We start from the raw sequence: 922746 nt of genomic DNA, 5'->3' as shown, positions 1-922746 counted from the left end.
AACAGAATTGGCACCGCGAAACGGTTAACCTGCTTACTGTATTCAGGATAATAAGTTTGACTGGTATGATCGGCTGTGATCACAAAAATGGTGTTGTTAAACCAGGGCTGTGTTTTAGCGTAATTGAAAAAGATCCGCAAGGAATTATCTGTATACTGAACGCATTTATCAATAGCCAGCGGACCGCCCTTAAACCTTGCTTTATATTTTTCGGGCAGTTGATATGGATCATGCGATGACAGTGTGAACAGCGTAGCCATAAATGGCTGCTTCTGTCTGCTTAGCGTACGCCCCATGAATGGAAAAAAATGTTCGTCCCAAATACCCCAGATGCCATCAAAATCTTTATCGTCGTTATATTCGGTACGGCCATAATAGTTTTTATACCCCAAAATACTGCCAAAGCCCTGAAATCCCATCGACCCATTGGCTGCCCCATGGAAGAACGAGGTTTGATATCCCATACTGTCACAAACTGATACCACCGACTGGATCTTCTGCTTAGCATAAGGCGATGATGTAAAAGCATTCTGAAAAGATGGGATCCCCGCTATTACCGATGATACAGCGTGAATGGATTGCCGTCCGGTAGCGTAAGCATTGGTAAAAATAAGACTGCTGTTTGATAGCGAATCCAAAAACGGTGTATATGATTTAAAGCCCGGTATATTAACGCCGCGGTTCATGCTGCCCCAATATTCGCGGGCCATACTTTCCAGTATAATGATCACCACATTGGGCTTAGCAGCCGGTTTGGTGTTGTATTTTTTTACGGGTTTGATATTACTGCTGATGTATGCTTCGTCTACCCAGTGTTGAAGCTTGTAATTATTGGTTCCCAGCGTACGGAAGACAGCAAAAGGGGTATTCAACACAATATCGCCCTGATTGGGAACAGTGATGTGTTTATATGCATCAACCATGTTGATAGGCCGTGTGCTATGTGCGAAATCGCCCCTGATACCACCAATAACCAGGGTAAGGATCAACAGGAAGGAAACTATCGATGATAGAAAATACACTTTCTTATCCGTTACCGCAGCGGGCTTTAACTTCACCTGTTTGTACAGCCAAACCCAACAAACAGAACATAATATAAATATGATGATCACATACCAGTAAGCTTCCGAAAAATGGGTAAATAACAGTTTCTTGTTATTTTCATCGGCCAATACGTCAAGTGTTGCCTTGGTTGAACGCACCTGGCTAAAGCGATAGTAAATGATATCAACAAAGTTGGTGGCGTAAGCAAGCAAATTGGTAACAAAGTACAGGATAGCCATACCTTTTTGAAAAGCCGGCCGGGTATTTACAGTTAAGGGCAAAACGCTGAGCAGGATAAACAGGCTGTTGATGTACAGTAAAGCCGTTGTATCAAAGGCCATACCGTAATAGCACAATTTAAGCAGCGCCCAAAAGCTATCAACAGCGAACAGGTGCGTATTGAATGCAAAGAACAATACCCTGGCAATAAAATAAAACAAATACCCCAAAAACAGCCTGTATAAAAGTACTTTATATTCGGCCAACCTCAATTTACTTTCCATGAAAAACGCTTTGCTTTAGTTTCCCCAAAGGCTTGACCGGCAGGAGTTGATCAAACCTAATTTACCCCAGGGAGCTAATAAAAAGCGAAAGTAAAAAAAATAGAATAACAATTATTTAATACGAAATCAACGGTGATTTAATGACATTAGGTTGGCAAAACGGAATGTTAAATATTTTCAAGAGAGGAAAAACGAACCCTGGGAAAGCTGAATCCACTCTTTTATAAAAATATATCAAATAGCTTTCAATTGCCTGTACTGCCTTAAGGTAGCCTGATTGTTTCTTTTGATCCGGTAAGGCAGCTTTTTCAATTTTTCCTGTAATTGCATATAGGCCTGAAAATCGGCATTGCCTTGTAGTTTTTTCACCAGTTTATCCAACTGATCTTCAAACTTTACAATTTGCTTATAGGCCTCGTTGTTATCCCTTAAGTTGGGCAAAAATTCCCGGATGGTGCTATACACCCAAACTTCAAACTTAGGGTTAAGCCAGCCTGCAAATTTCAATGCTAAAATTTCGCACATCCATAGCCCATCCAGCTTATTCACAAATATCATGGCTTCCAGGTCAGCAGAATTCTTTGCGCTGTTTCCTTCAAAATTCGATTCATTAAAAGGCAAGGGCATGCTTTTCAATTCGTCAATAAAATCTTTAGTTTGTTTCAGCTTTAAAAACTCTGTTGGGTTTTTCCCAAAGATCTTGCCCATTTCTGTGGCATTGATCATTAAATCCTTATCGCTGATATCAAACTCAACAACCTGATTATTAAATTCAAATTCAAAAACTGCATTTACCATAAGCCTGCTCTAAATATATCTCTTATTAAAATACAAGTATACCAACAGCAATTTTAAAACTACAAAAATTAGCAAAAAAGTTTTAAACAATTAAAAAACCATAAAAATTAGCAATCAATTAGTAACTGAATCTGATACCAACTTTCCATCACTCTAAAATAAATCGCCTGCTTCCCATTGCAAACTCAAATCATTTTACTAACTTTGAAACACAAAGTACTTTTATAAAGTAAAGTAAAAGCAACAAAAAACATATAACATGAACCTTTTTGTAGATGAACATTCGATAGTGCGCAGGATCTGGGGCAAGGCAGATACCATCCTGTTCATTTTCGCCGGGGCCGCAGCCGAGTTTGCTTTAAATAAGGCTGTTGACTGGCTTTATTTCACGGGCAAACTTCCTGCTGATCCTTTAGCACGCCTGTTTAGCACCGTAGCCTATTCGCGGCAAATCATTTTTTCGGAACGCGATGAAGCTTTAAAGGCTATTGATAAAATAAATGCCATTCATAAAGGTGTTGAAACCGCCCGTGGTTCCCAAATACCCGACTGGGCTTATCGCGATGTGCTGTTCCTGTTGATCGATCTGTCCATCCGTTCATATGAATTACTGGAAAAGCCTCTTAGCGCAGCCGAAAAAGCCGAAGTGTTTAATGTATTTAACCGGGTTGGCGAACGAATGCAGCTAACAGGGATACCATCAGATTATCAACACTATCTTCAAATGCGCAAAGAACACCTTGAACACAATTTAATTAACAGCGCTTTCACTGCCGATTTATATCATCAGTATAAAAAACATCTTGGTTTTGCCAGGTATCAGATTCTGAAGCAGGCACAGTTGCTAACCGTACCCACGCAGGTTAGCCAACAACTGCCGCTGGGTAAAATAACCTGGCTTTGGCCTGTATTAAAGGTATATAAGGCAATAAAAAACCTTAAACCCGGAAAGTTTTTAAGGGATGCTCTCTTGCCGGTGCAATACAAAATCCAGATCCAGGGAATGGACCAGGCATATGCTTTAAATTAATCCATGAAAACAGCTATTAAACATTTCGGGATCTTTGTGCAGCAGCAGGCGCTCTCTTGCCTGTTCCCGGTTTTGGTATTTGCCATGCTGGCACTTTCGCATTTGTTTGCAGGCATTTTGCCCCGTTATGACTTTATGCTGATAGCCTGCCTGCTTATCCAGGCTGCTTTATATTACACCGGGATCGAAACTAAGGATGAAGTACTGGTAATTTGCATATTTCACCTGCTGGGCCTGGTAATGGAGATCTTCAAAGTTCACTACGGCTCATGGGCCTATCCTGAATTTGCTTATCTGAAAATAGGCGGCGTTCCGTTATACAGCGGCTTTATGTATGCCAGTGTTGCCAGCTATATGTGCCAGGCCTGGCGAAGGCTTAACCTGCAAATACAAAACTGGCCTAATCGTTACATTACCCGCACTATAGGTATTTTGATATACTTTAATTTTTTTAGCAATCATTTTATGCCCGATATCCGCTATGGCATAGGCGTGCTGATCCTTTATTTTTTCAGGCGGTCGGTAGTAGTTTTTCATTTACAGGGAAAAGTCTTTCGCATGCCAACAATATTATCATTTATGCTGATAGGTTTTTTCATCTGGCTTGCCGAAAATATAGCTACCCGGCTTGGGGCCTGGCGCTATGCCTACCAGCACCATGCCTGGACAGTAGTAAATTATCAGAAAATAAGCTCCTGGGCCTTCCTGGTAATTGTAAGCTTTATCATTGTTACCGAACTGAAATTATTAAAAGACAGCACAAAGCCCTTACCGGTGTTATCAGCTTGAATACTTTCACAATGTCAAGCTCGGTAATTTCAAGTAAAGGGGCTAAGCATAAAAGAAGTTTCTTCAGTTCCTTCACATATGTCTAAAATAGCTTGCTCCCAAAGTCCCCAAATCCGGGAAATCGAAATTCCGAAATCCGAAATTATAATGAAATCACAATTCCCTGATCACCCGGCATGGATTTCCTGCAGCAACTATATTTGCCGGAATACTTTTGGTTACCACACTTCCTGCGCCTATTGTCGTATTATCACCTATGGTAACTCCGGGACAAACAATTACACCACCACCCAGCCACACGTTATTGCCAATAGTAATAGGTGCCGCATATTCGGGGCCTTTGATTCGTTCGGCAGCTATTACAGGATGATAGGCTGTATAGAGCTGAACATTGGGCGCCAGGAACACGTTATCGCCAAAGGTAACACGGGCACAATCCAATATAATGCAGTTAAAATTCAGAAACAGGTTATCCCCGGCTATTATATTAAAGCCATAGTCACAGTAAAAAGGCGATTGAATATCAATATTGCCTTTAAAGCTTCCCAGCAGTTGTTTTAACAGGGCGGTTTTGGTTTCCTTGTCATCATAACTTGCGGCATTGTATTGTGTAAACAATTGCCGGGCTTTTGAACGGGCGGCAACAAGTTCGGCATCCCCGGCATTGTACAGTTCGCCGGATATCATTTTTTCAAGTTCAGTCATAGGATAATGTTTGCATATGCAGGTTACAGGCAAATATAAGTGCTCAATATTTAACCGGCCACTCATCAACAATGCAAACTCTGTTATAATTCGTTGCATTCCCAGGTCATCTATTTCAATAGGTGTGGTTAATACACTGGACTTGGATTCATTTCAAATTTCAAAAACTATTTCCTTCCTGTCAAGTTATATTAATAGTTAACTTTTCATAAATAAAAAGAAAAAAATATGAAAAATTTAAGAATAACAGCCGCAGCTATCGCCCTATCATTAGCCGGCTCTTTGGCATTAGCTAACGGACACCAAGCTCAAAATACCGGTGTATCAGTAACAAAGTACATATTGACCACGGATACTGTGCCAGATAAAAATAAAAAGAAACCAAAAACGCCGGTGCCCACACCAAAACCAACAGATCCTGTGCCAAGTCCAACACCAACGCCTACTGATCCAAATCGGGTACCAACTCCTGCGCCAACGCCAACACCAAACCCTTCACCAACACCTAATACCCCTAATCCGGCACCTCAGCCAAATACGCCTAACCCAAGCCCTATACCAAATACGCCAAGCCCAACAACACCAAGCCCGACACCTAATCCGTCGAGCCCAACCAGGCCAAGTCCTGGCCAATAATTACGGATCGGTTTAAAAAAGAACGCCCCGGGATATTACAACCCGGGGCGTTCATGTTATATTTTCTAATTTATTTAATTACTGACCTGGGTAAAGGTATAAGGCAGATTAGTGAATGTACCACCTAATATCTGCGACGTTTCAATAGAGGCAATGGTACCATCATCATTATAGTTTACTTTTTTTGTGGTCATGCTATAGGTACCGGTTATCACATTTTTTGATGGATCTATGGAGGTAATTATGATAGAACCCGAACCTGGCTCAACCACCCCCACCTGATTATAGGATGTACCGCCTGTTGATGTAAAATAAGCCATATTTACCCTGTTGGTAGCGTCAACCTTATAAGTAGCCACCGGAAAAGTATTGACATTGGTAGCATTAGCATCACTTAAAGTAATCGTCCATTTTACTCTTTTCAGGTCAGCAGTACCAACTACACTAAATGATTTTGTTTTAGCAGTAGCATCATAATTTATAGTAGCGGTAACATCATCAGGGATCCATGATGTACCATTTATAGTTGCGGCAAGTATTTGGTCGGAAGTAGTGGAAGCAGAAGTAACAACGTCCTTTTTACAGCCCTGGAATATTATAGCTGATAAAACGAACAGCATTAATAGTTGGATTTTCCTCATATATAAATTTTATGCAAATAACGATGTTTAAGAAGTAATAATCACAACTGAAATTACTTTTTTCACATATTTTAACATTCGCCGGCACGGCGGCTTTTAATAGTTAAGCCCCAATTATAATACAATTCATTTTATTTAACCATATTAGGCCGAAATTTTTAAACATGATCAACGTAAACGAATATTTTGAAGGCGCCGTGAAATCACTGGCATACACCACTCCGCAAGCGCGCTCAACTATCGGCGTTATTGAACCCGGCGAATACGAATTTGGCACATCAAGCCACGAAACCATGACCGTAATTGAAGGCAGCCTTGAAGCTTTATTACCAGGCCAAAGCCAATGGCAAACTTTTACCAACGGTCAAGTATTTGAGGTTGAAGCCAATACATCATTTAAAGTAAAAACAGAAATACAGAGTTCATATTTGTGTATTTATAAGTAGTTGGCAGTTCATGGCCTATAGATCATGGTTCATGGTTGATAGCTCATGGTTAACTAAAGGTAATCACTCTCCCAAATACAATTTAAAGACTTAGTCAATTGATATTCAGACTTACGAAGTTTCGAAAACTTCGTAAGTCTTTCAATACTCAGCATTCTGTTAATTCTTAATTCTATAAATTCCAGTTCAGACAATTAAACTATTCTTTTGGTACTTCGCAAAAGGCATTGTATTGTGCACGCGTGGTACGCTGAAAATTCTCCTATCTTATCTCCACCAAACTCTTGCACCTCTGGCACTTCCTGCCGTTATGCTCCAATGGCTTTGCTTCCTCAATTAATCCAATTTCAACCATGATCTATGAACCATCAACTATGAACTAACTTTCCAAATCCTACTAATCACATAGAGAAACACCACAAAATTTAATTTGGTTATAGCTAAAAAGTCAGCTTTAATAAATGTATTGCACAAGTTTGGTATAACTTTATATTGATTCTAAATAATTTTTTTCGTACTTTCATTTTGTACATCATAATATTTATCTCTTTTTGTTGAGATAATGTTAAATAACTATGATTTAAATAATTGATTTTTTAGAAATCTTTAAAAATTACCGTAAATTTTATAATTTATTTGAGTTTTGGTAACTTCGTGGTTACACCCCTTATAAAATTGTAAACGGTTTAATTTAAACAATGGATCAAACTGATAGCCACCAGGGTCTTTACAGACCGGAATTTGAACACGATTCGTGCGGAACGGGATTTATAGCCAATATCAACGGTCATAAAACCAACCAAATTATTGATAACGCGTTAACCATGCTCGAAAACATGGAACACCGCGGTGCGTGCGGATGCGACCCCGAGAGCGGGGACGGTGCGGGAATTTTAATACAATTGCCCCATGAGTTTTTAATGGAAGAATGCTCAAACCTCGAGATCAGCCTGCCGGAACCCGGCGAGTATGGTGTAGGTATGATATTTTTACCTAAAGATTCGGCCCAGAAAAAGGCCTGCCGTACCATTATTAACAATGCTATTGAAAAATTAGGTTTACATAAGCTGGGCGAGCGTAAGCTTACCGTTGATTCATCAGTTATTGGTGAAACAGCCCGCCAGGCCGAGCCTGATATTGAGCAAATTTATATCGCAAGGCCACATCATATTACCAACGCCGATGATTTTGAACGCAAATTATTCGTGCTCAGAAGGTATATCAACAAAACCATTACTGAAACGGTAGCCGGCGCTTCTGATAATTTTTATTTTACATCATTAAGCTGTAAAACAATTATTTACAAAGGGCAGCTTACTACCTACCAGCTGCGTAAATACTATACTGATCTTTCTGATCCGCGTATTGCATCGGGCTTTGCCATGATCCACTCGCGTTTCTCAACCAATACTTTCCCTTCATGGAAACTGGCCCAGCCATTCCGCTTAATTGCGCATAACGGCGAGATCAATACCCTTACAGGTAACTTAAACTGGTTTTATGCCGGCCTGAAATCATACGCTTCGTCATACTTTACTGCCGAAGAAATGGATATGTTGTTGCCGGTGATCGATAACAACCAGTCGGATTCTGCCTGTCTGGATAATATCATTGAAATATTGTTGCACTCCGGCCGTTCATTGCCACATGTAATGATGATGCTGGTACCTGAAGCATGGGACGGCAACGAAGCTATGGATCCGCTTAAAAAAGCGTTCTACGAATTTCACGCTACTTTGATGGAGCCATGGGATGGACCTGCCGCAATTACCTTTACCGATGGTAAACTGGTAGGAGCTTTGCTTGACCGTAACGGCTTGCGCCCACTACGTTTCGTGATCACCAATGATGGTCGTGTAATAGCTGCTTCTGAAGCAGGTACTTTAACTATCGACGAAAGCACTGTTTTACGCAAAGGCCGCTTACAGCCTGGTAAAATGTTATTGATCGATACTGAAAAAGGCCGCATCATCACTGATGAAGAGATCAAGCAACAAATTGCATCACAACAGCCATATGGCCGTTGGTTAGAGAATTATAAAATTAACCTGAGCGAGCTTTCAGAACCGCGCCTGGCTTTCGCCAACCTGTCTGAAGCCTCTGTATACCGTTACCAGCAGGTATTCGGCTACAGCCGCGAGGATATCGACACCATCATTAAACCGATGGCCCTTGATGGCAAAGAGCCTGTAGGCTCAATGGGAACCGATGTGCCTTTGGCTATCCTTTCGGACAAACCTCAGCACCTGTCAAGCTATTTCAAACAATTCTTCGCGCAGGTAACCAATCCGCCAATCGACCCGATCCGTGAGCGTTTGGTGATGAGCCTTGCTACCTTTATTGGTAACAATGGCAACCTGCTTGATGAGGATAAAATGCATTGTCATTGCGTGGTATTGAAACACCCGATATTGAAAAACCATCAGTTAGAAAAACTGCGCAGTATCGATACCGGCCTGTTCCACGCTAAAACACTGCAAACATACTTTAAGGCTGATGGCCTGCCGGGTTCACTGGAAAAAGGCATTGCACGCCTTTGCCGCTACGCCGAGGATGCTGTTGATGACGGCTTTGAGGTATTGATCCTTTCGGATCGTGCGGTTGATTCTGAGCATGCCCCTATCCCTACCCTGCTGGCTGTATCAGCAGTGCACCACCATTTGATCCGCAAAGGTCGCCGTGGCGCTGTTGGCCTGGTTGTTGAAACCGGCGATGCCTGGGAAGTACACCACTTTGCTTGCTTACTGGCCTTTGGTGCCACAGCTATCAACCCGTACCTGGCGCTTTCAACTATTGAAACCCTTAAAGATAATGGCAGCCTTGAAACCAGCTACGATATCAAAAAGCTGCGGAATAACTACGTTAAATCTATTAACGATGGCTTGTTGAAGATCTTCTCGAAAATGGGGATCTCAACCTTACAGTCATACCATGGCGCACAGGTATTCGAGATCCTTGGTTTAAACAAAACCGTTGTTGACAAATACTTCCACGGTGCAGTTACCCGCATAGGCGGTTTAGGCCTCGATGAAATTGCCCGTGAAGCACTTTGCAAACACAAAATGGGCTTTGAAGCTAAAGGAGCTGACAACCTGTTACCTGAAGGTGGTATCTACCAGTGGAAACGCCGAGGCGAAGCCCACTTGTTTAATCCTACTACCGTTCACCTGTTACAGCACGCCACACGTACTAATAGCTACGAGGTATATAAAAACTATGCTAAGGCAGTAAACGAGCAAACTGAAAAACACTTCACCATCCGTGGTTTACTTGATTTTGCCCACCACCGCGAATCGATCAGCATTGATGAGGTTGAACCTGCAGAAAGCATCATGAAGCGTTTCGCTACAGGTGCCATGTCATTCGGCTCTATCTCGCACGAGGCGCACAGCACCATGGCTATTGCCATGAACCGTATTGGCGGTAAAAGTAATACTGGTGAAGGTGGCGAAGACGAGATGCGTTACGACAAATTGCCAAACGGCGATTCGTTACGTTCTGCCATTAAACAGGTAGCATCGGGCCGTTTTGGGGTAACTTCAAACTACCTTACCAACGCCGATGAGTTGCAGATTAAAATGGCACAGGGTGCAAAACCAGGTGAAGGCGGTCAGCTGCCGGGCCACAAGGTTGACGACTGGATCGCTAAAACCCGTCACTCTACTCCGGGTGTAGGTTTGATCTCTCCTCCGCCGCACCACGATATTTACTCTATCGAAGATTTGGCACAGCTTATCTTCGATCTTAAAAATGCTAACCGTGCTGCCCGTATCAACGTTAAGCTGGTATCAAAAGCCGGTGTAGGTACAATTGCAGCCGGTGTTGCCAAAGCTCATGCCGATGTGATCCTGATTGCCGGTTATGACGGTGGTACTGGTGCATCGCCAATAAGCTCTATCAAACATGCTGGTTTACCATGGGAGCTTGGTTTAACCGAAGCTCACCAAACACTGGTACGTAATAAACTGCGCAGCCGTGTGGTGCTACAAACAGACGGTCAACTGAAAACTGGTCGCGATTTGGCAATCGCAGCCCTGATGGGCGCCGAAGAATGGGGTGTGGCTACTGCTGCCCTTGTTGCCGGCGGTTGTATCATGATGCGTAAATGCCATCTGAACACCTGCCCTGTAGGTGTGGCTACTCAAGATCCTGAATTACGTAAATTATTCTCGGGCAAACCTGAGCATATCGTTAACCTGTTCCGCTTTATGGCCGAAGAGTTGCGTGAGATCATGGCCGAGCTTGGTTTCCGTACTATTCATGAAATGGTTGGCCGCGTACAGTTCCTGAAAGTGAAAGATAACCTGCAAAGCTGGAAAGCCAAAAAGATTGACTTGAGCGGCATCCTGCACCCGGTTACCAACACCAAAGGTATGACCTTGTACAACAGTGAATCACAGGATCATGGCATGGCCAATATCCTTGACTGGAAACTATGGGAAGCAGCGAAACCTGCTATTGAAGATAAAACCCCGGTATTTGCTTCGTTTGATGTGATCAACGTTGACCGCACCATCGGTACCTTGTTATCTAACGAGATTTCTAAAGTTTATGGATCAGCTGGTTTACCTGACAATACCGTTAACTTCAAATTCAAAGGTTCGGCTGGTCAAAGTTTTGCAGCATTCACCACTAAAGGTGTTTCTTTCGAGCTGGAAGGCGAAGCTAACGACTATGTAGGTAAAGGTCTTTCGGGCGCTCAGATAGCCGTTTATCCGGCAGCTAACGCAACATTCGTACCTGAAGATAACATCATCATCGGTAACGTAGCCCTTTATGGTGCTACATCAGGTGAGTTGTTTGTAGGTGGTATGGCCGGCGAGCGTTTCGCGGTACGTAACTCTGGCGCTACCACTGTTGTTGAAGGTATCGGCGACCATGGTTGCGAGTACATGACCGGTGGTCGTGCGCTTATCCTTGGTAATACAGGCCGCAACTTTGCAGCCGGTATGAGCGGAGGTATAGCATGGGTTTACAATCCTGAAGGTACGTTTGCAGAAAACTGCAATACCGAAATGGTTGACCTTGACCCGCTAAGCGTACAAGACGAAGAGCAGATCCTCACCCTGCTGCGTAAACACATCACCTTAACCGGCAGCAAGCTGGCGCAAAAGATACTAAACAACTGGAATGAAGCATCAACCCAGTTTGTGAAAGTATTCCCGAGAGAGTATAAAAAAGTATTAGAGAAATTACAATATCAAACCATAGGCTAAGAAATGGGAAAACCTACAGGATTTCAGGAGTTTAATCGCGAACTTCCATCAAAAGTTCCGGCTGCTGAACGCGTTAAGAACTATAACGAATTTGTGAATTTATATACTGAAGAGAAGCTTAACCAGCAATCGGCCAGGTGTATGAATTGCGGTATCCCTTTCTGCCATTCGGGATGCCCTTTGGGTAACATCATACCTGAGTTTAATGATGCCGTGTATCGTAAAAACTGGGAAGAAGCTTACCATATATTATCATCAACTAATAACTTCCCTGAGTTTACAGGCCGCATCTGCCCTGCTCCATGCGAATCTGCATGCGTGTTAGGCATCAACAAGCCGCCTGTTGCTATTGAGGAAATTGAGCGCCATATCATCGAGATCGCTTACGAGAAAAATCTTGTAAAACCAACTGCTCCGCTCGTTAAAACGGGCAAAAAGGTAGCCGTTGTAGGTTCGGGCCCTGCGGGTCTTGCCGCAGCAGCCCAACTGGTAAAAGTTGGCCACACCGTTACCGTTTACGAACGTGATGACCGTGCAGGCGGCTTGCTTCGCTATGGCATCCCGGATTTTAAACTGGAGAAATGGGTTGTTGAGCGCCGTGTTGAGGTGATGGAAAAAGATGGCGTTGTATTTAAATACAACAGCGAGGTTGGCGTAAACGTAGCTGCTGATGAACTGGTACGTAACAACGATGCCGTGATTTTAGCAGGAGGTTCAACCATCCCGCGCAACCTTAACATTCCGGGCCGTGAGTTAAAAGGCATCCATTTTGCAATGGATTTCCTGAAACAGCAAAACAAACGTGTTAGCAATATTGAAGTTACTGCCGAAGATATTATAGCTACAGGCAAAGATGTAGTGGTAATTGGCGGTGGTGACACCGGATCAGACTGTGTGGGTACTTCAAACCGCCAGGGTGCTGCATCAATCAAGCAATTTGAGGTGATGTTCCAGCCGCCGGCTCAGCGTACACAGCATATGCCATGGCCTACTTACCCAATGGTACTGAAAACTACCAGCTCACACGAGGAAGGTGCCGACCGTTTCTGGGGTGTTAATACTTTAGAATTTTTAGGCGATGAAGAAGGTAACCTGCGTGCCCTGAGAGTAGTTGATGTCGAATGGGAACAGGATTTTATGGGTCGCCCTGTAAAATTCCATGTAGTTGAAGGTTCGGAGCGTGAAATCCCTTGTCAGCGTGTATTCCTGGCTATGGGTTTCTTACATCCACAGCATGATACTTTCATCAGCCAGCTTGGCGTTGAAATTGACGACCGTAAAAACGTTAAAGCCAAAGAAGGTGTTTACCGTACCAACGTAAGCAAAGTGTTTACAGCAGGCGATATGCGCCGCGGACAATCACTGGTGGTTTGGGCTATATCTGAAGGCCGCGAAGCTGCCCGCAAGGTTGACGAGTTTTTAATGGGCCACTCTCTGCTGGAAAGTAAAGACGCTGTTAACCAGTTCGACCAGGTGTTTTAATGTTAGAGATTGGAGGTTTGAGATTAGAGGTTAGTTATTTTTAACTCACAAAGTAGATATCTCCTTATCATATTGTTTTAATTATAAAGCCGGGCGTTTGCCCGGCTTTATTGTTTTTTACTTTTCAAGATACTCTTTAAGCGAAATACCTGTAATATGTGTCCAGCCGGCAACAAAATTTTCTTTTTTGAAGGAATCCAACGGCGGGAAAGTTTCCAGACCGCTATGGGTGAGGATTAATTTGGTACCATTCCCTTCAGGAAAAAGTTCCCACGTAACTTCCGAGTCACCTTCGTAGCCATCATATCGCCAGGTATAAGCAATGGTTTTACCCTCAACAACTTTAGTTACCCGGCACAGGTGACGGTATTGAAAATTATCCCTATCTCCCGCCGTAAATTCAAATTCAAATCCTACCTCGGGTTTAAATTCGGCAAGGTCAAAATACCATTCTTTCATTTTTTCTTTAACGGTAATGGCTTCCCATACCTTTTGAATGGGCGCCGAATAAACACGTTCAATTACAAATGGTTGTGTGCTCATAGTTTGCTTTTTTTATGGTTATCTGTATTTTGTTCGTTGGTTAAAAAAGCGTCGAGGGCATCGAGTTTCTGCGTCCAAAACCGGCGGTATTGCTCTGCCCAGTCTGTAACTTGCTTTAACTGTTTCAAATCGGCGTAGCAATAGCGTTCCCTCCCCTGTTGCTTAATAATGATCAAACCGCATTCGGTTAATATTTTTATGTGTTTGGATACGGCCGGCCTGCTGATATCAAAATTATCGGCTACGGCATTAAGGTTCATTTGCCGGCTGGCCAGCAGGTTAATGATCTCACGACGGGTTGGGTCGGCAATGGCCTGGAAAACATCTCTTCGCATAGTAACAGAACGGAAACATGAAACCGTTCGGTTACAAATATAAATGAAACCATTTGGTTACGCAATATCTATTTTAATTTTCTTAAAAAGATGCAACACGCACCTACAGGGTGCTACTTTACTTTCAACATACTTATTTACAAGCATATGCAATACACTCCTATCCGCAAATCATTTCATTATTCGCCAAATAAGCGATATGGTCAGCAAGCAGCAGCGCCTATACCATAGGTAATTTTACGTAGTGAAAATTGGGTGATTATACCTATTTCGGGGTATTGCTTTTTACCATATTTTTATCCCACCTGAATGTTTAATGCAATTTAATACAATGGCAGTACGTATAGTATCTATAAAAACCGACAGCGCACCGCACGATAACCCGTATGTGGCCATCGACTCACTTGAATGGATCAACGAGCGGATCAATGTAAAAGGCCTCACCGAAAGGTCGAAACTTTATGACTGGATAAAACATGAGGATGGTGAGGCTTACATTATTGATGACAAAGGCAATAAAACCAGCTTGATCCCTGCTGTTTGTCCCAAGGGCAACAAGTATGTGAAGACTGTTTACGACGAATCGAAACCCGACTATCTGCTCGGCTTACCGGAATGTGCCTGAAAAGTTGCTACCAGTTTTTAAAAGGATGAACGCTTAACCTGGCATTATAATACCGATCATCGCCGGTTACCTCAGTTGTTACCCATGGAGGCAGTTCAAACTCTTCATCCTCGCTGCCAAGTTCAATTTCGGCCATCAGTAAGCCCTGGTTATCGCCTAAAAACTCGTCAACTTCCCAAAGTTTACCGGCATAAGTAATGCGGTAGCGGTGTTTTTCCAACTCGGAAGCGGCAAAATTATCAAGCAACTGAACGCCATCGGCTGCGGGAATAGTATATTCAAACTCGCTCCGGCTAAAACCTGCTGTATTCCCTTTTATAGTGATATATGCTTCTGCATCAGTAACCCGTACCCTGATAGTTTTCTTTTCATCACTAAAAATGTACCCCTGCCTGAAATGCACTGCTTCAGGCTTTGTTACCTGCTGCCATTTCTCCTGATCTACCAAAAATTTACGTTCTATTTCAATTGCCATCAGCTTATATCAGATTTACTTACAATCTGCAATTTTAGCATTATTTAACATTTGGGCGTTGGTAAATATCATATATTTATAATATATCGAACCTATATGCTAATTGCTAAACCTTTTACAAATTTAACCTGCATTGTATTGACTTTGTTTTGCCTTGGCTGTAAACACCGCAACATTGTTAAACATGACGGCGAAAAAGATCTGATCTCATTTAAACCTGTCTTTGGCATCAGCTATACCGAAATTGCGCGCCGTTCACAAAACGGGCTATCATTTAACCATTTTGGTTACCAGTTAGAACCGGAATGGAAAATGCGATTTGTTTCAAATGATTCTACCAGTATCTATAGCCCAACAAAAAAACAGTTCATCAATTTTCCCCTTACCCGTGGTTATGACTCTATTTTTAATACGGCCCGCACCTGGCTCAAAGTTAAAACCATGACAAAAGACAGCATGATCATTGAATTGCTCAAGGCCTATGCAGATTCGGTTGATACGCGCGGCGCCAAAGTTTACATGGTTTTTTATGCGGATAATTATATTAAAAATGTACTCCATGGCGATATAAGCAAATGCAAAAGTCCCAGCCGAAGGGATACTGTATATATACAATCATTAACCAATACAGCGGATAAAGATTTTACCAAAGCATTTGCCGCAAGACAACCTGTGGAGATTGAAAGCAAAAGCCCGCATGTTACTTTTAGTAAACGCCATACAGAGCCAACCATGCTCAACAACTTCGATACTTCTTATGATTATATGAACCCCGAGTTTGATATTACCATCGATAAAGCCTACAGCAATTTTTACTATTCATTCTCCATGTTTATTGATCCGGCCGGGCAAATACATTATGGAAAACCCCTTACGGTATTTACAGAAAAAAGCTACGAGGAAAATTATATTCACCTCTCTACAGCGGTAATGAACAGTTACCTTAAATACTACCTGAACTTTATTCCCGGTAAAACACTTGGTATAGTGCATACCAGCGAGATAGCCGTTCATGTTACGGGAAACCGGGGCGTATAGATTCAAGTCACGAGGTTATGTAATCTCCTCGTTTTAGCGTTCATAATAAGTCATATATTTAACAAATACCTATATGATAACTAACAAATCTATAGCAAAATTAACCTGCATTGTTTTGGCTTTGCTTTGCATGGGCTGCAAACAACGTAACATTGTTAAACACAATGGCGAAAAAGACCTGATTTCCTTTAAACCTGTATTGGGTATCAGCTATACAGAAATAGCGCGCAGATCAGATAATGGGCTGTCATTCAATAACTCCGGTTATCAATTAGAGCCGCAATGGAAAATGCAATTCGTTTCCAATGATTCAGCCAGTATTTATAGTCCGGCTAAAAAACAATTCATCAATTTTCCGCTTACCCGCGGATATGATTCTGTTTTTAATACCGCCCGCGCCTGGTTAAAAGTTAAAACCATGACTAAGGATAGCATGATCATCGAAATGCTTAAAGCCCGCGGCGATTCGGTTGATACCCGCGGCGCAAAGGTTTATATGGTTTTCTATGCCGATAATTATATTAAAAACACGCTTCACGGCGATTTGAGCAAATATAAAAGCCCAAACCGCAAAGACTCGATATATATAAAGCGGTTAGCCGAAGCTGCCAACAAAAACATTGAAAAAGCCTTTGCAGCGCGGCAACCGGTCGAGCTTAGCAGCAGCAGCAACCGGATAAAAATAAAAAAACTCCATACCGAGCCAACCATGCTCAACAATTTTAACCCATCCGACTATATGCGACCCGAGTTTAACATCACTATCGATAAAGCCTATGCAAACTTTTACTATTCGTTCTCAATTTTTGTTGACCCCATGGGGCGGATGTATTATGGTAAACCCCTACGGGTATTTTTCGAAGAAACTCAAAGGGTAAGCAATACCCATCTTTCAAAAGCCGTAATGGAGACTTACCTCAAGTTTTATCTTGATGTAAAGCCGGGCAGTACGCTTGGCATTGTGCATACCAGTGAGATTGCAGTAAACGTTACCGGCAAAAGCGGCTTGTAATGATATCGGTCCATTTTTTAGCCATTTATCAAATTATCTATATCTTTAGCAGCAATGCTACTTATCAATTTTAAAATGTTAAAAACGGCAGCATTTGGGCTGCTCTTCATCATATCTGCCTTTATTTCAGGTTGCGGCAGCGGTCCTTCAGGTAAAAAGAAAAGAGAGTTGATCTCCTTTAAACCTTACAATGGCATCAATTATTCCGAAGTATCCAGGCGTCAAAAAAACGGTCTTTCGTTTAACGAATACGGTTATCAACTGGAGCCGCAGTGGAAGCTAAAATTTGTTTCAGACGATTCGATAAGCATTTTCAGTCCAACAAAAAATGCATTTATTAATTTCCCGCTAACACGCGGCTATGATTCAATCTTCAACGCAGCGCGCTCATGGTTAAAGATAAGGCAAATCAATAAAGACAGCATAACCATGGAAATCCTGATCCAGAAAGGGGATTCACTTGATGTTAAAGGCACCAAGGTGTTCATGCGATTTTTTGCTGATAATTATGTAAAACACGTTTTGCACACCGATACCAGTACATTAAGAAGGCCAAGCCGTGCGGATACTGTATTCATCCGTTCGCTTGCCGCTAAAGCAACTGCAGATTATACCAAGGCTTTTGCAGCCAGACAGCCGGCTGTAATAACCAGCAAAAGCCCGCTGGTAACCGTGTCTCGCCGCACCACCAAACCTGACATTCTTAATAATTTCGATAACTCTGATGACTATCTCGACCCTACTTACGACATTGTGATCAAAAATGCCTATAAGGATTTCTATTTTTCCTTCACCATGTATGTTGATGATAAAGGCAGTTTGTACTACGGTGCCCCGCTTGTTGGATTTAACGGCGACCAGGAAAGAGAAGCCGATTATATTCATACCTCAAAAGCTGTTGTGGACAGCTACTTTAAATTTTACCTTAATGTAAAGCCTGGTACTACCCTGGGCATCATCCACTCGAGCATGGTCTCAGTACATGTTGAGGGCAAGGCCAAAACTGCAGCCAAGTAACAATTGTGCTATTTTGTATAAGCGTATAGCTTTTAGCGTTTAACTTTCGCAAGCGGCTAAAAAAAGCATTTGTAAAAAAGTGTTAAATAAACAGCCGCTAAAAATGCAATACGGCTAAATGTTTATATTAGCCCCTGTTACTTCTTTAACTTATATTGATGATCATACGTCGATTTTTACTCCTATTATGCCTGTTAACCGCATTTGGCGCATCTGTTTTTGCCCAGCAGGATAGCATCCCCCTAACAACCATAATCGAAAAAACAAGCAAGTTTAACAGCAGCTACCCTATCGAGAAGGTTTACCTGCATACAGATAAACCTTATTACGCTGTTGGCGATACCATTTGGTTTAAGGCCTATGTAACCATTGAGAAGCACCAGCCATCGGCATTGAGCCGCATTGTTTATGTCGACCTGATCAACAACCGCGATTCCGTAGTTGAGAGTCAGCGCATTGCAGTTACAAACGGTTTTGCAAGTGGTAACATTGTGCTTAACGGAGATACTTATAAACAAGGAGCTTACCGCCTGCGAAGCTACACCAACTGGATGCGTAATTTTGACCCGGATTATTTTTATGACCATACTTTTAATGTTGGCAATGCCATAGATAACCAGGTACGCACCAACATCACTTATAAAAGCTCAAGCAAAAGAACAGGCGTTAAAGTTGATGCTACCATCCTTTACAAAGGGCCGGACAACAGTCCGTATGCAAACAAAAAAGTAAACTGGCAGCTGATGAAAAATGGTGACCCTGTAAGCAAAGGCCACGGTATTACTGACGATAAAGGCATATTGCAGGTTGACCTGCCCGAAAGCCAGGCCGATGTAATTACTGGCGGTATCCTGGTTACTTCCATTGACGTTGGCGACCGTAAAACTATCAGCAGCAGCTTTTCCATGCGTACAGCCGTTAAAGGCTATGATGTGCAGTTTTTTCCGGAAGGAGGGCAGTTAACCAACGGAATCCGCACAAAAGTTGCTTTTAAGGCTATAGCCTCAAGCGGGCTGGGCGTTGATATCAAAGGAACTATTGTTGATGATAAAGGCGCTGAGATTGCCCAGATCAGCAGTGCCCATTTAGGAATGGGCATCTTCGCTATCACTCCCGATATCGAAAGATCATACAAAGCAAACATTACTTTCCCCGATGGATCACAGGCTACCTATAATTTGCCTCGCGTACAATCAATGGGAATAAATATTGCCATTTACAACAATGATCCAACCAATCTCACTGTAAAAATATCGGCTAACGATTTGTTTTTTCAGCGCAAACAAAACAAAAGTTTTTACCTGGTAGCGCAAAGCGGCGGCGTTATTTACTATGCGGCTCAAACTGTACTACAGAGCACAGTTTATTCGGCCAATATCCCTAAAAGTAAGTTCCCTACGGGTATTGTGCAGGTAACGTTGTTTTCATCTGGCGGATATGCTCTGTGCGAGCGGATTGTGTTTATTCAGCATAACGACCAGATGAACCTGGCCCTTAAGACGGACAAGCCATCATACACTACAAGGGGCAACGTTAAGATCACTGTATCGGCAAAAAACAATACAACCCCGGCCGAAGGCAGCTTTTCGGTAGCTGTTGTTGATGATGGCACAGTACCGTCAAATGAAGATGCAGAATCAACCATATTGAGTAATATGCTGCTCACCTCCGATCTGAAAGGGTACATCGAAAAACCGAACTATTACTTCAACAAACCCGATGATGAAAAACTGGCCAACCTGGATATTTTGATGCTTACCCAGGGTTACCGTCGTTTTGATTATGAGGATATACTGGCCGACAAAAATCCGCCTATATACCTAATGCCGGAGCAAGGCATTGACGTAACAGGAACATTGAGGACCAATGCGGGCCTCCCGGTAGCCAAAGGCAGTTTAAGGTTGCTTATTCCTGATAAAAACTTTTCGGCAGAAACAATTACCGATATGTCGGGCAATTTTAAATTCTCAAACGTGAATGTGCCGGATACATCAAAAATTACACTGAGTGCCCGTAACAATCCTAACGGACGCAACATGGTCATATCGGTTAATGGCGAAGCTTATCAAAAACTGAGCAAAAACAACAACATCCCCGATGAGATCCTGAATATTGACAGTACTTTCCGCCCCTATTTACAAAACAGCTATAAGCAATATCAAAGCTCACGTACCATAAAGGAAGTTGTTGTAAAATCGACCAAGATCGTAAAAAAAGCCAGCCATGCTGATTATGGCACCTTCTCTGGTTTACCTATGCAGGCCGATCATGAAGTATCTGCACAGCAATTACAGGGCTGCCCTTTGTTGTTAAACTGTTTATCAACCATGGCAATGGGCCTTACCTATATCGACAACAATTTTTACGTTACCCGCGATTACAATGCCGGCGGCCGCACCCCGGTGCAGGTATATGTAGGCAGCCTGCCTGTTGATGCCAACTTTTTATCGAGCATCCCATCGAGCGAGGTTGAATCTGTGGAGATCTTTTTAAATGATGGGGTAAGCGGCATCAACCGTAGTACCCAAACCAAGGGCGTACTGGTGATTAACAAAAAGGTTGTTAAAAAACAAAAGATAACCCTCGCACAATTACAGGAACTTATCCCCAAACAAAATGTGATCACTTTTGCAGTGCAGGGCTACACTAAAGCCAAAGAGTTTTACTCGCCTAAATATGATGTAACCAAAGCAGGCACGCTTGGCGGCGACTTACGTAATACTATTTATTGGAAACCTAACGTAATTACCGATAAAGCAACCGGCACTGCAACCATCAGCTTCTTTAACAGCGATCAACGCGGCTCATACCGTGCTATAATTGAAGGAATTGACGCCGAAGGCAATATAGGCCGAAGTGTGATCCACTACAACGTAAAATAAACCAGCACAAATTTTGCTGACAGAAAAAAGCCCTGGTTGCTACAGCGTGGCCGTTGCGCAACTGAGAAAAGACTCGATCGAATAAAGTTTTGATCGGGTCTTTTTCTTTGATTAACTATTTGGTAGTCAGAGATTTATTTTGTATATTAAGGACATGCAAGGCAAAAAAGATTATCAGGAAAAGCTCTTCATCAGGTTTCAGCTTTCAGACTATGTTCCGGCTGATAACTTCTACAGGCGTTTGAAAGACATACTTGATCTCCACTTTGTTTATGATACAACGGCCAAATATTATGGTACAGAGGGTCAAAAGAGCATTGACCCGGTTGTGTTTTTCAAACTAATGCTTGTTGGTTATTTAGAGAACCTGAATAGCGATAGGCGCATTATTGCTACCTCACGTATGCGCATGGATATCCTCTATTTTATAGGATATGATCTGGATGAAGAACTTCCCTGGCATTCGACATTAAGCCGCACACGCCAGCTTTATGGAGAAGATGAGTTTACAGCTGTGTTTAAACAGGTTCTGAAAAAGTGTATTGATGCAGGTTTGGTAGCAGGTAAAAGACAGGCTATCGATAGCGCATTTGTCAAAGCCAATGCAGCTATGTCAAGTTTGGTCGAACGCGAGATCATGAATGATGCATCAACTTATGGCAAGCAATTGGACGATCATAATGATGAAGCCCCGGCTGGGGACATACCGGATGAAAACACCAAGCCTAAGCCGAGAAAGAACGCTAAAGTTGATAAGAAAGCGAACAGCAAGCGTTACAGCCCATCAGACCCTGATGCCCGGTTATCGGTGAAACCCGGAAAAACAACGCGGCTGAACTATTCGGCTCATGTAAGCGTAGATACACAAAACCACGTTATTACACACATCCAGGCCTTTCATGCAGATAGAGGAGATGCACCATGTCTGCCTGATATCCTTACCCATGTCGCCGGAAACCTTAAAGATAATGGCATGGAAATAGAAGATGTGCTTGCCGATACAGGTTATAGCGGTGAAGCGGCGCTTCTGTTTTTAGCTGATAATCATATTAAAGGCTTCATACCTAACAGGTCAGGATGTCAAAGCAGGGAAAGCCGGCAGGGCTTCAGTTATGACGGGGAGCAAGACCGGTATGTTTGTCCTGAAGGCAAATACCTTACTTTTCACAACTTCAAAAAAGCAGAGAACGATAATACCCATAAGATATATCGTACCAGTGTTAAAGATTGCAGGGACTGTCCGCTTAAAAGCACCTGCGCTAATCTGCAAGGCTTTAAAGTGTTTAAGGATTCCGTAGCTAAAGACCTTTATATAGAAATGCATGAACGCATGCAAACCCGACAAGGGAGCAAGGCCAGGAAAGTAAGACAAAGTACGGTAGAACCGGTACTGGGCACCCTGATCAATTTTACAGGCATGAAACAGGTAAACACAAAAGGGCTCGAATTGGCCAATAAATGTATGATCATGGCCGCCGTTGCCTATAACCTTAAAAAACTTGTCAATGGCGTTTCAACAAAGGTCAGAAGAAGAATAAGAAAAATACCCGGGAACCATTCTGATGCTTTTATTAATACTTTTTCGGCCTGTATCTCAATAACAGAGCACTCATTAAACGCTTTAGGGATGGCGATAAAAGCAAATGGCCGAATAACCATTTGCTCTGCAAATTAATTATTCAGCCATTTTAAGCCCTGTTGCGCAACGGCCACGCTACAGCAGCCAGGGCTTTTCATTTATCCCTATTTGTATCAATCTATTAGCTTTTGGCTTTGGGCATTCAGCTTTTAGCTATTAATAGTTATATTAGTACAACCAATTAATTTAAACATTATCATCATGAATTTTCAACTTATCAACTGGCTGGCCGTTGTGGTTGCAGCATTATCCGCGTTTTTAGTTGGCGGTTTCTGGTACTCTCCTGCCCTGTTTGCCAATGCATGGATGGCAGATAATAAACTTAGCAGTGCCGAGCTTCAGGCATCCAGCAAAGGAAGGGCCTTTGGCTTTACAGCGTTCTTTTCTATTATTATGGCTGTAAACCTTGCTATGTTTTTAGCCGTTCCAACTACGACTGCCACTTTAGGGACACTATGGGGTTTCCTTGCCGGCATCTGGACATTCTGCGCTATTGCCATTCACAGTTTGTTTGAGCTCAAAAGCTGGCGGTTGATATTCATAAACGGCGGCTATAGCGTAGTGTCCTTAACCCTGATGGGATTGATATTAGGTGCCTGGAGATAAGATGATTCACTAATAGAAAACGAATTTATGCGAATTACACAAATAGTCATCGAGCTTTAATTCGTGTAATTCGTTCACACCCATTAGTGCAATTAATGTAGGTTCAAAATGACATTGATGTTATATAATCCATGAACAATACCGGTGATTTTTAGTTGAACTTTACAGTAGTCAATCCAAAATACATTACCATGGCAAGCACAACAAGTTCATTTGAAAAGACATTCACCATTGGTGGCGACATTACCATTAATCGTTTAGGTTACGGCGCAATGCGGATTACCGGCAGCGGTATCTGGGGACCGCCAAAAGATAAAGACGAAAGCATCCGTGTATTAAAACGCGCTGTTGAGCTGGGCGTAAACTTCATTGATACGGCCGATAGTTACGGGCCAAATGTATCGGAAGAGTTAATTGCCAAAGCCCTGCACCCATACCCAACCGACCTCCTGATAGGTACCAAAGGCGGCTTATTACGTACCGGCCCCAACGAATGGCCTGTGGACGCCTCGCCGGAGCATTTGAAGGAAGCTCTTGAGGGCAGTTTGAAACGCCTCCAGGTTGATCGTATTGATCTGTACCAGCTACACCGCATCGACCCTAAAGTCCCTGCCGAAAAATCATTTGAGTTTTTGCAAAAAGCACAGCAGGAAGGTAAGATCAGGCATATAGGCTTATCTGAAGTAAGCGTTGACGATATCAAGCTTGCCCAGCAATACTTTGAAGTAGTATCAGTACAAAACATGTACAGTGTTGATAACCGCAAATGGGAGGCCGAACTGGAATACACCCGCGATCATAACATCGCCTTCATTCCATGGTTCCCGCTTGGCGGCGGCAACGTACAGGGCGAAGACATATTAGGCCGTATTGCCGCCAAACACGATGCTACCATTCATCAGGTGGCGTTAAGCTGGTTATTGCATCATTCGCCAAACATTCTGCTCATCCCCGGCACATCAAGTGTTAAACATTTGGAGGAAAATATGAGAACCGCCGATATTCAACTGTCAGATGATGATACAGATGTATTGAACAGCCTGTCTGAAGCATAAATAAACCATTTGAAGAGCTAAAATTAAAAGGATGTCATTAATTTGGCATCCTTTTAATTTTGAATCAAATTGAAAGGAATGAACACCGGCACCTATTATGAAACATCAATCCTAAATGAAAAGTAAAGAAGAAATACTAAACAACTATAACACTACAGGCAAGGATGGCCTGCCGGAAATATCAGCCGAAGACCTGCTCAACGCCATGGAAGCTTACAAACAACAATGGGCCGAGGCAGCTTTTAACGCAGCAAGGAAACAACGTAACGAAGCTTACGAGTTTGAAACTTTTAATGATTTTATGGCGAGCACCCAGGCTACAGAGCAGGTGCAGGATAACTTCGGTGCTATGATAACCGCGGTAGCTGATAATGTAGTCGCCAATTTTTTGCCGGATGACAGTTCGATAAATGAGTTCGATTTTAATTTTACGATGCAGGGCAAGGGTTATACTGCTTTTTATGCTAAAGATGCTCAGGGATACTGGCAAATGAGCAGATGGGCGGAGCAATAGGCAGTAGGCAGTTTTGAGTTAGCAGTTTGCAGTGAAAATCTGTTTGACATTCTGTGAATCGCTGTCCGAAGTCCCTGGCTTCGAACAGCGGAGTTTTTTGTCACTGCAAACTGCACACTAATGACTGCAAACCGCATTAAACGTCGGCCACTTTAAAGGGCTTTACATCAACGCTTTCCCATACCTTTTGAGTAACATACGGATCATTTTGTTTCCAGGCTTCCATCTCTTCGTCGGTTTCAAACTGTACTATCATGGTTGAGCCAATCATCTTGCCTTCTTCGTTCAGCATAGCTCCTCCTAACACAAAATTACCATTGGCTTTTAAAGCCCTGGCACCATCAAGATGGTGAGGGCGGGCGCCTAAACGACGTTCAAATGCCTCGGCATCGGTGTGATCATAGGCAGTAACGAGGTATTGTTTCATAGGTATCTATTTTAATTGGTATTTAAATAACAGGTCTGCAGCTTTTGCGCCTGCATGTTTTATCAGTGCCGAATATCTGCAAAACTATCGCATTAAAATAAATTAAAAATTAAATTAAATTTATAACTGTAAAGTTGACAATTTTTACAATATTTGTTTTCCGAAAAACCAACCTAAGTAATGAAGAATAATTTGCACCAGGAATTTATTAAGATCTTTAACAAAGAAGCAGACAACGCGTACTTTTCGCCCGGTCGTGTAAACCTTATTGGCGAACATATTGATTATAACGGTGGTTTGGTTATGCCATGCGCCATTACTTTTGGTACTTATTTGCTAACCTCCCCTAATGAGGATGGCGTTTTCCGCTTCAGGAGTTTAAATTTTAGTGAGCAAAAAGATATTCCGTTGCAAGTCAGTTATGAAAAAACCGGCGAAAACTGGTTTAACTTTCCTATCGGTGTTATTGACCGCTTTGTAAAGGATGGTCATCCGTTAAAAGGCCTGGATATGCTATTTTATGGCGATATCCCAATTGGCTCGGGTTTGTCATCATCAGCTTCTATCGAGGTGGTTACCTCCTATGCACTTAACGACCTGTTTAACAGCGGCTATAGCAAGCTCGACCTGGTTAAACTGTCAAAAGATGTAGAAAACAACTTTATAGGTGTTAACTGCGGTATCATGGATCAGTTTGCGGTTGCCTTTGGCGAAAAGAACAAAGCCCTGATGCTTAACTGCGATACCCTGGATTACCAGGCGGTTGACAGCAATCTTGGCGATTATGTACTTGCCATTATCAACACAAATAAACCCCGCAAACTGGCCGAATCAAAATACAACGAACGCGTAGAAGAGTGCCAGGCAGCCCTTATGGCCCTGCAACAGCAACTGGACATTAAATATCTTTGCGAGATCAATAGCACTATTTTTGAACAATACAAACACCTGATAACCGATCCGATTGTGCTGAAACGCGCAAAACACGTAATTGAAGAAAACGACCGTGTAAAACTGGCCGCAACGGCCCTTGCAGATAACAACCTGACCGAGTTTGGCAGGCTGATGTACGCCTCACATGATTCCCTACGCGATTTGTACGAAGTAAGCGGTGTTGAACTGGACGCTATTGCCGAATACAGCAAAACTAATCCTGATGTTGCGGGCGCTCGTATGACGGGTGCAGGTTTTGGCGGTTGTGCCATTGCCCTGGTAAAAGGTGACGCGTTTGATAATTTCAGCAAAGAAATAACCGAATACTACACGCAAAAAATTGGCTATGCACCTTCAGTTTATAGCTCGCTTATTGGCGATGGCGTAGGCGAACTGGCTTCAGTAGCTAACTAACCGCTTTTTTGTATTTTTGCACTTGGTTCATAGTTGATAGTTCATGGTTCATAGCCTGTTATTAAACAAATATTGGCTATGAACTACGGTCTATGAACCATGAACTAAAGAGTATGCGCAAATTAAAATTGGATGAGCTGAACCGGGCTACGGTTGATGAATTTAAAGCACAGGATAAATTGCCGGTAGCAGTAGTGCTGGATAATGTGCGGAGTATGCACAATATTGGCTCTATTTTCCGCACCTCCGATGGTTTTGCAGTTGAACAGATCTGCCTTTGCGGTATTACCGCCCAACCACCTCACCGCGAAATTGAAAAAACAGCCCTTGGCGCAACCCAATCAGTAAACTGGACTTATTACGAAACTCCTTTGGAGGCTGTTGAACAATTACGTAACGATGGCTACCAAATCATAGCCATTGAACAAGCCGAAAACAGCACCATGCTTCACGAGTTTAAACCTGCCGAAGATGGCAAATATGCCCTGATTTTTGGCAACGAGGTAAACGGCGTAAGCGACGAAGTAATGCAAGCGATTGACGCCTGTATCGAAATCCCCCAGTTTGGCACCAAGCATTCGTTTAACATAGTTGTATCAGCAGGAATCGTACTTTGGGACTTTTTTGCCAAGATGGCGATATAGAACCTCACCCAAACCCTCTCCAAAAGAGAGGGCTTAAAAATGCTTCTTAAAGTCTCCCCCCCTCGGGGAGATTTAGAGGGGGTTACTTCCTCAGTACATAAAACGACATTTCCTTCCTCGTTACAAAACCGAGCTTTTCATACACTTTAATAGCCCTTTCATTTTCACTTTTCACATGCAGAAATGGAATTTCAGAAGCTGCTTTGATCCGCTTAGCCTGGTTTAACAATAATTTGCCTGCATAACCACGCCCCAGATAATCGGGGTGTGTACAAACTGCGCTGATCTCGGCATAGGGAGTAGGGTTTAAGCGCTGGCCGGCCATAGCAACCAACTTATCTCTATCAAATATGCCGTGATAATGTCCAAACTCAATAGTTCGCTCTATAAAGGGGCCAGGATTGGTTAGTTGAGTAAGTTCAATCATTTGGGGTACATGTTGCTCTGTAAGCGGCAACAGATCGTCATCAGCAAAACCAGCAGGCGCCTCTCCCTCAAAAACCATCTGCAGGCATTTCAGATAGTGTACTATGTTCCACTGCTCCGGGATTACAACATCATGTGGTGCAATAAATATAAAGTGGCTTTCAAAAGGAATGGTATCGTAAAGCAGGTTGAAATTTTCCGCAGATATTTCGGGAATAGCAACAAAAGGCGAAACCTCCTTCGGGAAATATTTAGCTATATCATTACCGCCCGCAAAAGCTTTATTACCGGTGCTAAGGGCGTTCCAGGCCGGGTTGTCAAGTACATGTTCCATCAAGGCAAAGCTATTAAAAATACCATGTAGCAGGGTTTGGGCTTGTCATTCAATTTTAATTTATTGCTTACATTAGCTTTATCCATAATCAATGTGCTTACTATGAATGCCCTTGCTAAAAAACTGCTGATCAAACCAAATTCACGCTGGTTGTTGCAAAATGCGCCCGCAGGTTACCAGGATAGCTTGTCTCCCCTGCCGGATAATGCCAGCCTTGTATTTAACACCGGAGGCGAATTTGATGGCATCCAGCTATTTGTACCCAACAGTACAGAACTGACATCCGAACTTAAGGTGATCACTCCCCTCCTCAAAGCCGACACCGTTTTCTGGATCATCTACCCAAAGAAAAGCTCAGGTATCCAAACAGATCTGGAGATGATGAGCAGTTGGGACGCTCCGGCCCAATATGGCTTGCGGCCTGTAGCATCAGCTGCTGTTAACGAAATATGGACTGCATTACGCTTTCGCTCTATTGAAGCTGTAAAAGTTTCTGAAGGACGAAATGAGGCTGTACGAAATAATGAATACGGCGATTATATTGACGTGGATAATAAAATAGTAACCCTCCCCCATTACGTAAAAGAAACATTGGAGCAACATCCGGCAACGCTTGACTACTTTCAATCGCTGGCTTACAGCCATAAAAAGGAGTATGTACTTTGGATCCTTACAGCCAAACAGGAAAAAACCCGCCAGGACCGCTTAACTAAAATGGTGGAAATGCTGCAGAATAAAAAGAAGAATCCTTCGGATAAATAAAAAATTTCAAATGGTTACTATACAAAAGCGCCCTGCATTTTCAACAAATACAGGGCATTTTTATGTTTAGTTTTATTTACCAGCCAGAGCCTTTTTTAGCATTACCATTTTTGATATGCTCTTCGGCAGTTGCTTTGCCCATGATGGCAGCCATTTTGTTACCTTCACTGTCAGTTCCTGTTGCAATGTATCTGCCCGATTTTACGTCGATAACGGGATTGATCATTGGTACATTTTTAGTTTTTGTTTTCACTGAATAAGCGGTGATGCCACTTCCTTTTTCTGTTGCCATGATAAGTTTCTTTTGTTTTTTAATGTTAACCCCATTTAAACTGAATTGTTTTCAGCACAGGTATAATTGGTTTCTATGCGTAAACATGCATCATTTTTTTTTAATTAAAAATAGCTGGCATAAATAATTTGTTAACAGATTTAAGTTTGTGTTAATAACGAATAAACCATCGTATCCTCAAAACGACCGTTATACAAATGATCTTCCTTAAAATAAGCTTCCTGCACAAAATTATTTTTGAGCAATAATTTAATTGAAGCGAAATTCCCCGGACTTACATAAGCTCCTATAGAGTGTAGTTTCATCACATTAAAACCATAGTCGATAGCGGCCGTTATCGCCTCCTGCATGAGTCCCTGCCCCTGGTATGCGGGGTTTAAAAGGTACCCGATCTCGGCACGGTGACTGTCTTTCTCTATCCGCCAAAAACCTATGCTCCCAATATATTTATTATTGCTTTTCAGGCAGATACACCAGGTAATACCATCATTTTTGCCAAGCAGGTCTTCTATCACGTCTATCAGTGCAACAGCGTCATCAATGGTTTTGCTGATTGGCCGGTGAATGTACTGCATCACGGTTTCGTTCGATCGCATTTCGAACAAATCGGCAGCGTCATCACGGGTAAAACGCCTTAATATAAGGCGCTCAGTTACCAAAACAGGAAACGGATTAAAGTTGGGACTAAGCATAAATAATGTTAATAACCGGCTGCAATAGCGGCAATTTAAATAAAACTGTCCGCTTCGCGATACGCTTTAATTAATGCAAGCTCACCTTCTTTTCCTGTTCCGGCTGTGCCATGCTCCATACCCATTACGCCTTTATAGCCTTTATTATAAATGTGTTTGAATATGTTTTTATAATTAACCTCACCGGTTCCCGGTTCTTTACGGCCGGGGTTATCCCCTATCTGGTAATAGCCTATCTCATCGTAAACCAAATCAAGTGTCGGGATAATATTACCCTGGTTACGTTGAACGTGATACATATCATACAGGATCTTACATGACGGACTTCCCACAGCCTTACAGATGGCATAGGCCTGGTCGGGTGTACGCAGGAACAGATCCGGATTATCGCTTAGCGGCTCCAAAACCATAATAATGCCGTGCGGCTCCAGTATAGCAGTTCCCTTTTTTATGGCTTCAATAACATTGCCTGTTTGCACACCGATAGGAAGTTTCCGCGCAAAATCGCCGGGGACTACGGTAACCAGTTTGCTGCCTACGCGTTTGGCTACCTCAACCGCCTGCTTACAGGAGGCGATGAACTTCTCAACCTGGTCGGCATTGCCGGTTGCCAGCATGTTACTATCGTTGCCCAAGCCTGGCTGCACAAAAACGCCCATTGCCATACCCAGCTTTGCTAATGTATCGCCAATCTTTTTTTGCTGCTCAACCGGCCGGTCACTCATCCCGTTATCCTCAATAGCGCGGAAACCTTTATCGTAAGCAAATTTTATCTGGTCGATAAAATCATCGCCTGCATGGCTTTTAAACATGCCGTCGTGAATGCCATAGTTAAGATTAAAAGGTTTATCGCCGGCTACAGCAGCTACTTCTCCTGTAGGTTGAGCGCAACCGGTAAGCGCGGAGGCTTTTAAAACACCTGTGGTAAAAAGTGAAGCCCCGGCCAGTACCGAGCTTTGAACAAAGTTTCTGCGTTTCATGAGGGTTGTTGATTGGTTTGCGGGCTAAATATAGTCATTGTGACAGTTAATTAAACAGCACAAGGCTTTTACTATCACAATTAATCGGATTATGCAACCCCTTAAACTTGCCGGCCCGTAATAGTATATAGTCGTTACATTGTAACTATTTCGTGGCGGTAGCCCGGAGTGATTGAACCTTTTAGTATTTTAATTGTCATAACAAAAAAATTAACCACGTTATGAAATTTCAATTAGGCTTTGTTTCCCTTATCACAATAACGGTTGCCTCTTGCTCGGGCAATCATTCAACAAATGATGCCGACACGGCAATAAAAAAGGAAGACACTGCCATGGCTAATGCACCCGACGCGCCGGCTGTAAATATGGAGTATTGCTTTTATACTACTGAAGGTACCGCCAGCCAGGATACTACAAAAGTTAACCTGCATATTAACGGCAATAAAGTTACCGGCGATATGGACTGGCTGCCCAAAGAAAAAGATGCCCGCAAAGGCAGCCTGATGGGCAATTTAAACGGCAATGTTATTAAAGCCTTATGGACTTACGGCCAGGAAGGCCGCACGGATACGCTGAGCGTAGAGTTTCAGCTAAGGGGTAACCAGCTTGCCCAAAAGCCTTACAGGTACGATCCCAAAACCGGCAAGCAACAAACCAACAGCACAGCTGACTATACAGTAATTTACAGCATGAAAAATTGCCGTTAATTTAAACGCAATTTATAAATTAGCTAAAAAAAAAAGGTCAAGAAAATGGAAAAGCGCGAAACCAGTATACTATATCTTGTTTTAGGATTATATAGTTTAATGATAAGCTGGTATTACAATCACAGTGTTATTTTACTTATTATCCATTACATATTTTGGCCTGTTTACCTGATATATGAGCTGTTGATAGGCCACCTTGCCCACGGCATGTGGAAAACCATCCCGCTTTCATATTTTAAATAAAGTAAAGCAGTACTCTATAAAACAGAAAAACCACCCTAAAATCATACCAGGGTGGTTTTTCCTTTTTTATTAAACCTTTTCAACCACAACAGCGGTACCGTAAGCAAGCACTTCTGTAACGCCCTGCATTACTTCGTTGGCATCATAACGCATGTTAATAATGGCATTGGCACCAATAGCCTGAGCGTGCTGAATTAAAAGCTGGTAAGCCTCTTCGCGCGCGTTTTCGCACAGTTCAACATAAATTGAAAGCCTGCCGCCAAACAGCGATTGAAAACCGCCGGCAATATTGCCCAAGGCGCTGCGGCTGCGCACCGTAATGCCGCGTACAACGCCTAAATGCCTGGTAACCCTGTAGCCATCTAAGGCTGTACTGGTAGTAATAAGTGATGTATCCATTTTTAGTTTAAGTTTGTTAGCCAGCAATTTATCCGGCCTGATTTTTATTTAGATGTAGTATGGTTAACGATATTACGTAAATATCTGTTTTTATTTTTTGAGATCAATGGTTGTGATCAGAGATTAGTGGCTGGAGGTTAGAGATTAGTTTCTTTGCATATACAATCGCTAATGATATCTGAATTAAGAGCAAATCTTAAAATCCGTTTAATCCAGGTCAGAAACATAGCCGGTATCCGCTATTAACCAATGCAAACTCCGTTTTCAATTTAAGTAATCGAAGCAAACTGCCTATGCTTCTTAAACCACCAACCATGATCTATGAACTATAAACCATGGTCTATAGACCATCGACTATGGACTAAAAAACGTACCTTCGCCAAAAAATTAAAATAGATGCCTGATAAAATTAAAGCTGTTTTTTTAGATCGTGATGGTGTGTTAAACCAGGAAATGGGTGATTACGTTCGCCGTTTTGAGGATTTCCATGTACTTGATAACTTTGATGCCCTTAAAACCCTGCAGGATCGCGGCTATATGCTGCTTGTTGCTACCAACCAGGGTGGTTTGGCCAAAGGCTGGTATACTGAAGAGGAACTGGCAAAAATGCACGCTCACCTGAAACAGGTTTATCATGAACACGGCGTTGAACTTACCGACTTTTTTTACTGCCCGCATCACCCCAACTTTACCGGCGACTGCGATTGCCGCAAACCAAAACCGGGGCTCCTGCTGCAAGGCATAGCTAAATATAACATTGATCCGTCAAAATCTTACTTTATAGGCGACCGTGAACGCGATGTTGAAGCAGGTACAGCTGCAGGTGTAAAAGGCATCCTGATTGACAGCGACCAGCCGATCAGTACGGTGCTGGATCTGATACTGTAAAAGCAAAAACATATGTCATTGCGAGCGTAGCGCGGCAATCTCGTAGCCAATGCATTTCCGATCTGCTTGGCTACGAGATTGCTTCGTCGTTCCTCCTCGCAATGACATAAAAATAAAGCCCTTTCCCTAAAACATTTTCTTCTCTCCTGCTTTTTACCAATATTCATATTATCCTATGCAAAAAAGCCGCTACTTAAAAAACCTTGATACTGTAATAGCCGCCCTTATCGGCTGGTTTATATTAAGCTTGTTTTTCAGGTATAGCGGTGTAGGAGTTTCTCCGGATAGTATCATGTATACCAGCGCGGCCAGGAGCTTTAAAGAGCACGGTACCCTGCTAACGTTTAACCATGTACCTATTGTTGACTTTCCGGTTTTCTATCCTATTTATCTTGGTATAATTTCAGTTATCACCCAGATAGATCCTGTTAAGTTTGGCGCAATGTTGAATGGCATCATGTTCGCCACACTCATTTTCACCAGCGGCTGGATCATGGAACACTTTGTACCTGCCTCAAGAATTTATAAATGGCTGATGCTGGCGGCAATTATCCTCAGTCCACCGTTGTTACAGGTATATTCATACTTATGGTCGGAGACCTTGTTCATTCTTGAGATCCTGTTTTTTTGGGTTGCTTTCCGCGAATACCTTTTAAAACACACGCTTAAAGCACTTATAGTGGCAGCCGTTATAGCAGCAATAAGTTGCATAACCAGGTACGCGGCTGTTACCATTGTAGGTACAGGCGGTTTACTTTTGCTATTGGACAGGGTATTGCCCCTTAAAAAGAAGATTACCCATATCATTGTTTACGGGCTAATTTGTATCTCGCTATTGGTAAGTAACCTCGTATTCAATGCTTTTGTGACAGGTACAACAACCGGTCCGCGGGAGCCATCTATCACTCCGTTTAGCAAAAACCTATATTACTTTGGTACCGTAATGTGCGATTGGATGGGCCTCACTCCCAATCAATACTGGGCTGCTACACCTATAGCTATTATTATTTTCCTGGGCTTTATTGCTGCCCTGGCCTTCAATTATTATCGCCGCAAGCTGGATAGCTTTGAAAATTTGGCCATTACCTTCGCATTGGTTTACGGGGCTTTTATTGTGCTCTCATCTACTTTCTCAAGGTATGAACGGATCAATCACCGCCTGTTATCGCCATTGTACATTTCGGCTTTATGGGGATATACCAGTTGGGCTTTGCTCCTGCTGAAAAAAATAAACAATACCACTACCCGGCGCATTATCGGTGCTGTAATGATTGTGCTGATGCTGGGTTTTATCACCAGCGAATTTTTGATAGATAAAGCCCGGTACAACGACCAGGTAGCCGACGAATACGGTAACCCCGGCTATACCGACGAAAGCTGGATAGATTCGGAATTTGCAGCCTATTTAAGGGGTACAGACCACAGCCTGTTTAAACCCGGCGTCAAAATTTATACCGACGCGCATGAAGCCGTTTACTTTTTCTCGGGCATGTCATCATACCTGGTGCCGCACCGTTTCTTTACTAAGGATATCGATAAGTTTTATAAGGTGAAACATTATTATCTTATTTGGTTTAATGTATTGGAGAACCCTGAACTGATCAACCTGAAGGATATTCAAAAAGTTAAAAACCTTAAAAAGATCAAGGATTTTGGCGAAGAAGGGGCGATTTATGAATATAAGTCTGAACCATGATTTGCGGGATTTTAGGATTACCCATGAATTGAATAAACGCGGCTTGCTTTCTCCCGCCGTTGTTGGTGTTGTCACCAACAACTTGTTCCCGTATCTGTATGAACCTATAAGGCCGCTATGCATAGCGTAAAAGTTGTTGGTGACAACACCAACAACGGACGGGTTTCATTTGTCAATGTTTATCTTTGTTTTATGGCAGGCCAAAAGAACCCCAAAGAAGCATCAAACATCTTTAACTCTATAATAAAAGCATCGGTGAATATTCCTTTGCCTAAAAAGCCTTACCCCGACTGTTTAGAATGTAGTGAAGAAGCAAAAGATATTGTATCGAATAAGCGAGATGGTAAACTGATAATCTATACATACAAATGCCCCAATGGGCATTTGTTTACTGAAGAATTAACGTTGAAGTAATTCTTTTCTCATCCACATGGTCTAACAGGTATATAGTTACCTGACAACACCAATAACGGGCGGGTGACAACAAGTTGACCACAGGCGAAGTATTTTAATAATCTTTGGAGTAACCCTACCTTCAAATTAAATAACTGACAACCAATTACTTAGTTCAACATATTCAAATTTATGTTAACCCTGTTAACCCCCTCTCATTGCAATCTGCGGTTGCTGTTGTCACCAACAACGGCAAAGGTTAACAAAATTAAATTCTAAAAGCTCGTTCAATCGGACATAAAACTTCTTGAAAATTTCACGCACCCGTATACTTTTTTACATTAAATTTTGATTTAAAAAACATCTGTCTATATTTGCACCGCTAATCTATAGTTTTACTATATAAAAAATGAACGGTATCGCACTACATCATCTTCATCTGCATCACCACCATGTGGTGATCAGCTAAATGTATGTTTCTACGCGAAATAACAACCTCCGTTTATATTCTTTTTTATCATAGTCTCTTAAATTCAATCTTTTGAAAACACTTAAAATAGCTATCCAAAAATCGGGTAGGCTCAACGAAAAATCTGTTGAATTATTAAAAAATTGCGGCTTAAACTTTGAAAACTACAAAAGCTCGCTTATCTCTCCGGTATCCAATTTCCCTTTAGAGATCCTTTTCCTCCGTGATGATGATATCCCTGAATATGTACAGGATGGTATTGCCGATTTAGGTATCGTAGGCGAAAATGTGATCCAGGAAACCGAAGTTGAAGTAAGCTATCTGCAACGCCTTGGTTTTGGTAAATGCTCGCTCAAGATAGCAGTGCCCAACAACAGCGATATCAACTCACTGGCCGATTTAAACGGCAAAGCAATTGCTACCACCTACCCTGCCATTTTAGGCAAGTTTTTAAAACAACAAAATATTACTTCAGATATCCGCACCATTTCCGGTTCGGTTGAAATATCACCAGGCTTAGGTCTTAGCGACGCCATTTGCGATTTGGTATCAACAGGCGGTACCCTTAAAAGCAACGGACTGAAACCTTTTGCCGATGTAATGTCATCTGAGGCGGTACTGATAGGCAGCAAGGCCATTGCCGAAAGCGACCTTGTACAGGAACTGATCCAGCGTATTCAATCAGTTTTACGCGCCAAAGAAACTAAATACGTGGTACTTAACGTTGAGAAAAAAAACCTCGATGCCGTTATTGCTTTATTGCCGGGCGTAAAAAGCCCGTCGGTAGTACCATTGGCCGAAGATGGCTGGGTAGCAGTGCACACTGTAATTCCCGAACGTGATTTTTGGAACCGTATAAGCCAGCTTAAACAGGCCGGCGCACAAGGCATTGTGGTAATGCCTATTGAGAAGATCATTTTGTAGGCAAACGCCCCCCGGCCCCCTAAAGGGGGAGTGAAAGGGCGGGCAGCTTATTACTTAACATTAACTCCCCCTTTAGGGGGTTGGGGGGCAAATGAAGACATACAACTATTCAGAACTTACTGCATCCGAGATCCAGAAACTGGTTCAGCGTAATGTTGACCCGGCCAACGAGATCAGGACTATTGTTGAAGATGTGATTGCCAACGTGCAGCAGCATGGCGACAAGGCCCTGCTTGATTATGCTTTAAAGTTTGACAAGGTGGAGCTGAACAAGCTTTACCTCGATAGAGCCGAACTGGAAGAAATTGCCAAAGCCATATCTGCCGATCAGAAAGCAGCGTTGGAAACAGCGTATAACAACATTTACAAGTTTCACCAAACGCAGCTAAAAACCGAGGACAAAGTTGAAACCATGCCCGGCGTAACCTGCTGGCGCGAATTAAGGCCGATTGAAAAAGTAGGCTTGTATATCCCCGGTGGCTCTGCTGTATTGCCAAGTACGTTTTTGATGCTGGGAATCCCGGCATGTATTGCCGGTTGCCATGAAATAGTAGTTTGCTCACCCCCGCAAAAAAACGGTAGGGTAAATGCCTTTATAGCTTATGTAGCGCTGATGCTGGGGATCGATAAGATCTACCTGGCAGGTGGTTCGCAGGCTGTAGCGGCAATGGCTTACGGAACTGCAAGCATCCCTAAGGTAGATAAGATCTTCGGGCCCGGCAACCAGTTTGTAACCAAAGCTAAAACCATTATCCAGTCAACCACCACAACGGCAATTGATATGCCTGCGGGCCCGTCGGAAGTATTGGTTATTGCAGATGAAACGGCTATTCCGGCATACATTGCAGCCGATCTGCTGGCCCAGGCCGAGCATGGCATCGACAGCCAGGCTGTATTGGTTTGTACCTCCGTTGATGTTGCCGAAAAAGCCATTGCCGAAGTTGAAAAACAACTGCCTGTATTGCCCCGTGGGGAGATAGCCAAAATGGCCATCGATAATTCATATGTGGTGATCACTGATAACCTGAACGAAGCAATGAGTTTCAGCAATCAATATGCTCCTGAGCACCTGATCCTGGCAACCGACAGTTGGGAACAGATCACCGGAGACATCATCAATGCGGGTTCAGTATTTTTAGGAAACCTGACCCCGGAAAGTGCAGGCGATTATGCATCAGGCACCAACCACACCCTGCCAACCAGCAGTTATGCAAGAGCCTATTCAGGCGTGTCGGTTGATTCGTTTGTGAAAAAGATCACGTTTCAGCATATCACCCGCGAGGGTATCCAAAACATCGGCCCAACAGTTGAAGTTTTGGCTGAGCTGGAAGGTTTACATGCACACAGGAATGCGGTGAGTGTGAGAATGAGCAATTAATATAGTATTAACACTTCATGTCATTGCGAGGTATGCTTCCGTGCGGTTGCCACGCTATCGCTCGCAATGACATAATTTATATGAATGATCAATGTTCGACATAAATAATATACTCAGAGAAAATATAAAACGCCTTGTACCCTATTCATCGGCACGCGATGAATACCAGGGCGAAGCAAGCGTTTTCCTGGATGCCAACGAAAATGCTTTTGGCTCTCCTTTAGATCAGCAGTTTAACCGCTACCCTGATCCTTTACAGTACGATTTAAAAAAACGCATTACCGAAATTAAAGGCGTACCGCCGCGCAATATTTTTGTAGGCAACGGCAGTGATGAAGCTATCGATATCCTGTTCCGCAGCTTTTGTAACCCAGGTGTTGACAATGTGATATTGGTGCCGCCTACTTATGGCATGTACGAGGTATCGGCCAATATCAACGATATCCAGGCCCGCAAAGTAAACCTTACGGAAGATTATCAGCTAAATTTAGAGGGCATTGCCGAAGCTATTGACAAAAACACCAAGCTCATCTTTATCTGCTCGCCAAATAACCCTACCGGTAACTCCATCAACCGCGATGATATTCAAACCCTGCTGGCCAACTTCAGCGGAATTGTAGTGGTTGATGAGGCTTACATCAACTTCAGCCGTCAAAAGTCATTTATACAGGAATTGACCGAATGTGCCAACCTTGTGGTAATGCAAACCCTTTCCAAAGCCTGGGGCCTGGCCGGTTTACGTGTTGGTATGGCTTTCGCCAGCGAGGAAATCATTGAGGTGATGAACAAAGTAAAGCCGCCTTATAACGTTAACGAGTCCTCACAACAGCTGGCATTGGCTGCCCTGGCAAACGTTGGTCAGGTTAATGAATGGATTAAAGAAACCCTTACACAACGCGACAGGTTGGTTTTACAACTGAAAGATTTTGAGTTTGTGGTAGATATTTACCCTTCAGATGCCAACTTTATCCTCGTAAAAACTACCAATGCTAACGGTATTTACGATTACCTGGTAAAACAGGGCATTATAGTGCGCAACCGTTCAAAAGTTGAGCTTTGCGAGGGCTGTCTGCGCATCACTGTAGGCACACCAGATGAGAACACTATTTTACTCGAAGCGCTTCAAAACTTTAAATAAAAAAATCACTAACTCAATAATTCGCTAATTCACTAATTATAAAGAATGAGTTTACAGAAAATATTATTTGTCGACCGCGACGGCACCCTGATCAAAGAGCCTGCTGATGAGCAAATTGATTCATTTTCCAAGCTGGAGTTTTATCCGGGCGCGTTAACCTATCTGCCCAAAATAGCCAAAGAACTTGATTTTGAACTGGTAATGGTTACCAACCAGGACGGTTTAGGAACTTCTGTTTATCCTGAAGATACATTTTGGCCTGTCCACAATTTCATCCTGCAAACCTTTGAAGGTGAAGGCGTAAAATTTGCTAACCAGATCATTGACCGTACTTTTGCGCGTGATAATGCCCCCACCCGTAAGCCGGGCACTGCACTGTTAACGCAATACTTAGATGCGGATAAATACGACCTGAAAAATTCGTTTACCATCGGCGATCGTAAAAACGATGTATTGCTGGCAAAAAACCTGGGGGCAAAAGCTATCTGGCTTAATAACAACAGCAACCTGGGTGGAAATGAATTTAACGAAGCAGATCATATTGATGATGTTATCGCCCTTGAAACTACCGACTGGCAAAAGATCTATGAGTTTCTGAAACTTGGTCAGCGGGTATTTGAACACCGCCGTGCTACTAAGGAAACCGATATCTATATCAAAATAAACCTTGATGGTAAGGGCGATGCCAAAATATCAACCGGTTTGCATTTTTTTGACCACATGCTGGATCAGATTGCCCGTCATGGTAGTATTGACCTGGAAATTACAGCCAAAGGAGATCTGCATATCGACGAGCATCATACCATTGAAGATACCGGCATTGCCTTAGGCGAAGTATTTGCCGCTGCGTTAGGTAACAAAATGGGGATTGAACGCTATGGCTTTTGCCTGCCGATGGATGATTGCCTGGCCCAGGCTGCTATTGATTTCGGCGGCCGTAACTGGCTTGTTTGGGAAGCCGATTTTAAACGCGAAAAAGTAGGCGATGTGCCTACCGAAATGTTCTACCACTTCTTCAAATCATTCAGCGATGCCTCAAAAAGTAACCTGAATATAAAAGCAGAAGGACAAAACGAACATCACAAAATTGAAGCTATATTTAAAGCCTTTGCCAAGGCAATAAAAGTGGCTGTAAAACGTGATGTAGATAAGATGGTTTTACCAAGCACTAAAGGGCTGCTGTAAAGCCCCCGGCTCCCTAAAGGAGGAGTAAAAAGCACAAAATGGATACACCAGATCAAGATACACAAAAAGTAGACAAAGAAAGCCTCGCAGAGGCACCCCCTTCAGGGGGCGGGGGGGGCATCGGCATTATCCTATACGGAGCCGGAAACATATTTTCCCTAACTGCCGCTTTAGAGCGCTTAGGTATTCCCTATGGCTTTATAAACAGCGAGGAGGATTTTGACAAGTACGACCGCTATATCATCCCCGGTGTCGGACATGCGGGCGCAGCCATGAATAAACTTAAAGCTACCGGGCTTGTACCTTCCATCAAAGCGTTAAAAAAGCCCACCCTCGGTATTTGTGTAGGTATGCAATTGCTTACCTCTTACTCTGAAGAGGGCGACTCTAACCTGTTGGATATCATACCGATTAAAACTTTAAGGTTTAAAGATAGCGCCGATCATAAAGTGCCGCACACGGGCTGGAACAGGGTTTACCCGGAAAAGGACAACCCGCTATTTGAAAATATACCGTCAGGTTCACATTTTTACTTTGTACATTCATACTTTATTGAGTATGATAAAGCATACACTTTATTAGCCTCCGATTACGGAAATCAATTTTCGGCATCAATTTGGCTTGATAATTTTTACGGCGTACAATTTCACCCCGAAAAGTCGGGCGTGTTTGGCGAAACATTGTTAACTAATTTCTCAAAAATATAAAGGATATGTACATTATTCCTGCCATTGACATTTTGAACAAGAAGGTTGTCCGTCTTCGTGAAGGCGACTACAAACAGGTAACCGAATACGATGTTACCCTTGAAGAAATGATTGAACGCTACCAGAGCAACGGCACCAACTTCATCCACATTATCGACCTTAACGGCGCAAAAAATGATTTCAGCAATCAGCAGTACCTGTTTGATGTGATCCGCAAAACCGACATGAAAGTGCAGTACGGCGGAGGTATCCGCAGCATCGATAAGGTAAAAGAGCTGATAGACGCAGGCGTTCACCGCGTTATTGTTGGTACGCAAGCACTTACCAACCCTGATTTTTTACCAGATCTGAGCAAAGAGATCTGCGGCAAAGACAAATGCTCCGACCAGGTGGTAGTAGCCATCGACGTACTTGACGAGGTAATCAAATACTCAGGCTGGATGGAAAGTTCACCTATCAAACTGATGGATTACGTTGATAAATGCCTGGCTTTAGGTTTTTTCCGTTTCCTTTGTACTGACATTAATAAGGACGGTAAATTGGGCGGTGCCGGCATTGAACTGTACGAAAAACTGCTTGACCATTCTCCGTTCATTAAGCTGATCGCCTCAGGTGGCGTTAGCTCCATGAGCGATATCGAAAAACTTAACCGCTTAAAAGTTGAGTCGGTAGTAGTTGGCAAAGCGATATATGAGGGCCATATCACCATTGAGGACGTGAAACATTGGAATTTGGACGCGCTGATATCGATATAATCGCCCCCTAACCCCCTAAAGGGGGAACAATAGTTTTATAATGAAAAGAAAAATGTTTTTGGGAGCAGATCGATTAGTTTTTCAAAACGCAGAAGCACTTCGTTATAGAATGACAGTTGCCGAAGAGTTACTTTGGGAACAATTAAAGGGTAAACGGTTGGATGTAAAATTTCGAAGGCAGCATCCTTTAGGAATTTACATCGCTGATTTCTATTGTCACCAACATAAATTAATCATTGAATTGGATGGAAGTATTCATAATCTTCCTGATGTAATTCAAAATGATATTGTTAGACAAAACAACTTGGTTTCCGATGGACTTAAAGTATTGCGCTTTACCAATGACCAGGTGCTTAATAATTTAGAAAAAGTATTGGAAAATATAAATACGCAAATCAAAAGCTCCCCCTTTAGGGGGCGGGGGGGGCTTGCCAAGCGAATTATTCCTTGTTTAGACGTTAAAGACGGGCGCACCGTTAAAGGTGTGAACTTCGTAGATTTGAGAGACGCCGGCGATCCCGTTGAACTGGCATGGAACTATTCCAACCAAGGGGCCGACGAACTCGTTTTTCTGGATATCACAGCTACCGTTGAGCGCCGTAAAACTATGGTGGAGCTGGTAAAAGCTGTTGCCAGGCAGATCAATATCCCTTTCACTATCGGAGGCGGCATTAATGAAATCGCCGATGCTGATGCACTGCTCAATGCCGGAGCCGATAAGATCTCCATCAATTCGGCCGCGGTACGCAACCCTAAGCTGATAGATGAGCTGGCTGCCGCTTTCGGTGTACAGTTTGTGGTGATTGCTGTTGATACCCGTAGCATTGGTGATAAAAATATAGTACACCTGAATGGCGGCAGGCTGCCAACCGAGCGCCAAACACTGGAGTGGATCCTGGAGGCTGAAAGCCGTGGTGCAGGTGAAATCCTGCTTACTTCTATGGATCATGACGGCACCAAAGGCGGCTTTGATAATGGTTTGCTGAAAACTGTTAATGATGCCGTGCATATCCCGGTGATAGCTTCGGGCGGTGCAGGCAAGGTTGAACACTTTGTTGATGTATTTGAGAAAACCAATGTGGATGCAGCACTGGCGGCTTCAGTGTTTCATTATGGTGAGATTTTGATACCGGATTTAAAGCGGATATTGCAAAGCAATAAAATAGAAGTTAGGATTTGAGATAAAGCGGCGGCTCTGCGCGATTCCCCTCTTGAGAGGGATGTAGGGGTGTGTTTCTCATCAAGCTTAGAACACACCCCTGCCAGCTCAAACACCTACGCTCCCCCTCTCAAGAGGGAATTTAAAAGCAGTTATTATGAATATAGATTTTGAAAAAACCGGTGGACTTGTCCCCGTAATTATACAGGACGAGCAAACTTTAGAGGTACTGATGCTGGGTTACATGAACCAGGAAGCTTATGATAAAACCGTTCAGGAAAATATCGTTACTTTTTATTCCCGTACAAAAAACCGTTTATGGACTAAGGGCGAAACCAGCAGTAACTTCCTGCATGTAAAAAGCATCAGCATTGATTGCGATAATGATACGCTGCTGATCAAAGTGAAAGCCGACGGCCCAACCTGTCATACAGGCTCACGCAGTTGCTTCAATACCGAATTTAATCAAAATTTTATCCTGGAGCTGGAAAATATCATTGCCGACAGGTATACTAACCCGCTTGAAGGATCATATGTAAATAAACTTCGCAACAAAGGCCTTAACAAAATAGCCCAGAAAGTTGGTGAAGAAGGAGTTGAAACTGTTATCGCCGCCCTTGCCGAAACAGAAACCGACCTGATCAATGAATCATCAGACTTGGTTTTCCATCTATTGGTTCTGCTTCGCGAAAAAGGTTTAACACTGGAAACTATTGCAAAAAATTTAGAATCAAGACATAAGTAAATAGTTGGCAGTTTTGAGTTTGCAGCAGGCAGTTGGAGAGTTTTAACTAATATTGCAAAATACAAAACTATAAACTGCCAACCGGAAACTGCAAACTGAAATGATTACCGTCCAAAAAACAGCCGAGCTCACAGGCCATGCCAACCCGATATTCACGCTTGAGTTATCGCAAAAGCCGGGCATATTGTTTACGGGCGGGAATGATAAAGGGTTGGTTGAGTGGAGCTTGAATAATTTCACTTTTATTAAAGTGATGTTCCCGGTTAATGCATCTATTTATGCTATTCATTGTCCGGAGGGATATCCGCTAATGTTTGCGGGTTTACGCAGCGGCGAAGTTCTGGTGTTTGATTTTATTCAGCAAAAATTGCTAAAACCTTTAAGGCATCACCGCAAGGCTATCTTCGATATCAAATCATCAGTTAAAAAAGATGAGTTATTAATAGCATCGGAAGATGGCACCGTATCTGTATGGAACCTTAAAACGCTTGAAATGGTGCACAGCATAACAGTATCCAGGGACACCGTTCGTTGCATTGCCGTTTCGCCGGATCAAAAACAGGTGGCATTCGGTTGCCGGGATAATCACATCGCCATTTACGACCTGGAAGATTATACGATTATTAAAGCTCTTCACGGCCATACCATGGCTGTTTTTGCGCTTGTCTACAGTCCCGATGGGAGTTACATCGCTTCCGGCTCAAGAGATGCCCAGGTAAAGATTTGGGATAGCGGCAGTTATCATGAAATAAAAAATGTTCCTGCCCATTTATTTGCGGTGAACCATATTGCATTCCATCCCACCCTACCCTATTTTGCTACCGCCAGTATGGATAAAAGTATCAAGATTTGGGGATCGGACGATTTTAAACTCTACAAAAATATCAGCAGGGAAAAAGGCTATCCAGGCCATGTACTATCTATCAACAAATTAGCCTGGGGAACGTCCGACCAGCTCCTTTCGGTAAGTGACGATAAAAAGATCATTTCATGGGAGATTAAATTTAGTTGACATCCTTCTTTTTTTCAGGAAACTTATCTTACCAAATTAAACTACCTTCCCTCCGTATGCCTTTACCATTTTTGGATAAATAAGGCATGGAGCTAATTAAAAAAACGCCTTATACTGCACAGGTTATGGGTATGTTTTTTTTGCTCCCGCGAGTATATACCATCCTCGTTAATGGTATCAATTTTAACCTTGCCCGATGCATGAATGATGTGCTCATTATTAAGTATAATACCCACATGAGTTACCCTGCCTTCGGGATTATCAAAAAAAGCCAGATCGCCTAACCGTGCTTCCTTTATCGAATCAACCTTGATACCTTCTTTCACCTGCATGCTTGCATCCCGCTTAATTCTGAGGCCTTTAAGTTTGTAAACCATTTGCGTAAAGCCCGAGCAATCAATACCAAAATGCGTTCGCCCGCCCCACAAGTAAGGAGAGTTCAGAAATGCTTTAGCGGTGGCAGCAATATCTTCAGGCTCACCAATTTTACCAATTATTTCAAAACGTTCATGACCAATGCGGCATGAGGTCCCTTCTAAAAAAGCAAGCGAGCTGCCCGCCGGCAAATAAACAACACTATTGTCGCTCATTTTCCATGCCTGCGTAACCGGCTGGTAAGTGAGCTTTGAGGGATGGTTCCTGATATTTTTATACGCTATATGACCAAGCATAGCAAATTGCAAGCGGCCTATCCACCCGATATACCCATCCGCCTCGGCAATGATCTTAACCCAGTTGTTTTGCCACTCAGTAATTTCAAACACTTCGCCAAATAGCAATTGCGATACCTGCTCGCTCCGCTCACTGGGCTCGGCCCTTAGCGGGATTACAGCAAGATTACATATCCCGTACTCCATAGTTCTGTAATGTCAAATAAACAACAATCTGGCACGTATTTTTTAATCTATACGCGGTTAACATTTTAATATGATATTATTTAATAATTGGTATCAGTAACTTTTGGGGTAAAAGCTATACGATAATACAAAATATTTTTGAAATATTTAACCCAACAGAAATCTTCCGGCAATCCTTAATACTTAATTTATCACTCGCCGAATCATCGCTAACTAAAAAGGGACATGCATTGCATATCCCTTTTTATATCCCTAAAATAATGTCCTATTCGTTCATATGCAGCCACTCTTTTTTGGCAAGCAGCTCTTCTTCGCTTTCGCGGATATCTTCGTCATCAACACAACAATCTACCGGGCAAACAGCAGCACACTGGGGTTCATCATGGAAACCCACACATTCGGTACACTTATCGGGTACTATATAATAAATATCGTCAGATAATGCAGCTTGTGTTTCTTCGGCATTCAGGGTATTACCATCGCCAAAATCAATTATCCCTCTAAGGCCAGTCCCATCGCTGAAACGCCAGGCCGCTCCTGCATCATAAATAGCATTATTAGGGCATTCCGGTTCGCAGGCCCCGCAGTTTATGCATTCGTCGGTGATTTTAATCGCCATATTTCTAAATATCTAATAATCTCAATTAACTTTGCCTGCAAATTACAAGCGTACAAATATAACAAAAAAAGGCTTTAAGGGTTTAATCTCTTAACATATATATGTCAAAAATTAATCCAAAAAACTCAATAAATTCATTTTCGGAGTTAGGCAGGCAACTTCTGGCCCCCGATGCGGCATTAAGCGCAATCATTGAAAACGAACAATATCATAATGCCTGGTTTACGCCGGCAAGTGTTTCAGAAGCGGTTACAGCCATAGGCGCCATGCTTAACGTGGAAGATCTAACTACCTGGCTTTCGAAATATGACCTTGAAACAGGCAAACCCGCAAAAAATGTGGGGCTTATACTGGCTGGCAACATCCCGCTGGTAGGTTTTCATGACGTACTTTGTGTTATTGCCTCGGGTAACAAAGCGCTCATCAAAGCTTCATCGCAGGATGCACGACTCATCAAAGCTGTATTGGAAAAACTGGTAGCTATTGATCCTGCTTTTGCCGGCAGCTTTAACTTTGTTGACAGGCTGGAAAGTTTTGACGCCATCATAGCCACAGGCAGCAACAACAGCTCGCGTTATTTTGATTATTACTTTGGCAAAGTGCCTAACATCATCCGTAAAAACCGCAACAGCATTGCCGTACTAAGTGGCAAGGAAACCGCCGAAGAGTTGTTTAATCTCGGTCATGACATTTTAGATTATTATGGTCTTGGCTGCCGTAATGTATCCAAAATACTGGTACCGGAGGGGTATGACTTTACTTTCTTTTTCGAATCGATAGAAGATCATAAAGCCATTATCAATCATCATAAATACAACAACAATTACGATTATAATAAATCTATTTATTTGGTTAACGGTGATAAACATTTTGATAATGGTTTTTTGATGGTTAAAGAAGATGACAGGCTGACATCTCCGCTGTCAGTATTGTTTTTTAACTATTATCATGACATGGCAGAGGCCGAAAATATCATCGATCAGAATGCCGAAAATATCCAGTGTATAGTGAGCAAACTACCGTTGCAGGTTACAAGCCAGGTGGTAGGTTTTGGACAAAGCCAGCAACCCAAACTATGGGATTATGCCGACGGCGTGGATACGATGGAATTTTTGTCAAGTCTTTAAATAAAATAAATACCTTTGGGAAGTAAGGTGAAAGGCGAAAGGTTACTACCTTTTTCACTTTAAAAGGCACCTTTTGCCTTTTACCTTTCAGCTTTAACCTTAAAAAAATGTATATCATAAAAGTTAAAGGTGTCGCCAAAATACCTGATTATGTACAACTGCGTGATGATAAGTTTACGCTGTTGGCTTATTTCAGGGTTGACAGACCGGATAAATCGCTTGATAAGGTTGGATTAGGCGACAAGGCCGACGAGATCATGAATATTATCAAAGAACTGCCGTTTGGACAGATCTTAAAATTAGAGTTATAAAACAATGATTGGAAATTCTATAATAAAACTAAACAACGTTGATATTTTTCAACAGGCTCACCTGGTACTTTCAAACGTGAATTTACATGTTGATAAAGGTGATTTTGTGTGGCTGATAGGTCAGACAGGATCAGGGAAAAGCAGCCTGCTGAAAGTAATTTATGGCGACTTGGGGATTAAAGCGGGTACCGGTCATGCCTGTGGTTATGAATTAAGCAAGCTGCCCAGCCGCGACATTCCCTATCTGCGTCGTAAACTGGGTATAGTTTTCCAGGATTTTCAGTTGCTTACCGATCGTACCATTGAGCAAAATCTCAACTTTGTAATGCGCGCCACCGGTTGGAACGATAAAAAACTGATTGCAGATAAAGCTCTTGATGTACTTGAAAAAGTTGGCCTGCGGTCAAAATTAAAGAAAATGCCTCACGAGCTTTCAGGTGGTGAGCAGCAGCGTGTGGTTATAGCACGCGCTTTGCTTAATGACCCGGAAATAATCCTGGCCGATGAACCTACAGGCAACCTCGACCCTGAAACATCTGAAGAAATTGTACTCCTGCTCAAACAAATCAGCCAATCGGGCACTGCCGTACTGGTAGCCACTCACGACTATCACATTATCCGTGCTTTTCCATCGCGTATTATCAAATGCGAGAACGGTAAGGTTTTGGAAGATGTGGAGATATGACCGCTGATCATTGATGATTACGTTGATTTCGTTGATCTTTTAATTTAATGATTGAACTGATGTTTTAAATTCGCCGGCAAGTCAAAATCATGCCGACTAATAGTCATAAACACTCTTCAAGAACAATCAACGAAATCAGCGCCATCAAAAACCAACGGTGACAAATCAACGGTTCGCCTGTCACCCTTTCTTAAAATCATTTCATGCTACTGACAGCTTGACTGCTTTACAGTTGTGGCAAGATACTTGATTGGCACTACTCGCTATGAAATTTAACGATATGTTGAAGAAAAAGAAGAAAGAAAATACGGATAATACTGAAAATATAAACGAAGTGAACAACGAGCAATTACATGATGAAGGGCAGGAACAAGCCCCGGTAGCAGAAGCTACAGCCACGGAAACCCAACAGGGAACTGCCGCTGCCCCAACTGCCGAAGAAAAGTTGAAAGACGAGCTGGCACAGGCTAATGACAAGTACTTGCGTTTATATGCCGAATTTGATAACTTTAGAAGGCGTACCATTAAAGAACGCGAGGAAGCCCGCAAAACTGAAGGTAAAGATGTAATTGTGGCTTTACTACCTGTACTTGACGACTTTGAACGCGCGCAGCGTGCCATGGATAAGGCTACCGAAGTTGCCCCGGTTAAAGAGGGCGTTACTTTGATCCAAAACAAGCTAAAAAATATACTTGGCCAAAAAGGCCTGAAAGAAATGACATCAATAGGCAATGCCTTTGATGCCGACCTGCATGAAGCTATCACCAATATTCCGGCACCTACTGATGACCTTAAAGGCAAGGTAATGGACGAAATGGAAAAAGGTTATACCCTGAACGACAAAGTGATCCGCTTTGCTAAAGTGGTTGTAGGAGCGTAACTGATTTCGGATTTGAGACTTTCAATTTCGGATTTATCCGGATGTGATAGTCTATCCTGATCTTACACAATATTAAATAATAATAAATCCGAAATCTGAGTTTCGGAATCCGAAATTTTTAAAATTATGGCTAAAAGAGATTATTACGATGTGCTTGGGGTTGCGAAAGGCGCAAGTGCTGATGACATAAAAAAAGCATATCGTAAAATGGCTATTAAATATCACCCTGATAAAAACCAGGGCGATAAGGAAGCGGAAGAAAAGTTTAAGGAAGCTGCCGAAGCTTACGAAGTACTAAGCACTCCTGAAAAACGTCAGCGTTATGATCAGTTTGGTCACGCAGCCAACGCTTCATCGCCAAATGGTGGTGGTTATGGTGGCGGTGGTATGAATATGGACGACATATTTAGCCAGTTTGGCGATATTTTTGGTGGTGGCAGTCCGTTTGAAGGTTTCTTTGGCGGCGGTCGTCAAAGCGGTGGCGGCGGCAGGCGTGTAGCCCGCGGCAGCAACCTGCGTATCAAAGTACGCTTAACCCTTGAGGAAATTGCCAACGGCGCCGAAAAGAAGATCAAAGTAAATAAACAGATCATCTGTAAAACCTGCGATGGCAGCGGGGCTAAAGACAAATCATCGTTCCAAACCTGCAAAACCTGCGGTGGTTCAGGAGCGGTACGTAGAGTAACCAATACCATTTTGGGTCAGATGCAAACTACCAGCACCTGCCCTACCTGTAACGGCGAAGGATCAACCATACTGTCAAAATGTAACGTTTGTCATGGTGACGGCGTGGTTCGCGGTGAAGAATTGATCACCATCCAGGTGCCTGCAGGTGTTAGCGAAGGTATGCAGTTGAGCATGAGCGGTAAAGGTAATGCAGCCCCACGCGGCGGCGTTCCGGGCGACTTGATCATCCTGATTGAAGAGGTACCTCACGAAACATTAAAACGTGATGGCAATAACGTGATTTATGATCTGCATGTAAACTTTGTTGATGCAACTTTAGGCACATCTATTGAAGTGCCAACCATTGACGGTAAAGCTAAAATAAAAATTGATCCTGGAACACAAGGGGGCAAAATACTACGCCTGAAAGGTAAGGGCTTACCGGAAGTAAATTCATATCACCGTGGCGATCAACTGGTGCATATCAACATTTGGACACCAAAAGCGTTAAGCCGTGAGGAACGTGAGATCCTGGAAAAGCTGCAGGGCTCTCCTAACTTTAAACCCAATCCGGGCAAAAACGAAAAAAGTTTCTTTGAACGGATGAAGGAATATTTTGAATAATATTTTTTCAGGTAAAAGGATAAAGGCGAAAACTGAAAGGTATATGCAAAGCCCGGAGTTATTATGACTTCGGGCTTTTTAGTTTAAAGAAAGTTGAAGCGTAGCTGCCTGACTTGCTTATATAATGCCTGCCTTTTCTAACTCCGCCTGCATCTGTTGCTGCAAACTTAGTGCTTCCGCACGGGCGGCAGCGGCAAAATCTTCGCCATTGCTTGCATATAATATAGAACGCGACGAGTTTACGATAAGTCCACAATCTTTAGTGATACCATATTTGCAAACTTCTTCCAGGCTTCCGCCCTGTGCTCCTACTCCGGGTACTAATAAAAAATTATCGGGCGCGTATGCACGGATGTTGGTAAACTCGGTGCTTTTGGTAGCTCCTACTACATACATGATCCTGTCGGCTCCGGCCCAGGTGTTGGCCTTTTTTATCACATTTTCATATAAATAGCCATCCCCGGTTTGCAGGTATTGAAAATCCTTACTGCCAACAGATGATGTTAGGGCCAAAATAATAACCCATTTCCCTTCGTAAGCGAGATATGGCGTAACACTGTCATTACCCATATAAGGCGTAATGGTAATAGCATCAAAGCTCATCCCGCCCGATTGCTCATCAAAAAATGCTTTGGCATATTTATCGGATGTATTGCCGATATCGCCCCGTTTAGCGTCAATGATACTTAAACAATCTTTGGGCAGGTATTTATAGGTATCAATTAAGCTTTGTAATCCTTTTATACCATAGGCTTCGTAAAAAGCAGCATTAGGCTTATAAGCTATACAGAGATCCTGCGTAACATCTATGATGCGTTTGTTAAATTCAAGTATAGGATCGGGATATGATCTTAAAAATTCGGGGATCTTGTTGATATCGGGATCAAGCCCAACACATAAAAACGATTTCTTTCTTTTGATTTGTTCAATTAACTCCTGGCGGGACATCATCAGCGGCTGAATAATATTTTAATTGTCAAAAAAACTAAAAATTTGGCTTATGTGTTCTGATATAAGTGATATTTATTTAATTAATTTGAAATTAAAGAATAATTGTTTACACTTGCATCGTTTTCCATTGAATTTTTCTTGCACTAAAGAAACAATTTAAATCACCACGCTTTTTATTATCACTTTATATAATACTTGCATGGGTTTGGATGTTTACTAAAACAAGGTTTCAAGATCAATTTCTTTCAATTATAGCCTCATATGTTTTTACATGTGGTCAAGCTTTAACACTTGCATAGAAATTTTTGCCGTTTGAAAACAAATTACAATTAAAAAATCCCATTGAACTATAATTCATATCATGTCTGATAAAATTGAATTGAACGACAAACTCGTTTCTGAGTTGCGCGAAATTGCCAGAAATTTAGGTATTGCTGAGGCCGACGAACTACGTAAAGCTCAGCTTGTTGCCCGTATTATTGAACAACAACAGCTTATTGAAGCCGCCAGGGCTCAACAAAATCTGATTGAATCAAACTATACCCCTACACCCGCGCCAGGCGAAGCGCCTGCTGAAACAATTGAAAAGCCCCGAAAAAGGACCCGTGTTATAAAAACCAAAGATTCATCAAAACCACGTATAGAGGTTCCTTTAGATGATACCAATCTTTTTGATGCGCAGGATGATGAGCCATCACAAGATGATCCGGAAACGGAAATTCCTGCTGTAACTGCAGAAACAGACGCGCCGCAAGCCGGTGAAACAGTTGCCCGTACGGAAGAAGTTGTTCCGGAAGCCCGCCCGCAAAAGTTTGAGCGCAGGGTTAACAGCAACAACCAAAATCAGCAAAAAGCACAAGAACCGCCAATCAATCTCGACTTTGATAATGTAATTGTAAATGAAGGTGTTTTGGAAATTATGCCTGATGGTTATGGCTTCCTTCGTTCATCTGATTACAACTACCTTACTTCTCCCGATGATATTTACGTATCACAATCACAGATAAAACTATTCGGCCTTAAAACAGGTGACACGGTTAGGGGCAGCATCCGCCCACCGAAAGAAGGTGAAAAATACTTCCCGCTGGTACGTGTTGAGGCCATCAACGGCCGCATCCCTGCCGAGGTACGTGACCGTGTTCCTTTTGATCACTTAACACCTTTGTTCCCTTCCGAAAAACTGAGCCTCTTCACCGATCCGAACAACTATTCAACCCGCATCATGGACCTGTTTTCGCCTATTGGTAAAGGTCAGCGTGGTTTGATCGTGGCACAGCCAAAAACAGGTAAAACCATGTTATTAAAGGATGTGGCCAATGCTATTGCCAAAAACCATCCCGAAGTATACCTTATTATATTGCTGATAGACGAACGTCCGGAAGAGGTTACCGACATGGCCCGCAGCGTACGCGCCGAAGTTGTTTCATCCACTTTTGATGAGCCTGCTGAGCGCCACGTAAAAATTGCTAACATTGTGCTTGAAAAATCAAAACGTATGGTAGAGTGTGGTCATGACGTAGTGATCCTTCTTGACTCTATCACCCGTTTGGCACGCGCTTATAATACTGTTGCCCCCGCATCAGGTAAGATATTATCAGGCGGTGTTGATGCTAACGCTTTGCACAAACCTAAACGATTTTTTGGTGCCGCCCGCAACATTGAGGATGGCGGTTCATTAACTATCATTGCTACAGCGCTTACCGAAACCGGCTCAAAAATGGACGAGGTTATTTTTGAAGAATTTAAAGGTACCGGTAACATGGAGTTACAACTGGATCGTAAATTATCGAATAAACGTATTTTCCCGGCTATCGACATTACAGCTTCAAGTACCCGCCGCGACGACTTACTGCTTGACCGTGACACGCTTCAGCGTATCTGGATTCTCCGCAACCACCTTGCTGATATGAATTCGCAGGAATCAATGGAGTTTTTACAAGCTCAAATTAGGGGCACAAAAACTAACGAAGAATTTCTGATTTCGATGAATTCGTAATATTTTAGCGATAATGAAGTTATAAGTAAGTAGAATATTATTTGTAACTTCATTATTACTTAATAAATTCCTGATAATTTCGATGGCGAAATGAAGAGACGCGTCAAAAAACACCTTCCAAATGCTATTACTTGCGCCAACCTTTTTAGCGGTTGTATAGGTATAGTTTTCGCTTTCCAGGGTAACCTCATAGTGGCTGCTTATGCCATTTTTCTTTCCTCAATATTTGATTTTTTTGATGGCCTTGCATCAAGGGTTTTAAACTCTTATTCATTTATAGGCAAAGACCTCGATTCGCTGGCCGATATGGTAAGCTTTGGCGTATTGCCGTCAGTGATCATGTACGAACTATTTTTACAGGCTCCGCAATTAGACGGCATAAGTCACCTGTTAAACTTCGTTGCATTCCTTTTACCGGTATTTTCGGCATTGAGGCTTGCAAAATTCAATAACGACACGCGGCAATCAGATAGCTTTATCGGGTTACCAACACCAGCAAACGCCATCCTTATAGCATCGCTGCCTTTAATAGTACAACAGTACGATGCTTTGGCGCATTACATTTTAAATCCTTACTTTCTAACAGTTCTGGTTTTAATAATGTGTACGCTACTGGTATCCGAAATACCGCTAATGTCGCTTAAATTCAAGAACCGCGACTTCAACAAAAACATTTTCCGTTATTTACTGCTCTTGTTTTCGGCAATACTCATACTATTTTTTAAATTTGTGGCCGTTCCGGTGGTTATATTTATTTATATCACCTTATCTCTAATTCAAACAAAACTCACAAATGACAAAGTTCCAGGCTGAAATCGACGTAATGCCCAAAAAAGAAATACTTGACCCACAAGGAAAAGCAGTAACCGGTAGCATGAAAAACCTTGGCTTAGCCGAAATTCATAACGTGCGCATTGGCAAACACATTACGCTTGAAATAGAAGCCGAAAATGCCGAAGCTGCCAGCGCCAAAGTTGACCAGGCCTGCAAAAACCTACTGGCCAACCTGATTATGGAAAGCTATACTTTTAAAATATCTAAAGTTTAGGTTAAAGGCGAAAGGCTTTTTTAGGATAAAGGCGAAAGGTAAAAGGCCAAAGGTTTCTTATCTGCATAAACAACTAAAACTTTATAAAATACAAAAGGCAAAAGGGAAACCTCTTGCCTTTGCTTTTTATATCTAAGCGGCGAAACTTTCACCTTTCACCTTAAAGACTTACAAATTAGCTTCCTTCTCGGCTTTAATTTCCTTTAAAGTGATGAGGTTTGCAGATACCATACTGTTTACCTGGTTAAATTTTTCAAATATTTCGGTTGGGTTTTGACCGCCGGCTTTACAGGCCAGCTCAACTTCCTGTATGGTAGCCTGGCTTATGGGCATACCAAAAAAACCAAGGTTAGGCTTTAATTTATGAGCTGCCTGGGCTGCTAAAGCCCAATCCTGGTTATTTAACGCGTTGCTGATCGTATTAAGTAAATCGGGCGATTGCTCAAGGAACATCCCAATCGAATCAACAATAAAATCGTCGCTACCATCGGCAATCTCGTATAAAAAAGAAAGATCAAGGTCCTGTTCTGGTGAAATATCTGCCATTATAAAAGCTTTGTGTTTATTCAAAAATATGCTTTTTTACGATTAAGTTATCCTTTAGTTCATCCTTTAGCTGCAAAATATTTTTTTTGAACACAGGATGAACAAGGTTAGGTGCTATCTCGGCCAGGGGGATCAGCGTAAAACTGCGTTTATATAATTCGGGATGTGGCACTACCAGGTTAAAATTATGGATCACTTCATCGCCATAAAACAAAATATCAATATCAATAATGCGCGATCCCCATTTAACCTCCCGTTTACGGCCCATTTGTAATTCGATACTCAATATTTTTTCCAACACATCCTGCGCCGAAAGCTCAGTTTGGAGCATCAGCACCTGGTTTAAATAGTCGGGTTCATCGGTTTTACCCCACGACTGGGTTTCGTAAACCGACGATATCAGTTTAACCGGAGCAATTCGGGCCGAAACAGATTCAATTGCCTGCTGCAGAAACAATTCGCGGGTGCCAAGGTTGCTCCCAAGCAATAAAAAAACATCAATCATGTTGTAACAAATATAATGGAAACCGCTCTTAGCATTATACGGCTGCTTATTACTAAGTTTGCATAGTTAAAAAGATTTATAACATTAATGAAACAATTCTTCAAATTCGTTCTGGCCACTATTGTAGGGGTAATTATTTCGGGTATAATAATAGGTGTTGTAGGAGCGGTTCTTGTTATCGGCCTTATTGCATCCGCCGGCAGTGATAAAACTGTAGATGTTAGCCCAAACTCTATTTTATACATGTCGCTAAAAAATCAGATCACCGAGCGTACACCAAACAATCCTCTTGCCGGTCTGGATTTTTTGGGTTTGAATGAAGATAAATCAATCGGCTTAAATGATATTCTGGCTGATATTAAAAAAGCCAAAACCGACGATAATATTAAAGGCATATACCTTGATGAGAGTTATATGACCGCCGGCCAGGCCACTACCGAAGAGATCCGCAACGCACTTATCGACTTTAAAAAATCAGGCAAATTTATTGTAGCCTACGCCGAAGTATATACACAGGGTTTTTACTATCTGGCATCAGTAGCCGATAAAGTTTATATTAACCCAAAAGGCATTTTTGAGTTTCATGGCTTCAGCTCTCAAACCACTTTTCTGAAAGGTGCACTGGACAAATTAGGTATTGAGGCACAGATCATTAAAGTTGGTACCTTTAAAAGCGCTGTTGAACCATTGTTCCTTACCAAGATGAGCGATGCCAATAAACTACAGGTAACTTCATATCTTGGTTCACTGTACAATCATTTTTTAACCGGTATCAGCAAAAGTCGGGGCCTTAACAGGGATTCATTATTCAGCTATGCCGATAATATGCGCATTCAATTTCCTGAAGATGCCTATAAATTGAAGCTGGTTGACGGCTTAAAATATAAAGATGAGATCCTTAACGATTTAAAAAGGCGCACCGGTACCGATTTAAAAGACGATTTAAAAAGCGTTGATCTTAGGGACTACGCCAAAAGCAAAAGTGATGATTCGGACGATAAGGAGGATGATTCATCATCTAAAAACCGCATTGCTATTGTCTATGCATCAGGTGATATTACAGGTGGTGATGGCGACGACAACAGTATCGGTTCAGAAACTATTTCGAAAGCATTACGCAAAGCTCGTTTAGATGATAAAGTTAAAGCTGTGGTATTGCGTGTAAATTCGCCGGGCGGCAGCTCACTGGCATCTGATGTGATTTGGCGCGAAGTAAAGTTGATCCACGAAAAGAAGCCGATCATTGTTTCTATGGGTGATTATGCTGCATCGGGTGGTTATTACATTTCATGTGCGGCCGATTCGATCATTGCCCAGCCTAATACTATTACCGGTTCTATCGGCATTTTCGCCGTATTGCCAAACATGCAAAAACTGTTTAACGATAAACTGGGCGTAACCTTTGATGGTGTAAAAACCGGGAAGTATGCAGATTTGGGCGATATCAGTCGCCCGCTGAGCCCGGAAGAGCACCTGATATTACAAAACAGCGTAAATCGTGGTTATGATGAATTTACTAAGGCCGTAGCTGATGGTCGCGGTAAAACACAGGCCTACATTAACAGCATTGGCCAGGGCCGTGTTTGGACCGGTGAGCAGGCCCTAAAAATTGGCCTGGTTGACCGTTTGGGGAATATCAACGATGCTATCACTTCAGCTGCCAAAAAAGCTAAGATCAAAACCTATAATATTGTAAGTTATCCCGAGCAAAAAAGCTTTTTCAACAAGGTTGGCAGCGGTTTAAGCGCCGAAGTACAAACCCGCATGGTGAAAAACGAGCTTGGCGAAAATTACCGGGTTTACCAACAGATAAAAGGTATCACACAAATGATGCGTACCCCTCAAGCCCGCCTGCCTTACGACCTGGTGATCAAATAATATTTCATTAATACATTAATTTTGATTGTGAAAAGCTGCCCGGTTGGGTGGCTTTTTTTATTTTTGGAAAAAACTTAAACCATGAAATATCCGTTGGATTTCTACACTTCATATAGTCAATTTTATGTTTATGACAAAGATTCACCGGACCTGAGAGATTCAGTTAACTTTTGGTCCCATGAAGCATATGAAGATAGATTAGCTATCGAAGAAGGTATGTTAGGCATCGGTACTGAATGTTATGGCCCTGTTAAAGCTGAACTTGAAATTTTAGAATCGGTGAATAACATTGTAGATTTTTCCAGTTTCGATCATGTTGTTGAGGGAGGGATCAACATAAAATCGGGAATAATCCAAATACTTAGTTGTCCGGATTCCGCTGTTCAAATTGAACTAAATACTACACCAGGAAATTACTGGGTTAGAATTTATTCATCAAACCTTGCTTCGGTTGATGGAGATGAAGGTGATGATTTTTACCGAATAGAGATTTGGCCCGGCGAAAATATAGAAAGAACGGTTTTAAAAAGATATTTACAGCGTTAGTACACTGGCAAACCTTTGTAAATCTGTTAAATATTATACCCCCTATCCTCTCTTCAAATAAGCATTTGGAACATTCCCTGGCACGTAATCAATCCCATAGGCATGTTTTATAAGCAGGCTAACTACCTCCATAATAGTTTGCTCCCTGCGGTGAAATTGCGGCAATGAGCCCATCATGGCATAGCTTATCGGATTTACTGATGGAATAAACGTTTCCCATTCATATCCCCGGCCCCAGATCAACCCTTTAACTGTATAGAACAGATCGGTACCGTTTTGCAACAGAAAGTGAAGCATATCAACAGAACTATTCCCGTTTTGATTAACCGTATGAAAAATAGGTGTATGTCCGCCGAAACCATGATCATCATAAGCTGCTTTGGCATTTACATCAGCCCCGTGCTGTAAAAGTATTTTGGCGCAGGCAAGGCTATTATATTCGGCGCAAAAATGCATGAGTGTTCCACCCGTTAAAGGAGTATAGGTATTATTATATAAAGAATAGGTTTTGTTAACAGCAGATGGCTCTATCGTCAAGGCCTGTTTTAACATTTCTTCATCATCGGCCAAAACCGCCAGTAGTGCCTTATCTTCATACTCAAGCCCCGCATCAATAAATGCCTGTACACATTCTTTAAACCGGAGACTGCGGGCATACATTTCAACCATCATGATAAAAACAGGCATGCCATCATGAACTTCGTTCGGGCTGCCGCCTTTATTAAAATACGCTTTTATCCCATCAACAGCATGAGTTTCGGCAGCACAAAGGATGTCGTTGTAATCGGGCATGATCTTTTTATTAAAGTTAAAGAATCCAATGATTACTCATTCAATAATTTAAAAGACGCCAGCCACGTATTCTCAAACTGTATTATGGCTTGGCCTTTCGCGAGAAAATACTCCTGCTCAAAAACAAACCCGCCGCATAAGCTGTCATTACAATGGCTTTTTGTATTTTTACTGCCTCATTGTAATTATGGAAAATAAACCCATAGCCCGTACACTTCGTTTACTCTCACAACTCATGGAACTCCATGAGGTTAATCCGTTCAAGATCAAATCGGTAGCCAACGCAGCTTTTAAAGTTGATAAGCTCCCCTTCCCTATCGCCGGTAAAAAACTGGACGAACTGGAGAAGATTGATGGCATAGGTAAAAGCATAGCCGGCAAAGTTGCTGAGTTGCTTGAAACCGGCACCATGACCGAGCTGCAGGATATGTTGGATAAAACCCCTGCCGGTGTGGTTGAAATGATGGGTATTAAAGGCATCGGCCCCAAAAAGGTAGCTGTCATCTGGAAAGAGCTGGGCATTGAAAATACCGGTGAACTTTTTTATGCCTGCAATGAAAACCGCCTGATAGAGGCAAAGGGCTTCGGGCTTAAAACGCAGGAAGAGATCCGTAAGGCTATTGAGTTCAGGATGGCGAGCAACGGCAAGTTCCTTTTTGCCCAGGTTGAAAAGGAAGCCAACGAACTGATGGATGAGGTGAAAGCCATTTTCCCCGACGCACTGAAGCACTTTGCAGGCGAATTCAGGCGTTTAAATGAGATCATTACCGAAATTGTGATTGTAGTTGGCAGTCTTAACCATGATGTTGCCTACGAAGCGCTGGTAAATTCAACCATACTTTGCAATATAAGTAAAAATCAAAACCATATTCAGGGCGAGCTGCAAAATGGCTTGCTCGTTGATATTGTTTGTGTAGATAAGGCTGATTATTACAAAGAACTATTTATCAATACAGGTACTGATGATCATGTACAAGCCGTTTTCGACAGGATTAATGTTCCTGTTGAACAGCCAGAAACGGAAGAAATGATCTACACCAAAGCCGGTTTAAGCTGGGTGCAGCCCGAATTGCGTGAAGGTACCCTGTTTATTGAAAAAGCCGAAAAGAACGGACTGCCAACGCTGATCAACTGGCATGACCTGAAAGGTACCCTCCACAATCACAGCACCTGGAGCGATGGTGTAAACAGTATTGAAGACATGGCCCTATACTGCCGGGATACGCTGAAATTGGAATACCTTGGCATGTGCGATCATAGCAAGAGCGCATTTTATGCCAAGGGACTGAGCATTGAACGTGTGCTACAGCAACACGAAGAAATTGATGCCCTCAATAAAAAGCTCGATGGCTTTCATATTTTTAAAGGTATAGAATCGGATATTTTGTACGATGGATCGCTTGATTATCCTGACGAGATCCTGCAAAAGTTTGATTTCATTGTCGCCTCTGTACATTCCATCCTTAAAATGGATGAAGAAAAAGCTACATCAAGGCTTATTACTGCTATCGAGAATCCGTACACTACCATATTAGGGCACCCAACAGGCAGACTTTTACTAAGTCGTAGCGGATATCCTATCAACTATAAAAAAGTGATAGATGCCTGCGCGGCCAATAACGTAGTTATCGAGATAAACGCTAACCCATTGCGGCTCGATCTCGACTGGCGCTGGCACCAATATGCTTTGGATAAAGGCGTTATGCTTTCCATAAACCCCGATGCCCACCGCATTGAAGGTTTTACAGACATGCATTACGGCATCCTGGCAGCCCGCAAAGGTGGTTTATATAAGGAGATGTGCATGAACGCTATGCCGTTGGCCGAAATTACGAGGGCGTTTGCTGCAAAGAGAGGTTAGTGATTAGAGATCAGAGGTTAGTGTTTTTTACGCGATAAACAATGACCTAATGAAGCAATGAAACAATGACTAAATTAAATGAACCTAAAAGATAAAGTACAATCCATACAGGCCGCAGCTCACAAACCGGCAATACTGGTAATTGGCGACCTGATGGTTGACCATTATATATGGGGCAATGCTACGCGCCTTTCGCCCGAGGCGCCTGTGCCTATTGTAAATGTTAAAAACGAGACCACTACATTAGGTGGTGCCGGTAATGTGGTTCAAAACCTGGTATCATTAGGTGCAAAAGTTATTGTTGCCGGCATAATTGGAAATGACCAGGCTGCCGGAGAATTGATCAAAATCCTGACCGACGAAGGGGTTGAAACTGACACTATTATTAAAGATAGCAACCGCCCTACCACAGTAAAAACCCGCGTTGTTGTTGGCAGCCACCAACTGGTACGTGTTGACCGTGAAGTTACCGACGAAGTATCGGAGCCTATCGCCAACGAGCTTATTAGTAAGCTAAGCGGTTATATTGACAACGCAGATATGGTACTTTTATCTGATTATAACAAAGGCCTGTTTTCGCCGTTCCTAACCCAGGGCATTATAAAAGCAGCAAATGCTAAAGGCAAAAAAGTAATCATCGACCCCAAAGGGCTTAATTACGAAAAATACAAAGGCGCTTTTATCATTAAGCCTAATCGCAAGGAATTGTCTGAAGCTGCTAAAACCGATAAGATCAAGTCGATAGAAAGCCTGCAACAGGCCGGTAAGGTAATTTTTGAACAAACCGGGACTCAATATATAGTAGTTACCTTATCCGAAGAAGGCATGGTAATATTAAGCGAAGAGGGCTATCAAAGTTTACCGGTAAAGGCAACCGAAGTGTTTGATGTAACAGGTGCCGGCGATACTGTACTGGCCACCATGGCATACTTTATGGCGGGAGGCTTAAGCATTGAGGATTCATGCGAACTGGCCAACCACGCGGCTGCTATAGTAATTCGCCACGTGGGCAGCGCAACAACTACGGTAGATGAGATTGTTGAGGATATTTTAAAAAGCGAAAGGTAAGGCAGAGGTTAAAGGCCAATGGTTTGAATGTGCTTGCCCTAACCAACCAATGAACTAATGAACCAGTGAACGAATGAACGAAAAAATATTAAACGAACTTAAAGATCACCAGGATACGCTGCAAAGGGTAATTGATACGCTTGGCGGCGATATCGAGACAGCCTGTGATATGATTACCTCAACCATAAAAAAAGGCAATAAAGTATTACTGGCTGGCAACGGCGGTAGTGCTGCTGATGCTCAGCATATTGCTGCAGAGCTTACCGGGCGTTATGTAAAAGATCGTAAACCCTTGCCGGGCATTGCATTAACAGTTGATACTTCGGCGCTTACATCTATTGCCAATGATTACGGCTACGAACATGTATTTTCACGCCAGTTGGAGGCATTTGCCAAACCGGGCGACTTGTTCATCGGCATTTCGACGAGCGGAAACAGTCCGGGGATCCTGGCGGCATTTGAGTCTGCTAAAAAACTGGAAGTTAAAACCTTAGGCCTTTCGGGCCGAGATGGCGGTAAAATGAATGGTCTTTGCGATCTTAACATCATCGTGCCGTCAAACATTACCGCGCGTATCCAGGAAATGCATATCCTTATCGGGCATATCCTGTGTACCGCCGTTGATGACCTTTTTGATTAAACAGTACCGTAGAGACGCATCACACGCGTCTTTCTGATAATATACAAAGACACATGTGATGTGTGTTTACAGGAAAAACAAATGAGGACCGGCTTCGAAAAAACCCTTCTTGATAAAATAACAGATCAGCCGTCGCTACAGGCACAGATCAAAAACTGGCAAGCTGAAGGCAAAAAGGTAGTGTTCACCAATGGTGTTTTTGACCTGCTGCACATAGGCCATCTCACCTACCTGGCCAAAGCGGCCGAACTTGGCGACAAGCTGGTGATTGGCCTTAATGCCGATAGTTCGGTTAGGCGCATCAAAGGCCCAACCCGCCCGGTAAATGATCAAAACAGCCGTGCAGCACTGTTGGCGGCATTGTTTTTTGTGGATGCCATCGTTGTTTTTGAAGAAGATACCCCTCTTAATTTGATCAGCTTCCTTCTGCCCGACATACTGGTAAAGGGAGCCGATTATGCGGTTGAAAACATCGTAGGCGCCAAAGAAGTGATTGCAAACGGAGGCGAGGTTAAAACCATTAATTTTGTTGAAGGATATTCATCCACTTCTATAATCGAAAAAATCAGGAGCCAGATTTCCTGAACGTGATAACAACATGAAAATATTGGTGATCCGCTTTAGTTCAATGGGTGATATAATTTATACCACCCCTGTTGTACGTTGCCTCAAAAGGCAGGTCGCCAATACCGAAGTCCATTTTTTAACTAAACCGGCCTTTAAATATATTTATGATAATAACCCTTACCTTGATAAGCTGCTGTTATTAAAACCGTCTTTGGCAGATACCATCAACGAAATTAAGGCCGAAAAGTATGATCACATCATCGATCTGCATAACAATCTCCGCACAAGCATTATCAAGCTACGTGCCGGTATCAAAGCATCAACTTATAAAAAACAGCCAATTTTAAAGTGGCTAAGTTTAAAGTTGAAACGCAACCTGGTAAGTAAAGAGCATTTGGTTGACAGGTATTTAAAAGCTGTTAAGTTTTTAGGTGTGGTTAATGATGATAATCCTATTGACTATTATATTAAAGCTGAACATGATATAACTAAACTCCTTCCGCTTAGTTATCAAAATGGTTATGTTGCATTTGTAATAGGAGCAACTCATTTTACCAAGCGGATGCCTAATTACAAGATCATTAGCATTTGCAGGCAGCTTAATTTACCTGTTTTGCTATTGGGCGGCAATGATGTAAAAGCAAATGGCGATGAAATAGCTGCGGCAGTTGGTACTTCAGTTTATAATGCCTGCGGAATAACATCACTTGATGAATCGGTTTTTCTGGTATCGCGCGCAAAAAATGTAATTGGTTTTGATACAGGTCTCACACATATTGCCGAAGCGTTTAATGTCCCTATAGCCTCGGTTTGGGGTGGCACCACGCCCGATCTGCTGGGGGTTTGGCCTTATAAAGTAAAAGAAACACTGATTGCCGGTATTGAGCTATCCTGCCGCCCCTGCTCCAAATTCGGACTTGAAAAATGCCCGCTCGGACACTTTAAATGTATGAACGATATGCCAGAAGCTGATATTGTAGATTTCTCCAATCGCTAATTACGGGTATAAAACCTTACTTAAGTTATACTTACAAATTCACAATTGTTAATATTTCGCCAAAAAACATCAGATACCTTTTAATTTTATTGTATTTGTATAATTTTGTGTATTAACTTAAAATCTTTTCACGATGAAAAAAACATTACTAAGCCTGTGCCTTTTAATGGCATCCTTTGCAGCATTTGCACAATTACCTACTGTTGGTTTTAAAGGAGGTGTAAACTTCGCAACGTTACATGCTACAGTTGACGGGGTTAGCGGCTCCGGCAATTCGGGCAGCTTAACCACATTCAACGTAGGCGCTTTTGTCGATTTTAAATTTGGCAATGTATCATTACAACCAGCCTTAAACTTTACCGGTAAAGGCGGATCATCAAGTGTTTCTTTTGATGGCGAAGCAAACTCTGGCGGCAAAGTAAAACTCTATTACCTGCAAGTTCCGGTAAATGTTGTGTACCACGTGCCTGCGGTAGTCGGTGACTTTTACCTTGGTGCCGGCCCTTACCTTGGTATGGGTGTTTCCGGCAAAGCAAAAGACAACAGCGGCAATTCTGAAGACATTAAATTTGGCAGCGGCCAGGACGAAATCAAAAGAACCGACGCGGGTTTAAATGCCATTGTTGGCTTTAAATTCAAAACCGGTTTCCTGATCAATGCTAATTATGATTGGGGACTTACCAACATCACCAACGTTGATGGTATTAAACTTACAAACCGTGTTTTCGGCATTTCAGTTGGTTACGCGTTTTAATTAACCTGGTAAAAATTGAAGCAGGCTTTGCCTGTCTTTTATTATAAGGAGAAGCAACAGCTTCTCCTTATTTATTTAGTATTATTGGAAACTTATTACAAATGTCTCACGTTATAATCACAAAACCGTAACATTATAAACCGATCGGTCAGCCGTTTAAAATCATGAAAAAGTTATTATTAATACGCCACGCAAAAGCTACCCATGAAAGCGGTTATGTTGATTTTGACCGGCCTTTAAAACAATCAGGTATGCAGGATGCGGTTTTAATGGCCACCCTTTTAAAAGGGCAGTTACAAATACCTCAAATTATAATAACCAGCCCTGCACTGCGTACCAAAACTACTGCCGAAATTTTTGCTAACCAGTTTAAATTACCGGCTCCGGGGGAAGACAAAAGAATTTACGAAGCCAGCGAAAACACCTGGGTTAAAGTAGTTAATAGCCTGCCCGATGAATATGATTATATAGGCATAGTTGGCCATAACCCGGGTATAAGCCAAATACTATATTACCTCACCAGCCAGCTAAAAGAGATGCCGACCTGTGCCGTGGCCATCATTACCTTTGAAAACGATACATGGCAATCCATCAGCGAAGAAGACGGAACACTGACGCATTTTGATTCGCCGAAGGGATAGTCTTAAGTTCTAAGTCTATATCTATAGTCTTCTAAAATCATATTTTTTCAAGACTTTGAACTGGCGACTTAAGACTCCAGACTTATAACACTCAATTCACTCTATAAGTTTTTCCCGGCAGCGAGCTGATATACCCTTGCATTTCCATATTAAGGAGGTTCATGGCCAGTTGGCTCATAGGCATATTAGCCCGCAGGGTTAAATCATCAATAGCAACGGGCGTATTGTTTTGCCGTAATATATCCATGATCAGCCGTTCATCGTCCGATAGATCAAACGGCAGCATAAATTGCTCAACAGGTTTACTTATATCATTCTTTTCCCAACCTAAACTAAAAGCCAGATCAGCAGGGCAGGTTAGCAGGCTCGCTTTATTATTGCGGATCAGGAAGTTACATCCTTCAGAAAATTCATCACCCAATCTGCCCGGAAAAGCAAAAACATCCCGGTTGTAGGAATTGGCAATTTCGGCCGTGATGAGCGCACCTCCTTTTATACTGGCTTCAATTACCACGGTTGCATCGGCAATGCCGGCAACTATCCGGTTTCGCTGCGGAAAGTTTTCCCTGTCGGGATTAGTGCCCGAAGGATATTCGGATAGTAAACCGCCGTTTTCGAGCATTTTATCGGCAGTAGCCCGGTTTTGAGCAGGATAAAGCCTGTCGAGCCCATGGCCAAGTACACCGATGGTTGGCACGTTTAGCTTTACGCATTCTTTATGTGCCGCTACATCAATGCCATGTGCCAAACCACTTACTATTAATACATTATATTGCTGTAGTTCCTCAACTAACTGGCGGCATAATTGCCTGCCGTAATCAGTAGCGTTACGGGTGCCCACTATACTAATGATGTGTGGCGGGTTAAGATCCATCTTCCCTTTCGCGTAAAGCAACACCGGCGAATCGTGGCAATTTTTCAAGCGTTTAGGATAACGGGCATCGGTGTAAAAAATAACGTCGATATTATGATCTTCTACAAACTTCAATTCCTTTTCGGCCTGCTTCAAAGCATCGTCAAAATCCCATTTTACAGCGCGCTTCTCACCTATTCCCGGAATCCTGGTCATTTTTTCGGACGATGCGTTAAACACATCTTCCACGCTGCCGAGATATGCGATCAGGGACTTAGCCGCTACCGGCCCGAGGTTTTTAACAAAAGATAAAGCTACTTTATGGAGTAATGACATTGGGTTTAGACATGCAGATTATAGCCTCGCAAATTATAAATATTCGGGCGATTTTCAAGTAGAACCTATTATTTGCAATGCAATAAATAAAGTTTGGATATCATATTCAGCTTTAAAACATATGCCTTTCGTTATTTAATTTGCGTATCTGCACATCCGTAATCTGCACATTTTTTAAAAACTACAAAAATAGTTTGCAAACTATAAAAATAGTTCTACCTTTATATAACTATAAAAATAGTTTGCTATGCATATCAAAGAACTAACCAAAGCCGAAGAGCAGGTAATGCAGATCCTTTGGCAACTGAAAGAAGCCATTGTTAAAGATATTATTGAAGAAATGCCTGAGCCTAAACCCGCTTATAACACGGTGTCGACTGTGGTAAGGGTATTGGAGGGCAAAGGCTTTATCGACCATAAGGCCTATGGTAACTCGCATGTTTACTTTCCGCTCATCAGCGATGCGGAGTACAAAAAATTCACATTTGATAAGATGATGAAAAACTATTTCAGCAATTCATATCAAAGTTTGGTATCCTTTATTGTGGATGAAAAGAACATCAGCGTAAAAGAACTGGACGAGCTAACATCATTAATTGATAAACTTAAAAGCAAACAACAATGAACTGGCTATATTATTTGCTTGAAGCAAACTTGTACCTATGCGTATTTTATGCAGGGTACTGCCTGTTTTTACATAAGGAAACACACTACACTTTAAACCGTATATACCTGTTATTGAGCTGTGTGGTTTCATTTGTATTACCCGTTGTACAAATTGGCTGGCTAAAACCGGTTGAAACTGCAACAAAAACAATCGTTATCATTCCGCAAACGGCTTACCAAACCACTGTGCAAAAGCTTACCGTGCAGCCAACGTTAACCTTTAACGATATTTTGGTTTACGCCTATATACTTGGTACAATAGTACTTACCACAGTACTCTTTATCAGGCTTTATCAATTGGTCAAACTAACAAAGGCCACCAAAACTCTGGTTAATGATAAGTATAAACTCATCAATATAGAGGGATCAAACACCGCCTTTTCCTTCTTTAACTACCTTTTTATTGGCACAAAAACCCAGGCTAATAATATCATTATCAGGCACGAGCTGGTTCACATTCGTCAAAAACACTCGGTCGATATTGTTTTTCTGGAGCTGATCAAGATTATCAATTGGTTTAATCCGCTGGTTTATTTATTGCAAATCAGCCTGAAAACTATCCATGAATATATAGCCGACGAGCAAACTGCCGCGCAGGAAAGTGATGCCCTCAACTATTCGTCGTTTTTGGTAAGCAATGCTTATGGGTTAAACGGCTCGCCTCTGGCGCATTCATTTTTCAATTATAACTTATTAAAAAAGAGGATAATTATGTTAAACCAAAAACGTTCGGGGAAATTAGCCAGGCTAAAATACCTCGTGGCCGTACCCATATGCGCCGGCCTGCTTTGTGCATCAACCTTAGTATTCAGTAAAAGCTATGGGATCATCGACCTGATGCCCGGCCATCAAATTGCTAATCAAAAGCCGACAAATGCGCAAACAAGCCCTGCAGATACAATCAAAGCAGATCCAATCCGTATAAAAAAACAGGATCTTACTGTCAAAGGCTATAAATACGAAGAAACCGGCTACCTTGTTAATAAAAAAACCGATTTCAGGGTAATCATTACCGAAAAGAACGGGGAGCAAAAAGAATATTTTAAAAGCAAAGCTACTCTGGAAGAACTGGCTACACTGAAAACTAAATACGGCTATACATTTCCTAAAATGTTAATTTACCCAAAACTTCCGCCACCGCCGCCTGCTCCGCCCGCAAACAGCAAAAAGCCTAAGGTTATTGATGTAAAGCTGCCACCTCCGCCACCGCCTGCAAATCCGGAAAAGATAAAGAAAGCACCTAAAGTGATAGAAGGGGCACCTGTTACCCCGAAGGCTCCCACACCAGCTGTTGCAGAACGTGTCCCGCCGCCCCCGCCACCTGCAGATCCATTTCAGAACCTATATTCGTATGTTGCAAAACACGTTCGCTATCCGTCAAAAGCACGTGAAAACCACATTTCGGGAAAAGTGACGTTAAATTTTAATATTATTAATGGTAAAATAAGTGAAGTGGCCCTTGTCGAAGGCGTTGATCAGGATATAGATAATGAAATATTAAGGGTTGTGAACAATTTTGACGGTGACCTCAGTATAAAATCAGGGCATTATAATTTACCTGTGTCTATGGCTTTAGTAAGTGACAACGAAAACTATTACACCCCGGTTCCTTCAAAACAATATGATCAGGCAATGGCTTCTACAAAAGCTTCAACTACCCTTCGCGAAGTTATTGTGGTAGGCTACCCCGCAAAAGAAAACAAATAAAAATAAAGCTTTAAACAAGCTTTTATAATTGCCGACCGGCCTAAAACCGTCCCGGCAATTTTCTGCGTAAATCCCTGCTCTCTCCTTAACCCTGTTTTACAAATCGTTAAATAATTTCTTTAAGTATTCAAAAGTTTGTAACTTAGATATATCCAATCGGGACAATTTCTTTTAAAATATATCTAAAACAAAGCAAACACATTAAAGTACGCTTTGTTTAATAAGTACCAATTATACTTCCTGGACCTTACCGTTAACCTGATTTTGTTCATTTTTAAACCTCATAATATGAAAAAGTTTGGGATCATTTTAGCAATAGTAGGCATTGTGATGCTTATTGCAGGTAATTTTTTTTATAAGCATACCATCAATGCGGTAGATAGCTCTGGCAGTTCAATTATTACTACCGGCTTAAATGGTGGATGGACATTTAAACTACCTGTTTTTGCCGGTGGTGCGTTATTTTTCCTGGGGTTTGTTTTTTGGGCAGCATCACGCACCGACAACCAGCATCATGATCATTTGATATAGAAGTTAAACCGCATTTTATAAATGATTTCCCGCAAAGACGCGAAGGCGTAAAGTGATTTACTTTAACGCAGTAGCGTCTTTATATGCATATTTATAATCAGAAAGGTGGATTACAAATAGATTATCCCTTCACGTATATCACCTGTTTTGTTTCGAAAAACTCCTCTTTAAAGTAATCTTTCAGATGATATTGGATAACTTTTAAGCCCGATTCTTTGATCTCCTGCTCCAAATCGCCGCCCTTTAAATACAGGATACCGTTGGGTAATTTGTTATTCGATTGCTTGTTGAATTTACCTTTTACCCATGGATAAAAATCCTTTAATTGGGTAACAGCGCGTGATACTACAAAGTCAAATTTATCCGCAATTTGTTCGGCCCGCAGGTGTGATGCTTTCACGTTTCTGAGGCCTAAGGCTGCAGCTACTTCCGTAACAATCTTGATTTTTTTGCCTATCGAATCAACCAAATGAAATTGTGTTTCGGGGAATAAAATAGCCAAGGGAATACCAGGAAAGCCCCCACCGGTACCCACATCAAGCACATTTTCGCCCGGTAAAAAAGCCATTACTTTGGCAATCCCAAGCGAGTGGAGCACGTGACGTTCAAATAAAAGATCAATATCTTTGCGGGAAATTACGTTGATCTGGCTGTTCCAGTGTTCATATAAAGCTGGCAATTTTTCAAATTGCTCACGCTGTTCGGCACTTAAATCAGGAAAATATTGTAGAATTATTTCAGATGTCATCCCTGTTAAAACGGTTAATAATATTGCCAAGCAGGTATCTTGCCCTAAATAATTGCGCCTTTACCGTCCCTAACGGGAGATCGAGTTGCTGGGCTATTTCTTCGTACGATAGCTCATCAAAATAGCGTAAGGTAATCAGGTTCCTATAACGCGTGGGGAGGCTTTCAATTAATGATCTTAGCTCCTGAGTTTGTTGCTTTTTGATAGATGTTTCTTCGGGGTTAAGGCTATCCGCCTTAATTTGCAGCGGTTTTTCATCCCCTTCATCGTCCATCATGCCATGAATTGACATGGTACTTAGTTTCTTTTTGCGGATAAAATCAATGCAATTGTTAGTTGCTACCCTGAAAAGCCAGGTGCTAAAAGCAAAATCAGGCTGGTATTTTTCAAGTTTTTCAAATGCTTTGGCAAAGGTTTCAACCGTTAAATCCATTGCATCTTCTTTGTTGTTTACCATCTTAAGCACCATGAAATAAATCGAGTCTTTATAACGGTGCATCAAATCGGCATAGGCTTTTTGATCTCCCTGCCTGGCCTTCACTACCAGGTGAAAATCATTCTTTGCGTTCTCGGTAAAGTTGGCGTTTATTTCCATTGAGTAGTTTTTAAAAAGGTACCGATCAATCCAAAAACATTTAAATATGTATAATATAATAGGTCAAAAAAGGGGAGATACCACCAAAGGTCTTTGCCATTAAGTTTTTTAAATATACGATTATAAATGGCCATTTGTAATATCAACCTAAAAACGCACAAACCTAATGCCAGTAACGGTTCATACCCTAAAATAAGGAATAATATTAATAAAATATAGAATATAAAGCCGCTAACTGCATCAAAACTAAGCATACGCCTGTGCTGGTTTTTATACAGTTTCCCCACCCCCATGTGTCGCTTTTTTTGTTTAAACCACGATTTAAATGTGGTTTTAGCCTCTGTAAACATAAATGATTCGGGGCTCAATTCAACTACTGTGTTATCAGGAGTAGCATGCTGGTTAACAAAGAGGTCATCATCGCCTGATATTACGTGCATGTGCGAAGCAAAACCTTTTGCACTAAAAAATAACGTTTTTGTATAGGCAAGGTTGCGTCCAATACCCATATAGGGGTCGCCGGTTAACGCGCCCGACAGGTAATTGGTTGCTGTTTTTATGGTTTCAAAGCGGGTAAAAGCATTAATAAAACCACCTTTTTTATAATAAGGAGAGTATCCCAAAACTATTTGCACATCGCTTGCAAAATTGGCTGCCATACGGCTTATCCAGTTTTCGGAAGCTGGTTTACAATCAGCATCGGTAAATAAAAGGTGTTCATTTTTTGATGCCTTGATGCCTAAGGTAAGGGCAAACTTTTTACCGGTTTTAAAGCGGTCATGCTCGGTAATGGTAACAACTTTAAGGTGGGCGTATTTTTTTTGCATGGTGTCAAGCACCTCGTCAGAAGTATCAAAAGAGCAATCATTGATAACAATCACCTCAAAATCAGGATAGTTTTGTTCCAGTATCGATGGCAGATTTTCCTCTAAGTTATGGGCTTCGTTGCGGGCGCTGATAATAACAGAAATGGGGATTAAGACTCTGGGCGGCGGCCCTTCGGCGGGTTTATGGCCTGCAAGGCGGGTATGCCTGCTTACCAGGTAATATAGCTGAACTATAAAACAAAGCTGAAAAAGAATAAAAAGCGCGTCGTGTAAGTACGTTTCCAAACAAAAAAAATAATGAGGCAAATTTGTTAAAAATCAATGAAATTAAGGCCCAATATCAGCGTTAATTTGAAGTTTAATGTACTCTTATTTAATCCCCCTTAAAATAAAAGTACTTTAATTAACATGGTTTTAATATTCAGCACGTTTATAAATAGCTTTTATCCTGCCGCCGTTTTGGAAAGGACGGGCATGAGGGTTTTTTTTGCTAATTTTGCAACCCTAAAATGAAATTTAACTTAACAGCACAAGACCCGCTTTCAAAGGCCCGCGCCGGCGAGATCACTACCGACCACGGTACCATACAAACCCCTATTTTTATGCCTGTAGGCACTGCCGGCACTGTAAAGGCGGTGCACCAGCACGAGCTTAAACAGGATATTTCGGCGCAAATTATATTGGGCAACACTTATCACCTATATCTGCGTCCCGGTTTAAATACACTTGAAAGCGCCGGAGGACTACATAAATTTAATGGATGGGACGGCCCCATCTTGACCGATAGCGGCGGCTACCAGGTATATTCATTAACCGAAGTACGTAAAATAAAAGAAGAAGGGGTTACTTTCCGCTCGCATATTGACGGATCAAAACACTTGTTTACTCCCGAAAATGTAATGGACATTCAGCGCATTATCGGCGCAGATATTATCATGGCGTTTGATGAGTGTACCCCCTATCCCTGTGATTACAACTACGCAAAACGATCGATAGAAATGACCCACCGCTGGCTGAAACGTTGCTGCGACAGATTTGACAGCACCGGACCAAAATATGGTTACAGTCAAACGCTTTTCCCAATTGTACAGGGTTCGGTATATAAAGATCTGCGTGTACGATCGGCCGAAGTAATAGCTTCATATGAGCGTGAAGGTAATGCCATCGGCGGCCTTTCGGTAGGTGAACCGGCCGAGGAAATGTATGCTATGACCGAAATTGTATGCAATATATTACCGCAGCAAAAACCGCGTTACTTAATGGGGGTAGGTACGCCTGTAAACATTTTGGAAAACATAGCTCTGGGTATTGACATGTTTGATTGCGTTATGCCAACCCGGAACGCGCGCAATGGCATGCTTTTCACCAAAAACGGCATCATCAACATCAAAAATGAGAAATGGAAAAACGACTTTTCGGCCATTGAAGATGACAGCGATCTGTTTGCCGACAGAGATTACAGTAAAGCTTATTTACGCCACTTGATCCACTCTGGCGAGATGTTAGGTGCTCAAATTGCCACCTTGCATAATCTCCATTTTTATCTATGGCTGGTTAAAGAGGCGCGAAAAAAAATTATTGCGGGTGAGTTTTACGATTGGAAAAACATGATGGTAAAGCGCCTTGGACAGCGTTTATAACAACTCATAAAATCACAAGAAATCTCCAGGAAAAACATGGAAATTAACAATCAAACAACCGACAGATGAAAGCTTTTTTTCATAGATATTTAAAGATCATCGACAGGTTTATTATTGGCAAATACCTTGGCACTTTTATATTTACTATGGGCATTTTCATGGTGATATCTGTAGTGTTTGACGTATCAGAAAAGCTGGATAACTTCCTGAATAAACACGCCAGTTTGCACGATATCGTCTTCAGATATTACGCGGGTTTTATTCCGTTTTATTTGAATATGTTATCGCCGCTGATCAACTTTTTGGCGGTGATTTTCTTTACAGCCAAGATGGCAAACCAAACAGAAATCGTTCCGATATTGAGCGGCCGGGCAAGTTTTAATCGATTTTTAAGACCTTATGTAATCGCTTCATCAATCATATTTGTGGTGTCTTTTTTTGCAAATGTATACCTTATTCCTTTCACAAATCGGCTGAAAATCGACTTTGAAAATGCCAATGGCATGATGGACAATGACCCGACTAAGGTGGAAGTACACATGCAAATTGACAAACATACTTTTGTTTATCTTGCCAATTACGATCCCACAACTCACTTCGGTTACAATTTTATAATGGAGAAATTTAATGGTGATACGTTGCGTGAAAAACTGATTGCCGAACAAATTCAATACGATTCTTTAAAACGGATCTGGTCGCTTAAACAATACAGTGTTAAATATGTAAACGGAATGAAAGAACAATTCATTACAAGCAACACGCCAAAAGACACTGTTTTGGATATGCACCCGAGCGATTTTATTGTATATGATAACGTATACCAGGCCATGTCTTTAAGCGACCTGAACAAGAATATTGACAAGGAAAAACTGCGCCGCCCGGAATATTTAAAGGCCATTTATTTTGAAAAATATCACCGTTTTGTGTACCCTTTATCAGCCTTTGTACTTACTTTAATCGGTGTTTCCATATCGTCGAGAAAGGTACGTGGAGGTGTTGGATTACCCCTGGGGATAGGTATTCTATTATGTTTCGCTTATATTATATTAGAACGGTTTGCGCTTGTATTTTCGGTAAAAGGGGGTATGTCGCCTCTGGCAGCTGTATTCATTCCTAACATCGTTTTTGGAATTTTAGGCTATTACCTACTTTTAAAAGCACCCAAATAATGGCGCAAAACACCCCCTCGGCCCTAAATAAGAACCTTATAATACTCCATTTTACTGTTTTTGTGTGGGGATTTACCGGAATTTTAGGCGCCCTGATCACCATTTCGGCCGTACAATTGGTGTGGTACAGAGTACTTATTGCCTTTGTTTCGTTGTTTTTGTATTTTAAATTCAATAAAACCGATTTTAAAGTCGACAGAAAAACGCTGATAAAACTGGCGTTTACGGGGGCAATTGTGGGTGGGCACTGGATCCTTTTCTTTGCAGCCATTAAACTTTCGACGGCTGCAGTTACCCTGGTTTGCCTCTCATCCATCACACTTTTCACGGCAATATTGGAGCCGATCATCAATAAAAAAAGCATTTCAAAATTGGAAATTTTAGCCGGAATTTTAATTATTTCAGGCATCATTTTAATTTTCAAATTTGAAACAAGATACACTAAGGGTATTGTAGCCGGACTTGTAAGCGCCGTTTGCGCCAGCCTTTTTTCCATTATTAACTCTCGCCATGTACAAAAATTACAGGCGCCGGTTATTGCATTTTATGAGCTATCCGGCGCTTTTATATGGATCTCGATTTACCTTTTTATAACCTCCGGCTATACCCGGGCCATGTTGTTAAAGCCAGCGGACATTGGTTACCTGGTACTACTTGGCACCGTGTGTACATCGCTGGCCTACGTTGCCGGTGTATCCGTAATGCGCGAGCTTTCGGCGTTCAGGGTGGCGCTTATCACCAATCTTGAACCGGTGTACGGCATCATAATGTCGTTTATTTTTTTTGGTGATCTTAATAAAATGACGCTTGGATTTTGGGGCGGGGCCATCCTTATTTTGTCTACAATTTTTTTATACCCCGTAGCCCGAAAGCAAATTTCACGGCATAAAAGCTTGTCCTAATTCTTAGCTTCCTCATTTGCTTGCCTCATACAGATACTTGTAACGGCCGTACTTCTGCCTGTTATTAAACAGCGATTCAACAACTCCAATCAGCCTTAGTTTTCACATCCTCAACTCCAAAATAGGAGCGAAATATCAGCGTCCGCTTTGGCTATTTTTAGCCCCTCAGAGCGATTTAAATTTTTCAAGGCATTCCGGGCTCAACTAACATCTCAGCGCAAAACAGCGGCAAAATCCAATTTTAACTTAGTGTATTAAGTTCCAATATAAAAATTGGATCGGCAAACTATACAATTTCAATTTAAGTCATTTTACATCGATTAATAAATTTGAACTAACTATTTATATTATAAAAATATAAATTTAAAAATCAGATATTTATATAATTCATATAAACAAATAATCAAACAAAAGCAATGCAAATAAAATTACAAAAAACTAAAAAAATTAGCATTTAAAAAACAACAAGAAAAAAATCATCATATAAATTTATAAATCAAATAATTAATGCATCTTATTTAGCGTAAAACTTTCTAATTCGGCACGAACAAAGCCCACGTCAGAAAGTGTAGTGAAGTAATGATTCAGGAATAAAAAAAAATCGCGGCATCTCTCCTGCTTGTATACAAAATCAGTTTTCGAACGGATTTTTTTTCACTCTCGCAGGATTCTTGCAAAGAAATTTTGGGCGAAAGAAATCCTCGCAATATCAAATTCCAGGGGTATTAAAAGTTCTGATTTTAGCCTTTGAAAAATACGGGCAAAATTTCACGGCGGTTATTGTCACCTCATTTTTTTGAAAGGGCAATTATCAACCGGGCAAAATCTGGGCGACTTAAATTGAAGAGCTACCGGAGGTGGACACAGCCAATAAAATATGAACCTAAAAATGCAGACACATCTCCGCACTATTTCGCGATCAAATTCCATGACCTCGATTTACATGAGATCAATTTTTATTAAACATTTAAAAAGCGGATATTGTATTACTCTAAAACCAACATCCATCATGAGCATTAAAACAATAGTCATTGTAGCCATCGCAGTTTTGCTTACCATCGTACTAATGCAAAATACCGACGAGGTTTACTTCAAATTTTTGTTCGCCACTTTCAGGGTATCCAAACTAATGATGATGCTGGTAGTTGCGGTAACAGGTTTTATATTGGGCTTGATCGTGGCATGGCCTAAAAAACAAAAGTTCGATATTGAAGGCTATCATGACGCCATGCACAAAAAAGACGACACCGATACACTAAGTGACGAAGACAGGGAATACATCAGCTAAAATATGAAAACAAAGATTGGATTTATAGGCCTTGGCAACATGGGTATCAGCATGGCCAAAAACCTCATTGACTCAGGGTACCATTTGCAGGTTTACAACCGCACACTTTCAAAGGTAGACGAGCTTGGCACCGACAGTGTAACCAAATGCCAGAGTCCTGCTGAAGCCGCGGCAAATGTGCCATTTTTGATCACTATGGTATCAGATGACGAAGTGCTGCGAGAATCGGCTGTAGGCGACGGCGGAATTTTAAAAACGCTACAGCCAAATGCTGTACACATATCCATGAGCACTATTTCACCTGGAACTTCTGAAGAATTGGCCAGGTTACATGAACAGGCAGGAAATCGCTACCTCGCTTCTCCTGTATTCGGAAGGCCCGAAGCAGCCGCTGCACGTAAGCTATGGATCTGCGTTTCGGGTGATGAACAAACTAAAATTGACGCCCGTCCTATACTTGATTTACTTGGCCAGGAAGTGATTGATTTTGGCCCCTCGGCGGGAGGTGCAAATGTGGTTAAAATAGCAGGCAATTTTATGATCATGGCATCCATGGAAATGATGGCCGAGGCATTCACCCTTGCCGAAAAAAACGGACTAAGCAGAATGCAGGTAGCCGACTTTTTCAGCTCGACGCTTTTCAACGCTCCAATTTTCCAGAGCTACGGCAAGGCCCTTGCCGGCAAGCAATATCAACCAGTAGGCTTCAAATCAAAATTGGGTTATAAAGATGCGCGCCTCGCATTTAAATTATCGCAGACAAGCGAGATGCCCATGCCTATTGCAAACGCCGTACACAGCCGTTTATTAACCGCTATTGCCAAAGGCTGGGGCGAGCACGATTGGGTGGAAGGCATAGGGCGAGGCGTGAGTGAAGACGCGGGCATTTGATTTCGGATTTCGGATGTTTGATTTCGGAATTTGTAAGTAGGATTTTGGAATCGGATATTTCTTTTAAATAAAATGCCGGAAGGTCTATCGACCGATAAAATGATCGATAAATCATCCGGCATTTACATGCAGCAGGATAAGTAAGTTTCGTAGCAGAATTGTTTTATATCATAACGTCATTGCGAGGTACGAAGCAATCCCAAACTATACAGGGACGACCTGCTAATCGGGTATTGCTTCGTACCTCGCAATGATGCTTTTATTTCGCTTCGGGACAGCTGCCCGAATCCCACCAAATCCGAAATCAAACATCCGAAATCCGACATCACAAATAGAACACTTGGTTCTCCCCTTCCAAAAATTTCAAATCGGGAGTTTCAGCAAAAATACCGAACACGGATGCTCCGGTTCCACTCATGCTTGAGTATATGGCCCCTGCCTCATAAAGGACCGCTTTGATGCCTCTGATTTCTGCATGATTTTCAAACACGGTTTGTTCAAAATCATTTTTGATAAGCTTCTTCCAATCAGCTATCGGTTCGTTGATCAAATCGAACAATGAATCTTTTACCGGGGTCGGCTTTATACCGCGAAAAGCTTCCCCTGTTGATACATGAACAGGCGGCATTACCAACACGATTTTATAAGCCGACAGATCAAGCCTGATGTTCTCAAATTCATCGCCGCGTTCAAAAGCAAACACAGGCTTGTTCTCGATGAAAAAAGCGCAGTCGGCACCGAGGCGGCGCGCGTAATTGGTCATTTCATCTACCGAAAGGCCGAGTTTAAATTCATCATTCATCAACCTGATAAAAAACGCGGCATCGGCCGATCCCCCGCCCAACCCCGAGCCTATCGGGATATGCTTATGCAGATGAATGCTCACCGGTGGCAGGTCATGATCCTGCTTGAGCATTTGATAACCTTTAACGCAGAGATTATCCTCCGGTAGGCCAGGAATATCCAGCCCGCTTGAGGTGAAGCTAAATTTGTCGCTTTTCACTACTTCAAGGGCGTCTTTAATGTCGATAGGATAAAAAATGGTTTCGAGATTATGATAACCATCCGGCCGGCGTTCGGTAACATTGAGGCCGATGTTTATTTTTGCATTCGGAAATAAAATCATACAAATTAATTAACACGTGATGTATTTGCCAACATCCGTAGGAAACCAAAGGTAGATTATTTTTCTTTGCCTTTTGAAACTTTGGTCATTGAGTCATTAGGTCATTAAGTCGTTGCCTTCTCAAAGCATTAACCTAATCACCCAATTTAACTCAATCAACCGAATCTAACTTAAAATAAAATGAAACAGTATCTTGACCTGATGAGACATGTGATGGAAACCGGAGCGCAAAAGCATGACAGAACCGGCACCGGTACAGTGAGTGTGTTTGGCTACCAGATGCGTTTCAATCTCAAGGATGGTTTCCCGATGGTAACCACCAAAAAACTGCACCTCAAATCTATAATCCATGAGCTCATCTGGTTTTTGAGCGGCGACAGCAATATCCGTTACCTGAAAGAAAATGGCGTAAAAATATGGGACGAGTGGGCCGACGAAAATGGCGACCTTGGCCCCGTGTACGGCAAACAGTGGCGCTCATGGCCTACACCGGATGGCGGTCATATCGACCAGATCAAACAGGTGGTGAACCAGCTTAAAAACAATCCCGACTCGCGCCGTATCATCGTGTCAGCCTGGAACGTTGCCGAGGTTAACCAGATGGCCCTGCCGCCATGCCATAGTTTGTTCCAGTTTTACGTAGAGCCCCCTAACCCCCTGAAGGGGGAACAAAAGGGAAAACTTTCGTGCCAGTTGTACCAACGCAGTGCAGATATTTTCCTTGGCGTTCCTTTCAACATAGCGTCGTATGCCCTGCTCACCATGATGATGGCACAGGTATGTGACCTCGACCTTGGCGACTTTATACACACCTTTGGAGATGCACATTTGTACAACAACCACATGGAACAGGCGCGCCTGCAGCTGAGCCGCGATCCTCGCCCCCTGCCAACCATGAAAATCAATCCGGGGGTAAAAGATATCTTCTCATTCAAGTTTGAAGATTTCACTTTGGAGAATTATGATCCCTGGCCGCATATTAAGGCCGAAGTGGCGGTATAACTTAGTCATTGGCTTCGCGTCATTTGGTCATTGAGTCATTTTTTTGATTGTCCTATTTTTCGCCTGATCTTATCATGAGTAATAGAATTGAAGAACTTGAAGTGTATAATCTTTCAGAAGCATTTTCCGACAGGGTTTGGTTTATAGTGGCTAAATGGGAATACTTTGCTAAAGACACTTTGGGTAAACAAATTGTTCGCTCATCTGATTCGATTGGCGCAAACATTGCTGAAGGATTTGGACGCTATCATTACAAGGAGAATAAGAACTTCTGCTATTTTAGCCGCGGATCAGTAATTGAAACCAAAGGTTGGCTCAAAAAGGCAAATACGAGAAGCCTGATCAATAAAGACGAATATCAATCGCTGCTCCGGGAATTAGAACAATTCACGTAAAATTAAACATCTATATCAAATTCATTGGGAAAGGCAATGCATAACTACAAGTCAAAAAATGACCCAATGACGCGAAGTAAAATGATGCAAAGCAAAATGACACGAAGCAAATGACCCAATGACTTAATGACCAAATAAAATGATTTTATCCATCATCGTAGCCATAGCCAAAAACCACGCTATCGGTAAAGACAATAAATTACTCTGGTATTTGCCTAATGATCTGAAGCATTTTAAAGATGTTACTACCGGGCATACCGTGATCATGGGCCGTAAAACTTTTGATTCGGTTGGTAAGCCCTTGCCCAAACGCCGCAACATTGTTATTACCCGGCAGGCCATCAGTATTGAAGGTTGCGAGGTAGTACCATCCATTGAAGCGGCCATTGAGCTTTGCAAGGCCGAGGATGAAGTTTTTATTGTTGGGGGGGCCGAGATCTACCGACAGTCAATTCCGTTAACTGATCGCATATATCTCACCATTATTGACCAGGATTTTGAAGGCGATACCTTCTTCCCGGAATTAAATCCTGATGAATGGCTGGAAAAAGATCGTGAAGATTTTGAGCCCGACGAAAAAAACAAGTATAAATATTCTTTTATCACACTTGTGCGGCGCTAACATTTTTTGTCATGATTTTGTTTTAATTTAAAATTTTGTGCTTACGAAATTTTATTAGATTTGCTGCCTTATTGAAAAAAAGCTTATAAACTAATTTATTACATATTACAAATTCGATGCAAGGCAAAGGGGTTATTAAATTTTTCGCCATACTACTGGCAGTGGTGTGCTTATACCAGCTATCATTTACGTGGGTGGCCCATAAGGTTAGGGAGGATGCCAAAGTATATTCAAAGGGAGATCCTGAGAAAGAAAAAGCTTATTTGGATTCTATTTCCAATCAACCGGTTTATCCGCTATTAAAACATGATTACGCTTATGTATTGCAAAGGGAAATTGCATTAGGCCTTGACCTTAAGGGTGGCATGAACGTTACTATGCAGATCCAGCTTGATGAGCTGGTTAGGAAAATTGCCAACAACAATCCTGATGCTACTTTTAACCAGGCTTTGGCTAACGCCGACAAATTGCAGGCCAATGCTCAAACCAACCAAAAAGATTACATCGCTTTATTTGTAAGCGAGTACGAAAAGCTAAACCCCAATGGTAAACTTGCCGCTATCTTTTCAACAAAAGATAACCAGGACCACCTGAAGTTCAACGCTTCAAACAGCGAGGTTAAAACTTATCTTGAGGATTTGGCTTCAACTGCGGTTAAACAATCATTTACTGTTTTAAACACCCGTATCAACCAGTTTGGTGTAACCCAGCCAAACATCCAGTTGCAACAAGGCTCAAACAGGATTTTAGTTGAGCTACCAGGCGTTAAAGAACCGGAGCGTGTTCGTAAGTTGCTTTCGGGTTCTGCGAAACTGGAGTTTTACGAAACTTTTGATAATGCTGAGGCATATCAATACCTGATCAATATTGACAACCTGCTTGCTGCAAAAAGCAAAACTGCCAAAGCGGACACAGGTAAATCAGCGAAAGCTGATACCACTGCTAAACTTGCAGCTGGAAAAGCTGATACAGCTAAAGGAGGTTCATTATTAAGTAAAGTTCAAAAGAATGCTGCTAAAAACGATACTTCAGCTGCTTCATTAAGCAAAACAAAATTAGCTGCACAACACCCGTTGTTTGCAGTAATGTCATTAAACGTTGGCCAGGGTGCAAACGGCCAGCAGCAATTAGGCCAGGGCCCTGTTGTTGGTTATGCTCCGCTTCAGGATACTGCTAAAGTAAATTCATACCTGCACAGTGCAGATGTTTTAGCAGTTATTCCACGTAACATCAAATTTTTGTGGGAAGTAAAACCTGTTAAAAACACCAAAACTTTCGCGTTATACGCTATTAAACTTACAGGTGCTGAAAACGGCCCGGTATTATCTGGCGACGTAATTAACGACGCCCGTGCAGATAATGATCAAAAAGGCAGCCCAGAGGTTGTTATGATCATGAACTCGGAAGGTGCTCAAAAATGGCGTGCCGTTACCGCCGAAGCTTCATCTGGTACTAATAAAAAATCAATCGCCATCGTATTGGACGATAATGTTTATTCGGCCCCTGTCGTTCAAAACGAAATTTCGGGCGGTGTATCATCAATCTCCGGTAACTTTACCATTGATGATACGCGCGACTTAGCCAACGTATTAAAAGCAGGCCGTTTACCGGCTCCTGCCCACATCGTATCTGAGTCAATTGTAGGTCCGTCATTAGGCGAGCAGGCTATCTCTGCAGGCATTACTTCAAGTATCTTAGGCTTAGTTGTGGTATTGATTTTCATGATCGCTTACTACAATCGTGCCGGTACTGTAGCAGTTGTTGCAGTAATCATCAATATCTTCTTCCTGATGGGTGTACTGACCAGTTTAGGCGCGGTATTAACTGTGCCAGGTGTTGCAGGTATCGTATTAACCCTCGGTATCGCGGTAGATGCCAACGTACTGGTTTATGAACGTGTGCGTGAAGAGCTTGGCCTTGGCAAATCATTAAGGGTTGCTGTTGCCGATGGATTCAAACATGCTTTGCCTTCAATCCTCGATTCACAGATCAGTACCTTCCTTACCGGTTTAATCCTGTTTGTATTTGGTTCAGGTCCTATCCAGGGCTTTGCAACAACATTGATGATCGGTATCGCAACTTCATTGTTCTGTTCATTGCTGATCTCAAGGGTTATATTTGAGTGGATGCTTGACAAAGGCATGGATATCAAATTTTCTAACCCTTGGAGCTCACATACCTTTAAAAATGCAAACTTCGCGTTCGTAAAAAACCGCGGCAAGTTCTACATTTTCTCAGGCTTATTCATTGCAGCAGGTTTGTTATCTATCTTCACCCGAGGCTTTACCTACGGTGTGGATTTTGAAGGCGGCCGTAACTACATTGTTAGCTTCCCTAACAAAAACGTTACTACCGAGCAGATCCACGATGCTATCGACGCCACTTTAGGTCGCAGTACCGAGGTTAAAACCATGGGTACCGATAAATTCAGTATCACTACCAACTATCTGTTCAATGATAACTCAACAGCTGCCGATGCCAAGGTAAGGGCAACCCTTGTTAGCACATTAGCTGCTAAAGCTGAAACTAAAATTACCGACAGCAACATTTTAGGTGGTTCAAAAGTAAGTGCTACTATTGCCGATGAGTTAAAAACATCAGCTATTTACACGGTATTGTTCGCAATCTTCGTAATCTCGGCTTATATCCTGATCCGTTTCCGTAAATGGCAATTCAGCTTGGGTGCCATGATCGCGACTGCTCACGATGCGTTGTTAGTATTATCGTTCTTCTCATTGTTCAATGGTTTCCTTCCGTTCTCATTGGATATTGACCAGGCTTTCATCGCGGCTATCCTTACTGTTATCGGTTATTCAATTAACGATACCGTGGTAGTATTTGACAGGATCCGTGAATTCCTTGATCACTCTAACAAAAACGAAAAACCAGAAGAGGTCATCAACAAAGCCATCAACAGTACATTAAGCCGTACAATTATCACTGCATTAACCGTGGTATTCGTATTGTTAGTATTGTTCATCTTTGGTGGCGACGTGATCAAAGGCTTCTCATTCGCGTTATTGATAGGTGTTCTTTTCGGTACATATTCGTCGATCTGTGTGGCAACACCGGTGATCGTCGACTTTGGGAAAAAAGACCTTAAATAAAATAAAGTTTAAATAACTGAAAGGCTCCGAAGTAATTTGGGGCCTTTTTTGTTACAGGAAAATCGCTGCTAAAAACACGCAAAACAGCCGACAGTTGGTGTTGCATATCGCAAACAATCAAGTATAATTGCACTGTACTTTAAACTACATTATAATTGGCGGCACGGTGATTGTGCAACCTCTTTATATAGATCACAAGGTCTGTAAGAGAATAAGTTTTAAATAATAACCTGCTCATGAATACATCCAATAATTCCAAATTTCCTTTAGTAGTGATAGTAGGCGGCGGCTTTGGCGGTCTGCAGGTAGCAAAACAACTAAAGGACAAACCCGTAGATGTTTTGATGCTGGATAAGCACAACTACCATACATTTCAGCCCCTGTTGTACCAGGTGGCCATGGGCAGCCTCGAGTCGGAGTCGATAGCTTTTTCCCTGCGGAAGAATTTTGCCAGTCAAAAGAACTTCAGGTTCAGGATAGCCGAGGTAACCAGGGTTGATGCCAATAACAACATGCTCGAAACCACCATTGGTAATATTGCCTATGATTACCTGGTGATTGCTACCGGCTCAACAACCAACTTTTTTGGCAATAAAGATATCGAGCATTATTCCATGCCGATGAAGTCGATCCCTGAGGCGTTGAACCTCCGGTACTCTATTTTGCAGAACATTGAAGAAGCCCTGCTTAAAGTAGGTAAGGCCGAGCGCGATCCCTACCTTACTTTTGTACTGGTAGGCGCTGGCCCAACGGGTGTTGAGCTTGCAGGCTCACTGGCCGAGCTTCGTAATCACGTTTTGACTAAAGACTACCCTGAACTTAAAAAGGAGGACATGAAGGTGTACCTGGTCGATTTTTTACCGAAAGTACTTGGCCCCTTCTCCGACCAGGCATCCAACGCGGCCCGCACCTTTCTGACCAATATGGGCGTTGAAGTGCTAACCGGAGTAAAGGTTGAAAGCTATGATGGCGAGGAAATAAAATTTGAAGGTGGTAAAAGCATTCGCACCAAAAATGTGATCTGGAGTGCCGGGGTTATGGGTGTTGTGCCCGATGGCTTTGATAAAGAGGTTATTGAACGTGGAAATAGAATAAAAGTGGATAGCGTTGGCCGCGTTGCCGGCTTTAACAACGTATTTGCAATTGGCGACGTTGCAGCTATGATCACCGATGAAACCCCTAAGGGACACCCCGGCGTAGCGCAGGTAGCGATACAAATGGGCCAGCACGTGGCTAAAAACATCATTCATATCATTAACGGCGAACAAACCTCGCCGTTTAAGTATAACGATAAAGGCTCATTGGCAACCATTGGCCGCAATAAGGCGGTGGCCGATTTGGGCAAAGTAAAATTCCAGGGATTTTTTGCATGGCTTGTATGGATGTTTGTGCACCTGATATCGCTTTTAGGCGGCCGTAATAAGGTGATTGTATTCATTAACTGGGTATCGAGCTATGTAACCTATAATGGCGGTACAAGGCTTATTATCCGCAAATTTGAGCGTGAAGGCTTAACTGAGGATCAGCATTTGCCTAATACGGTTGATTAGCTTAAGTCCGGAGTCTAAAATCTCGGGTTCTAAGGCTTAAGTCAAAAGTTTTAAGTTGGAAGTTTAGCGTTTTGTAAACTAAATTGATGACTTTTGACTTAGGACTTAAAACCTAAGATTTCCAAAAATGAGCATCAAAATAACCGAATGTCCCCGCGATGCCATGCAGGGCATTCATGATTTTATTCCTACCGATATAAAGGCGGAATACATTAACCTGCTTTTACAGGTGGGTTTTGATACGATAGATTTTGGCAGCTTTGTATCGCCCAAGGCTATCCCCCAGTTACAGGACACAGCGGAGGTATTAAAGAAACTCGATCTGAGTAATACTCGGTCAAAGCTATTAGCTATTATAGCCAACTATCGCGGGGCAGAAGACGCGGCTAAACATGAAGAGATCAGTTACCTTGGTTATCCATTTTCCATATCCGAAACATTTCAGCTTAGAAATACAAACTCAACCATTGAGCAGGCTTTTGAAACCGTACAGCGGATAAATGAATTGTGTGGTGAAAACGACAAACAATTATTGGTATACCTCTCTATGGGTTTTGGTAATCCCTATGGCGATGAATGGAATACCAGCATCATTGAACAATGGGCGGAAAAAATGATAGCCGAGGGAATAAAGAATATTGCCCTTGCTGATACTATAGGCATTGCAGATGCGGCACAGATCAGTGGCATTTACCCCAACCTTTGCCGTTTATTCACCAATACCGAGTTTGGCATTCACCTGCATTCCACTCCTGACACATGGCAACCTAAAATAGCCGCAGCCTACCAAAGCGGTTGCAAGCGTTTCGATACTGCAATAAAAGGCTACGGAGGCTGCCCAATGGCCAAAGACGATCTCACAGGCAACATTGCCACCGAAAACCTGATAGGTTACCTTAAAATACAAAATGAGCCCACAGGGCTTAATATGGATAAATTTAAAGAAGCGATGGATTACTCGGGAAGGGTGTTTGCCTGAGCATAATTTACAGAACTTAAGAAGTTACAGAATTGAAGCTTGCATACCAGGGTAAAGAAATTAATTCTGTTAATTTAAAAATTCTGTAAATTCTGATTCAGACCATTCTTATGCCGCGGCGTGCTTAGCCGCTTTAGCAGCTTTGCTTTTCACCACCCTGTCAAAGTTTTCCATTACCAACACAGCCGCACCAATTAACTCAGCATCAAATCCAAGTTCAGATACTAATAGTTCGGTACCGCCTGCCAGGCGCGGGATACAGTACTTGTGAAGGGCTTGTTGTATCGGGGCCATCAATATCTTGGCAACTTTAGCTCCGCGACCACTTAATACAATGATGGCGGGGTTCATGATGTGGATAAGGATGGCCAGGGCCTTCCCTATTTTATAACCCGCATCCGATAATAGTTCAATCGCAAACTGGTCACCGTTATTGGCAGCCTCTATCAGGGCATCTCCCATTAGTTTGGAGTGATCTTCCTCATTATATTTTAAGCTGGTTACACGGCCTTTTTTGATACCTGCTATGGCTTTTTGAGCAACTACCAATAATGATGCTTCGGCTTCCAGGCAGCCACGTTTACCACATTCGCAAAGGGAACCATCTTCCGATAGCGGGATATGGCTTAGCTCGCCTGCAAAACCGTTATGACCGCGAAACAGTTTTCCATTTACGATCATCCCAAGGCCAATGCCCCAGCCCAGGTTTATTACCATAACTTCCTGCTGTGATTTGGCAATACCAAATTTTTGTTCGGCAAGGGCTATCAGGCTCGAATCATTATCGATATAAGTGGCGATGCCTGTTTTGGAAGTAAGGTAGGCAGTTAAGCTTTGTCCGCCGGCATCAAGGTAGGTATAATTGATACCTTCGGTGATATTGATGAAGCCGGGCATACCGATGCCTATTCCGGCAATCTTATCTTTAGGGATCCCACTGTTTGCTATGTAGTTGTTAATCTGCTCAACCAGCGTGGGCAACGCCTCGGGGTTATTGAGTAGTTTAAGCTCAAAGGTAAGCATATCGGCAACCGGATTATTCAGCAGATCAAACATCTGGATACGGGCGGTGAGCTGATCGAGCGCGATAGCTAAAATGTGCATAGCGCTTGACTTTACCGAATACATTAACGGGCGACGGCCGCCGCTTGAAGGGGCATACCCCTGTTCAACCACAAAACCCTCGTGCATTAACTCGTTTATAGCTTTGGCTATAGACGGGATACTTTTATCAAATAACTCACTTAATCCGGCACACGACATGGCCTTATTAAAATAAAGCCTTTTAATGATCATATTTTTTAACTGGCTGCCTTTTACCCCTTTATTCGTAAGTTCCATCAACAATTATTATAGTTTGGTTTATAACAGGCAACACCTTAGTGTTCTGAATTTTATAAAATTAAAAATAAAGTTAATAAGTACAACTGTAAATATTACAGTAAACCTGTTGTATGTACATGGACACCATTAATGTGCCTTTTGCCTACAACGCACAAAAATATCTATTATATTGGTGTACGATATAAAATATGCGAAAGTTTTGATTAAAACTTGCCATCCCGGCTATTTGAACCCAATAATTTACTATGGCAGCAGCCAAAACCGCCATCCGTTCCAGTATTCATCATATTGCGATCTGAAATCTTTTAAATGCCGCGATAATGGTAAACCGTATGAAACAGCAAAAGCGTTATACATTGGCTCATCACTGAAATTAACAACACCTTTAGTTCTTAAGTTATAAACTTTATATCCCGAATCAACCGACATGCAAAGGTTGTCGCCTTTTAAAAGATAAGTATCCACATGGATTTGTTCACTTTTCCCTTTAGGCACAAAATAAGCAAACTGGTCGCTCTTCTCCATGCCCCAAAGGAATCCGGGATTCATCGCCGAGGCCATGATTGCCATAATAGGTAAAGGAAAACACGATCAGCGATATACTGACAATTTTATAAACTGCAAATACGCTGAACCATTTAAAGCCGGTATACTTTTTTTGTGCTTTTAAAAACAGCACCCATAAAAACCAGACTACCGGGGTATAAAGCAACCCAAGAATGGATGATTTAATTACAACAAACAATAAATGGAACAGCGTAGTCATAAGTTGGTTTAATCTCTTTCAATTTGCATAAACATCCAGCGCTGCCCCTCCAGGTCGGCAGCACGATAGCGGGTGCCGGGAAAGCCATATTCCAATTCACTTAATATCTTTGCGCCTTTACTTTTAGCAGTTCTGTAATGCTGTTCAACATCATCGACGTACACCAAAACCCCGTTAATAATATATGGAACAGTGCTCCATTTTGCAGCAATATTACAATTTTGAGCGTGATGTAATGGCCCCTGATAGTGAGGCGAGGGTTCAGCCAGCATAACCAGGCTTTCGCCCATTTTGAGCTCCCCATGAGCAAGGCGGCCAACTTCATCCATCATCCGCATATTTTCAGTAAAACCAAAAACATCGCACAACCAGTTCATGGCCGCAATACCATCTTCGTAGGCAAGCATGGGAATTATTTGTTGATTGATACTACTCATGGAATTATCTTTAATGTAAAGCGCATCGTAGATACAACTATAACATCAACCACAAAAGTAATCAGCAATGCATAGCCGAACTCCCGCAAAAACTGTCTGAAGCGTAGATTGAAACGGATAATTAAAAAAGTAATGAACGAGATAATAAAAAATACTAACATATAGTATCCCCGGAGAAAGAGAATTATATAAACCAACTTATTCGCATCGAGTGAATGTGGTCGGTTAGCTATTAGTTTATCATAATATTCCCGTAAATAAGGTTGTATTGCTAACAATAAAATCCTGTCAATAACATAAGTACCCATTAACAGCATTAAAATAAATGCACCTATTACATCAAACCGGATACGTTTTTTTAATACTATTAACATTGTGCAATAAGTTTAGCAGCACTAAAGGTAAACTATTGTGGTCTATTTATCAAAGCTGCTTATTTTTCTTCCAGTTGCTTTTTTAGCTTAGCTATTTCGTACTCCAATTTAAGCACATATTCATTTTGCGGTGCGAAGGCTTCCTTAATTTCCTCAACGGTGTAGCGCGGTGTAATATGCTGCGGACAATTCCAGTCGAATGCTTTTACATCGAAAACGAGCATTCTTTCAGGTGTATGTTTGTACTCAGCGGGATCAATCAGGTCAAATAATTCGGGATTGTCGGCAAGTTCAACAATATGGGCATCTGCATAGATCTTGAGCCTTGTTTTATGCGGATAATCCATCAAAAATAAAGACACCTGCGGATGTTCCAGTACATTACCAACCGAAATGTACTGCTTGTTGCCCCTGAAATCGACCACGCCAAGCGTATGGTTATCTATCACTTTAATAAAACCGGCAGGCCCTCCCCTGTGCTGAATATATGGATAGCCGTTTTCGCCTATACTGGCCATATAAAAACTGTCGCGGCTTTCAATAAACATTTGTTCAGGTTCGGTAATGCCATCTTTATCAGCCATGAGGCTTTCCATGCGGGCATAACTACTACGGCTGCCATATTTTTCCTGCAGCTTTTTAACACCATCGGTAAAAGCAAAACGTGCAAAGTTCATGATGTAAACAATTTAAAGATAAATACTTATGCCCGCCCTGCACTGCAGGGCGGGCATAAGGGTGTAAACTATAATTATAAATCAGGGATATTATTTAACCAGTTCAGGAATAGCAGGCCAGTCAACCGGCACCTGGGTCAAGGCGTATACATAGTTGGTAATTGTTTTATCGCCCACTGCTACGGCTACGTCAATCAGGTTAGCTTGTGTATAACCGGCAGCGTAAAAGTTTTCAACCAGTTGATGATCGGCATGGCCTTTATTTTCGGTAATTGATTTAGCTACCTTAACTAAAGCATCAATTTTTGCATCGAACGAAGCTGAACCGCCACGGATCTCAACGATCTGGTCATCATTAAACCCATTCATTTTAGCAATGGCAGTGTGTGCAGCAGAACAATAAGCACAATCATTTACCTGGCTTACGATAAGGTTTACGGCTTCTTTTTCTTTAGCACGTAATGATGTTTTACCGTTTGAAAGGGTTATATAGTTAGCCAGCGCATGATCTGAAGTTGCAAAAACTGCAAACAGGTTTGGCACGCGGCCTACTACTTTTGTTAATGTATCAAATATAGCCTGATTTTCTGGAGTAACTTGTTCTCTTGTTGGAATTGTGAAAGTTTTCATTTTTGTAATGTTAATTTTTGTTGTTTTGAATTAACAATACAAAGGTGGCAACTTTAGCAGCCCTGCGGAATGGGCAAATTTCCCGGGTACTTGTAATTATTTCCTTTCGGCAACTAAAACCTTATTATTTCTGAAATCGGTTGGTGAAAATGAGGTGTGTTTTTTAAAGAAATTGCTAAAATAAGCTGCGTCATCAAAACCCAATTCATAAGTAATTTCCTTGGCCGATTTATCAGTATAATACAACAGGCGCTTCGCCTCAATAATCAAACGCTCTTGTATCACCTGTAAAGGCGTCTTATGGTTATACAGGGCAAAAAGGTTAGAAAGCGTTTTAGGCGATTTATTTAACTGCTGCGCATAATAAGCCACGGTATGGTGTTCACGGTAATTATTCTCTACCAACAAATTAAACTTACGAATGGTACCAAATTTTTCATCGGCCAAAACTTCACGAGGCCCGCTGTGCGCCTTGGCAAGGCGGGTTACGATAATGATAAGCCGCTTCAGCAGCATCCTTAGCATATCTATCTGGATATTATCTGCCGTTTCAAACTCTTCTATAAAAATATCCAACAGGCGTTGCAGTTTAAACTGCATGGCTTCGTCAAGGGTAACAAAAACCTGGTCGGAGCTACCATAAAACAGGAAACCCACACAGCTTACTTCTTCGTCATGATCAACAATGCAATAAAAATCGCGGTTAAACTGCCAGGCTACTATATCTTCAGGCCGCTCAAAACGGAAAGATTGGTTAACCATTAGGGGCAGAATGGTGTTGGGCAGAAAGTCATAATCCACCTCATCGATGGTTACAGTTTGCTTTTCGCCACGGTTCCAGGCTATGGTAAGGTATTTATGCTGACGATCGCGGGTAAAAAACATCCTGTCGAAATGTTTTTCATTGATAAGCAGCAGCAGATCGCCGCCCGTGGATTGTTCTGTAGCTGATAATTTCATTTGCGTAAGCGCAAAGATATTTAAAAGCGGTAATTAAGTATTTACAGCCATCGGTTTATCACAGCCAGATGACCAAACGTGCTGAACATTGGTCATAAGTAACGCATTGTCAAACGTTACTGAACCCTTCGGAAAAACACTTTCATCTTCAAAAAAGCTTGATTTAACAGCACTCACTTCAAGCGACTGTACTTTCCAGTTATCGGTATATAACACTAACCCTTCATACTTATTGCCATTGGGTGAATATCCGGTTGCCCCGGCCTTAAAGAAATCAGAAGCTACATCAAGCGTCCCGAATATCGAATCCGGATTGAGTTGATCAGCAACTTTTGCATCCACACTAATCACCGTTCCGTCCGAACTTGTGAAAGCCACGTGATATTGGTCGTCGTGCTCATTAACGTCAAATTTCGCCTGGAAATGCCTGCCGGGAAATACCCTGCCACCGGCAACCGTGTTAAATAAAGACGATGTATCTCTGCGCGGAATATAAACTCCTTCACTCAATTCACCGTTTTCTTCCCATTCTACAGCGATACGATGTGCGCCATTTTCTGATCCCACGCCCAAAAATGTCGGCATCCCCTTCGGCCGCACTTGTTTAAGCCTAATTAAGCATATACCGGCAATAGCCTTGCCCCTAATAAGTTTAGGATTGAATGGTGGCGGCACTATTTTTTTAGCCACATCTGCATCTACTATAAAATTCACCAAAATACGCCTATCAATGATGCCAGTAATTTTCGGGATTTTCATAGGATAAATGTATGTTGTTTTTTTGTTTAAATAGCCGGGCGCGAATTATTTAAGCTCAATTGATCACACTGTTTTAACAACCGCTTAACATACTTCATCAAACATTCATTCAAAAAAAAGATATTGCATTCTAATTGCCTTCTAATATCAAAGGCGATTACCCTACTAATTTAAGAATGACTATTACCCAATTCCTCGACCGGCATCAGGATGCTGTGCAAGTTGCTTTATATGGTTTTATTATCTGCTCACTGTGGCTGATGGAAGTCTGCGTTGCTTCTGGTATGATTTCGGTAAAAAAACGCTGGCAGCACAATAAAACCAACCTGCTGTTCATTTTCACAGCCCTCCCTATCCAACTATTACTTACCACGATTGTTTTACTCATAGTTGGCTGGACCAACGCACATCATTGGGGATTGATCAATTACATACCCGGTCATCACAATAAGTGGGTTTATTACATCAGCCTTTTCATGCTGCTTGACCTTTGCGAATACGTTTATCACGTGGTAATGCACAAAATAGATCCCCTTTGGAAATTTCACCTCGTACATCACAGTGATCTTCACGTCGACGTTTCAACCACAGTACGTGAACATCCCGGCGAAACCTGTGTGCGCACCTGTTGCTTAATGCTTTGGGTATTTATTTGCGGCCCGGCAATTGGCGTTTTGGTATTGAGGCAAACTTTTCAATCATTATTTAATATCCTGGCCCATACCGAGTTCAGGTTACCACAACGTGTTAACAAAATTGTTGGCCTGATTTTTATAACTCCTAACCTGCACCATGTACACCATCATTATCAACTACCACATACCGACCGCAATTACGGCGATGTACTAAGTATTTGGGACAGGCTTTTTGGCACTTTTGGAGAACTTGAACAGGAAAATACCCGGTTTGGCATTGATACCCATATGGATAAAGAAACTACCGGCAAGTTTTTGAATATCCTCAAAATACCATTTCAGAAACTGGAACGGCCAAACGGGCATCAGAATTAACGTTTAACCGGGGGCAATCGTTTACTCCCCATTCTCTCCAAAATCTTCCATTACACCAAAATATTCTTCCCAGTCGGGGTCGTCAATAACGGTGATGTTGATAGGGAGTTCATCAAATTCGGATAAGGCATCGTTTAACCTGTCGCCTGCTTCCTCAATATCTGTGGTATACCAGGCCCACCAGCGTTCATTTTCGCCGGTAAATACAAAGGCCAGTATGCTTTGATGATCATCTTCAAGCAGATCGACTAAAGCATCCTCCACCTGTTCCATCAGCAACATTTCATCAGCTGGGGGCAACAATGACGGATCAAATGATTCATAGTTCCAGGTTACATCCATCCGCTGCAGGTAAACACCAGTTTCAAAAAAGTTTGATAAATTGGGTCTGTAGCGGACCAGCAACGGAATATCATCGTCGGATACGGCTTCTACCGATACCCAGGTATCATCTAAGATCATAAGGGATGTTTTTACAAGGTTTAGCAGAGATGTTTATATAAAATTAAAGCAAAACTATACTTAGTATAAAGATAGTCACGCTTGACCAAATCTGGTATACTTATTCAAAAAAATCATTTGTAAAAGCATCCCTTCTGCTTAATAGATACCAGACTTACGAAGCTTTGTAAACTTCGTAAGTCATAAGCATCTCTTTTATTCTATCTCAAACTCTTTTTTCAATTTGATATCAACAGATGAACTGCCTATCATCACCATAAATTTACCCGGCTCAACAGTCCAGTTCATATTTTTATCCAGCAGGGCCAAATCATCAGGGTGCAAGGTAAACTGCACTGTTTTCTTCTCGCCGGGATTTAGTGTAACGCGATCAAAGCCACGCAAATCGTACTCGTAAGTAGTAACGCTGCTTACCTCATCCTTAAGGTAAAGCTGCACCACATCATCGCCTTTGCGCTGCCCGGTGTTGGTTACATCAACACTAACCTGTATAAGTCCCTGAGAATTGCCTTTTTCGGGCGATACCTGCAGGTTGCTGTACTCAAATGTGGTGTAGCTTAACCCGTAACCATAAGGGTACAAAGCACCCTTCACACTGGTTTTGCCCCAGCTGTTCTGTCCGCCCTGCTCTGCCTGTGACGATGGTTTAAAAGGGAAGTTATATTCCAGTTGACCTGTTGTTTTTGGGAAAGTGATCGGCAACCTTCCACCGGGATTATTATCGCCAAATAAGGTTTCGGCGATCACCTGCCCGCTTTGTACGCTCGGAAACCAAGCCTCTAAAATGGCCGGCACGTATTTATTTTCCCAGTTGATGGTAAGCGGCTGCCCGTTGATCATCACCATTACCACAGGTTTTCCGGTAGCCTGCAAAGCCTGGATCAACTTCAATTGCCTGCCCGGCAGGTTTAAACCCGTACGCGATAAACTTTCGCCAACACGGTCAACATCCTCGCCTACCACAGCAATCACAATATCCGATTGTTTAGCCTGTGCAACCGCCGAATCAATGCCTGCCTGCTCCTGGGCGGTTAGCGGTGTTTCAATAATTTCGCTCTCCGGCCAGGTAGCATCAATCATGTCACAGCCTTTAGCATAGCTTACTTTGGCATCGCTGCCTACGTAATTTTTAACACCGTCAAACACGGTAATAACCGGGTTGTGCGATGGACCATACCGGCTCACCGCATAGTTAGTTTCCTTAGCCAGCGGACCAGTTACCAGGATATTAGAATATTTCTTTTTATCCAACGGCAGCAGATTGCCTGCATTTTTCAGCAATACCATCGACTCTCGGTTCATTTTCAGACTCATGGCTTTATCCGCATCTGTGTGCACTATTTTATCGGCAGCTTTAGGGTCTTTAACATAAGGGCTATCAAACAAACCTAACCTGAACTTCACTTTCAATACCTCGCCAACACGGGTATCGATGATCTTCATGGAGATACGGTTTTCTTTGATCAGCTCGCGCAAAGGCATAATAAAGGTTTGCGGCATAGTGAAATTAGTACGCACGTTAAGGCCAGCCTCAACAGCCTGCCTTACAGCCTCCTTGTAATCGGCAGCAACATGATGTTTTGAATAGAGAAACTCAACAGCCTCACTATCGCTTACCACATAGCCATTAAAGCCAAATTGCTGACGTAAAAGCTGCGTAAGGAAGTAATAGCTGCCAGTTATTGGAACGCCGTCCCAATCATTATAACTGCTCATTACCCCCATTGGATGCGCCTCCTGGATCACCCTGCGGAAGGGATACAAATATAGCTGGTGCATTTCGCGCGGAGCGACATGCGGATCGGTACGGGCACTGCCATCACGGCCTCCTTTAGGCACGCTGTACACAGCAAAGTGCTTAAGGGTTGACGCTACGCCGCCTTCCTGGATGCCCAGCACCATCTGCTTGCCCATTTCGGCAATGTGAAAAGGGTCTTCGCCATAACATTCAACCACACGGCCCCAGCGTTGGTCGCGGGCGGGGTCAAGTATGGGGGCGTAAACATTGGTATAGCCCAAAGCTTTAGCCTCGCGGCCAACGGTTCTACCTGCCTGGTATACCAGTTCCTTATCAAAAGTACTACCTATGGATATTGGCGCGGGCAACGGCGTGGCCCTGTCATGGTTAAGGCCGTGAATCCCCTCATTGGTGAAATCAACCGGGATCCCTAAACGGGTTTCCTCAACAAACCATTTTTGAATGTTATTAATGGCCGATGCATGTTTACTAAACGGGTATGAATATTGTGTAGGCGCATCATCAGTATGCGAAGTAAGATTATTCAGTTCTTCATCAATATTGGCTATGCCATCTTTCCACACTTCATTTTTCCAGTTAGGGACGGGCATTTCGTCCTTTAACACACGCTTATAACCATAAAGGGTAGCCATTTGGCAGGTTTTCTCTTCAACGGTCATCTGGCTAATTAAATCGGCCACGCGTTTGTCGATTGGTTGTGAAGGATCTTCGAACACATCCATTTTACCGTTCTTGTTAAAATCTATCCAGCCTTTATGATAGATGTTCTTTTGCTGTGCAGAGGCTGCCAGGCTAAAGCTAATAGATAAAGCAGATGCCACAAATACCCGCGGCAGATAGTAATTAATTCTCATGTGGTTATATTGGAGTTGGAACTTCAAATATATAAACCTGTGTGGGCGCAGCCATGCCCGGGGCCGTATATTTTAACTATATCGTTTGAGTGATGAAGTTTAAACCTGTCACTTGCATAGTCACAACCTTTATTTAATACATTTAGTTCTTAAATGAGCTTAAAGTAACCTGTAGCCCTAATTTCACAGGCACTCATCCAGCCTGGCATTTGCGTATCTTCTAATTTTAACGCTAAATCATTTATGACATCTGCCGGGAAGGTAGCGAGATAGCGGCAGTTATCAAAAACCTCCGTGGCAATGTCCTTAATGGGCATCTGCCCAATCAGCTTCGGTAAAGGCAGGATTTATTTTATAATCGTTATAGGTAATGCTGCTTTTTTGTGCACCCTCGGTTTGTAATTCGGAGGCAGGGAAAACAATACCATCAACCGTTTTAAAACCGGTAAAAGCCGATATCTGCACTACCGAACCTACTTTAGTACCTTCGCCAACCAGCTGATTTTTAACATCTAACACAGCAAAACTGGTTACGCCGTCAAAACTATAGCTCACTATCATCATGTTATTTTTACCCTCCTGTGCCTTAACATTTTGAATATGGTCGAGGTTCTCTTTCCTGAACAATAATGCCCCTGAGCGGAAGCCTTGTTTCAATTGCACTAAACGCGGTGTTGACAACGTTTTTTTATTGCCATCACGCCATTGCCAGCCATTATCACCTTCCATTTGCTCAACCTGTAATAACTTCCCACCTTTGCGAATCTCAGAGCGGACACGATGAGCGGGCAGGTCAATCTTAATAGTAAAATCGAGGCCCGTCATTTTAGCGGAGATCTGCATGGTTTTAATTGCATTGAGCTTTGCACCGCCATGAACTTCGGCAGCTTTGTTTAATAAACCCGCAGCATCATTATCACCGGTTTCAGCTCTCTGGTTTTCGGCAGTTGTTTTGGTATTGCCGGAAGACCCGGATGTTGTTTTAGATGAGGATGACGCGCTTTCGGGTGCTTTATCCTCCATAAAATAAATATTGCCGTCTATCGCAGCCATTACCGGCTTTTCACCAGGGCGGCAAAAGAAACTATGCGTTTCGGTTTTACCCGTATTATAAGTTAATGTAAGTATGCCATCTTTAATAGTATAGGTACCTGCTCCACTGTCTTTGCGACTTCCGCCGCCGCCAATGCCTTCACCCGATACCATAGTGGCCGAAGAACTATTTTGACTGAAATTACCCTTCCCGTCAAAATAAAGGCCTTTTGAGCCCGATGTGCCAACAAATACCTGCCCGGTATTCCCGCCTCCCATGCTACTTGCATGTGTAAATTGATAATAACCGGCAGGTACCCTATCGGCGGTATTGAGCTTTAAAATACTGAAAGAACCTGCATCGATATCGCCGTCAGATTCAATTTTATATTCCTGTTTGGCGCCTTTGAGATACTGCAATTTGAGCGTATTGCCCTGTACCTGGTAACGGCCTGCAACATGTGTTTTCCAATCGGGCTTTTCAAGCAAATCGTTAAAAGTACCATCGGGCCTTAACTGGAAAACAACATCACTGCGGCCCATGCCTCCCCCCATAGTAACAGGTAAGGTTATTTCAATACCGGCGTAAACGCCGCTTACATTTTTTGGTTGCGCGCCGGCATTAACACCGGCAAAAAGTGTGATAAGCAAACCTAACACAAAAGCTTTCATAGTATCGGCAGGAAAAAATTCTACGATTCAGATTTAACTATCAACTCCTGCACGATAAAAATGTTTTTAGCCTAATGATAAGGTTTTGTTAAATTTTACCGGCCGGTTAATACTTTAACGCCGTCTTAAAAAAGCCGACAGCCAAGCTGTCCACCTGTAAGTGAATGGCATGCCTGTTAACTGAAGGATCATCGGTAAAGTATATCGGGGCTTCCTTTTTTATGGCGTCAATGGCCTCACCGAGCATTACGTAATGGCCAACCTTACCGGGCAGCTCTGTATATTTTGATTTACCGATTAGCTGATGATAATGCCTTGCATTGGTTTTAACCGGTGCTATGCTATCACTTTGTGAGCCTACAATATACAAGGCGCCTTTAATATCAGCTACCTGCTCTTTACGGGTAAAGCCAAAGCCTAAGGCAGGCGATATGGAAAAGAATGCTTTGATCCGGTTATCTTTTAGCGGGGGCACATGTTTAGAGTCGGCGATCATGGAGCTATCGTCCAGTAATTTTACCAAGCCCGGAAATTCGGGGATTTCCAGCTCTTTGCGACCTGTGGTTTTGTAATAGTTGCGGGCCTGTTCAAAATCGAGCTTTGCACCGGCAAGAGCGATCATGGTGTAGCCTCCGAATGAAAAACCGGTTGCCCCTATTTTTTGCTGATCGATAAGTGGGCCAACTTCGGCGTTATTCAGTAAGGATGTAAGGGCGAAGCTAATATCCAGCGGACGTTCCCATGGCTTAACAAATTCAAGGGGAATTTTATGATCATAGGTATTGCCGTAATGATCGACAGCAGCAACTATACAACCGCTGTTTGCTATGGCCTGGGCCAGCCACTCCAAAGTTAACCGGCCGCCGCCTGTACCATGAGAGAGCAGGATAAGCGGCAGTTTATTTGCCGAAAGCTTACCATTACGAACTGTTGGCTGTCGTAAAAAGGGCGAAAAGTGCTTATCCGCAGCCTTTAATGTATCACCAGTTGGATACCAGATTTCCGTAACCACCGGGCGGTTATTGCGGCTTTCGTCCTTAAAATTGAAAGTACGCTCGCCTAAGTTTTGGGCAATCGCGAGATGGCCTGATAGCAAAATTATAATAATGGTGAAGGCTTGTTTCCACATAATGTTTGGCGTTTATATCACAAAACAAGACATTTAATGAGTCAAAAAGATTGACAATAGTCAATAAATCACTTTTTTGATTTAAGGCGGCTCAGGGTTTCCTGCGAAATGCCAAGGTAATCGGCAACTATTTTATTGGGCAGTCTTTTGATAATTTCGGGCTGGGTTTGCATCAGGATATTATAACGGGCTTTTGAATCCATAGTAATAAGGCTTTCTATCCGTTGAATTGATGCGATATAATCAAGCTCAAGACCCGTACGGTACATAGTTTCAAAACCGGGGATCTCCTGAAGAAGCAAGTCGCGATCCGCATAGCTCAATACCAATAATTCTGATGGCTCGGGGCTTTGAATAGATGCAACAGAGGGCTCTTTCAATATGAAACTCGGGAACGCGGTACCCATGCGCCCTTCAAATATCAGGAACCGGGTTGATTCGTTGCCCTCATCATCGGTTAAAAACACGCGGAGGCATCCTTTTACCACAAAATATAAATGCTTTGCGATACTCCCCTTTTCAACCAGTATCTCGTTTCGTTTGGTAAAACGGGTTTTAAAACAATTAGCAATCAGCCGCTCATGTTCAGGCGAGAGGATTAATTTATCTTCAAGATGTTGTTTTAAAGCAGGATGCATAGTTGCAATTTATGCACTTAGCATTGGGTTGACAAATTCCAGATTATTTTAACCTGTGAAGACTTACGAAGTTTTAGAAACTTCGTAAGTCTGGGTCTGCAACATATAAGGGATAAGCACAGTCTGCTGCTAAGTAAGCAGCTTATTATACAAGCTGTAATTTTCGTTATCGAAGCAGACAAATATGACTTTCTCAACTACTTCGTTATCTGCCAAAAAATCTTTAACCGTTTTAACAGCGATTGCCGCAGCCCTGTCCTTTGGAAAATGATAAATGCCAGTGCTGATATTAGGAAAAACTATAGTATGCACGTCGTTTTCTGCCGCAAGCTTCAAACTATTTAAATAAGCGGATTGCAACAGTTCGTCCTCACCTCTTTTACCGCCATTGTAAACGGGGCCAACCGTGTGGATCACATATTTAGCCGGCAACTTACCGCCGGTTGTAATCACAGCCTGTCCGGTTTTGCAGCCGCCCTGCCGGGCTACTATCTTACGGCAGTCTTCCAGTATCTCTGGCCCTCCGGCACGATGTATAGCACCGTCGACACCGCCGCCGCCCATGAGCGAGGTGTTTGCCGCGTTTACAATGGCATCAGCTTTAATTTTTGTGATATCGCCCTGTACCAGTTCAATAGTACCCATAGCTTTTTAGATTTACAGCTGATAACAAATAGGAAAGTGTTTTGCTTTTAGAAATACAGTTGTACCATTTTGCGCCAGTAACGGGCGCGGTGTGCTTCCTCATGCCAGATATACAGGCTATTCTGGATACCTTTGCTGGCCAGTACTGTGCTTAGGTATTTATTATCTTCCAAAAATGCGTCCTCCTCACCCACCGCCAGGATAATTTGAAGGCGTTTGATCTGGTCAATAATTTCGGGGCTATGCAGGTTATTTAAAAACTGGTTGGGCATGTTGAAATACACATTCTCATCACGGTAGCCATCTAACAGGTCACGGAAATTGCCCATAGCCTGTGTAATGTCATAACGGCCGCTCATACCTACCACTTTCACAAATACCGAGGGATGTTTAAACGCAATATTAACCGCATGATAAGCCCCCATGCTGCAACCCGCCGAAATAATTGAACCGGCGGCGTTAAGTGTTTTCATCAACGGCACCACCTCCTGCAAAATATACTGTTCATAATGCAGGTGCCTTTCCATGCGATGGTAAGGATGACTGAACTCATTATAAAAGCTTTCACGGTCGATGCTATCCACACAGTAGACCTGTAGGTGACCTGCCTCAATTTTACTGCGTAAGGCTTCAATTACTTTCCAGTCTTCATAGTCATAAAACCGGGCTGTACGGGTGGGAAAAAATAAGACAGAGGCGCCCGCATGGCCAAAAACCAGCAATTCCATATTACGCTGAAGCGACGGACTGAACCACTTGTGGTACTCTCTTTTCATCTTTTAAACCGCTGAAAGATGACAAATGCGTGTAAACCCTATATTAAGCTAATTTGATACTTTGCGGCATTCGCTGTAAAACAGCTTTTTTCCACAAAGCGTAACCGGCGCTGCTCAAGTGCAAACCATCTTTATCATAATATTCTCGTATTGGTTTACCGGAAGCATCTATCATCTGATTAAATATATTGATGAACTGCCAGTTTTTATGGCGGTGTATTATCTCGTTTTCAATTAAGCTATTGGTGTACCTGTACTTTTCAACAATAGGCCAGCGGGCAAGGCTTGGCTTAAGCGATATATAATAGCAGGGAATGTTACCAAAAAGCCGCTCAACCTCGACAGTGAGCTGCTTAAAAAATATAAAAACTTCTTCAGGGTTGCGGCCATCGCCGAGATCATTATCGCCCGCATACACTACGATGGATTCGGGGTTATAAGAATGCATTATACGTTCAAAAAACCATACACAGGCAGCCAGTGTAGAACCGCCAAAACCCAGGTTAACCGGTTGCATGTCATCAAAATCAACATCAAGCGTATTCCACAAACGAATGGATGAGCTTCCATAAAAAATTACCCGCGGCACATAATCAAGCTTGGTTCGCTTAATTTCCAGCTGCTTCACATCCTCTTCGTACCAGATCATATTCTTTTATAGTAGGGCCGTATTAATTTAAGCGCTAAAGATAATACAATAGCCCTAACTTAATATAACGATGATTAAACAATGGTATTAAAAATGTAAAATGACTATTATTCTGCCGCTTCTTCACCTTTGGTGCCCAGCTCAACAATATCACCCTCTTTAAAAAGGATAGCCTGCAGCGTAGTACGCCATACCGGCTTTTTGCGCAGCAAAAACTCCAGGTCCATACCAAAGTGCTTAAACTCCTCCTGCTGTGCGTTTTGCATAATGGCCTTGGCCTGGTTATCTTTCTCGACAGAAATCCGCTGTTCGTACCAGTTTATAGCCTCAGCCTCTTCGGTTAATGAAACTATCATTCTGGCAAAGGTGCGGGTTTCGTCGGATAGCTCATTTGCCGGTTCGTGATATTGATCAAATGACATAATACTTTTTTAAGGAGATAAGTATTATGTAAACGCTTTTGTTTTAAGTGTGTAAGTATTTAGAATGGTTATTAAGCCACATGTTTCCTGATTTTGATATTAACCAGTTTGGATGTGGGCGTATTACTTTGTTCGGCAACGCTGTTGATAGGAACCAGTACATTAGCCTCGGGGTAATAGGTAGCTGTATTCCCTTCGGGGATATTGTAAGGCACAACGACAAACAGCCTCGCTACCCGCTCAACACCATCATCATAATTAAACAGATCAACTTTTTCCTCCGCTCTAAAACCGGCATTTTTCATGTCGTTTTCGTTCATCAAAATTATCCGGCGCTCATTGTGAATACCCCGGTAGCGGTCGTCAAGGCCATATATGGTGGTGTTAAACTGATCATGACTGCGGATAGTGGCCATATGGTATTCATCGGCAGCCAGTTCATGCTTCGGCAACGGGGCGATATTGAAAGGAATAACAACGCCATTCTTTTCAGTGATAAACTTGCCTTCCCGTGCAGCATTGGGTAGGTAAAAACCGCCGGGTAAACGGACTTTCTGATTATAATCCTCACAACCGGGAATTACTTTGGCAATCGCATCGCGCACGGCATCATAACTTTGAGCATATTTATCCCAGTCGATAACCGAGCGGTTGCCAAATGTGGCTTTGGCCAGGTTACAAACAATCTGGTTCTCGTTCATCAGGTGTTCAGATATCGGCTTCAGCATCCCTTTCGACATTTGGACAACCCCCATAGAATTTTCGCAGCTTATAAATTGCTCTTCGCCGTTTACCAGGTCCTTATCACTTCGTGATAGTGTTGGCAGTATCAAAGCTTCTTCACCATGAACCAGATGACTACGGTTTAATTTGGTTGATACATGTACCGACAGCTTAAGTTTACGCATGGCCTGTGCCGTAAACAGGGTATCCGGTGTAGCCGAAAGGAAATTGCCGCCCATGGCAAAAAACACTTTAAGTTTGCCCTCGTCCATAGCTTTGATAGATTCAACAACATCATAGCCATGCCCCCGCGGCGGTTCAAAACCAAAAACTTCCTTGAGTTTATCCAACTGCTTCGGTTTTGGCTTATCCCAGATCATCATGGTACGGTTACCCTGTACGTTGCTATGACCACGCACCGGACATAAACCGGCACCGGGTTTACCAATGGCGCCTTTAAGCATAGCCAGGTTCACAATTTCTTTTACAGTATCCACTCCGTTTTTATGCTGGGTAATACCCATTGCCCAGCAAATAATGATGCGAATTTTATTTTTAATCAGATCAACCGCCTGCGTAATTTCATTCACTGTTAAACCGGCAGCTTTAGCCAGGTCATCAATCTTGTATTGGTTCAGGCTGTCTAAAAAGGCAACGTAACCGGTAGTGTTCTTTTTAATAAATTCATGATCGAAGACTTTGCCGGGATTTTCCTGCTCAGCTTTGTATAGCAGTTTTTCCATGGCTTTTAGCAAGGCCATGTCGCCGTTTATTTTTACTTGCAGGTACAGATCGGCCAGCTGGGTTTTAATACCTAAAATGCCTTTTACTGTTTGCGGATTTTTAAAACCCATCAACCCTGCCTCATGCAAGGGGTTTACCGCGATGATCTTTGAGCCTTTCTGCTTGGCCTTTTCAAGCGCGCTAAGCATCCGGGGATGATTGGTACCGGGGTTTTGCCCCATGATAATGATTACATCGGTATCGTAAAAATCATTAAGGGTGACGGTCCCTTTGCCAATGCCAATAGTATCGGCAAGGCCAACACCGGTACTTTCATGGCACATATTGGAGCAATCGGGCATGTTATTGGTACCAAACTCGCGCACAAATAGTTGGTAAGTAAATGAAGCCTCGTTACTGGTACGGCCGGATGTATAAAATGCAGCCTCATCAGGCGATGCCAAAGCATTAAGCTCATCTGCTATCTTTTTAAACGCAAAATCCCAGTTTACCGGTGTGTAATGTGTAGCTCCTTTGGCCAGATATACTGGTTGGGCTATGCGTCCCTTCTTCCCTATCTCATAATCGTTAAGTTTGGCAAGATCCGCTACCGAATTTTCGGCGAAAAAATCTCCGGTGAGCTTTTTGGTAGTAGCTTCTTCGGCAAGGGCTTTGGCTCCATTTTCACAATATTCAGCGATGGGAGAACGGTCGTCATCCGGGTCGGGCCAGGCACAGCCAGAGCAATCAAAGCCGCTCTTTTTGTTCATATGAAACAAACCCTCCATACCTCTTGCCAAACCAGCTTCCTTTAATATATCAACCATAGCCACTGTTACAGCAGGGATACCCGCCGCCCAGTCTTTTGGATGTGTTATTTTCAGGTCGAGCAATTCCTCAGGATTCTCTGCTGCCGCTCCTTTTTCTGCTTGCTTGCTCATGGCTTTTTAACTGCTAAGGGATTAGGATAATTATCGCTCTGATCTTCGGCGACTTCATCCAAACACGTAAAATCTTTTTCAACCAGTAAATGCAAACTGCCGTGTTTACCTTCGTAACCTACCTTATCGTCGTCGGCAAAGCCGGTGGCCACAGCTTTTGGCACATATAGTGTTATGGCATTCTCCTTATAGGTTGCCGAAAGATGCTCATCATCAACCAGCCTTAAAGCATAAATAAGCTGCTGGCTGCCAAAATCGACCGTTTCCTGAAGATAACCTTCTTCGGCCAGTTTGGCTACATCGGTTTTAGTGAGCCTGTATCTTAATGAATTACCTTTTATCCTTATTTTCATTGGTATCAATCAGTTTACACCGATGGTGCCGTTAGTACGGCCTCATCGGGGACCATTACCCGGTGCGCGCCTGCGTAAATATTAAAGCGCTCATCGCGTAAAAAGCCAATTAGTGTAATATTAAATTCGTTTGCCAGTTCTATAGCCAGGCTTGACGGCGCACCTACTGCCGCAATAATACTAATGCCGGCCATCGCGGCCTTTTGAATAAGCTCAAAACTCGCCCTGCCGCTAAGTAACAATACTGTTTGCTGCAACGGCAGCCAGTTATACATCATAGCAGCTCCTATTAGCTTATCTAAAGCATTATGCCTGCCTACGTCTTCCCTCAATAATAACAGCTCACCTAAAGGAGTAAACAAAGCCGATGCATGCAAACCGCCGGTATCATCAAATACCCGCTGATGCCCGCGCAAAATCTTTGGCAACTGATTAAGTACCAAACTATTGATCACATTGCCATCATCTGCCCCAGCGGCAAAATTGCTTACTGTGCGAATAGCGCTGATAGAACCCTTTCCGCACACACCGCAACTGCTTGTGGTATAAAAATTACGTTCGGTATTTTGAAGGTTCGGCAGTACATCCTGTTCAAGTGTTACCAGCATGGTATTCTCCTTGTTTTCGGCACAGGTTATAAAGCTGTGTTTAGCTGATTTTATCTCATCTGCATTTTTAATAATGCCTTCGGTAAAAACGAAACCGGTTGCCAGTTCGGCATCATGACCGGGGGTGCGCATAGTTACAGAGATATTACGTAGCTCTCTGCCATCTGCAGGGCCATATTCCAGTTTAATTTCAAGTGGTTCTTCAATGGCTATGCTATCTCCCTCCCTTGCGCTTCGGTTAGCGTTAACTTTTACAACCGGGATATGAATAACTGATGGCGTAGACATACTCAAAGATACAATTTATGGCATAGTTTGTTTATGCAAGTTTACATGCAGAAGGCAAGTTTAAGTCCCTTCGTTTGAATTGTTTTTGAGGTAAGCGTCTGCAAAACAGCCGTTAACTTAGGCCGGCAAGGGGTTAACAGGGTTAACATAAATTCGAACAATTTTACACTATTTAATTGACAATCAATTAATTATATAAAAAACAGCATTAACACATGTAAACCCCGGCAAGGTTAATGAACTTACATATGTTGATTTGTTAAATTTAAACCTGTTTCTCATTTTGTAAGCTAATTTGAATATTTTTGAGATATGAAGATCAACATACTGGCTTTTGGAGTGGCTAAGGAGATATTTGGAAGCAGCGAAGTTAGCCTGGAAATGACCAACGATGCTACTATCTCCAATTTAAAATACCTGCTTGAGCAACAATACCCGCGTTTAAAGCAGCTTTCATCATACATGCTGGCTGTCAACAACGAATATGCCCTGCCTGGCGATACCATTCACGAACGCGACGAAATAGCGATCATTCCGCCGGTAAGCGGGGGGTAGATCAGTTTGCAGTTTTTAAGTAGCAGTGGCAGTAAATTAGTTGGCAGTTATCGGTGGGCAGTTGGCAGTACTTCTGTTCAGTTTACAGTTTTTAGTTGGCAGCTCGTGGGAGCTCTAACAAGATATTTTATTACAAATCCGATATTTTATTACAAATCCAGTCAACGTAACATAAAAATGGCTATCAGAAGCGCTACGCTTGCCGATCATTCAGCAATATCAAACCTGCTAACACAATTGGGCTATCCAGGCACTGAAGATTTTTTGCCGGCAAACCTTGAAAAAATGTTGGGACAATCTTCTTCGCAGGTTTTGGTTTATGAAGATGAAGGTGAGGTTGCAGGTTTTATCGCTATTGATTTTTTAACACAGCTGGTGGTTAAGGGTGATTTTATTCGCATCAGTTGTTTTTCTGTTGATGAAAACATCCGGGGCAAAGGTATTGGTAAAGCTCTTGAGGGTTATATTACCGAACTTGGCAAAGAACGTAATGCCGACAGGATAGAGGTGCACTGCCATACACGCAGGACTGACGCCCACCGGTTTTATTACAGGCAGGGTTATTCCGAATCGCCTAAATACCTCATGAAATCATTAGCAGATAAAATATAGATTTGCATTGTTATGAAAACACAGATCCTCCTATCGGCCCAAACACTGGAGATCCAGTCATGTATAGACTGGATCATGTCGCCCGAATCCGGAGGGATCGATGTATTTATTGGCACGGTACGCAATACAACCAAAGGAAAAAGAGTTTTAAGGCTCGATTTTGAAGCCTATGAGCCAATGGCCATCAGCGAGATGAACAAAATTGCCGCACAAGCTTTTGAACGCTGGCCCATTCAAAAAATACTGATCCACCACCGCACCGGATTGCTGCAGGTTGGCGAGGTACCGGTTGTTATTGCCGTATCAGCAGCGCACCGTGACGCCGCTTTTGATGCGTGCCGGTACATCATCGACACACTTAAACAAACCGTTCCTATCTGGAAAAAAGAAAGCTTTGAGGATGGCGATGTTTGGGTAGCAGCACATCCTTAGGATTTCGGATTTGGGATGTTCGATTTCGGAATTAGGAAATTTGGATTTTTCAATTTTCAATAGGAGATTTTAAATTAAAAAATCCGAAATCGAAATTCCGAAATCCGAAATCATTTAATCAACCTTATACTCTTCCAACCCGCCTTCCAATGAAAACACATCAGCCTCTGGGATCATTTTGAGGATAAGTTTTACGGCTTCGTCACTTCGTTTGCCCGATGAACAGTAAAGGACTTTGGTATTCGGACTGGTAAAATAGGCCAGGTACTCTTCTATTTCATCCAGCGGGATATGCGTACCGCCAATATCATAGGCTTCACGCTCCTGGATGGTACGCACGTCAATAAGTTCTACCGTATCATCCAAAAGGATCCGCTTTTTTAGTTCATCAGCATTGATGGTTGGAATGGTGATAGTTGTTTTTAACCTGCGGATATGCGTTTTTGTTACCGGGCCAATCTTAAAGATGCGGCTTTGCATGCTTTGTGCATCAAAGATCAGCACTTTCCCGACCAGTAATTCACCGCTTTTGGTAATGTACTTGATTACTTCATTGGCCTGCATACAGCCGATGATTCCGGCCAGTGTGGGTACTACTCCGCCTTCAGAACAGTTAGGGATCTGGGTAGCATCGACTTCGGGGAACAAATCACGGTAATTAGGCGAATTTGCCCCTTTGGAGTTGCTTACGTTCCAAACTGCAACCTGCCCTTCAAACTGATAAATGGCACCATAAACAAGCGGTTTACGGGACAAAACACAGGCATCGTTAAGCAGGTAACGGGTCTCGAAATTATCAGTACCATCCAGTACAATGTCGTAATTACTGATAACATCCATCACATTATCGGATGTTATTTTGATGGTATGAGGTACGAGCTTAATACCCGGGTTTTGAGCCTGCAAACGTAAACAGGCTACTTCAGCTTTATTTTCACCCTCATCGGCAGGGTTATACAATACCTGGCGGTGCAGGTTACTTACCGATACCTGGTCGAAATCGGCAATGCCCAATGTGCCAATTCCGGTTGATGCCAGGTATTGTGCAGCCGGACAGCCCAACCCTCCTACCCCAACAACCAGTACGCGGGCTTCCTGCAATAATTGCTGGGCTTCCTCGCCAAAACCAGGCAGCGCTATTTGGCAGTTATATCGTTGTAAATCCTGATTCATTAGTAGCAACTATTGTATGGTGGATCATTGATTTTACTTTCTCCAATTCTTCAGGCGTATTCACATTGGTCAGCGCCTCCTGTTGTGGGGCGTTTAACAATGTAATATCACTATTGATCAAAACTTTGCGCGGGCATGAATACCCTTGCGCCAAAAACGATAACAGTACAGGGTAGCTTTTAGGCTCCCATATGGCTATCAAAGGTTCCGGGAAATCGGTTACCGGACTGTGATAAGCCGTAGCCACCGACGAACTGTTCCGCCAGGCAACTAAATTGCGAAGGGTAGCTTCATCCATCAAAGGCAAATCGCAGGCTATAATCAGCCAGGCGGCATCCGGCTGTTCGCGAAAAGCGGAAAGAATAGCCCCATAAGGTCCTAAACCAGTAAATGTATCCTCAATAACGGGATAAGCCGGGTCAATTTCCTGCTGCTGGCCGGGGCGACCGGAAATGTAAACCTCCCGACAAAAGGTTTTAAGCAAATCGGCCATATAATACCGTTGCTGCTTGCCATGCCATTTGGCCGCACCTTTGTCAAAACCCATTCGGGTACTTTTGCCGCCGGCCAATACCAGTCCATTTAAAACGGGTTTGGCTAACTTTAATGCGGCTTCAAAAAAGGCTACGATCTTTTCACGTTCATCTACTTTTAAAATTGGGATCTGATGCCAGTTGGGTATAACTTCCTGTATAAAGTCGGGAATTTCGCTTGCGTTATCGGCCAGCAGAAAAAGCTGAACATTATTGAGCTGACCTATCCTTTTTTGCAGAGATGCCTCTTTATTAACGTCGATAATAACTACCTGTGCCTTAGCCTGCTGGTGATTCCCATTAACTAATACCAGGTCGGCAGACGAAAATTGCTGTTTGAGCTGATAAGGATATACCGGGTTTTGATGATTGAATTGCTGATAGTTTACCTGGTCGGTATATTCGAGCGAGGCGCCGCTCACCAATCTGCCAGGCAGCAAAGTAATATCATCATTATGTGACATATCCACATAGGCACATTTATAAACCGGTGAAAGTGAACGGATCACATCATCGGCCAATAATTTGATCACGGTACAGGGGCCACCTAAAATTGCCCATTCGTTACGGCCGAAGTTACCGGTTGAAGGGCGGGCCAGTTTAGCGTGTTTTTTATGCGTGCCTGATGGCTGGTTATGATCTTTTAAAGTCACGTTTACCTCCTGTTTTTGAAATCAGTTTGGTTTCTTTTATCACTATATCATGGCTCATGGCCTTACACATATCATAAATGGTAAGTGCCGCTATTGAAGCGCCAACCAGCGCTTCCATTTCTACGCCTGTTTTGGCGGTGATGCTTGCAGTACAATCAACAACAACCTCCTGTTGTTCGTTGATATGTATGGCTACATTGCAATTATCCAAACCCAGCGGATGGCAAAGCGGTATCAAATCGCCGGTTTTTTTTGCCGCCATGATACCGGCGATGATAGCCGTTTGAAAAACGGGGCCTTTTTTGCTTTGCAATTCATTTCCTGCTAAAAGCTCAAATACCTCTGCCGGCAAACTAACAATGCTGCGCGCGGTAGCAGTGCGGTGTGTAACCTGCTTCTCAGTTACATCAACCATGTTAGGATCGCCTTGTTTGTTTATGTGGGTTAACATTATTTTTTTTTATGATCACACTGATTTTTATTGTGATTTCACCGATTTGTTAGGGCCATGATTCCTTTGTTTGTTTATAGCGACTTATTATGTTATGGATTCGATCAAATCAAAAAATTCGGTGTAATCAACAAAGAAAATCGGTGAAATCCCAAAAACTAAAACCTCCAAACCTTAAACACCTCTCCTGCTTTAAAATTATTCTTTTCGGCCGGAAGTTCTAAAAAAGCTTCGGTATCCGCTAAGTTAGCAAAATCGCCCGAACCATTTCCTTCAACAGGCGTAGCTATCAATTGGCCTTGCTCGTTACTTTGCAGCTTTACCTGCAAATAGTATTGTAATGCCGGCTGAAATGTAAAATCTTTCCCTAATACCGCATATGTGGCGGCTTTTGCTGGCAAGCCCAGCGCTGTATTAAGCCATGTTAAAAAGTAACGGTGCAGGCACATAAATGTGGCTACCGGGTTACCCGGAAAAGCAAACACCAATGCACCGTTATTATGCCTGCCAAACCAAAAGGGTTTACCGGGCCGCTGGGCTACTTTATGAAACAACTTTTCAACCTTTAATTGCTCAAGCGTCCGGGGGATATAATCAAACTTCCCCATCGAAACACCACCGCTTAGCAGCAGTACATCATAGTTTTGTAAACAGTACTGGATCTTTTCTTCAGTAACCGCGGGCTCATCGGGGATATGCAAAATATCAGCATCGGTACCATGTTGTTTTAAAACGGCTTTTACCATATAGCTGTTTGATTTGCGGATCTGGTACGGCAGCGGCGTTTCATGCACATCAACTAATTCATCTCCTGACGAAACTATTACCACCCTCGGCATTTTTTTAACAAGCAGGTGGGTTTTACCTACTGATGCCGCCACACTAATGATAGCGGGGCTTACCACCTGTCCTGCCGTTGATATAACATCATTTTGTTTTTTATCAAGGCCCTGCAAATGCAGGTTCTGCCCCTTTTTTATGTCGCGGGGGTGTACGCTCGCCGACCCGGCGATGATCTCCACATCCTCATAACGGATTACTGTATTAACCGAAGCGGGCAACACAGCACCGGTCATGATCTCGATGCATTCATCGGCGCTGTCGATTTGAACCGGCTCGTCACCGGCTGCCTGGGTGGCTTTGATCCGGAAAATATTGATTCCACTCTCAATAGCTTCATATCTTATAGCGATACCATCCATGGTTACCCGGTTAAAGGGCGGCAGATCACGATCGGCCTTCAGGTCTTCGGCCAGGGCACAACCCAGAGCCTGTTCAAACGGGAGGCTTTGAGTACCATAATCCCTGATTTGTGCAAGCACCAGTTTTTCAGCTTCTTCAACCGTTGTCATATATATGTAGTTTAAAAACTATCCGCCAATAGTGGCCATTGACTCGTGGATGCCTGTTTTGGCTACCCGTGCCCGCTCGGCTTCCCAGCCATCTGCCGGGCGGTGGCTAAAAGCAGTTAACAAGGCATCCTCCAATACTTCATCAGAAGCTCCCGCACGCATCAAATCTTTTAAATTGAGCACGCCATCATCATACAAACAGGTTTTTAACCCACCCTGAGGCGTTATGCGGATCCGGTTACAGCTGCCGCAAAATGTACGCGAATAAGCGGCTATAATACCAACTGTACCCTTATGCCCCGGGACCTGATAATTGTATGAAGTAGAATAAGCCGGGTCATCCAATTTCTTTATTTGCGGATACTTGCTTTTTATTTCATCTAAAATGCGAAGGTAATCCCAACGTAATCCATCGTACACATGACCATCGCCGTTAAAAGGCATTTCTTCTATAAATCTGACACTTACCGGCAACTCTTTGGCCAATTCAACCAGCGGGATAATATCCTGTATATTTTTGCCATCCATCACCACAACATTGATCTTTACTTCCATATCATGGCTCAGCATGGCATCTAAGGCTGTCATCACACTGGCAAATTCGTCGCGGCGGGTAATGGTAAAAAAGCGGTTGGCATCCAGCGTATCCAGGCTCAGGTTTATTGACCGTACACCTATCTTTCTTAATTCGGGCACATAAGGAGCTGTAAGTACACCGTTAGTTGTAAGGCCCAGCTCTTTTAAGCCGTCCAGCCTGGATATAGCTGTGAGCAAATGCATAATATCTTTGCGTACAAAGGGCTCGCCCCCGGTAATACGGATTTTTTCGATACCCATTTTTACAAGCAAACTGCAGCTGCGCAGCATTTCCTCATAGGTCATGAGCTCGGCACGTGAAAGCCAGTTCAAGCCATCCTCAGGCATACAGTAAAAACAGCGCAGGTTGCACCTGTCTGTCACCGCGAGGCGCATATAGCTGATCTTCCGTCCATGATTATCTGTTAACAAAATATAGCTTTTTTATCCTGTAAATTTAATTAATTAACAGCCATTACACCTTTAAGTTTATGCACGGCAATTGTAAAAATAAGCATTACCCCGCTTGGAGATGTTTACGAAATGTATTTTTATTCCCTTCCTCAGTGATATATCCGGTCTGAAATAAAATTACAAAAGCGTAACAGGGTTATACCCCTTTCCCAATACACGCATAAAGCACAAAAAATCAAATTGTTATAAATGAATAGATCCGACTAAAACTTTAATTAAATTATTACCGTATTAAGGCAAGCATCCGCCCCAAAGAATTTATAAAAAGGAAGCCCCCTGAGCCTAACAAACATAAACCGCAGGACCGGAAGCTACAAAATGGTAATGCATGATCATTAACCAGGCATTACAACAACAGTTATACCAACATCTAATGTAACAGTAATAAAAATGACAGGGATTATTATTCTGGCAGCGGGCGCATCAAATCGTTTTGGCTCGCCCAAGCAAAACCAAATTTACCAGGGTAAAACCCTTTTACAGCGGGCAATTCAAACCGCGCTTACCTGCCTGCATTGCGAAAAAGTTATTGTGGTGTTAGGAGCCAATGAACAATTAATCCGTCCCAATATAGATGAACAACTTGTAGGCGTCATTCACAATCCGCGTTGGGAAGAGGGAATGGGCTCGTCAATAAAAGTTGGTGTAGCCGAAATTTTGAGGCTTGAACCCCGCATAACTTCAATTATCCTGATGCTTTGCGATCAGCCATTTGTTGATTCATTCCTGATATCACAATTAATGGAAAAAAAAGAAGTTAATGACTGCGGTATTATTGCCTGCGGCTATCGTGATGTTTTGGGCGCGCCCGCTTTGTTCGATATAAAATATTTCCCCGAACTACTTGACCTGCAAGGCCCCGAAGGTGCAAAAAAAATCATTGAAGCACATACCGATGACGTTTTTATACTCCCTTTTCCGCTGGGCGCTATTGACATTGACACCGCCGATGATTTAGAAAGGCTTAACCAGGTAGGATAAGATATTTAAGCCGAAGCAACCAGTTTATTTACGCTGCGATATACAAACTCGTTAAAAATATGCCTGCGGGCAAACCGGCCGGGCGAATCAGCGTTGATCAGTTTGATATAAACCGCTTTGGGCACGCCAAAATATTCATACACGTTACCATCAAGAAAAGTAACTTTCAGTACCTGTTGCTTATACTCAAAATCGGCTATGTTTGATAATGTAGTGGTAGCGGTATAATCAGGCAAAGTTTGAGCACGGGTTTCAGGGGCAATGCTTACCAAAAAATGATAAGCTTCAATAATTGTTTTACTCTTCTCTTCTGCCTCTGCCCTGTTGTCGTCCTGAAACCTGTCGGGGTGCCAGGTTTTCATCATGCTTTTATAAACCGAACGTAACTCGCTTAACTCTGCATTTTCGGTCACGTTCAGGAGTTTCCTGTAGTCGCCAATTTTTTTCATTGTTTATTTAATTCTTTTTTATTGTCGATGAAGGGATTACAGGCAAAAAAGCGCTCAGCACCAACATGAAAATAACGGCGCGAAGGTACGCTTTTTTAACGAGGAAAAACAGGATGTTTTATTTATTAAACAATGATGATATGGAGTAAATATTAGCTAAAACTTTTATTAACATTCAACTTAATTCCTTACCCTGTTTGCAGCTTTAATTTAGCAGCATAAATGAATAAAATACGGTGGCAGCTGTTTAAATTATAAACCGTATTTTTGCTGGCTATGAAGTTTCCCAAATTTGCCGATCTGATACTATTTGAGAACGACAACGTTATTGTCGTAAACAAACCGCCTTTTATAAGCTCACTTGATGAACGGGGCGAAGGCAGCAGTGAGATCAGCATGTTAAGGCTGGCTAAGGCTTATTGGGACGATGCGCAGATCTGTCATCGCCTTGATAAAGAAACATCCGGCGCGCTTATTTTTGCAAAAAATCCCGAGGCTTACCGGTCGGTTTCCATTCAGTTTGAAAAGCGTAAGGTTAAAAAAGTATATCACGCGGTTATTGACGGTACGCATACTTTTGATAATCTGCTTGTTGATTTGCCTATATTAAATGTTGGCAAGGGTAGTGTAACCATCAGCAGACAGGAAGGCAAGCGTGCCGAAACCTGGTTTCAGTCGTTAAAATATTATAAACATTATACTTTGGTTGAATGCCGCCCGGTTACAGGCCGTATGCACCAGATCAGGATCCACCTGGCTACACAAAGAGCCTCCATAGCCGGCGATGAGATGTATAAGGGTGAGCCTGTTTTTCTCTCTAAAATAAAGCGCAAATATCATTTGGGTAAAGATCAGGAAGAGCTGCCTATCATGAAGCGCTTTGCCCTGCATGCTTATGAAGTAACATTTCGGATCAATCCCGAAACCGAAGTTACCATCCATGCTCCATATCCTAAAGACTTTGAAACGCTTTTGAAGCTGCTTGATAAATTTGACAGTTAAAATTAAATGGTACAAAGTATTTGAAATTATCATGCGCCAACGTATTTTTATGCTCCATGCCGCGTAGCTTAAAAAAATTCCTCTACTGTTTTTTGCTGGTAATATTTGGTGTGAGCTATTCAAAAGCTGATCCATATATATATCTTCCTGAAGACAGTCTTGTTCATTTTTTAAAGATCCAGAACAGGGATCTTCAGGATAAAAAACTGGTTAATTATATTAAGCTCCGCTTTCAGCAGGGGCCCGTAAATACAATCCCGCAGGGTAAAAATGAAGTTTATAAGGAGCTTGATAAATACGATGTGGGCGATAAGGAAGCTTTAAAATACTTTATTGAAAGCATTATTCAGAAACGCTTTTTAAAACTCCCCGAAGCTGAAAGTGCTATGGTTAAAGCCATTAATCAGGCTTCAAAGAACAAAGCCGATTTTTTGCTTTATTCGTTTATTAGCCATCTTGCTTTTATTCAAACAGATAAAGGCAACCCAATAGGCGCTATATACAGTTACGGCCTGGCTCAAAAACAAGCTTTAAAACTTAACGATCCGTTATTACAGGTATTCTTGAACATCAATATATCCGATCTGTATTACAAACTCAACCTGTATAGCCAGTCATTATATTACCTTAACCAGGCATTCCATATCAAGGAGGAAAATAAGATAAAGGACGACAGATTTTACACGATAATAAGCTATAACAAGGCCGAGAATTTTTTTAGGATGAAAAACCTTGATTCGCTGCAGCGATGTCATGATGATTTAATGGGGCCAAACAACAAAAGTTATAAACTATTCAGCTACCAATATCGTACTGCCTATTATATATCGCTGTTAAAACATGATTATAACAAAGCTATAACACAAATCAAAAACCTTCAAAGGGACAAAAAATATGTACCTAACGATGTTGAGAAACAAAATCTGGCCGATGCTTTTTACCTGAACGGACAGCCGGATTCGGCAAGCGCTATAGCTAACCAGCTGCTCGCGCTTCCATATTCTGATAATCACCCTGAAATAAAGCATCATCTTTATCAATTACTTGGAAAAATAGCCCGGGACAGGGGCGATTACAAACTGGCTGTCGAGAATTTTGACCTTGCATTGAAACAATCAGAAGAGAGCCTGAATAATACTACACAGGTGGGCAATGTATCGGCGCAAATAAAAATTGATAAAATTGAAACCTCGTTTACCGACACTGCCGAAAAATACAGGCGCGAACGCCTTATTTTGATCCTCATCAGTATTACCACAGTTTTCATGTTTGCTGTTATTGCCCTTTTATACCGCAGCGCCAGGCAAAAACGGCACTATGAAAAATTATTATATGATACCAAAAAAAACGAGCTGGCTTTTATCAACTCGCATGAGGTACGTAAACATCTTACCAATATATTAGGCCTTGTTGAGCTGATGAGCGAAAGCAAGGACAAAAAAGAGGAGTTTTTACAGGTTGAAAAACATCTTTACGATTCGGCCACCAGGCTCGACGACGCTATTAAGAACATATCAGAAAAATTAAGCGACTAAGTTCCTGTATCAATAATTGTTATCTCAGCCTTACCGGAAGAGGCAAGTATATCTGCTTGTATTAATACCTGCAAGGCTACCCCGTACACGCGCATTTGCATTATTGATAAAAAACAGCCCTTATTCATTTCCGAAAATATGAAATTGTTAAAAACACAGTTTTACAGACCCTTTTTTACAGGTTTACAGCTATAATTAACGTGTTATTGAAAAAAAATACAAAATTTCTTAACATTTGTAATGAATTTTGTAAAAATAATTTAAATTCGCCTTAATAATTATTGAGATTAATACAAAAACTATAATTAGAACCCCAACTTTACAAATTAATTAAAAAATGGCAACGAAACTCGAGTACATTTGGCTTGACGGCTATAAACCAACACAAAGCCTGCGTAGCAAAACAAAAATCGTTAAAGAATTTAGCGGAAAAGTAGAAGATTTAGATAACTGGAGCTTTGACGGTTCTTCAACTGAGCAGGCACCAGGTGGTTCATCTGATTGTATCTTAAAGCCAGTTTTTGTTGTTCCAGATCCGCAAAGAAAAAGCGCTTACTTAGTAATGTGCGAAGTATTAAGTGCTGATGGCAAACCACATGAATCAAACGGCCGTGCTACCATCGCTGATGATGATAATGATTTCTGGTTCGGTTTTGAGCAGGAATACTTCCTGTGGGATCCCGCAACAAACAAACCACTTGGTTTCCCTGCAGGTGGCTACCCTGGCCCGCAAGGCCCTTACTACTGTTCGGTAGGTGCAAACAACGCTTTCGGCCGCGAAATTGTTGAAGAACACTTAGACGTATGTTTAGAAGCAGGCTTAAACGTTGAAGGTATCAACGCTGAGGTTGCTGCCGGCCAGTGGGAATTCCAAATCTTTGCTAAAGGTGCTAAAGAAGCTGGTGACCAGATCTGGGTTGCACGTTATTTATTGGAAAGAATTGGCGAAAAATACGGAGTTGCTGTTAACTGGCATTGCAAACCGCTTGGTCAATTAGACTGGAACGGTTCTGGTATGCACGCTAACTTCTCAAATACTACTTTACGTACTGCAAACAGCAAAGAAATTTTCACAGCTATCTGCGAGTCTTTCCGCCCTGCAGTTGCTGAGTGTATCGCTGTTTACGGCGCTGATAACGATCAGCGTTTAACCGGTAAACACGAAACAGCTTCTATCCATGACTTTAGCTATGGTGTATCTGACCGTGGCGCTTCTATCCGTATCCCTCTGTACGCTGTTGACCACAACTGGAGCGGTTACCTGGAAGATCGTCGTCCTAACTCAGCTGCCGATCCATACAAAGTTGCTGCTGTGATCATCAAAACTGTAAAATCAGCTAAGATTTAGTCCCCCTAATAAATAGTTATTATTTTATCCCCCGGTTTATAACCGGGGGATTTTTTGTACCGGGATATTATGCTTTGAAATGCCTCAATTGTCGATTATCACCACAAGGCGTTGCCCGTTAGACACTTCCAGGTTCCAGAGTTCGGCAATATCTGCTAAATTCACCTTAACAGTATCTCCTTTTAATTTACCTGCAGCCGCAAGCGCAAACATCTCCGGTAAAATCTCCCTAAAAAGTTCACCTACCTGTGCTTTTGACCATGCGCCAAGTCCCGACCCTGTTAACTGAAGATCAGCACTTCGGAGGGTTGCCGCCGAAAGCTGTACAAGATCTCCGGCCATACTACCTACAGATACATATCTTATTTTATTGGTAAATGAACCGTTACCCTTTAAGCAAGTAAGGATCATTTCGGCAGTATGCCCCCATAAATAGTCTATGACAATATCTATCGGTGTTTGCGAATGTACTGCTGATAACCGTGCTTTAAAGCCGTCATCATCCTGCGTTAAGGAAATAGTCTCATCGGCCCCAAGTACCAACAGTTCGTTAAGGGATGCTTTGTTTCTACCGGTTGCAATTATTTTTTTTGCACCGTAGTGTTTGGCAATCTGTACGGCTACACGCCCGGTAAAGCCGGTGGCGCCATTGATAAGCACAACATCTCCGGGTTTGATATTGGCCTTAAATTTAAGTCCCATAGCGGCGCCAATAACTGCATTTGGCAAAGCGGCCGCAACGGCATCATCCACACCATCAGGTATTTCCACCATCCTGTTTTTATTTATAACAGCCTTTTCTGCCAGCATACCGCTTACACCTATACTATATACGCGTTTCCCATCTTCAAGAACACAAACGCCGTCGCCACCAATTACACGACCGTTTTCATTAAATGCATCGCTCGAATAATGCTTGCCCGATGCCCTGCTTTTGTCAAGATGTTTAATTGCTACTGCTTTTACACTAACCAATACTTCGTCGGGGTTTTGAACCGCCGGTTCAGGAAAATCTGTATATTGAGGTAGCCCTCCCTGTTGATACATTACTGCTGCTTTCATGTTATTTTTCTTTTTTTGATAACACAAAATTAGCCAGGCATACAAACCGGGACGATAACATATGTTATCAAGTTCAGAAATGCGGTTTGCCTTTTGCCAGTTTGCTTTTTATGCGGCTTAAATGTACTTTGCTTACACCCAGATACGAGGCAATATAATGCTGAGGTACTCGCTGTATTATATGCGGCCTCTCGTTTAAAAGAAGCTGATAGCGTTGTTCAGGTGTATCGCGAATAATGGAAACAAACTCATTAATGTAATGCATTTGCCGCCGGGCCGTCATCTGTAATATCATTTGTGCAAAATCGGGCTCGTGGCTTAACTCATCCATTAATTGGGAAACATACTGCCTGGGCAACAGATAAATAACCGATGGTTCAATAGTTTCGATTGTGAACGAGCTTGGCACGTTGTTTACAAAACTATCGAAAGAACTTAACCCTTCATTTTCAAAGAAAAATTGTACCGTTTTATCATCACCATTGTTATTGAAAAATGTTCGTACACAACCTTTTTCAATAAAGATATAATGCTGAGATATTTTGCCTTCCTGAAGTAACACTGTTTTAGCCGGGACCTCCATGCGTTTCTGAAATGGCAGGTATCTGTCCCAATAGGCATTCAACTTCGGAAATCTATCTTTGAAATGAAAAAACATCGTTATTTAAATGGCTGCTTAGCAACATTATTTTTGACAGAAGTATCTTTTAAATATTGGATATAGTCACCCGTGGTAATCTCATTATAAGCGGCTACAGGTAAATTATAAAGATACATCCAACACTCCATGATATCATTAGTGGTATAGATGCTCACCGTTTCCCTTATATATTCATGCGGATGTTGGTATAACCCACCGACACCTTCATAATCGTCAATTACCTTTAATATAATTTCGGGATTATCCATCATAAAAATACTACCGTAAATGTAGCGTTCTTCAGTATTACCGATTACAGCGCCGGGATACTGGCCAATATCATAAAGTTGCCCTCTTGTTCTTCCGTCACCTATAAATTTACAGTGTTTATTTAGATACGCTGCAAACTCATTACCGGGCTGCAGCAATGTGCCATACACAAATAAAAATTGACTTGTTGTTTCCATAAATAACTCAAACAAAGGTAAAAGCTATTGCGTATTACACACGCACAGGCTATTTTTTATAGTTTAAGCCATAATAGCTATCTTGCTGCACCTTAACCGGCCATACTTTTATACCATGAACACAGAAGAGATCAAAGCGTATATAGAACAGAATAACATCCAGAAAATAAAATTCGCCTTTGCCGATATTGATGGCATTTTGCGCGGTAAGGTGATCCACCCTAAAAAACTTATTGATGGATTGCAAAGTGGCTATGGCTTTTGCGATGTGGTATTTGGCTGGGATAGCAGCGATGTTTGTTATGATAACGTACAGTTAACAGGCTGGCAAAGCGGTTACCCGGATAAACTTTGCCGTATTGACCTGTCGACCCTGCGTAATGTGCCCTGGCAGGATGACATCCCCTTTTTTTTAGCCGATTTCAGCAAACCCGACGGCAACGATCTGCCGGCTTGCCCTCGCAGCCTCTTAAAACACATCCAGGCACAATGTAATGAGATGGGCTATCATGCCGAATTTGCACAGGAGTTTGAATGGTTCAATTTTAAAGAGACACCACAAACGCTTGCCGATAAAAAGTTCACTAATATTGAACCGCTCACACCGGGCATGTTCGGCTATTCTATACTGCGTACATCAGAAAACAGCGATTTTTATTATGATCTGTTTAATCTGCTTACCAAATTCAATATCCCGATTGAGGGCCTGCATACCGAAACTGGTCCGGGAGTATATGAAGCTGCCATATTGCATGATGAAGTTTTAGCTGCCGCAGATAAAGCAACGCTGTTTAAAACCGCAGTTAAAGAAATAGCCTATAAACACGGTATCGTGGCATCATTTATGGCCAAATGGACCGAAACCCTACCCGGCTGCAGCGGCCATATCCACCAAAGCCTGTGGACTAAAGATCAATCAAAAAACCTGTTTTACGACGCTAACGATGTAAACAAAATGAGCGACCTGCATAAGCATTACCTTGCAGGCCAGCTATATTGCATGCCTTACCTGTTGCCGATGTACGCGCCAACCATCAACAGTTATAAACGCCTGGTTGAAGGCGCCTGGGCGCCCACCACCATAACATGGGGTGTTGAAAACCGTACTACCGCGTTACGTGTTATCAATACCACCGAAAACTATACCCGCCTGGAAACCCGCATTCCGGGTTCAGATACCAACCCATACCTGGCCATGGCTGCAGCACTGGCTTCGGGCTTGTACGGTATTAAAAACAAGCTTGAGCTAAATATTAAGCCAACAACAGGCAATGGTTACCAGGACAAAAGTAATGGCGTACTATGGCCAAACCTGCATACAGCCGCCACGGCAATGCAAAACTCCGACTTGGCCAAAGAGCTCTTTGGCGAAGGTTTTGTTGATCACTTCACCCAAACCCGGCTGTGGGAATACCGCCAGTTTGCCAAAAGCGTTACCGACTGGGAGTTGAAGAGGTATTTTGAGATTATCTGAACCGGGATTTGGGGGGATTTTTTGGATTTATGGGATTTTGATTTGCATGAGGGCAAAGATTGTTATGCTGATGGCTCTTTTATTTTGTTTCAAAATGGATCAACTTAAACACACCGGCTTAACAGGTAAAATAATTGGCTGTGCTATGCAGGTACATAGCACTTTGGGCAACGGATTTCAGGAGGTTATTTATCAGAAAGCTTTAGAAATTGAGATGGCCTTAAATGGCCTTGTGTTTGAACGGGAGAAGGAGATGCCAATTCATTACAGGGATCTTCATATCGGAACCCGCAGAGTTGATTTCTTTGTATCCGGAATGATCATGGTGGAGCTTAAGGCAATTATTCAACTTGAAGATGTTCATTTGGCACAGGCCATAAACTATCTGGAAGCCTATAATGTAGAGATTGGTTTGCTATTAAATTTTGGCAGCAAATCATTAACTGTAAAAAGACTCCTAAACAAAAAATATAAACCCTAAAGATGAAATCCAATAAATCTCAAAAATCCATTTAATCCTGGCTCAGAGAAAAGCACCAGATAAAATCCTGCCCATCCAAAAAATCCTTCCAAATCCCGGTTCAGAAATTAATAATATATTTACACCGTTAATTATAAACCGAATGCTGCCAATGGCGTAACTTTGCCGGCAGACACATACAAATGGACTATTCTTTTATTATCCGCAAGGCCTGGGAAGGGTATGACGCGTCAAAAACCATCCGCGATATTGAAGATATCAGCGCTATGGTTTCAACCAATCACGTGTACCGCATTACGTTTGATGACGATGATATTATCATAGCCAAACTCTCATACTTTGGCAAGTTCGAACATTTTAAGGAGGACCACCGCATTATTCAAACGCTGGCAATTAACCTGCTTTACCCGTTTGAGAATTTCCTGGCCCGTTCTTTACAAAAAAATAACCGCGTTTACATCTATCATCATAAACACGGCAAAACCGATGCCTGGGTGGTTTTCTACAACCCCACACGTATTTTACAGCGCCTGCCACGCCGGTTAGAAGAAAACCATATTAAAAAACTTGGTCAGCAGGTTGGCAAATTCCATAAAGCATGCTCCAGGGTTAAAAATGTGTTGCCAAAATCGTCAAAGACTTTACGCACCGATATCTGGGCGTTGCAGCAACAAATCGAGACCAACCCAAAACAATTTGGCTCCGGTATGCAGGCCGACTTTTTAAAATACCACTGCGAAACCTTTTTGAAAAACCGCTCCAAATACAATATGAGCTCGTTCGAGATCATTCCTGTATTTATCGACTGGAATATCGGCAACTTTTCGGTAACACCTGATCTTGAGCTTTACTCGCGCTGGGATTATGACTGGTTCAGGATGAGTTACCGTTTGCTCGATTTTTATTTCTTCAGTCGCGTAGTTTCTGATATTGGCGACCGTACTGTTTTCAGCTACGTGATCAACACTATGATGGAAGACCGATTCATCATTTTTTTAAAAGAATACCATAAAGTTAACCCGCTTACTGCCGATGAGATCCGCTTTTTAAAAGAAGCTTATCGTTTTTTTATCCTGAATTACGTAATTAAAGATGGTAAGCACTTTTTTAGCGAACAATATGCCAAAAAACTACAGGCTGAAGCTTTTGACATCTATTTACCATCGGTAGACAGGGATTTTGATGCCGAAAAGATCATTGAGGCCTTAAAATTAAAATAGGTTAACTATCTTTCAGGCTTATTTTATAAAAAGCCCTAAAACAGATAAGCATGACCAGGATAGACAACTTTAAATCCATAATTGATAAATACGAAGTTGTTTTTTTTGATGCTTTTGGGGTTTTGAAAAACTATGGCGGCCTGCTTCCGGGTATTGAACGCACTTTTTCTTACCTGGCAGAACAAGGTAAGGAGTATTATATTGTAACCAACGATGCATCACGAAGCCCGGTGCAATTAGCCGAATCCTATACCACCAAAGGATTGACCGCCATAACGCCCGACAGGATCATATCATCGGGCATGCTTACCAAAGAATATCTTGACCTGAAGGTGAACGACGGTATCGTAGCCTATTTAGGCACGCCCGATTCTGCCCATTACATTGATAGCTCTGGGCTGCATACATTGCCTATCAGCGAAGTAAACGAAAGCAATATTGACAGGGTTAACGCGCTGGTGTTTTTAGATGACGAAGGTTTTGACTGGGGACGTGACCTGAACAAATCAGTTAACCTCATGCGTAAGCGCACCATTCCGGCCATTGTAGCCAATACCGATCATGCCTATCCGCTAACCAAGCATGATGTATCTATAGCCATAGGCGGCTTAGCCAGTATGATAGAAAAAATTGTGGGTAAAGAGTTTATTCGTTTCGGTAAGCCTGATTCGCAAATGTTCATGTTTGCCTACGATCTGCTCCGCGAGCGCAGGCCGATCAGTAAAAGAGATATTGTGATGGTAGGCGATACCCTGCAAACAGATATTTTGGGCGGTAATAAATTTGGTTTGGATACCGTGCTGGTGCTATCCGGTAATACCCAGGCCAAAGACGCCGACAACCGCATCACCGCCACCGGCATTGTGCCAACTTATATCTGCGATTCGGCAGTAGTGGAGGCCGGCGGATTGGGATTCTAAATTTCCAAAGCATGTCATTGAGCGAAGCGCGGCAACCGCAAGGAAGCATAGCCGCCTGTACAGAATGTTGTTGCTTGTCTTTCCTACTCGTATGACATTCAATCCCCCGTTCTTTCTACAAATCCTATCAATCTTTCTACCGTAACTATTTATTTATAAAAATTTGTTTTAAATGTATGATTTACATTTATTTTTACCAACTTTGAAATCGCTAAGGTATAACTGTCTACCTTACATGTATAAGCCAATTATTACCTGATTTTAAACTAATGGACACAAATTTTGATCTTAAAGAGCACCCTCACAGCAGGTTAAACATTTTAACAGGCGACTGGATCCTGGTATCGCCGCATCGTACAAAACGTCCGTGGCAAGGCAAAGTTGAGGCTACACAAGCCGACGACCGCCCGCAGTATGATCCGGCCTGTTACCTGTGCCCTACAAACAAAAGGGCCGATGGCAGCGAAAACCCTGATTATAAAGGAAGCTTTGTTTTCACCAATGACTATTCATCGTTGTTACTGAATACGCCCGATGGCGGCTTAAATGAAGATGAACTACTGGTAGCTAACAGTCAGAAAGGTATTTGCCGGGTAATCAGTTTCTCGCCGAGGCATGACCTCACGCTGCCCCAGATGACCACCAAAGAGATTAGCAAAGTGGTTGACGTATGGCAGTCGGAATTTGAGGACCTGGCTTCTTATCCGTGGATCAAACACATCCAGATCTTTGAAAACAAGGGCGATATCATGGGCTGCAGTAACCCGCATCCGCATGGGCAAATCTGGGCGCAAAACAGCCTGCCGGTTGAAGTAGCTAAAGAAACCCAGCAGCAAAAGCTGCATTTTGAGCAAAAAGGAACAAGCCTTTTAGCCGATTACCTTGCATTGGAACTTAAAAAGCAGGACCGCATAGTTTTTGAAAATGAACATTTTGTTGTGCTTGTACCATTTTGGGCAGTTTGGCCGTACGAAACTATGATTGTAAGCAAAAGGCATGTAACAAGCATTTTATACTTTACCGAGCAGGAAAAACATGCCCTCGCCGACGCTATCAGGAGGCTCACCATCAGGTATGATAACATGTTTGAAACATCGTTTCCTTATTCGGCTGGTATGCACCAGTCTCCGGTTAACTCGGGCGATCATCCCTACTGGCACTGGCATATGCATTTTTATCCGCCGCTGTTACGTTCGGCCACGGTTAAAAAGTTTATGGTAGGTTATGAGATGCTGGCCAATCCGCAACGCGATATCACGGCAGAGTTTGCTGCTGAAAAATTGCGTGGTTTAAGTGAGATCCATTATAAAACGAAGGAATAATGAAAAAAAGCTATTTTTAAACCAAACTATAACCAACCTATTTATGAGAAAATTAATTAAAGGTATTTATTTAACAATTTTACCTGCTTGTAGCCTATATTTGGCTGCCTGTAATCAAAATTCAACCTCACAGAAAAACACTACTATGGCGGATAGCACCCAAACCACTGCATCAGCATTCGAAAAAACAATCGATGGTAAACAAACCCACTTATTTACCATTAAAAACAAAAACGGCGTTATTGCCACCATCACCAATTATGGCGGCCGTGTGGTAAGCCTGTTAGTGCCCGACAAAAACGGCAAGTTAACCGATGTTGTTTTAGGTTTTGATGATGTGGAAGGTTTTGAAAAATCAACCGAACGTTATTATGGCGCTACCATTGGCCGTTACGGCAACCGTATTGCCAAAGGCCATTTTAAAATAGATGGTAAAGATTATCAATCATCAATTAACAATACGCCCAATATGCTGCACGGCGGCAAACATGGCTTCCAGGAGGTGGTGTGGGATGGTAAAATGATCGATTCATCTACCGTAGAGCTTACCTATCTTTCAAAAGATATGGAAGAAGGTTTCCCCGGTAACCTTAATGTTAAAGTAATTTACAGCCTTACCGAGGATAACTCATTTAAATGCCAGTACGAAGCTACTACCGATAAAAAAACGGTTGTTAACCTTACCAATCACGCGTTCTTTAACCTCAATGGCGAAGGCAGCGGTACAATCCTCAATCATTTGGTGCAGATAGATGCTGATAATTATTTACCGGTTGACGCAGGCTTGATCCCTACCGGGAAACTTGAAAAAGTTGCCGGCACTCCGTTCGATTTCACTAAACCCGAAACCATAGGCAAACGTATTAACGACGACAATGTGCAGTTAAAAGATGGCAAAGGTTACGATCACAACTTCGTACTGAACAAACATGACCTGAGCACTCCAATTGCGACTGTTGTAGGTGATAAAAGCGGTATCAAAATGGAAGTATTTACCGAAGAACCTGGCTTACAGTTTTACAGCGGTAACTTTATGCAGGCTAAAAACGCAATGAAACGCGGCATTAAAGATGAGTACCGTACTTCGTTCGCGATGGAAACCCAGCATTTTCCTGATTCACCAAATCAGCCGCAATTCCCTTCTACGGAATTGAAACCCGGCGATACCTATAAAACGCAATCGCTTTATAAGTTTTCGGTAGTAAAATAACTGAACACTTTTTTTATACAAAAGTCCTGCCCAACGGCGGGACTTTTTGCTTTATATTAGCGTAATGACAACCGCTATTCATACTTATAAATTTATAAAAGAAGATAACGGCCGCTGGTACATCGATCTACCCGACTGGCAGGGCGTTAAGGCCGACCTTGAAATGGTTGAAGGAGCCGATACCATGCTTGATTATGTTGGTGAAGGGCGCAACGAAGTTAAACTTCTTTTGGCCGAAGAACCTTTTGAAGGCAGCGCGGTACTCCAACTCATCGAAGATTATAAAGACCATGTTGGCGGCGGCATTTATTTGCTTGGAGACTATGAAGGAAAAGCCCTTGACCAGCAAATGTGGCTTTGCGATGTTACAAAGTTTGTGTTTGGTAAACTCCCGCCTTTTATCTATTTTAAAAAACAATAAGAAATATCAGCAGTTATGAGCGCCTGGCGAAAACGGGCAATTGAATGCCTCCCTTCCTTAAAGAAGGACTTTAAGGATCCACAAACTTCAATTCATGCCGTTTTTATGGAGCTATTACCGGTTACAGTAGCTTCTCGTAAAAGTAATAACGTCGCACAACTCAAAAAGAACTATGATTTTGCAGAATGGTGTTTCAGGCAAAAATCTGAAAACCTGTGGAATGCTGCCGGAGTATCATTTTATGAACATTTAGGTGATAAATCCGAAACACTGCAAGCGATCCATCTATGGGTTAAACTGGATATCTATATCGAGATACGATCACTCTTGAAGCAAAGAGTTGGCGAGGCTACTTTAAAAATAATGGACGGCTTATATAGGTTGAGTAATGCCAGGTTTACGGGCTGATCTCAATGGCTTCGATGTTTAATGTTTGTTAAGCAGATTTAAAACAAACCTAAACTTTTTGAGGTTAACAGGTTAATTAATAACAATCTGTTTACCTATCTATAAAAACATCATGAGTGATCAAACAACCCAACCTGAAGAAAAGGGATTTTTCGAGAAGGTTAAAGAAACAATTGAAAGCCTTTGGGAAGGCACAAAAGATACAGCCGAAGACGTAAAAGAAGCAGCCGAAGAAAAAATAGAGGATATCAAGGAAAAAGTAGCCGCTAAAAAAGCCACGGCTACCAAAAAAGCTGCGCCAACTAAAACCGAAGCAGCTAAAAAAGCAAATGTGGTAACCACCAAAGCAAAAAACGCAGTTTCTCAAGTAAAAGCGAAAGCCGAAACCAAGGCTAAAGCCATTACCGCCAAAGCAAAAGATGAAGCAGCAACCGCTAAAAAAGCTGTGGCTGATGTAAAAGCAAAGGCTGCAACTAAGGCGAAAACTATTACTGCTAAAGCTAAAACCGAAGCCGCGGAAGCTAAGAAGGCCATAGCATCGAAAACTGCTAAAGCAACTACCAGCGTTAAAAAGAAAGCGGCAGCTACAGCTAAGTAAGATTGCTAATTTTCAGACCTGCGAAGTTTCTAAAACTTCGCAGGTCTTCCTCTCCTCCTTCCGAATTTACTTCATCAGCCAACATCCAGCCGAAAATTAAATTGTAAAAACTATTGACAGTAATTTAATTAATCGTAATATTGCAATATAATTATGGGAATCACTAAAACAGAAATATTTACCGACGAGCAGAACAAACTGGCTGTGCAGCTTAAAGCTATCGCTCATCCTGCGCGTATTGCCATCCTGCAGCTTATTATTGAAGCTAAAGCCTGTATTTGCGGCGATCTGTCATCCGAACTGGGGCTTGCCCAACCCACCGTATCCCAGCATCTTAAAGAATTAAAGAATGCAGGCCTCATACAAGGTACTATAGAAGGTGTAAGTGTTTGCTATTGCATTGAGCCCGAAGCCTGGAAAAACCTGAATGATGAGTTAAACAAACTATTCTCATCGTACAAAGACTTCAATAATTGCTGTTAAAATTTTTTGGTCACATTAATCGTAATATTGCAATACACAAATGAAAACAAACGAGGAATTAAAAGAATTGGTAAAGCTGAAATACAGCGAAATTGCCTTACAGGATAAGGATACCAATCAATCATCATGCTGCGGGGCTGGCGGATGTTCAACCGAGGTTTACAATATCATGAGCGAAGATTATACCAAACTGCAGGGTTATAATGCCGATGCCGATCTTGGTTTAGGCTGCGGTTTGCCCACGCAATTCGCCCAAATTAAAAAGGGAGATACGGTAATTGACCTCGGCAGTGGTGCAGGCAATGATTGCTTTATCGCCCGCTCCGAAACCGGCGAGACCGGCAAGGTAATAGGGATTGATTTTACAGAAGCTATGATTAGCAAGGCCCGCGAAAACGCCGACAAACTTGGCTTTAATAATGTGGAGTTCCGTTTGGGCGATATCGAGCATATGCCGGTAACTGCCAACGCGGCCGATGTAATTGTAAGCAACTGTGTATTAAACCTGGTGCCTGATAAAAACGCTGTCATTAACGACATTTACCGCGTATTGAAACCCGGGGGCCATTTTAGCATTTCGGATATTGTATTGACAGGCAGCCTGCCCGAAAAGATCAGGACAGCCGCCGAAATGTATGCAGGCTGCGTATCAGGGGCCATTCAAAAAGAGGAATACCTTGAGCTCATCAACCAAAATGGTTTTGTCAATATCATTGTGCAAAAAGAAAAACCCATTATTATTCCTGACGATATTTTAAGCAATTACCTATCGGCAGATGAAATTAACGAATTTAAAAACGGCAACGGCGCTATTGTAAGCGTCACCGTGTATGCCGAAAAACCCGAAACAAAAGTATGCTGCGAACCAGGCTGCTGCCAATAAAACAATTATGAAAAATATATTAGTACTATGCACAGGCAATAGTTGCCGGAGTCAGATAGCCGAGGGATATTTAAAGCATTTTGCGGGCAGTAAAGCAAACGTATATAGTGCAGGTATTGAAACACATGGCGTAAACCCCAAAGCCATTAAAACAATGGCCGAGGATGATATTGATATTTCCAACCAGACCTCAAACCATGTGGATGAATACGCCAACATTGCTTTTGATTATTTAATAACCGTTTGCGATAATGCTAACGAAGCCTGCCCATACTTTCCGGGGAATGTGAAACGTTTTCATTACAACTTCCCGGATCCGGCCAAAGCCCGCGGCACCGAAGATGAAGTGATGGGCGAATTCAGAAAAGTACGTGAACAGATCAAAGCGTACACCCAACAATTTGTAGAACAGCATTTAACCGAAGCGCAATAATATGTCTGCCAATAATTGCACTCCGGCTGTTGAACGAAAACGGCTCGGTTTTATTGATCGTTATCTCACCATCTGGATTTTCCTGGCTATGGCTATAGGCGTTGTAACAGGATATTTTATACCCTCATCGTCCGATTTTATCAATTCGTTTTCGAGCGGGACTACTAATATTCCGTTGGCGATCGGCCTCATATTAATGATGTACCCGCCGCTTGCCAAAGTAAAATATGAACAGATGGGCAGGGTATTTAAAGATATTAAGATATTAAGTGCCTCGCTTGTTTTAAACTGGATAATAGGCCCTATCCTAATGTTCATTTTTGCTGTCGTTTTCCTGCGCGGTTACCCCGAATATATGACAGGGCTGATACTAATTGGGCTTGCCCGTTGTATTGCCATGGTTGTAGTATGGAATGAACTTGCCGATGGCAGCCGCGAATATGCCGCCGGTTTGATAGCCCTGAACAGTATTTTCCAGGTACTTTTATATAGCGTATATGCTTACATTTTTATAACCGTACTGCCGCCGGTGCTTGGCTTTAAAAGTCTCCAGGTACATATTACCATGCTCCAGATTGCCAAAAGCGTGGGTATCTATCTTGGTATTCCTTTTGCCGCCGGTATTATTAGTCGCTACACATTGATCAAACTAAAGGGCGAGGGTTGGTTTCAGCAAAAATTTGTTCCTTTTATTTCGCCCATAACGCTTATCGCGCTGTTGTTTACCATTATACTCATGTTTAGCCTCAAGGGTAGGCTTATAGTGCAAATCCCTATGGATGTGGTTCACATTGCTATACCCCTGGTATTTTACTTTGCAATTATGTTCATGCTCAGTTTCTTCATCGGCAAATATTTTGGTGCCGATTACTCAAAAAGTACCTCCATTGCCTTCACAGCTACCGGCAATAATTTTGAGCTGGCTATCGCGGTATCTATTGGTGTATTTGGTATTAACTCGGGGCAAGCCTTTGCAGGGGTGATCGGCCCGCTGGTTGAGGTTCCGGCACTGATAGCGCTGGTTAACGTGGCATTTTGGCTTCGCAGAAAATACTATCATAATGAAGTTATAGCCAAAGGGGACTAATTACAATGCCATCCCACAAAAAAAAGCGATTGGGGACAACCCAATCGCTTTTTTAATAACTCCCTTCGGGGCCGGGGGGCTTAAGCTTCAAACTTATAACCCACACCCTTCACAGTAGCAACGCAATCGTCGCCCAGTTTTTCGCGTAGTTTACGGATGTGTACGTCGATGGTGCGGTTGGTAACCACTACCGAATCTTCCCAGATGTTTTTAAGGATGACCTCACGGGTATAAACTTTGCCGGGTTTTGAAGCCAGCAGGTACAACAGCTCAAATTCTTTTTTGGCCAATACTACTTTAACACCGTTTTTATAAACCAGGTAAGCTTCACGGTCGATAACCAGGTCCCCTATTTCCAGTTTATTATCAATTACGTCTTCGGCAGGGGCATTACGACGAAGTATGGCGTTTATGCGGCTAACCAGCGCACGTGGCTTGATAGGTTTTGCAATGTAATCATCGGCACCTACGTTAAAACCGGCAATTTCCGAATACTCCTCGCTGCGGGCTGTTAAAAACACCATAAAGGTATTTTTAAACTCGGGCATGGTGCGCATAATGCGGCATGCTTCTATCCCATCCATTTTAGGCATCATGATGTCAAGTACAATCAGATCAGGCAAGGCTTTCTTCGCCTCGGCAACAGCTTCCTGGCCGTTACGTGCTAAAAACACCTGGTAACCTTCCTTTTTGAGGTTATACTCAATCAATTCTAAAATATCCGGTTCATCATCAACAATAAGTATTTTCTGTTTTGCGGTGCTGCTCATGTTGCGTTAATTTTTTTGTATAAAAGTATACGCTTTACAACAGCTAATGGTTAAGCCAATATTAACAAATTGTTAAACGTTACCTTATATTAACCCTAAGTTGAGGCTATTTAAATGTTTTATTTAAAAAAGCTTCAAGATCGGCGCCTGTAATATTCTTGGCAACAATATTTCCCTGCGGATCGATGATGAAATTTGAAGGAATAGCTTCAATATGGTAAAGCCTTTCTGTAGGGCCTTCAAAGCCGTTTAAATCCGAGCCATGCGCCCAGGCAAGCTTATCATCGCTGATAGCTTTTTGCCATGGTGCTTTGTCTTTATCAAGCGATACTCCTAATATATTAAAGCCTTTATCTTTAAATGCATTGTACTGTTTAACCACATTAGGATTTTCCTGGCGGCAAGGCTGGCACCATGAAGCCCAAAAATCAATCATTACATATTTGCCTTTGTAATCAGACAAATTAATTGGCTTGCCATCAATACCGTTAACAGTAAACTCGGGCGCTTTATGACCGAGGGATATCGGCTTAGCCTTATCCATCTGCGCGATAAACTTTTGTACCGTAGGGTTATCTTTAAAATCGCCCCTGATTTCATCGGCAAATTTAATAAGCTGGGCTTCGTATTTGGTAGGATCGAGCGTGGTAGCTGCATAAAAGCCGGCAAGCGATTTTTTATTATCGTTCACAAATTTTAAAACCGCCTCGCCGCTTTCATTCATATTCTTTAAAAATATAGGCATGTATATTTTCAGCAGCGAATCGTTCCGCTCACCGCGAGATTTTTCCTGGTATTCGGCAAAAAGCTTAGCATTTTTATCGCCGTAAAGATTACTGATGCGGTTAAACTCCTTTATCTTGTCCGAATCATCAGAACCCTTGATAGTATACTCGTGTTTTTTATTGTTATTGTCGGTTTCAAACTCAATATCATCGCCATTTTTAGCAATGAAATCGTACAGGTTTTCGCCCTGCATTTCGCCACCCTGCGCGCCAGTATTGCCTACCCTAAGTTTAAACAAGTTTGGATAAAGCGCCACATGCTTAAACTCAAACTTACCGCCCTCGCCTAACGAAGTAGAATCAACAACCTTTAAGCCCGAGCTATCGGCCTCAATCAAATAAACAGCTTTAAGGTTACCCGGATTTTTGATAGTTCCCGAAACACTAAATTGTGATTCGTTTTTACAAGAGTACATGCCCACGCTAAGCAATAACAGTGCGCCGGCAGCCAGATTTTTAACTTTCATTTACTTAGCTTCTAATTCCTTTATCAATAGCTGGTTAGTTTTCTGTGGGTCGATCTTCCCTTTTGAGCTTTTCATGATCTCGCCCATAAACAGGCCTAAAACGCCCTTTTTCCCCTTTTGGTATTCCTTAACCTTATCAGGATATTTGGCGATGGCATCCTTTATAAAACGGGTTACATCATCACCATCGGCACTGATCAGCAGGTTAAGTTCCTTAGCCAGATCATCCGGTTTTTTGCCGGGTTCTTTGATCATAGCAGGAAATAATTTGTGCGAAGCTACAGAATTATTTATCACCCCGGTGTCAATTAGTTTGATGAGGGCGGCAAGGTTTTGCGGCGTAACAGCAAAGTTACCAATGGTTTGGTTATGATCATTCAGGTATGAGCGTACAGCACCCATCAGCCAGTTAGCAGCAGCTTTATAATGATCGGTATATTTTATCAGCGATTCAAAATAAAAGGCGGTGTCCCTATCAGCAGTGATAACCGACGCGTCATAAGTGGTTAAGCCCAATTGCTCTGTATACTTATGATACAACTGACCGGGTAGTGCCGGTAAGCTTTTACGGACGTTTTCCACATACTCATTGGTGAGCTTCAAAGGCGGCAGGTCCGGTTCGGGGAAATAGCGGTAATCGTTGGCCATTTCTTTTGAACGGAGTACTGAGGTTTCGCCTGTATCGGCGTTAAAGTTCAGCGTATTTTGATCAATGTGGCCACCGGCTTCAATAATTTTTACCTGGCGAGCAAACTCGTGCTCAATAGCACGCTGCACGTTACGGATGGAGTTAAGGTTTTTTACCTCGCAACGGTTACCATAGGCAGTTGCACCTTTAAGCCGCACCGAAATATTAGCGTCGCAGCGCATGCTGCCCTCTTCCATGTTACCATCGCAAATATCAAGATAGCGGAGAATTTTACGCATTTCGGTCAGGAACTGGCCAGCCTCTTCGGCGCTGCGCATATCCGGTTCAGATACGATCTCCACCAGCGGTACACCGGCGCGGTTCAGGTCGATCAGTGAATCGGCGTGGTGCTGATCGTGCATACTTTTCCCCGCATCCTCTTCCATATGAATGTGGTGCAGGGCTATGTTCTTTTCGGTGCCATCGGCCAGTTTCACGGGCACATAACCGTTAAGGCAAACAGGCGCCTGATCCTGGCTAATCTGGTAGCCTTTAGGCAGATCGGCATAAAAATAATTTTTACGGGCGAAGCTGTTATTCAGGTTGATAGTGCAATTACAGGCCAGGCCCATTTTAACGGCATATTCAACCGCTTTTTTATTAATAAAGGGCAAAGTGCCTGGATGCCCCAGCGATACCGCGCTAATATGGCGGTTAGGTTCGGCACCAAAGGCAGCCGAATCTGCCGAGAATATCTTACTTGATGTAGATAACTGTGCGTGTACTTCGAGGCCTATCACCAACTCGTACTTTTCAGCTACCCCGTCTGCGAGAACTGTCATAAAAATAAAAATTCAGCTATGATTTTACTGATGTATAAAAGTCAAATATATAAAGATTAATACAGTAACAACACCATTTTGCTTTTAAAACAACGGTAAAAGTGCAATTATATAGTTGAAAGGTAGGGGTTATAGAGATTATAGCAGATGATTGGAGATCAGTTGATGGGAATATTCAATTCAAAACATGCCTGTCATCAGCATGATTAAACTTTCTGTATCCGCCGCCGTCTATTTATTTGTCAGGCACAGAAATTGAATAAGTGTTCATATTTAGACAGACACCATGAAAAAATTAATTTTAGGAATGCTTGCAGGATGTTTTTTACTTGCAGCTTCGGTTACCAGGACAAATGCACAGGTAAGTGTAAATTTAAATGTTGGCTTATGGAACCCGCCCGCCGAATATGCCGGTATTAATTATTACTACTTACCAGATGTAGAAAGCTACTATTATGTCCCTACTCATCAATATGTTTATTTGGATGGCGGAAACTGGGTTTGGAGGCGATCATTGCCGCCACGCTATGCCAGCTACAACATTGCAACAGGTTACAAAGTGGCCGTAAACCGCCCAAGGGCGTATACCTATTTTACACACGACCGTGATACCTATGCCCGCTACCGCGGTACAAAGAATGTTATAGTGCGAGACAATTACCGCACCAGGGTGGTAAACCGTACCAGGGTAGTAAACCATTACCAAAAGCCACATAAAACCGTAGTAAAACGTACCCGCATAGTTGAACACCGTGGACAAAAAAATGGTCACCGCCATTAATATACAACAAGACTTTTCCAAAAAAAGTATATAAATAAAAACGACCGCTTCAGTAGAGGCGGTCGTTTTTTTATTTTATTAAACTCGTCATTGCGAGGAACGAAGCAATCCCCAACGTTACAGAGGTACTTGCTTAGCTGCTCAACTCATTAGGGATTGCTTCGTTCCTTATAATGACGTAATTGTAAGTTATTGACTATTAAATATATTTTTTCGATCAGTTTTATAACGTGGGCGTTGCCTGCGGCCCGGGCTTTCCGTTACAAGTCCTCGCTTTTCCCGCCCGCAATCCCTCTACACGCTGTGGGCTTTACACTGCAATCCCTCCTATGTTTACATCTAATATTATTGTAATGATTTTATGAGTGAAAAGAGTGAGAGCACAGCAATCCCAAACAGCCTTGAGCATGTTGAGCGTTAGATATAGCCTCACTCCTTTACTTTTTTGAGTTTGAACAGAATGTAAGGAATACGACCAGGCAGTATATCCAGGATAACCAACAGGAGGAAAAACGAAGAAAGGTTTTCACTTATAACAGTTAAAAACTTTGATCAATGGCAAGCAGATTATTAAAACAAGTAGTAGGTATTGATGTGGCTCAAAAAGAGCTGGTGGTTTCTATCGGCAAGATGGATGAGCAGGCAGTTATAACAGTTTATGCGAACAAGATTTTTCCAAACAATGAAAAAGGATTTGCAAACCTGGAAGTATGGATAAACAAGCAAAGCATCCCCCAATATCCATTAAGATATGTAATGGAGGCCACAGGTGTATACCACGAGCGCCTTGCTTATTATCTGGCCGGCAAAGGGTATGCTGTAAGTATTGTCATGCCCAACAAGATCTCGAACTTCTTCAAGACACTGGAGATCAAAACAATTACCGATAAATCAATGTCTTTTGCCATAGCCATGTTCGGACTTGAAAAGAAACTGGATAACTGGGTACAACCCAAAAGGGTGTTCAGGACCCTGCGGCAGATAACCCGTGAAAGAGAACAACTTATTGCAGAAAGAACCATGATCAAGAACCAGCTACATGCTGAACAGTCCGAAGCTTTTCCGGGGGAAGATACTATCCGCAGAATGATGGACAGGATAAAGATGATTGGTGAACAACTTAAAGAAATACTTACTGAGATTAGAACAGCTGTAGCACAGGACAAACATTTAAAACAAACACTGGCTACCATTACCACTATTCCTGGAGTCGGCTTATTAACGGCCACTGTGATCATAGCCGAAACAAACGGCTTTGAGCTGATCAGGAGTAAAAAGCAGCTGACCAGTTACGCCGGGCTGGATGTCAGGGAAAAAGAATCCGGCTCATCCGTTAAGGGCAAACCCAAGATATCTAAAAGGGGGAACAAGCATTTACGAAAAGCCATGCACTTACCTGCATTAGCGGCCATAAGACATTCAGAAAGATATAAAGCTATATTTGTCCGGATCGTATCCCGAAATAGCGTGAAAATGAAAGCTACTGTAGCAGTACAAAGAAAATTATTGGAGATGGTATACACTATATACAAAACCAACAAACCATTCGAAAAACACTACCTTCAACAGAATGCACACATATCCGAAAATAGTTAGAGCAGTCGCTTCAATTGAAGGACTGCCCTAAACAGGCTAACATAAAGCTGCCTAAGACTCAAAAATAAAAAATAACTTTTGCATATCAACACAGAATCTAACGCGGCCCCCCGCGCACCATCGCTAAAATATGTTTCACATGTCATCACGGCTTTTTTCAGGGCTTCCCTGATGGTTACTCGCAAGGACGTGATGGAGGGGTTATTTACCCTACAAAACTCCTCGCCTTCACCAATACATTATCCAATCCGCTCACATCACTGCCACCTGCAGTAGCGAAAAACGGCTGACCGCCACCGCCGCCTTTAACTTCTTTAGCCAGCTCTTTTACGATGTTACCGGCATGCAGGCCTTTTTCCTTCACCAGGTTTTCGGCAATCATTACGGTAATGCTTGGTTTGCCATCGAAATCAGCAACCAGCACCAGGAACAGGTTCGATACGATATCCTTAAGCTGGTAAGCCAGGTTCTTAACCGCGTCGGCATTAGGCAGGGCTACTTTTTGGGCGATGAAATTAATATCGCCGATAGCTTCGGCTTTTTCGGCCAATTCTGTTTTTAGTCCTGATGATTTTTCAAGGATCGATTTTTCGATCTCTTTTTTCAGTTTGGCGTTTTCATCCAGCAGTCCCTCAATGCTTTTTGAAAGGTCTTTTGGATTTTTAAGCAGTTCTTTTAACTGGTTAACCAAAGCATTTTGGGTAACGATATATTTTTCGGCAGCAACACCGGTAATAGCTTCAATACGGCGAACACCGGCAGCTACCGCACTTTCGGCAATAATTTTGAAGAAACCAATTTGCCCGGTAGCTTTCACATGTGTACCGCCGCAAAGCTCCTTGCTGAAGTTATCATCAAAAGTGATCACACGTACATACTCGCCATATTTTTCACCAAACAGGGCGGTTACACCACTGCTGATGGCTTCGGCATACAGCACGCTGCGCTCTTCCTTGAGCGGAATATTTTCGCGCACCTTCTGGTTAACAATAGCCTCGATCTGCGCCAGCTCTTCATCAGTAACTTTAGCAAAATGTGAAAAATCAAACCTTAAGTAATCGGCATTCACCAATGAACCTTTTTGATTTACGTGTGTGCCCAAAAACTGTTTCATAGCGGCATGTAACAAGTGCGTAGCCGAGTGGTTACTGTTGGTTTGGCTGCGTAAGGCGGGATCAACAATAGCTGTTAAAGCATCGTCAATATCCTGCGGAAGTTTATCTGTGAAATGAACTATCAGTCCGTTTTCTTTTTTCGTGTCCGTAACAAGTATGATCTCCCCATCAGGAAAAACCAGTTCGCCCTTATCCCCTACCTGGCCGCCACTTTCGGCGTAGAAAGGCGTTTTATCCAATACCAGTTGGTATTGTTCCTTTCCTTTGGCAGTTACCTTACGGTATTTCACAATATGGGCAATACTCTCTGTTTCGTCATAACCGGTAAACTCAACCGATTCATCATCTTTTAATACGATCCAGTCGCCGGTATCGATGGCGGTTGCTGCACGGGAACGGGTTTTTTGTTCTTGGAGGGCGGCCTCAAAACCCACCATATCTACTGTCCAGCCAATTTCGCGCGCCATCAATTCGGTAAGATCGATAGGAAAACCGTAGGTATCAGATAATTCAAATGCGAGGGCGCCACTTAAAACTTTATCATTATTGCCGCTCACGCTTTTATTAAAATAGCTTATACCCTGCTGCAGTGTTCTTAAGAAAGAAACCTCCTCTTCCAAAATCACCTTCTGCACAAAATCCTTTTGCGAAAATAGCTCATCAAACACCCCCTTAAACTGTTCGGCCAATAACGGCACCAACTGATTAAAGAAAGGCTCCTTAAAACCTAAAGTTTGATAGCTATAACGCACTGCCCTACGTAAGATCCTGCGGATCACATACCCCGCTTTGTTACTTGCAGGCAATTGACCATCAGCAATAGCAAAGCTTATAGCGCGGATATGATCGGCCAGTACGCGCATAGCCACAGCATCATTCCAATCCGCATCACCCGGTTTAGCGGCGCTGTTATATTTCTTCCCAGACTTTTCGGCAATGAATTGGATCATTGGTTGAAAAACATCGGTATCATAGTTTGATGTTTTGCCCTGCAACACGCGTACCAGACGCTCAAAACCCATCCCTGTATCAACGTGCTTATTAGGGAGTGGCTGCAATACACCACCTTTAAGGCGGTTAAATTGCATAAATACATCGTTCCAGATTTCGATAACCTGGTCATGGTCGGCATTAACTAAAGTGGCGCCGTTTACTTCGGCACGCTCATTATCCGGGCGGCTATCAAAGTGGATCTCCGAACAAGGACCACACGGACCAGTCTCCCCCATTTCCCAAAAGTTATCTTTTTTGTTACCACGGAGGATATGATCTTCAGCTACATACTGTTTCCACAATTCGTAGGTTTCGGTATCAGGTTCAAGTCCTTCCTTTTCGTCGCCCTCAAAATAGGTAACGTACAGACGGTCTTTAGGCAGCTTATATACTTCGGTAAGCAGTTCCCAGCTCCAGGCAATGGCTTCTTTTTTAAAGTAGTCGCCAAAGCTCCAGTTGCCCAGCATCTCAAACATGGTGTGGTGATAGGTATCGATACCCACCTCTTCCAAATCGTTGTGCTTACCGGACACTCGTAAACAACGCTGGGTGTCCGCCACGCGGGAGGCCTTGGGTGCCGCCTCGCCTAAAAATATATCTTTAAACTGGTTCATCCCCGCGTTGGTAAACATCAGGGTTGGATCGTTTTTAATTACAATTGGAGCCGAAGGAACGATGGTATGTCCCTTTGAAACAAAAAAATCAAGAAAAGCCTGTCGTATTTCGGTAGCAGTCATAGGAAGCAAAGATAGGATTTTCAATTATTTCGGATATCGGATTTTCGATTTCGGATTTATTTATTAATTACATCATATTTACCCCGGGGAAATCGCGTTTAAAATAAACCGATCTGTTTTACTAATCTCATACTGAAAAATTTCCACACAAATGCTTGGCAAGCTCTCCACAATTAATCGAATTACACGAATCTTAAATTGATTCAATTCGTGTAATTCGATTAATACGTAAAAATTAGTGTGGAAATTTTTCATTTATTGTCTTCCAATCCGCACCTGGTTAAAAGCGATTTCCCTGATATTCCCCTCCCTTTCGTCGATACAATTAATACTATTTATCATATTTGGTGTAAATTTGTTTATGGAAACTTTAAGAGTTGATATTCAAAACGAACAGGAGAAACGGGTGCTCCTGGCTTTTCTTGATAGCCTGGATTATAATTACCGCATAGATAATGAAAGCGATGCCCTACTTGAACAACAGGCGAAGGACATGACCAGCCGCAAAGCCGATTTTTTAGCAGGTAAAGCCTCTTCCCTACCCTGGAGCGAAAGCAAATAAATGTTACCAGGGCAATTTAGTTGCGCAGGCCAGAGGCCGTGAAATAGCTGACACCCAGCCGGAGCCGGGCGACGGTTAAACTCGCAGAAGTGTAGCGGCTAATGCAAAATTCCGAAATCGAAATTCCCAATTCCGAAATCAAATAGATACATTTGTATTATGCCGTATAAAGAACGTGAGATAAGCAAGATGTACTACACCATGGGCGAGGTATCGGCCATGTTTGATGTTAATCAGTCGCTTATACGTTTTTATGAAAAAGAGTTTGATGTTCTGCAACCTAAGAAAAACAAAAAAGGCAACCGGTATTTCACCCCCGAAGACATTGAAAACTTCAAGATCATCTTTCACCTTATCCGTGATAAGGGCTACACTTTAAACGGAGCAAAAGAACATCTCAAAAACAACATGGGCGATACCAGGGATAACCAGCGCGTTATCGATTCGCTCGAAAATCTCAAAAAATTCCTGCTTGAGGTACGCGACCAGTTGTAATCTTCCGCATAAAAACTATCTTTATTTCTAAAATACCGTCGGGTTAACCTATAACCATGCTGTCACCTGCTATAACAATCCGTAAGATATATGATCGCTAACCACAAGGGCGAGATCCCGGTTGTTATTTTACTGATTCCCTTTTTGTTAGGTATAAGCGTTGGGATCAATTTAAGGTCTGTAGCTTATTTAATGCCCTTGGCTGTTGGGTTTGCCAGTCTGCTGATATTATTTCTCCTGCTTAATTTTTATTACAGCCCTTTTAAAGTTTATAAAAGGCGGTGGCTTGGCGGAATCATCATTCACTTGTTATTGTTTCTTGCTGGCTGGATAGCTGTCATCAACAATAACGAAGTCAATAATCCCGGTCATTTTTCAAAGCTGCCCGCGCAACGGCTGCTTGTACGCGTTAATAATGAGCCACAAATAAAAAACGGGCTGATCCATTTTACGGCCAATGTTTTGGCGAACATCAACCCAAAACATTCCCTCCCGGCAACCGGGACGTTGATGATCACCATAAAAGATAGTGCTGCGGTGCACCTGGCTTATGGCGATGAACTGTTGGTCCCCGGTAAATACACTGCTATCGACCCTCCTTTTAACCCTGCCGAGTTTAACTATAAAAAATACCTGGCGCACCAAAACATTTATTACCAGGAGTTTTTATACCCAGACCAATATCGCCTGGTGCAATCACACGCCGGTAATACGTTCATAGCAAACGCGCTGGGGCTAAGGCGGCAAATGGTTGAAAAGCTAAAAAAACAGATGCATGATCCAAACGCTATAGCCGTAGCCTCCACCTTAATATTAGGTTATAAAGCTGATTTGAGCGAAGATGTGTTGCAGGCCTATTCCAAAACCGGCACCATTCACGTGTTATCGGTTTCCGGCGCTCATGTGGCTATCATTTGGGCTTTGCTGGCATTTATGCTGAATTTCCTGAACAGGTTCAGGCATTGCAGGGTGATTAAAGCGATCATCATTATTCCTATCATCTGGTATTATGCTATGTTAACCGGTTTTTCACCCGCGGTTTGTCGGGCAGCGGTGATGATCAGCACGGTTATCATCGGGAAAACCTACAACCGGTACATCAACAATTTAAATATCCTGGCTATATCGGCTTTTATATTATTACTTTATAACCCTTTGCTGATAACGGATGTAGGTTTCCAATTGTCATACCTTGCGGTTGCCGGGCTGGTGGTTTTACAACCCGTGGTTTATAAATGGTTTACCTTTTCTAATAAATGGATCGACAAACTATGGGCTTTGTGCTCGGTATCAATAGCCGCGCAGGTTATTACGTTCCCGCTGAGTGCTTTTTATTTTCACCAGTTCCCGGTTTATTTTTTGTTTAGCAACCTGTTCATTATCATTCCCACGGCTGTTATTATGTATAGCGGGATCTTTTACCTCCTATTGCCGCAAATCCCCTTTATATCTGCCGGCCTTGCCTGGCTGCTCGAAAAAACCATCCTGCTCATGAACGCTGTACTGGCCTGGTTTGAGCACCTGCCCTTTGCAAGCATTAATAAAATATGGCTTACCGCAACCGAGTACCTGTTGCTTTACGCTATTATCATATGCGTTTTTTACTTTTTGTACGATAGAAAAACGTGGCTGCTGAGGGCAGGTATTGCATTGATATTTTTGTTAGCTGTAAGTATCAGCATAAAAACATACCGCTCATATACAACCAACAGCATCACCTTTTTAAACCTGCGCAAAAATATCGGGATCATCTTTAAAAACGGCAACCATGCTCTTGTACTAAGTAACCTCACTGATACCGACAAAAACTACCATTATTCTATCCAACCTTATCTTGATAGTTGTAAAATAAACGACATCGCTTTGTATCAACCTGATCAGGATATCCGATCTGGCTTTTTACGAAAACAGGATAATTTTATTCAATTTCGAAATCGGTCGATAGCTGTTGTGAACAAAGATTATGCGGATACCATATCCGCGATAAAACAAAAAATCGACTACCTATACATAACCGGGAACCCTAAAATTCCGCTTGCTATTATTAATAAAAATCACGAATATCATACTATAATTATTGATGCCACCAATGCCCCTAAAACCGTACAATTTATTGCAGATCAGGCACGTGCCCTGCATGTCAATTATGTAATATTAAAACGTAACAAATCGTTCGTGACAGCATCTAATTGAAAAACATATTAAACTACTTATCTAAAAATTTGTCTTTTAATTATTAAAAATTAATTTGGCATTAAATCAAACTCAAAACATGAACATTAAAATTTTCAATGTTGCCTTAGGCCTTGCCCTTACCGCAACAGCTATCAGCGCAAACGCCCAAAAAGCTTACAAAGAGGGTGTGGTAACTATTTCAACGGCTATGCAGGGGCAACAGGTTGAAGCTAAAAGTTATTTCCGCGCCGATTCGGCCGCAATGCAATTTACTACAGGGCCTGCTACCATAAAAATATTAACCGATGCCGATGGTAAATCATTAGTTGTAATGGTTGATGTACCTGTTGCATCTATCAAGAAAGCTGCGGTTGCTACTCCTGATGAGGTTGACCAGGCTATGGCTTCATTACCAACTCTTACTTTTGCTCCCGGTACCGAAACTAAAGTTATTTCGGGTTTTAATTGCAAAAAAGTGGTAGCTACAGATGCAAAAGCCAACAAAACTTATGATATCTGGGTAACTAATGATGTTACTGTACCTGTAACTGCTATTGCTAAATACTACCGATCTGTTGGTGGTTTCCCGGTACAATACACTTCATTTTCACAAGGTCAAAGCACCGAGGTTACTGTTAAAAGTATTACCGAACAAAAAAACCCTGCCGGTACCTTCGGGATCCCTGCTGATTTTGAAAAGATCACCCTGGATGACCTGAAAGCTATGAGCGGCGGCAGGTAATCGAAATATTTCATTAACAATTCATTAAAGGTTCCTTAACATTGCGGCAAAATACTATTTTTGCTACCCCAATGTTAAGGAACCTTTTTAGCTTTTTCAGATTCTTCATCTTTTGGATCGCTTTTTTCGCAATTACGAGAGCGACATTTGAGATCTATTTTCTGCACAAGCTGGATCACGCCCGCATCGGGGAAATCCTTCAAACGTTTTTCTGGGGCTTAAGGCTTGATGTTTCGGCAACAGCTTATATCTGCATCATACCAATCCTTGTATTTGCGATCAACTGGTTCATTCCTAAAGTTCGGATAAAGCCCGTCTGGTTAAAAGCATATGTTTGGTTTTGCCTGTTCTGCATTTCGTTGAATACGGTACTTAACTTCAATATTTTTCGCGAGTGGGGCACCAAGGTTAGCTTCAGGGTGTTTACATCATTTTATCATGCTCCTTCAGAAGCAATCGCATCCAGCGGTTCGTCGCCGGTTGGTAAATGTATTTTTATCGGGATTACTTTACTGGCCACTGGCATAGTGTTATCTCATTTCATCATCAATTATCAGTTTAAAAAGCCTGATATCCGGCCAAGCCTTAAAGTTTCGCTTACCACATTGCTGCTTTTTGTAAACTTTGTGATGATGCGCGGCGGTTTGCAAGCTAAGCCGGTAAGCCAGAACTCTGCTTATTTCTCCGAAAAGCAAATCCTCAACCAGAGCGCCCTCAACACCGAGTGGAACCTCTTTAACAATGTATTTGAAAACCTGCGCCCGCTTTATAATCCTTATTTGTATAACCAACCGGATGAGGCTGCAAAAACCATTGAAGAATTATATAATGTTAAAGGCAATTCAACGGAACAAATCCTGACTATCAGCCGCCCAAACATTGTAATCATCCAAATGGAAAGCTATACAGCCGATGTGATCGAATCATTAGGCGGTGATAAAGGCGTGGCACCAAACTTTGAAAAGTTCATCAGGAACGGACTGCTTTTTAACAACATCTACGCCTCCGGCGACCGTACCGACAAAGGCATTATCGCCCTTATGAGCGGCTTCCCTTCGCAGGCCATCCGCACTATCATCAGCGATACCGTAAAACACAAAAAGCTTCCTGCTATATCCGCGTCATTTAAAGATGCAGGCTATGAAACCGCTTATTTTTATGGTGGCAAAAGTAATTACATGAATTTTGATAAGTTCATGAACTCACATAACGTTGATCATATTATTGACGAGGCCAGCTTTGATAACAGCCATATAAAAACACAATGGGGCGTTTATGACGATGATCTGCTTATGCGAAACCTGCAATATTTGGCCCGTCAAAAACAGCCGTTCTTTAACTATGTACAAACATCATCCAATCATGAGCCTTTTGTATTGCCTGTTAAGCACCATTTTAATGATGACGCTGATGTAAGTAATAAATTCAGAAGCACAGCCTATTTTACCGACTCATGCCTGAACGCTTATTTTGAGCAGGCCGGAAAACAGCCCTGGTATAAAAACACACTGTTTATCCTGGTGGCCGATCACGGTCACCGCCTGCCGCGTAATACAGCCGAGGCTTACGACCCGGCTAAATACCATATACCTCTTTTGTTTTTCGGCGATGTGATCAAGCCCGAATATCGTGGTAAAAAGAACAGTAAACTGGGCGGGCAAACAGACCTCGCAGCTACCCTGCTGGCTCAATTAGGTATGCCGCATAATCAGTTTAAGTGGTCGAAAGATCTCTTGAATCCCAATAGTAAAGAGTTTGCTTTTTTTGATTGGGATAACGGGTTCGGTTTTATGCAGCCGGGGCAGGCTGTTTCATATGATAACGCCGGCCGAACCATGATCTATAACAGCAAACCAAATGCTGATAAAAAGGCTACTGAAGCTGCGCTTGCTCATGGTAAAGCCTATTTGCAGCAGGTGTTTACGGAGTATATGGGTTATTAAGTTGATAGAAGCCTAACTTAAAATTATATTAATTAAATTTGTAATAATCTCAATTGTAATATTACAAACTATGCTCATTGTACACCCGCAATTTATTACCGACGACAGAGGCGAAAAACTTTCAGTGGTGCTCCCAATTGCTGAATTTAAAAGCATCATGGAAGAACTGGAAGAGTTGGAAGATATTCGCTTGTATGACGAGGCCAAAGCTTCCGATACCGAACCCGGCCTTTCTATGGAAGAAGCATTTAAGCAGATAGAAAGCAAACGCGGGCTGGCAGATTAATGGCTTATAAAGTGTTTGTCAGAAAAAAGGCTATTAAAACTTTAGAAAGCATTAACGAGCCTTATTATTCAAATATAAAATCGGCCATTATTTCTTTATCCGATAATCCCCGACCTACAGGTTATATTAAGTTAAAAGGCAGAGAGGCTTAAAGAATACGAGTTGCCGACTACCGTATTATCTATGAAATTCAGGACGACTTTCTGTTAGTGGAAGTAATTGACTTCCACCGGAAAAACATTTACGACTAACAAAAAAGACGCATAAAATGCGTCTCTACAAAAGTTATTTCCGAAAAATCAACGAAATCAGCGTAATCAAAAAAATCAACGGTTAATTTCCTTACCCAACTGCTCAACCCATTGGTTAAACAATTTGGTTTCAAATTCAACAGCTTTTTGAGCGTGCAGTTCCCAATCGGGTGAGAAATGCTGTAGTTGATTAATCATCTCTTCCAGGTGGCCTTCCTCTTCTAAAATAATCGATTTTACGTTTACTTTGCTGCCTGCTTCGTCAAGGGCATCCTGGTAAATTGGATAAAGTTCATCGGCACGTACCTCAATAGCGTAGGTAACCAACAGGTAAGCTGCAAAACGGAGGTCGGCACCTTTCAGGTTAAGCTCGCTTTTTAAATAACGGCAAACATCAACATCCAACTGGTTCAAATAGTACTTACTTGAGCCGGGGGCCAGCAAATATTCGGCCGCGTAAGTAGGCAGTGTTACACCCGTTTTTTCCAGTTGCTTTTTAAGGTAGAAGGCATGACGGTGCTCTTCAGCAGCGTGCTTTAATATAATGTAAGTAACCGTAAGCGGATCTTCGCTGGCCGAAATTTTGCGCGCGCCGGTGTTTTCCATTAAGGATAAGGTATTTAACCAGCGTGAATGCAGTTCGTTATCGACAATTATGGTAGGTAGTATTTTGTTCAGCATAATTTATAGTTCTTCAAGAGCCTGCTCAATTTTGCTGTAAACATAATTGAGTTGCTCATTAGTAATGCAATATGGCGGTAAAATATAAATAACGTTTCCCAGGGGGCGCAATATGATCCCCGCGGATAAAAAATAATGGTACAGCTTATCCCTGAGCGAACTGAAGTATGAGGTATTATCGCCGGTTTCCCACTCCATGGCCAGTATAGTGCCTGTTTGCCTCGCGGTTTTTATTTTAGGGTGATTGCGGATCTTATCTGCAAAGGCGGTATGAGCGGCTTTGATCCTGACAATGTTCTCTGCCGTTTCGGGTTGTTGAAACAGATCAAGACTTGCCAATGCCGAAGCGCATGCTATCGGGTTGGCCGTAAACGAATGCCCGTGAAAAAGGGTTTTCAACTTATCATCCGATAAAAAAGCATCATAAATTTGCTGCGTACAGGTAGTTAAGCCCAGGGCCATGGTACCGCCTGTAAGCCCCTTTGAGAAACACATGATATCCGGTTCAACATCCACATGATTTGTGGCGAAGGGTTTACCCGTACGACCAAAACCGGTAAACACCTCATCGGCAATCAGCATCACTTCCTCCTCACGGCAGTGGGCCATCAATTCATTCAAATACTCAGCCTCATACATGATCATCCCTGCCGAGCCCTGCACCAATGGTTCAAAAATAAAGCAGGCAATTTCTTTCTTTAGATTTGAGATCTGAGATTTTAGATTTGAGATGTTTTCTTTTGCAGGGATGTCGATGAATTCAACTTCAAACAACAGGCTATCAAAGGCTTTGGTAAATGCGCTGCGGCCGCTTACGGCCATGGCCCCGAAGGTATCGCCGTGGTAAGCATTATTAAAAGCGATGATCTTGGTACGCTGATCACCTTTATTAAGCCAGTATTGCAGGCACATTTTTATAGCTACCTCAACCGCGGTTGAACCGTTATCTGAATAAAAAGCTTTTTTTTGGTTGCCCGGCAAAATTGCTAACAGCCGTTCCGCCAATTCAACTGCGCCTTCGTGGGTAAAACCTGCAAAGATCACATGTTCCAGTTTGTGAAGCTGCTCGGATACCTTTTGGGCAATATAAGGATGCGCATGCCCGTGAATGTTTACCCACCATGACGATACTGCATCAATGTATTGTTTTCCTTTTTCATCAAATAACAGTGCCCCTTCGCCGCGTACAATACCTACAGGCGGCTGCGCGGTTTTCATTTGGGTATAGGGGTGCCATATTACTTTTAAATCCCTTTCGGTAAGGTTCATAGTTCGTTCTGCAAAAGTTCAACCACACGTTTATCTGTCGGAAATTCAAAATCGGCTACGCTAAGCGCGGTAAGCGGCACCCATCTAAAAGCTTGCAACACCTCTCCTTCCCCGTCAAAATCAAATGCAACAGCCTTTATATTCAAATTAACCGGGGTGATGCTTCGCACCAAATAATATACACTGATCACCTGGGAGTTGTTAAATGCCGATTTTACGGCAAAATCAGTGGTGTAAAAATGGCCTACAACTTCAATCTCAATATTACACTCTTCCATAAACTCACGTTTAAGCCCGTCAATCAGGCCCTCACCAAGTTCCAGACCTCCGCCCGGGAACTTTGAAAAACGCATGCCATATTCCTGTTCATCGCTTATGAGCAATTCATCATCATCGTTCAGCAGCAGACCGTAAACCCTTACATTAAAGTATTCCATTATTCAAAGTGTTTTTTATTACGTACAACCTTTTCCATTGTCCAGGCTATTGTTTCGGTTTTTGCTTCCGACCGGATAGGGCAATTGGGCATACTGCAGTAGTGACAGCAATTGGGCACACAAGGGTCAGCATGAATAAAAAGCTCTGTTTTGATGCCCATATCTTTATTAATCATCTTATCAACCAATGATATTTCGGTATGTACTGTGTTCAGATCAAAATAGTTTGGCAGCGTCATGTGACAGTCGATATGCAGCTCATGCCCATATTTCTGTGCGCGCAGGTTATGTACATCAATCCAGGCCTCGCGGCGTTTTTCACTTAAAACGTTCACGATATTGGTTACCACCTGAAAATCCGCCTCATCCATTAATCCCCCTACCGATTTACGCACCAATTTGTAACTACTGTACACTATATATAAGCCAACCAACATAGATAATGCACTGTCGAGCCATAAAATCCTGGTAAATTCAATTAGCAATAAACCTACCACCAGGCCTACGCTGGTAACGGTATCGGCCAGCAAATGACGACCGTCGGCATCAAGGGTGATGGAACGAAGCTCTTTGCCCTTACGAATCATATAATAACCCAACACGCCATTAATGGCTCCGGTAGCCGCTATAATAATAGCACCGGTAAACAGGTCATGGATGATGTTGGGAAAGAAAAAGCTGTAAACCGATTTTACAATGATGATGCACCCGGCAATGCCGATAAGTGATCCTTCTATAAAAACAGAAAAAAACTCCACCTTGCCGTGGCCGTAAGGGTGGTTTTCATCTCGTGGCAAGGCCGAGAGGTAGATACTGTAAAAGGCAAATGAGCTTGCAATTACATTTACAATACTTTCGGCGGCATCGGTAAGTACAAAATTGGAGGCTGTTAAAAAGTATGCGCCAAATTTCGCCAGCATCAGCACAATCCCCGTTATCAGCGAAATTAAAATGATCCTTTTTTGTTGATTCAAAGCAAGGGTGGTATTAGGCCGCAAATTTAAAAAATAACAACCGTAAGTAGCAGTAAAGTTATTTTCTATATTTGCCGCGATAACACAATTTATATGAGCGCATTAAGTACCCGGATACAAAACCTGTCCGAATCTGCAACAATTAAAATGGCCAAACTGGGCCGTGAACTCGCCGCTAAAGGTGTCGACGTGATCAGCCTTAGCTTTGGTGAACCTGATTTTCATACCCCTGAACACATCAAGGAAGCTGCCAAGCAGGCCATGGACAAGAACTTCACCTACTACACACCAGTAGCAGGCTATCCTGACCTTCGTAAAGCCGTTGTTACAAAGCTAAAAAACGAGAACAATCTTGATTATGATGCTGCCGACATAGTTGTTTCAACAGGTGCCAAGCAGGCTATCGCTAACGCGGTATTGTGTTTGGTTAACCCCGGCGAAGAAGTAATTATCCCTACTCCTTACTGGGTTTCATACAGTGAAGTAGTTAAATTGGCCGAAGGTAAAAGCGTTTTCATTAACACTACCGTTGATACTAACTTCAAAATTACCCCTGAGCAGTTAGAGGCTGCTATTACGCCTAAAACCAAACTATTCATGTTTTCATCACCTTGCAACCCTACAGGAAGCGTTTACAGCAAAGATGAACTTGAAGGTTTAGCTAAGGTATTTGAAAAATATCCACAAGTTTACATCCTAAGCGACGAGATCTACGAGCATATCAACTTTGTTGACAAACACGAATCTATCGCACAGTTTGATTATATTAAAGACCGTGTGGTGATCATCAACGGCTGGTCGAAAGCGTTTGCCATGACCGGCTGGCGTATTGGTTACACAGCCAGCACTAAAGAACTTGCTGCTGCTTTTGATAAAATGCAGGGCCAGGTAACTTCCGGTACCTGTTCAATCACTCAGCGTGCCGGCATAGCCGCTTACGAAGGTGGTTTGGAAAGCGTGCTTGAAATGCGCGCCGCATTCAAAAAACGCCGTGATATTGTTTATAAATTGCTGAGCGAAATAGAAGGCATTAAAGTAAACCTGCCAGATGGAGCATTCTACTTTTTCCCTAACGTAACTTCGTTCTTTGGTAAAAGCTACAATGGCCGCGTGATCAATGACTCTGACGATTTAAGCTTGTACCTGCTTGAAGAAGGCCACGTAGCCACCGTGGGCGGCGATTCATTCGGCGATCCTTCTTCAATTCGTTTATCATATGCTGCGGCCGAAGATAAGCTGATTGAAGCGATGAGAAGGTTAAAAGAAGCGTTGGGTAAATTAGTCTGAACCACGATTTTTAGGATTAACGGATTCTCCGGATACTTATCCGGTCGCCTTTCAAATCCCAAAAATCCGGCAAATCTCCAAATCCCGGTTCAGAAATAAAAAAATCCGCTTGCCAAATAACAAGCGGATTTTTTATTGTAATTATTTTCTTTAAATCAGGACAATCCTGAAATCCTAAAAATCATGGTTCAGTCTTACAATCCAAATCCATAAGCTAAACGTAAGCCAACCAGGCCATAGTTATTGCTTTGTCCAGAGAAGTTTTCATAACGCACACCAATATCCCATGATTTGGTGGCATAACCTAAGCCAGGAGAAAGGATAAGTTTGGTATTCTTTTCCCCCCCTGCAATTGGTGGGTGAACTTCAAAACCGGCACCCACTTCGCCTGCGAAATAAAAGCCATCGCCCACAAAAGCTTTAATACCGGCTTTTACAGGAATTATGCCTAAAGACCTGCCCTTAACTGTAACTGTAGTTGTTGACGTAGAGTTGGAAAATGATGATGTATAGGTTTTACCAAAAAAATTGTAATAACCCGAGGTAAGTGTAAGGGCTAAATCATTACTTACACCATATTGCAAACGAGCAGTACCGCCTAACTCAAATTTTGAAATGTCGTGGGCGTTACCTGTTGGGATACCTGCTTCCAGGCCCACCCCAAAGCGCAACGCGTTTGCTGGTGTGGTTTGAGCTTTAACATTTGTTCCGATAAAGATAGCCACCGCAGTAAACGCCGAAGCTATCATTTTAGTCATTGTTTTCATAGTTGTGTTTTTTAGTCAAATTCTACAATGTTCATTTTTTAATTTTCCATTGTATTAACTCCTCCTTAACAAATACTTTGCCATTATTGGCATCATTTACTATCCAGGATATTATTTAAACTATTAAAACAACCACGTTTAATCCAATCACACACGGCTTAATAATTGAAAATCAATATTATTTAAAGCGATAAGGTCAATACAAAATAATTACCGTTTAATATATTTTATGATGAATGGTTTTATTAAAAACTGCCCTGCATAAGCATCAAAAGTGTCTACTAACACCAAATTTCGAGCCTATAAATGGTTAAATAGCGAGGTATAGCAGTATACCAAACCTGCCGGAAAGTAAAAAAGAGAGACTTGCGCCTCTCTTTTTACAAAACTTTAACAATTATTATGCCTCCGGTCCGTGCTTTTTAGGGTCATAATTTTTTTCAAGCTCGGCAAGTTTTTCTTTACCGTAAGCCATTTTAGTGATCAGGTAAAATAAAACCGGTACTATAAATATAGCCAATGAAGTAGCAGTAAGCATTCCCCCAAACACCGTCCAGCCTATGGTTTTACGGGCTTCAGCACCGGCACCCGATGCAACCATCAACGGACCTACACCCAATATAAATGCCATCGACGTCATGATGATTGGCCTTAAACGCAGCCGGACAGCCTCGAGCGTAGCTTTTTCCAGTTCCATGCCTGCGTCCACACGTTCTTTGGCAAACTCTACAATCAGGATGGCGTTTTTGGCCGCCAAACCTATCAACGTTATCAAACCGATCTGGGCGTAAACGTTATTGGTAAGATCGGGCCAGAAAGTAAGGAACAATATGGCACCAAATGCACCCAAGGGCACTGACAATAACACAGAAAAGGGTACCGACCAGCTTTCATACAAAGCAGCCAGGAACAGGAACACGAATCCTATTGACAGTGCAAATATATATACCGTTTTTGACCCGGATAATAACTCCTCACGGCTCAGGCCCGAAAACTCGTAACCGTAACCTTGCGGCAATACCTGCGCGGCTGTCTCTTTCAAAGCGGTAATAGCATCACCACTACTATACCCCGGCTTGGTACTACCGTTAATCTCGGCCGAACGGAACAGGTTATAGTGCGATATCAATGGTGAGTTTTCAATTACCTTATATGATGTAAGTGTGCTCAATGGCACCATGGCTCCTGAAGAATTTCGCACAAAATACTGTCCTATGTTTTGCACATTGGTACGATAACTGGTATCGGCCTGGGCCACTACCCTGAAGTTACGACCGTAAATGGTAAAGTCGTTGATATAGGTACTGCCCAAATAGGTTTGCAACGCATTGTTCACGTCAGATATCGCTACACCAAGCTTTTTAGATTTCTCTCTGTCTATCGTTAACTGGTAAGCAGGCGTACTGGCGGTAAAGAACGAGAATGCCCTTGCTATCTCCTTACGCTGGTTGATTGCGCCAAGGAACGTTCGGAGCGTTTTCTCAAATACCTTGATATCGCCGCCTGCCTGTTTCTCCTCTAATATAAACGAGAAACCTCCTGTACTACCCAACCCCGGAATTGCCGGTGGCTGGATCACCACAACATTGGCTTCCTTATACTTACCGAGCTTTTGGTTTAACCGTGCAACAAGCGCTGTTATCTGCTGCGACTTTTCTTTACGTTCATCCCAAGGTTTCAACTGCACGAATATGGTTGCACTATTTGATTTACTTGCAAAGCTGATGGCATTCAAACCACCCAGCGCCGCGTAATGAGCTATTTCCGGTACGCTATCAAGCGTTCTCATCATGTTGTGTAACACGTCAACAGTACGGCCGGTTGCTGATGCCTCGGGCAAATCAAAAGTAATATACACACGACCATCATCTTCCAGCGGAATAAAACCCGACGGCTTGCTTCTAAATAAAAGTATCGCGCCTATAATGATACATACCAGCAGAATGATAATGTATCTTGAGTTTTTAATGCTTTTATCAACCGTGTTTCGATATTTACCGGTTACGCGGGTAAACCAGGTATTGAATTTAAAGAAAAACTTATTTAAGCCACGGGAGCTTTCATCTATCTTATGCGGCCTTAATATCAACGTACACAATGCAGGTGTTAATGATAGCGCAACAAAAGCCGATATCAATACAGATATGGCAATGGTGATGGCAAACTGTTGATACAATCGCCCTACTATACCCGGCACAAAGCCTACCGGCACAAACACTGCAGCCAGGATCAGCGCAATTGCTATTACGGGGGCCGAGATATCGGCCATAGCGTGCTGGGTGGCTTCTTTAGGTGTCATGCCCTCCTCATCCATATAATGCTGTACAGCCTCAACCACCACAATAGCATCATCCACCACAATACCAATGGCCAGTACGAAACCAAACAGCGTTAACGTATTAATGGTAAAGTTGAGCGGGATAAAAAAGATAAACGTACCGATAATAGACACCGGGATAGCCAGTACCGGTATGAGCGTTGTGCGCCAGCTTTGCAGAAACAGGAACACCACCAATATAACCAGCACCAGTGCTATAACCAGCGTTTCGATAACCTCGCTTACCGACACCTTCACCACGGTTATGGCCTCAAAAGGAACTACGTAATCTATATCTTTAGGAAAGCTCTTTTTAAGCTCATTCATAGTAGCGTATACATTATCGGCAGTTTCAAGCGAGTTACTGTTCGGGGCCTGGTACACCAGCAGATAAGATGCCCTTTTACCATCAACAAATGAGTTACCTGAATAGTTGAATTTACCCAGCTCAATCCTGGCAACATCTTTTAAATGTACTATGCCCCCATTGTTAGGCTGGGTTTTAACAACCACATTACCAAATTCTTCTGGCTTCTCTAAACGGCCTTTTACAATAACCGAATACTCAAATGTTTGCCCCTTTAATTGCGGTGTAGCGCCTACCGTACCGGCGGCAACCTGCGCGTTTTGCTCCTGAAGGGCACTGGTTACATCCGCAGCACTCATACCTAACGCAGCAAGTTTATCCGGGTTAAGCCAGATGCGCATACTAAAATCATCGGCACGTGTAACAACGTCGCCCACTCCTTTGGTACGCAAAATAGCGTCCTTTATAAATACGTTGGTATAGTTATCAGTAAAAGTGACATCATGGGTGCCTTTTGGACTAAACATGGCCACAAGCATCAGAATACTTGGGTTACGTTTACGTACCACCATACCCAAACGCTGTACCTCCTGCGGCAAGGTTGGTAAAGCAATACCTACACGGTTTTGCACGTCGAGCGCTGCGATATTGATATCAGTACCAACATCAAAGTTAACCGTCATGCTCATTTGCCCGTTGCTGCTGCTGTTACTTTGCAGGTAGGTCATGCCGGGTACGCCGTTTACCTGCACCTCAACCGGTGTAGCTACCGTTTGCTCTACGGTTAACGCGTCAGCACCGACATAGTTACCGCTAACTGACACGGTTGGAGGTGTAATATCAGGGTACTGGCCTATAGGCAGGCTGGATATTGACAGGATGCCCACTATTAATATCACCAGGGATATTACAATGGCGGTAACCGGTCGTTTTATAAAAGTATCTGCGATCATTCTTTCTCTATATTAAGTTTTCCAGGGTAGATGCGCCCCTTCTTCGGCTTAAAATTTTTCCTGTTGATATAAATTTATTTTTTGGGTGCTGCTCCGGCCGGCGCGGCTGTTCCGGTAGTGACCCTGCCACCATCGCGCAAACGCTGAAAACCGTCGGTAATCACTTTATCACCCTGTTTTATGCCATCCATTATCACTACGTCGCTGTTAATACGCGGCCCTAATTTCACCTTCACCTGTTTTGCAATTGTATCGCGCCTGTCCTTAACAGTTTTATCGGCAGCTGTATCTTTAACAACAGTATCTCTTGTTGCGAAAACAAAAAACTCACCCATTTGCTCAGTTACTGCTTTGTAAGGGATTTGTACCCGCTGGCCCGACTGGCTGTTCAGCACCTGTAAAACACAACTCATGCCATCCTTAAGCACATCATCCTCGTTCGGGAACTGGATTCTCACCCTAATGCTGCCGGTTTGGTTGCTAACGCCCCTGTCAATCGCCAGTACTTTACCTGTTTTGTTGTATTTGCTTCCGTCGGGCAGCACCAATTTAAAGGTACTGTCGGTACTTGATTTTTGCAGACCGTAAAAGCGGTTGATATCCTGCTCATTGATCACCACATCAACACCTATGGGGTGCTCGGCCGATATGGTGTTCATCAATGTGGTACCTGCTGCTACCTGTGTTCCAAGCCTCACCTGCGAGATCCCTATTCGCCCTGTAAAAGGCGCGGTAATGGTGGCATATGATAAATCGGTACGGGCCGACTCAAGCGCGGCTTTGGCTACCGCAACCTGGCTTTTATTAGTTTCGTAGGTAGCCTGTGCCTGATCCACTGTCTGACGGGCAATCGCATCGCTCTTAAGCAGCATGTTATACCTGTCAATGTCTTTTTGCGCTTTAACCAAATTGGCCTCGGCGCTTAGCACATTAGCTTTAGCCTGGTCAAAAGCAGCCTGGTATTTGCGTTTATCTATTTCATACAATACTTTGCCTTTTTGCACAACATCACCCTCTTTAAAAAATATACCCGTTACAAAACCCGGTACCTGGCTGCGCAGTTCGACAGTGTTCACCGAAACCACAATACCCTGGTATTTATCATAGTATACTGCTTCGGCTGTTTTAGCGTCGGCAAGGTATACTGGGGTTGGGGGCATGGCCGCCGGCCCGCCCTTTTGAGGTTTACCGCATGATGCCCATGTTAAAAGTGCTGCAGGGGCTAACCAATATATATATGTATGTTTCATGTAGAATAGGTTGTTCGTGTGTTGCTGTAGTTTTTATTTTTTTATGACGATATCTTATCTTATGGTTGCTGAACAGGCAGGATTCCAAGGGCCCTCTGCAGGTCAATTTTACTGCTGAGCAAATTGAACAGGGCATTATAATAGCTCAGTTCGGCAGTACGCAGATCTGCCTGCGATACAATTACGTCGAGGTAAGTTTTTACCCCCTCGCGGTATTGCAGGCTTACCACCTTATATACATCTTTTGCAAGTGTAACATTTTCGCGAATGAGCTGGTAACTGGTATAATTGCTTTTATATGCCGCCAGTGCCTGGGTATATTCCGTATAAATACTATTTTTTGTATTGATCAGGTCCAGGTCGGTACGTTCAACCTGCAGCCTGGCTTTAGCGAGGTTTTGCAGGCGCTTCGTCCCCTGGAAAATAGGTACAGCCAGCGTTAAGCCAACATAACCTGTAGGGAAAGACTTATTATACAAATCACCTAAATCATGACTGAAGTATGCATGCTGGTAACTCCCTACCGCCGATAATGAAGGCAAAAACCCAAAGCGGTAGTAATTTACGTTGAGATTATTGAGTGCCTTTGTTGTTTCAAGCAAACGGTATTCGATCCGGTTATTTACATTGAGCGATTGCAAAGTATCAATACTGGCCTCCTGCTCATACCGGCTCGAATCATAAGAAAGGCTTAACGGTGTAGCCGCGCCTACGCCCATGATCTGCTTTAATAAAGCAGTTTTACTTTTGATGGCTTCTTCGGTTTGTTTACGGGTAGCCAATGAATTATTTAAAGCGATGGTTGCCTGCTTATAATCCGTAGGATCGGATACACCGGCGGTATACCTGCTTTTGGCATCCTTCAGGCTTCTTTGCAACCTGATGATGTCCTCATTAGTAATGTCAAGTTGTTTGCCGGATAGTAAAACATCAAAAAAAGCTTTGCTTACATCACTTACCACATCAATCTGGCTGCTCAAGGTGTTCTGCTTATAGTACTCGCGCGAATATCTTTTCGCCCTTGAAGCAAGAAATACGTCGTTGTTATATAGTACCTGTGAGGCTGTGACACCCAGGGTTGAAAGGTTACGGATACTGCCCGCGTTGCTGGGGATGTTAGCACCGGAGGCACCAGCCTGCGGGCTGCCCTTATAGTAATAATTATAAAGGCCCGAGCCGTTCACCTGCGGCAGCCAGGCCGACAGGCCAATTCTAATATCACGCTCATTGATCTGTTCATCAATGGAAGCCTGCCTCACTGTTGGTTGGTTACGCAAGGCAAAGTCAATAGCCTGTTTTAAGGAAACCGGTCCGCTTATACTATCAGCGGCAGTTTGGGCATAACTATTGCTATGTAAATTCAATGTTAAATTAAGTACAAGAAGCGCCAAAAAGTACTTGTGTTTTTTCATAGGGTAGCTATAAATAACAATGTATATCAGGCAGAAATTATAAGAAAAAATTTTATAATTAGTGCACGATTGTTACGGGGAATGCGAATATGTAATTAATATTACTAATTTAAAATCACGAACAAGAATTTTACGTAAAAAATTACAAAAACACGGGATAGTATCAGCTTTTTGGGCTTTTGACAAAAAAATGAAAATAATAGGCTCGATATAAACAAAAAAATTAATTAATTTGCCGTGTAAGAATTTGTGTGCTTCTTAAGTAGTATTGATACGTTAATAGGCATTATTTTAAAAAAATTTACACACACCGTATAAGTTATATGCTTATTCATGGTATTTTTACACAAAATTTAAGCAGAGTTAATATACATGGTTAAAAAACTACATGGGAAAATCGCTCAGTTTCAAGTAGCAAATATGCTGCGTGAACGGGGGTTATATCCTTATTTCAGGCCTATTGAGTCTGCACAAGACACTGAGGTAATTATTGACAACAAGCGGGTATTAATGTTTGGTTCTAACTCATACTTAGGCCTTACCAATCATCCAAAAATCAAAGAAGCTTCAAAAAAAGCAATTGACAAATATGGCACAGGCTGTGCCGGTTCACGTTTTTTGAACGGTACACTTGATATCCACATTGAGCTTGAAAACAGGCTTGCTAACTATGTAGGCAAAGAAGCTACTGTTTTATTCAGCACAGGTTACCAGGTTAACCTTGGTGTACTTTCGTGCGTTACCGGCAGGAATGATTATATCATACTTGATGAGTATGACCATGCCTGTATCATTGACGGCAGCCGCCTGTCGTTTTCAAAAGTGATCAAGTACGCTCATAACGATATGGCCGATTTGGAGCGCAAATTAAGCATACTTCCTGAAGATGCCGTGAAGATTATCGCTGTTGACGGTATTTTCAGCATGGAAGGCGACATTGTTAAATTGCCTAAGATTGTTGAGCTTGCCGATACTTACGGTGCCAATATCATGGTTGACGATGCCCACAGCCTTGGCGTAATTGGTGATAAAGGTGCAGGTACCGCCTCGCACTTTAACCTTACCAATGAAGTTGACCTGATCATGGGTACCTTCAGTAAATCATTAGCCTCGTTAGGTGGTTTCATCGCCAGCGATCAGGACACTATTGATTATATCAAACACCGCGCACGTTCATTGATGTTTAGCGCAAGTATGCCTCCGGGCTCTGTAGCCAGCGTAATTGCAGCATTAGATATCATTGAATCAGAACCGGAGCGTATCGAGAAATTATGGGATAACACCAATTATGCCATGAAACTTTTGCTGGAAGAAGGCTTTGACCTTGGCCCTACCGAAAGCCCTATTTTGCCGATCTACGTTCGTGATAACGAAAAAACTTTCGCGGTTACCAAACACCTGCAAGCTTCAGGTGTATTTGTTAACCCGGTTGTATCCCCTGCCGTTCCTTCCGATTCGTCACTGCTTCGTTTCTCATTGATGGCTACCCATACCTTTGAGCAAATTGACGAAGCCGTTGAAAAACTGTCAAAAGCCTTTAAAGAAGTTGGTGTAACCGCTTCTGTTAAAGAAAAAATATAATGAAGAAACCTGAGGTGCATTTAGCTGCTTTTTAATTAAGGTAAGCTAAATGCACTTTTTATTTTAAAGCATACCAATTTGCTTTATTCAATCATTTACCACACATGATTACAATAGTAACGGTTAAATCAAAAAAAGAACTGGCTTCGTTTATTGATTTCCCGCATGACCTGTACAAGGACGATCCTTACTATGTTCCGGAGTTGTTTATTGCCCAAAGGGACCTCTTAACCAAACATCCCTTCCATAAACACAATACCGTACAGCCCTTTTTAGCTTATGATGGCGATAAAATTGTTGGCCGGATAGCCGCGATCCTTAATAACGGCCATAACGAATACAGCCACGTTAACGATGGCTTTTTTGGCTTTTTTGATTGTATTAACGATACGGCGGTATCTGACCTGCTTTTTGAAACCGTTACCAAATGGCTTAAAGAAAAAGGCGTTACCGGTAAATTATTAGGCCCTACCAACTTTTCAACCAATGAGCCCTGTGGCTTATTAATAAAGGGATTTGATAGTTCGCCATTCCTGATGAACACCTACAATTTTGCATATTATGCCGACCTGGTTGAGCATTTTGGCTTTAAAAAAGATGTTGACCTGATTGGATGGCATTGGGAAGGACAAGCCTATGATGATAAATCGGTAAGGTTATTAAACGCGCTTGAAGACCGGTTAAAACGCAACGATATCATTATCCGCAAGATCAACCTTAAAAATTTCAAGGAAGAGGCTGCAAAACTTCGCGACGTTTATAACTCGGCCTGGGACAAAAACACCGGTTTTGTGCCACTAACCAATGAAGAATATGATTACCTGGCCAAAGATCTTAAACTGATCCTTGATCCTGATTTTGCTATTGTTGCCGAGCAACGTGGCAAGATAGTTGCATTTGGCCTGGCCCTGCCCGATTATAACGATATCTTCAAAAAAATAAAACGAGGTCGCTTGTTGCCCACCGGCATTTTCAAATTATTGTTCGGCAAAAAAAGCATCACCGGCATCCGCATTTATGCCCTCGGCGTTATTGAAGATTACCGCAAAATGGGCATTGAAGCCTGCTTATACGGCACCATTATAAGGGAATATAAGGCCAAGGGTTATAAACATGCCGAAGCCGGCTGGACACTGGAGAACAACGATATGATGAACCGTGCCATTGAAGCTATAAAAGGCGACCCTTATAAAAAATACAGGTTATATCAAAAAGCGATATGAGGGAACGGGTTTTAATAACCGGTGCAAGCGGATTTGTTGGATATCATTTAATTGAAGAAGCCCTTCAAAACAATCTGGAGGTTTTTATAGCTATACGCAAAAGCAGCAAAATTGATCACCTTAAGGAATTAGACATTCAATATATCTACCCCGAGTTTAACAATAAAGAAACACTAAAGAAGCAACTGGCCGAGATAAAGCCCGATTATATTATCCACGCGGCAGGTGTAACCAGTGCCCGCTCCGAAGCCGAATATAACCGGATCAACGCAACATATACATATAACCTTGCTTCGGCGGCTTATGAAGCTTGCCCCGATTTAAAAAAGTTTGTACTTATTGGCAGCCTGGCTTCCGTTGGGCCGCTTAATACGCTAACCGGCACCATAACCGAGGCAACTCCTCCTAATCCTGTTACAGCATACGGCAGGAGCAAATTGCTTGCCGAACAGAAATTAAAAACGGTGAGCGGCCTGAATTATACCATACTAAGACCTACCGCGGTTTACGGACCGAGGGACACCGGCATATTTATATTTTTTAAACAGATAGTGAAGGGCATTGAGCCTTATATAGGCAAGGCGCAGCAAAAGCTCAGCTTTATATATGTTAAAGACCTGGCCAAAGCAAGTATCAAGGCCTTATACGGTGGCAATAACAAGACATATAACCTGAGCGATGGTAATTTTTATAACCGTTACGAGTTAGGCACCATCACCAAAGATGTGTTAATGCTAAAAACGCTAAAGTTTCATCTGCCTGTAAATTTTGTTAAAATGATTGCAGCAGTATCTGAAAAAATAAGTTCTTTGAGCAACAAAGCTGCAGTGCTGAATATTGAAAAGCTTAATGAACTGACCGCCATTAACTGGAATTGCGATATTGAAGCAGCTAAATCCGACCTGGGTTTTTATCCTTTATACAATCTGCAAAACGGCATGGCCGAAACGCTAAAATGGTATAAAGCCAACAAATGGCTTTAACCAATTAATTTGAAATAAATAATAGTAACATAAATGAAAATCAACATTACACCTGCTAAAGGCAAGCTTGGCATCCTGATCCCCGGGTTAGGCGCTGTAGCAACTACCTTAATTGCCGGCGTAGAGGCCGTTAAAAAAGGCATCTCGCAGCCAATTGGCTCCCTTACTCAAATGGGCCACATACGTTTAGGAAAAAGAACCGAAAACCGTAACCCGAAAATTAAAGAATTTGTTCCTTTAGCCGATTTAAACGACATCGTATTTGGCGGTTGGGATGTTTATGAAGATAACGTATTTGAAGCAGCCTCAAACGCACAGGTACTGGAAGCAGGACTTTTACATTCGGTTAAAGCCGAATTGGAAGCTATAAAGCCAATGAAAGCCGCGTTTGATAAAAACTACGCTAAAAACCTTGATGGCACCCACGTTAAAACCGGAACCAGGCTTGAGCTTGCCGAGCAGGTAATGGAAGATATCAAAAACTTTAAAGAGGCTAATGGTCTTGACAGGGTTGTGTTGGTATGGTGCGGTTCGACCGAGATCTACTACGAAGCATCAGCTGTACACCAGTCATTAGCAGCTTTTGAAGAAGGTTTGAAAAATGATGACAAGCTGATCGCTCCAAGTATGATCTATGCTTACGCGGCTTTAAAATTAGGTATTCCTTTTGCTAACGGCGCCCCTAACTTAACAGTTGATATCCCTGCATTAATCGAACTGGCCAAATTAACCAAAACCCCGATTGCTGGTAAAGATTTCAAAACAGGTCAAACTTTAATGAAAACAGTATTGGCCCCAGGGTTGGCAGCACGTTCGTTAGGTGTGCACGGCTGGTTCTCGACCAACATTTTGGGTAACCGCGATGGCTGGGTTCTTGACGATCCGGATAACTTCAAAACTAAAGAAGTATCAAAACTGGGTGTATTGGAAGATATCTTCAAACCGGAAGATAACCAGGAACTTTACGGTAATATCTACCACAAGATCCGTATCAACTACTACCCTCCGCATGGTGATAACAAAGAGAGCTGGGATAACATCGATATTTTTGGCTGGTTAGGCTACAAAATGCAGATTAAGATTAACTTCCTTTGCCGCGACTCAATCCTTGCTGCCCCTATCGCGCTTGATTTGGCTATCTTCTGCGATCTGGCTAAACGTGCCGGCATGAGCGGTATCCAGGAATGGCTGTCATTCTACCTGAAATCGCCTCAAACTGCACCTGGTTTACATGCAGAAAATGACATCTTTAAACAACTGATCAAATTGGAGAATACCCTTCGTTACCTGATGGGCGAGGACCTGATCACCCACCTTGGTTTGGATTATTATGACGACATGTTCGCGACCGAATAATCGTTAAATTACCAAATACCGTCAAAACAGCCGTAAGCAACTAAACCCTGCTTTACGGCTGTTTTGTTTTTGTGAGGTAAAAATGATCATACGCAAGTAACATTATTTTAAAGCTATAGTCATATCGGCAGTAAATTTAAAAGTGTTAAATAATGTTATTTATGCATATCTAAAGGCTGTAAACCGGACACAAAAACACAAAACACAACCTGATTATCAATTATTTACAATACAACTAAGTAAACAATCCTTAACCTATCAGGATACTAACCAATAGCTAAAACCGTTGTTGGGGCTGTACTTATAATTATTGCGATACGACGGTATAAATATGTGTAAACAATATTTGACTTTTTGACCACATTAGTCTGTAGTGATTTTTTTTACCTTTGGCCTGTTAATTGTAAACTCCGTAATAACCATCTGCCGGGAGTGTACAAAGCAAGGTAAGCGGGGAAAGATTGAGCGGCAGAACAATGAAAAACATACGGAGGCAGGCATAATCAATCTGCCAAAAATATTTGAATAACTAATACATACCTCTTTATCTAATAATTAAAGTGTTAAGCCGAAAAAAGAAGTTTGTATTTGCACAATTGCACAAAGTACATGGATTGTAAAAAATTTTATAAAAGCTTATTTTTCTTAATACTGTTCTTTTCTGCTTCGGCATTATATGCACAGCAAACGGTAATAACGGGTACTGTTACCGATGCAGGTAATAAACAAACGCTGCCTTCTGTTAGTATTTCTTTCACGGGCACCACTACCGGTACCACTACTGATGTTAATGGCAAATATCGCCTGGCTACAAACAATCAGCAATACAAACAAATCAAAATTTCATTTTTAGGTTATAAAGACGCCTTTTTAGCCGTTGTTCCGGGTAAAGAGCAGGTTATAAATGTAAAAATGTTCCCGGCTTCGCAACAGCTTAACGAAGTTGTGGTAAAATCGGGCAAAAAACCTAAATACCGTAATAAAGACAACCCAGCTGTTGAACTGATCCGCAAGGTTATCGAAAATAAAGAAAAGAACCGTCCCGAAGCATACAACTATGTTGAATACAAGGAGTATGATAAAATGATGTTTGCACTAAGCAATGTATCCGCCCAGTTTTCGGACAGGAAATTTTTCCGCAAGTATAAGTTCATCTTAGATAACCGCGATAGCTCATTGGTACCAGGAAAATCATTGTTGCCTATTTATCTTGATGAAAAGCTGCAGCAGGTTTATTACCGTAAAAACCCCGAAAAAACAAGGGAAGATATAACCGGCCAAAAAAGTGTTAACTACGGTGCGGGTATCGATAATGAAGGGCTTACCCAATATTTCAAGCACTTATACAACAAGGTTGATATTTATACCAACAACGTATTTTTGATAACCAGCCAGTTTCTTAGCCCAATATCTGACAACTCGCCAAATTATTACAAATACTTTATTGCCGATACCATTGTTGATGCACATAACAACAAACTGGTTAAGCTTGACTTTACCCCCCGCAATACAACCGACGTACTTTTTGAGGGTAGCATATACATCACGCTCGATGGCAACTACGCTGTTCAAAAGTGTGATTTAACTATCAACAAGCATATCAATATCAACTTCATCAGGTCGATGACTGTTAACCTGGAGTTTCAACAAAACCCGGATGGCCGCTATCACCTTAGCAAAAGCACTACCATTGCAGATTTTGGCGCTTCCAAAAAAGATGCAAAGAGTGGTTTATTTGGTATCCGGGCCATAACCTACAGCAATTACGTGGTTAACAAACCCAGGCCGGATACAACTTACCAGGGATCGCCATATGCTGAATTAAGCGATGAAGTGAAACATCGCCCCGAATCATTCTGGCAGGAAAACAGGCCGGATACTTTAACGCTTGCCGAATCAAAAGTTTATAAAAACATCGACAGCTTGCGTAATATGCCTTCGTTTAAACGTACGGTTGATATAGCAACGCTCCTGCTTGCAGGCTATAAAGGCTTTGGTAAATTTGAGTTAGGTCCTGCCAACACATTTTACAGCTTTAACCCGGTTGAAGGTTTCCGTTTACGTGTAGGCGGTCGTACAACGCCCGAATTAAGCAAACGTTACTACTTTGAAACTTATGCAGCTTATGGCTTTAAAGATGAGCGCTGGAAGTACTTTTTAAGTGCAACCTACTCTATTAATAATAAATCTATCTATCGTTTCCCTCAAAACTATATCAGGGCAAGTTTTCAGCGTGATACCAAAATCCCTGGCGCAAGCCTGCAGTTTGTGCAGGAGGATAACTTCCTGTTATCGTTTAAGCGTGGCGTGAACGATAAATTCCTTTATAACGATTTTTACAGGTTTGATTATTTACACGAACTGGAAAGCCATCTTTCGTTTGCCGCAGGCTTCAAAAAATGGACCCAGGAGCCGGCGGGATCATTATATTTTGATAATGTTGTTAATGATCTGCCAAATTCTATCCATCACTTAACCACCACTGAGCTTACCGGAAGTATCCGCTGGGCACCTCATGAGCAGTTTTACCAGGGCAAGATCTATCGCATCCCTATCCCTAACAAATACCCGGCCTTTGAACTTGATTATGCTCAAGGTATTAAAGGCCTATTTGCCGGCGAATACAATTATCAAAAGCTTGATTTCCGTGCCGATAAACGCTTTTACTTTTCGCAGTTAGGTTATGCGGATATTAATGTTTCGGCGGGTAAAATCTTTGGTTCGGTGCCGTACCCCTTGTTAACCATACACAGGGCTAACCAAACTTACGCGTATGACCTCGACTCATACAACTTAATGAACTTTTTGGAGTTTGTGAGTGATAAATATGCCAGCTTCAGGATAGACCAGCACTTCAGCGGTTTCTTCTTTAATAAAATACCTTTGCTAAAGAAATTGAAATGGCGCGAAACCGCATCGTTAAAAGTATTATACGGCGGCCTGTCTGATCAAAACAATCCTTCGATACATCCGTCATTATATCAATTACCCGTTGGCACCGATGGTGTGCCGATTACTTATACATTGGGCAAAACGCCTTATGTTGAGGGTAGTGTTGGTATTGAAAATATATTTAAATTTATACGCATAGATTTTGTGAGGCGCTTTAACTACCTTGACCAGCCAAACGTTGCCCAATGGGGCCTGCGCACAAGGGTTAAATTCGACTTTTAATCATTGCACCTAATAAGCAGAGAGAAAAATGGAACAGCAAACAACAACACTTAGGAGATCATTCAGAACCAACCTACAGTTAGGGATATATAAGGTTATTGATCCGTTTGTGAAGATCCTTATAAAAATAGGCTTAACCCCCAATGCAGTTACTACCATAGGTTTTGTACTTAATGTAGGCGTTGCAGGGATATTTATTTTAGGTGCCGAAGAAGGTAACCGCGGCGACCTGAGCTATGTTGGCTGGGCCGGCGGCCTCATCCTTTTTGCAGGCTTATTTGATATGCTTGACGGTCAGGTAGCCCGCTTAGGCAATATGAAATCAACCTTTGGTGCTTTGTATGATTCCGTACTTGACCGCTACAGCGAATTGATCATGTTTTTGGGTATTTGTTATTACCTGGTAGCACATCACTATTTCCTGAGCTCGATAGCTGCCTTTATTGCATTGATAGGCTCAATGATGGTTAGTTATGTACGTGCACGTGCCGAAGGTTTAGGTGTTGAAATTAAAGGCGGCTTAATGCAAAGGCCAGAACGCGTAGTAACTATCGGCTTATGCGCAGCACTTTCAGGTATAGTAGCCCAGTATATTGGCGGTAACTATAAATTGTTTGTCCCGGGCATCAAATTTCATGTATTTGAAACCATATCGATATTTACTATCCCATTGGTAATACTTGCCGTTTTAACCAATATTACGGCTTTTAACAGGCTAAGAGAAGCTAAAAAAGCTTTAATTAAACTGGAAGAGGAAGAAGGTAAGTAAGGCTGTAGGTCTAATTCAAAAGTCTTAAACGAGGACGTTGAATTACTTCTCTTAAGACTGCGAACTTTAGACTTAGAACTTTAGGCTTAAGACTTACCAACAAATATCATATCTTCGTAACAATAAAATAAAGGCATTTACACTTAGCAATATCTTTGCTAAAATTGCCTTTTGCTGGTTAAAGGCCAGCCATTCTGAACAATTTTAACACCATAAACAGGCAGAGAGATCGTAAAACATTTTAAACCCTGATTATAACAATGAAAAAGAAATATATATCCAACTCGCAGGAATCGGTGCGAATGTTTAAGAGCGACTTTTTAGAAGGCTTATCAAAGGTACACTATACCGTACCTCTATATATTTTTGTACCCGTTATTGGATATTGCAGCTATAAATTCTTTGACCTGGGATTGGATGTATTAACATATCTTGGCCTGTTTATTTTCGGGCTTTTCATCTGGACGATCACCGAATACATCATGCACCGCTTTGTTTTCCATTATCAGCCAAGCGAAAAACTGGAATGGGCGCAACGTCTGCATTTTATCATGCATGGCGTGCATCATGATTATCCGAGCGATGCCAAACGTTTGGTATTGCCCCCTTCATTAAGCATTCCGCTGGCTACAGGCTTTTTCTTTTTGTTTAAATGGTTGTTGCCTGTAAACTATATCTGGGGCTTTTTTCCGGGCTTTATTTTAGGGTACCTGTTTTATGACATATCGCACTATGCCATGCACCATTTTAATTTTAAAAGCGGGCTGTTCAAAAAAATAAAACAACACCATATGCTGCACCACTACCAGGATCCTGAAAAGGGTTATGGTGTGAGTTCACCTTTCTGGGACAAAATTTTCCGTTCAGATTTCTTAAAAAAATAGCAATGACCAATGCCAATACAGGCGTAACAGTAAATATCCGGTCGATAATTATTGTTTCACTGCTTTCCATTGCTTACCTGGCGTTTTCAACTTTCCTTATTGGTTATAAACCAGACGAGCTTACGCTGGTAGTTATTTTCAATGTGCTGTTCTATGCATCGGCAATAACCCGCAAGTTTATATTGGGCTTCACTATTTTCATAGTGTACTGGATTGTTTTTGATTACATGAAAGCCTTCCCCAATTATAACTACAACCCGGTACATATTGCCGAACTTTATAATGCAGAGAAACACCTGTTCGGCATTCATTTTAACGGCAAACTGCTTACACCTAATGAATACTGGCTGGCCAACAGCAACACTTTTATTGATGTATTATCGGGCTTATTCTATTTATGCTGGATCCCCGTACCGCTGGGTTTTGCCGCTTACCTGTTCTTCAAAAACAAAAAACAGTTCCTCAATTTTTCGTTAACGTTTGTTTTGGTGAATATCCTGGGCTTTATAGTTTACTACGCCTACCCTGCCGCACCACCCTGGTTTGTTCAATATCACGGATTTCATTTTATTCCGTTAACCATGGGCAATACCGCCGGGCTGGCCAGGTTTGACGCCTATTTTCATGCCGGGGTTTTTAAAGGGATTTATACAAAAGGTTCAAACGTGTTTGCTGCCATGCCGTCGCTGCATTCGTCATACCCGGTTATAGTGCTTTACTACGGCTTAAAAAACAAGCTGGGACTTGCTAATATCTTTTTTGCGGTGGTAACCGTTGGCATCTGGTTTACGGCGGTATATGCAAGCCACCACTACGTGCTCGACGTGTTAGCCGGTATCACTTGTGCGGCATTGGGTATTGCCTTATACAATGTACTGTTAAAGCAATTTGCAGGTTTAAGATCAGCGCTGAATAAATACGAACGGGTGATCTCTTAAGCGAATCGCATAGCAAAATCTTTTTTTGTATACTATACTATGCATTAAAGTTGATGCTGTGGAAAACGAGCAGGCAATTGTTAATTAATATTTCCAGGGCTATCCTCCTGAAAAACAGCCCATACATTTCAAAAACGAACAAAAAGCCAAGCACCTTCACAAACACCCATGGCGGTGATCTTAAACAGGCACGCTATTTGCCTAATTACAAGTGGATTATTGCATTTTCGAGTAATCTGTTATATGAAGAGACTTATTACCTTACTTTTTATTCTGACAGCTATGCTTAAATTATCCGCACACGCCAGTGAGCTTGATAGCCTTAAGCAAAAATTACAGGTTACCAGCGACTCGTTAAAAGGCCCTATTTATACCCAAATAGCTGCCCATTATTTAGGATATGATACCGTATCAACCCGGCGGATGAAATACTATTTCCAAACCGAGGCGCTTAATTACACTATGCTCGCCCTGCATAGCTATTCTACTTATAACGATACTTTAGGCTTGCGTACAAGCTTTAACGCGCTTGCAAAGATTTACCGTTCGCAGCGTAAATTCAGCCAGGCCAAATGGTTCATTTTACAATCGAACACCATATCAAGGCAAAGGAAGGATACCCTTAATATTATCAACTCGCTCATAGAGCTTGCAGCCATTAAAAGCGACATCAAAGACTATAAACTCAGTATGAAGGACCTGAACGATGCTTTAACTTTATCGCTCAAAACCCACGATCCTAAAAAAGAGTCGATAGTGCAGGTAGGCTTTGCCGAACTTTACCGGAAAATGAACGATTTTGATAAGGCAGCCGCAGCAATTAAACGCCATGAGTTTTTAGACGATAGCCTTAACCAAGTTACTGTTGATAGCATTGCCAAAGTAGCTGCTGCCGATTCGATCAAGATCAAAAAGCAGGATTCGGCGATAGCCAAAAAAAAAGTATTTACCAAAAACTCCAGGCGCAGGCCAATGCTAAGGTACGCCAGGCACATAACATCGTTATCGTCCTCACAGTCACCACTATTATTCTCGTCGTTATAGCTATCATTATCATTTACAGACGGAAGAAAACCGGCCGCTGGCGTTCTGCTATCAGGCGGCCTAAACAATAATTTAAACCACAGGCGTTTAAAATTGTCAAAGCACTAAGATGAAAAAATTGATAGTATTATTTGCTGCATTATTCTGGTTTGCGAATGCCTACAGCCAAAGCAGCAAACAATTCAGGACCGAGTTTTTAAACAGCATTAATGCTACGCGCCAGAAAGGCTGCAACTGTGGAAGCAAATATTTTCCGCCGGCCCCTCCCCTTACCTGGAATAATGATTTGGAAGATGCAGCCATAGGCCACGCTAAAGACATGGCCCGCAAAAGCTATTTTAGTCACGACAGTAAAGATGGCCGCAGCATGGAAGACCGCATAGTATACGCCGGTTATAAATTTAAAGGCTTCAAAAGTTTTGCCATAGGCGAAAACATAGCCCAGGGCCAGCAAAGCATTGCTGAAGTGATGGCAGGCTGGTTTAAAAGCGAAGGCCATTGCCGTAACCTCATGAACCCGGACTTTAAGGAAGTAGGTGTAGCTGAATATAAAACCTATTGGGTACAGGATTTCGGGGGCAGAACCTCATTTTCGGCTCAGCAACAAAAGCTGATTAAATCAGGGAGATACAGATTAATACAGGAAAAGCCTGTGGAAGGGCATTGATTTTTGTCTGAACCGGGATTTCATAGGATTTTTCGGAAGTCAGGATTTTGTCTGTGAAATCTAACCAATCTACTCATTCTGCCCGCAAATCAAATCCTGTAAATCCGGTGAATCCCCCCAAATCCCGGTTCAGATTACTCCGGTTTCGGTTTTGGATCCCTTGGGCCGCGTTTGTAGATGATGAGACCATTCAGGAAATTACGCAGGATCTGATCGCCGCAGGGTTTAAAGTTGGGGTGGTCATCAGCGCGGAATATGGCGCCTATTTCGGCTTTGGTGATCCTGAAATTAACCAATGCCAAAACCTTGATAATATCATCATCAGTAAATTTCATAGCCACCCGCAGCTTTTTCATGATATCGTTATTGCTCATTATATCTTTCTTTTTAACAAAATTACCTCGAAATTTCCATCTTCACCTTTTTACCTTTAATTTTTTCGGCTTTTACCTGCCTTACCACCCCTTCAATCTTATCCCGTTTTATAGCCGCATATGATGAATAATCAAGCACTTCTATCAAACCAAGGTCCTCCTTTGCCAACCCACCTTTTTTAAGCAGCAAGCCTACTATATCCACCTTGTTAACCTTATCCTTTTTTCCAGCGGCTATATACAACGTAAGCCAAGGCGATGCAGGCGGCAATATCAGTTTTTCGGGCAGTTCTTCAATCTCGGGCAATTGCTTTAAATATGGCAACTTTTCATCGGGTGTTAGCATCAGGTATGATGTGCCTTTAGCGTTCATACGTGCTGTGCGGCCGTTACGGTGTAAAAAAGCCTCCTCATTATGCGGCAGCTGATAATGTACCACATATTCTATTTCAGGGATATCCAGCCCACGTGAGGCCAGATCGGTGGTGATCAATAAACGGTGACTTCCGTTCCTGAATTTTAACAGGGCGCGTTCCCGGTCGTCCTGTTCCATACCGCCGTGAAAAACATCGTGCTCCAACCCCTTGTACCAAAGCAACTCGCTGATCCTGTCAACTGCTTCACGGTGATTACAAAACACAAGGGTTGCTTTATTACCAATTTTACAGATCAGGGCAAAAAGTGCATCCAGTTTATCGGCAGCTTCGGATATCACCGCCTTTTGTTTAATATCTGGCGCCGAAGTAACATTACTTAAAAAGTTCACTTCGATAGGTTTAACAATTCCCGTAAAAGCAGGAATCTCATCCATCTTAGTCGCCGAAGTCAATATCCGCTTTTTAACAACGGGCAACTGCCTGATGATATAAGCCATATCCTCCTGGAAACCGAACTCAAGCGCTTTATCAAACTCATCGAGAATAAGCGTACGTACAGTATCGGTACTAAAATTTTCTTCCCGCAAATGAAAGGCAATCCTTCCCGGCGTACCAACCAAAACTGCAGGTGGATGCGAAAGATTATTCCGCTCAATTTTTACGGCATGGCCGCCATAACAGCAATTGATCTTGAAACCTGTACCCATAGATTTCCAAACCTGCTCAATTTGCAAGGCCAACTCGCGCGATGGCACCAGGATCATCACCTGTACTGTGGTAACACCGGCATCAAGCAGGTTAAGCAAAGGCAATAAAAAACCAAGCGTTTTCCCCGAGCCCGTAGGTGATAAAAGGATTACATCACCTTTTTTAGCGGCACTAAGCGCGGCAAGCTGCATGGGGTTAAGGGCAGTTATGCCGAGGTTACTCAATGCCTGATCAATCATGGTTTGCTTTTGTTGAGGCGCAAAGATACGGTAAAATTTTCCCGGGGGACCGATTATCTGCATCGGCTTAGCTATTAACTTAACGGACTAAAAAAGCGGGAGATTGTGCGATTCCCCCGCTTGAAGGAGTTTTTTGCTTTAGCTCCCTAATCCGCCACTTCCGTTTTAAAATTATGCTTAATAAACCTTGCAACCTTTTTAGCTTCCCGATGGGTTAAATTTCCCATACAGGTATATTCCCATTCGTGCATATGATCGTCAAAAACAATATCTCCAAGATCTGTTTCCCCTTCACTTAACCTAAATACGCCCGTTGCATACACATGTGTACCGGGTATCAGCTGTTGCACCGCTTCAATGCCGATCTGGCGTATACCATCTTCGGTATCCAGATCATAGATCACCGACTTTTCCATCTATCAACTACAATATTAAGCCCGTTTTGTTTAAATAATTACCTGAAGGCTGGCTTACCAGCTCATGATCTCCATAACCCGGGTAAATTCGGGTTGAAGTGCAGCTTTGATCGTTATTTCTTCGCCGGTTATGGGGTGCTTAAAATTTAACTGCGATGCATGCAGTAGCATGGTTGTCATTGCCCATTGCTCTAAAAACAACTTATTCTGTTTGTTACAGCCGTGGGTGCGGTCGCCTATAATTGGGTGAAAAATATGGCTCAGGTGCTTGCGTAATTGGTGCATACGCCCGGTTGTGGGCACAGCCTCAACCAATGAATACCTTGAAGTTGGATGTTTGCCAAGAGCTATATCAAGTTCTGCCCTTTTCAGGGTAGTGTAACTGGTAAATGCATCCTGCAAAGTACCGTTCTCTTTGCGCAGCGGGTAATCTATATCTTCCGCATCAGGTGTATGGCCCCTTACTATGGCCAGGTATTTCTTGCTCACCTGGTTTTCCATAAATGCTTTTTGCATGGCAATCTCTACCTCTTTATTAAAAGCAAACAGCAGGACCCCACCGGTTTTACGATCGATGCGGTGAACAGGGTTAACTTTCATGCCAATTTGATCCCGAAGCAATTGCAGGGCAAACTCTGAAGCATCAGCCGCTATGGGCGACCGGTGAACCAGCAAGCCATGGGGCTTGTTAATGGCAATCAGGTGTTCATCGCGGTATATGATCTCTAACATGGGCATAATTACAAGGCTGCGAATTTACGCCAGCATTTTGGATTTATTTCTGAAATCTTTCCATCGTAGAAACGCATCACATTAAAATACTAACAAATCTTTTTAAACAGCTTTTAAAAGTCATTGATGTAAAAAAATAATTTTAAATAGTATTGCTTTTCCTATCTTTAGTTCATACCTAAATACAATTAAACTAATGGCTAACACAGCAGACCAGGCAAGTGCTAAACAAGCCGACGACATTAACGCGGCGCGCACCCGTTTATTTTCACTGGACGCCCTCCGGGGATTTGATATGTTTTGGATTATGGGCGGTGAAGAGATCTTCCACGGCATGGCCAAAGCCACCGGTTCACCTTTCTGGGGCGCTATTGCCAACCAATTTACCCACCCCGACTGGAATGGTTTTCACCTGTATGATCTTATCTTCCCGTTGTTCCTGTTTATGGCAGGCGTATCAACTCCATTTTCTGTGGGGCGCGAACTGGAAAAAGGCAAAACACGTCAGCAATTACTGCTGCGCGTTATAAAAAGGGCATTTATTTTAGTATTGCTCGGCCTTGTGGTAAACAATGGGTTAAAAATTATGCCTGTTTCAGAGATCCGGTTTCCCAGCGTATTGGGTCGTATCGGAATTGCCTATATGTTTGCCAACATCATTTACCTGTACAGTACCGAGCGCTGGCAAATGTTTTGGTTTGGCTTTTTCATCATTGGCTATTGGCTGCTGCTTAAGTTTACCTCTGCACCGGGCTTCCCTATGGGCGACCTGACCATGAAAGGCAACTTTGCCTCATACGTTGACCGCAGCATACTACCGGGCCGGTTGTATTTAGGCATCCACGATCCTGAGGGGCTTTTTTCAACCATCCCGGCCATCAGCACCGGCATATTAGGCATCCTTACCGGCCTGTTGCTTAAAAAAGGTGGTATTACCCAAATGCGCAAGGTAGCTACCATGACTGTTGTGGGGGTGACCTTCCTCATCCTCGCACAAATCTGGAACCTCGATTTCCCGATCAACAAAAACCTGTGGACAAGCTCATTTGTGCTGCATGTAGGCGGTTTAAGCCTATTGCTGATGGCATTATTTTACTTCATCATTGATGTAAAAGGCTATCAGAAATGGGCATTTTATTTCAGGGTGATAGGCATGAACTCCATTTTGATTTATATTTCGGGCCACTTTATTAAATGGAGTTATACAACCGAAGGCTTTTTTGGATGGATAGGCCAGTTAGTAGGCGATCCATACAATATCGTAGTAATGGCTATTTGCTTCGTAATGGTAAAATGGGCGTTTTTGTATTATTTATATACCAAGAAGACATTTTTGAGAGTGTAGGCTGAACCTTGATTGAAAGGATTTTAGGATAACCATGAATTAAAAAGCATCAAGGCTATCCTAAAGTCCGGCAAATCAAGGTTTAAATATCACTGCATCCTTTAATCCTATAAATCAGGGTTCAACCACATTTTCTGCTCCTCCGGCGTTAAGTAAGTCCAGGCCATGATGCGGCTTACCTTTTGGCCTTGCGACATATTGATGGTTTGCACATCTTTTACGCCTTCTTTTTGAAGGGCATTATATAAGATCCTGAGATTTTCTTTTTTTGAAACCAGCGTGGTAAACCATAAAACCTGTTTTTCAAAGGCTTTGCTTTGCGCGGCCATCAGTTTCAGGAATGCAGCTTCGCCCCCGGGATACCACAACTCGGTATTTTGGCCACCGAAATTAAGTATAGGCTGTTTATCCTTTCTTAAACCCAGGTTATCCCACTTACGGGCCGAACCGGCAGCAGCCTCCTTAGCCGAGGCGTGGAAGGGTGGGTTACAAATAGTAAGATCAAATAACTCGCCAGGTTTAATGATCCCTTTAAAGATATCGGCCTTCTTGCTTTGCTGCCTCAATTCAACAGCAACCTTTAACTGGCTGTTTTGCTCAACAATACTTTGTGCCGATGCCATAGCCTCCAGGTCGAGCTCTGAGCCAACAAAGTTCCAGCCATATTCTTTGAAACCTACTATGGGATAAACCAGGTTAGCACCTGTTCCGATGTCAAGCACACGTACTTTCCGGCCTTTGCGCACAACACCGTTATTAACCGAAGCAAGCAGATCGGCCGCATAATGAATATAATCGGCACGGCCAGGTATAGGCGGACATAAAAAACCTTCGGGAATGTCCCAGTAGTTTATGCCGTAATGATGCTGCAGCAATGCCTTATTAAGTGTTTTTACTGCTTCCGGATCGGCAAAATTAATGGTAAAATTATCATATTCATTAGTACGCACAAACGGCCTCAGGGCAGGCGTGGCTTTGATCAATGCTTTAAAATCATACCCCCCGCGGTGTTTATTACGCGGGTGCATATTGGTTTTAGCCTGAGGCTGGTTGGATTCTTGTGCTGACAATGGAATAGTGTTTTTAGTTTATGATTAACCCACAATGCCATTCAGATCGGCAGGCGAATAATTGATAGATTTTAATGTTTTATGGTCAGAGGTGCGGTATACCAGGTACAAGCCGTCTATCTCTTTATAGTATGCATCTGTATTGGCCGTATTTTTATAATGCTCGATGGTTTTTTCGGCCTCCTCAACTGTTTTGCAGGCTTTGCTCATGTTGGAGCGGTGAACCTCATCAAACAGTTCCTTGAATTTTGAGCCCAGGCCAAATTCAAGTACTGCTCCTGATAATACGTATTGCAGATCGCAGAGGGCATCAGCTACTTCAACCATGTTATTATCATTAACAGCCTGCTGCAGTTCTTTTAGTTCTTCGGCAATAAGTTCGATACGCAGATCACAGCGTGCTTTTGAGGGTATTGCAGGTTTTTCAATTATAGGGTGCTTAAAAGTGGCATGAAATTCGGCTACCTGGGTTAATGCACTTAAATCTTTGATCATGTTGTTTTAGGGCGATAAATAAACGGCTAAGTTAAGAATTAACCCTAAGGCTTTCAAAAAATTAGTATAAGCCGTATTAGGCCAAAGGTTATAAAACAAAAAATAAATAAAGCAACAACAATTAATAGCACTGATTATCAATTAATAAAAATTTAACATAAATAGCGATTGTTAACATAAACATAATATTAAAACCACATTATATTAACCTAACTTTGCACCGCGCAGAAAAAAACTGTGCTTCACCCGATCTACAATCCATTCACATGAAAAATATAAAAGATAAAGCCGCTACTAAACAAGCCCGCAAAATTCTTAAGAAGCAATTAAAAGAGAAATTAGTAATCCAGATTGAAACCCTGGTAAGTGAATTTGGCCCCGATGCCGGCAAAGCTAAAAAGGCTATCGACAAAGCTGCAAAAAACCTGGCAAAAATATTAGCGGCTAAATTAAGTCCTGAAGTACACGCCGCTCCCGCTGAACCCAAAGCAAAAAAGGAGAAAAAAGCGACAGAAGCAGCATCGGTTACTCCCGCAAAAGCGCCTGCAAGCAAAACAACAAAAGATACCGAGCCTGAAAAAGCCATTTAATTAAAAAAATAAACGACAAAAAGACGTTCAATTCATTTTTTTAAATCACAAAAGCCAATTGTTAAGGATTAAGACCTTTCAGCAGTTGGCTTTTTTGTTAATTCAACAATCTGGCATAAAAAAATACAACAATGCCAATATTTTTCATCACCAATCACCTAAAACAGTAAATTACAAGTGCAAATTTTCCAATAAAATTGTTTTTATATTGACAATTATTCAATAATTATTAACTTACGTTAAAATTAACATTATTTCAATAGCCATAACCTCCGTTTTATGAAGAAAATTTTACTATTCACCCTCGTTTTGCTAACCATAACTCCCCTATTGGCATTAGCACAAAAGAAAGCTATAACCGGAATCGTTACCGATGCGGCAAGCAATGCACCAATGCCCGGGGTATCGGTACATATAAAAGGGAGTAATTTAGGTACAAGCACCAACGCAAAGGGGATATACACCATTTCGGCAGCGGCAACTGATGAACTGATTATAAGCTATACGGGCTACAAAACCATAACAGTTGCTATTAACGGACGTACTAAAATTGATATTACACTGGTTGGTGATATAGCCCAATTAAATGAAGTAGTATTAATAGGTACACGATCTGCCGGGCGGGTAAAACTTGAAACGGCGGTTCCTGTTGATATTGTTAATGTGGGAAAAGCGGCCTCAGTAACCGGTCGTATGGATATTACCGACATCCTTAATTATTCGGCCCCCTCATTCAACTATAATAAACAATCAGGCTCAGATGGCGCCGACCACGTTGAATTGGGTACATTACGCGGCTTAGGCCCCGATCAAACCCTGGTTTTAGTAAATGGTAAGCGCCGGCATTCCACTGCTTTTGTTTCGGTATTCGGTACGCGCGGTCGCGGTAATTCCGGCGTCGATCTGAGTTCTATCCCAACGGCATCTATCGACAGGATCGAGATCCTTCGCGACGGCGCTTCGGCCCAGTATGGCTCTGACGCTATTGCGGGTGTTATCAACCTTGTTTTAAAGAAAACCACCGGCGTGTTTAATGCCAATGTTGGTTATTCTGGTTACTATGATCCCGCCTTTAACAGTGGTAAAAGTGTTGTTGCGTCTCAATACCCTCACGGCGGTGCTATTGATGGCAATGGTATCACTATTGATGCCAACTACGGTTTAGCGCTCGGCAAAAACGGCGGTTTTATCAATTTTACCGGCGACTACGCAAAAAACGGCAAAACCTTTCGCCAAACTCATGATACCACAACCTCAAACCCTAAAGCATTGCCTATAAACCCGTACAGGCGTGCCAATGGCGATGGATCGGCCGAGAGCGGCACATTCTTTTTCAACCATGAATCACCTCTTGCCGGTACCCGTACAACCTTGTACAGCTTTGGCGGCTATAGCTATAAAGCATCTGATGATTATGCCTTTACCCGTAATTTCTCTGGTCGCCCCGAACGTTTCCCTACTGATAACAGTGGCAAAATGATCCCGGTGAGCGGTATCATTTTTAACACCCCAGACGGCGAATCATATTACAATCCCATTATCCGTACACATAATACAGATCTTGCCATTGCCGTAGGCGCAAAAGGTACCCTGGGCAATGCCTGGGACTGGGATTTGAGCAATAATATTGGTAACAATAAGTTCCACTTTTTTGGCTATAAAACATTTAATGCTTCTTTAGGGGCTGGTAAAACCAATTTTGACGACGGCGGATCAGAGTTTCTACAAAACACCAGTAACCTGAACATCAACAAACATTTTGGCAATGTAATGCAGGGACTTAACCTTGGTTTTGGCGGCGAATACCGTTACGAGCGTTATAAGATCTTTTCGGGCGAAGAGGCATCCTACAAAAATTACGACCCGACCGGTGTAAAAGCGGCAGGCTCACAGGGTTTCCCCGGCTATCAACCCGGCGATGTTGTAAATGCGCACCGTTCGGTAGAAGGTGTATATGTTGATCTTGAAGGTGATATCACCAAACAATGGCTGATTGATTTTGCCAACCGATATGAGCATTACAGCGATTTTGGCTCAAACTTTAATACCAAACTGGCTACACGCTATAAAATTACCGATAACTTTAACATCCGCGGTTCATTGGGTACAGGTTTCCGTGCACCATCGTTACAGCAGATCAATTACAGTTCAACCTTTACCAACGTACAGGGCACGGTGATATCTGAAGTTAAAATAGCGCCAAACTATAGCCCTATCACCAAAGCAGCAGGCATCCCTAACCTTAAACAGGAAAAATCAAAAAATGCTGGTTTAGGCTTTACCTTTAAACCAATGCCTGAGTTAAGCTTTACTGTTGATGGATACTATATTAAAGTTACCGACCGCGTTGTGCTTTCTGGCCAGTTCAGTGCCGATGACGAAACCCTTGACCCTACATTTACCAATGCCCTGAAAAACCTGCATGTAAGCTCTGCCCAGTTTTTTGCCAATGCCGTAAACACTACCAATAAAGGTTTGGACGTAGTTATTGACTACAACAAAACCATTGGCGCCAACAGGTTCAGGGTACTTTTTACAGGCAATTTCCAAACCATGAAGATTGACAAGGTAAACTACCCGCCTATACTTGGTACTACCCCTGCCTTGCGCGAAACATTTTTGAGCGAGCGCGAAAAGAAATTCATCCTGGCATCGGCCCCGCCTCAAAAACTTAGCTTAAACCCCGAGTTTAGCCACAAAAGCTTTACCGTAGGTACACGCTTTACTTACTTTGGTAAAGTTGTGATTGATGGCTATGGCGACGGTACAACCCTCACCCCTACCGTACCAACCGATAATGGTTCGACACAACTACCCGACCAATATATTTACAGCGGTAAAGTTGTAAGCGACCTGTATTTTGCTTATAAAGTGGCGAAATCGGTTCGTGTATCTATCGGAGCGGATAACATTTTTAACGTACATCCCGATCTGGCTTATGTAAAAGGCGCTAAGGGATGGGCTTATAACAACGAACCATCGGGTCCGTTTGATGCCGTACAAATGGGCGAAAACGGCCGCCGCTTTTTTGCCAGGGTAGGCTTTACATTTTAAATAATCAACTGAAAAACTATTAACTGACTGATTCGATACAGGTCGCCCCGATTGTGGGGCGACCTTTTTTATTTAGAGGAAATTCATAAATATTGATAGCTCTGTAACTTTATATGTTGATTAAACTCTAAACTTGTAAACTGTTAAAACATGTTAAATAGGTTCAAAAAAATAAGATTTTGCAATCTATTTAACATAGCATTGCAGATAAAATAATGCCTGTACCAAACCAGCACATAGCCCACACCGACGAACAGTTGTTACAACTGATGGCCCGCGACAACCGCGATGCCTTTACCGAGCTGTATAACCGGTATTGGGATAAAACCTTTGCTGTTGCCTATCACCGTTTAGATGATGAGCATGAAGCCGAAGAAGTGGTTCAGGAAGTATTTTTAAGCATCTGGCAGCGCCGGGCAAGCCTTAAGTTAACACATACAATGGCTACGTATCTTTCGGTAGCCATTAAATACAAGGTGATCAATCATCTTGATCGCCAGTACAGGAAACAACAGCACCTGGATGAACTCGCTTTTACCTCGCACGAAACAGACGACAGCACTATTCAATGGCTGGAGGAAAAAGAACTGCGCCAACGGCTTAATCACAGCATCAGCCTACTGCCCGAAAAATGCCGTATCGTATTCCTGCTTAGTCGTGATGAAAATAAAACCTATGCCGAGATAGCTACTGAACTGGGCATATCACAAAAAACTGTTGAGGCACATATGTCAAAGGCGCTAAGTTCGTTAAGGCAATCGCTGGGTATTTCTCTGCCGGTGCTAATTTTACTCCTCAGTTAACGTACGCTTCAATTTTTAACATAATGAAGCGCAATACAGCCCGATTCAAGGATCTTTGATTCAATTAGCTTTAAGCCTACATTTCCCTTTAAACCTACGGCTTCCAGCAGACTTCTTCCCTCGCCTACAATTACGGGATGTATAACATAATGGAACTCATCAACCAAACCAAGTTCAATGAGTTGTAAGGGCAGGTTCACACCTCCTATTGAAATATTACCGCCGGTCTGTTGCTTCAGTTTGCGGATCTCCTCGCCAGGGCTTGTTTGAGTAATTACAGAGTTTTTATCGTTGGTGCCGGTCAGTGTCCGTGAGAAAACAAGTTTTTCAATACCGTCAAATGCCTGTGCAAATTCTCTCTCCTCTTTGGTTGATAAAGGATCTTTTGCGGCATCCGGCCAATACGGAACCATAAGCTCGAAGGTTTTACGCCCGTATACAATCAGGTCTACATCATCCATAAGTCGGGTAAAATGTTCTAATATATCCTTGCCACCGCTAAATTTGGTGTGGTCGCAGCAACCATCTAAACTCAGGTTAATGCCGTAGATTACTTTTCTCATTTGATTGGTTTTAATTGGCTTTTTTAAAATTAGTAAATTTCAACCGGCATAACTTATACAGATCTTTATCTCACCAAAAAAGAAAAAAAAGATAGCGGTAAATATTTTTCATTTTCCACTAAGGGTATCTGCTTCCATCACTGACTATATGTGCAAAAGGTTGAAAGATCAGGCACAATGGAAAACAACACCTACAACGTAAAGGAGCTCGCTCATAAATTAAAACAAGGCACCATCAGTACTGACGAAAAAGCCTGGCTTGATACCTGGTATGCCGGTTTTAATGATGAGGAAGTATTGTTATCGGCCTCAAAATACCAAAGTCCTGAACAGCTGCGGGAAAGTATTTTGACTAAGATAACCACGCAAATGGAAACACCGGGGCAACCTGCGCGTAAGGTATTTACCTTATGGCGAAATATAGCTGCTGCAGCGGCTGTGGTATTACTGGTTACCTTTGCCGCGCTTTACAAAAACCAGGTATTGAAAGTTATTGATCCTGCCAAACAGGTCGATCTGGTTACAGCTCCGGGCAAACACCGGCAAATCAGTTTGCCCGATGGCACCCGGATCTGGCTTAGTCCCGGCAGCCGCATTAGTTATCCAGATAAATTCAGGACTAAAGAACGTTTGGTAACACTGGAGGGCGAGGCGTTTTTCGATGTAGTGCATGATGAAGACCACCCATTCGTTATCCAATCGGGACAGCTTAAAACCGTTGTATTGGGTACCAGCTTTAATGTTAAGGCCTATCCCGATCAGATTATCTCTGAAGTTACGGTTATCAGCGGAAAAGTGGCGGTGCAGGAGCATAACCTGCCCAAAAGCCAGCAAGCCATTATGGTACTTAACCAACGAGCCTTGTATAATAAGGCTGACAGATCATTAATTAAGGAAAATTATCCCAATGCCTCCAAATTCCTTTCACAACGTACCGGTTTGTTCAGTTATGACGGGGCGTCACTGCAAACCGTGGTTGACGACCTGTCGCATCAGTATGGTATCCGCATAAACCTTACGCCGGATATCACCCAAAACGGTTTTTACGGTCATATCAACACGAATGAGCCTATCGACAAAACGTTTAATAAACTTTGCGCCGTAATGGACCTTCGCTGGAAACGGGTCGGAAACCAATACTTCCTGCAACCTTTATCATCCAACAATTAACCTTTTCATTCTAAAACATCATCCCTAAAAAGGAAACAAACCACACCAACAATTTAAAGCAACTATGAAAACCAACAGACCGGCATGGCCCTCCATGCTGATTTGCGAAATACCGCGAATACCCTTCCGAACGGCACTCTGCATGTTGTTATTTTTAATGATGGCACTAAGCAAAGCACAAGCCCAGGGGCCTTTAGATAAACCCGTTACTATAACCATAAACAACGAACCGCTTAAGCAGGCTTTGGATAAAATCACAGCTGCCTGTGGCGTAAGGTTCACCTATAATGAAACAGTTGCCAAAAGCACTGTTAAGATCATTGTCAATGCCAAAAACCAGCCTTTGGGCGAGGTATTACGCAAGACCCTTGCTCCGCACCCGTTTATTTTTACGGTGCTTGATAATGAAATATTGATCAAATACGATGCCGGCAAGGTAAAAAAGCAGGCAGCCGCCGGCACTGATGGCAAATACACGGTAAGCGGCACCGTTAAATCAAAACAAACCGGCGAAACGATTATTGGCGCAAGCATTAGGGTTACCGATGCAAACTTTGGCACATCAAGTAACGAATACGGCTTTTATTCGCTTACACTGCCTGCCGGTGACCATCAACTTTCGGTAAGCGCTATGGGGCAAAAAGCCGCGGTTGTTCCGGTATCATTAGCCGGTAACCTTCGTTTAAATATCGAATTGGAAGACAATGCCCAGCAACTGCAGGAAGTAACCGTTAAAGCAGTGCCTGCCGGCGCGCGCGACCTGGCCAGCCCGCAAATGGGCATTGAGCACCTCAGCATCCAGGAAACCAAAAACATTCCCGTACTGCTTGGCGAGCGGGATGTAATCAAAACCATCCAATTGCTTCCTGGCATCAAATCGGCCGGGGAAGGCAGCGGCGGGTTCTTTGTACGCGGTGGCGCAACCGACCAAAATTTGATCCTGCTGGATGAGGCTCCCGTATACAATGCATCGCATTTGCTGGGTTTCTTCTCCACCTTTAACTCGGATGCCATCAAGAACATCAATATTTATAAAGGCGACATGCCCGCGCAATATGGTGGCAGGCTTTCATCTGTACTGGATATTAAAATGAACGATGGTAACAACCAGAAGTTTGGCGTAAGCGGCGGCATTGGCCTGATTGCCGCGCGCATCAATGCCGAAGGGCCTATTCAAAAAGGCAAATCATCTTTCCTGATTTCCGCACGGCGTACTTATGCAGATGCTTTCCTGGCCTTATCAAAAGACAGTATTGCCAAAAAAAGCCAGCTTTATTTTTATGACCTTAATGCCAAAGCCAACTATGTTTTAGGCGATAAAGACAGGTTGTTTGTTTCGGGATATTTTGGAAAGGATGTGCTTAAGGCTGCCGATATAGCCGGTATTAACTGGGGCAATACAACGGCTACCCTGCGCTGGAACCATATTTTTAACAGTCAGCTATTTTCAAACACCTCGCTCATCTACAGCAATTATGACTATAAGCTTAACATTAAGCAGGATGTAAACGAATACAATATTTATTCGCAGATCCGCGATTTTAACTTTAAGGAAGACATGCAATGGTATGCCGGCGGCAAAAACACCATCAGCTTTGGTGTAAACAGCATTTACCATACCATTAAGCCGGGCGAAATTTCGGCAACAGGTAACTCTGGCGTTATATCTCAAAGCCTGCAAAACAGGTATGCCCTCGAAAACGCCGCTTATGTTACCGACACATGGAAAGCAACAGACCGCTTTACCCTAACCTATGGGGTACGCCTGTCGGCCTTTACCATTCTTGGCTCAGGCGATTATTATGACATTGATGCTGACGGGAACATCGTAAGCTCTAAACATTACACTTCCGGCCAGGAGGTAAAAACCTACATAAACCCCGAGCCCCGCATTGCAGCGGCTTTCCAGCTAAATGATGTTAGTTCTATCAAGGCATCGTACGCGCGGAATGCGCAAAACCTGCATTTGATCTCCAACTCAAACTCGGGTTCACCAACGGATAAATGGGTGGCAAGCACTAATATCATTAAACCGGAAATTGCTGACCAGTTCTCTGTGGGATACTACAAGGATTTTAACGAACACAACTATGAATTTACCGTTGAAAGCTATTACAAAAAGCTGCAAAACCAGATAGATTACCGCAATGGCGCCAATGTGTTCACCAATCAACCCATAGAAACACAGTTACTTTTTGGAAAAGGCCGCTCCTACGGTGCCGAGTTTTTGCTGAAGAAGAAAACCGGCAGGCTTAGCGGGTGGATCAGCTATACGCTGTCAAAATCTGAACGGATGATTGACGGCATCAATAACAATCAGTGGTACAATGCCCGGCAGGACCGCACCCACGACATTGCCATTGTAGCCATGTACAAAGCCAGCGAAAAATGGACATTCTCGGCCAACTTCGTTTACTATACCGGCGATGCCGTGACCTTTCCGAGTGGTAAATACCAGGTTGACGGCGTAACTTATTACTACTATACCAACCGAAATGCCGACAGGATGCCGGCCTACCACCGCTTAGATTTAGGGGCAACCAGGCAACTCAAAAAAACGGCGAAGTTTCAATCTGATCTGACATTCAGTTTGTACAATGCATACGGTAATCCAAACGCTTACCGCATATTTTTCCGCGATAACAAGACCGATGCAAGCCGTACCGAGGCGGTGCGCACTACCCTGTTCACCTTTGTGCCTTCGGTTACCTATAACTTTAAATTTTAAGCCGATGAAAAACACTATAAAATATATAACTATCCTGCTTTTTGCAGCAAGCCTAAGCAGCTGCGAAAAGGCCATCGACCTGAAACTGAAAGATACCACCCCGCAATATGTAGTTGAAGGTGTATTAACCAACCAGGCCGGCGGCTGCAAAGTATTATTAAGTAAGACCAAAAACTTCACCGATAACAATGACTTCAATGGAATAGGCGGCGCTACCGTTACCATTGCCGATGATAATAACAATGTTTACCCGCTTACAGCTACAAGTACCGGCACTTACCAAAACAGTACCCTAACAGGCACCCCTGGCCATACCTATCAGCTTAGTGTGAGTGTTAATGGCAAAACATTCACCTCAAGCTGCTTGTTGCATCCCGCCGTTCCGTTAGATAGTATTTACCTGGTTAAAGACGAACTTCAGAATAACAAGGACGGCACCCCGCGTAAATATGTCACCGTGCGATATGACGACCCTATAGCTACCAAAAACTATTATCGTTTTGTTCAGTATGTAAACGGCCGCAAAGAAGAAACGATCATGCTGGAAGACGATGAATTTACCAACGGGCAGGAGGTGAACAACAACCTCAGGTTTGACAACAGCAACGATAACCCGGCACGTGATATCCGCCCCGGCAACCAGGTAACCATCGAAATGATGAGCATTGACCAGGCGGTTTACAAATACTTTTACAGTCTTAGTAACAGCGCCAACGGCGATGGCAATAACGCCGCCCCGGCAAATCCACTAACCAATATCAAAGGCGGTGCGTTGGGTTACTTTAGCGCGCACACAGTGGAGAGGAAGGTGTTGACAGCGCCGTAAGCCCGCTTCCTAAAGAAAAACCTGTAATCTGGTTCAAGTTTAGCGAGAGCGTAACTTTTACCCAAACCGGGGAATCATTCTGCTTCCCCGGTTTGGGTAAAATGCCCCCCTTATTCAATCCGCTTCCAAACAAGGATTGTTTAATTCAAGCTGAAAGCTTAAACCATTTTAGGACGAAGTTACGCTATCGCTAAACTTCGACCAGTAACAGTGGCAACTTATACATTTCCGACTGCCGACGCAATATTTTTACGCCTATTGCAGTTAACGCTCTGTATATAAAGACTTTTTTACTGTTTTACAATTAAAAAAAAGGAACACACTTATCATCAACATGATCAAATTTATCTGAAAAGACAATTGAGGATATTTAGTATTGTCGTAGAAAAACAGTTTAATAACTACATTAAAAACATCGTAATAAAAACCGTAATCAAGACCACCCCAATTCTTTTTAAAATAAACTGATATATCAGGGCCTAAATTATTGCTAATGATAACACCTCTCCCGCGAAACTCAAGGCCAGAAATTAAACTATATATTGCGTTCGCAAGTAAAATCAATTTATAGCCATTTTCGGATTCTTTTTTGAACAAAAAGAATAAATTAACCACAACAACAAATAGATTAATCAACAAAACAGATATAAAGAAGATATTGAAATTTCCTATTATTTGGCCGATTTTTGTAATTAAACCAAAAAGGGTCACCAAACCAATAAAAGTTAAATATATTATCAAAGCCTTAATAAATTTGATCTTCTTATTCGTCATCATGTTTTCCTGTAATTGTATATTACGAATATGCGAATTTAAGCCAAGCATTGAATCTTCTTTTAGATCAGCGGCCTTTTTTTCTATGGGATTTTAAATTAATGATCTGATTTAATTCCTTAATGACTTTCGACCAATCAATGATCTTAAAGGCAATTCACACTGTTACCATCATTCAAATAAATTCATAAATTTAGCATGTGCAAGATTACCTTTTATTCATAGATACCGAAACCTCCGGCTTGCCCAAAAAGTGGGACCTGCCCTATTGTGATAACGACAACTGGCCCTATGCCCTGCAGGTGTCGTGGATCGTGTACACCAAAGATATGCAGGAGATAAAGCGCGAAGATCATTATATTAAAGACAATGACTTTACCATCAGTCCAAAAGCATATGCTGTTCATGGCCTTACGCAGGAGTATTTGGTTGAGCACGGCGAATGGCGCAAAGATGTAATGACCATGCTGGCTAATGACCTGCTTGAATATGAACCATTGGTAATAGGTCACTTTATTGAGCTTGACTTGAATGTTGCCGGCGTTGAGTTTTACCGCACAGGGATCACTAATCCGCTTCAAAATTTAAAAACCTTTTGTACCATGCTGGCTACCACCAAATGGGTACAAAACCCGCAGACCAAGTATTTAAGGTTAAACCAACTGTACGAAGTACTGTTTAACAAAACATTCGACAGGCAGCACAACGCCCTTGAAGATGCCGAAGCTACCGCCGAATGCTTTTTTGAGATGCTGAAACGCGGCGATATTAGCGAAGAGAGCGTAGAGCACCAAGAGGTTTACCTGCAAAAAATCCGCTCCGAAAAAAAATACCTTTTACCCGCAGCCATCATTTTAATTTTGATCATCATCATAGCTTTTTGGTTATATGGTTCAACGTCTTGAATTTTTAAGTAAAGTATCCCCTTTTAATCTGCTTCCAACAGAAGTATTGGAACAGGTTGCCGACCAGTTGCAGGAGATCCGTTATAGTAAAGACACGGTTATTTACCAGCAGGAAGTAACCAAAATGCGCGGCGTGGATATCATTGCCGAAGGCGAATACGAATCCTTTTTTTATGACACCCAGCAAAATAAGCGGTTGTTGGAGTATCATCATTCGGGTTACTGCTATGGAGGTATTTCAGTATTGCTTAACCGTAAACAGTCTATCCGGACGGTAATAGCCAAAAAGGGCACAACCGTTTTCTTTTTACATCGCAAAGATTTCCGGTCGCTGTGCAAAGCTTACGAAGACTTTGTACAATATTTTACTGCCGATTTTGGTAAACGGATGCTTAATGATGAGTTTGCCCATTTTTATAAACGCCCGGCAACGTTTGAAGAAAGCTACATAGCTTCCGAACAAATGTACTCGCGTAAAATTGAAAGTATCGAATACCGCGAGATAGTATCCTGCCCTCAAGGGACCCCTGTTTATGAAACGGCCCGCCTAATGGCTAAACATAAGGTAAGCTGCATTTTTATCCGCGATGAGCAAGTCAAAATTGTAGGCTATGTGACCGATATAACCCTGCGCGATAATGTAGTTGCAAAACAGGCAGATACCACCCAACCGGTCGGCAACATTATGGATAATCCCATCGTTTGCATCAGCACCAACGCTTATGTATACGAAGCTATCTTGATGATGTTCCGTACCAAAACGCGGTACCTGCTCATCAAAAACGGAGATGAATTTGTAGGCAGCATCAGTAGGAATAAATTATTGTCCGAGCAGGCGCAATCGCCCCTGGTGTTCATTCAATCGGTAAAACAAGCCATTTCAGTACAGGAGCTTAAGCGCAAATGGGAATCGGTGCCGCAAATGGTTACGCAATTGCTTGGCCGTGGTGTAAACGCCGAAATTGTAAACCAGGTGATCACCACTATTGCCGATACCATCGCCATAAAAGTGATTGAAAGCGTTATTGCAACTATGGGACAGCCGCCTGCCAAATTTGTTTTCATGGTGCTTGGCAGCGAAGGCCGTAAGGAACAAACTTTTAAAACCGACCAGGATAACGCCATTATTTATGAAGATAAAGCCAACGAGCAGCGTGAGTTAGTGCGCGAATATTTCCTGAGCTTTGCGCAGCAGGTATCCGAAAAGCTTGATCATATCGGCTTCAGCTTTTGTACCGGCGGCTACATGGCCCAAAACCCCAAATGGACGCACTCCCTCTCCCATTGGAAACGCAATTACGAAAGCTGGATGACCGAGGCCGTACCCGAAACTGTAATTCAGTTCTCTACATTTTTTGACTGCCGATACCTCTATGGCGAGGCCAGTATTATGGATGAGCTCAAAGAATTTCTGGATGAGGAACTGCAAAAGCCGTTGGGCAAGATCTTCTTCCACATGGCTAAAAATGCTTTGCAATACGAGCCGCCCCTCACCTTTTTCAAAAACATCAAAACGTTCACCAAAGGCAGCCAGGAAGTTTTCGACATTAAAAAATCAATGACCCCTATCGTCGACCTGGTGCGAATGTACGCCCTGCGCCACCGCATTTTTGAGGTTAATACAGGCGAGCGGTTGAAGGCGCTAAAAGAGAAAGGTGTGTTCAATGAAAAAGAGGTTCATGAGCTGATCCAGTCGTACTATTTTTTAATGGGCCTGCGCCTCCGCAACCAGGCCTCCCAAATTATCCGGGACCGCACCGAACCCGACAACTACATCGATCCGGATAAACTCACCAAAATTGAAAAGGTAGCCTTAAAGGAGATTTTTAAGACGATAGATAACTTTCAAACAAGGATAAAGATGGAGTTTACGAATAATTTGTTTGGGTAAGGGATGATAAACGTTGGCCTGAATCAATATCACGTTTATATATTGAAATGTGCTGATGGTTCGTACTACACTGGAATAACTAATAATATTGAGCGAAGATTGATTGAGCATCAATCCGGCGAGAACCCCGCTTGCTATACTTTTAAACGACGACCATTGAAATTGGTTTTTAATGAAGTATTTAATGACGTTAATCAAGCAATTGCATTTGAAAAACAAGTTAAGGGCTGGAGGAGGGAAAAGAAAGAAGCTATCATAAACGGCACTTGGGATCTTTTACCGGAATTAGCTAAAGCAAAAAATAAAGGCCTGTTACCCTGAGCTTGTCGAAGGGTCGCGCGCAGAGGCCTGCCCTCCATACTTCGACGGGCTCAGTATGACACCCATTTTTTAAGTTGTCATGGGTAGGCTCTCGAAGCATGACAACCGTTTTATTTTCGTGGGCGGGCCTGTCACCCTGAGCCTGTCGAAGGGCGCGCGCAGAGGCCCTATCTGCCATGCTTCGACTGGCTTGGCATGACGGGCGGTAATCTTACCTTATACCCCCATCTCCTCCAACCTCGCATAAATCTCTATCATCGCTGCCTGGTCTATCAGGCTTTTGATGCGATGCTGGCCGAGCAGGTTTTTATCGTTCCGTTCCTGTTGCCATATACGGTTAGCGTCGTCAACAAAAAAACGAAATTGTGTTTTGTCTTTATCAACACGATATAATTCCTGGTAGCCACGAAGTAAAACCGCATTGAACCAATAATTGCCGGGCAGCCGGTTGTTACGGTAAAAATATTGTTCGGAAGCTTTGGCTATGCGACGGGCCTCGGTCAGGTATTTTTTATCATGGGTGATGTTATAGAGCAGCACATTGGCTTGCAGCATAGCACCCGCATTGTATGTATAAATGGCCGAATCGATCTTTAACGACGGCACCTTTATGTTGTCATAAAATAAGCCGGATGGCGCCTGCAGGTTTTTGTTTGTCCAGTTATAAGCCAGTAAAGCTATGTCTAAATATTGTTTACGACCTGTTGCTTTGTACAGCTGCAAGGCCACCAATATCCCCGGACCATTTGAGCAAGTGTTTTTACTTTTCCGGTTGCCTTCTTCCCAATAAAAACCACCGCCTGCCTCATTGGTATAACCGGTTAGTAAAAAGCGGTAGATCATTTTAGAGGTTTCCAAATACTGTTTGTTATGGGTACGGTTATAGGCATCCATCAGGGCAATGGCCACCCACTCGTTATCATCATAAAAACGCGAATCCTGTTTTTCCTTTGCTACCATGGCCTGGTAAGCCGGTGCAGGTGAACGAGGCGAATAATATTGCTGGATAGCAACCATAACAGGCTTAAGATATTGTTTGGAAGGTTCCAGCACTTCCATTTCATTAGCAGCCTGCACCAGGGCACAAAGTGGCCACAAAAACGAATGGTTGCCCTTATTCTCTGCCGAGTCGGTAGTTTCAAGGTACAAGCCGTTCTTCGGACCAGCAAAATAGCTGTTGATGTTTCGGTTAATGATCTTTATCCGCTCTTTGTAATTAGGTGTTTGGGCACTCGTACTAAAAGCTACGATAAGACAAAGCAGGGCGATAAGTTTAATTTTCATAGATAATTGTATTTAAGACAGGTATAACTCAGGTACTAAAATAAGCCATAAAAGTGGTTGAATCCTTTTATGGCTTTTATTGTTACAAAGCTGTTGTTTAAAATTTACCGGCCGCTTTCAGCGTTGCGGCAGCTTCAACCATCATTACACCGCTTAACTGGGTGGTAAGATCCGTAGTACCTGATGGCTGTTTTTTCCAATCGGGACTGATCATGAGTGACGGACGTTCGATACCTGCTGTATAAAGTGTTTCGGCATTAAATTTCAGGAAGCTGATAAACTTAGTCTTGTCGGCTTCAGCAATATCGGGGTCGAGGGCCAGCAGTGTAAGATACCTGATCAGGATTCCCTTAAATAAACCACCGTCGCCCTGCCCTTCCGATTTCAGGATGCCGCCGGGTGAAATATCTGTATCATTAATGGTGGCATTGGCTGTGTTTACCGCATCGGTAAGGTAAGCAGCATCTTTGGTAACGTGATAAAGTTCTAATGCAGCCCCGATAAACACGCCCTGGTTATAAGTAAACTTCCACTTGCTGATCTGCCCGTCGCCATTGGCGTTGATACCATCCCAGATAATGCCCGAAGGATCAAGCAGGGTTTTCTTGAGCCAGGTATATAATCTTTTTGCTGTCGCAAGATCAGCCTCATTTTTTTCCAAAGCATATAAACGGGCCGCAAAGATGATGGCCGGAGCATTTGCAGGTGTATTTTTATAATCCAACTGATTTTTACGCCAGGCTATGCCGCCGCCCTGGTTGCTGTTTTCGCCGGTTTGAATATCTGTCCAAAGCGTGTGGGCTGCCGTTAGATAAGCGGCATCCTTTGTAGCATTGTAAGCCCTTAATGTAGCCAGATCCAGCCATTCCATATCATCGTAAAAATTATTGGAAAGACCGCCGTTAGTAGTTTTTATTCCGGCTAAAAGCGAGCTCATTCTTTGCTTGTAGATATCATTATTGGCGCGCAGGTAGGCATCGGTAAAAATATCAAGGGTATGGGCATTAGGCCAGTAATTAAAAGTGGTACTGCCGGCATTGTTCGCCACAAAATAATTTCCGTTTGCCGATATGAAGGTTGTGTATGTTTTTTCCTGTAATGAATCGGCTGTTTCGGCGTACTTATATTGCACCTTTGCCGAAGCTTTATTGCCGTACAAGGGGAAAGGCTTATCCTTTAAACACGATGAAAAAGTCATGGCTATGCCGCCCATAAGGACAGCAGTAGCTATGTTGAGCAATTTATTTTTCATAAAATATCTTTTATCGTCAACCTGCCGCCATATTTTAACAACACGGCGGCAGGTAGGCGGTTAATATTATTTAACAGTAACAGAGTGGGTATAAGCAGCAGCATCAGCGCTAAAGTCAACTACGATATCGGCGTTGTGATTATCGGCTGCACCGGTAAACTTAAAGCAGAAATCATATTGCGAGTTGTTAACCGGCACCATGTACCAGAATGATTTGGCTGTATTGGCATCCGGACGACTGTTATCCGAATTTTTGCTGCCATAAAACTGAGTTGTAGTGTTACCGGCCGCATCTTTAAAGGTAAAGCGGAACTTGTAACGCTCATCCCTACCCCATGATTCCTGGTGAAATACAATAGAAGCGTTATCTATTTCCCATTTACCACCGGCTTTGTAAGGCAGCGGGAACCATACTTTATTATCTGCCGCAAACCATAAACCAACCTCAGTTACTTCGGTTATAGTAGCCGATGCAGATGTAAAGTCAACTACGATACGCTCGACTTTAGTTGCGCCGGTTACGGTAGTGCTACCATCTTTCAGCAGCTTGATACCATCGATAGAATAGGTAGCGGGCGTGCCTGTGTTACGCTCGGCGAAGTGATAAGTACCTGCTTTTAATGAAGTCCAGGCCTCAAATACACCAGCAGCAGTTTGTTTAAAATGTACCGCTTTGCTTAAGTCTTCGCCGCCTTCGGTAGCCGAACCTGTCAGGTACAGATCGGCAGGAATATCTGTAAAACCCGCAGCACGCTGCACTTCAATAATACTTGATACAGTCGCTTTAACCACATTGATACCTTTCGACGACATTACGGTCCACTTCAATTTACCGGTAGCCTGCGGCTGGATCCCAGCCAGATCAGCAACCTTGTTCAGGTCTTTGTACGAGATGGTAAGCTTGTTGTAGAGTCCGTTAGCGTCAGATGGAATAGTATAAATTGGCTTTGAAAAATCGCCGCCTTCTTTATCGAAGGCAACTTCGTACAAAACCAGACCGTTGTCTTCGGCATGGGCTTCGGCCCATTCAAATGTGGCCGAACCGGTTACCGGCTCCAACTGGATGAATTTGTTATTTGCAGGAGCAAAAAGGTTGGTTACTGCCGATACCTGTGTATGTTGTAAGGTTTTATCCTTTTTGCAGCCTGTTACCATTAAAATGGCTATGATGCCTGCCATGAGGCAGTATGTAATATTTTTCATGATCGTAATTGATTATAATGTCTTTTTATAAATAATTAATGATTTACCAGCCCGGGTTTTGAGTTAGGTTAGGGTCAACAGCGCGCTCATCGCGAGGGATTGGCCACAGGTAGTTTTTACCTTTGTCAAATGTGCGCAGGTTGGCCCTGATGTAGCCATTATCAACCGATGCCGGACCAAATTTGGCTCCGTGCGCCCAACCATTCAATACGGTTTCGGCGGTGTGCCAGCGGCGGATATCAAATACCCGCAGGCCTTCCATAGCCAGCTCTACGCGGCGCTCGTTACGAACAATGTTCCGTAAATCTGCCTGTCCGGCTCCGCTGAAATTAAGTGCAGGCGCATCGGTAAAGCCGGCGCGGGCGCGTAAGGCTTTGATTGTTTTATCCCAAACACCGGCATCCAGTTGGCCAAGCTCATTTTTAGCTTCGGCATACATCAGCAACACATCGGCATAACGAATTAATATTAGGTTTAATCCCGACTGAAAATTGGTGGCAGATGTAGGATCATAATACTTACGCGTGTAATAACCAGTTGGTGAACTTACCTTTCCCGGAGCATATTCATCAAGCTTGGTAGGAGCAGGATCATCGCCCGGTTTGGTATATATAACCTGTGTTGTGTTATCAGGCTTTTTCCATTGATAGCCATTGTAAACAATAGTGTTGGTTAGACGTGGGTCGCGGTGAACGTACGGATTGTTTTCGTCGTAGCCCGAACCTGCATCAGATATTTTTTTTCCGTTATCCATCAGGTAACTGTCCACCAGTTCCTGGGTTGGCGCAAGTGCATTCAAACGCGCGCCCACGGCCAGCGGGGCCATATCAAAAAAGTTGCTATAGGTACGCACAATAGGTACATATTCCAGGTCAAGCATTACCTCGCTGTTATATTCGTTTTGCGGCAAAAACACACCTTCATATGAGGGGAACAAGCTGTATGTACCATTACTATTATCGTTCATCAGCTTTTCGCAGGTGGCGGCAACTTCCTGCCAACGGCTTTCATATAATAACACCCTTGCTTTAAGGGCAATGGCAGCGCCTTTAGTGATACGCCCTCTGTCGGATTCTTTATAAGCGGTGTTCACCGGCAAATCGGCAGCCGCAGCATCAAGTTCTTTTAAAACAAAATCCACTACCTGAGTCTTCGGCGTACGTGCAACTGTTTTTGATTCTTCAATTGTAATATCGTGATCAAATAAAGGCACATCCCCCCACCAGGTCTCCAGCATAAAATAATGAAAAGCACGAATAAACCTTGCTTCAGCCTTCATACGGGCTTTCAGCGTTGCATCCATAGCGGTAACCTTATCAACATTCTCTAAAAAGATATTGCAAGTTTTTATGCCACTATAGTGAAAGCCCCATTCCTGTTTGATACGCCCCAATGATGGATCATAGGTGCCTGCGGCAAGCGAGGCCACACCCTGGTTGTCGCCACGGCCATTGTATGCATTATCCGACGCTCCTTCATTATAAAAGAAATAGTCGTTATTATACATTTGAGTATAGGCCGTATTAAGTACACTGCCGGCCTTTTCAGCTGTTGTCCAGAAATTGCTATCGGTAAATTTGTTTACCGGTGCCAGGTCAAGCTTTTTACAAGCCGATACCAACCCAGCAAGTAGTAAAAAGAAGGCAATTTTATGTGTTGATTTTTTTTTCATGATGGATAGTGTTATAAGGTTACATCTAAGCCAAAACCATAATAAATTGGTGTTGGATAAGCGCGCGCGCTGTTTGCTCCATTTGCACTAAGGTTATTGTTGAACTCGGTCGATTCAGGATCTATAAACTTCACACCTGAAAAAGTGAGTACGTTTTGACCGGATACATAGGCCCTCAGTTTTTGTAAGCCCAATTTCTTTGACCACGTAGCAGGTAAGGTATAACCAAACTGCACATTTTTCACCCGCAGGTATTTGCCATCAAACAGGTACATGTCTGACCCTCGCCTGAAGTTATTTTCATTCGATTGACTGCCGCTGGCCGCGAGTCTTGGGTAACGTGCGTCTGGGTTTTCAGGAGTCCAATAATCTAACTGGTGCTGATAAATAACCTGCGAATAATTTACGTGGAAGGGCTCAACCTGTTCGCCTCTTACAAACATGCTCCGCTTGCCCACGCCCTGTAAAAACAGGTTGAAGTCAAAACCTTTAAACGTAACGTTATAGGTAAAACCGAAAGTCAATCGCGGGAATGGGTTGCCTAAAACAAACTTGTCGTTATCATCTATAACACCATCACCGTTAACATCCACATAACGATTGTCGCCAGGCGAAACAGTTAGGCCGGCTGGTTTAGGGCCTGTTTGGATATCATGGAGATTTTGAAAATAGCCATCGCGTTTTAAACCCACATACGAACCAATAGGCAGACCAACGCGGTTAATAACCTGCATCTCATCGTACGTTTTTAACTGGTCGCCGCCCTCAAGGTATAAAACTTTGTTTTTACTATCGCCCACATTAAAGCTAAAGGAATGCTTAAAGTTTTGAGTGGTCAAATAATAATTAACCGTAAGTTCCCAGCCGTGGTTTTGCACCTTCCCCGCGTTATAACTTGGTAGCCCGGCGCCGAAAGTTCCGGGTACAACCGGCGGCAACAGGATATCACGGGTTGTTTTGTTGAAATAATCAACCGATACACTTAAACTGTTTTTAAAGAAATTGGCATCAACGCCGGCATTAAATGTTGCCGCGCGTTCCCAACGCAGGTTTGGATTGGCAAAATCAATAGTTATGCCGCCAACGCCGGAGTTATTGAACCCGTAAGGATTGGGATTGATTGTTCCATCTCCATTGCGGTATGGCCCATAAGTACGCAGATACTGATAATCGCGCACACTCTGGTTTCCCAAAATACCATATGAAGCCCTTAACTTAATATCGCCTAATTTATCGCGATAGTTTTGCATAAAGGCCTCTTCTGTTAACCTGTAACCGCCCGAAACCGATGGAAAAAATGCGTTACGATTTTGTGTATTGAATTTGGATGAAGCATCCAAACGGAAATCGAACTCGCCGTAGAGCTTGTTTTTATACGAATAGTTAGCCCTGCCAAATAACGAGTTAAGACTGGTTTCTACCGTATTATTATTGGTGTTTGATGACGCCGGGTCGATAACGGTACCTGTAACTGGGGTGCCTAACTCGGGGTCGGTATACTTTAAATAAAGCCTGTTTGATTTATTAGTGGTCGATTCATTAGCAACACCAATAAGCACATCAACGTTATGCGATTTATTAAAGGTTTTAGTATACTGCGCCAGGAACTGTGCATTGGTAAACAGGTTTTTGTCGTTTTCGTCGTTGGTGTTTCTATCCGCGCCATAGGTGCCCGACGGATAAAAATTAACCTGCATTACCCTTCCAAACATGTGGTTTGAAAGCAAAGTACCACCAAATACACCTTTTAACTTCAGGTCTTTAGTGATGGAAAGTTCGGCATTAAGATTTCCAAATATGTTATCATTATCGCGTAACCGATAGCCACCTTTTTCGAGTATGCCCAACGGGTTAAACTCGGTAAGCACGTCATTGGTAAGGTAGCGGCCCTGGTCGTCTTTGATCTTATAATAAGTAGGTGTACGGCCGGCATCAACAATAAGGGTACCGGTGTTGTATGAGTGTTCTTTAATTTCAGTACGTGAGTAAGCAAGGATGCCTGTTAGCTTAAGTTTACCATAATTGCTGGTAAGGTTCATCCTGTGATTGTAACGCCTTAAGCCATAATTGGGGCCAACAAGGTTACTTCGCTGGTCAGTAACCCCGGCCGATACCAGGAACGTAGTAGTGGCGTTTCCGCCGGTTAAAGCCAGGTTGTGATTTTGCTGCCATGCATCTTTTAAAATTGCATCCAAAAACCATTGCTGATCGCCTTGCTGCTGAAAGTCACGAATTTGCTGCGGACTGTAAATAGGCTGCAAACCGGCATTCACCACAGCCTCGTTACGCAAAATGGCATTTTCATAACTATGCACCGGCTTGTACCCAACATGCGGTGATTGGATGCCAGCCTGCCCATTATATGAAAGCGTTGTACGCGAATTATTTTTTCCTTTTTTAGTGGTAACCAAAATAACCCCATTGGCCGAGCGTGAACCATAAATAGCAGCCGAACCGGCATCCTTCAATACCGAAACACTTTCAATATCTAAAGGGTTGAGCAAGTTGATATCGCCGCCCGTAATACCATCAATAACTACCAACGGGTTATTATCATTCAAGGTACTCATACCCCGTATATTAATATTAGCGTAAGCGCCTGGCTCTGAACTGGTTTGCTGGATGATAAGGTTTGGGGATGTTCCCTGCAAAGCTTGTGTCAGGTTAACCGATGGTTTCGTCTCGATAGCCTTCGAGCTGACCTGGTCAACCGCGCCAATAACATTGGCACGCCTTTGCGTTCCATAACCAATAACTACCACCTCATTAAGAGAAGTTCTTTCAGGAACCAATTGCACGTTCAGCGTAGTTTGGCCACCGACAGGCTGTTCCTTTGTGGTATAACCAATAAAGTTAAACACCAGTACAGCGTTAACATCCGGAGCATCAATAGTGTAATTGCCGTTAACGTCAGTTACTGTGCCAATAGAAGTACCTTTAACCCGAACGCTCGCGCCGGGTATAACTAAGTTGTTTTCGTCGGTAACTTTACCTTTAATTTTGATGGGTTGCCTGGGGCCTTGTTGTATGCCTCCCGTACTGCTTTCAATCTCGGGCTTTTCATCAATAACTATAACATCGTCAATGATCTTATAGCTGAGATTAAAGGGCGTTAAAACCTGGTCAAGTACTTCCCTGATACTTTTGTCTTTAACCCTAAGGCTTATAACATAAGTTGGTTTAAGTACATTATCGGCATAGGCAAATTTGATATGCTTTTGGTTCGAGATCTTATCCAGCGCATCGGTTAGCTTGGCATTTTTGAGCTTGAGCGTAACCGATATATCCAGAAATTTTTGCCCGAACGAGTTGTTTGCCACGGCCGTAAAGCACATGAGGCAAACCACAAAGCAGGCAAGCGAGGTAATTTTCATTAATATTAATACATGACGAATTACTCCATTTGAAAATAGAGATATATTCATAGATTTGAGAAAATTAAAGTGTTTGAAATTCAAGTGCTTCGTTCTGAATTGGACCTCTAAACGCTGCACTTATTAATAACCCGGCATTTTAGTTTAACCCTGTCAAAATCCCTTTTGAGCAGGGTTTTTTAATGTATTTATGTTATCATAGCTTGTATTTAGGTTAACTGATAATTGGTATGTCTCTTTTATTAATTGGTTTTATGTTAGCAGCCCTTGCCTTTTAGCTGATAAGCCGGACCCTTTTGCACAGCTTTTCCCTTCACCAGTTTCGATATGATCTTCATGATATTTTCCAGTGAAACATTGGTAAAATTGGCTGTGATAGAACAACGCGCCAGATTAACATCGGCCTTTACGGTTACGTTAAAATGGCGATTAATAGTGTTAAGCACTTCGGGCAGCGCCATGTTTTTAAATACCAGTTCGCCGTCTTTCCAACTACTTAGTGCATTCACATCAACCTGTTTATTTTTGGTGACAGAAAGGCCATCTTTGTTAAAAACAACCTCCTCGGCGGGGGTTAAAAATGTGGTTGTATTTTTTGCTGCACCGGCCGGAGTAACTACCCCAACTTTGCCGCTTAAAACGTCAACCTTAATAAAGCTTTCGTTAGCGTAGGCTTTGATATTGAAACGGGTACCCAATACATGGGTGCTCACCTGCCCCGTATGTATAATAAAAGCTTTGGCCGGATCATGGGCTACATCCAAAAAAGCTTCACCTTCCAGCCTGATCTCTCGTTTTTTGCCCCGGAAGGTTTCAGGGTAAGTAAGCTTACTGCCCGCGTTTAACCATATTTTTGTGCCGTCGGCAAGGGTGAAGTTTACAGTTTGCCCGTTAGCAGCAACCAATTGTTTGCTGGCAATAGGATCCAAACGATCAAGCAGGGCATAGCGGTATTGATAAGCTATTGTTACTGAAATACATAAACCCGCAAGAAGCGAGGCAGCAACCATCCATTTTTTTGATTTGCCGGGAGTTTTCTTTTCTGCATTATCTAAAGCAGCATTGATCCTGCTGTATAAACCGTCGGCGTTAAATTCCACATCATCACCTGCTTCGTTTTGTACGCTGCAGAGATCAAGCTCATCGAAATACTTGTTTACAAGCTCTTCCTGCAAATGCCTGTCACTTGCACCGGATTGTTTTTTTCTGAAAGGGAATTTTGCCATGGTTTATAATTGCAGGATGCAATTAACCGGGGTCCCCCCCAAAGCAATTGAAAATATTTTTTTGGGTCTATTTGCCAAACATATGCAGCAATACCAGCGCCACTACCAACGGCAGGTAGTCAGTTAAGCCAGTGCGCAGGTATCTTAAAGCGATGGTGATCTGGTTTTCGACAGTTTTAATGGAGATGTTTAGCCGGGTGGCTATTTCTTTATTGCTGAGATATTCTTTACGGCTGAGGGTGAAGATCTGCCTGCATTTTTCGGGGAGTTGAGCTACGCCATCTTCCAGTAAATGAGCAATATCATCCTGGAACAATTTACTATCGGCCGAATACTTTTCAACAAGCGTTTCAATCACCGCAAGATCTACCGATGCCTTTTTAGTGCGAAGATAAAATAACACACGGTGCCTAATCGCCACTTTGAGGTAAGCCTCAAGCGAAGTGATATTTAGCTGGTTGCGCTTTGTCCACAGATCAATAAATAACTCCTGCACCAGGTCTTCACAAACATCCTTATCTCTGAAAAGATTATAAGCAGCGTAAAACAGCTTCGATGAATATTTATGGTACAGGATTTCAAATGCCTTACGGTCATCAAGCCTTAACTGCTCCAATAACCGGGCATCGGGCCACATTTGATATTCCTTATCGTGAAGCATAGCGGCGGTAAAACGGTTTACTGATCGGTAGGGCATATTTACAAGAAAATTTTTAAATAAAAAAACTTTTAATATTCCTTCCGCTTAACACCGTTACTTCACCAGCTAATAAAACGTAAAGAAATAGTGTTCGGCACACCGGTTTTAATTGATTGAATAGTTGCCTTTCTCTTGCCCCACCGCTTCTCAATATCTAACTTTGTATTATGTCAGTCGCCCAAAATATAAAGGTTGCCGTTGATGCCGTAGTATTTGGATATACCTCCAAGGAGGGATTATCCGTACTGCTCATCAAACGCAATATCGAACCTTTTAAAAACAGCTGGGCACTGCCGGGCGGCCTGGTAGGTGACCATGAATCGTTAGAGGAAGCCATTCAGCGCGAGCTACGGGAAGAAACCGGCGTAAACATCACTTACCTGGAGCAATTGTACAGCTTTGGCCAGCCGGGGCGCGACCCGCGTAACCGCGTGATCTCCATAACGTATTACGGACTTGTACGGCCCGACGCCTTCGTTGTTAAAGCCGCTACCGATGCCAGCGATGTAAACTGGTTCAATATCAAAAAGCTTCCCGCCCTGGCGTTCGATCATACTACCATTATTAGCGTAGCGCGCGAACGCCTTAAAAGCAAAATGCTTTATCAGCCCGTGGGCTTTGAGCTGCTTGAAGAAAAGTTCCCCTTTTCTGAACTCGAAAAACTCTACCTCGCCGTGCTCGACCGCCCTATCGACCGCCGTAACTTTAAAAAGAAGATCACCAAATACGGCTTCCTCGAAGAAACTACCGAAAAACAAGCCCTCGAAGGCGCCGGCAGACCGGGTAACCTTTTCCGCTTTAATGAGGAAAAGTATTTTCAGCTGAAAAAAGAAGGCATTAGTTTCGAGATATAAAGCCGGCCCCCTCTAAATCTCCCCCGGTTGAGGAGACTTTTAACTTTTCCATCGTCCCGAATTTATTTCGGGATCCAACATGCTAAGTCTCCGCTATGCTTGCACCTCGGCTTGTGGGGTGTTGAAATAAGTTCAACATGCCCACATCCGTCGCCCCGAATTTATTTCGGGATCTCACATGCTAAGTCTCCGCTATGCTTGCGCCTCGGCTTGTGGGGTGCTGAAACAAGTTCAGCATGACCTGTTTATTTTACCAGCATTATAAAATGCTCTAAAAAAATTAAAAAATAATTTGCGTATTAAAAACACATATTTATATTTGTGTATAATTAACGCAAATTAGAAATGAAAACAGGAGTAATTATAGCACGCTTTCAAACGCCATACCTGCATGAGGGTCACAGGGAATTGATAGCACAGGTTAAGCAAAACCATGCCAAACTGATCATACTGCTGGGCGTTAGCCCCATAAAAGGCAGTCGCAAAAACCCTTACGACTATTACACGCGTGAAAAAATGATCAAAAAGGATTATCCCGAAATTGTAGTACTGCCCATCAGCGATAACCCGAGCGATAAAATATGGTCGGATAACCTGGACAACCTGCTGAAAAGTGTTTTCAATGCCGAGCAGTTTTGTTTATACGGCAGCCGCGACAGCTTCATTCCCTACTACAGCGGTAAGTTTGAAACCATCGAACTACCCGAACACGGTGATTATAACGCAACCGAGCTACGCAAGCAATACGCCGATAAGGTTTTCGACTCAAATGATTTCCGTGCAGGTATCCTTTACGCTTACTATAACCAATATCCAAAAGTGTACCCTACCGTGGATGTAGCCCTGTTCAGGAATAACCGCAGCGAGATTCTCTTAGGCAAAAAAGCCATCAACAATAAATGGCGCTTTGTGGGCGGTTTCTCCGACCCGGAAGATGCCTGTTACGAAGATGCTGCCAAACGCGAGCTTACCGAAGAATGCGGCGAAATGCAAACCACCGCCATGCAGTACGAAACATCGGCCAAAATAAACGACTGGCGATACCGCAGCGAGGTTGATAAGATCATTACCCTGCTGTTTAGCTGTGATTTTATTGGCGGCGAGCCAAAGGCCCAGGATGATATTGCCGACCTGGCCTGGTTTAAACTAACAGACCTGCCTTTAATGATAAAAGATGGCTCTATTAGCGAAGAACACATTGAATTGTTTAATTTCATCACCGGCAAATACCTTAAAAACTAAAGTTATGAAAAAGGAAAATTTAATCCTCTTAGCCGACGCATATAAATACGCCCACCATAAATTTTACTACCCCGGTACCACCAATATTTACAGTTACCTGGAAAGCCGCGGGGGCATGTTCAACGAAACCGTTTTTTTCGGTCTGCAATATTTTTTGAAAGAATACCTGCAGGGACCAGCCTTTAACCAGGTTGACCTGGATGAGGCCGACGAATTTCTGAAACAGGTTTTCGGCAGGGATGATGTGTTTGATTGCAGCAAGTTTCAGTACATATTAGATAAATACAACGGTTACCTGCCTGTGCGCATCAAAGCTGTAGCCGAAGGTACCAGCGTGCCCACCGGCAACGTGCTCATGACCATTGAAAATACCGACCCTGAATGTTACTGGCTCACCAACTTCCTCGAAACCCTGCTGATGCAGGTTTGGTACCCTTGCACCGTAGCTACGCTTAGCCACGAGGTTAAAAAAGTAGTTACTCAATACTACGAGGAAACTGCCACACCCGAAGCTTTCGGCGGGATTGGTTTTGTGCTGAATGATTTCGGTTTCCGCGGGGTGAGCAGCGTGGAAAGTGCCAAAATAGGCGGGGCTGCGCACCTGCTCAGCTTTGCAGGCAGCGATAACCTTGCCGGCTCTGGTATGGCTATAAAATACTACCATGCCGAAAAGGTATACGGACTAAGCATTCCGGCTACGGAGCACAGCATTTGCACCCTGCTTGGGCAGCAAGGCGAACTGGAAGTTTTTAAACACGTGCTGCGCAGCTTCCCCACCGGTGTTATTGCCTGTGTAAGCGATAGTTTTAACATTTTCCGCGCCTGCAGCGAATACTGGGGCGAGGACCTGAAACAAGAGATCCTGAAACGCGACGGCACACTGGTGATCCGCCCGGACAGCGGCGACCCGGTCATGACCTTATTGGAGATCTTTAACATCCTGTTCGATAAGTTCGGCTTTACCACCAATGCCAAGGGGTGTAAAGTACTGCCTCCGCAGGTTAGGGTAATCCAGGGCGATGGGGTTAATTATACCGAGATAGGCGTGATTTACAAAGCCCTGAAAGAAAACGGCATCAGCGCCGAAAACCTGGTGCTGGGTATGGGCGGCGCATTACTGCAAAAAGTCGACCGTGATACCCAGAAATTCGCCCTGAAATGCAGCAGCGCAGTGATTAACGGCAAAGAGGTAGCCATTGAGAAAAGTCCGGCCGAAATGGACGCCAATGGCAACATCACCACCAGCTTTAAAAAGAGCAAGGGCGGCCGCCTTAAACTGGTAATAACTGCTGAAGGCTATAAAACCATTCAGCAGGACGAACAACCTGAACTTGCCGACCAGCTCCAAACCGTTTTTGAAAACGGCCATATCATGAAAGATTTTACTTTTGAACAGGTGATTGATACCTTGCAACACCAATAAATAACGATAACAAAAAAAGCTTTAAGCCTTAAGCATTCTGCTTTCAGCTCATATATAAATGCTCAAATGAAAAAATTACTATTCGCCATAACCGGATATGAATACCTTGCCGAAAAAGTGCTTGCCCTTGGCCATTGCGAACGCGGCGAAATTGAAGTAAGCCACTTTACCGATGGCGAGCGTTACCAGCGCATCCTATCCAACGTGGAAGGCCGCGAGGTGCTGCTGATTGGGGGCACCGTGAGCGACAGCGCCACGCTTGAACTGTACGACCTTGCCTCGTCGCTGGTAAGTTATGGCGCAGATTCGCTTACGCTGGTGATCCCCTACTTTGGTTACAGCACCATGGAACGCGCCATTAAACCCGGCGAAATTGTGACCGCCAAAACCCGCGCCCGTCTGCTTTCGGCCATACCAAAATCAAACCGGGGCAATAAAGTGATGCTGTTCGATCTGCATAGCGAGGGCATCCAGTACTATTTTGAGCAGGACCTATACCCGGTACACGTATACTGCAAGGATATTGTAATTGAAGCAGCCACCCGTTATGGCGGCGATAACTTTGTAATGGCCAGCACCGATGCCGGTCGTGCCAAATGGGTTGAGTCATTAGCTAACGACATGGGCGTAAATGCCGCTTTCATCCTGAAACGCCGCCTCAAAGGCGATCACACCGAAGTAAGCGCTATCAATGCCGACGTAGCCGGAAAAACGGTCATTATCTATGACGATATGATCCGCTCAGGGGGCAGCATCGTAAACGCCGCGATGACTTATAAAAACGCCGGTGCCGGTGATATTTATGTGATTACCACGCATGGTTTGTTTGTGAACGATGGTATTGGGAAATTAAAGGCCTGCGGCGCTATTAAAAAGTTGATTTGCACCGATACGCATGTGAATTGTAAGGATTTGGAGGGGGATGATTTTGTGGAGGTGCAGACTGTGGCGGGGTTGATTTGTGGGTGAAGCACTAAGAGATTTTTTAAAAGAATTTGTTATTCAAAGAAACTAAGCAATATCAAAGCAAAAAGAGTATTCAAAAAAGAGATCGAATTATGCAAGACATAGAGGACCGTTTTCTTTGGCAAAGCAAGATTAACTATATAAAAGGAATCACCCCTTCCAATCCACTTGATTATGAAAAAGAAGATTATGTCCAAATGGTGGAAATTGGAAAAGAATATTTCCTACGAGGAAAATCACTTGAATTCTGCTATTTTTTTAGGGAAAGCCAATACTTTATTCCTTTATGGGCTGCGCATATTTTACTTGAGTATGGACAGCCCGATAATGAAATGAAGAAAGATTGTATCGAAATTATAAAAGCATATTGTGATTTCCCTTTGAATGAAAGAATTTCTAAAGAAGAAAATGATTGGATAGAAAATAACTTGAAATATTTTTCACAATATTAACCTTTCTTGTCCTAAAATAGGTTAATACAATAGTGGCAAAAATTTTAAACGACCGTTGCTGGTGCACGCGTACCGCGTGTTCCTCTCAACCTTACCTTGAATGCCCAATTAAGTGAAGCTATCTTGATAAATATTATTTAAAAACGAAAAGTGAAAAGTACACGCAACGCAGGTATATCGGCGATAAAAACACTCGACACCGCAATCATATATACCGTATCTTTCAAGAATTAACCATAGCTTTAAAAACAGAAATCATCAACACAACCATGCCCACATAAAAAAGAGCATAACCGATGGCGCTTATCTATCTCATAAAAAATACCGCTAAATGAACCGGGAGTTAATAGAAAAATACGAGATTAATTTTACCAATAAGGTTATGGACATGGGCAAATGGGGTAAAAAGATTAGTAAGATACCACATACCAATAGTATAGCCAGCAGCTTTTTATATGGTTGGGGGGCGGATGACCTGACTAAAGAGGTAATCCCACAGATAGAAAAAGTACTCGGCGGTGAACTTACCGAATATGAAACCGGCTCCGATCTTGTAGAAATTACGGTTTATAAAACCACTACGATATTTTATATAAGTGATGTTGGCAGGAATTATCCGCAAGTTCCTACTATAGAATTAAAAGAACTTGCAGTAGCATGGCGGGACTTTCTGTTACAGCCACCATTTAACGGAGATACTGTATTATAATGCGCTTTGCAGATCTAAAGGCGCCGCAGGCGTCCCCTCGCTGGTGCACGCGTGCCGCGTGTTCCTCTTAAACTTACCTTGCCCCCAGTTAAATGAAGCTATCTTGCTAAATATTATTTTAAAACAAGATGAGTAAAGTACACGCGACACGCGTGCACCAGCAATGAGATATTTGTTACTTTCAAAATGAAATATTTATCATCAGAACAATTAAAAACCAATTTATCATCAGGTAAGCCAATTGAACAATGGCTATCTCACCAAAAGCAGAGTGACTATACCATTTTAAAGTGGTTGAGGATTGATAAAGAAAAAGACTCGACCTTTAGTGTAAGTTATATAGAATGCTTTGATGAAGGTAATGAAGATTTTTAGATATCTACGAATTTGCACCATTAGACCCTGACGAACCTTTCATCGTCAATTCGTTTAACAATATCAATGAGGCTTTAATCTTTGCGATAGATAAGTACGAGGCCTCAGAAAGCAGGTTTGTTTTGGCAGGGCTGATACAGGAAGAGTATAAAGAATATTTAATGCAACGATAATTCTTTGCTACTGAATATAAAAACAGCCCACCCACTGATCGAAGTTTAGCGACAGCATAACTTCGTGCTAAAATAATCTAAGCTTTAAGCTTAACTTTTGACGGTGGTAATTACTTTACTGCCAGTCAGGCTACGCAAGCAAAATGCCTGCATAGTTTTAGGTCTAAGTTACGCTATCGCTAAACTTAGACCAAGTTAAGCTGAATTTACAATGCTTAAGACCTCAGCTTTCGATAAATGCTATCGCAAGGCTTAAATAACCTGCATCAACAACGCTTTCCAGGCATCCATTACCCGGCCGTTATCTAACAATTGTTTGGCTTTTAAATGCAGGTACAGGGTGCGGGTGTCACTGGTGGCAGCATCAGCCAGTTCTTTCATTTCATCGGTTTTGCTAAAAGTGCTTACCTCCTCATCGGATGGCAGCGTTTCAACAAGCCCCAATACCCCCAGATCATTCCCGGTCAATACTTTGGAGTATTTAACCTCTTTTGGAAAAGCATCTACACCGATACCTATGCCGGCGCTGCCTGTTGGTTTGGAAATTTTAAATAAATTATCACCGGTTACCCTGCAATACCAATCGCCGCCTAAACGGGCCACCAGATCTATTTTATGCGGGTCTATTTTATCATTAGCATCCAAAATAGCTTCGCTGATATGAATCCGTTTCACCTCGGCAATAACCAAATTACCCGCGCCCCCGTTTTCTCCTAACGATATCACATCATTCACTGCACATTCCAGTTGAACGGTCGACTCCGCTACCCTCGGTGGCTTTACCGTATCCGAAGCGAGTTCAGTAAAACCTGCTTTCGCAAATTCGTTTACCCCTTTTTTGTAATCCATACTGGTTAAATAGGTTTGTTGCACCATATCGTAGTTCACAATATTGATCACACATTCAGGCACTTCCAAAACGTTGTCGAGCGTGTGTTTAGTGGTATTATCCCGCGCCCTGCTTGTGGGCGAAAAAACGCATATTGGCGGATTGATACTAAAAACATTAAAAAAACTAAACGGACTTAAATTAACCCCGCCGTTTTTGTCGATGGTGGATACAAAGCATATTGGTCGGGGTGCAATGGCATGGTGCAAATAAACCTGCATTTCGGCCGGTGTTAACGATGCTGCATCAATAGTTCTTAACTTCATTCAAGTTTTATTTAAAGCTTAATCAGCTTAACAGCTATTTCCTTTGATCCGGTACCAACCTTTACGAGAAGCCAGGCACCCCCGGTTTACTTAACACCGGCCTGGCCATCCGGTGAACGCCTCCATCTGAAATAAGAATCCAATGCTTTCAGCGACGCAAGGTCCGGAACAGGGCCGGTATGCGCCGTTTGGGAAAAGTACATTACTACCGGGCGGGCAGGGCTGTAGGCCGGCCATTCGGGCTTTCCGGCACCATTGGGGTCGCCATACTTTGCAAAGTTTGTCCAGTAAGTACTCATCGCATCCGAAATATCCAGGTCTGCTTTAGCCTGAGCACCTGAGGCATTAAGCAGGCCGAACACGTAAGCCACTTCCTGTGCATGCGGCGATCCATAACCCGCCTGCGGAGAACCTGCCGGATACTCGGGGTGTTGATCAAAATAATAATAAAAAACCTTGGATTTACCCTTTTTTGCCTGTAATGTAGCCCAACTCCAGGTATGCCAGCCAAACGCTGCATCACGTGTTAAGTCGCGCGCGGTTTTTGCTACCGTACCTGTGCCGGGCGGATAAGCCTTAATAAGTTCATCGGCGAATTTTCCATAACGTTTTTTTACCGCGGCGATATAGTCATCCGTAGTTTTGGGCGGCGAAAAACTGGCTCCTTCATCAGAGTTGTAGCCAACCAGTATCGGTATGTCGTTGTACTTCCCGGCTTCGTAGAGCTTATACTGATCATCGGGGATCACCCAGCCATCAACAATGGGCCATGCAAGCCCGCGTACGGCGGGGAGCTTATCAGCATCAACTTTTCGCAAACTGTCAATTGAGGGATACCCGGCACCTTTAGCATATGCTTCGCCGACAGCCTCGGCATCATGCAGCTTTTTCATATTTTCGCCAGGAAAGGTTGTGGTACGCGTTGGACCAAATGAGCCCCCGCTTTCGGAAATGGCCCCGCGAAACAGTCCTTTAGCCAGTGGGCTTGCACATAACATACTAACTGCGATGCCTCCTGCCGATTCGCCAAAAATAGTTACCTTGCCAGGATCGCCCCCAAAGGCCGCGATATTTTGCTTAATCCATTTAAGTGCTGCTATCATATCAAGAAGGCCGTAATTACCGGAAACGTGGTTGGGGCTTTCGGCGCTTAATTCAGGATGCGCCAAAAATCCAAGCTGGCCCACGCGATAGGCAATGCTTACCAGCACTACATTTTTTTTTGCCAGGTTGGCGCCGTTATAAGCCCATTCGGCAGTGCCGCCGGCATTGAAAGCACCGCCGTAAATCCATACAAGGACCGGAATTTTGCTATCGGGTGATTTAGCAGGTGTCCAAACGTTCAGGTACAAGCAATCTTCACTTTTTCCCGACACAGGGTTGCCCCCCTGCATGGGTTCAGGGGCAAATTTGTCGGCCAGGCGCACACCATCCCATTTTGCGGCGGGCTGAGGCGGGCACCAGCGCAATTTGCCTACCGGAGGAGCGGCAAATGGAATGCCTTTATAAACTGTGAGGCTGTTTTCAAAGGTACCCTGCAGCAGCCCTTCATTTACCTTAACAGGAGCCGGTTGTGCATTGGCAGCTACCACAGTAAGCACTGAAGCAAGCATAAAAATTAAACGTCTCATAAAATTGCGATTGGTTGTTCAAAACTACCATTAAACCGCTAAATCGCAACTGTGAAAACAAGTATTTTACCGTGCTGGTGCGCGTTTCACGGGTATCTCTAAACTAATATCAGAAAAAGCACATGGGCATATGTGCACGGCAATAAAAGTGACCCAAGCCTCGGGGCTGACGAAGCTTCGCTTCGTCACATACACAGAAAGCGCAAAGCTAATCTTCCCGGCATCAAGCAATGGTGGCAGTACTTTGTCACCATCAAGATTCCAACAACCAGCCTTATCAAAAAACATTAAAAAAAAGTGTAAAAATACACTCAAAAATCAGCCCCTATTTTAACTAAGAGTGAAACACCAAACAAATACACCAAAAAGTTTTAAAAACTGATTATCAACAATTTAACTATGTTTCATACAAAAACACAAACCACTGATTATCAATGAATAGCATTTTTAACCCGTTCCATTATTTTACATTTAAAAAATGGAACACATGGATTTTAAAAAAAAGAAGCACCGGCCTTTTTTCATTTTTTTTTCGGGAATCAAAAAATTGGGACAGCCCATTTGTTACAATGCTCCCGGTCATAAATGCTCTTGAACATTATTTAAGAAACAAAAAGGGGCAGCAACCTGCACCAGGCGCTGCCCCTTTTTGTATATGCAAACCATTTAATACCGACGATTAATCTGCCCGGCTCTCCCCACTCCCGAATATCATCCTTAGTGCCTGGTCGCGTGTTAAAAAGGCTACCGCCCAGTTATACAAAGTTTTAATTTTATTATTATAATTCACTAAGGACATCAGGTGGATAAATAGCCATACAAATAAAGCCGCAATACCACTAAGGTGTACCTTGTGCTTAAACAGGTCGACCACGGCATTATGCCGGCCAACAATGGCCATATCTCCCCTGTCGAAATACTTAAATGGTTTTATGGCTTTGCCTTTTGCCATGGCTATAAAGTTCTTGGCGGTATTGCGTCCCATTTGTATAGCAACCTGTGCCAGTTGCGGGTGCCCTTTTGGATAAATTGGATCGGTTATTTGCACACTGATATCGCCTATGGCGTATATATCTTCAAGGTCTTTAACCCGGTTATATTCGTCAGTGATCATGCGGCGGCCTATGCCTAAACTACTCGCAGGGATACCCTCAAAAGTATTGGCAATTATACCGGCAGCCCAAATCAGGGTTTTGGCTTCAAGTGTTTCTCCATCGGCAAAGGTTATCACACCATTATTAAAATCGTTTACATGGGCATTTAATTTAACTTCAACACCCAACTCAATCAGTGCCTGGCGGGTTTCCTTGTGGGTTTTATCACTCATGGGGGCAAGCAAATCAGGGCCGCCATCAACTATGTAAATTTTACCTTTTGCATTCATTAGCTCGGGGTAATCCTTTTTCAGGATATAGTTTTTCATTTCGGCAAGCATACCAGCTACTTCAACACCAGTTGGACCGCCCCCGGCAACTACTATGGTTAAAAGCTTTTGACGCTCTATCGGATCGGTAGTAATGGCTGCCTTTTCCATTGTTTTAATAAGGCTGTTACGCATTCGGAGCGCATCATCAATTTCTTTAAGGGAGATGGCATTTTGTTTGATACTCTCAATCCCGTAAAAATTTGTACTTGCACCGGCCGCGAAAACGAGGTAATCATAAGATAGCTCGCCATTACTCAAATAAAGAATCTTTGCCGCAGGATCAACCTTAACCACGGCTGCCATACGGAAACTCAATCTTTTATCCCTGAAAAGCTTACGGAAGGGATAGCTGATACTTGATGGTTCAAGGAAACTGGTTGCTACCTGGTAAAGCAGCGGTGTAAAATAATTGTAGTTATTTTTATCAACCAGGGTAACATCATAATACTTGTTTTTATATAGCTGCTGTGCAATGTTAAGCCCGGCAAAACCGCCGCCAACAATTACTATCTTTTTTTTGCCGCTTTGGGGTGTTATACTTGTCATGATACTTAATATTTTATAGGCAGGTAAAGCAGGATCAGGTCCCGATCTGAAAAATATTCCGGCTTCATTTGCCTCGTTTTTCTACCATAAATTTACTAAAGTTTATGGCAACCGGCCTCATCTTAGTGTAAATATTACACACTTAAAAACTCAACCCATTCCGCTGCATTACCTCACCTACGCGATACAAAATTGCGCAGTAATACCTGATTAAAAATGGCTAAAGTTCTGATGTTTTGGTCTATTTTACGGTTCGGGACAATTAATGATTGCGGTATGACAAATCGCAACCAAAACTGTTAATTCGAAGAAGATTTGAAAAACTAACTAAAGTAATTATTTAGAGTCTACTAATTTCATATAAAATATTTGAATAAAGTTAATAGGCAATCTTTGGATTTAAGCTTTATGCGTTTTGCCTTCTGCTTTTAGCTTTCAAATCCAGATACCTGACGGCTACTTAACCAGGTATTGAAGATTAGAAATATGAATGGGCGCGGGTTTATATTTCAATGAATATCCCTGGCGTGCTGATAATACCGCCTTAATTTCAGACATAATCGATAAGGCTATCTCTTCCGCCCCCTCTGCGCCTATATCCAAGCCGACCGGGCCATAGATGTTGTTCATTTGTGCTTCGCTAATAGATATGCCTGCATGTTCAACTTCTGCCAGCATACGGTCCAATTTCTTTTTGGGGCCGAGGATACCGATATAAGGTAACGATGTATGTAATAGTTCTTTAAGCAGTGCTACCTCATAGTTATAATTGTGGGTCATCATAACAATAGCCGTACGATCATTGGTCTTTATATGCGATAATACATCGGCTGGTTTGGCAGTTACAATATTTTGAGCAAACGGGAACCGTTGCTTAACGGCATAATTAGGCCGACCATCTATCACGGTAATATTCCAGCCTAAAACCGCAGCTATTCGTGTTAAAGGAATTGCGTCGTTACCTGCCCCTATAATCACGAGTGAAATCACAGGTTTAATATGTTCTACAAAAGCGGTATACTCGGTATCAGCCTGGTAAAACCGTATTTCTGATCGCCGTTCCTCCAGTACCCTTTCAGCATCACTTACCAAAGCAACTTGGTATTGCAGATGCCCGGAATGGTTCACCGTAAGTTTATCTTCGGCAAGGCAAAGGCAGGTACCTGGCTGTGAGGCTTTTCTGTCTTTAATAGAAAACACGGTGGCAAGTACGGCATACTGACCATTGCTGACGATATTTTTCAACAGACTAATTGGGTTATTGATATCACTGGTTATAGGTTCAATAAGAATATGGATAATACCGTTGCAGCCCAATCCTACGCCCAGCTTGGCATCATCATCGTCGGTAGTATCATAGGTTACCAGTAAAGGTTGTTGCTGCAGGATCACGAGTCGGGCTTTGCGGAGGGCATCACCTTCCAAACACCCGCCGCTGATGGCGCCGGTAAGTTGCCCGTCCTCAGTAATCAGCATACGTGCACCGGCCCGACGATAGGCAGAACCTTCCACCAATACAACAGTAGCCAGGGCAGTTTTCTTTCCCAGCGCATGTGCCTCATCATAGGCAGCAACAATATCAATGATCTCTTTCATCAGCAGCTTTACAGCTATATCAGTTTATCGGGTGTTATGGGCAGTTCCCTTACCCTTTTGCCCGTAGCATTATAAATGGCGTTTGCCAAAGCGGGAGCTACCCCTATCAACGAAATTTCGCCAATACCTTTGGTGCCTACCGGATTTAAAACCGGATCGGGCTTATCAATAAATATGGCTTCTATCTGCTGGATATCGGCATTTACAGGCACGTGGTAATCAGCAAAGTTACCATTAACATAGCGCCCGTAACGATCATCAAAAACAGCTTCTTCGGTCATGGCCATGCCAACGCCACCAGCCGCGCCGCCAATCATCTGGCTGCTGGCGGTTTTGTGGTTAACTATTTTTCCGGCATCAACACAGGCTACAATCTTTTTGATCTTTACCTGCCCCGTAAGCGGGTGTACATGCACTTTGGCAAAATGCGCCGAAAACGAGTACATGGAATATTTTTGCGCTTCTGGATTGCCTTTTGATTCTTGTGTAAGCTCAACCGAGGGCATATTATTTTGCTTTAACAACGCAGCATAGTCAATAGGCTCTGTACTGTCGGCGGGTTTGCCGGCCATGGTGTACAGCTTCTGTTTCAAAGCCACACACACATCATGTACCGCCGAACCAACAGATGATACCGTTGCCGACCCACCCTGCGTTGGCGCGTTAGGAAAAGCCGAATTGCCCAGCTCAAACGTGATCTTATCCGCAGGGATTCCCAAAGTATCAGCAGCTATCAACACCATTGATGTGCCGGTGCCCGGGCCGATATCGCTCGTGGCACTCTGAATGTTCACACTGCCATCGGCCGTCAACTTTATTTTAGCCACGGCATTGCCCCGGTATGCGCCAAACGCACCGCAGCCTATCCCGTAGCCTACCAGCCATTCGCCCTCTTTATTGGCGCCGGGTTGGGCTTTACGATCAGCCCAGCCTATGGCCTCGGCCCCTTTCTGGTAACATTCCTTTAGGTATTTGCTCGACCATGGCTTGTTCCGTTCAGGATCGGTATCGGTATAGTTTCTTAGTCTTAACTCTATAGGATCGAGGTTAAGCTTGTAAGATAGCTCATCCAGCGCCGATTCAAGTGCGAAAGAACCTGTAGCCTCTCCCGGACCACGCATAGGCGCAGGCACGCCTACATTTAAAGGCACTATCTTATAAAGCGTATTTACATTAGGGCTGTTATATAAAAACTGCGATACATTTACCGCCCCTTCAGTAAATTCTTCATAAACAGCTGTTTGCGAATGCGATTCATGGGTAATACCAATCAACTTACCATCGGCAGTAGCGCCCAGTCCTATCTTTTGAATGGTTAAAGGGCGATAGCCTACCTGCGTAAACATCTGTTCGCGGGTGAGTGTAAGTTTAACCGGGCGTTTTACCAGTTTAGCTGCCTGTGCGGCTGCAATTTCATGCGGCCAGGTACGTAACGAAGAGCCGAAAGCTCCACCAACAAACCTCGAATTGATCTGCACATTATCGGGGTTAAGTCCGAATGCCGCAGCTATGGATCGCTGGGAACCTTTTACGCCCTGCGATTTGGTATACAGTGTAACTTTATCATCCCCATCCCAAAAAGCGGTGGTAACGTGCAACTCCATAGGGTTATGTACTTCTGTGGGAAGCAGATATTCCTCCTCAACCATTACCGGGGCATTTTTATAGGCGTTTACCTCACCGCGCACATAATCTTTATAATTACCTTTTTGCGGGGTTACCCCTTTATCTATGTTTTTATGAAAATCCGTTTCAAAAGGCTCGGTATTGTAAGTTGCTTTAACCAGGCTTGCCGCGTAGGTAGCCCGTTCAAAGGTATCAGCAACTACCAACGCAATGGGTTGCGCGTTAAAGTAGATCTTATTATCATTAAATAACTTAAGCCCGCGTACCGGCCTTTCGGCGCCGGCCTGGTAGCCAGGTACTTTTGGCGCATTAAATGGCGTAATGACAACAAGCACCCCCGGCGCACGCTCGGCAGCCCTGGTATCAAGTGCAGTTACTGTACCAGAAGCAATGGTTGCCGATACCAGCACCCCATAGGTGAGGTTGGGGACTTTATACTCACCGCTGTATTTAGCTCCGCCGGTTACTTTTAACCGGCCATCAACACGGCTTAAGGAATCGCCAATTGCGTCTTTTTTCATGAAGATCAGTATTAAGTCTATTAGCTAAATAGTTGTTAATTTATGATGCAAGGCCGGTGGCCAATTTTAAGGATTGTACAATAGCATTATGCGCAAGCTTTAACTTAAACTTGTTGTATTCATAAGCTTTAGCTCCCTGCATGGCAATTTGCGCGGCCTGCTTAAAAATATCTTCAGTAACAGCTTTACCTTTTAAAAATGTTTCGGCAGTGGTTAAACGCCATGGCTTATGTGCCACCCCACCCATGGCCAGCCTTGCGCCTGTAATGGTATTATTTTCGATATGCAAAGCAGCAGCCACCGAAACCAGGGCAAAGGCATATGATGTGCGGTCGCGGATCTTTAAATAGTAAACATGCTTGTTATAAGCAGATGATGCTGCAGGCAGATCAACTGAAGTGATCAACTCGCCTTTTTGCAAGGTGTTATCAAGTTCAGGATGGTCGCCTGGCAAGCGGTGAAAATCACCAATCTTAATGGTTCTCGGGCCTTTTACGCCCGTTACGTGGATGGAAGCATCCAACGCGGCCAACGCCACATTCATATCACTGGGGTTAACAGCAATACATTTATCGCTGGCGCCAAAAAGTGCATGCATACGATTAATGCCCTCCAACGCCCCACAACCGCTTCCGGGAGTACGTTTATTGCAAGGCATAGCAGTATCAAAAAAATAAGGACAGCGGGTACGCTGCATAAGATTGCCGCCAACGGTAGCCATATTGCGCAGTTGCGGCGAAGCACCGGCATTGATGGCCAGCGCCAGCAACGAGTATTGCGCCTTTATATAAGCGTGCTCGGCAACCTCGCTATTGGAGGCTAAAGCACCTATGTGTATACCTGTAGGCGTTCTCTCTATCTTTTTAAGCGGGAGGCGGTTAATATCAATCAACTTGTCCGGTACCACCAATCCCATTTTCATCATATCAACCAAATTGGTTCCGCCTGCCAAAAAGTAACCGTTTGGTTCTTTTGCCAATGATTTAATGGCGACAGCCGTTTCGGCTGGTCGTGTGTATTGAAACTGGTTCATACCATACCTCCTTTAACTTCCTGAATAGCTTTAACAATATTGGGATAAGCGCCGCAACGGCAAATGTTACCGCTCATAAATTCCCTGATCTCCGCTTCAGAACCGGCATGTCCCTCTTTCAGCAAAGCCACGGCCGACATGATCTGTCCTGATGTACAATATCCGCATTGAAAACCATCATGCTTAATAAAAGCCTCCTGCATGGGGTGCAGCTCTTCCTCTTTGGCAAGACCTTCAATAGTGGTTATCTTTTTACCATCATTTGTTAATGCAAGACTTAGGCATGAGTTAACGCGTACGCCATTTACATGCACCGTACAAGCGCCGCACTGGCCGCGGTCGCAACCCTTTTTGGTACCCGTAAGGTCGAGGTATTCGCGCAGTGCTTCCAGCAGGGTTACACGCGGTTCAACCATCAATTCATGTTTTACACCGTTCACCTCCAGGTGCAGGGCTTGCTTTTCAAAAACGCCGGCAAGTTTCTCATCCCATTGGTTTTCGGCCGCTTTAACTACAGTACCCGGTGTTAAGGCAATGGCCGTTAACAGCGATGTTTGCTTAAGAAAATCACGGCGCGTTCCGTTTGAATTGTCTTCGCCGTCGGTTGGAGTGCAGGGCTTTGTTGTAGACATAGGTACAGCGATTTATAATTACACCAAGATAGCACTTTTAATATCAATAACTCCGTAACAAATTTGTTTTGAACAATGAATAATCCAATTATTCAATCACTGCGCTTTTAATATTTCTTCTAACAAAAGTTTAGGGCTAACTTTAAGCAAATACTTCACAATGAAAATGATCCCACTTTTTAAATGCCGGGACTTACACCAGGCCGTTGATTTTTACACTAACGTGCTTGATTTCAAGCTCAAATACCCGGAAGCCACCGCTGACGACGGCGTTATTGACTTAACAAGTGAATTTGGAGAACTGCAGTTAACCGTATATGAAAGCGACCGCCTATTTGGTTCGGTGGTAAATGTTTGGGTTGATGATGTGGATAACCGGTTTACCTATTACATATCCCGCGGGTTGGATACCTCCGTTAAAAAAGAGTCGCCCGTTCACCAGGGACCAACCGACCAAACCTGGGGAACGCGCGAGTTTTATGTTACGGATACTGACGGCAATACTTTACGGTTTTGCCAGCGGCAACGGTAGATATTTATTGAATTACTCTAATCTCAGCTGGGGCATTAATCACCGATTTCACTTTACCATCAGCCTGCTTAACATGTTTAATTTTCACAATACCATATGGCGTTGGATAAGTTCCTTCGACAAAGCTCAGATCGCCCAAATGGGGTTCAATCTTAATTACCTTACAACCTGGCGCTATTACCTTTACACCCAGCACATACTCGGTTAACCACGGTGTTGGCCCTGATGCCCAGCCATGCGAAAGGCTATGCCTGAAACCTTTATAACAATAAGCGCCATAATCACCATGGATATCTTTTTTACCATCGGGCACCAACTCATCTATCCGCAAAGCGTTGGGCAACCAGTCGATATTAAAATCTTCCCAAAAAGTAGTAGCGCCAAGGTTCAGCATCGGTCCCCAAAAGTTGCGGATAGCGTCAATGCCACCCTGGTAGTCGCCGGCTTTGGCTTTGGTCAACAGCATATAATAACCAAAAAACGTTGAGTAATTGTGTACTCCATCTTTAGAAAGAATATCGTTTGCTTTTTCGGCAGGGAGTAAACCCGATAAGCCCAATAGGGCTGCAGCCTGTTTTGAACCGCCGGCATCCGGCACATTGGTTTTTAGTTTTGCAACCGCGGCTTCGCATTTTTTGGCCGTGGTCGGATCTTTCAATATTTTGCAGAGTTCGGCACCGGCATTCAGGGTCATCACCAGCATGGCCTGTAAACCGGCATGAATAGCAGGTTTGTTTTCGCTCGATGGCCAGTCTAAAAACCGACCGGCGCCGTCCAGCTTTTCGCTGCCGTTTGCATCAACCTGTACTGCGTACTGATTCAGCAACTTTACCAGGTAAGCTTTCTGCTGCTGCAGATATTTCAAATTACCGGTGTGCATATACCAATCGCGTTGGATCAGGATCCACCACATAGAATAAGATACCATCCCGTTCATATAGCCGGGCAAAGGGGTAATATCGCGGGCCAAATCAAGACTTTTTGACACTACCGGATTATCGCCAAATACAGCGGCAATGGTTGATGTTTCGGGATGCATATCTCCTACCCAAACCAGCCTGTCGCGTTTAATACCGTCCCAAAGATAATCCTGCATATTGAGATGTACGGTGTATGCACCGGTAAGCCATATTTTGTTAAGCAGCGTATCACTGCATTTAAATGAGCCGAGGTAAGGGATATCGCGGTAAACAAAAATAGCCCTTGCTTCTTTCAGCTTAAGTTGACTGTTATCATCCACCAAATCTATCCGTATAAAGCGAAAACCGGTGTTACCGATTTCCAGCTTACCCAACCATGGCAGGGATATGATCATATCGCGCATAGCGTGGTCGTTCGTAGCGCCTTTTATGGTATCGATATTTGACATGGCCTCGCTTGCCGATTCGCCAAAACGGATACGCACCCTCACCGGCTTGCCACCCCTCGACTGATCGGTTACCAATTGCAAACCGCCGTGCAATTCCTTACCAAAATCAAGCAATAAACCGGGCTTTCCTTTTTCATTGCTTTGAAGAATGCACAAGTCATTGCCTGAAAGATTGGCTTGTCCATCACCTTGCTTCAGCAGTTTTTCGGTATTGATAATATTGGTAGCTGCATTCGGCGATCTCCAAAGAATGCGGACCGGTGAAAGATATTTCCTTACCGTTTCTGTAGATTGCGCTTCGGCAGATCGCTTAGCATCAAAAACCGGAGGAAGCTTTTGGGCCTCGCAAATAAAACAGAGGATAGTCAATATGAGTATACCGATGATTTTCTTCATGTGAAAATACCTTTTTGCCTACTTTTATAATTTCCCTCTAAAAAGGGTACACAATGGAAAATGCGACGGCAAAGGCATATTTCCCACTGCTTTTAATTGCGTGGTTAAACATAGTCTTTTTCATCGATTCAAGTTCGTTAACCGCGCTTTCTTTGAAGATATTACCGAAGACTAAATACCAAATGATACAGATTTATCGTCAAAGCCGGTAAGTTTATAATTAAACAATACTAACGCTTTCATCATGATCTGGCATCCTGTACTATCTTTTTTTAATACACTATATTATCGATTGTATTTAACGCTCTCCTCTGAAGATCTTACTTCAGGAACAAGAAAAAAATGTGCCGAAGGTGCAAAAGATTTGCATGGCAATAGGATTATCATCAACAACTAACTTACCATGAGCAAGCTGAACAATAATGCAGAGATAGTCATTTTACTTTCCGCTCATGGTCTTCCGTTTGCATCCGGAAGACCATATGAGCCGAAAAGTGTTATTCAAACGGGGATCTTATCTGAAATGTGACCTGAGCATCCAGGCCATGCCTTCGTGTGTTTCCATCAGGCCGGTAATAAAATCACTGGTACCGGCATCATTGTACTTGCTAACAAAAGGATCGATATTACTGCGGATAAACTCGATGATGCTTTCATGGTCTTCAAGCAATTCTTTCAAAAAACCAAGGCTATCATTTTTATGATCAAGTTTTTCGGTTAAATGGGTAAGTTGTAATAATTGGGTTAAAGTAGCAGGCGCGTAATGGCCTATCTTACGGATGCGTTCGGCCACGCTGTCCATAATTTCATCAAGCTCGTTGTATTGCTGTTCAAAAAACACATGCATTGAATGGAAGTCGGGACCTTCAATATTCCAGTGGGCATTACGGGTTTTGGTGTACAGTACAAATTCATCAGCCAGCAATTTGGCTAACTGATCTGAAACGGCCTGGCGGTCTGCTTCATTAATTCCGATGTTTGTTTTCATGATATTGTGTTTTTTTGTGGTTGATAGATCTTTTGTTTTATAACTTACTCATATTTTGATGGATGAGTATAATTACTAAACAGCCTTTTCACAGGGCAATATAGTGTAAATGCAGTTACCTCAAGGTAAAATATTACCGGGGCTATGATAATCATGGCATGGGTATGATAATTCCAGTCAATAGATGACAGTACAGGCATAGTAAACACCAAAGCCCCGCGGATTACAGCCTCTGTAGTGCTCAGATTTTCCGGGGAATCGTCGGGAAAAAAACGTTTCAGAAAATTATCTGAAACAGGTTTTGAATATTTGGCAATTGGCGGTACGACTGCCCTTTTCAGTTGGGTGTCTGCTTTGCGGATCCTATTTTTAGCAAGGTCTCTCGAGTCGGGTGGTAACTGCAATGTTTTCATGGTACAGCGTTTAATGTTATGACATAAAATTAGCTCCCCTGCGCTTAAGATATGCACCAAATTCGTTGAGCAGGCAAAAGCAATCGGTAAAAGGTATTTTTATGCAGATGATGTTTAAACGTTTTATTAAACCCTGATCATTTCGATGTGGTCGATGCCGTCCTCTTCATAAATTTCCCCTTCCATTTTAAAGCCCAACTGCTCATAAAACTTAACAGCATAATACTGTGCCCCTATCCGGATAGGCACATCTCCATAGATCTTTTTAGTTTGATCGATAGCGGCCCGGGTTAGTAATTTACCTACACCTGTACCGCGTACTTTTTTGCTGCTAACTATACGCCCAATTGATGCTTCGGCATATGATTTACCCGCGGGTACAATACGGGCATAAGCCACCAGTTCCTGATCATCATCAAACAATAACAGATGGTGGCAAGCGTAGTCTTTATCATCGGTGTCTAAAAACACACAATTTTGTTCAACTACAAATACCTCGCTCCTTAGCTTCAGTAATTGGTACAACTCGGTAACGGTTAAATCATTAAAAGCTTTGCAAATTTGAGTGTAGTTCATGGTGTTTGATTTTTCTCTCGCAAAGGCGCAAAGTTTTTTGCCGATTTGCTTGTGTCGCTAAAGTAAATATTTCTGAGAAAAGCAGAAAGCATGGCCAGTTACAAAAAAAAAGTCATACCGAACTTGTTTTAGGAATGCGCAGAACAAGCCATCTGTTAAACATCCATCAACTTAGCATGTGGGCGCCTAAATAAAAGTGGTGCCCTGTTGCTATGTAAATTACCACTTGTGATAAAGAGGCATTATCTTGTCCCGTGGAAATCACATTTTTTTCAACAATCCCTTATTCAAACCTTGTAAAAAATTATTTTCGCAGCCTGATAAATTAATCATTCTATTACCCAACATGTCTGCATCTCATTCCCTGTCGCCGGTACAGGCCGATCTTGTACGAATTGTTTCAAAATATGTATTGCTTGAAGAAAGCCGGAGAAATTTAAAAGGCCGCTGCCCTTTCCATAAAGACCAGGCAACCTCCCTGATGGTATCGCCCGAAAAAAATATTTTTCAATGCTTTGGCTGCGGTAAAGGCGGCGGCCCTGTTGAATTTGTAATGGCCATTGAACACAAAACCCGCGAAGAGGCAATTCAAATGATTACGGGAAGTAATTAGGGAAAACTTAATACAGCTTTTTAACAGTCTTCATCCATTCACGGGCAATGAGCTCATGACCGGCGGGCATGGGATGAACACCGTCCCAGATCCAATGCTCGGCTTTGGCTTTTTGTAAAGCCTTATTAAACACATCCTGCAAAGGCACAAAAATGGCGTTAAATTTTGAAGCAAGTGACTTAACCATAACCTGTCGTTTCTGAACTTCAGTTGTCCATAGCTCCGGGTTCTTGCTTACCATACCAACTGGTAAAATAAAAGGCTCTAACATGATCAGCTTAACATCGGGTAACGCAGCTTTGGTTTGTGTTAACATCCTATCATAAGCATTGGCGAAATCTTCGGCGGTTGCTTTATCGCTCTGCATTATTACCCTGTGCACATCGTTAATGCCTATCAGTATGCTTAATACATCGGGCTTAATATCCAACGTATCCTTTTGCCAGCGTGCTGCAAGGTCATTTACGGTATTGCCACTGCTGCCCCGGTTAAAAAACTGGTAATCACGGCCAGGATAATCAAAATTAATACGGGCAGTTATCAAATAAGCGTAGCCCTGACCGTAAACATGGTTCCAGTCTTTATCATAACTGCGGCCGCCGTCGGTTATCGAATCGCCCTGGAAAAGAAAAGTTTTTCCAATGCCATCATCTGGCAAATAATCATCATTCTTTGCTGATGCTGATACCAATCCCGGTGCTGCCATTGCTGCTGCGCCCGCCAGCGATGCTTTCTTTAAAAAATCTCTCCTGCTGTTGCTCATATGCTGCTTACTAATTGGTATGATTTGCCTTTTTCGGTGTTGATCACCAACTCATACCCCTCTTTTACTTTAACAGGAGTAGCATTTAAACCATTAACTGTCAGTTTAGATTTAGATATAATATGGCAGGTGCCGCCTGTTTTTGATAACACTTGGGCGGTCACAACCTTGCCCGCTGCCCATTTCATGTCAACTACAAATGCGCCCCTCGCTACCAAACCCTTAATTTCACCATTTGCCCAGGCATCGGGTAATGCAGGTAGCAGGTGTACATTACCGTTCTGGCTTTGCAGCAGCATTTCGGCCAAACCCGAGGTGCCGCCAAAGTTACCATCTATCTGAAACGGTGGGTGGGCATCAAACATATTTGGATAAAGTCCCCCGCCCTCGCTGTAGTTGTATCCGCTTTCGCCGGTTAAGCGCAGCAGGTCGCGGTAAAGTTTGTAGGCATGGTTACCATCTCTCAACCGGGCCCACAGGTTTACTTTCCAGGCCAGGCTCCAGCCTGTGCTTTCGTCCCCGCGCAGCTCTAACGAGCGTTTTGCCGCGGCTGCCAGCTCCGGGTTTGCAGCAACCGAGATTTCATTGGCCGGATAAACAGAATATAAATGTGATACATGGCGATGGTGCGGGTCGGGCGATTCCTGGTCTTTATACCATTCCTGCAACTGGCCTTTGCTGCCTATCTGGTATGGGATTAGCTTAGCTTTTTTAGCGATAAGTGAATCCCTGAAAGCGGCATCAACACCCAGCACTTTAGTTGCTGAGATCAGGTTATCAAACAGATCGCGGATGATGCCCATATCCATAGTAGTGGAAACCGAAACATCCGACTTTTTGCCTTCAGCATAAATAAACTCATTCTCGGGGCGACATGGACGGCGCGGTTACCAGGTGCCCGGTACCATCAGGCACAAGCCAATCAAAGGTAAATTCGGCGGCGCCTTTCATTAAAGGGTAAGCTGTATTTTTTAAAAACGCTTTATCGCCGGTGTATAAATAGTGTTCCCACAAATGGCGGGTTAGCCAGTCGCCGCCCATTGGCCAGTTAGCCCATGCGGGGTCGCCGTGGCCGAGATCACCTACCGGATTGGCTAATGCCCAGATATCAGTATTGTGGTGGGTTACCCAACCTTTAGCATGATAAAAGCTTTGGGCAACTTCGGTTCCTGTTTCGGATAACCCTTTGATCAGTTCAAATAAAGGCTGATGCATTTCCGTAAGGTTACAATCCTCAGCCATCCAATAGTTCATCTGCACATTGATGTTGCTGGTATAGTTTGAACTCCATGGCGCACGTAATTCTTTATTCCAGATGCCTTGAAGGTTAGCAGGTACGCCCGGTGTTCTTGAACTGCTTATTAACAGGTAGCGGCCGTATTGAAAATATAAAGCTTCAATGCCAAGATCGGCCCCCTGGTTTTTATTGTACAGTGCAAGCCTTTCATCGGTAGGCAATTCGGCATGGCTACCCTTGTTATCGTTAATTTTAAGGCTTACCCTGTTAAAAAAGCGATGATAATCGGCCAGGTGAGCGGCAAGCAACTGTGCATAAGGTTTGGCAGCAGCTTTATCAAGGTATTGGGCCGCAACCTTTTCGTCTCTGTCAGGGCATTGGTTGTATGCTTTAAAACTGGTGGCTGCGGTAACGTACAGCGTTAAACTTGATGCCCCTTTTACGGTGATCCCGCTTGTATCGGCAGTTATTTTACCATCACTGCTTACGGCCTTTGCCAGCACCTCGTACCGCATGCCCCTGCATTTGTCATCATCAGCATAAACTATCGGATTTTTTGAATCAACATAGCTTGGTTCAACATGTGCCGGAGCTTTGCCGCTTAGCTGCAATACATTTTTATTCAGCACCTCTTTTTGAAAACGAAGCTGGCTGCTTGTATTTATTTTAAGGTTTAACTGTTTAGCCTTATCAGCCGTAAACCGGATAACAATTACCTTATCGGGTGCCGAAGCAAAAATTTCGCGTTTATAACTTACGCCGCCAACGGTATATTTTGTTGTAGCAACAGCGTTGCCGATGTTGAGGTCGCGGTAATAGCTGCCGGTCTTATCACCATTATATGATTGTTTGATATGCATATCGGCCATGGGCAGATAGCTTTCAGAATATAGGCCCTGCATTTTTTTAGTGAGGTCCCTTGCGGTTTGGTAATCACCTTTAAACAGTGCCTCCCTTACCTGCGCCAGGTATTGAAATGCACCGGGATTTACATTTTGCTTCACCGGCCCGCCCGACCATAAGGTAGATTCATTAAGCTGTAGCAATTCATCATCAACACCACCAAAAACCATGGCACCCAATCGGCCGTTACCGATGGGCAAAGCTTCCGTCCACACCTTTGCGGGCTTTTTATACCATAAAGTATTGTTCTGCGCGTTTGCGTTGGGCGCAATCAATTGCATGCATAAAGGTAAAACTACAAACAGGAGTGTTGTTTTCAGGCCTTGGTTCATAAATAGGTTAAAATTGTTTTTACAAGTATACCAATGCAACAACGATAAAAAATAATGCTTATTGGCATTTTATTATACAAAACGGTTTACCTTGTACAAAAAAACCCGCTTTGCGGGCGGGTCTTCCTTAGTAAGTAGTCAGTTATAGTGTATTATCTTCTTTCGTTATAAACCTGGAACTCGGCTATTGACACCTGGTGCTCGGCTTTATCTATCGAGATCCGAACCTTGCCGGCCCATACCCTGTCAAAACGGTGAACTTTAATCTTGTTAGCATTATCACCATCAAACAAGGGCTTCCAGCTTCCGTTAAGGTAATATTCCAGGCGGTAATGTGAAATATTCGGTTTTTCTTCGGCAATAACAATGGTGTTCAGTGCCTGGTCTTTCTTAAAATCGATTTCGTACCACGGATTTTTAACTGTTGGGTTTGACACCCATGAGCTATGAAAATCATCGTCATTGGCAAAATCCATAATAGCCGAATCATCGCTCCAGCTTGAGCTTGCCGGTTGATTTTTTGCAATGTTTGATGAGATGATCGGCGCATCCAACGTAGAAAGTTTAGCTACCGGACCTTCGTTTTTCCAAAGTTTACCAATCTCTTTAAGTGCGGCAAGGGCGTTATCGTCAAATAAACCATCGCGGTTGGGTGCTACGTTCAGGATAAAATTACAGTCGACATTATTCAATGGTTTCAGGATATCGTTAACCAGTTTAGCAGGCTCCTTAACCGGGGTTGTTGGGTGGCTTGTTTCCCAAAACCAGTTAGCCTGCAATGGTAAGCAGGCAATGGCTGGCATACGGTTATCTTTTGTTGATACACGCTGGCCTGCCCCCATTTCGTAAGTTTTGATATCGGTATAATACATGCCTTCGGCGGGGTATTTGGCGCCGTTTAAGTCCATAACCAAACAATTAGGCTGCAATGATTTTACCAATGTGTAGATCTCCTCAAACGGTACATCATCATATGAAATTCTTGACCACGGAGCATCCCATCCGTCAATGATCAAGGCCGAAATCTCGCCGTATTTGGTCATCAGCTCGGTGATTTGCGCTTTAACCATATCGATATGCTTCGGCGTGATCATGTTTGGCCTTAACCTGTGGTGGGTATCCAATATAGAATAATACAGGAACACTTTTAAACCATTAGCCCTGAACGCGTCAGCATATTCTTTAACCACATCCTTTTTCAGGGGACTGTTCATCACGTTATAATCGGTTGTTTTGGTATCCCAGATACAAAAACCGCTGTGGTGCTTGGTGGTAATGCAACCATAGGTCATATTGGCCGATTTAGCGGCCTTTGCCCACTGGTCGCAATTCAGTTTTTTAGGGTTAAAGATAGTTGGCAAAGCATCAGGATCGGCCCAGTCCTGATCCATATAGGTTGGGATGTTAAAGTGGATAAACATACCAAAGCGCAGGTCGACAAATTCCTGCTGAAGCTGGGCAAGCGGTTTTACAGGCTGCCGGGCCGTTTGTGCTTTTAGTGAGAGTGAAGCCGCACAAAGGGCTGCTAAGCATATAGCTCTTAATTTAAACATGATTGGGTTGTTGGTTAAATGTGATAAAACGTTTTAACAACTGCAATATCACATTTAAATTTAATGTTTAGATTATCGGAAATTGACATTACATTCAGCTTATTTGGCGTGTCGAGGATAAAAACATATGCCGCCGCTCGGCTCCAGCCGAGTGGCAACTATTTTGCGGCCTCTGGCCGTCGTGTTTAAACTTACGTTTGTTTGCAACGAGCGCTTAAAATGATTTGGCGATTGTATCGCCCGGTTGCGTTACAAACGCAAGACCATATTAAGCACTCATTATAAATGAGCGCAGGAGTGAGCAAGAAATAAACGCTTGTATTATTTGCGGCGGCCGGAGGCCGCGTGATAGTTGCCACTCGGCTGGAGCCGAGCGGCGGCAAGTTGTTTCACTAAAACAAATCCGGATAATCCGTAATCACACCATCAACACCTAAGCTTTTGAGCTGTTCAATTTCGGCTTTTGTATTTACTGTCCATGGCAATACCTTAATCTTTGCATCGTGGCATTTTTTTACCAGGTCGGCATTAACCAGTTTATAATCCGGGCTGTAGATGAATGGGGTAAAACCCAGATCGGCTATGTTATCTTCAAACGTTTTTTTGTTTTCAATAAGATAAGAAGTACGCACATCAGGGTATTTTTTGTGGATGATCTGTAATGTGCGTTTATCAAAAGACTGGATAACCACATAAGGCAGGATCTTCTTTTCGATCAGGACAGCCATTAACCGCTCCGCAAATTCTTCCGGAGGGGGATTATAAATACCATCCCCTTCTGGCGAGCATTTGGTTTCAATATTATAGAATACCGGCTTTTTATGATTTACCTTAATGTAGTTCTGTACCGAATCAATCAGTTCAGACAACAGCGGCATGTAGGTTTTGATCTTTTTCTGGCGCGGAAATTTGCTGTATAGTTTTGAGCCTACATCATACTTTTTCAGATCCTCATATTTCATTTTATAGAGGATCAGGTTCTTTGCTTCTTCCTTACTGATCTCTTTACCATCGGGCGTAAGTGAAAACAACGGATTGACGTATTCATCATGCGATAAAACCACCTGCCCATCAGCGGTAACGTGTGTATCCATTTCTAACGTAGTAACAGTGCCCTGGTCGATGGCATTTTTCATAGCCGGAATGGTGTTTTCGGGCCTCAGTCCCCTGCCGCCGCGATGCGCTTCGGCAGTGAATGAGGGGAAATCTGCATTTTTTAATTCCATGTTTTTAACAACAGTAAAGCCTGATAACAAGATAAGGCTTATTCCGGCAACAATGTTCAATTTATTTTGCATCTAATTCGCTTGAATATTTACTCCCAAATCGATCTGTAGCTTCAACCCTAACCTTTTTAACCGACGGATCAAAGTACGCTACAAACAAATGCTCTGTTTCATGCGGTTCCACAAAGTGTCGGCCTGCAGGTAATTGATTGCCTTTGTACAAACTTACTGATAAGGGGTCATATCCCTGCTCTTTTGATAAAGCTCCCATTGGTTTGTCATCTAAATAATACACAACTTTCCACTCGGAGTCATAGTTCCAAACATTCGCGATGAGGCGCATCTGATCGGTTAGTTTTTCGGCATAAACACTGATCTGGTTTTCGGCAGGCAATCCTGTTGATTTGTAATACCATTTCAGGTCGGTACCGTTTACTGAATATACACCGTATCCACGTGGGGTGCCGTCAACGCATATGGGGCCTGTCCACCAGCCGCCGCACACGGTGCCATGGTTATGCTCAAAAATGCCATTGGCAATATTATTATCATGATAATGCGTATGGCCCGACATGATATGTACATTGGTAAAACCATCAAGCACTTTATAAAAATCCTGGTTATTTTTCACCTGATTATATACCGGGATATGCAGGTTAATGATTAGCAATTCATCTTTCTTTACATATTGCAGATCTTTTGCCAGCCAGCTTAACTGATCTTCGGAGATATAACCGTCATATTCGCGCTCAGTGCCCAGGTAACGAACATTATCCAATACCACATAATGTGCCTTACCGCGGTTAAATGAGTAATAGGTTGGCCCATAAATCTGCTTGAAAGTAACATCCGATGTTTCATCGCCTCCCTGCCGGTAATCCATATCATGGTTACCTATCGCCTGAAAAAACGGGATGCCCATTTGAACAACAGCTTCATTATAGGCCGGGAAAAGCTCATGGTTATCCCAAACAATATCACCTACGCAAATGCCATGCACCAACGCGTTTTTCCCCAATGATTTTATGGTAGCAATAGTGTCGGGAACCGAGGTATCCATCATTTGTTTCACATCCTTTTTGTTTTTCACCTGTGGATCGGCCCAGATGATGAAGTGATGGTTATTATCATCAACTTTTAAAAGCTCCAGCTTAAAATCAAAATGCGAACTGCCGCCTATGTTTTCGTAATGCTTGGCAACATTATAATCTGTTTTAAACTCATAACCCGATGGTGTGCTCATGAAAATACTTTTGGCTTTTTCATGAGCCGTAAGCTCATAATTGCCTTTATCATCAGTAAGCGCTACCGAAAAACCATCAGATATCACTACGCCTTTAATTCCTTTTTTTCCGGCTGTAACCCGGCCTTTCACTGTATCGCCAGTTAATATTTGTGTAAGCGCGTTGGCTCGAAGCGAGATGAACGCGCCGCCGGTTATAAGGCCCACGCCCTGTAAAAATGACCTTCTGTTCATTTGATAATATTTTAGCCTCACCTAAATCCTCTCCAAAGGAGAGGACTTAAATAAATATTTTGATCCTGTTATATAAAGCCCCTCCTTTGGAGAGGGGTTGGGGTGAGGTTTTAATTTTGAATTGTTGTTACGCCTGTAGCCGTTTCAATTGTGCTAATTGGCGACGTCAACGTAAGTGTAACGCTGGTTACAGTTCTGCCGGCTACCCATCTACCGGTAAGCGCATCGTAAACACCGCCTAACTGGCTAAATAAGCCATCGGTTGGTAAAGGTAGTTTTGATGTATTGGAACCACCGCCATAAAAGCCCTGCTCGGTGCGGGTTACCGGGTTAATGGTACTGTAGTAATCGGTATTGGTGATGCGGTAACCAATCTCCGGCGGGCCAGCCGAGTACACGGTACCACCGCCGCCGTACATAATCACATCAAGCGGAACACTTGAAGCAGTGACAGTTGTACCGGTGAATACGGCGATACCTGCAACGTTACCACTGTTAGCTAACAGATTGGTAGTTACGTTACCGAAATCTGCGCCGGGCACTTCGGCATACATCGTACTGTTGATCCAGTTGGATGAGCTGATATCGGTTGAGCCTTTACCCCAGATATTTTTATTACCGCCCACATAAAAGAACTGTCCTTTTTTTACAGACCCCGAGGTAAGATTAAACTTGTAAGTTTTTGCTAAACCTTGCGCCCAGCCATTGGCAGGTGCCGGGTTAGTGCCCGCATTATTACAGGTTACAACAGCGTAGCTGGTTACCGAAAAATCGATATCCTTAGTTGCCTTTAACTGGATATACTCATAATCCGCGTCACTACCCGAAGGATTGGTAAGATATCCTGTTATAATAATTGGCGATGGCTTCGTAGCCGCAAGCGTAAACACATCATCAATAGTACGCGGCCAAAGCTGTAATTTGGTATCTGCACCAGACGTTACCGCAAACGGTATGCCTGTAAAATTAGCGCTGAACGGTAATTCGGTAGTTGCGAAAGCAGCGTTAGCCTCTGTATGCATTATTATTTTGCCAAAACCGTCATTAATGGTTTTATCACCCGCGTAGGTTTCGCCCTGCTGCGGCTCCGGATCAGTTACTGCCTTAGCTATCGTAACCAGTGTACCTTCGTAAACATCGGGCGATGCCAGCAACGTTGCTGATGGAACCGACTGCACTTTAACGGCTTTATTCGTGGCAGCTTTATTCACTGAGCTTTCAGTAAGGCCTTTAACACGCATACTGCCGTTTACTTTGGTAAGTGTAGCGCCCTCAACTTGCACTATTACCGAATCGCCGGGAACATAATTTGCAGCTGCGTTGCCTATCTCCAGAGAAATACCTCTGACGGCATTCCTGCGATTATTTTGTACTACCAATAAACCGGCCGGGCAGTTACCTGCTGCTGCGTTTGAAATTACTACGCCCACTATTTCCTTTGCTCCGCCCATATTGCTGCTGTTAAGCACAACATCCGAGCCTTTGTAAATCGCTCTAAGGTCAACAACAGCTATGATAGGGCTTAATGTACCTTCGGCATATTTATTCTTTTTACATGAACTTATACTGACAGCCGTAGCAAGCGCCAGTAATAAATATATCTTTTTCATTTTATGGATATCTTAGTTTAAAACCGGTTTATTATTGTTTCTGCCACCAAACCTGTGTGCTGATTTCGTCGGCACCCTGCGCTGCTACAGCTGCTTTGTAACTATCCGGATTAGCCGATTGCACGTAAACCGGGTACTGCAGCCTTGCCGGCATAATGCCGTTGTTCCTTAAACCATTACCTTTTGGCAATACCGGGTGACCGGTACGGCGGTACTCAAACCATTGCTCAAAATCGGTGTAAAACATCGAATAGTATTTTTGAACGTGGATCATCTCCATCTTTTCATCAAGCGGGGCAGCATTATCCCACGTTATATCAGCAGCTGTTAAATAGGTGTCAATAGGAACAGCATAGGTTGGGATCCAGAACGTGATGCCCGATTGAACACCATTTTTGTAGTAAGCTGATGCATCTCCGGCTATCCAACCTTTGGCCGCAGCCTCGGCAAGGATAAACTGTAATTCCGAATAGTTCATGATGTTACCCATCAATGGGTCGTTCATTAACGTAGTTGTTGATGTAGTGGATTGGAAATATGATTTGATACCAACGTTTTCACCCGGTGCATAACCGCTCGGGATACCCTGAATACCTCCCTGATAACTTGAAATCGACCAGCGATTGTTAACCAATCTCGGATCGGCCCATTTAGCAAGATTGTTTACAAAAAACTCGCAAACACCGGGTTGCCGCCAGTCCTGTTCACGCACACCACCAATAAACGGCGATGTTAAAGCTCCGGACCCTGTCCACCGTAACACTGCCGAATCATCATTGCTGCCCATGATAGGGTAAGCATCAGGGTTGGTGTCAACAATCTGTTTGATCTTAGCTATCACATCAGTCGAAACATCGCCTTTGCCCGATACCCTTAACAACAATCTTAAATAAAGTGAGTTACCAAACTTGCGCCATTTTAAAGCATTCCCGTTAAATACAGGATCACTTCCTGCAACAACATTTGCAGAGGCATTAAGCAGGGTATCTGCTGCTTCCAGGTTTTTGAAAATATCCAGGTAGATATCTTTCTGCTTATCAAACTTTGGCGTAAAATTCCCGTCCTTGCCTTTATTTGAATCAAAGTAAGGTACATCGCCATAAGTATCAGTAAGTAATGAATATAACCATGACTGGCATATCAACGAGATCCCCATATAAGTTTTGTTGTAGGTAACCTCCTTGCTCGCAATGGTATAAATATCCTTAAAGTTGGTTAACTGAGTATACCAGGCATTCCAGGTAGCATCGGCCCAGGTGCGTTTAATGTCATACCTGAACACCCTGCCCTCCGAATCGCCGGCATCTACAGTAACCTGCATCAACTCGTTATTAAAATTACGAGCGCGAAGCATATTAGTCCCCAATGTGTTTACCAGTGCGGGTGCCAGCAATTGCTGCGGCAAGGCGTTTGGCGTACCGTTGGGATCGGTATTAAGCTCAATAAAATCTTTTTTGCATGACGACATTATGCTAACGAACAACATCATCATTGATATAAGTATATATCCGTTCCTTTTCATATTGTTAATTATTAAATGCCAATAACTATGTTAAAACCAAATGTGCGGGTTGATGGAAACTGTGCAATCTCAAATCCCTGCACAATGTCGCTGCCGGAGAGTGTTCCAAATTCAGGATCGAAGATTGGCCACTTTGTCCAGATGTACAGGTCGCGGCCGTACACGCCTACTGTAGCCCGCGTTAAACCAAGGCGTTTAACCAAACGCGGGCTCAGTGAATAATCAAACCTTGCCTCGCGAAATTTCAGGAAGTTGGTTGAAAACGTGTTGCCTTCAGCATTGTCAATACCATAGTGTGAGCGGTAGTAACCATCAACATCTGTAGCAATAACATCGTTCGGCCGGTAGCTGCCATCAGGATTTTGGATAACACCTTTACCGATGATACCGTTATACCGGCCCGGTAAAGTAAGTGTTGTTTTACCCTGCTCGGCCAGTTTGTAATTTGAAAGCGAATAGGATACACCGCCAACCTGGGCATCAAACAACAGGTGCAGGTTAAATTGCTTGTACCTGAAATCGTGTCCCATGCTTGCTTTCCATTTAGGGATGGTGTTGCCTAAATAAACCAGATTATCGGATAGTTTGGCAAACCCTGTGGATGCATCGTAAACGATCTGCCCATCGGGCGAGCGTAAATAACCGCGACCATACATATCGCCCATGCTACCGCCTACGCGCGCGACGATTTGGCCGCCGCCTGTTGGGCCGTTACGCAATACAACCGCGCTGTCGGCAAGCTGCTCAATGGTATTTTTATTGGCGCTGAAGGTTGCAGTAACATTCCAGCTAAACACGTTGGCCTTGCGTATGGGCATACCGTTCAATGAAATTTCGATACCCCTATTACCTACCTTACCAACGTTGATAACTGCCTGGCTGTAACCCGATGACTGATCAACAGTACGGCTAAGGATCTGATTTTTAGTATTGCCGCTATACAAAGCAATATCAAAACCTAAACGGTTATTGAACATCCTCGTTTCGGCTCCAACCTCCAGCGTTGTGGTGCGTAAAGGTTTCAGATCGGGGTTTGACAGCGTACGCGGGTTTTGCAAACCACCTGCATAAGTACTACCTGCCGATACATAGTTAAATGAGGTTTGATAAGGATTGGTTGTGCCACTACCCACGCCAGCAAGTGACGCCCTTAGTTTTGCATAGTCAATAAATTTAGGCAGCTTAAATGCTTCAGACGGTAAAAAGCTCATGCTTGCCGATGGATAGAAGAAACCAACCTGATCAGTACGGTTTGCCGTAGCCAGTGTACTGATCCAATCCTGACGGGCTGTTAAATCTACATACAAGTAATCTTTAAAAGATGTCGATAACAAGCCGTAAAAGCTGTTGATAGCATATTTTGATTTATAAGGCAACGTAACCAGCGGACCAGCATTGTTAGCCATCGAATACACGCCCGGATATACTAACGAGTCGGCACGTACCTCATCGCGGTTATAATTGTTGCGGAGCATACTGCCGCCTGCTGTAGCGGTAATGTTAACATCGTGCGTTATTTTCTTGTTGTATTTCAACAGGAAATCGGCACCCTGCTCTTCCGAATAGATGTTTTGTGTACGGTACGAGCCTTTCGGGTATTTACTTCCGGCATCATATGGACGCTGCTGTGCGCGCTGCTCATAGCCCATGTCTAAAGTAGCACGAACCTGTATGTTAAACTCTTTTGTGACATTATAAAGTGCCTCTACGTTTCCTGTAACCGAGTTACGGTTTGACTTGTTGATAAACTCATTTGATACTGCGTAGGGGTTTTCAGGGAACGAACTGAAAGGATAAAATATGGCTTTACCATCCTGCCCGTTTTTCCAGTAGTTTTTTAACCAGCTCAGATCGGCATTGGGCTGCCAGAAAATAAACCAATACATCAATGACTGATTACCATAGCCCGCCCCCGGTAAGTTATCACTGTTTCTGTTGTTGTAGTTTACTTTTGCGTTGATGGTCAACTTATCATTGATCTTTGAATTTACCGATAAAGCGATGCTGTTACGGGTATATCCTGTGTTAGGTGTTATCCAGTGATTGGTAACGTTGGTTGCCGAGAAACGGGCGGTTGTTTTATCGCTGCTGCCGTCAACACTTACCGAGTTGGTGAAAGTTTGGCCAACGTCAAAAAAATCACGGATCTGGTTTTTGTATGGCACCCATGGTGTGCGTGTTGTACTTTGTTTTTGAGTAACCGGGTCAAGCTGATAAAAAAGCTGTCCATCAAACTTTGGGCCATAAGCCGAACTTGTCGAGCTGGTGCTTGCACCATCAGGACCGGCACCGTACGAATAATAACGAGAACCCGCCGTACCTTGTCCGTATTGATATTGCAGATCGGGCCAGCGGTTTACACTTTCAAGGCTTGCATTTGAGTTAAAGGTGATGCCCAGGCCACTATGCTTTTTACCCGATTTTGTTGTGATGATAATAGCACCATTGGCACCGCGCTGGCCATAAAGCGCAGCAGCACCCGGGCCTTTCAATACCGTTACGGTTTCAATATCTTCAGGGTTGATATCATTTAGGTTGCTGCCATAATCGGCAGGCATGTTATCGCTGCTGGTACCATAAGCCGATTCGCCGGAGTTGCTTGTACGTCTGCCGCTACCCTGGTTAATTACAACACCGTCAACCACTATCAAAGCTTCGTTATCACCGGTCAGGTTATTTTCACCACGCAGGATAATTTTGTTTGATCCGGCCGGACCGCTGTTTGAACGGATCAGGTTTAAACCGGCTACCTTGCCCGATAATGCATCAGTCCAGTTACCTGAAAGAGCGCCGGTTAGTTGCTCACCTTTAATAACCGGGGCAGAATAACCCAAACTTTTATCTTCCCTTTTTATACCAAGTGCCGTTACCACAACTTCGTTAAGTTTATTATCGGCCGGGCTAAGCGTGATATTTAAAACAGTATTGGCATTCGAGCTAACACTTACATTCTGGATCCTCTTAGTTTCGTAAGAGATAAAGCTTGCCTCAACCGTGTAAGTACCCGGCACGATATTTAATGTATATGAACCATCAACGCCACTGATAGCAGTGGCCCCGGTTCCCGGAATTTTCACAGTAGCACCGGGAAGTGGTTCTGATTTTTCATCAACCACTTTCCCTTTAATGCTACCCCTATCTTGTGTTTTTGCAATGATGAGGATATTACGTTCACCTGCTGCTCTGTATGTGCAGGTAGTGCCTTTTAAAAGCAGGTCGAGTGTTTCGCCTAAAGAGCGCTCTGCTTTTGTTATGTGTACTTTGCGTTTATCATCAAGCAGGTTATTGTTATAGCTGATAGAGATATCGCTTGCTTTTTCAATTTGCTGAAAGGCATCCTTTAGCATGGTGCCCTCGGCACCAAACGTGATCCTTTTGTTTATTACTGTTTGAGCCTTAGCGTTTATGCCGCCGAAAGGCAATTGTAAAAAGAACAGCATGGTTAATAACCATAACTTTTTCATATATTTACTTTAATTTATACTTGTCTAACCGTGAGTTTAAATTGTCAAAATTCTGAAGCCTGGGGTTGTTACCAGCAACGTCCAGGCTTTTACCAATAGCCGGGTAAATACTATTTCATTATACTTCCTCCTTTTTGATTATTGTTTGAAATAAATAGCTGATTGCCTTTTTGCGTGTAGCCCAATCCGGATAGCGCGCTGAGAGTTTCCATGGCATCTGTCAATGTCATTCCCCTTAATTTGGCTGTAAGCCTTACATTGCCCAGGTCCTGTTCTGTAAACCTGATCTTAACGCCGTAATGATGCTCAAGCGAAGTGGCTATCTCACTGTAAGTTGTATTATAGAAAACAAATTCGTTATTGATCCACGAGCTTACTGATGACGCATCAGTGTTGTTAAAAGTATAGATACCATTTTGGGTATTGATGCTGATCTCTTCATTCTTTACCAGGTATTTAACCATTTGAGGTTTTCCCTGCACATTGGCCATTACCCCTACTTTACCGCTTTGCACGGTTACAGCTACTTTATGATCGGCCAGGTAGGCTTTAATATTGAATGAAGTGCCCAATACAACAGTGGTGATATCGCCGCTTTTAACTACAAAAGGCTTAGTCTGATGAACCACATCAAAAAAGGCTTCACCATCAAGCGTTACGTTGCGTTTTTCACCGCTAAAGTTTTTGACGTATTTGAGTTTACTGCCGCCACCAAGATAAACTATCGAACTATCGGGCAATTGTATTTTAGAATGCTTGCCATCGGCATTGCTGATTTCTTCATAAACCAAAGCTTGTGATTGTTTAAAGTATCGGTATCCAAACCAACCTGTAGTACAAATAAGCAGGCAGGCAGCAGCATAAGTTATCCAGTTGAATTTAAGATTGCGTTTAATTACAGGTGTTTGAGGTTGGGTTATATGCGCATTGATCCTGGCCCAGCTGCTTTCGGCATGTTCGGGCTGTTTAAAATATGTTTTGGATGCTTCCAGAATCTGGATGGTTTCACTAAACTGTGCAAGGTTTTCAGAGCTCTCCTCAATCCACTCCTGCAATTGCGTTAAGCCATCATCGCTGATGGTTTTTTCAAAATATTCAACTATTAAGCGGTAACTATTATCTTCCATTAAATCTGTCTCTGCAATAAAGACTGATTTTACGTACCCGATACGTAGCGAAATGAGTTAAGTTTACATTAAGAAATCATTAACCCTCAGAAGTGAAGTTATGCTGCCCTTTTAACAGCTGACGAAGTTTTTTGATAGATTGATAAAGCGTAGTTTCAACTGTGCGCACTGAAATACCCAACACTTTGGCTATCTCATTTTTATCAAGGTTATCAATACGGCTCATGAGAAATATCTGCCTTTGGCTGGCAGGCAAGGTATCAATAAGGTTTAGTATTTTATTGTACGATTCGCGGCCAGAAAGAATTTTAAATGGATTATCCCTATCTTTTAACATCTGGCCCTGAAGGTCGATATCTTCGATAGAATTTACCGGATCTTTCTTTTTTTGGATATGATTTAAAGAGAGATTTTTGGCAGCAACAAACAGGTAACTTTTTACATTAAGGATGGCCGTATCGCGGTTGTCCCAGAGTTTAATGAAAAGATTGGCGGTGATCTCTTCGGCAATGGTATAGTCTTTAGTGTACACCTTGCACAACTGGCATAAGGTTTTGTAATAACGGTTAAAAAGAGTTTCAAGGGCAACGGGGTTGCTTTGCTGGATAAGCCCCATCAACGCTTCATCAGTAAGTGCAGGATACATGCCAAAGAGTTGTTTTGGCTCAAATGTAAGGCTGCTATGTTAGCATAATGTTAACAGACGACAAAACCTTTATTACCGAAAAACCTGACAATAGCTATTAAGCTATTCTATGATCAGGTTTTTTGATTGAGACGTAAGTTTTCTATAAGGATTTTCAAAAAAAAGTTTCACATAATCAGTCCCATCTACACTAAAACCCGGAGCATGCCCCCTGTTATGGATGATCAATAATTGGCTATTAGGCATATACCGTTTTATCAACCTGTTATAAAACGGCCTGCAATCGGGGTCGACGTCACCTGCCGAAATTAATGCCGGTACTGTAGAATAAACAGGCTGCTTTGCTATAGCAGGTTCTGCCTTCACCTTCCAACAATTGCATATGACATGATCTACATCATTAAACGGATACCCAGCCAACCACGGTAATACCAAATGTTGTTGTGCTTCCAATGTAGGATCATCGTATGAAATTTGTTCTGAACAATAAACAGAATACCTCATACCCAGTGATACGCTTGAATTACCCGCGAAATAGCCATCAAACACCTCCTGTACATATTTATCATGACGGCCTTCAATTAAATCAATCATTACCGCAGGCACCGTGCTAACCTGCCGGGAGTTCATCCGGCCTATTATTGCATCGAGTAATTCGTTTTTTGTATAAGTGAGGTTGGCAGTTTTATCACTCCCTTTTTCCTGATAAGCTATAGTAAACTTTTTCCCGGTGATAGTGCTGAAGTATTGATGGAATTTCATTCTTAAATCTTTATATTTTGTGTCAGAAGAATCCGTTTCGCAATTATGAAATACCTGCTCAAGCGCTTCATTGATATTAAACAAAGCGTGTTCCTCAAAATTAACATAACCCGGCAGTGGTGAATTTAAAAGCAGCGCACGAACGCCTTCAGGGTGATTTCGTACCATGGTAAGCATAAGACCGCCGCTATAGGATATGCCAGCCAGGTTAAGCGAATCAACATTTAAGGCTAATCTTAAATCATTTATATCTTCAGCACTTTCAATGGTGTTAAAGGCCGATAAATCGACGCCTTGTTTTGTAAACCGGTTCCGGCATTCAGTAACGGCTTGTGATACGAGGCTATCCTTATTTTTGCCTTCTCTGTAACTGCGTTTAATGGCCGCTGCCACTTCCATGCAATCCAGGCATGGTTGTGCCCTCTTTGTTCCCCGTTGATCAAACGCAATAAAACCGCCATAGGCTAACCAACCGGAGTTATAGCTTATGCTATCAATATTTAGTGTAGTGCTGTAGCCTGGGCCACCTGTAGTGTAAAGCGTGATGTTTTTGCGTGGGTCCTGATCTGGCCGGCGTACAAATAAAAACGGGATCTTCACTTTGCGTCCTTCGGGCTTGCTTCTATTTTCCGGTACAACAAGGTAACCTGTTTTTAAAACAAGCCTTGGGTCTGCCTTAACCAACCCGGGGTAAGGCTCTAATACCGGTTTGTATTTCTGGCTATAAGCTTTTTGAATAAGAAAAGTAGCGCCCAATAATATGATAAGGAATGTTTTCATGACCGTTGTTTAGCTTACAAAGAAAGCGATCTGCCTTACCCACAAAAAGTAAAAAACGGACAAATTAAAATTGATGCTTGGTTATCCTTTGACCGGTAAGGTTCATAACGTCCTTATAAAAATGGCTCAAATCATAATATCCATAATCTATCGGAACAAAGTTTTCTCTGTTATTTACAAATGCTGTTAATGCATTTCTGCCCCGCACAATTGAGAAATAATTTTTAGGCGGAGTGCCAATCACCCTGTTGAAATACCGATTGATAGTTTTAGAAGTAATGAACAGCCTCTCAGCAACTTTTGATGTATTCAACTGCATGCCAGTAGCCTGATATTCGCCAATGCTGTCGTTAACAATTTTAACATAATGATCCTGGCTTACCTGTTTAATGAGCTTCTCTAACAAAAATGATTCAACAATGATTACACGCTCCTCGAAACTTACAGGCCGTTTTACTTTTTGAAGTAATTCCCAGGGCAAAATTTGATTAAGGTTAATGATCTTGTCAATAACCGGGACTTGATTTAGACCTAAAACGGCTTCTAAACCGCCCGGATTAAATTTAACCGTGAATATATTATCGGCAGGTAGTTTATGCCTGGTAACGTCCTCGTTTCTCAATATTAAAACATCTTGCTGCTCCCTTACATGATACCGGGTATTCTTCAAATCAATATAATAGGGCGAACCAAGGTTGATATAAAAAGTAGGTGTCCAACTTGGGAACATCTTCACCGATGAAAACTCATTTTTTACGTACTGTGCAGATAAATCTAAAACTGATTGTGAATAAAATTCGATATAGTTAGCCAGCTCTTCGCAAGGTGCGCTGAACCTGTATATTTTACGGATATTCTGAAATATCTCAACCATACTTGTCAGGGTTAACTATATCTGTAAAAATAATTCTTTTTATTAAAATCAGCACACATAGTAAAGTAACGGCCCAGCAGGTGCTTTACCTGTATAAAACAAAAATGGCTATAGTAAAGGCACCTAACACAGTATGCCATTTATGACAGCCATTTCGGCGGGGACGTTTTTGTATCTATGGCAAAAAGAACACCTCTTTCAAAGGCACACTCACCGGCGAATGATCGGCATTGGTATCCATGATATCGGCCATGTATAACCACCATTTTTTCATAATAGGGCTATCAGGCAAATGATCAAGGGCTTCCTGATCTTCAACTTCCATCACACCAAAAAGCCAATGCGTATCCTCATCTAAAAAAATAGAATAATTACTGATCCCCACATCTTTAAGCAAACTGCTCAATTCGGGCCAAATGGCATCATGCCGCGCCTTATATTCGGCGGTTTGCCCTTCATGAAGCTTCATTTTAAACGCTACTCTTGCCATTGTAAATAGTATTAATATTATTAAAAGAGCTTAAGGCATAACGCGAAAAGCTCAAAGCTTTTATTAGTTTATTTCTCCAATACACATAAAAAGGCTTTGAGCCCTAAGCTTTTTTATGGTTTTACCACATCCAATATCGGTTTATCGACGCCAGCTAACTGGTCTTGCTCAGGCTTTAACAGTTCCAGAACCTCAACATCATTATATCCCTTCTTTAACCATTCAACCGGCAGGTATAAAGTTTGCTGTGGACCGATGCCCCAGTACCGGCCAAGGTTATGCCCGTTTACCCATACCACACCCTTGCCCCAGTTACTCATGTCAAGGTAGGTATCCCCTAATTGATCCAATTTAAAGCCACCTTTCCTGATCACCGGCGATTGAGCATTTTGCCTTGCGGCAGAGAATTTCACAGTGCTTAGATCATGAAACGGCAGCGAATACATTTTCCAATGCTGCAATTCTGTTCCGTTTAAAATCACCTGTTGAGTAATCCCTTTTTTATTTTGCAAAAGATACTTGCCAAAGTTGATACGGCCAAGGTTTTCTACCAAAATATCAAGCGTTACTTTACCTGCCGGAAGTTTTAAATACAGGCTGTCCTGATTAAGCCTGCGATCAAGCGTGCCCACTTTTTTACCATTGATCATGATCACTGCATAATCTCTCAGTTCTTTAAGTTTAAGCTGCCCGCCTTTGCTTCCGCTTAAAACTGTGCGGTATAACACAAAACCATAGTCCTGGTGCAGGTCTTCAAAAGTGAGCGGGGTAATATTTTCTTTAGCCGCCGGTAAGGTATTTAATAAACTTACCGATTGCGTTAGCTTAACAGCAGGAATAGTAATTACCGGCTTAGCTGCCGGTACGTCGGGCAATTGCATACCGGCAGGCAAATGCTTCCGGATCACTTGCCTGAACTGCATAAATTTCGGGGTAGCATTACCCGCCTCATCTAAGGGTGCATCATAATCATAGCTGCTCGTTTGCGGTTCATAAGGCGAGGTATCTTTAAAATTTGCGCCATTCATAAACGCACGGGTAGTACCACCATCAAACATGTACATGTTGATAGAGATACCCGCTGCCAGTACAGAATCAAGCCTACCAGCATAACGTTCGGCAAGGATAGTGTGATGAGCAGTTCCCCACCAATCAAACCAGGCCGGATACCACTCGGCAATATAATACGGGCCCTTACCATCGTGATTTTCATTAATGATATTTTTAACCTTTGCAGGATTATCAAGGCCGTTAACAGCGGGCAGCAATCCAGGCAAATGACCGTTCACCAGGTCGGGCGCCGGGTCGCAGGTATATAGCAATCCGTCAAAACCGGCTTCTTTAAAAAACTTCTGATTAATGCCCAGGTATTCTTTATCACTGCCGTACGAACCATATTCATTTTCGATTTGTACCATTAAGATATTACCGCCATGATTTATCTGCAGCGGGGCCAATTGCTTGCCAACCTCTTTAATGTAGCTTTGATACTCCTTAAGATATTGAGCCTCTTTACTACGTACCTCAAGGCCTTTTTCGTTTTGCAGCCAGTAAGGATATCCTCCAAATTCCCACTCGGCACATACATATGGGCTTGGGCGAAGGATCACCCACAGGCCTTCCTGCTGAGCAATACGAACAAACTCGGCCACATCGTTATTACCGCTAAAATCAAACTTGCCTTTTTGCGGCTCGTGCAGGTTCCAGAAAACATAGGTACCAATGGTATTTAAGCCCATTGCCTTAGCCATTTTCATACGGGCGCGCCAGGCTTCGCGAGGCACCCGGGGGTAATGCATTTCGCCCGAGATCATCTGGAAAGGTTTCCCATCAAGCAAGAAAGCTTCATCGCCTAACGCAAAGGTATGTTTGGGTGCCTGGCAGAAGCCGGTTATGCCCAGGCTTAAAAATGTTAAAAAGGATATAATAGTTTTTTTCATTATAGTGACTATCGGTTCAGCGCTTCCGCGTTTTTTTGTTTGTAATAATTTTGAAGAATATAAAATGCTTTCTTTTTGTTGCCTTTATCATCATAAAGGCCCTTGCGGTTCCAGCCTTCCTGGTACACCGGGTTATTCCGTTTGGGCGACCGGAAATCGGCCATTACCCATGGCGACAAGCCCACGAAATTTGCAGGCATCCGTTTAAACATGGCCACCTGCTCTTTAAAATACCATTCCTGGTATTCCTCGCTGAAGCGGGTCAATGAATCGGCATGAAAACCGGTTTTAGCTTCGGCCCCGGTTTCGCTGATAAATAAAGGTTTATTGTATGGCGTGCTCCAGTTTGTAGTGCGGCATTTATCAGGCAGGCCGCCATACCAGCCAAGGTATTCGTTAAAAGCAACAAGATCAACAAACTCACCCAGCGGATCATCCACCACATTCAAATCTTTACCCGAGCCATAGTTCACCTCAAGCGCCGCCGAAACCAGGCGCGTATCATCCAGTTGTTTGGCCCTGATAATCAGATCATGCATAAAATTCGTACGTGTTGGGCTCACCGGTGTTTCGTTCCCAACCGACCAGATAATGATACTGGCGCGGTTATGATCGCGTGTAATCATTTCACTAAGCTGCGCTTTTGCCTTTTCAAGTACTGCTGCGTTGCCAAAGTCAATCGTCCAGTAAACCGGGATCTCCGACCAAACCATAATACCCAGCGAATCGGCCAGTCGGGTTATTTTTTCATCGTGGGGATAATGTGCCAGCCTTACCATATTGCAGCCAAGCTCATGCGCCTGGGTTAACAATTGTTCGGCATCCTGCTGGCTGTAAGCTCTCCGTACATCCTGCGGTATTTCACCATGGATACAGATCCCCCGTAAAAATATGGGCTTGCCGTTTAACAACAACTGCGGGCCATGAGCTTCAATCGTACGAAACCCTATCTTATCTTCTGTTTTATCAGCTCCGGTGCTGATAATAACTTTATACAACTTAGGTATTTCCGGCGACCATAGCTGCACCTTTGGCAATTTAAAGCTCACCTGTGTAAGTAAGCCTGTTGCAACAAACTGCTTACTAAACTTAAGTTCGGGTATTTGTACGGTGATATTTTGACCAGTTGGCGGAGTATCGCTCAGTTTAACCCATCCGCTTACCTCCGGTTGTTTTGCGGGAGCCGCACCATTAACAGACTTTTTAAGCTGGATCACAAAATCGCGGATATAAGTTGCCGGTACTTCCACCAGTTTTACATCGCGGGTTATACCACCGTAGTTCCACCAGTCGGTATTGAGGGTAGGTACCTCATCGGCGTAGCGTTTATTATCAACCTTAACCACCAACAGGTTATCCTTTTCTTTAAGCAGCCCGGCAGGTACTTCAAAATTAAAAGGCGTAAAACCACCTTTGTGCATCCCCAGCTTTTTACCGTTCAGGTATACATCGGCCCTATAATTTACCGCACCAAAATAAAGGTACTGCCTGCCGCCATTGGCCGGTTTAACATAATCGAATGATTTTTTATACCAGATAGTTCCTTCGTAATAAGTAAACTCCGGCTTTTGATGGTTCCAGTCGCCGGGTACATCAATGCTATATTTATCGATGTAGCCATGCTCCTTTTTCTCAGTTTTATTAGCCGGGATGCCGCTGTTCCAATAGGCATCCCCATTTTTTTCGTTGAGCTCCTTATAGCGATAATCATAAAACCCGGTTTCGTAGGGATCAACAATGTATTGCCACTTACCATTCAGATCAAGCGATTTACGGTTTTGAATATTAGTGATCAGACTGTCCTGTGCAGCGGCCGTACCGGTAACGAACAGCAGGCAGCATAAGCTTATGAAGTTTCGCATGTTATTTCTTAAATACGTCAAGGTTCCAGTTATCTACCCAGTTTATTTCGATATCATCACCTTTAAAGCTGATGGGCAACCAGAGGTAACGGCCGTCAATGGCGTCTTTTGGAGCCCATTTATCGGCTATAAATATGAAGGCATCTTTTTTACCGGCAACAGGCAATACATGCGTGCTTTGACCGCCGTAAGTTATTTTGCTATCCTGTCCCTGGCAGGGGTTGCCGTGGTAGGTCCATGGCCCCCAGATTGATTTTGCACTGAACCAACGGGCGGCGTTGGGTGCCCAACCTGTACAGCCCGAGCCAATCATGTAATAAATTCCGTTACGTTTAAATAATGCAGGAGCTTCGGTTTGGTGGCCTATATAGATACGGATAAACTTACCTGTATGCCCTGTATAATCGGGAGTTAGTTCGGCCAGGTCAAGGGTGTAGTTTTCTTCGGATGAAAAAACGTGGTAAGCCTTGCCGTCGTCATCAACAAAAACGGTCATGTCGCGGGCCATCTGGCCGCCGGGCAAATCGCGGCAAAAAAACTTATCGGTTTCGTGAGCCGGATTAATACAGTTTATTTTATCACCTTCGGGTGTAAGTGCCGGATAAAACGGCATCTGCCCCGGGTTGGGGCGATAGCTTTTAATGAACTTGTACGGGCCGATCACCTTATCGCTTACAGCAACCCCGGCGCGGGCAGCGCTGTAGCCTTTGCCTAATAGTTCCAGGTGAAACCACATTACATATTTCTTTGTCTTTTTGTTATAAACAACTTTGGGCCTTTCCAGGATGCAGCCTTTTGCTATATCATTTGTGGTATCGGGCGAAACACTCAGCGAGATCCCCTCATCCTTCCAGTTGTATAAATCTTTTGACGAATAGCAATGAACCCCAACCATTGCCCGGTTGCCTGCATCGCCGGCAATTTTGTGTTCGCCAAACCAATAATAAACCCCATTATTATACAGAATGCCTCCCCCGTGGGCATTAATGTGCACCCCTTTATCATCTGGCCAGATTGCGCCCGGACTAAAACTGGTTAGTTTGGTTTGCGCACGACCGAGGATACTTAGCATCAAAAAGGCCGGCAATAAAAAACGATAGTATTTCATATAAAGATGTTGTATTATTTTCTGATATCAAGTGCATGATCGGCAGGTGCATCCTGGCCGCTCCAGATTTTAACTGCGGTCCAGGGTTCGTCCGCATCAGTCCAAAACGGATCGGTTTCGGGCAAGCCTAATGGTACAAAAACAGTAGCGCAGAAATAAAGGCTGCCGGTTGTAATATAAAAATCGGCCAGGCCGGGCTGCTTGCCATATAAACCCATATTAAGCCAGCCATCGGCAGTAAAAGTTTGCGGCGCGCCAAGCGTTTTTTTGATCATAGCTGTTAGCGCACATCTTACCTGTGCCGGTTTCAGGCTTGCAGGCAGTTGTTTTTTGTAAGCGATATTTGCTAAATGATGAAATGAGCCGCCACGGTAAACTATTGAACGGCCTATGGCCGGATAGCTCCCGTCGGCATTAATGAGGCGCTCGAGCACTTCGGCATAACGCTGACCTATGGCCAGTTCGCGCTGCTCCTCACGGGCATAAGTTTTCTTTTTAGCATTAACCTCTTCCAATATGGTGCTCAAATTGGGATGGATCACGATGCTGTTATAATAATCGAGATGAAAGTTCATGCCATCTGAATACATGCCGTCGCCAACATACCAGTGTTCGGTAAATTCACGGATGCCAAATTCAACCCTTACCGGGTCATAGCCTAAATCATATTTGCAAAAAAACGCTTCGATCATCCCCGAAAACAGGATCCAGTTGGAGTAAACCGGAACAGTTGCCCGGGTAGTTTTCATTACTTCAACCACTTGTTTTTTGGTGACATCATCAAGGTGCTCCCATAACCATGGACTCCGCACCAAGGCAAAAGCAACAAACGAGGCATCAACCAATGGCTGGCCACCGCTCCATTGCATATAGTCTTTAGCCTGCGGATTAACTGCGTTTGCAATAGCCTTTAAAGACCAGGCCCTGTATTGTTCGCGAAGTTTTACCTCGGCTGGATCACCCCCTTCTAATTGTAACCACGGTGCTATACCACACAATGTACGACCAAAAGCTTCCAGGTATCCCACCTTAGCACGACTTTCCTTATTATCAACCCTATCAGACAATTCCATGAACATTTTTTCTTTAAGCTGGTCAGCAGCAAGGTTGCTAATCACCGGCCGGGCTACCTTATCCATGTAGCTTAACCACAATTTCCTGTCGGACACCTGGGCGATATTCTTTTTGCTTTGGGCGGATGCACAAAACGGAGCGCTTATCAATAGAAAGTAAAATATGAGTTTCTTCATCCGGGATGTTTATTTGTTTATTATACTTTGATTCAAGTTCCATGTGGTAAGTCTCAAGTCGAAAGCCCTAAGTCTTAAGTCGTTTTTTCTTAAAATATGTCTAAGACTTTCGACAGACTTTCAACTTTAAGGCGTCCATTCCAATACCTGTACGTTAGTGGGCGGTATACTGGCTTTCCCTTCACCATCAACCTGGGTTACCTGTTGTACAAACAGGTTAAGAATCTTTTTATCTTTCCATAGCTCAGTATCATAAGTCGGTTCCCATTCCCCTACAGGCATGGTAGTTAAATCACTAACCTGCCAGTTTGAAGTTTTCAGGTCGGCATTCATCGCCATCGAAACTTTATTACCGCGTTCAGCGTCCCTGAAAATTAGTGCTGCTGATTGCATCCCGCCATTGTTCCACGTAATGATCTGCGGGCGAGATATCGGGATCCGTTTGGTACCTGTGCCTCCAAGGCTGAATGCCGTTTTCCTAAAACCAAGATTGGCCGAATGCCAACCACTGCTGGTTTTAAAAACAATATGATACTGCGGTGCAGTTGAACTGCTATCGCGCCAATAGGTTGCGATAAAAGGGTAGCCCCCGTCATCGGCAAACATGGATGTTTGATTGATGAGCTCGCTGTGCTGCGGAATCCGGCATGCGTACTCAGCATTAGCAGCATTAATCGGGAGCATATATTTTTCGCCAGTCGATTTTCCCCAGGTTAAACCTCCGTCGTTTGATCGGGCGTAGCACATGTCATGATTACTTGCTACGTCTGGCGTTTCTCGCCATACCCATGAAATATGGATTGTCCCTTTTTTATCGATGCACATTTGCCAGTAGGCATTGCGTTTGCCCTCACCGTCAATAAGATTTTGCTGTATGTTAACCCATTTTTGAGTAGTTATATTATACCTGTTCATGACCAGATTTCCGTTACCCGAACCTCCGTCGCGGTAAACAAATAACAGATCGCCATCTTGTAAACGATAAAATTCGGGATAGCTGACCTTGTTTTCGCCAACCCCTGTCATGCTTTGTTGGGCCGACAAAGTTAGGCTTCCGGGCTTAATGCTTTTAGCATAGTTTAAAGTCTGATTATGGTGCCCCCAGGCAACATGCAAATAACCGGCACCATCAACCATGATACTGATATCCTTATGGGCATCAGCAGCATCGGCTTTATATTGCGTCGCAGCAACCTGCCAGTTACCAGATCCGCTTTTTCTCTTAGCCAACACTAAAGCCTGGTCGTTGTTATAATAAGCAGTGTATTGTTCACCCTTAAAAGCAACTAATGAGTTTTTGCGAAAAACAACTGTATTGACAGAGTTATTAGCCCAGCCCAAACCAATAGTGGTAGTAGTTACCTTGTCGGTTTGAGCAGATACAACAATAGTACTCCCAAACAGGACACATATAAAAAACAGCGATCTTAAATGGTATAGCTTCATAAAAAGTAAAAGTAAGGGCAATGGATATTGCCCTTACTTTTTATTTGTGTTTTAATTTAATAACCCGGATTTTGCTCCAGCACCGCATCTTTATTCAATTGAATTTCAGACAGCGGGATAGGTAGCAGCAGATTCTTAGCTGCGAGCCCGGTTGTTGGGTGAACGGCATCGTTACTATTAAGCCGCGTGGCACGGTCAACCAGTGTACCTGTACGCATCAAGGTTTGGCGGCGGTTTTCCTCGCCGATCAATTCCCTGGCACGTTCATCAAGTATAAAATCAAGTGTCATTTGCGCGGCCGTTACCTGTGGTGCATTAGCCCGCGTCCTTAACACGTTAATAGAAGTGGCTGCATCAGCAGTTTTACCTTGTTTAAACTGTGCTTCGGCGAGTAACAGGTAAGTTTCACCTAAACGCATCATGATAAAATCCTTGATCATGGCGTAGCCAAAAGTATCGTTAGGATCAAACGCGCCCCATTTAGTTGTACTCGGGCAAATCCTGAATAAAGTATCCGCACCGGCAAATGGTACAGGTTTTCCTAATAAAGCAGGGAACTTAGGATCATTATAATAGTATTGTCTTTTAATGCTGTATTGTGAATTACGAAGATCGCCTTGAGGGTACAAGCCGTAAAGCACCCAGTTGCTTAACCTAAGCCTTGCAATGCTTCGACCTCCTAATGAGTCACAAGGTAACATACCTGGAACTGCATAATAAGCAGCTCCCCATACCCGGCGTTGCTGGGCATTATCCACATTACCACCAACTACAACAGATGGATTTTCCTGCTCAAGTACCCAAATAGCTTCAGTGTTTCCCTGTGCCCTGCGCTCATTGCCATATACAAACATATCCGAATAATAATCGCCAGCGCCGGTTGCTCTCACACCATAACGGGCTTGGATAAGGCTAAATTTACCACTGCTGATAACCGCTTGTGCCTGTTGTTCGGCAAGGTCGTTTTTACCCATACGTAGGTACGCTTCAGCTAAAAGCTGCATGGCCATATATTTATTAGCCCTTCCCACCGGTTTCCCCTGAGCATTTGTTTTCGAGTTACCTGCATTTAAATCAGATAGGTTAGTGCTTGCATAAGTAAGGTCACTTACGATAAGCGCATTTAGCTCATCAAGTGATGCACGGGTAAAATTTGTTTTAGGAACAGTTAACGCGTGATCCGTAAGCGGAACTTTTCCAAACAGGGTAACCAGGTTATTGTAGGCATAGGCCCTGAAAAACTTTGCCTCTGCTTCTACCTGCTTTTTACCCACAGGGCCTAATTTTGTGTTTGAAGGGTTTTCGGCATTATCAATGATGATGTTGGCATTATTGATAAGCGCGTAATATTTACCCCATATATAACTGGCGGCGCCATCTTGTGATGTTAACAGGCTGTAGTTATAATAAGGCACCTCTATGCCCTGCTGCTGGGCTGTAGCGTTCGCCACATCGGTACCTACCTGCCAAACACTTGGCCAGCCTTGCGCACCTGAATAGGTTAGGATACCGGTTTCAAGGTTGTATAAACCTATTGCCGATGCCTCCATACCCAATGAATCGGTAACAGTAAGGGGAGTATATGACGAGTATGGTTTTTCGTCGAGATATGATTTTTTGCAAGATGCGAATGCTGTTAACACACCTGCAAAGAGTAATATTGCTGAATAGTTTTTCATGTCTTTTTACGGGTTAGTTATTTTAAAGAAATATTAGCACCTAAAATGATTGTACGGGTTTGTGGATAATTATTTACCCAATCGCCCGATCCGCGGGTTGAGTAATTGGCCTCAGGGTCCCATCCTATCCAGTTTGTAAACGTTTTCAGGTTTCTACCGCTTAAATAAAAGGTTAAACCGCTTATGCCTGCTTTATCAAGCAACCTTTGAGGAACTACGTAACTAAAAGTCACATCTTTAATACGTGTATAGCTGGCATTACGCGGATAACCATAACCACGCGTGTTGGTATAAGTTAATGACTGAAACTCGTTGCTATTATTGGTTGGTGTCCAGTAACCAACCGCGGCAGGCGTATTTCTTCTGCCCGATTCATCAGCGTAATTTAAATCGGCGTTATTTTTTAACATACCCTGTGCCGTTTGTACAAAGATGCTCAGGTTAAAATTCTTATAATGAAATGTGTTGGTTAAACCGCCGGTCCATTTAGGGTCCTGCTGTCCCAATATTACCCTGTCCCCATCGGCAGTAATTTTACCATCGCCGTTAATATCGGCAAATTTCAAATCCCCCGGCTTAGCAACGGGATCCTGCTTGGAAGGATCTTCGCCTGTTTGCCAAACACCCGTCATTTTGTAATCATATATCACATTGATAGGCTTGCCTATAAACCATTTGTTACCTATGTCATCTTTCCCATCGCCATAAAGGGCAACAATTTTATTTTTATTTGCTGCAAACACAATAGTACTTTCCCATCTAAAATCTTTGCCATCAATATTGCGGGTATTTAATGTTACCTCAATACCTTTATTTGCTACCTTACCTATGTTATCAACAACCTGGTTGTAACCGGTAATGGTTGGTAGGGCGCGGTTTAATAATAGTCCGGTTGTTCTTGAATCATAATATTCCACGGTACCACTGATTCTGCTATTCAACACAGAAAAGTCGGCCGCGATATTAGCCTGGTTAGTGCTTTCCCAGTGCAGGTTTCCGTTACCAAGATTGTTTGCCTGTATACCTACGGTACTTACCCCATTAAAAGGAAACCTTACCGTACCATCCGATGTAATGGTTCTGTAAACACTTACCGCCTCGTTACCGGTTTTACCGTATGATGCCCTAAGTTTTAAGTTATTGATCAGTTTGGAGTTTTTGAGAAAATCTTCGTTACTTACATTCCAACCAAGAGCTGCAACCGGGAACCAGCCATATTTGGAAGTATTGGCACCAAATACTGATGAACCGTCCCGCCTTACGGTCAGGGTTACCAGGTACCTGCTGTCATATGAATAATTCAACCTGGCCATTTGCGAATTAAGCGCATACCTATCTGAATAACTCCCTGAAAAGCCATTTACACTTGCGCCTGATACTGTTGCGCCAATACCAATCTGGTTAAATGACAGTTCGTCGTTTATATAACCAGTGCCGGCTATTCCCGAAATGAAATATTTACGCTGCTGCGCGCTGTATAAGCCTGTAAAATCGATCCGGTGCTTGCCAAAATCGCGGGTATAAAGCAAAAGGTTATCCAGCGTATAACTATTTGTTTCGGAACTTACCGCGGTTGCCGAACCTAAAGGCGTATTAGCCAAACGGCCGCTATAGCCGTCTACACGGGTAGGCAGGTAAGTATACCCGGCATTTAAGCGATATTTTAAACCTTTAAGCACGCCGCCAAACTTTATTTCGGCATAACCATTACCGCTGATGTTTACGCTGCGGTTTATCTGATTAGTAGTTAAGCCAAGCAATGGGTTAACATATAGCTGTTCGGGGGCCATTGGGTAAATGGCATAAGTGCCATCAGCATTATACATGTTACCATAGGGGCTCATGGCTGTAGCGTTCAGTAAGTTTGCCCTGCCGCCATCATAGTTATTATTAGCGAAATACAAATTTGCGCCCACGCTCAGGTAGCTGGTTACGTTTACATCCAAGTTTGAACGTACGCTTGCACGGTTATACTGATAGCCTTTTATCACACCTTTTTGTTTCAGATAATCGCCTGATAAAAAGTATTTAACATCGGGGGTACCGCCTGTTACACTCAGGTTATGATCCTGCATAAAGCCTTGCTGGGTAGTTTCTTTTACCCAATCAATAGTACGGCCCGCTGCATAGTTAGCCCTTTCTGAGTTATTATACACCGGCTCCGGGAATTGTTGAGTTAAGTGGTTTTGAGATTCATAATCAAGGAACTTCTGGGTAAATGAGGCCGGATCGCGTGGTTCAAGGATATGCCCCAGATTTTCATAACCGGCATATCCGTTGTAACGAATTACAGGTTTACCGGTAGTACCACGTTTTGTAGTGATCAGGATAACGCCTTGCGAGCCGTTAGCACCATAAATAGCAACTGCGGAAGCATCTTTAAGGATCTCCATTGATGCAATATCGTTGGGGTTAATATCATTAAGTGATCCTCCACTTTTTGTAAGCGGGATACCATCAACTACCACAAAAGGCCCCGAAGCTGCCGATATGGAATTTTGACCCCTCACCGTAACTGAAGGCTGGCGACCAGGAATTGATGATGTGGTGGTTACAGTTACCCCGGCAACGGCACCTTCTACGGCCTGCAATACGTTAGTTACCGGCAATTGTGATAAGCGGGACTTGGGTACCGTTGTAACCGAGCCGGTAACATCCGAACGTTTTTGTGTACCGTAACCTACTACCACTACTTCGTTAAGCTGCTTGTTACTATCCTCAAGTACGATATTTAGTGTGGTGGTATTTTTTGTAACCGTAATGAATTTGGCTACCATGCTCACAAAAGAGATCTTTAACGTTGAGCCTTCCGCAACTTCTATTTTAAAAGTGCCATTAACATCGGTTGTGGTTGATTGGGTTGTGCCCTGGATGTTTACAGTTGCACCGGGCAACACATTGCCGGTAGCATCTTTTACAACACCTTTTACATTAATTTTTGTTTGCGCGCTTGCCAGTTGAGCAATGCCTGTGAGCATCATCATTAAAAGCAATACGGAAAAACTTTTTAAGAGAGTAAATCTATATTTCATAATTTAATTTGGTTTATAAGGGTTCATTTAATTTGGAATTTTGTGTGGTAACTGAGCCTATCCGGGCCGATTTAACACTACGGCATTAGCTGCCCGGTTGCGCATTTTTGAAATTTTCATTGCATTAATTTTTAGTTTATGATTGCCGGCAATAAAATATTGGTACTGATTATTGCCTGTCGGTTGAAACGAAATAAGCGGAATTTGGCTTTGCGAGAGAGGGGTAAAACTATAAATTACCGGGGTCAAAATATATAAAAAACCCTCTTTTTGATAGTTTTTTGTAGAATAAGCGATAAAATAAGTGTCAAATTAACTTTTATTTTTTCCGGAAAGCTTTTCTTGTAATGGCACACCAACACTGTTAAAGACAGGCCTATTTAGAAGAGTTTTTTTCAAACTCGTTCATACGATACGAAATTTGAAAATTGGCGCGGTGTTTTTTGATAAAATCAGACGGATTGATCCCGTATTGTTTGAAGAATTGTTCGCGAAAGTATTTCACATCGCTAAAGCCAACCTGGAATGCAGCTTCATTAACATTACAATTGGTTTGAATGAGTAATTCGGCAGCTTTGCGCAGGCGCACAAACCGGATAAAGTTATTGACCGATTGCCCCGTGATGTTTTTAAGACGTTTAAATAAGGTTGCATAGCTGATACCTATCTCTTTGGCCAACACATATACATCAAACTGATCGTCGGTAAAGTAATGCTCAATTACCGAAATACAGTTATTCAAAAAGTCCTTATTTTCCTGTGAGATACTGCGGCCTGTACTTTTCTTAGTAACCTCCTTATAAAAGTAATTTTGGAGTTCGGTTTTGTTGCGCAACACGCTTTTTACCCGTGCTATGAGCAATTCTTTATCAAAGGGCTTGCGTAAAAAATCAATGGCTCCTTCATCTATACTTCTAAGCATAATATCCGGGGTAGTATCGCCGGTTAAAAGGATAACGGGGATATGGCTTATGGCCTGGTCTTCTTTAACAATCCGGCACAGTTCAAGCCCGCTGATACCATCCATCACGATATCGCTTATAATTACATCGGGGATATGCTTCTTGATAAGTTCAAGGCCTGTGGTACCGTCCTGCGCCTCGATTACGTTATAGCCCGGCGTAAAAATCTTTTTGATGTATGAACGGATCTGGTCGTTATCATCAATCACCGTAAGCGTATGCCTGGCCGAGCTGAATAACTCCAATCCGGTCAGGTCATCTTCTTCCGGCATAGCGTCTTTGTTATCTTCGCTAATAAGCTCGTTTACATACGTGTAATCCGGCATAACATCGTCAACAATAACATCTCCCGAAAAATGAGCTTTACCCTTTAGCAGTTTAAGTACAAATGTAGTGCCCCCCTCAGGGTTGTTTGAGTAGCTAATATTACCTTTATGACTTTCTATAAAAACCTTAACCAGGTATAAACCTATGCCAAAACCTTTGCGGAAGTAGTTTTTATCCTTTGCCTGGTAAAATTTATCAAACAACCTGTCGCCCGCCTCGGCATTTATACCTATACCATTATCAATTACTTTAAAATATACATAAATATCGTCCTGTTCAATTACAACGTGGATAATCCCGTTATCCGGAGTAAATTTTATAGCGTTTGAGATGAGGTTAAACAACGCTATTTCTATCTTTTCGAGGTCGCAGTATACCTCAATCGCATCCGATCCGCCCTCGAGTGTATAATTAAGGTTCTTGATCCTGGCTTGCTGAATAAAGCACGAATAAACCTCGTTACATAAAGTCACAAAATTTAACCTGCTTACTTTCAGCGAAGCATTTTCGCTTTCGGTTTTCCTGAAAAGCAGCAAATGATCAACCAAACCAAGCAGTCGGCGCGCATTGCGGTAAATTGTGCTCAGCTCTTCTGCATTTCCTTTACTTTGATTAAGAAGGTCCTTTATCGGGTTAATAATAAGCGTTAACGGGGTCCTGAACTCATGCGATACATTGGTAAAGAAAGTCAGTTTCTTTTCGTTGAGCTCCTTTTCTTTCTCCACCTGCAGGTTGGCCAGCTTTACCTTAAACCTGAGTCTGGCCTGGTTTAATCTGTACCTGTAAAACGCGTAGCCTATAGCAACTATTAATGACAGGTAAACTATATAGGCCCACCAGGTACGGTACCAAGGTGGCAAAACAATAATTTTAATGGTAATGGGTGGCGCTGTCCACTGTCCTTCCGTATTGGTAGCCCTGATTTTCAGTGTATAGGAGCCTTCATTGAGACGCGAAAAGTAGGCCGACTTTAGCTTGCCTACATAGTTCCAGCCATGGTCCCAGCCCTCAAGGTAATAGGCGTAGGAGATCTTTTCGGGAAATGAATATTCAAGCGCGGTATAACTGATGTTCAGCGTTGCCTGGCTAAACGGGATGGTTACGTTTTTTAGTTCATTTAACGGCAGTTTTGGGCCATATGCACTATCAAGCTCAATTGATACGTTGTTTATTTTAAAATCAGAAAGCATGAGCCGGGGCTGGTGTGCATAAGGAGCGATACTATCGGGCGAAAACAAATTAAACCCTTTGATGCCGCCGAACAACATTTTGCCCGATGCCAGCTTTAACGCCGCGTTGTAATTAAACTGGTTGCTTTGCAAACCATCAGATGCATTGTAATTGGTGATCTTTTTTGTTGTTACATTAAAGTTGGAAAGGCCATTATAAGTACTGCACCATAAATTGCCGCTGTTATCAACCAATATATTCAGTACAGTATTGCTCGGTAACCCTGCCGATTCGGTATATCTTTTATACTGATGGGTGTCGGTATTATATTGAAGCAGCCCTCCGCCTTCGGTACCAATCCATAAATTGCGTTTATTATCTTCGGTAATAGCCCTGATGGCCTGGCCGATAAAATAAACCGGGTGTTTTTTATGCTGAACATCAATTTTGATGAGGCGACTATAATTTCCCGCCCACAAATTACCTCTATGATCTTCAAAAAGCGCGTGGAGGTTTACCAGGCTGTTATCAAAAAGTTCAAACTGATCTTTGGCTCTATTATACAGAAACAATGCCCCTCCCCAGGTACTGCCTGCCCACAAACGGTGCTGCGAATCTTCATAAAGCTTCCAAAAATTCCGTTCTTCTTTTTTATCCACCGGGTTATAACAGCTATAATGTTTAAACCGGCCGGTTGCATTATCAAACGCATCAATGCCACCATTAAAGGTTGCCACCCAAATCTTATTGGTATAGTCGTTTAAAATACTTACAACAAAATTACTGCTGATAGATCCCGGAATATTTTGGTGTACATAGGCAGTAAACGTATTTGTTTTAGTGTTCCAGTAATTTAACCCGCCGCCGTCAGTGCCAATCCATACATTATGCTGCTTATCTTCGCAAAACGACAGGATAAAATTATTGATAACACTGTTTTTATTAAAAGCATCATGCGCGAACACATGAAAAGAGGCCGGTTTGCGGTCAATAATGTTCACGCCACCCCGTAAGGTTGCTATCCAGATCCGGGATTCATCATCCTCATAAACAGCATCAACAGCATCGCTCCGTAAGCTATTAGGTGTTTCGCCTGCATTGATATAGATGAGCGTATTGGTCTCCGGGTTCCAAACTTTAATCCCTCCCCCATTGGTTGCAATCCAGATATCGCCGTTTCTTGTTGTGGTGAGGCTAAAAATATTGTTGTTGGTCACTTTGTTAAGCCCGTTCTCCAGCCTCGTAGTTTTCAAGGTGACAGGATCATACATCCATAATTCATTACCTGCGCCTGCAATAATTTTACCTTTTCCATCAATGGTCATACAACCTGCATATGCCAGTTCTGGTGATACAATTTTTATCTTTTCAGCCGGTGCATCGTATCTGCCAAGCCCAACCCCGTTTACCAGAATCCAGATAGTGCCCTGCGTATCCATCTGGGCAGCAATGGTATTAAACTGTTGTTTTTTGACATCATACAGGATCTCTTTGCCAATGGTATCTGTTTTCCCAAATTTTAGGAAGCCGTATGTACCATTGGTAGCGAAAATATTACCCGACCGATCGGAGACTATCTCATTGATATTAAACCCAATTTTAATTGGCTCATGCTTTTCATTATAACAATAAAGCGCATGAAAGCGCGAGTCGGCATAATCAAAATACATGAGTCCTTTTTCGGTTCCTACATATATTCGTCCGCCGCTGGCGTTAATGGATTTAATGTGATTATTGACGAGCGAGTTTTTATCTCCCCAGATGTTCCGGAAGACTTTAAATGTGTAACCGTCATACCTGTTGAGCCCGTCATAAGTTCCCATCCACATAAAGCCATATTTATCCTGTGTAATACAGGTTACCGCATTGTTTGAAAGACCATCTTCAATACCTAAATACCTAACTGGGAAACCAGGGTCTTTTGCTATGGCTGCTAAAGAATAGCATATAAAAAAAATGAGCAAAAAGGCCTTTAATCGCTGAAACATTCGCCGTATAATCAATAACTGGTTGTTTTCAAAGGTATCAAAATGTAGCAGGCTTTCATTCGCAAATTTTATCCTGTTTTGGTACATCATAAATTACAATACATCAAAAGTGTATCAGAAAATATAAAGAAAATAGAGCAACCAGCAACGACAAATAATTAACAATTAATTATATTTGGGAGATTGTAAACCTGTTCTTAATAAACATTATTGTGTATGACCGTCATCCCAAAAAATGGGAGAATGCAGTAATTATTCATTTAAAATTATTGCAGGCTACACTACTTATTGAAAACATTTGATTAAACATTTACCTGCATTGACTAAGTATTTATTTATTTTTTTTATATGCCTGTGGGCTTTTACTTCCCGTGCTCAAAATATACTCCGGGTTGATAAAAGTATTCAGCAACATAAGTTTACCCTTAACGAGGTAAAATACCTACAGGATAGCACCGGGAAACTAACTTTCCGGGATATACAAGAAATGAGCTCCTCTTTTACCGAAAACAGCTCATACTACCCCAGCAATCACCATAAAAACTCTGCTTACTGGTTTCGCGTGCGGATGTACTTTAGCGAACCGGTAAACAACAACAGCATTATTGAGCTGTTTGATCAAACAACCGATGAGGTAACGGCTTATATGCCTGATGCGGCAGGTAACTATATCAAAAGTGAATCGGGCGCTAACCTTAATTTCAATAGCAGGCTTTTCCATCATAAAAACTTTGAGTTTCTGATCGGGGATACCAACCCTGGTTATCATACCTATTATTTCAGGATCAAATCGCACAATGCGGTGAACGTTATCATAGTTTATCGTACTATTAATTACTTTATTCATTATGCGCTTAATGAATACTTAACCTATGGCTTGTTTTATGGCATGATCCTTATTTTTTGTTTCCATAACCTGCTTATGTTCCTTGCGGTTAAAAAGAAACAATACCTGTACTACGTATTTTACATTTTAAGCGTAGGCCTTTACGAAATGAGTGCCGATGGCATCGCGTTCCAATATTTATGGCCGGGAGCGCCAGCTTTAAATAATTACGGGAACGGCACTGCCCTATATTTTACCAGTATTTGCGCCCTGATATTCAGCAAGGAGCTATTGCAGGTTAAAATAAAAGCTCCGCAGTTTAACAGGCTAATCAATTGTGTGATATTGCTGCGCACCACCTATTTTCTGTATTGCCTTATCTTCAACAATTCGCTGTTTGTATATAAGTTTGTTGAAGTGATCCCGCTATCGCTGGCTTTTGCTACCGGTGTGTATATCTATAAAAACGGCTACAAGCCGGCCCGCTTTTTTGTGCTGGCCTACTCGATTTTGTTTGTGGGCTTTATAGTTAAAGCGTTTACTGCCCTTGGTTACGCTTACTTTTTACCCGCACCTATAAGCTACTATAGCCTTAGTTTTTGTTTTATTATTGAGATGATACTGTTATCATTTGCCATTGGCGACCAGGTAAGGATCCTGCGAAAAGAGAAGGATGCAGCCCATGAAGAAACCATACGGCAAATGCAATTGAACAGCCAGTTGAAGGATTCGATAAATGAAGAATTGGAGCGCCAGGTTGAAATCCGCACGTATGAACTGGTTGAAAAATCAAACGAGGTGAGGCAACAAAGTCAGATCATCGAAAACCAAAACAAAGAATTGTTACGGGCCAACGAGCAGTTGGAAAAGCAGGCCGGTGAAATATTAAGAATGAATATTTTACTTGAAAAAGATAATGTTCAGCTCAAAACAAACATTGAAAAGGTTACCGAATCACGAGCGTTATCCACAGAGTTGGGCTATGAAGAATTCAGCGCAAAGTACCCCGACCAGGAAACCTGTTTTAAATTCCTGTCGGCTTTAAAATGGAAAGATGGCTTTATCTGTACCCGCTGCTCAAATACAACATATTGTGCCGGAAGGTTGCCGCACAGCCGCCGGTGTACTAAATGCAGTTATGAAGAATCGGCATTGCATAATACCATATTTCAAAACAGCCGCATTCCTATCAATAAGGCTTTTTATCTAACCTATCTTATTTACAGTACTAACGGCACGATATCATCGCACCAGCTTTCCGAAAAGCTCGATATCCGCCAAAGCACCTGCTGGACTTACGCCATTCGTATAAAGAAAGTATTGCAGGAAAAGAAAAAATCAAGGAAAAAGAATGATCAGCAGGGATGGACGGTGCTGGTGATGTGAGAAGTAGCATTTCTTCTTTGTAGCATTTGGGGAGTGTTATTCGTTGACATTTTTCGCTGTTTGTATATAGTCTAAGTAAGTCGATGCCTCCGAAACCCTCGCGGATCCAAGCTATTCCATAAAATTGATTTGTCGTTTAATCAGCAAGGTGTATTGTTTTGCCCCTCTGGGGCAAGGGGTATTTCAATAATCTCACATGCTACAAACCTTTTGCACCTCTGGTGCACTTGTCCTTGGCAATTAATACCTATTTGTTAAATTATAAAAGTCCCCCAGAGGGGGAAAAGGTTTGTAGAAAAAAACGTCCTATCCCCTACCCGAGCCCCAGAGGGGCTCAACTCACGCACTTTACCCAATTTGACTATTGATTTTGTGGGTTAACTTAAATCTGCGAGAGCCCCTGAGGGAACAGCCCCTTTGTATTATCAATAATTCCTTTGATTAATTCATTGGTAAGGAACGTATTGGCTTTTCAATAGCGATTTTCTCCTCTAACAGGACGCGCCCCTCCTGTTTCCATCCCCCAAACCTTATTTCTGTTGCAATAGGGCAGGTTTTAACCACTCTCCAATCCCCTCAATTGTCATTTTTTAAAATATTTTCACTTTTTTTTCTTGTTCACCAAGCGTATCACGCGAAAAAAACAACGAGGTGTAACCTGCTGTAAATACGCAACTTCAACGTTTGAGTTTTTCGTTATCAAAACGTATCAAAATATATTTAAACATCTTAAAATCAATAACTTACATACAATAAACCTATTGCATTATTGATTTATTCCACGTTAAATTTACCCCACCAATTACCAGTTAGTAATACGCTTAACCAACAAATCGATTATATGAAGTAAGATCGCGCGGCAGTATTTACCTGCACCGCTATTGTGTAAACCAGGTTTGCCTATAGCCCATTCCGGCAGCCACGGGCTGCTTAACCAATTAAACAGCAATTAATTATGAAGAAAAAAATTACGCTAATTTTTGTTTTACTTATTACAATACTAACACGCACGTTCGCACAGGACATTACCGTGAAAGGTATTGTTAAAGACAGCCAGGGTCTGCCAATACCTGGCGCCACTGTAAAAAACAAGTCAACAGGTGCGGTAACCGTTACGGATTTAAAAGGCAGCTATTCTATCACAGCCAACGGCAACGCTACACTTGTTTTCAGCTTTGTGGGTTCGGCCACACAAGAGCAGCCGGTTAATGGACGCACAACAATTGATGTAACACTGGCCAATGCCAACAAACAGCTGGAAGAAGTTGTAGTAATAGGTTACGGCACACGTGCCGTTAAAGATGTTACCGGTGCCATCAGCAGTGTTAAGGCCGAGAAATTAGAAAATGAACACCCGGCCAGTGCTACGGATATTATCAGGGGCAATATCCCGGGTATATCGGTTGCCTTGAATACCTCGGCCAAAGGCGGCGGTACCGGCGATTTGCAGATCAGGGGTAAAGCCTCCCTTTCGGGCAACGTACAACCTGTTATCGTATTGGATGGGGTTATTTATCCGGGTCAGCTGGCTGATATCAACCCTAACGATATCGACCGTGTCGATGTGTTACGAGATCCAAGCGCACTTGCCGTATACGGTGCACAATCTGCCGGTGGTGTTGTAGCCATTACTACCAAAAAAGGTAAAAAGGGTGGTACTCAAATCACTCTGAATGCCAATTTCGGTATTGCTCAACTATTGCAAAATCAAAAATACTATACAGGCGATGGCTTCCTTAACTGGCGTGCCGACGGTGCCCGCAGTTCTAATACTTCAAATCCTTATTACTATTACAGCAACCCTAACAAACTGCCCGATGGTGTAACGCTTGCCCAGTTCCTCAATGGTGCTACAGGCGACCCAACTACCATCTGGCTGCAGCGTTTAGGTTTATTCCCTAACGAGATTGCCAACTACCAGGCCGGTAAAATGACCGACTGGTCAAAACTGATTTTCCGCAATGGCTTCCGCCAGGATTATACAGGCAGTTTTTCGGGAAGTTCAGAAACCGTTAAATATTATGTATCGGGCAACTACACTAAAAACCAGAACCTGATCCAGGGCGGACAGTATACCGACGGTCGTTTCCGCGTAAACCTGGAAGGTAAGGCAGCTAAGTTTTTAACCCTGGGCGTAAATGCACAGTTTGCAAGCCGTGATGAAGGCGCTGCCAGTACCCCGCTAAGCGGTCAGGGCATTGATGGTACCGAAGCCGACTGGACGCAGATCATTAACTCATCTCCTTATGGAGATGTGTACAATGCCGATGGCTCATTACGCCGTATCGATACCGATGACAGCGGTTTAAATCAGCGTAACCCATTTCTCGGGAACCGCTATAATCAAAACGTAGCGGTTCAAAACACGCTGTTCTCGGTACTTTTTGCCCGTTTGGATCTTCCTTTCGGTATTAAGTATACGGTGAATTATGCGCCAACCATCGAATCGTACCGAAACTTCTTTTTCCGCCCGGTAGCTAACCCTAATGAACTTTCGGGTGGTACTGCCATCCGTACACAGGAAAACCGCTACAGGTACAACCTCGATAATATTTTAAGCTGGAACAAAACATTTGGCATACATAGCTTTGATGCAACCTTCCTGCTTAACAAAGAAAAATACCAAACCTGGTATACCAATGCTTCAAATACACAGTTAACACCAACCGACATCCTGGGATACCACAACATCGGCGCCGGTAATTTGCCTGTGGAAAGCAGCGATGACCGTATTTATAACGCCGATGCCATCATGGGCAGGATCAACTACACCTTGTTGGGCAGGTACATCGTTACCGCCACTGTACGCCGCGACGGTTTCTCCGCATTTGGCTTGCAGCATCCGCGCGAGGTATACCCTTCTGGAGCAATTGCCTGGGTATTCAGCGATGAAAGCTTCATGAAAGGTGACGCTTTTAGATGGCTTGATTATGGTAAATTACGCTTCAGCTACGGCGCAAACGGTAACCGTACCTCTACAACCACTGCCGATCCATCTATCTCATTAGCTGTATTGGGTGGTATCAAATATCCAACAGCAAACAATTCAGGTACTGTAACCAACAACAGCGGCATTTATGTAAGCACGCTACAAAATGCCCAGTTAAAATGGGAACGTACTGTAGGTCCTAACATCGGTTTGGATTTCACCATATTACACAACAGGCTTAGCGGTTCGATAGATGTTTATGACCGTAAAACTACCGACCTTCTGGTTAAACGAAGTATTCTTGATGTTCAGGGCTACAACTCATCGGGCGATTTAGTTGGTGGGGCTAACAACTCCAACCCATACACCAACATAGGCCAGGTTAACAACAAGGGGTTTGAAATTTCATTGGATGGCAAGATCATTAAAAGCGAAAACTTTAACTGGAATGCCAGTGGAACGTTTTTCTTAAACCGCAACAAAATTGTTCACCTGTACGGTGCATTCCCGGTTACTGATGCCAACGGCGTTACCACCAATGTTGAAAAAGATGATATCGGCAACGGCTGGTTCATTGGTCACGATATCAACGCTGTTTGGGATTACAGGATCCTGGGTGTTTGGAAAACCGCAGATGCTACTGAAGCAGCTAAATACGGCGCTAAACCCGGTGATTTTAAACTGCAGGATGTAAACGGCGATTTTAAATTCACCAATGATGATAAGCAATTTCTGGGTTCAACCAATCCACGCTTTAGCTGGTCTTTACGCAATGATTTCAATTTCCTTAAACATTTCGATGTATCGTTCCTGCTGGTATCAAGCATTGGTCAGTTAAGGCAATACAACCAGGCTTTAAACAATCCGGGCAGCGTAGGCTTTGCCCGTATGAACTCATATGTATTACCTTATTGGACACCTGATAACGAGATTGACGATTACGCCCGCTTAAACTCAGGTTCATCAGGCACAACCATTAATGTTTGGCGTAAAGCTTCGTTTGTAAGGCTGCAAACCGCTTCTATCGGCTACACTTTCAGTCCGCAGCTCATCAAACGCCTGGGCATATCAAGCGCCAAATTATTTGTGAATGCAAGCAATGCAGCTGTGTTTTCAAGCTGGCCGCTTTGGGATCCGCAAAACGGCGGTCCTACTCCAAGATATTTATCAGCCGGGTTTAACGTAGTTTTTTAAAGGAGGGATTTTAATACATGAACAAGATAAACAAAAACATCATGGCTGCGGCTTTAACAGCGGCAACCATATTTATAACCGGCGGCTGTACCAAGCGGGCTGATCTGTATCCGCAGGCACCTTCAAAATTTACGCCCGACGTAACTTATACCTCGCCTGCCGCATTTAAAGCAGCTTTGGCTACGCTAAATGTAAGCGTAAGGTTTGAATACTTTGGCGACTCGGCCCCGTTGCTTACCGAATCGATATTTACTGATGCCGCAGTTGAAGGTACTACCGATAAAACCACACCGGCACAGGATCTGAACGCGCGGATCACCCCTACCGCAAACTTAAACAGTGACGACTATAACAAGATAGGCCGCTACTGGAGCGCATGGTACCAGGGCATCCATGACTGTAACGTTATTTTATCGAGGCTGGATAACATTAAATGGCCTTCAGACGCCGATAAAAACCTGGTAAAAGCGACAGCTTTATTTCACCGGGCTTACCGTTACTATCGCTTAGTACATGAGTTTGGCGATGTGCCATTGCTGCTAAAAGAAGAAACCGCGGTAAACACAGGCTACTTCAGCACGCAGCGTATCGTTATCCTAAAGCAAATGAAAACAGACCTGGAGTTCGCCGTAGCTAATCTTACCGATGCGAACGCCAAAGGCGATATCTCCAAAGGCGGCGCTGCCCATCTTTTAGCTAAAGTTGATCTGGCACTTGGTTTATTTGATGATGCCATTGCAGCCGCCAACGTTGCCATCAACGGCCCGTATCACCTCATGACCAGCCGTTTCGGTATTGTAGCGGGCGATGCTTCAAAAAACATCATCTGGGACCTTCACCGACCCGAAAACAAGGCTTTGGGAACAAATGCCGAGGCTTTATATGTAGTACTTGACCGCGAAACACTTGACGGCGCTACGCCCAACGGATCGCAGGTGATGAGGAACTGTGTGCCGATGTGGCATAACGGTACTATACTTACCCCCGGAGCGCTGAAACCGGGCATTTCAGATAAAGTAACCGAAGAATTCCCGCTTACTTTATGGTATGGCCGTGGTATTGGTCGTTTACGCGGTACGCCTTATGCTACCAAATACATCTGGACAGATAATACCGACTTAAGGCACGCTCCCGGAAACTGGATGAACATGACTGATCTGGTTTACAATAGCCCGGCCATTAAAACCTCCGATCCGGCATGGTATGGCAAGCATCTTGAGCAATATACCGATGCTAACGTTAAGCAACGCTTCCTGAATGGTGCAAAAGATACCATCCGTGCCTGGTTTGGCTGGCCGCATTACAAAGTGTTTATTGGCTCGGGCCCTATCGCGCTTGATAAATGGTGGAGTCCGCCGCGTGGTACCAACACCGACTGGTATGTTTTCCGCTTAGCCGAAACCTACCTGTTGCGTGCCGAAGCCTACGTATGGAAAGGTCAAACCGCACTTGCTATGGATGATATCAACAAAGTAAGGGCACGTGCAAATGCACAGTTGTTAACAGATCCAGGCAAAGTTAATATCGGCACTATACTTGACGAACGCCAGAGAGAACTGTATTGGGAGGAACCACGTAAAACTGAGCTTACCCGTATCGCTTTCATCTTTGCGCAAACAGGAATTGCCGCTTACAATGGAAAAAGCTACAACGTAGCTAATTTTTCAACAAGCAACTTCTTTTACGACAGGATCATGGAGAAGAACGACTTCTATAAAAACCCTAATGTTGTAACCAATTCGGGTAATCACTATACTATTTCGCCATACCATGTTTTATGGCCTGTCCCGCAAAGCGAGATCGACCTGAATGTAAATGGTCATATTAACCAGAGCAAAGGATACGCAGGTTCAGAAACCAATATCCCGCCTCTTGATAAAGTAGTACCATAATTTAGTTGATTTGTAACATTTGAGCCGGGCATTAGTCAATTGATTAGTGTCCGGTTTTTTGTTTATATAGATTTAAAAGCATAAATAATTAGCCGGGAGCACATTCATTTATTTGTTTTTTTACATATTTAATCATTATTTAAACCTGACATCCAAAAATATGGGCCTGTTCAATATCCTTCGTAACGAATTTATAGATGTAATAGAGTGGGTTGATACCACCCAGAATACGCTTGTATGGAAATTTCCGCGCCATGATAATGCCATAAAGATGGGTGCAAAACTTATTGTTCGCGAATCGCAGGCCGCTGTTTTCATGAACGAGGGGCGCATCGCCGATGTATTTACTCCCGGTACTTATGAGCTTCAAACGCAGAACATGCCTTTGTTAACCACCCTAATGAGCTGGAAATATGGCTTTGAAAGCCCGTTTAAAGTTGATATATTCTTCGTAAGCCTGCGTCAGTTCACCAACCAAAAATGGGGTACCAAAAACCCGGTAATGATCCGCGATGCTGAATTTGGGCCGGTGCGGCTGAGGGCATTTGGTTCGTTTAACTTTAAGGTTCTGGACCCCAAAATATTTATTAAGGAAATCGCTGCCACTAATCCCGATTTCATCATTGAAGATATCAATGAGCAGTTACGAAACACCGTTGTTTCGCGGGGGATGGATGCCGTAGCCGAATCAAAAATAAACGTGCTTGATCTGGCAGCCAACTACAACGAAATGGGCAAATTCATAACAGAATCTATCCAACCCGATTTCGCTGAGTTTGGTTTAAACTTAACCAAACTATTAGTCGAAAATATCTCCCTGCCACCCGAAGTTGAGCAGGTGCTGGATAAACGCAGCGAAATGGGCATATTGGGTAATCTCGGCGCTTATGCCCAGTTCCAGGCTGCTAATGCTATTGAAAAATCTGCCGAAAATACTATTGGTGGTAACTTAGGAGCTGCCGGTATGGGTTTGGGTGTTGGCGCTGCGATGATGGGCCAGGTTGGCAATATCTTTCAGCAAAATCAGGTTACTCCCAACAATACCGGTGGCAATGTACCGCCTCCTCCACCCCAGCCCGCTGTTCAGTACCATATTGCGAAAGACGGCAAATCTGATGGTCCGCATTCATTAAACGACATCAATGCAATGATAGCCAGCGGGCAGCTAAGCAGGGAAAGTATGGTTTGGAAAAAAGGCATGGCTGCCTGGGCCGTAGCATCATCTGTTGAGGAAATAGCCGAATTGTTTAGTAACGTCCCTCCACCAATAGCCTAACCTATAATCATTCCTAATTCTATATTTCTGAAATGAACAACGAGGTTAACCCATCGGCTATAAACAACTCTTTAAACTGTTCGGGCTGTGGGGCGTTATTGCACTTTAATCCCGGCACCCATAATTTGCTGTGCGATTATTGCGGTGTAAGCAATGCCATTGAAAGTGCCCCCGATAGCTGCGATATTTTATCTTATGACTACGATGAGTTTATTGCCGAAATCGATGATAATAAACAAAGCGCCGACCTTAAGGTAGTGAACTGTAAAAACTGTGGTTCGCAAACAATTCTTGATCAGTTTGTAACTTCAGATAAATGCCCTTTTTGTACTGCTCCGCTTGTATTAGATTTAGAAAGCGGACAGCAATATGTACCGCCCCATTATATCTTACCATTTGCTGTTACGCAACAACAAGGGGTCGATTTTTTCAAAAAATGGCTTAAAAGCTTGTGGTGGGCGCCAAATGATCTGGCTAAAAAGGTAAGCGATGCATCATCAGCACTAAAAGGTGTTTACCTGCCCCACTGGACCTATGATACTTATACCATAACCGATTATAGTGGTGAGCGAGGCGATTATTACTATACCACTGAAACCTATACGGAAACTGTTGACGGAAAAACGCAGACCAAGACCAGGCAGGTACGCCATACCGATTGGTCATACGCGTCCGGAAGAGTAGAATGTGATTTCCGCGACCTGATGGTACCCGCCAGCAACTCATTGCCCGAAAAAACGCTTACCAAACTCGGCCCATGGAACTTTAATATGCTGGTTAAGTTTGATGAACGTTATATGAGCGGTTTCCGTTCCGAAACTTACCAGCTAGGCCCGGAACAAGGTTTTACTAAAGCGGCCGAACAAACTGTTGGAGCGATAAATTCGGCAATACGGGACGACATAGGCGGAGACGAGCAAAGAATCGACAGCACCGACACCCAATATTTTGATAAAGCTATAAAATACCTGATGTTACCGGTTTGGGTAAGTGCCTATAACTACAATAACAAGATTTATCAATTTACAGTTAATGCCAGCACAGGCGAGGTTATCGGCCAGCGCCCTGTGAGTGCAATGAAGATAATACTTACTGTGTTGTTTGTAATAGCCTTGATAATAATTGGAGTGATCCTATACCAAAATGCTCATCCTGCATAGAGAAGCTGCCCTAAGACACAAAGGCCCCAATATCTTTACGTAAAGCGCGTAATTACGTCTCCCATAGGATAAACTTCCTTTACACAGCGCTTGCCTATCGTAATCTGCATGCGGGAGACGCATGTGATGCGTCTCTACATTTAAAAAACCAATCTTAACAAGCTTCTTAGCCATCCCAGATAAAAATAAAAATAAATTTGCGTAACTCACAAGTTACATATACATTTGAGTAACTTAAAAGTTACCTATCATGGCAAAAATCATTCAGCACCAATTATTTTACCCGCACCCACCCGCAGTGGTTTGGGAATTTTTAACCGATCAGGAACTGATATCGCAATGGCTCATGCCCGGCGATCTGAAACCTGTACTGGGTCACGAATTTCAGCTTAAGGCCAAACCTATGCCCGAGATGGATTTCGACGGGATTTTTTATTGCAAGATCCTGGAGGTTATCCCCTTCAAAAAACTCTCTTATTCATGGAAATTCGGCTCAGGCAATGGTGAACTAAGCAATTCGACAGTGAACTGGATGCTAACAGAAAAAGATAACGGCACTGAACTCTTGCTGGTACACCGTGATTTTGCAGACTCTGTAAACCCGTTGATGTTTAGCTCGATGGAAAAAGGCTGGTTGGTGCTTATCAACAAAATGCTGCAGATCATAAACGCAGAAAAAGATGGAACAGCACAGGCTTGATGTATTCCAGGTAATTGCCGATCCGAGCAGGAGGCAGATCCTGCACCTGCTTTCAAAAGACAGCCGTACAATAAACTCATTGGCTGAGAACTTTGATATGAGCAGGCCGGCCGTTTCAAAGCATATCAAAGTACTTTACAATGCCGGTTTTATCTCTATACAAGACATCGGCAGAGAAAGGCATTGTGTGTTGAAGCAAGACGGCTTTAAAGAGCTACAGGCCTGGTTAGCCTACTATGATAAATTCTGGGGCGATAAACTGGACAAACTGGGAGTTTTAATGAACGATAAAATGAACAAAAAATGAAAGATCAGGATTTAACATTAACCATTTCGGTAGATAAAACCCCTAAAGAGGCTTATGATGCCATCAATAATGTTCGCGGATGGTGGTCGGAAGAAGTTAAAGGCGGCACAGAGAAGCTCTATGACGAGTTTACCTACAAAGCCAGGGCCCTTCACCGCTGTACCTTGAAATTAACAGAAGTTGTTCCCAACCAAAAAGTGGTTTGGCTTGTACTGGACAACTATTTTAGTTTCACCAAAGATCAAACCGAATGGAAAGGCACCAAAGTGATTTTTGAAATTTCCGAACAGGACGACAAAACACAAGTCCGCTTCACCCACCAGGGCCTGGTTCCACCTCATGAATGTTATGAGGTTTGCTCAAACGCCTGGGCCGGTTATATTACGGGAAGTTTGTACAACCTCATTACCACAGGTAAAGGAGAACCTAATCCTAAAGAAAGTTAGTTAACGAAATTAAAGCTAACCAAATAAAACATAATATTCTATTAGTCAATATATTGAAACTAAAACCTGAAAGTTTCGAACAACTTTTAGGCAAGAAAGCGCCTTTCATTTTTCATGAAAGGCGCTTGAGGGTTTAATCAATTATCAATTAGGGTTTTATCTCAAACTTTATACTGCTAAAAATCAGGGTTGCTTAACCAATTAGCTTAATTAAATATTAACCTGTTACATTTCAAACCAGGACATTAAAGGAAATCTGATTTACAAAAAACAGTATTATTGTTACATTAACAGTTAAAAACGCTATTGCTTTTCAATTCTATTCTTCGATATTTGATTTAGCCGCGCATAGGCGCCGGCTTTAACCAGTTTACCTTTTAATCAGCAAAAAATACAGGTACCTGCCCCCTGACGTACCGTATTTTGAAGAAAAACAACCTGCAACTAAAACTATTTACTACATGGAAAAATCACGCCGTACCTTTATCAGGCAGGCCTCGTTAGCCGGGGCCGGAATTATGCTTGCCCCCAAAAGCTGGAGCGCACAAAGCTATAAACGCATCATTGGCGCCAATGACCGGGTCAGGGTTGGGGTGGTAGGCTTTTCAGACAGGCACAAAAGCTCCCACGTGCCCAGTTTCATGAACCATTATAAAGAACTCAACTTTGATGTGGTAGCCGTATCTGATATCTGGAACAAACGGCGCGAGGAAGGCTCTGCCCTCTGGAAAGAAAAAATGCAGCATGACGTAAAAGCTTACCGCAATAATGAAGAATTATATGACAGTAAAAGTGTGGACGCTGTATTCATCAGCACTGCTGATTTCCAGCATGCACGCCATGCTATTGAAGCGGTGAAGGCCGGCTGCGATGCTTATGTAGAAAAACCATTTGCCGAAACCATGGAAGATAACCGGGCTGCCTTAAAGGCAGTAAAGGAGTCGGGCAAAATTGTGCAAATTGGATCGCAGCGCAGAAGCGGCGCTAATTATCATGCGGCCAATGAATTTATCAGTTCGGGCAAGTTTGGCCCTATCACTATGGTTGAGCTTACCTGGAATGTGAACCAACCAGGCCGCTGGCGCCGGCCGGAGTTATTAGGACAGCTGAAGGAACAGGATACCGACTGGAAACGTTTTATCATGAACCGGCCTTATGAAGATTTCGACCCGCGTAAATATCTGGAATACCGTCTGTTCTGGCCATATTCGTCAGGACTGCCCGGACAGTGGATGAGCCATCAGATTGATACTGTACACTGGTTTACCGGCTTAAAACACCCGCGTAGTGTAGTTGCCAACGGCGGTATCTATATGTGGAAAGATGGGCGCCGCAACTGGGATACCATACTGGCCGCTTTTGATTACGGTCCGCTTAATGATCCTTCAACCGGCTTCCAGGTTACGTTTGGCTCACGCATGCACAATGGCGATGAGCATCCGGCCGAAATTTACTATTCAAACGGCGGCGAGCTTAACCTCATCACCAATACAGTATCGCCAAAAGGAGGTCTTACTCAAAAAATGGCCGATGCCATGCATATGAAGGCAAACCTGCTGCCCGAGATTAGCCTGGCTAATACCGAAAAGGTGGTAGCATCAGCCAATACCGGAGGTGATATACTTACTTCAAACCACGTACGCAACTGGATGGAATGCGTGCGCAGCCGTAAGCAGCCAAACGCCCCGGTTGAAGCCGGCTACAGCCATTCGATAGCCAATATCATGACCAATGCAGCTGTTCATACCGGCTACAAGGCCACTTTTGATGAAGCTACCCAGGAGGTAATGGCAAATGGAAAAGTTTTTAAATATTAATAGCTGGATAGGTCACAAACATTATTGACATCGACTGTGCCTTGCCATCAGCGCACAGCCTTTTTAACCTTACATCAAGCAATGAAGATCATAAAAAAACTGGGACTTGCCGTTGCCGCAAATATGCTATTGTTTCCTGTAGTGCACGCTCAAAAAGCCGAACCGGTAAGGCTGGTAAAAACAACAAATAATAAAATAGATATCCTGATAGGTGGAAAACCCTTTACCAGTTTTCTGTATCCGGACAGTTTAGAAAAACCTGTTCTTTATCCTTTGCGGTCGGCAAACGGCACATTGGTAACCCGCGGCTTTCCGCTGGCCCCACGACCCGACGACCCTACAGATCACCCGCATCACATAGGGTTATGGTTTAACTTTGAAAACCTGAACGGTCTGGATTTCTGGAATAACTCCTATGCCATACCTGCGGCTAAAAAGAGCAGTTATGGCTGGATCCGCACCGACAAAATTTTGGAAACAAAAGATGGGACAAAAGGCATATTAGCCTATCATGCAAACTGGACAGATCAGCAAAAACAAGTAATACTGGAAGAGCAAACCCGCTTTGAATTTAGCGGAAATGCCCGGGAACGGATCATTGACCGTGTAACTACGCTTACTGCGGATAAGGACGCTCTTTTTAAAGATGCCAAAGATGGCATGCTTGGCCTGCGTCTGGCCCATGAGCTGCAAATCCCTGACCTTGCCGACCAGAAATTTACTGACGATAAGGGTAATGTTACCATAGTAAAAGGTGGTACCGATAAAATTGCCAACGGTACTTACCTCACCAGTGAGGGCAAAACAGGTAACGACGCATGGAGCACCCGCGGCGTATGGTGCAAGGTATATGGTAAAATTGGAACCGATTCGGTAGGCGTTACCATTATCGATCATCCTCAAAACCCTAATTATCCTACTTTTTGGCATGCCCGTGGCTACGGCCTGTTTGCAGCCAATCCGCTGGGCGAAAAGGTGTTTACCAACGGCAAATCTGAAAAGAACCTTACTTTAAAGAAAGGCGAATCGGTAACATTCAGGTATCGGATCATCATACACAATGGCCCGCAAACTAATAGCGCAGCGCAATTAAACCAGGCTGCGGAGGCTTTTAAGTCATTTAAATAGCATCACCATATCAAACAAACCAGTCCGGGATATTTATCAGGATTACTTTTTATCATTTCTAAATATCCCGGCAGGTATGTCATTTCCCGCCGAGCCCTGCGCAAGGTTCAGGTAATTATGGGGTGTTGCTTTTCCATTTTAATCTCTACCAGTAGTACCTTTCCTGTTTTTTGAATATTTTTTCAGTCAGATTGTTTGTCGTTACCTGGATTAGTTCGTTAGATATAGCCCATATAGCCATCATTTTACCGTGATAAGGGAATTACTCAAAAATTCATCCTCAATATTGTCTATCAATTTTGCGCCCCTTGCCCATTGCTGTCGCCCTGTTTTAAATCATCATTGTTAACGCCTCGTTTCTTCTTAGGCATCTGCGGACCAAAATTCATTTTACCGAAGTTATAGGCAAAGCTAACGCCAAAAGATCTGAACGGCACTGAGAACCTGCTGCTTTGACTAAGCGGGCCGCTATTGATATTGGAGGTAAAGTCTTTATAATCCTTAAATGGCTGCGTAATGTTCAAACCAATAGTTCCGCGTTTTTTCCAAACATCCTGCTTCAAACCTATCACCCATAAATTGAAAGATGGGTTTGTTCCCTGGAAAGTTCTCCTTGCCGAGTTCTGGATCAAAAAAGTTTCGGCAGACAAAGCCTTGTTTATTTTTACAGTTCCGCTAATGAAGGCATTGTACTGAACATAGGTAGACTGGCTTGCTTGCTGTAGGCTACTGATCACCTGCGGTTTATAGGTAAATGCATTAACGTTGCCCCGTATGGTTAGTACCTTGAACAATTCTGTTGAGCCAAAGAAGGTTACACCAACGGAATTATTGTTACCCACGTTAAGGTAATTGGTGAGGGAAACATCCCTGGTAACCGGGTTCCCGTTATTATCCACCGTGGTGTAAGGCACTGTACGCACGTAGCTTTCAATAATATCATCGGTCTTCCTATAATAGACGGAGGCATTGATCACACTGCTTTTGATGAAGGTAGAATAAGTCATTTCCACGGTCTGCGTAATTTCTGGCGACAATTCCGGGTTACCCTGCGTTTGGTTGAGAGGGTTGCTGGTATTCAGAAACGGGTTTAAATATTGCAGGCTCGGCCGCTGGATACGCTTACTATAGCTTAGTTTCAGCGTTTGGGTAGGCGTTAAAGCCTTTGAAATCACAAAGCTTGGAATAAAATTGGTATAGGTATTATCAAAAGGTGCCAGGCCCGCACTGACATTACCCGAATTTCCATTAATTTTTGTATTCTCTAACCGGGCACCTGCCTGTACAGTAAAACCATCTTTCAAATTTGCAGTAAGCAAGCCGTAGCCTGAGTACACGTCCTGGTCGTAACTATAGGTGTTGGATGTGGCCGTATTAAATACGTACGCGCCTGAACCATCTGGATTGAAAAAATCGTATTCGCTGGAGATCCTCCTTAAAATACTTTTCGCACCTGTTTCCAGCTTAAATACCCTGCTGATTGGTAGTACGTAATCCAGCTGGTAAGTATACTCGTTATTGGTACCGTTATTAACCGCACGCTGGTTTTGGGTAAAAGCAGAATATTCTGACAGATAGTTTACATCTGATGTACCATGTGTCCATTGAAAAGCAAAGCTTAATTCTTCACCTTCCTTTTTAAACTTATGGGTAAAATCGTTATTCCAGTCAAAGTTGGAGACTTTGAATTCGTTGCTTGTTAAAGCTGTATAATCGATATTTCCCTCTGATGCAGAATTATTGCTATTTACCGAGTTACCTTTATTTTTAAATGCCCCTCCCCTTAGGCTGAAAGTAGAGTTAAACGTGTTTTGATCATTAAAATCATATCCCAAAGATGCCGAGCCATTGGTAAAATGACGATTTGATGTACTTTGCCCGTTTGACGAGGATGATGTACCCAGTTCGGTATTTTGACTGTTAAAGGATTGATAGGTGGTTTGCGGCCATCCAACGTTATAACCAAGGTTAGCTGTAATGCTTAATTTATTTTTGTTGAAATTGATATTTCCGCTCTCATTGTTTTGACGGGTGCCTATACCCATATTGATGGAGCCGCTTACACCGGCAACCTCCTTCTTCTTGGTAATAATATTGATGATGCCGGCCGAACCTTCCGCATCATATTTAGCCGAGGGCGCCGTTATCACTTCAATATTCTTGATCTGATCGGAAGGCATGGATTTCAAAACGTCGCCCGCGTTGGTTACCAACGCTCCTGAAGGCTTGCCATTGATCAGTATCCGTACGTTCTGATTTCCGCGCAGGGAAACATTCCCGTCCATGTCAACCGAAACCATGGGCACTTTGCGCAGGATATCAGAAGCATTGCCGCCGGCACTGGTTACATCTTTTTCTGCATTAAAAACTAATTTGTCAATGTGGTTTTCCACCAGGGCTCTTTGCCCGGTAACCTGAACATCAGCCAGCATCTTAGCGCTTGGCGAAACGATAACCTGCCCAAGGTTTCTGTCGGTTTTGGCTCCCGTTAAAACAACGCCGTCAATTGTTTTGGTGGAGTAACCTATAAAAGCGATTTGGATGCGATAAGTTCCCGGCGCCACACCAGTGATTTTGAAACTACCTTTCTGATCTGTCAGGCTACCGTTCACTGGAGCAGTTGTACCTGCTTTAAATAAGCTTACTGTCGAATAGTCCAGCGGCTTTTTAGTCAGGGAGTCTATTACGGTTCCGAAGATAGTTCCATTACCCAAAGAGGCACCTGATGGCGGGCCTGCGGGCTGTTGGGCTTGCACGGCCCCTGCTGCCAATAAAAACCAGGTTATCAGTTTCAATGCCCGCAGGCTCGTTGTATTTTTTAAGTTGAACTTGTAATTTTCAGTTCCCATATTCGAGATTTTGAAGCAAAACAAAGTAAATACATTGATCAAAATCTGCAGAATAGACGGATCGGCCTTAATAATAGACCAAACGAACGTTAGAGTCTATGGCTTTGTGATTGAGGAATTTTCAATATAAGCTATAGATCAAAGTCGTCATTCTGTCTATTAATTCCTGTAAACCATCTATTCCTTAAAAAAAATAAAAAAACATTTTGTCATTTGCAGCATCCCGGTGAGATGGGATTTAGTTGATTACTGTATTTGATACAGTATGGTGCGTTTTGCCTGAGAAACAAAACGCACTTTTTTTCCGCTATTTTTATGGTAAAATTCGTGATATGGCTTTTTCAGGCTTAAAGAAGATCTTTTTTTCAGTTCACTTTTATATAGTGGCCTGTTTATTAGCGTTAATGTTATTCCCATTATCCTGGCCCTTAAAACTCCCCGGTGAATTTTGGATCAAACAGGTATTGATACATTTGGTATGGGCAACGTTATTCTATGCCAACCTGCTGTACTTTACACCCCAATTGATTTACAAAAACAAGGCTGTATTATTTGTTCTTTTGATGATAGCGATTCTCATCTCCGTTGTATACTTAAACAATTGGTTAGATGAAATAACCGGCTGGAAGGCTGTATTTACCAAAGTTTACAAAAACCCGGCTAAAAAATCATCTGACGATAACCATGTTTATAATTATTGGACTATCATAACTGCACTTGTTTTACTCGGAGTGAGCACAATCATCGCGGTCTCCCGGAAGATCAAGGCCGACCAGGAAGCCTTCCGTGCTACCGAACAGGAAAAAATCAGCTCAGAGCTTTCTTTTTTAAAAGCGCAGATCAATCCGCACTTCTTTTTTAATATCCTGCATACCATTTATGCACTCGCCGATAGCAACCCTGTGGCGTCTAAAGATGCGGTTTACACGCTTTCGCATATGATGCGTTATGTTATTTATGAAACCAAGAACGATCTGACCGACCTGGAAAAGGAGATCAAATTTATTGAGGACTATATCAAGCTGATGAAGCTGAGACTGAGCGATGATGTACAGATCATTTTTGAAAAACAGGTCAACCTAAAAAATCATGAAATAGCCCCCATGCTTTTCCTGCCATTTGTTGAAAATGCCTTTAAGCATGGCATCAGCGGTGTACACCCAAGTTACATTTATATGGAGGTCAGCCAATCTGCCGAAGAGTTGAAGCTGGAGATCAGGAATTCCCTTTTTGAAGAACAAACGGCTCAGTTGGAAGATAGTAATGGCATCGGTATTGTCAATACGAAAAGAAGGCTCGACCTGCTATATCCCGGGCGCTACACATTATCGGTTGACCGCGACTCCAATATCAGGGAATTCATTGTAAATTTAACTTTCCGATTCAAATGAAAATTGACTGCATAGCTGTAGACGACGAACCGATAGCTTTAAAGCTAATTACTTCGTACATTGAACAAACCCCGTTTTTAAATTTACAGGGTAGGTTCGGCAACGCTATCGAAGCGCTGAAAGCTATTCATCAACAACCCGGCCTTCAATTGATATTTTTAGACATTCGGATGGCCGACCTAAGTGGTGTTGAGCTGGCAAGGATCATAGAGCAAACCGGAAAGAAAAAAGGTCCGCGCGTTATATTTACAACGGCTTATGATCAATATGCTTTAGAGGGCTTTAAGGTGAACGCGTTAGATTACTTATTGAAACCGTTTAGTTTTGTTGATTTTTCAAAGGCGGCTGCTAAAGCATATGATTATTTTGAGATTTTGGAAAGCGCTCAAAATAATATAACTCCCGGAACGCCTGTTGAAAAGAACTATATTTATCTTAAGGTCGATTATCAGCTGGTAAAAGTTAACATAGCAGACATCCTTTATATCGAAGGACTTAAAGATTATGTAAAGATTTTCCTGGCGAACCAGGATAAACCCTTATTGACCCTCACAAGCCTGAAAAACCTTGAAGAGAAACTCCCGGCCAGTATTTTCCTACGAATCCACCGCTCATTTATCGTATCCAAAGAAGCAGTCAAATCCGTCACTAAAAACTCTGTCCAGATTACAAATACTACGATACCTGTAACAGAACAATATAAAGAAGTTTTTGCCTCATTCCTGAAAGATTGGTCTTGATCATCATTTGTTGTTCATCAGGGGTTAAATATTCATGAGCTGGCATAACCCTCGTTTCTCCAAAACGGCTCTGCATGTTCCAATACAAACTTTACAGATCCTGCCATAAAGGAATGGAGTTTTGCATGGATCGTAGACGCCCATCGTACTTTGTGAAATACTTTAAGAAGCACACGCAGCAATCACCTGCTGATTTCCTCAGGAACGGTTTCCCGAATATGTCTTTTCTTTTGGGACCGTCGGCTTTGGGAATAAATAAAAAAGTTAAGGACGCTAATTTTTATAAAATGAAATTTTATCAATTACTACGCCAGGGTCGATAGCCCTGATAGATAATTTGTGTGTACCGGTGGTTAATGATGGTAAATCTATTAATGCACTAACGTAATTATTTCTAATACCCTGGTTACGGTTAGGTCCATTCTCATCTTCCTTGCCATTTGACCCCGGCACTTCTGTTGTTGAAATAAATTTATTATCAACAAAAATGGCTACCCTTAATTGCATACCCGGATAAATTCTGAAAGTTGGCATAAAATCAATCCTCACCTTTGCTGAATTACCATCAGTTTTAAAATTGTAATTCAATGTTGGAGCTTTTACATCACCAGGTCTCCATGATAAATTAAGGTTAACCGGTGTCAATGCCATAGCCCGGCCGCTATTGCCCAATCCTGGTATAACCGACCATTTTGCGGTTCCAGCTGTGGTTTGTTCATCGGCAGATGAAGCGTTTCTTGTTATATCCGCCTGAATTGCTTTTTTGGTGGTATCCGGTTTCCTGGTTTCGGCCCATGGCCATGCTACCTGGCTATTCCATGATAGAAGATTTTGACCGGTTATTGTTCCCGGCATCATATATTGCCATTTCCCCCCTGCTATTTTATTATTGTAATTATTAACTTCGGATTCCAAAGCCGCTGTAAGGCGATCTATCTCAACCTGATGGGCAGATTGATTTGCACCATAAACAATTGCCCTGTCATGCATAAATATAAGTCCGGTTTCTGCCATGATACGGGCCGGAAAACCAATCATTTCTGTGTAAGGATCCTGCTTATTTAAGGGTACAGACTTTGCTACGGAAGTTTCAAGATTTAATAATTTCTGATAATCAGCTTGCAATTGCATAGCTTCTTTATCTGACAAAGAAATAGCCCAATCACGATTCATTAATTCAGGTTTTCGTACTGTGCCTAAACGATAAAATTCTGTAAGCAAGTCGTTAAGCGTAGTTACATTTTCATTAAAATGTTCTGTGAGAAATGTTTTTAAAAATTGGGGTTGTGCATCCGCCTGTTGACTTTCCGGGTTCCATGATAAGCGTGAAAAATAGTCGATCCCCAATTCCATCGGTTTAACATCACCTACGTTAATCACCCACATCGTCCGGGCCTGATTTTCCCAGGCCTTATGAAACTCTTCCCACATCAATGCCGGGGCGGTAGAATTGATCCAGGTATACGAATGAGGACCACCGTAGTAAGATAAGTGCCAGTATAATCCGCTACCGCCAGACCGCTTCCTTTCGGTTGGATTCGATAAGCGGCGAATGTATCCAAAATTGTCATCTACCCAAATCAGAGTTACATCATCAGGTACTTTCAAGCCGGCATCATACACAGGCAATACCTCTTTATAAGGAACAAAACATTGAGCAACAGCCCCCCATTGTTTATTGACGTATTGATTAATAAGATCTCGCTGGTCTTTAAATACCTTTTCTAAAAGGGTTATCCTTTCAGGTATACCTGACGGAGGTGATTCCATACCACGATCATGTATACCGCGTATACCCATTGTCCAAACTGCTTCTTTGTCTTTTCTGTCCGTAGCAGTTTCTTTCCAGTATTTATAAATACTATCAGGATTAGTGCTATAGTTCCAGACACCTTTAAGTCTCTCGTTCCAATGCACGTTATTATACAGCATCGGTTCGCAATGTGATGAACCTGCAACAATACCATAATGATCGGCCAAAGCTACATTCTCGGGAGTATCGCCAAATTCTTTAGACACTTCATGCATAGCAGGCCAAATATAGTTGAGCCGCAAACGCAACATCAATTCAAATAATTTTTCATATGTTTTGGGGCCAATGCCGTGTGCAAAATCCTTTTCAAAGTTTTTCCTCGCCCATTGATTTATTCCCCAGTCTTCATCATTAATAAAAATACCGCGATATTTAACTGCCGGTTCATCCCAAGTTGGTTTAGGTACGGAGATCGTAACTGTTTTTCTTTTAGCAGTAGGAACATCTGCCCACCAATGCCACGGCGATACACCTATTTTCCTTGAAATTTGTAAGAGTCCATAAACTGTCCCTCGTCTATCGCTTCCAACTATAATGAGCGCTTTTTTTACACCAGGTGCGGGGTTGTTAACTATTTGCCATAATGAGGCCTCCCAACGGCCTTTAATTTTATTAATATCTTTGATCTTGTGTGCAGCTATCAACCTATCAATAGCTGGGCTTTTACCAATAGTGCCGGCAATAATCATTTCACCGGCGGGGTGTTGCAAAGTAGTAATAGCAGGCGAAGTTCCGGTAACCTGTTTTATATCGTCAGCAAAAAAGCCAGCCGCAAGTTTCACCGCCTGGTAATCAGAATTATCAATAGCTAAACTTATACTTTTTTGAGCAGTGGCCACTGTAATATCTGTTGATTTTGAGGCTAAAGCAGTTTTCACACTCAAATTTTGAGCACTAACGCTTATTGTTGTTAAGGTTACCAGTAACAGTAGCGGTGTTGCTTTTAATATACTGCGGTTATAATATTTATAATAACTTATGCGGGTATTCAAGAGTGATTTTAACATTTATAATATTGTATCATGTGACCATATTAAAAATCAACCGAACTCGTGAGTTAAACCACCAGTTTAGTTAGGTTATTAATATCCGTAATTCTGCTCTAATTTAGCGCCTTTATTCTATTTTTCAGCGGCCTTTATAGGCCGTAGTTATCGGCAGCCATAGGTAACTGTAATATCGGTTACATTTTTTCACCCTATCATAAAATAGCCCAGGCTGTTAATGTCAATCGGGGGTGTCCAGGCAGGATTAGCATTTCGCCCGCTCTATATTTGATAAAAAACAGTGAAAATTTACGCAAACGTTTGTCTTTGCAGTAACAAACGTTTGCGTAAGTTTCAAGGCTCCAGGGCATAGAATTATGCATAATCTTTCCATTAAATTTTAGTTAGTTTCGGACATATTAACAGAAAAAACCAACAAATTTTTATGCGAAAACCAACCTGTCTGCTACTTTTATTATTGCCTATACAGCTTTTAGCGCAACAATTTGATCCTGTAAAAGCACTGGTTAAAAGGCGCGCGCCGTGGTTAAGCAACCATATCGTTTTTGAACCCTTAAAAAACACCAGTTCAGAAATAGTTGAACTGCAAACCATCAAGAATAAACTGGTTATCCATGCTTCAGGAGCCAATGCGGCAGCTGTTGGTATAAACTGGTATTTAAAATATTACTGCCATCGCTCTATGTCGCACATGGGTGATAACATGTCGCCCGTGCTTCCTATTCCTAATGTTAACAAAAAAGTAACCATACAAGCTGCGGCCAAGTATCGTTATGCGTTAAATTACTGCACCTATAATTACACCATGAGCTTTTATAGCTGGCCCGACTGGGAGCGGGAGCTTGACTGGATGGCTCTGAATGGCGTAAACACCATGCTTACTGTTGAAGGGATGGAAGCGGTATGGCAAAACACGCTGAGGAAAATAGGATACACTGAAAATGAAATTAACAGTTTCATTGTTGGGCCTGCTTATACCGCATGGTGGCTGATGGGAAATATTGAAGGCTGGGGAGGTCCCATGCCGCAAAGCCAGATAGACAACAGGAAGCTGATTCAACAGAAAATGATGAAGCGGATGCAGGAGTTGGGTATACAACCTGTGTTGCAAGGTTTTTATGGCATGGTGCCAAGCACATTAAAAAACAAAAGTAAAGCACATATTATTGATCAGGGTACCTGGGGTGCTTTTAAAAGACCTGATATACTTGACCCCACTGATCCTGAGTTTAGCCGCATTGGCGGCATCTACTATAGCGAAATTCAAAAATTATACGGTAAGAACATCCATTTTTTTGCCGGCGACCCTTTTCATGAGGGTGGTAAAACGGAAGGTGTTGATTTGAAAAAAGCAGGCACTGCCATACAGGCATCGATGCAAAATTACTACCCCGGTTCAACATGGGTATTGCAGGGCTGGCAGGATAATCCCAAGCAGGCCATGCTTGATGGCCTCGATAAATCAAAAGTATTAGTACAGGAGCTTTTTGGTGAGTTTACCAACAACTGGGAAAAACGTAAGGCTTATGATAATACACCGTTTATATGGTGCAGCGTTAACAATTTTGGCGAACGGCCGGGTGTATACGGTAAACTGCAGCGCTTTGCCGATGAGGTATACCGTGCCCGTAAAAGCACTTACAGCAATTATCTTAGAGGTGTGGGGATTATGCCGGAGGGTATCAATAACAACCCTCCTGATTATGACCTGATGCTTGAACTGGGCTGGCGCCAGGAACATGTGGATACCCGGAACTGGATCGATAAATACGCCCAATATCGTTATGGTAAAAGCGATGGGCATGCAAGTAACGCCTGGCAGGGATTTTTACAAACGATTTACCAAAGCCTTCCAGGTTACCAGGAAGGGGCCGGCGAATCTATTTTCTGTGCGCGCCCTGCACTTAAAGTTAAATCAATTTCCAGTTGGGGTACGCTCACCCGGAATTATGACACAGTCGCGTTTGCGAACGCGGTAAAAGAATTTGCAAAAGCGGCGCCTGCTTTTAAAAATTCGGCTACTTATAAAATAGACCTCATCAATATGGTGCGGCAACTGCTGGCTAATAAAGGCACACTCACATTTAATGAAATGGTAGCTGCTTATAACAGCAAGAATCTGCAAACATTTAACGCAGCCAGCGCAAAGTTCCTGCATATGATAAGGCTGACAGATGATCTCTTAAATACCGATCAATATTTCAGGCTCAACACCTATCTCAAACAAGCTATAGATAACGGCAATACTGCAGAAGAAAAAGCAAACAATTTAAAAAACGAATTAATGCAAATTACCTATTGGGGCGAAAATGTGCGTACCGAAGACAATCTGCATGAGTATGCTTATAAAGAGTGGGCAGGCCTGATGGATAGCTATTACTTGCCCCGCTGGGAGATTTATTTTGATTATCTGCGCAGCAATTTGCAAGGTAAAAACGTTCAGGAACCTGATTACTTTTCCTGGGAACGAAAATGGGTGGACGACAACCAAAAGCTAAACCCTGAAAAGCCTCAAAGGCCTTTACTGGAAGTAGTTGATGAAATTTTATCAATGTAAAAACATCGCCCTTTTTTAACGCTCTTTCTTAAAACTAACGTCAGCTATCCTCCAAATGAAAAAAACGTTAACAGGTATTTTATTGTTTTTTATTGCATTTTCTCATTTATATGCCCAAAAGAAAATAGGAGCAGAAACACCCGAACAAAAAGCCAAACGTATGTCCTGGTGGACTAATGATCGCTTTGGTATGTTTATTCATTGGGGGCTTTATTCGCAGGCGGCAAGGCATGAATGGGTAAAAAGATGGGAGCGCATGACGGATGCGCAATACCAGCCTTATTTTGATGAGTTTAATCCGGATTTGTTTAATCCCAAAGAGTGGGCAAAGAAAGCTAAGGCAGCCGGGATGAAATATGCTGTGCTTACCACTAAACATCATGAGGGGTTTTGCCTGTTTGATTCAAAATATACTGACTACAAGGCTACTAAAACCGCTGCTAAAAGAGACCTTGTAAAGGAATTTGTTGATGCATTTAGAGCCGAGGGTATAAAAATAGGTTTTTATTATTCACTGTTGGATTGGCATCACCCAGACTTTACCGTTGATGTTTTACACCCCCTGCAACCGGCAAGCGAAAAAGATGAGGATTATGATAAGCTGAACAAAGGCCGCGATGTGGCCAGGTACCGCACCTACATGCATAACCAAATTAAAGAACTGCTTACCAATTACGGCAAAATTGATATGCTATGGCTCGATTTTTCGTACCCTGATAATGGCAAACATGGAAAAGGGGCCAAAGACTGGGGATCTGTTGAACTCGTTAAAGAAATAAGAAAACTACAGCCCAATATTATAATTGATAACCGCCTCGATTTAAATGAATACCAGGATGGTTGGGATTACCTGACACCCGAACAGGTAAATTTATCTGAATGGGTCAAAAAAAACGATTACAAAACTTATTGGGAAACCTGCCAAACATTTTCTGGTTCCTGGGGATATTTTCGGGATGAAAACAGCTGGAAAAGCACCACGCAATTAATTACCATGCTGATAGAGGCTGTAAGCAAAAGAGGCAACCTGTTGCTTAACGTGGGCCCTACTGCACGCGGTTTATTTGATAAACGTGCTAACGAAAGGCTGGACGGAATAGCAGCCTGGATGAAATATAACAGCCGCTCCATTTATGGATGTACCGAAGCTCCGGAAACCTTTGTAGCCCCGGAGCACACCCTGCTTACCTATAATGCAAATACCCGGCGCTTATACGTGCATTTGTTAGCATATCCCGGCAAAACACTTACTTTACCAGGCTACAAGGATAAAGTAAAATACGTTCAGTTTTTACATGACGCGTCGGAGATACAACAGGATAGCAAATCAAAAGACACAGGTAACGACCTGATATTAAATCTACCGGAAACCAAGCCCGATAGTGAGATACCGGTAATTGAATTGGTTTTAAATTAATGTTTGCTCATCTACCTATGAAAGCAAAACTATCAATGTATTATACCATCATGATCCGAAAACTTTTACCCTGCCTGTTTATTTTAGGATGCAGCCAGGCGGCATTGGCACAAAACGAACATAAAATGTCAGATACGTACCAGCTTCCTAAAGATTCGCTGGTACGGCAAAAACTTGCCCGCTGGCAAGACAAAAAGTTTGGTTTATTTATGCACTGGGGAACATACAGCCAATGGGGTGTGGCCGAAAGCTGGACTATTTGCCCTGATGACTGGGTTACACGTACCGGCCCCTATAGCAATGATTATTTCGCCTATAAAAAAGCATACGAAAACCTCCAAACCACCTTTAACCCTGCCAATTTTAACCCCGAAAAATGGGTTAAAGCGGCCAAGGCTGCGGGGATGAATTACGTGGTATTTACCACTAAACATCACGATGGTTTTAGCATGTTTGATACTAAACAAACAGATTATAAAATTACCGACCCTAAAACTCCGTTTTCGAAAAATCCGCGAAGCAATGTCACCAAAGAAATATTTAACGCCTTCCGTAAAGACAATTTTATGATCGGGGCATATTTTTCCAAACCCGACTGGCATAATGAAAACTATTGGTGGCCTTACTTTCCTCCTAAAGATCATAATGTAAATTACGATCCGCAACGATATCCTGAACGCTGGCAAAAATTTAAAGATTTTATCTACAACCAAATTGAAGAGTTAATGACCGGTTATGGTAAAATAGATATTTTATGGCTCGATGGCGGCTGGGTACGGCCATCAGTTACAAAGGATAACGACCCGCAACATTATAACCAGGATATTGATATGGCCCGGATAGCAAAAATGGGCCGCAGCTATCAGCCAGGTTTGATTATGGTAGACAGGACAGTGACCGGCGAATTTGAAAACTATACTACACCCGAACAGGAAGTACCAGACAAGCCCCTATCCTACCCATGGGAAACCTGTATGACCATTGGCAAATACTGGAGTTACGTTCCTGATGACGAATTTAAGCCCAGCCGCCAATTGGTACAAACGCTGATAAAAATAGTTTCAAGAGGAGGTAACCTCTTGCTTAATATAGCCCCCGGGCCGGATGGCGACTGGAATCCGATTGCCTATCAAAGGTTACAGGACATTGCGAATTGGATGAAAATTAACGAAAAAGGAATTTACGCTTCCGAACCTGTTATACCTTATTCTGTTGGGAACATATATTTTACAAGGTCAAAAACAAAAAACACATTATATGCCTTCTGGCTATCAGAAAAAGATAATGTAACCCTTCCGGCCGAGGTAAGTTTCCCTGTAAACAATATTAAACGGATTAAAAAAGTAAGCCTGTTGGGCAACGCTGAAAAGTTAAAATGGGCCTATCAAAATGGGCAGTTGAGCATTCAAATTCCCAAATCTTTACAAAAGAGCAGCATATTAAAGTATAGTGACACTTTTGAATTGGAATATTAATACAAACAACAAGCCTATCAACCCCTACCTTATAAATTCAAAAAAAACGAGGCGGCATGATGAGCCTCGCTTTTTTTGAATTTTTCAGATACTAAGCGATATATTATAGTGTTGAGTTGGATTTACTCTGTTAACAAAAGAGGGGTTAACAGGGTTAACACAATTCGGGGTTAACACCCACATATATATTTAATAATCAAAAAATTAAGTGCAATTTCTAAAAAATATGTAAACCCCTTTTTGTATAAATATTACCCGCTAATGCTTTATGCAAATCGAAATTCGGACTTTCATAACCTTATCCTATACATTGGTACGCCCTCTATGAGACACCATACTGGAATCAAATACCGCATGATGGAAAACCGGGGTTAACGACGCTTCACTAATGCGATCATCAATTATTTTAAAAAGTATTTCGGCCGCTTTTATGCCCTGCTTTTGGGGGAATTGTTCAATGGATGCCATTGGGGCACTATCCATAAAACTCCAAATAGGAGAATTTGCAAAACTGACAAAGCTAATATCGTGATTGGAAGCCAGATTATAGTTCTTCAACAACTTAATTGCATCGCGTGCCACATAATCGTTAAAAGTGATAATAGCTGTAGGTTTATCTGCTAAAGATAATAGCCGCCGCATAGCATAAGTATTTTGCGCCGACGAAAGATCCGAAGAGACTATCAGGTCAGTATTTACTGCTATCTGATATTTATCAAGCCCCTGTTTGTAAGCATCCAGGCGCTCTTTACTTGCAGCCAGTTGCGATGGACCATTAATTAACCCAATACTACGATGCCCTTTTTCTATTAAACAATCAATGGCTTGTAACATTCCCGATTGGAGATTACAAGCCGAGTAATGAATATCTTCCATGCCAGGAATACGGTCAAAAAACACAACAGGAATGTTATATTTTTTCAATTGTTCAAACACTTCATAATTCGTGGTATTTTTGCTTATCGAAATGATAATGCCGTCTAACCGATGTGTTTTCATTGTTTCCAGGATACGTTTTTCCTTATCAGGGTTTTCTAACGATTGCCCAATAAAAACGTTATAATTCCTTTTGCTGGCGTAATCTTCTATCCCACTAAGGGCCGAAGAAAAAAACGCGTCAGAAAAATCCGGAACAATTACACCAATAGTTAATGTTTTTCGTTGTTTAAAAAATACAGCTGTTTGATTTCGCTCATAATTTAGTTCGCTTGCTACCTTATTAACCCGCATGGTGGTTACAAGGCCAATGCTGGGATGACCATGAAGAGCACGCGACACTGTTGAAGGGCTTACTTTTAAGCGTTTAGCTATCTCTTTAATTGTGGGAATCTTTTCCATTTTGTAATCAAGATTAAAAACAATGGGTATTGATTATTGATATGCCCCTTTACTTATCTGCTTATTTACGATACGCGTATTACCATCAAAATCAACCGTCCCGTTAACGCCATCAGATATCACCTGCCCGCTATTTTTTGCTACTGAGGATGATTGCAGGTGAAAATCAAGGCCGGATGTATTGACAAATAAAGGATCGGTGCCATATGTTGAACTGGCGTCTCCACCGCAGGCTGCCTTCCATAAGTTATAGTCGGTATAGGCCACGCCGTTCCAGGTCCACTGCGCGGGGCCTGTGGTGTAATACAGGTTATAATCTATGATATTGCCCGATCCGCGGTTGGTATATTTATGAATAAACATATCTGATGCCCCGCCATAAATGATGTTATTTTTTATAACGTTATTCGTGCAATCTTCCCTGATGCTTATCTCCCCTTCTATTTCGCCAAAGGCACCTAATGCCTGGTTATTGTTATACAGGGTGTTGTTAACAATAGCCGAGTTACTTGTGCCGGCACCTGTATAGTTTAAATAGCCACCCATATAGATACCAGAACACCAACAGTTAAATACCAGGTTATTCCTTACGGTAACATGATCGGTAGGGAAGCCATTGGTTTCGCTCACTGCGCCAATCCCCCTATCTGTAACAGACACCCTGTTTTTCTCTACTATCACATTTCTGCCGCCATCTACATAAATACCTATGGCGCCATGTCCGCCAAGCGGCCCTCTTTTGCTTTCAATGTTATAGAGGGTGTTGCCGCTGATAACACCATTACGGGCATAGTTAAGCGTTGGATCGCTATTTGCTGCATAGCCTCCTGCTGCATCTATCCCAATATTTTGAGCATTATAAATGGTATTATTGGTGATGGTAAAACCGTCAACATAGCCATTGATGGTTAAATTTTCGCCGTACCCGGTTTTACAGTCGTGGATTGTATTCCCTGTAACAGTAATATTAGTTACCGGATCAGAAGTGTTTCCGATAACTAAAATGGCGTTACCGCCCCCGTTAAGCGGCAGTTGAGTATAATCAATACCGTATACCGTATTGTTTTTTATAATAATATAGTCGGATCCACCTTCAACCATAATAGCTTTGGGATCGCCGGTTGCGGTTTTAAGATTGCGTATTTCAAAGCCATCTACAACTATATACTTTGCCTTATCAATAGTTATCAGGGCTTCCCTCCCGTTAACACTAAAAGAACTACCGTCAATTATAGGTGTTTCCCCAGGGTAAGCTTTCAACGTGATATACTTATCCATTACGCCAGATTTGGGAAATACAACCTTTTCGCTATATACTCCCCCCCTTACCATTACAGTATCGCCGGGAATGGTATGGGAAAGCGCGGTATTGATAGTTTGAAAAGGCGCGTCAATTGTTCCTTTATTTGACTCTAACCCGTTGGCAGCTACATAATAAACATGAGCGCTCCCGGTAATTGTAACATTACCGCCGGAATCGTTCTTTTTACTGCAACCAAATGCCTGTATAGCAAAACCAAGCATTAAAAAAACATAGACATTACATTTCATAAGCATACTTTTTTTAATTAAACATCTTACTGCTGTGCGCCTTTACTTATCTTATTATTTACAATGCGGGTATTTCCGTCAATATCTGTGGCGCCATTTATATCGGCAGAAATTACATTTCCGGTATTTTTTGCAGGAGAGGCCGCTTGTATATGAAGATCGGGCGACGAGGTGTTCAGCAAAAGAGGGTCTTGCCCATTTGTTGAATTGGCATCGTTACCGCTGGCTGCGCGCCAGGCATTTAAATCGGTATATGGTGCGCCGTTAGTACTGTTCCAGATCCATTGGGGAGTGCCTGTGGTATAGTATAAATTATTGTCGATAATGTTATTGCTGCCTGTTGTGGTATACTTATGAATAAATACATCAACGGGCCTTGCATAAACTATGTTATTTTTGATCACGTTATTGTCGCAATGCTCCGTAAGCCTGATCTCTCCTTCAATTTCGCCAAAAGCGCCCGGTACACGGTTATTCTGATATAAGGTATTGTTTATTATGTAACAGTTTTTAGTTCCGCCGGATGTGTAGTTCAGATAATCGCCCATGTATATACCTGTGCGATAGCAGTTATATACAAAATTATTTCGCACGATGGTGGTTTTGGTTGCATACACGTTGCTTTCACTTACCAGTCCTATCCCCCGGTCGCTGTTGTATACTATGTTTCTTTCGATAATGGTATTAGCACCGCCGCAAACATAAATGGAGATAGCACCGTACCTGTCGGGGCCCCAGGTTTCCGGGGTCCTGGTCATGGTATTATCGTGAAAAATATTATCACTTATCACGCCATTGCGGGCATAGTTGGTAGCTACATCTCCTTTGGGATTTAAACCATCACCACCGGCAACAATTATCCCGATGTTTTCTGTATCATATACTTTATTATGGCTAAAAACAAAGCCGTCAATATTACCGGCCAGCGTTACATTTTCACTTGTACCGGTCTGCGTATCATGTACAGTACAATGCGTAATAACCAGGTTAGTAATGGCAGTAGTTCCGTTACCAATTGCCAGTATAGCGTGTCCGCTTCGCCAGTCGTTCAGGGATGCGTTGTTCTTTATGTTATAAATGTTGCAGTTTTTGATAGTGATATCGTGCGAATTGCCATTGATGGCGATCCCTTCAGGATCGGTATTAAAAGTTGAGCTCGTGAGATTGCAGATATCAAAGCCATCCAATGTTATATATCTTACATTGCTCAGTGTAACCAGCGGCACCCAGCCCGAAACAATTATTTTACTCCCGTCTATCATCGGCCTTTCACCGGGGTAAGCCTTCAATGTGATCAACTTATCCATTGCCCCCGATTTAGGAAACACCACCTTATCATAATAGCTGCCGCCTCTAACCATAACGGTATCACCGGGCAAGGCATGGCCCATGGCTGTATTGATGGTTTGGAACGGCGCATTGATTTTGCCCGAATTAGCATCAGAGCCGTTAACTGATACATAGTAGATATGTGTATTACCGGTTGAGACTATTAGGTCATTACCTACCGTTTTTTTGCTGCAAGCCATAGCCTGAATAGCAAAAACATGTATTAAAAAGATATTTATATAATGTTTCATTAAATTTATTCAAAAAGTGGGGCTATCCTTTGTTTAAGTTTATTCGCACTTAAAACCGCGCAGTACCTGCCCGTAGCAGAAACACGTTTCTGCTACGGAGTACCCTTAAATAAACCCAAACAATTATTAACTACTACTCATATTTATCCCGGGCAACAAGGATATGCCTGGGTTGAAAAATAAACTGTTATAGTATTTTTAAAAAGGATCGTTATTATTCCGAAACTATTTTTCTTATCCGGTTGTTGTTTTTATCCAAAACATATACGGTTCCATTCTTATCGACAGCAACACCGGTTGGCCCGCTGAAAAGCGCAGATCCTCCTATCGCGTCAGCATAACCTGCTGTACCGCTGCCGGCAAAGGTGCTTACATCAAAAGTATTGGCCTGTATAAGGCGGATACTTTGATCGGGGTTATAGCTACCGCCGTCCCATGTTCCGTTGCCTGCTACATAAATATTATTGCTGTTATCAACCGCGATACCCCATGGATAAGCAAATTTTGCAGTCGTAGCGGCTCCGTTTAAATAACCAGAAACACCAAGTTGCCCTGCTATGATGCTACCGTTCCAGTTGCCGGCACTGAATTTTCTGATAACCTGGTCGCCGTTAACTGATACATATAAGTTACCGGCTTTGTCAAATTTGATTCCTGCAGGATAATTAAGGCCGGATATAACCTGTTTGGTAGTCCACTGAGCTGATACCTGGTAGATGTTTCCGGGGCTGGAGCAGCTGGAGTAATAAACAAAACCCGTTGTTTTGTCGACAGCAACACTCCATGGCGATTGGCTGCCCCAGGCCCAGGTGGTTGCAGTACCATCGGGGCTTATTTTACGGATGTCATAATTTCCCGGATCAACGGAATATACATTTCCCTGGGCATCAACGGCAACATCATAAGGTATGGAGAAATTTGCCGCGCTCCCCTTACCATCAGCATAGCCCGAAACCTGGGGATTACCTGCGAGTGTAGATACGTTGCCCGCAGTGTCAATTTTCCTGATGCAATGATTTCCGGGATCGGCAACATAAACATTCAGGTTATCATCAACGGTTACTCCGCAGCTTCGGTACCAGCTTTGCCCGCTAAAATCAAACATAGCATCTGTTCCTTTACCGTTTGCAAAGCCGGCTTTACCTGATCCTGCCAGCGTGGTGACAGTCCTGGTATATTGATATGTAAAATTATCGGTGCTTGTTGCGGTTCCTTTTCCAATAGTTACAACAATAGGCCCGGAACCTGCTTTCTTAGGCACCACTACCATCATTTGTTTGGTGTTGGCACCGATGACCTTCAGTTTAAACCCATTCAGGGTAACCGAAATTTGCGAGGTATCTGTTGAAAAGTTAGTACCGGAGATCAATACTTCGGTACCACCGCCACCCTGTGCCGGGATAAATGTACTGATACTGATAGGTGATGCAGGATCATGTGCAGGAACTTTTTCTTTTTTACAGCTTATAAAAGCTATCATTATAAAAAGCGCCCCGGCAAGCAGGTATTGATTGATGCCTTTTGCCAATATATTTATGAATGTTTTCATTTGAATAATACGGTTTAATTATTTATTTCCAGACCTTTTACACCCTGTTGGGTAAATAAGAGCCGGCATTACCAACCCGGGTTTTGTACCAATGCCCTATCGCGGTCCAATTGGTACTGGGATATTGGGAACAGGTACATTTTATTGTTCCATACCCTTTTTTGAAAAAGCGTTTTGTTGTAAAGCCCGGTAAATGCAAATCCAAGGCCCTGATCGTCAGTATTGACATTAAGGCCATAGATAGTCTGATTTTCATCGGCACCTAACAATAGCCTTCTTACAAGGGTAAAGTATCGGTCGCTTTCAAAACAAAGCTCTACCTGGCGTTCCCTTAAAATATATTTTCGCATTAAATCCTTGTTTCCAACAGCGCCCGGATAAACGGTCTCTATGCCAGGCAAGCCGGCCCTGGTCCTGATCTGGTCAAGATAAAGCACGATATTAGGGTTCGAAGGGTCATATTCATTCAGGGCTTCTACATAATCCAGCAATATCTCGGCGTACCTGATCAATATGAACGGCCTGTAGTTGGTGGCATCCATCCTTATATTATCGGCAGGACTTACATTTTTTAATACATCATATCCGGTAATGTTATTACTTGCGCCGCTGGCTTTTGCGCCGGCTTTACCGTTATAATAAAATTCAACCCGGCCAGTGCCGTCAATATTCGCTGCCGATGAATAATAGTTTTTATCATCAACAGTTGGCGCAGGCAATACCGGCCGGCCATTATACTGGATATAGGCATAAAACCGCGGTTCGCGATTGGCATACATGTTCCATTGCCCTTTGCTGTGTTCCCAATATTTTGCGCCATTACTTTGAGCAAAATTTGTGGCTGTATATCCCGAAAGCGGGTCATCAATGGTTCGGCCGTTATTCATATAAAACGCGTCCACAACATTTTGGGTGGCATTGTACATGCTATATCCTCCCGGCCCCGGCGACACACATTTGGTATATCCCCAATAATTCCAGGAGTTTCTTGAAAATATGATCTCACTGTTCCAGTTTGTTAAGAAAAGGTCCCTGACAGACAGATAAGGATCAAACTGGGTTCCGCCATTATCCAGATTTGTAAATAACTTGTACGCACTCAGATCAATTACAGCCTTGGCTGCATCGGCAGCTATTTTCCATTTGCCGGCATCAAATACTGTGGGTGCCAGCGGGGTGCCATCCTGGTTTTTAAAAGAAGCAAACGATGGATTACCATTCCATAATGGGCTTGCCGACAATAAGGCCAGCTGAGCTTTTACAGCAAGGCAGGCACCTTTTGTTGGCCGACCGTAATTGCTGGTTGAAGGCCATTGCGCCGGTAAACCCGAAGCGGCCTGATCCATCAGTTGGTTAACGTAATCCTTGCATTCGTCAAAAGACGCTCTCGGGTACTTATTGAAGTCATCATTTAAGCTTAACGTTTCCGTTACTTTTACAACAGGGCCATATTGCTTCATTAACTGCCAGTAAAACCACCCGCGCAAAAACCTTGCTTCGGCTTTATATTGATTTTTCAGGCTGACACTTAGCTGGGTAGCAGGAACCTTATCAATATTGGCTTCAAAAATGAAAGACGACCGGATACCAGTGTAATACCTGTCCCAATAATCAAAATAAGCATTTACAGGGCTCCAGTTGCCAACAACCATTTGCCTTACATTGGTGCCGGGAATGGATACCGACGACTCGTCACTAGCGCCCATCGCGCTGTAATCTCCCCCATCGGTTTGTACAATGTAGCCGTAAATGTTATACAGATAAGATTCGGCATTAGCCCTGGTGCTCCAGATCAGATCTGATGTTAACAGGTTATCCGGTTTTTTATTAAGGTAATTACAGGACGATAAACAGGCACCCAGGAAGCAGATCCCAACTACCATTATTAGTATGTTTTTTTTCATTTGGCACACTTTAAATTCTTTTGAAACTGATTTAAAATTCACGATCTCTATAACGCAACCCTTAATCCTAAGGCAAGTATTCGTACCGGTGGATAGCCTGCCCCGTTAGAGCCAAGTTCAGGGTCCCAAAGCTTGAATTTGGAGAATGTTAGCAGGTTTTGCCCCGTTAAATAAAGGTAGACTGAGTTAATACCCGCCTGGGTAAGAAAGGAGGGCTTATAAGTATAACCCAATGTAGCCTGTTTTAAACGAACAAAACTCGCGTCTTTTGACCACCAGGTGCTGGGCTGATAATTATTGCTGTTTTGATTAGCAATGCCTAACCGTGGATAGTATACATTCTGACTTGGGTTATCAACTGTCCACCTGTTCTCAAGGCTTGCTAGCATACCCGATGGATAAGTGCCCATGCCTGTAAACGGTACAATACCCGCGCCTTGTGCACCTGCACCAGTTATAGAAGAACCGTTTGCCATAATAATTACATTACCGGTTCCCTGGAAGAAAAGAGAAAGATCGAACTTTTTATAACCAACCGTAAACCCTGCGCCGTATAATATGGTAGGTATGTCGGATTTACCTGTATAAACCTTGTCATAGCTGTTGATCACGCCATCGCCATTTACATCTTTATACTTGATATCGCCGGGCCTCAACACAGCGCCAAACTGGGTGGGGCTTTTATCAACATCTTCCTGCGAGGTAAATAACCCTTCGGCAACGTACATCAGGTTATCGCCATATTTGCGACCGGTAGCCTGCTGATAGGCGTATAATTGTTTAGGCTCATCTTTCTGTACAATTTTATTATTATTGTAAGTGAAATTGCCATAAAGGCGCAAGCCTACCTTACCTATATTATCGTTATATTCAATATTACCCTCAATACCGTGGTTATTCATTTCGCCCAAGTTGGCAAATACAGCCCCGCTTACACCCAGTATCCCTGATAAAGAACTGCGTTGAACTAAAATATTTGTCCGCCTCTCTTTATAGGCATCAACAGTGATATTCAGTTTATTGAACAACCCTATCTCCAGTCCAATATTATCTTTCCTGGCTTTTTCCCATGTCAGGTTCTCCACTCCTATAACAGTCTCGGTAGTACCACCATATATTGTTCCGTTAAGGCCTAAACCCACTGAGCCGCCACCGCCATATTGATTGATATAAGGAAACCTGGTGATACGGTAATCAGATCCTATTTGATCGTTACCTACGAGACCATGTGAACCCCTTATTTTAAGCAGGTTAAACGTTTTTGAAAAATCTTTGAAAAAAGGCTCCCTTGAAATTACCCAACCCGCAGAGACAGCCGGGAAAAAGCCAAACTTTTTGCCCGGTTCAAAGTTTTCTGAACCGGTATAGCCCGCATCAAATTCAAGCAGGTATTTATCGGCGTAAGTATATGTTGCCCTACCGGCCAAACTCTGATTGTTATAAGGAATAGAGGTAATAACACTACCCGCGGTGCTCTGGACTCTCGATCGCATATTGTATAGAAGCAATCCGCCCACATGGTGCTTGCCGAAGGACTGATCATAATTAATATTGGTTTCCAGGTACATGGTTTTTTCGGCAGATGAATACTGCGTATAACCCAAAAACTGGTTTCCGTACCTTGATTGACCCAATACCAGGTTACCCTGCGGATCTCTTGATGTAGCTAAGTAAAGATCATTGGTACCTGTTCTGCCATTGTCATTTTCGCTGTACGAATCGAACGAGAACCTGGCCATGGCGCTCAAGCCGCTGGTAATTGCATCCAGTTTCTGGTTAATGGAAAAAACAGACTGGATAGTAGGGCGAAACTCGGTGTTATAACCTGAGTTTTGGATATCGTTTACCGGGTTGGATCCGCCATTGTTATACGGACCGGCCCATTTGCCATCGGGGTATCTTATCGGGAACGCGTTAGGTGGGGTTAAATATGATTCATACCAGATGTTTCCTGCCGAGATACCTGGATAACGGCTGCTTACCAGCATCGCATCCAGATTCATGGTCAATAAAGTGGTTTTGCTGATATCGATATCAAGGTTTGACCTGAAGTCATACCGCTTAAAGTTAAGGTTGGGATTATAGCCATTTTGTTTGGTTACTTTATAACTTCCATCCTGGTCATAAAAAGAAGCGGAAACATAATACCTTACCGACGAAGCACCGCCGGTTACATTTAAGTTGGTATTATAGCCGGGGGCCCAATTCTTATATACAGATTTTATCCAGTTTACATTGGGATAAAGGTATGGGTCTAACCCGCTTGCCGTTTTCTGGATAGTTTCTTCAGAATATGCAGGAGGGTTACCATCATTTGTAGTTGCTTCGTTATGCAACCTCATCCATGAAACGGCATCCAGCATTTTTGGGGTCCTGGTAAGGCCCGACATGGATGTTTCTGTTTTAAAGGAAATTTTAGGTTTACCTGCAACACCTTTTTTAGTGGTAATAATTAAAACCCCGTTGGCACCTTTGGCCCCATATACAGCGGTTGACGATGCATCTTTTAACAGGGAAATGCTTTGAATATCTTCTGGATCGATGTTGTTGTAAGCTCCGCCATAAGTACTGTTCACGTCATCCCGCTGCACGCCGTCTATAATAATAAGCGGGTTTGAGTTACCTGTAAAAGTGCCAATACCCCTGATGGTAAATGATGCGTTATCATAACCCGGCTCCCCGCTTCTTTGCATCGATATAACCCCGGCTACCTTACCTGCCAGGGCATTAGATAGAGAGCGGTTTGGAGTTGTTATATCAGCAACATTCACCGTAGTAACGGCCCCGGTTATGGTCAGCTTCTTTTGTTTACCATAGCCTACTACTACCACCTCATTTATACCCTTGGTATCGTCAAGTAACTGAACAGTCAGGAAAGATGTTGCTCCTGTAACCGTAATTTCTTTGGCAATGAAACCGGCAAATGAAATAACAAGGGTGCTGTTATCATTAGCTTCAATGGTAAACCGACCCTCGCTATCAGTTATTACACCTTTATCAGTCCCCTTGATACGTACGCTTGCGCCGGGTAAAGTGACCCCTTTTGAATCAGTAACAACACCTGAAACTTTGATAGTAGGTACAGCCTGAACGGGGGGCTTAACAGGCGCAGGCTTAGGTTTTATAATTATTGTTTTCTCTTCTATGCTATAGATAAACGGCTGACCCGAAAGTGCCAGTTTCAATACCTCTTCCAATTCTGTATTCCGTACATTGATACTAACCGGATTAGCTTCTTTAATCAGCTTTGAGTTATAAAAAAAATCGTACCCGCTTTGCTCTCTTATTTCTTTAAGCACTTTTTCTAACGGGGCATTTTTCTCTGACAATGTGATTTTTTGTGCATAGCTTTTAGCACTTACCTGAAGTATTGTTGCCAATAACAATATGATCGATAATTTCATGATCAACAGTGCTTTATTTTTTATACGGGGGATTGTGTATAAACTTATTTCATAACATTTCATACATTTGAACTTGTTTTGGGTTTAATCTGTAATTGGACTACGAATTTAATTTCATGGCAAAGCCCTAACTTTCCGGCCGGAAGTGTTCCACCACTTCCGGCTTTCCTTTTTAGGCTACCTTATGCTGGGTAATGATCACGGCATAATGATAACCCTCCTTCCTTCGATCCTGATTTTTACGTTCCCTGTCTGTTCAATTATCTTCAATGCCTGCGCAAGGTCTTTTGAACGCGATACCATCCCTCCAAATCTTAAATTATCCACATTTCCCTGGTATTCTACCTCAACATTATACCAGCGGGCAAACTTGCTCATAATGCTTTTCAAATCTTCGTCGGTAAAAAGAAAATAACCATTTTTCCAGGCCACAACCTCGTCGGTATTAACCGGTTGTACCGAAATTGAATTATTTGCGTAATTGATATCAGATTGCTGACCAGGTTTCAGTAATCTGGATTGATTGGCTTTGATGGCTGATACCTTAACGGAGCCTTCTAATAGAGTAGTTTTAACAGAAGTTTCGTCTGTATAGGAGCTGATATTGAAGTGTGTACCCAAAACCTCCACCACCTGGTGGTTACTGATAACCTTAAATGGTTTATGCGCATTTTTAGCAACTTCGAAGTAAGCTTCTCCGGCTAATTCAACTTTGCGTACCACACCATCAAAATTTGTAGGATATTTGAGTGATGAACCGGCATTTAACCAAACCTTAGTGCCATCGGGTAAATCAACCTGGTATTGCCCTCCCTTTGGAGTTTCAATAACATTGTATTCAGGCAAACCCGGAGCAGTGGCATGAGATGCAGAGTTTTCAACTGTGTAAACCAACTGACCATTTGCCGCCTTAGATACTTTTGTACCCGATTGTTTGGCCAGTTCGCCGGATGCGGCATCATCCAGGGTAATTTTTGAACCATCGGCTAAAGTTAGCAATGCTTTATTTCCTCCCGGGGCAATACTGTGCTTGTTTACAGGATGTGTGCTATTCTTTGCGATGAAATATGAGCTGTTATACTTCATATAAAAAACCAAAGAAGCCGACGCAATCAGCAATGTTGTGATAGAGGCCGCCACAAACCACCTCCTCAGAAAAATCATTTTTTTAGGTGCAGATTCACGTTTTTTTATCTCCGATAGTATCTTGCTGTACAACTCGCTCTTTGTTACATTTTCATTGCCCATTTCAAGTTCATCCCATTGCAGCTTGTTTTTTTGGAGTGTATCATAATAGCTTAGCAATCGGGCCTCTTCTTCGGGAGTAGCCTCGTTTGATAAGTATTTGTTTATTAAGTTTATCAGTGTTTCTTTTTCCATTTGGGTAGTTATTGTATGTAAGTAACCCTGAACAGGCCATACCCCCAAAGAATAATAAAATATTTCTACAGCATTAAGGAATCATGAAATTTTGGAGAGTAAAACCCGTAATAATATCTAAGGAAGGGATAAATGCAAGCGGATACAGGTAAAAAAACTTAAAACCAACGCCCGCATAACATAATGGCGGCTATGCAAACAAAATCGCCCAGCGTTTTGCGCAAGCGGTTCAGGGCTACAGTCAGTTGGTTTTCGACTGTTTTTGGCGCGATACCCAGCCGTTCGGCAATTTCTTTGGTTGATAAGTGTTCTTTGCGGCTCATAATAAAAATCTGGCGGCACTTTTCAGGTAACCCAGCAACACCTTGTTCCAGCAAACGGTTAATTTCTTTTTCAGACAGGAGCTCCTCGCCGCCGTTATTGCTAAAAAGCTCCTCCAGCTTGTTAAAAAGGTCCGCTCTTACTTTACCCGAACGGATAACATTAAACACCTGGTAACGAACAGATGTATATAAATAGGCATTTAACGAAGTGAGTTTAAGATTGGATCGTTTAATCCACAGGTTTACCAATACTTCCTGGGTTACATCTTCAGCTACCTGGCGATCTCTGATGATGTTATATGCTGAAAGATAAAGCTTTGACCAATATTTATTATAAATACGCTCAAACGCCCCAAGGTCATTTTCCCTGATCAATGCTATAAGATCCTCATCCGTCATCAGCTGAATTTCCAGGCTATTCATTCTGCATTATAAAATTTATAATTGGCATCGTCCAAAGAATGTACTTATTATCGATTATTGGTTTTAACTTTTAAAAATTAAAAAGGCTATTCCTTAGGGGCTTGGTGTAAGCCATTTATGTTAAGCTTTTCAAAATAATCAGAAGGTATAAATAAAGTCAAAAAAAAACTGAAAATGAAAGCGGGCAAACAATAAATATAAATAATTAAAACGTTTTTTTTGTGATTTATAAGCTATTCAGTCGTTCCTGCGCGGCCTGAAGTGTTTCGGCGGCAGTCTTATTTTTCAACTCGCCTATGTCAAAACCTTCCAATATATTTTTTAGCTGAAGTAATTTATCCTGCTGGTTATTTTTTATAAACCCTTCCTTTAAAATATTAATTTTTTCAAAATCCTGAATGCCCTCGATCAATCGTTCCAGGCGAACAGAGGACCGTGGACCGGGATAAACGAGGTAAGCATCGCCCGATGACCATGCCCCAAATCGTGTATCACGTAAAGGATCTTTGGTCCAGCAATTGTAAGCCCATCTCAAATACCCGTCATATCCTTTGTATGCGGCATGCCATGCCAGCCAAACAGACTCGGTCGGGGCCGAAAAACTGAAGGTATTGGGATACCCTTCTGTGCAGCAGGTATAATAGGTGGTATTTAAACCCGATTCCCTGCGCAAACGAATTGTTGCTTGATCCATTAACTGATTTGACGCCACACTATAATCAAACAAATCTTTCTCAATTTCCGGATGATAATTGCCCGCTAACGAAATCTTAAAATTTTTATCAGCGCTTTTTATTAACGCTATAGCTTTTTGCATATCGGCCATGGATCTTTCGTCCATGGCTATGGTAGCTTTATTAAACCACCCTTTTTCTTTAAGATGGCGGGCAAAATCCATCAGCATTGGGCGCCAATGTGCCTCGTACTCTGCCGAGCCTGGCTTAGCCACAATCATTGTGTCTTTTCTCAGGGCTTCGTCATAGTAGTAAAACTTTAGATTCCAGGGAATCATACTATAGCAGTTGATTAACTTATTAATCCCCAATGACATCATAAAAGACACCCACTGATCAAATACTGAATAATCGTACCTCCATGAGCCATTCTTATTTTTTGTCCATTTTATCATCGATCCGTAAATATCATAGGTTTGGCTATTCCACGGATCATGAATAAGTGTAGTAGTAATTGCTTTCTGCCCGGCATTTGCCAGCATTTTCATGTAAGGGCGCATTACATAAAAATGTTGCTTTGACCATGGCTTTACACCATACACACGGGCCACCGAATAGGGATTCTGCCACAAGTCAAGGTGAAATTTCCAGTGCTCGGGTGCTGGCAAAGTATGGTTAAGCACTTGTATAGCGTAATGTAAAATTAAAGGGGGCTTATCTTTGTCCACAATTACCTTCACATTCCCCTTGTAAAGGCCTTCAACAGCGGTAGCTGGTACACTCACACTTAACCAAACCGGCCGGGTTGTATTTTTACCTGCCGGAAGCATTTTTACAGGGTCAATAACGTCCTCAACAAGGCTTGAATCATGGCCGGGCAATATACCGCAGCCACCGCCTTCATTGTTTAGCCCGTCGGCCATCACATAACGTACAAAACTCACGTTTATATTTTTTTCGGGGATTTCATGCCCTTTACCATCTTTAAGTTTACTCCATATAAAGCTTAGTTGTTTCAGGTTCCGGGTTGTCCATATCAGGAATTGAGTATGCACTTTTTCTCCTTTCCACGCTTTGGTTTTCCATTGAGCCTGCAAAGGAGATATGGCAGGAGCATTATGTTTGTCATAACGTATATCGGCGGTAGCAAAACTTACATAAACCCCGGGTTTCAGCGCACTCCAGCCTGCCTGTTTTACAGGTTTGGGATCCGGAAGCTCCTGGTAAGTTCCATCAACTTTAACCTGTGCCAAAGCCACTGAACTATATAATACCATTATTAATATAAGTTTCATTCTCATAAATCGTCGTTCTTCCGGGATCTACATTATCAATAACAAAAACAAAAAACTCTGTGCTATTACCTTGCAAATAACTTCAAACACATATAAATGCCGCATGGCTATGTTAAGCTTCAAGCTTTATTTCCCCAAAAAACTCCGGGTGGTGAAAGTCGGGGTCGTCGCATTCAATGTTATGCCACGTTAAAAAGTGTGGCTCAGGTAGCTCATCTCCACATTTATAAAAATTAGCATGGCATTGTTGTCCTTTTAATGATGTAAATGAATGATGATAAAACACATCCAAGGGTAACATCAGGGTAAGCTCCCAGCTAATATCGCCATGCCCAATATTTGTTTGCTGTGTTAACCGCACCTGAGACTTTATAAGCCGTATTAGCTTTTCAGGTGATAATTCGCGATTTTCCCTGCCCCTTCCGAAGCCGAGCGAACAAGTGCCGATACAGTTAAATCCAAAATTGTAATACTCCAGCTCGGTACCAAAACCAATGAAAAATTCCACACAGCTATCCTGGTGAACAGGTTCATTAGGTTTGTAACAGGAAGCTTTTATCGCTTTTTCTTTTACGTAATATTTCAACATAAAACAATCGGTACTGTAAGCTATTGCAAAATGAACATCGGGTTTGTAATCATAATCGGGCCATGGTACAATTCCAACAAGGTGCTTCTCCTGCTCATCTAACAAAACAGACATGTGTTCAATAGGGCTGCTTTTGTCCACATCTTCTAAAAATGCTACTGTAAGTTCCATTATTTAATTTCGGTTGTTATCTGTATGTACTTTTTTGCTGTGTTATGAATTATCTGATCAAAAACGTCGTAATTTTTCTCAAGCTTACTAAGCAGCTCGAACTGTGCCCTGGCTCGCTGTAAATTATGTTCGGGAGAGTGAATCTTGTAATAAACATCACCTTCTATATAATCCGTCAGGAAACGCACACCCTGCATATAGGGTATTAATAAAACTCCCATCGAAAGCGATTTAACTTCTGTATCTGACAAAAAGCTACCGGCGTATTCAAAATACCCCTCTGCATAAGCTTTAAATAAGGGGATGTTCAGCTCTATCTTTGTAATATCCTGCTCATCCTCGGGCGCGGTATTGATGATCGTGCGGATGGCATCGCCAAAATCATATGCCACATAGCCTGGCATAACTGTATCCAGGTCAATTACACATTGTTCATGATCATTCATATCAAGCAATATGTTATTGAATTTGGTATCGTTATGAATAATGCGCAGCGGCAATTTCCCTTCCTTTCCCAAATTCATGATAGTAGCCATCTGATCTGCTCTTTCAATTATAAACGACAACTCTGTCAAAACATCCTTAATCCGGTTTTTCGGATCAGCCAATACCGCTTTGTTTAAACGATCAAGCCGCATGGTGATGTTATGAAAGCCTGGTATGGTTTCGTAAAGTAATCCGCTATCAAGATCTGACAACAGTAACTGAAATTTTCCAAATGCTTTGCCGCCTTCATAAGCTTGCTGTTCGGTTAATACCATGTCATAACTCTTGGTATCTTTCAAAAAACAATACATTCTCCAGTAATTACCTGTTTCATCACAAAAAAAACACTGTTTGTCTTTAGCCGAAACTATTGTCAGTACTTCTTTATCGGGACTTGAACCCGGAATGCCGGTCAATTTTTCTTTTAAATGATCTGTTACTAATTGTACATTTTTCATCAAAGCCGGAACGTTTTCAAACACGTGATGATTGATTCGCTGAAGCAAATACCCCGGCAAACCCGGGTTTGCATTTTTCAAATAAAATGTATCGTTTATGTGCCCGGACCCATACGGAATAATAGCTGCGACATTTCCTTCAATGCAAAAATTGGATACTATTTCAGAGATATTATATGACATTTATTTTTCGTTTATACGTTGCGATCAGGAAAATGTTTACGAACACATTAAATTAGCATAAACACCTTGATACAAATATAATTATATTAGTGTGTTCGCACACACTTTGTTATTTTTTTGTTAATATTTTTTTCATGAGGACAATGCGCCGGAAAAACCTTCGGATTATATAAATGAAACAGATTAATCAGCGAGAACTTATCAGCTGATACCACGCTGAGCTGAGCCCCTCTGGTTGTGCACAAAAAATGTTATTAAAAAGTTTTTTGCGTACAAGGACACTAAGCCGCAAATGGGAAACTTAAAAGCATAGCGCCTTTGTGAGAGATCAAGTAATTTATTGTACCGTTTTTCCTTAACCCATAAAAATTGGGCTTTGGCAGAAAAGGATTTGACCAGGGGTTGAACCGGATAACCGAACAATGGCGGATACAGACCTGTGAATGAAGTATAATTAGCTAAGGAGAGATCAGATATCTAAATAAACGACATCCTCATCATCAACATAATAGTTCACATTTTCTTTTGTAACGATATCAAGCGGAAGATACTTAATAATTGGCACTTCTTTTTTGAACACCAGGCTATCGGTTAATTGATAGATCCCCCAATAACCTTGTCCCTTAGGGTTTTGATTGATCAGGAAACTGATTGTCCCTTTGTTTAAAAAATACAGATTAGGAGGCAATAAATCATATCCTATTATTTTAATATGTTTTATATAGCGCTGTTCCAGATACTTCGCAATTTCATGAGCTTTAGATGTTGTCACGAAAATACTCGCTAAATCAGGGGCACTGTCAATAATATCACCGAGTTGTTTCATAAAAACTGCGGCATTTGACCTGTTTAACTCAGCCCTTAGAATTTTGTACTGATGATCCAGGTTATTTTGAGAAAAATAATTGCGAAATCCCTGCTCCTTTTTTAAAAGGTGAGCGGCGTTGCTCGTCTCTTCATCAATGTGCGCAATTAAAACAGAGCAGGAATCGGGTTGTCCATAATGAATAAGCTTACCAGCCAAAAAACCACTCTGGTATGAATCCTGGCCGATATAACTTAAGGGCTCACATTCGGCAATTTGTGTATTAAACAACACAAATGGAATTTCGGCAGCCTTCCATTTCTCGAAAAAAGGCAGGGTTTCCCTGTAAAATATAGGCGATAAAATTATGCCGTCCGGCTTATCATTGGTTAATTTACCGGCCTTGCTTATAAATGAATCTACATCATATGGATCAAACACATATTGTTGTACAATAATACCATATTGCTTTAGGTCTTTTTCTGCCTTTTCAATTCCGGCCTTAGGCGCGTGCCAATAGGAATCAACTTCATGATCGGGTATTAAAGCCGCTATCTGGTATATTCTATTAGATCCCAATGCCCTTGCCATAAGATTGGGCTCATAATCCATCTCTTCAATAATTTTGAGCACCTTCTCTTCTACCTTTTTTGATACCCGCCCGCGTTTATGCAGTACTCTGTCAACCGTACCTGTCGAAACCTTCGCTTTTTCAGCAATGTCTTTAATGCGAACAATTTTATTCTTCATAATAAACTTTAGCGTAGAAAAGATAGCAAAAGTAATTTAATATAGTCCATCTCATCAATATCGACTATCATTTGATAGAAATTACTTTTAAAACGATTCCGCTATACTGAACTTATTTCAGCGTTTCACATGTCAAGCGCATTTCATACCCGCATCTTTATTATTTTTTAAGATATGGCACCAATGTTACCGCCAGCTTTTGATAACCAACCTCATTGGGGTGCAAGCCATCCCCGAAAAGTGATTCATCGATCTTCCCTTTATGGTTAAGCAATAGTTTGCCCGGATCAATAAAACGGACTTGGGTTTGATCTGCCAGTTTAGCAATGGCTTTATTAAGCATCTTTATCCGGCTTTCCATTGCCCTCCTGGGCAGCAAACCCGATAAAAAAATCTCCGCTGTGGGCTGACGTTCCTTCACAGCCAGCACAAGCATTTTCAACCCTTCTGATATTTCCTGGTCACTGCAGGCAGACAAGTTATTAGTGCCTATCATAATCATCACTTTGTCCGCCTTAAACCCATCTATTTCTTCATGGTATACGCGCCATAGCACGTTCTCTACCTGGTCCCAGCCAAAACCAAAATTTTTCACACCCAGAGGTTCCATATATTTATCCCACGAATCAGCTCCTCTTGCTAAAGGCGCCTTAGGCTCACCACCCCAGTAATTCAGGATCGAATTACCCAGAAATACAATCTTTGGCGAACTGGTTTTGATAAGCGTTAATATTTCATTATGCCTGTTTCGCCAGTCATAATACCCATCCCTGCTTTGTACTGCGGGTCGCGTGGTTGAATAGCGGCCAATTGGTTCATTAATTATAACACGGATTGCTTTCTCATATGCTGCGGCATACTGCTCCATTCCGATATCATTAGGATGTAAGCCATCAACTGTTGAGTTGATACCAAACCCGATTTCTTTGCCAGTCAATAAATAAATACCCTTTGTTCCGGCTGCAATCAACTTTGAATAAGCCAGGTCAAGCACTTTATTAACATGACCATAACCGGCATTTCTACCCGTATCCAATAGTCCGCCCGCGTTCCCCCCGCTGTGTTCAACAAGCAATATCGGCACCAATGGGTGCTTCTGCTTTAAAGTTTGTATCGCTGCAGATAAACGTGCTTCGATTTCCTGATCAGAAAAACTTATCATATTGGGCATACAATCAAGCACATATATTTTCGCATCCACCTCTGCCATCAGGTCAATAACTGATTTCTCAAGCAATCCGGAGCCGGAAAAACCAAGATTAATCAACGGGCGATCCAGCGCGCGCTGCAAAATGGAGGTCCATGCTAAACCTGGCCTTGAAGCACAGGCCCCCTGCGCAATGGATGTTCCGTATACAAGCACCGGCTTTTCTTTGGATAAAGGCATAAAACTAAATGCACTACCAGACGGAACACCTATTTCAAGCCATGATAACGAATTATACAAAGGCAGAAAAAGCCGGTATTCATAACTTCGCCCCGCAAAATCGGCACTTACCTTAATATTTGAAAACCGGTAAGTAATGGTATCCTTAAACGAGAAACTACCCGGAGCAAGGCACCATTGGCCATTAGGATCTAATACATACAGGTCCAATCCGCTTACACCAGTGGCCGGCATATGTGACATGGCAAAATCGCCACTAACCTTATACCGGATAACCAGGTTTTGAGCATCTGTTTTAAACTTAATGTACAACCCGGCACTGCTATGCGAGATGTTGCACACATTAGGATTAAGGCCCTTTTGAGCACGCGCCGGAAACCTGTCATAACTGCCTGCCGTTTCTTTTGACCAGGCCTGCCCTTCTATAACCGGAAAATCAGTCTTAACCGGGTCATACCATTTATATGGAGCTAAATTTTGCGAAAAAGATGTTTTATTAAAAAGGCAAAGGATTAGCAATACTACTACGAATACGCGTTTCATTTTTAATCTATTTAAAAGCAATTTTGCCATACACACTATCATGCAGGCCAATGCGTTTGCGCGCACACTTGTAATATCAATTTATAATTCAAATCAGAAGACAAACAAATGGATTAAACCTTCATTTTACAGGTACAGCGTTTAAAACCATCACTTCAAACGGCTCAAGCTTAACAGCATGAACGGTTCCCTTAAACACATACCACTTCGTTTCTTTACTGTTAACTTTCGCATTATAAAAGATATAATCTGGATTACTATTTGATGGCAATTCAAATACTTCCCGGGTATTAACCAGGTACGTTTTAGCTGTATTTGAGGGATTTCTTAAGGTAAGAACAGCCTTTTTCGGCGACCAGGCTGCAAAACCGTAAACATCCCCTTTGGATGGATCGCCGCCTACCCAGTGCACATCCGGCATAATATCTGCATTTTCGCGCGACCATTTTATGGCAGCGGCAAGGCAATTCCAGTTGGCCTCGTTTAACTTATGAGGATTGATATACAACTCCTGCAAACTGGTTCCAGATCCAAAAAACGACCATATCTCGTCAGAAATATCTTTACCATCCATATCAAACTTAGCAGGCGCACCATTATCCGCGATACAAATCCCGTGATACATCAGGGAGCTTAAAGGATAAAGGGGAGCGCGCATTACAATATTCTTATAGGCCTGACCATCCCGGTAATTGAGCCATTGCTGACGGCCGTTGCCCTGCCCTTGCGTGTTTGTATCCCAGCCATTTCGCCAAATTACATCACCATATTTAAGCCAGAAAGGCGACGGCCAGGTACCTATGGTGAGGCTAAAATACAAATCCGGTTTTACCTTACGCAAGCCCGTTACTAAATTTAGCAAAGACTCCATATCTGTTTGATATTCAACAGTAGCACCTGTAGACTGATCTCCCGCCCCTACACCATCAAATTTAAACATAGAGATACCATCACTGGTCACGAACTTAGCGGCAGTACTTTTAAACCTGGACGAATAAACCGGACCGGAAAGAGAAAATCCATGCAAATTAGTTTCAAAAGGAGGGTTTTGGCTTTGGCCATATTGTAGCCGCTGTTCCTTTGCCTGCTCGTAACCACCCCAGGGCGACATCCACACTCCCAATGAAGCCCCGTATTTATCAGCCAGCGTTTTAATGTTATCAAAACCTGCAGGAAAATTCTTTTTGCTGATCTGCCACAATGTTTGGTTGTCATCCCAGCCATCGTCAAACAAAAATGCGTTTAAGCTAATATGACGTTTTGCGGTAAGGCTGTCACCAAATGCCTGAATACGATCAAGACAACCAGCTTCAGTTAACTTACGATCGGCCCAGGAAAGATCATACCATGAATTATAATGAAGCATCTGGCGATATGGCACCGCTCTTTCCCGTTCCAGGTAATAAAGAAAGCCCCTCCGTAACTGGCCTTTAGGGGCAATTCCCCATACGGTAGAAGCTTCGAAATTAAGAGTTGGCTCCTGCCGTTCAATATAGCTGCTGATCCGGCCATACTGATTATTATATTTACTTATCGGGCTTTCACAGGCAAAAAAGAAATCATCCGATACCATTGGCGATCCGTCCACACCCCCCAACGGCTTAATGCCCGTTTCCGCCGGAAAATTGATCAGATTCAATTTCCTGATCTTTAAAGAGTCTTTCAAAGCAAAAACGCCGAAAACTTGTCTGATATAATTGGAATTATCTTTCAAAATAGCCTCCCACTTTACACGAATACCATATTTCACATTCAAAAATTCGGCTAAAATTTTCACACCATCTTCCTTTTCAGAAAATTTAACTGCCTCAGGATCTCCTTTGATCTGAACAATTTGCGGAGTGGCACTTAATTGAAAATCAGCAGAATTGATTACAGTACCATCCTTAAACTCTAATCCAAATAAAGGAGAGCCTTTTAAATTAATTTGTTTCTTATTCTGAACGGCAGATTCGTTTATGGCAATTATCGATTTACCAGCAAGCCACTTTACAGATAAACAATTATTTTTTAAAACCAGTGCCCCCTTAGTCGAAAACACCAATGCCTTGCCCGGTTTTACACCCGAAAGAAAAACATCCTGAGCTTTAGTAACGCATGTTAGGCCGATACAAATTAAAAACAACAGTCTTTTTAGCATAGTTGATAAATTACGAGAAAAAATAGAATAAGTATTTGTGTGTACGCACACACAAATATAAAACATAATTAATACCTCAAAAATTGGACGGAGCCTGTTTGACACTTCAAACAGGCAAAAATGATGAGATAATATGTATCGTGCGAGAATACAGTGCAAAACAATCGGTTGCGCCATTTTTCGACTACAGCGCAGCATCAGGCTAATTTCGAGAGGAGACGGTATATGCCGCAAATAAAAGACATACTTCATTACAGATAGCGCCATAAGTTATGCCTGTCACTTCCAGTTGGTAGTGATATTAGCTGCTAAATCAAATTCCCCATGTAAAAACTACCTATGGGCATAAAAAAAGCCCATTTACTTATGTAAATGAGCCTTATAAAGGCGGGTAAGCAATGGGGCTCGAACCCACGACCCCCAGAACCACAATCTGGTGCTCTAACCAACTGAGCTATGCCTACCGTTTTGTTTTTCGAGTGTGCAAAAATAGAAATCTCCTGGTTAATTGCAAACTCTTTTTTAAAATTACATTAAGCTTACCCGTTTAATTTAGAATGATTATGCTTAATAAGTATTTTTGTAAAATGGCTGAGCAATTGATCGAACTAAATGTGACCGGCATGCATTGTAATAATTGCGCGATGTCTGTCCATAAATTCCTCGAAAAAAAAGGTTTACACAATATCCTGGTTGATTTTGCCGGCGAAGAGGTAAAATTTTCAACCAACGATGAAACCCGGCTGCCTGAAATAAAAAAAGGGATAGAAAGTTTAGGTTTTAAAGTTGTCGAGGATCTCAGCACCCATTCGGTACCGTTTTACGAACGGGTAGAAAACAAATTTATCTTCTGCGCCATCTTTACCGCACCACTTTTGCTGCACATGATATTACCCTGGCATTTTCTGCATCAGCCCATTATTCAATTGTTATTATGCCTGCCGGTTTTTATTATTGGGTGTTTGCATTTTGGTAAAAGCGCCATCAGCTCACTTAAAGGCGGCGTTCCTAATATGGATGTGCTCATTTTTGTTGGTTCAACGTCGGCATTTGTCTATAGCTTTATCGGCACAATACGTAACCTGGGGCCACAATACCAGTTTTATGAAACCTGTGCCACCATTATAACACTGGTACTGCTGGGCAATGTGTTTGAAAAACGCTCGGTAAGCCAAACTACTTCAGCAGTAAAAGATCTGATCAAGTTTCAGCAAGTAAATGCTAACCGCATGGTAAATGGCAGTATCGAAATAATTAATGCCAAAGATGTTCGCCCCGGCGATACGCTGTTGGTTAAGCAGGGCGATAAAATACCTGTTGACGGCGAAATCCTTTCGGGCGAAGGCTCGGTTGATGAAGCTATGCTTACCGGCGAAAGCATCCCTGTTGAAAAACAAAAATATGATAAGGTTATTGGCGGCACTATATTAATTAACGGCAATTTCCACATGTTGGCAACCCGTGTTGGGTCAAATACCATCCTTGCTCAGATCATCGATTTGATGAAAAAAGCTCAGGCGGCCAAGCCTCCCGTACAAAAACTGGGTGATAAGGTTGCAGCTGTATTTGTCCCTGCGGTAATACTGATAGCATTGATCACCTTTATGCTTACTTACTTTGTTGGCGGTTCGGGTTTACAGCATGCTATCATGAATGCTATTGCAGTATTGGTAATATCCTGCCCATGCGCTATGGGCTTAGCCACACCCACCGCTGTTATGGTTGGCTTGGGCCGGGCGGCTAAGAACGGCATCCTGGTAAAAGGCGGAGATACGATTGAAGCCGTTACTAATACCAGTTATGTAGTTTTTGATAAAACAGGCACACTTACAACCGGCAAGTTTACCGTTAATGAGATCAGGATTGAGAATGGTGCGGATATAGAACACATCAGGGGCATGATCACTGCTATTGAGGAACGATCTAATCATCCTATAGCCAAATCGCTTGTAAACGGTTTAAAAGGATTACCTCAGCAAAAGCTCATTTTAAAATCGGTTAAAGAAGAAAAAGGCCTGGGTATGCGTGCAGAAGATATCCACGGCAATAATTACTTTTTGGGTACAGCGAAAACCAACCACCAGGCCAGTTTCAACATTGCGCTATATAAAAACCAGGTACTGATGGCACAAATTGCTGTCGATGATCAGGTAAAACCTGAAGCCGCCACGCTTATAACTCAACTTAAACAAATGGGTATTATCCCGGTACTGTTGAGCGGTGATAAAAAAGACCGTTGCCTTAGCGTAGCTCATCAATTAGGTATCACAGAGGTTCATGGCGAAAAACTTCCCGAAGAAAAACTGAAGGTGATTGACATTTATAAACAAAAAGGTAAAACCATTATGATAGGTGACGGCATTAACGATGCTCCTGCCCTAACCCATGCCGATGTTGGCATATCTATGAATGACGCCAGTCAGGTGGCAATTCAGTCGGCCAGTGTGGTACTATTAAATACCGACCTGCAGTCGGTGATTAAGTTTTTGCAGATCAGCAGGCATACGCTGCTTACCATAAAACAAAACCTTTTCTGGGCTTTTGCCTATAATATCATAGCTATCCCAGTGGCGGCAATGGGTTTCCTTAATCCTATGGTTGGAGCACTGACTATGGCTTTTTCAGATGTTGTAGTTATAGGTAATTCATTGAGGTTGAAGATTAAGAAAGTCGATAGACCATAGTCTATAGCCCATAGTTTCTATTTGCTTTAGATCAATGCAACGTATGATTTAAAGTTTCTTACTTTTGCCATGGACTATCAACTATCGTCCATGGACTTAAATATGATCGAGATTTTTACAGACGGGGCTTCAAGCGGAAATCCGGGACCGGGTGGATATGGTGTGATCTTGCGTTCTGGACAACATTACAAAGAGCTTTCGGAAGGGTTTCGCAAAACCACCAATAACCGAATGGAGCTACTTGCGGTGATCAAAGGCCTGGAAGCGCTGAAAGCGCCCAATCAAAATGTAATGATCTTTTCCGACTCTAAATATGTTATTGACGCTATCGAAAAACGCTGGGTTAATGGCTGGGTAGCCAAGGGCTTTGTGGGCAAAAAAAACAAAGATCTGTGGATGCGCTATTTGGAGATCAGCAAGCTTCATAAAATTAAATTCACCTGGGTGCGCGGGCATAACGGGCACCCCGAAAATGAGCGTTGCGACCAATTAGCCGTCGCAGCAGGTAAACGTCCTCCCCTGCTCATTGATTCAGTTTTTGAAGCGGAGAATGCAAGGGCAGGAATAATGTGATATCATAGCAGCCAAATACTTATTCGACCAAACAACAGGTATTTTACCCAGCCAGTTCAATAACCTGTAAATCCTGGATCTTATCGCCATCGACATTAAACCTTAACAGGGTACGCACCTTATGCCAGCCCTGCTTGCCTGCCGCGCCGGGGTTCATGTGGAGGCAATTGATCTTTTTATCGAACATTACCTTTAAAATATGCGAGTGTCCGGTGATGAACAATTTTGGCGGATTACTATAAATTTCAGCCTTGACATTTTGGCTGTACCTGCCGGGATAACCGCCAATATGGGTCATCCAAACATCTACATCTTCGCATTTAAAGCGTAAATGTTCGGGGTAAACAATTCGTACATCTTTATCGTCGATATTGCCATATACACCTTTTAAGGGCTTGAAAGCGGCAAGCTTGTCGGCAAGTTCAATAGTACCGAAATCACCCGCATGCCAGATCTCGTCGCAGTTTTCAAAATGTTTAAAAACGGCATCGTCAAGGTAGCTGTGGGTGTCGGAAATCAGGCCTATACGGATCATGGGTTAAAGTTAGAATTTAATTAGAATCAAGAGTTAAGATAAGATCGAGGCGGGCTAAAATATCGTTAGGAAATCTTTTAGCACGTCCCTGTACATATCGGTATATACTTTTGGTTCGCTGTAGATTACAAATTCATAGGCTATTGCCTGCGTGTTGTTTTTTCCAAAAGCAAGGATTTTCCTGTGTGCTGCATCATCCTTAAAGGAGTGAATGCTGATTGTTTTTTGCAGATAAAGTCCGCTTTGTAAGGCGAGGTTTTTCACCATTACCGAAGTATCTACGGACAGTATCAGCCAGCAAATTCCTACCTCTGTAAGGTGCGCTGCAATTGCTGACATCAATCTTTCAAAAAAGCCATCACCAGCATGCTTGGCCAGATTGGTCTTTGCTCCCGGCGATTGCAAGGAGTTAATGTAAAATGGAGGATTAGATACAATGAGGTCATATCTTTTTTCAGGATGATCTTCAAAAAACCGTTCGAACCCTTTCCCGTAAAGCGTAAGCCTGTTTTCAAAGGTCGAATTGCTGAAATTGCTTTTCGCGGTAGCAGAGGCCTGCTCATCAATTTCAACTGCGTCTATTTTGGCATCCGTGAAACGTTGCGCAAGCATCAGGGCGATTACGCCTGTACCGGTACCAATATCAAGTAGGCTTAACGGATTTCCTTCGCCGGCTATAGCACCCAGCAATACGCCATCGGTATTGATCTTCATGGCACAGCCGGTTTGGTCAACGCTGAATTGTTTGAAACGGAACATGAGGGCGAAGTTATCCATTGGTTGGGAATAAACTACATTTCTGCTAAATAACTTACATCGTCGCCCTCTTGGCCGGGCGAGGGCCAGTTACTTTACCTTAGATGCAAAGTAACCAAACATCAAGGCAAAAAAAAGCTTCCACCCACAGGCCATACTCCCTGGCCCGCTTTTTTGCCGGGCCTGCACACTTTTGATTTGGGATTGATAAAAGCGTTCCCCCTTATTGAACTCGTAATCTATTATCTTATTTCTTGACTCTCAAATCTTGTTTCTTTCCCCAAGGCGTCAGCAGGTAAGCTTCGGGCGAAAGCGGGCAGAACAATGGTGGCCTGCGTGGCTGCCGGGGCATAGCAAGTTTTTGCAGAAGCATTGGGCAGGTGCAGGCGGGGTAAAATAATTGCAGCCCGTGGTTCTGCCCGGTTTGCAGGGCAAAGGCAAAGCGAAGGCATGTGGGCTGGCCAGTGCGGCAAAGAAGCCTCCCTGCTGACTTGACTTTTTGGTTACTTTTGTGTCAAGACAAAAGTAACAGCCCTCCCGCGGCAATTGAGCGGGCCAATGATTGTTAGTACCAACAAAAGCATTTTAAAAACAAAGTAGACACTTCCCGTGGGGTGCCGAAATAAATTCGGCACGACTTTCTATCTTAGAATATAGTTAGACGTCCTTTATCGCTCATACAACTCCAGCGGCAAACCATCCGGATCAGCAAAAAAAGTAAAGCGTTTACCGGTAGTTTCGTCTACACGGATAGGTTCGATATTCACGCCAAAAGAAGCAATATGTGCTACGGCCTCATCCAAATCATCAACCTCAAAAGCTAAATGACGCAGACCAGCGGCTTCGGGGCGCGACGGACGTGCAGGCGGATTAGGAAAAGAAAAAAGCTCAATCTGGTAGAGGTCGCCCACTTCCAGATCAAGCTTGTATGATTGTCGTTGTTCGCGGTAAATTTCGCGGACTATTTTTAAGCCAAGTACCTCTGTATAAAACCGTTTGGATTTTGCGTAATCCGAACAGATGATAGCTATATGATGTACCCGGTTAAGTTTTAACATTATTCGCCTAAAATACCGTGAAGGATGTTAGCGTGAACCATTTTCAGGTCGGTAACATGACCAAAGGCTTCTTCGTCAACAGTTAAGCCACCATTGGTTACAGTACCCAGCAGGGTAAACTCAACCTCGCTGGTAGCCATTACCTCAACAAAACGTTCCTCCTCCTCGGGTGCAACGCTCACTACTACCCGGCCTTGTGCTTCACCAAACAGGAAGGCATCTTTACGGATACTGTCATCAGTAGCTATATCAAAACCAAGTCCGTTAGGCATGGCCGACTCTAACAGCGCAATATATAAACCACCATCAGCAACGTCATGGGCCGATTCAACCACTTTGTGTTTAATCAGTTCCTTAACCGTTTGCTGCATATCGTATTCTTTATCGATATCGAAATGCGGCGCAGGTGCTTTAGTTATTTTATGCCATGAAGCAAGGTATTGCGACGAAGCAATATCATTAACAGATTCGCCAATCAGATAGATCAAATCGCCAGGCTGCTTGAAGTCGGCGGTCATGATGTTTTCAACGTTGTCCATCACACCCAGCATACCAATAGTTGGCGTTGGGAATACCGAACCACCATCGGCCGACTGATTATAGAAACTAACGTTACCACCGGTAACAGGGGTTTCAAACTTGCGGCAGGCATCGCCCATACCTTTAATGGCGCTCACAAACTGCCAGTAAACTTCAGGAATGTAAGGGTTACCAAAGTTTAAGCAGTTGGTAATAGCCACAGGCTCGCCGCCGGCACAGGTAATGTTACGTGCTGCTTCGGCAACGGCAATGGCAGTACCTTTATATGGGTCGGCGTAAACGTAGCGTGAGTTACAGTCGGTAGTTAACACGATAGCTTTGTCGGTGTCTTTTACGGCAACAACGGCAGCATCGCATGAGCGGTTAGCTGTCATGGTTTGTACGCCTACCATGCTATCGTACTGGTCGGTTACCCAACGTTTTGACGCAATATTAGGGTGACCAACCAAATGTTCGGCAACCTCAACAAGGTTTGCAGGCTCTGCAACATCGTCGATATTGAATTTCTGGTTTTCGGCAAAGTAAGCAGGCTCGCGGTATTCGCGCTGGTAAACCGGGGCACCGCCGCCTAATACAAGGTCATCGGCAGGCACATCGGCAACTTTTTCGCCGTGCATAAAGTACTCTAAACGTTTGGTATCGGTAACCTCACCAATAATGGCGCAGTTAAGGTCCCATTTGTCAAAAATGTCTTCAACTTCTTTTTCGCGACCTTTATGAACTACGATCAGCATGCGCTCCTGTGATTCAGAAAGCAGGATCTCGTATGGTTTCATGTTGTCCTGGCGGGTTGGCACTTTGTCCAGGTCTATCCGCATCCCGTGCTCACCTTTGGCGCTCATTTCTGAGTTTGAGCAGATGATACCGGCAGCGCCCATATCCTGCATACCAACAACGGCACCGGTTTTAATTACCTCCAGGGTAGCTTCCAGCAATAGTTTTTCCTGGAAAGGGTCGCCTACCTGTACGGCAGGAAGGTCGTTCACCGAATCTTCGGTGATATCTTTAGAAGCAAAGGCGGCACCGTGGATCCCGTCTTTACCTGTAGCCGAACCAACTATATAAACCGGGTTGCCCACACCGTATGATGTAGCAGAAACGGTTTCGCCGGCCTTAACAATCCCGGCCGACATAGCGTTAACCAGCGGGTTAACATTATAGCAATCGTCAAAAAATAATTCGCCGCCTACGGTTGGGATGCCGAACGCGTTACCATAGTGGCTGATGCCTTTAACCACACCTTTAACTAACCATTTGGTTTTGTCGAGGGTTAAATCGCCAAACCGTAATGAGTTAAGCTGCGCGATTGGCCTTGCGCCCATGGTGAAAATATCGCGGTTGATACCGCCTACCCCTGTTGCGGCGCCCTGGTAAGGTTCAAGTGCCGAAGGGTGATTGTGCGATTCGATTTTGAAAGCGCAGCCAATGCCGTCGCCAAGGTCAACCAGACCGGCATTTTCTTCACCTGCCTTAGCCAGCATCCGCGGACTATCCTTTGGTAAAGTTTTAAGCCATGTAATTGAATTTTTATATGAGCAATGCTCGCTCCACATAACCGAGAAAATAGAAAGCTCGGTAAAGTTGGGCACACGCCCTAATATTTCATTTATACGTGCAAATTCTTCGGGTAAAAGGCCCAGATCTTTAGCGGTTTCAACGGTGGTTAATTCCTGGTGCTCCAATGTAATATTGTTTTATTTGAAAGGATGCGCAAAAGTATGAAAAAAGGCGGAAAGGGAAAAGGTTAAAGGCGAAAGGTTTGGGAAACGCCAACATGAGTATCAGATCAATTGTAACAAAGCGGCTGTCCCAATTTTTTGATTCCCGAAAAAAAATAAAAAAATCTCCGGCGTCTTTTTTTAAAAATGAGCATGTTCCAAATTTCGAGTGTAAAAACGCGGGACACCTTTTTTATGAAACACTTTGATAATCAAACAATTGGCTTTTTGCTTGAAACATAGCTAAATAACTAATAGTCACCACTTAAAACTTTCAAGAGTATAAAAACAGTATTAAAATGCAGTTTTTTTTATCCAGCATTTATTTCGCTTGTTTTTTATGTTTTTTTGAGTTTTTTTAAAATCAGCGCTTCATGCTTAAAGGGTACTGGCAAAATAGCGACACCATTAGTAAGGCTGATATCATTAAATTATAGTACTTTTTTTTAGGTATTTAGTCATTTCTGGATTATACCTTGCATGTGGGCCACAAGGCACAGCCTTGCGGCAACGACCAATTTTTTTTGCTACCGCAAGCATCCTCGCTTGAAGTTCGTTTGCTGAGTATCGGATTGGCTTGCGGTAATAGGGAACTAAAAACAGAGAAAGCTAAGATCCTTTTTTTTGATCTTAGCTTTCTTAATATGAATATATTATTAAATTATTTAGGTAGAACATAAAACTTAACACCCTCATTTACCCATCCTGAGCTACCGTTAACCGCATTTATATCAGGTGTCAGATAGTGATCGGTTTTAGACGAATTATAGAAGCTATACACCGGGATTGATCCGGAAACGTTGGTGCTATAAGCATAATATTTGATTCCATCATTCACCCAATTTGCCAAACCATTGACCTCATTCGGATTAATGGAATCATAATGATCTCCGGTGGATGTGTTATAAAATTCATATACCGGAACTGTCCCTGAAGCATTTGTTAAATATGCCTTAAATATCACGCCATAATATGCCCAACCGCTTGACGACAAGGTTGCATTTCTGTTTGCAGCAGTGAAATGATCTTCAAGACCCGAATTGTAGAATAAATAAACAGGCTGGGGACCGGGGATATGTGAAGATGTATATAAATAACTAACCGCGATAATATCATTGGAGGTAAAAGTTCGATTTAGCCCACTATTACATGCTAACATAATTGATTGAGGATCGGGACCTGAAGGTGTGCCTGGTATATATATTGCCCCGTCAGGAATACTTGATTCCGGACTGGCGGTACCTCCGCAACTGTATGATCTGTCAGCATAATCGGTATGCCTCATACCAATGGTATGCCCCATCTCATGTTGAATAGTAGATGAAATATAATCCTGATTTGTGGTGCCGGTTAAATTATACGTATTTAAAGTAATATAATTGTATGGCCTGCCATCGCTAAAGGGGAAGCCAGAAACCGCAAGTATATTACTATTTTGGTATGCAGAGGTCACTGTAATATCATAAGGTGGGCTGGACACTCGCTGAAACGTAATTAAAAGACCTAAGCTATTCCACCTCGTAATAGCATCATCCAAAGCCGACAAATAAACGCCCGACAAGGGGGAATACATGGTAATAGTTCTTGGCAACCCTGTCACCAAATTGGTAGTGTTGTATTGCTCTGTTTTGGCGACGATAACAGATGCGTTTTTATAAGATTGACGCAAAGAGTCTTTTGATAAAAAAATATCGTTTTCTACGATATAGCCATCTGATTTTTCAATTATCCCCGAAGTGTTGAATCCCAATTTTGCAATTACTTGAAGATCGCTTTCCTTTGGAGTATCCACCTTCGGTGGAGCTGCATTTTTTTTACATGAATCCGCAATTATGCAGATAAAAAACACAATAAATAACAGTTTAAGTTTTGTTTTCATATAGTGATTTAGTTAACGGCAGAACAAAACAAAAATGCCTAAAACTCATCCGAGGTGGTGGTTGATCACTGGTTTAGGATATTTTTATTACTACGAATATAATGAAGACATATATATAAATGCGATATTTTTACTTAATTTTTAACCTAAGAATATCATTGGGTATATATTGCTTTTTGAAGTGAATATGATCTTGAAAAAGCGTATCCGCAAAATATTGGATATTCTTAAAATAATCATAAAACTCAGGGGTAAGATCACATTGAATGCACTCGTTTTGCCCACTTGAGTACTTTGCTATCAGGTTCCTGCTGCTGGACCTAACCGGGGGGCTATAAAGTTTAAACGCAATGTGTTTCTGAATGCACAATTTATTGATCTTAATTATATAGTCGTTGGAGATAGGCGAAATTAATCGATAGGTGGTATCTTTTCCAGGTTGATAGTCTGGTGCCCAATTAGTATTAAGAATAAAAGGAAGTTGAGACAAAGCATTGAAAGGGATTTTATGAATTTGTTCCAAACACTTTGTAGTTAGCAGCGGCTTGTTTTCCTGTTTGTAAAATGGTTTCAGGAAGTAGTGAAAAGTAAATTTCTGATCAAGGTTGTTTGTAAATGTTTCAGGATGAAGAATTAAAATGACTTGTTCCGGCAAGCTATCACTATTAATATCTGTAAATTTTTTTAAAAGAATATAATAACCCGCCAATGAGATTGCCTGATTTGTGGTTAGTGAATAGATTTCATCATTATATGTATGATTGTCGTATAGCTGTTCGCCCACACTGTCTCCTATTATCAAGACTTTTACCTTTTTTTTAACCTTGCTTTTGTGCAAAGAAGTATAAATTTCACTCCCATTTACTATTTGCTCGTATGATTTATTAAAATAAGTGTAAAGGCTTTGAGCTGTTATAAACGGAGCCGCCAAAATTATAAAAAGCAAAAAACGCCTGATAAAAAACGCAGTACTCATAACTTAAAATTGGAAATAGATAAACCCCTGTTGTGTGCCACCAAAGTAACAAATCAAATAAATCAAACCTATGTATATCCCCCATCGTATGGCAGGCCACTTAACATAATCAATTTGAAGCCCATGTGTTTTGTCTCGGTGTATCCATTCAACGATTAAAAGAATCAAAATAAACTTAAATATCAAATTATCGAATAACTGGGGTTGTGAAATAAAAGATTTGGAAAATATGCCTTTATAATAGCTAAAGGCAAGTCTTATTGTATCCGCCCTGAATAATATCCACCCGGCCGTTATAGAAAGAAAGGTGGTTAACAAACCGAACACTTCACTCCATGACGGAAGATACCGATTTTCGGCCACTATTGCTGTTGCATGTTTCTTATTACGCCTGGTCAATAGAAGTGGCAGAAATAATAATCCATTTAGCGCTCCCCACAATAAAAAAGTCCAATTAGCTCCATGCCAAAAGCCGCTGATAATAAACATCAGGAGCGTGTTTCTTATTTTTTGCCATCGGGATCCTCTACTACCTCCAAGTGGAATATAAATATAGTCTCTAAACCAAGTAGAAAGCGATATATGCCAACGTCGCCAGAACTCAGCCACATTTCTGGAGAAATAAGGATAATTAAAATTCCTGATCAGTTCAATCCCAAAAAGACGTGCGGAGCCTAACGCAATGTCAGAATAACCTGAGAAATCGCAGTAAATCTGAAATGCGAATAATACAGCTCCGTAGAGCAATGTGCTGCCCTTGAAAATCTCGGGGGTTTTAAATATCTCATTTACGATGCGTGCACAATTGTCTGCAATTACAACTTTTTTGAATAATCCCCATAAGATCTGTCGCAAAGCATCTTTAGCGCTCTTGTAATCAAATTCTCGTTTTGCGCTAATTTGAGGCAATAAATGGGTAGCTCGTTCGATCGGGCCCGCTACCAATAATGGAAAAAAACTAACAAACAGCGAGTAGTCTATGAAATTCCTTGAGGGAACAGTTTTCCGGTTATAAATATCAAATACATAAGACAAGCCGTGAAAAGTGTAAAATGAAATGCCGACCGGTAAAATGATCTTTAATGTCCAATTGATTACCTGCCCCCCCGGCGGTTGAACTATGTCATAAAATGATTCAATAAAGAAATTGTAATATTTAAAAACCGCCAAAAAACCAACATTAATAATAACACTGGAGAAAAGCCAAATTCTCTTTTTAAGAGAACTGCGGGCTTGATAAATCATGATTCCCGAACAATAATCTAAAAGCGTGGAGAAGATCAATAAAAATAAAAAGCGAAAGTCCCACCAGCCATAAAAAACATAGCTGGCTACTAACAAGAGTCCATTTTGAGCTGTTTTTGACCTTTTCAATACTATCCAGTACAAAAAAAATATCAGCGGTAAAAAAAATGCGTACGCTATAGAATTGAATAACATTATATGTGTTAATAAATAACAGATCTAATTGACCTTTACTAATTTATATTTAAAGTTTAGTTTGTGTTTTTGAATCATGACCAATATACATACTTCAAGTTGAGCGCAACTGCTGCTACGATGATTTGGTTCAATCTGAATCATCTTACGTTGGCAGCTGTTAGCCCGTCCGCCAAAGATATCAATTCGAAAGTTTTCCTGATCATCACTTCATATGTTTAAGCTCGTATTGAATAGATTTAGACAAATAAGAAATTTATCTTTTGCTGCGCTTATAACACTTGAGTACGCAAACCAAATATCTAAATAACATCCACAAATGAGGACGCTTGCGACAGCAAAGGGGTAAATAACAGCAATTAATCTGCCCTACCGGCGCGAATGTGCAGCACACGCAAAAAGCGCGACGTATTAATGACCTCACAACAACTAACAATTGCCATTCCCCCAACAAATCCCTAATTTTAATCAACCAATTACCAAACTAAACATAACCTACAACAACCTCCACCTTTCTGATGCCGGACAAGCGTATTGCAGGCATTTCAGTCAAGGTAATGAAGGGCTATTTATATAAGACACAAAAAAAGCACGCCCCCTGCAAACACCATTTAAACCGATGTCAATATTCATAAAAATCATATCGAAAGCGTTGCTTATCATAAGCACTGGCAATGCTTTTGCCCAGACCGCCAACCAATCTCCATCAAATATCAGTTCAAAGCAGGTTGTGATTTACCGGTATAATCCGCACAACAAAAAAGACCATAAGGTTAAGGCCATAGCACTTTCGGCAGCTAAGTGTTATTACTTTAAAAAAATACCGCACGCGCAAATAGGCAAACCTTTATCGGCCGAAAACGGCAAATACATAGCTGATGCCACCATGAACAACTTCATGAACAAGCTGACCGCCAAAAACTTCGAAAACATCAACAAGCGGGAATGCAATTGCGGCGGTATGAGTGAGGAAACCTATGTTATAGAGATAAGTCCCGACGGGCAGGCCGCCAGCAGGAAGATTTTTTATGTTCCGGTAGTTAGTAACTGCCCGACCAATTCGCCATGCGCGGTTATTGGCACTATTACCGATTTCTTTGCAAAACTGAAGCAAAAATAAGTCATCCCCCACCGGTCTCCCAACCGGTGAGGGGATGCAGCCAATTAACTATTAACTATTACTATTTAAGAAACAGATCCCCTGTAGCCCAGGTTGGGTTTTTGGCGAACGCCTTCCAGAAGATCTGATCAAGGGCAAAATCGAAATTAGCTTTGAAACTGCGTGTGTTGGTCAGGATCACAAAATTAAACCCGTTACCCAAACGGGCTTGTTCTGTAGCCGTACCCGGCAAGCTTCCCTGGTGAAAATAGCTATCGCCTGCAATGGCCCAACCGCATCCATAACCTGCATTGGCCGTTGAGCCGGTATACATGGTGGTTAGCGAAGCCGGGGTAAGGATATCTGGCCTTACGGGAAATTTATCAATATAAACCAGGAACCTGGCCAGGTCGGCAGCGGTAGCAACCCAGCCCCCGTGCGCATCCATCCGCGTAATATTATAAGCATAAGGATCCTCTCCGGATTGACCGTAATAGGTAACTTCTTTAGCCTGTTTATCGGCCAGTGTGTTGCCGCCAATAGTCATATCAGTAATTCCGATTGGAGTTAAAACCAATGTTTTTACAGCCTCAGCATAGGTTTTTCCGGTAATTTTTTCTATTACACGCCCCAATATGCAATATCCAAAGTTAGAGTAGTCGTAATTGGTGCCCGGTACATGATCGAGCGGGCGGTTATCTAAAGTCCAGGTAATGAGCTGCGCCGTCGTCATTGTCGGGTTACTGAACATCGGGTCATCTGTTTCATTCCCCCAGCCGCCTGAGGTGTGGTGCAGCAACTCATCAACCGTAATATCGGTAATGTGTAAACCATAGGCTTTAGTACCATAGGTTTTACCTAAAATAGCGCCATCGCCAAATACTTTGTCCGATAGCTTTATTTTGCCCTGCTCCAGCAGTTTCATGATGGCAACCGCCGTGAATTGTTTTGAACAGCTGGCCAACCGGTAACGGTCGCTAATAACAGCTTTGGTACTTTTAGATTTATCGCTTACGCCGTAAGCTTTCAGGTAAACCAGTTTCTCGCCTTTGGTAATCGCTACGGATACCGCCGGTACATCATAAGTAGTCATAAAGGTATTTACCTCATCATCTAAAGCGGCAACAGCAACCTTGCTGGGGGTTAGGGTGTCGATAACGGTCCCCCCTCCTCCACCTGTGCCTGTTCCGGTGCCCGTTCCCGTTCCTTTACCGATTGTATCTGCACCATTGTTTGTTTTAGTTACAGATGGCGCGTCCTTTTTGCAGGCGGCAAAAAGCAACAGACCAGAAACAATAATTAATTTACTGATTTTCAAAGCATTAATCGACAGACTATAAAGCCCGGATGGATAAGTGTTTTTCATAGGGTATTTAATGGATATTAGGTTTAGTGTAAATTGCAGGCTTTGTTGCCGGGGCTATAACGCAAATGCAATTAGCTTACAAAGCTACATTACCGGTAAAAAAAACACTTACGCGTATGTTGCAAATACTTTCGAGTTTGTTGCATTTTTGTTGCAGCACAATGCGCGCATAAATAAATCCTTTCACCTTTAAAAGATTGATGAAATGAAACAAACGCTTATCCTGTTATTATTTTTCTGCAACGCTTTAATAGCCCAGGCGCAAAGAGTACTGGAACCATCAGCAGCAAAGCACCCGGAATGGACCCGCTCCTTTCCGCCTTTTCAAATCGCGGGCAATCTTTATTATGTGGGCACTGCCGATCTGGCTTGTTATCTCATCACCACTTCAGCGGGCAATATCCTGATCAATACCGGGCTTGCGTCTTCCGAACAGCAAATCACAGCAAATATCAAAACCCTGGGATTCAGGATTTCAGACACAAAAATCCTTTTAACAACCCAGGCACACTTTGATCACATGGGCGCGATGGCGGCAATAAAGAAGATCACAAAAGCCAAAATGATGGTAGATGAAGGCGACGCGGCGGTAGCAGCCGACGGGGGGCTTTCCGATTATGATCTTAAAGGGGATGTGCGCACATTCAGGCCTGTAAAAGCAGACCGTATTTTACACAACAGCGATAGTATTAAGCTGGGGAACATGAAACTAACTGTACTTCACCATCCGGGCCATACCAAAGGGTCCTGCAGCTATTTATTTGATGTAAAAGATAATAAACGAAACTACAGGGTTTTGATCGCCAACATGCCCACTATCGTTACCGATAAAAAGTTTTCAGATATCTCTTCCTATCCCGGCATCGCCAATGACTATGCGTATACCTTAAAAGCAATGAAGGGGTTAAAATTTGATCTTTGGTTAGCATCCCATGGTTCCCAATTTGATCTCCTCAGCAAACACAAGCCCGGCAGCCCTTATAATCCGATGGTTTTTGCTGATAAGAAGAATTATTACGATGAAATAAATGAACTGCAGGATGAGTATGATAAGAAAATGGCGGTAAAATAATTTGGGGGGATCGTTTACTGGTCGAAGGTTTAGCAACAGCGTAACATCAAATATGAATATCAAGCTGCATATCTGAGGTATACAATCGAGGCTCCCGCAAGCGTCTTTGATTGTGCCCCGCGTTCGGGTCATAAATATGCATAGCATATATATTTTCAGTAACTATTTTGTTATTCTGCTTTGAAGTAAAGTGTTTTATTGTAACTTACGGTAAAACTTAAGCCTTTCGCAATGATCAGAAAAATCGCCTTACTATTTACTTTAACACTTATCGCTTGCCGTGCTTTTTCGCAAACCTGTAACTGTGAAACCGAAGTAAAATATATCGCCGGCTTTATGGAAAAGAATTACGCCGGTTTTAAGGACAAGCAGGCACTGATGACTAAAGCCGGCTACGATAAAATGCTCAGTGAATATATCGGGCTTGCAAAAAAGCCTCATGCCAATGAACATTGTCTCCTGATCATCGCCCAATACCTTGACAAATTTAAAGATCACCATGTATCCGTTGGTGTTAAATTTGATGCAACTAAAATTGATTCGGCGTATATAGCAAACCGGGAGATCGTTCCTATAACAGCAGAAAAAATTGCCGAATTAAGAAAATCCAAAGGCTTTGAGGGTATTTATGATTTTCATGATCCGGCCAAATATAAGATAGCGGTAATAAAAGATAAAACACCCTTGCACGACTATCTGGCTGTGATTATAAGCTCCAACCTGCCGGGATGGAAACCAGGCATGATCAAATGGGAAGCTAAAATGGTTAATGACAGTATTGGGCGTGGTATATTATATATACTTAACGGGATGCCAAAAGTAGAAGGGTTTTATTTTAAAGGCAACCGGATTTATGGCGATTGGCATCGCGAGGGGACTACAGTTACTGAGTCCGCCTCATCCAAATACGAGCCGGTGGCGTTCCGTAAACTATCTGATAAAACCAGCTATTTGAAAATATCAACCTTTTCTCCGTCAAATGCAACAAACATTGATTCTATTGTTAAGGCAAATACAGCGATACTTTCAAACACCCCTAATTTGGTTTTAGATTTAAGGGGCAATGGCGGCGGCGCCGACTATACCTTTACCCCCTTAATGGATTTGGTGTATACCGGCCCGATTAAACATATAGGTAATGATCTGCTGTCTACCGATGCCAATATAGCCGGCTGGAAAAATATATTAAATGACAATGACAGATCCGAAGAAAACAAACAATCGCTCAGAAAAACAGTTGCCTCGCTTGAAGCAAACAGGGGTAAAATGGTAATGAATGCTAACGATTTTGACATCACCGGATACAAAATACAGCCCAACCCAGCTAAGGTTGTTATATTAATTGATAATAATTGCGCCAGTACTACCGAAGAGTTTTTACTACAAAGTCGCCAAAGTAAAAAAGTTACGCTGATGGGGCAGAACACATCAGGAACGCTCGATTATTCCAACGTACTACAAGCTCCGTTTTCTTGCATGCCGTACGTTCTTCATTATTCTTCCTCGCGTAGCCGCCGCGTGGATGTAGGCCAGGGAATTGATGAAACGGGTATAAAGCCCGCCGTTTATTTGCAGGAAAAAGACGATTGGATCAAAAAAGCCCAGGAAACATTGGAACACTAAAAGGCACAATCTCTCATATGTGTTAAGCAGCAAATGAGGCTATCCGGCGCTTTGGAGCACAACTCCTTAAATTGTGCCCAACTTGGTATAATTAGCCATATAAAAATTTCTTTCGCACTTAAATTTATTAAAACAGCCGATACTTTTATAGTAACGGCTGTGCTGTTTTTATTCCCTTTTTTTCAGCACCAAATACAGTTAGCTCCTAAAATGTGTTAAGCTTTCAGCTTAACACAAATCCATAAAAAAAAATATCAACTTAAACCGCAAGCAGGATGATTACATTGTTTTAGGTCCAGGTTACGCTATCGCTAAACTTGAATCAGTATCAGATATTTAAACCTTCTACCTCCCCAATACCTTCTCCGCCAGCTTAGTCCCCTCAACCCTGGCGCGGATCTTGGCAAAAGCAATTTCCCTCGCAGTTGAAGTATCATCACCAAATGGCGAAAAGCCGCAATCGTCGGTAGTGCCGAGCTGCTGGATGGGAATCACCTGCGCAGCTTCCAGGATCAGGTCGCTTACTTCTTCGGCAGTTTCTATTCTGGGATTAATCACATCGGTAACACCAAGAAATACCCGCTGGCCTGCTCCAAGGTTTTCTTTAATAGCATTAAGCACCGTTTTCTTATCCTTTTCGGCAGCATATTCCAGGTAAAAATTACCGGCATGGAGTTTAAACAGCAGCGGGAGCAGTTCCGTATAAGAAATATCGGCGCTATGGGTTGAGTCATGATCACCGCCGAGGCAGGTGTGTACGCCAATTTTCTTCTGTTCTTCGGCAGTGAAGCGGTCGAGCACCTTGTTATTGAGGTCGATAAAAGCCGATAGCAGTTGTTTGCTGGGGTCTAACTTAATGGCCAAGCGGGCTTCGGTAAAATCAATTTGTACATTATAAGCGCCGCTTTCAAGGCATGAGCGGATATCATACACCGCATCGTTCACCAAATCGGCAAGGAACTGATCGCGCGAATAACCGTCGATGCCCTCCTGCGGATAAAGCAGGCTCATGGCCGAGCAGGAAATAACAGCCTGCTTCACCGGCAAATTAGCATACTTTTTGGCTTGGTTTAGGTATGAGTTTGCAAAAGTAGTGTAATGAAATGGGCCGGCAGTTAGTTTGGGTAACTGGCGGGTATGTCCGTCAGCAAAGGGGATCACCACGCCATCAGCAGCAAAGTTTTTAAAACCCTGCATTGGGTAAGTAACAAAGCTTGGTTTTGATTGCTCGCCATCACTAATCACGGGTGAACCTGTTGCTTCCAGTTCCTGAATAGTTTCCCGTGTAGCCCGGTCGAACAGGTTGTTTAATTCGTCGGCTTTAATTTGTCCGCCCGCAAAGGCGGTCACGGCTTGTTGCAAATAAACCGGGCGCGGAATGCTCCCGATGGGTTCGGTAAGTATTTTCATATATAGGTTAAGATTGATTTATAAAGTTAACAAATGAAACCTATGGTAAAGTATTATGGGTAAATAAATTATAATGATTCAATGCACACTATATCAATATACGCCCCACTCGCCCCTCCCAACCCGCATGTCGTCAATTATCCCAATACAATCATCAATTTCCGAAATCCATACCGTTAACATTCGCTATTTTGTTATCAAAAACCAATAGCCGGTATGAAAACATCACGCTGCCTTATTTTCATCGTTTTAATATTTTGCGGTTGCTCGTCAGCACCCCAAAGCGATAACCTTGCCGCCGACAAACTTGCCCTTCAAAAAACCAAGGCCGCTTTTACTACGGCTTTTGCTCACAGTGACGTAAAGGCTATAGTAGCGCTGCACCATCCCGATATTGTTAAATATTTTGGCGGCAGCAATGTGGTTACCGGCCGCACGCAGCTGGCCCGGCAGTTAACGGCCATGTTCCGTACATCCAGGATGGAATTAATCCAGAACCAGGTTGAAAGTACCGCGTTTAATGGCAACACCATTATCGAAACCTGCATATTCGCGTTTAGGGCAACACCGGTAAATGGCGGCAAGTCGTCTGTAGGCCGGGGTCGGTCAATGACCGTTTTTGTCAGGTATAAAAACAGTCCCTACGGCTGGGTTTCCATAAGGGAAATGGCCCAGGCTGCTCCTGAAGGTGCAAAATAATCCTGTTCAGGCTCAGCTGTCAGTAAAATAACGCCGCTTTTTACATTCGCGTAAAAACCGCACACCTAAAACGTGATTTAACGCATTGTTTTTCAATAATTTATATATAATTTCATTCATCTAACAACAATAAAACCATACCAACCAGCAATTAGAATTTACGCAAGCACAATTGGCGAAATAAATGAAACCGCGTGATCATAGTTTTTGGCCGTTTACGCCAAAGGTGAGTATCATTACCGCCGTTGTTGTTTTATTGGTACTCCTGCTGCTCACGGGGGTGCTCCGTGTTTATACAGGCTGGCCTGCCGACTCGGCCAATAACACCGTCTTGATCGGAATTTTTATCCTTAGCCTGCTCCCTATCGTCCTCGCAATCCTCAACGTAGTTATTGAGCGCGGGGGCAGCATAGGCTATGGCGACCTCAAGATCGACTTTTCAAAAATCCAGCAACTGTCAAATTCGGGTTTTACCGTGCCCGCCAATATTGGGGTACGGGGACAGTATGTTGCCGACAGCGGCACCTCCAATATCCTCGAAACACTGCGCGCGGCTACTTCTTCGGGCGTCGCGGTGATCGACCTTGAAGATGGGCACGCCTGGTGGGAAACCCGGTTGTTAGTTTTGCTGGCCGGCGCCGACCGCCTTAAAAAACCCGATAAAATTGTTTTTGTAGCAACTGTCGAAGCAAGAGAGCAAACTTATTTAGGCTGGGCCCGCCCCGGCGACCTCCTGGAACAGCTGCTAAAAGAAGACCCGCGATATTTAAGAACCTTTTATGCCGCCCGTGCGGCTGCCGCGCAATGGGCATTATTAGGCCCCTTAGCCCTCTTGCCGCCCGGCAGTTATTATAATGCTCCGCCGCCACCGCCCTGGATGCAGGGTATCCTTGCCCTAAGCCACGCCTGGATGGCATTTTCAACCACCACCGGTTTACCTAACGAATTATTAGCCGAGCAACTTTTACAAAACGAACTTGGCCAAACTATTGAAAGCACGGGCGGCGCAAAGCATATCAGCACCGTACACCTTGATAATTTATTTAAGCCGGTACTGATAAAAAAACAGATAGACAAAAACTGGGATAATGAGCAGCAAACAAACGCCCTGTTTGCCAATGAAGATCCTTTTATTGTAATAACAGAAAGTGGAAAATACTCGGCGATAGTTTCGGCACAGTCTTTATATAATGAGGTATTAAGAGGCTTTTTGAAAACAGCCTGATTAAGATTTTATTAGATAAGGCCTCATAGTTTCATTACTTATAATACCGCGACTGTAAGTTACTGATTCGTTAAATGTGTTTTCTCGATCAATATTATAAATATGGGCGTTGCCTGCGGCCGTGCTATACGCTCATACGCCTGCAGGCCTTATGCTCATTGGCCGGTATCCGCTCTTATCACTAACGCGCCCCCCCCCCGCTCACCATCGTTAAAACCTATTTTATACATCACCGCAACTTTTTCCGGGTTCCCCAGGGTGGTTATTTGCAATGGCGCATTTTGTTTTTTTTTGGTAGAGACGCATCACATGCGTCTCTACCAAAAAAATGTTTTACCTGTTCATAAACAACTTCCGGGAGGCATGATGGATAACAAAAAGCCCCGCGTAAGCGGGGCCGAAACAGTTAGCTACCATATAACACACATTTAATTAAAAACACACAGCAAATTATTACCTATTCTTCTGTCGCTAACTGAAAGCTTATTGGGATACTGTACCTAACCCGTACATTCTGGCCGTTTTGCACACCAGGCTTCCAGGCTTTGGCTAATTTAAGTACACGTAAAGCTTCCTCATCAAAACCATAGCCGGCAGGACGGTCCACCTTTATATTTGATAAAGTGCCATCTTTTTCAATAATGAAACTCAGAAGAACTTTGCCTGAAACACCCGCATCTTGTGCGGCTCCCGGAAAGCGTAGGTTTTTTTGCAAAAACTTAGCCCAGGCTGCAGCCCCGCCAACGGGTTCGGGCATAACTTCAAGCCCACCGAAATCAGTAACAACCTCCTCTCCTTTTCCGGCGCCACCGCCACCTCCCCCTTGCTGAGGCTGCTCAATAACAGTGTTTCCTCCAGGAGTTCCTTTTACATCAGCCGGCCCAATAGCTGCATCTTTCAAATCGGTAATAGTTGGCGGGTCTGTTGGCGGATCAGTTGGAACTATATGCGGAGTAGTAAAGCCTTTAGTTTCAATAGGAGCATCGGGCTTTTGATGTTCAACCGGTGCTGAAGCATCCGGCTGCTTAGGTTTAGCCTCAACAGGTGGTTTGGGGATGGAAGGATCAAGTGTCACTTCAATTGTCCGTCTATTATCAATTGGCTTCGGCTTTGCCTTAAAAATAATGGCTGCAGCCGATAAAAGGGCTACTGCCGCAAAGGCGATCCCCATGGATTTTGTCATGGTACGCCCATAGCTTTGTCTTAATTCATAAGCGCCGTAATTTTTGTTGCGATGGTCAAATACAAGGTCGAGCCACTCGGCATTGTACAAATCAAATTTGGTGATAAGCATATTTTCAGAATTAAATTTCAGTTATAACGAATATACTTATATTATATTTTGTATAAAATCAAATTTATCAAAAATAATTTCGCCTAAGTTTTCATCAAATTTTCATCTTCCTGCAAAAACCATCAAATCATAATAATCTGTTTAAAAATCAATAACCAAGTCCATTTTTTTTATCAATTAAATAAAAACAGCACAAAAACATTCATTTAAACTTAATTTTTATATATAAACCATCAAAAACTTAAAATATTTTAAAAAAAAGTGCAGTTATTTTATTTTTTTATTACTTTTAGATATGGTTAACAGGCTTTATAAACTTATCGCCTTATTTTTTTTACTCTTTAGTGGCTTAACTGCATCCGCTAAGGGTGGATTATACCATTATTACCACAAAACCACAAAAAAAACGACGATATCTGCGACAATCCCGCATCATCGCCCGTTAAATTTTGAATTCGCACTCAATAATGCACTCACGCCCGCTATTAATATACACCAGCATAGGGGTGCACATTCTTTACAGGCCTTTGTAGCAATGCCCGGCGGCTACGCCATTAAATTTAAATACCTTGATTTCATTTGCGAACTGGATACAAGTAAGCTCTCCAGGTTCCGCAAACTCATCCTTTTTCCGTTTCACGATTTTTGGTAGGCAAAAAACAATAAACCAACCCTCATGCTCTGATTAAGCATGCAGGATTTATTGTTTTTTAAAAAAATTTAGTTTTAATGCTGTCCGGTATTTTTGATTGGATATCGGGCAGTATTATTCAAACCTCCATTTTTTCCTCCCTTAAACCCAAAACATGAAAAAATTCATACCCTTCGGCATACTTTTAATTGTAATTGTATTAGCCCTTCTATACCCTTCAGTTACGCTTACAACCATTAAAGACAGCAAAATTGATACAGGTGATACCGCCTGGCTATTAGTAAGTACCGCCCTTGTACTGATCATGACCCCTGGCCTGGCATTTTTTTATGGCGGTATGGTGAGCAAAAAAAACGTACTGTCAACCATGCTGCAAAGCTTTGTTTGTATGGGTGTAATTACTGTTATATGGGTAATATTCGGCTTTAGTCTCGCCTTTGGCGAAGATGAGTTTGGTGGCTTTATCGGTAATCCCGGCACTTTCTTTATGATGAAAGGCACATTGGGCAACGCCACCTGGGAACTGGCCCCAACTATCCCGCTGATACTATTTGCTATGTTCCAGCTAAAATTTGCGGTTATTACCCCGGCCCTCATCACCGGCGCGTTTGCCGAAAGGATCCGCTTCAACTCTTATGTTATTTTCCTTTGCCTGTTCATGGTGTTTATATATGCCCCCTTGGCTCACGCTACCTGGCATCCAAAAGGCTTCCTTTTCGGAAAAGGTGTACTTGACTTTGCCGGCGGCACCGTGGTGCACATGAGTGCAGGCTGGGCAGCTTTGGCATCAGCCATATATTTAAAAGGCCGTAATGAAACCTCTCATAACCCGGCCCGGATCAGTTATGTATTATTAGGAACAGGCTTATTATGGTTTGGCTGGTTTGGCTTTAACGCGGGTTCGGCCCTTGGCTCGGGCACATTAGCAGCAACCGCTTTGGCAACAACCACTACAGCATCAGCCGCGGCTGCTATGGCCTGGATGTTCTTTGATATCCTTCGCGGTAAAAAACCAGGTGTATTAGGTGCTTGTATCGGCGCGGTTGTAGGTTTGGTGGCTATCACCCCGGCAGCGGGCTATGTAACTATTCCCCATTCATTAATTATCGGTATCGTAGCAGCAGTAGTAAGTAACCTGGTTGTGATCTGGAGAACAAAAACCAGCATTGATGATACCCTCGATGTATTCCCATGCCATGGCGTAGGCGGTATGGTAGGCATGTTATTAACCGGTGTATTTGCACACCAAAACGTAAACGCCGCCAATACAACCGGCAATGGTTTATTTTACGGCGAAACGCACCTTTTCATCATTCACTTAATTACCCTTGTAGGCGTATCAGCCTTCGCTTTCTTCGGCTCATTCATCTTATTAAAGATCACCGACATGATCAGCACACTGCGTGTAACACCAGAAGAAGAGCTTGCGGGCCTGGACATCAGTCAGCACGACGAAGAACTGTAAACCAGATCCTACCCTACCTGATTAAACTCAATTAACAACATAAAAAATAAGCCGCACCCTTTACAGCGTGCGGCTCTTTTATTTCATCTTGCGCATTAGTTACTGCAACTGCAATCTCAAAAAAATTACCATTCTTTAGTAGATACCCTTTTTACTTTTTTAACTTCCGCAGGCTTCTCAAGCGACGAGGTTTTAAGCATATAAGCCTTTAAATTATCACCTACATGCTTACTGTTGCTCAGCACCTGGTTTAAACAGGCGTTAAAATCAACCTTTGATAATTTTTCGGATGCCTTTTCCAGGGCGACGTCCTTGCCATGCATATGCTCCACATTACCATAACGGTTGCGCTGATATGGCTGATAAACAAAATCCGTTAACCAATAACGGTATTTGCCATCTTTTACCTCTACTTTAAGCGTATAGCTTAGCTCACCGCCTTCACTATTACCCATCAGGCCTTTTTTGTTGACCAAAAAAATACCCGTACCGGTAAGCGCATTGCCATCCTTATCGGCCTTTGCCAGTTTAAGCACCTTTTTAGGATAGGCCTTAGTTAAAAAATACAATCCCCTGCTATAAAGCGAATCTGCAATGGAGCCGGCCTGGTCAACCGTTTTATAATAAATGTATTTATTATTCTCATCAAAAGCCAGCGAATCCTTTTGCGCAAAAGCGCCGGATGAAAAAAGGAGACCGACAAAGCCTAATAATATCTTTTTCATGTAACAAATATAAAAGCCGCTCCGGATAATTCCGGAACGGCTCGTGATAAAAATAGATTAAATTATTTTTTTTAGAAAGCGTACACAGCAGCTACAGCAAACTGACCGGCTGATTTCGAAGGATCGCCAGAGTGGTTCAGGAATGAAGTAGATGAGCCGTGATCTAACCTGATTTCAGGAATGAAAGTAAGCGGGCCTGATTTGATATTTGCAGTAAAGGTAAATGCTTTAACATTTTGTCCCGGAGGAGGGCCTAAAGTTACTAAATCACCTTTTTTAGTTTTAAAGTACTCGCCCCTTAAACCTAAAGTTACTGTTTTTGATACTGCTAACTGCGGATATAAAGCAACGCCGCTAAAACCGCCGCCATCATGCGGAGCTGAATAAGTAGCGCCGTTTAAGCCCAGTTTAAAGGCATCAGTAATTTGATAAGCGGTTGTTAAATCAACTTCGGTACCTGAAGTACTTCCGGTAGCAAGGTTAAGATAAGCAGTCCATCCTTTAACAGGAGATACAAACAACTGTGAGCCGAAAGTATTTACCTTATGCGTTGAAGTATAATTGTTCCAGGTATCATTAAAAATACCGGCCATTAAACTTACTTTATCACTAAACGCGTAAGTTAATTTAACACCAGGATTTTGGAACGGACCATTGGTAAATAAATAGGAAGTAGAGTAGTTAAAGTTACCTACCGGGCTAATAACCTCATAACCAATAAAGGTAGCCATATAACCACCGGTAAGGTTTAATTTATCGGTTAAATCATATGATACATACAAATTTTGAATATGGAATGAATCGCCATTAGGACCATTAGGAATTGATTGGGCCTGGCCACGCGGACCAAATGAAAGCTCGCCCACAAAAGCTGCTTTACCAACTTTTTTCTTCAAGCCCAGGTCAATCATACCAATTGATACTGAATTATGGTCACTTGCAAAGCTGGTAGGGATTTGCGAACCCTTATCAGAAAAATCATATTTATAATAGGTATCTACCGAACCGTAGATCACCAGAGGAGAATCTGAGGTTGTTTTAACCGTGTCCTGAGCTTTAACCGTAAAGGCTGCAATTGAAAAAAATGAGAAGAGTAGAAATACTTTTTTCATGATAACGATTTAATTGTGAATTGATAAACTATTTGTTAATTGTTGTTTTTTTCGGGGAGATACACTGTTATTATTTGATTATCAATACCTTGCAGTTAAAAGAATAGTTTATGTGTCGGCATAAAAAATCCCTGCACGATTGGCAACGGCAACGTCCATTTAAACAACTACTGTTGTTTTAATATGAAATGCTGTTTAGTCTTAAGCCACCACCTTAGTTTAAAGTCAGAAATAAACTCCCGACTTTAAACTGAGGCAACAGGCTAATACTACCACTCTCCAACCGCACAAGGCATCAATATCTTTGTTTAAGCTGTTAAGCTCCTATATGATCAGGCTTCAGAAGCAACCTTAGCGCCATTATCAAAAAGGCCGCTTAAGCTGATCTCATCATCCTGAACTGGGTAAACTTCGATACCGTGGTCAAATACGTCGATACCACCGGCACCTGTTTCACCATGCTCTTCGATACGTAATTTCCATGGATGACCTAATTTGTTGATCACAAACATCATTACATATGAAACCGCGAATACTGCAAGGGTAATAGTAAGACTACCGATCAGCTGAGCTTTTAATACATCAAAACCACCGCCGTAAAACAAGCCTGTTACCGGAGCAGAGTTATCAGCACCTGTTGGGCCTGTAGCACCATATTGACCTGAAGCGAATAAACCTAATGAAATTGTACCCCAGATACCGTTAAAGCCGTGTACTGATACTGCACCAACCGGATCATCGATACGGAACCATTCGATCAAATAAACGCCACCAAAGATGATGAAGCCTGAAATAGCACCAAGCATAATAGCACCGAATGGGCTTACCCAGTAACAAGGACAAGTAATAGCAACTAAACCTGCAAGGAAACCATTAATGGTAAAGGCTAAATCAAATTTGCCTTTTGTTGGGCCAAACCATAAAGCAGCAAGCATAGCAGTAAAACCACCGGCACAGGCAGCAAGCGTAGTGTTAGCAGCAACGCGGCCGATACCCTGCATATCCATTGCTGATAATGTTGAACCAGGGTTAAAACCATACCAACCAAACCAAAGTAAGAAACCACCTACAGCAGCAACCAATAAGTTGTGACCTGGGGGCAAGCCGCCTTTTTCTTTATCATCGCGGGCAAATATCCTGCCTAAGCGTGGGCCTAATACCATTGCACCAGCCAAAGAAGCCACACCACCAATAGTGTGCACTACTGTTGAACCTGCAAAGTCACGGAAAGGCTGAGCGCTTATTGATTTAAAGAAGCCTGAAGTTCCCATGGTAGCAAGGAAACCATCCGGACCCCAAGCCCAGTGACCGATAATAGGATAGATAAAGCCAGTAATACCGATACTGTAAAGAATATCGCCGCGGAAGCTGGTACGACCGATCATAGCACCAGATACGATGGTTGAGCAGGTATCAGCAAAAGCGTACTGGAATATCCAGTGTGCCAATACCGGGATACCGGTCGAACCATAAGTTTCAGGTGTGTTTTGAAGGAAGAACCAGGTTTTGCCATCAGCACCACCCCAGCCAATAAAGCCGTTACCGTTGCCAAACATAAAGGCATAACCTATAGCGTAAAATAGCAAACCACAAAGACAAGTATCAAAAATACACTCCATCAGCACGTTCACTGTTTCGCGCTTACGTGCGAAACCAGCCTCGAGCATAACAAAACCCGCCTGCATACCAAATACCAAAAAGGCAGCAACCAGTGTCCAAACAGTATTAACCGTGTTAATTAACGCTGTTTCATGGGCGGTGTACGTTTCGGCAGCGTTAGCTTTTGTGCCAAATACACCTGGCAAAACCATCATTGCGGCAAACACCAGCAATAAGCCAATCATTTTCCCTGTAAAAATGGTTGCTCCCAGCGCCCATTTTTCACGTGTCAGCTGTCGGACTGCACTTAGGAAGTTGTGTTTTGTAGAACCTACTTTCATCGTTTAATTTAGTTTGATTGTTTTTTAAAAATTAATTAGTTTGATTGTTGTATTTAAATTTAGTTTGATTGCTATCCTGAATTACAAAACCCTTTTCACCTCCAAATCTTCAATCCTGCCTTTAATCTTTTTCATTTTTTTTATAAAAAGCATAATAATTGGTGTGTTTTCGTAAATTATTTTCTGAAATTAGGTAGTATTTTTAAGAATAACAAATTATTAATGATAAATTAATGGTAAAAAATCGAAAAATTATGAAAATTGCAAAAACAAGGCTCTTATAATGTCATTTTTTAAACATTTAAAAATGATATTTTCAATCTAAATTCATTTTAATCATAAAAAAAATTGAAAAATTTAATTTTTACAGTTTAAAACACCAATTAATCAGTTTTAAAAGCAAAAACACGCCCAAAAACATTAAAAAAACACGATTTTATTAATTTAAGGCAGAATTTTTAAAAGAATTAAGACTTTCCTTTAAATTATATCAGTTTTTTAATGATTAGGTGGTATGTTATATTTCACTTAATTTTGCCCGATATTTTAAAGGATAGTTATATTTTTGAACACTAACCTTTATTTAAACCTCATAAAATATGTCCAATATCCGTTTTAAAGCCTTACAGGATGTACTTTCAAGAACTATCCCTGAAGTAAAACCGCCTTCACCAAAAATTTCCGATTATTTCGGATCGAATGTTTTTGATAAAAAGAAGATGAAGGAATACCTTTCATCAGAGGCTTACCAGGGAATTGTAAATTCAATTGAAAAAGGTGAGCCGATTCCGCGCGACCTGGCAGAACAGATAGCCTCGGCAATGAAAGCCTGGGCTTTAGGCAAAGGCGCAACCCATTATACACACTGGTTTCAACCGCTTACCGGCACTACGGCCGAAAAACATGACGCTTTTTTTGAGCCCACCGCAGATGGCGGCGCTATAGAACGTTTTTCGGGCGATGCCCTTGCACAACAGGAACCTGATGCCTCAAGCTTCCCGAGTGGCGGCATCCGTAATACATTTGAGGCCCGCGGTTATACCGCATGGGACCCTTCTTCGCCTGCCTTTTTAATGGCGCGTACCCTGTGTATCCCAACAGTGTTCGTATCGTACACCGGCGAAGCACTTGATTATAAAGTACCTTTATTAAAGGCACTGAACGTGCTTGACAAAGCAGCCGTTGATGTTTGCCATTATTTTGATAAAGGCATTGAAAAGGTAAACGCGTCATTAGGTATTGAGCAGGAATACTTTTTGGTTGACCTGGCCTTATTTAATGCCCGTCCCGATCTTTATTTAACCGGCCGTACTTTATTCGGCCACATGTCGGCCAAAAACCAGCAACTGGAAGATCATTACTTTGGCTCGATACCTGAGCGCGTGTATGCTTACATGCAGGATATGGAAGCCGAAGCATTGCAATTAGGCATCCCGCTTAAAACCCGTCATAATGAAGTTGCTCCATCCCAGTTTGAATGTGCACCAATATATGAAGAGATTAACCTCGCTATCGACCATAACCAACTGTTAATGGATTTGATGGACCGTGTTGCCAGGCGCCATAACTTTAAGGTGTTACTTCATGAAAAACCGTATGCGGGCCTTAATGGTTCGGGCAAGCACAATAACTGGTCGCTGATAACCAATACAGGCAAAAACCTGTTATCGCCGGGCAAAACGCCAAAAAACAACCTCATGTTCCTGGCCTTTTTTGTGAATACCATAAAAGCGGTACACGAGCATGCTGATCTGTTAAGGGCATCCATTGCATCAGTTAACAATGACCACCGTTTAGGCGCCAATGAAGCCCCTCCGGCCATTATATCTATATTTTTGGGCAGCCAGCTTAGCGACGTACTTGATGAGATAGAAACATCCCGCATCAGCAAAAAAATCAAAGAAGAAAACCTGTTATGGCAGGGCATCCCTAAGATCCCGCAAATTTTGCCTGACAATACCGACCGTAACCGTACCTCGCCTTTTGCCTTTACGGGTAACAAGTTTGAGCTGCGCGCGGTAGGCTCATCAGCCAACTCGGCCAGCCCGATGACCATTCTTAACCTTATCGTTGCAGATCAGCTTAAAAAATTCAAATACGATGTAGATAAGCTGATGAAAAAAGGCGAGAAAAAAGATCTGGCTTTATTAATGGTGATCAAAAAGTACATCAAAGAATCAAAAAACATCCGCTTTGAGGGAAATGGCTATAGCGAAGAATGGGAAAAAGAAGCCGCGCTAAGAGGTTTACCCAATGTTAAAACCACACCAAAAGCGCTGGATGCTTTAATAAACGACAAGTCGGAACATCTTTTTGCCGAAACCGGCGTATTTACCGTGCGTGAAGCGCATGCACGTCACGAGATCTTGCTTGATGCTTTCTACAAAAAGCTACAGATAGAAGCCCGCGTAATTGGCGAAATGGTGATGAACGTGATTATCCCGGCAGCAATTGCTTATCAAAGCAAACTGATTGAAAATGTAAAAGGACTAAAAGATATTGGCCTGGATAAAGCAACTTATGCTTCACAGCTGGACATTATTAACAGGATCTCCGAGCATGTGAACTTCATTAAAACCAATACCGAGCAAATGGTTAACGAGCGCAAAAAAGCTAACGTTATCGACGACCTTCGTCAGCGCGCTATTGATTACGATGAAAAGGTAAAATCGTTCTTCCAGCCTATCCGCTACCACGTTGATAAACTGGAGCAACTGGTTGATGACCGCCAATGGCCGCTGCCAAAATTCAGGGAGTTGTTGTTTATTAAATAGAACTTTGATTTTAAAATACAAATGCCGCTGATGTTAAACGTTAGCGGCATTTTTGTTTTAGCACTATAACCTCACCACTATTGGCAAAGTACTGAACGTACCTCAAATACTTTTTGCGACCGATATGTTAATACCTTTGAAATTTCACTGTTAAAAAAACGCTGCAAAGTTAACCAACTGCTTGCATTCATGCTGCTATTTACATTTTTATCCAAGTCATTAATAATTTTCAGATTGCCGACAAACTTCATATTATCCTTAAACTGCAAAAAATCCTTTCGCCAAATAAGTAACCCGTAACTACCTAAATAATAAGGCTTAATTTCGGGATGATATTGCCACATACATTGAATTTGAGAGTCCGGATATTTAAAATTACCGTCCTTATAAACGGCCTTCCCCCAAAAGCCACTATTGATGGCATCCTCAATTACAGGGATCTCTTCATTATCATATGTTAAGGCAGCAAAAATGTAATAATGCGGGCTCCGCGCTTTGTAAATACTCGTACAGATGATCACTTTATACCGATTATCTGCCGCCAAAAAAGTAAACACGTCGCCTTGATTCATATTTTATATAGCTTACTATCTACGCAAACAAATCACTCGCCTTATGCTGTTCAATAATCACAGCTCTGTATTTTGATAGCAATGCCGATTTGGATATAAAGCCGATAAAAACCTCATCTTTTACTACCGGTAACTGCCATACGTCAATGGCATCAAAGGTGTCCATAACGCTGCTGGCCGGTTGATCATAATCAATTATAGCCGGTGGCTCAATCATGATATCGGCTATATTTTCATCCGCGATATCTTTATTGAACAGGCGCCGGCGAATGTCGTCTATCAATACAACACCTTCAAGGCTTCCGTCCTCTTTAAGCACCGGGAAAATATTGGCATCGGTTTTAGCCAGTACCTGGTAAAATTCGCCAACCGGCATTTGTTTATCAACCGGGGTATATTTGCGGTTAATGATGCTATCAAGCATTATACTGTTAAGCATGCCATAATCCTGCCCCGGGTGAATATTATTATGATGAATCAGCTGGCTCCAGTACATATTATGGGGCGATGAATAGCGCGATATGATGTATGACATAGCCGATACGATCATGAGCGGAATAAAAAGCACATATCCACCGGTAATTTCGGCTATCAAAAATATAGCAGTTAAGGGAGCATGCAATACGCCAGCCAGGGCCCCCGCCATACCCACCGCAATAAAATTAACCGTGTTTAAATGTATCAGCCCGGTTTGATTAACCCCATAAGCCACAAACAAGCCCAGGAAAGCACCCGTAAACACCGTAGGTGCAAACGTACCGCCATTGCCACCGGCACCAATGGTAATACCCGCAGCAATGATCTTGATAAACACGAGTGCCCCTATAAATAACAGCATGATAAGCGGCTCAGAAAGCCAGTTGGCAAAAAAGCTTTCTTCCTTTAATACATTGATATTACCATTTAATATTTCGGTGAGATAATGATACCCCTCGCCAAACAATTGAGGAAACACAGCAATGATCAACCCTAATATCACACCGCCACCAACTGCCCTCACATATCGGTTTTGCTTTTTAAGTATCCCTCCTTCAAGTTTACCCCCTACTTTGGATATATATATCGCTATCCATCCGCTTAATATGCCAAGCAGCACATAAAAGGGCAGGGCGTTCATTGCCCAGCCTTCGGTAACCAAATGGAACAATTGCCCCGAGTATAATAATTTGGAAACCACAACTCCCGTAGCGGAGGCTATTAATAAAGGTATAAAAGTGGGAATGGTGATCTCCCCTATTAATATCTCCAGCGAAAAAAGCACCCCGGCAATAGGACTGTTAAATACCGCAGCTATACCCGCCGAACACCCTGCAGCTAACAATACCGTTTTTTCATAGGGTGTAAGCTTAAAAAACTTACCTACGTTTGAACCGATGGCTGTACCTGTACAAACAATAGGCGCCTCCAACCCTGCCGAACCGCCGAAGCCTACGGTTAACGAGCTTGTTATTAAATGCGAATAAATATTATTGACTTTGATGTTTGAGCGGTTCTTTTTGATATTGATGAGCACCTTACCTATCCCTTTTTCAATCTTATCGCGGTTGATCAGGTGCTGATACAGCACCGTACCCAAAATGCCTATTGCAGGTAAAAACACATATGCTATATGATAATATAGGTGCGAAGAGATATTCCGGCTTAACTCTTCCATTAAATGCACTAAAAACTTAAGGGCAACGGCGGCCAGTCCGCCCATAAAACCTACAAACACGCTGCAATAAATTAAAAAGTTACGTTGACTATTGCGTTTTAACCGCCAGCGGTTTATTTTGTAGGAAAGCGTTTTTAACATAAGAAGTATATACTACCAATTCTGCTGATGAAGAGTTATGAGCGCGAATTGTTTTCAATTAAGCTGATAAAACAGGCTGATCATATACACCAGTCTATTTTCTTACAAAGAAACACAATTTCGGTCAATTTTATTAATCAGGTCACACTCATAATTTAAACTCCGTATAAGGAGTAGCACTCTTTCTGAAAATTAAGGTTAATAGCATTATATTTGCCCATGATTTCTTCGCAAAGATATGATCAGCGTGGCGTATCAGCCTCCAAAGATGACGTTCATAATGCCATAAAAAATATCGATAAAGGCATTTTCCCAAAAGCTTTCTGCAAAATAGTACCCGATATTTTAACCAACGATCCTGAGTATTGCAATATTATGCATGCCGACGGTGCAGGTACCAAATCGTCACTGGCTTATACTTACTGGAAAGAGACAGGCGATATATCCGTATGGCGCGGTATAGCACAGGATGCTATTATCATGAACCTTGATGATTTGCTTTGCGTTGGCGCGACCGATAACATCCTGCTGTCATCAACCATCGGCCGCAATAAAGGCCTCATTCCCGGTGAAGTTATTGCCGCTATCATTAATGGTACCGAAGAAATTTTAGCAGAGCTGCGTGAGGCCGGCATAGGCATTTACTCAACCGGCGGCGAAACTGCCGACGTAGGTGACCTGGTACGTACCATCATTGTCGATTCGACAGTTACCTGCCGCATGAAACGCGAAGATGTGATCTCGAACCATCGCATTGAGCCCGGCGATGTAATTGTTGGCCTTGCCTCATACGGACAAGCTACTTATGAAAAAGAATACAACGGCGGCATGGGCTCAAACGGCCTTACATCTGCCCGTCATGATGTTTTCAATAAAGCTATTGCCGATAAATTCCCTGAAAGTTATGACTCGGCTATACCATATGAGCTGATCTTTTCCGGAAGTAAAAACCTTACCGATGCTATCGATATTGGCAATGGCCAAGCCGTAACAGCAGGCAAGCTTGTTTTAAGCGCGACGCGTACCTACGCCCCTATCATTAAACAGATATTGGATGGCTACCGCAACCAGGTGCACGGCATGGTACATTGCAGCGGCGGCGCACAAACCAAGGTATTACACTTTGTGGAAGGCCTTCATATCATAAAAAACAATCTGTTCCCCGTGCCTCCCCTGTTTAAACTCATCCACGAAGAATCAAAAACCAGCTGGCAGGAAATGTATAAAGTATTTAATATGGGTCACCGGATGGAACTTTACGTACCCGAGGCCATTGCTGCCGAACTGATCAGTATTTCAAAAAGTTTTGGTGTTGACGCGCAGGTTATTGGCCGTGTGGAAAAGGCTGATGCCAAGAAAGTGACTGTAACATCAGAGTTTGGGGTGTTTGAGTACGAGTAAATAATAACGACATAAATTTATGCTGAGGTTTTTGGCTACTTTGTCACCATTAAAATTATGGGCGATATTTTTAGCCGAAAACCTTTTTGTTACTACCCTGGCCCTGCTATTCGGATGGTTGATCTTAAAACTATCCAACAAACCAATAAAACGGGCAAGCCGAAACGAGATTCTGGCATGCATGTTAACCAATGCCATCAACACAGCGATCACCTATGCCGGTTATTGGCTTTTTAAGCACAACTATATAACACTCACGTTCCAGTTAAAGTGGTACACCCTTCTTGATTTCTTGCTCTTATTTATGCTGATGGACCTGGCCATGTTCATTTTCCATTACTTCATCCACCACTCAGTTATTTATAAAGCGATCCACAAATTTCACCATCATTACGCCGATCCTATCCCTATCGACCTGTTTGTTCTCCATCCAGTTGAAACCATAGGCTTTGGTTCGCTATGGCTGATAATACTGGCTTTATATAGCTTCAATTTCTACGCGGTGTTGATCTATCTTACAGTCAACGTATTTTTCGGTATCATGGGCCATTTAGGTATTGAGCCCGTTCCCGCCTCTGTTCGAAAAATGGCTCCTTTTAAATATTTAGGTACGCCATCTTTTCACCATCGGCATCACCTGGAAATTGATTTTAATTTCGGCTTTTATACCAACATCTGGGATAGGTTATTTAAAACTTATAAGCCTTAAACAATAAGCTTATAGGCTCACCTTTTATAAAAAATAAAAGCCGGAGGCGATGCAAATGCTCCCGGCTATAATTGGTTAGATTGAATTTTATCCTTGCTTATATGTTCAACGACACCTCATATGGTATGCGCTTAGAATTATCGTTTTTAACCAGGCAGATGATCCACATAACTATAAAGGGAATCATCGAGACTGCCAAATCCGGCGCTATTAATAAAAAGATGACCGTATTTGTGCAAACCGTTAACAGGAAACACGCCGGAATAAAGATCAAAAGAGTTTTATAATACTTTGATGATCTTATGAAAGGCAGCGCTAACAATCCAAGATGAAACAACACTAAAAGTGAGATATTTAATTGATTCCAAAAGCTATTTCCGGGGTTTAATATATCTTTCAATAACGTAAATTCAAACGACACAATTGACATAGTAAAGCCTAAGTGTACGGAGAAGCCGATTAAAAAGCTAAAGAGGATTAGCGCGATGATTTTGATATTTGTTTTCATAGGTGGTGATAAAATTTAAGTATTATTCAAATATAAAAGTACAATTCAAAACAAAGTTAATGTATTGATTAATAATTATTAACCAATACATTAACTTTCACTCACTATGAAATAATATAAATATATGATCAAATTATTTCTAACGAAAAAAGCCCCGGCCGCAAATTGTGGCCGTTGCGCAACAGGGCTTAAAATGGCTGAATAATTAATTTGCAGAGCAAATGGTTATTCGGCCATTTGCTTTTATCGCCATCCCTAAAGCGTTTAATGAGTGCTCTGTTATTGAGATACAGGCCGAAAAAGTATTAATAAAAGCATCAGAATGGTTCCCGGGTATTTTTCTTATTCTTCTTCTGACCTTTGTTGAAACGCCATTGACAAGTTTTTTAAGGTTATAGGCAACGGCGGCCATGATCATACATTTATTGGCCAATTCGAGCCCTTTTGTGTTTACCTGTTTCATGCCTGTAAAATTGATCAGGGTGCCCAGTACCGGTTCTACCGTACTTTGTCTTACTTTCCTGGCCTTGCTCCCTTGTCGGGTTTGCATGCGTTCATGCATTTCTATATAAAGGTCTTTAGCTACGGAATCCTTAAACACTTTAAAGCCTTGCAGATTAGCGCAGGTGCTTTTAAGCGGACAGTCCCTGCAATCTTTAACACTGGTACGATATATCTTATGGGTATTATCGTTCTCTGCTTTTTTGAAGTTGTGAAAAGTAAGGTATTTGCCTTCAGGACAAACATACCGGTCTTGCTCCCCGTCATAACTGAAGCCCTGCCGGCTTTCCCTGCTTTGACATCCTGACCTGTTAGGTATGAAGCCTTTAATATGATTATCAGCTAAAAACAGAAGCGCCGCTTCACCGCTATAACCTGTATCGGCAAGCACATCTTCTATTTCCATGCCATTATCTTTAAGGTTTCCGGCGACATGGGTAAGGATATCAGGCAGACATGGTGCATCTCCTCTATCTGCATGAAAGGCCTGGATGTGTGTAATAACGTGGTTTTGTGTATCTACGCTTACATGAGCCGAATAGTTCAGCCGCGTTGTTTTTCCGGGTTTCACCGATAACCGGGCATCAGGGTCTGATGGGCTGTAACGCTTGCTGTTCGCTTTCTTATCAACTTTAGCGTTCTTTCTCGGCTTAGGCTTGGTGTTTTCATCCGGTATGTCCCCAGCCGGGGCTTCATCATTATGATCGTCCAATTGCTTGCCATAAGTTGATGCATCATTCATGATCTCGCGTTCGACCAAACTTGACATAGCTGCATTGGCTTTGACAAATGCGCTATCGATAGCCTGTCTTTTACCTGCTACCAAACCTGCATCAATACACTTTTTCAGAACCTGTTTAAACACAGCTGTAAACTCATCTTCTCCATAAAGCTGGCGTGTGCGGCTTAATGTCGAATGCCAGGGAAGTTCTTCATCCAGATCATATCCTATAAAATAGAGGATATCCATGCGCATACGTGAGGTAGCAATAATGCGCCTATCGCTATTCAGGTTCTCTAAATAACCAACAAGCATTAGTTTGAAAAACACAACCGGGTCAATGCTCTTTTGACCCTCTGTACCATAATATTTGGCCGTTGTATCATAAACAAAGTGGAGATCAAGTATGTCTTTCAAACGCCTGTAGAAGTTATCAGCCGGAACATAGTCTGAAAGCTGAAACCTGATGAAGAGCTTTTCCTGATAATCTTTTTTGCCTTGCATGTCCTTAATATACAAAATAAATCTCTGACTACCAAATAGTTAATCAAAGAAAAAGACCCGATCAAAACTTTATTCGATCGAGTCTTTTCTCAGTTGCGCAACGGCCACGCAAATTGACCGGGGCTTTAAATCATATGGTAAATTCAATTAGTTAAAGAGATACCTTAAACCAATTTGAGCTTGCCAGCGTGATACCTGCGAAATACCGTTACCAAAAGTTGATGTAAGCGGGATTTGGTTTTTATCATCAAAGTAAGGGAACGAGAATGTTGGCTTACCAATGTTAGGATCATTAGGATTAGCGTTGTTGGCGTAAACACCTTTAAATGATAATGGGCTTGTACGGTTAACAAACTTAAAGTTACCCCAGTTCCTGTTCAGGAAGTTACCAAGGTTAATAATGTTAAACTCAAACTGTAACGTGTTTTTAACTTTACCGGTTGAAGCATATAAATCTTGAGTGAAGTTAAAGTTAACCAGGTGGAAGTATGGCAATACCAAAGCATTACGCTTAGCATATTGACCGCGGTGTTTGCTCAGGTATGGGTCCTGGTTAATAAACGCGTTCAACTGCTGGTAAGTTTGGTCAACAGTACGAGGGTCATTTAAGTTATCTTTTACCAACACGATATCACTTGCATCTTTAGGGATGTACATCAAATCGTTGGTAGTTTGACCATCACCGTTCAAGTCGCCATTATAAGTGTATGAAGCAACACCATTGTTAGCGCTTTCGTAAGTTAAACCAACCGAAGTAGTAAGGTGTTTGATATAATCCTTACGGAATGATACCGAAGCGATGATACGGTTTGGCTGGTAGAAGTTAGCATATGAAGTAACATCAGCATTAGGATCGCCGGATACAACACGGTCTCTCCAGGTTGACTGGGCGATAGAACCACCGTCATTAACCGAACGTGAATCAGAGTGAGTATAAGCTACGTTAAAGTAAAACTCTTTAAACGTTCTTTGTAACTGGCCGGTAACGCTGTAAGTATAACCTTTGCTGGTGTTTTTCATCAGGATAGCATCAGTAATATTAGGCACCGCCGCTGTGTTACCACCCTGGGCAGCAGGGATTGAAGGATAAACAGTAGTACTGCTGTAACGGATACGGTTATCATTACCCTTTAAAGCCTGACCTGATGTAGGCAACGCAAGGTTAACAAAGTATACCGAGTTGATATCTTTTGAATAGATACCTTCTAAAGTACCGATAATGCCTAATGGCAATTTTTGGTCTAAAGCCAGGTTTAAACGAAAGTTTGATGGAAATTTGAAATTCCTGTCGGTAACAACCAGGTTATATGAAGTGTTTGCAGCAGCCCCAGTTGGCCTGTTTTTATTAACATCCGGGCTGAAAACCAAACGAGGGTCGGTTGGCAATACACCACCGGCACCAGGTACGATGCTGTATGAACCAAACTGTACACCATTGTTGCTGGCCTGGTTTGATATATATACATAAGGAACCGGACCGGTAAAGATACCTGCACCACCACGCACTTGTGTGCTGGCATCGCCGTTAACATCCCAGTTAAAGCCTACCCTTGGTGAAATTTGAATATTCGTTTTAGGGAACTGTGCAGTATTGATCTTGTAACCATCCCTGAAACCCGTTAAAGCTGCTGCATTGGTATTATACTGGCTGTCAGTATTGTAAACCGGTAAATCAAAACGAATACCGTAAGTTAATTTAAAGTTGTCGTTAACTGTCCATTTGTCCTGAGCATAAGCGCCGATGGTATATGATTTTACAATAGCAAACGGGAACGAGCCGTCAGGCAAAGCTGAATAACGGAAATCGTAGCGGGTTGCAGTTGGCAAGCCTTGTTTAGCCGAAGCGTAAAAATCATCTAAGCTTTTAAAACGGTAACCACCATAGTAGTTAGGAGCGAACCCATTTTTAAATTTATTCGACTCGTATGATAAGCCAAAGTTAAGCTCGTGTTTACCCTTGTAAAGGGTTAAGTTATCAGATGCCTGCCAGGTATCGGTATTCAATACGTTGTTGGCAGTAAATGGCTCATAACCAAATGAGGTTAAAGTAGTGCCGTTAGGGTTTTGGATATCAACCAATGGGAATGAACCACCACCCGGAGACTCGCGGAAATCGCGCAGGGCCTGGTAACCTACAGTTAATTTATTGGCAAGGTTTGAGCTGATACGGGTGTTCAACTCGGCAATACCAATATTGAAGTTGTTGTTGATGGTATAGTAAGATGAAAAGAACGGCAACGAAGTGCTGCTTGGTGCACGACCACCTGTAGGCGCACCTGAACTGCTTGGAGGCACATCACGGAAAGATTTCAAATAGAAATATTTCAATGATAAGGTATTATTTTTGTCGATATTCCAATCCAATTTGGCAGCGATCTTATCTGATTGCGTACGTAACTGGTAGTTTTCAAAAGCGCCCGGATTATAACCATAAGTAGTTTTAAGGAAGGTAGACAGGGCTGTCAAATCAGCATAAGATGCTTGTGAAATGCTACCGCCGGCAGTTTGGCCATCGCGTAAAGCGGTGTAAGAAGTAGCCGGATCTTTGATCCTTTCCTGCTCGCCAGATACGAAGAAGAATAATTTGTTTTTGATGATCGGGCCACCTAAGCTGATACCACGTTGGTTATAATCAACTGTTGGTTTTTGAACATCGGTAGTAAGCGTATGTAAACCTACTAAACCAGCCGAGCGCTTGTAGTAGTAAACGCTACCTTTAAATTCGTTGGTACCCGATTTGGTTACGGTATTGATACCGGTACCGGCAAAACGACCCTGGCTAACGTCGAAAGGAGATACAGAAACCTGGATCTGCTCAATCGCGTCTAATGAAATTGGCTGTGAGTTTGCCTGGCCACCTAAGGTGTTTGATAAACCAAATGAGTTATTGAACAAGGCACCGTCAACAGTTAAGTTGTTACCATTACCGTTACGGCCGCCAAATGAAGTACCATTTGCAGTTGGAGTTAATTTAGTGTAATCATAAATTGACCTGCTGATAGTTGGTAAACGATCGATCTGGGCGCGGTTAATAATCTCCTGAGAACCTGTTCTTGAAGTATTGATAACCTTGTTCTGTACACCCGAAACCACAACTTCCTTAAGTTCGGTATTGGTAGGTGCAAGTTTAGCGTTGATCTTAAAGTCCTGACCTAATGATAGCGTGATGTTATCCTGGCTAAAGGTATTAAAACCAATAAATTTAAAACTGATAGTGTACGGACCGCCAACACGGATGTTTGGTAAGTTGTAACGGCCGTCGGCGCGGCTAACAGTTGAATAATTAGTACCTGTGGGTGTGTGTAACGCGGTAATGGTTACACCAGGGAGTGGTAATCCCTTTTCATCAACCACTGTACCAGACATGCTACTTGTAGTAACGTTTTGCGCGAACGCAAAGTTTAGTGTGAGCAGCGAAAAAATGAATAAAAGAAGGTAATGCTTCCTCATAAATTGCTTTTTTAATTATACGTTTAATTAATTGGCGCAAAGATAATTAATGAACTAATCACCAATGTTAAGTTAACGTTAACAATTATTATATATTTATCAACATTTTACATTATAAGTATAAAAACCATAAAACAATCGTCAAAAACAATGAAAATATTACAAATAATATGGTTTAAATCATACCCGGGCTTAACGGTTGCTTTACGCCCTTTACTTTTATGACACAGCGCAGATATAAATAACGCGTGGCAGGTGATATATACCGACAGTACATTTTTTGATTTCAGCCCTTTTCCTTAGCTTTGGCATTCAAAAAATAGGGGGCTGCGGAAAAACCACAAAAATCCGCGCAGCTTATTTACCTTTGAAACGAAATTAAAGTATATCAATAATAATATGGATTACGATGTAATTGTTATTGGGTCTGGTCCGGGTGGCTATGTTGCTGCTATCCGCGCTTCCCAGCTTGGTTTAAAAACCGCCATTGTCGAAAAAGAATCATTAGGCGGTATCTGTTTGAACTGGGGTTGTATCCCAACCAAGGCTTTATTAAAAAGCGCCCAGGTTTTTGAATACCTTAACCACAGTGCCGATTACGGTATTAAAATTAACGGCGCCGGCGAAGTTGATTTTGCCGCGGTTGTTAAAAGAAGCCGTAACGTTGCCGATGGCATGAGCAAAGGTGTTCAGTTTTTGATGAAGAAAAACAAGATAGATGTTCTTGTTGGCTTTGGTAAATTGAAAAGCAAAGGCGCTGTTGAAGTTAAAGCCGCCGACGGTACAGCTAAAACCTACAGTGCAAAACACATTATATTAGCAACAGGCGGCCGCTCGCGCGAGTTACCTAACCTGAAACAGGATGGTAAAAAAGTTATCGGTTACCGCCAGGCCATGGTATTGCCGCAACAACCCAAATCAATGGTTGTAGTTGGTTCGGGTGCTATCGGTATTGAGTTTGCTTATTTTTATAACTCAATAGGTACAAAAGTTACCGTAGTTGAGTTTTTAGATAATATTGTTCCGTTAGAGGATGAGGATGTATCAAAAGGATTAAACCGCATTCTTAAAAAACAAGGTATCAACATCATGACCAGCTCCAATGTGGAGTCGGTTGATACCAGCGGCGATTTGTGCAAGGTAACTGTAAAAACAGCTACCGGCACCGAAGTGCTTGAAGCCGAGATCGTTCTTTCTGCAGTAGGTATCGCCACCAACCTTGAAGGCATCGGCCTTGAAGAAAACGGAGTTAAAACCGAGCGCGGCAAAGTATTGGTTGATGATTTTTACCGTACCAATGTGGAAGGTGTTTACGCCATTGGCGATATTGTGAAAGGCCAGGCCCTGGCACACGTAGCATCTGCCGAAGGTATTATCTGCGTTGAAAAAATTGCCGGTCAAAACCCTCACCCGCTTGATTATAACAACATTCCGGGCTGTACCTATTGCTCACCAGAAGTTGCTTCTGTTGGTTATACCGAAAAAGCAGCTAAAGAGGCTGGGTATGAAGTTAAAGTTGGTAAATTCCCATTCTCGGCATCGGGTAAGGCAAGTGCTGCCGGCGCTAAAGATGGCTTTGTAAAAGTGATATTTGATGCCAAATACGGCGAGTTTTTAGGCGCTCACATGCTTGGCTACAACGTTACCGAAATGATTGCCGAAGTAGTTACTGCCCGCAAACTGGAAGCTACCGGTCATGAGATCATCAAATCGGTACACCCTCACCCAACCATGAGTGAAGCTGTAATGGAAGCCGCTGCCGAAGCTTACGGCGAGTGTATCCACTTGTAGTTTTTGGTTCATGGGGTATGGTTCATGGATCATAGTTCATGGTTGATAGTTATAGCTACAATAAATATTTAAAGCCTCAAATTAAATGCATTGCATTTGGTTTGAGGCTTTTTAGTTTCATACTTTATAACCACAACTTATCTTTAAAATATTATTCTAATTTAGCCCTATCAGCACATTATAAGTCACACCCATTATCTATGGACCATCGACTATGGACTATGGACTATAAACCATGAACTAAATGAAACTACACACCATCGATACCGGCTTTTTCAAATTAGATGGCGGAGCTATGTTTGGCGTTGTTCCTAAAACCATCTGGAACAAAACCAATCCCGCCGATGAAAAGAACCTTTGCACCTGGGCCATGCGCTGCCTGCTGGTTGAACATGAAAACAGGTTGATATTAGTTGACACCGGCATAGGCAACAAGCAAAGCGAAAAGTTTTTTAGCCATTACTATCTTCACGGTGATGCAAGCCTGGATAGTTCATTAGCTTCGCTCGGTTTTCATCGCGGCGATATTACCGACGTATTTTTAACCCACCTCCACTTTGACCATGTGGGCGGTGCGGTTGTACGCGGGGGCGAAAACCTGCTCCCTACCTTTAAAAACGCCACCTACTGGAGTAACCTAAAACACTGGGATTGGGCAATTAACCCTAACGAACGGGAAAAAGCTTCCTTTTTCAGAGAAAACATCATTCCTATACAGCAAAGCGGCCAGCTAAAATTTGTTGATACTGAAGACGGCATCAACTTTATGAAAGATTTTGAGATCCGCTTTGTATCCGGCCATACCGAATCAATGATGCTGCCGCTCATTAATTATAAAGGCAAACAGATCCTGTACATGGCCGACCTGCTGCCATCTGTCGGGCACCTGCCTATCCCCTACGTAATGGCTTATGATATGTTCCCGCTCCAAACGCTGACTGAGAAAAAGCTTTTTTTAAACGAGGCACTGGAAAAAGAATACGTATTATATTTTGAGCACGACCCGGTTAATGAATGCTGCACTTTACAGCAAACAGAAAAAGGCATCAGGGTTAAGGACACATTTAAACTAAGCGACCTATGACCGTTGATTAGTTTTGATTCGATGATTCTGTTGATTCTTTAACTCATAAAACACAAAAGGCATCCCCTCGCGGGATGCCTTTGTTCATTGATCGGTTTAGGTTAAAAGCCTCGTCAATTATATCAGTGCGGTTGAATCATAAAGCCGGATACTATCACAGCAACTATCTCTAATCTTCAAGCTCTGATCACTACAAAAAAGGTTTAGGTATAAAGAACGTATTATCTTTTGGCCGGAGGCAGCGGCTAACCACTAACCTCCAACCGTTGATCTCTTCAATAAAAAGGTTTAGGATTTTGAGTTATTTTGTACTCTTCCTCAAAAATCTCTCATCACAAACCTTAACCATGATGCATAATTTGAAGGGATTACATAATCAACCTTTAATTTTTATGCATCTATTTTAATTATTCGCCTTTAGTGGTGGCATCGCCCTTGCCCTGGTTTTCGATCTGTAGTTTTTTGAGCATTTCGGTACCTATCAAGGCATCAATCATACCGCCGCTACCGCCCTCTTTACCGCTTACCAATATCTCAGGCACCAACCTGATACCTGCAGCAGCCAAAGCTTCGGCCACACGCACTATAGCGTATTGTTCGGTACCCATGGCTTCGGTTTTTTGTTTGGTAACCTCGGCTTCTGATAAACCTATGGCTTTGATCTTGGCACCTTCGGCCATACCATTTACCTCTGTGGCATTGGCGTCGGCTTTTGCGTTAACTGTTTTGGCTTCGGCATCGGCCTTGGCTATCGTAATCCTTACCTCGGCATCGGCTTTTGCGTTGATGGTTTTAGCTTCTGCCTCACCTTTTGATGCGGCAACCCTTGAAGCGGCCATCTGGGTGTTAATCTCAACCTGGCGGGTTGATTTTACTACTTCAGGCTGCATATCGGCACCTGCACGGGCGCTTTCAAACTCCTTACGCTCAATTTGTGCATGGCGCTGTATCTCGTAAGTAACCTTTTCCTCTTCGGCCAGCTTACGGTCGGTAAGGGTTTTCATCAGCGCTGCCGGAGGTACTATGTCACCTATCAGGGTATCCACACCAATTACGTTGTAGGTTTCCAATACCCGGCCAATGTGCTCACGCGCATCTGTTTGCCTTTGGATACGATTGGCCAGAAAGCCGATCACATCACTTTTTTGGGCCGAGTTACGGAAGTAGTTGGCAATGGTTGGCTCCAATACCTGCGATACCAGGTTTTTCATTTTACCAAATCTTGCAATCACTTTTGGTGCTTCGTTACGTGGCACGTGGATGATCTGTGACACATCCAGGTTAAAAGTAAAACCATCGCTTGACCTTACCGTAATGGTACACAGGTTCTTATCCAGTTCGTGCGACTCGGTGCGGCTATCTGCCCAGTTAAGTACGATGTTGGTTGTGGGTACAATTTCAACAGCGTGGGTATAGATGTTTACCGGGTGTTTACCGGGGTCGAGCGGTTCGTCCCAAACACCTCTTTCGTTACGTTTAACAATGTTACCATGTTTAAAATTATCACCACTGGTATCCTTACCTTCGGGGCCTACGAACGAATTCACAACACCTACATAACCAATAGGGATGTAGATCATATCTACCTGCTCAACGCTCACAAACCATGGGTTAAGATAATAGGTGCCGGCCAGGATCACATCCTCCTGCAACCCTTTACGGCCGCCGGCGTTGATAAAGGCTATCGGATCCTGGTAGTTTTTATGTCCATGTACCGATTCGCCGGCTATCTCACCTTTATTCAATGGTTCACCATCAAGTGTGGTAATAATCCCCACTTTATTTTCGTGGATCTGCGTGATAGGCACCATCTCAATATCAAACAAAAATGCATTGATACGGTAACTACCTGGTGTAAGGAAAGCGGCCTGCGGGCCTTTCTGGCCGTTGTTATTTAAAAAGGCGATAGCATCCTGAAACTTATCACATTCAACCGGTTTACCCAGTACACGACCAGTATCAAACGGAGCACCATCTTTAGCCTTCACAAGGCCAAGCTTGCCCTGTTCAATGATGGTAAAAGGTTGCATGACTATGGTGTACTGCCATGGCCACATTTTCCAGTATAAACCCGGGGCAAGCGCTTTGGCCTGCATACCGGCTTCGCCCTGGGTAGCTATGATACGGCCGTCGGGCAGGCGGCTATTACCTGTAAGGGCAAACTTTTTGATCACCAGTCCGATACGGTCGTCAGGAACGATAACCATGCCGCAAAACACGCGCAAAACAAATTTGTACATCAGCAATAACACTATGACGGGTATAACCCACCACAGACTAACAATTAGATTGTCCATTTTTTTAAAGATTGTTTTTGATTTTTTTATTAACGGAACCCTTAAGGTGCGGGCCCTCACAATACTTATAGCTTAACTGGAAGAGTACCTTGGCTATATAGTGTCATTAAGACAGTTGCAACTATATTTTGTTACGAAAAATCTTAAAAAGATTTCAGGGGCGTCGTCAAATTCATGTAATTAATTGATACACAGAAAGTAAATTTTTAAATAATTTTCAGGAAACATTTTACAACAGGTGTAGTTAAATAAGTATCCTATTGTTTAATGAATACTTAACATTACCGCTATGAGTATCCCCAAAGACATCAAAAAAGAAGGTACCAGGATAAGTCCGGCAAAAGCGGGTGGACACCAAGCCAAAGAGATCAAAACCGAGGGCCCGCTAAGTGAAAAAGACGAAGTGAAGCAAGCCGAAGAGCGTACTAATAAAGGTTTGAAGAAGAGATAGTGTAAAGTCAATAGTCTTAAGCCGGAAGTCAAAAGATCTCTTTTTCCTCACCGCATTTCAGACTTATGACTTTAGACTAAAGACTAAGCCTTCGCTTTCAATTTTAAAAGCAATTGTATAGTTTTATCCAAACATTTTTCTGTTATGATAAAACAAGGCTTTTTATTGTTTGCTGTAGTGGTGTTTTTTATAGCATCATGTAAACCTGAAGTTTCGGTTAGGACGCTTACCGGCAAATGGAAATATATAAAAATCGAGCATCCAAATGCCAGCCCGCCCGATACCGTAAAACAAGCCGAGTTGGATGCCAACGTACCTTATATTCAGTTTACGCCCGAAATGAAATTCCTGATTGTATGGGGCGGCAAATTCCTGTCGCACGGCTCTTTTACGCTGAATGGAAGCAACATGAATGTAACCGAGAAACTCCCTGATGGCAAAACCCGCAATTTCGTTTTTTACGTTTCGGAACTAACCGAAAATAAGATAGTTTTTGAAAGTACCGGCCCGGAGGGTTCAAAGGTTACAGCTTTGCGGGCAAGTAAATTTTAACAGGTAATTCTTTGCATGCAAGCCAGAGACATAGCCTTGTGCCAGCGGGTGCAAGGTAAATTTAAAATCATGCGAATCCTTCAATCCTAAAAATCAAGGTTTAATGTGCTCTCGCCGTTGTTGGTGTTGTCACCAACAACTCTGCGCTATGCAATTGCAATGCTGAATTAGCTCGTAATTAATAAGAGCTACGAATAGGAAGTTGTTGGTGACAACACCAACAACAGCGCAAGTAATCCTAAAATCAAGGTTCAGTGTGCCGCAACAACATCCCCACTGGCTTCAACCTTGTTTTTTATAAACCGCTTGCCAATAAAAACAATCAGAAGTGCCAAAATTGATGACGCCGCCATAACCGCCGCCATGGGCAGCGAACTATGTTGTTTTATTACCGAAATACCGATGGATGACAAGGCCCCCACCGCCATTTGCGATGCGCCCAATATTGCAGAAGCCGAACCCGCATTTTTAGAGAAGGGAGCAAGGGATAATGCCGATGTATTTGGGGCGCAAATGCCAACACAGCACAAAACTCCAAATATCATAGCTATAGTACCACCTATCCCGAACCAATGATTTAATGAACCCGCCAAAAACACGAGGGAGATAATCACCATTAAAATAAGTGATGCGCCTATCATTTGTTCGCTTTTGTATTTTTTTATCAGCACACTGTTTAACTGACTTGAACCGATAAACCCGACCGAAAGCCCGGCAAAGATCCAGCCGAACTGCTTTTCGCTTACTTTAAAGCCCTCAATAAACACAATGGGCGATGACGAAACATAGGCAAACAAACCCGCGAAAGCGAACGCGCCGCCTATAGCATAGGTTACAAACTGTGCATCCTTTAAAACCGTTATAAAATGCCCTATAATCGGCCCGGGCTTTAAGGAATAAGCAGGATCGGGCTGATAGCTTTCGGGGAGCCAGAATATTACGGACAGCAATATGAGCACCGCTATAATAGTTAATACCAGGAAAATGACCTGCCATTCAAAAGCCGCGGTAATATAACTGCCAGCGGTAGGCGCCAGCATGGGCGAAGCACCGAGTACCAGGATCAGCAACGAAAATACTTTGGCATTATCCTCAACCGGGAACAAATCGCGCACCATGGCCATAGCGGCTACGCTTGCAGCACAGCTGCCCACCGCCTGAAAAAAACGCAGTGCAATAAGCATTTCGAGCGATGAAGAGAAAAAACATCCCATTGATGATACGATATAAAGCCCAAGCCCCCAGTATAATGGGTTTTTACGGCCAAACCTGTCGAGCAATGGCCCATAAAGTAATTGCCCGGCGGCGATGCCAATAAAATAGCTCGACAATGACAGCGCTACCTCATCGGTGCTGGTATGCAAGTACTTAGCTATGGCTTTAAAGCCCGGCAGGTACATATCTATAGAAAAAGGGCCAAGTGCTGTAAGCGAACCCAATATGAGGATCAGTACTGTATATTTTTGTTTGGTCATACGTGTGTTAGTTAGTTGATGGTTCATGGTTGATAGTTCATAGCTGTGAATGGGCACAATAGTATAATGGTCATGCTAAAATTCTATGAACCATGATCCATAACCTATGAACCGAAGCATCAAAACGCCTCGCCTAAATTAAGACTTATTGATGAAAAGTTTTTGCTCACGCCATAATCGAGGCTGATATTGGTTCCTGCTTTTTTATTGAACTTAAAACGCAGGCCTGTGCCGGCGGCCGGGTGCCAGTATACAAAGGCATGGTTTTCGGGCTCGGTAACGGAGTTTACATTGGCAAATACCACAAAGCCCAATAAACCATTGCGGGTGATATCGCGGCGGTATTCAGTTTCAAAATATACCAGCCTGTCGCCCCGGTAACGGCTTTGCGGAAATCCCCTGCCCGATCGCTGATAAGGCTCCCAGCCAAGACTTGGCAGGTTAAGATAAGGTGTGCGGGGCGTAAGCGTTGTCCAGTAATAGGCCCAGAAAGCCAGCACGTTTTTAGGCCCCGAGTTGGTTAACTGCACATATTTACGCATATCAATATATAGAGAACTCCAGTTGGTATGGCTTCCAAAAGCCTTGGCATTAACCCGGTAAACTATATTGGCATAAGCTCCGGGCAGCGGATTGATAGAGTTTTTGCGCGAATCGTATAATAAATTGACTGTTACGCCAGATGAAAACGCATCCTGATCGGTCGCAGTACCATATTTATAACCGGTAAACTTACGCAGGTTTTGATCGCCGTTGCTTTCAATATCTATGTAATAGTCAAGATTATAGCCTAACCCGGCATAAAAGTATGGCTTAATCTGCTTTAACACGCTTTGATAAAAGCGGAGGTAATTATAATTTACCAGGAACTTATCTTCGGGACCCTGGTTACCTCCCAGGCCCCATGTATATTGAGGATAAACCATCAGCCTGGTGTCGCCCTGTATATTCCACTCGTTATTATTAAGCCAGATATTTGACCGGATAGGCAAGCCATACCTCCCCTTTAAATTAAAATAAGGGGTAAAAGTAAAGCTTGATAAATTAGTAGTAGCTTCATCCCCCAGGTAAAACCCAGCCGTTGTTGAAGTAAACAATGCTTTTCCGCCGCTCCGCCCGTCGGTTGTTGAGGTGGGAAAAACAGAAAAGTAGATTTTCTTTCTTTCGGCTGTTTGCTGCCGGGGCTTAATTTTAAAAAGCGACCGTACAATGTCAATAACATCCCGTTGCGGTACTGTATCTTTTTTTACGCTGATGGTATCTGCAACCGGCTCCTGTGCCAGTATCATTGCCGGAATCAAACATAAAACTATTACAGATAACCCTTTTACCATCGTACTTTAAACGAAAAATATTACCGTGCTGTTTGGCTGTTAGTAAGTTTAATAACGGATAAAACAGGGCAATCGCTTCAATTTAGCTAAATTTTAATTTAAATAAAAAAGGCCTGTAAGTATTGAAACCTACAGGCCTTTATAACAACCATTTAAATTAATGGTAAGTTGTTTGTTTAGTTACGGTTGTTTTGGTTGTGGTATAATGGTGATGCGGATGTGCCCTGCGCCAGGCAATGCGGGCAGCACGCTGCCTTTTCTCTTCGCGCCTGCGGGCTTCATTACCGATAATATAACCGCCACCGGCACCAAGCGCACCACCAACTAAAGCGCCGCCTGCACTATGCGTAATAAGGCCACCCGCAATTGCACCGCCTGCTCCACCTATGATTGCGCCTTTGCCTTGTTTACTTATTCCCTTTTTCTGTGTGGTTTGTGCGTTGGCAGTGATACTGATGGATAGCATCAGGCCAATTAAAAAGCACATATATATCATTAGCTTTTTCATAATGGTATGTATTTATAAGTGTTAACATATACACTCATGCAAATAACAGACCATTATCGAAAATAGCGGCGCAAAAATTCAACAATTGAACATTAACCGACAATGTTTATTTCAGGAAAGCCATTACAGCTTTTGAAAATTCGGGAGTGCGGCTGGCGCTGTTATGATCGCCCGGAATGTGAACCAGCTTTGAGCCTGGAATAAGTTTATGAAGAGCAACCTCGTCGCCGTTATCATGATCTTCGCTCCCATCTATGAGCAGTACCGGGATTTTCACCTTAGCTAACTCCTGTTTGCTGGTTGATGGCTGCCACTTTTGCTGATAGGCTAAAGCAAGTTCATCAAAAGGGTTACTGTGGATATAATTGATCATCCCATCAACATCATGAAAGCTGGTATCGCCCATTAAAGCCTTATAAGCATGAACCCTTCGCGGCCATTCGGGGTTAGTATAAGCATCGCCCATGCCGCCCATTACCGCCTTTTGAATCCGCTTATCCAGCACAAACACGCGCGAAGTAATGATCGATCCGCGCGAATATCCAACAATATCATATCGTTTCAGCCCAAGGCTTGTAGCCAGGCCCATAATGTCTTTAGCTTCGGCATCGTTAGCATAACCCGCGTCATCGTGGGGCTTGTCAGACAGTCCGTTACCCCGCTGATCAAGTGTGATCACTTTATAACCAGCCGTTAACAGATCATTATAAAGCTTTCCTTTTTTCCAGCCTTCGCCCGTGCCCGAAAAACCATGTACCAGTATTACCGGGAAGCCATCGCCTTTCACTTCATAATGGATTTTTACACCATCAAACGAAGTGTAATAGCTACCCGGAGCAGTAACCGGCTGCGCTAATGCACCACTGCCGGTGATCAGCATAAAAATTAACAGAGCTAAACTTGCTGATAGTTTTTTGATAACAAACATATTTTATTTAATAAACAGGTTAATAATACTTACTCCCGCAAGCCCTATAACAGAAACAAGCGTTTCCATTAACGACCATGATTTTATAGTATCCTTAATACTCAAATTAAAATACTCTTTATAAAGCCAAAAACCCGAGTCGTTGACGTGCGAAAATGCCAGGCTCCCGGCCCCAATGGATAATACCATTAAATTGGGATTAATATGATTTTGCAAAACCAGCGGCGCAACAATGCCTGCAGCTGTTAGTCCGGCAACTGTTGCCGAGCCCAAACTAACGCGGATAATAGCAGCTATCACCCAGCCTAATAACAATGGCGGCAAATTGAACGATTGCAGTTGCGATGCTATCTGGCCGCTTACACCGCTGGCGGTTAAAACTTCCTTAAAGGCGCCCGATCCCGCTATGATCAATAATATCAAGGCCACATCCTTCACCGCATCAGTAAAATTGCCCGCAAGCTGGCCCATGCTTTTACCTTGCTTTACACCTAAAGTATAGGTGGCAACCATAAGCGCTATCAGCATAACAATTGATGGATCGCCAAGAAATGTGATGAACTTTGCTACACCCGGATCCTGTATGTTAAGGTATGGAAAAAACGCGGTAAGCATTAAAAGCAAAACCGGCAATAAAGCTGTAAAAAAGCTATTGAACGCGCCGGGCAGCTTTTCGGCAGGTAATTCTTCAGCCCTAAAAGTAGCCAGCGGCTCCGATGGGATTTTTTTAAGAAACTGTGCAAATACCGGCCCCGCCAGTATAATAGCCGGAATAGCTATCATAAGCCCGTAAATAAAGGTGGTTGCCATATTAGCATGAAACAAGGCCACTAACGCCGATGGCGATGGATGCGGGGGCAAAAAACCATGCGTTACCGACAGCGAAGCCAACATAGGTAAGCCTATATACACAGCCGGCAGTTTATATTTATAAACCACCGAGAATATCAGCGGTACCATCAGCACGAAGCCAATACCATAAAACAGCGGAATGCCTATAATAAACCCCGCTGCAACCAGCGCCCATTGAATATATTTTTCGCCTACGGCGGCAACAAGTACACCTGCTATTTTTTGCGCGGCCCCACTCACGGCAACCAGCTTGCCCAGCATAGCGCCCAGGCAAATAATGATGAGCAGCTGACCTAAAATATCACCCATGCCTTTCTGAACGGAAGCGGTTACTTTATTAATGGGTATGCCCAGCAACAAACCTGCAATTATCGAAACAATGAGGAAGGCAATAAAAGGATTTATTTTTACCAGGCTCACCAGCAAAACCAGTAAAACAATACAAAAAAAGATAGTTAACAGTACCATTAAGTTATAGGTTATGTGTGGCCAGCGGGCGTGCAACCTCAATATAGGGCACCTGCTGATGTCAACTAAAGTAATAACAAAATTTGAGTTTAGGATTTTTATATGGTAAAAGCTTGATAACCCGGCCTCAATCATCTATAAGCCTTTTAATTTTATCGTTTCCACTTAAAAATAAGGGATTTGTGTAACTAACATACAACATGTTGTTATTTATAACATTGTTTTATTAATTTTATAAAAAATAGTTTTAATTTTGCATTAAAGTTTTATCCGATAAGATTAAACCCAAACCACTACTTTACAGGATACTGTAGTTTTAACGCATACTTTAATACCTTTTCGGCATTTATTTCTTTAACTTTTATTATGGTAAAGCGTATTTTAGTATTGGATGACAATCAAGACATACTTGATATTGTTCATGAAACCCTTACTTATGAACAATTTGAAGTCAAAAGCACATCAATAAGCACCGATGTGCTTCCGCTGATTGAGAGCTTTGAACCGGATCTTGTTATACTTGATTACCGGGTGGCTGGTACTAATGGCGGCGAAATTTGCCGAAACATAAAAGTACATCCTAAATTTGGCAATACTCCTGTTATTATATTCTCGGCCTATGTGAACAATGAAAATGAGCTCATCAGCTACGGGTGCGACGCGATAATCAACAAACCATTTGATTTGACCGAACTTGTTGAAAAGGTTAATAACCTGCTTTAAAAACGTAATCGCAACCTCAACGGTCAATTTACCTCCCCCTTGCACTATCCGTTTAACCTTTATTTCATTTCTTCCTTCTGCTAAACCGGGATAATAATTATAAAAAAAGCAAAGAAAGCGCTTTAAAGCATTCTGCATTACAAATACAGCACATTTTCAAGGCATAAATTAATTAATTATCAATACTTAAACAGCATGGTTGAAATATTGGTAATTATTTTAACTTTGTTTTATAGGTTAAAGCAAAATAATTAGTTAAATACAATAAGCCCCTGATTGTATTATGGTACTATCAATAAACGAACACGAGAAAACAGAAGTAAAAAAGGCGCCGGTATGCCCAAGGTGTAAATCAGAGCTTGATAACCGTGTGCCCAGAGGCTTTTTTGTGAAAAAAGTTTTGTTTTTTCTCCCGCTAAAGAGGTACATGTGCTACAAATGCCAGCGCAAGAGATACATATTACGATAATTAATTTCATAAAAAGAAATTAACACTTACTTAAAAGTACTTTTCCTTTTTTTCTTCTTCGCCAATAATATAGATATTGTATTTTGGCTGCCTGTTATTTTAAGTTTGTGGAAGAAAACGAAGCCAAGTCAAAGAAAAGATATTATTGTTCAAAATGCGGAGCCCCTTACCATTTCCAGATGCGAAGGAGTTGGTTTTTAAAAAACATCCTATTTTTTATACCGGTCAGGAAATATTTTTGCGCAAAGTGCAAAAAGCCGGCTCACGTTTTCATCAAATAATTTTCCATTAATCAATTTTCTTTGGTGTTTTGATACCCTGTTACTTCAGAAAATGCAGGTAATCTGCGTTTATAACCTTCTTGTACTGTCATTTTAAAGCCCCGACCTTATTTGTATACAACAATATACCCGTTGTATATCATTATAAGTACAGAATTACAGAGCATTCCCTTATAAAGCCGCATAAAATCCAAATTTGAACTAAGATAGTTACGTCTAATACTTGGTATAAAAATTGCATAGTGTTTCTCGATATTGTATAAAGCCATATCGCCATTGACTTTTTTTGCTGATACATCTTTTTAACAACTTACCTATGCGACGGATTTTAGCGGTGGACGACGACAAAGATATTTTAGAAATCATAAAATATATACTGGAAGATTCAGGCTATGAGGTTGATACCTTAACTGAAGGCAGAAACTTGTTTGACCGGATAAAGCAACACGAGCCTGATTTAATTTTGCTTGACATTATGCTCGGCAATTTAGATGGCCGTGAACTTTGCAAAACCCTTAAAAATCAGCAGGAAACTAAAAACATACCTGTAATATTAATTTCGGCAAGCCATAATCCGGGTATGCTAAGCCAAGCCGGTTCGCCCGATGATTTTATAGCCAAACCTTTTGACATTGATGTTTTGCTGGATAGTATAAACAGGCAGTTAAGAAGTGCCGCCTGATATACAGGATATATTCCCGAAAAAAACGGAGCAGGCAAATAATCGCCTACCCCGTCAAATCAAAACTAAAAACTAAGCATTTATAGTAAATGCATTTTCCCGTTTAGCGCGGTTACGCAGCTTAAAGAAAATGACAAGGTTTAGGAAATGCATACCGCCCAATATTAAAATTATCCAGCCCACTTTATAACTCAGTACTTCAACCACTACCTGCATACTGGCAATACTGCCATACTCCTTTAAGGCCAGGCTCATATAGCCTATATTTACCAGGTAAAAGCCTACTACAAGCAGCTTGTTCACAGAATCGGCCAGTTCACTGTTACCGTGAAAAATATCCACTAAAAATATACGCCCGTTTTTAAACAGCACTTTGGCCACCCATACTGTTAATGCTACACTTGCCAACAGGTAAATAACATAGGTTAAAATAAAGTAGTTCATAATGTTAAAGATTTAGTTATTATTAATTATTTAGAATTTTCAGTAAAAATTGAAATTTATTTATAAAAAAATTTATTTAAACACTTTCAATATCGAACCAAAAAACCAGTTCTCTTCGGCCTTGAGCATGGTATCAAGTGTTTTGTTCACGTTGTTAGCCAGCTTATTTATATCAGTAACCGTGGTTTTAAATGTTTTATAAGCCGGATCTTTTGCATCGCCATTCACCCCGGCAAGTTGATCAAGTATCTTAATGATTGGTGTAAGCTCGCGCTTTTTACGTTCTTCGGCAACACGGCGGGCAATAGTCCACACATCTTTCTCTGCGTAAAAAAACTCCTTACGCTCGCCGGTTTTATGCTGCTTTTCAACCAAACCCCAATCAATGAGGTCGCGCAGGGTCATATTGGCATTACCGCGTGATATACTTAATTCGGTCATCACTTCTTCAGTGGTCAAAGCCTCTGGCGAGATCATCAGCAAAGCATGTACCTGGGCCATGGTGCGGTTAATCCCCCACTCCGACCCCAGCTTACCCCAGGCCTCAATGAACTTTAACTTTGCCTCTGCCAATTCCATGCACAAATATAAACAAGTTTTTAAACTTTCAAAAAAAAATGAAAATTTAGGTTAGAGGTTAGAGGTTAGAGGTTAGAGGTTAGAGGTTAGAGGTTAGAGGTTAGAGGTTAGAGGTTAGAGGTTAGAGGGCAAGGCGCTTTCATTTGCTTTGTTTTAAAAAATGTAAAATAAATATGCACCGCATTCTGTACGTGCTAACACAACTGTAGCAAGGGGGCCAACGGTTTGTAGAACGCCCGTTTACCAAAACAGCCTCGCCAAAATGGTATTAAATTACTTCACAACAGCTATAGCCATGCCATCATGCTCCTTGGTACCTACCGTTTGGATAATGGTGGCTGTTACCTGCTGGTTAGCGGCAAGCGCTTTATTAAAACGCTGCACCCCGCTAACGCGTTCATCATCACAGTTATCATTAAGTACTTTGCCTTCGCGGATCACGTTATCAGCAACAATAAGGGTACCCGGCCTGGAAAGCTTGAGCGCCCATTCAAAATATTCAGTATAAGGCGGCTTATCGGCATCAATAAAGATCATATCAAACGGGCCTTCATCATCGGCATCAAGGGTTGCGAGGCTCTCCATTGCTTTGCCTACTTTAATTTCAACTACAGAATCCAAACCGGCTTTGATGATATTCCGGCGGGCAACATCAGCATAAGCCTGCTCCAGTTCAAGCGTAATGAGCAGTCCATCGGCAGGCAGCGCGCGGGCCAGCCAAATGGTACTGTAACCGCCAAGCGTACCTATTTCCAGGATCTTTTTCGCACCGCATAAACGGGCTAGTATCTGTAAAAACTTACCCTGGTTAGCCGATACATTGATGCCCGGAATACCGGCATCTTCCATTGATTTCAAAGTACCTTTCAGCACCGCGTCTTCATCCTCAAACAAATTACCTATATACTGATCAACCGATTCAAAAATTGAAGTATCCATAACGCTAATTTTTTATTATTATAAAATTAAACACGAGCTAAAAGCAAAACGCACAAAGCCTAAAGCTAATGAACTGGTTTAAATTTAGATTGATATATGTGAAATTAATAGTTTTATAGACCTGTTTGCCGAAAACACCCTGCCTCTTGCCATGCTCAATTGGAACTTTTATACTGTAGATTTTACACGGGTTAACCTGCAGACTCCTGGTCAGCATCGCCAGGCCGGTGTTATCAGTTAATAATTGTCGAATGTTGATTGTATAATTTAGATTGCTGATATTGCCTGAGTGGAAAATGTTAAAATTGTCACCATAAATACGTGGAAATGTGATGGTGAGTACAGGGTACGCATGGGCATACTTGCCAAACAACTTAAACAATTAAAACCTCATGTTATAGCTTGCCAGGAATGTTTTTACAGTAAAGAAGCAAATGCCGATACCCTGAAATTTTTGGCTGCCGAATTAAATATGAACTACTGTTTTTTACCCGGCCGATCGAAAAAACGCCTGTTTGAAGGGAGTATGGTTAACAGCACATCGGGCCTGGGCATATTATCAGTTTACCCGGTTACCGAAACCGGGAGTTTTGATTTACCCGTAGTAGCCGAAGATAACGACCGTAAAGCTTTCCGGGTAAACGTAAATCTGCCATCGGGAAAAATAGTTACAGTTACCACTACCCATCTTACACACCTGGGCCAGCATAAAGGACTAAGAAAAGCCCAGGCCGAAGCCCTTGCGGGTTTTGTTATTGAGGAAAGCCCAAAGCCATACCACATTATTTGCGGCGACTTTAATGCAACACCCGATTCGGAAGCAGTTATGGCTTTCCGGGAATTATCTAAAGCTGCCGATTGTTATACCGAAGGTAATGGTGCAGAACCGAGATACAGCCTTACGGACGCCTATTACAAAGCCAACAAACAGGTATGTGTTGACCAGATCTTTACTTTGCCCTTCCCTGGTACGGATAATTATCCGCGGTTTATTGATTCGGCAGTGGTATTAAATGTGCCTGATGAAGAAACCGGCTTGTACCCGAGCGATCATTTCGGCATCACCACAACACTTGTAATAAATTGACTATAAACAACCTGCCGTCAATCGGTAATTTTATCATTCAAAATATAGCGGTTCAAACAATCCGCCCCTTTCGTCCATAAGAAACCACCATGAGCAAGCTATTTTATGTTATTGGCGCATCCGGAGCAGGCAAAGACACCTTGATGAATTACGCCCGCAAGCAAATTAACGGATCGGAAAATGTGGTATTTGCACACCGGTATATCACCCGGCCCCCATTTTCTGGCAATGAGAACCACGTTAGCTTAACCAATGAGGAATTTGCATTGAGGAGCAAAGCCGGGATGTTTGCTTTAAGCTGGGGCAGCCATGATAAATACTATGGCATAGGCCAGGAAATAAACAACTGGCTTAATAAAGGCTTTAATGTGGTGATTAACGGATCGCGCGAGTACCTGCCTGTTGCGCAGCGGCTCTACCCCGATCTGATAGTGATATTAGTAACTGCGAGTCCCGAAGCTATTGCAAGTCGCCTGGTTGGGCGCGGCCGGGAAAACGCTGAAGAAATAGCCAACCGTATAGTCCGCACTGCCGAACTCAATACCAATCTCGAAAACTGCATCGAAATACAAAATGACGGCGCTATTGAACTTGCCGGGAACGAACTGGTAAACCTGATCTCGGTAACAGAAAAACAACTGGCTTAAACCTGCTTTCAATATGTGATGAAAACTATTGATGGTTCAATACGCCCGAAAGATTACTGCGTTGATAATTGAGTAGATATTTTAGTTTTTTTTTAACGCAACCCATAAAATAACGAAATATACTGAAAAAGGGGTATTTCAAGGTGATAATATTAACGCTATTTTTAAAAAATATTTAGAAAAGTATTTAAATATCGAACCTAAACCCTATCAATATAAATTAGCCATCTGCCCTTAACAGCAAATGGCTTTTTTATTTATATAAAAATCTCAAATATTGTTGCCAGCTATCGCAAGGTAGCATAATTATAAAACTGCAACCTGCCATTCCCTTGTATGGTAATGGTTTTGGTTTCAGTAGAGCCCTGGGCATTTTTAAGGGTAATATGTACCTGGTTATCTCCTTTTTGCAAAGGGATCCGTGCATAAGAAATATAAGCCGGCAGGCTTTGCCAGTTGCGGGTATCCGCTTTTTCAGATAGTAAGCTGTAAAGCTGGATGCCGTAACCAAGTCCTTCCAATAACCCGTTGGTTTTGCCATCACTTTTGGCAGCTGCACGTATCGAATATTCGGCTATCTTCTTCAACGCAAGGCGCGACAGGATCCCGCTCATCTCTTTTAATGCACGCTGCTGCAAAGTTTTAAATGCCAGCTCATTAATATCTTCAGCTTTTACCAATGACGCATCCTGGTTATTAACCGAGATACTTGCGCTTGAATAATATGGCGTTTGCGCAACATATTTAGGAAATGCGACCCGCAGGCTTTCAACCGACTTGGTGTTTACCCTGTTCCTGTCACCGTCGTAATTAAAGGGAATTACCAGGCCTCCGGCAGCATCGGTAAAAAACAAGTCGCCGTTGCTGTTACGGATCAGGCTAAAAAACAGGTCGACCTGCGTTTTTACCGGGGCAAGGCCGTTCTCCCAAAAAAATATCAGCTCACCACCTTCCGATGGTTTTACAGGTTCATATTTAATGCCAAAGGTTGTTTCAAACTGGTCAGCTTCTGTTGTAAAACCGTTCAGCTTGGCCGTGCGGATCACATCCTCCTCCAGTTCAACGGGCATCGGGGTACCGTAATAAGTTTTATCAGGACTTTTAAGATAGATCTCCGCCGCGTTCCTGTATGATATAAATGCATTGTTTACATCGTTGTTGCTTTCATACAACATCCCCTGCAACGTCAGCGAAAATGCGTCGTTTGAGTAACGGCTGTCTTTATTGTTATACTTATCGCCCTGTTCCTGAGCCTGTAGAGTAATGCGACGGGCTTCAACAATAGCATCCTCTGTTTTATTCAGGTACAAATAATTGAGCGCCTTATAATAATGGATCATGAACTTTTCAAAATCCTCCCCTTTATACCTTTGCGATGCTGAATTAAGCAAAACGCCAACAGCGGCGTCAGATGCGCTGGTCAAACCTTCATCAAGCAACTGATCTGCCTGGTTAAAGTAGTTGTTGCTATTTTCGTACTCCCCTTTTAAATGGCAGATCCTCCCCTTCTCCATCAGGTACAGGAGCTTATTTCGGGGCTTTTGAATCAGGCTGTTATTATCAAGCTCCTTCTCGGCCTGTGGATAGTTACCGGCCGATACATTTTTGTAATAAGGAGCAACACTTTGATTATAGGTTGAACACGCCGATAAAAAAAGCATCAGCCCGATAAAAGAAAATACCCGGAGAATATGCGTACGTAAGTTGATCATTATTAAATGCAAACTGCCCCGAACACAGGCGTACCATGTTCAGGGCAATGATGTTTACCAGCTTTAGTTTTTAACGTATTTGGCAATTTTCTTTTCGCCTATCCAAACCACTTCATTTGTCTGAATGTTGGTAAGCTCCAGATTTACCTGGTAGTAAACAACTTTTTGGCGTTTGTGCGAATCAACTATTGAATTGATTGAGCCCTGCAGTATATAATCGGCACCGTTTTCCAGGCCAAATTTTTTCATGCTTGATACCGTAGCGTTTGTTTGCTGATCGGCCTTTTCGGCACGTAACTCATCACGTTTTTTACCGCCCTGCACCAAACGTACTTTTTGCGATTGGATGAATGAGCTCTCAATATCGGTTAAGAATGTTTCGGCATCAATATGTTCGTGGCTTTTGTTTTGGACAAAGCCAACTATAACTACCGGGCGTTTACCCTGGTGCTCGTTAAGGTGAGTATCTATCCAGTTAGCACCTAAAATTTTGCCGGTAAGCTCATCGGCTGCCATTCGTGCATCACTGTTATTCCAGTTGCCGCTAACATCAATAGTTTGGTCGGTGCTAACGCGTGTAACCTGCCTTGAACATGAGGCTATAAAAATCCCTGAAACTGCTATTGCAGCAACTGTTAAAATCCTGTTAAATTTCATTTGTAGTATATTATAAATTATGATGTGTTAGATTGAATGCTGCTTAATTTGTTACCAGCCAAAACCGATACCAATGCTTGTACGGCCGCCCCAGCGGCCACCATAATAGCCGCCCCAGCGATTGCCCCAACCGTAGTTTAAAAATGGCGAATAAGAGTAGCCGCCATATAAGCCCCATGACGGTGAATAATCATAATATCCGTTCATGCGTTCCTCATGCCGCCACGCGCGGTTTTGACGGCGGCGTTCCAGTTTGGCTTCATACCAATCGTAAGCTTTGTAAGTATTTTGTATGGTTACCCCGTGCAGGCTGTTCAGGGTATCGGCAACCCTGATATATTTTGCCTGGCTTTCCATGTAGCGTGGATTTTGATCGGCAACCAGCGATGCAGTTTCCTGGGCCTTTACGGTGCCGCTAAACAAACCGCCTAAAAGCATCAAGCCTATCATAAAGATATTCCTTTTCATTGCGCTTAATTTTATAAGTAAAGTTACGTAAAATGCAGTCTAAATATTACACCGGCGCCGGGCATAAACCGTTAAATTATGTTAATCGGGAGCATTTTTACTTAATTATGAATTGCAGTAGCATTATACAGTTTTTTTCACCATGAAAATGGTCGGTACAACTGTCACTATCGGTCATGGTGACGCGTCATGATGATATATTTAATACATTTATATAAAGCTAAAAACTGAACGCACAAAGCCAAAAACTTAACATTCTGTTTATTAACATTATATAATTATTTTATGTAAATTAATTATTAGACGCTCTATCATATCATGAAAAAATCAACCTATACCCTGTTTATTATTGGCTTTGCCGCAATACTGTCTGCCTCCGTTGCCAAAGCGCAAACCAAGGCCTTTAAACCCAAAGACCAGCAGTTATTTAACACCATCGCACACATGGACAGTGTAATGTTCAACGCCTTTAACAGCCGTAATTTAGAAGTGATGAAAACGCTGTTTGCGCCCGAGGTTGAATTTTATAACGATGGTAAGGGCTTAACCGGTTATGAAGGCACCATGGCCGGCTTTAAAGGAATTTTTGAAAACAAACAAGCCGCCGACCTGCGCCGCGACCTGCTTAAAGAAACGCTTGAGGTTTACCCCATGCCCGGCTTTGGCGCTATTGAAATGGGTACGCATCGTTTCACACATACCGAAAACGGCCAACCGGTAATCGGTCTGATGAAATTTGTACACATTTGGCAGTATAAGGACGGGCAATGGAAAGTGACGAGGGTGGTAAGTGTAGGACATTAATTATGCTAACAGATCTGTTAAATGTTTTCAATCCCTATTTAAGCGCGGGGCTTTCGCAATATAACCCGCCGGTTCAGGCATTCGTGCTTGAGCCGGCAATCGCCCCATTTTTAATTAATATCTAATCACCAAGCCTCAAATTTCTTCAATACGAACTCACATTGCTATAGTCAACATTTGTAATCCCGCTATAATCAGGCACAAACGTATTTTCGCTGCTGATGGCCATATCAAACTCAAACGATGCCGGATAAGGTGTGTTTAACAAACTGCCTTTGGGGATGTAAGGGAACAGCTCACCATAAGTCAGGATCTGGCTGTGGTTAACACGGCGGTAAATATACATGCGGTGCAGGTCGCACGGTTTGCTTAAACCGGCGGCACCTATCATTTGAATGGCGCTGCTCACCGTTTGCCGGTGGAAATTAGCCACACGTACTTTTTTATCATCCACTACCAGGCCTTTCATCAGGCTTTTATCCTGTGTAGCCACACCGGTTGGGCAGGTGTTCGTGTTGCATTCCAGCGCCTGGATGCAGCCAAGGGCGAACATCATGCCACGGGCACTGTTGCACATATCGGCGCCGAGGGCAAAATTTTTGACCAGATCAAAACCCGTGGCTACTTTTCCTGATGCTATAACCTTGATATGTTTTTTAAGATCGAACCCGGTCAGCACATCATAAACAAAAGCTAAAGCCTCGCGCAGCGGCATCCCTACCGAGTTACTGAACTCAAGCGGGGCAGCGCCGGTACCGCCTTCTCCCCCATCAACAGTAATAAAATCGGGAGTAATGCCTGTTTTGACCATAGCCTTACAAATAGCTAAAAACTCGCTTTTATGACCTACACACAATTTAAATCCGATTGGCTTGCCGCCTGAAAGATCCCGAAGCTTTTGAATAAATACCATCAGCTCCAATGGATTGGTGAATGCGGTATGGTATGGCGGCGATACTACATCCTCCCCCATCTCCACCAGCCTGATCCGTGCAATTTCAGGCGTTACCTTGGCAGCGGGCAATATCCCCCCATGACCAGGCTTTGCTCCTTGCGACAGCTTGATCTCGATCATTTTCACTTGTGGCAGCACCGCGCGTTCGGCAAAGGCATCGTAGTTCATAGTACCATCCTTATGGCGGCAACTGAAATAACCGGTGCCTATTTGCCAAATGATATCGCCGCCTGGTTGCAAGTGGTAATCGCTTAAACCACCTTCCCCGGTGTTATGGGCAAAGTTATCCAGTTTTGCACCGCCGTTAAGGGCCAGGATAGCATTCATACTCAACGAACCAAAGCTCATAGCCGAAATATTGAATACGCTGGCCATATAAGGCTGCGTACAGGCCGCCCCGCCAACCTTTACACGCGGATCCATATTTAATTGATGGTGATCAATAGCGGCGATGCTGTGGTTAAGCCATTCGTAGCCGTTATCATATACATCAAGCTCGGTACCAAAGGGACGGGTGTCATCAACCTTTTTGGCTCGCTGGTAAATTACACTCCTGTTTTGACGGTTAAAGGGTGTACCGTTGGTATCGCTTTCAATAAAGTACTGGTATATTTTAGGTCTTAACTCTTCCATCAAATACCTCAGGTGGCCAAATACCGGGTAATTACGCACAATGCTATGCTTAGGCTGCACCATATCATAAAAACCAATAAGATATATAGGTCCAATGAACAGGAACGACCATGCAGCGGGTGGCCAGATGACAGTCCACAAAGCAAGCATACTGAATATGATAAAGAACGAAACAACGAAGAGCTTTCTCATGGATAGTTAATTTTATATGAAGCGGCTATTAAGTTTGATAAAAATAGATTTATAATTTAAACAATAGGGCAAATTTGTGGTTAAGAAACTTACTCAATGTCGGTTTAAAGTCACAAAGTAAAAATACATGTTTAAACATCTATTTTTGTGCTTATCTTTGTATCAACAAAAAAGAAATAAAAATCATGGCAACAGAAACAGCAACAAAATGGGTTATTGACCCTATGCACTCAGAAGTACAATTTAAAGTTAAACACCTGGTTATTTCAACCGTGAGTGGTTTTTTCAAAAGCTTTAACGGTGAGTTATTAACTGATAATGATGATTTTGAAAATGCTGAAATTGATTTCTCTTTAGATATCAACAGCATTGACACCAATCAGACACAACGCGACGAGCACTTGAAATCGGCCGAATTTTTTGACGCCGAAAAATATCCTCAGATCACTTTCAAATCAACTTCATTCACCAAAACTGATGATGAAGAATATGAATTGAAAGGCAACCTGACCATTAAAGATCAAACCAAACCGGTAACCCTCGACGTAGAATTTGGTGGCTCGGCAGCTGATTTTTATGGCAATACCAAAGCAGGTTTCGAGATCAGCGGTAAAATTAACCGTAAAGATTTCGGTTTAACCTGGGACGGCGTAACCGAAGCAGGTTCAATTGTAGTTGGCGAAGACATCAAATTGTTAATCAACATACAGTTTACTAAACAAGCTTAATTGTTTTAATACTGTTGCTGTGTTTTAACTTTTAAAATGCCGCTGTTGTTAAAGGATCCAAACAACACGGCATTATTGAAACAGCAAAACAGGTTAAAATTTAAATAGCAAAGCCATTCTGATTTAATCGGGATGGCTTTGTTTGTTATGAACCAACCAAACTTACGAAGTTTTAAAAACTTCGTAAGTTTTCCGCATTACAGTATAAATCATCGCAAACACATGATTTAAAGCGCGTTTAAGCCTCATTTTTAAACTAAGTAGCCTTATATTTGTTCTTATACTTATGCTAATTAAAATATATCCCGAAAACCCTAATCCAAAGGCTATTGAGCAGGTGGTGGAGGTGTTAAAAAAAGGCGGCCTCATCATATACCCTACCGATACCATTTATGGTTTGGGTTGTGACATTACCAACCACCGCGCTATTGAGGCCATTTGCAAGATCAGAAATATCAAACCCGAAAAGGCTAACTTCTCATTCATTTGCTACGACTTAAGCCATATCTCTGACTATATCAAACCCATTGACAATACTACTTTCCGTGTACTGAAAAAGGCATTACCGGGGCCCTTTACATTCATATTCAATGCCAGTCATATGGTTCCCAAAATGCTCAGCTCCAACAAAAAAACGGTTGGTATCAGGGTGCCAGACAATAATATAGCCCGCGAAATTGTGCGTGTGTTAGGTAATCCGATACTTTCTACATCTATAAGGGACGACGACGATATTATCGAGTACTCAACCGATCCGGAGCTGATCCACGAAAAATATGAAGACCTGGTGGATATCGTGATCGATGGTGGTTATGGCGACAACATCCCATCAACCATAGTTGATTGCACTACCGGCGACTTTGATATTGTTCGTGAAGGTAAAGGTGATTTGGAGTTGTATTTGTAGAAAAGCCTTAAATATTACAGGGCATTGCACTACTATGTGAACACATCTGTAACTAAAAGAAAATGTCATTTCGATTGAGCAGATGGGCATCGGCGCTGGGGCGAAAGAGAAATCTTATACGCCCTGTAGAGTCGGACACACGTTTTAGAACAAGGCGTATAAGATTTCTCCTCCCCCCTTCACACATTTTCCACAACCGGTTCGTCGAAATGACATTCGGTTTTATTCATTAATATTCATCGACCGGTGTATATTTATTTACGGCCTTATTCCCTTCACAAACCCATCAATCTTATCCATATAACCTTCCTCGCCTAAAAGCTTCACAAATTTGCTGCCGATAATTGCCCCATTGGCATAATTGCATGCTTTGGCAAAGCTGCTACTATCAGTAATCCCAAAACCAATAATTGTCGGATTCTTTAGCTTCATCGCGGTAATGCGTTTGTAATATTCTTCTACACTATCACTCAGTTTCAGGTTATAGCCGGTTATTGTTGATGACGACAGCAGGTAAACAAAGCTGTTGCTCAGTTCATCAATTTTGCGGATGCGCTCTTCGGATGTTTGCGGGGTTACCAGGAATATATTGCTCAGGCCGTTATCGATAAAATATGACGAGTACATTTTTTCATATTCATAGATCGGCAGATCGGGTACAATAATACCGTCAACACCTACCTCGGCAGCCTTTTTACAAAACCGCTCAACACCATACTGTGCAATGGGATTAAAATAGCCCATAAGCAAAACAGGAATACTTACCCTGCTGCGTAGTTCGGCAAGCTCTTCAAACAAAACTTTAAGGCTCATGCCATTTTCCAATGCTACCTCTGAGCTATGCTGAATAGTCGGGCCATCAGCTACGGGATCAGAATAAGGAAAACCAATCTCCAGAAAATCAGCACCTGATTTTTCAAGGGCTTCGGCAATATCAACTGTAGTGTTCAGCGCTGGGTAACCGGCGGTAAAGTATATAGATAACAGGTTATCGTTTTTTGATGCAAAAAGCTTGTTTAAACGGTTCATTTTATTTCATTTGTCCATAGACGATAGACCATAGTCCATGGTTTTATTTTTTACTGTTGATTTTTTACGGCTCAGCTATGGTCTATGGACCATCAACTATGAACCAATTAGTACCCGAAATAATTAATATACGTATCCAGGTCCTTATCTCCCCTGCCCGAAATACAGATCACCACATTATCGTTGGCCTCAAACTTCATTTTTTCTAACTGCGCCAAAGCGTGGGCTGTTTCAATAGCTGGGATGATCCCTTCCAGCTGACAGCAAAGTAAACCTGCCTGTAAAGCCTCCTCATCGGTAATACTTACATATTGTCCGCGGCCGGTTTTAAACAAATGTGCGTGCTGCGGCCCTATACCCGGATAATCCAGTCCTGCCGAAATTGAATAAGGCTCAACCACCTGTCCGTCTTCGGTTTGCATCAATATGGTGCGACTGCCATGCAGCACCCCTTCATCGCCCAAAGCTGTTGTAGCGGCCGATTCACCACTATTTACGCCTTTACCTGCAGCCTCAACAGCTACCAGTTTCACAGCCTCATCCTCTATAAAATGATAAAACATCCCCATAGCGTTGCTGCCCCCGCCTACACAAGCCATCACATATTGCGGTAACTCCTTGCCGGTTTGCTCAAGCAACTGTGCCTTTGTTTCCCGCGATATGATAGATTGAAAACGAGCCACAATATCCGGATAAGGATACGGGCCAACTACAGAACCGATGATATAATGTGTATCAACCGGGTTGCCTATCCAATCGCGCAGGGCCTCGTTGGTAGCGTCTTTAAGTGTTTTACTGCCAGATGTGGCCGGCACAACCTTCGCGCCAAGCATTTTCATACGGGCAACGTTCGGCGCCTGCCTTACCATGTCAATTTCGCCCATGTAAACAACACATTCAATATTCATGAGTGCGCATACGGTAGCGGTAGCCACCCCATGCTGACCTGCGCCGGTTTCGGCAATGATACGCTTTTTACCCAGGCGTTTTGCTAACAGGATCTGCCCTATGGCATTGTTAATTTTATGCGAGCCGGTATGGTTCAGGTCCTCGCGTTTAAAGAAGATGTTAGCGCCATATTTTTCCGAATATCTTTTGGCATGATATAACGGAGAAGGGCGGCCAACGTAATTTTTAAGCAGATCATCAAACTCGGCTTTAAAATCATCGTCATTTATGATATTGAGGTATTGCTCCCTTAATTCCTCTACGTTAGGATATAACATTTCGGGGATATATGCTCCCCCAAAATCGCCGTAATAACCTTGTTCGTTAACTCCGTATTTCATCTGTTGTGTTTTATTTTTGATGATTTTAAATGCCTCTTTTAGTTTTTCGATATTCTTCAAGCCCGGCTCATTTTCAAACCTGCTGTTAAGGTCAACCCCATAAAATTGGGGATGTGTGATGTTTTTAACCTCTTTTATATTTTCAAGCCCTATCCCTCCTGATAAAAAGAAGGGAATGTCCAGTTTATATTGATCAAGAATAGCCCAGTCAAAAGTTTTGCCCGAGCCTCCATATTCTTTTGTTTTGGTATCGAACAGGAAAAGATCGACATTGTTGGCATAATCTTTTAACTGTTCAAAATCAAAATCTTCGTTAATACCAAAAGCTTTGATCACGGTTACCCTACCTTTAAAAGCAGCACAAAACTCCGGACTTTCATCGCCATGCAGTTGAACCGCATTGAAGCCATATTCAGTGACCAGGCGATCAATATTTTCAGAGCTTTCATTTACGAAAACGCCCGTTTTTTGGATAGAGGCGGGTATGGTTTGCAACGCACCTGCCGCCAGGTTTGCCATATAGCGTGGCGATTTGCCGTAGAAAATAAAGCCTGCATAGTCGGGCTGTAAAGCGGCAACCGCTTTAATATTTTCAGGATGTTTTAAACCGCAAACCTTTATTTTCATGGTTTAGTTTTGTAATAAAGTATTAAAACTCCTCAGCGCTTTTTTGCTTAACAATGCTTCTTCGGCTTCATAAAAACAATCACCAAAAGTTTTTTCAGGGCCGATGGTTTTAATGGCCAATGCGGCGTTAGCCAGTACCACGTTATTTTGGGCTGGGGTGCCATTGCCTTTAAGCACATTGCCGAATATAACTGCAGAAGCCTCAACGGTGTCGCCGCCGATGATTTCTTTAGGATCAAGCTTTTCAAATCCAAGGTCTTCCACACTGTTGATCTTTTCACCATCTGCCGAAAAGGTCTTAAAATCGCAGGTTAATGAGATTTCGTCATAGCCTTCCAGGGCGTTTATGATGGTATATTTTGTAGTTGATTTTTGGTAAAGGTAAGCGTATACCCGGGCAAGCTCCAGGTTAAACACCCCTACCAATTGATTATCGGGCTTCGCCGGGTTAACCAGAGGCCCCAGCATGTTGAAGAAGGTTTTAACACCCAGTTCCCTGCGGATAGGCGCAACGGTTTTCATAGCCGGGTGAAACAAAGGCGCGTGCAGAAAACAGATATTAGCTTCCTCGGCACTCCGTTTCAGCTTGTCAATGTCGTTGGTAAACTGATAACCCAGGTACTCCATCACATTTGATGAACCGCAGCCCGATGATACCCCATAGTTACCATGCTTGGCCACCTTATACCCCGCACCCGCAACAACAAATGAAGCAAGCGTTGAAATGTTAAAAGTATCCTTACCATCGCCTCCGGTACCGCAAAGGTCAATGAGGCCATCGGTTTCCAGGTTAACGGGCAGGCAAAGTTCCAGCATGGCATCGCGAAAGCCTTCCAGTTCTTCAACGGTAATGCTTCGCATACAATAAGCTGTCATGAAAGCTGCCATTTGCGCGTTATTGTACTTACCCTGCGCAATATTGATCAAAATGCCTTTTGATTGTTCCCTGCTAAAGGTTTTGTGTTCAAAAAGATGATTAAGTATCTGTTTCATTTGCCCCCCAGCCCCCTAAAGGGGGAGTTAATTGTTAAAGTTTTGCCCCCTTTTGCCGTTACTCCCCTTTAGGGGGCCGGGGGGCGAAGCATAAAAAAAGGGTTGCCGTATGGCAACCCTTTTTGAATATATCTTTTAAACAAACATGGAATTGCCTTACGATTACTCGTTAAGCCACCACCAATTGTTGTTCAATTTTGTCATTGTTACTTGTTGGCACAAATATGTAAATAGTTTTTATAAAAACAAACAGATAGTGAAATCAATTTTGAATTAGTGAGGTAGTGATTTAAGATCAGTTAGTGAATTAGTGATTTAATCTGGAAAGCAATCCCAGATTACTTAAATTCGATATTTTAGCTGTTGATTTATTGGATTGGCAGTATTGCCCGTGTTCAATCAAAAATTCACTAAATCATTAACTCACTAATTTAGTAATTAGCTCCATGGCCATACATAAAGAGAAAATTAATCCCGAAGATGATCTTGGTTTTGGTACCCAGCCTGTTATTAAAAGCCAACCTGTTATAAATAAGGATGGCACTATCAATGTAAAACGTACCGGCCTTCCGTTTTTTACTACATCAAACAACTACCACTCGCTCATTACCATGAGCTGGCGCAAGTTTTGGTTCATTGTTTTTAGCTGCTATTTTATAGTAAACATTATTTTCGCGTTTATTTATTTTTCCTTAGGTCCTGATGTGCTTGACGGCAAAAGCGGCAATACCGATTTCGACCGCTTTATGGACGCCTTCTTTTTTTCGGCACAAACCATATCAACCGTAGGCTATGGCCATATCAGTCCCAGGGGCATGATTCCCAATACCATCGCCGCGCTCGAATCAATGATGGGCCTGCTGGCTTTTGCTTTGGCAACCGGTTTACTTTATGGTCGTTTTTCGCGCCCCTCGGCCAAGATCACGTATAGCCGCAATGTGCTTATCGCGCCCTATCGCGATGGCGGTAAAGGTTTGATGTTTCGCCTGGCCAACGAACGCAGAAACATCCTCATCGACCTGGAAATGGAAGTAGTTTTCAGCTATAACGACGAGGAAAACGGCAAAACCGTACGTAAATTCTTCCAGCTCGAACTGGAACGAACCCGCGTTAGTATCTTAACCCTGAACTGGACAGTAGTTCACCCGCTTGATGAAAACAGCCCGATTAAAGATATCACACCCGAGGAGCTTGAACGCAGGCAAGCCGGCCTTTCGGTAATCCTGAAAACTTTCGACGATACTTTTTCGCAAACCGTACATTCCCGTACTTCATACCAATACGACGATTTTGTATGGGACGCTAAATTTAAACCAGCCTTTGAGCGCGACGAAACAGGTCGCGTTGTATTGGATTTGAGCAGGATCAGTGCATATGATACCATTCATTAGTCATTGCGTCGTTAAGTCATTTTTTTGCAGCGTAAGTGCAATGACTCAATGACCTAATGAAAGAATGACTAATGAAGAAGCGGGTCCCGTTCTTTGGTAAAATGCTTATAAACCATTTTATCTAAAAATGCCGGGATAAATTTACTCAGGGCTACGGTAAGTTTGCCCTGACCGGTGAGGGTTAATGTGCGGGCCCGGTTTTCAATGCCATCAACAATATGTTTGGCCACCTCATCACTGCTCATCATTTTTTGTTCTTCAAGGGTGCTCTCGCCTTGCTGTTTGCCTTCGCTGTTCAAAGCGGTATTGCGTATGTTTGATGCCGTAAAGCCGGGGCAGGCTATTAATACATGCACCCCCGTTTTAAGATTTTCGATCCTTAATGAATCTAAAAACCCGTTCATGGCAAATTTCGATGCCGAGTAACCTGAACGGCCGGGCAAACCTTTATACCCCGCTATAGATGATACACCTACTATACTGCCTTTGGTTTTAGTAATTTCGGGCAGGGCATATTTGACGCAGTTAACCATTCCCCAAAAATTAACGTCCATCACCTGTTTCAGCACATCCACTTTTACATCCTTAAACAGGGCGCGCATAGTGATGCCTGCGTTGTTGATCAATACGTCAATTTTACCAAAAGTAATAAGGGCTTGTTTAATAAGCTGAGCGCAATCATCTTCATTGGTTACATCACACTGTATAGCTAATGCTTTGATTTTATATTCCCGCTCAAGCTGTTCGGTAAACTGGCAAAGGGTAACATATTGCCTTGCCGCCAGTACCACATTGGCGCCGCGTTTAGCACATTCATAAGCAAGTGATTTCCCGATGCCCGACGAGGCGCCGGTGATGATTACAATCTTATCATTTAACTTCATACGAAGGAGGAATTAGCTGGGGGATGCCTTCCACCTTAAGTTCGGGCACCTTAAATAAATATTTGGAGGCGAAGATAATCATAGCCCCATAATATTCTTTAATGTGTGCCCAGCTAAATTTAACCTTGTTTTGTATGTTAAAATTGATGATATATGTTTTGGGGAAATAGTAGTTTTTAAACCCGGCAAGCCTGATCCGGTATGAATAATCGATGTCATAGCCATAGGTATGAAAACGCTCATCCATTAATCCTACCTGGTTAAGTGCTTCTTTACGCAGCAGCATAAAGGCACCGTTGATGATATCCGATTCGGAGGTTTGAAACTCTTCAACCCAGTCTTTACTTTGCGGACTGGTAAGCCTTGATTTTGAAAAGTGTTTTGCCAGGCCGGTTAGTTTGAAAAAGGTTTCCCAGGGCTTGTTGAACCCGCGTTTTGATTCTTTTAAAAATTTACCTTCAGGAGTTATCATACGTACCCCCAAACCACCGGCGTCGGTATGCAGATCCATAAACTCAAGGGCCTTTTCTATGGTCTTCTTGCCTGTAATAGTATCCGCATTGACCAGTAAAACATACTCGCCTGTAGCCAGTTTAAGTGCATGGTTATATGCCCGGGCCATACCCTCGTTTTTATCGTTGGCTATTATCTTTACATCCGGAAATTCAGTATTTAACATGGCTATCGACTTATCAGCCGAAGCATTGTCGACCACAAAAACCTCGTGACTAACGTCCTGCGCGGCCCTGACCGCTGCATTCAGGGCAATTCTGAGCAGGTTGCAGGTATTATGGCTTACAACAACTATAGATAGTTTCATGCTATTTAGATAGTGAATTTTCGTACGGAACGCGGGTAGCTATGGAACGGCCCAAAGTTATCTCATCTACGTACTCTAATTCACCACCAAAAGCTATGCCACGAGCTATGGTTGTAATGGTAATATTGAAATTTTTTAATTTTTTGTGAAGATAGAATAAGGTTGTGTCACCTTCCATGGTTGCGCTCAGGGCAAAAACCACTTCTTTAACCTCGTTATCGGTAGTTGGCTTAAGGCGTTCGACCAGCGTATCCACCTGCAAATCTGACGGCCCAACGCCATCCATCGGCGATATTAAGCCGCCCAGCACGTGGTAAACACCATTAAACTGATTGGTATTTTCAATAGCCATTACATCGCGGGTATCCTCAACCACGCAGATAAGGCTGTGGTCGCGGCGGTGCGATGAGCAGATCTCGCAAACCGGCTGATCAGAGATATTATGGCAAACCCGGCAAAACTGTATTTCGTTGCGAAGCTTGGTTACCGCGGTACTGAAACGTTCAACATCCTGCTTATCCTGGTTAAGTAAATGCAGCACCAAACGAAGGGCGGTTTTTTGACCTACCCCTGGTAATTTAGCAAATTCGGCTACAGCATTTTCCAGCAATTTGGACGAAAAATTCATTGTGCGAAGGTAGGGAATTTAAGTCGGAAGTCCGAAAGTCGGATAAGTCCGGAAGTCTGGGAAAATCGGAAAGTCCGAAAGTTGGATGTTTAGATTTAGAAAATTTAAAGCAGAGAAGTTATGATTGGCAAATCTTACAATGTATTTGTATTTTGCAAAAAATCCTCCGGACTTTCGGACTTACCGGACTTACGGACTAAATAAAAAATCTTTCGGACTTCCGGACTTTCCGACTTCCGGACTTAAACAACACCTATGTCGCCAGGAGTATTATTGTCATTCATCATCGGTTATTTTTTGGTATTGCTCATCATCTCGTGGCTTACATCAAAAAAATCTTCGGATAACGATACCTTCTTTGTAGCCAACCGAAATTCCAAATGGTATTTAGTTGCTTTCGGGATGATTGGAACGGCGTTGAGCGGGGTTACTTTTATCTCCGTTCCCGGTAAGGTTGGCACCGATGATTTTGCCTATTTCCAGTTTGTGCTGGGCAACGCTGCCGGCTTTTTCGTCATAGCCACGGTATTGCTTCCCTTATATTACAGGCTTAAACTCACATCCATTTACAGCTACATTGAAGGCGCGTTAGGCGTTTGGAGCTATAAAACAGCTGCTGCTATATTCCTGGTGAGCCGGGTTATCGGCTCTGCATTTAGATTATACCTGGTGGTTATCGTACTGCAGAAGTTTATTTTCGACAGCTACCATATTCCCTTTGCGGTTACGGTGCTTATTTGTTTGCTGCTCATCTGGTCGTACACCTTTAAGGGAGGATTGAAAACCATTATCATTACCGATAGTCTGCAAACATTTTTCCTGGTAACATCTGTTTTCCTGTCGATATATTTTATTTGCCAGAGCCTGCACATGAATATTTTTGAGGCAGCCGAAACCATCAAAAACAGCAGCTACTCCAAAATATTCTTCTTTAATGATTTTATGAGCAGCAAGCTGCATTTAGGTAAACAGTTTTTAGGCGCCATGTTTATCACTATCGGCATGACCGGGCTTGACCAGGACCTGATGCAAAAAAACCTCAGCCTTAAAAACATCAAAGAAGCGCAAAAAAACATGTTCAGCTTTGTTGGCGTTTTCGTGATCATTAACATATTTTTCCTGAGCGTAGGCGCTTTGCTTTATATGTACGCTGCCAAAAACGGTATCAATGTTACCAAAACCGATTACCTGTATCCTACTATCGCCCTGCAATATTTAGGGCTTGTTCCGGCTATGATATTCATGCTGGGCTTAACAGCTGCTACCTTTGCCACTACCGATTCGGCGCTTACAGCGCTCACCACCTCTTTTTGTGTAGACTTTTTAGGTTTTAACAAGCGCAAGGATGTGAATAGCAAAAAAATGGTGGCCGTGCGCCATTGGGTACACATAGCCTTTTCGGGGTTGATGTTTTTAACCATCATCATATTTAACGCCATTAATAATGATGCTGTAGTTAGCGCCATATTCACCGTGGCATCGTATACCTATGGGCCGCTGCTCGGCCTTTATTCATTTGGCCTGTTTGTAGGCAACAGGCAGGTAATGGATAAACTGGTGCCCTTCATTTGCATACTCTCTCCTGCTATATGTTATTTTTTAAATGCCGAATCAAAATCAATTTTAGGCGGATATGTTTTTGGCAACGAACTCATCATTGTAAACGGATTAATTACATTTGTTGGCCTTTGGGTTGCTTCGAGCCCGAAAGTCGGGGAAGTCCGTAAGCCGGAAAACCTGGAGATCGGGTAATTAAAAAGTAAAACAACAAATAAACCGGAATCAATTTTCTTTGTACTTTGCATTAATTAATATAGAATAAAAACTTCCGGACTTCGGACGTTCCGACTTCCGGACTAAAAAAACACTTCCGGACTTTTGGACTTCCCGACTTCCGGACTAAAAAAAGAATATGACCGGAGAAGATAAAATAAGACAAGCTTTCGAGAACAAAAACTGGCAGGAAATTAAAGTTACCGACTCCTGGCAGATCTTTAAAATAATGGCCGAATTTGTTGACGGCTTTGAAAAACTGGCCAAAATTGGCCCATGCGTATCCATTTTCGGGTCGGCACGTACACATAACGATAACAAGTACTACAAACTGGCCGAAGAAACAGCACGTCTGCTTACCGAGCATGGTTATGGTGTAATATCAGGCGGTGGACCAGGTATTATGGAAGCGGCCAACAAAGGGGCTTATGAAAACGGCGGTAAATCGGTTGGCCTCAACATTGAACTGCCTTTTGAACAATTCCACAATAAATATATCGACAGGGATAAGATCATGGAGTTTGATTACTTCTTTATCCGTAAGGTTATGTTTATGAAATATTCGCAGGGTTTTATCATTTTACCCGGCGGCTTTGGCACTATGGATGAATCGTTTGAGGCCATTACCCTTATCCAAACAGGTAAAATTGCCCGTTTCCCAATCATTTTTGTTGGAGTTGAGTACTGGAAAGGCCTGTTTAAATGGGTTGAAGAAAAAATGCTGAACGATCAGCACAATATCAATCCCGACGACCTCAACCTTTATCGCGTGGTTGATACCGCGGAAGAAGCGGTTGAACACATCACCCGTTTCTATAACAAATACGTGCTTAAGCCAAACTTTTAACAGGCAATACAATAAAAAAATGCCGCTCCAACAGGGCGGCATTTTTGTTTGATATAGTTTTAGGTTTGCAATCAGCTATTTCATGTTTTGTTTTGGCGTAGCAGCAACCTCCACGGCAACCGGCGCTTTTGCCATGTCAATCATTGTGCTCACTTCTTCTACCAGCCCATCAGCCGAGCCATCAAACCCCACAACCTTAAAGCGGACATTGCCGTTTTTATCGATGATGAACTTGGTTGGAATACCGGTTACTCCAAATTGTGAAACCACTTTTGATTGCCTGCCATCGCTGCCTTTTTCATCTACCAGCACGTTAAAGGTGTAATTATTATCTGCAATGAATTTCTTTACGCCATCAATATAATTATCGCCGTTTTCCCAGGTATCAATAAACAGGAATTTCACATCCTCATCATCCTTATATTTATTTACAGCCATTTGCATCCCCGGAAAAGATGCTTTACAAGGGCCGCACCAGGTAGCCCAAAAATCAACTATAACAATTTTGCCTTTTAAGTCAGCCAGCGAAACGGTGTTCCCCGCAAAATCTTTAAGGGCAAATTTGGCAGCAGGCTCGTTGATCATTTGTTTAGCCACCTCCTCTTTCTTTTTGTTTTTTGCAATAGCCGATAAACCGGCCAGGTATTGATCGTAACCTGCTTCATTGCCTTTTAAGCCTACATAGGCCTTTTTTAACTCTTCTGCTAAAGCAGGGGAAACTTTAGCTGCCTTAAATGCGCCCTCAATCACATCTTTTGATTCGGCATATTTGCCAAGGGCATTTAAAATAAGTACGTAATGCTCGTTAGTGATAGGGTCGTTATCCTTGTTGTCTGTATAAACCTCTTTTTGATATTTAAGGGCCTCGTTATATTTTTTCTCTTTATATAAAATGAATGCGTAACTATCAGCATACATGTTATATACATCCTTATTTTGCTTTTGCATGCTTTTTACCGACATAAACGGCGAAGCCTCGGGATGCTTCATTTTTTCAGTAACGATGTCCAATGATTGTTTTAACAGCTTTTCAGCCTCGTCAAGGCGCTCATCTTTTTGAGCCCAGCCATAAGCTATGTTATTATAGCTATTTGCAATGCTTGATTTATTTTGGACTTGTGCTGCATAAGCATTAAAAGCAGCTGTATTACCATCAGTCAAAAAGCCGGTAGCCAGTTGTCCTCGTATATAATCTATTCGAGAACCTTTATCAGTAGCCATAGCCGGGAATTTGGCTATATATGCTTTATAAAGCGAATCTTTTTTGTGCACATCCTTCTCGCGCATCATGGCAAATTCCGCCTCGTTTTTTACGGATTCGCCGTTAGGGTACTTAGTTTTGATGATCTCGCCCAATGAATCGGCAGAGGCTTTTTTGTTGCGCCAGTTCAGGATATTAGCGGCCAGGATCAGATCTTTTTCTACCGTGCTTTTTTCAAGCGATTTAACCTTGGCGTTTAACATGGCCGAGGTAGCCGGGTCTTTTTTCTTGGCCAACAAGTAGTAATAATTAAACTGATAAGGCTTTTCGGCCTGTGGGTTAGTATCGTATTCCTTTTTAAACAAGGCCAGGCCTTCTTCAGAGTCGATTTTTATTTTGGCAAAATTACTGCCAACACCACTCGCCAATATGTAAGCTTTTGCTTCATAAGCACCCTGAACAGGTTTTTTTTCTTTATAAACTAAGTATACGTACCCTTTGTCATTATTATTATCAATATCACCGTTACTAAAAATCTTTACAAAAAAAGCTTTCGCTGCGGCAGGAATGGTAAAATCACCGGAAAGTAAAGTGCCATTAGGTTTTAGTTCGATGTCGGCTGCCGGGTTATCTTTCCCATCAATGTAATATACCTCTGCGCTGATATCCTTTTTACCGGCAACAGGCGTACCCTCCGGGTCATAAGTAATTTTAACTTTTTCAGTTGCCGATGGATAACTATCAGATAATGTAAGATGGTTACTTTGTGCAAAAACACTTTGCACTGCCAGCAGCGCCGGCAATAGCAGCATTGATTTGTGTGGTTTCATAGGTTTAACTAATTATATAGTTCAAGTTAAATACAAATTATTATAAATACAATTATTTTAACAATTATTAACGTTAATAATTTATTTTGCGCCATGGATAAGTCCGCCAAGAATAAACCCCAGGGAGCTTTAGGCTTTATATTTGTTACTTTACTGATTGATGTGGTAGGCTTAGGGATCATCATACCGGTACTGCCCAAACTGATTGAAAAATTGATCCACGCCGGGTTGAGCGAAGCTTCTTTGTATGCCGGCTTTTTAACGCTGGCCTATTCGGTAATGCAGTTCCTTTTTTCGCCAATGATAGGCAACCTGAGTGATAAGTATGGCCGCCGCCCGGTTCTGCTTTGTTCCTTACTGGGTTTTGGCATTGATTATTTGTTCCTTGCCTTTGCACCATCCATATGGTGGCTATTTTTAGGCCGCGCCATTGCGGGCATTACCGGCGCCAGCTTTACCACGGCATCGGCCTATATAGCCGATGTGAGTACTCCCGAAAAGCGCGCCCAAAACTTTGGTATGATTGGCGTTGCCTTTGGTCTTGGCTTTATCATTGGTCCGGCAATTGGCGGTGTGTTAGGTAAAATGGATGTTCAATATCCCTTTTTTGCTGCCGCAGGTTTGGCCTTTTTGAACGCCCTTTATGGTTTCTTCATCCTGCCCGAATCGCTGGATGAGGCGCACCGTCGCCCTTTCGATATTAAAAGGGCAAACCCGCTTGGCTCATTGCTGCAGCTTAAAAAATATCCGTCGGTTATTGGTTTGGCCCTATCGCTGTTCCTAGTATATTTTGCAGGGCAAGCCGTACAAAACGTTTGGACATATTTTACTTTCGAAAAATTTAAATGGGGCGAGGATACTGTTGGTTATTCTCTCGCCTTTATAGGCCTGATGATAGCGCTGGTACAGGGCGGCCTGATGCGCCTGATCCTGCCCAAACTGGGCATGGAACGTTGCATTTGGGTTGGCTTGCTGCTATATAGCATCGGCCTTATTCTTTTTGCTATGGCAACCCAGGGTTGGATGATGTTTGCATTTATGGTGCCTTATGCCCTTGGCGGCATTGCAGGCCCAGCGTTGCAGGGCATTATGACCAACCAGGTACCCGCCAATGAACAGGGCGAACTGCAGGGTGGCCTAACCAGCCTCATGAGTCTGAGCGCCATTTTTGGCCCCTGGGTAATGACCACTTTATTTTATTATTTCACCAACGATAAAAGGCCCTTCTTTTTTCCGGGAGCCCCCTTTATTTTAGGTGCAATACTGATGTTGATAAGCGCGTTGCTTGCTATCCGTAATTTCAAAAACGTGAAGAAAACCTCAGCAAAGGATGTGGATGCCTTAGCAACATTGCATTAAAAGCCAAAAGCAGAATGCACAAAGCTTAAAGCTTTGCTGTTGTTATTGTTGTAATACATGTTTGGAAGATGAAAATTATTGGGAGATTAAACAAAAACCACGTCATTGCAAGTAGCCAACAGGGAAATCCTGAAAAAAACCGTGATGCTGGTTAAAATATATTTTAGGGGACGATGAGCGGGAGCCGCGTTAGGGATTGCAGTGAAAAGCCCGGAGCATGGATTGGGCTTGCGCGGGAAAAGCGAGGACTTGTAACGGAAAGCCCGGGCCGCAGGCAACGCCCATATTGTAAAATTGATAGATAAACACCCTCAACCTGCCGTTGTTGGTGTTGTCGCAAACAATCATTTCGATCCTCATGTGTTAATAATATCATGAATGCACTATTGCCGGTCACAAAGTTGGTGATAACCACAGCGAAGAGTAGCAAAAGCGTAAGTATAAATTAAATATCAAACTGTAAAACAGCCCATAATAAAACTTTTAATCAGCTTAAACCTTTATCATTATTAATGAGCGCCAAACCTAAAAAACATACCGCCGCCTTAGGGTTTATTTTCGTAACGCTTTTTATTGATGTGCTTGGCTTAGGCATCATTATACCGGTAATGCCCTCGCTGCTCGAAAAACTGGGCAACATGGATGTGAGCACCGCGGCGCAATATAATGGCTATTTAACGTTCACCTACGCCTCTATGCAGTTCCTGTTTTCGTCGTTGCTGGGCAATTTAAGTGATAGGTACGGGCGCCGGCCTGTATTGTTAGGATCGCTTATTGGCTTTGGGATAGATTATATTTTCATGGCCTTTGCTCCTACTGTGGCCTGGTTATTTATCGGCCGTGCCATAGCGGGCTTTGCGGGCGCCAGTAATACCACGGCAACCGCTTACATTGCCGATATCAGTACAGGTAAAAACCGGGCGGCAAATTTTGGTTTGGTTGGGGCAGCATCCGGGCTTGGATTTATTATTGGCATAGGCACCGGGAGCTTTTTGGGTGCATTAAATGTGCGGTTCCCTTTTATGCTTGCGGCCGGTCTGGCACTCCTGAATGCGGCGTATGGCTATTTTGTATTGCCCGAATCATTAAATATCAAAAACCGCAGGCGTTTTGAATGGAAGAAGGCTAATCCCATTAGCTCATTACGCAGCCTGTCGCGATATAAATCCTTAACCGGATTGATCGGAGCATTCTCGTTGGTTTATATCGCCCAAAAAGCTGTTGAATATGTATTATCGTTTTACGTAACCGAAAAGTTTGACTGGTCGCTGAAAAGCATTGGCTTTTTAGGGTTTTTCATCGGCATTGTACTGGTAGCCATACAGGGAGGGCTCATCAGGTTTACCATTCCTAAATTCGGGCAGGAGAAAAACATTGTAGCCGGCTTACTATTCTATACCATCGGTTTAAGCCTCATAGCATTTGCCAACCAGGGTTGGATGATGTATGTGTTCATGGTACCTTATTGCCTTGGCGGTATTTCGGGTCCTTCACTTCAGGGTATGATTACCAGTACGGTATCAGCTAAAGAGCAGGGCGAATTGCAGGGCTCATTGACCAGTATCAGTAGTTTAGCAGTAATCATCGGCCCCCTTTTAATGAGTTCGGTGTTTCATTTGTTCACCCATCGCAATACTTCAACCTATTTTCCGGGCGCTCCGTATATTTTAGGTGCGATTTTAATGCTAATAGCCGTTTTTTTTGCGGTAAGAAGCTTCAAGAAAGCCAGGGTGACAGATTCAAAACAGGTGGAAGTGTTGCCGTAGGAACACGCAAGCCCCACCCAAACCCTCCCCGAAAGGGAGGACTTTGAAAATTCAAAAAAGTCTCCCCTACCGGGGGAGATTTAGAGGGGACTGGGCTAATCCAACCCGCTCACCCCGCCTGATATCACAAATTTCATCACATCGGCAGCACTCTTATCCATCGGTTTTACCTTATCCGCAGCAATGATGATCACCTGCCCCGCAAACGAGTAGGAATATGGGAAGTATACAGCCACCTCTCCGGGCAAGCCAATCTTTGCCAGGTCTTTCTGAACAAGGAAACCTATCTTTTTTAAACCGAACTCATTAACTTCAACCAGTACCGGTTCGTTGAACTTTTTCTCTTCGCCAACAAAGGCTTCTGTCAAATCTTTTATCGACGAATACAGGAACGCGAAGATGGGCAAACGTGCAAACCACCGCTTAAACCAGGCTTTAATTGGTTCGGTGATTACGTTGGTAACCAGCACCCCCATGATCATGATAACCACTACCACATTCAGGATCCCCAAGCCCGGGATATACATGTGCTTCCCGGTCTTATCAACCCAAAGGTCACTCAGGTTAAGCGCCTTATCAATGCTGGCCACCGCCCAGTACATCAGGAAAATAGCTGCGCCTACCGGTACAACCACCAACATCCCTTTTACAAAATACCTGAATAATGCCCGCGCTAACCTGTTCATTTTAAGCCCCTGATTTCTACTCGTAAAAGTACACTCTTTTTACCCTTTGCGAAATATTGGTTAATATTTCGTAGGGGATGGTACCTATCTGCTTTGCCAGTTCTTCAATGCGCTGGTGCTCATCAAAAATGATCACCTCATCGCCTTCATGCACGTCAAGGCCGCTCACATCCAGCATACACATATCCATTGTGATGTTGCCCACTGTAGGCACAAGCGTGCCTTTCACTAGCATTTTGCCAACGCCTTTGCCAAAGGCACGCAGGTAACCATCGGCATAGCCGATACGAACAGTAGCTATTTTACCGTCTTTAATAAGGCTCCCGCTTCGCCCGTAGCTAATTGTATCTCCTTTTCCAATCTTTTTAACCTGGGCAACGCTGGTTTTTAAACTGGCTATGGGCTGCAAACCCGCATCAGATCCCGGCACAGACGAATCGATCCCATACAACCCAATCCCCAATCGAACCATATCATAGTGCGCCGAAGGCCAGCGGATAATGCCGGCAGTATTGCAGATGTGCTTGATCACCTTATAACCCAGTGTGCGCTCTATCTCCTTAAAAGCCTTTTCAAAGCGCCTGATCTGCTTTTTAGTAAACTCGTCGTGTTCCGGACTTTCGCTTGCTACCAGGTGCGAAAATACCGATTGCACCCGTACGTAACGGTTGACCTCCAGCATATCGCACAGGGTTTCTATCTCGTAATTTTCAAAACCCAGGCGATGCATACCGGTGTCAATTTTAAGGTGTACCGGGTAACCGGCAATGCCTTGTGCCGAAGCATAGCCCACAAAATCATCTAATAAACCAAAACTGTAAATTACCGGCTCAAGCTTATATTCGGTGAGCTTATCAAATGCCGAAGCCTCGGGGTTAAGCACTTTGATGGGCAGGTTAATCCCCGCCTGTCGTAAAGCTACCCCCTCATCAATATAGGCAACCGCCAAATAATCAACCTTATTATATTGCAGCATATTGGCAACCTCAAAAGTGCCGCTGCCATAGCTAAAAGCCTTTACCATAGCCATCACTTTTACACCCGGCTTAAGCTTTGATTTATAAAAGTTGAGGTTGTTTAGTAAGGAGTTCAGGTTGATCTCCATTACGGTTTCATGCGCTTTTTGGGCCAACGCGCGGCTCACCTGCTCAAACTCAAAACTGCGCGAACCTTTGATCAGGATGGTTTCATCTTTAAAATTGAGCACTTTTAACTGTTGCAGCAGAGTGGCTGTATCTGCATAAAAATGTTGTTGGGCTATGTCAAAATATTGCTGATGGCCGAGCAGCGCCTCCCCTACACCAACAAATTTATCAATCTTTTTGGCCCGGATCAATTCGGCCACCTGTTTGTACAGCACATCCTGCTGCAGGCCCGATTGATAAATATCTGACAGGATCAGCGTCTTTTTTTGATGCTGATTTTGCTGCGATAAAAAGTTAAGCGCTATCTCCAGCGATTGCAGATCCGAATTGTATGAATCATCAATAACAGAGCAATTGTTTACGCCGTTTTTTAACTCCAACCGCATACTTACCGGCGCGAGGCGCTCTATGCGCTTATCCGCCTCCACCGCACTGTAGCCCAAAGCCAGCATGGTTGCCCAGCAGGTAATGGCATTTTCTACCGAGGCCTGGTCGGTAAAAGGAACGAGGCATTCTATCTCTTTACCCTGGTACCGGGCACGGAAGTAATAATTTTTAGAGATCACCGTCTCGCTGAAAACATACAGATCAGCTTCACGGAACTTACGGCTCCAGGTAAAAGTTTCTTTAGCCGCGATATCTTTTTCATAACCGATCAGCTGATCGTAATTATGGATCAGCAGCCTGCTGTTTTTGAATAGCCCAAGTTTTTCCAGGAGCTTTTGTTTGGGTGATTCAAAACCCTCGTCGTGTGCAGGGCCTATATGGGTGAGTACCCCTATTTCGGGCTTAATGATAGCTTCCAGTTTATTCATCTCATTTATGGTAGAGATGCCCGCTTCAAAAATCCCCAGTTCGTTCCGGTCGTTGATTTGCCATACGGACAATGGCACACCGATTTGCGAATTATAACTTTTAGGGTTTCGTACAATATTTTTATCGGCCGAAAGCAGCTGGTAAAGCCATTCCTTAACAATAGTTTTGCCGTTACTGCCCGTAATGCCAATTACCTCCAGCTTAAAGCGGCTGCGGTGATAGGCTGCCAGCATTTGCAGGGCAGCCAGCGGATCTGGCACGATCAAAAAGTTTGCGCCGGGCAGGTTAAACTCCGGGCCATGTTCTACCACAAAATTGCGCACACCGCCTGCGTAAGCTTCGGCAACAAACTCATGGCCATTGCGTCTGCCGCTCAGGGCAAAAAACAAGCCTTCGGCGGGGTTGTTAATCCTGCGGCTATCGGTAAAAAGCGAGCTGATCGGGTATTCTTCAACGATGTTGCCATCTGCCTTGATGATCTTTTTTATAGCGCTTATGGTGTACGTGTTATTGGGCATGCTGCTAATTTGGAGATATTAAAACAAATAGAATAATTTTTAACGAATTTTGGTTTTTAAATGGATCAACCCAAATCAATTAAAATTACTGACGAGAAAGTTGCCCTTGCAAAAGCCGAGCACTTTTGCGCCTACCAGGAGCGCGCCCAGCAGGAAGTACGCGACAAACTTTACGAGTGGGGACTATGGCCTGACGCTGTTGAACGCATTATAAGCCAATTGATAGAGGGCAATTTCCTTAACGAGGAACGCTTTGCACGAATCTATGCTAAAAGTAAATTTAACCAAAAAGTGTGGGGACGTATTAAAATTAAACAAGGGCTTAAACTTAAACGGGTGCCCGATGTATTGATCAAAAAAGCTCTCCTCACTATCGATCCTGACGATTATTTGACTGCTTTGACCCACTTATTACAAAAAAAAGAAGCTATTCTAAACGAGAAGAACCAGCTGAAGCGCCGGTACAAGCTGCAGCAGTACGCCATGGGCCGCGGATTTGAAGCTGAGCTGATATCTGATATTTTGAAAAACAGCGAGTTATAAACTATTTTCAAAAAAATTAAATTTTTCCTTGCAGAGTATGCATTTCTGCCTATATTTGCACTCCCGCAAACGAGATAGGCAGCCGGTTAAACGAAAGCTTACTTCAAGCGAGAAAATACCAATGCGAAAGTAGCTCAGTTGGTAGAGCACGACCTTGCCAAGGTCGGGGTCGCGAGTTCGAATCTCGTCTTTCGCTCAAAGCCCTTCCTGATAAAAAGAAGGGTTTTATTTTTAAAAGGTTAGACACCTGCTCAGATGGTGGAACTGGTAGACACGCAGGACTTAAAATCCTGTTCCCGTAAACGGAGTGCGGGTTCGATTCCCGCTCTGAGTACAAAAGCAGAGTAAAATCGCTTCAAAAAGCCCTTAAATCAATGATTTAGGGGCTTTTTTCATTTTAGACCCTCACAAAAATCGCATATAAACACATAACTCTATTGAACGATTCATTGAGTCATTTAAGCTCAGAAAAAAGACTCAATGAAAACACTATAATAGACTGATATACAATGATGTACATCTCGTAAACATCTTGATTATCAGCGACCGAAATCCGACATTTGTTTTACCCTTTTATTGAGTATTTATGTTAGAAAAAAGCTTCGGATTATTGTTCTTTATGAGAAAAACCAAAAATTACAAGGCGGGGCCATTGCCTATCTATTTGAAAATCACCATTGACGGCTCCGCAACAGAGCTTTCGTCAAAACGAAAATGTGAGCCATCACAATGGAGTGGAAAGTCAGGAAGAGCTATTGGAAATAAAGAATCGGTTAAAGAACTGAATCATTATCTCGATTCACTGGAACAAAAGGTGTTCCAGGCAAAAAGAAAATTAATTGATACGGACAAGGAGATCACGGTCGAGGCGATAAAAAGTGTATTGACCGGTACGGATGAGAAGAAAGTAATGATCCTGGAGGTTTTTAGAAACCATAACCAACAAATGAAAGCATTGTGGAGATTCTGATGAACGTGACCACTCCAATCCGGCGCAAGCTGACCACCCATTCCGGGCGAAACTGACCACCTGATTCCGGGGCAAATTGACCACCGCAAACACGTAGCAAATGCTGTAAAAGAGACCATCTTTTGAGGGCAAAGACACCTTCCTAAGCATGGCCAACTTAACAATCAGCATGAGTAAGATCAGAAAGATACTAAGGATGTACAGCCAGCAGCGGCCATTAATGACCATCGCTGCCCAGGCCGATGCATCGAGAAACACGGTAAAAAAGTATGTAGCAGCCTTTAAAGCAACCGGCTTTACCTTTGATGAGGTTAACGCGTTGAATGACCAGGAACTGGAAGATTTGTTCGGAAAGTCCAAAGAACACCCGCCTAACGCGCGTATGCAGTCCATGCTACGCTGCTTTCCTCACGTGGATAAAGAGCTGAAAAAGACCGGCATGAACCGGCAAATACTATGGGAGGCTTATTACAAAGAGTTTCCTGATGGCTATCTGTACAGCCAGTTTTGCTTTTATTATAACCAGTGGAAGGCCAGGGTTAACCCGACTATGCACATGGATCATAAGGCTGGGGATAAGCTATACGTCGATTTTGCGGGTGAAAAGATGAGTATCACCGATAAGGATACCGGGGAGATCACACCTGTAGAGGTTTTTGTAGCTATTTTGGGCGCAAGCCAGTTAACCTATGTTGAGGCTGTAATGAGCCAGCAGAAGGAAGACTTTATTGCGGCCTGCGAGAACACCCTGCACTTTATCGGCGGCGTCCCTGCCGCCATTGTACCAGATAACCTGAAGGCCGCCGTAACCAAAAGCAGCCGCTACGAACCCACCCTGAACGAAACATTTGAGGACTTTGCAGATCATTACGGAACGACTGTATTACCAGCTCGGGCATACCGCCCTCGTGATAAAGCATTGGTAGAAGGTGCGGTAAAGATTATTTATACCAAGATATACGCACCATTAAACAAACAGGTGTATCATTCTTTAACGGAGCTTAATGCAGCAATCTGGCAGACCCTTGAAGTTCATAACACCCAGATGCTCAAAGGCCGTAACTACAGCCGCAGGTTACAGTTTGAGGAGATCGAACGCAGTGCGCTTGCTCCATTACCCGCCCTGCGTTACCAGTTCAAGAAGCAATTCCAGGCCAGGGTGATCAAGAACGGCCATGTTAACCTCGGCCCTGACAAGCATTATTACAGTGTGCCTTACCGCTTTATTGGCAAGCGGGTCAAGTTATTATACTCCCGCACGACGGTAGAAGTGTACTATAACTATGAGCGCATCGCCCTGCATAAGCGCAATAAAAACCCCTATGGCTATACTACGGATAAGGAGCACATGGCCAGTACTCACCGCTTTAAAAGCGACTGGACGCCGGATATGTTCCTGGATTGGGCAGCCTCCATCCACGAGGATGTAAGGCTGTATATCCTTCAAATACTGGAGCGCAAGCAGCACCCGGAACAGGCTTATAAGTCTTGCCTGGGGGTGCTTGGCTTTGCAAAAAAAGCCGGGAACGAAAGGCTGACCATTGCCTGCCAGCGAGCATTGAGCTACGGTGTGTATAACTATAAAACGATACAAACCATACTGGAAAACAAGATGGACAACTACGAGGAAAGCTTATTTGCCGATGAGCTGCCGATGCCAGATCATGGCAATATCCGGGGAGAAGACTATTACAAATAACTATTTAAAACAACAATAACATGAACACAAGCACCTTAGACAAACTGCGGAAGATGAAGTTCTTCGGCATGTTCCATGCCTTTAAAAGCAGCATGGAAACCGGTAAAACAAATGATTACACAGCAGACGAACTGCTGGCACACCTGGTAGAAGCCGAGTGGGACGACCGTCAGAACAGGCGTATTGATCGTACCATCCAGTATGCCAAGTTCCGCTATAAAGCTGCTATAGAGGATGTTCATTACCATGCAGATCGGACAATCGACCGTAATCAGATCATGCGTTTGGCAGACTGTACGTTTATTGATCGCTTTGAGAACCTACTGATAACCGGCAGTACCGGTATCGGTAAAAGCTATGTGGCTTCTGCTATCGGCCACCAGGCCTGCATATTGGGCTACCGGGTACTATATACCAGCACGCCCAAGCTATTCGCTAAACTGAAGATGGCAAAGGCGGACGGTTCCTATATCAAGGAGCTGGCTAAGCTGGAAAGAACACAAGTGCTTATACTGGATGACTTTGGGATACAGCCTTTTGATGCACAGAGCAGAGCCGCATTAATGGAGATCATAGAGGACCGGCATGGCAAGACTTCTCTGATCATTACCTCACAGTTGCCGGTCAGTAAATGGTTCGAGGTGATCGGTGAAAAAACGATTGCTGATGCTATACTTGACCGGATCGTTCATGATGCACACCGCATCGAGTTAAAAGGGGAATCTATGAGAAAAAAACGCAGTATCGAACCGGTAAACAGCCTCTAATGAAATTGCCTTTTAAATAACTATTTTTGTACACGCTTTTACAGCGTTTGCTGCAACTCAAAAGTCAGCTAACCCAGTGGTCAATTTGGCCCGGAACAGGGTGGTCAACATCTCCATAACTTACAGTTCAGTTACCTGATCGGCCGCCCTGGTAGCCCGAACGTTTGAAAAAATCGTCCACTGCTACCGGGTTTGCGTAATCTAATTCGATGATTTCCTTTAGCGCTGCTTTTTTATCTTTTGCCTGGTCATAATAGGCCTGGCATATCCGGTAACCGATAAAGTAGCCCAGGTCGGGCGCGGGCAACGCCGGGTTTTGCCCGGTACTCACCCAGTTATCATTGTTTTGCGTATACATTTCCCGTTGGAAAAAGTTCCACACTTCCTTTTCATGCAGGGGACCGTAGGCCATATAAGGTGTTTTCATTGGGATGCCGGTTACTTGTTTGGCCACAAAATCGCAAGCCCCCTCCCGGATAGCCGAAGTCAGTACATTGATATGCTGAAAATCCGGACGCTTTTGCTGCGTATGGGTATACTCGTGGATCCCCATGCGTACCAACTGATCGCCTGTCATCTCAGGATCGTTCAGTACGACTTCCACCCCGATGAGCGACAAACTGCCGCGTACCGTGCCGCCCTGTTGCCGTAAACCAACAATAAAATAGGACTGTGCGGGCTTCAGTCCGGGATATAGCTTTTGAAAGCGGGCGATCTGTCTTTCCAGTTTTCGTACGGCAGCATTGACCATGAATTGCTTTCTTTGCAGGGTATCCCAAAAGCCGGGATCGCTCTTAAGCAACGCCAGCCATTTACGGTCCAGGCCGTCTTTATTACGCATGAACGCTTTCAGACCTTCACTGGCGTTGCTTATATACAGACGGTTAACCGCGGCAAGTTGCCGGGCTGTATCAGAGCTGGCTGATACGCTATCGCGCATCGTCCAAAAATTCTTCCAGTCTGTTTGAGAAACATGCTGTGCCCGGCAAAGCACCGGGGCCAACAAAATCAGGAACATGATTTTCTTCATCATTAAGCTGCTTTAGTTCAATTCTTCGGGGTATTTAGCAGGCAAGTAAACTGAGAAATGGTAAATAACTTACTCCGTTCGTAGACTTTTGGCTGGGTTGGCGATCGCTGCCCTGACAGATTGAAAACTGATAGTGATCAGGGCGATCAGTATAACCAATACACTACCGGATACAAACAACCAGCAGTTGAGTATAATTCGGTAGGGGTAATGTTGCAGCCACTGGCTGGCCGCGATCCAGGCAAACGGAATAGATATGGCGAGCGCGATAACGACCAGCTTAAAAAAATCCGCTGAGAGGATTACCACTACGTTGCCTGCTGAAGCTCCAAGCACTTTGCGTATGCCGATCTCTTTGACCCGCTTCTCAACGGCCAATACAGATAAGCCGAACAAGCCGATACAGGATATAAAGATAGTAAGTGCGGCACTGAATAAAATGATCGCTTTCCACCTGGCTTCGGCTGCATAACTTTGCTTATTCTGGTCTTGTTTAAAGTTGTAAACGAAAGGACTCAGCGGGAACAATTCTTTAAATACCCGGCCAATGAACCGGAGGCTCGCGGTCTCTGTGCCGGGCTTGATTTTAATGTACATCATACCGAAACTATTTGCCGGATTCATGGTGAAAAGCTGCGGGCCTGTTTTTTCAGTCAAAGGCTGGTAATGGTAGTCCTTAACCACACCTATGACGGTGTAGGTCTCATTACCAAAGGTGTTGATTTGCTGCCCAACGGGGTGCTTCCAACCGGCTTCTTTGACAAACGCCTCATTGATCAAGGCTGATTTTAGCTGATCCGACTGATAGGTAACTGAAAAATTCCTGCCGGCAATAACGGGTACACGAAGGAGCGGTAAATAATCAGCATCTATCGTTTCAACAGCAATATTAATCTGCTGATCACCATTTATTTTTACTGTATTGTTATTATAGCCGCCATTTTTAGGAGCAGCTTCAACAATATTGGGGTTCTCCATCAATTTCTTTTTTATCAAAGCCGCTTCACTTCGGGTCAAAGGGAATTGGTCAACCGTAATCAAATTACGATCATCATATCCCAGACTTTGTGTGGTCAGGTAATTGAACTGTAAAAAAATGGTGATCGCGCCTATGATTAAAAAAGAAGCCAGCGCGAACTGAAAGACGACCAAGGCCTTTTGTAAATAACTTTTCCCGGCCAGGTTAAAACGACTGTACAATGTTTTGACCGGGTGGTAACCGGACAAAATGATAGCGGGATAAAAACCGGCCAGTAAACCGGTGAGCACAAAAAGCGCGATATAACAGCTCACCAGTTTTGCATTAAGCAAATAAGTAAGCGACAGCACTTTATTGGCTAATCCGCCAAATACCGGTAATACCGTTATAACGATCCCCAGCGCGATGGTGAAAGCGATCAAACAAAGCAGAAGAGACTCACTTAAAAATTGCAGCCGTAATTGCTGCCTGGTGCCGCCGATCACTTTACGGATACCGATCTCTTTTGCCCGCTTTACTGAACGGGCTATGGTAAGGTTAACAAAATTGATACAGGCGATCAGCAGCACAAAAAGGGCAATAGCCGAAAGAATATACGCAAATTCAGGGTTACTTTTATCGTGGAGTATTTCGTTTTCGCCCGGCACCATCTTACCCAGATGAATACCAGTAAGCGGCTCCAGCAAATAAGCTATACCGATATTTTTTACGTGATATTTATTTTTTATCTCCCCAATGGCTTTGCCGGCATCTGATACAAATACCTGGTTCATTTTTGCTTCAACAGCTTTAATATCCGCGCCGGGAGATAGCACGACAAAAGTGCTGAGAAATGAGTTAAACCAATTAGCATTATTATTTTCGGCTGCAGCAGAAACATGCAGCGGTCGCAGTACCTGGAATTTGAGGGATGAATTTTGCGGGCAATTCCTGGCAATCCCTGTGATCATGCAGGGTCTAAATACACTGTCGTCCTTGATGGAGATAATCTGGCCAACGGCGTTTGAACGCCCAAAATACTTTTTCGCCATTTCTTCGGTAATTACCGCGGAATTGGGCTGGGTTAATACGGAACGTGCATCACCACTAAGTAAAGGAAAACTGAATACCGAAAAAAAGTTAGCATCGACAAAACATACACCCTGCGAATTGACATCGGTGCCGATTTTAATATCTGCCTGCGCCGGTTGAAATCGGACAAAGCTTTGTATCTCCGGGATCTTTGCAGCAAAACGCGGACCGGGGAAATAACCGGTATAACTGCCGTTGGAGACACTGTTATCATCTTTGGTCGTTTGCTTATCGATCCGGTAGATCTGGCTGGCGTTTTGATGAAAGCGGTCGTAGCTTACTTCATCCTGAACATATAGCATGATCAGCATGGCGCAGGCCAGCCCAATACTTAAACCGGCGATATTGATGATGGAATACAACTTTTGCTGACGGAGGTTTCTGAATGCAGTTTTAAAATAATTGCGGAACATACGATTGCGTTTTAATTTTTCGGAGACCCGGTTTGGCGGACTTTCCGAACGCAATATTACTAGCCGCTTATGCGGCAGAATGGCCAATTTATCAAATGGCCATTCTTTTTTCAGGTTGTTTTTGTATTCCACAGGGGTCTTTCCGGTCATTTCTTTAAAAACCCGGTTGAGGGTTCTTTGGGAATTGAACCCCGACCCGAAAGCGATGCCGAACAGGGTCAGGTGGTTATAGCTGCTATCCTGCATTTTCCGGACGACTTCCCGTACCCGGAACTCATTGATAAAATCATTAAAATTCTTTTTCATACCCAGGTTAATAATCCGGGACAAGTCATGCGGATGCATCGCCAGTTTCACCGCCAGAGTAGCCAGGGTCAGTTCGGCATCTTCATAAAGGCGGCCGGCGGCTACCGCTTCTTTAAGTTTCCGGCTTTTACTTCTGGCATTCGGTATGTCCGTCGTTACCGGTTGTGGTTGCACCGATCCAAGGGGTTTCAGTATTGCACCGGCCGTCATCCCGAACAATATCAAGGCTACGGCAAAACCGAAGATAGTGTAAAATGACCAGAGCAGGCAGAGCACAGCCAGCAAGAAAAGTCGCTGTTCCAGCCGCCGAAAAGCAAGCCGGGGCCGGTCCATCAACACCGGCTGTATCCGGTCATAGAAAATACTGATCAAACGATGTGACAAATACAAGTAGCCAATGGTCGAAATTAATACCAGCCATCCCGGCATCCAAAATCCAGGCAGCAAGAGGCAGAAATGCAGCAGCTCTATTAGTTTGAATCGTTGGCCGGGACAGGTTTGCTGCCGCACATAAAAATACAACAGCGGCCCCAGGGCCGGCAAAAGAACCGGTGTAAGTCCGCCGGTCTTCAATACGACTGTAACCAACGCAGAGCTTAAAAATAAGTTACTGCTACGGTCGGTGCTTTTGGCTGCCAACAGCAAAGCAAGCGTTAGCCCGGTAAACAAGGTTCCAAGGGGAGCCAGATCGTAAAAGGTCATATAATAGGAATATGATTCACGTGCTCAATTAGCTCAATCGTCATTCCAAATCAATAACTAACTAACAAATAAATAGTTATAAAAACTTTCACATATTCATTTGTAATAAAACCGCACAGGCAGCGTACGTTTTTAATAAATAACATAGCCCTTCATAGCCTCAGATAGCCGGGAAAACCTATTAAAGAGCTCAACATTTGCTATCCCATTGTTAAAACGAGGATGTTATGCAGTGACCTCATAGAATAAAAACATTTATAAAGAGCAGAAAAGGTTTCGGATACCTTCACTGCAACGGCGATATTACAATTGAAAGAGCAGAGCAAGTAGATAAGCCATTTTGATTGCCCCCTCTTCGCCGATTTCGTTTACATTCAGAACCGCTTGACTATTATAAAAAAATTGGCCGACTTTCTCCTGAAGATCAACGCTCGCTTTTGATCTGTCAAATATCAAGTTATTCATTTTAGTGATCTTGTTTAGCAACGCTTTCATGACAATAGCTGAATGTGCTGATACCACGGGTCCGGATGAGGTTGTAAAAGTTTCGCGGGATGGTTGTTTTCAAATATTCAAATGCAACATCACAATATAAATACTTGAATATTAACACACTATAAAAAATTAAGCTATCAGTAAGCCACGAAATCCCGCTAATGTGATTTTGAATTATTGATATATGAACAAAATTTATTCGGATTCACAGGTAATCCGTGACCGCGCATGTTTACCAGCCCCAAAACCGAGCGGATCAATCCGTCTGAATTGAAGCCGGCTATGTCCGCGTCCGGCATAACGAAATAAATTTCCTGCATAAAAATAAATTTGCTTTATTGTGCTTTATTTAAGTCGAAATTTAAGTTATAACGCCAGCCAATTCGTTTCAAGATCTTCAGTACATCTTCATAGGAGTTGATCGGCCATTTTACTCAAATTGCGTTTAATGTTAAAACTACATTTAATACATCTGCCAATTACTAACTTAATTATTTACATGCAATGGCTGCTTGCATCAGGCAGGTGTGCTTTTTTAGGTAACTTAAATAATCGCGATGGTCAATTATAACACATTAAGCGATTCAGAGTTAACAGATCTGCTCAAGCTGGATGATCCACTGGCCTTTGCTGAGATATACGACCGGTATTTCGGTTTGTTGTATCTCCACGCATTCAACCGCGTAAGGGATAAAGAAGAAGCAAGAGACGTAGTGCAGGAGTTATTCGCGTTTTTGTGGGCCAATCATGGTTCCATTGAATTTAAAACCAACCTGTCAAACTATTTATATACCGCTACCCGAAACAGGATCCTAAACGTAATAGGGCGTAAACAGATTCATGAAAGATATAGATTGAAACTTCCTGAACAGCTCATCGCCCCTGTCATGACCGATCACCTGATGCGTGAACGCCAACTGACCGAGATTATTAACAAAGAAATACAGGCCTTACCCCCCAAAATGCGCATAGTTTTTGAAATGAGCCGCAAGTATCATATGACCTATAAGGAGATTGCCGGTAAGCTGGATATTACCGAACAATCTGTAAGAAGCCATGTAAAAAATGCGCTTAAAGTATTGAGAGTCAAATTGGGGCTCATAACATTTTTGATTTTTATTTTATTCGATAAATAATTTTTACCCCCATGGCTACCGGGCTATTTGTCTATAATAAATAAGACAATACTTAGCCAATTGAACCCAAAAATCAATCTTCAGGAGTTATTAAGTAAATATCACGCCGGCACGATGACCGACGAAGAGCGCATTTTATTGGAGGAGTGGTACGCCCATTGGAGACCTGAACAACAGGAGCTTTCATCCGAAGAAATTGGCCAGCTGAAAGCGGATGTTTGGCAATCATTAAATGTAACTGTACTGCCGGCCGCAACCAAACGGCTATGGCCACGGATAGCATTGGCGGCTTCTGTGATACTTTGTTTATCAGTAGGCGGCTACTATTATCTTTCAGATTCAAAAGCCAGTCAGCAGCAAATGACGGCAAAGGTTGAAAAGGCAGACATTGCCCCTGGCGGTAATAAAGCGGTCCTGGTACTAAACAATGGCCTCAAGATTAATTTAAACAGCCAGATAAACGGAACAATAGCTAAACAAGGCAATATCAGAATTGTAAAAACGGCTGCCGGTCAGTTGGCGTATGCACCCGACAATACAGATGCTTCTGTTGTAGTTTACAATACTTTGAGTACCCCCCGCGGAGGGAAATATGATCTGGTTTTAGCTGATGGTACCAAGGTATGGTTAAACTCTGCATCATCCATCACTTACCCCACGGCTTTTAAAGGAAATGATCGCACCGTAAATATTACCGGCGAAGTTTATTTTGAGATTGTACATAATGCGAAACAGCCATTCCGGGTAAATTTTAAAGGGCATACTATTGAAGATATCGGCACCGAGTTTAATATAAATGCCTATGATGATGAACAGGTAATAAAAACCACCCTGGTGGCAGGCAGCATAAAATTATCAAGAGATTCAAAGAGTGTGCTTCTCCGCCCGGGGCAGCAAAGTATAACGTCTTTATCAAATACAGCAATTGAAATTAAAGACGCAGATATTAACGAGGCAACGGCCTGGAAAAACGGCCTGTTCAAATTTAAAAAAGCAAAAATTGAGGATGTTATGCGGCAGTTATCGCGTTGGTACAACGTTGATGTTTCATACCCTTATGGTATTCCGAAAACCGTTTTTTCTGGCGAAATGATCAAGGATGCAAACGCGTCGCAGATACTGGATATGCTGGCCTATTTTAAAGTGAACTATGAAATTGTACAGCAAACTAAAGGCTCGGAAAAGAAAATCATCATTAAACCTTAACCTACACAACAAATAACCAATTATTTAACACTAACCTAAAAACGATGAAAAAAATGTTACGTCAAATAACCTGATCAGAGAAAACAGGGTTCTTAAAAGAACGCAGAAGTGGTTCGAAGCACTTCTGCGATAAAGCTTGAGTCAACCCTTCCGAGTAAATCGGTAAAACAAATGGAGTATTATCTTATGTGTTAACCTCAAACCTAACAAATGTAATGAATTTTACAGGTGTCCTAACAGTGACATGCCCTAAAAAAGGCTCGCTGGCCCATAAACTTATTATGGTTATGAAACTAACCACCCTGCTACTAATAATTACGCTATTACATGCAAGCGCTAAAAGCTATAGTCAAAAGATCAGTCTAAACGAAAAAAATGCCCCCCTGGAAAAAATTTTATCCCAGATTAAAAACCAGTCAGGCTATGTTTTTCTGTATACCGATCAAAACCTGGTGAATACGTCCATCAGCGTTAATGTTAAAGACGCCTCGATCGAGGAAACATTGAACGCCTGTTTTAAAAACGCGCAGATCGGCTACAAGATCACCGGTAAAAATATTTTGCTGAGACCGACTTATCTTCAAACAGCTGAGCAGGAAAACACTCCTCCGCCGATCACTGTCAAGGGAAAGGTTGTTGATGATACCGGAAAACCCCTGATGGGCGCATCGGTAAAATTAAAAGGCGGGAGTTTAGGTACACAAACCGATACCGAAGGACGTTTTACCTTAAGCAACGTTCCGGATGACGCTATCCTGGTTATCTCTTTCGTGGGATTTACTACTTTGGAAGTATCGGCAAAAAAAAGCCTCGATAATATCAGGCTTGTTCCTCTGGCTTCAGACCTGAGCCAGGTTGTTGTGGTTGGTTACGGCACGCAGAAAAAGGTAGTCGTGTCGGGCGCGGTATCAGATGTAAAGGGCTCAGAACTGGCTAAATCGGCCTCTGTTAACCTCTCCAACTCTCTTGGTGGCCGCCTGTCGGGTATAGTTGCTATCCAATCAAGCGGCGAACCTGGCGGTGACGGCTCTACTATTCGCATCCGCGGTATCAACTCCTTATCAGGCGGTAACACAGATCCGCTGATTGTAATTGACGGGGTACCGGGACGTGCAGGTGGTATTGACAGGATCAATCCTAACGACGTAGAAAGTATATCAATCCTGAAAGATGCATCAGCCGCAATATATGGATCAAGGGCCGGTAACGGTGTAATTTTGGTTACTACCAAGCAAGGTAAATCGGGTAAGCCACAATTCAGTTATGATTTTTATTATGGTTTGCAGCGTCCTACCCGTGTGCCCAAAATGGCAAACGCACCGGAATATGCCGAGATCATGAACGAATTACAAATATTCAATTCGGGCTTAAATCAAAGCAACTGGAACGATGCCTGGCAAGCTTTAAAAAACACAGGCACGTACACCCGGCCTGATGGCGGCAGCATAAACGCTGCTTTTTCGCCGGAGGCTATGCAGAAATTCAGGGATGGATCCGACCCGCTCCGATATCCCAATACCGACTGGTTTGGCACCGTATTTCAAAAATGGTCGCCGCAACAAAGGCACAACCTGCAGGTTACAGGCGGTAACGACTATACCAAATACCTTGTTTCGCTGGGCTATTTAAACCAGGACGGTTTTTATAAGAACTCGGCCACCAGATACAAGCAGTACGATTTGCGAATCAATGTAGAATCTAAAGTTAGTAAATATATCACCACCAGTTTAAATGTTACCGGCAGGGAAGAAAACCCTAACTACCCAACAGTGAGTGCCGCCAACATTTTCAGGTTTATTATGCGTGGCAGGCCAACGGATGTAGCCATTTGGCCCAACGGTTCGGCCGGTCCGGATATTGAAAACGGTATTAACCCGGTTGTGGCTACAACTAACCAAACCGGATATGATAAAAACACTAAAGATTACCTGCAGACTACCGGTAAAATAGAAATTAAATTGCCGGGCGTAGAAGGCCTAAAATTAACCGGTACAGCGTCGCTGGATAAATACTGGGACAGGCAAAGTACCTGGAGAACACCATATGAATTGTATTCGTGGGATAAAACTACCTTAAATAATGATGGCAGCCCGCAATTGCAGGTTAAAAACTTCTATCCTGACCAGTTTCATACACCAAATCTTACAGAAAAAAACATTAATGAGCTGGATATAAACTTAACCGGCATCATCAATTATGACCGGAACTTTAATGGTCATGCGGTTTCATTAATGGCCGGTGTACAGCGCCAAACTGCTAATAGCAGCGGCTTTACAGCTTTTAAAACCAACTTTATATCCTCGCAAATCCCGCAGTTATCATTTGGCCAGGAATTGGGACAATCAAACGGGGCCAATGATGTATTTAAAAGTGCGCGCTTAAGCTATTTCGGTTCCGCCAATTATAACTATAAAGAAAAATATATCGCGCAATTTCTTTGGCGTGTAGATGGCTCCTATATCTTTCCGCCCAGCCACCGGTTTGGCTTTTTCCCGGGTGTTACGGCAGCATGGCGCATTTCGGAAGAGGGCTTCTTTAAAAACAACATTCACTTTGTCGATAATTTGAAGCTAAGGGGCTCATGGGGCCGGATGGGGGCCGAAGCATATTATGGCGGTGCGCTTAAAGAGTACCAATACCTAACTTTATTGGCAACCAGCAATAACATGTTTAACGGACAGCCCGTTGCGACGGTTTATGAAGGCACCGTACCTAATTATGATTTTACCTGGGAAGTTGCAAACAATACCGATGTTGGCCTTGAAGCAAGCTTTTTAAACAGCCGGTTATCAGTAACGTTCGATTATTTTTATAACCTCCGCTCAAATGTGCTGGCGCCTAAAACCGGATCGATACCGGGAAGCGCAGGTATCCCTGTATACAACTTCCCTCCTGTTAACCTCGGCAGGTTGAAAAACTCGGGGTATGATTTCAGCGTGAACTACAGTGACCGCGCCGGCGATTTTAATTACAGTGTTAGTGTAAACGCCGGATATGCTAAAAATAAAGTATTGTATTTTGACGAAACCCCGGGCGCGCCAGACTGGCAGCGGGCAACCGGTCATCCAACAGATGCCTGGCTGCTATACCAATATGACGGCGTTTTCAAAGACCAGGCAGACATCGACAACAACAAGCTTGATTACAGCGGATTAGGCATTTCAAACTCGAGCTTAAGGCCCGGAGATATGAAATTTAAAGATGTAAACCACGACGGTAAAATTAATGGTGATGACAAAATACGGATGGATAAAAACGGCACTCCTACCTTTACAGGTGGCGTGAACATCAACCTGGGTTACAAAGGATTTGACCTGAGCGTATTGGTTCAGGGAGCTACCGGCGGCTTACAAAAAATAGGGCTGACCGAATCAGGAAGTATCGGTAACTACCTGGAATGGTCATATCAAAAACGCTGGAGTATTGATCATCCTAACAACCTTTATCCGCGGTTATCTGACTCTAATAGCGGCGCTACCTACTTCACTTCCAGCGCGTCAGACAATAGCTATTATGTAATCAACAGCAATTACATCCGGATAAAGAATGTGGAGTTGGGTTATACACTTCCGAAAGAATGGATACAAAAGTTAGGGCTCAATTCATTGAGGATCTACGCTAATGGCATCAACCTGGCCACTTTTGATAAGATCAAAATTTGGGACCCCGAATCTACCAATACCAGCGGACAGTATTATCCGCAGGCTAAGGTAATTAACATGGGTGTTAAAGTTACTTTTTAAGGAGCGTAAGAAAACGCATTATGAAAAGAATTGATATGAAAACGACATTAAAAAATAAAAATCTATATCTGCTGGTGTTCATTATGATAATGGGTGCGGCTTGCAAAAAGGATTTCCTGAATGTTGCTCCACCCAACCAACTATCTGCTGATGTGGTTTGGAGCGACCCGACTTTGGCCGAGGCCTATATGAACGATGCCTATAAAGGCCTGATAAACGGTGGATTATCTGAGCAAATGCTCGCCTCCGTATCCGATGAATCTCTGTTTAACCATACCGGACGGGGTATCGATATCGTCAATACGGGCAATGTTAGCCCCACTACTACCGGCTGGATTGACGATTCGTGGAACTGGGACAGGATGTACCTGTATATCAGGACCTGTAATACGGCCATCGACAGAATTGTAAGCGGCAAAAACAGTATTTCCGACCAGACCAAAAAAGACCAGTTTTTAGGTGAAGCCTATTTTTTGAGGGCCTATTACTACCAGCAATTATTACGCTTTTACGGCGGTGTCCCCCTCATCACCAAAGTATATAACATTACCGACGACCTTAAGGTAAAGCGTAATACCTACGAGGAGTGTGTAAACTTCATTGTAAAAGATTGCGATGAAGCGAACAAATTATTATCCGGTAAAACAATGGGGCAAGGTCGTGCTACGGCGCTTGCAGCCCTGGCCATTAAGTCGAGGGTATTACTTTACGCAGCGAGTGACTTGCATGATAAAGCTAAACTAACGGCAAAAGTTAGTGGTATTCCGGATCAAACCCTTCCCCTGCTATGTTACACAAGCGGCAACCAGGCCGATCGTTATCGCCTGGCACAAACCGCGGCAAAGGCGGTAATGGATGCTGATCCGCGCACGGGTTATAAACTAAATTTATCAGCTCCTGTTTCGGCCAGCCAGGGTGCTATTAACTATGCGAGTATCGCAATGGGCGGAGGCAGTAAAGCGCCCAATATTGACCCCGCCGGGGCTTCGGAAATCATCTTTGCAAAGTATTTCCTGCTGCCAAACTATGCCGTAACACCAAACCTTTACAACGGGCCTAACGGTTATCATAACTGGGGCGGAAACTCTCCGATTGGCTTACTTGTTGATGATTATGATATGCAGGACGGCACTCCATTCAGTTGGTCGAACCCATTAGAAAAAGCTGATCCCTATAAAAACCGCGACCCTCGATTTTATGCAACGGTGTTGTACGATGGCTCGGATTGGAAACCCCGCGATAAAGTATCCGGCAATGTTGACCCCGCCAATCAAATTCAAACCGGCACTTATGATTTGATGGTGAGCGGCAAACTAACATCTTTCAGCGGACTGGACACCCGCAACAGCTCGTTAGAAAACTGGAACGGTACCTACACCGGCTATTACTATCATAAATTTACCGATCCGGATCCTAATATCATTGATCAAAACATGCCGCAAACTATTCCCTGGCCTTTTTTCAGATATACAGAAGCGGTTTTGAATTATATTGAGGCGTCTATAGAACTCGGTGACACAGGCCCGGCGGTAGAATGGTTAAACAAGATCCGCTTCAGGGTTGGTATGCCCACGGTTACGGCCACAGATCAAACAAGCCTGAGAAACATATACCGTCACGAGCGCCGGATTGAGATGGCCTATGAAGAACAGCGATATCATGATGTACGAAGATGGCTGATAGCCAACGAAACCGTAGGCAGGAAGGTAACCATAGTGACTGTTACCGGAAAATTCAAATCTGGAAAAACGCAATCCTCTCCTTACCATTATGACCCATCGGTTTATGATTATTCCTACACGCCGTCCGAATATAATGTATTGGAAAACAGAGCCTGGAACAACGCGCTTTACTTCAGGCCAATCACCCGCGATGAAGTAAACAAGAACAATTTACTAATACAAAATCCCGGATATTAAATATATCCGAAAGAAAACCGCTAAGTTGGTTTAAACAGAGGTTGTTGGTTAACTCACAAACAGTAAAAGGCCGCTTGAGCGGCCTTTTACTGTTTGTGAGTTAAATAAATTTCAGATTACTTTCCCTTTAAAAACCCGGATTATTGGGTAACAACTTCGGATTGACATCCGTTTCCTGTTTAGGCAACGGGAACAGTAGTTGTTTATCGGTAAACGTGGCGCCAAATACAGTTTTATGACCTATAAAATTGTCCCAGTTACCGGTAACATCGTTATGAACTTTGCGGGTTCGGAGCATATCAAACCACATTTTATTTTCAAAGCACAGCTCAAAATACCGCTGTAACCACACCTCCTGCTCAAATGCAGATTGGGTTAATACCCCTATCGGGGCCAGCTTAGCCCTTGCACGGATATTATTAACCATCAAAATAGCCGTGGCATTTGGTGCGCCTTCAGCTTCGTTTGATGCTTCGGCGTACATCAACTCAACATCGGCCAAACGGTAAAGGGTGTAGTTAAGATCAGATTTTAACGTGGTATTAACTGCGGTAGAATCAAACCACTTGTAGATATAGGGGCTGCGGAAAGTAATTTTTTTGCCCGTTTTTGTATTAGTATAGCTTGAGTAAAAGAACTGCTTTTCTTGTACTCGTTTATCGCCGGCGGCAAATGATGCTAAAAACTGAGTTGTTGGATAAACCGAGCCATACTCATCTGAGTATTGCGAAACACCCGAAAAATTTGGAATAGTAAGCGGTGTAAGCGGATTTGACGATGGTACCGACGCCGCATATTGCACCTGGAATATAAATTCGCCTGTATTTTTATTTGCCGGTTTGATCATGTCGGTATATTCCGGGAATAGTGTATAACCACCATTTTGGATCACGTTAAGTGAGCGCTTGGCCGATTCGGCATAGAATGTTTTACCGCCGTTGATCGCAGCCCCTGCGTAGGTTAAATACACATCGGCCAGTAAGGCCTCAACAGCACCCATTGATACTTTGCCGGTGTTATCCTTCCATGGCAGCGTTGATTTTTCGGCAGCTAACAGATCGGGGATGATCACTTTATCATAGATATCTTTAGCCGCGGTGCGCGGGATATTCAGGTTGAGGTCTTTAGGTGTTTCGGTAACCATTGGCACCGCGCCGTACATCCGTACCAACTGAAAGTAATAAAGCGCCCGCAGGGTTTTTACTTCGGCAAGCATGTTATTTTTTACCTCATCGGTAAGGCCGGGGGCGGTGATAGCAGGTATTTTACCAATGGCCAGGTTACAGGCACCTATACCAAGGTACATTTGCTGCCACCAGGTATCAAAATAAAATGAGGTGGTGCTATAAGTTAGGTTCTGGTAATTTACGTATCCGGTTTGCCCAAGGTCGCTGCCCGATTTGCCGGTCATAAATTCCATCAAATTCCAGGTATTACCACCGTACGAGCCACTTTGGCCTGATAAAAAGCCCTGTAGGTTTTGGTAACCCGAATTGGCAAAAGCCCTGGCCACCTTAACACTCGATACATTCGACTCGGGCGTAAGGAAGCTGGTAGGCTCCTCCTTCAAAAACTTTTTGCAGGAGCATGCAAACAGCACCAGCCCTACAAGCAATATATTTTTTATGGTTTTCATTTTTATATAATTTAAATTAAACTATCAATCGATCCTCTACCCCTGTTTAAAAAGTTACCTGTAAACCAAGGTTCCATACACGGGGGCGAGGGTTTGAGAAGAAATCTAAATTCTGCGAGAACGAACCGTTCGACCCGTAGCTTGAATTGAAGGTATCCACCTCCGGGTCATAACCGGTATATTTGGTTATGATGAACGCGTTTTGAACACTTGCATAGATCCTGAAACGATTGGCATGAAGCTTTTTAAGCACCGGCTGTGGCAAGGTATAGCCCAACGTAAAGTTTTGCCCGCGAATAAACGAACCATCCTCAACCCACCAGGTATCGAAATGCGAATCCTGCGCAAATTTGTAATTACGCACCTGCGAAATATAGGTATTCTGATTATTAGGTGTCCAGGCGTTAAGCACGGTGGCCAAACTGTTTGAAAGGGTTTGCCTGTCTTCAACAGAGTGTTTGAAGTTGGCGGCAGTATTTACACCCTGAACAAAGCGGATATCGAACGAAAAATCGAAAGCTTTATATCTGAAGCTGCTGCTGAAAGTGCCCGTCCATTTAGGATAAGCGCGGCCGATGATACTATAATAATTACTGCCATCCGGATTGTAAATATATTTCCTGTCGCCGGGCTTTAAGCTGTGTTTAGCGGCCTCGGCTACATCCTCGGCCGAAGTGCTATAGGTACCAAGCCTTGTCATACCATAAAACGAACCGATAGGTTCGCCAACCCTGATCACAAAGTTTTGACCAAGGAAATTAGGGCCTGGGAAGATGTCCGCACCGTTATCATTTAGTTTTAAAACTTTGTTTTTATTGGTAGTGAATATAAAATTGGTACTCCATTCAAAATCGGGAGTTTTAACGTTTAGGGTGTTCAGACTAACCTCGACACCGGAGTTACGCACCGATCCTACGTTTTTATATACATTGGCATTGGTTTCACCGGCAGACCATGGTATAGGGGCCTGCAACAACAGATCTTTAGTTGTGCGGTTATAATAATCGAGGTTAAGGTTTACACGATCATGAAATAAACCTAACTCCAAACCGGCATCAAACTGAACAGAACGTTCCCACTTTAAGTTAGGGTTACCAATATAGCTTGGCAATAATGTTGACTGAGCAGCCCCACCCAAAACCGTGGTGCTCGGCTGGATCTGTGCCAGCGAGCGATAGTTACCTATCTCCTGGTTACCCGAAGTACCGTAACTGGCCCGCAATTTCATGTTGGTGATGGTATGGTTATCCTTCAGGAAATTCTCCTGCGATACACGCCAGGCGGCACCCACCGAAGGGAAGAATGCATACTTATTATTCACCCCAAACCGTGATGAGCCATCGTACCGGCCGGTTGCGGTAAACAGGTATTTTTCATCCAGATTGTAAGTTAAACGGGCGTAATATGAACTTAATGATGATTTTTCATCCTGCGTTTCATTGGCGCTCCTTACAGACCCTGCCTGCTCGTAGTGGTACTGAAAAATATCATCAATAAAATTCTGCGTTTCTGAGCGTACCCGGGCATACCCTTGTTGCTGGAACGAAATACCTAACAAAGCGGTAAAACGCTGCCTTTCGTTGATCTTTTTGTTCCAGGTAAGGTAGTTCTCTGTTTGCCAGTAATAATTATTATAAGCGTTTACGTTAGCTACACCTCCCTGATCCTGTGATAAGTGCGGCAGATCGCCTGCTGAGTAGAAGTTATTTTTTTGAGCGCTTAAGTTATAGCCGAAATCTGTTTTAAAATCCAGCTCTTTTGTAATGTGGAACAGCGAGTAGATGTTACCTAACATTTGCAGGTTATTGTTAAGCGTGTAACGCTCGTTGGCAACCTGCACCGGGTTTGGCGCGCCCTCAAGACCGGCAATGTCATAATTACCTGCCCATGTGCCATCAGGATATTTAACAGGCACTATTGGCACCTCTTCTGATACGTCCCTTGGCACGTTCAGGCCACCGTTGCCATCGGTAACTAAACGTTGCCTGCTGCTGATGAGGTTGATGCTGCCGCCCACTTTCAACCAGCTTTTCAGGTCGTTATCCATTGTCATTTTGATGGTATATCTTTTAAAGGCCGATGTTGGCGCAAGACCATTCTGGTTAAAATAGCCAAGCGATAAACTGTAAAGCGATTTTTCGCTACCACCCTGAATATTTAACTGGTGACTTTGCGAAAACGCTGGTTTATAGGTTTCCTTTTCCCAATTGGTATCATAAATTGGGTTATCATTAGCGTCAAAAAGCTTAGGGAAATTAGCATGGTTTAATGCAACCGGCGGTGCCCATACGCCTCCGGCCGGGTCAAATTTTTGACCGTTTGCGAATGATTCATTGTAAACTTTAACAAACTCGGCCGAGTTTAAAGTGCGTAAATGGCGATACAATTCGCTTACGTTAAAGTTATCATCATAAGTAATAGTTGCAGCACCTGTACGGCCACGTTTGGTAGTGATCATAATTACACCATTAGCACCACGCGAACCGTAAATAGCCGTGGACGAAGCATCTTTTAACACCTCCGCAGAGGCTATATCCAGCGGGTTGATAGAGTTTGGATCAACTCCTACCACGCCATCCACCACATATAATGGATCGACATTGGAGTTGATGGATCCGATACCCCTAATTCTCACTTTAGCGCCCGCGCCGGGGGCCGTGCTGTTAACACTAACTTCCACACCGGCTATTTTGCCTTGCAGGGCCTGGGTTACGTTAGCCACGGGTTTATCATTTAACTGATCGCCTTTGATACCGGTAACAGCGCCGGTAAGGTCCGATTTTTTAACGGTTCCGTAGCCGATCACGACAACTTCGTTAAGGGCGCTGGACGTGCCAGCTAACTGCACGTTAACGACAGTTTTGCCAACGGTTGATATTTCCTGGCTGGCATAACCTGTATATGAAAATATCAATACAGGTTTGGCACTGGTTACCTGTATCGAGTAATTTCCGTTAAGATCCGTCTGAGTACCACCCTGGGTGCCCTTTATTTTGATACTTACACCAGGTAAAGCTGAATTATCCTTAGCATCGGTTACCTTGCCGCTGATCTTAACCTGCGCCATCGTATGCAGCGACAGCAAGGTGAGCAGAATTGAGTAGATAAGATTTTTCTTCATAACATTGTTTAGTAGGTTGTTTTTAAACTGGTAATTATAGGAACACTTCTCTGCGAAGCATTCATGGCGGTTTATAACCGCCGCAAGGCCGGAAGTTGCCCTTCAGAAAGGGCAAAGAAGTCCGGATTGCCTTTATGGCATCATTTTTTTTCATGAATTTGGATTATAGTTTACTTTAGTTTATGTCAGCTTATTGGCTGGCAGGCTAACGGTTTTTAGCGGCCCATTGCCTTAGTGCCGTAATGGCATCATATAAAACACCTGCCTCGCCCCTGAAATCGCCCGAACCTTTTGGTGCGCCGGATTGCACATCGTACCATTCAAAAAAGCCCTTGTTGGCAAGCATCCTGTCGAGCATCGGTGATAACTCAGCGTAAGCTTCCTGCGGGTGACCATAGATAATGAGCGGTGCTATCATTCGTCCGCCAAACCATGTCCAGTCACCGCCGTTTTGATAATTATAGGGCTTCATGTTTGAATACTGCTTTTCAGGATAAGGAGGGTACACTGTAATGCCGATAGTGGCATGCTTTTCTTTAGCCGCGGCTGCAAGCATTTGTTTGTTTATTTCCAAAACTTCGGCCGGAGTGTTAAACCCCGCTATGATAGCACATATGGATCCACCGGTGTATAAGATCTCTTTTTCATTAAAATCCGAAGAGAAAGGGCTGCCGTTAAGGTAGATATGCGGAATATATTTTTGATTGACAGCATCCCAAAGGTATTTACGAACATTGGCAGTGACCTTTGCGGCAATGGTTTTCCAATCAGTTTGGGCTTTATAGCCTCGAGGTGCCATCGCAAGGAAATCTTGAACTGCCTTCACAAACATGGCGTTATCATAAATATCCAAAGCCCATTTGGTTTTATCATTAATGGCCACGCCCCAGCCGTTTTCGGATTGCACATCGCCCCAATCAATAGTGGTGGCCCCGGTTATCAAACCATATTTTTCCGACCAGCGATCTTTATGCAGATAGGTCAGCGCCTCCTCCATTCGCTGCAAAATCGTTTTACCACCAATGCACTCGTTTAAAATAGATTGGTCTCCGGTAAAATCAATGTATTTTTTCACAGCCTGGATCAATGACGATTCCTGGTCGGTCTCTACCGTGTTTTTATGCGCTGCCCAACCCGGTAATAAGGATGAGTAGCGATATTTATAACCTACACTGGCTTTAGCACTGTCAACTATACCATCCACAATATCCCCACCCTGGCCCTGGATGCGGAAAAACATCAATAGTTTGGTTTTTACTTCTTCTTTGGGATGTACTTTTAATGAGCCGTTGATGAAAGTGTTGAAGTCGCGGATCCACACCTCGCTGTAGGATGTACCTGCAGAAAAACCGGATAACAGTTTTAAAGCTTTCGCCTGGACTGTATCAAGCCGGATATCGGCAAGAATTTTCCCTGCCAAAGCTTTGTTGGAGGACTGTTGCGCTCCGGCAATGCAAAAAACAAAGCAAGACAATGCCGTAGAAATGAGTAAACGTTTTTTCATGCAGGTAAATATGTAATTAGGTTACTGCCTTACCAGATAGAAATGGAGACAGATTGTTATAGTATGTACAAACATAGTATCATAATATTATATTCCAAAGTTTTTCCAAAGTTTTTTTATTAACTATGATAAAAAATGAACAGAGGTCAGAAAATTACCTTAGTAAAGGAAGCTCTACTGAACCCCAAAACCGTATTATAAAAAATTCAACCTTTTTCTGCTCCGTAGATGTTCCTCCTCCAAAAGCGATACCGCTACATGCCGGCCCCTGCCGTTTTCCTGATAAATTATTACCTTGCCACTTAATTCATTATGAAAATTTCCATCGATCATAAAAGCGCAATACCCTTACATATCCAGGCAGAGAACCTGCTAAGAGAGCTCATCCGCGAGCCTGAATATCAGGCCGGTAAATTATTGCCTAACGAGGTTGATCTTGCTAAAAAGTTAGCTATATCGCGCACCACTTTACGCCAGGCTATTAACAAACTGGTTTACGAAGAACTGCTGGTGAGAAAAAAACGGCTCGGAACCAAAGTGGCGCATACAAAAATGAGCTCCAAATCAATGAATTGGTTGAGCTTTACACAGGAGATGGAAGCCCGCAGCATCCCTATAAAAAATTACGAGCTTCATATTAGCTGGGTCTTTCCGGAAGATCATATAGCCAATTTTTTCGATATCAAAACAGATAAGAAAATTTTGAAAATGGAAAGGTTAAGGGGAAACGCCGAAGAGGCTTTTGTATATTTTATTTCGTATTTTCATCCAAGGATCGGGCTTACAGGCGAAGAAGATTTCAAGAAACCACTTTACGAAATGCTTGAGAGTGAGCATTCTGTAGTTGCAGACCTGTCAAAAGAAGAAATAAGCGCCAAGGCAGCCGATAAATTCATAGCAGGTAAACTGGAGATAGACCCGGGCAGTCCTGTTTTGATCAGGAAACGGTTTGTTTACGATCAGGGTGAACGGCCGATGGAGTATAACCTGGGCTATTATAAAGCCGAAAGCTTTGTTTATACGGTAGAAAGCAGGCGCAGTTCCTAAATTTATTTTTTTGACTTATTTGAAATATAAACGAAATAAAATATGTTTGCACATTACAACATATAAGTGCATGAATAAATCTATTTTATTGAACTCGGTTAATATCGAAACAATGAGGAACACCAAACAGTTTCTGCTTCCGGACTTGAAGAAAGCTGCGAAAAGGCAGGAGTATGACATTTACCCCACTTTCGACATTGCCGGGCCAATATATACCGGTTATAAAACTTTAGCCAATTGGATCATTGCATGCAACCATGATATCGTTATAGATGGTTATTCGGGCGTATATTGGGATGTACTTATCTCCTGTCTGAACGATGAATTTGCCGCTTTAGGCATCCAGGCCAATTGGATTAATGTAAATAAAGCATTAAAACCGGAAAGCATTATTCATGAAATAACCGCTAATTACGATGGTGGCGATGACCCGTTATTTGGTAAGCTATACGATGGAGAGCTGAGCGATTTTTTTAATGTCGAGAAGCTCAAAAGTCTTAAACCCGAACCAAACAAATTAAACATATTGTATGGTGCGGGTGCCGCTCTTGCCGGATGGAAATGTACATTGCTATATATCGATGTTCCTAAAAATGAGATCCAGTTCCGGTCAAGGGCCAACACAATCTGCAACCTTGGCGAAAAGCTGCCTTCCGATCCCAAAAATCAATACAAACGTTTTTATTTTATAGATTGGCCGGTACTCAATAGACATAAAAAACAGCTTTTGTCTGCCATAGAGGTAATCATCGATGAGCAAAGGATCAATGAAATATCGTGGGCAACTGGCGATACATTAAGAAACGGACTTAAAACCATGTCCGGCCACATGTTTAGGGCCAGGCCATGGTTTGAGCCCGGGGTTTGGGGAGGCCAATGGATTAAAAACAACATCAATGGGCTGAACAAAGATGTTGTAAACTATGCCTGGTCATTTGAACTTATCGCCCCAGAGAACGGCATCCTGCTGCAAAGTGGCAACAATATGTTAGAGGTATCGTTGGATACCTTGCTGTTACTGGATAACGAAGCCATTTTAGGCAAAGCGGCAGCCAGGTTTGGCGATGCCTTTCCTATCCGGTTTGATTTTTTGGATACTTTTGACGGCGGCAACCTTTCATTGCAATGCCACCCTTCTGTTGAATATATTAAAAATAACTTCGGCGAAGATTTTACGCAGGATGAAACTTATTATATCCTCGATGCAGAACCAGGCGCCGAAGTTTACCTTGGTTTCCAGGAAAATATCAATAAACAACAATTCAGGAGCGTTTTAGAGAACAGCTTTGAGCAAAACGAACCGGTAGAGATCAAAGACTACGTACAAACCTTCCCGGCAACCAGGCACGACTTGTTCCTAATCCCGAATGGTACGGTACATTGCTCGGGCAAAAATAATATGGTACTGGAGATCAGCGCCACGCCGTACATCTTTACCTTTAAAATGTACGACTGGCTCCGTCCCGATTTAAGCGGAAATCCACGAACGCTGAATATCGACCGGGCCTTTGAAAACCTCAATTTCGAAAGGAAAGGTGATGTAGTGACGGAAACCCTCATCTCCAAACAAACCACCTTAAAAAAAGGCCATGACTGGGAGATCATTAACCTATCAACTCATCCTGAACACTTTTACGCCGTTGAGCGCTTTGAGTTTGATACCGAGATAACTGAAGATACCAATAACCAATGCCATGTATTGAGCCTGGTTGAGGGCGAAAGTATTGCAGTGATCACTAACGATCGTGAACAGGTGATTCATTATGCCGAAACCTTTATTATTCCGGCCGCGGCTAAAAGCTATACACTTAAAAATACGGGCAAAACAAGGGCTAAGGTTATCAAAGCTTTTGTTAAAGACGAATGTTGTTAATATTTCTGCTTAAATCAAACTCAAAACGCATCCTCTTAAAACCTTCTAAGTTATGAATAAGATTTTTTCCATCCTGTCGGCATTCATTTTCATATGCACATCAGCAATGGCGCAAACAGGTGGTAAGCATTTTAATGGAATCACCCTGCAACCAACAATTGCCTATATCAATTACCAGAGCAAGCCCCGCAGAATGGCCCGGCTGCTATTTCATGAGGGTAAAAATTTCGCAGCCACAGAGGCCACCGTTTCCTTTAATGGCATAACCGATCATGTTATAATACCGGCCAGTAAAGAGGGCACTGATGTATTTGAGCTTCCGCTTCCCGGCTCGCCAATAACTTCGGCAGCGCAGGTTACTGTTACCTTAAATTCCGGCGGGCAAACCTATATGGCCCGCTGCATTGTTGAACCGGCCCGTAACAACTGGACCATGTATATCCTCCCTCACTCGCATGTAGACATTGGTTATACTAACACACAGGCAAAGGTTTTGAAGCTGCACATGGATAATATTGATGAAGCTATTGATCTGGCGAAAAAAACGGCCAATTACCCAGTGGAAGCCCGCTATAAATGGACAACAGAAGCCATTTGGGTAGTTGATAATTACCTAAAAGCGGCAGATGAAGCTAAAAAAGAACGCTTTTGGGACGCGGTAAAAAAAGGATGGATCAATTTGGATGGCGCTTACGGTAATATCAATACCAGTATGACAGACTCCTACCAGTTGATGCAAATGTTTGCCAAATCGCAAAAACTGGCTAAGACTCATGGGGTTGAGATCCATACCATGTTCCAGGGCGATGTGCCGGGCGCCAGTTGGGGCCTTGCTGCACAAAGCGAGCAAACCGGGATCAAATACTTTTTATCAGGCCCAAACGCATCCGACAGGATAGGCAACCTGGCCAAATGGCAGGATAAACCATTTTATTGGGTTTCGCCATCGGGTAAACAAAAACTACTGTTCTGGCAATGCCAGCCTTACTCGATAGGCTATGCGTTAAAAGGAATCAGGATCCCTAATTTTTTTACTATAGACGATCCTAAACCTTTTTATACTGGTCACCCATCGGATAATTTTCTAAACCCGCACCTTTTTCAATATCTCGGCGGTCTGGAACAAAATAACTTCCCGTATAACATGTCGTTGTTAACCTGGGCTATGAGTGATAATGCTCCTATCGATCCTGAACTTCCCGATGCTGTTAAAAGCTGGAACGAGCATTTTGTCTCGCCAAAACTGGTGATCACCTCGGTAAAACAATTTTTCCAGGATTTTGAGAAACAATATCAAGACAAAATCCCGTCGTTCACCGGCGATTATACTGAGTACTGGACGGACGGCGTGTCGTCAGCCGCGAAAGAAACAGCCATCAGCCGCCAAACATCTGATAGGCTGAAACAGGCATCGGCCCTCTGGGCCATCCGTAATAAACCAGGCTACCCTGTTAATGATTTTGATGACACCTGGAAAAACCTGCTGCTTTACAATGAACATACCTGGGGCGCATATAACAGTGTTGACGACCCCGAAGATGCAAAAGTTAAAAGCGAGTGGACTATTAAAAAAGGCTATGCACTAAGCGCCCAAAAACAAACCGATTCGCTCAGCAATTTGATATTGGCTGTAAAAACTGCAGCAGCAAATAAGGTAGACGTTTACAACACCCTGTCGTGGCTGCGTACCGATGTTGTTTATGTACCGGCCGGTTTAAGCAAAGCAGGCGACCTGGTTAAAGATGCAACAGGCTATGCCATCCCATCGCAACGCTTAAGCTCGGGCGAGCTGGCTTTTGTCGCCACCGGGGTACCGGCGTTTGGTAAAAAAACTTACACCATTAACCGTGGTAAAGCTTTTGCAAAGGGCAAAGCTGTCATTTCGTTAAACGGATTGGCTAACGGCATCTACACTGTCACAATTGACAGTAAAACCGGCGATATAAGCAAACTTGTAAAGATCGAGGGTGGCAAAAAACAGGTATTGGTGGATAGCACCGGTTTTAACAAATACATTTATATGCCCGGCGATTCGCTGCAGCGCCAGCAAACAAGTACCGACGCCATCATTAGCATTAAAGAAGATGGGCCATTGGTGGTGAGCCTTTTGGTTACCTCAAAAGCGCCCGGAGCCTATGGCTTAACCCGCGAAATCAAGCTGGTTAACGGGCTTGATAAAATTGAGCTGATCAATACCATTGATAAGGAAAGTATTCGCTCTAAAGAGAGCGTTCAGTTCGCGTTTCCGTTTAGTGTTCCAGGCGCGCAGGTACGTTATAGTATTCCATGGGGAAGTGCTGCTGCCGAAGCCGACCAACTCCCTAACGCCAATAAAAATTGGTTTACCATGCAACGCTGGGTTGATGTTTCAAACGCGGCGTTCGGTATTACCTGGTCAAGTCCGGATGCGCCTTTGTTTGAGATAGGCAAGATCACAACTGCCGATTTGCTTGGTGGTTTGCATCACACGCCGCAGTGGCTAACATTCACGGCGCAGTCGCCAAAGATTTATTCGTGGGTAATGAACAACTTATGGCATACCAATTTCCGCGCCGAACAGGAAAAAGGGCCGGCCACCTTCCGTTATATCTTCCGTTCACACGCCTTAGGATACGATAGTTTTGATGCCAACCGGTTTGGCCTTAATAATCATCAGCCTTTAGTAGTTTCCGCTTCGGATAATCGGGATGACGAACTGTTTTTTAATATCGGAGGTAAGCAGATCTATGTAGAATCCTTAAAACCTGCCGATGATGGCAATGGCGTTATTGCGCAGATAGTGAGCACCGGCGATAGTGAAGTGAACATCACTCCGAAAGCAAAAGCGACGATAAAGATCTGGAAAAGCAATCTGGCCGAAGAAAAGGTGGCCGCACTTGATAACAATTTTAAGATTCCGGCAAAAGGAATAATCACTGTACGCATCGAAAAATAAAATCGCCATGAAACAAAAACTATCGCCGGAAACCAAAACCTCCGCCCTGTTTTTAACCACTGTAACCCTTATAGCCACATTAGGAGGCCTGCTTTTTGGTTTTGATATGGCCGTTATTTCGGGTGTGCTCCCGTTTGTGAAAAGCCAGTTCGCGCTATCGGCCGCTACCGAAGGCTGGTTCGTATCATCTGCACTCATCGGGTGTATTATCGGTGTAGCTTTTTCGGGGGACTTAAGCGACCGGGTAGGCCGTAAAAAAATGCTGATGTTATCGGCGGTGCTTTTCTTGCTTTCTGCCCTGGGTTCGGCCTTGTCATCGGGCTTTACCTTGCTTATCTTAGCCCGAATGCTGGGCGGTATGGGTGTTGGCGTGGCATCAATTGTGGCACCGCTATACATATCAGAAATTGCCCCGGCACGGATGCGCGGCCGCCTGGTAACTTTTTATCAATTGGCTATCACCGCGGGCATTCTTGTAGCTTACCTTACCAATGCCGGTTTACTTAATTTTTCATTACACCATAAGGGCAATAACTTAGGTACAATTATCGATCTGGTGATGGTTAAAGAAGTTTGGCGCAGCATGCTTGGCCTGGGCGCCATCCCTGCCCTGCTGTTTTTTGTTGGTCTGTGCTTTGTACCCGAAAGCCCACGCTGGCTTATTCAAAACGGAAAAACCGACGATGGCATTGCCGTCCTCTCAAAAGTAACCGACTATGCAACGGCTCTAAAAGACGTAACACTGATAAAGAACACCCAAAGCCGTGACATAGGCACCTACCGCGAGATATTTGCACCAGCTATGCGTAAACCATTGCTAATTGGCTTGCTACTGCCGCTGTTCTCTCAGTTTAGTGGTATTAACGCCGTTATTTATTATGGCCCCAGAATATTGAGCGATGCAGGCATCAATATCAGCAACGCCCTACTTAGCCAAATCATATTTGGCATTGCTAACTTTGCTTTTACGCTAATAGCTATTTGGAAAGTTGATAAGATGGGGCGCAGGCCCTTATATATAGCCGGTGCTTTAGGTGCCACGGTTTGCCTTGTTTTTACCGGCGTTTGCTTTTATACAGGTGCTACAACCGGCATTGTATTAGTTGTTAGCATCATCCTATTTTTAGCTTGTTTCGCGTTCTCGATAGGCCCGTTGAAATTCGTTATCGCATCCGAAATTTATCCAACAAGGATCCGAGGTCGGGCTTTAGGCTTAAGCATCATGATCATGTGGGTGGCAGATACAATCGTAGGGCAGCTAACGCCTATGTTTTTAAATTCAATCGGGCCGGCGGTCACCTTCTGGTTCTTTGCGGCGTGTTGCTTTTTTTCTTTACTGATTGTGTATAAAATGGTTCCCGAAACGAAAGGAAAATCGTTGGAGGAGGTTCAGGAAATCTGGGCTGGGCACTAATCTGGATTTGCATTCAGAAAAGTCACTTCAGAGTGCTGCTTAACCTTCCGCCTAAGGTTCACTCCCAGCAACAGGTTGGCAATTTTATGAGTATCGCGGGCCGCCCCCAATGGTATTATTTAGGGCATTAACATTCTTTATATCGTAAAAGGTATATTTTTAATCACTTCGTTTTTAGCTGAAGCAAATGCACCGCCTGTATGCCCACCGCAGGACTTCCGGTCGGATAAATCGAGCTTTGTGAGGCCCCGGTAATAGCAGTAGTTATCACCCAAAGCCTAATGGCGTTAGCAGCGGTATTTACCGAATAACTTTGTGTAATAGTATGTCCTCCACCGATCTTCCAAGACGGGATACGATGCCTTTTCCGCTGGCAACGCTTTCCATTGTACCCTTTGGAGTGATCTTCCGCCCGTCCACATAGTTGATGCTGACCTGGCTTTAGCTTTATCTGTACTGGCTATTTTCAGTTTGGCACCACCAATCAAAGCCTTTAATCCCTGGTACAGTGTAACTCAACGCGATCATTACTACAGGAAGTGCAGTTCATTTAACCGCTGGCCTTACATTGCCCAGTTGCCAGGTATGCGAATTGAATGGCGAAACCGGTGGCAATTGAAGACTATAAGTGCTACAAAACGCTTTCTCATTAGATGATTGCCTCCCTGGAGCAATATGCTGTGATTTATCCGCTAAGTGCTTTTTTCAACTAAAAATTTCCCTTTTGTCCCCTCTTTTTTGCTGGTTAGCCCCTTTTGTTTTCTGTGTTTTTCAAAGACTTTGCATCTCTCGAATGGTCATTAAGAGATGACTATTCGTGCAACCAATTATACTGTTAATTAAACCCATGATGAAAAAAAACCGAACGCAGCGCATGCTCCCAGGAAAAGGAAGCCGCATGCATCTTAATTGAAAACGATCTCGAGAAATGTCGGGATAAATACTGCCCGGGCAATTGTCCTTTATTGTTAACCCTGAAAGCTTCATTTAAATTATGCCTTTCGGTTGTTGGTGTCTTACATACCAACAGCGTTTACATAACTGTCTTTTGCCAATACCCAAAAATCTAAATTATTAATAACCCAATTATGAAACGAAAATTACTTATTTCAAATTATTTGTATTCCAGGGGTTTTCGCACCACACTTAAAACTTTGGCATTATTTATATTGCCAATCGGTGCTAACGCGTCAATTCCAAATTTAATTGACAAAAGCGGCCCTATAATCGCTCAAATAGCTCCTGATAAAGCTGTGATTACGGTAAAAGGATCTATCATAGACGCCTCCAATGGCCAGCCCCTGGCGGGTGTTTCTATCAGTGTCAAGGGAACTAATAAAGGTACGCTAAGTGATATAAAGGGAAACTTTCAACTTAACAATGTGCCGGAAAATGCCGTGCTCGTTGTAACCTACATCTCTTACGAGAAAGTTGAAATAGCCGTAGGCGGAAAGACTGATATCGCCATAAAGCTTCAGCCATCGATGAAAACGCTCAATGATGTTGTAGTAGTAGGTTACGGAACGCAGAAGAAAGAAAACCTTACTGGCTCTGTAGGTATTGTAAATACGCAGGATCTGGAAAGCAGGCCTTTGACAAATACAGGCCAGGCACTACAAGGTACAGTTTCAGGTGTTTATGCGCTGCAAAGTTCAGGTAAACCCGGAGATGACAATACTGTCATCGACATCCGCGGCGTCGGAACTTTTGGAGATAATTCTCCTTTAGTGTTAGTTGACGGCTTTCCCGGGGCTATAGGCGACGTGAACCCTAATGATGTTCAATCAATTTCGGTGCTTAAAGACGCGGCATCATCGGCTATTTACGGTAACCGGGCTGCAAACGGCGTTATTTTAATTACTACTAAACGAGGATCTGCAGGCAAAGTCCGTGTTAATTACAGCGGATATGCAGGTATTCAGAGCCCGACAAGGCTACCTAAAGTACTAAACTCGGTTCAATATACTACACTGCATAATGAGGCGGATATAAATAGTGGAGCGCCTCCTACATATCCTGACTCGATAATCCAAAAGTATGCGGCTCACAATAACCCCATGTACCCGGATATCAATTATTTTGATGTATACTATGGTAATGCTTACATGCAAAATCACCGGGTAAGCGCAACAGGCGGAAGTGATAATGTTAATTATTCTTTTATGCTTGGCCATTTGGATCAGGATGGGATTCTGGTTGCTACCGATTACAAGAAAACGGACTTCCGTCTTAATCTTGACAGCTATCATTTAAAAGATAAAAAGCTCCGTGTTTCGGGCAACATATCCGGCAACGTAGGGATAAAAAATGAACCAACCGATCTTTGGAATGCCGAATGGTATGCAACACTTGCTCCAATACATCCGCTTAAAGATGCCAACGGCAACTGGGTTTCTGTTAATGGCGAACGTAACTATTACGGTGAAATTAAAGAGGGCAGTACAAACCTTACAAAACGCTATAATTTTAGCGGCCAGGCCGAAGCGGAGTATAAAATTCTGCCCGGTTTAAGTGCGCAGCTTACCTACGGTTATAACGTTATCTCTACTAACGGCAATGCCTTTCATGCCAATGTAACCTTACAAAACCAAAACGGAACAGTTACGCAGTTACCTTCTGATTTGACTACATCAAGCGAGATTGATGGTCACTCCTTACTTACCGGTTTACTAAAATACAACAAGACCATTAACCGTCATTCATTCAATTTATTAGGTGGCTATAGCGAAGAGGAGTTTACTTACGATTGGCAAAGCGGCTATCGTGCACATTTTGTAAATAATTCTCAGCGGATATTGAATCTTGGCGATGCAGCTACGCAAACAAATAATGCCGGCAGCTATGCTCTTGGCCTTCGCTCATACTTTGGCCGTTTCAATTATGCTTTTGATGAAAAATATTTATTTGAAGCCAATATCAGGAGGGACGGCTCTTCCAGATTTGCACAAGGAAAACAGTGGGGTACATTTCCTTCATTCTCAGCTGGATGGGTGATATCTAAGGAAAGTTTTATGAAAAACCTGAGCTGGCTTGATTTTGCGAAAGTTCGTGCTTCCTGGGGCCGTTTAGGCAATCAAAATATCAGCAATTATTATAATGGCAGCGATATTCTGAATTCGGGCCAGAACTATTCGTTTGGCGGAACCCTTTACTCGGGTGTTGCCATTACCGCAATGACTAACAAAGATTTGACATGGGAAACAGCTCAGCAGCTTGATTTCGGCCTCGACATCTCTTTGCACAATAATATTGAAATTACAGCGGATTATTTTGACAAAAGGACTAAAAACCTGCTGTTGATCCAACCGATTCCACTAACAATTGCTCAATCGGCTCCAACGGCCAATGCAGGTGAAGTGCAAAACAAGGGCTTCGAACTCGGGATTTCGTATAAAAAGGCATTTGATAATGGTATTAAATTAAGGACTTCTTTAAATGTATCGCACATTGTCAACAAGATCCTCGCTATGAATGTACCTCAGCAGTTTACATCACCAAAAGCTATTGTTGTTGGCTCTGCTATCAATTCATTCTACGGCTATCAGATGACGGGTATTTACCAGATCGCCGACTTTACATGGCAAAACAATAGTGATGCGTCTATACCTTATGCAAGCCGTACTTATACGCTTAAGCCAGGTGTTGTTAAAGTAAGTGATTATAACGCACAACCTGGCGATATTAAATATGCCGATCTTAATGGAGATGGTATAGTTGACCAAAATCATGACCGTAAAGTTATCGGGAAGCAGTTTCCAGGTGTAACGTATGCATTCAATTTCAATGTGGCCTGGAAAGGCTTTGACCTTGGCGCGTTTTTACAAGGCGTACAAGGTATGCAAGGTTATACCTACTATGAAATTGCTTCGCCTTTCAGCGGCTTTGCAAACCTTGGCACCTGGTGGTTAAACAGGTGGACACCGCAAAATCCTTCTAATACTTATCCGCGCATCACGTTAGATGGCGTAAAAAATAATATCCACTCTTCTTTTTATGTTGAGAATGCATCTTATCTGAGGATCAAAAATATTGAATTAGGGTACACCTTAAGTCCGGCTGCCATTAAGAAGATCGGTTTAAGCTCATTGAGGATCTATGCGAACGTGCAAAACGCCTTCACATTCACCAAATTCAAAGGCTTTGATCCCGAACAAACTACAGATCAAACAAGGGCCGAAGCGTATCCGCAGGTCCGTGTGATGACCGCGGGTGTAAATGTTAATTTCTAAATGATAAAATCATGAAAAATATATATAAAGTCTTAACTGTATTAGCTGTTATTAATCTTGCAAGCTGCAAGAAAGGTCTGTTGGACAAGACTCCAAATGACCGCTTATCACCATCAACATTCTACCAAAATGAAACCCAGGTAAAAATGGCCTTGGTGGGTATTTACAATGCGTTACAGCCCAATGCCACGCCGGCACAATTTTTCCAGTTTGATTTTGAATCGGATAACGCCTATTGCCAGGACGCGTGGCAGGGCTCGAAGGAAGTGGGGGAATGGCAAACAACATCCAACAGTTGGGCCCCATACGCTAAGTGGACGCAGGACTATACTATTATCTCCAGAGCCAATGAGTTCCTAAAGGATGTTGCCGCTGCAAGCATTGATGCTACAGTAAAAAGCCAAATGACAGGAGAGGCTAAGTTTTTACGTGGTTACGCCTATGCTGATTTGATTGCTTATTTCGGCGATGTACCTTTAATTACTCAAGTTCAGTCACTTTCGGACGCATATGTTTCAAGAACGGCCAAAGCCACTGTGCTTACCCAGGTTGTAACTGACCTTACAGATGCCGCAGCAGCATTGCCAGCCTCTTACTCAGGTACCGACGTGGGCCGTGCAACAAAGGGTGCCGCCCTGGCCTACAAAGCAAAAGTGCTTTTGTATAATGGAAAATGGGCCGATGCCGCGCAGGCAGCGCAGGATGTGATTGATCTTAAAGCCTATAGTTTATATCCAAATTATGGTTTATTATTTGATGAAGCGCATGAAAACAACAGCGAGGTAATTTTTGATATCCAATATATTCCAACCACCCAACCACAACCATGGCCGTCATCTGCCCTATCTTTGAGCGTTTGGCCAACACCAAATGTTACCACCGATTTGATCGATTCATATTACATGACCAATGGATTGCCAATTACCAATTCGGCTTCTGGGTACAATTCGCAAAACCCTTATGTTAATCGCGACCCAAGACTGGCTGCTTCAGTGGTGTTGCCCGGCTCTCAGTGGGGTTCAACTACTTACATCCCCGCCACTGATGTAGTTCCGTCAGGGGTCCGTCCCCGTAAATATGCGGCAATTGGTATTCCCGACCCTAATAATTGCTCTTTAAATACTATCCTGATGCGTTATGCAGATGTATTACTGATCCGTGCAGAAGCTTTGATTGAATCCGGAAGTACTGCACCCGAAATTTATACACTCATTGACCAGGTACGGGCAAGAGTAAATATGCCAACGGTAGAAAGTGTGGAAGGAGCCGGTTTAAGCCAGGCACAATTACGTGCCGTTTTGCGCCACGAGCGTAGGGTAGAGTTCTTTATGGAAGGCACCCGGTATGCAGATATGTTACGATGGAAAGATCAATCCCTTGTTCATGACGTGTATGGTTACGACAAATCGTTGCTAAAAAACCCGGCAAGCCCATCTACCTGGAAATTTAGCCAGGTTAAGTTAGAGACCAGGACATTTGACGCTGGCAAAGGGTGGCTTTGGCCGATTCCTCAGGCTGATATTGATATTAATAAAAAATTGTTGCCTAACAATCCGGGATATTAGGGCTCCCGGACATTACATCATTAAATGATGTGATTGCCCCCCCTCTTTAACTATACAACCCTCGATAGGACTGCCGATTGCGGCGACCTATCGAGGGTTTGGTTTTATAAGTGCCTTTGTAATGTATCTGATTGAAATTTTGTTACTTGTTATAGTGTTGTTTAAAAACGATAGTTTTGATTGTAAAGACGCATAATGCGTCTCTCGCTTGCTATTTACGACAACTGAGAAGCTTTTGAAATCGGCTTGTCCTGTGGAAGACGCAATTATGCTCTACATAAAATGCATTAAACCAGATTTTTTTTTGCGAAACATTGTGGGACTAAAGCAAATCAATCTGATTGCAACATGAATAATTATTCGCGCAGCAAATTATCAATTCAAAAGGCCGTCCTTTTTGAGACAGCCTTTTGAATTTTGTTTTTAAACTAAAGCCGGTGCTTACCCTGGCAATTAAATATATTCTTATTGAGCAATAAGTTTCCATTGCTGGTTATAACTTGAACCCTGTGGCCACTGCTGTACAGCTGATCCATTGGCAGTTAAACCTCCGGTATCAAGGCATTTGCCTGTGGTTAGATTAATTACCCTATAATAGCCATCTCCGGTTGAAACAAGCGACCAACGTTGGTTTGTACTCGTGCCTACTACATACTGTAAAACATTTGACCCATCTGCGGTATTTGTACCCACATCAAGACATTCTTTTCCTGTAACACAACTTAAAGTATAATAACCGGCAGTGTAGCTTACATTCCATTTCTGATTGTTGCTTGTTCCTGATGCCCATTGAGCTACAGCTGCACCATCGGTTGTACTGCCCAGGTTATCAAGCATAAGGCCCGATGCCCGGTTTTGAAGTTGATATCGCCCATCAGCAACCGGCCCTATCCATACGGGTGCAGCGGTAAGCTTCCATGACCACCTGAACATATTTGCGGTACCCGGGCTAACCTCGGTAAGGTTATTGTTTGCAGTATACCACCGATAAGTATCAATATCATTAACGCCCGACCATGCTATTGTCCCCATTGAATTATCCTTGGCGTAGGCAAGCGATCCGGTGAGGAAGGCCTGGTCAACATATACGCCGGTATCCCATTGCCACCAAAAGCTCATGTTCCTGAAAGTTTCGATACCAACCTCGGTAACTATGGTACGTGACGCGTATGAACCTGTACGGGCCGACATGATATTATAGTAGCTTGACCAAACATTGTACGAGCCCCAGAACCACCAGTAGCAATGCAGTCCAAGATACTGGTTGGCTAACCTTGAATCGGCACCAACCGCAGTTACGTCGGCGGCATACCCTGTACCATCAAGGATACATTTTCCATCGACCGGGCTATAAGTGGTTAAGAAACCAGCATATAAGTTGTTCAAGTCGGTACTTGAATAATCAACCGGCTCGTTGATAGGTTCATATAATACCGATGTATTGTTTTTATATACATTATTTACTGTTGTCCACATGGTATGCCATTGTGCAGTATCAGGTACATGATGTACCCCAACCGGCCAGTAACAAAGTATTACTTTACAGCCGTTTGCCACAACCGCGTTAATTGCAGCCTGGTAAACCGGCCAATAAGTTGGGCTTGAGGCAGTCCAGGGGTTTATCGGCATCCTGATGGTGGTGCCGCCGCTTGTTTTAACGGCACTGGATATATTAGTGGCCAAAGTAGCAGCCTGTGTAGCGGTAAGCGATGTTGTCATACCACTGGGCAATACAACCCTCCCATCTCCCTCGTTTCCGTTAGGATCGGCCCAGTTTATACCCCTGAAACCGTTTGTATTGGTAGTTGAAAGGGCAAATGATTGTTTTCCAAATTTTTGGCCTGATAGGTCAGCGCCTTTTTGAATAGGGTTTTTAGAACAGCCCATGGTCAGGGCTAACAGGCAGTATAGTGCCCCGGTAGTTAAGTTTTTTCTCATAATTTTATATCAGGTGTTAAATAAGTAGCTCTTTTGATCAATCGGTTTTAATTTTTATGGCGGGGCCCTTCCCAGCGTTAATATGAAGTGAATTATATCGGTTACCAGTAACCTGACCGAATGCATGTTCGGGCACAAATCAAATATTCTCATGGCAGATGTTTTGAACAATAGATTTTCTGCCGATAATTAACTGTCAATCACTGCGGAATGTAACTATCAGTAATTTAATTAGCCATTAAAATGGCTATATGTAATATCGGAGGAAGAAAATCCGTGTTTATATGGTTGTCCTAAATTTCTTTTAAAAAGTAGGAATTGAAAAGGGGGTAAAGCCTCAATATTGCGGGGATAAAGTGGCATTTTATCAGGGTTTACTACAATAGCCCGGCTTTTAATTTGCTTTTTCGCCGATTCAACGAATGCCCTTGCTCTTAATTATTGTTATAAATACAATTAATAATTATTTACATTTGGATGCCTTATAAACTTAGTGTTTCAGCATTATATGACAGGTTCTGCCAAAAGTTAAGCGAACTGACGAATCATTTTTCAATGAGTATTAAATGAGTTTTTGATGGTTACTGGCCCTGAGAGGAAAATTCATCAAATGAATATTTAATACCTGGATATTAGAAAATTATTTGCAGGCACATGCAGAACAGCCAACAAACTCTGTTTCTATATTGCTGAATTGTTGAAGGTTACAAGTGTATTAAGTACAATATTAAATGCATTGACCTGCCTGAGCCAAGGCGGCGATAACTGGTTTATAGTGTAAAAAATGTTAGTGATGATACGGAGTGTTGTATTTGCCTAATTAAAAGTGATAACGGATTTATGCATAAAGTTGTCTTGTTTTTTCTGATTAATCTTCTGTTTGTCAGTGTTGTGAACGCGCAGGCTCCGGTAACTTTTCCAGCTAACGATGCAAGGAATTTTGCATTAAAATCATATACCACTCATGATGGCCTGCCATCTGAAAATGTAACAGTGGCACTTAAAGACAGCCGGGGGTATATGTGGATAGGGACGGATAACGGGCTTTGTAAGTTTGACGGCTACACTTTTGAAAGTTTAGTGAATATTCCCGGAAACACTGCGAGTATAAGTTCAAATTTTATCAGTGCGCTGGCCGAAGACAAGAACGGAAAGATATGGGTTGGCACAATGGACGGCTTAAACATTTTAGATCCCAATACCGAGAAGTTTGAACGATTTTATCATAGCGATAAGATCAAAGAGTCGGTAAGTAATAATAAGATTTTTTCGATCTTCTGCGACAAAGAAGGAACAATATGGATAGGTACGGATGATGGTTTTAATCAATACGTGTCAAATAAGCGATCTTTTGTTAGTTATAAACCCAATCAGAATGATCGATTTTCAATAAAAGGCAAGTCGGTAAATGCAATTGTTGAGGATGATAAAAAAAACCTGTGGCTGGGAAACTGGAATGGTGGATTAAATAAATTCGATAAGGTAAGTAAACATTTCAGCAATTATCCGCAGACTGAATCTCAGCTTAAAAAAAGCCCCAATGATATTTGGAGCCTTTTTTACGATCAAAAAAACGGTTGCATTTGGGTGGGTACCTATTGGAGCGGCCTTTTTTGTTTTAACCCTAAAGACCAGCAATATACCCGTTTTTCAAGTCACGATAATATCAACGTAGGAGCTTTTAGCATTGACAAGGCTAATGACTCCACTTTAGTTGTTGGAAGTAACGGCGGGTTCTATTTTATAAATAAGGGTAATGGTCAATGGCGAAAGATTGGCGATATTAATAGTACTGCGGATGGATATGTTTATAATGATGGGGCCGGTATTATGTGGCTTTGTGGCAAAGACGCCTTAACAAAAGTTGATTTTACACAATATAAATTCCGTTTCATCCCCTTATCAATCGCGCCCCGCGAAGCAAAAAGTATGTTATTGCAAGGCAATACGTTGTGGCTGGCTACCAACGAAGGGCTATATAAGTTTGATTTACCGAAAAAGACAACAAAGTTATTTCAACATACCAATGCCCCCTCAAGTATCAGCAGTAACCAGGTTGGTAAAATATATTTGGATAATGAGGGGGTGCTATGGGCAGCAACCGAAAATGGGTTTGATAAATTTGACAGCGGCAATAATAGGTTTATCCATCATTTTCACCATTCGGCCCTGAGTAATTTTTTTAATGAAGATGTTTTCAGGGATATTCTTGAAGTAAGGCCTCTCGAATATTGGCTCGCCACAGATGCCGGTTTAAAGATTTACCATGAAGAAACACAGCAATTTAAACATTATTATAATGACGACAGGAACCCCAATTCAATTGCCAGTAACCATATTTATAATCTTTTAAAAGATAGCAAAGGCAATGTATGGATCGGAACAAGCGGAAACGGTGTTGATCGTTTTGATCCTAAAACCGGGATTTTTCACCACTATACTTATAATGATAAAATTGCAGGCAGCCTCAGTAATAACATTGTGCATTGCATATTTGAGGATAGCAAAAAGAACATCTGGATCTGCACAGCCGACGGATTAAACAAATATGCTCCGGAAACCGATTCTTTTATTGTTTATTCACGTAAAAACGGATTTGCAAGCAACGTTTTCAACAGTGTAGTTGAAGATGAGGTGGGAAATCTTTGGATCAATTCTGCCACGGGGGTATCAAAGTTTACACCCCAAACATTAGCCATAACTAACTTTGATGAGGGCGACGGCGTATTTTCGCATTCGCTTATTTACAAATCTGCAGATGGGCAAATTTATTTAGCGGGAAATTCAGGTGTCGTGGTATTCGATCCGTCAAAAATTAAATTGAACGATAAAATCCCACCGGTTTACTTTACCGATTTTCAGGTGTTTAATAAATCTGTAAAACCGGGTGCTGATTCACCGTTGAAAAGACCTGTTGGTACAGCAGATACTGCCTTTCTTAATTATGATCAAAATGTATTTTCAATTGAATTTGTTTCGCTGAATTATACTCATCCGGAAAAAAATATTTATCGGTATAAACTGGAAGGCTTTGACGAAAAATGGAATTTTAACGGTAACCAGCGAAGGGCTACTTACACCAATCTTAATCCCGGAACTTATAAATTTAAAGTTATAGCAAGTAATAATGATGGTATCTGGAACAAGACGCCCAAATCCCTGATCATCATTATTTCGCCGCCATGGTACCGTACCTGGTGGGCATATACAATTTATGCCATAATCATTGGCGGGGTAGTTTATCTGTATCTTTTATACCGGGACCGTCAGGCTAAATTAAAATATGAAATCCAGATAGCACATTATGAAAGCGAAAAGGAAAAGGAGCTCAGCGAGCGAAAGCTCGCCTTCTTTACCAATATTTCGCATGAGTTCAGAACACCATTAACTTTGATCATTAATCCTATTAAGGAACTTTTATATAATGAAAAGAAGACGGTAGATACCTCCAATTTAACTATCGTTTACAGGAACGCGCGCCGGTTATTAGGTTTAGTAGATCAGTTGCTGCTTTTCAAAAAGGCCGAATCGGAATCTGATCAATTGAGGATAAGTAATGTTAATATAATCGATTTATGCAGGGAAGTTTATTTGTGCTTTGTACATGAAGCAAAAAGAAAACACATTCAACTTGAATTCATATCACCAACCGATTGTTTGAATGTTTATATCGACCGGGAAAAAACAGAGATCGTGCTGTTTAATTTGCTCTCAAACGCAATGAAGTTCACTCCAAAACTCGGTAGAATTCGGGTTTGTGCAGAGGAATTTGAACAGACAGTTTCAATAATCGTTGAGGATACCGGCTGCGGAATCCCACCTGAAGTTGGCGAAAGACTTTTTAGCCGGTTTTACCAGGTGTCTGATTTGGCCAGTACTTCAAACGGAGGGTTTGGCCTTGGGCTTTATCTTGTTAAAAATTTTGTAGAGCGCCAGGCCGGAACTGTTGAATATCACAGCGATGCAGGAAAAGGGACAGCTTTTACAATCACTTTAAAAAAAGGGAAAGCGCATTTAAAAGATCAGATCATCTCAGAACAGCCAACAGCTACTTCTGAGTTTTTAAAAGAGTTGATAGATTCTGAAACTACAGCCCATGATATAGTGCCCGCAGCAGAGCCGGGAGAGGAAGTAACAGCGTCTGACCTCAAAACACTGTTAATCATCGATGACCACGAGGATATGAGAGAGTATCTCCGTCAGATATTTAAAATTGAATATAATGTTCTTGTAGCGCCAAATGGTGAGGATGGAATCAAAATTATTAATGAGCAGTGGCCGGATATAGTCATATGCGATGTGATGATGCAGGGCATGACCGGGATAGAAGTTTGCGCCGCTATTAAAGAGAATATAACAACATCTCATGTTCCCGTTATCTTATTAACCGCCAGTGCATCAAATGAAATTAAATTAAAAGGTATTGAAGGGGGGGCCGACGATTATATTGGAAAACCTTTTGATAAAGATATCCTGAAAGCACGGGTTAGCGGGCTGCTTAAAACCCGAAATACACTTCAGCAATACTTTTATAATGAAATTACGCTGAATAATAACCCGCACACTATCTCTATCGAGTACAAAAGATTCCTGGATTCCTGTATCCGAATTGTGGAAGATCATATAACTGACCCCGATTTTAATCTGCAATCCTTAGCCTCCGAATTAAATATGTCTTATTCGGGGATCTACAAAAAAATCAAAATGATTTCAGGCCAGCCAGCTAATAGTTTCATAAGAGCTATCAGGTTAAGAAAAGCCGCGCAGCTATTTGTTCACAGCGATTTAAATATATTGGAAACCGCTTATGCTGTTGGAATAAAAGATATAAAATATTTTCGTGAGCAGTTTAAAAAGGTGTTTGATTTAAAACCATCTGAATACATCAAAAAATTCAGGAAGAATTTTAAAAACGCCATGGTTAATCAGGGGGCCGAAAGAAAAATAAACCTGTAATAACTGCCTTGTTTACCCTTTTTAAAAAAGTTAAACTTAATCTTAGCCAGTAGTTTATTGGCTATTTTAAACCTATCCCGGCTCATATGCGTTTGATTATACTTTACTTTTTTTGAAGAAGTATCGCGATAAAAACCGCCCCGGTAAACCGTTTCCCGACGGAAAAGCAAAACAATACTGCTTACTTAGTCCTATACGCTTTACAAGAAACGTGATGCATATTATGTGGTAAGGTTAGTGACAGGATTAGTGATGTTTTTGGCCTGTATCATGGTCTTTATAAAAAGAGAAAGAAAAATTAAAGAAATCTTTCGCCAAGATTATGAAATAAGAGCAAGCTACAAAGCCTGCTCTTATTGGAATTTATGTTACTTAAAAGCTAAACCTATGGAAACGCCACCTATTAGTTCACGATCTGTATAGTTTAGTTGCAAACCAACTCCTTAATAGGCTTCTTAATTCCAGTCGCCTGAAATATCTTTTGCTATTGCAGAGTTGGCATTCTTTTCTGCCAACGGTATCGGGAACAACACATTTTTATCCTGGAAAGGTTGTGTGCCATCTTCAATTTGCCTTTCGGCGTTGATAGTTTGCTTGGCAATACCCCAGCGAATCAGGTCGAAATAACGAACTTGTTCTCCCGTTAGTTCCAATTGTCGTTCACGCATTAATATCCGCATTGCATCGGTTTGGCTGCCTAATGATGTATAAAGCGGCGCATTAACACTTGGCCTGCTGCGTACCTGGTTAATTAAGGCCAAAGGTTTATCACCCGTATTGCCCTGCTGAATATAACTTTCGGCCAACATAAGCAATACATCAGCATAGCGGATCACCTGGCCGTTGATACCGCTTTGCGGGCCACCAAAGGTAGCTACCTTGTTATAATATTCGTACTTAAGCCATTCGTAACCTTTTGTAGCGAAAGGATAAGCTATCGGACCGGTTGCACATTGTTGGCAATACTGTGTCTGTCCGCCGCTTGCGGCATCGCCGTAAAAAGTAAAAGCGGCACGTGGGTCAACGTAATTAACCGATGGATTTTGCGGGTTAGGGTAAGTGAACGCTTTAACAGCTGTTGTAGTTACATAAACGTTGTTCCAATCGTTAAAGCCATATGATTGAGCGCGAACGGTATGTGTTGCCTTACCGCCCCAGGTTTCCTGGCCCCCAAACATATAATACTGGTTACCAATCCCCCAGTCTGTCCACTGCTGGTTCATCACCTGGAAAATAGTTTCAGGGTTCAAGGCAGGATTATCCTGGTTAGGATCGTCAAACAGGTTATTATAAACCGGTGCCAGTGCATAGGTGTAAGGTTGCTGCGTTAGCTTGGTAAGCTCAGCCTGAGCCTGGCCCCATTTTTTTTCATAAAGGTATGATTTACCCAGCAGCGCCACTGCAGCGCCCTGTGTAGCACGGCCATAACTGGTTGCAGGGTAAGATATTGGCAAACCCGCTTCGGCATCTTTCAGATCCTGTTCAATAAAGGCCCATATATCTGCAACGGATGATCTCGGCATATTAATATCGGCAGGTGTTGGCAGGGGTAAATATTTGGTACGTAAAGGTACCCGTCCAAAACAATTAACCAGGTTAAAATAAGCATAAGCACGCAAAAATTTGGCTTCGGCAACATATTGCGCCTGGTCGGTCGTTTCTGCAGCATTAGCTGGCTTCCACACCTGAGCCCTGTCAATAACAACATTGGCCCGTGCAATCAACTGGTAAAATGCCGACCAGGTGTTGTTCATTACGTCAAGGTCGGGGCCAAAATTATACTGGGCCACTTGCAAATAATCACCTAAAAGGGGCTGGTTGTTTTTAGCGTCATACCCAAGCAGGTCGAAAGTAGTATAATAATCACCAGACCAAAAGCCCGTATGCAGCAAAGCGGCGTAAGTGGCTACAACAGCCTGGTTTATTGCAACATCGCTATTAAAATAAGTATCGTAAGTGTAAGCACTTTTGTTTGTCAGATTCAGATCTTTTTTGCACCCTATTGAGAAAGCAAGAAGTGCTGTCATCAAAAGGAATTTTATATATTTTTTCATGTTTTTATTTTTAAAGAATGCCTTTTAAAATGCTGCTTGTATCCCGAATAAAAATGTGCGCGGTTGCGGTACCTGGCCGTTATCAATATTGCGGTTAAAAATAGTATCGTTTGAATTGTTATCGCCATAAACTGTACTTAACTCAGGATCATACCCTTTATAACCGGTGATAGTAAACAGATTTTCAGCGGCAACACATATGCGCAGTTTGCTTAAAACAGAACCTGAAAACGATTGCAGTGTGGCTTTACTAAAGGAATAGCCAAGGGTTATGTTACGCGCACGCAAATAGGAGCCGTTATCGATAAAAAAGTCTGATGGCCTTAAATTTCCGGATCCGGTTGCATTTTGCCCGGCTCTTGGCAGGAGAGCGTTATCGCCGGGTTTCTCCCACCTGTTTAATATAGCTGTTGAGGCATTATGTCCTGTTCCGGCAAACTCCAAACTCGATCTTAAATTGTTTCCAATCTGAACTCCCTGTACGCCTGATAATACCACATTAAGATCAAAATTACGATAAGTGGCCCCAAGGTTAATACCATATATGAACTTTGGAATAGCACTTCCCAAAACTTGCTGGTCTTTGCTGTCAACAACTCCATCCCCATTCAAATCCTTGAATATAAAATCGCCCGGAAGCAACCCTGTTTGATAAACCGCATTGGCATCGCCGGTTTTTTGCTGTGCCGTTTTATTCAGGGCGTCAATTTCGGCTTGGTCTTTAGCTACATGGCCAACCCTGTAACCATAAAATGAACCGATAGGATAACCTGCCTGTGTTAGTGTGTAAATTGCTCCTGTTCCACCAACAATCGGTGTTGGCGATTGTGTACCTAATGATATTGTTTTGTTATTATTGTAAGCACCGTTTACACTTACATTATAACTAAAACCGTTTTGGGGCTTTGAACGGTAACCTAATTGAAATTCGAAACCTTTATTTTGGGCATCCGCCGCATTAACAATCTCGTTACTGTTTGATGTGTTTATACCCACACCCAAACTTGGCGGCAAAGGTATCGCTACTATAAGGCCGCTGCTTTTACGGTTATAGTAATCGGCCGAGAAAGTTAACTGGTTATTCAGGAACGTAAGGTCGATACCCGCGTCGGTTTGGTCGGTTGTTTCCCAATGTAATAAAGGGTTGGCGATAGTTATTACAGTTGTACCGTTAACAAACTGTTCGGTCTGGCCAAACGAATAAACGAGGTTTCCCGGCGGCCCGTTAAAGGTAAATACGCTGGTATTTGTAAGGCCAAATCTGTTATTACCTGTGCGGCCCCATCCTACGCGCAGTTTACCATCATTGATAAATGGCAACGCCGACTTAACAAAATCCTCCTGGGCAAAACGCCACGCAAAACCGCCACCCGGAAAGTTACCATAACGGCTTAACGGGCCAAAGTTTGACGAACCATCGCGCCTGATACTACCCGAAAGAATGTACTTATCGTTAAACGAATAGATTAAACGGGCATAATAGGAAATAACGTTGCCAAATTGAGTGTAATAGCCCGATGAATTACCCTGCACGGTAAGCGTAGGCGCTACACCAATATCCCTTACAGCATCCGATAACATACCTGTGCCCAGCACGCTAAGGTATTTGGTACTCCCTGCATCAATATAACTGGTACCTGCAGTTAATGAAATATTATGTTTTCCGAAGCTGTGATTATATGACAAGTAATTTTCGATGGTATAATTAGAATAGTTATTTGACGCGCGACCTGCCTGCCTGGTGTATCCCAGGTTGTTGGAGGTAACATATGGTATCTGGTACGAATCGTTCACGCTGTTGCCATATACACCTGATACCTGCGAACGAAGAGTTAACCCGTTGATAATTTTCACCTCGCCGAATACCTGCGGAAATAAAACGAGGTCGTGGCTGCTTAAGGTTTGTACACCTAAAATCTGCAATGGGTTTACAGCATTGCTGTTATCATCAACGTTGGTAAGGATAGAGTAACCGGCGGGGATAGACGCATCATAAACGGGCTGATACGGTGCATAACCAAGCGCGTTACCAATACTTGTTACCTGGCCTGCAGTTTTAGTATACCGTAAGTTCAAGGTTTGTCCAAAATGGAAACGACCCAGTTTTTCATCTAATACAAACCGGTTATTAAACCTTCTGAAATTATAATCTTTAACTACGGCTTGCTGCGTAACGTATCCTGCCGACATGTTATAAGTAACCTTGTCGCTCCCTCCGTTTACGCTCAGGTCGTTTTGAGTTGAAACGGATGTTTTAAAAATCTCTTTCTGCCAATTGGTCCTGTCAACTAATACATATGGTGTGTTAAGTTTTGCCGGCACCGGGTTGTTATTGGTCGCGTCTATATCTTTAAGGAGCTTCACATAGTCGGCGGCACCCAGCAGATCAAGGTTTTTAGTGACGTTTGAAACACCCACCTGCGAATTAAATGTAATTTGAGTTGATCCCGCCTTACCTCTCTTGGTAGTGATGATCACAACGCCGTTTGCGGCAGCCACACCATATATTGCTGTAGATGCGGCGTCCTTTAGTATGGTTATATTTTCAATATCCTGGGGGCTGATGGCGTTGAACAAATTGGCATCGCCCTGGATACCATCAATTACGTAAAGCGGACTAACATCGGTAAACGAGCCTGTACCGCGTACAATAATTTGAGCGCCCGAACCAGGCACACCGTTAGCCTGCATTACCTGAACCCCAGGTGCCTTGCCTATTAATAATTGAGCCGGGCTTGTAGATGTATTAGCCCCTGCATCTTTTGCGGTTACCACATTTACCGAGCCTATCAGATCCTTTTTACGGGCGGTACCATAGCCAATTACTACTACTTCATTAAGGGCTTTACTATCACTTTGTAAATTTACATTCAGTACGGTCTTTCCATTTACTTTAATCTCTTGTTTTGTGTAACCAACAAAAGAAAATACAAGGGTAGCATCCCCTGTAACATTAAGCGAATAAGAGCCATCCGTCCGGGTAATAACTCCGTTTTCCTTTCCTTTCTCTGCCACTGTAACCCCGGGTAGCGGACTGTTATCATCAGCCGATTTTACGACGCCTTTAATGGTGACTGTTTGTGCCATCACAGGCAATGTGCTCATAAACACCAGCAGTAGCAGCAAGTGCCGTAAATTAGCTGCGCTTAGCAGCCTTGTAAAATTTGTAATTTTCATTTTCATAATTGGTTTTTGTTGTTAAGTAAAACTTTTATTTAACCACAATTAATTGTTAAATAAACACCAATATCAAAATACAATCGATTGCGAAAATATAGCAAGCATCTCAACTCTGATTGTAAGAAAATATTAAATGAGCTTTATGGTTTATATAATAAGTAATTCCGGCGTTCAAAAATACTTTGCGGAGTAGCGCCATTTGTTAAAAAATAGGTGTACAAATGTTTCAATTTGTATATTTTCATGTTCTTATCATGCTTCGATAAGCGCATATCAATATTTGGCTGTTACCGGCATTTTGAATTATTGGTGTTCAAAAAACAATTGTTTGTATTAAGCGCCACCGTTTCCCAGGCCTATGACGTTCGCATTGGAATAGTTTTGTTATTCAAGTCATCATCATCCGAGTATGTCTAAGCGGTAGAAAGGCAGCATTCTAAGAATCAGCAACGTTGTTAAGGATTTACCTAATGATACCTTATATGGTTGATTTGAGGTTCAACATTAATGACCATCATTTATCATCATCAAAGATGAAGCGCAGTATTTGTTATCCCAAACCGATTCCACGGTTGCCCGGTAAAAGATTAAAAATTTTCTAAAAGTTTTACCCGACAGCCCGGTTTTAGAGGCAGGAATAATTTTGCGGTTAAACAGTGGTTTACTTCTGGAAAGGGCACAAAAAAAGGGCCTTTTTTAAGCCCTGGGTAGTATTTTATATGTATCGAATAACATTTTACCAGACAATAATGACCGATCCTGTAATTGCAACGGCCTGCAACGGATTTAAGCCCTCAATTATTCAAAAGTCTTATTTCATAAACAGGCCCGGCCGTTGCACCCTTATCGGCCTCGAATTTTATCCGGAGACTTTGGTCTGCGTTGTATTTCAAATCTGCCGGCAAATCATATTCCACGGTATAAAAAGCGTCACGTTTACCATCCTTCAAGTCAACTCTGGCCAATTCCTGTTCATTGATAAGGATAGAAAACTTATGGTTCCTTTCAATTCCAAAATATGTGATACTAATTTTCTTTGCAGCTTTATTTTTATCGGTGAGCTTATAGCCGAACGAACCCGTTGCAGCCCTGAAGTGCCTATTGAAATTAACGCCGGCAAAAGAATTCTCTTTTTCCATGAAATGATCTGACTCAGGCTGTTGCTCACCCGGAGTTACCATATCGATAGTATTGGCAGCCAGTTTTGCTTCCTTCGCGTCCTCCTCCGCTAACTTAGCCTGCAATTCGTCAAAGCCTTTGCCCGATTCTTTTCGCCAGTACACTACATAACGGGCATCCTGTATCTTATAAAACGGCACCAGCTTCAGGTTTCGGTATTTAACCGGGTATATTAGTCGCCCGGCAGTAAAGGACATCGGTTTATTTTTATCACCAACTATCATGGGGGCATCATTAGCAGAATCGCTTACAAAAACCGGCATATCTGTAAGCTTATACAGGTTGCCCGCAGCAACATGGCCCATCCTGCTGTCATCGGCCTCACGGCCTTTTTGGGCAATTGTATCAATCACTGAAGCAAGCACGATCGGGCCATGCAATACGGCTTCATAATTGGAGCCGTCGGGAAGTTTCTCCGTCGTCGTCTGCATCGGTAATTGGACGGTGATGATATCCCCTTTCCGCCATTTTCTTTTTAGCTGCACATATGATGACAGCTGCGCTGTAACTTGAACGGGCCGGCCATTGATGTTAATTGAAAGTGCACCGGTTTTTACCCATGATGGATACCTGATGTTTATCCCGTATGCACCATTGCCAGTTTTCAAAATCTTCAGCGTAGTTGTTTCCTTGTCAGGGAACACGGTTTCCTGCTTAAGTTGCAAGCCCTTTTGCTTCCATATAAGCTGAGACGGAATAAACAGATTAACATATAGCTCGTTATCTGAATGGCTGTAGATCATTTCACCATACTTTGAATGATTTTCCATACCGGAGCCAACGCAACACCACATGCTTGTTTGTGGCTGGGAGTACACCCTGTAATGCCCGGGGCGCATCGGTGTAAAGTAAACAAAACCGCCCTTCCCCGGCCGCTGGGTTGTAAGGATATGATTATACAACGCCCGTTCGTAATAATCGATATAGGCAATATCCGGATCTGACATGTACAGATCTTCGGTAAGCTTAAGCATGTTATAGGTATTGCATGTTTCGGGTCCTTCTACACTGGAGATCATGGTAGAGAAATCTGTAGCAGGGTTAAAATGTTCCCTTACACTATTGCCACCTGTTGCTACCGACCGATGGTGTACAACGGTTTGCCAAAAGAACGTCGCCGCATGATTGTAGGCGGTATCACCGCTGTAATCAGCAATCCGCTTAAAACCTATCACTTTGGGGATCTGCGTATTTGCATGTAAATTATCCAGTTTATCCTGACCTTTTTCAAGCGGCTGAAGGAGAGCCTGGTGAGAGAAACTGTAGGCCGCATCAAGGTATTTCTTTTCGCCGGTGATGCCGTATACATCTGCCAGTACCTCATTGACACCTCCGTGCTCATTCCCAAGCAGTTGCTGCATTTGTGACTGGCTAAGTGCAGTACTGATATTGTAAAACCAGTCTGCCAGTTTAATCAGCATGACTTTTGCTGTTTGATTATTTTCATACAGCCATGCATCGCGCAGCCCGGCAAATACTTTATGAATATTATAAAAAGGCACCCATTTCTTATTGAAATCTGTAAAATCACCCTTCATTACCTGGGGCCAAAGTTCGCGGCTTCCAGGCACGCCACCCAAATATCCGTCACCGTTTTTGTCCTGGCACAATTTAAGCTCATTGATCATGTAATCAAGGCGCTGGCGCATACGGTTATCACCAGTAGAAGCATACATCATAGCCAGGGCAGAAAGATAGTGGCCACCGATATGTCCATCCAGGCCCGAATTTTCCCAATTTGTATAACTTTTAGCTTTTTGTGGCAGCCCCGCCTCCCTCCTAAAAGGTGCAAGCAGGCGGTCGGGCTGCAGGGCAAACATATAGTTGAGGTCTGTCTGCTCCTGTTCTTTAAAAATCCCCGGTAATAGCCTGACATCCTGTAGAGGAAAGCTTTTGACAACCTGCTTTTGTTGCGCCCACAGCAAAAAGGGGCTAAGAATTAATAAAAAAGCGATGCGTTTCATAATTGGGTTTTCATCGGCAAGATACATCATTAAGTGTTAAAACAACAATAAAAAGACAAAAGGCCTTCAAATCGCTAATTTGGAGGCCTTTACATTATTGTTCGTTTTTAAATATCAACTACCGCTTATATCGCGGCGCATCTTTCATGCTTTTTGTGAAGAAAGAAAAAGATATAAGTTTTCTTAAGGGTTACATTATATTTTCACAAAGCCCCATTGCTGGTTACGCCCGCCAGAATAGGTCCATTGAACAGCAGCTACACCGTTATTAAGCGAAGCCCCGTTAACATCCAAAGCTTTCCCACTATTGGCATTGATGATTTTATAATATCCATTGTCTGTTAGCTGAATTGACCATTTTTGATTTGCGCCGCCATAGTAATCCCACAGGTCTACCTGTCCTCCGTCAGCTGTGTTCAAACCATAAACTTCGAGGCATTTTCCGGTTGCATGCATTGGAGTAAGCCTGTAATAACCGCCTCCCGCGTCTTCTACTTTAAATTGCTGGTTTGCCCCTGCTAAATAGTCCCACTGATCGGCCTGTGTTTGATTGGCAGTTCCCCAGCCTGCAAATTCCAATGCTTTGAAACTGTTTCTGCTGTAAATCTGGTAAACTTGGCCAACCTGAATTATTGAAGAGGTATTATTTTGCGCTCCCTGCAAAATGGCGGCTAAACCTTGCTGATCGTAAACGCTGTTGTTCTGCCTGTTAAAAATCCGACCCGGATTGGTTGAGTCCGTACCACCTGAATCAAAATAAAATGGTTTTAACCCATATTGTAATGCCTGGTGGACAAAATAATTGAGGTAATAACCTCTGCTTGCAAGTTGCAGGTTTAGTGCATCGCCGGTAAGGCCTAATCTGCGGTTTACTGCATATTCTCCCAGCATAACAGGAATGCCCTTATCAACAAACTTTGTTTTCATCAACGAAAGTTCTGAAGTCATATGTGATTCTTCACCCCAGGTAGCATTTCGTGAAGCATCGGTTGTAGAATGATACCCGCTGCCCCAATAATAGAACATATTGCCCCAGCTTGCATCCGATGTCAAAAAACAAAACTGAGCCGGATCATAATAATGTACTTCAACCATTAAACGGTTGCTTGCCGGATCAGTTGGAAGCGTATTCATCAAAGTGTTGGTGCCATCAATGTTAGTACTTGGCCCTTGCACAAGCAGCACCCTGTAACTGTTATGCCCCCCGGTTGATCTGACCGCGTTAACAAATGTTTGATGATATGAAAGCAGCACACTCATCCCGGTAGCATCTGATACATTGGGTTCATTGGCGCTGGCAAAAATCACATGCTCGTCAAAACCACGCATTTGCGTGGCTATTTGCTCCCAAAAAGCTTTTTGTTTGGCGTTAACTGCGGCCTGTGCGGCGGTGGTACAATTGTTCTCCAGCCACCCGCCGTCCCAATGTATATTTAGTATCACATACAAACCGTCGTTAACGCAATATTGAACAACCTGTTGCACCCTGTTGAGCCATGATTGCTGAATTTGCCCGGTGTTTTGGTCAGAGTACTGATCCCAATCACAGGGAATACGAACCGCGGTAAAACCAGCTTGCTTAACTTTATCAATAAGTGCCTGGGTTACCAAAGGGTTACCCCAGGCTGTTTCGCTGCCTGATGCTTCGAGTGTATTACCAATATTCCACCCCAATTGAAACTTTGCCGCAAGCTGGGCGGCAGTACTGGTTACCCCTGTTTGATCAGGCGCAAGAGGCGACGTATTGTAATTTGGATAACTGGTTATAGCCAATGTTTTAACCGTTTTGGAAACAGGCGGCTTAACCGCCGGGCTGGCAATTTGTTGCTTTTGGCAACGGGTAAGCAATAAAATCGCGGCTACCCCAAATAAATAGTTTAGTGTTCTCATATTTAAATATTAATTGGTTTATAGCAAAAAAAGAACAATTAAACAGAGCGCATAAACAAACGCCTTTTAGCGATTGTGCTTCTGTTTCAAATCTGTGCAGGTTATTTTTTGGTTAAAGCCACTTTTCGGCTATTGGTTTGGGAGCCAAATATATAGGCCGATAAGGCCACAAAAGTGAATAAATAGGGTGCCGAATGTTTAATTTAAAAGAAAATACAGTACTGGTGACTATAATCTTGAATACTATAGGTATAATCCAAGATAAAATGTAACGAAAATTATTATCAACTAAGATTAAGGCCTTACTGAAGTAATTTAAACAAAACTAATTCGTTTTACTCCTTTAAGTTGTAAATAATAGTAATTTAGTAATATCATTAATACCTCAACCTTCTTTAAATGATTAGCAAGATAGAAAAGACAGCCGCGACCATGTCTGTAGGCTCGCCGCTACAAAATTTCGAGTTTTATACTTCCATTACTTTATTAACGGCAGTGGTAATTTTTCAAATCAGGTCATCAACGAAAAAAAAGAAGCCCTGAATATTATTTGAAGTACTCGTAAGATATTTATAAAATATAGAGTAATAAATGTTGCTCACCAGCAGGCAAATAAATATGCGTGCAGCTTAATTGAACTGCCGAAAATGAAAAGAAGACTGTAAGAGGCTTAGCTTTGCAAATTAAATAACAACCCATACCAGGAATACATCAGCAGGTGTACTCATTTAAAAGTATCACCTGCTGATGTATTAAAATGAGCTAACTGAAGGCTTACTAAAGTTTAACGATATTAATGAAAGCAACATCGTTTTCCCTGACAGGAAGATGCTTTAACACCTTACCTGATGCATTTACTGAAATATCCTCATGCCAGATGACTGCACCACTATTTTCCTTTTTTAGCTTGTCAACCTGTGCTTTTGTCAGTTGATCAGGTTTATTGAAAGACAGGTACGTTGTGTATGGATCATTTACCTTATATCCCGTTTTATAGATTTCCATCCGATATTTGCCGCTGGGCATACCGGATATTACCAACTCAATCTCTCCTTTTGATTTAGCAGGTAGGTCGCGGACATAGTAAGCCTGGTTATTGACAGAATCAGGCAAAGTATAAGTGTAATCCCAAAGCAACACCTGAACATCCCCTTTTTTATTTTTACAGGCCCAGGAGGAGCTATCCTGATCTGTTATTTCCGTTTCACCTAATTTGTTTAAAAAAGAATAGGCAAAAAAAGCCGGCTTCTTTATCCCCTGAGTATTGAGTAAACCGAAACCTCCGTGGAATGGTGTAAACCGTGGTCCGGCCTCTTCAAAGATGTCAGTGAACGTCCAGTAAGACATGGAATTGGCTGCAGATCCGGTTTGCTTCAATTTTTCAAGTATATATGCCGCTTCGTGATAACTATCGTGTATGGGATCTGACGGAGTATAAGATGAGCTCCATTCGGTATAATGTAATTCGAGGCCCGGAATTGTGGAGTTTTCTATTTGCTTGCGTGAATTCCGAACATCACTGCTAACGCTTCCTTTGTTTTTGTCAAGTACGGTACCGGTTGAACCGTACTCGTCCAAAAACCCTTGTTTTACACCATAAGCATGGGTACTTATAAAATCAATAGGAACTGAATTTTTGCTGCAAAAATCTATCATGTCAGGTACCCATGCCGCACCCGCAGTAGCCGGCCCTCCTACTTTATAGGCTGGGTTTACACTTTTTATCGCTTTCGCACTGTATTGATACAATTTAAAATAGTCATCTTGCGAACCGGTCCAAAAACCATCTTTGAGGTTCGGCTCATTCCAAACTTCAAAATACCATTTTTTTACTTCGTCAATTCCGTACCGCTCGGTAAAATGCTGGGTAAGGTTACGGATCAAACCTTCCCATTTACTATAGTCTTTCGGGGGTGTTACATTTCCTCTCCACCAAAAAATTGTTTTATTACCACTTGCCAGCGCTCCCGGCATAAACCCCAGTTCAACAAACGGTTTCATGCCTATACTTAAAATATAATCATATAAAGCGTCAACGTATTGGTAATTATATTCCGGCTTACCATTCCTGTCTTCCCGGTAAACAGCCATATCGTCTGTAAGCAGGCCATGCATCCTGATATATTTAAAACCACATTCCTTTTGTACAGTGGCCAATTGTTGCTGCCAGTCGGCCCGCAAGCCTTCATTTGCACGCCCTGCTCCTACACATAAATTAAATGACGTATTAAAACGTCCTTTTTCCTTTTTAAAATCGATGTTAATAACCCTTTTAGCTTGATTTGCTTTTTCCGGGCTGTTACCCTGAGCAAAAACGTTACTAAAAAACAGGCTTCCTAAAATAATGGGTAAGATTTTCATATTGGTTTTTATATCTCCGTTTACAAGACTTATCTGATAATTATTATATGGAATACAATATTGGTACGCAGCGATAAACGAAGCTAAGCAATATTATATCAGAGGCGGCAAATGTATATTGTACCACGCTTCTTATTGTTGGTAAATAGGGATACAAATGTTAATTTTCAAATGATTGAATCTGCAATAACCTGCGCCGGCTTTTTCAACAGGTTTTAAAGTTGGTATTATTTTCGCATTTGTTAGTACTTTCCGGCTATTTTACCTTCAAATTTAAATGCCGATAGCTGTTCTTAAACGCTTCACTTTTACTTTTTTTTTGAATATTGTCGGCTCTGCAATGGCATTTCGCCTCCTATCCTTGACGAAAATAAGTTTAATTAGCTTATAATCAATTAGTTATATTCAATTAACATTTGTACCCCCATTTGTAAACAATCGATTGCGATTTGTCATCTAATTTCATCCTCCATAAAGCGGCATATCTTCTATACCGATGCCGTAGTCTGATGCCTGAACAAAGGGACAGATGAGATAACCAATTTTATAATAACCTAATTTAAACTAAGCATTATGCCAAAACGCGTACTTATTAATGCCTGTGCCATTCACGAGGCAGCCCATTAAAAAAATCAATTCAGGATTTATTGTAAATATCCCGTCCACATTACATCGGTATACTTCTGTGTAAACATACCGATGCTGTCCCCGACTCCAGTTCCACAGCGTCAAATGTGAATATGACAGGATAAATCAATGTCCGAAACCAATCAAATAAACAAACCAAATAACCAAACAATTATGAACCCCAATTAACATGGAAAAAGATTTACGAAAAAGATTAAGACATGTAGTACTGCTGTTTACAACTTTGTTGTTGTTAAACCTTACAGGTTACGCGCAAAGTGTTAAAATTACAGGTAAAATTACCAGTGCAGACAATAATCAGCCGCTGCCCGGTGTAACCATTAAAGTAAAAGATTCGCCAACAGGCACACTATCTGGTGCTGATGGCAGCTACAGTATCAATGCAAAAAATGGGGATGTGCTGATTTTTAGCTTTATAAGCTACAATTCCCAGCAAATATACGTAAGCTCATCTACAGTTATAAATGTAGCCCTCAAACCCGCAACCAGCGACTTGAACGAAGTTGTTGTAATTGGTTATGGTACCAGGAAAAGACATGACCTTACCGGTGCTATATCATCAGTAACAGCGGCAGACCTATTAAAAGCACAACCTACCACATTTGACCAGGCCTTACAGGGAAGGGTAGCGGGTGTAGTTGTACAACAAGTATCAGGCCAGCCCGGTGGTGATGTTAACGTGCAGATCCGCGGTTTGGGTGGTTTTACAGGCGCTCCTCCGCTATATGTAATCGACGGCGTACAGATCCCACCGAATGGGCAATCGGCCATTCCCGGTAATGGCACTAACCCGTTATCCAGTATCAACCCGTCGGATATAGCTTCGATAGATGTGTTAAAAGACGCTTCAGCTACCGCTATTTATGGTTCGCAGGCATCAAACGGTGTAATAATTATCACCACTAAAAGAGGTACCGCAGGCCCGCCGCTTATTAGTTATGATGGCTACCAGGGCTGGCAGAAATTGCCGAAATATTATGATGTAATGGATTTAAGGCAATATGCTACTTTCATGAACGAAAAATCGGCAATTATCGGTTATGACCTGCGGCCGCAATATGCAAATCCGCAATATCTTGGACCGGGTACCAACTGGCAAAAAGCGCTTTTCCGTACAGCTCCAATGCAAAACCACAATTTAGCTATCAGCGGCGGCGATAATAGAACAAAATACTATATATCAGGAACTTATTTTTCACAAACAGGTATAGCACTGGGTTCGGATTTTAAACGTACTTCGGTTAAAGCAAATATTGATAATAAAACTACCGATTGGTTAAAGGTCGGCATCAACTTGAATATGGCACATGTGGCCGAAAATGTTACCACTTCCAATACAGGTGTGATCTTACAGGCGCTTAATCAAACCCCCGACGTAGCTGTAAAAAACCCTGATGGCACATGGGGAGGTAATGATCCTAATATTTATGGTGCCGTGGGCACTAACCCCTTTGCAATAGCAACAATTGTTAAAGATTTTAAAAGCCGCTACCAACTATTCAGCAATGCTTACGCAGAAATTCAATTCACCAGGGATTTAACATTGCGCAATGAGGTAGCCGGAAATTTTGACTTTGCAACTGAGGATTATTTTAACCCAAGCTATGTTATGGGCGCTTATACCAAGAGCAATAATAGCGGTACAGCTTCAAGCGCACAAAATTTCTATAACTCAATTTCAAATTATTTAACCTATCAACATACGTTTGCAAAAAAATACTGGGTAAACGTAGTTGCCGGCCATGAAGCCCAATTGCTTAAAAACAGCGGCATATCGGCTACACGAACCAATTTTGCAAGTAATAACGTACAAACAATCAGCAGCGGCGACGCAACAACTGCAACCAATACCGGTGTTAAAGGACAGGGCGCTTTAGAGGCCTATTTTGGCAGGGCTAACTTTACTTATGACGACCGCTATTTGTTAACCGCAACCGTACGTCATGACGGTTCGTCGAAATTTGCTGAAGCCAACCGGTGGAATACCACATATTCAGGTGCCCTTGCCTGGAAGATTAACCACGAAAGCTTTCTTAAAAGTGTAAAAGCGATTAATGATCTTAAGCTCAGGCTCGGTTATGGATTGGTAAACAATCAAAATATTGCTGAATATGCTTATGGTTCAACTCTAAGTACAATATCCACCGGCTTATCGGGTAATTCGCAAATAACTACTACAACTGGTAACCCGAACATCAAGTGGGAAACTACAAAATCATATAACCTTGGTTTGGATGCAACTGTGTTAAACGGAAGGATCAGTTTAACGGCCGATGTTTATTACCGCAAAACCAACAACCTGCTACTTAGCCTTACCTTACCGTATTATTCAGGCACATTTGCTGCCGGCGGATATTCACCCGGCGCAGTGCAGGCGCCATATGTAAACGTTGGCGCGGTGAGCAATAAGGGCTTCGAATTTTCACTTAATACACAAAATATCCGGTCAAAATATTTTAACTGGAGCACCAACATCAACTTTACCCGAAATATTAACAAAGTACTTGCATTGGTTGACGGCACCCCGGCAATCTACGGATCTGTTTCCAAAACTGTTGTTGGCCGTTCAATCGGCGAATTTTACGGATACCAGGTGTTGGGTATTTACAAAAACGCCGCCGACTTTGCAAAATACACCGCCTTGCCCCAAAATGGCAGCGGCCCTATACCTATAACACCAGGCTCAGGTGGTGTTTGGGTAGGTGATGTTATTTTTAAAGACATTAACGGCGATGGTAAAATTGATGCAAACGATCAAACCTTTTTGGGCTCGCCCATGCCTAAATTTCAATTTGGCATCAATAACAGCTTTAGTTATAAAAATTTCGACCTGAATATTTTTATGGCCGGCAATTATGGCAATAAAGTTTATAACCAGTTAAAGGTTAACGGCGATAATCCAAATCAAAACTTTGGTTATTTCCCGTCTGTGTTCAACTATGCAAAAATCGGGTTGATTAATCCAACCGGTTCCACTTCGGATATCAACAATGTATTCATTACAAACCCTTCAACCAACATTGTCAGGATTAGCCAAAGCAGTGGTAATGATAACCAGCGCTTTTCTGACAAATACATAGAAAATGGTTCCTATTTAAAATGCAAAAGCATCGCTTTAGGATATAGTTTTTCAAATAACCTTTTAAATAAGATCAAATTAAGATCGTTAAGGGTATATGTTAACGTAACCAATGTGTTCACCGTCACTAAATATACCGGCTACGATCCTGAGATTGGCTCATGGAACCCATTAGCAGCCGGTATCGATAATGGATATTACGCCCAGCCGCGTGTTTACACATTTGGCCTCAATTTATCCCTAAACAATTAAAATCAAGATTTATGAAACGTATTAAAATAAATATAGTCTTGCTGGTTATCGGTATAATTATGATAAGCAGCTGCAAAAAAGATTACCTTACCCGCCCCCCTTTAACCGGTATCACTACCGACAATTTTTATAAAAGCGGTTCGGATTTAAGATTGGCTACAGCTACACTTTACGCGCAGCCCTGGGCTACCTGGAATAACTTTCCATTGCTTGGTATGGGAGATATCATGAGCGGCAACATGTTACAGCCGTATAATGGCGATCTTGTTCAGCTTACTACCTTTTCCATCACGCCGCAAAACGGAACGCTAACATCGGCATGGCAAAGCTTTTTTAACGTTATAGCGCATTGCAATATCAATATTAAAGCCATTAATACCAAAATGCCCGATAGCGTAGCCGTAAAAAGTAAAACAGGCGCTCTTGGTGAAATCAGGTTTATCCGTGCTACTTCTTATCTTTATCTTGCCCAGCTATGGGGCGCTGTGCCAATTATAGAAGATAACGACAAGCTGATTGCTAACCCGTTGGTACCTCGCCATAAGCTTGAGGATGTATATAAGTTTATTATAAATGATTTAAGATATGCCGTTGCCAACTTACCGCGAACTGACCAGCCTGGCCGTGTTACTACGTGGTCGGCACAAGGTATGCTGGCAAAAGTTTATTTGACCCGGGCCGGTTTAAACCAAAAAGGCTCACGCAACCAGTCTGATCTGGACAGTGCTGCGTATTATGCCGGTAATGTTTGCAAAACCAGCGGTTTATCTCTTTTACCAAGCTACTACAATCTTTTCAGGACACAGTATAATGACAATTCTGAATCATTATTTGCCTATCAATGGGCACCTGGGGTAGGTTACGGACAGGGTAATGCCATACAAGCCCAATTTGCACCAAGCGGCAGCCTTGTTACCGGCGGCGGCGGCTGGGGCGGAGCGATTGGCCCCACAATAGATCTTGCCAACCAGTATACTACCCAGGACTCAGTACGCCGCAAAGCTACATTCATGCTTACCGGCGATAAGTATCCTGAGCTTAACGCGGCGGGTGGCGGCTACACGGCAACCGGTGTAAATGTTAAAAAACACGTGGTAGGTACCGCAGCAGATAATAACTCACCTACGATGGATCTTTGGTCATCTATTGAGCATAATGCGGTACTACGGCTTGCGGACGTATACTTAATTTATGCTGAAGCGCTATTAGGCAATAATGCATCTACTACGAACGCGGATGCATTGCTGTACTTTAATCAGGTACGCAGCAGGGCCGGTGTTGATGTTGTTACCCAACTTACTCCTGATATCATCATGAAAGAAAGACGGATTGAGCTGGCGTTTGAAGGCCAGTACTGGTTTGACCTGGTGCGCCTTTCTTATTACGACCCTAATAAGGCAATCTCGATAATTAGTAAGCAAATAACACCTACAAAAGATGCGGTGCCATATATACCCCGGTCGCAATTTAGCTATGATCCGGCTACGGGAGTTAAAACAGCGTCAGCCAATAGCCTGATTATAACGCCACCAAGTATCAATACGTTCACGCTGCCTATACCGGCAAATGAGCAAACGGCAGACCCTAAGTTGTTAGAAGCCCCAGTACCCTACTATTAATTGCATTCGGAATCGTTTAGATAATTCTTAAAATCATGAAAAAATTAAATTATTATATCAAAAGCTGTCTGTTGCTTGCCCCGCTTGCTGCAGTGGTTTTTATGCAGTCTGGCTGCAAAAAGGATAATTCGTCGTCATCAAAAGGGACCCCGGTAATTACCTCTATCCGTAATTATGTGGCCCATCCCGGCGATTCACTTTTAAGCAGCGTGGGTACAGGCCAATGGATAGTTATCTCAGGTAAAAATTTAAAAGGTGCACTTGCTATCAATTTTGACGGCGTAAAAGGCTCTTTCAATGATGCCTGGTTCTCTGATACCAGCGCTATAGCCCTTATTCCTGCTGTTATCGCGTTCCCGACAGTACCTTCAGATAAGCTGAATACCATACAATACGTCACTAATCATGGCCAAACCACGTTTTCGTTCCCTATTATTGCCCCCGCCCCTACTATTACTGGCGTTTCTAATGAAGAAGCCAATCCGGGCGATTCGGTTAGGATAAACGGCCTTAGCTTTTTCTTTGTTAAAAGCGTTATTTATGGCGGAATTAATATTACCAGTTTTAAATCGTCGAATGATGGTACAAGCATCAGTCTTGCAGTACCTTCGGGTGTAACGCAAACAGGTGGTATTGTAAGCGTTGAAACAAAATCTGGTAAAGCTGCCACTGTTTATTCGGTACATAATTTTGTAAACGGGATACTAAATAATTATGATAATATAAATAACTTTTCGTGGGGATCGAATACTTCCAATAGTTCTGCCGCCTATTCCGGTAACACAGGCTATTATGGTATAATGAACGCCTCAAATGTTCCCGCCGGTGACTGGTCGTGGTGGGGTGGCGGCCGCTCAATTAATATAAATTCGGCCCAATGGGTACCTCAAGCTAACTTAAAAGATACCTTAAGCCATTATGCCGTTAAGTTTGAGATATCAGCTACCAAGCCATGGACAAACGGCTCAATCCAAATTTTGAAAGATTACGGTAGCTACGCGGCCCTTTATCGCCCCTGGAAAACAGCTTCAGGTGCAACAGCTGCGTTTACAACCAAAGGTTGGCAAACAGTTACTATTCCGTTTTCAAGCTTTGTTGATAATAAAGGCTTTCCTGCTACAAGCCTTACAGATTTTCTTGGTGCAACAGGCGCGGGCGGTATAGAATTCCAATTTATCAATGACGGCTCAAGCACAGTTCAAACTTTTGAGGTGGCTATTGATAATATCAGGGTAGCAAGAATTAAATAAACGAGAGAGTTAGTTGATTATAAATGAATGCGCGGGGTCTTAACAGGCCCCGGCATTTTTTTAGCTGATGCCTGGATATTAAAACTCTGAAAGCTGAGATACAGGAAAAACTCCGGTAAAGAATTTAATATAACTGTTCATAACCTGACAGCAGTTTAAATTAAAAAGTAAAAGTTAGTTGAATAAGTGAATGCCTGGGGTTGTAGCAGGGCCCCGGCATTTTTTAACGACATAAGCTAACAATGTTATGTGCGGCATGAAATTTTAAAAACTGTTCCGCATACATCAAATGACCATATCATAATTGTTCCAATACTTACCTAACCCAATAATCGCATGCAAAAACAAACAAAGAATTTATTACCAACCAGTTAAAAAATGAAAAAAACATTTTTCTTAAAACCAGTATTTTTAATAGCAATCGTATTGATTTCGTTTTTTTCGTGTAAAAAAACAAATAACGCCCCGCCGGAACTTACTGTAAACCAAACAGCAATAACTTTTACGCCCGAAGGCGGTACGCAGGATTTTTCTATTTCGTGTAATGCAACATGGAATATCGTTAATCCAGGCTCTACCTGGCTGCTGTTAAGCACCACCTCGGGCAACAGCGGCAGTATCGTCATTCATATCAAAACGTTATCAGAAAACGGTACAGGATCAACACGTTCCAGTACCTTGACCATAAACTCCTCAAACGGACAGGCACGAACCTTAAAAGTATCTCAAACATCTAACCTTTTTCCTAACTACAATACATCGCCAATAGCTCCTGATGCAACCGGGATGAGCAGTAACGCTGTTCAGCTTGCCGCGAAAATAAAATTGGGTTGGAATATCGGCAATACACTGGAAGCTTCCGGCGGCGAAACAGGCTGGGGCAATCCGCTAATCACGGAAGATTATGTAAAATTTGTAAAACAGCAGGGCTTTAATGCTATACGCCTCCCCTGCGCCTGGAACATGGGCCATTTAAGTAACCCGGCAACTGCGCAAATAGATCCAAACTGGATAAAAAGGGTTAAAGAAGTAGTAGGGTATTGCGTAAACAATGACATGTACGTTTTGCTGAACATCCATTGGGATGGTGGCTGGCTTGAAAATAACATTACCCAGGCAAAACAAGATTCAGTTAATGCTAAACAAAAGGCATTATGGGAACAAATTGCAACGGCCATGCGCGATTTTGACGAACATTTGATGTTTGCCAGCGCCAATGAGCCGGCAGCAGACGATGCCGCGGCAACAGCAATACTTTCTACCTATCATCAAACCTTTATTAACGCAGTTAGATCAACCGGTGGTAAAAACGCTTATCGTGTATTGGTACTTCAGGGCCCCTCTACTAATATGGAGAAAACAAGTGCTTTTATGACCAATCTTCCGCAAGATCAGGTGACAAACAAGCTGATGGTAGAGGTACATTACTATTCTCCTTTTCAGTTCTGCTGCCTGTTGGACAATGACGCGAGCTGGGGTAAAATGTTTTATTACTGGGGCTCAGGGCACCACTCGGCTATTGAACCTGAACGAAATGCCACCTGGGGCGAAGAAAGCGATGTCGACGCCTCATTCAACCTAATGAAAACAAACTTCGTTGATAAAGGGATTCCTGTTCTTTTAGGCGAATATGGTGCCTACAGGCGCGACAATACCGCGCATGTCCCTTTAGATTTGCCGACACATGAGGATGCGGTAGACTATTGGAATTTTTATGTTACAAAACAAGCAAAAACACGTGGCATGCTGCCATTTTACTGGGACACAGGCGGTGCCCTGGATAGAAGAAATTATACTATAAAAGATCAGCGTACGATTACCGCTATCAAACAAGGAGGAAATTAAAAAAACGCCCGGGACTTTAAAAGCTCCCGGGCATTTTTTTGTCGCCATCTAATCAATAATGAACTCAACTGAGCTCATTATTGATTATTCATTTTGTTGCGTCATCAACCGTTTTACTATCTACAAATTGTTCAAAAGATATTATGCTGTCGTTTTCCAATTGCCATAGATGCGCCACGCGCGCTTTAAAAAATTTGTTTGTCTCCTTATAGGTGCCGCTATAGGTACCAAAGGCAACTACTTTATCGCCTTCAGCAACATAACCCTCCGGCGTAAACTTATAATCGATCCACTCGGTAGCCAGGCGATAAAACACATTTTGCATAATCTCTTCAAAACCCACGTAATTGCCGGCAAGTGGAAAACCCGCCGCCTCTGTCCAAACAGCTCCGGAAGCAAGAAATTTTTGAAGGTTTTTGCCGTTCTCTTCCGAAGATTTCCCTTCGTAAGTGCTCTTTACAATTTCAAGATTTGTCATTGCTTTTAATGTTTACCATTTCATTTCGCCTGTATTTACTTTAGCTCCAATCTGAAGTGCTATATCAAACTTAAGATCGGGATAATGGTTTTTTATAGCAGCAATCAACTCTGCTGATGTTTTATTGGTTTTGAGCGCTTCTTCGTAAAACAACAGATAGTTTTTTGTGTGGGCCACTGACGCAGTATCGTAAGCAGAGTACTGATCAGTATGGGCAGGAATTACAATTGATGGTACCAGAGCAGTAATTTTATCCAGGATAGTAATCCATTTACCGCGGGCATCGGGCGTTTGTGCATCAGCTGTCCATGGGTTGAAATTGCTGCCAAAAATATTAATGCCCCCTATTACAGCTTTTATGGAAGGGATCCATACAAAAGATCTCGAAGGGGACTCTTCAAGTCCGTATATTTCAATTTTTTCGTCCTCCAATTCAAATGAACCATCCTTTAGCAATTGCGGCAATACCACATTTTTGGTAAGGGCATTGCCAAGGCGGCCTCCCCAAACGTCAAGCTTTTTTTGCGAGGTTGCTTTAATATGTTCAATAGTTGTATCATTTGCATAAACTGTGACTTCAGGAAAGTACCGTTTGAAGACCTCTAATCCAAAATAAAAGTCGGGATCGGCATAACTGATATAAATTAAAGATAATTTCTTGCCCGAGTTTTTGATATACTCCGCAACAACTTCCGCCTCGGCCAGGGTAAACTGGGCATCGATGAGTATTGCTTCCGTCTTCCCCGAAATAATTGTTGATGTTACGCCAAAACTGGTTTCCGCTGCAATAAATACATCAAGTGTAAGATTGCCTGATTGAAATTGTTTAAATTGCTGTGCCTGCGTTTCCATAGTTAAAAACCTTTTGTTAAACCTTATTGATTAATAGATTAAACAAAGGTACCCATGGTCAAAACGAAAAACATTGAACAAGTTCAACAAACGCAAAATACAGCTACTTCTCCTTTGCCAGTTTATTACGGATTTTGCTCAAAAACTCATGACTAATCCCCAGGTATGCCGCTATTTGCCTGTTGGATAACCGGTTGTATAAATCCGGATACTTTGCTAAAAAGTCCTGGTATCGTTTATCGGCCGTTTTACTCAAATTATCGATCATCCTGCGCTGCAAGGCTACATGCGTTTTCTGCGTCATGATACGGAACAGCTTCTCAATGGCAGGGAAATGCTCATAAGCAAGGTCCTTGTTTTTCCGGGAAATGACCAGGACTTCACTATCTTCCAAAGCCTCAATAAATAGATTTGATGGTTTTTGGTTAGAAAAACTGTCGATATCAGCAATCCACCAATCTTCGGGCGCAAAATAAAGAACTTGCTCAACACCGTTTGCGTCCACATGGTAAACACGGAAAAGTCCTTTCAGCACAAAACCTTCATGGACACAAATTTGTCCTTCTGATAGAAAATAGCTTTTTTTCTTAAACAACCGGGGTTCAAAAAGATCATGAAACTGTTGCAGTTGATCTTCGCTGAGCGAAACGTGCCTGGCGATGTTATTACGCAGTAGTTGGTTCATAGAATATAATTAATAACACAGCACAGGAGAAAGCTAAGTCAAGCATATCATATAACAACCTTTATACACCTGATATTCACTTTTCTATCTTCAAATACGTTTCTTAAATTAACAAATCTTCTATTAATTTACAGATAATCCGGTTTGATTTTTATAAAATAAATATGGTAAAGAGCTGCTTATCGACTGCTTTAATGTAGCGAAAATAGTAGATCGAAGTTTATCATTGCAGGAATTGCACGCAGCTTCCTTTTAGTCTCCAGAAAAAGACGGGCCCTTCTGTTGAAGCAGAAGGGCCTGTCTTTTAATTTATTTATCTTAAGCCGATGTCCCTTAATCAGCAAGCTCAATCCTAAAACCTGATACCTTCCAGGCGGGCAAGTTTACGGGCTTTTTGATAACAAGTGCATCCGCTACCTGCTGCCATTGTATTTTTTCTTTGCTGCCCAAAAGTTTCACAGAGCGTATTTTTTTGATGTTTATTACCGACGATTTACCAAGCGATTTGATTCGAATATCCGCGGTGGGGGTGTCAAGCAGAAATGCATATAACTTATTGCCATTGCTGGTGAAACGGATATCTTCAGCTGTGTATTTCATCCGGTCTTCATTAAAGTTATCGGATTTAACTTTCACTGCGTTTTCCGGGCGTTCTCCAAATTTTTTCCATGGTCGTGATCCGTAGATCCCTTCGCCATTAGCAGCCGTCCATTTGCCTATCTCATCAAGTGTATTCAACATATCAGGCTCTAAATCCCCCTCGGGTGTTTGCACAATGTTTATCAGCAGGTTACCATTTTTACTTACTATGTCTACCAGCATTCTTATAATATCAGTTGCGCTTTTGTAGGTTTGGCCGGTACGATAAAACCAATCACCTATAGAAGTATCCGTTTGCCATGGATACGGGCTGATTGAATCCTGAACGCCCCGTTCAAGATCCTGTACCCACATACCCTGCGAAGGTTGCTTGCAATTATACACAGCGGTGAGCTGCCCATTGTTGTAGGCGACATTTCCGTTGTAAAAATTAGCTAACATGTCACGGCCAATATCCCCAAACGGGAAGCCGCCATCTGAATAAAGCAGGTCGGGGTGATAAGTATCTACCAGTTCTTTAATAGATTTATACCAGGTACGCTGCCATTCAGGATCTGTAGTATACCAGCCGCGATCATCGGCTTTCGCTTTCGGGTGATATAAGTCAGCATAAGCTGGATCATTCGCATCGTATAGAACACCCTTGTAAGCGCCGGAGGTATCGGCATTATGTGAAGGCTGGTACCAGGTATAGCTTGCGCCCAAATGCTCCGACACGCCAAATTTAAGACCGTTCTTCTTAGCCTCCTTCTGCCAAATGCCAACCACATCTTTATGGGGGCCCATTTGTACGGCATTCCACCGGTGCAGTGAAGAGTTCCATAAAAAGAAATTATCATGATGAGTCCCCATGCTAACAAAGTATTTTGCCCCGGCCTTTTTATATAACGCCATCAATTTCGCCGGATCCCATTTTTCAGCCTTCCATAATGGTATGATGTCTTTATAACCAAATTTTGACGGGTGCCCGTAATGTGCAACGTGATATTTATTTTGTTCGCTGCCCTGAATGTACATGTTACGGGCATACCAATCACCCTGGCGGGGCACGGCTTGCGGCCCCCAATGCGCCCAAATACCAAACTTGGCATCTCTGAACCAGGCTGGATATTGATATTTTTTAAAAGAGGTATCCGAAGGCTTGAACGGCCCATTGTTAACGGACAGCTCTTGTCCGTGCAGCATCAACGACATCCCGGACAGGGCGAAGCTAAGCGCGAAAATCTTTTTAAGGTTAGTTATCATTTTTTCAGGTATTTATATGTAAACAGAAAAATCTATCGCAGTTCGATAAATTCGGGCTCATAGGGCGCAAGCGAAAAACTTCCGGCATAGTCTTTATCAAACAATATACTTTTAGATGCGTGTTTGGGGTCGATAGTCTGCGGCTTACCAGTTAAATTTAAATAAAGTATATGCTTACTGTCAATAAATCTCGCCATAACCCCTTCCGGTACTTCAGGGCCTTGCTTCAATGAAAGCGAATCAATAAGGCTATCAATTAAAGGATCTATTAATGCGGATTTAGCTGAAAGTCCAAGATATATAGCAGTGCCCTTGCCATATTTGTTTGTAGTTATAATCGGGTAGCTTTTATCCAAACTGGTTATGTTGCCAATCACTTTTGCACCCTGCGGATGAATGACATCAAAACGGGCTGATTCAGTTTTAATGTTCTTAGAACCGAAACCAACCTCTATATCCTTGTTTTTAAAGTTTTTTGGCGAGATCTCGTTAAAATTTTCGGTTTCTTCATACCCGGAAACACGGATACCGAAAACATCGCTTAACAAACCCGGATGAGTTGCAGAAAAAACCTTTCCTGTTTCATTTGTAACCGCGGAGTTGGCCGTCATGATGACAGTGCCGCCGTTATAAATGAACTCCCTGATCTTTCTTGCGGTTACTGTGTCCATAACCGTAACACCCGGGATTACCAATAATTTATAGTTTAGCGAGCTTTTGGTAATTTCAACCACCCGTGTATCTATGTTCTTTCTAAAAAAAACATTAAAGCATTCGGCTAACTGTGCATCGTGCCTTTCGGGAAAGGCGCTGCTTGCTATTTGGCTTGGGAAAGAAAATGCCAAACCTACATCTGCCTTAACTTTATAAGGAAAAAACTTTTCGATTTTCTTAAATTCGGAAGCTATCTGCTTGTATTCGTCATATTTCCGGTTTACTCCACCGTCCCAGTCCATCATGCCTTCCAGGTACTGTTCCTCTCCGCTATGCATACTTTGCCAGGTCCAGCCGCAAACCATTTGGTTGCCGTACATCAAAGTGGCATAAGCTGATTTTCTGATGGAATTTGGAACCGCGGTCATTGTTGTAAATTCCGTACACCAAAATGGATTACTGCTTTCAAACTGGATCCTGGCGATTCCGAATGTTGCATCCATCAGGCCGTAATTGTTTACCAATGAATTGCCCGGGTAAAAGCCGCAGCCTTCGCGGGTCATTTTTCCTGAATAAGCAATTTGTGAATAATCGAAATAACGCTTGTCGCTATAATACCACGCGTTTGTGTTAACGAAAGCCTTAGGTGCGTTGGTATTCACTTTATCAATCACCTTCAGCAAAAAATTATTGATCTCGTCCGATTCAAACCGGCGAAAATCCAACACCCTTTCCGGCTGCCCGCTGATATTGCCCGACGCTGGCAGACCAACCTCATCAAACTCATTAATTTTTCGTGACCAACGCTGTCCTGCCCATGCAACATTCAACTGCGCTGTGGTTTTATATTTCTGTTTCAGCCATTCAATAAACCGTAACCGTGCCTGCTCCGAATAGGATATCGGCCCGTCTCCCGACTCGTTATCAATGCCAAAAGCAAGCAAAGCCGGATGATGACCATATCTCTTTGAAAGCGCATCGGCATATCCTATAGCATACTTTTGATAATCAGGGTCGCCAATATCCTCCATATACCGGTGGTTAGGATATAACCTGTTGCCCGATGCATCGGTGACATTTATGGAAGGAATTTTATGCTGCAACCAGATGGGGGCCGGACGTATGGCGATATCCAAAATTACCTTGATACCAGCTTTATCCATCAAACCCATTACGGTATCGAACCATTTGAAATCAAAGTTCCCTTCAGAAGGTTCGTAGCTATCCCAAGCCAAATGCCCTATTCTTACAACCCTGAAACCGGCATTCTTCATCAGTTGAATATCACTTTTCCATTTTTCTATATTCTTATCATCATGCGGGTGATAGTTGGTTCCAACAAACAGTTGCTGAGCATTTAACCTTAAGGTAAATAGCAGCAAAAGCAGAATTGGAATGTATTTCATTCTTCTCATATTATATTAATTTTAGCAACAATATGGCCGGGGCATTCATGTTAACTCTTTTTATAACCTCCTATTTGTTGCACATTTCCACCGGTTAATGTGTGAGTGCTTTAACAGTTATAGTTGCTTCAGATAAACTTGCTGAACTAACGGTAAGCTTAATATCGCCGGCATTATGAGTGCTCCTGATTACCACTATGGCCCGGCCATGCCAGGCTTTGCGCGAATTGCCTGTATATGGGTCAGTGTCTTTGACGTCTGCGTTATCCACTCCGGCTATTACACCAGGCCCTTCAAGTTTAAATTGAAGCCGATCTGATGCATTTGGTTGTAGTATGCCATTCTTGTCAGTGATTTCAATTGAAACGTAGGATAGGTCCTGCCCATTCGGCAATAGCTGCTTACGGTCGGCAATGAGCCTGACCTTAGCAGCGGAGCCTGAAGTTTGCAGCGTAGTTGATTCAATTTCCTTATCATTCTCAACGCCCACTGCTTTGAGGGTCCCTGGCGTATAGGGTACTGAGAAAGTAGCTTTAAATTCCTGATTTACTGTTGCAGGCTTCTCCTCAAGAAGTTTGTCATTGAAGTAAAGCCTTACTTTGGGATATTTTGAATATACGTCTACGTCTAATTTTTTGCCCTCAAAGCCTGGCCATGTCCAGCTTTCCCAGGTAGGCCATACCGACCACCAGGTTTCTTTGATTTCCAGTGGTTCGGGCTTTGGCTCGCGGACAGCCATGTACAGCTTTTCCTTATCGTTGTACAACATGCTGCGGTAGTGCGAAATCGGTTTTCTCCATCCGGTTAAATCTATATCTCCGCAATATGCACCATGCCACGGAAAAAAATCATTTTCCCAATGTTCTCCTGGCACATCGCCCGAATAATACCATCGGCCAATTCCCGATTCGCCTAAATAATCTATCGCTGTCCATACAAAATCGCCAATAATATAATTGTTGTTTTGTACCAGCTTCCAATTGGCAAAAGCATCTCGCGGGTATGATTCGGTCTGAAAAATAACACGGGAGGGCACCCTTTTATGATCTGCGGGAGCACCTTGAAGTTGGTAATTATAGCCGCAAACATCATGAGCTGCCATAAGCGGATCTAAAGATTCCCAGTCATTGCCCCACTTTACAATTGCCGATGTTACCGGTCGTGTGCTATCTATACCTTTAACAATACCTGCAAGCATTTTAGCGGTCACAACAGCCTCTGGCTTGTTTCTCTCAACCACTTCATTACCTATACTCCACATAAAAATTGAAGGATGGTTCCTATCGCGCAGCACCATTGTTTCCAGGTCGCGCTTCGACCATTTATCAAAATATACAGAATAGTCGTGTTTGTTTTTACCAACTCTCCAGCCATCGAAAGCCTCATCAATAACTAATAAACCTAACCTGTCGCAAGCTTCTAAAAAAGCTTCGGACGGTGGATTATGAGATGTACGCACAGCGTTGAAACCGGCAGCTTTCATTAACTCAACTTTACGTTCCTCGGCCCGGTCAAAAGCAGCGGCACCAAGGCACCCGTTGTCATGATGGACACATCCGCCGCTAATCTTCACGGTTTTACCATTAAGCTGGAAACCATTTTCCGACGTAAACTTTATTGAGCGGATGCCCAAAGTGGTCTTTGTCTCATCTATTTTTTCATCACCTTTTAATACCTGGATTTGAGCCTGATATAAATAGGGGGTTTCCGGTGTCCATAATAATGGCTTCGATACTTTTATAATTTGAGTAACCTCTTTTTCGCTGTGTGCCGGTAACTCTACCTTTGTTGTATTATTTCCCGCATCTTTAAAGCTTACGGATAGCAGCCGGGCGTTAACAGCGATGCGCTGCGGAAAGCCGGTTTCGTTTTTTATCGTAGCCATAACCTGTACCGAAGCCTGCTTTGAAGAGACTTCGGGTGTTGTAATGGCTACTCCCCAATCGGCTAAGTGTAAGGGATTGGTAACGTCAAGCCACACATGGCGGTAGATCCCGGAACCACTGTACCATCTGCTGTTTACTTGCTGTGAATTATCCACACGTACGGCTATCACATTCTCTTTGTTAAAATCCAGGTAAGGCGAAAGATCATACCTAAATGACGAATAACCATAAGGCCGGATACCAAGGGATTTACCATTAATAAACACCTCCGAATTCATGTAAACGCCCTCAAAATAAACGAAAATGCTTTTTCCTTTCCATTCAGGAGCTACCTTGAACGTTTTTCTGTACCAGCCAATGCCCGTCGGGAAATAACCGCCCGCACCTCCCGTTGGATTTTTGGGGCTTACGCTCCCTTCAATGCTCCAATCATGCGGCAAGTCAAGGTTACGCCAGGCATTATCATTAAAATCCCGTAACCGTGCCAATGAATCGTCACCCAGATTAAATTTCCAATTGTAATCAAACAATTGTTTTCGCCCGGAGCCAACCGAAGATTGGGCAAAACTTAGAACACTATAAGCCAAAAGCAAGGTGGCTATTGTTATTCTTTTCATAAAAGTGGTATACTTAACACAGTTATTTAACTGCAATTTTTGTTTTAAGAATGATATTACGGGATGAATTACCTAACTCAAGAACGTATTCGCCGGCTTCTGTGTTCCAGCCTTTTTTTGCTTCATCATAAAATGCCAGATCTGCAGCTTTCACCTGCATTTCTATCGTCTTTGTTTCGCCGGTGTTTAAAAATATCTTCTTAAAAGCTTTAAGCTCTTTTTCGGGGCGTTTTACAGAACAAACCGGATCGTTTACATACAGCTGCACAACTTCGGCACCATTTCTTCCTCCTGTATTTTTGATCGTAAACTTCGCATGGATCGTTTCGTCTTTTTTATAAATTGATTTATCTGTGGAAAGTTTGCTGACAGAAAAATCGGTATAAGAAAGGCCATAACCAAATGGGAACAGCGGCACTATATTTTTTGTATCATACCAACGATAACCAACCAATATTCCCTCCTTATATTCGGCTGTGAGATTATTGCCCGGATAGGTATTTAAATTAAACGCAGGTGAATCATTTAACGAAGCCGGGAAGGTAAATGGAAGCTTACCCGATGGGTTTATAGTCCCTTTTAACACATCGGCGAGCGCATTGCCTGCTTCTGAACCATTAAACCATGACCAAACAATGGTGTGATTTGATTTTTTGATTTCGTTCAGGTCAAATGGCGCACCAGCCATTACGACAATAACGGTATTTGGATTAACGGCACTTACGGCGTTAACCAAAGCCTGCTCGCCAAAAGGCAGTTCCAGGTTTTTACGATCATGGGCTTCACTTTCGTATTCACGGTTTGAACCGATACACAAAATGGCAACATCACTGCTTTTAGCGAGCGCTACGGCTTCATTAATCAGGTCCTGATCGGGTTTATTATAGTCGCCATTTTGTTCAGCAGTTTTACTCGCCTGGTACTTTGCCCTGTAACCCTGTGCAAACCTGATATCGGCGGTTTTACCGAACCTTGACTTTATCCCTTCTAATGCGGTAACCTCATATCTTGCTTTTACACCCGCGCCATATCCTCCTAAGGCGAAAGTACGTACGGCATTATCTCCTATAACTGCTATGCGTTTAATCCTATTTGTCTTTAATGGCAATAATCGTTTATCGTTTTTCAACAGAACTATGGATTCGGAGGCGATAACATATGCGGCTTTAGTGTGCTCCGGCGTTGCGATAGCCCCTTTTGGATGGTTGGCACTCATGGATGTATGGTACATGAGCCATAAAATCCTGCCCACTTTATCGTCAATAGTTTTTACTGAAACCTGCCCGGCTTTAACAGCGGCAATCAATGGTTTAGCCAGATACCATTGATCATAAGGTCCGCTCGAACCCATTTCAATATCAAGGCCATTGTTTGCTGCCGCCACAGTATGATGCGTGCCGGCCCAATCAGACATAACCACGCCTTTAAAGCCCCAGTCTCCTTTTAAAACTTTGTTTAATAAATACCCATTTTCAGAACACCAATAACCATTTAACTTATTATAAGCCGACATAACGGTATAAGCATTGCCCTGCTGAACGGCAGCTTTAAAAGCAGGGAAATAGATTTCCTGCAAGGCCCTTTCATCAACTATTGTATTTACACTATCGCGGTTAAGCTCCTGATTATTGGCGGCAAAATGTTTAATACAGGCCGCCACATGTTGACTTTGAATCCCTTTTACCGATTGAATGGCCAATTGGCTATTTAAATAGGGGTCTTCTGAGTAATATTCATAAGTACGGCCGCAAAGGGGCATCCTGCAGATGTTGAACGCAGGCGCAAGCATCACGTTTTTTTTACGGGCATTCGCTTCCTTTCCTATCACCACACCGTATTTATTGGCCATTATGGGGTTCCAGGTTGCAGCTATTGCCGATCCGTTGGGTAAAAACGTAGCAGAATCGGTTGTCCAATTGGCCGAAGCCCAGTCAAAGCGTTTTATTTCCTCGCGCACACCTAATGGCCCGTCGTCACAGGTCAATTCAGGGATACCTAAACGTGGCACACCTGCCGAAGAAAATAAAGCGTTGCCGTGCAACATTTCTATTTTCTCTTCAAGTGTCATCTTTTTGATGATACTATTGATCCTTAATTTAAGTGCTGCATCGTTTTTGTTTTGTGCAGATACACTACCAAACAAAAAAAGCGCGATAATACAGGTAATTATATATTTCATAAACATTATTTCTTCAAATTCTTTGTTTAACATTATTTATCAGCAGCTGTAATTTCAATAGCCGACTGCTTTAACCCCGGCGAGATTGCCTTTAAAACTATAGTGCCCGGCTGCCCGGTTGACTGGACAATAACCTGGGCATAACCGCTAAAAAGTTTTCGCTTATATTGCTCTGCAGGGTAAACCAATTGGATAAGGCCAGGATCTGTATTAACGCTGGCCCAGATATTAGCTTTAAGTAAAGGGGTGGCCACAATAGCAATGGTATTATTACCGGGGTGCAGTAATGAAGCTTCCAGTTTAAATTCAGTGTTTCCATCGCCTGCCTTGATTTCGTGCCCTATTTCCTTACCATTGATGTAGATGTTTTGAACTTTGCCTATATTTTTATTAAATAAGGTGGCTGTTACGCTTGCCAGGTCATCAGGCATAGTGATACCAGCCCTGTAAACTACGGCTTTTACTTTCCGGCCAAATTCATCGTCCCTGGTATCTTTAAAAGCGTTTTGCCAGCTACTATCGTCATAATCCGCTGCAACCTCGGCCTTCGCGTTTAAATCGTCGACAAATTTCTCTTTGAAAGCGCCTATATTAATAAGGTCTATCCGTTCTAAATATTGATCCGCCTCCAGCGATGTTGGATCGCCGTTGCCCACCCCTATGATTTTGCCGGGGCCTGTAACTGAAAAGATCAGCTCATTTTGGGCGGTTGGCACCCGCAGGTTGTTTTTGTCATCGGCCTGCACTGTAATTATGGCAATATCTTTTTTATCGGCCTTAATCGCTTTGCGGTCCACTGTTAACTTAACCTGATTTGGCATAAGGGTAGTTTTAACAATATCGTTACCGGCTTTAATGCCTTTTTTGTAACCTACGGCTTCCAGCGTTCCGGGCTCATATTTTACCTGCCATTCCAGGTGTCCGTTTAGCTCCATAGTTTTTTTACCGAGACTTTTTTTGTTTAAAAAAAGCTCCACCTCGTCACAATTGCTGTACGCGCACACCCGTATTTCCTGGCCTTCTTTACCTTGCCAGTTCCAGTGCGGCAGCAGGTGCACCACTGTCTGGTTAGTCCACCATGATTTTAAATAATAGTAATCGTCCTTTGGAAAACCACAGGCATCAACCATTCCAAAATATGATCCTACTGAGGGCCATCCAAACGGTGTTGGCTCACCCCTGTAATCAAAACCGGTCCAGATGAACATGCCGGCCAGGTACGGACGCGAGGCATAATGTTTCCAGCCTTGTTCCAGGCTATAAAAAAAGTCGTTTTGTTTTCTGTCATATGCCGCAAGCTGGTGCTTGTCCATATCATCCTCGTAAATCCCCCTCGAGGCAACTGTCGAGCCCTCCTCAGTACCCCAGCTAAATTGATTCGGATACTTTTTATGCTGCTCATCGGTATTTTTGGTGGCAACGTAGTTATAGCCAAGCACATCTATCACTGTTGATATCCCCGAGCCGATACCGCCGCTTATAGCCGCCGTAATATAACGCGTTGAATCAACCGATTTGGCAAAAGCCTGCATAGTGGCTGCTATCCGCGCCCCGGTAATGTTACCTTCAATGCCCCATTCTTCATTTCCTATCGACCAACTGATGATGCTGGGATGGTTACGGTCGCGCAGGATCATCCTTTTCAGGTCATTTAGTTGAGTGGATGCCACACCCATTAAGCGGTTTTCATCGATAACCAGCATCCCTAACCTATCGCAGGCGTCAAGTAATTCGGGCGTTGGCGGGTTATGTGAACAGCGATAGGCATTACAGCCCATGCCTTTTAAAGTCCTGATCCTGAATTCCTGCAAAGCATCGGGCATTGCGGCCCCTACACCGGCATGGTCCTGGTGATTATTCGTGCCCTGTATTTTTACGTGTTTGCCGTTTAGAAAAAAGCCTTCGTTAGCGTCAAACCTGATGGTGCGGATCCCGAAATTGGTTACATAACTGTCAATAACAGCGCCGTTCTCTTCAACCGTGGTAATCAATTTATGTAAATTGGGCGTCTCTAATGACCAGAGTTTTGGATTGTTAACTGTCAATATATTTTTAATATCCCCCGATGCAAAAGGCTTCAACGTGATTCCGGTGGTTGTTTTTGTCGCGAGGGATTTTCCGTTATCATCAATAATAGTTTGAGTTACATTATAGTTCCTTGATTTTTTATCGTCATTGGTAATGGTGGATGTCACCGCAATATCGGCAACATTGTTTTTCAGCGCGGTTGTAACAAAAGTTCCGTCGGGAACAATATGTAACCGGTTTGTTTTATTAAGCCACACATGGCGATAGATGCCCGCGCCTTCATAAAACCAACCTTCTTCCATAGTTACATCCGCACGTACGGCTATAACGTTGTTGCCGCCATAGTTTAAATATTCTGAAATATTGTATTCAAAGCTGCTGTACCCACTGGGTTCGGTACCTAAATAATGTCCGTTTACCCAAACTATGCTATTTCGGAAAACGCCATCAAATGCGATGGATATGTGTTTACCGAGATCAGAAGCCGGCACAACGAAGCTTTTGCGGTACCAGCCAACGCTTGCTTCGGGGAAGTTACGGCCAATAGCTTTCGATCCGTGACTGAAACTGCCTTTCGGGCTAAATGGCTGTTCAACTGCCCAATCATGCGGAAGGTCGATCTTACGCCAGCCTCTGTCGTCAAATTCTGCCGATGCGGCGCCATCGCCATAACCAGTTTTGGCCAAATAGGAGAACCCGCCGCTCCCGTTATAAAAATCTTTAGAAACATCGTATGCATGACCCAAAGCAAAGCGCCAGTCATTATCAACAGATAAATGTTCGCGTTTTGAAGCTATTTCAGGGGATTGGGCTATAGTTTTCCCTGTAGTAGCGAACATTAAAATCAAAAAATACAAAAAGTAGGTTTGTTTCATTTTAAACAAGGTTTGGTATGAGACGCTTGCATAACAATCAGCGGATTTATTATCATTGCAAAAATTGTTACCTGGCCCCTGCTATAAGGGCATTAATTGTGCGTTGATCAAGTACTTTATTATTTCGTCTGTCCAGGGCAATACCTATATCCCAAAAAAATGGCTTAAGGCCGTTGGCTATAGCTTGTTGGGTTGTAAACTTTATCCAATAATCTACAGCATCATTGTGTACCGCCAAATCTTTAGGGGCAGTTCGTCTGTAAGCGCCATATTCTCCCATCACAACAGGGATTCCTTTATCAACGAATTTTGTTTTCATGAGTTGGAATGTGCTCTTAACCTCAGCCTCTTCTCCATAAGTTGAGTTTCTCGCAGAATCAGATAATGAGTGGTGCCCGTTCCCCCAATAATAAAACATGCAACCCCAGGGTTCATCTTTTTCCATAAGGCAAAAATTAAAGGGAGAATAATAATGTACCTCAACCATTAACCGGCCTTTTATCTGATCGGTTGGCAGGGAGGTCATAAAATGACTTGTTTTTTCCATGTTAGTAGATGGGCCCTGCAGTATCAATACACGGTAGGCGTTTTTACCACCGGTTGACCTAACCGCGTTAATAAAAGTTTGGTGATAGGTAGCAAGTATTGCTGTTGCCGCGGCATCATCTGCAGCCGGCTCATTAGCGCTGGCAAACATCAAATGTTCGTCAAAATCGCGCATTGCTGTTGCAATTTGTTCCCAAAACGCTTTTTGTTTAGCGTTAACAGAATCCTGTTTTGCCGGGGTAATATTATTTTCAAGCCAACCGCCATCCCAGTGAATATTGAGCAACACATACATATCGTTTTTTACACAATATTGTACTACCTGTTTTACGCGGTTTAACCAGGCATCCTGTATTTTGGCAGTTTTTTTGTCTGAATATTGATCCCAGGCGCAAGGGATACGAATAGCATTAAACCCGCTCCGCTTAACCAGTTTGATATAATCTTCTGTAATTAAAGGATTGCCCCAGCCGGTTTCGGCGCCGGGCGCTTCCATTGTGTTACCGATGTTCCAGCCTAATTTGATGTTTGCTGCCTGTTGCACAGCAGTGTTATCCATTCCCGTTTTATCAGGAGCCTTGGGCGAAATATTGTATGAGGGATAAATTGTTCTGACAACGGCTGTATCCTTCATTGCCATTTGAGGACTATTGCAATAAGCGGCCTTGAGCGGAGAAGCCATCGAAAAAATAGCAGCAGTACACCAAAGTATACGTTTTAACATCATAGTAAATTAAGCAGGTTTGAAAATTGGCTTAAGCAATGCCCAACTTTAATTGCGTTTTACAATAAAGAAACATTGAATTACGCTGCTAATCTAAATGCCGGGGTGCAATCGATTGTTCACAAATGGGGACACAAATGTTAAAACCACATACTTCGCTTATTTACAGCACATTAAAGTAGATTCGCACCCAATAATCGGTCATAACTGAAACAGATGTTGTACTAAATTTAACAAAAAGACCCAAAAAGCATCAAGTTAAACCAATAGCAAAATCAGGTAAATCGTTTTAAAAAATAAAAAATGCAATTTCCTTGCGGTAAAACTGGCTGAAGGCTTATAAAAAAATTTATTTGTTCTTATTGCTGACGTACGCAGAAGGGAGACAATTAAATTCGGCCTTGAAGCATCGTACGAAATACTTTTGGCTTTTAAAGCCTACTTTGTAGGAGATCTGTGATATAGTTAACTGTGAATTCTCAAGCAACTGTGCTGCACGTTTGAGGCGGATGGTGCGGATCAGATCTACGGGAGATTTTCCTGTTAAAGTCAGCGATCTTTTATACAGGGTTACGCGGCTCACACATAATTCGCTGCTCAATTCCTCTACCGAGAATTCGGCGTTGTCAATGTTTTTTTCGATTATTTGTACCGTTTTTTTTATAAACGATTCATCAAGTGATTCGGTTTCTACCTCAGTTGGTTTAACATCAAGCTGCTTTTGATAAGTTTTACGCATATCTTGTTGCATGGCCAGTATGTTCTTTAATTTAGAAGTCAGGATTTCGAAATTGAAAGGCTTGGTCAGGTAATCATTGGCACCCGTTTCAAGTCCCTGCAATTGCTGTTCTTCATCTGTAACAGCAGTAAGCAACACAACTGGTATATGTGATGTACGTTTATCGTTTCGTATTTTCCGGCATAAATCAATGCCATTCATCTCAGGCATGCTGATATCGCTAACTACCAGGTTGGGATGAAGGGCCAGGGTTTTTTGCCACCCTTCCTTTCCATTAGCAGCCTCGATAATGTTGAAAGTATCATTTAAATTGTCTTTCAAATAAAAACGGAAATCCTCATTATCTTCAACCAGTAAAACAGAAAGCTTCTTAATTGAATTGCCGCCCCCCGCCTGTACCCAATCGGGGTTTTCGGATACTGTTGTCCGGTGAAAATCAGGTTCATTTATTGATACTTCTTCTTCTGTAGCTAAATCAACCGGCAAAAGTATGGTAAAATAACTGCCCTGGCCAGGTTCGCTTTGAACTGATATTTCACCGTTGTGCAGCTTTACAAATTCTTTGGTTATCGACAGCCCTATCCCACTACCCTGGTTAACCATAGAACCCGGCACCTCGTTTTGAAAGAAGCGTTCAAAAATCCTGTCCTGCTTATCTAACGGAATACCAATACCCGTATCAATAACCTTTATCTCAAGCTGTTGCTTTCCGGAGTCCTTTTCGAGTATCGCCAATAAAACGCTTATATGCCCGCCATCAGGTGTAAACTTAAAAGCATTAGAAAGCAGGTTGAAGATGATGCGTTCGATTTTATCGTGGTCAAAGTTGACAATCAGGTTTTGAATTTCCGAATCGAATACCAGCCTGATATGTTTTTTTTCAGCAACATCCGAGAACGAATAAACCATTTCCTTAATAAAATTGATAATATCTCCACTCCGTGCATGCAACCTAAGTTCCTGCACCTCCATTTTCCTGAAATCAAGCAACTGGTTTACCATATTTAGTAAACGCTTGGCATTGCGGTTAATTAATTGAAGCTGATTTCTCTGCTCTTCGGCCTCGGTTTGCTTTAATATCTTATCAACGGGTGCCATGATCAATGATAAGGGGGTCCTGAACTCATGGCTTACATTGGTGAAGAACTTAATTTTCATCATATCAAGTTCATGCATACGCCTGGCCTCCTGCCGCTCATTTTCAATTAACAATTTAGCCTCGCGTTTCTCCTTTTCGATTTCAAACTGCCTTCTTATTTTTTGAATTCCGCGCCGGCGCATGAAAAATAGAATCCCAAATAAAAGTAATATATAAATAAAATAAGCTATTGTCGATTTCCAGAACGGGGGCAATACCTTAATTTTTAATGTGATATAATCAGGGTCCCACCGCCCTTCCTGGCTAATCGCCCGTACTTTAAAAGTATAATCGCCGCCATCAAGGTTGGTGTAGGTCGCTTTTCGCGTAGCATTATCGGCATCAATCCAATCCTTATCAAAGCCTTCCAACATATACTGATGTTTTACTTTGTTGGGATTAAAGAAATTAAGCGCGGCAAATTCAATGGTAAATACATTTTCGCTGTGTGTCAGTGTCAGCTCGCGGGTTGCCGAGATAGCTTTTGACAATACCACATGTCCGTTAACTTCGTCATTGGCTTTGATACTTTTGTTATACAGCAAAAAATCAGTAAAAGTTAGTTTAGGCTTGTTGGTATTAGCATGTATGGCTAACGGGTCGAAAATATTGAAACCATGCCCGCCGCCAAATATGAGTTCGCCCTTGCGGGTTTTGAGCCCTGCCTGGTCATTAAATTCCCTGCCTTGTAAACCATCCGTTTCATCAAAATTCTCAAACCTAAAAGCGTAAGGAGCCTTTTGGGCGATAAGCGTTACCCTGCTTAAACCATTAGCAGTACTAAACCACATTCTTCCTTTGCTATCTTCCAGTATTTGCAATATGGCATTATCTGGTAATCCGTTTCGCTTTGTTAACGATGTGAACTTGTTGGTTTCGGGGTTAAGTATGCTTAATCCGTAGCGTGTAGCTATCCAGATCAAGCCGCGTCCGTCCTGGTTAATGCAATTGATTGTATTACTGATTAAACTGTTAGGATCATCTTTATTTATACTGTAATGAATAAACCTGCCTGTATTTTTTAAAATCACATCAATACCAAAGTATCCTCCAACCCAAATATTGCCTTTGCGGTCTTCAAACAGAGCAGAAACGTAAAGACACCTGATATCTGTTTGTTTAAAGGGAGGGGAAAATTTCTTTTTTTCTCTGTCAAATATCTGGAGCCCGGCTGCAAATGTCCCTATCCATAACTTATGCGATGAATCTTCGAAAATACTCATCACCCGGTTATCGGCAAGGCTCCCGGCTATCTTATCGTCATGTTTATAGTGGGTAAACGTTTTTCCGTCAAAGCAGTCCAGGCCGCCAAAATATGTCCCTATCCACAATTTTTGATCATGATCGATACATAAACTGACAATAATATCATTGCTGAGACTGTTTGCATTTTCTGGTTCATACTTATATTGCTTAAAACTGCCGGTTTCACGGTTAAAATAAATTAAGCCTCCCCCGTTTGTACCAATCCAAATGTTCCCATTTTCATCTTCAACAAACTTGTTAGCATCTTCGAAACCCAAACTTTTAGGGTCTGAAGCGAAGTGCCTGTACAATGGGAACCGGATAATATTTTTGTGATAATAGCTTACACCTTCTTTAAAGGTGCCTGCCCACATAATACCCGAATCGTCTTTATAAAGGTTGATAACGCTGTTTTGACTTAATGATTTGGCATCATCTTCCCTGTTCAATAAATAGGTAAATGTAAAAGTTTTTTTATCTAACAAATTTATACCGCCGTGGTCGGTTGCTATCCATATCAGGCCGTCGTCGGCCTGGATAATGTTGCTGATGATATTAGATTTTAATTTGAGCCCCGAAGGTTCGTTAGCGATAGGCCTGAACGCCCTACTTGAGGGACTGTAATAATAAGCGTTGGCGTAAAAACCAGGTGTATAAAACCATAAATCATTGTCCTTATCCACAGTAATAGCGTAATAAGCATCTCTGTTATTAACGGCTTTATTAAATACCTCGGAATGATAAGTAATTTTGTTTTGTTTGATATCGAACATCTCAACGATGCCGTTACGGTACACCACCCAAACATTGCCGGTTGCATCCAGTGTTATATCTGAGATAAAATTTGAATACAATGACGCGCCTGAACGGTGATGATAATACCGACGGGTTGTTTTGTTTATTTCATTATGCCTGTACAGACCGGAATCCGGGCACAAAAGCCAAAACTCGCCCTTACCACCGTGAATTATTTTAGATACGTTAGGATATCCAGGAACTTTTAACGAGCGTGTCATTACCGACATATCACTATCAAACTGTTCCGTTTCCGGATCATAAAAACAGTATCCTCCGCGGGTTGACACCCATAATTTTTTGCCAGGTCCTTCAAAAATACCGCTTACAAAATCATCATTCAGCGACTTTTTGTTATTAGCGTCATGCTTGAATATTTTAAAACTGTAGCCATCATAACGGTTAAGCCCTGATGCAGTTCCGAACCACATAAAACCTTCGGAGTCTTTATAAATGCAGTTTACCTGGTTGTGCGATAAGCCATTACTTCGGTTTAACTGCGAAAACTGATATTTGCCATTTTGTGCAAAAGCGACACGCAGCGTCAATAGTAAAACAAGTGCGCTTATGGATAATTTATATCTCATAGCTTAGGGATAGGGTACTCATAAAGTTCGATCAATAGATTAGACTATCTTCACAAAAACAAGTCTTTTTTTAATATGGCTTTAGTAAATATCCTATTTTGAATGTATAAATCCAAAAATACCCGATTATGAGGGTACTTTCAAATTTCCACCAACCGTTAAAAAGGAAAGCCCATTCTTTTACCGCTTATATTGGTTAATTCAAACCTACAGTAAATAAGCAATCAAAATTTGATCGAAATGGACTTTTTTTTGTGGAAAACCGACTTCATAATATATTTAAACCACTTATATACATTCAGGTGTGTCAATTCAATTTGCATATTTGTAGTTCAGATGATTAAACGGAATTTAAAACATACTTTCTCACTCCTTAACGTCGATTACGTAAGGCTCAACTCCAAATGGAATTACAGGAATGTGATCAGCCCTTACTATCGCATTTATTATATAGATGGTGGAGAAGGTGAAATTTCAGATGCAGCCAGTTCGCTAAAACTTGAACCGGGTTATTTGTACATCGTTCCAAGCTTCACCCTATGTAATTTAAGCTGCAACGATTATATGGGCCAGTTTTTTGTACAGTTTTTTGAAGATTCGATAGATGGAAGTTCGCTTTTTGCTAATCACAGGGTTGTATTGAAAACAATGGCCACCGAAATGGATATCAATCTTTTTAACAGGCTGCTTGAAATTAACCCGGGGAGAGGAATTAACCGGTCAGACAATCCTAAGGTGTATGAAAAAGATATCTACTATAAGGAATATCAGGAACTTAATAATCAACAAAACATTTCCGTGTACCTGGAAACCCAAGGTATCCTGATGATGTTAACTGCAAAATTCCTTAACCCACAATTATTTAAACATCCGGAACATAAATCTATACCCGTTAAAATTGCGGAAACCTTAAATTATATCCTTGTTAATTTACACATGGATCTAACTGTGAACCTGCTGGCTTCCCGGGCAAATCAAAATGTCGATTACTTTTCAAGGCAATTTAAGCAGCACACAGGAACCAGGCCGTTGAATTATATAAATGAAAAACGAATTGAACGTGCACAATATCTGATGGCAACAAGCAGAATGGCTTACTCAGAGATCTGCACACAAACCGGGTTTGATAACCTTTCTTATTTTTCCAAAACATTCAAAAAGCTAACCGGTATGTCGCCCAGTGAATATAAAAAACAGATGTACGAGGTTGGCTTCAATCATTAGTATTCATACTTGCTTATCATTATCGCTTTTTTTCACCAATAATGCAACAGCCCGAGAATAGCATGGTCTGAAACAACCAATGATTTCATTTTTACAATCCCGCTCTTAAATCTTCTTTCACTACGCATCCTGATATGGCGTAAACAAACGCTTTATTTCCATTACTTAGTAATTCTCAATAAATAAGCTATTTATAGTCAAACCTGAAAGACAATATGTTTTAAGTAGTATCCGATCCTTTCATCAATCTCAACTTCAATCGTAATATCAACCACTCAAAAAGTCGGGTTTGTATAAAAAAAAGTCCCATTAGGTCAACTATTTGAATATTATTTCAAAGAAATTTGATTGATGATCAATTTAACGTGAATTGCTCATCAACCAATTATAGATAATGACATATAGAAATTTACTTAAAGGCCTGGCTAATTGTTTGCATAGCTAATCCAGATAGATATTTTTTCAAAACTTCCAAACTCAATTATGAAAAGAAGAACATTAATAAAAGGCGTGGCCACGGGACTCTCATCTCTGTATCTGTCAAGGGTATTTGGTAGCAGTTTGCTGCAAACAAACACTGAAACTATTTCTGGGCCGTTTAAACCAAATTGGGATTCATTGACTCAGTACCAGGTGCCGGACTGGTTTCGCGACGCAAAGTTTGGGATGTGGGCGCATTGGGGCCCACAATGCCAGCCGGAACGTGGCGACTGGTATGCACGCGGCATGTACCAGGAAGGCAGCGACCAGTATAAATATCATGTTCAAAAATATGGGCATCCTTCCAAATTTGGTTTTAAAGACGTTATTAACGAATGGAAAGCCGAAAATTGGAACCCTGATGAATTGGTTGGCCTATATAAAAAAGCCGGCGCCAAATATTTTATGGCACTGGCCAATCACCATGATAATTTTGACCTTTATGACAGCAAATACCAAAGCTGGAACTCTACTAAACTTGGCCCTAAAAAAGACCTGATAGGCGGCTGGGCCAAAGCAGCTAAAGAGCATGGTTTGCCTTTTGGCGTAACCGTACACGCTTCCCACCCCTGGACCTGGTATGAGGTTGCCCAACGTGCGGATAAAACCGGCCCGTTGGCAGGCGTACCTTATGACGGCAAACTTACCAAAGCTGATGGCGCAGGTAAATGGTGGAGTGGCTACGACCCACAGGAATTATATGCACAAAACCATCCTTTAAGTAAGGATAGCCTTGATGACAACAGTATGGGCAGTCACTGGGACTGGGGCAACGGAGCAAGCGTGCCCAGCAAAGCTTATTGTGATAAGTTTTTGAACCGCACCATTGAACTGATAGATAAATACGGCCCGGAACTAATTTATTTTGATGATACAGCCTTGCCACTATGGCCGGTAAGCGACGCCGGTTTAAAAATAGCTGCCCATATGTACAATACCAGTATTAAAAAGCATGGAAAACTACAGGCCGCGCTGTTTGCTAAAGTATTGAATGAGCAGCAGCGTAAATGCATGATATGGGATATAGAACGTGGCCAAAGTAACCAGATAGAACCTTTACCATGGCAAACCGATACCTGTATTGGCGGTTGGCATTATGATCGGCGCATATTTGATAATAAGGGCTACAAAAGTGCCAAAACAGTGGTACATACCCTGGTTGATATTGTAAGTAAAAACGGTAACCTGCTTTTAAATGTCCCATTACGGGGAGACGGAAGTATCGACAGCGAAGAACGAACTGTTGTTGAGGGAATAGGAGCCTGGATGCAGGTTAACAGCGAGGCAATTTATGGCACCCGCCCATGGAAAGTGTTTGGAGAGGGGCCCGCAACAGATTCAGCGGCCCCAATTAGCGCGCAGGGCTTTAATGAAGGCAAAGGCAAACCATTCGGAGCCGAAGACATCCGGTTTACCGTAAAAGGCAAAACCCTTTACGCGACCATGCTGGGTTGGCCAATCGGTAATGAAGCCGTGATTAAAAAGTTAGCAAAAAATAATGAAACAGGCAATGTAAGCAGTGTAAGCTTGCTCGGAAACGGCAAGTTGAGTTTTGAGCAGACTGAGACCGGTCTTAAAGTAAAATTGCCTGAGCAGGCACCCGGTAAAGATGCGTTTGTTTTAAAAATAGAAGGAGCTGTTTAATTTATATGATGAACCTGAAAACTTGTTACACCCTGATCACTGCCGTTTCACTGGCAGGTCCTTCTTTGGCGCAAACTTTTAAGCTGGTATCGCCGGATAAAAAAAACATTGTGGAAATAAACAATACCAGCAACCTGCAATATACCGTTTCCAGCAACGGTTTAACAATCGTCCATTCTTCATCACTCGGTTTCGAGTTTAAAGATGAACCGGCTATTGGAACCGGCATGGCCGTAACCAGCCATGTGGAGCATGCTGTTAATCAAACCTGGGCGCCAATAGTAAAAGCTAAACACAGCATTGTAACCGACCATTACAATGAACTGGAATTATCACTGGTAGAAAAATCGGCACCAATGCGCCGCATGAACATATGGTTCAGGGCTTATAACGATGGCGTTGCATTTCGCTATCAGTTGTTCGGAGCTGATAAAATTGGCGACCGACAAATTGTAAAGGAACTCACCACCTTTAACTTACCGGCAAAAGCAAAAACCTGGGTTGCAGACTATGGCAGTTATACATCTTCCCAGGAAACCGAATTTCAACCGAAAAACCTAAACCATATCACAGAAAAAACAATTGCAGGCTTACCCCTGCTTGTTGAATTAGATGAGCATCATTATGCGGCTTTTACTGAAGCCAATATTGATAACTATCCGGGATTTTATATAGGATCCTCAAAAACTGACACTGGTGCTACCGACAAAATCAGCCTGATCACCAAGCTATCGCCCCTGCCCGGTGAAAATGAGAACGGTGTTAAAGCACGCTTCACTAATAATTTGCTTACGCCCTGGCGTGTAGTGATGCTGGCAAGTTCGCCCGGTAAACTGATTGAATCGGAACTGATACAAAACCTAAATCCGCCTAACGTATTAAAAGATCCCAGCTGGATCAAACCAGGCATGAGCGCCTGGGATAACTGGTGGAGCGGAGACGTAAAAGTAGACATGCCGACCATCAAAAAGTATATAGACCTGGCATCGAAAGAGCGTTGGCCATACATGCTTATCGACTGGCAATGGTATGGGCCATTTAACAAACCTGAAGCAGATATTACAAAAGTGGCCCCGCAATTAAATATGCCCGAGATTTTAGCCTATGCTAAAGCCAAAAAGGTTAAATGCTGGCTTTGGTTATATAGCTCGGATGTTAACCGGAATGACAATTTTGAAAAAGCGTTTCCGATTTACGAAAAATGGGGCATTGCAGGCATAAAAATTGACTTCATGGACCGCGATGATCAGCAAATGGTGAACTGGTACCGTCGTATCATCCAAACGGCTGCAAAATATCATTTGATGGTTGATTTTCATGGTGCATTTAAACCCGACGGCATCGAGCGGACCTATCCCAACATGGTAACCCGCGAAGGAGTTTTAGGTGAAGAATATTCCAAATTTTCGACCAGGATAACAGCCGGGCATAATACCACATTGCCATTCACCCGTATGTTGGCCGGGCCAATGGATTATACTCCCGGCGGATTCCTGAATGTAAAGAAAAGCGATTTCAGAAAGGGAAGCCCTACCCAGGTAATGAACAGCCGTTGCGCCGAGCTGGCAAAGTTCGTGATCTACGAAAGTCCGTTTATGGTTTATTGCGATGCGCCTGAAAACATTTTGGGCAAGCCCGGAGCCGATTTTTTAAACAATATGCCAACCGTTTGGGATGATACAAAGGTGCTTGGCGGTTACCCGGGCCAATATGTCATTATTGCCAAAAGAAGCGGGAAAGACTGGTATATCGGCGCGATGACAAACGATTTTGAAAGAACTGTACAATTGAAAATGGATTTTTTACCGGCGGGTAACTACACGTTATCATCATGGGGCGACGTGTTATCATCTCCTCAAGACCTAATCCGGTCTGAAAAAAAGATATCGGCTAATTCGGTGATCAACGTCCATATGGATACAGCAGGCGGATGGGCAGCTAAAATAACTGCCCAGTAATTAATTGAGAACCTTTAATCCGGCATACAAAAGTTTAATACAATGATCAGATCATGACAAAGAATAAAACTCTTTTTCCATTTATATTAATAACCAGCCTATTCTTTCTGTGGGGGTTTGCACATAACCTCGACCCGATATTGATACCTCACTTAAAGAAGTCGTTCACGCTTACCACAGTGCAGGCAACTCTGGTGGATTCCGCGGTATTTATTGCCTATTTTTTGATGGCTTTACCGGCAGGTTTCATCATGAAAAAATACGGTTACAAAACAGGTATTATCACAGGGCTGCTAATTTTCGCGTTTGGTTCCTATTTATTTATACCGGCAGCTAATACACAGCAGTACACATTTTTCCTTGTAGCTTTGTTTATCATTGCCTGCGGGTTAACCATCTTAGAAACTGCTGCCAATCCATATGCTTCTTCATTAGGAGATCCCGCAACTTCTACACAAAGGCTTAACTTTGCGCAATCATTTAACGGGCTGGCTGCCACCCTCGCGCCTATAATTGGCGGGCGTATTATACTGACAAAAGGTTATACCCAGGCACAATTAAGCGCAATGACAGAACAGGGCCGTAAACTGGCGCTGGCCGCCGAAGCTTCATCAGTAAAAACACCCTATTTTATATTAGGCAGTGTGTTGGTGTTTATTGCCATACTTTTTGCGTTTACACGGCTGCCAAGAATCCAGCAGCATGAAGGACATACAGCCAGCAAAAACATTTTCCATGCCCTGAAGCACCGTCATTTGGCCTGGGGTGTGGCTGCCCAGTTCTTCTATGTTGGCGCGCAAGTTTGTGTATTTAGTTTGTTTATTCTTTATGCCACGAAATCTGCCGGACTTACGGAGGTGCAAACGACCTACTATCTTGGTTTGTGCGGCGCTGCATTCCTGATAGGCAGGTTTATTGGTACTTTCCTGATGAGGTATTACAGCTCGGCTGTTTTACTTGCAGTTTATGCGGGTATCAATATTTTGCTATCCGCATTCGCCATTTTTGGTCATGGCATGATCACGGTTTACACCGTAATTGGGATCTGTTTCTTCATGTCCATTATGTTTCCAACCATTTTTGCCCTGGGTATAAAAGATCTGAAGGCTGATACAGAATTTGGCAGCAGCCTGATCATTATGTCTATCGTTGGTGGGGCTGTATTACCAAGGGCCTTTGGTTACATAAGCGATGTAACCGGCAATATTCAATATGGCTATGTAGTGCCGTTAGTATGTTTTGCGGTGGTGGCCCTTTTCGGATTGAAAGGCCATCGTGTAAAAGTACCTGAAAGTGTACCGGTTTCAGCCATCCTTTAAAATAATCCATTTTCAATATGCAAGAAATCAATCTGCCAAAAATAATTTTTGGAACCAGTGGATTAGGAAATTTATATGTAGCACTTCCAGACGATGTTAAATGTGCTATTGTTGCCGAAAGTATCAGGCATTCTCCTAAACCGGCTGTATTTGACTCAGCGGGTAAATACGGCGCGGGGCTCGCGCTCGAATCATTGGGAAGGGCTTTGGAACAATTAAATGTCTCCTCATCGGAGGTACTGATCAGTAATAAATTGGGCTGGCTGCGTACGGAGTTAAAAAGTCCCGAACCTACTTTTGAACCGGGTGTTTGGCGCGACCTGAAATATGACGCCGTTCAGCGAATAAGTTATGAGGGGATCCTGGAATGTTATGAACAGGGAAATGAGTTGCTGGGCAATTATCGTGCACAACTGGTATCTGTACATGATCCCGATGAATACCTTAATGCAGCAAAAGATAAACAGGAACAAGCACAACGCTACCGGGACATATTGGAAGCCTACCGTGCGCTGAACGAATTAAAACGAAATGGCAAAGTAAAAGGTATTGGTGTAGGTTCGAAAGACTGGCGGATCATCAAAATGATAACGCAGGATGTAAAATTGGATTGGGTAATGATCGCCAATAGCATGACGATTCATAGCCATCCGCCAGAATTAATTGAATTTATGCAGGAGCTTGAAAAGCAAGGAACTTTGATCATTAATTCCGCCGTTTTTAACGGCGGCTTTTTAACCGGGTCTGATTATTATAACTATCGGTTAACTGATCCGGTAAAAGACAAGCATTTACATCGTTGGCGAGAGTTGTTTTATCGCTTATGTGCAGATCATAAAATAAAACCGGCCGATGCATGCGTGGCTTTTGGGTTAAATGGGCCAGGCGTTAAAAGTATCGCCCTGAATACCACAAATCCCGACAGGGTTTCACAAAATGTTTCGCTGGCTTCATTAAAGATCCCAACACAATTTTGGAAAGAAATGAAAGAATATGGCTTAGTTGACGAATCATACGCTTCCGCTTATCTGTAAAAATTAAATATCACTATGAAAAGATACTGTTTGGCCCTCGATTTAAAGGATGATCCGCAATTGATAGCGGAATATGAACATTGGCATAAGGCTGAAAATAGCTGGCCGGAAATACGCAAAAGCATACTGGACGCGGAAATTCTTGATATGCAGATCTATCGCACGGGAAACCGGTTGTTTATGATCATGGAAACGAGCGACCATTTTGAGTCGAAGAAAAAAGAAGAAATGGACGCGCTAAATCCTAAAGTACAGGAATGGGAGCAACTCATGTGGCTATTTCAACAACCCCTCCCCTGGGCAAAAGAAGGAGAAAAATGGGTGATCATGAAACAGATTTTTAAACTTTAAGAACGGGTGATACAGATAATATTGCGAAGAAACAGGGCTGAACGATTCATTGCGCAACGCTCAATCATCAATATAAGATACTGATTTTTAATAAATTAAAAACATAACACAACTCCCGATTACTGGCATACAACGGGAAAGACACAAATCATAGCGGCCTTTCCCGTTTTCAGCTATTGGGTTATTTAGTGTTTATGACTTTCGGCTAAGGGCTAAACACCAATTTATCGTCAGCACCACATCAGTTAATTATTTTCACTTCGCCGTTGATTACCTCGAATGGTATCCACAAATAACCGGATTTCTCCAGGTCAAGTTTGTTCCACAAATCTCCCATGAAGATAAAATTTGAAGGTTTTCCGTTTATCGGCAAAACATAATTTCCCTGTGCAAAGAATGTTTGTTCTGCATTAGCACCGCTGCAAGGGTTGCCTATCTCAGTCCACGGCCCCATTATACTATCAGCAGTTGCGTAAGATGCCGCATTGGGGCTCCAACCTGAGCATCCCGAAGTGATCAGGAAATATTTGCCGTTATTTTTGAAAAGTGCCGGGCTTTCGCGGTTTCTGTCGATCAGAATCCGGGTATAATGTTCCGTTGGCTTCAAATAATCATCTGTCAGCTGGCAAACATGCATAGTGTTGTTACCTTCGGACGAATAAGCAACGTAGGCTTTCCCATCGGTATCCTTAAAAAGTGTCATGTCACGCAGCATTTGGTTGTTTGGTTTGATACTGCCCAGGTATGTGTATGGCCCCCCGGGCGCATCGCTTACCGCGATACCGGCCTTTGAATCCTGGTAATCATTTCTATCATTATGAAACCACATCACAAATTTTTTGGTTTTCTCATTGTAAAGCACCTTGGGCCGTTCAATTACCCTGCCGGTATCCAAATCGTTTGACTGGTCACCTGTCACAGATCTTAATGCAGTTCCCAGATTTTTCCAATGTTTCAGATCCGTCGACGAATAACATGACACCCCGCCTGCAGGAACCCGGTAATCTTCCCAGCTTTGCCCGGGGACCAGCCAGGTTTTGCCTTTTTTAATTTCGCCAAACAGGTAATATACTTCATTATAATAAAGTACCCCTGCCCCATGAGCATTAATCTGATTTCCGTCAGTGTCCTTAAAGTCTCCGCCCGAAATCATGTTTTGCGACCGTGCCTCGTTATTGAAAAACATGGATAAGATCAGGATCAGTGCTGTATACTTCATATATTTTGTTTTCTATTTAACAGATCGAATAGCGTTTAAAAATAGGTAAAAAAAGGATGGTTGCTCTACACTCAACCATCCTTTTACTTTGTGCCTCACCATAAAAAGTGATTGTGATCACTTTTTATGGTGAGGCACATCATATTGAAGACTAAATCCATTCGTGATCTTTGTCATTAAACAAGGAAACGCTGATGGAGAATGCCGCGCTGCTAAAAGCAATTATTGAAAATGCCATAGACGGCATTATTACCATAAACAGCCACGGAATTATCGAATCTATCAATCCGGCAGCATGTAATCTGTTTCAATACAGCCCCGGCGAAGTAATTGGTAAAAATGTATCTGTTTTAATGCCGCTGCCCGATAAAGAGCTGCACGATGGTTATATAAACCGTTATCAAAACACAGGCAAGGCGCACATTATAGGTTTTGGCCGCGAAGTTAAGGGTTTAAAAAAAGATGGCTCGGTATTCCCTTTCCGCCTGGGGGTAAGTGAAGTACAGTTTTCAGGCCGAAAAATCTATACCGGTTTTATCCATGACCTAACACGCGAAAAGGAGGCAGAGGAAAGATTAAAGGACTATGCCAACCATTTGGAAGAGCTTGTTGAGGAGCGTACAATTTCTTTAAAGCATTCGGTAAGCGAATTGCTGCAGGCTAAAGAAGAAGTTAGCCTGTCATTAGAGAAAGAAAAAGAACTTGGACAGATGAAAAGCCGTTTTGTATCAATGGCCTCGCATGAATTCAGGACCCCTCTGAGCAGTATCCAGTTATCGGCCATTCTTGTTGAAAAATATGCGCAGGAGTTTAGCAATCCTAACATCAGCAAACACATCGCCAAAATAAAAACGTCGGTAGGTAACCTTACGGGTATCCTGAATGATTTTCTGTCGCTCGAAAAACTCGAAGCCGGCAAGGTCGAGCCCGTATTTACCGAATTTAACCTGGTAAAATTTGGCGAGGAAATAACAGAAGAAATGCAACTGGTAGCCAAACAAAACCAAAATATCATTTATCAGCATACCGGTACTACCAGTGTTTTTAAATTGGATCCCGCACTGTTAAAAAACTGCATCATTAACCTGATCAGCAACGCCATCAAATACTCGGGCGAAAATACCTTTATTGAATTTAACACGGAGGTAGCCAGCGATCAGTTGGTTGTTGTGGTTAAGGATAATGGTATAGGCATCCCTGAAAGTGACCAGAAGCACTTGTTTGAAGCATTTTTCAGGGCACACAATACCGGCAATATATCAGGTACTGGTCTCGGTCTTAATATAGTGGCGCGCTACGTTGGCCTAATCAACGGCACGGTGCAATTTGAAAGCAAAGTTAATTACGGAACATCATTCACGCTCACATTTTCGCAATCATGAAAAAAAGTATCCTCATTATTGAAGACAATACCGATATAAGGGAAAGCACCGCCGAAATACTGGAGCTTTCGGGCTACCTGGTATTGCAGGCCGGCAACGGCAAAATTGGTGTCGACTTAGCTATAAAGCATAAACCGGACCTTATTTTGTGCGATATCATGATGCCCGAACTTGACGGGTACGGCGTGTTATTCATGCTCAGCAAATCGCCCGAAACGGATAATATACCCTTTATATTTTTAACCGCAAAAGCCGAACGGGTAGACTTTAGAAAAGGCATGGAAATGGGTGCCGATGATTACCTTACCAAACCTTTTGACGATATAGAATTGCTTAATGCCATTGATAGCAGGTTGAGCAAAAAAGAAAAACAACAGGCATTTTTTAGCAGGTCGCTGCAAAAAATAGAGCACCTGGCCATCAATTCGCGCAACGGCGCTGCTGAGTTAAACGCACTGATAGCCAGTCGAAAAATAAGGCAGATAAGAAAAAAACAAGTATTGTTTTATGACGGGGATAGCCCGCAGGGAATTTACCTGGTGATGGAAGGCAGCATAAAAACATTTAAACTGGCCGAAGACGGCAGGGAACTGATGACCGGCTTATACAAAGCCGACGACTACCTTGGCGTACATGCCCTGCTGCTTGATGATGCTTACGGCGAAACTGCCGAAGCAACCGAAGACGCGGCCATATGCCTGCTGCCGAAAGATACCGTTTTAACTATGCTTGACCGATATCCCGACGTTGGCCGGCAATTTTTGAAAATACTGTCAAACAATATCAAAGAAAAGGAAGAACAGCTAATCGAGCTGGCCTACCATTCGGTAAGGAAACGGCTGGCGCAGGTATTGGTAAGACTGAACAAACAAAACGGGGAAAAACAGGAATTTAAAATATCAAGGGAAGAAATGGCTTCAATGGCTGGTATGGCTACCGAAACGGTAAGCCGTACGCTTTCTGATTTTAAAGAGGAAGGCCTGATAGAAAAGAAAGGTGCAACCATCAATATAACAGACCTTAACAAGCTGGTAAAAATGAGAAACTGATAAAGGTCATTTTTATCACTGACCGCGCTCATGGTTTTGATGGTGCTATCCCGGTAGTTTTGTTTAATATAAATGTGCATAGATGAAAGTTGTAGCTTACAGTATCAAGGCGTTCGAAAAGGAATTTTTGGCCAGAGCGAACCAAAAAAAACATGATATTACCCTTATCTCTAACCCGTTAAATTCTGAAACCGCGGTTTATGCCGAAGGTAAGGAAGCGGTGGTTGTTTTTACCAATGACGATGTATCTGCCTATGTTATCAACCAACTGGCCGATCTTGGCGTTAAATATATTGCTACCCGGTCGGTTGGTACAGATCATATCGATAAGGAAGCAGCAGCTTTGCGCAACATAAAACTGGCCAACGTACCTGAATACTCGCCGCAGGCTATTGCCGAACATACCGTTGCCATGGCACTTGCCCTGAACAGGCATTTAACCGAATCAAACGCCCATAGCCACCTGTTTGATTTCAGGCTGAATGGCCTCATGGGGTTTAATTTATACGGCAAAACAATTGGCATTATTGGCCTGGGGCGTACCGGGCAAGCGGTTGCCGCTATCTTTAACGGCTTTGGCTGTCGTGTTATTGGCTACGATCCGCTTGCCAAATCAAACTTGCCAGGAGTTGAACAAATGGCTATGAATGACCTGCTTGCTACCGCCGATATCATTTCATTACATGCCCCCCTCTGCCCTGAAAACTACCATATGATCAATAATGACACCCTTGCTTTGATGAAAGATGGAGTCATGCTCCTGAATACTTCGCGGGGAGGGTTAATTGATACTGAAGCGGCATTACAGGCCCTTGAAATCGGTAAAATAGGCTATTTAGGACTCGACGTTTATGAAAAAGAAAAAGGCCTCTTTTTTGAGCAGCATCAACATGATACCGATAAGGACCCATTGCTTGAAAAACTGATGACCTTTAAAAATGTCCTCATCACCCCCCATCAGGCTTTTTTAACCAGTGAGGCATTACAGCAAATTGCTAATCAAACCATAAAAAATCTTGATCAATGGCAGGCTAAAAAGTGCGTTGGAAATGCGTGTGTGTGTGCAAAAAACTGCAAAGCGACCGGTGAGCTATCAACGGTTGATACTACCAAAGCTTAATATTTATGAAAATCCCTCAGCACCTTATTGATAAATACAACGTTGCTGCTCCCCGTTATACCAGTTACCCTACAGTACCTTATTGGAACACTGAAAACTTCGACGAAGAGGAATGGCGAAAGTCAGTATCGCTTTCTTTTAAGGAGAGTAACGATCGTGACGGGATCAGCCTGTATATTCACCTGCCATTTTGCGAAAGTCTGTGTACTTATTGCGGTTGTAACACCCGCATCACCAAAAACCACCGGGTAGAAGAGCCATACATTAAAGCTGTTTTGATGGAATGGGCCATGTACCTCAATACCTTTGAAAGCAAACCCGTCATCAGGGAAATACACCTTGGGGGCGGCACACCTACATTTTTTAAACCCGAACACCTGGCCATACTGATCAATGGTATATTAAATTCATCAACTATCCATCCCCGGGCCGAGTTTAGCTTTGAGGCGCACCCGGCTAATACAACTGTTGATCATTTACAGGTTTTATACAATCTTGGCTTCAGGAGGATAAGCCTCGGCATTCAGGATTTTGATCCGAGGGTTCAGTTTATCATTAACCGGATCCAGAGTTTTGAACTGGTAAAACTGGTTACTCAGCAAGCCCGGCGGATCGGATATACATCCGTTAATTTCGATCTGATATATGGCCTCCCGCTTCAAACCATCAACGGGCTAAAGGATACCATTGCCCAGGTGGCGAAATTAATGCCCGATAGGATCGCTTTTTACAGTTATGCCCATGTACCCTGGATAAAACCAGGTCAGCGCCGTTTCACCGAAAATGACCTGCCCGACGCTAATGAAAAAAGGGCTTTGTATGAATGCGGGCGCGAATTATTCACAGCATTGGGCTATCATGAAATTGGTATGGACCATTTCGCCTTGTCCACTGATAGCCTTTACTTAGCCGAACAAAACGGTACGCTGCACCGTAATTTCATGGGTTACACCCATCAATATACCCAATTAATGATTGGTTTGGGCGTATCCTCCATAAGCGATAGCTGGTACGCCTTTGCCCAAAATGTAAAAAAAGTAGAGGAATACCTGCAATTGGTTAACGCAGGCCAGCTGCCGGTATTTAAAGGCCATATGCTTACAACAGATGATCTGAGCATTCGCAGGCATATTTTAAATATCATGTGTAACGGCAAAACCTGCTGGAACCTGCACACTGAAGCAAGTGAAGCTTTTTTAGAAGGACTGGACCGCATGCGCCAATTTGAACGGGACGGACTGGCTGAGCTAAATTCATGGTGCATTACTGTTACGCCCATGGGTAAACGCTTTTTACGCAACATATGTATGGCGCTTGATGCCCGCCTATGGGTCGACAAGCCTACTACGCAGTTATTCAGCATGACCGGATAAGGCTTTGACAAAACCAACTATCAGTTAAACAAAGAAACCGGGGATCGATTCCCGGTTTCTTTGTTTTAGATATTTAGCAATTGGAGTTTCTCTTCTGATGAAAGCAGATCCTTTAACATCCGCTCCAGGTAATCCTGGGTTTGGTTGCTTATTTGTGGGATCAATTCTTTATAGTATGTGATACCCTGCTGTAATTGGTCTTTAAATTTGAGCAGGTATTTTCCTTTCTTTTCGTTGAGGTTTGCTACATAGCCCGAAATGTCCTTTTTAAGATAATCGATATAAAGGTTTAGCTCATTGATAAACATATTAGGGCGGGTTGTTGCCTCAAGCAAGTTGATATGCCCATAGATATGGCTAACCATATCATCAAGCGTATAAACCCCTGAAAAGAAGGCGATATTTGGTCCGGGGCAAATGGTTACCGCCTTGTTTTCCCGAGCTTTCAGAATATCGTTTTTGATATAAGCAGATGCACAAAGCCCTTCGCATAAGCAAACCTTTTCGGTAACAGCATCTATTTGCTTTTGAATTTCAGCTGCCGGAAGCTCACTGTGTTTTAACTGCTTTATTTTCAAATGTTGGTACTCACGTGATGCTGTGCAAATGGGATGTTCGGTAAACTCGGTATTTGATACCAAATATTTTTTATTGCAGGGACTGCCCGGCCTGCCATTTGCTATCCTGCTAAGTCTTTGCTCTTCGCCCGAGCTTTTGCTGAAGTTATTGAACAGGATACCCAGCGGCGATGACGAGCTTACATAAAAATCATCATGGCCGGCGCCCGCCAATTGTTGCAGCGTATGTTCATCAACATTGGTGGCCTCTGGTACCAGCAGGAACGGACTGCCCCAACCGGTAGCATCCATCTGATAATGCTCCCGCAAAAAAACATCTTCCTGCATAGTGCCTATCCCACCCTGTACGCTGATCTTTTGTGCCGGACTGGCCTCTGTAAACCCCCTTTCGGCAAGTGCAGGTTGATAGAGGTCAAGCAGCTCGTGTATCATATTTTCCCTTTTCAGTTTAAACTCTTCCAGGATGGGCCCGAGCAGCAGGCCATCAGTAGCAAAAGCATGCCCTCCACAATTCAGGCCCGATTCAATCCTGAACTCTGATACCCACAGCCCCTTCTTTGCTAAAAACTTAGCCTGGATCAGCGCCGAACGAAAATCGCTCACCTTTAAAACGATCCGTTTACGAAGCTCGTTATTGCCATCTGGATAAAAACACTTAAAAGTTTCCAGGTAACTGTACAGCCTCGGGTTCATTCCCGCCGAAAGTACCACTGATGAATCCAGATCGCTTTCAGCAAAGCCTTTTAAAGCAGCAAGCGCGTCGGTATGAGTATCGCCGGTATAATTGCCGTCCGCATCAAAGTTCATTTTATCAACTTTGGCCATGATATTTACATCAATTACGCCTTTGTTCATTTTAGCACGCAAAAGATCTTGAAAGATCTGTTTACGTTCCCCCTCAGGATACTCGTTCATCAGTTCGTAACCCTGCTTTAAAGACGACGCCTCAGGTAGCAGGTTGAAGTAACGGTCGATGTCCATTCCCTGGTTAAATGGCATTTGTTTAAGTTCTTCAAACTGCTTATTTACCAACTCGTTTAATAAATTAAGATAGGCCGTAATCCGTTTTGAACGGCTGTCGGGCCCACTTTTTAAAATAGGCGTAAATGGCAAACCATTTTGAGTTGAATGATACTGCCGCATACGCTCAACGAGTTCATCATCAACAATTGAAACAACGGACGAGATACCGTACCGGGCCACTTTTAGCGGTGTATCAACAGAGTATCCCAAACCTAAAACAGGTATATGAAAGCTGTGCATATAATTAATTTAATATTATGTATTTAGAATAAACATGAGGCTCATCAATGTACCTATGGTGTTACTTACAAATAACGGTTCCGCTGGCCGATGGCGGACTCAGATAAGGAATATCAAGCGCGAGCCCGCGCAGTAAAAACCAGGCGCCAAGGCATAGCATAAAATAGGGAACCACCCTGTTCATCTTTCTTCGGATGCCCTGGTTAACAAATCCACTGCCAACAGTGACCGCCAGCATTAAAGGCAGGGTACCCAAACCAAACCAAACCATATATTGCACGGAAGCACCCACTGATGAAGTGTTTACCGCGCCTATGAGCGCCAGGTAAACAAAACCGCAGGGTAAAAAGCCGTTTAACAAGCCTATGGCCAAATGGCCGGCCCGGTGCTGTAACGCATAAGTAAGCAACGCATTAAAAGGCTTCAACAGCCAGTTGTCACTTCTTTTGTTACGAATTTTCAACTTCCACAATCTTGAACCGGCCGCCAACAGGATCAGTATCCCGCTAATGATGCTTACCCCCTGCTGCAAACCTGAAAGCCATAATTGCTTACCGATGAGCCCGGTTATTAACCCGAGGGTTGCGTAACTTATAGTACGCCCAAGGTTATATACCAACTTATCCCACAAGAGCAGCCAAAAGCTACTGTGGTTAATGGGGATAGCGAAGGCGAGCGGGCCGCACATTCCTATACAGTGAACACTACCGAACAAGCCTATAAAAAAAGCGATTTGACTGGGGCTCATGGTATAAATATTTCTTTGGTATACAGGTATTTTTTGCCGTTGTTTTCCCAATTAAAAACCAGTTGCCACCTACCTGGCTTTACATCAGTCAGAGGGATATTCACATTCCCCGCCAGGTTGCTCTGCAGATTGATATGTTTGTCCATTTTGCCGTAGTCCGGGCGCTTTAAATCTACTGCTCCCTTTACCGGGCCTGCAAACTTTACTAAAAGGATATTGTTATTAATGCTGATTGATGGCTGTGCTTTATCGTTAAGCACTTGCTTCTCTTTATCATAATCGGCATTAAACGCAAGCCCTTTTTCGTAATAATGCGGATCGACATCGTCGGGCTGCCTGAACATGGCAACGCCCATGGCTACAATGTAACTCATAAAAGCCAGCATGCCTATTACTATTCCTTTTCCCCAGTTCATATGCTTAATCATTTGTGGGTGCTATAAAATTTGTTTTAACAGATTGAACCACCTTGCCGCCAAGCAACAGGTTCAGTTTAATGGTAGTTTTGGCGGCATGTATTTTTGATGCAGGGAGCATGACAAAAAACACCGTTTTAGCCGATCCGCCCTTTGCAACCGGTCCGGGCGCCTGGATATAACTGATCTTAACAGCCGGATCATCCGCTCCTATCCGGATCACTTTATCCTGATTGGTTTTATTAATGATTTCGGCATTATAAATATTACTGATGTAGCCGCCCTGCTGTTGCTGATAAAGCATTCCCGCACTGCGCATAACGGTGATATCCATATCGCTCCGGCTGAAAATAAAATAACCAAGTACAGCTACCAGCACGGTTATTACCGCGGTATATCCCATCATGCGCCCGGTAAACGAGGGCTTTTCTTTCAGCCTGATCATATTTTCGGAGAAGTAGCCAATCAGGTTGCGGGGCTTTCCTATCTTGTCCATTACCTGGTCGCAGGCATCTATGCAGGCGGTACAGTTAATACATTCAATTTGAGTTCCTTTACGAATATCAATACCTGTAGGACAAACAGCAACGCACAGGCTACAATCAACGCAATCGCCTTTCAGGTTAAAGGGGTCCGCGTTACGGCTTAACTTGCCCCGTGGTTCGCCGCGCACATCGTCATAAGCTACTACTAAAGTATGCTCATCAATCAATACACTTTGTAAACGCCCGTAAGGGCATATCAATGTGCAAACCAGCTCACGTACCTGGCTGTAAATCAAATAAAATACAATAGTGAATACCCATATACTGATAAAACCAACCCAGTGGGCTGTAACAGGCTCAACAATAATTTTAACAAGGCTCTCGCTGCCGATGATATAAGCAAGGAAAGTGTTGGCGATCAGAAAGGAGACCAATACAAACAAAGCATGCTTGGCTGTTTTTTTGATAATTTTTTCCCGTGTCCAGGCACCGGCATCAAGCTTTTTACGCTTATTGGCATCCCCTTCTATCCAAATCTCTATCTTTCTGAAAACCATTTCCATAAATATGGTTTGCGGGCAGATCCATCCGCAGAAAATACGACCGAAAGCAATAGTAAATATTACCACGCAAACTAAAAAAACAAGTGAAGCCAGCATAAACAGAAAAATATCCTGCGGCCAAAACACCTGCCCCAGCAGTACAAATTGCCGGTCTATCACATTGAGCAGCAACAACGGCTGGCCATTGATTCGTAAAAACGGCCCAGCAAAAAAGAAAATGAGATAAAAATAGCTTAACCAGCTTCTCCATTTATAAAACCTGCCTTTACGTACCAGCGGATACATCCACTGTCTTTTCCCGTTTTCTTTTGCCGCCAGTAAGCCGTCCATAATTGTTATATTTTTGCTATCTTTTTGCCTTTTGCCGCAATGTCATCCACATCTTTTTCGCCCTGCGGTTCTTTAGGATTAGCCGGATTGCTGCCATGCAATGATTTTATATAGTTTGCCACATCCGAGATTTGCCTGGGCGATAACTGTTTCTCCCAGTTGGGCATTCCTTTGGCCAGTACGCCATATTTTATGGTTTTAAACACATCATTGATCTTACCACCATGCAGCCAGTAGTCATCGGTAAGGTTGGGGCCAACTACCCCTTGTGCGTGATCGCCGTGGCAGGGAACGCAGCTTTGTTTAAAGATCGCCTGTCCCGAAGCCAGTACAGCCTGATCGGTAACAAGTTTAACTGTGGTTTCGTCAACCCGGTTAGCGGCCTTGCTCAGGTATTCTTTTTTGGCAATATCTGCCTGGGCCATCTCTGTTTTATATTCATCATATTGCAACTGCCCAACACCAAATACATGATAAATGAGGATGTAACCAACTGCAAAAACAATGGTGATATAAAACAGGTAGCTGAACCAGCCAGGAATAGGATTATTAAGCTCCTGGATACCGTCATAATCATGTGCTATGATCAGCTCCTTTTCTTCAGACATCGGTCTTAGCGACAGTAATTTGTTCCAAACCTCTGTTTTAGGCTTTTTAACTTTTTTGGCGGGTTTCATCTCCGCTATGATCTGCTCTTCTGTATACCCCTGCGCCCGGAGCGTTATTTTTGTCAATATCCTAAGCGCCCTGAGCAATACCAGCATGGCTACAATAAACAACGCCAGCATGGCTATAATTGCTCCATACCCTATCTCGTTCATCAAATCGCCCGGTATCAGGCTGTCATCGGCGGCCATTGCCGGTTGTAACGGTATCATTAATACAAGTAAAATTAACAGGCGGCGGTATTTCATAAGTTGTAAGAATTAAGGGATTCACCATGACTATCCTTCAAAGGAAGGTTACGCATATGATCTACATGCTGTTTCCTGAGCCTGAAAAGCAGGATAGCTACTACAATAAAAAATACGAGGAAGATCCCCAGAGAAAATAACAGGTAACCCTGGGCACCCGAAATGTGTTCTGTAAATTGCTTAAACATTGCTTTTGTTATTTAGCGGCGGTTTTGCTTGCTTTGATATCGGTACCCAAACGTTGCAGGTAAGCTATCAAGGCTACTATTTCTTTATTGTTTTTAACCTTTATATGATCGTTATACAGGTTATCGGCAATTTCTTTTTCCTGTTTACGAAGATCGCTATTGGCTATTTTTTCATATCCTTCGGGATACGGGACACCCAGTGTGCGCATGGCCTTTATTTTGGCGGCTGTGGTAGCTGTATCAAGATTTTGGGTTAACAGCCAATCATAATTTGGCATGATACTCCCCGGCGACATGAGGCGTGGGTCCATCAGGTGGTTATAGTGCCAGGCATTGCCGTATTTGCCGCCCTCGCGCGCCAGGTCGGGCCCGGTACGTTTTGATCCCCATAAAAACGGGTGATCATAAACAAATTCGCCCGCCTTGCTGTATTCGCCATAGCGCTCGGTTTCTGAGCGGAAAGGCCTTACAGTTTGTGAGTGGCAGTTTGAGCAGCCCTCTCTGATATAAAGGTCACGTCCCTGCAACTCAAGCGGAGTATAAGGTTTTACCGCCGCTATCGTGGGGATATTTGATGATATAGTTAGCGTTGGCATCAACTCAATAAAAGTACCTACCAGTATAACCAGCAATGCGGCTATCATCATTTGTATTGGTCGGCGTTCCAATACCCGGTGCCATGTTTCTTCATGCCCGGTTGTGCTTAAAGCAGGCAACGGCATAGCCTGGGCAGGCTCATTTGCAACGAGTTTGCCCTGCAGCGCGGTGCGGCAAAGGTTATATGCCATTACAATAACGCCCAGCAGGTATAATCCACCGCCTACAGAACGCATAACATGCATAGGCAATATGCGCATCGTTGTTTCCAGAAAAGCGGGATATTTCAGTATCCCCTCGGGTGTAAACTCTTTAAGCATTAAACCCTGGGTAAAACCAGCCCAATACATTGGTATGGCGTAAAACAGGATCCCGAGCGTGCCTATCCAAAAATGAAACGAGGCCATCTTTTTTGAATATAACTGCGTTTTATAAATACGCGGAATAAGCCAGTAAAGGATGGCAAAGGTTAAAAAGCCGTTCCAGCCCAAAGCGCCAACGTGTACGTGGGCAATTATCCAATCGGTAAAGTGGCCTATGGCGTTCACCTGTTTCAATGAAAGCATAGGACCTTCAAACGTGGCCATACCATAAGCAGTTAAGCCAACTACCATAAATTTCAGGATCACATCATCACGAACTTTATCCCAGGCACCGCGCAGGGTGAGCAAACCATTGATCATACCGCCCCAGCTTGGTGCTAACAGCATAATTGAAAAGGCAACACCTAATGACTGCGCCCAACCGGGAAGCGTGGTGTACAGTAAATGGTGCGGGCCGGCCCAGATATATATAAAAATGAGCGCCCAAAAGTGCAGGATACTTAACTTATAGGAATAGATAGGCCTGTTGGCCATTTTGGGCAAAAAGTAATACATCATGCCCAGGTATGGGGTGGTCAGGAAAAATGCCACTGCATTGTGGCCATACCACCATTGTACCAATGCATCCTGCACGCCGGCATATACCATGTAACTTTTAAAGGCTGATACCGGCAGTTCAAATGAATTTACAATATGCAATACAGCTATGGTGACAAACGTGGCTATGTAAAACCATATGGCAACATATAAATGCCGTTCGCGGCGTTTAAATATGGTTCCAAACATATTAATGCCAAACACAACCCAGATAAGGGTAATTGCAATATCTATTGGCCATTCAAGTTCGGCATATTCATGCGAGGTGGTTAAACCTAAGGGTAACGTAATAACAGCCGAAACAATGATGAGCTGCCAGCCCCAAAAGTGAATTTGACTAAGGGCATCGCTAAACATCCGCGCTTTTAACAGCCGCTGTAATGAATAGTAAACACCCATAAAAATAGCGTTACCCACAAAAGCGAAGATCACCGCATTGGTGTGTAAGGGCCTGATGCGGCCAAATGTAGTGTATTGGTTGCCCATGTTCATCCCCGGGCTATACAATTGTATGGCTACGATGAGGCCTACGGTCATCCCAATTATACCCCAGATCACCGTGGCGATACCAAAATTCCGGACGATCTTGTTGTCATAGTAAAAATTTTCGGGCTGCATATGATATTAAATAATTTGATGGTGTAAAAGTATTGAGGGGCTGCCGCCGACAGAATGATGACGGTTTGCCCGAATAATGACATTGGTCATTTTTTATCTTTATCAGTTGGTTCATCATCCAGCAGGATCCTTACCGATGGGGTATACAGATCATCATGCTGGCCGTTACGCTGGGCCCAAAAAAAAGCGCCTAAAAACACGAGTGCAAGCAGCACGCTGCACCCGATCAGGAAATAAATAATGTTCATGATAATTTTCTTTTTTTAGCGGCGAGGTGTGTTGCTATGCTTGTGAACGAAATGATGGTTGCAGTACTTAAAGGCATCAATATGGCCGCTATAAGCGGTGAAAGCCTGCCGCTTACAGCATAGCTTAATCCTAATAGGTTATAGCAAAGCGATATAAAAAACGAGATGTGGATAATGGTGATACTATCCTTTGATAATTTAAGAAATGCGGGCAGCAACCTGAGCGAACGCCCATCTAAAATAGCATCGCTGCCGGGCGAAAAATTGTTAACGTTATCCGTAATAGCTATCCCCAAATCACTTTGTTTTAAAGCACCCGAATCATTCAAGCCATCACCTATCATCATTACCTTTTTACCGGCCAGCTGTAAAGCCTTTATAAAATCAAGCTTTTGCTGCGGGGATTGGTTAAACAGCATATATCCCTCCCCCTTAAAATAAGGCAGTAAATTTTTCCGCTCCCGGTCCTGATCGCCTGATAACAAGTAAATTTTATAATCCGCGGCCAGCCGCGCAATATCTTCAAGCCCTTCGCGATACTTGTTAACAAAGCTGAAATAACCGGCGTATCGCCCGTTAATCATCAGGTGTACTTCGGTTGATTTTGCGATGTCTACTCCTCCTGTTAAAAACGACTGGCTGCCCACCTGAACATTATACCCATCAACCCAGGCAGTGATACCTTTTCCGGCTATTTCCCGGTAATTACTTACCCGAAGTTTTTCTGCGCCCTTGAGGTAATCGCAAATCTGAACGCTTAAGGGATGCGCCGAATTACTGCAAATGCTGTATATGAGTTGTTCATCGTAACTGCTTAGCTGCGCATTGTTGCTTACACCGTTTTCGCCGCCAATAGTAATGGTGCCGGTTTTATCTAAAACGATGGTATTGATACGGGCCAGCTGTTCAACAACGGCGGTGTTTTTGAGGTAGAAAAAATTACGATCAAAAACGCTGAGCGCCGCCGACATAGTGAACGGAGTACTTAAGGCCAGTGCACAGGGGCAGGCAACAATCAACACAGCTGTAAATGCCGAAAAAGCACGGTAAACATCGACCGGCAGCCAAAAAACTAATGAACCCAATGCAATCACCAGTAAAACAATGCTGAAATACTTACTTACCTTTTGGTTAAAGGTTTGCATCCGGTTGTCCTGGCTACGGCTAAAAGCTTCATTGTTCCACAATTGGGTAAGGTAGCTTTGTGATACTGGTTTAATTACCTCCAATTCAATAGCTTCGCCCATTTGCCGGCCACCGGCATAAACCACTTCACCCCAAACCTTTGTCACGGGAGCTGACTCGCCGGTAACAAAGCTAAAATCAATCCGCGCTTCGCCATTTAGTAATATCGCATCGGCCGGAATAATCTCATTACTACGAATGCGAATCCGCTGACCTACTTTCAGGGCTGATAAGGGCAGCGGCTTTTCTATACCGTTCTCAACAATCTGTACGGCAACAGGGAAAAACGAACGGTAGTCACGCTCAAAAGAGATATGGTAATAGGTTTTTCGCTGAACAAATTTACCCACCAGTAAAAAGAACACCAGCCCGCAAAGCGTATCAGCAAAACCGGCTCCCGCATGGGTTAGTACCTCAATCAGCGTACGCAAAAAAAGCACGGCTATGCCCAGCGCCAGCGGAAAATCGATATTCAATATTTTATTACGGAGGTTTGTATAGGCCGATTGGAAATATTCCCTACCGCTGTAGAAAACAACCGGCAACGAAAACAACACGTTCAACCAGCCAAAAAAATGCCTGAAAGTTTGCTCATATTCCGATAATCCCAAATACTCGGGAAAACTAAGCAGCATCACATTACCGAAACAAAACCCGGCTACCGCTATCTTTTTTACAAGGTTATCGCCAGCACCGGTTTGCTGTTTTTTAATAACATCCTGGAGGTTAATAAGTGGCTCATAGCCGATATCAACCAATAGTTCCACAACCTGTCTTAAACTTATCTCTTTGTTATTAAAGCGCAGGTTTACCTGTTTCTTTAAAAAGTCAATCCGGCTGTAATAAATGGCAGGGTTAAACCTATTCAACTGCTCAAGCAGCCAAATACATGAACTGCAATGGATATAAGGGATATAAAGCGTTAATATGGTAATGTTTTCGTCTGTAAAATCAACCAGGTCTGCTATGATCGAAGGATCATCAAGGTATTCAAACCGCTTTTCCACATGGGTGCGGGTTGCGCCGGGGTGTTCATTATAACTGTAGTAGTTACATAACCCACTATTGGATAACACTTTATAAACACCCTTACAGCCAGTACAGCAAAAATCTTTGCCATCTAACACATAATGATCTTTATCACAATCGTTACCGCAGTGGTAACAGGTAGTTTGGGTAAGTATATTTACAGCCATTGATGATCTATTTATAAGATCAAAAATGGCTGTAATCCGGCACCTGAAAAATGATGGCTGTTGGATGGAAAAGTGATGAGTATCATTTTTCACAGCTAAAAAACAAAGAGTAACGCGCGTTGCTATGTGATCTTATGCACTCCCTCCCATCTCCTGTTTTAGAAATGCAACGGCGGAAGCCCTTCCGGTAACACCAGCAGAGGTATTTCAATATGATGCGAAAGTTTTTTAGTATAACTGATGCCAAACAAACGCTCAAGGGGATTAACTTTACGGTGTACCATCACCAGCATATCGATCACTCCGTGTTCGCTGAGCCAATCGAGCCCGCGCATTATACCCGTACCTTTAATATGCCTGTAATAAATTTTAGGATAGTTGGCTTTACAGGTCACTTCATTTAAAAAAGCTTCTACCTCCTGTTTTTCATCACCTGTTTCATATTTCTCGTCGGTTACATGGGCTATCAATAGCTCTGCATTAAAATAACGTGCCAGGCTTGCCACCGAATGGATCATTTCTATATCGCTGTTGTTCAAATCGGTAGCGAAAGCTATTTTGGTTACAGGGTGATATTTTGCTTGCGATGGGATGAGTAAAACCGGAAAGGCGGCATCGCTGATCATATCCTGCGTGTTGCTACCTAAAAAAAATCTGCTCATAGCCCCCGCTCCCGACATGCCCATAACAACCATTACGCTCTTTTCTTCCTCTATTTTGCCTGTTACTACATCAATTACCTCGCCTACGTCACAACAGGTATTAATAACCCTATGGCCCGCACCCGCTTTGGCGTAAGGAGTTTCCTGTTGTAAGGTTACAGAAAGTTGTTCCAATTCCTTATCTGCATCTGCTTTGAGCGATGTATAATCCTCTAAAGGCCAGGCTACCTGCGCTGCCATGGGCGTTTCTGAAGGTATTTTAATGGCATGACATAATATCAAGCCCGCTTTTATATTTGCGCAAGGTTTATAGCATAACTCGCGGCGTTTTTTGCAGGTTCCGAAAAATCGGTGGGTACTAAAATAGTTTTCATGGCTTAAAGGATTGATTAATTGATATGATTAATGTTTTCTATGATTTCGTTCGATATTGTATAGCCGGCTCTCAACTTGGTTATCAAGGTTATATATGCCGTAATATTTAACCAGCTGCCCGTCAATAATAGCCGCTGTATAACCATCATTTTTTTGCAGGTGTATTCTAAAAACAACAGGTATTTTATCGCTTTCAAGTGTTTTCATAACATCGTTCCTGACGATGTAAAGTTGCAGCGCAGCGGGTGTTAAAATAGTGACGATTGTCATTTATCAATCTGATTGTCAACATCTATAAAACAACATCTAACCCCAAAAACCAATAATAAAAAACTATTTGTCGCGTAAAAAACTTGTACCGCATTGTGAACTTAAGGATACGGGTAAGTACTTCGAAAATCATTGCTGCCGGTATAGTAAATATAACCCGGAGATATTTTAACCAATGCGCGAGTGATTTCAATCAACGAATAAAGAAATACAGATCATTTTATCAGAGTACTTTCCGCGCTTCTTTTGCCCGCAAACTAAAAACCGCAAAAAGCGTATTATATGATCATTTACAAAAGCTTCACTTTCGATTCTGCACATTTTTTACCCAACGTTCCGCCGCACCACAAATGCAGGAACATACATGGTCATACCTACCATTTAACAGTTTATTTTGAAGGCGAGGTAACAACACCTGAAGGATGGGTGCTTGACTTCGCCTTGATCAAAAACGCGGTTAAACCAATAGTTGATCAATTAGACCATACCATTCTGAACGAGGTCCCTGGTTTGGAAAACCCCACGGCCGAAAACCTGGCCGTATGGATCTGGAACAGCGTAACAGGAAAATTGGGTGGGCTTACTAAAATTGAATTGAAAGAAACGCCGACATCCGGGGTCATTTATGAAGGAAAATAGCGCTTATCTATCCCATCTTGTATTTTCATGCAATCTCCCCCCCAGTTGAATGCCCCATATCACCACAGCAGGTGATTTTGATCACTATTTAAGCCACTAAATTCCGCAAGCTTTGTATTAATAAAAAAATCATTAGTCATAAGCCATTGAAAATATGATACCTAAAAAAATGAAAGCCGCCGTAGTGCACGAATTTGGCCGACCTTTGCAAATAGAAGAAATGCCGGTTCGCGAGCCGGGCCAACATGAAATACTGGTTAAAGTAATAGCCAGTGGTGTTTGCCATACCGACCTGCACGCGGCAGACGGCGACTGGCCGGTTAAACCCAAAATGCCACTGATCCCCGGCCATGAGGCTATTGGTTATGTAGTAGCGCTTGGTCCTGATGTTAAAGGCTTGAAGGAAGGTGATATTGTAGGTGTACCCTGGCTGTACAGCGCCTGTGGATGCTGCGAATTTTGTATTACGGGTTGGGAAACCTTATGTAACGACCAGCGAAATGGCGGCTATAGCGTTGATGGCGGTTATGCAGAATATGTGGTGGCCGATTCCCGTTATGTTGGGCATTTCCCGGCAGGCTCGGATTGTACCGCGATGGCACCGATCATTTGCGCGGGTGTTACCGTTTACAAAGGCCTTAAAGAAACGGAAACCAAACCCGGAGAATGGGTAGCTATTTCCGGCATAGGTGGCCTTGGGCACTTAGCTGTACAATATGCCAAAGCCATGGGCATGCATGTTGCGGCTATTGATGTAGATGATACAAAACTGGAATTAGCTAAAAACCTTGGCGCCGAGCTGATCGTTAATGCCAGAAGTACCGACCCCGGCACGTTTTTACAAAAAGAAACAGGGGGTATGCATGGCGTGTTGGTTACCGCTGTATCACCCATCGCGTTTAAACAAGGTATATCCGCGTTAAGAAGAAAAGGGACTATCGCGCTGAATGGATTGCCACCCGGCAGCTTTGATCTTCCCATATTTGAAACCGTGCTAAACCGCTATACCATCAGGGGATCAATTGTAGGCACTCGTAAAGACCTGCAGGAAGCCATCGAGTTCGCCGTGGAAGGAAAAGTTAAAGCCACCATACATACCGCAAAATTAGAGGACATCAATACGGTTTTGGCCGACCTGAAAAATGGTAAGGTAGATGGGCGGATTGTACTTGAAATAGCTACACCCTAATCTGCATAACAAAAACTTTTAGGGCAGGCCGGGCCAAACTGCTCATTGACGCGATATACCGTGCCTAAGCGCCTACTCAAACTAATTTACTTTAAAAAGATCCGCTCCCTGGGCGGGTCTTTTTTATTGCGGGCAGCATCGGTATTATGCTCGTTTCCGGGTCGCCATTCCAGTGATAAACCGGGTAAACGCGAAATGATAAGTATCATGAGAACAACTGTTTCCTGTCAGGCAAAGTCTATCACCTGCGGGATACATTTGACCCATAATTTAATACAAATCATTATGAAAAAGATTTTCTTTACTACTTTGATCTTATTTTTATTAAGCGGGATAACTGCTTTCGCTCAGCAAAAAAATGAATGGAATATCCGCCTCAGGGCAATTGGGGTTATCCCCCAGGAAAGCGCGACGATAGGCGTTATCGGCGGAGACATAAACATTTCCAATACTGTTGTTCCCGAGCTCGATTTTACCTACTTTTTTGCCAAAAACTTTTCTGCAGAATTAATCCTGGCGACTACAAAACACCAGGTAAAAACAAAAGGCTCCAACCTGAGTGCTATTGGTGCCGGCTCTTCGGCCGATGTTGATCTCGGTAAAGTATGGTTGCTTCCGCCTACGCTTACTTTGCAATATCATTTGCCCACAGGTACCCTTTTTAAACCCTATATCGGCGCGGGGCTTAACTACACTATTTTTTACAATGCCGATAAAGGTTCAACCGTAGGCGGCATTGATTACAACAACAGTTTTGCTTTTGCAACTCAGTTGGGTGCTGATTTCGATATCAGTAAAAAAGTATTCTTGAATATTGATCTGAAGAAAATATTTCTCTCTACCGATGTAAAGGTTGATGCATCCAATTTAACGCCTGCGGGCAAACCCGAACTTGCGCCGGTTTTGAAAAACATACCGGCTGATGTAAAGATCAGGCCATGGATCATCGGCGTAGGTATGGGCTACCGTTTTTAATCACTTGCTGCAAAAACGCCCCGTGGAAACCTGGTGTACGAAGACTGCACCCAATCAGGAAAAAAATACCATTTCACGAAGTCAAGAGCAGAACAAGCGTTTCAATATTATATCGCCCAGTCATCGCTGTCTGTTTTGTTTATACGAAAAAGAATGCCCGATATCCAAAGCAAGGCGCCGGTGAGCAATAATTTCTGATTCATTTCGGGCAAGCGGTGACCTGGGCTGGTTAACCATAAAAACAATTCTGTCAATAACACCAGCATCGTGAGCATGCCGATGAGCATTTCACTCCATTGTTGCCTGTCCATATCCGTTAAATTCTGTGAGGTTTTTCTGCCGGAAGATACCCCGGACAATCAATTTGATATTGCAGGTTAGCTCCTCAAGTGTACAGGATATCGACTTGATTTTTACCGGGATTTCATCCGTTGTTTCCATCAGGTCGATATGAAGTAAATCGGAGCCCAAAGGTTCCCTACCCTTAAAGCTGTCAAAAAGCAGGTGGGCGAAATTTCGGTCATTACCAAAAAAATACTGTCCATAACTATCAAATCCTGCCGGTGTTCTAACGCTCAGCAAAATATAAAACCCGAGTTCCATAGCCATAAATTAAGAGGCTCCTGCTTTAACAGGAGCCTCATTTAAAAAACTATCCCACTTATTTAATTTCAATTTGCCTGCGTATAGCCTTAGCTTCTTCGCGTTTAGCAATATCGATCTTCAGGACGCCGTCTGTATAAGACGCCTCAATATTTTCGGCATTGGCGCTGTCGGGCAACGTAAACGAACGCACAAATGAACTGTAGCTATATTCACGTTTACTGTAATTTTTTTGAACGTCGCTGCTTTCGTTTTGACGTTCTACCGAAATGTTCAGCACATTGCGGTCAAGGTTAATTTTGAAATCTTCCTTTTTTAGGCCGGGCGCAGCCAGTTCAACATGATAATGATCCTCGGTTTCGCTGATGTTAGCTGCGGGAACGCGCGCTACCAGGCGGTCATTGAAAAAAGAATCGTTTAAGATTGATTCAAAAACATCATTAAATGACGGTAATAACGAACTGTTATTCTTTTTGTCGGCATTAAATTTAACCAATGTCATAGGTCTTCCTCCTTAAATAAATTAATGATTGAAACTTATATTAATTAAACCAGTTCATTCAATTCAAAGCCAATGCCAGTAGAATAAACACTTGAGATCACTGAAAAAATTTCACAAAAAATGCTTTTTTTTCAGTTCGACCTGACAAATATTCAATATGCCATTGCTTTTTAACATTCGTATTAAAGCAAAGCAATAATGGTTGATATTTTTACGACGTGTGCCGCCTTGTTCAAACTAAAAGAGCATTGGTAGAATCGCGGCCAATTACCCCCCCTCCGTTCTTTGGGCCCTAAAACAATAACTATTTTATATTGGTTTAAATCATAAAGTACAAATCATGGTGCCTATCAGGTTAATAACAGATGATGTGAGCAGAAGAATCACTTATTTTTATTCCAAACCCTTTTATACCAGTTTTGGATTGATGTTTAATCTTTGCTTTGGAGCACCCTTAATAGTCTTTTTTGGCAGCATGGGCGGCTGGATAATATTTGTACCATTGTTGCTGGCCTGGGCTGGTATTTTTTACCTGATCCTTTCCGTTAAATCAAAAAAGATCAAAAAGGCCAAAGAGGTTTATGAATTCGGTTATGAAACAACTATTTATTTTCAGGGGATAGATTATAATTACAGCGTACAGGTAAACGGAGCGCCGCAACCGGTGATCCTCCTCCGCATAAACAGCGAAACTATCAGGGTGAAAACATTTAACCAGCGCGTGATCAGGGCATTTGACGTTCCCGTTCAAAAGGCTTATATGATGGATAAATACCCGGATATCATACTGCCTGAAAATCTTTTTTCGATGAATATGGCTAACCCATCGACTAAATTAAGATCGATTGACATGTAGGAAAATTGCCATGCAAGCTCCTTTCATAGGTCAGGCTATGTTTCAGCTCTTTTTTCATCGATATAAATTTGCCAGTCATCCTTAATAACTGCACCCGAGGCTATCAGTATTTCCATGATTTCCAGGTGGCCCGGCCTCCGGCTGTTGTACAGCGCCCAAAGCGTGGAGCCCAATACAGTGCCCCCGTATCCATTCAATGCTTCCATGTCTGCGCCTTCGTTCAGCAGCATCTTTACCAGTTCCACCTGCCCTCCGTAGGCTGCCGAATGGAGTGGCGTGGTATTGTCCCAAACGGTGCGCACGCCGCAGCCGTGCTTCAGTAAAAATTCAACTACCGGGCGATGACCGCAAACACAAGCCCAGATCAGGCAGCCGTCGCGCTTCGCAGCCATGCTTTTACTAATAAGTTCTCCCTGATCATCAAAGTAAGATTTAACCTTTTCCAGGTCGCCAATACCACCGGCACCTTCCAGTTCAACGCCCGCGCCTTTGGAAGCAAGGTAACGGACAGGTTCATAACGGCCATTATGCAGACAGGCCAGGATCAGATTGCCATCGGTATAATCCGCAGCTACCGCATGATTGGGGTCGGCACCATGCCTGATCAGGATATCCATCAGCTCTTCCTGTACTCCGGTGATAACCGGGTGCACACTGGTGGCAACAAGTCCGAGTGTAGATGTTCCCCGATACATATCGCCCCAGGCGTCAACTTCTGCGCCTGCGTCTAAAAGTATAGCCGCAATTTCCACGGCATTTTGTGGTGTTTTCTGGCGCCATGCTTCAAAGCCATTTGCACCAACATAATTTAACAATGTGCTGTGATGATTGCGCCGCGAACGCTCATTTATCAGGCCTGGCCTTTGTGCCAGCAGCTTTTTGAGCGTATTCGCATCTCCGGCAGCTATAGCGTCGGCGGCCTGCTCAAATTGCTGCAAGGACGGATTTGTTGATAACCCGGTTTTAAATTTTTCATAATCTGCCCAGCTATCAAAATAGTTTGCATGAGATATTATTAACCGGGCATTCTCCTCGGGGCTATTTTCCGATTGATAACCCGTATCCCCATACCACTGCGACAACTGTGACCTATCGCCATAATTCAGTATAAAATCGACCAGGGTAGTAACATTGCCATCGCGGGCTGCCTGGTCTGCAATTTTTTTTTGTGTTATCGGTATTTCAGCCATGGTTATCCGTTAAAGTTTAATTCTTTTTAAAAGCATACAATCTGAAGTCTTAAAACTCGCTTTACTGTTTTATCAAATATACTTCACTCAGATTTTTTCCGGATGGGAGAGCTTATACCTGGCATACCATCGGCAGGCAAAGTACAACAATACTTCAACAAATATAAACACCAGATAAAGCAATGGTAATCCCGAGCGATGATTTTCAGACACACCTGCGTATGGGACGCCATACAAAATACAATTGAGCCCTAATGCAGGTGAATCAACAAGATATGCAGGATATAAATAATAGAAAAACGGCACCCGGCCCGAGATGGTCAATACATTGTTCAGCCATCCCCTGTTTTTTTCTGCGAAGGCCACCTGCAGTGTGTAGGTGCATTAGTTGCAAGTCGTATATAATGGCGACTACCATACTCATTACGCAGCATGCCTGCTTTCGCACTCATCTTTTGTGGAACAGCATCGATTCCCGAAAATATTATCTATCCTGGTTGAAACATTGTTAAAAACCCGTCAATACATAAAACTGGCTTGCACAACAAAATCCGGGTTCAAAAAACGGCTATTTCGGTATAGCGAATGTCTGCATGAACGATGATTTAGTCCGGTTCATTGATATGGCAATTGCTAAAGGATGGGTTGAGGCTGTAGTTTTACTAAAAATTAAAACCAAAAGCTATGAAAACTAACAAAAACAGACTGGCTACAGCTATTATTATTACTGCCCTTGCAGTTTTTACTCTTCCTTCATCTGTAATGGCTCAAAAAGCTGTAGCAAACCGCACCGAATTACAGCGGCATGACCTTAGTATTCCCGGCCGTGAAATGGTACAGGTACGCGTAGATGTTGAAAAAGGAATGTCATTCCCGCAGCATACACATTTCGGCGAAGAAATTATTTATGTACTTGAAGGTGTTTTAGAATACCAAGTAGCAGGCCAACAACCGGTGACGCTTAAAGCCGGCGACGTTTTATTTATCCCTTACGGAACCGTGCATTCGGCGAAAAATGTAGGAACCACCAAAGCGAGTGAGCTTGCTACCTATATTGTTGAAAAAGATAAACCACTTGTTACACTGATCAAGTAAGGTTCATTATAGATTTTGGAAGTATCGGTCCCCAACCTCATCAATAATCATTGCGATCAATACTTCCAAAATTGCTTCGGGCACAGCTTTATAAGCTTGATGTAAACCGGTAAGCTCCCGGCATCAAACGATAAATCGCTTTGTTTCCTTCAAATCTGATAAAGCTGATACCCTTTGCCCCTGCCACAGGCTTACCGCCTTCAGTTATACCTTTAACAGTAACTGCCGGAAGAAACAATGTAGCTGTGGTATTCGCCGGAACAGTTGCATCATAGGTCAATGTTTTACCGCTTACGGACCAGCTACTGTTTATCCGTCCATAAGGTGAATCATAAGATCCTTTAGCCCAGGTCATCTCCCCGGTCGGGTCAGGCTCAGGCTGCAAAATAAATTTCTTAAAACCAGGTTCATCACGCTGGATCCCGATAGAATAAGCAATCATCCATTGACCAACAGCGCCAAATGAATAGTGGTTAAAAGAGTTCATGCTGTTATTACCGCCAAAGCCGTTTTCTACAGTATACCCGTTCAGCCTTTCCCATATAGTTGTAGCGCCCTGATTAATAGCATACAGCCACGATGGATAATGCTCGTTCTGCAACATTTTATAAGCAAGGTCCGAGTGCCCGTTATCTGAAAGGGCTTTACTGATCGCGCCCGTACCTACAAATCCGGTCATAAGAGAATAAGCAGGGCGGACAATCCCCTGGTCATCTTTATTCTCGTGTTCAACGGCAGCCTCAAGGTTCTTTGCCATATAACTGATATTTTCGTTGCTAAATACGCCAAGTGCCAAACCTGTTGCATAGGCCGTTTGCGTATCCGAAACTTTAAACTCTTTTTTGCCGGGCTCGCCAAACATCCCACCACCAACAACACCTACGGCTTTTTTATCAGCGTTAACAAATGTTTTGTTGAAGAAGGTTTTTCGCTCTTCATATTTTTTCCTGAATTTCTCAGCATCATCTTTCTTTCCTAAAATAGCGGCCACCTTTGTCATAATGCCCAAATCATAAACATGATAAGCTGTAACCGGGAAAGCAGTGCCAAGCTGCATATATTGTGGTCCAAGCCAGTCGCCCAGCACACCATCCGTACTAAAGCCGGTTTTAGGATCAATAGTTGAGTCGATGTAATCCATATACCTGCTCATTGCTTCATAATGTTCGGCAAGTAATGATACATCATTATATTGCTGGTAAGTTTCCCAGGCTACAGTAATGCCAGCGCTTCCCCAAATCACGCCGCCAAATCCGCCGCCAACAGGCGCTATATCGGTAAATCGCCCTTGCTCATTTTGCAAATCGCGCATGGCCAGCATATGCCTGCGCAGAAACTGATCGGCATTGGATACATAGGTTGCAGTACGCGAAAAAATACTGATATCGCCCGACCAGCCCATCCGCTCATTCCTTTGCGGGCAATCGGTTGGTATAGTAAGGAAGTTATCGATGTTTGACCACGTTAGGTTGGACCATAGTTTGTTCACCTTTGGATTGGAGGTAGCATAATTGGCAGTGAGTTTTTTTACAGAACTTATAACCAGGCCTTGTACATCCTCTAACGGCAGCGGCCTATCAATGCCAGTAATTTCGATATATTGATAACCATGCGATGTAAAATGCGGTTGGATCACCTGATCGCCATCCTTCATGATATAAAGATCCTGACTCAGTGCTGCGCGGTAATTTTCGGTCATGATCATACCTACATTTTTACCAGACTCCTTCAGGTTGGGATACAGGATTTCGGCATAACGCAAGGTCAGTTTTTTTCCGGCGATACCATTTTTGATGCTGATCTTGGGCACACCTACAAAATTCTGTCCCATGTCATATACATAAACACCTTTTCTAACTTCTTTCACTGCTTTTGCAGTAAGGGTTTTATAAATTCCTGCCGATGTTCCGATCTGCCCGATCATCGAAATATGATCAAAATCCAGCGGGATCTTTTTCCCGAAATAGTCGACGTCATCCCCCGTGTATGTTGTTCCTTTTAGAGATACTTCCTGCGCTTTTTGCCAGTTGTGATCATCATAAGCTACCGTGTTCCAGTCTTTAATTGCAACTTCCTTGGTGGCATCATCAACCTCGCCCATATCCAGGCTGCTGTAAACAACAGGGCCATCGTTATAATATTTCCAGTTTTTGTTATTGGTTTTGATCACCTCCTGCGAACCATCAGTATAAGTAATAACCAGCTTGGCTAATAAGGATTGCCTGTCGCCAAAATGGTTCCAGACCGAGCCGTAGCTCAACAAGCCGCTCCACCAGCCTTCGCCGAGCATAGCACCAATAGCGTTTTTCCCTTTACTTACCATACCGGTTACATCGTAGGTTTGATAAAGATGAGTTTTGTTATATTGTGTAAGGCCGGGGTTGTAATAATCGTTACCTACCCGTTTACCGTTAAGATAGATTTCATAAATCCCCCTTGCCGTTACATAAAGCCTTGCCTGCGAAATACTTTTATCGGCATTAAAAACCGAGCGCAGCATAGGCATAGCGTTATGACTGGGATCGGCAAGGATAAATGCGCCTGCACTTCCGCCATCTATTTCATATTTCCCATCTTTTATAACTAAACCGGATGAAGGAGTAATAACAGCTTCTTTAAAAATCCCTTTGTAATTATGTTCTTCGGGCTTTTCGCTGAATAAATTGTTGCGCGGCGACCTGAAATTGGAAACCGTCAGCTCAGAAAATTCAGCTTTCTGACCTTTATCTACAGAAAAACCTATCTCTCCAAGCATTCCAAAAGAGATTACATCATGGCGGCCAAGCGGATTAAGTGTTATCACGGCGTCGCGGTTTGCAGGCACAGGCTGGGCTATAGCAGTCGCATCTTTCTCATCTGCTAAAAATGTTTTATTATCATCAACAGTGAATGTAAGTGTACCAAGCTCATTATTGATCAATATGGAGTGTTGTTTGTTTTTATTACCGTTGCCAATCAGGTCGGTTTTTATTGGGAAGCTTTTAAATACTTTATCCAATGTATCTTTTTCCGAATACCCTGCTCTGTATACGTTGATCCGTGCATTGCCTCCCTGATCCAGGCCTGAAATATCCACCTCCACTTTAAAATAAGATTGGTTCTTTTTATTGGCAAGCTGAAAAATATTCCTGTTACTGTCCATCAGTCGTGGGTCATTAGCGGCAAAAATCAGGCTTGCCCTGGAGCTCCCCGGAGCGATAGCCACTTTATATTTCAGGTTATACAGCGGCAGGTAATGCGCATAAAGCACCAGGTCATTATCTCCTCCCCCTATCCATTGCGCGCCATCCCATGCCGACATTCCCGTGTCCATGAGCCCCGTTTCAAACCAGGAGCCCGAGGAAGAAACACCACCTGCCTGATCCCATACATTTACCGTCCAGTTATAGCGGGTTGCTGCTTTAAGCGGCGAGCCTGCGTAAACCACAGCTAAGGCTGTTCCGCTTTTTATTCTGGTGCTATTCCATACCACTTTTCCCTGTGCATCTTTTACGATGATCTGATAAGCAACCTGGTTATAGCCTCTCGATCCTTCGGGGGCCAGCATTTGCCAGCTAAACCGGGGCAGTTTAACATCAATCCCAATAGGATGGTCAGTATATTCCACCTGCAGGTTAACTATCCGGGTCCCTTTTACAGCACCGTAAAGGTTAATTTGTATAAATGAAAATAACAGTAATAAAATCAGGATAGCCAGTTTAACTATCGGGGCAGGATTTTTTGTCATAATTGGGTTTACAGTAAAAGTAATTGGTACAGCAATATGCTAATAAAATGATACTTAACTGTCCCTTACTTACCCCTTTGATTGTAAATACTTTTTTATACGACTAAAAGCAGAATACGAAGCCTAAAGCTAATAAATTATCACGGCATCAACGCCTCACCGCCCAGGCCAAACCATCAGCCCCGCGAATATCAATATGCCCGGCCACTTCTAATTTATTGAGGTCGATCACTGCCACATAATTATCGCCGGTGCAGCCTATAAATGCACGCGATCCGTCATCGTCTACCAGAATGCCTGCTGCCCCATGGCCGGTATTTATACGTTTTATTTCCTGATGCGAAGTGGCATCAAAAATGAACAAGTCGCCGGTACGAAGACTGGTAATCAATACACGTTTGCCATCAGGCGTAAATTTAAGCCGGTTGGCACCTGCCACCTTTGCATCAATTGTGGCAGTTACCTTTTTGGCCGCGATATCGATGATCGAAATATTGCCATCCTCAGCACCTGCAGTCCATAATTCGCGCCCATTGGGTGATACATCAAAACCCTCAGAACCTTTAGCTACCGGGATAACAGTTTGCACCCAGTCATGGCGTGCCGGAGGTGCAAAACCGCCCGGAGGCCCCATTGGCTTCAGCAAACTATCCTCCAAAATGCTTACAGTTGCTGAAGATACATTTGTGGTGAACACCTTTTTCTCATCATCGGTTACATAGATCATGTGCGTTCTATCCTGGCCTGTTCCCATAGCCCAGTCAAATTTGCCGGTTGCAGGATCATAGCGGCCAACAGCTTTAGCGCCTTCGGCCGAGAACCAAACTTTTCCTCCCGCAAATGTTAACCCATGTGGCCCCATCAATGGTTTGGTATCAATGGCGGGCAGCGCTTTTTGCGCCACAAGATCAATTACGCTCAGCTCGTGCAGGCTTCCTCCACCGTAGATGGAAACATAAGCCGTCTTTCCATCGGCTGAGGCTATAACTTCATGAGGATCGGATCCCACAGGAATACGCGCGATAACCTTTAAAGTCACCGGATTGATGACCGCCAAATTATGATCGCCTTTTGAAAGTGCAAGTAAAACCCGTGAGGGTGTGGCCTGCGCTGAACATTTGTTTGAAATAAAAACCATCGGAATCCATAATATGCTTACGACGAGTAATTTGACCATGTCAAATCTCATCGCTTTAAAATTGGGGGCGAATGCTGTTTTATTCATGCGGTTTACTAATTGAAGGGCGGTTTATAAGTCGTTTAAAAGTAACGAAGCCGATCATTAAGAGTGATCTTTCCTTAAAACAAATATACTGATCCCGGCTTTGCTATCTCCGCCAGTGGCAAACAAATCGACGAAGACCAGATTGTTACCCATCGCGGTTTGTTTTTAATAGATTAACCATAGTAAAAACAAAATTTCTGGTAACATTATTATCAACCGGCATTGATTCTATCCATCACATAATTAACAATCACATCACAACGTGTAAGGTTAAATCCCAGAAGTTCTCCGGGCTGCCAATAACTATTTAACTCGGTGCGTAACATTTCTTTGGCCCGGTTCAATCTTATTTTAACATTAGACTCCCCTATTTCCAGCGCTTCCATTGTTTCATTAGTGGTCATTCCCTGTATCTCCCTCATTACAAATACCAACCTGTATTTTTCGGGGAGCGTTAATACCGCCTTTTCTAAAATAGCTTTTAATTCTTTGTTCATAAGATTATCTAAAGGTGTTTCAGGTTGGTGATCAATGCGAATATGTTCCGTAAGTGTTTTTTCTAATTGAGCTTTCCTCTTTTTGTGCAACAGGCTCTCGTTAATCAGGATCCGGATTAGCCAGGTGCTAAAACTCGATTGATATTTGAAATTAGACAACTGGCGATAGGCGTTCAGGTAGGCCGTTTGCATAATGTCTTCAGCCTCCTTATCGTCGTTAATGATGGACATGCTGATCCTATACAATCTTTCGTTGAATTTGCGCATTAGTTTTTCGTACAAATGCTTTTCGCCATTAACTACTCGTTTTACAATCTCCTCGTCACTGAAAGTATCTGTCATTTGATCGGCAGGTGGGTTCATAAAATCTGATTTATATAATAGAGTACTGTAAAGCTAAAGGGTTACAGATTACCTCTAATTAAACTTTGTAACCCTTTGTTCAAAGGCAATCTCTAATGGATATTAATTCAAAATAATCATGGAAAATCAAACTAAAAACACTCAAACTCTTTTAAAGTTTACTTATGGTTTAGTGCCTGTTGTAGCGGGAGCCGACAAATTCACTAACCTATTGACTGATTGGTCACATTATCTCAATCCAACAATTAAAGCCATGCTTCCTTTCGGCGAACATGTATTTATGATGATTGTTGGCATAATTGAAATTGTGGCCGGAATATTAGTGCTTTTTAATCCGCAAAAAGGAGCTTATCTTGTTAGTGCCTGGTTAGTATTAATTGCACTTAGTTTATTGGCAAGCGGCAACTACTTAGATGTGGCTGTGCGTGATATTGTAATGGCCATCGGAGCCTTCTCACTAGCAAGACTATCTACTATAGTCAAAAATTAATATCATTAGCACCATACAATTGTAGTCTTGTACAATTATTTATAATGGGCCATAAAGGACATTATGATGCAAAATCTGTCGGGTAAAATTTATATCCGACAGACTTACTTATATGTTCATATTATTCTGGAAAGAGAAACATATTTCACATATTGCCAAACCAGTACCTGCTTCATATATTTATTATATGCAGTCTTGTAAAATCAACTTATGAATCAGCCACATATAGCCGGCATTGCTCCATTCTTCATTGTAGGCAATGTCACAACGGCAATATCCTTTTATCGGGAGAAACTCGGTTTTGATACCGTTTTCCAGGAGCCGGATCACGATCCGTTTTTTGCTATTGTACAGCGGGATGGGGCAATGATCTTCCTGAAATCTGTAAGCGGGGATCCGCTTCCGAACTACAAGCAAGCCCCGGATGCCCGGTGGGACGCGTATGTTAGTGTACCTGACCCGGATACGCTGGCCGCAGAGCTTATATCGCGCGGTGTTAGCTTCACTGTACCGCTACAAAATACTCCTGATGGCTTGCGCGGCTTTGAATTGGCAGACGCTGATGGTTATATTTTATTTTTCGGTCATCCCCGTTGATAGAAATAGTTACTAAACAGGTATACTTTTTGCAAAAGGTATAGCATGGATCAAAATTATTTACTGAACTCCGTAGATGGGGTCGACGTTATCTTAATTCCCGGTTCAGGCAGTAGCGTCTGCGTTTTCGAACCGGAAACGCAAACCAGTGCGGGTTCGTCCCAACCATTGCGGGCCACAATACTGGATAAAGAACTGGTTTTTCAGCCCACAGGCAATAATATTATCTCAGAAGATGAGCTATTAAAAGTTATCCGCTGGTACAGTTACCGCAAAACTTTTTCCTGAAATATTGAGGCAATTTTTTCAGGCAAACAGCTTTTACGCCCGCCCATAAGCTCAATTAGCGTATATAAACTTTCCCGAACCGGGGAAGAATTAACCCTGCCATGACCCTGCCTCGGCCAACCCTCACTATCTATCTTCATTGTATTGATATTGTTACAGATAGGCTTTTACTAAAATGATCTCAACCCAATTGGAAGCAGTAAAAACGCAGCTATTGCTATGGGTTAATTTAAGCATTTCAAATTTCTGCCCGATCTCCAATTATTCCTTCATCGGGTGGTTGAATAGATGATATAGAGGTATAAAAAAAGCCTCTCCCTGAACAGGGAAAGGCTTGAGAGCGAAAGACGAGATTCGAACTCGCGACCCCGACCTTGGCAAGGTCGTGCTCTACCAACTGAGCTACTTTCGCATTGGTGGCCGCAAATATATAACTTCCACCAGGTGCTGACAAAATATTTTTAAAAATTTTGCAAATTAAATTTAACACACTTTTAATCAAATGTTTACACCCGTCACCAGACCTGTTATAGTTTGTAATTGATGTCCGTGTAAGAAACAGGCGCTTAAAAAACGGCAAAGAAGGTAATTAATTTATCCGTTTGGGTGTGTTTTATTTAAAGTCGTTTTCTGATATGTTGACAAACAGTTTCCAGCACTATCGCACCTAATTATTAAATTTGAAGATAATTTCCTGATCCGGGGAGCGATAATATAACAAGTGTATGGTGTTGGAGCCTTTTCATGAACTCGTCCTTAAATTTATTGAAAATACTAACCGGCCGATATTTTTAACAGGTAAGGCAGGCACCGGTAAAACCACTTTTCTCCGCTGGATCAGGGCAAACGTTACCAAAAATCTGGCGGTTGTAGCCCCTACCGCAGTAGCAGCTATTAACGCCGGCGGCGTAACCATTCACTCCTTTTTCCAGGTGCCTTTCGGGCCGCAGGTGCCTGTAACCGATCATAACAATCACAGCACCTTGCTCAGGCAGGTAAGCCTCGAAAAATCAAACATATTAAAATGCCTCGACCTGCTTATTATTGATGAGATCAGTATGGTGCGGGCCGATACGCTTGATTATATTGACACTGTATTGCGCCAGATTAAAGGATCGGCGAGGCCTTTCGGCGGTGTACAGTTATTGATGATCGGCGACTTGTTTCAGCTCCCCCCTGTTTATGAAAAAGACTGGCCGGTACTCAGAAGGTTTTACAAAGGGCCTTATTTTTTTGATAGCCTTGCATTCCAAAAATTTCCGGTGTTAACATTTGAACTTACACAGGTTTACCGCCAAAAAGATCCGGTATTTGTGGAAATCCTGAACAGTATTCGCAATGGCTACGCCAACAACGAAATGCTGGACAAGCTTAACGCACATTATAACCCTAATCTGAATGCCAACTGGCTTAAAGATTATGTAACCCTATCTACCCATAACCAACTTGTTAACGAAATTAACCAGCAGCGTTTAATGGAGCTTGATGGTGAAGCCCACACTTTTAAAGCCACCGTAACCGGCGATTTCCCCAAAGATGCCTACCCCGCCGAAGATGAGCTTGTTTTGAAAGTTGGGGCACAAGTAATGTTCATTAAAAATGACAGCTCGGGTAAAAAGCAATATTATAACGGCCGAACGGGGCGCATCGTTGCAATGGGACCGGGTAATATTCGCCTTAGTTTCCTTGACGACGGCACCGAGTTTGAAGTGATCCCAGAAACCTGGCAAAACGTAAAATATGCATTGGCTGAAAATGAGCAGAAAGTAAATGAACAAAATAACGGTTCATTTAGCCAATATCCGCTTAGGCTGGCCTGGGCCATCACCATACACAAAAGCCAGGGACTTACGTTTGAAAAAGCGGTTATTGATGTTGATGCGGCCTTCGCATTCGGGCAGGCTTACGTCGCACTAAGCCGTTGCCGCTCGCTCGAGGGCATGATCCTGAAATCGCCTGTACGCCCCCAAAATATCCGCACTGATCCGGAGATCATCAGCTTTATGCAAAATGCAGCTATCTCCATACCCGATGAAAATTTGCTGGAAAGTACTATCCGGCAAATAGCCCTGGAAGAAATGAAGGATATTTTTGATTTTTCGATGCTCACCGGTGCATGGAGACAGCTTAAAACCATCATGCTAAACGGTGCGATTAAAAACAGTCCCTTATCCGAAAACATCAGCAAAACCGATCATAGCTGGGAAACTGAAATTAAAGCCATCGGCGACCGTTTTATCAGGAAGGAACTGGGCGCTTTACCCGATGATCAGCTTATCTGGACCAATGCCCCGTTTATAAGCAGGCTAAAAAATGCTGCTAACTATTTTCTGCCTAAATTAAATACTTTTTCGGAGGCTATTAACAGTTTTTATACTGTCATAAATAACACCAACCCTCCTGCCGAGTTTTACGACAGCTTAAATCACTTATTGGTTAACCTGAAAGCAAAAACGGCAGCATTTGTACGTCTGCCCATTGCTACATCGGGCAGGGATGTTTTATCGTCGGTACAGGAAGCAGGGATAAGTTACAAGCCCGTATATAAAAATTGGAACCCTAAAGCACTGCCAAAAGAGAAGGAAATTGTTAACCCCGAACTATACAAGCAATTACTCAACTGGCGTAAAGAAACCAGCCTCGAACGTAAAATCCCCGAACATACGCTGGTGTCTGAAAACATGCTGCGCGATATCACTGCTAAGCTACCACGGTCATTAAACCAGCTTTCGCAATTAAAAAGTTTTGGTGATGCAAAAGCAACAGACCTGGGCGAACCCATTCTAAAAATGATCAGGAGTTATTTAGGCGAAAACGACTTATTTTCCTAAACAGAACATCTAAAACCTCGGAATTTCCGGGCCGTTATATGGATTTTCGAGGGCATTTTTGATCCTCATTAACTGGTATTGGTGACGCCAATTATCAGGATAGTTTTTCATGTTCTTCAATAATTGCTTAACAAAATCGGCAACATGGAGCTGAGTTGTAGCGCGATCTAACCTTAATTCCTGGGGTAATGTAACATTAGTAAAGTATTCACTCAATTCTTCGTAGCTCATAGTGCAAAAGTAAAAAAAGCCCGGCATTTTCATACCAGGCTCTTAAGCTTAAATAAAAAGCTGAAAGCAGAAAGCACAAAGCTCAATGCTAATATCTCTTAGCTGTTTAAAACACATAGAACAAACTGGCCTGAACGTTATTATTTTTAAAATCGTTGTTGATATTGGAGATATTAAAGTTGCCTACCTTTGAAAGGCCGTAAACATATCTTACACCAATACCAAGGCCCAGTTTTGACTGGTATCCAATACCTCCGGCTGCTGCCAGGTCCAGTTTTTTAGCAAAATCACCGGCACTTAAGCCCGAAACATCTTCTTTGGCTTTCATACCTACCTGCGGACCAGCCTCGATATAGAAGCCTGAGTTAGCACGGTATTTCAATAAAAAGGGAACTGAAATATAGGATAGCTTGAGGTTTTGATTGCCAAGGGAGCCACCCTTAATTTTTGCCCCTTGGGATGAAAATAGAAATTCTTCCTGTACCAGGAAATTATCGGTGAACTTAAACGCTACAGTAGCGCCCGCGTGAAAGCCAACCAACGGATCGGTAGGGAAACTGGCATTGGTAAAGTTGCTATAGTTGACGCCTGCTTTAAGCCCAAACTCCAGGCGCGAAAGGATGCCCTGACTGAAACCTTTAGTTGATATCAGGATTAAACAAGTTAAAATGAAGAGTAGCTTTTTCATAAATTTTAATTTCAGTTTTTGAGATAATGTTGCTGCCCGAAAGCGCATTTGTTATTGTATAGCGCAAAAGTGAGCTTATGCTGTGGCCTATAAAAGGAAAAGGTAACCGAAGCGGGCAAAGTGGCACCGGAAGCGGAAAAAAGGATTAAAATATATTACCCGTCAGCATGAAAACGCTGTCATTTGGAGATAATGCATAGCATCATCAACAACTCACATCGGCTAATTCTAATTAAAAATAAAAACATTGGCTTTTAGCTTTATGCATTTTGCTTTCAGCTTTCATTTATCAGGCTTTTGCCAGCCATGCAAGAAACTGGGATGCCTTGCCTTTACTTACCACAATTCTTTCGCTGAATGCGATATTGAGGTTGAGAGAAAGTTTACGCGAGAAAAAGCTGGAAACATCAGCAATAGCCTTCCTGCTCACCAAAAACTGGCGGTTAGCTCTGAAAAAATAACTTCCGCATGTCTTTTCCAACTCATCCAAATTTTTGTTAGGGTAAAATATCTTACCTGAAAAAGTTACCAAATGTGAAACTTCATTTGAAAGATGGATCAACGCTATATCCTCTAATTTTATCGGGATGATCTTATCCTGGTGATAAACCAATACAGAAGAAGGTCTGGTGGTTTCTTTTTTAGTCAGCAATTCCATAAGCGCCTCATATTGCGGTGGCTGATGCGTTTGAAATACTTTTTTCAACTGCCCATAGCGTTCAAGTGCCAGTTGAAGCGTTTTTGTTGTAAAGGGTTTTAATATGTAATCTATTCCGTTTGCTTTAAACGCATCCAGCGCATATTCATCGTATGCGGTACAAAAAATCACAGGGACATCAATCGATATCGTGGCAAAGATTTCGAAACTTAACCCGTCGCCCAGTTGAATATCACTGAATATGAGATCAGCTTTATTACTTCCCGAAAAATAGGTAACGGCTTCCTTTACAGAATGAAGCTGTACTACGGTTACCGGCTCGCTGATCAGTTGTGTTATACTTAGTTCAAGGTCATCGGCAACTAACGGCTCATCCTCTATGATCGCTATATTCATTATTCAATAATCTGATACTTACAGAAAATGTGTCTTTATTTTCACTGATAATAACTTCATCACCTGATAACAGACTGTACCGTTCGGCAAGGTTGGCCAGCCCATGGTTGGTTGAAGTTACATTAAGATTTTTCTTTTTAAGGGTATTGGATACCACTATCCTATCATCCGAACAAAAAATGTTTACCACAAGCGGCGACTGTTGGGTTAGCTCATTATGTTTAAGCGCGTTTTCAAGAAGCGGTTGTAATGAAAAGGACGGCAGGTAGCGGTCGTTTAACATATCGATAGGCAGGTCAATAACACAAATTAATGCCGAACCAAACCTGATCTTTTGCATCTCCAGGTAGTCGAGCAATAACGCCAGTTCATCGGCAAGGCTCGAAGTTTTCGCAGCATGATTATAAACCGAGGCCCGGAGAAAATTAGCCAGGTGAACAATATAATTATCGCCCGCAACAGGATCTTTGCGGTACAGTGCTTTGAGTGTGTTAAGTGCGTTAAACAGGAAGTGAGGGTGGATCTGTTGTTTTAAAAGAAGGTTTGTAGCCTCGGCATGAGCGGCTTTTATCTGGGAAAGCTCAAGATCGGCATGGGATTTATCGGCCTGCAGGATCACAAAGTCCTGCAACAGGATAATCATTGTATTTACAAGGATACCGGAAATAAAGAAAATGAACAGGAAAAACGGAAAAGGGAATGATTTACTTTTATGTTCAAAATAATCAAACGCAGGCGCCAGCATCAGGTATATAGTGGCGCTGGCAGCATATGTAAAAAAATAACGGTACCGCTTAAGTGCTTTTCCCCTGACGCCGTGCTTCCGGGCCAATAAAATCAGGATCCTGACATTTACAAATGCTACCAAACCTATTCCTAACGCAGTCATACCCATATAAAACACTTTATATAGGGGTCTCTCGTCCAGCAAAAAAATAAAGTACAGCGATATGATCGCGGTAAAAGTGAATACAAGCAGCCAGTTAAGCCGGATGAGGCTTTTAATTGGTAATGGAGACGGCATATTACTCAAAGATAGTTAATAGGCATAACCGCTGTATCAATTTACCGCCGAAGCGGACAAAAAGGAACCTAAATGAGCTTTAAATAGGTTTAACAGAAATATAAGTCAAATGCAAAAGGCTTCATATTATCCTCATTTAGGATTTGTATCTTTGTTTAACATTATTTAACTATCATTCGCTTGGAGTTTCGGGTTTGCTTTCTTTTATTTATAAGCGTAATGCTGGCATTGTTATCCCCAACTAAAATCCGCAGAGTTTTATTTATCTGCCTGTTTATCTTTATTTTACCATCGGCCCTGTTTGCACAAAATCTTTTTTTGCAAAAGGTAGAGATGTGTAATATCACCAATTATTGCATGGATTGCGGCGATACAAAGGCCAGCTGCGATCAGCTTGCCATTGATTTTGTTTCTGCGAGGATCAATAACCGTTACCTGCTAAAAGAAGCTACCGGTTCCATAACGTTCCAGGTTTTGGTGGATGAGCGGGGTTTCAGCTGCGTGCTTAGCCATAACGATGCAAGCAAAAGCGCCCTTACTAACGAGTTGATCACCTATCTGAACGGTTGCATCTGGAAGCCGGCCAAGGTAGATGGCAAACCGGTAGCCTCGTCTGTAAATGTGATCTTTCGTTTTATAAGCGGCGGCGTTTATGGCCAGGTACAAAGGCTGGACCTAAGCGAAATGAAGCCGCCGGGTGATCCGATCATTTACAATAAGACTGTAACTTACGCCAATCCATCATTAAAAAACTACGACTTTACAGTTTGGACAAAATATAACTCACCCCTGGTTGATAACATCGCCAAATCAGCTGCTATGGATCAATCAGATCTGTTATGGTATGCTACGGAGAAAGGGATGACCCGCTTTGAGGGAACAACGTTTATCCCGGTTAATGAATATAATTCGCCATTCCCGTCAGATGCTAACATAAAGGAAGTGACCATCGACAGGGATAATAATAAATGGGTTTATTACGATAATAAAATATTTATGTACGGCAGCGGTGGCTGGCAGTTATTTGATTTTAAGCAGTTTTTGGCAGGCGGAGTTAACCAGGTGCTGAACAGTCGCAATGGCGAATTGCTTTTCACCACTCAAAATGGTCTTGTTGTAAAAAGGAAAGATAAAGTAGTAGTGATAAACAAAAAATCGATGCCTGAAATGCCCTCAAGCAATGTACTTTTTGCTTATGTAGATAGTCAAAAACGACTTTGGATAGGTACGTCAAAAGGCACCATCATGATTGATAAAAGCGTTATCACCTCATTTAATAGCCTTAACACTCCACTGAAAAATGCCAGTATTTCGGGCGCGGTGGAGGATGAAAAAGGAAATGTTTACTTCTCACTGGTTGATTGTAATAAACAAACTGGTGAAAATGATAGTGATAAAGAAGGTGTAGCCGTGCTAAAGTTTAATGGTAACTGGCTGCATTATAATGATAAAAACTCGGGCATGCCTGCTAATCATGTTAATACCATGTTGTATGATAAGTTTGAGCATGTTTTGTGGCTGGGTACGGATGAGTCGGGTATTGCCAGGTTCGACTTAAACAATGGCTGGGAAAATTACCACAACAATAACTCGCCGTTGCCTGGCTTCACCATTTACCAGATAGTGCAAGACTCAAAGGGCGTTATTTACGCTACTACTGCCAACGGCTTGTTAAGGATCAGGAAAAAGACCGGGGCTTAGGGTTATATTAACAGCTTAAGTCTTTCTCCTTATTTGCCGTTTATCGAATTACTGTAGAACCGGGTATGTTTATGCCTGCCGGAACAGGGGGCATTCTAATAATGCTACTAACCATTAGTTTTCAGGCTATAAAAGCCGCGTTAATGAACCCGTAAAAAGTCTAAGAACGGAGTAGGCCGAATGGATTGGGTTATAGTTTAGGCTTTGTTCATTCTGCTTTTGGACTGATAAATTGATCTTTTAAACAAAGTATCTTCGATCTTTTAAACAAATCTGCCAACAGCTATTTGCAGCAATTTTGCATTATAAATTCTAATGCAATGACAACAACAAATTCAAATGGCAATATCCAGGTACTGGTAACAGGGGGTTCAGGCTTTATCGCGGTGCATTGTATCCTACAGCTCATAGAAGCGGGTTATAAGGTAAAAACAACACTACGTTCATTAAACCGCGAAGCCGAAGTGCGGGACATGCTCAGAACCGGCGGCGTTGAGGCAGGCGACCGACTATCATTTATAGCTGCTGATCTGGCTGCTGACGCGGGCTGGGAAGAAGCTGTGGCTGGCTGTACCTATGTTTTGCACGTAGCCTCTCCTACCCCTCTAAAAGGCTATAACCATGAAGATGAGATGATTATACCCGCCCGTGAAGGTGTGCTAAGGGTGCTAAAAGCAGCCAGAGATGCCGGCGTTAAGCGGGTTGTACTTACTTCAGCTTTCGGCGCGATTGGTTTTGGTCACAAACCGCGCAGTACACCATTTAATGAAACCGATTGGACACCGATAGATGATCGCGTACCAGCCTATCAAAAATCAAAAACACTGTCGGAGCAGGCGGCATGGAAGTTCATTGAAACTGAAGGCAACGATTTGGAAATGGCTACAGTAAACCCGGTTGCAGTCGCAGGTCCGGTTTTAGGTACTGACTATTCGCACTCCATTCAGTTGGTGCAAAGCATGTTGTTCGGCAAGCTAAAAGGCACTCCGCGGATCAATACCGGCCTGGTAGACGTACGCGATGTAGCTGATCTGCATTTACGCGCCATGACCAACCCGGCAGCAAAAGGTCAACGTTTTTTGGCTATTTCGGGTGAAAGCTTATGGATGATTGACATAGCTAAAATACTGAAGCGCCGTATGGGTAATTATGCGAAAAAAGTTAAAGCCCAAAATGTGCCTAACTGGTTGGTGCGTTTAACTGCGCTTTGGAACCCGACCGCTAAAACTATTGTCCCAATGCTCGACCAAAATATGAACGCCACCAGCGAAAAAGCTCAGCGTATGCTTGGCTGGACGCCACGATCCGCAGAAGAAGCAATTGTTGCAACTGCACAAAGCCTGATTCAATTAGGAATAATTAAATAATTATTTTTACACTGATGGAACACCCGGGAGCGGCCAGCAGGTCAATGATATTTGTATCGTGTAAGCGGGAAAAGCATTACAGTAGGGAAATGATCCTTCCGTGGCACGCATTGGTATGTGTGCTTTCGGGTGAAATGAGGATCGCTTCGGCCAACCAGCAATTTGTTTTTCATACGGGAGATATCGTATTACTGCCGCGAAACCAGTTGGGCAGAATGAACAAGGTACCTTTAAACGGAGAGCCTTTTAAATCAATATCCATTTGTTTTCCGCAAGAAGCATTACAACGGTATTACGCGGCACTTCCCCAGGTTCAGGTTGCTCCGGCCCCTCCGGATGTTAAATACCTCAATCAGCATCCGCTGCTGCAAAGCCTGTTTGGATCTTTAATACCTTATTTTGAAGTAGCAGATGATTTACCTGAAGAGATAGCAAATATCAAAATAACAGAGGCTATTGCAGTACTTCGCGCTATCGATAAATCGGTTGACAACTTACTGGGACATTTTGAAGGTCCCGGCAAAATTGACCTTGCCGACTTTATGGAGAAGAACTATATGTTTAATCTTACAGTGGCAAAATTCGGTTACCTTACCGGTAGAAGCATAACTACTTTTAAACGTGATTTCAAAAAGGCCTTCGGCAACACCCCCGAGAAATGGCTCACCAAAAAGCGCCTCGAAACTGCCCACTACCAAATAGTTGAACAAAACCGCAAACCATCTGAGGTGTACTTTGAATTAGGCTTCGAAAACCTATCGCATTTTTCATATGCTTTTAAAAAGCAGTTTGGGTATAATCCAACTGCTTCAAAAACTAAACGTACCCGGTTTATCGGAGGGCAAATTAAAGGTTGAGTTTAAGCCGGATTTTAGGATATAAAGCAAAGAGTTATCAGGTTGAATTAATTGTAGGAAGTGTATAAATTTAACACCTGTCCTAAACACGCCCTTCATTTGTCATCTTTGCTCCTTCTCATAAACAACATTTACAATTATGTTTGTCAAGCAGCCTGGCATTTTTGGGGCTACCTTTATTAAAACTAACCAATGATGACACTTCAAAATAAAAACGCGGTAATTTACGGTGCGGGCGGCTCATTGGGCGGCGCAGTTGCAAAGGCTTTTGCAGCCGCAGGAGCAACAGTATTTTTAACCGGGCCCAACCAGAAATCGGTTCAAAAGGTAGCCAACGAAATTACTGCGTTAGGCGGCTTAGCCGAAACAGCCATAGTGGATGCATTTGACGAGACAGCAATCAACCAGCATTTACAGCGAATAGTAAATAACGCCGGAACAGTTGATATTTCCTTTAACGCCGTTGGGGTTAATGTGGTGCAGAACGTACCGCTTACCGAAATATCGCCCGAAGATTTTGTAAAGCCGATTACGCTTACGATGCAAACCCGCTTCATGACGGCCATTGCAGCAGGCAAAGTAATGATGAAACAAAAATCCGGAGTAATCTTATCCCTTACAGCTACGCCAGGAGGTATAGGCTATCCTCACACAGGTGGCTTTGGCCCTGCTTGCAGCGGTGTTGAAAGTTTTTCGCGGACACTGGCATCCGAATTGGGTGCTTACGGCATCCGCGTGGTTAATATCCGATCGGGAGGCTCGCCCGATTCGCGCGTGTTTAAAACCGCAATTGACGCCACGCCCGATGTTATGGACCCTATCTTAAAAAAAATGGAAGCTGATACCATGCTCAAAAAACTACCCTTAATGGCCGATATTGCTAATACCGCGGTTTTTCTGGCATCGGATCTAGCTGGCCAGATTACAGGCGTTACCATTGATGTAACCGGAGGTACAACTGCAGCATTAAATTACAAAGTAAACAGGCTTGATTAAACGGGTTTAGGAAAGAAACGCCATTAATTGATCCCCAAAAAAGACAAGCATAAAAATCAGGTCGGGGTATTGCAGTTAATTACTTTCCGCCCATAAATCCTATCGATTTTGCCGGAACCTGTTTCGTTACTACGCCTTCAATGTAAAGCTGACCATCCTTAATTTTATAATCGAGGGTACGGTCATCAACTTTATAGTCATCATCGTGAAAAAGGTCCTTCAGTTTGCTCAGCAATTCTTTGCGATCAAATACGGGGCTGATACTTAACTGATCGTCAACCGGGGTAAGTATAACGCCATCTGCCTTGTATGAAAATATTTTAGATTCCATTTGATAAAGATAGACTATTACGCCGAACATCAGCAAAGCAACTTCTTACGGTTTCCGCCGGTAAATCTTGTGCTTTGTAAAGCCTTTGCCGCTTTGATAAATCCCGTTTGCAGGTTGCGCTTGTTTAAGCTTATCAGCCGACGTATCGTTAAAACTATGGTCTGTTATTCTGCTATAAGCGGCAGGAATCCACTCCAACTTTAGTTTACATGAGTTATCCATATCTATATTCAAATAAACATAAATTTACAAATCACGGATAAACTAATATAATACTTTATGCCAGTGCATCAGCAGCAAACTGCCTGCAAATTTTCACCTCTTTTACCGCATCTGATCCTTCAGGTATCTTGTACTCCAGCTCAATAGTGGCCGGGAATTTATAATGGTTATTTTTAAGCAGTTGCAGCACTTCTTTTATCGGGGTATCTCCCTGCCCCCAGGGCTGATTGGGACCGTCATGAAACTTACGGTCTTTGATGTGCATACTGGTTATACGGTCATGATATTTTTCAATAAAGGGAACGGGGCTGCTGCTGGTACCTGCCACATAATGGCCGATATCCAAATTAATTCCGTTATACTTTGACTGGGCCAGGGCCGCGTCCCAAAGGGTTGGCGTGGCCTGGGTGTGGGCATGGTAGCCAACCATCATTTTATGTTTGGCGGCTATATCACCAAGGCGTTTGGTTTGAACCTCATCAGGCAACTCAACAGTTACATGATTTACACCCAAAGCTTTCCCTGCGTTAAAGGCATAATCAATTTCGGCATCGCTGTTTTTAGTACCGAGGGCATTGGGTTTCCAGGCATAAATATTGACACCGGCATCATGGTACATCTTCCTGATCTCCTTAAATTTATCCATTGGCGCGGAGACGCGCCATTCGGCCATCTTTTTCCCAAATGCAGCCCAGCCTTCGCCAGCTTCATGTTTAGGGGCACCGGCGTACATTTCGGCGGCATCGCCCATAAGTTCAATGGCGTTAATATTACAGTCGATACAGTACCTCAGTAAATCTTCGATTGTGCCCGGCATGCTCCTGAATGAGTAGGTGATCACGCCTATTTGTACGCCATTGATAAGCGAGTTGGGTTTATCAACCCTGCCTGAAACCACGCCGGCGAATGATGATTTTGAAAATGCTAAAAGCCCCGCTGCGGCAAGTGCGCTGCTGCCAATAAACCTGCGCCTTGATAAGTTATGCTGCTTCATAAATTTTATAGGAAATACATTGGTTTACACCAAAGTTATCAATTAATTGATGCCTGCAGATTGTGTATTGAAAGTGTTACTAACAAAGTTAATTTGTAGCGTTTTGCCTGGTATTAACGTAAAGTATTATAAACCTTATGCTATGAAAAAGCTGTTTTTATTTGGCGTGCTCGCCGTTTTATCAGGCTGTAAAAAAGACAATACCCCTAATAATGATCAGTTGATTGGCAGGTGGGAGTACCGCGGCACCAGTTGCTACTGCGAACCTCCTAAAGATCCCAATTCGATAAAGGCAGGCAACGGCAACATTATTGTTTTTACCGCCAGTACCTACAAACGATTTAAAAAAGACACCCTGATAAACAGCGGCACTTATCGTACCCGTAAATATGACAATGCACATGAGCAGATCATGTATGACAATGATACCTCCAGCAACAGCATCACATTTTTTAGGATAGAAGGCAAAATACTCACTTTCTACGGAACAGTTCCCCTTGCAGCAGACGGGCCGGAATCTCACTATGAGCGGTTATAATATTATGGTACAAGCCAGTGGAAGCACAACAGATATCCATCCGGATCAAGCAGATAAATGGCTTTCCAGCCATAACCCGTAATTTGAGGTTGTTTAAGGTGCATGCCCTTACTTAATAAATAGCTGTATAGTATATCAATGTCGGGGTGGCCAAAATAAAGTGAAGTATCGGCATGGGCAGAAACACGCTGTTCATCGGGCTCGAAAGGGCGGCCTGGCTTTTCGTACGCGGTGTTGAGCATTAGTTCTATACCATTAAGTTTCAATAAAACCCAATCAACATCATCTCCTTCGCCCGATGCCTGCACTATTTCAAAACCCAGCACATCGCGGTAAAATCCTAAGGCCACGGGCATATCAAAAACCTGAAGCAAGGGGGCTATGCCCTGTATTTGTTTTGTGGTAGTGCTATCGCTCATAATCTCCTTCTAATAATTCTAATAAAAAAGATTTACAGCTATTACTTTCCGAGTTGAAGCCATATATCATAATAAGATAAATGAATACCAACATACCAAATGGAGTTATTGATAAAGGATCAAACCTATCAGACATTGAAGAATGTATCCAACCGCCAAAACCCGCGACCATTAAAAAAGCAGCCATTCCAATGATAATATATTCTATTTCCTGGTGCATAGCCATGGTTATATAAAGACAACTTCCCGTTTCCGCAAACTCCACGCGCCCCTTTATCAAAGGTATAAACGAATTCCTACCAACAACTACGGGTTCAATTTTAAACTCACTAATATTTACATACCTTTTAAAAGGAGTGGGATACCTGTTGGTTAATTGTTCAAAGAAACTTCCTGTGAAAGCAGGGGCTTACTTGTTCTGTCAATCTTAATCTTACCTCTTCGGGGTTGAGCGGACTTATAATGGAAAATTTTTCATATGGCCACCAATTCATAACTAACAGATATTTACGTTAAAAGTACCAATACGGCTCATCAAAACCTATTTAAATAATAGATACCCCTGCACGAAAACGAACAATAAATGTATCATAACGATGCACATTATTGCATTAAAAACAACAGCAATTAATTGAATATCAATATCATAAATACATGGCACTTAATTTGAGTTCTTAATAAAGATTACTGTATATATCATGAGACACGGCAAGCAACTGGAAAGGCGTACTTTCAACCAGGACCGTTTTGAAATACTTATTAAGCGGCAAAAAAACGGTATAGCCACCTTTAACGAGCTCACCGAATTGGATGAGATCGTAAACCGTGACCCTGAGATCCGTGAAATTGTTTTGGAAGAAATGCAGGATGCAGATACCCCAAATCCTCCGGACGATGATCAAATTCAAAGGGTTGAAAAACCGGTCAGGAAAAGTTTCATCGAAAAGATAAAGGCGTTCATTAATCGCCTGTTCTCAGTTGAAAGCGATGATCTGAATCCCGCCATCGCTGCGTAAGCAATGTAAACCTGTAAACAATTTTTTAATTGGCACACCATTCAAAACAAAACGGAACAATCTTTATAGATATGTTTGCAACACTGTTATGAAGCAAACTGTTTATGAAAATATTTCAGCAAATGCTTCAGCTTAGGGAGCGCAAAAAAGGCTCCCATCTTATGACAGCGAAGTAATGAATGCATTGCCTCAAATACAAGAGTTAAAAACCGGTATTTGCCAGGTATTTATTCAGCATACTTCGGCATCATTAACCATTAATGAAAATGCCGACCCAACCGTTATTTTATGCAGATTAAAATTATATGGCCGTTGTTGAAGCTGGTACCTATGTACAGCTAAGACTTGGCCACAGGTTCAGATAGCTTATTCAGAATAAACGCTGCCAACTCTGTCGCGCAGGTTATAGCCTGATGCCATCACCTCACCATAAGCGCCAGCGGTACGTACAGCTATCAAGTCGCCGCGGAATGACTCAGGCAGGCTCACATCCTTCTGAAAACAATCCGTGCTTTCACATATCGGCCCAACAACGTCATACTTTAAACTTTCGGACTTTCCGGCTTCCGAACTTTCCGACTTCCGGCTTAAATTCTCTATCTGGTGATAAGCCTGATAAAGCATCGGACGAATCAGCTCGGTCATGCCGGCGTCAAGGATCAGGAAGTTCTTTTTCTGCCCGTTTTTAACATACAATACACGCGATATAAGCGAAGCACTTTGGGCTACCAGTGCACGGCCAAGCTCAAAATGTACTTCTTGTCCCGGCTTAACATTCAGGAAGTTTTTAAACACCTGGAAGTAGGCTTCAAAATCAGCTATGTTGTTATCCGGGCTGTAATAATCAACCCCGAGGCCACCGCCGGTATTAAGCACTTTTATCGAGAAGCCACGATCTTCAAACCAATCCTGCATTTCATTAATGCGGGTACACAGGTTTTTGTAAACTTCAAGGTCGGTAATTTGTGAACCAATATGGAAGTGGATCCCTAAAAATTGCAGGTTATCACATTTGCGCAAAGCAGCAGCAACATCAGGTAATTGCCAGGTATTGATGCCGAACTTGTTTTCATCAAGTCCGGTGGTGATGAAATGGTGAGTATGTGCATCAACATTCGGGTTAATGCGGATAGCCACACCGGCTTTTTTGTTTTTTGCTTTAGCAAGGCCATCAATAATGAAAAGCTCCTGAATGGATTCGACATTGAAGCAGAAGATATCCGCATCAAGGGCCAGGTTTATTTCACGGTCTGATTTGCCTACACCTGCAAATACAACTTTGCTTTTATCAAAGCCATGATCAATGGCTGCCCGAACTTCATTACCGCTCACGCAATCGGCGCCAAAGCCATAGGTTTGTATGGTGTCAATGACTTTTGGGTTAAAGTTGGCCTTCATGGCATAATGCACATGGAAACCATGCTTTGCAGATGCATCGCGGCAGGCGCTTAGGGTGTTTTTAAGCACCTCGAGATCGTAGTAATAAAACGGGGTATCTAAGCCGTTGAATTTATCTATAGTTTTACTTGTGAACATGGGTAATATCTAAACTAAACCGGCCCCACCTAAATCCTCCCCGGTAGGGAGGACTTTTAATTAATGGCCCGAAAAATTATTAAAAAAAGAAAAGTCTCCCCTACCGGGGGAGATTTAAAGGGGGTTTAAAACAGCCTGTTATGTAAACTCCTTAAAGCCTCAACCTTATCCTCTGTTTTAACCAGTAACGACAGGTTGTGATCACTGCCACCGTATGATATCATCCTTAAAGGGATATGTTTAACAGCTTCAAGCACACGTGCGGCATACCCATGTTTTTCGGCCCCGAAATCACCTACCACACAAATAATGGTTTGGTTTACATCAATTTCCACCGAACCGTAAGCGTTTAATTCTTTGGTGATGTCGCCCAGGTAAGTGGTATCATCGATGGTAACAGAAACACCAACTTCTGATGTGGTGATCATATCGATAGATGTTTTATAACGTTCAAATACCTCGAATACCTTGCGTAAAAAGCCATGTGCCAAAAGCATCCTGCTCGATTGGATCTTGATAGCCGTGATGGCATCCTTAGCAGCTATAGATTTGATCTTGTCCTTTTCGCTGGTATTGGTGATCAGGGTACCCAGCGCTTTAGGATCCATTGTGTTTAATAAACGAACCGGGATCTTATATTTTTGAGCAGGGAACACGCTTTGCGGGTGCAGAATTTTGGCACCAAAATAGGCAAGCTCAGCAGCTTCATCAAACGATAGCTGAGCAATAGGCTGTGTGCCTTTTACAATCCGCGGGTCGTTATTGTGCATGCCGTCGATATCTGTCCAGATCTGTACCTCTTCGCTGCGGATGCCGGCACCAATCAATGAAGCGGTATAATCGCTGCCGCCGCGGCGCAGGTTATCTATCTCACCATAAGCATTGCGGCAAATATATCCCTGGGTAATAAACAAGTTTACTTCGGGGTGCTTATCAAGCAGCGGGAGCAGGTTTTCGGTAATATGATCAACAATGGGCTCATTATCCTCATCTATCTTCATAAAATCCAGGGCAGGCAGCAATACCGATGGGATACCTATCTCCTTTAAATAAACATGATAGAGGGTAGTTGAAAGCAGTTCGCCCTGTGCAACGATGATCTTATCTTCAATATGGGTGAAAAGATCATTGGCCAGGTTGCTGAGCAACGAAAAATGATAGTCGATAACCTCTTTGCCCTGGGCTAAAAATTCGGGTTTCGCAAACAATTCCTTAATAAAAATTTCGTACTTATCCTTTAGGATAGTAATAAGCTGCACTGCCTTCTTCTTATCGCCGGCGAGATATGCTTGTCCAATTTCTACGAGGCTGTTTGTTGTGCCTGACACTGCCGATAGCACCACTACCTGGCGCTCGGCCGGGTTAATGATATCAAGCAGCGCTTTCATCCGGGCGGGGCTACCTACTGATGTCCCACCAAATTTTAAAACTTTCATTTTTATGTTGCTGTTAACCGTATATGATCGGTGTTCCTGAACATCATTTTACTGATATTCAAGCACCAATATTTGAGGCGCTAAAAATAGTGTTTTAAAACGCTTTAATGTAATGTGATTGGAATTTAAATTTGACGGGCATATCGCTTCTGAGTTTTGAAATTCGTTGGGCTTTGATTGAGAAATGACATCTCCGTTCCGTCATTCGGTATAAGATGTCGGGATCGTAATAAACCCAATTTTATCACTTTCCCCTCAACATATCAAGCGAGTAAAAACTCTCGCGCCAGTAAATGCCGCCCTGTACAACTGTTATTATTGATGCTTTTAAAAAATGCCAGGCCAGAAATAGCCCCGAAAAGGGTATCATGAATGCATACCACCACTTATTTGGTGGCACTATCATCATATAAATAATATGGGATACCAGCATAATAGCAGCCATGATGCGGATACCTGCAGTGCCGAAAATAAACATCAACGGCATGGGCAGAGCTACTGTTAATAACATATTCAGCACGTTAATAATGGCTTGCACAAGATTATAGTTGGCAACAGCAAATGAGTTTTTCTGCACACCGCGCCCAAGCTCACCAAGATTTTTATACCATTCCAGGCAAACGTAACCCTTACCGGCTAAAACATCCTGCCGTAAACCTTCTTTTTTTATCAATTGACCAAGTTGAAGATCATCATCCGGGCGCAGTTTTATGCGTACATGCGTGCCAATTTTTTCATAAGCTGTACGTCTGACCAAATTGAAAGCCCCTATGCCCGACGATGCTTTTGATTTCGGGTTTTTGGCCTCCCATGGTTTCATGGCAATCATGAGCATAATACTTAATGTGGCAAATACACTGTTTAAAATTGACGACCGGGAGATCAACTCAGGTAACATGGTTAAATGATCAACCTCGTGTTTAACTGCATAACCGACAGCCTGGTTAATAGCATCAGGATGAAAAACGATATCAGCATCGGCAAAAAGCATCCATTCTTCAGTACTGCTAAGGTAACCCTGGTAAAGTGCGTTGTTTTTACCAAGCCATCCGTCGGGCAAAGTGTCTATCGTAGTCACCTGAAGTTTTGGATAGCGTAAGCTAAAATCTTTCAGGATGTCGGCGGTACGGTCGGTTGAGCGGTCGTTCACTGCAATAAGGCGATGCTTAGGATAATTGATATGGCAAACGCTTTGCAAGGCTTTTTCAAGGTCTTCCTCCTCGTTTCGCACAGCTATAATGATGGCAAGGGGTGGGGGATTGTCCATCACAGGTTGTCGGCTTACCTGTTTAATTTGTTTAAAGCCGATAAGCAGATAAAAGTTAAGCGCTAAGGTGGATACAAACAGTATCACGCTGTACCAGAATAATATCATGATAAATAGGTTTGGATAAAGGTGGGTAAAATCAGGAAACAATCACAACAAAAAGTGGCATATTGCATCACCAATTTTAACATCTATGGAAAACATCAGTCGCAAAAAATTTATTGCTTCGGCCGCGATAGCTGTTGCCGGCTTGCCTTTGGGTTTAAGTGCTTTGGCTAAGCCTTCATCTTTAGATTCCGGCGCTGCTGTTGGCAATCTCTCTCCGGGTGAAAAAATAAAAGTGAGTATATTTTCTAAACATATGCATTGGCTTAATTATGCCGATATGGCCGCTTTGGCGGCACAGCTTGGTTCTGACGGAATCGATCTTACCGTAAGGCCCGATGGCCATGTACTGCCCGAACGTGTTGCCGATGACCTGCCTAAAGCGGTTGAAGCTATTGAAAAAGCCGGGCTCAAGGTTTATACCATAGTAACCAATATTAAAACTGCTGATGAAAAATACACCGAAGCGATCCTGAAAACGGCATCAGCATTGGGCATTAAATATTATCGTACCGCCTGGTTTGATTATGATAAGGCTACCAGTGTACCTGCCAATATCAGGGCTATCAATAAGCAACTGGCCGGTCTTGCAGGGCTCAACAAAAAGTATGACATACACGGCGGCTATCAAAACCACTCCGGCGACTTGTTTGGAGCATCACAATGGGATTTATGGCTGAGCCTTGAAGGGCTTGATCCTAATAACATCGGTTGTCAGTACGATGTAAGACATGCCACAACCGAAGGTGCCGATACCTGGCCTGTTACACTTGATCTGTTAAAGGCTTATTCCAAAACAATCAATGTAAAAGATTTTTACTGGGAGAAAAGGGGCGACAAATGGCAGGTGAAAAGTGTGCCATTAGGCGAGGGGATGGTTGATTTTAAGAAATACTTTGGCCTGCTGAAACAGTATAATATCAATGGCCCCATGAGCCTGCACTGCGAATATCCCTTAGGCGGGGCAGAGGATGGTAAACGTGAGCTGTCTATTAGTAAAGATGAGTTTTCGACCGCTTTAAAAAAAGATTTGACCAGATTGCGGGGTTGGCTGGCAGAGTATGATCTGTAAGTGCCGGTCAACGCGATTACAGGTTTAAGTATCCGTGCTTGAGTCTGCGAATTTTTTTCCTCTCCTTAAAACTTGTTTTATAACAAACTTGTTACTAAATTTAGTAGAAGCATTTCGGTCGCTTGATCTCCCTGATCGCCCCTGGGTTGCTGATAACCAATTATTAAACTAAAAGGAGGGCTTTATGAATCTGGTTCATAAAATTGAACACTGGGGCGACACTCATCACCCTAAAGTTTTGGATATTGTGCGTATTGTTCTTGGCGTATTTTTGTTAGTGAAAGGCATAACTTTTATGGAAAATACATCATACCTGCGAGGTATTATTACCGATCAGGATGTTATTAATGTATCGCCAGATATGCTGATGATCCTGGTATACTATGTATCATTTGCCCACATGGTTGGTGGTATACTCATAGCCATGGGTATATTAACCCGTTTGGGCTGCATTATTCAGATCCCTATATTGGTGGGCGCAGTATTTTTAACAGGGATTTTCCAGGAACCTATCAATACCATGTTATGGCCATCAATTACAGCTCTGGCTCTGCTTATACTATTTACCATTTTAGGCTCCGGTCCATGGTCATTGGATAAAGCACTGTCGTTTAAGGGATAATGGAGAGATAAGAAATCAAGAGCCAGGAAAGGAATTTCTTTTAACTAACACCAAAACTGTAAAACTCCCAATTTGGGACTTAAAACTTCGAACTCAAGACTTCCGACTTCCAATTAATATCCTTTAACGGCTTCATCTACATAACACCATAGCCAGCGCTCACCTGGTTCGGCAGATATAACTACGGGATGGCCTGTAGCGTGGAAATGCTTAGTCATATGCGTATTGGGTGAACTATCGCAGCAAAGCGTAACGCCGCAGGTTTGGCAGGTACGCAGGTGCAGCCATGAACCGTGATGCTTTATGCATTCCTCACAAACGTAGCCTTTGGGCTCGGTTATGCTTTCAACAGCTTCGATGTGGGCACAGGTTTCTTCCATAGGTGTATGTAGTGATTAATAATTTAAACTTCGGCAAGATATTTATGTACAAAACTTATAGCCATTGAGCCTTCGCCTACGGCAGATGCCACGCGGTTCATAGCCCCGGCACGCACATCGCCGGCCGCAAATATACCCGGGCAACTGGTTTCTAACAGGAACGGATCGCGTTTAAGCTTCCAAACTTTTCCAAAGCTTTCATAGCTGCGCAACTCACGGCCGGTTTCAATAAAGTCTTTACTGTTTTTAATAATATCCAGCTTTATCCAGTCGGTATAAGGTTTAGCGCCAATAAATATATACAATGCGTTAGCCGTTTTAACCTCAGATTCTTTGGTTTTACAGTTTTGTACCGTAAGCTTTTCAAGGCAGTTGGTACCTTCGGCCTCAATTACCTCGGTATTTGGCATAACCTTTATATTGGGCGTATCGGCAATCTGGTTGATCAGGTAGGCAGACATGGTTGCCGTCAAATCATCCCTGCGGATAATAATATGCACGTTTTTTGCAAATTTGGAAAGGTACATAGCTGCCTGTCCGGCCGAGTTACCTCCGCCAATTACAAACACCTCTTTACCTGTACATGCCGAAGCTTCGGTAGTCGCGGCGCCATAATAAATACCTGCCCCGGTAAAGTTATCAACGCCTTTAACTTCCAGCTTGCGGTAATCAACCCCGGTGGTAATTACTACTGTACGGCTGATGATCTCGGGCCCGTCATCCAAAATAATGGTTTTGTAGCCATCTTTTTGTTTGATATCGCTTACAGATTGGGGTGATAAAAATTCGGCGCCTAAACGCATAGCCTGACTTATGGCGCGACGGGTAAGATCGGCGCCGCTTAAACCTGCCGGGAAACCCAGATAATTTTCAATACGGGAGCTGGTACCGGCCTGTCCGCCCGGTGCTTTACGCTCAATCAATAAAGTTTTTAAGCCTTCTGATGAACCATATACGGCAGCAGCCAACCCTGCAGGGCCGGCACCAATGATCACCACGTCATAAACATCAGTGAGCTGGGTTGGATTTTTACCCATTTTATCGGCAATATCCCTTATGGTTGGTTTTGTTAAACAACTGCCATCCTCAAATATAACCATCGGCAAATCATCGGTTGTGCGGTTATTGATGGTAAGCAAACTGGCCGAATCGATATTTTTTTCGATATCAAACCAGCGATAAGGGATCAGGTTACCGGCTAAAAAATCTTTTATAACGTGCGATTGAGGCGAAAACTGGTAACCTACCAGCTTCATACCCACAAATTCGGGGATGTAGTGGCTGTGCCAGTCGCCAAGCAGGTCATTAATTACCGGGTAAAGCTTTTCCTCGGGAGGATTCCATGGCTTCATCAGGTAATAATCAAGCTGCACATCGTTGATGGCTTTAATGGCGGCATCAGTATCGGAGTAGGCGGTCAGTAGTACACGTTTAGCTTCGGGGAATACTTTTTTCGCTTTCTCCAGAAATTTAACGCCTTCCATTTCGGGCATGCGCTGATCGCACAAAAATAAGGCGACCACCTCCGAACTGTTTTTCAGTTCAATAAGGGTATCATATGCCTCATTTGCCGATGTTGTGCTTAGTATTTTATATTCTTTGCCATACTGCGACTTTAAATCGCGGCTTATTGACCGCAGTACCTGCGGATCATCATCTATGGAAAATATTATCGGACGGCTCATAGGGTAAATATGCAGGCAAATTAACTAATATTTTTGGTAAAATCAGTTTTTTGCTAACCATTTATCGGGAAGCAAACTATAAACTCGGTATGCCCGGGTCTTGATTTTACCTTTATTGAACCGCGGTGCTGCTTCACAATACGCTGCACCACTTCAAGGCCCATACCGGTACCTTTGCCCATTTCTTTTGTGGTAAAGAACGGATCGTAGATCTGGCTGATATTATCTTCGGGGATGCCGGGCCCATCATCAATGATTCTTACTTCAACAAAGTCGTTATCTTTTTTTGTGCGGATGGTAAGTGTGCCTCTCTCATTTATTTCCATGGCATCAAGGGCATTATCAACCAGGTTGGTCCAAACCTGGTTAAGTTCGCCGATAAGCGCTTTCACTTCGGGCAGGGTTTCATCAAACTCTTCAATTACGGTAATATTTTCCTTCCTGATCTTGTAACCCAACATGGTAATCGTGTTACGGATCCCTACGTGGATATCGGCATACTGCTTATCCTGCGCGCGGTCCATATGGGTAAACGTTTTAACGGAACTTACCAATTCGGCAATACGCCGTGCAGACTCCTGGATATCTTCAATCATCTTTTCGCCCATAAGCTTGGCACTAAGCCAGCCCATAATGATGGGTACCGCATGTTCAGGAATGTGCGATTTTAGTGCCTCCAGATTTTCGGTCGTAAAGCTAAAGTCAACAAAACTTTCGGCTATATCATAGGCATCCTCAACACCGTTATCTTCCAGCCATTCTGATATTTCGTCTTCAAGCTGGGTACGCTGTTTTAGTGTAAGGCGGGTATAGCATTCCTTTTTATTCAGAATCCTGAACAACTCGTCGGTCAAACCATCAACCTGCTCATCACTCGCCCTTATGGCAAACATATTTTTCAGATGGGCAGGCACCATACGCAGGTGCTTTCTTAATGATAACGAGTCGCGTACAATGGCCGATGCCGGGTTATTAAGCTCATGAGCCAAACCAGCCGATAATTTACCCAAGGCCATCATTTTATCATTTTGCTGTTGCATGGCAGTAAAATCACGTACGCGGGTAGTCATGATATGAACCAGCGCCTGGGTAAGCTCAAAGTGGTTCCGGATCATCTCCATGATCTCGCCCGTAGGATAGCTCAATACCGTTAGTTCACCAACAGCCTGGGCATAACCTTTGGCTATGAGTCCGCGGGAATAGGGCATATAACCGGTGATACTTCCTTTTTCAACCAGGGTATAATCACGGCGCGAGCCCTGCTGCATCATAAAGAAGCGCATATTGCCTTCGATGATAAAATGCGGGCCTGTAAGGTCCTGCCCCGGCTCCATCAGGTATTCACCATCTTCAAATGTTAAGATCTCGCTTTTATCAATCAGCCACTGCAGCTGATCATCGGGTATATTGGCTAAAGCTTCAAAAGCTTTCAAGTCTGATACGCTTACCTGTAGTTCACTTACCTTTTGCATAATTTAAAAGTAGGGAATATTATTTAATGATGTAAAAATGAGGTGAAAAATTGCAATAGGGTGAACCTGTGCAGAATGGATTTTGTTTGTCTGTACCAGGATTTTGTCTGAACCGGGGGTTAGGGGATTATTGGATTCCCTGGATTCGTGTCCTCACGAATCGCTTTATTAACATTGAAAGTTGATGGCTTTGAAGGCGATCGTGGAGGCACGATCGCAGGGGCAGAGTATCGAATGGCTCAGTTAATCTTCAGGCAGCATTCAAAAATCCAGTAATCAGATCCCGGGTCAATTCCACTTGCTCAAAAATACCCCGAAGGCTTCTTTATACTGATCCCCAACGGTAATGTTCACTTTACCTATCTGCAAGGCATTGCGGGTAATGGAATTGATTTTATTGAGCGATACAATGAATGAACGATGTACACGCATAAAACGTTTGGATGGCAGTTTTTCTTCCAAAGCTTTTAAACTGGTGAGGGAAAGCAATGGTTTTTCTTTATCCTGAAGATAGATTTTTACATAATCTTTCAGTCCTTCAATATATAAGATCTCGTTAAGGGCTATACGTACCAGTTGGTATTCGATCTTTAAAAACAAGTACTCCTCTTCTTCAGCGTGTTCGGCGGCGGCAGTTGCAGGATTATTTGAGCGATTCACCAATTCAAAATAAGTTAGGGCTTTATTTGAAGCATGCAGAAACTCTTCGTAGTTAAAAGGCTTGAGCAGGTAATCGAGAGCATCAACCCGGTAGCCTTCAATAGCAAACTGGTTGTAGGCGGTGGTAAAAATAATGCGGGGTTTAGTTGCTCCGCGGCTGTCAAGCACCCGGGCCAGCTCCATGCCATTGAGGTTAGGCATTTGGATGTCCAAAAAAATAAGATCAACCTTTTGATCCTGCAAGCCAACAAGCGCCTCTACGGCACTGCTATAACGGCCAATCAGTTTCAGGAAGGGGGTTTGCTCGATAAAAGCACAAACCAGGCCCAGCGCAAGCGGCTCATCATCAATCGCTATGCAGTTAATTATCATGACAGGTTAAGGGTTAAGTGAACGGTATAGATATTGGCGGTTACATCCTCAGTAATATCCAGTTTATATTTTCCTGTATAGAGCAAATCAAGCCGGCGAATGGTATTGGTTAAACCGATACCTTTATTTTCGCCAATGCTTGGGTTATGATCTTTATAGATACCATTCTCTACCTTTAACTCCAGCAGGCTATCATGTTGATCGATAATGATGCGGATAGCACTCGGCTCTGTAGCGCTGATACCGTGTTTAAAGGCGTTTTCTACAAAAGGTAAAAAAATCATTGGGGCCACGGTTACATCATCGGTATGTGCAGGCGGAGTAAAAATAACGGTTACTTTTTCGGTAAGGCGCAGTTCCATAAGGCTGATGTAGTCTTTGATAAAAGCTATCTCCTGGCTTAATAATGCGGTGCCATGCTGCGTATCATATAACACATACCGCATCATGCGCGAAAGCTGGTGCAATGCCTTGCGCGATGTTTCGGCATTAACATGAGTAAGAGCATAAATGTTATTAAGCGTATTGAAAAAGAAATGAGGGTTGATCTGGGCTTTCAGGAATGATAATTCTGAGCTGATCTTATCCTGTTCCAGCGCCTGGCGCAGGCGGATATCCATCTGCCATTTTTGGATTGCGGTAATGCTGGTGCTAATCCCTAACACCAACGCCACTATAACGGTACCAAAAATATCCCAGCCCCCGCGGTCTTTTGGTTTTGGCGGGCGGTGCTGCCGGTGAAAAACCGCTTCCATGTGCTCATGCATATGCAGCGCTTTATCGGCCCAACTGTTAAGCAATAAAAAAACTATTACTACGCCTACAACGGCCATAAAGTACATGCCGGTGCGGTCATGCAACAAAAATCGCGGAACAAGTAATTTGCTGTTAAAATAATATGCTGCAACGAGTATAAAAAAGGTAACCGCTTGTTTGATCCAAAACTGGTACGGAAATTCAACATTCCAGGTAAGCGGCTGGTAAAAGAACAGTAGCAGTCCAAACACCACCCATATTAAGATATGAATGAGGACGGTAATGGTATTGCTTTTTGATTTAAGGCTCATTGAAGGGATTTACAACACGGTGCACTACAAATAAATTTACAGATATAATTCGGCAATATTACAAATCAATAAGACTATAAGACAATTATAATCGCCCGGGAGGCAAAAATCACCGATGAGCGCTTTGATCTGATCTTTAAAGACTTCTATCAACCTTTCGTAGGGTAACAGTCCGCGTTTATAGGCAAAAAGCTGTATCCCGTCTATACATAAACAACGCCCGTCTATTCCGTTTTTTACACTAAAATTATTGCTATTGTTTTGGGACTGTTAATCAGCATAAAATGAAAATCCTATACTCCTTAGCAGTAATTATTGTCTTAGCGTTTACTACACCGTTTAACGCAAAAGCCGAAACCGGTCGTACGGTTAAAGGTGTCGTAAAAGACTCTACCGGTTACCTGGTTGCAGGTACCACTGTAAAAATGCTTACCGGAACCGATAGTACCACCGTTATTACCGGCACCGACGGTACTTTTACCTTTAACAATGTAACAGTAAGCCAGTTTAGCTTAGTTTTTAGCTCGATAGGCTATCAACCGCTCAGGCGCAGGTTTGTACTGGCTAATGATAACAAGCCGGTTAATTTACCTCCGGTTATTCTGAAAATAGAAACAACCATGCTTAATACTGTTGTTATTGCGGATGTGAACCCGGTAAAATTGAAGGAGGATACCATTGAATTTAACGCCGATGCTTACAAGGTGCGCGATAATGCCCCTGTTGAAGATGTAATTAAAAAGCTGCCGGGCATGGATGTTGATAAAGACGGCAATATCACCGCTCAGGGCAAAAGCGTGACTAAAGTGCGTGTTAACGGCAAGGATTTTTTTGGAGGCGATGTTAAAACAGCCACTAAAAACCTACCTGCCGATATCGTACAAAATATCCAGATCATTGATGACTATGGCGATCAGGCAAATCTCACAGGTGTAAAAACCGGCGAACCGGATAAGGTACTGAACATTACCATTAAGCAAAATAAAAACTATGGTTACTTTGGTCAGGCCAGCTTAGGAGGGGGCCGTGATGCCATTCCCGGTGTCTCAAGCGATAAGGAGAGCAACAGGTATGTGGCTTCGGCCAATGTGTTTAGCTTTAACGGCAACAGGCAGCTTGCCTTTTTAGGTAACCTTAACAATACCAATACCAATCTGTTTAGCTTTGGGGGTGGTGGTCCAAGAGGCGGCGGACCGGGTGGGCCTCCGGGAGGTAATAGTAATTCATCAAACGGGATCACTACCGCACGTTCATTCGGGTTCAATTATCGCGATAGCTGGGGTAAGAAGATTACCGCTTATGGTAGTTACAGCTTTGCCGATAATTCGGTGAACACCATCAGCAGTACCATTCAAAATAATCTTTCATCAACCAACCCGAGCACCAATACACAAACCAATAACCAGCAGGACGAAAAGCTTAACCACCGGGTAAACTTCAACATTGAGTACAAGCCAGATACGGTAAATTATGTAAAAATTACCCCAACGTATGCTTACGCAAGTATCAATACTACATCTGATGCAACCAGCTTGCTGCTCCGGAATTCGGAAACGGTATCAAACTACAGCCTCGCCAACCTTAGTAAATCAACGGAGCCCAACTATGGCGTTAATGTATTATTTAATCATAGGTTTAACAGTCACGGACGCAACTTTAGCGTAAATGTTGGAACAGGCAGCTATACCATTAACAAATATCAAAACCCGGTTTACACCTATATTGACGGAGTCCGGAATGCGCCTTTAAACCAGTTTATTAATACCGATAGCCGTACCGATAGCGTGGGGACTACAGTATCATATATGGAGCCTGTGAGTAAAAAAGGTTACCTGGAACTTAACTATGCATATCATTATGCTTACACCACTGCCGACAGGGCAACCGATACCCTGGCTGATGACGGAAATATAAACCGGTACGGCTTACTGAGCAATAACTACAATTCTACCTTTGTTACCAACCGGTTTGGGCTTAACTACCGTTTTATCGACAAGAAATATAACTATACCCTGGGTGTGGTAGCACAGCCTACGCTATTAAAAGGATCGTCGATAGTTGATGGCATACCATTTACTACTAATAACAATACGTTCAATTGGGCGCCTACTGCAAGGTTCATTTATAACTTTTCGCGCAGTCAGTCACTTAGCTTAAACTATAATGGTAGCAGCAACCAGCCTACTTATACCGAGTTGCAGCCGGTTACCGATTTTAGTAACGCATCATACCCGGTACAAGGTAACCCCGATCTGAAACCGGAGTTCAACAACACGCTGTCGTTAAAATACAATAAATTCAATTTTGAAAGCGGTAATGTGTTTTTCAGCAACCTGTCGTTCATCAAAACGGATAATAAGATAGTAGCCAATACCATTACCTATCCCAGAAATTATACGCCTAACAGTAAGCTTGCGGGAAGCATCTTAACTCAATATTTAAATGCCGATGGCTATTATTCGGCACAGGGATTTTACGTGTTTGCCAAGCCATGGCAAAAAAGAAAATATAATTTGTTCATGATTGGTAACATTTCATACAATAACAACGTCTCATATATAAGTAATGTCGACTCTGCTACCTATAACATGACAACCGAAAAGAATATAGCCAAAAACCTGGTATTATCTCAAGGCGCACGCTTTAGGGTAAGCATCACCGACGTTATTGATGCCGAAGCAAGCACTACCTATAGCGTTAATACCTCAAGCAACTCCATCAAACAGGCAAACGTTAACAGCAATTTCCAAACCCTTAACCTTGGCCTTAACGGCAAAAGCTATTTTAAAGACTGGACGCTGAGCTATGATTATTCAAAAATGATTTATTACGGCTATACCGGTGCTACCAATCCTAATATTTTGAATACTTACGTGGAGCGCCGCTTTTTAAAAGGCAATGCCGGTACCCTGCGTTTTTCGGTAATGGATGTGTTTAATGAAAACACCGGTTATACAACCACTCAAAACGGCAGCTACATCACTCAAACCAACAGTAACCGTTTGGGTCGTTACTACCTGTTAACCTTTACACTTAAGTTGCAAAAATTTGCCGGCAAAAGACCAACGATGGAACGTGGCGGACCAGGTGGTCCACCTCCTGGCGGCGGCCCCGGCGGACCGCCACCGTTTTAATGAACGGCAAGGTTCAAAATATTAAAAACCTTCCCATCCCTGAGAAAGATGGAGAGTTCAGATCAAAAACATGATGATCTGAGATTTAGTTGATGTTATCATCAAATAACTGCAGGGCGTTCCGAGGTGAGATACGGAACGCCCCTTTTTTATTAATTATACGTTAATGCATCGCTCGGGGTTTTATGATATTTAAGATTTCAATTAAATATTGCTTATTTTCTTTACGCTCTTATTAATATTATGAATTATTAACGGCAATTAAATAGTTAATACATCATCTTTTAATTAATTAAAAAATGATAATTTATTCCCGCCTTAAAGCTGCTCTGTTTAATTGAATAATTTCCCGATGTTTTATCGCCGCTATTTATCGTTGCAGGAATTGCATAAGAAGCATTGATCTCAAATGCTTTGTTGATGATTAAACCGGTTCTTATCGGAAATCCCAGCCAATTTTTATCGAACGATAACAAGTTATTATTTGAGGCCGATGTGCTTGTCGAACTGATTACCTGAGTGTATTTGGCAAAACTTACAGTTATGCCTATACCTCCATAAAATTTTACTGCATTATTGTTGTATAAGTAATAAATAAATTGCGGATATGCAGTTATATTACGCTGATCAAAATGATATTTTATTTTGGGCTTATCAGGTTGACCATAATAAAGATCGGCCATTGTTTCGTTAGAGCTTGTCCAATACATCAGTTCAGCTCTGAACACGGCCCGGCCAATTTTGGCATTTGTGTAAAAGTTAACGCCTGCCGAAAATGTTGGGCCATACGTTGTTTTACTGTCGGTAGCATTTCGAAACGGTAATTCGCCCCCGAATTTAAATTTACTGCCAGATACGCCTGCGCCAATAAAGAAATCAAAGGATGATAGTGTTTCGTAGTGCGTATTGTCTACAGGCATGTCGTTTATCATTTGTGATATTTTCCTTAAAACAGGAGTTTTATAGCTGGCCTGTTCAATTTCTTGTTTTAACTCTGCCGATGAAGGGTTATATTTTGTGCCCAGATCATATAACTGGGGTATAAATTCATTTTCGATGTGGGTAACAGGCCCCATGTCGGGAATAAAATATTGTTTAAATAACAACTCAAAGGTTGTGCCGGCCTTATTGTCGGCTATAAAATACCGCATTTTAATTGCATCGTTATAGGAATAAAGAGAAACGTTAGGCCCTTTTTGCTGCAGTTTCAAGAATATAATATCCTGCTTTTTACTTGAATCGCGGCCGCGCGACAATTTTGAAATATTTGTTTCATCAGTACTAACAAAACCACTGTAACGCTGATACGCTACCGTGTTGATGATTTCAAAATAGATGATATCATTGGGCGTAAAGTTTTTTACTTCGGCCTCGTTTAACGTGGTTTTGAAATTGATAACTGTCGGGTTGGCATCCCACTCTTTTTCGTTAATAAACCCCCGGATGGTTTGGCCGTTAATAGTAATAACATAGCCGGGCTTGTAGTGGGTTTGAGCCTTTGAAAAAAATGAAAATAAGATTAATAGTGAAATTAAAATACACTTAGGTTTCATTGCAAATTGGTTCGGGTTTAATTGGTAGTTGAAGATAATGTTAAAAAAAGAACAAATTATACACTTTTCTAAAAAATAAGCTTTTTTTACATTTTTTAATTACATTTAGCCATTTATTTGTAAATAAAACTGAATGAAGCCGCTTTTACTTAAAGTTTCTGCCGATCCTGCGCATTCCTTTAGCGTAAGGCATGATGTATTACCGGATATCAATAACCGCTGGCATTGCCACCCCGAACTGGAGCTGATTTATTTCATCAAAGGTGGCGGAACGCAGTTTATAGGCGATAGCATTAAACAGTTTGAAGACGGCGATATGGTACTGGTTGGATCAAACCTGCCTCATTACTGGCGCTTTGACGACATGTACTTTAATAATGGCAACGAACAGGTGCCGGTTGATACGATCGTGGTACATTTTTGCGAAAACTTTTGGGGAGATCAGTTTCTTCAGCTCCCGGAAAATAAGCTAATAAAAGTACTGCTTGAACGTTCAAAACGTGGCTTGCAAATAACAGGTGAAATAAAAAAGCAGGTGGCCTCTATTTTAGCCACTATGCTCAATACCGATGGAGCCGAAAGGATCATCATGCTGCTTAAAGCATTGAATACCATAGCAGGCAGTTCACCGCTTAACTATCTAACTTCAATTGGCTTCAAATACGATCATAACGAATCGGAAAGCGAAAGGCTCAATAACATTTATGAGTACTCGGTACGTAACTTCCGCAAAAAGATCTACCTGGAAGAAATTGCCGATATCGCCGGCGTGAGCGCGAACTCGTTTTGCAGGTACTTTAAATCAAAAACCCGTAAAACCTACTCGCAGTTTGTAATCGAGATAAAAGTGGGTTACGCCTGCAAACTCCTGATTGAAAACAAGCTCAACATCAAGCAGCTTTGTTACGACAGCGGCTTTAATAACTTTTCTACTTTTCATAAACACTTCAAGCAGGTAACGGGTAAAAGTCCGCTGATGTATCAGAAGGAGTTTACGAAAAAGGCATAATTTTTCGCCATCCCTCAATAGTACTTTATTGTATTGAAATGACCTGGAATGTGTTGGTCTTAAAAGGGCAGCTTATGATAAAGCAACAGCCATCCCTTCAGTTTTTTTTCTATATAACGATGAAAATAATTCCATTACCCTTTTGCCGGGAATAATTTTCTAAATTCACGGTGATATATCTCTCGTTTTGCGCACTTACTATTAAACGCACTGATCATGACACATGAGATAGTTTTTGATAAACCGGCCGCCCGAAGGGAAAAACTCATTACGAAGCTTTACCAAAGCGCTTTCCCAACAGTGGCTAAATATGTAAGCAAAATGGGCGGCTCTTTTGATGATGCGAAAGATATTTTTCAGGATGCCCTTGTTATTTATTATGAAAAGACGTTAAACGGTGATCTGTCACCGCATAACGCTGAAAAGGCTTACCTGCTGGGTATTGCCAAACATCTTTGGTTCAAAAAGTTTAAGGGTGACCGCCATAACCTGCCGCTTGATAATTGCGCCGAAGATTTTGATGTTACAGATGAAACTGAAGATCAGCCATCGGCAGTTAAACTAATAAGATACCTGGAAACGGCCGGCAAAAAATGCATGGAGTTGCTAAGCGCTTTTTATTATCATAGACTGCCCATGAAGGAGCTTGCGGATTTGTTTGGCTACGCGGGCGAACGATCAGCTACTGTGCAGAAGTATAAATGCATTGAAAAAGTAAGGGAAAAGGTTAAAGAACAATCACTGGCTTATGAGGACTTCATTGAATGAGATCAAAGAAATTGATGACCATGTGCTTGGCCAAGCTGCACCTGACGAGGCGCTATTGTTCGAGGCCAAACTGATCATCAACCCTGGCCTTAAGTATAAGGTGATGTGGCATAAACAAACTCTGGCCCTCGTGCAGCAATATGGCCGTAACAGCCTTAAGGCCGAAATTGAAACCGTACATCAAAAGCTATTCAGCTTGCCTGAGCATGCGGGTTTCAGGCAAAAGGTCATGCGTTTGTTCGGTAAACGCTAAACATCAAATTTTATGAATATCAATCAAAACGAGTTCCGCAAATATGCGGTGGGGCATCGCCGTGTCCAAAGTTTACATGTCGACAGGTTTATTTCGCAGGTAAATAACAGCCAATTAAGGATGGGTATGACGCCCTATATTATGGAAGAGCGACAGGTCAATATCTCGCAAATGGATGTTTTTTCGAGGCTGATGATGGATAGGATTATTTTCCTGGGCACTGCGATAGATGAGCAGGTGGCTAATATCATCCAGGCGCAATTGCTGTTCCTGCAATCGGCCGATGCCAAAAAGGATATCCAGATCTATATCAATTCACCGGGCGGTTCTGTGTATGCCGGACTGGGGATTTATGATACTATGCAGTTTATATCGCCCGATGTGGCTACTATCTGTACCGGTATGGCTGCCTCAATGGCTTCGACATTACTTTGCGCCGGTGCCAATGGCAAACGGGCTGCGTTGCCGCATTCACGGGTGATGCTGCACCAGCCATCAGGCGGAGCGCAGGGGCAGGAATCGGATATCGAAATTGCTGCCCGGCAGATCTCTAAAATGAAGCGAGAACTGTATGAGATCACAGCCAAACACAGCGGGCAAAGCTACGACAGGGTTTATGAAGTATCCGACAGAGATTACTGGATGATAGCTAAAGAAGCTAAAGCTTTTGGGATGATAGACGAGGTTTTGGGAGCTAAGGAGGACTGATTAGCATATTGAAGACTTACGAAGTTTAATTACTTCGTAAGTCTGGTTATTTAGATCACTTATTCAACGCATCTACCTTATCAAAAAACTCATTTTGCAATTTGATGGTACTGGTATCGGCCTTAATTGCTTTGAGCGCTTGTACAAAGCTGGCTATTTCATGCTCTGCTATAAATTTGCCAAATTCGGGTGTAGCTTTAGCACCTTCACCGGCATAGTGGTTAGGGTAAGCGGCATACCACCATATAGGTGTATAAATATTGGCCAGGTTTAAACGGTGCTGATTATCGCCCGATTGCGATGCCGCTCTATCCATCTTCATCAGATCTGGGCGATAGTAAAGCATCGACGCGGTTTCACTTTCGCCGGCATGCTGATCACCTTCAATAGCTGATTTATGCATTTTGCGGTATTGATCTGTGTATTCCTTATCTGCACCATGCGGGTTATAAAAATATACTGCATAGTTGTGACGTTTGTTGAGCAGAGATTGCATAAAGAACTGGATAAACTCGGGGTTGCCGCCATGGCCGTTCAGTATTACTATTTTATCAAACCCGTTTCGCGCAATTTCATCACAGGTAGCTTCCAGTAAATCCCAGATCACTTTGCTTGGCAGCGCAAACGTTCCGGGCTGATGACGTGCCTCATTGATCTGCCCATAAAAATAATCGGGAAATACAACAGCATATTCCGACTTAACAGCGTGGGCCGCCCACTCACGTACGTGGATCAGGTCGGTGCCTAAAAGGGGAATGGGGGCCGTGTTTTTCCAGGATCCCAATGGGCAGGATGCAGGTTTTCGACGATTTTTCGAGCGCAGCGGGAAAATCTGAGGCAACAAGCTCGTCCCAGCGGGCAGGTATTTGCTGGGCAAAGGAATAAGCAGAAAGCAGTAGCGCTGCAAACAGTAATAAGTAAGTTTTCATAAATTATAGGTTTAATAACAGGTTATAGCAAACTGTATTTGAACTGAAATTTACGAACTTAAAATGTTGTTTTTCAACAGGTAATTTAAAAATTACAATGAAGAGGTTAATGAATATTGGGCAATGAGTAGCAGAAAATAGCCCCTTTTTCCTTGTTGTTTTCAACCCAGATCCGGCCATTCATTTTTTCGGTAAAATCTTTGCAGATCATGAGCGCTACGCCCGCGCCTTTTTCCTTTTCGTTACTGTACTGCATGTTGGCTTTAAAATTAAAGAGCAACTTCAGCTTATCGGGTGAAATACCTTTTCCTTCGTCCTGTACACAAACAGTTATATCGTTGTTATCGCTTGACGCACCTATAGTAATGGTTGAATTATCTGGCGAAAACTTAATGGCGTTATGTATAAAATTGCGATGGATAAACTGTACCAGCTCCTTGTCGGCATGAATAACAATGGCCGGGTCCACTGTGATTACGAACTTAAGTCCACGGTCTTTCCCCATTAAGTAAAATGGTTGTATAGCCTCATCAATAAGATCCTTTAATGGCAATGGAACAGCTTTGTAATTAAAGCCCGACAATTGCTGTTTGATCCATTGCAAGATATTTTCAAAAATCTCCAACGAAATATTTGAAGAATGCTCCATTGTATCTACCAATTCCATCAACTCTTCCCGTGTAAAAGTATCGGCGTCTTTAAGTACCGTTGCCAGTGTTTTGAGTGCACCTATTGGCTGCCTGAAATCATGCGCAAGAATAGATACCAGCCGGTTGTTGAATTCATGATCTATTTGCAGCTTTTCGTTTCGTAGCTGTACGGTGTGATTAAGTTCTTCCAATGTTTGGCCATGCTTTTTCTTCAGGTTGTACAGTCGGTAAGTAAATATTACGGTAATGGCGGTTATCACAAATAAAACACCAAGTACAATCGCAAGCACCTGCCTGTTTTGGCTCCGGATGGTTATAGCTTCCAGTTCCTGGTCTTTCAGGGCATAATCAATATAATCAAAACCTGTTGTATTAGTGTACTTCTCCTCGTCGTCATATAGTTTCAGCAATTTTGAACTGTAGCGCTGTACTTCGGGCAGATTATTTTGAGCAATATAAATATCATATAATTTTTTCCCGAAGACTTTTTCATAATAGTGATAGCCGCTTTTTTCGGCGATAAAAAGTCCCTGTTTGTAGTATTCAATAGCTTTGGGAACATTATTTTCGAAGTACAAGTCGCCAAGGTTCATGACTATATCAAGGCTCAGGTAATAAAGCTCCATGGCCAAACCATTATCTACTGCTTTTTGTAAAAGCGCCACACCTTGTTCACGCTTGTTGCTTTGAAGGTATAGCAATCCCTGTACCTGGTCTGCTTCAACGAGCATACGTTTATCTTTATACCTTGTGCCAATTTCGCGTGCTTTATCAAGGTAAACTTCAACCGAATCTTTGGGGATTTGCTCGGGGTATAGGAGCAGGTAATTGCACAGCACCAACGCCATGATAGAGTCGCGCTGCAGGGTTTTACCAATGTTTAATGCCCGCTTAAAAAAGTTTATCGCTTTTTTATCTTCCTTGTTCTCGTTAAACACAAGGCCAATGTTCATTAACCCCTGTACAACGTTTGAGGTATCATTTAATTCTTTGTAAAGGTTATAAGCCTCGTTATAATAGCGCAGTGAAAGCTGTAGATTGCCTTTAAGATCATAAACAATGCCTATAACATTTAGTGCATCGGCCTTCCCAGCCTTATAGCCAAGCCGTTCAGCTATAGTTCTTGCCTTTTTAGCATAATTGAAAGCACTGTCGATATTTTGCTCATACATAAGCATCCCCAGCCTGTTAAGCGTATTTACATATTGTATGCTGTCATGCGTTAAGGGCAAGTCTTTTTTTAGTTTATTAACCTCCCTGAATTGGCCGAAACATTCAGATACAGCAAGCAACAGTAATACTAAAAAGCTTACGTTTTTTTTCATTAATTAATATTTGCAAAACGGACTAACGGTTCATGATATAGCCTAAAGCTATTATACGGATAAAAAGTGGTATGGTTGAAGAATGTTAAATAAAATAGGCTCAGGTACAGTTAGTTTTGACTGTTATTCAAAAATATTAAACCTTCTGCAGGTAATACAGGCATAAAGGTGAAATAAAAAAACGATTCAGAAAATGTTATAACGAATCGGGATTAGGAATAAAGTTCATAAATGCCTGGAACTTGGCATAATAGTTTTGCATATTTAACTGGTAATAATAAGCACCGCGTTTTGAGCCTGCTTTATCCTTATCGGCCAGTTTAATGAGTAAACCGGTTGCCAGCACTCTTTTACTAAAATTACGTTTATCAATAGTGGTATTAAACACGCTTTCGTAAAGAGTTTGCAATTGCGGGATAGTAAACTTGGTGGGCAAAAGCTCAAACAGGATAGGGTGCATAGCTGCTTTGTAGCGGATGCGTTTGCGAGCCTGCTCAACCATTTCCTGCTGGTCAAATATCAATTTAGGGGCGCGTTTAAGCTGAAACCATTCGGCATGGTAATCATCACTGATCTGGGCTTCATATTTATGGATGTCAACCAGTGCAAAGTATGCTACAGATACTGTACGCTCAATAGGGTCACGCTGGGGTTGCCCAAAAGTATATAATTGTTCAAGGTACACGCCCTCCAAACCGGTTAATTGCTTTAAAATGCGGTTGGCACTTTGATCAAGACTTTCATCTGGCTGAACAAAGCCGCCCATCAGGCTCCAGTTTCCCTTTTCGGGTTGAAAGCCTCTTTTTATCAATAGGATCTTTAAAACTTCGCCATCAAAGCCAAAAATGATACAATCAACAGCTAATAATAACCTTGTTTGCTTGGAGTACTTGAGCATTTATAAACAGTAATAATTTTATGGTAAAAACAAATATAGAATAACATTCGATATAAGCTTGCAAATTTGCTGTGTTATACCTGTTAAAAACGCATTAATTTACAATTGTTAGTCAAATGTGTAAATTAATTGTGCTTTTTACAATAATAATAGACACTTATTCACTATTTATTCGCCCCATGCCGATGTGGTTACGATGCTCGCACAAATAAATTCCCTCGCCGCTTCAAAATCGATAAAGCGAAAATCGATATGTCCGCTACTCACAAAAAAGTTCCCGACAACCTCCCTCCTGCCGTTCCAAAGAACTTATTTTTAAAGTAGTTGGGATCTTGCGGCTCCAATTCGCTGTTATGATAATTACCTAATGTACCAAAGCACCGCAAGCCGGGTTGAAATGATCAAATGTATGTGCGCGGCTAAAATTAAGCTGTGCACTAACCAACTCGTCTGAGTAATTAGGGCTTTCATCAACTACTAGCGCCCCGAAATATAATTTGTCGATTTGACAGCATCGGCAGATACCGGTTTAGGCAGATAAGCAATATCGCTATAGTGCATGGCCGGCGCATAAATATGATCACTGCATGCACATACTGTGCAGGAGCAAAAGCAGGCTGAATTTAAGTTTCATCGTAAAAGGTCCGGGTCAGGTTTATAAACAGACACTCAACAATTATACGCTAAAACAAGTAATAAAATAACAAACCCTGCTGTTTATTCAGGTTAAACGCATCTAAATGGGGTTAACATGAGTTAACACTTTTCAAATAACACACATACAAACAACTCACAATCAATTACTTGTATTTCAACAGGGTTAACACTAAACTGAATTTTCTGAGCAATTAAGCACATCCGAATGTTTATAGTTGTTATTGGCAAAAGCCGGTGACGATGAGACCTGGGTTATTTAACCGGCACCAAGGGCACTTATATCATAACCTTATTTCGTTAGCTATATTAACAACAAGCCATCATCACTAAATATTAAAATGCGTTTGCCCTGGCTATTTATTATACCAGGCTACCAACAAAATCATCCGTAAAATCATCGGCAAAATGAATTACGTTTTGCAATTCGGAAAACTCATCTATTTGATGGGTGGTAGTAAGTACAACAGCTTTCATACCTGCATTAGCGGCAGCTTCAGCACCTTTAGGTACATCCTCAAACACAATGCAATCTGTGGGCAATGTATTCAGCAATTCGGCAGCTTTTAAAAATGTTTCTGGATGGGGTTTACTTAGTACTACGTCATCGGCGCTTACTATTGCTTTAAAATAATGCCTGATGTTAAGGTTATCCAGTACAAAATCAATGTTAAAAGGAATAGCGGCTGAACCGATAGCCATAGGGATACCGTTTTGATAAGCTTTTTCCAAAAACTCATGCAAGCCGGGCAATAGTGCCAGGTGGGGTAAAAACTCATCCTGGTAGCGCTGTTCTTTAAGGTACGAAAGCCTGTTCATTTCCTCGGTAGTAAAGCGGTTAGGGCCAAACATACGTACCAGTACTTCCTGATTTTTGCCGTACATCTGTGGTTTTACTTCATCCCAGGTAAAGCTGCCGCCAAGGTCGGTATTTAAAAGATATTGCCATGCTTTGGTATGATAAGGCATGTCATTGATCATAGTGCCGTTGAGGTCGAATATAAAGGCCTTCATGTATTAATTTTCAATTTATGAGATAAACCGAGCGCGGTTTTCTGGCAAACTTAAACCTTTAAAAAACTAAAAGTTGAATTATGCCACATATTCTTTAAACACATGAGCGATTAGTTTTTAACAGCCGTACGATTAACCAGTTAAATTGTAATAAAATCATTGCCATTATGTCTTTTTATTCTGTAATTTATACAACTATTAGCTAAACTATTGCGTATGTGTTTAATAAGCTCATTATTATTATAGTGCGCGTAGGCTTCGTATTGGATATATAAAAAACCTACTAATCCTTATACAATATACAATGAATAACGAACCCCTGCGCCTGCGTGCCGTTAAGAGATTTAAGGATCTGGATAGCGACATCGCGGTTGATTTAAATGATATAGTAGGATTAGCAGCTCAGATCTGCGGCACTCCCGTCGCCCTGGTTACTTTGCTCGATACCGACATGCAGTGGTTTAAAGCCGCTACCGGCACCAATATCAGCTGTACCCCACGTGATTTCTCATTTTGTAATTACACCATTATCCAAAAACAGGTGTTGGTTGTGCCCGACCTGCTTAATGACAAACGCTTTAACACCAACCCGCTTGTTGTTGAGGATCCACAAGCAAGGTTTTATGCAGGTGCCCCTTTGATTACTAAAGATGGCCATGCCCTTGGCAGCCTGTGTGTTATTGACTTTAAACCCCATGAACTTAACCAGCAACAGATTAAATCATTAAAAACGCTGGCCAGGCAGGTTATAAACCTCATGGAACTTAATTCAAGTTTACGTTCGCTTGAGCAGCAGCACCAGCAGTCGCAATCACAAAAAGCGTCTATCAGCGAATCGGAAATGAAGTTGAAAGCAATTTTCGACAGTTCAAAAGATACCCATATCCTGGTTGGCCGTAATCTTGAGGTTATGGCATTCAATAAATCTGCATCGGTTTTTATCAGGAGCCTATATAATAAAAAACTGGCCAATGGTGATAATATTATCGCTTATACAGAGCCGGCCCTGGTAAACTCATTTTCGAAATACTTTGCGATAGCATTAACCGGCCGTTCCATTAAACGAGAGTGGGAACTGCTGTCGGGAACGCCAAATGCCTGCTGGAAAGAAACCTCATTTATCCCGGTAAAAAATAGTAGCGGCGAGGTAATCGGGGTAGCTATTAACTCGACAGATATTACTACACGCAAAAGACACGAGGAACAAATCAATATTCAAAAAGAGGCGCTTAACCGTATAGCTATCATACAATCGCACGAATTGCGGAGGCCGGTGGCATCCTTGCTTGGCATATTAGACCTCATGCGGATGGAAAATATTGATTTCGGTTACTTTAATATAATAGAACATACCGTTAACGAACTGGATGAAAAGATACGGGGAATAGTAAAAGATTCGGAAGATACCATACAGGGAGGGCATTTGGCAATAGTAGCCTGACCATCAATTATCTAAAATCCAAATACCATCCCACAGATTTGGTTTACACCTAAATTACGCTTTGGCTATTGCTGATTACGGTAAATTATAACTACCTTGGCGGCATTAATAAATAAAAGAATGCAAAATCAAGGAACAGTAAAATTTTTTAATGAAACAAAAGGTTTCGGATTTATAGTACCAAGCAATGGTGGTCCGGATATTTTTGTTCATTCAACAGGCCTTATTGACGAAGTTCGTGAAAACGACACCGTTGAATACGAAGTTGAAAACGGCCGTAAAGGTCTTAACGCGGTAAATGTAAAAGTTATATAATTATAATATAATCATTAAGCCTACCAGGCACTCAAAGTTTGAGTGCCTTTTTTTTGCTTTATTTTTTTGTTAACCTGCTGCGTACATCAGCTTAATATTTGAATGTTACTTTCAAATAAAAACTGGCATTGTTGTTGTTTATTCCAATAATATCATAAATCGACTACACATAAAACAAAGAAAAGAACATGAAAGATCAAGCAAAAATTATAGCAGCACTATTGGTAGGTGCAGCAGCTGGCGCGGCTTTGGGTTTATTGTTAGCTCCTGAAAAAGGAACAGAATTAAGAGGCGATATAGCAGATTATATAAACGACCTGGTTGATACTGCCAAAACCAAAGCGCAAACAACAGCCGGTGATATTAAAGATTACAGCAATAGTGTGATTGACAAAGCTAAAACCAAGTTTAGCGGAACTGTTAGCGACCTTTGGGACGCTAAAGATAAAGCTGTTGATGCTGCAAAATCAAAAGCCGACGACCTTGCAGGCAAAGCAGGTGACGCCGCGGATGAAGCGAAATCAAAAGTCAAAGCGACTGCCAATGACTGGAACAATTCTGTACAGAACGCATAATATTTAGTACTATTATAAAATAATAAAACCCTGCCAGTTAGCAGGGTTTTATTATTTTATAAGCTTTTTTATTATTTATTCCATGTATTGTTACTTTCATCGGCATCCATAAATATGCCGCCGTCTAAAGTAACTGATTTAATGATCTTAGTGGTTTTAATATCTACTGCCATTTGCTTTTGATTTTTTTCCCAAACCACGGGGGTTTGATGAATGCTCTCGCCCGAACCATCAGCATAAGTAACTTTTACATCAAACGGAATTACAAAACCGCCCACGTTTTTAATCGCTACTGTATAACCACCGGCTGCTTTGGTTACACCTTTTATCGACAGATCAATATAGTAATTAGTAAAGAACCAGTTATTGAAAAACCAATCGAGGTTTTTACCTGTAATATTACTCATAGAGTTAAAATAGTCCCATGGTATTGGGTGTTTGCCATGCCAGCGGTCCATATATCCATGCAGGGCTCTTTTGAATAGTTGATCGCCCAGCATGTCTTTCAGCGCTAAATAACTTAATGATGGCTTACCATATGAATTATTACCGTACCCACCCCTCAATTCGCTCGATGGTGTAATAACCGGCTGATCTTCGGCGGTTGAAGCATCATGGATCCATCTGTCAACACGGAAATTTTTGTACAATGCTTCAGCTTTTTCTTTGCCAACTTCTGATGTTCCTATCAACAGTTCAAATGTGGTTGCCCAGCCCTCGTCCATAAATGCATAACGGCTTTCATTAATACCCATGTAAAAAGGAAAATAGGTATGCGCTATTTCATGATCCTGCACAAATTGCGAAAAGCGCACATCATTGGTATGGCTATCGTTAACCATCATAGGGTATTCCATATCTGCAAAGCCCTGAAACGATGTCATCTTGGGGAACGGATATGGTACGCCCGGCCAGTTGTGGGACAACCAGCTTAATGAATTACGGCCGTTTTGTACCGCATGGTGAAAATCTTCCGAGCTATCTAAAAAAGCTGCCTGCATACTGGCGCGGCGGTTTGTTGCGTCATCAACCACAACGCTGGCCGCATCCCATACATAATGATCACTGATGCCTACAGCCATATCGCTGATATCATTAGCGGTCCAGGTCCAGGTGTTCATCTCCTTTTGAGCCGTTACTTTATGGGCGGCAAGCTCAGCAGCCGATGCAATATTGATAGTTGAATCACTGGTGAATGAAGCCTTCAATCGTTTTGCATATTCAGGCTGAAGCACCTCTTCAGGGTTTTGCAGGGTACCGGTAGCCCAAACTACGTAGTTTTTAGGCGCGGTAACGTGCAGGGTATAGTCGTTAAAGTCGTTGTAAAATTCCTGGGCATCTAAAAAAGGTAGCCTGTCCCAGCCATTGTAATCGTCATAAACCGACACCCGCGGATAAAAATAAGCCAGGTAGCAGGTAGTTGAATCGATCATTCCTTCGCGGCCGCTTTCTTTCGAAATTTCAAAATGCCAGCCAATATCAAGCTTAACAGAATCATGAGGCATCAACGGCTTACTTAAACCAACCATTTGATTTGTTGAACCTGATGCAACTTTTTTTGCTTCGCCATTAATTGAAAAGCTATCAAACTGAATGCCCGGTGTAAGATAGTCAGCCCCTGCATCGCCAAAACGGGCGGCACCCGGTTTATGAATGTTCAGGATGAGCTTCATGTTAAGCCTTTTTAAAGTATCCGGACTATTATTAACATAAGTGATCTGTTCTGTGCCTTTTACAGTACGATTTTGAGGCACAGCCGTAATACTGATATTATAACGGCCATAATTTTGCCAGTACTTTTTGCCGGGGCGGCCATCAGCCGAGCGCGTTTCGTTTTTAAATGCTTTTTGTATATCGCGGGGCATATACAAGGTTTGGGCCTTAGCCTGTATAAATGCAATGCAGGCTAATGCAGATAAAATAATGGGTTTGGTCATACGTCTTAAATTTCGTTGCCAATTTAAATTAATTGGACTAAATAACGATATGCAGGAAACATTAATCGGAAAATTTAAAACAAAAAATCGCTTGATAAATCGCTATATCAGAGCTTATTTTGTAACAAAGCTGTCACAAAGATTATTTATAAATAAATATTTTGCGGTATCGGATATATTTTTTTTTACTTTGTTACCAGTTATTTTAATAGGGGTATTAAATAACTAACATTTAAGCCATCTGCGCTATGCGGATGGCTTTCTTATTTCCCCTCTCAATCAGCAACAATATATTCTTTGGAAATTAGCGTAAAAAGCTCGTCATTATCAATTGATTCATCTTTACACTCGGTAAGTAATTGTTGAGCTTCAGTATAATTAAGCTGTTTGGCCACCATTATTAACATATGGCACGAAGTGATATTAATATGCTCAAGTAACTGCAGATACAACATAATATCCATATCCAGCAATACAGGTATAGTTTGCTCTTCGTCCAGGCAAAACTCATCCTTAACAATGGACTTTATAGGGTTACAGTTCTTATCAGATGGAATTTCATCAATCAGGGTATACACCTTATTCATCCGTTCTATCTGTTTTTTGATATCGTCCCAAAACTCCTGTATCGCTTGCTGCAATGCGGTAAAAGAAGCGAGGCCTTTCAGGTGCCCAAGATGTTTATCAAGATAACACTTACCAAAATAAATTCTGTTCAGGTTGTGGACAAAAACCTGTTTTAACAAATCGTTATCCAGTGTTTTAGGGGTATTGTTGCTCATGGTATGAAGTTAAAAGTATATAGTTAGGGTTTATATATTTCTTAAAAGCTGTTTCACGCAATTGCTTATCAAACTTACCTTAAAAATAACTAAGTTTTATTACCCGGACAGATGTGCCGGGATAAATTAACTTTGCATTGCAATAACATAATGCTATGAAATATAAATTAGGCGATTTTGTTCGGTTTGTTGATGAAAAAATGGAAGGTTTTGTAACGCGCATCATCGACGAACAGATGATAGGCGTTACCGGCGAAGACGATTTTGAGATTCCGGTACTGGCCAGTAAAGTAACTTACGTTCATGGTTACCAACCGGCAGGGGCGACAAAAAGCAACAATACAACGGCTGAAAAGCCCTTAACACCAGGTGAATTTGTAAAAAAAGGCGTTTATATAGGCGTGGTTACTGATGCCAGGGCAAGTTCTGTCGTACATTTTCATTTAATCAATGAAACTTCGTTTCAGTTGCTGGCTACTTTAATCACAGATAAGCAACAGGTATTTAAAGGCGAATTTGCAGGGATCATCGCGCCAAAATCAACCGAAAATATCTACTCCGCCCAACTGGCCGATCTGCAGGTTTGGCCAAAGTTTATTTTCAGCGTTTTATTCAGTACCAAACAAAACGTTGAACCACCGGCACCGTTGGCTGTACATGAAAAGTTTAAGGCCAAGGATTTCTCAACCACTAAAAAGAACATTCCATTCCTTAACCAGGCCGGCTGGCTCATCAGGCTCGACGAGCCTGAACTGATTATTGATGCTCAAAAACTGAAGGAAAGCTTTTTTGAAAGCCCTACAGAAAAAATAGTGATTGAAAAGCCGGTTAGCGAAGTTGACCTGCATATAGAAAAGCTGCGCGACGATTATCAGTTTTTAAGCAGCGCTGAGATTATGGAGATTCAGCTGGCCCATTTTCACAAAGCGCTGGATGCGGCTATTGTTCATCAACTACCTGATATTACTTTCATACACGGCGCGGGCAATGGCACACTGCGTAATGAGCTGCACAAACAATTAGGCAGACATAAAAAAGTACAAACCTTTATGGATGCCCGTAAAGAAAAGTTTGGTTATGGTGCTACTAAAGTGTTGCTGAAGTAACAATTTACAACAGTATCAGCCACCTTACGAGGTTTGAAACCTTGGTAAGGCGGCTTTTATTTTCTTACTTTTTCGTAAACCAAATTTCAAGATTAGGCAACTTTAAAGTTTGATTCGGCGATGCCGGATCATGTAACTTTAAACTCACCGGGTAAAGTTCATTTGCTTCAAACGTTAAAGGTTCAAGATCTTTAATATAGATATTTTGTGGAATACTATGTGTGAGCGCAAAAGGAATGTTCTTTTTAAAGTTGTTGAACACTTTTATCAGTAACTGGTTATTGCCGGGCATCAAATCCAAACCGATGACATGACTTACAGAGGCAGCCTTACCCGGATTATTATTGATGAGCAGTTGCCTCCCATTAAGCAAAACAATTATGCCATCGCCGCTGGTAACCTTAACCTGCGCGTAAATTAAATCCTTGCCTGCGTTAATATTTTGCAAAATGTAGTAAGCATTATCCATGCCTGCAGGCAAATCAATCAGCTGCCCGTTGTTATAGTCATTTACAGACCGCCATGGTTTATCGGTGTCTTTGGTAAAAGGTTTTGAGATATCGATTTTATCCGCGCCGCCATTTACCCCCCCTAAGCCCGCGGAGTATGGGCCGGTTATATATAATGGCCCCCATTTTATTTTAGCCGTATCGGGTTTATACTTCATCTTCCTGTCGCTGTCGAGCTTGAGCGTGGTGGTTACATTATTTACATTTAGGTCAACAATGCTGCCTTTTTCTTCGTCGGTATATTGTATAGCAGGCTGATACCTGCCTTTGTGTTTGGGCTTAATTGTCCAGCCTTGCTTTACCGTACTTTGATAATTGCTGTTATAATCAATACCCGATGAACTATAGTAATTATAAGCATTATGCTCATTCAGTCTTATGTGGTCATAACTGCTGCTCAGGATATGAGCAGGTTGCACTTTGTAACCTTCGGCAACGTCAACCGCTATAACTTCTATTTGTTTTTCACTGTCAAAACCTGCGGGTAAGGTTATCACAGCGGCATTAATTGTCTGCTTAAAGTTAAGCGATTGTTGTTCGCCCAAAACAGAAACATTCCTAATCCTGCCTTCCAGACCGGGTAAAGTGATCAGGCCATCAGCGGGCACCGAGGTTACAAAAAGATAAAGCTTATTGGGTTTACTGGTTATATTCCCCCAGTTAAAAGAGGCAAAAAAGGGATCGGCAGTTGTGCCATAAACAGCTTCGGCATTTTTATGGAGCCAGGTCCCTATCTTCAATAAAACATCCTTTTCAAAACCAACTACTGAGCCATCTCCTTTGGGCCCGATATTAAGCAGGTAATTCCCTCCCCTGCTAATCACGCGGATCAGGCTTTCCAATTTCTCTTTATACTTTTCATCCTCGCTTCCGCGTTTTTGCCACGACCGGTAGCCCCAGGTTTCGTCAAAAAATGAAGCGGGCGACTGCCAGGGCACTCCGATGGAATAATCGGGATACTGATTATCACCCATTACGGCGAAATCGCCCTGATCATTACCCAAACGACTGCTTACCATACAATCAGGCTGCAGGCGGTGCACCAATTGATAAAGCTCTTTACTTTGTTCAGGGCTTTGCGACCCCATATCAAACCAAAGTTCGGATATAGTACCATAGTTTGATAGCAACTCGGTTACCTGCTTCTTGTTATATTCATGATGCTCGGGTGTTATATAATCAGAATTATGACTTGATATGGGCGACGCTTGCGGATAATGCCAGTCTATCAGCGAAAAATACAAACCAAACCTCAGACCATGCCTTTTACAGGCTTCGGCCATTTCCTTTACCACATCACGGTTAAATGGAGTAGCATCAACCACATTAAAATCGGTAGTTGTAGTTTTAAACATGCAAAATCCGTCGTGATGTTTTGAAGTTAGTACAACAGAGCGCATCCCAGCCGCTTTAGCCAGCAGGGCAATACTATCAGCATTCCAGTTTATCGGGTTAAAGTTTTTGGCCAGGTTGGCGTAAGTATCACTGTAAATACCAGCATGGGCCTGAATTTGCTCACTTAAGCCGCGGGTAACCGGCTTCCCATCCCAAACGCCACCCAAAACTGAATAAATACCACCGAAATGGATAAACATGGAAAACTTCTGATCCTGCCATTGCTTTATCGAAGAAGACGGCGGTTGTGCAAATGCAAAATGAATACAAACTAATAACGATAACAGTGTGCTTATGATTTTTTTCATGAGGAGGAATTCAATATCTCAAAGTGTAAAAAAGTTGTTAATAAACAAAAAACTCACAACTTAAACTTGCCTGTTGTAAACTAACAGCTACACAATTATGCACACAAAACACCTCAACTTTACACTTTTGCTAATAAACATGTTATATAATTGTGAAATACGCTTCACAAATTGCATTTTTTTAATAAAAATATTATTTGCATCTTTGTAGCAACACAACCCTAACCCTAATTCATAATGAAAAAACTTCTCTTGCTCAACAGCAGGGATTCATTTAACCTTTAAAAAAACGTAATGTCCGAATCTATTCAAATTCAACCCAATATCCATTGTGAGCCTTGCAAAGAATGTGGTGCACGCCCGGTAATTAATCAAACCCGTAAAGGTTTTGTGGTTACCTGCCCAACAAATAAAAAGCATTATGAAACTGCTCCTGGTATGGTAAATATTGATGAATGGAACAGGTTTAACCAAAAATCGCCCGTGCTTACAGGCACACAATATAAAAGCAAAGCCTCATAAAAACTATTCCATAAAAGTAATAGTTTCAGTTTTGGGTATTTAATCAATAAAAACCTGCTTATGAGGATACAATGGGTTTAATTGTATTCATGTTATGCATATTGTAGATACTGAAAATGAACCTTCAAAAAAAAGGCACAGCTATACATTTTGTCCAAAGTGCCAAACCAATACCGGCCAAAGGATCCACCGGCCGGCATTGTTAAAGCTATTGACATTTTGGCTGCCGGTTAAAAGGTATTTTTGTTATAGCTGCAACAAAAAATACCTGGTAATTGAAAGGTAACGAAACCATTCGGTAACAATATACTTCCTATTGTTCAAACATAGTATCGGTCAACAATACAAGACCATTTCACTTTGCAAAAAACGGAGCTGTTTGCCTACTGCCTGATTTGAGATACTCGGCATAGCTTTTTTTAATATAACTGATCATATCATAATCGCTCATTTTTTTCACTTTTTTAATTTCGGGGTGATATTGGTTCATAAAGTTTTGCAGCGAATCGCCTTTAAGATTAGTTATTGAACTCACCTTTTCCGGCGAAAAAAACCTGTCCACATACTCATCTTCTTCATCCTTCAGCAAAATCTTTTGCAGCTTTGATTGCGGAGCTTTGTTCTTATTCAACATGTCGATCACCGACAGCAAGTTGATGCTCAAGATAGTTGCTGTACTTTTATCCGCATTTATGTGATTGCTGGGCTTACCAAAATCAAGATCAGGTGGACGTGCTATAAACGCATCTTTTATGGTTGAGCTATGATAGGCAAAAACAGAGGCAAACTCCCTCCTGTTACGTAATGAATCGGCCCTGGCATTACGCCTGGCCCTGATCTTTACCTCACTTAAAACAGTTGCCGCAGGCTCAATGTAACATCTTAAGGTATCAAATTTTAAAAAACTGACTATAAGCTTAAAAGGCTTGTAACCTATGCTGGTGATCCTTAAAGTATCACCGGGCTTTACGTTGGCCAACACAAACTTCCCTTCGGCATTACTTATACTTTTTGATGCAGGTGTATTGATAAAAGCATTTGCCACCGGCAAATAGGTAGCTTTATCAATAACAATACCTTTAACACGCTGGGCAAACAGATTTATTGACAAGAGCATCAATATCACTGTTGAGGTAAGTTTCAATGTTTTCATGACGGGTTCAGTTAACAGGTGAGCAGGTTAACTAAATATACGCATAAATTATTAACCTTTAAACTTTTAACAGATATTAACACTTGCCGCATTACGGTCACAAAACTTTTCTTTCCGTTAAAAAAGCCAATAAACTACTTCATCATAGCTTTAAAAATTTCATCAAAACCTTTGCTTTTAAATTTTTGGAAGGTTCCGTCAAACTTTTCGCTAACGGGGTTAAGCAATTGAAAGCAAAGCTGTTTATCTTCCTCGCTCAATGCGCTGGTCATCATTCGCGCAACTTCAAGTACACGTACTTTGGCTTTTCCAAGAGTTTCCTCTCCAAGGGCTGTTAATTTTAAACGCTTAATACGTTTATCATCAATATCTTCATACTCGGTTATCAGTTCGCGTTTTTTTAGCCTGTTAAGCATATTGGTACCGCTTGATAGTTCGATTATGTTATTATAAATAGCTTCAGATTTTATTGGGTTAACCTGGTTAAAAATAGTAACCAATATACCGAACTCCTCTATCTGATCAAGCCCTGTACCTTCAAGCGCTTTGTTTGAATATACCATATGGTACTTTCCTATCCGTCTTATCAAAATCATGAGCTTGCCGTTAATTCCCGGCCTTAATTGCCAGTCGGGCGTTGCTTTCTTCTCATCTGCTGCCTTGGCCATTAGCTGATGCCGGAAGAAATCATCCAAATTACAACCGGGATTTTGCTCCTCATAATCGCCCCAAAGCTTAACCAATTCAACTGTTTTATTCACGTGTTATTTCCTTTTGGTATCAAATCTAAAAAAAACGTCTCCAATATTTGTTATTTACTTTCTTTTGGTATAATATTGTATTAATTTACCACCATATGGTATATTTTATAAATTTAATCAATCCTAACAAATGAATACCTCACTCTTTTTACCAGCACTATTAATACTACACTTAACAGGGCTAACTATAATGGCGGGCACCACCATTGTTGATTTTACAGTATTTAAAACCTTTTGGAAGCATTTTAATGACGATAAAGATAAATCAAAAGGTATACTGACGGGTACATCTAAGTCATCAACACTGATTGGAGTAGGGGCCGCCCTGCTGGTTATAACAGGCATTGGCATGATGGCCTTAACCCATGGCGTATTTGGCGAACAACTATGGTTTAGAATAAAAATAGGAATTGTTTTGGTTCTAATGCTAAACGGGATATTTTTTGGAAGGAAGCAAGGCGAAGAGTTACGAATGATTATGAATAACGACAAAGCTTACTTAGCAGAACGGGTTGACCAAATTAAGGTGAACCTTAATATCTTTTTTACAGTACAGCTGATATTGTTTTTCAGCATAGTTTTTTTAAGCGTTTTCAAATTTAGTTAATCACCAAAAAATGGAAATGCAACAAAACATCCCTGTTTATAAGTTAGTAATTGTAGGCGCAAACGGCGGCATTGGCAGGCAGTGCGTTGAACAGGCCCTTCAGGCGGGACATCTGGTTACCGCAATATTACGAAACCCGGCTAAATTAGCAATCGAGCACCCCAATCTAAAAAAAGTAAGCGGCGATGTTATGCAACCCGGCGCATTTGAAAATAATTTTGAAAACCAGGATGCTGTGATTTCGGCAATAGGCATGCCCGGTGGTTTCGGATCAGATAAGCCTACAACTTTGTATTCGCAAGGTAATGCCAATATTTTAAAAGCGATGGAACGAAAAGGCATAAACCGCATGTTCCTGATCTCAGCCAGTGCAATTGAAATAAGTCCCGTGCTCCCATTTTATATCAGGTTTATTGAAAAATATGTAGTTCAAAAACTGCTGAAACACATGTATACCGATTTGCTCAAAATGGAGGCAGTGATAAAAAGCAGTAACATTAACTGGACTATCATTAGACCACCGCAGCTTACAAACCAGGCTGTTACCGGCACATATCGCATAGCTATTAATGCATTTCTTAAAAACTGCCTCAAAATATCAAGGGCCGATGTTGCGCACTTTATCATTAATAACATTGCTAACAGGGATACATACCAGGCAACAGTTGAAATTGGATATTAACACTAAATTCCGCCAATGAAGCAGGGCACTTTTAACTACATGTTAACTTAGCGTTCCAATCAAAGCTGACTATCTGGTATAACAAAAAAGACCTTTCCATTACTGAAAAGGTCTTTTCTTTTAGTACGCTGCGGATTATTTTCCGTAAACTATCCAGGAAGCTTTCGACCAGTCATTAGCTGGATCGATCGCACCTATATAGTTGGTTTTATCAAAGAACGAATCGGATAAGGAGCCATCAAACTTGCCTGCAACAATTGCCGGTGAACCTGCTTTAGGCAATAAGTTTGGAGCAGCATTGTTAAACGGATCGGTCAACATAATATCCGCTGCAGCAGTAAATGATTTTGTGCCATCGCGGCCTTCAACTAAAGTTTTTAAACCTGCTGCGTCCAGTAAACCAGCCGTAGCCAGTTTGTCAACTTTATAAGGTGAAGTTACCGCCTGTAACAAGCTGTTTTTTAAACCGCTTGTCCCGGCAATATAATACTGCGCGGTTGGGTCATTATCCAGGTCTAAGCCCGCTTTTTGCCCCCCCATTACTATGGCATTAGCCAAAATAAATTTTGCACCTCTTCTCCAGCGCATACCGTAACCGTAATCCGCAGATACTCCTGTGGCGTTATTAGGCCCTACAGCCGTAAAGTTCGACAACAAAGGGAATGTGTTAGGAGTTAATAAATAACCTTTAGCATCTGTTGTGTTATCCACTTCAAAATTGTTGGAGATATCACCGCTGGTACCTTTATTATCAGTAAATGCCGGATCTTTAACAGAGATCGCATATTGGATCTTACCATGGTATCCATCATCAAAATCAAAGTCATCATCGGCATTATTATAGGCAACCAGGTATTTAGCATTAAATGAACCGCCGAAAAACTCGTAAGCATCGTCAAGGCCGCGAAGCACTTCAATGTGATCTACTTTGGTACCGCTGCCAACAGTGTACATACTTAAGCCATTCACTTCATCACCTGGATTAACCGCTTTACCGGCATATTCAATACGTACATATTGTAAAACACCTGAATTATCAGCGTCGTTTGTGCCGCCGAATGGCTGGTGCTCGGTATCTACGCCACCTTCAAGAACTGCGTGGTTGCCATTACCGGTAGCCGACCCAACGATCACAAGGCCACCGAAATTACCTGGTTTCGGGTCAGCCTCCGCCGAGGTGAAAACAATTGGCTTATCAGCAGTTCCGGCGGCATTGATCTTGCTTCCTTTATAAATGATAAGGACACCGGCTGAGTCTTTATTGCTCACAATTTTGGTTCCCGGATCGATGGTTAAAGTTGCGTTATTATCCACGTAAACGTAACCGCGAAGCCTGTAAGTGATATCGGCGGTCCAGTGCGTGTCTTTAGTAATCTTTCCCCTAACATCCATTTTGGTAACAGCAGGAGGATTAACCGGCGGATTTGTACCCGGGTCATTGTTTTTTGAGCAGGAAGCTAATCCTATCATGGCTAATGAGCCAAGTAAATACAACGTTTTTTTCATAATAATTGTTAATAATAATTGATAATAAATTGCAATGCCTTTTACTGTATAGCGTGATTATTTTTTGAAACTGAAATTATATTTAAACGAAAGGGTTGTTCCAAAACCCGAATAACGGCTTTGGATTATTTTATCCTCTTTAGCATTATATGCGGTACTCCCCGAGCTTCCGTAATTATTATACAATGCAAAAGGCTGCGCAAGCAGGTCGGATACGGTCAGTTTAAGCTCGGCACGCTTTTTAAATAAAGCCTTACTTAGCTGCATATCGATCACATTCCGTGGCTTCTCATAGATGTCCACACCACCGGTAACGGCCCTGAAACGTAAACGCTCCCCTATCCTGTTATAAAGCACGTTGAAAGAAAAATCAGTACCTTCGGGTGTATAATACAGGCCCGAGTTAATCAGGTAGGGTGACTGTCCCTGAAGGGGGGTAGACGCGTTACGGCCATCAGCCAGCTTTACCTTGGCATTGATATAGGAAGCATTCACATAAAATGTTACATCATTCAAGAAACTTCCCTCAGCAATAAAATTCAGTTTCTTCCTCATCTCGGCTTCAAAACCGAAATCCTTGGCATTGAGCGCATTCTGATAAGTCAAAATATCGTTACCCTGATTAATCTGCTCGATCGGATTCTTAAATTTCTTGTAAAAAGCCGAAACCGAGATGATCTCCCCTCCTGACGGATAATATTCAAAGCGAAGGTCTGCGTTATCAATTATACTTCGCTGCAGGCCCGGGTTACCGCTGACGATAAAGTTAGTCTGGTAGTCAAAATAGCGAAAACTGGCAAGCTCTCTGAACTCCGGGCGGTTTACCGACCTGAAGTATGCCGCACGTAAATTGACCTTCTCCGATAAACTATAGGTCAGGTTACCCGAAGGCAGAACATCAGTATTATTATATTTCTGTTCGATCTGGCCCAGCGGTTTGAGCGATTGCGCATACCGTTCAACACGTGCCCCCCAAACCAAACGGATTTTTTTGCTCAGCTTATTGTCCAGCATCACATAACCCGCGTCCTGATCGGCCTTTCCTTTGTAATCAGTGGAGCTAAGGTCCAGGCGTGACAGATCGATGCCGTTTTGAGCGATACTTTGAGGACTGAACACATTAAAGATCGTATAACCGCCGGTGAGCGGGATTGCTTTGTTTCCGAAGCCGATGGCGTCAGTGTATCCCAGCGCGTCGATGCTGAAATCACGGTCACGATGAGAAATAAGCCCTCCGAATTTCAATTTCTGCGACTCATCAAGCCACTTGAACGGAACTGCCAGGTTTGCCTTCGCGCCGTAAATATTTTCATTTAATTTTGAATACACACGGCCAAGGTCATTAGGTTTGGGGCTGTTTTCGCTGGATAATGAGATATATTCAGGCTGGTTTAAAGGTGTATAGATGGTTACGATCCTTTGGTCGGGCTGGTTCCGGTATGATAAACCGTAAGAAGCATTCCAGTCAAAAATAATATTCTTTTTGCCCAGCGTGTGCTGTCCTTCCAATGCAGAAGTATAAATGCCGTTTTGAGTTGTCTCCACAGAGTAGCCTTTGTAGCGCAGCGGGTCTGTTTGACCGGCCTCAAAATTCAGGGCATTGTTGGTTTGCTCGAAGTCAACAGAAAAATCGTTGTTGTAAAGGTTTCTCCAGGCAATTTTGTTTTTTCCGAATGTATAAGCGAAATTCAGCAAACCGCCAAGGCTTTTATAGTTGGTATAGGTATTACGGTCAAAGCTGTACAGGGGAAGCTCTTTCGATGCATCATTGAACCCGGTATAACCAATTCTGTCACCAAATGATGCACGGTGCCCATTGCTGTAGTTCAGACTGAAGTTATAACCCAGGCGATTGCCATTTGTATTGATTTTGGAATTGCCCGTGGAAAATTGAAAACCAATATTGGGAAGGCTCATTTGCCCTTCTTTGTAATAAAAAGTATTGGGAAATTGCTGCGCTATAGCGATTTTTTCGGCACTTGTTGTCCCGGATGTATAGTCTTTTTTCACATTAGAATAAGCCGCAGGCAGCCTTCTTGAACCGTCATCGAATCCAAGGAAATCATATTTCCCGTTAGGCCTCGCATCGATAAAGTTATTCTTAAGCGTAGTTTTGGAATTATAGCCAACGCTTAACGCCACTTCCAGGAACCTGCTGTCGGGAATATCTTTGGTAATAGTATTGATCGTACCACCCGCAAAATCACCGGGCAGATCGGGCGTCGCCGTTTTGTACACGATAATATTATCGACAAGACTTGAAGGAATAATGTCAAAAGCAAAAGCTTTTTTATCCGGTTCGGAACTTGGCAGCGTTGTCCCGTTCATCATATTGTTATTATACCTTTCGGATAAACCACGGATAACAACGAATTTACCCTCCTGCACGCTTGTTCCGCTGACGCGTTTCAAAACGTCACCAGTATTTCGGTCAGGGGATTTACGGATCATATCGGCAGATATACCATCACTTAATTGTATACTATTCTTCTGCCTTGCGTAAAGGGCGTTTACTGAAGCCTGGCGGTATGTAGCTTTCACAACAACTTCATTAAGAGCCTGCGTTGACGATTGGGTCAAAGCGACATCCAGCGAGGTTACTGCACCTGCCTGAACTTCCACATCAGAAACCGATTTGCTCTGGTAACCGATGTATTTAACAACGATATTGTATTTGCCCGGCTGAAGTCCGCTCAATATATACCGGCCTTCCACATTGGTGGCAGCGCCCTTGCTGCCGCTCTGTAAGCCAACTGTCGCGCCTATGAGTGTTTCACCAGTCTTTTGGTCGATTACCTTACCGGCAATTTTACCCAATGACTGTGCAAATGAATTGGAGCTTATTAAAAAACTTAAAATAATGAAAGGAAAGAGCCGAGTAAACTTTTGCATAATCTTAAATGACGCTCAAAATTATCGGCGATAAATTAAGCCAATGTTAAGTTCATATTATCAAAAAGAATATATTGAATAATCGATATTATAGACAATATTAAATAGATCAAGAAGCTTCCAACATTCAAAAAACAAACTCTATTTTAGCACGATCAAATAATTGTAAACAGCGATGGCACAAAAGAAAACAGAAGAGTTCAGTTATCCCGACCAGTTCATCTCAGATGTATCCATAGCACTGTCGCACCCCGGTAGGATCTCTATTATCCGTATCATTGCCCGGAAACCTGGGATTACCACAGGCGAGCTCGTGGAATTTCTACCGTTCGCGCAATCTACAGTATCCCATCATTTGAAGGAGTTGATCAAAACCGAATTGATCTCGGTTAGCATCGATGGAAAAAGATCTTTGTATACATTAAATGAAAATATGTGGAGCAGATTCGCCAGACATTATGGTCGCCTCGTAGAAGAACTGGGCATACCGGATTCCCACGAAGCTGAACCGGAACAACATTAATTTATATTCTATAATATCGTATCTATGCCCGGTTCAAATATGGATATCAATAAAGCAGATCTGGAACTTTGCAACTTTGCCAGGTTGCTGGCGCTCCCAATCAGGGTATATATCTTCAAAGCGCTTATCGCTAATAACAACATACTATCTCAGGAGGTATTGCTTTCTCTTCCTTTTAACCCAGGGCAATTAACGAAGCATATAACCGATCTTAAAAAAGCAGGCTTTGTAACCATCAGACGCGAGAATAGAAAGATCAGATATGAGCTTAAAACATCCGATATAAAACGCCCTGCCAGGCAGTTGGCCGATCTTTTCAAAATCATCGGCAGCTACGCACCTATTGAGCCACTAAATCCTAACACCGTCGCTTCCGGGAAAGAGAGCCTCCCACCTGCCGCTTTGAGCTTTGGTAGGTTGATCAAAAAGTACAGGACAACATTAAAGTTTTCACAAGACTATTTATCCGCAGAACTTGGAATGAACCGGAGCGAATTAAGCAGGATAGAATCAGATAAAAAGGACTTTCCTCCGGGGAAGCTACAATTGCTGGCGCTGGCACTATCTGTTGAATATGATGTATTAAAAAAGCAATTCTATAGCTTCAAAATTGTGGAAATGGTTGACAAAAGCGGGTTTGACGAGGCCGTTTTAAAAAATGTCAGTCACGTGCTGCAGGCCGGTATCCCAGTCCCCGAAAATTTCCCAACCAAGCGGGCTACCCGGTAAATGCTGTTTATATTACATTCATATGTTGCAGGGGATTGCCACGACCCCTTGGTGATTATCCTTTTTAATGCAATGGCTGAGCATAATTCAGTATAACATTAAATGTATATTAAAGGCAACAAGCGAAGATTGAATCGATCTTACGATATAAACTCATTTTTCATGCAATTTAATCTTCATATGTAACCTGTTTAATACCAGTTGCCCAACTTGCTTACCCTCTTCTGTTCCAACTATGCAGGAATTTTTAAAATGTATACCGCCATAAACGCGCGATATGCCCGCTTCCATTGCTGCTTCCCTAAAAGATCTAAAGCTACGGGGTGCTATTCCAAACTCAGTCTCTGATGTATCCCGGTATGCAAAATTATCTCCGAATTGGTTGGTCAAAATCTCGGCTGCGGCGGCCGAGATTACAGCATGGCCGCTTACATATTCGGGGAATGAGGGCGTTTGAATATATGTTTTCCAGTCAGGGTCCAAATATTTGGTTATTACAGTCTCGGGGCGAACTAAATTATATTTATACTTAAAATACCAGCAATTGATAAATGCATCGAATAAAGCAATCGATGTTTCAGCATATGCACAAACTGTGCTGCTAAAATCGGCCTTGCACGTTTCTGAGGCTATCCCCGCGATATTCATCCAATGCCCGCCCGGTGAGAACTTCTTAGTTCCAAAGGTGGCATGTCCCACAACGTTTAACTTAAAGGCATTATCATCCCAAAAATCAGCGATGTGTTTTTGCTCTTTGGTAAGATTTGTACCAATAGACTTTATATCCAATACGTCCTTATAAAACTGGCTATTTATGTCCTTCATATCAAATAAAGGAGGTGGCGGTGGCGCCACTTGCGAAGCAGAATCGAGTATCAAAGGCCTGATCTCTCCCCAATGCGGTTCCAATGCTTGTGAATACATAGGTGGTGTAGGTACCCAACGCCCTTCTTTTTTTGTAACCGTGTATTTGTTAGCGGATCGTGTTTGTGCATAATGATCCGTTTTGCTCCATTTCATAATGTGCTTTGCAACTACATCTGAATAGTTCACCGAATGCTCAAATACATCAGAAGGCATTCCGCCATCTTTTGCTTTCTTTTTTAATGCATCGACATATTCATCCATACTCCCCTCTGGAAATGTAACCGCATTCCCTACATAGCAAAAGGCAAGCAAGGATGCAAACGGGTAATCAATTTCAACACCCGGAGCAGGTTTTGGGGTAGCGGTTAAATGCCTGATTTGACCTGCCAACGACCGGAATTTTTTAGGGTCTTGGGCGGATATTACCTCATATGCGGCGATGTTAGCATACGCATAGTTACGGGAAGCAATGACTGGGGGGAAATTATTTTCAAGTATAATGTCATTTAATTTTTTTTCCGTAATACGGTACAATTCCGGGTTATCAGTTATCTTTTGATAATCAGTTTTTTGGCAGGAACTAAGCAAAATGATAATCCCTGAAAGCCAAAGTAAAAAACGATTCATAAAAATTTATTAATTGTGACGCAGCATAGCTACTATATGAAAAGGTGCTTTTATTTGATAATAGTCATTGGCTCCAAAAAAGCCTTGTCGCTATCCAAAAATGATAGCGACATTTAAATCTACGGCCCATGGTAATTAGTCGGAACTATTGTCCCGGTATCTTCGGGCTTTGAAATTTGCTGCGTTTTGCGATAAAACAGATGCTTACCAATATTGCCGTATGTATTAATTGTATTTCGTCTGATTAATTATTAAAATTAAAGCTTAAACATGTCGCTTATAAATTGCCTTTTTTTAACTCATCCACAGCATAGTGAGCCGCGCGTGCGGTAAGCGCCATGTAAGTGAGCGATGGGTTTTGACAGGCGCTTGAAGTCATGCAGGCCCCATCAGTTACAAACACATTTTGCGCGTCCCAAACCTGATTGTGCGCGTTGAGTACCGATGTTTTTGGATCTTTACCCATACGTGCACTCCCCATCTCGTGAATGCCCTGACCAATTGCATAATTTTTATCCCAGGTTGTGATATTCTTTACCCCGGCCGCTTCATACATGGCCACCAATTCTTTAATAATATCCTTACGCATACTTAGCTCATTCTCTTTCAAACCCGCATCCATTGAAAGTACAGGCAACCCCCACTTATCTTTCACATCTTTATTAAGCGTTATTTTATTATCGTGATAGGGCAAAATTTCACCAAAACCGGTTGCTCCGATATGCCATGCACCAGGTTCTGTAAGTGCATCTTTAAAATCAGCACCTATATTCATTTCCGCAACATCCCGGCTCCAGCCGTCCCTGCTGGCGCTTCCCTGGTAACCATAGCCGCGCAGAAAGTCCCTTTTATCACCAAACAAGTTAACAAAACGGGGAATATAAAAACCATTCGCTCTGCGGCCAAAATAGTATTTGTCTTCGAAGCCTTCTATTGTTCCTTGTGCGCCGAGCATATAATGATGATCCATAATATTATGTCCTAATTCGCCGCTGCTACTGCCTAATCCGCCTTGCCATACATCTGTTGCGGTATTCATCAAAACCCATGCACTGTTCAGTGCAGAAGCATTCAGGAATACAATTTTTGAATAAAATTCATAGGTTTTATTCGTTTCGCCATCCAGCACCTCAACACCCGTCGCTTTGCTGGTGTCTTTATCGTACAAAATTTTGGTTACGATTGACCATGGCCTCACGGTAAGGTTACCCGTTGCCATTGCTGCGGGCAGCGTTGAAGATTGGGTACTGAAATAGCCGCCAAATGGGCAACCCTCCCAGCACCGGTTTCTAAACTGACACTGCGTTCTTGCCTGGATAGGCGCGGTAAGATTGGCCACACGGCCTATAAACATGTGGCGCTGTCCCTTGTAAAAAGCTTTTATTCTTGATGCCACATCTTTTTCCACACAATTTAGTTGCATAGGCGGCAAGTAGTGCCCATCGGGTAAATGGGGCAAGCCCTCCATCGATCCACTTATTCCGGCAAATTTTTCTACATAGTCATACCATGGCGCCAGTTCTTTATAACGAATAGGCCAATCAACAGCAATACCATCTTTTGCATTAGCTTCAAAATCAAAATCGCTCCACCGGTAGCTTTGCCGCCCCCATAAAGTAGACCTTCCGCCTAACTGATATGAACGCCACCAGGTAAACGGTTTAACTTCCACATAGGGACAATCTTTTTCATTTACCCATGACTTCATCAGGGGTTCCTGGGCCGCGGTCCCGTACATAGCCCAATCCCGGGATATAACAGGGTTATCTGTTTTCTGCTGTAAGGTAGCATTGCCCCGGTGTTCAAATTCCCATGGATCTTTTGTAGCGGTAACATAATCCTTTATATGCTCATAATTACGACCGCGTTCAAGCATTAATACTTTCAGCCCTTTTTCGGTTAATTCCTTTGCAGCCCATCCGCCGCTAATCCCCGAGCCGATTACAATAGCATCGTAGGTGTTTTGAATTTTAGCTTTGGTATTTACGTTCAATGAATCTATTGGCATTTGACTATATTTAGATTTATGGTATTCGGTTAAATTATAGTTCGGCAATTTCTATTTTTCGGTAATAAATTTCTGCTTCTTCGGATTGTATAATTATCCGCCCATCATTCAACGATGGTAATTCGGTTGTATTTTACTACCACCCTATTTACAATGCAGGCAATTTTATTTTATCACTATTCCCTATACTGTATTCCATTTGCTCCTTTTTTATCCGGAGCCTTTACCAGTACCTCTGTTTTATCATTATTTTTAGCTACAATCAGCAGCTTGTTGTTTCCGGCTTTAATCTCTTTCATATCACGTACGGCCCCTTTTATTACGATGCCGCTTACCTGCGGTTTAACTGCCCTAAAGCCACCTTTCCCGTCTCCTTTAAGCAGCAATCCATAGCTGGCATCGTAGATCCCTGCTTCCGGTTTTGACTGGTAAAAGTTGCCTCCCAGCACAATGTCCTTTTTTCCATCCCCGTCATAGTCTTTCACCACCAGCCCAAAAACCGTCGAAAACTGCGCCTCCACCGGCAATGGCTTCATCACGAACTTGCCATTCCGCTTATTCAGCAGCACACTGCTCCGCATTTCGCAGGCATCCAGCTTAACCATCTTTTGTAACAGTTCCCTGCCAAATATATCTTCCATCGTTTGTTCCTTGTACTGGGCGTACCGCAGGTATTTCTTCTTCAGGTAGGGAAGTTCGCCTACCAGGTCATGCCTCAGTACCATCGGGTATTGTTTGTCGCCGTTATAGGTGCATACTATATCTTCTATGCTGCCCGTGCCGCTAAAGTCCCCCACATACATGCTTACCGGCTTCGCTCGGGTTGCCTTAAACCTGGAGTTTAGCCCATGATTGCCGGCTACTATATCCGGGTAACCATCGCCGTCTATGTCCGCAATCTCCAGGCGGTTCCACCACCCATTACTCCACTCCAGGCCCGCTTCGCGCGTTACTTCCTTTAAACGCCCACCTTCATTATGGAATATCCGGATCGGCATATACTCCCCGCAGGTTACCAGGTCTGGTTTTCCGTCGCGGTCATAATCAAACCATTTGGCATCGGTAACCATACCCAATTCCGTTAAGCCCGGGGCCCTCTCGTCGGTTACATCTGTAAAAAAGCCTTTGCCATTATTCTGCAGGAGATAACCCTTGCACGGGTAGCCATATTCACCCGGCTTTAACCGCACTCCAACAAACAGGTCCTGGTCCCCGTCCCCGTCAACGTCTGCTGCCGTTATGCAGGAGCTGCTCTCAAACTGAAATGACGGCAGCACCTGTTGCGATTTGCTGAAATTACCCTTCCCATTATTGATATATAGCCGGTCGATCAGATCCGTCGAGTTAGCCGAGAACTCGTTGCCTCCACTGCATACATACAGGTCCTGGTCCCCGTCACCATCCGCGTCGAAAAATAAACAGTCCGTATCTTCACTGGCCTTATCCTGCTCAAACAGTTTTTCGTTGCTCCGTTTAAAACGACCCGCCGGCGTTTGGACATATAATGCGCCTGGCTGGTCCTTGGCCCCGCAGATATAGAAGTCTTCCAAACCATCGCCGTTGACATCGCCTTTACCTATCCGCGGGCCATCCGCCGAGTGCATCTGGAAGATCAGCTTTTCCCTGTCAAAATCTATAAAGTCATTTTCCTTGTGCACAAAGTCTATCCCATGGTTATCTCTACTCTGCTCAAACACCGGCTTTGCACCGGCTGCCCCCCTCACTGCTTTCCCGGGCAATCCCGATTCAGCCTCCTTTACCGTGATCGTCTGGTTCGGTTTTACTCCTTTTAATACTTTCTGCTTACCGCAAGGCCATTTTACCACTATCGAATCGATCTCCTTTATTTTACCCAACCCGAAATTCAAACGGGTGTCTACGCTCGATTCAAATCCCCGCGACGGAACCTGCTCCTGGTAGTTTAATGTATGATTATAGTATAACGTTACCTGTGCCCCTATGCCAAAGCGGTTCTTCCCCTCGCCCTGCAATACCACTTTCAAATATTTATTCGCCGGCTCCAGCTTCCTGCTGTTGTTTCGGTAGATAAATGCCGGCATATTTACATTGTTCACCACCAGGTCCAGCGCCCCATCATTATTTAAATCACCATACGCCGAACCATTCGAAAAACCCGGATCACCAAGACCCCATTCGGCTGCCTTATTGGTAAATGTCAGGTCCCCATTGTTTCGGTAGGCATAGTTAGGCACAGCCTCCGAGGGCATGCTATCTATCAGCTTCTTGTAATTTATGCCTTTATTTGTCCAAACACTCCCCATCACGTTCCGATCGGATAAACGTTGAATATAGTCCTGGTTTGTTAAGTCCTTATAAATACCGTTAGCGATAAAAACATCTTTGAATCCATCATTGTCAAGGTCAGTGATCAACGCTCCCCAGCTCCAATCGGTTGCATGAACACCTGCAAGCCGGCCTATCTCGCTAAAGGTTCCGTTGCCATTGTTCAACTGGAGCGTGTTCCTGGTAAACTGGTGATAATAATCATATCTTAAATCAAGCTGGTATTTATCCCAGTTTTCAAAAGTGGTATTTGTTTTAAGCCTTGATTCTGATGCCGGAAGCATATCCGTCACAAAAATATCAGGATGTGCATCGTTGTTGATATCGGCCAGGTCGGCCCCCATTGATGCATTACTAATGCTTTTCATCTGATCCTCAAGCGATTCTTTAAACGTACCGTTGTGATTATTAATATATAGATAATCACGTTCAAAAAAATCGTTGGAAACATAGATGTCGTCCCAGCCATCCCCATTTACATCTCCCACACTTACCCCCAAACCAAAACCAATTACACTACCATAAATACCGGCCTGTTCACTCACATCGGTAAAATGGCCGTTATCATTCCTGAATAATTTTTGCCCACCTAATAAATCTCTTTTATTCCGTTCATTATTCTGAATATTAAAGCTGCCGATTGCCTTAAAAGAATTGCTTAACATAAAGAGATCCAGGTCTCCGTCATGATCATAATCAAAGAAAACAGCATGGGTTGAGTATCCATTTACGCCAATTCCATATTCCTTTGCCCGTTCGGTAAAGGTGAGATCACCGTTGTTAATGTATAGTTCATTCTGTTTATGATCGCCTTTAACATCGCCACTATTGCAAACATAAATATCCAACAGCCCATCACCGTTAACATCGGCCATAGTAACACCGGTAGACCATCTGCCGAGCTTGGTAATTCCGGCTTTTCCGGTTATGTCTTCAAACTGAAAATTGCCTTTGTTTAAATACAGATGACTGGGCACCATGTTGCCCACCAAAAAAATATCCGGTAATCCGTCATTATTGATATCGCCGATGGCAACACCGCCACCGTTATAAAAATTACGGTAAGTAAAAATATTGAAATTAGCATCATACGATAATTGGTTAACAAAATCGATATGCGTTTCATTGGAATTTAAAAGTTCAAAAAGCTTATTGCCGCCCCCGCTTTGCTTTTTTTGGCAGCTGGTTAAAACCAATAAAAAGAACACAAAACAGTATCTGATGCTAAAAACATCATGAATAGATTTTTCTGTCAAAAAAGTAAAATTCACCTTATTTTTTTTCATCTGTCAGTAAATCAGTGTAATCTACTTTTACGTGGGCATCATCATATTTCCCGATGATAATTCTGCGGTTACCATCTACCTGCACAAAAATCGTCCCTTTAGCCGGGTCCGTTATACGGATAAAATCCTTTTCCTTATACCATTTTTTCAGCATATTTAATACATCCAACTGCAAACTATCAGCAAACATTTGTTTATTCCAAGGGGCGAAAGCATCGTAACTAAAACTCACTCTCATTTTGCTAATCTTACCTTGCCGAAAATCAGGGTAGAAATTCATGGAAGCCGGATATTTTAATTCCTTTTTTAGTTTATATAAAACTGTTGTATTGCCGGGGCCTGCAAAAAAGATCCCTTTTTTATTCATTTCCCAACAGTGGGTATAAAACTCTTTTGAGGTCATCCCTAATTTTATTCCCTGAAACAGGCTATCTCTTCTCACCCCCCGCGAAAGTTCACTCGCTACTACGTTTTCATACTTTCTGTCGTCTGAATTACAAGAAAATACAGAAATGAGACATACAACAACCAGGATCCCTTTAAAATATCTCATAGTTAACCACCATCTTATTTAAAACTTAACACCTCTGTTTTATCATTATTTTTAGCTACAATCAGCAGCTTGTTGTTTCCGGCTTTAATCTCTTTCATATCACGTACGGCCCCTTTTATTACGATGCCGCTTACCTGCGGTTTAACTGCCCTAAAGCCACCTTTCCCGTCTCCTTTAAGCAGCAATCCATAGCTGGCATCGTAGATCCCTGCTTCCGGTTTTGACTGGTAAAAGTTGCCCCCCAGCACAATGTCCTTTTTTCCATCCCCATCATAGTCTTTCACCACCAGCCCAAAAACCGTCGAAAACTGCGCCTCCACCGGCAATGGCTTCATCACGAACTTGCCATTCCGCTTATTCAGCAGCACACTGCTCCGCATTTCGCAGGCATCCAGCTTAACCATCTTTTGTAACAGTTCCCTGCCAAATATATCTTCCATCGTTTGTTCCTTGTACTGGACGTACCGCAGGTATTTCTTCTTCAGGTAGGGAAGTTCGCCTACCAGGTCATGCCTCAGTACCATCGGGTATTGTTTGTCGCCGTTATAGGTGCATACTATATCTTCTATGCTGCCCGTGCCGCTAAAGTCCCCCACATACATGCTTACCGGCTTCGCTCGGGTTGCCTTAAACCTGGAGTTTAGCCCATGATTGCCGGCTACTATATCCGGGTAACCATCGCCGTCTATGTCCGCAATCTCCAGGCGGTTCCACCACCCATTACTCCACTCCAGGCCCGCTTCGCGCGTTACTTCCTTTAAACGCCCACCTTCATTATGGAATATCCGGATCGGCATATACTCCCCGCAGGTTACCAGGTCTGGTTTTCCGTCGCGGTCATAATCAAACCATTTGGCATCGGTAACCATACCCAATTCCGTTAAGCCCGGGGCCCTCTCGTCGGTTACATCTGTAAAAAAGCCTTTGCCATTATTCTGCAGGAGATAACCCTTGCACGGGTAGCCATATTCACCCGGCTTTAACCGCACTCCAACAAACAGGTCCTGGTCCCCGTCCCCGTCAACGTCTGCTGCCGTTATGCAGGAGCTGCTCTCAAACTGAAATGACGGCAGCACCTGTTGCGATTTGCTGAAATTACCCTTCCCATTATTGATATATAGCCGGTCGATCAGATCCGTCGAGTTAGCCGAGAACTCGTTGCCTCCACTGCATACATACAGGTCCTGGTCCCCGTCACCATCCGCGTCGAAAAATAAACAGTCCGTATCTTCACTGGCCTTATCCTGCTCAAACAGTTTTTCGTTGCTCCGTTTAAAACGACCCGCCGGCGTTTGGACATATAATGCGCCTGGCTGGTCCTTGGCCCCGCAGATATAGAAGTCTTCCAAACCATCGCCGTTGACATCGCCTTTACCTATCCGCGGGCCATCCGCCGAGTGCATCTGGAAGATCAGCTTTTCCCTGTCAAAATCTATAAAGTCATTTTCCTTGTGCACAAAGTCTATCCCATGGTTATCTCTACTCTGCTCAAACACCGGCTTTGCACCGGCTGCCCCCCTCACTGCTTTCCCGGGCAATCCCGATTCAGCCTCCTTTACCGTGATCGTCTGGTTCGGTTTTACTCCTTTTAATACTTTCTGCTTACCGCAAGGCCATTTTACCACTATCGAATCGATCTCCTTTATTTTACCCAACCCGAAATTCAAACGGGTGTCTACGCTCGATTCAAATCCCCGCGACGGAACCTGCTCCTGGTAGTTTAATGTATGATTATAGTATAACGTTACCTGTGCCCCTACGCCAAAGCGGTTCTTCCCCTCGCCCTGCAATACCACTTTCAAATATTTATTCGCCGGCTCCAGCTTCCTGCTGTTGTTTCGGTAGATAAATGCCGGCATATTTACATTGTTCACCACCAGGTCAAGCGTCCCATCGTTATTTAAATCACCATACGCCGAACCATTCGAAAAACCCGGATCACCAAGACCCCATTCGGCTGCCTTATTGGTAAATGTCAGGTCCCCATTGTTTCGGTAGGCATAGTTAGGCACAGCCTCCGAGGGCATGCTATCTATTAGCTTCTTAATTACTTCCTTCTCACTACCCATCATTTTTCTTACTTGTATCGGGTTAGCCATAAATTGGATATAATCCTGATCGGTTAGGTCTTTATAAATACCGTTGCTAACGAAAATGTCTTTAAACCCATCATTATCCATATCCGAGATCAGCGCGCCCCAACTCCAGTCGGTTGCATGAACTCCCGAAAGCCGGCCTATCTCGCTGAAGTTTATCTTATTTTCGGCTAAGTTTTTATTCATAACCGGGCCCTGGTTCAGCTGCAAAACATTGCGAAGGAATTGCTGATAATATCCATTTTGGAGGTCGGACTGATACTTATCCCAGTTTTCAAAAGCTGTTTTTGTTTTTAACCTTGATTCCGGTTCAGGAAGCATATCAGTCACATAAATATCAGGATAGCCGTCATTATTGATGTCGGCTATGTCAGCTCCCATTGAGTTTTGGCTCAATTCCCTAATTGCATCGGTAAGGCACTCTTTAAAGGTGCCGTCGTGATTATTAATGTAGAGGTAATCACGTTCAAAAAAATCGTTGGAAACATAGATATCGTCCCAGCCATCCCCGTTTACATCAGAAATAGTTACACCTAATCCAAAACCAATTTTGCTACTGTATATTCCTGCTTGTTGGGTCACATCTTTAAAATGACCACTGTCGTTACGATACAGTTTATTCCCACCCAGGGGATCAGGAATATTACGCTGATCTTTGATCAAATCATAGTTCCCTACCGAACGAAACGAATTATTAAGAAGGTAGCAATCCAGGTCTCCGTCGTGATCGTAATCAAAGAAAACAGCATGAGTACACAAGCCTTTATTATTTAACCCATATTCGGCCGCTTTTTCGGTAAACGTCAGGTTACCATTATTAATGAACAACTGATTACTTCTGTTTTTTCCGGAAAAATCGCCCGACTTACATATATAAATATCCAACAGCCCATCGCCGTTAATATCCGCAAAGGTAACGCCCGTTGACCATACACCTGCCGAAGAGAGCCCAGCCTTATCGGTTATGTCTTCGAACTGAAAGTTGCCTTTGTTTAAATAGAGTCTGTTTGATTTTTGATTTCCGCAAAGGAAAACATCCGGCAAGCCGTCATTATTAATATCTCCAATACCAACACCCCCACCGTTATAAAAATTACGGTAGGTATAAACATTCAGTTGTTCGGTATATTTAACATCATTGGCAAAAGTTATTCCCGTGGATGATGAAGGAAGCAGTGAAAAAAGTTTGTTGCCTTCGTCTTTTTTAGGCTCGATGGGATTGCAGCCCATCAAAAATAAAAATGCAAAAAACGGTACCTGCCGAATATAGCTGGCCTCTGTGCATGAAGCATATATCTTTGCCGCCATAACGGAACGCCAAAAGGTTGTGAAAAATAAAATGACCTTTGGGGAGCTACGTTTTATTGGAGAATAAACCAATAATACAATTGGCTCAGGAATAATATTAAGTACCCTTTTAATCATTCACTTTATATAAAATAAGTTCCTTTTAACCTTGTTCAAATATTGTAGCCCGTCGCAATTTCTAAACCTGATGGGTTGACAACAACTCAATCAAAACAGCAAAACACAATCAACTAATAATCAAACATTTAAATCAAAATTCAGGTCAATTAGGTAAACCCGTGGTATTTAATGAGGAAAGCAAGTAATAAATCACTTGCTTTCCTTAAAAGAGCACCTTTGCCAAACTCAAAGCATTTTATCAATACCCGGGGTTTTGTTTCAGGTTTGGATTTGCATTAATTTGAGGTTCGGGTACCGGAAAAATATTAACGTGAGCATCCGGATCAGCCGGGTGGAAACGGTACGCGTCATTATAAACACCAAAACGGATCATATCCTGCCTTCTGTAGCTTTCTGCGAACATTTCCCGGCCGCGCTCTGCTAAAAATATTAAAGGAGTTAAACTGGTGAATGGTGCAACCCCTCCATGTACTGTTCGGATTTGATTAACCAAGGCAAGCGTAACCGGGTCGTTCCAATTGCCACTTTTTCTGGCTAATAATTCGGCCTTCATCAGCAAAATATCGGCGTATCTATAAATTGCCAAATCATTATCCAAACTTGACTGCATACCTTTATAAAATTGCCATTTACCAATACGAGCACCCGCCTGTCTCCAGGCATTGGGCTGCAGTTCGTTAATGTAAGGGGTAAAAGTAATAGGCGGACCATTAGGATCCGTCACATCTGCACCGCCGTCCGTTAAGGGGGTTACCCCATCAGCCTGGTATTGAGGTCCCACAAGGAAATTATTCAGCATCCGTTTGTCGAGTGTGCCGGTAGTAGGTGTACCTTTGGGGTCAAGGCCTACAACAGTTCCCTGCGGGCCGGGGTTTTGCGCCGGGTCAATATAGGATTGGTAAAATTCCTGTACCGAGGCAAATCCATTCCATGGCTGGTTATTCATTTGATAAGTATTCTGGCTTTGCAAGTGCAAAGTCTCCATATTCATATTAAAGCCGCCCGCTTTAACCCCATCAAACGGTATCGCCCAAATAGACTCGGTTGAACCCGTATTATTCCTTGAAAAATTGTCGGCGTAATTATTCATCAGCGTATACTTACCGGAATTAATAATTACATCACATGCAGCTAATGCTTTGTCATATTGTGGGGTTCCGGTATAAGTTTGGGCATTTAAATATAACTTGGCCAAAGTTGCTTCAGCAACATAATAAGTAACACGGCCGTAGTATGGGCCATCGCCCGTGCCTATTTTGGGTAGTTTTTCAATGTTTGCCAGTAATTCTGATTCAATAAAAGCGTAAACTTCGGCCCGGCTTTTGGTTGCAGGGGGTTTGGTATCCGAAAAATCAGTAGTGATAGGCACGTTGCCAAACAAATCAAGCAGCCAGTAGTAGTAAATGGCCCTTAAACATTTTAATTCTGCTACATAAGTAGCAGCAGTTGGTGATTTACTTACTGCCAGGGCGGCCAAAATTTTGTTACAAGTTGTAACCCCGCCGAAACCAAGGCTCCAGCCATTAGCTGGTTGCGAATCGGTGCTGTTGGTTTTATGTGTTTTTAAACGTACCCAGTGCCCACCGTCACCCCAGTCAGCGCCCCGTGTTGGTACAACAACCTCGTCGGTAGTAACCTCATTTAAGTTAAAGAAAGCACCGTTATAACCATAAATAGAAGAATATGCAGCGCCCACGGCGGCCGCCAGTTGCTTGTCTGTTTTATAAAAACTATCCTCAGTTACCTGATCGTAGAGCAATGCTTTTTCATCCAGCTTTGTACATGAAGCCGCAGCAAGAAACACCAGCAACGAATATCTTGTTAATGATTTATGTTTCATAATTTGTATATATTAAACTTTGAAATACCTTAATTAAAATCCCAAATTAACGCCGAGGGTAAATGACCTTGTATAAACCCATGTCTCCCTACGGTCGATACCCGGAGCTAACACATTTCCGGAGTCAGCGTACCTAACCTCCGGGTCAACACCTGTATAACCGGTAATAGTGAAAAGGTTCTGGCCCGAAATATAGGCTCTCAAACTGCTAATCATCCCCGGTTTACTGCTCTTGGCAATCTTGAAAGTATAGCCAAACGTTGCGTTATCCAATTTCAGGAAAGATGCTTTTTCAACGTCATAACTGCTGTATGCGGCACCATCGGTAACTTTGGGATTGAAATATTTGGTATTTACTATATTGTAGCTGGTTGCAACATTTGGATTTTCGTAAAACGCGCGGTAAGTATTTATTAACTGATGACCGATAGATGAGCGAAGAAAAAAGTTAAAATCGAACTGTTTGTATCTAAAGGCGTTGGTAATCCCAAATTCAAATTTAGGTAAGCCATTACCAATAACCTGGCGTGGTGCATTTGCCAACCCAACAGTGCCGCCTTTACCGTCAGAGTACTGGTATACGCCATTTGCGTCAACACCTACATATTTGGGCCCGTAAAGTATACCGATCGGCTGACCTTCTACCGCCCTCGTTAACTGCGTGGCTTCCTGGCCAGGAGTGCCAAGGTTGGTAGCCCCTACGTACGAACCTTTTAAAGCGTCAATCAGCTTTGTTAAAACTACGTGGTAACTTGAAATATTGCCACCGGTAGTCCAACTGAAGTCAGGTGTTTTAATAGCTTCATAACTTAGAGCTAATTCCACACCCGAGTTACTCAGTTCGCCAATGTTTTCCCACGTGTTGTTGAATAACGCCGGCGGCGAAGGCACCGTAACGTCAAAAATCAAGTCGGTAGTTTCCCTGTTAAAATAGTCAAAGGTACCGGTTAACCTTCCGTTTAACAGTGAAAAGTCTAACCCGATATCTGTTTCAGCTTTTTTCTCCCATTTCAGACCAGGGTTTGGATTTCTGGTGCCACTGTAGGTGCTCAGATATACACCATTACCCGCATAATAGGTACCGCCACTATTTGATAAAGTAGACAATGAAAGATACGGAAACGGTGGTAATGCACCGGTAACCCCATAGCTGCCGCGCAATTTGAGGTTGCTTATACTTTGAATCTTTAATATTCTGCTCAAATCAAAACCTGCACTAACAGCAGGAAAAAAGCCCCATTTGTTATTTACACCAAACTCTGTTGAACCGTCTCTTCTTAAACTGGCCGAAAGGAAAGCGATATTATCATAGTTTAAGTTTACCCGCCCGAAAAACGAGATCAGCTTATTCTCATTTTTATAACTTTCAACTACACCTATACCATTTTTAAAATCAAGAGCGGCTGCAAAATTCTGACCCGAAGCATCAGTTACAAAATTACCGCCCTGGGCATCAAATCCCTGGTAGAAGAAATCCTGATACGAATATCCGGCGACAGCGGCAATCTCCAGTTTATGTATTGTTTTGTCGTAAGACAAGGTACTTTCAAGTAAACTGTTTTCAGATTCATCATCAAATTTTGCAGAAATGCCCGAACGGCTAAAACCACTGCCCAGCGGAAAGCCCCTGGAAATAAAGGCTGTAGTTGGGGAGTACTCTGAATGATAGATGCTTGTTGTTTGTTTAAAATATTTAGTAGCAAACTTCAATCCTTTAGTTAGCTCATACGTCGCGGTTCCGCCAATGTTAAATTTCTTATTCCGTGCTTCGTTTGTATTTTGAACCAACATTGCCACCGGGTTTGAATAATCAACGAAGTTGGATTCAAAAAAACCACCGCCGGTTAAATCATATAAAGGATCTGTAGAATGAACTGGTGCTGTGGGGTTAAAAATGGTTGCATATTTGAAAGCATCTGGAAAACCAAATTGTGAGTTTCTGTTAGTAGTATTTATATTTAAATTAAGGACCAATTTGTTATCCAAAGCCTTGTGGGTGATATTCAAACGGCCATTTAATTGCTGAAAACCAGTTCTGATTGCAACACCCTGACTATTGCGATAGTTTAAAGTTGCATCATAAACAGTACGTTCATCACCTCCCGAAATACCTAAATTATGTACATGTGAAAAGGCAGAACGGGTTATTTCTTTATTCCAATCGGTAGAAGAGCCATAGTTTGTCCCTTTGCCAAGCGCAACAAACTCGGCGGCTGTCATATGCTTGGTAAATTTAGCAGGGGTTTCTTCAGTACCTGAAACGTTATAAGTAAGCTTTGACATCCCTCTCTTTCCTGCGATGGTTGTTATAATGATAACGCCAGCCGAACCGCGTGTACCATAAATAGCAGCGGCCGAACCATCCTTCAGTACGTCAATACTTTTTATATCATTTGGATCAACTGTATTAATATCAGCCCCCACCTGGCCATCAAGCACTATTAGCGGCTGTGTGTTAGCTCCTAAAGTAGAAAGCCCCCTTAACCTGATGGCAAAACCACCGTTAGGGTCGCCACCCGGGCGTGCGATAGAAAGACCGGCTACTTTACCTTGTAATAACTGTGCAACATCACTGATATTACCTTTATTAAATTGTGCTGCACTTACAGAGGTAATTGCGCTGGTCACTTCCCGCTTTTTCTGGGTTCCGTAACCAGTTACAACAACTTCGTCCAGACCATTTGTACTTTCCGTTAACGCCACATTAATCACACTTTGCTGATCCTCTCCTAATGCTAATGTTTTTGTTACCGATTTAAAACCAACAAAAGTAAAAGTGAGCGTATAGTTACCTGCCGGTAAATTAGAGAAGCTATAGTTGCCGTTAACGTCTGTTGCTTTATTTAATGAAATCGCGCCATCCAGTTTTACCGTAACACCCGCTAACGGACTCTCCTTTGAATCGGTTACCGTTCCTTTAATTATGCCTTTGGATGCTACTACATCAATAGTGGCATCTGCTTTTTCACCGGTTGCCGCTTTATCCTGATTTGATTTTGTAATTAATATCTGGTCATCAATCTGTCTGAATTTGAGTAAAGTGTTAGACAAAATAGCCTTCAGAACTACTGCTATCGATTTATTACTGGCAGCAATATCCAGGTTGAGAATATCTTTCACATCATCATTGCGATACATAAAATGAAAACTGCTTTGTGATTCGATTTTATGAAAAGCTTTTACAAGTGATTCATTCTTGAGTGTAAGACTCACCGCTACCTGGTCAATTGTCTGACTCTTTACAGGGGCTGCTGAAAATACAGGAATTGAAGTAGCTAATATGAACATTGAAATTATCCCGATTCTCATACACTGTTTAAAATTTAAGTCAATTAGCAGATGAAATCTAAGCGGGTATTTAACAAAATGCCGCGGTTCTGCCAGAATTATGGAAAAATTCATAATTTAGTTTGTTTTAAGTGATTAATGTCTTCGATTGAATGTTAAAATTTAAAACACCCGGCTAATACAATCGATTGCAGTCGAATAGCGTTAGCGACCCTCTGAGGTTATTTCCCCGGAAATGGTTCAGAGGGTTTTTTATGCCGGAGAACTATCCGGACTTCTTTTAAACAGGATCTGTTTGTGATTTTTGAGGTACTTTTTCTTCATATACTTTAAGTTTAATTGGTTTGAGATTTAGTTTAATTGGCTTGAGACTTAGTGGAGATGGTTATGGTAGTCTTTGCTTTATCGTACGAATAAATGGCATCATTGAACTCACAAATGCTTTTTAATGCCTGATCCAGGTTAGCAGACTTATTGAAAGTAGAGGTGAAGTGTTTTGAACTAACCAACTGATCTGTAAATAATATTTTAACCTTAAACCGGTCTTCCAATACCTTGGCTGCTTCCCCAAAAGTTACATCTTCGAAATACAAATCATCCTTCGCCGTCCAGATCGTGTAGTTTTTTGCATTTATGTTAGTTTGCGTTGAAATGGATTTTTGCCGGTCAAAGGTGATCTGCTGATTGGGAACAATAATACCCAGGAGCTTGTTATTATTGCTGACTTTTACCTTGCCTCTGGTAACGGTGACTGTTATGGTTTTATCACCAGGCACTGCTTTTACATCAAATGCAGTACCCAACACAGTTGTTTTTATTTTACCGGTGTGTACAATAAAAGGTTTTAAGTTGTTATGTTTTATGTCGAAAAAGGCTTCACCGGTAAGATATACTTCGCGTTTCGCAAGGCCATCAAATGATGAAGCATAACTAAGTTTGCTACCATAACTGAGTATTACCCGGCTTCCGTCAGGCAGTACCAGAAACAGGTTAGGTTTTGGCCGATGGGCCGAGTATGACTGGGGAGGTTTAACAACCGGTTTATTGTGTAAGAATAAATATCCTATGCCACAAACTCCTATGATTGCCGCTGCCGCTGCTATTTTGTTGACCCAGGTTTTCAGGCGTATTATTTTTTTATCAACCCCGTTATGTTTATCGATGCTTTCCCAAATTGAGGCATTTATTTCTTCCTTGATTTCCTTCTTCTGCTCATCACTCAATAGAGAAATAATATCTGGCTCGGCAGAAAACAACTCGTAATATTTAACTAAAAATTGCTGTTCTTCATCTGTTGCTTCATTATTGAGATATTTATGCAACAGTTCAAGAAAATATTGCTTGTCCATTTAAAATAGGTTGTACTATTGATTATAGATATGACCTATAAACAACCAAAAGTCCCACTCCACTAAAAAATTTATTTTTTACAGACCTAATTATTTTATTGCCCAAAATAAAATGATCAATAAAGAAAGGAAGGGTAATAATGACACTTTCAATTTTTCAATAGCTTTTAGGAGCTGGTTTTGAACTGTTTTTCTTGTGAGACCCAATTGTGCCGCGATTTCTTTGGTTGGTAAATCGTTCTGATAATGAAGGCGGAAAATAATTTGCCTTTTGGGAGGAAGCGTATTTAAAAGCGCCTCATAAGATATTAAAAACTCTTTCCAAAGCAAATTGTCGTCAGCTTGTTGACAAGATGCAGGCAGGTCATCAATAACATCAAAGAATGGATGAATGATTTTCTGCTTTTCAACCAGTTTAAACACCTTATTACGTATAGCTACTGTTAAATAAGCCGGTAGATTATGAATACGGAGACTTTCTTTTTTGAGCCAAATATGAGTAAATACTTCCTGGACTATATCTTTTGCCTGATCCGAATCCTTTAAACGTTTATATGCTTCGGAATAGGCGTTCCCCCAATGCTTTTCATATAATAAATTAAATGCATGTTGACTGCCCTGTTCTATTTGCTGTAACAATAAAACGTCGTCAGTATGATTTAACTCAATTGATTTCATTATAAATTTGATGTTTATAATAGTTACAGTCCGTCTTCATTGAAAACAACTAATTTGTTTACCAGTCAATAAAAATTCACCGTGTAGAGGGAACTATAATTAGGTTTTAATTGTATTACTAATCTAAATCAATTAAATCAATAATCAAATAAAAACTTAAATTAATTGTTAAATAAACATTCATTTTAAGTTCGATAGATATACCGAAAAAACAAATATTAATATTTACTTGCCAGCGATATGAGAATTTTTCATAAGGAATTCAGTGCAATTTTAAGTGTTACTTTAACATCAATAAAAAGTCAGATTGGAATTAAGATGCTTTATCCACTTGGTAGATAACACAGTTATGCGCTACACCTTATAGTCAGCGGCTTAAAGCAAAATCAAATCTCCTGGACTTTTAAACAAAACAAAGTTGAACTTCTAAACAAAACAGGCAAGCCGCATTAGCGCCATCTTTGTCAAAAGAAAATTCAACATGGAAAATAACATCAAACAGCCAACCGTATTAGTAACAGGCGGCACAGGCTTCATTGGCATCTATTGTATCCTTCAACTCTTACAACAAGGCTACACTGTTAAAACAACCCTTCGCTCCTTAAAAAGAAAAGACGAAGTAATTAACCTGCTCAAAGGAGCCGGAATCAAATCCTTTGAAAACCTCGCCTTTGTGGAAGCAGACCTGACTAATGACCTGAACTGGAATTGGGCAGCTGATGGCTGCACCTATGTGCTGCACGTAGCTTCCCCATTTCCTGCCGAAGAACCCGAAGATGCCAACGACCTTATTATACCCGCACGGGATGGCGCGTTACGGGTATTGAAAGCCGCCCGCCATGCCGGTGTGAAACGCGTGGTATTAACCTCATCCTTTGCTGCCATCGGCTACAGCAAAGATCCCAAAGGCTACACCTTTACCGAAGAAGACTGGACAGACCCCGAGCTGACAGACCGCGCCTACATCAAATCTAAAACGATTGCCGAAAAAGCTGCCTGGGACTGGATCAACAGCGAGGGCCACGGCATGGAACTCACCGTAATAAACCCGGTTGGCGTATTTGGCCCTGCCCTGGGAAAAGACTTCTCCACCTCTATCGGCTTTGTGAAAGGCATATTGGATGGCCAGATCAAAGAAACGCTGCCCTTCACTTTTGGCGTGGTGGATGTGCGTGATGTAGCCGATATTCACCTCAAAGCAATGACACATCCGGCCGCAGCGGGCGAGCGCTTCCTGGCAACAGCCATCGGGGTCATGAGCCTTTACGACGTGGCTGAGCTTATCCGGAAAGAAAGACCCGAATACGCCGGAAACATCGCCGACTTGAAACCGCTGGATGAATCCTTTTATATCGCCATTTCCAACGCAAAGGCACAGCGGGTATTGAATTGGCATCCTCGCAGTAAGGAAGAAGTGATATTGGCAAGTGCGGATAGTCTTTTGAATTAAGTATTTTTGAGCATGATCACCAGTAGTCTGCAATCCTGTCATTTAGGGCCCGGAATATCTCCCGAACAGGTAATATCCGATCATTTCTTTCTGTACCTCCTAAAAGGCTCTATGCTGGCATACAGTGGCGACAAGCATTACCACTTTCATCCCGGCGATAGCTGCATCGCCCGTAAAAACCATTTGCTGCGATACACCAAGCAGCAGCAGGACGGTGACTTTAAAAAGATCGTCATCGTGCTGGATGAAGCTTTTCTAAAACGGTTTTTAGCCCGGCACCGGGTAGATACCGGCATCGCCACATCAGACGATTCCATCCGGCCGGTCAAGGACGATCAGCTACTCACCAGCTTCATCCATTCCCTCGAACCCTATTATAGGGGCGAGGCCGAGATCGAGGAAGCTTTTGCGGATCTCAAGCGGGAAGAACTGCTATTGATCCTGCTCAAAAACGACCCAGGCCTTGCTGCCGTATTGTTCAACTTCGGTGCGCCGCAAAAGATAGACATCGAAGCTTTCATGACCCGGAACTTCAGGTTTAATGTCCCTTTGGAGCGCTTCGCGTTTCTGACAGGCAGGAGCCTATCCGCTTTCAAGCGTGACTTCCAGCAAATCTATAACGACACGCCCGGACGCTGGCTGACAAAAAAGCGATTGGAAGAAGCTTACTTTCTCATCCACCAGCAAAGCCAAAAGCCCAAAGACATTTATCTTGAGTTGGGCTTCGAGAATCTGTCTCATTTCTCCTTTGCCTTTAAAAAGCAATTCGGGCTTGCGCCGACTGCTGTGCTTTACTGAAAAAAGAACCAGACTTTCGTATAGTCTATAACTCGCTTACCGGGGAAATAGCACATATGAACTCACTTAGTAATGACTTTTACAGGGGCTACAAAGTTGATACAATACTCGTTGGTGGGTGGAGATTCTGTTGAACTTGACCACTATGTTCCGGGGCAAGCTGACACGACGACTGTCGATTCAAGATATGGCAGGCCCTCAAAAGAGCCCTCATGTACAAAAAAAGCCGTTTCCTGGTAACTGAAACGGCTTTTCTTGTGAGTGATCCCATTTGGATTCGAACCAAAGACCTACAGATTAGAAATCTAATCTTCGGCTCAATTATCTTGAAAAAATAAAGACGTATCTCATTTACTGTGAGCAATTTACGATTTACTTCTGAATAATCAAAATTTTCTTGTACCGTATTTGTACCGGTCCAAGTTATAATTGTGACGGTTGAAATTCGCGTTCTTAATAAAGTTCGCAAAAGGTTTTGCCGCGTTGTATGGCTCCAATTTTCATAACTTTACTAAATAACAATGTTATGTTCATGAATGGGATACCGGAACGCTTAAAGTTTTATCGCGAAGCAAATGAATTAATACTTGCAGATGTAGCTTATATGCTCGGTATCTCCGAGGCAGAGTATGCCGCCTTTGAACAGGCCACCATGGAAATGCCGTTGAAGGTTTTAGTTAAGCTGCTCCGTATTTATAATATTACAATGGATAAATTCATCGGAAAAGCTACTCTTTCAGATTTACCTGGTGAAAACACTGAAATTGCTCCAATAATGGATTCAGATTTCAAAAGGGCAAAAGAAGCTCCAAAAAAATCAAAGCAAGTTGTGAAAGAGTACCCGAAGGTAGATAACGGTAATTTTTCCGAGAGTTTTGGAGTAAATACCCGCAAATCGCATAGATCAGTAACACCAAAACAAGCAGTTACCATGCTTAAAGAGCATGGCACAGATATTACCGAAAATCAGGCCGAAGAAGTGCTTGACTTTTTGTACCGTATTGCGAATTTAGCTGTGGAACAAGTACTAACCACAGCAGAACGCGACAATCGCCTAAAAGAAGAACCGAATGGTTATTTGTTTGAGGACAAAGGATATACTTGCCAAATATGCCGGCGTAGTGCCGAGGGAGGCTGGTATGATCATTCAGGATTGCGCTGCGGGATATGCCAACAAGCGATCTTGGATGGTATTATTCCATCAAACATCTGTGGACATGAAGAACTTTACTACAGTGAAAACGAATTGAGTCGTGAATTTAACCTAAATGGCAAAACTCTTACAAGTTGGATTGGTAGAGGCATAATTAAGGAAAGAACTATTCCGTTAAAAAATAGGAAAGGCAAACATTATCGCCTATTTCTGCTGAAGGACAATGAGGGATTTTTACCACCTAAAGAAGTATTGAGATGCCTGGATTACGCGGTTGAAGAAAGGGATGGTACTGAAGTGCAGGTACCCTTACGCTGGTACGAAGCGCAGGAACATCCTGAAGCTTATCTTTCAAATTATGGAATTAGTAGGCATTTACGCTTTACGGGGGCTACGGATGAATAGGAAGATAAACAAATTTGCAGCGTTTTTTCATGTGCAGAATAGGTTTTAAGTATATCCATAAATTTCATTGTGAAGTATTCTGTAGACTTATACTTACTTCCTTAGTATATTGCTATCCATAATTTAAAGCATTGAACCTACCAGGCGAATCAAACCTTCCGATCCATCTGCTTTCAGCGTGTTTTAACAATACCTCTGCAACCTATAAGTTTTATTGGTTCCTGGCGATATTATCACGAATTGAAACCGGCGAAAGTGTTATCGCCAAAAACGATCTGTTTGCAGAAATGATCGCAAACTCCTGGTTTACTATTAATTACTTTCATATTTCTTTCGGCAAGCAGGATAAATTACAGCATGCTGTTGAGCAAATAAAGGCCCTGGAGCATTTGACGATCGATGCAGATAAAGCAAGTATTTTTAAGAAGCTTACCCTAACTACTAATAAAGCTTCCCTGAAGGAATTGAATTACTTTAATTCGGAGGTACCTCACCGGTTTTTAAGTCCTTGGTTTAGAGCAGATGATATGAACCTGGCGTACCTGCAGTCCCAAACTTATTCAAACAACTGCCCGTATGCCCTTTATAAGGACAAAATTGAAGTCAATCCGGCGTGGATCAATTACTTACAAAAGAATGCAAGGGTGTTGAAGGATTTTTGTTACTGGAATCTTGCGATGTATTTACAAAGTAAGAATCCTAATGTTCCGGACATACCCAATAAACTTATCAAATCACCCATAAGAAAAAATCTAACGGAGCAGCGCAGAAAGTTTTGGGATATTGTGCTGAATGAATTAGGCAGCGTAGATTGTATTTATACTAATAGCCGCTTAACGGTTGGGAATTATGCTGTTGAACATTTTATACCATATGCGTTTGTCTCACACGACCTGATATGGAACCTAATTCCTGCTGATAGGTCTTTCAACAGCTCTAAAAATGACAAGTTGCCTAACTTGCCAGCTTACTTCGAACCATTTTACAAACTGCAATATGCGGCAAAAGAAATAGTGCAGCATCAATTTCCTAAAAATAAATTCCTGGAAGACTATCTTACCATATTTCCTTCATTAGAAAACGAGCACTTTAACAGTAAGAAATATCTTGAATTGCTTCAACCGCTGGTAACTATTGCCAGTAATAACGGTTTCCAGTTTTTATAATAAACAGGATGCGCTAAAGGCAAATTGCTGTGACCTTTTCTCTGGAGGGATGACGAACTATGAAAGACTTCGACAAAATTCGGCGGCTATTTTGTCAAATCATGTATCAGTATTCATTCCTTTTTAAGGAATTGAAGAGCTTTGAGCGGCCCTTCAACAAACGGGTTTTTAGCTATTGCTTGTGTTACCCACTCCATTAAATCTTTCGTGTCATATGGCTTGGGTATAATCAGCATATACGCTCGCTTTTTAAAATATTCGAGAATATCCGGACGCTCCTGCATCATACTTTCTTCCATGATCATGGCAGCAGGCCAGGTTTTTTCCTTATGACATTCGATGATATATAAGCCTAAAAGTTCAGTGGCATTTTCGTAATCGCCCGCCTGCCAGTGTACAAACATTAAAGTACCATAGACAAATTTCATGTCTGATATTCCCCGCAAATCGTGGTCAATGATAAAGGAATAATGTTCCTGCAACACTTCACAGGCACTTTGAAAATCACCGGCTAATATATTATGGTAACCCAAATCGAACAAAGCTTTTTCTGCTTTGGTACCTAAATCGTATTCGCTGCATAACATTACATTATGTTCAAATATCTGTACTGCTTTCTTAATGTCGCCCGATCTCACGCACGTCCAGGCATAACTTTCGTGCAAATGGTATAAACCTTCTAACGATTGCATGCCAAATTTTTCGACGGCATCTTTGTAATAATTCAAACTTTTATCGAAGCAGGCGATTGCCTTTTTAAACCTGGATGAACTGCTGTAAGCGTTACCTAATAATTGCCACGTGTTTGCAAGGCTGTTTGGCCTGGTGTCAGTTGGGCTAATTGAACTCAAAAGGTTTTTAATAATACTAATTGCCTCTTTGTACTTTCGCGAGTGCAATAAGTCGGTTGCAAGACTTAATTTAGCATTAGCTTGAATCGGAATGTCTGATGACTGAGCCAAAACTTTGAAATCGGTAATAGCTTTTTCCCTTAGTTTATTATCATTTAATTCCGTAGCTAAATGAATTAAAATACTGGCGCGCTCTGACAACAAAACATTTGTTGCCGTTTCATCCTTGCTGATGCTGATGCCTTCTTCATATTTACGTAAAGCAGCCTGGTAGTTTTCCTGAAACCTTAACACCCTACCTTGAATATAAAACAAAAGGCTCCAATCCTCGGTCCCTTTTCGAGACAGAAGATCATCTGCGATTTTGTATGCTAGATTAAAGCTGCCGAATCGTATCAGGGAGGATAAAAGAAATTCAGCCTCATTCTTGGCAAAATCTGTCATGTGCGCGGCAAGAGCATGGTGAATTAGATAATGGAATTCAAATACCGCAACATTATCTTTAATTAAATCAAGGTATTTTACACAGGCTTCGTGATATTGGGGCAAATTTTCGTTATACTTTTGAGCTGCGTAAATTCTAATAAATTCCGGCAAGACATAAAACGGCGGATATCTGTTTTCCAGTAAAAACTTTCCTTTTAAGCTCCTAAAAACGCTTGCCGGTTTTTCAAGATTCAGAGAGTCCCCAAATGAGTGCCTAAACGGAATTCCAAGGACTGTGGCTGCCCTAATAAATTCGATCTCGTCATTGTTCAAGTTTTCAAATATTTTAACCCTTATGTATTCACCAATTTCCTCGGAACCACGTTTTTCCAAAAATTCAATAACTAAGTTCGCCGGTTGATATGAAAACAGTGAAGATGTCAGCTTCAAAAGCAATGGATGACCATTGAGTAAAGTATACAATACCTCAGCAATTTCGTTGGACAATCCCGTTATTTGATAGGACTTTAAAAGTGATGAGAAAGTTTTTTTATCGACACCTTGTAAAAGGATTTTTGAGACTGTATTATGCCAGGATGATGTATCTATATCAATGTTTGTATTGACTATAATTTTTGAATTGCTAACCTGCTTATTGAAAAGCCTTATATAACGAATAAGTTCATGGCTTGAAGAGTTTAAAGCATCGAATACTATAAATGCCGGATATTTGTTAAGGGCGGCAACAATAACAGAATCGGATTTGTCCTGATCCGGTTCCGACGATATCCTTCCGATTCCATCGTCTCTGAATTCCTGCTTCATGAATTGCGATAAAAGCAAAAGGAACGATTCAACGGTTATTTCCACTTCACAATCAATCCAAAGTAGTTTATGCGATTTTACAGACTTCGAGAAAGCGCTGATGAAACTTGTTTTACCAACTCCAGAAATACCTCCTACCAGGATGGTATTATAGTTTTTAAATGAGGCTTTTAATTGAGCTAGTTCTTTGGTTCGACCTTTAAATTGCATGGCTGACGGAGCGCCGAAGAAATAGGAGTAATTTTTTTGGTCACTACTTAATTCTTGATTTCCCTCAAACATCTTAAGAATCGTGTCCTGCTTTTGTTCAATCCGCTCTACTGTAGCCAAAGTTGCGGTCACGCCATGTTCAATGTCCTTAAAGGTTGCTAAAACCTGCTCCACATACCCGGCTTTGATTTGAAATGGTTTTTCCCGAAACCTGATTTCGTGATTTTCTTTGATTCTTTTTAAGGCCGGTACAGTATACACCGAAACATCATTCGTTTCGATATGATGTTGATGGCACAGGAAGATCAGGTTTTCGAATGCTCGCCTCTCGGCAAGCGTTTGAGCCGGGTTGAAACGTTCACCACCCGGCATTGCGGCTTCAATATGGCAGCACTCCCCTATTAATTCATCATTGTCATTAAAAATTGAGTTACCGCAATCCGGAAAAGCACATTCGTTACCAGACCGCAACATCAACCTTCGTAATGTTTCAGCACTTGGCGAAAGACGTTTAGCTTGCTTCCCGGTATTCATTTTGCCTAATCCTTATCATTGTCTAATGAGTGACGGAACTGATTGTGCATTATCACCTCAGCCCAGTCTGCGTAATCGAAATAACTACCGAACGACATGATCCTTATCCCAAATCGATCGAGTTCCGATGCCTGCTGAGTGTATTTGTCCCAAACTTCATCCAGTTCATCATCGCTGGTAATATAACCCCTAAGATCATCCAGTTCTTGCTCCAGGTCTTCAAAAAAACGATCCTGAATACTATTGTGAAGTTTATCAGGCCGCACAAACAATTGCTTAGGATCGACCTGAAATTTGTCGACGATAAGATTACAAGTAGTAATGATTTTTTCTATTTCATACTCGTCATCAATTATCGGTGCAAATAATTTCATGCCCAGTTCATTTAAAACATCTATAACCTTTTGGTTTTTCACGGTTTCAAATAGAATTTTGAATTCTTCATGGTTATCTTCCAAGGCTTCATCAAAGTCTTCAATTTCATTTAAAACTGTACAGGCCAGGTTAATTGCTTCAGGGGACTTAACGTATCTTAATAACAAAAGGAACAACAGTAATTTATTTTCATCCAGATCAACCGAAACGAAGTCTTGGCTTAGCAACCTGGCTTTTAATTCAGCCGGCAATGAGGCTGCTTTATGTTTTTGATTCAGCACATAAAATCTGGTGCTTAACTGTCCGAGATACGCAGCCGATAAAGTTATCCTTCTAATTTCATCGTCATTAGAAGCAATAAACTTGATCAGGAAGTCTACTAAGGAAGGATTATTGAATCTATAAAAGCCTCCCGTCTTATACCGATGGTCGTCCACGATAAAGCTACCGTATAGTTTACCAAAGGTTTTTTGATAGACATAGAGGGGTTTAACAAAATTATGATTGCGTACCTCATAATCCAGACGGGCATCAAAAGCAATACTGAGGTATTTTTTTGAAACAACATCACCGAGGCTGAACATTGTATTTAATAAGATGCGTTGCAGGTCATCGATTTGTTCCAGATAGGCAGACCTCCAGATTTCATCAGGGTAATTAAAGTTTTTATAAATAAAATCTTTGTATTGATCTGGTTTTAAATGTTCAATTCTATGTCTGGTCGTAATGTATTCTACAGAGCGCGGTGAAAAACTGCTATGATTAATTATGAATAACTGTATATCCCTTCTTTTTAGAATATCTTTAAACCCGGAATCAATATCAGCAAACTCGGCGTGATTTCTCAGGATCTGAAGTTTTATGTCCTGGGTATATGTTTTCAACTCTACCGTACTTTGAAAACTTTTCAGGTTAAAATCTTTAAGCCTCTGAGATTCCTCAATGGCGCTGAGAAGTATGGAAGACCGCGTTGTAAGAACCAGGAATTTATTTTCTTCGTTTAATATCTTCCGTAAGATCATTAATAAGAATGATTCAGATCCTTTCGCTTTCTGAATTTCAACGGAATTGTGACCCAGGAAATCATCGAAGTAAAATATTTGCTTGCTGTCATCATGACGCAACTGCAAATCGATATCCTTAACATCATCATAGATATAGGTAAGGGAGTAATCATCTTTAATAAATTCATATACCAGTAACTCCGCAAATGTTGTCTTGCCAGTACCCGGATCACCGGTTATAATAATGAATTTATTTTTGCGGAGCAGCGCCCTTGTGTTATCAAAATTGGATGGCTTCACATATAGGTTTAGTTTCCGCTTCAGGTACTCTTCAGAAAACTCCAGTGAACGCCCGGTAAATTGAAAATGAAGGATTTTCTGCAATACTTCGCTGCTGGAATACCAAAGTTTGAAATGCCGATCAATTACAAGCGGGTAAGTATCAAGGAGCGCATTCAGTGCCTTCTTGCCATAGATATCATTTTCAGATTTGATATATGGCTCAAAAATTTGAAGAATATCTTCTGCCTTTTGAACACTTAAATCAAGTGAAGTGGCAAAGACGTATCTCTCCGGATTAAGCTTAATTACTTTATCCCGTTCAGTTTTTTTCAGGTCTTTAATCAACACATCAATACCGCTGTTGAGATAATGCTTTACCTGACCCACGATGTGGTTGTCATTTCCTTTTTTCGAATAACGGAAATCGATTCCTTTATCCTTCCCATCTTTATAAGTATGATATACGATTCCGTTGCCCTGAGATTTATTTTGTTCGTTTAATAAATCACAAACTAAATCTTCCAGGTCAGAGCCATTTAATGTAGAAAAATCGTAATTGCTCATCAGGGCTATAACTTTTTATTTCTTTGCCTTAGTTTTTTTGCTCCTCTTTAATTCTTTTTGAAAATCTTCATAGTCGGCTTCGACCCTGGGAGTTAATAACCTGTATCCTTCCCAAAACGCGTCGGCTGCATTTAAAAATAGTCCTGTCAGGAACTCAGGCTTCTCCCCTTCCTGAGGAATTTCTTTGATGACGATGTAGCCTTCCTCTTTTGTATTGCGGTTAACGGCCTCCCCTACGTGGATTTTATATTCCCGGATTTCCTTACCGAAAAGCACATGAATTACTGACTGAGGTTTTTGGGCAGGCAAAGCGTCTTTAATTTTTACCAGGTAAAAGTTCTTCTCGATCGGATCCTCATTCCATCGCCTGCCAAAGTTATCAGAACTAAAAGGAGACTGAACGCGCCGGACCGCCATTAAGATTTCGTCATTACCCCCGGAGATATCTTCAGTATATTCATAGTCATCAAAATGCGCTGCAAATTCTTTTATCAGTTCATATTGCTCATAATCACTTTCAAACATCAGCTGATAGCTATCCTCATACTCTATGATAAAGACCGGCTTTCCGATATGGTGATTTTTGATCGTACCGGTTAGCAGATCGATATGGGTTTTATCATTAAGTGAGATATTGAAATCAAATTGTAGCATATAAAGTTTAGTCTAAAAATATTAAGCCGGGAATCGGCCATCAGCTATTTAAAATAACTATTATAAATATCCAGGCCCATTTGCCGGTATTGACTGGATTTATATTTTTTAAAATCAAAGCTATCGATTCCGGTCAGTTTAGCCTTATAATAAGTGACATCTCCATTCTTTCCTTTCTCGATCAGAATCCGCAGGCAATTGATCATCCCGTTGATTGTTGTAACGTTCAGGATAGCGTTAGGATCGGAACGGTTCATCAGCCATTTCTCCCTGGAGATATTGTCTTTAAAAGCAATCAAAATATTCCTGATCTCTGCCACGCTGAATTGCTTGTATTCCTGAAGCAAAGCAAAATTGTCCGCATCTTTTTTCTTCAGTTCATCCTTAGCCGGATTCGACCAAATTTTGAAGACGCTGTCTTTTCCATCTAATTTGAGCAGCGGTCTCAGGCCAAAACTGATAATCGATCCTGTCTTTATCTTATCCCTTTCATAAGAATATTGTTCAAACATTGTCCCCAGTGGGCCACTAAGATTCAGCTGGTTAATAACGTACTTTGAAATAGAAGTCGTCGAAAAAGGCACCAGGTAAAATTCTATTTCCTGTTTCAGGCCTGTGGCTGCGCCAGCCTGGTTTGCATTGATCTCCAGAAACAATTTAGCTTCAAATTTCAATCTTTTATCCTCCAGCTCATTTTTGGGATAAAGGATGCCGGTTACCAGCAGGTTTTGAATTCCCCGTAATTTGGCAATGGCAGCTTCATAAATATCATCACCCTCATAATAAGCATACGCACGGTGCTGCCCATCGATAATGCCGATAATGCTGCTGACATTTTCAATCTTTATAATAGTGGGCTGAACTTTGGTTTCCTCTGAGTTTTTTATTACCCCATTATTATCAATTACCAATTCCCGGTTATCATCATCAAACAGTTTTACCTTATCTACGGGTATGGTTACAATGATGTTATTAATAAACACCCGCTTCTCATCATGTAAATACTTTCGCAGGCTCCGCATTTTTGTAGCTACAAACATCCGCTGGTAGAGCCCTACGTTTTCCGTATTTCGCCAGCCCTCCTTTCTCAGGACGAAGGACCTCTTTAGTAATGAAGCTGCATCAATGTAAAACGATACAATTTTGTAACCATCTTTAAATGAGGAATGCTCCTCAGGCAGGATATGTCCGGAGAAATCATCGGCAGAGCCTACAGCCGTACCTTTGATATTATTTCCAATCTTATCGAAAGGAATTTCCAGATAATCGAAAAACTCGTACTTGGCGGTACGTTTGATAACCCTGGCAATACTTTCAAAGTATTTTACGATCGGGTAATCAAAATAGGTAATGTTATCAACCAGTGATTTATGTTCTGTGGGTATCTGATACTTGGAGGCGTATAATACCCGGACCTGAAGCTGTTTGAGGGAATAGTTGGCCAAGACATCTCCCTGAAAAGCTTCAGCAAAGGGCTTAAACTTAGGCTCGGTCATCAGAAACTTCAAAAAACCACCGGCATCGCTTTTTATCTTATCATAGATAATTTTTTTATTGATCAAATGCGAGGACACATTTTTGATTAAGGTGTACTCCATCAGCAGAACAACATTTTCGTAGTAAAAGATGTCATCCAGTTCGGACGTTCGGCCTTCATATACAAAATGGGTTCCATCAATATTAGGCCCACGTTGAAAGCCCATATTGAGCATCAGCCGCCTGATCTCGCGCGACTGGTGTATCTGTTCTTTTTGTTGTTCAGACAGGACTACTTTCGGCTTTCTTTTGCCTTTCTTAGTCTTGCCTTTCGATTTAGGTTTAGTGGTTTTTGCCATTTATTATTTATTACTCATAGTCTTTCTCATTTAAATCTACAGCTATTTCACTTATTATAATATCGTTTCTCCCCAAATTAGCTATATCGGCTATCTTCAATTCGCTTTTGAAGGTGTGGGTCACCTTATTGGTATAGAGACGAAGCGTAGTCGCTTTGATTCCGGCGGAAAATGTATCAAAGTTACTTGCATACGCAAAATCAGGCTCAATCCCGAACTTCGAAAGTGGTGCTTTAGCAACAATTGCCTTCATTGCCGCTTTAACCTCGTCGAGCTTTTGTTCGTCGCGTATCAATATGAGGTACCGTACTACAATCAGCAAATGAGATTTTTTAGGGGTTCGATCTGTCAGCTCTACGAATATCAATACGATTTCATCCAGTTTGGCGTCTTTTTTTAGTTTCTCGTAAAAGATTCGGGCGTACTTTAAGGCCCTGAGTTTTAAAATGAGAGTTTCAAATTGATTTTGTGGCAGAAGCCCGTTTGTTTCCACTTCATACTCATGCCGTTTTTGCTTACCTGTTTTTTTCAGATAATTTTTAAACATCCTGATATATTCCGGATTCAGTTCAGTACCGATATACCTGCGCTTCATGTTATCTGCCTTGGAAAGCACGGCCCCGGATCCGGAGAACGGATCCAGTACGACATCCCCTTCAATGGTCGTCAGCTTCAGTATCTGTGCGATCATTTCTTCGGGTAGCGGGCAAAAATGCTTGATATAACCTTTGCCCCAGGAGCCTTGCACGGGAATATCGAAATTCCAGATGGCCTCTGGCGTTTTCCCGCGAGGGTTGTAGCGTTCGGGATATTTCACCCACCATTTTTTTAGCGCGCCATAATCGCGAACCCGGTCGATATGGAAGGTATAATTTTCAGATTTGGAAAATAGTAAAACGTATTCAAATGAATTTCTCATCTGGCCTTTATGTGCCCAGGGAACGGTCTTATCTTTCCCCCAGATGATTACTTCCTTTAGTCTCCATCCGATGCCTTTAATTTTGTTGGCGAAATCAAATGGTAAAGGGATGGTTTCACCGTCTCGTCTAAATACATCGATAATGACCCATAATGTTCCGGTGTCTTTAGTACAGGCAAATACTTTGGAAAAAACGTCATATAAATCGTCCAGGTATTCGGTATAGCTTTGCCCGAAGCCAATCTGATCGGCATGACCATAGTCCTTCATGTCGAAATATGGCGGCGAGGTCACCGTGACATCCACCAAGGGGGTAGTAATGATCGTATCGATCTTTCTGGCATCAGTCTGGTGAATTTTGTATAATTTTTCAGGCATTGGTTATTATAGGTGTATGTGCATTCATGTTATTCAGGCGGCCGGCTCTGTGGCCGTTGCTCCCAGTTCTTTAATTTCGGCAAGGCTTTTAACCACCGAGTTAGCGTACAATGCGTATTCAGGAGTATCGGCCTCATAATCGAAATTCAGCAATATGGAAAACATATGATCCTGTTCATTTTCACGGTAGATATAGAATTCATTTTTATGAAGATTATATCCGTGATTTGTAGCCTTTTGTATTATAATTTTAGATAAACCAATGATAGACAGCTGATTATAATTAAGCTCCGCGGCATTTTGATAGGTAGCCTCAAAACCTTCCTTAAACGATACGGCTCTCGGGTCATTTAAATTATCGCCGATGGTCTTTTTCAGTAAGTTTTTATAGACATCATCGTCATCTGCCTCGGTCTGAGGCCAAGTCACGAATAATGAAAACTTTTTCTGGTGACGAGCCTGGTATTCAAACACCAGTTTGAATATTTCGTAAATGGGTATATCGCCTTTTGCTATACAACCATCATAGTCAAGATTAACAACATCTACCGGAAATATCTTGGATTTTCCGTCCATGATCGTATTATACTTATCTCTCAAATAGGCACCAATTTCATACTGCTCAACTGTCGCGTTACACAATAGGCTACTGATGGCTGCAAATACTTTTGAGTCCTTTTTAAAGCAGACAACTTTTCCTTTAGTGATATAGTAAGCCCCCGTTTCCGTTTGCTCCCAGCTAATCAATCCGCGTTCAACAAATAAGCGAAGGTCGTGCAATTCTTCTGCAGGGAAAGTAATGACCTTCAAGCCTCCCTCTTCTTCGATGATATCTGAAGCGAACTCGACCCATTTATCGCGTATGTAATCTTTGTGTTTGGAATTGTGCAGGTAAACGTCAGCCATAGATTATTTTATATCCTTCCACTCATTAATTTTTTCATAAAATATTTTTTTAAGCAGGTCCGCGTCACCTTTGCATTCGTTAAAAGCGGTTTCAAAAATCAGGAACACGCTTTCCAGTGTTTCCCAGTCCTTCTTTTTGAACTTCTTAGCCGCGGACTCGTCCACCTCTACCGTCGTCTCTTTTTGAGAAGTCTGGACGATCCTAATCGGTGCTGCGCTTGCCAGTTTAGCGGCTTGAGCTACCCCCTTTTTCCTTTCCAGCGGTTTTTTGGTGTAGGTGACCTCCGCTGTGTTTAATATCTTCCGTTTGGACTCATTATTTACTTTCGTCGACTCCACCTTTCGCTCATCACGAGCCACCTCGTAAATGCCCTCCATGGCCATCTTGAATACGTAGTCCTTTAGATATTTGTGAACGAAATTCTGTAGGGTGAGATAATGAGGGTGCGTAATTCGGAACGATTTACGGTCAATATTCATGGCATCCTCCAGTCCCTGTTCAATATATATTTCTCCCGATACCCAATTCCGAAACAATTGTTCCATGTAAGTGGGATAGCGCATAAAGGTGGGATCAAAGCCGTATTGCTCGGCGATGGGAATGCTTTTGATGCGGATGGATATACCATTGATTTCCCGTGGCGTCATCAGGCCGTGCTGCACGTAGAAGTAGCCTTTAAATTTGATTTTGTCGTCACCGGACATAATCTCTTCGTCGAATGAAAGAACACCCGATAGAGGTTTATGGTAATGGTAGATCGGCTTTTTCAGGTACATCCCATCGAGGTCAACTTTAAAGTCGAGGTCCTTGTGGTATTTAATCAGCTTTTCGATTTGGGGATCGTTTTTTTTCTCGCAGGGCCCCCCCTCAATATACTCCACCGGGATATACGAAGCCAAGTCAATAATGAATTGCAGGTAAGCATTGTCCTCACTGAATGACTTCAATTCCTTTGCCCTATGATGATCCATCAGCTCTTTCATGTTTTTGAAATAGGTCAATGCAAAGTCCTTATGTTTCGAGCGAATCAGCTCTGCATAATATTGCCTGTCGTCAAGGATATTCTTTACCGATTCTTTTAATCCCAGCAACCTGATGATGGTATAATGCACATCGGCATCTTCTTCTTCATTTTTCAGTGTATATGCGCCTTTGATGATACCGTCTGTGGTATGTATATCCTGCTCGTAGTAGCTTTTAAAGTTGATGTTTGCGGTAAACTTAAAAGCCTCCCCTTCTTTAGTGGAAGTTATTTCGAGCTCTTCACATATTTCGTTTACAGCGATAAATCCAATTCCAATTTTACCGATGAGCGGTCTTTGCAGCTTTTTTGACAAGGCCCCGTCATTCCGTTTATTGGATTTACTGATCCAGGCGAAGTTGTTATCAAAATCGACCGCGTTCATGCCGGTGCCATCATCAATAATGGTGATCGTATCTTCAATCGGCTTCATCCTGATCGTCACCAGTTTAGCATCAGCATCATAGGAGTTATTGATCAGTTCTTTAACGCAACTGGACGGAGAGCTATAAATACCTGAGCTTAAATCATTTATGATTTGAGAGTGCACCTTGATATTACCCTGCTGTTCAATGTCCAGATCAAGCGTAATATGATTGCCAGGCTCTCCGGGTATGGTTTCTTCAGGTGTCATAATAATCGTTAAAAGCGGCTTTATTCAGGTCACAGAAAAAGGTCAGGTGACAATATTGTTCGAATATAATTCTTTTCTGTTTAATTCGGCTAACATGCTGAATGATGCGCCTTTAACTAAGCAGTGATTTAAAATGTGCCTCCGTTTCCTTATCGACGAAATAGACATAGCAACCTTTCATGCCACGGGACATCAGTGTCCGGTAGGTATTTTTTATGATCTGATCCAACAAGGCCTTTGTTTCAACCGGATTGTTCTTTAATCTGTCTTTTTTGCCGTAGGTAGCCGTATCATCGCTTGCCCGTTTAAATGCATCGGTAATCGCTTCACCGTTCCTGATCACAAAATCAGGCCCAATGATCACACCGACATAATCCACCTCTAAACCCTGGCTGGTGTGGATACAGCCGACTTCACTTACCGACTCCGGATTCAATATCCAAAGCATACCATCGGTACCTAAGTTCCAACGCATGGCAAAGTCGTGCTCCGGTATGGTGATATCCATAATGGAAGGGTCCTTTTTGCTGATCCACTTCCAGCAAATGCCTGCCAGCAGCCTGGCTTTGTTGCGTTCCTTATTTTTTTCGTAGATGACGTCGCGCAGCTTGTTGGGGTCATCAAAAATCTGAAAATCATATTCACCACGCTCTAAGACCACATTGGCTGTCTCCCTGATTTGAAGCGCATTGTCCAGCCATGCCAGGTAGCCATCGGAACCGCCGCAGCGAAACTGGGATGTCAGTTCCATGGTGGTCAAATTGGCATTATAAAAGGTCGCCCATTTTCTTATTTCTTCATCAGAACCGATATCATGCAATGTTACCTTCTGATCTTCATCCAGGAAAAAAACGGAACACCGGGAAGCATTAATGATCTCCTTAATCTGATTTTCACCCATGTTTTTGAACATACCTGATTTCTCATTCAGGCGGTGCGCTTCATCCACGATGAGCATATCATATGCATTGGCTTTGGTGTCAGTGAAAGCGCCGGAGCCTTTAAAAAAATTCGAAATGGCGCTGCGCTTCATTGAACCGGTGAGTTTGCTTTCGTAAACCACACGCGGCGCCGAATTGCGCGTCACATAAGAAGCGAACAATCCTTTTTTCGTGACCTTGGCTAAAAGGTTAATAGCAACAACAGATTTCCCGGTGCCCGGGCCGCCGTGCACGATGAGCACGTTCTTTTTGGATGCACTGGAGCTTGTGGCGATTGCCATTGCCTCTTCCTGCACAACCTTCTGTGCGTCAATCATCACAAATTCAGCATTGCCTTTCAGCATCGAATTGATGTTATCCGCCAGCGCTTTTGACGGCCTGATCCTACCGTTCTCGATGCGAAGGATCAAATCTTTTTTGTCACCATATTTTATAAACGAGGCAATAAATTCGCGAAGTTGTATTTTATCGTCCTTGCAAAATACAGGTGCTTTGGCCACATATTCACTATAGAATGAATGGGTTATTACGGAGATATCCTTGCAGTTATGCAGGTAGGCGCATGGCTTGAGCTGTATGTTCTCGGTATATACGGTCTCATTAAACCCATAAAGAAGCGCGGCGTAAGACCATGCCTGGTAGCTTGGGTGCAACTCATCGCTGGGCCCGTGTGCGAACCGGGTACGGATCATGGCATCTTTGCCGGTCATCTGTAGGTTATCCCACTGTTTCAGCTCGATCAGTACGGCATGTTCTGTTCCATCCTTATCCTGACCGGATACGATAAAGTCTATCCGGTTACCCGTACGGGGTATATTATATTCAATGGCAATACCTGCGTCCGCTGGAATAGTTTCCGAGCGAAGTATGTTGCCCATATATTGCAAAGAGTTTTGCCAGGAGCGGTATTCGCTCTCCCCTACCTTGCGGTGCAATTTGGCCTGCACTTGTTCTCGAACAATGTCTTCTATAATAAAGTCTTCAATATCAGTCAGGAATTCATTTTTAGACTTTTTATAAACGATCATAGTTGATTATACTTTTTTGCATTCCCCTTTGCCTTATCGGCCGGGTATTTTAGGTTATTCTTTTTTATTTTTTCCTGAATGATGTCGGTTATCGACAACTGGTGTTTTTCGGCTAATAAAAGGCAAAAGGACATTACATCTGCCAACTCCTCTTTTAGCTGATCTTTTGAAACATCTTCATTGCCTTTCCATAGAAAAAGTTCCAGCAGCTCGCCTGCCTCAATGGATATCGCAAGCGCGAGGTCCTTTGAGTTATGAAACTGCTGCCAATCCCGCTGGTCGCGAAATTCAATGAGCTGGCGGGTGATATCGGTAATGTCTGACATGGTTATTTAGCGGTCAACTGCTGTGCAAGTGCGTATTCCTGTTGAAAGGGCAAGCCCAATTGGGCAACCATATCCGGGATGCCAAGTGCCCAGCTAACATAAAAGTAAGCAATCATTTGATATCCGCTGAACAATTTGCCTTTAAGAGAGGCGACTGTGTAGTTTTTACCTTTCGGATCAATGCCGCCCCGCCCCAACATGGCAATTTCAAATGCGGTTTCCTTAACTTTATCAAGCGGCTGACCGGAAAAATATTCGATTGCGCCAACCATGTAAATACAAACAGCCATATTGATATCCGCTGTCGAGTGCGACTCAATGAACTGCCTCATTTTTTGCTCCTCTTCAGGATCAATATTGGTTAAACCCAAAGGATCGCGTTCTATTTGCTCCAGCACCGATTCCGGTGATCTGGGATTCCGGTATTCGGATTCGGATACTAACGCAAAATAACGGTCAAGCTTCAGGTCCTCGCCCCAATGCTGAACGAGCTCATATTCTTCACCAGGTGCCTTGTCATTGCGGTATTCCCCAAACTCCTCGTAGAACGTTTTTGCCTGATCTAATTCTGCTTTTGTCGGTTTATAATCGCCGGTCAGATCGACTTTGTAAAGCGACTTCAGGTGGAGCGCATTGATGATATTAAATATTTTAGAAACAGATAAAATACCCTGTTCCATGTTCTTAACGATCTCTGGTTTCGTCACGGCTTCGATGCTCTCCTGGGCCAGGGCAAGGAGAGACAGGAACTGAAAAGGGCGGAATGAGGGATACCGGCTATAAATCAAATCCTCGATAAAAAGATCGGCAGGAGCGTTAAAGTTTTGACGGTTAATACCATCGAACAGCGCTGTAAAAAATGTACTGATACTTTTTTCAGGCACGCCCTGTTTCTTTAGCCGCTGTGCTTCCCTTTCTAACGAACGAAAGAACGCCGCCTTATGCTGTTCTTTTGCAGTGTAAAGCATATTTACTCCGGCTGCCCTCGCATCCTCTGCTAACTCCAAGTGGACAAGCTCATGGAGCATCAAATGTTCTACGGCAGGATATTCCGGCTTGTATTTTACAAGGTGATAATCTCGCGCATGATTTTCCGCAAACTCTATTTTAGCAGCCGTCGGTATACTGCTATCGGCTTCTATTTTTATGGCCTTGCCATATTTACCATAGAGTTCTGAAGCATACCTGTCAACAATGCCTTTGCCGTCAATAGTCTTTGTCAGCTTTTGTGCTGCTTCTATCGCCAGCCCGAAACTGTTGCCGTACAGGGCATCTTTATTTCTATTTTTTTCAATAGCTATAATGGCGCGGTCAAAGGCGGTTTGATAATCCCCCAGCATATCTGCTGAAAGTGCCAGCGCATATTGGGTATTCGGGTAATCGCTGTTGATCGCTATTGCCCGTTTGAAATAGTTTGCCGCTTCTTTTGCTTTGCCATGCTGCATCAGGTTTGCCCCGATGTTATTCAGTGCAATGTGATCGTCGGGATTGACCTTAAGAACCTCGTCATAGTATTTCAGGGCGGTGTCTATATCATCTTTATACTTTGCAAAGATGTTACCCATCATCAACAGACCATACTCATTTTTGGGGTTCCAGCGAAGCGCGTCGATCAGGGCATTGATGGCAGCTTCCTGGTCGCCTTCTTCCGACAAAATCTGGCCCAGAATCCGATGATATTCGGAAACCTGGGGGGCCTCCGCGATCAGCTGTGTTACATCCTTTTTTGCCTGTTTGAACTGCCCGCGCTCGCATAGCGCAACCACCTTGTCATAGCGATCCTTTTGTTGTTCTATTAAATGGGTATTAATCTCGACGATGAGGTTACCTCCAACGATGGTCACCTTCGGCTCAAAGGCACCCACAGTGTAATAACGTTTTGCAGCTTCAACCAGCTTATCGTCATTGCCCTCAGCTTCCGGAAACAGATCATATAAAAGGCTTTCGAGGGAATGTATTATTGTCATATAGGGTCTTAAAATTTTTAGCTGGTCACGAAATCCTTCTTCACTTTCCGGATCAGGTTTCGAGGTTCAAAGTTACGAATTTTACGGGTTGGAAGGTTGGGTGAATCCTGAAAACTGAAATGCCGGGCGCAGGGTACCAAAAGCGCCCGGCAGAGCTTACCAGCCCAGTTTTTTCGAGAATGATTTAATCTCCTTGATACTTATTTTATGGCATCCTACCTTGATGTGATGTTTGTTGATTTCGGTGACCTGATAGCGTTCCATCAACATCATATTGCAATGATCGCAGCCACCTTTCGCTATGGTTTCTAAAATCAGGTTATAGAAGTTTTTGGCGATCTCTGCCGGAATCTCTACCCGTTGCGAGGTTTCCACCCGGTTTGCTGTTTTATTGAACCTTAAAAAGTCATAACTGCCATAAATTTTAATGGTGTTAATTTTGAAGGCGCGCCATTCCTTCAGTCGTATTTTCAATAACCGTAAACGTTCCTGGTGCTCTTTTTCTTCCTGGAGGCGTCTGCGTTCAGCTTCTTTTTTTAGCACCTCGGTGTACTGTGCATTATCCTTTATTTCGCCGGCTGCCAAAAGGTATTCAGGAATCTCACAGGTGAAAAAAGCTGCGTAGGCTTTCACTTCATGAATGACCTGTTCGATGAGAAAAACGTATTTTTCAGGTTTACGCGCATTTGCGAGTTTATCAGCGATATGCCGGATTTCGGTATACCATTTTTCAAAGAGGTCGGCGCGGCTCTCATCGGGATCTGGTACCAATAGTTGTTTAATGTGCCGGGCTGCCGATTTTACGATATTGATCTGTCCATTGGTGGTGTTGCTGTAGGTGCGTTTGGTCATTAGTATAGCGCGTACTCCTTCAGCGTTTTCAACGTGCCTGGCGATCATGAAGTGCGAGCCATAGGAAAAAATACCACGGGCGTTGAAATAAAGGTTACCGGTTGGGGTGCGGGCGTGATCCTGTTCCTGATTTGCCCAAAGATGCGCAACTGTGTGCTTGTCGACTACTGTTTTCATTTTCTTAATTTTAATTTGAAAATTTGTTTGCTTTTTCTTTTGCCAGTGCCCCCCTGTTTTAATGGAGAAGCGGGAGAAAAGAAAGCACTAAACAGTGAGCGGCATCAGCCAAAAGGAAACGGAATAAGTCCCGGAGGGTGAATACGGGAGGAATGAGCGGATTCATTATGCCGTAGTCTTTTGGCAGGCTGAGAAAAGATAAATCCGGGAACGAACTTAGCTGCGCTTTTGTCCCGTTTCGATTAAATACTGCGCAAAAGGCAAAAGCAAAACATTCATTTCAGTTAAAAATTTTCGTCGATAAGTACGCAAATGCGTAATTTCAGCGAGTAAACTTATCACCTGATGGCTGAACCTATTGAACGGATCCATGAAAAGGTATTTGACCTGCTCATGAAGCATCACCGTAACGATGAACATTTTCTATTTACATTGCGCCAGATCAACCGCAATGGGCGGCTCGACAAAGGCTATTGGTTCCTTGGTGACGATTATTACGTGGCTATATCCTTTTGGCGCGGCCGGGACTGGATCACCAAAATGCCAAATATCGCCTTTGCGATCAATGTTAACGGAACAACCACCCTGGAATTCAATTCGAAGGATGTAGCCAACAGGATCGATTTTTTTAACCCCAGTTTGTTATCGCGCATAGGGGCATTCCAAATAGCTGAAAACTCACATTACCGAAAAGTTTATTCTGAGTTCAAGGACGATTACCTGGCGTCATTGGAGTCATTTCTGAAAAACGACAAGCAAATTATCGATGAAGCGGTGGGCACAGATTCAGTTTTTAACAAGGCGGCATTACAATACACCGATGCAATCGAGTTTTTATATCCCGGTGATTTCAATAATTGGGTGAAGAGCATTCGGTCATACCAGAAAAAAAGAGTTGAAAAAGCTAAAACAACCGGGTATTTAAGGAATTTTTCGATCAAAAAATTCGGCCCGATCAGCGATGTTGAGATCAGCGGTATACCGCCTGGTTGTAAATGGATTTTTTTAACGGGAGAAAATGGCGCGGGGAAAACAACGGTTTTGAAAGCGCTTGCCACTGCGCTATGCAACAATAATGACGGGGGCGATGAAGTTGCCGCGGGTGTGGGTGACTTTGAAGTAAGCATCGGAGTTGACAACCCAAACAGGATTGACACTTATGTCGTAAGGTCAGGAGAAAAATTCAAGGACAAAAAACCAATACCAAAGGGGCTGGCGATCTACGGGCCGGTGAGGTTGCTAACTCAGGGAAGCCTCGGGGAGCATTTTAGCCGGTCGGATGAAGAAAAGATTAGCAGGAAATTAACGTTTGGCCTATTTCATGCAATAGGCATTTTACGAGATATAAGCGGTTCTTATGCTTTTAATGTCAAGCCAAAGCATTACGAAGATACCTTGCACACCTTTATAGAAAATTTGGAACTGAATCTGCCTCTGATCATGCCCAATGTATTCCGGGTAAAAATTGATGTGCTGGAACGCGGTAACAGGATATTATATTACCAGGGGACTGAAAGAAGTGGTGTGGACACACAGGGAACACCATTTGAACATCTGCCTTCGGGCACTAAAAATTTCGCGGCGCTTATCCTCGATCTTTTGATCCGGTTTAACGAGCAACAAAACTATATTTATGATCCTTCAAACTTTAACGGCATCGTACTGATCGATGAAATCGACCTTCATCTTCATCCTAAAATGCAGCGTGAAATCGTAATACAGCTGGCCGAGACTTTTCCTAATATCCAATTCATTGTAACGACACACAGTCCTATTCCGATGCTTGGCGCGCCCAAGGATTCTGTGTTCATCAATTTATACCGCGATGATTTGGATATTATCAGAGCCCAAAAGCTAGATGTCGATATTACCAATATCCTGCCGAATGCTATCCTCACCTCTCCCATTTTTGGATTTGATGAGATTATCAATGAACATCATGATCGTACCGAACGCTTAACTACGGAGGATAATTATGATGATGCTGTGTTTTACCGCATTTTGGAAAGAAAGATAAGGGAACGCTCACTTAACCCGGAGGAAGAGGCGTGATCCATTTACCATTAAAAGACAAGCTTGCACTTCCTGCCCGGCTTGAGGAACCCGGAGCATTGCGGCAAATAAAAAGAGCCGTAGACCAAGCAGACGGAGGAATTTACACTGCCAGCTATTATCCTGCCCCACAGATAACTGCGTTACTACGCGCATACTCCATTCATAAGGCCGTTTTATCTCCCGGCGATACACCAAAATGCAACTACTGCGAGTCCTATGCAGAAAAGGTCACTACGCTGCAGGTTGAACACTTCCGGCCAAAGGCAAAAGTAGATGAAGCGGATAACAACGGTGTTGCGCTGCCTGGCTATTACTGGCTCGGACTGGAATGGACGAACTTGTTATTGACCTGTCCAAAATGTAATGGAAAATCTGCGAAAGGGAACCGATTCCCTATCCGTGGTGTTCGGGCAGTACCCATACAACCGATCACAGTTTTACTCAAAAAGCTTAAGCTTGATCGTACCGGCTGTTATGCGGATGAAAACCCTTTATTGGCGGAGGAGCCTATTTTGTTAAATCCGGAAATCGATCATCCGGAAGATTATCTAACTTTCGACAACCTGGGGAACATCTTTGGGCATGGGGATGACGCGGAGCGCGGAGAAGTCAGTAAAGACATATATCAGCTGAATAGGGATGCATTGCTTGCTGCGCGTGCGGACATCTGGAACGATTTCAAAAACGAAGTACTCCTTGATATTGGGGGACATACAATGGGTGATCTCAACGACGCGGGACTTCGATTTAGTTTTAAGAAAACTTGCCGCAAAATGATTAAAAGGAAATTGCCCTCGGAAGAGTATACGCTGTGGGGAAGATATATCAATGATCATATCGAAGATTTTATCGAAGAGGTAATTGTCGACGACGCTTACCGGGATCGCTTCAGGGAAGCATACCAGGAAGTTTTAGCAGAACAGCAACAGGCACCGGTTGCGGTCAACGCCTAATCACCTTAAAACAGGCTGAGTTGAAACGTGGCAGCTTGCGCTTTGCCGATGTCGTACAACGTAGCGTTTATAACCGGTTGTTTGTAGTTGCTGCGGTCGTTATGATTCAGCTTGTCTGTCATCAGTGACTTCAGATCATTCAACCCCGCTAAAAATGCCCTGTCACGGCTATTAAACTGTTTGCCATATACAGATAAATGATACCCTCCACCTGCCAGGCCGAAACTATAATCCATGGCATAGGTCCATATTTGATTCAAACCCCGGCCAAGATAGAGCGTGCTGTGTTCGGCGTAATGATGCGGATTACCGAATACAATATCTTCCTTGTCGAGAAACTCAGGTCTTTTCAGCCAACCATATTGGTCAAAAGCAATTTCGTCAAAGCCAAATTCCTGTTGCTTTCGATAAGCATGCAGGTTCATCATGATATGTCTTAGCGAATTGCCGAACTGGTTGCACCATTCTAGTTTGTCCATATCGGAACGTTCGATAGCATCCGCTACCTCCTTTAAAATTTCGGCCTCATGTTTAGCCAAGTGATTGTCGCGGATGTAATCAGCTACTATATCCTTTGATCCGACAGTTAATTTGAAAGTTTCCATAAGCTCAGCATTTGTTTTTATTGCTGAATAAATGAAGCCTGATACCTGTCAAGGGCGACGTTTCGGCGTTTTATATACCCTTGACTGGTTTTAAGGCTGATCAAGCTTTGCATATAAAAACAAATGCCGGGCGACTGGAATGAAAGAAAGTGATCAATAGATTCTGCCCCGTTAAGGATAGCAGCGGCATCCTGCGTATGCAGATACAGCGGATAGCCTGGGCCGAAGGCAACAGCCTAAAAACTGAGTGAACCGTTTAGCCATGTATGCATCATAAACTTTTCATTAGCAATCATTTGATTCATAAAAATTTGTTACTTTAGATCACTATAAACCTATCTCCATATATCTAAAATGTCCGAATTAGAAGAATTCCTCAGCTCTCAAAAAGATAAAATTGAAAAATTGTTAAACGGCTGGTATACTCCGAACGATCCACAACGCGTGACGAAAGAACTGGAAATCAGAAAGTGGCTCAGTAATCCGGAGTTTAACACTCATAACGACGGTATTTGCGTTTACGAAGATGCGTTCTTCCTGCTTTCAAAAATTGAATATATCACAGACTCGGAAATTGATGATCATATAAAAGTGGTTTCAAGAGCCTTGAAAGGTCATTTGCGAGATTTCGGCATCGAAAAAAAGGACATTATTTTCCGTTCACTGAATGACTCCATACCAAACGGCGTTAGCTCATACCTGAAACGATTTTCTGAAATCATGCATCTCGATGAACGTCAGATACCACAAAGTGGTCTTGGCGATGTGGTCAACAAAAGGCCCAAAGCAATCGTTTTTGTCGACGATCTTGTTGGGAGCAGCGCTAATATTCAAACATTCGCTGCGGCACATGACAGGGAATTGAAATCATGTGAAAAGAAAAAAATTAAGTTATTCCATCTATCTTTTTTTTGCTTTAACGATAACATACCCTTGTTAAAAAACATTTTTCATAAAGTAGAAACTTCAAGGATGTTAACTAATGCAAATAAGGCATTCGAGGAGGAAAATCCCATTTTTCGGAAGGACGAGGCAGCCCGCCTGAGAATCAAAAAGTGGTGCAGGGCGCTAGGAGAAGATTTATATTCCAAAGGCCCATTGGGTTACGGTGATAACCAATTACTGATTGTTTTCCGGACCAATACCCCCAAAAATACGCTCCCGATCTTTTGGGCGGGTATAGCAAGCGAGAGTGAAGACCAGGCTGCTAAGAGATGGAACCCTGTTTTTCCACGAGATAAAAGCGCCTATACAAATAAGGAAGAAATACCGAAAGAAGGGCATGAATATATTTTTACAACAAGTGGAGAGCCAGTGGAGGACGGGAAGGTAAAAGTCTTTTTAAATCTCGGCCATTATATCAGCGCGATCAACGTTATCCTTAACGGCCGTCGGTTTGAGGGAATTCACCTTGAAGATAAACTGCAAATCATTGAGATTGAGCAGAAGGCCGGATTGTTAGAATCTGCCCGTAATCATATTGATTTAATGCTTGATCACCCTGATCTCCACAAAATAGATGCGACGTATCTTGCCGAAATTCATCTACTGGATTTAAAAATATCCTGTCAGGAAAACAGATTTGAAGATGTTATTGAAAAGCACCAATCCGTGATTAGTCTGATCGATGATAATTTAAAGGCAAAACGTAAGTGTTCTGTTTATCATAGAACGGGTGTTTCTTATGCGATAGACAGAGATGTACAAAACACTCAAGAATGCCTCAAAAATTCCTTAAAGATATCTAAAGAGCAAAACCTTACACATTCGAACATTACCTGCCGGATGTACTCCAGCCTGATAAAAGGCTTTGTAGGGATTGAGACCGATATTCCAGATCCGATTGAGGAAGTCATTAAGTGCGGTGAAGAGTATTTCAATAACGAAGAAAACAAAGACCTTTGGAAATATAATATCCTAAAATCATCGCTACAATGCCTCTTCGCCGAAGCTTGCTTATTGCTTTATCAGGGGAAAGAGGAGGCGGGGTTTTTGCGATTAACAGCGGCAAACTTATTTGCGTATTATATTAAGTCAGATCCGAAATCAGAGGGCTATGCAGAATTGCTTGCCTTACTTCCAGATAACGAAAATGTTGATAAGGAATTGATTACGTTGGCTATGCATTCGGATATCAATAGTCACAATGAGTTTCAGAAAAACGCTAAAAGGGTGGTCTCTAATCTTTTGTCGTTAAGGCCTTTGCTTGACAAGATAGGCACTAATACAACGTATGAGGATTGGCGAAAACTTCGCGAATTCTTCGATGACCCCAGCCTGTATTCGATCCAATATTTCAGGAGACATTAAAGTATGAAATACATAGACCCACAATATAGCCTGGCAGATTTTTTTTACTTGCTCAACCAACATGGGGTCAATTATGTGGTGCTTCGCTGGGCCGAGAGCATGGCTAAGCTGGCCACGGAGAAAGACATCGACCTACTGGTTGCAGACAATGATATTCCCTATGTTATGGGGCTGCTGGTCAAAGAAAATTTACCCGGCAGCAAACAGGTCGACCTGTATAGCACGGGAGGCCTTTACGGATCAAGTTTTAGAAGATTGCCGTATTATCCCCGGCACCTGGCAGAGCAAATCCTAAGCAATAAGCTTAAAATTGAGAATTTATATTTTGTGCCCTCGCTTCGGGATCAGTTCTTCAGCTTTATTTTTCACGTTGTTTTCCATAAAGCAGAGAAATCCGGTTTAGCAGTCGATACAAATGATGTTGCCAATTCAAACAAATCGGGCCGTTATATCTCCGAAATCAACAGGCTGTCCATGTTATCCGGACAGGCCGTGCCGGCAGCGCTTTATTTAACCAATCTTATTCAGTTGCTGAGGGATAATGACTGGTTTCCATCGATTGCCTGGCTAAGAAGAATCGGCCTTGATAACAGTCCCTTTTTACTATCCTTGTATCCGATCCATCATGCGAAGTCGGCTACTACCCTATTTATTTTGCGCGATGCAGCTGCACGCAGCGAAATACACGAGCAATTGTTATCACTGTTCCGCCAAAAAAACATCCGGGTAGTTAATTACCGCCTACTCGATAGGCGGCAAAGGAATATTGCAGTCGGGTTCATTCGCGGTGGAAAGTGGGACCATTTGCCCGGTCAGTTATGGGGCGGAGAACCTTACGCAGCCTATGTACTGACCGACGAGGCACCGGTGGAACCCGATTTGGAACTGCGAAAAACGTATCCTTTCCTGACCAACCAAAATTTTCTCGACTTGAAACTCGATGCAAGGCAGCTGATAGAAAACATACTTGGCGTTGACCGCATCAATTGCCTGCACAGCGCCGATGATAACCTGGAGGCGATAGAATACACGTTAAAACTTTTTCCGCAACTCAAGGACCAAATTTGTCAACCCGATTTTTCCTACCCGGCAACACTGCCTGTTGTTTTAAAGCGCTACCCTTCAAAATCCGGCCGATCTTCGGTCGAGTTGGTGCAATTAAAAGACCGAAATGCCGTTTGCAAAATTTTTACGCCCGGCAGCGAACGGTATTTCAGGCGGGAGCTTTACGCTTACCATATTTTAGCGAAAACCGTAGATTTTGTGCCGCAGCTGCTTTACTATACGAGTGATAGTATTTACACCGAATACGTCGATCATGATCCCGGGAGTCAGGACAGCCTATTGCAGAAGAGGCTATATGATGTGGCGATCATTGCACATCAACTATGGGAACACGGCGTGGCTCACCTGGATCTGCATCCGGGAAACCTTATTGTCGCTAAGAGCGGAAAACTTTTTCTTGTTGATTATGAGTTCCTGTACAATTATGAAGAAAGGCCAGTTTCTGTTTTTGACTCTTATGATGTTACAGGAATTGTTGAGTCAGCTGCCTGGGGTATCAAAGGAAAACATCCTGCAGAATTTATCAGCGACCAGTGGCTTGCGCTTACCGGATTCACCCTTACGGACATCTTAGCTATGTACTTACCCCTACCTGTGGAGGCATGAGAGTTATTTTATCCCCCCATCGCAGCCCCTATTTCGGGCAGGATTTCACAATCAAGCATTTAGTGAAGTCTATGGGGCTGATCCCTGTTTACCTCAAAGGGGACAGCTATGATTTTAGCGGCATTGATCCCGGCAAAGTCAGCCTGATCATATCGAGGTATCCCGACCATGAGGCCGATGTTCGAGTTATGGAAACCTATGGCGACTATATACCGGTAGCTATCCACCTTCATCTCCGGTTTGATTTTTTAAATGCAGATCAAAGAAAGAAACTCAGGAGAGCAGTTTCGCTGGCTTCCGCGCACTTTACGAACTGCAATATGCTGGCAGAGGAGTACTCAAGGATATTCCCGGACTATGACTGGGTTTGTGTAAACAACGGTATCGACCCTTCGATTTTTTATCCTGCGAGTAAGTGCGAAAGGAACCTTTTCAGACTTCAAAATGGTATTGCGCCCGGTAAGATATTAATCTGCTATTGCGGGAGATTAAACCAGGCGAAGGGGCTGCAATTACTAGAGGAACTGTTAAAGTTTGTCGCTGGTTCGGACAACTATTTCCTGATCGTTCAAACGCTTTATCACGAGAAATATGCCGCAACGATCAGCAGGCTGAGAAAAACTTATAAAAATTTCTCAATTTATTTGGGTCAGGACATTAAAGTCGTGCGCTATGCCGACCTGCACGTCAGTACCTCGCTCAGCGAAACTACTTCCCTGGTTACGCTGGAAGCTTTATTTTCGGGGATTCCCGTAGTCTGCACAGATGTAACCGCGTTTTATGACGAACTGGAAATGGGATTCGCGTCATTTCCTTATTTCACAAGAATACCGGTCTGTCCTGTCAACGTGGAAAATTCCGGGAAGGGCGGCCTGTGCATTGATGAGAGCGCACTACCAAACCTGAAAACTGAATTTATCAAGGGAATAACCCATACGCTGGTGTTAACTGGTAACCAAAGACAAGCTTTGTCTCTAAATCTACTTCATTCAAAATTTAACATGAAAAACATGATACCATATTTGTCGCTCGTTTACGGGCAAGCTGAAAGAGCCCCTTCACACTTTGTACTTGCGTAGCTGAATCATTTACCCTCGTTGTGATCTTTTTCAACCGTAATTCTTAATGTTTCGGAAAGACAGGGCTTGCTTTGCAGATACGCGGCGCGCTGCGGGCCGCTATAATTCTGGTTAAGCCAGGTTTTGATATCAGCCCGCTCAAGTATAGCAGGCATCCGATCGTGAATTTCAGCCATGGCGCGGTTTGGCGGCATGGTAATCATAGCGAAGGTGGGCAATAAGACATTAGTTTTTATGTCGATCCAAACATCCCACAGCCCGGCGATGTAGAAAGGTTTACCGTCAACGCGCTCAATGCGATAGGTGCGTTCCTGTTCTTTATTGTACTCAAAAAATGCCTGAATCCGGATCACGCAGTGCTTCTTGCCGAGGAGGTTCCGCCAAATACCCACGTTGTGCAGATTTTCAATACGTGCATGCTTATGTTTACTATGTATCTTATCATCTTCCAAGGTGAGCAATCCCCAGCGGAACTGCTGCACCTTATCCGGGATCGCATCCGTTACTACCGGAAGCATGGAACCCGGGTTACCGGAAATGTTCGGTTTTGGGGTAAATTTATGGCCGTCCCGGCCTGTGATGACGATGTCTTTCTGTTCGCCTACTAATACTCTTCCGCACATAATCAAAGATTAACGCACAAAAATACTAATTATTTTAGTAAATTGAAATTGACCTGGTATATCCAAGTGTAGCTAAAGGCTTCCGGCAGAACGAATAGCTATCTTTGCCGCCAGTTTAAACAACTTTGCAGTATTAATTCAATTATGAATGATCAACTTTTCGATTTATTGACCCCTGAAAATATCCTTTCTTATTCGGAAGCGTGTATCGATATGTGTGATAGCCTGATTGACCTGCAAAAAAATGGGTATCGCAACCTGGTTATCCCGAGCCGCGGCGTTTATCCTTTTTATTACCACAGTAATTCTGTTTATTACGCTTTAAGATCATCATTTATCGACTATCATCAATTTGCGAGGCAGCAAAAGGTCTGGCTTTTGCCATTTACATCGGATTGGGGGGATGCCCAAATCGACACCTCTTCGTTTCAAAGCAGGCGATTCTGGGTTAAGATATTGCATGACGTACTGAACAGGCAGCCGAGTCCTTTTACCTATTATTATCAGGGCGTGGCTAAACTTCTCGGTCGCAGGTACGCTATTAATACTGATAATGCGTTGCCGTCCGCTGATTTTTTAGACAATATTCAGGCAGGATTTATTTTCATGGACACCGTGGTCTCCGGCCGGGCGATCACGGAAATCATCAGTTCCTTCCAGGAATTTAACCTTACCAATTATTTTTTGATCCTGATAATGGATGAAGCAGGCGCCAAACTCGAACCGGAGTACTCGGCTGCGATTTACAGGGAACAAGCAGCGGGCAGAGCTAAACTGATATTCGTCAAAAAGATTTTTACCGAAGATGCGTCGCCCCTGCTGAATTCCGGCATCAGCAGCATCGTTTTCCCGTCTTTGATGGAAGATGCGTTGAACCAGGTGGCGGAGTTTAAGCATAATAATTTAACAGGAGGCGGCCTTTGGTTTATCAACGCTGTAACTCATCTCTACGGAACAGAGCTTAATGGGATCAAGGGCATAGGTCTTCAGCTTGTGGAGCAGGGTATAAGATATCATTTGCGGGATGATACCGATCATTTTGATGAGCGGATAAACGATCACGTGCAGGTCATGCATGATTCAGCTAAAACAATCAATCTGTTCGATGAGCAAAGCACCAGGCAAATTTTTGAAAGCAGGTTACCGGAAAAGCTACTTTCCTACGATTCAATCGATGTATCGTCTTCACATGTCCTGCGCATAAATCTTCCAGGCACGTACCGGCAGAGCTTTTTAAAGATAGTAAACAAGAAAAAATATAACTGACAATCTTTAGCGTACCACTACAACATCTTTCCATCTGGTCGTATATTGTTTACTCAGAAACTCCTGCTTCATGATCCAGCTTTTTTCGTAGCCTTCGGCTGCAACGCGCAGGCAGCCCCGGCCGTAGCGGGCATTCACCTCATCAATCAGGCCGCTGAGTTTTTGCTGGCGTGAATTATCGTAACTACTGAACAAATTATACTGAACCTCGTCTGCAGGAATAATACCGGTTGCGCGAACGCCGGTTTTAAGATAATTATAACCGGGCTGCCAGATAGCCCGCAATGCCTGAACACAAATGCGCGTCAATTCCTGCGTGCTGTTACTGGCAAAGGGCACTTTAACGGTAATACTTGGATAATGCTGGTCGTGTTTGACATTATGCTTATTTGTTCGTAAATAAACCGTTAGCGTAAGCGCCATACTTTTTTGCTGGCGGAGCTTCACGGCCACGGTCGCGGCATGCATGGCTGCGGCTTCTTCGATCTTTTCCAGATCGGTTTGGTAAGTGTTGAAACTCTGGCTGGATTCGATCCCTTTCGACCTGTCGGCGACATCACGCAGGACATTGCATGGCTTTCCCCAAAGCTCCTGGTGTAATCGCCAGCCCTGCACGGTCATATGTTTCCTAACGAGGTCAGCATCCATTCTTCTGAAATCGGCGGCGGTATTTATATTGAGTTCCTGAAGTTTGTCATAATAGGCCTTTCCAACGCCCCAGACATCTTCAATGGGAAAGTCCTCAACAGCGGCAGCGATCTTTTCGGCAGAATCCAACACGAGGTAACTTTTCTTTGATTTTTTAGCGGCCTTATTGGCCAATTTTGCTAAGGATAAGGTCGGACCAACACCTACTGTAATCGAGAGCCCTGTATCATGGATCACATTTTCGCTGATTTTACGGGTATGCTCTTCCAAATCCATATTCCTGATGTTGCCCAATGCGAGGAAAGCTTCATCGATGCTATAGACCATAAGCATATACGTGTAGCGTGCGAGGTTATTCATCATACGGGCGCTCATATCCGCATAAAGCGGATAATTACTGCTGAATATCACGGCGTCGTATTCCTGTAAAGTCTTACGCACCATGAATTCTGCATCACCCATTTTCAAGCCGATTGCCTTAGCTTCGTTGCTGCGGGCAATCACGCAGCCATCATTATTAGACAGGACGACCACGATCCTACCTTTAAGCTGGGGCTGAAACAGTGTTTCACAGCTAACATAACAATTATTGATATCAACATGCGCAAACACGGCTGTACCTCCCAATTTTTTGCTGTGGCTGCAACAGCGGGTTCAGGGTAAGCATTACGACTCCCCAGCAAACAAAAGTTAAATGATCTTCTATAATGATATCGTATGCTGAAACGGTGGCCCGCAAAATCAGCTTATTATTTTCGGGGCAAAATTCGCGGGCATAGAATTCGCCTTCGTGAAAAAACACCACAATGCTGCCGTTTACAGGTTTTAAGGCCCGGTCAATAACCAGGATATGATCAGGCAGGATATGATAACCCGTCATTGCATCACTACCCATACGCATATAGTAGGTGTTATCAGGATCGATAACGGTAATATCCGTAATGTCGAGCGCGGGTTCCTCGTGGGTCAGCATGGGCAGGCGAAACCCCAGCACATCTCTCTTTGCCGCCTGTTTACGGATTCTTAACATACAATTTGCTAATTTATTTAGCAAATATAAAGTGACGAGTCTTAAAGAAGAGAATAATTTTTCTTTAATTAAAAGAGCGGGAGGTTTTGAACCTAACTAATCTCTTCTACTGAGGTTATTTTCAATCATTAAAGGAGATGTCCAGCCGGAATCGCTTAATATTCCTTCCAGGCCCAACTCAGCAGAAGTAGCAAGGGCATCTTCGTAGTCTACGGGAATAGTTTTACCCGCTGCATTTAAGGAGGTAAGCAGTACGACCCCGATGCCCCTGAGTCGTTTTATTTGCTTGAGTAAATTATATAAAAGCTTATTTTCAGGGACTACCACCTGAACCCGTGCCTCACCGGTGACATGCACCGCCGCGGGAGCCAATAATTTTGCGTTGTCTGTTGCTTTCACAGTCCAAGCCATATGTTCCGAGCCGATGCCCTGAAACAATGCCTCAAAATCCTCTTCCAAAACAGCAGGCGCAAACGGCATAAAACCCGGGCGGGATTTGCAGCTATTGAGTTTTTGAACGGAAGACCTGTCAAATGCATCAGCCAGGATGCAACGCCCCCCCAGGGCACGTGGGCCAAATTCCATTCGTCCGGATACCAGGGCGACCAGTGCACCTCCCAGGATCGCCTTTGCGGCAACGGCTAAAGCTTCATCAGCCGGAGCAACAAAAGGGTGGCTGCTGAAGGCGGGCGGTCCTAAAAAAGCGCTTGCTTTGGGAATTGTAATTCCCGGATTATTCTTAACAAAAGCCCACATCGCGGCTCCCACTGACGCCCCTGAATCGTCTGAAAATGGTGAAACAGTCATTCCGCTGACAGCGTGCGCCGGCAATCTCCGCAGGAACATCCCGTTGGCCTGACAATTTAAGGCAGCGCCGCCGGCAAGCCCAACATGATCGACAGGCAATCTTAGTTTATTCCGGACGTAGTCTATGTTTTGGGCTAACACTTTCCAGCTATTTTCCTCAAACCATTTTTGTATAGAGGCAGCGATGTTGAGACCCGCTGCATAGTTGTTTTTACAAAGGGCAAGCTCCCTGGCCAATGGCAACTCAGGATTCTTCAGGATGAAACGGTCTGGTGCATCCTTCAGCCTGTGGGCCGGATAATGAGCCAGGTCAATTTTCAAATTTCCATTCTTGACCCGGCTGAATCTTTCAAGGTCATCCACCCAAACCGGTTCGCCATAGCCCGATAGCGCCATCAGTTTACCCGGTCCGGTACGGCCTGAGAAGCCGAGATGCCAGGCGAACTGGTGAAAGACCGAACCAGGCGAATGCGGGTAAGGGATAACCCTGACGCGGCGCATTGCACCGTCCCAGTAAAAAAAGGAGATCGATTCAGATTCGCCTATGGTATCGCTCACAAATATTAAAGAGTTTTTGGGCAGGCCACAGGGAAGAAGACTGTAGGCATGGGCCAGATGATGGCCACAAAAAAGAAAGCGGCCATACCTCACATATAGCTTCTTGCCCTCGTTAAATCTCCGCCATTCATTCTTGAATCGAAACCGATAGTAATTGTGGTCATCCCAATACTTGAGCGTATGAAGAATACCTTTTTTAATCAGGCGCTTATTCAAATGCCAGCCTTCGGCATATACAATATCGTTTTCGAGCAAATTGCAGCCGCTAATCATCTGTAAGCCTTGCAGAGGAAACTTTGCAGTGTGCTTTTCCTTAATTAGCCGGTCTTCTTCAACAGCGAACTTAAGCATTCCTTCATTACTGACCAGGCAGGATGAAGATGAATGTCCGAAATTGGTGCCGATATAGGATTTCCTATCCGACATCCGTCTTCATTTTGGAAATGATATAGTTTTTTAACCAATCACTTACGGTTTCGCAGTCCAGAAACTGCTGATGGATAGCATCGTAATATTGGGGAGAAGGATCCGCAATTATGCAGTTTGCATAAAATGACAAGGTCACCGGGTCTGTTATTGTGTCCATCAGCCGGGAAAGGGCTTGCAGGTCAATTGTCTTTTCGGTACCAATTTTTATCGCATGTAAATTCGCGGTAGCAGGGCCGGGCAACTCCGCCCGAATATCTGCAAAGCGCTGGTTCCGTTCGGTACGCTTTAAAAGCAGCATCATGATTTTAGCCTTGAGGTAGTTTACCGAGGGATGTTCCGGATCTTGGGCATTCTTAAAATGGATGAGATATTCATAGATGTTTTTGATACGGGAATCCTCCAGTGAGATTTGACTGAGGTGATCCTCCGGGTGGATGGAAATCCGTATCCGCAACAGCGGTGAAATTTGTTGCTGCAAGCCGGCTATGACCAGTTCCTTTTCACTTTTAAGCGGCCCCATTGCGATCAGATCGATATCGCTATGCGTTAGGTCTTGTTGGCTATCCAGGTGAAAGTCATCAAATTTCCATGAGCCGCGAAGTGAAAGTTCGCAGGATGACATGCCGATCGCGGATTCAATTTCATCCCTGAAATAAATCCGTCTCCGCTGATAGTCGGTATTATCAAGCATTGATATGGACTGGTTCAGGGCTACCGGCATTTTAAAAAGCGTTTAGGATAGAAAACTTTGATCATAGGGCTCAGGAACTCAGGTTTAGAGCTAATGTACAAAGAGTTAACGAGATATTAAAGTGCCGGTTGCAGCTTTATTCAATCACCGTCACTGCCTTCAAGACATCTGTCAGGTGTTCATTATAAATTCACCAAAACGGCCTTTGATCTGCGAATAATGCTGTTCAGAAAGCCATAGGCCGGGAGCCAGGTGATGATAGGGCAAATTTTCATACAGGTAATAATAGCGATAGTATTTAGCATTCCGCGGTTGTTCGACCAGCAAACTATGGATCAGGGATTTGGAAATGATCAAGGTCGATTTGCCCTCTGCGAAGCGAAAGTGAGTAATGCTGACACCATCCAGCATCATTTTTTCTGCTCCCGGATTCGCAAGCGGACCGGCGGGCGATACCTCCAGTTCATAGCTTGTATCATCCAGGTGGTCCACGCTGAGCACCTCTTTTGCAAAACCATAATCCAGTCCGTAAATATACTTTTGAACTTTGTCCTCGTTCATGATTTGCCATTCTTTGTACAGATCATCTTCGTCGGTACTCCAATACCATTCCGGATTACGAACTTTAATGCTAACATTTACTTCCATTGTTAAGAATTTATTTGCGGCAAGTTTAGCAGTTTTAGCGGGGCTTGCTGAAAATAAAATATTTATATTCGTTCACCTTAGTCCGTCACATGAAAATCCTCAAGCAATTTGCATTTTTTGTCCTTTTCCTGTCCTGCACCTTATTTACAGCAGCCGGCTATGGACAGGCAGCGAATGACGATATGTATGCCCACTTTATCGATGTGGGACAAGGCCAGGCGATCTTGCTGGAGTTCCCGAAAGGCGCAGTGCTGATCGACGCCGGCGGACAGCCCGACCGTGAATCGTATCTTATCGGTTATCTCAAAAACTTCTTTCTCCGGCGGGCCGACCTGCATAACACGCTAAACGGGGTTTTTATAACGCATCAGCATGTCGACCACAATATCGGGTTACAGGACGTTGCTGCTAATTTCACCGTATTAAATTATGTCGACAATGGAAACAAGCGGGTTACTCCAACTGAACATAACCAGGTCTGGATGCAACATCATGCTACAGCAGCCGGGACGCATTACCTGGCTGTCACTTTCGGGGATGTAACGGCAAACCATCATACTTCAGGTTACACAGATGATGTGGTGGATCCGGTAACCGGTCCTGTCGATCCTAAAATTGTGGTTTATTCGGGTGGCTTTACGGATAAACCCGAAGGTTGGAGCAATAAGGCCTATCAAAATGAAAATAACCATAGCCTGGTGATCAGGGTTGATTATGGCAAATCCAGTTTTTTGTTTTCGGGGGATTTAGAGGAGGAAGGAATTCAGCAGGTTTTAAGCTATTATCATGACACCCATGTATTGGATGCTGATGTCATGCAGGTGGGGCATCATGGTTCCAAAAATGCAACCGATGAAGACTGGCTGAAGGCCGTTACGCCAAAATACGCAGTAATTTCATGCGGTCATTGGAATTACGGAAGGAAAGAGGATGGCAGTGTCAAGCCACTAACGACTTACGCCTATGCCCACCCGAATGGCGGGATCATCAGGAACATAGAAGCATATGCCACAGCAAGCCGATTGCCGACTACGGATTCAGTGGGTGTAAAGGGATCATTCCGGGGGTCTATTCCGGTCTTCGAAGTAATGACTATTGACCATGCGGTCTACGCCACTGCATGGGATGGCACCGTCGTGGTCGAAGCCAGTTCACAAGGCAGTTATGAAATATTGACGAAGCAATAAGTCCCGAGCGGTTACATGTCAACTTTGTTCAGCAATTCTTTTTCAAATTCCAGTCGCGGATAGCTGTCGCTGGTCAGTGTAACCGTATAAGGTTTATTCGGCAATATGGCTACTTCGGCAGGCAGCTGAATATTGAAACGCACGGACTCCTGCTTTACTCCGAGCGCTTTTTCTGCGTTTTCATAAGCCAATATCGCATCTTTCAGCCATTTACGCTTCAGCTGAATTAGATGAGGGGTTACTTTGACCAGCCTGTTAACGTCAATCTCCGCCCCTCTCTTTTTTAATACGGTTAAAGCTGCACGCAGCACACCTGTGTCAGCACCGAAATCATAAATCTTTTGAAAAATGGCATTTTTATACCGAAGGAAGTCGAGTTCTGGTTTACTTATCCCCGGGTCAGATTTGCCGGATGTTTCGTTGGTAGCATCCTCGAATGCTTCAACAATTAATAGCATGACGCTATTTTTTAATAAGGTTTCCTTGTCTTTGATCTGATGTTGTACGTGGCCGATCTGCAGCAGCAGGGAGTCCCGGTTAGATAGTACAGCTTGATATTTCTTTTGCAGGCCTTCGTTTGCAGCGCTCGAACCCTGATAAATCCTCAATTCCTCTTTTAGTGAGTCGATCGTTTTATCATTATCCTGTTTTTTGGAAACATAACCGGCGTAGGATGCAACACAGACCAGTGTTATGGTAATTACGGCGAAGGGTAATAAAATGTATAAAAACCGGGCTTTGGTTGGCGCCTGCTTAAAAAGATAAAACAGCAGCACCGCAAAAATCGCAACGAGGCCAATAACCCCATATTTGAGGATATCCGGCAAAGATTTAAATATTGCTTCCATAAGTTAAAGGGATAAAATATTTAACTACTGTCGTCCGGTTATAAAATTCAGGTTCGTGGATATACCGATCTTAAATGCCCGTTTGAGAAAAGTCTTCGAAGAGCCTGCGGCATTGCTGATATCGTTCAATTCCATGTTAATCGTGAAAATTGAAATGGTGGGATTATTATCCTGCAAATAATTAAAGGCAATGCCTGCGTTATAGCGCGCACTATAAGGGCCGCCGACGTCAACGGATGGGTAAAAGATGATTCCAAAACGATAGTCCAAGACCGCAGGAATGTAAGAAATATTGCCCCGCAGCTCAAAATTGCTATATTCTTTATAGTCACCCACCGCATAGGTATCTCCATTGGGATTCACCTTAGTCACTTTACGCTGCACCCCATTGGCCACGATAAGGGAATCATCGGTTACCGTATAACTGTCCAAATCATCGAAGTTGCTGGTTTTCTTCCAGGTGATAGAACCGCCCCAGAAAATGTCATCATGAGCCAGAGAAGGGGCATTGACATAAGAGATGGCCAGCGAGGGGCTGGTCAGCTTTTTGGTGCTTAACTGATCTGCAAAGGCTGCGGACGGGTTATATAGCTGATTGTTGGCAAAGCTCAGATTGCCGCTGAATATCCAGGCATAATAGCTGCTATGAAATGACGTGGCCGGATTCTTCCAGGTGGTTACATTGGTAATCGCGTAATAAGCGCCAAGGCCAAATCCCGGGTCGAAATTTCCGGACTTAAATAATTTGCCGACACCTCCTTTTGTGCTGGCGTTGGCCGAAAGACCCCAACCGGTACCGGTAGTTGATGTATAGACGATCCCGTCTTTGCCTGGCGCGCCGGGTGACGCGCTATCCCAATACTGGCGGTAAAAGTTCACTTTGATCGCAGTCGCATCGGAAGTGTTGACCCCAGCAGAAAACATATACTTCTTTTTGTCATTCTGCGAAAAGAAGATCGGCGTCCCGGAGTTGTTGCGATCGCTAAAATAATCCTGCGCTTCTGCTACCGATCCTATCAGCACAAAAGCAAATAACATGATGATCCTGTAGCTCATTATAAAGGGATGTTTAGAATTTCGATCTTCCCGTTAAACTCGGTGACTTTGCCGGTAACCGGAGAAGCCTTCGCCGGATCTGATTTGGCGACACCATCGCTCGTGCAGGTATAGGTTATCGTATAGCCCGAGCCGTTTGGGGCGGCAATGTCGTATTCGACGATCAAGGTTCCTGTACTAACATCTTTTTCATATTTCGTCACGACGGTTCCGCCGCGTGATATTTCTTCCCCGTTGATCGTTACCACCAACAGGGTGATCGGAGGGCAATTGACAGTTGAGTCAAACTTAACATGCTTAGGCATAATGGATAAGATAAAGTTAATGAACAAGTATAATGAATTAACCTGCTATAAAAAAAGGGTGTTTTCACGGTATTTTTTCAAAAAAGAAAATCCCCTCGCACTCGCTGCCCGGGGATTTTCAACCTAAACCTTATCACAATGACAGGCAGGATGCCTGTCATCTATTTAACCGTAAATTGTAAAAAATATTTTAAACAGCGAAAATAACCTACCGGTTATTATTGCGCAGCTTGGAGCGCATATAGTTTTCAAACAGTTGTTCACGTGAGCGTTTATCCGCCTCTTTTTTTGACCGCCTGATATAGCCCCAGATGAAGAGCCCCCAAATGCCAAAGGCAATCCCGAATGCAGGAAACGGGTTGTGGGCATGCATCGCACCAAACAGGGCACCGATGGAAATGAAGCAGGTAAAGACGAAATAAATAAATGTTTTCATGATTTTGAGTACTTAAAAATACTAAAATATTTAGTTATTTGAAAGGTTTTTTATAAAAAAGTTTAATTGATTTCGTAAATCCTGTTATGCTTCCTGGTCTCTATGATCCTGTCCCGTAAAGTATCGATAAGATTCGAATATGGTATACCGCGCAACCAGACGACGGGGTTTTCCGGGTCGGTTGTTTTTAGGGTCAGGTCCATTAAGCCGAATAGCTGTAGCAAAAATGATTGTGTCAAAATATAGTCCTTCACCCTAAACAATTCTACCGTATCGGTACGCCTGAAAAATATCCCCCTCGAAAAGCGAAAGACCTCGGAAGTAACGAGATAGACTGTTTTCCGGATAAACAAATAACGATAAACGCCAAAAAGTAGGATTGCGATGCTCAGCCATATAAACCCCGGAACAAATGACCAGGAGAGATATAGAAAGCCCAGGCAACAAAAAACGAGGGGCAGCACTTTTAATAAAGCGAATATCGCCGATGGCCTGATCTCGAGGTCAGGCGGTTCAAATTTTTCTAATTGCATAATTTAATGATTAAAGGCAGCGGACTTCAGTTGCGTGAGATAGTCAGCGCTGTTCTTAGCGCGGGCCGTCTTGGCTGCAAAGCGGCGACCTGAAAGTTTTTCAATGGCGTTCAGGCTAAAAGCTTTAGCGGTTATCAAATATTCCTTAAGCCGGAATCGAACCTGCACTTCTTCATTAATAAATGTCAGCGTTAGCGGCATCTCAGCTAAAGCGGCAGCGGTTACCACCTCCCCTGCTTTATCCAGTAAACTATTACCGAATACCAGCAGATATTGCTTTCCGGGGAGGTTTTCTATAATCCACCTGAATTGCGAAATATTTGGCCTGGTACCGACTGATAAAAACAAAAGGCGTTCCGGCTGCGGATAAAAGGCATACCTGAAATGATAAAAGGCAATGGCTTCCATGGCGGACGAACAGATGAAAACCAGGCTTATCATATTGAAATCCGGATTTCCGGCCAGCCAGCAGTTTTCGGAAACCGGAATGCGATGATAAACTAAACCAAAATATTCTGTAGCATCGCCGTAATCAAACAGGAGATTTCCGCCGGCGTCGCTGTGAAAATACGGCGCGAAGAATTCGCGGACCTCGCGCCGTACGCCGAGACGTAATAAATACGGGTGCATTCAACGCGAACTTCCGGAACGATTATAGCCGCGGCTGTACTCCTCTTTTGGCGGGTTATCGATGCCCAAGCCGCGCTTTTCCTCCTGTTTGTCCATCGCGCGTTTTGCTGCCTGAAATCCCTTGCTGTTGTTGACCTCGGCACTTTTTTCCTGCTTATGCCCGAGCATCGCGTTAAGGGCTTTGAATAGCACAAATGATATCCCACCGTCAACCACCAGCGAGACGATCAGCTGGAGCCTGTTGGAACGTAGCCCCTTTGGTTCGGCAGCAGAAAACTGAAACTTTGTACCGTCTTCCAGTTCCACTTCCTTACCCTTGCGAAATCTATCTTTTTGTTCTTTGGTAAGCGCTTCATTATTGACCTTATCGGGCGCCTGCACTTTTTCGGTGTCGGTGATGATAAACTCATTGGTTTCCTTGTCAAATTCCACCAGCACATCTTTTAATTGCCCTTCATCGTCGAAGATCATTTTCTCGAGGTTTACCGCCTCTCCTTTTTCCAGCTTTTCCGCCTCGGTGTCTGTCAGCCAGGCTGGGTAAATGGCTTTCTTGTACATCGGGTGTAGCATCAACTCTAATTCACCGTTGGCTGCAGGCTTGAGTGATAATTTAGCGTCAAGGACCGGGATGTTAAAACCGTCGAAACTCAGGTTTTCAAAACGCAGCATCGCTGTCCGCCTGCCGGATAGCAGGGTATCTACATCCTCGCGGTCGAGAACCAGTCCGCCGTCCTGGATCAGGCCAATTTTGCCCAGATCGTCCAAGGGAAGATCCTGCACATCAAATATTTGTTGATTCATTTTGTTGATTTATCGTTTCATTTTATAACCGCTCGTTTCTTCTTCAGCCAGGGATTCCTGTAACTCGTCTTCCTGTCCGAGATCTTCTTCCGTCGTAACCGAGCGGTCAAGCTGTTGCGGATTCCTTTTAGCGTCCAAGAGTGAATTGTACAATCCGTCTTTCATGCTCATCTTAAACTTTTCGCCATCCTTGTCCATCTCGAAAGCTTTATTTTTTAATGGCCGGATCACCGTATACTGTGCTTGATTATAGTTGATCACGTCGCCCTGTTCCAATTTATCCGGATTGCTTTTAGATGCAGCTACCTGCTGTTCGAGTCCGATCTTCGGCTCAAGGCCCAGCACAAAATCAGCAATCTTTTGAGCGTCCGATGCAGCTTTGAACAGCTCATTCGGTTCATCCTTCATCAATTGCATAAAAGCATCTAAGCGTTTGGCGTGAACTTCCGGGTCGTACGGCAAATTAAGCTCAGCGCTGATCATGATCGAGGCGATATTGGTACGGAGTTCTTCTTTGACCAGGTTATCCGCATCGGGACCGTCCGCCTGTTTGCTGATCTTACTATCATGGCTGATCCAGTGTGCCCTTTCGTGCAGCGCAGCGGCATAATACAATTCCGGGGAAGGAAACGCATCTTTGTCCTGTAGAAATGTATCGGTGTGCGGACTGAAGGTCATCATTGATTCTTCACCCTCAAACACTGCGCTGCTTGCATCTATAATATTTTGCGCCCGTTCTACGGGTGACAACAACGACTCAAGAGGTTCGTATGCCGGCATTTCGTTCAGCTGGCTGCCATTAAACAGCCAGGCATCCACCAACTGCGGTTTGTCAAGCGTTACCCTTTCTGTCTGAGGAAATCCGTTTTCTTTTTTAACCTGTTCACCATCTTTCATTACCGGCCGGGTAATATTATTGGTGAAAAAATTAATAAGCGTCCCCTTTGAGCCCTTTAACACATGGGTTTTATTAAAGGATGCCTGATTGGAAGTCATCCACCGTGGGTCGGCTTTGTCCTGCATCATCAGAACGAGGGCAGCGGGCCCGGTGTATTGTTTGCCGGTGCTAGCATTGAAAGGTTGAACAAACTGCGAAGTACCGGCCGCGTTCATTGGTTTTTGGAAGATCGATTTGCCATCCCTGATGGCTGTGATCATTTTCTCGGAAATCTGTTCCGGAAGTGGTTTGAATTCTTTACTCATGATTTTGATTGTATGATAACAGATGATATAAAAATTGAATGGGGTCAATCGGCTTGCCGAGGTATAGGACGCTGAAATGCAGATGTTCGCCGGTAACCCGGCCGGTCGCTCCTGAAATTGCAATCGGCTGTCCGGAAATAACCGAATCGCCTGCACTAACCCATACCTGCGAAAGATGCCCGTAAACGCTTTGCAAGCCATTGTGATTCAGGCGGATACAAATTCCCAAGAGGTCCTGGTAACCAATCGCGGCTACAACGCCGTCTGCGATAGCGAAAACGGTATCATGCCGTGCATGGAGATCGACTCCCGGATGGAACGAGAATTTGGCGGTGACCGGGTGAATCCGGTAGCCATATCCCGATGTTAAGACCAGGTGCTTTAAGGGCAAAGCATATTGACCGCGCGCACCAGGGCTACCGAGCAGCAGCAGTGCAATGAGGAAGGATTTAATCAACTAAGGTTATTTTTTGATGACGTTTTTTTGCGCGTTTTTGGGGGGCGAAACCACAGGGGAAGTTTTTCTGAATTGAGCGATAACGCCTTCCACTTCTTTATTGATCTTCATGAAATTATTGCGGAGGATATCTTCCTTACCACGGCCAAAGTCATAATAGACGGGCAAGTCCCGGTAGCCTTTTTCCTCTGCATCCAATTCATTTTTATCCAGGTTGATACGGCAATTAATGGCTGATGTATCAAACTTACCGGTATAGTTTTCCTGTGCATCCGCAGCTATCAGCCCAACCATCTCGCCGGTGTTGAGCGCTGCCATTTTACCAGCCGGAATGAGAGTTTCGAGTTTCTCGTTTAAAGAGCTGGATACTTTATTGCGGTCAATCGATAAGCTTTCACCGATCTGTTTTGATTTGCCAAACAGCTTTTCGAGCCAGTCCAGTGTTTCCTTGTTTCGGACCGAACCCGCCAGCACATTTCCGACCACTGCCGTTATCGTTGCCGCCGTTTCTTTACCGTAGTGTTGATTGAACTGCGGCAATTCCTGCAGCCCCATCAGAATCGCTACCTTATTGGAACGCGCGGTAGCGATGAGATTCTCTATTTTATAAGTATACAGCGTAGGTATCTCATCGATGATGAGTGCGGTCGGCAGGTTGCCTTTGTTATTTACCAGTTTGGTTATCCGGTTCAGCACTACGGAATAACAGGCAGAATTAATATTCTGCGTGTTCGGATCATTTGCCAACACGACGATGCCGGGGTTTTGCGGGCTGGACACTTTAAGGTCGAAATCATCGCCGGAAAAAACCCAAAAGCATTCCTTTGTTGCCAGCCGGCTGATAAATATTTTCAGCGTGCCGACCTGGCCCTCTAACTGGTCGAAAGCTTTGGCTATAAACGCGCTTTTAAACGGTGATAATAATGGCACCAGTTCAGGCTCTGAAAACAGCGTATTAAAAATATCTTCATAGCTATGGTTCAGAAAAGCCAGCACATGCGGAAAGCTGGAATATTTCCCATCGGCATACTTACTGAAAAAGTAAACGCAGGCCGAAAGAAAATTGATGGCAGACTGTGTAAAGAACTGGTCGCTGCCACCCGACTTATCCCCTTTTTTCAAAGCTTCCACCAATGCCTCCGCACTTTCGGAAGCATCCGCTAAGGTTACCAGGTAATCTTTCCGCCAGGGGTTGATTCGCCTGCTTTTCTCAACGTCATTCAGGTTAACCACGTGAAAAGCATGCTTCCTGCACCGGCCTGCCTGCTTCGCTTTCAAATACTGGTAATAGGCTATCTTACCGAGGTCTGGGAATTTAAAGTCGTACACTACGCCAGTAAATTCCTTGGCAATCATTTGCCGTATAAAGGGATTGACGACGCCGAAGCTTTTACCGGAGCCTGGCGTACCGATCAGGATCGTACCCCGAAAAGGATTAACAATATTGATCCAACCATCCCTGACCCTACCTTTAAAATAAAACTGCATGGGTATATTGACGGAATACGGTGTGATAACCGGCTTCACCTGCTGCATGAAACTTTCACCTTCCACATTCCATTTGTCTTTACCCAAACCCGAACGAATCATTTTAGAGACATTATCCATCGCCATGCTGGTCAGGATTGCGCCAAAAAACGAAGCCAGCAGATAAACCAGGTTACAGGCTGTCGTATAGGGTAAAATAATTCCGGATGGCCGGTTATAAAAATAAAGACTGCCGAAAAACAGTAAGAAACCCAAAGCCAAAGGGTAGACTATATGTTTCTTCGGGTCGAGGTCAACTTTCTTTTTTGCCAGGGTGCCAATGCTGACCAGGCAGATGATCAGCAGGGTCGATAATTTACTGTAGACCAGATTCTCATAAATACCGATATGACTGATCTTTAACAAGGCGCTTCCAAATACTCCCCAGATTGGTGCAGGCTGATAGATAAAAATGCAAGCCTCCAGGGCGATGGACAGGTAAATGCAGCACTGCAAAAAACCATGCAGCTTCTGCTGGTCGCGGCTTTCTTCCATAACATGTGTAATTATTGTATATTTAATATCCAAAACCTTCGCAGCATGGACAATACCGACTACCTTATTGATCAAATCCAGGGAGAGATTAACGATAAAAAGAAATTTGAGCGTCTTGATTTTATCAAATCCCAATGGTTAACATGGGGTGCGATTGTTGTGGGTTTTGGGGCCTCAATTGCCGCAGCATTAGGCGCACCGAGCGGTGTCACGGCAGTTTTCGGCTGCTTTTCAGCTTTGTTTGTCACTATTGAGAAAAGCATCAACTTTTCAAAAAGGTCATCCTGGAATGGTTATTACAAAGTCAAACTAGAAGCACTTTTATTTAAGTTAAAAGAGAAACCAAAAAAACGTTTAGTATTCAACAAAGATTTTAACACGTTGAGAACGGAATGGCTGAAAACATTTCCGGGAAGCACATCAATGCATGGTAAGTAAATCAGCACCCAAAATATCCTTATAAGAGACAGCCAGGATGATTACCCTACCGGAAACCTGCTTTTCACTTATTTCTATATGGAGTACTTTATTGCCCGGGTAGGTCAATTTTTTAAATACCAGGATATTGCGGTAATATTTGGTGAAAGACGGCTGATTAAACAAAACATACTCCGGTTTGAGTTCCAGTGACTGCACATTGGATGCCTTTGTTACTTTTTTATCGTCAATTTTAAACCTGAGCGCATCAATGTCATAGGGCAGGTTGGTATGGTTCTCATAACCGATGTCCAGAAACAGGTAATCGCCGAAACTATACACATGATTTACGATGCCGGTTATGCCAAAGGCATTAACCCTTTCCCGGCGCTTAGCGGGTTTTTGGGCTGCTATATTAAGACATAAAGCTTTAAGCTGGTTCACAGACAAGCCTATGCCGGCAATATCCAAAGGGCGGCAATCTTCCGGTTTAATTTCAATTTCGGTGGGGACATTGGTACCGCCGATGATGATATGGTATTGAGCTATGAATTTTTCCCCGGTTATGGTGATCACCGCATCATCATCTGCCGCCAGTGTATCCTTACAGCGGATGCGCAATAAATTTTTAAGCGGCAAATCACCGGTGATATGTTTGGACGAGATGTCAACATATTGGATTGGTTCCGGTGAAATAAAGTGTACCGTTAAATCTTCGGGGAGATAAACAGTTGGCAGGTTGCCCTGAGCATTTACGGACAAGCCGAGCAATAATAAAAAGGCAAACATTAAATTTTTCATATCAATAGTGGTTTTGAGCGTTTTGCAGCGCTTCGGTGTCAATGAGATACATATAGGAATTGTATTTCATCCGGGCTTTGTTCTTACGGATGAGGTCGGCAATGGCCGATGAAGTTGACTGGAACATTTTGCCGACGGAACTCATAATAAACTGGCTGTTGCCGGATGAGCTGCCGTCGATGGTCACCCCCTGGATTGAACTTCCGCCAAGGTCTTTGGTAAAATCGCGAAAGGCAGATGCCGGAACATACAAGCCGGGCAGGCCGTCCAGGTCGTAAACCTCCAGCTTTACCGGCAGTATCTTCCCGCCGGATAAGATGGTTTTAATAGAAAGTGTCACGCGCTGTTCGGAAAACCCGCTGACCAGCGCGTAGATATAGGTGTCCTTCGGAATAAGCATATCCCCAGCCACTATATCATCCAGCAAACGCAGGCGCAGGCGCGAGCCGGCATAACCGGTGACATTTTCGTCGATGACCGCTTTGATAAAGGATTTGTCCTTATCCGGCATAACCGTATTAAATCCTTCCGCTGTTGCATCGGCCTTAGTTACAGAAAGCGCCTTTTGACCGGCTTCGAGCTGTTTTCGTTTGGCTTCTGCCAGCTGCTTCTGTTTTTCTGCTTTATATGCCGGGTCATTCATTTTGCCCAGGCTATCCATGTAAGCCATTTGCTTTTTAAAGGTTTCCATCGGATCATCAGGCTTTTGGATGGTGGCTGCGGGCTGCTTCGGTTTGCGGTTCATCCGGTTGATGGCCTCGACGTAGGTTCGGTCTGTTGCAGGCTCATCCGCTAATCGCTGCTGGTCGCCATATTTCAACTTCATGGCTTTATCGATGGAATCCAGCTTTTTCTTTTCCGCAAATGAATAATTGTCTTTAAAGGACGCGTTCGCAGATTGTTCCTTCGGAATAACATTGACCGCCGTATTGCCGTTTGTCTCCTTATAGGTGTTTCGAAACGCGTCAAGTTTATCCTGCAAGTTTTCCTTGCGAACGGTCGAGGACACATTTCCAACGGTACCGTTTAGGCCCGCATCCTGCCTTGTCGAAGGTGTTTTCTTCGAGGTACTGCCGCGATAAACATAAAAGAAGAGGCACAAAAAAGGCAATACCAGTAATGGCAGCACATATTTGGGCTGTTTAAAATTTAGTTTCATAAAAATTACTTTAAGGATGGATGAATTTTCTGAAGAGTGTCCAGCGCCTTCACAAGGGAACTGCTGTCGCCTGCGTTGAGCTGCTTTTTAGCGGTGATACTGTCCACTATTTTTTTGAGGCGGATCGTTTCTTTCAACTGGGCACCGGCATGAAGTATTTCGTCGAATCCGTCGTGAAGCGGGCGAGGCACCATCCTTGCGACAGGCTTAGTTTTGGGTTCCGGTCGCCGAAAGACGGTAAAAGTTAGTACCATGGATAAAATCATCATGATAACCATCAAACCAAATATTCCTTTTGGGAATTTTTGCAGTATGATATGCACGCTCCGACCTGCCATTTGAAAATAAGGATCAAACTCCTTCCTGATCTCACTATACAGCGTATCCGCCGGATCGCGGTTAGAACGTATTTTTTTCCACATCTTCGAGGTCTTTATTTTCCAGAGTTTTCCAGCCGGTGATCAAAACACCATGCGGGTTATTGTCACTTCGGGGAATATCTTTTAGATAGCCTTCCGTAATTAAGGAGCGCACGACCGTACTGCTGCGACGGTCAATCTTCAGCTTTCCATAATACCGGAAATATTTCTTCGGCACATCCAGCGCGATCGAATCCGTTTGCAGGGTCAGCACCGAGCTGGATGACAGTATAGAGTTAAAAAATCCCTTTTCTTTGAGGTCGTTATATTGCTGCATTCCGGATTCGTCCACCAGGTACATCGCCTTTTTGATCTGGTATTCCATGTAATTGTCGTCCGGCGTCAGCGAAAAAAATAAGGAATGAAAGAGGTCTACATCCGCTTTATATTCGGCGGGCCGATTCATCTGCACGTCCGTTTGCCTGGCCAGTACCGGCACATTGTTTGCCAATATGTAAACACTTTGCCTGGCGCTGACGACCTGCTTATAGGCGTAAGAGCAGGCTATGGCTGCGATGATAATCGCCGTTAAAAAACTTCCGCCCGCCACAAAGGTGGCCAGGCGGATCTTGGCTTCGATATTTTTGATGATCATAATTTTAGGTATTAAATAAAGCTGCCGGAGGCACGACGGACGACACCAACCACGGTGGCGGCGCCACGGCCGAAATTTGAGGATGCGGAACTTACGCCGGAGGTTGAAATGATCCAGGTAGAAATGCTCGGCACCGTGAACATACAAATCGCGCCGATAATAAATACGATGATCACGGTTCCGAATGACAGGATGCCGTTACTGGCGAACCAGGCCATTTTCTCCAGGTTGGCGCTGGTACCGTTCTGGCCTACCAATTCCTGGTATTTGCTGATCTCCGATTCGAGCGCATATTCCTGCATTAATCCGCACAGGTACATAATCAGATAGGCTATACCCGAATACAGGTTTACGGAAATAAACCGGGCAATCCAGGTGCTGAAACTATCGCGAAAAGCGGGAAGTATGCTGACTGCCACGGCAAAAGGACCCAGGATTATCAGGATGCTGGAATAAATAATTTGAATCATGAACACTATATATACAGCAATCCGGAGTATCCATATTCCCAGCAGCTCAAGCAATTGCGTGAACAGCAATTGCATACCTACCGTCAAGCGGTTTTTCAATTCGAGCAATGGCGATACCACGTCGGCGATACCCTGTTTTACGGTGCTGGTAACCGCGTCCCATGCCTGCCCGTACCAGGTATTGCTTTCTTTCTCTGCCACTTCGGTCTGCGCCTGGAAAGTGTAGAGCGAATTGGCAACTGCCAGCATGAGGTTGGCGCGGTTAAAGCGCAGGTCGTTGACGGTATTTTGCTCGCTCTCGAACATCTGTTCTGTCTGGTTGGCGACCAGGTCAGTCGGAAAGGCGACCATCTTTACGAATGCGCCCCACCACAATATCACCATTGCCAGGCCAAATGGCCGCAGCAAGGGCATGATCTCCATACGCTTATCCCCTACCATCATTTCGTAGGACCTGATTGCAAAATAAATGATCATAAATATTGCCGCTAATGCTTTGGCATCGGTAATAAACAGATCGAAATGCGTCCAAATAGAATCTTTCAGGCCGTGCAGAAAGGTCATTACACCTTCCTCATAGACGCCGCTGCCCTGCAAATACTGTAAAGTTTTTTTCGCATCGGTATTATTGCCGGTTTGCGCGAATGCCGCTGACATCGTAAGTAGCAGCGACACTATAATCCCTAATTTTTTCTTCATTTTACCTTCTGCAATATTTTGTTGGCGATGGAAATATCGGTCTGCGGCGTCCAGTCCGGCACCCCGGTAAAGCCGGTGTTTAAATGCTGCTGCTGTTTGGTCATATCCAGGGTGGACTGCGCCGAAGCCGTTCTGATCGACCAAACCCCGGCAAGCCTGCGGTAATCATTCAGCAGCCGGTAATACGCCAAAATCCTCGGCCCCCGGTCTATATCGGCGTCGTGGGCACCCTGAACCCGTTGCTTCAGCATATCCAGCTCATTTTTATACCAGGAATAAGTCCCTTCGGAAACCAACTTCGCGCTGACCTGCGGTGATAACCCGCTTAAAATAGATGCCGGTGAATTGTTGAGTACCGGGTAGAACTGGTTTTTATAATACAACACCCACAGCGGATCCGCTCCGCTCAATAAGCCTGAGGTGGCCGCAACCTGAGATAGCGCCGTGTTTTTAACGGTATCAGATTGCAGCTTATAATGATTATCCGTGTTACTCATTGCTGCGACAAAGGCGATGCGCTGTGTCTGCGGCCCGTTGGCGCTCAATGGCCGAAGGTCAGTTTTGTGGTAATCGGGATGGAATAAACCCCAAACCAGCCAGTAGTATGGATTAAGGCTCAAAAAGCCTTTCGAGGGTTTGAACTTATTCTGGTCCCATTGCTGGAATACCATACGCTGTTCCTGGTAACGGAGCGCCTCGTCGTTCACTTCAGATTGCGCGAAGCAAGAAGCAGAAACGCAAAAGCAAAAAGCAAAAAGAAAAAATAGCTTTTTCATTGTTTCAAGTATTTGGCGTTAGCGATAATTTGTTGTGAAAATAATTTGTCTTTGTAGATGAACCCGGCGAAGGGGTTGAGCGAAGCGATGAGGCCTTTTTCTTTGGCCCAGAACATGGCCCGCCAGGCACCATAGGCCAGGCCATCGAGCAGTTGTAATTGGGTGGTTACCTTTTTTAATAATTCATCCCGCGAATTGTAATCCGCCAAAACATTGTCACCTTCCTTTAAGACGTAATTGGATACGTCGGTAACCAGTGTTATTGACTTGATCCGCATTTCATTGGAGATGCGGGAGGTGAATAATAGTAAAGCGGGATCGGATTTTGCCAGAGTCAGGGCCTGCTGTATATAGCGGGTCATATCGGCTACGATCACAGCCAGGTTTTTGACGGCCAGCCCGTCTTTTAATGCCGAATTAACATTGGCCAGTGCCTCGTAGATCATTGTCTGCGCCAGCACCACCGAGCCTGCATTGGTGTTGATGTTATCCAAGTTGTTATTGATCTTGTTTAAATATTCCTGGTGGGTAACCTCGGCCGAACTTCGCACGGCCTGGTTGGCAATTACCGATGCGCAAACCTGCGGGTCAAATACATATTCCTGTGCAAGAGCAGGTGAAAGCTGAAAGGCGAAAGCTAAAAGGAAAATAGTTGTCGGGATTTTCATTGTTTTAAATACTTAGCGTTTTGGATGATGTCCCTGCTGATCGCTATATCTGAATTGATAAAATTCTGAAAGGGATTCGCGGCCTTGATCAGGTCTTTCAACGTGGCGTATTGAAGATTACTGACCAGCGTGCCGGAAATGTCCTGAATGTTGCTGAGCTCGCTGAGGACAAAATCGAAAAGCAGCTTGCGGTCTGAGGCCTTCATTTGGTTGACGTCGCCGATGCTTAGGGTTAGTCCCGTCACATAGCCAACCAGGTCTTTGGCCTTTTCAGCAAACTCGATTTCGGTCTGATAGCCCAGCGCGACGAGGGCAGGATTCTTTTCGGTCAGCTGTAGTATCTGAGCCTGGTTCTGAACGATACGTTTTACCATCGGGGTCGCATAAATCCCGATGTCGGCGACGTTGATCGCTGTGCCCAAAGCGTTGTACCGCTCCTGTAATTGCCGGTACTTTACTTTCAATTTATCGAGCAGGTTCAGGTTAGCCTGTTCATTCGCTGAAGCGGCTATTTGCTGGTTTTTCGCTTTTACCTGCTGCTTGTTCTCATCAATGGACTGATCGATCAGTAAGTGCATGCTTGGAATATCCAGGGTTTTCTGCTGGGCTGATGAAGGTGAAAGCTTAAAGGCGAAGAGTATAAGGCAGAATAATAGTTTAAAGTAGTAATTCATCGTTTTAAAAATCTAGCATTGGTTAATACATCGTTGGCAATACGGACGTCCTGGTTCTGCCATTCTGCCCAGGGGTTGAGGGTGCGGAAGATGCCGTTCATTTTAGCCCAATACATGGAGCGCTGCATCCCGTAAGCGATGCCGCGCAGGATGCGTAGCTCATCGGCAATGTGATTCAATAGTTTACCGCGCTCACCCGAATCCATGAGGTTTCCGTTGCCGCCCTTTAGCACAAATGCGCCGACGTCGGCGGCCAGCGTTGCGGCGCGGGCTTCAAAGTCCCTGGCACCCTGTTCGGCAAACAGCAATAAAACCGGGTTGGATTTGGCAAGAACGATGGATTGCTCCACATCATTAACGATGTCAGTACCACATTCAGCAATTTCCTTGACGGTGGTGACATTATTAATGACAGCGGCCACTTCGCTAAGCCCTTTGTATATCTTGTTCTGCATGTCATTGACAATGACCAGCTGCCCGGTCACCGCCAGCTGGCCCTTTTGAATCAGGTTTAGCTTATCATTTGTCGTACCTAACTGCCCGTTGATGGCAATGGTGCTGCCTACAATTGCCGCGGAGGTAACCGGGTCTACGACAAGTTCCTGCGCGAAAGCGTTGCCTGCGGCGAGGCAGAACAGCATAACTAATAATTTTCTCATGTTACTGGAATGTTTTTTTGATGGTATTGATGTGATTTACAAATGCCGGCAAGGGCACTTTACTGTTGCGGAGGTCGGCCACAAAGGCATCGAGGCCGGCTGGATAAGAACCATAAGCGGCCGCATAAATTTCGACGGCGGACTTTTCGGGCTTCTCCGTCGAGAAGGTCAAATATTGTTCAACGGAAACTTCTACGCCATACACTTCGCCGACCGCGCCGCGCCGGATATATACCTCTTTAAAGCGCCCGCGGCCTTCGGTATTGTCCAGCTGGTTAATCGTAAAAATCTTGCGGCGTTCAGTTTCATTGATAGAAAGCAGTGCCGCGATTTCATTATAATTATCCTTGAATTTGGTTTGATCGAGCAGGCAAATGGTATCTGAATTACTGATGATACTATCCTTGACAATAGCATTGCCGATAATGTCACCCAATTCCTGCGTGACGACGATGGCTTCACCCCAGAACTTACGAACGGTTTTATACAGGTAAACCAAATAGGAACCCATAATCGGACTGGCAATGGCCTTCCACGCTTCCTCCGCAATCAGGCACTTGCGGCGACCGCTGCGGTAACGCATTTTTTGGATAAATACGTCCATAATGATGAGCGTGACAATCGGGAACAAAATCTTGTGGTTTTGTACATTGTCGATCTCATAGACAATAAACGGCTCTCCGAACAGCGAGTCGTCGACTGCTTCATTCAGTATCGCGTCAAACTCGCCGCCTCGATAGAACTTCTTCAGGACATAGCGGAACTCGTCGAGGTCAAAGGGTATAGATTCCTCTCTCTTGATCTCCGGTATCTTTGCCAGGGCGAATTCGTAAAAAGTATTGAAGTTCAATACCGGTTCATCCTGTTGAAATTTGTCGGCGTAATAGGCACTGACCAGTGCGGAAAGCACATCGCGTTCGATATTGGACAGCGTACCGTCCGCACCTTTCCATAAAAGGGCCAGCAAGGTTACCAGGAAATCCTTTTTCTCGATGTTATATTCATTCGCCTTCATGGCGAAGGGATTCATCGTGATCGGCTTTTGGTCGGTGTAAGTAATATATTTTCCTTTGCAATAGGCACAAAGCCCGGAATAGGAATGGCCAACATCGATGATCACCACATCCATATTGTATTGGACATATTGCTCAACTAAGGCATTCATAAAGAAGGACTTACCGCTGCCGCTTGGGCCCAGGACAAATTTATTACGATTGTTGATCCTGCCAGTTCGCATCGGCAGGTCAGCGGGGTCCATCCCGACCGGAATTCCCTGCCTGTCCGTGAACCGGATAAGGAAATCGGAAGGTTCGTCCTTCGGCAGGGATTCCTTAAAAAAGAAACACGCTGCCGCGTCGCAGGTTGTCAGGAACCAATCATACTCTTTCAGCTCGACAGCGTTTCCGGGGAGAACAGACCGGAACAATTCCAGTTGGTTGTAGGCGCCTTTACTGGGCTGGATTCCTAAACCGAATAACGAGCTTTCGATAAAATTAGAAGCTTTATCCAGTTTATCCGGTTCGGCCACAACCAGCATATTGAAATGGCAGTTAACAACCAATTGGTTTTCCCTGGCCACATCATTCAGCAATAAGTCAATATCCTCGACACAGAGGTCATTGGCCGGATCGGGAATGCCGGAATGCCGTTTCTTTTTCTGTTCCAGCTTCCGGAGCATGGTACTTTGCCCGACCACATCGATGACCTGATTATATACGATAGCGGTACAGCCCGGCACTTTGAACAGGAATGAAAAAAAATCCACCGGGAACCCTTTTATAGCATCCTTATCGTTCAGCTCCACATGGGTAGCTACTTCAGGCGGCAGGTCCACACTATCAATATTGACCAGGCTAATGCTCCGGGCCGAAACCGCTCCCATTTTCACCTCGTTATCATTCGGGCTGAGGTTATTCAGACTGATGTTTTTGCTTTTGAAGTCCATGCTCAGCATTTGCAACAGCAAGAGATTAATCGCGGGCTCTTTTAATACGACGGTGCCGGGCAGAATATCCAGGATCTTTCGGACAGCCTGGTGGAATTCACGCAGCGACTTCGGGTCGTAGACGTAAAACGCGCCCTTTTTGATGCGGCGTGAAATGGTCAGGTAGGTGCTGACCTGCATGGACTCCCGACCTTTGAAATGAGCGTTGTACCGCTGCTGCAAATAGCCGTTCGCATTTCCGGGCTCATAAGTGCCACGGCTGATAATGTCCTGCTTTTGCAGAATATACCCGTCACCTAACACCTTGACGACATTGATAAGCGCGTTATGAAATTCGTTGTAGCCCGCAGAGTAAGCCGAATATCGGATAACCGGGTTAACCATTTTCAGGATGACTGAATAGTCGCCGCCTGCACCGATCAGCATGTCAAATTCACCTTTAGTATCCACACCGATAAAAGGCATTTCAAATACAGTTTTTGCGGCCATAATGATTGATCTGGTTAAGGATATAAATTTTGTTGCTGCGGCTCTTGGAGTGGAGGCCCTGCTTTTGCCTGGAGGCGGTAAATAACAGGCCGCCGGTTATACAGCCGACCAGTAAAACTGCACCCAGCCACATATTGATCAGAGACATGGTTAACGCGCCTACGACCAGTCCGGCCAGCAGGGAGCCGATACCCCAATAGATAAATTTCCCGCGAAAGCCGCGAAAAATAAGGGGTTTTTGAAGCCCCTTATATACCGGAAAATGCTTTATCATCACAGTCCGAAGAAAGCTTTGATAACCAAAGAAGATACAACAAGAAAAACGCAGGAGCCTCCCCAGCCCATCAATTCTTTATTAATGTCCTGGTCGCCGGAATTCCATTTGGAATAAACCCGGATCGCGCCTATGATCCCCACGATGCCCCCGATGACCAGTGTAATCGTTGTCACGGGTGCGATGTAAGTTTTTAAAGTAGTCGTTGCCGTGTTCAGCCCGTTAACGCCGCTTTGAGCGAATGCTGAAATTGTGCCCAGGACGAACAGTACTACTGTAGCCCACATTTTTTTGAATTTGTTCATTTGAAATCGGGGTATTAAATTGTTTGATAAAAATTGGCGGCCCGGTTGACAGCCGGAACCGCCGGGTTATTAAGGGGTATTAAAAAGCCTCACCTAAATCCTCTCCAAAGGAGAGGACTTGAAGAATCAGATGCCAAACAGCGCGCGCAGAAATGCACCTGCCAGCACCATGAAAATAGCGGCATAGAACCATGCTGCTACGTCAGTGGTTATCTCCCGCTTTCCCATCTGCCAGTTGTGGTAAATGCGCAACGCGCCGGTTATGCCGAATATGGCGGCCAGGATAAGTGAGCAGTCAAAGGCGGAAAAAAAGCTTGAGGTTAATTGCTGGCTGGCCTGGTGCATTTCATCTATGCCCGGCTGGCCGAAGGCCGGAACTGCCCAGCCTAAGGACAAAATAGATATGAGGCGTTTCATCCGAAACTAACTGCGCGCGTATAGACCAGCATATCCTTGCGGGCCAGGCCGAAAGCTTCCTTCAGGCTCACTCCCCCTGAACCGATCATGGACTGCTGCGGTTTCGCCGCCGGTGCGTGATCTTCAGCCTTGAGCAGTTCCGGCTTTACATCTTCGGAAAAATATATTTCCTGCGTATCGGGCCTGGTGGGTGACCTTGCACGGGCGAGGTCAGCTAAAATAATGACGAGGTAATACAGCATATAAATGCCGCACACCCAAAGACAGAAATGTAACCAGTTCATAATTCAAGTTTTTGGATATATTGTTTGACAATGGATTTGATTTCCGGGTTTTGTTCGAGCAGCTGCCTGACCGCATAGCAGATCAGGCGGGTGACTTCGATTCCTGTAGCCATCTTGAAATGATGCAGCGTTTGGGCGGTCGCGCCATCAAAGCGGGCATGTACCGCGTTTTTGTGATCGCTTAAATCATACGCCCGTAACTGCTCGACAATGGGCGGAATCGCTTCAGGCTTCGCCGTTCTTTTCTTTACCGGCTTTTCCTCCGGCAGCGGTGTGTCCGGCTTGGCCATTTTGTCGCGTAACTGGTCGGCCAGCGTTTTTATTTGGTTCATCTTATTTTTTGATATGGTCTTTAAATATTTTGTCGAATACCGGCAGGACAACCGGGTAAACTGATAGCGGTATCTGGAAGGTATTGGTCCGCTGAAAATCTATCCGGTCGGGCAATGCCTTTGTGACGCTACCGAATTTTGATAGCTGCAAGTCAACATCTACCTGCGTCTCATATTTCACATTAGCTTTAACCCTGTTTGGTACATAAACAATGCTTACTTCCGGGTTGATCTTCCGTAACACCACAGAGAATAAGATGGTGGATTCAAAACTGAATTCGTCGTAAGCGAAGGGGCAAATCACCAGGTTGGCCGATTGAAACACCGGCAACAGGCCATCATCGTCCAGTTTACCAGGCAAATCGACCAATGCGATGTCGGTGGGATTTGCGGCAAATACCTCTTTCATATCCGGGTACGTTTCCAGTTCAAGCGCCAGTACCTCATAAGGCTCTACATTCTCCAGTATCTTTGCCTTTTGAAATTTCTGCGAGACTGATTGCTGGTAGTCGGTGTCTAAAACCGTTACCTTACATTTTTTGATCAGGGTGAGGTAATTTGCCAGCAAAAGAACGAGCGTGCTTTTACCGCAGCCGCCTTTCTGGTTTCCGATAATAATAATCATAAAGAAAAGTTTATTCCAGGCGATTATCGCCCGGGCGTGACATGAGCGTGAAAGGTGTCAGGAAGGTTTTTACGTTAGCCCGATCATCCGGGGATCAAAATAAATGCCTAGCAGATGTTTGGATTAACCCTAAGGTTCCTGAAGACCTATAGCCCTCTTTTTTATTTCTTTGTTACAACTTTTGACCCGTTCAGCAAACATGCGATTGGTCATCATATAACGGTCAAGTGCTGCTCCAAAATGGTAAGCGCTATCGTTAAAATCATCTTCCAGGTAGATCATATCCTCGATCATATTTTTGTAAGCATCACCCGCTGAGTGCAGCTGCATCGCTTTTTCATACAGTTCCTTTGCTTTTGAAAAATGATAGCCGATGTCGAGTGATGCGTAAGATCCGCTGCCCAAAAGTGATTCCAACTGGCTTTCGATCAGAGCGGTATCATTTCCCAATTTTGACAAGTATAAACCCACCCGGAAATGTGTATAAGCGAAATAGCTATGCCCCAGCCAATAATCAGAACCGTAGATATCTAGAATCCGCAGGATGGAGAGCATACTGTACAAATAAGCTGTCCCGTTAAGCATTGTGCTCTCGGGCACCTCACCTGCTGTTGTGGTTATTAAGCCGCCTTCGATGCCGCCGGGCTTCTTTTCCTCCAAATATTTAGCATACAAATCCAATTCCAACAGGCGGGACTGCTGTGTAGCAAAAGAATTTGCGGGGGATATCAAACCAGATATTCTGATATCAGTTCGGCCCAACTTGATTTTAATATAATTGTAGGCTAGGATCAGTTCCTTTGTTTCCGGATGATTAGAAAGGTTGTTCAGCGCAAAATCACCGAGGCCGGACCTCAAATTTGCGATGGCCTTATTCAGCATATGCCGGTCAGTACTGTGTGCATTTTGACTTGTATATTCCAGACAAGGGCGTAATATTTTGTTATTCAACATCCTGATGAAAGACTTGGTCAGCGTATCAGGATTATGCCGGTCTAACACTAACCTCATCGTATATAATATCTTACGATACTGAAAGGAGCAACTGGAAATTCTACCCTGTTTTAAATAAAACCTGCCGGCCAGGTAATAACAGCGGAGCACATCAGCCATGCTGAAACATCCTTCTTCCGAGGGTTTTAAGAAAGAATCAAACAAATATTCATCATTCAGCAGGTTAGCTTCGGAGAATTTATCCGGAAGAAACAAATCTGCAATCCTTTTTTCCTTGAAAACTTTTTTAAAAGGTTCGCGGATCGAAAAAATACAATCCGTGCCCGGAGGCTGACCTTCGCCCTTTTTATCCTGTAAAAGCAACACGTCGAGCGAAATACTTTTGAATTGATCGCTGCGATTGTTGCAATGGCTTAACAGGCAGTCGCCGATATTTCCCAAGAAAGAAGCGATATAATTGTAATAAATTCCCCTGGAAGCTTTGCCCTCAGCTTTCTCTTCCCTGGTCAGCCGATCCAGCAGTTCAAAAACAACATTTTCCTCCGTAACGATACCCAAAATAATCTCATCCGGTTCGGTGTCAGGCTTTTCAGGAATCAGCGGCTGACCCTTTGATTGTAATTGCTTATGGTTTCCATAATTCAAGGTTTCAACCATACCCAGAATATACAAGTACAAGGCAAGGACAGGTTTTCTAAAGCCCTGGTGATTGCAAAATGACGCGTCGTACCTTTCAGCTAAAGTGGTCAAATTCGCTTTAAGCCTGCGGGGCAGATTTTGATGGAAAGCATCATTAATCTCTTTATCCTCAAAACGGATGCGCCGGTCACTATTTTTGAAATAGATGAGATTACCGGCGTGCAGAAACGCGTTTGCTTTGATAATATGGTTCCGGCTTTCATTAAGTTTAAATCCCTCGGTTATTTTGAAGAAGGAACCCAGCGTGGTAAAAAGTTTGTATTCGCTAATTCCGGCAACGCTCTTCTTTTCCTGAATAAACAACTGGGACAGAAAGCCCTGAAGAATAATCTGCAGTAAATCACTCAGTGCTGCAGACCTATAAACTGCCATATCATAACCGACCAGACGTTTGCCGGTTACCTCATTAGAGTCCTCTGAGTCCTCTAAACTATCCTTAAGTTCGTCTTTCCTGTTAATGACTACTGACTGTCCTTCGTTTAAACGATAATTCATAAGCCTGGAGGCGTCGGAGTTACTGTCGACAAACTGTGCCAGTGCATCATCATATGCATTTATCTTTTCAAAGCAGAGTCCCATTTTCAACTTGGTTCTTATCAGCACAATAAAATCACGGAGGCTCATCACCGTTGTGCGTTCATAAGAAATGGTACGAATGGCATCTGAGTAAGCTACTATGGCATCATCATATTCCTGATCGAAAAAATAAAGGTCACCTAAAATGCCATTCAGATGTGCAATCGAAAATATTTGTTTGGCGTTGTCTAAACCACCGGGTGAAGATGAATAATCACTCCTTAGTTCTTTGATTTTATTGACCACCAGGCGCTTGATGTAATAGCTCTCATCCAATGTATAATTCAACGCGGCAGCTTCCTGTTCAAATACCCTGGACAGGAATGTGATTTCATTAAACGTACGGCTGTAAAACTTATAATCAAAGAGGCCGATCTCAATTTCGCGAATATGATTAGCCCCTAAATATTCAATAATCTTCCGGATGTGGGAGCGCAAAGCAGGCGTCTTGCTACTCGACAATATCTCTGGCAACAGCTCCAAATTTGATATCGAAAATGCAAACGGGTGAAATTTCAAAAGATGATCGAACAAATAAGGTGTAGATACGACGATATTGTCGCTGAATAATTTAAAGCTCCTGCCGTATTTAATTAAAAATGGCCGGTACAAATAGTTGATAAACCCTATCCGATATTGATTATAGTAGTTAAAATAGAGGTAAAGTTTCCGGCCGGGAGCCTTTTCTACAGCCGGACGAATTCTATGCTCATAAATAATGTCCTGGCCGTCCTGATCTTTTTTAATCTGCGCCACCTTATCCTCCAGAATGATAAATTCATGAATCTCCTTGATCAGTTTTTTTGGCGAGCCATTACTTCGGTAAGTCAGGTAAGTAATAAAATTCTGAAAAATAAAGTACAGTTTACCTTGTTCTTCAGCAGCAAGTTCCCCATCGAGCATGGTATCGGCCGTTCTGAACGCACCCAACCTTTCGGTTAAACTAATGCCTGTCGTTTCACCAAAAAGCAAATATTTCAAGTAATCCTCGATAGCGCTGCTTAAAGAGGGATTATTGTTATTGTTTTTTTCTTTCAGCAAACTTTCGATATAAAAAACGAAGGTGAAAATGCTGCTGATCGACGACTGACGATCGGAGATATCAGCCAGGGAGGCATCAAACATTTCGCGTCCCGCAATGAATATGAATCTCGCATCAGCTGTCGTCAAAAAGTTTTTAAGCCCGGCTATTATACTTACGATTGCGAGTCGCCTGTCTTTAAGATCATTTTCGTAGTTTCTACTTTTTCCCCTACTATCATAGCTGTCAAGAAAATCGGAACCCAGTGAATTGAGTGCGGGCTCGACCTTATCGAGCTCATCAAAGACGAATATAAACTCGAGATTATATTCCGACTTAGCCTTTTCAAGGAATGCCTGCAATTCATATTCGATTTCCTTATTGCTTACGACTGCATACTGCTTTGTCTTTTTTTCTTCGTTGAATAATTTGAAGTTGAATGCCGGTAGTCCACCTTCACTATTGGTAACTTCTTCCCCAAGCGCGGCATTGCATCTTTCGACCAACCACGTAATCCGGTTAGAGGCTCCGTCGGCATGCTGTAAGTAATGCCTGCGGTTTTTCAGCCGGAAATAGCTGAAAGAGTAGATCAGACACAATGCCGCTACAAAGGATGCATAAATTATCAAAACGGCGAATACCTGCCTGTCTGTCGATCTATAGAGCGCATACAGATGATTGACCTTCCATAAGAGAAGCGCCAAGGGCAGAGAAAACAAAATGATAAATAAGAGAAGATGCTGCAACCGATATAACCGGGTTCTATTTTTGGACATTTCATCCAGGTCATTCTTTTTCAAATGGACCCGGAACTCATCGAAAACGCCCATCACCATTAAGCGAAGGATATCGATTTCTTTTGGATTTGTTTGCGCAAGTGTCAGCCGGATCGGTTTTATGAGGTCTTGTTTTGAAGGGGAAACGTCACTATATTTTTTTAAAACCTTATTGACGAAACTGGTCTTACCCATTCCGCGATAGCCTGTAACGAGAAATACACCTTTCCGATTGTTGCCCCTCAGGAATTCGACAAATTTTGCGATATGCTGTTCGCGACCAATAAAGGAGCTTTGCTGATCCAGGGGCGCCGATTCAGGGTCAATGACTTTTTTTCGTCTTAAACGCGCCGCTACCCATCGGAACGGTAACAGTGCTTTATGGAGCAAAACGGTGATCCAGTTTCTTTTCTTTATGGGTGCGTCGTTATTTTCATCAACCTCACCGGCTTTAGGTATAAAAGGTGCATTTTCTAAATCATAACGGCTATCAACTTCGATAGCTACGCCTTTTATATAGGATCTAGGTACTTTTAACATATTATCAATAAGGTTCAGGTAATAAAGATAAACTTATCAGTATCAATGTCCTAAAGATTAAAAAAATAATTTCACCGGTTTCAATAAATCCTGCGACCCCCTACTCACCTCCGGCTATTCTTCCCTTTGCGTTTTCGATTATGAACAGCTTCATCATCGACATCTGTTGCCAGAGAGACTGAAGGAATTGCGTGATACTGGCGGTTGATTTCTTCGCTTGTTTCCTGGCTTTGCGCAAATTCCTTTTGTAATTGTTCGTAGTCCGCTTCGTTTAATAATTCTTTTACGGGAACCGAATGATTGAATGTAAAGTCTATCAATTCCAATTCATGCCCGGAGTACCTGATGTCCAGGCCCTGGTGATGCAGTCCTTGCCGGATGTCCGGATAGTTATTAATCACAGCTTTTAATAATGCACTATAATAGCTGTGCGATTGTTCATCCACAGGCATTAAATTTTGAACCGGGTCCTGCAGCTGCTCTTTTATGGTTTCTACTTCAATGGCCAGCAAATCTTTGAGCGGCATGATTTCACTGCCTTTGTAAACGGCCTTGCGGGAATGGTCAATCAGCGAATAACCATATGGCTGCTTATTTTCAGAAGCATGGAAAATCAAAATCAATCCATGTTTCTCCTTTAAATGAGCGGCCAATTCTGAGGTGTAATTTCCGGTTGGTTTGCCATAGCGTCCCGGCAGTGGTATAATCTCCTGCTTTATAGTGCTGTCATAAACCTTCGCATATTTCATTAAGATGGCCTTAAGCTGGGTGGTTCTTTTAGCATCTGGCTTATCATTATTTAGCCGGCGAATTAATTCTTCGATTGAGAGGTCCGCAAGTTTAGTCCCGAATTTGATAACCTGTAATTGGCCCGATTCCTCTTTCAGCGTATAACCCTGGTTCTCCAGGATCATTTTGAACTGTGCGATAGTAGCAAACCGGTAAGCCAGAGCTTTTTCAATATCGACTGTCACACTATGTTTTTCATCAAGCCCCATCACCCTATTCAGTTGCTGAACAGAGCGGATATATTCGAAATCCCTGTTGATCTGCTTTCCCTCCTTGTTGATGCGTGTGCTCACGACATGCACATGATTATTGGCCGTATCCTGGTGAAAAACGATGAGGTAAGGCTGATTGCCATAACCCATCGCCTTCAACCATTCTTCGGCGATGGCTGTTAGCTGGTACCTATCATAAGTCTTGCCCGGCGCTGAAATCGCTGCGTGAAACTGCGGTGATTTTATAGCTTTATTCAGTGCAGATACCGCTTTTAATTCGTTCCGGTAATCTTCCGGGCGCAATTCTGTTAAGCCCTGTAAAGCTCCAAACCCGGAGACCTTCATCAGTTCGCCCAAGCCACGGTCAATTTTATCCGTGTTATAGCTGACGCCGTGAAAGGATGCGGAGGAACTCAATATCCGAACAATCATGTGATAAAAGATTTAGAGATAAGTATGCAGCCCGCCGCATTGCAGCGGGCTATTTCGCGGCCGGCTCATTGCTATAGAATAGCCCGAAGTAAAGTAACCCGCTATTTTATCGCCAGCTATTTTCGGGCGGGCTATTTTGCTGCGCGCTATCGGGCAGCAGGCTTCTTCGAACCCAGCTACTTTACGGCCAGCTATGAACGAGCCCGCTATTTTATACCGGGCTACCAGGCAGCGGGCTACTTTACGGCCAGCTATTTTATACCGGGCGATTTTACAGCCTGCTATTTTACTGCCAACTACTTTGCAGCGCGCTACTAATGCATACTGCGAACAATTTTTCGAAGTGCGGTTTCCAGATCCTTTTGATTAACCAGGTATTGTTCCAATAAGCTATTAAAGCGTTCTACAACGACCGGTGACAGCAGGCCCTTTTTTGCCAGCCTGTTCGCATGCCGTGCCAATTGGTTGATATTGTTTCCTGACCGGCCTAATTCCGCACCTGCGCTATCTAACTGTCCGATCAGTTCCTTTGCGTTGATAATGACTGCGTTCCCATTCTTTAAAAGACCGTTTCTGACCAGGTCTGTTTTCCTAATACCCAGCGTGTTTTCCATTTCCAGCACCAACTTATATTCTTCCTCCGTAAAACGGGCATCTATCTTTTTTATCCGTTTTTCAGTGCTTTTCATAAAGAGGAATTGAGTTGCGAAATTCCGATACTCCCTTAATTATCCGCGGAGGTACGGAGCGGATGGTTAAGGCAAGAATCGTTTTGGCGGTCAAAAATGAGCGGGAGCGATTTTTGTCGGACAAAACGACATCTTGCTGTGGGAAAAACCAAAATGTAGCTATGTAGCCAGCTATAGCTTTTTGAGCATCAACGGCGAAGGGAGGATATCCTGTTACTTTGTAGCGGGCTATTATTGAGCGTGCACAGCAACTTATCGTTGTAATCATTATAGCCTTCATATTCATATGAGCAATCCCGCGCCTGCGGGACCGCTCTTTGGAAGTCCAGGCTGGCTTTGTGGCCGACGGTATCGCGATCTAAGAACAGGTTTACCTGACTGAATTCGCCTGCCTTCTTTGTGGCGGCAAAAACCAGCGTAATGGTATTCAATACCAAAATGCTATCGGTTTCAAAAGGGTGCTCGGTTAACCAGCTGAGGTAGTTGAGGAATCCTTCGAATACGGCAAGCTTGCCGGGATCGCCCGGGAGGAAGGTCATGGCCTTGTGGCCGAGGCAGCCCTTGAAGTACTTATTTCGCACTTCCCAGGCACCTAACTCATTCTGCCAGCCTGCGGCAAAAAAATATTTACGAAGTTTTTTTTCATCCTCGACGTAATAGTACACTTCACTCAGGTGACGGATAGCATGTTCATAGACTCCCCTGCTTTGCAGGTATTCTGTTATAGCAGGGTTACTGCCCAATTCTTTGACCTCTTCGACACGGTAATTCGGCAGCTTTACAGCCCGCCGCCGCTGGGTGCGGTCATTATTTGCCGGGAGGCTCCCGGGCAGTGCACACACTGCCGTTATCTTTTCGAGCACATCGGGAAAAGACAGCCCCGGCCAGTAGGCCAGTCCGAAATCTATGACATTACCGCCCTTGCCCAGGCCATGGTCGAACCAGACATTCAAATTGTCATTAACCGCAAACGACGGCTTTGTATCCGACTCCCGGATCATACTCAGGTATAATTTTTCTTTGCCGGAATTTCGCACCGGGGTAAATCCCAGGCGGGCCAAAAGGTCGACCAGCGACACCTGTTCTTTGATCTCGCTGGCTTTAATTGTATTTATCGATACCATGTTTGTTGTTTTTATAAAATGCGGAGTAAGTATTCAGCCTTCTCGAGACAGGCTATTTCGAGCCGGTCAATCCGCCATTGGGCGGAATGATTGCCATCTTTGCGCGGAGCAATCAAGTCTTTCGCCAGCCAGCGTTCCACCCGGGCACGTCCGTACCGGCGGAATGCCTGGCTCTTGCTTAAATAAGGTTTCAGTTTGCCGGCGGAGATTAATCCGGCTATAGCACCCATTTCCGCGGCACATGTCATTACGTGCGCCAGGATGTGCGGCGGTATTTGTTCTTCCATAACTTTCGGAGCATAAAAAAAGGGGCTCACGCCCCTCTCCAGACAACAGCTTACCCGTCCTTGTCCAAAAATGGATCTGACGGTGTAAGGCTGCGGCCTTATATTTTTCGGGATTACCCACGTCGGTTTCTACAAACCGGGCCGTCGCCTGCCCAGGCGCTTTCGCCATCTTGATATGATCTCAGCTTCGCCTGATTTCCTGCTCCTCACAGGATAATGCTTCATCCCCCGATGTCAAAGAATAGTCGTCACCTTTCTGCCACCGGCAGGTAGGTTCTGCGGTTGCTGGCGGCGGCTACCCGCGCCAGCTGATCGCGGTCAATCATTTTTTTGGAATTTTTGCCAGAGGTGGCGGGAAGGATGAGCCCTTCGCGTATCCAGCGGTCTACATTACTGCGACCGTATTGCCGATAGGCGTCAGACTTTGAACAAGCAGGCTGATTATCGCCGTATTGCATAAGCACCGTTGTGATGCTTTTTGCTACCGCGGTTAAGAGCGTACGTGTCAATTCCCTCAGTTCCATTGGGGTCAAAGGTGAGCACGCGGGAACCGCCTGTTTCCAGAGTCAGGTGTGCGTCAGGAAAGATTTATTAAAAATTTATTGGAGTTTTGAATTCCTGATCAACCAGTCCAAAAAGGCGCAGGGTTTAATTCACAGGTTATCAGGGTATTTGCTATATTTACTTTCAGGTACCTAAATACTATCCCTTATGCCATTTCAATCACAAACCGTTTTAAATAATCTCATCCAGGAAGCATTAAAGGCGCAAGATATTGTGAACGGTCTTGCGGAGAGCGGCTATCCGCAAGATATGCTGGTAAAAAAAGTTAAGGAGGAAGAAACGGAAATCTGGAACCTCGTCCAATCTGAGGTTAAAGTTTATGACGATACCGAGCATCGTATAGCAGAATTCAAAAGCACTTTCCCTAAGATATACCGGTTTTTAATGCATGAAAAGAATTACGGAAAGCCGTGGTGGGCAGTCTGCTTATTTTTGCTTATCACGGCTTTTCTTGTTTTCTCTCCATTTTTCATCGGCGGATTTTACGCCAGTTTTGTAAATCACTATATCTACAACTACGCGGATGGTATCGTTCTTCAGGCCTTACTGGGCCTGGCTATTTTTGGTCTGCTCCAACAAGTTACCTTTGGGCGACCACTTGTGTTGTGGAACCGGGTAAGTTATCAAATTGACGCCCTTTATTTTCGTCTGCAAAAGCGAACTGCTGAGGCTATTAAAAGTGTTACTTTCCAGAACGATGTCGAAGGCCTGCCCCGGCAAAAGGAAATGATCGAAAAGCGGTTACTCGAAGCGGGCATTAAGGAAACAATGCGAGATATTCTTAATGCCCATATCACGGTATCGTACAGCACAACTTACAACAATCCTGAAACCCTTGGCCTGGGTGAAGTACTTGACACCAACCGCACTATCAGCACCGTTTCGCGTGAGCAGCTAAGGTTCCTGTTCAACAAAATGCCGGGAGGAAGTATTGGTATTGCCGGATCGCGCGGCGCGGGTAAAACTACATTGTTAAAAACCTTTTGTGGGCCGAAGAATATATTTCCTGAATTAAATGAAAAAAAAGTACTTTCGACACTAGTCAGCGCCCCGGTCAAATACGAATCCCGGGATTTTATCTTATACCTGTTCAAACAGGCCTGCAATGATTTACTTGAACTTGAAGGGGCAACGCTGGATGGTTGGCAACCTCTCCCAAATAATGGGCAAATTATCCGTCGCTTCTGGCCTGATTTTGTAAAGCGTTTGACGTTCCTTAGCTTTCTGATCTTTTTCTGCCTGGCACTAATATCCAGAACGCTTTATGTGAGGCAAGAATATTTTCACCGTGTGCCTGCAAAACCTCATGATACTGTCTATGTAAAAATAATTAATGCTCAAAAAGTCGATTCCGGAGCAACCGCAGCGAAGGTAACCGTAGCATCTCTTAAAAAAGATTCTGTTGACAGCCTAGCGGCTAATCACCGAGCGCCCATTTCACCTTCTTTCATGATCTATTTTTTTGACGGAATAAATAAAGCCGGCAGCGCTTCATTTTATTTTAATATCAGTGCTATTTCCTGTATCATCTGGTTGACGATCGCGTTTGCGGATCGACGATCGGGCAGGTTTTTCGGCCGGTTTCGCGTGTTCATAAGGGAAATGGATGTTACTTTTCCACAAAGCTCAGGACTTGCCGGACAGGCCAGGGCCTGGTTAGAAAAAATAAATTTCCAACAATCGTATACCACGGGCTGGTCGGGAAGCATCAAATTCCCTTTTGCAGAGGGGGGACGAAACCGAAGCAAAACAACTTCAGAAAAGCCATTATCTAATCCGGAGATCGTGGCCGGACTTGCCGATTTCCTATTTAAAGCATCGGGAAAGTACCAGGTACTTATTGGCATAGATGAAATGGATAAAATGTCGAGCGATGCTTCTGCGCAAGAATTTTTGAACGAGATCAAGTCGATTTTTGGTGTACCGGGCTGCTTTTTCCTGATCTCTGTTTCGGAAAATGCAATGAACAATTTCGAGCGCCGCGGCCTGCCCTTCCGGGATGTTTTCGACAGCAGTTTCGACAGCATTGTCTATGTTGACAATTTCCGAGTTGAAGATACGTTTGCGTTACTTCAACGGCGGGTTATCGGCCGCCCCATAGCTTTCTTTTGCCTGGCGCACTGCCTTGCGGGAGGATTACCGCGCGATATCATTCGCTATTTCCGGGAAATCACCCGAATTGCCATCAAAGATGATCATATGGCGGCAATAGCCGACCGGCTGGTTACCCTGGACATCAGATCTAAATTAAGAGCGATAACGGCTGATCTAAAAAAATTTCACGATCTTGAAGAGAGTGAGAATTTACTGGAAGAGCTTTTGAAAATGGATTCGGAGACGGTGAATACCGGGAACGTTGACCGGTCGCTCGAAGCCCTTCATACTTCAATGGTCAAGTTAAAAGACAATGTCAAAAAGCTCAGCCAGGCAAGCAACGAATCCGGTAAAGATAGTCCTTCGCTAGATGACAAGGAGGCCCTGCTTTTAACCACAGAAGAATCCTTCTCATATCTTTACTTTATCACGACCATTCGAACTATTTTTTCGGGCATTATCAAAGAGGATAAACTGGAACAGGAAATTAAGGCCGGGACATTTGATACAATCGCCAAATCACGGCAATTGCTGGCGGTTGATTATAATGCATCCATTAAGACGACGAATACCTGCCGAAAACATTTCGGCCTCCGATTGCTTACGGAGCATTAAAATAAGCGCCGCTTTTTACTCCTGGAAAATTGTGCCGTCAAGGATGGAATATCCTGTGTAAACCATAAGGGGAGTTCATTCAGTTGTTATCATCTCCGCCGAAATTGCTTCGGCTTAAAGGCGTCACCCTCTTCCAGGTGGCGGACCAGCATTTCCTTCATATGGTCAATGTAGGCTGTGGGGCCGACCAGTTTGCGGCTTTTGATTTCGGAGAAGGTTTGATAATAGCGCCCCAAATCGATGCTGAGCGTGCTTTCTAACCAGGTAATGATATCCGCAATTTCGATGTCGCCATTGTTAAGCTGTTTGGTTCCGTAAATGGCATAAGCCAGTTCGACCAAATTTGTTTTACTACCCGTCCATTGCAGGGAGTTACCTTTCTTATTAAGGTCCAAAAGCTTATTGTCGATGCGCCCGTAAAGCTGGTCCATCAACCAGCTTTGCACCCGCTCCATGGCCATGAAGCGGGCGAAGATAAAGTCGGCGGCGGTAGTAAAAACGGGATCTGCATCCAATAAGCCCGGCAGAACAACGTCGGCCGGCCGTGCACCCCTGACAAAAAGTAGATGATCGAGCTCAGTGGCATCTACGAGGAAATACTGGTACATGAACCGGTGCTGGTCAAAGAAGCGCCGGATGAAACGCAGCTCCTGTTCGTAATAGGCTTTTTCCAGCGAATCGTCACCCACCGGCTTATTGGTCTCGATGGTAAATATTTCCAGCGCATATAACTGCTCGGCATAAAAGCGTGGTTTGTCGCGTTTAAAAAAACGGATTTCATCTGTTGTGCCGGAGAACGGATCGGTGATGACCCAGGCTTTTAATTCATCCATGGCCTGACGGACGGCGGCGAGGACGCCGGTAAGGCGTCTTACCGGTGTTGTCCCCAAATCGTTATAAGCGATGACGTCTTCCTTGAAGGCGGCAAATTTTTCTTCGATATTCATAAGCTAAAAATTATAAGTCAAATTCTTTTTTAATATCCGCCCAGACATTCAGCACCTGATCGAGATGAGCGCGGTTGTGGCGCGCGGTGATACCCATCCGGATGCGGGCATCCTTGAGGGACACCGCCGGGTAATTGATCTGGTTCGCATACACTCCCTTTTCGAGTAAGGCATAGCATATGCGGGCATTCTTTATTTTATCGCCAACCCGAACCGGAAAAATCGCAGAACGCGTGTCGCCGATATCCAGGCCGAGACTCAGCAGCCCGTGCCGGAAATATTTACAATTATCCTTCAGAACCGACATCCATAAGGGCTCTTCATCGATCAGTTCGATGGCCTTGATGATGGCCATTGCTGCCGGTGTAGACGAGGCTGAAAACAGGTGCTGTTTGCTCTGGTATTTGAGGTAGTTAACCATCTCCTCACCGGCTACTACATAGCCGCCCACATGGGCGAAGGTCTTGCTGAAGGTGCCGGTGATCAGATCAACGCCCTCCCAGGCATCGCATGCCTCGATCAGGCCGCGGCCGGTTCTGCCGATTACTCCTGTACCGTGCGCATCATCCACCATCAACTTCGCGCCATATTTCCGGCAAAGCGCGATGATTTCGTTTAAGGGCGCCAGATCACCATCCTGGGAATAAACCCCATCGATAATGACCAGGACCAGCGGGTGTTTTCCTGCAGACATTTTCAGCGTGTGCTCGTAAGCGGATAAGTCATTATGTTTAACAGTTTTTTTGTTATACAGCTGGCAACCCTCCATGACGCTTGTGTGTACGCCTGCATCCAGGATCACTAAATCTTCTTTGGTTAAAATACTTTGTAATGACGCGCTATTCGAGGTATAACCGGTCGTATAAATAATGGCATGCTCTTTTCTAAAAAACGCCGCAATCTTATTTTCCAAAGTTTGGTGGTAATCGCAATGGCCACCGATTGCCGGTGAGGCACCTGCGCCAGAACCATATTTTTGTATACCGGCAATAGCTGCCTGTTTGACGGCGGGGTGCTGAGTAAAACCAAGATAGTCATTGGAAACGAGGCTAATCACTGATCTGCCGTTCATTCCAATTTCAGGGCCGCAGCCGGAAGAAGTGAGCAAGCGATAGTTCAATTGGCCTTTAGCGGACTGGTCGTTGAGGTAAGCCTGAAACAGGCGAGCGCGGCCCCAGGCATCCATCTTCGGGATATATTCGAAATCCCGGAAACTGTTGTTGTCGAAGTTTTGATCCATGATATATAAATTTTTTCAGGAGCAAAACAAGCAGGGTAAAACGGTCAAAAAGAGTAGACGTACCCAAAGTCTACCCCGTATATCAGGGTTGAGTTAGCCAACCAACGAAAAATCCGTACCGTTAAAACACCCTTTTTTTAAGCATCTATTGCAGTTATAAGTGTAAAAACCTAATTTGAATCATTATTTAAACCATGTATCATTCACCACCTGTATTCCTGCCAGAGGGAAAGAATTCGACGGCATTTTATACCTCAAAAGAACCTAGCACACTGATCGTGTTTGTGCACGGTTTTACCGGTGTCTCGGTTGGCACCTGGAATAATTTTAACAGTTTGATACAGGCTGACGAAGACTTTGCGGAGTGCGACCTTTTGTTTTACGGCTACGATAGCTTAAACGGCCAAGCATTCGGCCAAGCCCAGGAACTGCTGCGGGTGCTGAAAAAATACAATAAACCTTCCAATGAGCTATACGCCAGACCGAAATCAAGTGAGTACAAAAAAATCATTTTGGCGGCGCACTCGCTGGGAGCCATCGTGAGCCGCCAGGCTTTACTGGAAGCGATACGAAGCAATCAGAAGTGGCGAAATAAAGTCAAGCTCATGCTCTTCGCGCCAGCGCATAACGGCGCGCGCATCAACAATTTATTTATGGATGGCGCCCCCGGCCTGCTAAAAATATTTGGAAGCATCATTAAATTCAGGAAGCCTATTTTGGAGAACCTTGAACCCCTCTCCGACACTATTGTTAAATTGAAAGCGGATACAGCGCAGTATAAAGACACGCCAGAAGAATATACTTTGACGGCAACAGTACTCGAGGCCTTTGATGACCGTGTAGTTTACATGGGCAGCTTTTGCTATGATGAATTCGCGGACGAAAGCCCGGTAAGAGATAAAAAGCACACCACCGTTTGCAAGCCGGACGAGGAATACCTCTTACCTATTGAACTTATTAAAAAGCAACTCCATGAACGAGCTTGATCAAATGCGGCTCAAGGCGCTGCAAAATAATTTCAGAAACCAGAAAAACGCTGCCCGCGGTTACCGGAATTTTATGAAATACCGCAATGATGATGAAAAACTCAAATGGCTTTTGCGGCATCATGATGAAGAAGAGGTTGTAAAGGGGAAAGAAATCCGATTTCGCGAGGACATGGATTTTCTTTTGGGCTATTATACGATGCTTATGGCGGCTGTAATCACCGGTTATCTGTCTCCCGATATACTGCGTGAAATAACCCGTGAAGCAGAAGAGGTACTTAATAACAAGCGCGTCAAAAGATATTACAGCAAGTACTACCCACTGGCACTACCGGAGCTGCTTTACGATTTCCTAACCGATGAGTCTGTTCAGGTCCGAACCCTGAGACATATCCGTGATGAACAACCCATTAAAGGCGAAACGTTTGAAACGGTTATGCTGCTGATCCGCTCGCGGATCGAAGATGATGACGTCGACCTGTTTTTAAGCCTGCTGGATAATTTTCATTATTATGATAGTGAGGTGAGAAAATATATAGATATCGAAGTCATCTGGGATCGATTGAGACAATACGACAATAAAAAAAATAAAGCTATGTACAATTCCGATATCTTTCAAAGCGCATTGCTTGGCTTTGCCAAGTATATACTTTATCTCGAAGCCTACTCCGATGTGCTTGGCGAGCTTGAAGAAAAACCGTTGAGCCAATCCGCCATATGGCATACAGACGGCTACTGGCTCGAACGGCTTCAAACGGAGCTGGGCGGTGTGTTGTATAAGGGACTTGAAATCGTAGATAGTATCACCAAGAACAGCCAGCCCGTGCAGTATAAGGATGAGCAGCTATTCGATGAATCCAATTTTGCCGCGTGGCAATCCGCTTCATCGTATTCCATCAACAAGGCACGGGAGGATATCGACTTTGTCCTACGAGAACGACTTAACCGCCCCGTGAACAGCCTGTTAGCCCGAAATCACCAATAAAGGATTCTGTTTACTCTGCCTCAGCTAATAGTTCGGCAATGATCAATCGCATAATAAGGTATCCGCTCGCAAAGCCCCAGGTCAAAAAATAAATCAATATCCCAGCGCATAAGATTATTGCCGGATCAGCAGTTGACAGTTTTTGCGGATGCAGCGTTATCCCATAGCCCATTTTGGTGGCCACCTTCAGCACAAAGCCGGGAATTTCTTTTAATTGAACAAGACCGGCACCGATGATCACCTTTGTCAACCAATCAGAAACCTGCGTCAAGTTGGTGTTTTCCTGAATAATCTTTCGTGTAAGGTTGTTGGCAGCCGGAGTGACAGTAGCAGCCAAAGGTTTTGCGTCGCCTTCTGCAACCGGGGAGGCAGGTGCAGGCGGTCCCTGCGGAACAATGGCACCTGCACTGGCATTTGTGTTTGAAGATACAATTTTGGGAACGCCAAAGATAAAACCAGCCAGGGCGCCTGCGATAAAAAACGCACCTGCCCATACCAATGCGGATCCAATGTGGATCGACTCATCACAAAGATGATAGATAAGAATAAATAACAACCCCAGGATAACGCCAACCATTACCCACAGGGTTGTCCAGAAATATTTTTGATAGCTGGGATTTTCCTGTTCCATATTGTCAACGAAGTTGCTAACTCAAATTTAAATTTATCGCATGTTAAAATCATACCGTGAAAACACCCTATTTTCAATAAAATATTTCAGTGCAGATAGACCGCGAGGTCATTCCTGATTTCGAGCATCAGCTTATCTAAGGCTTTTACGACTTCCACATCTTTCATATAAAACCGACTGTGGATCGTGGTGGCCTGGAATTCTTCCCTACCGATCGAAGAGCAATTAGCGGCGATTTGCCCGGCAAATGTTTCCAAGGGAATCTTGCCAAAAACCTTGCGCTCGTGCAAGAGCTTAAAGAAGAAAGCAATGGTTTCCACATTCCATTTGAACTCAAATTTGGAAACCAGTTGCTCGCGTTCGTAGGTTTCGACGAAGTCAATCTCTTCCCTGATCCATTTTATCAAGCGGGTGCTGACGGTGTTGGCCCGCAGGTCGAAGGGAACCATAGCGATCTGCGTGTCTTGCAATACCAGCTTTTCGCATTCGGCGAATTCGAGCAGGCGGTTTCGTTTGCCGGAAACGGCGGCGGTGCGTTTCTGGACGTATTTTTTGCAATAGATATAGAAGCGATCGTCGTTGAAGTCGCGGCCGATCAAAAGCGAGATCAAGGCCTCGGTTTTGCTGGCGCAATCGGCGTTGTCCCAATCCATGATGTCGAGCTTGGCCAGGTAGCCTTTGAACCAGGTGAAGTCACCCCAGCAGAGTTTCTGGGGCGGGCCGGTAAACCTATGGAAGGGAATGGCAGCGATTTCAATCAATTTCTCGTCGACCTTGTATTGTGCCATCAGTGTACGATGATGCGCCCACTTCTCCTCAACTGAAGTCTTTTGTATTTCAACGAATGCTTTGGGCAGTTTGAGGTTTGGCCTAATCTCGGAAGGAACCACCTGGCGAACGGCGGACATCAGATCGAGTAAAACCATGACGTCGGCGCTTACGCCACCGGCGTTATCGTATAAAATGTCGCAGATGTTCACGAGCCTGCTCAGGGTATTGAAATGGAAGGTATCGCGCTGCGTAAAGTTTTCAATGGAATTCAGGTTGTGGGTGATGGCCTTTTCGAGGCGGCCTGCTTCGACCACCAGGTGGTGGTTGGCTTTTTTATTTGCCGAATCGTTATGACCGGGGCTGGCCACGATCTCTTCAGCGATGCTTTTCAGGTATTCGGTATCTGTATTCATTAGTCCGGTTTTATAAGGTTTGATAAAATCTGCGCGCAATGCAAAACCGCCCCTTTATCGGATAATGATATGTATACCGGGAAGTTTCGGATTGGCCAGCGAGGTTATTAAACTAAAACACGGGCAATGCAAGTCCCGACAACTGAAGGTACTGGTATACCCGGGAAGCCAGGAACAAGCACGCCCGCGTTTTAGCGGGCATTGCACTTGTTCTCGACTTCCCATTAAAATTACCAGTTTTTCAGTTGTCAAGAAGATGTGAACGCTATGGGTTCTCTATATGTAAGTTTCGCCTGTCTGTTTCTTAATCGTATTTAAAGTGCAAATATATGTTAAAAAGCTTTTCCTTACTCAAGGGTTATAGCTTACCTGAAAAGCAGCAATGCTCCTTATTGCTGCTTTTATAAAGAACAGAGGGTAATGTTTATTGTTCAATTTCTGCCACATTCCGGACAAGCATTCCCTCCTGCCGAATGGCGCAAAGGATCTCAAGCAATGCCGGCCTCGTGCATCGGACCAAATAAGTCATTTGATAGCCGTATGCAAACTTTTCATAAAAGCAGCTATCAACCGAGCCTGGTTGACCTATATTGCACACTGCACCGAAAGAAGCACTGAAATCAGAGTCCATGATTACCAGCTTATAACGAATTACTTTCAGGGAATCAAGCCTGCCTTGTGTACAGCATTGCATACCGGTACAGAGCACGAGAAAGAAGCCTAATACAAGCTTCTTCGCGCAAGCCGTGATATTTACCTTCTGTTGCATCATTTTGCCATTTTCGTAACCAGTACCTGGCAGGTTTTTGCATACTCCTGGTTGGCCGGCTCCGCCGCAGCCGCAAGTTTTGCCCAACGGAGCGCCTCCCCCAGTTCCTGCTTGCTGTCGCTATAATTCGCGATCATCCCGGCATTCAAATTGAGCAGTTTAAAATCAGTTGCCAACTCGTAAGTGTTGGTGTAATGAACGATGCCCGCGCAGAATAAAGGCCAATCTTTATTGTAATAAAAATATATCCTGCCCTTTGTCACTACCCTATCGGCCGTGACCGGATCATATTTCGCGGCAATTTGTTTTTGCAAGGCAGTCCAATCGGGCGCATCATCTCCCGAACTTTCCCAAGCCGGAACAATGACCTGTTCTTTTACCAGGCTGTCCCGAACCCGAACGGCCGGATCATTCTCGGTCAACGACTTATTTGTCGTTTGCGCCCTTACCGTACAGCAAAGCGCGGCCATGGCCAATGTTATCGTCGCTTTTCTCATATTGTTTGATTTATTTGATTCTTATTATTTAACTATTCAGTCACCGGTATTACAAAGGAAAAGCTATCCTCCGACAGGCAGCGCTGATGTGTACATGCCTGGAAAATAACTGTGCCCTTAACCTCCTTTTGCCCGGGCGGTAAACTTACTTTCTGGACAAAATCCACTTTGCCTGCATATTCATAATTGGTAATACCCACCTCCTTCAAACGATATGTTTCCTTTTTGCCCTGTTCAAGCGGCTGCCCCAGGAGCGTCATACCCGGCCTTTTTTCCAGGGTGAGTTTCGTGGGGATCGCAATCGCATCTTTACTTTGCTTTTGCGCGTAAATGTGCCAGCCGGTATCGATCGTTGCACGAAGAAATACGGCATAGGTACCCGGGCTTAATTTTTTTATCGCGTAACTCCAGTGGACGGGGTGCTCAATTTGCGCCCACGATGGCGTTACATAAACCGCCATGAACAGTATTACCGACGCCGCTATCAATTTTAATTTTTTCATTTTTACCTTTTTATGAATATTATGCCATTAAACATATTCTATCGCTTAATCTCCAACATTACCACTGAAATCGGGGGTAAGCTGATCGTTGCTTTTGAGCCATCAAAATTGAAACCGCTGAAGCACTTTAGCCGAACTTTGTTCGGATTTTCGAACGTGTTGATGTCGGTAAATTTTGCCGAGGTAAGCACCTGCCCCGACATGTTATTTACCTTCCATCCTGTAAGGTCGAAAACGAAGGGAACAGCTTTATGGGGATCCAGGTTGACTAGGCTGATATGAATCGTATTATTTTTATCTACCGACGCGGAAGCACTGAGCGCATCCACCGTGTCTTTACCGAATGCATAGGACGGGCTTTTGAAGTTAAGTTTGATCAGACGAGCATCCTGGTGGACCTTGTATAAGTCGAAAACCCAGTAGGTAGGTGTCAACAACATTTGGTCTCCCTTGGTCAAGATGAGCGAATGGATGACATTGACTGTTTGCGCAAGGTTCGCGCCGCGTACGCGATCCGCATGGTTATTGAATATATTGAGCGTGGCGGCGGCTACTAGCGCATCGCGCATGGAGTTCTGCTGATACATGGCGTATTTCGGTGTGCCAGGTTCGACATCCGTCCAAACACCCCATTCATCAACCAGCAGAGCCACTTTCTTTTGCGGATCGTACTTATCCATGATGGCCGCATGTTTGGTTATAATTTCCTCCATGCGCAGGGCTTCTTTCAGCGTATGGCTATACTCAATTTCGGTAAATTTTGTGGCGGAGCCGCGCGGGTTCCATTTGCCGGTCGGAAAAGTATAATAGTGGAGAGAAAGGCCATACATTTCGCCTGCCGGAATCATTTTCATCATGACCTCCGTCCAGTGATAGTCATCGGCATTCGCGCCGCTAACGACCTTTTTAAGCGGCGCACCCGGATAATCCGGGCAAAAGGCCGCGAAATGGCGATAGAGTTGCGCATAATATTCCGGTGTCATGTTGCCACCGCAACCCCAGCTTTCGTTGCCGACTCCCCAGAGGTTCACCCGATATGGTTCCGGGTGCCCATTGGCTTTGCGCAGATCAGCAAGTGCACTTTTATCGTTAAAGTTGAGATATTCAATCCAGTCCTTCATTTCCTGCGGCGTACCTGTACCAACATTGCCGGCGATATAAGGTTCGCAGCCGATCTGCCTGCATAACTCCAAAAATTCAGCCGTGCCAAAACTATTATCCTCAGCTACCATGCCCCAGGTCGTATTTACCCGCTTTGGCCGGGCGGCTGTGCTGCCAATACCATCCCGCCAATGGTACTGGTCCGCAAAACAGCCGCCCGGCCAGCGCAGGTTGGGTACGTGGATTTTTTTTAATGCTATCATAACATCAGTTCGAATTTTCCCTTTGCGGTAAAAGCCGTCATAAATACTACGGCCCAAGTGCTCGGCGAACTGGCCGTAGATGTTTTTAGCGATGACATTATTTGTGTTGCTGGCAAATAATATCTGCACTTTTTCTTGGCTATAGCCTGAATTGAAAGATTGTGCCAATAAAATAAACAACAATACCTTGCCCATGTTAAATTAATAGAAAGTGAATAATTATTACGGCAGATTTAAGTCAAACCATTTAGAATTTATAAAGGTGGGGCATCTCTAATTACAAGTACTTTCATATCTTTTTGTCCCTCAACTAAGTCCAATTCATTTTTTTGCAAAGCCTTTTTAACATCGTTTAAGTCAGTCATGATGCAATCAAGTTTTATATCAATGTTTCCTTTAATGTTAGTTTCATCTATAAAAACTTTATCCTCATGATGAGCCCAAAGCATTCTGATTAGGTTTTGTATTGGGAAATTTTTTGCAGTAAATCCTGCATGTGGAATCATATTCATAAATGTAGTATCCCCTTTGGTCAGAAGTTTGACCCTTCCCTTTTCGGTTGCTGTAATTTTCCAATATTTCACTTTCCGCGTTTCAATTTCTACCTCATACGGAAAGATGTTTTTTAGGTCATTTTGCATCATAGCCATCACTTTTCTTTTATCAGTGATTCTAGGCGGATAGATCAGGCTGTAACAATATAAGTTTTTGTCGTGAGTAAAGTCAGGTTTAAAAGCGTCGGGGTTTTTGATTTCCAAAATTGGCCAGGATAAAAATTTACCATATAACGAGTCATCGAAATCCCCTCCTCCCCAATTACCATAGCCTAGATAGGCCATTCTATATAACGTGCTTAAGTCGATCCCAAGAAACTGAACTTTTCCCTTTATGACTTTCATACAATAATTCAAGTCGTCTTGGAGGTAATATTCCGGAATACTTTTATTCCATACGGAAAAAACGGACCTATACGTGAAGCTTGTGTCTGCTCCACCATTCCTATTAATTAAAAAAGGTTTGGTACCATCAAAAGAGTAATGATTTCCATCTTTTGCGGTCGTTTTTAATATTGAAGAATCAGGAAGTTTGTTGTTTATTAAATAATTATTTAGATCATTTTCATTTAACGAATTTTCCGTTCCTCTTACAACACCGTTTCCGTCTAAAATAATTTGGAAAGGTACGCTAACAATATTGTATTTTCTAAATAAGCTTGAATCGTACGCTACCGGAAGATTAAGATGCTCTTTCTCTCGAAATTTCTCAAACATGGGTTTAATCGATTTATTGGTAAACCCAATCAAAATAAACTGTACTTTATTTGCTAGTTTTTTATTTAAACGATTAATTTCTGGAAAGCTAGCTACGCAACTTGAACAAGTCGATGCAAAGAAATCTAAGACGGTCCAGTGACCTTTTAAGTCTTCTAAAGAAATATTTTTCTTCTTAAAATATTGCAAATCCTTGAGTATAAAATTAGGAAGTATGTCTCCAATTTTTATTGTATCCATTCGAGCCTTAGCAGTTTCGCCGGCCACGTTTAGCCACATAAGAAAACAGAGCGATAGACTAAATATTTTCTTTATCATACATATTCCTATGAGTTTATAAAATCGGCTAGCTTTTTGACAATCAATAACCTTGATTCTGTTTTAAATTAGGATCCTTCGTTATCTCAGCTTGAGGGAGAGGATATAATTGCGAAGATGAATTCCAATGTCCTCCTTTTAAGGAAGCAGCAGTTATCATCACCGCGTCGATACCCCCACTTCTTTTGAGGTCTATCCACCTGTGCCCCCACTCTGTAAAAAATTCAACTTCCCGCTCGTGATAAATTGCCGCTAATAAAGACGCTCTATCTAGCGATCCAGAATAATTAGATAATCCGGATCTGTTGCGGATGACATTAAGATCATTAACTGCGTTATTCTCTTCTAAGTTTACCCTGGCTTCCGCGCGAATTAGGAACTGCTCGGCTAAACGAAAAACCATAGAGTATTCAGTAACAGTCGATGAACTATAAACCTTGTATTTGTAAGGAAAATAATAAAGAGTTGAACCTGAAGGAAAGGCAGATATCCAATTTGCAAATCGACTATCGCCAGGTTCAAATGAATTAATAAGCTGGTCGCTAATGGTTGTGCAGTTATAAATATTATCCTGTGGAATTGAGTTTAAGATAAAATCTCTCCCTTCTACAGTATTTAAGGTATTATTTGGCAATGGTATCATTAATTGCCAAATAGCTTCCGTACTATTTGCTAGAAAAACATCATTCAAATCCGTATTTAAGCTAAAATCAAGGTTATTAATCAATGAAGTTGCCTGTATTTCTGCGTTCGCATAATCGTGCGTGAATAAATAGACTCTTGCTAAAAGTGCTGTAGCAACCCATCTGTTTGGTCTAACCTTTTCATCTGTAGTAGTGATACCGTCTGCACCAACATAATTAGTGTTTAGAAGCTTTTGAGCGTCAATTAAATCAGCGATTATTTGCGCATAAACCAACTCTTTGGGTGATCTTGTGGCCAACGAATTTATTTTGTAATTGGTACTTGTGACTAACGGTACATCACCAAAAAGATTAACTAAATAAAAGTGCCAAAAAGCTCTAATAAACTTAGACTCACCTATTAACTGTTGCTTTACTTGCGGGCTTACGCCAGTTGATTTTGATAAACCTTCAATAATGGCATTTGCCTGATAGATATAATTATAAATTGGGCTCCACAGGTTCACCAATTCAGAATTGGTAGAAATAAGGCTATTTGAATAGAATTGCCCTAAATCAGAACTGGTGGAATAATTTTTTAATTCATCAGATGATAGGCCGGTATATAGCGCCATTAAATATGGTAGGGATTCTTTTCCCTCCATTTGCGAGTATATCGCCGTCTGAGCAGCATTTGCCGTGCTATTATTATTAAACACACTAGTGGTAACTAACTGTGTAACAGGTGGACCTACTTCAACAAATTTTTTACAGGATGTCGAACAGACCAACGTAATAATTGTAATAACTATTATGCGATTAAAATTGCTTTCTCTATAAAGTTTCATGTCGTTTCTTTTAATGATAATTTAAAAAGTAATTTGTACCCCTGTAGTTATGAAGCGAAGCGGTGGAACCGCTAGGGATCGTACTTCGGGGTCTAATCCTATATACTTTGAAAAAGTGAAGAGATTTTCCGCTTGTAAAAACAACTTACAATTTTGTAAATGCATCTTTTGTTGCCAAGTCTGGGGAATCGAATATGATAGGGCCATATTTTTTAAGCGAATGAATGAAGCATCTACAATTTGATAATCACTTGCCCTTACCTTAGAATATGCGCTAGTTGCTGAAGAATTTGAAGTTGTAAATTTCTGCACCGACGTAACGTCGCCAGGTTTTTGCCAGCGAGATAATACTGTGATTGGTTGATTGCCTGCAGGGTTGTCAACTCCCCCATAAAAACCGGGTCGTGGGAAATTGTTTAAATAGCTCGAACCTGTTTGTTTGACAAACTGAAAAAATATATCGAGTTGGAAACCTTTATAACTGAAGCTGTTTTGAAATCCGCCGTAATACTTTTGAGCAATTTCCTTATTTCCTACAATGTCTGCTGGGTTAGTAATACGTCCATCCTTATTTACATCTTCGAAATTGTATAAGCCCGTTTGAGGGTCAACCGAAGTAAAATGATATAACTTTTTGATATACAGTGATTTACCTTCAACAAAAGTATTTGCGTAGCTTGAAGCAGCGAGATTTGGATAAGAAATTAATATATTTCGAGGTATTGTTAAATTAAAAGAACTCGTCCACCTGAAATTTTTTGTTTTCAGATTGGTTGAGTTTAATTCGATTTCTAATCCTGTATTCTGAATGATAGCCGGTAAATTTGCTTGTATGGAAGAAAATCCAGTAATGTCAGGAAGCGAGAAACCCACTAGTTGGTTACCAGTACGGTTTCTATAAAAGCTGATATTTAAAAATATGGCGTCCTTCAAAAATCCCAATTCCAACCCGGCTTCTATTTTCTTTACAATTTCCCATCCGAAAAATGGGTTAGAAATCTGTGTAGGGAATAAACCTGATTGGCCTAAATAGGTGGATGGATACGGAGAATAACTGCTCAAATATTGATAATCGGTTAATTGATCATTACCTGTTATTCCATAACTAGCCCTTATCTTTCCGAAGCTCAAAAATGGCAGAGCATTTTGAATAATTTTTTCATTTGAAAATATCCATGCGCCCCCGATTGCTCCAAAGTTTCCGAATTGGTTCGCATATCCAAAACGACTGCTTCCATCCCGTCTTCCTGTTAAGTTTAAAATGTATTTTTCATGCCAGTTATAACTGATTCGACCATAGAATGCGTTATATCTATAATGAGTATTCGAAAACGCCCCTATTCTTACAGAGCTTGCTGCAGCAACATTTTCAATTAAAGCATCATTGGGGAAGTCAGAGGCATATAACGACGAGGAACTCTGAACATTTTCTTGAAATGTTGTACCAACCAAAGCTTCGACCTTTCCACCGGCGATAACCATTTGATAATTAACTTGCGGTTCAATAATCCAGGTTTTCAAACTACTATTTGCAAGTCCAATGGATCTCAAAAACGAGAAACTGTCATAAATCGGTGAATATGAACTAATTGGGATGGTAATTGACTGATCCATTTGGCTTTTACTATACCCAAAATTGCTCTTGATAGTCAAGCCAGGGAAGATTTGATAATCCAAATTGAGATTTCCTATTACATTATCGGTATTTGCTCGCGCCTTTTGCCTTAAGATCGCTAACGGGTTAGTCCATGTGTCGTTTTGCCAATTTAAATCTCCATTAGGGCCATAAATTGATGGGGCGTCAGGTGGTAAAACTATTTCCGAAGTGATATCTGCCGTTGGTAAGTTACTGTTGTCATTCAAATAACTTGCAGAAACTCCGATATGAAATCTCTGATTTGAAGATACATGATTTAGATTGGCATGAAATGAACTTTTAGTATCTCCAAAATTACCGGGAAAAACCGTACTTTGATTGGTATATCCTCCTCCAATTAAGAATTGTGTAGTTTGACTCCCTCCGGAGATAGACCCTTGAAGATTGGTTAATTCAGCTGTTCCACCTATTAACAGGTTTTGCCAATCTGTATTGCGAGTGGTATCCCAAGAACCATTTATGTCATAATCATTTGGCCCAGGAATTTTTCCATCGTTTTTGAACGCCTCGCGTCGCATTTGTAAATACTGTTGAGTATTTAGTAAATCTAATCGACGGTCTACGCGCCCAACTCCGGTCGATAAATTCATATCAACTTTTGTCTTACCGGACATACCTCTTTTTGTATTTATGAGTATCACGCCGTTTGCCCCACGTGATCCATAAATTGCTGTAGCATCAGCATCCTTTAGGATTTCAATACTTTCAATATTTGATGAATCAAAATTGTTGAATGGACTCATAATCCCAACCGCTCCTCCTCCAAAATATGAACTCGTTAGACTTATCGAACTAAATGGTATTCCATCAATCACATAAAGTGGGTCGTTCCCGTTTGAGATACTGTTTTTTCCTCGAAGACTAATAGTTGATGATGCCCCAGGAAGACCTCCACCCGAGGTTATACTTAGCCCGGGCACTTTACCCTCCAATGCTAGGATAGGATCAGTCATTGGTCTATTAACAATATCCTTACCTTTTACCGTAGATACGTTTCCTGTGTTTAATTCTTGAGAAGTGTTGTAGTACCCTTTATTTATTACAACTTCTTTTAAATTATTTTCTGCCGTCTTTAGTTTTATCACTACACCAGTTGGAATATCACTTACAACAAACTCCTGCGGCTCAAACCCCACAAATGAAAAAACAATCATCGCTTTATTATCCGCCACCGACAGCGAAAACAGTCCTTTCGCATCCGTCACCACCCCATTTGCCGACCCTTTCTCCTTCACCGTCACCCCCGCCATTGGCTGTCCAGCCTCATCCACCACCTTCCCGGAAACGGTCACCGCCATATCCAGGGCTTTTTTTATCTTCTCGACTAGTGTCGGTTCTCTTTCCCGAATCACTACTGTCTTATTCTCAATCGTATAAGTGAGGTTCGTATTTTCCAGACATTTGTCCAACGCCTCCAGCAGCGGCGTATCCTTAAAATCAACATCCACCTGCACATTCCCCCGCACCTGGCTCACAGACCATACTATGCTATAGCCCGTCTGCTTATTAACCTCGTTAAACACCTGCTTCAAAGTCACGTTTTTCTGCACCAGCGTCAGGCGCTGTGCCAGTCCAGCGGCGCTTACCTGCATGAAAGCTGCAAAAAGTAGGAATGTGGTTAATCGCATAATCAGCAGGACCTGTTTGATGCGACCACGAGGGACGCATTTATTCTTTGTAAAATTTAAATTCATTTTCATCGGTTTGTGACAAACGCTTAGCGGCCGATGAGACCGTTGCCCTTGCGCAACTGCGCAAGAATGCCTAAGTTTGTTTGTCCGGTTAAGTAAAAATGGTTGTCACACAGTCGTTTGGCTTAAAGGATCACTGGTCAGGGATATTGCAAGTATTCCTGACCTTCCTTTTTTAACGGCTTTCTGTCCGGAGGACTGTAAGCTGCTTAAGCCATCCATTTCATTTTACGGTGATCTTTCTGCTGTTTTCATGTTCAAATTGCTTAGGGTTAGTAGTCAGGGTCTAAAAATTATTTCTTCATTACTGTGATTTTGCGGCCTTCGATCTTAAACTGCACCTGGTTCGTCAGTTCGAGCGCGCGCAATAGCTGCGATACGCTGGCATAGCGGGCGGTCACCCCGCCAAATGCCTCGGATTTGAGCGACTCATCCTGGTACACGACATCGACATTATACCAGCGTGCGGCCTGGCGCATGATCTCGTCGAGGCGCTGCTCGTCGAGGCGGAACTGGCCGTTCTTCCAGGCAATGGCGGATTGTGGGTCGACGGTGATGATCTTCGCCTCACCCCGGCTCTCTCCAAGGGAGAGGGAGTTTTTGATGATGGCCTGCTGGCCGGGTTGGAGCATCACCTCTCCTCCCGTCCTCTCCGAGGAAGAGGAACTTTTCGAGGTTAATTTGACCGCACCCTGCAAAACTGTTGTTTTAAAATCCGGTTCGTCGCTGTACGCCTTGACATCGAACGCTGTGCCAATATCTTCAATGGTTTTATTGCCGGCAATCACACGGAAGGGTTTCGCGGCGTTGTGAACTACCTCGAAGTAAGCCTCCCCTGTTACCTTAACGGTACGGTTAATTCCCTTGAAGTCGGCGGGGAATGTGAGCGAGGATTCGGCATTCAACCAGACCTTCGTGCCGTCGGCCAGTACCAGCGGATAAGGTGATTGCTCGCCGCGGGCGGTGGTTAGGGTGTTGGCCCACTCTAAATCTCCTCCGCTGGTAAGCGCAGAGACTTTTGAATTCTTATAAGTTATTGCATCGGCGCCGGCCTGAACAGTAGTTCTACCTTGTTGTGCCAGGACGCCTGAGAGGCCCTTGCGCAAAATGATCTTTTGGCCATTGGCGAGCGTCAGCGTCGCCTGTTCGTGGCCAGGGGCTATATCATTTTTGGAGTTTTGAGCAGTTAGTGGTGAGCGGTCAGTTTTATGCAATAAGAAATAGCCTCCGGCTGATAGCGCCAGGATGATCGAAGCAGCGGCGGCGATGCGGGGCCATAGGCGGCGGACAGGTTTACGAGCCGATTCAATTTCCGTATCGATTGCTGTGATTTCCTTATACATACGGGTCCAATCGATGGTTTCGACCGGCTGCCCGCCGCCTGTTTGCTCCCATAAAGCTTTCATGGGTGCGTCCAGTTCATCTTCGCCTGCCTCGCGAAGCAGGTTAACCAGCTCTTCCACCTCCTGCGGACTGCAATTATTGTCCAGGAATTTTTGAAATAAATGATGCATCCGTTGTAAGGGTGACATGTTTATTAAGCGTTAAGGAGAAGTTAAATCTTCTGCCTTTTAGCTAATGACACGCGGGGATGAGGGAAGGACTAATGGGGAGTGAAAAAAATTTTTGAGTTTATTTTGATTGTGATCAGCCAGGCTTACCTGCGGCGTTCCGTGGAGATCATCGGGACAAATCGTATCCTTTTTTCTGCCGACTATCCTTGCCAGTACCGGCCGGGACGGGATGCACGCAATTTTTTTGAAGCTACGGCGCTTAGTGAGGTCGACAAAAAAAAGGCCAGGGCTAAGCTTTCAACCCTGGCATCCAGGGCGTCATTTAATAAATAACAAACCATCAGACGAATGTCTAAGTTTGTAACGTTAAACCAATTAAAACATTATGAAGACTTGCAGCCGGATCTTTCAGGTTTTAGGGCTTTTGTTGTGCCTTTCATTCGAAACCCAAGCGCAGAATGATCCGTTACCGGTGCGGAATGATACAGCAATAAATATATCGTCCAGGATCATGCCGGAGAACAGAACGGTTTGGATCCATTTACCCGCGGATTACTATACGACCGACAATACCTACCCGGTGTTATACCTGCTGGACGGCGATAGTCATTTTGATTATGGCGCGCGGATGGCGGATTTCCTGGCGGGGCATGACCGCAACCGGATACCGGAAATGATCGTAGTGGGTATCGTCAATGTGGACCGGCAGCGTGATTTTTCACCCGATGCAGGTCGAAGCCGTTTTTCGCGTTACCTTGAAGAAGAGGTCGTCGCCTACGTGGACGCGCATTACCGTGTCCAGCCCTACCGAATCCTGGCGGCTCATTCGCTCGCCGGGCTCGTAGCGTTATCTACAAAGGAAACCAAGCCCGCACTTTTTTCCGCGACTATTTTGACCAGCCCGGTCACCAATCCTGAGCTGCTTCAACATATCGGGGCATGCTTTAGCGGCAGCCACCCGCATAACGGCCAAATGTTTGTTGGCATCGGTAATGAAAATACCGCAGCCGTGGACGCCCTGCTGAAAGAGCTTAAGCAACATGCACCTGCCTGGTTTAAGTATGCGCATGCGAACTACCCCGGCGAAAATCATTTCACGGTCCCGTATAAAACCTTGTTTGACGGCCTTAAATTTATTTACCGGGACTGGTTCATTGACTTTTACGGTAAACAGGTCCTCACCCAGCCCGGTTTGGTCAAGCATTTTGAAAAACTTTCGGCGGATTTTGGCTATACCATCACCCCTACAGAGGACTTTCTGAACAGTTGCGGTTATTACGAATTAGGCTTCAAAAGGTCCGGTAATGCCATCGCGATCTTCGCGGAGAATGCCCGGCGCCATCCAGGTTCCGCTAACGCCTATGACAGCCTGGGTGAAGCCTTTATGGCCGCAGGCAACAAGCCCGATGCAATCCGTAATTATAAAAGGTCCCTGGAACTAAACCCGCATAACGATAACGGCAAACAAATGCTGGAAAAACTGGAACATATCAAGCCTTAACCATGAGAAAAGTACTCTTCGCGATCAATATCAGCCTGGACGGCTGCTTTGATCATACCTTCGCGGCGCCCGATGCGGAACTGATGCGCTATTTTACCGAACTGATGCAGGAAACCGGCGTAATCGTCTACGGTCGCAAAACCTATGAGCTTATGGTACCCTTCTGGCCCGAGATGGCCAAAAGCAAAAACGGCAGCCCCGAAGATGTCGCCTTTGCCGAAGCGATGACGCCCATACCCAAAATTGTGTTGTCGCGCACCCTGGAAACCGCCGGGGCCCGGATCGTCCGGGAAGACCCCGAAGGTTTGCTCAAAGAACTTAAACAGCAAGCCGGCAAAATCATCGCTTTCAGCAGTACGAGCTTGCTGCCGCAAATGCTCAATGCGGGGCTGATCGATGAACTGCGTCTGGTGGTTCATCCGGTATTGGTCGGGGACGGTAAACACTTGTTTGAAGGTGTTAGCCTAAAAACCACTTTCAGCCTGAAAGCAACGAAAATCTTTCAGTCCGGCGTTATTGCTTTGCATTACCGGAAAAACGAATAACTCCGCCGAGCAAGGCGCAAGGGGCAAAGACCAGCAGGGTCGTCAGTTGCGTCCAGTGACTGCCGTCGGAAAATAACAACGACAAAACCGCGCCCAGGAATATAATGGCCGCAAGTACATAATTTAAGAAGAAGGATTTGCCAATGGCTTTGGTTACAAAGCCGGCCAGCAGGCTAAAGCATACGCCGTAAGCCAGCGTTTCCAGCATAAACGCTGCCGGCGCGGGTGCGTGCGGCTTGTAGCCCATCAGCGGGAACCAGATGCCCGCGCTGACGGCAAACACCAAATAACCTGCGATCACTGCTGAAATTTTCCGGATCATATCCAAAGATAATATTTTCCAGTTTCGGATACCCCGTTAGTTGCTGATGTTGTGCTCGATAATATACTTTTTCATACCTCAGATTACGCTTATTATGGTTTTAAAGGTGTTGAAAAAACAAGTCGGCGGGGATTTGGGGCGTTGCCATGTTCATAATACTCTTGACTTATATCCCCCTAAAATAGTCGCATTTGCACCTCACCTGAGGCTACATTCGTTCCGATCTTTGTATATACAATCATATCAAATATCGTCCAATGAAAAATAACAGCAATCCTGCTTTACATGCGTTAAAGCAATTGACCGGCACCTGGGAAATGGAAATATCCAACGCATCTTTCTTACCGGATAAAAATGCAATTATCAAGGCAAGCGCATCCTTTGAATGGTTTGAAGACGGTGAATTTTTAATTTTCCGGCAGGGCGGAAAAAATCAGGGAACGCCCTGGGCGATATGGTTGATTGGTCATGACAGAGACGCGCAACATTATACCGTCTTATATATGGATGATCAGCAATCTTCCCGGGTATATGAAATGAGTTTTGAAAATAGCCTCTGGAAACTATGGCGTAACGGACCGCAATTTATGCAACGCTTTACAGGCGAGCTCAACCAGGATCACACCATCATCTCGGGATGTTGGGAGAAGTCCGTCGATGGTCAAAACTGGGAGCACGACTTTCAACTCACTTATAAAAAAGCCTGATAGCATCAAAATGGCAATGGCAGACACGCGACATCAACGATCACTGAACTTCATCCTTTAACAACATAATTCCAATATCAAATAATAACTAACAAAAAACTGCACTTCAAAAGCGCTGGAGCATTATTTCAAATGTTTGTGCATTGCTGCATGAAACACACTACGATGTCTTTTTAGCTGATCAGACATCTTCGATTCGTTCATAATTTTACTGGCTCGTGCTGAATAGGAGAAGTAATTTGTACGTGACCTCGGATCTGACTTAGATTCAATCTTCTGAAAGCTGAAATAGCCTTTCTCATTTTTTCGTAACACCTTAAATTCCGGCTTCTTTTTCTCCCGCCTGAGGTCCGCATCGGAATATAATTTTTTTAATTGCCTTATATATATTGCAGGGTTGGCACCGCTGTAGTTTTGATTAGCTCTATGCGCATGTTTTCTAACGGCATAGATCATTCTCCGATAAAATTTAGCGACATTTGCGGACTTAATGAGTGTTTTATACCCATAAAATTCAAAACCTAAATAGGTCAAAGGCTTTCCTGGCACCTCTTCCTTATTTTTTTTGACCAACGTTGATGTAAGTCTATTAATCCGCGGACTGATTTGCTGATATTCGAACCGGAACTTTTCCGTCTTGCCGGGGCTAATTTCGATCTTACTTTTCTTTATTTCGGCGAGAATAAACTTTTCAATGACAGCAGCATCTTCCGGTTTACATATTATCATAATATCATCAGAATATCGGCGGTAGAATCCTTTATAAGTATCTACCACCACTTCCAAGACCTTTTTATCGAAGTTTAGCAAATACAGGTTGGCGAGGACTGCGCTGATGGGTAATCCCTGGGGTATGCCAACTGGCTGTCTTTTTTTAGTAAACGGATGTTTGTAGACCTTTAGCTTTTTTTGTTCCAAAGCACTTTTGAAATCCTCTACTGATGAAAAGAAAGCCTCTTTGCCGTAATGTTTTCTTATATCCGATAATTTAGCTTCATCGAAACCATTTCTCTTTCCGTACTTTCTAATACCGGTGCGCAATTCATCCCGTAAAATGTACCTGAAATCGGTGGCTGCCCTGAAAACGTTAAAGTCAGCCGGAAACAGCCTATTTACACCGCGCAAATCACACCAAGCTTCCTTCAATTGCTGATGATCTAATTCACTAAAAAAGCTTTTAATATCAAACATTAAAACCGCGCAGCTACTGCCCTGGCTCCTATGTTTAATCTCCTCAAAAGCTTCATAGGCGAAATGAATCGTGCTTTTACCGACCTCTTCCAAGTTTTCCCCGTCAGGGTCTTCTACCGGTATTTTGCGATATGCAATGACGCAGTCATTTAAGTTCTTATCAGCCGACAGCTGCTCTTCGTAAAGTTCTGAAAGCCGAGCAGCATAGCAACTAAAAATCAACGCGTCAATATGTGTAGCATAATGAAGCGGCCGGATTTTTTCAGAACGGAGGTGTTCGCCGTCCTTGATAAAAGAATGGGCGCGGCCCTCACCATTGGGTATCTTTTTGTATTTTCTTTCTTTGATCACCGCGTGAATTAGCGGAAAGAACGCATGTTTTGCAATGAAAGACGGATCATTCAACAGCGCGTACAACTCGAAGTAATTTTTGCGAATATTTATTTTGGGAGTGATATGTAAATAACCACGGCCCTTAAACCATTCCGGACGTTGATCAAATGGGGGGATCATAAAAAAGCCTTGTAGCGTGCGTAACGGGTTATTGGATAAACATAACTTCTCTTACGATGTAAGGCCAGTACCCAACGAATGAGTCACGTAATTTTTCAATGTGATACACGTATTGATATATAACTTAACAACAACTGGAATGTCATTGCTTATTAACATATTTATCCGTATATTAGTGATATGCTGTATCAGCGTTATCGAGCATCACATAGTTACTTCACTGGTTCAATTGCTCGCGCGAGCAGTTGAATGTATGAAGGCTATTATGGCTCAACTAACCGGTATACATGGCAATCGCTTACCTGTTACCCTATTTCAGATAATCAGTCAATCCCCCGGTGAATAGCATATTAAATATACATCCGGAAAATTTTATAGCCTAACTAAATGTCGTATCCCCCTTCACGCTACAAGGCTAACAAATATAACAATGTTATTGCAATATTTTGTTAGGTTTATGCATGGAATCTAAAGTTTTTAGCATTGGCGATATTGTCGCACTGAATTCACATCCGTACCTCTCAGAAAACACTTCAGTAATCATCAGCGGTGATCATTTGGCATTATCTCCATTGATGGTCGTGATTGAAATTTCAAAATCCAGTTATAAAATTGATAACGTCAAACATGAGACATATAAATATGACTGCCTGTGGTTCTCGACAAAATCTTATAAGTTTGAAATATCCGAAATTTATGAAGATCAACTAAAACTAATTCAAAAAACGTCAGCAGCAGATATTGAGGTGCTCGAAAGGGGAACGAGATTAAATTTGAAAACTGTCCCACTGGAGATGGGCAAAAAAAAATCTATACTGAGTTATGACGACAGTTCAGGAAGCGGCAACGCAAATACAACTATAAATGCGTTATTGTCTTTCCTGCCGCCAGTACTCCAATTTGTTAGTCTTGAGCCATATACGACTAAACACCCATTAAAAAACAAAGAAAGTATCATCAGGGAAATTCCTATCTCGGCAGTGAGAGTAACTTATTTTGACCCGGCGAACCATAGCGTTAGCGAACATGTTTTACCTATGGAAGCACTCACTCTGATAGAAAAAATCCCTGACAAGCGGCTTTCCAGTCTTCAAAAAATTATTGAACGATCAGGTTATATCAAAATAGGCATACCAGGCAACACAACGCTCGTCAAGCCGAAAAGTATAGCTTACAGGGGCGGCTACTATTTTTTGCGGGGGTTTGACTATCTCTCAAACAGGATTGAAGAATTTGAATTAAATTCGTCCACCAAGATCAAAAATATAGCAAAGCCAGTTGCCATTGAAGCACCCAAATTTGACATCCTAAACGACCCAAATTCCGCGACATCTTCATTTATTATGAAAGAGATAACTGATCTGATCAATGGCGCGATTAATGAACGTTGTTATTTACGCATCAACTATTTAAATCGAAATGACCAACTAACGTATAGGACTGTTAAAAAGATGCTGTTGGTTACCGTAAAGGAAAATAAGGAAGAGGTTACCTATATGATCGCCGATTGTCTTTTACGCATGGATAAAAGAACATTCAGGGTAGACCGAATCCAAAGTGCCCAGCTTTTAAATTTAAACTATAAAGCCTGATAATTTTTGTATTAACGCTATGCGCGATATCGGTTAGCGTTCGAGGGAATTTTAGCACCTGCCGTTATAAAAGCATTAAAAACGAAATTAATTATTCAAAGGAAGTTAACTCGCGAGCTTTAGTGAGAGAACTTAGCCCACTTTATGACAACATATATGCGGTTAGTAGTAATGCCGCTCCCCCATTTTTTTGGAGGTAAGCGCGGATATGTTTCAGCGCTTCCACCATGTGATTCTTAACCGTATTTTTTGAGAGATTGAGGCGCGAGGCAATTTCCTCATGGTTGAGCCCCTCCACCCTGCTTAATTCATATACTTTACGGCGCTGAGGAGACAAATTGTTCAGCGCCTGGTTAACCATCACATCATAATCGTTGGCTATGATGCGGTCGTCTATATTGTTCTGTTCGGGCTGCATGGAGCCTTTCAGCTCAATTAACAGGCGCATATCGTGAGCAGCCTTTCGTAAATGATTGAGCGCCCTATTCCTGGCGATAGTGTAGATATAAGCGTCGAGATTATCGACATGGTTCAGCAAGTCGCGGCATAGCCATATTTTGATCAGTATCTCCTGAGTGAGTTCCTCAGCAACTTCACCGGACTTTACGATCACCACCACATAGCGGTATATCCTGTCCTTATAGGTCCGGAAGATATCATCAAAATTATCCCTGACTACATACATTGGCCGAACCGGTTGCTCTGTTAACATAAATTTACTCCTTAAAGCCATGATACAGAAAATTACGCCCCACTATAAAACAGCTAAAACGCCCCCCGGATGCGGGGGCGTTCGCATTAATTAACTAAATCTCATTTTTCGCAAAATGAAAAAACTAAAAAGAACAAAGAGTTGCCGCCCATCCAACCTCCTTACTCTTATCGGAGGGTATTTTTTTCGCGCCTGATTTAACCAGGCGTTATATAGCTTATTTATGTTATTCTAATTTGTCAATGCGCGATTGACCATCAGAGCTGCCAATCCACCGCTTAGCTTCCCCTTTAACCGAGGTTATTCACCATCCTCTACTCTTTTTTCATCCTTGTCTTCGATTTTTTTCACTTTGGGACTGGAGGGAAGAAGGCCCTCCAATTCATCACGTCCCCTGATCCGGTTACGCACCATGATAAAAATGACGGTGACTAACAGGGCGAAAACTATGCCCATCCCGATGAAAAAATAATCGTCCAAATCAATGCATTTATTAAAATCTTAAACCATTGCCGCCAGCATACCGCGGCATTATTCTGTTGAACCTAATTACCCTGCCTAAAGAGTCATTTCAGTGCCTCATAGGACTAATGCCAGGTTAAATTTTTATTAGCCGGGCGCAGCAGCCGGCAGTATTGTTATTCCTGCAAAATACCAGGCACCAGCCGGCCATCCGGCGTCCTGAACTCAACGCCCAGCAGGGCAGCGACCAGGGGAGCGATATCCGTCACCCTTAATTCTTTGATATGTCCCTTTTTTACAATTCCCGCACCCGACGCGATGAAACCGGTATACATTTCAAGTGTGTTGGGATCATAGCCATGATGCCCTCCATGGTAGGAAAAAAAGACACCTTCCAGGGGATTATTTTGTATGGTAGTTCCAGGTCCCTGGCCAGTCATCTTTGACGGCGATACCGATCCGCTAAAAACGATTCCGGGGTTAGCAGCCAATGCCAGTAATGCCGCTGAATCGGCACCCATCCGATCCAGCTCACTGCGGTCTATGATGCGGAACAGCCGCCGACGGTCAGGCGGAAGTTTGTTCAGGGCTTCGGTTACCGATCTGACGATAGCGGCGTTTTGCCTTGTGCCCGCGTCAAGCTTGCGATATAAAAATGCTGATCCCCCGGCGGCAGTAAAACCGGCGGGAACATCGCTAATCAGGATGTTCGGACGGAACACCGTGTGGATGGTACTGAAGCCATGATCGCCCACTATGATGACCGCGGTACTATCTTTCGAGGGGCTGTGCCGAACAGTCTCCAGAATATCCCCAACCGCTCTGTCCACCGCTGCCACAGCCAGGCGGACGCTGTCGGCGTCCCTGCCGAATTCATGTTGGGCGCCGTCCACTTCCGCGAAATGCACGGTTAACAGGGCAGGGTGATACGTTTTAAAGATGTAGGCCGCCATTCTTGCAGAATTGGCATCCATGCTGAACCGGTCCTCATTCATGTTATTGCTGTCGAGCCTGCCGGTCGTATTCTTTTCGATCTCATCTATGAGTCCGGGAGTAGCGTATTTACGCGATTCAGTAATACGATCCGGATATTTATCAGACCATATCTCAGGGATATTCCAGGTGATCCCAGCCCCAACGCTAACCGGCCATTCGATCGCTGCGGTAGTTAGCATATGAGCATTAAGTACCTGCCAGAGCGTCGGCACCCGGACATCTTTCATAAACCAATTCCACTCGCCATGGCCATTCTTTGGCTGGTTAAAATATATACCTGACCTTGCCGGAAGGGCGCCTGTGAGCATAGCCGTGTGTGCCGGGTAGGTGAAACTGGGAAACACGCTGAGCATGTGCTCTGCATAAGTTCCGCTCTTCTTCAGAGCGCGCAGATTCGGAGCCGGCCAAATGCTATCGAGGTACATTTCCGGCCGGAGGCCATCTATCGAGATCAGTACCACATGCTTCGCCTTCTGTGAAAAAGCAAATTCACCTAACAGGGAACAAAACAGAATTAATAAACTTGCCTTTTTCATCGCTTCCCAGTTTTCAATGCCTTCCCGGTGTTCCATAGGCGGTTAATCTGGTTGTCGCAGTAAATCAGGTGATACCTGGTCGCCTGGTCCTTCACCAGCGGAATATTTTTCCGGATCATTTTTTGAATATCCAACAATTGCCCGATCTGCATTTCCGAAACGTCGTTGCTGTAAAGCGGAGTAAAGCCAGAAATAGGCAACTGGATCAGACCTGACCATGCTTTTCGGTCATCGGCCAAAAAGGCAACTGTTTCTTTCAGGTACGTTTCCTGCTGGTTTCTGCGAAACGGCGCGATCGCTTCCTTGCTGTAAAGTTCGGTCCAGACATCCTTTTTGATATCCTCCAACAATTCCAGGGCAGTATAAGTTTTCACGTTAAAGCTTAGTTGATTCCTCGCATAGAGACAACCCAACTTGAATGAACTTGAAAGTAATTCTCCTAAGATATTATGATTCAGCTCGCCCAAAATACCGGAAGCCGTCTGACCTGTGCGGGCAAGAATGGTGGTATCCAGTAACCACGTTGGCTGTTTGAACTGCTGCTCACTCAAAAATTGCATTGCTTTCTTCTGATAGGCATACGAAACAGGCCTATAAACATTCCTGTTTTCGCCGGGGAGGCTTATGGTTTCATAAGTCCCGCCAATAAAATCGGTTACAAACTTGACATAGTCGAAATACTTGTTTCTAACCAGGTCATAGTTTTGGCTCAGCAACTCATAACCGCGACCGCTTTGTCTGGTCCATTGGTCAAGCTGCGGCAACATGCGTTTTAAGCTTGCAATCCCGTATCGGCTTGATTTTATAACGTCATCGCCCAGACTATTTGCCTGTGACCTTGGATCCAAAGACTCTTCGGATCCATACCACAGCCGTTTATCTTTTAACCGCTCTGTTGCATATTTTTGAAGATAAATCGCCTCATCTTCAGGGCTTTGGAATTGAGGCAACCATTTGTAACCCCATTCGATTGCCCACTTGTCATAAGCTCCTATCCTCGCAATCAGGTCATTTTCGGGAATGTCGTCTTCAGGCTGAGCGACGTAGTTAAAGCGGGCATAATCCATCACCGATGGACACAGGCCGTTATTATGCAGCCATTTTTTATTTCGAAGGCTGTCTGTAGGAACTGTCGAGCTTGCACCCATATTGTGCCTTAAGCCCAGCGCGTGACCTATTTCGTGACTGATCGCATAGCGAATGAGTTTACCCATCAGCGTGTCCGGGAAGACAGCATTCCTGGCAAGAGGATCAACGGCGGCGCAGGACACCATGTACTGATCATGGATAAGCTGGATGATGTTATGGTACCAGCTGACATGGCTTTCCAAAATTTCACCTGTGCGGGGATCTGAAATGCTGTATCCGGCCGCATTTTTGGTATCGGACGCTTTATAGATGATCGCTGAATGCCGGGCATCATACAAATTCCATTCGGGATCTTCCTCTTTGGTGGGAGCAACTTTTCCGACGATCGCATTCTTAAACCCGGCCTTTTCAAAAGCCTGATTCCAGTCATTTACCCCTTGTATCAGGTAGGGCACCCATTGTTTAGGCGTGGCAGGATCAATGTAGAAAACGATCTGCTTTTCAGGCTCAACGAGTTGACCGCGGTTATATTTCTCCACATCCTCCTGCCTGGGTCTGAGGTTCCAGCGATGAATATAGGCGCGCTCCTTTATACCATTTCTGTTAGCATCGTAATCCCGCTGCGCTGAAGCGAAATACCCTACCCTCATATCCTCGAAGCGCTGCCTCATTGGCTGATCCGGCAGTTCGATAATTGAGGTATTCAGTTCAAAAGTGGTGCTGCTGTTAATGGTAAAACCATCTGCCTTACGTGCAAAACCGTAAGTTTTGACCGCTAGTATTTCGACGTTTTTGGTAAAACTGGATATTTCGCTGATATAACTCTTATCCTTTTCAAGCGATGTCAGGTTAACTTTATTCTTCTGATATCCGTCCAGAGAGAATAACTGATTATCCGATCCGATAAAATCCGTAACATCGATCAGTACCGACTGCAATTCGATATGATAAGCAACTATGGGAAATGCCTCGATAATCGGCATCAGGTTAGTCCTTACCACCGCCTGATGCATCAGAGCGGTGGTGTCAGCCGCGTAATCAATGAATAATGCTTTGCGAAGAAACAACTTATCGTGCGGGCCTTTTTCAAAACGCACTACCGTCCTGGTAATCTCATCCCCCGGATAATCGGGTATATTGGCAGCTCCTTTGGATATACGGGTAACCCATAACATATCCTTATTCAATGAAGCAGGCACCAGCTCGAAGTAATACCGATCTCCTACCCGGATCACATTGATGAGCCCCTTTTGAATGACAGCATTTTCGGTAACCACTTTGCCATAAGGTTTTACCTGACTTACTTTTTCCAGGGAATCCTTTTCCCCTTTGCTATGTTTCCCGATCTCTTTTTTTTCATTCTGAACGGCAAAGACAGTGGCCGCTGTGAAAATAATCACAGCCATGATGATGATCTTTTTCATTAAGTTTTTTTGTTGAACAGGTAAGCCATACTGCTTAACTATCCGGTTTTTGAAATAGAAGGAAGCACAGGACCTGGATATTCCTGCACTTCCTTTCGAAACCTGTTACTGCCTAATAGCCCGTGTTTTGTGTTAAAAAAGGGTTTTGTTTTATCTGGTTAAGCGGCACAGGATATAACGCCGCATGGCCGTCGGACGGCCAGGTTGGCTTTTCGGCCCCCAGTACGGCATTGGCTTTATCCGTTCTTTTGAGGTCGAACCAACGGTGGCCCCATTCGGCAAAGAACTCTACCTGCCTTTCGTGTAATATGGCATTCAGAAGAGATGCCTGATCTGCGGCAGTGGTGTTCCCCAAGCCGGCACGCTGCCGGATCGCGTTCAGATCGGCCTGTGCGCCGGGTATATCGTTTTCCTGGGCTTTAGCCTCGGCACGGATCAGGAATTGTTCAGCATAGCGCAGCACCATATTGAATTCGTCGGCCGGCGGGTTTGTCGTCGTACCAACCTTATATTTGAAAGGCACTCTATAATCCGTACCATCTACGTTGAGCGTAGTCAGCCAGTCGGCTTCCCGCAAATCTCCTGCTTCGAAGGCATTCGCCAAAAATGGCGTTATGGTATATTCAGGTGTTGAAGTGCCCTGGCCGAGAAATGACGCTCCCTCGGAAGAATTCCAGGTAGGCTGGTTAGGAACAAACTGGAGAATGGCTTCTGTGCTGTTTGCTAAGAAAACGCTATTTAAGTCGGGTTCAAGGGTGTAAGTTCCTGAGCCGATCACGGCGGTGGCGGCCGAATCTGCCTGCGCCCATTTTTTCTGGTATAAATAAGTCCTGGCTAATAGTGCAGTGGCGCACCATTTGTTGGGTCTCACCGGTCCGCTACCCTGATAATCAGGAGACAGCAATACCTGAGCGTCATGCAGATCAGCCAATATCTGATCGTACACTTTTGCGGAAGCCGCCCTCGGAAGTGACTGGTTTAGATGATAATCCGAACTGGTTTCGAGCGGTACGTCGCCGAATGTATTGGTCAGATAAAAATAGCATAATGCCCGCATGAACTTCGTTTCGCCCAGCAATTGTTGTTTTACAGCAATGCTGAGGCCCGACGAACTATTCAACTGCTCAATCGTTAAATTGATCTGGTACAGATAGGTATAAGGCGCCGCCCAAAATTTTGAGTCAATGCTTCCGGTGGCCGCGGTCAGGCCGTTTTGTTCAAATAAATTGTCATCGCCACCGCGCCCGGACAGCAACTCATCAGCAGACAGCCCTCCATTTACGCTGAACAAACCGTTTAAGAAAGATTCATTGCCCTGCATTATCTGGCTATAAAGGCCGAGAACTGCGGCGGTGGCGGACTTGTCATTTTTAAACACGACCGAACTTACTTCCTGATTAATCGGAGGCGGTACTTCCACGAATTTTTTACAGGAAGCCAAAGACACCAATAAGCCGCTTATCAGCACCCAATATCTTATATGATAATTATTTTTAGTTTTCATTTTGTGCGATTTTAAAAAGTGAACTGCATGCCCGCCGTAATCGTTTTCAATGGCGGAAGGGAGTAAAAATTCATTGTCTCCGGATCATTACCCTTGTATTTAGTTATGGTAAACAGATTTTGCCCCATAGCATAAATACGGATGTTAGCTATGCCTGCTTTTTTTAGCCAATTTTTAGGAAAGCTATAGGATAACATCACATTCTTTAACCTCATATAGGAAGCATCGCTGTATATCCCATCGGAGTAAACAAAATAATTTGATGCTGCGGCATAAGCCGGGTTTGCGCCGCTTTGGGTAAACTGTTGAATAGGTGCATTGTCACCGGCTTTCTGCCATCGTTGCAGGAACTCAGTTGGCAGATTATGGGCAGTACCCGGAACATATAGATTGATCAAACTTTTGTAATTCAAACCCTGCTGCTTAGTAAACGTCAGGAAGAAATCCAGCTGCCAGCTTTTGTAAGAGATGTTATTTCCTAAACCTCCTCCATATCTTGGATCGAGATTCCCAACAACTTTCAAGTCAGTGTTCAAATCCGGTGATGATGAAGTTCCGGAAGCTGTCTGAAAGATAAAGGCACCGGTCTGCGGATCTACGCCGAGTGAGTGGTAGCGCTGCAACACGGAAAGTGACTGTCCAACAACATAGGTGGAGGCGTAACTTGAAGTTGCCAGGTTAGGAAATGCCAGTAATTTATTCCGCTGGCTGCTCAGGTTGAAAGAGGTCGTCCAGTTAAAATCCTCACTAACGATATTCCTGGTGGTCAAAGTGAACTCCAAGCCTTTGTTTTGTATCTTCGCCGGGGAATTTTGAATCACGCTGGCGTAACCAGTTTGTGCGGGTAAAGCATAGAATATCAATTGATTGCTGCTCCTGTTGCGGAACCACGCTGCGGAAACCAATACCCGGTCTTTCAGGAAACCTAGCTCTAGAGCCGCTTCCAGTTTCTTGTTTATTTCCCAACCATAGTTTGAATTATAGAGCCCGGTCGGAATCAGCCCAGGTGCGCCATTATAAGGCAGCTGTGAATTCGTCCAGCTCGGGAGGTATTTGTAATCACCGATCTGGTCATTACCCGTAGTTCCATAGCTTCCTCTCAGCTTGCCAAAAGAGATAAAAGGAAACATCTTTTTGAAAAAGTCCTCATTTGACAGTAACCAGGCTGCTCCGACCGAGCCGAAATTACCGAACTGGCGTCCGGGGCCAAAGCGGCTCGAGCCATCCCGCCTTCCGGTGAGGTTCAGGATATATTTGTCTTCCCAGTTGTAATTCAGCCGGCCATAAATAGCCTGATACCGGTAATCGCTGTTGCCATTTGCAGAACTTGTCGTTGCGGCACTTGCGATCGACTGGATAAGCGCGTCATCCGTATAGCCATAACCGCTGATAGCAAAAAAGTTATAGGTCTGATCCTGCCAGGTACCACCTGCAAGCAGCTTTAATGCGCCTTTGCCGATAGAAATATTGTATTCCAATTGCGGCTCAACGATCCAGCTATGAAAATTGCTGTTCGAAAAAGAGGAAGAGCCTGTTGGATCCTGAGTCGGATTTTGGGCGCTTATCGGTGTCAAAGCGGTCTCATTCGCCTGAAAAGTGTTATAGCCCAAACTTGTTCTGAAAATCAGGTTAGGCGTAAACCTGTAGGACATTATCAAATTGCTCAGGAGGTTATCTGATTTAGCCGTATATGGTTCTTCCGTGTAGGCCAACGGGTTGATAAAGTTTAAGCCGTTGATGGAAAAATTCAATCCTCCGGAAGCATTGTGCAGCGGAGGCAATGTAGGTGGCAGATATATGTTGGAGGTCAAATCACTAATAGGCAGCTTATTTACATCCGAAGAGTACATTGCTGACAAGGTAAGATTGAATTTCTTATCCGCTGATGACTGGGTAAAGCTGGCATGCAGGGAGCCACGTGCGTCTGCAAAATCACCAGGGAATACGGTTGTCTGGCGGTTATATCCTCCGCCTACTAAAAATGTGGTATTGGCGCTGCCCCCGGAAAGCGAAACCTGCGCATTTGTATTGTGAGCGGTGCCGCCAATAAAGAGCTTCTCCAGGTTCGTATAGCTCGTTGAATCAAAACGGAGAATATCATAAGCATTGCGCTTTGTTGGCGTTTGGCCATCATTTTTAAATGCTTCGTTTCGCATTTGCAGATACTGCTGCGTATTCATCATCGGCATGAAATGCGTTATCCTGCTCGCGCCGCTATTGACCGTAGCATCGAATTTTAATTTTCCGGCCTTCCCTTTTTTTGTCGTTATGAGTATCACACCGTTTGCGCCCCTGCTTCCATAAATCGAAGTTGCATCTGCGTCCTGCAAAATTTCTATGCTTTCGATATCCGCAGGGTTAATACTATTAAAGGGGCTTAATCCTCCCGGGCTATTACTCCCGAGACCAACACCTGCCGCAGAATTCACCTGGTGGAAATCGTTATTGCCCGGCGCATAAGGGACGCCATCAATGATATATAAAGGGTTGGATCCCTGCGACAATGAGTTTTTGCCGCGGATCTGCACGTTTACTAATGAACCCGAAACACCGTTAATTTGAGTTACTAAGAGTCCCGGAATACGGCCTTCTAAAGTCAGCAATGGGTCCCGAACTGGTTGAGACTCTATTTCTTTGGCTGTGACCACGCCGACGCTTCCGGTGGATAGCGCCCGTTTTTCTGAATAGTATCCTTTATTTATTACTACCTCATTCAAATTTGTGCTGGTCGCTTTTAAGGTTATCAGCAAGCCGCCAAGCAAATCTTTTGCAGTAGCTTCCTGGGTTTCGTAACCTATGTAAGAAAAAGTCAGTATCGCGTTTTCATCCGGGACGCTTATTGAAAAGCTACCTTTGGCATCCGATACGGCTCCGGTGGCTGTGCCCTTCAGTTTTACAGTAACGCCAGCCATTGGCTTATTTGTTTCGTCCACCACATTACCGGTTACTGTCAGGGGAATTGACAACGCGGATTTCAGGCGTTCGGGAAAGGATAGTTCCTTTGCTTTGATCAATATGGTCTTTTCTTCGATCAGGTATGTTAACGGGTAATGATCCAGTACCTTACTCAGTACTTCATCCAGGCTTGCACCTTTGAAGTCGACGCGCTGCGGTGAGATTTTGCTGATGCTTTCACTGGAGATTAAAATATTGTAGCCTGTCTGCTTCCGGATTTCAGTGAATATCTGCTCGGGCGTGGCCTTCGTATTTTTGTAGGTTACTTTTTGGGCATATGTCGCCGCACTGACCTGCAGGAATGCTGCTAAGATGAAAATGACGGTTAGTTTCATGGTCAGCAAGAATTTATTAATGTAGCCCGGTGGGGTACAAAAAAGGCATGTAAATTTTTTATACATTTGAATGTCTGGTTAAACGTGAATGATTTGTCTCAAGCAATTATTCTTCCGCCTGGCGGATAAGTGAACCGGATAATGGAGCGGGGGCGACGCAAACGCTTCCGCTTTCTTTTTCCAGTCCCACCTCTTTACGTTAAGTTTCTTTACTGTCTTTCTTCATATTTTGGGATTTTAGGATTATCAATAGTCTTTTAGATTAGTAGGCTGTCAGTTGTTTTGAACAATGATTTTATTTCCTTCTACTTTAAATTTGACGTGCCCAATTTGCTGTAATTTGGTTAGCACCTCTGAAACATTGACGAAGCGGCTGACGCTGCCCCAATAGCGTTCGGATACCTGCTGGTCATTAGGGTATTCGATATCGACATTGTACCAGCGGGATATCTTGCGCATCACACTATGCAGCTCTTCATGATCAAAAAGGAAGTAACCCTTCCTCCAGGCAACAGCGCCTTCTGTATCCACATCTTTAACTGTGATGAGAGCAGCGTTTGACAAGGCGGCTTGTGAGGGTTTTAGTAATACTGACTGTTTCTGATGATTAACCCGGACCGCACCACTGATGAGCGTAGTCGTGATAACGGGCTCATCCTCATACGCATTCACGTTAAAGGCTGTACCGATGTCTTCGATCAAACCCCCGTTAACTTTCACCCGGAAAGGCTGTGCCGGATTATGGACCACTTCGAAATAAGCCTCACCAGTAAGTTCAACGGTACGGGCGGCGCCGGCAAACGATACCGGGTAATGGATGGATGAAGCAGAATTAAGCCAGACCTTTGAGCCGTCAGGTAAAGTCAGGCTATATTGTTCCGCACGTTTTGTCGAAAGCGTATTATATAGTGTTTCGCTACCCGGTCCATTAGCTGAAGTAATATACTCTACTTTCCCTTCTTCTGTCTTCTTTATAAGCGTATTTCCCTGGCTGGCAATCGTCCCTTTTTGCGCATCCGTTAAAACCATCTTCCGGCCATCGGATAATGTCAGCGTGGCTTTATTAATACCGGGGGTAATTTCTTTAGTGTTATTTTGGGCAATCTGTACAGGGGCTGCATGCTTCCTAAAAACAAAATATCCTCCTGCAGAAAGTATGAGCAGAATGGAGGCCGCCGCCACAATACGGGTATAAAGACGCCTAACCGGTTGTTTTACCTCTAAATCGGAGCGCTCTTTTATGCGGGCGTACAACCGTTCTTTCAACATGTCTTCATTTCCGGCTGAGTCCATCTCGAGCTCCGTATCATCGAAAGCATCGAACCATTCGTCGAACTCTTTTTTTTCTGCTTCAGTTATGCTGCCCTCGCGCCATTTGCGGGCCAGGTGCAGCATCCGACGGGATTTATAGCCGCTCGCCATGATGATCTTTTATTACATAGCCAAGCGAGACGCACTTATCCCTTAGTCCCCGTTAAAAAAAATTTAAAAATTGTGAATTTTCTTTTTTAATGAGACACTTTTTTCACTTTTAATGAGACAGTGTTAGAGTAAGATGTTGAACATTGCTGACCTCTATTATTAACACAATTGTTTACAACTCCTTTTTATTAAGTTTGTGTAGTTGATCGTTCAATAGTATGGAATACAGTGAATTAAACCACCTGGAAAACAGGGAACCTGTGGTGGCAAAGATCTATGAAAAACTGATCGAAGAGCTACACAAGTTCGGCCCGGTGAAAATAGAACCTAAAAAGACCAGCATCCATTTGGGCAACCGTTTTGGGTTTGCCGGTGTTTACACGCAAAAAAAAGCGATCAACCTGGAAGTACACCTGAACCACCGGTTAAATAGCACACGGGTCAGTAAAGTCGAGCAAGCTTCGGCGAACCGTTTCCATCATACGATCAAACTCAATGCACCTGGCGAAGTGGATGATGAGTTACTGGGTTGGTTGCGGGAAGCTTATGACCTGAAAAAGTAGTAACATGAACAATATTACAAAAGGCCTCATCGTCGGTATCATCTTTGGCATAGTATCTATCCTTCCGATGCTTGCCATGAAATTCGGGGACAAAACAGCTGCAATGACGGCATCCTTTATCAGCCGTTTCGCCATCGGCTTTATCATCTTTAACATGCAACTTCCTATGCATGGCTGGCTCAAAGGGGCTTTAATAGGAATTGTTTTGAGTTTACCGGATGCGTTGGTCACTAAAAAATACGCCCCGATAATCGGTCTTGGACTAATCGGTGGAATTGTCTGCGGCATCTTTGCTGGTTAGTGAAATCGTTCCGTCTCATCAAACACGGAAAAAGTGTCTCATTAAAAAAGAAAATTCACAAAAATTGATGATATTAAAGGATCACCTACTGGATTACAGCAGAATTTCCAAGTCCTTGCGGCTAAATGAGCCCTGGCTTATTCTTCTGAGGACAGATTCCATATCCCGCCACTCTTTGACATGGTCAGCTTCCTGTTATCGAAAAGTTCATTCATAATTAGCCAAACCTGATCAGTCAACCGGAAAGACCTGGTTGAACTCTGATCTATTTTTGAAAGAAATCCGGTGATCGCTATCTTTCAATAGCTATATTATTTCCGGGCAGTCGCCAATATAGTTGTCCGCCGGTGGGAATATCAATGGTAGTGGTCTTCAACAGCTCCTCACGGCTTCTGAGTTCATCGGCAAATACAGTAAAAAATCTGGAAAATGGGATTTCCCTGCCAGAGGCATCATACAGCACGGTATAGTGCATACCGATTAAGTGGCGTTCGTCAGTGATCACTTTAGTGCCAAAATCTATTCTTATCATGTTTATACGCGATACGGTCGAATTTACGCGCGTTTCCAACACGCCGACCTCCAGGGTTTTCTGAAAATCTTTATCATTCGGCCTGGCTTCCCTCAACTCTACCAATTTGATACCGTAATGTTCTGCATAAAGGCGCGTGTCTCTCGTAAATCCTGTTTTACAAACGATGATGCCGCTTTCAATTCCTGTATCCTCCATTATTCCCCTAAGCTTCATTACGGTATCATTGGTGACTTTTTTCTTCAGGAATTTGCATTCGATTGCTGTCCGGTGCATGGTTGCGCCATCTGACTGCTCCGTCAAAACATCGATCTGATAGGTTGCCCCGGATTTGCCTTTGACCAAACAATTATGGCCATGCCCGATCACCTTTATCCCATATTTTTCGCCAAGCGCCGCGTAGATGTATTGTGTAATGAATTCGTATGCTTTCCAGTCCAGCTCGTTTTTCTCAGACATAAATTAAGGTTGATTTTCAGCTCATTGCCGTTGCGTAATATTTTCAAAAGCATTAGCGATTGATCTTATCATAAAGCTAAAAATTCGAAAAAATATTGAAAGTCTTATTGCTTTAAATACAGTTACAGGAATAAACCGTAAAGGTTACCAAAGCTCCCACGCAAGGTTTTGCGGGCCTTTGACAAATGCGCTTCGACTGTCTTTTCCGAAATGTTAAGCTCTTCGGCAATTTGTTTCTGCGTGTAACCCTGCTCCTGCTGCAAGACGAATACGAGACGGCATTTTTCGGGAAGTTTAGCCAGGGTCAACTTCAGCCGCTCCTGCAACTGATGGTAATCCAGTAATTGAATAGTACCTTCGTCAAGCTCAGAAAGTCCGGATGCAGCCTCTTTCAGATAATCAGCGGCGCGGGCCATTTTTGCCATGCGATTGATGACTTCATATTTTACGGCAATCGAAAAATAGTTATCGAACCCTTTGACCAGGTTAAGGGAATTTCGCCTTCGCCATAAATTACAGAAGATGTCCTGTACAACTTCTTCAGCCTCCATGGCATCGTTCAAACGTTTACGCGCTATGATGTATAGCCTGTCCCAATAACGGTCATAGATCAGCCGGAACGCAGTTTCTTTGCCCTCCCTCATAAGAGATAGCAGTTCCTGATCTGAATATGTCTCGAATGACGGCATCGGGGTTGTAAATGGCTAACTGATTTGACATAAAGATACAAAGGTGTTTTCACTATAAAAAATACGGTGAAAAAACGGCTCAACCCGATCTGCCTTTCCTGATCGCCTGTACCCTGCTTAATTCGTGGGCCTCGGATACGTACATCGGGCGGCCTTTAACTTTAAATCCGTTTAGGGCGGCAATCAAGAACCTTCCCTGTACGTCGTTCTCTACCTGTACAAACGCCCTGCCGCTGCTCTGTCCCGCCTTACGATCCATCATAATCTTCAAATAAATGATGGTACAATGCTTTTCCAGGAGCGTACGAAGGTCGCTCTCTGAAAAAACATAAGGTAAGTTATTGATAAAGAGTTTCATACATAAAAAAAGGCGCCGGATAACCGGCGCCGATTCAACTAAACTAAACTTAAACTAAAGTAGGTTCATGCAGGTTGTGTTGTTTCAACTTGGCCATTGCCCTTTTTAAGGTCAGGCGTATCATTTCAGGGTACAATCCCATCAATTCACTGATCTCTCTATTGGAATGTTCGCGGCCGCCTTTAAATCCAAAGCGGTACTCAATTACCTCACGCTCAATGCCTGACAGCACGCTGAACAATTCTTCCAATTCGTCCTGAGCACTCAGCTCATCTATAAGATCGTCTGCAGCAGCTTCATTGGATACCAGTACATTGATCAGCGCATAATCATCTCCGGGGCTCACGGGGGCATCATAGCTAACTGTACGACCGGAATAAAAGATGGCGTCTTCTACCTTATAAAGTTCTACTTGCAGCAACTCTGCCAGCTCAGTTGAGGTCGGGGCGCGTTCCAGCCGGGATTCGAGCTGAGTTACATTGTGCCCTATTTTTGTCAGCAGATTTATATGATTGGTAGGCAAACGTACGGTACGCTTATACTCCGCAAGTGCATGCATGATGCTTTGCCTGATCCACCACACGGCAAATGAAATAAATTTGAAACCCAGCGTTTCATCAAAGCGCTGCGCGGCTTTGATAAGCCCCAAATTTCCTTCATTGATCAGATCTTCCAGGGACATACCCATGTGCTGATATTTTTTCGCTACGGACACAACAAAACGCAAATTGGCACGAACCAGCCGGTTAAGCGCCGCACGGTCGCCCTGTTTTATCTTTTGTGCCAGCAAAACTTCATCCTGAGGCGATATCATTTTTTCCTTGCTGATGTCATTGAAATACTTTTCAATCGACTTATTCTGTTTATCCGTAATAGCGGGGGTAATAATCAGGTCACGCATCATTCCGGGTTAAGATTCGTGTGGGAAAAATTCATAAGCGGGAATTTCCGCAACCACCGGTAACGCGATACCTTTCTGCACAACAAGCTGATTCAGCATATCCGCGGTCATGCTTGCCAAATTGAAGTAAGGCTTCCAACCCCAATCCTGGCGGCTTTGCTCATCATCTATGCTTGCCGGCCATCCCGCAGCGATGGTATCACGAAAGTCCGGTTCATACGCAACTTTGAATCCAGGCATGTGCTTTTTTATGGAGGCAGCCAGGTCACACGGCGCAAAGCTTAAACCGGCCAGGTTATAAGAAGTGCGGACACTTAAGCGTTCCGCCGGTGCTTCCATCAGCTCGATCGTAGCGCGCAAAGCATCCTGCATGTACATCATCGGAAGGCACCTGTCTTCGGCCAGGTAACAAGTATACTCGCCGCTTGTCAGGGCGTGGTGATAGATATCTACCGCGTAATCAGTCGTCCCGCCGCCCGGCTGCGCAGTGTAAGAGATCAGCCCGGGATAACGAAGGCTTCGAACGTCTACACCAAATTTTTCGTGGTAATAATTACACCAGTACTCCCCCGCCCGTTTGCTGATGCCATAAACAGTTTTAGGTTCCGTTGGCGCTTGCTGCGGGCAATTATATTGCGGAGAACCGGTACCAAACACGGCGATGCTGCTTGGCCAAAAAACTTTGCTTAAACTTCTTTTGCCGGCGATTTTCAGTACCGATAAGAGGCTATGCACATTGAGGTTCCAGGCGGCCTCCAGGTTTTTCTCCCCTTTCGCCGACAACATTGCGGCAAGATGATATATCTGCGTGATACCACATTCTTTGACAACCAGGTCAAGCATTTCTTCCTGTAAAACATCGAGCTGCACATAATTGCTGATTCCCGGAGGACGAATATGAATATCGGCTGCAACAACATGGTCCTGGCCATATAAAAGCCGCAATTCGCGGGTAAGTTCCGTGCCGATCTGGCCGCATGCTCCCGTGATCAATATTTTTTCCTTTTGCATTGACATTTAAATATTATTGATATGCTAAGAACCAGGGGGTGCGCCATGCTTTTCCCAAAACATTGCAGGCGCACTATCCCCCTGATCTGATACCACCCGCAGCCAACATGGCAGCTGCCTTATCTTAATTAAAAAACTTTCGGTTTTATTGGTTCGACAGGACTGATGTCCTGTTTTTCTGTAAATATTGAATTCAGGCTACTCAATAACCATAGCAGCCTATTATTTTGGTAAAACAGGAATGATAATGATAAAACAACAGCGCAAATGGTAATTATAAGACTGTTTTATCTTACCAATCGTGTAATGGCATCTGATACACCAAGCAACTCTATTAAATGATCACCATTCTAAAATGCCTTTGATAAATCTTGAAAAAGACTTGCATAAAAGCCGAATTTGCATTTACTTGCATTATTAATTAACCAAGTCTCTTCTGCACCAGTTACACTAAGTCGTTACATTCGATAACGGCACAGGTAATGGGTTGAAGCCGCCCCGCGCGGCATTTTGTGCAAATAGCTCCCAGTTATTTCAGTTTAACCCTTTAATCGACATTTCATGGCTTACGTGTTAGATGACATTGACAAACGTATACTCAACCTGCTGCAAGAAGATTCCCGTCTTTCCAACAAACAATTGGCGCACCTGCTCCATCGCTCACCTAATCCGACCTATGTGCGGGTAAAACGCCTGCAAGATGAAGGATATATCAGGAGGTATACGACGATCCTCAACCCCAAAAAGATTGGCCGCGGTGTTACGGTCTTTACTTCCGTAAAGCTGAAAGAGCACTCACAAAAGAGCCTCAAAGCATTCATGAGAGAAGTAGCGAAGCTGGATGAGATCATGGAATGTTATCACATGAGCGGCGACTCCGATTTCATCCTGAAAATCGTCATAGGAAATCTTGACGAGTACAACCACCTGATGATGGAGCAGCTTTCTAACCTTCCGGACGTTGCCACCATGGAAAGCACGTTTGTAATGTCAGAGGTTAAACATGAAACCCGTTACGGACTGGAAAAATCCTAGGCAAGATGGACCTGATGAAAAGAAGACTGCGATACTCGGAAACGAAGTTCTTTAGCTTCTATCACCTCCATTACTATTTTTCGAAAGAGGCAGAGATCGGGGGCGTTCGAAAGATGATCCTTGACTTTAAACGATATGAGGAAGCGGCTGTCCGGCATTTTATTATGGAGGCACTCGAAACGATGCAGCTGCTGGATATGGAGGACTACGTATTGATCGTACGGGCGCTCAGCAGCCAGGAACTGGTGATCGGCGACATGGGCCGGGGCAGCGTAGACCGGCTGGGTCAATCGCTCGCCGCCGTCTTTGGCTGGGATTATGACCCTGAAGTAATTTATAAAAAGCGTCATGCACTGCCAGTCAAGACCATGCGCATCTTGCAACGGCAAGCCGTACTTGACGGGATTTATGCCTTTAACCCGGAGCCATTTGAAAACTTAACGCGGGTACTCATCATCGACGACATCGTCACCACCGGCACTACCGTGCGTGCTATTGCAGCACCTATTTTGAAAGCTTTTCCCAAAGCAGAGATCATGGTCTTTGCGCTGGCCTGGACCCCTACTGCCAGACAGCAGGAACGTATACTGCAAACAACATCTGAAAGCTTCGTGCTGCATGAGCCGGAATCAGAATATAATACTCCCGGGAAATGGCTGGATACTGATTATGAATTTAGCGAAACGCATGTGACTATTTAGGCCTACCGCCGGAGAACCTAACAACATTGGAGTTTCAGTCCACTTGCGATCAGCCTGCTACTGGAATATATATCATTTGCTTCCCATGTTTCAAAGCGTAATGACCTGTAATTCTATTACCCATTGCCGTTATTTATTCAGAAACCTATTACAACTGATTGGTATCAATCGCGAGGTCGATCAAATTTTTGCATTCAGACATTGGAAACCCATAAACCATATTCGTACCTGGGCCTAACGGCACAGGCCAGTCCCACTAATCTACCTTGATAGTTAAAAATCGGAGCACCGCTCAGGCCGGCATATTCCTCGCGGCTTTTAATTGGCTTTCTTGCCTTGAATATATAGAAATTTCCATCAAATCTGTGGTAGGTTAACGGCGCTTTAATTTCTGGAAGTCTTTGTAAAAATATTCCGTTCATGTCCTGGTTTATATACCCAAAAAAACCATATTGGCTTTCGTGATCCGGTTCGTCTAAATCTTCAAGCATCGGGAATATTTTATTCCCTCCGGCAACTTGAAATGATTGAAAATCTATATCATTTTGCAATAAATCAAATGGCTCCTTAATTTCGGCAACTGAAAAATCAATTTCCTCGCCGCCGCTCTCAATTGCAGTTATTAACGCATCCGCATCCAAGTCCTCATCAGCTACAAAATAACTATATGAAAGAATTTCGCCTATGGGAATAATAGGGCTCGTTTTACCATCATGAGGCTGATTGGGTTCAATATATACATCTAGTCCTTTTTTGGTAACATGTGAGACAGATAGAAAAAAGCTTCTTCCTTTGTATAAGACAATACAGCCTGTGCCGAAATCACAAGGCACCAAACTACCCGGTTGTGTTAATATCACATTAAGTGACGCCCGTACAAAAATTTCTTCAGTATACTTCATTTAATTGCCTTGTAACTGGCTGTATTGATCACCACAATGAATAGGTTAGGCTAAACACACCCGCCATTATAACACGATCATTGCCCGTTACATTCAAATTAACAAATTAAGTATTTAAGGACAATGCATAGCCACATGTTCGGTTAAATTATTAGTAACTGGTGGCAAAACATGCCTGACCCTTTCTATTTTGCTAGGATCAGGCATTTAAAATTAAGAAGCTTCTACTCCAGTTTTACCTTTCTTATCAATCTTCCTCAAACGGTCAATAACCTTCGATTGAACATCATCCACTATTTTCCAATCTCTTGAAAGGTAAATATCAGTTGTTGTATGAGTATGGTCAATATGATTTAGTGCTAAAGCAATATCATCTTTACTCATTCTACAATCATTTCGTGCCACGTTGGCGAAAGAATGCCTGGCGCCATAAAATGTGACAGGAGGAATTCCAGGTTGTTCGGAAACTTGCTTCATTCCTTTGGATAAAGCAGAATCCAGATGTTTAAAATTGGCATACCTTAAAGTTAGTTTGCCGAGATATTTTTTAAGCAATGGCTTTGCTTCATCGACAATTTTAATGCTGATGAATGCGTTGTCCTTTCTTCTAACCTTTGTCTTCGACCGGTGATATTCGAGGCGCCCATTCTTGATGTTCTCTTCAGTGCAGTTATAAAGATCAACCGCGTTAATTCCGCACATATAAAATGATAGCATAAATAAATCCCTCGCAAGTTCTGCTCTGCCATCTGGTTTTAACTGGCAACTCCGGATGCTTTTAATGACCTTTAGCGGTACGTTCCTTTTTTGGGTTTGAGGAGGTGATCCGACTTTGTATTTGGCGAAGGGATAGTGCGGTATTTTGATTATACCCAAGTCTTCATTATTGTACTTCTCTCTGGCTGCGTTGAAGAGCGTCCGTAAATCCCGCATGTAGTTGTAAACTCCGCTATCGGTAACCCCCTTACAATCTGTTGTCACTTCCTTACCAAATTGATTGATCCGTTTTATAATGCGTTTACTGCGCAAGAATCGTTCGTAGGATTTCAACATGAACGTAGAAATCTCCATTACGGAAACCTTCTCCCTTCCAAAATAATCCACCAGACTATTTCTTACCGAAGTATGATTTGACGCTGTGCCACTTCGGCCATCTTTCTTTAATTGACGAATATGAGCATCACAGAAATTAACGAAATTGACCTCCTCGTTTTTACTAATCAAATAATCTCTTAGTGCTTCAGCACTAAAGAAATCAAGTCTTTCACCCAACTCACTTATAGCGATCCGATACTCATCGATTTGTTTGTTGAGCTGCCGATTGATGAAAGGATCTTTTATAGCCAAATCCTTTGACAATTGCTTGTCCGAAACATAATGATTGGTATCAATGTACCGCTTTTCGCCTTTGTGAAAAATCCGAATTTTCACGTTGTAAGAACCATCTGTTTTTAGATGGTGCTTTAATACTTTTGGACTTACTGTAGCCATTTGAAAGTTTTTAAAAACGCAAAATTTCTGTACCGTATTTGTACCGGTTGTACCGTTTTTGTACCGCTTTTTGCGTCAGATTTAACAATAAACTATGTAAATTTCAACGATACGACGACTGTCGTTTCAAGATAAGAGGAGGTCCAAAAAAGCCCCTGTATGCATAAAAAAAGCCATTTCTTGTTAAAGAAACAGCTTTATTTTTCATGTGATCCCATCAGGATTCGAACCTGAGACCGACAGATTAGAAATCTGTTGCTCTATCCAGCTGAGCTATAGGACCATCGCGTCTAAACTACAAATATAAACATGGTTTCGAACCCGTGGTATACTGTATATTTTTTTGCGGTGCAAATATGCAAAATTATGCTGAAAATAACAATCAATTTGGTAATTGATTTGCTATAAGCTGCTTAACAGCTTTTTAATGTAATACGGGCTCTTGTTTATTTTTGTTTTTAATTGTTTCACAAAATCCGTCCGTCCGTCCAAAGGTGTAACCCTTGTCCATTGCCCAATCGATAAAATCAGCTATCCTTCGTGCAAAAGCTTCGCCCGAGTTTCTGGAAACATAGCCCGGGAAACCGAACTTTTCTTTATCGTGCAGGTCGGTAAATTCCCAGGGGTGGAAATACAAGTTCAGATAACCGTCTTTTTTATGCGTTGCCGAAGCCATACGTTTTAATAAAGATAGCGGCAAATTATGAAAGCTTAACCAGAAAAGCGGAAAACGTATTACCGGCGAAACCGAAGCCGGAATCTGCAGCACATCATGATCATAAAACCAGGTACGTGGTTTATCAAAATTATTATACCGCCCGGGCAGCCAGGTTGGGTTTATAGACGAGTTATACTCATAGCCGGCTTTTGCTATTTCAGTCTCATCAACAGGCATCATCCGTGCCATGCGGAAGCCTGTTACTTCAGTTCCGGAAATATCCTCCAAGGCCAGCTTCGACTGCCTTAAATGTTCGGCCTTAAAATCTGAATGATAATACCCGTGTGATGCTATCTCATGCCCTTCGGCTACCATCCTTTTGATAACTTCGGTCTTATGATTGGCGTAATTAGCTGTGCAAAAGAAGGTAACCTTTATACCTCTGTCTTTTAATAAATCGAGTACCGTGTTGGTACCCCTTGTCGAAATTTCAAGCTGCTCATCAAATGGTATTGATTTACCGTACTCAAACGGCATATCAAACTCTTCAACATCAAACCCTAATAAAATCATTATTTACAATAACAACGTTTGACGACCGGATGATATAATGTGGGCGATGTTTAGACTGCATAAATATTTTGCCAACATACACTCCAATAACACTCATTACAAGTAACTGAAGGCCGCCAAAAAAGGCTATGGTAGCAATAATTGATGCCCATCCCGAAACTGCGTAACCTAAAAAGTAGCTTACTAATACATAAGGGATATACAAAATAGCCAGTGATGAAACCAGTAACCCAATTAATGATACAATGTAAAGCGGCCTTGCACTGAACGCCACAATGCTGCCTACAGCAAGTTTAACCAGCTTTGCAAACGAGTAGCTTGCCTCGCCGGTATGCCGTTTTGATGGCACATAAGGAATGCCAACCTGTTTATATCCTGCCCATTTAATTATCCCCCTAAAAAAGATCTCGTATTCGTCAATCAGTTTAAGCTGTTTTACGACTTTTTCATCAATCAATCTGAAATCGGCGGTACCATTTTCCATCTTGATATCCGAAAGCATGTTAAGGCCTTTATAAAACAATTTTGACGTAACTTTCTGATAACCCTTGCCATGAGGGTTTTCGCCTTCGCGATAGGTGTAAACAATATCATAGCCATTTTCCCAAAGGTTTAACATCTTCAGGATCAGCTGTGGCGGGTGCTGCAAATCAGCATCCATTGTTATCACGGCATCGCCCTGCGCCATTGCAATACCGGCCTTAAGAGCATAATCTTTACCAAAGTTGCGCGAAAGTTCTACATAAAATACATTGGAATGCAGCTCGGCATTGATCTTTAACTCATTCAGGGTATTATCGCGGCTTCCGTCGTCAACAAAGATCAGCTCATAGGCATATCCCGTGGGCGAAAGTGTTTCACGAAGTTGCTCAATTAAATAACTAATGTTTTTTTCTTCGTTATGAGAGGGTATAACAATAGAGATCTTCTTATCGGCAAGGTAAGTCATAGTTATACTATGGATTTTTAATTGTAATAGGTGGTATAGTAATTAAAGCTTATATTTGGTTGCAGTTTCACACACTCTTTTATATAAAATAACATTACGGCAAATTGTTATAAAACGTAACTGGCGTAATCAGTTTTTTAAAAAAGTATAAAATACACCTAACGTAACTTTTCTGTTACAAACATAATTAATAATTATTTATTAATCTGCAAATTTTCCCGTTTTACAGTAAAAAGACAATCCGTAAAGCTAAACTGTTGTTGGGGTCAGCTCGTTTTTCTTTTCGCCGGCAAAATCCCTGGTAAGCGTTTCATAAATTATTTTAAGCCATATCAAAAAGCAGGGTATCGATTTTAATTTATACGGAACTATATACTGCGTGCGGATAAACGACGGAAAAAGATCTGATGGTGAAAGACTGGTTATCAGCAATGCTAAAATCAACAGGAAAATCTCAAAACCGGTAACCGGTCGGTTTAAATTCATAAACCAAACTGCAACACCCACAAAAGCGATAATATAGGTTGATGATTCGGCCGAACTGCTGAATATCACAGCGAAGATCAATACCGATGAAAGGATCAGGCGCTGGTATTCCAAAACCTTATAAGCACCTATACGAAGGTACGATAGTGCAAACAACACCAGCGCCGGTCCTATTACATACATATTTTTAAGATCATCATAGTGAAAAGCTTTGCGGATAAAACCGGTAAAGCAAATTTCCTGCATTACCGAATGTTGATTGCCTGAGTTTTTGACCAGCAGGTCGGCGTACCAGTCACGATACGTTTGGATAATAAACGAAGGTGACGAAATGGCCATAGGCAAAACAAATAACACCACCGACCAAAATATAAAGCTTAACACAAACTTTGGCTTATTTGCAGAAAAGAAAAAGAAAGCCAACCCAACTATACCATACAGTTTTATAAATGCACCGAGAGCTATCATCAATGCAGCCCAAAAATCCTGCTCGCGCTTTATGAAATTAAAAGCCAATATAATAAGCGCTGCTATCATAGGGTTGCTTTGCACATTGGCCGACGCCGTCATCAACTCATGGGCGCACAGCAAAAGCACAATAACATACTGATCTTTTTTTAGTGGCAATAGTTGAATAGCCTTAAACAGGATAAACGCGTTAAACAGCACCCATAAAATAACCCCGATACTATCTGGCAGGATAGAAAATGGCGCCATGATAATTGAAAATACTGGTCCGTAGTGGTTCAGGTCATAATAATGCTCAGGCTGATAAGCATACAGGTTATGTTGATGGATGGTATTTAAAAAGTTATACTTAAAGATGGTGTAATTGTTAAACCCCTGGTGGGCCAAAACACCTTTAATTACCAGAAACAGACTTAGGCCAAACCATAAAGAATAAACAAAAGGTTTGTTGGTGATAAGCTTCGCAAGTTTTTGCACAGATTAGGGGTCTTTAAATTTATGCGAAGATATAAATATGTCACACAATTATTACAAGTCCTTAAATTAACTTGTCCCGTGTTATCTTTGAACAAACCCAATCATACCATGAATTCAAACCTCTCCCCCATTAATCATAATCCCGATCGCCGTAAATTCATTACCCAGTTAAGTGCTTTAGCAGGCACCGCTGCGTTGCTGTCAGCCCCTTTTGCGGCAGATGCCATAACCCTTACCAAACCTGATGAGCACATCACTGTAGGGCAAATCATCGACCTTTTTATGAAACAGGTACCCGGCGCTCCCTTTCCTAATACGGTTGATACCCTAAAATCGGGCAACCGCGATATTGTGGTTACCGGCATAGTTACCACCATGTTTGCAACCATTGGCATTATTGAAAAAGCAATCAGCTTAGGGGCTAATTTTATCATAGCACACGAACCAACTTTTTATAACCATGCCGATGAAACCACCTGGCTGGCCAACGATGACGTATTTCAGTATAAAAAACAATTGCTCGACAAGTACAACATTGCGGTTTGGCGCAACCATGATACCATACATAGCCTTAAACCCGATGGCGTTGGCATTGGTTTGTTAAAGCAGCTTGATTGGATAAGCTATTACAAACCCGAAACAGGGAACCTGTTAAACATTCCGTCTACCTCCTTAAGTTCGCTTATCGAAACATTTAAAAAGAAGCTAAAAATTGAGAAGGTACGCTACATTGGCAATCCATCACAAAGCTGCCAAAAGGTGCTGCTGTTACCTGGAGCGGCCGGCGGTAAAAGACAGATCACCGAAATGAGCACCAAAAAACCAGATGTACTGATTTGCGGTGAAATTTCTGAATGGGAAACTGCCGAATATGTGCGGGACGCCCAAGCCAAAGGCGATAAACTTTCATTAATTGTATTAGGGCATATTGCCAGCGAAGAACCGGGTTCGGAGTTTATGATAGGATGGCTGAAGCAAAACGTACCCGGCATTAAAGCCACACACATTCACCCGGGTAATTCACTTGCGTTTATGTAACCCGTTTGTAATACAAAATACACGTTTTAGCATTAATTAAAGCCAATATTTTGCTTAATAATGTAACATTGCGTACAATTGTAAATTACTCTGTTTTTAAATTGTAGGGTGCACTGCTTATCTGTAAACTTTACATTTAAAAAAAGGTATAGTTGACCTGATTAATTATTGATAACAATGGTATAAAAGCACCATTTAAAGTTTAATTTATACAAAAAAGTAGCTATAATTTAAGTAAAAATCGCAATTTTCATTTTTTAAAATACTAAGTGTTTTTTTTACAATAAGTAAATCCTACTTTTAACCGATTTTTAAAAAAACAAAAATTTATGATCATAATTGCTGACGGTGGCTCAACCAAAACAAATTGGTGCCTGGTTACCGAAGAGGGAAAAAAAGTTTACTTCAATACCGAGGGTTATAACCCCTACTTTTCAAGTACAGAGTATATTATACAGTCACTGAACGAAAGCCTGCCAACCGATCTTGAAAAAAACCTGATCACAGAGGTAAATTACTATGGTGCCGGCTGTTCAACCCCCGAAATGCGTAAAATTGTTGAGGAAGCTATGAAAGTAGTTTTCACCGGCGCTAAAGTTAATATTGGCCATGACTTACTTGCTGCTGCCCGTGCTTTGCTTGGTAACACCGAAGGCTTTGCCGCCATATTAGGTACCGGAACCAATACCTGCATTTATGATGGTAAAGAAGTTGTACACAATATTGATTCGGGCGCCTATATTCTTGGTGACGAAGGCAGCGGTTGCTACATCGGCAAAAAGTTGTTAACAGATTACCTGCGCGGTTATATGCCCGAGCCTGTACGTGCCCTTTTCTGGGAAACTTACAAACTTACTCCTGATGATATCAATGAGCAGGTTTATACCCAGCCGCGTGCAAACCGTTTTTGCGCAAGCTTCAGCAAATTTGTTTACGATAACAACGTACACATCGAATATTCACGCAACCTGGTACGTACCTCGTTCGAAGATTTCTTCCGTAACCTGGTAACCCACTACCCTGATTACAAAAAATACACTTTCAACTGCATCGGTTCGGTAGGCTATAACTTCCGTAACGTGTTGGAAGAAGTAGTTACTGAAAATGGCATGGTTGTTGGCAACATCATCCGCTCGCCTATAGATAACCTGGTGAAATACCATTTGGAATTAGCACCTTCTTCTTTATAGTTAGAAGCAAGACATCAAGAATCAAGACCTAAGACGTTAAAATTTTAAGCTAAAAAGGACTGGAAGATTTTCCGGTCCTTTTGCTTTTTACGTGTTCTTCAACAAATGAATGGGATGGTTCTGTCGTCCGTATATCTGTGTCACCACACTTTCTACAGATAGTGGGCACCTGCCCCTCTCCACCCCGTCATTGCTTCGTGCCTTATAATGACGGGGTGAAAAGATCACTAAAAACAAAAAGGGCTGGAAAATCTTCCAACCCTTCTATTTTATAATTCTATTTCTTTCTTGGCTCTTGACTCTTGATTTCCTGACTCTATCCTAACTTCCTGACTCTCTAAAAGCTACACCAAATTCATCTCTCCCTGAAAAATCTTCCCGTATTTGCGTTTATCAAATTTGTAGAGCTTAGCGGCGCGGTACGATACTCCCTTCTGCTTTTCATCAAGCTCCTTCAAAAAGCCATAGCTGAGCATCTTTTTGCGAAAATTGCGTTTATCAAGCTTCTTATCCAAAACAGCCTCATAAAGCGACTGCAATTGGGTAAGCGTAAATTTTTCGGGCAATAACTCAAACGCTATCGGCTGATAGTGTAGTCGGCGCTTTATCTTATTGAACCCTGTTTTAAAGATCTCACTATGGTCAAACGCCAGTTTAGGCAATTCGCTTACCGGATGCCAGAATGCTTTTTTGGCATATTGGGTAACCGGTCGTAATTCCTTTTGCCCGTTTATGCGGATCAATGCATAGTAAGCAACCGTAATTACACGGCCCTGGGGGTGGCGGTTCACTTCGCCAAAAGTATGAAACTGCTGCATGTGCAAATCACGTAAACCAGTAAGCTCATACAGGATCCGCTCAGCCGCATCATCAATACTCTCGTCTTGCTCAACAATATAGCCGGGCAGTGCAAGCCAGTCTTTATATGGCTCCTCGTTTCGCTCAATAAGCAAAATTTTAAGCTCGCCGGCTTCAAAGCCGAATATCACGCAGTCAATCGAGAATACGGAATCAAACTTGGGTAACATTAGTTCCAAACTATTAGTGAGATTTAGTTAATAAGTTTAAAGATATAGCCTTAATTCCTAATCCAAAAAAAAATAAATAAAATTTAATGGTGTAATTTACACACAGTATCTTCGTAGCGTAAACTTAAGGAGTGAAAGATGCGTAAAATATCAAAAATAGGGGTTTTAACTTCGGGTGGTGATGCCCCCGGAATGAACCCTTGTATACGTGCTGTTGTGAGGACCGCACTGTATAACGGGCTGGAAGTTGTAGGTATAAGGCAGGGTTATAAAGGCCTTATCGAAAACGACATGTACGAAATGGATAAACGCTCGGTAAGTAACATCCTTAATTTGGGCGGCACCATTTTAAAAACCGCGCGTTGCCTGCCTTTCAAAACTTACGAGGGCATGGAGATAGCATACCAAAACGCCAAAGCCCGTGGTATCGATGCCCTTGTGGTTATTGGCGGTGATGGTACTTTTACCGGTGCTCTGCGTTTTTCACGTAAGTATCCCGACATTGCAGTAATGGGCGTACCGGGTACAATTGATAATGACCTTTGCGGTTCAACCTATACCCTTGGTTTTGATACCGCTACCAATACGGTTATCCAGGCTATCGACAAAATCCGCGATACTGCCGATGCGCATGACCGCCTTTTCTTTATAGAGGTTATGGGCCGCGACTCGGGCGCTATTGCCTTGCGTGCAGGTATCTCATGCGGTGCCGAGGCTATTTTATTACCCGAGCGCGCTACCGCTATTGATGATTTGATCGTAAACCTTAAAGAGGGTCACATGAACAAAAAATCATCAAGCATTGTAATTGTTGCCGAAGGTGATAAAAACGGCGGTGTTTATGACGTGGCAAAGGCTGTACAACAAGAAGTTAAAAATTACGACATAAAAGTTACTATCTTAGGCCACTTGCAACGGGGCGGTGCACCGTCAAGCTTTGACCGTATTTTGGGCAGCAGGCTTGGCTTTGCAGCAGTTAACGCTTTGGTTGCAGGCGAATCACAAAAAATGGTAGGTTTGCAGGCCAATCAGATCATGATGACAGACCTGGAAGCAGCACTTAACCAGCACGAGTTTAAGCTTGAAGAAGACCTTTTACAAATGATGGATATATTATCGATATAGATTATTAATGATTGCAGTTGTTTATAGCGGATCGTACTTTGCACATTGGAGGCTTACTGATAAGGGAAGAACTGTTGCTTCCTTTAAAACCAATGGCATAAACCCCTATTTTAACGACGAGAAGCACATCCTTCAGCTCCTCAACAAAAACATCAATCTTATACACCACGCCGAAGTGATCAGACGCATCTACTTTTTTGGTGCGGGCGCCTCGTCAGATGAACGGAAGAAGATAGTACATAGTGCTTTTTCAACCTTTTTCAAGTTCGGAAAAGTTTCTGTTGAGCATGACATTGCCGGGGCAGCTATAGCCTGCTGTAAAAACGAACCCGGCATTATCAGCATTTGCGGCAGCGGCAGCAATGCCGCCTGGTATGACGGAAAAAGAGTTTGGCCAAACAATTATGGCTTGGGTTATATCCTGGCCGATGAAGGATCGGGCAACTGGCTGGGCAGGCAGCTCATCAAGGAATTCATGAACGATACCCTGCCTCTATCTATCCGCAAAAAGTTTATTCATAAATACGATGCCGACCGCAAAAACCTGCTCGAAAAGGTTTACCGGCAAAAACAACCTGCTTTATTTTTAAGCTCATTTACCGATTTTTATCTCGATAATAAAAACGATCATCATCTGCAAAACGTCATAAAAAAAGGATTTAGCAAGCTAATTTCCACATATTTGTTACCTTTATATCAGCAACACCCGGGTACGTCTGTTCACTTTGCAGGCTCTGTTGCTTTTAATTTTCAGGAACACTTGTATGAAGCTGCCGCCGAAGCTGATCTGCAAATCACTAACATAATTAAAGAACCCATAAATAATTTATTAACCTACTATTCAAGTAAAAATTAAAAAATCATGAAAATAGGAATTAACGGTTTCGGCCGTATTGGCCGCCTGGCATTCAGGGCTGCAATTGAAAGACCAGACATTGAAGTTGTTGGTATTAATGACCTTGTTGAGCCGGATTACATGGCTTACATGTTAAAATACGATTCAACCCATGGTCAGTTCAATGGTACTATTGCTGTTGAAGGCGGTCATTTGGTTGTTAACGGTAAAACCATCCGCGTTACTGCCGAAAAAGACCCTGCTAACCTTAAATGGAATGAAGTAGGTGCTGAGGTTGTAATTGAATCAACCGGTTTGTTCTTAACTCAGGAAACTGCTCAAAAACACATCGACGCCGGTGCTAAAAAAGTAGTAATGAGCGCTCCTGCAAAAGATGATACCCCTACATTTGTAATGGGTGTTAACCACAAAGCGTTGAAAGCCGATCAAAACATCGTTTCAAACGCTTCATGTACTACCAACTGTTTAGCTCCTATCGCTAAAGTATTGGACGATAAATTTGGTATCGAAGAAGGTTTGATGACTACTGTACACGCTGTTACTGCAACTCAAAAAACAGTTGACGGCCCATCTGCAAAAGATTGGAGAGGTGGTCGTGGTGCTTACCAAAACATCATCCCTTCATCAACAGGTGCAGCTAAAGCAGTAGGTTTAGTTTTACCTCAGTTAAAAGGTAAATTAACAGGTATGTCATTCCGCGTACCGGTTGCCGACGTATCTGTAGTTGACTTAACTGTACGTTTGAAAAACGGTGCTTCATACGAAACCATCAAAGCTGCTATGAAAGAAGCTTCTGAAGGCGAATTAAAAGGTATCCTTGGTTACACTGAAGATGAAGTTGTATCTGAAGACTTTAAAGGCGATGTGCGTACTTCAATTTTCGACGCTAAAGCAGGTATTGGCCTGAATGATAACTTCGTAAAAGTTGTTTCATGGTACGATAACGAGTGGGGTTACTCAAACAAACTGATTGACCTTGTTCAGGAAATTGGCAAATTATAATCGCTGATTTTTTTAGATCATATAAAACGCCCTTCGGATAACCGGAGGGCGTTTTTTGTTAGAGAGGGCTTACTACGCCGCATGGATATTCAGAAAATTTATTAATTTGTAGCAGGCACCTACGCTTTAATATCTAACAATACATGAAAACTATTGATTGTGCAGATGTTTGAACTTTACTTTACAACCAATTGCCCCATTAACCCGCAGGTAGCAAAATCGTTTACAACTTGCAAGCCTCTGCAATTATTAACTATTAAAGTAGTCAGTAGTTCGTGCCAGTCCTGCTTTGCTGGTATTCAAAACCCTCTCAAAAGGGAGAGGATTTAGGAGAGGTCTACCTCTTCGTCACCAACTCCCTATAACCAACCAGCTCATCCCAACGGGCCGCGGGAGGACGATAATAGGTAAGTACCTGGTATTCGTTTTCGGTTTCAAAATGGCTGCCCTCAAAAGGGATATCATCAGCTTTGCCTGTTTGGGCATCTACCCAAACGTATTCGTAATCGTACACGCCTTGTTTTAACAGCATATTTACGGTGTACCTACCATTGTCAAGTGGGTGCAGCTTATTGCTATCATCAAGGCGGTAATTGTTAAACTGGCCTACCACATAAGGTGCTCCGTCTTTAGGATTTTTATTGGTTGATAACGTGAAGTATACGTGAGCGTAATCGGCATCGGTGGCCGGCGTGGTACCATCATTATTCAGGATGTAAAACTTGCCGTCATTATCGTACTGAAAAATGTAGTTGGGCTGGTCGCGCACGGGGTCGCCAAGCAGTACCACTACGTTAACGGAGTCTTTGTAAATTTTGGCTACCCTTTGCGAGTTAAGTTTGAGCGTACGCATATCAAACAGCCTGAACTCGTTACGGCCCGGAAAATCATTAATGCTTACATCATTATAAATTAACTGCGAACCACGAATATAAGTTGGCTGCCCATTAAGCACCGCCGTTTCAGTACGGGCGTTTTGCATAATAAAAGTACGCAAAGCATAAGCCGGGTTCTGCACAACAAGGCCCGAATAATCAACCGTAAAATTGATTTTTTGATTAGTTTGCCGGGTAGCATTATTGGCCGAAGCTACCAGATCGGCAGCTATCGAAACACGTTTGCCCAGCACGTACAAGCGGCGGGTAAGCACCATTTTGTTTTGATCGCCATCTTCATAAACCTTCAGCACATAGTTGCCCGATATTTTGGGGGCGATGTTATTGTTGGGCAACGAAATTTCATAATGGGTATATTTTTGCATGGTGCCGGTTGAGTAGCTGTAATTGTACAGCCGGTCGTCGGTAAAGCTTTGCAGGTATTCGGCAGATGAAAGGTTGGATGAGTTCCAGTTGGCATCGCAATGCTCAATGGTATAATAATAGTTACGGCTGCCCCCGCGCAGGTCATCGAAAGTTAGCAGCACCTTTTCATCGGTCCCCAAATTAATAACCGGGAAAGAGCCCTGCTTGGCAGTGTTATAAAACTCAACGCTTTTTATAGTCGGCGAGTAAACGTTGTTGTTGTAGGGGGATTGTTGTGCAAAGCTTTGTTGAGCAAATAAGATAAAGAGCGCAATACTCAAAAAAAATCTCATCAATTTCATTCCTCTTCAATATTTGTTTTATCCTGCAGCCAATTCTGCCTGACATCAAAACTAAACAATGCAATTGATAAAAATAAGAATGGGGCGCCTGTAGCAAATGTAAACTTAGCACCACCATCGTTGGACATATTGTGTGTCTGGTAAAGTAAACCTGTCCACATAAATATAACACCAATAAGCCGTGTAATTACATGCATTCTGTGTGTACCGAAAAACAACAAAAGTTGTCCGATAAAAAAGAACAACGCTGATGCCGCAAGGGTGTCTTTCATTATTATTGGATAGTTGTAATGAAAACTTAAGCCCTTTTGCTATCGGGGCCATGATTTCAATCAACATCATTGGTACCGCGCCGTGACCTGCCCCAACTATAATAAGGCAACTGGATATTATTATAGCAATGACAAGGCTACGGTATTGATTGGTCATTTATTAATTTAGGTTTATAGTCGCTATTACAACGCAATAGCGACTTTCGTGTTCATCAGGGCCCTCTTCGAGAGACCCTGATGGGACGTTAATTGATGGGACGTTAATTCACAATAACAGTTTACTCCACACGCTCATCAAAGCCCTCTCCCTTTCGGGGAGGGTTGGGTGGGGTTTACGATTCCAACTCCAAAATCTGCTCGGCTAGGGCTTCCCACTTGTCCTGCATTTGTTTCAGCTCGGTTTGTTTGGCGCTGTAAGTAGCGTTGGTTTGCTTTAACTTGGCGTTATCGCTGTATATTTTCTCGTCGGTCAGCTGGGTTTCAAACTGCTTTACCTCTTTTTCAAGGTCGGCAATTTGTTGTTCCATTTTAGCCAGGTCCTGATTTAGTTTTTTAAGCTGCTGATGCTTGTTTTCGCCTTGCGGCTGTTTAGCCGGCTCGGGCTTTTTCTCTTCTTTTTTAGGCTGAGGTGCAGGTGCAGCTGCTTTGGGTTCCAGTTTACGTTTGGCATACCATTCGTCAAATTCGGCATAAGTACCCGGATAAATTTTAATCTTTTGATCTTCTATAAACCAGATCTTGTTGGCTACGTTATCAAGGAAATACCTGTCGTGCGATACCACAATGAAAGTACCCTCGTACTGGTCAAGCGCCTGGATCAGGATATTAACCGACTGCATATCCAGGTGGTTGGTAGGCTCATCCAGTACCAGGAAGTTGGCATCGGCGGTAAGTGCCTTAGCTAAAGCCACACGCGATTTTTCACCCCCAGATAATACCTTGATCTTCTTGAACACATCATCGCCGGTAAACAAAAACGAACCTAAAATGGTACGCAACTCGGTATCAGTATGTTTTGGGGCGAATGATTGCAGCTCCTGCAGGATCTGGTTTTCGAGGTGCAGGGACTCCAGCTGGTGCTGTGCAAAAAAAGTAGTAGTTACGTTATGACCGGTAGTTACCGTACCTGTATAATCCTTATCGGCCGATGCGATGATACGCAACAGCGTTGATTTACCTTTACCGTTGGCACCGATGAGGGCAATTTTATCACCTTTTTCAATTACAGCTTCGGCGTGGTCAAGAATATCGATAGCAGGGTATTTTTTGGTGATATCCTCTAAAGTGATCACGTGCCTGCCCGATTGCTTGCTGAAACGGAAAGCGAAGTTAACGGATGGATTATCGTCATCCACATCGTCAATACGCTCCATCCTATCCAGCATTTTGATGCGGGATTGCGCCATTTTAGCTTTAGAAGCCTTAGCACGGAAACGCTCGATCAAACGCTCTTCCTGTTTAATTTTTGATTGCTGGTTTTTAAACTCACCGCGCTGAATTTCTTCGCGCAGGGCCTTTTCTTCGAGATAGAAAGAGTAGTTGCCCGCGTAAACGGTAAGCTTGCCTTTGCGCGATTCAACGGTACGGTTGATCACTTTATCCAGGAACCACCTATCGTGCGACACGATAATGATGGCGCCGGGGAATGATTTCAGGTAGTCTTCCAGCCATTGGATAGATGGTAAGTCAAGGTGGTTGGTAGGCTCATCCAGCAAAAGGATATCGGGTGCCTGCAACAGAATCTTGGCCAGCATAACACGCATCCGCCAACCGCCCGAAAAGGTGCTCAACTTACGCTTGCAATCCTCATCGCTAAAGCCCAAACCGGCTAAAATCTCATGTGCTTTATATTCGATATTGTAACCATCGAGCAATTCAAACTCGTGCTGCTTGTCGCTCAGTTTATTTAAAAGGTCTTCGCTATAATCCGTTTCCAGCTTTTTAAGCAGGTTCTCGATCTCGTCGTGCAGCTGGTTTTGGCGCTCGAAGGCTTCCATGGCCACATGTACGATGTTTTTATCAGATGAATATGAAAGCAGATCCTGGTTAAGGTAACCCATAGTAAGGTCCTTAGCCATTGATACCGTTCCGGAAGTAGGCTTATAGTCGCCTACAATAATTTTTAAAAGGGTAGTTTTACCTGTACCGTTGGCACCAATTAAACCAATTTTTTCACCGGGTTTAATATGCCAGTTGGCTTCATCATAAAGGGCCCGCGCACCAATCTCGAACGTAAGGTTATTTATAGCAATCATTTACGCGCAAAGATACGCTTTTTGTTTTAAGGCGAAAGGTGAAAGGTTAAAGGCGAAAGGTTCTTTAGGAGGAGGTGAAAGCAGAAAGGTAAAAGGCGAAAGGCTTTTAAAATGCGATAAATAGAAAGGCCAAAGATACACCAAGAAGCATGCAAAACTGCAGCTACCTTTTGCCTTTCACCTTTAGCCTTTTACCTTTTATTTGCAAAGCCGCAGCTACCTTTGCCTTTCACCTTTATCCTTTTACCTTCTAAAGAGCCCCAACAGCTTTCAACCATGTTTGGGCCATGAGGGCTTCGCCGGCTACGCTGGGGTGTACGCCATCAAGGTTCCAGTAAGTTGCCGGTGCTGTTTGCTCGGCTTTATCAAATGCCGATTGGTAAGGCACAAATACCGCATCAAACTCTGCAGCAATATCTTTAGCAGCTTTACGGAAGGTATCAAATATAGGGTACCATTTATCATCAACGGCCTTCACTTTTTTTTCGGCGAAGGGCTCGCAGATCACCAGTTTAATATCGGGCAGGGCTTGTTTGGTACGGGTAAGCAACGCCCTGTAATCGGCGATATAAGTATCTATTGTGCCTTTGTAACCACTGGTAAGGGTATGCCAAAAGTCATTCACGCCTATGTGAATACTTAATATGTTTGGTTTAAGGGCAAGACAATCGGTATCCCAGCGCTCGGCAAGCTGATATACTTTATTACCGCTGATACCTTTATTGTAGATTTTTAAACCTTTATCAGCGTGTTTAAGCAGCAATTGTGAAGCAGTTAACAAAGCATAGCCCGAGCCTAAAGCGCTGCTAGTATTGGGTTCGGTTTTGCTATGGTCACGCCCCCAGTCGGTAATGGAGTCGCCCTGAAAAAGCACTACATCGCCCTGGTTAAAGGTTAGCTTTTTTGCAGGTCTTTCGGCAGCTAAAGCCGATGAAACAATTGAAGGTACGCCCATAGCCGCAAGCGTGCCTACAGCGGTGGTTTTTAAAAAATGACGACGGTAGTTTTGTTTGGTATCTTTCATTTGAGGATTATAAGGGTATTTGCCGAAAATACTGATTTGCTATAACTATTAAAATTTTGTCGGGTTTTGTACCAGTATTTGTAAAAGGAATATTACGTACCTCCACAATTGTAGCAACAGTTCTTATTTATCAGCCACAAAATTTATCGGTTTTTCCGGATCAAAGCTAACATACACCCGTTTCCAGGGCTCATCATCCATCAGCCGCCATTTGTGTGCAGTTCCTGTGGTATCCTGGGCTATCAGGATTTCGCCAGGCTTAAGTATAAATTTTTCGCCGGGATAGGTTTCAAATTCCAAGGTACCCATAAGGGTTATTACATACTGATTAGTTGGGGCATTATGATAATCATAAAACGCATGCGGTTCCGATTCCTGAAACCTGATGGCCAATGCTTCATTAAGCGGACCTAATTCAACCATTCCTTTTTCTATATACGAGTGACCGTCATCGCCGGTATACAACCTGTAGGCTTTTATCATATGGGCTAAACTAACATTTAACTGTTAATACCACCTAACCGTTGTGTATTTATTGCAAAACGGTTGCTTTAGCTAATGGTTATGTTCATTTTATTTAGTTTTAAAGATTATTCGTTCGCAATAAAACTTACGCTTCTTTTAACGGTTCAAATAACATTATGCCCGTAGCTGTATCAACCAAACGTTTTCAATTTTTCGCATACCTCGTCAGTTTGCTGATTGTATTATTTATTGGCTTTGTTGCCTCACTGGTAACCCGGCCCGAAATTGCCGGCTGGTATAGCACGCTCAAAAAACCTTCATTTAATCCGCCTCCCTGGCTGTTTGCGCCGGTATGGACTGTAATTTATATTATGATAGCAACCGCCGCTTATCTTGTTTGGAAAAACCGCAGCCGTAAGCCGGTTTACATTATTGCCCGTTCGGTATACTTTATTCAGCTTATTTTAAATTTTTCGTGGTCGATAGTATTCTTTGGCATGCATCAAATAGCCTCAGCTGCGGTTGTAATCATTTTACTGTGGCTTAGTATTATAGTAAATATTAACTGGTTTAATAAATTTAGCCGTACTGCTTCGTGGTTGCTTGTCCCCTATTTATTATGGGTAAGCTTTGCCAGCGTACTTAACATGAGTATTTATTTCCTTAACCGATAGCTCATAAAAAACGCTATTTTTATTGCAGATAATTACAGCACCGAAAAGAGCTTTCTATCAAACCATGAAAAAACTTTTACTTATTTTTTGCCTTATTACAGCAGCACACAGCTTTGCGTTTGCCGATAAAACTGCTATCAACCATTTTGTAATTAAAGAAAACCCCTTTGCGGTTGATGAGGTAGCCGTAGTTGCCACCGATACAGCAGGGGTGATACAGGAAAATGTAAACGGCGTTTTCACCTTTGTAATGAACGGTTTTACCGAAGAACTTAAGTTTGACAAAGGCACGGCTTTTTATCGACACAAGCTTGATCGTTCAACCTTCCTGTACGCCAAACACATGAACGATTCCGGCACACATGCCATACTATACTACATTTACAAGCATGATAGTAAACTAAGTCCGTTCCATATCAGCTGGGTATTACTGATAGCTATCCCGCTGTTACTGGTGTTGCTGGCCTATATGTTTAAGCGGTTCATCATTATTGCGTTAGTGATCTTCTGTGTATTTCTATACTTCAATTATCACAATGGATTAAGCATTCCAACCTTCTTTGAAAGCATTATCGACGGGCTGAAGAATATGTTTTAGAAGGAAGGTAAAAGGTCAAAGGCGAAAGGTTAAAGGTTTTTTAGGGAGAGGTGAAAGCAAAACGAAAAGTAAAAGGTTTAAAACAGATGCAAACGTAAAGCTGCAGCTACCTTTTGCCATTCACCTTTATCCTTTTACCTAAAAATCTTAAAAAGGTAATCCAATACCAAAGTTCAACTGCATAAAGTTGTAATCTTCTCCGTTGGCTGCTTTGTAAGCCTGTTTGAATGAACCTCTGCTAAACAGTTCGCCGGCATGGTTAATCAGCACCCATTGGTTAGCTCCGCTAAATTGAGGGTCTTTAAGCTTAAAGGCGGCATCAAGCCTAAAAACGAAGAAACTTAAATCAAACCTCAACCCTGTACCTATACCTACAGCCGTTGAGCTTAAAAAGTTGTTTAATTTAAACTGACCGTTGGGGTTATCGGGCTCGTTGTGCAAACGCCATACGTTGCCGGCATCGACAAAAAATGCACCTTTAAGTTTTGCACCAAAAAAGTTATTGGCCAACAGGTACCGGTACTCGGCATTGGTGATAAATTTAATCTCGCCAAACTGATCAAGATATTTCAGGCGTGCCCGGTTATTAACATCAGTGCCATAATATGTGCCCCGGTTAAATTGTCCCGGGCCTAATGTGCGCGGCAACCAGGCCCTGATATCATTGGCTCCACCTGCATAAAAATTCTTTTCAAAAATAAGCTGATTGCTATTACCGTAAGGGATGCCTATACCCGGGTTTATGCGGAAAACAAATTGTTTTTCGCCGCCAAAGTTTCGGTAGATGCGCGTATCAAGCTCAACCTTGGTATACTGCGCAAAAGTATATCCAAAAAGCTTGTGTTGTCCAAGAGTATCTTTAGGTGCATTGGTAAGATTACTTACCAGGTTAAGGAAATTTCCGCCAATATCTAAGCTGCTGCGGAAATAGGTGAAATTTTCATATCCATTAAGCTTTATGGCATTAACCTGGTAAGTGTATTGACTACCGGATGTAAAAACCGTACGCCCGATTAAATAAACATAGGAGTACCTGTTTTGAGCAAGCAGCGCCGCCCTTGCAGCCGGATCAATTATACCTCTCGAAAACTCAATGTTAATAGGCGTAATAGTATGTGTTTTATACGGCGTATCAAAAAAGTCGTAAGTAATGGAATTGATAAAACTTTCGCGCTTAACCAAATCTTTTTGGTAAAACAATGAATAGTTTGATGAAAAAGTAGTGTGCGGAACCGCAAATTTACCAAGAAATGGAAATTTGAACGGAAGCAATAGCCGCGGATAGACAAGCTGTGCTCCTACCCTAAACTCCTGGTTTTGGATACTACTGTGATCGTTGCCCACATTGTTGCCGTTATCAAAAAGGATACTCCAGTTAACTTTCAGCTGCAATATAGCGGCCTGTTTAAATAAATTCCTGTCGGTAAAAGTATTGCCCACGTTATAACCAAAACGACCGCCGCTAAAAAGCACCTCACCTTCTACACGGTCACTCATCCGTTTAAGCGGCACGATATCTATCCGGGTATTAAGCCTGTTAGAGCTATCTTTCAGTTTTTCGTAAACGGGGTTGGGCACATTTCTGAAAACATTTAATTCGGATAAGCGCGTGGTGGTGCGTGTTTGCTTATCAATATCGTATATTTCGCCTTTTTTCTGAAAAACATACTCGGTTACTACCCTTGGTTTAAACCTTTTTGAGTAGTCAACAAACCTGAATTGTGAATCAACTTGTATCGTATCAACTTTACCCGGCGTACGCCCCTGGCTGTTTGATATCGTAATTAATGTATTGTTGATAGTATAAACCGGGTGCTGTGTTTTCCCCGCCGGGTTGTCAATGATCATTTTTACATCAACCACACTGTTGTTAAAGGTAGAATCATAGGTAAAATTGATGTACTGCCTGTAAAAGTCGTAGTAGCCATTATGCTTCATCAGCAAATAGAGCTGGTCGCGGTCGTAAGCTAAGCTATCGGTGTCAAACCTGCCACCCGGCTGTATGTGTGATATCCTGTTACGGTTACCACTATACAACGCCTTAATATTATTATCGGCAATACTATCAGTAAATTTGCGGATGCGAAACATAGGGCCTTCATCAGCAGTAAAAATCAATTCAGCCTTTTGCTTTTTTATCACCACACTGTCGGTAACCTTCGCTTTCAGGTAACCACGGCTCCGGATGTATTTTTCCATCTGTACACGAGAGTACTCGATCAGGTTACTATCGACAACAACGGGAGCCTCGCCTATATTTTTCTTCCCCTTATTGCTAAAAGTATAGTACAGCTGCAAATTGAGCCAGTTATTGGGTTGTTGCTCCTTATCCACATAATTTATAGCGGTCTCGGCAAATTGCTCATCAATACCTTTTATAGTAATTTTGCGTACCAGTGCCTGGTCTTTGCGGATGCCACGGGTAATGCTGCAGCCCGAACCGATAATAACCAGTAAAATACTTAATATTGTAAGGCGGTAAACAGCAGGCTTAGTATATGCTTTCAAAATCACAGATCAGTTTATTAAAATCCTTACAACATAAAAAATTCCGTAAAGAGCATGGCTTGTTTTTGGTTGAGGGTTACAAATCAGTTGTTGAATTTGTAAACGCGGCATACCAGGTTGATGCTATATACCATACATCTGAAATTGCTCCAAAAATGATGAATTTATCCCGAAAAATAAATTTTCAGGAAATTTCATTGACCGATCTGGAAAAGATCAGCAGTTTGAAAACCCCGCAAGAGGTAATTGGTTTGATTAAAATACCAAAATGGCCCGAATTAAATTATAACTTACTGAAAAACAAGTTCTCGCTGGTGCTTGACGGGGTGCAGGACCCCGGCAATATGGGCACCATTATCCGCACGGCCGACTGGTTTGGCATTACCGATATTATTTGCTCAGATGATACCGTTGATGTTTATAACCCCAAAGTGGTGCAGGCTACCATGGGCTCATTAGCACGGGTAAATGTGCATTACGGCGATTTAATAACTATCATCCCCGAAATAAAGCTTCCTTTATTTGGCGCTATGCTCGATGGCGAAAATATCTATAGCACTAATTTAGGCCATGAGGGTTTACTGGCTATGGGCAACGAGGGTAATGGCTTACGCCCTGAAATACAGCAGTTAATAGATAAAACAGTAACTATACCCCGGATAGGCTATGCCGAATCATTGAATGTAGCGATAGCTACGGCCATATTATGTTCAGAAATAAAAAGAAATTCGTTCAAATAAATTTGCCCGCTAAAAATAATTACTATCTTTGCAGTCCTTAAAAAAGGGTCGGATGGCCGAGTGGCTAGGCAGAGGTCTGCAAAACCTTTTACAGCGGTTCGAATCCGCTTCCGACCTCAGGGTTAAAAAAATTTAAAATAAAAGACAATGGGCGTTACTCGTTTAAAAAGAAAAGACAGGAGAAATAAAACTTTTTCACGCTTAGAAGTACAGTTCTTGAAACTGGCTACTAACCTTGAATACGGAAGCCGTTCTGCTGAATCAAAACACAGCCAGATAGCTAAAAACAATGCAGCTTTAGATATCGCATTAGGCAAATAATTCTCTCTTTCTTCGGAAGAAAAAAATTTAAAGTCCTGCCGGTTTCCGGCGGGACTTTTTTTGTATTATGATTTTGCAATCTAATTACAACGCGAGTATAGAGACAGGACATTGCATATTTCTAATCATAATGTTCAATTTTTATCATCTGTATAAAACATCCAAAAAGCTTTTTATCTTTAACCCTACTTAACTTATCGCATAATGAAAAAGTACTTATATACTATTATAATTGCCGCTTCTGCACTGACTATCTCATGTCAAAAAGATAAAAACTCCTATAAATCCACACAAACAGGATCAACCAAAATTTCTTATTTTGCCCAGGCTAAAACAATTAATGGAGTAAAATCCTCATTGGAAAGTAAGTTCCTAAAATTGAATGCTACTGTGGACTCATCTGCTATTAGCCCCGCAGTTACGTGGAATTCAGCTACTATTTTTATTGACCAGATTAGCTTTAACGGATCCCTGGGAAATGGCACTGTAGATTCAACAATTACCGTTCAAAAAAAGGTCGATATGCTCTCATCCAATCCTTATGTTGGTGATATTCAACTGCCGGTAGGCTCCTATAAAGACGTTAAATCAAGATTACTGATGAGAAAATCCCAGCATTCGGACCTTACCTTTGAGTTAAACGGAACCTTTACCAATTCCAAAGGCATCCTTACTTCTTTGTATATCGGAAATTCGGATTTATTTAATGTTAACCTTAATGTTAATAATGTAGTTGTCGAAAAAAGCTCAACTTACAACATGGTTTTTAATTTTGAGTTGAACAAGGTATTAGCTGGTATAACCATTCAGCAATTAGAAAATGCTTACAAAGATCCGAACAGGGTAAATGCGGTATACATCAGCAGTTCGGTAAGCATTGATCTATACAATAAGATCAAAAGCAATTGGGAGAACCTGTCCAGCGTTTATATCACAAAAGATGGGAAACAATTATAGATTACAGTTATATAAAAATATTCCAAGCCCGTGTTCTGACGGGCACGCTTCAAATGTAAACTCCGGCAATCCTTAAATTCTAAGAATCATGTTTCAGAATTTTTTTATTGATCCTGCCAATCAACCCCGGCCCTTCATAGATAAAACCGGTATACAATTGTACCAATGAAGCGCCCGCGTTTAGCTTCTCAATGGCTTCCTCCGCAGAGTGAATCCCCCCCACTCCGATGATGGGGAATGATCCGTTAGATTTTTTATGCAGATAAGCAATAACTTCTGTTGAGTGTTGGGTAAGTGGCTTACCACTCAAACCGCCGGTTTCTCCTTTTAATTTCGATGGAGATGAAAGGTTTTCACGGCTGATAGTGGTATTGGTGGCAATTACCCCGGCTATGCCTGTTTGCTGCACAATATCAACAATATCGTCCAGTTGGGAATCAGTTAAATCAGGCGCTATTTTTAGCAGGATAGGTCTGCTGATACCATGTTTACTATTGCGTTGCTGTAATGTGTTCAGGATTTCCATCAGAGGCCCCTTTTCCTGCAGGGCACGCAAGCCCGGGGTATTGGGTGAACTTACGTTTACTACAAAATAATCAACTACATCAAACAGGCGGTCAAAACATTTAATGTAGTCGCTAACAGCATCTTCGTTAGGGGTAACCTTGTTTTTACCGATATTGCCGCCAATGATTAGTTGTTTGTTGATATTTTTCGGATCGCGCCTGAAGGTGGCGATTCGTTCAGCAGCTATATCTACACCAAAATTATTGAAACCCATGCGGTTGATGAGCGCACTATCTGCCGGCAGGCGGAACATGCGTGGCTTTTCGTTACCAGGTTGCGGCAGCGGTGTAACAGTGCCAATCTCAACAAAACCAAAACCGAGGTTAGCCATTTCGCCCATCATTTCGGCGTTTTTATCAAAACCTGCAGCCAGGCCAACCGGGTTCCTGAACTTCAGACCAAAAACCTCGCGTTCAAGCTTCGGATCTTTTACATCCCACATCGCTTTACTTAACGATGCACCACCCGGAAAACGATTAAAGCGCTTCAGGTTGCGGGTAACAAAGTAATGGACTTTTTCCGGATCGAACTTAAACAGGATGGGTTTTATCAACTGATACATGCCGCGAAGTTAGCACATTTTTGTAATGGTGAATAAAAGTATGGTATAACCGGCATCTGTTTCATCTCTGTGATCCTATGCTGTATTGCCTCCCTGCCTAACAAGAGCGAAGTGCATCTAAATCAATTCAGGTTTTCGTCAATCCATTTTTAAACTAACACATTTTAGCGAAGCCATTAAACAGTCTTGAAAAAATAAAACAAAAAATATAGTACTATGTATTGTATAGTACCATGTTTAATATTAACTTTGTTTTAATCGAAAGAAAAACAAGTTGAATATTATTAAAATGGACACTAAACCGCTACTCTATACCGGCATCATTATTCCCATTGTATTTTGGCTTTCAACCATTGTTTGTGGATTTGTGCATGGCAACTACAATCATTTCAGCAATACAATCAGTGAGTTGGGCGCTATCCGCACAAAATCTGAAACGCTGATGGAAACATTTACGCTGCTTAATACAGTGCTCAGTGTGTTTTTTATGGCGGGCCTGTTTATTGCGTGCAGCCAGTTGGGGCTTAATATCCTGCCGGTGTTCGGGGTGATAGGTTTCCCTATCATGTTTGGCTGGGCGGCTATATTTCATGCAGGCAACCCACTGCATTCGGCATCCGGGCCGGTGTTTTTACTGCTTTACGCAGGTGCGCTGCTTTCCGCTATTTTATGGCGGGGAGAGGAGTTCAGACAGATCAGGAAGCTTTCGCTATTAAGCCTGGGTATTATGCTGCTCATCTTTATCCGCTTCATTCCTTCGGCTACCATTCAAAACAATTATACCGGGCTTATTCAAAGATTGGCCCACCTGGGTTGGTCGGTTTGGTTTTTATCGCTCGGCTCCTGCTTTATAAAACTGCTCAATATCAAAGAGCAGCATCAATTAAAATAATCACATTAAAAAAACAACAACATGAAAAAATTATTAGGTTATGTATTGGTTGTCATAGGTTTAATAGCCTTGTTAGATGCCTGCCACATAGGTGGAAGACATACAGTAATCTCTGAAAATGGCAATGGCAGAGAAAGACGGATTGAATACTGGGGGCACGTGTATTTTACCGCTGATAGCACGGGCATCAGCAGGATCTCGCCCAATGGGAAGGTAAAATACAAAAACAATGACTTTGAAATAAGTGCCGAAAGCGATTATAACGGGCGTATTACCTATCAGTTTAATGACGGCGAAAAGAAAAAGGAACTTGATAATAACGAAAAGATTTCATTAGCGAGTGCCGTGCGGGATATGATGAAGATAGGGCATTACGCTAAGTAACTATTATATAGGGTGAGCGTAGTTTATAGTTTACTCACCCCGCCGGTGTTCTTCTCTGCGTTGCAAAGAGGGTAAAAAACACCTCCTCTCTTTATGCTTATTTAGAGAGGAGGTAACGAGCATAGCGGTGCCGGGGGGAGTAACGGCAATTATTTCATCCGCACATATATCTCATTATACCCGTCGGCTATATAAATCTCGTTCAGGTAAAGCGTATCGTGCCTGATGAGGTATGAAACCGCGCGAGTATCAAGCGTAGGCCCGGAGATCAATAATATATCTGCCTTTTCTGTTGGGCTATATTGATAGTTTGGAGTAGTGCGGAAATTGCCGCTGATCTGCAGCACGTCGTTTTGGAACCTTTTGAAACTGCTATCAGCATAAAATTCATTTCGAATATTGTAGCCGCTGCTTTGTGACGTAACGGTAAAGCCGCCAATACCGCCAACTGATTTTACCCAGCGCCATTTTCCAACTATACTGCTGCTGCCCGGGCCGGGAAGGTTGCCTTTATTGCAGGCGGTTATACTACCTAATAAAATTACGGATGCTGCTAACAGGATAATTTTCATAATTGTGGGTTTATAAGATACCTTACGGTACAGCACATGGCTTTGCTACAATAAGTTGTAAAATAATTTAAAGGGAAATGCCTGTTGTATATTCAGCAAAATTCTTTGTATCATTAAACCATGATTATTGTAATACAGTGTAAAGACAAAGTGGGCCTTGTGGCGGCCATATCTGCAACATTAGCCAAACACCTGCTCAATATAGTTTCCATGCGTGAGCATGTTGATCATAACGAAAATGTTTTTTTTACGCGCCTGGAAGTTGAACAAGGCGACGACGCCGGCCTCGAAGATTCATTACGTAAGATACTGCCCGAAGGGGCTTATATTTCAGTAAATCCTGAGCCCGTGAAGAAAGTGGTTGTACTGGCTACCAAAGAGTATCATTGCCTGAGCGATATCCTGGTGCGTAACCACTTTAATACCCTGGGCGCAAGTGTGCAATGCGTTATTGGTAATCACGCCAAGCTGCAAAACATATGCGAGCGATTTGACATTCCTTTTTATCATATCAGCCATGAACAGGTAAGCAAGGCTGAATTTGAACAACAGGTGATCGGTGCCATTAAACAATATACTCCTGATTACGTGGTATTGGCTAAATTTATGCGGATCCTGTCGCCCTTGTTTGTGGCTGAATTTCCGATGAAGATCATTAATATCCATCACTCGTTTTTACCCGCGTTTATAGGTGCCAATCCCTATAAACAGGCGTTTGAACGGGGTGTGAAACTCATAGGGGCAACAGCGCACTACGTATCAAATGAATTGGATGAAGGGCCGATCATTGCCCAGCAAATTGTTCCAGTAAATCACTCATATAGCTGGACAGACATGGTAAAAGCCGGCCAGGAAGTGGAAACCGCCGTATTAGCCAAAGCATTGAAGCTTGTTTTTGAAGACCGGGTATTTGTTTACAAGAACAAAACGGTAGTGTTTGAGTAAACACACCAACCAATATTCGGGATAGTAGCGATACCGCCAATGCGAAGCTAAGCTTGTTCCCGGCCTCCTTGCATGTTTCTCTAAATTCTGAATAGAATTACTCCTGGCTTACAAAATTTTGAACCCTCGTAAGTTTTCGCAGGTTAAATACTCTTCAGTGTATAACTTATGTTATAACGTAATATTTACTTTTAACTTTGTTCAAGTGCTGTTGGCGTCTTATCTAAATACTACTATGAAAAAACTACTTTCTTTGTTATTTATGGCTATACTTTCTGTTTCAGCAAGTTATGGCCAACATCAGCTTACTATTGCTACGTATAATTTGCGCAATGATAATGCCACAAACGATGATTCCGTACGAGGTAATGGCTGGAAACAACGCCTGCCGGTTATAACACAGCTCATCCGCTTTCATGACTGGGATATTTTTGGCACCCAGGAAGGCTTGGTACACCAGCTTAATGGTTTAAAACAGGCCATGCCCCAGTACGCTTATACCGGCATAGGCCGTGATGATGGTAAAACTGCCGGCGAGTTCTCGGCCATTTTTTACAAAAAGGATAAATTTAAACTGTTGAAACATGGCGATTTCTGGATGGCGCCGATCACCAACAAGCCCAACAAAGGCTGGGATGCCGCACTTCCAAGAATCTGCTCATGGGGATATTTCCAGGAGATAAAAACCGGGTACAAGTTTTACTATTTTAACCTGCATATGGACCATATAGGTGTTGTTGCCCGCCGTGAGAGCGCAAAACTGGTATTGAAAAAAGTGAAAGAGTTAGGCGGCAACTCGCCGGCTATTTTATCGGGCGATTTTAATGTTGATCAAACGTCTGACAGCTACGCGGTAATCAATAACTCGGGGACGTTGAAGGATAGCTATGAGCTATCGCCCATAAAATATGCTACCAATGGTACTTTTAATGACTTCGATGCTAATGGTAAAACCAGCGGCCGTATCGATCATATTTTTGTAACCAAAGATTTTACGGTAAAGAGATACGGGATCTTAACGGATACCTACAGGGCAAAGGCTAAAGGATCGGATAAATATGAGGCTAAGGAGCCCAGCGACCACTTCCCGGTAATGATAATGGTGGATCATAAATGACCCACCATACCAGAGATTTAGTTGATTGATTAAACTAAAGATTTTTATAAAGATTACTTCACTATAAGTGTAGCAATTGAGTGCGGCAGGGCAGTAGTGCCTGCCGCTTTTCCTTTTATCCAAAGGCTGTAATCTATTTTTTCGTCGGTTTTGTTCATTACCACCACTGCAATTGAGCCATCGGGGTTTTGGTAAGCGGTTGTTAACAGCTTATCCCTGCTGGCTACCGCGCTAATGCGTTTTGCACCGGGGTGAATATATTTAGAGAAATGGCCTATGTAATAGTATGAACTGGTGTAGATGAGGCTTCCGTTGCGCAGGTCGGCATGTACCGGGGCAAAGCAAAAGTTGCCTACGTGATTTGGCCCGCCGTTTTCGTCAAGCAATACGTTCCAGTCGGTCCAGGCAACGGTACCGGCATTGAAGTCATTGATCATTGAAAGGCCGTAACGTTCGCCAAGCGACCAGTCATTGATCTTGTTGAAATCAAATTTTTCGATACAACCTTCGGTAAATACCAAGTTTTTGCCTGGGAATGCTTCATGGGTACGGCGGGTAGCTTCAAAATTTTGGCCTGCCCCGGTCCAGGTTTCATACCAATGGAAACCGATACCCCAGATGTATTTGGCCGCTGCCGGATCTTCCAGGATAGTGCTGGCGCGTTGGTAAAGCAAATCTCGGTTATGGTCCCAAACTATCAGTTTTTTATTGGCCAGGCCTTGTTTTTGCAAGGTTGGGCCCAAAAAGTTCTTTACAAAATCACGCTCCTCTTCGGCAGTATACATGCATGATTCCCATGTTTGCTTAGCCATCGGTTCGTTTTGTACCGAAAGGCCCCATATAGGGACACCTTCTTTTTCATAAGCTTTAATAAACTTAACGTAAAAGTTGGCCCAGCTTTGATCAAATTCCTTTTTGAGCTTACCTCCACGCAGTACATCGTTATTATCTTTCATAAAAGCAGGAGGGCTCCAGGGTGATACAAACATGGTCAGTTTACCTCCCGCAGCCGCTGCGGCCGCTTTAATAAAAGGAATCCGGTAGGTTTTATCATGACTGATATCGAAGGTTTTTAAGTCCTTATCACCATCTTTTACATAACTGTAGCTATCGCTCGAAAAATCACAGCTTTGAATATTGGTGCGACCAAAGGAGTAACCAATGCCTTTGGCTTTATTATAGTAAGCGGTTAAAAATTCTTTCTGTTTATCTTTTGGCAGTTTAGCATAGGTTTCGGCTGCCGCATCTGTAAGCGCACCACCAATTCCTATCATCGTTTGGAATGTTTTGGCCGGATCAATAAAAACTGCCACCTCTGTTTCTGCAGGTTGAGGCTTATCTGCAAACTTCAGGGTTTCGGTTTCTTTAAATTTATACCCGGCCTTTTGCTCAGAGACAATCACCTTGACCGATTTACCCATTACCGAATAAGGCGCTTTACCCTGGGCCCTGACAAAGCCAATCTTTAATAATCCGCCCGCGATCAAACAGGCAATTAAATACTTTTTTTGCATGAGTTTAATTAATAGGCTTACCGGCTTGGTTACAAGCCTGGACTGTGGCTAACCGGAGTTGTCAAATTTATTAAACTTAATTAAAAAAAAGCAAAAATCACGATATAAATTATCACCTCAAAAGGTCGTGACGGGCAAATTGATACGCCTTAATACCAAATTTTATCTTAGTTTAATTAATTGATAATAAATACATTGAACGATAACTCGTATAGAAATTGCTTACAAATTTGATGCGCTAAAATGCATTTTAAATTATAGTGTATTTTTTACACCGGCTATTGTTTTTGAGCCTTAATTTCTTCCTCAATGCGCAGGCTTTCTTTATGGATAGCGTTCATAAGTTCGGTAACGAATGTGGCGGAGAGCCCTTCCTGTTTTCCGGCTTCGACAGTTTTCTCCAGTACCTGTTTAAAACGATCGGCCTGGAGGGCCGGTATATTGTTTTTTGCTTTGTAAATGCCTATCTCTTTTACTACCCTCTCGCGTTCGCCCAGTAAGGCTATCAATTTTTTATCGATGGAATCAATTTTGATCCGGTTGTTTTGTAGTGGATTGCTGGCAGAGGTTTGGGTCATAGGTGTTGATTGGGCGTTAACTAAACTGTACCGGATCATACACACTAAAAATAATATAAAAGCGCGGTTAAATGATTTCATATCAGACGATTTTTTGAGGCAAATTTATAGAAATAACCTTGCTGTTAATGGATTGTTTCGGGATTGATGCAGAGTTACTCACTTCTGATCACTACACTCGTTACCTTTTTATTTGATGCTCCCTCATTTCTTTTCATTTTTTTAATAAGCTAATTTATCAGTGATAATAAAAAGGACCGAAGAGCACAGGCAGGTCAGCCGTGATGTGTGATGTTAATACTCGTTCAAAGAATTTGCATGTACCTACATATATACAAATTAATTTTCCTAAATTTGAATAAAACATTTTACCGGTAAACCTAATTTTCGATATGGATTTTTTAAAAACGATATACGAGCATATTACAGGATTTTTTGGCCTCGGCGGATTGTATACCATCATCAAATCGGGCGATTATGGCAAACTACTTACCTATGATGGTATTACGGCTTTGTTAGGCCCTATGCTACCTGTATTGCTGGTGTTTGAGATCATCAGGGGGGCTTTCTATAAAAAATTCAAGGTGATCCACTACAAGATTTCTTTTTGGACATATGTGCTAAATGCTTTTATAGGCAGCGTACTTTCCATTGCCATGGTAGGGTTTTGTATCGGCTTCTTTTCGCGGTTTGCTATTTTCAAAACCACGTTTACCTGGTACTGGTTTATTTACGGCTATATCGTATGGGAATTTGCTCATTTTTGGTATCACTACCTTGCGCATAAGGTGAGAATCCTATGGTGCCTCCACTCAACCCATCATGCGCCCGAAAGCATGAACCTTTCGGTTACTTTCGCCCATTTTTTCCTTGAAGCACCCTATGCCGATCTCATCCGCACCAGCATTTGTATTTTATTGGGTGTAAACCCGCCTATGTTGTTTGTGATCATGTTTGTGGATGGCTTTTGGGGATCGATGATCCATATCGGTGAAAACCTTATTGAAGATGGACGACTCGGCTTCCTGAACAGAATCGTGCTCACACCATCGCATCACAGGGTACATCATGCGCGTAATCCATTATATATGGATACCAATTTCTGTAACCTGTTACCGATATGGGATAAAGTTTTCGGCACCTTCCAAAATGAAGACCGCAAGATCCCTATTGAATATGGCATCAGTCGCCCCATGATTAAAAACAGCTTTTTAGATGCTTATTTTGGCGAGATTATAGCGCTGGCCAAAGATGTACGCAAGGCGCCCGGTATTAAAAACAAGTTTCTGTACATTATAATGCCCCCCGGCTGGAGCCATACCGGCGATCATAAAATGACCACGGTTGTTAAAAAGGCCTATTTTGAATCGCTTGAGGAACAAGAAAAAACTGATAAAGTAAAAGAAAGTAAAGCTGAAATAGCGCAAGATATAATATAACAATGTCAATTGCGAGGTACGAAGCAATCCCCAACTGTACAGAGGAACTTGCATAGCTGCTCTGCGAATCTGGGATTGCTTCGTACCTCGCAATGACGCGCCGGAGAAGTTTACTGTTAATATCCCCTCCTAATTCTCCAGCACTGCCCTCCTGCAATATTTACTCCTGTAATCCTGTGGGGTTAATCCTGTTATCCGTTTAAATATCTTCCTGAACGTTTTCAAGTCGTTATAACCAACTTTGTACATCAGCTCACTGATATTGAAATTAGTTTTCTCCAGTCCTTTTTTTACCGATTCGATCTTTACCTTTTGCAGGTATTCCATCGGGGTATTTTGCGTGGCGCTTTTAAAGCGGCGGATGAAATTACGCTTACTCATATTGGTTTGGCCGGCAATCTCTTCTACCGAAATAGGCAAATGGTAATTATTTTCGATAAACAATTGCGAACGCATTATTTCCTGGTCTTCATGCTGGTGCTGCCCTTCAAACACCTTAAAATGTGCCTGGCTGGTACGGTCAATATCCAGCGAAAACATTTTGCTGGCCCAAATGCCGGTGTCCCTGCCGCAATATTTTTCAATCAGGTAAAGCACCAGGTTCATGCTTGAAAAAGCCCCTCCGCTGGTATAGGTCCCCCCTTTGTCGGTGGTTACCATATCCGGTAAAATTTCAACTTTGGGGTAACGCCGTTTCATATCATCAACAGCTACCCAATGGGTTGTACAAGGTTTACCATCAAGCACGCCGGCTTCGGCCAAAAAATAGCTACCAAAACACAGGCTGGCTACTTCTGCGCCTTTATTGTACATGTTCCTTATAAAGTCTATCAAATTTTTGTTTTTACGCATCACCAAATCAGGCGGACCATAAAACGCAGGGGCTATTACCAGGTCAATATCTTTGATCTCATCAATGGTTTTAAAACCGGTAAACTGGGCAGGGAAATAAAGCAGGTTATTGTTTATTTTTTCGCCTACAAGCATTACACTAAAGGCCTCGGTTTTGCCGCTTTCTACCAAAAAACGGTTAGTATGCCTCACCATATCCAATACGCCCGATATGGTTGAAAGATTAATGTCTTCGTGAATAAGCAGCGCTATTTCTTTCATTTGTTATAATTCAGGTTATTACAAATATATAAAAGCCCCCGGTACGAAAACATGCGATAAGCCTTAAAAAAACGCTCATCTTTAGTAAAAAGCTATCACTTAACCAGTTTAAAATTAAGCGTTTAAACATCAACTCAAAATTTCAGCTATCTCTTCAAAGCCCTTTTCTCGGGCGAGGTCGGCGGGGAGTTTGCCACCTTCCATGCGTATAAAAAGCTCGGCACCATTTTCCAGCAACAGGATAATGAGTTCCAGGTTACCATTTTGTGCAGCCGAATGCAGCGGTGTGGCACCGGCCTGCTGTATCACATTTACCTTCGCACCGTTTTCAATCAGCATACGGGCAATCTCAGTATGATTACCTGCCGCCGCCGAATGAATTGGAAACACGTTGAAACCATTATTTGATTGCAGGTTAACATTTGCGCCTTTGAGCACCAGGTAGCGCGCAACATCAAACTGCCCAAAATAACAGGCAAGCCCTAAAGCAGTAAAGCCATCTTCGGCGTAATCATCAAGAGTATTTGGGTTTGTAGTAACCAGGTGGGCAACCGTATCAAATTTGCCGGCCGCAGCCGCTTCAAACAAACTAATATCGTTTACATAATTTAACAGTAAACCGGTAACCTCCGGCTTTTTATAATAGCACGAAAGCATAAGAGGCGATACCCTGAGGCTTGTTTTTTGAGTAGCCAGCGCAGGATCTCGGCCAAGCAGGGTATTGATACTATCTAAATCGGCGGATGCGATATATTCTTCCAGTCTTTCTATGCTCATTACTTAGTTAAGTAAAGCGTTTACTATTAAGGGGGCTGTTATATTTACTTTGTTAAATTTACGTTTATGTTACCGGTAAATGTTGTTTTTCAATTATACTAAAAAATTAAAAATGTTGCCAATAAGTTATATAATCTGTTAACTTTATATTCATTCGGCCTGTAATTTTTTGCAGGTTACTGAATCTTATATATAATATTTACCGGGTGTAACTGCAAAGTTCACATAGGTAAAATTTTACGTAAGTTTGCACATAAACGATTGTTACATCAGGATGCCGGCAAAAGGAAACCAGTTTAGATCAAATAATTTCAAGGGAGAAAATCAGCCTCGCCAAAGCGGCAAGGCCGAAAAGGAACGAGTGGCAGGCAGGAAATTACCTAAATTGCCCAGTTTTGACTTTGACTATGAAAACGGCAAGGCTGTTAAAATAGCGGGCTTGTTTTCACTGCTATTATCCATTTTTTTCCTCATCGCTTTTACATCATACCTGTTTACCTGGCAGGAAGACCAGAGCTACATTTCTAAAACAAACGGCGGCTGGCATAACCTATCAACAGGCACTACCGTTCATGAAATTGCCGACCTGAGCGATCCAACCATCAGGGCGCAAAACTGGCTGGGCAAGTTTGGCGCGTTATTATCCAATCAGTTTATTTATGAGTGGTTTGGCGTAGCTTCATTCCTTTTTATTTTTGTGTTTTTTGTTGTAGGATATCGTCTGCTGTTTAAAGCGCGGCTATTTTCTATACGTAAAACACTTGCATATTCGTTATTCAGCATTGTTTTTATTTCTGTGGCGATAGCTTATTTTCATTCATTTATGATTGATTATCCCCATTACCTTGAAGGCGGTTTCGGTTTTTGGACTAACCGCTTACTTGCGGCTCAGATAGGTGAAGCGGGTACCGGCGGATTGCTGGTGTTTTTGGCACTTACCGTATTGGTAATAGCCTATAACATCGACTTTAAAATACCCCAGCGTAAAAACCGCCCGGTTGCAGCAATGAGTGTTGATGAGATAGCACCTGAACCTGTTGAACTGATTGATGAAGAGCCGTCAATGCCGCTTGAATGGCCCCGGGGCAATAACAACATCCGCGAAACCCATGTAAGCAGCATTATGCCCGAGCCCATGGTACAGGAACCGCTTATACCTCCATCACCGCTTAGGCACCCTCCTATGGAACAAATGCCCGGATATCATGAACCCGTGGTGTTGCGTCCTGAAAATACAATTAAACACGAACCCGAAGAGGAAGAAGAAATCCCACTCACCATTGATACCAACAGGCCTCTGCCCGAATTAAGTGTTGAACAGGCTGATGAAGCCAAACAGGAGGACCTGCTAAGCAAATTTGGTATATATGACCACAAGCTCGATCTGGCTTCATACAAACTTCCGCACCTGGAGTTATTAGAAAACCACGGCTCAAACAAGATTTCGGTTAATGCCGAAGAGCTGGAAGCCAACAAGAACAAAATTGTTGAAACGCTGAACCATTACAACATCGAGATTGATAAGATCAAGGCAACCATTGGCCCAACGGTTACCTTATATGAGATCATCCCCGCTCCGGGTGTAAGGATCAGCAAGATCAAGAACCTGGAAGATGATATCGCATTAAGTTTAGCCGCATTAGGCATCCGTATCATTGCCCCTATGCCTGGCAAGGGGACCATCGGTATTGAAGTGCCTAATCAAAATCCCGAGATGGTTTCGATGCGCTCTATCCTATCGACCGAAAAATACCAGAACACCACTATGGACCTGCCTATCGCTTTAGGTAAAACCATATCTAACGAAGTATTTATTGCCGATTTGGCCAAGATGCCACACTTACTGGTTGCCGGAGCCACCGGCCAGGGTAAATCGGTTGGTATTAACGCCATCCTGGTATCGCTGCTGTATAAAAAACACCCTGCCGAGCTCAAATTTGTACTGGTTGACCCTAAAAAGGTGGAGCTTACGCTTTTCCGTAAGATAGAAAGGCACTTTTTGGCTAAGCTGCCTGATGATGGCGATGCCATCATCACCGATACCAAAAAGGTAGTAAACACGCTTAATTCGCTTTGTATTGAAATGGACCAGCGTTATGACCTGCTGAAAGACGCGCAGGTACGCAACCTGAAAGAGTACAACGCCAAATTTGTGAACCGCAAAATCAGCGACCCCGAAAAACACCGTTACCTGCCATTTATAGTTTTGGTGATTGACGAGTTTGCCGATTTGATGATGACGGCCGGTAAAGAAGTGGAAATGCCGATTGCCCGTATCGCACAGCTGGCCCGTGCGGTGGGCATCCATTTGGTTATTGCCACACAGCGCCCTTCGGTTAATATTATTACCGGTACTATTAAAGCCAACTTCCCGTCAAGGCTGGCATTCAGGGTGCTTTCCAAGATCGATTCGCGCACTATTCTTGACGCAGGCGGCGCTGATCAGTTGATCGGTCGCGGAGATATGCTGTTCTCAACGGGCAGCGACCTGATCCGTTTACAGTGCGCATTTGTGGATACGCCGGAGGTTGAAGCTATATCTGATTTTATCGGCAACCAGAAAGGTTATCCATCGGCCATGTACCTGCCCGAATATGTGGGCGAAGGTGAAGCCAGCAGCGGCGCCAAAGAATATGACCCCGACGACCGCGACCCGATGTTTGAAGAAGCTGCCCGTTTAATTGTATTGCACCAACAAGGCTCAACATCGCTTATCCAACGCAAAATGAAGCTCGGTTATAACCGCGCCGGCCGCATTATCGACCAGTTGGAAGCAGCCGGAATTGTAGGCCCGTTTGAAGGCAGCAAGGCCCGTGATGTACTCTATCCCGACGAATACAGCCTTGAGCGCTACCTCGAAACACTGCAAAAACCTATTAAAGATTAAACCAAGCAAAATTTAATTACTCTAATCCAATAACTATTAATAACAATAGTTGTTGTTGAATAAAACTGAATGAAAAAGATCATAGCATATACCATTTTAGCAATAAGTACATACAGCACTGCCTTTGCACAAAAAGACAGCCAGGCAAAAGCGATTTTAAACCAGGTAAGCCAGAAATACCGGTCGTACGATGTTATTAAAACCGATTTTACCTTTAGCCTGAATAACCAACAGGCCAATATTAAAGAAACACAAACCGGCACCCTGATATCAAGGGCGAAAACCGGTAAATACCGCGTTACCCTTTACAGCGCAGCCGCGAAACCCGAAGTAGACAAAGAAATTTTGAGCGACGGCAAAAACCAGTGGACATACCTTAAAAAAGATAAAGAGGTACAGGTAAGCGATGCCGACAAAAGCGGCGACGGACTAAATAACCCTGCCCAGATTTTTACGATGTATGAAAAAGGCTTTAAATACCTGTACACCGGCGAACAGAAGATAGCAGGCAAAGTTTATCAAAACATAGAACTTACACCCGAAGATGATAAAAAAGCCATCTTTAAAGTGAAGCTTACCATCGACAAAGTAAAAAAACAACTCTACAGTGCTTTATTGTTCGATAAAAACGGCAACAGGTATACTTATACCGTACGCACCTTTACCCCTAACGTACCTGCTCCTGACGCAACTTTTGCCTGGGATGCCAAAGGCCACCCGGGCGTTGAGGTTGTTGATTTAAGGTAACCTGTCTCAGATTTGAGACATAAGAATTGAGATATTTTGAAGCGGGGGATTTACCTTCCGCTTTTTTATTGGTTTTCGTCGCCGCTCGGCTCCAGCCCGGTGGCAACTATTCCACGGCATCCCGCCGGCGAAGCTAATAAATCAGGCTCGACTTATGGCTGTTTGAAACCGGCGGTTAACCGGGGTTGCTGTTAGGATTATTTCGCATCACATTAAACTTACCTTCTCATTCAGAACAACATTTACCAACCCCGGTAGTATGTCCTAACATCCACTACAAACTACATACAAAGGGGGGTTAACAGGGTTAACACAATTTCAAAAGATCCATTTTATACAACTGACAATCAAATGTTTACAAAAACAAGGGGTTACACTAAAGATCCCTTTACCGGACGAAGGTTTAGCGATAGCCTATCTTCGTCCTAAAACAAGTTAAGCTTTCAGCTTAGCACACAAGGTATCAGACTATTCATAAATTATTTACCTTCGGAAGCAGAACGCTTCCATCATTTCTGGTCGAAGGACTATTCGCTGCGGTTATTTATATTACAAACTTAACTCCTTAATCTTCATTAAAACAGCCCCTACCCTTTCCTCCACGGTAGTATCCCCTTCTATAATCAGCAAAGGAGTTGTAAGCTTATTCATCCAATTCTTATGCGAATGCAGGCTTCGGCTGTTGGTGATGAGCTCATCATAACCGCGTGCCCAATCAATAAATTCATTATAAAGCTTATTTCGCTCCTTATCGGTATAGATAATATCTCCATAACGTTCAAGCTCTCTTTGCTGCAAACGCCGAATCCTGATGGCTGGCGGGATATATAAAAATACCGACAGATCAAATCGCCAGTTATTGTTCCAGTTGATGACGGACCCGCCAAGGATCCAGTTTTCATTACCGGCCATTTCACTGTTAATCACAGCATTTCGTTCTTCAGGCGGTCGCCGGTTAGTAAAAGGAGGATCGGAAGGGAACCAGAAATAATGATCGCTGTCGAAATACGGGTAATCAAGTCTCTCGCTTAAAGTTTTGCCCAGCGTAGTCACCCCTGAGCCAGATGCGCCGAAGATGTTGATATGCATAAATAGATTATTAAAATAACTCGACAGGATTAATTGACAGAAATTCCTGCCAGTTTAAACCTTGCTTTCCAATCAGCAATATTTTGTCGGGATTGAACTGTTTTTGAAACTCTTTCATCCCCATTGTTTCTTTATCATTGTTACTCTTCACCTCAAGCGCTATAACCTTCCCCCGACGTTCCAGCACAAAATCAACCTCATCGTTCCCATTTCGCCAATAATATACTTTAAATCCTTCAGTTAAGGCAAAGTTAGTTAAGTGAGCCCCAACTGATGATTCAATAATGCGCCCCCATTCGGCAGGATCGGCAACAATTTCGTTAAACATTGCATTGCTTTGGGCGCTGATCAAAGCAGTATTATGCACCTGAAATTTAGGGCTCGATGAGCGCTTGCGAATAATGTCGGCAGCATATTTTTCAATGCCACCTAACAAGCCTGCTGTATCCAATAGCGTTAAGTAATGAGATAAGGTTGTAGTATTTCCTGCATCGAGCAATTGCCCCTGCAGCTTAGTATAAGAAAGTATCTGTCCGGAATAAAGACAGCCAAGTTCGAACAGCCTTTTCATTAATGCAGGTTTATCAACCCTGGTAAGCATCAGGATATCCTTTGATATGCTGGTTTCAATCAAGGAATTATTTACATAATTCTTCCAGCGTTCTTCATCATCAATTAATGAGGCCGATCCCGGGTAGCCGCCAAACCAGGCAAATTGATCAGCGTTCCATCCAAAGGCGTCCTGCATCTCGGTAAGTGACCAGTGACTGATATAAGTACTTTCAAAACGACCGGCAAGCGATTCGGTAAGCCCTTGTTGTAATAATAACCGTGATGAACCCAAGAGTATAACTTTAAGGTTTCTCTCATCACGCGTATCCTTGTCCCACAAGCGTTTAACAATTTCGCTCCAGTTACTTATTTTTTGAACTTCATCTATAACCAACAAAAACTCCTTTGCGTTTTGCTGATCCATCTTTAACCGAACACTCTCCCATAGTTGGTCAACCCAAACGGAATTAGATGCTAAGACAGCATCTGCTGACTCAAAAACGTACGGTATAGCTGTTTTTTTTAACAATTGACCTACAAGCGTAGTTTTCCCAACCTGCCGGGGCCCCATTATCACCTGGATAAAACGACGAGGCTCTTTAATCCTTTTTGTAAAATACTGGAGATAAGACCTTTCATACATAGTAGTAAATTTACTCAATATACTGAGTAAATTTACTCAATACATTGAGTAAAACAAAAATGTTTAGATTTTACTCTACATTGCCGACCTTAACCCTCCGCTCCATCACCTCTTTCCAGGTGGTTAAAATAAAGCCTTTTTGTTTAAGGTAAGCTTTCAGGCGTGGGTCGGTCATGGCCAGCAGGTCGCCTTTTCGTTTCTGGCCTTCGTTACAGATATTTTTAAATTGCGGTGATGGTTGTGTGCAGTGCATCAGCACCATCGTTAATCCCGGCGAAAAACGGTCGAAGTTTTCGATATAATGATCGGTATACCATTTTTGCAGTTCCTTATCGGTAGCCTTGTCAATGTCTGGCATTACCCAGTCATAACTTGAATTATCGAGATCGTCCAGAACTGGCAACCCCCCTTTCCAGACTACGTCGCCAAGCTCACGCGCTTTTGTCAGTTCGGCAGGTTCGGGTATCGTCATTCCTTCAGTATATTTACCATCTTTTTTAAGCTGTGCTATCGTAGCATTCTTTGCTTCCTCGCGGTAAAATAGATCCTCGCCTCCGGGCAACATTACCGGTATCTTTTTTTCGATGCCGAGGTTAATATATTTTTCGAGAAAAGCCGGCTTGGCAAATAAAGTACCCATATGCGAGTCGAGATGGGTTGGTATAAAGCCCATGGTTAAGGCACGGTCAAGCTGGGCGCGGATCTCCTTATCAATCTCATCGGCAGTAGCATGGAAATAAACGGCGACTACTCCGGGCCAGAAAGCGCCTTCTTTATCAATCAGTCCCTGAACTGTTGCCTTACCCGCAAGCGGCCCCCATCGGTAATTTTTCCATTCGGAAGTTAGGGTTAAGTGCAGCCCTGCATCAATTCCCGGGTGCTGATCCATATAATACTTAAAATCTGGTACCCAGGGGCAGGGCATCATCACACTGGTTGAAGTGGCTACACCCTCACCAATGGCTTTCTCCACCCCTTCGTTCGATTCATGCGACATGCCGGCATCATCAACATGCAGGATAATTACACGTGCGCCTTTAGGCCAGCCTAGCTTTTCGGCATAGGTTTTGGTTTGCTGGGCATAAACAGCAATGCTAAAAACAATGCCTGTAACGGTAAGCAGTAAGTTCTTCATCCGGATGGTTTTAGGGTATAACAGGTTAATAAAATTAGAAATTAAATTAGCAAATGTGACATGCAAATGCCAATTTAAGCCGGGCAAATACACCCATTTTTGCTACTTTTGAAATTAATGCTACCCGCGACTAACCATACCCTCGAGAAACTGGAACTGCTGTTAAAAACGGCCGGTTACAAGGTGCGTTATGAAAAGGGTAACTTCAAAACCGGCGCCTGCCTGCTGCTTAACAGTAAAATGATTGTGGTAAACCGTTTCTCTAATCTGGAAAGTAAGATCCTTGCTCTGGTTGAACTATTGCGCGAACTTGAGGTAGATTACAAGCTGCTTGATGATAAACAGATTGCGTTTTTGCAGGAAATTAAACAAACTAAACTGCAGCTGTGACCATAACATTTTTAGGAACCGGAACATCGCAGGGGGTACCTGTTATAGCATGTAACTGCGAGGTATGCCTCTCAACAGATAAGCACGATAAGCGGCTGCGCAGCTCTGTTTTAATTGAAACCGAGGATAAGGTAATTGCCATTGATTCGGGTCCCGATTTCAGGTACCAGATGCTCCGTGCCAAAGTACAGCACCTTGATGCCATTGTTTTTACGCATGAGCATAAAGACCATATTGCCGGTATGGATGATATCCGCGCGTTTAATTACAAACAAAACGCCCCGATTGATATTTACGCTGATGAAAGGGTGCAAAAAGCCCTGGTGCGTGAATTTCCCTATATTTTTGATGGCACGGGATATCCGGGCATTCCGCAGGTAAACATGCACATTATTGCGCTTGATCCCTTTATGATCGGTAATGTTGAGTTCGTTCCTATCGAGGTGTTTCATTACAGATTGCCTATAAAAGGTTTCAGGATTAAAGATTTTACCTACCTCACCGATGCCAAAACAATTCCGGATGTAGAAAGGGAAAAAATAAAAGGTACAAAAATATTAGTGATCAATGCCCTGCAAAAGGAAACCCATATTTCCCATTTTACACTTGAGGAAGCCATAGCTTTTGCAAACGACATTGGGGCCGAAACCACTTACTTTACGCATATCAGCCACAGGCTGGGCAAACATGCTGATGTTTCTAAAGAGCTGCCTGCTGGTATCGAACTGGCGTATGACGGTTTAAAACTGACTATTTAACCCCAACATTAAATCTGCGTTTCTAAATTTCCCGTATCTTGGGCAAAATTTCTTCTCATCTATGGAATATCTTGTTTATATAAGTACCGCTAAAAAATTAATGGGCGATGATGAATTATTGAACCTGCTGCAAACAGCACGAATAAAAAATTTCGCCCATAACGTCACCGGTATGCTCCTATACAGTGAAGGTACTTTTATACAGGCGCTTGAGGGCGAAAAAGAAGATCTTTACAAAATTTATAACGCCATCCAGCTTGATTCACGTCATCGTAACATTGTCCTGATGATAACCGGAATGGTTGAGGAAAGAATTTTCCCAAAATGGTCAATGGCTTTTGCGTCGGTAAATGCAGATTTGCTGAAAAATGTAGAAGGATTCCTTAATCCGGCAAATAAAAATGTCGCGTCCGATAACAACCATACTGCTGTTATTATGCTCAAAACATTTGCCGAAACCAACAAGCTTTCCTTATCTTTTAATTAATTATTTAAGCCCCTGCCTGTTTTATGCTGCAGCTCGTCTATCCGTTTTGATGCTTCGGCTTTGGTAAGCGATCCGTCAAACTCTTCACCGGCCTCGTCAGATAATGTTTTGAGGTAGGAATGCTGTGCACCGGTCATGGGTTCATTACCTGTTGACCATTCATCAGGGTCTTTTACCATATTTGAGCCTTTTATTTGATTTTGATTAATGATCTCCTCATCATCCGATTCATCAAAAAAGCCATTGTCGGGTGTATCATTGGGGTTGATAGCCATAACTATTGTTTTATAATTACAACTGCTACCGGGGCGCATTGTTTTTATTTTCAAAGGGATTGAAGGTCACAGCTCTATAAAGCTCACCCTGTCGATAGTGCCTCTGTATTGTTTTAAATGCCCTTTATCGCTCGCATCAACCACACCCCGAATAGTCACTTTACGTTTATTCATACCGATAAACTGACCATCGTTATAGGTAAACAAACCTATATGAGTGCCCGGCAGATAAAGGGGGCAATCCTGGCTAAAATCAACCCAAATGGCATTCTGTAATGCGTGGCTCGAGAACAGGCTGTCATTAAAAAGCGCGGATTGCTCGTTCCCTTCCTTGTATTTACCGCTCACTTCAACATATTGCTTATCATATTTTTCAATATGAGTGGCCAGCTCTGTAAATGAAATCTTTTTATAATCTTTTGAACTATTGCAATCGCTTTGGAAAACTTTTTTTTGTTTGGCACATGCACCAAGCAAAACTAACAGCGGCAAAATCCGGAGCAATTTTTTGATATGGATAAATACCGCGGTCATATAAATCAGGAATGATTAAGATAGCGAAAATATCTGTCAATAATGCTGATAACAGATATTTTACAGCGAGGTTACAGATGCTGTAATTAAAACAGAATTTATCTTTGCTAAAACGTTTAGGCATCTTGCAGTTTAGCTTTATGCTGTTATTTTTGCACATCAACATTTAACCTGAATTAACCCTCCCATGAAATTAAAACTGATAGGCACCTTACTCCTATTGTCGGCCTTGGGCGTACAGGCCCAGCAAAAAGTTATCTCTCTTTACCACGGCGCAGCTCCCGGTTCCGAAAACTGGACCTGGAATGAGGGCGAAAGCGACAGCAACGCCTTTAATACCAAAGTAGTTTATAATGTTACGCACCCTTCCCTGAGTGTTTTCCTGCCCGATTCATCCATCGCTACCGGCACCGCGGTGGTTATTTGCCCGGGCGGCGGCTTCCATACCCTGTCAATCAACAGCGAGGGTTATGACGTAGCAAAATGGCTTAATAAACAGGGCGTGGCCTGCTTTGTATTGAAATACAGGCTGGCTCACAGTTTAACTAACGACCCGGTAAAAGAATTGATAGCCAAAATGAGTCAAAAGGATTTCCCTAAACAGGTAGCGCCGGTTATTCCGCTGGCTATCGCTGACGCGCGTGCAGCGCTGACTTATGTGCGTGAACATGCCTCCGAATACCATGTTTCTCCGCAACGAATCGGGATCATGGGCTTTTCGGCAGGCGGCACACTGGCCGGTGCCGCAGCTTTCAATTACACAGCAGCTAACAAACCCGATTTTGACGCGCCTATTTATGCATACGTGCCTCCAGAACTGATCTCAAAAATCCCTGACGACGCGCCGCCGATGTTTATAGCTGCAGCTACTGATGACCAGCTTGGCCTTGCGCCGCACAGTATTGAGCTTTATAGCAAATGGCTGGCATCAAAACATAGCGCCGAGCTGCATATGTACGCTAAAGGAGGCCACGGTTTTGGCATGCGCAAACAAAGCCTGCCTACCGACAACTGGATAGACCGCTTTAACGAGTGGCTCGATCTGAAAGGTTTTTTAAAACCCATAGACCCTCAAGTAAAATCAGTTAAAGAAAGGGCCGATCAATGGGAAGCCTACCATAAGCAATGGGAAGATGCATTTCATAAAGACTGGGCAAACATGACCCGTTACAAGGCTGATAATGAAAAGGTAAAAGCATCGGCCCCAAACCCTAAAAGTGTAGTTTATATGGGCGATTCCATTACAGATTTCTGGATCAGCAGGGATTCAACCTTCTGGAGCGGTAAACCATATTTTGACCGCGGCATCAGCGGACAAACCACCACCCAAATGCTGGTGCGTTTTCGTGAGGATGTGATAGATCTGAAACCTGGCGCCGTGGTGATCCTGGCAGGAATAAATGACATCGCACAAAATAACGGTCCGATAGCTATTGAAGATATCTTTGGCAATATCGAATCCATGGCATTGCTGGCCAAAGCTGCCAATATTAAAGTGGTGTTATGTTCAGTACTGCCTGCCTATGCCTTTCCATGGCGTCCCGGTATGGAACCTGCGCAAAAAGTGGTGCAGCTTAACGCCATGATTAAAGCTTTTGCCGATGCCAATAAAATGGTTTATGTAGATTACCATAGCGCCATGGCCGACGAACGCAAGGGTTTGCCGAAAAATTTAGCCGCTGACGGCGTGCACCCTACTGTTGAAGGATACAGGGTAATGGAGCCATTGGTTGAAAAGGGTATTGCGGAAGCGTTGAAGAGGAAGTAAGCCCGATAAACTTTAGCAGTTCATGTTGAGTTTCGAACCTGGCGAACTTTCGAGGTGCAATGATAAGCCGGGACAGACTTGCGAAGTTTTTAAAACTTCGCAAGTCTGGTTCCTACAACATGGCCTGGGGACACGCCTTTAAAACCGGTAAGCAAATACCTTCTTTTAAAAATGTGATGTTTTTAACTTAGTAAATCGCATATTAGGACTTAAATACAGTGGCAAAGTTGATGGCACAGATCAACTTGCCGACGAAATCCTCATAAAAAAATAGAAGATCCCCATGAAAAATATATTCAGGCTCCTGATCATCATATTATCGCCGCTGGCATTACATGCTCAAAATCCGGTAGTTGTAAAACAACAGGCAACCCTGATGGCCCAAAGCATGGCCAAAGGAGATTATAAGACTATTGTTAGTTATACTTATCCCAAAGCGGTGCAAATGGCCGGGGGCAAAAAAAAAATGGCCGATATGCTCGGTACAGCCATGCAGCAAATGAAAACTGCGGGCATCAGCTTTGAAAACATTACAGTTGGCACCCCTGGTAAATTTTATAAAGCCGGGAAGGAAATCCATTGCCTGCTGCCCGAAACTATCATTATGGCAAGCCCAAAAGGCCGTATGGCCATGCACAGCAACCTATTGGCGGTTAGCGGCGATGGCGGCAAAAACTGGTCGTTCCTAGATATGAACAATTCAACCGCGGATAAGGTGAGGCAACTGATCCCCAACTTTAACCCGGCTATGAAAATTCCGCCGGCTACTACAGAGCCATTACAATAACAGCGAGGTTTGGGCGGTTGGCTTATTATCGTCTCTCTGGATAAATTGAGGGCGCATTAATTGGGTGCCCAAAGCGTCATTAAGTTTTTCAACCACATAATCAGCAAGCTCTGGTGAGTAGCGCTCATCATGCTGGTGCATAAAAAACCATACCGATTTAAGGCCTTGCTCTTTCCAGTTTTTGATCCGCTCAACCCATTCATCAACACGGGCATAATCTGTTGGGTGCAGGCTGTTGCCTACAAAACGGATAAAGGCGTGGGGTGTAGGCAATGCCATATGCACCACATCGCGGCGGCCACTGGCATCAGTTATGATAGAGCCAATATTGAGATCGCGGAAAAGATTAAATACCTTGTCGCGGTTTTCGGCAACGGCAAACCAGTCTTTATGGCGCAGCTCAACAAACACCGGGAGGTCTTTTGGTAGTTGCTCAAGATAGGCCTTAAGCTCCGGGAAACTCTTTGGTGTATAGTTATCGCTCAACTGCAAAAACAGCGGACCAAGCTTATCGCCGAAGGCCAAAATGCCTTCATAATAGGTGGTCGTGATATCCTCCGCGTTTTTTAACCGGCGAATGTGACTGATGCTTTGAGAAAATTTAGGGCAAAATTTAAAACCGGGATTGCTATCGGCCTTGGCCCTCCATTTGGCGATGGTATCGGGCCCGTAAACATTGTAAAAAGTGGCGTTAAGCTCAATACAGTCAAAGTGTTTAACGTATTCATCTAAAAAATTAGCGTCTTTGGTTTTTGGCGGGTAGATCTTACCAACCCATTCCTTACGCCCCCACTTGGCGCAGCCAACATGCACCTGCAGCGGCGCGTCGTTTTTTGCTGCTGCAAGGGTGTTTAAGGTTATCTGCGGATCAGCCGGCAGGGTAAAATCAACCCCTGCTAATTCTTCGTCCGTTACTCTACCAAATTCCATCGCTTTTTTGTGGGAAAGATAGGAAATTGTCTGAATCAGAATTTACAGGATTAACGAATTTTCAGAATAAATGATTTGTTCGCAATACATCCTGTTAATTTAAAAATTCTGTAAATTCTGATTCAGACAATCAACTACAAGAACATCCCGCCCGAAGCTTCGATACGCTGAGCGTTGATCCAGCGGGCATCTTCGGTGCAGAGAAACGCTACTATACCACCGATATCATCCGGTTGGCCTACCCTGCCCAATGCTGTTGACTTCGACATCATTTCCTCCAAACCAGGATGCGAATCAAATGCCGCTTTGGTAAAATCTGTTTGAATAATACCCGGAGCTACAACATTTGCGGCTATACCACGGCTGCCCAATTCTTTTGCCAGGTATTTGGTGAATACCTCAATAGCTCCCTTCATAGAGGCATAAGCGGCATACCCGGGAGTTGAGAAACGGGCCAGCCCGGTCGAAAAATTAATGATCCGGCCGCCTTCGGCAATTACCGGTAAGCTTTTTTGGGTTAAAAAGTAAACACCTTTAAAATGAACATTAAACAGGTTGTCAAAATCTTCTTCGGTGGTTTGTGCAAATGGCGAGGCAGCGTCGATACCTGCATTATTGATCAGGAAATCAAAGGTATCACGGTTCCATTTTTCGCTCAGGGTTGCTTTCAGTTTTGTAATGAAAGCATCAAAGGTGGATACGATACCTGTATCCAGTTGCAAAGCAGCAGCCTTTTGCCCTGCCGATTCAATTTCTGCAACTACTGCTTCAGCTTCCTCTTTTTTACTGCGATAAGTCACTATTACATCAATACCTTTTTTAGCCAGGTGCAATGCCGCATTTTTACCAAGCCCGCGGCTTCCGCCGGTTATCAGTGCAATTTTATTTGTTCCCATTGTGATGTTTTTTTTAATGTTTTAACAATACAAAGGTGCAATAGTTAGGAATGAAAATTATGGTGACTACTTCAGATTAAATGGTGACCATTTCAGTTTTTTTTCCAAATATTTCTATCGGAAATCTTCCAAAAAGTATTGGGCTGAGACAGCATCAATAAATTTATCCACCTCAAAATCAACAAAAAAGAAATAAAAATCAATTAAACTACTAAAACTATAGGAATTATATAATTTATTATTACATTTGCATTGTCAACAACGACAAAGTGTTCTTTAATAACTTATCAAGAAAGACTGAGGGAAAGGCCCAAAGACGTCTTAGCAACCTGTACATCCGCATAATGTAAAAGGTGCTAATTCCTGCTCCTGTGCAAAACGGGAGAGAGATAATTATATCTACACCCCACAACCGATCTGATTAAGTGAATTTTTATGGTTTTCAAGTCGCGTGACCGAGAGGATAGGTGGGGGTCCGCAATACCCTAAACGGCAGTTCGAATCTGCCCGCGACATCAAATTTTTCCAATCTTTTTTGTTTACAGCTTACAGGTTAACTCTGTACCTTGTTGAGATCCGCAGGTACGGGTAAATTTTGTCTACATCCGGGTGATTTTTATAGTTTCCTTCCAACCTGAAATATCCAGGTTCGGCACTTATCGAGAGGTCTTTTAACACACGGTAACTTATCTCATTGGTTATGGTATGTAAAAAATAATGTGACTTATTACCGTTAATAGTCATGAGCCAACTACCGCGATAATTAATACTATAATAAAATCTGTTACCTATATTAAAACCAGCTCTGCCGTTTATGGCGAAACCCGAGCCGTAGTCATAATTACGCCCCCTATACAGGTAGGGATCGGGAGCGGCTCCTAAAATGATAAGCCCCGCACCCACCGCCGTATTCACTTTAAAGCCATTCAATAATTTAAATTCAGATAGTAGATTAGCCTTTACGCTTTGCCCTCCGTAAAAGAACGCGGCATTGCGTATGTAATCATAATTAGCTGATATGATGATCAGGTTCTCCACGCTATCCGATAACGACACGTCCCATCCTGCAAGAGACCCGTAAACACTGATCACATTAACCGCACTGCTATCGTCCTTCCCAAACTCGGCTGTGATGGAAATATTGCTGAAAGGTGTGTGCAGATTTTCGTTAGACGCGCCGTAAAGCAGCTTAGCCCTGCCAAACCAACCAAACCGTCCGTGGGTCAACAATCCCTGGTTGCCGCTGTTAAACTTACGCGCGCCCAGATCAAATTCGGCACTTACTTTTGATGAATCATCCTGCGACCTATTTGCCGGCCCAACAACCTTTCCCCATTTTCCATCAATAATGCGGTTAAGGCCATTCATCGGGTTAACCAAAAAACCCAGCACCTCACTGGCTTGCCGTTTAAAACCGCGGCGATGGTTATTAATGATCTTATTTGATAGCCGATAGGTCATTTCGCCCAATACTATGCCGCCAAAGCTGGTGTTGATAAAATCATTAGGGGCGGGTGCCTGGTTTTCGGCAAATGTTTCCCACAGGTAACTGCCCGCCATAGTAGCCGGTACTGATTGCCAAAAACTATAACCATTACTCCTGAAGGCGCTATAAAACATGCTGCCGTGATATGGATGTCCAAACTGGTTGGTTTGAAACGGATCATTGTCCCAGGTCCAACTGCCTGGGTTCAGGTTATGGCCTGTTGTTTTCCAGGAAATCCGGGCATAATCAACGTTGACTATATAGCGATCATATGTCCAGGGCGCAATCTCGGCGAGGCCAAGCTCTAAAGCAGCCCTTCCAAAACGTTTCTGTTTTGCCGGCGGATCTGAAAATCGTGTTATGGTATCTTTTTCCTTACGCAGGTCAAAAATATTAACCTGGGCCCCTACTTGCCGGCTGCAGAAAAGCATGAACAGTAAAAGCGGCAGTATAATTCTTAACCTTCCGGAGTATTGCCTGGTAAAATGGTAATCCGTTAAAGTCATATACACTAACAATTTAAAAGATACAGCTACGAAAGTTATAAAGGATGAAGTGAATTAGGTTAAAAAATGTTTGAGCAATATTTAATTAATGTTAAGGCGGATATAATTTTGATAATGCATTGGGCGGTAATGGGTACCAATAATTGTTATTTCCTTATTTAAGTACTGAAACATATTTTCATATATTTAGCATTGCTTAACCTGTATATTAAGCACCATAACCAGTATAAATTATTGCAATTACTTTTTACTTATGAAGATCTTCAATATCATATGGGTTGTACTTTTTGTAACATTTGCAGGTTTACAGTATAATGATCCGGATCCGTATCTTTGGATGCCCATTTACCTTTATTGTGCCTGGTTTTGCTACCTGGCAGCAAAAAAAGAGTTTTACCCCATTGGCTATGCAGCCGGCATAATCATTTTTACAGGTTATGCCATTTATAAGATATTTGATAACAATGGCCTTATCGACTGGTTTAAGTTCCATCATGCCGAAAGCCTTGTGCAAACCATGAAAGCCGAAAAGCCCTGGATTGAAGAAGTGCGTGAGTTTTTCGGGTTACTGATCTGTGTAGCAGTACTGGCAATTAACTGGATCTATAGTATAAGAGAAAACAAAAAAGTACCGGTAAAAAAGGGAAAAAAGTAAGTCCCCTTTAAATCTCCCCCGGTAGGGGAGACTTTTAAGGTCCCTCTCTCCTGGAGATGAGGCTTCTTTTTACAAATACGACAACCCATTAAATTCCCCATCACTATAATAAAAGGGCTCAAAACCGTCTTCGGCAAGTTCACAACTTACCTGCATGGTGGTAAAAGTAACATCGCCAAAAATATTGGCTATGGCCGAGTCGGCAGCATCATGGCCGGTAGCTATTTTGATAAGGCCGTTTAAAGGTATCAGCCGTGTTGCATCAAACAGGATCCACTTGCCGCCAAGATAAGCCTCAAAGCAGGCGTGGAAATCGGCAGGTTTAAGATGATAGGCGTACCCTGTAAAATAGCGGGCAGGTATGGTAAGCGCACGGCAAAGGGCAATGCCCAAGTGTGCAAAATCGCGGCAAACGCCGGCCTGTTCGGTAACGGTATCAAAAGCTGATGTTTGTGAATTGGTTGATCCGCTTAAATATTGTACGTTTTTATTGATCCAGTTGGTTAATTCAGCCACCTGCTCAAAAGGGTTGGTAACATGCCCAAACATATTATGTGCAAGCCGGTATAGTTTGTCCGACTGACAATAGCGGCTTGGATTTAAATATGGCAGCACCGGCGAAGGCAGCTCAGAAACGTGGGTTTCCTGTAAATTACCGAAATCGGTTATTTCATAACAATTATCAACCGTAGCTTTGTAGGTAACTTTAATGTTGGGCGTATCGGCACTTACATCAAAACGTACCAAACGATTTTCGCCTTGCAGGGTTTGCAGCTCTTCAAACTTGATATAGGGTTCCAGGCCAAATTCTTCACTTATTACCGTTTGATTTGGGCTGCGTAACGCGTGTATATTTAAAATCAATGTGCCCGGCGACCGTACTACATATTCCATTTGGGTAAACACATCAAATTTCATGTTATCAGCTTTCTGTTTTTATTTCTTCTAATTTGTTAAATGTGGCATCCATCCAATCCTCCGAAATATGCTCAAGTGCCAGTTTCAATTCCTCGGCCCATTGGGTTGAGATATGTTCAAGGTCCTGCTTATTGTAACGCTGCTCAACAATATTGAAGCTATCCTTTCTATAAACAGCCACATCTATCGGAAAATCGACATTGTTCGAGCTTACCCTTGTTGAATCGAATGAAAGAAAACCTGTTTTAAGCGCCAGTTTCAGGCTCGAATCTTCATTAAGGATACGGTTAAGAATAGCTTTACCATGCCCCGAATTGCCGATAACCACGTATGGCGCCCCCTGCCCTAACTCCACCCAGTTTCCTTCGGGATATAGCAAAAAAAGCTTGTGTTCATCATCATCGCGCAGTTGCCCGCCAATGATGGTATTCAGGTCAAATCGTAACCCGGCTGCATCAAGCGACGCTTTATCTTCCTGTGCGGCACGCTTTACCTGTTCGCCAAATGCATTCACGGCCTTATACATCTTATTAAACTCGGCTGTCTCCAATAATTCATTAAAATATATCACGGCCTTATCACGCACCGAGCGCAAACCGCTGGTCATGATAAACAGCGAAAAATGATCCTTTTGTTCTATAGTGATCTTCTTTTTTACAGTGGTGTCCGTCCCCGAAGTTATACGGGTATCGGCAATGGCCAATAAGCCCTCTTTAACTTTAATTCCCAGGCAATAAGTCATTTGATTAGCGTCGTTCGTTATAAATTAATACTTGCCAAAGTAATTAAATAATGCGAGATTTATTTACCGGTTATTCATAAACCATTTATTTGCCGATACATCTTTTTCGGGCCTAACTACCTTTTATTTTATTGCATACAATGAAATTCAAATCAGCATTACTCATCCTGGCATTTATTTCTAACCTCAACTTTGTCAAAGCGCAAAAACACAGCCCTGTCCCTGTTATTTTCGACACGGATATTGCCGGAGATTATGACGATGTTGGTGCGATGGCTATGCTGCATGCCTTTGCAGATAAGGGTGAGGCCAAAATATTAGCAACCATATCCTGCAATGCCTTCGAAACTACCGCACCAACCATCAGTGTGATCAACACCTATTTTGGCAGGCCCAATATCCCCATAGGTATTGTAAAAAAAGACAAACCTAATAAAGACTGTGCACAGCAATGGGCACAGGCTATTATTGCCAAATATCCGCATAACGTAAAATCAAACAGCCAGGCAGTTGAAGCGGTAGCACTTTACCGCAAGGTGCTGGCAAAGCAAGCCGATGGCAGCGTAGCTATTATTTCGGTAGGATTTTTCACCAACCTAGCCGATCTGCTCCGGTCGGGAGCTGATAAATACAGCAAACTGGATGGAGAACAACTGGTGAAAAAGAAAGTAAAAAAACTAGTATCCATGGCTACGGGAATAGGTGCCGACGGTAAAACATTTAGCGAATACAATGTCAATGTGGACGCAGCCTCTGCGCAAAAAGTATTTAAAGACTGGCCTACACCTATTACCCTTAGCGGTTTTGAAATAGGTGAAAAAATCCTGACCGGAATCCGCCTGATCAACAATACATCAATAAAAAATAGCCCGGTAAAAGACGCCTTCCAGATAGCGCTTACAAAAGACAACAACACAACCGGCCGAAACAGTTGGGACGAAACCGCTGTACTAACAGCCATCAGGGGGCCCAAACCTTATTTTACCTATCGCAAACTTAACATGGAAATAAAAGACAACGGAACCGATGTAGTGGTACCGGGAGAGCGGTTTCTATATCTTCAATTTGCCACGCAGCCCGGGGATATTGCAAAGGGCATTGAACAATTGATGATGCACCAGCCTGTTAAAAAATGAACAGCGCCACACTGCTAAAAATACCAACTACTTGGTATTGAATTTTTACGCGATTGATGGCACTTTAGTCTATTATGAGCGAACCCATTAAAATTCAGGTATCTATTTTTTGCGAGCCTTGCATTATCTGCGGCAGCAGGCCTGTCATTGCACAGGCTAAAGGTAAATTTATAGTAAGATGCGGCGCTAACGCAAATCATTATCAAACCCCACCCGGAATGGTGGATATAGCCAATTGGAATAAACACAACCGCCGGGAACCGGGTATTACCCCCAATATGGCGCATCTTAAACAAGGCTGATCACTTAAAATAACGGGTTACCACATAGCCGATGGCCTCCTTTATATAAGTACCCCAGCCTGCTAAAGCACCTGCATTGGGCAAAAAATCATCGGCAGATACCGAAAACCTGCGGCTGGAAAAATTGCAGGGGTATGCAACCACGTCAACACCCTGTTTTTTAAATATCATCAGCGAACGGCGCATATGAAATGCCGAGGTAACCAGTAAATAAGGCCCTTTAAGTTTATGCTGCTGCAAGAGTTCTTTTGAAAAAACGGCATTTTCAATGGTATTGCGGGATTTCGGTTCGCTTAGTACGCAACTGTCCGCAACCTGCATTTCCCTGAGTTGCTCCCTTACCCAATCGGCCTCCCTAAAACCCGATGGCCTCAAAAGCCCGTTTCCTCCTGTGATAAGAAGATGGCTAACTTTACCTGTTTTTTGCAAACGAACACCCTGGATAAACCTATCAGCGGCAGAGTTAAAGAAACCGCCGCCGTTGCCATCATCCGAGCTAAAACCACCCAGCACTATAGCACAGGTATACTTTTTATCGGCTGGTACAGTAATCTCCCTGATATCCCAACAACAGCTAACCAGGTTAAGTAACAATGAATTAGAGAAAATATAAAGCACAATAATACCTGCAAGCAAAAATTTCCGTTTACGTTTTACGTTCTTTGAAAAAAGGGCGATCAATAAAATTGCGAATACCCATAGAAGCAAATTCATTAAAAACGAAAGAACTTTTGAAAAAATAAAAAACATATGGCGGTTATGGTGTTTAAGTACTTCAAATATAGAAGCTTTTATCAGGTGAAGTAACAAACTGGCATCATCATTGTCATATATCAGAAAAGAAAAATAAATTATGGGCTTTATCAAAACTCTTGCTATAGGTGCTGCAGTTGCTTACGGAATAAATTACGTAACCAAAAAAGGACCCGACGGTAAATCAATTATCGATAACCTGGTTGACAACGCCCCTGAATGGGCAGATCGCGCTAAAAAATACGGCGAACTTACTTTGGAACAAATTGCCGTGCGCACTCAAAATTTCAGGGATAATAACAGGCGTTAATACGTCCTGCCTGGTACTTTATATGTTTAACATTTGTTATTAGCCGGCTTTATCTCCTGGCTAAAAAGTTATTGTAGAATAAAGAAGATGTGTCATTGCGAGCGTAGTGCGGCAATCGCATACTTTACAGAGTGGCCATGCTTCCGTGCGGTTGCTACGTTCCTTATAATGACGTGATTATAAGTTACTGATTTATTAAGTATATTTTTTTGATCGTTTTTTTTTTAATATTGGCGTTGCCTGCGGCCCGTGCTATCCGCTCATACTACGCAAGCCTTAGCCACTTGGCCGGTATCCGCTCCTATCACTAACGCGCCCCCCGCGCAGCATTGCAAAAATATATTTTTAATATTATCACGATGGGAATTGTCTGCAAACGGCATAACTCTTTAACTATTTATCCTGTAATCCTATAAATCAAGGTTCCTTACCAGCCACTGTTCACGATACTGTTTTGGTGTAACTCCCTCAAAACGCTTAAAAAACTTGGTAAAGTTCGACGGATCAAAAGTAAGCCGGTTAGCTATTTCGGCTACACTGACCTTGTTTTCCTGCAGCATGGTTTTGGCAATCCCCATGATTTTTTCCTCGAAAAAGAAACAGGGATGTTTGCCTGTGGTGAGTTTAATAGTATTGCTCAAATGGGTAGGATGGATATGCATTTCATCAGCAAAATCACGGATCTCGTACATGTCCAATACGCGGTTGTTCAGCACATCCTCAAGGTGTTTGTCAATGGCCTTCAGATAGTCGGCGGTAATTTCATGCTGACGGGCCAGTATCTTTTTCGGAACAGTAAGCGTTGCTTCCATCATACAAAATTAAGCAAACAGATCGGGCTTAAACAGCGGTGCTACCCGCTTTTTAGATGCCTGCTCATAAGCGTATCCCAATTTTATGATGTCGCCCTCTTTGTAGGCTGTACTAAAAAACGATAACCCAACCGGCAGGCCATGGGCCAACCCCATGGGCACTGTAATATGCGGATACCCCGCCATAGCTGCCGGGCCCGAAAAGCTAAAACCATTATCATAGTCGCCATTGACCAGGTCGATACATACAGCCGGACCATTAGTGGTGCCTATGATGGCATCAAGTTTATATTTGGCCAGCATATCGTCAATAACTTTACGGGTACCTGTATTGGTTTGCTTAACTGCGTCAAGATATTCCTTACTGTTCAGGTCACCTTTGGCTTGAGCTAACTCCATAGTTTCCTGTTTAAAGAAAGGCATTGCTTTAACCTCATTTTGCTTGTTAAAGGCAATTACATCGGCCAGGGTTTTTATTTTGCTGTTGGCGTTGCCTAAGTATTGATTAAGGCCCTCTTTAAATTCATAAAGCAGCACGGTAAATTCATTTTTGCCTATGGTTTTTAGCTCCTTGTTTAATTCTATCTCCACCACTTCGGCACCTTTACTTTTCAGGGTTTTGATGGCATCCTGTAATAATGCCACAACGGTTGGGTTATCATTAAGCGCAGATTTCTCAATCCCCAGGCGCTTACCCTGTAAACCATTAGCGTCTAAAAATTTGGTATAATCCGCCTCGATCCTGCCTTTACTACCAAGTGTTGCCAGGTCGAGCGTATCAATACCGGTAAGCGCTCCGAGTAATATGGCGGCGTCCTTAACTGTACGCGCCATTGGTCCGGCCGTGTCCTGCGTTTTGGAAATGGGGATTATGCCCGACCGGCTCCACAAGCCCACAGTTGGCTTAATGCCCACCAGGCCGTTAACCGATGCCGGCGACACTATCGAGCCGTTGGTTTCTGTACCGATACCGATAACGCAAAGATTGGCTGCTACAGCCGTTCCGGTACCGGCGCTTGAACCGCTGGGGTTTCTATCTAAAATATAAGGGCACTTAGTTTGCCCTCCCCTGCTGCTCCAGGCACTGGTTGAATGTGTGGAGCGAAAGTTTGCCCACTCACTTAAATTGGTTTTGCCCAATATCACAGCACCTGCCTCACGGAGTTTATGCACTATAAAAGCATCCTGTTTGGCAAAATTATCGGCCAGCGCCATCGAACCGGCCGTGGTGTGCATGTTGTCGCCGGTATTGATATTATCCTTAATCAGCACCGGTATGCCATGCAGCGGGCCGCGCACCTTACCCTTTTCACGTTCACGATCCATCGCATCGGCCATGTTCAGGGCGTCTTTATTAAGCTCGATAACCGAGTTAAGCATGATGCCTTTTTTATCTATCTGATCAATGCGTTTCAGGTACAGCTCGGTAATCAGCCTTGAAGTAAACTGTTTGCTCTGCATTTTTTGCTGCAGATCGGTAATGGTTATTTCGCTCAGTTCAAATATATCGTCCTTACTGTTATCGGCAGCGGCAGTTTCATCGGCTTTATTTTCGGCAGATGGCTGATTGCAGGAAGCCGCTACTAAAGTAGATATCGTTAACCCGGCTAATGAACCGGTTTTGAGGAAATTTCTTCTGTGCATAACTGTTTAAATAAAAGGCATTACAAGTAACAAAATATTTAACTACTTTGAAAGGTGTGGAGGGTGCAGATAGTTAAATGTTACAATGAGGTGGTAGATTATCATGTACGGAGAAAGCCCCGTCACTCTGAACTTGTCGAAGGGTCGCTCGCAGAGTCCCCATCCGCCATGTTTCGACAAGCTACCTATGACAAGATAAAAAATGTGCTTTTTCGCAGCAGATCAGCTTCGGGTGAAAACGAGCAGAACGATGCTGGGCGGTGCGGCTGCAGGGGCATAGCAAGTTTTTGCAGAAGCGGAGGCATTGTGTGCAAATCGGGGCAAAATAATTGCAGCCCGTGGTTCTGTTCGTTTTGCAGGGTGAAGGCCGCGCCGAGGGCTATGGGGCCAGGTTGTGCGCAAAGAAGCCTCTCTGCTGCAAGCCTTTTTGGTTACTTTTGTGGCGACAAAAGTAACTGGCCCCGCGCGGCCAAGAGCGCGACGATGTAAGTTTATAGAACAAAGTCTTTTATCTGCCTGCTGGGGATTGCTTCGTAACTCAGCAATGACGTGGTGGATTTGTCATTTCACCTTCAGAGGCCACCGGATTTAAATCACTCAGCATGACACCCTATTTTTATTTATTTACCCTTATTTCGATATCATCCCCGATATCACATTAATACTCAATGCCACAATAGCTGTATTAAACGCAAAAGAAATCAACCCGTGCAGCCAGGCCAGCCTGCGGATAGAGCGTGCGGAGATCTCCACGTCAGATACCTGGAAAGTCATGCCTACTACAAACGAAAAGTATACAAAATCGAGGTAATCCGGCTCTTTTTCATCACCCGGAAATTCAAGGCCGCCGAGATGTTTGAGTTTTTTATCATCATCGGGATCTGTAGTATAATACATATGGGCATAACGCAAGGCGAATATAGTGTGTACCAGCCACCATGAAACAATAACCGATGCCATGGCCAATAAAACCCGCGCCGTCACAACCGCGTCCGATTGGTTTTTTGTGGATAACAACAGAAATACTATTGCCAGCAAGCTCATCAGCGATGATACTATCACAAACAAAAATATCAGTGTGCGGCTTGAGTCTTCAATACTGGCTATTTTACGGATTTCGGCGGGGTTAGCCGTCAGAATAATGATCCAATCCATAATAATGATGCATAAACCAAATGCTATCCAGGTTACCAAAGCAACCGTTGGCGCCGAAAAACGCGCCCAGGATAAAAACAGTGTTATTGCTGCGGCCCCTAATGAGATCAGGAGGCGGTGATGGGCATCAAGACTAAAAAAAACTTTTGTTTTGGCTTTGGCTTTTTGAGGCATACAATTTAAGCTACACCATAAATATGATAATGTTTGATGTAGATTAAATGAAGATACTAAAAATCGTCTTCCTCAACAATCCAGGCTACACGGCCTACCTGCCCGTCATCCAACTGCACTTTTATTCCGCGCGAATGGTAGGCTGCGCTGGTTAACAACCGTTTTACGAAACCCCTGGTCAGCGTACCGGTACGCTGGTCTTTTTTTAATATAATATCAACCTCAAGGCCCGGGTATATATCGCTTCTGTTTTGTCCATTCATGACCGTTGATTTATTTGATTACGTTGATTTCGCTGATTTTATTTTTTGATTGGTTTGATTTCACCGATTTGACGAGATCGATAATATCTCTGAAAAAGCAAAGCAAATATCAATTTTTCGAAAGATAATCGGCTATAAAAGTTTTAACGCGATCTTCATTACCGTCATCAAAGCCATCAATTTTTTTTACAATCACGTTTTTGTTATTCACCAGGTATATTTTTGGTATTAAACTCAAATTGTATTGTGCCTGCGCTTTTACATATTCCTGTTGCGGGATAATCAATTGCTGCCATGACATGTTTTCTTTTTTTAGTGCCTGTAGCCAATTCTCTTTTTTCGCATCTAATGATACACTCACAAACCTCACATCATCTTTGCTAAACTGCTCTGTTATTCTTCTTAATGATGGAATTTCCCGCCTGCATGGCCCGCACCAGCTTGCCCAGAATATCACCATGTTCAACTTTTTCGTATTATCTATCAGGGTAACCGGTTTTGCTTCCTGATCGGCGAAAATACTATTGACGAATTGATTTTGGTTTAAAGGTTGATTATCTATAAATAGTTTAAGTCGTCTGCCATAATATGATGATTTTGCTTCATTGCCAAACATTGCGTAGAAGCTTTTCAACTCTTTGTGATTAAAGTAAAATCTAAGATTATTAAATGCATATAAAGTCCAATATGCGTCAGGCGCCCGCTTAATTATTCTTTCGATCCGTGCTGCCTGTTTATTTCTAACGGCGCCGTCTTCGCTCATCTGAATGAAAGGTAACGTGATATTCCTGAGATAAAAATCGGTCTGCGTACCACCATTCAGTACAGCGCCTGTATTTTTAGAAAAATCGCCGGTTATGGTTGTCAATCCTGGCCCCAAAACGAAATCAGTATACTTGGAGTGATTCTTTGCGTGCTCATAAGGGTTAGCAACAGCTATAGGTTTCCTGATCCCTTTTTCATCCAGGTAACTTATAGAAACAAGATTAGCAAAAAAAGCAGTATCCGACTGAAAGTTAAATTCAAATTTCCCATCTGTAACTTTAGCGGAGTCTGAAGGTCGGACCATCTGTGGAAAAACGGGCTTATAATAAACCCATTTACTTTTAAGGCCCCGTATGTCGCCTTTGATAGTTACACCGTTATTGCGTTTACACGAAAATAAGCTAATAAGTATCAACAGAATGAGGTAATAAGGCTTCTTCATAGGTTTAGCATCAGGAATTTAAGAGTTTCCCGATACTAAGATAACTATTCAACCAGTCCTTTTATTGCCTGCTCTACTTTTCCGAAATCAAAATTACTGATCAGTTTATCAAATGAGGCAGCAATCTGCTCGTTTCCAAGGTTACCAATGCTACCCTCGTGGGTATGGTTCACCGTTTTATCAGGATTAAAATTTCCTGCTTCAATAGCCAAACCAACCTGTTTATAAGCATCGCGGAATGGCGTGCCGCTTAAGGTTAAACGGTTCACTTCCTCAACACTAAACAAGTAAGCGTATTTGGCATCATCCAAAATGTCCGTTTTTATGGTTATATTTTGCAGCATGAAGGTTGCCATTTGCAGGCAGTGTTTCAAATCGGCAAAAGCAGGAAACAGCAATTCTTTCAGTAATTGAAGCTCACGGTGATATCCTGATGGTAAATTAGTAGTCATCATGGCTACATCAGTAGGCAGGGCTTGCAGGCGGTTACATTTGCCGCGCATAATTTCCCAAACATCGGGGTTCTTTTTATGCGGCATAATGCTGCTACCGGTAGTTAATGCGTCCGGGTAACTTACAAACGAAAAATTCTGGCTCAGGTACAAGGTTTGATCCATGGCCATTTTTGCCAGCGTAGCTGCTATGGTTGATATAGCCTGTGCTATGATCCGTTCGGTTTTGCCGCGTCCCATTTGCGCGTAAACAACATTATAGTTAAGGTTATCGAAACCTAAAAGCCGTGTAGTTAAAGTACGGTTAAGCGGGAACGATGAACCATAACCGGCAGCCGAACCCAACGGGTTTTTATTGGTGATGCGATAGGCAGCCAAAACCAGTTCAAGGTCGTCAACCAGGCTTTCGGCATAAGCACCAAACCATAAGCCGAATGATGATGGCATGGCTACCTGAAGGTGGGTATAACCCGGCAATAAAACATCTTTGTGCTTGTCACTTAATTCAATAAGCAGTCGAAACAAGGTTTCGGTGCTTTCAACTACTTCCTGTAACTGGCTGCGGAAAAATAGTTTCAGGTCAACCAAAACCTGGTCGTTACGTGAACGGCCGCTATGGATCTTTTTACCGGCATCGCCAATGCGTTGGGTCAATAATAACTCAACCTGCGAGTGCACGTCCTCAACATGCTCATCAATTTTAAAACCGCCTTTAGCAATATCCGCATAAATGTTTTTCAACTCGCGCTGAACAAGCTCCAGGTCGGTATTGTCCATCAGCCCTACGCTTTGAAGCATACGGGTATGGGCCAATGATCCTAAAACATCAAACGCTGCCATTTGCTCGTCAAATTCGCGGTCGCGGCCAACAGTAAAGTTTTCAACCAGTTCGTTAACGTTGGTAGTTTTTTGCCATAGCTTGCTCATGGTGCAAATGTATAAATTATCTGAACTGTCTTATTTTGTCTGAACAAGGATTTATTGAATTAAATGAATTTATTGAATTTGCTCATCATTCTGTTAATTTCTTAATTCAATAAATTCGAGTTCAGACAAAATCAACGCAATCAAAAAAATCCTTGTTCAGACAATAAGACAGTTCAGGATGCCAATCCCGATCTATCCGGTTAACATTGTTGATTGTGACAACATATCATAGGCTTTGGCCAATATTGTATAAACCGCTATCTTAACCACATGAAACACCCTCTATGTAAGCCATTGCTCTGCATTGTTTTATTATTTTTCTTTTTTTCAAAAATACAAGCCCAGACGCAAGGGGCTACAGGTCTTAAAAGTGAGTATCTTGTAAACCCGATAGGTATCGATAATACACATCCCCGCTTAACCTGGCTCATGAATGATAAAGCACAGGGAGCAGCTCAAAGTGCTTACCAGTTGTTTGTTGGTACAGATTCAGTTGCCGTTGTTACAAGTAAAGGCAACGCGTGGGCCACCACCAAAATTGCTTCGTCAAATAATCTTGTTATTTATAGTGGCCAACAACTAAAACCTTTTACTAAGTATTTCTGGAAGGTTCAGCTTTGGGACCGGGCAGGTAAAAAGCTTGCCCCATCAGCTATAAACAGTTTTGAAACCGGCATGATGGGCATGCAAAACTGGAAGGGCTCATGGATAAGCGATAACAAAGGTATAGCTGTTAACCCGGCTCCCTATTTCCGCAATACATTTAAAGTAGCTAAGCCAATCCGCTCGGCGAGGGCTTATATTGCTGTGGCTGGTTTATATGAATTATATCTCAACGGAAAAAAAATCGGCAATCACCGCCTCGACCCAATGTATACCCGGTTCGACAGGCGCACGCTTTACGTTTCATATGATGTTACCGCGCAGCTGCAAAGCGGTAAAAACGCAGTGGGCGTGTTGCTGGGCAATGGCTGGTATAACCATCAAAGTACGGCTGTTTGGTTTTTTCACCAGGCACCATGGCGCGGTCGCCCGACGTTTTGTATGGATTTGCGCATCACGTATACCGATGGTACGGTTGAAACCATAAAATCCGGCACCGACTGGAAAACCTCACTTAGCCCTGTAATTTTCAACAGCATTTATACTGCCGAGCATTACGATGGCAGGCTGGAACAACCGGGTTGGAACACCGCCAACTTTGACGACAGCAAATGGAAGCCAGTCATTAACCGTTCGGCCCCATCCATGAACATTGTATCGCAAGCTATGCAGCCTATCCGTGCGGTTGATACCATCAGCACCAAAAGCGTTACCAAAATTGACAGCGATGTTTGGGTGTTTGATATGGGCCGAAATATTTCGGGCGTAAGCCAAATTACTGTTAAGGGTGATTCAGGCACAGTGATCCGTCTTAAACATGCAGAAAGGTTGAATAAAAACGGGCATGTTGATCAATCCAACATCGATCTGCATTACCGCCCTACTGATGATAAAGATCCATTCCAGACCGATATTTTCATTTTAGGCGGCAAGGGCGAAGAAACATTTTCACCCCGCTTTAATTACAAGGGATTTCAATATATTGAGGTAAGCAGCAGTAAACCTATCCAGATTGGCAAAGAAAACATCAAGGCATTTTTTATGCACAGCGATGTGGAGCCAATTGGCACAGTTAAAGCATCAAACCAAACTATTAACCAGATCTGGACTGCTACCAACAATAGCTACCTCAGCAACCTGTTCGGCTATCCCACTGATTGCCCTCAACGTGAAAAGAACGGCTGGACCGGCGATGCCCACATTGCCAGCGAAACCGGCCTCTATAATTTTGATGGCATCACCGTTTACGAAAAATGGCTGGCCGACCACCGCGATGAGCAGCAGCCTAACGGCGTACTCCCTTCAATTATCCCAACCGGCGGCTGGGGCTACGAGTGGGGTAACGGGCCCGACTGGACCAGCACCATCGCCATTATTCCTTACAATATTTATTTGTTTTATGGCGATAGCAAACTCCTCGCCGATAACTATACAGCCATTGAAAAATACGTGAACCATATTGATGAGCTTTACCCAACCGGGCTTACCACCTGGGGCCTTGGCGATTGGGTACCGGTAAAGTCTGTTTCGCCTGTTGAACTTACTTCATCTGTTTATTACTATACCGATGCCAGCATCCTGGCTAAAGCAGCCAAAATATTAGGCAAACAGGTCGATTATGTAAAATATTCGGCGTTGGCCAATAAGATCAGGAACGCCATCAATGCTAAATATTTAGATACTGCAACTGGCCTTTACGGCAACGGCTTGCAAACAGAACTAAGCGTGCCGCTTTACTGGGGTGTTGCGCCCGAAAACATGAAAAGCAAAGTTGCAGCTAACCTGGCCAAACGTGTTGAAGCTAATAATTTCCATCTGGATGTGGGCATTTTGGGTGCAAAAGCCATATTGAGCGCCTTAAGCGATAACGGATACCCGGATGTGGCTTACAAAATAGCATCGCAGGAAACCTTCCCATCGTGGGGCTGGTGGATGGTGAACGGCGCTACCACCCTGTATGAAAACTGGCAGATAGATGCCAAATCCGATATCTCCCTTAACCACATCATGTTTGGCGAAATTGGCGCATGGCTGTACAAAGGCATTGCAGGCATCCACCCTGATCCGGAGCATCCGGGCTTTAAAAACGTGCTGCTCCAACCCCATTTCGTACCAAACCTAAATGAGTTTACGGCTACTCATAAAGGGCCTTATGGTAACATTGTTTCATCGTGGCAACGCACCGGTAACAGTGTAACTTATAAAGTAAGTGTGCCTGCAAACTCAAGTGCAACAATTAGCTTCCCGGCTGGTAAAGTTTATCTTGCGGGCAAAGCAATCAACAACCCTGCGTTGTATAAAATAAATGCGGGCAGCTATGTGTTCGAGGTAAAATAATATCACCGCAAATGCCATAGTATTTTCATATTTTAATATCTGCGCATATCAAATGACCATTTACTGACAGGCCGGGGCAACCCCGGCCTGTTTTTGTATATAAATTTGTCACACCTTATTTACAATCACCGATACACCATGTGCAGGATACTTACTATCGTATTTTTATTATTTGTTGCCAAATTTGCCATGGCAGGCCCTGAAGAGCCATGGGCATTAAGCACCGACAAAGACGGCATCAAGGTTTACACCCGTCATATTGCAAATTCAAAAATCAAAGCCATAAAAGTAGAGTGCACATTTAATGCTTCAGCAGCACAATTGGTGGCGGTTCTTATGGATATCAAAACCTGCAGCGAATGGGTTTACCACACCAAGTCGGCAACTGTTATTAAAGAAGTTTCTCCTTCAGATATTTATTACTACTCGGAAGTAAACATACCATGGCCGGTTCATAACCGTGATTTTGTGGCACATTTAAAAGTTACGCAAGACCCTAAAACCAAAGTGGTTACCATCGACGCGCCGGTTATCTCAAATATGGTACCAGCGAAAGATGGCATCGTAAGAGTTGAAAACTCAACCGGCAGATGGGTTATCACCCCTGTTGACAGCAATCATGTAAGTATCGTTTACACCCTGCACCTTGATCCGGGAGGCTCTGTACCTGCCTGGCTTATCAATATGTTTGCCGCACAAGGCCCTACCGAAAGTTTTAAAGGTTTAAAAAAACAATTGCAGAAACCGGCTTATAAGGATGTGAAGCTGGCATATGTGCAGTAGTTGCGTTCTGTCTGAACTCGAATTTTAGGAATTAAAGAATTTATCGAATTGGTTTGTTAGTTCCACAATTCCCGTGCTATTCTAAGTCTGTTAACTATCGGGGAGTATGTAGTTATAACTACACACATAGTACATCCATAGACAGAGTCTGCGAACAGCAAACAGTGAAGAATTTGCTTGGTAGTTCACTGCATAAAGATTCTGTCTATTCTTTAATTCCTAAAATTCGAGTTCAGACAAAATCCTGTCTTCCAAAAATCCCCCCAAATCCCGGTTCAGACAATCTGCAAATAAACGTCAGCATTTTGCAAATAAAATTGAAAACTCGTATCACACTTAGCTGTACTTTCGGTGGTAGTATATAACCGTTTAATTTGCCGGCAGGATACCAGGGGATAGTTGTGCAAATTATAAACGCTAATATTGCTTTAACCAATAAAGTAAACGTGTAAACGATGAGAGTTGCCTTGTTTGTTCCTTGCTATGTTGACCAGTTTTACCCCAAAGCGGCTATTGCCACGCTGGAGTTACTGGAGAAACTTGGCTGTGAAGTCCACTACCCTAAAAATCAAACCTGCTGCGGGCAGCCAATGGCCAATTCGGGCTATGAGCATTTAACCGGCGGTTGTAATAATTTATTTGTCGATAATTTTTCGGGATACGATTATATCGTTTGTCCTTCGGGGAGTTGTACCCTGCACATCAAAGAGCATTTGCATGCTGATGGGAAGGAAGAACAAGCAACCGAGATCCGCAAAAAGGTATATGAGCTTACCGAGTTTTTGGTTGATATTTTAAGAGTAAAACAATTAACAGCCAGTTTTCCTTACCGGGTTGGATTGCACCAAAGCTGCCATGGATTACGCGGATTGCGCATAGCCCAAATGAGTGAATTAGTGGCCGTACCTTTCAGCAAACCGGCACAACTGCTTGATCTGGTGAATGGACTGGAACTGGTACAACTTAGCCGCCAGGATGATTGCTGCGGTTTTGGAGGAACGTTTTGTGTAGTCGAGGAGGCAGTGTCGGCCAAAATGGGGAAAGACCGTGTGGCCGATCACATATCGCACGGGGCGCAATACATCACTTCGGCCGATCTTTCATGCCTGATGCACCTTGAAGGTATCCTGCGCCGTCAAAACAGTGATGTTAAAGTAATCCACGTAGCCGAAATTTTAAACAACAGCCTGTAATGAGTACCGCTACTACCAAAGATCACCCGCATTTAGCTGCCGAATTTAACCGCGATGAGCCCCGTGTAAACTGGCACGACGAAACCCTGTGGTGGGTACGCGCCAAAAGGGATATTGCAGCACATAAACTGCCCGAATGGGAGTTGCTGCGCGAAACGGCATCCCAAATAAAATTTAACGTACTCTCAAACCTGAGCATCTACCTGGAGCAGTTTGAGGCCAATGCCACCAAAAATGGGATCATAGTACACTGGGCGGCCGACGCCACAGAACATAACCAAATTGTACACGGCCTGCTTGAACAAAAGGGCATTACCAAAATGGTAAAAAGTAAATCGATGCTTACCGAGGAATGCCATTTGAACGAATACCTGAAAGAGCAGGGCATTGATGTAATTGACTCCGATCTCGGAGAGCGCATTGTACAGTTGGCCAATGAACCGCCAAGCCATATCGTACTGCCTTGTATCCATAAAAAGAAGGAAGAAATAGGCGATATTTTCCACGAGCATTTAGGTTCAGCCAAAGGCGAATCAGATCCTAAAATATTGACTGAAACTGCCCGTCAACATTTGCGCGAGGTATTTTTAACCCGTCGCGCAGCACTTACCGGTGTTAATTTCGCAGTGGCCGAAACAGGTGAGTTCGTGATCTGTACCAATGAGGGTAACGCCGATATGGGGGCGCATTTAGCCGAGATCCATATCGCATCAATGGGCATCGAAAAGCTTATTCCAGAAAGGAAACACCTTGGTGTGTTTCTGCGCCTGCTTACCCGCAGTGCTACCGGACAGCCTATTACCACTTACTCGAGCCATTTCAGCAAACCGCAGGAAGGCACCGAAATTCATATTGTTATTGTTGATAACGGGCGCAGCATTCAGCTGGGTCGCGAGGACTTTCGCAACTCGTTGAAATGTATCCGTTGCGGGGCTTGTATGAATACCTGCCCGGTTTATCGCAAAAGTGGCGGTCACAGCTATCATACCGCCGTTGCCGGGCCAATAGGATCCATCCTGGCCCCTAACCTCGACATGAAAAAATATGCCGACCTGCCATTTGCCTCTACCCTTTGCGGTTCGTGCAGCAACGTGTGCCCGGTTAAGATAGATATTCATGACCAGCTGTATAAATGGCGGCAGGTGATTGTGAAGGAAGTATATTCGCCCAAAGCCAAAACTATGGCCATGAAGGCCATGGCATTGACGCTGGCATCGCCAACTTTATACCGCATGGGAGGCAAAACCGGGCGACTGGCGTTTAAATATGCCCCATTTGCGGTAAACAATAAATTAAACCCATGGTACAATCAACGCGAAATGCCAAAAGCACCCGATGAATCGTTTGGCGAGTGGTATGCCAAAAGGAAAGGAGCAAAAAACTCATGAGCCGGGAAAAAATATTAGCTGCTGTAAAATTTAATCAGCCCGCTGCTATGCCGCTGCCAGATATGGAAGTGCTGAATACGCTAACCGATGTCAGAACTGATCTGGTATCAAAATACAAAACCATCGCTACAGCAGGCGGCAGCTTTGTTTATGAGGTTAGTGACTTTGATGAGATCAAAACCATCATTAATAACGAATTTAAAGCCGGCGTTAAGATCATATCTGCCCTTAGCGAACTGAGCGATTACATTTATGCCGAAAACGTGAAACACGAAGACGGCCATAACTTTGCTGATGTGGAGCTAACTGTACTTCGTACTAAACTTGGTGTTGCCGAAAACGGGGCACTCTGGCTTACCGAAAAAGATATGAGTAGCCGGGTACTACCTTTTATTGCCCAGCATTTGGCAGTAATAATCGGTAAAGATGATTTTGTACCTACCATGGCGCAGGCTTACCAGGTAATTGCCGATGCTGATTATGGCTATGGTTCGTTTATCTCCGGCCCTTCAAAAACTGCAGATATTGAACAGTCGTTGGTTATAGGGGCTCATGGGCCAAGAAGTTTATCGGTGTTTATACTTTCTTAAAGATCTTTTAAAAGCGACCTAAAAGTAACGTCATTGCGAGTAACCATCAGGGAAGCCCTGAAAAAAAGCGTAATGACATGTAAAATATATTTTAGCGGTGTTGCGCGTGGGCCGCGTTAGATTCTGTGTTGATATGCAAAAGTTATTTTTTATTTTTGAGTCTTAGGCAGCTTTATGTTAGCCTGTTTAGGGCAGTCCTTCAATTGAAGCGACTGCTCTAACTATTTTCGGATATGTGTGCATTCTGTTGAAGGTAGTGTTTTTCGAATGGTTTGTTGGTTTTGTATATAGTGTATACCATCTCCAATAATTTTCTTTGTACTGCTACAGTAGCTTTCATTTTCACGCTATTTCGGGATACGATCCGGACAAATATAGCTTTATATCTTTCTGAATGTCTTATGGCCGCTAATGCAGGTAAGTGCATGGCTTTTCGTAAATGCTTGTTCCCCCTTTTAGATATCTTGGGTTTGCCCTTAACGGATGAGCCGGATTCTTTTTCCCTGACATCCAGCCCGGCGTAACTGGTCAGCTGCTTTTTACTCCTGATCAGCTCAAAGCCGTTTGTTTCGGCTATGATCACAGTGGCCGTTAATAAGCCGACTCCAGGAATAGTGGTAATGGTAGCCAGTGTTTGTTTTAAATGTTTGTCCTGTGCTACAGCTGTTCTAATCTCAGTAAGTATTTCTTTAAGTTGTTCACCAATCATCTTTATCCTGTCCATCATTCTGCGGATAGTATCTTCCCCCGGAAAAGCTTCGGACTGTTCAGCATGTAGCTGGTTCTTGATCATGGTTCTTTCTGCAATAAGTTGTTCTCTTTCACGGGTTATCTGCCGCAGGGTCCTGAACACCCTTTTGGGTTGTACCCAGTTATCCAGTTTCTTTTCAAGTCCGAACATGGCTATGGCAAAAGACATTGATTTATCGGTAATTGTTTTGATCTCCAGTGTCTTGAAGAAGTTCGAGATCTTGTTGGGCATGACAATACTTACAGCATACCCTTTGCCGGCCAGATAATAAGCAAGGCGCTCGTGGTATACACCTGTGGCCTCCATTACATATCTTAATGGATATTGGGGGATGCTTTGCTTGTTTATCCATACTTCCAGGTTTGCAAATCCTTTTTCATTGTTTGGAAAAATCTTGTTCGCATAAACTGTTATAACTGCCTGCTCATCCATCTTGCCGATAGAAACCACCAGCTCTTTTTGAGCCACATCAATACCTACTACTTGTTTTAATAATCTGCTTGCCATTGATCAAAGTTTTTAACTGTTATAAGTGAAAACCTTTCTTCGTTTTTCCTCCTGTTGGTTATCCTGGATATACTGCCTGGTCGTATTCCTTACATTCTGTTCAAACTCAAAAAAGTAAAGGAGTGAGGCTATATCTAACGCTCAACATGCTCAAGGCTGTTTGGGATTGCTGTGCTCTCACTCTTTTCACTCATAAAATCATTACAATAATATTAGATGTAAACATAGGAGGGATTGCAGTGTAAAGCCCACAGCGCGGGTTGGGATTGTGGATAGGAAAGGCGAGGACTTGCAACGGAAAGCCCGGGCCGCAGGCAACGCCCATGTTATAAAATTTATCAGAAAAATATACCTAATAATCAATAACTTACAATAACGCCATTATAAGGTACGAAGCAATCCCAAACTATACAGGGTAGACCTGCTTATAGGGGATTGCCGCGCTACGCTTATAATGACGTGCCTGTAAGACATTCATAATCAAGCTGCATTTTGGAGAGTAAGACCAAGTTTTTGAGCTTCTTTTTGCAGACGGCTGATCTTTCTTGCCTTTTGTAATTCGATATCCTGCTGAACTTTACTGCTATCGTAAGCCTGTTGTTTGAGTATCATATTATAGAATATCACGGCTATTTTCCTGGCCACTGCTTTAATAGCTTTAGCCTTTCCTTTGGTTGCAGCTAATTTTCGGTATTGCTGTCCTAACGGGCCCTTGCTTTGCCATAGGCAGTTTGCCGCAAGCCTGAAAGCCTGGGTAGCCGGGTTGTGTGTGATCCGTTTTTCATAGCCTACCAGCTTGCCTCCTGTTATTTTAGGACGGGGTGACAGGTTTAACCAGCTTGTAAAATGGCCTGCGGTAGGCCATTTGCTCATATCGGGCCCTGTTACTGCCAGTATCGTTAGCAGGCCGATCTCATCCAGGCCTTCCACTGCTGTCAGGTCTACGCCTAATATGGCTATTAGGTAATCTTTTAAGTTGATATGATATTGATTCTTGCGGACCATGCTCTGCTTCTTTGAGCTTTTTATCTCCGGTGCCAATAGTTTAAGCGTTTGTTCGATGTGCTGCTCATAATAAAGCATCTGCTCTTTAAAAAAGTCGTATGCCTTTAGGCTGCCCCTGAGTGTATTGATCCGGCTGTCCCGGTAGTCTCCTTCAAGAGAATGGAGCAATTCCTGCTGACTTGCTTTTAGCCGTTTATGATCGATGCTACAAAGCAGTTTTTCGGGATCTGAGATCCCTGAGCAGATCATCCGCAAAAGCTTCATGCCGCATACACCTTCAATATCGCTGATCAGGTGCTGGAACTTGATATTCATTTTGGTCAGGGTGTTTTGGATACGGTTGAGTGTATCGCTTTTCTGGTCCTGGCAGATCTGATTGCCGCAGGTCCTGGTAAAAGGCCGGCGCAATATGTGATTCGCGTAAAAGGCCATGGGTAAGCAGCTTATGTAACCACTGCGCATCATTAATATCCGTTTTTCGTGCCGATACATTCCGATAATGGCTTGGGTTGATCATCACCACCTTTATGCCCCGGGACTCAAGGATACTATGCAGGGGCATCCAATAGTTGGCGGTTGATTCCATCGTTACGATCTCCACCTTTTCCCCTGTAACAAGTCGGCCAGTTTATTAAGACTGGAGGTAAAACTGTCAAACTGTTTCAGGTGGATCTGATCCCTGGAATCAGTGTAAGATACGACCATGAGCATACTCCCTACATCGATACCGGCTGATCTGGGGTAAAGAATCCCAAATCGTTCCATCTTTTTTGAACCTGCAGGAGTTCCTGCCCCCTTCTTCTTTTTGTTTTGTTTAGCTTTGCCCATATTTTTAAAAAACAGGGCAAACTCTGCCGCTTTAAAAAGTCTAAGCTTAAAAGCGCGGTAAACCACCAGTTGGTCAGAACTGGTGGTTCCCTATAATGTTTTTTGCAAAAAGCGACAGTCCCAAACTCGCAAGCGGGCTCTTAAAGGCCCCAAGGGTTATACGGGGTGTGTAGTTTGCCCGATGTTCAAGACAAATATCTTACTTCTCATTGCAATGCATGTCATTTCATTTTTTTTTCAGGGCTTCCCTGATGGTTACTCGCAATGACGTTGTTTGTTTACGCCTCACCTGCCACTAACCAACCTAAAAATCAACAATTTACAACAATGACAAATGGATGATACAAAAATATACCGATTGGTATATTTTTGTACTGTCAAAACTAAATGACACTCAACAATATGAAAACTTCACAAAATACAGTATTGATAACCGGCGGCAGTGCCGGTATAGGTTTTGAAATTGCAAAACAACTATCAGCTAAAAATAACCATGTAATTATTATTGGCCGCAACCAGGATCGTTTGGACAAAGCCGCCGCCCAGTTACAAAATGTAACTGCTATTAAAGCCGATATCTCAAACGCCGAAGACGTGGAAGCGTTAACCGCGCAAGTGAAAAAAGATTTCCCACAGCTAAACGTAGTGATCAACAATGCTGGTGCAGCTTCAATTAACGATCTGCTTACTACGCCCAACGTTTTTGAAAACGCACAAACTGAAATGTTTACCAACTATATTTCAGTAATCCGCCTTAACGAAAAACTGCTTCCTGTTTTACAACAGCAAAGCGATGCTGCCATTGTTAACGTATCGTCAATAGTTGCTTTTTTGCCTGGTAAACAAACTGCTACCTATTCGGCAACTAAAGCTGCCTTGCACTCTTATACCATATCATTACGTGCCGCTTTGGAAAACACCAATGTTAAAGTATTCGAACTAATGCCTCCATTGGTTGATACCGAGTTTTCGGCAGAGATTGGCGGGCATAATGGTATCCCGGCTTCGCAAGTTGCCGATGAATTTGTAGCCGGTTTTGAAGCCGACAACTACGAGATCCGCGTTGGTGGTACCGAACCATTTTACCGCTTGTTTTTATCAAACCCAACCGAAGCGTTGAAAGCCCTTCACCAGAGATAATTCTCTGGTTTATTTTTTTGCCCTAAAAAAATACCGATTGGTATTTTTTTAGGGCAACTATTATTTTCCAATTCATACTTCAATGAAAAAAAGCATCCTCATCATTACCGTTATAGCAGCCGCTATTATGGAATTGATAGACACCTCTATAGTAAATGTTGCCCTTTCACACATGAGCGGTAACCTTGGTGCCACGCTCGAAGATACTTCCTGGGTGATAACTGCCTACGCTATAGCGAATATCATCGTTATACCTATGACCAGTTTCTTAACTGCCAAGCTTGGTCGTCGTAATTATTATATCGGATCTATTATCGCGTTTACTTTCTTTTCGGCCATGTGCGGGCTTTCGTCAAACATATGGACATTGGTTGCTTTCCGCTTTCTACAGGGTATTGGTGGTGGTGCGCTTTTATCGGTATCTCAGGCTATTGTATTTGAGGTTTACGGTAAGGAACGCGTGGGCATAGCCAGTGCACTATTCGGCGTAGGCGTATTTTTAGGCCCAACCATTGGGCCAACATTGGGTGGTTTTATTACCGAAAACTACAGCTGGCCATGGATCTTTTATATCAACATTCCTATTGGCATAGCCGTAACCGTATCCAGTTTATTACTGGTTACCGAACCCGAGCTCAAGGCAAAAGTAAAGAGCGTAGACTGGTGGGGAATTCTCCTGCTTATTATAGGAATAGGCTCCCTGCAAACCGTATTGGAACGCGGCGAAACTGACGACTGGTTTTCGGCAGGTTATATCATTGTACTTACTATAATTGCTGTCATTAGCCTTAGTACATTCATCTGGTGGGAGCTTACAACCCCTAACCCGGTTATCGATTTGAGGGTGCTGAAAAGTAAATCATTGGCCGTGGCAGCCATATTAACATTCGTAACGGGGTTCGGCCTGTTTACGTCTGTATTCCTCACACCTGTGCTTGCCCAAAGGGTGCTCTTGTTCCCGCCAACTATTACGGGGCTTATTCTGTTGCCCGGCGCGGTTTTGGCCATTGTGGGCTTGTTATTTTCGGCCACATTGTTAAAAAAAGGTGTATCTCCGTTAATCATCATTACCGCGGGGTTCGTTATCTTCATCAGCTTTACCTGGCAAATGTCGCGCATGAACCTGGAGGCAGCGCCTGGTGATTTGGTTGGACCACTAATTTACCGGGCAATGGGTATTGCCTTATTAACCGTTCCGCTTACAGCTTTAGCTGTATCGGGGCTCGAACCTAAAGACATTCCGCAGGGAACTGCTTTAAATAATATGATGCGGCAGTTAGGTGGTTCATTTGGTATCGCCGTAATTAATACATATGTAGCCCAACGTTTCGGATTACACCGCAATGACCTGCTGTCCAATATCAATATTTTCAATGATCAAACAACAGCACGGATAGCTAAGCTTACCAATTATTTCGGCAGCCGGGGCTTTTCATCATTTGAAGCACATAAAAAGGCCGTTGCGGTTATTGATAATACCATTAACAGACAATCATCATTGCTTAGTTACCTGGATGCTTACCTGTTTTCGGGCCTGATATTTTTACTGGCTATGCCACTGCTGTTCCTGGTTATTAACCGTAAAAAACAAAACCGGACTGTTGTTATCATAAATGATCACTAATTAAATACCAATTGGTATATTTACATTATGGAAAACGAATTGTCAAAAGCCGAGCGCACGCGCCAGTTCATTATCGAGCGTACCGCATCTATATTTAATAAAAAAGGCTACGCAGGCACTTCCCTGTCTGACCTTACAGGAGCTACAGGCCTTACCAAGGGCAGTATTTACGGCAACTTTAAAAACAAGGAAGAAGTAGCCGCTGAGGTTTTTGATTATAACTCGGCCAAAGTGCGTAACCAGGTGCAGGAGCGGATTCAAAAAGCCAAAACTTACCATGATAAGTTACTGGTTTATGCCCAGGTTTATCATAGCTTTTCGCGGGGCGATTTTCCTGCGGGCGGCTGCCCAATATTAAATACAGCAGTTGATGCCGATGATACCAACCCGCTTTTAAAAGATAAGGCGGCAAAGGCTGTTGGGCGATGGAAAACACGGATAGAAACCCTGGTAACCGAAGGCATTGAAGCCGGCGAGTTTAAACCGGGCGTTGATATAACCGAAGTAGCTTTATCAATGATAGCACTGATTGAAGGCGGTATTATGATTGCTAAAGTAACCGATACGCCCGCTAATTTAGATACGGTTTTAAAAAGGGTAAATAAACTGGTAGACGAACTAAAACGGTAAAATAATAGCTATTTAAGAGCTATAAGCTGTTACTTGATTGTTACAATAATTGGATATAACTTTGAAAACAAAAGAAACGCTCCCCGTGTTATCTTCTTTACCAATTATTAATTATGTCGAAAAAGATATTGATCCTTGATGATAGCGAGGATATTTTGGAAGTGATGAAAGATGCTCTGGAAATGGAGCACTATGAAGTTGAGGTACTGAATTATACTGATGACATATGCAAGGCGGCGCTATCAGCCAATGCCGACCTTGTGATTTTGGATTACATTTTATTCGGTATAAACGGTGGCGAACTTTGCCACATGCTAAAAACCAACCCGGCGACGGCGCACATCCCGGTGGTAATGGTATCGGCTTATCCGCGTGTGCTGGAATCATTAGGCAGCTATGGTTCCGATGCTTTTATTGCCAAGCCTTTTAATTTGAGCGATGTTATCGACACAGTTAACCATTGCTTTTTGGCAGCCGGTGATGATGTGGCACACATGGTTTAAAGATTTTTCTTATTGCACTCTTAAACTTACGAAGTTTTAAAAACTTCGTAAGTTTTTCACCATATCCGTTCAGGAAATTTATTCGATCTACCTGAACAAATCAAAACTATACTGCGCTATGCTCCAAAACTCATCAAGCGCGATAATTCTTGGTTTAAAGAAAGAGATCAGCGCAGGCCAGTCCTGCTGGTTAAATATGCTTACGCCGGGTAGGGTTTTAATAATGCGGCTCACTGTTTTACCATACTCATCGGTAGTATGCAACTCCCAGTCCCATTCTTCATCAAGCTGGCTGTTCAGGACATTCTTTAGCTCAACAAACTGATCAAACATCAATTGCTGGATATCAGCATCGGGATGGCTCATTTCAATGGCTATAAAAGCAGATTTTTTATCAGCCTCCATTTTAAAATACAGATACTTGATACCTGTTTTATAGTTAACCCAGTTAGTGCGCAGGCCATTGGCCGAAAGCTGGGGTTTGAGGTATTGCCCAAACGCTGTCCAGAACGCCTGTTTTAGTTGAGTTGCCTGTTCTTTTGAGTACAATTTACCGGGATTGATGAGGGGCAAAAGTAAGGTTTTTAAAATAAACCGTCATCCTGAGTTTGAAACAGGGTGAACGTTGAAGGCGATATAACAAAGGAAGGGCTGTCAGTCTGAGCCTGTCGAAGACTCGTGCGCAGAGGCCTTGCCCACCATGCTTCGACAGGCTCAGCATGACACCCAATTTTAATCTTTTCGCATGTGACCTTCGAAAGACGCACGCTGACACCCCAGGCATAACGCTTTTAATGACTTTCTTCTAACCTTCTTATTACTTATTAAACCCTATCTTTACAATTACCACAATGATATTTTATGGCAAGCTACCAGGTAAACTGTATTGATAAACCCAAAGCATCAAGCACACATGAGCAAATAACCCGCATCGGTTATTACGAATCGTTAGACAGACCAAGAGTAGTGATCTCCGTTGCCGAAGCCATAGCCCGTATCGAAGTTAACAGCCAGGCTTTTTACGTAAGCACCGAGCGGGGTAAAACCTATCTTACTATAGTAAAACCCGAAAACGGCAAAAAACACCTTAAGTCGTTAGCAGATAAGTCGGGTATCGATAACCTGCTAACGCTCGAAGAAGTTTAGATCGCAGAAGTCAAAACCTTTCGCCTTTAACCTTTTTCCTTTCACCTCAAAAACAATCTATTCCTTTTTGTCAACTATGTACGAGGTAATTTTTTTTACCTTGTCATTTTCAAATTCATATATATCCGCATAGTACATAGCCATGTCTTTGCCATTTTTGTCTTTGCACCGAACAAGGCCGTCGACAGCCGCAGTGTTGCCGTCCACAATAATATGCTCCTTGGTTGATGAAACCATTTTTACATCTTCCATGCCGCCTAAAAATTGCTCCACTTCATTCTTCCCGTTCATAATAGTTACGGATGAGCCTTTCATAGTCCATTTTACGTCGTCGGCAAAAAAACTTAAGATCTTTTCAACGTCATTATTATCAAAAGCGTCGATAACCTGCTGTACAATTTCTTTAGTTGCCATGATAGTTTGATTTTGTTTTGAGATAAAGTTAAGCCTAATATGGCCTGGCGAAGAGGGGCAAAAATGCCATTATCGGGGTGTTATATGACTTATATGATTCAAAAAGTACAATTCTTCAATTGATATTATTCCATCACAAATAACCTTCAAATCATTTCTATTATTTATATTGCCTCAAGATAACCAACCTTAACATGATCAATAAACAGCCGGTAGTTCAAAGCCCCAGTACCTTCCTGAAAACTATATCAATAATCCACCTCGCTCTGATAGCCGGACAAATTATGTTTGCCGCAGTAACTTTCATGATAACTAACAAAACAACTACTGGGCAGCGCGATAACGTGTTCATTTATGTTGTACCCATAATGGCCTTTACTGGTCTTGCCATAAGCAATATATTATTTAAAACAATGGTGAGCAAAATTGACGGCCAAAGTCCGTTGAAGACTAAACTCGCTGCTTATCAATCTGCATTGATCGTGAGGTTTGCTTTATTAGAGGGGCCTTCCCTTTTTGCTATTGTGAGCTTCATGCTAACCGGCAACCTGATTTTTTTGGGCATATCCGGAGCTATCATAGCCTACTTTATTTATCTGCGCCCGACAAAGCAAAAAATTGAAAATGATTTAAATTTAGGGTATGAGGAAAAGGCAGAACTTGATGGTACAGGTAAAGTTTATTGATAACAATTCATTTAAACAATTCTCAATCAGATAAATATGATCAATACCTATTTTGACCAGGACACCTATGAAAACGAGATAGACCTTGAAACCAATGAGGATGTGTTGCAAAGGATATATAATGACGGCGTAGCACCAACAGACGAATTACCAATAGAATTTTTCTTCCTTACGGATAGTCAAACAAAGGCCTATGATTTCAGGAATCATCTTCAGGAAGCATTCCCGACTTATCAGGATATTGAAATATCTGATTACGAAGGTGACTTTGAAATTTCAGGTACTACCGAACCTATCAAAATGGAGTTGCAGGCTATTAATGACTGGAATTCGACAATGTGGAATACTGGCTATAAATTCGATTGCAGACTGGATGGATGGCAAGTTGGAACATAATAGGCATCAGAAGTTAAAACTTTCTCTTTCTATAATAAAAATCATGTCATTGCGAGAGTAGCGCGGCAATCTCGTAGCCAATGTATATCGAAGACACATAGCTACGAGATTGCTTCGTCGTTTCTCCTCGCAATGACACGGTTTTTAAAACAACCTTTCCAACTGATTTGCATCCTCCGAACACTTATGGCCGATACATAACCCGGTTAATTTGTGAGTACGTCATAAAACTAATAGCGTAATTCAATCCAAATCGTGAGATTTGCGCTAACCAACTCAAGCCTGATATATGTATCCCGAACTCATCAACCACATTAAACGATATGTTCAGCTATCAGAGGCTGATGAGGCAACCATTTGCAGACATTTTGAGCCTAAGAACTTTAAAAAGAAGGAATTCATCTTAGAACCTGGCAAACTTTGTGTTGGTAACTATTTTGTAACCAAAGGCCTGGTGAGGCAATACTTTGTTAATAACAAACTTAATGAGCAAATCATCCAGTTTGGTTTGGAAAGTTGGTGGATTGCCGATCAGGATAGTTTGCTCAACCATCAGCCGGCTACCACCTATATTCAAACTATTGAAGCTTCAGAAATGCTGTTGCTTACCGAAAAGAACCGTATAGCATTATTTGAAGCGGTTCCGCAGATGGAAAGTTATTTCCGGATCATGATGCAAAAAGCCTTTGTTGCGTCGCAACGGCGTATTGGATATATTTTTAACCAAAACGACGAGGAGCGTTACCGTCACTTCACCGGTTTGTTCCCGGCTTTTGTGCAGCGGGTACCCCAATATATGCTTGCTTCCTATTTAGGCTTCACCCCACAATTTTTGAGCAGGTTAAGGGCTAAAAAAATCTGATTTTCTTAAACTCAGTTCATTTTTTGAGGGCATGTTTATCCTCAACTTTGTATTAACAAAAAAGAAAAAAACATGAACCGCTTAAAAATAAACACCGCCGAACCAGCTGGATACAGGGCCATGATCGCCCTTGAAAAATACATTGAAAGCACCGAGTTAACCACTCGTCATAAAGACCTGATCAAAATTCGCGCTTCACAAATTAATGGCTGTGCTTACTGCGTGGATATGCACACTACAGATGCACGCAAAGCCGGCGAAACCGAACGCCGCATCTATAACATCAGCGTTTGGCACGAAGCACCTTTCTTTGATGAGCAGGAACGTGCAATATTAGCCCTTACCGAAGAAGTAACCCTGATCGCCGGCCGCGTATCTGACGAAACCTATAAAAAAGCCGCAGAATTGTTTGACGAAAAATACCTGGCACAAGTGATTATGGCTATCATCACTATCAATGCCTGGAACCGCATTGGTGTAACTACCCAACTTCAGCCGCCACTCGATTAATCCTTTTTAATTTTGTTGTTTTGATTTTAAGCCGCCTGTATTACCGGGCGGCTTTCTTGTTAACTTAAAACTAAGCCGATATCCAGGCCATCATCAACGCCACTTCATAAGTACCTAAAACATTGGCCGGATCATTGGCAATAATTTCGTGCACCTGAGCTTCGTCATCAACAGCCAGGATGCCAAGGCCATACACACCTTTCGGGTCGAAAACCGGGCCAAAGATAAGCACCAGGCCTTCTTTCATTTTCCCTTTCAGATATTCGGAATGAGCTTGCATAATAACGCGTTCGTCATCGGTCATATCGTTAGGAAACGTTGGGCGGTTACCCACCAGCTTTATTACGAAATGCTTTTTCATCCTAATAAATTTAATAATTATTACTGAATGATGTTTAAGGGAATAATTATTGATAGTTATATCTAAATCATTGTAACCTTAAATAATTACTCCTATGACAACAGAAGCAGGTGCAACAGTTGGCAGCGCCAATGACGTGGTGCTTTCCTTCATAAAAGCATTAAACGAAGAAAATTTTGCAGAGGCCCGCAATTGCGTGGCAGACGACTTGAAATTTGTAGGCGTACTTGGCCAGCGCGACGGTGCCGATGCCTATTTTACTGATATGCAGCACATGAAGCTAAAATATGATATTAAACGTGTGTTTAGCGATGGCGATGATGTATGTATCTTTTATGATATTGATATGGACCGCGCCACCATATTCAGCTGCGGGTGGTATCATGTGGTTGATGGTAAGATAAACTCCATCAGGGTAATATTTGATCCGAGACCATTGTTGTAACTGACAGAGCGGTTGAAGACTTACGAAGTTTCTAAAGCTTCGTAAGTCTGGATTTTAGAAGATGGTTACGTTGTATTATATTAATTACTTCCTTTCCCAATTATCCGTACGGAAAGGCGAAGCCGGTAATCCGACGCCATTGTACAACGTACTTACCGGGTTATTGGCCCAGGCGTACCTTACGGCAACGGGGTTTGTAACATCCGGGCTGCTTACTATAACCCTATTGCCTTTTATAACAGCAGTAGCCCAGTAAAACTTTTTATCCTCACCGGCTATGGCGAAACCCTGCATATTGTCGCCTCCCTGTGCTTTTAAACCGCCATCGGTATAATTAAAGCTTAATTCAATTTTATCACCATCAATTTTCTGCGATTTGTACATCGGCCCGGAATAGGACTGTTTTTTATGATAGGTTTTATCAAGCGCGACCAATGCCAGCCTCCGGCCAACTTCCTGTTTATTTTTTGGGTGGATATTATCAGCTTCACCCAGATCGGCAGCTACGGCCATACCTGTATTGGGTAGCTCAAGCGTTTTTGTTTGTGCCTCCCGTAACTCTGCCCATCCTGATGCTACGGGGTCGGCTTCACGTTTTTGCCAGTTAGCTAACTGTACAAAATAAAATGGAAAATTGCCTTCATTCCAAATGGTACGCCAGCCATTTATCATCCCCTCAAATAACTCATTATACTGTCCTGGCCTGCCGGTATTAGCTTCGCCCTGGTACCAGATTACGCCACGGATAGCCATAGGTGTAAGCGGATTGATCATCGCATTATACAACACAGCCAACCGGTTCGGGTTATTGGAAACAGGCATAGGTGGCAGGCTTTTTATATTAAAACCAACTTTATAATCCCAGGTACCGGCTAAGGAGATCTTTTCACCCGATGCTGATACCAATTGCATTTCGTCGGCGCCGTACAGACCGCCACCGCCACCGCTGTCAAAAACCCGCACGGTGATCACCGACTCCCCGGCCTTTACCTTTGCAGCTGGAATAATGTAATTACGCGACTGTGTGTAACCATCCGTAGCGCCTATCTTTTTACTGTTAAAAAATGTTATTTCATTATCATCTATCTTACCCAGGCTAATCTTTACATCCTGCCCGGCCCAGGCTGCAGGAATGATGATCTTTTTACGGAACCAAACAACGCCATCGAAATCTCCTAAACCGCCTTTTTCAAAAAACTGGGGCAGCAACATGCTCCGCCAGCCGGCAGTATCAGGATTAAACGCGTTATTATTGGTATATCCCCAATCAGCAGCGGCGGCAAGTTTGTTCCAAGCATCCATTTTTTGTGCAAAGGTTAATGGCATTTCTGTTTTAGCAGATTCCTGCTGCTGTTTGATCTGTGCGCTGAAAACCGGGTTATTAGTAAGCGTGTTTTCATCGCTCCAGGCTTCGATCATAGTACCACCCCAATTTGAACTGATGAGGCCGATAGGAATTTTAACCTGTTTATTGATCTCCCGGGCAAAAAAATATGCTACCGACGAAAATTCGCCGATAGTTTGAGGCGAGCATACCATCCAGCCGTTATTGGCAACTTTTATATTGGTTTGCGGGGTAAGGCTCGTTGCCTGCGATACCTGTAACAAACGGATCTCCGGATAATTTGCGTTGGCAATTTCTTCTTTATAATTATTTACCTGGCCCCAACCGGCCACGGGCATTTCCATGTTCGACTGGCCCGAGCAAATCCACACCTCGCCTATCAATACATTATTTAATACTACGGGCTCGCTGCCATCAGTTATAGTAACCTGATATGGCCCTCCGTACGACGGCGTCTTGATCTTCGTTTTCCAGTTACCATCAGCATCGGCAATGGTTGTATAGGTTTTATTGTTCCATGAAGAGGTAATGGTTACAGTTTTACCCGCATTCGCCTTGCCCCAAACCCGGGCCATGGTTTTTTGCTGTAAAACCATGTTATCACTAAAAACACCCGGCATGATCACTTTGGCAAATGCACCGGCATTAAGCAATACACTTCCGATTAGTATGGATAAACACTTTTTAAGGTTCATTAATTTAGGTTTAATACGGTAATTATTGACGAATTGACTGGCCCTAAGTTAAGTGTAACTGACAAATTAAAAAACGTCCTGGCAACATTTAATAAACAATTCATTTCTGTAAGGCTAACGAATGCAGCATATCAATGGTCAGTAAGGAATTTGCATTTATAAGTTTCGAAGAATAATGAGAGAAAGTGCCTGGATAAAATAAGCTGGCCCGGAAGGAGAATAAACAATGTGCTATCCCTGGCTAACACATTGTTTTTTTAACTAAAACTGTATTTTACAATGAAAATACTCATTAAAGAACTATCGGGAATATCGTTAGGCAGCATTAAACGCTGCCTGCTATGTTTAAATTATACCGTAAATTTTTCAGCAAAAACACATCGTTAATCCAATCAACCGGACACAGCCGTTAACATCTTCATATTTTAAGAAGACGACTTTGATAGGGTTATTGTTACAGGATGGGATATTTTTTTCAATACTGATAAGTTTAGGGTTGATGCAAAACTAAACATTTCGTTAATAAAAAGATTAAGAAGGATGTAAAAAAGGTGTTTTTTACCTATTAATTAATATAAAGATTATAAGTTACAGTTACCGGCACATGCAATTTGGCGGATATAACCACATCTTTTTACCATTTTTTAAGCCCGGCCATCATTAACTATGTTATAGCTTTTAGCTATCCGCTTATAGAATTAATTGATTGTGATTGTTGCTATTAACATCCTACTTTTATAAAACTTAATACCCAACGGCGGTTTAAGCAGTCTATTCAATTTATAACTATAATTATGGAAAACGGATCAAATGACATCAGTAAATGCCCGTTTCACAACGGTACAATGAAGCACAATGTTGGCGGCGGCGGTACACGGAACCACAATTGGTGGCCTAACCAGCTAAAGCTTAATATCCTTCGGCAGAACTCTTCACTATCAAGCCCCATGGATGAAGGCTTTAATTATGCCGAAGCCTTTAAAAGCCTCGACCTTGAAGCTGTAAAAAAAGATCTGCACGCGCTTATGACCGATTCGCAGGATTGGTGGCCGGCAGATTTTGGCCACTATGGCGGCTTGTTTATCCGCATGGCCTGGCACAGTGCCGGCACCTATCGTGTAGGTGATGGTCGTGGAGGTGCCGGAGCAGGCTTGCAACGTTTTGCGCCGCTTAACAGCTGGCCCGATAACGTAAGCCTTGACAAAGCCCGCAGGCTGCTTTGGCCCATTAAACAAAAATATGGCCGCAAAATTTCGTGGGCCGATCTGATGATCCTTACAGGAAACATAGCACTTGAATCAATGGGTTTTAAAACCTTTGGCTTTGCCGGCGGCCGCGAGGATGCCTGGGAAGCAGATGAATCGGTATACTGGGGTTCAGAAACTACCTGGCTGGGCGGCGATATCCGTTACGCACATGGTTCGCCGGGTGTGCAGGAAGGTCATGGTGTACTGGTATCAGATGATGATGCCGATGGCGATATTCATACACGAAACCTCGAAAAACCGCTTGCAGCCGTGCAAATGGGCCTGATTTACGTAAACCCTGAAGGCCCCGATGGCAATCCTGATCCTATCATGGCAGCTAAAGATATCCGGGATACCTTCGGCCGGATGGCGATGAATGATGAAGAAACCGTTGCATTAATTGCAGGCGGCCACACTTTTGGCAAAACCCACGGTGCTGCATCTGCAGATAATGTGGGGAAAGAGCCCGAAGCTTCTGACATTGGCGCACAGGGCTTTGGCTGGCATAACGGTTATGGCTCAGGCAAAGGTGCCGATACTATTACCAGCGGCCTGGAAGTAATCTGGACCACAACCCCTACCAAATGGAGCAATAACTTTTTCGAAAACCTGTTTGGCTTTGAGTGGGAATTAACCAAAAGCCCGGCCGGCGCGCACCAATGGGTAGCTAAAAACGCCGAAGCTATCATCCCCGATGCTTATGATGCTTCGAAAAAGCATTTACCAACTATGCTCACCACCGATCTTTCTTTAAGGTTTGATCCTGCATATGAAAAGATATCAAGGCGATTCCTGGAGAACCCTGATCAGTTTGCGGATGCTTTTGCACGCGCATGGTATAAATTAACACACCGCGATATGGGGCCAAGAGCACGTTACCTTGGTGCCGATGTGCCTGAAGAGGTATTGCTTTGGCAAGACCCTATCCCGGCTGCTGATTATGCGCCGATAGTTGAAAGCGACGTTGTTGCTTTAAAGGGAAAGATACTGGCATCAGGCTTAAGCGTATCTGAGTTGGTTTCAACAATATGGGCTGCTGCTTCTACCTTCCGCGGTACTGATAAACGCGGTGGTATAAACGGTGGCCGCATTCGCCTGGCCCCGCAAAGGTACTGGCAGGTAAACAACCCAACCCAGTTGCAAAAAGTATTGAGCGTACTTGAAGGCATCCAAAAAGAGTTTAACGGTGCTCAAACCGATGGCAAAAAAGTTTCACTGGCCGATCTGATTGCGCTGGCAGGAAGTGCTGCCGTTGAAAAAGCAGCGAAAGATGGGGGTCATCATATCACCGTTCCGTTCACTCCGGGCCGTACCGATGCTTCGCAGGAGGAAACTGATGTAGAGTCATTCGGTTACCTTGAGCCGGCAGCCGATGGATTCCGCAATTATCGTAAAACAAAACATCCTGTTTCTACCGAAGAATTGCTGATTGATAAAGCGCACCTACTCACCCTGACCGCTCCTGAGTTAACCGTATTGTTAGGTGGTCTGCGTGTATTGAACATTAATTTTGACGGATCGAAACACGGCGTATTCACCGCGCGCGAAGGTGTGCTTAGCAACGATTTTTTTATAAACCTGCTTGATATGGGCACTGCATGGAAAGCCACAGCTGCCGATAGAGAACTTTACGAAGGCAGCGACCGTGCTACCGGTGCAATAAAATGGACAGCAACCCGCGCCGACCTTGTGTTTGGCTCCAATGCCGAACTAAGAGCTATTGCCGAAGTATACGGAAGCGCCGACGGACAAGACAAATTTGTAAAAGATTTCGTTGCCGCCTGGACCAAGGTAATAAACCTTGATAGGTTTGACCTGGCTTAATATTAAAGCCAGCGCTGCAAAACAAGTATAGCGTTGGTAAAAAATGGGTGTCATGCTGAGCTTGTCGAAGCATGGCGGGTAGGGCCTCTGCGCGTCCTTCGACAAGCTCAGGATGACAGTCCCTCTACACCTAATGTCATTTATAAATACAACTGTGAGCTATTACTTTACGTGTTTAACATGTAAAATAATAGCCACAGTTTTTTAATTAAAAATCCGGGTAAATGTAAATAGCGCCCCCGCTTCCCCGGTTTGTCTTTAAATTAATTTATAGCTGTTAGCGTTGTGCTTTCGGCCTTTAGCTTCATTAAATTAATTCCATATAACTATAGTCAATGTTGGTTGTAATTGGCGAAAAGCGCTTCATCATTTCTTCGGCTTTGTTCACCATATTTTTTGAGCCGATGAAGATCCCCGAACGCTGATGAAGTTCTGTAACCTCCAGGTCCAAAATACGTTCGTATCCGTTACTGGCTTTGCCTCCGGCCTGTTCAATGATGAACGCCATGGGGTTACATTCATAAATTAAACGCAGTTTCCCTTTGGGATCGCTGGCATTGGCCGGGTAAATAAAAATCCCGCCTTTTATCATATTCCGGTGCAGGTCGGCCACCATCGATCCGATATATCTTGCTTTAAACGGCCTGTTTGTTGAAACATCTTCAACCTGGCAATATTTGATATATTTTTTCACACCATCAGGAAAATGGGAATAATAACCTTCGTTTATAGAATAGATGACACCATCATCAGGGATCCGCATTTTGGGGTGCGACAGGCAAAACTCACCCAGCGAAGGATCTAACGTAAAACCGTTTACCCCTTTGCCTGTTGTGTAAACCAACATGGTTGATGAACCATAAATCACATATCCCGCGGCTACCTGCTCGGTACCCCTTTGTAAAACATCTTTAATGGTAGCCCTTCCCTCTGTTGTTGTTCTGCGGTAAATAGAAAAAATGGTGCCCACGCTCACATTTACATCAATGTTAGACGAGCCATCCAGGGGATCTATCGCTACAATATATTTAGCATTTTTTGAGACCTCACTGTCGATATCAATATATTCATCACTTTCTTCGGATACTACAATACAACATTCGCCGCCGTGTTGTAAGGCCGATATAAACTGTTCATTGGCAAAAACATCCAGCTTTTTCTGGCTTTCTCCCTGTACGTTTACCGAACCGTTATCGAGGCTCAGATCAGCCAATCCTGCCCGGTTAACCTCCCTGTTAACAACCTTTGCCGCAATGCCTATATCTCTCAGCAACCTGGATAGTTCGCCTTTGGCGTATGGAAATTCTGCTTGGTTTTCGATGATAAATTGGCCTAAAGTTTTTACCGCTTTCATATAAATAAAATTTTAATATTAGTACCGCTACCCGGATTGAGTAGCGGCTTTAGCATTAGTTAATAAATCGTTCGTATCAGGCAGATAGGCAGAGCCGTTTTGCCGCTTCAATCTCATCCTCTATTTTCCTGATAGCCATTACGGTTTTAAAAAATGAGTCGGGAGTAACGGAGATGCTGTCAATCCCTTCTTCTACCAGGAACTGGGCAAAATCAGGATAATCGGATGGCCCCTGCCCGCAGATTCCCACTTTCACGCCTTTTTTCTTTGCAGTTTTTATTAACGATGAGATCATGAACTTCACCGCATCATTACGCTCGTTGTATAAGCCCGCCACTAAAGACGAATCACGGTCGAGCCCCAGTACAAGCTGGGTTAGGTCGTTAGAGCCAATTGAAAAACCATCTACATGATCGGCAAATTGTTCGGCCAGGATCACGTTCGACGGAACTTCGGCCATCAGATAAACTTCAAGCCCGTTTTCCCCGCGTTTCAGGCCATACTCGTTCATGGTTTCGTATACCAATGAAAGTTCATTCACTGTGCGGCAAAAAGGGATCATCACCACCACATTATCAAGGCCCATCATTTCGCGTACCTTCTTAATAGCTTTACATTCCATCCCAAAAGCATCTTTATATACTTTTGAATAATACCTGGACGCTCCCCTCCAACCGATCATTGGATTTTCCTCATTCGGTTCGAAATACTTGCCGCCGGGCATATTATAGTATTCATTGGTTTTAAAATCCGAGAAACGTACAATTACTTTATTGGGATAAAATGCAGCGGCTATCTTGGCTATTCCGTAGGATAACTTTTCAATAAAATAAGCTTCTTCACTCTCATAACCCAGCATAGCTTCCTCAATATGGGCGGTCAACGAAGCATCATTCAGGTTTCGGTGTTCGAGCAGGGCCAACGGGTGAATTTTTATATAATTATTGATAATAAATTCCTCCCTGGCAAGGCCTACACCCTTTCCTGGATAATGCGCATAATTAAATGCTATTTCAGGCGATCCGATATTCATCATCAGCGGGGTTTCAATTTCAGGCAGGTCATTAAGATCATGTTCCCGCTTAGTAAACGCTACTATGCCGCTGTAAATAATTCCGGCATCTCCCTCTGCACATGAAGCGGTTATTTCATCACCGGTTTTCAGGATGGTAGTCGCGCATTCGCAGCCAACTATAGCCGGAACGCCTAACTCCCGGGCAACAATGGCAGCATGGCAAGTTCGCCCTCCTTTATTGGTGATGATAGCTGATGCTTTTTTCATTACCGGTTCCCAGTCAGGGTCGGTCATGTCGGTTACCATGATATCGCCGGGTAAAAAGTTGATTTCGTGGATATTTTGCTTCCCGATACCGGTGAGATTATGCACTTTGCCTGTCGCTATTTTATCGCCAACAGCGATACCTTTCAGCAGGATCTTGTCTGCTCTGTCCGGATCATTAATGCGAAATTCGGTAAGTAGGTTTACCTGCTTGCGGGAGTGGATGGTTTCGGGCCTTGCCTGTACTATAAACAACCGACCGCTGATCCCGTCTACAGCCCATTCAATATCCATAGGGCACCATTTGCCTTTCAATTTGGTGTAATAGGCCTCAATAATAATTACCCAGTTACTCAATTGGATGATCTGATCATCCGACAGGCAAAACCTTGAACTTTCTTCAACCGGGGTGTCAATGATTTTTACGGCAGCTTCCCCGGTGTTTCCGTAAATCATTTTTTGATGCTTTTTGCCTAACTTTTTTTCAAGGATAGGCCTGAAACCACTTTTTAGCAAAGGCTTATAAACGATAAATTCGTCGGGATTAACCGATCCCTGTACCAGCATTTCGCCTAAGCCGTACGATCCGTTAATGATAACGGCATCTTTAAAGCCGCTTTCTGTGTCAAGGGAAAACGCAACCCCCGAAACCCCTTTATCTGAGCGCACCATTTTTTGAACACAAACAGAAAGGCCGACATTAAAGTGATCATAATTAAATGATTCCCGGTAGCTGATTGCCCTGTCGGTAAATAATGAGGCAAAGCAATTCTTTATCGCTGTTAATAGGCTTTCTTCTCCCCTGATATTTAAATAAGTGTCTTGCTGGCCTGCAAATGATGCATCGGGCAGGTCTTCAGCAGTAGCCGATGAGCGGACTGCAACGTCGGCTGCATTATCTGCATATTGGATCAGCAGATCCTTATAAGCTTCAAGAATCTCATTCTGCATAACAGCAGAAAACCGGCCGTTTTGTATAAGCTTTCGTATTTTACTGCCACAGGATAACAGAACCTGCAAGTTGGACAGGTCTTTATCCTCAAGGATATCCCTGATCATTTTATCAAGCTGATTATCTGCAATGAACTGGTAATAAGCCTTACTTGTTATGATAAATCCATCAGGAATATCAATACCAAACTGCGATATGTTCTGCATCATTTCTCCAAGCGATGCATTTTTACCTCCTACTAACTCAATGTCACTTATCGAAGCTTCAATAAGTTTCATAGTAAACTTCTTTTCCTTCATGGTTCAAATTTTATAAAACGAAGTTAGCCGCTTTACAAACTGCCCAATGCTTAAATATTCACAACAAGTAATACTATATTCATAACATATTGCATATTTTTAATTTTTTTTATCACTATAGTATAAAAATGAAAGATTTCTTTGAGCAGGTCCTGAAAGTCGACAATTCAGCTTTTACAATAGCCGAAGCAAAAACCTATCATGCTATCAATAACTTCCACAACCATCCCGAGCTGGAACTTATTTATATTATAAGTGGCGAGGGCACTTTTTCGATAGGAAATACTTCAAAAAGAATTTCAGGGGATACCATGATCATCATAGGTTGCAACGCGCCCCATATGTTTAAGTTTGAAACTAACCGTTATTATGATTACTCCATGAAAAGCGGTAAAATACCCAAACCGCTACAGCTGCTTACCCTCCATTTTGATCCTAATAAACTGGGAAGCACTTTCATGACGCTACCAGAAAACAACTTGATAAACAATCTTTTAAATAGCGCCAAAAATGGATTACTGATCAATGAAAATTCTAAAGCTGTTGCGGTCGACTTTATCCGCCGAATAGAAAATTCGGCTAATTATGAACAACTTCCGCTATTGCTGCAGTTGTTAAATAAAATTGCCGAGGGGGAACAGGTCTCAAACCTTGCCGGTGAAACGGAGAAGAAGATCTTTAACAGGATAGATGAAGTGCGGCTAACGAAGATTTATCTGTATACCATGGACAATTTTTACAAAGACATTAAGCTTAAGGAAATAGCAAACATCATACACATGGTACCGAAAGCATTTTGCCATTATTTTAAATTGCGTACCGGCCAAACCTATTTTGATTTTTTACTGACCGTAAGAATAGAAAACTCGTGTAAACTGATCAGAGAGACCAACGAAAATATAAATTCAATCAGCCGCGATTCGGGGTTTAACAATCTTTCAAATTTTAACAGGTATTTTAAATTAGCTACCGGCAACACCCCAATGGAATACCGGAGAAAATTCAGGGAATTTTAAGATCATTAAAGCCCTTAAAAAAACAAATGCAGGCTTTTTAGGGCCTGCGTTTGTTAAATAAATAATAGAACTAAATTAATAACCCGGATTTTGTACCAGTTTCGGGTTCAACTGCATTTCCGGTCTTGGGATCGGGAAAATACGTTTATTAGGATCGGCATCTGTTTTTATACCCCATTTTTTCTCAAACTGACCAAAGCGGATCAGGTCATTACGACGCCACGTTTCCATAGAAAATTCGCGGCCGCGTTCATCTAAAATATCAGACAGTATTACCGAAGTTAAAGGCGAAGCTTTTGCACGCGCTCTCACCTGGTTAACCAATGATAAAGGCGAATCGCCATTGGTTGCTGATGCGCCGCGTAAAATAGCCTCGGCTTTTTCAAGCAAAATATCGGCATACCTGAACATAGGCACATCGTTGCCCTGGTTACGATCGTTACTTAAGCTATCAGGATAAAATTTATTGTTCCTGTAACCTTCTTCGTTAGCAAGCTCGTCATTACCGATGTCAAAAGTAGCAGGGTTTTTCCATACGATATCTGGTGTAAATTCTAACTGGTGTACAACAGTAGCATTTGGGTTAGGACCCGAGTAGCTTGCATCCAGTCCGATGTTAGTAGTTGTAATATTTATCGGTGAACCATCATTATTATATTGCTTACCAACTAAAAATTGTTTTTTACGGATATCGTTCGCGTCATTGAACAAGGCATAGTATTCTTTGTAAGTGTACACCGGCCCATCTGGCGTGTACGGCATTTTATACTTACTTTTCAGGTTAGGGTTCAGCGTCCAGCGTGCGTAGTACTGTCCCTGCGCCAAAATACCGTCATAAGGTATGGCAAAAATAAAGTCTTTAATACCCGGGCCGTTATTAGGTTTAAACATGCCTAAATAATCTGCATCTAAACCATATTGACCGCTTTTTATAACGTTATCGCACATAGTAACAGCATCCTGATATCTTGGAGTGCCGATATAGTACTGTGCGTTCAAATACATTTTGGCAAGTATTGCATAAGCCAAACCTTTGGTCGGCCTGCCATAAGTAGTTACCCCTGCTGTCCCGCTCAGATCAGGAATCTGGGCAAGCAATTCACTTTCAATAAATGCAAACACTGCCGCCCTTGGCTGGGTGCCCAGGTTGGTAGTATCGCCAAAAGTTTTGCTGATAGGCACATTACCAAACAGGTCCATCAGGTAAAAATATGACAGGGCGCGCATGGTTTTAATTTCGGCAATGGTTTGTTTTTTTGAATCGCTTTCGGGCGTAGGTGCCAATAACGACAATACCTGGTTACATAAACTGATGGTTCCGTAACCTCCCGACCAGCAGGTTTCGGTCATGCCGTTATCAGGCGTAACAGTGTGCAGGTTCACGGTTGAATAGGTACCGCCGTCAAGCCAGTTACCACCACGTGCAACAAGTACGCATTCATCGGTACTTAAATTTTGCAACAACCAGTATTGCCTGCCCGGCGCCCCGCGAAATGAGGTATAGATAGGCCCGGTAGCAGCTACATACTGCGCTGGTGTAGTAGGAAAGTTAGCCGTTGTAAGCGCTGATTTTGGCGCAATATCCAATTTAGTACAACCTGAAAGGTAAATTGCTCCTATAAACATGGCAATGAGGCCAGGTTTTATATATCTTTTTAAATTATTCATGTCAGTTAGGTTAAAATTTATTATAAATCAACTTGTACGCCGGCAAGGAAGCTCCTTGTTTTTGGATAAAAATTATTGCTGTCTACCCCAATAAACTGGCCGCTTGCCTGGTTATCGATGTTTAAGTTCAATTCAGGGTCCACGCCTTTGTATTTGGTGATGATGAATAAATTGGTACCGGTAACATACAACCGGATGCCATGTACATAATTACCCGCAACATTTATTTTATAAGCCAGTGTAGCATTACTTAACCTGATAAATGCACCGCTTTCGAGATAACGTGTTGAATAATAATAGGCATTAACATCGGTACCCGGCTCGCTTAATGTTAAAGCAGGTACCCCATGTACCGAAGCCTGGGTAGGCTGGTTAAAGCTGGCTAATGATGCATTCATGATCTTGTTCCCACCCTGTCCCCTGAAAAAGAAGTTAAGGCTGAAGTTTTTATAGGTAAGATCATTACCAAAACCAAATGTGTATGTAGGCTGGGCATTGCCTGCATAAGTCTGATCGGTACTTTGAGGTGTTGTTGTTGGCTGGCCATTAGCACCCATGAAGGTAGATACACCATTGGTGCGGCCAAGGTATTTCAGGGTGTAAAATTCGCCAAGCGGATAACCGGCCTCAATGATTGATGTTTTGATACCGCTTTGTCCTGGACCTTCCGGATCGCCTGCATATATTTTTGAAAGATTCGGCGCCAGTGCGGTGATCTTATTTCTATTAAATGAAATATTGCCATAGCTACTCCAGGTAAAATCTTTTGTTTTTATTGGTGTTCCGTTAAGGGCTATCTCCACACCCTTGTTAGTCATATTGCCTACGTTTTCAACCGTTGTACCCACAAAGTTGTTAATAAGCGATACCGGCACCGGGGTGATCATTTTAGATGTTTTTTTATTGTAGATATCAACCGACCCGCCCAAACGTCCTTTAAATAACGAGAAATCAACACCGCCGTTCAGTGTAGCTGTACTTTCCCACTGTAAATTTGGGTTAGGGTTTTGGGTTACACCAATTGCACCAATATAAGCACCATTGTAATAAAAGCTACCTGTCGTGCCATAAATCGTTAAAGGCGTATATGGCGAAAACCCTAATGAATTGCCGGTTTTACCATAACCAACCCGCAATTTTAAATCATCAAACAGGGATTGAGATTTCATAAAACCCTCGTCAATTACACGCCATGCAGCCGAAGCAGCCGGGAAATAACCCCAGCGCTTATTGGGGCCAAACGCGTTTGAACCATCACGGCGTAAAGATGCCTGTAACAGATATTTGCCCGCATAACTGTAATTAAGACGAGAATAGAAAGATATTAAACGTAAAGTTTCAACATTAACATTGCCGTAATCAACGCGATAACCTGCAGCAGGCGTGCCCAGCCCCAGGTTATTGGAGCCCGTAGCATCCGAAATAAATCCTTGATTGGTTGATTGAAAGCCATTCCCGGTGGTAGTTTGATCTATTGAATAGCCAAACAGGGCTTTAAAATCATGTTTATCGCCCCATTTATGAGCATAGGTCAAATAGTTTTCAAACAACTTTTTGTTATCCTCATAAGTTGAACGGATGGCTTTGCCGTTGAGGCCAGGTGCCAGCTCTGATGCAGAGTTGTAATAGGTATTATTGTCGGTATTTGTTTCCTGGTAAGCTAAGTTAAAATTGTAAAGCAAGCCTGCAGGCAGTATCAACTCACCGCGTACATTACCCAGCAACAAGTTAACTTTTTGTTTGTAGCTATCGTTAGTAATAAGCCCTACCGGGTTATAACCTAATTTTAAAGTAGGATCGTTGTAAAAAGTACCATCGGCATTGTAAATAGTGCGGGTAGGTAAATACTGTACTATCGATTTAAACAACCCGGGGCTTTGTCCATTTGCCGATGATAGCGGAATATCATTAACTAACAGGTTAGAATTGGTTACCGAATTACTTAGCGAAAAATCCAATTTCAATTTATCATTCAGTGCTTTTTGGGTGATATTAAGCCTGCCTATAACACGCTTCATATCGCTGCTTTTAACTATACCCTGGTTTTGCAGGTAGTTTATGCTTCCGTTATAAGTAGTTTTATCGGTGCCACCGCCAAAAGAAAGGTTATGATTTTGGGAAAATCCGGTGCTGCGTTCAACGGCTTTTTGCCAGTCGGTATTTCCACCGTTGTCATTCGCAGGGGTAAAACTTTGTCCGTTAGCTTTTACATAGGCCCTTAACTGGTCGGCGCTGGCAACTTTAAACTGGTTAGATACTTTTTCAAATGATCCGTATCCGTTATAAGTCATCCTCAACTGGCCTGCTTTTGCCCTTTTAGTAGTAACGATAATTACACCATTGGTAGCCCTGGTTCCGTAAATTGCCGCTGCCGAAGCATCCTTCAACACATCTATCGAAGCAATATCTGATGGAGCCAATAGGTTAAAATCGGCGCCGGGCACGCCGTCAATTACATAAAAAGGCACAGACGCTGCGCCAGCCCTTATTGAAGATGGACCGCGCAGTGTTACCGAAGCTTTACCATTAGGGTTACCATCGTTGGTGATATTTAAACCGGCTACTTTACCTTCTAACAGATCAGCAGGAGTTGCAACAACACCGGCATTAAATTGCTCGGCTTTTACAGTTGCAATAGCGCTGGTCAATTCCTTTTTGGTAGTAGTACCATAACCAATTACTACAACGGTAGATAACGAGTTTGCCGAAGGCAGTAAAATTACTTTTATAGATGTTTGTTTGCCTACGGCTATTTTTTGAGTTTCAAAGCCTATGTAAGAAAACACAAGCACAGCTTTTTCGTTGGCAACCTGCACCCTGAATTTACCATCTATATCGGTTACCGCACCCGTTGCAAGGCCTTCTATTTTAACAGAAACACCTATTAAGGGCTGCCCTTTATCATCAACAACAGATCCGGTAACAATAATGGCAGGGATTTCAATTTTTTTCTCTACCGGTGGCTTTGGCGCGGGTTTAACCAGCAAACTTCCTTCAACCTCGGTATAGATAAACTGGTTATCTAATAAAACTTTTTTCAAAACAGCCTGCAGCTTTTCATTATGAGCTGTAAGGGTTACTTTAACATCGCTTTCAATGTTATTCCCGGTGTACATGATCCGTACGCCGGTACTGGCCGAAATCCGCTCCAGTGCATCAGCTAGAGGGGTATTTTTTAATTTAACGGTAACTGGCTTTTCCAGTACGCTTTGTCCGTATGAGTTATCAGCCATGGCAATGGTTGACAGGGAACAGACTACTAATAAAATGATCGCATTAATTTTCATAACATATGTTATGGCTCGAAAGACTCTTTCGGGTATGTTTATTTTCATATTTTTGCTATATTAAAGTGTTATAGGTCAAGCTGGAACGTGCTGCGGTTGTGAGAGGCCCTGTGCATGGTCCATTAAAAAATCTTTACATTTTATTCCTCCAAAACTGGCCCGGCCATTTTGGAGGATCATTTTCTCTTTCCTTGGTTTAACTCATAGCAATTTCATTTTTTTAGGTTGTCAAACATTTATTTGTTTTTATAATTGGTATATCAGGTACATTAATTACAGCCTTTGCCTTTTAAAGTATAAGCATCGCCTGCCTTTTTAAAATGGGCATTTATAAGGGCTTCCGTCAGCTTCAATACTTTTTCTAATGGCATATTGTTAAAATCGGCGTATAACGTACAGTTCAATAAATTTTTGTCGGCCTTGATTGTTACATTATATTTTCGCTGCACATCGGCCAAAACATCAAACAGGGGGGTATTATGGTATTGCAGTTTGCCCTGCTGCCAACTGATTACAGACGAAGCATCTTCAATTTTTCCGGTAATCAGTTTTTGGCTGGTTTTATTATATACCATTTGCATATTCGCTGTGAGTAATACAGCAGGATGTTTTGAGGCCGTTGGAACAACTCCTACTTTTCCGCTTACCACGGTGATCTTAACCGATTTATCTTCGGTATAAGCTTTAACATTAAAGCTGGTACCTAAAACAGTGGTTTTAATTTTACCCGAGTGAATGACAAACGGTTTGCTGCTATCGTGCGCTACTTTAAAGAAAGCCTCGCCTATAAGTGTAACCTCGCGCGTTTTCTCTTTAAACTTATCCGGGTACTTTAACCTACTACCGGCATTAAGGCAAATGCTCGTTCCATCGGGCAAGGTGATCAGTTTAATTTCGCCGTTTAGTGCCACCGTTTCCTGGTAGTGAACCGGGTTTAACCAGTTGTCCAATTGTTTTCTGAATATATATGCTGCACTAAAAACGGCTGTTACAGATGCGGCTACAGCTATTTTCACCAGCAAACGCCAAAGAGGAAACACCTTTCTGGGCGGAGGCTTAATTATACGCTGATGGATATTGTTAAGTATCTGATCAGATTCCTGTTGGCTAAGGGACAGTTTTTTTTCAAGTGCATCTTTACTGAAACCTTCAAGCGCTACAAGGTATAATTCTGAAACATCTCCTTGCAGGTATTCGGCAAGCCAGCGCCTGTCCTCGGGAGTTAAATTCTCGGTATTATAAAGCCTTTCTAAGCGTTTGACTATAGTTTCCACAAGCTATTTTTATATAAATACGCCGGGAGCTTTAAAACGGGGGGATGGGTTTATAATTATTTTTAAGAAAAATAAAAACTCATAAAATTGAGCTACATTTAATTTTTTTCACAGCCACATTATTGTCATCAATGTACTACAGCCCTTGTGTTAACTTACTTAAATACTACCTTTATCATTAATAAATAGCTAAATAATTACCTCTGTATGAAAAATGCCTGGACAGAAAAATGGGACCAACGATATGTCGAAGAAGAATTTGCCTATGGCGAACAGCCTAATAATTTTTTACAACAACAACTGTCACTTTTAAAACCAGGCAAAATTCTTTTCCCTGCAGAAGGTGAAGGGCGCAATGCTGTTTTTGCCGCCGGGCTTGGCTGGGCAGTTTCTGCATTCGATATTAGTGTTGAGGGACAAAAGAAAGCCCTGAAACTTGCAGAAAAAAAACAGGTAGCTATTGATTATCAGGTTGGAGAGTTGCAGGAGCTCAACTATACAGAGGGGCAATTTGACGTGATCGCCTTGATTTATGCGCACTTCCCTCCCAATATCAAATCATTTGTACATCAAACCCTTGACAAATATTTAAATACCGGAGGGCTTATTATTTTTGAGGCTTTTAGTAAAAGCCACCTTGACTACCTTGCAAAAGATGAAAAAATGGGCGGTCCCAGAGATATCGAATCACTATTTTCTTTAGAGGAAATTAAGACAGATTTTAATAATTACGAGATTTTAGAACTTCTGGAAACGGAGATCCATTTAAATGAAGGGCCTTATCACAGCGGACAAGGCTCGGTTATCCGCTTTGTAGGAAGAAAGAAATTAGTTGGAGCAATTGTTTAAAACAACTCCCCATTATCAATTTGTTCCTATCCAATAACAAACCATTATAACCCCTGCGGTTTTCCATTCGGCCTGATGCTCTTTGATGTGGTTTTTAACGGCTACAACTGCATGTCCGAGGTATTCCTTAACAGTATGTTTAGAAAGGTTCAATTTCTCGGCAGCCTCTTCATAGGTTTTCCCTTCCAATTTGCAAAGGGTAAATACCTTTTTTCGCTGTGGCGATAATTGGTTAATAGCTTGTTGTAATAAATAATATTGTTCATCCATTAACTGCACGTCGCCGTTATCGGTTTCCATTTCGGCAAAAGGCATGGTGTTAACAACAGCCGTTTCGCGTACTTTTTTGCGGAGATAGGAGATGGATTTATTGAAGCTCAATACAAACAACCAGCCGCTTACCGATTGATCGGGGTTAATATCGGCCCGTTTTTCCCATAGGGCCACAAAAATATCCTGCAAAATATCCCGGGCGATATCATCGTCTTTAGTGAGTTTGAATATGTTACGATAAATAGCCTGATGATACTTTTGATAAAGCATATCAAATGCACCGATGTCATCATCGTGTAAGCGAAACACTAAATCTTTATCTCCATTTGAATCCATAAAAAACTGATAATTATTTATTTATTCTTTAATCAACAGGCAGGAATTATTGTTAAAAATACAACTATTTTTCAATCAACGAAGCCACATCATGGCAGCGCCATTAATTATCTATTCAAGTAACAGGCAGGAGGCTTTGTCGCCTTTTGTAAAGTTTGACCCAGACTATAAACTTATTTTTTATAGCCTGGGCTAAACAGGTAACTGGAATGACCAATATATAAACGGGCTAAAACTACAGCCCATTAAATTACAATTTAACTGTTGCGGGCAGATATTTGGCAATCAGATCCTCATAGTAAGGTTTTAACTCGGATACTACCGGCGGTTTCGGGCTTTTAGAGTACAGATCGTACGGATTAAATTTATCAACCCATTTAAACATCTCCTGGTCATGCGCATTCAACAAATGGTCATACGCTTTTTCGCGGTGTTGTGAGTAAAATGAGTGATAGCGGATCATGTACAAAGCTTCTTCGGGCAGGTAATCTTTGGTGATATGGTACAGGTACTCATCATGCCCCCATGACATATGCACGTTTTCGAGCCCGCATTGATGAGTATAAACGCCATATTTGGTATTATAACGCTCATCGTAGCTATCAGGATTTGCTGCAAAAAATTCCGGGTAAACTATCTTATCCGAAAATTTACAGCCCACCGGGAATGTGTCGCCCACTACATTCCATTGAGGTTCGCCAAAAAGGCAAAGCACTTTGCCCAAATCGTGTATGAAGCCTGTTAATACAAACCAATCCGGGTGACCATCGGCACGGATAGCCTCAGATGTTTGCAATAAATGCTGCAGCTGATCAAGCGAAATATCCGGATCCGATTCATCAACCAGGGTGTTCAGGTATTCCATTGCCGACCACCATGGCATCTCCTTTTTATCAAACTGTAAAAAGTTTGCCTTTTTGGCCAATACGTTGCCATAGGTTTGATAAGTATGGTTAAGCCTGTAAAACTCCCGCACCGGGTTATTTTCATCGTCATTATAAACCCTGAACTCCTCTTTGGCTTTCTCAGTACCCGGTTCCGGGTACCTGCTCAATACATCATCTTCCCATACGTCAAGACTCGGCAATGGCGATATCTCTTTTTCAGTTAACTTTTCCATATTGTAAACCTTTTATTAAATAATAAGCACCTTGATATTTATGCACTCACAAACCAAATACCACAGAAAAATCCAATTAATTATTGCGGCTTTAAATTTTACTGGAGCTGCAATTCAATGCTCCGTTTAGTTTTATAATGATTAAATTTTGATAAAAAAAACGGTCCTTTTATATTAACTGCAATATTTATTTACGTAAACGATTAAGTTACACTAACGTTAAAAGCTGCACGCACAACGCTAAAAGCTCTTAAATTGATTTAGCATGGCTGATTTCTGATATGAAATGAAATTACCTCTTAAGGATCTTATTTTTACTCGTTCCGGGAATCTGAATACCTTTAACCGAAGATTTGCTTACCCTGTTAAACACAATCACCGGCAGTGATTTAACCTGCGGTATTTTGAGGCCATTAATAGTCAACCTATCCACATCATCAAACACACCGGCAGCCCTGAAATCATTCCCCGGGCAGCTAAGGGTTACATCTTTAAAAGTTACCCCTTCCACATGCCGTGCGTAAAAACCCCAGGCCGGCAGTTCGCCAAACATTGAAAACTCGGGGTAATCATGCGGGTTTTCGGGAATCTTTGTTAACAAATCAAGGCTGACATTTGCCACATCTTTGTTGGCATCGCCGTGGTACACTATCTTAATATTTTCGAGTATTACATTTTTAACCGGGTGCCCGGGCAAACCTGCAATTGACGAAGGAAAGGTATTATGGTTTCCTTTAACTAAAGGCCCTTCCATCGGGTAACCTTTATCTGGTTTGCCTTTGGGCACTTCTACAGTTACATTACTGATGCGGATACCATTAATGCGGCTTACTACAGTGTCTTTATTACGATGGCCGAGACGAATAAAAATGGCGTTGCCAGTATTTACCGCGTTGATATTACTGATATCAATATCTTCCATCACGCCACCATCAACACACTCCAAAGCAATGGCCGACCGGTAGGTATCGTAAATTTTCACATTCTTTATCGTTATCTTTTTAAAACCGCCACGCGAAGCCGTGCCAAATTTGATGCCGCTGGCACTTGACCTGGTGGTACAGTTTGCAACATAAATATTTTCACAGCTGCTGTTCCTGTCGCTTGATTTTAGGCAGATGCCATCATCATCGGCATTAAAAAAGCTATTGGTAAGCTTTACATTTTGGCAATCAACCAAATCAATACCATCGTTATTCCAATAAGTGTTGCTTTCTACTTTAATGCTGTCAATAACTAGGTCGCGGCATTTGGTATAATCCTGTACCCACACCAGGCCGTTTTTCATGGTTACACCTTTTATCTGCACACCGGTGCAATTGGAAAAATGGATCAGCTTAGGGCGATTAGGTTCCTCGGGCTGAGTTTGGCCCCATGGGTTTTGCTTTTGCCATAACGAATCCCTTAATTTACCCGCTTTCAGCATCGCAAAAAGGTCTTTCAGCAATTCTTCTCCATTTCCATCAATGGTTCCCTTGCCCGTTATGGCAATATGCTGCAGGTTATTGGCGGCTATCAATGGTGCTGCATGGCCTTCGCCATAATCAATTCTTTTTGCACTGCCCAGCAATACAGCATTTTTGGCAAGGTTAAGGGTAACATTTGATTTTAGGCTGATAGCAGCCGTTAAGAACTTTCCGGCAGGAACATATACCGTGCCGCCTCCCTGCTCGCTTGCATTATCAATAGCTTTTTGAATGCTGACAGTGTTATTGGTAATACCATCGGCTTTAGCGCCATAATCGGTAATGTTAAATACTTTTTGCTGAGCATAACCCGCAAATGGCGTTATAAGCAACATTAAAAAATGAAAGATTTTCATTATCAGTTATTATTAAAAGAAAAATTTAAGCAGGTTTATCGCTTATTGAATTTACGAACAATGAAGCGTTTAATTGTACATTAAACACCTAAACTATTAAACTTTCAATTTAATTAACGGTAGCGGTGTACTTTTATTTACGTAAACGTTTACGTAAAAGCAGTAATATTGACAATAGCCCTTACTAAACTTACGCTTTATTACTGCACGTTAATATATCAAACAATGCTTTTGGTTTAAATCAATTTTATATCTTTGCCCCCGACTGCTCCCGTAGTTCAATGGATAGAATTATGGTTTCCGGTACCATCGATATGAGTTCGAATCTCGTCGGGAGCACAAAAGGGACTTGCAATTCGTAAGTCCCTTTTTGTTTCATCTATTCACTTCCGCATACCTTTTCCTATACGCCGTAGGGTTCTCCCCTTTATACTTTTTAAAGATCCGGTTCAGGTGACTTTCATCCGTAAAGCCAAACTCATAGGCTATTTCGCTCATGCGTTTATCGGTGTATTGCAGGCGGGTTTCTATCAGTTTCAGTTTATAGCTGGTGATATATTGCTGCAAGCTTTCGCCGGTGGTTTTCTTAAAATATTCGCTGATGTAGTTGGGTGAAAAGTTAAATGATGAAGCGATGCATTCAGCTTTTAAGCGGTCGGGCTGGTAAATATATTCGTGGATATAGTTAAGTAGCGGCAACGTAGTTGTTGAAGGCTGTTTTATAATATTGGCATGCTGCTGTAGCGTGATATTGCGAGCGGCTATGGTTATAATAGTATTCATGAGTTGCTCAACCACTTCATTGTGCTGCGGAAACTCATTTGATGTTTCCCGTTGTAAAGCCTCTATAAGCGCCCTTACCAGCGGCTTATCGGTAACGGTTTTAAGGATGCAACCCGGCAAATGGTTATGGTTATGAAAAATGAATTCCATTTTTTTAACCCATTGGTCGCTCTGGGTTTTCAGATAGCTATCGGTAAAACGGATGAAATAAAAGCGGGTTAGCTCATGTACTTCAAAGCCATGGTGATCTTCCGGAAAAATCAAAAAGAACTTATCCGAGGCATAAGGCAGTTCATGCCCGTTAATGATCTGGATCCCCTTACCTTCCAGCGTAAATACCATTTCAAAAAAAGTATTACGATGCGGTTTGGCTGTGTACTGGTTTGTTTCGAGCAACTCCAGTTCATAAGGCCTGTACAGGTTCTTGGTTTCCATACCCGTAAAGTTACAGATCATCCCCCTGAATGTACAAGGCGCAGGCACCGATTATACAGAACTTTGACTTATCAAAACAAAACGAAATGAACACTACATCTTTTTTGCTTTTAAGACTGGCCATTGGGGCTAGCATGTTTGGTCACGGATTGGTTCGGCTACCTAAACTTCATGGTTTCAGCCAATGGATGGTTGGCACATTTGAAAAATCAATGCTGCCTAAAGCTATGGTAACACCTTTTAGTTACCTGTTACCAATTGCCGAATTTACCATAGGTATACTGCTCTTATCAGGCCTGTTTACCAAACCCGCTTTAATTGGCGGTGGCCTGGTAATGATCATATTAATATTAGGCAGCTGTTTGATCGAGAATTGGGAGATCCTTCCTTCCCAGCTGATCCACGCTGCTTTTTTTGCTGTACTGCTTCAGTTTGCAGCCAACAATAGCTATTCATTAGATAACCTTTTCTTCAATAAATAATATCATGAGCTCAAGAAGAGATTTCGTAAAACAAGGCGGACTTTTAGGGTTGGCCGGCCTTGTGGGCAGTAATTTAGCATCAGCTAAACAAAACACACCGGTAAATAACTTTAACACCTCAAAATGGGCCGATGGTTCAAGGCTGGTGGTTTCTGTATCCATGCAGTTTGAGGCCGGCGGTCAGCCGGATAATGCCGAGAGCCCGTTTCCGCAGAATATGCAAAAAGGTTATATCGATCTGCCCGGTGCAACCTGGTTTCAATACGGCTATAAAGAAGGGATTCCCCGTATGCTGGATAACTGGGATAAACTGGGCATTAAAGTAACATCGCACATGGTTGGTTCGGCAGTGCTCAAAAACCCTGCTTTAGCTAAAGAAATTGTAGAACGCGGGCACGAGGCAGCAGCTCATGGTATGAACTGGGCAACGCAGTACACTATGCCTTATGAACAGGAAAAGCAGTTTATAAAGGATGGTGCCGATGCCATTAAAAAAATAACCGGATTTACTCCGATAGGCTACAATGCCAACTGGCTACGCCGTGGTGAAAACACGCTGAAAATATTACAGGAGCTCGGTTTCGTATATCATATTGACGACCTAAGCCGTGATGAGCCTTTTATCATCCCGGTTAATCAAAAGGATTTTGTGGTGGTGCCTTACACTATCCGCAACAACGATATTGTGCTGATTGAAGGCAAAAATTTCTCGGCAGATCAATTCCTCACACAGGTAAAAATGGAGTTCGACCAGCTTTATGCCGAGGCTGAATTTAAACGCCGCCAAATGTCAATCAGTTTCCACGACCGTATTGGCGGTACCCCGCAAATGGTTAAGGCCTCCAATGAGTTGATCAAATACATGCAGCAGCATAAAGGCGTAAGCTTTAAACGTAAGGATGAAATAGCTAAAATGGCATTGGAGGATAAGACTACGATAAGGGAGAGTTAAGGACAATATATAACCATGTCATTGAGCGCAGCGCGGCAATCGCACGGAAGCATATCGGCCCTGTATAGCATGCGATTGTCATGTCGCACCCAAGCTCTTTCCCATTCCGCTCCTCAATGACATGGTTTTATTAAGCGTTTAATTATATTACTAATTCTCCTTCATACCCGGATATTGGTCAAAAAGAGCTTTTAGCTTTTGAGCCATTTCAGGGTATTCATTTATAACATTAGTACGTTCGCTGGGGTCATAAGCCAGGTTAAACAATTCGGTTTTTGCGGGTAGTGGCGAACCTGCTACGCCACCAACGTTGTTATTTGCCTTTACTTCACGATACTTCCAGTCGCCAAGGCGCACAGCCTCGCAAACGCTGTTATTGTAATAGTAAATAGGTCTATGCTCCGGGTGTTTAGGCGCTTTGCCGGTTAATACATCAGCTATAGATTGTCCATCCAGGGTGCGGCCTTTGGGCAGCGGGGCGCCAGTCCAATTGGCAAGTGTAGGCAACACATCAAGGTTGCTCATCATACTGGTAATGCTTGCGCCAACTGGGGTATGGTTTTTCCAGTAAACGATGAACGGCTCACGTACACCGCCCTCGTATGTTAATCCCTTGCTGCCGCGAAATACACCTGCGGTACCTGCATCCCAACGCCTGGTAGTACTATCGCCCAGCATCCGGTCAGGAAAATCTATCCATGGACCATTATCGCTCGAAAACATGAATATTGTATTATCAGCCAGTCCCTGTTTTTCAAGCTCTGCCCAAACCTGGCCAAGGCTTTCATCAAGCTGTTCAACTACATCACCTAAATGACCGCCATCGCTTCTGTTTTTATTTTTCGCCGATGATGCAAAGGCTACCGGTAAATGCGGCATATTATGAGCCAGGTACAAAAAGAAGGGTTTATCATTCTTTTTTTGTTCCTTAATAAAATGGATGGCTTCCCGTTGATACAACTCTATCAGCGATGAATCGGCAGGTTTTAAGATCTCGGGCTTATGGTTTCGGAATACTTTAATTGTGGTATCCGTTTTCACATAAGGCGACCGATAATCGTGACTATACAGCAAGCCATAATACGAATCAAAACCCTGCGCCATAGGGTGGTTATAAGCCGCATGATCGCCAAGGTGCCATTTACCAATCATAGCGGTTTTGTAGCCAATTTGCTTTAGCATTTCGGCAATGGTAACTTCCTGATCGGGGATCCCAAGTGATGAGCCGGGACCTATAGGATAAGGCAGGTTCATCCTTGAAGCATAACGCCCCGTAAGTAATGAAGCCCTTGATGGCGTACAGGTTGGGCTGCTCACTACATAATTGGTTGCCCTCACCCCTTTTTGCGCCATCTTATCTAAAAATGGCGTGCGGATCACCGGGTTACCATAACAACTCAAATCAGAGTACCCCATATCATCGGCCAGTACAAAAATAATATTGGGCAATTGCTTTTTCTGTGCCAAAGCCGGTGCAATTAAAAATATAAAAACCAAAAGGAAAAGGCCTTTGCAGGTTAATTGGGTATAATGTTTCATTACCGGGTGAAAATAGTTTTTTATAGCGGATGACCGTTAAAGATATCTTAACTTTTACAATGGGGATTAACAACTACTGCTTACCAGCCTTCCTCAACATTTCCCTATGCTCCTTGCCCCATTTTATCATCTCCAAAATGATGCCGCCAAAACTCCGGCAGTACTCTGTAGATTCATACTCAATTAAAACCGGCGAAGTTGGCGTTACGCTACGTTTAACAAGTTTGTTCATTTCCATGGTTTTCAGCTCGCGCGATAACATACGCGTGGTGATGCCGGGAATGCTCCGCTCAATTTCTCTAAAACGTTTGTTTCCATTGCAAATGGAATTAATGATTGGTAGTGTCCATTTGCCGCCAATAACATACATGGTATCTTGTAAAGCCTGCCGCTCATCGGCATGATTACGTTCGTGTGACGTTATTCCCCCTTCCATACTGGTATACTCTGTGTAACTGGTTACAAAATTATACCAATTCCAGTATACTTTTGCATAAAAAAATAAAATACCATGTCAAAAACAGTTTTTATAACCGGAACCAGCAGCGGGCTGGGCAAATTAACCGCTAAACATTTTGCAAATCAGGGTTGGAACGTAGCCGCCACCATGCGTACGCCCGAAAAGGAAACCGAACTAACACAATATCCTAATATCAAAATATTTAAGTTAGATGTAACCAACCTTGAACAGGTAAAATCAGCAACTGAACAAGCGATAGCCGCTTTCGGCAAAATTGATGTTGTGGTAAACAACGCAGGTATGGGTACGTATGGTGCACTGGAACTTGCCAAAGAAGAAGATATCGACTGGCAGTTCGCAGTAAATGCCCGCGGCCCTATTAATGTAATCCGCGCGTTCCTGCCTCATTTCAGGCAAAACCATGGAGGTATGTTCATCAACATCAGCTCGTTTATGGGCATTACTACCGCTGTGCCGCTTGGTTCTTTGTACAACATGTCGAAATTCGCGTTGGAAGGCCTTACCGAAGGACTTTACTACGAGCTGAAACCGCTCAATATTGATTTAAGATTGATAGAGCAAGGCGGTTCAAAAGGTAACAACTTTGTTGAAAGCGTGGTTTGGAACCAAAACCCGGATATAACCGCGTACAACGAACTCACCAACAAACTGCAAAACCTTATGGGCTCACGCGATGAATCACAGCTTGATGATCCGATGTTGATTGTTAACGCTATCGATGACCTTGCTACAGGCAAAAGCAATAAATTCCGTACGGTGATAGGTGATATGGGCAACATGCTAATGAACATGCGCAGCTCGATGCCTATTGAGGAATATATGGAGAAAATGAGCAGCTTCTTTTAAGAACCATGATTCACTTGATTAGAGGATTGCTTGATTTTAGATCAATTCATCAGGAAATCCTCTAATCAAGCGCATCGTGGTCGAGCTTTTCAACAAAGCAACTTGAGCTTTTCAACAAAACGCCGCGCTGCCTGTCAGCTTAACTTTGTGTTATCAAAATAAAGATAACACTATGAAAAAAGTATGGTTTATAACAGGCAGCGCCCGCGGATTAGGCCGCAGCCTTACAGAAGCAGTTTTAGCATCAGGTGATAATGTTGCCGCTACAGCACGTAACCCAGAGCAATTAAAAGATCTGGCTGATAAATATCCCGGCCAGGTATATCCGATAAAATTAGATGTTACCGATTACCCGGCAGTACACAAAGCCGTTGCCGATGCGGTAGCCCACTTTGGCAAAATTGATGTATTGGTAAATAACGCCGGTTTCGGTATCGTTGGCGCCGCCGAAGCATTTACTGATGAGCAGGTACGCAGTCAGCTGGAAACAAATCTTTATGCTCCCATCGAAATCACCCGTGCGGTATTGCCTTATATGCGCAAACAACGTTCGGGCCGTATTTTGCAGATCAGCTCGGTTGGTGGTCGCGTTGGTAATGCAGGTTTAAGCATGTACCAGGCAGCTAAGTTTGGTTTGAGCGGCTTCACCGAAGCTTTAGCTAAAGAAGTAAAGCTACTTGGCATACTGGTTACCAGCGTTGAGCCTGGGGGCTTCCGTACCGATTGGGCCGGCGATTCCATGAGCTATGCACCAAAGGTTGAAGGCTATGAACAAACGGTTGACGCACGTGCCGATTATTTATCGAGCGGCAAATTTATTCCTGTGGGCGACCCCGAAAAAGCAGCGAAGGTAATGGTTGATCTGGTTGAACATCCGGAGCCTCCTATACACCTTATATTAGGCAGTGAAGCCGCTGGCTTATTAAAAGCAGCCGACGAAGCACGCAAGGCCGAATTTGAAAAATGGCTCCCGGTTACAACTTCAACTGATCATGCCGAAGCAGAGGATTTTCTGAATACAGAATTTGGGAAATCAATAACAGCCCAAAAAGCATAATATAATTTCGGTTGTGGGGACTGTTCCCGGGGATATACCAGACTTACGAAACTTTCAAAACTTCGTAAGTCTTTCTTTATTATTAAATTTGAACAACATGCCTGTGTCAAATACAAAAACGTCGCCGCGGATACTTTATTCCTGCTACTCGCAAGTGAGCAGGGCCGGCGAGCAATTTATTGCCGACCATGTATTCGGCTATATCCTCTCCGGCGATTCGGAGCTTTATGTAAACGGTAAAAACTATTATTTTAAACAGGGCGATTACCGTTTTCTGAAGCGGAACGAACTGGCTAAATTTGTAAAGCATCCACCCGCAGGCGGCGAATTTAAAACCATCACCATTGGTATGGATCAGGCTACCCTGCAAAGTATGAGTGCAGAACTTGATTTGCACGCAGATGGCCCGTATTCAGGCGAAAGCGCCTTATTCTTAAAGCCAAACGACTTGTTCAGCAATTACATCAAATCGTTAAGCCCCTATATGGATAAAAGCAGCGATGAGATCAATCCTGCCCTTACCCTGCACAAGGTTAAGGAAGCTGTAATGATTTTGCTGGAAACAAACCCCGAACTCAGGAATATCCTGTTTGATTTCAGCGAACCCGGCAAAATTGACCTCGCGGCATTCATGGCTCAAAACTATCGCTTCAATGTCGATTTAAACCGCTTTGCCTATTTAACCGGTCGCAGCCTGGCAACGTTTAAGCGCGATTTTGAACGGATCTTTAATATATCACCCAACCGGTGGATCCAGCAGCAACGATTAAAGGATGCCTACTTCCTGATCAAAGAAAAGAAGCACAAGGTATCGGACGTGTACATGGATGTGGGCTTTAAAGATCTCTCCCACTTTTCCTTCGCCTTTAAAAAAGCTTATGGGGTAGCGCCGTCGGCGGTGTAACCGCTGAGGTAGAGTCAAGAAATCAAGATTCAAGAAACAAGAAGTCAAGACTTAAGAATCAGGACGAGAAAAAGAGTCAAGAAATCATGAGTCAAGAGCTAAGACATAAAAAAGCCAGGAATGGATTAGATCTCATTTCCTGGCTCTTGTATCTTATTGTCTTGACTCTAAATTTTGTCCTGACTCTAAATTCTTAATTCCTGACTTTTGCTGTCTTGAATCTATTCCCTAAACGTTAAACCTGAAGTGCATAATATCGCCATCCTGCACAATGTAGGTTTTACCTTCAACGCCCAGCTTGCCGTTTTCTTTGATCACAGCTTCAGAGCCGTTGAATTTCACAAAATCTTCGTATTTAATTACTTCGGCACGGATAAAGCCTTTTTCAAAATCGGTATGGATTACACCTGCAGCTTGTGGCGCGGTGAAGCCTTGGGTAATAGTCCAGGCACGAACTTCCTGCACACCGGCAGTAAAGTAAGTAGCCAGGTTTAATAACCTGTATGCGGCTTTGATCAGTTTGTTAACACCTGATTCGGCAAGACCCAAATCATCCAAAAACATCTGGCGCTCTTCGTAAGTTTCCAGTTGTGAAATTTCAGATTCAATTTGGGCTGAAATGATCAATACTTCGGCATTTTCATCTTTAACGGCTGCTTTTACTTTTTCAACATAAGCATTACCGGTACTTACCGAACCTTCATCAACATTACAAACATATAATACCGGTTTGGCGGTAAGCAGCCAAAGGTCGGCTACATATTCTTTATCTTCTTCCTCAACAGGTGCAGTACGGGCCGACTTACCTTCCAGCAGGTGATTTTTATAAACGGTTAAAACATCGAAGGTTTTTTTAGCCTCTTTGTCGCCGCCGGTTTTAGCCATCTTTTCAACCTTCTGAATCTTTTTCTCGATAGATTCAAGGTCCTTTAGCTGTAGTTCAGTATCAATGATCTCTTTATCGCGGATTGGGTCAACCGAGCCATCAACATGGATCACATTATCGTTATCAAAGCAACGTAATACGTGAATGATAGCATTGGTAGCGCGAATATTCGCCAAAAACTGGTTACCTAAACCTTCGCCTTTGCTGGCCCCTTTAACCAGGCCGGCAATATCAACTATCTCGATAACGTTTGGTACAATTGATTTTGGCTGTACTATTTCGGTAAGCTTTGTTAAGCGCTCATCCGGCACCGTAATTACACCCACGTTTGGCTCAATGGTACAAAACGGGAAGTTAGCCGCTTGTGCCTTAGCGTTTGATAAGCAATTAAAAAGTGTCGATTTACCCACATTCGGCAAACCTACTATACCACATTGTAAACCCATTTTTGTTTTATCTAATTTATATTGTAGTTCATGGTTAATGGTTCATAGATCATGGCTTAAAATCCTTTTAAATTATACCTAAAAAGCTATGAACCATGAACAATAGACCATGAACTAAAAGCCTGCAAAGATAACAGAAAATTTTGCCTTATAATTTGAAAAAATAAACGACTTTTGCGCACGGAAAAAAGAAGCTAAATATTAATACACCGATGTAAAAAAGGAGGGCCTATATATGGAAGAAATGGTTGAGCAAATAGAATTGTTGCTGGAAAAACAAGACGACACCCAATTACAGGAATATTTGAACAACCTTAACATATCGGATGTTGAAGAACTGATTGGCGAACTTCCTGAACATGGCCCCAAATTCATCGAAACCCTTTCGCTTAACCGCGCGGTTAACGTGTTCCGCATCCTTGAGTTCCCGGTGCAGGAGCGGATCATCAAAAAACTTTCGGGTCAAAAGCTTGAAGATCTGATCAACGAACTCCCTCCTGACGACCGTACGTCACTTTTCAGCGAATTGCATGGTGACGCCGTTCAAAAACTTATCCAAAAACTTTCACGCGAAAACCGCGAGGAAGCTTTAAAACTTTTAGGTTACGAAGAAGAGAGCGTTGGTCGCTTAATGACGCCCGATTATATTGCCGTTAAACGCACCTGGGATGTAAGCCGTGTACTTTCGCACATTCGCCGGTATGGTAAAAACTCAGAGACTATCGATGTCATTTATGTAATTGATGAGCATGGTGTTTTACTTGATGACATCCGGATCCGTGAGATCTTATTGGTAAAGCCCGAAACCAAAGTTAGTGAGCTAATGGATGGTCGTTTGATTTCCCTTAGTGCCAGTGATCCGCAGGAAGAAGCAATCAACGTTTTCAGGATGAATAACCGTACCGCCCTGCCGGTTGTTGATAATAATGACGTATTGCTTGGCATAGTAACAGTTGACGACATCCTTTGGATAGCTAACGAAGAATATACCGAAGATATCCAAAAAATAGGTGGTACGGAAGCGCTGGATGAACCATATCTTGATATCAACCTTTTTAAACTTGTAAAAAAACGCGTAGGCTGGCTCATCATTTTATTTTTAGGTGAGATGCTTACCGCTACCGCTATGGGTTATTTTGGCGATGAGATCTCCAAAGTAGTTGTACTGGCTTATTTTATTCCATTAATTATTTCGAGCGGTGGTAACAGTGGTTCGCAGGCTTCAACCCTCATTATCCAGGCTATGGCACTGGGCGAAGTTACCGTTGCCGACTGGTGGCGGGTTATGCGCAGGGAAATTCTTTCGGGTTTAATGCTTGGTGTTTGTTTAGGTTTAATAGGCTTTCTACGCATAGCGGCCTGGAGCATGTTCAGCAATATTTACGGCCCGCACTGGATGCTGGTAGGCTTTACCGTAGGCGCGTCCCTTATCGGTATTGTTTTATGGGGATCATTATCAGGTTCGATGCTACCGCTCTTGTTGAAGAAACTTGGTGCCGACCCTGCTACCTCGTCGGCTCCGTTTGTAGCCACCCTGGTAGATGTTACCGGTTTGATTATTTACTTTACTATAGCCGTAATATTTATGCGGGGTATATTATTGTAATCCTCGTTTTCAAATATAACATACGCAAAAAGCCCTGTTTCTTAATAAGAAGCAGGGCTTTAATTATTTTAGTTTAGTATTGTTCTGTAGTAATTAGATCTCAAACGAAAAATCTTCATCGGCAGATGCCCTGGCAATTTCAGGGTTTTCGCTGTACTCATAGCGTTTTTCAACTACCTCCTGGTTTGATTTGATGTAGTCGATGGTATCTTTCAAACCTTCGGCAAATTTTTCAAAGTCTTCTTTATATAAAAAGATCTTGTGTTTTACAAACACCCCATCTTCCAAACGCTTTTTGCTTTCAGTAATAGTAACATAATAATCGTTTGAACGGGTTGCTTTTACATCAAAAAAATAGGTCCGCTTCCCGGCTCTCACCTTCTTCGAATAAACCTCTTCACGCTCTCTATTGTCAAAATCTCCCATATATATTTACCTGTAATTAGTTTTGGTTGGCATAAATATAAATAAATTTTCAAAGTGCAAGTATTTTATTCGTTATTATTGAGTTTTTTGAAACAAAAGCGTCATTTTTTTGTGTGGATGACCAATTACAGGTGAGCTGTGAAAAGAGAGCGCACACAAATTCATCTCCCACCGGCGCAAGTGTTGTGCGGAGGTTGCGGGCATGCTCACTTGAGCCCATTCGTTATGCGTTTTCCTCTTCTTCCAGTAATTGTTTTTCGTAAAGCTCAAAGTAGGTGCCTTTAAGCTGCATGAGGTACGCATGGTTACCCTGCTCAACAATTTGGCCGTTATCCATTACCAGGATCTTGTCCGCATTTTTTATGGTGGAAATGCGATGGGCTATAATGATGCTTGTTTTATCCTGCATTACCCGGCCAAGGTTATTCAGAATCTCCTCTTCCGTGCGGGTATCAACTGCCGAAAGACAATCGTCAAAGATCAAAACCTGCGGGTGCTTAAATATGGCCCGTGCAATGGATACACGCTGTTTTTGCCCGCCCGATAAGGTAACGCCGCGTTCGCCTATAAGGGTTGTAAAACCTTCTTCCAGCTCAATAATATTATTGTACACCGCGGCATCTTTGGCAGCCTGCTCAACAACCGGCATATCCAGTACATCGGCACTAAAAGCAATGTTATTGGCTATGGTATCCGAAAACAGGAAAACCTCCTGCGGTACAAAACCTATCTGCGAGCGATAGTTTTCGAGGCCAAGTGATTTTATCGGCCGACCGTCAATGGTGATCTCCCCCCCTGTAGTATCATACATACGCATTACCAGGTTGGCAATGGTTGATTTACCTGAGCCCGTACGACCTATAATTGCCAGCATCTGTCCCGGCTCAACCGTAAAGGAAACATTCTTTAAAGCCTGGATTCCGGTATCGGGATAAATGAATGATACATCATCAAACTTAATCAATCCCTCAACGTGGTGGTTGTCTGCAACCGGTGAAATGATCTCCGGCTTTTCATGCAAAAATTCATTAATGCGTTTTTGCGAGGCGGCGGCGCGTTGCACTAGTGAGGTTACCCAACCCAGCGAAATAACCGGGAACGACAGCATATTGAGGTACACAATAAACTCGGCGATATTACCGGGAGTAATGTTACCTTTTATTACTTCTACCCCGCCAACATACATGGTTATTACGTTACTCAGCCCTACCAGTAACAACATAATGGGGAAAAACAGGGCCTGTACTTTAGCCAGTTCCATGGAGTGCACTTTATAGTCCTCGCTCTCCTTGGCAAAGTTTTCGCGCACAAAGCCTTCGCGCACGTACGATTTGATCACCCTGATACCAGAAAAGTTTTCCTGCACAAAGCTGGATAAACCAGACAGGCGCTCCTGGATCATCTCGCTGCGGTGATTGATAATATTGTTTACATAGTAAATAACACCGGCCAAAATAGGCAATGGCAATACCGAAAAAATGGCCAGTTGTACGTTTACTGTGAGCATGGCATATATCACCATAACAAACAATACTACGGTATTGATGGAGTACATAATACCCGGCCCAAGGTACATGCGCACACGGCTAACATCCTCGGTTACCCGGTTCATTAAATCTCCGGTGTTGTGGCGGCGATAAAAGGCCAGTGAAAGTTCCTGGTAGTGGTTGTAGATCTCGTTTTTTAAATCGTACTCGATATGGCGCGACATGAGGATGATGGTTTGCCTCATAAAAAACAGGAACAGGCCCCGCAGCAAGGCTAGCACTAATACCAGTGTACCAAACAGGAATAAGCTGGTACCGAAAATATCATAAATAAAACTCTGCCTGTCGAAACCCGAAAAAAGCTGGTAGGCCCCTATGTTTTCGGTAACCAGGTCAAAAGCTACGCGGATAACCTGTGCCGGCAGCACACCAAAAACGTTGGATATGATTACAAACAACACGCCCGGGATAAGCCGCCAGCGGTATTTGTAAAAAAACTTATTAAGGTATGCGAGGTCTTTCATTTATTATTATAGTCCGGAAGTCGGGAATGTCCGAAAGTCGGAAAGCCCTGACATAATAATCAAAAGTATTAAAATTTGAGGAGAGTGATTGGATGGAAAAGTCGGGAGGATGTAAGAATGTTACATTGATACACTCGTAACAATCCCGGTAGTGTTCAATTTTTAAAAGTGTGAACACTTGCATATTTTTCTAAAATAAACACCATTGATAATCAATACATTACAAGTAAGCCAAAGTGCGTTAAAACTTAAAATGAACACACATGTACTAATAATCAGATAGTTATGAAATTACAAAATAAAACGTTGAACACCTGTTTTTTAAAAATTGAACACTGACAGGATCCTGTCAGTATTATCAATATTATGTATCCATATACAAAAGGCAATTTTCCTGCAACTATCAGCAGGGAAATCGCTTTTAACCACATGCACATAGAGAAATCATAAATGAAAAATTTTCACACTAATTTTCACGTATTAATCGAATTTAACGAATTTCCAATTGATTTAAGATTCGTGTAATTCGATTAATTGTGGATCGGTTGAAAAGCATTCGTGTAGAAATTTTTCAGATGAGATTTAGTAAAACAGGTCTCATCATTTTTACAGTGATTTTCCTGTAACTATGGGCAGCATGATGATGTTAATGTTAAATAATACTTATATTCGTTATTTATATGAACAACCGGGTCGATTTGACAGAACATGAGCTACTTACCTTACTTAAGGGCAAAGATATAGCCGCGTTCGATCAGATTTTTGAAAAATTTTACCGGCCATTGTGCTTTTTCGCCTCCCGCATTATTCATGACACCGTTGACGCGCAAGACCTGGTACAGGATGTTTTTGTTAAATTTTGGCAAAAAGAGAACATGCCCTGCACTGCGGATGCTATCAGATCTTACTTATATGTGAGCGTAAAGAACACCTGTTTCAATTATCTTGAAAAAAACAGCGTTAAGATAGCCCACCGGCAAACCCTTGTAAATACCGATATAGAGGAGGCTACCATTTTAAATAACATTATACACGCCGAAGTATTAAGGCAGGTTTTTGCAGCAGTGGATACTTTGCCCGAACAGTGCCGCAAAATTATCCGGATGACTTTTGAAGATGGTAAAAAAGCCAAAGAAATTGCCTGCGAACTCGGCATTACCATAAGTACGGTAAACAACCAAAAAATGCGTGGCCTCAGTTTGTTAAAAAACCGCCTGTCTGACGAAGGACTTGCACTCGGAATGCTCCTGATATTACCCGGTATTATGGGCCATGTAAAATAGGCGTTAATAAAACATAAAATTTATTTCAATTTTCTTTAGATAAAACCCCACCCTTCCCTGTTCTATCATCAAATACCGGTTATAGACGCATGGATAATTCAAAAACAGACAGCCGATTAAGGATTTCTGATCTTATCAGTAAGTATTTAAATGGCAATTTAAGCGGGGCAGAACATGCCGAGTTATTTTCATGGGTTGAGGCCAGCGAAGAAAACAGCGCTTTATTTGATACCATCCTTAACGAAAACGAGCTCGAAAGTCGCTATGCCGAATACCGCTCATTTAATACCGAACATGCTTTGGCCAACGTTAAAGCCAGGCTGCAGCCAACCGTTGTTAAACCCTTTAGGCTCCCTAACTGGTTACTTGCAGCAGCGGCAGTAGTTATTTTATGCATGGCCATTGGTATACCCGCTTATTTACACCGTTCGCCACAACAAGTTGCAGCGGTAATAAAAAAGAGCCACGAAATTACCCCGGGCGGCAACAAAGCTATCCTAACGTTAGCCAATGGCAGCAAAGTTGTTTTAAACGGTGCCGCTAATGGCAATATAGCCAACCAGGGCAACACAACCATAAAAAAACTAAGCAACGGAGTGGTTGCCTACAATAAAAATAATTCGATAGCTGCACAGCCTGCCGCTGTTGCTTATAATACAATGAGCACCCCGCGCGGCGGGCAATACCACCTGATACTGGCCGATGGCACCAATGTGTGGCTTAACGCCGCGTCATCCATCAAATTTCCTGTTGTATTTAACGGAAACGAGCGCAAAGTACAAATTACCGGCGAGGCATATTTTGAAGTAGCGCATGATAAAACCAAACCGTTCCGGGTTGAGAGCGATGGGCAAACTGTTGAGGTATTAGGTACGCATTTTAACATTAATGCCTATGCCGACGAAAATGAAATTAAAACAACCCTGCTTCAAGGCAGCGTAAGGATAAAAGCGGGCAATAAAAACTACCTGCTTAAACCCGGCGAACAATCGCATCTGAAAAATGGGGAGGTAAATACTACCCAGGCAGATATGGACGAGGCGTTAGCCTGGAAAAATGGCGTTTTCCATTTTAATGATGCCGGCATTGAATCGGTTATGAAACAAATTAGCCGCTGGTATGATGTCGACGTGAAATATGAAGGAAAAATAAAAGAACGCACGTTCTCCGGCGAAATATCAATGAATGTTAATGCTTCACAAATATTGGATGCTATGCGTTTCAAAAAGATCCATTACACAATTGAAGGAAAAACAATTATTGTAAGGCCTTAAACTAATATTAAACTACTAACTAAACCCAACCGGATGAATAAAAACATACAAAAAACGCCTTAGGCGGTACTCCCCAAACCAAGGTTATTTTAAATAACCGCACCCCGACTGGCATCAGGGTACGGTAAATATTTGAGTTAACCCTTCCGGTAAACCGGAAAAACAAGCTTAGTGTCCCTAACCATGTATTAACCCAAACTTTCCAAAAGTATGAAATTAAATGCTTTTTCAACAGCCATTTATAAACCGTGGCTGTCCAAAAAAATTCTATTGGTTATGAAATTGACTACCCTATTTATGGTCATAGCCTTTATGCAATGCAGCGCGAGCGCGTTTAGTCAAAAGATTAACCTCGATGCTACTAACGTACCTTTAAAACAGGTGCTAAAGGAAATCAATAAACAGAATGGGTACCTGTTTTTTTACGATACAAAAGATGTACGTAATAAAAACATTACCGTTAAAGTAAAAGATGCTTCGGTTGATGAAGCTTTAAACGCTTGCTTAAAAAACCTGCCCTTAACCTACAAAATTGTAAACAACACGGTTTTTTTGCAGGAAAAGGACAATACTATTACAAGCGCTGTACCGCTTAACATTAAAGGCAAGGTGGTTGATGAAAAAGGCCAGCCTTTACCCGGCGCGAGCATCCAACTCAAGGGCACTACACTGGGCGTAACTGCCGATGCAAATGGCGCTTTCAGCATTAACGTACCCGATGATAAAAGCATTTTGATTGTAAGCTTTGTTGGCTTCACACCTAAGGAAGTAGCGGTTGGCAATAGTACGTTTTTAACAGTTAGCCTTAGTGAAGCAGGCAAATTAAGTGAGGTTGTGGTAACCGCTTTAGGTATTAAAAAAGCCGAAAAACAATTAGGTTACTCCATAAGTCAGGTTGGCGGCGAAGAGGTATCGCTAACCCGCGAACCTACCTTTATAAACGCGTTGGAAGGTAAAGTGGCAGGTTTGGTAGTGCAAAGCCCGCCAAACGGCCCGGGTGGCTCATCAAGGGTTATACTGCGGGGAAACTCGTCATTTTCGGGATCAAACCAGCCATTATATGTTGTTGACGGCGTGCCTATCAACAGCAGCACCCGCGAAAACAGCGACGATGGCGGCAAGGTTTACGGCGGATCTGACCCCGGTGATGGTTTATCATCTATCAACCCCGATGATATTGAAAGTATCAGCGTTTTAAAAGGAGCGTCGGCTGCAGCTCTTTATGGAGGTGGCGCGCAAGCCGGCGTTATTTTAATCACCACCAAAAAAGGCAAAAAAGGCCAGGGCCTCGGTATCAGCTTTAACAGCAACACGGTGCTTGAAAAAATGGTGCCTTATGACGATTTGCAAACCGAGTATGGCCGTGGTTACCTTGGCCGCCCATACACCGCCGCCGATTATAGCGATCCGATATTTTACGGGCAGCTTGCGGATAACTCCGGCGATGCGCCGGGATGGTCATGGGGTGGTAAGCTGGATGGCAGGCCTTTTATAGATATCGACGGAAAAACAAAACCCTATGTATCGCAATCGGCAGCAAAAAACTTCGATCGCTTTTTTAAAACCGGTGTAACTACTACCAACAGCCTGGCTTTTACAAAAGGCACCGAAAACGGCTCATACAGGGTTTCGCTATCGCAAACGCAAGATAACCTGCCTACCCCCGGCGAAAAATACGAGCGCTATAACGCCGTAATACGTGCCACCCAGGATTATGGCAGCAGGTTACATACCGATTTTAAGATAGACCTTTCAAGAACCCTACGCAAGAACGCGCCGCTTTTACGCGGGGATGGCCGCGGTTCATTTGGCCTTGCTTATCCGCGTATTGCAAGCTCGACAGATATCACTTTGCTGGATGATAAAACCCCGGACGGCAAATACCTGTCAACTTATAACGCCAACCCTTATGTGCAGATAGAACAGGTAACTAACAACCAAACGCAAAACCGCATCCTGTCATCGGGCAATATCACTTATGATATTACAAGCCACCTGCATGCCAATTTAGTTGCCGGTTACGACTATATAAACACACCCGCCTTATTTGTGGTACGCCCAAATAACGTAATTAATACCAACGGCGTTTACCGTACTACTACCATTGAGCAGCAAAAATCTGATGTTAGGGCGATGTTATCATACGATCATAAATTTTCAGATCTAACGGTGAATGCCTTTGCCGGTGCCGAATTACAAAATCCACAACAATATTCATTAGACCTGTATGCTGAAGGACTGGCCGACCCTAACCTGTTAAACTTTAGCAATGCAAGCAATGTACACCCACCTACAGAATCGCATACGCCGAGGTATAAAACCAATTCGGTTTTTGCTGATGTGCAATTTGGCTATAAAGAATACCTGTTTCTGGAACTAACCGGCCGTAATGACTGGTATTCGGCGCTTGCATCTACCCGCCCTAATTTTAAACCAAACTTATTTTACCCATCGGCTAACTTAAGCTTTGTATTTACCGATGCGTTGAAATTAGATCAGTCAGTGTTATCATTTGGTAAAATAAGGGCATCTATAGGGCAAACGGGCAGTAATCCCACCCCGCAGCTTACCGACCTCACCTTTACGCTTAAACCGCCTGTAAATGGCATTACCAATGCTGAAATTACCGGCGCAACCGTACCGCCGCCAAGTTTAAAACCTGAAACTACAACAGAAACAGAACTCGGTACCGAACTTAAATTTTTCCAAAACAGGATATCGGTTGATTTTGCTTACTACTACAAAAAGTCTGATAACTTTTTACTGCAATCAACAATCAGCAATGCAACCACTTATAATTCATTATACTTTAACGCCGGTTCCATGTATAACCGCGGCGTGGAGTTAGCTATTACCGGCAGCCCCATTAAAACGCAAAGCTTCACCTGGAACGTTGGTTTTAATGCTGCCAGAAACAAAAACATGGTAACCGCGCTCGACCCTACAATCGGCGCTAACGGGATCTCGCATTATTACAACATAAAATCAAAGGTAGGTTATCCGCTGGGTTCTATTTTCGGTACCACATTTTTAAAGAATGCCCAGGGCCAGGATGTTTATGTACCCGTAAATTCGAGATATGGCACATCTGATGCCTCACAGCCAAATGACGCCGTTATCAAAGATGTTAACAATAATGAAAGTTATCTTGGCTCACCAAACCCAAATTGGGCTGGCGGTATCACCAACACCTTCAACTATAAAAACTTCTCGTTCAGCTTCCTTATCGACGGCCAGTTTGGCGGCCAGATTTATGAAGCAGGTGCCCGGTGGACCAACTATTTTGGTAATTCACAAGCCTCACTTGTTGGCCGCGACGGTAACTATATACCAAACGGCGTTATCAACACAGGTACGGCATCGGCACCTGTTTACGTAAAAAACACCCTGCCGTTTAGTCCTTATATCCAATATAATGATGGTGGAAATGCTGATAAAAGCGCTGATGAGGCACATGTGTTTAGCCGCACTTTTGTCAAATTCAGGCAAATCTCCCTGGGCTATTCGCTGCCCCAAAGCCTGTTGAACGGCAGCCATATCCGCTCAGTTACCCTTTCACTTATTGCCCGTAACCTTTTCTATATTAAGAAAAACCTGCCAACTTTTGATCCTGAAGCATCAGACAGTATTGCCCAGGGATATGGTTATGACAGTGGCGCGCTGCCAACCAGCCGCACTTTTGGCTTTAATTTAAATGTTACCTTTTAATTATACAGAAAGGAGAAAATCATGAAAAACTCATTAAAAAGCATATTATTCTTTGTTGTAACAGCTGCGCTTTCGGGTTGCACAAAAAACTTCCCGAAATACAACTTAAACCCCGATGCCATAACTACTATTGATCCGGGAGCCTTGCTTTCTGACGCGATGGTTAATACATCAACTGTGGATATGTTTCCGCGTACGGCTTATTGCCACGCTTTTATGCAGTACGGTTATGCTAATGACTGGCCAGGCAACGCGTATGTTGCAACTGATGATGTATCGCAACGTTACTGGAACAACTTTTACCGGCCGGCGCTAAATGATCTTGAGTACGTAGTACCAGTATTAAAAGCCCGTACCGATTTGCAGTCAACTTATGCTGCCGCCAGGATATGGAGGGTATTTGTTTATCAAAAATTAACTGATTATTATGGCGACATCCCTTACAGCCAGGCTGGTAAAGCTTTAAGCGATAAAGTATTCACCCCTGCGTATGATCCTCAGCAACAGATCTATACCGATTTTGTGAAGGAGCTTAGGGAGTCTATTTCAATTTTGTCAAATAACGCAAATCAGAAAGTAAGCGGCGACCAGTTTTATGGCGGTAATGCAGCGCAGTGGAAAAAGCTGGCTTCATCCATGCTGCTAAGGATAGGCATGCGTTTAATTAAGGTTGATCCAACCCAGGCATCAACTTTAGCCAAAGAAGCTATTGCCGATGGTGTAATGAGCAGTAATGCCGATATGCCCGTTTTATTACACAATGCCGCCGCCCCCAATGGGTTTAACTTTACCCTTAACGACGGTCAGAATGATTTCTTCCTGCATAAAACCCTCGTAACCGAAATGAAGGTTGCAGGTGATCCGCGTTTATTTGTATATGGCGGTGTTTACAACACATTTATTGCTAATGGCGGCACAAAAGCCACCCCGGTTGATACTACTCAATTTAATGGCTACAGCGTTAAAGCCAGCGACCCGGCACCAAACACTCGGGTTAATTACGATGCATTTGGCCAAAAAGATACCCCATTTTTTGATTTTGCCTATGCGGAGGTTGAGTTTTTAACAGCAGAAGCTATTGTACGCGGCTATATTACCGGCAGCGCCAATGATCATTACCAGGCAGGTATCAGGGCGCACATGCAGTCGTTATCAAAATTATCGGGCAATCCGGTTATTACCGATGCCCAGATAAGCGCATACCTGGCAAAAAACCCGTTACCGGCAACTTCAGAAGCACAAATAGCCAAAATAAACACTGAGTTTTGGGTGGCTGGTTTTGTTTTTGATGCCGATGAGGTGTGGGCCAACTGGAGGCGCACCGGATACCCTGTGTTAACTCCAACCCCAGGTACAAGCGGTGTTATCCCGCGCAAAATACCTTATCCTCAATCAGAGTTTAATTTAAATAATGCCAACGTAACCGCGGCTTTAGCCAATTACGGCGGCACTAATAATTTTAATGCTAAAGCCCGCGTTTGGTGGGATAAATAATTCAGCATTAATTGGGTTAGCAGAGGCCGCCTCCGGTGTTTACCGGGGCGGCTTTTTTTGTTTTATTAGCTGAGGCTAATTGACTGGCTGGACAATGCAGCCAATGCAGCCAATGCAACTTACACATAACTTAATGTCTTCGACACTAAGATTAAGTATATGACGTTGAAACAAGCGGGGAAATTATTTCCATAAGTTATTTTTAATTTAGGTCCACAAATAATAATTATAAAATTGAAAAATTTCCCATTTGATACTACCGCACTTGATGCCGACGAGGTACAATCACTTGAAGATACTTACGAAGAGCTTAAAAGAAAATTTAGCATCGGCTTACCGAATGAATCTGAACAGCACATCAACAAGTTTGAAATATTTAATAACATTCCAGGCGCAAAATTAGGAGGTACTTTACTCATCAACCACCCTTCGGCAAATTGTTATCTGAACTTTGTTAAATTTAGCTATCAAAATAGCATGGGCGGTCGTGGTGGTAAAGGGGGGCAGGTTACCCGGTATGATAAATACCAGGTATGGGCATTTGCAGATTTAAAATCAGATTTTGGAAGGGTATTAATCAGAAGAGAAACATTTACAGATAGGGTATTAGAAATATTTCACCCTATTGAGCTTAAATTTAATGATGACAGAATCTTCAACGATCATTTTTATGTTGTTGCTAACGATAATGAAAAAGCGAAAGCGGCCATGACTTCAGCTTTCAGGAATATTCTTGTTGAAATGATGTACAACGATTTTGTAGCAGAGATCATCAACACAGCCATAGTTATACGCACAATCCAACCGGTCACTCCTGATCATACTGTTCATTTAGCTGAGTTTATAAATAAAATCTCACAGCTTACTTAGTTGAAATAAATTAAAATACAGTCTTGTGTAGGAGGCTTTTGAGCATGGAAGTTATTTTTTCTCCCTAATAGCACATGCATACGAGGCGAGCAAGTGGAAAAAAGCTACTTGCCCTTAGGGAAACAAAATGTAATTCCAAGTAAAAGCAGGGAACACATGTAGTCGCCTCCAACTTCATGTCAAAGCCAGGCAAAGGAATTATCAATCCTTTTTAATCAATCGTTTATCAAAAGTAAAAGGTTGTACATCACCAATTTTCAGCCGTGAGGCATCAGTGTGCATGGGGTTTATCAGCACATTTTTTGCAAGGGGATCTATCACACTTGGAATGTAAAGCAGCAGCGCGCTTTTTGATGTAAGCCAGGCATTACCAATCCTTTTTAATATTATCGGCGCAGGATAACTGTTCCAGCCGGCAGGCAGTTGAGCAATATCCAATTCTTCACTAAGGGTTGTATCAGGTACTATAATACTCATGACCACAAGGTCGTTACGAATTTCTTCGGGTTGCAGGTGCACCAATACTTCCAGGATAGCTGTTGATGAATTAACAGAGGCGTATATAACCGGGATATGATCATGCCATCGGGCTGATGACAACAATCCTCCCCTGCCCGACAGGTCGTGTGCATATTTTTCCCTCGTAATGCGATAAAGGATCATGAGTAAAACCCGTATTCAATTTGCGAAAGCAGATCGTTCACCATCCTTAAACCTTCACTGGTATCAAGCAGTTCTAATGGTTGTTTATCTCCCAATGCCATATTGGGGCGCATCAGCCATTTATCAACAGTAGCTGCATCACCTAAAATATCAAGCCCGCGGGTATAAACACGCGTAAACTCATAAAGAAAGTTTGATTGCTCGGGCGATAAGCGGTCATCCTGCCCATAACGATTAAGCTGCCTGGTGCTGATATGAAGTATATTAGAAAGCTGAGCCCTGGAAACATTTGTTTTTTCTAAAATGCTATCAATAGCCCGCCTTGGTATCCCGCTTCTGATACAATCAATTACATTACTATCCACCCCGCACTTCATCTTGCTTTTAACATAATCTTCCGGGAAAAGAAAAGAAAAAACATACCATGCGTCCGGCGATCCAATCTCAAGATCGGCTATATTTATTTTCCTCGGGTGATTAGCTACCTCTGCCATAATGTCTACCAATATACAGACAAATGTCTCAAATTCAAAATTTGTTTTTATAATCTTACTGTAATCATAAAACTTAAATATCCCGCTAACAGCCGTTCATACTTATTTAATAATCATTTCATACCTGGTCCTCACTTAATATCTTTGCCAGTATTAAAAAAAACCTCTACTTTTGTGCGCTTAAAGACATTTACTTATAGTACTAATGCCTGAACAACATCCACCGGAATCCATATTTAGCCAACTTGACGCTTTCGGGCATAAGAAAGTTGTTTTTTGTACCGATCCTGATACCCATCTGAAAGCTATTATCGCAATCCACAATACAACGCTTGGCCCTGCGTTTGGCGGCGTGCGTATGTGGGCCTATAAAACCGAAGGTGATGCCCTTAATGATGTATTGCGATTAGCAAAAAGCATGACCTATAAAGCAGCGATAGCCGGCCTTAACCTTGGCGGCGGCTATTCGGTGATCATCGGCGATTCGCGCCAGGACAAAAACGAAGCTTTACTGCGTAAATTTGGCCGGTTTATCAAAAACCTTAACGGCGAATTTATCGCTGCTGAAGACGTAGGCACCAACCCCCGCGATATGGAGTACATCAAAATGGAAACCAACCATGTTACCGGCGCTCCTGAAAATATTGGCGGCAGCGGCGACCCTTCGCCAATAACAGCGCTGGGCGTTTTGATGGGCATTAAAGCTTGTGTGAGGGAAATGTATGGCAGCGACAGCTTAACAGGTAAATCGGTTATAGTACAGGGTATTGGCCATGTGGGCGAAAACCTGGTACGCCTGCTTAGGGACGAAAATGTAAAAGTTTACGCCAGCGATATTAATGAGGAACGCGTAAGCCAGATCTCCAAAAAATATGGCGCGCAGCCGGTATCAAATAATAATATTTTTGATATCGATGCGGATATTTACGCCCCCTGCGCTATGGGCGGTACCGTAAATGATCAAACCATTGCCAAATTAAAATGCGGCATTATTGCAGGTTCGGCCAATAACCAATTACTTGACGAGAGCGTACACGGGCAAATGCTGCTTGATAAAGGTGTGCTGTTTGCGCCCGATTATGTAATCAACGCGGGTGGTATTATTACCGGTTATTCGGAGTTGATGAATTTCAATAAAAAGCGTACCTTACAGCTTACAGAAAATATTTACGAAGCTACGCGCAATGTGTTAAAGCTGTCAAAGGCCGAAAACATTCCAACCATTAGCGCGGCCAATAAAATAGCCGAAAAACGCATTGAAGACATCAGAAAAGTAAAATCATCCTATTAAAACAATTAATTTTTATATAAACCGTTTGCATAAGCAAACCAAATCGTTCTTACAAAAATGTTAAACAGAAGGCACCTCCGGGTAAAGGTATTACAGGCACTGTACGCGTATCATCAATCAGACACGAAAGATGTTAAGCTATTCGAGAAAAACATGCTGAGCAGCATTGACCAGGTTTACGAAATGTATATCTGGATGCTATCATTAATTAATGAAGTAGTAAGTTTTGCCGCGAATGACGCGCAGGAACGCGCCAACAAACACCTCCCTACCGCCGATGACTTAAATGCAAACCTAAAGATCCTCACCAACAGGTTTATCCTGAGCCTGAACGATAATAAGGAATACATTACAGCCTGGAAAAAGTACAAAGTTGACTGGACCTTTGAGCCCGAACTTGCAAAATCACTTTTTATTATCCTTAAAAACTCGCCCGAGTATACCGAGTATCTTGCCAAAACAGGCGATACACTGCAAACAGACAAGGATATCATCAAATTCATTTTCAAAAAGGTTATCCTTAAATCGTCATTAGCCGAGCAGGTTTTTGAAGACAGGTTCATTTTTTGGCCTGTTGATAAAGACGTGCTCCAGGCGCTTATTGCCAAAACGTTTAAAAACTTTTCGCACGATGATTACAAGCTTAACCAGCTTGCCGAAATTACCGGCAACTGGGTTGAGGACCGTGAGTTTGTGGTAAACCTGTTTCAGCAAAGCATCAGGTACAATGAGGCCTATCACGAGCTGATAGCTGCTAAAACCCAAAACTGGGAGCCCGAGCGTATTGCCATGATGGATACCCTGTTAATGAAAATGGCTATAACCGAGTTTATTAACTTCAATTCTATCCCGGTTAAGGTTACTATAAACGAGTATCTTGAAATATCAAAAGAGTTTAGTACGCCTAAGAGTAATTCATTTATAAACGGTATCTTGGACAAGATTTTAATAGAGCTTAAAGCCGAAAACAAGATCAAAAAGATAGGCCGTGGCTTAATAGAATAATATTAAAAAATGAAAAAACTATTTTTAAGCTTAGTAGCAGCAGGCATGTTATTATCGGCCTGCAACAGCAGCAACGGCAATACAGCCGATAACGCTTCAAAAGCTAATGCCGATAGCGCCGCAAGTGCTGCCAACGCGCCGGTAGCTAAATTTGAAAAGGAAAGCCACGATTTCGGCAAGATCAAAGAAGGCGACAAGGTATCGTACGATTTCAAGTTCACCAATACCGGTAAATCGCCATTAATTATTACCAACGCGCGTGCTACCTGCGGCTGTACTACCCCTACCTGGCCAAAAGCCCCGGTTAAACCCGGCGAAAGCGGCATAATCAGCGTTACTTTTAACAGTGCCGGTAAAAGCGGTTTACAGGATAAACAAATAACCGTTACAGCAAACACCCAGCCCGCCGAAACTATGGTGCATTTAATTGGCGAGGTTTTAAAAAAATAACAATTAATTTAAACAAATGATAGCTACTATTTTATTACAGGCTTCAAGCGGCGGCTTAGGCAGCTACGGTTCATTAGTACCAATGGTACTGATCATCGTGGTGTTTTACTTCTTTATGATCCGCCCGCAGGTTAAAAAGCAAAAAGATCAAAAAAAATACGTTGAAGAACTTAAAAAAGGCGACAGGGTTATAACTACAGCCGGCATCCACGGCCGTATCGTTGATTTAAATGAAACCACATTTTTGGTTGAGGTTGAAAACGGCAAGATCCGTTTTGATAAATCGGCCATATCGCTTGATGCATCAAAAGCATTGAATACACCGGTGGTTGAGAAGAAAGCGTAATTGAGCTTAAAGCATAAAGCTAAAGGCCGAAAGCTAAAACAACCTTAGTTTAAACTAAAGCGAAACGCTTAAAGCCGAAAGCAAAATATACTTATAAATAAAACAGCAAAAGCTGAAGGTTAAGAAATGAGCAATACATTTTTCGGCTTTCAGCTTTTAGCATTAAGCCTTCAGCTTAAAATATGGCAATAGTAAAATTATCGGCAACAGAACGCAGGCGGCTCTCGGTATTTTTTACCTGTTTGTCGCTGGCTATCATTGCCTGGATTTTTACTACCCTTTCCGATCCGCTTCCGTATAAGGTAAAAAAGGTTTTAACTTTTAAAAACGCGCCGCAAAGGCGGGCTTTTCATTCGCTGCAGCCCGATACTGTTGATGCTACCATACAGGGTACCGGCTGGCAAATGCTGTTCTCCAGGCTCAACAGCGATAATAAGCCACTAACTGTTGACCTCCGCTCGCTCGAAACCCGCAATTATGTGGTTATCGACAGCACGCAGCTTAAGCAGATGAATATGGGGAAAGATCCGGCCAACCGCGTTTCATCCATTGATCCGGATACGCTTTATTTTGATTTCAGTAACCGCCTTATCAAAAAGGTGCCTGTTCAGCTTACCATGGGCGTTAGCTATCAAAAGCAATTTGCCGTATCAGGTAACATAACGGTGAGGCCTGCTTATGTTACCGTGAGCGGCCCTATTGAACGCCTAAAGCAAATCACCTCGTGGAAAACAGACTCGCTTAAATTCAGTAATGTTAATGAAACCATTAATACCAGGGTTAACTTAAAGCCCAGCAATGAAGGCAACCTGAATGTTTATCCGCGCTCGGTACAGGCCATCATTCCTGTTGATGAATTTACTGAGAAAACGCTGGAGATCCCCGTGAAGTTGATCAATAACAACAACTATTACACCGTAAAAGTATTTCCGCAAAAAATTAAAGTAACTTTTACTACGTCTTTAAGCCGGTATGCTGATATTGATGAAGACCTGTTTGAGGCCGTTGCCGATCTTAACCTTTGGCGCGATAAGGGTTATACAGCCCTGCCGGTAAAACTTATCCATATGCCTCCCTTTTGTAAAATAGTAAAGATTGCCCCTGCCAATATTGACTTCTACATAAAAAAATAATGCTTAAAATAGGTTTAACCGGTAACATAGGCAGCGGCAAAACTACCGTAGCCCAGGTATTTGAATTGCTTGGCATCCCTGTTTTTTATGCCGATGACGAAGCCAAAAAAGTAATGGTTACCGATTGGCTGCTTATTGAAGGTATTAAACAAACTTTTGGTCCGCAGGCTTATTTTGATGATGGCAGCCTTAACCGCAAATATATATCGGGGATAGTTTTTAACAATAAAGCCGAACTTGAAAAGCTTAACGCCCTGGTACATCCTGCCGTGTTCAGGGCTTTTGATAGTTTTGACCGGCTGCACAAGGATGCTCCCTACGTGATCCGGGAAGCTGCTATTTTGTTTGAAAGCGGCTCATACAAAATGTGCGACAGGGCCATCATGATCACCGCTCCGCTTGAAGCCCGCATTGCCCGCGTTATGGAGCGCGACGGCATTAGCCAGGCCGATGTTGAAAGCCGCGAGGCCCGCCAGCTATCGCAGGAGGAAAAGCTGAAACTGGCCAATGATGTAATTATTAACGACGGTAAACAACTGGTTATACCCCAGGTACTGGCCCTGCATGAACTGTACTTATCGCTTGACCGCAATTAATGATACTTGACGATTTTGTTTCTTTTGACGAAAAAGGGCTGTACTGCAAATACGGCGACTTTTACATCGACCCGCAACTGCCGGTAAAAACGGCTGTAATATCCCATGCCCATGCCGATCATGCCATAAGCGGCAACAACAACGTTTACTGCACCCGCGCCACAGCAAGCATTATGCAGTTAAGGTATGACCGTACCGCCGCCAAAGTTTTTAACATAGCTGCTTTTAACCAGCCATTTGAAGTGGGCAGGGTTACGGTAACACTGATCCCGGCGGGGCATATGCTTGGCTCGGCACAAATACTCTTGGAGTATGAAGGCGCAAGGTATTTATACACTGGCGACTATAAACTGCAACCTGATGCCACCTGCGAGCCTATTGAATGGGTTACCACCGATGTGCTGGTCACCGAAAGTACTTTTGCTAATCCCGACATTATCCATCCCGATCCTGTTGCCGAAATCCGTAAGATCAATGATATTAAAAGCAATATTTTGTTGGGGGCTTATGCACTCGGCAAAAGTCAGCGGTTAATTAATCTCATTACCGAATACGCGCCCCAAAAAAAGATCCTGGTGCATCATAAAATAATGCCCATTAATGCCATTTATGAAAAGATGGGCTTCCCTCCCGGCAAATATCAGATTTACGGACGCAAGCTGATGAAGGTGCAGGATGAGTTTGTTTATATAGTGCCGCCGTTTACGTTTGATAGCTACATCAGGGCCACGGGAGTAAAACGCCTCTTTGCTTCGGGATGGAAAAACCTGCAGGTTAATAACCAGGATACCCTCTTTATATCCGACCATGTGGACTGGAACGATATCCTGCAAACCATCGCCAACACCAAACCCAAACAGGTGTGGACACTTCACGGTAAGGGCGAACATCTGAAAGCTTACTTTAAAGATGATATCTTTGTAAAAATTCTGAACTGATGTTGCAGGAAGGCATTGATTATTATATCAACGACGACGGAAATTTCGTTTTTACCGAAGCCTATCATTTAAAGCGGGGCTATTGCTGTAAAAACAAGTGCCTGCACTGCCCCTGGGGTTATGGCAAGGTAAAATTATTTGGAAATGACACTGAATCAGACGGTAGCGATAAATAAATCAATGTTAAATTAAAAATAATTAAACATATTTGCATCCCATTCATTACTATTACTATGCGAATAGAAGACGAAATACAAAGTACCAATTTTGAAGACAACTACCACAAAGTGGCCATTAACGTGGCATACACGCAAGGTTGGCTGGCTAACTATTTTCGTTGTCATTTTGAAAAACATAATATTACCCAGCAGCAGTTCAATATACTGCGGATCCTGCGCGGCCAATACCCCAAACCGGCTACTATAAATTTATTGAAGGAAAGGATGATCGATAAAATGTCGGATGCATCGCGCATTGTTGACCGCCTTGTTCAAAAAGGACTGGTATCACGCTGCACCAATAATAAAGACAGGCGCGCGGTAGATATCCGCATCAGCGATGAAGGCCTTGCAACCCTTTCAAAAATGGATGCCGAATTTAAAACAAAAGAGATCCTGAGCAATAACCTTACCGAAGATGAAGCCGCAACCCTAAGCGATCTATTGGACAAAATGCGGGGATGATTTTTTAGGTGAAAGGGAAAAGGTCAAAGGCGAAAGGTTTATTGCCCTTAAATTCAAAATAAAAACATGTCATTGCGGGCGTAGCGAGGCAATCTCGTAGCCAATGCATGTACGATCTGCATCGGCTACGAGATTGCTTCGTCGTTCCTCCTCGCAATGACATATCATGTATAAACTTTAATTGGTTACGAAGCCTTAAACGCCGCAACTTCATCCTTCAGTATTGCCAGCACTTCCGGCCTTACATTACCAAAGAAAGACACTCCCATCGCGCCATTTTTAAGCGCCACCTGTATGCCGGTACGGATTTCATCATCACTCTTAAAATCTGAAAGGTACAGGCCTGCATACAGCGGAAACCTTCCGGCCAGGAAATGGACACCCTCGGCTACGGCATTGCCTATCCAGCTTACGCCCTCCTTGTAAAAGCCGTGATATATCATGGGGCAAATGCCGTCCATATTCCAGTTTGTCCAGTCCTGCCTTACGTTGCGGCGGGCAACTTCGGGTGTTGGGAATACGGCCGCTGTTATCTGTTTTTTATGCTGATGGGCAACAGTCGAAATACCATTAACCACCCGGGTAATGTTATTATACCTGAACAAACGCCATGAAAGGCTGGCTTCGGGGTATTGGATCTGATCGAGGTCCTGATTATATTCTTCCCTGAATTTGGCTTTGCAAACGTCGCAGTAGCAAAAATCATATTCGGGCAGCTCTTTGGTTTGCTCAATTTTATATTTATCCCAAAGGTTTACCGGTAACACAACATCGCAGTAACGCACGTAATCCAGGTGGATGCCATCGATATAATCTTTAGCCAAAATATCATCGACAGTTTTGGTTAAATACTCCTGCACTTCAGGGCGCGACGGGCAAAGCCAGCGATAATACTGCACATACGGCGGATGATCGGCACATGATTCGCCTTTGCGGTTTTTGCTGTACCATTCGGGCTTTTCGTTTACCAGTTCGGCACGGTTAAAAGTCCAGATCCAGCGGTGGGCCTCCAGGCCTTTAGCTTTAGCGGCACGGAAATGGCGCTCGCTGTCGTTCTCGAAAAATATGCCGGTGATGCCCGATGCTTTGTAGGAAGCGTAACGGGTGGCCAGCTCATCATCAGTATCTTTTTGGTTAGGGTTGATCCATACCCAGTTTTTCATGGCCTTTTTCTTACTGCTTTTGTTGGCAGCTTCAACAGCGGCATTGCTTACTAAGGGCAACTGGGCAGCCACGCCGGCCAGTAAACCAGCTTTTAAAAATTCGCGCTTATTCATGGAGTTTTAGGGATTATCTGCTGCTGCACCAGGCCATCCTGGTCAATTTTATAGGTCGCTTTGGTTTTACTATCAGCAATATAAGCTATAAACTGATGGGCAGTTGCTTCCAGCTTAAGTTCGTTAGCATGCCCCGTTACTGTTACCTTATTTTCAACACCCAGGTTGTTTAACGAGGTGCAGTATTGGTGATGATCTTTAAACCACTGCTTTTGCTTGTAATAAACCAGCCATAGGTATTTTTTTTGCTCTTCCGCATAGGGCATTTTAAACGTCGCGTCATCAGCCTCATGATCGCTGAAGAAGAGGTAGCCCCAGCGTTCGGGGTAATGCATGTTGATAAGCCCCTGGTTGCTCCAAACCCAGTTATGCTCGGGCAAATCACGACGGTTGTTATCCTGCTGCTTTACATACTTGCCGTTTTGCACTTTAGTATCATACTGCACCCGCGAAAAATTGATACGCCACAAAGTACCATCCTTTATCACAGCGTGGTTAAAGCCGCCGGCTATGGCTTTAAATGGGATAGCCATTTCAACCGTCCAGCCTTTATCCGTATCCGTAGGATCATTCAGTGTGCCCTCAACTTTTACCGCCGAGCGTAAGCCGTGCGCATCCCAACCGGTTACCGCGGCGCCGTTGTTACGGTAGGGTTTGGTCAAAAACAAATCGAAAATGGTATTGAGGGCATTCACCTCAATTTCAAAATAACTATGCGTGCTGTTGGCAGGATCGATAAACAGCTCAAAATCATTGTCTTTGTAAACAATATCATCATGATGGCTAAGCGTAGCCCAAACATGCAGATCTCTGATGCGGGCTGCTACATACAGGCAGCTATCGTCCCAAAGCATTTTAACGTTAGTTTGCAGTGGTGGCTGCGGTTTGAGGCGGCCTTCAATATCCTGGAAATCCCGGGTCCATTTGGCCTGCTGCCATACAGCATCTTCCACATCGCCGTCAATTACCGGCGCTTGCTTTACATGTTTCGCAACATAGCCGTAAGGGGTGGTAAACAGATCGGGAAAGGCGCTGAAAGCATCCTGCGCTTTTGCAAGTCCCGGTAATACCAATAAAACGGCGACAAGGCCCGGTTTAACAAAATAACCCGTTAAGATGCTTCCACATTTCATTTACTGCCCAGCGCTAAGATGTAATCAAACTCTTCGCGCTTTACCCCCATTACCGATAAACGCCCCTGCCTTACCAGGCCAATATCCTGTAATTTAGGGTCGGCTTTGATCTGCTCAAGGGTTACCGGGGTTTTCAGGGCTTCAACCGGGGCCAGGTCAACCACTACCCAATTGGTATCATCGGTTGTGGGGTCCTGGTAAGCTTCTTTAACAACTTTGGCTATGCCTACAATCTCTTTACCCTCGTTACTGTGGTAAAATAGTACCAGGTCGCCCTCTTTCATTTCCCTCAGGTTATTGCGTGCCTGGTAATTGCGTACGCCATCCCAAAAGGTACGACCATCCTTATTGAATTTTTCCCAGCTATATTTAAAGGGCTCACTTTTTACTAACCAATGTTGCATTTGTACGGTATAAATTTTTGTAACGTAAAAATGTAAAAAAGGGAGCGTAAACTAAAATGCGCTACAGGCAATACAGGGTATTGTTACAATGAAATTACGGGGAGGAGTGGTGAAGTAGGGGTTAATAAAGTCTTCACTTATTCATTACTCGTTAACAACTGGGTTAGCCTTTTAGCATTTTGTGCGTTGATAGTGTTTGTTAAAGGAACAGAAGTAAAAACAGCAATTCCCTGGTCATCATCGGGGTGATATCTCAACAATAGTTTTACCGTGCGCGAATCCCACAGATAAACGTCCTGGTAATCATTTGGTTTTGCAGTGAATGTACCGTACCAGTGCAAAAATTTACTGAGCATTTTATAGCCCTGGTTGCGGTTAAAGAAAACATAAATATTTACTACTTTATTTTGCCATGTACGTACACAAATATGGGTTGCTGTTAGGCCCCCTTCCAGCTCCAGCTGCTTATCAGAATGATATTCATAGGTAACACAGCTATCCGCATCGGGCTTGCTGCCCTCACCATCAATGTAAGTTAAAGCTTGCTCCTGCTCGCCGGTTAACAAGCCGCCCAGGTTAAACCCGCCAATTCCGTTGCGGGCCCTTAAATATGCCAGCGACCCGATTTTCGCCGCCTGCGAAAAACCCGGCGAATGTAAACACATGATGATCAAAAGCCCCGTAACTACTCTGTAGGGCAAGTAGCAAAAAAACTTAGCTTTCATATCCTTCTCCTTCGTTTCACAACGGCTAAGTTCAGCACCGTAATAAGGGGTACTTAAGCCATTGAGTAAAACGAATTTGGAGAAATAATCAGCTGATTATCAAACCGTAATAACGATTGTATCACAAATTGAGCTACCTTTACACTTTATTGCACAGATACTTGTTTACTTCTTTCGCAACAATGTATAATAAACCGCAAAAAACTTTTGATACTAATCAGTCAGCATATATTCTTTAAGCCCGGCCTGTAGTTTTATGGCCTGCGTAATAAGGGTTTTATCGTTGATATATTGTTCAAAAGCGACATCGGGGCCGATCAGGTTTTCCTTAAAAATGTCCTTAAATCTCGAGTACTTTAATGCCAGGTTCCACTTGTCTTTCAGATACTCAAAAACTTGTTCATCCGCGTCTTTCAGCATCGAATAATTAACAACTACAAATGCATCCCGGGGCAGTGTTTCAATACATTTTAAAATATCCTGGTTATAGGCTATCCAAACTTTCAGGTATTCGGTGGCATGATCATTATAAAACTGCACCATGCGGCGGCCGCGGCGAAATTTTGTCCATACCAGCCTTGAAAAATATTTACGCGCCATGTACCTGTTTTCCACCCACTTAAATTCACGCCGCAAAAGTGAGCTCACTACCGACTGATAATCACGCATGATAACCAGGTAACACGCATCGGGCAGCAGTTCTTTATATACATCCAGGAACAGGCAGGTCCGCGGGTCTTTCCAGCCCCATTGGTCGTATAACTGTTGTTTAACTTTAATAATGCTTTTAAGCTTTTCCTTTTCGTACAAGGTAAACTGCGCCACATGCTCAACTGTAAGCCCTGTTTTGGGCAGGTTATGACCGGCCAGGATCTCTTCGTGCATTTTTAAAAATTCAATATCTTCAAAATGCCCTTCCACATTGCCATGGCCGCCGGGTACCAGTTTTTCGCCTGTTTGCAGGCCGCATTTGCTCAACCATTGGGTAATAAGCGAGGTTCCGGAACGGTGCATCCCGGTAATGATCAGTACTCTTTTTTGCATAAATCTGTTATGAGCGTCCTTTTATCAGGAGTAGCTTGGTATCTTATTGGTCTGCTTAACAGGATGCAGGTTATTTATAATATAATAGAGCAGTGATGAGGTACTTTGTTGTATGGTATAATTGCAGGTATCAATGTATAGGTCGGGCTTAACGGGTACATCAAACCTATCGTTAATACCTGTCAGGTTGGTTAATTTATCAGGATGCCCATCCGGCAGCAGCGCCCTTTTGTACAAGCCTTTGGTATCGCGGCTTATCAACTTGTTCACCGGGCAATCCACGTGGATAACGCTTACATGATCATATTTTTCGGCAAGCTCCTGCCTGATATCATCATATGGATTTATAGCGCTCACGATGGTAACAATACCCTGAGCGCTGAAACGACTGGCTACAAAGCCCAGGCGGCGGATGTTCTCGTTCCGGTCTTCCTTACTAAAGCCCAGATCACGACAAAGTGCCGCGCGGTATTCATCACCGTCAATAATTTCAATTTTAATACCCAGGCTTGTTAATTCGGCGGCCACACTTTTTGCCAAAGTAGTTTTTCCCGCACCTGATAATCCGCAAAATAAAAGTATCATGCCTTAATTTTTCTATTTAATATGCCTTATTGATCAGCTTAACATATTGCTTAGGATAAGTGAACTTAGGAAATTAATTGGCTGATGAATTTTGTTACATTGTAAATAATCAATTACATGCAACACTGAACAACGGAAAGTCAGGAGAAAAAAGCAACCAATACCGGCTAAAAATGAAGATTTAATGAATAAATGGATGTATACGGTCAAACACTAACCAACGCTACACTTAACAAAAATGTTACGTTATTTAATTTATCAAAAATGATTTTGGATACCATTTGAGGAACCGTTTTTATAATACCTTTACTGCCGGGCTAAAAACCTGTCACAATAATATGAACGAATTTTCCCTTAACGGAGGTGCTTATGTTGGTAATACAAGAGCATCCCAGCCTTTGGCAACATTAAAAGTTACTCCCAATATGCTGATGGTGACTATCGGTTTTATGGGGCAATTATATTTTAATGTTGATGACATTATATCAATTGAACCCACTTCCGGATTAAACGGTAGCGGCATAAGAATAATTCACAGCGTAACAGCATACCCTAAAAAAGTTTTGTTCACTACAGGAATGGGCTATCAAAACGTTATAGAAAACATTAAGGATACCGGCTTTTTTGACAAAACTATATCTGATCAAGTACAATATTATCAGATTAAAAAGATGCAGGAACAGGGTAAATTACCTATTAAAACGGCAGCACTGATTCTGCTTTTAGCGGGCTGGAATATTCCGCCAATTGCCGGTTTAATAAAAGGAGGCGTTTACCACGCAGTAAGTTATTCGCGCTTGTCACTCCTGTTTGCTTTTTTTTCAATCATACTTACACTTTTTTCACCTGCTTTTAGGACGTTAGTGTTGAAAGAAGGCAGGGAAATAAGCGACATGAAAAAATCTTTATATTTCTTATTACTTATTATCACAATTGGCGGCATCGTATTTACATTCGTGAGCAGGGTACCGTTTAATAAATAACTACTCCGCACCTTTAGCAAGCATATCTTCCTTATCCGGCAGAAAAAGCAAAACAAGCGCACTTATTTGTAACAGATCGATGATTATGGCGATGCACCCCGCGTAGACATTTGCCCTAAAAGTTGAGGGGAGATTTACAGCATCGGGCGTTATTGTCAAGATTAATAAAAGCAGCAACACCCATTTGGCCCATTGATGTCCCTTCCTGATAAAAAGAGCAAGCAAAAGTAAAATCCCAAGGGCAATACAAGTAGCCAGAGCAACATTATAAGAGGCTGATCTTGCCCCGTTCAAATAATAGTAAACCAAATATAAAACCGCCGAAACGCGGATAAGCGTGGAGGCTGCGTTGGCTTTTGATTGTGCTGATAGGGTCATGACAGTAAATTAAACAAGATATCAATGCAATATCTTAAACATCAGCTCCTTCATCAACTCACCGTGCGGCGCGTTTGATTCAACGCCTTTGCTTTTCAAATCATATTCGCGCAGGTAGCTGATCACCTGGAAAATTTTACCAAGTGGGTAGTTACGGGCGGCCTGCTCATAATCTTTAATAAAGTATGGGTTAACGCCCATTTCGCGGGCAAGGTTTTGCGGGGTTTTATCTTTTACGTAATGGTACACCAGCACCTTGCTGAAAAAGTTATTCAGGTTGCCGAGCACCAAAACAATGGGATTTGATTTGGGATTGGCTTCAAAGTAATTGATGATCTGGTTTACCTTGTAAGCATCTTTTTTGGTGAGGGCCGTTTGCAGCTCAAATACATTGTACTCCTTACTGATACCAATATTATCCTGGATATGCTTCAGGGTAATCTCCTGCCCGGCGCTAACATTCAGCATCAGTTTTTCGAGCTCGTTGGCAATTTTAGCCAGGTCGTTGCCCAGGTACTCGGCAATCATGGCCGATCCTTGCTGGTTCATTTTGTAACCCTTCTCGCTTACATATCCTTCAACCCAGGCCGGCACCTTATTATCATATAAAGTAGCCGATTCAAAAATAAGCCCATTCTTTTCAATGGCCTTGTAGGTTTTTTTACGCTTATCAAACTTGCCGTATTTATAGCAAAAAACAAGAATAGTACTTGGCAGCGGATTTTCGAGATAGCTCAATACAGGGTCGATGCTTTTCTTGTTATCATCGTCCTTCCCCCATTTCATGTCCTGTGCCTCTTTTACCAGCACCACCTGGTAATCGGCCATCATGGGGTAACGCTTGGCGGCATTGAGCACGGTCATGATGTCGGTATCCTTGCCGTAAACCACGGTTTGATTGAAGCCGCGTTCGTGCTCGGGCAACAAATGATGCTCAATGTAATTGCTTACCAGGTCGATAAAATAAGGTTCCTCCCCATGCAGCAGGTACAGCGGTTTAAACTTACGGTTCTTAAGGTCCTTTAATATCTCGGCAGCAGTCATATTTCGCAGTCAAAAGTACTAAGTCGAAAGTCAAAAGTGGAATGTATTTTTAATTAGGGGATGCAATGATATAAACAGGAAAATTGCTTTTAAAATCTATGTTGACATGAGGCGAATGGATAAGAAATTTTTACACTAATTTTTTCAAATTAATCGAATTACACGAATTTTTAATTTATGTAATTGAAAAATTGGTGTAATTCGATTAATTGTGGTAAGAATGAAGATAATTCGTGTGAAAATTTTATTGCTATTTTTTCAATGCATCGAATTACCTCAAAGGCGATTTCCCTGATAATATATTTATTAATTTTGAAGCCCGACTCAAGACTCATAACTTTCGACTTAAGACTTCGCAAAAATGCTCCAACCGCTTAATCTGCCACCCTACCCTTTTAAAATAAGCGACGATAACGGAACATTAACGCTTTTTGACGAGATCCGCAAGAAAACCATCATCATTACGCCCGAAGAGTGGGTACGCCAGCATTTTGTACAATACCTTATCAAACAAAAAAACTACCCCCGCTCATTAATCAAACTGGAAGGCGGCCTCAAGCTCAACACGCTGCAAAAGCGTACCGACATTGTGGTATTTAACCCGGCCGGACAGCGAATTTTAATGGTTGAATGTAAAGCCCCATCTGTTACTATCGACCAAAAAACCTTCGATCAGATTGCCCGGTATAACATGGTGCATAAAGTATCCCTGCTGGCGGTTAGCAACGGTTTGCAGCATTATTATTGTACTATCGACCACGAAAAATGTACTTACCAGTTTATTCAAGAGTTGCCAGGGTATGTGAAGGGCTGAAGCTGTCTGAACTGGAATTAAACGAATTTGAAGAATTTATGGAATGTGTATAGCATTTTCTGCCCTCACTGGCGCAAGTCTTGAGTGCAGGGTAGCGCTATGGCTGACTTGTAACTTCTCCAATTACCAATCAATCATTCCTCCTAAACAAATACTGCGGGTTGATTTTTATAGTCACAAGTGATCCGCCCTTCTAACAGCCGCACAACACTTGCGCCATGGGGGAAATGTCTCGTCCTAAAAAAAGTTTACAGTTTAACTGCTAAATCCTGTTATACGTTTACAATATTAATTAATCCTAAAATAGGTTTACAAAATCACATTTTGAGGTTTATAATAACTTTTCCATGTTCGCTCCACTTCTATGTTATTTTGATGCACAAACTCAGGGGTGAGCATATTACAGCTCATGTGTGGCCTTTGGTTATTATAGCTTTTTACAGACATGGTTAATAGTTCCATTACCTCTTCTTTGGTACTCGGGCTCTGATGTTCCAGGTATTCCTGTTTCATAATTCCGTTAATCCTTTCGGCAATAGCATTTTCTAAAGGATCACCATTCTCGGTCACGCTAATGATTATGTTGTTGTCCTGTAATAGCTTTACATAATCATAACTGCAATATTGAACACCTCTGTCTGAATGATGTATTAAGCCGGTTATTGGTTGCCTATTTTCTTTGAGGGCCATTTGTAAAGCACTCAGCGTATGAACAGCTTCTAATGTGTCAGCAGCATGATAACCAACAATTTTTCTGCTATATGCATCTGTTATAAAACTTATATATACAAAGCCTTTGGTTGTTCGGTAATACGTTATATCTGATACCCATATCTCATTTACTTTATTAGGGATTATTTCTTTTATACAGTTGGGATACTTTTTTAACCAGTGAAAAGACTGGGTGGTATAAACACGTCGCCTTTTCTTCCGTACTAAAAGATGATGTGCAGCAAGAAGATCAAAAAGGGCATCCCTTCCCATCTTTATCTGATGTTCAAGTAAAAATGATTGTAATAATACATAGAGCTTTCTGACACCGATAGCCGGATGTGTAGTCCTTAAATGCCTTACTTCATTTAGGATGATCTCCTGTTCAAAACTAATTGCTTCTGCTTCCCAAAAGTGTTGATAATAAGCTTGTCGGGTAATGCCAAGTAAACAACAGCACTTTCCAAGGCTTACCCTGGGATAGCTGTTTTTAGTCTCACGGATTACTTGGTAACGGACTTTTTTCGGATATTGATCCTCAGGTCTCTTTCAGCAACTTCTATCATTTTACGATAAAGCTCCTTTTCCAGAAGTGCATCTTCCAGTTGCTTTTTCAGCAACTTAACTGATGCACTATCTTCAGGCTGGATATCCGGATCTCTCTTTGCTGGCATGATACACGAAGATACATAAACCGGTCTTTTTTTCTCCAGGCCAAACGATTTTAACCAGGCTGAAATCCGGCTATTCCCTAAATTATATTTCCGCTCAAGAAAACTCAGGCCTTCTTCTCCTGTTAAATATTCCTGGCAAATTTTTCGCTTAAACTCCTCACTGTATTGGCTCTGCCATTTACTCCCATAGGTCTTTGAATATCTTTCCATTTTTGTTTACTGTTGTGTAAACCTATTTTAGGACGAGACAAAACGAATTTGAAGAATTCATGGAATGTGTATAGCATTTTCTGCTCGTTCCCTAAATTCAATAAATTCGGGTTCAGACAACATCCTATTTCCCAATAAAATGTTATGATAACAGTTATCAATTCCCTATTTTGGCGTTCATAACCTCATCAATTATAACATTACCTTATGAACGCCTATCTCAAAGCAAAAGCCCTGTTTTTGGCCGCTGTATTATACGGATGCGCCGCCTTTGCCCAGGAAGCCAAACTCCCTACTCAGTGGACCAATGCCGCTATGCAGGCCGAAGTGCCATTATCAGAATATCCCCGCCCCCAGCTACAGCGTAATGACTGGTTGTGCTTAAATGGTAAATGGGATTACCAGGGTGGTAAAAACGCGCCTAATACCCTGAACCCTCAAACGCCCGTGTCTTTTAATGACAAGCCGGATAAAATACTGGTGCCTTATTGCCCTGAATCGGTGATCTCCGGTGTGCAGCGTAAACAGGAAATTAATATGTGGTATCGCCGAAGTTTTGAAGTGCCCGAAAAATGGCAAAACAAACACGTAATTATTCATTTCGGAGCCGTTGATCATGATGCCACCATTTTTGTAAATGGTAAAAAAGCAGGTTCGCACACGGGCGGGTATGATTCATTTTGCTTTGATATTACTTCATATCTTAAAAAAGGCAGCAATACCCTTATTGTTGCTGCTCATGACCCCAATGATGGTAAAACACCATCGGGCAAGAACGGCCCCCGCGGCGATTATACTTTCTCCTCGGGCATCTGGCAAACAGTTTGGCTGGAGCCTGTAAATGAATCATATATTAAAAACATCCGCCTGCTTCCCGATCTGGAAGGTAAACGTTTAAAAGTATTTGTCAATGCCGAAGGTGCAGGCAAGGTTAAGGCAATTGCCTTAAACAATGGCAAAGAGGTATCGCAGGTAAGTGCAACAGGTGGCTCATATTTCTATCTGCCGATAAATAATCCGGTTTTATGGACACCAAATTTTCCGTTTTTGTATGATTTGAAACTTACCCTATACAATGCTGATGGCAGCGAAGCCGACGAGGTTAAAAGCTATTTCGGCATGCGCGATATTAAATTAGGTAAGCTTAATGGCGTGATGCGACCGCTTATAAATGGCAAATTCATCATGCAGCTTGGCCTGCTTGACCAAGGGTACTGGCCCGACGGTATTTTAACCGCGCCAACAGAAGAAGCACTTAAATTTGATATAGAATACACCAAAAAAGCGGGTTATAACCTCATCCGTAAGCACATGAAAACCGAGCCGCAGCGTTTTTATTATTGGGCCGATAAAATGGGCTTATTGGTTTGGCAGGATATGCCCGCTATATGGTATCAGAATGAAGATACCACCAAAAACAGGAAGGTTTACCGGAAAGAATTAAAAGCCATCATCGACGATCATTATAACTCGCCTTCTATTATTACATGGGTGCCTTTTAATGAAAACTGGGGCGCCTTTGATGTGAAGAGTATCACCAAGTGGGTTAAACAATATGATCCGTCGCGATTAGTTAATGGCAATTCGGGTTTTAACAATAATCCCAGCTATCAAAAACCGTATGGAGATCCGGGCAATGGCGATTACGTGGACACACATATTTATGTTGGCCCTTACGGTGCTTCCGTTCCTGATGCACGCCGGGCTGCCTCACTGGGCGAATTTGGCGGTGTTGGCCTCTTTGTGCGTGGCCATATGTGGCCGGTACAAAACGATGCCTATGATTATGAGCCAACCAAAGCCAGACTTACCGACCGGTATGCTTTTTTGCTGGATGAAGTGGAACAGCTTATGAAATATAAAGGATTAAGCGTTGCCATATATACCCAAACCACCGACGTTGAACACGAAGTAAACGGCGTTTTAACCTACGACAGGGCCGTTGAAAAAATGGAGTTCGAAAGAGTAAAGGAAGTAAACCAGGCGGTGATTAAGGAGGGCGATAAGTTGAATAGATAGGCCATTAGGTGAGCGCTTTAAAATCCCCTATTGAGAGGCGCGTAGAGAATGAGCAAGAGCAGGGGTGTGTTTATACGATTTGAATATCAAAGCAGAGAGACACCCCCCTCCGCCCCTCTCAAGAGGGGAATCGCACGAGCCCCACACTTTTGCTTAGCAGCTTGAACTGGTTGAAGTTTAGCGATAGCAGTTTTTAAAGCCCTCCCTTCCGGGGAGGGTTTGGGTGGGACTTACATCACCTTTTTCAAAGTATAATTATTAAGCTTCTCCAGCAGGTCGTCAGGTTTAAAAGGCTTAGATACATAATCATTCATGCCGGCCTCGTATACCTGTTCTTTGATGTCAAAAAGCGCGGAAGCTGTAAGCGCAATGATCGGTATGCCCGATTTTTTAGGGTCGGCCATTCTACGGATCTCTTTAGCTGCATCAAAACCGTTCATCACCGGCATCTGGAGGTCCATTAAGATAATATCAAAATTGCCGTATTGCATAAACTCAACTGCCCGTTCGCCGTTTTCGGCAATGGTTGGGTTGATGCTCCACTTGCTCAGCAGTTTTTTCATCAGCATTACATTCACCATATTATCCTCGGCAATAAGCACGCGTAAACAGGCCAGCGGGTTTTCTGAAAACTGTTTAGCTTCGGGGGCTGTTACCACAACGGGCAACACTTCTGTAGATACAGGAAATTCCATATGAAAAGAAAACTCTGACCCACGGCCCATCGTACTGTTAACAGTCATTTGCAGTTCCTGCAGCTCAAGCAAACGTTTAACTATGGCCAGGCCAAGCCCTGTGCCGCCATACTCGCGGGTAGTAGCTAATGACTCCTGTGTAAATGGTTCAAATATACTTTCAAGGTTTTCTTTTTCGATACCGATACCGGTATCCCTTACCGAAAAATTGACGGTAACGGTATTATGCCTGTCTTCCACACAAGTAACCCTTACCCATATGTTTCCCTGCGGCGTAAACTTTATAGCGTTGCTAACCAGGTTAAAAATGATCTGGGTTATGCGGGTAGGATCGCCAAAAAGCACCTTATCTTTCAATGAACTATCAACATCAAGCTTAAAAAGCAGGCCTTTCTCTTCGGCCTTCAGCATTTGCCCCCCGCAAATATTGTTCATCAGCTCAACAAGGTTAAAGCGGATATTTTCAAATACTACTTTCCCCGATTCAATTTTGCTGAAATCAAGCACGTCATTAACAATGGCTAACAGGTTATTGGCCGAAAACTTAAGAATTTCGAGATTCTCCCGCTGGTCGGGCCGCGGGTTGCTCATCATCAGCAAATTACTCATCCCGATAACCGCGTTCAGCGGCGTACGGATTTCATGCGACATGGTTGACAGGAATTCTGATTTGGCCTGGGCCGATTTCTCTGCCTTTTCAATAGCCGTTTCCATCTTACTGTAAAGCCGGGCCTGCTCCCTGCTGCTATTTTTAAGGTGCCTGATGTTTTTTAAAAAAGCAGTGTAAAAATGGCTATGGATAAAAATAAGCAATATAAAATTGGCAAACAGGCTGATGATAATAGTAGACTGATCAACTTTGTTAGGCTTTATACTAATAATGTACCCGCTGTTGTATTCAATGATCATAAATACCAAAACCGGTACTGTATTAAGCAACGAGTACATGAGCCCCCATTGCTGGCCGAGCATATAATAGCTGAATACGATCACGATTATAATTACCTGCACGGTAATGATATTTACCGTTTGCATAGAGGCATAAACCAGGCTGGTATTAACAAGTGTACCCACAATAAGCAGGGCATGTGCTGCACTGCGCCAGTCGGGCCGCCAGGTTAAATATTTAAATAACACAACTACCGCTCCCATCAAAAACAGGGCGGTATCAGCAAGCATCTTTTGATTTTGGAAATAAACGTTCAGGTAAAGTGCCCCAAGGGCAACAAAAATAAGGAAGAACCCATAATACAATAAACGAATCCGGGCCTGGTCAAGGAACGATTGCTCCTTCGACAAAATCTTATAAATTGATAAGTTAAAAAAACTTACTTTATTACTCATATTCAGAACTTAACATTGGCCTAGCAATTGGACAGGCCACCGTACAGCAATCAAAATACTGTACGGTAGCTTGTTACGCAAAGCCGGTAAGTTCTGCAATTAGCAAGCCAAAGCTGCTAAGTTTTCTTCAATGATGGTTAATTTGGCTTCGGCATCGGCCTTTTTCTTTTGCTCAACCTCTATGATTTCGGGTTTTGCATTGGCCATAAACCGTTCATTACCCAATTTTGCATTAACCGATCTCAGGAAGCCTAACAGGTATTCCTGCTCTTTTTTCAGTTTCGCACATTCGGCAACCGGGTCAATTTCTTCGCTGAAAGGAATATAAAACTCATCTGTTGAGGCTAAGAAATTAATAGCCCCTTCAATTTTATCGGCTACTGATTCAAACTTGCTGATGTTGGCAAGCCTTGTAATGATAGCTTCGAACTGGCCGTAATTGATCCCTGAATTTGATTTAACAAATAACTCAAGCGGCTCTTTGTCAGAAATTTGTTTTGTTTTGCGGGTGTTCCTGATGTTGGTTACCACATCTTTAACAAGCTCTGTTTCATTTAATAGACGTGAATTAATTTCCCCAATAGCGGGCAATTGCGCTACAATACAGCAGTCTGTTTCAGTACGTTTGCCAAACAGCTCATCATGCCATAATTCTTCGGTAAGGAACGGCATAAAAGGGTGCAATACCTTCAAAATATTCTCAAAGAATTGAATGGTAGCCGTATACGTTGCTTTATCAATAGGGTGCTGATAAGCAGGCTTGATCATTTCCAGGTACCATGCGCAAAAATCGTCCCATACCAGTTTATAGGTATCCATTAAGGCTTCTGATAAACGGTATTGGGCAAAGTTGGCTTCAATTTCGGTTAGCGCCTGGTTAAACCTGCTGCCAAACCAGTCAATAGCTACGCCGTTAGGATTAGGCAGGCCTTCGTCAACCTCCCAGCCTTTTACCAGTTTAAAGGCGTTCCATATTTTGTTGGCAAAGCCGCTGCCTTGTTTACAATAGCTTTCGTCAAACATCAAATCGTTACCTGCAGGTGAGCATAGCAGCATGCCTACACGTACGCCGTCGGCACCATATGTTTCAATCAGGTCAAGCGGATCGGGTGAATTGCCTAATGATTTCGACATTTTACGGCCTTGCTTATCCCTTACAATGCCGGTAAGATATACGTTCCGGAACGGTACCTCGCCCCTGAACTCATGACCGGCCATGATCATCCTGGCTACCCAGAAAAATAAAATTTCGGGCGCGGTAACCAAATCATTGGTTGGATAGTAATAGTTGATATCAGCATTATCAGGGTCTTTAAAACCGTCAAATACCGAGATGGGCCACAACCACGATGAAAACCAGGTATCAACTACGTCTTCGTCCTGTGTAAGATCTTCAGATTTGAGATTTGAGATTTGAGATTTGAGGTTTTTCGCTTCTTCAAAAGCCTCTTCCCTGTTCTTTGCAATCACAAATTCGCCGTTGGGCAGGTACCAGGCCGGGATCTGTTGTCCCCACCAAAGCTGGCGGCTGATGTTCCAGTCCCTTACATTCTCCATCCAGTGGCGGTAAGTGTTCACAAACTTTTCGGGGATCAGTTTAATCTCGCCATTCAGTACATAGTCCAAAGCAGGTTTGGCCATTTCGCCCATTTTGCAAAACCATTGCATGGATAGTTTTGGCTCAATAACCGCGTTGGTACGTTCACTGAAACCAACCTGCGATTTATATTCTTCTACTTTTTCCAGCACGCCGGCTTCTTCCAGCAGTACAGCAATCTTTTTACGGGCAGCAAATCTGTCTTCGCCAACCAATATCTGTGCTTTTTCATTCAGCGTACCGTCATCATTTAAAATATCAATAACCGGCAGGTTATGGCGCTGGCCCAGTTCATAGTCATTTAAATCGTGTGCGGGGGTAACCTTCAAACAGCCGGTACCAAAATCCATAGTCACATAATCATCCAGGACCACCGGGATCTCGCGGTTGATCAGCGGGATGTAAACCTTTTTACCGTGCAGGTGCAGGTAACGCTCGTCATTAGGATTGATACAGATAGCTGCATCAGCCATAATGGTTTCAGGGCGGGTGGTGGCGATGGTTAGGAAGTCCGGAAGTCCGGAAGTCCGTGAGTCCGAAAGTAAAGAGTTAGCATCGGATAAATCTTTCTGACTTTCCGACTTTCCGACTTCCGGACTTACCTGACTTTCGGACTTCACCGCGTAGCGGATATAATAAAGCTTCTGATTAACTTCCTTACGGATAACTTCTTCGTCGCTCACCGCGGTTTTGCCTTGCGGGTCCCAGTTGATCATGCGGATACCGCGATAGATCAATCCTTTTTTATACAGGTGGATAAACGTATCAATAACCGCTTCCGATAGGCTCTCGTCCATGGTAAATTTGGTACGGTCCCAATCGCAGGAGGCACCTAATTTTTTAAGCTGCTCCAGGATAATGCCGCCGTACTTTTCCTTCCATTCCCAGGCGTAAGTTAAAAACTCTTCGCGGGTAAGGTCTTTTTTGCTGATACCACGCTCTTTAAGCATAGCGACAACTTTAGCCTCAGTGGCAATACTGGCGTGGTCGGTACCGGGAACCCAGCAGGCATTTTTGCCTTTCATACGGGCGCGGCGAACCAGCACGTCCTGTATGGTATTGTTAAGCATGTGGCCCATGTGTAAAACCCCGGTAACGTTTGGCGGCGGAATGACTATAGTATAAGGCTCACGCTCATCAGGCACCGACTTAAAAAAGCCGTGCTGCAACCAGTAACTGTACCATTTTTCTTCGGTTTCCTTTGGGATATATGTTTTAGCAATACTCATAACGCGCAAAAATACGATAGTTAACGGTTCATAGCCAAAGGTTGGGGGATTTTTTTGGGAATATAGTTCATGGTTCATAGATGATGGTTTAAACCGATAGTTTTTGATCGGTCAAGAGCGCAGGCAGCATTAGGGATGGTAGCGGATACCATCCCTAACGCAAACCAGTACATTGTAAAATGATTATCACTACAACATGCAATCATGATCAATCATCTATAAACCCTGAACCATGATCTATCAACCATGAACAATCCCACTCCCACAATATTTTTACAATTAACAAGTTATTATATATGTAACATTCAAATTGTCATGAAAACAATACCCTTACACCGTTTCTGGCTTGATATTTTGAAAAAAACAAAACTCGAAGCCATCATTAACTGGTTCAATCACTAAAGGCCTGCCACCGGCCACTTGTGTTTAATACCTGCTATTTATTAACTTTAATTTTTAAGTATTGACATGAAATTAAAGTTTAACTGTTTATTACTGGCTGCCTGCCTTGGCATGTCGGTAAATGTGTTTGCTGCAGATGGCCCCAAACCCGCAAAATCCAGGCACAAAACCTCCGCCCCTCCTAAAAAATTTATCGATCCCGCCAACATGGACCTGAGCGTAAAGCCCGGTGATGATTTTTTTGAATATGCCAATGGCGGCTGGCTAAAACAAAACGGCATCCCTGCTAAAGAAACCCGCTGGGGTAGTTTCCATATTTTGCGCCAGGAAAATACAGATAGGCTCATTGGCTTGCTGAATGAAGTAAGCCAGACATCAGCGTCGCAACCCAAAGGCAGCCTGAAACAACTTGTAGGAGATTTGTACGCCAGTGGTATGGATAGCCTGACCATCGAAAAAAACGGTTATGCCCCCATCAAACCCGACCTGGAGCGCATTAACCGGTTAAAAACCCCTGACGACTTTATTAACGAACTGATTTATGAGCGTGTTAACGGAATAAGTGCGCCGATTTTCAGGTTTGGGGTTGAACAGGATGAAAAGAATGTAAACAAATATGTGATAAGCCTTAGTCAGGGTGGCACTACCCTGCCCGACAGGGATTATTACCTCAAAAACGATCCGCGTTCAAAAAAAGCACAGGACGCATTAAAAAAGCTGATCACAACTTTGTTCACCCTTAGCGGAAGCAGTGCTGATGAAGCAGCCAAAAACACTGCTATAGTTTACGGCCTTGAATATACCTGGGCTAAGGCGCAATTGAGCCGTGTAGCCATGCGCGATCCGCATGTAACCTACAACAAGTTCCTGATTGCAGATTTTGAAAAACAAACCCCACATTTAAAATGGTCAAAAATACTACCTGCCCTTAATGCAGGTGGACAGGACAGTATTCTTGTTGGCCAGCCTTCGTTTTTCAGAGCTACCGACTCGCTGTTTGCAGCTACCCCGATCGCTAACTGGAGAATATACCTGCGATGGAATATTTTAAGAGGAACAGCCAGTTATTTAAGCTCCGACTTTGCTAACGCAAGCTTTGCTTACAACAGCACGCTGACCGGTCAAAAAGTACAGACACCGCGCGTTGAGCGCATGAGCGCCCTTGTTGATAGCTACCTTGGCGAATTACTGGGCCAGCTTTTTGTTGAAAAATACTTTACCCCGGCCGCCAAACAATATATGGTTGATTTAGTAAACAACCTTAAAGAAACTCTTGGCGACAGGATTAAGCGCCTTGACTGGATGAGCCCCGCAACCAAAGAACGCGCACTTAAAAAACTTAATGCTTTCACCGTAAAAATCGGCTATCCGGACAACTGGGAAAAATACGATGGCATGGTGATTAACCGTAACGATTACTTCAGTAACCTGCATGCAATAGTCAAATGGCGCTACAATTTTAATGTAAGCCGATTAGGTAAACCGGTTGATAAAACCCGATGGGGAATGACACCGCCAACCGTTAATGCTTATTACAACCCAACTAATAACGAAATTGTGTTCCCTGCCGGGATCCTTCAATTCCCGTTCTTTGATTTTAAGGCTGATGACGCCGTTAACTACGGAGGTATTGGAGCGGTAATTGGCCATGAAATGACCCACGGTTTTGACGACCAGGGTCGCCAGTACGATGCCGACGGCACACTGCGCGATTGGTGGACCAAAGAAGATGCCGATAAATTTAAATCGCGCGCAGATCAGGTGGTGAAACAATACAATGCCTTTACCGTTCTTGATACCCTGCACGTAAACGGCAAACTTACCCTTGGCGAAAACCTTGCCGACCTTGGTGGTTTGAACATTGCTTACGAGGCATTCAGCAAAACTAAACAAGGCCAGTCGGCTAATACCATTGACGGCTTTACACCCGATCAGCGTTTCTTCTTGTCGTGGGCACAGGTATGGCGTTCATCACAAACTCCGGAGTCGGCAGCGCAACGGATCCTGACCGATCCGCACTCGCCAGAGCGGTTCCGCACCAATGCGCCTATAACCAATATCAATGCATGGTACAAAGCATTTGACGTAAAACCCGGCGATAAAATGTATAAACAACCTGAAGACAGGACAAAGATCTGGTAAATCAGATCCTGTTTTTAGAAAAAAAAGAGGCTGTATCACTTACACTGATCAGCCTCTTTTTTTGCAGATACTTAAGCGATAGATAGTTTCTGTTTAATTAACTTTATTACCAAAAAAAGGGGGGGGGGGTAACAGGGTTAACATAATTTAGTGTCAATTTTTGATTATATTGTTCACAATCAAGTAATTGAGTGATTTTTATCCGAAAAAAGTGTTAACCCCTTTTTTATATATTCTCGGCTAAATTTCTATTCATAGTTAACACAACACCGGGTTGCAAATTTAATTTATGACACGACCTTGTTTTACAAAATATTGGCATAAATCCTCCCTGTTTATGGCTCAAATGCGCCTGTACTGCTTTGCAATTTCGTAGTAGCTTTATCATACCAACCCTTAAAACAAATGAAAACAATATTTGATAAAGAAACCCGCGACGGCCTGATTAGCAGGATCAACTTACTTGATGAAAGCAGCAAACCGGAATGGGGCAAAATGAACGTTTATCAAATGCTGAAACATTGCACCCTATCCGAAGAAATGTACCTTGGCAGGACAAAATATAAACGCTCGTTTATTGGTCGCCTGTTTGGAAAAGTAGCGCTGAAAGGTATGCTTAAAGATGATAGTCCGTTAACAAAAAATAACCCTACTGTTCCGCAATGTAAAGTAACCGAAGCCGGAGGCGACATAGAGGCTCAGAAAAAACAATGGATTGAACTGGTTGAGGAATATGGCAAAACTTCAAAAACTGATTTTGAGCATACTTTTTTTGGAAAAATGACCAGGGAGCAAATGGGCCAATTGGCCTATAAACATGTTGACCATCATTTGAGGCAGTTTAGTAATTAAGGGAGGATAGGAGGAAATATTTACGACACGACTAAGAAACCATACTGTTTTATTTATACCATAAAACCATTTCATCATTTAAGTCACCCCAATCATATCGCCCTAAACTTGTCTCAAGGATATCCAGCTTATTGTGAAATATGCCCAAAGCCATCGCATTTATAAAATGTTTTTGTCCGCTTCCATTTTCCAATAAAAACACTTTATAGTTATGATTTACTACAAAACCATGATCTTCAATTAATTTTATGTTTTGATTTTCATCGGTTAATGATATTTCCAATCCTTCAAAAATCGAATCAATAATCAGTGTTCTCACCCCTTTAAAAATAATATCGATATTATATTCTCTTTGGCGACTTCTCATGCTCCTGATTAATAATTGGCTATGTGTTGGAAGATAATCCAACAATTTAAATTCATTTGCAAAATCGGAGAATATCTGCGGTAACATGTCGTTTTCAACACTTATTATTGGGCGAGCCTCTCCAATAATTCACTATCTTCGGTAAGTATCTGCCTTAAATGAGCAGTTAGTTTAATATCATCCGGTGTTTTTAATGGCAGTTGTTTCAGGTATGAAAGCACATCTGCCAAAGCACCTTCCGGCACGTTTTCGAGTACTTTATTGATCTCTGTTTTTATTTCAGTTGCTGTCATATTCAAATTTAACTATTTATGTAGATAATATCCTTCACAGATTTACACAAAGCGATCAATATTTACACCACTCAAACATTGCACGAATAAAACATTCCGCCTAAGCATTATCTTTGCAGGCAAAATATGATCATTCAGCAATTTTACGATAAAGGCCTGGCGCATGGTTCATATGCCGTGATCCGTACGGGCAAAATGATAGTTATTGACCCGGCCCGTAACCCGCAGCCTTATTATGATTTCGCGGCCCAGCACGACGCCGATATTGTGGGTGTTATTGAAACCCACCCGCATGCGGATTTTGTAAGTTCGCACCTCGAAATTCATGAAACCACAGGCGCTGTAATTTATTGCAGCAAGTTAACCGGTGCAACATATCCGCACGAAACTTTTGATGACGGCGACGTTATCCAGCTTAACGATATTAAACTAAAAGCCATCAATACTCCCGGTCACTCGCCCGATTCTATCTGTATTTTACTGGTAGATGAAGAAGGCCGCGAAACCGCCGTCTTTACCGGCGATACATTATTTGTTGGGGATGTAGGCCGACCGGACCTGCGGGAAAATGTAGGTAACATTACCGCAAAAAAAGAGGAACTTGCCCGCCAGATGTTTCAAAGCACCCGGCAAAAACTCATGACCCTGCCCAAAAACGTAGTGGTTTACCCGGCACATGGCCCGGGTTCGTTATGCGGTAAAAATATGAGCCCCGAGCTGGAAAGCACCATTGGCCGCGAACTGCGTGAAAATTATGCCTTACAACTGATGGATGAGCTGGAATTTGTTAAAACGCTTACCACCGATCAGCCTTTTATGCCCAAATACTTCGGTCGTGATGTGCTGTTGAATAAAAATGGTGTACCAGGTTTTGAGGACAGCATTACTGCTGTACCCCGTATGGAGGAAGGCAGCGCGTTGGAAGCTGACATTTTAGTAGTTGATGGCCGTCCCAAAGCACAGTTCAGGAGCGGTCACCTGCATGGCGCTATTAACCTGCAGGATGGTGAAAAATTTGAAACATGGCTGGGTTCCATTATCGGCCCTGATGAGCAGTTTTACCTCATTGCCGAAAATGATGATAAGCTTGACACCCTGATTAAAAAAGCAGCCAAAATAGGCTACGAACAAAATATCAAAGGCGCATTGTTAGTTCCTGTAAACGCCAATCAAGTATCCCCCGATCTTGATTTAGACGCCTTCAGGGCAAATGAAAATGATTACACGATAGTTGATGTACGTAATCAGGGTGAAGTTGCTGCAGGCAAGGTTTTTAAAAATGCCATTAGTATACCTTTGCCCGAACTGCGCGAACGCATTAGTGAGATCCCTGCCGATAAGCCTGTCGTGGTGCATTGCGCTGCAGGCTATCGTTCGGCTGCCGGTGTTAGTATTGTTTCGGCTGCAATAAATGCCGTACCGGTTTATGACCTGGGTGAGGTGGTAACTGAGATGATGAAAGAGGTTCATGGCTAATGGTCATGGATGATAGTTCATGGTTCATGGCCAATAAGGTCTTGGAAACTATGAACTATCATCCATAAACCATGAACTAAGTATGCCACCCAAAACTATGAACTATCATCCATGAACCATGAACTAACCATAGTCCCCACAGCCGACGGCTCCAATACCATTTACAATGCTGAAGTAGGTGAGCATTACCACTCGCGCCACGGAGCTTTGCAGGAGAGCTTGCATGTATTTGTTAAATCAGGCTTACAATATTTCCTGGAGCGGAATAACACCAGCGGGGTTAGTATCCTCGAAGTTGGTTTCGGCACCGGACTCAACTTTCTGTTAACGGCCGATGCGTGTACCGGCACGCAAATAAAACTTGATTACACCGGTATCGAAGCTTACCCCGTAAGCGCCGAAATGATGGCGCAAACCGGCTACCAGCAATACATCCCGGAGCTGCTTTGGGAACAATTCAACAATAATTATTCTGCTGCATTAACAGATAGAGTTCAAATCGATACCACAACACAGCTACATATCGCTCACAGCAAGCTGCTGGATTTTAAAACAGACGATCAGTTTGATATTATCTATTTCGACGCCTTTGCCGCAGCCCATCAACCCGAAATGTGGGATGAAGAAGCTATCGGTCACGCCGTTAGCTTTTTAAAACCGGGTGGTCTGTTTGTTACCTATGCTATCACCGGCAACCTGAAACGCATGCTCAAAAGCCAGGGCTTTAAAATAGAGAAAGCACCCGGAGCACCCGGCAAACGCGAAATGCTCAGGGCAGTAAAACTTTAAATCTCCGACTACAAGAACCGGAAGCCTACATTGAATTTCAGTGTAAAACCGTTGGTGGTTGGCAATTCGCGGTAAGCAAACTGGCCCTGGGTTGCAGCGCTGCGGGTAGCGTAAATAATGGGGCCGCCGCAAAGTGAAAACGCCAGCCGCGAATTTACAGGAGCGTAATTTAACGATGGGCCGATCAATAAACGGGCTCCGCCTTCGGCTTCATCGGCTTCCCAAAAACCTTCCAGGTCCTGCCCTACCGCTTCAAAACCGCCGAAAAGCTGGCCCGAGATATGACGGTGCACACCAACGCTGGTTATCAAATCCAAACCATCGCGGTGGGTTGAAAACGCTTTTTCAAAACGAAGATTAGCGCCAAGCTTCCATTTTGATACTTCATATGCCGCGGTTATACGGCTGAACGCTACAGCATCACTGTTAAACTCCCTTCTGAAACCCAGGCTCGCCCCGGCCCTGAAACCCATCGGCTGAGTGCCGCCAATAAAATCACGTAGTACCTCGGCTTGCTGCAGGGTACGCACACCACCGTTGTTACTAAAGCCTGTACCCAGCATGGCCATTAAGGTAAACTTATTGCCCAGGTCCCCCTTGGCCGAAAAATTTTGATCAACACCGTCAAAACCCAAAGGCGTAACAGTCCTCTCACCATATCCGCCCGAATAATTTAAACTCCAGTTGCGCCCTTGCGGGTTAAGTGTACTTACAGTAAACAAAAAAGGCTGCGGCTGGCTAAAGGTGCTATTGGCCACATCGCCGGCAGGCTGCTGTTGAGCATAGCTTGCTTTAATTATCGAAGTAAAAAGAAGGAAAAACAGGTAAGTTTTTTTCATGGTAAAATGTGCTTATGGGTAGCATTAACAATTGGCTAATAAAATTAATTAATGTTAGCTTAAAATTAATGATACAGTAAGTTTTCATTAAAGATGTTATCATACCTTTGCAACATAAGTATTCATTATAAATAATTTATGCCTTTAAAAGCCCCTGAAACTGCCCCTACCGCCTCCATCGCGTTCGACAGGCTACTCATAATCATGGACGACCTGCGTGCCAATTGCCCATGGGACAAAAAGCAAACGCTGGAAAGCCTGCGCCACCTCACCATTGAAGAAACCTACGAGTTAAGCGATGCCATTTTAGGCGGCGATATGCCCGAAATAAAAAAAGAGATTGGCGATATTATGCTGCACCTGGTTTTTTATGCCAAAATAGCTTCCGAAACCAACGACTTTACCATTACCGATGTTTTGAACAGCGTTTGCGACAAGCTCATCAACCGCCACCCGCATATTTATGGTGATATAGAAGTGCAGAACGAGGAAGATGTAAAACGTAACTGGGAACAAATCAAGCTTAAGGAGGGCAACAAATCTGTTTTGGGAGGCGTACCGGCTTCCTTACCGGCGCTGGTAAAAGCATCGCGCATACAGGAAAAGGCGCGCGGCGTTGGGTTTGACTGGGAGGAGAAAAGCCAGGTTTGGGCAAAAGTTGAGGAAGAGATGCAGGAGTTTAAAAACGAATTTAATGCCGAAGGTGAAAGCACTATCGACCATGAAAGGGCCGAAGCCGAATTTGGCGACCTGCTGTTTTCGCTGATCAATTACGCCCGCTTTATTAATATCAACCCGGAAAACGCCCTCGAAAAAACCAATAAAAAATTCATTAAGCGCTTTCAATACCTGGAACTTAAAGCGCAGGAAAATGGCAAACAACTGCATGATATGAGCCTGGCCGAGATGGATGTTTTTTGGGACGAGGCAAAAAAACTGTAAAATAATACAGCCCGTTTGTAGCGTTTAATAAAAAACATGCGTAATGGTTAAAAATTGATAACGAGATAAGATTATATGAAACGTAATTTATTTTACCTGCTTCCATTATTGTTAACATTAGGCGTAGCCTGCTCTCCCAAAAATGAAGTTGTTCCGGTTGCTCAGCCACAGGGCAATTTTACCGGTACATTTGGTGCGCTGGTTAAAAAAACAAGCGGTACCGGTTATGATACCGTTCGTGATACGATAGCTTTAAAACTTACCGCGGCATCATTATTTAAAGTAGCTACCGACACCAGGAAACACGTGGCGAGCTACGGAGGATTTGTGTACAACGGCTACTACATCCAGTTTAATGACTCATCGGCGGTAGTACCGGGTGTCAAAAAATTTCATCTTAAAGGTGTTTACCAATATTATTATGATGGAAACGTATTTCAACTGCAGCGCAACAGCAACGGCGATACGTTAACTGTTCAATACAATTTGAAAAAAACGAATTAACTACTTTTTATTGTTTTATTACGTTGCCGGTGCCCGCATTGAGGGTACCGGCTTTTTTGATTACTACAGCAAATAATCCGGGCAGAATTTTTTTTATTTTGTATCATTTAACTGTTTTGCTGCGTAAAGGCTTTAAAACAACATTTAGCGGAACTAAGTACATTTAATGCATCCACCCCCTCGCATTACCGAAGAAGAGATCGTAAGGCAATGCAAAAAAGGCAGTTTAAAACATCAGGAATTGCTGTATAAGCAGTTCTATGGCTATGCTATGGGTATAAGTTTGCGTTACAGTTTAAACCGCGATGATGCCCTTGAAGCTGTAAATGACGCTTTTATAAAAGTGTTTAACGCTATTGGCGGCTACAATATCGATAAGCCGTTTAAAGCCTGGCTCCGCACCATTTTGGTTAACACAGCCATCGACCGCCGGCGCAAAGACCTTAAATTCCAGCTTAATGTTGAATTGGAAAATGCCGCCCCCATCAGGAGTAGTATGGGGCCGGTTGATAATTTAAACGTACAGGATATTTTAAAATTGATGGTTGAACTCCCGGCTATACAACGAACTATTTTTAACATGTATGAGATAGACGGCTATGACCATGATGAAATAGCCACAACGCTCGGCATCCCGGTAAGTTCATCGCGCGTTTACCTGAGCAGGGCCAAAGAAAGATTAAGAAGTATATTAAGAAAAGAAGCACAAAACCATGGATGACCAGTTGGATAACGACTTAAGAGACCGCATCAGGGAAGTGTTTGATAATTACGAAGACACTACCGCTGATGAAGGCTGGCTGCTGCTCAGGGAGAGATTCCCTGTTCAGGAAAAACAGCGCCGCCCGGTTTACCTATGGTGGGCAAGCGCCGCTGCTGTCCTGTTATTGTTTTTGAGTATAGGCTTATGGATAGCATCGAACAAAAATAATGTTAATAATGATGGCCAAACATTTTCGGCTAAACCGGTAAAACCTGCGCTGCCGCAAAGCAACGCGGCAGATAGCAATGTTCAAAACGCTACCCCGGAACGGTCTCCTGTAACAACTAAGCAATCACCTGCAACAAACCTTGCGGGCAACAATAGCACCCAATCTTCAGCAACAAAACTGAATCCGGCAGGCAACACCCCGGCAAATAAATCAAACGTACTTGCAAACAATAGCGCTTTAAATAAACCGGCGGGCAACGTAATCGTAAATCAACCGGCTGCAACCGTACCAGCGTTTACACCTGTGCCGGCAAATCCAGTAAGTGTAAACCCAGTTAACGGTATTGCCAAAACCAACGTGCCCCCTACCGTTCAACCGGCTAATAGCGGCGTGATCAATGTAACTCCGGCTAAAAAAGCTGATAGTGTAAAATCTGTATTGCAGCAAACCAACGCGCAGCAATATGCTAATAACCCTGCTGTACAGCCTCCGGCAAATACCAAACCTGTTAATACAACCCCGCCTGCTGTTCCATCAGTAGTAAAAGTAAAACCAAAGATCAACTCTATGGAATCTTTACTTGCCAGCGATCAGGATCAGCCTAAAAAACCTGATATGGACATGGACGAACGCAGGGTAAAATTCAGTGTTTACGCGGCTACATTCTTTAACTATGCCAAAGGCAGCCAAAACCAGGTAAATGCCGGCGCAGGCTTTACATCTGATATTAAGCTAAGTAAAAACCTCAAACTTTCTACCGGTTTAGCTTTGGCCCAAAACACGCTTAATTACAATAAAAATCAACCCTCAAATGTTGCGGCTGCGGTGTCATTTTCGCCATCGTTAAGCACAGCCTATAACACGCTGGCCGATTTTAATAAAGTATCGTCTACACCTTCATTTAAAAACTACAGTGCTAACCTGATCGGTCTGGATATTCCTGTTAACCTTAAGTATGAATTTAACCCGCAAAAAAATGACACTTATATTTCTGCAGGTTTAAGTTCGGGCACATTTATAAATGAAGCCTACACGGCAAGTTACAGTTACCCCGGGCTGGCACAGGCGGCAGGTGTACAACCGCAAACATCCGATGAAACAACACACAAAAGCTTCAATAGCTTTTATTTTGCCAAAACCCTGAACGTAGCATTTGGTGTTGGCTATCCGCTTGGCAAAAGCAACAGGATAATTATTGAACCTTTTTTGAAATACCCGCTTGACGGCCTCGGCTCGCAGCAGATAAAATTTGGGGCAGGCGGCTTAAACCTGAAACTGAACTTTACAACACATAAAAAATGAAAAAGTACATCCTTATCCTTGCCCCATTGTTGATTAGTGGGTTGCAGCTCCGTGCTCAAAAGTTAGAAGTTACTGTACAGGCCAACACCGGTTTATTTCATTTTGCGGGTAAATCATCATCGGCTACCACCCAGGTATTACAAGGCTCAATCACCGGCGATCCGATGAACCGTGCCAATAACCCATACGGCAGCAAAAATGGCTTTAGCTATGGCGGCAGTGTCCAGGTTCAAACGGTATCAAAAGGCGGGTTTATAGTCGGGCTGCAGGGGGGATATGAATTATTAAGGAGCAAAGCCGAAGTTAATAAATATACCCCTATCATTCTTAATCCAACGGAATACGACATAGTAGCAAATGACGCAAGTTTTGCTGTAACCGGCCATGTTGCTTTACAAAGTCAAAGTATTAACCTTAATCCATATATCGGATACCGGTTTGCCCTGAATAAAGTTAAGCTTGATATTTTACCGGGGATGGATATTGGTCTGATTCTGGATACAAGGGATAAAGGCGAGGTAAAAGACAAAGAAGGCAGAATTTATAAAGTTGACTACAAAAGAAGCAAAGCCCCAACCGATGTTCGGTTGCGCCTTGGTGCCGCCGCCAGTTACGGCCGCTATGGCTTAAATGCAAGCTTTGCCCACGGCCTTACCAACTATATGAAAGATATGGTAGGTGATGCCTCCTTTAACGCGCATAGTGAATATTTTAGGTTGGGATTAAGTTACCGGTTGCTTTAAACTTACTTAAACTGGATAGCCTTCACCGGTGAGATCCGGCTCACCAGCGTTGATGGTATAATAAGTACAAGGAGGCAAATGATCAGCGTACCAATATTGAGGACAACAATATCAAAAATATTAAACTCGACCGGTACAAAGGTCATATAATACGAAGCCTGGTCCAGTTGGAAAAAATGAGTATACATCTGGAAATATCCCAGGCCTATCCCCAGTAAATTGCCCAATAGCAGCCCAAATCCTATCAGGTAACTGGCATTGATCAGGAATATTTTGCGGATGGCCCAGTTAGATGCCCCCATGGCTTTGAGCATCCCGATCATAGCGGTTCGTTCAAGGATCATGATCAGCAGGGCCGATATCATGTTGATTACAGCAACCGCCACCATCAATACCAGCATCACTACCGAATTTACATCGAGCAGGTTGAGCCACTCAAATATGGTGGGGTAATCTTCTTCAATAGTATACTCTTTCAGCTTTACTGGTAAAACATTTTCAAGGGCGTTGGCGGCTTCATTGATATGCTCAAAATCTGACACACGCAGTTCGTACTGGCCTATCTCGTCCGGTTTCCAGTCGTTAAGGCGGTTAATAAGCGATAGTGCACCAATAACAAAGGTTTTATCAACCTCTTCAACACCGATATTGAAAATACCTTTAATTTTAAACTGGCGTTTACGAAGCGGTTCCTGTACAAAATACATCAGCAGCTTATCCCCGACCTTTAGTTTAAGCCTGTCGGCCGTTGTTTGCGAGATCATGATCTGCTTTTGCGCCTCAACTGAATCGGCAAAATTGATCACCTCGCCGGCAACCATCATTTTTTCAAAGTAGCTCCAGTCGTAATTCTTGTCAACACCTTTAAGTACCACTCCTTCAATTTCATTATTAGCCTTAACAATGCCCGGTTTGGTGGCCACCGGCATTACGTGGGTAATAAACGGACTTTTAAGCGCGCGCTTAACAAATTCATTATCAGCAGGAAATGAGGAACTTTGGTAAGAGTTATTCAGGTCGAACTTAACCACACGGATGTCGCCGGCAAAGCCCCGAACTTTATTGCGGATTTCGTGTTTAAACCCTTTAACGATAGCAAGTGACAGTATCATTACACCAAGGCCCAGCATAATGCCTATTATTGCAATACGCACTATCAGTTTTGAAAATGTGCGTTTTGATTTAAATGTTATACGAGCTGATATAAAGGAGGCGAAACTCAATGGCCGACTGATTTTTTGTACCTTCGCAAATATGCGGTTTTGCTGTTAAACCTGCTACTTTTAAAATTGTTTCAACTCAATATTTTATGAATAAGATTTGTGCTTTTTTACGATTTGCCCTGATAACAGTTTTACTTGCAAACACGGCCTGCAGCCAGGCAACCAATTATAAAAGCTGCAAGACGGCATCCATCTCAAAAAACAAAAAAAACAGCCCTATTATTCCCGGAGCTGATCAGATTCCGCTGTATATTAACTATCTTAAGGGAAAAAATATAGGCATGGTGATTAATCAAACTTCGGTTATTGGTAAAAATTTAACTGCCAGTGTAGATAGTTTGGTGCATTTAGGAGTAAACGTAAAAAAGATTTTTGGCCCCGAGCATGGTTTCAGGGGTAATGCCAGTAATGGCGCTACTGTTGGCGACACTCAAGACCCTAAAACCGGTTTACCTGTAATATCGCTGTACGGTAACAAGCATTACAAACCAACCCCGGCCGATTTAAAGGGTATCGACCTCATGATATTTGATATCCAGGATGTTGGCGTACGCTTTTACACTTATATTTCAACCCTGCATTACTTAATGGAGGCCTGTGCCGAAAACAATGTAGAGCTCATGATATTTGATCGCCCAAACCCTAACGGTTATTTAATTGATGGCCCTGTTCTGGATACGGTTAACCGTTCATTTGTGGGCATGCACCCCATCCCCATCGCCCACGGTATGACTATTGGCGAATATGCCCAAATGATAAACGGCGAAGGCTGGTTAAAAAATGGGGTTAAATGTAAACTGAAGATTATTAAAGTGGCTAATTACAAGCATAATTTGCCTTATACCTTACCCGTAAACCCTTCGCCCAACTTAAATACGCCTATATCAATTTTATTATATCCGAGTACCTGCTTATTTGAAGGTACAACATTTAGTTTGGGCAGGGGTACGCTCTTCCCCTTTGCCGTACTGGGGCACCCGGCGTTGAAAGGTAAATACAGTTTTTCGTTTACACCCAAAAGTATCCCGGGTATGAGCGAGAACCCGCCGCAGAAAGACCAGGAATGTTTTGGCATTAATCTGCAAAATATTCCGCCAACTGATATCACGGGTACAGGTGTTATTAATTTGAAATGGCTATTGGAGTTATATAACGCCTTCCCCGACAAGGACCATTTCTTTAATGCCTATTTCATAAAGCTTACAGGGACAGCCGAACTGAGGAAACAAATTGAAACCGGCAAAACCGAAGATGAGATCCGTGCCGGCTGGCAACCCGGACTAACTAAGTTTAAAGCCACACGCAAAAAATACTTACTATACGAATAACAGAATAAAGCACATCTAATACCTAAACATACTATGAGAATTATATTTATGGGTACCCCCCAGTTTGCCGTTGCCTCGTTAGACGCTTTAATTAAAGCCGGTAGTGACATCGTTGCTGTTGTTACAGCGCCTGATAAACCAGCCGGAAGGGGACAAAAAGTTAGTGAGTCGGCTGTTAAACAATATGCCGTAGCTAACGGCTTAAAAGTGCTGCAACCCGAAAAACTTAAGAATGAAGATTTTATTGCCGAATTGAAAGCATTGAAAGCCGATCTGCAGGTTGTTGTAGCCTTCAGGATGCTGCCCGAAGCTGTTTGGAACATGCCTGCCAAAGGTACCATAAATTTACACGCCTCATTATTACCTCAATACCGCGGCGCCGCGCCAATTAACTGGGCGCTGATTAACGGCGAAAAAGAAAGCGGCGTAACCACCTTTTTTTTAAAACATGATATTGATACCGGTAACATCCTGTTCACCGAAAAAATAACCCTTACCGGCCATGAAGATGCCGGCGAATTACATGACCGCCTCATGAACAAAGGTGCAGGGCTGCTGGTTAAAACAGTTAAAGCGGTTGAGAGCGGTCGTTATAATGAGCACCCTCAATCACAACTTGCCGAGGGGGCGGAGTTGAGACATGCACCAAAAATCTTTAAAGATGATTGCCGGATTGATTGGACGCAGCCTGCTTTGTCGATCTATAACAAAATTCGTGGCCTGAGCCCGGTACCAACTGCGTATACCGAGCTTAATGGCAAAAGCCTAAAAGTTTATGCATCTGAATATCAATTATCAGAACCGGCCATACAACCCGGAGGCTTTTTAACGGATAATAAAACCTATTTAAAATTTGCAGCCAAAGATGGCTTTGTATTGTTAAAAGACATCCAGTTAGAGGGTAAGAAACGCATGGGTATTGAGGACTTTTTAAGGGGCGTGAAGTTGTAAGAACATTTCGTTGAGCATCAGGGCTCTATGCGAAGGACCCTGATGGGACTGGAAGTTAATATCTACGATTGTCATTTCGACGAACAGTGAAAGGGTATTGCAGGGCGTGAGGAGAAATCTTATAAACCCTGAACAAAGCAGGGCGTATAAGATTTCTCTTTCGCTCCTGCGTTTATTCCCCCGCTTGCTCTATCGAAATGACATTTTTGTTTATACGAGTTGATTTTTAATTTTTTACTTCATAACTATTATTCCCCCTGTCCGCATCAGGATAAATTTTTTCAGGGTCGATAACCACTTTGGCAACCGCAACCTTTTTATCGCCTGTAAAGGAATAACTACTGCTGTACTCCCAAATCTCAACCGGGAATTCACGATGCTCCTTTGAGCCATCAGCGTAGTTTATTTCAACCACCAAAGGCATGGCTGCTTTGTCCATATTTTCGACTGTAATAATAGGTTGGGAACCCGCCCTACTTTCTACTTTAACAATTCTTTGATCGAGGCGATAGTTTTCGAGGAACATCGATTTCCAAAACCAGGTTAGGTCTTCGCCGGCCGAACTATCCATACTCCTAAAAAAGTCCCATGGGGTTGGGTGTTTATAGGCCCAATCACGGATATATTTTCTGAAAGCGCGGTCAAAACGTTCCGCACCTAAAATTTGATTACGCAAAAGACCTAAAGAATAAGCCACTTTTTGATACTGCAACGGATATACCTGGTTACCGGGCAAAGCATCGGGGCGGGTAACAATAGGCAATAGCTTTTCTGCAAACAGGGAATCGAGCGGACTATCGATCTCTACATAACCTATAAACTCACCTTTATTAAAAGCTTTGGTAGCAATTTTGTCAATGAACATATTAAACCCTTCATCCATCCATGCGTATTTACGCTCGTTGCTGCCCACTACCATCGGGAACCAGGTATGGCCCAACTCATGGTTTACTACTGCAAAATACATATTGCCGGTATCTTTTGCCGAGCAAAAAACCATGCCGGGGTACTCCATACCATCCAGGTTTGAAGCCACGTTAACTGCTTTGTTATAAGGGTATGGGAACCATTTTTCGGAAAAATGCTGCAAGGTAAATTTGATATACTCCGACGAGCGTTTCCAGCTGCCCTGCTTCTCCGATTCTACCGGGTATACCGAGCTACCCATTACCCGTTTACCATCAGCAAGCTTAAAACTCTCCGCTTCCCAAATAAACGACCGCGAGGCCGTCCACGCAAAATCCCTTGCATTATCCAATTTAAATTTCCATGTACAGGTAGCTTTTGCTGGCCTTGATGATGGGGCAGTTACTTCTTTTGCTGTACGGATCTGCACCGGCACATCACTTTGTTTAGCAGCCTGCCAGCGCTTAAGTGCGGTTGGTGTTAGTACTTCTTCAGGATTGAGCAGATCTCCAGAGCTTTCCACAATAAGTCCCGATGGCACTGTTATATTAACCCTGAAATTGCCATACTCCAGGTAAAACTCACCGTTACCTAAGTACGGCAGTGTGTTCCATCCTTCTACATCATCCAAAACACACATCCTGGGGTACCATTGTGCCACCGCATAGATATTACCGTTTTTTGCTGGGAGGATATCGGTGCGGTTAACCAGGAAATCGGCATTTTTATAATTTACCGGGAAGTTATAACGATAACGGATGCTAAAACTGATGGCCTGCCCGCTTAACAGCGGCTGTGCCAGCTCAAGTTGCATGCGTGTATCATAAATATGGTATTTGATATTTCCAGCTTTATTTCCGGCAAGCTGAACGCCTTCTACCTGGTATCCGCCGTCTGGAGTAGTTTTTTCAGGATCCTGGTAAAGGAATAATTTGGATTGGATACCCCTCGAATCTTTCTTGAAAACATTCTGCTCCAACTGCAGCCACAACTCCGAAAGGGCTTTGGGGCTATTATTGGTATAAGTAATAGTGGCTGTGCCTGTTATAAGGTTGGTTTTATCATCAAGCGCTACATTAATTACATAATCGGCCTTGTTTTGCCAATAAGCAGGGCCCGGTTCGCCGGTGGCTGTGCGATATGAGTTATCCGGAGGTAATAAGGGTTGTGCCGGGAATAAATCTGAAGGATGATACTTAGTTTGGGCTGAAGAGATAGCGGTTGCTAATAAACACAGGGAACCGATAATTAGCTTTATGTTTTGTAGGGGTCTTAACATATTAATAATTTAATAAACGGAGATTTGAAATTTTTACAGCTCAATATAATAAAAGTTGATGATCTGTAAAACGTGTTTTGTAGAGGCACATCACATGCGGCTCCCATAGGACAAACAGTATCAGGACAAGTCACGGAGAAAACTGCTACTACTCTACAGGCACAAGTGAGCATGTACACTGGCCATCGCTCAACACTTGCGCCAATAATGAACTACTTATTTTCATTTTTCTGGATTTTTCAATTCCCTCCCAAAACTTCCATAACCGCCTGCGCCTTCAACAAACATTCTTCATATTCATTTTCGGCAACGGCGTGATAAGTTATAGCTCCACCTGCGTGAAACGAAAGGTATTTATTGGAGGAATTATAAAGCAATGAGCGGATCACTACGTTAAAATCAAAATCATCATCCGGACTAAAATAGCCTATTGCACCTGAGTATACGCCACGCTTACTGCGCTCATATTGCTCCATCAGCTGCATACAGCTCACTTTCGGGGCACCGGTCATGCTGCCCATAGGAAAAGTGTTTTTGATGGCTTGCACATTTGATAAGCCCTCCTGTATTTCGCAAACCACGGTCGAGATCATCTGGTGCACCTGTTTAAAGCTGTAGATACCAAAAAGTTCTTCGGTTTTAACCGTGCCGGGTTTAGCCGAGCGGGTTAAATCATTTCTTACCAGGTCAACAACCATTACGTTTTCCTGCAGTTCTTTGGGATGGCTGCGCAGGCGCTGTTTAGCCTGTTCATCGGCTTCATTATCATCCATCCTTTTAGCCGTACCTTTTATGGGTTGCGAGATGAGTTTACTTCCCCGTTTAGCCAAAAATCGTTCAGGCGAGGCGCCGAGAATATAATTCCCATTCCATTTAAAAAAAGTGGAGAACGGATTGGGCGAAACTTCGTTCAGTCTCGTAAAAATCTCCAGCGGATGAAGAAGTATATCCTCTGCAAAAAATTCCTGACAAAAGTTAGTGACATAAATATCGCCGCGGGTAATGTGCTCTTTTATTTTGTTTACCGTGTCAATGTATTCCTGCCTGCTGAAGCGTGGGGATAGGTTGATATTAGCCTGCTGTACAGGTTCGATTAAACCCTGCTCAATGATTGATCTTATAACAAATTCGGGATTATCCGAAATAATTTCAGCCCCCTCCCCCCTGATCAAAATCAGATGCTGAGGAACAAAGAAATACAAATCTGGAAATTTTAAGCCATCGTGATTAGTTGATGTAAGCGCTTCAATTTCATTTTTAAGGTCATATCCCAGGAAACCTGTCATCCAGCCGGGATTATTTTTCCTGAACTCATCAAGCTGATCAAAAGCGTTACCTGCATCTGCAGTAAGTTCGGCACGGGCGCCAACCGCTATCAGCGTATCAAATTTGGAGTAGGGATCATTAAATCCGTTCGAATCAAGGTAACACAGCGTATCAAAAGTTGTGGCCCATTGTAACGCCTTCTTTCTGAATCCCGGCAGATCATTAACCTGTACTATCACCCCGCAAAAATAACCAAGTAAATGAAAAAAGGCCGGAACGTCCGGCCTTTTTATTCTTATTTATAGTTATGCCATCCTGAACTTTGTTTCAGGATCCTACAAGAAGGTTACACATGAAGTACACCCTGCTGGTGGGGTGCCGAAATAAATTCGGCATGACGCTTTTTATTCTTAGTGCAATGTTAAAGTCTGCTTCCTGTCTGGGCCTACTGATAAATATTTTACTGGTACGCCCAGTTCGGCCTCAAGATAATCAATGTATGATTGCAGCTTAGCCGGGATCTCAGACAGTTCGGTAATACCAGTCAGGTCTTCGTTCCAGCCGTCAATTTCCTTATATACCGGCTCTGGTTTTACTGAACAAATATCATAAGGCATATAATCAATCTGTTCGCCCAGGTAGTTGTAATGAGTAGCAGCATAAATTTTATCGAAACCGCTTAATACATCAGCCTTGGTCATTACCAGTTGGGTAACGCCATTAAGCATAATAGCATATTTTAAAGCCGGCAGGTCGATCCAGCCGGTGCGGCGTGGCCTGCCTGTAGTTGCACCAAACTCGTGACCAACTTTGCGTAATTCTTCGCCGGTTTCGTTTTCCAACTCGGTTGGGAACGGACCACCACCCACACGGGTGCAATAAGCTTTGAAAATACCTATTACTTCGCCAATTTGCTGCGGGGCAATACCCAAACCTGTGCAAGCACCGGCAGCGGTAGTATTTGATGAAGTTACGAATGGATATGAACCAAAGTCGATATCAAGCATAGCGCCCTGTGCACCTTCGGCTAAAACTTTTTTGCCTTCTTTAATATAGTTATTAACCAAATGCTCAGAATCAACCAGCGGGAACTGGCGTAAAACATCAAGCGCCTCGAAAAACAAGGTTTCACGTTCTGAAAAATCTGCTACTTCACCATAAAGCTGCTGCAGCATAGATACATGCTTATCAACCAGCTTCTGATAACGCTCTTTGAAATCAGGCAGAGTGATATCACCGATCCGTAAACCATTACGACCGGTTTTATCCATATACGTCGGCCCAATACCCTTTAAGGTTGAACCAATTTTGCCTTCGCCCATCTTTTTTTCGTTGGCAGCATCAAGCAACTGGTGGGTTGGTAATATCAGGTGTGCTTTTTTAGCTATTAAAAGATTCTTTTTAGCCAGCAGATCATGTCCGGCATCTTTTAATTTATCCAGTTCTTTTTTCAGGGTGATAGGATCAATCACCACACCATTACCAATAAGGTTCATGGTGTTTTCAAAAAATATACCTGAAGGAATGGTGTTTAAAACAAACTTTTTACCGTCAAACTCCAACGTGTGACCTGCATTTGGCCCGCCCTGGAAACGTGCAATCAGGTCGTAACCTGCGCTAAGCACATCAACAATTTTTCCTTTTCCTTCATCGCCCCACTGGAGGCCTAATAATACGTCAACAGCCATTAATTTATCGTAAGTTCAAGAATATGTGTTATGAAAGGGGGCAAAGTTAAATTTTTCTGTCACAAAAACCCTCTCTTAATTTGGTACAATTACCATAAAGATTTAAAGAGTGGTGTTTGATGTCAAATTTCAATATATCGCCCATCATACTCTGGATCTGCTGGATGCGCGGATCGCAAAACTCAACCACTTTACCACAGTCGATGCAGATGATGTGGTCATGCTGTTTGTAGCCGTATGATTTTTCAAACTGGGCCATGTTTTTGCCAAACTGATGTTTAGTAACCAGATCGCACGAAACCAACAGCTCAAGCGTATTGTAAACCGTTGCACGGCTTACACGATATTTTTTATTTTTCATGTGGATGTACAACGACTCCACATCAAAATGATCTGTACGGGAATATATTTCTTCGAGTATAGCAAAACGTTCAGGGGTTTTCCTGAGGTTTTTATTTTCGAGGTAGGCCTCAAAAATTTTTTTAACCATTGGTATGGTATCCTGCTGTGACATAATGATGTATTAACGGGGCAAAGTTATTAATAAATTATGGATTAGAGAGACAAGAGGTCAAGAGTCAGGAATCAAGATTGGTGAATTCTGTCTTGCCTCATAATTCTTAATTTCCTGCTTCTTTCTTGCTTCTTGACTCTTGACTTCCTGCTTCTATCCTCACGATGCTTTTTCAATCGCCGAATCAAAACGGTTAACCGCGGTTACGCCTTTTACTTGTTTTAGGTTTTTAATCAGGGTATCAAGGTGACTGGTGTCATTCACATACAACATCAGCGAGCCTTCAAATATACCATTATCACTATCAACAGTGATAGATCTGATGTTTATTTTAAAATCATTTGATATTACCGTAGTAAGCTTATTGATCAGCCCTACCTCATCAATACCGGTAATACGCAAACCGGTTAAGAAGGCAAGCTCCTGCTGATTTGTCCAGCGGGCTTTTACTATCCTGTAGCCATAGTTGGCCATGAGCTTAGCTGCATTAGGGCAATTGGTACGGTGGATCTTGATGCCATCGCTTACGGTAACAAAACCAAAAACATCATCGCCGGGGATAGGATTGCAGCAATTGGCCAGCTTGTAATCAATCTTTTGCATATCCTCGCCAATAAGCAGGATATCACTGTCTTTGGCCTTGATATTTTTGATGAGGTTTTGAACCTGCTCCTGGTCAATTTTATCCTGCGGCTTATTGTCAATTACTTTTTCGGATGCCTGGTACTCTTTCAGGTCCTTCATATCAATAATGCCTTTGGCAACATTGTAAAAAAGATCCTGGGTGGCCTGCAGCTTAAAAAAGTAGCTGATCTTTTGCAGGTTTTCGGAGTTATAGGTGATCTTGAGCGATTTCATTTTACGCTCCAGGATCTCTTTGCCATCCTCGGCAATCTTGCGTTTCTCCTCTTTTAAAGCCGACTTGATTTTAGCCTTGGCCTTGGCGGTAACTACAAAATTAAGCCAGTCTTCCTTAGGGGTTTGCTTGCCTGAGGTAATGATCTCAACCTGGTCGCCGTTTTGGAGTTTATAGCTTAGCGGCACCAACTTATGGTTTACCTTGGCACCGATACAGCTTGCGCCTACATCGGTATGGATCTCGAAGGCAAAGTCGAGCGCCGTAGCATTCAATGGCAACTGGATCAGCGCTCCTTTTGGCGTAAAAATGAAGATCTCATCGCTGAAGAGGTTCATTTTAAAATCGTCGATGAAGTCGAGCGCGTTGGTATCGGGATTTTTGAGCATTTCGCGCACTTTATGTACCCATTGGTCAAGGCCGCTGTCGGTGCTGGCTTCCTTGTATTTCCAATGCGCGGCAAAACCTTTTTCGGCAATCTCGTTCATGCGCTTGGTGCGGATCTGCACTTCAACCCACTGCCCCCGTGGGCCCATTACAGTGGTATGCAACGACTCATAACCGTTGGCCTTGGGTGAAGAGATCCAGTCGCGCAGCCGGTCTGGATTGGGGCGGTACTGGTCGGTTACTATAGAGTAAGCTTTCCAGCAGTCGGCCTTTTCATGTTCAGGGGCGCTATCCAATATGATCCGGATGGCGAAAAGATCATATACCTCTTCAAAAGGTATCGACTTCTTTTTCATCTTATTCCAGATAGAATGGATTGATTTCGGCCTGCCAAAAATATCAGCCTCAAGTCCCTGGCTTTGCAGAGATTTATTGATTGGCTCGATAAAATCACGAATAAAACGCTCGCGTTCGGCTTTTTTCTCGTTCAGCTTATTTTTGATGAACTGGTAGGTTTCGCGCTCCATGTATTTCATGGAAAGGTCTTCCAGCTCAGATTTTATGGCGTACAAACCCAGGCGGTGGGCAAGCGGCGCATACAGGTAAACCGTTTCTGATGATAACTTGAGCTGCTTATCCCTGGGCATAAACTCCATGGTACGCATGTTATGCAGCCTGTCGGCAAGCTTAATCAATATCACCCTAACATCATCGGCAAGGGTAAGCAGCATTTTACGGAAGTTTTCGGCCTGCAATGAGCTGTTGGTATCAAATACACCTGATATTTTGGTAAGGCCGTCAATAATTTTGGCTACCTTTTTACCAAATTCCATCTCAATTTCATCAAGCGTCATGTTGGTATCTTCAACCACATCATGCAGCAGGGCGCACACTATTGAGGTAGTACCCAGGCCAATTTCTTCGGCGGCTATCTGGGCAACGGCAATAGGGTGGTATATATAAGGCTCGCCGCTTTTACGGCGCATGTCCTTATGGCTTTCCAGTGCCATATCAAATGCCTTGCGTATCATGCGTTTATCGCCCTTTTGCAGGGTTGATTTACAGGCACGCAACAAAGCACGGTATCTTTTTAGTATCTCGTTCTTCTCGGCTTCCAGGTCTATCACTAAGTCTTTCATGTACGGGGTATTAGCGGTATTCAATCATAAACATGCAGCAAATAAATATTATTGCAGGTATTAGTAAAATACCAAAAAAAATTACATTATTTTTGTATTAAGTAAAAATATGAAATTTATTGGTTTTACGCTGCTGTTATGTTGCTTAATGGGTGCTGCAAAGGCCCAAACAGCTACGCCTGCACCCGTAACTCTTGGCAAAAATGATACCATCAGAACAGCCATGACCAACCTTGACGGCGAGCTTGTACCATGGATAGTTGAGCCGGAGGTTAGAATTGTAGATACCCGTATTTTTGCGAGCGAGGCCGACAGGCTAAACTACCGTCGTTTGCGTTATAATGTAATGAAAGTACTGCCTTACGCACGTTTTGCAGGGCAAAGGTACCGCCAGTTACAACGCGACCTTGCCGTTACCGCCGACAGGAAAAAACAAAAAGAACTGGTTAGCACCTGCGAGGGTGAAATAAAAAACCTGTTCAATAAAGAGATCAAGAACCTGACAATTAGTCAGGGCGAAGTTTTAATTAAGCTTATTGACCGCGAAACCGGGCAAACCAGCTTTGCTATGGTTAAAGAATTAAAAGGCGGCTTCAAGGCTTTCATGTTCCAGTCGGTAGCAAGCATATTTGGTCATAACCTCAAAGAAACCTACGACCCTGAAGAACAGAAGGATATCGAGGCCATATTAAATCAGGCCGGATATAATTCATACAGCAATTAGTTTAATGGATAACAAAAGCATTTACCGGTTTAACGTTAAAAAGTTAAACGGTGAAGAGATCAGTCTTTCCGAATATAAAAACAAAGTTCTTTTAATTGTAAACACGGCATCGCAATGCGGCTTTACACCTCAGCTAAAAGAATTGGCAGCTTTAAAAACTCAGCTTGCCGGCAAGGACTTTGAAATCCTCGCATTCCCTTCAAATGATTTTGGCGGACAGGAACCTTTAGATGGTGAAGCTATTGCCGTTTTTTGTGAAGCCAATGGAGCAAATTATCCCATATTTGAAAAAATACGGGTACGCGGCCCCTATGCCGACCCTTTGTATCAATTTTTTGCCGATAAAAAGGAGAATGGAAATGTACGGTCGGTTCCGCGCTGGAATTTTCATAAATTTTTAATTGATAAGAATGGGCATGTAGTTGATTTTTACTACCCTTTCACCAAACCAAACTCCTCAAAAATCAGGCGAAAGATTGACCGCCTGCTGACAGCGGCATTTAACCAATGAATTACTTTTGCGCATGCTTAAATTAGATATATTAGTTTTATCGGTACATCCTGATGATGCTGAATTGGGTTGTTCAGGTACAATTTTAAAACATATTGCCCTTGGCTATAAAGTTGGTATTGTTGACCTTACCCGTGGCGAACTGGGCACCCGCGGCTCGGCCGAGATCCGTAAACAGGAAGCTGCCGCCGCCGCCGAAATATTAGGTTTAGCCGTACGTGAAAACCTTGGCCTGCCCGATGCCTTTTTTGAAAATACCCGCGAACACCAGGTAAAGGTTATTGAAGCCATCCGCAAATTTCGTCCTTCCATCGTAATAACCAATGCTTACCATGACCGCCATCCCGATCATGGCCGGGCAAATGAACTTGTTGAAGCCTCGGCATTTTTAGCGGGCCTTCGCAAAATAGAAACTTTTGATATTGATGGCTCACCACAAGAGGCCTGGCGGCCAGACATGGTGCTGCATTTTATACAGGATAATTATATTACCCCTGATATATTAATTGATGTAACCGAACATTGGGATAAAAAGATAGAGAGTATTAATGCCTATGGATCGCAGTTTTATAACCCAAGCTGGGAAGGTGAACCTCAAACCTATATTTCGACATCTAATTTTATTGAGATAGTAACCGGCCGGGCACGCGAGTTTGGCAAAAGTATCCAGGTAAAATATGCCGAGGGCTTTACCAGCAGAAAAATTTTAGGGGTAGATAATTTATTTAACCTTAAATAATATTTATATTTAACTATAAGTTATATATAATAAATTTCACCCTAAATAAACAGGGAGCCTGATTTTCAGGCTCCCTGTTTATTTTAGCAAGTATGATGATACTTATGCTTTAATATATTCAAAGCGATTATTTTCATTGCTCCTCTCCCTTCTGAGCTTATTTTCATTAGCTAATTTTAAGAGGATCCCTGAAAGTTCAGATGTTTTAAAGTCAGAGTCATACTGTTCTTTACAGTAATTGGCAATTGATGAAATAGAACGCTGACTATCAAAGAAATCTGTATTTAGCAATTGATTAAGTATTTTGGTAGCACCAGGCTTTTTACGCCCGGAAACACCTCCGCCTTCATCTTCAATGCGTAATTTCCTTACTTTTTTACCAAACATTTCAACACCCTCGGCATCTACTTTCTCCGATTCGATCATAACCTCCAGTAAACGGTCAATTATACGAACCTGCACGGCTTCAGATTTGAATGAGTTTACAACCTCGGCAACTTCAACCAGTTGTTTCTTTAATTTCTCTATGTGTTTGCTCATGGTGCTTGAAATAGAACTACGTTACTTTAATAGGGTTGCAACAAATCTAATCGGAATAATAACAAAAAATATAGCGGATTTTGGAAAAAAAGTAGCGTATATTAATATCTTTCTATTTTTGCAAATAATAGATGCCGATTTTACCTTATTAAATATTAGTTAATTTCATCCGTTTCATGAGCGGATTTAGCTGTAGCCGGGATTAATTTTCTTTATTTACTGTGTTATAAAGTGACCGAAAGCTGTTCAAGCATGTCAAGGCCTGTATCAATGTGGCTTTTTTCGATGATCAGCGCGGGGCGGAAACGCACACTCCTTTCGCCGCAGCCAAGGTACATAATATTATTATCAAAACCTTTTTTAATAAAGCTGTCTCTTATTGCTTTGTCCGGAAAATCAAAGGCAGTAAGCAGTCCTTTCCCCCGCACATTACTTATAACCGGGTGCCGTTCGGCAATTTCACTCAAGCCGTTTTGCAGGTACTCACCCATTACCGTCGCATTATCACAAAGGTTATCCTCCTCAATGATTTCCATTATTTTTGACGAGCGCACCATATCAACCAAACTACCGCCCCAGGTTGAGTTGATACGCGATGATACTTTAAATACATTATCTTCAACCTCATCAATGCGCCTGCCAGCCAATATGCCGCAAACCTGCATTTTTTTACCAAAGGCAATGATATCCGGGCGCGCCTTTTCTCCAAAGTGTTGATGACACCAGAATTTTCCGGTTAAACCAACACCTGTTTGCACCTCATCATATACCAGCAATGCCTCGTACTCATCGGCAAGCTCACGCAGTTTTTCCAAAAACTCCTTGCGTACATGGTTATCGCCTCCTTCTGATTGCACAGGTTCAATTATTATGGCGCATATATCATCCTTATTATCTTCAAATGCTTTCCTGATCTGTGCTACCGATAATTGCTCCCTCTTTAACAGATCTTCATGATTGGCGTCGCTATAAGGGAAATTCATATAAGGTACAGACACCCGCGGCCAGTCAAACTTGGCAAACCACTTGGTTTTATTTGGCAAGGTATTGGTAAGGCTCAGGGTATAACCCGATCGGCCGTGAAAAGCATGCTCAAAGTGCAATACTTTAAAACCTTTTTCCTTAGTATACCCCCTGGCAAAGTTTTTCTGCACTTTCCAGTCCATAGCTACTTTCAGCGCATTTTCGATAGCCAGCGCACCACCGGAAATGAAAAAAGCATGCGGCAGGTATTCCGGGATCCCTATCCTGTCAAATGTTTCAACAAACTGGGCGTATTGCGTAGTGTAGATATCTGAATTTGACGGGTTGGTTAAAGCCGCAAGCATAAGGTTTTTCTTAAACTCCTCGTCGTTCAGCATTTTGGGATGGTTATAGCCCAAAGGCACCGAAGCAAAGCAGGTAAAAAAGTCAAGCAGCGTACGATTATATTTTGCATCATAAATATAAACACCCTTACTTTTTTCCATATCAAAAGTGAGGTCGAATCCATCGGCCAGTACATGCTTTTGAAGCGATGCCTGGACATCCTGCGGAGAAACAAGTAGGTTGTACATATTAATTTGGTTTATTACAAATTTAGTAAAAACCGCCTAAAATCAAAATTTAAGCGGTTTTTGAACCGATTGACAAAAAAGTAACTTTAAATTGTTTAAAGTTACTTTTTGTACCAAACTCAAAACCGGTACACCTGCTTCAACCACCGTATTCATAAAAAAACGCAGCCGAAATTTGCATTTTCCGCCCGGTTAACATCAAATTTCTCCTCCTGCGAACCTGAATTGCAACGGGATAGTTTAATAAAATTTTCTTTTTAATTAATTTAACATAGATTGATTATTTTAATATTAAATTAGTGGCAGATACAACCAAAGGGGATATTTATAACCATGGGAGAAGAGCCATTATCTGCCGGCCACTCAAAACCGGTCCCAAAAGTAACATTTAACGATAGTACCGACTGGGATTTACTTGAAGACCTGCCCGTTGCAGTTTATACCTGCGATAAAGAGGGCTATATAACCTCTTTTAACAAGGCGGCAATAAAGCTTTGGGGAAAAACGCCTGAAACCAATAAAGACAAGTGGTATGTAAACTGGGAGATATTTACCTCCGACGGTATACTATTAGCTCCCGATGAAACACCAACGGGTAAAGTATTAAAATACGGCAAGGCTATAGAGCAGGAGGAAATACTTATTAAACGTCCCAATGGAAGTGTAAGCTATATATTATCCAACCCCAAGCCCCGTTTTAATGAAAATGGCGAACTGGCAGGCGCCGCAAATACATTGATAGATATTACCGAACAAAAAAATGCCGAATCGAAGCAAGGAATGCTGGCTTCTATCATTGAATCATCAGAAGATGCGATTGTAAGTAAAAACCTTGATGGTGTAATTACCAGCTGGAACGGAGCGGCCCAACGTTTATTTGGTTATACAGAAGACGAGATCATAGGCAAGCATATCACGGTTTTGATACCGGAAGACCGTTATGATGAAGAAGAAATGATCATTAATAAAATACGGGCCAACGAACGGATAGAACATTTTGAAACCATACGTAAAACAAAAAACGGCGAGGAAATACAAATTTCGCTTACCATATCTCCCATAAGAAACAACAGCAATAAGGTAATAGGGGCTTCAAAAATAATCCGCGATATAGGCAGGCAAAAAAAATCAGAAGAAAGATTACAACAATATGCCGAACGCCTGGAGATCTTAAACTCCATAGGACAGGTTATTTCGGCCGAGTTGGATATTCAAAATATCCTGCAAAAAGTTACCGATGCCACTACCCAGCTTTGCGGAGCGCAGTTTGGCGCTTTTTTTCACAACCAGGTTAACGAGCAGGGCGAATCATATATGCTGTTCACGCTTTCGGGCGCTCCGCGTGAGGCATTTGAAAAATTTGGCATGCCACGTAATACGGCAGTCTTTCACCCTACTTTCAGCGGTGAGGGAACGGTAAGGGTTGATGATATAACCAAAGACCCACGCTACGGAAAAAATGCACCACATTTTGGCCAGCCTAAAGGGCACCTGCCGGTGGTGAGCTACCTCGCTGTTCCAGTAAGGGGCAAATCGGGCGAGGTGATTGGCGGGTTATTTTTTGGACACGAACAACCGGCCAGGTTTACCAGGGAGCACGAGCAGCTTGTTTTGGCTGTTGCCGCCCAGGCGGCGGTAGCACTTGATAACGCCAAACTTTATGAAAATATTAAAGAGCTTAATGAAAAAAAGGATGAGTTTATAGGGCTTGCAAGCCATGAGCTAAAAACACCGGTCACCAGTTTAAAGGGTTACCTGCAAATCATTGCCCGTAACCTCCCCCCGGATGATAAAAGCAAAGTACTTGCCAACAGGGCATTGGAACAGGTGGGCAAATTAACCACCCTGATATCAGATTTGCTTGATGTTACCAAAATCCAGACCGGTAAACTGCCTTTTACTTATGCCGATTTTGATGTGATCAAACTGCTTACCGAATTGAGGGAGATCCTGCAACAAACCGGTCCCTCTCATCAGCTCCTTTTAAATTTACCTGCCGGAGAATTAATTATCCATGCTGATAGCCAGCGTATTGAGCAGGTTGTCATTAACCTGGTAACCAACGCCGTTAAATATTCGCCAAAGGCAGATAAAGTGATCATCGAAGCCCTTGTTATCAACAACAAATTCAGGGTATCGGTACAGGATTTTGGTATCGGCATCCAGCCCGATCAACTAGAACGGGTGTTTTCACGTTTTTACCGCGTTGAGAACCTCGCCTCTCACATGTCGGGGTTAGGAATTGGCCTGTACATTTGCCAGGAAATTGTTAACCGGCACCAGGGCAGGCTTTGGGTTGAAAGCACTTACGGCGAAGGGTCAACCTTCCATTTTGAGATCCCGATAAACACGAATTGAAATTTATGCACGAATGCTTAGCGTATTATTGAGCAATTAGAACGAATTACACGAATTAGTTGGTTCGTGTAAATTCGGACGCATTTGTGAAATTAGTGCTATTTAATTCCAATTCGTGAAAATTCGACCTCATTCGTGTAATTAGTGTTGATTAATTAGTGTTGATTAAACTTTTCTTTCATTCCCAATAATCCCCAAATGCCCCCGCTATGAATAGCCAGGATTTTACTGCCGGGTTTAAAGTGCCCTTTGCTTATTAAATCATATAGGGCATACATCATTTTACCGGTGTATACAGGTTCTATCAATATCCCTGTTGCAGCAACAAATTGTTTAATGAAACTGATGAGCTCGTCATTTGCTTTGCCATAGCCTCCAAAGTGGTAACCCGTATGTATGTTATAATCTGCCTGGGCAGTTAAGAACCGGTCTATCTCCTCTTTAATAAAACCACCGTTTTTAAATACCGGCACCGCGTTGAACTTTGTTTTAAGCTGATGACCATTTAATCCATTAATGATACCAGCCGCTGTTGTACCGGTACCGCAGGCACAAAAAATGTGGTCGTAGGTTTCGGTTAGTTCGTTAACCAGTTCGCTGCAGCCTTTGGCCCCTTCGGCAGATGCGCCGCCTTCATCAATAAAAAAAGCCTGTTCATCATTACCAAAATACCGATTAAACAGAGCAAGTTTATCACGATAGCTTTCGCGATCGGTAAACTGCAGTTCCATACCATGCAGGCGGCATAAAAACAAGGTATCGTTATCAACCTCCTCGCCCCGCACTATGCCTGTAGCTTTAAAGCCAAACTTTGCGGCAGCCGCGGCTGTGGACATCAGGTGGTTGGAGTAAGCGCCGCCAAAGGTTACGAGGTGTGTTTTGCCTTCGGCTTGAGCCTGTTTAAGCACATATTTAAGCTTACGCCATTTATTGCCAGATATCATTGGATGGATCAGGTCATCGCGCTTGATAAAAACTTTTACGCCGTGGTCATCAAACAGGGGGTTACTGATTTGCTGTACCGGGCTAAAAATTTCAAGCTCAATGTTCATAAAATAATACGGCGTTAATGCTATTGCAATATTACGTTTAACCTACCATAAAAAACGATTACTTTTGCGCCTCAAATGGCACACGAACCCGAACTTATTGAGCAGGAAGAACAGGACTTGTACGAACACTTACGCGTAGTGGTTGACAAGGGCCAATCGCTTTTGCGGATTGATAAATTTTTGATGCACCGCGTGGAGAATGCTTCGCGCAACCGTATCCAAAATGCTATTGAGCTTGGCAATGTGCTGGTGAACGATAAAACCATCAAATCGAGCTATAAAGTAAAGCCGCTTGATGTGATCTCGGTAGTGCTGCCCCACCCGCCCCGTGATACCGAAGTATATCCCGAAAACATCCCCATCAATATTATTTATGAAGATGATGATGTATTGGTGGTTGATAAGGAAGCCGGTATGGTGGTTCATCCCGGCTATAACAATTACACGGGCACGTTGGTGAATGCGCTGGTTTACCATTTTCAGCAATTGCCAACCCTGCCGGGCAACGACGGCAGGCCGGGGCTGGTGCATCGCATTGACAAGGATACTTCAGGCCTGCTGCTTATCAGCAAAAATGAACGTGCCATGAACTGGCTGGCTAAGCAGTTTTTTGAGCATACCATCACCCGTAAATATATAGCGCTTGCCTGGGGCGATTTACCTGAAGATGGCACCGTTACCGGCTATATTGGCCGCAGTGTGGCCGACAGGCGGGTAATGTCGATATATGATGATCCTGAAAAAGGAAAATGGTCTGTAACGCATTATAAAGTTTTAGAGCGAATGGGTTACGTTACCCTGATTGAGTGCCAGCTGGAAACCGGCCGTACCCATCAGATCAGGGCGCATATGAAGCATATCGGTCACCCCTTGTTTAGCGACGCCACTTACGGCGGTGATAAAATTTTAAAGGGCACCATGTTCAGCAAGTACAAACAGTTTGTTGAAAATTGTTTTGAGCTGATGCCACGGCAAGCCCTGCATGCACAAACACTGGGCTTTTTACATCCTACATTAAAAAAGCAGGTGCATTTTGAATCGCCGCTGCCGGCTGATTTTGAGGCCGTACTTGCAAAATGGCGAAAGTACAGCGATACAGATACGAAATAACAGACGTTAGATAGAAGAGCAACAATACCCGGTAATTATTAACAACACGATCAAATTATAATATCTATCCGTCCTATGATGCCCGTATTCATCAATTTTAACGGCGAATATCTCCCCCAAAACACACCATTGCTTACCATTGGTAACAGGGGCTTTAAATATGGCGACGGCCTGTTTGAAAGCATGCGACTAATGAAAGGGAAACTGAAATTTGCCGAACTGCATGCCGACCGCCTTCAGCGGGGCATGAAAGCCCTTAAAATTGATGGTTATTCGCAAATGGATACCTGGTTCCTGAACGAAATAGTTAGTGAGCTTGCCCGCAGGAATAAAGTTAAACATGGCAGGCTGCGCCTGACAGTTTACCGCGATGCCGAAGGCTTGTATACCCCTACTCAAAATAAAATGGGTTATTGCCTGGAGCTAACCCCATCCGAAGAGCCCCGGTATTTTTTGAATGAGAAGGGCCTGATCATGGATGTGTTTACGGAACTGCCCAAACCGTCCAACTATCTGTCGAACATTAAAACATGCAATTCGCTTATTTATGTAATGGCGGGTTTGTACAAAACTCAAAACAAGCTGGATGATGTTTTTCTGTTGAACCAAAGCGGTAACTTATGCGAAGCCAGCAGTTCCAATATTTTCATCAATTATCAAAACCACTTATATACCCCGGCGCTAAGCGAGGGCTGCGTTGAAGGTGTAATGCGCCAGGTAGTGATCAAACTGGCAAAAGAAAACAACATTGATATCACCGAAGCCCAGATCAACCCTGATATTTTATACGAGGCCGATGAAGTATTTTTAACCAACGCCACCCGCGGCATTCAAACCGTTATGGGTTTTGGGGTAAGGCGCTATTTTAATCAGTACAGCAAGGTATTGATGGATGAGTTGAATAAACTATAAGCTAAACATATTTTAATAAGAAACGTCATTTCTACGGACCAACGAGGGGCAAAGCGCCGGATTGAAGAGAAATCCTATAGCCCATGCGTTTCGTTCATGCTTGTGATGTATAAGATCTTTCACCGTGTCGGCCTGCTTTCACCATTCACTCGACAAATGGGTTTTACCGTAACGGAAGATTAGGCTTTCAGCTTTAGGCATTCGGCTTTAAGCTTTTTTATGCCCCTATTGCCTTCCTGTAATTTCGAAGTGCCCTGATGATCGTCATTACAATTTCGTGCTGCCCTTCGTCCGAGTTAAGGTACTCCTCTTCTTCGGGGTTATTAATGAAACCGGTTTCTATCAATACAGCAGGCATAGCACTATGGGCCAGCACCAATACCCCCTGTTCTTTTACACCATTACTTTCGCGACCGTCAACGCCGGTAAACTCATCGTCAAGCAAATCACCAAAACGGATACTTTGCTTACGGTATTTTTGAATATAAGCATTCAGTACGATCAGGTTTGAAGGATCGCTTTCATCATAGCTCTCGTAGTTCTGTTTGTAATCCTTTTCCTGGAAAATAGAAGCATTTTCGCGTACTGCCTCTTCCTGCTCCTTAAGGCGGTGGAAACCGTATACCAGCATCAGTACACCTTTTTGCTTGTGTGCACGTGCGGCAGTGCCCTCGGGCGATGAATTGCAATGGATGGAAATAAACAGGTTGCCATGGTTTTGATTAGCAATAGCCGAGCGTTGGTTTAGCGGGATAAAGGTATCATCGGCACGGGTAAGGATAGCGTTAACATCAGTAATGGCCGTATCAAGAGCTGCCTTGAGCTTCAGGGCTATTGACAGGGTTACATTTTTCTCAAATGAATGTGAGCCACGCGCCCCGGCATCCTTGCCGCCATGCCCGGCATCAATAACAACCGTTTTAAACCTAAAAGTTGTAACAGCAGGTATAGTGTCTTTTTGCTGCGCGAATGAATTTTGAAACAGGAATAACAGGATGATCATCCCGGGCAAAGTGATATATTTCATTTTTTCACCGCCTTTTTACTGCACCTGGGGCATAAGCCATGAGCATACAGGGTAAAGCCATGCGACTCAAAACCCGCTGGAAGATCTATCGCGGGCAGGTTCATATCATTGAGGCAATATACATTTTTGCACTGGGTACAATTAAAATGCAGGTGTTCGTCATGGTGGTCATGCTCATTACAGCTTGATGAGCAAAGGGCATAATTTGCCGTACCGTTTAAATCAAATACTTTATGGATGATCCCTTTTTCTTCAAAAGCATTGAGGATCCGGTAAAGGGTAACCCTGTCGATATCATGCATCAGGTTCTCCAGGTCGGGCTGCGAGGTAGCCGAATGCCTTGACGACATCATGGATAAAACCCGCAGCCTGGGCGCGGTTTTTTTCAGGTGATGCTTATCAAGCAGGTGCTCAAAATGATGTATATCGCGGGTTTGTGTCATGTATTAATTGGGTAATAATTATAAGGCCGCTAATTTAATAATGGTACGTATAATATACGCCATTAGTTGCCGGCTTTTATAACGGTAATTTTTATCGGCTTAGTATGGCGGTTTGATACAGCCGGGGCACCATGCTTTTCATGATTACAAGCCGGACTCAAAAAGCAGTTGAACAGCAAAAACGCATAAAAGAATTTCCTTTGGCGCTTATCCGTTACTCAACCTTTTTAAGGTTATATGTTTTATGATCATGGTTGCAGGCACCGGTATACCTATAATTTACATAATGCGCGGCGGCTATCAGCAAGCCTCCAACAGGAACTATCATAGCCTCGGATTTTCCTGTTGTTGTAAACACGTGCCCTCCCATGATGATAACAAAACCTGATACAAGCATAAATAGTGGAACTGAACGGCGATGAGTACGCCGGTAAGATAAGCCTATAGAATACACTCCTATCACCAGGGCGAAAATGATCATTCCCCACTCTACCCAGGCGTTAGCCAAAAAACTAAGGCCCACCAACGGCAAACTGGTAAACAGCAAAGGCACTACCGCACAATGGATAGCACAAAGCGTTGAAGCGGTGATACCAATATTATCCAGCCGGGGTGAAAGCTTTTGAAAATCCATGCCGCAAATATAAACAAGTTAATGCAACACAATTGCATTTGTTTTCACTATCCATATTTGAGTTTATTAAATTAACAAATACCTGACAATTACTTAATATTAACCAGCAAACTGTATTTTTGCAGGCTTTTAAAAAAACACAGATTGAATTTAGCCTCCATTTATCATATAAAACAGCTTTGGCAGAGCGCCTACGATACCCGGGCCAGCAAGCTCAAGTTACTGGGCGCCACTATGGTCATAGTCATCATCATTAACCTGCTACCGTCTTTTTTCAAGTACATCGAAAAAAGGCAGGAAGGTGTTGTACTTAATGATTGGGTATTGGCCCATTTACCCTCTTACGATCTTTCAGTCCCGATTTTTATACTCATCTGGAGCATGGGCCTGCTCATGATGTGGCGGGCGCTTTATAACCCGAGGGTATGTATCACTTATATCTGGACATTGAATTTTGTCTGTATTGCCCGGTTTATTACTATCGGCCTGGTCAAGCTCAATCCGCCAGTGGGCCTTGTCCCGCTTATTGACCCAAGCACAAGCGTGTTTTACGGGCATACGTTTATCACCAAAGACCTGTTTTTTTCGGGACACACGGCAACCATGGTACTTGTGTACCTCCACCTGCAAAAGCGAACAGATAAGCTGATCGCATTAATTTGCGCAATAGTATTGGTAGTATTACTGTTGATACAGCATATTCATTACACTATTGATGTAGTGGCCGCGCCATTTTTTGTATATGGTTGCTGGAGATTGGTTAAGTGGCTGGGGCTGGAATGATAACTTTTTTAATCCGGCTTCACTCCCATCCATCCACCAAATGCATGCTGTCCTTTAAATCACTGTACAGCTTTTTAAATACCGGGAACATTTTGCTGTATACTTCATGATTTTTAGTATTTGGTTCGATAAAATCCTGTTGTTCAACACGGGTAAGCATGCCATAACTTTCAGGATATAACACCCGTGCAGCGAGATAAATGGCGCCGAGTGCCGATGAATCTTCAGACTGAAGCACTGCGAGCCTTTTCCCGGTGATATCTGCCAGTACCTGTGTCCATACTGCCGAACTGGTAAAACCACCACTGATATTAACTTGTGTAATCCCGCCCGATGCATCTTCCAATGTTTTAAGCACATCATTCAGCGCAAAGCAAATGCCTTCAAGCCCCGCACGTAAAAAGTGCGACCGGGTATGTGCCGGTTTGATATTAAAAAATGTACCGCTGGCTTTGGTATCCCAGAGCGGAGCACGTTCGCCGTACAGGTAGGGTAAAAATATAAGTCCGTTGCTGCCGGCAGGCGTGGTTGCTATCTCATTAAATAAAGCGTCATAATCAGCAACGGTAAGGTTATCCTTTTGCAAAAAGTTTTTGAGCAGCCAGTTTACCGCTATACCTCCGTTATTTACCGCTCCGCCACATACATAAGTCTGCTCATCAAGCAGGTAATTAAAAACCATGGCTTCGTAATTGTAAACCGGTTTCGGGCTGGTAATGCGCACCGCGCCACTGGTGCCTATAGTAAGCGCCGCTACATCCGGGCCGGTAGTGTGGCTGCCTAAATTAGCACATGCCCCATCACTTGCCCCTATAACAAACGGGGTACCGGCATTTATCCCGGTTAATGCAGCTACTTCGGGCCTGATATTGTTACGGTAATAAGTGGTATTAACCGGGGCTGATAATTTTGAAGCCGTGATACCGGTGAGTGCAAGAGCCTCATCATTCCATTCTTTGGTTACAATATTAAACAATCCTGCAGCCGACGCAATGGAATAATCAACCTCAAAAACACCAAAAAGCCTGAACCAGATAAACTCCTTTATCGAAATGAATTTATGGGCGGCTTCAAAGATCTCACTTTGATTATCACGCAGCCACAGCAACTTATTTAAGGGCGACATGGCATGGATCGCAGTGCCGCAGTTATGATAAAGGCGTTCACCTTTTTCCGTTGCACGCAATGCCTGCGCGATGCTCTCGCTCCGCGCATCTGCCCAGGTCATCATAGGCAGCAGCGCTTCGCCATGCTCATCAACCGGAATTATACTATGCATAGCGCTACTCAGGCTCACGGCCTGCGGAGCGGCGCCCAATTTAGCAGTAATACCCGCAAGGCATTTTACAAAAGCGTCCCAAATCAACAGCGGATCCTGTTCGCTGTAACCGGGCTCGGGGCTATTAATGGGGTAATGACTGGATACTGTACCTAATGGTTCGCCCGTTAAACTTACCGCTACGGCCTTTGTACTGCCGGTGCCAATATCAATGCCTAAAATATATGCCTGCATGGAGATGTATTTGATTGCCAAAATAATAAAGAGAACCGGGATTGTCAGAATCAGAATTTACAGAATTTTTGAATTAGCAGAATACTCTACAGAGATTTCCTATTCTGAAAATCTTATAATTCTGTAAATTCTGATTCAGATGAAATTACGGTCACATCCATGACAGCAAAGGACAGTTCCGGCATTTAAATTATCTACATTAGCCTTACCAATATAAACCAATCAGAGAATATGCAAGTAATTTTAGGGGTCATCTTCCATTTTATCGGTGGCTTTGCTTCGGGGAGCTTTTACATCCCCTACAAAAAAATAAAAGGCTGGGCCTGGGAAAGCTACTGGATAGTAGGCGGCATTTTTTCCTGGCTCATTGTGCCACCGCTGGCAGCATGGCTTACTATTCCCGGCTTTGCCGATATTATAAGCCATACGGATACTGCTACCCTTGGCTGGACGTACCTTATGGGACTGCTGTGGGGCATTGGCGGTTTAACATATGGATTAGGGGTACGCTACTTGGGAGTATCGCTGGGTAGCACCATTATCCTGGGCTTATGCTCGGTTTTTGGGTCGATAATTCCATCGGTGTATTATGACCTTTTCCCGAAAGAGGGAAAAGATACTTTTACGCTGATGCTGCACAGCGGATGGGGGCAGATGGTTTTATTGGGCATTGTGCTTTGTGTAGTGGGCATTATTATATGCGGTAAAGCAGGTATGATGAAAGAGAAAGAACTGTCGGCCGATAAAACCATAGCCCAGGAAAATAAGGATTACCGCTTTGGTTTAGGTATACTGGTGGCGGTAGTTTCGGGGATCCTGAGCGCTTGTTTCAACTTCGGTATTGAAGCCGGAAAACCAATGGCCGATACCGCTAACCAGATCTGGCAGGCGGCGCATCCGGGACAGGGAAATTTCCTGTTTTCAAACAATGTAACCTATATTATTATACTATGGGGCGGCTTAACCACTAACTTTATATGGTGTATGGTGCTAAACGCACGCAATAAAACGTTTGATAATTATACCGATAAAAAAACACCCCTGCTTAAAAACTATCTGTTTGCGGCACTGGCCGGCACAACCTGGTTTTTACAGTTCTTTTTTTACGGTATGGGCGAAAGCAAAATGGGGAATGGCGCCAGCTCCTGGATCCTGCACATGGCTTTCATTATCCTGATAGCTAATACGTGGGGCCTGGTACTTAAAGAGTGGAAAGGCGTAAGTAAAAAAGCATTCGCAACGGTAATAGCCGGTATAGCTGTAATTGTAATATCGGTACTGGTTGTAGGATATGGGAATAAGATAAAACCCGAAAAACCGACAGTAAAAGCCGAATTAACTAAGCCAACGATAAAAGCAAATCAATAATTCATTAACTCAATAATTCAACAATTAAAATATATGTCGTCGAAAACAACTGAATTTAAACACGTAAGCTATTTGTGGGATGAAGCAAAAGCCGCCGAACTGGCGGGCGATGAAGTAGCCCTGCTCATATACCGCTCCAACCTTTTGGGTGCCGATCTGCGCCTTACCAACTATGGTGGTGGTAACACATCATGCAAGTTGATGAGTAAAGATCCGCTTACCGGCAATGATGTTGAGGTAATGTGGATCAAAGGCTCGGGCGGTGATATTGGCACGTTGAAAAAGAGCGGCTTGGCAGCCCTTTATGTTGATCGCTTACGCAGCCTTAAAAACATCTATCGCGGTGTTGAATTTGAGGATGAGATGGTTGAATTATTTAACCATTGCATCTACGATCTTAACTCGAAAGCGCCATCTATTGATACGCCGCTTCACGGCTTCCTGCCATTCAAACACATCGATCACCTCCACCCTGATGCTGCCATCGCCATCGCGGCAGCAAAAGATGGTAAAAAAATAACCCAGGAGCTTTTTAACGGCACCATCGGCTGGGTTGAATGGAAAAAACCAGGCTTTGAATTAGGGCTTCAATTAAAACAGTGCCTTGACGAAAATCCAGGCATCCGCGGTATTATGCTGGGCTCGCATGGTTTATTCACCTGGGGCGATACAGCTTACGAAAGCTATATGAACACGCTTGAGGTTATTGAGCGCTGTGCTGAATACCTGGAAGAAAACTACGGTAAAAAAGGCCCTGTTTTCGGTGGCCAAAAAGTGGAAAGTTTGGACGAGACCGGCCGTAAAAAACAGGTTGCTGCCCTTGCACCGGTATTGCGCGGTTTTTGTTCAAGCTACAGGCACATGGTTGGTCATTTTACGGATGATGCCCGCGTATTGGAGTTCATCAACTCCAATGATCTTGACCGTTTGGCTCCATTGGGTACCAGTTGCCCCGATCACTTCCTGCGTACCAAGATCAGTCCGCTGGTGCTTGACCTTGCACCGGGTGAAGACCTGAGCGACGTTACCGCTTTAAAAGCACGTTTGGCTCCTGCCTTTGAGGCTTACCGCCAAATGTATACTGATTATTACAATACCTGTAAGCATGATAACAGCCCGGCTATCAGGAATACCAACCCGGTGATCATCCTGTATCCGGGCGTCGGCTTATTCTCTTTCTCGAAAGATAAACAGACTGCCCGTGTTGCTGCCGAGTTTTATACCAACGCCATCAACGTAATGAAAGGTGCTGAAGCAATTTCGGAATACACTTCTCTCCCGCGCCAGGAAGCGTTTGATATTGAGTACTGGTTATTGGAAGAAGCCAAACTACAGCGTATGCCTAAACCAAAAGCCTTATCAGGTAAAATTGCCCTGATCACCGGCAGTGCTGGTGGTATAGGTAAAGCTATCGCCAAAAAATTTGTTGATGAAGGCGCTGTAGTTATTCTGAATGACATGAACGCCGAGCGTTTGGAAGGTGCAGGTGAAGAGTTCAAAAAACAATACGGTAAAGATTCATACACCACAGCCGTACTTGACGTAACCAAAGCCGAGCAGATCAACGAAGCGCTTGAAATTGCTGCTTTAGCTTTTGGCGGCGTTGATATTGTGGTGAACAACGCCGGCTTATCCATCTCTAAATCAATTGCCGACCATACTGAAAAAGACTGGGACTTATTGTACGATGTATTGGTTAAAGGCCAGTTCTTTATTACCCAGGCTGCAGTTGCTGTGATGAAAAAACAAGACATTGGCGGCGACATTATCAACATTGTAAGCAAAAACGCCTTAGTGAGCGGACCGAACAACGCCGGTTACGGCTCGGCAAAATCTGCCCAGTTACACCTGAGCAGACTGAACGCGGCCGAGCTTGGCACCGATAAAATCCGTGTGAACGTTGTTAACCCGGATGCCGTAATCAGCGACAGCAACATTTGGGCCGGCGGATGGGCCGAAGGCCGTGCTAAAGCTTACGGCGTTACCGTGGATGAACTACCAGCCTACTATGCAAAACGCACATTATTGAACGAGGTAATACTACCTGCCGATATTGCCAATGCCTGTTTCGCCTTTACCGGCGGCTTGCTTAACAAATCAACTGGTAACGTGTTGAATGTTGATGGCGGCGTGGCGATGGCGTTTGTGCGGTAGTTAGTTCATGGTTGATAGATCATGGTTCATGGTCATCGCTTAAGATAAATTAAGAAGCGTTGGGTTGCGCGATTCCCTCCCTTGGGAGGGTGTAGGGAGGGGTTTCTTCGATAAGCTTATTAATTAAGCAAGGCGTATAACCCCTCCCTGCCAATGCACAGCCCTACGCGCCCCTCCCGAAGGAGGGAACAAAATAAACTTAGCAAGTTTAAGCGTCCACGCTTGAACTTGCTTTATAACCAATACCAATTATGCAGTTAGAAAAATATAAAATTGATGAAGCCAATCATCAGCAACTGAAAGATCATCAGCGCAAGTTTGATTTTGTTGCCGGTGACGTAAAAAACCTGGATACTATCCTGCAAAAATTAATTGATTTTAATATTGCTATACCAAGCTGGGCTTTAGGTACCGGCGGTACACGTTTCGGCAGATTTTCGGGCGGTGGTGAACCCCGCAGCCTGGAAGAAAAAATTGAAGACGTGGGCTTGATCCATGCACTTAACCGCAGCAGCAACTCTATTTCGCTGCACATTCCCTGGGATATCCCATCCAATGCCTCTGCTATCAAAGCCCATGCAGCACAATTGGGTTTGCATTTTGACGCGGTTAACTCCAATACTTTCCAGGATCAGCCATCACAGGAGCTGAGCTACAAATTTGGCTCATTGCACCATGTAGATAAAGCGGTACGCAAGCAGGCTGTTGCCCATAATATCGAGGTTATTAAATACGGTGTTGAACTTGATTCAAAAGCATTATCGGTTTGGCTGTCGGACGGATCGAACTTTCCCGGTCAGTTGAATATGCGCGGCGCGTTTGAACGCACTTTAGAAAGCTTACAGGAAATTTATGAGGCCCTGCCTGATGACTGGAAAGTTTGGGTTGAGTATAAACCTTACGAGCCTAACTTCTACTCAACCACTATTGGCGATTGGGGTCAATCTTACCTGCTATCATCAAAACTGGGGCAAAAAGCGCAGACATTAGTTGATCTTGGTCATCACTTACAGGGGGTAAACATTGAGCAGATAGTTTCATTACTGCTGATGGAAGGCAAACTGGCCGGTTTCCACTTTAATGATTCAAAATATGGTGATGATGACCTTACTGTAGGCAGCATCAACCCATACCAGTTGTTCCTGATCTTTAACGAACTGGTAGAAGGTATGGACGCCCGCGGCATGACACACGCCACTTCTATAGGCTGGATGATCGATGCTTCACACAATGTAAAAGATCCGATTGAAGATTTGCTGCAATCTGTTGAGGCTATTAAAATAGCTTATGCGCAAGCATTGTTGGTGGATACCCCTGCGTTGGTACAGGCACAACAGGATAACGACGTAGTACAAGCCCAGGAAATATTGCAGCAAGCTTATCGCACAGACGTTCGGCCGTTATTGGCCGAAGCCCGCTTAAGGGCAGGCGGTGCGCTGAACCCGCTGGCAGTTTACAGGCAGCAAACTATCAGGCAGCAACTGATAAACGAAAGAGGAGCAAAAGCAGTATCAACCGGATTGTAAGCCTATGGAGCCGATACCTGTTATAGCCGTTTTTGATGTGGGTAAAACCAACAAGAAGCTGTTCCTGTTCGATGAGAACTACAAGATAGTTTTTGAACGGACAGCCCGCTTCCTGGAAACCCACGACGAAGATGGAGACGCATGTGAAAACCTCGACAGCCTCAGGTTATCGGTGTTTGACTCATTGCGCGAAATTTTTAAGCATAAGGAGTTTGATCTTAAAGCAGTCAACTTTTCAACTTACGGTGCCAGCTTTGTTTATGTTGATGAACACGGCAAACCGCTTACCCCACTGTATAATTACCTTAAGCCATATCCGCCTGAACTGAGCAGGCAGTTTTATGAAAACTATGGCGACGAAGCCAGGTTTGCTTTAGAGACCGCCTCGCCGGTTTTGGGCAACCTTAATTCGGGATTACAGTTATACAGGCTTAAATATCAACAGCCCGAAGTGTTTAAGCGGATAAAGTATGCCTTACACCTACCCCAGTATATGAGCTATCTTATCAGCGGGCAAATGGTGAGCGACTTAACCAGTATCGGCTGCCATACTACCCTTTGGGATTTCGCTAAAAACACCTATCACAACTGGCTTAATGATGAAGGGATCTTGTCCAAGATGGCACCTCTGCATCCCGCGGATAGCGTACTTCCGGCCGAGTTTCCGGGCAGCACTTATAAAGTTGGTATTGGGTTGCACGATAGTTCGGCAGCGCTGATCCCTTACCTCGTTAGCTTTAATATGCCCTTTGTGCTGATCTCTACGGGTACCTGGTCAATCAGTCTTAACCCTTTTAACCAAACATCGCTTACGGCTGATGAGCTGAAGCATGATTGTCTTAACTACCTGCAATACAAAGGCAGCCCGGTGAAAGCCTCACGCTTGTTTACGGGTTATGAATATGAGCAGCAAGTAAAAAGAATAGCCGCCCATTTTAACCAGGACGAGATCAGGTATCGTACCATAAATTATGATCTTGCAATTGCAGCCCGGTTAAATAATCAGCCGTCACTACAGGCAAATGAAAATGACGACCAGTTACAGAAATCGGCATTTGAGCAACGCGACTTAAACAGTTTTGCCGATGATGTTGAAGCTTACCACCAACTCATGATTGATATTATTGCCCAGCAAACCATATCAACCAATTATGTTTTAAACGGCTGTACGGTAAAGCGCATTTTTGTAGATGGCGGCTTTAGTAAAAACAGTGTCTTCATGCACCTGCTGGCGCTGGCCTTCCCTCATTTGGAAGTTTACGCCGCGTCGATGGCGCAGGCAACTGCCGTAGGTACGGCATTGGCTATTCATCATGCCTGGAATACCAAAACACTGCCGCATGACCTGATCGAGCTAAAATATTATTCGGGGGTGCAGAGCGAGGTATGTTAAAATTATGAAGAGATCCGGTTATCAACCGGATTTTTTTATTTTAGGCCAATTAATCCAAAGCCCTCGTCATGAAAAAATTAGCGCTGTTTCTGTTATTGCTCAACTTTTTATTTGTTGCCAACGCGCAGCAAACCAAACGCAAAAAAGCCATCATTGTGCTTACATATGATGACGGGCTAACTTCGCAGCTAAACATTGCCATTCCGCAGCTGGATTCGGCACATCTTACCGCCACCTTCTTTTTAACCGGAAACATGACCGAAGCTTCATTACCCCGCTGGCGCCAGGCAGGTGAAAAAGGTTACGAACTCGCTAACCACACTTTGTACCATCCGTGCCTGCTAAATGTAAAAACTAATCCTGCCGACAATTCGGCCAATTATACCCCATATATCATGGTGCGCGAAATAAAGGAAATGAACACCCTGCTTTTTGCCCTTGATGGTAAAACCGGCGGCCGCACTTATGCCTACCCCTGCACTGAACTTGAAGTTGGCGGCGTGAACTATGTTGATACCCTGCGTAAAGCAGGCCTCGCAAAATACGCCCGTATAGGTGGCGGACCGGATGCTGTGATCACTGATTTTAAAAACCTCGACCCATTAAAAGTGCCCTCATGGGGCGTAACAGGCAACCCGGTAACCGGCGATGCCCTGATAGATTTTGTAAAGAAAGTACAACAAAGCGGCGGACTGGGCATCTTCATGTTTCACGGTGTAGGCGGCGATTACCTGGTTACCCCCGCAGATGCGCACAGGAAGCTGTTAGCATATTTAAAGGCACACCGAAACGAAATTGAAGTGACAACTTTTATGAAAGCCATGGATGAGGTGATGGCCGCTAAATAGTTTTATGAGAGCTAAAAGCGGAAGGCTTAAAGCTTAAAGCAATTTATGTAAAATAAGCTATCAGACTAACGAGATCTGATATAACAAGTTCATCTTTAATAATGCGTTCATGACCGGGGCCCTGGTATACTTTGGTTTCAACTTCGGGATGAGCGATAAGGAAGTTTTCCAGGAATGCGAAGGGTGCAACTTTATCATCCGGGTCATAGGCTAACCAATGCTTCCCGACCAGCCCGGCAGGATATAAATTATGAAGTGTAAAATCCGAAGCCTCCATATCAAACAGTGCCCCAAAATCAGTAAAGAATTGATCCTGTAAACCCGGGGCTACTTCGGCCGCGTTCAGGCTGGCTATAAAATTCTCTTTCAGATTAATCAACGGGGCAATGCTGATGAGCAAGGCAGGCTGAATAGCCGTTTCCTTAATAGCGATGGCATTGGCCATTGCACCTAACGAGTGACCAATGAGCACATCGGGTGTGCCAAAGGTTTTGATTACCGCTGTTGCAGCTTTAGCAAAGAGCAAGAGGTTTGACAGCTCCCCCTCCGAGCTGCCATTACCCGGTGCATCAAAAGCTATTACCTGCACATCATTAATGTTTTTTAAAGCCGTGATAAGCTCGGCAAAGTCGGCGGCTTTTGAGCCCCAGCCGTGGGTGATAAGTATTTTGCGTTTCCCCTTTCCCCAGGTAAACCCATTGAACTTTAAAGTAGATTTGGCAAAATGAGGATCGTCTACTTCAAGCGTAAATGCTTTGGCTTCATCAAGCAAAAGTTGCTGCTGCAGGCGGACCGGCATTTTAGGCGAATAACAGATCAATTGCCATAGCAAGTTAACCATACCAGGCGCTTCGGCGCCATTAAGAGATTTTACCTGGTTAAATACCGTTTTTAACTTTTTCATAAGCGAGGCAGGATTTCGCCTGTAAAATAAGCAAAAGGCCTTTAAAATATACCAATAGGTATTTTATTTACATTGTCCCGACGAAGTCCTGCATTCCAATTGTAACAAAACGGGTGTCCCAATTTTTTGATTCCCCATAAAAATTTAAAAATCCTGCCGGCGTTATTTTTCCGGAAAACTGGAGTGTTCCAAATTCTGAATGTAAAAACGCGGTACACCCATTTTATGAAACACGTTGATATTCAATATTTTAACCATTTGCCTGAAATATTATTAAAATACTGATAATCAACGCTTAAAACTATAAAGAGTTTAAAATACGTTTTTTCGAAAGTTTAAAATTAGTAGCATTTAAAAGTGTAATTTTTGCTGATTTTTTAGCGTTTTTTGGAGAAAAAAGCCAAATGGAGGCTTTATCTGTCTTACATACTGACAAAGTAGCGACACCATTTTTATGGTCTGTTTTTCCGATAGTTTTTTGCGCCCTGATACGCAGGAATTTCTTGCCTGTGACCGGGAGCGATAGACGCTCCATCCATGACCATGTTCAGGCGTGGACGCCATAACCACTACCTAAGGGATTAATTTAGCGTAAGCGCTTTAAAATCCCCTCTTGAGAGGAGACGCGGTGGGAAAGAGCGGGAGCAGGGGTGTGTTATACAAGCGATAAGCCGCACGTAGAATAACACACCCCTCCGCCCCTCTCAAGAGGGGAATCGCACATTCCCCCACTTTTGAAGAGTTTTTTTCTTAAGTTACGGTTCAGGCGTGGACGCCTAAACCCACGTAAAAATAAAACTTCCGCTTCAGTGGGCTGGTGACACTATTTCCCTCTGCCTAACCAAAGCAGCGAATTGATGATCAGCTTATCAACATCGGCATTTTCAAAAGTTTGAGAAAGCTCTTTGTTGGTGCCGCCGTCATAGTCCATATCGTTATGGCCGATGTTGAAATAAACCATGCGGTAATTTTTATTAGTCCAGGCTACGGGGTAGTAACCGCTATGCCAGATCTCGTGTTGCTTTGGGCCTGTACCCAAGGGAAAACTTGTTGAATCAACCGCCAGCAGGATATCGATATTAGGATTTTTGCGAAGATCGTGTTCCCAGCGGTACCATTCGTTAGGGTTGGTTTTAAAAGTGATGGGCAGGCCTTTGGTTACCGGATGATTAGCATCCTGAACTCTTAAAATGGCCGAAGTTGGGTGCCAGGTATTGCTCACATATTGTCCCGAACCGAGGAACTCGTTATGGTACCAGTCCCAGTTTTGCGGAAAGTCCGAAGGTGTAAGCGCGAAGGCCGAAAAATGGAACCCCATCCATGCGCCACCCTTTTTCATATACTGTTCAAAAGCCGCACGTTGTTCGGGGTTATCAGTGCGGGTGTCTAAAAATATTACTACCTGGTATTTGGCCAAAAACTCAGGGTTCATATTTGCCCAGTTATTGGTACTGTCGTAGGTAAAATTGTACTTTTTAGCTATTTTAGGAAACCAGCGATTAGCCTCGTGCACAAAGCTGATATGTGCCAGGTCGCTCCGGCCGGTGTAAAAGGCTATTACTTTGAATTTTTTTTTGCTTTGGGCGTTGGTACTTATGGCTGTAAAAACCGCCATAATGAAAACGACAGCAAGCAGCATGGCCCTGTTTATCAGATTTCGGTTGATGTTCATATCCCTGCATTTATAATTGTGCTTATAAAACTAATGGATTTGATTTTATGATGAGGGAGAAATGGCGTGATGAGAGGTAATGTAGTGTTAAGCTAATGTTCTTGCGCTCGTTTGCAACGAGTGCTTAATATGGTTTGGCGATTGTATCGCCTGTGCGTTGTAAACGCAAACCCAGCTACGCACTCGTTACAAACGAGCGCGAGTTTTTTGTCTTCCCCTTTGCCTGTGTCCTCACGGGCAAATATCATCACAACACCATCTGCTCAAACAACCTGTTCAGCGTTGCCTCCGCATCAGCAGTCATACCCGGATGTACTTTTGATGCCTGTACCACTGTGCTGCGTGTAGCCGTAAGCCAGCGGAAGCGTGAGGGCTGATCTAATTGGGCTATTGGCCCTGCATCTTTTTCGCCATTGCAAATCCGCTCAAGCGAATTGATATTTTCCTTCAGGCAATCCAGGTCAAGGTCACCGCAAAAGGCAGCTAATCTTGCGTCATCAGCCTTGAACAATACCTTTAGAAACTTTTGTTTGGGACAAAACAGGATCACCCCTATATTGATAAACTCTTCGCGCTCCACCCTTGGTACAACGCGGATTATGGCGTACTCAAATACCTGCATATAGGGCTTGTTTTGCGGCGTTAACAAATACTTCTGAAGCGGTCAGCCGGGTTATTAAAAACTCCGCGTATATATTTCGTACCTCATCAGGCGTTTCTTCAAAATCGCGGTAGGTGATCCACTCGTCGGGAATCAACGCAACTACATCACGGATCTTTTCGGGCGTTAGGATTGCTTTAAATTCAGCATCAACCGTGTCCAGTTGGTTGGCGCGGGGCAGCAGCACATGGTCTTTCACCTGTAAAAACGGGCGGGTAGCCATTTCCTGCCAGTTGTTCCATGAGTGATGAAAATACAGCGCGGCGCCGTTATCAATCATCCACAATTCTTTATGCCATATCAGCATATTGGTATTACGGGCGGTACGGTCTACATTGGTAAGCAAACAATCGAACCAAACTATTTGCGAAGCCAGTTTGCCATCAACAATAGTTACCGCCGGATCAAAAGTAATAGCGCCCGACAAATAATGCAGCGCCAGGTTAAGCCCCACACTAAACTTCAGCAGGTCCTGGATCTCTTCATCAGCTTCCGAACGGCCGAAGGCTTCGTCTAAATTGGCAAACACCAGCTCAGGGACCTTGAAACCTAACAGGCGCGCTATTTCGCCGCCAATAAGTTCGGCAATGAGGGCTTTTACCCCCTGGCCTGCCCCACGGAACTTTAGTACATATAAAAATTCGTCATCGGCTTCGGCAATAGCCGGTAATGACCCGCCCTCGCGCAAAGGCGTTACGTAACGGATCACGTTAACGGTGCGGAGCTGTGGTGGTGTGTAGTTCATAGTTTAAATTAGCAAAAGCCAGCGTTAGGGATTGCAGCGGATACCGGCCCTGAGCGTAATGCCTGCAGGCGTATGAGCGGAAAGCCCGGGCCGCAGGCAACGCCCAATTAAATGAGCTGAGGTTTTAAACAACATACATTCGCCGCTCATTTGCCGCGGTGGCTGTTACTTTTGTCTTGATACAAAAGTAACCAAAAAATCAAGTCAGCAGAGAGGTTTCTTTGCCCACAGTCCGCCCTCCATGCCTCGCCATGCCTTTGCCCTGCAAAACAGGCAGAACCACGGCTGCTAAATTTTGCTTGGCCTTACCCGTTTCCTCTCCCGGCAAAATTCGCTAATGCCTTTGCAGCCACACAAGCCCACCATTGTTCTGCCTGCTTTCACCCGAAACTTATCTGCTGACGGAAAAGTTCCGTTTTATATAATCATTTATCTAAAAAAGAGAATCCGATTAATCCTCTAATCCTAAAAATCACGGTTCAGAAAAATAATATTACCCTCCCCGGTCCCTGCTGACATAGGGCTGTCATTACCCCTCCGTTACTTTACATCATAAAACAAACAACAACACTTATGGACACTTTGAAATCGTTATTGCAAGAGATGGAGCAGGAAGCTCAAACCACCGAAAAAATGCTGAGCCGCATCCCCGACGATAAATACCAGTGGAAACCGCATCCTAAAAGCATGACCATTGAACAGCTATCTACCCATATTGCTGAACTGCCTACCTGGGTTACTATTACCTTAAATACCGATGAACTGGATTTTGCCACTGTACCTTACGAGCCTAAAAAAGTAAGCGGCACTGCCGATTTGCTGAAATTATTTGAAGACTCACTGGCCGACGGCTATTCGAGCCTGCAAAAAGCTGACGTTAGTACGTTTGATAAAATCTGGACGCTCCGTAATGGCGAACAGATCCTTAATCAGCGGACAAAAGCAGAAGTGATCAGGATGACTTACTGCCAGATTGTACACCACAGGGCACAGTTGGGAGTTTATTTACGTTTGCTGGATATCCCGATACCGGGCAGCTACGGCCCAAGCGCGGATGAGAAGGGTTTCTGAAAAAACAGGAGTAATAAGTTCAGTTTTTAAATACAAAAGCAAAGCGGGCAAAAGCGTGCTTTGCTTTTGTATGTTTTTGCACTCAACTACGGTGCTTTGACAGCTTGCCTGTGTTTATTTCTTCAAGGAAGCCATTTTCATTAATAGCATATCGGGCCTCAGAGGTATCGGTATCTATCTTGTAATTAACGGTCTTTACTTTTTTGTTCCTGATCCTTTTGCCAAATATGAACATCGGCAAAATGAAAACCGCAAGCAGGACTACAACTTGTAACAGGGTTGTGTACATAACGTCTAACATAAAAATTTAAGTCTGATTGGTATCCATATAACGTTATCGGGAGAGAAATGGTTCGCCTTTTTAATGTTATTTTATACCCATCATGTGTACATACAGCTAAATGTGTGCCACACTTATATCTGACGCTCTGTGTTACCTTAATATTACATTTATGCTGATATTTAATTGATTTATAATTAAATGCACCAAACACTGCGCTATCATATTGATAATAGAGCCTATCGTTTTGAAATAAATAATATACAGTACAGTTTAGTGATTTTAGTACAGTGGCGAAGTATCGTAAAAGAGCGAAATTTGATGAGATTAAGACTTATCAAACCATGTCATATCGATGGCGCTTTTTATTTGTTTTTAAACAGCCTCTGAAATGGACAGGATTTTAAATAGCCGGAGATATTTCAAGAGAAATCCAATAAATCCGTATAATCCGCCCAAATCCCGGTTCAGAACATGGGCGTTGCCTGCGGCCCGTGCTATACGCTCATACTGCACAGACATTAGCCACAAGGCCGGTATCCGCTACTATCACTAACGCGCCCCGCGCACCATCTTTAAATGTATTTTACAAATTATTACGATTTTTCCCGGGGAGCCGTGGGGGTTATCCAATGACATAAATTACAAGCGTTCGTGAGGATACCAGAAGTGTTCGGAAGATTTTTAATTCCCTCCCCTGGGAGGGGTGCGGCTGGATTTCGTGGTGGCAGGGAGGGGTTTATACTTCATTTCGGGCGAATAAGTCTGTGAATGAAACCCCTCCCTACACCCTCCCAAGGGAGGGAATCGCACAATCCTCGCTTTTTTTATTTCTTCCGAACACTTCTGGTGAGGACACGAACGCCGGGTAATGAATTAATTTAACCTCTCCGATCCGTGTCCCCACGGATCGCCTGTCATTTACATCAACAGTAACACCAGCTACAAGCTGTAAAAAGCAGTCGCGTTCCCGCCAAAAAACAACTCCTTCTCTGTAGCGGAAAGTCTTTCAGCATACAGGTCCATTACCTCCATTGTTTTTTCATAGCCTCCGGCCAGGAGGCAAACGGGCCAGTCGGAGCCAAACATTACCCGGTTGATACCGAAAGCGTTGAATACAATATCGATATAAGGGATAAAATCAGCTGCCGGGGTGTTGTCCCAGTCCGCCTCGGTGAGCAGGGCCGATACCTTGCAGGATACATTGGGATAGCTTGCCAGCTTTTCGATATCCTGTTTCCAGCCATCTATTTTCCCGGCTTTGATGTAGGGCTTGGCCATGTGGTCAAGCACAAACTTTTGATCCGGGAATTCGCCTACCAACTGTGCGGCATACGGCAAATGGTTCGGAAAGATGAGGATATCATAAGTATATCCGTGTTTGCCCAAAGCTGCTATACCTTTTTTAAATGCCGGATCAAGCATGTATTGCTCGTCGGGCTCCGACTGCAGGATATGCCGGAAGCCTTTAAGCTTTTCATATTTTTTAAAATGATGCAGGCGGTCTTCCAGGTCATCGGCTTTCAAATCTATCCAGCCTACTACCCCTTTGATGAAGGGGTTAACGGATGCCAGATCTAACAGAAATTCCGTTTCCTTTTCCGACTGATCGGCCTGAACGGCGACACTGCCATCCATGCCGCGTTTTTGCAGCACAGGTAACAGGTCTTCGGGATAAAAATCCCGGCCTATTACCTGCATGTCTTCAGTGATCCAGCTGTCCCTTACCGGGTTATATTGCCAGAAATGCTGATGTGCATCAATTTTTAGCATAAGCTATCAGATTTTGTTTTGATTCGCCCAGGCCTTCAATGCCTAATTCTACCACGTCGCCTGCTTTTAGGTAGATCGGCGGCTTCATGCCCAAGCCAACCCCTGCAGGTGTACCTGTCGAGATAATATCGCCCGGCAGCAGGGTCATGAACTGGCTTGTATACGAGATCAGGTGCGGCAGGTTAAATATAAAGTTTGAGGTAGTACCGTCCTGCATGGTTTCGCCGTTAACTTTTAGCCACAGCCGCAGGTTATGCGGATCGGCAATTTCATCAGGTGTAGCTAAAAACGGGCCAAGCGGTGCAAAGGTATCACAGCCTTTACCTTTATCCCAGGTGCCGTTACGCTCCAGTTGAAATTCACGCTCGCTTACGTCATTGTGCAGTACGTAACCAGCAACGTAGTCCATAGCCTCGGCTTCTTCCACATACGATGCTTTTTTGCCGATAACCACAGCCAGTTCCACTTCCCAATCGGTTTTTACGGAGTTTTTAGGGATCATGATATCATCAAACGGACCAACAATAGCGGTGGTTGCTTTCATAAAGATCACCGGCTCGGGTGGCAGTGGTGCATTGGTTTCTTTGGCATGGTCGGCATAGTTTAAACCAATACAAACCAGTTTTGAAGGACGCACGATAGGACTTCCTAAGCGTACATCATCGGCAACTTCGGGCAGTAAGTTATCTTTTATAAAATCAGCAAGGCGGCTAAGTCCGTCAGTTTCAAAAAACTGTTCGGTGTAATCTTCGCCAAAGGCCGATACATCATATCTTTTATCGTTTTGTATAATTCCCGGCTTCTCTTTCCCAATCTCGCCAAATCGTATAAGTTTCATATTGTCGTTGTATTAGTTTGTTATCAGTTTAATAATTGTATCGTTAGGGTCTGTTGCCACGCCGCTAAGATATACAAACACGCCCTCGGTTTGTTGTTTAAATTTCACCGCGCTGCCATCGGCCAGTAAAGCGGCTTTAGTTACTTTTCCTTTTAATTGCGGAATGAAAACGTATGGTTGTTGCGGTGCTGTCATGACATGCACATACAGGTTTTTATCTTTTTGAGTGATAACTCCCCATGGCTGTGCCGGAATTCCGCTGCCGCGGGTACCGTAAATCGCTTCGCCATTTTTTTGTACCCAGGCGCCTACAACAGCCAGTGTATCGGTAAATTCAGGCTGAATTTTACCGTTTGGCATCGGGCCTATGTTCAATAAAAAGTTGGCGTTCAGACCAGCCGCGTTAACCAGGTAATGGATAATGCGTTTAGATGACTTAAAGCTCCTGTCGGTAATGTTAAAGCCCCAACTGTTGTTAATGGTTTCGCAGGTTTCCAAAGGTAATGCACCTATTTTTGATTTACCGCTGAAGCCGGTTGTATTGGCTCCGGGCAGGTCTTTCTCAAACATCTGGAAATCTTCGCCCTCTTTTGGCGCAAGGTGGTGGTTATTGCCTACCAGTATAGCAGGGTTCAGTTTATGGATCAATCCGTAGATCTCGTCATAATGCCAGTTAACATCACGCTCCCAATGACCATCAAACCAAATGCCTTTAACTCCCGGGTATTTGGTGATGAGTTCGGTAAGCTGGGTTTTCATGAAATTGATGTAGCTGTCCCAATCGCCATTTGCGGGTTTGCCGTCAACTATCGGACTGCCGTAGGCGTAATCTTTACGGCCCCAATCCAATAGCGAATAGTAAAAATGCAGTTCGATGCCTTCCTTAACGCATTCCTGCGCCAGTTCCATCAAGGGATCTTTATGGTAAGGAGTAGCATCAACAATATTGTACGGCGATGCTTTAGTACCAAACATGCTGAACCCATCATGATGGCGCGAGGTAACGGTGATATACTTCATGCCCGCTTTTTTTGCAAACATCACCCATTCGTGAGCATTAAAAGCCTGCGGGTTAAAAAAGTCGGCCAAACGTTTATAGCTATCATAGGGGATATGCTTTTCGTTCATTACCCACTCGCCTGCGCCAAGCTCACTGTAAATACCCCAGTGAATAAACAAACCGAACTTCATATCCTGGAAGTTTTGCCTTGCAGCAAGATTATCGGCCGTTGGCGTGTAGGTTTGAGCGCCCGCGCGTACGGCGCCAAGCAGTATACCCATTAATAATAGCTTTTTGATCATATCAAGTCAGGTTTAATTGTTCAGGGTGATAAAGCCGCCATCGATAGGGTAATCGGTACCGGTAATAAATCCGGCCTCATCCGAACACAGGTAAAGCGCCAAAGCTGCTACTTCTTCCGGTTTGCCCATCCTGCCTATCGGCTGGCTTTTTGAGAGCTTTTCGAAGATCTCATCCTCACGACCGGCGTAGTTTTTGGCGATGAACCCATCCACAAAAGGTGTGTGCACCCTTGCCGGCGAGATACAGTTGCAACGGATGTTATCATGCAGAAAATCACGCGCTACCGATAAAGTCATGGCATGGATGGCGCCTTTGCTCATGGAGTAAGCAAACCTGTCGGTAATACCAACGCTGGCCGCTATTGAAGCCGTGTTGAGGATCACGCCGCCGCCATTGGCTTTCATTGCCGGGAGGGCCGCGTAAAGGCAGTTGTAAGCGCCTTTAACATTCACGTTAAACACACGCTCAAAATCTTCGGTACTGGTATTATCTGCTCTGCCGATGTGTGCAATACCTGCATTATTGATCAGGATATCTATCTTGCCTATTTTGGAGAAAGTATCCACAACCTGCTGCTGATTGCTTACATCGCAGGCATAGCCGGTAGCTTTTCCGCCAGCGGTAGTTATTTCGTAAACGGTGTCAGCTGCAGCTTGATCGTTTAATTCGATGATATGAACTTCGGCGCCTTGCTGTGCAAATAACACGGCCATAGCTTTACCTATGCCGCTGCCGCCGCCTGTTACAATTACTGATTTATTGGTTAGTTTGAACATAAGTACGGGCCGGGCCCCCTCTAAATCTCCCCCGGAAGGGGAGACTTTTTGTTTTTATGGTTATTATTAATTTATCTCTCAACTCCGTTGTTGGTATTGTCACCAACAACTTTTTTCAATTCCCTCCCTCGGGAGGGGTGCGGTTGGACTATGCGGTGGCAGGGAGGGGTTTATACACCATGCTTGCCGATTAAGCATATCGAAGAAACCCCTCCCTACACCCTCCCAGGGGAGGGAATCGCACAATCCCCCGCTTTTTTTTCGCCGTTGTTGGTGTTGTCACCTACAACTTTATGCCTCCACGCAAATCGAAAGTCCTCCCCCCTCCGGGGAGGGTTGGGTGGGGCTGCCTACAACGAAACCCCTCTCTTCCACGGAATAAAATCATCCTGGCCGAGTTTTACCGACTTTGGTTCGGCTTCGCCGCTGGCTACTTTTATCACGTAATCCAGGATCCGCTCGCCGGCCTGCTGGATGGTTTCGGTACCTTCAATGATGGTACCGCAGTTAATATCTATAATATCAGGCATGCGTTGAAACATGGCCGTATTGGTTGATAGCTTGATAACAGGAGTTACCGGGTTGCCTGTAGGCGTACCCAAGCCAGTGGTGAACAATACGATATTGGCGCCTGCGCCAACTTCGGCAGTGGTGCTTTCCACATCGCTGCCAGGGGTACATAGTAAATTCAAACCGGGTTTGGTTACTTTTTCCGGGTAATCCAATACCGCTGTTACCGGTGACGTACCGCCTTTTTTAGCCGCACCGGCCGATTTGATAGCATCAGTGATCAATCCATCGCGGATATTGCCCGGCGATGGGTTAGCATAAAAGCCCGATCCATCCGCCTCTGCACGTGCATTATAAGTAGTCATGAGGTGCATGAAGCGGTTAGCGGTTTCTACATCGATACAACGATCGCTCAGTTCCTGCTCCACGCCACAAAGCTCCGGAAACTCTGAAAGGATCACCGAGCCGCCCATGGTAACTAATAAGTCAGACAAATAACCCAATGCCGGGTTAGCCGAGATGCCCGAAAAACCATCCGAACCGCCGCACTCCAAGCCAACACACAGTTTTGACAATGGTGCCGGCTGGCGGGTTGTTTCATTGGCTTTGACCAAACCGGCGAAGGTTTGCTTCAAAGCTTGTTTTAACAATTCGCTTTCGGTACCTACTTTTTGCTGTTCCAATACAACCAGTGGCTTATTGAAATTAGCATCCCGTTTGGCAATTTCATTTTGTAAAATGCTTACCTGCGCATGCTGGCAGCCCAAGCTTAATATGGTTGCGCCGGCCACGTTAGGGTGTGTAATATAGCCTGCAATGAGTCCGCAAAGGGTATCTGAATCTTCGCGGGTGCCGCCGCAACCCATGCTGTGACTCAAAAATTTAATGCCGTCGATATTTTTGAACAGGCGTTTAGAGTTTGGCTTATCCTCGGATACCTGGATATCGGCGTTCAAGATCTCCTCCACAGATTTACCGGCCTGGTAAAGTTCCATCAACTGCTCCACATCGCCCTCATAGCTTTTGGCTTTTTTGTAGCCAAGCTTATCAACCAGTGCTTCCTTTAATACGTTGATATTCCTGTTTTCGCAAAAAACCATCGGTACCACAATCCAATAGTTACCCGTGCCAACCGAGCCATCGGCACGGTGGTAGCCCATAAAGGTTTTGCCTTCAAAGTTAGTCGTATCAGGCTGGTGCCATTGTAGTTTGCGATCGCCCAAATGAAAACCTTCGGCCGCGTGGTGTACATTTTCGGTGGTTAACAAACCACCCTGCGGTATGGTTGCTGAGGCTTTGCCTACCAGTACGCCGTACATGTAAATTTCCTTGCCTACCGGCAGTTCGTTGATAGCGAATTTATGCTTTGCCGCTACTTTATCTACCAGTGTAAAAGTTTGTCCATCAAACGTGATAACGGTTCCCTGCGGCAGGTCCTGTAAGGCTACCAGTACGTTATCATGCGGATGGATCCTTAAATATGTTTCCTTTTGTGTTGACATTATTTGTATATGATCGGCCCTTTTTTTAGTAAGGACAATATTTTTTTGCTTATTGCTGAAGCGTAAATTCAATTACCGGAATTTCATACGGCGGTTTTTGTGCGGGGAGCGTTAACTCCAGGTCGTCGCCGCTGCCATCCTTATATAAAAGCTCCGAGCTGTCATTTAAAAACTGCGCGTATTTGATCTTGCCTTTGTAACCAGGTAAAATCAGCTTGCCTTGCGGATAGTTAAACAAATGTATATACAGTTTACCGGCCGCTTTGTTATAAGTAAGCTTGGTTCCCTCTGGTATTTTATAAGTATCAGGAGCAAACGTACAGTTGTATACCGATTTGCTGTTGGCATGCATCCAGTAAGCCAGGCTATCCAGCGCGCGGGTAGCACGATAGTCAAACTCACCGCGGGCGGTTGGCCCTACATTCAGGATCAGGTTACCGCCATTGCTTACCGAAGTAATTAACAGATCGAGCAATTGACGATGGGTTTTCCAGGTATTTTCATCACGGTAGTACCCCCATGAACCCGAAAAGGTTTGGCAGGTTTCCCAGGTTTTGCCGCGGTATTTAGCTAACTCGGCGGTGCTTACCTGTTCAGGGGTTTCAAAATCGGCGCCGTCTTTATACTCTTCCAAATTAAGGCGGTTATCTACAATAATGCCCGGCTGTAACTTCCTGATCAGCTTAAGCAATTCAACTGATCCCCAATCGTCTTTGCCTTTACCGTGCCCATCCTTACGGGGGAAAGAAAAATCAAGCCAAAGGATATCGATTTTGCCGTATTTGGTTAGCAGTTCGGTGATTTGATCGCGCATGTACTGGCGGTATTTGGCCATATCACGCCCTTTGTTCAGCTTAGCGTATGATGCATCACTTTTATCAGCAGGCGACTGCGGATGATGGTCATCAATGGTGTATTGGGGGTGGTGCCAGTCTAACAGCGAATAATAAAAGCCTACCTTCAAACCCTGTGCACGGAAGGCGTTCACATATTCGCGTACCAGGTCGCGTTTGGCTTTAGTGTTTGGCGCTTTATAATCGGTAAATTTTGAATCGAACAAACAAAATCCTTCGTGGTGCTTGGTGGTTAGCACGGCGTATTTCATTCCGGCCGCTTTGGCTTGTTTCGCCCATTTTTGCGGATCGAACAGATCAGGGTTAAACTGGTCGAAATATTTCTGATAGCCGGCGTTATCAATTTTTTCATTATGCTTTACCCATTCGTGACGGGCAGCCTGCGAGTACAGGCCCCAGTGAATGAACATACCAAAACGGTCGTCCTTCCACCATTCCATGCGTTTCTCTTTCTGGGCGTCGGTTTCGGTGCCTATCATTTTTTGGGCAAATACCGATGGGGCCATCAGCAATACAAACATCAGCAGTAATTGTAGTTTCTTTAGCATAACTATTCTATTTATAAGGAGAAAATTTTGTCCATTAAAACCCATTTTGCACCCGCAGGCGCATTTTTTACCGGTGACTGAAATCTCCACATCAAATCTTCCCATTCCTTTACTTTAGGGTTCGCCGCATCTAAAGCTGCCGATTTTTCGAAACTAAAAGTATCATCAACCTCCATGACCATGAACATGCGGGTATCAAAACGGTAGATCTCCATTTTGGTGATTCCTTTGGCGATAATGCTGTCATGAATTTCGGGCCAAATAGTCTGGTGATATTTTTCGTATTCGGCAATGAGTGCCGCGTCATCTTTCAGATCGAGGGTTAAACAGTATCGCTGGCTCATAGAATAGCTCTCAAAAAAGTTTATATCGGTAATACAAAGAAATAAGGTTTGCAGGTAAATAGTTATCTGGAATTAAACAAAATGTTCAACTATTTTGGCATCGAACCGTTGATGTGTTTTGATTACGCTGATAGCGTTGATTTTGAACTTTGATTTTTAGAGATTGGGGATTGTCAGTTTTTTTTCTGAAACGGGATTTTTAAGGAATCTATTAGATGGACAGGATTTTTGTCTGAACTGTTTTTTGAATTTGTTAAATGGACGGAATTTTAAATAGCCAGGGATATTTCGACTATCATCCCGGCAATCCTTAAATCCCGAAAATCACGGTTCAGAATCAATCAAAACCTAAATATTCCTTTTGGTGCACTTCTACCGAGCCGGAGATATTATCATGATTAAGGAATATTACGATATGGAAAAAATCATTATCAAACAGATAGATATCGTTTTTAATATCAGAGCCGTGGAGTTTCATGATCAGGCCCATGTGTTTTGCCTGGCCTATTAAGTTAATGATGTGTTTCGGTGTAGAAGTGGTGTAGGTAACGGTACGCAATATAGCCCCGCTGCTTAGCTTGCTGTTAACGCCTATTACAATAGTTTCTTCCTTATTATCCGGCCCTATCCTGTTCAGGTGCTCAATGTTGTTGCCATTAACATCCTGGACATACTGGCGCTTAAATTTTTTTCCGAGGGTGAGATAGTTGTGTGCTTCGGCGTTTGAAAGATTGGAGATATTTGCCAGATCATTAATGGTTATGCTTTGGGCAAACAACGCTGCGCTGCAAAACAACAATAAGGCAATTAACAGGGTTCTCTTCATTTTTTAACTTACCAAATATACTTTTTACTATTTAAAATAGTCGCCGGGATGATAGCTGCGCTGCGCATGCTTTAAAACATCTTTTTTGTAAAACAGCACATCCTTAAATTTACCGTCAATAATCCCCTGCTCCTGATCGGTGAAGTTTTTTGATGCAGGATCAAAAGAGCTGCCGCCGTTTACGATGCTTTTAGCCCTTAACCGTGTACCAAATTCCACAACAGCGATAAAACTATTGCCCGAATATCCATAGCGCTTGTTGGTGTTCATGGTGCGGCTCTGGAACGATGGCAGCTGTCCAAAGCCCGATCCTGTTAAACCAACCGGGATACTGGGTTTATTATCATCAAAGCTAATGCCATCATCCGGGCGCTGGTAACGGTTCATCTCCCCCCACTCCACTTTCCAGGTGCCAAAACGGCCTTGCAAATTTTGAAGTACATCGTTTAACCAGGCCAACTGCTGCGCCGGACTTATGGTTTTAACCAGCGTTTGAAAGCGCCGGGTAATAAAAGTGCTTTCCTGATCGGTTTGAGGCGGCGGCAGCGCTTTTATCATCAGGGTGCCCCATTCAATAGCGAGCGAACTGGCTACAGAATGGATAGCGGTATTCCTGTCCCACTGCTGCAGGATCTTTATTGGCCCGGCAAGCGATTGTTTAACCGAATCGGGAGCTGCGTCATATGCTTTAAAAAGTGAGGGCAACAAATCATCAAAAGCGGCCAGGTAGTGGTCATACCCTTTGGCTACCAGGCCATCAAGCGTAAGGTTTTTCGCATCTTTTAAAATCCTGATAGCAGTTACCGCCCGGTAGTTTTCACCGTCGGGGGCCATGTAAACCGGGTATTTACTTTTATCCGGACTTGACGTGCCCGAAGCCGTATACGGCGTTGAATTACAGTTCTGGATCCAGCCGGTGGCGGGGTTGGCATTGGTGATGATCTCGCTCAGCTTGTGGGTACCCTGCCATTCGGTGGCCGATGTACTGCCATCAACAGGCAAGCTCCAGTCATATTTGGGATTGCGTTTGGGGATGTAGTTGCCATACCAAAAAATTGTATTCCCCTTATCATCTGCGTAAACGGTACTGTTTGTAGCGTTTGATACCATGTTCATGGCCTTTTTGTATTCGGCCAGGTTATTGGCCTTGGTTATCAGCCATGACTCAACCAAGGCATTATATGAGCGGTTGTTAGCTTTAAGTGCCAGCCATTTACCATCCCTGGCGCCAAGCACCGGGCCATGATGGGTATAATAGCCTGTTATGGAGCGCTGTTCAATCTCATCGTTATGCTTTATTTTGAAAGATAGTTTACGGGTGATAACGGGCCTCAGCTTATCATCATATTCGTAATACCATTTACCCTCTTTTTTACTCACTTTTTCGGCGTAAAGATCGGCCACGTCGGCATAGGCGCTGGTATGCATCCATCCACAATGCTGGTTAAAGCCCTGGTAAATAAAAAACTGGCCCCAGGTAACAGCCCCGTACGCGTTAAGGCCTTCATCGCTTACCAGCTCAACCTCACTGCGGAAATAGAACGGTACATGCGGATTGATATACAACAAAGCATGGCCCGATGCCGATTGGGATGGTGCTATAGCAAAGCCATTTGAACCGGTTTCGCGCTCGTTCACCATATCATAAACATTTTTTGCAGGCTGGTCGGTTACCGCGCCAAGCTTTTCGGGGGCGGTGCTGTAAAAGTCTTTGGTTTCATTTAGTTTAATGCCACCTGTTTCGGTAGCGGCAACGCTGCCATCGGTAAACATCAACGCGTACCAGGGTTCAAAATGTTTAAATACTTTGGGTTTTACTTCGGGATGTTTGTACAGGTAATAGTTAATGCCATCGGCAAAAGCATCCAATAGTTTCCGGAACCAGGGGGCGCTTGTTTTATAATCTTTAATGGCGTCGGCACTATCGGCAATCAGTTGCAGCTGCACGTCGGTATATAAATTAGTTTCGCCATCAACCTGGGCCTGTTTACCTAACTGGTAAAGGTAATTGCGTTCAATGCCTTTAAAGTTATCTTCGCACTGGGCATACATCAATCCGAAAACAACAGCAGCATCTGTTTTTCCATAAATGTGAGGAACTCCCCAATTATCCCTGATAATGGTTACTGACTTTGCTAATGTTTTCTCCCGTTTTATTTCCTTTTGATTAATTTTTTGAGCAAAAACCAAAGCAGGAAGAAACATTGAAACAATAATAAAATTTGCTTTTATAGTAACAGCAATTTTACCAAACAATTTATCCATATAAATGTGAAGTAAACGAGGCTTTTTAAAGATTTTGAGGTAAATTTGGAGATTAATTCATAATAATTACATAGCAGCGCCGTTTTTATTCAATTATTTACAATCGGCTTTTTTGAGGTAATTATTTGCTGTACTTTAAAACTGTATAGTTAACATTTGATAAATTTCTGTACCGGTTTCCACTCCGGTATCCGAATATGAAGAGCTTGGGTACGCATTTAAGATGATATCTGAGATTTAGTTGATTCAATATCATTTGAGACGTGATATTGTGTGCGTTCCGGGGTGAGATACGGAACGCATTTTTTGTTTATGAATGAGATCATGGTTCATAGTTAATGGTTCATGGCAATTAGTGGTAATCACTACGAGATTCAAATTCGGCCATGATCCATGAACCATCAACTAATGAACTACTAATGAACCCACCTATCCCTGTACCACGCCATAGCTAACAACACCATGCGGTTATAGGTTTCGAGGCCCTGGGGCTGGTTGTTGGCTTTCAGGAAATTATCGTAAAAAATACTGCTTATAGCGCCCAGCTTGTTTTCGTAGGCCAGCCAGTAATTACGCTCGGTGATATAATCGCCGCGTACATCTTTGCTGATGAGCGATTTGAGTTCTTTATGAGCAACAGTATCACGGACACCAAGCGAATGCATGAATTCCTGCACGGCGAGATGATATGCCGAATAACGCAATAACCTGTCATGTGATTTTACGGCGATCACAAAGCCGGCAAAATCAGCTTCATCCTCCGCCCCGTACCCCATCTGGTGCGACATTTCATGACATACCACAAAGGGCCGGTTAAAAATGGGCATCTGGTAATTTACCTGGGCTTCGGAGGTGAAAGGGTTATAATAGCCCGAGGTACCGATATAATTTAATAATGGCGTCAATATCGATGGTTTTACATCAGGATTATAAGCCCTGAAATTAACAGAATCTTTACTGAGCACGCCGATGGCATGCCGTGCCGTATTATAAATATGGGTGTTACTTTGGACCCAGTCTGCCGGTGTAAGCCGTGCACGGGTAACGTTGGCGCTGTCAATCAGGATCCGGGTTACCGCTTTAAGATCGGCAGTTGTAAAAGCCGTATCCCTGAGCCCAAGCCGCTCGGAGGCCGGCAGCCTGAAATAGTTCATTCCCCACAACATATAAAAAGCCACAATGCCCGCCTGGATACCTATAACCAATCCTAAAAAAAGTTTCCCAGCCATTTGAAACCGTTTTTTAAACAGCAGGACAATTAACCTGATTACCGCATAAATCAAATAAATAACCACAGCTATATATACGATGTCGCCAACACTAAACGGAAATATGTTTAAAACGGAATGAAAAACCCGGCAAATGATAATGTAAAAACCATTGGCATAATAACGTTCAACAGCGGCCGGATGATCAGCAAACAGCATCAGCAAAAAAATAGCCAATGCCAATGATATTATCGCGATGATCCTTTTTAGTACAGGTTTTTTGTTGGTTGGGTAGCGCATTATCTAAGGTAAATATAGCGCTTTAGGGTTCAGGTTTAAAAAAGAATGCTTTTGCGCGCTAAAAACCCGGGTAATAGAAAAAGCCCCCTTGGCAGGAGGCTTTCAAAATTGTGAAAAACAAGGTTACTGAATATCATTTACTTACAGACACCGGCACTACGATCTTATCCCAGAACATGCAAAAACTTTTTGCATCAACTGTATAAACTAATCTTTCGTGCATTGGCGCGGCTTTGGTTTTTACGTTTACACGCAGGGCGTCTTTTGACTCATCGTATTTAAACGCGCCCCATTGTTTGGCCACTTTGTTAAAAATAACTGTCCAGGTACCGTTTTCGGCCGGGATCAGGAAAAAGCCATAAGTACCTGCTGCCAGTGGTTTACCCTCAACTTTGATATCTTTTGTTGTTGTAAAAGTTGTGGCCTCGTTAGCACCTGCACGCCATACTTTACCGTAAGCTTCAAGACCGCCCCAAATTTTACGGCCTTTAACCGATGGGCTGCCATAGTTAATAGTAATAGTTGAACCAGCCGCTGTACCGCTAACGCTATCGCGCGGGCTTGCTGGTTTGTCCTGGGCAAAGGTTACCGCTGATACTAATAAGGCGAAAGCAAACAGGAATGCTGCTTTGAGCTGAAATGATTTTTTCATAAGATTTCTCATAAATTGTTTAATATAAAGATAGATTGAAATTTGGTTTAAAAACAACTATTCGTTTAAATACCTTCGAGAGGTGATTTTAACACATAAAACACTGAAAATAAACACCTGATGGTTAAACTATTTTGATTTTATATTGTTTAATAATTGAAAGATCATATTGCAATTAGGAATCGACCGGAGGGATTCATAGCCCAAAGGTTAAACAATTGTTGTGGTTTTTTTACCCTGCCTACCATGGCAGGGTTTTTTATGCGCCGGCATCATTGTACCTTATAAGTTAATATGCTCCGTCCTATATTGCCTGCTTCATCAATACCCTCTATCACCAAACGGTAATTACCTTTGCTATCTGCATTAAAAAAATCAAACGAGGCATTACCATCTTTGTCGGTTACAATATCGGGGTTCCAGTATATAGCGGTTCTTGCGTCAGGTTTCTTATCAGCACCCGTTGATGCTTCATAAACCGGTGAATAAAAGGTATGGGCTTTGTAAAAACCCTTTGCTGTAAAATACAGCAAGCCTGGCGACATCACATTATTTGAAACAACCGGAGCTTGAGTTTTCCGCATTTTGAGTACCAATACCCCATTTGCCCCCCTTACACCATAAATGGTAGCATCGTTATTTTTTAACACATTTACACTTTCAACATCAGCAGCATTGTAATTATCAATACTTGTTCCGGCCGGTATTACGGTATCATCAACTACGATCAACATTGGCCCTCCCTGCATGGCCGGGTTCACCTTATCAGCCAGGTAGGGTACGCCTTGTCTCAAAACAACACCATTTAAACGGCCCTGCAACCCGTTTGACAGGGTGCTTTGGTCTCGCAGGTTATTTTTCCCCAAAACCTCTGTAGTAAGTTTACCGGCATTAATACCTCTTTCATTAATAGTAACCGCATTAAGTGCCCTGCTATTCGCATCAGCTATGTAAACCGGCTGTTGCGTTGTTTTATCAAAGCCCGCACTGTTTACCCCCTGTGCCGGGCTCATCAAATCTCCGGTTTTAATATTTGTTAACGCCTTTGCCGGAGAAATGGATATTTTGGTATTACTTTTCCCTTCGGCTGTTTTAGCCTGGATCATGAACGGGGTTTTATCATCATAAACCAGGTTTTTGAAAGTAAAATTACCATCCTGATCGGTGGTTTGTGTTAATAAAGCCCCGCCTGCCTGCGGCATCAGGGTTACCGTACCGCCATCAACCGGCTTCCCCGAAATTGTTTTTACCTGGCCCGATACATCGAAACCGTTTTCGGCAGTATAAGCTACGGCAGTGTTGTTGTCATTGAGCACTTGCTTCCACTCAAAGTGGCGATACCCCTGGGTTAGCATCAATACATCCAGGTTAAACCGGGTATCATTACTAACATCAGCAAAATAATAATTGGGTTGCTCAATTACCCCTTTCAGATCAGACGTTAGCAGCAGACTTGATAATATGCTATTTTCATCATCTCCGGTTACAGACGCTTTACCGGCATCAATAATTGATGCTGATAAATAGCTTTTTACCGCCTCTCCGTTTTTGTTTTTAGTATTGATAGCAATATGCACCTTTCCTCTTACCGGGTATAAAGGTTTATCGCTAACAGATGTAATTGTTAACAGGTCGGGATTTTGGATAAATACCAGGCGCTCATTGAGTGGTTCGCCCTGCTCCGAAAAAAGCGTTATCCGGGTTATACCTGTTTTAAAATCTTTTTTATTGAGATTTAGGTCGAGCACCTGGTTATCAAGCGCGGTTTTTACCGAGCGGATACTACCGGCCGAATAAATAATTATCCCTATTTCCTTGTTCTTATTTTTAAGGTAATAAGCTTTATTGGCATTTATTTCAATGCCAAGTTTATCAGGATTATCATTGTTAACCATCAACGTGATCCCCTCGTTATCGGCTTTCGGTAAATCCACTATCGCTTTGGTACCATCGGTATAGGTTAAATTTGCTTTATAAGTTTTACCTGCTTCGGCAGTAATAAATATAAGCCCCATGCCCAGGTGTTTCGATTCAAACCTGGTTACTTCGGCATTGGTGTTGTCAACCACAACACCTTTAACATCAAGCCCCGGCCCGTTTGCACTTACCGCTTTAAAGGCCAGCTTGGTTGGTATACCGTTTACAAAACTTCCCCCTTCCGAAAAAAAAGCGATAATAGGTTTACCTGCTTTAACCACTAACGCTTTATTGCCCGCAAATGCCCGCCCATTGACGTTTACCTGCCGGTCAAATAAATTCTGCCCGTTATCGATCATCCACTTAGTATAAGCCCTGATGCGATAGGTTCCTCCGGGCAAGATACCGGGAAGGCTAAAATCGCCTGCGGCCAAGCCATTAACCACTTGCAGCTGGATTGTTTGCAGCAGGGAATCGGAGGGGGTAACCAGGTCGACATGCAACATGCCGCTTAACTTTGAAGGCTCATGCTGTTCGCCCAGGGTTACATATGCTTTAAAGTATATGGTATCGCCTGCATTGTAATCAGGTTTATTTAAATGCAGGTACACTTTTTCAACCGCTTTACTGGCCGATAAAGTTTGCAGGCGCGACACCATCGCATCTAAAGGAACGGAAGGTGAAACCGGCTTATTATTTTGTGAAAAAACAGGCACAGAGCAACACCATGCCGCTAACAGCGATAAAACTATCTTTTTCATAAGCGGGAATAATAGCAGGTTAAATTGGTTATATAATGGCAATTAAATATAAGTATTTATTTGCAAAAACACTCATTTTAAATTAGTTATACCCCCTTGCAAAACCGCGCCTGCTATTGCGTCAGTTCAGCATCCTGCTTCATTTCTTCCCAGTAAAGTGTTTCAAGGTAAATACCGTTTTGAATAGCTACACGCGCACGTATTTTTTCTAATTCGGCTTTCACTTCTTCATTGCTGAGCTCCCTACCCAGCGAATGGTAATAAATGGCGTAACCTGTTTTGCTGTTTACGCATTTATAATGCTTTTCCCCGGCTTTCATAATTGGATTGACTAATACAAATACAATACTGCAGATGGCAGGATTGTTTTAATTAAACTTAAATGTTACACAATTTTCTTCATTCAATATACAGGTTTCTTTTTACTTTAAATCAACAAGTTATAATCTCATTAATTTTGTTTTATTACATTGGCCTAACCATTCTTAACATTAACTTAACATTTGGCATTATATTAATGGTTACTTTTATCCGCTGAATAATTTATAGTAACATATTTTAAAATCCACTTAATATAACTACTGTAAATTCACGGACTGATAAGACAGATCAATGAAGAGCACTAACTCAAAATCGATATTTCCAAACTCAAACCAGGTTTTTTACGATTTGTTCAACACTGCTGTAGCCAATGTTACCGAAATGGCCAGGCTACTGGATGAAGCCGTTAACGCCCCAACATCATATGAGCAGAAGTTTAATTTTGCGCATATTGATAAGCTAAAATTTAAAAGTTACGAGATAACACACAGGGTATTCTCCGAATCGGGCCGGATGCTGATCTCTCCATTTAACCGTAAGGATATGTGCGACCTGGCATCAGCCATTGATGATGTAGCCGACAGGATTACCATGGCTGCCCGCAGGATCAACCTTTACAACGTGCCTGTTATTACCCAGCCAATGATAGATTTGGCCGCGCTGATCCTTAAGACCAGTACAGAGCTTGAAAAAGCGGTAAACGCGATGAATAACCTGAACAAATCGGCTGAGATCTTTGAGCTTTGCAGCAATATCAAAAAACTGGAAGCCCAGGCCGATTCAGTTCACAATAAAGCCTTTGCCGATCTGCTTAATAATGAAAAAGATCCGATTGAATTAATTAAATATACCGATGTTTTTGCAGCCATGGAAACTGCTACCGACAGCTGTGAAGATACAACGCTGATCATTGAAAGTATTTTGATCAAGAACGGGTAACCTCACCCAACCCGCTCCAAAGGAGAAGGCTTTAAATAGATATTTTAAACAAAAAAGCGATGATAACTCATCGCTTTTTTGTTTTTAAAGTCCTCTCCTTTGGAGAGGATTTAGGTGAGGTTATTTCCCCTTATCAGTTTGAGGGCCATTGTCACCTCCATTATTATCCTGATCATTGTTTCTATCTTTTTCCCGATCCTTCTTAAATTCAAGCTTGCCAAACTTATAGCTCAGGCTTATGCCGAACGACTGTACCGGCACCAGCCTCAGGTTGGTTGAATAAAAGTTGCTGCCAAAGGTTGATGAGCTTTGACTCACATATTTGGCAAACGGATTGGTAGCTGTAAGCCCAATACTGGCTTTTTTGTTCATGAACATTTTGCGCATGGCGAAATTGTAAAACACAAATTTGGGATTGGTACCCTGGATGCCCTTTTGCGATGAATTGTAGTTACCAAAAAACTCGGCGCTCAAATCATGACCAAAGCTATATTGCGCGTTGAGGTTAAGGCGGTACGCGAAGGCACTTACATTGGCGAAACCAGGATTGGTGCTGCGCCTGTCGCTGAAAATCATATTGGTACGCAGGCTTAGCTTACTGGTTACCGGTACCGAAGCATAGATATTGATACCGATGCGTTCCTCCGAGCCTATGTTATAACGCTGGTTTAATGACACATCGGTATAAGTAGTACCGTTTACATCAAACGTGGAGTAAAAGGTAGTGAACTGTTGGATATCATCGGTATTACGGCGATAGAAGGCCGCTATGTTGATATTGGCTCCCTTATCATATGATTTGTTATAACCCAACTCAAAGTTGTCGCCCTTTTCGGGTTTAAGATTTGGGTTACCGGTGCTGATATTATGCGGGTCGCTGATGTTCAGGAAAGGGTTCAGGTCGCCGTAATCAGGGCGTTGAATGCGGCGGGTGTAGCTTAATTTAAGTGATTCGCCACCGTTTCCAAACTTATGAGAGAAAACCAATGATGGCGCAAGGATATTATAAGATGGGATATTTACACCCTGAAAATCGGCTGTAGTAGTGGTATACTCATCCCTTAAACCAGCTTTCACATCCAAAAACTTATCAAATACCGATGTTGAGGCCGACAGGTAATAGGCATACACTTTACGGTCGTAAGTAAAACCATAGGTTTGGCTTGGGTTGGGCACAAAGGTATTACCGCCAAAAAGCGTATCCGTTATAACATTATTGTTGATATGGTTAAATACAAGTTTACCGCCTGTTTCAAGCGTAAAGTTTTTGCTTACCGGCTGGGTATAATCAACAGATATATCGGTTTCCCTGTCCTTACCGGGGTTATTATTAGAGATACCGGACGAAGTTATGCCTGAATCATAATCCTGGCGCTGGAATGAGCTGAACGAGTTACGGCCAAAACTTGATGAGTATAGTATGTCAAGCTCCTGCCCTTCTTTGGCGAAGGTTTTCTTATAGTTCAGGTTCACATCGGTTGAAGTACCGTTAAACTTACTGCTTGAGTTACGGATACTCCTGATATCAGATATCGGGTTACCTGTTGCGTCAACCTCGCTTTGATCCTGGTTGGTAATTCCGTTGCCATGGTTGCCAAAATGGTTAAAACCTACGCCTGCGGTCAGCTGATCTTTAGGGGTAATATCCCACGAAAAATTGATCCCTGATTCGTAACCATTACGTTTAAAGTTATTACTTCCCTGCTGGAACAAGGTAGTTTTATTATTGGCCGAATCGGTTGATACGCGGTTACGGGTATTAGGTGCATTAGTATTAATTTGGGCGTTACCGCTAAAAAAAGCATTCACCCCAAAATTGCCTTTACGGGCATTGAGGTTAAATGAACCGTTTTCGCGGCGGGTACCTGCCGATAGGTTAACGCTGCCGTTAACGCCCTGCACTTTGCTATCTTTTAAGATAATGTTTACGATACCTCCCGTACCCGCCGCGTCATACTTAGCGCCCGGGCTGGTAATCACCTCAATACTTTTGATCTGACTGGCCGGGATGCTGGCCAAAGCATCGGCAAGGCTGGCCCCAAAAATGCTTGATGGTTTGCCATTGATCAAAAAACGGATATTGGCATTGCCCTGAAGCTCCACATTACCATCAATATCAACCGTGATCTGCGGTACTTTTTTCAATACATCAATAGCTACGCCGCCCTGTGCACTTAAATCGTTTTGAGGGTTGTAAACCATTTTGTCAATCCGGTTTTCAACAGTAGGTACTTTGGCAGTTATGGTTACGCCTTTTAGCTCGTTAGCAACCGGAGCCAATTTGATCTCGCCCAATGATACGGCTCCATCTTTAACCATTACATGTTCGATAGTTGCTTTCTGGTAACCTAAAAATTCGGCTGTTATTTTATACTCCCCGGCGGGGATGTTATTTATGCTAAAATTTCCTTTAGGGTCGGTGCTGATGCCATTGAAGGGTGAAGCAGCGCCTTGTTTAAATACAGATACGGTGGCATAATCAACCGGTTGCTTTGTAGTGGCATCGGTAACTTTACCGGTGATTTTCCCCCTGGCTCCGGGGGCAGTTTGGGCGTGTAAGGTGGTTATAAAAATAAAAGAAAATAATATCAAAAAAACAGATTTCATTATAAAATACGGGTGTTTGGAACCACAAATTTTATAAGAAAGATTGGATTAAATCTGAATTAAATGGTATTGAAGTGTATTTGTTACAATATGTTTTTGTTATGTATATATGCTTGTTACATTGTATATGAGCATGTTACAAAAAGATTAGAAAATCAATACAATTGTGCCGCCGATGATAAGCAGCGCGCCTATAGCGTTTTTTAAAGTTAAGGGTTCGCCCAGAAAAATAACAGAAAGCGCTATGGCCAAAGCAACGCTTAGTTTATCAACAGGGGCAACCTGGCTTACCTTGCCCAACTGCAGGGCGCGGAAATAACAAATCCACGAAAGGCCGGTTGCACAGCCCGAAAGAATGAGGAAAGTCCAGTTGGTTTTAGTAAGACTGCCGATACCGCCGTGGCTCCCCTTAAAAAGTGCTATGGCCCAGGCCAGGATCAGGATTATGACGGTACGGATAGCCGTAGCGAGGTCGGTATCAACTCCTTTAATCCCTATTTTGGCAAAAATGGCTGTAAGCGCCGCAAACAGTGCCGAAAGTAATGCGTAGATCCACCACATAATGATCCAATTTTGTTTTTAACTTGCAACAAGCTAAATGCAAATTTGCTTATGTATTCTGTATAAAATCTGTGAGATAGCTGTTAGCCTCTACTCAAAATCCAGAATCTGTACAAATTGGCATTTTAACTTTATCAAAAAAAACGTTTTGAAAATACTCATCATCGAAGACGAAGAGGGCCTGCGCGAAAGTATTGAAGAATATTTTACAGAAGCCGGCAACATTTGTGAAACCGCGGCCAGCTATGCAGCAGCCCTCGCAAAGGTTGAATTATACCGTTACGATTGTATCCTGCTGGATATCACCTTGCCCGGCGGTAATGGTATTGATATATTAAAAAAGCTCAAAGCCAATAACTACACCGATGGGGTGCTCATCATATCGGCCAAAAACTCGCTCGATGACCGCCTCCAGGGCCTTGACCTCGGTGCTGATGATTATCTGGTAAAACCCTTTCACCTTTCGGAATTGAAGGCGAGGGTATCTGCCATCATCAGGCGTAAAATGTTCAATGGCAGCAATGTACTTAACTTTAACGAGCTCAGTATCGACCTGATGGCTAAAACGGTAGCCGTAAATGGCACCCCTGTAAAGTTTACCCGTAAAGAATTTGCTTTGCTTATCTATTTTATCTCCAACAAAGGCAAGGTAATTTCAAAAAACGCAATTGCCGAACATTTATGGGGCGATGGCATCGACCTGGCCAATAATTTCGACTTTATTTATTCGCACATCAAAAACATCCGCAAAAAAATAATGGAAGCCGGCGGTAAGGATTATATTTATGCAGCCTATGGCATGGGCTACAAATTTGCCGATCAATAATGAAGCTTTCGGAAAGGTATAACCGGGTAAATTTAATTGCTACTATCGTTATCATGCTGATAACCGGCGTTATATATTACCAGGCCATCAGCCTGATCCTTACTAATCAAAAAGACAATTCACTTAAGGTTGAAGAGCAGGAAGTTTTTGATTACGTAAAGCTCAATCACCACCTGCCCCAGGTTTTCGCCTCTAAAGACCAGCAGATCACCTTTATTTCGGCCGAACCCAATTCCGTTAAACGCGATTTTTTTAACACTACTTATTACCGCGAAAAAGACGAGCCGGAATCAGGTCGCGGTTTGGTCAGTTCGGTGACAGTTGGCGACAGGTATTATAAAATTCTGATAGTTGAATCGAAAGTAGAAACTGAAGACCTGATCCAGATCATCTTCGGCATTACCATTGGCGTTATCTTATTACTGCTGCTGGTGCTGGTAATTACCAACCGCCTCATATTGAGCCGGCTTTGGCAGCCATTTTACAGTATCCTGAGCGAGTTGAAACTATTCAACGTTACCGATAGCCGCGAAATGCCGTCTCCCAATACTACTATCGACGAGTTTAACGAACTCCAGGCCGAAGTTACCGCCATGGCCGAAAGGGTAAAAAAAGACTATAAAGACCTTAAAACCTTTACCGAAAACGCCTCGCACGAATTGCTTACCCCTATCGCTGTGATCAATTCCAAACTGGATACCCTGATCCAGACAGAAAACTTTAGCGAGCATCAAAGCAAGTTACTCAATGACCTTTACAGCGCGGTATCGCGGCTGAGCAGGCTTAATCAATCGTTGTTATTACTGGTAAAGATTGAGAACAAACTTCTGAACGATCGACAGCACCTGGATTTACAGGAACTTATAGATGATTTGCTGTATCAATTGGAGGATATTTTCAGCGACAAAGAAATAACGGTTATTTCAACAATTGGTAAAAAGGAAATTGAAGCCAGCAATTACCTTATTGAGATATTGTTAAATAACCTGATCATCAACGCGGTACGTCATAACCGTACAGGCGGCGAGATCATCATCAGCCTCACAGCCGAAAATTTAACCATCAAAAACACCGGCGAACAGGTAGCCTTAAATCCTGAAAATATCTTTACCCGCTTTCATAAAGCATCAACTTCTGAGGGCAGCGGATTGGGGCTTACCATATCCAAACAGATCTGCGAAAGTTTGGGTTATCAGCTGGTTTACAGTTATAAAGCACCTTATCATATCTTCACGGTTAACTTTTAAATTTGTTACACTGCCCCTACCAATTTTTTCCAGAATTATCCTGTAGCTTAGCTATTATTTAACACAACATATATTATTTTGACCATCCGGATAAAATGGGTTTTCGGCTTTTTATTTTGCCTGCTTAGTGCTGCTACACAGGCACAAACCTACAATCTTGAACATTATTTGGAGCTTGCCAAAAACAACAGTCCGCTATTAAAAGACCTGCAAAACCAGGTTGCTTCAGGCCAATTGGACAGCCTCCGGATCAGGGCAGGTTACAGGCCACAGGTTAGCGCTAACAGTGCCGGCCTTTATGCCCCGGTTGCCGGCGGTTATGGCTATGCGCCTGCTATAACCAACGAACATACACTCAATGCGCTATTGGGTATTAATCAATCGCTGGATAGCAAAAAAAATATCGCCGCCCAGATCGACGCAGTTAAGCTGCAATCGCAATCGGTGCTCAATACCGCTAAAATATCTGAGCAGGATTTGAAAAAGGCAGTCACTGCACAATACATAGCTGCCTACGGCAGCCTGCAGCAGGTAAAATTTAACCAGGAAGTGATCAGCCTGCTTAACCGGGAGGAAGCGGTGCTTAAAAAACTGACCCGCACCAATGTTTACCGCCAAAGCGATTACCTTACCTTTCTGGTTACCCTTAAGCAGCAGGAACTAACGCTGTCGCAGGCAAGGCTGCAATATAAAAATGACTATACAACGCTTAACTATTTAACCGGCATTGCCGATACCAGTTACATCGAATTACAGGATCCCGGTATTCAAAAAACTATCCGGGCCGATATCAGCAACAGCATCTTTTTCAACCAGTATAAAACGGATAGCCTTAAGCTGGTGAATAGCCGTGCATTGGTGGATTTCAGCTACAAACCTA

General features: G+C 42.9%; 776 protein-coding genes, 7 tRNA genes, 2 pseudogenes and 1 riboswitch (2 of these 786 only partly in view). Of the genes and pseudogenes, 351 read left to right on the top strand and 434 right to left on the bottom strand.

What is annotated here, in order from left to right; genetic code table 11:
* Both ACEN82_RS07025 and ACEN82_RS07020 read right to left on the bottom strand, forming a co-directional pair.
* A protein-coding gene (locus ACEN82_RS07025; protein ID WP_413322198.1) for an LTA synthase family protein crosses the window boundary here: on the bottom strand, nucleotides 1-1547 show its 5' portion. Its footprint begins 388 nt before the window's first position; 1547 of the gene's 1935 nt are visible here — the first part of the coding sequence; its start codon is at nucleotides 1545-1547; its stop codon lies beyond the left edge, outside the window.
* A gap of 234 nt (nucleotides 1548-1781) precedes the next feature.
* Complete coding sequence (locus ACEN82_RS07020) at nucleotides 1782-2345, bottom strand: KilA-N domain-containing protein (RefSeq protein ID WP_090526647.1); 564 nt, start codon at nucleotides 2343-2345, stop codon at nucleotides 1782-1784.
* 259 nt (nucleotides 2346-2604) lie between these two features.
* On the opposite strand from ACEN82_RS07020, the gene ACEN82_RS07015 reads away from it, so the two are divergent.
* Together ACEN82_RS07015 and ACEN82_RS07010 are read left to right on the top strand one after the other, a co-directional pair.
* Nucleotides 2605-3375, top strand: coding sequence for an oxygenase MpaB family protein (locus tag ACEN82_RS07015; protein ID WP_413322197.1), 771 nt, complete (start codon nucleotides 2605-2607; stop codon nucleotides 3373-3375).
* 3 nt (nucleotides 3376-3378) lie between these two features.
* On the top strand, nucleotides 3379-4164 hold the full coding sequence (locus ACEN82_RS07010) for a DUF817 domain-containing protein (RefSeq protein ID WP_413322196.1): 786 nt from the start codon (nucleotides 3379-3381) through the stop codon (nucleotides 4162-4164).
* 153 nt (nucleotides 4165-4317) lie between these two features.
* Here ACEN82_RS07010 and ACEN82_RS07005 read toward each other — a convergent pair whose 3' ends face one another.
* A complete protein-coding gene (locus ACEN82_RS07005) occupies nucleotides 4318-4869 on the bottom strand; it encodes a sugar O-acetyltransferase (RefSeq protein ID WP_090526642.1) in 552 nt (183 codons plus the stop codon).
* A gap of 228 nt (nucleotides 4870-5097) precedes the next feature.
* Between ACEN82_RS07005 and ACEN82_RS07000 the strand changes: the two genes are divergently transcribed.
* A complete protein-coding gene (locus ACEN82_RS07000) occupies nucleotides 5098-5505 on the top strand; it encodes a hypothetical protein (protein ID WP_495644092.1) in 408 nt (135 codons plus the stop codon).
* Nucleotides 5506-5579: 74 nt separating this feature from the next.
* Here the strand turns inward: ACEN82_RS07000 and ACEN82_RS06995 are convergent, their stop codons facing one another.
* Nucleotides 5580-6146, bottom strand: a complete 567-nt coding sequence (locus ACEN82_RS06995; protein ID WP_274987837.1) for a DUF6252 family protein — start codon at nucleotides 6144-6146, stop codon at nucleotides 5580-5582.
* A gap of 164 nt (nucleotides 6147-6310) precedes the next feature.
* Here ACEN82_RS06995 and ppnP point away from each other — a divergent pair, with 164 nt between their 5' ends.
* The 3 genes from ppnP to ACEN82_RS06980 all read left to right on the top strand — a co-directional run bounded on the left by ppnP (nucleotide 6311) and on the right by ACEN82_RS06980 (nucleotide 13290).
* Nucleotides 6311-6592, top strand: coding sequence for a pyrimidine/purine nucleoside phosphorylase (ppnP, locus tag ACEN82_RS06990; protein ID WP_413322194.1), 282 nt, complete (start codon nucleotides 6311-6313; stop codon nucleotides 6590-6592).
* A 698-nt stretch (nucleotides 6593-7290) separates the two neighbouring features.
* Nucleotides 7291-11808, top strand: coding sequence for a glutamate synthase large subunit (gene gltB / locus ACEN82_RS06985; RefSeq protein ID WP_413322193.1), 4518 nt, complete (start codon nucleotides 7291-7293; stop codon nucleotides 11806-11808).
* Nucleotides 11809-11811: 3 nt separating this feature from the next.
* Nucleotides 11812-13290 carry a glutamate synthase subunit beta gene (locus ACEN82_RS06980; RefSeq protein WP_112655527.1) on the top strand — a complete coding sequence of 493 codons (1479 nt, stop codon included), beginning with the start codon at nucleotides 11812-11814 and terminating at the stop codon, nucleotides 13288-13290.
* 117 nt (nucleotides 13291-13407) lie between these two features.
* On the opposite strand, the gene ACEN82_RS06975 is transcribed toward ACEN82_RS06980, so the two are convergent.
* The gene (locus ACEN82_RS06975; RefSeq protein WP_413322192.1) at nucleotides 13408-13833 is read right to left on the bottom strand and encodes an SRPBCC family protein; all 426 of its coding nucleotides are present in this window, start codon (nucleotides 13831-13833) and stop codon (nucleotides 13408-13410) included.
* Nucleotides 13830-14168: an ArsR/SmtB family transcription factor gene (locus ACEN82_RS06970; protein ID WP_413322191.1), complete on the bottom strand. Its 339-nt coding sequence runs from the start codon at nucleotides 14166-14168 to the stop codon at nucleotides 13830-13832. The genes ACEN82_RS06975 and ACEN82_RS06970 overlap by 4 nt, the downstream gene beginning before the upstream one ends.
* A 331-nt stretch (nucleotides 14169-14499) precedes the next feature.
* Between ACEN82_RS06970 and ACEN82_RS06965 the strand changes: the two genes are divergently transcribed.
* Nucleotides 14500-14793 carry a hypothetical protein gene (locus ACEN82_RS06965; RefSeq protein WP_139159960.1) on the top strand — a complete coding sequence of 98 codons (294 nt, stop codon included), beginning with the start codon at nucleotides 14500-14502 and terminating at the stop codon, nucleotides 14791-14793.
* Nucleotides 14794-14800: 7 nt separating this feature from the next.
* Here ACEN82_RS06965 and ACEN82_RS06960 read toward each other — a convergent pair whose 3' ends face one another.
* A complete protein-coding gene (locus ACEN82_RS06960; RefSeq protein ID WP_413322190.1) occupies nucleotides 14801-15268 on the bottom strand; it encodes a CYTH domain-containing protein in 468 nt (155 codons plus the stop codon).
* 96 nt (nucleotides 15269-15364) lie between these two features.
* Here ACEN82_RS06960 and ACEN82_RS06955 point away from each other — a divergent pair, with 96 nt between their 5' ends.
* The 8 genes from ACEN82_RS06955 to ACEN82_RS06920 all read left to right on the top strand — a co-directional run bounded on the left by ACEN82_RS06955 (nucleotide 15365) and on the right by ACEN82_RS06920 (nucleotide 25031).
* Nucleotides 15365-16306, top strand: coding sequence for a hypothetical protein (locus ACEN82_RS06955; protein WP_413322189.1), 942 nt, complete (start codon nucleotides 15365-15367; stop codon nucleotides 16304-16306).
* Nucleotides 16307-16379: 73 nt separating this feature from the next.
* Complete coding sequence (locus ACEN82_RS06950; RefSeq protein WP_413322188.1) at nucleotides 16380-17318, top strand: hypothetical protein; 939 nt, start codon at nucleotides 16380-16382, stop codon at nucleotides 17316-17318.
* A gap of 75 nt (nucleotides 17319-17393) precedes the next feature.
* The gene (locus tag ACEN82_RS06945) at nucleotides 17394-18335 is read left to right on the top strand and encodes a hypothetical protein (RefSeq protein ID WP_413322187.1); all 942 of its coding nucleotides are present in this window, start codon (nucleotides 17394-17396) and stop codon (nucleotides 18333-18335) included.
* A 158-nt stretch (nucleotides 18336-18493) separates the two neighbouring features.
* Nucleotides 18494-21217 (top strand): carboxypeptidase regulatory-like domain-containing protein, encoded by a 2724-nt coding sequence (locus ACEN82_RS06940; protein WP_413322186.1) that lies wholly within the window; start codon nucleotides 18494-18496, stop codon nucleotides 21215-21217.
* Nucleotides 21218-21371: 154 nt separating this feature from the next.
* Complete coding sequence (locus ACEN82_RS06935; RefSeq protein WP_495643978.1) at nucleotides 21372-22892, top strand: IS1182 family transposase; 1521 nt, start codon at nucleotides 21372-21374, stop codon at nucleotides 22890-22892.
* 165 nt (nucleotides 22893-23057) lie between these two features.
* Complete coding sequence (locus ACEN82_RS06930; protein WP_413323202.1) at nucleotides 23058-23462, top strand: DUF1761 domain-containing protein; 405 nt, start codon at nucleotides 23058-23060, stop codon at nucleotides 23460-23462.
* A gap of 191 nt (nucleotides 23463-23653) precedes the next feature.
* The gene (locus ACEN82_RS06925) at nucleotides 23654-24517 is read left to right on the top strand and encodes an aldo/keto reductase (RefSeq protein ID WP_413323201.1); all 864 of its coding nucleotides are present in this window, start codon (nucleotides 23654-23656) and stop codon (nucleotides 24515-24517) included.
* 115 nt (nucleotides 24518-24632) lie between these two features.
* Entirely contained in the window at nucleotides 24633-25031 is a 399-nt protein-coding gene (locus tag ACEN82_RS06920) for a hypothetical protein (RefSeq protein WP_413323200.1), read from the top strand.
* 136 nt (nucleotides 25032-25167) lie between these two features.
* Here ACEN82_RS06920 and ACEN82_RS06915 read toward each other — a convergent pair whose 3' ends face one another.
* Complete coding sequence (locus tag ACEN82_RS06915; protein ID WP_413323199.1) at nucleotides 25168-25458, bottom strand: YciI family protein; 291 nt, start codon at nucleotides 25456-25458, stop codon at nucleotides 25168-25170.
* 180 nt (nucleotides 25459-25638) lie between these two features.
* Here ACEN82_RS06915 and ACEN82_RS06910 point away from each other — a divergent pair, with 180 nt between their 5' ends.
* Complete coding sequence (locus tag ACEN82_RS06910; protein ID WP_413323034.1) at nucleotides 25639-26805, top strand: galactokinase; 1167 nt, start codon at nucleotides 25639-25641, stop codon at nucleotides 26803-26805.
* 113 nt (nucleotides 26806-26918) lie between these two features.
* Nucleotides 26919-27449, top strand: coding sequence for an RNA methyltransferase (locus tag ACEN82_RS06905; protein WP_413323033.1), 531 nt, complete (start codon nucleotides 26919-26921; stop codon nucleotides 27447-27449).
* An 82-nt stretch (nucleotides 27450-27531) separates the two neighbouring features.
* Here the strand turns inward: ACEN82_RS06905 and ACEN82_RS06900 are convergent, their stop codons facing one another.
* A complete protein-coding gene (locus tag ACEN82_RS06900) occupies nucleotides 27532-28209 on the bottom strand; it encodes a GNAT family N-acetyltransferase (protein ID WP_413323032.1) in 678 nt (225 codons plus the stop codon).
* A gap of 63 nt (nucleotides 28210-28272) precedes the next feature.
* On the opposite strand from ACEN82_RS06900, the gene ACEN82_RS06895 reads away from it, so the two are divergent.
* Nucleotides 28273-28971 carry a YdeI/OmpD-associated family protein gene (locus tag ACEN82_RS06895; RefSeq protein WP_413323031.1) on the top strand — a complete coding sequence of 233 codons (699 nt, stop codon included), beginning with the start codon at nucleotides 28273-28275 and terminating at the stop codon, nucleotides 28969-28971.
* A gap of 76 nt (nucleotides 28972-29047) precedes the next feature.
* Here ACEN82_RS06895 and ACEN82_RS06890 read toward each other — a convergent pair whose 3' ends face one another.
* From ACEN82_RS06890 to ACEN82_RS06880, 3 genes are all read right to left on the bottom strand, one after another.
* Nucleotides 29048-29263, bottom strand: coding sequence for a hypothetical protein (locus ACEN82_RS06890; RefSeq protein WP_090526601.1), 216 nt, complete (start codon nucleotides 29261-29263; stop codon nucleotides 29048-29050).
* Between the two features lie 140 nt (nucleotides 29264-29403).
* Nucleotides 29404-29955: a GNAT family N-acetyltransferase gene (locus ACEN82_RS06885; protein WP_413323030.1), complete on the bottom strand. Its 552-nt coding sequence runs from the start codon at nucleotides 29953-29955 to the stop codon at nucleotides 29404-29406.
* A gap of 35 nt (nucleotides 29956-29990) precedes the next feature.
* On the bottom strand, nucleotides 29991-30935 hold the full coding sequence (locus ACEN82_RS06880) for a hydroxypyruvate isomerase family protein (protein WP_413323029.1): 945 nt from the start codon (nucleotides 30933-30935) through the stop codon (nucleotides 29991-29993).
* A 221-nt stretch (nucleotides 30936-31156) separates the two neighbouring features.
* On the opposite strand from ACEN82_RS06880, the gene ACEN82_RS06875 reads away from it, so the two are divergent.
* Both ACEN82_RS06875 and ACEN82_RS06870 read left to right on the top strand, forming a co-directional pair.
* Nucleotides 31157-31642: a hypothetical protein gene (locus ACEN82_RS06875; protein WP_090526595.1), complete on the top strand. Its 486-nt coding sequence runs from the start codon at nucleotides 31157-31159 to the stop codon at nucleotides 31640-31642.
* Between the two features lie 45 nt (nucleotides 31643-31687).
* Nucleotides 31688-31885, top strand: a complete 198-nt coding sequence (locus ACEN82_RS06870; RefSeq protein ID WP_090526592.1) for a hypothetical protein — start codon at nucleotides 31688-31690, stop codon at nucleotides 31883-31885.
* A 69-nt stretch (nucleotides 31886-31954) separates the two neighbouring features.
* Here the strand turns inward: ACEN82_RS06870 and ACEN82_RS06865 are convergent, their stop codons facing one another.
* Complete coding sequence (locus ACEN82_RS06865) at nucleotides 31955-32284, bottom strand: YbjQ family protein (protein ID WP_090526590.1); 330 nt, start codon at nucleotides 32282-32284, stop codon at nucleotides 31955-31957.
* 396 nt (nucleotides 32285-32680) lie between these two features.
* Between ACEN82_RS06865 and ACEN82_RS06860 the strand changes: the two genes are divergently transcribed.
* From ACEN82_RS06860 to ACEN82_RS06800, 13 genes and pseudogenes are all read left to right on the top strand, one after another.
* Complete coding sequence (locus ACEN82_RS06860; RefSeq protein ID WP_090526588.1) at nucleotides 32681-33172, top strand: D-glycero-alpha-D-manno-heptose-1,7-bisphosphate 7-phosphatase; 492 nt, start codon at nucleotides 32681-32683, stop codon at nucleotides 33170-33172.
* Nucleotides 33173-33347: 175 nt separating this feature from the next.
* Entirely contained in the window at nucleotides 33348-34868 is a 1521-nt protein-coding gene (locus ACEN82_RS06855) for a hypothetical protein (protein WP_413323028.1), read from the top strand.
* Between the two features lie 117 nt (nucleotides 34869-34985).
* Nucleotides 34986-35282 (top strand): hypothetical protein, encoded by a 297-nt coding sequence (locus ACEN82_RS06850; RefSeq protein WP_413323027.1) that lies wholly within the window; start codon nucleotides 34986-34988, stop codon nucleotides 35280-35282.
* Nucleotides 35283-35802: 520 nt separating this feature from the next.
* The gene (hisG, locus tag ACEN82_RS06845; protein ID WP_413323026.1) at nucleotides 35803-36654 is read left to right on the top strand and encodes an ATP phosphoribosyltransferase; all 852 of its coding nucleotides are present in this window, start codon (nucleotides 35803-35805) and stop codon (nucleotides 36652-36654) included.
* Between the two features lie 91 nt (nucleotides 36655-36745).
* The gene (gene hisD / locus ACEN82_RS06840; RefSeq protein WP_413323025.1) at nucleotides 36746-38032 is read left to right on the top strand and encodes a histidinol dehydrogenase; all 1287 of its coding nucleotides are present in this window, start codon (nucleotides 36746-36748) and stop codon (nucleotides 38030-38032) included.
* A gap of 91 nt (nucleotides 38033-38123) precedes the next feature.
* Nucleotides 38124-39170 carry a histidinol-phosphate transaminase gene (hisC, locus tag ACEN82_RS06835; protein WP_090526578.1) on the top strand — a complete coding sequence of 349 codons (1047 nt, stop codon included), beginning with the start codon at nucleotides 38124-38126 and terminating at the stop codon, nucleotides 39168-39170.
* A 45-nt stretch (nucleotides 39171-39215) separates the two neighbouring features.
* Nucleotides 39216-40355 carry a bifunctional histidinol-phosphatase/imidazoleglycerol-phosphate dehydratase HisB gene (gene hisB, locus ACEN82_RS06830; RefSeq protein WP_413323024.1) on the top strand — a complete coding sequence of 380 codons (1140 nt, stop codon included), beginning with the start codon at nucleotides 39216-39218 and terminating at the stop codon, nucleotides 40353-40355.
* Between the two features lie 38 nt (nucleotides 40356-40393).
* Complete coding sequence (gene hisH, locus ACEN82_RS06825) at nucleotides 40394-41062, top strand: imidazole glycerol phosphate synthase subunit HisH (protein ID WP_495644091.1); 669 nt, start codon at nucleotides 40394-40396, stop codon at nucleotides 41060-41062.
* 5 nt (nucleotides 41063-41067) lie between these two features.
* Nucleotides 41068-41817 carry a 1-(5-phosphoribosyl)-5-[(5-phosphoribosylamino)methylideneamino]imidazole-4-carboxamide isomerase gene (locus ACEN82_RS06820; protein WP_413322084.1) on the top strand — a complete coding sequence of 250 codons (750 nt, stop codon included), beginning with the start codon at nucleotides 41068-41070 and terminating at the stop codon, nucleotides 41815-41817.
* Nucleotides 41818-41857: 40 nt separating this feature from the next.
* A pseudogene (locus ACEN82_RS06815) lies at nucleotides 41858-42202 on the top strand (endonuclease domain-containing protein); the annotation flags it as partial.
* Nucleotides 42203-42211: 9 nt separating this feature from the next.
* Entirely contained in the window at nucleotides 42212-42997 is a 786-nt protein-coding gene (gene hisF / locus ACEN82_RS06810) for an imidazole glycerol phosphate synthase subunit HisF (protein WP_413322087.1), read from the top strand.
* 136 nt (nucleotides 42998-43133) lie between these two features.
* Nucleotides 43134-43721 (top strand): bifunctional phosphoribosyl-AMP cyclohydrolase/phosphoribosyl-ATP diphosphatase HisIE, encoded by a 588-nt coding sequence (hisIE, locus tag ACEN82_RS06805; RefSeq protein WP_413322083.1) that lies wholly within the window; start codon nucleotides 43134-43136, stop codon nucleotides 43719-43721.
* A gap of 100 nt (nucleotides 43722-43821) precedes the next feature.
* A complete protein-coding gene (locus ACEN82_RS06800; RefSeq protein ID WP_413322082.1) occupies nucleotides 43822-44733 on the top strand; it encodes a WD40 repeat domain-containing protein in 912 nt (303 codons plus the stop codon).
* A gap of 92 nt (nucleotides 44734-44825) precedes the next feature.
* Here ACEN82_RS06800 and ACEN82_RS06795 read toward each other — a convergent pair whose 3' ends face one another.
* Both ACEN82_RS06795 and ACEN82_RS06790 read right to left on the bottom strand, forming a co-directional pair.
* Nucleotides 44826-45590 (bottom strand): C40 family peptidase, encoded by a 765-nt coding sequence (locus ACEN82_RS06795; RefSeq protein WP_413322081.1) that lies wholly within the window; start codon nucleotides 45588-45590, stop codon nucleotides 44826-44828.
* Between the two features lie 265 nt (nucleotides 45591-45855).
* Entirely contained in the window at nucleotides 45856-46209 is a 354-nt protein-coding gene (locus ACEN82_RS06790; RefSeq protein ID WP_090526563.1) for a 4Fe-4S dicluster domain-containing protein, read from the bottom strand.
* A gap of 101 nt (nucleotides 46210-46310) precedes the next feature.
* On the opposite strand from ACEN82_RS06790, the gene ACEN82_RS06785 reads away from it, so the two are divergent.
* The 5 genes from ACEN82_RS06785 to dnaJ all read left to right on the top strand — a co-directional run bounded on the left by ACEN82_RS06785 (nucleotide 46311) and on the right by dnaJ (nucleotide 50502).
* Nucleotides 46311-47336, top strand: a complete 1026-nt coding sequence (locus ACEN82_RS06785; RefSeq protein WP_413322080.1) for an acyl-CoA reductase — start codon at nucleotides 46311-46313, stop codon at nucleotides 47334-47336.
* 107 nt (nucleotides 47337-47443) lie between these two features.
* Nucleotides 47444-47647 (top strand): fructose-6-phosphate aldolase, encoded by a 204-nt coding sequence (locus ACEN82_RS06780; protein ID WP_112655459.1) that lies wholly within the window; start codon nucleotides 47444-47446, stop codon nucleotides 47645-47647.
* A gap of 4 nt (nucleotides 47648-47651) precedes the next feature.
* On the top strand, nucleotides 47652-48332 hold the full coding sequence (locus tag ACEN82_RS06775; RefSeq protein WP_090526556.1) for a cell division ATP-binding protein FtsE: 681 nt from the start codon (nucleotides 47652-47654) through the stop codon (nucleotides 48330-48332).
* A gap of 265 nt (nucleotides 48333-48597) precedes the next feature.
* On the top strand, nucleotides 48598-49212 hold the full coding sequence (locus tag ACEN82_RS06770; RefSeq protein WP_243770808.1) for a nucleotide exchange factor GrpE: 615 nt from the start codon (nucleotides 48598-48600) through the stop codon (nucleotides 49210-49212).
* A 126-nt stretch (nucleotides 49213-49338) separates the two neighbouring features.
* Nucleotides 49339-50502 carry a molecular chaperone DnaJ gene (gene dnaJ, locus ACEN82_RS06765; protein ID WP_090526554.1) on the top strand — a complete coding sequence of 388 codons (1164 nt, stop codon included), beginning with the start codon at nucleotides 49339-49341 and terminating at the stop codon, nucleotides 50500-50502.
* A gap of 117 nt (nucleotides 50503-50619) precedes the next feature.
* On the opposite strand, the gene pyrF is transcribed toward dnaJ, so the two are convergent.
* On the bottom strand, nucleotides 50620-51450 hold the full coding sequence (gene pyrF / locus ACEN82_RS06760) for an orotidine-5'-phosphate decarboxylase (RefSeq protein WP_413322086.1): 831 nt from the start codon (nucleotides 51448-51450) through the stop codon (nucleotides 50620-50622).
* 364 nt (nucleotides 51451-51814) lie between these two features.
* On the opposite strand from pyrF, the gene rho reads away from it, so the two are divergent.
* The 3 genes from rho to purS all read left to right on the top strand — a co-directional run bounded on the left by rho (nucleotide 51815) and on the right by purS (nucleotide 54497).
* Nucleotides 51815-53449 carry a transcription termination factor Rho gene (gene rho / locus ACEN82_RS06755; protein WP_413322079.1) on the top strand — a complete coding sequence of 545 codons (1635 nt, stop codon included), beginning with the start codon at nucleotides 51815-51817 and terminating at the stop codon, nucleotides 53447-53449.
* Nucleotides 53450-53539: 90 nt separating this feature from the next.
* Nucleotides 53540-54262 (top strand): CDP-diacylglycerol--serine O-phosphatidyltransferase, encoded by a 723-nt coding sequence (gene pssA / locus ACEN82_RS06750; RefSeq protein ID WP_091162304.1) that lies wholly within the window; start codon nucleotides 53540-53542, stop codon nucleotides 54260-54262.
* Nucleotides 54243-54497, top strand: a complete 255-nt coding sequence (gene purS / locus ACEN82_RS06745; protein ID WP_413322078.1) for a phosphoribosylformylglycinamidine synthase subunit PurS — start codon at nucleotides 54243-54245, stop codon at nucleotides 54495-54497. The genes pssA and purS overlap by 20 nt, the downstream gene beginning before the upstream one ends.
* A 168-nt stretch (nucleotides 54498-54665) precedes the next feature.
* Here the strand turns inward: purS and ACEN82_RS06740 are convergent, their stop codons facing one another.
* Together ACEN82_RS06740 and folK are read right to left on the bottom strand one after the other, a co-directional pair.
* Nucleotides 54666-55043 carry an Hpt domain-containing protein gene (locus ACEN82_RS06740; protein WP_112655708.1) on the bottom strand — a complete coding sequence of 126 codons (378 nt, stop codon included), beginning with the start codon at nucleotides 55041-55043 and terminating at the stop codon, nucleotides 54666-54668.
* A 16-nt stretch (nucleotides 55044-55059) separates the two neighbouring features.
* Entirely contained in the window at nucleotides 55060-55548 is a 489-nt protein-coding gene (gene folK / locus ACEN82_RS06735) for a 2-amino-4-hydroxy-6-hydroxymethyldihydropteridine diphosphokinase (protein ID WP_413322077.1), read from the bottom strand.
* Between the two features lie 87 nt (nucleotides 55549-55635).
* Here folK and sppA point away from each other — a divergent pair, with 87 nt between their 5' ends.
* Both sppA and ACEN82_RS06725 read left to right on the top strand, forming a co-directional pair.
* Nucleotides 55636-57426, top strand: coding sequence for a signal peptide peptidase SppA (gene sppA, locus ACEN82_RS06730; protein WP_413322076.1), 1791 nt, complete (start codon nucleotides 55636-55638; stop codon nucleotides 57424-57426).
* 81 nt (nucleotides 57427-57507) lie between these two features.
* Nucleotides 57508-57972, top strand: coding sequence for a hypothetical protein (locus ACEN82_RS06725; RefSeq protein WP_413322075.1), 465 nt, complete (start codon nucleotides 57508-57510; stop codon nucleotides 57970-57972).
* Nucleotides 57973-58014: 42 nt separating this feature from the next.
* On the opposite strand, the gene ACEN82_RS06720 is transcribed toward ACEN82_RS06725, so the two are convergent.
* Nucleotides 58015-58764: an ankyrin repeat domain-containing protein gene (locus ACEN82_RS06720; protein WP_413322074.1), complete on the bottom strand. Its 750-nt coding sequence runs from the start codon at nucleotides 58762-58764 to the stop codon at nucleotides 58015-58017.
* Nucleotides 58765-58951: 187 nt separating this feature from the next.
* Between ACEN82_RS06720 and ACEN82_RS06715 the strand changes: the two genes are divergently transcribed.
* The 7 genes from ACEN82_RS06715 to ACEN82_RS06685 all read left to right on the top strand — a co-directional run bounded on the left by ACEN82_RS06715 (nucleotide 58952) and on the right by ACEN82_RS06685 (nucleotide 65292).
* On the top strand, nucleotides 58952-60625 hold the full coding sequence (locus ACEN82_RS06715; RefSeq protein WP_413322073.1) for a helix-hairpin-helix domain-containing protein: 1674 nt from the start codon (nucleotides 58952-58954) through the stop codon (nucleotides 60623-60625).
* Nucleotides 60626-60703: 78 nt separating this feature from the next.
* Nucleotides 60704-61693: a D-glycero-beta-D-manno-heptose-7-phosphate kinase gene (gene rfaE1 / locus ACEN82_RS06710; RefSeq protein WP_413322072.1), complete on the top strand. Its 990-nt coding sequence runs from the start codon at nucleotides 60704-60706 to the stop codon at nucleotides 61691-61693.
* 73 nt (nucleotides 61694-61766) lie between these two features.
* Nucleotides 61767-62333, top strand: a complete 567-nt coding sequence (gmhA, locus tag ACEN82_RS06705) for a D-sedoheptulose 7-phosphate isomerase (RefSeq protein ID WP_413322071.1) — start codon at nucleotides 61767-61769, stop codon at nucleotides 62331-62333.
* Between the two features lie 81 nt (nucleotides 62334-62414).
* Nucleotides 62415-62918: a D-glycero-beta-D-manno-heptose 1-phosphate adenylyltransferase gene (gene rfaE2, locus ACEN82_RS06700; RefSeq protein ID WP_090526531.1), complete on the top strand. Its 504-nt coding sequence runs from the start codon at nucleotides 62415-62417 to the stop codon at nucleotides 62916-62918.
* Nucleotides 62919-62931: 13 nt separating this feature from the next.
* Nucleotides 62932-63897 (top strand): glycosyltransferase family 9 protein, encoded by a 966-nt coding sequence (locus tag ACEN82_RS06695; RefSeq protein ID WP_413322070.1) that lies wholly within the window; start codon nucleotides 62932-62934, stop codon nucleotides 63895-63897.
* 133 nt (nucleotides 63898-64030) lie between these two features.
* A complete protein-coding gene (locus tag ACEN82_RS06690; protein ID WP_413322069.1) occupies nucleotides 64031-64651 on the top strand; it encodes a porin family protein in 621 nt (206 codons plus the stop codon).
* A 164-nt stretch (nucleotides 64652-64815) separates the two neighbouring features.
* Nucleotides 64816-65292: a SixA phosphatase family protein gene (locus tag ACEN82_RS06685; RefSeq protein WP_090526524.1), complete on the top strand. Its 477-nt coding sequence runs from the start codon at nucleotides 64816-64818 to the stop codon at nucleotides 65290-65292.
* 91 nt (nucleotides 65293-65383) lie between these two features.
* Here ACEN82_RS06685 and dprA read toward each other — a convergent pair whose 3' ends face one another.
* Nucleotides 65384-66481 carry a DNA-processing protein DprA gene (dprA, locus tag ACEN82_RS06680; RefSeq protein WP_413322068.1) on the bottom strand — a complete coding sequence of 366 codons (1098 nt, stop codon included), beginning with the start codon at nucleotides 66479-66481 and terminating at the stop codon, nucleotides 65384-65386.
* Between the two features lie 247 nt (nucleotides 66482-66728).
* Between dprA and ACEN82_RS06675 the strand changes: the two genes are divergently transcribed.
* The 3 genes from ACEN82_RS06675 to ACEN82_RS06665 all read left to right on the top strand — a co-directional run bounded on the left by ACEN82_RS06675 (nucleotide 66729) and on the right by ACEN82_RS06665 (nucleotide 69385).
* The gene (locus tag ACEN82_RS06675; RefSeq protein ID WP_090526521.1) at nucleotides 66729-67106 is read left to right on the top strand and encodes a BlaI/MecI/CopY family transcriptional regulator; all 378 of its coding nucleotides are present in this window, start codon (nucleotides 66729-66731) and stop codon (nucleotides 67104-67106) included.
* Complete coding sequence (locus ACEN82_RS06670) at nucleotides 67103-68854, top strand: M56 family metallopeptidase (protein ID WP_413322067.1); 1752 nt, start codon at nucleotides 67103-67105, stop codon at nucleotides 68852-68854. Before ACEN82_RS06675 ends, ACEN82_RS06670 begins: the two co-directional genes overlap by 4 nt.
* Before the next feature lie 288 nt (nucleotides 68855-69142).
* Nucleotides 69143-69385, top strand: a complete 243-nt coding sequence (locus ACEN82_RS06665; protein WP_091162272.1) for a hypothetical protein — start codon at nucleotides 69143-69145, stop codon at nucleotides 69383-69385.
* 121 nt (nucleotides 69386-69506) lie between these two features.
* On the opposite strand, the gene rsmG is transcribed toward ACEN82_RS06665, so the two are convergent.
* Genes rsmG through ACEN82_RS06650 form a run of 3 tightly spaced genes read right to left on the bottom strand, consistent with a single transcriptional unit; the run spans nucleotide 69507 to nucleotide 71840 of the window.
* A complete protein-coding gene (gene rsmG / locus ACEN82_RS06660) occupies nucleotides 69507-70133 on the bottom strand; it encodes a 16S rRNA (guanine(527)-N(7))-methyltransferase RsmG (protein ID WP_413322066.1) in 627 nt (208 codons plus the stop codon).
* The gene (locus ACEN82_RS06655) at nucleotides 70123-70728 is read right to left on the bottom strand and encodes an RNA polymerase sigma factor (RefSeq protein ID WP_090526513.1); all 606 of its coding nucleotides are present in this window, start codon (nucleotides 70726-70728) and stop codon (nucleotides 70123-70125) included. The genes rsmG and ACEN82_RS06655 overlap by 11 nt, the downstream gene beginning before the upstream one ends.
* Nucleotides 70719-71840 (bottom strand): glycosyltransferase, encoded by a 1122-nt coding sequence (locus ACEN82_RS06650; RefSeq protein ID WP_495644090.1) that lies wholly within the window; start codon nucleotides 71838-71840, stop codon nucleotides 70719-70721. The genes ACEN82_RS06655 and ACEN82_RS06650 overlap by 10 nt, the downstream gene beginning before the upstream one ends.
* A 224-nt stretch (nucleotides 71841-72064) precedes the next feature.
* Here ACEN82_RS06650 and tgt point away from each other — a divergent pair, with 224 nt between their 5' ends.
* The 5 genes from tgt (at nucleotide 72065) to ACEN82_RS06625 (ending at nucleotide 77445) form a co-directional block, all read left to right on the top strand.
* Nucleotides 72065-73195 carry a tRNA guanosine(34) transglycosylase Tgt gene (gene tgt / locus ACEN82_RS06645; protein ID WP_090526509.1) on the top strand — a complete coding sequence of 377 codons (1131 nt, stop codon included), beginning with the start codon at nucleotides 72065-72067 and terminating at the stop codon, nucleotides 73193-73195.
* Nucleotides 73196-73260: 65 nt separating this feature from the next.
* Entirely contained in the window at nucleotides 73261-74364 is a 1104-nt protein-coding gene (locus ACEN82_RS06640) for an LptF/LptG family permease (RefSeq protein ID WP_090526507.1), read from the top strand.
* A complete protein-coding gene (locus ACEN82_RS06635; RefSeq protein ID WP_413322064.1) occupies nucleotides 74364-75266 on the top strand; it encodes a DMT family transporter in 903 nt (300 codons plus the stop codon). The genes ACEN82_RS06640 and ACEN82_RS06635 overlap by 1 nt, the downstream gene beginning before the upstream one ends.
* Before the next feature lie 1009 nt (nucleotides 75267-76275).
* Complete coding sequence (locus tag ACEN82_RS06630) at nucleotides 76276-76554, top strand: lipopolysaccharide assembly protein LapA domain-containing protein (RefSeq protein WP_167516085.1); 279 nt, start codon at nucleotides 76276-76278, stop codon at nucleotides 76552-76554.
* Nucleotides 76555-76557: 3 nt separating this feature from the next.
* Entirely contained in the window at nucleotides 76558-77445 is an 888-nt protein-coding gene (locus ACEN82_RS06625) for an NAD(P)-dependent oxidoreductase (RefSeq protein WP_413322063.1), read from the top strand.
* 325 nt (nucleotides 77446-77770) lie between these two features.
* On the opposite strand, the gene ispE is transcribed toward ACEN82_RS06625, so the two are convergent.
* Complete coding sequence (gene ispE, locus ACEN82_RS06620) at nucleotides 77771-78571, bottom strand: 4-(cytidine 5'-diphospho)-2-C-methyl-D-erythritol kinase (RefSeq protein ID WP_413322062.1); 801 nt, start codon at nucleotides 78569-78571, stop codon at nucleotides 77771-77773.
* A gap of 180 nt (nucleotides 78572-78751) precedes the next feature.
* Here ispE and ACEN82_RS06615 point away from each other — a divergent pair, with 180 nt between their 5' ends.
* The 6 genes from ACEN82_RS06615 (at nucleotide 78752) to ACEN82_RS06590 (ending at nucleotide 86226) form a co-directional block, all read left to right on the top strand.
* Nucleotides 78752-79573 carry a thymidylate synthase gene (locus tag ACEN82_RS06615; RefSeq protein ID WP_413322061.1) on the top strand — a complete coding sequence of 274 codons (822 nt, stop codon included), beginning with the start codon at nucleotides 78752-78754 and terminating at the stop codon, nucleotides 79571-79573.
* A gap of 74 nt (nucleotides 79574-79647) precedes the next feature.
* The gene (locus ACEN82_RS06610) at nucleotides 79648-79968 is read left to right on the top strand and encodes a four helix bundle protein (protein ID WP_413322060.1); all 321 of its coding nucleotides are present in this window, start codon (nucleotides 79648-79650) and stop codon (nucleotides 79966-79968) included.
* 139 nt (nucleotides 79969-80107) lie between these two features.
* A complete protein-coding gene (locus tag ACEN82_RS06605; RefSeq protein ID WP_354484047.1) occupies nucleotides 80108-80590 on the top strand; it encodes a dihydrofolate reductase in 483 nt (160 codons plus the stop codon).
* A 116-nt stretch (nucleotides 80591-80706) separates the two neighbouring features.
* Nucleotides 80707-83697: a protein translocase subunit SecDF gene (gene secDF / locus ACEN82_RS06600; protein WP_413322059.1), complete on the top strand. Its 2991-nt coding sequence runs from the start codon at nucleotides 80707-80709 to the stop codon at nucleotides 83695-83697.
* A 236-nt stretch (nucleotides 83698-83933) separates the two neighbouring features.
* Nucleotides 83934-85247, top strand: coding sequence for an NAD(P)/FAD-dependent oxidoreductase (locus tag ACEN82_RS06595; protein WP_413322058.1), 1314 nt, complete (start codon nucleotides 83934-83936; stop codon nucleotides 85245-85247).
* 127 nt (nucleotides 85248-85374) lie between these two features.
* On the top strand, nucleotides 85375-86226 hold the full coding sequence (locus ACEN82_RS06590) for a hydroxymethylglutaryl-CoA lyase (protein ID WP_413322057.1): 852 nt from the start codon (nucleotides 85375-85377) through the stop codon (nucleotides 86224-86226).
* Nucleotides 86227-86334: 108 nt separating this feature from the next.
* Here ACEN82_RS06590 and ACEN82_RS06585 read toward each other — a convergent pair whose 3' ends face one another.
* The 7 genes from ACEN82_RS06585 to ACEN82_RS06555 all read right to left on the bottom strand — a co-directional run bounded on the left by ACEN82_RS06585 (nucleotide 86335) and on the right by ACEN82_RS06555 (nucleotide 92173).
* Nucleotides 86335-87567, bottom strand: coding sequence for an ROK family protein (locus tag ACEN82_RS06585; protein WP_413322056.1), 1233 nt, complete (start codon nucleotides 87565-87567; stop codon nucleotides 86335-86337).
* Between the two features lie 246 nt (nucleotides 87568-87813).
* Complete coding sequence (locus tag ACEN82_RS06580; protein ID WP_495644089.1) at nucleotides 87814-88140, bottom strand: hypothetical protein; 327 nt, start codon at nucleotides 88138-88140, stop codon at nucleotides 87814-87816.
* 204 nt (nucleotides 88141-88344) lie between these two features.
* Nucleotides 88345-88773, bottom strand: a complete 429-nt coding sequence (locus ACEN82_RS06575; RefSeq protein WP_413322053.1) for a VOC family protein — start codon at nucleotides 88771-88773, stop codon at nucleotides 88345-88347.
* A 433-nt stretch (nucleotides 88774-89206) separates the two neighbouring features.
* Nucleotides 89207-89824, bottom strand: coding sequence for a pyridoxamine 5'-phosphate oxidase family protein (locus ACEN82_RS06570; RefSeq protein WP_413322052.1), 618 nt, complete (start codon nucleotides 89822-89824; stop codon nucleotides 89207-89209).
* A gap of 90 nt (nucleotides 89825-89914) precedes the next feature.
* On the bottom strand, nucleotides 89915-90454 hold the full coding sequence (locus tag ACEN82_RS06565) for a carboxymuconolactone decarboxylase family protein (protein ID WP_413322051.1): 540 nt from the start codon (nucleotides 90452-90454) through the stop codon (nucleotides 89915-89917).
* Between the two features lie 96 nt (nucleotides 90455-90550).
* On the bottom strand, nucleotides 90551-91414 hold the full coding sequence (locus tag ACEN82_RS06560; protein WP_413322050.1) for a helix-turn-helix domain-containing protein: 864 nt from the start codon (nucleotides 91412-91414) through the stop codon (nucleotides 90551-90553).
* 33 nt (nucleotides 91415-91447) lie between these two features.
* Nucleotides 91448-92173: a DUF2071 domain-containing protein gene (locus ACEN82_RS06555; RefSeq protein ID WP_413322049.1), complete on the bottom strand. Its 726-nt coding sequence runs from the start codon at nucleotides 92171-92173 to the stop codon at nucleotides 91448-91450.
* 176 nt (nucleotides 92174-92349) lie between these two features.
* Between ACEN82_RS06555 and ACEN82_RS06550 the strand changes: the two genes are divergently transcribed.
* Nucleotides 92350-93183 (top strand): sterol desaturase family protein, encoded by an 834-nt coding sequence (locus tag ACEN82_RS06550; RefSeq protein WP_413322048.1) that lies wholly within the window; start codon nucleotides 92350-92352, stop codon nucleotides 93181-93183.
* Between the two features lie 21 nt (nucleotides 93184-93204).
* Here ACEN82_RS06550 and ACEN82_RS06545 read toward each other — a convergent pair whose 3' ends face one another.
* From ACEN82_RS06545 to fdhD, 12 genes are all read right to left on the bottom strand, one after another.
* The gene (locus ACEN82_RS06545) at nucleotides 93205-93645 is read right to left on the bottom strand and encodes a DUF695 domain-containing protein (protein ID WP_413322047.1); all 441 of its coding nucleotides are present in this window, start codon (nucleotides 93643-93645) and stop codon (nucleotides 93205-93207) included.
* A gap of 195 nt (nucleotides 93646-93840) precedes the next feature.
* Nucleotides 93841-96258, bottom strand: coding sequence for a glycoside hydrolase family 3 N-terminal domain-containing protein (locus ACEN82_RS06540; RefSeq protein ID WP_495644088.1), 2418 nt, complete (start codon nucleotides 96256-96258; stop codon nucleotides 93841-93843).
* 306 nt (nucleotides 96259-96564) lie between these two features.
* Nucleotides 96565-97962, bottom strand: a complete 1398-nt coding sequence (locus ACEN82_RS06535) for a hypothetical protein (protein ID WP_413322889.1) — start codon at nucleotides 97960-97962, stop codon at nucleotides 96565-96567.
* A gap of 106 nt (nucleotides 97963-98068) precedes the next feature.
* A complete protein-coding gene (locus tag ACEN82_RS06530; RefSeq protein ID WP_413322888.1) occupies nucleotides 98069-99091 on the bottom strand; it encodes an alpha/beta hydrolase family protein in 1023 nt (340 codons plus the stop codon).
* 68 nt (nucleotides 99092-99159) lie between these two features.
* A complete protein-coding gene (locus ACEN82_RS06525) occupies nucleotides 99160-99729 on the bottom strand; it encodes a Crp/Fnr family transcriptional regulator (protein WP_413322887.1) in 570 nt (189 codons plus the stop codon).
* A 129-nt stretch (nucleotides 99730-99858) separates the two neighbouring features.
* A complete protein-coding gene (locus tag ACEN82_RS06520; RefSeq protein ID WP_413322886.1) occupies nucleotides 99859-100374 on the bottom strand; it encodes an O-acetyl-ADP-ribose deacetylase in 516 nt (171 codons plus the stop codon).
* 47 nt (nucleotides 100375-100421) lie between these two features.
* Nucleotides 100422-101150 (bottom strand): esterase family protein, encoded by a 729-nt coding sequence (locus ACEN82_RS06515; protein ID WP_091162216.1) that lies wholly within the window; start codon nucleotides 101148-101150, stop codon nucleotides 100422-100424.
* A gap of 43 nt (nucleotides 101151-101193) precedes the next feature.
* Nucleotides 101194-101799, bottom strand: coding sequence for a GDSL-type esterase/lipase family protein (locus ACEN82_RS06510; protein WP_090526457.1), 606 nt, complete (start codon nucleotides 101797-101799; stop codon nucleotides 101194-101196).
* A 107-nt stretch (nucleotides 101800-101906) separates the two neighbouring features.
* On the bottom strand, nucleotides 101907-102221 hold the full coding sequence (locus tag ACEN82_RS06505; protein WP_091162212.1) for a ferritin family protein: 315 nt from the start codon (nucleotides 102219-102221) through the stop codon (nucleotides 101907-101909).
* A 71-nt stretch (nucleotides 102222-102292) separates the two neighbouring features.
* A complete protein-coding gene (locus ACEN82_RS06500; RefSeq protein WP_413322885.1) occupies nucleotides 102293-104608 on the bottom strand; it encodes an FdhF/YdeP family oxidoreductase in 2316 nt (771 codons plus the stop codon).
* On the bottom strand, nucleotides 104605-104961 hold the full coding sequence (locus tag ACEN82_RS06495; RefSeq protein ID WP_413322884.1) for a DUF7009 family protein: 357 nt from the start codon (nucleotides 104959-104961) through the stop codon (nucleotides 104605-104607). Before ACEN82_RS06495 ends, ACEN82_RS06500 begins: the two co-directional genes overlap by 4 nt.
* 14 nt (nucleotides 104962-104975) lie before the next feature.
* Nucleotides 104976-105857 (bottom strand): formate dehydrogenase accessory sulfurtransferase FdhD, encoded by an 882-nt coding sequence (fdhD, locus tag ACEN82_RS06490; RefSeq protein ID WP_413322883.1) that lies wholly within the window; start codon nucleotides 105855-105857, stop codon nucleotides 104976-104978.
* A gap of 312 nt (nucleotides 105858-106169) precedes the next feature.
* Here fdhD and ACEN82_RS06485 point away from each other — a divergent pair, with 312 nt between their 5' ends.
* The 3 genes from ACEN82_RS06485 to ACEN82_RS06475 all read left to right on the top strand — a co-directional run bounded on the left by ACEN82_RS06485 (nucleotide 106170) and on the right by ACEN82_RS06475 (nucleotide 107456).
* Nucleotides 106170-106412: a MoaD/ThiS family protein gene (locus ACEN82_RS06485; protein ID WP_090526447.1), complete on the top strand. Its 243-nt coding sequence runs from the start codon at nucleotides 106170-106172 to the stop codon at nucleotides 106410-106412.
* Between the two features lie 177 nt (nucleotides 106413-106589).
* Nucleotides 106590-107024, top strand: coding sequence for a GNAT family N-acetyltransferase (locus tag ACEN82_RS06480; RefSeq protein WP_413322882.1), 435 nt, complete (start codon nucleotides 106590-106592; stop codon nucleotides 107022-107024).
* Nucleotides 107025-107036: 12 nt separating this feature from the next.
* The gene (locus ACEN82_RS06475; protein WP_413322881.1) at nucleotides 107037-107456 is read left to right on the top strand and encodes a molybdenum cofactor biosynthesis protein MoaE; all 420 of its coding nucleotides are present in this window, start codon (nucleotides 107037-107039) and stop codon (nucleotides 107454-107456) included.
* Between the two features lie 114 nt (nucleotides 107457-107570).
* Here ACEN82_RS06475 and ACEN82_RS06470 read toward each other — a convergent pair whose 3' ends face one another.
* From ACEN82_RS06470 to moaA, 5 genes are all read right to left on the bottom strand, one after another.
* The gene (locus tag ACEN82_RS06470) at nucleotides 107571-108629 is read right to left on the bottom strand and encodes a ThiF family adenylyltransferase (RefSeq protein ID WP_413322880.1); all 1059 of its coding nucleotides are present in this window, start codon (nucleotides 108627-108629) and stop codon (nucleotides 107571-107573) included.
* Nucleotides 108604-109815, bottom strand: a complete 1212-nt coding sequence (locus tag ACEN82_RS06465) for an NTP transferase domain-containing protein (protein ID WP_413322879.1) — start codon at nucleotides 109813-109815, stop codon at nucleotides 108604-108606. Before ACEN82_RS06465 ends, ACEN82_RS06470 begins: the two co-directional genes overlap by 26 nt.
* Complete coding sequence (gene moaC / locus ACEN82_RS06460) at nucleotides 109796-110266, bottom strand: cyclic pyranopterin monophosphate synthase MoaC (protein ID WP_413322878.1); 471 nt, start codon at nucleotides 110264-110266, stop codon at nucleotides 109796-109798. Before moaC ends, ACEN82_RS06465 begins: the two co-directional genes overlap by 20 nt.
* A 158-nt stretch (nucleotides 110267-110424) precedes the next feature.
* Nucleotides 110425-111618 (bottom strand): molybdopterin molybdotransferase MoeA, encoded by a 1194-nt coding sequence (locus tag ACEN82_RS06455; protein ID WP_413322877.1) that lies wholly within the window; start codon nucleotides 111616-111618, stop codon nucleotides 110425-110427.
* 18 nt (nucleotides 111619-111636) lie between these two features.
* The gene (gene moaA / locus ACEN82_RS06450; RefSeq protein WP_413322876.1) at nucleotides 111637-112626 is read right to left on the bottom strand and encodes a GTP 3',8-cyclase MoaA; all 990 of its coding nucleotides are present in this window, start codon (nucleotides 112624-112626) and stop codon (nucleotides 111637-111639) included.
* A gap of 432 nt (nucleotides 112627-113058) precedes the next feature.
* On the opposite strand from moaA, the gene ACEN82_RS06445 reads away from it, so the two are divergent.
* On the top strand, nucleotides 113059-113649 hold the full coding sequence (locus ACEN82_RS06445) for a nucleotidyltransferase family protein (protein ID WP_413322875.1): 591 nt from the start codon (nucleotides 113059-113061) through the stop codon (nucleotides 113647-113649).
* 5 nt (nucleotides 113650-113654) lie between these two features.
* Here ACEN82_RS06445 and ACEN82_RS06440 read toward each other — a convergent pair whose 3' ends face one another.
* Nucleotides 113655-114098: a KTSC domain-containing protein gene (locus ACEN82_RS06440; RefSeq protein WP_090526427.1), complete on the bottom strand. Its 444-nt coding sequence runs from the start codon at nucleotides 114096-114098 to the stop codon at nucleotides 113655-113657.
* A gap of 276 nt (nucleotides 114099-114374) precedes the next feature.
* On the opposite strand from ACEN82_RS06440, the gene ACEN82_RS06435 reads away from it, so the two are divergent.
* The 3 genes from ACEN82_RS06435 to ACEN82_RS06425 all read left to right on the top strand — a co-directional run bounded on the left by ACEN82_RS06435 (nucleotide 114375) and on the right by ACEN82_RS06425 (nucleotide 117983).
* Complete coding sequence (locus ACEN82_RS06435) at nucleotides 114375-115100, top strand: RluA family pseudouridine synthase (protein WP_413322874.1); 726 nt, start codon at nucleotides 114375-114377, stop codon at nucleotides 115098-115100.
* A 110-nt stretch (nucleotides 115101-115210) separates the two neighbouring features.
* A complete protein-coding gene (locus ACEN82_RS06430) occupies nucleotides 115211-116635 on the top strand; it encodes a hypothetical protein (protein ID WP_229701578.1) in 1425 nt (474 codons plus the stop codon).
* 337 nt (nucleotides 116636-116972) lie between these two features.
* The gene (locus ACEN82_RS06425) at nucleotides 116973-117983 is read left to right on the top strand and encodes a glutamine synthetase beta-grasp domain-containing protein (RefSeq protein ID WP_091162185.1); all 1011 of its coding nucleotides are present in this window, start codon (nucleotides 116973-116975) and stop codon (nucleotides 117981-117983) included.
* Between the two features lie 84 nt (nucleotides 117984-118067).
* On the opposite strand, the gene ACEN82_RS06420 is transcribed toward ACEN82_RS06425, so the two are convergent.
* From ACEN82_RS06420 to ACEN82_RS06410, 3 genes are all read right to left on the bottom strand, one after another.
* Complete coding sequence (locus tag ACEN82_RS06420) at nucleotides 118068-119045, bottom strand: quinone oxidoreductase family protein (RefSeq protein WP_413322939.1); 978 nt, start codon at nucleotides 119043-119045, stop codon at nucleotides 118068-118070.
* Between the two features lie 73 nt (nucleotides 119046-119118).
* The gene (locus tag ACEN82_RS06415; protein ID WP_413322940.1) at nucleotides 119119-119703 is read right to left on the bottom strand and encodes a Crp/Fnr family transcriptional regulator; all 585 of its coding nucleotides are present in this window, start codon (nucleotides 119701-119703) and stop codon (nucleotides 119119-119121) included.
* Nucleotides 119704-119705: 2 nt separating this feature from the next.
* Nucleotides 119706-120152, bottom strand: coding sequence for a gamma-glutamylcyclotransferase family protein (locus ACEN82_RS06410; protein WP_413322941.1), 447 nt, complete (start codon nucleotides 120150-120152; stop codon nucleotides 119706-119708).
* Between the two features lie 115 nt (nucleotides 120153-120267).
* Here ACEN82_RS06410 and ACEN82_RS06405 point away from each other — a divergent pair, with 115 nt between their 5' ends.
* The 13 genes from ACEN82_RS06405 (at nucleotide 120268) to arsB (ending at nucleotide 131092) form a co-directional block, all read left to right on the top strand.
* The gene (locus ACEN82_RS06405) at nucleotides 120268-121626 is read left to right on the top strand and encodes a glutamine synthetase family protein (RefSeq protein WP_413322942.1); all 1359 of its coding nucleotides are present in this window, start codon (nucleotides 120268-120270) and stop codon (nucleotides 121624-121626) included.
* A 94-nt stretch (nucleotides 121627-121720) separates the two neighbouring features.
* Nucleotides 121721-122107, top strand: coding sequence for a GxxExxY protein (locus ACEN82_RS06400; RefSeq protein WP_413322943.1), 387 nt, complete (start codon nucleotides 121721-121723; stop codon nucleotides 122105-122107).
* A gap of 182 nt (nucleotides 122108-122289) precedes the next feature.
* Nucleotides 122290-123327, top strand: a complete 1038-nt coding sequence (locus ACEN82_RS06395; protein WP_091162177.1) for a hypothetical protein — start codon at nucleotides 122290-122292, stop codon at nucleotides 123325-123327.
* 50 nt (nucleotides 123328-123377) lie between these two features.
* Nucleotides 123378-124247: an HAD-IIA family hydrolase gene (locus ACEN82_RS06390; RefSeq protein ID WP_413322944.1), complete on the top strand. Its 870-nt coding sequence runs from the start codon at nucleotides 123378-123380 to the stop codon at nucleotides 124245-124247.
* A gap of 269 nt (nucleotides 124248-124516) precedes the next feature.
* Nucleotides 124517-125569, top strand: coding sequence for a UDP-glucose--hexose-1-phosphate uridylyltransferase (locus ACEN82_RS06385; protein WP_413322945.1), 1053 nt, complete (start codon nucleotides 124517-124519; stop codon nucleotides 125567-125569).
* Between the two features lie 43 nt (nucleotides 125570-125612).
* Entirely contained in the window at nucleotides 125613-126779 is a 1167-nt protein-coding gene (locus tag ACEN82_RS06380) for an aldose epimerase family protein (protein ID WP_413322946.1), read from the top strand.
* A 64-nt stretch (nucleotides 126780-126843) separates the two neighbouring features.
* The gene (locus tag ACEN82_RS06375; protein ID WP_413322947.1) at nucleotides 126844-127200 is read left to right on the top strand and encodes a DUF6717 family protein; all 357 of its coding nucleotides are present in this window, start codon (nucleotides 126844-126846) and stop codon (nucleotides 127198-127200) included.
* Between the two features lie 15 nt (nucleotides 127201-127215).
* Nucleotides 127216-127608: a DUF7674 family protein gene (locus ACEN82_RS06370; protein WP_413322948.1), complete on the top strand. Its 393-nt coding sequence runs from the start codon at nucleotides 127216-127218 to the stop codon at nucleotides 127606-127608.
* Between the two features lie 112 nt (nucleotides 127609-127720).
* Nucleotides 127721-128206 carry a hypothetical protein gene (locus ACEN82_RS06365; protein ID WP_413322949.1) on the top strand — a complete coding sequence of 162 codons (486 nt, stop codon included), beginning with the start codon at nucleotides 127721-127723 and terminating at the stop codon, nucleotides 128204-128206.
* Between the two features lie 153 nt (nucleotides 128207-128359).
* Nucleotides 128360-128689, top strand: coding sequence for an ArsR/SmtB family transcription factor (locus ACEN82_RS06360; RefSeq protein ID WP_091162165.1), 330 nt, complete (start codon nucleotides 128360-128362; stop codon nucleotides 128687-128689).
* Nucleotides 128690-128729: 40 nt separating this feature from the next.
* Complete coding sequence (locus ACEN82_RS06355; RefSeq protein ID WP_413322950.1) at nucleotides 128730-129572, top strand: arsenite methyltransferase; 843 nt, start codon at nucleotides 128730-128732, stop codon at nucleotides 129570-129572.
* 7 nt (nucleotides 129573-129579) lie between these two features.
* Nucleotides 129580-130005 (top strand): arsenate reductase ArsC, encoded by a 426-nt coding sequence (locus ACEN82_RS06350; protein WP_413322951.1) that lies wholly within the window; start codon nucleotides 129580-129582, stop codon nucleotides 130003-130005.
* Between the two features lies 1 nt (nucleotide 130006).
* Nucleotides 130007-131092, top strand: coding sequence for an ACR3 family arsenite efflux transporter (arsB, locus tag ACEN82_RS06345; protein WP_413322952.1), 1086 nt, complete (start codon nucleotides 130007-130009; stop codon nucleotides 131090-131092).
* An 80-nt stretch (nucleotides 131093-131172) separates the two neighbouring features.
* Here arsB and ACEN82_RS06340 read toward each other — a convergent pair whose 3' ends face one another.
* From ACEN82_RS06340 to gatB, 3 genes are all read right to left on the bottom strand, one after another.
* On the bottom strand, nucleotides 131173-131862 hold the full coding sequence (locus tag ACEN82_RS06340; protein WP_022831601.1) for a response regulator transcription factor: 690 nt from the start codon (nucleotides 131860-131862) through the stop codon (nucleotides 131173-131175).
* 106 nt (nucleotides 131863-131968) lie between these two features.
* Nucleotides 131969-133114, bottom strand: a complete 1146-nt coding sequence (locus ACEN82_RS06335) for a redoxin domain-containing protein (RefSeq protein ID WP_413322953.1) — start codon at nucleotides 133112-133114, stop codon at nucleotides 131969-131971.
* Entirely contained in the window at nucleotides 133115-134584 is a 1470-nt protein-coding gene (gene gatB / locus ACEN82_RS06330; protein ID WP_413322954.1) for an Asp-tRNA(Asn)/Glu-tRNA(Gln) amidotransferase subunit GatB, read from the bottom strand.
* A 286-nt stretch (nucleotides 134585-134870) separates the two neighbouring features.
* Here gatB and ACEN82_RS06325 point away from each other — a divergent pair, with 286 nt between their 5' ends.
* Complete coding sequence (locus ACEN82_RS06325) at nucleotides 134871-135365, top strand: hypothetical protein (RefSeq protein ID WP_413322955.1); 495 nt, start codon at nucleotides 134871-134873, stop codon at nucleotides 135363-135365.
* Nucleotides 135366-135920: 555 nt separating this feature from the next.
* Nucleotides 135921-136961 (top strand): IS110 family RNA-guided transposase, encoded by a 1041-nt coding sequence (locus ACEN82_RS06320; RefSeq protein ID WP_413323217.1) that lies wholly within the window; start codon nucleotides 135921-135923, stop codon nucleotides 136959-136961.
* 205 nt (nucleotides 136962-137166) lie between these two features.
* On the opposite strand, the gene alaS is transcribed toward ACEN82_RS06320, so the two are convergent.
* The gene (alaS, locus tag ACEN82_RS06315) at nucleotides 137167-139806 is read right to left on the bottom strand and encodes an alanine--tRNA ligase (protein ID WP_413323136.1); all 2640 of its coding nucleotides are present in this window, start codon (nucleotides 139804-139806) and stop codon (nucleotides 137167-137169) included.
* Between the two features lie 361 nt (nucleotides 139807-140167).
* Here alaS and ACEN82_RS06310 point away from each other — a divergent pair, with 361 nt between their 5' ends.
* The 6 genes from ACEN82_RS06310 (at nucleotide 140168) to ACEN82_RS06285 (ending at nucleotide 146009) form a co-directional block, all read left to right on the top strand.
* Nucleotides 140168-140368, top strand: coding sequence for a hypothetical protein (locus tag ACEN82_RS06310; RefSeq protein ID WP_413323137.1), 201 nt, complete (start codon nucleotides 140168-140170; stop codon nucleotides 140366-140368).
* Nucleotides 140369-140527: 159 nt separating this feature from the next.
* Entirely contained in the window at nucleotides 140528-140863 is a 336-nt protein-coding gene (locus ACEN82_RS06305) for a MerR family transcriptional regulator (RefSeq protein WP_112655836.1), read from the top strand.
* Between the two features lie 90 nt (nucleotides 140864-140953).
* Entirely contained in the window at nucleotides 140954-143056 is a 2103-nt protein-coding gene (locus ACEN82_RS06300) for a ComEC/Rec2 family competence protein (RefSeq protein WP_413323138.1), read from the top strand.
* Nucleotides 143057-143135: 79 nt separating this feature from the next.
* Entirely contained in the window at nucleotides 143136-143780 is a 645-nt protein-coding gene (locus ACEN82_RS06295) for a hypothetical protein (protein ID WP_413318087.1), read from the top strand.
* A 71-nt stretch (nucleotides 143781-143851) separates the two neighbouring features.
* Nucleotides 143852-145723, top strand: coding sequence for an LTA synthase family protein (locus ACEN82_RS06290; RefSeq protein ID WP_413318089.1), 1872 nt, complete (start codon nucleotides 143852-143854; stop codon nucleotides 145721-145723).
* 70 nt (nucleotides 145724-145793) lie between these two features.
* Complete coding sequence (locus ACEN82_RS06285) at nucleotides 145794-146009, top strand: RelB antitoxin-like protein (protein WP_413318091.1); 216 nt, start codon at nucleotides 145794-145796, stop codon at nucleotides 146007-146009.
* A 326-nt stretch (nucleotides 146010-146335) separates the two neighbouring features.
* On the opposite strand, the gene ACEN82_RS06280 is transcribed toward ACEN82_RS06285, so the two are convergent.
* Genes ACEN82_RS06280 through ACEN82_RS06265 form a run of 4 tightly spaced genes read right to left on the bottom strand, consistent with a single transcriptional unit; the run spans nucleotide 146336 to nucleotide 149621 of the window.
* A complete protein-coding gene (locus ACEN82_RS06280) occupies nucleotides 146336-146941 on the bottom strand; it encodes a hypothetical protein (RefSeq protein ID WP_413318093.1) in 606 nt (201 codons plus the stop codon).
* 3 nt (nucleotides 146942-146944) lie between these two features.
* Nucleotides 146945-148210 carry an adenosylmethionine--8-amino-7-oxononanoate transaminase gene (bioA, locus tag ACEN82_RS06275; protein WP_413318095.1) on the bottom strand — a complete coding sequence of 422 codons (1266 nt, stop codon included), beginning with the start codon at nucleotides 148208-148210 and terminating at the stop codon, nucleotides 146945-146947.
* A complete protein-coding gene (locus ACEN82_RS06270; protein ID WP_090526365.1) occupies nucleotides 148207-148647 on the bottom strand; it encodes an NUDIX domain-containing protein in 441 nt (146 codons plus the stop codon). Before ACEN82_RS06270 ends, bioA begins: the two co-directional genes overlap by 4 nt.
* A complete protein-coding gene (locus ACEN82_RS06265) occupies nucleotides 148647-149621 on the bottom strand; it encodes a cation diffusion facilitator family transporter (protein ID WP_413318097.1) in 975 nt (324 codons plus the stop codon). Before ACEN82_RS06265 ends, ACEN82_RS06270 begins: the two co-directional genes overlap by 1 nt.
* A gap of 93 nt (nucleotides 149622-149714) precedes the next feature.
* On the opposite strand from ACEN82_RS06265, the gene ACEN82_RS06260 reads away from it, so the two are divergent.
* On the top strand, nucleotides 149715-150908 hold the full coding sequence (locus tag ACEN82_RS06260; protein ID WP_413318099.1) for a pyridoxal phosphate-dependent aminotransferase: 1194 nt from the start codon (nucleotides 149715-149717) through the stop codon (nucleotides 150906-150908).
* 194 nt (nucleotides 150909-151102) lie between these two features.
* On the opposite strand, the gene ACEN82_RS06255 is transcribed toward ACEN82_RS06260, so the two are convergent.
* The 4 genes from ACEN82_RS06255 to ACEN82_RS06240 all read right to left on the bottom strand — a co-directional run bounded on the left by ACEN82_RS06255 (nucleotide 151103) and on the right by ACEN82_RS06240 (nucleotide 157914).
* Nucleotides 151103-151675: a hypothetical protein gene (locus tag ACEN82_RS06255; protein WP_090526363.1), complete on the bottom strand. Its 573-nt coding sequence runs from the start codon at nucleotides 151673-151675 to the stop codon at nucleotides 151103-151105.
* 400 nt (nucleotides 151676-152075) lie between these two features.
* Nucleotides 152076-155252, bottom strand: a complete 3177-nt coding sequence (locus tag ACEN82_RS06250; RefSeq protein ID WP_413318102.1) for an efflux RND transporter permease subunit — start codon at nucleotides 155250-155252, stop codon at nucleotides 152076-152078.
* Nucleotides 155253-155326: 74 nt separating this feature from the next.
* Nucleotides 155327-156502, bottom strand: a complete 1176-nt coding sequence (locus ACEN82_RS06245; RefSeq protein ID WP_413318104.1) for an efflux RND transporter periplasmic adaptor subunit — start codon at nucleotides 156500-156502, stop codon at nucleotides 155327-155329.
* A 59-nt stretch (nucleotides 156503-156561) separates the two neighbouring features.
* On the bottom strand, nucleotides 156562-157914 hold the full coding sequence (locus ACEN82_RS06240; protein WP_090526356.1) for a TolC family protein: 1353 nt from the start codon (nucleotides 157912-157914) through the stop codon (nucleotides 156562-156564).
* Between the two features lie 372 nt (nucleotides 157915-158286).
* On the opposite strand from ACEN82_RS06240, the gene spt reads away from it, so the two are divergent.
* The 10 genes from spt to ACEN82_RS06190 all read left to right on the top strand — a co-directional run bounded on the left by spt (nucleotide 158287) and on the right by ACEN82_RS06190 (nucleotide 170533).
* On the top strand, nucleotides 158287-159495 hold the full coding sequence (gene spt, locus ACEN82_RS06235; protein ID WP_090526354.1) for a serine palmitoyltransferase: 1209 nt from the start codon (nucleotides 158287-158289) through the stop codon (nucleotides 159493-159495).
* Between the two features lie 104 nt (nucleotides 159496-159599).
* Entirely contained in the window at nucleotides 159600-160718 is a 1119-nt protein-coding gene (locus ACEN82_RS06230; protein WP_413318107.1) for a GNAT family N-acetyltransferase, read from the top strand.
* Nucleotides 160715-161701 (top strand): NAD-dependent epimerase/dehydratase family protein, encoded by a 987-nt coding sequence (locus ACEN82_RS06225; protein ID WP_413318109.1) that lies wholly within the window; start codon nucleotides 160715-160717, stop codon nucleotides 161699-161701. Before ACEN82_RS06230 ends, ACEN82_RS06225 begins: the two co-directional genes overlap by 4 nt.
* A 33-nt stretch (nucleotides 161702-161734) precedes the next feature.
* Nucleotides 161735-163057 (top strand): inositol-3-phosphate synthase, encoded by a 1323-nt coding sequence (locus tag ACEN82_RS06220; RefSeq protein ID WP_413318111.1) that lies wholly within the window; start codon nucleotides 161735-161737, stop codon nucleotides 163055-163057.
* Nucleotides 163058-163666: 609 nt separating this feature from the next.
* A complete protein-coding gene (locus ACEN82_RS06215; protein ID WP_112655850.1) occupies nucleotides 163667-166231 on the top strand; it encodes a DUF5686 family protein in 2565 nt (854 codons plus the stop codon).
* Nucleotides 166232-166259: 28 nt separating this feature from the next.
* Nucleotides 166260-167000, top strand: a complete 741-nt coding sequence (locus ACEN82_RS06210; RefSeq protein WP_090526345.1) for a CDP-alcohol phosphatidyltransferase family protein — start codon at nucleotides 166260-166262, stop codon at nucleotides 166998-167000.
* Between the two features lie 260 nt (nucleotides 167001-167260).
* Complete coding sequence (locus tag ACEN82_RS06205) at nucleotides 167261-167884, top strand: sterol desaturase family protein (RefSeq protein WP_090526343.1); 624 nt, start codon at nucleotides 167261-167263, stop codon at nucleotides 167882-167884.
* A 2-nt stretch (nucleotides 167885-167886) separates the two neighbouring features.
* Nucleotides 167887-168822 (top strand): phosphatase PAP2 family protein, encoded by a 936-nt coding sequence (locus ACEN82_RS06200; protein WP_413318114.1) that lies wholly within the window; start codon nucleotides 167887-167889, stop codon nucleotides 168820-168822.
* A 282-nt stretch (nucleotides 168823-169104) separates the two neighbouring features.
* Nucleotides 169105-169866, top strand: a complete 762-nt coding sequence (locus ACEN82_RS06195; protein ID WP_413318118.1) for a hypothetical protein — start codon at nucleotides 169105-169107, stop codon at nucleotides 169864-169866.
* Between the two features lie 109 nt (nucleotides 169867-169975).
* Nucleotides 169976-170533, top strand: a complete 558-nt coding sequence (locus ACEN82_RS06190; RefSeq protein ID WP_321558069.1) for a CAP domain-containing protein — start codon at nucleotides 169976-169978, stop codon at nucleotides 170531-170533.
* Between the two features lie 134 nt (nucleotides 170534-170667).
* On the opposite strand, the gene ACEN82_RS06185 is transcribed toward ACEN82_RS06190, so the two are convergent.
* From ACEN82_RS06185 to ACEN82_RS06170, 4 genes are all read right to left on the bottom strand, one after another.
* Nucleotides 170668-170907: a DUF1456 family protein gene (locus ACEN82_RS06185; protein ID WP_413318120.1), complete on the bottom strand. Its 240-nt coding sequence runs from the start codon at nucleotides 170905-170907 to the stop codon at nucleotides 170668-170670.
* 22 nt (nucleotides 170908-170929) lie between these two features.
* Nucleotides 170930-172231, bottom strand: coding sequence for a DEAD/DEAH box helicase (locus tag ACEN82_RS06180; protein ID WP_413318122.1), 1302 nt, complete (start codon nucleotides 172229-172231; stop codon nucleotides 170930-170932).
* A 146-nt stretch (nucleotides 172232-172377) separates the two neighbouring features.
* Nucleotides 172378-172647: a hypothetical protein gene (locus ACEN82_RS06175; RefSeq protein ID WP_413318124.1), complete on the bottom strand. Its 270-nt coding sequence runs from the start codon at nucleotides 172645-172647 to the stop codon at nucleotides 172378-172380.
* 54 nt (nucleotides 172648-172701) lie between these two features.
* The gene (locus ACEN82_RS06170; RefSeq protein WP_413318126.1) at nucleotides 172702-173379 is read right to left on the bottom strand and encodes a pseudouridine synthase; all 678 of its coding nucleotides are present in this window, start codon (nucleotides 173377-173379) and stop codon (nucleotides 172702-172704) included.
* Between the two features lie 196 nt (nucleotides 173380-173575).
* On the opposite strand from ACEN82_RS06170, the gene ACEN82_RS06165 reads away from it, so the two are divergent.
* Entirely contained in the window at nucleotides 173576-174724 is a 1149-nt protein-coding gene (locus tag ACEN82_RS06165) for an acyltransferase family protein (RefSeq protein WP_413318128.1), read from the top strand.
* Between the two features lie 107 nt (nucleotides 174725-174831).
* On the opposite strand, the gene rlmF is transcribed toward ACEN82_RS06165, so the two are convergent.
* Nucleotides 174832-175794: a 23S rRNA (adenine(1618)-N(6))-methyltransferase RlmF gene (rlmF, locus tag ACEN82_RS06160; protein ID WP_413318130.1), complete on the bottom strand. Its 963-nt coding sequence runs from the start codon at nucleotides 175792-175794 to the stop codon at nucleotides 174832-174834.
* 24 nt (nucleotides 175795-175818) lie between these two features.
* On the bottom strand, nucleotides 175819-176289 hold the full coding sequence (locus ACEN82_RS06155) for a pyrophosphohydrolase domain-containing protein (protein WP_413318132.1): 471 nt from the start codon (nucleotides 176287-176289) through the stop codon (nucleotides 175819-175821).
* Between the two features lie 266 nt (nucleotides 176290-176555).
* Here ACEN82_RS06155 and ACEN82_RS06150 point away from each other — a divergent pair, with 266 nt between their 5' ends.
* From ACEN82_RS06150 to ACEN82_RS06140, 3 genes are all read left to right on the top strand, one after another.
* The gene (locus ACEN82_RS06150; RefSeq protein WP_413318134.1) at nucleotides 176556-176879 is read left to right on the top strand and encodes a hypothetical protein; all 324 of its coding nucleotides are present in this window, start codon (nucleotides 176556-176558) and stop codon (nucleotides 176877-176879) included.
* 279 nt (nucleotides 176880-177158) lie between these two features.
* Nucleotides 177159-179933, top strand: a complete 2775-nt coding sequence (locus ACEN82_RS06145; protein WP_413318135.1) for a TonB-dependent receptor — start codon at nucleotides 177159-177161, stop codon at nucleotides 179931-179933.
* Between the two features lie 215 nt (nucleotides 179934-180148).
* Nucleotides 180149-180736: an RNA polymerase sigma-70 factor gene (locus tag ACEN82_RS06140; RefSeq protein ID WP_413318137.1), complete on the top strand. Its 588-nt coding sequence runs from the start codon at nucleotides 180149-180151 to the stop codon at nucleotides 180734-180736.
* Nucleotides 180737-180744: 8 nt separating this feature from the next.
* Here ACEN82_RS06140 and ACEN82_RS06135 read toward each other — a convergent pair whose 3' ends face one another.
* Nucleotides 180745-181299 (bottom strand): dihydrofolate reductase family protein, encoded by a 555-nt coding sequence (locus tag ACEN82_RS06135; protein WP_413318139.1) that lies wholly within the window; start codon nucleotides 181297-181299, stop codon nucleotides 180745-180747.
* Nucleotides 181300-181476: 177 nt separating this feature from the next.
* Between ACEN82_RS06135 and ACEN82_RS06130 the strand changes: the two genes are divergently transcribed.
* From ACEN82_RS06130 to ACEN82_RS06120, 3 genes are all read left to right on the top strand, one after another.
* Nucleotides 181477-182469: a FecR family protein gene (locus ACEN82_RS06130; RefSeq protein ID WP_413318141.1), complete on the top strand. Its 993-nt coding sequence runs from the start codon at nucleotides 181477-181479 to the stop codon at nucleotides 182467-182469.
* 64 nt (nucleotides 182470-182533) lie between these two features.
* Complete coding sequence (locus ACEN82_RS06125) at nucleotides 182534-185197, top strand: TonB-dependent receptor (RefSeq protein ID WP_413318143.1); 2664 nt, start codon at nucleotides 182534-182536, stop codon at nucleotides 185195-185197.
* A gap of 4 nt (nucleotides 185198-185201) precedes the next feature.
* Nucleotides 185202-186023: a DUF4249 domain-containing protein gene (locus ACEN82_RS06120; protein WP_413318145.1), complete on the top strand. Its 822-nt coding sequence runs from the start codon at nucleotides 185202-185204 to the stop codon at nucleotides 186021-186023.
* Nucleotides 186024-186287: 264 nt separating this feature from the next.
* Here the strand turns inward: ACEN82_RS06120 and ACEN82_RS06115 are convergent, their stop codons facing one another.
* The gene (locus tag ACEN82_RS06115; RefSeq protein ID WP_413318147.1) at nucleotides 186288-186848 is read right to left on the bottom strand and encodes a hypothetical protein; all 561 of its coding nucleotides are present in this window, start codon (nucleotides 186846-186848) and stop codon (nucleotides 186288-186290) included.
* A gap of 149 nt (nucleotides 186849-186997) precedes the next feature.
* On the opposite strand from ACEN82_RS06115, the gene ACEN82_RS06110 reads away from it, so the two are divergent.
* From ACEN82_RS06110 to ACEN82_RS06100, 3 genes are read left to right on the top strand one after another with little or no spacing between them, the layout of a single operon-like run.
* On the top strand, nucleotides 186998-187702 hold the full coding sequence (locus ACEN82_RS06110; RefSeq protein ID WP_413318149.1) for a 3'-5' exonuclease: 705 nt from the start codon (nucleotides 186998-187000) through the stop codon (nucleotides 187700-187702).
* Nucleotides 187686-189593 (top strand): DUF294 nucleotidyltransferase-like domain-containing protein, encoded by a 1908-nt coding sequence (locus tag ACEN82_RS06105; RefSeq protein ID WP_413318151.1) that lies wholly within the window; start codon nucleotides 187686-187688, stop codon nucleotides 189591-189593. Before ACEN82_RS06110 ends, ACEN82_RS06105 begins: the two co-directional genes overlap by 17 nt.
* A 3-nt stretch (nucleotides 189594-189596) precedes the next feature.
* A complete protein-coding gene (locus ACEN82_RS06100; protein ID WP_229701582.1) occupies nucleotides 189597-189914 on the top strand; it encodes a GIY-YIG nuclease family protein in 318 nt (105 codons plus the stop codon).
* A 216-nt stretch (nucleotides 189915-190130) separates the two neighbouring features.
* Here ACEN82_RS06100 and ACEN82_RS06095 read toward each other — a convergent pair whose 3' ends face one another.
* The 7 genes from ACEN82_RS06095 to ACEN82_RS06065 form a co-directional block, all read right to left on the bottom strand.
* Entirely contained in the window at nucleotides 190131-191198 is a 1068-nt protein-coding gene (locus ACEN82_RS06095; RefSeq protein ID WP_413318153.1) for a glycoside hydrolase family 76 protein, read from the bottom strand.
* A 97-nt stretch (nucleotides 191199-191295) separates the two neighbouring features.
* On the bottom strand, nucleotides 191296-192450 hold the full coding sequence (locus ACEN82_RS06090; RefSeq protein ID WP_413318155.1) for a glycoside hydrolase family 76 protein: 1155 nt from the start codon (nucleotides 192448-192450) through the stop codon (nucleotides 191296-191298).
* A gap of 66 nt (nucleotides 192451-192516) precedes the next feature.
* Entirely contained in the window at nucleotides 192517-193653 is a 1137-nt protein-coding gene (locus ACEN82_RS06085; protein ID WP_413318157.1) for a SusE domain-containing protein, read from the bottom strand.
* A gap of 43 nt (nucleotides 193654-193696) precedes the next feature.
* Nucleotides 193697-195325: a RagB/SusD family nutrient uptake outer membrane protein gene (locus ACEN82_RS06080; protein WP_413318159.1), complete on the bottom strand. Its 1629-nt coding sequence runs from the start codon at nucleotides 195323-195325 to the stop codon at nucleotides 193697-193699.
* A gap of 11 nt (nucleotides 195326-195336) precedes the next feature.
* The gene (locus ACEN82_RS06075; RefSeq protein WP_413318161.1) at nucleotides 195337-198699 is read right to left on the bottom strand and encodes a TonB-dependent receptor; all 3363 of its coding nucleotides are present in this window, start codon (nucleotides 198697-198699) and stop codon (nucleotides 195337-195339) included.
* A gap of 257 nt (nucleotides 198700-198956) precedes the next feature.
* A complete protein-coding gene (locus tag ACEN82_RS06070; protein ID WP_413318163.1) occupies nucleotides 198957-199925 on the bottom strand; it encodes a FecR family protein in 969 nt (322 codons plus the stop codon).
* 67 nt (nucleotides 199926-199992) lie between these two features.
* Nucleotides 199993-200622 carry an RNA polymerase sigma-70 factor gene (locus ACEN82_RS06065; protein WP_413318165.1) on the bottom strand — a complete coding sequence of 210 codons (630 nt, stop codon included), beginning with the start codon at nucleotides 200620-200622 and terminating at the stop codon, nucleotides 199993-199995.
* Between the two features lie 170 nt (nucleotides 200623-200792).
* Between ACEN82_RS06065 and ACEN82_RS06060 the strand changes: the two genes are divergently transcribed.
* The 7 genes from ACEN82_RS06060 to ACEN82_RS06030 all read left to right on the top strand — a co-directional run bounded on the left by ACEN82_RS06060 (nucleotide 200793) and on the right by ACEN82_RS06030 (nucleotide 206646).
* A complete protein-coding gene (locus ACEN82_RS06060) occupies nucleotides 200793-201479 on the top strand; it encodes an NUDIX hydrolase (RefSeq protein ID WP_090526287.1) in 687 nt (228 codons plus the stop codon).
* 345 nt (nucleotides 201480-201824) lie between these two features.
* Nucleotides 201825-202721 carry an NUDIX domain-containing protein gene (locus tag ACEN82_RS06055; protein ID WP_413318167.1) on the top strand — a complete coding sequence of 299 codons (897 nt, stop codon included), beginning with the start codon at nucleotides 201825-201827 and terminating at the stop codon, nucleotides 202719-202721.
* 4 nt (nucleotides 202722-202725) lie between these two features.
* Nucleotides 202726-204144, top strand: a complete 1419-nt coding sequence (locus ACEN82_RS06050) for a nicotinate phosphoribosyltransferase (RefSeq protein ID WP_413318169.1) — start codon at nucleotides 202726-202728, stop codon at nucleotides 204142-204144.
* A gap of 66 nt (nucleotides 204145-204210) precedes the next feature.
* A complete protein-coding gene (locus ACEN82_RS06045) occupies nucleotides 204211-205113 on the top strand; it encodes a ribose-phosphate diphosphokinase (protein ID WP_413318171.1) in 903 nt (300 codons plus the stop codon).
* A gap of 26 nt (nucleotides 205114-205139) precedes the next feature.
* Nucleotides 205140-205562 (top strand): hypothetical protein, encoded by a 423-nt coding sequence (locus tag ACEN82_RS06040; protein WP_413318173.1) that lies wholly within the window; start codon nucleotides 205140-205142, stop codon nucleotides 205560-205562.
* 331 nt (nucleotides 205563-205893) lie between these two features.
* Complete coding sequence (locus ACEN82_RS06035) at nucleotides 205894-206271, top strand: hypothetical protein (RefSeq protein ID WP_413318175.1); 378 nt, start codon at nucleotides 205894-205896, stop codon at nucleotides 206269-206271.
* Nucleotides 206272-206457: 186 nt separating this feature from the next.
* The gene (locus ACEN82_RS06030) at nucleotides 206458-206646 is read left to right on the top strand and encodes a hypothetical protein (protein ID WP_413318177.1); all 189 of its coding nucleotides are present in this window, start codon (nucleotides 206458-206460) and stop codon (nucleotides 206644-206646) included.
* Nucleotides 206647-207071: 425 nt separating this feature from the next.
* On the opposite strand, the gene ACEN82_RS06025 is transcribed toward ACEN82_RS06030, so the two are convergent.
* From ACEN82_RS06025 to ACEN82_RS05995, 7 genes are all read right to left on the bottom strand, one after another.
* A complete protein-coding gene (locus ACEN82_RS06025) occupies nucleotides 207072-207974 on the bottom strand; it encodes a flavin reductase family protein (RefSeq protein WP_413318179.1) in 903 nt (300 codons plus the stop codon).
* Nucleotides 207975-208060: 86 nt separating this feature from the next.
* Entirely contained in the window at nucleotides 208061-209605 is a 1545-nt protein-coding gene (locus ACEN82_RS06020; protein WP_413318181.1) for a carboxylesterase/lipase family protein, read from the bottom strand.
* A 679-nt stretch (nucleotides 209606-210284) separates the two neighbouring features.
* Entirely contained in the window at nucleotides 210285-211577 is a 1293-nt protein-coding gene (locus ACEN82_RS06015) for an NAD(P)/FAD-dependent oxidoreductase (RefSeq protein WP_413318183.1), read from the bottom strand.
* Nucleotides 211578-212033: 456 nt separating this feature from the next.
* Nucleotides 212034-213173, bottom strand: coding sequence for an XdhC family protein (locus ACEN82_RS06010; RefSeq protein WP_413318185.1), 1140 nt, complete (start codon nucleotides 213171-213173; stop codon nucleotides 212034-212036).
* 14 nt (nucleotides 213174-213187) lie between these two features.
* Complete coding sequence (locus tag ACEN82_RS06005; RefSeq protein ID WP_413318187.1) at nucleotides 213188-215320, bottom strand: xanthine dehydrogenase family protein molybdopterin-binding subunit; 2133 nt, start codon at nucleotides 215318-215320, stop codon at nucleotides 213188-213190.
* Nucleotides 215321-215360: 40 nt separating this feature from the next.
* The gene (locus ACEN82_RS06000) at nucleotides 215361-216353 is read right to left on the bottom strand and encodes an FAD binding domain-containing protein (protein ID WP_413318189.1); all 993 of its coding nucleotides are present in this window, start codon (nucleotides 216351-216353) and stop codon (nucleotides 215361-215363) included.
* Complete coding sequence (locus ACEN82_RS05995) at nucleotides 216350-216985, bottom strand: (2Fe-2S)-binding protein (RefSeq protein ID WP_413318191.1); 636 nt, start codon at nucleotides 216983-216985, stop codon at nucleotides 216350-216352. The genes ACEN82_RS06000 and ACEN82_RS05995 overlap by 4 nt, the downstream gene beginning before the upstream one ends.
* 160 nt (nucleotides 216986-217145) lie before the next feature.
* Between ACEN82_RS05995 and ACEN82_RS05990 the strand changes: the two genes are divergently transcribed.
* Nucleotides 217146-217517, top strand: coding sequence for a VOC family protein (locus ACEN82_RS05990; RefSeq protein ID WP_413318193.1), 372 nt, complete (start codon nucleotides 217146-217148; stop codon nucleotides 217515-217517).
* A gap of 4 nt (nucleotides 217518-217521) precedes the next feature.
* On the opposite strand, the gene ACEN82_RS05985 is transcribed toward ACEN82_RS05990, so the two are convergent.
* The 4 genes from ACEN82_RS05985 to ACEN82_RS05970 form a co-directional block, all read right to left on the bottom strand.
* Nucleotides 217522-219282: an alpha-L-rhamnosidase-related protein gene (locus ACEN82_RS05985; protein ID WP_413318195.1), complete on the bottom strand. Its 1761-nt coding sequence runs from the start codon at nucleotides 219280-219282 to the stop codon at nucleotides 217522-217524.
* A gap of 514 nt (nucleotides 219283-219796) precedes the next feature.
* On the bottom strand, nucleotides 219797-220270 hold the full coding sequence (locus ACEN82_RS05980; RefSeq protein ID WP_413318197.1) for a Dps family protein: 474 nt from the start codon (nucleotides 220268-220270) through the stop codon (nucleotides 219797-219799).
* A 44-nt stretch (nucleotides 220271-220314) separates the two neighbouring features.
* The gene (locus ACEN82_RS05975; protein ID WP_413318199.1) at nucleotides 220315-220683 is read right to left on the bottom strand and encodes a hypothetical protein; all 369 of its coding nucleotides are present in this window, start codon (nucleotides 220681-220683) and stop codon (nucleotides 220315-220317) included.
* A 126-nt stretch (nucleotides 220684-220809) separates the two neighbouring features.
* A complete protein-coding gene (locus ACEN82_RS05970) occupies nucleotides 220810-221259 on the bottom strand; it encodes a GNAT family N-acetyltransferase (protein WP_413318201.1) in 450 nt (149 codons plus the stop codon).
* 346 nt (nucleotides 221260-221605) lie between these two features.
* On the opposite strand from ACEN82_RS05970, the gene ACEN82_RS05965 reads away from it, so the two are divergent.
* The gene (locus ACEN82_RS05965) at nucleotides 221606-221872 is read left to right on the top strand and encodes a CHC2 zinc finger domain-containing protein (RefSeq protein WP_413318203.1); all 267 of its coding nucleotides are present in this window, start codon (nucleotides 221606-221608) and stop codon (nucleotides 221870-221872) included.
* A 7-nt stretch (nucleotides 221873-221879) separates the two neighbouring features.
* Here the strand turns inward: ACEN82_RS05965 and ACEN82_RS05960 are convergent, their stop codons facing one another.
* The 22 genes from ACEN82_RS05960 to ACEN82_RS05855 form a co-directional block, all read right to left on the bottom strand.
* On the bottom strand, nucleotides 221880-222635 hold the full coding sequence (locus ACEN82_RS05960; protein ID WP_413318205.1) for an SGNH/GDSL hydrolase family protein: 756 nt from the start codon (nucleotides 222633-222635) through the stop codon (nucleotides 221880-221882).
* Nucleotides 222632-223444 carry a glycosyl hydrolase family 95 catalytic domain-containing protein gene (locus tag ACEN82_RS05955; protein ID WP_413318207.1) on the bottom strand — a complete coding sequence of 271 codons (813 nt, stop codon included), beginning with the start codon at nucleotides 223442-223444 and terminating at the stop codon, nucleotides 222632-222634. Before ACEN82_RS05955 ends, ACEN82_RS05960 begins: the two co-directional genes overlap by 4 nt.
* Before the next feature lie 49 nt (nucleotides 223445-223493).
* The gene (locus ACEN82_RS05950; RefSeq protein ID WP_413318210.1) at nucleotides 223494-225107 is read right to left on the bottom strand and encodes a glycoside hydrolase family 95 protein; all 1614 of its coding nucleotides are present in this window, start codon (nucleotides 225105-225107) and stop codon (nucleotides 223494-223496) included.
* 152 nt (nucleotides 225108-225259) lie between these two features.
* Entirely contained in the window at nucleotides 225260-226660 is a 1401-nt protein-coding gene (locus ACEN82_RS05945) for an alpha-L-fucosidase (protein ID WP_413318212.1), read from the bottom strand.
* 392 nt (nucleotides 226661-227052) lie between these two features.
* Nucleotides 227053-227886 (bottom strand): glycerophosphodiester phosphodiesterase family protein, encoded by an 834-nt coding sequence (locus ACEN82_RS05940; protein WP_413318214.1) that lies wholly within the window; start codon nucleotides 227884-227886, stop codon nucleotides 227053-227055.
* Nucleotides 227887-227947: 61 nt separating this feature from the next.
* A complete protein-coding gene (locus ACEN82_RS05935) occupies nucleotides 227948-229363 on the bottom strand; it encodes a calcineurin-like phosphoesterase C-terminal domain-containing protein (protein ID WP_413318216.1) in 1416 nt (471 codons plus the stop codon).
* A 110-nt stretch (nucleotides 229364-229473) separates the two neighbouring features.
* A complete protein-coding gene (locus tag ACEN82_RS05930) occupies nucleotides 229474-230973 on the bottom strand; it encodes a DUF5689 domain-containing protein (protein WP_413318218.1) in 1500 nt (499 codons plus the stop codon).
* A 31-nt stretch (nucleotides 230974-231004) separates the two neighbouring features.
* The gene (locus ACEN82_RS05925) at nucleotides 231005-232495 is read right to left on the bottom strand and encodes a SusD/RagB family nutrient-binding outer membrane lipoprotein (protein ID WP_413318220.1); all 1491 of its coding nucleotides are present in this window, start codon (nucleotides 232493-232495) and stop codon (nucleotides 231005-231007) included.
* Between the two features lie 11 nt (nucleotides 232496-232506).
* Complete coding sequence (locus ACEN82_RS05920; RefSeq protein ID WP_413318222.1) at nucleotides 232507-235959, bottom strand: SusC/RagA family TonB-linked outer membrane protein; 3453 nt, start codon at nucleotides 235957-235959, stop codon at nucleotides 232507-232509.
* 110 nt (nucleotides 235960-236069) lie between these two features.
* The gene (locus tag ACEN82_RS05915; protein WP_413318224.1) at nucleotides 236070-237086 is read right to left on the bottom strand and encodes a FecR family protein; all 1017 of its coding nucleotides are present in this window, start codon (nucleotides 237084-237086) and stop codon (nucleotides 236070-236072) included.
* Nucleotides 237087-237165: 79 nt separating this feature from the next.
* The gene (locus tag ACEN82_RS05910; RefSeq protein ID WP_413318226.1) at nucleotides 237166-237732 is read right to left on the bottom strand and encodes an RNA polymerase sigma factor; all 567 of its coding nucleotides are present in this window, start codon (nucleotides 237730-237732) and stop codon (nucleotides 237166-237168) included.
* Nucleotides 237733-237834: 102 nt separating this feature from the next.
* Nucleotides 237835-239274 (bottom strand): alpha/beta hydrolase, encoded by a 1440-nt coding sequence (locus ACEN82_RS05905; protein WP_413318228.1) that lies wholly within the window; start codon nucleotides 239272-239274, stop codon nucleotides 237835-237837.
* A gap of 64 nt (nucleotides 239275-239338) precedes the next feature.
* Complete coding sequence (locus ACEN82_RS05900) at nucleotides 239339-240148, bottom strand: helix-turn-helix domain-containing protein (protein WP_413318230.1); 810 nt, start codon at nucleotides 240146-240148, stop codon at nucleotides 239339-239341.
* 175 nt (nucleotides 240149-240323) lie between these two features.
* Nucleotides 240324-240638 (bottom strand): L-rhamnose mutarotase, encoded by a 315-nt coding sequence (gene rhaM, locus ACEN82_RS05895; RefSeq protein WP_413318232.1) that lies wholly within the window; start codon nucleotides 240636-240638, stop codon nucleotides 240324-240326.
* A 113-nt stretch (nucleotides 240639-240751) separates the two neighbouring features.
* Nucleotides 240752-242578, bottom strand: coding sequence for a glycoside hydrolase family 35 protein (locus ACEN82_RS05890; protein ID WP_413318234.1), 1827 nt, complete (start codon nucleotides 242576-242578; stop codon nucleotides 240752-240754).
* Nucleotides 242579-242586: 8 nt separating this feature from the next.
* On the bottom strand, nucleotides 242587-244440 hold the full coding sequence (locus ACEN82_RS05885; protein WP_413318236.1) for a glycoside hydrolase family 2 protein: 1854 nt from the start codon (nucleotides 244438-244440) through the stop codon (nucleotides 242587-242589).
* A gap of 1 nt (nucleotide 244441) precedes the next feature.
* On the bottom strand, nucleotides 244442-245548 hold the full coding sequence (locus ACEN82_RS05880; RefSeq protein WP_413318238.1) for a glycoside hydrolase family 43 protein: 1107 nt from the start codon (nucleotides 245546-245548) through the stop codon (nucleotides 244442-244444).
* A 14-nt stretch (nucleotides 245549-245562) separates the two neighbouring features.
* A complete protein-coding gene (locus tag ACEN82_RS05875; RefSeq protein ID WP_413318240.1) occupies nucleotides 245563-246798 on the bottom strand; it encodes a DUF2264 domain-containing protein in 1236 nt (411 codons plus the stop codon).
* Nucleotides 246799-246924: 126 nt separating this feature from the next.
* Nucleotides 246925-248244, bottom strand: coding sequence for a BNR repeat-containing protein (locus tag ACEN82_RS05870; RefSeq protein ID WP_413318242.1), 1320 nt, complete (start codon nucleotides 248242-248244; stop codon nucleotides 246925-246927).
* A 56-nt stretch (nucleotides 248245-248300) separates the two neighbouring features.
* Nucleotides 248301-249923 (bottom strand): RagB/SusD family nutrient uptake outer membrane protein, encoded by a 1623-nt coding sequence (locus ACEN82_RS05865; protein WP_413318244.1) that lies wholly within the window; start codon nucleotides 249921-249923, stop codon nucleotides 248301-248303.
* 17 nt (nucleotides 249924-249940) lie between these two features.
* Nucleotides 249941-252955 (bottom strand): SusC/RagA family TonB-linked outer membrane protein, encoded by a 3015-nt coding sequence (locus ACEN82_RS05860; protein ID WP_413318246.1) that lies wholly within the window; start codon nucleotides 252953-252955, stop codon nucleotides 249941-249943.
* Between the two features lie 376 nt (nucleotides 252956-253331).
* On the bottom strand, nucleotides 253332-257402 hold the full coding sequence (locus tag ACEN82_RS05855) for a hybrid sensor histidine kinase/response regulator transcription factor (protein ID WP_495644087.1): 4071 nt from the start codon (nucleotides 257400-257402) through the stop codon (nucleotides 253332-253334).
* A gap of 319 nt (nucleotides 257403-257721) precedes the next feature.
* Here ACEN82_RS05855 and ACEN82_RS05850 point away from each other — a divergent pair, with 319 nt between their 5' ends.
* From ACEN82_RS05850 to ACEN82_RS05805, 10 genes are all read left to right on the top strand, one after another.
* Entirely contained in the window at nucleotides 257722-259614 is a 1893-nt protein-coding gene (locus ACEN82_RS05850) for a 7TM diverse intracellular signaling domain-containing protein (RefSeq protein ID WP_413318250.1), read from the top strand.
* A 955-nt stretch (nucleotides 259615-260569) separates the two neighbouring features.
* Nucleotides 260570-263737 (top strand): SusC/RagA family TonB-linked outer membrane protein, encoded by a 3168-nt coding sequence (locus ACEN82_RS05845; protein WP_413318252.1) that lies wholly within the window; start codon nucleotides 260570-260572, stop codon nucleotides 263735-263737.
* A 17-nt stretch (nucleotides 263738-263754) separates the two neighbouring features.
* Complete coding sequence (locus ACEN82_RS05840) at nucleotides 263755-265629, top strand: RagB/SusD family nutrient uptake outer membrane protein (protein ID WP_413318254.1); 1875 nt, start codon at nucleotides 263755-263757, stop codon at nucleotides 265627-265629.
* Nucleotides 265630-265789: 160 nt separating this feature from the next.
* Entirely contained in the window at nucleotides 265790-266905 is a 1116-nt protein-coding gene (locus tag ACEN82_RS05835; protein ID WP_413318256.1) for an SPFH domain-containing protein, read from the top strand.
* A gap of 32 nt (nucleotides 266906-266937) precedes the next feature.
* Nucleotides 266938-268065, top strand: coding sequence for a zinc finger domain-containing protein (locus ACEN82_RS05830; protein WP_413318258.1), 1128 nt, complete (start codon nucleotides 266938-266940; stop codon nucleotides 268063-268065).
* Between the two features lie 250 nt (nucleotides 268066-268315).
* A complete protein-coding gene (locus ACEN82_RS05825; protein ID WP_354484204.1) occupies nucleotides 268316-268765 on the top strand; it encodes an SRPBCC family protein in 450 nt (149 codons plus the stop codon).
* On the top strand, nucleotides 268746-269072 hold the full coding sequence (locus ACEN82_RS05820; RefSeq protein WP_091163361.1) for an ArsR/SmtB family transcription factor: 327 nt from the start codon (nucleotides 268746-268748) through the stop codon (nucleotides 269070-269072). Before ACEN82_RS05825 ends, ACEN82_RS05820 begins: the two co-directional genes overlap by 20 nt.
* Nucleotides 269069-269518, top strand: a complete 450-nt coding sequence (locus ACEN82_RS05815; protein ID WP_413318261.1) for an SRPBCC family protein — start codon at nucleotides 269069-269071, stop codon at nucleotides 269516-269518. The genes ACEN82_RS05820 and ACEN82_RS05815 overlap by 4 nt, the downstream gene beginning before the upstream one ends.
* A 461-nt stretch (nucleotides 269519-269979) precedes the next feature.
* Complete coding sequence (locus ACEN82_RS05810; protein WP_112654170.1) at nucleotides 269980-271335, top strand: Gfo/Idh/MocA family protein; 1356 nt, start codon at nucleotides 269980-269982, stop codon at nucleotides 271333-271335.
* Nucleotides 271336-271416: 81 nt separating this feature from the next.
* Nucleotides 271417-272463: a DUF6807 domain-containing protein gene (locus tag ACEN82_RS05805; protein WP_413318263.1), complete on the top strand. Its 1047-nt coding sequence runs from the start codon at nucleotides 271417-271419 to the stop codon at nucleotides 272461-272463.
* A 293-nt stretch (nucleotides 272464-272756) separates the two neighbouring features.
* Here the strand turns inward: ACEN82_RS05805 and ACEN82_RS05800 are convergent, their stop codons facing one another.
* Complete coding sequence (locus ACEN82_RS05800) at nucleotides 272757-275312, bottom strand: TonB-dependent receptor (protein WP_413318265.1); 2556 nt, start codon at nucleotides 275310-275312, stop codon at nucleotides 272757-272759.
* Between the two features lie 404 nt (nucleotides 275313-275716).
* On the opposite strand from ACEN82_RS05800, the gene ACEN82_RS05795 reads away from it, so the two are divergent.
* The gene (locus ACEN82_RS05795) at nucleotides 275717-276703 is read left to right on the top strand and encodes a sensor histidine kinase (protein WP_413318267.1); all 987 of its coding nucleotides are present in this window, start codon (nucleotides 275717-275719) and stop codon (nucleotides 276701-276703) included.
* Entirely contained in the window at nucleotides 276700-277443 is a 744-nt protein-coding gene (locus ACEN82_RS05790) for a LytR/AlgR family response regulator transcription factor (protein WP_413318269.1), read from the top strand. The genes ACEN82_RS05795 and ACEN82_RS05790 overlap by 4 nt, the downstream gene beginning before the upstream one ends.
* Before the next feature lie 273 nt (nucleotides 277444-277716).
* Here the strand turns inward: ACEN82_RS05790 and ACEN82_RS05785 are convergent, their stop codons facing one another.
* The gene (locus ACEN82_RS05785; protein WP_413318271.1) at nucleotides 277717-280263 is read right to left on the bottom strand and encodes a glycosyl hydrolase 115 family protein; all 2547 of its coding nucleotides are present in this window, start codon (nucleotides 280261-280263) and stop codon (nucleotides 277717-277719) included.
* A 424-nt stretch (nucleotides 280264-280687) separates the two neighbouring features.
* Between ACEN82_RS05785 and ACEN82_RS05780 the strand changes: the two genes are divergently transcribed.
* From ACEN82_RS05780 to ACEN82_RS05770, 3 genes are read left to right on the top strand one after another with little or no spacing between them, the layout of a single operon-like run.
* Nucleotides 280688-282820 (top strand): alpha-N-acetylglucosaminidase, encoded by a 2133-nt coding sequence (locus ACEN82_RS05780; protein WP_413318273.1) that lies wholly within the window; start codon nucleotides 280688-280690, stop codon nucleotides 282818-282820.
* A gap of 55 nt (nucleotides 282821-282875) precedes the next feature.
* The gene (locus ACEN82_RS05775; protein ID WP_413318275.1) at nucleotides 282876-284237 is read left to right on the top strand and encodes an alpha-L-fucosidase; all 1362 of its coding nucleotides are present in this window, start codon (nucleotides 282876-282878) and stop codon (nucleotides 284235-284237) included.
* A 17-nt stretch (nucleotides 284238-284254) separates the two neighbouring features.
* Complete coding sequence (locus ACEN82_RS05770; RefSeq protein ID WP_413318277.1) at nucleotides 284255-285712, top strand: alpha-L-fucosidase; 1458 nt, start codon at nucleotides 284255-284257, stop codon at nucleotides 285710-285712.
* A 303-nt stretch (nucleotides 285713-286015) separates the two neighbouring features.
* On the opposite strand, the gene ACEN82_RS05765 is transcribed toward ACEN82_RS05770, so the two are convergent.
* From ACEN82_RS05765 to ACEN82_RS05695, 15 genes are all read right to left on the bottom strand, one after another.
* Nucleotides 286016-287050 (bottom strand): LacI family DNA-binding transcriptional regulator, encoded by a 1035-nt coding sequence (locus ACEN82_RS05765; RefSeq protein WP_413318279.1) that lies wholly within the window; start codon nucleotides 287048-287050, stop codon nucleotides 286016-286018.
* Nucleotides 287051-287083: 33 nt separating this feature from the next.
* Complete coding sequence (locus ACEN82_RS05760) at nucleotides 287084-288601, bottom strand: right-handed parallel beta-helix repeat-containing protein (protein ID WP_413318281.1); 1518 nt, start codon at nucleotides 288599-288601, stop codon at nucleotides 287084-287086.
* Nucleotides 288602-288627: 26 nt separating this feature from the next.
* A complete protein-coding gene (locus tag ACEN82_RS05755) occupies nucleotides 288628-290181 on the bottom strand; it encodes a right-handed parallel beta-helix repeat-containing protein (protein WP_413318283.1) in 1554 nt (517 codons plus the stop codon).
* A 214-nt stretch (nucleotides 290182-290395) separates the two neighbouring features.
* Complete coding sequence (locus ACEN82_RS05750; RefSeq protein ID WP_413318285.1) at nucleotides 290396-291730, bottom strand: IPT/TIG domain-containing protein; 1335 nt, start codon at nucleotides 291728-291730, stop codon at nucleotides 290396-290398.
* Between the two features lie 68 nt (nucleotides 291731-291798).
* Entirely contained in the window at nucleotides 291799-293634 is a 1836-nt protein-coding gene (locus ACEN82_RS05745; protein ID WP_413318287.1) for a RagB/SusD family nutrient uptake outer membrane protein, read from the bottom strand.
* Nucleotides 293635-293681: 47 nt separating this feature from the next.
* Nucleotides 293682-297038 (bottom strand): TonB-dependent receptor, encoded by a 3357-nt coding sequence (locus ACEN82_RS05740; protein WP_413318289.1) that lies wholly within the window; start codon nucleotides 297036-297038, stop codon nucleotides 293682-293684.
* 198 nt (nucleotides 297039-297236) lie between these two features.
* Nucleotides 297237-298418: a FecR family protein gene (locus ACEN82_RS05735; RefSeq protein WP_413318291.1), complete on the bottom strand. Its 1182-nt coding sequence runs from the start codon at nucleotides 298416-298418 to the stop codon at nucleotides 297237-297239.
* A 158-nt stretch (nucleotides 298419-298576) separates the two neighbouring features.
* Nucleotides 298577-299164 carry an RNA polymerase sigma-70 factor gene (locus ACEN82_RS05730; RefSeq protein ID WP_413318293.1) on the bottom strand — a complete coding sequence of 196 codons (588 nt, stop codon included), beginning with the start codon at nucleotides 299162-299164 and terminating at the stop codon, nucleotides 298577-298579.
* Between the two features lie 226 nt (nucleotides 299165-299390).
* On the bottom strand, nucleotides 299391-301133 hold the full coding sequence (locus ACEN82_RS05725; RefSeq protein WP_413318294.1) for a DUF4091 domain-containing protein: 1743 nt from the start codon (nucleotides 301131-301133) through the stop codon (nucleotides 299391-299393).
* 112 nt (nucleotides 301134-301245) lie between these two features.
* Nucleotides 301246-301893: a carbohydrate-binding family 9-like protein gene (locus ACEN82_RS05720; RefSeq protein ID WP_413318296.1), complete on the bottom strand. Its 648-nt coding sequence runs from the start codon at nucleotides 301891-301893 to the stop codon at nucleotides 301246-301248.
* Nucleotides 301893-303020 carry a phosphotransferase enzyme family protein gene (locus tag ACEN82_RS05715; RefSeq protein ID WP_413318298.1) on the bottom strand — a complete coding sequence of 376 codons (1128 nt, stop codon included), beginning with the start codon at nucleotides 303018-303020 and terminating at the stop codon, nucleotides 301893-301895. Before ACEN82_RS05715 ends, ACEN82_RS05720 begins: the two co-directional genes overlap by 1 nt.
* Before the next feature lie 469 nt (nucleotides 303021-303489).
* Nucleotides 303490-304575 (bottom strand): substrate-binding domain-containing protein, encoded by a 1086-nt coding sequence (locus ACEN82_RS05710; protein WP_413318300.1) that lies wholly within the window; start codon nucleotides 304573-304575, stop codon nucleotides 303490-303492.
* A gap of 160 nt (nucleotides 304576-304735) precedes the next feature.
* Nucleotides 304736-306505, bottom strand: coding sequence for an SGNH/GDSL hydrolase family protein (locus tag ACEN82_RS05705; protein ID WP_413318302.1), 1770 nt, complete (start codon nucleotides 306503-306505; stop codon nucleotides 304736-304738).
* Between the two features lie 121 nt (nucleotides 306506-306626).
* Nucleotides 306627-308645, bottom strand: a complete 2019-nt coding sequence (locus ACEN82_RS05700) for an alpha-amylase family protein (protein WP_413318304.1) — start codon at nucleotides 308643-308645, stop codon at nucleotides 306627-306629.
* A gap of 390 nt (nucleotides 308646-309035) precedes the next feature.
* A tRNA-His gene (locus ACEN82_RS05695) sits at nucleotides 309036-309109 on the bottom strand.
* 123 nt (nucleotides 309110-309232) lie between these two features.
* Here ACEN82_RS05695 and ACEN82_RS05690 point away from each other — a divergent pair.
* Nucleotides 309233-311329 (top strand): heavy metal translocating P-type ATPase, encoded by a 2097-nt coding sequence (locus ACEN82_RS05690; RefSeq protein WP_413318306.1) that lies wholly within the window; start codon nucleotides 309233-309235, stop codon nucleotides 311327-311329.
* Between the two features lie 102 nt (nucleotides 311330-311431).
* The gene (gene rnhA, locus ACEN82_RS05685) at nucleotides 311432-311902 is read left to right on the top strand and encodes a ribonuclease HI (protein ID WP_354484241.1); all 471 of its coding nucleotides are present in this window, start codon (nucleotides 311432-311434) and stop codon (nucleotides 311900-311902) included.
* Nucleotides 311903-311945: 43 nt separating this feature from the next.
* Here rnhA and ACEN82_RS05680 read toward each other — a convergent pair whose 3' ends face one another.
* The 7 genes from ACEN82_RS05680 to ACEN82_RS05650 all read right to left on the bottom strand — a co-directional run bounded on the left by ACEN82_RS05680 (nucleotide 311946) and on the right by ACEN82_RS05650 (nucleotide 320738).
* Nucleotides 311946-312437 (bottom strand): metallophosphoesterase family protein, encoded by a 492-nt coding sequence (locus ACEN82_RS05680; protein WP_413318308.1) that lies wholly within the window; start codon nucleotides 312435-312437, stop codon nucleotides 311946-311948.
* Between the two features lie 54 nt (nucleotides 312438-312491).
* Nucleotides 312492-313214, bottom strand: coding sequence for a tRNA1(Val) (adenine(37)-N6)-methyltransferase (locus tag ACEN82_RS05675; protein ID WP_413318310.1), 723 nt, complete (start codon nucleotides 313212-313214; stop codon nucleotides 312492-312494).
* A 647-nt stretch (nucleotides 313215-313861) separates the two neighbouring features.
* A complete protein-coding gene (gene gloA2, locus ACEN82_RS05670; protein WP_413318312.1) occupies nucleotides 313862-314251 on the bottom strand; it encodes an SMU1112c/YaeR family gloxylase I-like metalloprotein in 390 nt (129 codons plus the stop codon).
* Nucleotides 314251-316473 (bottom strand): phosphoribosylformylglycinamidine synthase subunit PurL, encoded by a 2223-nt coding sequence (gene purL / locus ACEN82_RS05665; RefSeq protein ID WP_176628366.1) that lies wholly within the window; start codon nucleotides 316471-316473, stop codon nucleotides 314251-314253. Before purL ends, gloA2 begins: the two co-directional genes overlap by 1 nt.
* Nucleotides 316474-317170: 697 nt before the next feature.
* Nucleotides 317171-318388, bottom strand: coding sequence for a M57 family metalloprotease (locus tag ACEN82_RS05660; RefSeq protein WP_188832818.1), 1218 nt, complete (start codon nucleotides 318386-318388; stop codon nucleotides 317171-317173).
* A gap of 130 nt (nucleotides 318389-318518) precedes the next feature.
* Nucleotides 318519-319364, bottom strand: coding sequence for a hypothetical protein (locus tag ACEN82_RS05655; protein ID WP_188832819.1), 846 nt, complete (start codon nucleotides 319362-319364; stop codon nucleotides 318519-318521).
* Nucleotides 319365-319367: 3 nt separating this feature from the next.
* Nucleotides 319368-320738: an MBOAT family O-acyltransferase gene (locus ACEN82_RS05650; protein ID WP_354437273.1), complete on the bottom strand. Its 1371-nt coding sequence runs from the start codon at nucleotides 320736-320738 to the stop codon at nucleotides 319368-319370.
* A 685-nt stretch (nucleotides 320739-321423) separates the two neighbouring features.
* On the opposite strand from ACEN82_RS05650, the gene ACEN82_RS05645 reads away from it, so the two are divergent.
* Nucleotides 321424-321924 carry a hypothetical protein gene (locus ACEN82_RS05645; protein ID WP_413318316.1) on the top strand — a complete coding sequence of 167 codons (501 nt, stop codon included), beginning with the start codon at nucleotides 321424-321426 and terminating at the stop codon, nucleotides 321922-321924.
* A 61-nt stretch (nucleotides 321925-321985) separates the two neighbouring features.
* On the opposite strand, the gene ACEN82_RS05640 is transcribed toward ACEN82_RS05645, so the two are convergent.
* The gene (locus ACEN82_RS05640; protein WP_413318318.1) at nucleotides 321986-323269 is read right to left on the bottom strand and encodes a serine hydrolase domain-containing protein; all 1284 of its coding nucleotides are present in this window, start codon (nucleotides 323267-323269) and stop codon (nucleotides 321986-321988) included.
* Nucleotides 323270-323474: 205 nt separating this feature from the next.
* On the opposite strand from ACEN82_RS05640, the gene bla reads away from it, so the two are divergent.
* Nucleotides 323475-324341: a subclass B3 metallo-beta-lactamase gene (gene bla, locus ACEN82_RS05635; RefSeq protein ID WP_413318320.1), complete on the top strand. Its 867-nt coding sequence runs from the start codon at nucleotides 323475-323477 to the stop codon at nucleotides 324339-324341.
* A 231-nt stretch (nucleotides 324342-324572) separates the two neighbouring features.
* Complete coding sequence (locus ACEN82_RS05630) at nucleotides 324573-325964, top strand: S41 family peptidase (RefSeq protein WP_413318322.1); 1392 nt, start codon at nucleotides 324573-324575, stop codon at nucleotides 325962-325964.
* Between the two features lie 345 nt (nucleotides 325965-326309).
* On the opposite strand, the gene ACEN82_RS05625 is transcribed toward ACEN82_RS05630, so the two are convergent.
* Entirely contained in the window at nucleotides 326310-327374 is a 1065-nt protein-coding gene (locus ACEN82_RS05625; protein ID WP_413318324.1) for a cobalamin-independent methionine synthase II family protein, read from the bottom strand.
* 216 nt (nucleotides 327375-327590) lie between these two features.
* Here ACEN82_RS05625 and ACEN82_RS05620 point away from each other — a divergent pair, with 216 nt between their 5' ends.
* Nucleotides 327591-328073, top strand: coding sequence for a YybH family protein (locus ACEN82_RS05620; protein ID WP_413318326.1), 483 nt, complete (start codon nucleotides 327591-327593; stop codon nucleotides 328071-328073).
* A gap of 184 nt (nucleotides 328074-328257) precedes the next feature.
* Nucleotides 328258-329298 (top strand): hypothetical protein, encoded by a 1041-nt coding sequence (locus ACEN82_RS05615; RefSeq protein ID WP_413318328.1) that lies wholly within the window; start codon nucleotides 328258-328260, stop codon nucleotides 329296-329298.
* Nucleotides 329299-329755: 457 nt separating this feature from the next.
* On the opposite strand, the gene ACEN82_RS05610 is transcribed toward ACEN82_RS05615, so the two are convergent.
* A complete protein-coding gene (locus tag ACEN82_RS05610) occupies nucleotides 329756-330592 on the bottom strand; it encodes an energy transducer TonB (protein WP_413318330.1) in 837 nt (278 codons plus the stop codon).
* A gap of 517 nt (nucleotides 330593-331109) precedes the next feature.
* Nucleotides 331110-331232 (bottom strand): hypothetical protein, encoded by a 123-nt coding sequence (locus ACEN82_RS05605; RefSeq protein WP_495644086.1) that lies wholly within the window; start codon nucleotides 331230-331232, stop codon nucleotides 331110-331112.
* Nucleotides 331233-331398: 166 nt separating this feature from the next.
* Between ACEN82_RS05605 and ACEN82_RS05600 the strand changes: the two genes are divergently transcribed.
* Nucleotides 331399-332709 carry an ammonium transporter gene (locus tag ACEN82_RS05600; RefSeq protein WP_090533023.1) on the top strand — a complete coding sequence of 437 codons (1311 nt, stop codon included), beginning with the start codon at nucleotides 331399-331401 and terminating at the stop codon, nucleotides 332707-332709.
* A gap of 125 nt (nucleotides 332710-332834) precedes the next feature.
* Here ACEN82_RS05600 and ACEN82_RS05595 read toward each other — a convergent pair whose 3' ends face one another.
* The 3 genes from ACEN82_RS05595 to ACEN82_RS05585 form a co-directional block, all read right to left on the bottom strand.
* Nucleotides 332835-333434 (bottom strand): DUF4468 domain-containing protein, encoded by a 600-nt coding sequence (locus ACEN82_RS05595; RefSeq protein ID WP_413323139.1) that lies wholly within the window; start codon nucleotides 333432-333434, stop codon nucleotides 332835-332837.
* A gap of 71 nt (nucleotides 333435-333505) precedes the next feature.
* Complete coding sequence (locus ACEN82_RS05590; RefSeq protein ID WP_090533026.1) at nucleotides 333506-334546, bottom strand: porin; 1041 nt, start codon at nucleotides 334544-334546, stop codon at nucleotides 333506-333508.
* A 332-nt stretch (nucleotides 334547-334878) separates the two neighbouring features.
* The gene (locus ACEN82_RS05585; RefSeq protein WP_091174332.1) at nucleotides 334879-336486 is read right to left on the bottom strand and encodes an ammonium transporter; all 1608 of its coding nucleotides are present in this window, start codon (nucleotides 336484-336486) and stop codon (nucleotides 334879-334881) included.
* Between the two features lie 599 nt (nucleotides 336487-337085).
* On the opposite strand from ACEN82_RS05585, the gene ACEN82_RS05580 reads away from it, so the two are divergent.
* Nucleotides 337086-339260: a glutamine synthetase III family protein gene (locus tag ACEN82_RS05580; protein WP_413323122.1), complete on the top strand. Its 2175-nt coding sequence runs from the start codon at nucleotides 337086-337088 to the stop codon at nucleotides 339258-339260.
* Nucleotides 339261-339337: 77 nt separating this feature from the next.
* Here ACEN82_RS05580 and ACEN82_RS05575 read toward each other — a convergent pair whose 3' ends face one another.
* Nucleotides 339338-339832, bottom strand: coding sequence for a hypothetical protein (locus tag ACEN82_RS05575; RefSeq protein ID WP_176628352.1), 495 nt, complete (start codon nucleotides 339830-339832; stop codon nucleotides 339338-339340).
* A gap of 19 nt (nucleotides 339833-339851) precedes the next feature.
* Complete coding sequence (locus ACEN82_RS05570; RefSeq protein WP_413323121.1) at nucleotides 339852-341627, bottom strand: chloride channel protein; 1776 nt, start codon at nucleotides 341625-341627, stop codon at nucleotides 339852-339854.
* A 219-nt stretch (nucleotides 341628-341846) separates the two neighbouring features.
* Here ACEN82_RS05570 and ACEN82_RS05565 point away from each other — a divergent pair, with 219 nt between their 5' ends.
* From ACEN82_RS05565 to ACEN82_RS05555, 3 genes are all read left to right on the top strand, one after another.
* Nucleotides 341847-343028, top strand: coding sequence for an AIR synthase related protein (locus ACEN82_RS05565; protein ID WP_413323120.1), 1182 nt, complete (start codon nucleotides 341847-341849; stop codon nucleotides 343026-343028).
* Nucleotides 343029-343047: 19 nt separating this feature from the next.
* Entirely contained in the window at nucleotides 343048-343737 is a 690-nt protein-coding gene (locus ACEN82_RS05560; protein ID WP_413323119.1) for a sterol desaturase family protein, read from the top strand.
* Between the two features lie 101 nt (nucleotides 343738-343838).
* Entirely contained in the window at nucleotides 343839-344024 is a 186-nt protein-coding gene (locus ACEN82_RS05555) for a hypothetical protein (RefSeq protein WP_413323118.1), read from the top strand.
* Between the two features lie 426 nt (nucleotides 344025-344450).
* Here ACEN82_RS05555 and ACEN82_RS05550 read toward each other — a convergent pair whose 3' ends face one another.
* Both ACEN82_RS05550 and ACEN82_RS05545 read right to left on the bottom strand, forming a co-directional pair.
* A complete protein-coding gene (locus tag ACEN82_RS05550; RefSeq protein ID WP_495643978.1) occupies nucleotides 344451-345971 on the bottom strand; it encodes an IS1182 family transposase in 1521 nt (506 codons plus the stop codon).
* 147 nt (nucleotides 345972-346118) lie between these two features.
* Nucleotides 346119-349421 carry a TonB-dependent receptor gene (locus ACEN82_RS05545; RefSeq protein WP_413322372.1) on the bottom strand — a complete coding sequence of 1101 codons (3303 nt, stop codon included), beginning with the start codon at nucleotides 349419-349421 and terminating at the stop codon, nucleotides 346119-346121.
* A gap of 399 nt (nucleotides 349422-349820) precedes the next feature.
* On the opposite strand from ACEN82_RS05545, the gene lpdA reads away from it, so the two are divergent.
* Both lpdA and ACEN82_RS05535 read left to right on the top strand, forming a co-directional pair.
* The gene (gene lpdA, locus ACEN82_RS05540; protein WP_090533040.1) at nucleotides 349821-351212 is read left to right on the top strand and encodes a dihydrolipoyl dehydrogenase; all 1392 of its coding nucleotides are present in this window, start codon (nucleotides 349821-349823) and stop codon (nucleotides 351210-351212) included.
* 244 nt (nucleotides 351213-351456) lie between these two features.
* Nucleotides 351457-352296, top strand: a complete 840-nt coding sequence (locus tag ACEN82_RS05535; protein ID WP_413322371.1) for an MBL fold metallo-hydrolase — start codon at nucleotides 351457-351459, stop codon at nucleotides 352294-352296.
* A 407-nt stretch (nucleotides 352297-352703) separates the two neighbouring features.
* Here the strand turns inward: ACEN82_RS05535 and ACEN82_RS05530 are convergent, their stop codons facing one another.
* Nucleotides 352704-354593, bottom strand: coding sequence for an SPFH domain-containing protein (locus tag ACEN82_RS05530; RefSeq protein ID WP_413322370.1), 1890 nt, complete (start codon nucleotides 354591-354593; stop codon nucleotides 352704-352706).
* Between the two features lie 289 nt (nucleotides 354594-354882).
* On the opposite strand from ACEN82_RS05530, the gene ACEN82_RS05525 reads away from it, so the two are divergent.
* Nucleotides 354883-355044, top strand: a complete 162-nt coding sequence (locus ACEN82_RS05525; RefSeq protein WP_413322369.1) for a hypothetical protein — start codon at nucleotides 354883-354885, stop codon at nucleotides 355042-355044.
* A 144-nt stretch (nucleotides 355045-355188) separates the two neighbouring features.
* A complete protein-coding gene (locus ACEN82_RS05520) occupies nucleotides 355189-355596 on the top strand; it encodes a hypothetical protein (protein WP_413322368.1) in 408 nt (135 codons plus the stop codon).
* Between the two features lie 251 nt (nucleotides 355597-355847).
* On the opposite strand, the gene ACEN82_RS05515 is transcribed toward ACEN82_RS05520, so the two are convergent.
* The 5 genes from ACEN82_RS05515 to ACEN82_RS05495 all read right to left on the bottom strand — a co-directional run bounded on the left by ACEN82_RS05515 (nucleotide 355848) and on the right by ACEN82_RS05495 (nucleotide 361161).
* A complete protein-coding gene (locus ACEN82_RS05515; RefSeq protein ID WP_495644085.1) occupies nucleotides 355848-357098 on the bottom strand; it encodes a multidrug effflux MFS transporter in 1251 nt (416 codons plus the stop codon).
* A 92-nt stretch (nucleotides 357099-357190) separates the two neighbouring features.
* Entirely contained in the window at nucleotides 357191-358360 is a 1170-nt protein-coding gene (locus ACEN82_RS05510) for a BamA/TamA family outer membrane protein (protein ID WP_495644084.1), read from the bottom strand.
* A 202-nt stretch (nucleotides 358361-358562) separates the two neighbouring features.
* Complete coding sequence (locus ACEN82_RS05505) at nucleotides 358563-358913, bottom strand: YMGG-like glycine zipper-containing protein (protein ID WP_090533047.1); 351 nt, start codon at nucleotides 358911-358913, stop codon at nucleotides 358563-358565.
* Between the two features lie 106 nt (nucleotides 358914-359019).
* Nucleotides 359020-359841 (bottom strand): alpha/beta fold hydrolase, encoded by an 822-nt coding sequence (locus tag ACEN82_RS05500; protein WP_413322365.1) that lies wholly within the window; start codon nucleotides 359839-359841, stop codon nucleotides 359020-359022.
* Nucleotides 359842-359844: 3 nt separating this feature from the next.
* Entirely contained in the window at nucleotides 359845-361161 is a 1317-nt protein-coding gene (locus tag ACEN82_RS05495; protein WP_413322364.1) for a gluconate:H+ symporter, read from the bottom strand.
* Between the two features lie 366 nt (nucleotides 361162-361527).
* Between ACEN82_RS05495 and ACEN82_RS05490 the strand changes: the two genes are divergently transcribed.
* Together ACEN82_RS05490 and ACEN82_RS05485 are read left to right on the top strand one after the other, a co-directional pair.
* Complete coding sequence (locus tag ACEN82_RS05490) at nucleotides 361528-361884, top strand: response regulator (RefSeq protein ID WP_274987560.1); 357 nt, start codon at nucleotides 361528-361530, stop codon at nucleotides 361882-361884.
* 1066 nt (nucleotides 361885-362950) lie between these two features.
* Nucleotides 362951-363316 carry a response regulator gene (locus ACEN82_RS05485; protein ID WP_090533051.1) on the top strand — a complete coding sequence of 122 codons (366 nt, stop codon included), beginning with the start codon at nucleotides 362951-362953 and terminating at the stop codon, nucleotides 363314-363316.
* Between the two features lie 72 nt (nucleotides 363317-363388).
* Here ACEN82_RS05485 and ACEN82_RS05480 read toward each other — a convergent pair whose 3' ends face one another.
* From ACEN82_RS05480 to ACEN82_RS05470, 3 genes are all read right to left on the bottom strand, one after another.
* Nucleotides 363389-363760 carry a hypothetical protein gene (locus ACEN82_RS05480; RefSeq protein ID WP_176628341.1) on the bottom strand — a complete coding sequence of 124 codons (372 nt, stop codon included), beginning with the start codon at nucleotides 363758-363760 and terminating at the stop codon, nucleotides 363389-363391.
* A 72-nt stretch (nucleotides 363761-363832) separates the two neighbouring features.
* Nucleotides 363833-364339: a GbsR/MarR family transcriptional regulator gene (locus ACEN82_RS05475; protein ID WP_090533055.1), complete on the bottom strand. Its 507-nt coding sequence runs from the start codon at nucleotides 364337-364339 to the stop codon at nucleotides 363833-363835.
* 273 nt (nucleotides 364340-364612) lie between these two features.
* Complete coding sequence (locus ACEN82_RS05470; RefSeq protein WP_413322363.1) at nucleotides 364613-365278, bottom strand: O-methyltransferase; 666 nt, start codon at nucleotides 365276-365278, stop codon at nucleotides 364613-364615.
* A gap of 289 nt (nucleotides 365279-365567) precedes the next feature.
* Between ACEN82_RS05470 and ACEN82_RS05465 the strand changes: the two genes are divergently transcribed.
* Both ACEN82_RS05465 and phnN read left to right on the top strand, forming a co-directional pair.
* Entirely contained in the window at nucleotides 365568-366365 is a 798-nt protein-coding gene (locus ACEN82_RS05465) for an endonuclease/exonuclease/phosphatase family protein (RefSeq protein WP_413322362.1), read from the top strand.
* 89 nt (nucleotides 366366-366454) lie between these two features.
* Nucleotides 366455-367012, top strand: a complete 558-nt coding sequence (gene phnN, locus ACEN82_RS05460; protein ID WP_413322361.1) for a phosphonate metabolism protein/1,5-bisphosphokinase (PRPP-forming) PhnN — start codon at nucleotides 366455-366457, stop codon at nucleotides 367010-367012.
* A gap of 287 nt (nucleotides 367013-367299) precedes the next feature.
* On the opposite strand, the gene ACEN82_RS05455 is transcribed toward phnN, so the two are convergent.
* From ACEN82_RS05455 to ACEN82_RS05445, 3 genes are all read right to left on the bottom strand, one after another.
* Nucleotides 367300-368724, bottom strand: a complete 1425-nt coding sequence (locus ACEN82_RS05455) for a COG3014 family protein (protein WP_413322360.1) — start codon at nucleotides 368722-368724, stop codon at nucleotides 367300-367302.
* 63 nt (nucleotides 368725-368787) lie between these two features.
* The gene (locus ACEN82_RS05450) at nucleotides 368788-369381 is read right to left on the bottom strand and encodes a penicillin-binding protein activator LpoB (RefSeq protein ID WP_090533063.1); all 594 of its coding nucleotides are present in this window, start codon (nucleotides 369379-369381) and stop codon (nucleotides 368788-368790) included.
* 51 nt (nucleotides 369382-369432) lie between these two features.
* On the bottom strand, nucleotides 369433-369849 hold the full coding sequence (locus ACEN82_RS05445) for a hypothetical protein (RefSeq protein ID WP_090533065.1): 417 nt from the start codon (nucleotides 369847-369849) through the stop codon (nucleotides 369433-369435).
* Between the two features lie 318 nt (nucleotides 369850-370167).
* Between ACEN82_RS05445 and ACEN82_RS05440 the strand changes: the two genes are divergently transcribed.
* A complete protein-coding gene (locus ACEN82_RS05440; protein WP_413322359.1) occupies nucleotides 370168-370653 on the top strand; it encodes a nuclear transport factor 2 family protein in 486 nt (161 codons plus the stop codon).
* A 145-nt stretch (nucleotides 370654-370798) separates the two neighbouring features.
* Here ACEN82_RS05440 and ACEN82_RS05435 read toward each other — a convergent pair whose 3' ends face one another.
* On the bottom strand, nucleotides 370799-372433 hold the full coding sequence (locus ACEN82_RS05435) for an FMN-binding glutamate synthase family protein (RefSeq protein WP_413322358.1): 1635 nt from the start codon (nucleotides 372431-372433) through the stop codon (nucleotides 370799-370801).
* A gap of 185 nt (nucleotides 372434-372618) precedes the next feature.
* On the opposite strand from ACEN82_RS05435, the gene ACEN82_RS05430 reads away from it, so the two are divergent.
* Together ACEN82_RS05430 and ACEN82_RS05425 are read left to right on the top strand one after the other, a co-directional pair.
* Nucleotides 372619-373161, top strand: a complete 543-nt coding sequence (locus ACEN82_RS05430; RefSeq protein WP_090533071.1) for a YceI family protein — start codon at nucleotides 372619-372621, stop codon at nucleotides 373159-373161.
* A 286-nt stretch (nucleotides 373162-373447) separates the two neighbouring features.
* Nucleotides 373448-374068, top strand: coding sequence for an L-threonylcarbamoyladenylate synthase (locus ACEN82_RS05425; protein ID WP_090533076.1), 621 nt, complete (start codon nucleotides 373448-373450; stop codon nucleotides 374066-374068).
* 258 nt (nucleotides 374069-374326) lie between these two features.
* On the opposite strand, the gene trpA is transcribed toward ACEN82_RS05425, so the two are convergent.
* The 3 genes from trpA to trpD all read right to left on the bottom strand — a co-directional run bounded on the left by trpA (nucleotide 374327) and on the right by trpD (nucleotide 378006).
* Entirely contained in the window at nucleotides 374327-375097 is a 771-nt protein-coding gene (gene trpA, locus ACEN82_RS05420; RefSeq protein ID WP_413322357.1) for a tryptophan synthase subunit alpha, read from the bottom strand.
* Nucleotides 375098-375204: 107 nt separating this feature from the next.
* Nucleotides 375205-377013 (bottom strand): bifunctional phosphoribosylanthranilate isomerase/tryptophan synthase subunit beta, encoded by a 1809-nt coding sequence (locus ACEN82_RS05415; protein WP_413322356.1) that lies wholly within the window; start codon nucleotides 377011-377013, stop codon nucleotides 375205-375207.
* A 3-nt stretch (nucleotides 377014-377016) separates the two neighbouring features.
* Nucleotides 377017-378006 (bottom strand): anthranilate phosphoribosyltransferase, encoded by a 990-nt coding sequence (gene trpD, locus ACEN82_RS05410; RefSeq protein WP_413322355.1) that lies wholly within the window; start codon nucleotides 378004-378006, stop codon nucleotides 377017-377019.
* A gap of 446 nt (nucleotides 378007-378452) precedes the next feature.
* Between trpD and ACEN82_RS05405 the strand changes: the two genes are divergently transcribed.
* Nucleotides 378453-379397, top strand: coding sequence for an ion channel (locus tag ACEN82_RS05405; protein ID WP_413322354.1), 945 nt, complete (start codon nucleotides 378453-378455; stop codon nucleotides 379395-379397).
* Between the two features lie 68 nt (nucleotides 379398-379465).
* Here ACEN82_RS05405 and ACEN82_RS05400 read toward each other — a convergent pair whose 3' ends face one another.
* From ACEN82_RS05400 to recR, 3 genes are read right to left on the bottom strand one after another with little or no spacing between them, the layout of a single operon-like run.
* Nucleotides 379466-380281 (bottom strand): SDR family oxidoreductase, encoded by an 816-nt coding sequence (locus ACEN82_RS05400; protein WP_413322353.1) that lies wholly within the window; start codon nucleotides 380279-380281, stop codon nucleotides 379466-379468.
* Nucleotides 380268-381101: a glycosyltransferase family 2 protein gene (locus tag ACEN82_RS05395; protein WP_413322352.1), complete on the bottom strand. Its 834-nt coding sequence runs from the start codon at nucleotides 381099-381101 to the stop codon at nucleotides 380268-380270. Before ACEN82_RS05395 ends, ACEN82_RS05400 begins: the two co-directional genes overlap by 14 nt.
* Before the next feature lies 1 nt (nucleotide 381102).
* Complete coding sequence (gene recR / locus ACEN82_RS05390; RefSeq protein WP_112654519.1) at nucleotides 381103-381729, bottom strand: recombination mediator RecR; 627 nt, start codon at nucleotides 381727-381729, stop codon at nucleotides 381103-381105.
* A 255-nt stretch (nucleotides 381730-381984) separates the two neighbouring features.
* Here recR and ACEN82_RS05385 point away from each other — a divergent pair, with 255 nt between their 5' ends.
* The gene (locus ACEN82_RS05385) at nucleotides 381985-383481 is read left to right on the top strand and encodes a sodium:solute symporter (protein ID WP_413322351.1); all 1497 of its coding nucleotides are present in this window, start codon (nucleotides 381985-381987) and stop codon (nucleotides 383479-383481) included.
* Nucleotides 383482-383641: 160 nt separating this feature from the next.
* The gene (locus ACEN82_RS05380; RefSeq protein WP_188834739.1) at nucleotides 383642-384349 is read left to right on the top strand and encodes an LOG family protein; all 708 of its coding nucleotides are present in this window, start codon (nucleotides 383642-383644) and stop codon (nucleotides 384347-384349) included.
* Between the two features lie 75 nt (nucleotides 384350-384424).
* Here the strand turns inward: ACEN82_RS05380 and ACEN82_RS05375 are convergent, their stop codons facing one another.
* A complete protein-coding gene (locus ACEN82_RS05375; protein WP_413322350.1) occupies nucleotides 384425-386380 on the bottom strand; it encodes a redoxin domain-containing protein in 1956 nt (651 codons plus the stop codon).
* A gap of 93 nt (nucleotides 386381-386473) precedes the next feature.
* On the opposite strand from ACEN82_RS05375, the gene ACEN82_RS05370 reads away from it, so the two are divergent.
* Complete coding sequence (locus tag ACEN82_RS05370; RefSeq protein ID WP_413322349.1) at nucleotides 386474-387739, top strand: TCR/Tet family MFS transporter; 1266 nt, start codon at nucleotides 386474-386476, stop codon at nucleotides 387737-387739.
* Nucleotides 387740-388251: 512 nt separating this feature from the next.
* A complete protein-coding gene (locus ACEN82_RS05365) occupies nucleotides 388252-389505 on the top strand; it encodes a TCR/Tet family MFS transporter (RefSeq protein WP_413322348.1) in 1254 nt (417 codons plus the stop codon).
* A 95-nt stretch (nucleotides 389506-389600) separates the two neighbouring features.
* Here the strand turns inward: ACEN82_RS05365 and ACEN82_RS05360 are convergent, their stop codons facing one another.
* On the bottom strand, nucleotides 389601-390191 hold the full coding sequence (locus tag ACEN82_RS05360; protein WP_112654514.1) for a DUF502 domain-containing protein: 591 nt from the start codon (nucleotides 390189-390191) through the stop codon (nucleotides 389601-389603).
* A 16-nt stretch (nucleotides 390192-390207) separates the two neighbouring features.
* On the bottom strand, nucleotides 390208-392670 hold the full coding sequence (locus ACEN82_RS05355; RefSeq protein WP_413323174.1) for a bifunctional UDP-N-acetylmuramoyl-tripeptide:D-alanyl-D-alanine ligase/alanine racemase: 2463 nt from the start codon (nucleotides 392668-392670) through the stop codon (nucleotides 390208-390210).
* Nucleotides 392671-392730: 60 nt separating this feature from the next.
* On the opposite strand from ACEN82_RS05355, the gene ACEN82_RS05350 reads away from it, so the two are divergent.
* The 6 genes from ACEN82_RS05350 to istB all read left to right on the top strand — a co-directional run bounded on the left by ACEN82_RS05350 (nucleotide 392731) and on the right by istB (nucleotide 396649).
* Complete coding sequence (locus tag ACEN82_RS05350; protein WP_413323173.1) at nucleotides 392731-393213, top strand: regulatory protein RecX; 483 nt, start codon at nucleotides 392731-392733, stop codon at nucleotides 393211-393213.
* Between the two features lie 123 nt (nucleotides 393214-393336).
* A tRNA-Gly gene (locus tag ACEN82_RS05345) sits at nucleotides 393337-393409 on the top strand.
* A gap of 53 nt (nucleotides 393410-393462) precedes the next feature.
* Nucleotides 393463-393547: transfer RNA gene (locus ACEN82_RS05340), tRNA-Leu, on the top strand.
* Nucleotides 393548-393799: 252 nt separating this feature from the next.
* Complete coding sequence (locus tag ACEN82_RS05335) at nucleotides 393800-394183, top strand: Arm DNA-binding domain-containing protein (protein WP_413323172.1); 384 nt, start codon at nucleotides 393800-393802, stop codon at nucleotides 394181-394183.
* Between the two features lie 169 nt (nucleotides 394184-394352).
* Nucleotides 394353-395882 carry an IS21 family transposase gene (gene istA, locus ACEN82_RS05330; protein ID WP_495644083.1) on the top strand — a complete coding sequence of 510 codons (1530 nt, stop codon included), beginning with the start codon at nucleotides 394353-394355 and terminating at the stop codon, nucleotides 395880-395882.
* A 20-nt stretch (nucleotides 395883-395902) separates the two neighbouring features.
* Nucleotides 395903-396649, top strand: a complete 747-nt coding sequence (gene istB / locus ACEN82_RS05325) for an IS21-like element helper ATPase IstB (protein WP_495644019.1) — start codon at nucleotides 395903-395905, stop codon at nucleotides 396647-396649.
* Between the two features lie 127 nt (nucleotides 396650-396776).
* On the opposite strand, the gene ACEN82_RS05320 is transcribed toward istB, so the two are convergent.
* Both ACEN82_RS05320 and ACEN82_RS05315 read right to left on the bottom strand, forming a co-directional pair.
* Nucleotides 396777-397682 (bottom strand): DUF2268 domain-containing putative Zn-dependent protease, encoded by a 906-nt coding sequence (locus ACEN82_RS05320; RefSeq protein ID WP_413323017.1) that lies wholly within the window; start codon nucleotides 397680-397682, stop codon nucleotides 396777-396779.
* Nucleotides 397683-397748: 66 nt separating this feature from the next.
* Complete coding sequence (locus ACEN82_RS05315; RefSeq protein ID WP_413323018.1) at nucleotides 397749-401150, bottom strand: ABC transporter permease; 3402 nt, start codon at nucleotides 401148-401150, stop codon at nucleotides 397749-397751.
* Between the two features lie 1052 nt (nucleotides 401151-402202).
* On the opposite strand from ACEN82_RS05315, the gene ACEN82_RS05310 reads away from it, so the two are divergent.
* From ACEN82_RS05310 to ACEN82_RS05295, 4 genes are all read left to right on the top strand, one after another.
* The gene (locus ACEN82_RS05310; protein WP_188833813.1) at nucleotides 402203-402781 is read left to right on the top strand and encodes an RNA polymerase sigma-70 factor; all 579 of its coding nucleotides are present in this window, start codon (nucleotides 402203-402205) and stop codon (nucleotides 402779-402781) included.
* A gap of 60 nt (nucleotides 402782-402841) precedes the next feature.
* Entirely contained in the window at nucleotides 402842-403987 is a 1146-nt protein-coding gene (locus ACEN82_RS05305; protein WP_413323020.1) for a FecR family protein, read from the top strand.
* Nucleotides 403988-404274: 287 nt separating this feature from the next.
* The gene (locus ACEN82_RS05300; RefSeq protein WP_413323021.1) at nucleotides 404275-407730 is read left to right on the top strand and encodes a TonB-dependent receptor; all 3456 of its coding nucleotides are present in this window, start codon (nucleotides 404275-404277) and stop codon (nucleotides 407728-407730) included.
* 35 nt (nucleotides 407731-407765) lie between these two features.
* On the top strand, nucleotides 407766-409649 hold the full coding sequence (locus tag ACEN82_RS05295) for a RagB/SusD family nutrient uptake outer membrane protein (protein ID WP_413323022.1): 1884 nt from the start codon (nucleotides 407766-407768) through the stop codon (nucleotides 409647-409649).
* Between the two features lie 127 nt (nucleotides 409650-409776).
* Here ACEN82_RS05295 and ACEN82_RS05290 read toward each other — a convergent pair whose 3' ends face one another.
* From ACEN82_RS05290 to ACEN82_RS05280, 3 genes are all read right to left on the bottom strand, one after another.
* Nucleotides 409777-411285 (bottom strand): RagB/SusD family nutrient uptake outer membrane protein, encoded by a 1509-nt coding sequence (locus ACEN82_RS05290; RefSeq protein WP_413323023.1) that lies wholly within the window; start codon nucleotides 411283-411285, stop codon nucleotides 409777-409779.
* A 46-nt stretch (nucleotides 411286-411331) separates the two neighbouring features.
* Nucleotides 411332-414406, bottom strand: coding sequence for a SusC/RagA family TonB-linked outer membrane protein (locus tag ACEN82_RS05285; protein ID WP_354486411.1), 3075 nt, complete (start codon nucleotides 414404-414406; stop codon nucleotides 411332-411334).
* A gap of 205 nt (nucleotides 414407-414611) precedes the next feature.
* On the bottom strand, nucleotides 414612-415910 hold the full coding sequence (locus ACEN82_RS05280) for a glucosidase family protein (RefSeq protein ID WP_413319750.1): 1299 nt from the start codon (nucleotides 415908-415910) through the stop codon (nucleotides 414612-414614).
* Between the two features lie 312 nt (nucleotides 415911-416222).
* Here ACEN82_RS05280 and ACEN82_RS05275 point away from each other — a divergent pair, with 312 nt between their 5' ends.
* The 6 genes from ACEN82_RS05275 to ACEN82_RS05250 all read left to right on the top strand — a co-directional run bounded on the left by ACEN82_RS05275 (nucleotide 416223) and on the right by ACEN82_RS05250 (nucleotide 428973).
* Nucleotides 416223-416957: a GntR family transcriptional regulator gene (locus ACEN82_RS05275; RefSeq protein WP_090533162.1), complete on the top strand. Its 735-nt coding sequence runs from the start codon at nucleotides 416223-416225 to the stop codon at nucleotides 416955-416957.
* Nucleotides 416958-417027: 70 nt separating this feature from the next.
* Nucleotides 417028-418830 carry a class I mannose-6-phosphate isomerase gene (locus tag ACEN82_RS05270; protein ID WP_413319748.1) on the top strand — a complete coding sequence of 601 codons (1803 nt, stop codon included), beginning with the start codon at nucleotides 417028-417030 and terminating at the stop codon, nucleotides 418828-418830.
* A gap of 52 nt (nucleotides 418831-418882) precedes the next feature.
* Nucleotides 418883-421765 carry a glycoside hydrolase family 38 N-terminal domain-containing protein gene (locus ACEN82_RS05265; RefSeq protein WP_413319746.1) on the top strand — a complete coding sequence of 961 codons (2883 nt, stop codon included), beginning with the start codon at nucleotides 418883-418885 and terminating at the stop codon, nucleotides 421763-421765.
* 7 nt (nucleotides 421766-421772) lie between these two features.
* Nucleotides 421773-423179, top strand: a complete 1407-nt coding sequence (locus ACEN82_RS05260) for a sugar porter family MFS transporter (protein WP_413319744.1) — start codon at nucleotides 421773-421775, stop codon at nucleotides 423177-423179.
* 1088 nt (nucleotides 423180-424267) lie between these two features.
* A complete protein-coding gene (locus ACEN82_RS05255) occupies nucleotides 424268-427408 on the top strand; it encodes a SusC/RagA family TonB-linked outer membrane protein (protein WP_413319742.1) in 3141 nt (1046 codons plus the stop codon).
* Nucleotides 427409-427419: 11 nt separating this feature from the next.
* Nucleotides 427420-428973 (top strand): RagB/SusD family nutrient uptake outer membrane protein, encoded by a 1554-nt coding sequence (locus tag ACEN82_RS05250; RefSeq protein WP_413319740.1) that lies wholly within the window; start codon nucleotides 427420-427422, stop codon nucleotides 428971-428973.
* A gap of 465 nt (nucleotides 428974-429438) precedes the next feature.
* Here ACEN82_RS05250 and ACEN82_RS05245 read toward each other — a convergent pair whose 3' ends face one another.
* On the bottom strand, nucleotides 429439-430911 hold the full coding sequence (locus ACEN82_RS05245) for an RICIN domain-containing protein (RefSeq protein ID WP_413319738.1): 1473 nt from the start codon (nucleotides 430909-430911) through the stop codon (nucleotides 429439-429441).
* 840 nt (nucleotides 430912-431751) lie between these two features.
* On the opposite strand from ACEN82_RS05245, the gene ACEN82_RS05240 reads away from it, so the two are divergent.
* Nucleotides 431752-435867 (top strand): two-component regulator propeller domain-containing protein, encoded by a 4116-nt coding sequence (locus ACEN82_RS05240; protein WP_413319736.1) that lies wholly within the window; start codon nucleotides 431752-431754, stop codon nucleotides 435865-435867.
* Between the two features lie 455 nt (nucleotides 435868-436322).
* Here the strand turns inward: ACEN82_RS05240 and ACEN82_RS05235 are convergent, their stop codons facing one another.
* From ACEN82_RS05235 to ACEN82_RS05215, 5 genes are all read right to left on the bottom strand, one after another.
* A complete protein-coding gene (locus tag ACEN82_RS05235) occupies nucleotides 436323-437921 on the bottom strand; it encodes a RagB/SusD family nutrient uptake outer membrane protein (RefSeq protein WP_413319734.1) in 1599 nt (532 codons plus the stop codon).
* Between the two features lie 24 nt (nucleotides 437922-437945).
* Nucleotides 437946-441098, bottom strand: coding sequence for a SusC/RagA family TonB-linked outer membrane protein (locus ACEN82_RS05230; RefSeq protein WP_413319732.1), 3153 nt, complete (start codon nucleotides 441096-441098; stop codon nucleotides 437946-437948).
* Between the two features lie 797 nt (nucleotides 441099-441895).
* Nucleotides 441896-444274: a beta-L-arabinofuranosidase domain-containing protein gene (locus ACEN82_RS05225; RefSeq protein WP_413319730.1), complete on the bottom strand. Its 2379-nt coding sequence runs from the start codon at nucleotides 444272-444274 to the stop codon at nucleotides 441896-441898.
* 165 nt (nucleotides 444275-444439) lie between these two features.
* A complete protein-coding gene (locus ACEN82_RS05220; RefSeq protein WP_413319728.1) occupies nucleotides 444440-446134 on the bottom strand; it encodes a cellulase family glycosylhydrolase in 1695 nt (564 codons plus the stop codon).
* A 777-nt stretch (nucleotides 446135-446911) separates the two neighbouring features.
* Entirely contained in the window at nucleotides 446912-448495 is a 1584-nt protein-coding gene (locus ACEN82_RS05215) for a GH39 family glycosyl hydrolase (protein WP_413319726.1), read from the bottom strand.
* An 817-nt stretch (nucleotides 448496-449312) separates the two neighbouring features.
* Here ACEN82_RS05215 and ACEN82_RS05210 point away from each other — a divergent pair.
* The 4 genes from ACEN82_RS05210 to ACEN82_RS05195 all read left to right on the top strand — a co-directional run bounded on the left by ACEN82_RS05210 (nucleotide 449313) and on the right by ACEN82_RS05195 (nucleotide 457188).
* Nucleotides 449313-452474, top strand: a complete 3162-nt coding sequence (locus ACEN82_RS05210; protein ID WP_413319724.1) for a SusC/RagA family TonB-linked outer membrane protein — start codon at nucleotides 449313-449315, stop codon at nucleotides 452472-452474.
* 11 nt (nucleotides 452475-452485) lie between these two features.
* Nucleotides 452486-454093 (top strand): RagB/SusD family nutrient uptake outer membrane protein, encoded by a 1608-nt coding sequence (locus tag ACEN82_RS05205; protein WP_413319722.1) that lies wholly within the window; start codon nucleotides 452486-452488, stop codon nucleotides 454091-454093.
* A gap of 35 nt (nucleotides 454094-454128) precedes the next feature.
* Nucleotides 454129-455343, top strand: coding sequence for a glycan-binding surface protein (locus tag ACEN82_RS05200; RefSeq protein WP_413319720.1), 1215 nt, complete (start codon nucleotides 454129-454131; stop codon nucleotides 455341-455343).
* A gap of 378 nt (nucleotides 455344-455721) precedes the next feature.
* Nucleotides 455722-457188 carry a cellulase family glycosylhydrolase gene (locus ACEN82_RS05195; protein WP_413319718.1) on the top strand — a complete coding sequence of 489 codons (1467 nt, stop codon included), beginning with the start codon at nucleotides 455722-455724 and terminating at the stop codon, nucleotides 457186-457188.
* 88 nt (nucleotides 457189-457276) lie between these two features.
* Here the strand turns inward: ACEN82_RS05195 and ACEN82_RS05190 are convergent, their stop codons facing one another.
* From ACEN82_RS05190 to ACEN82_RS05145, 10 genes are all read right to left on the bottom strand, one after another.
* Nucleotides 457277-457666, bottom strand: a complete 390-nt coding sequence (locus tag ACEN82_RS05190) for a nuclear transport factor 2 family protein (RefSeq protein ID WP_413319716.1) — start codon at nucleotides 457664-457666, stop codon at nucleotides 457277-457279.
* A gap of 12 nt (nucleotides 457667-457678) precedes the next feature.
* Nucleotides 457679-458518 carry an MBL fold metallo-hydrolase gene (locus tag ACEN82_RS05185; RefSeq protein WP_413319714.1) on the bottom strand — a complete coding sequence of 280 codons (840 nt, stop codon included), beginning with the start codon at nucleotides 458516-458518 and terminating at the stop codon, nucleotides 457679-457681.
* 103 nt (nucleotides 458519-458621) lie between these two features.
* Nucleotides 458622-459203 (bottom strand): Crp/Fnr family transcriptional regulator, encoded by a 582-nt coding sequence (locus tag ACEN82_RS05180; RefSeq protein WP_413319712.1) that lies wholly within the window; start codon nucleotides 459201-459203, stop codon nucleotides 458622-458624.
* A 333-nt stretch (nucleotides 459204-459536) separates the two neighbouring features.
* Nucleotides 459537-461048, bottom strand: coding sequence for an alpha-L-fucosidase (locus ACEN82_RS05175; RefSeq protein ID WP_413319710.1), 1512 nt, complete (start codon nucleotides 461046-461048; stop codon nucleotides 459537-459539).
* Nucleotides 461049-461080: 32 nt separating this feature from the next.
* Nucleotides 461081-463117, bottom strand: coding sequence for a beta-galactosidase (locus tag ACEN82_RS05170; protein WP_413319708.1), 2037 nt, complete (start codon nucleotides 463115-463117; stop codon nucleotides 461081-461083).
* Nucleotides 463118-463202: 85 nt separating this feature from the next.
* Nucleotides 463203-465611, bottom strand: a complete 2409-nt coding sequence (locus ACEN82_RS05165; protein WP_413319706.1) for a glycoside hydrolase family 2 TIM barrel-domain containing protein — start codon at nucleotides 465609-465611, stop codon at nucleotides 463203-463205.
* Between the two features lie 22 nt (nucleotides 465612-465633).
* Nucleotides 465634-467790, bottom strand: coding sequence for a glycoside hydrolase family 3 C-terminal domain-containing protein (locus ACEN82_RS05160; protein ID WP_413319704.1), 2157 nt, complete (start codon nucleotides 467788-467790; stop codon nucleotides 465634-465636).
* A 32-nt stretch (nucleotides 467791-467822) separates the two neighbouring features.
* The gene (gene galA / locus ACEN82_RS05155; RefSeq protein WP_413319702.1) at nucleotides 467823-470693 is read right to left on the bottom strand and encodes a beta-galactosidase GalA; all 2871 of its coding nucleotides are present in this window, start codon (nucleotides 470691-470693) and stop codon (nucleotides 467823-467825) included.
* 67 nt (nucleotides 470694-470760) lie between these two features.
* Nucleotides 470761-471966 (bottom strand): glycoside hydrolase family 5 protein, encoded by a 1206-nt coding sequence (locus tag ACEN82_RS05150; RefSeq protein WP_413319700.1) that lies wholly within the window; start codon nucleotides 471964-471966, stop codon nucleotides 470761-470763.
* A gap of 346 nt (nucleotides 471967-472312) precedes the next feature.
* Nucleotides 472313-476467, bottom strand: a complete 4155-nt coding sequence (locus ACEN82_RS05145) for a hybrid sensor histidine kinase/response regulator transcription factor (protein ID WP_413319698.1) — start codon at nucleotides 476465-476467, stop codon at nucleotides 472313-472315.
* Between the two features lie 336 nt (nucleotides 476468-476803).
* Between ACEN82_RS05145 and ACEN82_RS05140 the strand changes: the two genes are divergently transcribed.
* The 6 genes from ACEN82_RS05140 (at nucleotide 476804) to ACEN82_RS05115 (ending at nucleotide 484477) form a co-directional block, all read left to right on the top strand.
* Nucleotides 476804-477691 carry a helix-turn-helix domain-containing protein gene (locus tag ACEN82_RS05140; protein WP_413319696.1) on the top strand — a complete coding sequence of 296 codons (888 nt, stop codon included), beginning with the start codon at nucleotides 476804-476806 and terminating at the stop codon, nucleotides 477689-477691.
* Nucleotides 477692-478174: 483 nt separating this feature from the next.
* Nucleotides 478175-479815, top strand: a complete 1641-nt coding sequence (locus ACEN82_RS05135; protein ID WP_413319694.1) for an alpha-L-fucosidase — start codon at nucleotides 478175-478177, stop codon at nucleotides 479813-479815.
* Nucleotides 479816-479820: 5 nt separating this feature from the next.
* A complete protein-coding gene (locus tag ACEN82_RS05130) occupies nucleotides 479821-481773 on the top strand; it encodes a glycoside hydrolase family 97 protein (RefSeq protein WP_413319692.1) in 1953 nt (650 codons plus the stop codon).
* 53 nt (nucleotides 481774-481826) lie between these two features.
* Nucleotides 481827-483092: an L-fucose:H+ symporter permease gene (gene fucP, locus ACEN82_RS05125; protein WP_413319690.1), complete on the top strand. Its 1266-nt coding sequence runs from the start codon at nucleotides 481827-481829 to the stop codon at nucleotides 483090-483092.
* A 17-nt stretch (nucleotides 483093-483109) separates the two neighbouring features.
* Entirely contained in the window at nucleotides 483110-484126 is a 1017-nt protein-coding gene (locus ACEN82_RS05120; RefSeq protein ID WP_413319688.1) for an aldo/keto reductase, read from the top strand.
* 15 nt (nucleotides 484127-484141) lie between these two features.
* Nucleotides 484142-484477, top strand: coding sequence for an L-rhamnose mutarotase (locus tag ACEN82_RS05115; protein ID WP_090533212.1), 336 nt, complete (start codon nucleotides 484142-484144; stop codon nucleotides 484475-484477).
* Between the two features lie 241 nt (nucleotides 484478-484718).
* On the opposite strand, the gene ACEN82_RS05110 is transcribed toward ACEN82_RS05115, so the two are convergent.
* Nucleotides 484719-485696 (bottom strand): glycoside hydrolase family 43 protein, encoded by a 978-nt coding sequence (locus ACEN82_RS05110; protein ID WP_413319686.1) that lies wholly within the window; start codon nucleotides 485694-485696, stop codon nucleotides 484719-484721.
* 194 nt (nucleotides 485697-485890) lie between these two features.
* Between ACEN82_RS05110 and ACEN82_RS05105 the strand changes: the two genes are divergently transcribed.
* The 4 genes from ACEN82_RS05105 (at nucleotide 485891) to hemN (ending at nucleotide 490620) form a co-directional block, all read left to right on the top strand.
* Nucleotides 485891-487078, top strand: coding sequence for a PAS domain-containing sensor histidine kinase (locus tag ACEN82_RS05105; protein WP_413319756.1), 1188 nt, complete (start codon nucleotides 485891-485893; stop codon nucleotides 487076-487078).
* Complete coding sequence (locus tag ACEN82_RS05100) at nucleotides 487075-488127, top strand: response regulator (RefSeq protein WP_413319684.1); 1053 nt, start codon at nucleotides 487075-487077, stop codon at nucleotides 488125-488127. The genes ACEN82_RS05105 and ACEN82_RS05100 overlap by 4 nt, the downstream gene beginning before the upstream one ends.
* Before the next feature lie 82 nt (nucleotides 488128-488209).
* A complete protein-coding gene (locus ACEN82_RS05095) occupies nucleotides 488210-489247 on the top strand; it encodes a 2-hydroxyacid dehydrogenase (protein ID WP_413319682.1) in 1038 nt (345 codons plus the stop codon).
* A gap of 5 nt (nucleotides 489248-489252) precedes the next feature.
* Nucleotides 489253-490620: an oxygen-independent coproporphyrinogen III oxidase gene (gene hemN, locus ACEN82_RS05090; protein ID WP_413319680.1), complete on the top strand. Its 1368-nt coding sequence runs from the start codon at nucleotides 489253-489255 to the stop codon at nucleotides 490618-490620.
* 65 nt (nucleotides 490621-490685) lie between these two features.
* Here hemN and ACEN82_RS05085 read toward each other — a convergent pair whose 3' ends face one another.
* From ACEN82_RS05085 to ACEN82_RS05030, 12 genes are all read right to left on the bottom strand, one after another.
* Nucleotides 490686-492461 carry a hypothetical protein gene (locus ACEN82_RS05085; RefSeq protein ID WP_413319678.1) on the bottom strand — a complete coding sequence of 592 codons (1776 nt, stop codon included), beginning with the start codon at nucleotides 492459-492461 and terminating at the stop codon, nucleotides 490686-490688.
* Between the two features lie 61 nt (nucleotides 492462-492522).
* Entirely contained in the window at nucleotides 492523-493209 is a 687-nt protein-coding gene (locus tag ACEN82_RS05080; protein ID WP_413319676.1) for a sulfite exporter TauE/SafE family protein, read from the bottom strand.
* Nucleotides 493206-493625, bottom strand: coding sequence for a FixH family protein (locus tag ACEN82_RS05075; RefSeq protein WP_413319674.1), 420 nt, complete (start codon nucleotides 493623-493625; stop codon nucleotides 493206-493208). Before ACEN82_RS05075 ends, ACEN82_RS05080 begins: the two co-directional genes overlap by 4 nt.
* Before the next feature lie 4 nt (nucleotides 493626-493629).
* Entirely contained in the window at nucleotides 493630-495003 is a 1374-nt protein-coding gene (gene ccoG / locus ACEN82_RS05070; RefSeq protein WP_413319672.1) for a cytochrome c oxidase accessory protein CcoG, read from the bottom strand.
* Between the two features lie 5 nt (nucleotides 495004-495008).
* Complete coding sequence (locus tag ACEN82_RS05065; RefSeq protein WP_413319670.1) at nucleotides 495009-495881, bottom strand: cbb3-type cytochrome c oxidase N-terminal domain-containing protein; 873 nt, start codon at nucleotides 495879-495881, stop codon at nucleotides 495009-495011.
* Between the two features lie 32 nt (nucleotides 495882-495913).
* On the bottom strand, nucleotides 495914-496105 hold the full coding sequence (locus ACEN82_RS05060) for a hypothetical protein (RefSeq protein WP_091170095.1): 192 nt from the start codon (nucleotides 496103-496105) through the stop codon (nucleotides 495914-495916).
* A gap of 8 nt (nucleotides 496106-496113) precedes the next feature.
* A complete protein-coding gene (gene ccoN / locus ACEN82_RS05055; protein WP_413319668.1) occupies nucleotides 496114-498240 on the bottom strand; it encodes a cytochrome-c oxidase, cbb3-type subunit I in 2127 nt (708 codons plus the stop codon).
* Nucleotides 498241-498326: 86 nt separating this feature from the next.
* Nucleotides 498327-498488 (bottom strand): cbb3-type cytochrome oxidase assembly protein CcoS, encoded by a 162-nt coding sequence (gene ccoS, locus ACEN82_RS05050; RefSeq protein ID WP_091170101.1) that lies wholly within the window; start codon nucleotides 498486-498488, stop codon nucleotides 498327-498329.
* The gene (locus ACEN82_RS05045; protein WP_413319666.1) at nucleotides 498485-500869 is read right to left on the bottom strand and encodes a heavy metal translocating P-type ATPase; all 2385 of its coding nucleotides are present in this window, start codon (nucleotides 500867-500869) and stop codon (nucleotides 498485-498487) included. Before ACEN82_RS05045 ends, ccoS begins: the two co-directional genes overlap by 4 nt.
* Before the next feature lie 158 nt (nucleotides 500870-501027).
* Entirely contained in the window at nucleotides 501028-501813 is a 786-nt protein-coding gene (locus ACEN82_RS05040) for a universal stress protein (protein WP_413319664.1), read from the bottom strand.
* 8 nt (nucleotides 501814-501821) lie between these two features.
* The gene (locus ACEN82_RS05035; RefSeq protein ID WP_413319754.1) at nucleotides 501822-501905 is read right to left on the bottom strand and encodes a universal stress protein; all 84 of its coding nucleotides are present in this window, start codon (nucleotides 501903-501905) and stop codon (nucleotides 501822-501824) included.
* A 28-nt stretch (nucleotides 501906-501933) separates the two neighbouring features.
* Nucleotides 501934-502176, bottom strand: a complete 243-nt coding sequence (locus ACEN82_RS05030) for a hypothetical protein (RefSeq protein ID WP_413319662.1) — start codon at nucleotides 502174-502176, stop codon at nucleotides 501934-501936.
* Between the two features lie 282 nt (nucleotides 502177-502458).
* On the opposite strand from ACEN82_RS05030, the gene queD reads away from it, so the two are divergent.
* A complete protein-coding gene (gene queD, locus ACEN82_RS05025; protein ID WP_413319660.1) occupies nucleotides 502459-502815 on the top strand; it encodes a 6-carboxytetrahydropterin synthase QueD in 357 nt (118 codons plus the stop codon).
* A 154-nt stretch (nucleotides 502816-502969) separates the two neighbouring features.
* Nucleotides 502970-504004: an alcohol dehydrogenase AdhP gene (gene adhP / locus ACEN82_RS05020; protein ID WP_413319658.1), complete on the top strand. Its 1035-nt coding sequence runs from the start codon at nucleotides 502970-502972 to the stop codon at nucleotides 504002-504004.
* Between the two features lie 86 nt (nucleotides 504005-504090).
* Here adhP and ACEN82_RS05015 read toward each other — a convergent pair whose 3' ends face one another.
* Nucleotides 504091-504213, bottom strand: coding sequence for a hypothetical protein (locus tag ACEN82_RS05015; protein ID WP_413319656.1), 123 nt, complete (start codon nucleotides 504211-504213; stop codon nucleotides 504091-504093).
* A 76-nt stretch (nucleotides 504214-504289) separates the two neighbouring features.
* Here ACEN82_RS05015 and ACEN82_RS05010 point away from each other — a divergent pair, with 76 nt between their 5' ends.
* Nucleotides 504290-504979 carry an OmpW/AlkL family protein gene (locus tag ACEN82_RS05010; RefSeq protein ID WP_413319654.1) on the top strand — a complete coding sequence of 230 codons (690 nt, stop codon included), beginning with the start codon at nucleotides 504290-504292 and terminating at the stop codon, nucleotides 504977-504979.
* 107 nt (nucleotides 504980-505086) lie between these two features.
* Here ACEN82_RS05010 and ACEN82_RS05005 read toward each other — a convergent pair whose 3' ends face one another.
* Genes ACEN82_RS05005 through ACEN82_RS04995 form a run of 3 tightly spaced genes read right to left on the bottom strand, consistent with a single transcriptional unit; the run spans nucleotide 505087 to nucleotide 506084 of the window.
* The gene (locus ACEN82_RS05005; RefSeq protein WP_413319652.1) at nucleotides 505087-505290 is read right to left on the bottom strand and encodes a hypothetical protein; all 204 of its coding nucleotides are present in this window, start codon (nucleotides 505288-505290) and stop codon (nucleotides 505087-505089) included.
* The gene (locus ACEN82_RS05000) at nucleotides 505268-505588 is read right to left on the bottom strand and encodes a hypothetical protein (RefSeq protein ID WP_413319650.1); all 321 of its coding nucleotides are present in this window, start codon (nucleotides 505586-505588) and stop codon (nucleotides 505268-505270) included. Before ACEN82_RS05000 ends, ACEN82_RS05005 begins: the two co-directional genes overlap by 23 nt.
* 52 nt (nucleotides 505589-505640) lie before the next feature.
* Entirely contained in the window at nucleotides 505641-506084 is a 444-nt protein-coding gene (locus ACEN82_RS04995; protein ID WP_413319648.1) for an Hsp20/alpha crystallin family protein, read from the bottom strand.
* Between the two features lie 340 nt (nucleotides 506085-506424).
* On the opposite strand from ACEN82_RS04995, the gene ACEN82_RS04990 reads away from it, so the two are divergent.
* Nucleotides 506425-506940, top strand: coding sequence for a hypothetical protein (locus tag ACEN82_RS04990; protein ID WP_176628630.1), 516 nt, complete (start codon nucleotides 506425-506427; stop codon nucleotides 506938-506940).
* A 35-nt stretch (nucleotides 506941-506975) separates the two neighbouring features.
* Here ACEN82_RS04990 and ACEN82_RS04985 read toward each other — a convergent pair whose 3' ends face one another.
* Both ACEN82_RS04985 and ACEN82_RS04980 read right to left on the bottom strand, forming a co-directional pair.
* Entirely contained in the window at nucleotides 506976-508130 is a 1155-nt protein-coding gene (locus ACEN82_RS04985; protein WP_413319646.1) for an ankyrin repeat domain-containing protein, read from the bottom strand.
* Between the two features lie 87 nt (nucleotides 508131-508217).
* Nucleotides 508218-508496, bottom strand: coding sequence for a hypothetical protein (locus ACEN82_RS04980; RefSeq protein WP_413319644.1), 279 nt, complete (start codon nucleotides 508494-508496; stop codon nucleotides 508218-508220).
* Between the two features lie 318 nt (nucleotides 508497-508814).
* On the opposite strand from ACEN82_RS04980, the gene ACEN82_RS04975 reads away from it, so the two are divergent.
* Entirely contained in the window at nucleotides 508815-509225 is a 411-nt protein-coding gene (locus ACEN82_RS04975) for a cupin domain-containing protein (protein ID WP_413319642.1), read from the top strand.
* Nucleotides 509226-509313: 88 nt separating this feature from the next.
* Here the strand turns inward: ACEN82_RS04975 and ACEN82_RS04970 are convergent, their stop codons facing one another.
* From ACEN82_RS04970 to ACEN82_RS04960, 3 genes are all read right to left on the bottom strand, one after another.
* On the bottom strand, nucleotides 509314-512952 hold the full coding sequence (locus tag ACEN82_RS04970) for a family 78 glycoside hydrolase catalytic domain (protein ID WP_413319640.1): 3639 nt from the start codon (nucleotides 512950-512952) through the stop codon (nucleotides 509314-509316).
* Nucleotides 512953-513100: 148 nt separating this feature from the next.
* Nucleotides 513101-514177: a YncE family protein gene (locus ACEN82_RS04965; RefSeq protein WP_413319638.1), complete on the bottom strand. Its 1077-nt coding sequence runs from the start codon at nucleotides 514175-514177 to the stop codon at nucleotides 513101-513103.
* A 212-nt stretch (nucleotides 514178-514389) separates the two neighbouring features.
* Nucleotides 514390-515037: an RNA polymerase sigma factor gene (locus tag ACEN82_RS04960; RefSeq protein ID WP_495644082.1), complete on the bottom strand. Its 648-nt coding sequence runs from the start codon at nucleotides 515035-515037 to the stop codon at nucleotides 514390-514392.
* A gap of 118 nt (nucleotides 515038-515155) precedes the next feature.
* On the opposite strand from ACEN82_RS04960, the gene ACEN82_RS04955 reads away from it, so the two are divergent.
* From ACEN82_RS04955 to ACEN82_RS04945, 3 genes are all read left to right on the top strand, one after another.
* On the top strand, nucleotides 515156-515527 hold the full coding sequence (locus ACEN82_RS04955; RefSeq protein WP_176628624.1) for a hypothetical protein: 372 nt from the start codon (nucleotides 515156-515158) through the stop codon (nucleotides 515525-515527).
* A 210-nt stretch (nucleotides 515528-515737) separates the two neighbouring features.
* Nucleotides 515738-516124 carry a VOC family protein gene (locus ACEN82_RS04950; RefSeq protein WP_413319634.1) on the top strand — a complete coding sequence of 129 codons (387 nt, stop codon included), beginning with the start codon at nucleotides 515738-515740 and terminating at the stop codon, nucleotides 516122-516124.
* Nucleotides 516125-516169: 45 nt separating this feature from the next.
* Entirely contained in the window at nucleotides 516170-516412 is a 243-nt protein-coding gene (locus tag ACEN82_RS04945) for a hypothetical protein (protein ID WP_413319632.1), read from the top strand.
* A 339-nt stretch (nucleotides 516413-516751) separates the two neighbouring features.
* On the opposite strand, the gene ACEN82_RS04940 is transcribed toward ACEN82_RS04945, so the two are convergent.
* A tRNA-Gly gene (locus ACEN82_RS04940) sits at nucleotides 516752-516824 on the bottom strand.
* A 313-nt stretch (nucleotides 516825-517137) separates the two neighbouring features.
* Here ACEN82_RS04940 and ACEN82_RS04935 point away from each other — a divergent pair.
* A complete protein-coding gene (locus tag ACEN82_RS04935) occupies nucleotides 517138-519243 on the top strand; it encodes an AAA family ATPase (protein WP_413319630.1) in 2106 nt (701 codons plus the stop codon).
* 9 nt (nucleotides 519244-519252) lie between these two features.
* Here ACEN82_RS04935 and ACEN82_RS04930 read toward each other — a convergent pair whose 3' ends face one another.
* The 4 genes from ACEN82_RS04930 to ACEN82_RS04915 all read right to left on the bottom strand — a co-directional run bounded on the left by ACEN82_RS04930 (nucleotide 519253) and on the right by ACEN82_RS04915 (nucleotide 522240).
* On the bottom strand, nucleotides 519253-519474 hold the full coding sequence (locus tag ACEN82_RS04930) for a DUF6965 family protein (protein ID WP_129570495.1): 222 nt from the start codon (nucleotides 519472-519474) through the stop codon (nucleotides 519253-519255).
* 106 nt (nucleotides 519475-519580) lie between these two features.
* Nucleotides 519581-520162 (bottom strand): porin family protein, encoded by a 582-nt coding sequence (locus tag ACEN82_RS04925; protein WP_413319628.1) that lies wholly within the window; start codon nucleotides 520160-520162, stop codon nucleotides 519581-519583.
* 289 nt (nucleotides 520163-520451) lie between these two features.
* The gene (locus ACEN82_RS04920; RefSeq protein ID WP_413319626.1) at nucleotides 520452-521216 is read right to left on the bottom strand and encodes a LytR/AlgR family response regulator transcription factor; all 765 of its coding nucleotides are present in this window, start codon (nucleotides 521214-521216) and stop codon (nucleotides 520452-520454) included.
* A complete protein-coding gene (locus ACEN82_RS04915; RefSeq protein ID WP_413319624.1) occupies nucleotides 521191-522240 on the bottom strand; it encodes a sensor histidine kinase in 1050 nt (349 codons plus the stop codon). Before ACEN82_RS04915 ends, ACEN82_RS04920 begins: the two co-directional genes overlap by 26 nt.
* A gap of 219 nt (nucleotides 522241-522459) precedes the next feature.
* Between ACEN82_RS04915 and ACEN82_RS04910 the strand changes: the two genes are divergently transcribed.
* The 4 genes from ACEN82_RS04910 (at nucleotide 522460) to ACEN82_RS04895 (ending at nucleotide 527161) form a co-directional block, all read left to right on the top strand.
* Nucleotides 522460-523941 carry a ligand-binding sensor domain-containing protein gene (locus ACEN82_RS04910; RefSeq protein ID WP_413319622.1) on the top strand — a complete coding sequence of 494 codons (1482 nt, stop codon included), beginning with the start codon at nucleotides 522460-522462 and terminating at the stop codon, nucleotides 523939-523941.
* A 320-nt stretch (nucleotides 523942-524261) separates the two neighbouring features.
* Nucleotides 524262-525308 (top strand): SDR family oxidoreductase, encoded by a 1047-nt coding sequence (locus ACEN82_RS04905; protein ID WP_413319620.1) that lies wholly within the window; start codon nucleotides 524262-524264, stop codon nucleotides 525306-525308.
* 14 nt (nucleotides 525309-525322) lie between these two features.
* Nucleotides 525323-526165, top strand: a complete 843-nt coding sequence (locus tag ACEN82_RS04900; protein ID WP_413319618.1) for a helix-turn-helix domain-containing protein — start codon at nucleotides 525323-525325, stop codon at nucleotides 526163-526165.
* A gap of 192 nt (nucleotides 526166-526357) precedes the next feature.
* Complete coding sequence (locus ACEN82_RS04895; RefSeq protein WP_413319616.1) at nucleotides 526358-527161, top strand: SDR family NAD(P)-dependent oxidoreductase; 804 nt, start codon at nucleotides 526358-526360, stop codon at nucleotides 527159-527161.
* 79 nt (nucleotides 527162-527240) lie between these two features.
* Here the strand turns inward: ACEN82_RS04895 and ACEN82_RS04890 are convergent, their stop codons facing one another.
* Together ACEN82_RS04890 and ACEN82_RS04885 are read right to left on the bottom strand one after the other, a co-directional pair.
* Nucleotides 527241-527492 carry a hypothetical protein gene (locus tag ACEN82_RS04890; RefSeq protein WP_413319614.1) on the bottom strand — a complete coding sequence of 84 codons (252 nt, stop codon included), beginning with the start codon at nucleotides 527490-527492 and terminating at the stop codon, nucleotides 527241-527243.
* A gap of 277 nt (nucleotides 527493-527769) precedes the next feature.
* The gene (locus ACEN82_RS04885; RefSeq protein WP_413319612.1) at nucleotides 527770-528708 is read right to left on the bottom strand and encodes a sugar phosphate isomerase/epimerase family protein; all 939 of its coding nucleotides are present in this window, start codon (nucleotides 528706-528708) and stop codon (nucleotides 527770-527772) included.
* A 142-nt stretch (nucleotides 528709-528850) separates the two neighbouring features.
* On the opposite strand from ACEN82_RS04885, the gene ACEN82_RS04880 reads away from it, so the two are divergent.
* Nucleotides 528851-529246, top strand: a complete 396-nt coding sequence (locus ACEN82_RS04880) for a hypothetical protein (RefSeq protein ID WP_139160046.1) — start codon at nucleotides 528851-528853, stop codon at nucleotides 529244-529246.
* A 2-nt stretch (nucleotides 529247-529248) separates the two neighbouring features.
* Here the strand turns inward: ACEN82_RS04880 and ACEN82_RS04875 are convergent, their stop codons facing one another.
* Together ACEN82_RS04875 and ACEN82_RS04870 are read right to left on the bottom strand one after the other, a co-directional pair.
* Nucleotides 529249-529665 (bottom strand): VOC family protein, encoded by a 417-nt coding sequence (locus tag ACEN82_RS04875; protein ID WP_413319610.1) that lies wholly within the window; start codon nucleotides 529663-529665, stop codon nucleotides 529249-529251.
* Nucleotides 529655-529930: a hypothetical protein gene (locus ACEN82_RS04870; protein WP_495644081.1), complete on the bottom strand. Its 276-nt coding sequence runs from the start codon at nucleotides 529928-529930 to the stop codon at nucleotides 529655-529657. The genes ACEN82_RS04875 and ACEN82_RS04870 overlap by 11 nt, the downstream gene beginning before the upstream one ends.
* A gap of 433 nt (nucleotides 529931-530363) precedes the next feature.
* Between ACEN82_RS04870 and ACEN82_RS04865 the strand changes: the two genes are divergently transcribed.
* Both ACEN82_RS04865 and ACEN82_RS04860 read left to right on the top strand, forming a co-directional pair.
* Nucleotides 530364-530681: a hypothetical protein gene (locus tag ACEN82_RS04865; RefSeq protein ID WP_413319608.1), complete on the top strand. Its 318-nt coding sequence runs from the start codon at nucleotides 530364-530366 to the stop codon at nucleotides 530679-530681.
* 175 nt (nucleotides 530682-530856) lie between these two features.
* Nucleotides 530857-531000, top strand: coding sequence for a YjbQ family protein (locus ACEN82_RS04860; protein ID WP_354486364.1), 144 nt, complete (start codon nucleotides 530857-530859; stop codon nucleotides 530998-531000).
* Between the two features lie 47 nt (nucleotides 531001-531047).
* On the opposite strand, the gene lysA is transcribed toward ACEN82_RS04860, so the two are convergent.
* From lysA to ACEN82_RS04845, 3 genes are all read right to left on the bottom strand, one after another.
* The gene (gene lysA / locus ACEN82_RS04855) at nucleotides 531048-532217 is read right to left on the bottom strand and encodes a diaminopimelate decarboxylase (RefSeq protein WP_413319606.1); all 1170 of its coding nucleotides are present in this window, start codon (nucleotides 532215-532217) and stop codon (nucleotides 531048-531050) included.
* A gap of 125 nt (nucleotides 532218-532342) precedes the next feature.
* Entirely contained in the window at nucleotides 532343-533653 is a 1311-nt protein-coding gene (locus tag ACEN82_RS04850; RefSeq protein ID WP_091170343.1) for an aspartate kinase, read from the bottom strand.
* 244 nt (nucleotides 533654-533897) lie between these two features.
* Complete coding sequence (locus ACEN82_RS04845; RefSeq protein WP_413319604.1) at nucleotides 533898-535028, bottom strand: glycosyltransferase family 2 protein; 1131 nt, start codon at nucleotides 535026-535028, stop codon at nucleotides 533898-533900.
* Nucleotides 535029-535113: 85 nt separating this feature from the next.
* Between ACEN82_RS04845 and ACEN82_RS04840 the strand changes: the two genes are divergently transcribed.
* Nucleotides 535114-536097, top strand: a complete 984-nt coding sequence (locus ACEN82_RS04840; protein ID WP_413319602.1) for a sugar phosphate isomerase/epimerase family protein — start codon at nucleotides 535114-535116, stop codon at nucleotides 536095-536097.
* Nucleotides 536098-536281: 184 nt separating this feature from the next.
* Nucleotides 536282-536719, top strand: a complete 438-nt coding sequence (locus ACEN82_RS04835) for a DoxX family protein (RefSeq protein WP_413319600.1) — start codon at nucleotides 536282-536284, stop codon at nucleotides 536717-536719.
* A gap of 113 nt (nucleotides 536720-536832) precedes the next feature.
* Here the strand turns inward: ACEN82_RS04835 and ACEN82_RS04830 are convergent, their stop codons facing one another.
* The 5 genes from ACEN82_RS04830 to ACEN82_RS04810 all read right to left on the bottom strand — a co-directional run bounded on the left by ACEN82_RS04830 (nucleotide 536833) and on the right by ACEN82_RS04810 (nucleotide 542355).
* The gene (locus ACEN82_RS04830; RefSeq protein ID WP_090533305.1) at nucleotides 536833-537099 is read right to left on the bottom strand and encodes a UBP-type zinc finger domain-containing protein; all 267 of its coding nucleotides are present in this window, start codon (nucleotides 537097-537099) and stop codon (nucleotides 536833-536835) included.
* Nucleotides 537100-537122: 23 nt separating this feature from the next.
* Nucleotides 537123-538784, bottom strand: coding sequence for an FAD-dependent oxidoreductase (locus ACEN82_RS04825; RefSeq protein WP_413319598.1), 1662 nt, complete (start codon nucleotides 538782-538784; stop codon nucleotides 537123-537125).
* Nucleotides 538785-538837: 53 nt separating this feature from the next.
* Entirely contained in the window at nucleotides 538838-540256 is a 1419-nt protein-coding gene (locus ACEN82_RS04820; RefSeq protein WP_413319596.1) for an ATP-binding protein, read from the bottom strand.
* 288 nt (nucleotides 540257-540544) lie between these two features.
* The gene (locus ACEN82_RS04815) at nucleotides 540545-541288 is read right to left on the bottom strand and encodes a LytR/AlgR family response regulator transcription factor (protein WP_413319594.1); all 744 of its coding nucleotides are present in this window, start codon (nucleotides 541286-541288) and stop codon (nucleotides 540545-540547) included.
* Entirely contained in the window at nucleotides 541285-542355 is a 1071-nt protein-coding gene (locus ACEN82_RS04810) for a sensor histidine kinase (protein ID WP_413319592.1), read from the bottom strand. The genes ACEN82_RS04815 and ACEN82_RS04810 overlap by 4 nt, the downstream gene beginning before the upstream one ends.
* 284 nt (nucleotides 542356-542639) lie before the next feature.
* Here ACEN82_RS04810 and ACEN82_RS04805 point away from each other — a divergent pair, with 284 nt between their 5' ends.
* The gene (locus ACEN82_RS04805) at nucleotides 542640-545489 is read left to right on the top strand and encodes a TonB-dependent receptor (RefSeq protein ID WP_495644080.1); all 2850 of its coding nucleotides are present in this window, start codon (nucleotides 542640-542642) and stop codon (nucleotides 545487-545489) included.
* A gap of 284 nt (nucleotides 545490-545773) precedes the next feature.
* Here the strand turns inward: ACEN82_RS04805 and ACEN82_RS04800 are convergent, their stop codons facing one another.
* Entirely contained in the window at nucleotides 545774-547042 is a 1269-nt protein-coding gene (locus ACEN82_RS04800) for an outer membrane beta-barrel protein (protein WP_413322555.1), read from the bottom strand.
* A 133-nt stretch (nucleotides 547043-547175) separates the two neighbouring features.
* Here ACEN82_RS04800 and ACEN82_RS04795 point away from each other — a divergent pair, with 133 nt between their 5' ends.
* From ACEN82_RS04795 to ACEN82_RS04780, 4 genes are all read left to right on the top strand, one after another.
* Complete coding sequence (locus ACEN82_RS04795; RefSeq protein WP_413322554.1) at nucleotides 547176-548051, top strand: AraC family transcriptional regulator; 876 nt, start codon at nucleotides 547176-547178, stop codon at nucleotides 548049-548051.
* Between the two features lie 216 nt (nucleotides 548052-548267).
* Complete coding sequence (locus ACEN82_RS04790; protein WP_413322553.1) at nucleotides 548268-548819, top strand: RNA polymerase sigma factor; 552 nt, start codon at nucleotides 548268-548270, stop codon at nucleotides 548817-548819.
* Nucleotides 548800-549072 (top strand): hypothetical protein, encoded by a 273-nt coding sequence (locus tag ACEN82_RS04785; RefSeq protein WP_413322552.1) that lies wholly within the window; start codon nucleotides 548800-548802, stop codon nucleotides 549070-549072. Before ACEN82_RS04790 ends, ACEN82_RS04785 begins: the two co-directional genes overlap by 20 nt.
* Nucleotides 549073-549084: 12 nt before the next feature.
* On the top strand, nucleotides 549085-549780 hold the full coding sequence (locus ACEN82_RS04780; protein WP_413322551.1) for an ATP-dependent Clp protease proteolytic subunit: 696 nt from the start codon (nucleotides 549085-549087) through the stop codon (nucleotides 549778-549780).
* Between the two features lie 55 nt (nucleotides 549781-549835).
* On the opposite strand, the gene ACEN82_RS04775 is transcribed toward ACEN82_RS04780, so the two are convergent.
* From ACEN82_RS04775 to ACEN82_RS04755, 5 genes are all read right to left on the bottom strand, one after another.
* Nucleotides 549836-550564, bottom strand: coding sequence for a creatininase family protein (locus ACEN82_RS04775; protein ID WP_413322550.1), 729 nt, complete (start codon nucleotides 550562-550564; stop codon nucleotides 549836-549838).
* Nucleotides 550500-550709, bottom strand: a complete 210-nt coding sequence (locus ACEN82_RS04770) for a hypothetical protein (RefSeq protein WP_413322549.1) — start codon at nucleotides 550707-550709, stop codon at nucleotides 550500-550502. The genes ACEN82_RS04775 and ACEN82_RS04770 overlap by 65 nt, the downstream gene beginning before the upstream one ends.
* Nucleotides 550710-550815: 106 nt before the next feature.
* On the bottom strand, nucleotides 550816-552684 hold the full coding sequence (locus ACEN82_RS04765; protein WP_413322548.1) for a tetratricopeptide repeat-containing sensor histidine kinase: 1869 nt from the start codon (nucleotides 552682-552684) through the stop codon (nucleotides 550816-550818).
* Nucleotides 552685-552880: 196 nt separating this feature from the next.
* Nucleotides 552881-553582 carry an NUDIX hydrolase gene (locus ACEN82_RS04760; protein ID WP_090533328.1) on the bottom strand — a complete coding sequence of 234 codons (702 nt, stop codon included), beginning with the start codon at nucleotides 553580-553582 and terminating at the stop codon, nucleotides 552881-552883.
* 1017 nt (nucleotides 553583-554599) lie between these two features.
* Complete coding sequence (locus tag ACEN82_RS04755) at nucleotides 554600-555250, bottom strand: HAD family hydrolase (RefSeq protein ID WP_413322547.1); 651 nt, start codon at nucleotides 555248-555250, stop codon at nucleotides 554600-554602.
* Between the two features lie 304 nt (nucleotides 555251-555554).
* On the opposite strand from ACEN82_RS04755, the gene ACEN82_RS04750 reads away from it, so the two are divergent.
* The 3 genes from ACEN82_RS04750 to ACEN82_RS04740 all read left to right on the top strand — a co-directional run bounded on the left by ACEN82_RS04750 (nucleotide 555555) and on the right by ACEN82_RS04740 (nucleotide 557581).
* Nucleotides 555555-556691 carry a GAF domain-containing protein gene (locus tag ACEN82_RS04750; protein ID WP_413322546.1) on the top strand — a complete coding sequence of 379 codons (1137 nt, stop codon included), beginning with the start codon at nucleotides 555555-555557 and terminating at the stop codon, nucleotides 556689-556691.
* 120 nt (nucleotides 556692-556811) lie between these two features.
* A complete protein-coding gene (locus ACEN82_RS04745) occupies nucleotides 556812-557006 on the top strand; it encodes a cold-shock protein (RefSeq protein WP_090533335.1) in 195 nt (64 codons plus the stop codon).
* Between the two features lie 188 nt (nucleotides 557007-557194).
* The gene (locus tag ACEN82_RS04740; RefSeq protein ID WP_091170250.1) at nucleotides 557195-557581 is read left to right on the top strand and encodes a YtxH domain-containing protein; all 387 of its coding nucleotides are present in this window, start codon (nucleotides 557195-557197) and stop codon (nucleotides 557579-557581) included.
* 71 nt (nucleotides 557582-557652) lie between these two features.
* Here ACEN82_RS04740 and ACEN82_RS04735 read toward each other — a convergent pair whose 3' ends face one another.
* The gene (locus ACEN82_RS04735) at nucleotides 557653-559518 is read right to left on the bottom strand and encodes a M1 family metallopeptidase (protein WP_413322544.1); all 1866 of its coding nucleotides are present in this window, start codon (nucleotides 559516-559518) and stop codon (nucleotides 557653-557655) included.
* 275 nt (nucleotides 559519-559793) lie between these two features.
* Nucleotides 559794-560300: a DUF892 family protein gene (locus ACEN82_RS04730; RefSeq protein ID WP_274987161.1), complete on the bottom strand. Its 507-nt coding sequence runs from the start codon at nucleotides 560298-560300 to the stop codon at nucleotides 559794-559796.
* Between the two features lie 155 nt (nucleotides 560301-560455).
* Between ACEN82_RS04730 and ACEN82_RS04725 the strand changes: the two genes are divergently transcribed.
* A complete protein-coding gene (locus tag ACEN82_RS04725; RefSeq protein ID WP_413322543.1) occupies nucleotides 560456-561406 on the top strand; it encodes a Smr/MutS family protein in 951 nt (316 codons plus the stop codon).
* Nucleotides 561407-561470: 64 nt separating this feature from the next.
* On the opposite strand, the gene ACEN82_RS04720 is transcribed toward ACEN82_RS04725, so the two are convergent.
* The gene (locus ACEN82_RS04720) at nucleotides 561471-563618 is read right to left on the bottom strand and encodes an alpha-L-fucosidase (RefSeq protein WP_413322542.1); all 2148 of its coding nucleotides are present in this window, start codon (nucleotides 563616-563618) and stop codon (nucleotides 561471-561473) included.
* 294 nt (nucleotides 563619-563912) lie between these two features.
* Here ACEN82_RS04720 and ACEN82_RS04715 point away from each other — a divergent pair, with 294 nt between their 5' ends.
* Complete coding sequence (locus ACEN82_RS04715) at nucleotides 563913-564140, top strand: hypothetical protein (protein ID WP_090533348.1); 228 nt, start codon at nucleotides 563913-563915, stop codon at nucleotides 564138-564140.
* A 355-nt stretch (nucleotides 564141-564495) separates the two neighbouring features.
* On the opposite strand, the gene ACEN82_RS04710 is transcribed toward ACEN82_RS04715, so the two are convergent.
* Entirely contained in the window at nucleotides 564496-565293 is a 798-nt protein-coding gene (locus ACEN82_RS04710; protein WP_413322541.1) for a peptidase associated/transthyretin-like domain-containing protein, read from the bottom strand.
* Nucleotides 565294-565427: 134 nt separating this feature from the next.
* On the bottom strand, nucleotides 565428-566054 hold the full coding sequence (locus tag ACEN82_RS04705; RefSeq protein ID WP_413322540.1) for a MarR family winged helix-turn-helix transcriptional regulator: 627 nt from the start codon (nucleotides 566052-566054) through the stop codon (nucleotides 565428-565430).
* Between the two features lie 130 nt (nucleotides 566055-566184).
* Here ACEN82_RS04705 and ACEN82_RS04700 point away from each other — a divergent pair, with 130 nt between their 5' ends.
* Nucleotides 566185-566661, top strand: coding sequence for a hypothetical protein (locus tag ACEN82_RS04700; RefSeq protein ID WP_413322539.1), 477 nt, complete (start codon nucleotides 566185-566187; stop codon nucleotides 566659-566661).
* 10 nt (nucleotides 566662-566671) lie between these two features.
* On the top strand, nucleotides 566672-567343 hold the full coding sequence (locus ACEN82_RS04695) for an NAD(P)-dependent oxidoreductase (RefSeq protein ID WP_413322538.1): 672 nt from the start codon (nucleotides 566672-566674) through the stop codon (nucleotides 567341-567343).
* 135 nt (nucleotides 567344-567478) lie between these two features.
* On the opposite strand, the gene ACEN82_RS04690 is transcribed toward ACEN82_RS04695, so the two are convergent.
* Together ACEN82_RS04690 and ACEN82_RS04685 are read right to left on the bottom strand one after the other, a co-directional pair.
* Nucleotides 567479-568849, bottom strand: a complete 1371-nt coding sequence (locus ACEN82_RS04690; protein ID WP_413322537.1) for a beta-helix domain-containing protein — start codon at nucleotides 568847-568849, stop codon at nucleotides 567479-567481.
* 57 nt (nucleotides 568850-568906) lie between these two features.
* The gene (locus ACEN82_RS04685; protein WP_413322536.1) at nucleotides 568907-571741 is read right to left on the bottom strand and encodes a TonB-dependent receptor; all 2835 of its coding nucleotides are present in this window, start codon (nucleotides 571739-571741) and stop codon (nucleotides 568907-568909) included.
* Nucleotides 571742-571916: 175 nt separating this feature from the next.
* Between ACEN82_RS04685 and ACEN82_RS04680 the strand changes: the two genes are divergently transcribed.
* Both ACEN82_RS04680 and ACEN82_RS04675 read left to right on the top strand, forming a co-directional pair.
* Entirely contained in the window at nucleotides 571917-572264 is a 348-nt protein-coding gene (locus tag ACEN82_RS04680; protein ID WP_090533366.1) for an ArsR/SmtB family transcription factor, read from the top strand.
* A 39-nt stretch (nucleotides 572265-572303) separates the two neighbouring features.
* Complete coding sequence (locus ACEN82_RS04675; RefSeq protein WP_495644079.1) at nucleotides 572304-572993, top strand: helix-turn-helix domain-containing protein; 690 nt, start codon at nucleotides 572304-572306, stop codon at nucleotides 572991-572993.
* 153 nt (nucleotides 572994-573146) lie between these two features.
* On the opposite strand, the gene ACEN82_RS04670 is transcribed toward ACEN82_RS04675, so the two are convergent.
* From ACEN82_RS04670 to ACEN82_RS04630, 9 genes are all read right to left on the bottom strand, one after another.
* Nucleotides 573147-574487, bottom strand: coding sequence for a vanadium-dependent haloperoxidase (locus ACEN82_RS04670; protein ID WP_413322534.1), 1341 nt, complete (start codon nucleotides 574485-574487; stop codon nucleotides 573147-573149).
* 277 nt (nucleotides 574488-574764) lie between these two features.
* Entirely contained in the window at nucleotides 574765-576495 is a 1731-nt protein-coding gene (locus tag ACEN82_RS04665) for a GMC oxidoreductase (protein ID WP_413322533.1), read from the bottom strand.
* 176 nt (nucleotides 576496-576671) lie between these two features.
* Nucleotides 576672-580085 (bottom strand): VCBS repeat-containing protein, encoded by a 3414-nt coding sequence (locus tag ACEN82_RS04660; RefSeq protein WP_495644078.1) that lies wholly within the window; start codon nucleotides 580083-580085, stop codon nucleotides 576672-576674.
* Complete coding sequence (locus ACEN82_RS04655) at nucleotides 580072-580638, bottom strand: hypothetical protein (protein WP_413323210.1); 567 nt, start codon at nucleotides 580636-580638, stop codon at nucleotides 580072-580074. The genes ACEN82_RS04660 and ACEN82_RS04655 overlap by 14 nt, the downstream gene beginning before the upstream one ends.
* 14 nt (nucleotides 580639-580652) lie before the next feature.
* Nucleotides 580653-584042: a VCBS repeat-containing protein gene (locus tag ACEN82_RS04650; protein ID WP_495644077.1), complete on the bottom strand. Its 3390-nt coding sequence runs from the start codon at nucleotides 584040-584042 to the stop codon at nucleotides 580653-580655.
* A gap of 358 nt (nucleotides 584043-584400) precedes the next feature.
* Nucleotides 584401-586002, bottom strand: a complete 1602-nt coding sequence (locus ACEN82_RS04645; protein ID WP_176628590.1) for a RagB/SusD family nutrient uptake outer membrane protein — start codon at nucleotides 586000-586002, stop codon at nucleotides 584401-584403.
* Between the two features lie 33 nt (nucleotides 586003-586035).
* A complete protein-coding gene (locus ACEN82_RS04640; RefSeq protein ID WP_413318082.1) occupies nucleotides 586036-589311 on the bottom strand; it encodes a SusC/RagA family TonB-linked outer membrane protein in 3276 nt (1091 codons plus the stop codon).
* A gap of 335 nt (nucleotides 589312-589646) precedes the next feature.
* Nucleotides 589647-590639 (bottom strand): FecR family protein, encoded by a 993-nt coding sequence (locus tag ACEN82_RS04635; protein WP_413318080.1) that lies wholly within the window; start codon nucleotides 590637-590639, stop codon nucleotides 589647-589649.
* Nucleotides 590640-590729: 90 nt separating this feature from the next.
* Entirely contained in the window at nucleotides 590730-591317 is a 588-nt protein-coding gene (locus ACEN82_RS04630) for an RNA polymerase sigma factor (RefSeq protein ID WP_413318078.1), read from the bottom strand.
* A gap of 481 nt (nucleotides 591318-591798) precedes the next feature.
* Here ACEN82_RS04630 and ACEN82_RS04625 point away from each other — a divergent pair, with 481 nt between their 5' ends.
* The 4 genes from ACEN82_RS04625 to ACEN82_RS04610 all read left to right on the top strand — a co-directional run bounded on the left by ACEN82_RS04625 (nucleotide 591799) and on the right by ACEN82_RS04610 (nucleotide 596289).
* Nucleotides 591799-592767 (top strand): SDR family oxidoreductase, encoded by a 969-nt coding sequence (locus ACEN82_RS04625; protein WP_413318076.1) that lies wholly within the window; start codon nucleotides 591799-591801, stop codon nucleotides 592765-592767.
* A 12-nt stretch (nucleotides 592768-592779) separates the two neighbouring features.
* Entirely contained in the window at nucleotides 592780-593565 is a 786-nt protein-coding gene (locus ACEN82_RS04620) for a helix-turn-helix domain-containing protein (protein WP_495644076.1), read from the top strand.
* Between the two features lie 487 nt (nucleotides 593566-594052).
* Nucleotides 594053-595123 carry a helix-turn-helix domain-containing protein gene (locus ACEN82_RS04615; protein WP_495644075.1) on the top strand — a complete coding sequence of 357 codons (1071 nt, stop codon included), beginning with the start codon at nucleotides 594053-594055 and terminating at the stop codon, nucleotides 595121-595123.
* Nucleotides 595124-595254: 131 nt separating this feature from the next.
* On the top strand, nucleotides 595255-596289 hold the full coding sequence (locus ACEN82_RS04610) for an HNH endonuclease domain-containing protein (RefSeq protein WP_413318070.1): 1035 nt from the start codon (nucleotides 595255-595257) through the stop codon (nucleotides 596287-596289).
* 113 nt (nucleotides 596290-596402) lie between these two features.
* On the opposite strand, the gene ACEN82_RS04605 is transcribed toward ACEN82_RS04610, so the two are convergent.
* From ACEN82_RS04605 to ACEN82_RS04555, 11 genes are all read right to left on the bottom strand, one after another.
* Nucleotides 596403-599135 carry a hypothetical protein gene (locus ACEN82_RS04605; protein WP_413318068.1) on the bottom strand — a complete coding sequence of 911 codons (2733 nt, stop codon included), beginning with the start codon at nucleotides 599133-599135 and terminating at the stop codon, nucleotides 596403-596405.
* 5 nt (nucleotides 599136-599140) lie between these two features.
* Nucleotides 599141-601360 (bottom strand): nSTAND3 domain-containing NTPase, encoded by a 2220-nt coding sequence (locus ACEN82_RS04600; RefSeq protein WP_413318066.1) that lies wholly within the window; start codon nucleotides 601358-601360, stop codon nucleotides 599141-599143.
* Between the two features lie 15 nt (nucleotides 601361-601375).
* Nucleotides 601376-602014: a hypothetical protein gene (locus ACEN82_RS04595; protein ID WP_413318064.1), complete on the bottom strand. Its 639-nt coding sequence runs from the start codon at nucleotides 602012-602014 to the stop codon at nucleotides 601376-601378.
* Between the two features lie 44 nt (nucleotides 602015-602058).
* Nucleotides 602059-603849 (bottom strand): ParB N-terminal domain-containing protein, encoded by a 1791-nt coding sequence (locus ACEN82_RS04590; protein ID WP_413318062.1) that lies wholly within the window; start codon nucleotides 603847-603849, stop codon nucleotides 602059-602061.
* A gap of 10 nt (nucleotides 603850-603859) precedes the next feature.
* Nucleotides 603860-605146, bottom strand: coding sequence for a DNA-methyltransferase (locus tag ACEN82_RS04585; RefSeq protein WP_413318060.1), 1287 nt, complete (start codon nucleotides 605144-605146; stop codon nucleotides 603860-603862).
* 33 nt (nucleotides 605147-605179) lie between these two features.
* On the bottom strand, nucleotides 605180-606052 hold the full coding sequence (locus tag ACEN82_RS04580; RefSeq protein ID WP_413318058.1) for a hypothetical protein: 873 nt from the start codon (nucleotides 606050-606052) through the stop codon (nucleotides 605180-605182).
* Between the two features lie 3 nt (nucleotides 606053-606055).
* On the bottom strand, nucleotides 606056-607708 hold the full coding sequence (locus tag ACEN82_RS04575) for an ATP-binding protein (protein WP_413318056.1): 1653 nt from the start codon (nucleotides 607706-607708) through the stop codon (nucleotides 606056-606058).
* A 112-nt stretch (nucleotides 607709-607820) separates the two neighbouring features.
* Nucleotides 607821-609677, bottom strand: a complete 1857-nt coding sequence (locus tag ACEN82_RS04570; protein ID WP_413318054.1) for a DNA/RNA helicase domain-containing protein — start codon at nucleotides 609675-609677, stop codon at nucleotides 607821-607823.
* Nucleotides 609674-610003 carry a nucleotide pyrophosphohydrolase gene (locus tag ACEN82_RS04565; protein ID WP_413318052.1) on the bottom strand — a complete coding sequence of 110 codons (330 nt, stop codon included), beginning with the start codon at nucleotides 610001-610003 and terminating at the stop codon, nucleotides 609674-609676. Before ACEN82_RS04565 ends, ACEN82_RS04570 begins: the two co-directional genes overlap by 4 nt.
* Nucleotides 610004-610005: 2 nt before the next feature.
* Nucleotides 610006-611970 (bottom strand): tetratricopeptide repeat protein, encoded by a 1965-nt coding sequence (locus ACEN82_RS04560; protein ID WP_413318050.1) that lies wholly within the window; start codon nucleotides 611968-611970, stop codon nucleotides 610006-610008.
* A gap of 156 nt (nucleotides 611971-612126) precedes the next feature.
* Nucleotides 612127-612999, bottom strand: a complete 873-nt coding sequence (locus ACEN82_RS04555; protein WP_413318048.1) for a hypothetical protein — start codon at nucleotides 612997-612999, stop codon at nucleotides 612127-612129.
* Between the two features lie 345 nt (nucleotides 613000-613344).
* Between ACEN82_RS04555 and ACEN82_RS04550 the strand changes: the two genes are divergently transcribed.
* Together ACEN82_RS04550 and ACEN82_RS04545 are read left to right on the top strand one after the other, a co-directional pair.
* Nucleotides 613345-615051, top strand: a complete 1707-nt coding sequence (locus ACEN82_RS04550) for an AAA family ATPase (RefSeq protein WP_413318046.1) — start codon at nucleotides 613345-613347, stop codon at nucleotides 615049-615051.
* Nucleotides 615048-616007, top strand: coding sequence for a hypothetical protein (locus ACEN82_RS04545; protein ID WP_413318044.1), 960 nt, complete (start codon nucleotides 615048-615050; stop codon nucleotides 616005-616007). Before ACEN82_RS04550 ends, ACEN82_RS04545 begins: the two co-directional genes overlap by 4 nt.
* A gap of 5 nt (nucleotides 616008-616012) precedes the next feature.
* Here ACEN82_RS04545 and ACEN82_RS04540 read toward each other — a convergent pair whose 3' ends face one another.
* Nucleotides 616013-616612: a hypothetical protein gene (locus tag ACEN82_RS04540; RefSeq protein WP_413318042.1), complete on the bottom strand. Its 600-nt coding sequence runs from the start codon at nucleotides 616610-616612 to the stop codon at nucleotides 616013-616015.
* A gap of 354 nt (nucleotides 616613-616966) precedes the next feature.
* Here ACEN82_RS04540 and ACEN82_RS04535 point away from each other — a divergent pair, with 354 nt between their 5' ends.
* From ACEN82_RS04535 to ACEN82_RS04525, 3 genes are read left to right on the top strand one after another with little or no spacing between them, the layout of a single operon-like run.
* Nucleotides 616967-618922 (top strand): phosphoribosyltransferase-like protein, encoded by a 1956-nt coding sequence (locus tag ACEN82_RS04535; protein ID WP_413318040.1) that lies wholly within the window; start codon nucleotides 616967-616969, stop codon nucleotides 618920-618922.
* Nucleotides 618923-618925: 3 nt separating this feature from the next.
* Nucleotides 618926-620593: an AarF/UbiB family protein gene (locus ACEN82_RS04530; protein WP_413318038.1), complete on the top strand. Its 1668-nt coding sequence runs from the start codon at nucleotides 618926-618928 to the stop codon at nucleotides 620591-620593.
* Nucleotides 620590-621672: a glycosyltransferase family 4 protein gene (locus tag ACEN82_RS04525; protein WP_413318036.1), complete on the top strand. Its 1083-nt coding sequence runs from the start codon at nucleotides 620590-620592 to the stop codon at nucleotides 621670-621672. The genes ACEN82_RS04530 and ACEN82_RS04525 overlap by 4 nt, the downstream gene beginning before the upstream one ends.
* A 5-nt stretch (nucleotides 621673-621677) precedes the next feature.
* Here ACEN82_RS04525 and ACEN82_RS04520 read toward each other — a convergent pair whose 3' ends face one another.
* Nucleotides 621678-622295 carry an SOS response-associated peptidase gene (locus ACEN82_RS04520; RefSeq protein ID WP_413318034.1) on the bottom strand — a complete coding sequence of 206 codons (618 nt, stop codon included), beginning with the start codon at nucleotides 622293-622295 and terminating at the stop codon, nucleotides 621678-621680.
* 144 nt (nucleotides 622296-622439) lie between these two features.
* Here ACEN82_RS04520 and ACEN82_RS04515 point away from each other — a divergent pair, with 144 nt between their 5' ends.
* The gene (locus tag ACEN82_RS04515; protein ID WP_413318032.1) at nucleotides 622440-623561 is read left to right on the top strand and encodes a hypothetical protein; all 1122 of its coding nucleotides are present in this window, start codon (nucleotides 622440-622442) and stop codon (nucleotides 623559-623561) included.
* 6 nt (nucleotides 623562-623567) lie between these two features.
* On the opposite strand, the gene ACEN82_RS04510 is transcribed toward ACEN82_RS04515, so the two are convergent.
* The 5 genes from ACEN82_RS04510 to ACEN82_RS04490 all read right to left on the bottom strand — a co-directional run bounded on the left by ACEN82_RS04510 (nucleotide 623568) and on the right by ACEN82_RS04490 (nucleotide 628372).
* A complete protein-coding gene (locus ACEN82_RS04510) occupies nucleotides 623568-624836 on the bottom strand; it encodes a Y-family DNA polymerase (RefSeq protein ID WP_413318030.1) in 1269 nt (422 codons plus the stop codon).
* The gene (locus tag ACEN82_RS04505) at nucleotides 624805-625239 is read right to left on the bottom strand and encodes a LexA family protein (RefSeq protein WP_413318028.1); all 435 of its coding nucleotides are present in this window, start codon (nucleotides 625237-625239) and stop codon (nucleotides 624805-624807) included. The genes ACEN82_RS04510 and ACEN82_RS04505 overlap by 32 nt, the downstream gene beginning before the upstream one ends.
* 96 nt (nucleotides 625240-625335) lie before the next feature.
* Complete coding sequence (locus ACEN82_RS04500) at nucleotides 625336-627030, bottom strand: carbamoyltransferase C-terminal domain-containing protein (RefSeq protein WP_413318026.1); 1695 nt, start codon at nucleotides 627028-627030, stop codon at nucleotides 625336-625338.
* Nucleotides 627020-627754, bottom strand: coding sequence for a hypothetical protein (locus tag ACEN82_RS04495; RefSeq protein ID WP_413318024.1), 735 nt, complete (start codon nucleotides 627752-627754; stop codon nucleotides 627020-627022). The genes ACEN82_RS04500 and ACEN82_RS04495 overlap by 11 nt, the downstream gene beginning before the upstream one ends.
* Before the next feature lie 141 nt (nucleotides 627755-627895).
* Nucleotides 627896-628372, bottom strand: a complete 477-nt coding sequence (locus ACEN82_RS04490) for a hypothetical protein (RefSeq protein ID WP_413318022.1) — start codon at nucleotides 628370-628372, stop codon at nucleotides 627896-627898.
* Nucleotides 628373-628461: 89 nt separating this feature from the next.
* Here ACEN82_RS04490 and ACEN82_RS04485 point away from each other — a divergent pair, with 89 nt between their 5' ends.
* Entirely contained in the window at nucleotides 628462-629559 is a 1098-nt protein-coding gene (locus ACEN82_RS04485) for a ComEC/Rec2 family competence protein (RefSeq protein WP_413318020.1), read from the top strand.
* Between the two features lie 11 nt (nucleotides 629560-629570).
* On the opposite strand, the gene ACEN82_RS04480 is transcribed toward ACEN82_RS04485, so the two are convergent.
* From ACEN82_RS04480 to ACEN82_RS04435, 10 genes are all read right to left on the bottom strand, one after another.
* The gene (locus ACEN82_RS04480; protein WP_413318018.1) at nucleotides 629571-630407 is read right to left on the bottom strand and encodes a hypothetical protein; all 837 of its coding nucleotides are present in this window, start codon (nucleotides 630405-630407) and stop codon (nucleotides 629571-629573) included.
* A 24-nt stretch (nucleotides 630408-630431) separates the two neighbouring features.
* Complete coding sequence (locus tag ACEN82_RS04475) at nucleotides 630432-631463, bottom strand: hypothetical protein (RefSeq protein WP_413318016.1); 1032 nt, start codon at nucleotides 631461-631463, stop codon at nucleotides 630432-630434.
* Complete coding sequence (locus tag ACEN82_RS04470) at nucleotides 631463-631768, bottom strand: hypothetical protein (protein WP_413318015.1); 306 nt, start codon at nucleotides 631766-631768, stop codon at nucleotides 631463-631465. Before ACEN82_RS04470 ends, ACEN82_RS04475 begins: the two co-directional genes overlap by 1 nt.
* 208 nt (nucleotides 631769-631976) lie before the next feature.
* Nucleotides 631977-632204, bottom strand: a complete 228-nt coding sequence (locus ACEN82_RS04465; RefSeq protein ID WP_413318013.1) for a hypothetical protein — start codon at nucleotides 632202-632204, stop codon at nucleotides 631977-631979.
* Nucleotides 632205-632266: 62 nt separating this feature from the next.
* On the bottom strand, nucleotides 632267-632737 hold the full coding sequence (locus tag ACEN82_RS04460; protein ID WP_413318011.1) for a PH domain-containing protein: 471 nt from the start codon (nucleotides 632735-632737) through the stop codon (nucleotides 632267-632269).
* A 3-nt stretch (nucleotides 632738-632740) separates the two neighbouring features.
* Nucleotides 632741-633367, bottom strand: a complete 627-nt coding sequence (locus tag ACEN82_RS04455) for a hypothetical protein (RefSeq protein WP_413318009.1) — start codon at nucleotides 633365-633367, stop codon at nucleotides 632741-632743.
* Nucleotides 633368-634168 carry a DUF4099 domain-containing protein gene (locus tag ACEN82_RS04450; protein ID WP_413318007.1) on the bottom strand — a complete coding sequence of 267 codons (801 nt, stop codon included), beginning with the start codon at nucleotides 634166-634168 and terminating at the stop codon, nucleotides 633368-633370. It lies immediately after the preceding gene.
* 9 nt (nucleotides 634169-634177) lie between these two features.
* On the bottom strand, nucleotides 634178-635371 hold the full coding sequence (locus ACEN82_RS04445; protein ID WP_413318005.1) for a zincin-like metallopeptidase domain-containing protein: 1194 nt from the start codon (nucleotides 635369-635371) through the stop codon (nucleotides 634178-634180).
* Nucleotides 635364-635828 carry a M23 family metallopeptidase gene (locus tag ACEN82_RS04440; RefSeq protein WP_495644074.1) on the bottom strand — a complete coding sequence of 155 codons (465 nt, stop codon included), beginning with the start codon at nucleotides 635826-635828 and terminating at the stop codon, nucleotides 635364-635366. Before ACEN82_RS04440 ends, ACEN82_RS04445 begins: the two co-directional genes overlap by 8 nt.
* 6 nt (nucleotides 635829-635834) lie before the next feature.
* Nucleotides 635835-637850 (bottom strand): type IV secretory system conjugative DNA transfer family protein, encoded by a 2016-nt coding sequence (locus tag ACEN82_RS04435; protein WP_413318001.1) that lies wholly within the window; start codon nucleotides 637848-637850, stop codon nucleotides 635835-635837.
* A gap of 45 nt (nucleotides 637851-637895) precedes the next feature.
* Between ACEN82_RS04435 and ACEN82_RS04430 the strand changes: the two genes are divergently transcribed.
* Nucleotides 637896-638288 (top strand): hypothetical protein, encoded by a 393-nt coding sequence (locus ACEN82_RS04430; protein ID WP_413317999.1) that lies wholly within the window; start codon nucleotides 637896-637898, stop codon nucleotides 638286-638288.
* Here the strand turns inward: ACEN82_RS04430 and ACEN82_RS04425 are convergent.
* The 18 genes from ACEN82_RS04425 to ACEN82_RS04340 form a co-directional block, all read right to left on the bottom strand.
* Nucleotides 638271-639068, bottom strand: coding sequence for a DUF4138 domain-containing protein (locus ACEN82_RS04425; protein WP_413317997.1), 798 nt, complete (start codon nucleotides 639066-639068; stop codon nucleotides 638271-638273). The two genes, ACEN82_RS04430 and ACEN82_RS04425, sit on opposite strands and share 18 nt — an antisense overlap.
* Nucleotide 639069: 1 nt before the next feature.
* Nucleotides 639070-640227, bottom strand: coding sequence for a conjugative transposon protein TraM (traM, locus tag ACEN82_RS04420; RefSeq protein WP_413317995.1), 1158 nt, complete (start codon nucleotides 640225-640227; stop codon nucleotides 639070-639072).
* Between the two features lie 5 nt (nucleotides 640228-640232).
* Nucleotides 640233-640649, bottom strand: coding sequence for a hypothetical protein (locus ACEN82_RS04415; protein WP_413317993.1), 417 nt, complete (start codon nucleotides 640647-640649; stop codon nucleotides 640233-640235).
* Nucleotides 640627-641241: a conjugative transposon protein TraK gene (gene traK / locus ACEN82_RS04410; protein WP_495644073.1), complete on the bottom strand. Its 615-nt coding sequence runs from the start codon at nucleotides 641239-641241 to the stop codon at nucleotides 640627-640629. Before traK ends, ACEN82_RS04415 begins: the two co-directional genes overlap by 23 nt.
* Before the next feature lie 11 nt (nucleotides 641242-641252).
* The gene (locus tag ACEN82_RS04405) at nucleotides 641253-642410 is read right to left on the bottom strand and encodes a TraJ family protein (protein WP_495644072.1); all 1158 of its coding nucleotides are present in this window, start codon (nucleotides 642408-642410) and stop codon (nucleotides 641253-641255) included.
* Complete coding sequence (locus ACEN82_RS04400; protein ID WP_413317986.1) at nucleotides 642407-643186, bottom strand: hypothetical protein; 780 nt, start codon at nucleotides 643184-643186, stop codon at nucleotides 642407-642409. The genes ACEN82_RS04405 and ACEN82_RS04400 overlap by 4 nt, the downstream gene beginning before the upstream one ends.
* Complete coding sequence (locus tag ACEN82_RS04395; protein ID WP_413317984.1) at nucleotides 643183-643854, bottom strand: hypothetical protein; 672 nt, start codon at nucleotides 643852-643854, stop codon at nucleotides 643183-643185. Before ACEN82_RS04395 ends, ACEN82_RS04400 begins: the two co-directional genes overlap by 4 nt.
* Nucleotides 643851-644528, bottom strand: coding sequence for a hypothetical protein (locus tag ACEN82_RS04390; RefSeq protein WP_413317982.1), 678 nt, complete (start codon nucleotides 644526-644528; stop codon nucleotides 643851-643853). The genes ACEN82_RS04395 and ACEN82_RS04390 overlap by 4 nt, the downstream gene beginning before the upstream one ends.
* Nucleotides 644525-645187, bottom strand: coding sequence for a hypothetical protein (locus ACEN82_RS04385; RefSeq protein WP_413317980.1), 663 nt, complete (start codon nucleotides 645185-645187; stop codon nucleotides 644525-644527). The genes ACEN82_RS04390 and ACEN82_RS04385 overlap by 4 nt, the downstream gene beginning before the upstream one ends.
* Before the next feature lies 1 nt (nucleotide 645188).
* The gene (locus ACEN82_RS04380) at nucleotides 645189-647621 is read right to left on the bottom strand and encodes a TraG family conjugative transposon ATPase (protein WP_413317978.1); all 2433 of its coding nucleotides are present in this window, start codon (nucleotides 647619-647621) and stop codon (nucleotides 645189-645191) included.
* Entirely contained in the window at nucleotides 647599-647895 is a 297-nt protein-coding gene (locus ACEN82_RS04375; RefSeq protein ID WP_413317976.1) for a plasmid transfer protein, read from the bottom strand. Before ACEN82_RS04375 ends, ACEN82_RS04380 begins: the two co-directional genes overlap by 23 nt.
* Complete coding sequence (locus ACEN82_RS04370; RefSeq protein ID WP_413317974.1) at nucleotides 647895-648200, bottom strand: DUF4134 domain-containing protein; 306 nt, start codon at nucleotides 648198-648200, stop codon at nucleotides 647895-647897. Before ACEN82_RS04370 ends, ACEN82_RS04375 begins: the two co-directional genes overlap by 1 nt.
* Nucleotides 648201-648326: 126 nt before the next feature.
* Nucleotides 648327-648617 (bottom strand): DUF4134 family protein, encoded by a 291-nt coding sequence (locus ACEN82_RS04365; RefSeq protein WP_413317972.1) that lies wholly within the window; start codon nucleotides 648615-648617, stop codon nucleotides 648327-648329.
* On the bottom strand, nucleotides 648614-648901 hold the full coding sequence (locus tag ACEN82_RS04360) for a hypothetical protein (protein ID WP_413317970.1): 288 nt from the start codon (nucleotides 648899-648901) through the stop codon (nucleotides 648614-648616). Before ACEN82_RS04360 ends, ACEN82_RS04365 begins: the two co-directional genes overlap by 4 nt.
* Nucleotides 648898-649233 (bottom strand): hypothetical protein, encoded by a 336-nt coding sequence (locus ACEN82_RS04355; RefSeq protein WP_413317968.1) that lies wholly within the window; start codon nucleotides 649231-649233, stop codon nucleotides 648898-648900. Before ACEN82_RS04355 ends, ACEN82_RS04360 begins: the two co-directional genes overlap by 4 nt.
* Before the next feature lies 1 nt (nucleotide 649234).
* Nucleotides 649235-649858 carry a ParA family protein gene (locus ACEN82_RS04350; protein WP_413317966.1) on the bottom strand — a complete coding sequence of 208 codons (624 nt, stop codon included), beginning with the start codon at nucleotides 649856-649858 and terminating at the stop codon, nucleotides 649235-649237.
* Nucleotides 649859-649987: 129 nt separating this feature from the next.
* On the bottom strand, nucleotides 649988-654424 hold the full coding sequence (locus ACEN82_RS04345; protein WP_413317964.1) for a hypothetical protein: 4437 nt from the start codon (nucleotides 654422-654424) through the stop codon (nucleotides 649988-649990).
* A gap of 104 nt (nucleotides 654425-654528) precedes the next feature.
* The gene (locus tag ACEN82_RS04340) at nucleotides 654529-655857 is read right to left on the bottom strand and encodes a relaxase/mobilization nuclease domain-containing protein (protein ID WP_413317962.1); all 1329 of its coding nucleotides are present in this window, start codon (nucleotides 655855-655857) and stop codon (nucleotides 654529-654531) included.
* On the opposite strand from ACEN82_RS04340, the gene ACEN82_RS04335 reads away from it, so the two are divergent.
* On the top strand, nucleotides 655858-656175 hold the full coding sequence (locus tag ACEN82_RS04335) for a hypothetical protein (RefSeq protein WP_413317960.1): 318 nt from the start codon (nucleotides 655858-655860) through the stop codon (nucleotides 656173-656175).
* Here the strand turns inward: ACEN82_RS04335 and ACEN82_RS04330 are convergent.
* The 4 genes from ACEN82_RS04330 to ACEN82_RS04315 all read right to left on the bottom strand — a co-directional run bounded on the left by ACEN82_RS04330 (nucleotide 656172) and on the right by ACEN82_RS04315 (nucleotide 658466).
* Nucleotides 656172-656546, bottom strand: a complete 375-nt coding sequence (locus ACEN82_RS04330; RefSeq protein WP_413317958.1) for a plasmid mobilization protein — start codon at nucleotides 656544-656546, stop codon at nucleotides 656172-656174. The two genes, ACEN82_RS04335 and ACEN82_RS04330, sit on opposite strands and share 4 nt — an antisense overlap.
* Nucleotides 656547-656734: 188 nt before the next feature.
* Nucleotides 656735-657670, bottom strand: a complete 936-nt coding sequence (locus tag ACEN82_RS04325; RefSeq protein WP_413317956.1) for a DUF8464 domain-containing protein — start codon at nucleotides 657668-657670, stop codon at nucleotides 656735-656737.
* Between the two features lie 11 nt (nucleotides 657671-657681).
* Nucleotides 657682-657957, bottom strand: coding sequence for a hypothetical protein (locus tag ACEN82_RS04320; RefSeq protein WP_413317954.1), 276 nt, complete (start codon nucleotides 657955-657957; stop codon nucleotides 657682-657684).
* 248 nt (nucleotides 657958-658205) lie between these two features.
* Nucleotides 658206-658466, bottom strand: coding sequence for a hypothetical protein (locus ACEN82_RS04315; RefSeq protein ID WP_413317952.1), 261 nt, complete (start codon nucleotides 658464-658466; stop codon nucleotides 658206-658208).
* A 202-nt stretch (nucleotides 658467-658668) separates the two neighbouring features.
* Between ACEN82_RS04315 and ACEN82_RS04310 the strand changes: the two genes are divergently transcribed.
* On the top strand, nucleotides 658669-661230 hold the full coding sequence (locus tag ACEN82_RS04310; RefSeq protein ID WP_413317950.1) for a hypothetical protein: 2562 nt from the start codon (nucleotides 658669-658671) through the stop codon (nucleotides 661228-661230).
* A gap of 89 nt (nucleotides 661231-661319) precedes the next feature.
* On the opposite strand, the gene ACEN82_RS04305 is transcribed toward ACEN82_RS04310, so the two are convergent.
* Nucleotides 661320-662177 carry an RteC domain-containing protein gene (locus tag ACEN82_RS04305; RefSeq protein ID WP_413317948.1) on the bottom strand — a complete coding sequence of 286 codons (858 nt, stop codon included), beginning with the start codon at nucleotides 662175-662177 and terminating at the stop codon, nucleotides 661320-661322.
* Nucleotides 662178-662187: 10 nt separating this feature from the next.
* Nucleotides 662188-663417: an aminotransferase class I/II-fold pyridoxal phosphate-dependent enzyme gene (locus ACEN82_RS04300; RefSeq protein WP_413317946.1), complete on the bottom strand. Its 1230-nt coding sequence runs from the start codon at nucleotides 663415-663417 to the stop codon at nucleotides 662188-662190.
* 194 nt (nucleotides 663418-663611) lie between these two features.
* Here ACEN82_RS04300 and ACEN82_RS04295 point away from each other — a divergent pair, with 194 nt between their 5' ends.
* On the top strand, nucleotides 663612-664403 hold the full coding sequence (locus tag ACEN82_RS04295; protein WP_413317944.1) for an alpha/beta hydrolase: 792 nt from the start codon (nucleotides 663612-663614) through the stop codon (nucleotides 664401-664403).
* Entirely contained in the window at nucleotides 664390-665388 is a 999-nt protein-coding gene (locus tag ACEN82_RS04290) for a hypothetical protein (protein ID WP_413317942.1), read from the top strand. The genes ACEN82_RS04295 and ACEN82_RS04290 overlap by 14 nt, the downstream gene beginning before the upstream one ends.
* A 10-nt stretch (nucleotides 665389-665398) precedes the next feature.
* On the opposite strand, the gene ACEN82_RS04285 is transcribed toward ACEN82_RS04290, so the two are convergent.
* The 9 genes from ACEN82_RS04285 to ACEN82_RS04245 form a co-directional block, all read right to left on the bottom strand.
* The gene (locus ACEN82_RS04285; protein ID WP_413317940.1) at nucleotides 665399-666019 is read right to left on the bottom strand and encodes a hypothetical protein; all 621 of its coding nucleotides are present in this window, start codon (nucleotides 666017-666019) and stop codon (nucleotides 665399-665401) included.
* A gap of 86 nt (nucleotides 666020-666105) precedes the next feature.
* Nucleotides 666106-667203 (bottom strand): hypothetical protein, encoded by a 1098-nt coding sequence (locus tag ACEN82_RS04280; RefSeq protein WP_413317938.1) that lies wholly within the window; start codon nucleotides 667201-667203, stop codon nucleotides 666106-666108.
* A 768-nt stretch (nucleotides 667204-667971) separates the two neighbouring features.
* Entirely contained in the window at nucleotides 667972-668469 is a 498-nt protein-coding gene (locus ACEN82_RS04275; protein ID WP_413317936.1) for a hypothetical protein, read from the bottom strand.
* Between the two features lie 32 nt (nucleotides 668470-668501).
* Nucleotides 668502-668972 carry a protein-disulfide reductase DsbD domain-containing protein gene (locus ACEN82_RS04270; protein ID WP_413317934.1) on the bottom strand — a complete coding sequence of 157 codons (471 nt, stop codon included), beginning with the start codon at nucleotides 668970-668972 and terminating at the stop codon, nucleotides 668502-668504.
* 38 nt (nucleotides 668973-669010) lie between these two features.
* Nucleotides 669011-670531 carry an alpha-N-arabinofuranosidase gene (locus ACEN82_RS04265; protein ID WP_413317932.1) on the bottom strand — a complete coding sequence of 507 codons (1521 nt, stop codon included), beginning with the start codon at nucleotides 670529-670531 and terminating at the stop codon, nucleotides 669011-669013.
* 59 nt (nucleotides 670532-670590) lie between these two features.
* Nucleotides 670591-671925, bottom strand: coding sequence for a TlpA family protein disulfide reductase (locus ACEN82_RS04260; RefSeq protein WP_413317930.1), 1335 nt, complete (start codon nucleotides 671923-671925; stop codon nucleotides 670591-670593).
* A 43-nt stretch (nucleotides 671926-671968) separates the two neighbouring features.
* Nucleotides 671969-673396 (bottom strand): RagB/SusD family nutrient uptake outer membrane protein, encoded by a 1428-nt coding sequence (locus tag ACEN82_RS04255; protein ID WP_413317928.1) that lies wholly within the window; start codon nucleotides 673394-673396, stop codon nucleotides 671969-671971.
* Between the two features lie 21 nt (nucleotides 673397-673417).
* Nucleotides 673418-676753, bottom strand: a complete 3336-nt coding sequence (locus ACEN82_RS04250; protein WP_495644071.1) for a SusC/RagA family TonB-linked outer membrane protein — start codon at nucleotides 676751-676753, stop codon at nucleotides 673418-673420.
* Between the two features lie 284 nt (nucleotides 676754-677037).
* Nucleotides 677038-678276, bottom strand: coding sequence for a FecR family protein (locus ACEN82_RS04245; protein ID WP_413317924.1), 1239 nt, complete (start codon nucleotides 678274-678276; stop codon nucleotides 677038-677040).
* Nucleotides 678277-678357: 81 nt separating this feature from the next.
* Between ACEN82_RS04245 and ACEN82_RS04240 the strand changes: the two genes are divergently transcribed.
* Genes ACEN82_RS04240 through ACEN82_RS04230 form a run of 3 tightly spaced genes read left to right on the top strand, consistent with a single transcriptional unit; the run spans nucleotide 678358 to nucleotide 680304 of the window.
* Nucleotides 678358-678591 (top strand): amidohydrolase family protein, encoded by a 234-nt coding sequence (locus tag ACEN82_RS04240; RefSeq protein WP_413317922.1) that lies wholly within the window; start codon nucleotides 678358-678360, stop codon nucleotides 678589-678591.
* A 52-nt stretch (nucleotides 678592-678643) separates the two neighbouring features.
* A complete protein-coding gene (locus ACEN82_RS04235) occupies nucleotides 678644-679759 on the top strand; it encodes an alpha/beta hydrolase-fold protein (protein WP_413317920.1) in 1116 nt (371 codons plus the stop codon).
* Between the two features lie 2 nt (nucleotides 679760-679761).
* Nucleotides 679762-680304 carry a dihydrofolate reductase family protein gene (locus ACEN82_RS04230; protein ID WP_413317918.1) on the top strand — a complete coding sequence of 181 codons (543 nt, stop codon included), beginning with the start codon at nucleotides 679762-679764 and terminating at the stop codon, nucleotides 680302-680304.
* Here ACEN82_RS04230 and ACEN82_RS04225 read toward each other — a convergent pair.
* The gene (locus tag ACEN82_RS04225) at nucleotides 680273-680626 is read right to left on the bottom strand and encodes a hypothetical protein (protein WP_413317916.1); all 354 of its coding nucleotides are present in this window, start codon (nucleotides 680624-680626) and stop codon (nucleotides 680273-680275) included. The two genes, ACEN82_RS04230 and ACEN82_RS04225, sit on opposite strands and share 32 nt — an antisense overlap.
* Before the next feature lie 257 nt (nucleotides 680627-680883).
* On the opposite strand from ACEN82_RS04225, the gene ACEN82_RS04220 reads away from it, so the two are divergent.
* Nucleotides 680884-681333 carry a DUF1579 family protein gene (locus ACEN82_RS04220; protein ID WP_413317914.1) on the top strand — a complete coding sequence of 150 codons (450 nt, stop codon included), beginning with the start codon at nucleotides 680884-680886 and terminating at the stop codon, nucleotides 681331-681333.
* Nucleotides 681334-681456: 123 nt separating this feature from the next.
* Here the strand turns inward: ACEN82_RS04220 and ACEN82_RS04215 are convergent, their stop codons facing one another.
* On the bottom strand, nucleotides 681457-683037 hold the full coding sequence (locus ACEN82_RS04215) for a reverse transcriptase domain-containing protein (RefSeq protein WP_413317912.1): 1581 nt from the start codon (nucleotides 683035-683037) through the stop codon (nucleotides 681457-681459).
* A 461-nt stretch (nucleotides 683038-683498) separates the two neighbouring features.
* Between ACEN82_RS04215 and ACEN82_RS04210 the strand changes: the two genes are divergently transcribed.
* Entirely contained in the window at nucleotides 683499-684629 is a 1131-nt protein-coding gene (locus tag ACEN82_RS04210) for a WYL domain-containing protein (RefSeq protein WP_413317910.1), read from the top strand.
* A 142-nt stretch (nucleotides 684630-684771) separates the two neighbouring features.
* Here the strand turns inward: ACEN82_RS04210 and ACEN82_RS04205 are convergent, their stop codons facing one another.
* The 7 genes from ACEN82_RS04205 to ACEN82_RS04175 all read right to left on the bottom strand — a co-directional run bounded on the left by ACEN82_RS04205 (nucleotide 684772) and on the right by ACEN82_RS04175 (nucleotide 696064).
* Complete coding sequence (locus ACEN82_RS04205) at nucleotides 684772-685341, bottom strand: RNA polymerase sigma-70 factor (RefSeq protein ID WP_413317908.1); 570 nt, start codon at nucleotides 685339-685341, stop codon at nucleotides 684772-684774.
* 300 nt (nucleotides 685342-685641) lie between these two features.
* On the bottom strand, nucleotides 685642-685821 hold the full coding sequence (locus ACEN82_RS04200) for a hypothetical protein (RefSeq protein WP_413317906.1): 180 nt from the start codon (nucleotides 685819-685821) through the stop codon (nucleotides 685642-685644).
* Nucleotides 685822-685979: 158 nt separating this feature from the next.
* Nucleotides 685980-687371, bottom strand: a complete 1392-nt coding sequence (locus ACEN82_RS04195; protein ID WP_413317904.1) for an alkaline phosphatase family protein — start codon at nucleotides 687369-687371, stop codon at nucleotides 685980-685982.
* Nucleotides 687332-689848, bottom strand: a complete 2517-nt coding sequence (locus tag ACEN82_RS04190; protein WP_413317902.1) for a zinc-dependent metalloprotease — start codon at nucleotides 689846-689848, stop codon at nucleotides 687332-687334. Before ACEN82_RS04190 ends, ACEN82_RS04195 begins: the two co-directional genes overlap by 40 nt.
* Before the next feature lie 112 nt (nucleotides 689849-689960).
* On the bottom strand, nucleotides 689961-691352 hold the full coding sequence (locus tag ACEN82_RS04185) for a RagB/SusD family nutrient uptake outer membrane protein (protein ID WP_413317900.1): 1392 nt from the start codon (nucleotides 691350-691352) through the stop codon (nucleotides 689961-689963).
* 11 nt (nucleotides 691353-691363) lie between these two features.
* Nucleotides 691364-694642: a SusC/RagA family TonB-linked outer membrane protein gene (locus tag ACEN82_RS04180; protein WP_413317898.1), complete on the bottom strand. Its 3279-nt coding sequence runs from the start codon at nucleotides 694640-694642 to the stop codon at nucleotides 691364-691366.
* Between the two features lie 273 nt (nucleotides 694643-694915).
* Nucleotides 694916-696064: a FecR family protein gene (locus ACEN82_RS04175; protein ID WP_413317896.1), complete on the bottom strand. Its 1149-nt coding sequence runs from the start codon at nucleotides 696062-696064 to the stop codon at nucleotides 694916-694918.
* A gap of 218 nt (nucleotides 696065-696282) precedes the next feature.
* Between ACEN82_RS04175 and ACEN82_RS04170 the strand changes: the two genes are divergently transcribed.
* Both ACEN82_RS04170 and ACEN82_RS04165 read left to right on the top strand, forming a co-directional pair.
* Nucleotides 696283-696627 (top strand): DUF5655 domain-containing protein, encoded by a 345-nt coding sequence (locus ACEN82_RS04170; RefSeq protein ID WP_413317894.1) that lies wholly within the window; start codon nucleotides 696283-696285, stop codon nucleotides 696625-696627.
* 4 nt (nucleotides 696628-696631) lie between these two features.
* On the top strand, nucleotides 696632-696928 hold the full coding sequence (locus tag ACEN82_RS04165) for a hypothetical protein (RefSeq protein WP_413317892.1): 297 nt from the start codon (nucleotides 696632-696634) through the stop codon (nucleotides 696926-696928).
* Between the two features lie 292 nt (nucleotides 696929-697220).
* Here the strand turns inward: ACEN82_RS04165 and ACEN82_RS04160 are convergent, their stop codons facing one another.
* From ACEN82_RS04160 to ACEN82_RS04140, 5 genes are all read right to left on the bottom strand, one after another.
* The gene (locus tag ACEN82_RS04160; RefSeq protein WP_413317890.1) at nucleotides 697221-697919 is read right to left on the bottom strand and encodes a restriction endonuclease; all 699 of its coding nucleotides are present in this window, start codon (nucleotides 697917-697919) and stop codon (nucleotides 697221-697223) included.
* A 122-nt stretch (nucleotides 697920-698041) separates the two neighbouring features.
* The gene (locus ACEN82_RS04155; RefSeq protein ID WP_413317888.1) at nucleotides 698042-698608 is read right to left on the bottom strand and encodes an RNA polymerase sigma factor; all 567 of its coding nucleotides are present in this window, start codon (nucleotides 698606-698608) and stop codon (nucleotides 698042-698044) included.
* A gap of 79 nt (nucleotides 698609-698687) precedes the next feature.
* Nucleotides 698688-698966, bottom strand: a complete 279-nt coding sequence (locus ACEN82_RS04150; RefSeq protein WP_413317886.1) for an RNA recognition motif domain-containing protein — start codon at nucleotides 698964-698966, stop codon at nucleotides 698688-698690.
* Nucleotides 698967-699015: 49 nt separating this feature from the next.
* Nucleotides 699016-699870, bottom strand: coding sequence for a sigma-70 family RNA polymerase sigma factor (locus ACEN82_RS04145; RefSeq protein ID WP_413317884.1), 855 nt, complete (start codon nucleotides 699868-699870; stop codon nucleotides 699016-699018).
* A 6-nt stretch (nucleotides 699871-699876) separates the two neighbouring features.
* Nucleotides 699877-700884 (bottom strand): NAD-dependent epimerase/dehydratase family protein, encoded by a 1008-nt coding sequence (locus ACEN82_RS04140; protein ID WP_413317882.1) that lies wholly within the window; start codon nucleotides 700882-700884, stop codon nucleotides 699877-699879.
* A 555-nt stretch (nucleotides 700885-701439) separates the two neighbouring features.
* On the opposite strand from ACEN82_RS04140, the gene ACEN82_RS04135 reads away from it, so the two are divergent.
* Together ACEN82_RS04135 and ACEN82_RS04130 are read left to right on the top strand one after the other, a co-directional pair.
* Nucleotides 701440-701913, top strand: coding sequence for an Lrp/AsnC family transcriptional regulator (locus ACEN82_RS04135; protein WP_413317880.1), 474 nt, complete (start codon nucleotides 701440-701442; stop codon nucleotides 701911-701913).
* Between the two features lie 5 nt (nucleotides 701914-701918).
* Nucleotides 701919-702614: a ComF family protein gene (locus tag ACEN82_RS04130; RefSeq protein ID WP_413317878.1), complete on the top strand. Its 696-nt coding sequence runs from the start codon at nucleotides 701919-701921 to the stop codon at nucleotides 702612-702614.
* A gap of 194 nt (nucleotides 702615-702808) precedes the next feature.
* Here ACEN82_RS04130 and ACEN82_RS04125 read toward each other — a convergent pair whose 3' ends face one another.
* From ACEN82_RS04125 to ACEN82_RS04100, 6 genes are all read right to left on the bottom strand, one after another.
* Nucleotides 702809-703516, bottom strand: coding sequence for a hypothetical protein (locus ACEN82_RS04125; RefSeq protein ID WP_413317876.1), 708 nt, complete (start codon nucleotides 703514-703516; stop codon nucleotides 702809-702811).
* A gap of 213 nt (nucleotides 703517-703729) precedes the next feature.
* A complete protein-coding gene (locus ACEN82_RS04120; RefSeq protein ID WP_413317874.1) occupies nucleotides 703730-705007 on the bottom strand; it encodes a site-specific integrase in 1278 nt (425 codons plus the stop codon).
* 209 nt (nucleotides 705008-705216) lie between these two features.
* A tRNA-Arg gene (locus ACEN82_RS04115) sits at nucleotides 705217-705290 on the bottom strand.
* 141 nt (nucleotides 705291-705431) lie between these two features.
* The gene (locus ACEN82_RS04110; protein ID WP_413317872.1) at nucleotides 705432-706238 is read right to left on the bottom strand and encodes a polysaccharide deacetylase family protein; all 807 of its coding nucleotides are present in this window, start codon (nucleotides 706236-706238) and stop codon (nucleotides 705432-705434) included.
* A complete protein-coding gene (locus ACEN82_RS04105) occupies nucleotides 706219-707187 on the bottom strand; it encodes a glycosyltransferase family 2 protein (protein ID WP_090527721.1) in 969 nt (322 codons plus the stop codon). Before ACEN82_RS04105 ends, ACEN82_RS04110 begins: the two co-directional genes overlap by 20 nt.
* Before the next feature lie 249 nt (nucleotides 707188-707436).
* Nucleotides 707437-708618: a glycosyltransferase family 87 protein gene (locus ACEN82_RS04100; protein WP_413317870.1), complete on the bottom strand. Its 1182-nt coding sequence runs from the start codon at nucleotides 708616-708618 to the stop codon at nucleotides 707437-707439.
* A 108-nt stretch (nucleotides 708619-708726) separates the two neighbouring features.
* Between ACEN82_RS04100 and ACEN82_RS04095 the strand changes: the two genes are divergently transcribed.
* Nucleotides 708727-709656 carry a Nif3-like dinuclear metal center hexameric protein gene (locus tag ACEN82_RS04095; RefSeq protein WP_413317868.1) on the top strand — a complete coding sequence of 310 codons (930 nt, stop codon included), beginning with the start codon at nucleotides 708727-708729 and terminating at the stop codon, nucleotides 709654-709656.
* Between the two features lie 329 nt (nucleotides 709657-709985).
* Nucleotides 709986-710846, top strand: coding sequence for an N-acetylglucosamine kinase (locus ACEN82_RS04090; RefSeq protein ID WP_413317866.1), 861 nt, complete (start codon nucleotides 709986-709988; stop codon nucleotides 710844-710846).
* Nucleotides 710847-711190: 344 nt separating this feature from the next.
* On the opposite strand, the gene ACEN82_RS04085 is transcribed toward ACEN82_RS04090, so the two are convergent.
* Nucleotides 711191-711883: an NUDIX hydrolase gene (locus ACEN82_RS04085; RefSeq protein ID WP_371328320.1), complete on the bottom strand. Its 693-nt coding sequence runs from the start codon at nucleotides 711881-711883 to the stop codon at nucleotides 711191-711193.
* A gap of 129 nt (nucleotides 711884-712012) precedes the next feature.
* Between ACEN82_RS04085 and pfkA the strand changes: the two genes are divergently transcribed.
* From pfkA to gap, 3 genes are read left to right on the top strand one after another with little or no spacing between them, the layout of a single operon-like run.
* Nucleotides 712013-712999: a 6-phosphofructokinase gene (gene pfkA, locus ACEN82_RS04080; protein WP_413317864.1), complete on the top strand. Its 987-nt coding sequence runs from the start codon at nucleotides 712013-712015 to the stop codon at nucleotides 712997-712999.
* 7 nt (nucleotides 713000-713006) lie between these two features.
* On the top strand, nucleotides 713007-713855 hold the full coding sequence (locus ACEN82_RS04075) for a hypothetical protein (RefSeq protein WP_413317862.1): 849 nt from the start codon (nucleotides 713007-713009) through the stop codon (nucleotides 713853-713855).
* Between the two features lie 6 nt (nucleotides 713856-713861).
* Nucleotides 713862-714857, top strand: coding sequence for a type I glyceraldehyde-3-phosphate dehydrogenase (gene gap, locus ACEN82_RS04070; RefSeq protein WP_090527744.1), 996 nt, complete (start codon nucleotides 713862-713864; stop codon nucleotides 714855-714857).
* 337 nt (nucleotides 714858-715194) lie between these two features.
* Here the strand turns inward: gap and ACEN82_RS04065 are convergent, their stop codons facing one another.
* The 5 genes from ACEN82_RS04065 to ACEN82_RS04045 form a co-directional block, all read right to left on the bottom strand.
* Nucleotides 715195-716451, bottom strand: a complete 1257-nt coding sequence (locus tag ACEN82_RS04065) for a type IX secretion system plug protein (protein WP_413317860.1) — start codon at nucleotides 716449-716451, stop codon at nucleotides 715195-715197.
* 5 nt (nucleotides 716452-716456) lie between these two features.
* Nucleotides 716457-716732: a hypothetical protein gene (locus ACEN82_RS04060; RefSeq protein ID WP_413317858.1), complete on the bottom strand. Its 276-nt coding sequence runs from the start codon at nucleotides 716730-716732 to the stop codon at nucleotides 716457-716459.
* 332 nt (nucleotides 716733-717064) lie between these two features.
* The gene (gene abc-f, locus ACEN82_RS04055; RefSeq protein ID WP_413317856.1) at nucleotides 717065-718987 is read right to left on the bottom strand and encodes a ribosomal protection-like ABC-F family protein; all 1923 of its coding nucleotides are present in this window, start codon (nucleotides 718985-718987) and stop codon (nucleotides 717065-717067) included.
* Nucleotides 718988-719237: 250 nt separating this feature from the next.
* Nucleotides 719238-720011 carry an SGNH/GDSL hydrolase family protein gene (locus tag ACEN82_RS04050; protein WP_413317854.1) on the bottom strand — a complete coding sequence of 258 codons (774 nt, stop codon included), beginning with the start codon at nucleotides 720009-720011 and terminating at the stop codon, nucleotides 719238-719240.
* Nucleotides 720012-720134: 123 nt separating this feature from the next.
* Complete coding sequence (locus ACEN82_RS04045) at nucleotides 720135-720494, bottom strand: cupin domain-containing protein (RefSeq protein ID WP_413317852.1); 360 nt, start codon at nucleotides 720492-720494, stop codon at nucleotides 720135-720137.
* Nucleotides 720495-720652: 158 nt separating this feature from the next.
* Here ACEN82_RS04045 and ACEN82_RS04040 point away from each other — a divergent pair, with 158 nt between their 5' ends.
* Both ACEN82_RS04040 and ACEN82_RS04035 read left to right on the top strand, forming a co-directional pair.
* Nucleotides 720653-721150 carry a TspO/MBR family protein gene (locus ACEN82_RS04040; RefSeq protein WP_413317850.1) on the top strand — a complete coding sequence of 166 codons (498 nt, stop codon included), beginning with the start codon at nucleotides 720653-720655 and terminating at the stop codon, nucleotides 721148-721150.
* 64 nt (nucleotides 721151-721214) lie between these two features.
* The gene (locus tag ACEN82_RS04035) at nucleotides 721215-721748 is read left to right on the top strand and encodes a hypothetical protein (protein ID WP_413317848.1); all 534 of its coding nucleotides are present in this window, start codon (nucleotides 721215-721217) and stop codon (nucleotides 721746-721748) included.
* Nucleotides 721749-721895: 147 nt separating this feature from the next.
* On the opposite strand, the gene tamL is transcribed toward ACEN82_RS04035, so the two are convergent.
* A complete protein-coding gene (gene tamL, locus ACEN82_RS04030; protein ID WP_413317846.1) occupies nucleotides 721896-724256 on the bottom strand; it encodes a translocation and assembly module lipoprotein TamL in 2361 nt (786 codons plus the stop codon).
* On the opposite strand from tamL, the gene ACEN82_RS04025 reads away from it, so the two are divergent.
* The 4 genes from ACEN82_RS04025 (at nucleotide 724247) to ACEN82_RS04010 (ending at nucleotide 726274) form a co-directional block, all read left to right on the top strand.
* Nucleotides 724247-724996, top strand: coding sequence for a TrmH family RNA methyltransferase (locus ACEN82_RS04025; protein ID WP_413317844.1), 750 nt, complete (start codon nucleotides 724247-724249; stop codon nucleotides 724994-724996). The genes tamL and ACEN82_RS04025 overlap by 10 nt on opposite strands.
* A 46-nt stretch (nucleotides 724997-725042) precedes the next feature.
* A tRNA-Cys gene (locus ACEN82_RS04020) sits at nucleotides 725043-725113 on the top strand.
* 30 nt (nucleotides 725114-725143) lie between these two features.
* A complete protein-coding gene (locus tag ACEN82_RS04015; RefSeq protein ID WP_090527770.1) occupies nucleotides 725144-725317 on the top strand; it encodes a spore protein in 174 nt (57 codons plus the stop codon).
* A 204-nt stretch (nucleotides 725318-725521) separates the two neighbouring features.
* Complete coding sequence (locus ACEN82_RS04010; protein ID WP_413317841.1) at nucleotides 725522-726274, top strand: hypothetical protein; 753 nt, start codon at nucleotides 725522-725524, stop codon at nucleotides 726272-726274.
* Nucleotides 726275-726353: 79 nt separating this feature from the next.
* Here ACEN82_RS04010 and ACEN82_RS04005 read toward each other — a convergent pair whose 3' ends face one another.
* On the bottom strand, nucleotides 726354-727403 hold the full coding sequence (locus tag ACEN82_RS04005) for a quinone-dependent dihydroorotate dehydrogenase (RefSeq protein WP_413317839.1): 1050 nt from the start codon (nucleotides 727401-727403) through the stop codon (nucleotides 726354-726356).
* Between the two features lie 289 nt (nucleotides 727404-727692).
* Here ACEN82_RS04005 and ACEN82_RS04000 point away from each other — a divergent pair, with 289 nt between their 5' ends.
* Nucleotides 727693-728295, top strand: a complete 603-nt coding sequence (locus tag ACEN82_RS04000) for a DUF998 domain-containing protein (protein WP_413317837.1) — start codon at nucleotides 727693-727695, stop codon at nucleotides 728293-728295.
* Between the two features lie 21 nt (nucleotides 728296-728316).
* Nucleotides 728317-728679, top strand: a complete 363-nt coding sequence (locus ACEN82_RS03995; RefSeq protein ID WP_188833909.1) for a hypothetical protein — start codon at nucleotides 728317-728319, stop codon at nucleotides 728677-728679.
* A gap of 149 nt (nucleotides 728680-728828) precedes the next feature.
* Here ACEN82_RS03995 and ACEN82_RS03990 read toward each other — a convergent pair whose 3' ends face one another.
* Nucleotides 728829-729251, bottom strand: coding sequence for a hypothetical protein (locus ACEN82_RS03990; protein ID WP_413317835.1), 423 nt, complete (start codon nucleotides 729249-729251; stop codon nucleotides 728829-728831).
* 120 nt (nucleotides 729252-729371) lie between these two features.
* Between ACEN82_RS03990 and purU the strand changes: the two genes are divergently transcribed.
* Both purU and ACEN82_RS03980 read left to right on the top strand, forming a co-directional pair.
* Nucleotides 729372-730196 (top strand): formyltetrahydrofolate deformylase, encoded by an 825-nt coding sequence (gene purU / locus ACEN82_RS03985; protein ID WP_413317833.1) that lies wholly within the window; start codon nucleotides 729372-729374, stop codon nucleotides 730194-730196.
* A 235-nt stretch (nucleotides 730197-730431) separates the two neighbouring features.
* Nucleotides 730432-731313, top strand: coding sequence for an endonuclease/exonuclease/phosphatase family protein (locus ACEN82_RS03980; protein WP_413317831.1), 882 nt, complete (start codon nucleotides 730432-730434; stop codon nucleotides 731311-731313).
* A gap of 53 nt (nucleotides 731314-731366) precedes the next feature.
* Here the strand turns inward: ACEN82_RS03980 and ACEN82_RS03975 are convergent, their stop codons facing one another.
* Together ACEN82_RS03975 and ACEN82_RS03970 are read right to left on the bottom strand one after the other, a co-directional pair.
* Nucleotides 731367-732827, bottom strand: coding sequence for a glycoside hydrolase family 30 protein (locus tag ACEN82_RS03975; RefSeq protein WP_413317829.1), 1461 nt, complete (start codon nucleotides 732825-732827; stop codon nucleotides 731367-731369).
* 278 nt (nucleotides 732828-733105) lie between these two features.
* A complete protein-coding gene (locus ACEN82_RS03970; protein WP_413317827.1) occupies nucleotides 733106-733405 on the bottom strand; it encodes a chorismate mutase in 300 nt (99 codons plus the stop codon).
* A 392-nt stretch (nucleotides 733406-733797) separates the two neighbouring features.
* On the opposite strand from ACEN82_RS03970, the gene ACEN82_RS03965 reads away from it, so the two are divergent.
* The gene (locus tag ACEN82_RS03965; RefSeq protein ID WP_413317825.1) at nucleotides 733798-734844 is read left to right on the top strand and encodes a sterol desaturase family protein; all 1047 of its coding nucleotides are present in this window, start codon (nucleotides 733798-733800) and stop codon (nucleotides 734842-734844) included.
* 129 nt (nucleotides 734845-734973) lie between these two features.
* On the opposite strand, the gene ACEN82_RS03960 is transcribed toward ACEN82_RS03965, so the two are convergent.
* Nucleotides 734974-735957 carry a GlxA family transcriptional regulator gene (locus tag ACEN82_RS03960; protein WP_413317823.1) on the bottom strand — a complete coding sequence of 328 codons (984 nt, stop codon included), beginning with the start codon at nucleotides 735955-735957 and terminating at the stop codon, nucleotides 734974-734976.
* Between the two features lie 129 nt (nucleotides 735958-736086).
* Nucleotides 736087-736734: an ankyrin repeat domain-containing protein gene (locus ACEN82_RS03955; RefSeq protein WP_413317821.1), complete on the bottom strand. Its 648-nt coding sequence runs from the start codon at nucleotides 736732-736734 to the stop codon at nucleotides 736087-736089.
* A 274-nt stretch (nucleotides 736735-737008) separates the two neighbouring features.
* Between ACEN82_RS03955 and ACEN82_RS03950 the strand changes: the two genes are divergently transcribed.
* Entirely contained in the window at nucleotides 737009-739621 is a 2613-nt protein-coding gene (locus ACEN82_RS03950; RefSeq protein ID WP_413317819.1) for an FtsK/SpoIIIE family DNA translocase, read from the top strand.
* A 69-nt stretch (nucleotides 739622-739690) separates the two neighbouring features.
* Nucleotides 739691-740368, top strand: a complete 678-nt coding sequence (lolA1, locus tag ACEN82_RS03945) for an outer membrane lipoprotein periplasmic chaperone LolA1 (protein WP_176628564.1) — start codon at nucleotides 739691-739693, stop codon at nucleotides 740366-740368.
* Nucleotides 740369-740917: 549 nt separating this feature from the next.
* Here the strand turns inward: lolA1 and ACEN82_RS03940 are convergent.
* The 3 genes from ACEN82_RS03940 to ACEN82_RS03930 all read right to left on the bottom strand — a co-directional run bounded on the left by ACEN82_RS03940 (nucleotide 740918) and on the right by ACEN82_RS03930 (nucleotide 743787).
* Complete coding sequence (locus ACEN82_RS03940) at nucleotides 740918-741457, bottom strand: AAA family ATPase (protein ID WP_413317817.1); 540 nt, start codon at nucleotides 741455-741457, stop codon at nucleotides 740918-740920.
* A 10-nt stretch (nucleotides 741458-741467) separates the two neighbouring features.
* Entirely contained in the window at nucleotides 741468-742652 is a 1185-nt protein-coding gene (locus tag ACEN82_RS03935; protein WP_413317815.1) for an ATP-binding protein, read from the bottom strand.
* Between the two features lie 70 nt (nucleotides 742653-742722).
* A complete protein-coding gene (locus ACEN82_RS03930; RefSeq protein WP_413317813.1) occupies nucleotides 742723-743787 on the bottom strand; it encodes a polysaccharide deacetylase family protein in 1065 nt (354 codons plus the stop codon).
* A 117-nt stretch (nucleotides 743788-743904) separates the two neighbouring features.
* On the opposite strand from ACEN82_RS03930, the gene ACEN82_RS03925 reads away from it, so the two are divergent.
* From ACEN82_RS03925 to ACEN82_RS03915, 3 genes are all read left to right on the top strand, one after another.
* Nucleotides 743905-744177, top strand: coding sequence for a hypothetical protein (locus ACEN82_RS03925; RefSeq protein ID WP_090527819.1), 273 nt, complete (start codon nucleotides 743905-743907; stop codon nucleotides 744175-744177).
* Entirely contained in the window at nucleotides 744174-744935 is a 762-nt protein-coding gene (locus tag ACEN82_RS03920) for an MBL fold metallo-hydrolase (protein ID WP_090527823.1), read from the top strand. Before ACEN82_RS03925 ends, ACEN82_RS03920 begins: the two co-directional genes overlap by 4 nt.
* Nucleotides 744936-744996: 61 nt before the next feature.
* Nucleotides 744997-745422 (top strand): BLUF domain-containing protein, encoded by a 426-nt coding sequence (locus ACEN82_RS03915; RefSeq protein WP_413317810.1) that lies wholly within the window; start codon nucleotides 744997-744999, stop codon nucleotides 745420-745422.
* On the opposite strand, the gene ACEN82_RS03910 is transcribed toward ACEN82_RS03915, so the two are convergent.
* Together ACEN82_RS03910 and ACEN82_RS03905 are read right to left on the bottom strand one after the other, a co-directional pair.
* The gene (locus tag ACEN82_RS03910) at nucleotides 745419-745697 is read right to left on the bottom strand and encodes a DUF3072 domain-containing protein (protein WP_176628558.1); all 279 of its coding nucleotides are present in this window, start codon (nucleotides 745695-745697) and stop codon (nucleotides 745419-745421) included. The two genes, ACEN82_RS03915 and ACEN82_RS03910, sit on opposite strands and share 4 nt — an antisense overlap.
* Nucleotides 745698-745763: 66 nt before the next feature.
* Complete coding sequence (locus ACEN82_RS03905) at nucleotides 745764-746231, bottom strand: hypothetical protein (RefSeq protein WP_413317808.1); 468 nt, start codon at nucleotides 746229-746231, stop codon at nucleotides 745764-745766.
* A gap of 187 nt (nucleotides 746232-746418) precedes the next feature.
* On the opposite strand from ACEN82_RS03905, the gene ACEN82_RS03900 reads away from it, so the two are divergent.
* Both ACEN82_RS03900 and ACEN82_RS03895 read left to right on the top strand, forming a co-directional pair.
* Nucleotides 746419-747999, top strand: a complete 1581-nt coding sequence (locus tag ACEN82_RS03900) for a GDSL-type esterase/lipase family protein (RefSeq protein ID WP_413317806.1) — start codon at nucleotides 746419-746421, stop codon at nucleotides 747997-747999.
* A gap of 283 nt (nucleotides 748000-748282) precedes the next feature.
* Nucleotides 748283-748786, top strand: coding sequence for a hypothetical protein (locus tag ACEN82_RS03895; protein ID WP_413317804.1), 504 nt, complete (start codon nucleotides 748283-748285; stop codon nucleotides 748784-748786).
* Here the strand turns inward: ACEN82_RS03895 and ACEN82_RS03890 are convergent.
* From ACEN82_RS03890 to ACEN82_RS03880, 3 genes are all read right to left on the bottom strand, one after another.
* Nucleotides 748778-749716 carry a DUF72 domain-containing protein gene (locus ACEN82_RS03890; protein WP_413317802.1) on the bottom strand — a complete coding sequence of 313 codons (939 nt, stop codon included), beginning with the start codon at nucleotides 749714-749716 and terminating at the stop codon, nucleotides 748778-748780. The genes ACEN82_RS03895 and ACEN82_RS03890 overlap by 9 nt on opposite strands.
* A 134-nt stretch (nucleotides 749717-749850) precedes the next feature.
* On the bottom strand, nucleotides 749851-750612 hold the full coding sequence (locus tag ACEN82_RS03885; protein ID WP_413317800.1) for an SDR family oxidoreductase: 762 nt from the start codon (nucleotides 750610-750612) through the stop codon (nucleotides 749851-749853).
* 281 nt (nucleotides 750613-750893) lie between these two features.
* A riboswitch (SAM riboswitch) is annotated at nucleotides 750894-751008 on the top strand.
* A 150-nt stretch (nucleotides 751009-751158) separates the two neighbouring features.
* Nucleotides 751159-752604, bottom strand: coding sequence for a DUF3943 domain-containing protein (locus tag ACEN82_RS03880; protein ID WP_413317798.1), 1446 nt, complete (start codon nucleotides 752602-752604; stop codon nucleotides 751159-751161).
* A 253-nt stretch (nucleotides 752605-752857) separates the two neighbouring features.
* Here ACEN82_RS03880 and ACEN82_RS03875 point away from each other — a divergent pair, with 253 nt between their 5' ends.
* Nucleotides 752858-753259 carry a transmembrane 220 family protein gene (locus tag ACEN82_RS03875; protein ID WP_413317796.1) on the top strand — a complete coding sequence of 134 codons (402 nt, stop codon included), beginning with the start codon at nucleotides 752858-752860 and terminating at the stop codon, nucleotides 753257-753259.
* Nucleotides 753260-753328: 69 nt separating this feature from the next.
* On the opposite strand, the gene ACEN82_RS03870 is transcribed toward ACEN82_RS03875, so the two are convergent.
* Entirely contained in the window at nucleotides 753329-754177 is an 849-nt protein-coding gene (locus tag ACEN82_RS03870; RefSeq protein WP_413317794.1) for a transglutaminase-like domain-containing protein, read from the bottom strand.
* 4 nt (nucleotides 754178-754181) lie between these two features.
* Nucleotides 754182-754919 carry a proteasome-type protease gene (locus ACEN82_RS03865; protein WP_413317792.1) on the bottom strand — a complete coding sequence of 246 codons (738 nt, stop codon included), beginning with the start codon at nucleotides 754917-754919 and terminating at the stop codon, nucleotides 754182-754184.
* Between the two features lie 140 nt (nucleotides 754920-755059).
* On the opposite strand from ACEN82_RS03865, the gene ACEN82_RS03860 reads away from it, so the two are divergent.
* Together ACEN82_RS03860 and ACEN82_RS03855 are read left to right on the top strand one after the other, a co-directional pair.
* The gene (locus tag ACEN82_RS03860) at nucleotides 755060-756055 is read left to right on the top strand and encodes a nucleoside hydrolase (RefSeq protein WP_413317790.1); all 996 of its coding nucleotides are present in this window, start codon (nucleotides 755060-755062) and stop codon (nucleotides 756053-756055) included.
* Nucleotides 756056-756129: 74 nt separating this feature from the next.
* Nucleotides 756130-756357: a hypothetical protein gene (locus ACEN82_RS03855; RefSeq protein ID WP_413317788.1), complete on the top strand. Its 228-nt coding sequence runs from the start codon at nucleotides 756130-756132 to the stop codon at nucleotides 756355-756357.
* Here ACEN82_RS03855 and ACEN82_RS03850 read toward each other — a convergent pair whose 3' ends face one another.
* Nucleotides 756358-757071, bottom strand: coding sequence for a YdcF family protein (locus tag ACEN82_RS03850; RefSeq protein WP_413317786.1), 714 nt, complete (start codon nucleotides 757069-757071; stop codon nucleotides 756358-756360).
* Nucleotides 757072-757210: 139 nt separating this feature from the next.
* On the opposite strand from ACEN82_RS03850, the gene ACEN82_RS03845 reads away from it, so the two are divergent.
* The gene (locus tag ACEN82_RS03845) at nucleotides 757211-757420 is read left to right on the top strand and encodes a hypothetical protein (RefSeq protein WP_090527874.1); all 210 of its coding nucleotides are present in this window, start codon (nucleotides 757211-757213) and stop codon (nucleotides 757418-757420) included.
* A gap of 410 nt (nucleotides 757421-757830) precedes the next feature.
* Here the strand turns inward: ACEN82_RS03845 and ACEN82_RS03840 are convergent, their stop codons facing one another.
* From ACEN82_RS03840 to argH, 6 genes are all read right to left on the bottom strand, one after another.
* The gene (locus tag ACEN82_RS03840; RefSeq protein ID WP_495644070.1) at nucleotides 757831-758235 is read right to left on the bottom strand and encodes a helix-turn-helix domain-containing protein; all 405 of its coding nucleotides are present in this window, start codon (nucleotides 758233-758235) and stop codon (nucleotides 757831-757833) included.
* A gap of 6 nt (nucleotides 758236-758241) precedes the next feature.
* Nucleotides 758242-759876, bottom strand: coding sequence for an amidase (locus ACEN82_RS03835; RefSeq protein WP_413317782.1), 1635 nt, complete (start codon nucleotides 759874-759876; stop codon nucleotides 758242-758244).
* 630 nt (nucleotides 759877-760506) lie between these two features.
* On the bottom strand, nucleotides 760507-761205 hold the full coding sequence (locus ACEN82_RS03830; protein ID WP_413317780.1) for a DUF1345 domain-containing protein: 699 nt from the start codon (nucleotides 761203-761205) through the stop codon (nucleotides 760507-760509).
* A 56-nt stretch (nucleotides 761206-761261) separates the two neighbouring features.
* Nucleotides 761262-761468: a YwbE family protein gene (locus ACEN82_RS03825; protein ID WP_091211944.1), complete on the bottom strand. Its 207-nt coding sequence runs from the start codon at nucleotides 761466-761468 to the stop codon at nucleotides 761262-761264.
* Nucleotides 761469-761577: 109 nt separating this feature from the next.
* Nucleotides 761578-762675: a thioredoxin-like domain-containing protein gene (locus ACEN82_RS03820; protein ID WP_413317777.1), complete on the bottom strand. Its 1098-nt coding sequence runs from the start codon at nucleotides 762673-762675 to the stop codon at nucleotides 761578-761580.
* Between the two features lie 44 nt (nucleotides 762676-762719).
* On the bottom strand, nucleotides 762720-764054 hold the full coding sequence (gene argH, locus ACEN82_RS03815; RefSeq protein WP_413317775.1) for an argininosuccinate lyase: 1335 nt from the start codon (nucleotides 764052-764054) through the stop codon (nucleotides 762720-762722).
* Between the two features lie 270 nt (nucleotides 764055-764324).
* Between argH and ACEN82_RS03810 the strand changes: the two genes are divergently transcribed.
* The 5 genes from ACEN82_RS03810 (at nucleotide 764325) to ACEN82_RS03790 (ending at nucleotide 770948) form a co-directional block, all read left to right on the top strand.
* A complete protein-coding gene (locus tag ACEN82_RS03810) occupies nucleotides 764325-766994 on the top strand; it encodes an alpha-L-rhamnosidase (protein WP_413317773.1) in 2670 nt (889 codons plus the stop codon).
* Nucleotides 766995-767132: 138 nt separating this feature from the next.
* The gene (locus tag ACEN82_RS03805; protein ID WP_413317771.1) at nucleotides 767133-767777 is read left to right on the top strand and encodes an START domain-containing protein; all 645 of its coding nucleotides are present in this window, start codon (nucleotides 767133-767135) and stop codon (nucleotides 767775-767777) included.
* 455 nt (nucleotides 767778-768232) lie between these two features.
* Nucleotides 768233-768970 (top strand): (Fe-S)-binding protein, encoded by a 738-nt coding sequence (locus tag ACEN82_RS03800; RefSeq protein WP_413317769.1) that lies wholly within the window; start codon nucleotides 768233-768235, stop codon nucleotides 768968-768970.
* Nucleotides 768970-770358, top strand: a complete 1389-nt coding sequence (locus ACEN82_RS03795; protein ID WP_413317767.1) for a lactate utilization protein B — start codon at nucleotides 768970-768972, stop codon at nucleotides 770356-770358. The genes ACEN82_RS03800 and ACEN82_RS03795 overlap by 1 nt, the downstream gene beginning before the upstream one ends.
* The gene (locus tag ACEN82_RS03790; protein ID WP_413317765.1) at nucleotides 770355-770948 is read left to right on the top strand and encodes a LutC/YkgG family protein; all 594 of its coding nucleotides are present in this window, start codon (nucleotides 770355-770357) and stop codon (nucleotides 770946-770948) included. The genes ACEN82_RS03795 and ACEN82_RS03790 overlap by 4 nt, the downstream gene beginning before the upstream one ends.
* Nucleotides 770949-771165: 217 nt before the next feature.
* On the opposite strand, the gene ACEN82_RS03785 is transcribed toward ACEN82_RS03790, so the two are convergent.
* The 4 genes and pseudogenes from ACEN82_RS03785 to ACEN82_RS03770 all read right to left on the bottom strand — a co-directional run bounded on the left by ACEN82_RS03785 (nucleotide 771166) and on the right by ACEN82_RS03770 (nucleotide 774039).
* Complete coding sequence (locus ACEN82_RS03785; RefSeq protein WP_413323217.1) at nucleotides 771166-772206, bottom strand: IS110 family RNA-guided transposase; 1041 nt, start codon at nucleotides 772204-772206, stop codon at nucleotides 771166-771168.
* Nucleotides 772207-772686: 480 nt separating this feature from the next.
* Nucleotides 772687-773643: a transposase gene (locus ACEN82_RS03780; protein ID WP_495644069.1), complete on the bottom strand. Its 957-nt coding sequence runs from the start codon at nucleotides 773641-773643 to the stop codon at nucleotides 772687-772689.
* 4 nt (nucleotides 773644-773647) lie between these two features.
* A pseudogene (locus tag ACEN82_RS03775) lies at nucleotides 773648-773773 on the bottom strand (IS110 family transposase); the annotation flags it as partial.
* A gap of 26 nt (nucleotides 773774-773799) precedes the next feature.
* Nucleotides 773800-774039 carry a hypothetical protein gene (locus ACEN82_RS03770; RefSeq protein ID WP_495644068.1) on the bottom strand — a complete coding sequence of 80 codons (240 nt, stop codon included), beginning with the start codon at nucleotides 774037-774039 and terminating at the stop codon, nucleotides 773800-773802.
* 402 nt (nucleotides 774040-774441) lie between these two features.
* Between ACEN82_RS03770 and ACEN82_RS03765 the strand changes: the two genes are divergently transcribed.
* The 4 genes from ACEN82_RS03765 (at nucleotide 774442) to ACEN82_RS03750 (ending at nucleotide 777936) form a co-directional block, all read left to right on the top strand.
* A complete protein-coding gene (locus ACEN82_RS03765) occupies nucleotides 774442-775179 on the top strand; it encodes an SDR family oxidoreductase (protein ID WP_413321634.1) in 738 nt (245 codons plus the stop codon).
* An 82-nt stretch (nucleotides 775180-775261) separates the two neighbouring features.
* The gene (locus ACEN82_RS03760) at nucleotides 775262-776803 is read left to right on the top strand and encodes a DHA2 family efflux MFS transporter permease subunit (RefSeq protein ID WP_413321633.1); all 1542 of its coding nucleotides are present in this window, start codon (nucleotides 775262-775264) and stop codon (nucleotides 776801-776803) included.
* A gap of 27 nt (nucleotides 776804-776830) precedes the next feature.
* Entirely contained in the window at nucleotides 776831-777433 is a 603-nt protein-coding gene (locus ACEN82_RS03755) for a TetR/AcrR family transcriptional regulator (protein WP_413321632.1), read from the top strand.
* 113 nt (nucleotides 777434-777546) lie between these two features.
* Nucleotides 777547-777936 carry a response regulator gene (locus ACEN82_RS03750; protein WP_413321631.1) on the top strand — a complete coding sequence of 130 codons (390 nt, stop codon included), beginning with the start codon at nucleotides 777547-777549 and terminating at the stop codon, nucleotides 777934-777936.
* 87 nt (nucleotides 777937-778023) lie between these two features.
* Here the strand turns inward: ACEN82_RS03750 and ACEN82_RS03745 are convergent, their stop codons facing one another.
* The gene (locus ACEN82_RS03745) at nucleotides 778024-778509 is read right to left on the bottom strand and encodes a DUF4268 domain-containing protein (RefSeq protein WP_413321630.1); all 486 of its coding nucleotides are present in this window, start codon (nucleotides 778507-778509) and stop codon (nucleotides 778024-778026) included.
* A gap of 288 nt (nucleotides 778510-778797) precedes the next feature.
* Here ACEN82_RS03745 and ACEN82_RS03740 point away from each other — a divergent pair, with 288 nt between their 5' ends.
* On the top strand, nucleotides 778798-779082 hold the full coding sequence (locus ACEN82_RS03740; RefSeq protein WP_413321629.1) for a DUF3892 domain-containing protein: 285 nt from the start codon (nucleotides 778798-778800) through the stop codon (nucleotides 779080-779082).
* Between the two features lie 57 nt (nucleotides 779083-779139).
* Here the strand turns inward: ACEN82_RS03740 and ACEN82_RS03735 are convergent, their stop codons facing one another.
* The gene (locus tag ACEN82_RS03735; RefSeq protein ID WP_413321628.1) at nucleotides 779140-779496 is read right to left on the bottom strand and encodes a nuclear transport factor 2 family protein; all 357 of its coding nucleotides are present in this window, start codon (nucleotides 779494-779496) and stop codon (nucleotides 779140-779142) included.
* A 194-nt stretch (nucleotides 779497-779690) separates the two neighbouring features.
* Between ACEN82_RS03735 and ACEN82_RS03730 the strand changes: the two genes are divergently transcribed.
* From ACEN82_RS03730 to ACEN82_RS03715, 4 genes are all read left to right on the top strand, one after another.
* Nucleotides 779691-780182, top strand: coding sequence for a hypothetical protein (locus ACEN82_RS03730; protein ID WP_413321627.1), 492 nt, complete (start codon nucleotides 779691-779693; stop codon nucleotides 780180-780182).
* Between the two features lie 36 nt (nucleotides 780183-780218).
* Nucleotides 780219-780578, top strand: a complete 360-nt coding sequence (locus ACEN82_RS03725) for a ribonuclease E inhibitor RraB (protein ID WP_413321626.1) — start codon at nucleotides 780219-780221, stop codon at nucleotides 780576-780578.
* 289 nt (nucleotides 780579-780867) lie between these two features.
* Nucleotides 780868-781440 carry a Crp/Fnr family transcriptional regulator gene (locus ACEN82_RS03720; RefSeq protein ID WP_413321625.1) on the top strand — a complete coding sequence of 191 codons (573 nt, stop codon included), beginning with the start codon at nucleotides 780868-780870 and terminating at the stop codon, nucleotides 781438-781440.
* Between the two features lie 72 nt (nucleotides 781441-781512).
* A complete protein-coding gene (locus tag ACEN82_RS03715) occupies nucleotides 781513-781950 on the top strand; it encodes a carboxymuconolactone decarboxylase family protein (RefSeq protein ID WP_129571325.1) in 438 nt (145 codons plus the stop codon).
* A 70-nt stretch (nucleotides 781951-782020) separates the two neighbouring features.
* Here the strand turns inward: ACEN82_RS03715 and ACEN82_RS03710 are convergent, their stop codons facing one another.
* Nucleotides 782021-782311 carry a YciI family protein gene (locus tag ACEN82_RS03710; RefSeq protein ID WP_413321624.1) on the bottom strand — a complete coding sequence of 97 codons (291 nt, stop codon included), beginning with the start codon at nucleotides 782309-782311 and terminating at the stop codon, nucleotides 782021-782023.
* Nucleotides 782312-782405: 94 nt separating this feature from the next.
* On the opposite strand from ACEN82_RS03710, the gene ACEN82_RS03705 reads away from it, so the two are divergent.
* The gene (locus tag ACEN82_RS03705; RefSeq protein WP_112652862.1) at nucleotides 782406-782756 is read left to right on the top strand and encodes a nuclear transport factor 2 family protein; all 351 of its coding nucleotides are present in this window, start codon (nucleotides 782406-782408) and stop codon (nucleotides 782754-782756) included.
* An 84-nt stretch (nucleotides 782757-782840) separates the two neighbouring features.
* Here ACEN82_RS03705 and ACEN82_RS03700 read toward each other — a convergent pair whose 3' ends face one another.
* Nucleotides 782841-784796 (bottom strand): sialate O-acetylesterase, encoded by a 1956-nt coding sequence (locus ACEN82_RS03700; RefSeq protein ID WP_495644067.1) that lies wholly within the window; start codon nucleotides 784794-784796, stop codon nucleotides 782841-782843.
* Nucleotides 784797-785590: 794 nt separating this feature from the next.
* On the opposite strand from ACEN82_RS03700, the gene katG reads away from it, so the two are divergent.
* Nucleotides 785591-787867, top strand: a complete 2277-nt coding sequence (katG, locus tag ACEN82_RS03695; RefSeq protein ID WP_413321621.1) for a catalase/peroxidase HPI — start codon at nucleotides 785591-785593, stop codon at nucleotides 787865-787867.
* A gap of 307 nt (nucleotides 787868-788174) precedes the next feature.
* Here the strand turns inward: katG and fbp are convergent, their stop codons facing one another.
* Nucleotides 788175-789221 (bottom strand): class 1 fructose-bisphosphatase, encoded by a 1047-nt coding sequence (gene fbp / locus ACEN82_RS03690; protein WP_413321620.1) that lies wholly within the window; start codon nucleotides 789219-789221, stop codon nucleotides 788175-788177.
* Nucleotides 789222-789297: 76 nt separating this feature from the next.
* A complete protein-coding gene (gene ppsA / locus ACEN82_RS03685) occupies nucleotides 789298-791751 on the bottom strand; it encodes a phosphoenolpyruvate synthase (RefSeq protein ID WP_413321619.1) in 2454 nt (817 codons plus the stop codon).
* 128 nt (nucleotides 791752-791879) lie between these two features.
* On the opposite strand from ppsA, the gene ACEN82_RS03680 reads away from it, so the two are divergent.
* Nucleotides 791880-792767, top strand: a complete 888-nt coding sequence (locus tag ACEN82_RS03680) for an AraC family transcriptional regulator (RefSeq protein ID WP_413321618.1) — start codon at nucleotides 791880-791882, stop codon at nucleotides 792765-792767.
* Nucleotides 792768-792842: 75 nt separating this feature from the next.
* Here the strand turns inward: ACEN82_RS03680 and ACEN82_RS03675 are convergent, their stop codons facing one another.
* The 3 genes from ACEN82_RS03675 to ACEN82_RS03665 all read right to left on the bottom strand — a co-directional run bounded on the left by ACEN82_RS03675 (nucleotide 792843) and on the right by ACEN82_RS03665 (nucleotide 798996).
* Nucleotides 792843-794435 (bottom strand): RagB/SusD family nutrient uptake outer membrane protein, encoded by a 1593-nt coding sequence (locus ACEN82_RS03675; protein ID WP_413321617.1) that lies wholly within the window; start codon nucleotides 794433-794435, stop codon nucleotides 792843-792845.
* Nucleotides 794436-794455: 20 nt separating this feature from the next.
* Nucleotides 794456-797722 carry a SusC/RagA family TonB-linked outer membrane protein gene (locus ACEN82_RS03670; protein WP_413321616.1) on the bottom strand — a complete coding sequence of 1089 codons (3267 nt, stop codon included), beginning with the start codon at nucleotides 797720-797722 and terminating at the stop codon, nucleotides 794456-794458.
* A gap of 269 nt (nucleotides 797723-797991) precedes the next feature.
* On the bottom strand, nucleotides 797992-798996 hold the full coding sequence (locus ACEN82_RS03665; protein WP_413321615.1) for a FecR family protein: 1005 nt from the start codon (nucleotides 798994-798996) through the stop codon (nucleotides 797992-797994).
* 207 nt (nucleotides 798997-799203) lie between these two features.
* Here ACEN82_RS03665 and ACEN82_RS03660 point away from each other — a divergent pair, with 207 nt between their 5' ends.
* A complete protein-coding gene (locus ACEN82_RS03660) occupies nucleotides 799204-799845 on the top strand; it encodes a class I SAM-dependent methyltransferase (protein WP_413321614.1) in 642 nt (213 codons plus the stop codon).
* A 15-nt stretch (nucleotides 799846-799860) separates the two neighbouring features.
* Here the strand turns inward: ACEN82_RS03660 and ACEN82_RS03655 are convergent, their stop codons facing one another.
* From ACEN82_RS03655 to ACEN82_RS03645, 3 genes are all read right to left on the bottom strand, one after another.
* Nucleotides 799861-800454, bottom strand: coding sequence for an RNA polymerase sigma factor (locus ACEN82_RS03655; RefSeq protein ID WP_090527972.1), 594 nt, complete (start codon nucleotides 800452-800454; stop codon nucleotides 799861-799863).
* 250 nt (nucleotides 800455-800704) lie between these two features.
* Complete coding sequence (locus tag ACEN82_RS03650) at nucleotides 800705-801574, bottom strand: inositol oxygenase family protein (RefSeq protein ID WP_090527975.1); 870 nt, start codon at nucleotides 801572-801574, stop codon at nucleotides 800705-800707.
* Nucleotides 801575-801866: 292 nt separating this feature from the next.
* Nucleotides 801867-803396 carry a glycoside hydrolase family 28 protein gene (locus tag ACEN82_RS03645; RefSeq protein WP_413321613.1) on the bottom strand — a complete coding sequence of 510 codons (1530 nt, stop codon included), beginning with the start codon at nucleotides 803394-803396 and terminating at the stop codon, nucleotides 801867-801869.
* Between the two features lie 267 nt (nucleotides 803397-803663).
* Between ACEN82_RS03645 and ACEN82_RS03640 the strand changes: the two genes are divergently transcribed.
* Nucleotides 803664-803735: transfer RNA gene (locus ACEN82_RS03640), tRNA-Arg, on the top strand.
* A 36-nt stretch (nucleotides 803736-803771) separates the two neighbouring features.
* Here ACEN82_RS03640 and ACEN82_RS03635 read toward each other — a convergent pair.
* A complete protein-coding gene (locus ACEN82_RS03635) occupies nucleotides 803772-804614 on the bottom strand; it encodes a helix-turn-helix domain-containing protein (protein ID WP_413321612.1) in 843 nt (280 codons plus the stop codon).
* A gap of 86 nt (nucleotides 804615-804700) precedes the next feature.
* Here ACEN82_RS03635 and ACEN82_RS03630 point away from each other — a divergent pair, with 86 nt between their 5' ends.
* Nucleotides 804701-805096, top strand: a complete 396-nt coding sequence (locus ACEN82_RS03630) for a DoxX family protein (protein WP_413321611.1) — start codon at nucleotides 804701-804703, stop codon at nucleotides 805094-805096.
* Nucleotides 805097-805100: 4 nt separating this feature from the next.
* Complete coding sequence (locus ACEN82_RS03625) at nucleotides 805101-806048, top strand: polysaccharide deacetylase family protein (protein WP_413321610.1); 948 nt, start codon at nucleotides 805101-805103, stop codon at nucleotides 806046-806048.
* A 150-nt stretch (nucleotides 806049-806198) separates the two neighbouring features.
* Here ACEN82_RS03625 and ACEN82_RS03620 read toward each other — a convergent pair whose 3' ends face one another.
* The gene (locus tag ACEN82_RS03620) at nucleotides 806199-807587 is read right to left on the bottom strand and encodes a sulfatase family protein (RefSeq protein ID WP_413321609.1); all 1389 of its coding nucleotides are present in this window, start codon (nucleotides 807585-807587) and stop codon (nucleotides 806199-806201) included.
* A 73-nt stretch (nucleotides 807588-807660) separates the two neighbouring features.
* On the bottom strand, nucleotides 807661-808023 hold the full coding sequence (locus ACEN82_RS03615) for a winged helix-turn-helix transcriptional regulator (protein WP_413321608.1): 363 nt from the start codon (nucleotides 808021-808023) through the stop codon (nucleotides 807661-807663).
* Nucleotides 808024-808098: 75 nt separating this feature from the next.
* Between ACEN82_RS03615 and ACEN82_RS03610 the strand changes: the two genes are divergently transcribed.
* From ACEN82_RS03610 to ACEN82_RS03600, 3 genes are all read left to right on the top strand, one after another.
* Entirely contained in the window at nucleotides 808099-808914 is an 816-nt protein-coding gene (locus tag ACEN82_RS03610; RefSeq protein WP_413321607.1) for an SDR family oxidoreductase, read from the top strand.
* A 172-nt stretch (nucleotides 808915-809086) separates the two neighbouring features.
* Nucleotides 809087-809971 carry an oxidoreductase gene (locus tag ACEN82_RS03605; protein WP_413321606.1) on the top strand — a complete coding sequence of 295 codons (885 nt, stop codon included), beginning with the start codon at nucleotides 809087-809089 and terminating at the stop codon, nucleotides 809969-809971.
* A gap of 97 nt (nucleotides 809972-810068) precedes the next feature.
* Entirely contained in the window at nucleotides 810069-810875 is an 807-nt protein-coding gene (locus tag ACEN82_RS03600; RefSeq protein ID WP_413321605.1) for a helix-turn-helix domain-containing protein, read from the top strand.
* 228 nt (nucleotides 810876-811103) lie between these two features.
* Here the strand turns inward: ACEN82_RS03600 and ychF are convergent, their stop codons facing one another.
* A complete protein-coding gene (ychF, locus tag ACEN82_RS03595) occupies nucleotides 811104-812207 on the bottom strand; it encodes a redox-regulated ATPase YchF (RefSeq protein ID WP_090528008.1) in 1104 nt (367 codons plus the stop codon).
* 235 nt (nucleotides 812208-812442) lie between these two features.
* Between ychF and mgtE the strand changes: the two genes are divergently transcribed.
* A complete protein-coding gene (gene mgtE / locus ACEN82_RS03590) occupies nucleotides 812443-813813 on the top strand; it encodes a magnesium transporter (RefSeq protein ID WP_176628513.1) in 1371 nt (456 codons plus the stop codon).
* A gap of 93 nt (nucleotides 813814-813906) precedes the next feature.
* Here the strand turns inward: mgtE and ACEN82_RS03585 are convergent, their stop codons facing one another.
* Together ACEN82_RS03585 and ACEN82_RS03580 are read right to left on the bottom strand one after the other, a co-directional pair.
* Nucleotides 813907-814239 carry a DUF3276 family protein gene (locus ACEN82_RS03585; RefSeq protein ID WP_090528014.1) on the bottom strand — a complete coding sequence of 111 codons (333 nt, stop codon included), beginning with the start codon at nucleotides 814237-814239 and terminating at the stop codon, nucleotides 813907-813909.
* 223 nt (nucleotides 814240-814462) lie between these two features.
* Entirely contained in the window at nucleotides 814463-816250 is a 1788-nt protein-coding gene (locus tag ACEN82_RS03580; RefSeq protein ID WP_176628512.1) for an ABC transporter ATP-binding protein, read from the bottom strand.
* Nucleotides 816251-816930: 680 nt separating this feature from the next.
* Here ACEN82_RS03580 and ACEN82_RS03575 point away from each other — a divergent pair.
* From ACEN82_RS03575 to ACEN82_RS03555, 5 genes are all read left to right on the top strand, one after another.
* Complete coding sequence (locus tag ACEN82_RS03575) at nucleotides 816931-817533, top strand: RNA polymerase sigma-70 factor (RefSeq protein ID WP_090528019.1); 603 nt, start codon at nucleotides 816931-816933, stop codon at nucleotides 817531-817533.
* Between the two features lie 89 nt (nucleotides 817534-817622).
* Complete coding sequence (locus ACEN82_RS03570) at nucleotides 817623-818807, top strand: FecR family protein (protein WP_188833964.1); 1185 nt, start codon at nucleotides 817623-817625, stop codon at nucleotides 818805-818807.
* A 276-nt stretch (nucleotides 818808-819083) separates the two neighbouring features.
* Complete coding sequence (locus ACEN82_RS03565) at nucleotides 819084-822515, top strand: SusC/RagA family TonB-linked outer membrane protein (RefSeq protein ID WP_413321603.1); 3432 nt, start codon at nucleotides 819084-819086, stop codon at nucleotides 822513-822515.
* Nucleotides 822516-822536: 21 nt separating this feature from the next.
* Complete coding sequence (locus ACEN82_RS03560; RefSeq protein ID WP_188833966.1) at nucleotides 822537-824009, top strand: SusD/RagB family nutrient-binding outer membrane lipoprotein; 1473 nt, start codon at nucleotides 822537-822539, stop codon at nucleotides 824007-824009.
* 234 nt (nucleotides 824010-824243) lie between these two features.
* The gene (locus ACEN82_RS03555; protein WP_188833967.1) at nucleotides 824244-824879 is read left to right on the top strand and encodes a hypothetical protein; all 636 of its coding nucleotides are present in this window, start codon (nucleotides 824244-824246) and stop codon (nucleotides 824877-824879) included.
* 201 nt (nucleotides 824880-825080) lie between these two features.
* Here ACEN82_RS03555 and ACEN82_RS03550 read toward each other — a convergent pair whose 3' ends face one another.
* Both ACEN82_RS03550 and ACEN82_RS03545 read right to left on the bottom strand, forming a co-directional pair.
* Nucleotides 825081-825542: an RES family NAD+ phosphorylase gene (locus tag ACEN82_RS03550; RefSeq protein ID WP_188833968.1), complete on the bottom strand. Its 462-nt coding sequence runs from the start codon at nucleotides 825540-825542 to the stop codon at nucleotides 825081-825083.
* Nucleotides 825539-826036 (bottom strand): Xre family toxin-antitoxin system antitoxin, encoded by a 498-nt coding sequence (locus tag ACEN82_RS03545; protein ID WP_090528037.1) that lies wholly within the window; start codon nucleotides 826034-826036, stop codon nucleotides 825539-825541. Before ACEN82_RS03545 ends, ACEN82_RS03550 begins: the two co-directional genes overlap by 4 nt.
* Nucleotides 826037-826241: 205 nt before the next feature.
* Between ACEN82_RS03545 and ACEN82_RS03540 the strand changes: the two genes are divergently transcribed.
* The 9 genes from ACEN82_RS03540 (at nucleotide 826242) to ACEN82_RS03500 (ending at nucleotide 832478) form a co-directional block, all read left to right on the top strand.
* Nucleotides 826242-827327 carry a Glu/Leu/Phe/Val family dehydrogenase gene (locus tag ACEN82_RS03540; protein WP_090528040.1) on the top strand — a complete coding sequence of 362 codons (1086 nt, stop codon included), beginning with the start codon at nucleotides 826242-826244 and terminating at the stop codon, nucleotides 827325-827327.
* Nucleotides 827328-827384: 57 nt separating this feature from the next.
* Nucleotides 827385-828332: a transcription antitermination factor NusB gene (gene nusB / locus ACEN82_RS03535; protein WP_413321602.1), complete on the top strand. Its 948-nt coding sequence runs from the start codon at nucleotides 827385-827387 to the stop codon at nucleotides 828330-828332.
* A 9-nt stretch (nucleotides 828333-828341) separates the two neighbouring features.
* Nucleotides 828342-828782, top strand: a complete 441-nt coding sequence (locus ACEN82_RS03530) for a DUF1573 domain-containing protein (RefSeq protein ID WP_413321601.1) — start codon at nucleotides 828342-828344, stop codon at nucleotides 828780-828782.
* Nucleotides 828783-828798: 16 nt separating this feature from the next.
* A complete protein-coding gene (gene yajC, locus ACEN82_RS03525) occupies nucleotides 828799-829128 on the top strand; it encodes a preprotein translocase subunit YajC (RefSeq protein WP_090528049.1) in 330 nt (109 codons plus the stop codon).
* A 182-nt stretch (nucleotides 829129-829310) separates the two neighbouring features.
* Complete coding sequence (locus ACEN82_RS03520; RefSeq protein WP_176628505.1) at nucleotides 829311-830261, top strand: CdaR family protein; 951 nt, start codon at nucleotides 829311-829313, stop codon at nucleotides 830259-830261.
* On the top strand, nucleotides 830261-830857 hold the full coding sequence (gene coaE / locus ACEN82_RS03515; protein ID WP_413321600.1) for a dephospho-CoA kinase: 597 nt from the start codon (nucleotides 830261-830263) through the stop codon (nucleotides 830855-830857). The genes ACEN82_RS03520 and coaE overlap by 1 nt, the downstream gene beginning before the upstream one ends.
* A complete protein-coding gene (locus ACEN82_RS03510; RefSeq protein WP_413321599.1) occupies nucleotides 830857-831795 on the top strand; it encodes an MBL fold metallo-hydrolase in 939 nt (312 codons plus the stop codon). The genes coaE and ACEN82_RS03510 overlap by 1 nt, the downstream gene beginning before the upstream one ends.
* Nucleotides 831795-831971 (top strand): C1orf53 family protein, encoded by a 177-nt coding sequence (locus tag ACEN82_RS03505; RefSeq protein WP_413321598.1) that lies wholly within the window; start codon nucleotides 831795-831797, stop codon nucleotides 831969-831971. Before ACEN82_RS03510 ends, ACEN82_RS03505 begins: the two co-directional genes overlap by 1 nt.
* 57 nt (nucleotides 831972-832028) lie before the next feature.
* Nucleotides 832029-832478, top strand: coding sequence for a MarR family winged helix-turn-helix transcriptional regulator (locus tag ACEN82_RS03500; RefSeq protein WP_090528061.1), 450 nt, complete (start codon nucleotides 832029-832031; stop codon nucleotides 832476-832478).
* 185 nt (nucleotides 832479-832663) lie between these two features.
* On the opposite strand, the gene ACEN82_RS03495 is transcribed toward ACEN82_RS03500, so the two are convergent.
* The 6 genes from ACEN82_RS03495 to cysC form a co-directional block, all read right to left on the bottom strand.
* Complete coding sequence (locus tag ACEN82_RS03495; protein ID WP_413321597.1) at nucleotides 832664-833755, bottom strand: family 10 glycosylhydrolase; 1092 nt, start codon at nucleotides 833753-833755, stop codon at nucleotides 832664-832666.
* A complete protein-coding gene (locus tag ACEN82_RS03490) occupies nucleotides 833752-834888 on the bottom strand; it encodes a carbohydrate-binding family 9-like protein (RefSeq protein WP_413321596.1) in 1137 nt (378 codons plus the stop codon). Before ACEN82_RS03490 ends, ACEN82_RS03495 begins: the two co-directional genes overlap by 4 nt.
* Complete coding sequence (locus ACEN82_RS03485; protein WP_090528071.1) at nucleotides 834885-835292, bottom strand: EVE domain-containing protein; 408 nt, start codon at nucleotides 835290-835292, stop codon at nucleotides 834885-834887. The genes ACEN82_RS03490 and ACEN82_RS03485 overlap by 4 nt, the downstream gene beginning before the upstream one ends.
* Before the next feature lie 137 nt (nucleotides 835293-835429).
* Entirely contained in the window at nucleotides 835430-836017 is a 588-nt protein-coding gene (locus ACEN82_RS03480; RefSeq protein ID WP_413321595.1) for a hypothetical protein, read from the bottom strand.
* A 213-nt stretch (nucleotides 836018-836230) separates the two neighbouring features.
* On the bottom strand, nucleotides 836231-837061 hold the full coding sequence (locus tag ACEN82_RS03475; protein WP_413321594.1) for a sulfotransferase: 831 nt from the start codon (nucleotides 837059-837061) through the stop codon (nucleotides 836231-836233).
* 24 nt (nucleotides 837062-837085) lie between these two features.
* Nucleotides 837086-837646 carry an adenylyl-sulfate kinase gene (gene cysC, locus ACEN82_RS03470; RefSeq protein ID WP_413321593.1) on the bottom strand — a complete coding sequence of 187 codons (561 nt, stop codon included), beginning with the start codon at nucleotides 837644-837646 and terminating at the stop codon, nucleotides 837086-837088.
* A gap of 338 nt (nucleotides 837647-837984) precedes the next feature.
* Here cysC and ACEN82_RS03465 point away from each other — a divergent pair, with 338 nt between their 5' ends.
* Nucleotides 837985-838629, top strand: a complete 645-nt coding sequence (locus ACEN82_RS03465) for a hypothetical protein (protein ID WP_413321592.1) — start codon at nucleotides 837985-837987, stop codon at nucleotides 838627-838629.
* On the opposite strand, the gene ACEN82_RS03460 is transcribed toward ACEN82_RS03465, so the two are convergent.
* Nucleotides 838630-839007 carry a hypothetical protein gene (locus ACEN82_RS03460; protein WP_413321591.1) on the bottom strand — a complete coding sequence of 126 codons (378 nt, stop codon included), beginning with the start codon at nucleotides 839005-839007 and terminating at the stop codon, nucleotides 838630-838632. It abuts the gene before it with no gap.
* Nucleotides 839008-839028: 21 nt separating this feature from the next.
* Nucleotides 839029-840051, bottom strand: a complete 1023-nt coding sequence (gene holA, locus ACEN82_RS03455; RefSeq protein ID WP_176629129.1) for a DNA polymerase III subunit delta — start codon at nucleotides 840049-840051, stop codon at nucleotides 839029-839031.
* Between the two features lie 361 nt (nucleotides 840052-840412).
* On the opposite strand from holA, the gene ACEN82_RS03450 reads away from it, so the two are divergent.
* The gene (locus ACEN82_RS03450; RefSeq protein WP_413321590.1) at nucleotides 840413-840865 is read left to right on the top strand and encodes a type I restriction enzyme HsdR N-terminal domain-containing protein; all 453 of its coding nucleotides are present in this window, start codon (nucleotides 840413-840415) and stop codon (nucleotides 840863-840865) included.
* A 309-nt stretch (nucleotides 840866-841174) separates the two neighbouring features.
* On the opposite strand, the gene ACEN82_RS03445 is transcribed toward ACEN82_RS03450, so the two are convergent.
* Nucleotides 841175-842080: an IS3 family transposase gene (locus ACEN82_RS03445; protein ID WP_495644143.1), complete on the bottom strand. Its 906-nt coding sequence runs from the start codon at nucleotides 842078-842080 to the stop codon at nucleotides 841175-841177.
* Nucleotides 842080-842460 (bottom strand): hypothetical protein, encoded by a 381-nt coding sequence (locus tag ACEN82_RS03440; RefSeq protein ID WP_495644009.1) that lies wholly within the window; start codon nucleotides 842458-842460, stop codon nucleotides 842080-842082. Before ACEN82_RS03440 ends, ACEN82_RS03445 begins: the two co-directional genes overlap by 1 nt.
* A gap of 207 nt (nucleotides 842461-842667) precedes the next feature.
* Between ACEN82_RS03440 and ACEN82_RS03435 the strand changes: the two genes are divergently transcribed.
* Nucleotides 842668-844479: a glycoside hydrolase family 2 protein gene (locus tag ACEN82_RS03435; protein ID WP_413323208.1), complete on the top strand. Its 1812-nt coding sequence runs from the start codon at nucleotides 842668-842670 to the stop codon at nucleotides 844477-844479.
* Nucleotides 844480-844709: 230 nt separating this feature from the next.
* Here ACEN82_RS03435 and ACEN82_RS03430 read toward each other — a convergent pair whose 3' ends face one another.
* Together ACEN82_RS03430 and ACEN82_RS03425 are read right to left on the bottom strand one after the other, a co-directional pair.
* The gene (locus tag ACEN82_RS03430) at nucleotides 844710-846473 is read right to left on the bottom strand and encodes an ATP-binding protein (RefSeq protein ID WP_413323124.1); all 1764 of its coding nucleotides are present in this window, start codon (nucleotides 846471-846473) and stop codon (nucleotides 844710-844712) included.
* A gap of 144 nt (nucleotides 846474-846617) precedes the next feature.
* Entirely contained in the window at nucleotides 846618-849344 is a 2727-nt protein-coding gene (locus ACEN82_RS03425) for a valine--tRNA ligase (RefSeq protein ID WP_413323125.1), read from the bottom strand.
* A gap of 468 nt (nucleotides 849345-849812) precedes the next feature.
* Here ACEN82_RS03425 and ACEN82_RS03420 point away from each other — a divergent pair, with 468 nt between their 5' ends.
* Complete coding sequence (locus tag ACEN82_RS03420) at nucleotides 849813-851888, top strand: M13 family metallopeptidase (RefSeq protein ID WP_413323123.1); 2076 nt, start codon at nucleotides 849813-849815, stop codon at nucleotides 851886-851888.
* A gap of 405 nt (nucleotides 851889-852293) precedes the next feature.
* The gene (locus tag ACEN82_RS03415; protein WP_413322873.1) at nucleotides 852294-852740 is read left to right on the top strand and encodes a DUF1569 domain-containing protein; all 447 of its coding nucleotides are present in this window, start codon (nucleotides 852294-852296) and stop codon (nucleotides 852738-852740) included.
* A gap of 49 nt (nucleotides 852741-852789) precedes the next feature.
* Here the strand turns inward: ACEN82_RS03415 and ACEN82_RS03410 are convergent, their stop codons facing one another.
* Together ACEN82_RS03410 and ACEN82_RS03405 are read right to left on the bottom strand one after the other, a co-directional pair.
* The gene (locus tag ACEN82_RS03410) at nucleotides 852790-853194 is read right to left on the bottom strand and encodes a hypothetical protein (RefSeq protein WP_413322872.1); all 405 of its coding nucleotides are present in this window, start codon (nucleotides 853192-853194) and stop codon (nucleotides 852790-852792) included.
* Nucleotides 853195-853211: 17 nt separating this feature from the next.
* Nucleotides 853212-853400, bottom strand: coding sequence for a hypothetical protein (locus ACEN82_RS03405; RefSeq protein ID WP_413322871.1), 189 nt, complete (start codon nucleotides 853398-853400; stop codon nucleotides 853212-853214).
* Between the two features lie 126 nt (nucleotides 853401-853526).
* Here ACEN82_RS03405 and ACEN82_RS03400 point away from each other — a divergent pair, with 126 nt between their 5' ends.
* Complete coding sequence (locus tag ACEN82_RS03400; protein ID WP_413322870.1) at nucleotides 853527-854876, top strand: rhodanese-like domain-containing protein; 1350 nt, start codon at nucleotides 853527-853529, stop codon at nucleotides 854874-854876.
* 111 nt (nucleotides 854877-854987) lie between these two features.
* Entirely contained in the window at nucleotides 854988-855665 is a 678-nt protein-coding gene (mnmC2, locus tag ACEN82_RS03395) for a tRNA (5-methylaminomethyl-2-thiouridine)(34)-methyltransferase MnmC2 (RefSeq protein WP_413322869.1), read from the top strand.
* 8 nt (nucleotides 855666-855673) lie between these two features.
* Here the strand turns inward: mnmC2 and ACEN82_RS03390 are convergent, their stop codons facing one another.
* Complete coding sequence (locus ACEN82_RS03390; RefSeq protein WP_413322868.1) at nucleotides 855674-856504, bottom strand: hypothetical protein; 831 nt, start codon at nucleotides 856502-856504, stop codon at nucleotides 855674-855676.
* A 138-nt stretch (nucleotides 856505-856642) separates the two neighbouring features.
* Here ACEN82_RS03390 and mazG point away from each other — a divergent pair, with 138 nt between their 5' ends.
* The 5 genes from mazG (at nucleotide 856643) to ACEN82_RS03365 (ending at nucleotide 860927) form a co-directional block, all read left to right on the top strand.
* On the top strand, nucleotides 856643-857446 hold the full coding sequence (gene mazG, locus ACEN82_RS03385; protein WP_413322867.1) for a nucleoside triphosphate pyrophosphohydrolase: 804 nt from the start codon (nucleotides 856643-856645) through the stop codon (nucleotides 857444-857446).
* Nucleotides 857447-857521: 75 nt separating this feature from the next.
* Nucleotides 857522-857950, top strand: coding sequence for a hypothetical protein (locus ACEN82_RS03380; protein ID WP_413322866.1), 429 nt, complete (start codon nucleotides 857522-857524; stop codon nucleotides 857948-857950).
* 166 nt (nucleotides 857951-858116) lie between these two features.
* Nucleotides 858117-858671 carry an RNA polymerase sigma factor gene (locus ACEN82_RS03375; RefSeq protein WP_413322865.1) on the top strand — a complete coding sequence of 185 codons (555 nt, stop codon included), beginning with the start codon at nucleotides 858117-858119 and terminating at the stop codon, nucleotides 858669-858671.
* On the top strand, nucleotides 858664-860184 hold the full coding sequence (locus ACEN82_RS03370) for a hypothetical protein (RefSeq protein ID WP_413322864.1): 1521 nt from the start codon (nucleotides 858664-858666) through the stop codon (nucleotides 860182-860184). Before ACEN82_RS03375 ends, ACEN82_RS03370 begins: the two co-directional genes overlap by 8 nt.
* Complete coding sequence (locus ACEN82_RS03365; RefSeq protein WP_413322863.1) at nucleotides 860181-860927, top strand: outer membrane beta-barrel protein; 747 nt, start codon at nucleotides 860181-860183, stop codon at nucleotides 860925-860927. The genes ACEN82_RS03370 and ACEN82_RS03365 overlap by 4 nt, the downstream gene beginning before the upstream one ends.
* Nucleotides 860928-860929: 2 nt before the next feature.
* On the opposite strand, the gene ACEN82_RS03360 is transcribed toward ACEN82_RS03365, so the two are convergent.
* Entirely contained in the window at nucleotides 860930-862081 is a 1152-nt protein-coding gene (locus ACEN82_RS03360; protein WP_413322862.1) for an ABC transporter permease, read from the bottom strand.
* Nucleotides 862082-862236: 155 nt separating this feature from the next.
* Between ACEN82_RS03360 and ACEN82_RS03355 the strand changes: the two genes are divergently transcribed.
* Complete coding sequence (locus tag ACEN82_RS03355; protein ID WP_413322861.1) at nucleotides 862237-863478, top strand: exo-beta-N-acetylmuramidase NamZ family protein; 1242 nt, start codon at nucleotides 862237-862239, stop codon at nucleotides 863476-863478.
* A 33-nt stretch (nucleotides 863479-863511) separates the two neighbouring features.
* On the top strand, nucleotides 863512-864429 hold the full coding sequence (gene fmt / locus ACEN82_RS03350) for a methionyl-tRNA formyltransferase (protein ID WP_413322860.1): 918 nt from the start codon (nucleotides 863512-863514) through the stop codon (nucleotides 864427-864429).
* Nucleotides 864430-864655: 226 nt separating this feature from the next.
* Here fmt and ACEN82_RS03345 read toward each other — a convergent pair whose 3' ends face one another.
* The 5 genes from ACEN82_RS03345 to ACEN82_RS03325 form a co-directional block, all read right to left on the bottom strand.
* Entirely contained in the window at nucleotides 864656-866614 is a 1959-nt protein-coding gene (locus ACEN82_RS03345) for a M1 family metallopeptidase (protein WP_413322859.1), read from the bottom strand.
* Between the two features lie 239 nt (nucleotides 866615-866853).
* The gene (locus ACEN82_RS03340) at nucleotides 866854-868119 is read right to left on the bottom strand and encodes an anthranilate synthase component I family protein (protein ID WP_413322858.1); all 1266 of its coding nucleotides are present in this window, start codon (nucleotides 868117-868119) and stop codon (nucleotides 866854-866856) included.
* Between the two features lie 171 nt (nucleotides 868120-868290).
* Nucleotides 868291-869568 carry an adenylosuccinate synthase gene (locus ACEN82_RS03335; RefSeq protein WP_129571371.1) on the bottom strand — a complete coding sequence of 426 codons (1278 nt, stop codon included), beginning with the start codon at nucleotides 869566-869568 and terminating at the stop codon, nucleotides 868291-868293.
* Nucleotides 869569-869614: 46 nt separating this feature from the next.
* On the bottom strand, nucleotides 869615-870082 hold the full coding sequence (locus ACEN82_RS03330) for a Fur family transcriptional regulator (protein ID WP_112567234.1): 468 nt from the start codon (nucleotides 870080-870082) through the stop codon (nucleotides 869615-869617).
* Between the two features lie 159 nt (nucleotides 870083-870241).
* A complete protein-coding gene (locus ACEN82_RS03325; protein WP_090529622.1) occupies nucleotides 870242-872464 on the bottom strand; it encodes a RelA/SpoT family protein in 2223 nt (740 codons plus the stop codon).
* Nucleotides 872465-872573: 109 nt separating this feature from the next.
* Here ACEN82_RS03325 and ACEN82_RS03320 point away from each other — a divergent pair, with 109 nt between their 5' ends.
* From ACEN82_RS03320 to bshB1, 3 genes are read left to right on the top strand one after another with little or no spacing between them, the layout of a single operon-like run.
* Nucleotides 872574-873188 carry a DUF4294 domain-containing protein gene (locus tag ACEN82_RS03320; protein ID WP_274987065.1) on the top strand — a complete coding sequence of 205 codons (615 nt, stop codon included), beginning with the start codon at nucleotides 872574-872576 and terminating at the stop codon, nucleotides 873186-873188.
* 4 nt (nucleotides 873189-873192) lie between these two features.
* The gene (locus tag ACEN82_RS03315) at nucleotides 873193-873699 is read left to right on the top strand and encodes a glutathione peroxidase (RefSeq protein ID WP_373612826.1); all 507 of its coding nucleotides are present in this window, start codon (nucleotides 873193-873195) and stop codon (nucleotides 873697-873699) included.
* A gap of 13 nt (nucleotides 873700-873712) precedes the next feature.
* Entirely contained in the window at nucleotides 873713-874438 is a 726-nt protein-coding gene (bshB1, locus tag ACEN82_RS03310) for a bacillithiol biosynthesis deacetylase BshB1 (RefSeq protein ID WP_090528162.1), read from the top strand.
* Between the two features lie 102 nt (nucleotides 874439-874540).
* Here bshB1 and ACEN82_RS03305 read toward each other — a convergent pair whose 3' ends face one another.
* Entirely contained in the window at nucleotides 874541-874978 is a 438-nt protein-coding gene (locus ACEN82_RS03305; protein WP_091175294.1) for a hypothetical protein, read from the bottom strand.
* A 224-nt stretch (nucleotides 874979-875202) separates the two neighbouring features.
* Entirely contained in the window at nucleotides 875203-876534 is a 1332-nt protein-coding gene (lat, locus tag ACEN82_RS03300; RefSeq protein ID WP_274987063.1) for an L-lysine 6-transaminase, read from the bottom strand.
* A 333-nt stretch (nucleotides 876535-876867) separates the two neighbouring features.
* Here lat and ACEN82_RS03295 point away from each other — a divergent pair, with 333 nt between their 5' ends.
* Entirely contained in the window at nucleotides 876868-878892 is a 2025-nt protein-coding gene (locus ACEN82_RS03295; protein WP_413322649.1) for a PAS domain S-box protein, read from the top strand.
* A 155-nt stretch (nucleotides 878893-879047) separates the two neighbouring features.
* On the opposite strand, the gene ACEN82_RS03290 is transcribed toward ACEN82_RS03295, so the two are convergent.
* Nucleotides 879048-879944 (bottom strand): 1-aminocyclopropane-1-carboxylate deaminase/D-cysteine desulfhydrase, encoded by an 897-nt coding sequence (locus ACEN82_RS03290; RefSeq protein ID WP_413322648.1) that lies wholly within the window; start codon nucleotides 879942-879944, stop codon nucleotides 879048-879050.
* A 75-nt stretch (nucleotides 879945-880019) separates the two neighbouring features.
* Between ACEN82_RS03290 and ACEN82_RS03285 the strand changes: the two genes are divergently transcribed.
* Together ACEN82_RS03285 and ACEN82_RS03280 are read left to right on the top strand one after the other, a co-directional pair.
* Nucleotides 880020-881054 (top strand): RluA family pseudouridine synthase, encoded by a 1035-nt coding sequence (locus tag ACEN82_RS03285; protein ID WP_112653633.1) that lies wholly within the window; start codon nucleotides 880020-880022, stop codon nucleotides 881052-881054.
* A 75-nt stretch (nucleotides 881055-881129) separates the two neighbouring features.
* Nucleotides 881130-881966 carry an aminotransferase class IV gene (locus ACEN82_RS03280; RefSeq protein WP_129571377.1) on the top strand — a complete coding sequence of 279 codons (837 nt, stop codon included), beginning with the start codon at nucleotides 881130-881132 and terminating at the stop codon, nucleotides 881964-881966.
* A 217-nt stretch (nucleotides 881967-882183) separates the two neighbouring features.
* On the opposite strand, the gene ACEN82_RS03275 is transcribed toward ACEN82_RS03280, so the two are convergent.
* From ACEN82_RS03275 to ACEN82_RS03265, 3 genes are all read right to left on the bottom strand, one after another.
* Nucleotides 882184-882993: an N-acetylmuramoyl-L-alanine amidase family protein gene (locus ACEN82_RS03275; RefSeq protein WP_413322647.1), complete on the bottom strand. Its 810-nt coding sequence runs from the start codon at nucleotides 882991-882993 to the stop codon at nucleotides 882184-882186.
* Nucleotides 882990-883436, bottom strand: a complete 447-nt coding sequence (locus ACEN82_RS03270) for a Fur family transcriptional regulator (protein WP_090528187.1) — start codon at nucleotides 883434-883436, stop codon at nucleotides 882990-882992. Before ACEN82_RS03270 ends, ACEN82_RS03275 begins: the two co-directional genes overlap by 4 nt.
* A 214-nt stretch (nucleotides 883437-883650) precedes the next feature.
* On the bottom strand, nucleotides 883651-884070 hold the full coding sequence (locus ACEN82_RS03265) for a MerC domain-containing protein (RefSeq protein ID WP_413322646.1): 420 nt from the start codon (nucleotides 884068-884070) through the stop codon (nucleotides 883651-883653).
* A 144-nt stretch (nucleotides 884071-884214) separates the two neighbouring features.
* On the opposite strand from ACEN82_RS03265, the gene ACEN82_RS03260 reads away from it, so the two are divergent.
* Nucleotides 884215-884853, top strand: coding sequence for a phosphatase PAP2-related protein (locus ACEN82_RS03260; protein ID WP_413322645.1), 639 nt, complete (start codon nucleotides 884215-884217; stop codon nucleotides 884851-884853).
* Between the two features lie 19 nt (nucleotides 884854-884872).
* Here ACEN82_RS03260 and ACEN82_RS03255 read toward each other — a convergent pair whose 3' ends face one another.
* Nucleotides 884873-886387 (bottom strand): gluconokinase, encoded by a 1515-nt coding sequence (locus ACEN82_RS03255; protein ID WP_413322644.1) that lies wholly within the window; start codon nucleotides 886385-886387, stop codon nucleotides 884873-884875.
* A 210-nt stretch (nucleotides 886388-886597) separates the two neighbouring features.
* Here ACEN82_RS03255 and rhaT point away from each other — a divergent pair, with 210 nt between their 5' ends.
* From rhaT to ACEN82_RS03230, 5 genes are all read left to right on the top strand, one after another.
* Entirely contained in the window at nucleotides 886598-887734 is a 1137-nt protein-coding gene (gene rhaT, locus ACEN82_RS03250; protein WP_413322643.1) for an L-rhamnose/proton symporter RhaT, read from the top strand.
* A gap of 33 nt (nucleotides 887735-887767) precedes the next feature.
* The gene (locus ACEN82_RS03245) at nucleotides 887768-889888 is read left to right on the top strand and encodes a bifunctional aldolase/short-chain dehydrogenase (protein ID WP_413322642.1); all 2121 of its coding nucleotides are present in this window, start codon (nucleotides 887768-887770) and stop codon (nucleotides 889886-889888) included.
* 251 nt (nucleotides 889889-890139) lie between these two features.
* On the top strand, nucleotides 890140-891414 hold the full coding sequence (locus tag ACEN82_RS03240) for a sugar isomerase (protein ID WP_413322641.1): 1275 nt from the start codon (nucleotides 890140-890142) through the stop codon (nucleotides 891412-891414).
* Between the two features lie 4 nt (nucleotides 891415-891418).
* The gene (locus tag ACEN82_RS03235) at nucleotides 891419-892807 is read left to right on the top strand and encodes an FGGY-family carbohydrate kinase (RefSeq protein ID WP_413322640.1); all 1389 of its coding nucleotides are present in this window, start codon (nucleotides 891419-891421) and stop codon (nucleotides 892805-892807) included.
* 68 nt (nucleotides 892808-892875) lie between these two features.
* Nucleotides 892876-893655, top strand: a complete 780-nt coding sequence (locus ACEN82_RS03230) for a polysaccharide deacetylase family protein (protein WP_413322639.1) — start codon at nucleotides 892876-892878, stop codon at nucleotides 893653-893655.
* Between the two features lie 43 nt (nucleotides 893656-893698).
* Here ACEN82_RS03230 and ACEN82_RS03225 read toward each other — a convergent pair whose 3' ends face one another.
* The 4 genes from ACEN82_RS03225 to ACEN82_RS03210 form a co-directional block, all read right to left on the bottom strand.
* Entirely contained in the window at nucleotides 893699-894559 is an 861-nt protein-coding gene (locus ACEN82_RS03225) for an alpha/beta hydrolase (RefSeq protein ID WP_413322638.1), read from the bottom strand.
* Between the two features lie 823 nt (nucleotides 894560-895382).
* Nucleotides 895383-896231, bottom strand: a complete 849-nt coding sequence (locus tag ACEN82_RS03220) for a ThuA domain-containing protein (RefSeq protein WP_413322637.1) — start codon at nucleotides 896229-896231, stop codon at nucleotides 895383-895385.
* A gap of 247 nt (nucleotides 896232-896478) precedes the next feature.
* Entirely contained in the window at nucleotides 896479-896853 is a 375-nt protein-coding gene (locus tag ACEN82_RS03215) for a DUF3037 domain-containing protein (protein WP_090528220.1), read from the bottom strand.
* Nucleotides 896840-897637 (bottom strand): HipA family kinase, encoded by a 798-nt coding sequence (locus ACEN82_RS03210; protein ID WP_413322636.1) that lies wholly within the window; start codon nucleotides 897635-897637, stop codon nucleotides 896840-896842. The genes ACEN82_RS03215 and ACEN82_RS03210 overlap by 14 nt, the downstream gene beginning before the upstream one ends.
* 573 nt (nucleotides 897638-898210) lie before the next feature.
* On the opposite strand from ACEN82_RS03210, the gene ACEN82_RS03205 reads away from it, so the two are divergent.
* Entirely contained in the window at nucleotides 898211-898708 is a 498-nt protein-coding gene (locus ACEN82_RS03205) for a DinB family protein (protein WP_413322635.1), read from the top strand.
* Between the two features lie 82 nt (nucleotides 898709-898790).
* Here ACEN82_RS03205 and ACEN82_RS03200 read toward each other — a convergent pair whose 3' ends face one another.
* From ACEN82_RS03200 to ACEN82_RS03135, 14 genes are all read right to left on the bottom strand, one after another.
* Nucleotides 898791-898997 (bottom strand): hypothetical protein, encoded by a 207-nt coding sequence (locus tag ACEN82_RS03200; RefSeq protein ID WP_090528232.1) that lies wholly within the window; start codon nucleotides 898995-898997, stop codon nucleotides 898791-898793.
* 933 nt (nucleotides 898998-899930) lie between these two features.
* On the bottom strand, nucleotides 899931-900761 hold the full coding sequence (locus ACEN82_RS03195; protein ID WP_413322634.1) for an amidohydrolase family protein: 831 nt from the start codon (nucleotides 900759-900761) through the stop codon (nucleotides 899931-899933).
* Nucleotides 900748-901599 (bottom strand): fumarylacetoacetate hydrolase family protein, encoded by an 852-nt coding sequence (locus tag ACEN82_RS03190; RefSeq protein ID WP_129571394.1) that lies wholly within the window; start codon nucleotides 901597-901599, stop codon nucleotides 900748-900750. Before ACEN82_RS03190 ends, ACEN82_RS03195 begins: the two co-directional genes overlap by 14 nt.
* 12 nt (nucleotides 901600-901611) lie before the next feature.
* Complete coding sequence (locus ACEN82_RS03185) at nucleotides 901612-902901, bottom strand: alpha-L-fucosidase (RefSeq protein WP_413322633.1); 1290 nt, start codon at nucleotides 902899-902901, stop codon at nucleotides 901612-901614.
* Between the two features lie 12 nt (nucleotides 902902-902913).
* On the bottom strand, nucleotides 902914-903678 hold the full coding sequence (locus ACEN82_RS03180; protein ID WP_413322632.1) for an SDR family NAD(P)-dependent oxidoreductase: 765 nt from the start codon (nucleotides 903676-903678) through the stop codon (nucleotides 902914-902916).
* A 350-nt stretch (nucleotides 903679-904028) separates the two neighbouring features.
* Nucleotides 904029-905690, bottom strand: a complete 1662-nt coding sequence (locus ACEN82_RS03175) for a UxaA family hydrolase (protein ID WP_413322460.1) — start codon at nucleotides 905688-905690, stop codon at nucleotides 904029-904031.
* A gap of 49 nt (nucleotides 905691-905739) precedes the next feature.
* Nucleotides 905740-907092: an alpha-L-fucosidase gene (locus ACEN82_RS03170; RefSeq protein WP_413322459.1), complete on the bottom strand. Its 1353-nt coding sequence runs from the start codon at nucleotides 907090-907092 to the stop codon at nucleotides 905740-905742.
* A gap of 11 nt (nucleotides 907093-907103) precedes the next feature.
* Nucleotides 907104-907436, bottom strand: a complete 333-nt coding sequence (locus ACEN82_RS03165) for an L-rhamnose mutarotase (protein WP_413322458.1) — start codon at nucleotides 907434-907436, stop codon at nucleotides 907104-907106.
* A 337-nt stretch (nucleotides 907437-907773) separates the two neighbouring features.
* The gene (locus tag ACEN82_RS03160) at nucleotides 907774-908262 is read right to left on the bottom strand and encodes a hypothetical protein (RefSeq protein ID WP_413322457.1); all 489 of its coding nucleotides are present in this window, start codon (nucleotides 908260-908262) and stop codon (nucleotides 907774-907776) included.
* A gap of 27 nt (nucleotides 908263-908289) precedes the next feature.
* Nucleotides 908290-910527 carry a penicillin acylase family protein gene (locus ACEN82_RS03155; protein WP_413322456.1) on the bottom strand — a complete coding sequence of 746 codons (2238 nt, stop codon included), beginning with the start codon at nucleotides 910525-910527 and terminating at the stop codon, nucleotides 908290-908292.
* A 416-nt stretch (nucleotides 910528-910943) separates the two neighbouring features.
* Nucleotides 910944-912035: a DUF3810 domain-containing protein gene (locus ACEN82_RS03150; RefSeq protein WP_413322455.1), complete on the bottom strand. Its 1092-nt coding sequence runs from the start codon at nucleotides 912033-912035 to the stop codon at nucleotides 910944-910946.
* 133 nt (nucleotides 912036-912168) lie between these two features.
* Nucleotides 912169-912687 carry a DUF2911 domain-containing protein gene (locus tag ACEN82_RS03145; RefSeq protein ID WP_112653611.1) on the bottom strand — a complete coding sequence of 173 codons (519 nt, stop codon included), beginning with the start codon at nucleotides 912685-912687 and terminating at the stop codon, nucleotides 912169-912171.
* A 272-nt stretch (nucleotides 912688-912959) separates the two neighbouring features.
* Nucleotides 912960-915365, bottom strand: coding sequence for a TonB-dependent receptor (locus ACEN82_RS03140; RefSeq protein WP_413322454.1), 2406 nt, complete (start codon nucleotides 915363-915365; stop codon nucleotides 912960-912962).
* Between the two features lie 113 nt (nucleotides 915366-915478).
* The gene (locus tag ACEN82_RS03135; protein ID WP_090528273.1) at nucleotides 915479-915685 is read right to left on the bottom strand and encodes a hypothetical protein; all 207 of its coding nucleotides are present in this window, start codon (nucleotides 915683-915685) and stop codon (nucleotides 915479-915481) included.
* A 292-nt stretch (nucleotides 915686-915977) separates the two neighbouring features.
* On the opposite strand from ACEN82_RS03135, the gene ACEN82_RS03130 reads away from it, so the two are divergent.
* Nucleotides 915978-916625: a DUF47 domain-containing protein gene (locus ACEN82_RS03130; protein ID WP_413322453.1), complete on the top strand. Its 648-nt coding sequence runs from the start codon at nucleotides 915978-915980 to the stop codon at nucleotides 916623-916625.
* Between the two features lie 120 nt (nucleotides 916626-916745).
* Here ACEN82_RS03130 and ACEN82_RS03125 read toward each other — a convergent pair whose 3' ends face one another.
* The gene (locus ACEN82_RS03125; protein WP_413322452.1) at nucleotides 916746-919232 is read right to left on the bottom strand and encodes a TonB-dependent receptor; all 2487 of its coding nucleotides are present in this window, start codon (nucleotides 919230-919232) and stop codon (nucleotides 916746-916748) included.
* Between the two features lie 147 nt (nucleotides 919233-919379).
* The gene (locus ACEN82_RS03120; protein ID WP_112653608.1) at nucleotides 919380-919793 is read right to left on the bottom strand and encodes an EamA family transporter; all 414 of its coding nucleotides are present in this window, start codon (nucleotides 919791-919793) and stop codon (nucleotides 919380-919382) included.
* Between the two features lie 148 nt (nucleotides 919794-919941).
* Here ACEN82_RS03120 and ACEN82_RS03115 point away from each other — a divergent pair, with 148 nt between their 5' ends.
* From ACEN82_RS03115 to ACEN82_RS03105, 3 genes are all read left to right on the top strand, one after another.
* A complete protein-coding gene (locus ACEN82_RS03115; protein ID WP_090528286.1) occupies nucleotides 919942-920619 on the top strand; it encodes a response regulator transcription factor in 678 nt (225 codons plus the stop codon).
* A complete protein-coding gene (locus ACEN82_RS03110) occupies nucleotides 920619-921866 on the top strand; it encodes a sensor histidine kinase (RefSeq protein ID WP_413322451.1) in 1248 nt (415 codons plus the stop codon). The genes ACEN82_RS03115 and ACEN82_RS03110 overlap by 1 nt, the downstream gene beginning before the upstream one ends.
* Nucleotides 921867-921944: 78 nt before the next feature.
* Nucleotides 921945-922746, top strand: the 5' portion of a protein-coding gene (locus tag ACEN82_RS03105) for a TolC family protein (RefSeq protein ID WP_413322450.1). 446 nt of this gene lie beyond the right edge of the window; only the first 802 of its 1248 coding nucleotides appear in the window; it begins with the start codon at nucleotides 921945-921947; its stop codon lies off the right edge, out of view.

It is taken from the genome of Mucilaginibacter sp. Mucisp73 (genome assembly GCF_059491465.1).
This window is presented reverse-complemented; position numbering and strand designations above follow the sequence as displayed.

What these genes read in the sequence shown, in the direction of transcription:
- ACEN82_RS06495 (WP_413322884.1), bottom strand. Translation starts at nt 104,961, where the DNA reads ATGAAAATAAGGATAAAAGGTAATTCATTAAGATACAGGCTCACTAAA.
- ACEN82_RS05255 (WP_413319742.1), top strand. Translation starts at nt 424,268, where the DNA reads ATGAAACGAAAATTACTTATTTCAAATTATTTGTATTCCAGGGGTTTT.
- ACEN82_RS03375 (WP_413322865.1), top strand. Translation starts at nt 858,117, where the DNA reads ATGCATCCACCCCCTCGCATTACCGAAGAAGAGATCGTAAGGCAATGC.
- ACEN82_RS05220 (WP_413319728.1), bottom strand. Translation starts at nt 446,134, where the DNA reads ATGAGAACACTAAACTATTTATTTGGGGTAGCCGCGATTTTATTGCTT.
- ACEN82_RS03420 (WP_413323123.1), top strand. Translation starts at nt 849,813, where the DNA reads ATGAAATTAAAGTTTAACTGTTTATTACTGGCTGCCTGCCTTGGCATG.
- ACEN82_RS05815 (WP_413318261.1), top strand. Translation starts at nt 269,069, where the DNA reads ATGAAAGATCAGGATTTAACATTAACCATTTCGGTAGATAAAACCCCT.
- ACEN82_RS03405 (WP_413322871.1), bottom strand. Translation starts at nt 853,400, where the DNA reads ATGACAGCAACTGAAATAAAAACAGAGATCAATAAAGTACTCGAAAAC.
- ACEN82_RS05835 (WP_413318256.1), top strand. Translation starts at nt 265,790, where the DNA reads ATGGGCCTGTTCAATATCCTTCGTAACGAATTTATAGATGTAATAGAG.
- ACEN82_RS06170 (WP_413318126.1), bottom strand. Translation starts at nt 173,379, where the DNA reads ATGTTAGAGATCATATACCGCGATGAACACCTGATTGCCATTAACAAG.
- ACEN82_RS03230 (WP_413322639.1), top strand. Translation starts at nt 892,876, where the DNA reads ATGAAAAAATTAGCGCTGTTTCTGTTATTGCTCAACTTTTTATTTGTT.
- ACEN82_RS03170 (WP_413322459.1), bottom strand. Translation starts at nt 907,092, where the DNA reads ATGCTAAAGAAACTACAATTACTGCTGATGTTTGTATTGCTGATGGCC.
- abc-f (WP_413317856.1), bottom strand. Translation starts at nt 718,987, where the DNA reads ATGATTGCTATAAATAACCTTACGTTCGAGATTGGTGCGCGGGCCCTT.
- ACEN82_RS05675 (WP_413318310.1), bottom strand. Translation starts at nt 313,214, where the DNA reads ATGGATAACTTCGCCCTCATGTTCCGTTTCAAACAATTCAGCGTTGAC.
- ACEN82_RS04305 (WP_413317948.1), bottom strand. Translation starts at nt 662,177, where the DNA reads ATGAATATCGAAGAAAAATTTGCCGCCTTCAAGGAAGACGTCATCGCT.
- ACEN82_RS04535 (WP_413318040.1), top strand. Translation starts at nt 616,967, where the DNA reads ATGTCCGAATTAGAAGAATTCCTCAGCTCTCAAAAAGATAAAATTGAA.
- ACEN82_RS04135 (WP_413317880.1), top strand. Translation starts at nt 701,440, where the DNA reads ATGGCTTACGTGTTAGATGACATTGACAAACGTATACTCAACCTGCTG.
- ACEN82_RS04740 (WP_091170250.1), top strand. Translation starts at nt 557,195, where the DNA reads ATGAAAGATCAAGCAAAAATTATAGCAGCACTATTGGTAGGTGCAGCA.
- ACEN82_RS05355 (WP_413323174.1), bottom strand. Translation starts at nt 392,670, where the DNA reads ATGCCCAATAACACGTACACCATAAGCGCTATAAAAAAGATCATCAAG.
- ACEN82_RS06720 (WP_413322074.1), bottom strand. Translation starts at nt 58,764, where the DNA reads ATGCCCGATTACAACGACATCCTTTGTGCTGCCGAAACTCATGCTGTT.
- ACEN82_RS06655 (WP_090526513.1), bottom strand. Translation starts at nt 70,728, where the DNA reads ATGGAAATAAACGCCAACTTTACCGAGAACGCAAAGAATGATTTTCAC.
- ACEN82_RS03785 (WP_413323217.1), bottom strand. Translation starts at nt 772,206, where the DNA reads ATGGCAAGCAGATTATTAAAACAAGTAGTAGGTATTGATGTGGCTCAA.
- argH (WP_413317775.1), bottom strand. Translation starts at nt 764,054, where the DNA reads ATGAGCAAGCTATGGCAAAAAACTACCAACGTTAACGAACTGGTTGAA.
- yajC (WP_090528049.1), top strand. Translation starts at nt 828,799, where the DNA reads ATGATAGCTACTATTTTATTACAGGCTTCAAGCGGCGGCTTAGGCAGC.
- ACEN82_RS06340 (WP_022831601.1), bottom strand. Translation starts at nt 131,862, where the DNA reads ATGAGCAGCACCGCAAAACAGAAAATACTTATTGTTGATGATGAACCG.
- ACEN82_RS06975 (WP_413322192.1), bottom strand. Translation starts at nt 13,833, where the DNA reads ATGAGCACACAACCATTTGTAATTGAACGTGTTTATTCGGCGCCCATT.
- ACEN82_RS03610 (WP_413321607.1), top strand. Translation starts at nt 808,099, where the DNA reads ATGTCAAAAACAGTTTTTATAACCGGAACCAGCAGCGGGCTGGGCAAA.
- ACEN82_RS06205 (WP_090526343.1), top strand. Translation starts at nt 167,261, where the DNA reads ATGAAAAAGAAATATATATCCAACTCGCAGGAATCGGTGCGAATGTTT.
- ACEN82_RS04180 (WP_413317898.1), bottom strand. Translation starts at nt 694,642, where the DNA reads ATGAAACTAACCGTCATTTTCATCTTAGCAGCATTCCTGCAGGTCAGT.
- ACEN82_RS03295 (WP_413322649.1), top strand. Translation starts at nt 876,868, where the DNA reads ATGGGAGAAGAGCCATTATCTGCCGGCCACTCAAAACCGGTCCCAAAA.
- ACEN82_RS04295 (WP_413317944.1), top strand. Translation starts at nt 663,612, where the DNA reads ATGTATCATTCACCACCTGTATTCCTGCCAGAGGGAAAGAATTCGACG.
- ACEN82_RS03710 (WP_413321624.1), bottom strand. Translation starts at nt 782,311, where the DNA reads ATGAAAAAGCATTTCGTAATAAAGCTGGTGGGTAACCGCCCAACGTTT.
- ACEN82_RS06545 (WP_413322047.1), bottom strand. Translation starts at nt 93,645, where the DNA reads ATGATCTTAGATGATACCTGGGTATCGGTAGAAGCCGTATCCGACGAT.
- ACEN82_RS05240 (WP_413319736.1), top strand. Translation starts at nt 431,752, where the DNA reads ATGCATAAAGTTGTCTTGTTTTTTCTGATTAATCTTCTGTTTGTCAGT.
- ACEN82_RS04640 (WP_413318082.1), bottom strand. Translation starts at nt 589,311, where the DNA reads ATGAGAATCGGGATAATTTCAATGTTCATATTAGCTACTTCAATTCCT.
- ACEN82_RS03140 (WP_413322454.1), bottom strand. Translation starts at nt 915,365, where the DNA reads ATGAAAAAGATAGTTTTATCGCTGTTAGCGGCATGGTGTTGCTCTGTG.
- ACEN82_RS05995 (WP_413318191.1), bottom strand. Translation starts at nt 216,985, where the DNA reads ATGTCTACAACAAAGCCCTGCACTCCAACCGACGGCGAAGACAATTCA.
- ACEN82_RS06085 (WP_413318157.1), bottom strand. Translation starts at nt 193,653, where the DNA reads ATGAAAAATATTACATACTGCCTCATGGCAGGCATCATAGCCATTTTA.
- ACEN82_RS05545 (WP_413322372.1), bottom strand. Translation starts at nt 349,421, where the DNA reads ATGAGGAAGCATTACCTTCTTTTATTCATTTTTTCGCTGCTCACACTA.
- ACEN82_RS03545 (WP_090528037.1), bottom strand. Translation starts at nt 826,036, where the DNA reads ATGGCAGAGGTAGCTAATCACCCGAGGAAAATAAATATAGCCGATCTT.
- ACEN82_RS05295 (WP_413323022.1), top strand. Translation starts at nt 407,766, where the DNA reads ATGAAAACGACATTAAAAAATAAAAATCTATATCTGCTGGTGTTCATT.
- ACEN82_RS06250 (WP_413318102.1), bottom strand. Translation starts at nt 155,252, where the DNA reads ATGATCGCAGATACTTTTATAAAACGACCGGTTACCGCCATTGTAATA.
- ACEN82_RS06960 (WP_413322190.1), bottom strand. Translation starts at nt 15,268, where the DNA reads ATGGCAATTGAAATAGAACGTAAATTTTTGGTAGATCAGGAGAAATGG.
- ACEN82_RS06910 (WP_413323034.1), top strand. Translation starts at nt 25,639, where the DNA reads ATGAAGAATAATTTGCACCAGGAATTTATTAAGATCTTTAACAAAGAA.
- ACEN82_RS05960 (WP_413318205.1), bottom strand. Translation starts at nt 222,635, where the DNA reads ATGAGCAACAGCAGGAGAGATTTTTTAAAGAAAGCATCGCTGGCGGGC.
- ACEN82_RS05105 (WP_413319756.1), top strand. Translation starts at nt 485,891, where the DNA reads ATGGAGAATGCCGCGCTGCTAAAAGCAATTATTGAAAATGCCATAGAC.
- ACEN82_RS04010 (WP_413317841.1), top strand. Translation starts at nt 725,522, where the DNA reads ATGAAAAAGTACTTATATACTATTATAATTGCCGCTTCTGCACTGACT.
- ACEN82_RS03235 (WP_413322640.1), top strand. Translation starts at nt 891,419, where the DNA reads ATGGAGCCGATACCTGTTATAGCCGTTTTTGATGTGGGTAAAACCAAC.
- ACEN82_RS03240 (WP_413322641.1), top strand. Translation starts at nt 890,140, where the DNA reads ATGCAGTTAGAAAAATATAAAATTGATGAAGCCAATCATCAGCAACTG.
- ACEN82_RS05470 (WP_413322363.1), bottom strand. Translation starts at nt 365,278, where the DNA reads ATGGATACTTCAATTTTTGAATCGGTTGATCAGTATATAGGTAATTTG.
- ACEN82_RS06180 (WP_413318122.1), bottom strand. Translation starts at nt 172,231, where the DNA reads ATGATTGATCAGGCATTGAGTAACCTCGGCATAACTGCCCTTAACCCC.
- ACEN82_RS04950 (WP_413319634.1), top strand. Translation starts at nt 515,738, where the DNA reads ATGAATCAGCCACATATAGCCGGCATTGCTCCATTCTTCATTGTAGGC.
- ACEN82_RS04435 (WP_413318001.1), bottom strand. Translation starts at nt 637,850, where the DNA reads ATGGAAGAAAGCCGCGACCAGCAGAAGCTGCATGGTTTTTTGCAGTGC.
- ACEN82_RS04370 (WP_413317974.1), bottom strand. Translation starts at nt 648,200, where the DNA reads ATGAACAAATTCAAAAAAATGTGGGCTACAGTAGTACTGTTCGTCCTG.
- ACEN82_RS03585 (WP_090528014.1), bottom strand. Translation starts at nt 814,239, where the DNA reads ATGGGAGATTTTGACAATAGAGAGCGTGAAGAGGTTTATTCGAAGAAG.
- ACEN82_RS03530 (WP_413321601.1), top strand. Translation starts at nt 828,342, where the DNA reads ATGAAAAAACTATTTTTAAGCTTAGTAGCAGCAGGCATGTTATTATCG.
- ACEN82_RS05975 (WP_413318199.1), bottom strand. Translation starts at nt 220,683, where the DNA reads ATGAAAACATTGCAGTTACCACCCGACTCGAGAGACCTTGCTAAAAAT.
- ACEN82_RS04035 (WP_413317848.1), top strand. Translation starts at nt 721,215, where the DNA reads ATGAAAAAACTTTTACTTATTTTTTGCCTTATTACAGCAGCACACAGC.
- ACEN82_RS06425 (WP_091162185.1), top strand. Translation starts at nt 116,973, where the DNA reads ATGGCAACGAAACTCGAGTACATTTGGCTTGACGGCTATAAACCAACA.
- ACEN82_RS06480 (WP_413322882.1), top strand. Translation starts at nt 106,590, where the DNA reads ATGGCTATCAGAAGCGCTACGCTTGCCGATCATTCAGCAATATCAAAC.
- ACEN82_RS05235 (WP_413319734.1), bottom strand. Translation starts at nt 437,921, where the DNA reads ATGAAAAAATATATAAAATTCCTTTTGATGACAGCACTTCTTGCTTTC.
- folK (WP_413322077.1), bottom strand. Translation starts at nt 55,548, where the DNA reads ATGATTGATGTTTTTTTATTGCTTGGGAGCAACCTTGGCACCCGCGAA.
- ACEN82_RS06795 (WP_413322081.1), bottom strand. Translation starts at nt 45,590, where the DNA reads ATGGAGTACGGGATATGTAATCTTGCTGTAATCCCGCTAAGGGCCGAG.
- ACEN82_RS03195 (WP_413322634.1), bottom strand. Translation starts at nt 900,761, where the DNA reads ATGCTAAAAATTGATGCACATCAGCATTTCTGGCAATATAACCCGGTA.
- ACEN82_RS04235 (WP_413317920.1), top strand. Translation starts at nt 678,644, where the DNA reads ATGAAGACTTGCAGCCGGATCTTTCAGGTTTTAGGGCTTTTGTTGTGC.
- ACEN82_RS04525 (WP_413318036.1), top strand. Translation starts at nt 620,590, where the DNA reads ATGAGAGTTATTTTATCCCCCCATCGCAGCCCCTATTTCGGGCAGGAT.
- ACEN82_RS05750 (WP_413318285.1), bottom strand. Translation starts at nt 291,730, where the DNA reads ATGAAAACATTCATAAATATATTGGCAAAAGGCATCAATCAATACCTG.
- ACEN82_RS04845 (WP_413319604.1), bottom strand. Translation starts at nt 535,028, where the DNA reads ATGATATTATTCTGGTACAGCGTGATACTGTTTGTATCCACCTTAGCG.
- ACEN82_RS05445 (WP_090533065.1), bottom strand. Translation starts at nt 369,849, where the DNA reads ATGAAAAGGAATATCTTTATGATAGGCTTGATGCTTTTAGGCGGTTTG.
- ACEN82_RS05940 (WP_413318214.1), bottom strand. Translation starts at nt 227,886, where the DNA reads ATGGAATTAAAAAATGCAGATTTCCCCTCATTCACTGCCGAAGCGCAT.
- ACEN82_RS06255 (WP_090526363.1), bottom strand. Translation starts at nt 151,675, where the DNA reads ATGAAAACAATGACTAAAATGATAGCTTCGGCGTTTACTGCGGTGGCT.
- ACEN82_RS04120 (WP_413317874.1), bottom strand. Translation starts at nt 705,007, where the DNA reads ATGGCTACAGTAAGTCCAAAAGTATTAAAGCACCATCTAAAAACAGAT.
- ACEN82_RS05335 (WP_413323172.1), top strand. Translation starts at nt 393,800, where the DNA reads ATGTTAGAAAAAAGCTTCGGATTATTGTTCTTTATGAGAAAAACCAAA.
- ACEN82_RS03970 (WP_413317827.1), bottom strand. Translation starts at nt 733,405, where the DNA reads ATGACCCAAACCTCTGCCAGCAATCCACTACAAAACAACCGGATCAAA.
- arsB (WP_413322952.1), top strand. Translation starts at nt 130,007, where the DNA reads ATGTCTGCCAATAATTGCACTCCGGCTGTTGAACGAAAACGGCTCGGT.
- trpD (WP_413322355.1), bottom strand. Translation starts at nt 378,006, where the DNA reads ATGAAACAGATACTTAATCATCTTTTTGAACACAAAACCTTTAGCAGG.
- ACEN82_RS04025 (WP_413317844.1), top strand. Translation starts at nt 724,247, where the DNA reads ATGCTTTCAAAATCACAGATCAGTTTATTAAAATCCTTACAACATAAA.
- ACEN82_RS03330 (WP_112567234.1), bottom strand. Translation starts at nt 870,082, where the DNA reads ATGTCACAGCAGGATACCATACCAATGGTTAAAAAAATTTTTGAGGCC.
- ACEN82_RS07015 (WP_413322197.1), top strand. Translation starts at nt 2,605, where the DNA reads ATGAACCTTTTTGTAGATGAACATTCGATAGTGCGCAGGATCTGGGGC.
- ACEN82_RS03905 (WP_413317808.1), bottom strand. Translation starts at nt 746,231, where the DNA reads ATGACCGCGGTATTTATCCATATCAAAAAATTGCTCCGGATTTTGCCG.
- ACEN82_RS05190 (WP_413319716.1), bottom strand. Translation starts at nt 457,666, where the DNA reads ATGACAAATCTTGAAATTGTAAAGAGCACTTACGAAGGGAAATCTTCG.
- ACEN82_RS03750 (WP_413321631.1), top strand. Translation starts at nt 777,547, where the DNA reads ATGTCGAAAAAGATATTGATCCTTGATGATAGCGAGGATATTTTGGAA.
- rhaT (WP_413322643.1), top strand. Translation starts at nt 886,598, where the DNA reads ATGCAAGTAATTTTAGGGGTCATCTTCCATTTTATCGGTGGCTTTGCT.
- ACEN82_RS03760 (WP_413321633.1), top strand. Translation starts at nt 775,262, where the DNA reads ATGAAAAAAAGCATCCTCATCATTACCGTTATAGCAGCCGCTATTATG.
- ACEN82_RS04880 (WP_139160046.1), top strand. Translation starts at nt 528,851, where the DNA reads ATGAAAAAGCTGTTTTTATTTGGCGTGCTCGCCGTTTTATCAGGCTGT.
- ACEN82_RS03650 (WP_090527975.1), bottom strand. Translation starts at nt 801,574, where the DNA reads ATGGAAAAGTTAACTGAAAAAGAGATATCGCCATTGCCGAGTCTTGAC.
- ACEN82_RS03840 (WP_495644070.1), bottom strand. Translation starts at nt 758,235, where the DNA reads ATGATGGAAGCAACGCTTACTGTTCCGAAAAAGATACTGGCCCGTCAG.
- ACEN82_RS04995 (WP_413319648.1), bottom strand. Translation starts at nt 506,084, where the DNA reads ATGACATTGGTTAAATTTAATGCCGACAAAAAGAATAACAGTTCGTTA.
- ACEN82_RS06915 (WP_413323199.1), bottom strand. Translation starts at nt 25,458, where the DNA reads ATGAAACAATACCTCGTTACTGCCTATGATCACACCGATGCCGAGGCA.
- ACEN82_RS03285 (WP_112653633.1), top strand. Translation starts at nt 880,020, where the DNA reads ATGGCACACGAACCCGAACTTATTGAGCAGGAAGAACAGGACTTGTAC.
- bla (WP_413318320.1), top strand. Translation starts at nt 323,475, where the DNA reads ATGAAACAAACGCTTATCCTGTTATTATTTTTCTGCAACGCTTTAATA.
- ACEN82_RS04375 (WP_413317976.1), bottom strand. Translation starts at nt 647,895, where the DNA reads ATGATAAAGCATTTTCCGGTATATAAGGGGCTTCAAAAACCCCTTATT.
- ACEN82_RS06260 (WP_413318099.1), top strand. Translation starts at nt 149,715, where the DNA reads ATGAGCGCATTAAGTACCCGGATACAAAACCTGTCCGAATCTGCAACA.
- ACEN82_RS06930 (WP_413323202.1), top strand. Translation starts at nt 23,058, where the DNA reads ATGAATTTTCAACTTATCAACTGGCTGGCCGTTGTGGTTGCAGCATTA.
- ACEN82_RS04470 (WP_413318015.1), bottom strand. Translation starts at nt 631,768, where the DNA reads ATGCCTAAGCATGTTAAGTTTGACTCAACTGTCAATTGCCCTCCGATC.
- ACEN82_RS03755 (WP_413321632.1), top strand. Translation starts at nt 776,831, where the DNA reads ATGGAAAACGAATTGTCAAAAGCCGAGCGCACGCGCCAGTTCATTATC.
- ACEN82_RS06725 (WP_413322075.1), top strand. Translation starts at nt 57,508, where the DNA reads ATGAAATATCCGTTGGATTTCTACACTTCATATAGTCAATTTTATGTT.
- ACEN82_RS04340 (WP_413317962.1), bottom strand. Translation starts at nt 655,857, where the DNA reads ATGATTGTTCGGATATTGAGTTCCTCCGCATCCTTTCACGGCGTCAGC.
- ACEN82_RS06365 (WP_413322949.1), top strand. Translation starts at nt 127,721, where the DNA reads ATGAGTGATCAAACAACCCAACCTGAAGAAAAGGGATTTTTCGAGAAG.
- ACEN82_RS03740 (WP_413321629.1), top strand. Translation starts at nt 778,798, where the DNA reads ATGGCAAGCTACCAGGTAAACTGTATTGATAAACCCAAAGCATCAAGC.
- ACEN82_RS05700 (WP_413318304.1), bottom strand. Translation starts at nt 308,645, where the DNA reads ATGCTAAAAAGACTGTTGTTTTTAATTTGTATCGGCCTAACATGCGTT.
- ACEN82_RS03370 (WP_413322864.1), top strand. Translation starts at nt 858,664, where the DNA reads ATGGATGACCAGTTGGATAACGACTTAAGAGACCGCATCAGGGAAGTG.
- ACEN82_RS04455 (WP_413318009.1), bottom strand. Translation starts at nt 633,367, where the DNA reads ATGCACCCGTATTTATTACGTCTCGGCGTACGGCGCGAGGTCCGCGAA.
- ACEN82_RS05435 (WP_413322358.1), bottom strand. Translation starts at nt 372,433, where the DNA reads ATGAGAAAGCTCTTCGTTGTTTCGTTCTTTATCATATTCAGTATGCTT.
- ACEN82_RS06965 (WP_139159960.1), top strand. Translation starts at nt 14,500, where the DNA reads ATGGCAGTACGTATAGTATCTATAAAAACCGACAGCGCACCGCACGAT.
- ACEN82_RS04075 (WP_413317862.1), top strand. Translation starts at nt 713,007, where the DNA reads ATGATTGCAGTTGTTTATAGCGGATCGTACTTTGCACATTGGAGGCTT.
- ACEN82_RS04630 (WP_413318078.1), bottom strand. Translation starts at nt 591,317, where the DNA reads ATGAAATCAATTGAGTTAAATCATACTGACGACGTTTTATTGTTACAG.
- ACEN82_RS04565 (WP_413318052.1), bottom strand. Translation starts at nt 610,003, where the DNA reads ATGTCAGACATTACCGATATCACCCGCCAGCTCATTGAATTTCGCGAC.
- ACEN82_RS05485 (WP_090533051.1), top strand. Translation starts at nt 362,951, where the DNA reads ATGCGACGGATTTTAGCGGTGGACGACGACAAAGATATTTTAGAAATC.
- ACEN82_RS04715 (WP_090533348.1), top strand. Translation starts at nt 563,913, where the DNA reads ATGTCCGAATCTATTCAAATTCAACCCAATATCCATTGTGAGCCTTGC.
- ACEN82_RS04465 (WP_413318013.1), bottom strand. Translation starts at nt 632,204, where the DNA reads ATGAAAACATTTATTTATTTCGTCTTTACCTGCTTCATTTCCATCGGT.
- ACEN82_RS04425 (WP_413317997.1), bottom strand. Translation starts at nt 639,068, where the DNA reads ATGAAAAATTTAATGTTTGCCTTTTTATTATTGCTCGGCTTGTCCGTA.
- ACEN82_RS03860 (WP_413317790.1), top strand. Translation starts at nt 755,060, where the DNA reads ATGAAATTCAAATCAGCATTACTCATCCTGGCATTTATTTCTAACCTC.
- ACEN82_RS04460 (WP_413318011.1), bottom strand. Translation starts at nt 632,737, where the DNA reads ATGCAATTAGAAAAATTTGAACCGCCTGACCTCGAGATCAGGCCATCG.
- ACEN82_RS04105 (WP_090527721.1), bottom strand. Translation starts at nt 707,187, where the DNA reads ATGACTTACCTTGCCGATAAGAAGATCTCTATTGTTATACCCTCTCAT.
- ACEN82_RS05195 (WP_413319718.1), top strand. Translation starts at nt 455,722, where the DNA reads ATGAAAAAAACATTTTTCTTAAAACCAGTATTTTTAATAGCAATCGTA.
- ACEN82_RS03175 (WP_413322460.1), bottom strand. Translation starts at nt 905,690, where the DNA reads ATGTCAACACAAAAGGAAACATATTTAAGGATCCATCCGCATGATAAC.
- hisD (WP_413323025.1), top strand. Translation starts at nt 36,746, where the DNA reads ATGAAGACATACAACTATTCAGAACTTACTGCATCCGAGATCCAGAAA.
- ACEN82_RS04265 (WP_413317932.1), bottom strand. Translation starts at nt 670,531, where the DNA reads ATGGGCAAGGTATTGTTGTTTATTTTATTGGCACAATCTTTCAATTCA.
- ACEN82_RS05660 (WP_188832818.1), bottom strand. Translation starts at nt 318,388, where the DNA reads ATGAAAACAAAACTTAAACTGTTATTTATTGTGTTTTTTATCTGCATA.
- ACEN82_RS06595 (WP_413322058.1), top strand. Translation starts at nt 83,934, where the DNA reads ATGAATACATCCAATAATTCCAAATTTCCTTTAGTAGTGATAGTAGGC.
- ACEN82_RS05145 (WP_413319698.1), bottom strand. Translation starts at nt 476,467, where the DNA reads ATGAGATATAAATTATCCATAAGCGCACTTGTTTTACTATTGACGCTG.
- hisC (WP_090526578.1), top strand. Translation starts at nt 38,124, where the DNA reads ATGTTCGACATAAATAATATACTCAGAGAAAATATAAAACGCCTTGTA.
- ppsA (WP_413321619.1), bottom strand. Translation starts at nt 791,751, where the DNA reads ATGAAGGAAAAGAAGTTTACTATGAAACTTATTGAAGCTTCGATAAGT.
- ACEN82_RS04450 (WP_413318007.1), bottom strand. Translation starts at nt 634,168, where the DNA reads ATGAATCAACAAATATTTGATGTGCAGGATCTTCCCTTGGACGATCTG.
- ACEN82_RS06905 (WP_413323033.1), top strand. Translation starts at nt 26,919, where the DNA reads ATGCGCAAATTAAAATTGGATGAGCTGAACCGGGCTACGGTTGATGAA.
- ACEN82_RS03490 (WP_413321596.1), bottom strand. Translation starts at nt 834,888, where the DNA reads ATGAAATGTGGAAGCATCTTAACGGGTTATTTTGTTAAACCGGGCCTT.
- ACEN82_RS04170 (WP_413317894.1), top strand. Translation starts at nt 696,283, where the DNA reads ATGGAATACAGTGAATTAAACCACCTGGAAAACAGGGAACCTGTGGTG.
- ACEN82_RS05860 (WP_413318246.1), bottom strand. Translation starts at nt 252,955, where the DNA reads ATGAAATATAGATTTACTCTCTTAAAAAGTTTTTCCGTATTGCTTTTA.
- ACEN82_RS04210 (WP_413317910.1), top strand. Translation starts at nt 683,499, where the DNA reads ATGGAATCTAAAGTTTTTAGCATTGGCGATATTGTCGCACTGAATTCA.
- ACEN82_RS03895 (WP_413317804.1), top strand. Translation starts at nt 748,283, where the DNA reads ATGAAAAATATATTCAGGCTCCTGATCATCATATTATCGCCGCTGGCA.
- ACEN82_RS03465 (WP_413321592.1), top strand. Translation starts at nt 837,985, where the DNA reads ATGAACGAATTTTCCCTTAACGGAGGTGCTTATGTTGGTAATACAAGA.
- ACEN82_RS04250 (WP_495644071.1), bottom strand. Translation starts at nt 676,753, where the DNA reads ATGAAAATGAATTTAAATTTTACAAAGAATAAATGCGTCCCTCGTGGT.
- ACEN82_RS05900 (WP_413318230.1), bottom strand. Translation starts at nt 240,148, where the DNA reads ATGGTTGAGATATTTCAGAATATCCGTAAAATATACAGGTTCAGCGCA.
- ACEN82_RS05405 (WP_413322354.1), top strand. Translation starts at nt 378,453, where the DNA reads ATGGCCATACATAAAGAGAAAATTAATCCCGAAGATGATCTTGGTTTT.
- ACEN82_RS03520 (WP_176628505.1), top strand. Translation starts at nt 829,311, where the DNA reads ATGGCAATAGTAAAATTATCGGCAACAGAACGCAGGCGGCTCTCGGTA.
- ACEN82_RS07000 (WP_495644092.1), top strand. Translation starts at nt 5,098, where the DNA reads ATGAAAAATTTAAGAATAACAGCCGCAGCTATCGCCCTATCATTAGCC.
- ACEN82_RS03975 (WP_413317829.1), bottom strand. Translation starts at nt 732,827, where the DNA reads ATGCAAAAAAAGTATTTAATTGCCTGTTTGATCGCGGGCGGATTATTA.
- ACEN82_RS06245 (WP_413318104.1), bottom strand. Translation starts at nt 156,502, where the DNA reads ATGAAACATACATATATATATTGGTTAGCCCCTGCAGCACTTTTAACA.
- ACEN82_RS04280 (WP_413317938.1), bottom strand. Translation starts at nt 667,203, where the DNA reads ATGAATACAGATACCGAATACCTGAAAAGCATCGCTGAAGAGATCGTG.
- ACEN82_RS06685 (WP_090526524.1), top strand. Translation starts at nt 64,816, where the DNA reads ATGAAAAAGTTATTATTAATACGCCACGCAAAAGCTACCCATGAAAGC.
- ACEN82_RS04765 (WP_413322548.1), bottom strand. Translation starts at nt 552,684, where the DNA reads ATGAAAAAAAACGTAAGCTTTTTAGTATTACTGTTGCTTGCTGTATCT.
- ACEN82_RS03130 (WP_413322453.1), top strand. Translation starts at nt 915,978, where the DNA reads ATGAAGAGCACTAACTCAAAATCGATATTTCCAAACTCAAACCAGGTT.
- ACEN82_RS05065 (WP_413319670.1), bottom strand. Translation starts at nt 495,881, where the DNA reads ATGATACCGTTACAACCGGCAATGGCCGCCGATGACAGCCTGATACCG.
- ACEN82_RS03415 (WP_413322873.1), top strand. Translation starts at nt 852,294, where the DNA reads ATGAAAACAATATTTGATAAAGAAACCCGCGACGGCCTGATTAGCAGG.
- ACEN82_RS05905 (WP_413318228.1), bottom strand. Translation starts at nt 239,274, where the DNA reads ATGAAAACATTCCTTATCATATTATTGGGCGCTACTTTTCTTATTCAA.
- ACEN82_RS04270 (WP_413317934.1), bottom strand. Translation starts at nt 668,972, where the DNA reads ATGAAAAAATTAAAATTGATAGCGGCGTCGGTAATACTGTTCATGGCG.
- ACEN82_RS05095 (WP_413319682.1), top strand. Translation starts at nt 488,210, where the DNA reads ATGAAAGTTGTAGCTTACAGTATCAAGGCGTTCGAAAAGGAATTTTTG.
- ACEN82_RS03825 (WP_091211944.1), bottom strand. Translation starts at nt 761,468, where the DNA reads ATGAATGGACAAAACAGAAGCGATATATACCCGGGCCTTGAGGTTGAT.
- ACEN82_RS06850 (WP_413323027.1), top strand. Translation starts at nt 34,986, where the DNA reads ATGCATAGCGTAAAAGTTGTTGGTGACAACACCAACAACGGACGGGTT.
- ACEN82_RS04445 (WP_413318005.1), bottom strand. Translation starts at nt 635,371, where the DNA reads ATGAGTAAAGAATTCAAACCACTTCCGGAACAGATTTCCGAGAAAATG.
- ACEN82_RS05655 (WP_188832819.1), bottom strand. Translation starts at nt 319,364, where the DNA reads ATGAGTACTGCGTTTTTTATCAGGCGTTTTTTGCTTTTTATAATTTTG.
- ACEN82_RS04790 (WP_413322553.1), top strand. Translation starts at nt 548,268, where the DNA reads ATGACACATGAGATAGTTTTTGATAAACCGGCCGCCCGAAGGGAAAAA.
- ACEN82_RS05770 (WP_413318277.1), top strand. Translation starts at nt 284,255, where the DNA reads ATGAAAGCAAAACTATCAATGTATTATACCATCATGATCCGAAAACTT.
- ACEN82_RS04660 (WP_495644078.1), bottom strand. Translation starts at nt 580,085, where the DNA reads ATGAAAAAAAATAAGGTGAATTTTACTTTTTTGACAGAAAAATCTATT.
- ACEN82_RS03365 (WP_413322863.1), top strand. Translation starts at nt 860,181, where the DNA reads ATGAAAAAGTACATCCTTATCCTTGCCCCATTGTTGATTAGTGGGTTG.
- ACEN82_RS06995 (WP_274987837.1), bottom strand. Translation starts at nt 6,146, where the DNA reads ATGAGGAAAATCCAACTATTAATGCTGTTCGTTTTATCAGCTATAATA.
- ACEN82_RS03275 (WP_413322647.1), bottom strand. Translation starts at nt 882,993, where the DNA reads ATGAAATATATCACTTTGCCCGGGATGATCATCCTGTTATTCCTGTTT.
- ACEN82_RS04965 (WP_413319638.1), bottom strand. Translation starts at nt 514,177, where the DNA reads ATGAATAAAACAGCATTCGCCCCCAATTTTAAAGCGATGAGATTTGAC.
- ACEN82_RS04955 (WP_176628624.1), top strand. Translation starts at nt 515,156, where the DNA reads ATGGAAAATCAAACTAAAAACACTCAAACTCTTTTAAAGTTTACTTAT.
- ACEN82_RS03765 (WP_413321634.1), top strand. Translation starts at nt 774,442, where the DNA reads ATGAAAACTTCACAAAATACAGTATTGATAACCGGCGGCAGTGCCGGT.
- ACEN82_RS03780 (WP_495644069.1), bottom strand. Translation starts at nt 773,643, where the DNA reads ATGGCCTTTTACGCGAATCACATATTGCGCCGGCCTTTTACCAGGACC.
- ACEN82_RS05505 (WP_090533047.1), bottom strand. Translation starts at nt 358,913, where the DNA reads ATGAAAAAGCTAATGATATATATGTGCTTTTTAATTGGCCTGATGCTA.
- ACEN82_RS03120 (WP_112653608.1), bottom strand. Translation starts at nt 919,793, where the DNA reads ATGTGGTGGATCTACGCATTACTTTCGGCACTGTTTGCGGCGCTTACA.
- ACEN82_RS06575 (WP_413322053.1), bottom strand. Translation starts at nt 88,773, where the DNA reads ATGAGTAGTATCAATCAACAAATAATTCCCATGCTTGCCTACGAAGAT.
- ACEN82_RS05680 (WP_413318308.1), bottom strand. Translation starts at nt 312,437, where the DNA reads ATGATCCGTATAGGCCTGATTTCCGACACCCACAGCTACCTTGACGAT.
- ACEN82_RS06130 (WP_413318141.1), top strand. Translation starts at nt 181,477, where the DNA reads ATGGAAAACAACACCTACAACGTAAAGGAGCTCGCTCATAAATTAAAA.
- ACEN82_RS04925 (WP_413319628.1), bottom strand. Translation starts at nt 520,162, where the DNA reads ATGAAAAAGCTACTCTTCATTTTAACTTGTTTAATCCTGATATCAACT.
- ACEN82_RS05990 (WP_413318193.1), top strand. Translation starts at nt 217,146, where the DNA reads ATGAAAATGATCCCACTTTTTAAATGCCGGGACTTACACCAGGCCGTT.
- ACEN82_RS05285 (WP_354486411.1), bottom strand. Translation starts at nt 414,406, where the DNA reads ATGAAGAAAAATCTTATCTACTCAATTCTGCTCACCTTGCTGTCGCTG.
- ACEN82_RS06525 (WP_413322887.1), bottom strand. Translation starts at nt 99,729, where the DNA reads ATGCATCCTGCTTTAAAACAACATCTTGAAGATAAATTAATCCTCTCG.
- ACEN82_RS04710 (WP_413322541.1), bottom strand. Translation starts at nt 565,293, where the DNA reads ATGAAAACATTGAAACTTACCTCAACAGTGATATTGATGCTCTTGTCA.
- ACEN82_RS06880 (WP_413323029.1), bottom strand. Translation starts at nt 30,935, where the DNA reads ATGAAACGCAGAAACTTTGTTCAAAGCTCGGTACTGGCCGGGGCTTCA.
- ACEN82_RS06050 (WP_413318169.1), top strand. Translation starts at nt 202,726, where the DNA reads ATGAAAAAGGAAAATTTAATCCTCTTAGCCGACGCATATAAATACGCC.
- ACEN82_RS03160 (WP_413322457.1), bottom strand. Translation starts at nt 908,262, where the DNA reads ATGAAGAGAACCCTGTTAATTGCCTTATTGTTGTTTTGCAGCGCAGCG.
- ACEN82_RS05395 (WP_413322352.1), bottom strand. Translation starts at nt 381,101, where the DNA reads ATGAAACTATCTATAGTTGTTGTAAGCCATAATACCTGCAACCTGCTC.
- ACEN82_RS05735 (WP_413318291.1), bottom strand. Translation starts at nt 298,418, where the DNA reads ATGGAAAAAGAAACACTGATAAACTTAATAAACAAATACTTATCAAAC.
- ACEN82_RS04480 (WP_413318018.1), bottom strand. Translation starts at nt 630,407, where the DNA reads ATGGAAGCAATATTTAAATCTTTGCCGGATATCCTCAAATATGGGGTT.
- ACEN82_RS06295 (WP_413318087.1), top strand. Translation starts at nt 143,136, where the DNA reads ATGAACATTAAAATTTTCAATGTTGCCTTAGGCCTTGCCCTTACCGCA.
- ACEN82_RS05565 (WP_413323120.1), top strand. Translation starts at nt 341,847, where the DNA reads ATGATTTCTTCGCAAAGATATGATCAGCGTGGCGTATCAGCCTCCAAA.
- ACEN82_RS05825 (WP_354484204.1), top strand. Translation starts at nt 268,316, where the DNA reads ATGGCAAAAATCATTCAGCACCAATTATTTTACCCGCACCCACCCGCA.
- ACEN82_RS05745 (WP_413318287.1), bottom strand. Translation starts at nt 293,634, where the DNA reads ATGAAAAAAAACATACTAATAATGGTAGTTGGGATCTGCTTCCTGGGT.
- ACEN82_RS03200 (WP_090528232.1), bottom strand. Translation starts at nt 898,997, where the DNA reads ATGTACACAACCCTGTTACAAGTTGTAGTCCTGCTTGCGGTTTTCATT.
- ACEN82_RS04815 (WP_413319594.1), bottom strand. Translation starts at nt 541,288, where the DNA reads ATGATAATTAACTGCATAGCGATTGATGATGAGCCGCTTGCGCTGGGC.
- ACEN82_RS04600 (WP_413318066.1), bottom strand. Translation starts at nt 601,360, where the DNA reads ATGAGCAATTACGATTTTTCTACATTAAATGGCTCTGACCTGGAAGAT.
- ACEN82_RS06320 (WP_413323217.1), top strand. Translation starts at nt 135,921, where the DNA reads ATGGCAAGCAGATTATTAAAACAAGTAGTAGGTATTGATGTGGCTCAA.
- ACEN82_RS04620 (WP_495644076.1), top strand. Translation starts at nt 592,780, where the DNA reads ATGATCACCAGTAGTCTGCAATCCTGTCATTTAGGGCCCGGAATATCT.
- ACEN82_RS05820 (WP_091163361.1), top strand. Translation starts at nt 268,746, where the DNA reads ATGGAACAGCACAGGCTTGATGTATTCCAGGTAATTGCCGATCCGAGC.
- purU (WP_413317833.1), top strand. Translation starts at nt 729,372, where the DNA reads ATGATTATTGTAATACAGTGTAAAGACAAAGTGGGCCTTGTGGCGGCC.
- ACEN82_RS03620 (WP_413321609.1), bottom strand. Translation starts at nt 807,587, where the DNA reads ATGAAACATTATACCCAATTAACCTGCAAAGGCCTTTTCCTTTTGGTT.
- ACEN82_RS06420 (WP_413322939.1), bottom strand. Translation starts at nt 119,045, where the DNA reads ATGAAAGCAGCAGTAATGTATCAACAGGGAGGGCTACCTCAATATACA.
- ACEN82_RS04395 (WP_413317984.1), bottom strand. Translation starts at nt 643,854, where the DNA reads ATGAAAATCCCGACAACTATTTTCCTTTTAGCTTTCGCCTTTCAGCTT.
- ccoG (WP_413319672.1), bottom strand. Translation starts at nt 495,003, where the DNA reads ATGGACGGCTTACTGGCGGCAAAAGAAAACGGGAAAAGACAGTGGATG.
- ACEN82_RS06435 (WP_413322874.1), top strand. Translation starts at nt 114,375, where the DNA reads ATGAAGTTTCCCAAATTTGCCGATCTGATACTATTTGAGAACGACAAC.
- ACEN82_RS03940 (WP_413317817.1), bottom strand. Translation starts at nt 741,457, where the DNA reads ATGCATATCAACATCTTCGGCGCATCTGGCTCAGGGGTGACTACGCTG.
- ACEN82_RS03410 (WP_413322872.1), bottom strand. Translation starts at nt 853,194, where the DNA reads ATGTTACCGCAGATATTCTCCGATTTTGCAAATGAATTTAAATTGTTG.
- ACEN82_RS04945 (WP_413319632.1), top strand. Translation starts at nt 516,170, where the DNA reads ATGGATCAAAATTATTTACTGAACTCCGTAGATGGGGTCGACGTTATC.
- ACEN82_RS06865 (WP_090526590.1), bottom strand. Translation starts at nt 32,284, where the DNA reads ATGGATACATCACTTATTACTACCAGTACAGCCTTAGATGGCTACAGG.
- ACEN82_RS03865 (WP_413317792.1), bottom strand. Translation starts at nt 754,919, where the DNA reads ATGACTTATTGCCTGGGAATTAAAGTTAAAGAGGGCTTATTGGCCATT.
- ACEN82_RS03875 (WP_413317796.1), top strand. Translation starts at nt 752,858, where the DNA reads ATGAAGATCTTCAATATCATATGGGTTGTACTTTTTGTAACATTTGCA.
- ACEN82_RS05530 (WP_413322370.1), bottom strand. Translation starts at nt 354,593, where the DNA reads ATGGACAATCTAATTGTTAGTCTGTGGTGGGTTATACCCGTCATAGTG.
- ACEN82_RS03800 (WP_413317769.1), top strand. Translation starts at nt 768,233, where the DNA reads ATGAGAGTTGCCTTGTTTGTTCCTTGCTATGTTGACCAGTTTTACCCC.
- ACEN82_RS05280 (WP_413319750.1), bottom strand. Translation starts at nt 415,910, where the DNA reads ATGAAAAAACGTTTACTCATTTCTACGGCATTGTCTTGCTTTGTTTTT.
- ACEN82_RS04555 (WP_413318048.1), bottom strand. Translation starts at nt 612,999, where the DNA reads ATGAAAACAGTAGTCGACAAGCACACAGTTGCGCATCTTTGGGCAAAT.
- ACEN82_RS04045 (WP_413317852.1), bottom strand. Translation starts at nt 720,494, where the DNA reads ATGATAAAAGCCTACAGGTTGTATACCGGCGATGACGGTCACTCGTAT.
- ACEN82_RS05490 (WP_274987560.1), top strand. Translation starts at nt 361,528, where the DNA reads ATGGTAAAGCGTATTTTAGTATTGGATGACAATCAAGACATACTTGAT.
- ACEN82_RS06715 (WP_413322073.1), top strand. Translation starts at nt 58,952, where the DNA reads ATGGAAAATAAACCCATAGCCCGTACACTTCGTTTACTCTCACAACTC.
- ACEN82_RS06165 (WP_413318128.1), top strand. Translation starts at nt 173,576, where the DNA reads ATGGCTAACACAGCAGACCAGGCAAGTGCTAAACAAGCCGACGACATT.
- ACEN82_RS06055 (WP_413318167.1), top strand. Translation starts at nt 201,825, where the DNA reads ATGAAAACAGGAGTAATTATAGCACGCTTTCAAACGCCATACCTGCAT.
- ACEN82_RS05520 (WP_413322368.1), top strand. Translation starts at nt 355,189, where the DNA reads ATGATAAAACAAGGCTTTTTATTGTTTGCTGTAGTGGTGTTTTTTATA.
- ACEN82_RS06150 (WP_413318134.1), top strand. Translation starts at nt 176,556, where the DNA reads ATGAAAAATATAAAAGATAAAGCCGCTACTAAACAAGCCCGCAAAATT.
- ACEN82_RS05950 (WP_413318210.1), bottom strand. Translation starts at nt 225,107, where the DNA reads ATGAACCAAGGCCTGAAAACAACACTCCTGTTTGTAGTTTTACCTTTA.
- ACEN82_RS05630 (WP_413318322.1), top strand. Translation starts at nt 324,573, where the DNA reads ATGATCAGAAAAATCGCCTTACTATTTACTTTAACACTTATCGCTTGC.
- ACEN82_RS06970 (WP_413322191.1), bottom strand. Translation starts at nt 14,168, where the DNA reads ATGCGAAGAGATGTTTTCCAGGCCATTGCCGACCCAACCCGTCGTGAG.
- ACEN82_RS04390 (WP_413317982.1), bottom strand. Translation starts at nt 644,528, where the DNA reads ATGAATTACTACTTTAAACTATTATTCTGCCTTATACTCTTCGCCTTT.
- ACEN82_RS03280 (WP_129571377.1), top strand. Translation starts at nt 881,130, where the DNA reads ATGATGCCCGTATTCATCAATTTTAACGGCGAATATCTCCCCCAAAAC.
- ACEN82_RS06065 (WP_413318165.1), bottom strand. Translation starts at nt 200,622, where the DNA reads ATGCCCTACCGATCAGTAAACCGTTTTACCGCCGCTATGCTTCACGAT.
- ACEN82_RS06220 (WP_413318111.1), top strand. Translation starts at nt 161,735, where the DNA reads ATGAAAATCAACATTACACCTGCTAAAGGCAAGCTTGGCATCCTGATC.
- ACEN82_RS04245 (WP_413317924.1), bottom strand. Translation starts at nt 678,276, where the DNA reads ATGTCACCCTTACAACGGATGCATCATTTATTTCAAAAATTCCTGGAC.
- ACEN82_RS06375 (WP_413322947.1), top strand. Translation starts at nt 126,844, where the DNA reads ATGACAACCGCTATTCATACTTATAAATTTATAAAAGAAGATAACGGC.
- ACEN82_RS04160 (WP_413317890.1), bottom strand. Translation starts at nt 697,919, where the DNA reads ATGTCTGAGAAAAACGAGCTGGACTGGAAAGCATACGAATTCATTACA.
- ACEN82_RS05250 (WP_413319740.1), top strand. Translation starts at nt 427,420, where the DNA reads ATGAAAAATATATATAAAGTCTTAACTGTATTAGCTGTTATTAATCTT.
- ACEN82_RS05375 (WP_413322350.1), bottom strand. Translation starts at nt 386,380, where the DNA reads ATGAAACCACACAAATCAATGCTGCTATTGCCGGCGCTGCTGGCAGTG.
- ACEN82_RS05615 (WP_413318328.1), top strand. Translation starts at nt 328,258, where the DNA reads ATGAAACCGCGTGATCATAGTTTTTGGCCGTTTACGCCAAAGGTGAGT.
- ACEN82_RS04495 (WP_413318024.1), bottom strand. Translation starts at nt 627,754, where the DNA reads ATGCCGGTAGCCCTGAACCAGTCCATATCAATGCTTGATAATACCGAC.
- ACEN82_RS04300 (WP_413317946.1), bottom strand. Translation starts at nt 663,417, where the DNA reads ATGGATCAAAACTTCGACAACAACAGTTTCCGGGATTTCGAATATATC.
- ACEN82_RS06355 (WP_413322950.1), top strand. Translation starts at nt 128,730, where the DNA reads ATGAAAACAAACGAGGAATTAAAAGAATTGGTAAAGCTGAAATACAGC.
- ACEN82_RS04095 (WP_413317868.1), top strand. Translation starts at nt 708,727, where the DNA reads ATGAATTCAAACCTCTCCCCCATTAATCATAATCCCGATCGCCGTAAA.
- ACEN82_RS06125 (WP_413318143.1), top strand. Translation starts at nt 182,534, where the DNA reads ATGAAAACCAACAGACCGGCATGGCCCTCCATGCTGATTTGCGAAATA.
- ACEN82_RS03270 (WP_090528187.1), bottom strand. Translation starts at nt 883,436, where the DNA reads ATGACACAAACCCGCGATATACATCATTTTGAGCACCTGCTTGATAAG.
- ACEN82_RS04745 (WP_090533335.1), top strand. Translation starts at nt 556,812, where the DNA reads ATGCAAAATCAAGGAACAGTAAAATTTTTTAATGAAACAAAAGGTTTC.
- istA (WP_495644083.1), top strand. Translation starts at nt 394,353, where the DNA reads ATGAGTAAGATCAGAAAGATACTAAGGATGTACAGCCAGCAGCGGCCA.
- ACEN82_RS04570 (WP_413318054.1), bottom strand. Translation starts at nt 609,677, where the DNA reads ATGATCGTTTATAAAAAGTCTAAAAATGAATTCCTGACTGATATTGAA.
- ACEN82_RS03560 (WP_188833966.1), top strand. Translation starts at nt 822,537, where the DNA reads ATGAAAAACTCATTAAAAAGCATATTATTCTTTGTTGTAACAGCTGCG.
- ACEN82_RS06640 (WP_090526507.1), top strand. Translation starts at nt 73,261, where the DNA reads ATGAAAGCTTTTTTTCATAGATATTTAAAGATCATCGACAGGTTTATT.
- hisH (WP_495644091.1), top strand. Translation starts at nt 40,394, where the DNA reads ATGGATACACCAGATCAAGATACACAAAAAGTAGACAAAGAAAGCCTC.
- sppA (WP_413322076.1), top strand. Translation starts at nt 55,636, where the DNA reads ATGAAACAATTCTTCAAATTCGTTCTGGCCACTATTGTAGGGGTAATT.
- ACEN82_RS04915 (WP_413319624.1), bottom strand. Translation starts at nt 522,240, where the DNA reads ATGCCGTCTCCATTACCAATTAAAAGCCTCATCCGGCTTAACTGGCTG.
- ACEN82_RS03135 (WP_090528273.1), bottom strand. Translation starts at nt 915,685, where the DNA reads ATGAAAGCCGGGGAAAAGCATTATAAATGCGTAAACAGCAAAACAGGT.
- queD (WP_413319660.1), top strand. Translation starts at nt 502,459, where the DNA reads ATGATCATTTACAAAAGCTTCACTTTCGATTCTGCACATTTTTTACCC.
- katG (WP_413321621.1), top strand. Translation starts at nt 785,591, where the DNA reads ATGGAAAACGGATCAAATGACATCAGTAAATGCCCGTTTCACAACGGT.
- ACEN82_RS05385 (WP_413322351.1), top strand. Translation starts at nt 381,985, where the DNA reads ATGTCGCCAGGAGTATTATTGTCATTCATCATCGGTTATTTTTTGGTA.
- ACEN82_RS06175 (WP_413318124.1), bottom strand. Translation starts at nt 172,647, where the DNA reads ATGGAAAAGTCGGTGATCTATGATCTGGATACCGAAGATGGTATACGC.
- ACEN82_RS06290 (WP_413318089.1), top strand. Translation starts at nt 143,852, where the DNA reads ATGTTAAGGAACCTTTTTAGCTTTTTCAGATTCTTCATCTTTTGGATC.
- ACEN82_RS06060 (WP_090526287.1), top strand. Translation starts at nt 200,793, where the DNA reads ATGTCAGTCGCCCAAAATATAAAGGTTGCCGTTGATGCCGTAGTATTT.
- ACEN82_RS04490 (WP_413318022.1), bottom strand. Translation starts at nt 628,372, where the DNA reads ATGGAAGTAAATGTTAGCATTAAAGTTCGTAATCCGGAATGGTATTGG.
- ACEN82_RS05360 (WP_112654514.1), bottom strand. Translation starts at nt 390,191, where the DNA reads ATGAACAGGTTAGCGCGGGCATTATTCAGGTATTTTGTAAAAGGGATG.
- dnaJ (WP_090526554.1), top strand. Translation starts at nt 49,339, where the DNA reads ATGGCTAAAAGAGATTATTACGATGTGCTTGGGGTTGCGAAAGGCGCA.
- ACEN82_RS06800 (WP_413322082.1), top strand. Translation starts at nt 43,822, where the DNA reads ATGATTACCGTCCAAAAAACAGCCGAGCTCACAGGCCATGCCAACCCG.
- ACEN82_RS04140 (WP_413317882.1), bottom strand. Translation starts at nt 700,884, where the DNA reads ATGTCAATGCAAAAGGAAAAAATATTGATCACGGGAGCATGCGGCCAG.
- ACEN82_RS05225 (WP_413319730.1), bottom strand. Translation starts at nt 444,274, where the DNA reads ATGATGTATCTTGCCGATGAAAACCCAATTATGAAACGCATCGCTTTT.
- ACEN82_RS06820 (WP_413322084.1), top strand. Translation starts at nt 41,068, where the DNA reads ATGTACATTATTCCTGCCATTGACATTTTGAACAAGAAGGTTGTCCGT.
- ACEN82_RS04330 (WP_413317958.1), bottom strand. Translation starts at nt 656,546, where the DNA reads ATGAAAAGCACTGAAAAACGGATAAAAAAGATAGATGCCCGTTTTACG.
- ACEN82_RS06415 (WP_413322940.1), bottom strand. Translation starts at nt 119,703, where the DNA reads ATGTTTTTTCATTTCAAAGATAGATTTCCGAAGTTGAATGCCTATTGG.
- ACEN82_RS04865 (WP_413319608.1), top strand. Translation starts at nt 530,364, where the DNA reads ATGAGACACGGCAAGCAACTGGAAAGGCGTACTTTCAACCAGGACCGT.
- ACEN82_RS03795 (WP_413317767.1), top strand. Translation starts at nt 768,970, where the DNA reads ATGAGTACCGCTACTACCAAAGATCACCCGCATTTAGCTGCCGAATTT.
- ACEN82_RS04220 (WP_413317914.1), top strand. Translation starts at nt 680,884, where the DNA reads ATGAAAAATAACAGCAATCCTGCTTTACATGCGTTAAAGCAATTGACC.
- ACEN82_RS04755 (WP_413322547.1), bottom strand. Translation starts at nt 555,250, where the DNA reads ATGAAGGCCTTTATATTCGACCTCAACGGCACTATGATCAATGACATG.
- ACEN82_RS04825 (WP_413319598.1), bottom strand. Translation starts at nt 538,784, where the DNA reads ATGAGCCGTCCGATAATATTTTCCATAGATGATGATCCGCAGGTACTG.
- ACEN82_RS03990 (WP_413317835.1), bottom strand. Translation starts at nt 729,251, where the DNA reads ATGAAAATTATCCTGTTAGCAGCATCCGTAATTTTATTAGGTAGTATA.
- ACEN82_RS06950 (WP_413322188.1), top strand. Translation starts at nt 16,380, where the DNA reads ATGATAACTAACAAATCTATAGCAAAATTAACCTGCATTGTTTTGGCT.
- ACEN82_RS05005 (WP_413319652.1), bottom strand. Translation starts at nt 505,290, where the DNA reads ATGGACAGGCAACAATGGAGTGAAATGCTCATCGGCATGCTCACGATG.
- ACEN82_RS05100 (WP_413319684.1), top strand. Translation starts at nt 487,075, where the DNA reads ATGAAAAAAAGTATCCTCATTATTGAAGACAATACCGATATAAGGGAA.
- ACEN82_RS06140 (WP_413318137.1), top strand. Translation starts at nt 180,149, where the DNA reads ATGCCTGTACCAAACCAGCACATAGCCCACACCGACGAACAGTTGTTA.
- ACEN82_RS03320 (WP_274987065.1), top strand. Translation starts at nt 872,574, where the DNA reads ATGAAATTTATTGGTTTTACGCTGCTGTTATGTTGCTTAATGGGTGCT.
- ACEN82_RS04215 (WP_413317912.1), bottom strand. Translation starts at nt 683,037, where the DNA reads ATGATCCCCCCATTTGATCAACGTCCGGAATGGTTTAAGGGCCGTGGT.
- ACEN82_RS06310 (WP_413323137.1), top strand. Translation starts at nt 140,168, where the DNA reads ATGGAAACTTTAAGAGTTGATATTCAAAACGAACAGGAGAAACGGGTG.
- ACEN82_RS03790 (WP_413317765.1), top strand. Translation starts at nt 770,355, where the DNA reads ATGAGCCGGGAAAAAATATTAGCTGCTGTAAAATTTAATCAGCCCGCT.
- ACEN82_RS03355 (WP_413322861.1), top strand. Translation starts at nt 862,237, where the DNA reads ATGAATAAGATTTGTGCTTTTTTACGATTTGCCCTGATAACAGTTTTA.
- ACEN82_RS06210 (WP_090526345.1), top strand. Translation starts at nt 166,260, where the DNA reads ATGGAACAGCAAACAACAACACTTAGGAGATCATTCAGAACCAACCTA.
- ACEN82_RS06195 (WP_413318118.1), top strand. Translation starts at nt 169,105, where the DNA reads ATGCTTAAATTATCCGCACACGCCAGTGAGCTTGATAGCCTTAAGCAA.
- ACEN82_RS03475 (WP_413321594.1), bottom strand. Translation starts at nt 837,061, where the DNA reads ATGCAAAAAAGAGTACTGATCATTACCGGGATGCACCGTTCCGGAACC.
- ACEN82_RS05315 (WP_413323018.1), bottom strand. Translation starts at nt 401,150, where the DNA reads ATGACCTTTTACGATCTGGCTCCCCTTGGAACCTTGTTTACCGGGCTA.
- ACEN82_RS04155 (WP_413317888.1), bottom strand. Translation starts at nt 698,608, where the DNA reads ATGCCGTCATTCGAGACATATTCAGATCAGGAACTGCTATCTCTTATG.
- ACEN82_RS06670 (WP_413322067.1), top strand. Translation starts at nt 67,103, where the DNA reads ATGAACTGGCTATATTATTTGCTTGAAGCAAACTTGTACCTATGCGTA.
- ACEN82_RS06190 (WP_321558069.1), top strand. Translation starts at nt 169,976, where the DNA reads ATGAAAAAATTGATAGTATTATTTGCTGCATTATTCTGGTTTGCGAAT.
- ACEN82_RS04345 (WP_413317964.1), bottom strand. Translation starts at nt 654,424, where the DNA reads ATGTTAAAAGTACCTAGATCCTATATAAAAGGCGTAGCTATCGAAGTT.
- ACEN82_RS03185 (WP_413322633.1), bottom strand. Translation starts at nt 902,901, where the DNA reads ATGATCAAAAAGCTATTATTAATGGGTATACTGCTTGGCGCCGTACGC.
- ACEN82_RS03155 (WP_413322456.1), bottom strand. Translation starts at nt 910,527, where the DNA reads ATGGATAAATTGTTTGGTAAAATTGCTGTTACTATAAAAGCAAATTTT.
- ACEN82_RS03735 (WP_413321628.1), bottom strand. Translation starts at nt 779,496, where the DNA reads ATGGCAACTAAAGAAATTGTACAGCAGGTTATCGACGCTTTTGATAAT.
- ACEN82_RS06890 (WP_090526601.1), bottom strand. Translation starts at nt 29,263, where the DNA reads ATGGCAACAGAAAAAGGAAGTGGCATCACCGCTTATTCAGTGAAAACA.
- ACEN82_RS03500 (WP_090528061.1), top strand. Translation starts at nt 832,029, where the DNA reads ATGCGAATAGAAGACGAAATACAAAGTACCAATTTTGAAGACAACTAC.
- ACEN82_RS04975 (WP_413319642.1), top strand. Translation starts at nt 508,815, where the DNA reads ATGAAAACTAACAAAAACAGACTGGCTACAGCTATTATTATTACTGCC.
- trpA (WP_413322357.1), bottom strand. Translation starts at nt 375,097, where the DNA reads ATGAACCGTTTAAACAAGCTTTTTGCATCAAAAAACGATAACCTGTTA.
- ACEN82_RS04560 (WP_413318050.1), bottom strand. Translation starts at nt 611,970, where the DNA reads ATGACAATAATACATTCCCTCGAAAGCCTTTTATATGATCTGTTTCCG.
- traM (WP_413317995.1), bottom strand. Translation starts at nt 640,227, where the DNA reads ATGAAACTAAATTTTAAACAGCCCAAATATGTGCTGCCATTACTGGTA.
- ACEN82_RS04400 (WP_413317986.1), bottom strand. Translation starts at nt 643,186, where the DNA reads ATGAAAAAGCTATTTTTTCTTTTTGCTTTTTGCTTTTGCGTTTCTGCT.
- ACEN82_RS04040 (WP_413317850.1), top strand. Translation starts at nt 720,653, where the DNA reads ATGCCCGTAGCTGTATCAACCAAACGTTTTCAATTTTTCGCATACCTC.
- ACEN82_RS04590 (WP_413318062.1), bottom strand. Translation starts at nt 603,849, where the DNA reads ATGGCAAAAACCACTAAACCTAAATCGAAAGGCAAGACTAAGAAAGGC.
- ACEN82_RS04770 (WP_413322549.1), bottom strand. Translation starts at nt 550,709, where the DNA reads ATGAAAACTTACTTATTACTGTTTGCAGCGCTACTGCTTTCTGCTTAT.
- ACEN82_RS04900 (WP_413319618.1), top strand. Translation starts at nt 525,323, where the DNA reads ATGGAACACCCGGGAGCGGCCAGCAGGTCAATGATATTTGTATCGTGT.
- ACEN82_RS06605 (WP_354484047.1), top strand. Translation starts at nt 80,108, where the DNA reads ATGATTTTATCCATCATCGTAGCCATAGCCAAAAACCACGCTATCGGT.
- ACEN82_RS03450 (WP_413321590.1), top strand. Translation starts at nt 840,413, where the DNA reads ATGCTCCAACCGCTTAATCTGCCACCCTACCCTTTTAAAATAAGCGAC.
- ACEN82_RS05910 (WP_413318226.1), bottom strand. Translation starts at nt 237,732, where the DNA reads ATGTATCCTGCACTTACTGATGAAGCGTTGATGGGGCTTATCCAGCAA.
- ACEN82_RS05985 (WP_413318195.1), bottom strand. Translation starts at nt 219,282, where the DNA reads ATGAAGAAAATCATCGGTATACTCATATTGACTATCCTCTGTTTTATT.
- ACEN82_RS06285 (WP_413318091.1), top strand. Translation starts at nt 145,794, where the DNA reads ATGCTCATTGTACACCCGCAATTTATTACCGACGACAGAGGCGAAAAA.
- ACEN82_RS06470 (WP_413322880.1), bottom strand. Translation starts at nt 108,629, where the DNA reads ATGAATCAGGATTTACAACGATATAACTGCCAAATAGCGCTGCCTGGT.
- ACEN82_RS03625 (WP_413321610.1), top strand. Translation starts at nt 805,101, where the DNA reads ATGAGCTCAAGAAGAGATTTCGTAAAACAAGGCGGACTTTTAGGGTTG.
- ACEN82_RS04150 (WP_413317886.1), bottom strand. Translation starts at nt 698,966, where the DNA reads ATGAAACTCTTTATCAATAACTTACCTTATGTTTTTTCAGAGAGCGAC.
- ACEN82_RS06565 (WP_413322051.1), bottom strand. Translation starts at nt 90,454, where the DNA reads ATGAAAACTTTCACAATTCCAACAAGAGAACAAGTTACTCCAGAAAAT.
- ACEN82_RS03495 (WP_413321597.1), bottom strand. Translation starts at nt 833,755, where the DNA reads ATGAATAAGCGCGAATTTTTAAAAGCTGGTTTACTGGCCGGCGTGGCT.
- ACEN82_RS04730 (WP_274987161.1), bottom strand. Translation starts at nt 560,300, where the DNA reads ATGAGCAACAATACCCCTAAAACACTGGATAACGATTTGTTAAAACAG.
- ACEN82_RS03855 (WP_413317788.1), top strand. Translation starts at nt 756,130, where the DNA reads ATGAGCGAACCCATTAAAATTCAGGTATCTATTTTTTGCGAGCCTTGC.
- ACEN82_RS03485 (WP_090528071.1), bottom strand. Translation starts at nt 835,292, where the DNA reads ATGCAACATTGGTTAGTAAAAAGTGAGCCCTTTAAATATAGCTGGGAA.
- ACEN82_RS03380 (WP_413322866.1), top strand. Translation starts at nt 857,522, where the DNA reads ATGAAACGTAATTTATTTTACCTGCTTCCATTATTGTTAACATTAGGC.
- ACEN82_RS04725 (WP_413322543.1), top strand. Translation starts at nt 560,456, where the DNA reads ATGAAATATAAATTAGGCGATTTTGTTCGGTTTGTTGATGAAAAAATG.
- ACEN82_RS06780 (WP_112655459.1), top strand. Translation starts at nt 47,444, where the DNA reads ATGTATATCATAAAAGTTAAAGGTGTCGCCAAAATACCTGATTATGTA.
- ACEN82_RS06665 (WP_091162272.1), top strand. Translation starts at nt 69,143, where the DNA reads ATGAAAAAGTTTGGGATCATTTTAGCAATAGTAGGCATTGTGATGCTT.
- hisB (WP_413323024.1), top strand. Translation starts at nt 39,216, where the DNA reads ATGAGTTTACAGAAAATATTATTTGTCGACCGCGACGGCACCCTGATC.
- ychF (WP_090528008.1), bottom strand. Translation starts at nt 812,207, where the DNA reads ATGGGTTTACAATGTGGTATAGTAGGTTTGCCGAATGTGGGTAAATCG.
- ACEN82_RS06940 (WP_413322186.1), top strand. Translation starts at nt 18,494, where the DNA reads ATGATCATACGTCGATTTTTACTCCTATTATGCCTGTTAACCGCATTT.
- ACEN82_RS06390 (WP_413322944.1), top strand. Translation starts at nt 123,378, where the DNA reads ATGACCAGGATAGACAACTTTAAATCCATAATTGATAAATACGAAGTT.
- ACEN82_RS04885 (WP_413319612.1), bottom strand. Translation starts at nt 528,708, where the DNA reads ATGAAGCAGCATAACTTATCAAGGCGCAGGTTTATTGGCAGCAGCGCA.
- ACEN82_RS03550 (WP_188833968.1), bottom strand. Translation starts at nt 825,542, where the DNA reads ATGATCCTTTATCGCATTACGAGGGAAAAATATGCACACGACCTGTCG.
- ACEN82_RS04515 (WP_413318032.1), top strand. Translation starts at nt 622,440, where the DNA reads ATGAATGATCAACTTTTCGATTTATTGACCCCTGAAAATATCCTTTCT.
- ACEN82_RS04850 (WP_091170343.1), bottom strand. Translation starts at nt 533,653, where the DNA reads ATGAAAGTTTTAAAATTTGGTGGGACATCAGTAGGTAGCCCCGCCCGG.
- ACEN82_RS04735 (WP_413322544.1), bottom strand. Translation starts at nt 559,518, where the DNA reads ATGACCAAACCCATTATTTTATCTGCATTAGCCTGCATTGCATTTATA.
- ACEN82_RS04530 (WP_413318038.1), top strand. Translation starts at nt 618,926, where the DNA reads ATGAAATACATAGACCCACAATATAGCCTGGCAGATTTTTTTTACTTG.
- ACEN82_RS05885 (WP_413318236.1), bottom strand. Translation starts at nt 244,440, where the DNA reads ATGCGAAACTTCATAAGCTTATGCTGCCTGCTGTTCGTTACCGGTACG.
- ACEN82_RS04190 (WP_413317902.1), bottom strand. Translation starts at nt 689,848, where the DNA reads ATGAAAAAGATCATCATCATGGCTGTGATTATTTTCACAGCGGCCACT.
- ACEN82_RS04430 (WP_413317999.1), top strand. Translation starts at nt 637,896, where the DNA reads ATGGACAATACCGACTACCTTATTGATCAAATCCAGGGAGAGATTAAC.
- ACEN82_RS06380 (WP_413322946.1), top strand. Translation starts at nt 125,613, where the DNA reads ATGAGAAAATTAATTAAAGGTATTTATTTAACAATTTTACCTGCTTGT.
- ACEN82_RS06400 (WP_413322943.1), top strand. Translation starts at nt 121,721, where the DNA reads ATGGATCAACTTAAACACACCGGCTTAACAGGTAAAATAATTGGCTGT.
- ACEN82_RS03965 (WP_413317825.1), top strand. Translation starts at nt 733,798, where the DNA reads ATGGATTTTTTAAAAACGATATACGAGCATATTACAGGATTTTTTGGC.
- ACEN82_RS04665 (WP_413322533.1), bottom strand. Translation starts at nt 576,495, where the DNA reads ATGCCAATAGATTCATTGAACGTAAATACCAAAGCTAAAATTCAAAAC.
- ACEN82_RS04355 (WP_413317968.1), bottom strand. Translation starts at nt 649,233, where the DNA reads ATGAACCAAATAAAAACGCTGGCCGACCAGTTACGCGACAAAATGGCC.
- ACEN82_RS03600 (WP_413321605.1), top strand. Translation starts at nt 810,069, where the DNA reads ATGCCTGTGTCAAATACAAAAACGTCGCCGCGGATACTTTATTCCTGC.
- ACEN82_RS03950 (WP_413317819.1), top strand. Translation starts at nt 737,009, where the DNA reads ATGCCGGCAAAAGGAAACCAGTTTAGATCAAATAATTTCAAGGGAGAA.
- ACEN82_RS05935 (WP_413318216.1), bottom strand. Translation starts at nt 229,363, where the DNA reads ATGAACAGAAGGTCATTTTTACAGGGCGTGGGCCTTATAACCGGCGGC.
- ACEN82_RS05060 (WP_091170095.1), bottom strand. Translation starts at nt 496,105, where the DNA reads ATGTTTAAGCAATTTACAGAACACATTTCGGGTGCCCAGGGTTACCTG.
- ACEN82_RS03715 (WP_129571325.1), top strand. Translation starts at nt 781,513, where the DNA reads ATGAACCGCTTAAAAATAAACACCGCCGAACCAGCTGGATACAGGGCC.
- ACEN82_RS06145 (WP_413318135.1), top strand. Translation starts at nt 177,159, where the DNA reads ATGAAGAAAATTTTACTATTCACCCTCGTTTTGCTAACCATAACTCCC.
- ACEN82_RS06630 (WP_167516085.1), top strand. Translation starts at nt 76,276, where the DNA reads ATGAGCATTAAAACAATAGTCATTGTAGCCATCGCAGTTTTGCTTACC.
- ACEN82_RS04130 (WP_413317878.1), top strand. Translation starts at nt 701,919, where the DNA reads ATGGACCTGATGAAAAGAAGACTGCGATACTCGGAAACGAAGTTCTTT.
- ACEN82_RS03460 (WP_413321591.1), bottom strand. Translation starts at nt 839,007, where the DNA reads ATGACCCTATCAGCACAATCAAAAGCCAACGCAGCCTCCACGCTTATC.
- ACEN82_RS03830 (WP_413317780.1), bottom strand. Translation starts at nt 761,205, where the DNA reads ATGCCTCAAAAAGCCAAAGCCAAAACAAAAGTTTTTTTTAGTCTTGAT.
- ACEN82_RS04255 (WP_413317928.1), bottom strand. Translation starts at nt 673,396, where the DNA reads ATGAAACTTTATAGAGAAAGCAATTTTAATCGCATAATAGTTATTACA.
- ispE (WP_413322062.1), bottom strand. Translation starts at nt 78,571, where the DNA reads ATGATTTTATTTCCGAATGCAAAAATAAACATCGGCCTCAATGTTACC.
- ACEN82_RS05915 (WP_413318224.1), bottom strand. Translation starts at nt 237,086, where the DNA reads ATGGAAGATAATAGTTACCGCTTAATAGTTGAATATTTTGAAAAAACC.
- ACEN82_RS06385 (WP_413322945.1), top strand. Translation starts at nt 124,517, where the DNA reads ATGGACACAAATTTTGATCTTAAAGAGCACCCTCACAGCAGGTTAAAC.
- ACEN82_RS05015 (WP_413319656.1), bottom strand. Translation starts at nt 504,213, where the DNA reads ATGATACTTATCATTTCGCGTTTACCCGGTTTATCACTGGAATGGCGA.
- ACEN82_RS04655 (WP_413323210.1), bottom strand. Translation starts at nt 580,638, where the DNA reads ATGAGATATTTTAAAGGGATCCTGGTTGTTGTATGTCTCATTTCTGTA.
- ACEN82_RS03645 (WP_413321613.1), bottom strand. Translation starts at nt 803,396, where the DNA reads ATGAAAATCTTTCATTTTTTAATGTTGCTTATAACGCCATTTGCGGGT.
- ACEN82_RS05275 (WP_090533162.1), top strand. Translation starts at nt 416,223, where the DNA reads ATGAAAATTTCCATCGATCATAAAAGCGCAATACCCTTACATATCCAG.
- ACEN82_RS05730 (WP_413318293.1), bottom strand. Translation starts at nt 299,164, where the DNA reads ATGAATAGCCTGGAAATTCAGCTGATGACGGATGAGGATCTTATAGCA.
- ACEN82_RS05035 (WP_413319754.1), bottom strand. Translation starts at nt 501,905, where the DNA reads ATGAAAACTATTTTAGTACCCACCGATTTTTCGGAACCTGCAAAAAAC.
- ACEN82_RS06185 (WP_413318120.1), bottom strand. Translation starts at nt 170,907, where the DNA reads ATGAGCAATAACGATATCATGAAAAAGCTGCGGGTGGCTATGAAATTT.
- ACEN82_RS05270 (WP_413319748.1), top strand. Translation starts at nt 417,028, where the DNA reads ATGAATAAATCTATTTTATTGAACTCGGTTAATATCGAAACAATGAGG.
- ACEN82_RS05165 (WP_413319706.1), bottom strand. Translation starts at nt 465,611, where the DNA reads ATGAAAAGAATAACAATAGCCACCTTGCTTTTGGCTTATAGTGTTCTA.
- ACEN82_RS04360 (WP_413317970.1), bottom strand. Translation starts at nt 648,901, where the DNA reads ATGAACTGGTTACATTTCTGTCTTTGGGTGTGCGGCATTTATATGCTG.
- purS (WP_413322078.1), top strand. Translation starts at nt 54,243, where the DNA reads ATGACAAAGTTCCAGGCTGAAATCGACGTAATGCCCAAAAAAGAAATA.
- ACEN82_RS06535 (WP_413322889.1), bottom strand. Translation starts at nt 97,962, where the DNA reads ATGAAAGCTTTTGTGTTAGGTTTGCTTATCACACTTTTTGCCGGTGTT.
- ACEN82_RS06500 (WP_413322885.1), bottom strand. Translation starts at nt 104,608, where the DNA reads ATGAGCAAGCAAGCAGAAAAAGGAGCGGCAGCAGAGAATCCTGAGGAA.
- ACEN82_RS04175 (WP_413317896.1), bottom strand. Translation starts at nt 696,064, where the DNA reads ATGGCGAGCGGCTATAAATCCCGTCGGATGCTGCACCTGGCCCGCAAA.
- ACEN82_RS06550 (WP_413322048.1), top strand. Translation starts at nt 92,350, where the DNA reads ATGACTATTACCCAATTCCTCGACCGGCATCAGGATGCTGTGCAAGTT.
- ACEN82_RS03305 (WP_091175294.1), bottom strand. Translation starts at nt 874,978, where the DNA reads ATGAGCAAACACATAGAGAAATTAAAGAAACAACTGGTTGAAGTTGCC.
- ACEN82_RS06935 (WP_495643978.1), top strand. Translation starts at nt 21,372, where the DNA reads ATGCAAGGCAAAAAAGATTATCAGGAAAAGCTCTTCATCAGGTTTCAG.
- ACEN82_RS05590 (WP_090533026.1), bottom strand. Translation starts at nt 334,546, where the DNA reads ATGAAAAAAGTATTTCTACTCTTCTCATTTTTTTCAATTGCAGCCTTT.
- ACEN82_RS04230 (WP_413317918.1), top strand. Translation starts at nt 679,762, where the DNA reads ATGAGAAAAGTACTCTTCGCGATCAATATCAGCCTGGACGGCTGCTTT.
- ACEN82_RS05150 (WP_413319700.1), bottom strand. Translation starts at nt 471,966, where the DNA reads ATGATGTTAAAACGTATACTTTGGTGTACTGCTGCTATTTTTTCGATG.
- mnmC2 (WP_413322869.1), top strand. Translation starts at nt 854,988, where the DNA reads ATGAACCATGAACTAACCATAGTCCCCACAGCCGACGGCTCCAATACC.
- ACEN82_RS05920 (WP_413318222.1), bottom strand. Translation starts at nt 235,959, where the DNA reads ATGAAAAAGTTATGGTTATTAACCATGCTGTTCTTTTTACAATTGCCT.
- pssA (WP_091162304.1), top strand. Translation starts at nt 53,540, where the DNA reads ATGAAGAGACGCGTCAAAAAACACCTTCCAAATGCTATTACTTGCGCC.
- dprA (WP_413322068.1), bottom strand. Translation starts at nt 66,481, where the DNA reads ATGTCATTACTCCATAAAGTAGCTTTATCTTTTGTTAAAAACCTCGGG.
- ACEN82_RS04875 (WP_413319610.1), bottom strand. Translation starts at nt 529,665, where the DNA reads ATGAGCGATAGCACTACCACAAAACAAATACAGGGCATAGCCCCCTTG.
- ACEN82_RS05760 (WP_413318281.1), bottom strand. Translation starts at nt 288,601, where the DNA reads ATGAAATGTAATGTCTATGTTTTTTTAATGCTTGGTTTTGCTATACAG.
- ACEN82_RS03150 (WP_413322455.1), bottom strand. Translation starts at nt 912,035, where the DNA reads ATGCGCTACCCAACCAACAAAAAACCTGTACTAAAAAGGATCATCGCG.
- ACEN82_RS05645 (WP_413318316.1), top strand. Translation starts at nt 321,424, where the DNA reads ATGTCAATATTCATAAAAATCATATCGAAAGCGTTGCTTATCATAAGC.
- ACEN82_RS06980 (WP_112655527.1), top strand. Translation starts at nt 11,812, where the DNA reads ATGGGAAAACCTACAGGATTTCAGGAGTTTAATCGCGAACTTCCATCA.
- ACEN82_RS06945 (WP_413322187.1), top strand. Translation starts at nt 17,394, where the DNA reads ATGTTAAAAACGGCAGCATTTGGGCTGCTCTTCATCATATCTGCCTTT.
- ACEN82_RS05865 (WP_413318244.1), bottom strand. Translation starts at nt 249,923, where the DNA reads ATGAAAAACTATTCAGCAATATTACTCTTTGCAGGTGTGTTAACAGCA.
- ACEN82_RS06560 (WP_413322050.1), bottom strand. Translation starts at nt 91,414, where the DNA reads ATGAAATTATCAGCTACAGAACAATCCACGGGCGGCGATCTGCTGCTG.
- ACEN82_RS05945 (WP_413318212.1), bottom strand. Translation starts at nt 226,660, where the DNA reads ATGTTTAAATTAAGAGCTATATGCTTAGCAGCCCTTTGTGCGGCTTCA.
- ACEN82_RS05245 (WP_413319738.1), bottom strand. Translation starts at nt 430,911, where the DNA reads ATGAGAAAAAACTTAACTACCGGGGCACTATACTGCCTGTTAGCCCTG.
- ACEN82_RS05230 (WP_413319732.1), bottom strand. Translation starts at nt 441,098, where the DNA reads ATGAAAATTACAAATTTTACAAGGCTGCTAAGCGCAGCTAATTTACGG.
- hemN (WP_413319680.1), top strand. Translation starts at nt 489,253, where the DNA reads ATGAAAATCCCTCAGCACCTTATTGATAAATACAACGTTGCTGCTCCC.
- ACEN82_RS03670 (WP_413321616.1), bottom strand. Translation starts at nt 797,722, where the DNA reads ATGAAAATTAATGCGATCATTTTATTAGTAGTCTGTTCCCTGTCAACC.
- lysA (WP_413319606.1), bottom strand. Translation starts at nt 532,217, where the DNA reads ATGTTCACAAGTAAAACTATAGATAAATTCAACGGCTTAGATACCCCG.
- ACEN82_RS05510 (WP_495644084.1), bottom strand. Translation starts at nt 358,360, where the DNA reads ATGATACTGGCACAGGAGCCGGTTGCAGATACCATCAGCGTAAAAAAA.
- ACEN82_RS03565 (WP_413321603.1), top strand. Translation starts at nt 819,084, where the DNA reads ATGAAATTGACTACCCTATTTATGGTCATAGCCTTTATGCAATGCAGC.
- ACEN82_RS05300 (WP_413323021.1), top strand. Translation starts at nt 404,275, where the DNA reads ATGAAACTAACCACCCTGCTACTAATAATTACGCTATTACATGCAAGC.
- ACEN82_RS05875 (WP_413318240.1), bottom strand. Translation starts at nt 246,798, where the DNA reads ATGAAGAAACTCATATTTTACTTTCTATTGATAAGCGCTCCGTTTTGT.
- ACEN82_RS06100 (WP_229701582.1), top strand. Translation starts at nt 189,597, where the DNA reads ATGATAAACGTTGGCCTGAATCAATATCACGTTTATATATTGAAATGT.
- pyrF (WP_413322086.1), bottom strand. Translation starts at nt 51,450, where the DNA reads ATGTCCCGCCAGGAGTTAATTGAACAAATCAAAAGAAAGAAATCGTTT.
- ACEN82_RS03705 (WP_112652862.1), top strand. Translation starts at nt 782,406, where the DNA reads ATGACAACAGAAGCAGGTGCAACAGTTGGCAGCGCCAATGACGTGGTG.
- adhP (WP_413319658.1), top strand. Translation starts at nt 502,970, where the DNA reads ATGATACCTAAAAAAATGAAAGCCGCCGTAGTGCACGAATTTGGCCGA.
- ACEN82_RS04060 (WP_413317858.1), bottom strand. Translation starts at nt 716,732, where the DNA reads ATGAAAGACACCCTTGCGGCATCAGCGTTGTTCTTTTTTATCGGACAA.
- ACEN82_RS04090 (WP_413317866.1), top strand. Translation starts at nt 709,986, where the DNA reads ATGATCATAATTGCTGACGGTGGCTCAACCAAAACAAATTGGTGCCTG.
- ACEN82_RS03845 (WP_090527874.1), top strand. Translation starts at nt 757,211, where the DNA reads ATGGGCTTTATCAAAACTCTTGCTATAGGTGCTGCAGTTGCTTACGGA.
- ACEN82_RS06005 (WP_413318187.1), bottom strand. Translation starts at nt 215,320, where the DNA reads ATGAAAAAAGACGCAATTGGCGATTCCTTAAGCCGTGTTGATGGCCGG.
- ACEN82_RS03935 (WP_413317815.1), bottom strand. Translation starts at nt 742,652, where the DNA reads ATGTATGAAAGGTCTTATCTCCAGTATTTTACAAAAAGGATTAAAGAG.
- ACEN82_RS05525 (WP_413322369.1), top strand. Translation starts at nt 354,883, where the DNA reads ATGAGTATCCCCAAAGACATCAAAAAAGAAGGTACCAGGATAAGTCCG.
- ACEN82_RS03265 (WP_413322646.1), bottom strand. Translation starts at nt 884,070, where the DNA reads ATGGATTTTCAAAAGCTTTCACCCCGGCTGGATAATATTGGTATCACC.
- fucP (WP_413319690.1), top strand. Translation starts at nt 481,827, where the DNA reads ATGACAAAGAATAAAACTCTTTTTCCATTTATATTAATAACCAGCCTA.
- ACEN82_RS05955 (WP_413318207.1), bottom strand. Translation starts at nt 223,444, where the DNA reads ATGGATATGGGCATCATCCGCGATCTGTTTGATAACCTGATCTCAGCA.
- ACEN82_RS04310 (WP_413317950.1), top strand. Translation starts at nt 658,669, where the DNA reads ATGCCATTTCAATCACAAACCGTTTTAAATAATCTCATCCAGGAAGCA.
- ACEN82_RS05215 (WP_413319726.1), bottom strand. Translation starts at nt 448,495, where the DNA reads ATGAAAATCTTACCCATTATTTTAGGAAGCCTGTTTTTTAGTAACGTT.
- nusB (WP_413321602.1), top strand. Translation starts at nt 827,385, where the DNA reads ATGTTAAACAGAAGGCACCTCCGGGTAAAGGTATTACAGGCACTGTAC.
- ACEN82_RS04015 (WP_090527770.1), top strand. Translation starts at nt 725,144, where the DNA reads ATGGGCGTTACTCGTTTAAAAAGAAAAGACAGGAGAAATAAAACTTTT.
- ACEN82_RS04380 (WP_413317978.1), bottom strand. Translation starts at nt 647,621, where the DNA reads ATGGCCGCAAAAACTGTATTTGAAATGCCTTTTATCGGTGTGGATACT.
- ACEN82_RS04005 (WP_413317839.1), bottom strand. Translation starts at nt 727,403, where the DNA reads ATGTATCAGTTGATAAAACCCATCCTGTTTAAGTTCGATCCGGAAAAA.
- ACEN82_RS06485 (WP_090526447.1), top strand. Translation starts at nt 106,170, where the DNA reads ATGAAGATCAACATACTGGCTTTTGGAGTGGCTAAGGAGATATTTGGA.
- ACEN82_RS05690 (WP_413318306.1), top strand. Translation starts at nt 309,233, where the DNA reads ATGGCTGAGCAATTGATCGAACTAAATGTGACCGGCATGCATTGTAAT.
- ACEN82_RS04905 (WP_413319620.1), top strand. Translation starts at nt 524,262, where the DNA reads ATGACAACAACAAATTCAAATGGCAATATCCAGGTACTGGTAACAGGG.
- spt (WP_090526354.1), top strand. Translation starts at nt 158,287, where the DNA reads ATGGTTAAAAAACTACATGGGAAAATCGCTCAGTTTCAAGTAGCAAAT.
- ACEN82_RS05010 (WP_413319654.1), top strand. Translation starts at nt 504,290, where the DNA reads ATGAAAAAGATTTTCTTTACTACTTTGATCTTATTTTTATTAAGCGGG.
- ACEN82_RS06860 (WP_090526588.1), top strand. Translation starts at nt 32,681, where the DNA reads ATGCCTGATAAAATTAAAGCTGTTTTTTTAGATCGTGATGGTGTGTTA.
- ACEN82_RS04920 (WP_413319626.1), bottom strand. Translation starts at nt 521,216, where the DNA reads ATGAATATAGCGATCATAGAGGATGAGCCGTTAGTTGCCGATGACCTT.
- ccoS (WP_091170101.1), bottom strand. Translation starts at nt 498,488, where the DNA reads ATGAACATTATTTATTTCCTGATCGGGTGCAGCGTGCTGCTTGCACTC.
- ACEN82_RS05170 (WP_413319708.1), bottom strand. Translation starts at nt 463,117, where the DNA reads ATGAGAAGAATGAAATACATTCCAATTCTGCTTTTGCTGCTATTTACC.
- ACEN82_RS06585 (WP_413322056.1), bottom strand. Translation starts at nt 87,567, where the DNA reads ATGGAACTTACGAATAAAGGGGTAAAAGGCAGCCAGTTAAAAAATATG.
- cysC (WP_413321593.1), bottom strand. Translation starts at nt 837,646, where the DNA reads ATGATACTTTTATTTTGCGGATTATCAGGTGCGGGAAAAACTACTTTG.
- ACEN82_RS07010 (WP_413322196.1), top strand. Translation starts at nt 3,379, where the DNA reads ATGAAAACAGCTATTAAACATTTCGGGATCTTTGTGCAGCAGCAGGCG.
- ACEN82_RS06120 (WP_413318145.1), top strand. Translation starts at nt 185,202, where the DNA reads ATGAAAAACACTATAAAATATATAACTATCCTGCTTTTTGCAGCAAGC.
- ACEN82_RS05625 (WP_413318324.1), bottom strand. Translation starts at nt 327,374, where the DNA reads ATGAAAATACTTACCGAACCCATCGGGAGCATTCCGCGCCCGGTTTAT.
- ACEN82_RS06690 (WP_413322069.1), top strand. Translation starts at nt 64,031, where the DNA reads ATGAAAAAAACATTACTAAGCCTGTGCCTTTTAATGGCATCCTTTGCA.
- ACEN82_RS05720 (WP_413318296.1), bottom strand. Translation starts at nt 301,893, where the DNA reads ATGGAACTTACAGTAGCATTTTTAGAAGATGTGGACAAAAGCAGCCCT.
- phnN (WP_413322361.1), top strand. Translation starts at nt 366,455, where the DNA reads ATGAGCAAGCTATTTTATGTTATTGGCGCATCCGGAGCAGGCAAAGAC.
- ACEN82_RS06610 (WP_413322060.1), top strand. Translation starts at nt 79,648, where the DNA reads ATGAGTAATAGAATTGAAGAACTTGAAGTGTATAATCTTTCAGAAGCA.
- fmt (WP_413322860.1), top strand. Translation starts at nt 863,512, where the DNA reads ATGAGAATTATATTTATGGGTACCCCCCAGTTTGCCGTTGCCTCGTTA.
- ACEN82_RS06615 (WP_413322061.1), top strand. Translation starts at nt 78,752, where the DNA reads ATGAAACAGTATCTTGACCTGATGAGACATGTGATGGAAACCGGAGCG.
- ACEN82_RS05560 (WP_413323119.1), top strand. Translation starts at nt 343,048, where the DNA reads ATGCTGAGGTTTTTGGCTACTTTGTCACCATTAAAATTATGGGCGATA.
- ACEN82_RS06225 (WP_413318109.1), top strand. Translation starts at nt 160,715, where the DNA reads ATGAGGGAACGGGTTTTAATAACCGGTGCAAGCGGATTTGTTGGATAT.
- bshB1 (WP_090528162.1), top strand. Translation starts at nt 873,713, where the DNA reads ATGCTTAAATTAGATATATTAGTTTTATCGGTACATCCTGATGATGCT.
- ACEN82_RS04895 (WP_413319616.1), top strand. Translation starts at nt 526,358, where the DNA reads ATGATGACACTTCAAAATAAAAACGCGGTAATTTACGGTGCGGGCGGC.
- holA (WP_176629129.1), bottom strand. Translation starts at nt 840,051, where the DNA reads ATGACTGCTGCCGAGATATTAAAGGACCTTAAGAACCGTAAGTTTAAA.
- ACEN82_RS05595 (WP_413323139.1), bottom strand. Translation starts at nt 333,434, where the DNA reads ATGAAAAAGATATTATTAGGCTTTGTCGGTCTCCTTTTTTCATCCGGC.
- moaC (WP_413322878.1), bottom strand. Translation starts at nt 110,266, where the DNA reads ATGTTAACCCACATAAACAAACAAGGCGATCCTAACATGGTTGATGTA.
- alaS (WP_413323136.1), bottom strand. Translation starts at nt 139,806, where the DNA reads ATGACTGCTACCGAAATACGACAGGCTTTTCTTGATTTTTTTGTTTCA.
- ACEN82_RS04065 (WP_413317860.1), bottom strand. Translation starts at nt 716,451, where the DNA reads ATGAGATTTTTTTTGAGTATTGCGCTCTTTATCTTATTTGCTCAACAA.
- ACEN82_RS05980 (WP_413318197.1), bottom strand. Translation starts at nt 220,270, where the DNA reads ATGAAAACAAACATCGGAATTAATGAAGCAGACCGCCAGGCCGTTTCA.
- ACEN82_RS05440 (WP_413322359.1), top strand. Translation starts at nt 370,168, where the DNA reads ATGAAAAAATCAACCTATACCCTGTTTATTATTGGCTTTGCCGCAATA.
- ACEN82_RS03480 (WP_413321595.1), bottom strand. Translation starts at nt 836,017, where the DNA reads ATGAAAGCTAAGTTTTTTTGCTACTTGCCCTACAGAGTAGTTACGGGG.
- ACEN82_RS04970 (WP_413319640.1), bottom strand. Translation starts at nt 512,952, where the DNA reads ATGACAAAAAATCCTGCCCCGATAGTTAAACTGGCTATCCTGATTTTA.
- ACEN82_RS06475 (WP_413322881.1), top strand. Translation starts at nt 107,037, where the DNA reads ATGAAAACACAGATCCTCCTATCGGCCCAAACACTGGAGATCCAGTCA.
- ACEN82_RS04325 (WP_413317956.1), bottom strand. Translation starts at nt 657,670, where the DNA reads ATGGTATCGATAAATACAATTAAAGCCAGCGAGATCAAAGAACAGGTG.
- gmhA (WP_413322071.1), top strand. Translation starts at nt 61,767, where the DNA reads ATGAACGAAAAAATATTAAACGAACTTAAAGATCACCAGGATACGCTG.
- ACEN82_RS06135 (WP_413318139.1), bottom strand. Translation starts at nt 181,299, where the DNA reads ATGAGAAAAGTAATCTACGGCATTAACCTGAGTTTAGATGGTTGCTGC.
- ACEN82_RS04795 (WP_413322554.1), top strand. Translation starts at nt 547,176, where the DNA reads ATGAAGCCGCTTTTACTTAAAGTTTCTGCCGATCCTGCGCATTCCTTT.
- rfaE2 (WP_090526531.1), top strand. Translation starts at nt 62,415, where the DNA reads ATGAGGACCGGCTTCGAAAAAACCCTTCTTGATAAAATAACAGATCAG.
- fbp (WP_413321620.1), bottom strand. Translation starts at nt 789,221, where the DNA reads ATGAAAGCGGTAAAAACTTTAGGCCAATTTATCATCGAAAACCAAGCA.
- ACEN82_RS05620 (WP_413318326.1), top strand. Translation starts at nt 327,591, where the DNA reads ATGAAAACATCACGCTGCCTTATTTTCATCGTTTTAATATTTTGCGGT.
- ACEN82_RS04785 (WP_413322552.1), top strand. Translation starts at nt 548,800, where the DNA reads ATGAGGACTTCATTGAATGAGATCAAAGAAATTGATGACCATGTGCTT.
- ACEN82_RS03570 (WP_188833964.1), top strand. Translation starts at nt 817,623, where the DNA reads ATGGATAATTCAAAAACAGACAGCCGATTAAGGATTTCTGATCTTATC.
- ACEN82_RS03995 (WP_188833909.1), top strand. Translation starts at nt 728,317, where the DNA reads ATGAAAAAATTATTAGGTTATGTATTGGTTGTCATAGGTTTAATAGCC.
- ACEN82_RS03390 (WP_413322868.1), bottom strand. Translation starts at nt 856,504, where the DNA reads ATGAAAAAAACTTACCTGTTTTTCCTTCTTTTTACTTCGATAATTAAA.
- gap (WP_090527744.1), top strand. Translation starts at nt 713,862, where the DNA reads ATGAAAATAGGAATTAACGGTTTCGGCCGTATTGGCCGCCTGGCATTC.
- ACEN82_RS03890 (WP_413317802.1), bottom strand. Translation starts at nt 749,716, where the DNA reads ATGGAATTTGGTAGAGTAACGGACGAAGAATTAGCAGGGGTTGATTTT.
- ACEN82_RS06445 (WP_413322875.1), top strand. Translation starts at nt 113,059, where the DNA reads ATGACAGGGATTATTATTCTGGCAGCGGGCGCATCAAATCGTTTTGGC.
- ACEN82_RS04285 (WP_413317940.1), bottom strand. Translation starts at nt 666,019, where the DNA reads ATGGAACAGGAAAATCCCAGCTATCAAAAATATTTCTGGACAACCCTG.
- ACEN82_RS06530 (WP_413322888.1), bottom strand. Translation starts at nt 99,091, where the DNA reads ATGTGGAAACAAGCCTTCACCATTATTATAATTTTGCTATCAGGCCAT.
- ACEN82_RS04830 (WP_090533305.1), bottom strand. Translation starts at nt 537,099, where the DNA reads ATGGAAGAAACCTGTGCCCACATCGAAGCTGTTGAAAGCATAACCGAG.
- ACEN82_RS03680 (WP_413321618.1), top strand. Translation starts at nt 791,880, where the DNA reads ATGAAAGATTTCTTTGAGCAGGTCCTGAAAGTCGACAATTCAGCTTTT.
- ACEN82_RS05455 (WP_413322360.1), bottom strand. Translation starts at nt 368,724, where the DNA reads ATGATCAACTTACGTACGCATATTCTCCGGGTATTTTCTTTTATCGGG.
- ACEN82_RS06075 (WP_413318161.1), bottom strand. Translation starts at nt 198,699, where the DNA reads ATGAAAATTACCTCGCTTGCCTGCTTTGTGGTTTGCCTCATGTGCTTT.
- ACEN82_RS03925 (WP_090527819.1), top strand. Translation starts at nt 743,905, where the DNA reads ATGCTACCCGCGACTAACCATACCCTCGAGAAACTGGAACTGCTGTTA.
- ACEN82_RS03870 (WP_413317794.1), bottom strand. Translation starts at nt 754,177, where the DNA reads ATGAAATTTGATGTGTTTACCCAAATGGAATATGTAGTACGGTCGCCG.
- ACEN82_RS04930 (WP_129570495.1), bottom strand. Translation starts at nt 519,474, where the DNA reads ATGAGCTACGAAGAATTGAGTGAATACTTTACTAATGTTACATTACCC.
- ACEN82_RS05780 (WP_413318273.1), top strand. Translation starts at nt 280,688, where the DNA reads ATGCGAAAACCAACCTGTCTGCTACTTTTATTATTGCCTATACAGCTT.
- ACEN82_RS04320 (WP_413317954.1), bottom strand. Translation starts at nt 657,957, where the DNA reads ATGGAAGAACAAATACCGCCGCACATCCTGGCGCACGTAATGACATGT.
- ACEN82_RS05805 (WP_413318263.1), top strand. Translation starts at nt 271,417, where the DNA reads ATGAAGATCATAAAAAAACTGGGACTTGCCGTTGCCGCAAATATGCTA.
- ACEN82_RS06350 (WP_413322951.1), top strand. Translation starts at nt 129,580, where the DNA reads ATGAAAAATATATTAGTACTATGCACAGGCAATAGTTGCCGGAGTCAG.
- ACEN82_RS06155 (WP_413318132.1), bottom strand. Translation starts at nt 176,289, where the DNA reads ATGATCAAAGATTTAAGTGCATTAACCCAGGTAGCCGAATTTCATGCC.
- ACEN82_RS05610 (WP_413318330.1), bottom strand. Translation starts at nt 330,592, where the DNA reads ATGCTTATCACCAAATTTGATTTGTACAATGCCGAGTGGCTCGACCTT.
- ACEN82_RS06010 (WP_413318185.1), bottom strand. Translation starts at nt 213,173, where the DNA reads ATGAAAGAGATCATTGATATTGTTGCTGCCTATGATGAGGCACATGCG.
- ACEN82_RS06020 (WP_413318181.1), bottom strand. Translation starts at nt 209,605, where the DNA reads ATGAGACGTTTAATTTTTATGCTTGCTTCAGTGCTTACTGTGGTAGCT.
- ACEN82_RS06000 (WP_413318189.1), bottom strand. Translation starts at nt 216,353, where the DNA reads ATGAACCAGTTTCAATACACACGACCAGCCGAAACGGCTGTCGCCATT.
- ACEN82_RS06740 (WP_112655708.1), bottom strand. Translation starts at nt 55,043, where the DNA reads ATGGCAGATATTTCACCAGAACAGGACCTTGATCTTTCTTTTTTATAC.
- ACEN82_RS04290 (WP_413317942.1), top strand. Translation starts at nt 664,390, where the DNA reads ATGAACGAGCTTGATCAAATGCGGCTCAAGGCGCTGCAAAATAATTTC.
- ACEN82_RS06090 (WP_413318155.1), bottom strand. Translation starts at nt 192,450, where the DNA reads ATGAAAAATAAATTGCTCAACATAGCTACTGCTGTCCTTATGGGCGGC.
- ACEN82_RS05795 (WP_413318267.1), top strand. Translation starts at nt 275,717, where the DNA reads ATGTTATTCCCATTATCCTGGCCCTTAAAACTCCCCGGTGAATTTTGG.
- ACEN82_RS03720 (WP_413321625.1), top strand. Translation starts at nt 780,868, where the DNA reads ATGTATCCCGAACTCATCAACCACATTAAACGATATGTTCAGCTATCA.
- ACEN82_RS04205 (WP_413317908.1), bottom strand. Translation starts at nt 685,341, where the DNA reads ATGTTAACAGAGCAACCGGTTCGGCCAATGTATGTAGTCAGGGATAAT.
- ACEN82_RS05000 (WP_413319650.1), bottom strand. Translation starts at nt 505,588, where the DNA reads ATGGCTATGGAACTCGGGTTTTATATTTTGCTGAGCGTTAGAACACCG.
- ACEN82_RS05705 (WP_413318302.1), bottom strand. Translation starts at nt 306,505, where the DNA reads ATGAAACGCGTATTCGTAGTAGTATTGCTAATCCTTTGCCTTTTTAAT.
- ACEN82_RS06515 (WP_091162216.1), bottom strand. Translation starts at nt 101,150, where the DNA reads ATGAAAAGAGAGTACCACAAGTGGTTCAGTCCGTCGCTTCAGCGTAAT.
- ACEN82_RS03210 (WP_413322636.1), bottom strand. Translation starts at nt 897,637, where the DNA reads ATGAACTACACACCACCACAGCTCCGCACCGTTAACGTGATCCGTTAC.
- ACEN82_RS04985 (WP_413319646.1), bottom strand. Translation starts at nt 508,130, where the DNA reads ATGGCTGAAATACCGATAACACAAAAAAAAATTGCAGACCAGGCAGCC.
- ACEN82_RS03615 (WP_413321608.1), bottom strand. Translation starts at nt 808,023, where the DNA reads ATGGAAGGGGGAATAACGTCACACGAACGTAATCATGCCGATGAGCGG.
- ACEN82_RS04540 (WP_413318042.1), bottom strand. Translation starts at nt 616,612, where the DNA reads ATGGAAACTTTCAAATTAACTGTCGGATCAAAGGATATAGTAGCTGAT.
- ACEN82_RS03345 (WP_413322859.1), bottom strand. Translation starts at nt 866,614, where the DNA reads ATGTTAAGACCCCTACAAAACATAAAGCTAATTATCGGTTCCCTGTGT.
- ACEN82_RS05415 (WP_413322356.1), bottom strand. Translation starts at nt 377,013, where the DNA reads ATGAAAATAAAGGTTTGCGGTTTAAAACATCCTGAAAATATTAAAGCG.
- ACEN82_RS03190 (WP_129571394.1), bottom strand. Translation starts at nt 901,599, where the DNA reads ATGAAACTTATACGATTTGGCGAGATTGGGAAAGAGAAGCCGGGAATT.
- ACEN82_RS06215 (WP_112655850.1), top strand. Translation starts at nt 163,667, where the DNA reads ATGGATTGTAAAAAATTTTATAAAAGCTTATTTTTCTTAATACTGTTC.
- ACEN82_RS06570 (WP_413322052.1), bottom strand. Translation starts at nt 89,824, where the DNA reads ATGAACTTTGCACGTTTTGCTTTTACCGATGGTGTTAAAAAGCTGCAG.
- ACEN82_RS05425 (WP_090533076.1), top strand. Translation starts at nt 373,448, where the DNA reads ATGCTAATTAAAATATATCCCGAAAACCCTAATCCAAAGGCTATTGAG.
- ACEN82_RS03770 (WP_495644068.1), bottom strand. Translation starts at nt 774,039, where the DNA reads ATGGGCAAAGCTAAACAAAACAAAAAGAAGAAGGGGGCAGGAACTCCT.
- ACEN82_RS04835 (WP_413319600.1), top strand. Translation starts at nt 536,282, where the DNA reads ATGAATCTGGTTCATAAAATTGAACACTGGGGCGACACTCATCACCCT.
- ACEN82_RS06395 (WP_091162177.1), top strand. Translation starts at nt 122,290, where the DNA reads ATGGACTATTCTTTTATTATCCGCAAGGCCTGGGAAGGGTATGACGCG.
- gltB (WP_413322193.1), top strand. Translation starts at nt 7,291, where the DNA reads ATGGATCAAACTGATAGCCACCAGGGTCTTTACAGACCGGAATTTGAA.
- ACEN82_RS04860 (WP_354486364.1), top strand. Translation starts at nt 530,857, where the DNA reads ATGAATGCATTGCCTCAAATACAAGAGTTAAAAACCGGTATTTGCCAG.
- ACEN82_RS03165 (WP_413322458.1), bottom strand. Translation starts at nt 907,436, where the DNA reads ATGAGCCAGCGATACTGTTTAACCCTCGATCTGAAAGATGACGCGGCA.
- ACEN82_RS05725 (WP_413318294.1), bottom strand. Translation starts at nt 301,133, where the DNA reads ATGAAACTTATATTAATAATGGTATTATATAGTTCAGTGGCTTTGGCA.
- ACEN82_RS05045 (WP_413319666.1), bottom strand. Translation starts at nt 500,869, where the DNA reads ATGGCTGTAAATATACTTACCCAAACTACCTGTTACCACTGCGGTAAC.
- ACEN82_RS04500 (WP_413318026.1), bottom strand. Translation starts at nt 627,030, where the DNA reads ATGTCGGATAGGAAATCCTATATCGGCACCAATTTCGGACATTCATCT.
- ACEN82_RS05350 (WP_413323173.1), top strand. Translation starts at nt 392,731, where the DNA reads ATGGATCAACCCAAATCAATTAAAATTACTGACGAGAAAGTTGCCCTT.
- rfaE1 (WP_413322072.1), top strand. Translation starts at nt 60,704, where the DNA reads ATGAACCTAAAAGATAAAGTACAATCCATACAGGCCGCAGCTCACAAA.
- ACEN82_RS05785 (WP_413318271.1), bottom strand. Translation starts at nt 280,263, where the DNA reads ATGTTAAAATCACTCTTGAATACCCGCATAAGTTATTATAAATATTAT.
- ACEN82_RS05810 (WP_112654170.1), top strand. Translation starts at nt 269,980, where the DNA reads ATGGAAAAATCACGCCGTACCTTTATCAGGCAGGCCTCGTTAGCCGGG.
- ACEN82_RS06360 (WP_091162165.1), top strand. Translation starts at nt 128,360, where the DNA reads ATGGGAATCACTAAAACAGAAATATTTACCGACGAGCAGAACAAACTG.
- ACEN82_RS05890 (WP_413318234.1), bottom strand. Translation starts at nt 242,578, where the DNA reads ATGAAAAAAACTATTATATCCTTTTTAACATTTTTAAGCCTGGGCATA.
- ACEN82_RS05845 (WP_413318252.1), top strand. Translation starts at nt 260,570, where the DNA reads ATGAAGAAAAAAATTACGCTAATTTTTGTTTTACTTATTACAATACTA.
- ACEN82_RS05180 (WP_413319712.1), bottom strand. Translation starts at nt 459,203, where the DNA reads ATGAACCAACTACTGCGTAATAACATCGCCAGGCACGTTTCGCTCAGC.
- ACEN82_RS06105 (WP_413318151.1), top strand. Translation starts at nt 187,686, where the DNA reads ATGGTTCAACGTCTTGAATTTTTAAGTAAAGTATCCCCTTTTAATCTG.
- ACEN82_RS03125 (WP_413322452.1), bottom strand. Translation starts at nt 919,232, where the DNA reads ATGAAATCTGTTTTTTTGATATTATTTTCTTTTATTTTTATAACCACC.
- ACEN82_RS03725 (WP_413321626.1), top strand. Translation starts at nt 780,219, where the DNA reads ATGATCAATACCTATTTTGACCAGGACACCTATGAAAACGAGATAGAC.
- ACEN82_RS03180 (WP_413322632.1), bottom strand. Translation starts at nt 903,678, where the DNA reads ATGTTCAAACTAACCAATAAATCAGTAATTGTAACAGGCGGCGGCAGC.
- ACEN82_RS03930 (WP_413317813.1), bottom strand. Translation starts at nt 743,787, where the DNA reads ATGAAGAACTTACTGCTTACCGTTACAGGCATTGTTTTTAGCATTGCT.
- ACEN82_RS06045 (WP_413318171.1), top strand. Translation starts at nt 204,211, where the DNA reads ATGAAAAAATTACTATTCGCCATAACCGGATATGAATACCTTGCCGAA.
- ACEN82_RS03835 (WP_413317782.1), bottom strand. Translation starts at nt 759,876, where the DNA reads ATGCACAGAAGAAATTTCCTCAAAACCGGTTCATTAGCCGGGTTAACG.
- ACEN82_RS06555 (WP_413322049.1), bottom strand. Translation starts at nt 92,173, where the DNA reads ATGAAAATCCCGAAAATTACTGGCATCATTGATAGGCGTATTTTGGTG.
- ACEN82_RS06270 (WP_090526365.1), bottom strand. Translation starts at nt 148,647, where the DNA reads ATGGAATACTTTAATGTAAGGGTTTACGGTCTGCTGCTGAACGATGAT.
- ACEN82_RS03630 (WP_413321611.1), top strand. Translation starts at nt 804,701, where the DNA reads ATGAACACTACATCTTTTTTGCTTTTAAGACTGGCCATTGGGGCTAGC.
- ACEN82_RS05135 (WP_413319694.1), top strand. Translation starts at nt 478,175, where the DNA reads ATGAAAAGAAGAACATTAATAAAAGGCGTGGCCACGGGACTCTCATCT.
- ACEN82_RS04800 (WP_413322555.1), bottom strand. Translation starts at nt 547,042, where the DNA reads ATGAAACCTAAGTGTATTTTAATTTCACTATTAATCTTATTTTCATTT.
- ACEN82_RS03915 (WP_413317810.1), top strand. Translation starts at nt 744,997, where the DNA reads ATGGAATATCTTGTTTATATAAGTACCGCTAAAAAATTAATGGGCGAT.
- ACEN82_RS05475 (WP_090533055.1), bottom strand. Translation starts at nt 364,339, where the DNA reads ATGGAATTGGCAGAGGCAAAGTTAAAGTTCATTGAGGCCTGGGGTAAG.
- ACEN82_RS06305 (WP_112655836.1), top strand. Translation starts at nt 140,528, where the DNA reads ATGCCGTATAAAGAACGTGAGATAAGCAAGATGTACTACACCATGGGC.
- ACEN82_RS05030 (WP_413319662.1), bottom strand. Translation starts at nt 502,176, where the DNA reads ATGACAATCGTCACTATTTTAACACCCGCTGCGCTGCAACTTTACATC.
- ACEN82_RS05840 (WP_413318254.1), top strand. Translation starts at nt 263,755, where the DNA reads ATGAACAAGATAAACAAAAACATCATGGCTGCGGCTTTAACAGCGGCA.
- ACEN82_RS05575 (WP_176628352.1), bottom strand. Translation starts at nt 339,832, where the DNA reads ATGAATCAAGGCGACGTGTTTACTTTTTTGGCGGCAGATAATCGGTAT.
- lolA1 (WP_176628564.1), top strand. Translation starts at nt 739,691, where the DNA reads ATGAAAAAGATCATAGCATATACCATTTTAGCAATAAGTACATACAGC.
- ACEN82_RS04520 (WP_413318034.1), bottom strand. Translation starts at nt 622,295, where the DNA reads ATGTGCGGAAGAGTATTAGTAGGCGAACAGAAAGACATCGTCATCACA.
- ACEN82_RS04605 (WP_413318068.1), bottom strand. Translation starts at nt 599,135, where the DNA reads ATGAATACCGGGAAGCAAGCTAAACGTCTTTCGCCAAGTGCTGAAACA.
- ACEN82_RS04760 (WP_090533328.1), bottom strand. Translation starts at nt 553,582, where the DNA reads ATGCTCAAGTACTCCAAGCAAACAAGGTTATTATTAGCTGTTGATTGT.
- ACEN82_RS03910 (WP_176628558.1), bottom strand. Translation starts at nt 745,697, where the DNA reads ATGGCTATCAACCCCAATGATACACCCGACAATGGCTTTTTTGATGAA.
- ACEN82_RS03960 (WP_413317823.1), bottom strand. Translation starts at nt 735,957, where the DNA reads ATGAAAGAAATAGCGCTGCTTATTCACGAAGACATTAATCTTTCAACC.
- ACEN82_RS03900 (WP_413317806.1), top strand. Translation starts at nt 746,419, where the DNA reads ATGAAATTAAAACTGATAGGCACCTTACTCCTATTGTCGGCCTTGGGC.
- ACEN82_RS03505 (WP_413321598.1), top strand. Translation starts at nt 831,795, where the DNA reads ATGTTGCAGGAAGGCATTGATTATTATATCAACGACGACGGAAATTTC.
- ACEN82_RS05260 (WP_413319744.1), top strand. Translation starts at nt 421,773, where the DNA reads ATGAAACAAAAACTATCGCCGGAAACCAAAACCTCCGCCCTGTTTTTA.
- ACEN82_RS06230 (WP_413318107.1), top strand. Translation starts at nt 159,600, where the DNA reads ATGATTACAATAGTAACGGTTAAATCAAAAAAAGAACTGGCTTCGTTT.
- coaE (WP_413321600.1), top strand. Translation starts at nt 830,261, where the DNA reads ATGCTTAAAATAGGTTTAACCGGTAACATAGGCAGCGGCAAAACTACC.
- ACEN82_RS07020 (WP_090526647.1), bottom strand. Translation starts at nt 2,345, where the DNA reads ATGGTAAATGCAGTTTTTGAATTTGAATTTAATAATCAGGTTGTTGAG.
- ACEN82_RS05085 (WP_413319678.1), bottom strand. Translation starts at nt 492,461, where the DNA reads ATGCACAGCTTTCATATACCTGTTTTAGGTTTGGGATACTCTGTTGAT.
- lpdA (WP_090533040.1), top strand. Translation starts at nt 349,821, where the DNA reads ATGGATTACGATGTAATTGTTATTGGGTCTGGTCCGGGTGGCTATGTT.
- ACEN82_RS06955 (WP_413322189.1), top strand. Translation starts at nt 15,365, where the DNA reads ATGCTAATTGCTAAACCTTTTACAAATTTAACCTGCATTGTATTGACT.
- ACEN82_RS04260 (WP_413317930.1), bottom strand. Translation starts at nt 671,925, where the DNA reads ATGATAAAGAAAATATTTAGTCTATCGCTCTGTTTTCTTATGTGGCTA.
- ACEN82_RS05310 (WP_188833813.1), top strand. Translation starts at nt 402,203, where the DNA reads ATGGTCAATTATAACACATTAAGCGATTCAGAGTTAACAGATCTGCTC.
- mgtE (WP_176628513.1), top strand. Translation starts at nt 812,443, where the DNA reads ATGGAAGAAATGGTTGAGCAAATAGAATTGTTGCTGGAAAAACAAGAC.
- ACEN82_RS06590 (WP_413322057.1), top strand. Translation starts at nt 85,375, where the DNA reads ATGAGCATCAAAATAACCGAATGTCCCCGCGATGCCATGCAGGGCATT.
- ACEN82_RS04415 (WP_413317993.1), bottom strand. Translation starts at nt 640,649, where the DNA reads ATGTGGAAAAAAATACGTTCTAACCGCGATCCGGCGGATACGCTGTAT.
- ACEN82_RS04225 (WP_413317916.1), bottom strand. Translation starts at nt 680,626, where the DNA reads ATGATCCGGAAAATTTCAGCAGTGATCGCAGGTTATTTGGTGTTTGCC.
- ACEN82_RS05080 (WP_413319676.1), bottom strand. Translation starts at nt 493,209, where the DNA reads ATGAGCCCCAGTCAAATCGCTTTTTTTATAGGCTTGTTCGGTAGTGTT.
- rho (WP_413322079.1), top strand. Translation starts at nt 51,815, where the DNA reads ATGTCTGATAAAATTGAATTGAACGACAAACTCGTTTCTGAGTTGCGC.
- traK (WP_495644073.1), bottom strand. Translation starts at nt 641,241, where the DNA reads ATGATCATCAAAAATATCGAAGCCAAGATCCGCCTGGCCACCTTTGTG.
- ACEN82_RS04275 (WP_413317936.1), bottom strand. Translation starts at nt 668,469, where the DNA reads ATGAGAAAAGCGACGATAACATTGGCCATGGCCGCGCTTTGCTGTACG.
- ACEN82_RS05160 (WP_413319704.1), bottom strand. Translation starts at nt 467,790, where the DNA reads ATGAAATATATAATTACCTGTATTATCGCGCTTTTTTTGTTTGGTAGT.
- secDF (WP_413322059.1), top strand. Translation starts at nt 80,707, where the DNA reads ATGCAAGGCAAAGGGGTTATTAAATTTTTCGCCATACTACTGGCAGTG.
- ACEN82_RS06440 (WP_090526427.1), bottom strand. Translation starts at nt 114,098, where the DNA reads ATGAAAAAAATTGGCGACTACAGGAAACTCCTGAACGTGACCGAAAAT.
- ACEN82_RS03580 (WP_176628512.1), bottom strand. Translation starts at nt 816,250, where the DNA reads ATGAAAGACCTCGCATACCTTAATAAGTTTTTTTACAAATACCGCTGG.
- ACEN82_RS05640 (WP_413318318.1), bottom strand. Translation starts at nt 323,269, where the DNA reads ATGAAAAACACTTATCCATCCGGGCTTTATAGTCTGTCGATTAATGCT.
- ACEN82_RS06770 (WP_243770808.1), top strand. Translation starts at nt 48,598, where the DNA reads ATGAAATTTAACGATATGTTGAAGAAAAAGAAGAAAGAAAATACGGAT.
- ACEN82_RS05265 (WP_413319746.1), top strand. Translation starts at nt 418,883, where the DNA reads ATGAATAAGATTTTTTCCATCCTGTCGGCATTCATTTTCATATGCACA.
- ACEN82_RS03955 (WP_413317821.1), bottom strand. Translation starts at nt 736,734, where the DNA reads ATGAGCATAGAAAGACTGGAAGAATATATCGCATCCGCCGATTTAGAT.
- ACEN82_RS06885 (WP_413323030.1), bottom strand. Translation starts at nt 29,955, where the DNA reads ATGCTTAGTCCCAACTTTAATCCGTTTCCTGTTTTGGTAACTGAGCGC.
- ACEN82_RS04550 (WP_413318046.1), top strand. Translation starts at nt 613,345, where the DNA reads ATGGCTGAACCTATTGAACGGATCCATGAAAAGGTATTTGACCTGCTC.
- ACEN82_RS04935 (WP_413319630.1), top strand. Translation starts at nt 517,138, where the DNA reads ATGGTGTTGGAGCCTTTTCATGAACTCGTCCTTAAATTTATTGAAAAT.
- ACEN82_RS06875 (WP_090526595.1), top strand. Translation starts at nt 31,157, where the DNA reads ATGAAATTTCAATTAGGCTTTGTTTCCCTTATCACAATAACGGTTGCC.
- ACEN82_RS05775 (WP_413318275.1), top strand. Translation starts at nt 282,876, where the DNA reads ATGAAAAAAACGTTAACAGGTATTTTATTGTTTTTTATTGCATTTTCT.
- ACEN82_RS03820 (WP_413317777.1), bottom strand. Translation starts at nt 762,675, where the DNA reads ATGAAGAAGCCTTATTACCTCATTCTGTTGATACTTATTAGCTTATTT.
- ACEN82_RS03880 (WP_413317798.1), bottom strand. Translation starts at nt 752,604, where the DNA reads ATGACTTTAACGGATTACCATTTTACCAGGCAATACTCCGGAAGGTTA.
- ACEN82_RS06095 (WP_413318153.1), bottom strand. Translation starts at nt 191,198, where the DNA reads ATGAAAATTAAACTTATCGCCCTGCTTTGTCTTATCGTAGCTTTTAGT.
- ACEN82_RS04365 (WP_413317972.1), bottom strand. Translation starts at nt 648,617, where the DNA reads ATGAAACGCCTCATATCTATTTTGTCCTTAGGCTGGGCAGTTCCGGCC.
- ACEN82_RS04685 (WP_413322536.1), bottom strand. Translation starts at nt 571,741, where the DNA reads ATGCAAAAGTTTACTCGGCTCTTTCCTTTCATTATTTTAAGTTTTTTA.
- ACEN82_RS05970 (WP_413318201.1), bottom strand. Translation starts at nt 221,259, where the DNA reads ATGAACTACACTCAAATTTGCAAAGCTTTTAATGATTTAACCGTTACC.
- ACEN82_RS03850 (WP_413317786.1), bottom strand. Translation starts at nt 757,071, where the DNA reads ATGAATTTGCTTCTATGGGTATTCGCAATTTTATTGATCGCCCTTTTT.
- ACEN82_RS05110 (WP_413319686.1), bottom strand. Translation starts at nt 485,696, where the DNA reads ATGAAGTATACAGCACTGATCCTGATCTTATCCATGTTTTTCAATAAC.
- ACEN82_RS04750 (WP_413322546.1), top strand. Translation starts at nt 555,555, where the DNA reads ATGAATAACGAACCCCTGCGCCTGCGTGCCGTTAAGAGATTTAAGGAT.
- ACEN82_RS06015 (WP_413318183.1), bottom strand. Translation starts at nt 211,577, where the DNA reads ATGACAAGTATAACACCCCAAAGCGGCAAAAAAAAGATAGTAATTGTT.
- ACEN82_RS05075 (WP_413319674.1), bottom strand. Translation starts at nt 493,625, where the DNA reads ATGAACTGGGGAAAAGGAATAGTAATAGGCATGCTGGCTTTTATGAGT.
- ACEN82_RS03290 (WP_413322648.1), bottom strand. Translation starts at nt 879,944, where the DNA reads ATGAACATTGAGCTTGAAATTTTTAGCCCGGTACAGCAAATCAGTAAC.
- ACEN82_RS05380 (WP_188834739.1), top strand. Translation starts at nt 383,642, where the DNA reads ATGACCGGAGAAGATAAAATAAGACAAGCTTTCGAGAACAAAAACTGG.
- ACEN82_RS06240 (WP_090526356.1), bottom strand. Translation starts at nt 157,914, where the DNA reads ATGAAAAAACACAAGTACTTTTTGGCGCTTCTTGTACTTAATTTAACA.
- ACEN82_RS05880 (WP_413318238.1), bottom strand. Translation starts at nt 245,548, where the DNA reads ATGAAATACTATCGTTTTTTATTGCCGGCCTTTTTGATGCTAAGTATC.
- ACEN82_RS03325 (WP_090529622.1), bottom strand. Translation starts at nt 872,464, where the DNA reads ATGAAAGACTTAGTGATAGACCTGGAAGCCGAGAAGAACGAGATACTA.
- ACEN82_RS05925 (WP_413318220.1), bottom strand. Translation starts at nt 232,495, where the DNA reads ATGAAAAGGAACGGATATATACTTATATCAATGATGATGTTGTTCGTT.
- istB (WP_495644019.1), top strand. Translation starts at nt 395,903, where the DNA reads ATGAACACAAGCACCTTAGACAAACTGCGGAAGATGAAGTTCTTCGGC.
- galA (WP_413319702.1), bottom strand. Translation starts at nt 470,693, where the DNA reads ATGAAACAAACCTACTTTTTGTATTTTTTGATTTTAATGTTCGCTACT.
- rnhA (WP_354484241.1), top strand. Translation starts at nt 311,432, where the DNA reads ATGATCGAGATTTTTACAGACGGGGCTTCAAGCGGAAATCCGGGACCG.
- ACEN82_RS04645 (WP_176628590.1), bottom strand. Translation starts at nt 586,002, where the DNA reads ATGAAACATAAATCATTAACAAGATATTCGTTGCTGGTGTTTCTTGCT.
- ACEN82_RS03655 (WP_090527972.1), bottom strand. Translation starts at nt 800,454, where the DNA reads ATGGATTCAAATGGAGATAAAGATTTAGTGTTTCGCTTACACGATGAT.
- ACEN82_RS04680 (WP_090533366.1), top strand. Translation starts at nt 571,917, where the DNA reads ATGGCACAAAAGAAAACAGAAGAGTTCAGTTATCCCGACCAGTTCATC.
- ACEN82_RS04695 (WP_413322538.1), top strand. Translation starts at nt 566,672, where the DNA reads ATGGAAATGCAACAAAACATCCCTGTTTATAAGTTAGTAATTGTAGGC.
- ACEN82_RS05130 (WP_413319692.1), top strand. Translation starts at nt 479,821, where the DNA reads ATGATGAACCTGAAAACTTGTTACACCCTGATCACTGCCGTTTCACTG.
- ACEN82_RS05755 (WP_413318283.1), bottom strand. Translation starts at nt 290,181, where the DNA reads ATGAAACATTATATAAATATCTTTTTAATACATGTTTTTGCTATTCAG.
- ACEN82_RS06580 (WP_495644089.1), bottom strand. Translation starts at nt 88,140, where the DNA reads ATGGCAATCATGGCCTCGGCGATGAATCCCGGATTCCTTTGGGGCATG.
- lat (WP_274987063.1), bottom strand. Translation starts at nt 876,534, where the DNA reads ATGTACAACCTACTTGTTTCTCCGCAGGATGTCCAGGCATCGCTTCAA.
- ACEN82_RS04650 (WP_495644077.1), bottom strand. Translation starts at nt 584,042, where the DNA reads ATGGCGGCAAAGATATATGCTTCATGCACAGAGGCCAGCTATATTCGG.
- ACEN82_RS05830 (WP_413318258.1), top strand. Translation starts at nt 266,938, where the DNA reads ATGAACAACGAGGTTAACCCATCGGCTATAAACAACTCTTTAAACTGT.
- ACEN82_RS03400 (WP_413322870.1), top strand. Translation starts at nt 853,527, where the DNA reads ATGATCATTCAGCAATTTTACGATAAAGGCCTGGCGCATGGTTCATAT.
- ACEN82_RS05710 (WP_413318300.1), bottom strand. Translation starts at nt 304,575, where the DNA reads ATGAAGAATAAAATTGTTCGCATTAAAGACATTGCTGAAAAAGCGAAG.
- ACEN82_RS05430 (WP_090533071.1), top strand. Translation starts at nt 372,619, where the DNA reads ATGGCAACAGAAACAGCAACAAAATGGGTTATTGACCCTATGCACTCA.
- ACEN82_RS03315 (WP_373612826.1), top strand. Translation starts at nt 873,193, where the DNA reads ATGGATAACAAAAGCATTTACCGGTTTAACGTTAAAAAGTTAAACGGT.
- ACEN82_RS06775 (WP_090526556.1), top strand. Translation starts at nt 47,652, where the DNA reads ATGATTGGAAATTCTATAATAAAACTAAACAACGTTGATATTTTTCAA.
- ACEN82_RS06325 (WP_413322955.1), top strand. Translation starts at nt 134,871, where the DNA reads ATGAAAAAATTAATTTTAGGAATGCTTGCAGGATGTTTTTTACTTGCA.
- ACEN82_RS06855 (WP_413323028.1), top strand. Translation starts at nt 33,348, where the DNA reads ATGCAAAAAAGCCGCTACTTAAAAAACCTTGATACTGTAATAGCCGCC.
- ACEN82_RS04195 (WP_413317904.1), bottom strand. Translation starts at nt 687,371, where the DNA reads ATGGAACACCGGGAAGGCATTGAAAACTGGGAAGCGATGAAAAAGGCA.
- ACEN82_RS03245 (WP_413322642.1), top strand. Translation starts at nt 887,768, where the DNA reads ATGTCGTCGAAAACAACTGAATTTAAACACGTAAGCTATTTGTGGGAT.
- ACEN82_RS05495 (WP_413322364.1), bottom strand. Translation starts at nt 361,161, where the DNA reads ATGGTACTGTTAACTATCTTTTTTTGTATTGTTTTACTGGTTTTGCTG.
- mazG (WP_413322867.1), top strand. Translation starts at nt 856,643, where the DNA reads ATGCCTTTAAAAGCCCCTGAAACTGCCCCTACCGCCTCCATCGCGTTC.
- ACEN82_RS05570 (WP_413323121.1), bottom strand. Translation starts at nt 341,627, where the DNA reads ATGTTAAAAACGCTTTCCTACAAAATAAACCGCTGGCGGTTAAAACGC.
- ACEN82_RS04405 (WP_495644072.1), bottom strand. Translation starts at nt 642,410, where the DNA reads ATGAAGAAAAAATTAGGGATTATAGTGTCGCTGCTACTTACGATGTCA.
- ACEN82_RS03335 (WP_129571371.1), bottom strand. Translation starts at nt 869,568, where the DNA reads ATGGCTGTTGACGTATTATTAGGCCTCCAGTGGGGCGATGAAGGAAAA.
- ACEN82_RS06035 (WP_413318175.1), top strand. Translation starts at nt 205,894, where the DNA reads ATGAACCGGGAGTTAATAGAAAAATACGAGATTAATTTTACCAATAAG.
- ACEN82_RS06200 (WP_413318114.1), top strand. Translation starts at nt 167,887, where the DNA reads ATGACCAATGCCAATACAGGCGTAACAGTAAATATCCGGTCGATAATT.
- ACEN82_RS06675 (WP_090526521.1), top strand. Translation starts at nt 66,729, where the DNA reads ATGCATATCAAAGAACTAACCAAAGCCGAAGAGCAGGTAATGCAGATC.
- ACEN82_RS05930 (WP_413318218.1), bottom strand. Translation starts at nt 230,973, where the DNA reads ATGAAAAAGATATATTTATTACTGGCGCTTGCTACGGCTGTCAGTATA.
- ACEN82_RS04670 (WP_413322534.1), bottom strand. Translation starts at nt 574,487, where the DNA reads ATGAATCGTTTTTTACTTTGGCTTTCAGGGATTATCATTTTGCTTAGT.
- recR (WP_112654519.1), bottom strand. Translation starts at nt 381,729, where the DNA reads ATGAATTTTTCGTCCAAATTGCTGGAAAATGCTGTAGCCGAATTTGCT.
- ACEN82_RS04350 (WP_413317966.1), bottom strand. Translation starts at nt 649,858, where the DNA reads ATGATTATTATTATCGGAAACCAGAAAGGCGGCTGCGGTAAAAGCACG.
- ACEN82_RS04910 (WP_413319622.1), top strand. Translation starts at nt 522,460, where the DNA reads ATGCTGGCATTGTTATCCCCAACTAAAATCCGCAGAGTTTTATTTATC.
- ACEN82_RS04165 (WP_413317892.1), top strand. Translation starts at nt 696,632, where the DNA reads ATGAACAATATTACAAAAGGCCTCATCGTCGGTATCATCTTTGGCATA.
- ACEN82_RS04585 (WP_413318060.1), bottom strand. Translation starts at nt 605,146, where the DNA reads ATGCCTGAAAAATTATACAAAATTCACCAGACTGATGCCAGAAAGATC.
- ACEN82_RS05320 (WP_413323017.1), bottom strand. Translation starts at nt 397,682, where the DNA reads ATGATGAAGAAAATCATGTTCCTGATTTTGTTGGCCCCGGTGCTTTGC.
- ACEN82_RS06790 (WP_090526563.1), bottom strand. Translation starts at nt 46,209, where the DNA reads ATGGCGATTAAAATCACCGACGAATGCATAAACTGCGGGGCCTGCGAA.
- ACEN82_RS07005 (WP_090526642.1), bottom strand. Translation starts at nt 4,869, where the DNA reads ATGACTGAACTTGAAAAAATGATATCCGGCGAACTGTACAATGCCGGG.
- pfkA (WP_413317864.1), top strand. Translation starts at nt 712,013, where the DNA reads ATGCGTAAAATATCAAAAATAGGGGTTTTAACTTCGGGTGGTGATGCC.
- ACEN82_RS04840 (WP_413319602.1), top strand. Translation starts at nt 535,114, where the DNA reads ATGGAAAACATCAGTCGCAAAAAATTTATTGCTTCGGCCGCGATAGCT.
- ACEN82_RS05205 (WP_413319722.1), top strand. Translation starts at nt 452,486, where the DNA reads ATGAAACGTATTAAAATAAATATAGTCTTGCTGGTTATCGGTATAATT.
- ACEN82_RS06370 (WP_413322948.1), top strand. Translation starts at nt 127,216, where the DNA reads ATGAGCGCCTGGCGAAAACGGGCAATTGAATGCCTCCCTTCCTTAAAG.
- ACEN82_RS05765 (WP_413318279.1), bottom strand. Translation starts at nt 287,050, where the DNA reads ATGGAAAAGATTCCCACAATTAAAGAGATAGCTAAACGCTTAAAAGTA.
- ACEN82_RS03730 (WP_413321627.1), top strand. Translation starts at nt 779,691, where the DNA reads ATGATCAATAAACAGCCGGTAGTTCAAAGCCCCAGTACCTTCCTGAAA.
- ACEN82_RS05870 (WP_413318242.1), bottom strand. Translation starts at nt 248,244, where the DNA reads ATGAAGCTATACCATTTAAGATCGCTGTTTTTTATATGTGTCCTGTTT.
- ACEN82_RS04580 (WP_413318058.1), bottom strand. Translation starts at nt 606,052, where the DNA reads ATGGCTGACGTTTACCTGCACAATTCCAAACACAAAGATTACATACGC.
- ACEN82_RS04575 (WP_413318056.1), bottom strand. Translation starts at nt 607,708, where the DNA reads ATGACACCTGAAGAAACCATACCCGGAGAGCCTGGCAATCATATTACG.
- ACEN82_RS04820 (WP_413319596.1), bottom strand. Translation starts at nt 540,256, where the DNA reads ATGCAAAAGGTAAGTGAACTACAGGTAAGCGTATCAGACTTGAAAGCT.
- ACEN82_RS05800 (WP_413318265.1), bottom strand. Translation starts at nt 275,312, where the DNA reads ATGGGAACTGAAAATTACAAGTTCAACTTAAAAAATACAACGAGCCTG.
- ACEN82_RS04595 (WP_413318064.1), bottom strand. Translation starts at nt 602,014, where the DNA reads ATGCTACAATTTGATTTCAATATCTCACTTAATGATAAAACCCATATC.
- ACEN82_RS05715 (WP_413318298.1), bottom strand. Translation starts at nt 303,020, where the DNA reads ATGTCATATAATATCTCTGAAATAGTATCCAATTTTTGCATTGAAGGA.
- ACEN82_RS04700 (WP_413322539.1), top strand. Translation starts at nt 566,185, where the DNA reads ATGAATACCTCACTCTTTTTACCAGCACTATTAATACTACACTTAACA.
- ACEN82_RS03675 (WP_413321617.1), bottom strand. Translation starts at nt 794,435, where the DNA reads ATGAATAATTTAAAAAGATATATAAAACCTGGCCTCATTGCCATGTTT.
- ACEN82_RS06785 (WP_413322080.1), top strand. Translation starts at nt 46,311, where the DNA reads ATGTCAAAAATTAATCCAAAAAACTCAATAAATTCATTTTCGGAGTTA.
- ACEN82_RS06505 (WP_091162212.1), bottom strand. Translation starts at nt 102,221, where the DNA reads ATGTCATTTGATCAATATCACGAACCGGCAAATGAGCTATCCGACGAA.
- hisIE (WP_413322083.1), top strand. Translation starts at nt 43,134, where the DNA reads ATGAATATAGATTTTGAAAAAACCGGTGGACTTGTCCCCGTAATTATA.
- ACEN82_RS04810 (WP_413319592.1), bottom strand. Translation starts at nt 542,355, where the DNA reads ATGAGCCTTAAATCAAAAAGCAATACCATTACCGTCCTCATTCATATC.
- ACEN82_RS06520 (WP_413322886.1), bottom strand. Translation starts at nt 100,374, where the DNA reads ATGGGTACTATTGAACTGGTACAGGGCGATATCACAAAAATTAAAGCT.
- ACEN82_RS04805 (WP_495644080.1), top strand. Translation starts at nt 542,640, where the DNA reads ATGAAAATCCTATACTCCTTAGCAGTAATTATTGTCTTAGCGTTTACT.
- ACEN82_RS05500 (WP_413322365.1), bottom strand. Translation starts at nt 359,841, where the DNA reads ATGTTTGTTATCAAAAAACTATCAGCAAGTTTAGCTCTGTTAATTTTT.
- gatB (WP_413322954.1), bottom strand. Translation starts at nt 134,584, where the DNA reads ATGACAGTTCTCGCAGACGGGGTAGCTGAAAAGTACGAGTTGGTGATA.
- ACEN82_RS04505 (WP_413318028.1), bottom strand. Translation starts at nt 625,239, where the DNA reads ATGTTAAGAATCCGTAAACAGGCGGCAAAGAGAGATGTGCTGGGGTTT.
- ACEN82_RS05585 (WP_091174332.1), bottom strand. Translation starts at nt 336,486, where the DNA reads ATGAAAGTAGGTTCTACAAAACACAACTTCCTAAGTGCAGTCCGACAG.
- ACEN82_RS03435 (WP_413323208.1), top strand. Translation starts at nt 842,668, where the DNA reads ATGAACGCCTATCTCAAAGCAAAAGCCCTGTTTTTGGCCGCTGTATTA.
- ACEN82_RS05480 (WP_176628341.1), bottom strand. Translation starts at nt 363,760, where the DNA reads ATGAACTACTTTATTTTAACCTATGTTATTTACCTGTTGGCAAGTGTA.
- ACEN82_RS04625 (WP_413318076.1), top strand. Translation starts at nt 591,799, where the DNA reads ATGGAAAATAACATCAAACAGCCAACCGTATTAGTAACAGGCGGCACA.
- ACEN82_RS03440 (WP_495644009.1), bottom strand. Translation starts at nt 842,460, where the DNA reads ATGGAAAGATATTCAAAGACCTATGGGAGTAAATGGCAGAGCCAATAC.
- ACEN82_RS06280 (WP_413318093.1), bottom strand. Translation starts at nt 146,941, where the DNA reads ATGCTGAACAAAATACTACCTACCATAATTGTCGATAACGAACTGCAT.
- ACEN82_RS06410 (WP_413322941.1), bottom strand. Translation starts at nt 120,152, where the DNA reads ATGGAAACAACAAGTCAATTTTTATTTGTGTATGGCACATTGCTGCAG.
- ACEN82_RS04960 (WP_495644082.1), bottom strand. Translation starts at nt 515,037, where the DNA reads ATGAACCCACCTGCCGATCAAATGACAGATACTTTCAGTGACGAGGAG.
- ACEN82_RS04385 (WP_413317980.1), bottom strand. Translation starts at nt 645,187, where the DNA reads ATGAGAAAATTATTAGTTATGCTGTTCTGCCTCGCCGCAGGCAACGCT.
- ACEN82_RS06115 (WP_413318147.1), bottom strand. Translation starts at nt 186,848, where the DNA reads ATGCTTGGCTTAAATTCGCATATTCGTAATATACAATTACAGGAAAAC.
- ACEN82_RS05400 (WP_413322353.1), bottom strand. Translation starts at nt 380,281, where the DNA reads ATGAAGTTAAATGATAAGATTGTAATCATCACCGGCGCCTCGTCGGGC.
- ACEN82_RS05210 (WP_413319724.1), top strand. Translation starts at nt 449,313, where the DNA reads ATGGAAAAAGATTTACGAAAAAGATTAAGACATGTAGTACTGCTGTTT.
- ACEN82_RS05535 (WP_413322371.1), top strand. Translation starts at nt 351,457, where the DNA reads ATGAAACTACACACCATCGATACCGGCTTTTTCAAATTAGATGGCGGA.
- ACEN82_RS06335 (WP_413322953.1), bottom strand. Translation starts at nt 133,114, where the DNA reads ATGAAAGTTAAAAATCTGGCTGCCGGCGCACTGTTATTGCTTAGCGTG.
- ACEN82_RS03885 (WP_413317800.1), bottom strand. Translation starts at nt 750,612, where the DNA reads ATGGGAACAAATAAAATTGCACTGATAACCGGCGGAAGCCGCGGGCTT.
- ACEN82_RS04720 (WP_413322542.1), bottom strand. Translation starts at nt 563,618, where the DNA reads ATGAAAAAAATCATAAGCACACTGTTATCGTTATTAGTTTGTATTCAT.
- ACEN82_RS04185 (WP_413317900.1), bottom strand. Translation starts at nt 691,352, where the DNA reads ATGAAAACTAAAAATAATTATCATATAAGATATTGGGTGCTGATAAGC.
- ACEN82_RS03425 (WP_413323125.1), bottom strand. Translation starts at nt 849,344, where the DNA reads ATGAGTATTGCTAAAACATATATCCCAAAGGAAACCGAAGAAAAATGG.
- ACEN82_RS06900 (WP_413323032.1), bottom strand. Translation starts at nt 28,209, where the DNA reads ATGGAACATGTACTTGACAACCCGGCCTGGAACGCCCTTAGCACCGGT.
- ACEN82_RS03110 (WP_413322451.1), top strand. Translation starts at nt 920,619, where the DNA reads ATGAAGCTTTCGGAAAGGTATAACCGGGTAAATTTAATTGCTACTATC.
- tgt (WP_090526509.1), top strand. Translation starts at nt 72,065, where the DNA reads ATGAAATTTAACTTAACAGCACAAGACCCGCTTTCAAAGGCCCGCGCC.
- ACEN82_RS05200 (WP_413319720.1), top strand. Translation starts at nt 454,129, where the DNA reads ATGAAAAAATTAAATTATTATATCAAAAGCTGTCTGTTGCTTGCCCCG.
- ACEN82_RS05185 (WP_413319714.1), bottom strand. Translation starts at nt 458,518, where the DNA reads ATGGAAACGCAGGCACAGCAATTTAAACAATTTCAATCAGGCAATCTT.
- ACEN82_RS04890 (WP_413319614.1), bottom strand. Translation starts at nt 527,492, where the DNA reads ATGGAATCTAAAATATTTTCATACAAGGCAGATGGCGTTATACTTACC.
- ACEN82_RS05855 (WP_495644087.1), bottom strand. Translation starts at nt 257,402, where the DNA reads ATGTTTCAGCGATTAAAGGCCTTTTTGCTCATTTTTTTTATATGCTAT.
- ACEN82_RS06635 (WP_413322064.1), top strand. Translation starts at nt 74,364, where the DNA reads ATGGCGCAAAACACCCCCTCGGCCCTAAATAAGAACCTTATAATACTC.
- ACEN82_RS06695 (WP_413322070.1), top strand. Translation starts at nt 62,932, where the DNA reads ATGAAAATATTGGTGATCCGCTTTAGTTCAATGGGTGATATAATTTAT.
- ACEN82_RS05365 (WP_413322348.1), top strand. Translation starts at nt 388,252, where the DNA reads ATGAGCGCCAAACCTAAAAAACATACCGCCGCCTTAGGGTTTATTTTC.
- ACEN82_RS03220 (WP_413322637.1), bottom strand. Translation starts at nt 896,231, where the DNA reads ATGAACATCAACCGAAATCTGATAAACAGGGCCATGCTGCTTGCTGTC.
- ACEN82_RS04690 (WP_413322537.1), bottom strand. Translation starts at nt 568,849, where the DNA reads ATGAAAAAAACGTTGTATTTACTTGGCTCATTAGCCATGATAGGATTA.
- ccoN (WP_413319668.1), bottom strand. Translation starts at nt 498,240, where the DNA reads ATGCAGCCCGAAAATTTTTACTATGACAACAAGATCGTCCGGAATTTT.
- gloA2 (WP_413318312.1), bottom strand. Translation starts at nt 314,251, where the DNA reads ATGTTAAAACTTAACCGGGTACATCATATAGCTATCATCTGTTCGGAT.
- ACEN82_RS04615 (WP_495644075.1), top strand. Translation starts at nt 594,053, where the DNA reads ATGGCTCCAATTTTCATAACTTTACTAAATAACAATGTTATGTTCATG.
- ACEN82_RS05790 (WP_413318269.1), top strand. Translation starts at nt 276,700, where the DNA reads ATGAAAATTGACTGCATAGCTGTAGACGACGAACCGATAGCTTTAAAG.
- ACEN82_RS06030 (WP_413318177.1), top strand. Translation starts at nt 206,458, where the DNA reads ATGAAATATTTATCATCAGAACAATTAAAAACCAATTTATCATCAGGT.
- ACEN82_RS03510 (WP_413321599.1), top strand. Translation starts at nt 830,857, where the DNA reads ATGATACTTGACGATTTTGTTTCTTTTGACGAAAAAGGGCTGTACTGC.
- ACEN82_RS04000 (WP_413317837.1), top strand. Translation starts at nt 727,693, where the DNA reads ATGGACACTAAACCGCTACTCTATACCGGCATCATTATTCCCATTGTA.
- ACEN82_RS03215 (WP_090528220.1), bottom strand. Translation starts at nt 896,853, where the DNA reads ATGCAGGTATTTGAGTACGCCATAATCCGCGTTGTACCAAGGGTGGAG.
- ACEN82_RS04675 (WP_495644079.1), top strand. Translation starts at nt 572,304, where the DNA reads ATGGATATCAATAAAGCAGATCTGGAACTTTGCAACTTTGCCAGGTTG.
- ACEN82_RS03660 (WP_413321614.1), top strand. Translation starts at nt 799,204, where the DNA reads ATGAAAAATGCCTGGACAGAAAAATGGGACCAACGATATGTCGAAGAA.
- ACEN82_RS04475 (WP_413318016.1), bottom strand. Translation starts at nt 631,463, where the DNA reads ATGAGCTACAGGATCATCATGTTATTTGCTTTTGTGCTGATAGGATCG.
- ACEN82_RS06920 (WP_413323200.1), top strand. Translation starts at nt 24,633, where the DNA reads ATGAAAAGTAAAGAAGAAATACTAAACAACTATAACACTACAGGCAAG.
- ACEN82_RS05120 (WP_413319688.1), top strand. Translation starts at nt 483,110, where the DNA reads ATGCAAGAAATCAATCTGCCAAAAATAATTTTTGGAACCAGTGGATTA.
- ACEN82_RS04990 (WP_176628630.1), top strand. Translation starts at nt 506,425, where the DNA reads ATGGTGCCTATCAGGTTAATAACAGATGATGTGAGCAGAAGAATCACT.
- ACEN82_RS05555 (WP_413323118.1), top strand. Translation starts at nt 343,839, where the DNA reads ATGTTCAACGACACCTCATATGGTATGCGCTTAGAATTATCGTTTTTA.
- ACEN82_RS06870 (WP_090526592.1), top strand. Translation starts at nt 31,688, where the DNA reads ATGGAAAAGCGCGAAACCAGTATACTATATCTTGTTTTAGGATTATAT.
- ACEN82_RS03605 (WP_413321606.1), top strand. Translation starts at nt 809,087, where the DNA reads ATGAAAAAAGTATGGTTTATAACAGGCAGCGCCCGCGGATTAGGCCGC.
- ACEN82_RS06300 (WP_413323138.1), top strand. Translation starts at nt 140,954, where the DNA reads ATGATCGCTAACCACAAGGGCGAGATCCCGGTTGTTATTTTACTGATT.
- ACEN82_RS05600 (WP_090533023.1), top strand. Translation starts at nt 331,399, where the DNA reads ATGAAAAAATTCATACCCTTCGGCATACTTTTAATTGTAATTGTATTA.
- ACEN82_RS05115 (WP_090533212.1), top strand. Translation starts at nt 484,142, where the DNA reads ATGAAAAGATACTGTTTGGCCCTCGATTTAAAGGATGATCCGCAATTG.
- rhaM (WP_413318232.1), bottom strand. Translation starts at nt 240,638, where the DNA reads ATGGCAAGAGTAGCGTTTAAAATGAAGCTTCATGAAGGGCAAACCGCC.
- ACEN82_RS04050 (WP_413317854.1), bottom strand. Translation starts at nt 720,011, where the DNA reads ATGAAAGATACCAAACAAAACTACCGTCGTCATTTTTTAAAAACCACC.
- bioA (WP_413318095.1), bottom strand. Translation starts at nt 148,210, where the DNA reads ATGAACCTTACCGAAAGGGATTTAAAAGTAATATGGCACCCCTATACC.
- ACEN82_RS05450 (WP_090533063.1), bottom strand. Translation starts at nt 369,381, where the DNA reads ATGAAATTTAACAGGATTTTAACAGTTGCTGCAATAGCAGTTTCAGGG.
- fdhD (WP_413322883.1), bottom strand. Translation starts at nt 105,857, where the DNA reads ATGTCTACGCCATCAGTTATTCATATCCCGGTTGTAAAAGTTAACGCT.
- ACEN82_RS06405 (WP_413322942.1), top strand. Translation starts at nt 120,268, where the DNA reads ATGAACACAGAAGAGATCAAAGCGTATATAGAACAGAATAACATCCAG.
- ACEN82_RS04110 (WP_413317872.1), bottom strand. Translation starts at nt 706,238, where the DNA reads ATGATTTTATTAGGGTTTGATGTTGAAGAGTTTGATATGCCGTTTGAG.
- ACEN82_RS03810 (WP_413317773.1), top strand. Translation starts at nt 764,325, where the DNA reads ATGAAACACCCTCTATGTAAGCCATTGCTCTGCATTGTTTTATTATTT.
- ACEN82_RS03205 (WP_413322635.1), top strand. Translation starts at nt 898,211, where the DNA reads ATGGACACTTTGAAATCGTTATTGCAAGAGATGGAGCAGGAAGCTCAA.
- ACEN82_RS03980 (WP_413317831.1), top strand. Translation starts at nt 730,432, where the DNA reads ATGAAAAAACTACTTTCTTTGTTATTTATGGCTATACTTTCTGTTTCA.
- ACEN82_RS03145 (WP_112653611.1), bottom strand. Translation starts at nt 912,687, where the DNA reads ATGAAAAAATCATTTCAGCTCAAAGCAGCATTCCTGTTTGCTTTCGCC.
- ACEN82_RS06455 (WP_413322877.1), bottom strand. Translation starts at nt 111,618, where the DNA reads ATGACAACGGTTGAAGAAGCTGAAAAACTGGTGCTTGCACAAATCAGG.
- ACEN82_RS05740 (WP_413318289.1), bottom strand. Translation starts at nt 297,038, where the DNA reads ATGAAATTATCGATCATATTGTTATTGGCAACAATACTTCAGGTAAGT.
- ACEN82_RS03540 (WP_090528040.1), top strand. Translation starts at nt 826,242, where the DNA reads ATGCCTGAACAACATCCACCGGAATCCATATTTAGCCAACTTGACGCT.
- ACEN82_RS05175 (WP_413319710.1), bottom strand. Translation starts at nt 461,048, where the DNA reads ATGATAACTAACCTTAAAAAGATTTTCGCGCTTAGCTTCGCCCTGTCC.
- ACEN82_RS05515 (WP_495644085.1), bottom strand. Translation starts at nt 357,098, where the DNA reads ATGAACCATCAACTAACTAACACACGTATGACCAAACAAAAATATACA.
- ACEN82_RS05290 (WP_413323023.1), bottom strand. Translation starts at nt 411,285, where the DNA reads ATGAAAACCATAAAAAATATATTGCTTGTAGGGCTGGTGCTGTTTGCA.
- ACEN82_RS06625 (WP_413322063.1), top strand. Translation starts at nt 76,558, where the DNA reads ATGAAAACAAAGATTGGATTTATAGGCCTTGGCAACATGGGTATCAGC.
- ACEN82_RS05370 (WP_413322349.1), top strand. Translation starts at nt 386,474, where the DNA reads ATGGATAAGTCCGCCAAGAATAAACCCCAGGGAGCTTTAGGCTTTATA.
- ACEN82_RS04635 (WP_413318080.1), bottom strand. Translation starts at nt 590,639, where the DNA reads ATGGACAAGCAATATTTTCTTGAACTGTTGCATAAATATCTCAATAAT.
- ACEN82_RS04145 (WP_413317884.1), bottom strand. Translation starts at nt 699,870, where the DNA reads ATGATGCGTGACCTGATTATTACCCCCGCTATTACGGATAAACAGAAT.
- ACEN82_RS05140 (WP_413319696.1), top strand. Translation starts at nt 476,804, where the DNA reads ATGATTAAACGGAATTTAAAACATACTTTCTCACTCCTTAACGTCGAT.
- ACEN82_RS06080 (WP_413318159.1), bottom strand. Translation starts at nt 195,325, where the DNA reads ATGAAAAAAAAATCAACACATAAAATTGCCTTCTTTTTACTACTTGCT.
- ACEN82_RS03805 (WP_413317771.1), top strand. Translation starts at nt 767,133, where the DNA reads ATGTGCAGGATACTTACTATCGTATTTTTATTATTTGTTGCCAAATTT.
- ACEN82_RS06510 (WP_090526457.1), bottom strand. Translation starts at nt 101,799, where the DNA reads ATGATCTGGTACGAAGAGGATGTGAAGCAGCTGGAAATTAAGCGAACC.
- ACEN82_RS06925 (WP_413323201.1), top strand. Translation starts at nt 23,654, where the DNA reads ATGGCAAGCACAACAAGTTCATTTGAAAAGACATTCACCATTGGTGGC.
- ACEN82_RS03225 (WP_413322638.1), bottom strand. Translation starts at nt 894,559, where the DNA reads ATGAAAAAGTTAAAAACGGTATTTAACCAGGTAAAATCTCTTAATGGC.
- ACEN82_RS06070 (WP_413318163.1), bottom strand. Translation starts at nt 199,925, where the DNA reads ATGGCAAAATTCCCTTTCAGAAAAAAACAATCCGGTGCAAGTGACAGG.
- ppnP (WP_413322194.1), top strand. Translation starts at nt 6,311, where the DNA reads ATGATCAACGTAAACGAATATTTTGAAGGCGCCGTGAAATCACTGGCA.
- ACEN82_RS05550 (WP_495643978.1), bottom strand. Translation starts at nt 345,971, where the DNA reads ATGCAAGGCAAAAAAGATTATCAGGAAAAGCTCTTCATCAGGTTTCAG.
- ACEN82_RS05580 (WP_413323122.1), top strand. Translation starts at nt 337,086, where the DNA reads ATGTCCAATATCCGTTTTAAAGCCTTACAGGATGTACTTTCAAGAACT.
- ACEN82_RS04485 (WP_413318020.1), top strand. Translation starts at nt 628,462, where the DNA reads ATGAAAATCCTCAAGCAATTTGCATTTTTTGTCCTTTTCCTGTCCTGC.
- ACEN82_RS06540 (WP_495644088.1), bottom strand. Translation starts at nt 96,258, where the DNA reads ATGAGAATTAATTACTATCTGCCGCGGGTATTTGTGGCATCTGCTTTA.
- ACEN82_RS04125 (WP_413317876.1), bottom strand. Translation starts at nt 703,516, where the DNA reads ATGAAGTATACTGAAGAAATTTTTGTACGGGCGTCACTTAATGTGATA.
- rsmG (WP_413322066.1), bottom strand. Translation starts at nt 70,133, where the DNA reads ATGACATCTGAAATAATTCTACAATATTTTCCTGATTTAAGTGCCGAA.
- ACEN82_RS05965 (WP_413318203.1), top strand. Translation starts at nt 221,606, where the DNA reads ATGTCTGCATCTCATTCCCTGTCGCCGGTACAGGCCGATCTTGTACGA.
- ACEN82_RS06025 (WP_413318179.1), bottom strand. Translation starts at nt 207,974, where the DNA reads ATGAAGTTAAGAACTATTGATGCAGCATCGTTAACACCGGCCGAAATG.
- ACEN82_RS03575 (WP_090528019.1), top strand. Translation starts at nt 816,931, where the DNA reads ATGAACAACCGGGTCGATTTGACAGAACATGAGCTACTTACCTTACTT.
- ACEN82_RS04780 (WP_413322551.1), top strand. Translation starts at nt 549,085, where the DNA reads ATGAATATCAATCAAAACGAGTTCCGCAAATATGCGGTGGGGCATCGC.
- ACEN82_RS03700 (WP_495644067.1), bottom strand. Translation starts at nt 784,796, where the DNA reads ATGAACCTTAAAAAGTGTTTATCCATACTAATCGGAAGTGTATTGCTT.
- ACEN82_RS03635 (WP_413321612.1), bottom strand. Translation starts at nt 804,614, where the DNA reads ATGGAAACCAAGAACCTGTACAGGCCTTATGAACTGGAGTTGCTCGAA.